This is a genomic window from Oleiharenicola lentus (genome assembly GCF_051660365.1).
In the GTDB taxonomy this organism is placed as follows: domain Bacteria; phylum Verrucomicrobiota; class Verrucomicrobiia; order Opitutales; family Opitutaceae; genus Lacunisphaera; species Lacunisphaera lenta_A.
The window spans coordinates 114,771-1,037,516 of record NZ_JBOZXB010000002.1; the positions used below are offsets into that span (position 1 = coordinate 114,771).

The window sequence follows — 922,746 nt, forward strand, 5'->3', positions numbered from 1 at the left end:
CGATTTTTAATTTCAGATCCCAGAGCGGATAGAGGATTTCGTTCGAGAGGTGCTCCTGAAACTTGGCGATGTTCGGGTTCTTCGCGTTCGTCGTGGAAGGATAAAGAAACATCACGTCCACGTCGCTCAACGGGCTGAGTTCGCTGCGGCCGTAGCCGCCGAGAGCGATCAAGCAGACAGGCGAGGGTGGTTCGCCGTGCTGCTGACGCCATGATTCGAGGGCATTGTTAAACAGCGGTTGGAGCAGCCGATCCATGCGCAAAGCGAGGGCTTGGGCGATTTTTTGGCCCGGCTCGCCAGCCTCGTGCTTCTTCTGGATGCGGTCGGCCTCGGCTTGCAGGTAGGCTTTACACGCGGCGAGACGCTCGGCGGAAGTGCTTTCGTGGGAGAAAGCTGGGCGGTTGGGAGCAGGTTTCGCTTTCCGGACGGTCATGGGTGCGCGTAACATCAACAGCGCAGTTCTGTCGGGGGAAGCTGTAAATGCCCCAAAATCCAAGGAACGACAAAACCGTAAAAATTCTGGTTGACGGACAAAACATGCCCAGAATACTCCGCCTCTCCCACGCGGGAGTAGCTCAGTTGGTAGAGCACCACCTTGCCAAGGTGGACGTCGAGAGTTCGAGTCTCTTCTCCCGCTCCATTTTCAGAACCCCTTGAGAAATCAAGGGGTTCTGTGTTTTAGGACTTCCCCGGTCGCCATGACGCGTAAAGTTGCCGCCTTACTTATCTCAATCGTGCTAGGGGCGATCATCGGCTGGACTGGGGTTCACAAATATCTGGCCGCGCAAAACCCGGCCAGTTTAACCGCTGCCAAGACTTTGGCCGACGCGCCTGCGGGCATGGTGTGGATTCCTAACGGCGAATTTTCCATGGGCACGACTGATCCGACGCGTGAAATTTGCGGCGGGCCCGACACCATGGACGATGCACGACCCATTCATCGGGTGCGGGTGAATGGGTTTTGGATGGATGCGACCGAGGTGACTAACGAGCAGTTTGCCATTTTCGTGAAAGCGACGGGCTACGTAACCTTTTCCGAACGTAAACCGCGCTCCGAAGATTATCCGGGGGTGCCGTTGGACAAACTCGTCGCGGGCTCCGTGGTGTTCACGCCGCCCAATCAGCCTGTGGCGCTCACCAATGCGCTGGCCTGGTGGAGCTACGTGCCTGGGGCGGATTGGCGACACCCCGAAGGCCCGGCGAGCGATCTGCAGGGCCGCGAAAAACATCCCGTGGTGCACATCGCTTACGAAGACGCCGAAGCCTACGCGAAATGGGCGGGCAAACGTCTCCCGACCGAAGCCGAATGGGAATACGCGGCACGCGGTGGCCGCGACGGTGAGCGCTACACGTGGGGTAACGAGCTTCAGCCCGGCGGTCGCTGGATGGCGAATATCTGGGAGGGCGCGTTTCCCCACGAGAATACCCAGGCTGACGGTTTCGCGAGCAGTTCTCCCGTGCGCCACTACGACGCCAACCCCTACGGGCTCTACGATATGGCGGGTAATGTCTGGGAATGGTGCAGCGATTGGTATCGTCCTGACGCTTACCAAATTCAAATCGCGGACGTGAAAGAAGGTAGTGTGCAAAACCCGCGCGGCCCGGCGCGCGAAACGAGTTTCGATCCGCAAGAACCTGGTGTGCCGAAACGCGTGCAACGCGGCGGCTCGTTCCTTTGCACGGATCAATATTGCACACGCTACATGGTAGGGTCGCGTGGCAAGGGTGCGCCCGATACGGGCAGCAATCACGTCGGGTTTCGTTGCGTGCGCGACGCGGTTTCGCCCTCGAAATAAAAAAGCCCGGCGCAGTGGCCGGGCTTTGGGAGTGAAGACTGCGAAGATTTCTTAGAATGAGAAGATCACCGAACCACCGAAGCTATGGTTGGGGCTGGCGTCTGTGAAACCGGCGAGAGCGTAAATGCTGCCGCTCCAGCGATCACTGAATTTGCGGAACGCGAACGCGGAGACTTCGCTTGAAGCATCGCCGCCGGCGACGATTTCTTCGCGCCATTCATACGCGGCGCCGATACTGGTTCCTTCTGCTACGCGGAATGCTACCCCGCCGGACGCAAAGACCCCGTCTTCGAGTTGGTAAAGCGGCGAACTGCCCATCCAACGATAGCCGAGACTGACGAACGGCGTCACGCTGCCATAGCTACGCAGCACGTCGACTTGCGTGTAATAATCGGTGCCACCGGTGCTGAGGCCGCGATCTTCATCGCCCGTGTGGAATTTCACGCGACCGCTCAAATTAACGATGAACGAATCCGGCGCGGTGAATAGTTTATAAGTGAGGCCGAGGGTGCTGTCGCCGATGCCGGATTCTTCGCCGCTGGTCGGGCGCCCGCCGACGCCAGGAACGACCGCCGGGCCTTTGACCGAGACCCAGGGCACCGTGGCTCGCAGGCTCCAGTTGGCGGCGTCGTAAACGAGTGAAACCGGCGCGGAATAGACTTCGGTGTCGGCGTTAAGGCCATAGTCGCCTTCGCTGTAGCCGAAACCGGTTTCAATTTTCCACGCGTAGGTGGTGGGAGTGACTTGGGCGGTGAGTGAGCCGAGGCTGACCAGCGCCAGCAGTGCGATCAGGGAGGAACGAGTTTGCATGGTGAAAAAAATACGGATGCGAAAAATTAACAGGTGGGTGTGAGGATCAGGTTCAGAAAAACCCCGGTAGCGTTTCCGCTACCGGGGTCGTTAAGCTTTCAGAACTGGAGCTTAGTTGCGTGCGTTCGCGCTAGCTTGGGTGGCAACTTCAGCGCTCGCGGCGGCTTCGACATAAGCTTGGTAGCTGTTGGCGAGGCGTTCACGGGCTTGGTTGGCGCGTTCACCCGTGGCGCTTTGGAACGCTGCGAGATCCGTGCGGACTTGCGCTTCGCGCGAGCGGGCTTCGGTCACCGCGCGAGTGGCGGCAGTTTGAGCGCGGCCTTGCAGAGCGGCGGCGCGGTCTTGGAGACCATTGACCGCCTGACGGCTCGCATCGACGCGGGTTTGGACTTCCGTAGAAATCGTGCCGCGCGCGCTGGATTCCGTGGAGCGGATGCGGCTCACGATGTCAGCCGAACTCAGCGAAGCCGAAATGGTCTGAGAACCTGCGCCGGAAAGGGCGTTGTTACCGACGCGGCCGTTGAGGGTCGAGTCAGTGGTCGAATTGACACCCGCACGCACGTCATCGCGATTAGCTCCGACGGTGGTGGAAGTGGCATTGTTCACGGTCGCACCCACTCCTGCACGCGTGCCATTGACAGCGCCGCTTGCGGAGTTTTGAGCGGCGGTGCCGACATTGGCGGAAGCATTGGCGGCGGTGTTACCGGCGGCATTGGCCGCAGCGCCGACTTGCGATCCGACCTGTGACGCCGTGGCGCCCACTTGAGATCCGACCTGCGCGGCCGTCGCGCCGACTTGCGAGCCGACTTGGGCTGCGGTGCTTTGAGCCGCTTGGGTGGCGGCTTGAGAAGTGTTTGCAGCGGCGTTAGCAGCAGCATTGGCGTTAAGGGCAGCGACGCCGTTAACTGTGGAGTTGACGGTGCTATTTACCGCGCCGGTCACTTGGGCGAAGCCAAACGGGGCGAGGGTAGCAGCAGCGACCACGAGGGCCGCGAGGGAGCGTTGGTAGTTTTTCATAGGATAGATTTTTTGGAGGGTTGAGTTGTATGCTGTTCGTTGCGGGGTGTTCGACGCCGAGTCGTGAGTTAAGTGCCGGCGGTGCTCTCGGTTAAAAGGGTAGGGTTTTATCCGATAAATTGGGGATGAATGCGGTTTCGGCTGCGGCGCGGAAAGTAAGAAACCGCTGTTCCTCATGGAAATTTTTGTTATTCCGATGCTTGTGAAAGCCTCTGATTTTTTTGCCCTGCCAGCATCGCTCAGCCAGTTCGCGCAATTTTTCCCCGCGGACGTGCCGCCGTGGGATTGGCTGAAGAAAATCGGTGCGGCCTTGGGCGCGGCGCAGTTCCCTGTTAACGAAATCGCGATTCCGTCGGGCGTGCGCATTGAGGGCAGCGTGTGGATTCACCCGAGCGTGAAACTGCCCGCCTACGCGACGATTATCGGCCCGGCTTACATTGGCGCGAAAACCGAGATTCGTCCGGGCGCGTTTATTCGTGGCAACGTGATCATCGGCGAAGGATGTGTGATTGGAAATTCGTGCGAATTTAAAAACTGCCTGCTGCTCGATGGCGTGCAGGTGCCGCACTTTAATTACGTGGGCGATTCTGTGCTCGGAAATAAAGCGCACCTCGGTGCGGGTGTGATTTGTTCGAACCTGCGTCTCGATCAAGGCGAAGTGACCGTGCGGCTCGTGGACGGCACAGTGACCGGCACAGGGCTGCGGAAATTTGGCGCGATTCTGGGCGACAAGGCCGAGGTCGGTTGTAACGCCGTGCTCAATCCTGGCGCCGTGCTCGGACCGCGCGCGCTGGTGATGCCTTGCACGGCGTTCACGGGATATTTGCCGGCCGCCACCATTGCGCGGAATCGGCAAACGATCACCACGATTGCGCGGCGGGATTAAACCGCCGTTCAAAAAAATCTTTCTCGTTCTCTGGCTCTTTCTCGTTCTCTCTGGTCGACCGCTTTTAAGCATTTTCGAGCGCTAGTAAGCGAACGAAGAACGAGAACGATCCACCATCTATCATGCCACGCATCCTCACGGGTATCACGCCTTCCGGCACGCTTCACATCGGCAATTATTTCGGCGCGATGCGTCCGGCCATCGAATTGCAGGCGGGCGGTGACGCTTACTATTTTATCGCGGATTATCATTCGATGACCGCGCTGACCGATGCGAAGGAACGTCTCGCCTACACGCGCGGCATCGCACTCGACTGGCTGGCCTGCGGCCTCGATCCGGCCAAATCCGTTTTCTGGCGCCAGAGTGACGTCCCCGAAGTCTGCGAACTCATGTGGCTGATCGGTTCGCTCACCCCGATGGGTTTGCTGGAGCGCGCCCACAGCTACAAAGACAAGACCGCGAAAGGCATTTCGCCGAACTTCGGCCTGTTTGCGTATCCGGTGTTAATGGCGGCGGATATCTTGCTGTTCGACACCAACGTCGTGCCGGTCGGCAAAGACCAGAAGCAACACCTCGAAATGACGCGCGATATCGCGATCAAGTTTAACCAGACTTACGGCGACACGTTCGTCGTCCCCGAGGAAAAAATTGCCGAAGACGTCGCGGTCATCCCCGGACTCGACGGGCAAAAAATGTCGAAGAGTTACGGCAACACCGTGGAAATTTTCGGCGACGAAAAAGCACTGCGCAAAAAAATCATGGGCATCGTGATGGATTCGCGCACGCCCGCTGAGCCGAAGCCCGACGCAGAGAAGAATCTCGCGATCCAATTGCTCAAGCACGTCGCGCCGGCGGACGTTTCCGCTGATCTCGAAGCGCGCCTGCGCGCGGGTGGCCTCGGTTACGGCGACCTGAAAAAAGCTCTTTTCGAGCATTACTGGAATTATTTCGCACCCTACCGTGCGAAACGCGCCGAACTCGCGGCCAATTTCGATTACGTCGACAAAGTCCTCCGCGACGGCGCCGAACGCGCCCGCGCGGTGGCGACAAATGTCATGTCTCGCGCCCGCAAAAACTGCGGGCTGCGCTGATTTCGTTGGATGAATCAATCGGGGCGTAAAGCCCCCTGCTTTTAAATCACCGCGTAGCGTGGCTCAGGCAGCGCGGCGATGCGTTCCATAATACGTTGCGCGGCGATGTCGTAGCGGGCTTTGCCGGCTTTCGGATCATCGTAATCGCTCGCGGGAATGGGCGGACCAAACACGATCGAGATTGGCGTGCCGAGCTTGGGGATTTTCCGGCCTTTGCTGAAGGCTTCGAAGGAACCGTAAACACGGCAGGGCACGACGGGCACGCCGGTTTTGCACGCCATCAAGCCGACGCCTGCCTTGGCTTTTTGCAGCTGGCCGTCAGGTGACCGCGTGCCTTCGGGGAACAAGACGACTGCACGATCTTCCTTGAGCGCTTGGAGCACGCGTTTGATGGCGCCGATATCGCCGCTGTCGCGCTCCACGGGAATGGTTTCCACTTTGTCGAGCCACCAGGATGTAATGCGGCTATTCCAAAGGCTCTTGCGCGCGAAGAAACGCATTTGGCGCGCTACTTGTGAGCCTACGACGGGCGGATCGAGGTGGCTGGCGTGATTCGAGGCGATCAGGAAAGGGCCTGCGGCGGGAAAATTTTCCAAGCCGACCACTTCACCGCGAAACCACATGCCGTGAATCGTCCGCGCCAGATAATGAAAGAAGCTGTAGAACGGCGTCTGCTTCAGCTGGTCGGGTGTGTTGGGCATGGCGATCGCGAAAGATTTAGAATCTGGAACTCACGAAATCAGGATTAAGAACAAGTCAGTTTACGGATTGATTGATCTCGTTTCCTGATTTCCTGAGTTCCAGATAAATAATATCAAGGCAGCTTTGGCGCGATTAGCGCCGACATTTTTTCCACGACTTGGTCGAGCGAGATGAAGGTCGAATCAATATCGATCGCCCCTTGCGGCACGACGAGGGGTGCAGCTTTGCGTGACGAGTCGAGACGATCGCGTTCTGCGATGGAATCTTGACCGCCTTCGGCAGCGCGGCGTTTGGCGCGCTCGGCGGGATCGGCGTGAAGGAAGAAACGGAAATCCGCGTTGGGAAAAATGACCGAGCCGATATCGCGGCCCTCCATCACCAGGCCGCGAAAATTATGCTGTTTTGCCACGTTTACCTGGTCGCGTTGATAGGCGAGCAGGGTGTGACGCACTTCGGGGATCGCGGCGTAGTGAGAGACGTGGGAGTTCACGTCCTGGCTGCGGATTTCCTGGCCGGCGGGCTGACCGCCAATGAGCATTTGGGCGGAGCGACCGTTAAGTTGCGTGCCGAACTTCAAGTCGGCGAGTGCGGCGTTGAGCGCAGTGGCGTCAGTGTGCGCCACGCCACGACGGAGGAGTTCGTAAGTGATGTGCCGGTAGAACGACCCGGTGTCCACGTGCAGCAGATTAAATTTCTCAGCCAGAATTTTGGACGAGGACGATTTTCCGGAGGCGGCGCCGCCGTCAATCGCGATGATAATGAAAGGGGAAGCAGGCATGAGAATTCGTTTTGAATCGGGATCTCAGGAAATCAGGAATACAACAATTCGGTGAATGAGCGTCGGTTTTTCCTGATTTCCTGAGTTCCAGATTGATCGAAAGATTTCCTCAATGAGAGCCCGTCCTGAGGGCTTCCAGCAAGTCAAAGAATGCCGGAAACGTTTTCGAACAGCACGCGGGATCCTTGATCGAGAGCCATGGCTGGCCGTCTCCTCGTAGATTGTGGCATCCGAGGACGCCGAAGCTCATCGCGAAACGATGGTCGTGATACGTTTCGATTTCTACGCCAATGGTCAGAGGGCGGGGATGGATTTCGAGCGCATCTTCCGTTTCAATCACGTGTTGCCCAAGCTTGGTGAGTTCGCGCGCCATGCCCGCGACGCGGTCGGTCTCCTGTTTGCGCGTGTGCGCGATGCCGGAAATTTTGGTCGGGCCGTCGAGCAGCGGGGCGATCGCGGCGAGCGACAGGAAGGTGTCGGAGAAATCGTTGAAATCCGCCGTGACGCCTTCGCGCGACGAACCGTGCGAGGCGGTTTTACCGGAAGTCGCGATGAGGTTTTTCGCGGCAAGCAAGCGGAAGAATGCCGCGTCGCCTTGCAGTGCGTTGGCCTCGAGATTGAGCCCGTTTACTTCGACGCTTCCGCCGGTGGCGATGACCAACTCGGCAAAATAACTCGCCGCAGTCGCATCGCCTTCGATGGCGTAGTCGGCGACTGGCGCGCGAAATTGCTCCACCATGCGTTCCGTCATGTGAATGAACGGGCGCGAGACGGTTTCACCCACGAGCGTGACCGCGAGCGGGGATTTTGCCTTCGGTGCCGCCATGATAAGCGCGGAGAGCAGTTGCGAACTCTCGGAGGCGTCGATCGAAACAACTCCCCCCGGCAAACCGGCGGTGCGAAGCGTGAAAGGAAAATTGCGTGAACTCGCTTGGGCGCCTTGCGATTCGAGCGCTTCGAGCAACGCGCCAATCGGGCGTCGGCGCATGGCTTCGTCGCCGTCGAAATGATAAATACCGTCCGGTCGCAGGCACACGAACGCGGTGAGAAAGCGCGCGGCGGTGCCGGCGTTGCCGACATCGATGGTGGCTTCGCGCACGGGGATTTCGCCGCCGCGGCCGGCGATGGTGATCGTCAGTGCGTTTTCGTTGGTGACAACGATGAAGCCCAATGCACGCAGGGCGGTGACCATGATGCGCGTGTCGCGACTGAAAAGTGCGCCGTGCAATGTCGTGGTGCCTTTCGCCAGCGCGGCGAGAATCAGCGCGCGATTCGTAATACTCTTCGAACCGGGCAACGTGACGCTGCCACGCACAGGACGCGTGAACGGTTGGATGGGAAGCGTGGGAGGGTAAGACGGCATCAATTTAAATTTTATGTGGAAATCAGGAAGTCAGGAAAAAGCACAACTGTGGTTTCCTGTTTTCCTGATTTCCACATTATCAAGGAATAGGTCGGAACTGGTCGCGATAGGCTTTGCCGCGTTCGAGCACGGCTTGGACTTCGAGCCAGTCGCGATTGGCGAGCGAACGTTCGAAGTGGTGCAGTTCGTTTTGATATTCACGCAAGGCGCGGAGGATTTCGTCGCGGTTTTGTTCGAGAATCGTTTTCCACAATTTCGAATCGCTGCCGGCGATGCGCGTGGTGTCGCGCAAGCCACCGCCCGAGAAATTGCGCCAGCGCACGTCGCGTTTCGCGAGGCTCGCGCAAAGCGTGGAGGCGATCACTTGAGGCAAATGGCTGATGTGGGCGACGATTTCATCGTGCGTGTCGGGTTCGACGGTGGCCACGGTGGCGTCGAGCGCCGACCAGAAAGCCACAACGCGTTCGGTGGCTTTCGCATCCGCTCCGGGCAACGGTGTGACAAATACGGTGCGGCCTTTGAACAGATCGGCTTTCGCAGCTTCCCAGCCCGTTTTTTCAGAACCGGCCATCGGGTGCGAACCGATGAAATGCGCGCGCCCCGCCAGCGCGGCGGTGGCGTGGCGGCAGATTTCACCTTTTACGCTGCCGACGTCCGTGACGATCGCATGCGGTGAAAGCACGGTGGCGATTTGTGTGACCAATGGCCCGATCTGGTCGACGGGCGCGCACAACACGACGAGATCGGCGTCGCGAGCGGCGTCTTCGGGCGTGTCGGCTACACGGTCGCACCAAGGCTGGCCTTTGATTTCGAGGCGTGTCTCCGGTCGGCGCGACCAGACGGTGATGTGTTTGGCGGCGCCGAAGCTGCGGGCGGCTTGGGCCACGGAGGCACCCAGCAGGCCGGGCGCGAGGATGGTGAGACGGTCAAACACGCTCTCGACGAAAGCGGCTGCCGCAGGATTGTCCAGCCAGAGGGCAATGCCGTTGCCTTTTGTGACGCGGTGAATCTACTTGTCCTTCGCCGATGTCCTATTTCGAAAAAGAGCCTGAGCTTCCCGACACTATTCCCACGACTCAGGGCAAACGTGTTTTAATTATTGTGATTGTGCTGGCCCTGCTGGGCGGCGCGGGCGGATTGGTTTACTGGCAAATGTCGGGCAAGTCCGCCCGCTCGCACAAGCCGCCGCTTGAGCAAGCGGAGATTGATAAGAAAATCGCCACATTGCAGGAACGTGTGCAGGAGATTCGTCAAAGCCTGGCGCAGCCCGCTTCGCTGGCGTCGACGGAACTGCAACGGAAGTTGATCGAAGAAGCCGTGGTGAAACAGGGCGAGTTGATGCGACTCCGTGCGGATTCCGGAAATGACGATGCGGTGGATCTGCACGAGTGGCAGGTGCAACTTGACGATTTAAATGCGACCGCGTGGACGCGCGACAGTCGCGATTTCGAGCAAAGCGCTGAAGATGCGGTGCGGAAAAAAGATCTAGTGATGGCGCTGGAGCGTTTGAAATCTGCGCTGCGTTTGCAGATCCAAGTGAACGCGAGCAACGCCAAGCAAACGCTTAAAAATTACACCCGGCAGTCGCGTTTGCAGCAGGATGTGGAGCGCTTGGAAGCGGAGCCGTTGTTAAATGAAATCCGCATCGCCAACGAGGAAGCGGTGCGGGCAGTGGCCAAGAAGCAGTGGGCCAAGGCGGCGGAATTTTACAGCAAGGCGCGCGTGGCGCAGATAAAATTAAACACTGATTACGCCGGCACGCGTTTCGCAAATGTGCGCGCGGTCGAACAGATCGATGCGGAACTCGCGACGCTGGGAGCGATGGAATATCACGATTTGGTGCTGACCTCGCTGGCGCAGGCCTCAGATGCCGCCGACTCGGGCAATTTGGAAAAAGCCGAGGAATTGCTCAATGAAGCCGCGACGCGGCAGCGCATGATCAACGAGCAATATGGCAAAAGCCGTTTTGTTTCCATGGATCGTTTTGAGCAGATTGAAGTGCTGCGGCAGACATTGCGCGCACGCCGTTTATGGGACGAGGTGCGCGAACTCGACCTGCGCGCCGCGGCGCATCTGCAAAAACGCGAATTGCTCCAAGCGCAGAAACTCGTGGATGAAGCCCTTAAAAAAGTGGAATCGTCGGCCCAGCTTTATCCCAAGGCGACCGGACTGGATGACAGTTTGAAGCAAAAGTTGAGCTACTTGAATTTGCGGCAAGCCGAACTCGTGCAAATTCAAGATCAGCTCTACGATTCACTCGCGCCGCTGCCGGGGAACGAACGCGTCGCGTTGTTGAAAACTGAAGTGTCCCAAGCGCTTTTCCTGCGCGTGATGAGCAGTAACCCGAGTCGCAACGCCGGCCGATTGCTGCCGGTGGATTCGGTGACGTATGCGGAAGCGGAAGAATTTTGCCGGCGTCTCGGTTGGGTGATGGGTGTGTCTGCGCGCCTGCCGACGGAAAACGAGATGCGGGCTGCCGCCGGCGATGTGCGGGCCGCCGCGAAAAACGCGTGGAGCGTGATCAACAGTTCAGGCAAGAGCCAGCCGGCGGGCCAGAGTGCGGCGACGGCACTGGGATTTCACGACATCATCGGGAATCTTTCCGAGTGGATCTTGGTGGGCGAAGGCGAGCGCGCGGTCGTCGTCGGCGGAAGTTACGCAGACAGCTTCGAAAACATTGAAGCGTTGCCGATCAAACCCGTGGCCAAGGCCGAGCGCGTGCGCACGCACGGCCTGCGCGTGTTAGTGGATCTCGATTTGGCGAAAGCGCTGGCGAAATAATTTTCGCAACGAGGTGGGGCGCAGCGCTACTTACCGAGGCGCTTGATCACGGCAAACTCGGCCGCCTTGAGAGGCATCACGGAGAGCCGGCTTTGACGGATGAGCGGGATATCTTTGAGCGCGGGTGTGCTTTTAATCTGTTCGAGCGTGACCGGAATTTTTAGCGGCGCGACGGGCTTCAATTCCACGGCGACCCAACCCTCTTCGGCGGCGGTTTTATCGGGGAAGGCGGTTTTAGTGACTTTGGCGAGCCCGACGATTTCTTTGCCGACGTTACTATGGTAGAAAAAAACTTCGTCGCCGACCTTCATCGTGTTGAGGTGCAGGCGCGCGGCGTAATTGCGCACGCCTGTCCAGTCGGCCTGGCCGTCTTTGATAAATTGTTCCCACGAGTAGGCATCGGGTTCGGATTTAACTAGCCAGTATTGCGTTGTCATCGGGCAGGGTGGTTGGTCGGATAAGTTGATGGAAGAGCGCAACCCCGAGCTAGAGAAAAAAGCCAGCAGGGCACAATGGATTCTTTACGGGTTCATGCTGTTCTTCGCGGTGCTGCCGTTCGTGGTGCTCTGGATGAAAAAGAAAGGCCTGTTTAACTGAAGCGCTCTCCGATGAATAAAACGCTATTAATTATTCGAGTGTGTTTCATCCTGCTGTGCATGGTGGCCAGTTGGCTGCTGTGTTTCACGGTTAAGGAGTGGGATGCGCATTTGGGGCTGGCCGTATTTATCGGTTTCTCGATCGGCGTGCTGGTCGTGTTGGTTGATTTGTTTCTGAAGGGATTTTCACTGCGCGGACTCACTGCGGTCAGCTTCGGCCTCGGCATGGGTTCGCTGATCGCGTGGCTGCTTTCGACGTCGCCGCTGCTCAAGCAAGGCGATCCACAGATTATCTTTCTGGTGCAAATGACGCTGTTTCTCGTCTGCACTTATCTCGGCACTGTTATCGCGCTGCGCGGTAAGGATGAGTTTAACTTGGTGATTCCGTATGTGCGTTTCGTGCCGCATGAGGTGGACGTGCCGCTTGTGGTGGTGGACACCAGCGCATTGATCGACGGGCGCATCGCCAAAGTGTGCGAAACTCAATTCCTCGGCGCGGCGCTGATCATCCCGTCGTTTATTTTGGCCGAACTGCAGTCTATCGCCGACTCGCAAGATCCAGTGAAACAGGCGCGCGGGCGTCGTGGCCTGCAGGTGTTGAATGACCTGCGCGCGATCAAGCGCATCGACATCCGCATCCATCAAAGTGACGTGGCTCGCCGGCAGGACATCGAAGCAAAACTCGTGTTTCTCGCGCAGTCGATGCACGCGAAATTGCTCACGACCGACACCAATCTCGCGAAGATGGCCCAGTTTCAAGGCGTGCCGTGGCTCAATCTCCACGCGCTCGAAGTCGCGTTGAGGCCCACGCTTGTGATCGGCGAGAGTCTTTCGCTGGACTTGGTGAAGATCGGCAAGGAAGAAGGGCAGGCGCTTGGTTATCTGCCTGACGGCTCGATGGTGGTGGTGAACAACGGTCGACTTTTTATCGGGAAACGAGTGACGGCGGAAATCATCGGCGTGCTTCCCAGTGGCGGCGGCAAAATGATTTTTGCCAACTTGCTCGGTGAAGCCGACGCCACGGCCTGAGTCAGGATTCTAGCCGATCAAGGACTGTTGGAATCGCGCGCTGAAGTCGCGAGCCAGTCGCCCAAGTCTTTCTCGGTGAAAATCTCCTCGTAGAGTTGGTAGTCGGTCGCGAGGAGTGACGCGTAGCTCGGTTCCGCGAAACGTCGGCAATGCAGCAACACTTTCGCGTGGTGGCCCGGAGCGCGCACAAGGCGGCCGAGCGCTTGGTTCACTTTTTGCAGGCCCGGAATCTGGTAAACGCGACGAAAAGCGGCTTCACGGCCGAGTGCATGCAAAGCATCGACGCGCGCTTTTTGCACGGCGTTGACTTCGGGCAAAGCGGGACCAACGACCATTGCGTGCGTCACGCGACCACCAAGCAGATCGATGCCTTCGGCGAAGCTGCTGCCGAGCACGAGAAAAAGCGCGTCGGCGAGCGCGAGGTTTTCCTCGACCCACGCGGTTTGCGCGGCGAGGTCGGGCAACTTCGGCTGCAACACGACGCGCAGCACCGAGCCGCTGCGCTCAAGTGATTGGCGGATATTTTCCGCGTAGGCGTAAGAAGGAAAGAAAACCGCGACCGCGCTGCCCGCGGCGGCATGCAGGGCCTCGATGGTCGCGGCGGTGGTGCCAGAGTGATTCGCGCGCTGTTTGAACGAGGTGTCCACGCGCAGGTCCACGGCGATGTCGTAGGCTCCGGCGCGCCACGGCGTCGGGGCCTGCAGCTTCGTGTAAATCGGCGAGGTGAGGGCGGCGGTGTTTTTCAATCCGCAGGCGTCGGCGAAGGCCTCGTAAGGATTGAGCGTCGCCGACATGAGCACCGCACCGCCGTAGTCGGAGAGTGTTTCGCCGATCCAATCGGCGGCATCCACGCAGGTGAATTCGAGTTCGCCGGTTTTGGCAACCCAGAGGAGTTTCTTCAGTTTCTCGTTATTGAGGAAATCGCCCAGCGCGGCGAATTCCCAGAGTGCATCCGCATGTCGCTGGCCGAGCGCGGCGTAGTCGAGCGGCTTGGTGCTGACGAGATTCGCGATGCGCGCAACGAGATCATGAACTTCGTTTTCCACCGGCGGGTCGAGCGACTCCGAGGGATAGAGCGAACCGAGCAGACGCGCCCATTCATCCACGGCGAGTAGCAGCGCGGCGGGCGCTTCGATGTGATCAAGCTGGGCGAGCAGCAACCGAGCGTCGGTGTCGGTGGCGTGATGCGAGTGGGCAGACGCGACGCGTGAGGAAAGGTTGTGCGCTTCGTCGATGATGAGCAGGGTTTCCGCAGGATTGAAACCTGGTCGTTCGTAGAAAATCCCGCGATTGTCCGGTGCAAACACGTAATTAAAATCGCCGATCCACACATCGTTAAACGGCAGTGCGGTGCGCGTGATTTCGTAAGGGCAGATACGCGCTTCGAGTCCGGCCTCGCGCAAGGTGGGCAAGTCGCGCGGCTGCTTTTCGTCGAGGTAAAATTTCGCGAGGCCGCTGCCCGGCCAGCGTTCGCCGCAATCGCGGAGAAAATCGCAGTTATCGCGCACGCAGTGAAACGAGTGATTTACGCAGTGCTCGGATTTATTGCGCACCTGCCAGAAAGGAAACGGCGCATTCGGTTTGTCATATAATGTATGACAAACGGATTGAGCCGGTGCGGTCATTTGCTGGAGCGTATGGACGACTTGGATCTGGCCGGTGGATTTTCCGGTGAGCCAGATGACGCGTTCGAATTTTCCGGCTTTCAATTTCCCGAGCGCAAATTCCAGCAGGCAGCCGGTTTTTCCGTAGCCGGTGGGGGCTTCGAAAAGCACGATGGGTGACGTGGCCAGCGCGTTCGAGAGATCGGCCTGAATAGTTTCCTGGCCGAGGCGCAGCGAATCGAACGCCGGACGGAAAACGAGGTGGCGACGGCGCTCGTGGGCGCGGAGCCGGAGATTGAGAAATCCGACGAGTGCGTCGAGTTGATGGCTGACGAGTGCCTCGTCAAACGGCGTTAACGCGATGGTTTGCGAGAGCCCGGCGCCGGCTTCGACGAAAATGAGTTCGGCGCGCGTGGCTTTGAAACCTTGGGCGCGGCGCAACACCGCATACGTCGCGATCTGTCGAAAATATTCCGGATACTCGGCGCGCAAGGTCGCCTCGTCGACGGGCAGCGGGCGCATGACGCTTTTAATTTCGCGCAGCGTGTCACCGACTTGTTGATCGATGCGCCCATTGAGAGAAATCGTCCAGCCGCGGTGCGTGAGTTGACCGTCGATGACGACTTCGAACAAGACGTCCGAGCGCAACGTGCCGCCGTCGGGCGTGAACTCTTTTTCGGTGCGTGCGCGCAGTTCGTTGTGCCAATGCTGCCCGAGTTGCGCGCGCCAGATCCCTTGCGGGCCGCCGCTACCGGCATCCTGCGGACCGAGCCGGAAGTCGGCGAATTCGCCCACGCTCAGGCGCGCGGTTTTGAGTTCGAGCGAGAAATCCATGGACGGTTACAGGCGGATCTCCGTTTCGGCGCGGAGCCAGTCTTCGAGTTGGCGCGTGATGTGGGCGACGAGGTCTGGCTCGGCGTTCTGCGCGGCGAGCGGTTGATTGAGCAGTTGCGCGGCGGCGTCGCGATCGCTGCCGGAGAGACGCGGCCACCACTGTTGTTTCACGGGATAGCCTTCGTCGCGGAGGAAACAATAGAGCGTCTTGAGCCACACAATGTCGGGGCGGCCGCCGCTCGCGAGTGCACCGAGGCACGAGTGCAGAAGTGTGATGACTGCTTCGCGAGATTCTTCGGAAACCGGATTGCGCGCGAGCAACGCGGCGAAAGTCGACGCGGTGCGCAGCGCTTCGTAGGAGCGACCGACGCCGGGATGACGTTCGATGAAGCGGTGCTCTTTGATGAACCACGTGCGGCCTTGGTTCGATGATTCGAGCCAGAGCTCGGCTTCGTCAAAAAGGTCAAGGGGCGTCGAAATGATTTTCGCCTGGCCGGTCGCGACGCGGCGCAGACAAGGCAACACCCCGTGCTCGACGGAAAAGACGTTTAGCTGCTCAAACTTGTCCGAGCCTGACAGCTGTCTGGTCAGGATGAAGGCGGTGGTCTGGAGCGGTTGGCCGGGCACGCGGGTAAGCTTCTCAGGCGTGCCCGCGAAGCAAGTCGAGAAGGCTCAAATTCCCGCCGCCAGCGAAGCGCGGGCGCTCGCCGGGTTTTTCCATGTCGGCAGCACGGCGCCGCAGGAAATGACGATCTTCATGCCTTCACCGACCGACATATCGAGCACGATGATTTCGGAAACCGGGAGGTAGAGAAAGTAGCCGTTGGTCGGGCTGGGACATGTCGGGATGAAGACCGCCCAGTGTTCGGTGCCGATGCGGTGGTGCGGTTCGCCCTGCGTCGTATTGGTGAGAAAACCGATCGTGTAAGCACCCGCGCGCGGGAACTGCACGAGCACGACCTTGCTAAACTGGCTGCGTTCGTTGGAACCGAACGTTTCGATGAATTGTTTTACCGTATTGTAGAAACTGCCGATGCCGGGAATGCCTTGGATAAAACGTTCGGCCATGCCGCCAAAGTAGCGGCCGAATACGTAACGCGAGAGGTAGCCGAGCAACGTGACCAGCGCCAAACCGATGATCGTGGCGAGCAGGTCCCACACGAAATTGGGGAGATGATTTACCGGTGCTGGCAAGTAGGGTGCGAAGAGCGGCGTCACGGAACCGCCCACCATGCCGATGATAAAACGCAAGGCCCACACTGTGACCACGAGCGGCGCGAGCAGCAGCAAGCCCGTGAGGAAGGCGTTGCGAATCGAAGTGAGACGGGTGTCGGGCATGGAATTGATGACTAAAGCATCGGGAGCGAGCGTTGCACTTCATTTCTTTCGACAGGTGCTTTGCCGGATGAAAATTACTTTTCATCGCGTTACAGCTTGTGCCGATTCCCAAACTGTTTCGGATAGCCGCGCACCATGCGCCGCTGGCTCATTCTCCTTTTATTTTTCTGTGCGAACGAGTCTTTGTTCGCGAGTGAAGACGAGATGTTGAGGGTGCGAATTGGCGTGCCGCGTGATTCGGCGCCGCTGGCGTTTCTTGATGCGCAAGGGAACGCCGTAGGATTCACGCCTGAGTTATTGCGGGAAGCGGCGCGCGTGGGCGGCTTTGAAGTAGAGATCGTCGCGGATTGGTGGGGTGCGAACGCGGTGCGATTCAAGTCGGGCGAACTCGACGCGCTGAGCAATATTTCAGGCACCGACAAGGAACTCTCCACGATCGAGCACTCCATTGTGAGCGGCACGTTTCATGGCGTGACTTACTCCAATCCAAAAACACCGGCGCTGCGGCGGACGACCGATTTCCGGGGCAAGCGGATTGGCGTGCTGGCCGGCACGGTGGCGCAAACGCACGCGAACCTGCATCCCGAGTGGGAGGCTAAGATCGTCCTTTATTCGTCGATTCATGAACTGCTCGAAGCGACCGCGAAAGGAGAGTGCGACCTCGCGCTTTTTACGAGCGTGCTGAGCTTGAAAGTCGTCGATCAACTTGGACTGCGAAAAGATTTTATCGACGACATTGTGCACCGGCATCACGTGGCGTTTCGTAAAGGCGAGACCGCGAAGCTCGCCGTCTTTAACGAAGCGCTCGCGGCCTTGAAGCATAACGGCACTTACGACCGGTTGTTCTCGCAGTGGGTGGGGCCGGTCGAGCCGCGGGCGATCACGCTGGCGGATTTACGTCCGTATTTTTGGCCGGTCGGGTTCGCGGTGTTTGTGGTTGCGGCGATTATCTGGTGGCAAACGCGCACGCTCGCAAACATCGCGCGCCATGCCGAAGCGTTGCGTTTGAGTCGGTTGGAATTGGAACAAACCAACGCCAAGCTTGAGGCAGCGATTGTGAATGCCAACCAATTGGCGAAGAGCGCCGAGCAAGCGAGCCTCGCGAAAAGCAGTTTCCTCGCGATGATGAGTCACGAGATTCGCACGCCAATGAATGGAGTCATCGGCATGAACGCACTGTTGATGGATACGAAACTCGACGACGATCAGCGCGTGCTGGCGATGACGGCGCGGCAAAGCGCGGAATCGTTGCTTTCGATCATCAACGACATTTTGGATTTCTCCAAAATCGAAGCCGGTCAGATGCGTTTCGAAGCGTTGCCTTTCGATCTGGAAGAAGTCGCAGAAAGCTGCGTGGCGACATTGACGGATGCGGCGCAGGCGAAAAAGTTCGAGATCATCCTGCGCGTGGCTGACGAGGTGCCGCGTGCGTTGGTCGGGGATGCCGGGCGGTTGAAACAGATCTTAATCAATCTGGTCAGCAACGCCGTTAAGTTTACGGCGAGCGGTGAGGTGGTGGTGCAAATCACCAAGGTGCCCAGTCGCAATAGCCAGGTGAGGCTAAAATTCAGTGTGCGCGATACCGGTATCGGGCTGAGTCGCGAAGAGCAGGCGCGGCTCTTTCAGCCGTTCACGCAGGCGTCCACCGGCACGAATCGCAAATTTGGCGGCACGGGGCTCGGTCTCGCGATTTGCAAACAGCTCGTCGAAAAAATGCACGGCGAGATCGGGGTGGAGAGCCAGCCGGGAGTCGGCTCAACCTTTTGGTTTACGGCGGAATTTGCCGCGCAGGCTGCCGTTGCGTCCACCCTGAAGGCGATTGAGCGCAGTGAGCCCAGCAGCCAACCGGCGGGGCTTGGGCTGCACGTGCTCGTGGCGGAGGATAATTCGGTCAACCAAATGGTGGTGCGCATGCAGCTGCAAAAACTCGGATGCAGTTGCGATGTCGTGGAGAATGGGCTCGCGGCGGTCGAGGCCGCAAAAAGTGGAAAATACAAAATCATTCTCATGGATTGCGAGATGCCGGAAATGGATGGGCTCGAAGCCACGCGCGGTATTCGCGCATGGGAGAAAGAGCGTCGCGAGCGCGGCGAAAATTTCACTCCGGTGCAAATTACAGCCGTAACCGCCAAAGCGATGGCCGGTGATCGCGAATTGTGTCTTCAGTCGGGAATGGACGATTACGTCAGCAAACCCTTGCGCGTCGCTGAACTCACGGCGGCGCTGGCGCGGGCGCACGCGAGGACCGCGGCGACTAGTTAACGGGTGAACCGGAAAGGAGGGATGGCCTTGGCTGCGCTAAGTAACGCCATAGCGCGCTTTTCAGCGGCGCGCATGCGGCGCTTTTTTGCGGGCTGAAGATCATCGTAGCCGGCGAGATGAAGCCAGCCGTGCACAATGTAGAGGGTGAGTTCGGTCGCGAAATCGCGGCGATGTTCTCGCGCGTAATTAAACGCCGTGTCGGCGGAGACGCAGATTTCTCCAGCCAGACTGGCGGCGGAATCGCCTTCGAACGTGATGACGTCCGTTGCGGTCGGGTCGTCCATGAAGTCAGCGTGGATTTGCGCGATTTTTTTATCGGTGACGAACACGAGTGAGAGTTCCCCGGGCGGACAGCCGCCGCAAAATTTTGCTGCGTGCTGGTCCAGCAATGCAATCACGCGAGCGACCGCCGCTTTGGGTGCACGCAATGTGCGGTGCGCGTTGTGGATTTCGATGGGGCGCGCGGGCATGGCGTGCTCAGCCGTTGCGCTTTTCTTCGATCACGGTGACAGAGCCGGAAGGCGCGGCCGTGTTGTAAGCCACGCGGGCGTGCAACATGCCGAGCAAGGTAATCGTGAAACTGGTTTTGATTTTCGCAAACTCCTCGAACGTGAGCGGGGCTTCGTCGAGTTGGCCTTCGCTGGTGCGTTCGCCAAAGATGCGATCAATCAACTCACGGAGTTGCTCGGCGTTGACGGTGCGTAGCGAGCGTGTGGCGGCTTCGACCGGGTCGGCGAGGAAGACGATGGCACTTTCCTTAAACTGCGGCTTGGGACCGTCGTAGCGGAAAATCGCTTCAAATTCCGTGGCTTCCTCGGGAGTGTGCTTGTTCGGCGAACGCGACTGGCACGCTTTTTTGTAGAAAAACTGGCACATCGTCGTGCCGTGGTGCTGGCGAATCACGTCGACGGCGGCGCGTGGCAGATTGTGTTCGCGCGCGAGTTCGACGCCTTTTTCGACGTGGCCTTTGATGATCGCCGCGGAATGCGCGGGTGCGAGTTTGTCGTGGGGATTCGGGCCTTCGCCTTGGTTTTCCGTGAAATAACCAGGCTGTTCCGTTTTGCCGATGTCGTGAAAAAGCGCGCAGACGCGGCAGAGCAAGGGATTCGCGCCGATGACGCTCGCGGCATTTTCCGCGAGCTGCGCGATGATCAAGCTGTGGTGATAAGTGCCGGGCGCTTCCATCTGCATTCGGCGCAGCAGCGGATGGTTGTAGTCGGTCAACTCGAGCAGCGTGATGTCGGTCGTGCGATTGAAGAGACTTTCCAGCACGGGTAATAATCCCGCGACGGCGATGCCGGTGATGACACCGGTGGCCAGGCCCGCACCCATTTGCCAAAGCACCGTGGCAAACGGTGTCTGATCAAGAAGGCCGATGATGAGCGCGACGCTGGCGACGACGAGACCGCCAATGCCCGCCGCTTTGACGACTCGGCTGCGGCGGCGGACTTCGCGTGCGTAGTAAATGCCGGCGAGCGACGCCAGGAACGTGACCACGAGTAGGTCGATGCGATTTCCGTAAATGATGCTCGTGAAAATCGAAATCAGCAACGCCATGAAAATCGCGGAGCCCGCGTCGATCAGGATGGCCACGATGAGCGGCGCAAACGCGGTCGGGGCGATGTAAGGCAGCAGCGCGGCCGCGGAAAAATTTTCGAGGAAGTAAGGCAGACCGGCGAGCGAGTAGGAGATGCGGACGAGCGCGAGGTTGATGATCACCACGCTCGCGAGCAGGCCGAGGCGCGCGTTGCTGAGTAGCGTTTCGCGATCCTCGATGCGAATGTAGATGACGGAGGCGAGCACCATGCCGAGCACTAGCAGCACGCGATTTAGCAGTTGATAACCTTCTTCGCTGGCGCTCCCGCCGCTCGCGGCGAGGTGGGCGCGGTAAGCGTGGAGAATTTCGTATTGGGCGGGCGTGACGGTGGTGCCCGGCTCGATGATGACATGGCCGCGATCAATCGAGACGACGACGGGTTTGAGCCCGACGGTGGCGCGTTCGCGGAGTTTTTCGGAACCGGCGGGATTAAAAACGAGGTTGGGCGTCACGCCGTTGCGCAGCACGCGAAAGAGCGCGAGCGAGGCTTCGCGGTTGCTGCCGTCGGCCACGATATTCACGCGGAGATACGTGAGTGCTTCGCCGAGACTTTGGACGTGGGCTTCGCTGACTTCGCCGTCGGCTTGCTGGACATTGAGCAGGGAAATTGCCGAGGAACTTTCGGGGCCGGTGGCGGCGTGGATGCCGGATTGCTGGAGTTCGCGTAGAAAACCGAGACCGCTCTCGACGATCTTTTGGCGCTGGGCCGCGTTGCCCAAGGTGAGCAGGCGGGCGAGATCGGAACTCGTCGCGAAGTAGCGGCCCTTGCTGTTGAAGCGGCGAGTAACTTCCTCGAGCGCGGTGCTGCGGGTGTTTTGCGAACGGAGCACGCTGAAGAGACCGGGGTCTTCGACGTTTTTGTCGAGATCGTGGAGCAGTTCGCGGACGTGTTGCTCGAACAGCAGGCCTGGACGGAGATCGAGTTCGTAAACCGGGGGGACGCGCGCGATGAGTTGCGAGCGGACTTGGGCGGTTTCGATGGCGCTTTCGTAAGTAAAGGTCGTGCCCGCAGTGACGCGGATCTGCGAGAGCTGGCCGGGTTGCACGGGCAACGCCATCGTGTTGAGGCGCACGAAACTGATCGCCGCAATCGCGAGCACGGTGGCGACGAAAATCAGAATCGCGACGACGCGGCTTTGATCGAGATACTCGAGCGTGGCGGACGGTTTGCGTCGTTTGCGTTCGCCGGGAGGAACGACTTGAAGTTGTGGCGTGGCGGGCACGGTTAGTTGCGGGTGGAGGGCGGCGCGGATTCGCCGGCTTGATGATTCTCGTAGGCGGCGATGATTTTTTGGACGAGCGGATGACGCACGACGTCGGTCGCGGTGAAGCGGTGGAAATCGATGCCCGGAATATTGCCGAGAATGCGCGGGGCTTCGACAAGTCCGGATTGCTTGGCGCGCGGAAGGTCGATCTGGGTGATGTCGCCGGTGACGATCATGCGCGACTCATCGCCGAGACGCGTGAGAAACATCATCATCTGCTCCGGCGTGGTGTTCTGCGCTTCGTCGAGAATGATGTAGGCGTTGGCGAGCGTGCGGCCGCGCATGTAGGCGAGCGGGGCGATTTCGATGACCCCTTTTTCGGAAAGCGTGGTGACATCCTCGGGATCGAGCATGTCGTGCAACGCGTCGTAAAGCGGACGGAGATACGGCAGGATTTTCTCGCGCAGGTCGCCAGGCAAAAAGCCGAGCGTCTCGCCAGCTTCGACGGCGGGGCGCGTGAGGATGATGCGCTGAACCTGATTTTTCAGGAGTGCGGAAATCGCCGCCGCCATCGCGAGATAGGTTTTTCCAGTGCCGGCGGGGCCGATGCCGAAGACGATCGGGTTCTTCTGGATGGATTGGAGATAGATTTTCTGACCGAGCGTTTTTGGAACGATGCTTTTGCGCTGCGTCGCGATGATGACGGGTTCGTGGATCAGCGTGCGCAGGCCAGCGCCGTCGTCCTTTAAATAGAGTTCGAGCAGTCGCACGAAATCAGGGGTGCGCACCGCGAGACCTTGCGTTCGCCCGGTGTTGAGGAGCGTGAAAAATTCTTCCGCGCGCGCGACCGCTTCGGCGGGGCCGTCGATTTTCAGCCATTCGTCGCGGGTGACGAGGCGGACGTGCAGCGCTTTTTCCGCGAGCAAAAGGTTGTCTTCACTGCCACCGTAGAGCTGGTGGAGGTGGCGGGCGTTCGGGTAGTGAAGCGTTTTGGAATCGGGCACGGGAGACGCGCTATGCGCGTGGGAGATGGCAGATGGAAAATTGGAGATGGATTCGGAAAAAATTATCAGGCCTTTGCGGACAACTGTTCGGCGGTGCCTTTGAGGCGCGCATACATCGCGTCCAACGACTGCGGGAGGACGCGGGTTTTCCCGATCACGGGCATGAAATTGGTGTCGCCGTTCCATCGCGGGACAATGTGGCCGTGGAGATGCGCGATGCTCCCGCCAGCGGCGCTGCCGAGATTGAAACCGATGTTGAATGCGTTGGGGTTAATCGCGGCGGCGAGGATTTCCTTGGCGAAGATGACTTCGTCCATCAGGTCGGCGCGTTCGGTGGGATTGAGTTCGCTGAGATCGGTGACGGCGCGGAAGGGAATCGCGAGTAAGTGACCCGGATTATACGGGTAGCGATTTAGCATCAGGTAGGACAGCGGGCTGCGGTGAATAATAAGCGCCGCCGCATCGTCGCCCAAAGCGGGCAACGCGCTAAACGGATCCGTGCCTTCCGGCAGGCGCGGCGCTTCGATATATTCCATGCGCCAATAGGCGTGCAGGTGATCCATGATTCGGGGAAAACTGAAAGCGTTCTGCGGGGCGCTGTCAAAAGGCGATACTTGACGGCGCGAGGATGTTGCTTAATGAATGACGCCCGTCATATAACCTATTCGATGCGTTATTCCGCCGCTCATAAAGACTCCACCCGCACCCGCATCTTGCAGGCTGCCAGCGAGATGTTTCGTGAGCGCGGCGTGGCTTCGGTGGGCGTCGATCAAGTGATGCAACGCGCCGGCCTGACGCATGGTGGGTTTTATGCGCATTTTAAAGGAAAGGCCGAGCTCGTGGCCGAGGCCTGCGTGACCGGCTTCGATGCCGGCAAGGAGAACCTCGCGCGCATCGGTGCGCTGCCGTCAAAACGTGATCGGGTGCGCGCGCTGGTGTTAAGTTACCTGAGTCCGCGGCATCGCGACAATCCGGCGGGCGGTTGCCTCGTGGCGGCGCTGGGTTTGGAAGTCGCGCGGCCGGGCGCGGAGGCGAGGGCGGGCTATTCTTCGGCGCTGCAGCAACACCGGACGCGCGTCGCGGCGGCGTTGAAGTTGTCGGACGACGAAGCGGAAAACCTGCGTCTCGCGACTTCGTTATTGGGTCAACTGGTCGGCGCGCTCATTATTTCTCGCTCGATGGCGGAGCCTGCGGAAGGCGAAGCTGTCCTAGCCCAAGCGCGCCAGACGGCGCTCGAACATTTTGCCCCGGAAATTTCCCGCTAATTTTCTTATGAGTAATCCCGTCCCACAATTGCGTCGTCGCGTCGTCGTCACCGGCCTTGGAGCCGTCACCCCGTGTGGCTTGAATGCCGCCGCCACGTGGGAAAGTTTGATCACCGGTAAATCTGGCATCGGCCCGATCACGCGTTTCGACACCACGGAATGCCCGGTGAAAATCGCGGGCGAAGTGAAGGATTTCGATCCGCTGAAACCGCTCGCGGCGCCGTTGCATCCGCGCGGCGCGGCGGGCGAGGCCGTCACGGCGGTGTTCAACGGCAAAGATGCGAAGAAATTTGGGCGTTTCACGCACCTGGGTTGCGCAGCCGCCGTGGAAGCTTACGTGGACAGCGGGCTCGATGCGCATCGCGCGACCCTCAACTCCGATCGCATGGGCGTGAATCTCGGCGTGGGCTTGGGCGGCTTGCCCGAAATCGAAGCCACGCACGAAACGTGGCGGAAGGAAGGGTTTCGCAAAATCTCGCCGTTTTTTATCATCCAGATCGCGCCCAACTTGCTCGCCGGCCAGGCCAGCTTGTTGCTCGATTTTCGCGGCCCGAACATGGCGGTGGCCTCGGCGTGCGCGACGAGCGGACACTCGCTCGGTGAATCTGCGGCGGCGATCGCACGCGGCGATGCCGAAGTGATGATTGCAGGCGGTGCCGAATCGACGATCACCCCACTGGCGATCGGCGCATTCGCGCAGATGCGCGCGCTTTCAAAGCGTAACGATGACCCGACGCACGCCTCGCGTCCGTATGATGCGAATCGTGATGGCTTCGTGTTGAGCGAAGGCGCGGTGGTATTTGTCCTCGAAGAATACGAGCACGCGAAACAACGCGGTGCGAAAATCTACGCCGAGTTACGCGGTTACGCGGCCACGGCGGACGCGCATCATTTATCGTCGCTCGCGCCCGCGGCGGAAGGCTCGCAACGCTCGATGCGCGCGGCGCTGGCGCAAGCCGGCATGAGCCCTGACGAAGTGCAGTATGTTTCCGCACATGCGACCTCCACGCCCGCAGGCGATGCGGAAGAAGGCGCGGCGATCGCGTCGGTGTTCGCTGCGAACAAAGCGAATCTCAACGTCAGCGGCGTGAAGTCGATGACCGGGCATTTGCTCGGCGCGGCCGGTTCGATGGGGGCGTTTGCCGCGGTGATGGCGATCAAGGGAGGCGTAATTCCTCCGACGATTAACACGGAAAATCTCGATCCGGCGTGCGAAGCGCTCGGGTTGAATTTCACACCGGGACAGGCCGTGCGTCGGACAGTGAACGGTGCACTGGCGAATAGTTTTGGTTTCGGCGGCACGAATGCCTCGCTTGTTTTTAGCGCCGTTCGATGAACTAATCTTCGCGTGCTGAAGGAATATAAACACGTGCGTCAGCCGGTCGGCGAAGGCCGCCGGCGTTGGTTTGAGGGCAAGGTGCTCGAACTCATCGTGTGGTATGGCGCATCGGAAGCGGTGGCGGGCTTTCAAATTCTCTACCGCACGCGCGAAGGTGAGCGCGCGCTCACCTGGCGCGAAGGCAAAGGATTTTTCCACAGCCGGGTGGACAATGGCACGATGGCGCCGATGAAAAATCTCACGCCGATCCTGTTGCCGCACGAAAGTGTGCCGTGGGATAAGTTGGTGGTGGAATTCGAGCGTGCGGGAGCGGAATTAGAGCCCGAGTTGCGGAGTTTGGTGCACGCCCGGTTGGTGGAGCAGCGCTGACGTGCAAAGTTCGCTCGCCAAACGCAGAATATGTCTGGTTTATAACGCGTTTTCATGAGCGCTCCCGCAAGTCAACCGCCCGCCAAGCTCCCGCCGCAATTTTTAGCGGCGCTGGGATTGAGCGCGGGCTTCATGGCCTTTACCGCGTGGGATCAATCGCACTGGTGGCAGGCCAAGGAAGATTATTCGTTCGGCTGGCTGGTGCCGATGTTCGTGGCCTACGTCGTGTATGATCGCTGGGCGAAGATCACGCAGCGTGTTAGGGAGGCGGAGGTCGCACCGCGCGGGCCGAACTGGGCGCGTTGGACGCTGAACGTCGCGGGAAGTCTGGGGCTTCTTTTTGGCGCAGCATTTTTTTTGCTGGGGGCTTTTTATCGGGCCGGTGCTGGATCTTCGCATCCAGGGACGATGGCCATTACCATGGGAATGGCCTGCATCGTGTTTTCGCTGCTTTTTTTTAATGTGCCGACCGCGGGCGCTGATGTCGTGGTGACTGGCGAAACAACGAAAGGCTGGCGATCGCTCTTTGCGGATCCGCGTTTTCGCGTGGCTTCGGTTTTCATTTTTCCAGTGCTCGTATGGCTGATTTCAGCTCCGCTGGTCTCGGCCATCGAACAGCAGATCAGCCTTTTTCTCCTTGGCAAAGTGGTGACGGTGGTCGCCTTTGTTTTCGACATGCTGGGTTACCCGCTTGAGCAGCAAGGTAACGTCTTAATGTTGCCGAAGGGGCCGGTGGGCGTGGCGGACGCCTGCTCGGGCATTCGATCGCTGACGGCGTGTTTGTTTGCGGGATCGTTTTTATCGGCGACGTTTTTTGAGGCAGGCTGGAAGAAGGTCACGCTGGTGGTCGCGTCGATGTTTTTCGCCTTCGTGATGAACTTGGGGCGCAGTCTTTTCCTGACGGCGTGGGCGTATGCTTACGGGCCGGAGGCGATTAGCGGGACGGTGCACGACACGGCGGGTTACGCGGTGCTCGGATTGACCTGTGCGGGGCTGCTGCTGCTGGTGCCGGTGCTTAATTTCAAAATCGAGTCGCTCGCCGCCAAACCCGAAGCGGCGGCCTGAGCCGCGCGACTATTTCGCCGGCACGGCGATGAATACGTGGGCGCGTTCCGCCTTGAGCGAAGTCTTGGCGTAACTTTCGACTGAACGACGCAACATCGCGCGGTAGTCGTCGTTGCGGGTGAGCGGCCATTGGATGCGAGTCGGAGTTTCCTGCATGCGGCTGAGCACGTGGTAAGTCCAATAGGAGTTGCTGCGCAGTTGCTGGTCGAGCGTCGCGAAACGCGGCTCCATGGCGCGGGCGAACTCTTCGTCAGTGATCCCTTTTGCGGCAATATCGGCGGCGATCTTGCGCGTCAGCTTCGCGACTTGCTCGGCTTTTTGCGGGGAGGTTTCGATCATGGCGCAGAGGTAACCGTAACCCGGCCACTTTTCGCTGCCCCAGGATTCGACGGTGGAGCCGTAGGTTGCGCCAAGTTCTTCGCGGATTTTTAGGCGGAGGCGGTCGTTCAAAATATCGCCCAACACCTGCAAGCGGCGCGCGCCGCGATAATCGTCGGTGTCCACGCCCGGCCAATAAACGCGAACCGCGGCTTTCGCTTCGGTGGTGTCCATTTTCCACGCTTGGTAGCTCGCCTTCATCGGCAGCGAAGGTTTGCGCGCGAGATCGGCATTCGAGAGCAGTTGGCGTTCGGGGAGCGTGCCGAGGGTGCGGCTGACGATGGCCACGACCGACTCCGTTTCGAGTTCGCCGGCGATACCGATTTCGATGGGTGCCTTGGCCAGGGCCGGTTTCAACCAGTCTTGCATTTCCTGCGGCGTGCGCTCGAAGAGGTGATCGATGTGGGGCAACCCGTAGCGCGTATCGCCGTTCGCCATGATGCTGGGCGTGGCGGCGGAAAGAAACTCGGACGGCTCGTGTAGCGCAGACGAATAATAGGCCTGCAGCTGGCTGAGCGAACTCGCGAAACCTTCCGGACGGAATGCAGGGTCGGTGAAGAACGCGGTGATGAGTTGCAGCAGGCGCTCCAGTTTATCGGGTGCAGCGTGTCCGGTGAAATAGAACGCATTTTCCTCCACCGTGAACGCGCACGACAGCGAATCGCCCGCGAGAATCCGACCCAATTCGGAGCTGTCGTAGCGTCCCAATCCGCCCGCCAGAAACGCGCCCGTGGTGAGCAGTCCCAAGCCGGGCTTATCGGCGGGCTCTTGCGCGAACCCGTCGCCGAGGCGCACGCGCACGTGCACGAGATTTTTTTCGTAGTCGGTTTTCTTGACGTTGAGACGGACGCCGTTGGCAAATTCAAGCGATTCGACGTCGACGCGATGTTCGTGCCGGCGACTGGCGATTTTTCCCGCGGGCCCGAAATCCGTGTAGGCGAATGAGCCGAGTTCGTGTTCTTCCTTGGCGCCGAAAAACGTCACCGCGTTGCTCTCGTCGTAAGCGACTTTTAAATCTGCGACCGTGAGTTCGGGGACGTAGTGCCCGATGACGGCGAGCCGGCGATTGCCGGTTTCCCAGAATTTGCGAAACGCGGCGAGGCAGGCTTCGGGATTTAGGCTGGCGACGATTTGCTCGCTCTGCGCCCAGTCGTCCTCGGGGCTGGTCACCACGATGTCGGACTCGAGACACGAGCGGATTTGCTCGGCGAGCGCGGTGGATTCGCGGCTCGGTGCGTTGCGAATGCTTTCCTGATACCAGTTGCGAAAGGCCTGAATCTGCACGGCGATTTCATCCTTCGTGAAACCGTGATGCAAGGCGCGGCGCAGTTCCTGGTCGGCGAACCGCACGGCGGTGCGCCACAGATCGCGACGGGCATCCACCCGCACAAACGCGAGTTGGCCGGCGTGGGGGTGGCTCGTCCACGAAACCTCGCTCACCCCGAAATCAGCGGGAGTTTTGCGAATGATTTCACCGAGGCGATTGTGCAGCATGAACGCCGCGGCGTTTTGAACGATCAACTCGCGGCGATGAGCGATCGAGTCCGCGCGCGGCTGAAATGAACTGACGCTGTAGAGCAACACACTCGTGCCGCCTTCGGAAGGAGTGGGAAAAAAGCGCACTTGGAAATCTTCGGGCGGCACGGGAAACGTGAGATCGGGATCGCGCGGCTCGGGCGAATCGGCTGGTTTTAACGAATCGAAATTTTCCCGAATGAGTTTTTCCAATTCCGCGGGCTCGGCGTCGCCCACGGCGATCAGCACCATGCGTGAGGGTCGATACCACTGTTGATGAAACGCGCGCAGCTTTTCTGGAGTGGCCGCGCGGACCGAAGCGAGGGTGCCGATGGGCGGGCGTTGTGAAAAGAGGGTGCCGGGCTGGAGAAAATCGTTGAGCGCTTCGCCGATGCGTGCGCCGGAGGAGTCGCGCGTGCGGCGTTCGCTTTCGATGACGTTGCCCTCGAGCTTGAGATTTTTTCGATCGAGCGTCGCCCCGTCGGCGAAGTCGCGCAGGATGGAAAGTCCGAGCGTAATTTTTTCGCGCGAATTGTGCGGCAGATCGAGATTGTAGAAGGTGCTGACGTAATTCGTGAAGGCGCTTGAATCGGCGCCCATGGACAAACCTTCGCGCTGCAGCGTGCCGACGAGCGAGTTGGCCGGGAAACGACGCGTGCCACGAAACATCATATGCTCGACGAAATGCGCGTAGCCCAACTGGTCGGCGCGTTCGTGGACGGAGCCGACGTTGACTTGAAGCACCAAGGCGACGCGTCCGCGCGGTTCGGTGTTTTTGCGGATGACGTAGCGCAGGCCATTTTCCAGCTGGCCCCATTTTATGGCCGGATCCGGTGCCAGGTCGCTGCGCTCGTGCGGCCAGCCTTGGGCGGCGCTGAGGCTGGCGGCGGCGAGAACGAACGCCCATGCGACTAAGAAAAAATGAAAGGCAACCGGCAGAGCTGGACGACGAAGGCGGCCGATTTGGGCGAGTGAACTACAATACATCGAGTGGGTGTGCGCGGTCCGAATGATCGCTGGATGAGAGTGAAATTAGCAGGTGAGCCAATGAAAAAGCTTCGCAGGCTTCTTTCTTGGAATAAGGCGCGGTTCGGCGACTCTCATGAGGCACATGTCCAGCGAGGTTTTTAGTCAATTGGTCGACGCGCACTACACGGCGCTCTTCCGTTTCGCCCTGAGCCTGACGAAGAATTCGTCGGACGCGGGCGACCTGACGCAGCAGACGTTTTTCATCTGGGCGAAACAGGGCCATGCGTTGCGCGAAGTGGCGAAGGCGAAGTCGTGGTTATTTACCACGTTGTATCGCGAGTTTTTGCGGGGACGTCGCCGCGCGGATCGGGTGACGGCATTAGAAGATTTGGGGCCGGTCGAGGCCGATCCACCTGCGCCGCCAGTCGATGTGATCACGTCGATGGATTCCAGTCTGGTGCTGGAGTCGTTGCAGGAAGTGGACGAAGTCTACCGCGCGCCGCTCACGTTATTTTATCTGCAGGAATTTTCCTACAAGGAGATCGCGGACATGCTGGAGGTGCCGATTGGCACGGTCATGTCGCGGCTGTCGCGCGGGAAAGCGCAGTTGCGCTCGGTGATGATGCGCAAGGAAGCGGGCACGAAGGTCGTGCCGTTCCCAATCCAAACAGTGAGGAAACAATCATGAACAACGTGGAAGCAAAATTTGTCCTTCGGAGCTATCGGCCCAACGGCGCGGATGCAGCGGACGAGACATTTGCGTCTGCGCTGGCGCAGGCGCAACGCGACCCGGAGTTGCGGCAGTGGTTTGAGCGCGAACAGGCGGCAGACGGCGCAGTGGCGGCAAAATTTTCCCAGGTGCAACCGCCGGCAGGTTTGCGTGAGGCGATTCTCGCGGGCGGACGGGCGACCGGTTCCAATGTCGCGCAGAAAAAACGTGCGTGGGGTCGCAGTGCGTGGATGGCGATGGCGGCGAGTGTGGCCTTAGTAGGTGCCGTGGGCCTCGCGTTTTGGCCGAAGAAAGCGGAGGCGCGCGCCGCGTTTAGTGATTTTGTGCTGACCGATGCCGCGGCGAGCAAAACTCACGGCGGTCACGGCGGAGCCACCAGCGGACTTCAGGTGATGCTCGGTCAGCCGGGCGTGCGAGCGGGCATGACGCTACCGGTGGATTTCGAGACATTGCGGCTGACGGGTTGCCGCACGGTGGAATTTCGCGGGCACGACGTGCTGGAGGTTTGCTTCAATCGGAATGGAGTCTGGTTTCATTGCTACATCGCGCGCCGCGCGGATGCAGTGAAGTTAATCGCGGGCGAAGGCCTGAGTGTCATCGACCATGCGGGCATCGGTGTGGCTTCTTGGGCCGACGCAGCGCACGTGTATGTGATCGTTAGCAAAACCGGTCGCGCGGCTTTGGAAAATTTGCTCTAAAATCAGGCTGATTTGTGGCTCGTTCCGAGGGCGGCGGCGCGGATCATAATCGGTGGAGTCGTGGTTTTTTACGTAATTTCGGGAAATACCCGAAAAAGATTTTTGTGCTAAATCGGCGCGTAAAAATCATGCCTTCTAGAGGCTTATGAAAGTGTTTCGTAAAACGTGGGACACGTCGTCGCGGGTCGATTTTGAGGGAGAAAAATCAGGTTGTCGGGGTCTGAAATGTGGGCTCTTTGCGGCCCTCATTTATGAAATCCACGATCACGAAATTACTGTTTACGCTGGCGCTTTTTAGCTCGGCGGGCGCAGCCTTGGCCTCGAACGAAATTACGGATCGCTGGGAAACATTGCGCGCCATCAACTGGGTTGAAAATCCGACTAACCATTCACGTCCCGGTCGTCATGGTGAACTCGGCCCTTATCAATTTCGTTCGTCGACCTGGCGGATGCACACCAGCCGACCGTTCAGTCAGGCGGTGAGTCGTGACGTTTCGGATGATGTGGCGGTGAAGCATTACGAATGGCTTAAACGCGAGCTCAGCAATCGCGGCGTCGAGGCGACGCCGTTCAATATCGCGATGGCGTGGAATTGCGGCGTCAACGCCGTGGCCTCGGGCCGAGCGCCGAACGTGAGTTATAACTACGCGGTGCGGGTGACCAATCTGGTCGATGTGCTCAAAGAGCGCACGGAAGCGGCCTCTTCGCCCGGCGTGGAGGACGAAGGAGCTGTAGCGCCGGAGCTTGAGCAGATTTTGAATCTCAAACTGGAAGAACTTGAGGCGATGCCGGCGCCGCCGGAGCAAATTCGTTTCCGAGTGTTCCCGAACGATGCCCCGCGCCTGGTGTTAGCGGTGGACTGAGAGAAAGCGCTTGGTTGCGGTTAGATTAAGCGCCAACGTGGTCGCGCACCCACATGACCGGCCAATCGTCGCGCACGACCTTTAAACAAATTTGGTGGCTCCCGCTGGTGTGCTTCGGCTTCGCGTGGGTGCTGAGCCATACAGAAACGGTCGAGCGCTCGGAGTGGAAATCACTGGACTGGCGCACTGACTTTAGGACGAATTTTCAGCAAGCTCCTGATCCGCGCGTGGCAGTGGTTTTATTCGACGACCAGACTGAAGCGGTGCTGGGCCAACCGTGGCCCGTGGACCGACAATATCACGCGCAACTCACGCAGGTCTTCGCGCTGGCCGGTGCGAAAATGGTCGCATGGGACGTGATCCTCGATGCGTCGCGCGAAGGCGCGGGCGATGGCGCGATGGGGCAAGTTGCGCAAGCCGCCGACGAGGCCGGAACGGTGGTGGTGTCGGCCGCGGTGACGAGTGTCGATCCGACCGATATGGATCCGACGGTGCGCAGCGGCCCGACGAAACCGTTTAAAGATATCGAAGGAAACATTGCGAACGTCGTGGGCGACGACCACGTGTTCCTGCCGTTTCCGGAATTGCGCGAGGCGAGCCTGTATGGATTCGCCGATACGCCGCCGGGCGTGGATGGCATCCGTCGCGAAGTGCCGATGGTCGTGCGCGTCGGCAAAGAAATTTACCCGGCGCTGTCGTTGCAGATCGCGCTGAGTTATTACGGAGTGGATCCGCAGGCGGTGCGCGTGCGATTAGGCGACGGGCTTTATTTTCAGGCGGAAGGAAAAACGCGTCGCGTGCCCATCGACGCGTTGGGACGGTTGGCGCTCAACTATCGCTACGATATGCTCGGCGGTAGGGAGACGTTTCCGATTTATAACTACGGCTCGATGCTCGTGAGTTTGAGCGAAGTTTTTTTAGAAAATAAAACGCTGGAAAATCCACCGCCGGATTTGAAATCCAAGATCGTGATCGTCGGACAAACGGTGACGGGCAAAGCCGACATCGGGCCGAGTCCGTTGAGCCGTTCGTCGGCGCTGACGCTCGTGATCGCGAATGCGGTGAACAATCTCCTGATCGAGGATTATGTGCGGCAGCTGTCTGCGGGGACGCGGTGGATATTGTGGGCGCTGCTGATTGCGGTGGGGTATGCGGTGATCTTGCTCGTCGCGCATCGCGTGGTGTTCGTGCTGTGTGGCGGCGCGGTGTTGAGCGTGGTGGGCTATAGTTCCTTGGCGTTGTGGATGTGGGTGTGGCACAGTTGGTGGCTGCCGTGGATCGCGCCGGTGTTGGGGTTGATTTTCCTGCAATTCGCGGTGATCGGCCGGCGCATCTGGATCGAGCAAAAAGCCAAGCAGGCCATCAAAGGAATGTTTGGCGCTTACGTGTCGCCGGAGGTCGTTGATCAGTTAGTAAAATCCGAAACGCCGCCGCAGTTGGGCGGGCACATCGAAAATATCACCGCTTACTTCAGCGACATTCAGGGCTTTTCAACCTTCGCGGAACAGCTGCCGCCGGATAAACTTGTTGAGTTGATGAACGAATATCTGACGGCGTGCACTGATATCATTCAACAGGAAGGCGGCACGCTGGATAAATATATTGGTGATGCGGTGGTCGCGATGTTTGGTGCGCCGGTGCCGCTGCCGGATCACGCGCGGCGCGCGTGTGTCGCGGCGCAACGCGTGCAGGAAAAAATTGCCGAGCTTCGCGCCAAGTGGCGCAGCGAAGGTGACAAGTGGCCGCCGATCGTGTGGGAGATGGAAACACGCATCGGGTTGAATAGCGGTGCGTGCGTCGTGGGTAACATGGGCAGCCGCACGCGCTTCAATTATACGATGATGGGCGATGACGTTAATCTCGCGGCCCGCATGGAGTCCGGCGCGAAAAGTTGGGGCGCGCGCACGATGTGCACGGAAGTGACAAAATCGGCGTGCGAAAACCTTGGCGGCGATCGCGTGGTGTTTCGTCCGCTTGGGCGCGTGATCGTTAAAGGCCGCGAGCAGGCGGTGCCGATTTATGAGATTGTCGGACTGCGCGATTCAATCACGGCGCGTAAACGGGAATGCTGCGCGGTGTTTGCCGCCGGGCTTGAGAGATATTTCGCACGGGATTGGACGGGGGCGATGGAGCATTTCCGGCGCAGTGCGGAGCTTGAAGATGAAGGCGCGCCGATGATCGCAAGTGGAGTATTTAGAGAAACGCCTTCAGATGTGTATATTTCTATTGTCGAGGATTATATGGTTGATCCGCCGTCGATGGATTGGGACGGGGTTTATGTAATGAAATCTAAGTGACGAAGCCCGCGTGACGTCGGGCTGGACTGTTGCCGCCTGAATAACGCTTGAAGGAAAAAGCAGGTGTGGCATTCCTCGCATTGCAAAAATTTATCCATGAAAATCCTGAAGTCTGTATTCGCTGTCGCGATGGTCGCGTTTCTCTCGCTCGGTTCTTTAACGGCAGCTGACGCGCAATCGGCTGAAGCTGTGGTGGTGAAGTTCACCGGTGTTTCGACCGCGCAACTTCCCGGCAAAGCCGAACCTGTTCAGGTGACCGAAGGTCTCAAACTCCCTGCGGGAACGGTCATTATCACGGGAACAACAGGGGAGGTTCACGTGCAACCGTTCTCCGGTGCGATTGCGACCATCAAGCCTAACTCCACGGTTTCAATCGATGAACTTTCGGTGACGAAGAACGGCAGCGGCGTGGTGACGAAGCAAAATGCGCTGCTCAATCTGAAATCTGGTAACGTCGTTTCCACCCTCGATCCGGCAAAGAAGGCCGTAAACAATTACGGCGTGCGCACGCCCAAAGGCGTCGCGGCCGCTCGCGGCACTTCGTATGCGGTGAATGTTTCCGTGAACGGCACCACGATTGTGGCCACGGCGGACACGGTTTCTTTCACTGCTGCAAACGGCACCACTTATTCGGTGCAAGCGGGCATGGTGGTCGTTACGCCTGCCAATGGTGAGCCGCAAGAGCCGGTTGCATTGGCCTCGCTCGCTAGTGCGGGGTCGGAAGTTGCGAACGTGATTGCGGCGGCGGTGCAGTCGCTGGCGGATGTGATCCAAAATAATTTAGGCGAACTGTCTGCTGAGTCGGCGACCAATCTCGCCTCGCAAGTGGCCGCAGTGGCGGCGGCCGCGCTGCCTGATCAGGCGGCCAGCTTCACGGCGCAAATCGTGACGGCGCTCGCTTCGGCGAACTCATCCACATCGGGCAATGCAGATGCCACGGCGATTGCCGTCGCGGCGGTGACGGCCGCAGCGGCGCAAGCCGCGCCCGCGCAAGCTGCCGATATTGCTGCCGCCGCGGTAACAGCCGCTCCGCAACAAGCTGCGATTATCACCGCCGCTGCCGAGCAGGCTGTGCCTTCCGCCAACACTGCGATTGCTGAGGCGGTTTCTCGGGTTACCGGACAATCTGTCCAGCAGGTGCAAGATGCGGCTGCTCAGGCTTCGAGCCAGGCTTCCAGAGCGGTAAGTGCGGCGAACACGGCTTTGCAGAATGTGGTGACCCCCGCCAGCCAGCAAACTCCCGGAACAGAAAATAACAACGGCGGATCGAACGATGCCGCTGAAGTCAGCGTCAGCTAAGCCGCGCCTTTAATTTGAAAAACGAAACGCCGCCTCAAAAGGGCGGCGTTTTTTATGTAGCGCGCGACTGCCATCCCATCGCTCGTCTTACTCAAGAAACGAAGACTGCTTGGGGCCGCGCGCGGCACGGCGCGCGGCTTCTTCTTCCGGCGAAGGATTGAGGTGGCGCGGCGGGCGGGCGACGCGCGAGGCGAGGGCGGCTTCGCGATCGGCGACGACCCGGTCGCACATTTTTTCGACCTGTAATTGCAGCCAGTTGGTCGTCGCGCTGTTCTCCGTGTAGTCGGCCGGACCGTAATGGTCGATGCGACCGTTTTGGCGCAACCGATCGTTTTGTTCGAACTCGGCGCGATTCGCAGGATTGTAAACCGCGTAAGTTTTGCCGCCGCCTTGTTTGACAACGGAGAAACTCGGCACATCGCTCGGGCCGTCGGCGATGTAGATCATATTTTGCAGCGGGATGCGGCGATCCTCGGGCGTGACCTTGGCGTTCACGTCGATCGCGGGGTTGCGATTCGTGCCTTTGTTGATTTCGAAAATCGCGCGGGTTTTCGACGTGTTGTCGATCATCACGCCGATCTGCGCGATCTCGGAAGCAGCCTCGAGAGGAAATTCGTTTTGTTTAAGGAAGCCCGGTTGGAGTGGATTTTCGATGAACTCGCAGGCCCACACGGCGTCGATGTAGGGCGCGAGCGCGCTGCCGCGCACCATTTCGGCGAGGCCGGTGCTCACGACGTAGTGCTCGAGCTTGATGTCATGTTTGACGTATTCCGGTTTGGCTTTCGCCCAGGCGCGGGAGCTCTCGAAAAATTTCGGCAGGCCGGGATAGAACTTAATGTCCGCACCGCACTCGCGGAGGATCTTGTTGTTCAAGCCCGCCATATTGCCCGCCATCACGTAGGTGAGCAGATGGTTCAGGTAACTAATCTCCGGGGAAATGTGGTAACCACGCCGGCGATAATTTTCGCCCAACGCGTTGGTTTCCGCCCAAAAAGTGGCTTCGTCGACTCCATAGCGACGAAAAAGCGGGGCCTGCATGTAGGCTGGAATCAATGTCTTGTCAAAGTCCCAGACGCAGGCGATGATGTTCTGAGTGAAGAGTGTAGAGGCCATCTCGAATAAATTCTACTAGACGGAAATCACCGTCGTGGATTGGCCTTTGATAAAGCTGCGCGCTGCGGCTTAAGCAATTCACAATTTCCGCCCCGACTTTTCCCTGCATGGAAACATTGCCCGACATCGTTCCTTTTCAGATGCGCCTCGACGAACTCGATGCGCAAATGGCGGCGCCTTCGTTCTACGCGAACCCGCGGAAAGCCACCGAGGTGAGCCGCGAGCAACAGGCGCTTCGCCGGTTGGTGGAAGAGCATAAAAATTATGAAGACACGGGTCGGGAAATCGCTGAACACACGGCGTTGCTCAAAGACGCTTCGGCCGATGCGGAATTGCGCGAGCTCGCGCAATCGGAAATTCCTGAACTCCAAACGAAACACGAAAAGCTTAAACTTTCCGTGCTAGCGTTGATGATTCCGCCGGAGGCGTCAGATTCTCGAAACACCGTTTTCGAAATCCGCGCGGGCACCGGAGGCGATGAAGCGTCGCTGTTTGCGGCTGAGCTTTACCGGCTTTATTCGCGCTACGCGGAAGGGCGTGGCTGGAAAATCCAGCCCATGAGTTCGAGCGCTTCTGATCGGGGCGGCTTGAAAGAAGTGATTTTTCTCATCACCGGCCAGGAGGTTTACAAACAGCTGAAATACGAAAGCGGCGTGCAACGTGTGCAGCGCATTCCGGTAACTGAAGCCAATGGCCGCATCCACACCTCGACCGTGACCGTGGCCGTTTTGCCTGAAGCGGAGGAAGTCGACGTCGACATCGATTCGCAGGATCTGGAAATCACCGTGCAGCGCGCCAGCGGGCCGGGTGGGCAGGGCGTGAACACGACTGATTCGGCCGTGCGCATCATTCACAAGCCGACCGGGCTGATTGTTTACTGCGCGGATGACCGCTCGCAGATAAAAAACAAAGCCAGCGCGATGTCGGTGCTTCGCTCGCGCCTGCTGAAACTGAAGGAGGACGAAGAAAAGGCGAAATATGCGGCTCAACGCCGCAACCAGATCGGCACCGGCGGACGGAGCGAGCGGATCCGCACCTATAATTTTCCCCAGAACCGCATGACCGATCATCGTATCGGCCTCACGCTTTACAGTCTGCCTGCGATCATGGAAGGCGACATCGGCGAAATCATCGAAGCGTTGCAACGCGCAGATTTTGAAGAGAAACTTGCCGCGCTCACCGGCGGGCCGTTGCCATCGCGACAGCGCACGGGTGGGGAGGACGATTGATATGCTGACTCTGCTCGAAATCATCAAACGCACGACTGAGTTTTTCGATAAACGGGGAGTGGAATCAGCGCGCTTGAACGCAGAGTTGCTGGTCGGGCATGCACTCGGGTTGAAGCGCATGCAGCTTTACATCCAGTTCGAGCGTCCGCTGACGGAGGCGGAACTGGAAAAAATCCGTCCACTCGTGAAGCGCCGCGGGAGCCGCGAGCCCTTGCAATACATTTTAGGCGAAACGGAGTTCGCTGGATTGAAATTAAAAGTCGACCGGCGCGCGCTTATTCCGCGACCGGAAACCGAGTTGTTGGTTGAACTCATCAGCCAAAAACTGCCGGCGCCGCCGGCGACGATTCTGGATCTCGGCACCGGCTCTGGCGCGATTGCTCTGGCGCTCGCTAAACAGTATCCTGAGGCCGCAGTCACCGCGGTTGATAAGAGTGAGGACGCGCTCGCGCTGGCCAAAGAAAACGCGGAGCTAGCCGGATTCACGGCGCGGGTGAATTTCTTGGTATCCGATTGGTTCTCAGCAGTGCCGGCGAGTGAGCGCTTTCAACTCATCGTGTCCAACCCACCTTACCTTTCAGACGATGAGACCCTGGCGACGCAGCCGGAAGTAAAAGATTTCGAGCCGCATGCGGCATTGTCAGCGGGAAAAAACAGCGCGGCGGATTTGGAGAAAATTATCCGTGAAGCGAAGCCGCGTTTGTCGGAGGGTGGCTTGTTGGCGTGCGAAACAGGTCTCGCTCAGCACGCGCAGCTCAAAGAGCTGGCCGAAGCCAGCGGTTACGCGCGGATCGAATCGCTGCGCGACCTGACGGGGCGTGACCGTTACTTATTCGCTTTTATTTAGGCCCTTGATCGGAGTCTCGGGAGCGGCGCTGCTGGCAGAATAGTGCGGATCACTATTCAATCGAAGCGCGTCGGTCACGATGCGCAACGACTCGCGGAGGTGCACGTCGAGTTTGCTCGTCGGGCCTTCGATCGGAGTGTCGGTATCGCCATCGTCATCAAGTGTGGCCACGGCTTCTTGGGTGCCGGTGGCTTCGGCTTTGAGCACGGAGTCGAGTTTGATTTCGCGTGACGCGTAGTTGGCTTTGGCGAGGAGATCGCGTTCGGCGTCGAGCTGCTTTTTGAATTCGTCATCGCTGGTCTTGCGCGTCTGGCGCTGCTCCAGGTTGATCGAGATCGTCTTCTCATCCTGGCGAGCCTTGAACCAGTCGATGTTCTTTTTGAGATAAGCGAATTCTTCGAGTGAGTTTTGGCGTTCGCGGCTGGCTTCAAGCAGAGGCTTGAGGTAAGTCGGCGTGAGCGGCTTGCCTTCAAAAAAGGTCGGTTTGATTTCGTCCCACACGAGCGCGTGTGGCAAGTCGGCTTCGCCAATGGGCAGGAAGTCTTCGATCGAGGGCAGCGAGATATCGGGAATCACGCCTTTCTTTTGGGTGGAGGCACCGTTGGGCAGATAGAATTTCTGCACCGTCAATTTTGCACCGCCAGTGTGCCCGACATTTTGGCTGAGGCGCGGCAGATAGTTTTTCATTTCAAGCACGGCCTGCACGGTGCCTTTGCCGTGGGTGGAGCTGTCGCCGATGATGACGGCGCGACCGTAGTTTTGCAGCGCGCCGGCGAAAATTTCCGAAGCGGAAGCGCTGAAGCGCGACGTGAGCACGACGAGCGGGCCATCGTAGGCGACGGAGGTGTCGGTGTCGCTATCGACATTGAGTTGGCCGAGCGAGTCGCGCACTTGGACAACGGGACCTTTGTCGATGAACAAGCCGGTGAGGTTAACGGCTTCGGGCAGCAAGCCACCGCCGTTGCGACGCAGATCCATGACAAGCGCACTGATGCCCTCGGCTTTGAGTTTGCGGATTAATTCAGCGACATCCTGCGTGGCCGTGCCGCCGGATTCAACTTCCGCACTGGCTGCGGGTTTGTTACTGGCTTCAGCCGGCGAGTCGTAAAATGAGTTCAGCACGATCACGCCAACGGGCGTGGTTTTGTTTTCCGCGACTGGCACTTGATAAATGGTCGCGGTGGCGCGGCCGGCGTTGAGCTTCACCACATCGCGCACGATCAGCACCTGCTTGGTTTTGCTGGCATCGGTGGCGTCGTGCGGGAGGACGGTGAGGGTGACTTTGGAACTCTTGTCGCCGCGAATCATGTCGACGATACGGCGCAGCTTCATGCCGATGACTTCGATATTTTCGCCGCCGTCTTGTTGAACGGCGATGATCTTGTCGTTCATACGGATCTGGCCGCTACGATACGCGGGGCCACCGGGGACGACTTCCCGAATGACGCAATTGCCGTCTTCTTCGAGACTCAGCACCGCGCCGATGCCGACGAGGGATTGTTTCATCTGGATGCTGAAATCCTGCAGCGTGTCGGCGGAGAAATACGCCGAGTGCGGATCATACATCCGAGTCAGGCTGGAAAGGAAAGTTTCCTGCACATCCGCGGGTTCGATGTCGCTGATGTTTTTCAGCATGCGCTCGTAACGTTTGCGCACCGTGGTCTTGGCCTCTTCTTCAGTTTTTTTGCCGAGGATATCCTGGACGATCTCATACTTCACGCGGCGGCGCCACAGATCGTCGGATTCTTCGGTGGTGGCCGCAAACGAAGCCTTGGTGCGGTCGGGCGCATAGCTTTCCTGGGCTTTCAAATCCCAGTCGGATTTGAGCTGTTCAAAAATCCACGTCGTGCGCGCTTTCACGCGTTGCTCATAGACTTGGTAAATGTCGAACGAGGCGTCGATGTTGCCGAGGTAGGCGAGGTCGGTTTCGACGCGCTGGCCGTATTGACGGATGAACGTTTGTTCATCAGTCGCCGTGAAAAACAGGCGCTGCGGATCCAATTCCTTCATGTAATCGGAAATGAGCTGCGGGTAGTCCGCCGAGGTTACCGCGCCTTTGTTGTAATGAAAATATTCGAGCATCTGCACCAGCGTGCGCGTCTCGAGGCGCATGACCGGCGTGGTCTTGAACTCGCGATCTTGCACCGCCCACACGGACGAAACCAAGGCGACTGAAAGGGCGAGGGATTTGAAAAGGGGATGTAATTTCACTGGGTAAAATTTAATTTTCTAGCCGTTAGAGAACTTAAAGCGGGAATTGTTGCTAAGAATTTTCACCGTCCACCACATACCAGAGCGAAGCAAGAAACACGTTTTGTTTAGGTAACGGTATTTTTTTAACCATGGCTGAATGAACGTGCGCGCTGAGCTAAGAACGACTGAGCATGTCCTTCGCGTCATCGAGCACGCGTTTTTCCTGCTCGGTGAGGGAGCCGAAGCCTTCGCTATTAATTTTATCGAGAATGCGATCCACCTCGGCGCGCAGGTTGGGCGAGGGTTTGGTGGGCTTAGTTGCGACCGGAATTTCAAAGGTCGCTTTCTTTTCGCGACGTTTCAACCAAGCCGGCAGCTGAAGACTAAAGCTCGCCGCGCGATCCATGCCATGGCTGGCGTGGAAAAGTTTCAGATAGAGCCAGCCTGCGAGCATGCCGCCCAAATGCGCCGACGCCGCGTAGCCAAACGGCGGCGAACTTCCCCGAAACTCGTAAAACAGCAGCCCGAAAACGTCCAATGCGAGCAGCCCGTAAACGAGATAAATCGGCTTCGTGCGCACAGGGATCAGAAACATCACCAGAAAATTGATCTCTTGATACGGGTGCAGCAGCGCCAGCACCACAAACAGCCCGAAAATGCCGGCCGTCGCGCCAATCAAAACGCCTCCATGGATCCAGTGCACCGCCGACCAGGTCAGCGCTCCCAACAGCAGCGCGCCGACATAGAGCCCCACAAAGCGTTTCGCACCTAAGAGCGGCTCCAGTTCCCGTCCGATAAAAATCAAGCTCAGCACCGTAAATAAGATGTGGAATGGCGTGCTGGTGCTGTGGATTAAACCGTGCGTTAATAGCGTCCAGACATGCCCTTCACGCAGCGCCGGAATCGTTAAGGGCAGTTCGCTTAACAACGCTTCTCCGTGCACAAACCACGGCGAACCGACCACGAGTTCGATCACGAAGGCCGCCACCGTCACGGCAATGATCCAGACCAGCGCCGAAGTTCTTCGACGTTGGTAATCGCCTCGCATGTAAGAGCGGTCGGCCAGCATTTTTCTCAACGTAGGCCACACGGTTGGAAATACAAGCCCGTCATCGCCATCAATTTTCGTCACGAAATCGCATAAGCCCGTGCGCTTTCTTGACAGCCTGATGGAATGCCTTTGAGTGCGCTGCGAAATGGCTAATAAAGCAGAAAAATGGAACGATAACGCGGGCGGCAAATTCTATGTCGATCAGCAGTGCATTGATTGCGATCTTTGCCGCGAAACCGCCCCCGCTTTCTTCAAACGTCAGGAAGAGGGTGGTTATTCTTTTGTGCACACGCAGCCCACCACGGAAGACGATGTCGCGCTGTGCATGGAAGCCCTCGAAGGCTGCCCCGTCGAAGCCATTGGCAACGACGGCGATCAATAACTTTTTAGCGTCCGCTGAGCCGCTTCACCTCGAAGCGGCTTTATTTTAAGCTGCTAGTTAACTGGCCGAGTCGGCCCTATTTAACCCAATGGCCTTTTGCTCTGAAAAAATCATGCGCTTGGCGCAAATTGTTATCGTCACCGCATCTTTGGCGGCATCGCACGCCTTAGTGGCGACTGAGTCGTCTTCGAGCGATCAGCCCTACGAATTACCGAAGTTGACCACGTATGCCGAGCAAGTGGCCAACCAGACTCCTGTTTCGACCTTTGCGATGCCCGTTTCGGGGCTGCGTTTCGACCCTCGCGTAGATGTGCAGGCGCGCAACCTCGCGGAGGGCCAGGCGGACATCTCGATTCGGGGCGGCGTGTTTGAAAACACCGGTTTCAAACTGGGCGCGCTGTCGATCTATGACCCGCAGACCGGCCACTATTTCGCGGAACTGCCCGTGGCGCCCGCCATGTTGACTTCGCCGAAAATTCTCACGGGCGCCGACAACGCTGTCGCCGGCATGCAGGCGCAAGTCGGCACGATTGCCTACGGCTGGCGTGCGATCGAGCAACGCGGCGAGGCGGCGGTGGCGTTCGGCGACTACCATACGAATCGCCAAAGTCTTTACCAAGGATTGGTCTTCGCGCCGTTCGCGAATGGCTTGAGTGCCGCCGCCGATATCGACCTCGCGCGTTCGGAGTCGGATGGCTCGGTGCCGTTTGGCGATCACGATTTCAAGCGCGCGTCGGGGCGTTTCCAACTCCGCGGGGCCAACAGCCAGACGGATTTTTTTGCCGGTTATCAGGAAAAATTCTTCGGCTGGCCGAATCTCTACACGCCGTTCGGTTTCAACGAAACCGAGTTTTTGCGCACCGAACTTTACGCGATCAACCACCGCGTGACGTCGTCGCCAGAAACCTATTGGCAACTTGGTGCCGCCTACCGTCGCAACTTCGACGACTACGAATTCAACCGCGCCGTGCCGGGCGCCTCGAATCCCTTTGTCCACACGACGCACGTGCGTTCGCTCTCACTGGAAGGCCGCGCAGGCTTCGAAACCTTTGCGCTTGCCTACAGCGCGCAAGCGATGGCCGACAACTTGCAATCCACGTCGCTCACCGCCGGACGTTTCAATTCGCGCGACTACTTGAAGCTGGTCGCCGTGCCGGAAATGAATTTCGCAACCGAAGCCGGCACCCTCACCGCGCGGGCGGGTGCGTCTTTCGACGATACAAATCGTGATAGCTCCGCCGTTTCGCCGGTGCTCGGCCTCGAGCTAAAACTCGCCGACGGTTCGCGCTTCTACGCCACTTACTCGGAAGCGACGCAGGTGGCGACTTACACGGCGTTGAATTCGGCCGCAGGCGCCGGGCTGTTTCGCGGCAACCCCAATTTGGGTCGTGAAACAAGCCGCAATCTCGAAATCGGCGCCGTGCTCAAACGCGACGCGTGGACATTCGAAAGCGCGCTTTTTCAACGCTGGGACGACGATCTCACCGACTGGACGTTTACGCGCGGCGTGACGGCGCGCACCGCCAACGAAGTCGATATTGCTACGCTCGGCGCGGAGTTCGTGATCACGCGACGCAGCGCACGCTACGATCTGAACCTCGGCTACACCTTCCTCGATAAAGACGCCGACTATCGCAGCACGACGGTCGATGCCAGTTTCTACGCGTTGAATTTTGCGAAACATCGGCTGACGGCGGCGGTGATTGCGCGGCTCGGCCACGGCGTGGAAATCCGCGTCGATAACGAATTTCGCATTCAAGAAGAGAACTTGTTGCGCACGGTCGGCGGCAACGAAGCGTTCGTGACTTCAGCGGGGCTCTATTATCTACCGCCCCGGGTGCGTGGACTGGAAATTTCGCTCCTCGTCGATAATTTGTGGGACAGTGATTTTCAGGAAGTGCCCTCGGTGCCGGCGGCTCGACGTCAGGTTTCCTCAGGCGTGGCATATCGCTGGTGAGGGAAGCGCGCTAATTCCAATTTGACAGCGCCCGTTTCTACGCGGTCATTGCGCGTCGATGCACAATCCGTTTCTCGAGCGTTCGTTTCATATTCGTTGGTCTGAATTGTCGGCGGAGCACGTGGTGCCCGCCGTGGAATTCGCGCTCGCTGACGCGGAGCAAAAAATCGACGTCATCACTCAACTCGCTCCCGGGAACGTCACGTATCAAAATACTTTTCTCGCGCTCGAAAAAGCGACCGAGCTGCTCAACGAGACTTGGGCGAAAGTTTCGCACCTCACGACCGTCGCCGACTCCGCCGCACTGCGTGACGCCAACAACGTCATGCTGCCCAAAGTGTCGGCATTCTATGCGCGCATTCCGCTGAATGCAGAGCTCTGGCTGCGCATCAAACAGGCCTCCGGGCAGCCCGCGGTCGCGCAATTAGCCGGTGAACACCGTCGCTTCGTTAACGAGACACTCGCCGACTTCCGCCAGCAAGGCGCGGATTTGCCGGCTGACAAAAAAGCGCGCCTCGAAGCGTTGCAGGGTGAACTCGCGCAGCTCACGCAGAAATATTCTGAAAACGTCCTCGATGCGACGAATGCCTGGGAACTCATCATCACGGATGAGCACCGCCTCGCGGGCCTGCCGCTGCACGCGCGCGAATCGGCACGGCAAAGCGCGTTGAAAAAAGGCTTCGGTTCCGAGGCTGCGCCTGCGTGGCGTTTCACGCTGCCCATGCCGTCGCAAGAACCCGTGATGCTCTACGCGGAGGATGCGAGCCTGCGCCAACAAGTGTGGCAGGCCGCGACGCAGGTCGGCGTGCAAGCGCCGCACGACAACCGCGAGTTGGTGCGACGCATCCTCGCGTTGCGCCAGGAGAAAGCGGAGCTGCTGGGCCAGCCGCATTTTGCCGATCTCACGCTTGCGCGACGCATGGCAAAAAACGGCGCGCAGGCGCTGGCGTTTATCGAAGGGCTGCACGATCGCGTGCAACTGGCGTTTGCGCGGGAGTGTCGCGAACTCGAAGCCTTTAAATCTGAGCAGCTGAAAACCCCGTTGTCGCCCCTGGCACCGTGGGAAACAGGCTTTTGGGCCGAGCGCCTGCGGCGCACGCGGTATGATTTTAATGAAGAGCAACTGCGCCCGTATTTTTCATTGTCGGGCGTGTTGACGGGGATGTTTGAAATTACGCGTCGCGTCTTCGGCATCACGGTGACTGAGCAGCCAGCGGGCAAAGTGGAAGTGTGGCATCCCGAAGTGAAATTTTACGAAGTGCGCGATCGAGTCGGCCGGCACATCGGTTCGTTCTACACCGACTGGCATCCGCGCGAAACCAAACGCGGCGGCGCGTGGATGAATTATTTGGTCACTGGCGGAAAACACCACGGCACGCGCGCGCCGCATCTCGGTTTGATGTGCGGTAACATGACGCCCTCGGTCGATGGCAAGCCGGCGCTGCTCACACATCGCGAAGTCGAAACCGTGTTTCACGAGTTCGGTCACTTGCTGCACCATTTGTTTGGCGAAGTGGAAATCAAATCGCTGAATGGTGTGAACGTCGCGTGGGATTTCGTCGAGCTGCCGTCGCAGATCATGGAGAACTGGTGCTGGGAGCGCGAGAGTCTTGATTTGTTCGCGCGTCACCACGAAACCGGCGAGCGCATCCCCGACGCGCTTTTCGAACGCCTGGTGGCGGCGAAAAATTTCCGGAGTGCGGTCGCGACGATGCGCCAGCTCACCTTTGCACGACTCGATCTCGCGCTACATTTGCGAGCGCAGGATTTTGCCGACGGCGATATTTCCGAGAAGCTGAAAAAAGTGCTCAGCAGCTACCTTGTGCCGACGGACCCGCCCGCGCCGACGATGGAAAACCGCTTCACGCACATTTTTGCAGATCCGACGGGTTACGCGGCGGGCTACTATTCTTACAAATGGGCAGAGGTGCTCGATGCGGACGCGTTCATGCGGTTTAAACGCGAAGGCATTTTCAGCGAAAAAGTCGGCACGGAGTTCGTCGAAAAAATTCTCAGCCGTGGCAACTCCGCCGACCCAATGGAGCTGTTTGTCGATTTCATGGGCCGGCCGCCGGATCAGCAAGCGCTACTCACGCGCGCCGGACTGCTTTGAGCAGAAGCTCATGGCTTACAACGCCGTCGTGACTTTCCAGTGGACGTTTTTCCACTGGAAAAACCTCTCCGCGAGACTTTGCTAACCGCATCCGTTTAAACCACCCATCCCTATGACACTCTGGATTATCCTCATCGCCATTCCCATGCTCTTCGGCTTCTACGCGCAAATGAAGATTCGGAGCGCTTACAATAAGAACGTGCAGATCCCTTCGCGGGGGCGCATTTCCGGTCGTGAGGCCGCTGCGGCCGTCATGGAAAGTGCAGGCATTCACGATGTCGAAATCGTGCGCGTTGAGGGCCAGCTCACCGATCACTACGACCCGATCAATCGCAAGCTTGCGCTCTCCGAGCACAATTACGACGGCACGAGCCTCGCTGCGCTCGGCGTAGCCGCACACGAAGCGGGTCACGCGATCCAGCACAAGGTCGGTTACTCGATGATGAAGGTTCGCCAGACGCTTGCTCCCGCCACGCAAATCGCCGCCGGCGCTTCGCAGTTCCTCATCATCGCCGGTATAGTGCTGATCTCCTCGAAACTTGGCGGCACGTTCCTCATGATCGGTGCTGGCGCGTTGGCGCTCATCTGCTTGTTCCAATTCGTAACGCTGCCCGTCGAGTTCGACGCCACGCGGCGTGCCAAAGCCCAGCTCGTTTCACTCGGCATTGTCGGTCAGGATGAGATGGAAGGCGTGCACGAGACGCTCGACGCTGCGGCGCTCACTTACGTCGCCGGCTTCGTCGCCTCGCTTGGTAGCTTGCTGCACATCCTGCTGCTCTTGAGCGGCCGTCGTGACGACTGAGTTCGACCTATCATTCCAAAATTAAAGCCGGCCCTGAAGGCCGGCTTTTTTATGATCTGAAAGAGAAACGAGTCGCTCAGAAATTAAACTGATCGATGTTCGCTTTGTTAAAGATGAATGGTTTTCCAAGCATGATCTGGTCGCCTTTGACTTCGAGTTTTCCGAGAGAACCGGCGGTGAAACTGGTGTCGCCACGTTTCAGTTTTTTGTCGGCGATCGCGTTGCTGGCGTAAACCGTGAGATAGCCGAGGTGTTCGGTGTTCCACAGGATGACGCTATCCATGATGCCGTCGTGCACGTAGCGCTTGTTTTCGTTCGGAAGGCCGAGCCCCATGACTTTTACCTTGCCGGTCTTGCCGGCTTGTTTGACCGCTTCGGCAGCGCCGGGGACGCCGGGAGAACAGATTGCCATGATCAGTTTCAAATTCGGATTCGCGCTCATCAAGGCAGTGGCTTCGGATTGAGCTTTGTCTTTCAAGTCGTCGCACGGGCGCACGGCGACGAGTTTCATCTTCGGATATTTTTCCTTCAAACGTGCTTCCACGTTCTTCTGCCACTCGCGCTGGTTTGCGGCAGTGAGGCTTGCCGTGATGATGGCGAATTCGCCTTCCTCGCCAGTGAGGCGCGCAGCTTCGTCCATCAAGGCCTGGCCGATGCCTTCCGGCGTGGCTTGGTTCACGAAAAACGAGCGCGCATCGGGCGCGGCGTCGGCATCGTAGGTGAGCACCGCGATGCCTTGCTTCTGGGCTTTGCGCAGCGCGGTGGAAATGCCTTCCTTGTTTTCCGCGGCCACGGCGATGACGTCGACGCCGAGCGTGATCCAGTTTTCGACGATCTCGTTTTGCTTTGCCGCGTTCGTGTCGGTCGGGCCGTCGAAGAGTAACTCGACGCCGAGTTCCTTGGCAGCTTTGTCCGCGCCGGCTTTGACGGAGAGGAAGTAGGCGTTGCCCTTGGCCTTGGGCATGAGCGCAACCATGAGTTTTGCGTCGGCGGCAAAAAGGCCGGCGGTGCACGCGCACAATAAAGTGGCGGCGATGCTGGAACGGAGGAATGAGGATTTCATGAGGGTAATGAGGTTAAAAAATCAGGATGCTTTGCGGCGACTCCGCCAACCAGACAACAATTTCGGCAGCATGCTCCCCATCAAGGCGAGAAGGAGAAGCGCGCCGGTGAGCAGCCCGGCGATTTCCTCCGCGGCATTCGTGCGGATCACGATGGGCAAGGTGGCGAGCCCACTCTTTAAAACCGCGATGGCGGCCACGCCGAGCAAGGTGCCGGTCACGCTGCCGGTGCCGCCAAAAATACTCGTGCCGCCAAGCACCACCGCGGTGATCGCGAACAATTCATACCCCGTGCCTGCGTCGGCTTTCGCCTGACCCAGCCGCGCCGTGTAAATGATCGCCGCCAGTGCCACGATCAAGCCGGCGAGCACATACACGAGCGCGACGCGACGTTCGACCGGCAGGCCCGCGTAGCGCGAGCCTTCAGGCGAAAACCCGATGGCGCGAAACGATCGCCCAAACGTCGTGCGCTGCACCAGCGTCCACACGATCACCGCGACGAAAATAAACAGCCACGCCTGCACGGGCAGGCCCAGCCAGCGCTCCTGCCCGATAAACAAGAAGCTCGCGGGGAAATCCGTATAAGTCACCGCGCCGCGCGTGATCGCTTCAGCGAGTCCGCGAAACAGCGAGTAAGTTCCTAAGGTCACGATAAGCGGCGGCAGCCGCAGTGCCGTGATGAGCGCGGCGTTGAGTCCACCGCCCACCGCGCCGAGCACCAGAGTGATCGCTGCGGCGACTGGGATTGAGAGCCCGCCATCATGCCAAAGTTTGCCGAATAAAATCGCGCACAATCCCAGCAGCGAACCGACCGACAAATCGATGCCGGCAGTGATGATAATCGGCGTGAGGGCGAGGGCGAGCAGTCCGATTTCACACGAGTGCCGCAAGATATCGAACTGACGATCGACCGTGCCGAACCCCACGACCACCCCGCGACGGTTGGTGCTGGTGCCAAAATGATAAAACAGCCACCACTCCGCCACGAGCACGACGAGCAGCAGCATTTCGTAGCGAAGAAAAATTTTCAGCCATCCGGTTTTGGGTTGTGGCGACGAAGACGCGCTCATGCGGATTGTCCTCCCTGGCGACGCGCCCGGAATCCGTCAGCGACCACCGCGAGCAGGATGATCGCGCCTTGAATCGCTTTTTCCCAATAAGCTTCGATGCGCAAATGGGTCAGCGCAGGCGACACGCATGCGAGTAACAACAGCCCGGCGAACGCGCCCCACAAATTTCCGCGTCCGCCGGAAATCGCGATTCCGCCGACGACTACCGCCGCGATCACTTTCAATTCCAAACCCGCGCCCGCGAGCGGCTGCACTTGCGGCGATTGCACGATGTTCATCACGGCGGCCAAGCCTGCGAGCGCGCCGACAATTACGAACACGAGAAACGTCACTAACTGTGGCGAAATGCCCGAGAGTCGCGCGGCTTCGGCATTCGTGCCGACCGCGTAAACGTAGCGTCCCGCGGCAAGGTGACGCATGCCGAGTGCGAACCCGATCATCAGCACGAGGGACGCGCTCACGAGCGTCCATTGACCCGCGAGCTGGCTCAAGCCGAACCATTGAACGCCATCGGGCAGGTTAACAAATTCGCCTTGGCGCACGAGATTCAGTCCTTGGCGCAACGTCACCATCGTCGCGAGGGTCACGACAATCGACGGCAGACGCAGCACCGCGACGAGGAAACCGTTGAGCGCGCCCAGCATTGCGCCGCTGGCAATCGCCACGGGCAACACCAGGCCGAGTGGCCAGCCCCGCGCCGCGAGCAATCCGGCGCACACGCTGCACACGGAAAATTGGGAGCCGACGGAAATATCAATCTGCCGCGAGATGATCACGAGCGCCATGCCGCACGCGACCACGAGCGTCGGCGCTTCCCGCGTCAGCAACGAGAGCAGGGGTTGCGGCTGATAAAACGCGGGCGCGAAAACCGCCAGCGCGAGCAGCACGAGCAGCAGCGCGGCAGTTACGGAGATCTCGCGGAAGTAGCGGTTCACGCGACACCTCGCTTGTCATGTTGTCCGAGCGCCGCCGCCATCACGGTGGGTGCGTCGGTGTCGCGCGGCAGGATTTCGGTCAGCGTGCCGCCGCGCATCACGCCGATGCGATCGCTCATGCCGAGCACTTCGGGCAGATCGCTTGAAATGAGGATCACCGCGAGACCTTCCTTCGCGAGTTGGTTGATGATGCGGTGAATTTCGCCCTTCGCGCCCACGTCCACGCCTTGAGTGGGTTCGTCGAGAATCAGCAGCTTCGGTTTTGTCGCGAGCCAACGGGCGAGGGCAACTTTCTGCTGGTTTCCGCCGGAGAGGCTGCCGCCGGGCGCTTCGGCACTGGAGCATTTCACGGCGAGTTCGCGGATGAATTTCAGTGCGAGCGATTCTTCCGCGCCGAAACGCAACCAGGTGCCTGGAAATAACTGCGGGTGAATCGCCATCGTCATGTTTTCCGCGATGGGCATTTCGAGAATCACCCCGTGACGGCGGCGATCTTCGGGCACGTAAGCGATACCGCGGGCGATGGCGTCCTGTGGCGAAGCAATCGTGAGGCGTTCACCATGGAGTTTGATTTCGCCTTCGTCGGCGGGCGTGATGCCGAAGAGCACGCGCGCGAACTCCGTGCGGCCCGCGCCGACCAGTCCGGCGAGTCCGAAAATTTCCCCGGCGCGGACTTCGAAGCTGACGTTTTTTACCCCGGATGAAGTGCAGCCGAGCTGGTTGACCGAGAGGGTGACGTCGCCGGCAACGCGATCGGCGGGCGGATAAAGCTGCGCGACTTCACGCCCAACCATCAGGCGAATGAGCGCGGTTTCATTGATCTCAGCGATCGAGTGCGTGCCCACGCTTTCGCCGTCGCGCAATACCGTCACGCGATCGGCGAGCGCGAAAATTTCTTCCAAGCGGTGGGAAATATAAACGATGCCGACGCCGCGTGTGCGCAACTCACGCACGACCGCGAAAAGCAATTCCTGCTCGCGCCGCGTGAGCGAGGCCGTGGGTTCGTCCATGATGACGATGCGCGCGCCCGAGCCGACGGCGCAGGCGATTTCCACGAGTTGCTGCTCGGGCATCGAGAGCGCGTTGACCTCGGTATCGGGCGAGATGGTCGAGCCGATGCGCGTGAGGAGTTCCGTCGCGCGGACGCGGCGCTTTTGCCAATCGATGCGTTGCGCCGCGCGGCCTTGTTCGAGGCGGAGGCCGATGTTTTCTGCGACGGTCAGGTCGGGAAAAAGCGCGGGCTGTTGATAGATGCAGGCGATGCCGCGTTGCTGGGCGAGGGCGGGCGTGAGGCCGGAAAACGTTTCGCCGTCGATGATAATTTCGCCGCTGTCCGGGCGGTGCGCGCCGGTGATGACTTTGATTAACGTGCTTTTGCCCGCACCGTTTTCACCGAGCAGTGCGTGGACTTCGCCGGCGCGCAGCTCGAAATCCACGCCGCGCAAGGCCCGCACGGCGCCATAATTTTTGGCGACGCGCTGAAGGCGTAATAGCGGATGCGCGAGAGCGGAATCGACAGCCATGCGGCGAGACGGGTCAGGCGAGATGAAAGACCTCGTTGAGCGAGCGCGACACGGGACTGTGATCCGGGTTGCTCGGCATGATGTCGCCCATGAATTTCCACCAACGCTGGCACGCGTCGGTTTTTGCCACCGCTGCCCAACGCTCTTCGCTTTCGATTTCCACGTAGCCGAAGAGCTGGTGGGTTTTCGGGTCGTGAAAGATGGAGTAGTTATGGCTGCCGTGCGATTTCAAGACGGCGGCGAGATCGTTCCAGATGGGTTGGTGACGGCGGGTGTATTCGGCTTCGCAGCCGGGGTTCACCTGCATGAGGAAAGCTTTGCGAATCATAAACGGGGGAAAAGCAGAGAGCGTTGTCGCGGTTTCCGCGTAAAACCAGCTTTTGTTATGTTATACGTTGACCAAGTCGGGCTGCAAAATCCTGACGGTCAGAAAAGGTTTAATTTCGACGACCTTGCGCCACTTTCCAAAGCGGCCAACGCTCGCACCTCGCCCCACATGAAGAAGAAACGAATTGCCTTTGTCGGCACCGGCGGCCGCGCCCTTAGTTTTATCGAACCCGTTGCGACCGCTTATCGCGCCAGCAACGAAATTGTCGCCTTGTGCGACCTGAGCCCGGCGCGCATGGCCTATTACAACGGCCTGCTGGCGGGCGAACTGGGCTATCATGCCGTGCCGGCTTACACTGCGGATCGTTTCGACGAGATGATCACGAAGGAAAAGCCCGATACGGTTTTTGTCTGCACGAAAGACGATACGCATCACGACTACATCGTGCGCGCGTTGCATGCGGGCTGTGATGTCATCACGGAGAAACCGATGACGACCGACGCCGCAAAATGCCGCGCGATTCTCGATGCGCAGCGCGCCACCGGGAAAAGCGTCCGCGTGGCGTTTAATTACCGCTGGGCGCCTTTCCGCACGAAGGTGAAAGAACTCATCGCAACAGGCGTGATCGGCAAAGTCCGTTCGGTGAACCTCGAATACCTCCTCGATACGAATCACGGCGCGGATTACTTCCGTCGCTGGCATGCGAGCGCCGCGGAGTCAGGCACGCTGCTCGTGCACAAGAGCACGCATCATTTCGACCTCGTGAACTGGTGGCTGGATGCGATTCCGAAACAGGTGTTCGCTTACGGGGATCTGGTTTTCTACGGGAAGGATAACGCCGTCGCGCGCGGCGACGAAGCGCTCACGAAATACTCGCGCTACACGGGCGAGCCCGCGGCGAAGGAAGACCCGTTCCGCCTCGATCTCGACGAGAGCGAGCAATTCAAGAAAATCTACCGCGCCGGCGAGGCCGACTCCGGCTACATCCGCGATCAAAACGTGTTTCGCGAAGGCATCGACATCCATGATCAGGTTTCGCTCAACGTCCGCTATCGCACCGGCGAAGTGCTGACCTATTCGCTCGTGTGCTACAGCCCGCGCGAAGGCATGCGCGTGACCTTCAACGGCGACCGCGGCCGCATCGAGTATCACGAATTTATCGGCTCGCACATGAACCGCGCGGTGCGCCCGAAGGATTTCAAAATCGAAGAACGCCCCGGCTACGAAGCGGAGGGCGAGTGGATCAAAGTGTTTCCGCATTTCAAAAACAGTTACGTCGTGGCAATGCCGCCCGCGACCGGCGCGCACGGTGGAGCGGACGAAATTCTTAATCGTTCCTTCTATGCGCCCGATGCGCCCGCGACGGATGAGTGGGGGCGCTTTGCCGGCCACGAACAAGGCGCCGCGTCCATCCTCGTCGGCATCGCCGGCGTGGAATCGATCAAACGCAACCTGCCGGTGAATATTAATGAGTTGGTGTCACTTAAACCGGATGCTACGCGTCTCAGTGAACTGACGTGAGTTTTTCACGCCTAACACTGCTACCCCGATGCCCAAAAAAATCCTGTTGGTTTTCGCCGCGTTGACCATGTCGCTGTTTGCCGGATTTGAACCCGTGGTGATGCCGCTCTGGCCCGAGGGCGTGCCTGGCGCAAAAGCCGGGTTACCCGCCGAGGTGAATGATGAGACCGGTCGCACCGAATTTGTCTCCGAGCCCACGCTGACCTTTTACCCGCCCGCGGTCGACAAGCCCAACGGGACGGCGGTGATTATCTGCCCCGGCGGCGGTTACACGCGACTGTCCACGCAACGCGAAGGCGTCCAATACGCCAACTGGCTCAGCAGCCTTGGCGTGACGACGTTCGTGTTGAAAAATCGTTTGAAGGAATTCGGTCATCCCGCGCCGTTGCGCGATGTGCTGCGCGCGATCCGGCTCGTGCGTTCGCGGGCCAAGGAGTTTAAAATCAATCCCGACCGCATCGGCGTGATGGGCAGTTCCGCGGGCGGACACCTCGCCGCGAGTGCAGGCACGCTTTACGCGCACGCCGATGGCAAGACCGGTGACTCACTCGACGCCGTCAACGCCCGGCCGGATTTCCTGATTTTGATGTATCCGGTCATTACGTTGGATGGCGGCCCTGCGACGCACCAAGGCTCGCGCACCAATCTGATCGGCGCAAAACCGACGCCGGAATTGGTGAAACTCATGTCGCCCGACCAACAGGTCACCGCGCAAACGCCGACGACGCTGCTCATCCACACCCAGGAAGATAAAACCGTGCCGGTGGAAAATAGCATTCTTTTTTATCAGGCGCTCACCCGCGCCGGCGTGCCGGCGGAAATGTATCTTCTTCAGCGCGGTGCCCACGGCATGGGCATGCGCGCAAATCTGGGCACCAGCTCCGATTGGCCGACGCGTGCGGCCGAGTGGCTGCGTGCGCAAGGTTTGCTCGAACCCCAACAATAAATCCCCGCCATGAGTCGTTGCTTCCTCTGCCTGCTTTTCGCAGCAGCCGCGCTTGCGCGCGCCCAAACTCCGGCCGCCGCACCCGCTGACGTCCCGCCTTACATCGCGCAACTGCGCGTGCCGCCCGCTTACGCGACTCCTTATCAACCCGCCAAGCCTGCTGAAGTCACGGCGGTGTTGGGACGCATCCTCACGTATCTCGAAGTCGCGAGCCCGGTGCGCGTGCTCGACCGCGATACGCAGCAACCGGTCGCTGATCTCTCGAAATTGCCGAAAAATGCCGGCTTCGGGCGCGGCGATTTTCTTATCACGAGTTATGAGTGGGGCGTCACGTATGCCGGCATGATCCACGCCGCCGAGGCGACGGGCGATGCGCGCTACCGTGACTATGTTGCCCAACGCCTCACGGCGATTGCCGCCGTGGCGAAACACCTGCGCGCCAATCCCGCACCCGCTAACGCCGCTGATGTTCCCGGCGCGCAACGCGCTTCCGCGTTGCGCAATGTCCTCACGCCGCGCTCGCTCGACGACTCCGGTGCGATGGCGGCGGGTTTTATCAAAGCCTCGCGCGCTGGAATCGCGCCGGATGAGTTGCGTCCGTGGATCGATAATTATCTGAAATGGATTTCCAAAGACCAGATGCGCCTCGCTGACGGCACGCTCGCCCGTAATCGTCCACTGCACAATTCGCTCTGGCTCGACGATCTTTACATGAGCGTGCCCGCGCTCGCGCAGATGGGTGTGCTCACCGGCGAGGCGAACTATTTCGACGATGCGGTGAAACAGGTGCTCCAGTTTTCGTCGCGGATGTTTCTGCCCGAAAAAGGACTCTATCGCCACGGCTGGATTCAGGAAATGGAACCGCATCCTGCGTTTCATTGGGCGCGCGCGAACGGCTGGGCCGTCGTCGCGATGGCGGAGTTATTGAGCGTGCTGCCGGAGAATCACGCGGGGCGCGACGAGGTGTTGAAACTGTTCCGCGCGCACGTCGCCGGTCTCGCGGCGACGCAGGGGAAAACCGGTCTCTGGCACCAGTTACTTGATCGCAACGATTCATATCTCGAGACTTCGGCCACCGCGATGTTCGTGTATTCGATCGCGCGCGGCATTAATCGCGGCTGGCTCGATCCGCTCGCGTATGGCCCGATGGTTTCGCTCGGCTGGAACGCGGTTGCGCAGCAAGTGAACGCAAAGGGGCAGGTGGAAAATGTCTGCGTCGGCACCGGCATGGGTTTCGATCCGGCGTTTTATTATTACCGTCCCGTGAGCGTTTACGCTGCGCACGGCTACGGCCCGGTGCTGCTCGCGGGCGCGGAAATGATCACGCTCTTTAAAGGCAAGGGCGCCGACGCGAATATCAACGATGCGTCGCTGCAGTTCGCGCCGTCACCTTCGCGCCACTAACCATGAAACATCTTTTTTGTGCCGGTTTGGTTTTCGCGGTTTCACTTCAAGTCGCGGTCGCGGCCCGGGTGATGGAACGCCTCGACCGGGGCGTCGTCGCGGTGCACCAGCCTGATGGCAAAGTGTTCGTGAGCTGGCGGCTGCTCGCGAGCGATGCGCCTGATGCAACGTTTAATGTCTATCGCACCACAGCGCCGGGGCCGGAAGGCTCGGCACCTGCGAACCAGTTCGCCGCGCAACGCGAGCAGGGCCCGCGCACGCAAAAACTCAACGATGGGCCGCTCGCCGGCGCGACGTGGTTCGTCGACGCACGCGCCTCGCTGGATCGCGAGACGAGTTACGCGGTGCGGAGCGTGGTTAATGGCGTCGAAGCCGCACCGGGTGCGGTCTTTACGTTGCCCGCCGGCGCGCCGCCGTTGCCGTATCACTCGATCCCGATTCAGACGCCTGCAGGCTACACGCCCAATGATGCTTCGGTGGGCGACCTCGACGGCGACGGACGCTACGAGATTATTTTGAAGCAAGAGCAACGCCCGATGGACAACTCGCGCTCCGGCCTCACGGGCCAGACGTTGCTGCAGGCTTACACGCTCGAAGGAAAATTACTTTGGACGATCAACCTCGGAAAAAATGTCCGCGAGGGCTCGCACTACACGATGTTCATGGTGATGGATTTTGACGGTGACGGCCGCGCTGAGATCGCCTGCAAAACCGCCGATGGCACCCTCGACGGCACCGGAAAAATCATTGGCGACGCGCATGCTGACTGGCGCGAAGGCGCGGAGAAATCTGTGCCCACCAAAGATCCCTCCGGCGCGGTTAAGACCGCTGATGGCGCGCTCGCCGCGCGACTCGAAGGCCGGATCATGCGCGGGCCCGAATACCTCACGGTGTTCGATGGCCGCACAGGCGCAGCGCTCGACACCGTGAAATATATTCCCGGTCGCCACCCGCAGACCGACAACCCGACCTTCGAGCAATTGCGCGAAGTATGGGGCGACGGTTATGCGAACCGTTCGGATCGTTTCCTCGCGGGCGTCGCGTATCTCGACGGCGAACACCCGAGCATGCTTTTCTGCCGCGGCTACTACACGCGCGCGGTGATTGCGGCGTGGGATTTTAGAAATGGGAAGTTGGTCTCACGCTGGGTGTTCGATTCCGACGACGGCTCGCCGGGCAACGAAAAATACCGCGGGCAGGGGAATCACAATCTCTCTGTCGCCGATGTCGATGGCGACGGCCGCGACGAAATTATCTACGGTGCGATGGTCGTCGATGATAACGGCAAAGGCCTTTACTCGACCGGCTGGGGCCATGGCGATGCGTTGCATGTCGGCGATTTTGTGCCGGCGAATCCCGGACTCGAAATCGGCGACATTCAAGAGCGCTTCGACCAACAAGGCCTCAGTCTCCGCGACGCGCGCACGGGCAAACCGATCTTCACGATTCCCTCCGTCAAAGCAGCGGAAGACGGCGGCGACAAAGGCGAGGGGCCCGGTCGCGGCAACACGTTTAACATCGATCCACGTTTTCCCGGCGCGGAATCGTGGGCGGCGGGCGCGGGGATGGATGGCATCTACGACGCGACGGGCAAAAAGTTCGTCGAGAAACGCCCGCGTGGCATGCCGGTGAATTTCGGCATCTATTGGGACGGCGATTTGCTGACCGAACTCCTCGACGGCAATCGCATCGTGAAATGGAATTGGGAAACCGAAACCATCGACCCGTTGCTGGTCGCGCACGCGAGCACATCCGCCAACGGCACAAAATCCACGCCTGCCGTCAGCTGCGATTTCTGGGGCGATTGGCGCGAGGAAGTCATCTGGGCCACGCGCGACAAAAAGGAACTCCGCATTTACACGAGCACGATTCCCACGAAGCATCGGCTCACGACGCTTATGCACGACGCGCAGTATCGCTGCGCCGTCGCCTGGCAAAACACGGCCTACAATCAGCCGCCGCATCCCAGTTTTTATCTGGATGAAGCAGCGCCCTTGCCGCCACCTCCGCCGGTGAAGTTTCCGGCGAAGCCTTAATTTAATCATGACGAAGATCGCTGTTGTCGGTCCCGGCGCCATTGGGTGCACCCTGTTCGCCATGGTGGCGCAAAATCCCGCGCACCACGTCGTGGCCTGCGTGCGCACGCCGTTCGAAACGCTTGAAGTCAGGACGCCGGAAAAATTGCTTAGCTTTAAGCCCACCGTGCTCACTCGCCCGACAGAAGCGTCGCCGGTGGATTGGGTGTTCGTCGCGACCAAGACTTACGACATTGCGGCGGCCGCGCACTGGCTGCGCGTGCTCGTCGGACCGAAGACCCGCGTCGCGATTTTTCAAAACGGCGTGGAGCACCGTGCAAATTTCGCGCCTTATGTTACCGACGATGCGCTCGTGCCAGTCGTGATCGATTGTCCGGCGGAACGCACTGGACCTGGCAAAGTGCATCAACGTGGTCCGGTGAAAGTCACGATTCCCGACGACGAAAATGGTCGCGCGCTCGCGGAGTTGCTGCGTCCGCACGGTGCCGAAATCAGTTTAACCGACGACTGGATTACCGCGGCGTGGCGCAAGCTCTGCCTGAACGCGCCGGGTGCAGTCTGTGCGGCAACGATGCAGCCGACGGGCGTGATTCAACGCACGGGCATGCCTGAACTCGTGCACGCAATCGTCCGCGAAGTCATCGCGGTAGGTCGCCGAGAAGGCGCCACGCTCGCTGATTCCGTGGCCGACGCCGTGGTGGCTTCGTTTCACCACGCGCCGCCTGATTCGATTAATTCGCTCTACGGAGATCGTCTCGCGGGCCGTCGCATGGAAATCGACGCGCGTAACGGCGTGGTCGTGCGACGCGGCCGCCATCACGGCATCACCACGCCGCACAACGAAACCATTTTCACTTTGCTGAACGCCGTTCAGCCTTCGTCATCATGAAACTGCGCCTCTTCCTCGGCCTGGTTGTGTTGGCTGCGTTCGTCAGTGTTTCGTTCGCACTCGAAAAACCGGAAGCGACTTATCAGGTCTTCCAATTCGCTCGTGACCAAATCCCCCGTGTCGACGGCGACGCGGCCGACTGGGCGATGGTGCCGGAAAGCTACGTGATCAGTAAAGACCAGCTCACGAACGAATCGAAAAACCAGCCTGCAGCCGGCGACAAGTCACTCGCCGTGCGCGTGAAAGTCGGCTGGGTGAAAGGACTCAATCGTCTCTATTTTCTCTACGAAGCGGAGGACGATTTTTGGGATTTCAGCGAGAGCGGCCTGCGCAACGACACGTTCGAACTCATGGTCGATGGCGACGCCTCGGGCGGGCCGTTTGTGGGGCGCGATCAAAAAAGCGTCTGGCTGAAAGAGCGCGTGGGCGAATCCGCGGTCGTGCCGGACACGCGCATCAGCGATTCGGAATTTAAGTGGGCCGTGCACGGCGTGCATGCGCAAAACTACCACATCTTCACCCCCGCCGTAGACAAGGATTGGACGCTCGCGTGGGGCTCGCCGACGTGGATCAAAGAATTTCCCTGGGCCAACGCGGCGCAGCAATTCACGTTCAAACACGGCGACTCCGGCAAACTCACGTTGGAGTTTTGGATCACGCCGTTTGATTACGCCGGCCCGGAAGGCCCGCCGCGCGCCGTGGAATCGGTGTTGAGTGAGAACAAAATCATCGGCCTCTCGTGGATCGTGATCGATTACGACGGCAAGACGCCGCGTGGCTTCTGGATGCTTTCACCCAGGAAAAGCGCGCTCGGCCATGGTTCGGATTTATGCGCGTTTCGGTTGATGCCGATCGCCGAGCCGATGTTACCCAAACTCGCCGCGCAATGGTCATGGAAAATCGTCGAGATGGATCGCCGCCTCGTGGCGTTTCGCGATGAATCCGTTGGCAAGGTCGCCGCGTGGAAATGGGATTTCGGCGACGGCACCACCTCGACCGAGCAAAATCCGCAACACACCTATGCGAAACCCGCAAACTACGTTGTCGTGCTGGAAGTGACCGGTCGCGACGGCACGGCGAAACGTTCGAAAGTGTGGGACGTGCAGTTCCGCTGATAATTTTGGCCACAAAAAGCACAAAAATCTCGTTTATATGATGTCTGCGAGGCGCCGATGGGCGCACGTTAGATTTTCGGCCCCGGTAAAAACCAATTTTGCGCTTTTTGTGGCTAACAAATTAGCCCTATGAAACTTCCTCTTAACCTGATCGCTTCACTTGCCGGTCTACATTTTGCCGCCGCGTTGACGGCCGCAGTTCAACTCGCGAGCCCGTTCACCGATCACATGGTGCTGCAACGCGACTTACCCGTGCCGGTGTGGGGCAGGGCAGACGTGGGGGAAAAAGTGACGGTGGAGTTCGATGGTCAAAAGCTAACGGCCACCACCAACGCCGACGGCAAATGGCGCATCGATTTAAGGAAACTCAAGACTTCTGCCACCGGTCGTGAGTTCAAAGTCAGTGGCAGTGCCACGCCGACGCCGTTGGTGTTGAAGGACGTGCTCGTCGGTGAAGTGTGGCTCGCTTCGGGGCAGTCGAACATGGTCTTCACGCTCTCGAAATCGCGTTACCGCTGGGCCGGCGTGGTCGACGAAGAAAAGGAAATCGCCGCCGCGAATTATCCGCTGATTCGCATGTTCACGGCGGCCGAACAAAAATCCTACACGCCGCAAGAGCGCGTGGAAGGGAAGTGGGAAGTGTGCACGCCGGAAAACACGCCCGCGTGGTCGGCGGTTGGGTATTTTTTCGCGCGCGAACTGCAGCGCGAAATCAAAGTTCCCGTCGGCATCGTCACGGTCGCCTACGGCGCGAGCACCGCGCACGCGTGGATTCGCCGCGAAGCGATGCTCGCTGAACCGGAACTCAAAGCCGTCCTCGAACGCTTTGACGAACAGGTGAGGGGACACGTCGCGCCGACCGAGGCGGAGATCGAAGACTGGAAACGCGCGGTCGAACTCGCGAAAGCGGAAAAGAAACGCGCGCCCGCGCGCCCCGGCGAAGATCCCGTAAAAAACCAGCGCAACCCCGCCGTGATGTTTAATGGCATGCTCGCGCCCCTCGTGCCCTACGCCGTGCGCGGCGTGCTTTGGTATCAGGGTGAATCGATCACCGCGCCGCGCGAATTGTTTCCGCGTTGGAATGAACTTCTCATCAAAGACTGGCGCAAACTCTGGGGCCGCGAACTGCCATTTTATTTCGCGCAACTCGCCGCGCTCGACAACGCGAGCAACAGCCCCGAAGTGCGCGCCTGGCAGTCCGAGGCGCTTAAAATTCCGAACACCGGCATGGCCGTCACCATCGACATCGGCGAAAAGAAAGACGTGCACCCGCACCACAAAGCCCCGCTCGGCGAGCGTTTCGCGCGGCTCGCGCTCGCGCACAACTACGGACGCGCCGTGGAGTTCTCCGGCCCCGTATGGGCTGGCAGCGTCGTCGACGAGTCGGCAATTCGCTTATCCTTCGACCACGCCGACGAAGGGCTCGTGGCGAAAGACGGCCCGCTGCGCGGCTTCGAAATCGCCGGTGCCGATGAAAAATATTTCCCCGCCAACGCCCACATCGAGGGCAACGTCGTGATGGTGAGCAGCCCAGAAGTCCCCGAACCCAAGACTGCGCGCTACGCGTGGGCCAACTGGCCGGAAGGTGCTAATCTTTTCAACCAAGCGGAGTTACCCGCCGCCCCGTTTATGACGAAATGACGTCACGGTTATATGATTGACCCCAATCATATAATTGGGTGACGTGAATCTCTCATGCGCGTGCCCCAGCATCTCGTTGACCGTCGTCGCGAGGAACTTCGCAGCCTCATTCGGCTCGATGGTTTCCTGCCGGTGGCGGAGATTTGCCGGCGTCTGGGCGTCTCGGAAGCGACGGCGCGGCGCGATCTCGTGGCGATCGAAGCGAACGGTCACATCACGCGCACTTACGGTGGCGCGCTGGCGGATTACAACAGCTCGTTCGATTCCGTGGACGAACGTTCCGGTCGCGCGCGTTCTGCCAAAGAGCGTATCGCGCGCAAGGCGGTCGCGCAGATTCCGCGCACAGGCACAATTTTTCTCGATGCGGGCACGACGATTCAAGCCGTCGCACGTTCGCTCACGCAGCAACGTCGGGATTTTCGCGGACTCGTCGTCGTGACGAATAGTTTGTCGGCGGCCACGGTGTTGGGCGGTGTGGAGTCGCTCGAACTCCATGTGCTCGGCGGGATGTTTTTGAATCGGCAGGCGGCGCTGATGGGCGCGCGATCGCTGCAAGCGCTGGCGGACTGGAAATTTGATTTCGCGTTTTTGGCGGGCGAGGGGATGGACGCCGCCGGCATCACCAACTCTCACGACCACATCGCGGCTTTCCAGCAGGAGATGCTCGGGCACGCGGCCAAAACTTTATTCTGCCTCGATGCGACCAAGCTTGGCCGTGCGACCCCGCACCGCGTCGCCAATTGGGCGCAGATTTCCGCGCTCATCACCGACGCCTCCGCGAAGAATTTTGCAGAAAACCAAATCGAGTTGCCCGCCTCGAAACTCCTGCGCGCTTAAATTTATGGCTGAAGACACGCTCAACCAGCTGCTCAAACTCTCTCACGACCTCGGCCGCGAAGACCGCAAGCTCGCCATCCTCGGCGAAGGCAACACCTCGGCGCGCACTTCGGATAAAACGTTTCTGGTGAAAGCGAGTGGTTCGAATCTCGGTTCGCTCGCGCCGGCCGGCGTCACCGAATGTTATTTCGAAAAGCTGCTGCCGTTGCTTGATAAAAAGAAACTGACCGACGCGCAGATCGACGAAGCGCTGTTCGCCGCGCGCGTCGACGCGAATGCGCGCAAGCCCTCGGTCGAGGCGATCTTCCACGCGTATCTGCTGACGTTGCCGGGCGTGAATTTTGTCGGCCACACGCACGCGGTCGAAGTGAACAAGATCCTCGCGACCAAGCACGCGAAGGTCTTCGCGAAGAAGCGTCTCTGCCCGGACGAGATCGTGTGTTGCGGCGGTGAGTTCGTGCTTGTGCCCTATATCGACCCCGGCCTGAAACTCGCGCAGGCGATTCGCGCGGCCGTGAAAGCTTTCATTAAACGCACCGCGCTGCCGCCGCGCGTCATCCTCCTCGAAAATCACGGTCTCATCACGCTCGGCTCCACGCCGGAAGCGGTGTTCGCCGCCATGCTAATGGCCGCCAAGGCCGCGGAAATTTATTGCGGTGCTGTGGCTCTCGGTGGCGCACGTTTCCTGTCGCCCGCAGTCTCCGCCCGCATCGCCGGCCGCCCCGACGAGCATTACCGCCAGAAAGCGCTCGGGCTTTAAAAGCGTTCAGCTCTCAGCCTGCAGCTCCCAAGCAACTTCTCTCAACCCTCAGCACTCAACTCTCAACTAAACTCATACCCACATGTCCTCCTACAAATTCGTGAATTATTCCTGGGACGATGCCAAGGCGGCCTCGCTCGATCCGGTCGGTCGTTTGATCTACCGCTCCAACATCCTCGGCGCCGACCAGCGGATCACCAACACCGGCGGCGGTAACACGTCCTCGAAGTTGACCGAGAAAGATCCGCTGACCGGCCAGCCCACGGAAGTGCTCTGGGTGAAAGGTTCCGGCGGCGATTTGCGCACGAGCACGCGGGAGAATTTTTCCTCCCTCTATCAGCAGAAGCTGATCGATTTCCAGAAGCTCTACGGCGCGCGTAGCGATAAAGGCCTCAAAGCCAAAGCTGAAGACGACATGGTTGGCATGTATACGCATGCGACGTTCAACTTGAATCCGCGCGCTTCCTCGATAGACACGCCGCTGCACTCATTCGTCCCAGGCAAGCACGTCGACCACATGCACCCGAACGCGATCATCTCGATCGCCGCGTCGGAGAATTGCGAGAAGCTCACCAAGGAAATCTTCGGCGGCGACATGGCCTACGTGCCGTGGATGCGCCCGGGTTTCGAACTCGGCCTCGCGATGCAAAAAATCTCCCAGGACAACCCGAAGGTGCAGGCGATTATGATGGGCCAGCACGGTTTCATCTCGTGGGATAACGACGAGAAAGCGTGCTACACCCTCACGCTCGACCTCATCGAAAAAGCCTCCGCTTACATCGACGCGAAATACCAAGCCAAGGGCGGCGACGCCACGGCGTTCGGTGGCGCGAAATACCAGACGCTCGCGCCGGAAGGCCGCAACGCGATCTTCTCCGCGATCCTCCCGTGGCTCCGCGGCCAGGTGTCGCAACAAAAGCGTTTCATTGGCACCGTGCAGGACGACGAAAAGATTCTCCGCTTCGTAAACTCGAAGGACGCCGCGCGTCTCGCCGAACTCGGCACGAGCTGCCCGGATCATTTCCTCCGCACGAAGATCAAGCCGCTCTACGTCGACTGGAATCCGCAAACCGAGGACCTCGCGTCACTCAAGAAAAAGCTCGCCGCCGGCCTCGAACAATACCGCAAGGATTACGCGGCCTATTACACAAAATCCAAACACGCTAACTCGCCTGCGATGCGCGACCCGAACCCGACCGTCGTGCTCATCCCCGGCGTCGGCATGGTCGCGTGGGGCAAGGATAAATCTGAATCGCGCGTCACCGCCGAATTCTACAACTGCGCCGTCGAAGTCATGCGCGGCGCCGAAGCGATCGATAAATACATCGCGCTTCCGCAACAAGAGGCGTTCGACATCGAATACTGGTTGCTCGAAGAAGCGAAACTCCAGCGCATGCCCGCCGAGAAAGAACTCGCCCGCCAGGTTGTCATCGTCATCGGTGCCGGTTCCGGCATCGGCAAGGAAACTGCGCACCGCATCGTCAAGGAAGGCGCGCACATCGTCTGCGTCGACTTGAACGAAGGCGCCGCGCAAGCCACCGCCAAGGAAATCGAAGCCAAATATGGCGTCGGCATCGGCGTCGCCGGCACGGGTCTTTCCAACTGCGGTCCGGCCATCGGCCTTGCCGCCAACATCACGGACCGCGCCAGCATCCGTGCGATGCTCGACAAGGTTGCGCTCGCTTACGGCGGCTTCGATTCCATCTGCGTCACCGCGGGCATCTTCGTGCCGAGCGACACCTCCGGCCACATCCCCGACGACAAGTGGGCGCTCACCTTTAACATCAACGTCACGGGCAGCTACTTCGTCGCCGACGAAGCGTTCAAGACGTGGAAAGAGCAGGGCCTCAAGGGCAACCTCGTCCTCACGACCTCGGCCAACGCCGCTGTCGCGAAGAAAGGTTCGCTCGCTTACGACACCTCAAAGGCTGCCGCGAATCACCTCGTGCGTGAACTCGCGATCGAACTCTCGCCACTTGTCCGCGTAAACGGCGTCGCACCGGCCACGGTGGTGCAGGGCAGTGCAATGTTCCCGCGCGACCGCGTCATCGGCTCGCTCGCGAAATACAACATTCCTTACAAAGACGACGAAGCGACCGATTCGCTCGTGACGAAGCTCGCGCAATTCTACGCCGACCGCACGCTCACGAAATCCCCGATCACGCCGGCCGACCAGGCCGAGGCGTATTTCCTCCTCATCAGCAAACGCCTCAGCAAGACCACCGGCCAGGTCATCACCGTCGACGGCGGTCTGCACGAAGCGTTCCTTCGCTAATTATTAATCTTTCTCGTTCTCTTAATCTTTCTCTTTCTCTCGGGTAAAACTGGGAGAACGATTAAGAGAAAGAGGAACGAGAAAGATTATTTTTGTCATGCCTTCCAAAAATAAACCCCTTCATTGCGCGGCCGTTGATCTCGGCGCGACCAGCGGGCGCGTCATCCTCGGCACGTGGGCGAAAAACCAGCTCACGCTCCAGGAAGCGCACCGTTTCCCGAACAGCTTCCGCTCGATCGGGCCGAACGATTATTGGGACATCGCCGGACTCTGGCAGGAGATCCAGACGGGTCTCCGCAAAGCCGCCGCGCTGCTCCCGCGCGGGACGACGATGGCTTCCGTCGGCGTCGACACGTGGGGCGTCGATTACGTGCTGCTCAACGATGCGGGCCGTCTCGTGTTTCCGACGCACGCCTACCGCGATAGCCGCGTGCAACCGGGTCTGCAAAAACTCGCGCGCACGCCCGCCGCGCTCGAACGCATCTACGCGGCCACGGGTATTCCGAATGTCTTTTACAACTCCTCGCTGCAACTCGGCGAGACGGTTGCGAACTGTCCGTCGGTCACCGATATCGCCACGCGCTGTTTGTTTCTGCCGGATTATTTCAACTACCTGTTGAGTGGCCGCATGGAGAATGAACTCACGATTGCGTCCACCACGCAGTTGCTCGACGTGCATTCGACGAGCTGGTCGCGCGCGACGCTCGATCATTTCCACATTCCCGCGCACTGGTTTTCCGAACCGGTGAAATCCGGCACCAAGCTCGGCACCGTCCGCGATTTTCCGGAATTGAAAGGTGCGAAAGTCATCGCCGTCCCTGGCCACGACACTGCCGCCGCCTATGATGCCATGCCGGCGAATCCCGACGGCACGGATTTGTATCTCTCATCCGGCACGTGGTCGCTCGTCGGTTTCGAAAGCAATAAGCCCGTGCTCGGCAAAGCCGCGCTCGCCGCGCGCATTTCCAACGAACGCATCGGCGACGGTCGCTACCGTCCGCTCACGAATGTCATCGGGCTCTGGTTGCTCGAAGGCATCATGAAGGATTTCGCCGAGCGCCCGAAGAACGACAAGGAGTGGGCGAGTCTCATCACCGCTGCGGAAAAACTCCCGCGTTCCACCGCGTTGCTCGACGTCACCGATACCACGTTCGCGAATCCGCCGAACATGAAGGCCGCGATCGAAGCGCAATTAAAGAAGCGCAAACTCCGCGCGCCCAAGACGCTCGTCGCTTACGTCCGCTTGATTTGCGATTCCCTCGGCCAGGGTCACGCCGACGCCATGCGCGCGTTCGAAAAACTCGCCGGCCGCAACTTCAAACGCATCCTGATCGTCGGCGGCGGTTCCAAGAACCGTCTCCTGTGTCAGGCCACCGCTAACGCCGCCGGCGTGCCCGTCGTTTCCTTCCAACTCGAAGGCACCGCCGTCGGCAATCTCGCCAGCCAACTTGTCTCGCTCGGCGCCGTTAAGAATCTCGCAACCTTCCGCCAACACCTCGGCGCTGATTTAAAGAAAACTATCTATCAACCTCTATAATTGTCTCCATCGTTCTCATTCTCTTACTCGTTCTCGTTCTCTCGTTCGGGAGTTTTGAGAACGAAGAACGAGTAAGAGAGCGAGAAAGATTTTAAAACCATGCCCACCTCCAAACAAGTTTCCGCCGCTTATAAACTCGCGCAACAGGCCTACGCCGATCTCGGCGTCGACACCGAGAAGGCCATCAAGGCCGCGCTCAACATTCCGATCTCGCTGCACTGCTGGCAGGCTGACGACGTGCGCGGTCTCGAGACGCCGAAGACCGGCCTCACGGCAAGCGGCACCATGGCCACCGGCAGCTATCCCGGTCGCGCGCGCAACGGCGATGAGATGCGCTCCGACCTCGACCAGGTCTTGAAGCTGCTCCCTGGCGAACAGCGTCTCAACCTCCACGCGTTTTACGCGGAGACGGGCACGGATATCGTCGACCGCGACGAGATCGAACCGCAACATTTCGCCCGCTGGCTCGGCTGGGCCAAGTCGCACAAGATCGGCCTCGATTTCAATCCGACCTATTTCAATCACGAGAAAGCCAACTCCGGCTTCACGCTGTCCGACGCCGACAAGAACATCCGCAAGTTCTGGATCAACCACGCGAAAGCCAGCCGCCACATCGCGGAGAGCTTCGCCAAGACCCTCGGCACGCCGAGCGTGATCAACCACTGGGTGCCAGATGGCGCCAAAGATGCGCCCGCCGATCGTTACGCGCCGCGCGAACGCCTCGCGGAATCCTACGATACGATCTTCGCCGACAAGTCGGTGAACACCAAACTCTGCGTCGACGCCGTTGAAGGAAAACTCTTCGGCATCGGCAGCGAGGAATACGTCGTCGGTTCGCAGGAATTTTATTCCAACTACGCGCTCTCCCGCGACAAGGTCCTCTGTCTCGACCTCGGCCATTATCACCCGACCGAGTCCGTCGCCGACAAGGTGTCCGCGCATCTCCAATTCCACAAAAAGCTGCTGCTCCACACGAGCCGCCCGATCCGTTGGGACAGCGATCACGTCGTCATCCTCGACGACGCCGTGCGCAACCTCTTCCTCGAAATCGCCCGCGGCGATTCGTGGGACCGCGTGTATGTCGCGCTCGATTTCTTCGACGCTTCGCTCAACCGCCTCGCGGCTTACGTGATCGGCGCGCGCTCGACGCGTCAGGCGATTCTTCTCGGCCTGCTCGACCCGACCAAGCTGATCCAAGGCGCGGAAAACTCCGGCCGCCCGCACGAGCGTCTCGCGCTCATGGAATTGACCCGCTCGCTCCCGTGGGGTGCGGTATGGGACGAACTCTGCCAACGCGACAAGGTCCCCGCCGGCGCCGACTGGTTGAAGGAAGTCGCGAGCTACGAATCCTCCGTGCTCTCCAAACGCGTCTAGTCCGTCATCGTTCTCTTTCTCTTAATTTTTCTCTTTCTCCCTTCGGAGCATTGAGAGCGAAAAGAATTAACCGAGAGAAAGAGAACGAGTAAGATTAAGAGAAAGATTATTCCCGGCTACGTTTCCGTTTTCTTCCATGACTTCTCCTGCCACTCATATCGATAATCCCGACGTCGTGCTCATCGGCTCCGGCGTCATGTCCGCCAACTTGGGTGCGCTGCTCAAGCGACTCGACCCGACGCTGCGGATTCAAGTCTATGAGGCCGCGGACGAACTCGCCTACGAAAGCTCCAACGGCTGGAACAACGCCGGCACCGGCCACGCGGGCATTTGCGAAATCAGTTACACGCCGAAACCGGCCGACGGCAGTCCGGTGAAGGTGCAGAAGGTCATCGATATCTTTCAGGAGTTCGAGCAATCGCTTCAATTCTGGGGCCACGCCGTCGCGAGCGGCATGATCGAAAATCCGAAAGAGTTCATCAATCCGGTCCAACACATCAGTTTCGTGCACGGCGATGACCAGGTGGCGTTTCTCAAGTCGCGTTACGCGGGCATGTCGGCGCATCACTTTTTCGCGCCGATGGAATTTTCAACCGACCCGAAGAAGATCGGCTCGTGGGCTCCGTTGCTCACAGAAGGCCGCGATCCGAACGTGCCGATCGCCGCGACTAAGATGGACGGGGGCACCGATGTGAACTTCGGCGTCGTGTCGCGCAAACTCCTCGCGTGGCTCGACCAGCAACCCGATTGCGCAGTGGCTGCGAGCAACAAGGTCGTCGGGTTGGAGAAGAGGGCAGATGGGAGATGGGAGATCGAAGTTAAGAATCTCAAAACTGGCGAAGCGCATAAAACCCGCGCGAAGTTTGTGTTCGTCGGCGCGGGTGGCGGCAGCATTTTGCTTTTGCAGATGGCGGGTTTGCCGGAAGCGAAGGGCCTCGGCGGTTTCCCGATCGGCGGCAACTGGCTCGTGTGCGATACGCCCGAGATCGTCGCGAAGCATCAAGCCAAGGTTTACGGACAAAATCTTCCCGAAGCGCCCACGATGGCCGTGCCGCACCTTGACACGCGTATACTCGACGGCAAAAAGACACTCCTCTTCGGGCCGTTCGCCGCGTGGACCACGCGCTTCCTGCACCGCACGGGCAGTCGCGCGGATTTGATCCGTTCCATCAAGCCGCATAACCTGATGACGCTGCTCAAAATCGGCGCCACGAATTTCCCGCTCACGCGCTACCTCATCCAGCAAGGCACGCAGAGCATGGCCGGACGCATGCGCGTCCTCCGCATTTTTTACCCGAACGCGCAGGAGAAAGATTGGAAACTCATCGACGGCGGCATCCGCGTGCAGGCGATCAAGAAGACCGACGGCGAAGCCGGCATCGTCCACTTCGGCACCGAAGTCCTCACCAGCGCCGACAAATCCATGTCCGCGCTCCTTGGCGCGAGTCCGGGCGCATCCGTCTCGGTCAACATCGTGATGGAAGTCATCAAGACGAGTTTCCCGCATTTACTCGCTGGCGAAGCCGGCAAGCAGCGCGTCGAAGCGATTATCCCGACGTATGGAACGGACTATCGCAAACCGGAGAACGCTGCGCGTTTCGACGAACTGATGACGATCGCTCGACGTCAGCTGAAACTGATCTGAGGTAGGGGCGGTTATCCTTTGCCGGGCGATCTGGCCCGGACAAATCCCGGCCAGCCAGCAGGCCGAAACGGGGTTAACCGCCCTTTGCTCGATCTAGTTATAACAGAAGCACGCAAAGAGCGCAGAGAAGGGAGGGCCCGATCTCCCGCCGCCGCTAAAGCTATGGCGGGCAAGCCGAGCAGGCCGCCTCTGCCATCATTCTCTTTCTCGTAATCGTTCTCTTTCTCTCGTTCGGAGATCGAGCAGAGTTCGATCTGATCCGAGAACGAGAAAGAGTAGGAGAACGAGAACGATTCTACACTACCTCGCTGCACTGGCTGCGACGGGCACCGGCGCCGTCACTTCAACTTTCACTTCCGGCTTTTTGTCCGACCATTTCAGCAACGCATCGAGGATTGGGCAGAGCGATTGGCCCCACTCGGTGAGCGAGTATTCTACCTTTGGCGGGATCTCCGGATAAATTTTCCGCGTGACGATTCCGTCGCGCTCCAACTGACGCAATTGTTGCGCGAGCATCTTTTGCGTGACGGCGGGAATCGCTCGTTCCAAGTCGGAGAAGCGGCGCACGTGTCCGCCGAAAAGTTGGAAGAGGATCAGAAATTTCCAGCGGCCTTCGAGCCTTGCGAGCGCTTGCTCGACGGCTTCCGCGGCAGTGACGGCTGTCCACGCTTTCTTCGCGGGAGGGTTACTTACTTTTTTGTGGGTTCTTCCCATAAATGAAGCCTTCGGTTAAACTCCAGGGATGAAAGCACAAAAACCAATCCCTGAACTCCCTCCCGTAATCGCTGCGTATTGGGCGGCCTCGAATGCCGGCAAAAGTGTCGAAACCGCCGCGTGCTTCGCGACTGACGCCGAGGCCCGTGACGAAGGTCACACTCACCGCGGGCGCGCGGCGATCCAAGCGTGGATGGACGAGACCCACCGCAAATACCAGGCACAGGCCGAACCGCTGCGTGCTGAAACCACGGGCGAGCGCACCGTCGCGACCGCGCGGGTTTCCGGAAACTTTCCCGGCAGTCCGATCGAGTTGGACTACGCCTTCACCGTCCGCGCCGGCCACATCACTCAAATCGCAATCCAATGAAAACCACCGCTCCCACTTTTTCTGTCATGCTCGATGAATTTTCCGGCCAACGCGTGCTCGTCACCGGCGGCACCAAAGGCGCCGGCGAAGCAATTGTGCGCCGACTCGCTGCTGGCGGCGCGCGCGTCATCACCACTGCGCGCTCAACTCGTCCGGAAGGACTGCCGCTCGCAGGATTTGTCCAAGCCGATTTATCTACGGTCGCCGGAGCCGCCACGGTGGCGGAAACGGTGACGCGCGAATTTGGTGGCGTGGATATCATTGTGCACAACGTCGGCGGCTCGACCACGCCGGGCGGAGGATTTTCCGCCGCGACCGAGGAACACTGGCAGAATGAACTGAACCTCAATCTGCTCGCCGCGGTGCGACTCGATCGCCTGCTCGTTCCGGGAATGCTTGCGCAAAAATCCGGCGTCGTGCTGCACATCAGTTCCATTCAGCGGCAGCTGCCGTTGCACGATTCGACGACGCCTTACGCCGCCGCCAAAGCCGCGCTCAGCGCCTACAGCAAAGCACTCTCCAAGGAAACCGGCCCGCAAGGCGTGCGCGTGAACTCCATCGCCCCGGGCTGGATTTACACTGCCGCCTCCGAAACGTTCGTGAAACGACTCGCTGCCAACGCGGGCACCGACGAAGCCACCGCCCGGCAAGGCATCGTAGATTCCCTTGGTGGCATCCCGCTCGGCCGCCCCGCCTGGCCCGCAGAGATTGCAGAGTTGGTCGCATTCCTCGCATCACCCCGCGCGAGCGCCATCCACGGCAGCGAATACGTCATCGACTGCGGCACGATTCCGACCGTTTGAGTTTAATAAAAACCAAGCCGGCATCGTCCACTTCGGCACTGAAGTCCTCACCAGCGCCGACAAATCCATGTCCGCCCTGCTCGGTGCCAGCCCCGGCGTATCCGTCTCGGTCAACATCGTCCTCGATGTGATCAAGAAGAGCTTCCCGCATTTAATGACCAGCCCGCACATGGCCGAAATCGTGCCCACCTATGGCACTGATTATCGAAAACCGGAAAATGCTGAGCGCTTCAACGAGCTAGCTTTGGAAGCGCGCAAGTGCCTCAGGCTAGTTTAAGCATCCTCGTCGTGACGAAGCCTAGGCGAAGGCTTCTTATCGGCATAAAGTTGCGCGCTTGGTCGGAAAAGAGTTGGCAGCAGATAAATCAGTCTTTGAACTTTGCAGTAAGGGCCTGCTGGCCAATCGAGATTTGATTGGCCATTGAATGCCCTATGTCTGCCACTTTACTCACCGAACGTAACTTTTACCCATCTTTATGGGTGGCGTGCTGATAATGATATGGTGAGAAAGCCAAAGATTCTTGGGATTGATTTGTTTGCAGGGGCGGGCGGGTTGTCCTTGGGTGCTCAACTGGCCGGAGTTGATGTTACGCATGCAATTGAAAATCATCCAGCTGCTGCGGAGACCTACCGTATAAATCATCCCCAGACACGGCTGATTGATAAAGACATTCGTCTGGTTGCACCTGTGAACAAAAAGACTGGATCATTGAGCATTTTATTTGGTGGGCCACCATGCCAAGGCTTTTCCACCTCGAATCAGCGCACTCGGTCGACCAGCAATCCGCGTAACTGGCTCTTTGGGGAATTCTTCCGTTTTGCTCGCTTTGGTAAACCCGATTGGATCGTTTTGGAAAATGTCAAAGGGCTCCGCGAAACCGCTCAGGGGCAGTTCGAGGATATGATTCTGGATGAGTTTCACAACCTCGGATATTCCTCGGCGGTCTGGTCACTCTGCGCCGCCGACTACGGTGTGCCCCAGAAAAGGCACCGGCTCTTCTTTATCGGAAGGCGCCGCGGCAACCTGCCCAGCCTGCCGAAGCGAGGCGTTACGCATCCGGTCACCGTTCGTCAGGCGATTGCCGACCTTCCGCGGCTTGCCGTTGGCGCGGACGTTGACGAACTCCGTTACCGAATTTCGGCTTCACATGCCTACGCTAAAAAGATGCGCGGGACGCGTGCATCCTGCACTGGGCACCTCGTGACGACCAACAACGATCTCGTGCTTGAGCGCTACCGTCATATTCCCCCTGGAGGCAACTGGACGGACATTCCCAAGCGGTTAATGAAAAATTATACCAATCTGGTTGATGACCGTAGCCGCCATACCGGGATATACCGGCGTCTGAAATGGGACGAGCCATCGGTGGTGATCGGCAACTATCGCAAGAACATGTTGATTCATCCCGAACAGGATCGCGGCCTATCCGTTCGGGAGGCCGCGCGCCTCCAATCGTTCCCTGATCGCTATGCGTTTCTCGGTAGCATCGGATTCCAGCAGCAGCAAGTTGGGAACGCCGTTCCCCCTCTGCTCGCGGAGGCTGTCTTTCGCGCCATCATTGACGCCTGCTGACAATATTTTGCCCATGGATTCACTTACAGAGATCGAGAAACTGTGCGAAAAATGCGCCAAGATGCACCTCGATGCCGACCTGTGGGCCGGCTACATTGGCGCGCGGGCGAAGCTCTTCAACGAGGTCCTTCCTTACATCAGGGCGTCAGAACCACATCTCAGCGACCACGGTCCTGCCCACATCAAAAATGTGCTGAACAATGCCTACGAATTGCTTGGTAAGGAGCAGTGTGTCGGCAAGGAAAGCAAAAAGTCACTGGAGCCGATGGAATTTTATTTCCTCATGCTCGCCATCCTTTTTCACGACGTCGGCAACGTATTCGGACGGAAAGACCACAAGCACCGCCTCAAGGAGGCCTATGAGTTCGCGCGCGGAAAGGACGAAGGCCTCCTAGCCGAGCGCCGAATCCTGTTCAAGATCGTGGAGGCCCATGGCGGCAAGACGGCAGCAGGTTCTTCGGACACGATCGGCCCTTTGGAAAGCAACGGACTGTTCCGCGCGAAGCGAGTAGACTGTCGGCGCATTGCCGCGATCCTGCGTTTGGCCGATGAGCTAGCAGAGGGCCCTCAGCGGACTTCTCTGTTCATGCAGCAGCACTTCAAGTATGCGGAGTCATCCCAAGTGTTCCATGACTATGCGAGTGTCTGCATGGTGCATATTGGGCGGGATGACGGCCGGCTGGCATTGGTCTACCACATCGACATCATGCCGGAGGGCTGGGGCGCAGAGTTCGACGAAAAGCGTCTGCGGGCGCTTTTAGAATTCTGCTATCAGCGGATCGTCAAGATGGAGCTGGAGCGAAAATATAACCGGCATTACTGTTCACTCCTCGCGCCGTTCAAGCGGACTGAGGTTTCTTTCCATTTCCATCTCAAGAGACAAGATCTGCGCCATGAGCTGCCCAATATCGTGCTGACCGACCTGATCTTGCCCGACGACATGGGCCCATCGAAATTTACCCAGGACAACCCCGCCTACAGTGTTGACGCGCTGATGAAGGTGTTTGAAAGCGCGGTGTCCTCCGCTTCAGTCTAACTGCTGGGCCTCCCCAACTCATCCACACATGCCAGCAAATCCTTTTGAATTCGAGGCGGCCAACAAGTTCACGGTCGAGGAGATGGTGGACTACTTTATCCCGGACGAGACTTACACCCGGTTTGTAGAATCGCGAAAAAATGTCTTTCTCCTCGGCGACCGAGGCACGGGCAAGACCATGGCCCTGCGGTTCTACAGCCTGCCGGTGCAGCACTTCCTAGCGGGCAAGGGTGAGAAGCCTGTCGCGCAGCTTCTGGATTTCATCGGTATCTATGTGCCGTGCCGCAAGCCGGGCCTTGGCAAGACCGAGCCAGAGCTGCTCTCACCGTTTCTCGGCCGGCTGACGGGGGAGCATCTTCTAGTGACGGCGATGATTTTCAGTTTGGCCGAATCTCTAGCCTCAGTCCCGGATCTGCTGACGCCTGAGGAGGATGCCGACGTCCGCCAGACGATTCCCGACATCCTGCCGTGGGAGCTGCCCGACGGTGTTCCGCTGTTCGATGGCTTGGCCCGCACCGCGAAGAAGGAGTGGATTCTCGCTCAGCGCGAGCTGAACAAGCGAGTGATCGACAGTCACTATGATAATGTCGTCACCTTTTCCACGGCATTCCAGCCGCTGGTAGAGATGCTGACGAACGCTGTGGCGCGATTGAAGAAGAGCCACTTCAGCCTGATGTTTGACGATGCCGAGGAGCTCTCGGACTATCAGAACGAGACCGTGAACTCATGGATCGCCGTGAGGGACACATCCCGGATCAGTTTTAAGGTCGCAACGAGCGCTGTTGATCAGCGCCCGCTTACGACTACCACGGGGGGAGGCCTGCTGGAGCGGCATGACTTTCTTCGCGTCGACCTAGAGCAAGATTTCCAGAACAGCGAAGCTTCGTATGGGCGCTTGGCGCGCAAGATCGTCAACCGCCGGCTTTCGCAGGCGGGCATTAACACGAGCGCTGACGTTTTTTTTCCGGCTAACCCAACTTTTGTGACCGAGCTCGCGGCAGCTTCCGAAAAGGCGAGGGCCGACGCGGAAAGCAGGGGATTGGAGGGCCGGCAGGTGCGCGACTATGTGAACAAGGTGGATCGGGCGCTTTATTTTCGCGGTCGGCCCGCGACGGCGAATCGGCCACCTTATTCTGGATTCGACCTGCTGGTGCACGTGTCAACGGGAGTCATACGCTACCTGCTCGAACCCTGCTATGAGATGTATGACCGCGCGGTGTCGGCCCAAGACGACAAGTCGCTGACGCTGGAGGTGATTCCGCCTGCGGTGCAGACGGTCTGCCTGCAGGAAATGAGCAAGCGGCGATGGGAGTGGATTGGCGACGGCTTTAATGCCAGCGTTAAGGACTGCACGCGTGCCGATGCGACTAACATTCATCAGCTGCTCGACCAGTTGGCCGTGCTGTTCAAATACCGTCTGCTCAACCACCAATCAGAGCCCCGGGCCATTTCATTTTCTGTGTCGGCTCCCGACAAAATCAGCGTAGAGCAGCGCGAACAGCTCGACCGTCTCTTTCGCTCCGCAAGGCGAGCCCAGATACTTTTTGCGCGCCTGAGCACCGGCAAAGATGACGGCAGGCAGGACAAGTATTACACGTTCGACCGTCTGCTGTGGATCGACCGGGGACTCGATCCGGTGGGCCAGAACGCCCGTGTTTCAATCGAGGCACGCTTTCTGTGGGCGGCCGCGTTTGAGAACAAACCGCTGCCCTCCAGTCCTGAGGAAAAACTGCGGATAGACAGGGGAGAGGCCGGCCAGCTCTCGATGTTTGAGGGAGGTGTCACGTGAACGCGCGCAAGTTATTCATCACGGCGGCGAGTTGGGAGCCTCGGTTTCTACTTGGGGCTGACCGGGTGCTTAAGGACCATCAGTTCAACAAGGTTCTCTGCCTCTGGTTCACCGAGTTCGGTGATCGCACGCTCGACGCGCGCATGTCCCTCGGAGCCAAGGTGGGCAATGCCGAGCTTTCCCTCGTCGAACTGCCTATGTATTCTGTTTCCGGTGAGTCTGGCCGGCGCCGAACACCGGCCTATGTTACCGTTTGGCGCCAGATCCGCTTGGCGCTGGCTGATCCGGCACGCGACTTCGATTCATTCGTCTTGGACATCACCACTATGCCGCGCGAGGCGCTATGGATCACTCTGGATCTTCTGACCGAGGCGGGGTTGCCAGGAACAATTGTATATCACCGCGCGAAAAAACATGGCGATTGGTGCGGCAGCGAGCCGGAGCTTCCTCATATTGTCCCGAAGCTCGGCGGACTGCCGACGCTGGATCTGCCGACCCGGCTGATGATTGTATCTGGCTACGACGAGGACCGCAGTGAGCAGTTCATTGTCTCATTCGAGCCAAGCGAGACGCTGATCCTGTTTCAGGATTCACCCGCTGGCACTCGCGACGAGAATCGTGCTAAAAATGAAGAGCGCCACAAAACGCGGTTCGGCAAGCGCGACAAGACGATCAGCCTACACGGCGTAAGCTGCTATTCCGCTGACTGGGGCTTTGAGCAAATGATGGGAGCGGCTATAAAGATTGGATTAGGTGCAAACCTTATATTGGCCTCGCTCGGTCCTAAAACTTCGGCGGTTTCACTATATCGAGTTCATAGAAATTTGGTCGAGAGCTGCCTCATTTATGCACCTTGCCGGAACTACAATCCCGAATACTCTGAGGGAATTGGCGAAACCTTGACGCTAGAATGGGATTCTAACCAAGTTTTGGCAAACGTGTGATCTGCTTTAAACCCGTAACAGCATGGGTTATCAGGCCCACTACAACGGTGATGTAAGGCCTTAAGCAAGGTGGGCCAGAAGCCTTCTCATATAATGGCGAGCATGGGGGCAATCGTCGGCTAGGATGTTAGTTATTCTCAAGCGGAATTCTTGTTCACTTCATCCTGGCTTCACCGAGCTGAGGCACCATTGCCGCTGATGAATGCACCAACTATGAATCGAAACTTGGCTTTACCGCTGCAGATGGGGGTGGTGTTCTTGGGGATCGGCGCCCTTGGGTTCCTGCTGTGGGAACCGCACCTTGAGGGCAGGAATGCGCATGCGACGACGTTTGAGATCTATTTCCACGATCCGTTTCTGGCGTATGTCTATGTGGGCTCGATTCCGTTCTTCGTGGCGGGCGTGCGATCGGAGACACGAATTTCACGAATTCACACGAATTGATGATAGGAAGTGGCGGGTTGGTTTCGTGATAATTGGTGCAATTCGTGTCCAAATATTCGGGTTTGTCCGGAATGGGGCGGTTCGTTCGTTGGAGTATTGAAACGAGCCTCCATTTCCCATGAACAAACAGATATTCCTCAACCTGCCGGTCGTTGACTTGCCCAAGTCGATGGCCTTTTTCAAAGCCCTCGGATTTAACCACAATCCGCAGTTCACCGACGAGACCGCTTCCTGCATCGTGATCAGCGACACGATCTATGTGATGCTGCTGACGCATGATAAATTCCGCCAGTTCACGCCCAAGGCGATCTGCGATACGAGCAAGGCGGTGGAAGTTTTGATCAGCCTCAGTTGCGCGAGTCGGCAGGAAGTCGACGACCTCGTGGCGAAGGCGCTCGCGGCCGGTGGCACGAGTTACGACAAGCCCGAGGATCTCGGCTTCATGTATTCGCACAGCTTCGTCGACCCCGATGGCCACGGCTGGGGCGTGCTCCATATGAGCGGAATGCCTCCGCAGTCCTGACGAACGGAACCGCGACACGAATTTCACGAAGCACCCGAATTGGGCGGAGGAGGGCCTGGGCTATAGTTTAACCACGGATTGCACGGATGGCACGGATTGAGGCAACGGTTTGGCCAGAGTCTTTATCCGTGAATATCCGTGTGATCCGTGGTTAAAAGAATTGGGAGATGGGCTGAGCTTCGCGTCCTTGCGCCTTTGCGTTGAAATGTCTGAATGCTCGCATGCCCACAAAAGCCGCCCCCAGCGTTACCGAGTTCCTCGCCAGTTTGCCTGATGATCGTCGCGCCACGGTCACCGCTATCCACAAGGCTATCCGCAAGGCGGTGCCGAAGCTGGCGCCGTATGTGACGGGTGGCATGGGCACGCCGGTTATCGGTTACGGAAAATATCAGTATCGCTCGGCGAGCGGACGCGAAGGCGAGTGGTTTACCGTCGGGCTCGCCGTGGGCAAAAGCGGTTATGCGCTGCACATCTGTGTTGGAGGCGAGGGAGGTTATCTCGTCGAGAAAAACGCTAAGAATCTCGGCAAAGTGAAAACCGGCCGTAGCTGCATCAATTTCAAGAAGCTCGAAGATCTGAATTTAGATGCTGCCATGGCGCTCGTGAAAGAAGGGGCGAAGCATGGCGGCATTAACGCAGTTAAGTGATGCACCGTTGCGGCGTGCTCGCCGCCCGGTGTTTGTCCTGCGAGCTTCTTTCTTCGAAGAATTCGCAGGCAAATGTTCAACTGCCAGCGATCAGCAAAGGCTGTGAAGTGTGGTAGGGCCGTGCTCTCCGAGCAGGCCGATTGCTTCGCTTATCCTAACGACCCGCTCGGAGATGGGGCCCTACGAGAGGGCAGTCAGGGATAATTGCCCCTACCTTTAGCAATGCAGGAAAAGAGTGTCGCTGGCGATGCGATCACTCTGTGCTTAATGTTTGAAGAAATACACCACACCGTAAACTGCGATGACCGCGGCCCAGTATTTCATGGGAATGAAGAAGAAGGAGTGCCTCGGTTTGACTACGATTTCCTGGCCGGTGTCTTTTTCGACCACCACGTTGCCAGGACGGGAATCAAGGCGGCGCGCGAGACCGTAGATGAGGAGGGCAGTAAACCAGATGCCGGCCAGCTGGGGCCAAAGGTGCGTCTGGTAGTAAAATCTGTCTTGGGCGACTGCGTTGACGAGCACCTGCGTGACCACCGTTGAGGCGATGCCAACCACGGGGACGATGAATCCGAAACCTTGCCAGATAATCATGGGAGGAGAGTTGAAGTTATGAGCAGATCGTTGCGTTGGGCCTAGATTTCTCCAATGGAAAAACGGGCCACATGTAGTTAGGCGGACAAAAGTTTAAGTTTGGTAGGGCCCGATCTCCGAGCGGGCCGTTAGTGTTCGCGACGTCATTCGGCCTGCCCGGAGGTCAGGCCCTACATTAATCCACGATTAGGACTTTCTGCACGGAGACGAAATTGCCGTTGCTGCCGTAGGTTCTCGTTTTGGCCTGCCAGAAAAAACGTTCACCCAGTGGCGTGACTGTGACCGTATAAGTGCCGCGCGGCAGCGACGGGCTCAGGAATTTGAGCGAGGCTTCGGCGTAGAGGCAGTAGGTTTCGATGATCGTGCTCACGACAATTTTTCCGTGGGCGTCTTTGATTTCGACGCGACCGAAACCGCCGTCGGGGCGGGCGACGCTGTGCAGGCCGACGCGCGTGCCGGTGAACGTGAAGCTGAGGCTCGCATCTTTGGCATCGGCGCGCAGATCGGTGAAGCCGGCTTGGTCAGTGTGCGTGGTCCACTCGGGCGAATGGCGCAGGCGGTTGCCGAGCGCGGAGAGTTCGAGCAGTTTGCCTTCGGCGGCCACAGCGATGGGTAGCCACTGACCGGAGCGTAGATCAATTTGCCACGCCGAGTGAAATTGCGGTAGCGAGAGATTGCCTGCAGCATCGAAGGCGAGCGGCTGCCAGACGTAGGTCGCGGCGGAGTTTTGATACGGATGCGCCCAACGATCGCCCAGAAACATCCACGTGGTGGTTTTGTCGCCGACAATGGGCAGCACGAACGTCGTCTGCGAATTCCAAGTGAGTGAACCGGTGGGCGCGAAATGGCCGCGATGCGTCCACGGGCCGGCGAGCGAGGTGGCGGTGTAGTAATCGTTGTCATTGCGCTCCCACGCGGTGAGACCGGAGCCGAGCCAGTAGTAGAGTCCGTGGCGTTTGAAAATCGCAGGCGACTCGTGGCCCTTCGTCATGTCGCGGACGACTTGGGTGACGACGCTTTTGTAGTCGCGGGCGAGTTTGAAAAGATTGCCGGAATGCGTGACGAGGTAGCCGGCGCCGTCGTCGTCCTGAAAGACGCTCATATCCCATTTCTTGATGGGCTGGCCGTCGAACAGCAGCGGCCCGCGAAACGTGTATTCGCCGTCGATGGTGGGACTCGTGGCGTAGGCGACGGCGGGGTCTTTGTAGCGCGCGTCGTCGGAGTGGAAGAAGAGGACGTATTCGCCGGTCGTGGGACACTTGAGCACCTTCGGGCGTTCGCCGACGCGATCGGGCCCGGCGCGGCCGTCTGGTTGCATGGGCAACACGAGGCGCTCGAATTTCCAATTCACGAGATCGGCGGACGAGTAGCAGCTGAAGCCGGAAAACGCGTTGCCGCGATCCTGCTTGAATTCGCCGAAGAGATAATAGCGTTCGCCATCCTTGACGATCCCCGCGCCGCGCGCGCTGACGGTGTTGCCGTGTTGATCGAACCACGCGACACCGGAATGAATCACTGCGGAATTAGCCGCGCGTGCGGAGTTGAGCGCAACGCAGACGAGCAATAACCAGACGGGAATAAAGCAAAGGCGGGGTAGGCGCATAGCGACGAGTGAGGACATCGATTCAATACGGTGGAGCGAGCGCCGAACCAGATGACGGTAAGATCATCGAAGTGACCAAGTGACTTTTAATCGCCTGGTCTATGATTTTATCGCGTTAGGGCCTGACCTACGGGCAGGCCGAACAACAGATTGCTTTAAGGCGGCCCGCTAGGAGATCGGGCCCTACCTTTCGAGAGCAGCGCAGACGTTTTAATTTACAAAAGATAACCAAGGAAACGAAGAGTCTGGTTGAGGGCATTCATTTCTCGGCGTCCTCTGCGTGCTCTTGTCGAAAATTGGAATCGGGAATTCTTCGTTCGCTTCGTTGCCTTCTGTGAAATCTTTCCGAGGAGGGATTAAGCCTCAATATTCGAACTTCTCGCCGTCGAGGCGGGGCGTCGTGACAGGCAACGCGCGGACAGGGAGGGCTTGTTCGAAGGCGTAGCCGAGGGCGAGGAGTTTGGCTTCGCTAAACGCGGGGCCGATGAAGGAGAGCGCGACGGGAAGTTTTGGGTTGCTCGTGAAACCAGCGGGGACGATCAGGTCGGGCCAGCCGGTGACGTTCGCGAGGTGGCCAGGGGAGCCGTTGGGCGTCTCGACGGGCGGACCTTGCTCGTCTTTGATCAGGCGCGCCGGTGTGCTTGAGGTCGGCACGATGAACGCATCGAGTTTTTCCGTTTTCAAAAACCACTCGAGATTTTCGCGCACGATTTTCGCACCGTCGCGCAGGGCGCTGAGGTAAGGCGTGTCCTCGAGCGTGCCGGCTTTGGCTTCGCGACCGTAGGAGTCGAGGCGGTTCTGGTTCCGGAAAAATCCGTCGGTGTTCCCGTCTTTGATTTTCTCGCTGAGCTCGATGATTTGCGCGTGCGTCTTTGGATAACCTTCATGCGACAACGACCCGAGATAGGCCTCGATTTGGTAACGAAACTCGGGATTGCGGATCGCTTGGTAGAGGCCGGCGTTCACGCCGATGACGTATTTCGGCAGCGTAATTTCGACAACTTCCGCGCCTTGCGCTTTCAGCACGGCGACGACGGTTTCGATGACCGCGTCGACGCCGTCGTCGCGTTTCATGTAATCGCGCAACAAGCCAAGGCGCGTGCCTTTGAGCGCGTCGCGGCGTAATCCGCTGGTGTAATCCACGGCGGGACGCGACACACCGGTGGTCGCGGGATCGCGCACGTCGACGCCGGCCATCACATTTAATGCCACTGCGAGATCACGCACGTGGCGCGCCATCGGACCGACAGTGTCGAGTGAAAGCGAAAGCGGGATGATGCCACCGCGGCCGTTGAGACCGAAAGTCGGCTTGAGACCCGCGATGCCGTTGGCGGCGGAGGGCCCGCGAATCGAGCCGCCCGTGTCGGTGCCGAGTGCGAACACCGCAAAACCCGCCGCGATGCCCGCGCCGCTGCCACCGCTCGAGCCCGCAGGTGAACGGTCGGTCGCGTGGGGATTATGCATCTCGCCGCCGAGCGTGGAAATCGCGCGACCGCTGGCGAATTCGCTCAAGTTGGTTTTGCCCACGATCACGCAGCCGGCCGCGCGGAGGCGTCGCGTTTGCTCGGCGTCGGTGGTAGCGACGTTGTCGCGCAACACGTAGAAGCCGGCGGTCGTCGGCATGCCGACGACGTCGGTGTTGTCTTTGATGAGGACGGGAATGCCGTGCAAGGGGCCGCGCGGGCCTTTGGATTTGCGCTCGGCATCGAGCGCGCGGGCGTCGTCGAGCGCTTGCGGGTTGAGCGCGATGACTGCGCGGAGCATCGGGCCTTTTTTATCGTAGGCGTCGATGCGTTTCAGAAAGAGCTCGGTCAACCGCTCTGAGGTCAGCGCGTTGGCGTCGAACGCGGCGTTGATGTCGGCAATCGAGGCGGAGGTGAGATCAAATGTGGTTTTGGCGCGAAGCAGTGGCGCCGAAACGATCGCACCAATCAAGAACCACGGAAGGAGATTTCGAAAAGAACGCATGGGAAGAAGTCGAATGAGCAGAGTTTTTAACCACAGATGGACACGGATAAACACGGATGACGGAAAGAAGAGGGAGACTGATTTTTTGAACCACGAATGAACACGAAGAGACACGAATGAGTGACCGAGTCTTTATCTGCGTTTATCTGTGTCCATCTGTGGTTAAATTATTTGAGCCAGGATTGAATCAGTCATTCGTGTGAATTCGTGTCCATTGCTTCGCCATCTCCGCTAAGCCTCCGTCGTGGTTAAATCAGTGTTTGGTGTTTTCATCGATCGGGGCGTAAGGCCCCGCCTACTTGGCTGGCACTCGCACGGTTGGATACGTGATGCCGAGTTGCTCGAGGTAGGTGTCGTATTTCGAGGCGTCGTAATAATATTTTTTCAACTCGGCGCGATATTCACCCATGCGCTTTTGATTGAGCGTGACGATCGGTTGGTCGGACTCGGCGATGAGTGGTTCGTATTTCTCGGTCTTGGTTTGTTCTTCGCGGAAATATTTCCACGCGTCGTCGACGAGCGCGGGCGTGGTGAGGAGATCGATCATCGTCATCGCCATGACTTTCGCGCCGGCCGTGACGCCTTTGTGCGCAATGGGCGTGGCCATGGCGATCGCATTGGCCCAGTTGTGGCCGGGGAGATTCGGGATATTGGCGGGATAACGCAGCGTGACGGTCGGCACGTTCCACGAAACGTCGCCGATGTCGTCGGAGCCGCCGGTGCGGGCTTCGTCGGCGGTCGGCCCCTGCATCGGTTTCAGCGCAATAGAAAGGCCCGTGATGGGAGCCTTGAGTTCGCCTTGGAGGGCTTTCGCGAGTTGCTGGTCGGCGTCGCTCCATTCGGGCAGACCGACGGCGCGGATGTTGGCGTCCATCGCGGTGGCGACGGGTTTGCTGAAATGTTGCGGCCACGCCGAGCCGAGCACGCGGGCGGTCACGGTGGTGTTGGTCATCAACGTTGCGCCTTGCGCCATGGCGTCGCCGATCGCGCGGAGCTCTTTGATGTGCGCATAATCGAGTTCGCGAAAATAATACCACACGCTGGCGTTTGAAGGCACGACGTTGGGCTGGTCGCCGCCGTTGGTGATGACGTAGTGCGAACGCTGGGCGAGGCGGAGATGTTCGCGGCGGTAATTCCAACCGACGTTCATCAACTCCACGGCGTCGAGCGCGCTGCGGCCTTTCCACGGTTGTGCGGCGGAGTGGGCGCTCTCGCCTTTGAAAAGGTATTCGACGGACACGAGGCCGGTGCCGGCAGCCGTGCCCCACGAGACGCCCAGGTTGTTGTCCACATGAGAAAAGAGCGCGACGTCGACGTCTTTGAAGACGCCCGCGCGCACGAGAAACGCTTTGCCGCCGAGCAATTCCTCGGCGACGCCGGGCCACAGACGAATCGTGCCGGAGATTTTTTCGCGTTCCATGAGACGCTTCACGGCGAGCGCGGCGGCGATGTTGAGTGGCTGGCCGGAGTTGTGGCCTTCGCCGTGGCCGGGCCCGCCTTCGACCAGCGGTGCGCGATAGGCGACGCCGGGTTTTTGCGAGGCTTGCGGGATGCCGTCGATGTCGGAGCCGAGTGAAATCACCGGACGCCCGGAGCCCCACGAGGCGACCCACGCGGTCGGCATGCCGCCGACGCCGCGCGTAATCGTGAAGCCTTCTTTTTCGAGGAGCGTGGTGAGGTAGTGGGACGTTTCTGTTTCCTGAAAACCGAGCTCGGCAAAACTGAACACGGTGTCGTTCATCACCTGAATGCGCTTCTTCATACCATCGATATCGCGGGCGACTTCGGCTTTAAGTTCAGCGGACGTGGCGGCGTGCGCCAGAGACGTGAGCGAAACCACGCAGAACAGCGAGCAAACCAGCAGGCGAAGAAGTTTCATGCGAGCATTCAGCAGTTTTTATACCGTGGGGTGAACTACGAAGGTGTCGTCGTCGGTATTTTCAGGGAGTTTCCGGCGAGGTATTTTTAACCACAGATGGACACGGATGCACACAGATGGAGAAATGGTTTACCCACGAATGCACGGGACACGAATGAAGGCGTCGCTGAGTGGCTCCTTCGTTACCTTTGTTTCCTTCTGTAAAAATCTGAATCAGTCGGGTTTTGAGTTTTGGTGAATTCGTGTCTATTCGTGGTTAAGGAAACTCGGCTTTCGCGGCGGCGAGGCCGCGGGTGTAGGCAGCGAGGAGTTTATCCCAGCGCTGGTTTAATTCGCCGTCGATTTGCCGGCGTGCGGGGTCGGCTTGGAACCAGGCGAGGGTGCGGCGGATGCCGGTGGCGAAGGGAGTTTTTGCGGTGAAGCCGGGGACGAGGCGTTTTAGCTTCGAGTTGTCGAAGACCGCGGAAATGGCTTTGTCGCCGAGGAGCGTGCCTTCGACGGCGGGCACGCAGGCAATAATAAAATCGGAAGCGATGTGCACAAACTTCGGGGAGGTGATGCCGGCGGCGTCGGCCGTGATCGCGAAATATTGATTCCACGAAAGCGCTTCGTCGGAGGTGATGTGCACGGCTTCGCCGATCGCACCGGTATTGCCGAACAAGCCGATGAGGCCGGCGGCGAAGTCGGTGTTGTGCGTGATCGTCCACAACGAGGTGCCGTCGCCGGGAATGATGAGTGGAGCGCCGCGTTGCAGGCGGTCGATCATGGTCCATGGTTTTTGCCACGCGTTGAGCACGAGTGGAATCTGGTCGTCGCCGTAGGTGAGGGACGGGCGCACGATCGTGTAAGGGAAATTTGTGGCGGCGTGGGCCGCTTCGAGCGCGAGTTCGGCGGCGATTTTTTTGCGGGAATATTCCCAATGCTGATTTTCGCGCGGCGTGGCTTCGGTGATGAGATTGGGGGGCGCGGGCGGTTTTTGATAGATGCTCGCGGAGCTGATGAAAATGTATTGGCGCGTGCGGTCGCGGAAGAGTTCGACGTCGCGCTGAATATCTTCGGGGCCAAACGCGATCCATTGCACGACGACATCCCACGTGTGGCCGTGCAGGGCGGCGCGCACGCTAGCGAGGTCGGTCATATCGGCAGTGAGCGAGCGCGCGCCTTCGACCTGGCGATGTTGGCCGCGATTCAAAAGCCAGAGTTCGTGCCCTGCGGCGATGGTTTGGAGGGTGACGGCGCGGCTGATGACGCCCGAGCCGCCGATGAAGAGGATTTTCATGCTGAGTGGGAGAGCTGAATTAGTTTTAACCCCAGAGGCACGGAGACCCAGAGAAGGATCGGCCTAATGGGTTGGAACAGGAGATCACGGAGAAAGACTTTTGGGTCAAAAATGGGGCAAAAAAACGAGGGCTGTTTTCTCCGTAGCTCGGTGTCTCCGTGATTCAAAACTATTGAGGTTTCCGTGTGGTGTCGGCGAGCGACCAGGCGCCGACGGGGATGCTGCGGAGGCGGTGGACCGTGGTGGGATCGGCGCGTTGGCACCGTGAAGGCGCGCGACCAGCAAGGATCGCTTCGAGGTCGTCGGCGACGAATTGGCCGATGAGCGTTTGAATTTCCGGCACGCTGCCGAGGCGGTGCGCGGCGAGCAAAGTGTTGGGCGTGGTGCGGCCGGGTTCGTCGACGGGAATCGGCTCCTCGGGCCAGACGTCGATGCCAGCGCGAATGTGTCCGCTGCGTGCGGCGGCAAGGAGTTCCGGGAAATTCACGAGCGCGGCGCGACTCCCGAGGATGACGACGCTGCCGGGTTGCATGCGGGCGAATTGGCGCGCGCCGATTTTGCCGGCGTTTTCGTCGGTAATGGCGGCAACGATGAAGACCACGCGGGCACGGGAAAAACACTCGTCGAGCGACGCGGGAATCGCGCCGGTGTCGCGGATGACGGAGTCGTTGATCCACGGATCGTGAATGAGAATTTCGCGCGAGAAGGCTTTGAGCAACGGGTGCAACGCGCGACCGAGATTGCCATACCCGATGATCGCGAGCGGTTTTCCGTGAAGGAGAAACGAGTCATGGTTGTCGCCTTTGAATTCCTTGCCGAGGCGGTGCGCGGCGAGCAAAGTGTTGGGCGTGGTGCGGCCGGGTTCGTCGACGGGTTGCGCGTAAACCGGCGCGGTGGACAATACAGGAATATTGCGGCGCGCACATTCCGCGTAATCGACGTTGAGCAAGAAATTGCTCTCGACGTTGAGCACCGCTCGTAAGTTGGGCGCACGGTCGAGGCGCGCTTTATCGAGTGGCGATTGGCCGATGAGCGCGATGGCCTGCGGTAGATAACGATCAAGGTGTCCCGCGGACGCAGGCGAGCCGTCGTGCCAGAGCACGGTCGCGATTTTTTCGAGTCGGCGTTTGGTCGCATCGTCGAAGATGCGGCTGATTTTCCGCGGATGCGGATCGAGGAGGATGATGGGCTCGTGGGGTGAGGGGGAAGTCATCAGTGGGTTGTCACTCAATAGCGGACGTGTTCATGGTGGGCGCGGGCGTCGGCGGAGCTATTCTAAATTTAACTTTCAGGTGCGGCGGGCGGGTTGGCTTGAGGTGGCTCCTCCGGCGGATCTTCGAGGAATTTCGTCGGCCCGATTGAAGCGGTGTAATCGTAAAGGTGCTCGTAGAAAAATTCAGTGATCAGGATGAACACAGGGCGGACTTCACCCATGGACTGACGGTCATAAATTTTTTCGAGGTAATGCGTGGTAACGGGAAGTCCATTACGCTGAAGTGCTCCTTCGTGATTCCCGCGTTTTTTTCGGAAACTAAAGAGGAGGGCCGGGCGTTCGAGATTACGGTCGGCCTTGGCTCGCGTGTCGGCGGCGTCGGTCCAGTTCATCGAATAAGTCCAAGGATCGATAAACACCACGCCGCGAAATTGTTTCGGGCGCGCTTGGATGGCGCGGAGCGCGAGCTGCGCGCCGTGAGCTTCGCCGATGAGGGCGACACTTTTCGGATTCACGGAAAAATTTTCGGTGAGGTGATTGATGAGGCGAAACAGGGTGGCGAGTTGCTTGGGAGCGTCCGTGTCGTCAATCTTCACGCGCTCGTGGTGGGAGGCGCCGTAGCCTTCGACTTCGGCAATCGCGAAACCGGCATCGGCCAGCGCTTGAATTTCGGGGCGATAATCGAGAAGCATGCGTTCACCAGGTTTTGATGGGCAGATCACGACGAGCGGAGCGAGCTTGGTGCGCGGGTGTTTGGGCAGCGTTATTGAGCAGGCGAGGCGGACGCCGTCGGGTGTGGTGAGATCAACCACCGAAGTGACATGCGGCGCGATAGTGCCATCGTTGGTGGAACGTCGGGTGAGCGTCGCGACGGTGTTGGTGCTTCGATCAAGCAAACCGAGTTCACCCGCGTCTGCGAGATGCTGGGCCGTGTAGATAAAAAGCCGCGCCGTCGGGTCGCTGGCGACGATGTCGATCTTCATGCCTGGGAGATTATTTTGCAACGTGACGCGTGCGTCGGGCCACGCTGCGCGGAGGAGGCTTGAACTGGATTTTATGGCAGCTTCCGCTTTTTCTTTCGAAAGCGAGGTAGTCGCCCCGTCGTAACTATCGAGAAGAGCATACGCGTGTTCGATGTCTCCCTCCAAGTTGGTCAGACGCTCGGTGCGAATGACGATTTTGCGCGGATCGTCGGGCCACACGGCTTCGGCAGAGTTGAGTGGGGTGGAGATCATTTCGAATCTCGATTTTCGCGACACAGACGTCGGGGCGGCTTGAGCTATGCGCAGGACGCGGGCGTTTTTTCCATCGACATCTGTGCCCATGATTTTGCCTGCGTTGATTTGAGCGATGAGGCGATCGTTGGTCGACCACCGCAGCCAGGTGACGCGCGCTTGCTTCGATTGGAAAATTTTCGAGGGAGCCGTGGATTCGTCGGAGGCGACGACAAGTCTGGCGGCGCAAGTTGAGTCGAGCGGGAGCGGACGGATGATGATCGATACTTCGTTGCCCGAGCGGACGGAGTAAGCCACGTGTCTGCCATCGGGGGAGATGGCCGCGGCTTCGCCTTGCAGGGGCATGAAAAGCTGGTCGTGGTGGCGCGCGATTTCCTCGCGGCTCGGGCGGCGCAGTTCGGTGGCGGTGGACTCGAAGGCTTTTTTACCCAGTTGCGTGGAAGGGATCGGAAGCGAGGGCGGTGTCGGACTTTCGGCGCAGAGCCGGGCCAGGCTTGTGGCGCAGACTGCGAGCAGGACGAATAAGCGGCCAATGCCAGGGGCGAACATGGGAGGCGTATGCGGTGGCGGAGGAGGAGGGATTCGAACCCCCGGTGAGCTGACGCCCACGTCTGATTTCAAGTCAGGTGCCTTAAACCACTCAGCCACTCCTCCGAAATCGATAGCCCGACGAAAGGGCGAATGTGCATCGTGTCAATCTATTGGCGGAAGCACGAAATCCGCGGAATTCGTCTCGCGGTCGGAAGTGTTTTGGAGAAAGTAACGCACACATCTTGTCGCAGGGCCATGCGTCGCGAGTTGTTTTTCGCATGGCAAAAAATCATCAACAGGTGGCGGAGATGCAGGGGCTCTACGGGCCGTTCACGATTACGGAACGGGTCGTGCAAAAGATCTGGCTGCGCGGGGATTTCGCGCGGCGAGATCTTCAGTTGGCGGATGGGCGCAGCTTGGAAATCCGCACGCTCGGCGCATGGAATTTATTAGGCGGGCCGGATTTTCGGGGAGCGCGGTTGGTGATCGCTGGGCGTGAAATTACCGGCGACGTCGAAGTGCATTTCCATACGACGGATTGGGCGGCACACGGGCATGCGCGCGATCACGCTTATGATAACGTGGCGCTGCACGTGGTCTTGTTTCCGTTGGGGCAGGGCGAACGAGCCGCGCTGAATTTTGCGGGAAAAGAAATTCCCACGCTTGTGCTGTTGCCGCTCTTGCATCGCGATTTGGAGGAATACGCTTCTGACGACGCATTGGAGGGAATCACCGAGCGCGACGAGTGGGAGCGTTTTGCCGAACTCGCATCGCTGGCGCCGGGGGAGTTGCAGCAGCTGTTGCAGCGCAAAGCGGTCGAGCGGTGGCGGCAGAAAATGCATTTCGCGAAATTGCGCGTCGAGAAACTCGGGTTCGCGGGCGCGGCGCATCATACGGCGCTGGAGATTCTCGGGTATCGGCATAACCGCGCGGCGATGCTGATGGTCGCGGCGCAATTTCCGTTGGCGGAGTGGGCGGGTGGCGCGATTGATCCCGATGCCGTGTTCGCAGAGAACCGCGAGTCGTGGAAACTCCAAGGCGTGCGACCGGCCAATTATCCGCGCACGCGGTTGCGCCAGTATTATCAGTGGACGCGCGCAGTGCCGGATTGGCCGGAGCCTTTATTGGCAATGGCGGGCGAGTTGAGCGTGCTGCCGGTAAATAGTTTGGCGAGTGCGCGGGCGCGGAGGGAATTAAAGTTGGGCCAACTGCACGAAAAGCTGGCGACGGACCTGGCGGGCGGGGTGATGGGTGGCACGCGATTTGACAATTTAGTGTGCGATGGCTTCTTGCCACTCGTTGCGGCTGCAAAGCCCGACGCTGACGTGTTTGCAGTTTGGTTTCACTGGTTTCTGGGTGATGTGCCGGCGAAGGTGCGCGGAGCGTTGCCCAAACTGGGGGTGACCGGACGGGGTCAGCCAGTTTGTCACGGTTGGGCGCAGGGGCTGCTCGGCTGGATGCTGGAACGGGAGGCTCGCGCAAGTGGCTGAAAGGCAGAATCAGGCGCGGGGCTTGACAAGCCTTTCACCCGTTTCATACCTTCTCGCCCCTATATTTCAGTTCACTTTTCTAAAGGTGGGCCCCTCGGGTCCGCTTTTTTTTTCCCATTAATCCAAACCTATCATGAGCAGCGAAATTCTGTCCGTCCTCGAATACATGGAGAAGGAGAAAGGCATCCCCCGTGCCGATATGATCTCCGCCATCGTCAATGCGATCAAAACCGCTGCGTTGAAAGGCGTGAGTGCCGGGCAAGAGCTCAAGATTGAAATCAGCCCGAAGAACGGCCAGCTGAAGGCGTGGTCGGTGTTGAAGGTGGTTGATTCCGTGTCGGATCCGAAATTGCAGATCCACGTTGAGAAAGCGCAGGTTTTCAAAGCCGGCGTTCTGGTGGGCGACACGATCGAAAAGGAAATTGATCCGTCCTATCTTGGTCGCATCGCGGCGCAGACTGCCCGTCAGGCGATCATGCAAAAGCTGCGTCAGTTCGAGAAGGAACGCATCTACGACGACTTTAAGGATTCCGTGGGCGACATCGTGAGCGGCACCGTGCGCCGTCGCGAACGCAACGATCTCTTCATCGATCTCGGCAAGGCGGAAGCCGTCATGCCGGGCAAGGAACAGGTTCCCGGCGAAGAATACGCACCCGGCGAACGCATTCGCTGCATCCTGCTCGAAATCGAAAACGGCAGCCGTGGCCCTGAAATCATTCTCAGCCGCGCGAGCCCGAAATTTGTCCGCCGCCTCTTCGAACTCGAAGTCACCGAGATCGCCGACGGCACGGTCAAGATCGAAGCCTTTGCCCGCGAGCCGGGTTATCGCACCAAGATCGCCGTCACCTCGACCGACCCGAAAGTCGATCCGGTCGGTGCTTGCGTCGGCGCCCGTGGCGCGCGCGTGAAGAGCATCGTGCGCGAACTCGGCGGCGAGAAGATCGACATCATTCCTTATCACGCCGACACGAAGGAAATGCTCATCGAAGCGCTCAAGCCGGCCGTGCCGCGTGAGATCGTGCTCGATGAACGCAACAAGCGCGTCCTCGTCCGCGTGATCAACGATGACCTAGCGGTCGCCATCGGTCGCAAGGGCCAGAACGCCCGCCTCACGTCCCGTCTCGTGGGCTGGCGCCTCGACATCGAAGAATTCAAAGTCGTCGCCTCCGATCCACGCGCGCAAGCCATCGGCCTGCTCGTCAGCACCTACGGTTTCGACAAAGCCATCGCCGAGCGTCTCGTCACGAACGGCATCAACTCGCCCGGCGCTTTCGAAAGCGTCGAAGCGAACGACTTGGTGGACACCGGCTTCACGGCCGAGGAAGCCGCCGACATTATTTCCAAAGTTTCCGGTTCCTGAGCAATTACGCTCCTCGCACGCCTTACATTAACTGAATGAGTTCCCGCATCCACGAGATCGCCAAGCACTACAACGTTGAGCCCAAGGAAATGCTGTCCTGGCTCAAAGAGCAGGGCTATGTCTCCGCGGACACGAAGTCAGTATCGAGCACCGTCAGCAAAATCTACAACGACGAGATCGAGAAAAAGTATGGCAAGGCCGCCGCGCCTGCGGCTGCGCCGTCAACTCCAGTCGTGGAAGCCACGGCGCCGACGCCTGCGCAAGTCGCCTCCGAGCCTTCACAAGTGAAGTTGCCCGCCGGCGTCTTCGTGAAATCTGCGCAAGACATCGTGCGTGAGAAAGAAGAAGCGGTTAAAGCCGCCGCCGCCGCGCGCGCTGCCGCGAATCCGCCGCCACCGCCGCCCGTGATGGTGATGCCGGCTCCGGTCGCGCCGAAATTGCCGCCGGCCCCCGCGGTCAAATCTCCTTTGCCGCCGCCGCGTTTTGCGCCGTCGGTCCCTGCGGTGCCACGTCCGGCTCCGGCTACGCCTTCGTTCGCTCCGAGTTCCGCGCCTGCGCCGCAGGCTCCGAAGTCTCCGCCGACGGCACCCGTTACGCCGGTGCCGGTTGCAAAAGCCCCGTTGGCCACGCCGGCTTTGCCGCCGCGCGCTCCCGCAACTCCTCCAGTGTTGCCGCCGCGCAGTGCGACCACGCCGCCGATCCCGAGTGCTTCGAGCATCACGGTGACTGAAGAAGGTGGCGTAAAAATTATCCACCTGAAGCCGCCGATCATCGTGCGTGACTTCGCCGTCGCGCTCGGGCTGAAGCCTTTCAAGCTGATCTCCGAACTGATGGAGATGAGCATTTTCGCGTCGATGAACCAGTCGATCGACGAAGCCGTCGCGACCAAGCTCGCTGATAAACACGGATTCCTCCTCGACATCAAACATCGGGTCGCGACGCCGGTCGTGCCGGTCGTTTCCGCTGAGAAAGCGAAGATCAACAAGGAAGAAAAAGCCCGCGAAGAAGACCTAAAGAATCTCGCGACGCGTCCTCCGGTAGTCGTCATCATGGGTCACGTCGATCACGGCAAAACCTCGCTGCTCGACGCCATTCGCAAAGCGAACGTTGCCGCAGGCGAAGCCGGCGGCATCACGCAGCATATCGGTGCGTATCAGGTCGAACACAACGGCCGCAAAATCACTTTCCTCGACACGCCCGGTCACGCGGCGTTCACCAAGATGCGCGCTCGCGGCGCTCAGGTCACCGATATCGCGGTGCTCGTAGTGGCGGCGGACGACGGCTTCATGCCGCAAACCGACGAAGCACTGAAGCATGCGCAGGAAGCGAAGGTCAGCCTCATGGTTGCCGTCAATAAGATGGACGTGAAGGGCGCCAACATCGAACGCGTAAAGCAGCAGATGCAGGAACGCCAGATCGCTCCGGAAGACTGGGGTGGGGAAACCGTGACGGTTCCCGTCGCCGCCATCAAAGGCCAGGGCATTACTGAGTTGCTCGAAATGATTTTGCTCCAAGCCGACGTGTTGGAGCTCAAGGCCAACCCGAAGGCGGAAGCCAGCGGCGTGGTCATCGAATCGCAAGTCGATGTGGGCCGCGGCCCGCTTGCTACCGTCATTGTGCAACGCGGCACGTTGCGCGTCGGCGACGCCATCGTGTGCGGCCCGCATTGGGCGAAGGTGCGCGCGATGTTCGACGACGAAGGCAAAAATATTAAAGAAGCTCCGCCCGCGACGCCGGTGCGCGTCATTGGCTGGTCGGGCGCGCCGGATTCCGGCGCGAAATTCATTTCCGCGAAAAACGCGCGCGATGCTGAAAATCTCGCCGAAGAAGCGGAAGATCTGCTTAAGAAAACCACCGTCACAGACGACGCGGCTCCGAAGGATATTTCCATCGATGCGCTGTTCGCGAACATCGCGGCCACTCAGGCCAAGACGTTGCGCGTCGTCATCAAGTCCGACGTGTTCGGTTCCCTCGAAGCCGTGAAGAACGTCCTCGAAGGCATCAAGAGCAACAAGGTTTCCCTCGATGTCGTCGCGGGCGATGTCGGTGTGCTCAGCAAGAACGATGTTCTCATGGCGAGCGCTTCGAAAGCGGTGCTCATCGGCTTCAACACGAAGCAGGAAAACGGCGTCACCGCGCTCGCGAAGCACCACGGCGTCACGATCGAAAGTTTCTCCATCATCTACGAACTCGCTGATCGCGTGAAAGAGTTGATGGCCGACCTGCTCGATCCTGATCTCAAGGAAAACAAACTCGGCGGCGCCGAAGTCCGTCAGGTTTTCCCGGTCGCGAAAGGTTTCGTGGCGGGCTGTCTCGTCACCGAAGGCAAGGTCAACCGCGGCACCACGGCCCGCGTCCGCCGCGGCAAGGAATCCATTTACGAAGGCAAGGTCGGCACGCTGCGTCGTTTCAAGGACGATGCCAACGAAGTCCGTGCTGGCCTCGAGTGCGGTATTCGTCTCGACGGCTTCGACGGCTACCAGCCGGGCGATCGCATCGAGTGTTTCGAAATCCAAAAGGTCAGGGCTCAGCTCTGATCTTAACCACTATTTCCCGGCCCGCGGTTCCATCCCGTCTGCCCGATCTCCGCCATGAGTAACCGACTTCTCCGCGTCAACGAACTGCTGCAACGCGAAGTCAGCGGTTATCTGCACAAGCGCTACAGCAGCGAGGCCGTCGGCATTACGATTACCTCGGTGGAAATCACCGGCGATTTGCGCGAGGCGAAGATTTATTTTTCGGTCTTGGATAAAAACGCCGACGTCGAAAAGACGGGCAAATGGCTGCTTTCGAAGCGTCAGGAAATTCGCGAGACCATCGCGAAACATGTGATTCTACGTCACGTGCCGACGCTCGCGTTTGTCCACGACAACCACGCGCCGCGCGCGTTGCGCATCGAACAGTTGCTCGGCGAAATCGATGAGAAGGAAAAGCAGAAGCCGCAGCCGTGAGCCATTACGCGAAATTCGCCGGGCGTTTCGCCGTGTTGATGGATGAACTGGCCGGCCAGAGCGTGGTGGTCATCGGCCACATGCGTCCCGACGGCGATTGCATCGGCTCCCAAGTAGCGTTGTGCCGCGTGCTGCGGGCCCAAGGCATCGACGCTGTTTGCATCAACCCGGATCCGGTGCCGCGTCGAATCAAGTTTCTCGTGGGCGATACGCCGTTTTTTCGCCGCGACGAAATTTCCCCGGAAAGCAAAACCGCCGTGTTCACCGATTGCGCTGACCACGGCCGCGCGGGCGACAAGATGCAGGCGATGTATCCGCATCCAGCCGCGTGTTTTGATCACCACGTGTCGAATCCGGGCTTTGCGAAACGTAACTTCGTCGACACGTCCTCGGCGGCGACGGCGGAAGTGCTCGCCGGGCTATTTATCGATGCCGATTTGCCGATCGACGCGATTACGGCGCAGGCGCTTTACACGGGCATTCTTACTGACACCGGTCAGTTCCGTTTCCCGTCCACCTCGGAGCGCGTGTTTCGCATTTGCGCGGATCTCGTCGAACGTGGCGCGAATCCCGCGCAAGCCGGCATGGAACTCTATGAGCGCGAAGCACCGGGCAAACTGAAACTGCTTCAGCACTACCTCAATTCGTTGAAACTCGAGTGCGACGGGCGCGTGTGCATCGGCGTGTTGCCCGAGGGCATTTTCGAGAAACTCGGCGCGACCGTCGAGGACACGGAAGGCCTCGTCGACTACGCGCGCTCGGTTGATGGCGTGGAAATCGGTGCGCTCATCGAAGAACGTCCCGGCACGATTAAGGCCAGCCTGCGCGCTAAGAGCAGCGAATACCGCATTGATCAAGTCGCCGCCGAGTTCAATGGCGGTGGCCACGCGAGCGCCGCCGGCCTGAATTATCCTGATACACTTTCCAATTTCTATCCGAAACTTGTCGCCGCGTTCACGCGACGGCTGGCCGAAGTGGATGCCGCTAAAAAATGAGTCTTCAAGCCGTCAAAGAAATCGAAGGCGTGCTGTTGGTCGACAAGCCGAAAGGCCTGACCTCGCACGATGTGGTTTATCGCCTGCGCCGCAAATTGCAGATCAAACGCATCGGTCACGCCGGCACGCTTGACCCGATGGCGACCGGCGTGCTCGTGATGCTCATCGGCAAGGCCACCAAGCTTTCGCAATACCTGATGAGCGTGGACAAAATCTACGAAGGTGAGGCGACGCTCGGGGTCGTGACCGACTCTCAAGATGCGGAGGGAGAAGTGCTCGTGACGAATCCCGTGCCTGAACTCACCGAGGCACAAGTGCGCGAGACGATGAAGACGTTTCTCGGCGATCAATACCAGACGCCACCGATGCACTCTGCGATTAAGAAGAACGGCGTGCCGCTCTACAAACTCGCGCACAAGGGCGAGGAAATCGAACGTGAACCGCGTTTCATCCGTGTAGCGAAGTTTGATTTGCTGTCATTCGCTTCGCCGAAAATCACGTTTGATCTGCACTGCACGAAGGGAACCTACGTGCGCACCGTAGCGAAAGATCTCGGCGACAAACTCGGGTGCGGTGCGCATCTGTCGGCGTTGCGGCGCACGGGCAGCGGGAAATTCCTCATCGCCCAATGCGTCACGCTCGAACAGATCGAGGCGATGTCCCTCAAGGAAATCGAACAGCGGCTCATTCCCACTTACGAAGCCGCGCCGCGTATCGTGCAGTGAGCGCGCCGCTCCAGTTCGACGGACTCGACCGCGTCACGTTGCCGGCGCGACCGTTGCATCTGGCGATTGGCATGTTTGACGGCGTGCATCTCGGGCACCAATCGGTGATCGAAGCCGCCATCCACTCCGCGCGACGCAGCGGCGGGCTGGCGGGCGTATTAACTTTTTGGCCGCACCCGAGCGCACTGTTTCGTCCTGAAAATGCAACGAAGCTCATCATGTCACCGGCGATCAAGCGTCAGATGTTGGGCGGCATGGGCATCGATTTTATCATCGAGCAGAATTTCACGCGCGATTACGCGCAGACCGAGGCGCATGCGTTTGTCGGGTTTCTCAAAGGCGCCCTGCCAAATCTGGCGGCGATTTATGTGGGCGAGAACTGGCGCTTTGGCCGCGAACGACTCGGCAATGTGAAATTGCTCGTCGAGGAAGGCCAGAAGCACGGTCTCAGCGTTTTCAGTGCGCCTGGTTTAAAACACAACGGCGCGGCGATCAGCAGCTCGCGTATCCGGGAATTGCTGGCGGCGGGCGAGATGACGGAAGCGAACGCGTTGCTCGGCTACTCGTATTTTTCGAGCGGCACGGTGCAGCCGGGACGCCAGTTGGGCCGCACGATTGGGTTTCCGACTTTGAACCTGGCGTGGGAACCGGAGTTGCGACCGCGCTACGGCGTGTATGCGGTTACGGTTACTAACGCTGATGGCGAAACGGGCGAAGGCGTCGCGAATTATGGCGTCAGGCCGACAGTTGAAACCACGGCCTCGCCATTGCTTGAGGTGCATCTGTTGGGGAAGGTGCTCGCGACTTATGGCGATGCCGTCACGGTGAACTGGATGCATTTCCTGCGGCCCGAGCTTAAGTTTGGTGGCATTGACGAGTTGCGTGCTCAGATTGCCTTAGATCGCGCAAACGCCGTGGATTTCTTTCTCAAAAACAAGTCCACATAAGTTTCCAAGGTAGTGGCCTAATTTGGATTCTCGGTTGTTCATGAGAGTGAGGGTGATTGATGGGGAGCATGACGAAAGAGGAAAGAATGGAGGCGATTCGGGCGAAATTGGGTGAACGTCGGGGCGTGATTGCTTGCAGGCCGGCAGGCGTGTTTGCCGCGCAGCACCCTGGCGAGGTCAGGAAGGCTAAGGCGAAACCACTGCCGTTGAACGCAGAGCCGACGCCCAGCCGGAGCTACTACCGATTCAGCGATGCGCCGATTGATCCGCGGGGCGCTAAGGCTTGGCTGTATCGGCCGATTAAAAAGAAGCGTTTGCATTGTCGGATAAAGAGAGGGAAGCGGGTGTCGCCGTTGGTTAGGATCGCGGCGCAGTGGGGGAAGAAGCTGCCAAAAGTCGTGAGGCAATCGCCGCTCTAACGGCATGGCGTGCGGATTCAACCGGAGGCATGTGAAGAACTGCGACTGATTGCTGGCGGTTGTCCTTGTCGAGATAGGCCCAAGCGTAGGCCGTCTTGGTCTTCGGGTGGTTGAGCAGTTCGAAGACTTCGACTTTCCCATCCCATACGATCTTGCCGTCAAATTTTTCTGTAACATGGACGGTGCTTGTGCGACGCGACTCTGTGCCGTGAAGTGCGCGGATAACGCGTTGTAATTCTGTGATGTAGTTCATTGGGGTAATTATTCGGACAACCCGACGAGGTCTGAGACTTCCCAGATGCGAGTAGTGACGCCAGCCGCCATTGCTGGCGTCACTCGCAGTGCCCCGTGGACGCGGACAAAATTGTAGTAGGCGAAAGCTAGGCCGAGGGATGCGCGGAAATGCTCGATCTTCTTCGAGAACGCATTCGTGAGGCGCGCCAGCCGGCGGTTATGCATGCGCAGCGTGTGGTTTGCTTTCTCAACGTGCGATGTGCAGACCTGCTCCATGTCGGGACTGCCCAGCACTGAACGCTTATCGACCGCCATGACGTAGGGCTGGCTGTATTTGCGCTCCGGCGTGTATTGCGGGCCAGACATGACCTTAACGATTTGGCCGTAGTCCACGCCGTCGCCGAACTCTTCTTCGATGACCGCTAGGTATTGATTCATCCCGTCGGTCGAAAGCTGCACGCGGTCAATGACGCGACTGGCAAGGTCTGACATGAAGCTGGTGGTCGTCGCCCAGTCCCGCTTACCGGCAGCGAAGCAGGGCACGAGCTTGGTTTCCGCATCGAGCGCAATGTAAGTCCAAACGTCGCCACGAAAATCGGTTTCCTGTTCGGTGACGTTCTTCTGCTTCTTGCCGATAAACCCCCACATCTCATCCACCTCCAAGAAACGGCAACGAAGCTGGCGCATCTCTTCATGCATCATCTGCTGGCAGGCTTCGCCGACGCGCACGCCAAGCCGCATGATGGTATCCCGATGGACGCCGGTCATGCGGTGAATCCCGCGCATGCTGTTACCTTCGCAGAGCATATGGATAATTGTGTTTTGAAGTTGGTCAGTGAGGTGGTTCGCCACGCCTTAAACGGTTGGCTGATTTCTTGCGTAAAAGTTTGCCCATCAGTGGAGCACTCAGCATAACGGCCTCACAACTTTCAGCTAGCTGGTCAGGATACCCGCCGAAAACTGCGAATTTTCTGGGTAGAATAGAGACCCTTTCCATGCACGCCCCCAACTGGGCGCGGCTTGGTGATGCTCTATTCGGGCTCTTCGCAGTGCCTCGGCGGGGCGCGCTGGGCCGCGCCTTTTCCGTGTCAGCTTGGCGTTAACCAAGCATGAAAACTAAATCGTTCGTCGTTCTCGTCGCGCTCGCTTTGGCGGGTTGCAGTAATCCTGGCGTTGTTCAGCTCGGGCCAGACACCTACCTTTTAACCCGCGCCGATCGCGCCGGAATCTTCGGCAACGCCAGCAAGCTGAAGGCTGGCGTAATCGCGGACGCCAACGAATTTGCGCAGAAGCAGGGCAAGGTGGCTATACCGCTATCCGACAGAGCTACGCCAATTGGCGGGCCTGGTCAGTTCGCAACCTACGAATACGAATTCCGAGTCCTGCCCGCCGATGACCCAGAAGTTAGGCGCGTTCGCATCCAAACACGTCCCGACATCGTAATTGAGAAAAACGAACGCAATCAAACCACGATGGAAACCAAATCTAAACCTGATCTGTATTCGGAACTGGGCAACCTGGATGACCTAAGAAAACGCGGGCTTTTGACCGACGCGGAATTCGAAGCGCAAAAGCAAAAGGTTCTTACAAAATGAGCGTTGGTTATTTGAGGTCTCAAGGGGAGACGACTGCAATGGGGTCGCTGTTCGGAAAGGTTGGGGATAAATCTGTAGAGCTTAACGTAGAAATCGGTTTAACGAGCGGTCGTTGCTTTGTTTACAGAGGAGGATGGGGACTGCCTTACATGGTCGCAGAACTGGACGGCATATTATGGAAGATAACCGTGTTAAAGCGGGGCTGGTTCTTCAGCAAAGTCGCATTAACCCTCGACGGAGAGCCGGCAGTTCTTGAAACCGAAAATGATTTCGGTGACTTTTTGCGTAAGCTCTACGGAAGCGACCTCTACAAGTGACTTGCCCGCGAGTGCTCCACTGTGGCAGGATTACTAATCCTCCCCGTGCCGGATCCACTTAATAAGCCTGGTCTCCTGTTCCGCCTTTTCGATAAGCTGGGCGAGTCTTCGGTTCTCCGATTTAAGCTGTCTAACACCGAGCGCGAGCTTGTGGACGCGAAAGCAGAGATAAAGATGCTCAACGATAAAGTAAGGCATCTTGAGGATGAGAATAAACTCCTTCGATCCGAACTTTCTGAGATTGTTAGAATCCATCGCGGGACAAAATTTATTAAAAGCAGAATAACGGGTCACAAATGGATGCCGTTTTGTGCTTCGTGTGGGAAACCCGCCAAATTTTTTGCATCTCATCTAGGAATGAGGTGCACATCTGGATCGGCTTGCAGTTGGAGTTCGGAATTTCTTCCAAAAGAACTCGAATCCGTGATTCAAGAGCTGGATCGACCATAAGTTGCCGTGCCAACCCGATAAGAAAAACCGCTTTTACAAGCGGGATTTCAAATTAGGCCACTACCGTTTCCAAACGACGCTTGACTTGGCTTTGTCGGTTTCTACTTTTCGACCTCTTTCCCGATTTCGGGGTGGTAGCTCAGTTGGTTAGAGCGTCTGCCTGTCACGCAGAAGGTCGCGAGTTCGAGTCTCGTCCATCCCGCCATTTAAACCCCTCACTTTGAGGGGTTTTTGCTTTTTAACGGATTGATTTAGCGGGGACGCGGGCAGGGGAATTTGATTGGCCGGACGAGGGTTTTGATCAGCCTCCAGCCCACGATGCCGCGCGCCCCCGCATTTGCCGACAAAAGCATGCTCTCTCTTATGCAAGCGATGCTGGAGGACGTGCCGATTGGCTTGTTGTTGGTCGATGTGACCGGCGCGCCGCTGTGGTTTAATAACGAGGCTGTTCACGTGTGCGCCGTGTGGAAGCATGGCGAGGCGGCGGCGGCGGCGTTACGCGCGGATAAAAAATCGATCACCTTGCCGGCTCCCGTCTGGGCGTCGTGTCAGACGGTGTTGGATGCGTGGAGTCGCGGCAACCCGGCGCACCCTGTGACCAATCTTACGGATCACGAGCGCGGGCTGCATGCGCACATTCACCTGCAAATTTTTCCGACCGAGCGGGGCAAACGCGCTCCGAAGCCGGCATTTTATATCCGACTCGATTACCGGCGCCCGCGCGGGGATCGCAATCGACCGCTCTCGGCCGACTCCGTGACATTACTCGCGCGTCTGTCGCATCAGGAACGCGAAGTGGCGATGCGTTTACGCGAAGGCCTGAGCACGGCGGAAATCGCGGTCGAACTCCGTCGCAGCCCGCTCACGGTGAAGACGCACATGTCGTCAATCTATCGCAAGCTCGGTGTCGGCAGCGGCAAACGCGTGGCGGCGTTGCTGAATCGCTGAGCAGCCTCAGAGCAATTCGACACAGCACGCGAGGCCTTCGCCGCCGCCGATGCAGATCGCCGCGACGCCGCGGGTGAGACCGCGTTCGCGCAGTGCAGAAATTAAAGTTACCAGGATGCGCGCGCCGCTCGCGCCGATCGGGTGTCCGAGGGCGATGGCGCCGCCGCGAACGTTCAGTTTCTCGTGAGGCACGCCGAGTTCCTGCATGAACGCCATCGGCACGACGGCGAACGCTTCGTTTACTTCCCACAAATCGACGTCGCTCACCGACCAGCCAGCGGACTGAAGCGCGGCCTGCGTGGCTTGCACAGGCGCGGTGGTGAACCACACGGGATCTTGCGCGTGGCCGCCGAACGAGACGATCCGCGCGATGGGTTTGAGCGATTGCGATTTTGCGTAGTCTGCGGTCGTGACGAGCACGGCGGCAGCGCCATCATTGAGGGAAGAAGCGTTGGCGGGAGTGATGGTGCCGTCTTTTTGAAAGGCGGGTTTTAGCGTCGGGATTTTTTCATACTTCACCTTGGCCGGGCCTTCGTCGTGTGAGAACTGCGTCGTGTTGCCTTTGGCGTCGGTGATTTCGACGGGCATAATTTCCGACGCGAAGAGCCCGGACTGTTGCGCGGCGTTGGCGCGCTTAAACGACTCGATGGCAAACGCGTCTTGTTGCTCGCGCGTGAAGTGGTATTTCGCCGCGCATTGCTCGGCGCAGCTGCCCATGTGGAGATTGTTGTAAGGATCCCAGAGGCCGTCGGTAATGATCGAGTCGGTGACTTGCTGATGACCGAGGCGAAAACCATCGCGCGCTTTCGGCAGCAGGTAAGGCGCTTGCGACATGTTCTCCATGCCGCCGGCGACGTAACAGGAACCCATGCCTGCGCCCAGTGCGTGCGACGCTTGCATGACGGCCTGCAAACCCGAACCGCAGACCTTGTGAATCGTGACCGCACGTGCGTGAGGCGAGAGTCCTGCGTGAATCGCCGCCTGGCGCGCGGGAGCTTGGCCTTGGCCCGCTTGCAGCACGTTGCCCATGAGGACATCGGTAACTTCGTGAGCGGCGAGGCCTGATTGTGCGACGACGCCTTTAATTGCAGCGGCCGCGAGTCGCGACGCTGGCACGGAGGCGAGTCCGCCTTGAAAGGCGCCGATGGGAGTTCGCGTGGCGGCGAGGATGACGATTTCGCTCATAGGATAGAGGGCTTGAGAAACGAAAATTTAATCTGGGCGTTCGATTTCGAAACGCTCCGTCGTGCGCGCGTAACTGTCGCCGCCCATGCGCCCGATGGTGTCGAGTTTGGCGGCGTCGATCTTGCCCTGCGCGTTGAGCACGGATTCGTTGATGTGCACGAGCAGGATGCGACCGAAGACGACGTTGCCGGCGAGCGGGCCGTCGCCGACGAGCACGATGCGGTCGAGTTTACACTCGAGGGAAATCGGCGAGGCCGTCACGCGCGGCGGACGCACGAGTTGCGAGGGTGTTTGCGCAATCGAGAATGCATCAAACTCACTTTCGCCATACGGCAACGTGGCTGACGATGCATTCATCGGTTCACGCAGCGCATGCGGCACCACGTTTACGACGAACTCGCCGGTTTGCTCGATGTTGACGATCGTGTTTTTCTTTTGGCCATGACGGTCATTCGCGCCGGTGAAAAGGAGCGTCGGCGGATTCGCGCAGACGCCTTGGAAAAAAGAAAACGGCGCGAGGTTGGTTTTGCCGTCCGCAGAAATGGTCGAAACCCACGCAATGGGCCGCGGCGTGATGATGTTAACCATCCACGCATACGCGTCGCGCGGGGGCAGGGCGGCAAAATCGAGAACCATGGTTCAGAGAAAACACACGGCCGCGTGAAAGGCAAAGGCTGTATGCCGCGTGAATCTTGGTGGTCGCCGGTCTCCGCACGGGTAACACCCTCGGGCCGCGTTAAGGCGTCGGTGCGGACACTGACGCCCATTTTCAAAAAATCAGAACAACGGTCGCACTGTCTGGCTAAGCGCGTCGTGCTTTGCCTGTAGTTCGCGATAGACGGTGTGATTTTTCTCGTTGGGCGTGCAGCGCGTGGATTTGTCGATGGAGACGACGTTTTTAGCGAGAGCGGCAAGAGTGGTCTTTTTGCCGTCGCGCAAGCCGACGCACCAGGCGGCTTGCAACGCGCCGCCCAGTGCCGCGCCTTCGTCTTCAGCCATCGCGACGACGGGCACGCCGAAGATATCGGCCATCACTTGACGCCACACCGCGGACTTGGCGCCGCCGCCGGTCGCGCGGATTTCGCGGGGTTTTACTCCGAGATCGGCGAGGCGACGCAGGCCGTAATTCATGTTCATCGTCACGCCTTCCATCGCCGCGCGCAGCAAATGACCACGGCCGAGGTTGTGCCGGTCGAGGCCGAAAAGCACGCCGCGACCGTTCGGGAGATTGGGGGTGCGCTCGCCGTCGAGGTAGGGGAGCAAAATCAAGCCGCCTGCGCCGACGGGGGCGGCTTTGACAGCGGCATTCATCGCCGCGTGATCGGCACCGAAGAGTTCGCGTATTTTCTCCGTTACAAGCGTGACGTTCATCGTGCACAACAGCGGCAACCAGCCGCCGGTCGACGAGCAGAATGCGGCGATCTCGCCGCGGGCATCGATGACGGGCTTTTCGCTGTGCGCGTAAATGGTGCCGCTCGTGCCGAGGCTCGCGCTGACGACGCCGGGGGTAACATTGCCGGTGCCGATCGCGCCCATCATGTTGTCGCCGCCGCCCGCGCTCACCACGACGTCGCTCGAGAAGCCATAAAGCTTAGCGATTTCGGGACGCAATGTGCCGGCGGCTTCGTGCGAACCGGAAAGCGCGGGCAGCCAGTCCGCGAGGTTTTTGTCGATGGCGTTGAGCGCGTCGGTCGACCACTTGCGTTTGCGCACGTCGAGCAGCGCAGTGCCGGATGCATCGCCGGGCTCCATGAAGTAATTTCCCGTGAGATGGAAATTCAGGTAATCGTGTGGCAGGAGCACGTGGCGGAGTTTCTTGAAATTCGCGGGCTCGTGACGTTTCAGCCAAAGAATTTTCGGTGCGGTGTAACCGGGCAGAAAGGGCAGGCCGGTTTTTTTGATGACATCTTTTTGCCCGCCGAGTTTGCGCGTGAGCAGTTCGCATTCGGTATGCGTGCTGGTGTCGCACCACAGTTTGGCGGGACGGATAACTTTGCCGTCTAGGTCGAGCGGCACGAAGCCGTGTTGCTGTCCCGACACGCCGATGCCCCGCACGCGCGAACGGTCGATCTTTGCCGCGACCGCTTTGATGACCGTGTCGAGTGCTTTGGCCCATTGCTGGGGATGTTGCTCCATGTGGCCGGCGGGCAGTCCGGCAATCAGCGAGTGAGGTGCGCGCGCTTCGGCGAGGACGGTGCCACGCTCGAGGTCGAGGGCGATGGCTTTGGTGCTTTGCGTGCCGCTGTCGATGCCGAGGTAGATGCTCATGGGGAAGTGGGAGAAAATTTTAGAGTGGGAAGATGGCTACACATTTATTCGCCGATGAGCGTCACGAGGTGGAGTCCGAGGGTGTGAAGCTGGCTCGGGCGATTGCGATGACACTTTCCCAGAGTGCGCGTTCACCGGGAATACCGTATCGATCGAGATTCGCGCTGATTTCTGCGAAGGTCGGTTCGCGCACGGCGTGTTTAGGGTCGTCGGGCAAATTGGGCAGCACGACGCGGCTGAGGCCCCAGCACGCCCAAATGCGCCAGCGACGTTGTTCGCGACGCGGCTCGTTCATCCGGTCGGCGAGGTGTTGGAAATGCACACGCGGATTGCCGATGAAAACATCTTTGGGCGTGTGGCCGAGAAACCACACTTGCGCGGCGTAGGGCAGTGGCCAATCGCGCAGCACTGCCTCGTTGCCCTGCAAATCCGCGCCGAGTGCGCGGTCGAGTGAGAGCACGGCACGGGCAGCGAACCCGCTTTGCCAGAGGTAATGTCCGTAAGTGAGTGCCGTGAAATAAAAGTCCGCGTCACGTGCCGGGCCGTGCGCGGACAGCGCGCCGGCGTCCATTTTATCGGGCGGCGCAGGCAGGTGGGGACACGGCGGAAAGAAAGACGGCATCGCGCGTGAGCGTCGTAAATGCGGAAGGGGCGCACAAGTTTAACTTGGCGAGTGGCCGTCGTTCCGCGCATAAACGTGGACTGCAAACTGATACCAAAACTCCCGAGAATGACGCTTCAATCAATGAAGTGAGTGGCGGCAAGCGCTTGTTGTTGTGGCTGGCAGCGCTGCTCGTGCGCACGTGGGGTCGCACGCTGCGGTTTCAGGTCGATCCGAAGACCTACGCCTTGCTGACGTATTCAGACGAACCAGCGGCGGTCGTGTTATGGCACAATCGGTTGTTTCTTTCGGCGGAATTTTTCCGCCGCTACCGTTTTAAGCGGCGAGTTTACGGCCTCGTCAGCGCGAGCAAGGACGGTGCGTGGCTTGCGGCGTTTTACCGCATGATCGGCATTTACCCGGTGCGCGGATCGAGCAGCAATTTCGGGCGTGAGGCGGGCAAAGCGTTGATCGAGGTGATGCGCAGCGGCCACGACGTGGGCATCACGCCCGATGGGCCGCGCGGGCCGCTTTACACGGTGGAGCCGGGCGTGCTCGTGGTGACGCGGCGCAACCACGCGCCGATGGTGTTGCTCGGTGGCGAATTTACGCGCGCGTGGCGGTTGAAGAGCTGGGATCGCTTTTACATTCCGTGGCCGTTCTCCCGCATCATCATGCACGCGGCGGTGCTGCCCGCCAAAAAAGCGGACGGCACCAAGCTCAGCGCGGAAGAGGTGCGCGACGCCTTGCTCGCCGTTAATCCGGATTTGCCGGAAAAGAAGTAAGGTGCGCTTTTCGAGACTGAACGGCCCGCCCGGCTCGTCCGCCGAAGCTTCAATCAAAGGCGGGAGGTCGGGCCCTACACCGCGCGACGCTCGTAAGAGCGCTGCGGTTTAGAAGCTCGGCAAGATCGTGATGCTTTGACCTGCTTCGGCGGTGAAGTCAGCGCCGGTGCTCCAGGAGAGATCGTTAACGAGCACTTTGAAGACGACCGGCGATTTCGCGTTTTTCACCGCGACCGTCCAAAGACCTGAGCCAACGCATTCCATCGCAGTGCCTTTATCCCAGCTTAAGCCCGGGCCGGTGCCGCGGATGAAGAGGTGATTGCCAAAACCGATGTCGATTTGGGCGGTGATAAATGTCGCCGGCTGCGCGGTTGCGACGGCGGGCGCCTTCTTCTTGGCGGGAGCAGCGGACTTCTTTGCAGGCGCAGCGGCTTTTTTAACCGGGACGGCGGCGACGGGAGCCTTGGCGGCGGGCTTGGCGGGAGCGCGGGTCGGAGCGACGGCTTTTTTGGAAGGTTTTTTCATGTGAGATTTCAGTTTTAAGTTAAAAGTGACAGGACTTTGATTTGTCCGGCGGACACGACGTGCAAGCAATTTCAAAGCCAAATTCAGGGCCCGGTCGCTCGAGCGCTCGTGGGCAATGGGTTGACTCCAGGTAAGCGCGCAACGCGACTCGCTCGCCTAAGGAAAGCGCTGGGAACTTCCGGCGACGAATCCGCTCGTGCAACGCAAACCAGCGAAAGTCGTCGCCGGTCTTCGCACCAGCGACATGCCGCGCGGACGGTGAGGCGTCGGTGCGGAGACCGACGCCCACCCACTTTAAACTTTTAGGCCTCGAAACCAGCGGGCCAGGGATGGTCAGCGGGGGCACGCCAGAGAATTTCGCGATCGATGCGGGGTTTCTTGTGACGGTATTTTTCCATCAAGCGAATCTTGGCGCGCACATGCTCACCGAGATTCTTTCCATAAATGAAGGTGTTTTCGCCCGTTTCGGAAACCACCATGAACTCAGTCGGCGAATTCTCGAAATGGTCGAGGAAGCCGCGCGCGTTTTCGAGTTCGAGGTCGATGGAGGCTTGGAGGAATTTCTCGTATTTCTGCTTCTGCGGTGCGGTCGTGCTCGCGAGATAACCGTAAACGCCCGAGCACCAGGCGGCGACGCTCCGCAGCGTCGTGGCCCAGTGACGGTAGCCGCGGATGCGGTCGCGCAAGTCGGAGAGCACGCGCGTGGCTTGAGAGTCGTCGGACGCTCTTAGCAGTGCGTCGTGGATAAATTTTTCCGTCTTCGCGATGCGCGGGAGGAGATTTTTATCAAAGCGCGGCACCATCTTGTCGGCGGAGTCGCGTGAGATGAGTTCGAACAATACGTCGCGGCCGAGATCGTTAATGCCGGGATTGTTGTGTTGGAAGCAGCCGTGGCGCTCGTAATAAAAACGGTCTGCAGCCGGAATCGCTTCGATGTCGGGCACGATCGGGCGGTCGAAGGTGCGTTGCCAGCAGAAGCCGAATCCGCAGAAGAGCGGCACGATCGGTTGCCACGTGACGGCGTCTTCGAACAGCGCCCAAGCCTTGGCGAGCGCGGGGCCGTGGGTCGGACCGGCGAGGCGCGCGGCCTCCTCAGCGAGCACGTCGTCGATGCTGCGATCCGGGAAAAACTGCGCGGCACGGATTGCGAGCGGGTTGGGCGAGTAAGGTGCGGCGGACGTGTTGGCGAGGCCGCCCATCGCAGAGACGAGATCGGTGCCGATGCTCTTTAACTGCGTGAGGCGCGCGTGAATCATGCGCGGCCAAGGAATGCCGATGAGCGGCTCTTGGTTCCAGACCGGGCCGGGCGAGTAAGTGAGGATCGGCTCGATGCCTTGCGCGCGTTCTTTTTCGAGTTCCGGTTTTTCTCGTTCGTCGAGTTGGCAATGAAACATGCCGCCGGCGACGCCGAGTTGGTCGGCGTATTGCGGGTGGCTGTAAGGCAGGCTGTAGCCGCGCGCGAGCATCGACGGGCCTTCCCAATGCACGCCGCGGCCAAGTTCGCTCTTGAGCGCCTCGTGCTCCACCTTGAACGGCTCGATGCGGAGGCTGAGTTTGAATTCAGGATTTTTTTCCGCCGCAGCCTCGCGGAGATTGCGGAGGAATTTGCCGATGCTCTTGCCGGACGCTTCCGCGATTTTCTCGTGGCTGCGCCATTCGCGAATCATAAACGGTCCGCCGTTGCGACCCACGTAGAGCGAGGCCGTGTGTTCGAAACCGCCGCCGCTGTCGTTGGTCCAGATCGACATCGCGTCGAGATCCGGCACCGCTTGCATGAAATTTTTCACGGCCATGCGGTAGTGCTGCTGCGTGACCGGGTGGTCCTGCGCCATCGTGTAACGCGGCAGGCGCGAGCGGAACGGGTGATCGATGCGCGCGCCGCGGAGCGTCGGGTAGCGTTGGAAAAAACGTTCCGGCAGGCTGCGTGGTTCGTAGAGACACACCGAAGGCTTGAGGCCGTAATTGCGACCCAGCGCGGCGAGGTTTTTTAAACGCTCGAGATTGGCATCGAGGTATTGCGCAGGCCAGATGCCACGCGTGAGCGGCGTGTCGATGAAATGGTTGAAGCCCGGGCAGTAGGTGTAGAACTGCGAGTAGAATTCGCCCGGCACGGAGTCTTCGTAAGGGAAGGCCGCTTGGAGGCTGTTCACTTCGATGTGCGTGAAGCCGGCTTCTGCGAGCGTCGCGGCGTAGTGCTCGGGCGAGAAGTTGCGATTGGATTTCCAATACTGGGCAAACGAGCCGTCCCAGATCGGGCGGTTCATGCTGAAGCTGCGTTTGATGAGGAGACCCTGCGCAAGTTTTTCGCGCGTCGCGCCGCTCACGCCGTGTGCAAGCAGACGCGCGGCGGCGAACAGTCCCGAGCCTTCGCTCGCGATCACTTCGCCCGCGCCTTTTTCATCCACGCGCAGCCAAATCCAGTTTTTGGCGCCGCCCGCGGTTTTTTGCGCCGCGGGCGCCCAACCGCGAGAAGCGAGGGCAACGTTGAGGCCTTTGCCGGCGCGCTGGCCGGTGATGGCTGCAGCGCCGGTCAACTTGGCCAGTTCGAGTGCGGCGTTTTTTTCAACCGGGACGAACTTGGCGGGGTAGTGAATGACGGTGACGTTTAAACCAGCGGTGGGGTTGCTCATGGGGGAAAATTACCTCTTGCGAAGCAGCTTTTGGCTCCGGTGCAAGCGTGCGGGTGAGCCATATTTGGGAAGCGTTACATTTCTCCTCTAGGGCTGAAAATTCATTCCCGAACCATAACAATTTTTTCCCAAAATCTGCATGACCGAACCACTCTGTCACGGACTCGAAGCGCGCCCACGAAAAAGGCCGTTCTGCGAGGAGAAACGGCCTTTCGAGAGTGGTGGAGCAGATCGGGATCAAACCGACGACCTCGTCGTTGCGAACGACGCGCTCTATCAACTGAGCTACTGCCCCGTAAGGAAGGATTCTTTTGAGGGAGCGTTTGTGTGGAGTAAAACAAAATTTTCCAATTCTCCAAAGTCCCGCGGCGCGCGATTACGGCGCAGGAAAAATGCTGCAATCGCGACGCGGAGCCTTCAGTTAGACCCACGGAATCCCGTCCCCGTAGCTCAACTGGATAGAGCTCCTGCCTTCTAAGCAGGCGGTTGTGAGTTCGATTCTCGCCGGGGACACCATTCTGTAAGTGATTAACTCAATTCGTCTTCGGCTGTTATTTTTGAGATGAAATGAGATTTTTCATTTTCTTCCCTTATCAATTTTCCGCTAGACGAAAGTGTAAAGATTTTCTCACCTCCTGATTCTGTGACGATTTTTGTAGCGAAGAACGTGCTGAACATGCCAACGCTAGATGAAGCAATCCAGTGTCTCATCACTTATGAAAAAGATGAGTATCAAGGTCAGGTTTTACGCTCACGTGAGAAAAAAGAGCGAGATGCGCTGCATTTTTTTGTGATGGAGCTGGCGAAACGGAAGCTCCAGTTGAATTCAGTCAGACGGGCTTAAACGCGGTGGCTAGTTTGCTCGGCTTCATCGCATCTCTTCGGATGCTCACTGATGAAGCCTTGTTGGATTGGGGAAATGCATATGGCCGGAAGACGTGCACTCACTCCAATCGAAGAACGAAAGTTGCTTACGATTGTTCGTAAACTTAACCCTCGGGACCGAGGAATCGTAACAACTCAGTGGATGACTGGATTCAGAATCCATGAAGTCATTGCACTCCGAGTCTATCACGTATGGCGTCGCGGAGCGCTCGTAACCAAAATCGGCCTTTCACCAAAACACCTAAAGGGTAGTTACGGGCAGACGCGTTGGGTTCCCATGGTGCCAGAACTTGCCAGAGCACTGACCGTGCTGCTGGCGTGGCTGAGAAAAAGATACGGCGAAGAGCTCGATCCGAATTTGCCGCTTTTCCCAAGTCGCAACTTTGGAGCGGATGGGAAACCGAAAGCGATTACTCGTTACCGTGCGCACCAGCTTTTCCTCGCTGTTTTCGAACGGGCCGGAATCGAAAATGACGGCCGACTTGGCACTCACTCGCTCAGAAAAACTTTTGCCCGGAAGGTGTATCAGTTCTCGGGCAATGACCTGATGGTGTTAAAGGCGGCTTTGAATCATTCGGAAATCGCCACGACCGAAAAATATCTAGAGGTCGATGAAGCGGCGGTGGAGGCGGCAATCGCCAAATGTGATTTCACGCGCCCGCCGCGGATTCAGTCACCAGAGCTGAAACAGGCATCAGCTTAAGGGTGGGGAGAGCAGGGCGGCATTTGCCTCCGGCAAGTGTTCGCCGCCGCCCGCTCTAGGTTATGCGACCATGCGTATGACCAAACTGAAAAAATCCAAACAAACACCGCGTGCGGTTACGTCGCTCCCGTTACTCACGCTCGCACGATCAAATCGACTACTTGCCCGAGTGCGTGCAAATCACGGTGACGAACTACTCACCGAGGATGCGGTGCGGTGCGCCTTGGAGTTACTCAATAAGTGTTCGTTGGGGGAAGAGATGCCGGTGGCTATGATCCTCTTCGTGAAGGCAGCGTTTACTCACCGACTCGATCACCTCTTGAAAAGCGACTACCTGCTTTTGCCGACAAACAAACGCGTGCCGGTCGCGACAGCACTTAATACGTTGCTACTGGAGCGTCCGAACAAAGCGATGCGCGTGCGAATTGCTCGGGCCCTCAAAGGCAATCGCGTGCGAGCGAGTGAGCATCTCCGGAATTTAGACGAGATGCTCGATATGCCCGATTACATGAAAATGCTGCTGTTTTGGAAGCACCACGCCGAGGTCCGCGCATGCACCGTCGACCTCGCCCGGCTCAACGCCCGCATGCTGCTTGAGGAAAATTCGCCGAGCCTAAGAAAACTCAACTTGGGGTGCGACGATCCACGAGTCGGGTGAACTCAGAAGTTAAGTTTCCCGAAGTTGAGTCCAAAAAACTAAACTCCGTTTTTTTTCGAAAACTAAACTCCAACTCAACTCCACGTTCTCCCGAAAATGTGGAATCAATCCAATCTGTTCGTTGATTCTTCCCGTGCTTATCCGAAAGCTGATATAACTGCAGCTGTTTCATCGTCGGTAATCGCCAGATAGGCTTCAGTGGTCGAAGAGTAGCGATGATTCATTGCGCGTTGAGTGAGACGCAAGTCGTGACCGCTCGATCCATACACGGCGCGCGCGAACGCTTTCCGGCACGAATGCATTCCGTAGCAGGCGCTTTCCGTGCTGATGCCCACGCGCCACAACGCTTGATGCAAGATCGTGCGTGCTTGCCAGCGACTGAGTGCACGGCCGCGAACGCGACTGGCGAAGAGCATGTCGCTCGGTTGCGCGCCGCTCGCTAATCGCGTCGGCACATAACGCGCGAGCGCTGCGGCCAGAGCAGCGCCAATCGGAATCGTCCGTGAAGGCACCGAACGGCGATGCACCCCGCGGCCACCTTTGAGCAGTCGTCTAGCGATCGTGAGGGTCGGCCGCGCAGCGCCATTGTGCCAAACATCCTGAATGCGGATCGCGAGCAATTCTGAGACGCGGAAGCCGGACTTAAGGGCCGCGACGATGAGGAGGCCGTCGCGCGCGTTGAGCGTGGAAGCGAGTGCGAGCAGTGCGTCGCATTCCGAGTGGGTGAGGGGAGTCGTTTTCATTGCCCCGCCCAAATCTAAGCGCCGCACTCCGCGAAGCGGACGTGCGCGCGTCAGCGCTTTTTCAAATCACACCCATGCGATTCTCCCTCGGGAAATCACCAACTCAACCAGACGGAATTTTGGGTGAGTTGAATTTTTGCGCGACAGTCCGGGAACCAGAATGGAAGCATCGTCATCGACGCAGTCTTTCTATTTAGAATCGATGCTCCTCGCGCGACCGAAAATAGCGGAGCGTCTACGATTTAGGAAGTAGAGGTGATCCTGACTGTCATTGTGGATCCAAGTCTGGTATCTCGCTGCGCACGCAAACGTGGTAGACGTCATCAATGCGGTCTGCGCTGAAAACGCTCTGTAGTGATGTGCAATCTTGATAAGGTTTGAATTTCAACCTTATAGATTCCTTGGCAAGAAGCCGCTGCGGTTTGATCGTAAATCAAGCACTTGGAAAACGATTTAGTCCCTTTCGGCCCCACCTCTTGACTTCTAAGCAGGCGGTTGCGTGTTCGAGTCACGCCGGGGACGCCATCTCGCGGTTTTTGCCGGAGAAATAATGACTTGCCTAGCATCGGGGCATGCGGCTTCTTCGCCCTTCCACGGTTTGTCGGGCCGTAGCGTAGTCTGGTAGCGCGCTTGCATGGGGTGCAAGAGGTCGTGAGTTCGAATCTCACCGGCCCGACCATTTTAGGACATGCGAACCCTCGCGTTTTGTAGCGTCTCAGGCTGTCTAACTGCGCCATTCGCAGGAAGTTGCGAAGAATTAACTGATTGACCGCTCGCGTCAGGCGACGACACCTCCCCACCCATCGCGACCCCTGTTTGTGCGCGTATTTGTGTGCGTTTCGATGCAGTATTTTGGAGGGCTGGTGAGTTACTTCTCACGTCGCGTTGCGCGGAAAGCTCATCGTGTGTGCGTTTTGTTGTGTGCATGCGCACGCGGCCCGTGAGGTCAAACTCACCAGTCATTTTCGGTAACGCCGCGACCCCTTGCGCGAGCGGAAGCTGTGACGGATCGTTGTAAAGGTTGGTTGTCAGTTTTAGATCGCTGTGTCGCATCAACTCTTTGACGACGATCGGATGCACTCCGTTCGCGAGTAGCGTTGTGCCGAATGTCATGCGCAGCGAATGGAAATCCACGCGCCGACCAACTTCGTCGCGCAATGGAATTCCCGCGCGCTCTAAATCGCGGCGGACGGTTTCGATTCGCGGCACCTTGTGAAGGAAGGGACGGGAGAGCGAATCGTATCCAGGTGGACGCATGCGGCGCAGGGTTGCGGCCAAGTCGGCATGCAATGGTAAGGTCGCGTCCCGACGATTCTTGGCGATCGAAGCGGGCACTCGCACGCGCGGGTTGCCATCGTCGAGTAGGAAATCCACCCACCGAATTTGGTTAAGCTCCTTGCGCCGGAGACCGGTGTAGAGAGCCAGGGCGTAAACGACGGCGCGATGAAGAGGAGAAACGCGCAACAACTCGGCGAACTGTTCGGGGGAAAGCGCCCGTCGGCAGGGCATCTTGCCGCGCGTGTCGACACGTTGCACGTGCGAGAGCGGGTCTTCAACCAGTTGCCGCTGATTGCACAACCAGCGGAAAAACCCTTGGGCGTTCGCGAGCAGGTCATTCACGGATTTTCCACTGAGTCCCGACTGGGCGCGCCAAGTAACAAACGCTTTCGCATTCACTGCGCGCAGCTCGCTCCAGTTAAGCCGGGCAAACAAAATTTTTAGCGTGCCATGATATTTGCGCAGCGTGCCCGCGCTTCGACCCTTGGCGCGCAGATCCACCATAAAGTTTTTCAACAATTCCGAAAGAGGTTCATTGAGTGCTGCGCGCACGGTTCGCGCGGGAAGAAGTCCTAGCGCTTCCTTTTCGAAATCTTTGGCCAGTTCTTGAAGTTTCATTTCAGCGATGCGCCGGTCGCCGGTTTGCAGTGAAAATACTTTGGGCTTCGCCCAGGTATCGAGCTTTAGCTTGCCGGAGTAGTTTTTTCGCTCTTGCCGGATTCCGTCTACAACGCGTTTCGGTTTGAATACAAAGCAGATCATGACGCTCCCTGTTTATCGCCGCGTTCGCGACGAAGTTTTTCGAGGTAGGTAGCTACGTCGCTCGGATCGACGCGCGAGGCACGTCCGATCTTCAACGGTGGCGGAAACGTTCCGCTAGCCATCAGCCGTTCCAAAGTGCGTCGCGATATCGCGAGCGACGAAGCGGCTGCTTTGAGCGTTAGGAGAGAGTGATTGTCCGCGGAACGCGGAGTTGATCCAGCAGGTTGACAGACGGAGATAGGCGTGGCCATAGCGTGAGAGAGTTAACGTAACCGGAATCACGTGCGCCGTATTGACGGCCGCGGCTTGGGGGTGATTCGTTTCCCATCAAGCTCTCGATTCCCAACTGTGGGGCATGATGCGCTTCAGCGCACAACACCACTAATCTAGAGAAATTTTTCGTCTCGTCAAATCTTCCCAAGAGTGGCTCGGAAGTGGATCCCGCGCGATGGATGTATTGGTTCGCAATAACGATCTGGAAACGCTTTGACGGGCGTGGCTACCGAACGAGCGGGAGATTATGAGAAAACGCTTCGTGGTATCGACTGACTTCCTCGCGCTTGTGCCCAGCGAATTCAGGAGGGCACTCCCTAAAATACGGCTAGTAGAGTTACCTCGCAAACGAGCCTCCTTTGATGCGACGCTCGAAGAAGTTCTCTCTATGATCGTCTGGCTTCGCGCGTGAGCCGAACAGGTAGAGTGCGCACACGAACAGATTCGAATATGGCACGCTATTGCGGGATTTGAAGCCCTGTGGGCGCAGGAAAAAGAGTAGGCCTCCGCAGAGCATTCCGCCTGACAACCGCGGGCCGAACCCAGATTAACGACGATGTGCTATGCGTGCGGAAGATTTGAATAGTTTGAAACCCTGTTTGTCCGCTTTCACGGTTAGCACCTTACCTAAGCGATGGGCCGCAACACGCACGGCGGTGGCTGCTCTCATGTCAGGAACTCGGATAAACGTTTTTTTACCTTTGAGGACCTGTTCGGCGAGTGCGCGGTTAGAAATCACCGGTTTTGCAGGGCGCTTTAATTTCTCCTTAGGCGAGGCAGGCGGCTGCGATTTCGATTTAACCGAAAGGGGACTGGGTTTCACGATCTTTGCAGCGGGTGTGTTTTGCTGGGGTGCCATCTGTGTCGGCTTCATTTTTTTCGCTGGGCGGTGCGTAACCTTCGACTTCGATTTTACTAGCTTAAAGCCGCCCTTTACCGGTGTGACGGTCAGCACTCCACCTAGGCGATGTCCGGCAACCCGAACTGCAGTCGCATGCCTCAGGTTCTTCACCCGTACATACGTTTTTTTCCCTTTTAATATTTGTTCTGCAATGGCCCGGTTGCTCATAGACAGTTAATAGTACCTACCAAACAGTACCTGTCAGTGAAAAATTTCCGGCGAAAACCCCTGAAAAGACCAATTCCTGTCGCTAAAAATGAATTGCTCCGCCTGAGTGAGGCCATGCGTGATCGCGTATCGGATCAGTTCGTGTGTAGAGTGGATATCTAATTTCTCCATGATATTCCGGCGACGCGAATGCACGGTGGAGGGACCATTTACCAAGATCGCGCTGATTCCCGAAGTTCTTCGTCGATGATCTCAACCAAGTCGCTGGCGAGCTGAGCAAGTCTCGTTCAAGAGACGAGTTCGTTTAAACAGATCGACTGGGCTGCTGATGCTTGCGGGCGAGATGCTCAAGAAGCTCGCGATGAGCCGGAGAATAACCACCCCCAGTTTGTCGCATCAGCAAATGCGATTTGCAGGCATCGAGGAATCGCACCCATCGCAACGGGCGCTTTTCGCTGAGCGCGAGCAACGCGCGAAGCACGTAGTGTTTAACCGGGACATCGAGTCCGCCGATCACCAAGCCAAAAACGCCAAAACTGACCCCGACTGAAGCGAGGAACACCATCGCCCGAGAGAGGTTCGCCGAGGATTGAGCGGCGTTTGCATTGATGACCAGATAGCCGACAAACAAAATTAAGAAACTTCCGGCCCCAAGGCCGACGGCCAATTTGGTGGAACTGGAAATCGACCGCGCAATCCCTTCATTCGGCGCCACTCGTGTGGTCCGTTCTGTATCCGCGCGATGAAACCCAAAAACGCAGCCTATGACTCCGCCGACCACCGCCGCGAGGGCACAAGCGATCAACGCAACCATCGCGCATTGAAATAGGGATGGGCTGGTTTGGGTGCTCAGGGTATAAAGAACGAAGGGCAGGATGATGAGTTGGACCACGATAACGGAAATTATCCCTGCGGTTTTGCTCCAACGCCATTGCACCCGTTCGGCCGTTTTGACGTCGTCACCGAAGATCGCGGTCAAGCTTAACACGGTGATCGCCAAAGGTAACGTAATAATGAACTTGGGTTCAGATAAGGCAAAATTCTGGTTGGGAAAGTAAAAGGCGCGGATGCTCTCGATAACACATAAGATACTCGCCGCGACCAGAGTGAACGAGGCGGGGTTTCTTGCGTTCAGCGCCCTAAAAATCAAAGCGGTCATTAGGCATGCGAAGGACACAGGGAAGTGCGTCGTGGTGATTGCGGTCAACGACATCCATTCCCAAGGATTGGCGCCGCCGAGAATCACCAGCGCAACGAGCGGCAGGTAAAGCGCCAAGATACTGCCCGCGGAAACCACAAAGGCTTCCAAGGCAAGACGGGCTGAGGGTTTGAATCCTAACCCATGCGAGGTAAGGCCCCATTCACGCCAAACCGACGTATAAGCTCCAAACAGAAAAATCGAGAACAACAGCAGAAAGCCATACATTTGCCCGGTCAGTAGGGCACCGATCGCTCCGGTCTTGGGCAGCATTTCCGGAAAAACGAGCGTCGAAATCCCCAGCACCAGCGTCAATGGAAGCACCACCAAGATCGAAAACCCCACCCTGGTAGCCATACAGTAAACAATGCGCGCACGAAAATGCTGCAGCCAGTCTTTCTGTAGATCCTCGATATGGAAAAAGGTCAATCGATCCTGCAGCATGTTGGCCGAGAGCCAGACCAACTGGCTGAACAGGTAATTAGAAGAGTAAGGCCCGCGGCCGGCTGTTTCATGCAAACGCTTGGCCACATACGTATCGAAAATATGAGTCTTACGACCCAGGGCCGTGAACTGATCCCCCGGCAGGACGATCTCGCTGAAGCTCTTCCCCGCGTACGCATAACTCATCGCATTCAACAGAAAAGGGGTACGCGTCATTTCTGGCAACCAAGACTCAGTCTGAATGAGCGAACGCAGGCTGGCCAATTCTGGTTTGGCCAGGACTTCGTAAACGTTCTCCTCGTCGAGGGGAAGCAGGGTGATCGCGGCGCGCACATCCAGCTTACTGCTGAGGGTGCCGTAATCCCCAGTGCGGCTGGTGATCGCTAGGCCCGTGCGCAAACGGCGATTCCGAAATTCATTGATCTCCTCCAGGCACCGTTGCGGATTTTCTTTCACTTCATCCAGTCCATCTAAAAGTGGCAGGATCCGCCCATCATCAAGCCAGCGTTGGATCATTTCTCCTGGTAGCTGGTAGGAGCGGGCGGCCTCACGCACGATCCATGCCGCAATCGATTCATGTGGTCTCCAGCTATTAAGAGGCAGCACCAAGGGAACTGGTTGTTTTGGATCTTCGCTGGCTTCCGCCAGCAAGTGTTCGGCCAGCTGCAAAAGCATGGTCGTTTTGCCGCTTCCGGGAGCCCCGAGTATCAGCAACTCGGATCCCACTTTCTGAAAAGTTTGGCCAATACTTAAATGGTCCGGCAGCGAGTGTTGCCCAAAATCGATGTGATGCAGGATCGCTTGAGGAGCGGATTGAAACCCGATTTCGAACTGGCTAACTTCAGTGAGCGTTTGGTGCAAAACGCCTTCGAGCCAATAGCGGTGGATTCGGTCGATCAGCACACTCCGGTCTGAATGCCGTTTCGCTGTACCTGTCGGCCGCAGCGCACCGGCATTTGCGACCGAATGCTCGGCCCGAGCCGCGACCTTGGCTCTGGTGTCTTCCGCCATTTTGCGCACCAAGTCCGCGAGCTCTTTTTGCTGGTTTAAAATCTCATCCAGTTTGGCTCCTTGGTTTTTCTGTCGGACACCCTGCTCATGCAGGAGCGATTTCAATTCCGCCAGAAGAGAGGCGGTTGTCTCCGTTCGAACCAGGACGGCTTGGAGTTTGGGGTCAAGGGCTCCCAGCCATTGGCGAAGCTGGCGAGCTTCCTCCAGAATTTCCGCGTGGGCCTGCTGAAAGCGTTGCGTAAAGCGCAGTCGCGTTTCCATTGGACCGGACTGGGCGAGTTGAGCGACCTCGTGGGTGAGATCGCATAACAAACGCAACACCATGCCGCGATATCCAGCCGAGTCCTGGCTCGCGAACGCGTTGTACAAGTAGGAGGAATATTTCTCGTGCAGATGCTCGGCGAGCAGGTCCCAGTCGAACCAATCCACCAGTGGCCGGGTCGTCGCTTCGCGGGCGGCACATCGGCGCAGAAAGGTTTTCCAGAATTCCCGGGTGACCGCCGGCTGCGGGTGCTCGTTGGTTAAGTGCTCGACCAGCCGCGCTACCAGCTCGCCATCCTGATACGCATCAAGCTTCCAGTCGTAGCTGGCTTGCATTTCCAGCCAGCACGCCTCACAGGCCTCCGCGAGGATTTCCTTCCGCTCATCTGGGAACTGGGGATGGTGGAAGGAAAGAACGCCTAACTTGACGGCTTCCGCCGCCACCTCGGCCAGCTTATGGTTTTTGATCGCCGAGTTGAGGGTCTCCCGCGCGCTTGCCCCTTGATCGTCCTTCGAGGTAAGTCGGTTGCAAAAATAGCCGGCAATTGCGGTGGCACTCGAGGTGAGGAGGGCGGCCGCCACCGGAGAGTCCGGATCAATCAAAGCCGTCCACGCCGGCACCAGAGACGTAGCTAGCCACGTCGCACGAATCACGGGATGGGAGATCGGGCTGTTAGCGGACATGGATGCGGAGGCGACGCTAATTCTTTCAGTGATTCTAAAGCAATCTTGATGCCGGTCAGTGACACATAACAATTTTCCACTAGTTGGTAGGCACGCTAAGTTATCCTCGCCGAAACCGACCAGATCTTCCTCGTCCAGATGAAAGCCACGCCGCCCCACCTCAAACACCTGGGCATCGCCGCTGAGTTTTCCGATGTGATCGCCGGCTGGAAAAAATCTACGCACTGTAGTGGTGTTAGGTTCGGATTCAAAGGCTTTGCATCACGATGGAGCGCTCGCCAAGACTCCGAACGACGGTATTTCTCTTATCAATTTGCCATGGTCATCCTGCTCTAACATCGTGAACAGACGCGCAGCGTTCGTTGGGCCACGGGCGTTGCGCAATATTGTTCCCGCCTGCTTTTAAAGCAGGCAATTAATTGCACCCCACGAAGTGAAAATGATTTTGCCCCGAAATTGGTTAATGATTTCCGCAAAGGATAGCGCGTACGCGTTCTCTCTAGTCCAAAAATCCGTACCGCCTTTGTTCGATTCCCAGCACTAACGTCCATGGCAAGAGATCCCATATTGGGGAAATTTGCCACCGGCAGATTTCCCGTCGCCGCACTTATCAGCCTCAAGAAAGAACGTACGTACAAACAGGTGAGGCAGCTGATTAAGGATGCGTCTTTGTATCGACTCGGTGAGCGAATTGACGGACATCGTCGAGCGGAGAGCTGGAGCGAGATTATTCAGCGCACCGCGCTGGAGCGTTCAAAAAACTGGATCCAAGAATTTGGTTGGCTGGCGCATTCCATCACGCGGCACGGCACCTCCATTCAGGAGTTCTTGAAGCTTAGTCGAATCTTTGAACGCTCGGTTCTTCTCGGTGACTACGGTGCCGCAGCGTCAAACCTCGATGCGATTGAGCAGGGGTTTGGAAAGAGCCTGTGGCTGGCGGATAGTCGTCTTTTGGTTTATCAGCTTAAGGAGGGTTTCACTGACCAGAAGGAGTTTTTAGCCACGCTGCAGAATCAATGCAAAACGCCCATTGGCAGTTACATCCTGACAATATTCAGCAAACGCCGGGAAAGTTTGCTGCCTCACGCGTTTTACGATCGGGAAACGGCCCAGACTCTCGCGGATTTGCGGGAGAGCGGCATGAAATCACTTGCTAATGTTGTTGAGTTCTATGCCTCCCCTTGGACCGCGGCTTGGAAGGAAAATATTTTGGATCTGTTTTTCCGGTGTAATGCTAGGACCTTAGTCGATAAATATCAGGTATGCATAAAAATCTTGTGCACCCTGGATCGACTGGCGGTTCAAGAGAGTGATGTTGCGCAGCTAGACGCCATTCTCGCAGATCTGTATCGCACAACGACCGATGAGCGATGGCTCCGAGCCGGATCCCAGCTGATCGGGCTGGAGTATTCCCAAGGTTTAGCTCCTGCGATGATCTCTTATCTGGAGATCAGTGACCTGTTCTACCAAGGGCGATTTGATGAAGCAGCGGAGCAGGCGGAAGCGGAGATTCAGCGCATGCCTGAGCATTTCGAGTTCTATGTGCTGCTGGCCAATTCAAATGCGTGCATGAAAACGCCGCGCCCGATCGCTTTCGGCCAAAACTCGATGGCCCACAAGCTAGTCAACGCGATGAGTGAGATCGCCGCCCAGGAAGTTGACATAAATGTTGCGTTGCTGGAACTCCATCAAGTGGCCCACAGGCTAGGGGACAGTCCTCTCGGTATCAAAATTCGTTCGTACGCACTACTAGAGGGTGAAGGATCGACCGACGAGGATCTGTCCCGGCAAGCGACTATTTCCGGTGAGATTTTCGATTTAAAAGAAGTGAATTTGTTGAGTGATTTACTTCGAAATTCGCTAATTAAAACGATGGAGGCGTTGGTCGAAAAAAATCTCACACTCGGTCTCCAGTTCTGGGTCGAAAAGAATGGCGAGGGCGGGAGGCTTGGTCCTGAGGTTCAAAAAGAATTTTCCTCTTTGGCTTTGGGGCGTGTCAGTCTGAAGAAAAACAATTACAAGGAAGTCCTGAAAGTATTTACCGCTCTTGAAACCGACACTGCAGAGTCTACGAGGAAAAGCGCGTTTGTGGCCAGTTTACGTGCACCAATGGAATTCACGGCTTTGGTATCGGAAGGCAGACCCAATGATGCGGCGCGACTTGCCGTACAAAATTACGCAAAAAATCCGAACTTTCTCAGGCATGTAACGTTCGAAGATCTAATCGACGGGGTTAAATGTGGGCGTTGGCCGGAACTTGCCGCGACCCCTTTTTATCCCATTTTAGTGTACCTTAATAATGCAAAGGAGTACGAGATCTACGCAGCTTTGGATGAGTATCTCACTGCTTCGGGTTTGAAGTCTCCAATCGAACTTGTCGAAAAAATTCCTATGCTAGAAGTGGACGTGGCCCGGGTCTTGATGCGCGACGTAATGTCGGTACCAATTCTCCAACGAGGTGCTTTTTGGGCAAAAACGCCGGACGAGCAACGATCGATTCGAACGAAAATCCTAGTTGCGCTCTATGCCCTGAGCGTTGCCGATCAAGGTATGGTCATCGCGGAGTTAGCCGAGATTAATAAGGGAAAATTGATCGAGCAGGCGTATCGAAACATTGAAGGTCCAAAATTTTATTTAGATTTTGCCCAGCTTTATCGGAGGATCCTTCCGGTCGTGGAGAATAGTTTCGAGCGCTACCTTGCATTCAAGGAGTTCGAAGAGAAAGGTGGCCAACTGGCGGGCGAGGAACACCTGCTTCATGCAGCCAAACTTAGCGAAGCAGATGCCACCAATACGGCCACTGCCAGCACGCAGACAAGTGATAGTCAACTTACCACGATCATATACGTGATCACCGGCCACTATCTGTGGGACGACGCTAAAGGTTTTAATGGAATTCTAAGAACACGTATTCTTCATGGTTCGCTTGAGAATCAACTAAAGCGAATCTTCGATGCCAAAAACTTGCTGGCGACCAAAAACCCTGACGAGAGCTTCGTGTTCAAACAAGAGCTCAGAGGGTTGATTGAGATGATTGATGACGGTGAATTAAGGAAAGGTGTCGAGGATGCATACATCGAGTTTACCCGGGATGTGGATCGATCGTTCCGCGACCTAATGACAAAGCTCAGAGTCCGGGCATTTCAAAAAATTGCGGCCGCAGTTATGGTGGACGCACCCACCCATGAAATGACCTCGGATGATGGTATACTTGATTTCCGTGACCTTTTCAGTGAACCGACTTTAGAGCACCTGAAAAAGATACAACCTAAGACTGCGTTGATGGCGGTGGCGGAACTTCAAAAACTGTTTCGCGAAAAAGCGGAAGAGCAGTTCAGTGGTGTCCGGGCGTATATCGCTTCCAATACGGCAACCATGTTGAATCAAGCAATTGATCGACTGGATAAGGCGCTGGAGAAAATATCCAGCGATGCGATTCGAGGGCAACTAAGGCAAAATCTATTGCAGGCTAAGACGGGTATTATTCCGGATCTCCAGATTATTCAAAATTGGTTTTTTATCGCGGAAAGCCAGGACAGCAGTTTGACATCATTTCGAGGAATTATCGATGCGGCTAACCACGTCGTTAATTTTGCGAGCAACGAAAAGCTTGGGACGATTTCTCTGGACGTCAGTCACGATTTTGAATTGGGGGTGGAGGCTGGAGTTACCCTGTACGAGGTGATTGCCACTTTGCTGCGAAATATCGTTCAACATTCGGGAATCGTTAATAACCAGCAGGTGACAATTTACGCGCACGTTGAATCCGGTGGGAAGAAAACCACGGTAACGATCACCAACAAAGTCTCCACTAGTGAGCATGCCCGCGCGGCAGTCGAACGTGCCCGCGCACGGATCGAAGAAGTCGCTGATTCAAGGATTCTCCACCGCGCTCCCGGTGGGACGGGACTTCGTCGAGTTCGTGCGCTATTACAGCAAATTGGGAGCGATGTAACAATTGCGCCACGAGCAGCCGACGGAGCTGCCTTGTTCACGATCGAGATCAGGTACTAAAATGAAAATTCTAGTCATCGAAGACAGTCAGATTAAGTTTAATCTCATCCGGGGATTCGTTGCGGAGAAATATCCGCACGCAACGGTGATTCGTGGTGACTCTTACAACTCCGGCATTATCGCGCTGCATGAAGCCAGTTACGATATCGTACTACTGGACATGACTCTTTCAGTGTATGACTCGAAGCATGGCGGTATCGCCATCGAGGACATGACATTCGGGGGCGAGGAAATTCTTAAGGAGGCGAGGCGGAAAAAAATCCCGGCAAAATTTATTGTGATCACGCAATACGATGCGTTCCCAAGAAATGAAAAAGAAGTCAGCTTTACTGAATTGAGTGCCGAGCTCAAAAAAGAATTTCCATCCTTAGTGCTTGGGTGTGTTCGCCTGGATGCATCCAGTACTAATTGGAAGCAGGAGATCTCAAATTTTCTTACAACTTCATGAATGTTCTAATTGTCGAGGACTCGGATGCCAAGTATGAGAAGCTGGAGAATTGCGTGCGTGACTATTGTGCACCTGCCAAAATCGACCGGGCGAAAGATGCCGGGGAGGGATTCCGAAAGCTCGTTGGTGGCGAGTATCATCTTATGCTGTTGGATGTGCGCTTGCCAATGGCGCAGGACACCGAGCCCACCGATGAAGCTTCATCTCAGTTACTAAATGAAATGCGGCGAAAAATCGTCCGTCAAAAATGGCCAACCATTATTGGCACCACCCAGTTTACTGAATCTTTTACCAATGGGGACATTGTTTTCGGAGATTTTCTTTCGCGGGTGGTACTGGTGAGTGACACCGACGGCCGGTGGAAGCAGCAAATCCAGATGGCAATTCAGTCGATTACCGCCAAAGTGCAATCGGCGAGCTTAACTCACAACTGCGTGAAAGCTGACGTCGCGATTGTCACCGCGCTCAAGAGCCCGGAGTTCGAAATGGTAACCGAGGCCTTTGGGGCTCCAGCGAGCGTCATTAAAGTGCAGGAGACCTCTGAGCATTGGTTAAACTATACGGTGAAAACTGCCGATGGAAGAGAAATGAGTGTGGTGTGTGCCTGTGCCAATGAAATGGGCATGTGCGCGATGGCGTCGTTAGTGACCAGATTGGTGATTGTTTCACACCCCAAGGTGTTAATCCTCGCGGGAATCATGGGCGGAAACAAAGAACGCGTGAGCTTGGGCGATTTAGTGATCAGTGAAGACACTTGGGATTTTCGTTCGGGAAAAATCACTGAACAAGGCTTCCAAGCCGACGTCAAAACCCGGGCTTGTGATATGCGACTCAAACGCTGCTTCGAAAATATTCTCACTGAAACAGAACTCGATCGGATCTGGCGAGGATGGCCAGGGGATAAACCGTCTACCCGGGCCACACTTAAAGCAGGGGCCACTGCATGCAGTGCTGCCGTGATCGCAAATGATTCCTCGTTTGAGGAGATGGAACGGCAAAAGCGGAAGGTAGTGGGTGTCGAAATGGAGGCGCTTGGCTGTTACGACGCCGCCTATCAGCTCGGCGAACTCCGTCCTGAAGTTCTTAGCATCAAAGCGGTGTGCGATTTAGGGGACGGAGCTAAAAATGATCGTTACCAGAGGTATTGCGCATATTTGGCTGCCCAAGCGGTACTGTCCGTTATTAAAAGCGGCGCTTGAGCTTGATCCACTTGCTGAAATTTAAAGGAGTAGGGTGACGCAAGGCGGTGCCGAGGGCAGCCCTCCGGTTTTATCACCACCTCCCTGTGTCGCCTCGATATTTGACTGCCACGTTCGGCCGACTACTTGATGAAATATGATTACTCCGGAAAATTTCGGCAATCAGGAAGAGAGTGAGACAGAAGACCGCGAGTAGAGACCCCGGCGATTGCAAGAACCACGGGTTAGGTCGAAGCATAAAACGCCGGCGCCTGATATAAAGGTTTCCAGAGTGATTCTATCTCAGCTCTCAGTTTCTCGCACTCAAGTTCGACTTTAGGAAGGCTGGGCTTAAGTGCCGGTTGTAGTGGACACCAAAACGGACACCAAACAGCCCGAAAAAGCAGTTCACGAGTAACCCAAAATTAAGCTTGGTTCACTCTAAGGAGGTTTCATTTTGGAGGTGCAATCACCGCGTAGGCCGCCGATTCCGCCCCGCACCTCCAATTTTCCCGTTTATTCCACGGTGAGTGTCCCGAGTTTCAGGGCGCTGCCGGCGAGGTGAATGATCCTGACTTGATAAGTGCCGGCGTTAAAACTCTCGCAGGTGCGGAGACGCAGTGGCTGCGAAACGGAAGAAGCTTCTCTGGCCGGTGTGAGCGTGATTTTTTCGGTGCAGAGGAGGGTGCCGGATTTATCGAGGAATTCGTAACGCACCTCCGTTTCCATTGCTGGTGCGTCGTGATCGATCACGAAACCGTAACGTGAACCGACGCCGACTTCGATTGTCCAGGTCCACGCTCGGCCGATACTCAGGGTCTGCGACTCTGCGGGCGGGGCCGCATACGTAGTGGCGGGGCGCACGGGCCTGACAAAAACGCCATACATTGCGGCGTGCTCGCCGGAATTGAGGACACTGTTGGCCCCGAGTTTGACCGTGGAGCCTTGGACGTAGCGTTGGCGGTAAAGTTTGAAGTTCAGGTCGCCCGCGGTGACTTCGCCGCTGTTGGCCACCCAGCCATCGAGCCAGCGAGGCGCTCGCGTGATGCGGGCATCGAGTGCGACGTAAATTTCCACGTGATCGCTGACGCTAAATTTCCACGTGAGAGTGGAGTCGGGCACGGAACTCGGCGTGCGCAACCAGTCACTGTCAGTCAAATCCGATGGCAGCTTTGCCAAGGCGGGGCCGCTTGAGTTGTAGAGCCGGTCACCACGGCGCACATGGCCGACGGCTTGCCACGATTCCGGCGCGGCAGCGTCGTTAACCGTGAGATTGCGGATGACTTGAGCGGGCGGCAAAGGCAGTGAGGGCACCACGATGGTCACGGTGCCAGCCTGGCTCCCGTCGACCACCGTTTCGCCCGCTTCGACATGACGGCGAATCAGGGGTAGTTCTCGAGTAGCCGCCCCATCGACAATTTTTAAAATTTCGTTGGTAGCTTCCCAATTCGCGGGGCGTGTTTTCAAACTGTCGCGTGCGATATAAATATCGGCGGCGCGGTTCACCGTGAACGCAAACGGCTCCGCGGCTTTTAGGCGACGGATCCACGTCGCAAAGCGCAAGTGCTCGGGAAGTGCGGCGAGGGAATCGGCCGCACTGGCAAACAAACGGTCGCCGGTGTTGAGCCAGCTTTGGATTGAGTGGTGTGTAGGCGCGTCGTTTAGCGTAAGCAGTTCTTTAACCGCAGATTTTTTCGCGAGCGCTTTCGTGCTGCTGATGGCGATGGCGCTAATGATGGCTTGGTAGGAGGCGACGCGCGGAAAAGAAATTTCTATCCAGCCGTCGCGCGCTTGCGTGTCGATGGTCTTGACGAGGGCGGTGGCGAAGCCGGCTTCGGCGAACAAGTCGACGTAGCGGAGTTGAGTTTCGCCGTTGATGGCGACGTCGAAGAGACGCCAGCCGCGCGCGTCAACTCCGCCGCCGCGACCGAACCACGGTTCCGCGAAATGGAGTTCCACGCGGTAGTTGCCGTCGGGGACGGCAAAACGGTAACGCAATTTTTCGCGACCGTAGCGGAAGGTTTGATAAAGGGCTTCGTCGTGCGTGCCGGCGATGGGCACATTGATTTCACGTCGACTCGCGAGCGCGGGATCGAGGTGCGGGAATTGAGACGACCACGAAATCGCGCCCCATGCATCGCCTTCGGTGTAGGCGCGGTCGGCGGCCCAGTGGTTGCCGTGCGAATCGATGTAGTCGGAGCCACCGCAGTTCACACGGTAAAGATAATGGTGCGCCGCAGCGGGAATCGTGGAGTCCGCCTGCACCGACGCGGTGTCCGCAGCGGGAGGCAGATGATTCAAGCGAATCGCATCGCGCGCGACTTCTCGACCGGCGACGCGGGCGACGGCACGAAGTTCGTTCACGTTTATTTTTACGCCATCCCAACGGAAATGTGTGCCGCGAGCGCTGCGCGCGCGCGTGCCGAGCGAGCGTTCGCCGTTGAAGAGCTCTACTTCGTCGCAGTTTGAGTAAGCGATGATGCCGTCAACGCGACCGGGCGCGGTCCATCGATCTGGCCACGTCGAACCGGCGATCACGACCATGGGCTGCGTCGATGCTGGCGCGTAGTTGGCGCGATACATGTAATACACATCGAGCGGCTCGCCCCAAAGCGTGAGCAGGCCTTTGTTGTTGGCGGGCCCAATGCGATCGAGCGGCGACCAGCCATCGGCGAATTGTTCGCCGCGTGCGCCGAAGTTGCGGCCGGGATTTTCGTGCGTGCTGAAGATCCATTGAAAATGTCCCGCTACTTTATCACGCACGGTTTCGGCGAGGCGCACTTTGGTTTCCAGCAGCGCGGTCATGTAATCTTCGGAGTCGCCGGCCGGGTGTTTGCCGTCGCCTTCCGCGTGCAAGCCGAGGCTACGCCACGCGCCGTATTCGCCCACGAGAATCTGTTTTTTCAACTCCTCGCCATATTTCAGCGGGTCGCCACCGTAAGTGCCGCTCCAGTTTTGCGGCACGTCCCAATCGACGCCTTCGCCGCCGTTGCAGGTGGTCACGAGTCGTTGCGGGCCGCAGGTCGGATCGAGTGAACGAATAATTTCCGCGCACTCGCGCGAGAAATCCGCGGGCAATTCACTCTCGTTTTGCAGGCCCCATAAGACGAGCGAGGGGCTGTTGCGGCGCTCGCGCACCCATTCGCGCAGGAGCGTTTTGAAATTCGCGCGGAACGCATCGTTATCGAACCAGATGTGTGCGCCGAACTGTGTCCACCAGGCGACGCCGTCGCGATCCCAGCGGGCGTTGTAGCGTAAATTATGCGGATGGTGCGCGTCGCGAAAAGCGTTGAAACCGGCGCTCTCGATTTGGCTGACACGAGCCGAAATTTGTTCTGCGCTAAACGCGTGGCTCCCGCCGAGCAGATGCGGATATTCGCAGGTGCCGTTCAGGAAAACAGGCTTGCCGTTGAGCAAGAAGGTTCCGCGCGCGACATCGGCACCGTGCGGCCAGTCGATCCAGCGAAAGCCATATGGCGTGTCGAGGCGGTCAATCACCGTGCCGTCGGTGGCGAGTAATTCGGTGGTGAAAGTGTAGAGATAAGGATCATCGAGCGACCAAAGTTTTGCGGGTGAAACCGTGAGTTGAGTTGCCGGAGTTTTAAGCGAAGCGCCGGCGGCGATTTGAAAGACGTTACTGATTTCCGCGACCGTCGCACCGACGTGATCAAGGGCGCGCTGACGCACGGTGAACGTGCGGGAAGTAGTGCTGCGGTTGGTGATTTCCGTGGTGAGGTGGGCAGTGGCACTGCCTTCGGTCACGGTGTGATCATTCCATGCGTGCACGCCAAACGGATCGATGCGAAGTGCGTCGGTGATGACGAGATGCACCGGACGAAAAATGCCGAACGGCTGGGAGCCCTCGGAGAATCCGTAGACGCGTTCGCTGCCCCCACCGACCCACGGGAGATCGCGAATGCCAGTTGGATGATCAGCACGAACCGCGACGAGGTTGGCGGCGCCACTCTTTACCGCATCGGTGATATCGAGCGTGAAGGTGGTGAGTCCGCCGGCGTGCCGGCCGACCAGAATGCCGTTAACCCACACGGTGGCGTAGGAACCGACGCCTTCGAAGTAGAGGAAAACGCGGCGCTGGGCGGCGCTGGGCGGCACATCGAAATGACGGCGATACCACGCGTAGCCGTGCAGATTGCCGTTTTTAACGAGGCGTGTGCCGTAATAATTATCCCAGTTGTGCGGGACTTCGACAGTTTGCCAGGAGGCATCATCGTAGATTTCCGCGATAAAGCCGTCGTGCTTGGTGCGGTCACTCGCGTCGAACGTGGTGCGCCAATCGGCGTGCAGCGAGATTTCAGTGCGCGGATTCGTTGCTACTGCCACGCCGGTCGAAATAACCAGCGCGAGAAAACTGAGAATCAGCAGCGCACGTGACATCACTTGAGTGGAGTGATGGTCACATCATCGATCAAGAACACCGCCGTTGGTGACTTTTTATCCGCACCGGGCAAGTCGCGGCCGCCGTAGCCGCGTTCGCGGAATTCGCCGGTGCGAAACGAGAGTCGTTCGACGGTGGTCATTGGATCCGTGAAAAACATCGGACGGGCGAGCGGAGTGTTCCCATCGACCAGAAGCGTGCACCGGTCGTCGCTGGGGTTCACGGGAATTTCGAGCGAAAAGGTCTGCCATTGTTTCTCGGCATAGACGCCACCGTCGAACCATTGGCCTTCGTGGCACGCCCAGAGGTGCCCGTCTTCGGCGAGCGCGAGACGAACCGGCCGCGCGCCACGCGCATCGAGCAAATCGATTTCAAGCCGGGCATTTTTCTGCGCGGCGAAAATCTTGAACGACACTTTGACGCCATGCGTCGTCGGAAAAATGCGCACGGCGCGCGCGTAGTCGTAAGGATCTTCATCGCGCAACTCGAGCGCGCGGCCTTGGGCGGTCTTGGTGTCGATCACGCGCACCGGTGCCCAGAGCGGGCTGTAGCTGTTCCAGAGTGTCGGCAATTTTTCCGGCGCGTCGGATTCAAAGGTATCGTTCACCGGCTCGTGCACGCGCGCGGCAATCGGCACGGGCACGCGCGACACCCAAATGTCTTCCTTGTTCACGCTGTAGGTGATCCACGTGGCGGCGGCGGAATCAGGCGGAGTGCCGTTGCCTTCTTCGATGCCGCGCACGTATTGCGGGCCCATGTTTTTCAATTTCCCGCCGAAACGCTGGTCGGGCAATTCACCGTGAATGGCGAGCAAGTCGGAAAAATTCGCGCTGTCCGCACTCGTCATCACGGCGAGCGGGTGACGCAGGCGGTTCGTCGGATTCAGGAAAAGCGCGAAGCGTTTGTCGGCGGTCGCTTGCAGCCAGTATTTCGAGGCGTTGTTTGGCATGTTGCCGGCGAACACCTTTTCCGTCCACGTGACGCCTTCGTCTTTCGTGGTGGCCACGAGAGAGTTTTTCCAAATGCCGAGCACGCTGTTATCGGGTCGGCGAATGTAAGAGAGAGCTTTGCCGCGCACGGCGTAGAGACCGGTTTCGTCGAGTTGATCTTCTTCCCACCACTGCACGGTCATCAGCTTGTTCGCGAGCAACGCTTCGCACGCCGCGACAAAAGCTTGGTCGGGAGACTCGCGATATGAAGGGTAAGGCAGTTTGAAATCCGCGGGAGTCTGCCCGGCATTCAAACGGATAAAATAAATCGGGCCGAACGAACCGTCCGCGTGGATCTCGCGCACGACACGGCCGACGCCGGTGCCGTCGTTGGGCGAGGGCGCTTTGCCGTGAAATGCGAGCGCGAGCAGGCGGCCATCCGGCGCGGTGTAGAAACCCATGCGTTGGTGCGTCACGGTGAATTCGCCGTTCGCGAGCTTGAACGCGGGGAAAACTAACTTGGGCGCATCCCACGTGAGCCCGTCGACAGAAGTCGTGAGCGAGGTGTCGGTGGGATTATCGTGCTCGTTTTTCGTCGCGCTGAGGAACTCGAGATAAAATTTCCCGCGCCAGTAGGCCAGCATCGGGGCGTGTTGGTAGGTGTGTGAAAGTTGGTCGACGTGCGTGGGCGCGGTGCGGTTTGCGCGATAGACTTGGATGTTTTGCACGCCGACAGCCGGACGCAGGCCGCCGTCGGCAGCGGTCGTAATGTTCAGTTCACCGGTGTAGCTAACGGGTGCGGTGACGGCACTCGCGACGAGAGCCGAGGTGAGTAAAAGCGCGACGGAAGCGAAAGGTTTCATGCGCGAATGCATTTTAGTTACGCGCCATGATAGCGGCGAGTTTGATGGCCTCGATGAGACTGCGGGGATCGCCGCGACCGGTGCCGGCGTTGGCGAAATCCGTGCCGTGTTCGACGGACGTGCGAATGATGGGGAGGCCGAGCGTCACATTCACGCCGCGCCAGATGCCGAGCATTTTCGCGGCGACATGACCTTGATCGTGATACATCGCGACGGCGGCATCGAACTCGCCTTGCAACGTGCGGAAGAAAATCGTGTCGCCGGCAAACGGCCCGTGCACATCGAGACCGAGCGTGCGCGCTTGTTCGATGGCGGGCGCGATAAATTCTTTTTCCTCCGTGCCGAACAAACCGCCTTCACCGGCGTGGGGATTTAATCCGGCCACCGCGAGGCGCGGTTTCTCGATGCCGAGGCGACGCACGGCGGCATTGGTGAGTTGGAGGACTTTAATGATGCGCTCGGGGCGCACGCGGTCGATGGCTTGGCGTAGCGAGACGTGGGTCGAGACGTGGCTGACGCGTAGTTTATCCGCCGCGAGCATCATCGTCGCGCCGGGCGATTTGCAGAGGTGCGCGAGCAGTCCGGTGTGGCCATCAAAATGATGGCCGGCTTCGTTCAGCGCGGCTTTGTTGATCGCTGAAGTCACCATTGCGCCAATCTCGCCCGCGAGCGCCAGTTCGGTGGAAGCCTTGATGGCTTCGTAGGCTGCCTGGCCCGCTTGCGGGGCAACGCGACCGAGTGTGAGCGTCGCGAGGTCGACGTTTTTTAAATCGAGCACGTCGATCGTGTTGGCTGCAAACTGCGCAGCGCGCACGTGGGTGACGGCATGGATCTTGAGCGAAGTTTTAGTGTAGTCCTGCGCGCGAGCCAGCGTCGCGGCGTCGCCCACGATAAGCAGTCGGGCGAGCGCGGATACTTCCGGCTGCGCGAGCGCTTTCAGAATTAGCTCGGGGCCCGTGCCGGTCGGGTCTCCGAGCGTGATCGCGACGATCGGTTGCTCAGGCATGATTCGAAAAAATGTCGGAGTGAAAATGTTCGCTGATCGAATTCGGCCAACTGTAGCTGCCGGGTTTGAGGGTGATGGTGACTTGCGACGACGCGGAGGGTTGCAGGGTGACGACGCCCGGGCCCCACACGCGCACCACGCGCAGTTCCGACCAGTCGAGCGCCTTGAGCACGGCCGCAGCGGTCGCGCCGCCGGCGATAATCAGGTGCGTAAACGCGGAGGCTTCGTGCAAATCCTGCGCGAGGCGCACGAATGCGCGGCTGATCATTTCAGGTGTGCCGATTGCTTTGGCAAGGTGCCCGCCGGTGTGCAGCGAGAGAAAGCCTGTCGCTTTTAATTCGGCGCCGACTTCATCGAATAACGCGACACGGGAGCGGATGAATTCGGGCGAGAGCGCCAGCACTGTGCCGGGCAAAGGCGTGAGCGGATCGTTGATGGTGGCGGTGCCGCTCAACAACACGGCGTTGCCGGCTTCAAGCGTGGTCGAAGTCGGATGACGCTCCGGGGTGCGCTGACGCACGAGCCAGTTTCGGAAAAAATCGGCGCCGCCGACCGGCAGGGTATTTTTATCCACCCGAGAAGCCCACAGTGCGACATCGGCGGGCGAGGCGGCCTCGCCGATGATAATGCCCGTCTTGGGCAAACGCTCGGAAGGCGAGTGGGAGGCCAATGCGGAATTTTTTCCAGGACTGAGTAGTTTTTGCACATCCGACGTGAGCCGCGGATGGTGCGGGTCGCGGGCGAAGTTCGTTTTGTGCAGCGGGACGTTCGAGATCAGGTATTGGCCGTTGTTAATGATGCGGCCGAGCGAAGGATTGCAGGGAACGAGCAACGTGCGCGCGAGTTGAAGTTCGGCCGCGCAGGCCTCGATTTCAGCGAGGACGTTGCCGCGCAGCACGGAATCGGTTTTTTTGAAAAATCCGTCGTGCGGCCAGCGATTTAGTTTCTTCGTGATCTCGCGCACGCGTTTCGCGGCTTGCGCAGGCGTGGCGAGGCGCGTGTCGGTGTCGAAAACGATGACGTCCGCTTTGACCGGGCTTTTGGGCAGCGAGGTGTGCACGACGGCTTGCAAGCCCGCCGCGTGGGCAATGGCCGCGATTTCGGCGGCACCAGTGAGATCGTCGGCGAGGACAATGAGAGGGAGACGGTTCATCGCAAAAAATTAGCCGAGGCGGTTGATTTCCTCGCGCACGGCAAGTTGCTCGCTTTCGGGCAACGCGCGCAACGGTGAAACCATGTGCGGACCGCAAAGATTTCTCGTGGCAAGGCCGGCTTTCAGCGCGGCGAGGGACGGCCCGAGCGTGCGGTTGCGTTGGAACACGCCGCCGATCGCGTCGAGTTGACGCTGCAATTCCTCGGCGCGCGTCCAGTTGCTGCTTGTCGCGGCGGCGTAAAGTTCGCTCCAACGCTCCGGATAAAGATTGCCGGAGCTCGGCACGAGGCCGACGAACCCGAGTTTCAGCGCGGCGACAGAATTGGCGGCGATGCCCATGAAAAGGGAAAAATCGGCGCGTCTGCCGAGGCGGGCGAACACTTCCTCGCGGCGGCCGGCTGTGCCTTCGGAGTCTTTCAGTCCCGTGATGTTGGGAACGCGGCTGAGCTGTTCGATGATTTCCACCGGAATCGACATGCCGGTCGTCACGGGCATGTTGTAGACGAGCAGTGGGCCGGGCAACCCGGCGGCGAGTTGGGTGAAATAGCCGAGCATTTCCACCGGCTCCAATTTGAAATAATTGGGCAGCAGGCCCACGACGGCGTCGACGCCGAGTTGCAAGTAATCGCGACCGGCGGCGATGGAGTTAGCGAGGCTGTTGAAGACGACACCGGCAAAAACCGGCGTGCGGCCGGCAGCAATTTTTACCGCGATCTCGACGTAGCGTCGGCGCGTGGCGGTGGGCAACGAAGCAACTTCCCCCGTGGTGCCGAGCACAAGCATGCCGCAACCATTGCGGGCGAGGTGGTCGACGAGTCGCGCGGCGGCGGCTTCGTCGAGATCTCCGTGGGCAGTGACTGGCGTGACGAGCGGAACGATCACGCCGCGGTGGCGGGCATAAGTGGACATGGAAAATTAGAACGAGGCTTCGTAGATTTGGAGCGCGTCGACGCGGGTGATTTCGCGCGGATTATTTTTAAGGAGCCGCGTGACAGCCAGGCCGCCTTCGACGAGTTTGCCGAGCGCTTCGCGCGGGATGCCGTGCGCGGACAGCCCGCCCGTGAGCCCGCATGCGGCGATCAATTTTTCGAGCAAGTGTGGTAACTCCGCTGCAAGCGCCTGATCGCCGTCGCTGTGCGCGCCGAGGGCGCGGGCGAGAGCGGCGTGGCGGGCCGGCATCACGGAGCAGTTAAAACGCACCACGTGCGGGAGCATGAGCGCGATCGAGACGCCGTGCGCGAGGTGAAATTCGCCGCCGAGCGGATAGGCGAGGGCGTGCACGCCTGCGGTGTTGACCGGGCCAAGACACAGGCCGCCGTAGAGGCTGCCGAGCGCGACGGCCGAGCGGGCTTCAAGATCGTGACCGTTAGCGACCGCTTGCGCGAGATGCGCGCCGATCAGGCGCACGCCTTCGAGTGCATAAGGATCGACGAGCGGATGCGCGACTTGGTTGGCGTAAGCTTCGAGGCAATGCGTGAGCGCATCGATGCCCACGGTCGCGGTGAGCGCGGGTGGCAAACTCACCATCAGCGCCGGATCGACGATCGCGGCGTCGGGCACGAGCGCCGGACTGATGATCGCCTTTTTGGAAGAAGTGGGTTCGTCGAAAAGCAACGCGTTGGGCGAGACTTCGCTGCCGGTGCCAGCCGTGGTGGGCACGCAGATGAGTGCGGTGCGGCGGCCCGCGAGCACGCCGATGCCGTAAAATTTATCCACGCTTTCCGGGCGGTCGTGCAATGCGGCGACGAGCTTGGCGACATCAAGCACGCTGCCGCCACCGATTGCGAGGACGAGGTCGGGAGAAAAAGATTTCGCGCGCGCGCGCAGGGTTTCGCAGAGACTGGCGGTGGGCTCGGGCGGAATCGTGGCGACGATTTCGACGGCTGCTGAGGTCGCGCGGAATGGCGCAGTGAGTTTTTCCGCGTGACTGCGCACCGAGGGTGACGCGCAAACGAAGACGCGTTTGTATCGGCCGGTGCGGGCGAGTTCGTTCAGAGCCGCTTCGGCGCTGTGCGGGCCAAACGTGATGCGTGGCGGCTGCTGCAAGGTGACGGTGCGTGGAACGACGAAACTCATGCGGCGACGGCCTTTTTCGTGGAAAGGGAATGGAAGGTGAGATTTTCGACGTTCTCCGGTTTCCAACCGCCGAAGATTAAGCTCGCGACGTAACCGGTGATAAACAGCACCGCGTGCCCGAATACGCCGATGAGGATCGGGTTCATTTCGAAATTAAAACCGAGATCGATCATGCGTCCGCGTGGTTCGGTGGCGACCGCCCACGCGGTGAATACCAAGCAGCACACGATGCCGATCGTGCAACCGAGGCGCGTGGCTTTGCGTGTAAGGAAGCCGAGACAAAACAGGCCCAACGTGCCGCCCGATAAAATTGCCGCGATCACGATGGCGCGTTCCATGACCGGCGCCGCGCCTTTTTCCGGAATGAGCAAGGTCGCCGCGATCGCCGCGAGCGCGCCGCCGGCGACGACCATCAAGCGTCCAAAAAGTAAACGCGCGCGCTCGGAACTCTTCGGGAGAAAATTCGAGAAATAATCCGTGGTCACCACGGTCGCGACACTCGTGAGATCGGAACTGATCGTAGACATCGCGGCCGCGAGAATTGCCGCCGACACCAACCCCAACACGCCGACCGGCAGATAATGCATCATGAAATACGGCATGATACTGTCGCCCAGTTCCGGCACCGGCACTTTCGCGAGCGTGAAAAATCCGTAGAAGCAGGCGCCAATAGACATGAACGTGAAAAATACCGGCACGCAGATGAGCGCGCCGGTCACGGCCGCACGACTCGCCTCCGCATCGGTGCGCGCGAGCAAGTAGCGTTGCACGAGATGCTGGTCGGACACGTAGCGCCGCGCCCATTGCACGGCGGCGGTTAACGTGAAGAGCCACGCGGTCGTGGTGTGTTCGTTAAATAAACTGCTCCAGGAAAAATCCCACGAACCCAGCGTGAGCCGGCCGCCGCGCCAGGCTTCGCCAACTACAGCAAAAGGTGCGCCGGCTTCCGGAGCGAAAAGCAGCCGCGCCAGCACAAACGTTCCGCCGAGAATCAGCACGGTGCCTTGGACGACATCCGTCCACACGACGGCTTTGATGCCACCCAGCATGGTGTAAGCGACGGTGAAGGCCGCGACGCCGACGATCACCGAGCGCAGTTCCCAGCCCGTCAGCACGTTCACGGCAATCGCCGTCGTGAAAAGCGTCACGCCGATATCGAACACGCGATCCGCGAGAAATCCGAACGAGGTGTAGAGGCGGCTGCCCAGACCGAAGCGTTGTCCGATGTATTCATACGCGCTCATGCGCACCACGCGGCGATAGAACGGCACGATAAATTTCGCCACGAGCAACAGCACCACCGGCAGGATCATGTGCGGCACGACGAAGATCAGGCCTTTTTGAAACGACGTTCCCGGATGGCCGACAAATGTGCCGGTGCCGATGATCGTGCCCATCAGCGTGAATGAAACCACCCAGCCCGGAATACTGCGATTGGCGGTAAAGTAATCTTCGGTGTTTTTTTGCCGGCGACCGACGAGGAGCCCGAGCACAGCGATGCCGACGGCGTAGAGCGCGATGACCGTATAATCGAGAAAATGCATGCGGGGTAAAGAAGGGCGGCGCACACAGTTCGAACGCGGTGACGCAGCGCAGGGTGACGCAGTGTAACATGGGAAAATTACAAAATAGATTTCGCCGATATTTTTTCAGCACGCGAATTCGGGTCTTTGCCGGAAAGCTTCAGATTCAACCCGATGCAAACGAGCGCGTTGCAAAAATATTTTCCCGAAATGCGAATATTTCCCTGACTTAGGATACCGGCAAATAATATCCGAAACTCGGAAGAATGTATCTTTACGTTAGGATATTTTGGCCGGGTAAGTTACCCCACGTCCCCCAAACCCCAAAAATTGGACATGTTACTTTCCTTGTCTCGTCGCGGCAGCACCAGCGAACCACGGAACGTCTGCGCCCGTTTTTTGCGATGGGTCCTGACGAGCGGGAACGGATTTTTCTAACCAAGAAACCGCACCGGACGCTGCGTCCCCCAGGCCTTCGTCCGGCTCACCAAAAAACCCTGCTATGCAAAACCAACCCCACCAGCAGCCGAATCCTTCGGTTGCTTCGTCCCGCCCGCGGATCTTCGCCGCGGTTTGTCAGTCCATTGTCCGAATCGCCTTCGCGCTCGCGATGACCGCCACGCTGGCGCTCTCGCCCGCGTTCGCCCAACAAGTTTCCACCGGCACGATTCGAGGCAAGGTGCTCAACGCCTCGAACGCCAAGTATATCGAGAATGCGATCGTGACGATCAGTGGCACCAACCGCGAAACGAAAACCAATTCCTTCGGCGAGTATCAGTTTGATAATGTGCCCGCAGGAGAAGTTACGCTGAAAGCCAATTACACGGGTGAAGTCGAACAGACGGCGAGTGTGACCGCGATGAGCGGTGTGGCCGTAAATCAGGATTTCACCTTCCGCGAAACTGCTTCCACGCAACGCGACAAGGACGGCACGATTGTGTTGGATCCTTTTGTGGTGAGCGCTGAACGCTATAAAAACGCCCAGGCCATCGCCATCGCGGAACAACGCAATTCCGTTAACATTAAAAACGTCGTCGCGACCGACGCGTTCGGCGACATCCCGAGCGGTAACGTGGGCGAACTCGTTAAGTTCATGCCCGGTGTGCAAGTCGATTACGGTTCATTCAACAACAACGGCCAAGGCTATGCCGATTCAGATGCCACCGGCGTATCCGTGCGTGGTTTTGGCCCGTCGGATACGGCGATCTTGATTGACGGTTTGCCTGTGGCGAGCGCGACCCCTGGCGATCTGAGTCGTCAGGTGGCGCTCGATCAATTGTCGATCAACAACGCCTCGCGGGTGGAATTGATTAAGGTAGCGACCCCAGACATGCCTTCGAATTCGATGGGCGGTCAGATTAATTTGATTACCAAAACCGCGTTTGAGCAGGCGAAGCCCAGCTACTCTGGACGAGTTTTCTTCAATGTTAACTCGCTCCAACCTGAGCTGAAAAAAAGCGTAGGTCCAGTGAACAAGAGCACCTACAAAATTCAACCCGGCTTGGAGTTCACGGCGTCATACCCGTTTTCTAAGACATTCGGTGTTTCGCTCACGGCGTCTTCTACCAATCAAATTAATCAATCCTACGTTTCGGCGCCCACTTGGACAACGGCCACCACCACTTACGCTAATTCGGCTGGCAAGGTAGTGTCCCTGGAGAATCCGGTCCTGAGTCGCTCACAAGTTACGGACAGTTCGCAGTTGGCGAAACGTGTTTCCGGTAACGTGCGCTTGGATTGGAAGCCATCCGCGTCGCAGCTGTTGCGCGCTAATTTTCAATACGCGACCTTTAATGCCGTGGAAGGCCAGCGTCGCTTGGACTTGAGGCCGCTTCTGGCCGCAGGGGCTGATTGGGGCTCGGACTTTACGATCGGCACGACCGGCTCTAACACCATCTCGCAAACCGTTACCACCCGCGATCGCGTCGGTGATACCAAGACTGCGCAGCTGGCTTACAGTGTTAAACTGGGCGGCTGGAACATCGCCGCGTCCGGAAGTCTTTCGGTTTCGGAAAGCGAATTTAAGGACACGGAAAACGGACATTTTTCAGAATCCGCGTTCGTGTTTAATCCCGGACAGGTGATCCTTAGAAACGTAGCCTATGGAGCTCCGAGCGAAGTCTCTGCCGTGTGGCGTGCGGGAACGCCACTCGCTGGCCAGCCGAAAGATTACACCGATTTCAATCTTTGGTCCTTTGACGGCACCACGGCCAAATCTGGTCAGGCGCTCAACAAAAGCACCGTCGGTTTGTATAAACTCGATGTGGATCGTGATTTGAGTTTCCTGCCGTTTATCGGTTCGAATTCCTTGTCCTTCAAATTCGGTGCCCGGCGTGATGTGGAGAAAATTGAGAAATCGGGTCTCGGTGTTAACTATCGGGAGATTCTCCGCCCGGGAGCGGTGTATTCGATTTCTGACGTCTTGGATACGCATTACGTCGGACAGACGCCTGGCTTTGGCCTTCCTGCCCAAGGATGGGGATCTAATTACAAGCTCTTCGCCATCGAACAGGCGAACGACATTTTTTATCTACCGGATGGCCCTGAAGCCACGAACACGTTGTTTGAGAATTACAACAGCTTCGCGAATCAGCAGAAATCAATGACTGATACCAAGGACGCCTACTATGCGATGCTCTCCGGCAGTTTTCTCCGTAACCGTCTTTCGATTGTCGCCGGTGCACGTCAGGAGGTCTCTTCACGCGAAGGTCGCGGCCCTTCTACGGATAATGCATGGAACTACGCCAAGACGGCTGACGGCCGTATCTACAAAGATAGTTTCTATCTTTCTGGTGTGACGTTTAACGGAGCCTCGGTGAATCGCACCAATGCTGACGGCTCGATCACTGCCATTACTAATTTCCTTTCTGATTCAGCGCTGTTGGCGCGTTTGAATTCCGCGGGGATCAAATATCCCGATCATCTTTACGGCCCAGCCACCGGAACTGGGGCGACGCTCGAATCACGTAAACTTTTGCTGGTCACCAATCGTCAGATTAAGGCACGCGTGACGGGTGATCCGTCATTTAGTTTTAATACCAAATACCAGCTGACGAAGAAAATTGATCTCAAAGCTTCCGTCTCGCGCTCGTTCAAACAGCCCACGCTGGAAAGCGGCAATGCCGGTCTGCTTTCGGGTAACAACGCGTTTAGCATCACAGAAAATACGACGATTCCGGCGGACGGCACGATCGGCACTATTGCGGTAGCCAATCCGAATCTCCTGCCGGAAGTTTCTCTTAACTACGATCTCCAAGTCGCCTATTACACGGACTCAGGCGGTGCGCTTTCGGTTTCTTATTATCAGAAGCATATCACCAACCAGGTTGAGACCAATTCCAGCTATTCGGACAGCGAGCTTTACCAAGAACTGCTACCCGCACTCGGATTGGAGCCCTCGGCGTATCAAAACTTCCGTCTGAACACTTCTTACAACGGCCAAGGCACGCAGAAGCTGGATGGTTGGGAATTTGAGGTTCGTCAGGATTTTGGCTTCCTCGGCAATTGGGGTAAGCGGCTCTCCGGGTTTGCGAGCTATGCCTTCAACAGTTTGGGCGAACCCACAGCGCCGGTTCCCTACACGTTCAACTCGCCGAACGGAACTCCGATTACGGTGACGCCGACCTCGACCCCTACGGTTACCCGGCGGGCCAACAAATTCGGCGGCCTTGGTCTCCAATACTCCGGACGTAAATTTACGGCCCAGGTGCGCAGCACGTATCGTAACGAAAATGAAGTTTCCCGCACAGCGCTCACCGGGGTCTATGCAGGTAATTTCCTTCGCCGCTATCAACCGGAAGCCACCTCGGTGGACGTGAACTTGAACTACGTGTTGTCTAAACGCTACAGCCTCTTCCTCAGTGGCCGTGACGTGCTCAACGGTGATCGTGAAGAAGTCTTCAAAGACGATCTCGGCCTGTATCCGACCTACGCAGCGACCGCCAGCTACCGCGAGTTCGGCACGACGTGGTCGTTTGGCATCAACGGTAAATGGTAATCTAGCCTGATTATCGCCTGTTATTCTCAGGCCCGGTCTTCACCAGACCGGGCCTTTTTTCTCTCTGAAAACTTCCACTTAAATTTACTGAAAACTGTATCCGCGCTGCGCTCGCAGCGTCATTTTAAAATCATGATTTTTCGCTCTAAATTCAGTCTCGGCTTCTTGCTCGCGTGCGGTGCGTTTTCCTCTTCGTTTGCGGCCGAGAATCTCTCGCCAGTTTACTTCCAGCGCGCGGAAAAAATCGCGGGCGCGCTCACGTTAAACGATGCCGGAAAATCGGCGCGCGTGCGTGATATCGTCGCGCAGCAATATCAGGATCTGAGCGTGATTCATGCGAAACGCGATGAGGCGGTCAAAGCCGCCAAAGCGAAGTTCGCGACCGACAAAACTGCGCTCGATTCTGAACTCGCTGTGGTTCGCGCGAAAGCGGAAGCAGAGCAGGCGACGTTGCATTTTGCGTATGTGGCGAAGCTCTCGGTTGAACTGACTGCCGAGCAAGTCGACGGCGTCAAAAACGGCATGACTTACGGCGTGCTGCCGCTGACGTTTGGCGTGTATCAAAAAATGCTCCCGGACCTCACCGAGGAGCAAAGCAAACAAATCCTCGCGTGGCTAACGGAAGCGCGCGAGCACGCGATGGACGCGAGCACCTCGGACGAAAAGCACGGCTGGTTTGGTAAATACAAAGGCCGCATCAATAACTACCTCGCAAAAGCCGGCATCAACATGAAGGAAGCCGAGAAGAATCTCAAAAAGTAGAGCGTTAAAAACCCCGAGAATACGGGGCAAAGCGCGCGGTCATTTATGTTTCGTCGGACCACGCCGTTGCTAAAGTCACAGCATTCAAAAATTAAACTCCGGAATCCTAAGCTTCCGCAACCAACCCCGTTCAACGCGCGTCACTCGCCCCATGATTCCTCGTAAAGCCTGCCTCCTCGCCGCCGCGCTCGCGCTGACCACGCTCCAATCGTTCGCGCAGGGCTACCCCAAAGTCCCGCCCGATCTTCAGGCCGCGATGAACGCTCGCAAAGCCGCGGCCGACCGGCGCTCCGACGAAATTTTTGCAACGCAGCAAACCGAACTCGCCGCGTGGGCCGCGAAGGGGAAGCCTTACCTGCCGGGCGCCGCGAAACCTGCCGACCTCCCGCAGGCGACCATCCCGGCGTTTCCCGGTGCATGGGGCGGGGGCATGTATTCGTTCGGCGGTCGCGGAGGCAAAATCTACGTCGTCACCACTCTCAACGACAGTGGCCCCGGTTCTTTCCGCGAGGCGTGTGAGGCAGCCGGTCCGCGCACCGTCGTTTTCAACGTGGCTGGTGTCATCCATCTCAAGGAACGCATCCGGATTCGTGCGCCCTACATCACGATCAGTGGTGCCACCGCGCCAGGCGATGGCATTTGTTTTGCCGACAAAACCGTCGAGGTTGAAACGCACGATGTAATTATCCGCCACCTCCGCTTTCGCCGCGGTAACACCGACCCGGCTGATCGCGACGATTCGCTCGGCGGTAATCCGGTGGGCAATGTCATCGTGGATCACGTTTCGACCTCATGGAGCCTCGACGAGAACATCTCGATGTATCGTCACATGTTCGATCACGACAACAACCCGAAGACACCTTCGCTCAAGTTGCCCACGGTCAACATCACCATTCAGAACAGCATCTCTTCGGAGTCGCTGAGCACTTACCATCACGCGTTCGGTTCGACGATCGGCGGACACAACAGCACGTTTCACCATAACCTTTGGGCCAGCAATACGGGTCGCAATCCGAGCGTCGGCATGGACGGCGATTTCACCTTCGTGAACAACGTCCTGTTTAATTATCGTCATCGCACGATCGACGGCGGCGACCACCGCAGCCGCTACAACATCATCAATAATTATTTCAAGCCCGGCCCCGGCACGCCGGTGGAGGGCGACGTTCGTTATCGCCTGCTCAAACCCGAGTCTGAACGCAGCAAAACCGTCGTGAACAATTTCGGCAAAGCCTACGTCGCTGGCAATGTCGTCGAAGGCAACGACCGCGTCACTCACGACAATTGGGAAGGCGGTGTCCAGCCCGACGTCAGTAATCGTCAACGCCACTTGCGCGAGCGCATGACCTTTGCGCCGAAGGACGAAGTCGCGCGCGCTGCCTTCGTTAAAAAATCCGAGGCAGAGATTACCGCACTTAACTTCAAAACCGAATTGTTAGCGGAAGCCCTCGCCGCCATCCGCGTGGATCAACCGTTCGCTCACGCCACTTTACGCATCACTTCAGCGAAGGAGGCCTACGATTACGTCCTCGCCAACGCCGGGGCGACGCGCCCGCGCCGCGACAGCGTCGACACTCGCATTATCGAAAACGTGCGCACCGGCGTGATTGCGCCACGCACGGTCGACGCCGGCACTGCGGAAAAAGCGCGTTTCTATGGTTACGCCGAAAAGTGGGTGCAAGCGCTCAGCGAATACGTGACCAAAGGTTACGTCACGCATCCCAACGAAGTGGGCGGCTGGCCGAATTACGCCGGCAAACCTTACGTCGATTCCGATGGCGATGGCTTGCCGGAAGCATGGGAAATTACGCACGGTTTAAATCCAAAAGATGCTTCCGATGCGGTGCTCGATAGCGACAGTGATGGTTACACGAACATCGAAGAATTTCTCAACGGCACCGACCCGCGGAAGGCCATCGACTACACGCAACTCGCCAACAATGTAGATAAGCTGTGATGCTTCGTTCAGTTTTACCCCACACCGCATTTCTCACCTGCGCCGCGAGTCTGGCTCTCGCGAGTTTTGCTCAGGCCGCGCCGGCAGTGCTTAAACCGGACGCCTTTGAGAAACACGTCACTTATTTCAACGAAATGGAGCCGCAAGTGATCGTGCCCACGACGCCGAAATCAGAAACGTGGCCGTGGCTGCGTGACAACGTTCCCTGGTTTGAATGCCCGGATAAGACGGTCGAGCGAAATTATTGGTTCCGTTGGTGGGCGCTGCGTCTGCACCTGCGCCCGCCTTCGATCAACGGACATTGGACGTTTACGGAATTCATCACGCGCACCAAGCCGGTGAGCAGCGCGCTCGGTCATCATCTGATGGAACTGCGCTGGCTGCGTGATCAGGCAGTCGTGAGTGACTACGTGCGTTACTGGATCGATGGGCCGGATGGAAAACCGCAACCGACTCTGCACAAATATTCGCAATGGCTCGCGCACGCGTTGTGGTCGCGCTGGTTCGTCACGCGAGACACGACTGAACTCACCGGTTTGCTCGATAAAATCGTGGTTGATTACCGCCAATGGGAAGTGGAACAGATGCGCCCCGATGGACTTTTCTGGCAAACGGATGTCCGCGACGCGATGGAGGAGTCGGTCAGTGGTGGCCGCAAATTGAAGAACGTGCGTCCGACGATCAGCGTTTACATGTATGGCAACGCCCTCGCGATTGCCGAAGTCGCGCGCCTGGCCAGGCGCGATGATCTCGCGCAGGAGTTTTCCGCTAAGGCCGCGCAGCTGCGGCGCGACGTGCAAAAGACCCTGTGGAACGAGTCGCTGGTGTTTTTCGGTTCGGTGAACGAAGCACTCGAACCGATCAAAGTGCGTGAAGAGATCGGGTTTATCCCGTGGTATTTTAATCTGCCCGAAGCGGGGCAGGGCTACGAGCGCGCGTGGGCGCAGTTGACCGACGAGCAAGGGTTTAAAGCCCCGTGGGGCATCACGACCACGGAACGCCGCGAATCGACCTTCCGCTCGCGGGGCACCGGCACGTGCGAGTGGGACGGTGCCGTCTGGCCCTACGCGAGTGCGCAAACCATCACCGCGCTCGCGAATGTCTTGCGCGATTATCCGCAAGATACGGTCACCAAAGCGGATTACTACGACGCGTTTCTCACTTACACCAAGAGCCACGTGTTCGATGGTTTGCCTTACCTCGGCGAATATCAGGACGAAAAAACAGGTGCTTGGCTAAAAGGTCGCGACCCGCGTTCGTATTACTACAACCACTCGACCTACGCCGACCTCGTGATTTCCGGTGTCGTGGGTTTGCGTCCGCGAGCGGATAACGTGGTAGAAGTTTCGCCGCTGCTCCCGGAAGGCACGTGGGATTGGTTCTGTTTGGACAATGTCCGCTATCATGGCCGCGACCTGACGATTCTGTGGGACAAAGACGGCTCGCGCTACGGTCGCGGGGCCGGTTTGCAAATTCTCGTCGACGGAAAATCGATCGCGAAGTCCGCGACACTTGAACGCATCACCGTCAAACTGCCATGAGTTTTATCCACCGGGCGACAGCTGCATTGACAGCGTTGGCGTTGAGCGGAGTGATTTCCGCCAAGGAATTTCCGGCGCCCGTTTCGCTCGGTAAAGATGGCAAACTCATCTATCACGCCGAGTCGAATGGCGATCGCGTGCCGGATTTTTCGCACGCGGGCTATCGTGGTGGCGGGGTCGCGTGGCCAGTCGCGGAGGCGAAGGTGCTGGTCAATCCCGTTGAGGGCGATGATGGCGCGCGCATCCAGGCGGCGCTTGATTACGTTGCCGGTTTACCGCTCGGCGCGGACGGCATGCGTGGTGCGGTGCAACTCGCGCCTGGTCGCTACGAAATCGCAGGACAGATTTTTGTGCGCGCGAGCGGCGTCGTGTTGCGCGGATCGGGTCGCGAGGAGAATGGCACGGTGCTTGTAGCCACGGGCACGGATCGCCGGCACTTGATCGAACTCTCTGGAAAATTTTTGCGCGAAGAGTTGCACGCGGCCGTGGCGATTACGGATGATTACGTCGCGGTCGGAATGCACACGTTGAGCGTGGCCGATGCAAGTGGGTTTAAAGTTGGCACGCTCGTGACCGTCGAACGTCCGAGCACGGCGGAGTGGATTAATTTTCTCGGCATGGATGTCGCGCCGGGGCGCCAGCCTTACAGTTGGAAGCCCGGTGCGTTTAACGTGAATGCCGATCGCGTGGTCATCGCGGTGGAAGGCAAGCGCCTCACGCTCGATGCGCCGATCACGACGGCGCTCGAAAAACGTTTTGGCGCCGGCAAGGTCACGCCTTACACGCAAACCGGTTATCTCGAAAATGCCGGCATCGAAAACCTGCGTTGCGAGTCGGCCTTCGACGGGGGCAATCCGTTCGACGAACAACATGCGTGGAACGCGATCGATCTCCACGCCGCGCGCGACGTGTGGGTGAGCGATGTGACAGCGGTGCATTTTGCGGGCTCGGCGATTCAAGTCGGGGCGCGCGCCGCCCGCATCACGATTCAGGACTGCGCTTCGCTCGCGCCGGTTTCGGAGATCGGTGGGTATCGCCGGATGAGTTTTCACTCGCGCGGGCAACAAGTGCTTTTCCTGCGCTGCCGCGCGGAGCAGGGGCGAAACGATTTTACCACCGGCTATCTTGCCGCCGGCCCGATCGTGTTTTTGGAATGCGAGGCCGTGGACGCCCACAGCTTCAGCGGTTCGGTCGGCAGTTGGACGTCGGGTTTGCTGTTCGATAACGTCAAAATCGACGGCAACACGCTCAGTCTCGATAACCGTGAAACGTGGAATCAAGGCGTCGGTTGGTCTGCGGCGAACTCCGTGATTTGGGAAAGCGCCGCGTCGATCATCGTGAGCCGTCAACCGCCCGGTGCCCACAACTGGGCCGTGGCGACGTGGGGACAATTCGTCGGCGACGGCCGCTGGAGCATGTGCAACGAGTTCGCCAATCCCGACAGCCTCTATCGCGCGCAACTCTCGGCGCGTCTCGGCAAAGATGCGCTCGGTGCGCTCGTGAGTCGCGCTTACGCACCGATGGCGCCAACGATCGTTGCGCTGGAAAAGGCCGTCCCGGATCTTGCGACAAAACTCGCGCCGAAATCGATCGCGCCCGGCGAACCGCTGAAGCTCGTCAAGGGATGGTTGAAGCTCGGTGACAAAGTTCTCGCCGGCAAAGACACCGCGGGCGCGTGGTGGCTTGGACGGCTTGAGCCGGCGCTGGCGTCGAGCGTGGGACCGGCGATCACGCGTTTCTCGCCCGGGCGCACGGGCACGGGTTTGACAGACGAAATTCCCGCCGTGGCCGCACGGATGGTCCGCGAGGGCATCGTGGCGTTTCGTCATCATTATGGACTTTGGTATGAACGCCGCCGCATCGACCACCAAATGATCCGGCGTCCGGATGCGGAGGTGTATCCACCGTTTTTCGAGCAACCGTTTGCGCGCAGCGGGCAAGGCAAGGCGTGGGACGGTCTCAGTCGCTACGATCTTACGAAATATAATCCGTGGTATTTCTCCCGCCTGCGGACGTTTGCCGCGGAGGCGCGCCAGCACGGCCTCGTGCTCATCAACGAAATGTATTTTCAGCACAACATTATCGAATCGGGCGCGCACTGGGTCGATTCACCGTGGCGTCCGGTGAACAACCTCAACGGCACCATCTTCACGGAGCCACCGCCCTTCACGGGTGACACAATTAAGATGGCGGACGAATTCTACGACATCTCCAAGCCGCTGCATCGTGAATTGCATCGCGCCTACATTCGGCAGTGCCTCGCCAATCTCGCCGGCGAGACCAACGTCATCCACACACTCAGCGCCGAGAACACGGGACCGTTACATTTCATGCAATTCTGGCTCGATGTAATTGCCGAGTGGGAACGCGAAACCGGCCACCGCCCCCTCATCGCGCTCAGCGCGACGAAAGATGTGCAGGATGCGATTCTCGCGGACGCCGAGCGCTCAAAATTTGTCGATGTGATCGATCTCACCTATTGGTTTCGCACGGCGAAGGGCGAAGAGTTCGCGCCGGCCGGCGGCATTCAGCGCGCTCCGCGCCAAAATCTTCGTCTTTGGAAAGGCGGCCGCCCCACGGCAGCCTCGATCGCGGACATGGCGCGCGAATATCGGGAAAAATTTCCCGACAAAGCCGTCATCACCGGCCTCGACCAGGCCGGCGAAATCCAGCCGCGCTGACGTCCTCGCAACCCCGAATCTGCACACTCCTTTTAGCTACCCTTATGAAACTACCTAGAGCCCTCTGCCTTCTCCTCGTGTTTTTATCGTTGGGTGGTGCGTTGCTGCGCGCCGCGCCGACCTCAGTCGAACAATGGGGCCTTTACGAAGTCGCGCTCAAAGGCCCGGCCGACGGCAACCCGTTTGTCGACGTGCGCCTGACGGCGACGTTCACCGACGGCGTGCGCAAGGTTGAGGTGAACGGCTTCTACGATGGCGACGGCGTGTATCGCGTGCGTTTCATGCCGGAGACGACTGGCGAGTGGCGCTACGAAACGAAGAGCAATCGCTGGGCGCTGACTGACAAGAGCGGCGTCTTCACCGTCACACCGGCGACTGGCAAAAACCGCGGCCCCGTGCGCGTGCGCAACACCTACCATTTCGCCTACGCGGACGGCAGCGCGTTCAAACCAATTGGCACGACCATCTATTCGTGGACGCACCGGCCCGCCGCGATGGAAGAGGAAACGCTCAAAACGCTCGCGACTGCGCCGTTCAACAAAGTGCGCATGCTCGTGTTTCCGCAGGCGCACGGAGTGAAATTCATGCCCGTGGAACGCTGGCCGTATGTCGGCAAGGCGCCGCGCGACTGGGATTACACGCGCTTCAATCCGGATTTTTTCCAACACCTCGAAAAACGCGTCGGTCAACTCCGCGATCTTGGCATCGAGTGCGATCTGATTCTGTTTCACCCCTACGACGACGATGAAGAGTGGGGCTTCGAAACGATGTCGACCGAAGCGGACGATCATTACCTTCGCTACCTCGTCGCGCGCCTCGCCGCGTATCGCAACATCTGGTGGTCGATCGGCAACGAATACGATTTCCTCCGCACCAAGACCGTCGCCGACTGGGATCGCTATTTTCAAGTCGTGCAAGCCAACGATCCTTACAATCACCTACGTTCGATTCACAACGGCCACTTGCTCTACGACAACGGCAAGCCGTGGGTGACGCACTCGAGTATTCAAAACGGCATGGCCGCGGCCGAGCCGGGCCGTGCGGAACTGTATCGCGATGTGTGGCGCAAGCCGGTCGTTTACGACGAACTCAATTACGAAGGTAACCACGAACTGCGTTGGGCGCAGTTGTCCGGCCGGGACATGGTGCGTAATTTTTGGAATGCAACTGTCGCGGGAACTTACGGCGGCCACAGCGAATTTTTCGAAGACGAACGTCAGGTCGTCTGGCTCGCCCAAGGTGGCAAACTGAAAGGCGAGAGCGCGCCGCGGCTCGCGTTCCTGCGCAAAATCCTCGAAGACGCTCCCGCCTCCGGCCTTGATCCGATTGATCAATGGCGGGATGTGCGCCTCGTCGGCAAGGCGGGCGAATATTATCTCGTTTATTTCGGCGAAAAAAAACCGACCTCGTGGGCGCCTTCGCTCTATCGCAATGGCCTCGTCGAAGGCATGCAGTTTCAAGTCGATGTCATCGACACCTGGGACATGACCATCACGCCGGTGGAAGGCGCGATCACGTTGAAAAAGAAAAACCGCTACGTGTTCGCCGATCGTGACGGTCGCGAAATCAATCTTCCGGGCAAACCCTACCAAGCGATCCGCCTGCGCTGGGTCGGCGGCCCGAAACCCCAGCCCGTCGTCAAAGCCCCGGTCGAGCCCTGAAGCGATGCGTTAATTTTTTTAAACCACGGATGACACGGATAACACAGATCAGTCTGATTTCGGATCCGTGTTATCCGTGAGATCCGTGGTCAAAAATTTAGGCCTCATGACTTACTCAAAATTTCTCTGCATTTTTGTTCTCTGCTGCGCTGGGCTCATTGCCCGCGCCGCCGAGAAGCTTCCTGAAACCTGCTACCTCTTCGCGTATTTCTATCACGATCGCGAAGGCGAGGGCTTCCGCCTCGCGTGGAGCGCGGATGGTTATTCGTTCGCGATGCTGAACGAAGGGAAGAGCTATCTCCAGCCGACCGTAGGCGAAAATAAACTGATGCGCGATCCCGCGCTTTATCGTTCACCGGACGGCACGTTTCACCTCGTGTGGACGACGGGCTGGACGGGGAAGACGATCGGCTATGCGTCGTCGAAGGACTTGATCCACTGGTCGGACCAGCAGGCGATTCCCGTCATGGCGCACGAAGCGGAAGCCCAGAATTCCTGGGCCCCCGAACTCGTGTGGGACGACGCGAAGCGCGAGTATCTGATCCACTGGTCGACCACTATTCTCGGCAAATATCCCGAGACGGCGATGTCCAACAAACGTCCCGAGCGGAATCATCGCATCTACGCGACCACGACGAAAGATTTCAAAACCTACACACCGACGAAGCTGCTCTACGACGGCGGCTACAACGTGATCGATGCCAATTTGATCAAAGCCGAGGATGGCACGAATGACTGGCTGATGTTCGTCAAAAACGAAACCGTGCAGCCGAAGACCGAGAAAAACATCCGCCTGGTGCGCGGCAAATCTCTCGCCGGCCCGTGGAGCGAAGCTTCGCCCGCGCTCACTGGAAACTATTGGGCGGAAGGCCCGGCGGCGATCAAGGTCGGCGATGAATACCGCGTCTATTTCGACAAGCATATGCTCAACGCGATCGGGCTCGTCGTCTCGAAAGATTTGCAGACGTGGCAAGATGTGAGCGATCGAGTGACTTTCCCCAAAGATGCCCGCCACGGCTGCATCCTTGCCGTGCCGCGCGACGTGATCGCAACCCTGCTCAATAAATAAACTCCGCTTTGTCATGAAACGTCTAAATGCCTTTCTCTGTTCTCTCTTTCTAGCGGTTTCTGTTTTTAGTGCGCGGGCGGAAACCAACAGCGGCCTCTCCACTCGCCAATCGCTCGACGGCACGTGGCAATTCGCCCTCGCGCCCAATGTGGACGAAGCCGACAAGCTCCGAAAATTTTACGCGGACACATTCGACGCGTCGGCCTTTAAGCCGATCCCCGTGCCCTCGAATTGGACCACGCACGGTTTCGAAGAACCTCATTACGTCAACGGCACGACGTCGGAGGGATTTTATCTCTATCACTTCAACCCCCCCGAAAGCGTGAAGGGAAAACGCACGCTGCTGCATTTCGGCGGCGTGTGGCAATCGGCGGAGGTCTGGCTCAACGGCAAACTGCTCGGTCGCCACGACAGCGGCTTCACGGCGTTCGCATTCGATGTGTCATCCGGTTTATTGCCCGGCGCGCAGAATCGCCTCGCGGTGCGGGTGCGCCAACAGACGCCGCTCTTCAAACTCGATGCGAATGACGATTGGGCGCTGCCGGGCATTTTTCGCAGCGTGTGGCTCGAAACCATGCCGAAGGAGTGGAATCTTGAGAGCGTCGAAGTCGTCACCGATTTCGATGACAATTTCCGCGACGCGACGCTTAAGATTCGCGCGCATGTGATGCGCAACGAAAAGGCTGACTTCTTCGCCGACTCGCCGCCGTTTGAAGTGCGCGCAATTCTCAGCACCCGCGACGGCAAGGAAGTGCAGCGCACAAATTTCACCGCGGTGGTCGCCGGCGCGCACAACGGTTTCGACGCGCCGCTCGCCATGCGCGTGAAAGAGCCCGCGTCGTGGAACGCGGAGACGCCGAATCTTTATCGTTTGCGGGTCGAATTGCTGCGTGACGACAAAGTGCAGCATGCGTGGGAAGACCTCATTGGGTTCCGCGAAATTTCGACCGCGAACGGTATTTTCCGCATCAACGGTCAAATTGTGAAACTGCACGGCGTGGCGGCGCACGACCAACATCCGGATGTCGGCCGCGCGACGCGCCGCGAACACTGGATCGAAGACATTCGCCTCATGAAGGCGGGTAATATCAACGCCGTGCGCACGGCGCACTATCCGCACGCGGAAGGCTTTATCCGCTTGTGCGACGAGCTCGGGCTCTACGTGATTGAGGAAGTGCCTTACGGGTTCGGTGGTGATCGGCTGAGCGATCCGAGTTATGCGGAAGGCGCGTTTCTGCGCGTGCATGAAACCATTAAGCGCGATCGCAATCGCCCGTCGGTCGTTGTGTGGAGCATTGGAAACGAAGACCCGTTTAGCTCGCTGCACCTCGCGACGGTGCGCGCGGTCAAAGGTCTCGATGCCACGCGGCCGACGCTGTTTCCCTTTCGTTTCGATGCCGGCCTGCCACCGGAAATCGACATCGTCGCACCTCACTATTGGAAAGCGGACGACTACGATAATTTTCTCTCGCGGGCGACGCGTCCGCTGATCACGACGGAATTCAGCCACGCACTTGGCGCGGATGATTTCGGCGAACAAGCGGAGCGTTGGGACGCGATTCGCCGTCATCCCTCGGGCGCGGGCGGCATGATTTGGCTCTGGGCGGATCAAGGATTACGCCGCAAAACCGCTGGCAATGAAGTGTTGGATCCGATGTTGGGCAAGGCCAAGATCACGCGCGAAGGCGCGGAGTTCGTGCGCGAGTCCGATGCCGGCAAAGACGAAATCTACGACGCGCACGGCAACTACGGCACCGACGGCATCGTCGATGCGAACCGCACGCCGCAGATCGACTATTGGGAAACGAAATCGGCTTACGCGCCGGTGCAGGTGCTCGCGGAGCGCCTGGATTTCAAACCCGGTCAACCGCACGTGCTCATCCCATTGCGCAACGATTACGATTTCACCGATCTCTCCACGGTGCGCGCGGAGTGGACGATCTATCGCGGTGCCAAAATCGTCGCGCGAGGTCGGGAAAAATTATCCGGCGCGCCGCACTCGCACACGCGTCTGAAGCTGCCGACCGACTCGATCAAACGCGATGCGCCCGCTAGCGGCTACTATGTGCACTTCGCGTTCTACGACCCGAAAGGCCACGAATTGAATCGCCGCAGCGTGCGTCTGGGCGATCTCGGCGAAGCCGCGCGCCCGCCGGTCGCGCCCGCCGACGCGAAAGTCACCGTCGCAGATCAAGACGGCAAAGTAACGCTGATCGCCGGAGCCGCGCGCTATGTGTTTGATTCGAAAACCGGCTCGCTCGCCGCGCTCGAAATCGGCGGCGCGCAAATTGCCGAAGCTTCCACTGCCGTCGTGTGGCGTCCGCCGACCTACTCGGAACGCAACGTCCTCGACCGTCGCAAGGACACGCGTGCGTGGGAAAGTTATCTCCAGAATCTGCCGCCGAAAGCGACCAAGTGGAATGTGACTTCCGATACGAATGGCTCGGTCATTCAAGCTTCGGTTGAATACCGCGCGGATGACAAAAACGGATTCACGGTCGACTACACGTATCGCGTCGCGAACGACGGCGCGTTGACCATCGATTACGTCACGAAAGCGAAGACGGAAGTGGAATCGTTGCTGGAAATCGGTGTCGAACTCAAACTCGTCGACCAACCGTTTACGGCGGAGTGGCTCGGTTACGGTCCGGGAAAAAATCTGCCGAATCGCCGCGCGTCAGCGTTGTTTGGTCAATGGAACTTGCCGTTGTTTAGCGGTGAAGTGCGCGGCCCGCGCTCCGGGGTCGAGTGGCTGCGCGTGCACGGCGCGAAAGGAAACTCGTTCGAGGTGCGCGGTATCGAAGCGTTCAATTACTTCGGTGCTTCGAAAGAAGGCGTCGGTGGCACGATGCGTTTGCTCAATCATATTGCTGGCGCGTGGGTGAAAGGCGGCCCGCCAGAGCGCTCGGAATGGCGTCTCGATTTGAAGGACGGGCAAGGGGAGTTCTCCGGGCACATCGAACTGCGGCCTCTCACGAATCAGCAATCCGAAGCGGACGCACCGAAGCATCCGGCAGTGATTTCGTCGTCCTTGATCAATGCCAACGCGAGTTATCCGGAAAGCCACGCATCCACGATCGTCGAAATCGCGCCCGGTCAACTCGGGGCGGCCTGGTTTGGCGGCACGAAGGAACGCAATCCCGACGTCGTGATTTGGTTTGCGCGTCAGGAAAACGGCCAGTGGCTCCCCGCGAAAGAAGTCGCCAACGGCATCCAGAAAAACGGCCCGCGTCTCCCCACGTGGAATCCGGTGTTGTTCGCGCCGAAAGGCGGCCCGCTGGTGTTGTTTTTCAAAGTAGGCCCGTCGCCCGCGAAATGGTGGGGCGAGTTCGTCACGTCCACCGACGGTGGAAAAACCTGGAGCAAGCCGGTGCGTTTGCCCGATCAGGACGGCATCCTGGGTCCGATAAAAAACAAACCGGTGCAACTCGCCGATGGCGCCTGGCTCTCCGCGTCGAGCATCGAGGGCACGCCGACGGGCTGGCGCGCGCATTTCGAGTTGTCGACCGACCAAGGCAAGACGTGGAAATTTATCGGCCCGGTTGAAAAAGGGCCCGTCGATCTCGACATGATTCAGGGCAGTATTCTGTTTCATAAAGATGGTCGCCTGCAAACGCTGGGCCGCACGCGGGAAGGCGTGCTCGCGACTTCCTTCTCGGCGGATCAAGGCAGCACTTGGGCCCCGCTCGCGTCGTCGGGTCTGCCGAATCCGAATTCCGGCACCGACGCCGTGACGTTGAGAGACGGTCGCCAGCTGCTCATCTATAACCACACCGCGCCGCCGCCGGAGCGTCCGTCGAAAGGCGTGCGTTATCCGCTGAATCTCGCGATCTCCGACGACGGCGTGATCTGGCGCACGGTGGCGACACTCGAAGTCGTGCCGCGCGCGGCGGGTTATGCGTATCCGGCGATCATCCAGGCCGCCGACGGTAAAGTGCACGCGACTTACACGTTTGATCGCAAACAGATCAAACACGTCGTGATCGATCCGGAGAAGTTATGAGTCTGGTTGCCACGATGAGGTTGCTTTTGGGCGGCCGGCGAGGTCGCTGCTGCGGGCAGACGTCGGTGCGGAGACCGATGCCCACCGTGTTGGCATTTCTTCTATGTGCAGGATTTGCACACGCTGCGCTCATCGTCACCGATTTGAAAACCGATCACGCCGTCAACCCGCTCGGCGTTGATGTGGTGTCGCCGGTGTTGCAATGGCGCGTGCAATCCGCCGAACGCGGCCAAAAACAAACCGCGTGGCAAGTGCTCGTGGCGAGTTCTGCCGAGAAACTCGCGGCGAATACCGGCGATTTGTGGGACAGCGGAAAAGTTTCCACCGACCAGACCGCACACGTGCCTTACGCGGGTAAACCGCTGACTTCGTCGCAGGGCGTTTTTTGGAAAGTGCGCAGCTGGGATCGCGATGGCAAGCCGACCGCCTGGAGCGAAGTCGCGACTTGGACAGCCGGTGTGGTGCGCGAACGCGATTGGCAGGCAAAATGGATCGGCGCGCCGTCGCAGTTGGAAAACACACTGCTGCGTCGAGACTTTGTCGTAAAGCCGGGCCTGCGTCGTGCGTTGGCGCACGTGACGGGGTTGGGCCAGTATGAACTTTTCCTGAACGGTAAAAAATCGGGCGTGGATCTGCTATCGCCCGGCTGGACGAACTACCGCAAAACCGTGCTTTACGATACGCGCGACATTACCGCGTTGCTGCGCACCGGCGCGAACGCCGTCGGGCTTTCGCTGGGTAACGGCATGTTCCACGTGGTGCGTCCGGCAGGACGTTTCGCGAAGTTTATCGGTTCGTTCGGCGAGCAACGCGCGATTGCGCAAATCGAACTCGACTACGCGGATGGCTCACGCGAACTCGTCGTGACCGACGACACCTGGCGCGCGCACGCCGGCCCAATTACGTTTTCGAGTATTTACGGCGGCGAAGATTTTGATGCGCGTCTCGGGCTAAAAGGTTGGAATGAAGCCGGCTTCGACGCGGCACAGTGGCCGGCGGTTAAAGCGACCGGCGATTCGCTCGCGGTATTGCGCGGCCACAGCGCGGCGACGGAAGCGATCGCTCCGATTGAAACGCGTCAACCGGTCGATCTGAGAACACTCGCGCCGGGCGTGGTGGTGTTTGATTTCGGCCAGAACACGTCGTTCATGCCGCGAATCCGGGTGAGCGGCCCGAAAGGTTCGGTGATCAAATTGACGGCGGGCGAAGTCTTGAAACCCGACGGCACGATTGAGCGTGGCACGATGGGTGGCGCGCACCGCGGCAGCGCGTGGTGGCAATACACGAAGGACACCGATGGCATCGAGGAATGGTTTCCGCAGTTTTATTACCTTGGTTCGCGTTATCTTTATACCGAATTGATGGCTGCGACTGCAGGCGCGGCATTGCCTGAAGTGGAATCGGTGGAACAGGTGATTGTGCACTCGACGGCGGAACCGGTGGGCACGTTTGCGACGTCGAATCCGGTGCTGAATCAGATTCGTGATCTCGTGCGCTGGGCGCAGCGTTCGAACATGGTGTCGGTGCTCACGGACTGTCCGCATCGCGAGAAACTCGGCTGGCTCGAACAAAATCATCTGTGCGGCCCGGCGTTGCGTTACGAGTGGGACATCACGCGACTTGCCGCGAAGAACATCCGCGACATCCGCGAAGCCCAGCTCGACGATGGTTTCGTGCCGAACATCGCGCCGGAATATACGGTGTTCAAAGGCACGTTCCGCGGCGCGGCCGAGTGGGGGGCGACGTTTATTCAGGTGCCGTGGCAACAGTATGTGTTCACAGGCGATGGCGGATTTTTGCGCGAACACTACGACGCGATGAAGCATTACTTCGCGTATTTGGAAAAATTGGCCGCCGGGGGAGTTTTAAAAGAAGGCCTCGGTGACTGGTATGACGTCGTGTTGGACAAAGGCGGGCGCGCGAACCTCACGCCGCCGGCGCTCACCGCGACCGCGCATTATTACCTTAACGCCGTCACGCTTTCGAAAGTTGCCGCGATTTTGAATGGTGCGGACGAAGCGAAGTCATTTGCCGGCAAAGCCGGGGAGATTCGCGCGGTTTTCAATCGTGATTTTTTCAAAGCCGGCCCGCCGGAAGTTTACGGCACGGGTTCGCAAACCTCACAGTTACTGCCCGTCGCCCTGGGAATCGTGGAACCGGAGCATCGCGACGCTGTGTTGGCGGCAGCGTTGAAGGACATTGAAACGCGCGGACACGCCACCGTCGGCGCGGTGGGCACGCGGTATCTGTTTCGCGCGCTCACCGACGCGGGGAAAATGGATCTTCTCTACAAACTGATCACGAATCCGGACATGCCCGGTTACGCGATGCAGCTGAAGCGCGGTAACACCGCTCTCGCTGAATCTTGGACTGGCCAATATGGCGCGTCGCAAAACCACTTTTTCCTCGGGCAGGTGACCGAATGGTTTTATCACGATTTGGCCGGCATTCAGCCGGACGACACGACGCCGGGTTTTAAGCATATCGTCCTGCGACCGCGCGTCGCGGGCGACCTCACGTGGGTGGAGGCGAGCTACCAATCGATCCGCGGGCCAATCAAAGTGCGCTGGGAACGTGACGCGCAGAAATTCATCTATTGCGTGGAAATACCCGCCAATACCACCGCGACGCTCTGGTTGCCTGCATCAGTCGATGCGCCAATCCAAGAAGGTCGGCAGGCGGTCGAAAAAAGTGTGGGCGTTAAATTTATCCGCCACGACAGCGAGCATGCCTTGTTCGCGTTGGAGTCGGGAAGTTATCAGTTCGAATCTAAATTATGAAGCTGCCGCGCATCGCTGGATTTTTGGCTGTCATCACGTTGGGTTTGCCGAGCTTGCCCGTGCGCGCAGAAGAGGCGTTGGCGTGGTTGCCGGTGGGATTTCCCGTGCTACCCGCGGAAGGACTGGTGCTTTGCCAACGCGATTACCTGACTGAAGCACAGGGCAAAGCGGTTTTAGACGCGGCCGGCGTGGAGTTTTCCAGTAAAGAAAAATGGGACGCCTACGCGGCGCTCCTCCGAGACAAAGTGCAGCGCGGCGCGGGACTTACTCCTTGGCCGAAGCGCACGCCGCTCAACGCGATCATTCATTCGCGTCGTGACTATGACGGCTACAGTGTCGAGAACGTCGCGCTCGAGACGATTCCCGGTTATTTCCTGACGGGAAATTTGTTTCGCCCGCTCGGGGCCAAAGGCCTCGCGCCGGCAATTCTCACGACGCAGGGGCACGCGGGGACCGTGAAGCAACCGTCCGATTACGCGAAGCAGGGCCGTTTCACCGACCAAATGCAGTTTCGCGCCGCGACGCTCGCGCGAATGGGTGCGGTCGTGCTCACCGTCGATATGTTTGGGTGCGGCGATTCGATTCCCCAAGTCGGACAGGAATCGCATCGCAACGAGATCACGATGACGATCCAGACCTGGAGCAACATTCGCGCGGTGGATTTTCTCGCAGCGCTGCCGGGGGTCGACCCGCAGCGGATCGGGGTGACCGGTGCATCGGGTGGCGGCACGCAGGCATTTTTGCTCACGGCACTTGATCCGCGCGTTGCGGTCAGCGCGCCGGTGGCGATGGTGTCGGCCTATTTTTTCGGCGGTTGTCCGTGTGAAAGCGGACGACCGATTCATCGGAGCGCGGAGCATTTTGCGAATAACGCCATGCTGACGGCGCTGACTGCGCCGCGTCCGCTGCACCTGATTTCCGATGGCGGCGACTGGACAAAAAACACGCCTGACGTGGAGTTTCCGTTTCTCCAAAAAATCTACGCGCTCCAAGGCGCGGAGAAAAACGTGAGCTACGAACATTTCGCAAAAGAAGGTCACGATTACGGCCCGAACAAACGCCAGTCGATGTATCGTTTCATGGCGATGCGGCTGGGTTTGAATGCGAAGATCGAACGCAATGCCGCCGGGCTTATCGATGAAAGCCAGGTGACCGTTGAGCCGCCGGAAAAGCTGCATGTGTTCAACGAGGCCCATCCGTTGCCTGCGCACGCCTTGCGCAGCGCGGAAGCGGTGCGGCAGACCCTGCAAACTCTGCAAACCCCATGAAACTAATTCGCGCGTTTTTCGCTCTGTGCTTGCTCGCACCGTTGTTCGCAACGGCGGCGGCCGTGCATCCCGACTATTCGAAGATTCTGTGGTATCGCCAACCCGCGCAGGTCTGGACCGAAGCCTTGCCGGTCGGGAACGGAAGGCTTGGCGCCATGGTCTTTGGCGGTCTAGCCGAAGAACGCCTGCAATTGAACGAGGATACTCTGTGGACGGGTCAACCACGCGACTACACGCATGAAGGCGCGGCGAAACACTTGCCGGAAATCCGACGCTTGTTGACGGAGGGAAAGCAAAAGGAAGCGGAAGCGCTCGCGATGGAAAAATTCATGAGCAAGCCGTTGCGACAGGAAATGTATCAGCCGATGGCGGACTTGTGGATTGCGCTTACCGGACATGAAGCGGCGACCGACTACCGTCGCCAACTCGACTTAAGCAGTGCGATGGCCTCGGTAAATTACCGCGTGGGGGAAACTCGTTTTACGCGCACGACATTTTCAAGTTTCCCGGATCAGGTGTTGGTCCAACACATCTTCGCCGAAGAGCCTGGAAAAGTGAACGGCAGGATACGCCTCACAAGTCCGCAAGAGGGATTCACGGTTAAAGCTGAAAAAAATGAACTGCACTTAACCGGAAAAGTGAGCAACGGCGGCCTGCCTTTTGCCGTCAGCGTCCGAGTGATTGCGGAGGGTGGCACCGTGGAAATAAACGGGGAATCGCTGGAGGTTTCGGGCGCGACTGCGGTCACCTGTATCGTGGCGGGTGCCTCGGCCTATAAGCGTTACGACGACATCAGTGGCGACGCATCTGCGCGGGTGGCTGACTACCTCAAGCGTGCCAGCGCTTTAAATTTCGACGAACTCCGCAAGCGTCACGCGCGTGATCACCATGCGTTGTTTGACCGGGTGCGTCTCGATCTTGGCGCCGGCGGTTCGTGGCGTTTGCCCACGGACGAGCGGCTGGCGATTGCGGATAAATCCGGCGATCCGTCGCTCGCGACGCTGCTGTTTAACTACGGTCGTTATCTGCTGATCGCGAGCAGCCGGGAAGGCGATCAGGCGGCGAACTTACAGGGCATTTGGAATCATCACCTCGTGCCGCCGTGGGGCAGTAAATACACGACGAACATCAATGCGCAGATGAATTACTGGCCCTCCGAGGTCGCGAATCTGACGGAAACCAATGAAGCGCTTTTCAGATTGATCGACGAAGTGCGCGAGACTGGTCGGCGCACGGCGAAAGTGCACTACGATGCGCCGGGTTGGGTGCTGCATCACAACACCGATGGCTGGCGCGGCACGGCCCCGATTAATAATTCCAATCACGGCATCTGGCCGACCGGTGGCGCGTGGTTCTGTTTGCACCTGTGGGAACATTATCGCTTCAGCCGCGACAAGAGTTTCCTCGCGGAAGTGGCCTATCCGGTGATGAAGGAAGCGTCGGAGTTTTTCGTCGCTACACTCGTTACGGATCCGAAGAGCGGAAAGCTGATCAGCGGGCCGTCGAATTCTCCTGAGCACGGCGGGCTTGTGATGGGGCCCACGATGGATCACCAAATCATTCGCGGTTTGTTCACTTGGACGGCCGAGGCGGCGCGGATTGTCAAAAAGGACGAAGCCTTCGCGGCGAAATTGGATGCGATGCGCGCGCAAATTGCCCCAAATCAAATCGGCAAACACGGCCAGCTTCAGGAATGGCTGGAAGATCGGGATGATCCGGCTGACGTTCACCGTCACGTTTCTCATTTGTGGGGCGTGTTTCCTGGCGAGGACATCACGTGGAAAACTCCCGAGCTGATGAGAGCGGCGCGTCAGTCGCTGCTTTATCGCGGTGACGGCGGCACGGGTTGGTCGCTGGGTTGGAAAATTTCGCTCTGGGCGCGATTCCTCGACGGTGATCATGCGCACAAGATTTTGATGAACCAGCTCAACTTCGTGCGCGAGGATCCCGCGGGTTCGAACAAAGGCCCGGGTGGCACTTATCCGAATTTGTTCGATGCGCACCCCCCGTTTCAAATCGACGGCAATTTTGCGGCGACGGCGGGCATTTGCGAAATGCTCGTGCAAAGCCACACGGGGGACATCGTGTTACTACCGGCATTGCCGAGCGCATGGCCCACGGGCGCGATCTCAGGCTTGAGGGCGCGCGGGGGTGCCGAACTGAAACTCAGTTGGGAACATGGGAAGCTGAAAGAGGTGAGCGTGAGTTCGGCGATTGGTGGTAAATTTATCCTTCGCTGCGGAGAGCAGACGACTGAGGTGCTGCTTGAACCGCAAAAAAACGCGATGCTCGGTGCTGACCTGAAACCTTTGAAAATCTAATTTTATAATATGAAAACACTCGGACTTGGCGTGTTAGGACTCGGCGAGGGCCGCAGCATTATCTCCGGTGGACTCAAGAGTCCTCTCTGGGAGGTCGTGCGCTTGTGCGACACGAATGAAAAAATCGGTCATGAACGTTGCGCCGAATTCGGTCTCGCTCCGGAAAAGTTCACGACCTCGCTCGATACGATGCTTGCCGATCCGGCGGTCGATGTCGTTGGCATTTACACGCCCGATCATTTGCACGCGGAGCATGTGATCCGTGTGTTGCAGGCGGGGAAACACGTCGTGTGCACCAAACCGTTTCTCGGAAACTTGGAGCGCGCGACGGAGGTGATCGCCGCGGCGAAGGCGAGTGGCCGCCGCGTGATGGTCGGCCAAAGCACGCGCTTCTTCGCGCCGTTTACGCGTCAGCGTCAGCATTTCGAAACCGGGGTTTACGGTGAACTCAACAGCATCGAAGCTTACTACAACGCCGACCACCGCTGGTTTTTGGCGAAGGGCTGGGCGAAAACGGATTCGTTTAAATGGCTCTACGGTGGCTTAAGCCATCCGGTGGATCTCGTGCGCTGGTATTTGCCGGATATCGAGGAGGTGATGGGCTATTCGCGACTCAGCGAGAACGGCAAGGCCGGCGGGCTCGTGCATCCAGACACCTTTCATTTTATCTACCGGGCGAAGTCTGGAAAAATCGCCCGCGTGAGCGGCACGTATTCGAGTCCGGTGACGCCGAACCAGCGCGACTCAAACATGAGTTGCGTGTTGCGCGGTGCGCTCGCAGCGGGACAGGCGGATTACTACGAACTGCGTTACTCGTGGAAAACCGATGATCAATCCGTCGTCGAAACGTTCGAGGACAAAGACGACTATTATTTCCGCTTCGGCGGTCACTCGCATCACGCGGGTGAATACCAAAACTACATCGAGTATTTCGCCCGCTGTATCGCGAAGCACGAAGATCCGCATCCGGGAGTGAGCGAAGGCATCGTCACGGTCGCGCTCATGCAGGCGATGGAAGAATCCACGCAAAGCGGTCAGCCGGTGAAGCTGCGCGACGTGCTCGCACGGCATGGGTTGGAGGATTTGCTCGGATGAGTTGGCGACTCTTAGGCTGTTCGCTGATTTTGTCAGTGATCGTGCACGCCACGGAACGGCCCGAAGTCGCGCCGTTTCCCACCGCGAAGCCGCGGATGGTGAAACCCGAAACGATGAGGAAAATTCACGAAGAGGTGAAGACGCCGCACAAATACGGCGTGCTACTGAAAGGCGAACCGGGCGAGTTGCTCGATTGTCCCAACGTGTTTCGTCACGGCGGTCGCTGGTATATGATGTTTGTCGCGATCAAGGACAGCGTCGGCTACGAGACGCATCTCGCCGTGAGCGACGATTTATTGAAATGGGAACGGTTGGGGAAAATCCTGACGTTCACGAAAGACGGGTGGGATGCGTGGCAGGCGGACGGCGGTCTCGCGCTCTACGACACGCAGTGGGGCGGTTCGCACGAACTGTCGAAACACGAGGGACGCTATTGGATGTCCTATCTCGGCGGTGCGAAAAAAGGCTACGAGCCCGACCCGCTCGCGATCGGCATCGCGCACAGTGAAAATCCGGTGGCGCTGAACGAATGGACGCGGCTTCCGCAAAATCCCGTGCTCGCGCCTGGGCAAGCGGACACGCGGGATTTTGAATACACCACGCTCTACAAAAGCGGCATCATTCGCGATGAGCAGCGCACGCTGGGCGCGCCGTTTGTGATGTTCTACAATGGCAAGGCACCGCCTTACGGGCAGGAGAGCATTGGCGTCGCATTGTCAGACGATCTCAAGACGTGGCGACGACTTGGTCACGGACCAGTGGTCAACAATGTGGGCGCTTCGCCTTGGGCCATCAGCGGCGATCCGCAGCTCACGAAAATCGGCGACGTGTGGGTGATGTTTTATTTCGGCGCGTTCTGGAAACCGAACGCATTCGACACCTTCGCGTGTTCCTACGATCTCGTGCACTGGACGAAATGGGACGGCGCACACCTCGTTGAGCCGAGTGAGCCGTGGGACAAACAGTTCGCGCACAAACCGTGGGTGCTGAAGCACGACGGTATCGTGTATCACTTTTACTGCGCGGTCGGCGACCAAGGCCGCGTCATCGCGCTCGCGACTTCGAAAGAACTTAAATCACCCCAACCTGCGACCACGCCATGAGCGACAAGACCTCTTACACCACGCGTTTTAGCTACGCGTCCGCCGATGTTGGCGGACAATTGGTGTTCTGCTTCATTTCGTTTTACCTGCTCAAATTTTACACGGACGTGTATGGCATCGCCGCGGCGACGGCGGGCACAATTATGTTTGCGGCGAAATTTATCGACGCACTCGACGCGCCCATCTGGGGAATCATTTTCGAGCGCACGAATAGCAAGTGGGGGCGCAGTCGTCCGTGGTTTCTGTGGCTATCTGGGCCGTTTGCCGTCTTTGGCGCGCTGACGTTTGTGACGCCCGAACTCACTACGAATGCAAAGATCGCCTACGCGGCAGTGACCTACGTTATCGTGAATGTGCTTTATACGGGCATCAATACCCCGGTGACGGCGATTCTTTCGTCGCTTACAGCGAATCCAAACGAGCGCGTCGTGCTGACTTGTTGGCGCATGTTCGGTTCAAAGCTGGGCGTGCTCATCGTCAATCTGTCGGCGTTGCCGATTGTGGCGTGGCTCGGCGGCGGCGATGACCGCAAAGGATTCATGCTGACGGTGCCGATTTATGCGGCGGCGGCGGTGCTGTTGTTCCTGATGGCGTTTCGAAATCTTAAGGAAGTCGTGAAAGTCGAGAGCCCGCCGCAAGGCGCGTTGTCCGGCTTTGGCGCGTTGAAGGGCAACTGGCCGTGGTGGCTGATTTTTTTCAGCAGCTTCGCGTTTTGGATCGCATTTATTTCACGCGTGTCCGCCGCGCCGTATTTTTTCGAATACACCTTGGGAAGAAAAGACCTCGTGCCGACGGCGTTCGCGCTGGATTTCATTTCGTTGGGCACGGTTTTTATGCTGCCATGGTTCTGTCGGTTAACGTCGAAAAAAAATGTCTGGGCACTGGGGCTCGCGGGCATGCTGGTCGGACAATTGTTAGTCGCGTGGGGCCTTGCGCAGGGGAATTCCGTGCCGGTGATCATGACCGGCTGGGCGATTGGCTTTCTCGCGAGTGGGGCGGCGATGGCGATGCCGTTCTCGGTGCTCTCCGACAGTGTCGATTATGGCGAATGGAAAACCGGCATTCGGGCGCCGGGACTGCTCGCGGCCATCGGCGCGGCGTTTTGTTTAAAAGCGGGCGCGGGCCTCGGTGGCGCGACGCCCGGCTGGATCCTCGGTGCGTGCGGTTATCAGCCCAATGTCGCGCAAACGGACGCCGTGTTGCGCGGCATCGAGCTGAGTGTCGTCTGGCTCCCGGCAATTTTTCTCGTGCTCGCCGTGGTGCCAGTCCTTTTCTACGGAAAATACGAGCGCATGGAGCCGCAGATTCGCGCGGAGCTGGAGAAGCGTCGCGCGCATGCGATCACTTGAGGAGCGGGAAATGCGCAGGCACGAATTGCACGAATTTAAACGAATGAGGCGGAACGGCTTGAGGAAGGGGCGAGCGTTTCATTCAGTTGGAATCATTTCGTGTAAATTTGTGAAATTCGTATCGGACCTCTGTGCGATTGGGCTCCTGGCGATTTTTAGCGTCTTCGGGACGCATGGTCTCCGCGCGGACGAACTCGAAAAGAGATTCCTTGCGCCGCCGCCTGAGGCGCGTCCGTGGGTGTTTTGGTATTGGATGCACGGGGCGATTTCCAAGGAAGGCATCACCGCCGATCTCGAAGCGATGAAGACCGCTGGAATCGCGGGTGCCTACCTGATGCCCATCAAGGACGTCGAGAAACCGGAGCTGTTTCCTAATCCGGTGCGCACGCTCACGCCGCAATGGTGGGCGATGTTGAAGCACGCGATGACGGAAGCGGATCGCCTCGGCTTACAATTTGGCCTGCATGTGTGCGACGGTTTTGCCACGGCAGGTGGGCCGTGGATTACGCGGGAACTTTCCATGCAGAAGGTGGTGTGGAGTGAAACTTTCGTCACCGGCGGAGCGGAATCATCCGTGATTTTACCGAAGCCACCGACGAAAGAAAATTACTACCGTGATATCGCCGTGCTCGCGTGGCCGGCGGGCGAGGAAACGATTCAAACCACACGAACGGTGGTGCCGAAAATTACGACGGATTTCCCCGGCGTAGACGCGCAATTTCTCGTGGAGCCCGTCAGTCAGAAACAGATTCGCGCGGATCAGCCCGGCAGTATTACTTATGAATTTGCGGAAGCGTTTACCGCGCGCTCGCTGGTGATCAAGAATTGGACGCCCAATTATGGCGGCGTGTATCAAGCTACGCGCTTGAAAGTCGCGGTGAGCGACGACGGGGTGGCGTTTCGCGAATTGCTCAAACTTGAACCGCCGCGTCATGGCTGGCAGGACTGGGCGGAGGATTATACGTTCAGCCTGCCGGAGACGAAGGCGCGTTTTTTTAGCTTCAGTTTTGATCCCGAAGGTTCGGAAAAAGGCGCGGAGGATCTCGACGGAGCCAAATGGCGGGCAAGGCTGATTTTGCGCGGACTGGAATTGTCCTCGGAGGCGCGTATTGGAAACTTCGAGGGAAAGTCCGGGGCCGTGTGGCGGCGCAGCGCTCCCGTCAGTGCGCAGGTGTTGCCCGACGCTCGCTGCGTGCCGGTTTCGGACATCATCGATGTGACTGCGCAGATGGATGCAGCGGGACGATTGAATTGGAAACCCCCGCAGCCGGGGCGTTGGCGGGTGCTGCGCGTCGGCCACACGAGCACCGGTAAATATAACGAGACCGCCGGCGCGGGGAAGGGTCGCGAAGCGGACAAATTCAGCGCGGCGGCCGTGACGCTGCAGTTCGACAAATGGTTCGCCGAGACGGTGCGGCGCGTGGGACCGGAGTTGGCGTCCCGGGTCCTTAAAGTGTTTCACACCGACAGCTGGGAAGCGGGCGGCCAAAATTGGACGGGTGAATTCGCCAGGGAATTCAAAACGCGTCGCGGTTACGCACTCACGAAATGGCTGCCGTTATTCGCAGGAATCCCGATTGGCAGCGCGGCCGATTCTGAGCGGGTGCTCGCGGACGTGCGGCTGACGATTTCAGACCTCGTGGACGAGAAATTTTTTGGCACCCTGGCTGCGCTCGCGAAAACGCAAGGCTGTGAGTTTAGCGCGGAAGCGACGGCTCCCACGATGACCGGCGATGGCATGCGGCACTATGGACGCGTGGATCTGCCGATGGGGGAATTTTGGCACCGTAGTCCGACGCACGATAAACCGAACGACATGCTCGATGCGATTTCCGGAGCGCACATCTACGGAAAAAATATCATCGGCGCCGAAGCGTTCACGGAGTTGCGCATGCGTTGGGATGAACACCCGGGGATGTTGAAGCCGCTCGCGGATCGTCATTTTGCGCTCGGGATGAATCGAGTGGTATTTCACGTGTTTGCGCACAATCCATGGCTGGATCGCCGACCGGGCATGACGCTCGATGGCGTGGGGATTTATTTCCAGCGCGACCAAACGTGGTGGCACGAGGCCAAGGCGTGGACTGATTACATCGCGCGTTGCTCGGCGCTCTTGCAAGCGGGACGACCGGTAATTGATGTGGCTTATTTCGCGGGGGAAACGCTGCCGTCCCGCGCGATCCTGCCCGAGCAGCGCAGCGTGGCGCTGCCCGCGGGTTATGCGGCGGATTCGATCAATCGCGATGCGTTGCTGCGACTCGCTCGCGTGAAAGAGGGGCGGCTCGTGTTACCCGGTGGCGCGAGTTACGCGGCGTTGGTGCTGCCGAAAGGAGAAACCCCTTCGGAGGTACTGGCCGCGAAGTTGGCCCAGTTTTCGAAGCAGGGATTGGTCGTGGTGAAACCAGGCGAGGCATCGCTCAACCGTGTGTTGGATGCGCGGGGCGTGACCCCGGACTTGTTGGCGACTGATGTGGTCGGTGCCGCGATTGAAGGGATTGACTGGGCGCACCGCTCGGCTGACGGCGCTGAAATCTATTTTGTCAGTAACCAGCTGAACGAGGCGCGCGCGGTGTCGCTTTCGATGCGGGCCAACGAGCGGGTGGCGGAGATCTGGAATCCGGTGACGGGTGAAATGACGCAGCCGAATGAATCGAGCGAGGCGGGCGGGCGGGTCGATGTGACGTTACAACTGGAGCAATACGGGGCGCGCTTCGTAATCTTGCGCGAACGGAATGATCAGACGAATCGCGCGGTGGCGAAACCGGTCAGCCCGAAGGTTCTCAAGGAGATTCCGTCGCCATGGCGGGTGGAATTCGATGTCAGCCCTGGCGGGTTTAAACAGCGCGTGGCTTTCGATGCGCTCACGGATTGGAGCAAGCAGGCGGATGCGGCGATTCGGTTTTACTCCGGCACCGCGCGTTACACGCAAGTTTTTCAAATCGACGCGCACGCTGGGCGCGTGTGGCTGGATTTGGGGCGCGTCGAAAATCTGGCGCGCGTCAAAGTCAACGACCTGGATTGTGGCGTGGCGTGGACCGCGCCTTATCGCGTGGAGATCACGCACGCGCTGCGTCCGGGAGCGAACGTGGTCGAGATCGCCGTCACGAACACGTGGGCGAATCGTTTGAATGGCGACCAACAGACCTTTGAGATCGAGCGCGTGACGCAGACTACCGCGCCGATTCGGTTGGAGCGCGATAAATTGTTGCCCGCCGGCTTGCTTGGGCCGGTGACGCTGCAGGTCGAGCGCTGATGTTTCCGCACGGATTTTTATGAATCGAATTAAAACGATTGGCTTGGTGCTTCTGGTGACAGGCTTGATGACTGGCGTCGGCAGGGCCGAGCGGTCGCCGCAGGAGACCTACGCGACGGAATTGATCGAGCGGCACCGTGAGACGGGAAAACTCGACTATCGCATCGACAACACGTTGGGCAGCTCGGAAGCCTTCCATCTCGAACGCGCGGCGAACGGTAAAACCACGCACGTGGTCGCAGGCGGGCCGGGCGGGGTGCTTTATGGGGTGCAGGAGGCGCTCGCGATGCATTCGGTGGTGGGTGCGGAAGGTGCGCCCGACTTTGAGTTACGCGGGGCCGTGCTTATGATGTTGAGCGCGAGCTGGAATTATCAGTCGGACTTGAGCCCGGAGATTTATCCGTGGTTTTTCGACCGGCCGCTGATGGTGCGTTATCTCGATTATCTGCTTTCCGCGCGACTCAACACGCTCGTGCTGTGGTCGGGGCATTTGTTTCCGCACATCCTAGATTTGCCGGAATATCCCGATGCGTCGCAGTTCACGAAAGCGGACATCCACCGTAATCAGGAACAGTTTCGCTGGCTCGCGCAGGAATGCGCCAAGCGAAACATCACGATTCTCACGCATTTCTACAATATTCACATCAGCGAGCATCAGGCGAAGGCGCTCGGGCGCGAAGGCAAGGAAGCGGCGCGTTACACGGAGGCGGACGAGTGGGTGCGCGGGTATTACCGCACGATTCTGACGCGCTATTTTGAGGAGTTTCCCAATGTCGGGCTCTACATTTGTCCTGGCGAATCACTTGCGCAGGCGGAGCAATTGCCGTGGTTTCGTGACGTGGTGTTCAAAGCGGCGCAGGAAAGCGGTAGAAATCCGCGCTTGGTGATTCGCGATTGGACCATGGCGAATGATTTTAAGGCGGCCCTGCCTTCGCTCTACGAAAATCTTTATTCGGAGCTGAAGCACAACGACGAGACGATCACGAGTCCGTGGCCGGACAAGCGTCATGCGACGTGGAAAGGGTTCCTCAAGGGACACATCATCAACCTGCACGACCCGGCGGATGCGGTGCCGTATCGCGTCGGCGGTCCGAAGTTGATCGGGGAAATGATCGGGCACTGGAAGGATGCTGGGTATTTCAAGGGCGCGTGGTTTTATCCGCCGCAGGCGTGGTGCTGGCCCTACACGCTCGATCTCGATGCGGAGGGCAAGGACGCAAAGCTGCTCGCGTTCGAACGCGATGAGTTGTGGCACTTACTCGAAGGCCGCTATTTGTGGAAAGCTACACGCGATGCGGCGGAGGAGCAAGCGTGGGCGGCCGCGTGGTTGGGACGGAAATTCGGGGACGCGCAAATCGGTCGCGCGCTGACCGAGTGGTATGATCTGGCTGATCCCATTTTGCCTGGCTTGCAGAACCTCACCGCGACGCGCTTCGGAAATTTTTTTCCGACTTCAATCGGTTGGGTGCAGGCGCAAGTGGACGACATTCTTAGTTATCGCACGAAGATCGACGACGCGCCGCTGGCCGGGCCGACTGGGCTGACGAAGCAGCGCTACTACAGCCAGCCGATCGACGCTTACACGGCGGAGCTTTATCGGAAGAAGTATAGTGGGAGCGGAGGAAACGCGGATTTGCGCAGCTTACCCGTGGCGCAATTCGCGGAGATGCGCGCACGCGGAGAAAGTGCGGAAGCATTTATCCGCCCCGATGCGTTGATTGATTTGTATCTCGAAATGGCGCAAACGAGCCTGGCAAAAGCAAAGATTGCACATGCCCGCGGGGCGGGCGGGGCACACGCGGCGGAGCTGCAACGCTTCGTGCAAGATAGCCAGGCGCTCGTTTACACGGTGGAGTTTTACCGCCTCAAAGTGCGCGCAGCGTTGGAGAAGCGGTTGTTTGAACTCACCAAAAAACCGGAGCATGCAGCGGCGTTTCGCGCGCACATGGAAGCGTCATTGCCGGCGTATGAGCGGATGTTCACTTATGCGGCAAAATATTATCGCGCTGGCAGCTCGATGTGGGACGCGAAACCGTGGTCGCGAGCGTTCGAAGAAAAAGTGAAGCTTGATTACACCACGCAGCTCAAGTGGCTTGAGGAGCAAGGCGGGCTGAAGTGAGGAGCGGGTGCGACGTTTAAAGTGGCGCGAGGTTTTTATTTGGCCACTGATTACACGGATAAAGACCGATGAGGCGGATGGATTTCACGACTGCCTCGCGGGGTTGATGGCCCGCCTCGAATCAATCAGGCGGGCTGAAACACTTTCTTCAGGTGTGCGACGTTGGCGGAGAAGTTGCGTTTGACGTTGCGCGAGTCGGTGGCGTCGCGGGAGCGTTCGATGACGAGCCAGCCGCGCCAATTTAGCTCGTCGAGGGTTTGCTTCACTTTGGGTAGATCGATCTTCGGATCGTTTTCCAGCCAGACGCCGTCTTCATTGGAAGCGTGGATTTGCACGATGCGGTCGCGCCCGAGCGTGCGAAGCTCGGCATGTAGGTCGCGATTGTTCTGCAGCGCATTCGCAAAGTTGAAATAGCTTTTGATTGCCGGTGAACCGACTTCGTCGAGCAAGGCAACTTCCCCGGTCGCATCGAGCGCGGTTTCAATGCCGATCACGACGCCGGCATCAGCGGAATTTCTCCCGATGACTTTGAGGCGTTCGATCACCGTGGGGCGCAGCTCAGGGAATTTAGCGAGATCGCATTGGACGCCGAGCGGGAGGAAGGCGGTTTTTACCTGCATGGCCAGCATGGTGTCGATGCAGTCCTGCACGATGCGCTCGTAGTTGGGGCGCGCGGCAAACGACTGGGCGTAAAAGCCCGACATCGAAATCGAACTGATGCCGAGGTTGTGTTCGCTGGCCTTCGCGTGGAATTGCGCGCGGATTTCGGTATTGGCGAGTTGATTGTCGAAAGTTTCGCGCTGGCCGAGGCTCCCCATGTCGAGTTCCAAACCGTCCGCGCCCAACTCGTGAGCGAGCGGGAACGCGCCAAGCTTCTGGCGTTTAAGGATCATCCAATCGCACACGGCGATCCGGTAGCGTGGGGCTGACACGTTTTCCGTGGCGCGGAGCAAGGCGGTTGGCGCGACGAGTCCAGCAGCGAAAGCCGTGGCGGAAGTGGTTAAGAAATGCCGACGAGTGAGCATGGGTGAATACGGGTTAATTTATTCGAGTAGTCGCTGTCCCGTCGTCGGGCGTTGAGCCCAATCACGGTGCCTTCACTTCATCCTTAAAGATCGTGTCGCCGAGTTTTACGTTGGGCGTATAAACGTATTGATTCAAAAATGCCTCGATGCGTTCGAAGACTTCTCCCCGGGCGTCGGGAAGACCGCGCACGTAGTCGGAGCGTAAGTCGGCAAATTCCGCGACCACATCATTGCGACGCACGGAGGCGGCGAATTGGCGGGCGCGGGCGTAGGCTCCGGTGCGTGATTCGCCTTCGGGGCCGGGATAATTCAAGAGTAGGATCGGTTTTTTCACCGCTTCGGGAGCGCTCACTAGCGGCTTCGCTTTCAAGCGGGCGGCGTCCCCGAACCAGGCTTTGCGGAGGGTGGCCTCGATGTTGTCGCTGCTCCAGCGCTGCTCCTCGAGCCAGCCGCCAAGATCCACGGGTGCATCGATGGCGACGGCGCAGCGAAATTTATCAGGATACATTTGCACTGCACGCAGCGCGATAAATCCGCCGTGGCCACGGCCCATCACCGCGACTCGGCGCGGATTGACGGGAAATAGTTTTTCCAAGTTCGCGATCGTTTCGACGATGTCTTCCACCTGCACGAGATCGTAGCCGGTGGTGAGCGTTTGTCGTTGTTTCAACCCAAAGCCCCATGCCCCGCGGCCGTTGAGCTGCACCACGACGAATCCCATGTCGGCGAGGGCTTGGACATCGCCCTGATAACCCGAGCGCACGCGCTGCCACGGCAGGTCCGGGCACAGGATGAGCATGGGAATCGGCTTCAAGCGCGGTTTGCTTGGAGCGGTGACGAGTCCAGTGATGCGAGCGCCTTCCTTGGTGTTAAATGAAAATGGCAGGGTGACATGCGCGTGATTCGCATCGAGCCACGGTGCGCGTCTCACGAATTCCATGAGCTGCCCCTTGGCGCGATCGTAGACAAAATAGGCGCCGGGGTCAGCCGGACCCTGGGTCGTGAACAGGAAGCGGTTGCTGGTGGCGTCCCAGTCGACGATTTCCATGGAGCGTCCGGCGAATTTCTTTTCCAAGTCGACCTGCAATTGTTGCAGCTCCGGACGCAGCCACACGGCGCTGCGCACGGCGCCTTCGAAGCGAACGCCCGCGAGATTGTGTTGGAAACGATCGAAGACGAGCGTGCGCGAATCAGGAAAGCTGGATTCAGGAGGAGCGATCAGGTCGAACCGTGGATTTTCGAGCGCGAATTTCCGGTTTTCTTTCGTAGCAAGATTGAGGCTGTAGATGCCGTAGGTATCGCGGCCAACGTTGGACGCGTAATAAAGAATGTCCGGATTCTCATCGAAACCGAGAGGAATGGCGCGTTCGCCGAAAAAGTTTTCAGGTGAAACGGTGAACGCGGATTTCGTGGAAAGAGTGGCAATCTCGTCAAAACGTTTGCCGCGATTTTTTCCTTTGGGTCCGTAATAATTATAGTGAAACGGAAAATCACTGAGCTTCGTGTTCGGTAGCGAAAGGCGGATGCGTCCCTGACGGTCGATCAGCGCATCGCTGTTGAGGGGGGCAATGTCGTCGTTGATGACCGCGAGTTTGCCCGTGGCGATATTGAGCGAATATAGTCCCAGCCATTGCGGACTTCCGCTGCCGGAAGCGACGATCGTGATGGCGCCGGGATTTTTCGGATCAAAGTCAAACGTGCGCAAAGTCCGCCCGCGCGTGGTGAAGTTGGTCGGCGAGCCGGGCGGTGCAAAGGGATCCTCGCTTCCCGCCACCGGAGAAAACCCATCTGACGGCTCGGCGTCGGGATCTTCGGTCGCAGGACGGTCGGGGGTGCCGACTTTGGCGGAAAACTTCGCTGCATCTGCGGCGCGCGAGATAGCGAATGGGTTGCTCTGGCCAGAAATCGCTGGAGTTACCTCCTGTAAGTCAAATGGAGTGACCAGCGTCTTGGCGTCACTGCCGTCGACGTTAAACGCGACGATGCCGCCACGCCAACCTTGCCACTGACCGGCCGCGCCACCCTCGTTGCGCGTGAAAATCTGGTTGGTTTCCACGAGTAAGCGCGTCGCCGTGGCCCACTTCATCCAGTTGATACGAGCGGGGGTGCGTTCGCGTTGGTTGATCTCGAGCATTGGCGTGGCGGCTTCGTCATTCATCACGCCAACGTAGGCTTTCATCTTCGACGGGTTATCGATTTCAATGATAACGACGTTCAGGTTCTCACCGTCGCGAACGGTGTAGGCGAGGTGTTTGCCGTCAGGGGAAAGCGCCGCGATGTCAGTGCGGAACGGTTGAAAAAGCGCTTTGAAACGCCCCGGCTCCGGCACGCTGAGCACTTGCTCGATTTGCACCGTAGTCGGCGGAGTGGTGGTGGGCGTGGTTGCGAATGGTGCGGTGGCCGGCGTGGTCGGGGTTTGCGCGACCAGGGCGGTCGCGCTCGCGAGAAAAATTACAAAGCGATTCATGGGTGAGAGGAGGAAGTTGCGGGAGTGGCCGAGGTTCCCGTGAGACGTTGGTTGAGGTAGGAGAGCAGCGAATTCAGAACATCGAGAGCCAGCGGCATCTTATGCCCGCGTGGTTCAGGCTCGGGATAATAAGTGAAAGGTGAATCGAGTGTGGTGAGACGGGTGCGCAATGTCGCCATCTGGTGCAACGCCTCGGGGGATTCCGTCGCATTGATCGTCAGGAAAAGCGGGAAGCGCAGCGGCCGCTCCAGGTAATCGAGAGCGCCGTGAGCGCGCCATTGCGCGATATTTTCGGCGCGGGTGCCCCACATTTTTTCGTAGCGCGGAATCATCGCATCGTGCGGGAGCAAGTCGAGGTAAGTAAATCGTCCTGACATCACGACAGCGCCCTGCACGGCGCTGCTTTGGTCCTGGTTTTCACCGTAGCCCTCAAACTCCGTGAGCGCTTCCGTCGTGGCGAGCATCAAGGCCATGCCGCTCCCGCGCGAGAATCCTGCGGAGACGATGCGACCATTCAAGCCGAGCGGCTCGGAGTGCGCACGCAGCGTCCGCACGGCGGCTTTGATCTTGCGCGCGACGTCCGGCATCGGATCAAACCCCTTGTAAGGCGCGGCCACCGGATGATCGGCCATCGCAGCCGCGTGGCCCGCGAGCGCCGCTGTGGCCACGAGGGTGTCGGTGCAGAAATCGAGCGAGAAGTTGCCCATGCGATTGGCGTTGTCGCACGAAAATTCGAGCACCGCGCCGACCGGGTTTCGCGGTTGCGAAGGGTAGACGATGTCCATCGCGAGATTTCGGTTTACTGCGTCGTCACGGAAAAACCGGACATCGCGTTTCAACCGACAGCCCGACGGCACAATGTAAATGCGCCCCGAATCGAGCAATTGATCGGCGAGTAGCGAGTTTATCTGCAAATCGCGCCGGAGTTTGACCAAATCAGGAATGATGGTGGGTAAACGTGCTTCCGTGTGCAGTGCGTAGTCGAGCACGGCGACGCGGCAGCCATCGCGTTGGAAACTTGCGATGATATCTTTATCGCTCTCCTTGCCGACGCGTGGCTGGGAAAGATTAGTGAGGTAGATCACGAGTGGCGCGGGTGCCACGGCGGGCGAGGTCGCCGGCAAAAGTGTCATCTCTAATTCACGGTTCGTCGCGACGCTGTGCCATGTGAGCGCAGCCTGCACTTGCACTGCGAGCATGAGCAGGAATAGCAGATGTTTCATCACGGTTTGCCTGAAGCTGGCTTGTCAAGATTCCCCAACCAGTCGCCGGAAATATCGCGATACGCGGTCACGCCGCGCTCACCGAGCGTATGTGTGAGTTGGCTTTGTGTTTCGCGGGAAAGGGCGGCGAGTTGGGCGGTGCGCTCGGCGGGAGTGAGTTGCGAGTTGGCTTGGATGGTTTTGGCCTGAGCCAGCGAATGTTCGCGCACAACGTCGACTGCGGTGATGGTGGCCAGCGGAAGATCGAGCCGCGCCATCAAATATACGATTGGCTCGCCGTTGTATTTGCGCAGCGCGAGGTAATCGGCGCCGCGTTCGTCGCCGAGCGCCGCCGCCACCGCTGCGTCGGTGTCGGGCCGCAAGCGTTGGCGTTCCTCGGTGGTAAGATTTGGGTTTTTGCGCGCGGCTTGAAGCTGTGCTTCGAGTGCCATGACGACTTTGTATTCTTCTTCGCTGGGGCGAAATGCGTTCAAGCGTTCGCGCTGTTCTCGCGCCAATGGGCTGCTGGAAAGCTCGTAAACTTTAAATTCCTCGGGACTAAGGATGGATTTGATGGTGTTGAGATGCTCCTGCTGCTGGGTTTCCCACGACGCTTCGGAGCTGGCATATTGGTTTTCGCCGGGCTTCGAGACCTCGCGCTTTTTGGCGAGATACTTCTCTTGTTGTTTGATATTTCGCTCCGTGTCCGCGAGCGCGAGTAGTCGAAGTTTTTCCTCGGGAATCGCTCCGTAACGCGTGCGCAGGCCTTCGATCATTTCTTTGTTCACGGAAAATAACTCGGGACTTAAGAGGTAGCGCGCTTCGAATCGAGTGGCCTCCAAATAGGTCATCACTCGCTCCCGCGAATCTATTTTGGTCGTCCCGTCTTTGAGCTGCCAGTAGGGACGAGCGGCGAAATCTTTATAGAATAATTTGTCCATCCGGCTTCGATTCAACTGACCAAGAATGATGACGATGTCTTCTGACGGGCATCCCACCGCGCGCAGTTGGGCAAGCAACGAATCGTAATTGCTGGGCGCCGCGGTCGACCAAAGGGATGCCTCAGTTTTGCTGCTGATAGCTCTGCTCGAGGAACCATTCGGCGATGCCAACTCGACCTTTGCCTGAGCACCGCCCTTTGTTTTTATCCAATACGCAGCGCAAGCGGCATTGAGTATGAGGGAGCCAGCAAGCAGCCAATGTAAGCGAATGGATTTCATGGCTTCGATTCGACCGCTTGGGGTGCGGGCGTCTGGAGTTGATTTAACCAACTGCCAGCGCCGCTTTTTTGATAAGCGGCCATCGCTTCGGGAGTCAGCTTTGCGCTGATCTTCGCCGATGCTTCGCGCTGGAGCGCGGCGAACTCGGCCTCACGTTGGGCTGGCGAATAAAGGGACTGTTGTTGAATCGCTTCAGCTCGTTGAATGATGCCGCGTTGCAAGGAAACGAATTCACGAACCAAATCTTTACCGTAACTGTAGTTTTCTAGGAGGGCGGAGGTTTTGATGTAGCTCGGATCGTTGACGAGGACGAATTCCTGGCCGCGTTCGCCGCCGAGTGCGGCGGCCATTTGGGCGACAAGTTTCTTTTCCTCGGCTTCCCGTTGTTTGGCAATTTCGCGAGTGATACCGCGCGGGTAATTTTTTTCGAATTCCAATTGGAGTTTGGCCAGTGCTCGGAACTCGACTTCAGAGGCTTCGAAGTGATTGAGCTTCATCGCGAAAGTGTAGTTACTGCTGAGGCCTCGGATATCGTAATCGATCAATTCTTCGGGGGTAAGCGTGGCGGCGAGATCTTCGCGTTGCGCTTTGCGCAAGAATTCGAGTTGGGCCTGATCTTCTTGGAGCCACACCTTGCCTGAGCGGTCGCTCACCTGCTGGTATAATTCGTCGTAGTCGCCTCGGATGAGAGCGACTTGATCTGCTTTCGATTTAGAAAGGTTGCCATAGGTGCGCAAACGCACGGCCTGCTCGTAAGGATCCTGCCAATCGAACACATCGCCGCCCACGGCGAGTTTCACTTCGTCGTCGATTTTACGGAGTAGCTGGCGGCGTTGCTTGCGGAGTTCAGGCGTGAGGCGCTCGTCGTTTCGGTAAGCTTGATAACGCCAATAAGGCAGCGGATTTTGCGATTCCAGGGCATCGAGTCGTGCTTGGTAGCGCGCTTTGACCCGACGCATGACGAGCGCCCGAATCACCGCCGGCGGGAAACCTTGTTTACGGAGAGTTGCGGCATAGTCAGCGTCGGAGCCCGCTTGCCACGAGGACCAAGTGGAATCGGTGTGGGTGAAAGATTGGGGTGGGACCAAGCCTCGATTCTCGGTCGATGGGTGTGGTGTGACCGTGTCTATTTTCGCGGAAACGCGCAATGACCACCACGCCGCGAACGCGAGGTTGGCAGCAATGGAGAGAATCAAAACTGCGCGCGCGAATTTCACGGGCCGCCGGGTTTTGGGGCGAGGTTGCGCAGCCACTCGCCTTTGAGATCTTTGTAGGCGGCCATGCTGCGCGGGGTGTTGAAGATGCTGCCGAGATTGGTCTCGGCTTCGGCGGCGAGGGCGGAGAGTTGGGCGGTGCGCTGCTCGGCGGTGAGTTGCGGGTTTGCGCGGATGGCTTTGGCGCGGTCGTTGGTTTGGGTGCGGATGGCGTTGATGGCGGTGAGGCTGACGAGCGGGATGTCCAGGCGATTCAGCAAGCGAGGGAGCAGATCGCTGCCGGCTTTTTGCAAGGCTTGGTAATCGGCGGCGCGTTCTTCACCAAGGGTGGCTTTGAGTTTGGCGTCGTAGTCGGCTTGGAATGTCGCGGCTTGTTCCGGGGTGGGAGGACTGTTGCGAAAGGTGGCTTCGGCGGATTTTTGCAGTTCGAAGAGCGCTTTGTATTCCGCTTCGGAGGGCTGGAAACTATCGAGTCGCGAACGCAGCCCTTCCGCGGTGGGGCTGTTGCGGAGTTCGTAAGCGGCGTATTCTTCGGGAGTGAGGATCGCCTTGAGGGCGTCTTCGCGTTGTTTGGCTTCCTGCTGCCATTGCTGGGCGGGGTTGGCACTGTAGCGATCTTCGCCGGGTTTGCTCGACGAGTTGGCTCCCATGCCTTGAATGCTTTTCTCCTGTTGCTTCGATTCCACTATGGCGAGCTGGCGCAATTTTTCGATGTCGAGATCGCCGAAGCGGGAACGGTATTGGCGGACGGATTCCTCGTCCGCGCTGAAAAGTTCCGGCGAGAGCAGGTAAGTGCGTTGCAAGCGCTGGTTTTCAAGAAACATGCCCATGAATTCTTGTTGGGATCGTGGCTGGGCAAAATTCTGGCTGCTTTTCCAATAGGGCAGCGTTTCGTTGGCATAGCCGAGCGTGCTGCGTTGTTCGACAAGGCGCGCCACGAGCATCGCACGGACGGCGGCGGCGATGTCCTTCGGCGGACAACCGGCGGCGCGGAGCCGCGCCACGGCCTCGTCGAGGGAATCGCTTTTGAGGCCAGCCCACAACGGCTCGCGTTTGGGCCAGGGGGTGGCGGCATTTTTTGTCGGCGGGGATATCTCGGTTGGGGCATTCGAAATCACCGACGCAGGCGTCGCGGAGCGACTCGCGATCAGCGTCCCGAGGACGAGGTTTGCCAGCAGGGAGACGATCAAGAGAGGAAGAAAGAGTTTCATTATTCGTTTCCTCCGCGGCTCGGCGGGGTGGGGGCGGGTTTAAGTTTGCGGATCCAATTACCGGCGCCTTCGCGTTCGTAGGATTCGTAGGCTTTAGCTCCGAGCTTGGTGGTGAGTGAAGTCGAGGCTTCGCGGTAAAGCGCGGTGAGTTCCGCGGTGCGTTGTTCCGGGGAATAAAGCGTGTTCGCGGTGATGGCGGCGGCGCGGTTGGTGATGTTTTGACGCACTGAAAACACGTCCTTGGCGACGGTGACATCAAAGTTGAAGCGGGAAAGATCGCGCACGGTGTTGCGAAAATCGTTGGTGGAAACCAGCGCGTATTCCTTGTAGCGCTCGGGACTGAGCACGGTGCGGGCTTGTTCAAGGAGTTGGGCTTCGGCGGTGCGCTTTTTGGCCTGTTCCTCTTCGCTGAGATAGTTGCTTCCGAACTGACGATCGAAGTCGAGTCTCACCAGAGTAAGCGCGCGGAACTCTTCTTCAGTCGCATCAAAATAGGTGAGCTGACTGCGCACGGCGTGGGAGGAAGCGCTATTGCGGAGGTCGTATTGCAGGAGTTCGTAGGGTGCGAGGGAAGCTTCGAGGTCAGCCCGACGCTCACGTTCGAGCAGGCGGAGTTGTTCGCGATCCTCGGGGAGCGTGACGCCACGCGATCGATCGCGGATGTTGGTCGAGAGTTCGCCGTAATCGGTGGAGATGGCTTCGATCTGCGCGATCTTATCGGCTGGAATCGATCCGTAGGTGCGCTCGCGTTGGGCGCGCTCGTAATCGGGCACGCTTTCCGGGCCGTCGCCGAGGGCCGCTTTCATTTCCGCGCTGATTTCGCGACCGAGGGCGCGGCGTTCTTTGCGGGCTTCGGGCGAGAGATGCGCGTCGGGGTGCAGGGGAGTGCGCTTCCAGTATTCGTCTTTCTCCAGTGGACGGAGCGCATTCAGGCGATCCGCGTAACGCGCCGTGATGCGACTGCGCAACATATCGCGCACGAGAGCGGGCGGGAAACCTTCCGCGCGGAGGCGGGCGACGTAGTCGGTGTCGGAGAGTTGCGCGAGGCGCGGCCAGGTTTGCGCGTCGAGCGGCTGCGTAAGCGGATCGACGGACGTAGGAGCCGCAACTGACTTTGTGATGTGGAGGTGACTGCTCGCGGGGGATAACGGAACAGCGGGCTTGAGTAACAGCCACGCGCCGAGCGCGGCGTTGGCGGCGAGAGATACGGCCAGTAGTAAGGCGCTAGTTTTTTTCATCGGGGGTTAGTCCCGGGCCCACGGGACGATTTTTCCAATAGTTCGCTAAGATCGAACCGGTGATGTTCATCCAAGGACTAAAAATCGCGGCGGCCAGCCCGACGGTGGCGAGCTTGCCCATCGAACCCGCGAGCCCTGACGCCATGCCGCCATTTTGCAGGCCGACTTCGAACGCGACGGAGCGCGCGGAGTTCTTGTCGAGCCCGGCGCTGCGACTCAGCCAGTAACCGAAGAAATAACCCGCGGCGTTGTGAATCGCGGAAGCGAGGAAGAGCAGTGCGCCGACTTTGAGGAGATTGTCGCGGCCGGCGGCGGTGGTGACCGTCGTGAAATAAACAATGCCGGCCATGGAAACCACCGGCATCCAGCCATCGAGGCGGGTGAAGCGGCGCGTGAGTTGATGATACGTAACGCCAAACGCGACGGCGCCCAACGCGAAGCCAATGAGTTCGTAGGCGAGTTGAACCGACGGCGACTGCGCCAGCGCCCACGGGTCATCGTGCGTGATCAAGATCACCGCGGCGCCAGCGGCGGAGATGAGTTGCGCAACTGCCCAGCGGCGCAGGCGGGCGGGCGTGGCGTGTTTCAAGTAGTCGTGAATCAGAGCCGCCGCGATCGGCACAATCACGATTTTGATGATTTCGATCATCATGTTCATGAATTTCACTTCGACCAAGGTGCCGGCAAGCAGCTTCATCAAAAGCGGCGTCATGATCGGCGCGACGAGGGTAGTGACGGCGGTGACAGTCACGGAGAGCGGGAGATTGGCTTTGGCGATAAACGTCATCACGTTCGAAGCGAGGCCACTCGAGCAGGAGCCGATGAGAATGATGCCGGCGGCGATCTCGGGTTCGAAGTGAAACACTTTGGTCAGTAGCCATCCCACGATGGGCATCACGGAAAAGTGACAAAGGATCCCGACAAGCACACCGCGCGGGGCTTTCGCGACGCCGGCGAAATCATGCAGGCTCATCTGTGTCCCCATCCCGAACATCACGAGTTGGACCACGACGAGCACGAGCCATTTGTTGCGCAGATCGATTTCGCCCCAGCGAAGAAACGCCGACGGATAAACCATCGCCGCGACGACCGCCGCGAGAATCCACACCGTGTATTGATAACCTTTCCACTTGGGCGCGGCGCCGAGGCCGATCGCGAGGCATAAGGTTCCGACAACGGCAGCGGGTTTCCAGAGCGAAGGATTGGCCAAGCCGACACCGATCAAGAGAGCCAGCAGCGCCGGACCGACCAGATAGAGACAAAATTTTCGCAGGGGTAACATGAGTGGGGTGGGGTCGCGAAAGCAGTTACAGCAGCGTCGCCAGATGATCGATGGCGGTCGGCGGACTCGCGAGAATCGGGATGCGTTTATCGGCCTCCGGCAACGCATCGACGACGCGCGCCATCGAGGCCTGGGCGAGGACGATTACGTCGACTTGCGAAACGAGTTCGCGCAACGCCGCGGTGACGAGCGAATCGTGTTTCGCGGTGTCGCCCGCCATCAACGCTTCGAACGCCCCTTCGCACAACCGCGACGTGAGCTCGATGGTTTTGCCGGCGGCCGCGGCGCGACGACGCACCAAATCCGACGTGGGGTTGAGCGTGGTGGCCAACGTCGCGATGACGCCGATACGACGACCGGTTAGCACGGCGATGTCGGCCATTGGCTGATCCACACGGAGCACCGGCACCGCAGAAAAAGCGGCGGATGCTTCCACCGCCGGGCCGATCGACGAGCACGTCACGAGAATATGATCTGCGCCGCCAGTCTCGGCCGACGTGATGTAAGCACCCACGCGGCGCGCAATGTCGGCGGTGAGTGCACCTTTCGCGCCGATTGCGCGCACGAGGCTGTCGTCCACGATGTTGAAAGTATCGACGTTAGGCAGCTTGGTTTTGCAGAGCTGCGCAAAGACCGGGACGAGCGTCGCGGACGTGTGCACGAGAGCCAGGGTTTTTCGTTTCATGGGGTGTTAAATTTTGCCGCGCGCGACCGCGCCGAAGTAATCCGGCGCGCCGACCTGGCCGCCTTTGAAATTGATTTCGATGCCGTCAGCCGATGAACCGGGCGCGTGGGAGCGGCACAGCGGTGCGCCTGGCGCGAGCGGCGCGATCATCTCTAGCGATTCGAGTCCGAGTGCGCGTCCGGTGTAACTCGACGTGTCGCCGCCCGCGATCACGAGGCGACGAATGCCCGTGGTTTCGATGGCTGCGCGCGCGAGTGCTCCCAGCTTGGCCCCGAGCTGATCGGCCGAAACCGGCGCGGAATCTTTTTCGCCGAGACTCGTGTAAACAATCGTGTGACGGCCCGACTTGAGCGCGGCGGTGACATCCGTGAGGAGCGCGCTGATCTCGGTCGCAGGATCGAATTTGATCCCGATAAAATCATGCGCGAGCGCCCATTCGATCTGTCCTGCAGTGACGGGCGAGCAACTGCCCGAAAGCACGAGCAGTGGCGCCGCGCTGCCCGGGTCTGGAAAAGTAGGGCTAGGCATGATTTCGCCGCGTGCCGCCCAATACATTCCGAGCGCCGTTTCGACGCCTGACGAGCCGATGGAAAAAAGCGATTTTCCCGGCGTCGTAAAACCATCGAAGGCGGCGCCGATTTCACTGAGATGCTCGGGTGTGAGAGCGTCGAAGAGGAGGGCCGTGTGCCCGGTTTGCACCAGCGAGCGCACCGATTCGGTAATCGCGGCGACGCCACGTTCGATGGTGAGCACGTCGATTAAGCCGATTTTCGCCGCGGTTTGTTTTCCGAGATGCAACGCGAGATCGGCTTCGTTCATCGGCGTGACCGGATGCCGGCTGATTGCCGGATGGCGGTCGAGACGGTGAATCGCGCCGGCGCTGCCGATGCCAAAGCGCGCGAACAAGTTCCCGAACAAACAATAGCGTCCGAGCGTGGGCGTTGCGGCGAGCACGGGCACAAAAGGAGCTTCAAAAACCGCCGCACCCACTTCGAGTGCGCACCCGATGCTGCCGACGTGCGGAGCAGAATCGAAGGTCGAGCACACTTTGTAGTGGACGTGACGCGCGCCGAGTTCACGCAACGCCGCGAACGCGGGGCGCAAGGTCGCTTCCATCGCGGCGGGTGCGAGCGCGCGCGTGAGTCCGGCGACGCCGATGGCTTGCAGGCCGGGATAACGCGCGAGTTGTGCCGGCGTAGGCGGATCGAGAAACAACACCGTTTTCAGGCCGGCCCGGCTGAGTTGTTCCAGCGCATCAGTCGAGCCCGTGAAATCGTCGCCGTAATAAGCGAGTCGGAGCGAGTGAGCGGTGTCGGCCATGGTGCGAGATGACTATTTTCCGAACTTGGCGACCGACACGGCCAGTTCGGGATAGGCCGCGACGGCCTGCGTTGGTGTGAGGCCTTCGAAGGCGGCTTCCCACCATGTGCGCAGTGATTTCACGCCCGCTGCCGGCCCAGCGGGATGCGCCATGATGCCGCCGCCCGCCATGTAGAGGAGATCGACGGTTTGCGTGCGACGAAAAGTTTCCGGAGCCTGGCCGCCCCATTGACCCGAAGAGACGACCGGCAAAACCGGTTTGCCGAGCGGATCGGGAGCGAGACACGACTGAATCGAACGCACGACAGAGTCGTCGGATTCCCAGAATTTATTCGCGATGCCGTTGACGTGCAGCTGATCGACGCCTGCGAGGCGCCAGAGTTTTTGATAGGCCGGATACTCGATGCCGAGCAACGGGTGGCGATTCAACATGCCCCAACCGTTGCGATGGCCGTGAATCGCGAGCGCGCCGCGGTCGCAGATTTTTTTTGAAGCGGCGAGGCCGACACTATTGATGCTGAGCATCGCGCACGTGCCGCCGGAGGAAACGATCTTGTCGTAATGCCGGCTCATCTCGTCGAGTTCGTCACTGACGTTGAACGCATACATCGCCTTCTTGCCGGTGCGATCGGCGTGCGCGTTGATGACCGCCATGATCGCGTCGACGCGGTCGTCGAAGGGCGAATGCGGCGGGTTCGCCATCAATTCGTCGTCCTTGAGAAAATCGATGCCGGCTTCGACGAGCGTCTTGACCATCGCAGCCGTCTCGCTCGGCGAGAGACCGATGCTGGGCTTGATGATCGTGCCGATCAGCGGACGGTTGTGCACGCCGGTGAGTTGACGGCACCCGGTGACGCCGAATTTCGGACCGCGAAACGATTTCGTAAATGCCTCCGGAAAATCGATGTCGAGCAGCTTGAGGCCTGAGAATTGGGCGATTTCGTAGAGATTGCCTTGGAGCGTGGAAACGAGCGTAGGCAGGTTGGTGCCGAAATTTTCCAAAGACCACGAAACCGAAACGAGGGCGCGCTGAAAACTCTGGCCGCCGCCGCGGGCGCCGGGAATCGCAGGAGTTGCGACTGTTTCGAGCGGCACGATTTTTTCCACTCGCGCGGCGAAACGATGTTTCAGTTCCTCAGTCTCGCCGGGCACCGCGACGAATGTCCCGGAAGACTGTTCGCCGGCGAGCGTCGCCGCGGCTTTTTCCACCGGATGGGGCGTCTCGACAAGATAGTGGGCGGTGAGGCGATCCATGGGCGTCAGAGGCGGAGGGTGCTGGTGAAAGTGTAAGTTCCCGCGGGCGCGTGGCAGCGGGCGAATTTTCCTTCGCGTGACTTTAGGGTCAGGCCGTCGGTGGTGACGGGTGCGTCGGATTCACTCGGGATAAAAATGTGGGCCGAACAATTCGCCGGGACGCGCACGGTCCACGTGAGTTGATCGCCATGAAGTTTCCAGTCGCTGAGAATTTCGCCGTGTTGCGTGCGGTAGGTGGCGCGCGCGTGGTCAAGCCCGCGACCGATAAATGGACGCAACACGAACTTTTGATAGCCGGATTCTTCCGGATCGAGTTCGATGCCCGCGACGTGGCGGAACAACCATTCGCCGACGGAGCCGAGCGAGTAGTGGTTGAAGGAGTTCATCCCGTCTTTGTGGAAACCGCCGGCGATCGTCCAGCTGTCCCAGCGTTCCCAAATCGTGCTCGCGCCTTGGAGCACGGGGAAAAGCCACGAAGGGTAACTTTCCTGCAGGAGCAGGCGATAGGCTACGTCGGTGTGGCCGGTAAGCGTGAGCATCGGATTGAGGTGGCCGATGCCGACGAAGCCTGTGCTCAGATGCCAATCGAGCGCGCGGAGGTCGTCGACGAGTCGCTCGGCGGCCTGGGCGCGAACTTCCGTCGGCAACAAATCGAACGCGAGCGCGAGGAGGTAGGCAGTCTGCGTGGTGACGGCGAGTTCGCCATCGGGCTTGAGCCATGCTTTTTGAAACGCGGCGCGCACGCGTTCGAACATCGCCTGAAAACGCTGCGCTTCGGCGTCGCGTCCGAGCGCGCGGGCGAGTCGCGCCATCTTGGCGGCGTCGTCGGCCCAATAGGCGGTCGCCAAAAGATTTTTCATCGGCGAGTGCGTGCCGAAACTGGTGTCACTCGGGATGCAGAGCCAGTCGCCGTAGTTATTCGCGAGTTTATTGAGACGCAGGCCGTCCGGATTGTGGCGCTCGATCCAATCGAGCCATTTCACCATCGCATTCCAATGGCGCTCGACGATGCGCAGATCGCCGTAAACGCGCCAGAACGTGTAGGGAATGATGACGCCTGCGTCGGCCCACGCCGCGCCGCCGCCGAGATTGCCCAGGCCGACGTAATTGATGTCCTCGCGCAAACGCGGCGCGACGTCGGGGAACACGCCTTCTGCGGTTTGCGCGTCTTCGACGTCGATCATCCATTTCGTGAAAAACGCCGCGACGTCCATGTTGCACGTGGCCGTGCGAAAGAAAACCTGCGCGTCGCCCATCCAGCCGAGACGTTCGTCGCGTTGGGGGCAATCGGTCGGCACCGAGAGAAAATTGTCCCGCTGCGACCAAAGTCCGTTGAGCCAAAGACGGTTCACGCCCGCATGAGAACATTCGAAGTGTCCGGCTGGCGGCGTCGCCGAATGAATTACACAGCCGGTAATCGCGTCGGCGCGTGGCTGTAATTTGTCATATAATGTATGACAAACGGCGTTGGGCGTGGAGGCGGTAAGTTCGATGTATTGGAAGCCGTGGAAGGTGAAATGCGGCTCGAAAACTTCCACGCCGTCGCCGCGGCAGATGTAAACGTCGGTGGCTTTCGCGCGGCGAAGATTGGCGGTGTAGAGCGTGCCATCGGGATTGAGGCGTTCGCCGTGGCGCAGCTGAATGCGCGTGCCAGCGGGCGCTTCGACCCGCAAACGAATCCATCCGGTCATGTTTTGCCCGAGGTCGTAAAGAAAAACGCCGGGATTGATTTCGGAGCGGGAAACCGGCTCGAGTGTTTCCGTGATGCGGACGGGCTCGGCGCGTTGGGCCACGAGAGAAACGTGTGGAGCGGAAACTTCGATTGCAGGGAGATCGGGCCCTGCCTCGCGCCGCGCGTCGTAAATTTCGCCCATCATGAAATCCGACGAGAGAATCGGCCCGGTGGCGCACTGCCACGCGCGGTCGGTCGTGATGGTCTGGCGCGAGCCATCGGCGAATTCGATTTCGAGTTGCGCGAGCAAACTATTTTCCAGCGAACCGTAGCGCCCGCGCCTCTCCTGCCAGCCGACGTAACCGCTCCACCAGCCGTCACCCAGCGTGAAGAGAAGCGAATTCGCGCCGGCTTTCAGCATGCGGGTGACATCGTAGGTGCGATAGTGGATGCGTTTTTCGTAGTCGGTCCATTCGGGCGCGAAAATATCTTCGCCGATGCGGGCACCATTGGCGCGGAGTTCAAACACGCCACGCGCGGACGCGTAGAGCGTGGCGCGCTTCACGGCGTTGCGAATTTCGAAACTGCGTTGAAAACACGCGGGCGTGCCGGGCTCGGTCAACGTGCCGACGATCGCCGCGGGATCGCGCCGAAGAATTTCGGGATCCGCGGCAATCCAGCGCGCGGTCCAATCGGATTTTTCCAATAGGCCCATTGTCCAAAAAGAGGGCGGGGAAAAGAGTGTTTCGCCGACGTCGGTGTATGACTCTACTCGCCAGTGGCACACGCCGCGCGACTGCAGCGCGGCACCCCCGTAGCTGACATGAGTCGTCTGATCGCTTTCGATGCGCCCGGAATCCCAGCGGTCGCCAGTGCCGGCATCGAGGTTTTCCAGCGAACTGGCGACGAGGATGCGGTAGGCGGTTTGGCGCGCGCCGCGCCGTTCGCTGGCGAGTTGCCAACTCAAGCGCGGCACGCGTTCGTCGATCCCAAGAGGATTGACGAGGTATTCGCAGCGGAGATGCGTGAGGTGGTCGGCTGAACTCATCGCAAAATATCAGGCGCGCTCGGATTCGATTTGTTCAAGGGATTTGCCGGACGTGTCCGGCATGAAGAAGAAGCCGACGCCACCGCTAATGACGAGGAACACCGTCAGCAAACCAGCCAGCAGGCCGATGCCCTGGTTAGAAATGGCCGGCACGTAAAAGCTCCAGATGCCGACGGCGACGCGCGCGAAGCCAAACGTGAACCCTTGCGCGGTGCCGCGCAGCATGGTGGGGAATAATTCCTGGCTGAACACCTTGTAGAACGCTTCACCCGCGAGCGCGCAACCCGCGGCAAACAGCACGATGTTCGCCACGATCACGGGAATGCTGAACGGCATGACGATCAAAAGAGCATAGGCAAAAATTTGCAGGATGGCGCCGATCGCCCAAAGCAATTTGCGCGTGCCGTGACTGCGATCGGAAAAAGGCATGAAGACCGTGACAGTGACCAGCATGGCGGTGAAAAATGCCGCGCTCGGCAAACCGACAGCAAGGGCCTGGCTGCCGCCGGCGTTGTGTTTGCTGATCAGGTAGGAGTTGAACGCACCCGCGGTGCCGGCGGCGAGATTCCAGAACGTGTAGATGGTCGCGGTCCAGACGAGCGCGCGAAAATTCGCGCCGGAAAAAAGTGCGCTGACTTGGTTGCGCACGTCGGAAGCCGTTTTTTTAGCTTCCTTCCAGCGTGCTGATTCGGCGAGGCCGCGGCGCAGCGCCCACGTGACGAAAGCGACGACAAACAAGTGCAGGAAAACGATCCGCACCCCGAGCAGGCCCAATGGTGCGAGCGCGAGTGCCAGCCATAACACGACGGCTGGCCCGAGACACCAGGCGACTTGCGTGAAGCCGAGCAATTTTCCGCGGGCTTTCGCGGGGGCGAGTTCGCCGACCAGCGCGAGCGAAGTCGGAATGTCGGCACCGACGGCGAGGCCGACGACGAACGTGCCGGCGAAGAGCATTTCCTTGTTCATCGAAAACGCGATGCAGAGGATGCCGACGGCGTAAACGATGAGGTCGTATTGATAAATGCGTTTGCGCCCGAGTTTGTCGCCGAGCCAGCCGCCGAGGAAAGCGCCGATCGCGCAACCGATGGCGTTGGGCCCGATGGCTTGCAGCGCGCCGACGGCGCCGTCGGTTAAACCAAATTGGGTCTGAAACAATGCCAGGCCGGCGCCGAGGGCGACGATCGAACCGGCGTCGAGGTAGGAAGCCATGCCGGCGAGGGCCGACCATTTCCATTGTTGGCGGGTGATCGTGCCGGAATTGTCGGGGTGATCGCTCGAAGCGGTGAATTGGCTCATGGGGGGCGGGCGTTTTAAGAGAAAGATTAAGAGAAAGAGGAACGAGAAAGATTTTTAGCGGGCGGGAATCCAGACGCTCATGTCGGCTTCGCCGCGATTGCCCCACGCGTAGTAGGGGACGAATTTCACGCTGATCGGTTTGGGCGCGGCTGCCGAAACTTCGCGGTAAAGTTGCTTCGCATCCCACTGAGGACGTTGCAGCACAAGTGCAGGCAGGGTGAGCGTGAGCACGTTGGCGTTGACGATGATTTCGCGGCTGGAGGTGATGGCCCCGGCGTTTTGCTGAAGCGAGAGCGCCACGTCCTTTAAATTTACTCCTTTAGGCAGATCGTTCGATTCAAGGCAGTAAACCAGCGGACCATATTTCACGGCGACTTGATTCACGGTTTCCTCAACGAGCGGATTGGCTTCGACGAGCACGGGTTTGAAGGCGAGATCGAGCGTCACGACATCACCCGCCTGCCACTTGCGAGTGACCTCAGCGTAAGTGCCCGCAATGAGTTTGGTTTTCACCGCTTCGCCGTTTACGCGGAGGGAAGCGGAGTTTTCGTGCAGCCATCCCGGGATGCGAAGTTTGAGCGTAACCTCGTCGGCGGGGGCAGCCTCTAGGGTGAACTTGATCGCGCCGGCCCACGGGTATTCGGTCTCCTGACGGAGTTTGATGTGTTCGCCGGTCGTCCACTTGGTGTCGAGCGTGCTCGCCGCGTAGAGGTTTACCCACACGGTGTCTTTCGAGAGCGAGTAAACGTAATTGTGCGCCTCCGCGATGGTGCGCACGACGTTCGGCGGACAGCAGAAGCTGACGGGAATATTGGCCTCGCGCGTGCGTGACCAGCGCATCGGCCACTTAAAGTCCGCGGATTTTTTCAGCGCGTTGACGTAGAAGTAATCTTTTCCATCGAGGCTGATGCCAGGCAGGATACCGTTGTAGAGTGTCTGCTCGAAAAGGTCGGCGTAGTTCGCGTCGCCGGTGACCGCCAGCATGCGCCAGATCCACATGCCGTAGCCGATGGTGGCGCAGGTTTCGTTGTAGGCGGTGAGATTGGGCAGCTGGTAATCGCGGCCATAAGCCTGATGGATCGGCTTGATGTATTTGTGCTGCGTGTGCGGCACACCGTCGGGCGAGGCGCCGTCGTAGATCGCGCCGGTCATGCCGGTGATATAGAGTTTTTTCTCGGCGACGTTGTCGGAAAGCGTGGTGAGGGTTTTGAAGAGCGACTTGTCACCGTCCTCGGCAAACACATCCGCGACGCCGGCGTAGAGGTAATTGGCACGCACGGCGTGGCCGACGGCTTCGGTCATTTTGCGGAAAGGCATGCGGTCCTGATTGTGATCGCTGCCGTCTTTTTCCGGAACGAGGCTGCGAATCTCGATGAGTTGCTGGCCGAGGGCGAGGTAACGCGGTTCACGCGTCACGCGGTAAAGTTCGATCACGCCCATGTAGTGCGAGGGGCAGATGGCGTTGCGCGCGAGTTCCAGCGGGCGATCTTTGCACAAGCGATCGATGTAGTCGGCGGCTTTGCGCGCGAGATCGAGCATCGAGGGTTTCCCCGTCACGCGGTAATGAATGCACGCGGCGGTGATGAGGTGACCCATGTTGTAGGTCTCGAAGTGTTCGCGGTCAGCGAATTCCTTGATCGGGTCGCCGTTGCGTTGCGGGATGATCGTTTGCGTGTGCAGGTAACCGTCTTCGCGCTGGGCTTTCGCCACGACGGCGATGATCTCGTCCATCTGCCGGTCGATCGCGGGATCTTTGGTGATGGCGTAGATCTGCACGAGAGCTTCGAACCATTTGAGAAAGTCGCCATCGTTGAACGGCGGACCGGAGAACTTTCCTTTCTCGAGTCCGGCGGCGATCCTGTAGTTGCGCCAGGCGGGGCTGGTCGCGGGGTTGCTCATCAGTTCGCCCATGTGCGGCACCATCGTGGTTTTTGCGACTTCGAAACGCTCGCCGAGTAAACCGCCTTGCCAATGGACGTCGCCGAGGTCGGGCATGTAGAACTTCGCGTTGGGCGAACGGGTCGTATCGACCAGCGATTTTTCGCCAGCGTGGAGTGACGCGAGGGCGAACAGCGGCAATAGCAGGAAAGCACGAGCGACTGGGCGATTCTTCATGAGAGGGAAAGCTAAAGGAGTGAAGGATCGTTGCCCGGTTGCAGCCAGGGGTGGCCGCGGCGGGGCGCAAAATCCGTCAGGGGTAACTGCGGCGAGATAAGTTGAAACGATAGGTTATTTTGGCGGTTGTGTCAGCCGTGTTTTGGCTAATTTTGTGCGGAATCCTAACCTATGCCCCGGCTCTACGCGGATCGCCCCCAGTTCACGTCTTATGGTTTGTCCTGTGTGCGCTGGAATCCGAGTCCGATGCAACGCCCGGATCACCACAATGAAATCCAGATTAACATGCTGGGCCGCGGTCGGGTGACGTATGTGTTGGGCGACCGGATGGTGCACATGCGGCCGGGGCGCCTGACAGCATTTTGGGCGGCGATTCCGCACCAGATCATCGATTACGAGCCCGACACGGAATATTTCGTGGCGACACTGCCGCTCGCCTGGTTTTTGCAATGCGAGTTGCCCGCTGTGCTCGTGCAGCCGTTGATGCGTGGCGAGGTGGCGGAGGAACCGCAACAAGACCGCGCCAACTTCGATTCAGGTTTGTTTCAACAATGGGAGTTGGACCTCAAGAAGAGCTCCAAGGAAATCCGCGAAATCGTCGTCGTTGAAATGAAGACCCGGCTGCGCCGGCTCGCGCTGGCACTTGAATCTCCGAAGGGCGGCGCCAGCGCGCGGGCGTCCGCAAAAATGCCGATGGGCGGTCTCAACAAAGTGGAGCAAATGGTGTGCTTCATCGCGGGCAATTACATGGATCCGGTCACGGCGGACGATATCGGCAAGGCGGCGGGGCTGCATCCGAACTCGGCCATGCGTTTGTTCAAGCGGACGTTTGGGACGACGCTGGTGGAGCATTTGACGCATCATCGCGTCTTCCACGCGAAGCGACTGCTCGCGACGACCGACCAGAAGATCGTCGATATCGCATTTAGCTCGGGCTTTAATTCAATCAGCCGGTTCAACGAAGTGTTTCGCCAGCTCTGCGGGTGCACGCCGCGGGCGTTTCGCGCCGAACACGATCTGGCGGGCGTCGGGCCGTGAAGAGGGAGCGCGCTGTTAACGCGGGCGCAAAAAAGCCCGGCAACGGCGTCTTTGAAACGCGCGCGGCCGGGCTCGGTTTGAAAACGAGTTGGCTTAGAAGCGAACGGTGACGCTGGCCATCAACTGGCGCCCGTCGGTGTAGATATTCGACGGAAACAACTTCGATCCGTAAACTTGGTAGCGGAGTTTATCGGTGAGGTTCACGCCTTGGATCGCGATCTGGACGTTTTTGGTGATGCTGTAGTTCAGCGACGCATCGAGATCGCCGTAACCGAGCATCGTCTGGCTGAGCAGGCCGGCGTTCACAAAATAAGCAAAGCCGGTGATAAAGTCTTCGCGGTAATTGTAAGCGACGCGCGCTGACAACGGGCCTTTTTCATACATTGCGACAAGGTTGTAGCTCTTTTTGGAAAGGTTCGTGAGCGGCGTGCTGACCGTGCCCGCACCCGTGACCGTGGTCGGCGTGGAGCTGTCGACATAGGTGTAATTCGCCTGAATGCCGAAGCCGTCGAACGGTTTTGGGAGGAAGGTGAAAAACTGCTGGAAGCCGGCCTCGAAGCCTTGGATCGTCGCGGGATTCAAGTTGCGCGACGTGCTGATGACGTAGGTGACGCCGTCGTAGGTGCGTTGCTCGGAGAAGCTGGCGATGAAGCCGGTGACTTCCTTGCGGAAGCCCGCGACGTAAACCAAATCGGACTTGTTAAAGTAATACTCAAACGATGCGTCGAAGTTTGTGCCACGAACAGGTTGGAGGTCGGGGTTGCCCTGCGAGCCGGAGTTGAGCGCGGGGTTTACCGGGTTGGCGTTCAACGTGAGCGAAGGCGACAGCGATCCGAAATTCGGACGCGTGATCGTTTTCGAAATCGCGGCGCGGGCGTAGAGATTTTCGGTGAGGCGCACGCGGGCGTTGAAGCTCGGCAAGTAGTTCCAGTAGGAACTCTGGAGGTTGAGCGGCACTGCCGCGGCAGAGTTCGGGCCTTGGAAACCGTTGGTGTCTTCTTTGGTTTGCACGGCGCGGAGACCGACGTTGCCCTCGACCAGGTAGCCGCCGATCTTGCCGGAGAATTGCGGCATCAAGTAGAAGGCCGTTGTGGTTTCCTCGATGTCGAACAAGCTCAGGCGATTGACCGTGGCGGAAGTTTCCGGCGTGTTGGTCGCGCCGTAGATTTTGAAGAAGGCGTTCGCGTCGCGCATGATCGCGGTGCCGCCGGTGAGGTAGGACGGAATCTGCGACTGGCTATAGCCGGTGAAGAAATCCTGAATCGGCGACGCGCCCCACGTGCCGGGATATTGGCTCAGCAAATTGCCCGTGGTCGGAAACGTGTATGAACCGAGGAAGAGACCGGTCGGGTAGTTGTCGCTCGTCGTGGTGGAGTAACGCACGCCGCCGAGAATCTTGGATAGGAAACCCTTCTTGAGATTGTATTCACCATCGACACGCGCGGCGTTGCCCTCGGTGTTGGAAGGAAACAGGCGATAGTTGATCTGGTTGAGGCGATAGGCGCTCGCGTCCTGCAAACTTACGCCGGCGATTTGCACCGAAGGAATTTCGCCCGCGAGATCGTAGGTCAGCGACGGAATGTTGATCGAGGCGAACACGAGATTGTTGTAGAAACGGTTCGAACTCTTGTAGCGGTTGGCGTCGAACTTGATCGTGAGATCGCCCGACGTGAAGCGCCCACCGGCGTTGACCATGTCGAGTTTGTTTTGGAGATCGCGAATGAACCCGTAAGCCGTGCCGGTGACGTTCGCGAAGGTCGCGGTGCGCACCGCAGTCGTGCTGCCCTCAAACATCGTGCCGGAGCCGGCGACGGAGTTGGCGGCGCTGAGACCGGTGGTGAATTGCGCGGCGTCCTGAATGTTGCGCCACTTGTTCGGATTGTAGCCGACGTAAAATTGCCAGCTGTCATTCGGCTGCCACTCAAGGACGGAGTTGAAGCCGCTCGTCTTGAATTCTCCGTAGCCCGAGCTGACGTTGTAGCCGCTCGAGGAAAGTGCGGTCGGCACGCCGGTGGTCACGGTGGCGTTGGCCACGGGATTGCCGATACCGATCGCATCTTCGCGCCACGGCGTGGTGATGTCGCTCAACGCAACGAGTAAACCGATTTTGCCGAAGCTAGTCTTGGTAGAGGCGTTGGCGAAGACGTTGTAGTTTTGCGCGTTTCTGCCGCGCAACGTCGAGTAAGCGGTGCCCGCCGTGACGCCGCCGCCGTAGCCGTCGGCGAAATCGAATGGCTTGCGCATGCGGACGTCGACGAGGCCGCCGAGGCCACCGTCGATTTGGTTCGCGGCGGCTGTTTTGTAAACGTCGATGCCCGCGATCAGTGCCGAGGGAATTTGTGAGTAATCGAAATTACGCTGACCGACGCCGACGCCAGCGGTGCCGTTGGCGATGCCGCCCGGCGTGATGACCTGGCGGCCGTCGAGCGTGTTGGTGATTTGATTGAGACCGCGAATCGTGACTGCGCCGTTGCCGCCGAGGCCCGAAAACGTGTGAGCGAGTTGCACGCCGGGCACGCGCGAGAGCGCGTAGGACGCATTGATGTCGGGAAGTTTGTCGATGTCGCTCGCGACGATCGAGTCGACGATCTCCATTTTCGACTGCTTGATGTCGGCCGCAGTCGCGAGACTTCCGCGAAGTCCGGTCACGACGAAGGTGTTAAGTTCCACCGCTTTTTCTTCGGCGGGAGTTTCTTTGGTCGCCGGGGTGGCGGCCACCTGACCGAGCAAGGGGGCCGAGCCAGCAGCTAAAAATGCCAGCAGGCTGGCACTCGTGATTGATTTTATTTTTTTGTCCATGGGGTAACGGAGTTCAGGCGTGAAGCTTTGCTTCGGGGATTGGGTGGGGTGATGGTTCTCTTGCGAAAGACGTGATGGGCTTCCGGCGGTGGAGCCGCGGCGCTTGTCAGGTCGGAGAAAGGGGTTTGGAAACAGGCACTCGGGCAACGGAGCACGGAGCGAATTTGGATTCGTTAAGGCGATGACGAGCGATCGAATGAAATCGATGGACGTAACTAAAGCAGTCGTGGGTAAGGGGAGCGCGTTGGGGGCAAAGCGTAACTAACGCTGCTGACCTTAGCTGATTTGCGCCGCGCGGACTGCTTACATCCGTCGAGAATACTTCCGGAATTCTAACCCGATGCCCGGGCGCGGTCGACTAGGCGGTGCTCGAAAGCAACTGGCGCACCGCGTGATTCCACCCGCGGGTGAGTTGTTCTACGGCCAGCGGATCAAGGCTCGGCGTGTAGTAAACATCTTCAGGTGAATGCGCCGCGAGATCAGCGAGAGAGTAATGCAAGCCCAGTCCCAGTTGACCCGCGAGCACGGCGCCCAGTGGCGAACAATCGGCCATCGCGGGCACTCGCAACGTGGCGGTTGTGACATCCGCCGTGAGTTGCATGAGAAATTGGCTCGCGGTCGGGCCGCCGTCGGCGTGCAGCGTGCCGAGAGCAACACCTGCATCGGCGCGCATCGCCTCGAGCGCATCGCGGATTTGCAGCGCAATCGATTCAAACGCCGCGCGCGCCACGTGGCGGCGATCACTGTGGCTGCTCAGTCCGACAATCGTCGCGCGAGCCTCGGCCTGCCAATGGGGAAGACCAAGCCCGGCAAATGCGGGCACCAGATAAACTCCGCCGTTTTCGCGTGCATCGATGGCGAGCTTTTCAAGTTCAGCGATATCCTTCGCAAGGCCGAGTTGATCGCGCAGCCAGTTGAGCGTGGACGCTGAACTGATGATAATTCCTTCGAATGCATACACCGGTTTCCCCTGAAACACCCACGCGAGCGTGGTGACGACGCCACGCGAAGAAAGTCGCATCGTGGATCCGATGTTGAGTAACAACGACGATCCGGTGCCGAAGGTAACTTTAGCCGCGCCAGGCTCGAAGCAGCGCTGGGCAAATAGCGACGCTTGAGAATCGCCCATCACACCGCAGATCGGCAACGCGCGCGGCAGCAGGCCACCGAGCGTCGTCTCGCCGAAACGCGCGCTGCTTTCACGCACGTCGGGCAAGGCTTTGACCGGAACTTGCCAAAGCGCGCAGAGCGCTTCGTCCCAGCGGAGATTTCGAATGTCGAACAGGAGCGTGCGACTCGCGTTGGTGGAATCGGTCGCGAACGTTTTTCCGCCGGTGAGGCGATAGATTAAGTAAGCGTCGATTGTGCCGATGAGCGCGGAGCCATCAGCGAGTTTCGCGTGGATCTCGGGGCGATTTTGCGCGAGCCACAGGAGTTTCGACGCGGAGAAATAGGCGTCGATTTTCAGGCCGGTCTTTTCGTGGGTCTCGGTTTCGTGGCCAGCGGTGCGGTGTTCGTCGCAAAGCGCCACGCCGCGCCGGCATTGCCACACCATCGCAGGGGCGAGCGGGCGACCGCTGCCACGTTCGAAGACCACGATAGTTTCGCGCTGGTTAGTGATACTGAGAGAAGCGAGTTTGGAAATGTTTTCGGAATGACGCGCGAGCAGTGCGCGCAGCACGGTGAGCGTGTTGCCCCAGATTTCGTTGGCGTCGTGTTCGACCCAGCCGGGCTGCGGATAATATTGCCGATGCTCGCGGGACTCGCGGTCGAGCGCCCTGCCTTGGCCGTCGAACAGCAACGCCTTCGTGGCCGAGGTGCTCTGGTCGAGTGCGAGGAAAAGAGACATCGCGGGTAATCAGGCGCGCAGAAGCGTGCGCGCGGTTTCCGCCAGCCCTTCCATCGAAATGCCGTAGTGGCGGAAAATATCTGCCTGCGCGCCGGTCACGGTGTCTTCGTCGGGGAAGCCAACGGCTTTAAAACGCGGGGTCACGGCGGCGGATAATAACGTCGCCGCGACGGCGTCGCCCACGCCGCCGTTGACCATGTGTTCTTCCACAGTGATGACCGCGCGACACTCGCGACCGGCGCGGAGAATTGCTGCCGTGTCGAGCGGTTTAACGGAATGGAGGCTGAGCACGCGGGCGGCGATACCGCTTTCTGCAAGTTGCGCGGCGGCGAGCAGGGCGTGCACCACCGTTTCCCCGTTGGCGATGAAGGCCACGTCGTTGCCGTCGCGCAGCGTGAGGGCTTGGCCGACCTCGAATTTCGTTTCGGGCGCGTGCAGCTCGAACATCGCGGCTTTGCCAAAACGCACGAACACCGGGCGCGTCGCGTGGGCGGCGAAACGAATTGCTTCGCGCGTCTCGAAATTATCCGCCGGCACGATGATCGTGAGATTGTTGATCGCGCGCAGCACGGCGAGGTCGTGAATCGAGTGATGCGTGCTACCGAGCGCGCCGTAGCTCACCCCAGAACTGATGCCGATGATGACGCCGGGGACGTTCGAATAGCAGAGGTCGTTTTTAATCTGTTCGAGCGAACGCGCCGTCAGGAAACACGACGGAGACACGCCGAACGATTTTTTCCCGCATGCGGCGAGGCCGGCGGTGATGCCCACGAGGTTTTGCTCGGCGATGCCGACTTCGACGATTTGTTTAGGCAACGCTTTGCCGAAGGGCGCGAGTTTGCCGGAGCCGCGCGAATCGCTGGTGACGGCGATGATATTGCGATCGGCCGTGGCGAGCGCTTGGAGCGTGTCGGCGAACTCTTCGAGATTTGCGCGGCCCTTTTTCAGACCAAGCTTTTTGAGCTGATCGTTCGCCGCCGGACTGAACATGGAAGGAGCGGGAGCGCTCATGTGACGCCTCCTTTAAACCTGGCTTCGGCGGCGTCGAGTTCGGCGAGCGCCTGCGTGAGTTCGGTTTCGCTAGGCACACCGTGGTGCCATTTACCGACGTTTTCCATGAAACTGACGCCTTGGCCTTTTACTGTGTTGGCGATGATGAAAAGCGGTTTGCCCGCCGGCGGAGGCGTGGTGAGTGCGGCGATCAACTCTGCGTAGTCGTGACCGTTGATGGAGCGGACTTCCCAACCGAAGGCGCGCCATTTTTCGTCGAGCGGTTCGTTCGACATCACTTCGCGCGTGTGGCCGGTGATCTGTAGCGTGTTGTGATCGAGAATCGCGACCAGGTTATCGAGTTTGTGGTGCGACGCGGCCATCGCGGCTTCCCAATTCGAGCCTTCGGCGAGTTCGCCGTCACCGAGCAGCGTGAAAACGCGAAACGCGTCGCCATCCATTTTTGCGGCGAGCGCCATGCCGAGGCAAATCGGCAAGCCGTGGCCGAGCGCGCCGGTGTTCATTTCCATGCCGCGGATTTTTCGCGTGGGATGGCCGACGTAGTAAGATTTATAGTGGCACACCGTATCGAGTGCGGAGTCGGGAAAATAGCCTCGCTCCGACATGACGGCGTAGAGCGCTTCGACGCAGTGTCCTTTGCTTTGCACGTAGCGATCACGGGTGGGCGAATCTACGCTCTCCGGGGTGACGTTCAACACGTGGTTGTAGAGCACGTTGATAATATCGAGACACGAGAGTCCACCGCCCGTGTGGCCGGCGCCGGCTTCATGGATGAGCCGCAGCATGCGCTTGCGCTGAGCAAAAGATTTTAGAACGAGGTCTTGTTCGGTCATCGAGCGGGAAACGTTTTCCGATGAAAGGCTGTGCGGTTGCGAATCAGACTTCAGGTTTCTCGTGGCGGTAGGTTTCCCAACCGAGATAATTAGTGAACGCTTCGTCGAGCACGGCGGCAGTGCGCGAGGCATTCATCACGACGTGATGCTCGAAGCCTTCGCGGCAAATGTGCTGCATAAGTTTTTGCAAACGCGGCACGTGGGCGACCGCGCGATTGCCGAACGTCTTTAACTCGTCGTTCGTGAGCGAACCTTCGCCGACATAAGCGCGGATGATGCCGCTCGTGTCATCGGTGGTGATGCGGCCAAACGTGAGCGGGCTGGCCGGCGTGCGACCGTCGAGCGCGCCCCAGGTGTTTTCGACGCCGAGCGTGGACCCGAGGATCGGCGCGGTGGAAACGGTGATGTCGGGCAAAAATGATTTCGCCCAATTGCCGCAGTGGAAGAGCACGCATTTGTCGTCCTCGGCACCGTAGTTGTTATTCCAATCGACGAGCGCGCTCGGCGAACTGGATGCGAGCTGCATCGCATACATCGTGAGCACGCCGGTCACGTCGACTTCGCAGGCGCTCGGCAAAAGATTTTCGCTCATCATGCTCATGCTGGTGCAGACATTGCACCCGTGGTTCGCCTGCACGGAAGTCCAGCATTGGATCGCGGTCGCATCGAGGTGATTGGCGGCGACGAAATCATCGAGCACGACTCCGAGGCGCGCCATCTGTGTGAGCTTGGCCGGCGGCACCGCGCGGGCGTTGGCGTAGGCTTTGATTTCGTCGATCTTGCCAAGGATGCGTTTGTCGTTCTCGGCAAACTTCGCCGCCTGGCCAAGAATTTCGGAAAGGTCGACGGTCGTGACGCTGATGCCGTTGCGTTCGAGAATTTTTTCCGAGTAACGCACGGTGTTGAACGCGCCCGGGCGCGCGCCGACCGCGCCGATGCGGACTTTGCGCAGGCCGCGCACGACGCGGCAGACGGCGATAAATTTAGCCAAGTCGGCGCGGAACGAAGCGTCGTTCGGGTGCACGACGTGTTTGGTCGTGAGCGAGTAAGGGATGCCGGCCTGGCGGAGATTGTTGCAGACGGAAATTTTTCCGCAGAACGCGTCGCGACGACGAATGACGTCGAGACGATCGAGATCGTCGGGATAGCCTTGGACGAGCACGGGAACGTTGAGGCCGGCGAGTTTCAGCGTATCCGCGACGCCTTTCTCGTCGCCGAAGTTCGGCAAGCACACGAGCACGCCGCTGATCCGCTCGCGATTGCGCCGGAAAAGGTCGGCGCATTTGCGCGCGTCACTGTGCGTTTCCACGCCACCGAGTTTGGTTTCAGTGGGATCGAGCATCACGCCTTCGATGCCGACTTCGGCCAGCAACTTCGTGAGATCGGTGCGGGCTTCGGCGACCAGTTTGTCGGGGAAGAAATCGCGGTTGCCGAAAATAATGCCGAGAGTGAACACGGGGGTGGACATGCGGGATGGGGTAAGCGGAAATTAGGATACGCGCAGAAATTAACGCGGCACCCTATTGACCAGACCCGCATGGTAGTGTAATAATAGTCCCGATTCTCCCGCGATTGCGGGCAGAATTGCCGGTTTCCTAACATGGTTTCGTTCGACCCCACTCGCCCCGATTTTTCTCCTTACGGTTTTGCCTGCGTGCGCTGGACGCCTTCGCCCATGCGCCGACCGGATCACCACAACGAAATCGAAGTGAATATGCTCACGAAGGGCTGGGTGACTTATCTGCTCGGCGGGAGAAAAGTGCGGCTTAACGCGGGGCAGTTCAGCGTGTTCTGGGCGGCGATTCCGCACCAGATCGTGGATTTCGAAGCGGGCATGTCTTACTACGTCGCGACAATTCCCTTCGCGTGGTTTTTGCAATGCCGCCTGCCGGAGCGCTTCGTGCAGCCGCTGCTGCGCGGCGAAGTGTTGAGTGAAAAACTTTCGCGCGAGCGGGTGCGCCATGATCAGGAATTATTCACCCAGTGGGAAATTGACCTCGTAAATTCGAACGACGAGATGCGTCACGTGGTGATGCTGGAAATGGAGGCACGTTTGCGCCGGATGGGGGCGACGCTGCCTGCCAAGCCAGTGCAAACCGCGGCTTCGGCCAAGCCCACGCGAGCCCGCAGCACAGCGCTGCACGGGGGCGAATTGAACAAGGTGGAACAGATGGCGTGTCTTATCGCGCAACGTTACACCGAACAACTCACGGTGACGGAAATCGGCAAAGAGGTCGGCCTGCATCCCAATTACGCGATGGGGCTTTTCAAAAAAGCCTTCGGCACGACCTTGATCGATTACTTGACGCATCACCGCGTCTCGCACGCGCAACGATTACTCGCCACGACCGACGAGAAGATCGTCGATGCAGCGTTTAGCTCGGGTTTTAATTCCATCAGCCGTTTCAACGAAGCGTTTCGTCGCGCCTGTGGGTGCACGCCGCGTGAATATCGCCGGCAGCACACGGCGACCAACTGACCAAAACGAGAACGAGCTTTCTGCGTGAATTTTATCCCGGCGAAAAAACTGTGGTGGGCTGTCGTGTGCGGTTGCCTGACCGTGCAAATGCTCGCGGTGGAAGTGTGGGTGTCGCCCAAAGGGTCTGATCGCGATGCCGGCACGCGCGAAGCCCCACTCGCGACGTTGCCGATGGCATTGCGGAAGGTGCGTGAGCTGCGTCGCGTGAACGCGCCTGAGATGAGCGAAGGAGCGAAGATTATTTTGCGTGGCGGCATCTACGCGCTGGAGGAACCGGTGTTTATCCGCCCGGAAGATTCCGGCACGGAAGCGAGCCCGACTTCGATCGTCGGAGCAGAAGGGGAGACGCCAGTGTTGAGCGGTGGAGTAAGCGTCTCAGGTTGGAGTAGAATCGCGAAAAACGATGAACTCGCCGCCAGATTACCGGAAGCTGCGCGTGCTCATATTTGGGTTACGGCCGTGCCGCAGTTTAACGGACGCGACTTCGAATTTCGCCAGCTATGGGTGAACGGACACAAGGCCGTGCGGGCGCGCACGCCCAACGGTAGCGATATGCTGCGCCTCACTGCGTGGGATAAAGAAAATCGTGAAGCGGGCGTGCCTAGTTCGGATCTCGCAGGAGTCGCGAACCTCGACGGGGTTGAGATGGTGCTGTTGCAAATGTGGGAGATCGCGGTGCTGCGGTTGAAAACGCTGCACGCGGCGGGCGAAGGCACGCGCGTGACATTTCACTCGCCCGAGAGTCGCGTGCAGTTCGAGCACCCGTGGCCGCCGCCGGTGATCAACGCGAACGGCAATTCGCCGTTCTTCTTTGCGAACGCGCCTGAGTTTCTCGATTCGCCCGGCGAGTGGTATCTCGATCGGCGTGCGGGCAAGGTTTATTGTTGGCCGCGTGAGGGCGAAGCGATGGATACGGCCCAAGTGGTCGCGCCGGCGCTCGAGACGCTCGTGCGAATTATCGGCACGGCGGAGCGTCCGGTGCGCTACGTTAACTTTAGCGGCATCGAATTTGCGCACACGACGTGGCTGCGTCCGTCGACGCATGGGCAAGTGCCGCTGCAAGCAGGGATGTTTTTGATCGACGCTTATCGGTTGAATCCGAAAGGCACGCCCGACTGGCGAAGTCTCGATAATCAAGGTTGGGTCGAGTCACCTCCAGCGGGTATCGAGGTGAGTTTTGCGCAGCATTTGGGCTTCGAGCAGTGTCGCTTTACACACATGGCCGCGAGCGGGGTGGAATTTGGTGCGGGGGTTCACGATAGCCGAATCGTCGGGGGTGACTTCAGCGAGATTGGCATCAACGGACTGCAACTTGGCTTTTTCGGGACCGGTGCGTTGGAAACGCATCTGCCGTGGGCACCGCAAGACGAGCGCGGCATTGTGACGCGTGCGCGCATCGCGAACAATCGACTCACCGATACCGCCAATGAAGATTGGGGCGGCGTGGCGATCGCAGCGGGTTTCGTGCGGGAGACAGTAATCGAGCACAATCACATCGAGCACACGTCTTACACGGGCATCAGCGTGGGATGGGGCTGGACGCGCACGCCCAACGCGGCGCAGCACAATCGGATTCACGCGAATCGCATTGTGCGTTTCGCCACACGTTTGGCGGACACGGCAGGGATTTACACGCTTTCAGCCCAACCAGGCACGATCATCAGTGAAAATGTCGTTGAGGCGCCCGTGATGAGTCCGTGGGTGCATGACCCGAATCATTGGGGCTACATTTATCTAGATGAAGGGTCGTCTTTCATCACGGTGCGCGACAATTGGACGGCGGCGGAAAAATTCATCAAAAACGCCAACGGCCCCGGCAACGACTGGCGCAACAACGGACCGACAGTTTCTCAAAAAATTAAAGACGCCGCCGGTATAAGGCCTGACTACGGCAATCTGAAAAAATCAGAGGGCAAGCGCTGATTTTGAGTGGGTGCGTTTTGCGTCGCCGGCGAGTTCACTCAGATAGTTTTCCAAGTAGGTGTAGCCGCTGTTCGGAGCCAGGCGCGCTGCATCAGCAGGATCTTTTGGGTCTAAATTGTGTATGATTTCCCACGCGTCGGGAATGCCGTCGTTGTCAGTGTCCCAGTTGGCGGGGCGGTGAACTTCGGGATAATCCTCCCAGCCGCCCACGTCATTTTGCGAGTCGGGCAAACCGGGCAGGCCGGACTTGCTGCCGACATACGTCGTCGTGCCGTCGCGCGTTTCGCGAATCACGCGTTGATCATGATCGTCGAGCGCAGGCACGTTGCAGCCGACATCGGCCAGCACGTTGACGTAAGCGTCGGCTGCACTTTGCGTCGCGACGAAAGACGGGAAAAATGGCCGGTGTTTGATAAAATTTTTCAGTGGTTCTTCCTTCGGCTCGAGCACACCGGCCAGAGTCTGATCGGCGCCGTAGCGACCTTCCATGACATTGCCCTCGACGTAATAATCCTGCGGGCCGAACGAAGCCCGTTCGGGTTTGAGCACATGAAAGACTTTGGTCGCGGCGCCGGGCTTGTAGTAATTGCTCACGAAGTTGACCTGTTTGGCGCCGCCGTCAGTCGTGCGCGTGCTCCAATTATAGACGACGTTGTTGCGAATATCGAGACGCCCGGCGTGCACGCCCGCACGATCCAGTCCTCCGGCGAGGCTCCAATTGCGGCCGGCGCAATGGGCGAGGAGGTTGTGGTGAAAGCTCCCGATGTCGCCGCTGATGCTCGCGGCGAAACCATGTTGTTTGCCTGCGGCGTAATTCTTGTGCCCGCCGACATTGAGCGCTTCCGAAATGAGCGTGCGCTGAAGCGTGATATTTTTTGCGCCACGTGAGCTGAAGGATTCGTCCTGGGTCCAACTGATCGAGCAATGATCAAAAATCACATGGTTCGCCGACGCCATGCCCATGCCATCAAGCGTTTTTCCCGAAGTGTCGCCCGGGCGCACCCGCATGAAACGGATGATCACATCATGCGCGCCGAGCACGCCGAGGTTGTAATTGGAAACGCAGATGCCTTTCCCGGGCGCAGTCTGGCCCGCGATGGTGAGGTAGGGATTGCGCACGATGAGTTTGCTTTTCAAGACGATGCGCCCCGAAACATCGAATATCACCGTGCGCGGGCCTTCGGCTTCAACGGCTGCGCGCAAGCTGCCCGGGCCGCTGTCTTCGAGGCTCGTGACTTTGATGACGCGCCCGCCGCGTCCACCGAGCGCGAAACGCCCGTAACCTTCCGCCGTGGGAAATGCGGTGTGGCGCACGCGAAATGTCCACGAGTCGCCGCGCGTGATGGTGCCGTCGGCGGCAGCCGAATCCACGCGCCAGCGGTAGTAGCGCAAGCTGTCGCGCGCAACGAGGGTAGCGCGCGCTTGACTGCCAGTGACGCTTTGCGGCATGGCCGTCGCGAAATTTTTCTCAGTGGAGGCCGCGTCGTCGCCGCTTGCGAGATAGAGTTGTTGGGTGATTCCGGAAGCGGCGGCTTCCCACTGCAGGGAGACGTTACCGCTGTCACCGTCGGCGTGTTCGTCGCCATCAAATGGGAAAGGTTTCTTCGCTTGTTTTGCGGGGTCAACGACGTCGAGCGCAAAGCCGTTGAGCCCGAGTGTGCCCGTGCTTGAAAATCGCACGATCACTGGTTCTCCGGCGGTGGCGATAAATTGCAGAAACGCGGTCGCCGCATCCGCGTCGTCGGAAACACGCACGCTCGGGGTGCATGTCGTCGAGGTGCTCGTGCCTTCCACCGAAATCGTCAGTGGCGAGAGCGGCGACGCGGTGGCGCTGTTGTGATACGTAGCCAGTGTATGCGGCCCCGCAGGTAGCCCGCGCAGTTCAAGTTCGAGGGTCGCCGGTTGTGGGCCGCTGTTGATAAAAATTCCGTCTGACGCGAGCAGCGCACCGGTGACGAAGCCCGCGCGATTCCACGCGCCCGTGAACTCGCCATTGGCGGAGCTCAGCACCACACGGACACCGTTAAAATCGCGCTCAGCGGCGGTGCCGTTTTTTACCTGCCACTCGATCCAGCCCGGTTTGCCGGTGTCGCGGCGATCCGACGCCATGCCGAGGTCGACGCGTAAGGGAGCGGCGTGCGCAACAAGTGCGGTGGCAAACAACGAAACACAGAGCAATGAGCGGACGAGGGGAGTCATCGGATTTTGTGAAGACGTGGCACCCATAGTGAGGTTTCACGATTCGCGAGTTACCGTAGAAAATCGCTGACGCCGCTTTATTTTTCCGCCGGGCCGAGCGTAAACGACAACGTGTATATTTGCACGGGCACCGCGTATTTTTCGAGCACGCCAGGGCCGCAACTGCCGTTGCCGAGGCCGCTTTGTTTGGCGTCGAGCGAAAGAATGATTTCTTCACGCGGCTTCAATTCGTAGGCGTGTTTCACGGCGTAGAGATCGCCGGCGGTGAAGTGCAGGGCGCTCGCAGCAAATGGAGTGGGGTGGGCCGTGACGCGGAGACCGTGACTTGATGCGTTGGTCAACGTGAGCCAGCGAACTCCTTCTTTGTTGCCGGTATCCTGAGGGCGCACGTAGGGAAAATATTGTTCCTTCACTGTGCTCGACCACAGGCCCAGCGGCGCGCTGGTGAGGCGATCGCTGTAGTTTTCATGCGGGCCGTGGCCATACCAGCGAAAGTGCTCGTGACCGGCGGCAAGCCGCAGCACCACGCCGATCCGCGGCAAGGGCGGTAAGTCGCCAGAGGGCGTAAAGGTGTTTTCGCAGAGAATCGTGCCGTCGCCGTAAATCGTCCAGAGAGTGCGGTGGGCGAAACTTCCTTTCACGGCTTGAGTCGTCGCGAGTGTTTCGACGCGCACCGTGTTCGCGTTGAGTTGCTTGATCGAGAAAGAGTTGATGCGCCGCGTGAGTTTATCGAAGCCGGCCTCGCGCCAGTCTTTCGCCAGCCAGTTGCCGAAGCCGCGGTCGTTGTCCAAGGGGGCGCGAAAAACCTGCAGCACGGGGCCCGCCGGCGAATCCGGGGTGCTCGCGGCGAGCACTTCGCCGGCGCTGTAGTTGAGCGAACTCAGTGTGCCCGTGCTGCGACTGAAACTGGCGGAGAAATTTTTTCCGCGCACAGTCACGATTTCAGCGTTTTCGGAGAGCGTGAGCGCCGCAGCGTTTGAGAAATCGGTTTGCGGAATCGCGGGCGTGGCGACGTCGAGTTTGAGTTGTTCAAATGCGATTTCGTGGCCGGTGTTCGCCCAGAGTGTATCGCCCTTGGTGTGGAAGCTGATGCGCAGCCAATACTCGGCGCCGGCCACGGGGTGGGTGACTGGCGCGACGGGGATGTCGATTTCCGGCTGACTGCCGGGTGCGATATTCAGGGCAGGTAGCACGCCGGATTGAACCGTTTCGCCATTACTGATGACCGCCCAGCGGGCTTCGAGGGTGTTGAGATTCAGGTGATGGTGGCGGTTTGTGATGCGCACCTGCACGGTGCCGGGCTGCATTTTCCCGCGCGCTTCGATGAGGATGGGTTGGTAAACTTTTTTAACCTCCCAGTATTTCGGATACGCCACGCGATCAACCGTCACCAAGCCCTTGATCGCGAACGCGCCCAAGTTGGGCTGGTCGCCGAAGTCTCCGCCGTAAGCGACGAAACGCGTGCCGTCCGCAGCTTTTTTGTAGAGGCCTTGATCGACCCACTCCCAAATAAATCCGCCGAGCAATCGCGGGTGCCAGTAGATTTCCTCCCAATGCTCCGCGAGATTGCCGATGGAATTGCCCATGGCGTGGGCATATTCGCTGGTGAGGATCGGGCGGTTCTCGCCGGGAATTGCGGCGAGTTCCACGAGGCGTTCCCAACGGGCGTTCTCGGCGCGCTCTTCGCCGGTTTCAGTGCCCGCGCCGAAATTGAGATACGGGGCCATGATGCGCGGATAAAACCGGCTGATGACATCCACGGTTTTTGGGTCGGTCGGTTTGCCTTGGGCGCCCTCGTAATGCACCGGCCGCGTCGGGTCAAAATCGTGGAGCCAGGCGGAAATCGCTGCGAAATTCGGGCCGTAGCCGGATTCATTGCCCATCGACCACATCACGACCGAGGCATGGTTTTTGTCGCGCTCGGCCATGCGAATCGCGCGGTCAAGAAATGCATTATGCCAGCGCGGATCGCTCGCGAGTTCACCGCGCACCCCGTGCGTTTCGATGTCGGCTTCGTCCATCACGTAGAGGCCGTAACGATCACAGAGTTCATACCAACGCGGATCATTCGGGTAGTGCGACGTGCGCACGGCATTGATGTTGGCCTGTTTCATCAACGTGATGTCTTGCACCATGCGTTCGTAGGGAAGGGCGCGGCCATGCGTCGGGTCGGTTTCATGGCGGTTGACTCCGCGCAGACGAATGGGCGCGCCGTTAATGAGCATCCGTCCGTCGCGAATCTCGATTTCCCGGAAACCGACGTCGCACGCCGCCGCTTCCACGATCGCGCCGGCGTCGTCGTGCAGCGAAATCACGAGACGATAAAGATTCGGCGTTTCCGCCGTCCATTTTGCGGGATTGGAAATCACGCTTTCGAGCCACGCGAATTTCGCCGGACCGCGTTGCGGCGTGCGGTCGTTCATGATCGCGGCTTTGCGATCTCGATTCAGGATCGGCGCGATTTCCGTGGAGAGCGGCGCGGTAAAAACAGGTTTCCCGGAGGCGTCGTGCAGTTGCGCCTGCACCGTCCAGCCGGCGATCGGGGCGTCGAGCGGCGCAGCGATCTCGGGTTTGATTTGGAGCGTGGCGTCGCGGTAGGTGGCATCGAGTTCCGTGCGCACGGCAAAATCGGCGAGCCGGACGGGAGCTGTGGAATAGAGAAACACTTCGCGGAAAATCCCGCTGAACCGCCACGTGTCCTGATCTTCCAGGTAACTGCCGTCCGACCATCGATAGACTTCGACCGCGACGAGGTTGCGGCCGGCTTTGACGGAGCCGGTAATTTCAAATTCCGCGGGCTCCATGCTGCCTTCGCTGTAGCCGACGCGTTCGCCGTTTACCCAAACATAGAACGCGCTTTGCACGCCGGCGAAATGGATGAAGGTGCGGCGGGCATTCCAGTCGGCGGGCACATCGAATTCACGGCGGTAAGAGCCGACGGGATTGCGCTCTTTGAACGTGGTGTAATCGGCTTTGGGCTCGCCCATCACGCGCGGCGGATCGATTTTAAATGCGTAGCCGGCGCTCACGTAAATCGGCGTGCCGTAGCCGTTCACTTCCCAGTTCGCGGGAACAGGAAATTTTTTCCACGCCGAGTCGTCGAAATCCGGTTTGAAGAATTCACGCGGACGCTGGTCGGGATGCGGCACCCAGTTGAATTTCCAGTCGCCGTTCAGCGAACGAAAAAACGGCGACGCTTCGCGTTTACCCGCGAGCGCTTGTGCGGTGGTGGCGAAAGGCACGAACGTCGCGCGCGCGGGATCGCGATTGATTTGGATAACTTGCTCGTTTTCCCAGTCGGGAACTTGCGCTGCGGCTGAGAGTGTGAAGACGCACGTGGCGAGGAGTGCGGTGATTTTTTTTAACCACGGATTACACGGATAAACACGGATAAAGGCAGTGAAGAGAAAATGGGTGTCGGTTTTCATCCGTTTAAATCCGTGTAATCCGTGGTTAAATTAACGTGCGGTGAAGACGTAGTCTCCGGAGCCGAGTTCGATTGTCGGGCGTCCATTGGTAACGGTCGTAAATTTAATTGTGTGACCGCTTTCGGTGATCGTCGAACTCGCGGGGACGGGGAGTTGCACGCTTGCGCGGACATTGGGCGGGATCGTCACTTTAAGGGTGAAGGTGCCGTCGGTGGCTTTGTCCCAGCGCACGCTGATTTTGCCGCGCACGGACTGGTAGCTCGCTTCGGCCCAGGTCACGTCGCCCACGGGTTCGGGGCGCACGATGACGCGGGCGAAACCGGGCGCGGTGGGGTCGGGCGCGAGGCCGGCGAGGTCGTGGTAGAGCCACTCGGTGATTTGACCGAGCATGAAATGATTGTTGGAGGAGTTCGGACTCGCGTCCCACGCTTCGGTGAGACTGGTGGCGCCACGGGCGAGTTGATAGCCGTAGCCCGGTTTCGCGGACTGGTTGTTCATCGCGAAGATGACATCCGACCGGCCGGTCTCGGCGAGGGCGCGAAGCACGTAGCGATAGCCGACGTCGCCGGCGGTCAGCGCATGGCCGCGCGAGGCGATGTCTTGGATGAGCACGGCGAGGGCGGCGGCGCGTTTTTCGGGCGGCACCAGATCGAGCACGAGGGGCATCGCTTGCGACGTTTGCGAGCCGGTGGCGTAGGTGGCTGTTTCGGCGGCGAAAAATTTCGCGTTAAACGCGGCTCCGATTTCACGGGCAGCGCTGGCGAAGCGATTGGCGTCGGCCGATTTTCCGAGGTGGCGGGCGATGCGTTCGAGCGTGCGGGCGTCTTCCAAATAAATCGCGGTGGCGGTGAGTGCGACTGGCGTGAGTTGCGCGAGGCCGGGATGATCTGGCCCGAGATCATACCAGTCGCCGAGGCCGTGCGAAAGGAGGTGGGTTTCGGAGCGACTCGCGAGGTAGTCAAAATACCGCAGCATCTGCGGGTAGTGTTGGTGCAGCGGAGTGTCATCGCCCGTCCAGACGAACTGTTGCCACGCGGCGAGGATGAGTGAGCTGCCCCATTCAGGAGAATCGCGGAAGTCGCCGTCGAAGCGCACATATTCGGGGACGGTGCTGGGGACGAGGCCGCTCGGGCGTTGTGCATCCGTCATGTCCGAGAATACTTTTCCATAGAGGCGCGTGAGATCGAACTCGTAGCGCAGCGCCGGGCCGTTGAGGTGATATTGCTCCAGCCAGCCGAGTCGCTCGCGGTGCGGGCAGTCGGTCAGCACGTGCGAAAGATTACTGCGCTGTGCCCAGCGCACGAGCGTGCGGATCCGGTTGAAAAGTTCGTTCGAGCAAGCGAACTCGCCGGCCGCCGTGGAGTCGGAGTGCACGACTGCCGCTTCGAGTTTTTCGACCACGGGTAATTCCGCGCCGGCGGGCGCGGTGCGTTCCACGCGCAGGTAACGGGCGCCGTGATAAAAGAAACGCGGCGTCCAGTCCTCGGTGGTGGTGTTTCCGGCGAGCGTGTAGTTCCAGTAAGCTTCGTTTTTGCTGTAGTGCAGCGAACTCAGACTCAAATTGCCGTCTGGTTTCAGGAGTTCGGCGGGAGTGATTTTCACGGTGCTGCCCGCCGCGCCGCGCACGCGAAGCCGGGGCATGAGCGCGGTGTTTTGGCCGAGATCGTAGATCTCAACGCCGGGACTCAATGTGCGAATCGAGAGGGGTTGAAGCAGTTCATGCGAACGCAGGGGAGGCGCGGAGCGGGAAGCGCCGCGTAATTCGCCACCGGGCCCGTCGGTGGGAGCCGCGTTGGTCCATTTGGAATCGTCAAACCCGGCGCGCGTCCAACCGCTGGGTTCGAGGCGGGCGTCGTAATCTTCGCCGCCGTAAACGTGCGCGAACGTCGTCGGTCCGGCGGTGGTTTTCCAGTGTTCGTCGGACGCAATCGTTTCGATGCGACCGTCGGCGTATTCGAGGCGGAGTTGCGCGATAGCTTTGAGCGGACGCGGCGGCCCGACGAATTTCGAGTAACGACCCGCGGTGCCCGGCACGTTATACATCCCGCTGGCGAGCGTGAGCCCGAGGACGTTGCGACCGGCAGCCAGCGCGCGGGTGAGATCGTGCGTCTCGTAGAGCACCGTGCGGGAATATTCCGTCCAGCCAGGAGCGAGGAAATTTTGCGGCGCGATGAGCGTGCCGTTCACGGAGAGTGTGGAGTGGCCGAGCCCGCTCACGAAAAGGGTGGCGCGACGCAGCGGGACCTTGGCGATTTCGAATTCCCGGCGCAGGAGCAGCGTGCTGGTGGCGCGGGGATTGGAGCCCGGCAGTTCCTGGCCGTCGACCAATGCCTGGGCTGACCACGGTCCTTCTTCGAGGCTTTGGCTGGCGGTGACTTTTGCGCCGGGAGCGACGTTGGTGCCCGCGCTGCGCACTTCGATTTGGCGGAGCGCGAGACGACCGAGGGGTTGCAGCGAGCCTTCTTCTGCGAGCATGCGCAGGCGTGGTGCGGTCAGCCGCACGTAGCGCGCGGAGATGTTTTTAACCGGAAACGGCAGTCGCGTGAACCAGAGGTTGGCCGGATTGCTGGTGGTGTCGGCGACGACCGTCGTATCGTGAAAATCCGCGTGCTCTGACAATTCTAGTTTTAACCAGCGGGGAAAACCCAGGCGTTCGGGCACGGTATGAACGAGCGCGTGCAACACGATCTGGTCGATCACGTGCGCACGCCCGAGGTCGAGCGTGATCCAGTGCGAGGTGTTTTCCTCCGCGACCGGCGGGGTGCTGAAGCCGAGCCAGCGACGCGTGCGATTGAGCAGGTCGGGATCGGAGATCCATTGTGCGCGCCAGTCGGCCGGGGTGGTGACGCCCATCGTCCATGACGCGGGCTCACTCCACGCGGAAGGCTGGCCGGTGGCGTCCCACACGCGGACCTGCCAGAACGCTTGCTCGCCCGTGCGCAACGCACGACCGCCGTAGGGAATTTGGAGCTGCGCGTCGCTCGCAAGGCGCGGACTTGCCCAGAGATCGAAGTCACCGGCGGAGAGTTTTTCGAGCGAGGAAGCCGCGCGGATTTGCCACGCGGTCTGGCGTTGGTCGCGTTCGTCGCTCTGCAATTTCCATGCGAGGTGCGGCGTCGTGGAATCGATGCCGAGTGGATTGACCGCCCAATCGCAACGCAGGTCGGTGACCGTGAGCGCGGCCATCGCGCGCATCGCCAGCGCGCACGCCATTACGCCGAGCGTCCGAAGTCGTGGGCGGAAAATCATTGAGCGCTCGCCGGGAAATCGAGGAGTTGTGATTCGCCCGCGGCCAGCGCGATCGGGAAATCCTTGCCGGCGTAGCGCACGGTGGTGCGGGTGCCGTTGACGCTGCGCACGGTGGTGTGGGCGAGACGGCCTTGTTTCCACGAAAAATCGACTTCGAAACCGCCGCGCGCGCGCAGGCCCTGCACTTCACCATCGGGCCACGCCGCCGGCAATGCGGGCAGCAGCACGATTTCGTCGACACTGCTCTGCATCAGCATTTCCGCGATGGCGGCGGTGCCGCCGAAGTTGCCGTCGATTTGAAACGGCGGATGCGCGTCCCAGAGATTCGGATAAGTGCCGCCTGTCCACGGCGTATTTTCCGTCCGCGGCACGGCGGGTTTGAGGTGCGCGGTTAACACCTTATGCGCGCGGTCGCCGTCGCCGAGGCGGGCCCACATGGCGAGTTTGTAAGCGAGGCCCCAGCCGGTGCCGCCGTCGCCGCGGACGTCGAGCGATTTGCGCGCGGCGGTGGCAAGGTCGGGGGTTTTGCGGAGATCGATTTCGTGACCGGGATAAAGGCCCCACAGGTGCGCGACGTGACGGTGTTGCGGGTCGGCTTCGGGATATTCCTGGAGCCACTCCATGATGCGTCCGTCGGAGCCGATGCGAGTGGGTGCGAGGCGCGCACGCTTGGCGGTGAGTTCGGCGCGGAGGTCGGCGTCGATCCCGAGTTTTTCGGACGCGGCAATGCAGGCGTCGAAAAGATAACGCAGCAGTTGCATGTCAGCGGTCGGCCCGAGACAGACGTGCGCGGGTTTTCCGTCGGGCATGAGGAACGCGTTTTCCGGCGAGTTGGAAGGCGAGGTGACGAGCCAGCCGGTCTTGGGTTCTTCGATGAGCATATCGAGGTAGAAAAGCGCCGAGCCTTTCATCAACGGATAGGCCTTCGCCAAAAATTCCTGGTCGCCGGTGAACAAGTAACGGTCCCACAGATGCTGACACATCCAGGCGGAGCACGACACCGTGGAACCCCAACTCGCGGATTCTCCGGGCGACGTAAAGCCCCATGGATTCGCGAGGAGAAAGGCGACCCAGCCTCGCGCGTTGTAGTAGGCCTTCGCCGTTTTCTCGCCGGGCTTTTCGAGCGATTTGATCAATGCGAAAAGCGGCTCATGCAACTCCGAGAGATTCGTGACCTCGGCGGGCCAGTAATTCATCTGCGCGTTGATGTTCAAGTGCCAGTCGCCGTTCCACGGTGTTTGCAGAGTGTCGGCCCAGATGCCCTGTAGGTTCGCGGGCAGGCCGCCGGGGCGCGACGATGAGATCAGGAGATAACGTCCGAAATTAAAATACAGCGTGGCGAGCGCCGGATCGGGCAGACCGGCGGCGAAGGCGCGCAACCGTTCGGGAGTGGAGAGCACTTCGCTGGGCGATTCCGGAGCGCCGAGTTGCAAGCTGGTCCGGTTAAACAGGCGTTGGTATTCCGCGATGTGTTCGTGCTTGAGGGAATGAAATCCGCGGCGGCCAATTTTTTCGAGATCGGCGGTCGCGGTGGCGCGGGCGTCGGTGACGCCGCGTCCGGCGAACGTTTTGATGTCGGTCGCGGCGGAAATCATGAGCACGACTTCCTTCGCACCGCGGATTTCGAGACGGTCTTCTTTCGCGGTAATTGTGCCGCCTTCGCTGGTGGCTTTGAGTTGGGTGGAGTAACGCACGCCGTTGGTGCCGTCGTGGCCGTCGTTGAGCTGGCCGCTCATGCGGAGACCGTCGCTGCCGACAACTTCGATGTTCGCGCGTTCGCCTCGACTGAGGTGCGCATCGAAAGAGAGTCCGCCTTTTTTCGTCGTGGCGACACGCATCACGATCAGCTCGGCCGGTTTACTGACAAAAATTTCGCGCAGGTAACGCGCATCGTCTTGTTGGTAGGAGAGGCGACCCACCGCTTTCGAGAGGTCGAGTTCGCGGCGATAGTTGGTCACCGGAGATTTCGACGGCTCGATAAAGGTGAGCTTCAAATCGCCGAGCAGTTGATAGCTGCCGTAGGGTTTATTGAGCCCGCGGCCCCGGCCGGAGCCTTCGCCTGCGCAGGTAAAATGCGCGTTAACGAGCGCTTCGGCTTCGTGGTTTTTTCCTTCGAGTAAAAGCTGGCGAATTTCGGGCAGCGCGGCGGCGGCATTGGGCCGATCCGCTTCCTGAGGCGAACCTGACCACATGCCATTTTCGTTTAACACGACGCGTTCCTCGTCGATGTGGCCGAAGAGCGTCGCGCCAAGCCGGCCGTTGCCGAGCGGCGTGGCTTCGGTGAATTGCTGGGCGGGCGCGGCGAGCCACACGTAACGTGACTCCGCCGGCGGTGATGCGCGCAAAGCAACCGAGAATAACGCGATGGCGGGAATCAACAGTCGGCGGGTCATCATAAGTAAACAGGGTTCGGGGATTATTTCCCGGCGCTCCAGCCGCCATCAATCATCAAACACGAGCCCGTGACCATGAACGCTTCGTCGCTTGCGAGGTAAAGTGCGGCGGCGGCGATCTCATCAGGGCGCGCCATGCGGCCGTTAAGTTGGGTCGAAGCCATATCGCGGTAAGCTTTTTCAGGGTCGGGATATTCGGCGATGCGCGATTGCACAAACGGGGTTTCCACGCGGCCCGGGCAGATGGCGTTGAAACGCACGCCGGTGTGGGAGTGGTCGAGCGCGAGGCTGCGCGTGAGGCCGGTGACGGCGTGTTTTGTCACGGTGTAGGCGAGGCGATCGCGCACGGCGACGACGCCGCCAATCGAGGCGAGGTTGATCACGCTGCCGACCCCGCGCGTGAGCATCGCAGGGACGAAGGCTTTGCAGAGATTGAACGGGCCGCGCACGTTAACGGCATGGAGACGATCGAGATCGACGGCGGTGGTGGTGAGCAGATTGCCTACATGGCCGATGCCGGCGTTGTTCACGAGGATGTCGAGCGCAGGGAGATGCGTCGCGAGCGCGAGGGTGTCGGCATCGTTGGAAACATCGAGGGCCGCGAAATCCGCGTGGCCTTGCGCGTCGCGGATGAGCGTGACGGTGGACGCGCCGGCGGCGACGTCGCGATCGACGACCCAGACATGCGCGCCGGCCTGGGCGAGCGTTTGCGCGATGGCGCGACCGATGCCGGAACCGGCACCGGTGACGAGGGCGATTTTTGAAGTGAGTTTAAACACGGTAAATGCGTTCGGCGTTGAGGTGGTAAAGCTTGGCGCGCTGGTCGTCACTGGCGTGACGCGTCAGTGCGTGCGTGGTTTCAACCCAGCGCGAAAGAGGCGCGCCGAGCGTGCAGACGGGCCAGTCGCCGCCCCAGACGACGCGATCCCAGCCGAAGCAGGCGATGACATGGTTAAACCACGGTTCGAGATCGGCAGTCGTCCACTGCGCGTCGGCGTAAGCCACAAGGCCGCTGATTTTGCATATGACGTTGGGCTGCGCGGCGAGCATGCGGATATCGTTGCGCCACGGATCGAAAGCCCGGCTTTTGACGTCGGGCACGCCGCAGTGATCGAGGATGAACGTGACCTCGGGAAGTTTTTGCACGAGATCGAGACCAACGGAGAGCTGGCGCGCGAGCAGGCAAAGATCGAAGGTCAGGCCGAATTCCGGCAGCAGGCGCAGGTTTTCGACGAAACGCGAATCGCCGGAAAGTGCGTCGGGCTGCGTGTGCAACACACGCCGCACGCCACGGAGCTTCGGCAGCGTGGCCAGCGCTTCGAGGTGCGCGCGGAAACCGTCGCGCTCAGGACGGCCGCTCGCGACAATGCCGGCGATCGATGAATTCGCGTCGGCGAGCGCCTGAATGTGGCGGGCTTCGTCGAGCGCATGCGGTTCATCCACGTCGCACTCCATGAAGATGGTTTTGCTGATTTCCGTGTTAGCGGATGCCGCGACGTAATCAGCGAGCACGAAACTGCGATTCAGCACCGGAATGCCGGCGCACCACGAGTAGGGGAATCGTTGCAAATCCCAGAGGTGCTGGTGGGTGTCGATCAACTGCATGGCGAAAAGCTTAGTGTCCGACCACCGCGGCGGTGGCGGGAGGTGCCGCGAGATAATTTCCGTAGGTGAGCAAACCGACTGCGGCGAAGAGCAGCACGATGGCGCCGGTGATGATGAGCTTCGTGGCCGGGCGGCACGATTTCCATTCGCCAATCGCCACGCCGAAACCGCAGCTCAGCAAAATCAGGATGATCATGTGAATCGCCCAGCTGGAAAATTTCAAATCGCCCATGCGCACGTGACCGAGGCCGTAGAAGAAGAATTGGAGATACCAGAGCAGGCCGGTGAGAATCGAGAGCGCGTAGTTCGCCCCGAGATTCGCGCCGCCCGCCGAGGTGAATTCACCGGCGGATTTATCGCGCGTGATCAGATAAAGGCAGTAAATGAGCGTCGTGGTGAACGCGCCCGAGTGCGAGAAGAGGTAGATGACGTTGCCTTGGAAATTGCCGGCACCATATTTTGCGGCGACGTCGGCGATCGGTTGCCCAGCAGCGAGCGAAAAACTAAACACCGCCGACAACACGCCCGCGAGCACCACGATGGGCAGGCCGACGCGCGGGTTGAATTGGGTTTTCGTCACGGAGTCGGTCGTGATTTCGCGTTCTTTGCGGAATCCGGCCAGACCTGTGATGAAGGTGGCAAGGCCGCCAAGTAACACGCCCCCCACGACAAACGTGCCGCCGGTGTTGCTCAAAATCTGGCCAAGCGTGCCGGCCTGGATTGTCGGGATGAGCGTGCCAAGCACGCAGGACAAACCGATCGCGAGGGCGTAAGTGAGCGAGAAACCGATGTAGCGAATCGCTGCGCCGAATGCGATGCCGCCGACGCCGTAGAGCACGCCGAGTAGGTATGAGTTCCGCATTGCGCTACCGGGCGCTTCGGCGAGCACGGTGCCGAGTTGCGGGATGGTGAAATACGCAAAAATCCACGGCAAAATCAGCCAGCACGCCGCGGCTTGCACGAGCCAGTAGGTCTGCCATTTCCAGTTTTTAACGTAGCGTTGAGGCGCGTAGCATAACGCGGCGCTCGCCGCTCCGACGGTGTGAAGGAGCGTGCCGAGGATGGGGTTGGATTCGGGGGGCATGGGGTTTTTGCGGAAAAGCGGAAGACAGGGGAGAAAGAGAAAGATTAATAGAAAGAGAAAAGATAGTCGCGGCGGGATCGTTCTCTTTCTCTTAATCTTTCTCGTTCTCTGATTGTAGATTATTGAAAACTCATAGCGCGAATTCCGCCGCGATGGCCGCGGTGTGCTGGCCGACGCGAGGCGCGCCGCGCGTAGATTTAAAATGCTGGCCATCGATCGTGATCGGGCAGCGGGTGGTGCGCAGCGTGGGGCCGTCGTCGCGCGTGACGTCCTGCACCCAATCGAGCACTTTGAAGGCGTCGGTCTGCCAGAGTTTTTCCCATGAGAGCACTTCGGCGCACCAATAGTCCGCGGCTTCGAGTCGCGCGACCCAATAGGCGGTTGGCTGAAGTTTCAGATGGAGCGCGATGAGCTGTTTAATTTCGTCGCGATGAGTGAACCACGTTTGCGGATCGCTGTAACCGGCGAGTGCGGGGAGTGCGAGGAGTTCGCCGAGTTTCACGATCGAACCCATTGCGAGGGCGAGATAACCGTCAGCCGTCGCATAAACGCCGTAGGGAGCGCCGAGGTAAGCGTTGCCGTTGTTGACGGCGCTGCGCTGGGGGGCTTTGCCGCCGTCGTTGAGAAACGTGGTCGTGAGCTCGAATTGCAGATCGAGAATCGATTCGAGCAGGCTCACTTCGACGACACCACCTTTGCCCGTCACGCCGCGACGCACGAGCGCGGCGAGGATGCCTTGCACGAGGTGCGCGCTCGCCGTGAGATCGGCGACCGAAAGACCGAATGGCATCGGCGGCTGGTCGGCGTTGCCGTTGAGGTGGACGAGGCCGGAGAGCGATTGCGCGAGCAGATCCTGACCGGGTTTTTCCACCCACGGGCCCTGGCTGCCGTAGCCGGTCACGATGCCGTAAACGAGTCGCGGATTGATCGCGGTGCACGCGGCGGCGTCGAGTCCGATGCGTTCCATCACGCCGGGGCGAAAATTTTGAATCAACACGTCGGCCTTCGCGATGAGCTGTTTGATTTTCGCGAGATCGTCCGGATTTTTCAGGTCGGCGGCGTAGCTTTGTTTATTGCGATTGATCGAGTGGAACAGCGTGCTGTCCCCGTCGAGCGAGAGATTTGAAATGTAGAGCTGCCGGCAAATGTCGCCAGTTTTAGGACGCTCAATTTTGATGACGCGCGCGCCGAGGTCGGCGAGCCGCGTGGCGGCGAACGGCCCCGCGAGAAATTGGGCGAAGTCGAGGACGAGGAGACCTTCGAGCGGTTTCATGTGAGCGTGGGAGCGTGGGCGAGCGAGTCGCGGTAAAGTGTGTCGAGTTGAGCGATGGCGTCTTGGTCGGTGATCTGACTGCGTAGCGCCGCGTGGACGACGGGACCGCCGCGTTCTTGAAATTCCATGTAACCGTGGTGCCGCGGGCGGAGATAGGCGTGGTCGAGCACGGGCAACGTGCGCGAGAAATAGTCTTTCGTCATCCGATTATTTTCCGCATCGAGCCATGCCGCGCGATGGCCGGGTTGGCCGCCGGCGTGGGTGTAGAGCGTGCGCTGCACGTCGGATGACGCGGCGAATTGCGCGTAGGCAAGCGCGGCTGCGCGATGCTCGATCGGACGCAAGGCCGAGAGCGCGAGGCCGGTGCCGCCGAGCGTCGTGCGCAGCGCAGCGTGCTCGAATGCCGGAGGTGCCCCGAAGGTCAGTTGGTGTGCGGCGTAGCCGCTGCGCGAGTAATTGGAATAGCCGTAGGCGAGCGGACAATACGCCACGCGCGTGTTGGCGGCGGAGGCGACAAGATCGTGCGTGGCGATGGGGTTGCGCGTCCAGCAACCGGGATCGCCTAACGCGATGAGTTCGCGCAACGACGCGAATGCAGCGCGCGCGACTTCCGGTGAAGCGACGCGCTCGCGATCCGAGAAAGGAGTTTCGCCGTGCGCGATGCACAGCGAATAAAAATTCATCAGGCAGTTGATCGGCGCGGCGGGAATTTCCACGTGGCCGCGGCTGGCGAGGGCGAGCAGCTCCGGCCAGGTTTGCGGAACCGTGAGTTGATGCGCCGCGATTAAATCTTCACGCCAAAACGCCACCGGCGTCGCGGCGTCGATCGCGAGCGCCCAGTGGCGTCCGCCGAGGGTGTAACTCGGATGCGACGCACCGACGGAGTTTGCGGCTTGGTCGGCGAGAAACGCGGCGGGTAGGTGTTCGTCGAGCGGCAACAGCGGGCCGTGGGCCGCCGCGTAACCGACGAACGGATGGTCGATCACCAGGAGATCGAAGTCGGCGGCGAGTTTCTCGACGGGGAATTCCTCGAACGCTTTCAGCGAGCGTTTTTCCCAGATGATTTCGATGCCGGGATTCAATTCGGAAAAACGCTGGGCCGTGGCGACGACCGGGAGAAAACCGCGCGTGTGGCCCCACGTCATGCCGCGTAATTGGATCGCTTTGCTCATGTGGAAGGAATGGGCGTGGCGCCGCTCGCGCTCGATTGATACGCGGCTTCGATGGTGGCCATGGTTTTGAACGCGTCTTCCACTCGCGTGGGCAGTTCGGTGGTCTCGCCGTTCGCGAAACGCATCAGGCTCGCCATCGTGCCGATGAAGGCATGCGGATACCAACTGCCGGTGAGCGGAATCGTTTGCCATTTGCCAGGCCGGCCGCCGGCGTCGAGTTGGCAGTATTCCAGCGCGTCGGGTTCGCCTTGCGGGTAGTTCATGAGCAGGCCGAGCCGCGCTTTGATCGCGCCCCGCGTGCCTTCCCATTTCACGTAGCTCTCCTGATGGGTGAGGCCGAATTCGTGACCGTGATTCGTGGTGATGTTGGCGCGCACCGTGTCGCCGTAATCGAGCGCCAGGTTGGTGCGTGTGGAGGCGAGCTTGGAGGTTTTCGGGTGTTTGACGGTCTTTGCGTAAACTCCACGCGGCTCGCCGAGAAATGAGCGGATCAGATCCACGTAGTGCACGCTGTGATAAAGAATCTCCACACGCGGAATCCCCTCGAGGAATGTCCAGAGCTGCCACGGCATGTAAACGGTCACGCGCACTTCCATGTCATGCACGTCGCCGATCACGCCGGTGTCGATCAGCCCGCGGGCCGCCAGAATGTAAGGTGCGTAACGGAGCTGAAAATTCACCGCGGCTTTGAACTGCTGGCGCTGGCATAACGCGAGCAGTTCGCGCGCTTGATCGAGGTTTTCGCCGAAAGGTTTTTGAATGAGCACCGGCGCGCCAAATGGTAATCGAGCGAGCACGCCGGCAATCGCGGAAGCGGGCACGGCGATGTCGAAGATCGCGTCGGCTGGAGCCGCTTGCACGGCGTCATCGAGCGAAGCGTGGACGCGCGCGATGCCGAATTCCTGGGCGAGTGCCTGCGCCTTGGCCGGGTCCAGATCGTAGATGCTGCGGACTTCGAAGCCGGCGAGTTTATAGGCCGGGAGGTGTCCGTCGCGGACGATGCCGCCGGCGCCGATCATGACGATCGGACGAAACGAGCGGGGTAAGACGGGGGACTGACCGGGGGTGAAGGTCATCTTTTATTTGCAAAAGCGAATTTTATTAGCGAAAACCGCGCAAGTCCAAAGATGCCCGCCGCCCCTGACTACCCCGTGCCGGCCCTGGAGAAGGGTCTGGATATTTTAGAAGCGCTCGCTGCCGCCAGCGTGCCGCAGTCGCTGAGCGAACTCGCGACGCACATGAAACGCAGCAGCAGCGAACTGTTTCGCATGCTGGCCTGCCTCGAGCAGCGCGGTTACGTCGCGCGCGAGGGCGTTTCGGGAAAATTCAGCCTGACGTTAAAACTCTACGCGCTCGCCCACATTCATTCCACGCGCGACAAACTGTTGCAAGCGGCCCGGCCGCCGTTGGAGGCGTTGACCGAGCAGATCCGGCAATCGTGCCACCTCAGTGTATTGGAGCGCGGGCATTTGCTCGTGATCGCCCAGCAGGACAGTCCAGAGCGCGTGCGGCTTTCAATTGAAGTGGGCGGTGAATTTGACGCGGCGCACACTGCGTCAGGTCGATTGTTGCTCAGCCATTTGTCGGAACAGGAGAGGGCACCGTGGATCCGCACCCTGCCGAAGGCCGGGAAAAAGCAGTTTGAAAAGAAGCTGAAGGAAATTCGTAACGCGGGCTTTTCGAGCGCGGAAAGCGAAACCGTGGAAGGGGTGCGCGATATCGCCGTGTTGGTGGGAAACCCTTCCGCCGGAGTCATGGCCGCGCTGGCGGTGACGCGATTGGTGCGCCGCGGTGAACCCGTGAGCGACCAAGTCCTGCTGCGGGCCATGTTGACCGCTTCCACCAAAATTTCTGAATCACTCGGACTCTCCCCATGAAATCACTCTTCCTTGAAGACTACGAAATTGGCGTGGCGCGCACCTCGTTTGGGCGCACGATTACGGAAGCGGACATTGTGTTGCACGCCGGGCAGACCGGGGATTTTTACCCGCATCACATGGACGCCGAGTGGTGCAAGACGCAGGATTTCAAGCAGCGCATCGCGCATGGCACGCTGATTTTTAGCGTCGCCGTGGGGCAGACGGCGGGCGAAATCAATCCCGAGGCGTTTTCTTACGGCTACGACCGGCTGCGTTTCATTAAACCGGTTTTCATCGGGGACACGATCAAGGCGCGCTGCACCATCAAAGAGAAGCGTGACCATCCCAAGAAAACCGACTACGGCTTCGTCGTGGAACTTGTGGAGTCGATCAATCAACGCGCGGAAACAGTGCTGGTCGCTGAACATTTGTTGTTAGTTAAGCGGAAGCCAGCGCACGCCTGAGGATGACTGGACGCTTCCCCATTTGGTTCTTGGCCGCGTCATTTTTGTGGATGGCCGGCGGGTTGGCTGCGGGTCAGCGCACATTGCTGGATGCAGATTGGAAGTTTCAACTCGGTGAAGTGGCCGGTGCCGAGGCGGTGAAATTTGACGATCGGCCATGGCGTCGGGTGGACTTACCTCACGACTGGTCGATCGAAGGGAAGGTCGACGAGACCGCACCCAGCACGGGGCTCGGTGGTTTTTTTCCAACGGGAAAAGGCTGGTATCGAAAGTCGTTTATCGTCCCTGAAAAATTGCGCGGGCAGCGAGTGGTCGTGGAGTTCGAGGGGATTTATCGGGATGCCGAGATTTGGGTGAATGGCGTGTCGTTGGGCCGCCGGCCTTATGGTTACAGCCCGGTGCGGCACGATCTGACGCCGCATCTTAAATATGGCGTGGCGAATATTCTGAGTGTGGGGGTCGACAATTCTGCGCAGCCGAATTCGCGTTGGTATACCGGTTCGGGCATTTATCGTCATGTGTGGATGCACGTCTTGCCGGCGGTGCACATCGAGCCGTGGGCGGTCTGGGTTCAGACGGAGACGCTGGACGCGAAGGAAGCGCGCATCCAAGTGCAAACCACCGTGCGCAACGAAACGGCGCGCGCGGCACGCTTCGACTTGGAATTGGATATTTTTGAAGGCGGCAGAAAATCCGTGGCGACGGCCAATCGGGAAATCGAGATTGCCGCGAATACATCGGTGACCGTTTCGGAAACTATTTTGGTGACGAAACCCCGGGCGTGGTCGCCGGAATCGCCGACGATCTATCGCGTGGTGAGCAAACTTTCGCAAGCGGGCGAAGTGAAAGACGAAACCACCACGCGCTTCGGCATTCGCACGGTGCAGGTGTCCGCAGGGAGCGGGTTTGAACTCAACGGCCGCACGCTGAAGTTGAATGGCAGCAATGTGCATCACGATCATGGTTCGCTGGGTGCCGCGTCGTTCGACCGGGCGGAGGAGCGTAAAGTGCAAATCCTGAAAGCCGCCGGGTTCAATGCGGTGCGCACGGCGCATAATCCCCCTTCGCCGGCGTTTCTCGAAGCGTGCGATCGCCTGGGATTGCTCGTGATGGATGAAGCGTTCGATGGTTGGGCGAGCGCGAAAAACAAGAAAGACTACAGCGTTGATTTTCACGAATGGTCGGCGCGCGATTTGGAAACGCTGGTGCGGCGCGATCGAAATCATCCGTCGGTGGTGATGTGGAGCATCGGCAACGAAATGTTCGAACGCGGCACGGCGTCGGGGTTGAAAATTGCCGAAAGGCTCACCGCGCAAATTCGCGAACTCGACCCGTCGCGTCCGATCACGGCCGGCGTGAACGGTCTCGGGAAACCGGCCGACTGGCCGAAGCTCGACCCGCTTTTTGCGACCCTCGACGTGGCGGGCTATAATTACGAAATGCAACACGCCGCGGCGGACCACGCGCGTTTGCCCGAGAGAGTGATTGCGGTCGCGGAATCGTATCAGAACGAAGTGTTCGCGATGTGGAAAACCGTCCGCGATCACCCTTACGTGATTGGTGAGTTCGTTTGGAGCGGGATGGATTATCTCGGCGAGGCGGGGATCGGCCGCGTGTTCCCGCCTGACGAGAAAGTGGTGAAGCACTGGGAAGGCAGCATGTTTCCGTGGCACGGTGCGACGTGTGGCGACATCGATCTGACGGGACTGCGTAAACCCAATTCGCATTATCGTAACATCGTGTGGGAGCGCGGAGAAAAACTTTACGCCGCCGTCGTGCCGCCTGCGCCGGAGGGGAAGGCGTGGAATTTGTCGCCGTGGGCGCTGCCACCGCGCGTGGCATCGTGGAATTGGGCCGGCCACGAAGGCGATATGCTCACGGTGGAAGTCTATTCGCGCCACGATGCAGTGAAGCTGTTGCTCAACGGGGTTTTAATTGGCGAAAAAACTACCAGCGAAGCGGAAGAATTTATCGCGACGTTTGAAGTCCCTTACTCGGCCGGGACGCTCGAAGTGATCGGCTTGCGGAGCGGCTGGGCGGTCGACCGTTTCAGGCTGAGAACTGCGGGCGAAGCGGAGGCGCTGGAATTGCGAGCCGATCGCGCGCGGATGAAAGCTGACGGACAAGATCTCATTTTTGTGAGTGTAGAGGCAGTTGATGCGAAAGGCCTTTTACGGGCCGACGCGGCGCCGGCGGTGAAATTTGACGTCGAGGGACCTGCCACCATCGCCGGGGTGGGCAGTGCAGATTTGATGAGCGACGAGGTTTACGGTGCCAATCCCAGAAAGCTCTATCAAGGTCGCGGTCAGGTCGTGCTGCGCGCGACCGGACAAGGTGGAAAGATTACGTTGCGGGCGCAGGCCGACGGCCTCGCACCGGCAAAAATCGTGGTGCGCGCAGAGAAGTGATTATTTGGCGGCGGGCGCACGCTCCAGCACGACGGCATTGCGATCGGTGCGGAAGGGAATCGCCGGCAGACCGGCGGCATTGACCAGATTGGGCGTCGCGGTTTCCTGCCAGGCGAAACGCACGTCAATCGGCGATCGCACGAGCGGACTCGAAACGACGACTTCATTCTTCACGATAATGGCTGCAGCCGGATGGAAAATGCCGTCTTTACCGGCGATGGAGAAATGGGTGAGTGCAGCTTGGTCACGACTGCGCAGTCCCTGCGCGTGCTCGAATTGAACGCGAAGTTTTCCGTCGGCAGCGGTCTTGAGTTTTTTAAAAGCCGGGCTGTGGGCTTGAACGTTCTTTGCCTGGTAAGTCTCGGCGAGCGCGAGCCGCGCGAAACGCAGGCCGACGTCGCGTTTGTTGGTGGGATGGATGTCGTGGACGTTGGCGACGAGATCGGTGGTGACGATTAGCCCGGTGTTTTTGACGTCGAGCGTGGCGATCTGGCTCTCCCAGAAAGCGGGCAAGGCTTCCGGGGTGAGTTTTTTCGGGAAACTGTCCCACCGCGAATAATCGAACGGCGCGAGCAGCGCGAAATAGAACGGTGCTGGTGGCAGTTGCCAGGCGGAGCGCCAACTCGCGATCAGGGCGCGCTGTTTGGCGGCGTAGAGCGTGATGTCGGCATCCATGCAATTGGCTTCGCCTTGATACCAGAGGAAGCCGCGCAACGCGAAGGGCACCAACGGCGCGACCATGCTTTGATAAAGTTCGGTCGCTTGCACGCCGGGCACCCACGCTTGGTATTTATTTTTTTCGAGGCCGGTCAGTTCGGGGCTGGATGCGAACGCTCCGGGCGGCATCCACGCTTCGATGCGGGTGCCACCGAAGCTGGCGTGAATCAACCCGACGGGCATATCGAGCGTCGTGAGGAGTTCGCGCCCGAAATAATAAGCGGCGGCGGAGAAACCGGATTTGGCGAGCGTTTCGGGCGAGCAGGCGAGCCACGTCATCACGGAAGCGTTGCCCTTGGGTTTGCCCGATTGCGGCATCTGGAAAATGCGCAACTGGGGATGATTTGCGGCGGCGACTTCGGGTTCGGAATTGTCCGTGGGCTTCTGCCCTTTGCGCGGGCCGAAAGGTTTTTCCATGTTCGACTGGCCGGAGCAAAACCACACTTCGCCGACAAGCACGTCGGTAAAAGTCAGCACGTTTTCGCCGCGCACAGTCAGGATTTGCGGCGTGCGGTTCGCGGGCATGGCGTCGAGCGAAACACGCCAACTGCCGGCTTCGTTTGCGAGGGTGGCTTTGCGCTGATGACCGAACTCAACCGTGATGCGCTCGCCGGGTTTGGCCTGGCCCCAGATCGGCACGGGGGTTTCACGCTGGAGAACCAGGTGGTCGCTGAAGACCGGCGCGCAAGTGACGGCGGCAAACGCGTCGGAAGTAATCGCGAGTAAGAGGGCGAAGGGCGCGAGCGCGCGCAGCAAAATCAGGGGCATGGGGAAAAACGCGTGTTGGAGCCGAGACGCGGCGGCGACTCGCAGGTTACGCCGCGCGCGGGGCGAGCTTGCAGCGGACGGTGAAAATGAATTTCGAGCCTGCGCCAGGGGTGCTTTCAACACTGATGTTTCCGCCCATGAGTTCGCACAGTCGTTTGCAGATGCTCAAGCCGAGGCCGGTGCCGCCATACGTGCGGCTCGTGGATGCGCCGACCTGGCTGAAAGGCTTGAAGAGTGCGGCAATTTTTTCCGGAGGAATGCCGACGCCCGTATCGCTGACGCAGAAACGCAGCACGGCATTTTGCGCATGGGAATCGAGTGGCACGGCTTCGACGCTGACGGTGACGCTGCCACTGCTGGTGAATTTCACTGAGTTGCCGACGAGATTGATCAGGATCTGGCGCAGGCGGTAAATGTCGCCGATGACGAAGGGCGGAAGATCCGGCGGGATCTGCGCTTCAATTTTAAGATTCGAGAGGCGCGCTTTCGGGCTGAAGAAATCGACGACTTCTTCGATGCAGCGGCGCGGGGAGAACGGCTCGGATTCGAGTTCGATTTTGCCGGCTTCGATTTTTTCGATATCGAGCAGGTCGTTGATCAGAAGCAGCAGCGCTTCGCCGCTTTTTTGGATGAGCTGGACGTATTCGCGCTGCTCAGCATTCAGCGATGTTTCATTTAAGATGTCTGCGAAGCCCAGCACGCCGCTGATAGGCGTGCGGATTTCGTGGGAGACGATGGCGAGGAATTCGCCTTTGGCGCGATTGGCGCTTTCGGCGGCCTCTTTGGCGTCGTGCAGCGCGTTTTCGGAAGTTTTGCGGGCAGTGATGTCGTGGCCGACGGCTTGATATTCGGAAAGCTTGTTGTCGGGATCGCGGATTTCGCGCACCGCCCACTGGAGCCACGTGATTTTTCCTTTGGCGATGATTTCCTGCTCGTAGGTTTGGATGGCAGGATTGTCCGTCCACGGCAACGGGCTGCTACTGGCGAGGCCGGTGAATTGCTGGCCGATGAGGTCGCTGCGCTTGGCGTGGTAAAAACGACAGTAGGCGCCATTGACGAAGGTCAGGCGTCCGTCCGGCAGGTAGCGGCAGATTAAATCGAACTGGTCTTCCACGATGCCGCGGTAGTTGGCGTCGACGCGTTGCATGGAGCGAGCCATGCGTTCGATGCGCTGGGCGAGGCCGATGATCTCGTCCTGATCGGGATCGGTCAGCGGCTGCGGCGAGATTTCAAACGGGCTATCGCTGTTAAGTTTGATCGAATCGGCTTTGACGCCGAGGGCTTTGATGCGCGACCAAAGCGCCCGATCCCAGACGTAGCCAGTGAGCACGAGCAGCACGCAACCGATGATTGACAGGCCGATGACATAATAGGTGTCACCCAGTTTCTCACGCAGATCGTCCTGCAGAATAATTGTGGCGAGCGCAGCGATCAGGCTGAACACCAACCCATAAACCATCACCAATTTGCGCTTTTGGCCCATGTGCGGCCAGTGCAACGGAAATTCCCGAACGTGTCTAACTTGTTTTAGCCGACGGTTCGCGGGGCTCCGGCTTTATCTCGTTCAACGGCGGCACGCTGCGCAGCGAAGGCACGAAATAAGCGATGCCCAACGTGACCAGAATCGTGCCGATTCCGCCTACACCGGCAGCCAGCACCGGTCCGAAAAGCGCTGCGGAAAACCCGGCGCGCATCGCGGAGATTTCATTCGAGGAGCCGATGAACAATTGGTTGACCGCCGTTACGCGCCCACGGAGCACGTCAGGCGTCATGAGCTGCACGAGCGAGTGACGAACGACGACGCTGACATTGTCGAACACCCCGGTGAAAAACAGCGCCACCAGCGATAGCCAGAACGTGGTCGATACACTGAAAATTCCAATCGCCGCACCGAATCCCGCGACCGACCACAGCATTAATATACCCGGTCGGCGCGCTGGGGGCAGATGCGTGGTGATCATCGCCATCGCAATGGCCCCGATCGCGGGAGCCGCGCGCAGCCAGCCGAGGCCGACCGGGCCGACGTGGAGAATCTTATCCGCATAGATTGGCAGCAGTGCCGTTGCGCCGCCCAGCAGCACCGCGAATAAATCCAGGGTCATCGCGCCGAGGATGCGCTTGTTATTCCACATGAAACTGACGCCGGCAAACATTGCGGGCCGTTCCGTAGACGCCGGGGCGGGCGCCGCGGAAAATTTTACCCCCAGCAAAAGCAGGCCAAACGCCACACACGCGGCCATATCGAGCGCATAAACAGCGGAGTAGCCCGCAACTGCGACGATGATGCCGCCGAATGCGGGACCGACCACGGTTGAGAGTTCAAACGCGCTCGAACTCCACGTGACCGCATTCCCCAGCGCGGATCCGGGGATGAGCAACGGCACGATGGCGGCGCGGGCGGGACTCGAAAGCACACGCACGATCGCGCTTCCGAACAGTAATAAATAAACCAGCGGCAGCGCGGGATTGTCGAAGTGCAGCGTGGTAGGGTCGGCGTGACGTTCGAAAAAAATCGCAATGCTGCGCAGCGCCTCGTTCGCGTGCGCGAGCACGGGCCAGGCGGGAATCCTTGCGTGATAAAAACTCACGGCAGCCAGCGCGCCGGATAACAACGCCGAGGCGGCCATTGCCCGGCGAAGAATCACGCGCCGGTCGACCCGATCCGCGAGCACTCCGGCCGGCAACGTCAACACGAGTAACGGCAGCACATTGACAAATCCGACGAGGCCGAGCGCGGTGGCGGAATTCGTCCACTGATAGATTTGCCACGCGGCAGCGACGTTCATCGCCTGACGTCCGAGCGTGGAAAGAAAATTTCCTGCTAAAAAATGCCGGTAGCCGGCGTGGCGCAACGCCGCGTAGGGATCGCGGGCACCGTTGCTCATACCATAACCGCAGCCGCAGGCGTGATCGCTGGCGTGGCCTTGACTGAACTCGCGACCGGTAGGAACAAACGGAAGACCGAGCCGCGTCCCGGAATGCTTTCCACTTTCAGCGAACCACGATGGGCGCGCACGATGCCTTGCACGGCGGCGAGACCGAGGCCACGCCCGGCAAATTTCGTCGTGAAGAATGGATCGAAAATTCGCGCGAGCACTTCGGGCGTCATGCCGGCGCCGTTGTCGGTGACGCACAGGCAAACGAATTCGTCGGATGGCGCGAGGCCGTTGGACTCAGGACTGCACAATTTCGAGTCGCACGTGCTGATTTCAATCACGCCTGATTTCGAGCCCAGCGATTCCGACGCGTTGATGACCAGATTCATGATCACTTGCCGGAGTTGCGCGGCATCGGCTTCGATGAGCGGGAGATTCTCTGCGAGGCTGAAAGCGAGTTTCGCTTGCTTGCCGATCGACATTTCCAGCAGGCGCGTCGTTTCCGTGACAACGTCGCTCAGGTTGACGCGTTCCGTGGAGTAACTGGCGCGGCCGGCGTAGGCGAGGAGTTGGTGGCAAAGTTCGGCGGCGCGCTGGGCGGAGGTGGTGACGTTGTTGAGGCGCTCTTCGTTGGCGGGGGAAATTTGCGCGTCCATCCGGGCAAGGGTGGCGTTGCCCAGAATGACTGTGAGGAGATTGTTGAAATCGTGCGCGATGCCGCCCGCGAGGACGCCGAGGCTTTCGAGTTTTTGCGTTTCCCGCATCTTGTGCTCGAGGCGATCGGCTTGTTCCTCGGCTTGTTTACGATCGGTGATGTCGGTGTGTGTGCCCGTGATGCGGATGGGCGCGCCTGTGCTAGGGTGGCGCGAGATGACTTTGCCGCGGTCCATGATCCACTTCCATTCGCCGGATTTTGCGCGCATGCGAAACTCCATGTGAAACTGATCCTTTCCCTTAAGGAGGAGTTGGTAATCTTCATCCATCATCAAGCGATCATCAGGGTGAATCAGCCGGAGAAACGATTCACGAGCCGGGCCGATTTCCTCCAATGTGTAGCCGAGCATGCCGGCCCAGCGCGGGCTGCGCAGGATGCGGCCGGCGGAAACTTCCCAATCCCAGAAACCGTCCTGACTGCCTTCGAAGACGAGACGCAGGCGCTCTTCGTTTTCGCGGATGGCCTGGGCTTGATTGGAGACGCGTTGCAGGAGCGCGCGTTGCCAGATGAGCACGGCAAGAATGATTACCGCGATGGCCAGCATCGGCAGCAGGTAAGGCAGCAGGTCCTCCAAACGCAGCGGTGGCCGCTTCAGGCGTCCGAGCCATTTTTCGTGGAGCTGATCGTAATTGCCGTTGCGGTGTAATTCGGCGAGGCCTTCGTTAAGTTTCGCGAGGAGTTCCGGATGGTTTTTGGCCAGACCGAAATGCATGCGATAATCGAAGCCAGGCAATTCGAGGGGAATGGCGGTAATCCCGGCGATATTGTTTTGGCTCAGGAATTTTACGGTGACGGATTCGTTGGCGAGGATGGCGTCCGCGCGATTATCAAGCAGCGCGGTGATGGATTCGAGGTAGCTGTTATGATACTCGGTTACCAAACCAAAGGGGTTGTCGCGGAGATATTCCTCGGCGCGGGAACCACGCACCGTCGCGATGCGCAGCCCGGTGAGTTCGCTCAGATCCTTCGGCGGCGAGCGGTCTTTGCGCATGAAGATGCGGCCGGGCATCACCGTGGTCGTCGTGGAAAAATCCAGATACGCGCGCCGTTCCGGCGTATCGGCGATGTTGCTGAGGACATCGATGCGCCCGCTGGTGAGCGCTTCCGTGAGTCGTGACCGATCCAGCAAAACGTAATCGAACGACAGGCCTTCCGTTTTTTCAATTTCCCGCAACAACCCGACCGCGAAACCGTCGGGGCGGTTATTGGCGTCGGCGAAACTGTAGGGCGCGGTGTTGGTTTCAACCCCGACGCGCCACAGACGTGAAGCTGGCTCGTCGTCGCCCGCGGTCCACGCCACCGACCCGAAGGCGAGGAGGAGGAAAACGGTAACGACGCGCCGCATGGTTTACGCTTTAAGCGTGGCGGCCCTTGAAGGTGAGTTCGGCAACGCCTGATTTATCGAGGCCGCCGAGATTGAGTGCGACCATGCGGTCGAATTGCTCTTTCGTGGCTTTCGCGAGCGGCAGCTTGAGGCCGGTGTCGACGCCGAGTTGGTAGGCGATGCCGGAATCCTTCGCGGCGTGCGCACCGGAGAAATAACAATCGTGCGCGCGGTTTTGCATGTCTTCGCCGTCGGTTTTCAACACCTGCGAGTTCGCGCCGGTTTGCAGAAAAACTTCGCGTAACATGTCCAGATTCAACCCGAGGGCCTGACCCAGACCGAGGCCTTCGGCGAGGCCGGCGGTGTTGATGTTCATGACCATGTTGACGAGCGCCTTCACCTGCGCGGCCGTGCCGGCCGGCCCGATGTAACGCAGCGCACTGCTGAGTTTTTCGAGAATGGGCAACACGCGATCGAACGTGGCTTTGTCGCCGCCGCACATGAGATAGAGCGTGCCGTTGCGCGCCTGCGGGATGCTCGACGCCATGCAGCCTTCGAGCGATTGCGCACCGACGGCTTTGGCGCGGCGTTCGACTTCCACGTGCACGTTCGGCGTGAGCGTGGCGCAGTTGATGAAGATTTTTCCTTTCGCCCCGGTGAGCAACGAGTCGCCGGATTCGGCGAATACGTTTAACTGCGCCGCGTCGTCGGTCACCACGGTGATGATCACGTCGGCGCTGGCGGTGACTTCGGCGAGCGTCGTGGCATGTTTCGCGCCGAGTTCGGCCGCGAGTTCTTGCGCGATGGGGGCGTGGGCATCGTAAACGGCGGCGACGGTAAAGCCGCACTCTTTAAGCCGGCGGGCCATGTTGCCGCCCATGCGGCCAGTTCCTACAAAAGCGATTTTATCAGACATGAGATGACAGGGTAGTTATAGGTTTCGAGTGAAGCTGGGCGCATGCCGGAGGGCGCGACAAAAATCTTCACGAGACCGTAAAAATTTATCCGCGAACTCCAGCTTCGCCCGAGCGGTTAACGGGCGAAAAACGGGTTATGTTGCTTCTCTTGCTTGAGCGTAGTCAGCGGCCCATGGCCGCCGGCGATCACGGTGTCGGCGGGAAGCTTGAGGATTTTCTGCTGATTGTTGCGCAGCTGCATTTCGAAATGCGTCGGGCTGCCGCCCATCGAACTCGCGAAAATGGAATCGCCGACAATTGCCAGCGGCCACGCCAGCCCGGTGACGTAGAAAGTCGTCATGCCGGGCGAGTGGCCCCACGTGAACAGCGTTTTGATGGAGAGTTCGCCGAGGTGGAAATGGGCGTTTTCCTGGAAGGTTTTGGCGCCGGGGCGTTCCACGGGCTCGAGTTCGCTAGCCCAGATCTCGGCATTGGTCGCAGCCACGCGGTCGAGGTCGGCGATATGGTCGTCGTGAGTGTGGGTGATGAACACATAGCGCAGGGTGAGTCCTTCTGAGGCTACGGTGTCCAACATGGAGTCGGCGGAGGCACCGGTATCAAAAGCGGCGGCGAGCTTGGTCTTTTTGTCCCAGACGAGGTAACTGTTCACCGTCATGTCTTCGAACGGCGTGTTAAACATCGCAAAGCCGCGCGGGAAAATGGGCTGCTCGGGATACCATTCCTTGCGGGCCATCGCCAAAAGGGAATTGCGCCCCAGCTGCAGGGCAGGGGCGAGCGCGAGCAGGGTGTTTTCGCGAATCTCGCCGCCTTTGACCGCAGCGAGTTCCTCGGCGGTAATGCCGGCTTTGGCGGCGAGGTCGGCGTCACTGATCTTGCGACCACGCTGAGTCTTGTTGATGACGTCGGCAAAATTGTCTTCGAGGGGAATACGCGGCATCTCTCACTCATTTGCGAAAGCCCGCACCATCGCAAGCAGCCTCTTTCGGCCTTAACTGGTTCGGCGGACAGTCCGTGGCTTGATTCTAGGTAATTTCGGCAAATAGCCCGCGCCAAATCTCCACCGACTCATCGTCGGCCACATCCCAGGTGCGCCCGCCGCCCGTGGCGTCCGCGAAAAAGTGACCCGTATAGCCATCGTAGCGCGAATACGCGCTACCGGTGTAGCGCAGCGTTTCGTTCTCTACAAATCGGTCACGGAGCGCAGCAAACGACTTGAGGACACGGTAATGTTTGCCGATTTGGAAGGGATAGTCGCTTTCAGCCATGAGTTGCTGGCCTCGACATCAATGACCGCGCGCGCGTTCGACAAGCGCTAAGGCTTTGAAGGCGCGAAAGGGAATTAGGCGCGCAAAAAGGTCGCGATAGAAAGAGATTCCTTTGACGGCGTTACTGCATTTGCTGAAGCGCTTCCTTCATGCGCTTCACTCGCATTACATTGCAGAATTTTCGCAACTTGCCGCTTGTCCAGGTGACATTGCGCGGGAGGCGCACGTTTTTGTGCGGACAGAATGCGCAGGGGAAAACGAATTTTATCGAGGCGGCGGGGTATGTGACGGCGTTGCGGTCTTTTCGCGGCGCAGAGACGCGGGCGTTGATTGCGCTGGGGCAGCCGCAGGCCGGCATGGCGTTTTCGTTGGAACACGAACAATATGGCGAAAGCCGCATCACGGTGACGCTCACGTCGCAAGGGCGGGATGTGATGTGGGAACAGGGCAAAGTCACGCGGCTCGCGGAATTTATCGGCAAGTTTCCCACGGTGACATTTTCGTCGCAGGATAATCAGTTTTTGCGCGGCTCGCCCTCGCTGCGACGGCGGTGGCTGGATCTGACGCTGGCGGCGATGGACGCGAGTTATCTCACCTCGTTGCAGGCTTACACGCGCGCCGTGGCTGAACGGAATATGCTGCTCAAGCAAGGCGGGCGGGATGCCGGCGCGCTTGATGCGTTCGAGCATGAACTCGCGGGGCATGCGGTCGTCCTTTTCGCGAAACGCGCAGCCGGAGTGCAGGAACTAAGCGACTTGTTCCGCGCGGCGCATGCGAAGCTCGTGCCGGAAGGCGAGCAGGCGGGCCTCGTTTACTCACCGGATACTGCCGTGACGGTGCGGGAAGAATTCGCGGCATTGCTCGTTAAGAATCGCCCGCGCGACACGTTGGTGAAATCCACGGAGCGTGGCCTCCATCGCGATGACTTGGAGGTGTTGCTCAACGGGCGTCCGGCGAAGCAATTCGCGTCCGAAGGCCAGCAACGATGTCTCGTGATCGCGTTGCGACTGGCTCAGGCGGCGTATTTTAAACTGAAGTGCGGTCTCACGCCGGTGCTGCTCTGCGACGATGTGTTGGGTGAACTCGATCCCTCGCGCCGGGTGAAATTTTGGAACTCGCTGGAAGGAGACCCGCAAGTGATCGCGTCGGGCACGAGCCTGCCTGAAGCGGACGCGGCGTCGTGGCAGGTGTTGACGGTGGAGGACGGTAAAATTTTATGAGCTTCGAGCCCTGGCAATGGACGTTGCTGGTCGTCGGTGCAGCGGTGGCGGGATTTTCGAAAACGGGCATTCCGGGGACGTCGATTTTGTTCGTGGCGATTTTTCCGAACATCATTCCCGCGCGACAGGCGACGGGCGTGGTGCTGCCGTTACTGGTGCTTGCGGATCTATTCGCGTTTTTTGTTTACCGAAAAAATCTCCAATGGCGACGCGTCGGCACGTTGATGCCGTGGGCGCTGGCGGGCGTGTTGCTTGGGTGGTGGGCGCTCGGGCTGGTGAACGATGCGCAGATGTCGCGGGTGATCGGCGCGATCCTTGCCGTGATGCTCGCGTTGCATTTATGGCGTCAACGTGGGCAGGCGGACGAAGCGGCGAGGCACGCGCCGGCGTGGTTTGCTCCAGTGATGGGATTGTTCGCCGGCTTGACCACGATGATGGCGAACGCGGCGGGACCAGTGATGGCGCTTTATCTTTTGGCGATGCGGCTGAACAAGCTGGAGTTTCTCGGAACGGGCGCGGCGTTTTTTCTCGTGATCAATTGGATCAAGGTGCCGTTCATGGTGCATCTCGGGCTGATCAACATGGAAAGTTTCAAACTCAACCTGTGGCTGTTTCCGGCGGTCGCGGCGGGGGCGTTGCTCGGGCGGCCGGTCGTGGAACGCGTGAATCAGCGGATGTTTGAAAGCGTGGTGTTGGTGCTCGCGGCGCTCGCGATTGTGAAGCTGCTGGTATTTTGACGCGAAAGCCGTAACAACGCTCGGCACACACCATGGCCAGTTCGTCCGTCAGACTCATGTGGAAAGCCAAACTTGAGGGCAAACTCGCCCCCAAAGAATGGCCGACGGCGCAGGCGGCGGGTCTGCAACCGCGCTCGGCGTTTAACGGTCGCGTGTTGGGGATCGATCCGAGTTTGCGCGGCACCGGTTTGGCTCTGATTGAATTTGTGCCGGGACGTCAGCCGGTGATGTTGCGGTGCCAGACCGTGAAAATCCCCGCGAGCCAGACGATGGCGCATTGCCTCGGAGAAATTCATCGCGCCGTCGCGGCATTCGTGAGCGATTTCGATCCGAACCACGTGGCGCTGGAACAGACGATCTACGTGCAAAATTTTCAGACGGCGCAAATTCTGGGTGCGGCGCGCGGAGCCGCAATTTCGGCGGCGGCGCTGAAGCAGAAAGAGGTGTTCGAATATGCGCCGTTGCGCGTGAAACTCGCCGTGGTCGGGCAAGGCCGCGCGAGCAAAGACCAGATGGCGCGCACGGTGATGTCGCTACTCGGCCACGGACGCGCGATGGCGTTTGACGAAGCGGACGCCGCGGGCGTGGCGCTTTGCCATGCATTTACGTGGCGAGAGTGAGGCTCAAGGTGGAACGCGCTAGCCTCAGCGCGTTATTCGCGCGCTGCGGTAACGTCGCTCCGACTACTTACCTAAAACCGTGCGGAGAATTCGGCCGAGGTCGGCGACGCGGTAGGGCTTCGTGAGGTAGCCGAGGAAACCCATGTTGAGAAACTGGCGCGCCATGTCGTCGTTGTCGTAACCGCTGGCGACAATCGCGCGCACGTCGGGATCGAGTTCGCGGAGGACTTTGAACGTTTGTTCGCCGCCCATGCCGCCGATGACGGTGAGATCCATGATCACCACATCGTAGGGGCGGCCGATGTTGAGGTAGCGCTTGTAGAGTTGGACAGCTTCCTCGCCGTTTTTCGCGAGGTCGAATTTGTAGCCGAGACTCGTGAGCATCCCGCCGGTGAGTTGGGAAATTTGTTCGTCGTCGTCCATGAACAACACGCGGCCGGTGCCGAAGCGCAGGGTCGCCGGACGGCGGGCCTCAACTTCGATGGGCTTGTCAGCTTGCGGGAGAAACACGGTGAACGTCGTGCCGTTGCCGACTTCCGAATCGAGGCCCATTTGGCCGCCGTGGCGTTTCACGATGGAAAGCACGGTGGCCAGGCCGAGACCGGTGCCGGTTTTTTTCGTGGTAAAAAACGGATCGAAAATTTTGTTCAGGTGCTCGGGCTTGATGCCGCTGCCGTTGTCGCGGACTTCGAACGCGACGTAAGTGCCGGCGGCAAGCGGCGCGACCTGGCCGTCTTCCAGCTTGATGTTACCGGCGTTGATCCAGATGTGGCCTTTGTGCGCAGCGGGCATCGCCTGGATGGCGTTGATAATGAGGTTCTGGAAAACCTGCAGCATTTGCCCGCGATCCACGCAAATGGTGCTCGTGTCGGCGGCGACGCCGACCTCGATCTTCGTGCTCGCGCCCGCGGCGGCGAGGCGCACGGCGTCGGCGAGAATTTCTGAAGGCTTCACGACCTGGCGGACTGCGGTGCCGCCTTTGGCGAAATTGAGGAGCTGTTTGCTCAGGCCTTTCGCGGCCATGCAGGCGCGCTCGCTGTTCTCGAGCGAAGAGAAATCGCGGGCGTCTTTCGCCATCGAGACGCCGCCGAGAATCGTGGTGAGCAGATTGTTGTAATCGTGCGCGATGCCGCCGGCGAGTTGACCGAGCGCTTCGAAACGGTTGGCGCGGATGAGTTCCTCGGGCGTGAGCGTCATCTCGTCGGGATTACGAAACACCACGACAGCACCGATCGGCGAGCCGGCGGGATCGACCACCGGCCGCGCGCTAAACGCGATCGGCAGCGGCGTGGTCGTGCCGTTTTCGAGGAAAAACTCAGCGTTGAGCGGCGTGGCTTCACCGGTGGTGAGTGCTTTGGCGATGGGACTTTCGCCGGGTTGTTTGCTCAGACGATGAATGAGGCGGAACGTGTCGCCGGCTTGCGAACCGAGGCATTGGGCGGTGGTGCGGCCGAGGAGTTTTTCCGCTTTGGCATTGAGCTCGATGATCTGGCCGTCGGCGTTGGCGACGAGGATGGCTTCGCGCAATTCGCCGAGCAACGCCGCGAGGCTCTCGGGGGCGAGGCCACCGGTTTGCGCGGGAGCTTCGTTGCCTTCCGGCATGGGTAACACGAAGCCGAGGACGCGTTGCAGTTCTTTTTTGCGCGAGAGCTGGCGAACGATGACCGCGTAAACGAGCGTCTCGTGATTATCGCGACGCCGCATCCGCAACGTGTCGAAATACGAGAGATGATTCGGCTGCTGGGAGAGGAAATAACTTTGCAGGCCGCCCGTTGTGTCTTCGATCGGCAACGTGAGCAGGAACGATTCGAGTGAGTTGGGCAGTTCGTTTTCCTCGTAACCGAGCAACGTGCGCAAGCCGGGCGAGAACCAAAAATTGTGATTCGCGAAATCGAGGTCGAACATCCCGACGCGGCCGCGGCCCCCGAGTTGCTGCAAACGTTCCTCGGCGCGGAGACCGGCTTCTTCGAATTCCTTGCGCTCCGTGACATTGAGGTGTGCGCCGGTGACGCGTTGGAGGGCGCCGTTGGGCCCGTAGATTTGCACGCCCGCGCTGTGCAGCCAGACGTAGTGACCGTCTGCGTGCTTCATCCGGTATTCGAGCGAGAACGGACGCGTGCCGCTGGCGTTGCCTTGTTGATCTGGCGCGGCGGCGGAGTCGTCGGGATGAAGCAGGGTGGTCCAACTCTGGTAAGTATCCGGCAGCGTGGCATCGGTGTAGCCGAGCATCTGCTTCCACGTCGTGGAGTAGTGGACTTCGTTCTTGAGGAAATTCAGATCGAAGAAACCCAGCGGGCTGCGCTCGGTGAGTTGACCGATGAAATTATTCGCCGGACTCGCCGGGGCTGCGATGACGGGTGCCACGGCGGGAGCGGCGGCGGGACGCGTTTGCGCGCCCGGCAGTTCGACGTGCGCGAGGTAACTCACGGGATTGCTCCCGCATTTTTCCAAGCGCAGGCGGACTTCGAACGCGCTCGCGCCCCGTGGTTGCAGCTTGATGTCGAGCGGTTGGTCGACGGCGGAAGCGACGAGAATTTCCCACTGCGTATCGAGCCAGTCCGGTTCATCCGACGTCATGTCGAACGTGAAGAGATTAGGCGCGCGCTCATTGAGCAACTCATCGCCGGAGACCTGCCAGAACGCACGCGCGGCGGCGTCGGCAAGTTGGACGCGTCCGTCGGCAGTAAATACGAGGACGGCGCTGGCGGTGGGTTGTGGGGAGGGCGGACTCACGCTTTCGCCGCCGGTTTTAACGGACGACGTCGTGGCCGCGAGCAAAGAGTTTCATAATCGAACGCATCGCAGCGTTCGTGAGTCGTGTCACTTGACACCTATTAAGTGTCAAGTGACGGGGCGGCATTTCAGCAAGCTGACCTTTGCTGGCCGTTCGTCACACGCAGACCGCGCCGCTTTGCTGCCACTGGCGCACGCGTTTTTCGAGAAAGTCGATCCACACGGGCTGGTCGTTGAGGCACGGAATGGCTTCGAATTTCTGGCCACCGGCTTCAGTGAAATCCTCCGCGCCGCGCACGCGGATTTCTTCGAGCGTTTCCAAACAGTCGGTCACAAATGCCGGCGTGATCACGAGGAGGTTTTTCGTGCCTTCCTTGGCGAGACGTTTCATTTCGAAATCCGTGTAAGGCTCGAGCCACGGTTCGTTGGCGAGGCGCGATTGGAAAGCGATCGACCATTTGCCCGGACGCAGGCCGGCTTTTTTCGCGAAGGCGAGGGTGGTTTGCGTGACTTGCGCTTTGTAGCAGGTCGCGTGGGCCGGAGAATAATTGGTGCAACAATCACCGAGCACCTGGCAGTGCGCCTTCGAGGAATCCGCTTTGGTCAAATGACGTTTCGGGATGCTGTGGTAGCTGAAGAGCAGGTGATCGTGCGGCTTGTTTAAATACGGGCGCGCGCTCTCGACGAGGGCGTCGATGTAATCGGCGTCGGCGAAATACGGCCGCACGCACTCGATGTGCATCTCGGGGGCGATTTTTGCGGCTTCGCGATGCACTTTGGCGACCACGGTTTCCCAACTCGACATCGCGTAATGCGGATATTGCGGGAAGAGGAGCAGTTCGTCCACGCCTTGCGAGGCGAGTTTGGCGAGCACGTCAGGAATCGACGGGTTGCCGTAGTTCATCGCGAGTTCGATCGGCAAATCACGGACGCGTTTCTGCAACGCCGCGTGCGTGCGTTTGCTCGTGACGATGAGCGGTGAACCTTCGTCGGTCCAAATGGTGGAGTAGGCGTGGGCGGAGTTTTTCGCGCGAAACGGAATGATGATGCCGTTGACGAGGAGGTTGCGCAGGAACTTTGAGTTTGGTTTGTCGATCACGCGTTCGTCGCCGAGGAATTCGCGCAAGTAGCGTTTCACGTCGGAAACGGACGTCGAGTCGGGTGAACCTAAGTTGAGCAGCAAAACCGCCTGGGTAGCCATGGCTCGAAGGGTCTGTTCGGCGGGGATTTTGTCAAACTCGCGAGTGCCGGGGCGGGCCGACATTAGCCGCGCCGATAGGCCGCAACAGCCGCAACCACGGGGCGGTGAACGCGTGACTCAAATAATAGTTGAGAGCCGCCCGGAGCGGTGGTGTGTTGGCCGCACTATTTCTATGAATTCAGCACGTCCTCCGGTTCTTCTCGTGATTCGCGATGGTTGGGGCAGCAACCCGCACCCTGAACAAGATGGCTACAATGCCGTGAAACTCGCCAAGAAGCCCGCGGATGATCTGCTCCATGCAAACTACCCCGTTACGCTCGTGAAAGCGTCGGGCCTCGATGTTGGTTTGCCTGACGGGCAGATGGGCAACAGCGAGGTTGGTCACGAAAACATCGGCGCGGGCCGCATCGTCGATCAAGAGTTGGTGCGGTTGAACAAACTGTTTTCCGAAAAACAGCTCGCCGGTAATCCCGTCTGGCAGGCCGCCGTGGCGCGCGTGAAAGCATCGCCGACGGCGAAACTGCATCTGATGGGCATCGTGTCCGATGGCGGCGTGCATGGGATGCTGGAGCATCTTTACGGAATTCTGCGTCAAGCCAAGGAAGACGGACTCGGCGCGGATCGCGTGTTCATTCATGCGTTCACCGACGGACGCGATACGCCGCCGCAGAGTGGCATCGGCTACATTCAGCAAGTCGAAGCGCAGATTCGCGAAATCGGTATCGGCAAAATTGCCACGGTGTGCGGCCGTTTCTGGGCCATGGATCGCGACAACCGCTGGGAGCGCGTGCAGAAAGCGTATTACATGCTCACGGGCAAAAAGTCCGAAGCCACCGCGCCGAACGCCGAAGCGGCGATCGCGAATTACTATGCGCATCCGCTGAGCCCGACGCAGAATGGCGATGAGTTCGTGCCGGCGACGTGGATTGTGGGCGCCGACGGCAAACCGGTCGCGACGTTCGGAAACGGCGATGCGGTGCTCTTCTATAATTATCGCGGCGATCGTCCGCGTGAGCTGACGAAGGCGTTCGTGATCGACGGGTTTAAAGAGTTCGATCGCGGCCAGAAGCTCGATCTCTACTATGCGACGATGACGGAATATGAGTCGGGCCTGCCGGTGCACGTGGTCTCCGGAAAACCCGAAGCGTTAAAAAATATTCTTGGCGAAGTCGTGAGCAAAGCCGGCATCGGGCAGTTCCGTTGCGCGGAAACGGAGAAGAATCCGCACGTGACGTTTTTCTTTAACAATTACCGCAACGACCCATTCCCCGGCCAGGTGAACGCGTGTCCTTCGAGCCCGAAGGTAGCGACTTACGACCTGCAGCCCGAAATGTCGGCGAACGAAGTCACACGTCTGGCGAAGGAAGCGATCCTGTCTGACAAATTCGGCCTCGTCGTCGTGAATTACGCGAACCCCGACATGGTCGGCCACACGGGCTCGTTGCCCGCCGCCATCAAAGCCTGCGAAGCCACCGACGCGGGTTTGGGCGAATTGCTCGCCGCGCTCGCGACGAAAAACGGCAAAGCCGTCATTCTTGCCGACCACGGCAACGCCGAGCAGATGTGGGATCCGGTCAACAACGGCCCGCACACGGCGCACACCTTGAACCTCGTGGAAGTCTTCACGGTGGGCGAGGGCCTCGTCGCTGGTCAAACCAAGCTGCGCCAAGGCGGACGTCTTGCCGACATCGCGCCTACCGTGCTGCAGTTAATGGGCTTGCCGAAGCCAGCAGAGATGACGGGCGAGGGATTGATCGTCGGCTGAGTGGATTGAAATTTGCGATCTAGGTTTGGCGGGTAGGGGGCCGTTATCCTTAACGGCCCTGATGCGCGTGAGTAATATCACGTTCGAAGGGCGGTTAGGGATAACCGCCCCTACCTTTGTTTCGATTGGAGGCGGGGCCATTAGCCCCGCATGTTATCGCTCCGAGTGTAGGTGGCGCGCTTGCGCGCCACGTTGACTGCGAGCGGGCAACCTGCTCAGGCACGCGCATATCGTGCTTCGTGGGGTTGATGGCCTCGCCTTCGGGAAGACGCGCACGGACTCTCTCTCACGCGCCGCAAATTCCCGCTGTGTCATCGTTCCTAAATTGGGGTTGCGCATGCGCGGCGGGGCCAGCTTAGTTGGGCCTCTTGTCCCTATGAAACGCACGCACCATTGCGCCCAACTCACCAAGTCTGACCTCAACGCGACGATCTCGCTGGCCGGCTGGGTGGATTCCGTCCGTGACCACGGCGGCATCATCTTTATCGACCTCCGCGACCGCGAGGGTGTTACGCAGGTGAAGTTCGATACCAATTTGCGCGCCGAAGCGGCTCAGCTGAAAAGCGAGTCGGTGATCGGCATCACGGGAACCGTCGTCGCGCGTCCGGGCGAGATGGTGAACAAAAACATCCCGACCGGTGAGATCGAAATCGATGCCACTGAGCTCGTGGTGCATAACATTTCCGACACACCGCCGTTCCCGCTGACCGACGCCGGTGGCGATAAGGTGAACGAAGACCTTCGCCTCACGTATCGTTACCTCGACCTGCGCCGTCCGAAGATGCGCAAGAACCTCGCCGTGCGTCACCGCGCGACGAAAGCTGTGCGTGACTACTTCGACTCACAGGGTTTCTACGAGATCGAGACGCCGGCGCTGTTCAAGAGCACGCCGGAAGGCGCGCGCGAATACCTCGTGCCCTCACGCATTCACGCCGGCCAGTTTTACGCGCTCTCGCAATCGCCGCAGCAGTTCAAACAAATCCTCATGGTGGCGGGCGTGGAAAAATATTTCCAAATCGCGCGCTGTTTCCGTGACGAAGATCTGCGCGCCGACCGCCAGATGGAGTTTACGCAGATCGACGTCGAAGTGTCGTTCATCGATCGCGAAGGCATTTATTCGCTCTTCGAAGGCATGCTGAAGAAAGTGTGGAAAGAAGTGCTCGCGCACGACCTGCCCACGCCGTTCCCGCGCATGGCTTACAAGGATGCGATGAACCGTTACGGCGTCGACAAACCCGACACGCGCTTCGGCATCGAACTCGTGGACTTGAGCGACACCTTCAAAGCGTCGTCGTTTAAAGTATTTCAATCGACGATCGCCGCCGGCGGTTCGGTCAAGGCGATCAACGCCAAAGGCCTCGCGGACATCACGCAGGGCGAACTCGGATCGATGGAAGAAGTTGCCAAATCACTCGGCGCGAAAGGCCTCGCGTTCATCAAAGTCGAGAAGGGCGAGTGGAAATCTCCGATCGTTAAATTCTTCAGCGACGCCGAAAAGGCCGAGTTGACGAAGCGCCTCAACATCGAAGACGGCGACATCCTTTTCTTCGCGGCCGCTCCGTGGGAACGCGCGTGCGCGATCCTCGGGCGCGCGCGGCTCGATGCTTCGCAACTCCTCGTGAAACGCGGCAAGATGCAGCTGCGCGCTGACCAATGGAATTTTCTGTGGGTCGTCGATTTCCCGCTCATGTCCTACGACGAAGAGAAGGGTAGCTACGCCGCGACACACCACCCGTTCACCTCGCCGGTGCCGGAAGATACGGCGCTGCTTGAGAGCGACCCGAAAGCCGTGCGCGGCCAGCATTACGACGTCGTGCTTAACGGTATGGAACTCGGCGGTGGCTCGATCCGTATTCACCAGCCGGCGATTCAGAAGAAGGTCTTCGAAGACGTGCTCAAGATTCCGGCCGATGTCGTGGAAAGCCGCTTCGGTTACATGCTGAAGGCCTTCACCTACGGCGCGCCTCCGCACGGTGGCATCGCGTTTGGTCTCGATCGCATGTGCGCGCTGCTGTGTGGCACGACGAGCATCCGCGACGTCATCGCGTTCCCGAAGACGCAAAAAGCGCAGGATCTCATGGCCCAGAGCCCGACGCCGGTCACGGCGAAGCAGCTTAAAGAGCTCCACATTCAGACAGTCATCCCGACCGAGTAAGCTCTTGCGATAATACCGCCGACGGAGAGACTGCCCTTAATCTTCCAACCCTCCCCAAATGAAACTCATCACCGCCATCATCAAGCCGTTCAAACTCGAAGCCGTTAAAGAGGCGCTCACCGCTGTCGGTGTCGAAGGTATGACTGTCACCGAGGTCAAAGGTTTTGGCCGCCAAAAGGGTCACACCGAGATCTATCGTGGCAGCGAATACACCGTCGATTTTCTCCCGAAGGCGAAGATCGAGATCGCGTGCACCGACGAGTTGAAAGACGCCGTGGTCAAAGCCATCGCCAACGCCGCCAAGACCGGCAAGATTGGCGACGGTAAGATTTTTATCACGCCGATTGAGGACATGATTCGCATCCGCACGGAAGAACACGGCGACGCCGCCATGTAAGCGATTTCGAAGCACAGATTTCAAAAAGCCGGCCCGCCAAGGCCGGCTTTTTTATTTTGTCGCAAAGATATTACACGACGCGCGCCAACATTTTAGGGGGTTTATGCCACGCGTCGTTAAGAGATTTTTCGGTCTGGCATTACATCTGCTTTTTGCGGACAGCCGACATCGGCCCCAACCCACACACCAACCCAACGAAACATTATGAAGCTATGGTCTAAGTCAGTTCCAAGCATGCTCAAGATTGCCGGCCTCGGTGCCGCGCTTTTCCTGGCATTCTCTTCCGGGTTCGCGCAGGAAGCAGCGCCCGCTGCACCCGCCGCTCCTGCTGAGCCGACTGTCGAACAACGTCTGGCCGATCTCGAGGCCTACGTTAACAATACCGCGCGCACGCCGGATGTTGCTTCAAAAATCGCCGGCCCTGGTCCCGGTCACAATGCCTGGCAGATGGTCAGCACCGCGCTGGTGTTGTTCATGACACTGCCGGGTCTCGCGCTTTTCTACGGCGGTCTCGTTCGGAAGAAAAACGTGCTCTCCGTCATTGCGCAGTGCATGGGCATCGCCGGTCTCGTCACCATCATCTGGTGGGCGATTGGCTACAGCCTGGCTTTCGGTGCCGGCAACGCCTTCATCGGCGACGCGACCTACAAATTTTTCCAAGGTGTGAATCCCGGCGCGGTTGGCGCGGGTTACTATTGGATCAGCGATTCGATGTGGGCGATGTTCCAGCTCACGTTCGCGATCATCACGCCAGCACTCATCCTCGGTGCGATCGCCGAGCGCATGAAGTTCGCTGCAGTGTTGGTGTTTGTGACGCTTTGGATGTTCGCCGTCTATTTCCCGTTCGCTCACATGGTCTGGTCAACGACTGGTTTCATGTGCGGACCGCTCAATCCTAACGCCGCAATCAAGGCGATCGACTTCGCCGGCGGCACGGTCGTTCACATGACCTCCGGTTGGAGCGCGCTCGTGCTCTGTATCATTCTCGGCAAGCGCAAAGGTTTCGGCAAAGAGCCGATGCCCCCGCACTCGATGGTCATGTGCGCCATCGGCACTGGTATGCTCTGGGTGGGTTGGTATGGTTTCAACGCCGGCTCCGCGCTCGGCGCCGACGCCATCGCTTCCAACGCTTTCACGACGACCACGCTCGCCGCCGCCGTTGCTGGTTTCTCCTGGGCGGTTGCTGAATGGATTCTCCGCGGTCACCCGAGCGTGCTCGGTTTCTGCTCTGGCATCGTGGCCGGTCTCGTTGTCATCACGCCGGCTGCCGGCTTCGTCACCGCGACCTCTTCGGTTATCATGGGTGTGCTCGCGGGTGTGGTTCCGTTCCTCGCCTGCTCTTATTTGAAGAAGGCGCTCGGTTATGATGATGCACTCGACACGTTCGGTGTGCACGGCATCGGTGGCACCATGGGTGCGATTCTCACCGGCGTGTTCGCTGACGAGACGGTCAACTCCGTGGTCGGCCCGCTCAAGGAAGGCCTCGTCGCCAACCAACTCAAGGCCGTCGCTCTCACGATCGTCTGGAGCGTGGTCGCCACGGTGATCATTGCCTACATCGTCAAGGCCATCGTCGGTCTGCGTCCGACGGCGGAAGTCGAGTCGCAAGGCCTCGATATCGCCGAGCATGGTGAAGAAGGCTACATCGGCTAACCCTCAATTACACCACTCACATGAAACTCATCATTGCTATCATCAAGCCCTTCAAACTCGACGAAGTCAAAGAGGCGCTCAGTGGCGCTGGCATCGAGGGTATGACCGTCACGGAAGTCAAAGGATTCGGTCGCCAAAAAGGCCACACCGAGATCTACCGTGGCAGCGAATACACCGTGGACTTCCTGCCCAAGGTGAAGCTCGAAATCGCGGTTGCCGACGAACTCGTCAGCAAAGCGGTCACGGCCATCACCGGTGCCGCCAAGACCGGCAAGATCGGCGACGGCAAAATCTTCGTGGTTCCACTGGAGGATGTCATCCGCATCCGCACCGACGAACACGGCGACGCCGCTGTTTGATTTAGCACTCAACTCTTAGCCATAGCAAAATCGCAGCCGGCTCCTTCATTGGGGCCGGCTTTTTTGCGCGACCATCTGATCCATGGGGGCGGGGCCATTAGCCCCGCAGGATGCGCGTGGTTTTTGTAGGTGGCTTGCTCGCAGGCCACGTTGCGCGCGAGCGCGCAACCTACGTTGTAGGGCGCCGCCCAAATCACGCGGAGCTGGTGGGTCTGCCTCCATCAGAAATCAGGGACAGGTTTTAGCTTTTCTCGCCGCGTGCGCTGCGTGAATCTCGCCGCTGTCCCCGCCATGACCACCCCTCAACGCATCAGTGTCATCGATTCCCACACCGGCGGCGAACCGACGCGTCTGGTCATCGCGGGCGGACCGGATCTTGGGAGCGGCCCGCTGAGCGAACGCGCGCAACGTTTCCGCGAGCATCACGATAATTTCCGTTCAGCAGTCGTGGGCGAACCGCGCGCGTCAGACGTGTTCGTCGGCGCTTTGCTGTGCGAGCCCCACGATGCGACGTGCCAGTTTGGCGTCATATTTTTCAACAATGTCAGCACGCTCGGCATGTGCGGCCACGGCACGATTGGACTGATCGTTTCGCTGGGGCATCTCGGTCGCGTGTCGCCCGGGATCGTGCGCATCGACACGCCCGTCGGGCCGGTGAGCGCGGAGTTGCATGCGGACGGCAGTGTGTCGGTCGAGAACGTAGCGAGCTTTCGCCAAGCCCCCGGTGTGAGTGTCGACGTGCCTGGAATTGGCCACGTCCGCGGTGATGTCGCGTGGGGCGGCAACTGGTTTTTTCTGATCGAAGAGCACGGCCAAGCGCTGGAACTGGCGAATGTCGAAGCGCTCACTGATTACAGCTGGCGCGTGCGGCAGGCGGTCAACGCGCACGGCTTACCCGAAGTCGACCATGTCGAGTTGTTCGCGCCGTCGCCGACTGCGGGACTCGATAGCCGGAATTTCGTGCTTTGCCCGGGCAAGGCTTACGACCGTTCGCCGTGTGGCACCGGCACGAGCGCGAAGTTGGCGTGTCTTGCGGCGGATGGAAAATTGCGCGAAGGCGACGTGTGGCGGCAGGAAAGCATCGTCGGTAGTGTGTTCGCCGCGCGTTACCGCCGCGCGGGTGAGGCAATTATCCCGACGATCACGGGCACGGCGCACATCATGGCGGAAGCGACATTGATTTTAGAGCCAAACGACCTTTTCGTCTGGGGCATCAGGTAAACATGCGTAAATCGAAATCGGTTATCATCTGCGGTGGTGGCGTGGTGGGCCTCTGCTGCGCTTACTATCTCGCTCGCGAGGGCTATCGCGTCACGTTGATCGAACGCGGCCCCGAGGGCGCGGATTCATGCGCGCACGGCAGCGCGGGTTATATTTCTCCGAGCCATGTCATCCCGCTCGCGCAGCCGGGCATGGTGTGGAAGGGCCTGAAGTGGATGACGAATCCGCGTAGCCCGTTCTACATCAAACCACGGCTCGACGGTGAACTCATTCGCTGGAGCTGGCTCTTCGCCCGCGCGGCCACGAAAAAACATGTGCTCCGTTCGGCGCCGGTGTTGCGTGACTTATGCGTGGGCGGGCGGGAATTATTCGTCGAGCTCGCGGACATCACCGGCAACGCGTTTGAGTTTAAAACCGAGGGCCTGGTGAATCTCTGCAAGACGCAAAAGATGCTCGACCATGAGGCGCACGCCCTCGTGCCGCTCTGCCGCGAACTCGGGATCGAAGCCCGCATCTTGAACGCCCAAGAAACGCAAGCGCTCGAACCTGATACCAAGATCGACGTGCTCGGTTCGGTGTATTTCCCGATCGACGCGCATATCACGCCGCGGAAATTTGTCCCCGTGATGGTGGCGCTGCTCAAAGAAATGGGCGTGGATTTTAAGTGGAACACGACGCTCTTCGGCTGGCGGAAAGACGGGCAACAAATCACCGGTGCGCATACTACGGCGGGCGATTTGCTGGCTGACGAGTTTGTGCTCGCGGGCGGGTCATGGTCGCCGGGGATGCTGAGCGGCCTCGGGCTGCGCATGCCCATTCAAGCTGGCAAAGGTTACAGCCTCACGCTCGATAATCCGCCGTTGAAACTCCAGAAGTCGCTGCTCTGCGTGGAGCGCAAAGTGGCCGTCACGCCGATGGGCGACAAATTGCGCTTCGGCGGCACGATGGAAATCAGCGGCCACAGCGACAACGTCCGGCTCGAGCGTGTGCAGCAGATCATTGCGGGCGCGCGGTTTTATTTTCCGGAGTTGAAAGACTCCGATTTCGCGAATGTGAAACCGTGGTTTGGCTATCGCCCGGTCTCGCCGGACGGCTTGCCGTATATCGGTCGCTTCGGGCGCTACAAAAATCTCACGACCGCCGCCGGCCACGCGATGCTTGGCCTGACGATGGCGCCCATTTCCGGGCTGCTCATCGCGGATATCATCAGCGGACGCAAACCGCGCGTCGATTTGTCGATGTTGAGCCCCGATCGTTACGCATAAATTTCGAGCGGCGGTAAAATTTACGCGCGGGCTCACGACGCGCTTCGTGCCGGAAGTTAAGGCAGCGCGGGAATCTCTCGGACCTTGGCGAACGCGGGCTCGAGCCCTGCCTCGGTGATGATCGCTTCGGCTTCAGGGAGCGGCTTTTCGCGTGTGTGCAACATGGCCGGCTCGACCACGTTGTCTTTGCCGTCATTGCGCCAGGCGGCGGTGTCGGCAAAGTTTTTCTCCACGCGATTGTGGCGGATGTTGGGATTCCAAATGAAAAGCCAGCGAATCGATTCGGAAACCACGTTGTGATGAATCGTGTAACCTTCGGTGAATTGGTCAGGATAAATTCCACCGCCAGCATCACTGTGCGCGTCGGGCTGTAACATCCGTGCGACTACGTTGTGCGAAATTTCGGATTCGAGCTGGCGATCGGTCGTGTAGATGCCACCGCCGTCGTCGAGTTGGCGCATGAAATTAGTTACGCGGTTGTGCGTGATCCGATTTCCGCGCGCTTCGTCGGGCCCCGTGGGATTTCCCCAGCCCCAGCCCTGACTGATCGCGGTGTAGGGAATGTCGTCGATTTCGTTGTGGGCGATCAGCGAGGAGTCGGTGTAGTAGCCGAGGATCGCGACGGAGCCGAGATAGTCCTGACCAATTCGCGTGATGAAATTATTGGCGATGCGATTGCGGCGCGGGAACACGCGCGGGTTGTTCGGGCGCGCGGCGTCTTCGCCGATTTCGATGCCGCCGGCGGCGAGATCGGAAAATGAATTCCCTTCGATCACGTTGTCGTTGCCGCCGCCTGTAAACATGACGCCGGTTCCGCCCAACTGCATGAAGCGACAATGGCGAATCACGATGTGGTCTGCGGTGTGCGCCTGAAACGCGGCCGGGATGCGATCTTTGCGCTGGTCGTGACGGTATTGTCTGTCGACCGCGCGGGCGATATTGGCCGGCACCAGCGAGTTCGCTTGCACGTCGACGAAGCCCGATCGATTCGGACGAGTCCAGCCGGTGTGAGCGAAAATGATGCCCTCGAAACGCAGGTGATGCACCGGATTGTCCAACGCACCCTGCAACACGATGAGATTCTCCAATTCGGGGCGCACGATTTTGATGCGCGAAAGGTCTTCGCCTTTGCGTGGTTGATAAAGCAACTCGCCGGCGCGGCGATTGAGGAAAAACTCGCCAGGTGAGTCGAGAAACTCGCGCGCGTTTTCGAGCCAATAGCTTCGCTTGACGTAGGTGCGGTTGCCTTGAGGTTGCGCGGTGACGCCGTCCCACTCGCCCGGCGCGATCACTGCGCGGGCCGTTTTGCCATCGGGGTTTTCGGTGATACCCGAAATACGCAGCCTTTTGTGCATCCACGCGATGAGCACGGAAAATTCCACCTCGTTTGAATGAAGCAAAAATGCATTTGCGCGATCAAGGGGCAGGTCGAAACCATTTTCCTGTTTTTCGCTTTCGAATTTAAATGTGGCGCCCGCGTTCGGTTCGCGCGCGCGGATTGCCCGCTGATTGCCGACCCAGAGCTGGCGAAAATCGACGTCGCGCCCGACTGAAGTCTGGTAAGTGCGGGCATCGATTTTTTTCCAATCGGGCACGGCTCGCCCGCCGCTCACAATCACCTGCGCCTGCGTGGCCGCCCGATAGACTATCGAAAAACCGTTTCGGCCCGAGTCTGTCGGATCGAAAATGATGGGGGCTGAGAGTGAGTAAGTGCCCGCTCGAATTTCGACGACGATATCCGAGGTTTGCGGTGTCTTTTGCAGCTGGTCGCGCACCGCAAGCTGGGCGCGCGCGATCGTGGCGAAAGGGGCTTGCGCGCTGCCGTTGCCGGAATCGTTGCCGATCGGAGCCGGAGCCACGTGGAAGGTCGGGTTGTTTTCAGCAAGAGCCGCAAGAAGCGAAATCAGCGCAAGGAGCAGTGAGAAAAAAGATTTCATGCGGTGGCAGCGACGGGGGACGCGAGACGCGGACGGGCTTTCCAAAGCATCCACGCGGCCAGCGGGTGCAGGCAGGCGAGGGCGACAAACACCGGCACGTAGCCGGCGCGTTCGATGATCGGGCCGGCGATGGCATTGATGATTAGACCGCCGGTCGCGCCGACAGCACCAAGCAGGCCCGCGATCGACGCCGCGGAATTTTTCGGGAAAATATCGGCGACGAGCATGCTCTGACCGAAGAACCAGATTTGGCAGACCATGGCCACGAGTGAAATCATCACGATCGCCACGGTGACATTCGGCGCGAATGTCGTGAGCGCTCCGATCGGCGCGATCGCCGCCATCACTGCGAACATGCCCACTCTCACGCGCACTGGCGAAATGCCCTTGCGGACGTAGCGATCGGCTGTCCAGCCGGCGGCGACGACTGCGAACGAACCGAGCAACGAAGGAATCGGTCCGAGCCATCCGAGTTGTTTCAGCGAGAGGCCGAGTTTTTCCTGAAGATAACCCGGCAGCCACGAAAGATGGAAATACCACACCGGATCGGTCATCGCGCGCGCGGCGAGCAGCAACCAGACACGACGGTCCTGCAGGATGGTTTTCATCGGCGGCGGTGGCGCGGTGACTTCCTCGGCTTCGCTTGGGAAAGTCGGCGGGTTTCGGTCGGACAGCCACCAGGCGGCAGCGAGCACGACGCCCGCGACTCCCGGAATGATGAAAGCCATGTGCCAGTTCCAATAATTGGTCACGATCGCGACGAGGGGCGGCGCGAGGATAGCGCCGGCGGTCATACAGGGACTGAGCAAACTCCACGCGAAGGCGCGGCGCTCCTTCGGAAACCAAGTCATCATCACGCGCGTGATCGCGGGGAACGCCCCCGGTTCGGCAGCGCCGAGCAACGCGCGGGAAGCCGCGAGTTGCCCAAAGTTCTGCGCGAGGCCACTGAGGATATTCGCGATGGACCACACCGCGGTAAACAGACTCAAACAAATCCGTGTGCCAAAACGGTCCACTAACCGACCGCTCAAAATATAAAAAATGACATACGGCACCATGAATGCCGTGAGGAGCCACGAGTAGTGGGTATCAGTCAGCGACAGTTCCCCTTTGAGCGTCGCCTTGAGAATCGAAAGCGTTTGGCGATCGAGGTAGTTGAGCAGACCGATGCCGAAAAGCAGTCCGAGCAACAACCAGCTGCGGCGGCCAATTTGGGGTAAACTCATGGGGAAGGGGTTCGCGGGGAGACGAAACGAAAACGACGTTACGTCAGCGAAAAGCAACCGCGGGAGCGCACGAAGAGCGGCATTGCTGAAACCGTTCGGTAAAACTCAGGATTCGACGCCCGCGGGCGTGTGCTCGTGCCAGTCACCGCGGATCTGCACGCATTGCGGATGGTCGGGCAGGCCGAAGCTGCGGTTTTGCTCGAGTCCGGTCAGCAGATCGATGGCGGTGCCGGCGGCGAGATCGTAGCGTTGTTGGATGCCGGGAAACGCAAGCGGATCGCTGGCGTGCCAGTTCGCGCACCAGACGCGGCCGTCGGCGTGCAGTTTTTCCAGCGCGGGCGTGACGATTTCCGACCACATCTCACGTCGGAGTAAAAGCACGCCGTCGGGTTTATGCGCGCGCAGCCAGCTGGCAAATTCCCGCGGCTTGTGCCGGTCGAGATCGAAGATCAGTCCGCGGGCGCTGGTTTCGGACGGATGGTGCGTCATGAACGCGGCTTTCACGGCCGAATCGGTGCGCTGATTGATTTCCTCCGTCAACACGATCGCCGGGCGTTTCACTCCGGCGGCGGTCATGCGCTGCAAACAGCGACCGACCGCGTGATAGTGGTCGTGCGCGACGCGATGCAACTCCACGGGCCAGCGCGCGTGGCCCAGCACGACGCAGGCAAAATTCTCCCAACCCAACGCATAGTCGGAGGACACGCCTTCGATGCTAGGTGAGAACAGCACGCTGCGAATGCCCCGGGTGCGCAAAATTCCCGTCAGTCGCGCCCCGCTGAGCCGATCTTCATTCGGCCAGAATTCCTCGAGGTGATAACCACGAAGCTGCGCGCGGCTCGCGGCGCCGTCGCGGAGCTGGCTGAAGAAGCTGTCGGTTTTCGTGAGCGTGCGACGTCCCTGCACCCACACCAAGGCGATGCGCCCCGACGAGGGCACCGCGCGCCCGCGACCAATGTGCGCCATGAGCGCGGAGATTTGCGGATCAGGCCGGTAGCCGAGTTTTTCGCCGATTTCCTGGATGCGTTTGCAAGTCGCCGGCGGGATGCTCGGATGATTACGCAGCGCGTAGGAAACCGTCGAAACCGCAACGCCGGCATGGGCGGCGATATCTTTGATCGTGCAACGAGGGGAAGGCATTGACGTGGCTAATTCAGCGACTGAATTCGCGAAGCGCAATGACGCAACACGGGGATCAGTGCGTGACGTTTTCCACTACCAGCGCCCCGATGACGGTGAGGCGTTGCGGCTCGTAAGGTGCGGTCTCGGCGGTGGCAGGACGATTGGCTTTCGCTTTGATTTCGATCTTGTCGAACGGGCGCTTGATCAGCTCCACGCGCACACGATGCGTGGTGTTGCTCAATTTTTTTGGATAAAACCATTCGCGTTGCCGGCAAAATGTCGGGCTCACGAACGAGTCAAAAAACGTGCCCTCCACGGAGGAATCGCCGTCTACCGTCACGCGAAATTCGCCGCTGTCCGGCGCGGCCATCCCGAGCAGGCCGAAAATTTCTCCTGTGAATGCAAATTCAACGGCGGAACCGGCGGCCTCCGTGCGCCACACCGCTGGCAGGAGATTTTTCGTCGCGCCGCGCAAATTTGCGTCGTCGAGCGGGACTTGGTTCCATTCGCCGCGCCGCACCTGTTCGTCGGCCAGCAGCAGGCGAGCGCCTTCCCAATTGTCGGTGTGCAGCGGCGCGGGCAGCGCGGCCCGCGCCGGGGAGGCCACCGCGAGCAGTTGCGGCAGCGCGCGTTCGACCACGCTGGAATAGACGCGATGCCCCGCCGTCGTGGGATGCACGCCGTCGAGTGAAAAAGTCGTTGGGTCGTCGGGACGATCCGGCGCTTTGAAAACGAGTGCGTGAGCCGCGATTTGTTTGACCACTTCCACTCCCAAGTGAAGCGAGGGAATCCCGTAATGTCCGGCGATGCGCTCCATGGCTTGGGCCGAGGGTTGGAACCGGCCGGCTTCCAAATTAGGAAGCGCGGGCGTCGAGACCGTATAGACAAACCAAATATCTATGTCGGGGTTGGTGCGACGCGCCTGGCGCACGATGCCCTCTATCGTCCGTTCGACGGTTTCAGTTGGCAAACGCGTGTCATTCACCGCGAATTCCACAAATAGCAGATCCGGGCGGTGGCGCAAAACGTCCTCGTCGAGGCGGCAGACCCCGAGGTCCGAGCCGGTGCCCGGGAGGCCGGCATTAATTTCGGTGATCTTTAACTGCGGAAACTGTGAGCGAAGCTGTGCCGTGGTGAAAACACGCCAGCCTTCGGCCGCGGTGATGCTGCCTCCGAGATAGGCGACACGGAATTCACCGCCGGCTTTGGCGTGCTTCGCTAAATTCGGCAGCCCTGCGCGGGCGTGCAGCTCAGGTTCGGCGGCCGCGACACGAGCGAGAAAAAGCAGGCAGGCCGAGGCCGCGAAAACGAAGGAGCTAAAACGGAGGCGCATGGGGTAGCGCTTAGATATGCCCGTAGGCGCGAATTTCAAACACGCGCGCGTGATTTACGCCGTGAGTTTTTTTCACGAGCAAACGGAGCCGGCGACCGGACAAGGCGACGGGAAGTTGATGCACGCGCTTGCGGAGATAATTATCCGACACGCTAGTGATGACCTGATCATCGAGGAGAATATCATAGTCGCTCACGGTCTCAGGCTGCGCGGCCCGAATTACTTTTCGCGTGGTGGAATCGCTCGCGCTGAGCGTGAGTTCACGTTCGAAGCCGGTATCGAACACGAGATGGATTTCGGAAATCGACTGCGGCGTGGACCACGTGAGATCGATCCACGCAGGCAGGCTGATGGATTCCCAGCGATGCGCGGCGCCGTCCGCCCACGGCCCGAGATTGCTGAACAATTCGCGCGTGATGCCATCGGCGACCTGCGAGGCGGGGCCGCGCGAAGTTTCGCTTGAAGCGGAGAGTGTCGCGATGCGCGCGAGATCCCGGGCGTCTTGATTGCGCAGACCCGGCAGGAAGGCGTCGTCGCGTAAAAGGGTTTGCTGTAGCTCTGTGATTTTTTCACCCGTGTAGTGTTCGCCAATGGATTTTTCTTTTAACGGAAATGCCAACGCGGCCGCGGTGCCGACGGCCTGGCCCATCGTCGCGCAGGTCGCCATGACGCGCGTGCTGGCGAAGGCGACGTGGGTGGCGCTGATGTTGCGGCCGGCGAAAAAGAGATTGCTGATGTTACGCGAGGAGAGTGCGCGCAGGGGAATCGAGTAGAGGCTGTCGAGGTGCGTGTGTGAGCACGGCCATTCTTCCACGGCGTCGATGCCACTCGGCGGATGCAGATCGAGCGGCCAGCCACCAAATGCGACCGAGTCAGGAAACAGCACACCGGCCTGGAGATCCTGCTGCGTCAACACATGTGCGCCGAGGAAACGACGGGACTCGCGTTTGCCCGGAATCGCGCCGACCCACTCAAGCGCCCAGTGGGCGGAGTCGGGATGGTTGCCGGAGTTTTTCACGTAGTCCCACACGCCGAGCGCGATGCGCAGCAACTCGTGACGGATCGCGGGGTTGTCCTTAATCGTGTCGAGCTGGCCGCCCCATTCGGACCACCAGTAACCGTATTCGTAGCCCTCGATGGCGCGCAGTTTAAATTCGTGTTTCTGAAAACGACGCACCCACGACGGCGCGCGAAACGGTTGTGGTTTATCGTATTTCCGGGCGGTGAAGAGAATCGAACTGCCAAGTGTTTTCTGGTCGGCTTCGGCGAGGGCGAGGGCTTCGGCGTATTGGCTTTTGGCTTCGCGGCCGACGGTGAAATCCGCGCCCGCTTCCAGGCCGAGGCGACCGTCACCCGAGCAATCGGCAAAACTATCGGCGTAAATCGTGAAGGTTTCTTCGGTGGATTGACGGACGGCTTCGACCGAAACGATGCGACGCTGGTTGTTCGCGGAGGTTTCCACGGCGCAGCCGATGCAGTCCGTATCGAGTAGCAGCGTGATGTTGGGTTCGCCCATCACTTTTTCGTAGAGCAATAAATCCCACTGCGAGTAAGAGCGGTGCGGATTCCGGACGGCGTCCTCAAGGCGGAATTCTTCGATTAAGCCGGATTCGCGGGCACCGGGGCGGCGGCCGTGGATGTCGGCGCCGACGATGTGCATTTTTATTTCGCTTGAAGCGTTGCCGCCGAGCACGGAGCGATCTTGCAGGAGGATCACTTTGCGGCCGTTGCGCGCAGCGGCGATGGCGGCGCAGATGCCGGCGAGGCCGCCGCCGGCGACGAGAAATTCAGTGTGCAGTTCTTTCCGGGTCATGGAAGGTGAGGGAGTCGTGTGAGTTCGACGAAAGAGAGTGAAAAATTATTTTGTCGCAGGGCGCGGCGTGACCGCTTGTGCGTTGATCGTAAGCGTGGCTTCGCGCACGCCGTCGAGACTGCGGGCGATCAAGGTGATCGGGCCGGCGACGCGGTCGGCTTGCACGATGACTTGCGCGTAGCCGTTGAAAAGACTGCGGTGGCGGCCTTTGTCGGATTCGTGCGACGAGGGATCGCCGTTGCCGACGCCGATGATTTTTCCGGGGCCGCTAATTTCAAACTCAACGGTTTCGTTGGCGGTGGGATTCATGCGCCCTTCGCTGTCGATCGCGGAAACCGTGACGATCGCGCAGTCTTCGCCATCGCCGCGAATTGTTGCGCGGTCCGGCGTGAGCGTGAGCGTGGCGGACGGGCCGGTGGTTTCGACTTTGGTGGATTTTTCCAGTTGCCCCGCGCGATAACCATCGGCGCGTAACACGCCGGCTTGATAGATCACGGGCCATTCGGGAAATCCGCCGCGCGGCACCGCTTTGCGTCCTAGACTCTTGTCGTTAAGAAACAGCTCCACTTCGTCGAAGTTGCTGTAAACGCGAACTTGAATCGGTTCCTGGTCACGCACCGCCCAGTTCCAATGCGGCAGGATGTGCAGCACGGGCTGCTGGCTCCACCATGCCTGCAGGAAATAGAAACTGTCTTTGGGGAAACCACAGGTGTCCAACACGCCGAACTGACAATTGATCGCGGGCCAGTCGTAAGGCCATTGCTCGCCGCGCCAATCAAACGCGGCCCACATGAGCACGCCGGCGACCCACGGACGGGCTTCGAAATAGGGCAGCCACACTTCGTTTCGCGAGCCCCACGGCGGGACTTTCGTGCCGTAAGCGGTGACGTGCGCGCGGACGCGATCTTCGATATAAACGCCGCGCGTCGAAACCGCGGAGGATTCTTCGCTGCTGATGGCGGGAATGTGCGGGTGATCGACGTGGAATTTGTCAGCGTCGCCGAGTTTGAGGTAATTAAACCCCATCACGTCGACGACATGGGAGAAGCCTTTGCCCCAATCTCCGTTCATCGGCATCATTGTCGGACGCGACGGATCAAGTGTCTTCACGAGATGCTGGATTTTTTTTGCGATGGGCTGGCCCCATGGTTCGCCCTGCATCTGGTCCTTGAATTCTTCGTTCCCCAGCGACCAGAGAACGACACTCGGATGATTGCGGTCGCGGCGGATCAGGCGCTCGACTTGGCTGAGGGTTTCGGGCGTGTCGTCGAAGCGGCGATTTTCATTTACGACGAGCATGCCAAGTCGGTCGCACGCTTCGAGAATGGCGGGCGAGTGCGGATGATGCGCGGTGCGATACGTGTTCACGCCCATCTCTTTTAAACGGCGGATGCGAAACTCCTGCACCGCGTCGGGCACGGCGACGCCCACGCCTGCATGGTCCTGGTGAACACCGACGCCGCGGATGACGTATTTTTTGCCGTTGAGCAGAAAGCCTTGCTCGGAATCGAAGCGAATCGTGCGAATGCCGAAATTGGTTTCGTAGCGGTCGGTGTTTTTGTCGGCCGAGCCTTTGACGCGGACTTCGGAAACGAGGCGATAGAGATGCGGGGTTTCCGGCGACCAGAGCGCGGGTGTCGCGACCGGAAGCGACTGGGGGATGATGGTTTCGTTGCCGGCATGCAACGCGAACGGCGCGGTAGTGTTTTCGGCGACCGTCTGCCCTGCGGTGTCAAGAACGCGGGAAATCAGCACGGCTTCCGCCGTCGCACTCGAGTCGTTGCGCACGGTGGTTTGGGCGGTGACGACGGCCGCGCCGTTCTCATGGAGTTCACTCGTGACGAAAGTTCCCCAGTGTGCGACGTGCATCGGCGCAGTTTTCACCAACCACGTGTGACGATAAATGCCCGCGCCTTCGTAATACCAACCCTCGGTGCGTGTCGCATCGACGCGGACGACGAGCGTGTTTTTGCCGCTGTAGTTGGCGTGAGGGGCGATATCGACTTTGAAGCTGCTGAATCCGCTCACGTGGCGAGTGAGGCAGTGGCCGTTGAGCCAGATGAGCGCGTTGCGGTAGATGCCGTCGAATTCGAGCCAGAGCGCGCTGCCGCGGTCGCTCGCGGAGAGTTCGAACGTGCGCCGATACCAGCCGATGGTGTTGCCGGTGACCCCGCCGAGTGCCTGGGCGCTTTGTCCCATCTCGAGTGCTTCCCACGAGTTCTGTGCGCCGACACCGGCGCCCATGTTTTTATAGCCGTGATTGCGGAGCGCCTTCGGATTGAACGGCAGTTCGACGGCCCAATCGTGCGGCAAGTTGGGCTGGCGCCACGCGCGATCATCGAAATTCGGTTGCGCAAACGAGACCGGCGCGGCGGCGTTGATTTGCTCGGGCGTTTTGCGCAACGGGACGAGTTTTGGTTCTGCTTCGAGATGGGCCAGCGCGGTGCGTTCGAGCGCGTCGACTTCGGGATACGCAAAGACTGCGGGATCCAAGTCGGTCGGATCTCCGAGTTGGAAACGCCAGCCGAAATCGAGTAACAACCGCTCGCGATCGGCCATGGCACTGACCGTAACCAGGGAAACAACCAGAGACAGCGCTGCGCGAAACAGCCATCGGGAGCGGGGTAGCATGGCCCGACTATTGGTCCGAGAAAGCGGGTCGCGAATCGTCCGCCACTGAAATCGCTCAGTGAACCGCGCTTCGTCAGCGAACGCCCCGCGGTTAACGCGCGGGCTTGGGCAGGATTTTTTCCAGCGCCGTGAACCAGACCGTCGCCATTTTTTCCGCGCCTTGCGCGTTCGGGTGAACTTTGTCGTCCACCGTGTCGATTCGCCAATCGAACCCGCTCGCCTGGTCGACGAGGATGACGGGTTGAGTTGGTTGGTCGAGCCGCGCGGCGAGCTTCGCGAGCTCACGATTTAACTCCGGCAGGTAGGAATATTTGGGAAGTTTGCCGGCGGGGATCACTTGCGCGAGGAGCACGACGACTTGGGGATTCACCGCGCGAAAATCGCGGATCAGGGATTCGGTCGCGGCGACGATGCCGGGGATCGGTTTTTCTTCGATGAAATGATTGTGGCCGCTGTGCAGCAGGACGACGTCCGCCGGGTGGGCGCGGAAATGTGCGGGCACGGTTTTGGCGAGGTATTCCGTGTGTTTGCCGCCGTAACCCTCGTGGGCGAGCGGGCCGAGTGTGCCCGGGCTGGTTTGCGTTCCGACGAATTCAACGCGGTAGCCGGCACGCGCGAGTTTTCCGGCGAGAGCCGGACGATAGCAGGTGAAAAAATCCGCCCCGGCGGTGATCGAATCGCCGACGGCCATCACGCGGATCGCGCGCGTCTGCGCGGTTTGTTTCAAAAAGTTTTTTTCCGGGGATGCGCAGGCGGCGAACGCGAGCAGCAGCAGGCACGTAGCAACGAGACGGGGCAGGGGCATGCCTCGACGGTGTGGGGAAAATTACGGGCCGCGACAAGGCCGGCGTTGAAATCGTTCGGCTTTTTTCGTCTTTTCCTGAAATGAACTGAGCGATTTCAGTAACGCCGCGATTTTCGCCGGGAGGACAGCGCGCATAAGCAATAACCCGACCCCAACTGAACAACCCCGCCCCGTTTCCCTTCGCGTTCCGCCTTGTGCTGACGCGGACGAATTGTGCCCGGTGATTTGTTTGGGTTAAGCGCTTGCAGGCGCGAAACTGACACCAAAATTAACCACGTTACCCCATGAAAATTATCCGCCTCGGTTCTCGGGCGTCTCTCGCCATTGCCTCGCTGTGTGCAGGCGCGCAATTCGCGCGCGCACAGGTTGCTCCGTCCGCCACCCCAGCGGACTCGGAGGTGATTGAGCTCTCGGTGTTCGAAGTAAAAAGCAAACGCGACTCCGCTTACGTGGCCGACAAATCGGTCGCGACGACCGGTTTCGCCGCTGATCTTTCCAAAATCCCGCTCGCGATCAATGTGGTCACCGCGCAATTCCTCGACGATACCGGCGGGGTGGGTTTCAACGGCATCGCGAATTACCAAGCCGGGTTCACGACCGATCAGGGCGGCATGGAAAACGGCAGCCGCAACTCCGCAGGCATCGACCCGACGGTCGGCGCCGTGACCGGTGGCGAACCGCTTCGCACTCGTTTGCGCGGTCAACCGATCAACGTGAGCCAGCGCAACGGTCTCCCGATGAAATTCGGCTTCGGCACGGAAAACGTCGATCGCGTCGAAGTCGCGCGCGGACCGATGTCGGTTTTCATCGGCGGTTCCACGCTCGGTGGCGTGATGAATCTCGTCACAGCCAAGCCGGCGTTCGACCCGAGTTATAAATTCAGCACCAAGGTCGACTCGAACGAGAGCTTCCAAGTGAAGGCCGATCTCACGGGCCCGATCGTCAAAGACAAACTGGCTTACCGCGTGATCGCGCTCTACAGCGACGACAATACGTGGCGCGATTTCAGCAGCTCGGAAACGGTGTTCGTCAATCCGCAGCTCACGTGGCGTCCGTTCCGCAAGCTCACGACGCGCATCGAATACGCGCACCGCGACCTCACCGGCAACATGGTGAGCAACTCGATGCAAGCCACGCAGGCTTATCAAAACGATTACGATAATCCGTCGCAGGCGTTGCTCAATCTCGGCAGCAGCACCGCGCTGGCCCGTCCTTACACGGTCGCCGAATACCGCACGCGCATCGCGCGCACGTTCGCCAACTGGCGTTTGGACAAATTCACCGTCGACGGTCGCTGGCGTTCGCTGGGCGAAGGCGAAAGCTTTACCGCCGGCGATTGGGCGGGCGGCTACGATGCCAATCATTTCGGCGAAAACGATTCCTTCGCCTCGAAATACGATCTCGTCGAAGGCGAGGCCAACCTGATGGTCGCCGATTGGCTCGAAGTGCGCGCGTTCGGCCGCTGGGCCAATCAGCACAGCTACACGACATTCTTCAGCAACGCACTGCGTCGCTATCCTGATGGCAGCACGCCGTTGCTTTCGGCCACGACCACCGCGACCAAGCGCCAGGAAACTCCGCTCACCGGAAAACTCGAAGCGGTGTTCACGAAGGAATTTTTAAAAGTGAAACACAAGCTCCTCGGCGGCTATGAGCTGGCGTTTAACCAAGCCTGGTCGGTGAACCCGACGTTCGATTTCACCCGGCTGGCCGCAGTGAATGCGTCGCCCAATGTCGCGGGCTCGCCGGCAACGCTGACGGGCGCGAACATCCTCAACTACTTCGACCCGCGCGTGCACGCCGTGCCGAATTACGAGGCGGTGCTTACGTGGAACGACGAAACGCTGGCGCCGGGCCTCAACGCCCAGAGCTACTCGCGCATCTTCCCGGAAGCCGCTTACACCGCCTACAGCGGCAGCTTCTGGCAGGACCGCATCACAGCCTTTGCCGGTTACCGCAACAGCGTCATCCAGCAATCCTCCTACAATCTCGATCGCGATCGCGTGCAAATCACGCGCTTCCTCAACACCGCGAAAACCTCCACGCAATCGCACACGCTCGGCCTCGTGTTTGAACCTTTCCAAGGTTTCAATCTCTACGTGAGCCGCAACGTCGGCGCGGAAGCCGTCGCCGCCGGCTCACTTATCAACGCGGGTGCTGGTTTCACTAACCTCGTGACGGCGGAGGAGCGTGCGGCCAATCCGGTGCCCGACCTCGAAGGCACCGGCAACGAAGCCGGTATCAAAATGGAATTCTTCGATCGCAAATTGATTGGTCGTGTCGGTGTGTTTGAACTTTCCCGTCGCAACACCGTCATCATCGACAACGAACGCACGGCAACCGACACGCGTAACGTCGGCACCGCAGTGGACCCCAATCCCGCCACGCAAAATCTGGCCCAAGTCGCCCGCGTGCAATGGAACCGCACGATCGACGGCAACAAGTCGGCCGGTGTCGAAGTCGGCTTCACCTGGATGCCGAATCGCAACTACACCGTGGTCGTCGAAGCCAGCCACCTCTGGACGAACAAACTCACGCTTTCCCAGCCGCTCGCCGGCACCGCTCCGACTGCTGCCGCCGCGATCGACTATGCGATCTTGAACGGTCGCCCGCTCGACAATACGCCCGACGATACGCTCCGCATCTGGCAGAAATACAGCTTCACGGAAGGCGCGATGAAAACAGGTTGGATCGGTTTCGGTATTCGCGCCCAAACTTCCCTGATGCCGCTCGCGAGCAATTCTTCCTGGGGCACGGTGCTCCCGGGCTGGACGGTGTTCGATGCCGCGTTCGGTTATCAAGTCCGCGTCTTCGATCGCCCGATCGATCTTCAGCTCAATGTCGAAAACTTGACCGACAAACTCTACTCCGCGGGCGGCCGCACGTGGTCGAATCCGCGCACGTTCACGCTTTCGGCGACGACGCGCTTCTAATCCGCGCAACAAGTGTCACCCTCCACAGCGGAAGTCTCACGGCTTCCGCTGTCTTTTTTTCGCCATGCCCATCCTCACTCGCGCAGAATATACTGTCGGCCCGCTTTGGCTCCGCTACCTCGCCGCCGAGGATAAACCCGACGCGTGGGGGCTTTCGATTCTGCCGTTGAATCGTCGAGGTGACGCGGTGACTCCGCGCGAGTGGCTCGACACGGCGGCGATTCAATCGCTGCCGGCTCCGTGGAATAAAACCCGCGCGTGGGAAATCGATCCGCTCGTGCACGTGCATGTGGCGGGCGAAGCCTACGCCGGTGGCTTTGCGCAAGGTCGCACGTTGAGAAACTCCGCCACGACGCAGAGCCTCCGCGTCCGCGAACACCGACGCAGTGATGAAGGCGCGGAAGTGGTGTTGCGCACGGTGTTGGTCGCCGGCTGCGGGCTGGAATGTGTGCATACGTTGCGAGTCGATGCGTCGACCGGGGTGATGGCTGTGGAAATCACGGTGACGAATGCATCCGCGCAAACGCTGGCGTTGGAACATATGGGTTCGTTTTCGCTGGGAGGAATCACGCCGTTTGCGAGTGACGATGCGCCGGGACGTTTGCGGGTGCACCGGTTTCGCAGCGCGTGGAGCGCGGAGGGACGTCACGACGTGCAGTCGATTGAAGCGCTCAACCTCGAGCGTTCCTGGACGGGACACGGCACGCGCAGCGAGCGTTTCGGGCAGGCGGGCACGTTGCCGGTGAATGGTTGGTTTCCATTGGTCGGCGTGGAAGATCGTGGCGCGGGCGTCACCTGGCTCGCGCAACTCGCGACGCCCGGCGCGTGGCATTTGGAAATCTATCGCAAAGGCGACCAACTCGCGCTGGCGGGCGGAGGCGCCGACGGCCTGAATGGCGATTGGCTAAAAGCCCTTTTACCCGGCGCGACGTTTTCTGCGCCTACGGCCTACCTGACGGTGGCGGATGGAAATGTGGATGCGGCCTGCGACCAATTGCTGCTCGCGGCGAAAAAACGGATTTCAGCCACGCCTGCGAGCGAGGCCGCTTTTCCCGTGATCTTCAACGAGTGGTGCACCTCATGGGGGAATCCGACGCACGACTCGCTGGTGCAACTCGCCGACCGCCTCGCCGGCACCGGCGTGAACTATTTGGTGATCGACGATGGCTGGGCGGAGCGGCCGGGAAATCAGTTTCAGCAAAACGGTGATTGGAAAGTGAATCGTGCGGCCTTCCCGAACGGACTGCGCGCGACGACGGACGCAATTCGTGCGCGCGGCTTGGTGCCGGGAATCTGGTTCGAATTTGAAGCGGTTAATCCCGGCTCGAAGGCGTGGGACGAAACCGATCATCTGCTGCACTGGCGCGGTGTGCCGCTGCAAGTCGGCAGCCGTCGCTTCTGGGATTTTCGCGATCCGTGGGTGCACGATTTTTTGGCGGAGCGAGTCATCGCACGTTTGCGCGACGATGGCTTCGGTTATCTCAAGGTCGACTATAACGATTCGATCGGCGCTGGCGTGGACGGTTCCGAGGCACCGGCGGAAAATGTGCGGCAACACCTCGCGGGCGTGCAGCGTTTCTTTGCGCGTTTGAAACAGGAGTTGCCCGACCTCGTGATCGAAAACTGTTCCTCGGGTGGACATCGCCTGGAGGCCTCGATGATGGCGCTGACTTCGATGAGTTCGTTTTCGGATGCGCACGAGACGCCGGATATTCCGTTGATTGCGGCCAATCTGAATCGCCTCGTGCCAGCTGCACAGAAACAGGTTTGGGCGGTGCTACGGAAAGAGGATTCTCGGCAACGGCTGAGTTATTCGCTCGCGGCGGCATTTCTCGGCCGGATCTGTCTGTCGGGTGACGTTCATGCCTTGTCGGCGGAGGCGTGGCAATTTTCCCGCGAGGCGATCGCGTTGTATCGCGAAGCCGCGCCGATTCTTCGCGCCGGCATTTTCCGCTGCTTTCGTCAGACCGGCGACTCTTATGCGCATCCCACAGGCTGGCAGGTGGTGACGATTCATGCCGGCCGTGAGCTCGTCGTCGTGTGGCATCGCTTCGCGCAAAGCGAGACACCGGCGATGGAGATTGCACTTCCGACGACGGACGGCACCTGGCGAATCACGGGTGAAATGAGCTCTGAAACCTCGAGTGCGCAGTGCCAGGGTGATGGGCTGGCGTGGAGTGACGGTCCTGCCTGGTCGGGTGGGGTGCTGCGTCTGAGGAGCTAAGAGCGTCGGCGCAAATCGGATTGAGTGCCCCGCGGGTTTGGTGCGTGCTGAAGCCATTCTATGAACTGGAAAGGCGTTATCCCGGCTATCACGACCAATCTTAATGCCGACCTTGCGGTCGATCACGCCGCGCTCGCGGCGCACTGTCGCTGGATGATTGAGAGCGGCTGTCGTGGCATCGTGTGCTGCGGTTCGCTCGGCGAAGCGGCGACGTTGAGTTTCGAGGAAAAGATCGCCGTCCTGCGCACCTGCGTCGCGGCGGTGGGTGAGCGTGCGCCGGTGGTGTTGGGCATTGCGTCGTTGAGCACGACGGAAGCGATCGCGATGGCCGAAGCCGCGGAGCAAGCGGGCGCGCAAGGCCTCATGGTCTTGCCGCCGTATGTGTATTCGACGGATTGGCGCGAAATGAAGGCGCATGTCAGCGCAGTGATCGGCGCGACGAAACTCTCGTGCATGCTTTATAACAACCCGCCGGCCTACAAAACGGATTTTCTGCCGGAGCAGATCGCCGAACTTGCGGATGAGCACGAGAATTTGCATGCGGTCAAAGAATCGAGCGGCGACACGCGGCGCGTCACTGCGATCCGCGCAGTGTTGGGGCGGCGTCTCGAGATCTTCGTCGGCATGGACGACGCGATCGTCGAAGGGATTTATGCCGGCGCGTCGGGTTGGATTGCGGGGCTCGTGAACGCGTTTCCGGCGGAGTCGGTGGCGTTGTTCGATTACGCGAGCCGCGGCGACAAGGTGCGCGCGGAAAAACTTTACGCGTGGTTCCTGCCATTGCTGCGTTTGGATACGGTGCCGAAATTTGTGCAGATAATCAAATGGGTGCAGGCGGAAGTGGGGCGCGGCACGCCTTACGTGCGCCCGCCGCGACTGGAAATCAGTGGCGCCGATCTCGACCACGCGCGCAAAGTGCTCACGACCGCGCAAAAACTTTACCCTTCACTTTAATGAAACCAGACGGCGGCTCCCTCATCGGCTTCGGCTCCAGCGGCATCGGCGGCGACACGTTCAAGGCGTTCGACCCGGCAAAAAACACGAGCATTGAACCGTCGTTTATCTCTGCGTCGTCGGATGATGTCGCGCGCGCCGTGCAACTCGCGACGGAAGCCGCGCCGGTGTGGGCGAAACTGCCGGGCGCCGATCGGAGGAAATTTCTCCATGCGATCGCGGCCAACCTCGAAGGGAAAATCGACGACCTTGTCGCCCGCGCGGTGCAGGAAACCGGTTTGCCGGAAGCACGTTTGAAAGGCGAAGTCGCGCGCACCGCCGGACAACTGCGCCTCTACGGCGACGCCGCGGCGACCGGCGACTGGCTCGATGTGCGCATCGAAACGGCGCTGCCTGATCGCAAACCGCTGCCCAAGCCCGACCACCGCTCAATGCTGCGCCCGATCGGGCCAGTCGTGGTGTTTGGTTCAAGTAATTTCCCTTTCGCCTATTCGGTCGCCGGTGGTGATACAGCGTCGGCGTTCGCCGCAGGTTGCCCGGTGATTGTGAAGGCGCATCCGGCGCACCCCGGCACGAGCGAAATTGTCGGCCGCTTGATTCTCCACGCGGTGCGTGACTGCGGATTGCCCGAAGGCACGTTCTCGCTGCTGTTCGACGGCGGTTTCGAGGTGGGGCAGGCGCTCGTGAAGCATCCGGCGGTTAAAGCCGTGGGCTTCACTGGCTCGGTGAAAGGGGGTCGCGCCTTGGTGGATCTCGCCGCGGCGCGCCCGGAGCCGATCCCGGTTTACGCGGAGATGGGGAGCATCAATCCGATTTTCATTTTGCCGGGAGCGATCGCGGAAAAAGGCACGGATATCCAGAATGGCCTGCACGCTTCGACGACCTTGGGCGTCGGCCAGTTTTGCACGAACCCCGGCGTAGTCGTGTTGGAAAAATCGGTCGCGGCAGAAAAATTTGTGAGCGATCTCGCGGCGAAATTACAAGCGACGCCAGAAGCGCCGATGCTGACCGCCGGCATCCGGAAAAATTTCACGGCGGGCACCAACGCGCGCGCGCACCAACCCGGAGTAAAAGTGATCGCCAACGCGCCGGCGCAAAGCGGCTGCGGCGCCGCGCCGGTGTGGTTCGAGACGAGCGCCTTGGATTTTCTTGGGAATCACGGACTGCTCGAAGAAATTTTTGGGCCGAGTTCGCTCGTGGTGTGGTGCAAAGACCGCGCTGAGATGCTGCAAGTCGCCCGTGCGATGGGGGGCAACCTTACGGCAATGTTGCACGCGGCCGCTGGCGAGGCGGACGAGGAATTACTCGCGGTGCTCGCCGACAAAGCCGGCCGCTTGATCTACAATGGTTTCTCGACCGGGCTCGAAGTGAGCCATGCGATTGTGCATTCAGGGCCTTATCCCGCGACGAGTGATGGCGGCCGCAGCACGTCGGTTGGCACGCGCGCACTCAATCGTTGGGCGCGATTGGTGTGTTATCAGAGTTTCCCTGAGACGTTGCTGCCGGCTGAGTTGAAAAATTCAAATCCGCTGAAGCTACGCCGGCTCGTGAATGGGGTGTGGTCGGATGGCGCGGTGGGCTAACGAAAATAAGAAAGGGTGGTTAGGGATAACCGCCCCTACCTCGGAGCTTCGGCGGAGACCGACGACCACCTTACGAATTCGGAGCGGGTGAATCTTCTTTCGGCGTTTCGACGCCGTAGAATTTTTCGCCGCGCACGATTTTCTCGCGGCCGTTTTCCATGCGCCACTTGTTGGTGTCGCGGAGGGAGTAGACGCAGCCGCAGTATTCCTGCTGATAAAATTCTTCGCGCTTGCTGATCTCGACCATGCGGTTCGCGCCGCCGCGTTTGCGCCAGTTGTAGGTCCAGTAGGTGATCCCCGGATATTTCGCCGCCGCGCGCACGCCGCTGCCGTTGATTTGATCCATGTCTTTCCAACGAGACAATCCGAGCGCGCTCACGAAAACCGGAAACCCATTTTCGTAGGCGTAGAGCGCGGTGCGCTCGAAACGCATATCGAAACACATCGTGCAACGCTCACCGCGTTCCGGCGACCACTCAAGGCCTTTGGCACGCGCGAACCAGTTGTCGGTGTCGTAATCCACGTCGACGAACGGAATGTTATGCTTCTCGGCGAAACGAATATTCTCTTGCTTGCGGAGTTCGTATTCGTCGCGCGGGTGGATGTTAGGGTTGTAGAAATAGATGGTGTATTCGATGCCGGAAGCGGTCATCGCTTCCATCACTTCACCGGAGCAGGGCGCGCAACAGGAATGCAGCAACACCTTGGTGGCGCCGCCGGGCACGTCGAGTTTGTCGCGAATGTAGTCCTGACTCATGGGTTGGGTTTTAGAAGCGCGGTGGGGCGCGTCAATAGTTGAGAAAATGAGGAACGGTGTGACGCCAAGGTAGGGGCGGTTATCCTTAACCGCCCTTTCAGTAAGGGCGCGCGCAAGGGCGGTGAGGGATAACCGCCCCTAGCTTCAGAGCTTGGCCGCGGCGTGACGCAACGCGCGTTGATACGCGGTGATGCCGGTGTCTTCCGAAGTGTCGCAAAGGATTTCCAAGGCAAGGCGTAGCGCGTCGGCGTGGTTGCCCTGCGCGTGCAAGGTGAGGGCGAGAAACGCGTCGAATTCGGCGTTGTCGGGAAACTGGAGTTTGCCCGAACGCAGCACGTCCGCGGAACGGTCGAGCTGGCCAAGCTGGCGCAGCGTCGAACCGAGTCCGATCATCGCACCCGACAATTCGTTGGGGGGCAGGCCGAGCGCGACGGCTTTTTCGTAATAAGGCAGCGCGTCGTTCATCCGCCCGAGCACATCGGCCGTCCACGCGAGTTGGTAATTGATCTCGGCCACGTGCGGGTAGCGCACGTCGAGTTTTTGGAGACGCGGGAAAATTTCTTCAAACTGGCCGTGCGCCCGCGCGCCGACGATCGCATCGAGTTCTTCTTTCCACGCGGGCAATTCTTCGGGCGGATTCATGAATTAGGAGAACCACAGATGGACACGGATGAACACAGATAAAAATCAGCTGCTCTATCTGTGTTTATTTGTGTCCATCTGTGGTTCAAATTACTTGGACAGGTCGCGGTAGAAATACGTCGTGCTGCAAAAACCGCCTTGGGGGTAGAGCGCGAAGTTCGGCACATCGCCGACCCGCACCCAACCGAGTTTTTCGTAGAGGCGGGCACCGTCACCGCCGGTCACGGCGTCGAGCACGAGGAGCGTTTTGTTTTCCGCGCGAGCGACGTCTTCGGCGGCGCGCATGAGTGCGGCCCCGAGTCCGCGACGGCGGGCGCGCGAATGCACGAGCATCTTGGCGAGGTCGGCGCGGTGCGGTTGGTTTTCGGGGAGATCGAAAATTAACTGCACGGTGCCGCAGATGCCTTGATCGTCTTCGGCGATGAGGAGTGCGCGTTTGCCCGCAGATGCGTCGTCAGCGACGCGCTGCCAGAAAGTGAGAGCGCGTTCGCGGGAGAACGGCAACATGAAGCTGACCGACGCGCCGTGCTCGACGCAGTCGATCAAAATGTCGGCGAGCGCGGCGATTTGCGCGGAGTCGGCGTGAGTGAGACGGCGAATGGACCAGTTCATATATAAAAAAGGCGAAGCAGCTGTGTGCTTCGCCTTTGAGTTGTTTAAGGCAGAGGTATTTCTTTGTCCTGCCAATCCCGCTTTTCGAGCTTAGGTTTATTTTCAGCCGGCGCATTGGTCGCCGTCGGCGCCACGGAGACTTTCTTTTCCGGCAAAGCACGCGTGGCGACCTCGTGTTTGAAGCGGGCGATGACGTCTTCGATCTTGAGCACGCCTTCGTCGCCTTTCGCACGCGAGCGCACGGACACGCTTTGGGCTTCGGCTTCTTTTTGGCCGAGGACGAGCGTGTAGGGCACCTTGTCGATTTCCGCGCGGCGGATTTTCGCGCCGAGTTTGTCGGAGTGGTTATCAAGCGTGACGCGGATGTCGGCGGCGAGGAGCTGCGTGTGCAGCGCCTTCGCGTAGTCGATGACCTTGTCGCTGATCGGCACGATGCGGACTTGCTCAGGCGCGAGCCAGAGCGGGAAGTCGCCGCCGAAGTGCTCGATGAGCACGCCGCAGAAACGTTCCATCGAGCCGAACGGCGCGCGGTGAATCATCACCGGACGATGCGCGACATTGTCGGCGCCGACGTAGGAAAGGTCGAAGCGCACCGGGAGCACATAGTCGACTTGCACGGTGCCGAGCTGCCACTCGCGGCCGATGACGTCCTTGATGACGAAATCGATCTTCGGGCCGTAGAACGCGGCCTCGCCGGGCTCTTCGGTGAACGGCACGCCGAGGGTCTTGGCGGCTTCGCGGCACGCGGCCTCGGCGAGATCCCATTTCTCAGGGTCGCCGGCGAACTTGTTGCCGTCGGGATCGCGCAGACCGACGCGCACGCGGTAGTCGGACATGCCGAGCGTGGTCAGCACGGTTTTCACGAGCGAAAGACAGCCCATGATTTCCGCCTGCACTTGTTCCGGCGTGCAGAAAAGGTGGGCGTCGTCCTGCGTGAAACCGCGGACGCGCGTCATGCCGTTGAGCTCGCCGGACTGTTCCCAGCGATACACGGTGCCGAACTCTGCGAGACGCACCGGCAGGTCACGGTAGGAGTGCGGCTGCGAGGCAAAGATCTTGATGTGATGCGGGCAGTTCATCGGCTTCAGCAGGAAGCCGTCGATGAGCTGGTCGTCGGGGAGGACGCGATCCTTGGTGATCGTTTCCTTGCCGGTGAGTTTGTTGACCTTCTCCGCGAGGTGGGCGGAGACGGCGTCGATGCGATTCGACATTTCCGCGCACGAGCAGCCGGAGGAAATCAACTGGTCGAGGAAGTCGCGCTCGACGACCGGCGGGAACTGCGAGTCCTTGTAGTAAGGAAAGTGACCAGAGGTTTTGTAGAGCGAGAGACGGCCGATGTGCGGCGTGAAGACTTGCGAGTAACCCTGCTTGCGCAATTCGCCGGAGATGAAGTCCTGCAATTGCTGGCGCAGGATCGAACCGTTCGGCGTCCAGAGGATGAGGCCCTGGCCGACATCTTCGTCAATGTGGAACAGCTTAAGTTCGCGACCGAGTTTGCGGTGGTCGCGGAGTTTCGCCTGCTCGAGTTGCGTGAGGTAGTTGGCTAGTTCTTCTTTCGTTGGGAAAGCGGTGCCGTAGATGCGCTGGAGCTGCTTGTTGGTTTCGTCGCCGCGGTGATACGCGCCGGCGATGGAGAGCAGTTTGACGGCTTTCAATTTCGCCGTGTAACGGATGTGCGAGCCGGCGCAGAGGTCGGTGAATTCGCCGTTCGTGTAGAAGGAAATTTTTTCGCCCTCGGGAATGTCCGCGAGACGGCCGAGTTTATAGCGTTCCTGGCCGCGCGACTTGATGATCTCGATGGCTTCCTCGCGGGAGACTTCCTTGCGGTCGAAGCGCTGGTTTTCCTCGGCGATCTTTTTCATCTCGGCTTCGAGCTTCACCAGATCGTCGGCGGTGAGTTTGTGCTCGAGGTCGATGTCGTAGTAGAAACCGGTGTCCGTAGGCGGACCGATGTCGAGTTTGGCGTCTGGAAACAGACGGAGGACGGCAGTCGCCAGCACGTGGGAAGCCGAGTGGCGGAGTTCTTCAAGCGGAGTCATCGACATGGTATATGTGGGTTGTGGCCTGCCTACGATTGCAGGGCCGGAGGTCAAATAACCGCGAGAACAAGCCCACCTGTCAAGGCGGAGGATTGTTCCCCAAGCGCTCTCTTAGCTTCTAATCCTCTACATCACGGCAGAGGTTATCCAGCTGCCGTGCGATAAGGTCTATTTGCGAAGGATTGAGCACGTTGCCCGGAGTGCGCGTGATCGCGCCATGAAGTTGCTTGTGGTTAAGGACGCTCACCATGCCGACACCTTTAGGCACAACATACCAACCCGGCAGCACGAGCAGCGGTTTTGCCGGCACCGTAATACCTGTCATTTTGGTCACCCATTCCGATAGCCAACCGGCCCGGCTCTCCGCTTGTTGGAGACCGAAACTGTCCTCAGTCCATGGCCAAACTAATTGTCGCCCGTCGTAAGTAACTTTGTGCGCTTCGAAACCAGGACGAGCGCGACCTTTGCGTCGGGTTTTATAAGCATGAGCAAACTCGTGCGACGTGACCAACGCAGTCAACGTTTCGACTGGCACGTTCATGTTTGTTGCGAAAAGAGCAATTGGCATCCAGTAGATCTCAATTTTGACATTCTCCGGTTCGTAAGATCCTAAGATATCACTGTTGATGCGGTTGAGGTGTTTTAGAAGTGGATGCTGTTCTAGTTTACCGAGGGTATTCTGAAACAAGCGCGACGCTGATTCTAATTGGGAGGCGGTTTGATTTTCAGGGTTTAGGCCTAGCCAATTTTGAATAGCGGGCAGGTTTTCTTTAAACGTCTGGTTCACTTCAATCGCAGAGAGTATCTGAGACTGATGAAGTATTAGCTTTGGTATTCTGCAATCGCATATTCACTGGCTCTGGTTCGTCACCAAATGTAGCAAATTTAAATCAGATTTTCGCTACACCCCCGAATCCGTCTTTGATACGTTCCCTTGGCCCCAATCGCCTACGAAGAGGGCAATGCTAGCGGTCGCCCATGCTGGCCGCGAAGTCCGCCGCATCCGCAATGAGACTTTACCGACACTCGATGGTGGCCTGCGCGAACTTTACCGCACCCTCGAACTCCCGGGCGCCAACCCGCTTAAGACCGCCCACACCGCCCTCGATGCCGCCGTGCTCGCGGCCTACAGTTTTCACCCCAGCAAGGATCTCCTCGCCCAACTCCTCACACTCAACAAGGACGTCGCTGCCCGAATTAAAAAGGGCGAGGCGGTAACACCACCCGGTCTCCCGCTGACCGGCAAGGACCGCACTGGATATATTACCCCTGACTGCATCAAGCCTGTCACAGAATGAATGCGTTGAAAAATCTAAAGAGCAGTTCCCAGTGAGCCCAAGTATGGAGCCTACATCCGATTCAAGAGATGGTTTTGTGAGAAACCATGTTTCTGTTAGGGAGCTCAAAAAACTTCTACTTAACAAAGATCCGTCTTTTGAAACACGCATTAGAACAACGGTTAGCTTAATTCGAAACACGGCCCACGAAATTTTAAAGGAAGAGACTGCACTTAAGTTAGGATGGGACGAGATTCGAAAGACAATTAAGCTTTCTACGTCGGACGGATTGCCAGCGGAAATTGCTAGGATCTTAAGCGAGGAATCTGATCCCGCGATTCTTCAGTTATAATCATCGGAAAATGCGAAGCACTGCAGGGCATCACCCGGACGAATCAGTTTATCGACAAAGACGAAAATGGGACGTTTGGTGACACGGGAGCAGGCGAGAAAACGTGGTAACTTTTCTACGGTTTCAATTAGCTCGCGACGTGAACGCCAGTGCAGCCACCAGCGTTCCAGCTGATCTTCATGCGCGCTTTCGGATTCGTGCTCTGCGTCGGCCTTCTCGTGGATTTTTGGGAGCACGGTGTGCGTGATGTGATTGAAAGCTCCGGAGTAGTGGCGCGCTTCCAAGATATTCATCGCACCAAAGTCGATGACTGCTCTTTCAGGCGAACCATCGCCCTTGAGTAACTCGCGGCCTATCAAGTAGGGGAAAATGACCTCTTGGCTAGATTTGTCTTTTTCGCAGATCGTGTCGGCCGCTGCTAACGAAAGGACGAAGCCTTTTGCGCCAGGAGTAACGCCCTGAGAAACCACATAGTGGCTGGTGGAATAAGTTAAGGGAACCGCGCCGCTCACGTCGGTCTGATCGCTGAGCGCGGAATTGATGCGCTCCACGTCGCGGTAGGTGAGATCGAACTCCTTGGAGGCAGGGCCGTTAGCGCTTTTTTTCCGCGGCTTGCCTATTGTGCTCTCCACTTTTGACCAGAGGCGACATTTCGCGGGGAGGAGAGACTTATCCTGCGTCTTTACCCAGTTGGCGATGGAGACGTGGACGTTGGCCTCGCCGCTCCACGGTTGGTTATCTACGGCATCGATGATGGTGCCGTCCTTCGCGATGCGGTCGAGGCCGCCGACGCGGGAGGCGTTGTTGCGGATATTTTGGGTGCCGACGAGGCCGGCACGGCCGGCGACGGGATCGGTGGGAGTGCAGGCTGGTAGGTGGTCGTGGGCGCGGCGAAACCAGTAAACACAAAAGTCGGCCATGCCTGGCACGTCCGAGTAAGCGGTGCGGAGGCGGTTGACGTAGTCGGGGCCAAGCTCGGGCTTGAGTATCTTGGCGCCAAGGAAGGGCGGGTTGCCGATGATGACATCGACCGCGGGCCAGGCGGCGCGGACGGCAGCGCCGTCAGGAGCAGTGGCGAGAAGGGCGTCTGCACAGCGGAACTGGCGGTCGAGGTTATCGAGGGGCAGGGCGGGCTCGGTGATGTGCAGCTCGTCGATGGCGAGCTTGCGGGCGATCATCATGGTGACCTTGGCGAGTTCGACGGCAAAAGGATTGATGTCGAGGCCGTGGAAGTTTTGCGCGGAGAGGTAGGACATGCGCATCTGCCCGCCTTCAGCCTTGGAGGAATAGCCTTCGAGTTTCTCGTAGATGAGGGCCTCAAGGCGCTTTAGCTCTCGGTAAGCGACGTAGAGAAAGTTGCCGGAACCGCAGGCGGGATCCAGCACGCGGAAATGCTGGATGCGGTGGAGAAGATCGCCGAGACGTTTGGCGGTCTTGGCGGATTCTATCTGTTCGCGCCAGGGGTCCACGATGGTGGGGCCGACGATCTTCATGATGTCCGCCGGGTGGGTGAAGTGTGCGCCGGAGGCGTGGCGTTCTTTGTCGCCGAGAGTGTGTTCGAAGACTGCGCCGAAGATCTCAGGCTGCACCTTGGACCAGTCGCTCTTGGCGCATTCGCGGAGGAGAACAATCTCGGGGCCGGTGAGTTCGATCCGGGCGGGCTCGGCGAAGAGGCCACCATTGAAATAGGGCACGCCCTTGAAGCGTCCACCGGGGATGCCGGTGGGGGTATTCATGGCGGTGAAGAGGCCGCCGATTAGGTCGAAGGCAGTGTCGTCGGTGCATTCGTCTAGGAGACGAGCTAAGAAGTATTTTTCCAGAAGCCCGATGTCCTCGGCAAAGAGGGCGACGAGCATTTGCAAGGTGAAGCGCTGGGCGAGCGGCTGGGCGACACCGCGCTTGCGGAATTTGTTGTAGCACGCGGCGAGTTTGTCGGCGGCCTCGCGAGTGACAGCGACGTGGTCGTTGTCGAAAATAGGGCGGGGCTGACCGGGCTGGAGAAAGGCAAGAGGGCCGTAGCTGTCGGCGAGGGTTTCGAGCTTTGCCTTTCCAACAGGCGTATCCATCTGGGTCTCGAAGTCGTAAACCCAGAACTCATCGAAGTTACAAAGGACGGCATAGCGGGGGCGCCCTGGAACAAGTCGTGTCCAATAGTCGAAAGCTTGGCGATAGTGGCGGGTGAGCTTCTCTCCGCGCTTTTTCATTTCGATTAAAACAACGGGCTTCCAGACATAATCGGCGAAGCTGGTGCCACCACCGTCTTCCTTGGGCTTGCGAACGCGAAATTCAGGGGTGCCACCGACATCGAGGGAGCCAGAATGGCCGAAGGCTTGAAAGAGCCGGTCGATGAATATCTGGGCTTGGCCTTTTTCATCACCGGTGATGTGGGTTTTAGCCCACATCGAAAATGATTTTAACGCGTCGGATCGAGTAGAGGTGCTCGGAGAAGCGGTCATGGACTTGGGTAAGATGGAAAGGCAGCAGGCTATAATGGCTGCAAATAGCGTTCAATTAAAGGTCTGCGAAAAGAGCAGCGCGGTTGCGGTGGTGTGCCAAGCGGAAACGCGAGCAAACTAGTTGCGGGACCAAGATGATATTCGGCCCGCTCGGAGATCGGGCCCTACCGATGATGCGTGGCGTAAAATAAAAGGCCCCGTTTCTTTCGAAAGCGGAGCCTTTGGTTTTAACTTTTTGAACAGGTTACTTCGATGCGAGGTCGAAGCGGTCGAGGTTCATGACTTTGGTCCAGGCGGCGACGAAGTCGGTGACGAACTTCTTTTCCGAGTCGGCGCTGCCGTAGACTTCGGCGACGGCGCGGAGGATCGAGTTTGATCCGAAGATCAAATCGAAGCGCGTGGCGCTCCACTTGAGCGCGCCGGTTTTGCGGTCGCGGCCTTCGAAGAGCGAACGGTCGGGCGAGATCGCTTTCCATTCGGTGCCCATGTCGAGGACGTTTACGAAGAAGTCATTGGTGAGGAGTTCGCGGCGGTGCGTGAGCACGCCGAGTTGCACGCCGCCAACGTTGGCGTTGAGCACGCGCAGGCCGCCGAGCAACACGGTCATCTCGGGAGCGGTGAGCGTGAGCAGTTGCGCTTTGTCGATGAGCAATGCTTCCGCGGGCACCGTAAAGCGGCCCTTGATGAAACTGCGGAAACCGTCGGCGATCGGTTCGAGCGCGGCGAAAGATTCGACGTCGGTTTGCTCGGCGGTGGCATCGACGCGGCCGGGTGTGAACGGCACGACGACGTCGTGGCCGGCGCCTTTCGCGGCGCGTTCCACGCCGACGCTGCCGGCGAGGACGATGAGATCGGCGAGCGAGACTTGCGCGCCGCCGGCGGCCTTGGCGTTGAAGGATTGTTGAATGCCTTCGAGTGTGGCGAGAACCTTGGCGAGTTGTGCGGGTTGGTTGATCGCCCAGTCTTTTTGCGGAGCGAGGCGGATGCGCGCGCCGTTGGCGCCGCCGCGTTTGTCGGAGCCGCGGAACGTCGAGGCCGAGGCCCACGCGGTCGAGACGAGTTGCGAGGTCGACAGGCCGGACGCAGCGATTTGTTTCTTCAACGCGGCGATGTCGGCGTCGGTGATGACGGTCGTCGGTGCGGCGGGCAGCGGGTCCTGCCAGAGCAAGTTTTCCGACGGCACTTCCGGTCCGAGGTAACGGGCTTTGGGGCCCATGTCGCGGTGCGTGAGTTTGAACCATGCGCGCGCGAAGGCGTCGGCGAATTGGTCGGGATTTTCGAGGAAGCGGCGCGAGATTTTTTCGTAGGCGGGATCGAAGCGCAGCGCGAGGTCGGTCGTGAGCATGGCGGGCGCGATCTTCTTCGACGCGTCGTGGGCGTGCGGGATCGTGCCGGCGCCGGCGTCGCCCTTGGGTTTCCATTGCTGGGCACCGGCGGGACTCTTCGTGAGTTCCCACTCGAAGCCGAAGAGGTTTTGGAAAAAGCCATTGCCCCACTGGGTGGGCGTGCTGGTCCAGGTGACTTCGAGACCGCTGGTGATCGTGTCGGCGCCCTTGCCGGTGCCGAAACGGTTGTGCCAGCCGAAGCCCTGGGCCTCGATGCCGGCGGCTTCCGGTTCCTTGTCGACGTGGCTCGACGCGGCGGCGCCGTGGGTCTTGCCGAAGGTGTGACCGCCGGCGATGAGCGCGACGGTTTCTTCGTCGTTCATGGCCATGCGGCCGAAGGTGTCGCGGATGTCGCGCGCCGAGGCGAGAGGATCGGGCTTCCCGTCCGGGCCCTCGGGGTTGACGTAAATCAGGCCCATCTGCACGGCGGCGAGCGGGGTCTCAAGATCGCGGGTGTGCGGAACTTCGCTGTTGTCGTCGGAGACGGTCACGCCGCCGGCTTTGGCGACACCGGGCGAGCCCTGCGAGTAACGAACGTCGCCGGCGAGCCAGGTCTTTTCCTTGCCCCAATACACGTCTTGATCGGGCTCCCAGGTGTCTTCGCGGCCGCCGGCGAAGCCGAAGGTTTTAAAGCCCATCGTTTCGAGCGCGACGTTGCCGGTGAGGATCATGAGGTCGGCCCACGAAATCTTGCGGCCGTATTTTTGTTTGATCGGCCAGAGGAGACGGCGCGCTTTGTCGAGGCTGACGTTGTCCGGCCAGCTGTTTAGCGGGGAGAAACGTTGCTGACCGCGACCGCCGCCGCCGCGTCCGTCGCCGGTGCGGTAAGTGCCGGCGCTGTGCCACGCCATGCGGATGAAGAGCGGGCCGTAGTGTCCGAAATCGGCCGGCCACCAGTCCTGCGAATCCGTCATGAGCGCCGCGAGGTCTTTTTTCAGCGCGGCGTAGTCGAGGGTTTTGAATTCGGCGGCGTAGTCGAAACTCTGGCCCATCGGGTCGGACTTGGTCGAGTGCTGGTGGAGCAGTTCGACCTTCAAGCGGTTCGGCCACCAATCCTGATCGGTGGTGCTGCCACCGGCGGAATGGTTGAACGGACCGGTGGGAGCGCTGGTCGCGCCACCGGCGGCGGAGCCATGATTAAACGGGCATTTGCCTTCGGAGGAGGTGTGGGAGGAGGACATGGGTGGGTGGGAGTTGGGAGATGGGAGTTGGGAGATGGAAGATGGAGATCGGGCTGAAAAGTGGCGGGTAGTGGGTAGCGCGTAGCGGGTGAAAAGAGGGTGAGAGGTTCGGGGGAGAAAGATTAAGAGTAAGAGAAAGAGGGAAGATTTGGGGGACGTGCTGAGTGCGTTTACTTTTTCTTTGCGGCGCGGCGGCAGTCGGGGCAGGTGCCCCAGTAGATGACTTCGGCTTCGTCGATTTCGAAACCGTGTTTTTTGTTCGCGTGCAGGCAGGGAGACTCGCCGACCGCGCAATCGACGTCGGCGGTCTTGCCACACGCGCGGCAGATCACGTGGTGGTGATTGTCGCCGACGCGATCTTCGTAGAGGGCGGGAGAACCGGCGGGTTGGATGCGGCGAATGAGGCCCTGCGTCTCTAGCATCCCGAGGATGTCGTAAACCGCCTGGCGGGAAATCGCGCCCAGATGATCGCGCGCGGCCGTCGCGATGATGTCGGCCGTGCCGTGCGGTTGATCGCGGAGCGCGTGCATGACGGCCAGCCGCTGGGCGGTGACGGCCACGCCTTTTTCGCGCAAGAGTTGTTCCGGATCCTTCAGGCGTTCGAGCGTTGAGGAGTTTTGGACTCAGTCAAGAACTTGGATTGGGCTAATTCTTTTCGTCACAGAGGCAGAGGAGGGCACACGGAGTTCACGGAGGAATAATCGATTTGTTAATTAACCACGCCCGAGGGGCGTTAGCGCCGTTGTGCCCTACGTCACCCGGTGTTTGTCCTAGGTTTCAGATAAAACCTTGGCAAAGGATAACGGCCCCTACCGCCGGCCCGCTCGGAGAGCGGGCCCTACCATAATGCGTCCGGAGAACCGGATTTATTTTTTTGCGGGCTCGAGTGAGTAGCCGTCTTTGCGATCGAGCATGGTCCAGCCGGCGGCGGAGATTTCTTTGCGCAAGGTGTCGGCGGCGGCGAAGTCTTTGGCTTTTTTCGCGGCCCAGCGCTTCTCGGCGAGCGCGGTGATTTCTGCGGGAGTTTCCGTGGTGACGGTCGCGGTTGCTTTCAGGTCGAGACCGAGCGCGAAGATCGCGCGGTCGAACGACGCGGCGTCGACTTCGCCCGAGCGGCGGTTGACGACGGTGAACAAGGCGCCGAGCGCGCCGGGAGTGTTGAGGTCTTCGTGCAACGCGTGGAGCACGGGGCCGAAGGCGTCGTGCGAGGCGGTGCTGCTGTCTAACAATGTTGCACGGAATTCGCGCAGGGTTTTCAGCGCGCTTTCGGCGGCGTGCAGCGAATCGAGCGTGAAGTTGAGTTGCTTGCGCGGGTGACCGGCGAGCAGTGCGTAGCGCAGCGCCATTGGCGAAAAGCCTTTCGCGATGAGGTCTTCGAGCGTGTAGAGATTGCCGAGCGATTTGCTCATCTTCTTGCCGTCGACGAGCAAGTGTTCGCTGTGATACCAGTGCTTGGCGAATTGCGTGCCGTTGCAGCATTCGCTCTGGGCGATTTCGTTTTCGTGGTGCGGGAAAAGTAAATCCACGCCGCCGGTGTGCAGGTCGATCGTGTCGCCGAGATGCTTTTTGCTCATCGCGCTGCACTCGATGTGCCAGCCGGGACGACCGCGGCCCCACGGGGATTCCCACGCGTTCGCGCCGTCATCGGGCTTGTGCGCTTTCCACAAGGCGAAGTCGCTGACGTCTTCTTTTTCGTCGGCATCGGCGGCTTGCGATTTGTTGGAAGGGGCGGCGTTGGCCTGGAGTTCGCGTTCCTTCACGCGCGAAAGTTTTCCGTAGCCGTCGAACGAATTGACTTTGAAATACACGGAGCCGTCGGCGGCGCGGTAGGCGTTTCCTTTCTGCATGAGCACTTCGATCATATCGACTTGCTCGACGATGTGGCCGGTGGCGGTGGGCTCGACGTGCGGGCGCAGGCAGTTCAGCGCGTCGCAGTCGGCGTGAAATTTTTCGGTCCACTGTTTCGTGACATCGGCGAGCGGCCGGCCTTCGTCGCGGGCGCGCTTGATGGTCTTGTCGTCGACGTCGGTGAGATTGCGGACGTGTTTCACCTTGGCGGCGCCGAATTCGAGTTCGAGCAGGCGGCGCACGACATCGTTGACGACGAAGGTGCGAAAATTGCCGATGTGCGCGGGCGCATAAACCGTCGGGCCGCAGTTATAAAAACGGAAAACGCCGTCGGGATGCGAGGGTTGCAGTTCGCGCGAGGCGCGGGTGAGAGAATCGTGGAGCCGGATGGGCATGGAGGTGTTTTTTTAACCGCTAATCTTCGCTAATTGGCGCTAATAAGAGACGGAGTTTCCATATTTATTTTCAAGATTAGCGTGAATTAGCGCGAATTAGCGGTTTAATGCCGGGTCTAGTCCCACCATGGCCAAGCACTTCAAACTCGATTTATCTCAACGTCCTCGTCGGTTGCGTCGCACGGCGGGGCGACGGGCATTGGTCGCGGAAACGGTGGTGCGCGCGCAGGATTTGATCGCGCCGCTGTTTGTGATCGATGGGAAGGGCGCGCCTGAGCCGATTTCGTCGATGCCCGGCGTGGCGCGATTTAATATCACCGATCTCGTGGAAGAGTGCCGCGAACTTTACGCGTTGGGCGTGTTGGCGGTGGCGTTGTTTCCGAAGTTGGATGCGAAGTTGAAAGACGAACTCGGCACGCAAGCGCTCAACAAGAAGACGCTCATTCTGCGGGCGGTGCGCGCGGTGAAAGCGGCGCTGCCGGAGTTGACGGTCATCACGGATGTCGCGCTCGATCCTTACACGAGTCATGGCCACGATGGCGTGCTCAACGCGGCGAAAGATGACGTCGATAACGACCGCACGGTGGCGATCCTTTGTGAGATGGCGATTTTGCAGGCGGAGGCGGGCGTGGATTTTGTGGCGCCTTCGGACATGATGGACGGGCGCGTGGGCGCGGTGCGCAAGGCGCTCGATGCGGCGGGTTACACGGACGTGGGCATTCTCGCTTACTCCGCGAAATATAATTCGGCGTATTACGGGCCGTTTCGCGAAGCGGTGGGCAGTGCGCAGGCGGCCGGCACGCGGTTGTTGAGCAAGGCGACTTACCAGATGAATCCGGCGAATCGTCGCGAGGCGTTGCACGAGGTGTTACTCGATGTGGAGGAAGGCGCGGACATCGTGATGGTGAAACCCGCGGGATTGTATTTGGACATCATTCGCGAAGTGCGCGATGCGGTGGAGTGTCCGGTGGCGGCGTATCAGATTTCCGGCGAATATGCGCAGATTCACGCCGCGGCAAAACTCGGCTGGCTCGATCTGGTGCGCAGTCGCGATGAATCGTTGCTCGCGATCAAGCGCGCGGGGGCGGATTTGATTCTGACGTATTTCGCGAAAGATGTGGCGAAGGCGCTGGGGAAAAGTTGAAAGCTGAGAAGGTGAAAGTTGAAAGCAGCAGATATCTGAAAGCTGCCATCACTTTAGGACGGAATAGTTTTTCCGCAGAGGATTCGCGAAGCGGGTAGGGGCCGTTATCCTTAACGGCCCTTGGCTTTCTAACATCGAACAGGGCGGTTAGCACCGTTCCAGTCTCCTGACTGGCCGGTATTTGTCCGGATCCTTCGCCAGGCAAAGGATAACCGCCCCTACCTAAAACGCGGCCCGCCCGGAGGTCGGGCCCACCCGTTAAGGCACCTCAGAATGCTGAGCGCGGGACTTGGATCGAATCACCGGGGAAGAGCAGGGGGTCTTGCTCGGGCTGGCGTTGGGCGAGCTTCACGTCGAAGTCGTAGGCTTTGCGATCGCGGGTGAGATTCACGCGAGTTTCTTTGGCGTAGAGACTGAAGCCGCCGGCGGACTGCACGGCTTTCGAAAGGGTCAGATCGGGTGACCAGACGATGCGACCGGGGCGTTGAACTTCGCCGCCGATGTAGATGTAACGTTCGGTGACGTTCACCGAAACATCGAGCGTGGTGTAATATTTTTTCGCGATGTAAGCATCACGGATGCTTTGGGAAAGTTCGGCGGTCGTGAGGCCGGCAGCGGTGACCGCACCGATGTATTGCAGGCGAATGAAACCCTGTTCGTCGATCTGCACGTTGCTGTTGAGCGGCTCGGGAATGCCGAGCAACGAAACCATCATGGTATCGCCGGGGCGCAGTTGCGCGGAGGTCGACGGAGCGGCCACGCGGGGATTCGAACCTCCGGGGGCGATCGTGTTATCGGTGGTGCAACCCGCAAGCGTGAGTGCAGCGAGAACTGCGAGAATGGAGAACGAACGAAGCGAAGCCATGCGGGTGATCCGTAAGTGAGCGAATCCCCGCATCGTAGCAACAAACGTTTTAACCGCGACCGCGTTTGCCGCGGCTGGGTTTCTCGTCTTCTTCGTCGTCGGAGTCCTTCTTCTTGTCGTCGTCGTCACCATCCTCGTCTTCGTCCTCGTCGTCGGAGTCCTTCTTCTTGCCGTCCTCGTCGTCGGAGTCCTCATCTTCGTCTTCATCCCATTTGAGGGAGGAGTCGCCTTTGAGTTTCTCTTCTTCGCTGTCGTCGACTTCGGGCAAATCGTCTTCCTCGTCTTCGGCGGACACTTTTTCGCGCTCGTCGTCATCGTCGCCGTGGCCGGCGGGCATGAAGTCGAGGATCGAGGTGATTTCCTGGAAGAGGTGAACGGCTTTGCCTTCGATGAAGTCGCTGTTCTGCGCTTCACGGAGTTGGTCTTCGACTTCGTCGACGGTAAGCTTCTCTTCGAAATCGAGGAGATCGTTGAGGAGTTTCACGCGGAGGCGCGTGATGTGGTCGAGGAAGTCGGCGTAAGGCCCGTTCTCTTCGTCGATGACGTCAGGCAGAGCGAAAAGTTTTTCTTCGGACTCCATGAGCGGCTGCTTGGTGCGCGCGAGGCGAACCTTGCCCTTGCCGAGATCTTTCGTGATGCGAAACGGAATGAACGCGCGCTCGAAAAGATCGGAGTCGAAACCGTATTCGCGCAACGGCTCGATGAGCTCAATGATGTGATCGACCTGGCGGGGATCGATGATGCTCAGGCCGTCGACGTCCCAGTGCACGGGATCGCTAATTTCGTCGACCCACCAGTTGTGGTCTTCGCCGAGTCGAACAATGCACCATTCCAATTGAGGGGATCCTTTTGCCATGTGTGTCAGATTTGCAGGGACGAAAACGGGCGGGTTCAGGCCTTGTCAAATACTGAAACGCAGAATGTTGGAAAATTTTTCAGAAAGCGGTTTCCGCCTGAAAAACGCGGGCGCACAGTGGGTGCGACCGAACAAATAACAAGGCCAAAACTTTTGCCGGATTTTCTCCGGTGGGCGCTTGTAAGTTGTCGGCCCGTTGCCACAGTGCGCGGTTTATGGGTTGGCTCTATCGAAATGTCTGCAAACCGGCGCTCTTCCGCCTCGACGCGGAGCACGCGCATGAAATCGGCGTCGATGCGCTGGCCGCACTGGGACGCTTTCGCCCGTTGTGCGCGTTGATGGAAAAAATAAATCAACTGCCGGCTTCGCTCTACAAACCCGTCGAGTGTTTCGGTCTGAAATTTCCGAATGCAGTCGGGCTCGCGGCAGGCTTTGATAAAAATGGTCGCGCATGGCCGGCGGCGGCGGCGCTAGGATTTGGTCACGTGGAAATCGGCACGGTCACTTTGCATGCGCAGCCGGGCAATCCGCGTCCGCGCGCGTTTCGTTATCCGGAAGCCGAAGGCGTGATCAATCGCATGGGCTTCAATAACGGCGGGGCCGCCGCGCTCGCGAAACGGTTGTCGAAACAGACGAGCGCAGGGCAGCGGAAAATTCCGCTCGGGATTAATTTGGGAAAAAGCAAAGTCACCACGCTCGACAAAGCGCAGGAAGATTATCTCGGGAGCTTTCGTCTGCTCGCGGATCACGCGGATTACGTCGTGGTGAATGTGAGCAGCCCCAACACACCGGGCCTGCGCGAATTGCAGGATGCGTCGTGGTTGCAGCCATTGCTCGCGGCGCTCGTGGCGGAAAATCAATCGCGCGTCGCGGCGGGAAAAACGCGCCGGCCATTGTTGTTGAAAATCGCGCCTGATTTAAATTTCGCGCAAATCGACGCCGCGCTCGGCGTGATCGCCGATCTCAAGCTCGACGGCGTCATTGCGACCAATACGACGCTCGCTCGTCCGGGAAGTTTGTCGGCGGTGAACGAAGCCGGCGGCTTGAGTGGCCGGCCGGTGCAGAAGCGTTCGACGGAGATTATTAATTATATTGCGCGCACCACGAACGGACGGCTGCCGATTATCGGCGTGGGCGGGATTATGGACGAAGCGGGTGCTGGCGAAAAACTCGATGCCGGCGCCACGCTCGTGCAGTTGTATACCGGATTGATTTATCGCGGGCCGTTTTTTGCGCGCGAGATCGCGTATGCGCTCGCGGCGGGGCAGCGCCGCTGAAGTGTGAGATGGAGGCGGGGCCATCAGCCCGCGGTTGTCCGGTTGCGAGCGTGCGCTCGCGGGGCTGAAGGCCCCACGGCCACGTTTGGTAATTTTAAATCACCCAATCGCCGGCGTCGGCGAGCAGCTCTTCCTTGCTCCGGCGCGGGCGGATGACGAGATCGTCACCTTTATAGTAAGCGATGCTGTTCGCAGGCACGGACTCGAGCAGCCAGACGTTACCGCCGATCACCGAGTGTGAACCGATCCTGGTCTCGCCGCCGAGAATCGTAGCGTGCGCGTAGATTGTGACATTGTCGCCGATGTCGGGGTGGCGCTTGGTGCCTTTGACGGGATGACCCGAGGAATCGACCTCGAACGATTTCGCGCCGAGCGTGACACCTTGGTAAAGTTTTACGCGATCGCCGATGGTTGCGCTTTCGCCGATGACGACACCGACGCAGTGATCGATAAAGAAGTGCGTGCCGATCGTCGCACCGGGGTGAATATCGACGCCGGTGCGTTCGTGACCGTATTCGGTAATCATGCGCGGCAGGAGCGGCACGCCGAGTTCGTAAAGAACGTGCGCGATGCGCTGGAGGGAAATCGCGAGCACGCAAGGATACGCGACGATGATCTCTTCAACGCTGCGCGCGGCGGGATCGCCTTCGTAAGCCGCCACCACATCCGTTTGCACGATGCGACGAATTCCTGGGAGTTTTGAAAGTAGCTCGGTCGCGAGCATCCGCGCAGTGGCGGCGGGAGAGGGGTTTTTCGCGAAGCGCAGGCTTTTTTCGATTTCGGTCGTCAGGCGCTGATCGATTTTGCCGAGCAGATCATCGAGCCAGGCGGGCACATCTTTGCGGGCGAGCGCGGTTTGTTCGAAATAGCCCGGAAAGAGCACGTGCATGAAATTGCGAGCGAGTTCGGTGACGCTTTCCTGCGACGGCAGGTTGACCCCATCGAGGTGATTGATGCCGCCGTCCCGGGCGTAAGACTCGAGGAGGGCCTGCTTGATGGCGTCGGAATTCATGCGGGTGAGGTCAGGCGGACAACATCTGCGAAAATCCCCTGCGGTCAAACGCCTTGCAGCGGGTTTTGGGTCATACCTGCTGCTAAAACCGGCCTTTCGGCCCCGTTCTTTGGAAAACTATTTGGTGCTCGGGACAGGACTCGAACCTGCACGCCTTACGGCACACGCACCTCAAACGTGTGTGTCTACCAATTCCACCACCCGAGCGTTTTCCAAAGAGGAGGGGCGAATTAGGTAAATCCATTCCGACTTGTAAAGCCCCGAAATGCGCTTGCGTCATTGTTTCATCTCGGAGCACACTTTTGCTTTCCCGCGCATTTGACTGATGTCGCGGAACACCAAGCCTTCATAAGACTCATACCGGGTAGCCACACCCGTTTTTTTTCCGCCCTTTCATGGACGACTCCACGCCTGCTAAAGAAACCAACGACTCCGGTTTGAACAAAATCGATCTGAGCCAGTTGCAAGCCTTCAACTTCGGAACCCAATGGACCGAGGTGAAACCTGTGTCCCCCGGCCGTCGCGATCGCGACGGTGATCGTGGTGACCGCCCGCCTCGTCGCGATGACGATCGTGGAGCGCCTCAGCGTGACCGTCGTGCGTTCCGCAAGCCGGTGGGTCCGGCCCCAGCGGGCGGCCCGTCTGGCGCGCCTGCTTATCAAGGCCAAGGCCCGCGCGGTGACGGCGCTGCGCCGCAAGGCGACAACCGTCGCTTCGATCGCCGTGAAGGCGGTGGCGGCCCGCGTCGTGATTTCCAAGGTGGGGACCGCCGCGACGGTGGTGATCGTCGTGATGGCGGTGGACAGCAATTCGATCGCGGCCCCTACATCAGCCCGTATTTTGTCGCCACGTGCTATCCGGAGGACACTGGATTTGCCGCGATGGTGAAAGCCGTGCGCGCGTCGTGCCGCACGTATCAACTTTTCGAAATCACCAAAGCGGTGCTCGAAAAAAATGATCGTTTCGTCGTAGTCGTGCAGCGCACGAAACCCGGCCGCCCTGAACAACGTGGTCCGCAAACTGGCGAAGCGGCGCAAGCCCGCCCCGCTGCGGAGAAGACCGCGCCGATCTACATGTCGCTGCCGGATCATCTCCCGTTCGACACGGAAGATGCCGCGATCCAACACGTGTTGAGCAACAATCTCGGCGCATTCTTCGACACTGAGGAAGTGATCATCGACGCGCCAAAGGGAAATTTCCCAATCATTAATAAGTGCAGCATCACGGGCGAATTGCTCGGGCCGCCTAATTATCATCGTTACCAGCAGATCCTCCAACAGCACCACGCTGCGAAGCTTGGCCGCATGCCATTCGATCGTTTCCGCGAGAGCATCGTTTCGGTGCGCGAACCGGAAGTGGCCCAACAATGGTTGGAGAAGATGAAGAAGACCACGCGCTACACGTGGAAAACTCCGGGTGCTAAACCCGCCGCCGCGGCTCCGGTTGAAACCGCGCCTGTTGCTGAAACCGCTGCAGTCGATGCCGCGACGCCCGCGCCCGAATCAACTGAGGTTGCCACTCCGGCCGCGGAGGCACCTGCCGCCGCTCCGGCTGCTCCGGTGATCAGCTTCGATAACATCGAAGAGGCTCGCCTGCACCTGATGGCTCACGCTCGCGATAAAGTCGTGCGTGCCGTCGAGAACGTGCGTTTCCATGGCAAGCTCATCGAAAAACTTCCGCAGGGCGAAATCCGCCGTGCGCTCGAGGGCCACGTGGAGCGTCAACGTCGCTTCCCGCTCGATACAGCGAACGCCCTGCGCGGTCGCCTGCGTCGCGAAGGTTTCACGATCTTCAAGAAAGGTTCGCGCGGCGTCTCCTATGTCTGCGCCGTGAAGCGTCGCTTCCGCGTCCCCGGCCAAGTGTTTTCCGAGACCATCAGCGCGCTCATCGACTTCATCGAGAAGCACCCGATGGTGCACGTGAAAGATCTGCCGAAAGCGTTTTTCAATATCGAAGTTCCTGCGGCGGTGGTCGCGGCTCCTCAAGCCGAAGGCGCGGCTCCCGCACCTTCGCAGGCTCCGTTTGCGGCGTTGCCGGCCGATCAGGCCGAGAAATTGCGCAAGATGGGCAACGATCTCCGCTGGCTCGTGATGGAAGGTTACGTCACGGAATTCTCCGACGGTAAACTCTTCGCTCCTCCGCCGATGGCTCCGCAAGCGGCCAAGAAGGCTGAATCCGGCGAAGAAGAACACGATCCGGTTGATTTCCCTGAAGCCGTCGCGCCAGTGGTCGCTGCGGCGACTCCCGCTGAAGCCCCGGCTCCTGAACAACCGGCTTCTGAAGAACCTGCGGCGACTCCTGCGGCGAGCGAACCGGCGGCTGCTGAGCCAGTCGCTGAATCCGCACCGGCGTCGGAAGAAAAAAAGCCTGACGCTCCGCAGAGCTAAAAAAATCAGCCCGCTCAATTCGAGCGGGCTTTTTTTGCGCTGATTTTCAGGACGCAAAAAATCAGCGGAGGTATCGGGACGAACTTTTTCTAGCTCAGTCGCAGCGTGTGCCGGTCACCGTTCTCAATCGAGAGCGTGAGATGGAGCGCGTTTTTCGGCAGCCACAAACCGGTTTTCTCAGGCCACTCCACGGCGAGGCAGTAGGGCGGAATTAAAAATTCATCGAGTAGCAGGTCGTCGAGTTGGTGCTCGTTTTCCAGGCGATACGCGTCGAGGTGAATCAAGCGTTGGGTTTCGCCGCGATACACCGAGTAGATGGCAAACGTCGGGCTCGTGACGTTTTCTTTGATCCCCAGGCCGTGCGCGAGGCCTTGCACGAAAGTGGTTTTGCCAACGCCCATGTCACCGTGCAGCGCGAGCGTGCTGTTCACGGGTAACGCCGTCGCCAACTCGGCCGCGAGTGCCCGGGTTTCTGCTGACGATGCGGTCGTGATCCCGCGGCGCAATCTATCGAAGGTGTTCATAGCCGCGATAGGCAGAGAGGTTCAAGGCACCCGTCAGAAGTTTTTTACCAGACACAAAATGGCCGATGCGCGAGAGCGGCACGCGGGGGAAACGTTTTTTCCACGCGCGCTCGAATCGGGAAATATCCGCGCGCTGACGCACGACGATGAGCAATTCGAAATCTTCGCCGTCACACAACGCGTGTTCGAGAGCAGTGCGCTGCGTTTTTTTCGCGAGAAGCTGCGCGGCCCGGCTTACCGGAATCGTAGCTGCGTTGAGCGAAGCTTTGAGCCCCCGCGTGGTGAGTGAATCCAGGTCTTTCGCGATGCCGTCGCTCACGTCCATCATGGCGCGCACTTCACTGCGCCCCGCCAGCCAACGGCCTTCAGCGAGTCGCGGTGCGAAGTTATAGTGATGTCCGGCCAGGCTGCCGCCCAAATTTCCCGTGACGTAAATATGGTCGCCCGCGCTCGCGCCCGTGCGCGTGATCACACGTTTGCCAGTCGATTCACCGTGCAGCGTGAGAAACGCTCCGATGAATCCAGCCGGGCCTTGCGTGATATCGCCGCCGACGATGCGCACGTGATGAGCGCGGGCGGTGGCGGCGAGTCCGAGATAGAATTTTTTCAGCCACGCGATGTCTGTCTCGGGCGCGAGCGCGAGCGAGATGACCGCTGCGACCGGGCGACCGCCCATTGCCGCGATGTCGCTCAGATTGCGCTTCAATAATTTTGCGCCGACATCCTGCGGCCGCACGGTGTCGTCGAAATGTTGTCCGTAAATCACGGGATCAGTCGTAACGAGCTGATGGCGCTTGGTGGGAGGAATCACCGCGCAGTCGTCGCCGATTCCGAACGGCGTTTTCGGAGAGACGTTACCGAGCCATCGCTTGATCTCGGTGATCAACCGCAGTTCGCCGTAAGCGGCGACGGATTGCATGCGAGTGCGCGTGAAGGGTTTCATTTTGCGATTTCTGGCAGACCCGACAAGACGACCATTACCGTATTCAAATTGAAAAGTGCATGCGCGACGATCGGCACGCGGATATCTCCGGTCGTCTCATAAGCTACGGCGAGAATCGCGCCGAACACCGCGAGGGGGATGAAGCCGGCCCAGTTTTGATGCATCGCGCCGAAGAGCAGGCCGCTGACAACCAGCGCGACCGTGCGACCGGTGCGTTGGCGAAGAAAACGGAAAACGCCGCCGCGAAACATCAACTCCTCGCTGACGGGGGCGAGCACGCAGGCGACGGTCAACATGCCGAGGATCACCCACAAAGATCTCGTCCCTGCAAAAATGGCAATCAGCGGTTGCGGGTCTTCCGGCAGCCCGATGCGCCGTAAAATATAACCCCAAATCAGACTCACAATCGTGACGATGGGCATAGCCACCAGCAAGGTTACCGCACCATAGCGCAAAGACTGCGCTGACGACAGCGGAAGGGCCTGAGTGGAAAGCGGGGCAGGTTGTGCGCCGTAGTCAGTGTAGAGCCGTTTCCTCAGCACGGAGAAAAGAAACCATCCGATGATCGTGCCACCACTACCTGCAGCTCCGTAGGCAAAAATCTCCAAACCCTCGCGATCCTCCGCTGCGCTGATCAGTGTGCCGAGGCCAGTTTTGACGATTAGCGTAAGGATGAGGCCGGTGGAGAACATCAGGCTCAAAAAAAGCACGAACTCAAAAGGACTGATGGGCCATGCCGGCAGTCGATTCGGTTTCAGCCATTGCTCGCGCGACTTCTTCGAGAGCAGGACGAACAACAGCGCGAGACCGGCCAGCAGCAGGGCCATTTCGAACAGGGCAATGGTTACTTGGATCGGCTCGGTGGGCATGAACCGTAATCCCATGCTTGCTCGCGCCGTGGTCAAATACGAACCGCGATCGTTTCGGGAGCATTCCCCTTGCATCCGGTTGGATTGGCGGATCGAAGGCCAGCCGATGGCCCATCGATCCAACTCACTAAGCGCCTGTCGTAGACTCCTCGCGGCTAGCGCGCGGGTTTGCGGCGCGGCAACTTCTCCGCGATTTCCTCGAGCGGATACGTGATGATTTCCGCCAGCGTCGGGTGATACCACGGTGCTCGCAGCATATCGCGCACGGTCGCACGCATCGTGATCGGCGTAGAGAAACAATGAATGAGTTCGCCGGCATCCTTGCCGACAATTTCTGCGCCAAGAATACGACCGCGCTTCGGCTCGGCGAAGACCCGCACGTAGCCGTAGTTTGCCTCCATCAAAATCGATTTTCCGTGATCGTTGAACGGGTAGGACGCGCTGAGGTATTTGACGCCGCGTTCCTTCAGCTTTTTTTCGTCGAGTCCAATCGTCGCCAGCTGCGGATCGGTAAACACGACGTGCAACAGTTGGGAGTAGTCGACAGGCTTGGCTTCCTTGCGACGAAACGCGTGACGGGTGGCGACTTCGGCCTGAGCAATGGCGATATGCACGATTTCAACCGGCCCCGAGCAGTCGCCCGCCGCGTAAATGTGCGGCACCGAGGTTTGCTGCCAGCGATTGATCTTAATCTGCCCTTTGTCGTCGGCTTTGACTCCGGCGGCAGCGAGGCCCAGTTTATCGGTCGCCGGCTCGCGACCGAGTGCGTTGAACAAATGCGCGGCCCGACGGATGCTCGATTTGCCGGCTTGCTCAAATTTAACCGCTACACCGCCTTTTCCTGAAGAGATCGAAGTGAGTTTCGTGTCCGTGATGACTTCGATGCCTTCATCGCGGAAGGCTTGTTCGATGACTTTGGCGGAGTCGGCCGCGTGCTCGCGTAGCACGTGGGTGCTGCGTTGAATCAATGTCACTTCTGAGCCGATGCGGTTGAGAAACTGCGCGAGTTCAGTCGCGACAATGCCTCCGCCGAGGACGATCACGCTCTTGGGCACGAAATCCAAGTCGAGCACCTCGTCACTTGTCCAGGTCTTGGTTTCCTTGAGACCGGGAATATCCGGCACGCTGACTTTTGAGCCGGTGCCGATGAGGAAATGTTTTCCTTTCAGCACCTCGCCGTTCGACAGCTGAATCGTATGCGAGTCGATAAAAGTCGCGTAAGCTTGATGCAAATCGAAGCGCCCGCTTTTGAGCGCTTGTTCGCGATAATCGGCGAAATCGGCGATGATTCTTTTTTTGCGGACGTGCATCGCTTTCATGTCCGCGGAGACACGACCGACTTTGATGCCGAAGCGCGCCGCGTGCGTTGCGTGATGCATGATCTCGCCCGCGTAGATCAGCGTCTTGGACGGCATGCAGCCGCGCAGAATGCAGAGCCCACCCAGTTGCTTTGCGCCGTCGACTACCGCTACTTTTTTTCCGTAGCTCGCCGCGAGGCGCGCGGCATTGAAACCGGCGCTGCCGCCGCCGATACAGATGAAATCGTAAGTCTTCATGGTGAGGAGATCAGCCGGGCGCCCAACTTGCCGATGAGCGCCTTACGCCAGCGTTCGGAACGTTGTTCAACCAGCTTGAAGAAATACCATGCCACGACCACCGCAACGGCGCAAGCGACCAGGATTACCCAAAGTGAACCAGGTCGCGACGCCGGCCAAGAACGGCTGGCCAAGTTGCGCAACTTGCCCACCACCGGCGCATGCACGAGGTAGAGAGAATAAGAGAATGTTCCCAGCCAGCCCAGCCACGCGAGTAAAGGAGTGGCTGCAAGCGTGGCGTCGAATGGTTTTAGAACGAGCAACAACCACGCGCAGCCGAGCACGAAGTAGAATATGTGCATCGCTTGGTAATTCAACCCGCCCGCAAGAATCGCGATTCCCCACAAAATGCCCGTTCCTACCGGAATGCGGACGGAGACCGGCCAGCGAGCCTGACTTATCAACCATACGATTCCCCCCAGCGAGAAATGCGGCCAGAACTGTAGAAGTGACGAATAGCGATTAACTGCCGGCGCAAGCCCGAGCAGGATCAGGCCAATCGCCAAAGCCCAGCCCGTCCAAGCTGAGCGGGTAAAAAGAGAAAGTTGGAGGCATGCGCCGGCCAGAAGGTAGAATCCCACTTCGAGAGAAAGCGTCCAGACGACCAAAAGAAATTCTGGCCGACCAAACCAGTGCTCGGTGGCGGTAATCGATTGCCCCCAACCGGCGGCGCCTTGGGGTAGTTCATGGCTTGGAGAGACGCCCTGCGTCGCTGCGGCCAGCAGCGCAAGTGCGGCCGCGAGCACCAGCGCGGCCCAGTAGGGAGGGAAAATGCGCATGAACCGATCCGCGAGAAATAAACTGGTCGAGCCTCGCTGGCGGTATTCCCGAGCAGTGCGTTCGGCGATGCAGTAGCCGCTGACGACAAAAAAAATGTGCGCGCCCAACCAGCCTTGTTGGCAAAACCACGCGACCGCTGCAGGTAAGAGGTCCGGTTTTTCGATCAGCCACACGTTGATGGCGTGGAAAACCAGCACCCAGCCGGCGGCGAATCCGCGCCATTGATCCAGCGATTCATAGCGCCTGCTCACCACGTTCGGGGCAGGACTCATCGACCTTTGCCGAACAGCATGACGTGAATCGTTTTTAGCACGATCGAAGCATCGAGCGTGAACGAAAAGTAACGAATGTAGTAGAGGTCGTATTCCAACTTGCGCTTCGTGTCCTCAAGGTTGGCGCCGTAAGGATAATTGATCTGCGCCCAGCCGGTGATGCCGGGCTTTACCAAGTGGCGGAAATGATAACACGGGATTTCCTTTTCGTAACCTTCGACCAAGCGCACCCATTCGGCGCGCGGGCCAATCAAGCTCATGTCGCCTTTGAGCACGTTCCAGAGTTGGGGCACTTCGTCGAGCCGGGTGTTCCGCAGAAAATGACCGATGCGCGTGATGCGGTTATCGCCGACCTGAGTGTAAGCGTTTCCTTTGCCGTCGGTGACTCGCATGGTCCGAAGTTTGACCACGTTAAAAATTTCCCGGTTTTTCCCGACACGCGGCTGAAGGAAAAAAATGGGCCCGCGATCTTGAAGCCAGATCAGCGCCGCCACGAAAGGCAGCAGCGGCAGCGTGAGAATCAACCCGAGCGATGAGAGGATGATGTCGCTGATGCGCTTCAAACGTTCGAATACCGGTTCACGAGCAATTTGAAAGCCACCTTGGAAGAGCCAGGTTTGGTTCAGGCGATAGAGCGGGATTTTCCGCCAATAGACTTCGTGAAATAATTCGAGGGTGTAGGTGGGCACACCGGAAAAATGAAGTTCCATCAGTCTCTGTGCCACCGACGCGGGTAGATCCTTGCTCGATTCGCGTAGGATGATGGCGTCGATGCTCGATTCGTATTCCTTTAAATAATAATTCACATCGCCGAACGGCGGGGTGGAAACATTGTGCCCGGTCGCAATGTCGGGGACGAAGGTGGTGTGCGTCGCGTAAAGCACCGATTGGCTCATTGCGTTGCGGCGGCATTCTTCTTTGAAGGCCATGCAGCTTTCAGGGCTGCCGAGAAACATGAAATAGCGCTGCTGTTTGCGGGCGAGTTGCCGGTGATAAAAGATGCGCCGATAGCTCAGGGAAACCGGAATGAGCGCGAGACAAGAGCCGGTGACGATGAAGCGACTGACCTGCAGCGGATAGCCTGCGGGAATGAAAACGAACGTTAACAGCAGCGTGAAAAACAACACCGCCGTGAGCGAGATCGTGTGAAGGCTCGTATAGTTGACCGACATCATGTCGGTGCGCAGGCTGTAACCGTCGATCAGGTAAACCGCGATGAAGTGGATGATCACCGGCATCAGCAGCGGCCCATACACTGGCTCATAGAAGTGAGCCCCAACTCGAAGCCAGGTGAAAAAATTGAAAGCCAACACGACCGCGACGATGTCGAGCAGGATCAAGGCGACCGTGATGCGTCTTCCGTGAGTCATGGATGGTTCATTAACGCCGCACTTTGCGAGCGAATGCAAATGGAACTTGATGGGTGGCCATGGCTCATCGAGGGGCGGCTTTATGCAGGCGGCTGAGTTCGCGTGCCTTGGCGGCGTTCAGAAATTCATACCACGCCATCAATCGACAAAATACGAATCCACGATACCCATCCAGAAATCCCGCGCGCCAGACGTAGTGATAAACAAAGCGGATCGTCGGGCGAAAGGGCAGCGACCACGCAAGGCGACGCAAGCGGCGCTTGCGGGCGAGGCCGGCTTCGATCTCGGGATCATCGACGTGGCTCCCGCCGCTCGTTTGGGCTTCGAACTGCAGGCGCGCTTCCCAATTGCTGTAACGATTATGTTTTTCGACCCAGGTTGAAATGTCTGGGAACGCGTAGTGTTCCATCTCGCCATCAAGGTAAGCGGACGCGCCTTCCAGTTGCACGTGTTCATGCACCTCATTGTCGCCGGAGCGGGTGCCGGCGGTGTCGGCAACTTTTTCGTAGCGGCCCAATTTGTGCCGGAAGAAGCGCAGGTTCCAACTCGGATAGTAGCCGCAATGATTCAACCAGCCGTCGAGAAACCAGAAGCGCCGGTTAACGTAGTAGCCTTGAATGCGATCCTGCTTGAGCGCAGCTTGCATCGCGGCAGCGAGGGGCGGCGTGGAACGCTCGTCGGCGTCGATGATGAACACCCAGTCGTTTTTCCAAGCCACATTGGCGAGCGCCCAATTTTTCTTTTTCGGAAAATGGCCGTCCCATTTGAAATCCACTAGCCGCGCACCCGCTTGCAGAGCGATGTCACGGGTGCCGTCCGTGCTGCCTGAGTCAACCACCACGACATCGTCGCACCACGCGACCGAGGCGAGACAGTCTTTCAGATTGTCGGCTTCGTTTTTTACCGGGATCAGGACTGAAATAGGAAAACGTGCAGACATATTAGCGGGTCGAGTCGTCTTGATTCTGGGTGTCGAGTAAGGCGTAACGGATCGCGCAGTAGAAAAGTGCGCAGAAAGTCAGCATTACGGCGGGATTGGCAAAAGGGAATTCCAGCCACGCATACAGCAAAATCAGGCTGCAGCCAGCGAGCAGGTAGCGTGGGACCGTCGACTCGACCCGTCGCCACGGCACGGCAAAAAGCGGCAGCAAGCCCAGCAGTAAGAGCAGGGTCGTGCCGACAAAACCGACTTCCGCGAGCGACTGCAGCCAGTCGTTGTGTGCTTCGGCGTAGAACGTAATCCAGATCCACATTTCTGCGGCGCGCTGCGTATTAAAAATGCGGAAGGCATGCGCGTAGCTCTCCAAGCCCCAGCCAAAAACGGGTTTTTCCGCCGCCATGCGCCAGGTGTCTTTGTATAAAACGATCCGCGCCGTCATCGTGTCTTCCTTGGCGAGCGTAGTGAGTTGTTCGGAGGTGAGGCGGCTGCGTTGAGCGATGACGTCACGGGCGAGATAGCCGATCGCGCCGAGCGAAAGCACCGCCGCAAGCGCGATTCCCGCGATGGGGAGGAAGGGCGACTCGTTCATCTGGCGACGCCGCTTGATTACCCGCACGAGCAAGTGCACGAATGCACCAAACAATAAAATCGCCATCTGCACGGTGCATGACCGCGACGAACTGAGCGGCACCGATATTGCCAGCAACAGCGTAGCCATCAACCCAAGTGGCAGCGGTGAATGCCAGATGTCCCGGTGGCCGCCCCGTCTCAGGAAATAGAAAAGCAGGGCCAGGCACGCGGTCGTGTTGAGGATCGTGAAAGCACCCCAATGATTATGGTAAATAAACGTGGAGAAAAATTTGTCGTTGGGTGAAGGCACGAGCCCTAGCCAAAGCCCTTTCGCTTTGATCAATTTCTGGAACGTGCCGAACACGGCGAGCACGACTGCGTTGATGCTGATCGTCAGCAGCACTTTCCTCACGGCACGGCGCGAGGGCAACATCAGGTAGAGATTATAGCAGGAGAGGACGATGGCATTGAACTGCCAGAGTTCACGCGCCGCGAGTTTCGGCCTCGCCGCGCTGGGCAACCACGAAATCGGATCGATCATCGCGAGCGATTCGTCGCCCGGCAGACCGATTTCGCGGAAGCTCGGATTGAAACAACTGATAATCACGATGACGTCGTAGATCCACAGCGGCCATAAGAGTCGCAACGCTGCTTTCCATCCTGATTCGTGTCCCGCATCGCGGGTAAGGCACGCGATAATGAATAACACGACGCCGACGCCGCCGAGCACCGCGATAACTTGACGCGCCCACGGCGCCTGCCCGCCAAACGCCCACGAGGTGAAAATCAACAGCGTGCAAAAATGCACCAGCACCAGTGTTTCCAGCGGACTGCTGCTTTGTGACTTCCTCATACGATGCTTAAATGGAGAATGCTCATTTCAACTGGCGATAGAAACCCTGCAGTTTTTGCGCGGCCATGGTCCACGAGAACTCCCGCGCAGCCCATGCCCGTCCGCGTTGCCCCATGAGTTTCAGCGCATCGAGCGGAGTCGCGAGCGCGGTATCAAGAGCAGCGGGGAAATTTTCCCACGCCACACACCACCCGCATGATTCATTGGCCACGCCCTCCCACGGCGTCGTGTTGGTCACGGCGATCGGCACGCCAGCCGCGAGGGCTTCCGCGATCACGAGGCCAAAATTTTCTGAGTGCGACGGGAGGACAAAAAGCGAGGCAATCGCATAAGGCGCCGGCAGGCCGTTGCCATCAAACACCGCGATTTTATCCTGGGCACCAGCGGCGGTGATTTCAGCACTGAGTTCGGTTGCCGTGTAATCTTCCTGCACGCCGGCGATGAGCAAAAGCCAGTCGCCGCGCGGTTCCTTGAGCCAGAGTGCGATGAGCTCTTTGAGCCTCTTCTTACGATGGAAGCGGGAATAAAACAAAGCGACCGGCCGTGAGGTTGTCGTTGGACACAACTGATGCCACGTCGTGCGAGCGCTGGCTAATTCCTCATCGGTGGGAATGGGCACGCCATTCGGTGACACACAGATCGGCTGTTTAAATCCAAGCGCCCGAATATCGTCCGCTTCTTGAGTGCTGGTCGCATGCCAGCCAGACGCAGCTGAAAATGCGCCCGGGTGGACAAACAATTCGGAGATGCGTTTGCGCCAACGCCGATGCTGATAAGCCCAACCGCTCATCATGCCGCGTGGCGAGATTACGAGCGGCACAGCATTTTTCTTGGCGGCCTTAGCGGCGTAATTCAGTGGCAGCAACCAGAGCGCGTGATTGTGAATGCAGTCTGCAGGCGTGGTCAGCAGATGCTGGCGAAGCTGGGGCGAACAGGTGAGCCATCGCGGCGCGGCGCGCGGGAAAACCGTAATCTTAGCCGCATCCGTAACGATCGCTTTTTTTTGTGGCTCGTCGGAGGTCGTTAGTAAATCCACTTGGTCGCCTTGTCCGGCCAAAGCGTTGGCCAGCGACCGCACGGATTTCGAAGGTCCGCCGTGACGTTCCTCCAAGCTCGGCACTATGTGAAGCAGACGCACTTTCAGGGATTATCGCGGCAAAGCCAGGGTTTGGTAAGCTGGCCGCGTAATTTTACGGGCGAGATTCCAGCCATCTTCAGCATCGTATAAATCATAGCGGTGGCGATGAAAGAGCGCGGCAATCTCGTCGGCACTGCGTTCATATACTTCCAATAGAATCTTTGGCCGATGTTGGGAGAGGAGGATTTCCGCGCCCTGCAGTGCGTCGAGTTCGGACCCTTCGATATCGATTTTCAACACATCGGGTGGGGGCCGTTGTTCGCACAACCAATCGAGAGACACGGTGATGGTGGGATGAGACTCGACGGATTTCCCGACTAATTTTTCGCTGGCTCCCGTGCTTGATGAAAGATGTGAGCCCGAGCGCGTCCATTCGGGAGTTTCAAACGATTGCAGGCCGCACTGCTTGGAGATCGCGACGCATAGTGATTCCACCGGCGCGGCCTCCGGGCGTGATTGCAAGGTGGAGCGCCGAATGAGCGTGCTGAGCCAAGGATCAGCCTCCACGGCGAGCACGGAGCCGCGGCTTCCCGCAACGTGCGCCGCGGCGAAACTAAACACTCCCAGGTTGGCGCCGACATCCCAAACGACGTTGCCCGGCTGCACATGGCGTGAAGCAAATTCGTAGAGATCCTGCCAGTTCGGGCGATCCAACGATCGAAGGTAGGCCAGCGACGCCGCCGGGCTGACTTGCAATCGCGCACCGCCAAATCGCGCCGGCAGTCGGCGACTAAAGACAAGTGAGCGGGTTAATTTCACCATAGCATGACGCAAAATGGTGTTCAATTCTCCACTCCCACATTCGGCTCACGGGGCATTGGCCGCGGCTTGATGGGCCGACAGGGCGAGCCTGCGCAAATATGGAGCGGCGGTAAATTTTTCACGACGACTGAACGTGCGCCTACGACGCACAATTCGCCCACCGAAACTCCTGGGCCGACGAAGACATCCGCACCGAGCCAGGCATTGCGGCCGATCGTAATCGGGGCAGTTACCAAAGGCATCGACCATTGCTTGAAATCGTGCGTGCCGGCGCAAAGGTGACCGTTCTGGCTGATGTTGGCACCGTATTCCAAACGCACCGTGGTGAGATTGTAGATGTTAACGTTCGGGCCAATCATGCTGCGTGGAGCCAGCGACAAGTTTTTTGGGAAAATAATTTTAGCCGTGGGAAAAATGACCACGGGGCCGGTGATATCGGCTCCGAAGCAGCGCAACAATCCCGCGCGAAACCCGTGCAGCGGACGCGGGCTCCACCGAAAAATCGTCGACTGGACAAACAGCCACAACCAACGCGCAAGCACCGCCGACTTCGGGTAGGGCGTGACGCAGTTTTGTCCGAGGAATGGGCTGTCAGGGGTGTTCACGAAGCAGGCGAAAGTTGTTTTTTCGCAGAGTCGGCAGTCATTTTCCCAAACTCATCGAGCAACGCGCGCGCGGTTTCTGCGTAATCATGGCGCCGCACATCGAGTTGGCCTTGCGCGGCGACTTGAGCGCGAAGTGACGGCTCAAGGAGCAGGCGCGAGAGAATACCACCGAGTTGCGCCACTGCGTCGGGGCGCGATTGGTCGAATTGAAATCCATTTTGATCCGGGCGAATCAAGTCGCGGTAGCAGTCGAGCGTCGACACCACGGCGACGGCCCCCGCCGCCATCGCCTCCATCGGGGCGATGCTCAGCCCTTCGCCTTTGGCCGCGAGGCTCGGGTAGCAAAACACCCCCATGCGCCCGTAAATTTGGGCGAGTTCGGTGGCATTATAAACCGGGGGACGAATCAAAAAACGTTCGCCGAGTTTCGTCTGGTATTTCTCGGCGAGCGTATTGCGATACGCTTCGCCGCCGCCGCCTTGTTCAATCGCGACCGGTCCGGTTAATTCGACGCGCCACGGGGGCAAGTCCGTGCGCTGGGCGAGCATCAAGGCGGCGTCGAGTAGTTGCTCCAGACCCTTTTCGGGATGGATGCGTCCAATATAGCCGATCACGAGCGGGCCACCAAGGTGCTGCGTGGAGGAATCGCGATGGAGTTTCCAGTCGATGGGATTCGGGAAACGGAAAATGCGTTGCGCAAGGCTGGCATTTTCCTCGTGAATTTTGTCGGCCACGGCAGTGCTGGTCGCGAGTAATTTGTCGACCGAAGCATACGCGCGATTCTGGCCCTTGGGCATGCGACCGAGCACCACGGCGACGAGGCCAGCGCTCTTTTTAATCCACTTTAAATAGACGGGAAGGCTGACCGTGTTGCAGACCACGATGTCCGCCTTCGGAAGATTCCAGGCCGCTTGCAATCCCCAGAAAAAATCGAGCACAAGATTGATCGGGAGAAATCGCGTGTGTGAACACCCACGCAGGCGCAGGTGCGTGAGGCGGCCGTCGAGTTCAGTTTCAACGTTAGGCCAACCGGGCCAGCGGCGTGACACCATGGTGACGGTGTGGCCGGCCGCGACAAATTCACGGGCGAGGCGGTGCCAGATTTTTTCGGTGGAGCCGCCCAGAATGGGTGGCACGGGGAGAAAGAAGCCTCCTACGATGGTGATGCGCATGAAGATGAACCGGGAAGTTTAACTAGAGCCCAGGCTTGCCATCGCTTGCAGCAACCCGGCGGAAGTTTGAGCGTAAGTGTAGTGCGAAATTTTAGTGGAAACGTCTGCTTGGATGCGGCGCATTTCGGGTTCTGAAGTCTGAAGGGCTTGATTGAGCGCCTGGGTGAGAGACGCTTGGTTGTCCGCCCGGCACACCCAACCAGTTTCGCCGGGGATTACGAGGTCTGTCTGGCAACCCACCAAATCTGAAACTAACGCCGGTTTGCCGAGATGCATGGCTTCGTTCACGGCCAATCCCCAGGTCTCATAACTGCCGCGTGAGGGCAGGGCCAAAATATCCGAGGCCAGGTAAAGGGCGGGCATCTCGCTCTGGTTGGCAAAGGGCAGGAAACAGATTTTCAGGTGGGGCGTTTTGGCCGCCGCGGCTTGAAGGCGTTTTTTTTCATCGCCGTCACCGACAAACAGCAGCGCATGGTGCGCGCCGGCAACCGATTGAAACGCTTCCAGCAACTCCACGGGTTGTTTTCGGGAGTGAAATTTCCCCGCGAAAAGCACGATACGATGACCGGTCAACCCGAGTTGCTCCCGCACGGCCATCGCCCGCGCGCGGGTGGCTTCGTCCGCGGGATTGAAATGGGCGGCGTTAACTGAATGCGGTGCAAAGAAAAGTTTCCCCGCAGGCACTCCGAGCGCGCGGAAGTAATCGCGGTTCGCATTGCCCACGTAAAGGAACGCCGTGAACTGCCGGTAGAGCAGGCTGAGCGGCAGTCGACGGGAGATGGGTAATGTGCCGCGCCCGAGCAGGTGCGAGTCTCCGCGAAACAGCACCGGGACTTTTCGCAAGCGAGCCCACCACAGTGCCCGTTGCAGCGACAGCCAGTTGTAGCCAAAGAGCAGCACTGCATCTGGTTTCCACTCCGACAAACGTGTGCCCAGCGTGGGGTTGTTGAGTCCGCGAAAATGATGCGTGCCCGGGTCGCGAGAAATGTTGGGCACAAATTCGGATTCGTAGCCGGAAAGTAAATCCACGTCCCATTGGAACGTAGTGTTAAATTGCGGATCTTGCTGAGCAGTGACGCCAAATTTCCACAGATAAAACACTTTGAATTTCAGGGAAGTGTTGGCCTGCAGCCAACGGAACCAAGGGCTGTAATACTGCACTGGGTGCGAGAGCACGATTGCGAGACGAGCCATTGGTTAAAGATTAGAGACCGAACAACGCGCGGATGATCATCGGAACTCCAAGAACGACAATCACGGCTTGTTCGAGTGATGAAACCCAAGCGGCCATCGTGAGTTCCGCCGAGAATGACCAGGCGGTCATCAACACCATGAACAAACCGGCGAATGAAAACATGGGACTGAACGTCGACCATATTTGGAGTTTCTTGAGCATGAATCCCCACGTGGCCCCCAGTAAAATGGCCCCGATGATCCCGAAATTGGCGTAGGCTTCGGCGAGCAATCCAAATGCAATGGTGGTGGCCTCGGTGTCTTCCTCGCTTTGCAGGCCATAATATTTTGCGAGTTCGTAGGTGGCGATGTGGGAACGGGGTTTATCCGGCCAGAGCAAGCGTGGCACTAATTGCGGCGGGACGTAGGCGTAAGTTTTGCCGTAGAGGTAATCCTGGCGATCCGGGGTGTAAGTCGCGACCAAGCAGAGAATGTGCATGAGCGATGAGCGCTCCAGCAGCTTGCGGCTCGCCGTTTTATTTTCACCGCTGGGCTGCATGCCGTATTCGAACCATTGAGTGTAGAACGCGGGCAATTCGGTGACACTGGAAGGACCGGGAATTTTTTGATCCCAGTGGATGGCGCGCATCTTGGTTTTGCCGGTGTGCAAAATTGCGATGATCGTGAAGATAAAAATAATGACCACCCAAGGCACGCGTTTGCTGCCTGACAGGTATCCGAGCAAGCCGATGCCGATCGTGCTGATTGCGCCAATGAGCACCAGGCCGACACTCATGAAAAGAAGCTGAGGCACCAAGTTAATGATCAGGATGGTTTTTTCCTGAGGCTTCATTTCGCCGCGACCCCAACGCTGGGTGCTGACGAATGTGCACAGAATACTGATGCCGTAAAACACTGCGCGACATGCGCTGTTGAGTTCGCGCGGAATCGTGCCCGGCAGGAAAGTATCCATCCACAAATAGATCGTCGAAAGAAACATTCCGTAGACGACCAGCTTCTCCAGTTGGCTCGTGATGATCGCATCGCGCCAGAAAGGGGTTCGCTTGGGAATTCCCCGGGTCGTTTGGTAGACGACTATCCCCACTGTTTGATAAGCGATCACCGTCCACCCCGCGAGACTGATAACCTCGGACGCATACTCCGCGAGTTGCTCGGAAGCGTTAAGCATGGGCATGCCGTAAGCATTCGCACAAAGCAGCATCACGGGTTCGAACACGGGAAAACGGCTACCACCGGTCTTAGCCCAAAATAGCGCCGGTAACACCGAGAGCGTGATTATAACCAGTCCTTGGCAGAGGTGGAGAATATCACGGACATTCGCCGTGTAACCGAGGTAAGCGAGCGCGACCCCAAGCAGCGCTAAACCGGTTAAATAAAGCCGCTTTCCTCGCTCGACATGCTCGCCGCCAAGCAGCGAGTAATCGACGACAGCTTCTCCTTCTTGCGGGCCGCGACTTACGAATTCCATAGTATTTGCCTCGTTTAGTTGGCTCCGAAAACCGACTCGAGAATGCGAATTTGTCGCGCCGCGAGTTCGCTCGTGCCAGTGCTAACGTTCGGTGTTTTTTTGATTGCCGGCGTTTTAGTGTGCGCGGCGCGCATTATTTCGACGATGTGCGCGATGCTCCGGGCGGGCGATTCATGGTCGGAGAAAACAACGTATGCCTCACCAAACTCCTTTAATCGTTCGATGGTTGCGCTGCCGACGGGAGCGATGGCGAGAATCGGACGCTGGGCAGCCACGACATTGGCAATTTTCGAAGGCGTAAAAGCCAAATCGGTCGACCCCAAAACAAGATTTACGTCGGCTTCGAGCGTGACTTGCAGCGCATCCAGGTAGCGAAGGCGCGCCGGGCTTTCGTGCACGAAATCGTGCACGTGATGTCGTTCGGCAAATACGCCGGTCGCGTTCTTCGCTTCGTTCGCGGCTGAATAGCTGGTGCCAAAAAAATGTGCGGAAACGGGCAGACCTTGGCGGCGCGCTTCGGCAATAGCTGCGAAGAATAAGTTTACAGACGTCATCATGCCCGGGCCAAGTGCCCCTGCGAACACCACGCGCAAACTGCCCGCAGGCAGAATGGCGGCGCGGTGCGGGAGATTTTCTCTCACAAACTGGATGTCAGGCTCCGCTGATCCGAAGGGAATTTCAGTGACTGGCAAGTGAGCCAAATCAGCGTAACGCTTCTTCAAGAAATCGCCGTAGGTGCGCGACACTACGATCAAGTGCGATACTTTGCGCAGGCTCCAACCCTCCAGCATCAAGGCGAGTCCGTGGGCGACGCGGTATTTCCAGCCACCGGGCGGACGTGGTGCGTCGGGTCGCTCGTAGTAGTCGCTGACCCAAGGATCTTGCAGGTCGATGACGTAAGGAACGCCATAGAGTGCTTTCCAAATGCGACCGAAAGGCATGACGATAAACATCGTCGTGGAAAAATAGACTGCGTCGTAACGTGTGGCGTTTAGTAAACGACAGCCTCGAAAAAAGAGAAAGGGGAGTGACCTCAGAGCCACATTATTGAGGCCGAATTTCGCCGTCCATTTACGGGAAAAACAATGCGCGCGTGCGACGTTGACCGACTCTGGCACGGTGTTGTTCAGCTCGGGTTCGAGTGGCGCCGTGGGCGTTGGATCGTCGACGGTGAGGACGGTTACCTCCCAACCGGCTTTGACAAAGTCGGGGAGGCTCGTGCGGACTCGCTGCATGTCCGGTGCATTTACCGGTGGAAAATGCGGGCTGACGATGAGGACGCGTTTACTCACGCCGTGGTGCGCGGACGCAGAAGCCGGATATCCCAAGTCTGCCCCTTCGCGTTGGCGACCGTGGTTGCTTCGAACGTTTCGAGGTGCTGCTCCACGCGCCGCCAGTGGGCTTGCCAGTGTCCGAAACGAAAATGTGAAATTACCACGGTGCCTTTGGGCTCAAGCCACGGGATGAACGCGGCGACCAAAGCACCCGGGTCGTTCGCATACCCGATGCATTCACTGAACATGATCACGTCGAATTTTTCCGAGGGTTGCCATGTCTCGAAATTTCCTTCGGTGAACTCGCATCGCTGGAGGTCCAAGTCGCGCGCCATGCGGATGCCTTCAGGCGAAAGATCCACGCCGAGATAGCGGCGAAACGGATGGGGTTGAAAAAGCTGCGCGAGGCGTCCGCTGCCGCACCCCAGATCAAGGATCGAGGGATTTTTGTACAATTCGGAGACATAGCCGACGATTACGCTTTGGCGCGGAAGTTCAGGCAGTTGATGGAAATGGGCCCACGCGCCCGATTTGTATTCGCCGTCAACCGCGCTCTGATCGACCGGACGCCCGTAACCCGCTGGTTCGAGAAGGAATTTTCGGCGCAAACGCGCGAGTAAGTTACGGCTCATTTTTTGGGTTTAGGGGTTGGTGATTCGGGATTGTGCAGCCGAAAGAAGAACTCGGTATTTGAGTTGAAGATCTCAACCAGCTCAGGCGGCAACGCGGCTTTTTTTTCCGGGGCCAGTGGCTCGACTTGAGAGCGGTAGCATTTAATCGCGTGTTGTTTGGCCAATTGGTAATCCTCGACGGGCAGGCGTCGACAATCGCGCGTGCCGAGCCAGCTGCGGAACAAGAGGCTGGGGTTCCACCAAGACCACACCGGATACTGCCATACGGTGGACACGATCTTTGACCGATAAATCGCTTCGCGGACGAATCCGAAAGTGGCATCGTGTTCGCTGCTGCCGTCAGGACTGCACGGAAGGAAAATTTCATTCGGCGCGATCTTCGTAAACAGGTCGGTCAGGCGGTGCACGAGATCTGCCCGACGTTCTATTGTGAGCAAATGCAAGGTGCCATCGGGCTCGTCTAAAAAATGAACTGCGCCGCGCTCCACTCCGAGATACGAGAGTGCTTTCATGGCCTCGCCTTTGCGCATTTCCGAGATGGCGCGGCTGTCAAAGCGGGGATGCTTGGGATGCGATGCGGATCCGTCGGTGATAAAAACCACGTGAACCGGAAGTCCTTCATTGCGTTTGCGCGCGATGACTCCGCCGCACGCCAGCGTTTCGTCATCTTGGTGAGGCGCGATGACGACTGTGACGGTTTCTTCGATTTCGTAAGGCCGGCTGCCCAGAAATAGAATTCCTCCGCACAACTCCACGGCCAGCTGCCGTAACACTTGCTTGGCTTTTCGATGCCTGAAAGTTCCGCTCATGTTAGTTAGCCAAGGCTTTTTCCACCGCCGCTAAAAGGCGTGGCACTTCATGCTCCCAGCAAAAAATATTCTCCGCCGCCGCGCGCGAGACGGCCTGCATCGCTCGGAGGCGTGCGCGGTCGCCGATCAATTCGTCGAGCTTGGCCGCATACTCCGTGGTTTCATGGGATGACACGATGAAACCGCAACCCGGGGCCGCGTTGACCACTTCCATCTGACCGGCCGTTTCGCTGGCGATGATGGCGAGTCCGGCGTTCATGTATTGAAGGATTTTATTGGAAATCGTGATGTCCTTGTTCAACGGCCAGCGAGGCTCCAAGGCCAATCCGATATCGAACTCCGCCAGTTTTCGGGGCAGTTCCTCCGGCGTGACCAAGGGGATAAATTTCAAGTCCGCTCGTCTCGACTCCGGCAACCGCGACATGAGTTTTGCTCGGTAGCCGGGTTTTTCGTCGCCGACGAGGAAGACCTGGCTGGGTTTTGTGGTCCGGGCCCACGCCGCAAAGAAAAGCTCGAGCCCGCGCCCGGGGCCGATCGTTTGTGAGCACCAGATAAAAGAAGGCACGGGTGTTTCCTGGGCGGATTCGGTGCGCGGATTTTTTTGCAGAGGAAAGGTGTTCCGTAACACGATGGGCGTGGGACAGCGGTATCTTTTCGCGAGTTCGTCCGCCATGCTTTGAGCGGTCGTCGATGCGTAAACCGAGTGGCGCAAGGCGAACTCTTCGGCGTGCCGGAGCAATTGGATCGGGCGGCTTTGACGATCCGCATACAGCAAGTCTTCCGAATACCAGTCTTCCACATCCACCGCGACTTTGCGCCCATCTTTGATCAAGTGCTGCGCGGCCCAGATTGGGATTTCGGTGTGAACGATGGTGAGGTCAGCGGGAAAAGTTCTCGCGAAACGCAGCAAGGCATGCGCCGGGCCGAGTGTTTGCGCGGTCTCGATTTCAAGTTCGCTGCACATCTTGCGGGCGAGCCACGTCGCGCTGCGCTGCATGAAGTCGGTGATGCGTGCCGTCACGGTATTCGCAGCGTAATCAATCACCACGCGCTTGAAGGGCAGGCCGCGCATCAATTCCAGGTCGATTTTTTCGAATCGATCCTGCACGGAAATGCTCATGACGGTCACATCGTAACCTGCCGCACCGAGCGTGGTGGCTTCTTTCACGACGCGCGGGTTACGGCACAGGTGGGCCGAAGTGAGAATGAGGATCTTTTTGTTGCGGTTCACTTTTGTAACAGATGCTTCAGTCGCCAGACATTACGCCAGCCGACCAGCCGGCTGATTAGGGCTGTTTTCGGGCCCATCGGCGGAGAGCCTAAATTGGAGCCTCCAAACGTGGCGACTTTTTGCGCTGATTTTTCCATGAGATCCGACGGTGCCGGGTAAAAATCATAAATGAAGCGCTGAAATGAATTCGCCGCCGCTTGCCGGGTGCGGGCCGAATCTTCGGCAGTCAACAGATGCTCCGAAATAAGCTCTAGTGAGCGAAACTGCGAACGCCGCGCGCGTTCACCGCGCTGTTGGCTCAAACTGCCGGCCAATCCCGAGCGATAATAACTTTTCGCACGCGGGTCGCTCGCATAACTTACCCCGGAACTAGCGAGCAATACCCGGCTGAAATATTCGCCGTCATCGTTGAGCGAAAGCGATTGGTCCCATTCTCCCGCGCGGCTGACGACTGAGCGCGGCACCAGCCAGCACGAGGGATGCATCATCACATTTTCATTTCCAGCCAGCACGAGAAAATCGACCGGGGTAAAATCACGATAGACGGCGTCGTCGACGAATTGGGCGGCTTGGATGTTTTCCTGAAAACGTCCCCACGCGCACGAAGCGATGGTCTCAGCGGGTTTGGTTTCGAGAAGAGCGAGTTGAACTTCGATTTTATCAGGAGAAATTAAATCGTCGGCATCGAGAAATTGGATGAACTCACCGCGCGCAAGCCGCAACCCGTGGTTGCGCGCTGCGCTGGCGCCACTGTTTTTTTGCGCCACAATTTGCACGCTTGCTCCACTGAATTTCTGCGCGACTTCCAAGCTCCGGTCCGTGGAGCCGTCGTCGACCAGGATGATTTCCTTGTGCGGCCAGCTTTGCGCGAGCGCGGACTCGAGCGTTTGCGCCAGCCAGCGTTCCGCGTTGTAGCAGGGGATGATGATGGAAACGAGCGGACTCACTTGGATTTTAACGCGTGCCGCCAGTTCTGTTGGAAATACCAGCGTTTGGAATGCGCCACGTAGTGATGCATGACGGCGTGGCAGTGGTGCGTCTCGGGCGGGAGGGGCAGCGTGAGATACTCCTTCGCGGGGGCGATGGCACATTCACGCCCGGTAACGAGCATGGCGATGATCGCTTGCTCGAGATAATAACTGGTGCCTTCGCGTTGGATCAACGTGTGGCACCAATGCTCCAAGCGTTCCCAATCGAGTTCGTCGCTGTTCAGTCCGGTGAGGCCAACGTTGATGAGATCATCAACGTGTCCTCCGGAGAGTTGATCCATCAACCCGCGAGAGTAGCCGTAAGAGGTTTCGCAGTCCACCGCGTGCAACGGGCGCGCCGGCGCCTCCAGCCAGCGGAGGAGGAATTCCGGGCGGTGGAAAAAAAGCAGATCCGAATCCAGCACGAGTTTCCATCCGTGGCTGCCGACATGGGGATCGGTGAGTTTGCGGATGTTGGGATAATTGACCCAGCGCTCGCGCAAGGTCGGGAATTTTTCTGCCGGCAAAAAGTGATCAAGCCGGGCAATCGTGTCGGCTTGGGCCACAAAACGGATCTGCGGAAATAGCCGGATCAGCGGTGCACGAAATTCCTCCGTGAGCGTGCCATCATCGTAGATTACCGGCGCGAGCGCGCGCTGCGAGTGGCGAGAAAATGTCCAAAGGCAGAATGCGGTTTGATACCAGAATCTTTTCCCGGTGAGCAGGTGCACTTCAAGCGTCGGGCCGGCATAGTGCACCGGCGGCAAAGACCGGGCCGCGAGCTCCATTTCGTGGCGTCCACGCTCGGTGATTTTTTCCTGCCACGGGCCGCCGTTGCGGAGGGAATCGCGGATTTTACTCACCGGCTGATGCCAAAGCGCCAGCGCCAGCCGCCCCAAGCCGAGGCGTTGCGCAAAAGTGGGAGTGGATGGTTTTCCGGACATGAGTTAGCGCAGCAAACGATACAACTCGATGGGAAGCGAGTCGATGACTTGGATGTGAGCTGCGACCACATGAGCAGCTGGAATCAAAAGATTGAAACCCCCGATCAAAAGCATCGCGCGCGGCGCGATTTCTTGATGGCGACGCGCGAAGCTCAGGCAACCCGCGAGGATCAAAGGAGACGCGATGGCCACCGAGCGACTCATGTCTGCAGCGAGTAAGAAAGATATCCCGAGAGTCGTCGCAAACACTCCGAGCACAAGCAGTGCGCGGAAACGGGATAAATCAAACAACGCGCAAGCGACTGCCAGCCACGCTGCGCGCAGCCCCATCCACCAAGCCAGGGGAGCGAGTGGCAACAAGCCCACGCTATAGGCGATTTGGGTGTGCAAAAAACCAGTGGAGACATTCGCAACTGCCGGGTTTTGCGTCGAGATCAGGAGGCGGACCGCCGCGTAGGGCAGCAGCCAAAGAGCGTTGAGTAAATGGACGCCGAACACGGGCTCATTGCGATCGAATCGGGCAAGCAACCACGCGACGGGAAATCCGATGATGAAACGTTCGTCGATCCACGGGCAGAGCAGACAGGACAGCGGCACGGCCCAACGTGATTTGCCAAAGGAGACGGCGAGCAACCCGAGCCAGACCCACGAATCGTTCATACCAAGCCAACCGACCGGCACTAAAACAGCCGAGGTAGTGGCAAACAAAACCGTGCCGCCAAGAACGAATCGATAATCGTTCAGCCCACGCCGTAGCAGCACGGAAACATAAATCACATTGGCAAGGATGCCGGCCCACGGAATCACGAACGGAGTGTAACCCGGCAGATGCAGGACGTGGGCGACAAACGGCGGCAAAAGACGCCAGGCCATCGCGGGTTCGATGTCGCGCCGGAGCGGATCGGCGCACTGCTGCAAGAAAGTGTTTCCGCGTGACCATTCAAAAGACCCAGCCGTGTATTCCTTCATCAACCACAAATGCGGCGCGAAAAAGAAAACACTTAGCGCGACCGCGAGAATTGCGATGCCGATGCATCCCCGGGTCGTAACTTGAAATGACTCGCCTGAATGAGCGGAAAATAAACTCATTTCAATTGTTCGAAACGCGGCCATCGAAATGTCCGCACGTTCCCTTCCACCTGATTTTCGCGGCGGGAGAACTCCATGCGCGATAGGTGACCCACGCCTTCAATTTACGAAGGGTGGCGGCAAACGGGCTGATGGGCGGCCACGGGTTGGCGTCGTGCGTGCTCAAAACCTGCATCCACGATTTTTGAATGCCGTAGTTCAAGCGGGCAAAATATCCCGCACTTAACCGGCCTTCCGGAATCAAATGGATAAGCTGCAGTTCGGGAAAATAGGCGACCTCCCAACCCGCGCGCATGACATGAAACACAATATCGTTGTCGCCGCCCGAAGTGAGTTCGGTGCCACGACGATCGCTGAGTTTACTCGCTCCGTTTTGGGCCAGCCACGTTTGGATTGCCTCGCGTCGCAGTGCCATGCCCGCCCCAATGGGCGCAAAGTCGGGGTATTGATTTTTGGTTTCCCCAGGCGCGCGAAGGCCGTTCGAAATTAACAAGCGATCGCCCAAGTCACGTAGCGCGAGTAAGGGGAAAAATTCCGTAGTCCAAGCCGCCGGCGCGATTTCGAATTCCGGCACCGACTTTCCGCCGAGCGCTCCGACATGCGCGTGAGACTTAAACAACATGATCACGCGTTCAAGGTAGTCTGGCGCGAGGACGTTATCGTCGTCGGCCATCACGACGTATTCGCCACGAGCCTCCTGAAAACCGCGCCGACGCGCGCTGGTCAGGCCGAGATTATTTTCGCGCACGATGCGGAGATTTTCGGGCGCGGAATCAGCAGCGAAGCCCACGGGCGGCGTGGAAGCGTTGTCGATGAGCAGGGTTTCCCATTGATCGTGCGGCAGGCCTTGCGCGCGGAGGCTGGCCAGAGTGCGCCGCAACCGCTCCGGGTGCGGATTGTGCGTGGGGACGATGACGGTCAGCGCGAGGCTCAAGTGAAGAGGGGCCTAGGCCGTGGGTTTAAAACGCTGCCGTTGCACCGTGGCAGGAATGCCATGCGCGATCGTGCCAGCCGGGAGATCTTTCGTGACGACCGATCCCGCTCCGACCACGCAACCATCGCCAATGCAAACACCGCCGAGCACGGTGACGCCCGCGCCCAGCCAGACGTCGCGGCCAATTTTGGTCGGCAAAAGCATGTCTGGTTTCGAACGAATGAGTTCGGTGTTTTCCGGAACGGTGTGGTTCGACGAAAAAATCCGGCAATGCGGCGCGACCAATGAATGTTCGCCGATCTCAACCCCGCCGTGGCCGTAAACCACCACGCCGACGCCGAGATGAACATGCGCGCCGAGCCGGATACTGCCTCCGTAAGGATACAGCACGACGTCGCGCAGCAAGGTGCAGCCTTCCTTCAGTTCGATCCGTCCCCGGCGTTCCGATGTCCCGCCGGGCATGAGGTCACAGTTTTTGCCGATGAAACAATTGTTCTGAATCTGCGCGCCCGCCGCGCGCGAGAGAAAGATCCGCCAGCGCGAACGTAGCGCGCGGTAACGATGACCAACGCGAGCGGTGAAAGTGAGGTTCATGCGGCGGCAGGTTTGGCGCGTTGGCCGGGTTTAAATTTCAATGCCGGTCCTTCCACGAATCGCCAGCTGAGCAATGCCACCGGAGCCGTCGCCAAGAGGGCGAGGAGAGCATACCAAGTAAAGCCGAGGTGATGTGCTCCAAGCAGGGCAAGCAATTGGCAAATCGGATAGTGGTAGAGGTAAAGACCGTAGCTATAATCCCCGCGCATCTTTTTTTCCCACGCCTTGAAAGGAAGCATTGCCGCGAGCGCAAAAACCACCGGCGGTATGAGCAGCGGGGAAACCCACGCCTCAGCGGACGTGAACCACGAAGCGACCAAAGCCACCGCGCACGGAAGCGCGAACGGCCACGAGCGGAGACGTTCCGTGATCGTCGCGGGAGCGAGCCCCCACGCAACCCCCGCGAGAAAGTGCAGCACTTCGCGTTTGCCCGACGTATCGAAAAGCCGACCGATCACCGTCGGAAAGAATTGCGGAGCCACGCACCAGATGGCGTGCAACGCAAGAAACCCGAGTAAGATTGCGAGGCCCGCTGCGCGGCGCCGATTCAACAACGTCAACACCCCGAGGCCGCCGACCATAAGGTAGCAGGCGCCTTCATAAAAAAGCGTCCAAAGGCTGCCGTTCCAGTCGCCCGGCATGGGCATCGGCCCATTGGGTAATCCGCCGACATTTACTAATGAGCGCGGCTGGATCAAATTGGAGACGACGTAACGGATTTGATCCGAGAAATAGCTGGGTAGCGGCGCATCGGGCGACGGGTTTAACCACCACGCGAGAGGCGTGAGAATAAAAGCGGTGACCGCAAGGCATACCCACAAACCGGGAACGAGTCGGAGTGCACGCTTTGCAACGTAGGAAAATAGCGACGGCGATCGGCGAAAACTTTCCGAAACGAGCAGGCCGCTGATCACAAAAAAGCCGTGCACCGCCAATGGACCCAGTGCGGCGTGTCCCGTGATGCGCGCAAGCGGCTCCGTTCCGAAGCCGCCGAGATAATGCGCGTGCGAATAAACCACCATGGCTGCAAGCGCGAGTCGGAGGAAGCCGAGCGCATCCTCGCGACTGGCAGCGTTTGACGCAGTAAGCGGAGTGGAAGTGGACACGGACGGGATCGACGAGTTTACCGGCGACGGATACGCTGCTGAATAGCGAGCGTCGTGATGGGCGGAAGCACGGCTCGAACAGCGCGCAACAACGGATTGTTCGTGGTTGGCACGGTGCGACCGAGTGAACTCGCCAGCGCGAGCGCGGATTTCGCCGCCGCTTTCTCGCCGAGCGCGAGCAACTGTTCGGCCGCGCGCTCGGCTTCACTGGCGATAGTGGCCGAGACGCGACGCATCGCGGGTTGTTGGGAATATTTTTCGAGCGCGGCGAGACGACAGCGCCAGTTGCGCCGATAATCGTGGCTGAAACTGGCCGCGTTGCGCAGTGACCACGTGAGCACTTCCGGCATGTGACGCCAACGCGCGCCGTTGAGCGCGAGGCGGAAATGCACATCGGCATCTTCCCACATCGCGAGCGTTTCGTCACAGCCACCAATCTTGAGCCACGCAGAGCGACGCACGAGGGAGTTGTTCAGGCCCATGGGATGCGCGAGCAAATGCTCGGCGGGATCTCGGGCGAGGGCGTCGACATCATAGCGCCACGCCACGTGGAGTGCTTCGTCTTCTTCGCCGATCCAATCAGCATCGCAGCTCACGACATCGGTTAAGTCATCGGCCAGCGGCCCGAGTTTGCGCAAGTAGTCGGGCGAAATGCGATCATCGGCATCGTGAAAATGAATCCATTCCGTCTGCGCGGCCTCGACCAAGCGATTGCGTGCCCGGGAAACTCCGCCGTTTGCGTTCGGAGTCAGAATTGTGAGACCGAGCGACCGAGCCACAGCGACGGTGTCGTCCGTCGAGCCGTCATCATAAGCGAGAACCTCATCAAATGAGACCGACATCTTGGCAACGTTCGCCATCAGTCGCGGCAAAAACCGCGCGGCGTTGTAGCAAGGAATGAGCAGGGTGGTTTGCGCGCTCACGAGGAATTGGCGATGGCGTCGCGGTAAATAGTTTCCTGAAGCGGTCCGATTACAGACGGGGCATAACGGCTTAACACCACTTCGCGCGCGGTTTTTCCGAGACGGGTCCGCAATTCGCCGTCGCGGAGCAAGCGCATGATCGCTGCGGCTAAAGCGTCGGGATCGCTAGGCGGAATTAAAAGGCCGGCGGCTGGTTCGCCTTCAAGCATGTCGCGCATCCCGCCGGTGCGCGTGCCGATGATCGCGCGGCCAGCGGCCATGGCTTCAAGGCAAGCGTTGGGGAAATTATCCCAAAGACTCGGAAACACGCAGATATCCACACGGGTGAGATGCGCGGTAATTTCTGCCGGCGAGAGATAGCCGCGATAGTCCACAGCGTGGTTCCACGGTGCGAGTTTTTGGCGGAGCCAGTGTTCCGTGTCGCGATGTGTGACCACGGAGCCATTTTTAAACGCCCGCAACGAACAGTCCTCAAACGGCGAGTCCCCGGTCTTGCCGGCGAACACAAAACGCACTTTCGGAAATTCCTTTAACACTTTCGGAATGGCCGCTGCCAACGTGTGCACACCTTTGAAAGTCGTGATGCGTCCGTGAAACGAAATCACTTGGTCGCCGGGAGCGCGCGAGATTTGCGTGAGTGTGGCCGGCGCTTCATAGGGATAAGGCAGCCGTGCATAACGCTTCGCGGGCAGCTTCCACTCGGCTTTCAATATCTCGATCAAGTCACGCGAAGGCGGCACGATTTTGCGCGCATGGGCGGCGACGGCGCGTTCGGGGTCGCTGGTGTAATCGTAATCATCGCGATGGGTGAGCAACTGCATCGCCCAACGCATCGTGAGCGCCGGATTACGGTCGAGTCGCAGGCGTCCCGGAAAATGCCGCAACCCCATTAGCACTCTCGCGCGCGCGCTGATGGGCGTGTGCTCGATACGTCGGGCGAGAAAGAGTGGCGTGTGCGCGCGGAGGATCATCGGCACGTCGGGATAAGCCGCCGCGATGTCGCCGCCTTCTGCGTAGAGGTCAGGCACCTCGACAAGGTCGAAAGCGAGAGCCGCGTGCCGTTGCGCAAACGAGGGAAGGACAATGCGGCTAAATTCTTTTCGATCCGGGCACGAGATCCGATGAAGGAAAACGCCTTCGCGATTCGAAGATTCAGTCGCCACGCCTCCTGAAAAAACTTCAATGTCGTGTCCGCGGGCGGCGAGCATTCCCGCCGCTTGCCGAACATAGGCACCGATGCCGCCATTGGTTTCGGGGGGGTATTCGTAACTGACAAAAGCGATCCGCATCACGCGTCGCGGCGAAGTTTACGCACAAGTTTGGGCAGTAGCGGCGGAGTGAGCTCACGTAACAGGTGCTTCACGCTTGAGGACTCCAATTTTTTTTCAGCCTGCGACGCTGGCAGCAAACCGCGACGATTCAGCGGATCGGCGCACCATGGATAGGAAAGCATTTCCATTACGGCAGTGCGGTGCTCGGATGGGCACCGAGCGACGCGTTGCGCAAATTCAGAATCGAGTGAGACGCCGAGTGCGGCGCTCTTTTTAAACAACCATTCGGTTGTGCGCTCCATGTGCGCATGGATATCCGAAAGGGAAAAAGTCCGAAAGTCCTGCGAGGGATGCGTGCGAATAAAAACTTCCGGCAGCGGCTGGAACACGAGACTCCCATGCTCCAGCAGCGCGACGATGAGCAATCGGTCGTTGTCGAACGGATTGTCCAGATCGTAAACGTAGGTGCTGGCGCGCAATGCCTCCGTTCGCGCGATCAACGTCGAATACCTTCCGGGCGTTCCGGGAATGCAGGCGAGTAATGCTTCGGCGCGCGTCAGAGCCCACGGCTGCATCATGGCCGGAAAACCGCCACCAAACCACATCATGAGATTTGAATCACACTTGAGGGGCGCGCTCTCGCCCGTAACGTCAAAAAACGAGGAGAAATAAACGGCCGCATCCGGATTTTTTTCGAATGCGCGTAATCCGTTGGCGAGATGTTGCGGTGACCACCAGTCGTCGTCGTGCAGAATTGCGGTGAAGGCGGCCGAAGCTGCTTGTGCGTAAGCCTTCGCGTGGGCCAGCGCTTTCAGCGGGGGATCGCGGAAAACGTAACGAATCGGCAGCTGAGCAAACTTCCGGCAGATTGCTTCCGATGCGCGACTGCCCGCGTTTTCCGAAACCAGAACTTCCTTGATCTGCGATAAGGCCGTCTGACTCGCCACCGAACGCAGCGCCGTTTCCAACATCTTCGGACGAGCCGTCGTGGGGATTACGACCGTGATCATACCTTGGGCAAATCGGATACAGCCGCTGCGTTCCACAGCAGCAGTGGGCGCACGCAGCCATTCATCACACCGCCGTATTCTTCGCGGCCAATGCCGGTCTCGTTAACGCAAAACGAAATGGCCTCGGTCTTCAGCACCTGAATGTTGCTTACATCGGTGATCAAAATGATGCTCAGCGTGTAAAGGCCGTCGTTCAGGAAGTTTGCCGGGAACGTGACCGAGTGACGATAACGGCCGGGTTGGAGAACCTCGCTTTTCGCGGGGCCGGAGCATAGCACCCAGACGCCTTGCTTGTCGAACAAGTGAATGCTCGTCGTGGCATTGGCGGACTGGCCGAGAACGGAGAAATCATACTCCACGGTGACCTCGCGATCGATGCGCACGTCGGATGCGACTACGCCTTCGCTCACGATCCTCGCTTCGTGCAACCGCATTTTGGAGTTGCCCGCGGTGGCATCGTCGGCGGCCCATTTGGTTTCGCCAAGGCGTTCTGCGCCGGACTGGACGTAAGCGGTGACCACTTGGGAAACCGGGCCGACGTCTTTTACGCGACCGCTTTCGAGCAGGATTGCGCGTGAACAAAGATTGGCGACGACGCCCATGTTGTGACTGACGAATAGAACGGTGCGGCCTTCGTTGCGCGATACGTCCTGCATTTTGCCGAGGCACTTCTTTTGGAACTGCGCATCGCCCACCGCGAGCACTTCATCCACGATCAGAATTTCGGGGTCAAGATGCGCCGCGACCGAGAAAGCCAGGCGCACATACATGCCGCTGCTGTAGCGTTTCACTGGAGTATCGAGAAAGCGCTCCACTTCAGCAAAGGCCACGATCTCGTCGAATTTCCGGCGAATCTCCACGCGGCTCATACCGAGGATGGAGCCATTGAGAAAAATATTCTCGCGACCGCTCAGTTCCGGGTGAAAGCCAGTTCCGACTTCCAGCAGGCTCGCGACACGGCCGCGCAGCGCGATCCGGCCTTTAGTGGGTTCGGTGATGCGCGAGAGCACCTTCAACAGCGTGCTTTTGCCGGCGCCGTTGCGCCCGATGATGCCTACGACCTCACCCTGATTGATGTCGAAAGAGACATCGCGCAACGCCCAGAATTCCTCCTTTTCGAAATCCGTGCCCCAGCGCACTTTTCTCCACAGCTTACGCGCGCTGTGCTGCAAGGTGTCGCGCAAGTTGTCGTGTCGCGACTCATGCTCGAGCACGTAATGTTTACTGACGCCGGCGACCTCGATGATGGGCTTGCTCATGGAAAATTAGATGAGGTCTGCGAATTCTTTTTCAGTTCTCCGGAAATACCAGATGCCGGAAATCAGCAGAATGGCGCCGACGACGACGGAGATGCCCAATCCGGTGAGATCCAGACCCGTGCGACCGCCCAAGAGCGACCAGCGCACACCGTCGACCACTCCAGAGAGCGGATTAAGGGCAATGATTTCCTTCCAGTTTGGCAACGTATCGGTGCGGTAGCCGACCGGGGTTACAAAAACACCGATCTGCAAAATGAATGGGGTGATAAAGCGAAAGTCGCGAAAACGCACCGTCAGTGCCGTAACCCAAAGGCCGGCGCCCAACGCGATGACGAGCGCCAGCAAAACAAAAAACGGCAGCGCAAGGAGGTGCCAACCCGGCCAGCCGACCATCACCACCACGAACGGCAGGGCGAGCGCGAGCATCACCACAAAATCCACGAGCGCGACGGCGAGCGCGGAGATCGGCACGATCAAGCGCGGGAAATATACCTTGCTGATCAGGTGGGAGTTTCCAACGAGGCTGTTGCCGGCGCCGTTGAAAGCGCCGGTGAAAAGCTGCCACGGCAGCAGTCCGCAGAGCACCAGCAGCATATAAGGCACGCCGCCCGAAGGCATGTTGGCGAGGCGGCCAAATACAAAGGTGAGCAAAACGGTCTGCACCGCCGGCTGGATCAACGCCCACGCGACGCCAAGCGCGGCCTGTTTGTAGCGGACTTTGATATCGCGCCACGCGAGGAAGCCGGCGAGTTCGCGGTAGCGCCAGAGGTCGCTCCAATACTGGCGGCTGGCGCGACCGGCTTCGAGCACGAGTTCGGTTGTTTGCGGATTGGCCATGGTTAGTTCAACGCGGCACGCAGCCGTTCAGTGAAAGCAGGAAAAGCAAATGAGTCAGCGTGAGCGCGCACCACGTCGGAGTTACGTGGCTGACGCGCGAGGTCACTGATCGCAGCAGCGGTGTCGGGGACATTGCCGTAGTCGACGAGCAATCCAACGGACTCGTGGATGACCTCCGGGGTGCCGCCGGCCCGGGCGCCCAGGCAGGGTTTGCCGTAGGTCATCGCTTCGAGATAAACCAAACCGAACCCTTCACGGCGACTGGGCAACGCGAAGATATCGCACGCGGCGTATTCCTCGCGCAGCGCCTCGTCGCTGAGCGCGCCGAGAAATTCCACGGCGCTTCCGATTTGCAAACGGGCCGCGAGCGCTTGCAGGCGCGGCTGATCGTCACCGCGACCGACGATCCGCAATTGCGCGAAGGGAAATTCCCGACGCACGAGCGGCATCGCTTCGATGAGAATATCGATGCCTTTGTAAGTGTCGGTGCTGCTCAGGCGCGACACGGTGAGAATCCGCGGATGGGCGAAATGGTTGGCCGCCGGCGCAGCGCTGTCTCTCTGCGAGATAAAGGGATCGAGTGTGTTTGGCACGACCACGATGCGGGACGGCGAAAGTTCGGGCGCGAAACGTAACACTTGTCGACGGGTGTATTCGCTGATGGCGAGAATTTTTTCGGCATTGCGCAAGGCGCCGCGCTCCAGTCGCGAATACGGGCGCCAGATTTCGATGCCGTGCGCGACGAGGTAAATTTTCACCTTTGGGTTAAAACCTTTCGCCAAGCGCGCGAGGGCCAAGTGATGCAAGTGTCCGCAGACGATGACGTCGGCGCGTCGGTCCAACCGGATGATCTCGCGAATGAATCGGAATTTTTTGCGGGCACAGCCGAGGTGTTCCCCGAGTCGACTGTTCGTGTAGCGCGGCAAACGAGGATCAAGTGTCGGCTCATCGTTGAGCACGAGGGAATCGACGCGGTCATTGGGGCCGGCGATTTCACACAGCGCCTTTAAGTAAAGCCGCATGATTCGCGCGATGCCGCCATCGGCGAGAAACAGCTCGGGAGAAATCAGCAGGATGTTCACGGCGTGCCGCGGCGGTTGGCGAAAGCGATGAGCACAGCGAGCGTCCACACGCGCGACCACGAATGCGTGCCGCGTTTGTTTTTGAAATCATGCCACACGGCCATCGTGGTCGAAGCGTCGAGCCACGGGCAGTTCGCCAGCGAGGCGGCGGAAAATGTTTCGTCGAGAAATGGCCGCAACTCCGCGACCATCCAGTGCGCGAAGGGCAGCGCGAAGCCTTGTTTGCGCCGGTTGCGAATTGCGGCGGGCACGACATCGCTGGTAGCGTCGGCGAGGGCGCGTTTGATGATGCGCGGGTCGTATTTGAAATGCGCGGGCTGCGGCCACAGCCACTCGAGCAGCACTTTGTCCACGAAGGGCACGCGTAATTCCAACGAGTGCGCCATGCTGAACACATCGCTGTCGCGTAGTAGCGTGTCGGCCATGTAGGTGCGCAGCTCCCATGCGCTGATGATTTGAAACGGATCCGCGCCGAGGAGTTCGCTCGTGAAATCGTCGAGCATCGGATGATTCGCACCGAGGCGCTCGGCTTGGGCGCGAGCGTCGGGCGAGAGCAGAGAGAGGCGCACATTTTCCGGCAGCACGCGACGTTGCAGCGAAGCGAGTTCGTGCAAGTCACGTCCGTAGGCGAGGAAGTCGGCGAGTTTCCGCGCGCGCGTGCCGGGGCGCGTGCGCAGCGTTTCGATGATGCGGCCTTTGATTCCCGTCGGTAAACAACGCCAGAGTGGCAACACGCGTTGCAGACGCGGCAAATCGCGGAACGACGGATAGCCGCCGAATAATTCGTCTCCGCCGAGCCCGGAAAGTGCGACGGTGACGCCGCCGCGAACCGCCATCTGGCTCGCGTAGTAAGTGTTGATGCCGTCGCCCGTGGGCTGATCGAAGCTCGCGAGGATTTTTGGCAAATCCGCCGCCACGCGCGAGCCGGTGAGGACATCTTCGTGATGCTCGGTGCCGAAGGTCTGGGCCGCGAGCCGCGCGCTGGATTGTTCGGAGAAGCCGGCTTCGCCGAAGATGAGCGAAAACGTTTTGAGTTTCGTCGCTCCGCTGCGCGCCATCAGGCCGACGACCGCGGTGGAGTCCATCCCGCCCGAAAGAAACGCGCCCACGGGCACGTCGGCTACGCGGTGGGCGCGAATGGAATCATCGAGCTGGTGGCGCAGGCCGTGAATAAATTCGCTGTAGTTCGTCGTGACCCGTCCGGGTGCTTTGGGCGCGGGGAGATGCCACCACGGTTCAGTGCGCACGCGCGTGCCGTCGGCCTGCAAGCAGTGGCCGGGAGGTAGATTGGCGATGCCGCGATAAATCGTGCGTGGTGCCGGCACCGTAAACCAAGCGAGGTATTCGCCCGCAGCCAGCGGATCGATCTCGCGTGGCACGTGATTGCTGGCGAGCAGCGCGTTGAGCTCCGAGGCAAACGCGACGCCGCCGTTGGGCAGGCGCGCGTAATAAAGCGGTTTGATGCCCAGCGGATCGCGGGCGGCGAACAGCGTTTTTTCGCGAGCGTCCCACACGGCGAACGAAAACATTCCGCGAAGGCGTTGCAGGCATTTTGGCCCTTCGTGCGCAAAGGCCGCGAGCAGGACTTCCGTGTCGCAGTTGGTTTTGAACTCCCAGCCCTTGGCGCGCAGTTCGGTTTGCAGTTCGCGGTAGTTATAAATCGCGCCGTTGAACACCAATGCGAACCGTCCGTCAGGACTCACCATCGGCTGGTGGCCATTTGTCGGATCGATGATCGCGAGACGACACATGCCAATACTCGCGTCGCCGTCAGAAAAAATCCCGCGATCGTCCGGCCCGCGGTGTTGCTGCCGCGCGACCATGCGACCGACCGCGTCTTCGCGCGCGACGAGATCAAGCTTGGGCGCGATGATGCCGGCTATGCCACACATGGGGTGAAATCACTAGTCAAAGCTTCGCCGGGTCGCTTCAGTTCAAATGACGAGGCGGCCGACACCGTTTTATGTTCACTTACTTGCACCCGATGAGCCGCGTAAACGGCTCTTCGAAATGCAATAAAACGGCGCGACTCAAGGCAATGCCGATTTCCCGCAAATCCTTAGAAACAAATGGCTTTACTGATTTCTTGCGATTGCTCGCGAGATGTGACCAACGACACCAAATGCAGGCCGAATTCCACCGCAGTGCCGGCGCCGCGTGAGGTGGTGATTTTACCATCGGTAACGACTTTTTCGGCGCTCAGGATGTGCGCTAGCTCGTTCGCGACCGAAAAATGTGCGGTGTAACGTTTTCCAGCGAGCAGCCCGGCATCGTTGAGCACGGTGGGTGCCGCACAAATTGCGGCCAGCCAGCGACCGGCGGTGTGATGTTGGTTAACCACTTCGCGGACGCGCGGATCGCTCCGCAGATGTTTCACGCCGGCCCCACCGGGCAGGAAAACGAGGTCGAAAAGCTGATCTTTGACCGCGGAAAGTGGTTTGTCCGCGTGGGCGGTGATGCCGCTGCGGCCCGTGGCGTGGCAGTTTTCGTTGAGCGAAGCCACGGTGACCTCGACTTTGGCGCGTCTGAGTAAGTCGACTGGGGCAAACGCTTCGATTTCTTCAAATTCATCGGCGAGTAACACGAGAACGGTAGGCATGCGAAAAACCAAACGTGAACCCGGCTTTTCGCGACTCAGATTTTTACTATTGCACGAAGCATCCTGCGCACGCTGCGTGGTCGGCTTGAATCTTTCTGGCAAACGACTCGTGGTGTTCGGGTGCGGTTACGTCGGCTCGGCCGTGGCGCAGGCCGCGCTCGTGGCCGGTGCTCGCGTGGAAGCGCTCACGCGCAATCCAGCGAAGGCCGAAGCATTGCGCGCGCAGGGACTGCACAAAGTGGTCGTCGCCGAACTCGCCTCGACCGACTGGCACGATCAACTCGAGGCGGGCGCCGATTTCCTCGTGAATTGCGTGAGCTCCGGTGGCGGTGGCGTGGAAGGTTACCGTCAGTGTTATGTCGCGGGCATGGAGTCGATTCTCGAATGGACCGAAAAAAGCGACGCGCCCGTCGGCACTTTAGTTTACACGAGCAGCACCTCGGTCTATCCGCAAGGCGAGGGCGCGGTCATCGACGAAACCCAGCCCGCGGAAGGCGCGACGCCCAATGGCGCGATCATTCGTGAGTCGGAAAAATTACTTGAGGCCTCGCTGATCGCCGCGTGCCGGCGGTGGTTTATTTTACGGCTCGCGGGAATTTATGGCCCGGAGCGTCATCATCTGCTCGATCAGTTGCGCGCAGGGGCGGCCACGCTGAATGGCTCCGGCGATTACCACCTGAACCTCGTGCAGCGCGACGACATCGTAAAAGCGATTTTCGCGTGCCTGGTCGCGCCCGAAGCAACCGGAAGTCAGATTTTCAACGTGGCGGACACCGCGCCCGCGTTGCGCGGTGAAGTCGTGGCATGGCTGGCGGAAAAACTCGGCCGCCCGGCGCCCGGATTTGACGGCACGACGACGAATCGACGCGCCGGCTTGCCGATGCCCGATCGCCTTATCAGCAGCGCAAAAATCCGCCGCACCCTCGGCTGGCGACCGGATTATCCCGATTACCGCGCAGGGTTCGAAAAATTATTGTCGCGTTAACTTTTTCCGGGTTTCAACTCGAAGCCTCAGTTTTCGCCTCTCGCGAACTGCGATCTTAACCCTCAACCTTTCTCCACTATGGCCGGCGTAGGCAAACTCCTCAAACAAGCCCAGAAAATGCAGAAGCAAATCGAGACGATGCAATCATCGCTCGAGACGCGCGTGATCGATGTATCGAGCGGCGGCGGTGCCGTGCAGATCAAGGTCAACGGCGCGGGCAAATTTCAATCGATCGTGCTCGATGCGGAATTTTTGAAGGAAGACAAAAAACTCATCGAAGAAACTCTGCTCAATGCCGTGCAGGAAGCCGCGCAGAAAGCGAAAGAGTTGAACGAGTCCGAGATGGCGAAGATTTCCTCGGCGTTCCAGATGCCGGGCATGTTCTGAGTCAGCCGTGACCCCTGCGCTCGAAGCGCTGCAAAAGCAGCTCAAGCAACTCCCGGGAGTGGGCTTCCGCTCGGCGGAACGCATTGCGTTGCACCTGCTGATCGAGAAACCGCAGCATTTGCCGGAGTTGATCACCGCGCTCGAAAACGCCGCGAAAAATGTGCGGCGCTGCACGGTGTGTGGAAATCTGGCCGAAGAGGAGACCTGTCCGATTTGCGAAGACGAGAAGCGTCGCAGCGGCCAGGTGTGCGTCGTTGAATACGTGCAAGATCTCGCGGCGATCGAACGTTCCGGCGCGTATCGCGGGCGCTATCATGTGTTACATGGAAAACTTTCGCCGATTCGCGGGGTTTCGCCGGAGGATTTAAATCTTTCCACGCTCCTCGGGCGGATTTCATCCGGGGAAATCACGGAGTTGATCCTTGCGCTTTCCAACGACGTGGAAGGCGAAGCGACCTGCCATTATTTAACCGAGCGTCTGCCGAAAACCGGCGTGAAGGTGACGCGCATCGGTTTCGGATTACCCAGCGGCAGCGGCGTGCTTTACGCGGATGCGGTTACCTTGAAGAGCGCGTTGGATGCGCGCCGGGATTATTCCTGATTCACGGCTTGCCGGGTCGGCAGAGGGCGGCTTTAGTCCGCCTCGATTAATGCGGGCGTAGTATATCGGTATTATGCGTGCTTCCCAAGCATGAGAGGAGGGTTCGATTCCCTCCGCCCGCACCAGTTTCGCGAGGTCGGGTTAGCTCTAAAAATCAGACTTCAGAGCTAAGCCCCTCGGAAAATCGTTTACAGGATTGCACACGCTTTCACGGGATTGGAGCCAGTTTGGTTCTATTCTTGGCAACAGACTGGCAACGCGAGGAGGTTGCGAGCAATGCAAGTTAAGGGTCCATTTCCAAACCCGCGCCGGCCGAGCTCGCCGTGGTATCTTTCGTATTTCGTGCCCAAGTTGCAGAAAGACGGAACGCCGGTGTTAGTTGAGGGAAAATTAGAGCTCGAGCGACACCGCCCGCACTACCGGACGAAGGCTGCGGCCGAGGCGGATAAGCCGCGGATCCTGTCGCAGTATGCCACCTCCGGAACCGGCGCCTTTGTTCACTCGCGGGCGGCGCAATTGGAATACGAGAGCGCTAAAGCAAAGCTGCCCGCTGGGATCTCATTAATGGTAGCAGCGGAATATTACGCCGAACACCACCCGCAAGGGAAGGTCACTCTGATAGAAGAGGCACGAATTTCTTTTCTCGCATGGGTCGAGCGAGTGAAAGGAAAGCAAGTGCATCACAAGGACCTTAAGTGGCGCACTGACCATTTTGTCCAGGCATTCGCCGGCCGCGTCCCTGCATCTATTAAGAGAAGGGAGATTATGGACTATCTCCTCGGTCTCCCATTCAAGCCGCGCGGGATCCAGAATCAGAAAGCCGCGCTCACAAACTTTTTCAATTGGATGATGACCGAGGCGGAGCTCATGAAGGCGAGCCCCGCAGCTGGCATCACAAAAGAGAAGCTTCCGACCGTCATCCTCGAGGAGATCGAATTTTTGAAAGTCGCGGAGGCTCGGCACTACCTGCGCACGTGCGAGCGATACGATCCCGACATTGTCGCACACGAAATTATTCAATTTCTCTCAGGCGTCCGCGCTGACGATGAAATGGCGGATTTCTCCGGAGATTTCATCCTCGAGGAGACGCGAGAAATCGTGATGCCCGTAGCGATCACCAAGACGGGAAAGCGCGAAGTGATCGACATGGTCGAGGAAAGCTTTTGGGCATGGTGGAAAGTTTACGGGCGAAGGGGCATTTTGCGGCCGACCAACTATCTCAAACGTTGGCGCCGGATCCGGATTCTTTCCGCGAGCGTGGACCAGGCCGAGGCCGACACGCTCGCGCGGTTGCCCGTGGAGACGTTGCTCAAGCATCCCCTGGCGAAGGCGAGACTTGGTGCTTGGTTATTCAACGCTCGCCGGCGGACGTTCTGCACTCACCACGTTGCCAAATATCAGAGCGCAGGAAAAACGGCGCTTATTCTCCGCCAACGAGGCGGCGAACAAACCCTGCATGACAGCTATCGCGGGCTCGGAGTTACGCAGGCAAAAGGCATCGAATTTTTCGAGATGCAGCCGCAAAAAGTCGGGGAGCCAATTCTCGCACTTAAGCCCGTAAGAAAAGTTTTGCGCATGCCAGCGCCAGTTATTTTGCCGACTGAATCGGAGCGGGCGGCGTGCTAATTGTTTGCCGGCAAACTTCAAAAATTGGTCGTCAGATATGGCGAACTAAGCTTCTATCGGCGATTAACTCGTCAAAATGGGCGACTTGAACGAGCCGAATAATGCCTATCAAGAGCTCTTCTTTCGATTCATCACGGCAGCGAGAGCCGATTTCACTTCGTTACGTTCCGTCAATGCCTCGTTCATTAGACGCGCAAGTTCTCCTAAAATCGTTTCGGCATGCTGTGCGCGCTGCAGGCATTCGGCATCTGACATCGTGTGAATTCCTTCGCTAAGCTCGTCGTGGAGCAGACCAAGGGGGTTGTGTCCTCCGATTAACAAGACGGCAGGAATGGCGTCTACAGATTTAAGGATTTCAAGTGCCTTTGAAAACTGGCGTTCCTCTGCAGCTGCTTTCAATGCATAGACTTGTTGCACCGGAGCACCCGTTTTGACCGCTACGTCTAAGACCGAATTTACTAATGTCAGCTTATTGCTTTCTACGATTCTGCGATAGTAGGCATACGCTCCGACTCCCAACCCGCGTGCTATTGAGCGGCGTGCTTGAAGAAACATGTCCCTATTTTCCTCACCAATTAGTTTATAAATGCCTCTCGGAATCGGTGAACCGAAGGAGGGCGACTGGAACACTTTATGGCACTCCGCCCGCCCGACACCGAGCCTTTTGTCCATGGAAACTCCGAACGATTTTGCGCTTTGTCCCACGCAATCGACGCAGGTGTATCGCGAAAATTTGAAATTATTAAATGAATCTCTGTCCCGCAATTCATGCCGTCGAACGCCATCACAGACGGAACAATGGTGGCGAATATTTGCCGGCCAATTAACCGAGGGGACTTGTTCAACAGTAAAAAAGTTCGCGACCAACCGAACACTATTGATTGGAACTTCAACCAGTAGTTGCTCGAGGTTGCATTGAGGAATCTTTGGCTCCGCATCAGCGGCGGGTGCTAGGAGGGTTGGCATTTGGGGAATTGAGTGGTGAGAGAAGAAGTAGGCAGGCGTTGTTGATTTAGGCGAACTTGAATACTTGAGCATGAGGCTCCCGTTGGGGGTATGAATGCAAATGAACTCATATGTCTTTGGTGAGTTGATTTGCGCGTATCGAATTAACGTTTACAGTGCGGCGGAATGAGCGCTGACGAATCTTTACTAAGCTTCACGACTGCTTCCCGAGAAATCATTAAACGACTTCATCAGGCCGAGATTGTCACGCTCGACGACGCCGCGCCCGACGAAGAGGAACTCTATGCCTACCGGATGCGGGCGTTTACCAGCATCGTTACGGACTACTTCCCGAGCGCTACTACTGAGCAAATTGCCTTACTCGAATTGGACGCAGGCACTTTCTTCCCTGAGCGCGTTGATTACGTTTCGGAGAAATTCACACGGGTGCTTATGCGAGAATTTGCCGCGACACCGCCGCGCGCAATTTGGGAGTGAGCAATGTGTAACCGGATTTCGGCCGCTCACCGCGAAGCGATCAAACTCTACGGAGAAGAGATCGCTCACGCCATGTTTATAGGCGATGAATGGGGCCGGCGTTACAACATCCCACCCACAGGTGACGCGCCCGTGATTGCCGATGACGCCAAGGGCAAACGACATTTCGGCCTGATGCAATTCGGCATCCGGCGCGCGCATCCCGACGTGCCTCTCGGCCTCAACGCGAAAAGTGAGCACATGCTCTGGCGCTGGAAACCTTACATAAACAACCGCTGCATTATCGTTTGTGACGGCATGTTCGAATGGGAGCCTGCGGGCAAATTGAAGCTACCGTGGCGCTTCACCGTGAAAGACCAAGATGCGTTTGCGATCGCGGGACTCTGGCGGCCGGCCTCGGAGACTGATGCCAAGCAGTTCGTGCTCGTCACAACCGAAGCCAACGCAAGCTTCGCCAAGGTTCATCCGCCTAAACGTATGCCCGTGGTGCTCGATCCGGAACAAGCGCGCGAATGGCTCGATCCTGCAGCGCTTGATAGCTCGCGCGTGAAAAAACTCTGCGTGCCTTTTCCAGATGCACGCATGGAAATGCACCGTGTGACTACCAAGATGAATTCCAATAATTACGAGGAGCCTGACGCCATCGTCCCGCTCGACGCTGTTGCCGAACCGGCAAAGAACGTGCCCAAGCCTGAGCAAACCGAACTTTTTTGAGCCGATGGAATTTAGAACGTCCGACAAGTTATTCTTAACTTATGAGCACTGGCGTAGTCCGGTTCCATTTAATGCGAACTGCATTTCGTTGAAGGCGCCGCCCGATGAACCGTTCGGGACGTCAGGGGATGTCGTAGAGATAGAGGGCACGCCTTACGCGCTTGTCGGTTGGGAGGAGAACGTATTCTGGGGCGCGCCGCTAATTCGCGCGGGAATCAAACGTCTTCCTCCAGGAACCGAACATGATCTCGTCACGGGCGTGTATCGCGGAATAATAAAGTGGGACACGATCAGGAAGTTTGAGGGCATCGTGATCGACGGATGGGGCAAAAAGCTCAATGCGCCAGGTGATGTGCAACCCACAGTTTGGCCATTGAAACGGCTGGATGACGACCCAAGACCGACCTTTAAAGGCTAAGTTGGCGTCAACAAAAAATCCGGCGAAGAAATTGAAGCGCGGAGTTTTTAAGACTTGCGCGGGGTGAGGGGCATTAGTGTTCAACTGAACACGTGCTAGTCACCGCCATCAATCCCGTTGCACTCGAAGGCCGTAAGCTCGCGCTTCCGCTCGTGGCGGCCGCGGTGCCGGCGGGCTTTCCTTCGCCTGCGGACGACTACCTCGACGGCACGCTCGACCTAAACGAGCACCTGATCCGGCATCCCGCGGCAACCTACCTTGTTTACGCGCGTGGCGAGTCCATGTTCGCGGCCGGCATTCGTGACAACGCGCTCCTCATCGTGGATTGCTCCGCGACTGCGAAGGACGGCGACACGGTAATTGCGACGGTGGAGGGGCGTAACACGGTTAAGTATCTCCGCAAGCGTGACGGCGTCTATTGGCTCGAGGCGGCAAGCGGGAGTTATAAGCCGATAAAGCTTTGCGACGAGGACTCGATTTTCGGCGTCGTGCTTTATTCGATTAATTCGCACCGATGAGAACCGCGCCATGTTCGCCCTCGTTGACTGTAATAATTTTTACGCGTCCTGCGAACGCGTGTTTCGCCCCGATCTGAAGGGCAAGCCGATCGTCGTCCTCTCTAATAACGACGGCTGCGTAATCGCCAGGAGCGCGGAGGCGAAGGTGCTCGGGTATGAAATGGGCGATCCGTATCACCTCGCCCGTGAGAAGCTTCAGCGCGAAGGCGTCGCGGTGTTCTCGAGCAACTACACGCTTTACGGCGATCTCTCCGCGCGCGTGTTGCACACGCTGACACCCTTTGCGGAGGAAATTGAAAACTACTCAATCGACGAATCGTTTTTGCGCTTCTCGCCTGGTCCGGAGTGGCAACCGCTCGCGGAGAAGATTCGAGCTACCGTGCGCAAACATACGGGCGTTCCGGTGAGCGTTGGCGTTGCCCCGACGAAAGTATTGTCGAAACTCGCAAACAAGATCTCGAAACGGCGGCCGGAGCTGCGCGGCGTGTTCGTGATGCCCGCCGGCGATGAAAAGGACGAGCTTCTCAAGACATTTGCGACCGGTGATCTCTGGGGCATCGGCCGACAGTTGTCCGCGCGTTTGGCGGCAAACAATGTCCACACCGCTTTTGATCTTATGCAGCTTGAGCCCGAGGTGGCGAAAACAGTCCTGACGATCGTAGGACAACGGATCGTTTACGAGTTGCGCGGAATTTCCTGTCTCGCAATCGAAGATGTGATCCCCGCGAAGAAAAATATCATTTCCTCGCGGTCGTTCGGCCGTGCGATCACCGACAAAGCGGAGATGCTCGAGGCCGTCGCAGCTTACGCGAGCCGAGCCGCTGAAAAGCTCCGCAAGGACGACAGCGTTTGCGCGCACGTGCGGACGTTTATTGAAACCAATCCCTTCGTGCCGAACGCTCCGCAATACTTCAACTCCGCCGGCTACACCCTGGACACGGCGACCAATTCGACGCCCGAGCTCGCGCGCGCGGCTTGCAACGCGCTCGAGGTTATTTGGCGGACCGGCTACCGCTACAAAAAATGCGGTGTCATGCTGCTTGATCTCCATGCTAGTGCGGAGATCCAAAGCGCATTCTCAACACCGGAGCCGGAAAAACTTGCGAAGGCGCGGCGCGCAATGGCGGCACTCGACGCCGTGAACAAAACCTTTGGCCGAGGCGCGGTGCAGATCGCAACCGCCGGCATTGCGCCGCCCTGGTCAATGAAGCGCGGCATGTGTTCACCGCGTTACACTACGCGTTGGACCGAGCTTCCGATCGTAAGCTGCTAGTGTAAATTGCATTGAGTAGTGCAAACTCTTAAAAATGAACAGATTATACTAAAAAGAATCACATTTTACATTTGTTGTTTACAAATAATTCAATATTTCGGGAAACCATTATTAAGGGATTACGTGTTAAAAAGCGTAAATCATAATACGTAAACACTTCTTTATCACTAGTTTAAAACTGGGCAAAAAATACCCAGAAATAACTAGACGAACTGGCCGAAAAGTAGGACTATACAAATGCAAAGTCTCAGTCGGTAGAACGACTGAGACTTGTAAATCGCCTCTGTAGCTTAATTGGATAAAGCGCCGGTCTGCTAAACTGGGAGCTCTGGGTTCGAATCCCAGCAGAGGTAATCTGCCGAGTATCAAACTTGGTTAGCCAATTGGCTTCGATTTGATACCGCTAAAATTGTTTAACTATTGCTTACCGAGCAAGCATCAATTTTTACAAAACAAATTTGTAAGTCATTGATTTTAAACATCAGTTTTTACAAAGCGCCCTGATTTTTTCGAAAAGCAAAAGAAAACAAAAGAAAACAGGGCAAATTCGAAGTGCAAAATTGGTGTCTTTTTCACTTACAAAACCATCTCGGTTCTCGGTTGCACTTTCTGATGATAATTTCGCTTTAGGCTAGGCCCTCGGCTTTGCGGATCTGCTGCACGCGCGAATCGTGCGCGTCGTAAATTTCCTCTTTGAGCTCCGCGTCGATTGCATTGCGCAAGGCCTCGGGGACGTCGCTTTGTTTTAACCGCGTGCGCACTCGCTCAATTCCGCGCACCGTCGCGTTGAGGGTATTCATGGCGGCGCCGCCAGCCTGGCTGATCAGCCATTGCCCGCCGCGTGACAACGGCTCTAGGGCGGGAAAGAATTTTGCGGCCGTTGGCAGCACCCAGGCAATGACGACGAACGCGAGGAAGCCCCATTTCGCATAGAAGCCCCAAGCGTCAACCGTCGCGGCGAGCGCCATCGCTTCACCGGTGGCAACGTTGAGTTTTCCGGTGAGGGTTGCGATCTCGCCGCGCAATTGAGTTTCGCGATCGACGGAAGCGTTGAGCCCTTTTTCGAGATCTGCGATGCGCTCGCGGCCACGTTTGTTTTCTTCGAGCACTGGCGAGAGGGCGAGGGTGACCGTTTCTTTGATCGCCGCGCGCAACGCCGGCGCGAGATCCGTGTTGCGGCCGGCGGCGAGCGCTGACTCCGCCTTTTCCGCGAGCTCGGCTCCGAGCGCGACCTCGGGCGTGCGATGTTCGGCCGGCACCCGGGAGAGTGCCTCATTCGTGCCGGCGATCAGTTGATGCGCGACCTCGAGTTGCTTGGAATCTTGCGCGGTTGTTTCGGATTTTTTCGCTTCGAGCTTTTGCTCGAGCTTATCCACCTCGCGCGTTTTCCGGCGTTGAGACAGGGACGGGCCAAAGAGCCAGCCAGCAACCAGCACGATGCCGATCGCGATGAGCACGCCACCATCTATGGCGGCACGGGTTTTTCTTTGAGTAATCATAAAATGTTTACCGGCGAACGGGCGTTAGTTGACGGGCTCAATCGTGAGTTTGTAGGTTTTGCCGCCTTTGAAGAGGTCAAGAGCCTCGTCGCTAAGATTGGCCAACATGATGGGATCAATCGACGGGGAGACCGCCGGCTTGCCGTCTTTGAATGCGGCGTCGTTTCCTGGCTTAGCCGCTTCGCCTTCGGTGACGTGGTTTAGTTTCGCGACATTGAGCACAGTGCCAGGCTTGGGCGAAGTGCTGCCGGCAGATTTACAGAACACATGGATGACGATTTTATTCATAGGTTTTTGGGAGGTTGAAAAGTTAGGCGCCCTCGAGGGCCTGAATGCGGTCACGCAACGCGCTGAGATCCGCGTGATGCAGTTGCAGCGCGGCAACGATGTTGGGCGAAAGGGATGTCCAATCTACGCCCCACGTGTCTTCGCCGGCGTTGTAATGCGCCAACCACGGGCAGATCTCCGCGACTTCCTGCGCGAACACGCCATAGGCAAAGCGAGATTCGTTTTCGAAATCTCCCTCCCACGCTTGCCAACGATATTTGCGGAGCGGGATTTCGAACAACGGGGCCGCAACATCCTCGAGGTTGAACTCGCCCAAATCGGTTTTGCGCCGCGCGTCCGAGGAGGTAACGTAAGAGGTCGAAGATCCAGACACACTGATCTGCCCAACCTGCGTGCCCTGGCGGTGGAAGATTGCGGCGGGGCCGTCCGTGGAATTGCGGTTGAGCGAGAGAGCGAAATTTCCGTCGCGACTAATAAAGCAAGACGTAGTGGTAGGTTCTACCGCAAACCCGGTGTCGGTGTTTCCGGCATAGCCAGGAACCCAACTGCCGTTTGAGTCGATTTGAAGGCCGCCGCGCCAATAACCATGATTGAATTCCGGAGAACCCGAAGTCGGAATGCGCCAGCCGGAAACGCCGCTTACGAAATCGGCCGTCTGAATGTCCAGGCCGTCCAGAATCAGCGCACCAACGGTCGATTGAGAGCCGCCGCTTGCGGCGATTGCCTGCAGGCCCACGGCATGACCGTTGACGTCGAATTGCACACCCCAGGTTGCGATTGCTACTCCGTCAACGAGGTAGGCGGCCGTGATGACGTCGACGGAGCTTTGCAGATCGTCTTGGACGGCCTGCAAGTCGAGGACTTGCGAGGCGCGCGTGGTCGTCTCGTCAACGAGCGCGGTGTTCACCGTCGAGATCGCGGCCGTGTTGTCGTCGATTGCAGCGAATGCCGTATCAATTTGCGTGGCGAGGGCGGAGTCAGCGTCAACGAGCGCGGTGTAACGAGTGGCGGCGAGCGCGATCTCGTCATCCAGGCTCGCGAGCACGGCGTCTATGCTCGTGCTAAGAGCGCTGTCAGCGTCGGCACGGTCCGCGGCTTCGGAGGTGATCGCGTTTCCGCGGTCGATGATTTCTTGCTGAAGATTTTCCGCGAGCTCCTCGGCCTCATCTTCCAATTGCGCGAGGAAAATGTTCACTTCGTCAATCAGGCCGGCGAGATCGTCGATCGTCTGCGATTGTTCAACGATGAGCTCGGCCGTTTCCTCGATCGTGAAAGCTTCCGTTGCGTCGTAGGCTTTGACGCGGATCCGCCACACGCCGGCTTCAGGAAACATGAACGGGACCTTGAAGGAGAAGAGCGCGCGATCGTCCGGCGAGAACTCCGCGCTCTTCAAAGAAAACTCCGCGAGCACATCGCCGCCAACGCCGGTGTATCGCGTTGCCGCGATCTCGTAAGTCGTGAGATCGCCATTAACGTCGCTGATTTGACCGCTGATGTTATACGGAATGCCGGTGCGCAACGAGCCAACGAGCGGATCAATCGTGATAACCGGAGCTTCCGGTCCGCGATCGCGAAAACTGTAGTTGATCGCGTCGACCTCGCTTAGCTCGAGTTGAGCGCCACGTGTGAGCGGTTGCAGTTTGAAATATGCGGAGGTGTCCTCTACGAAGCGGCGATGACGATGCACCGTGAGCTCGTCGCGATAAACGAGCCACACCTCGTCGCCAGTATCATGCGAAGCGGGGAGGCTGCCTTGTCGCGCGCGTTTGCATCCCAATGTGTAGTTGAGGCCGTCCACCGTGATGGATCCCACGGAAAAGACTTCATTCCCGATGAGGAGGAGGAGCTCGTCGTTGATTTGCTCGTCGGCCGTTTGCTGCACGTAACGCGCGCGGTCGAGATCGTCCCCGTCGATCTCGATTTGAATTGTCGCGTCGAAATTGTTTGCCGCCAAACCGTCAATCAAAGTCGCGCGCGTGGCCCACTCATGCACCAAGCCGAGCGATCCATAATTCGAGCCGGTCGTTGAGAACCAGGCACGGAAACGGTTCACGGTTGCTCCGGCGAAAATGCCTCCCTCGAAGATCGACGGCGGCCGCTTCGCTAGAATTACCACCGGCAAACCGATGGGGGAATCCGCGAGTTCGGGGGTGATTTCCCAGATCCGCGCGGCCGTGATCGGCGTCGGCAATGTCTTGGGCTGCGTCGGACGGGGCGGTGCCGGCGGCGTTTGCGGAGTAGGGAAGACGCCGCGCTCTGCGGTGTATTCGAAAGAAGGTGAACCGAGATACCGATCGACGCGGCGGGTTATGCGGCAAATTTGGTTGACCGCTGGCCCGGGCAAATCGACCTGGAAATTGTCGCCGGCTTGCAAGCGATCGCCATTTGCCCAAACGGCGCGCGGGCGACGAACTTTGCCTTCGCGCTGCCAAATACCCTCTGCGGCCGTGGCGGCGGCTTCCGCTACGAAGACCGCAGCTTGTTCGGAATCAATGATTGCGGGCGCTTCCAATATGCGCGGATCCACCGCATTTTGCGATTCGATGCTGTCAGACGCGGAGCCGTGCGAGGGCTTGCGTTTGAAATTGTCGAGGGCGTCACGATACATCACGACGACTTTATTGACCGTAGCGGACGGCGGTTCGGATTCACCGGAGGGACGTTCGGTGAAGTCGTGAACCGTCAGCATCGTGAGGCCTTCCGGAATTTCGCCATCGTGCGGATAGAAGCCGGCGCGCAAGCGACCATTCTCAAAACGGATCCAGCCGTCAAAATACTCGAGCAACGCTTTCACGACGCTGCGGGCATTCTCTAAACGATTCAGGAAAGGCGCGTGACATCCCACTCGCGAAACCACCGCGGCGGAAAGTTGCTCCCACTCCTCGGCATCGAAGAGCGAAGGCGGCAAACCAACGCCAAAAATCGGATTCGTGAGGAGCTCGAGGATGATTGCCACCATGCTCTCGCCCTGAGCGCTCAGTTGCGGCGAGAAGTCCCCGAAGCCGATTAGGCTTTCGCAATGCCCGTAAATCACGACGTTACCGGCGGAGCGTGAGCTCGTAAGGCGCATGCGACGAACCACGACAAGGATTTCGTTGTCGTAGCCAGGATGCCACTGTGTCGGATCCAATTCGCGAATTGGCCCAAGGAGAATATCGTCCTCGGGTTGCTCGGCTCGGCCCCAATACACGTAAAACGTTCCGGCTGCCGTGACGACTTCAACGCGCCAGTAGTCGGGGTGATCTGGATCGTCGGGGCGAGTAATCTCACCTGTCCAGACGGGCTCATCGTCGATTTCGATTTTCGTCAGTTTCGCGAGTAAGCCAACCGCAGCAACGCCCGCGACGTCGCCATAGTATTCGTAGCCTGAAATCTTAGAGCCGCCTTTGCCCTGTTTCTCGCCGTAGATCGGAACATCGTCCGGATTGTAGATTGTCGGCACGATCCACGTGAGCGCTGAATAGCCAGGGCCGCGCCAGAACGCGACGGGCACGCCGGTTTCATTAGACGCCATGTCGGACGCGTCGATGTTGGCAACCTTGGGCGCTTTACTCGGAACGTTGGCTCGACCGAAACTCATGTGATTTCGAAAAGACGAAGCGCGTAGAGCGCGCGTTGGAGGAATTTCTCTTCAGAAATTCCGTGAATGATGACGCCGTGATCTTCGACGGCATGGACAACCTTATCCCACTTGATCACCTGCGCGGCATGGTGATCCGTGCGGCCGCTGTTGAGTCCGATCAAATCTCCGGGCATGAGCTTGCCGTTGATCGGCACGAAGACGAGGAGACCGCGCAACGGTTCGGCGTTCTGCAAAAAAGAGAGGAGTTGCGGATCCGTAGCGTGATGCCCGTGATCAATTTCGTAGCGCGGCAACGTGAGACGAGGGATCGCGCCGAGTTCAACCCAGAGCTCATGTTGCAACTCCACGCAGCCGACGCCTTCGCCAAGGCTCGCATTGTTGGCGCGCCAAGGCGTGCCCTTCCAACGGCGTGCGGCCGCGTCAAGCGCGTCCTGTCTTTCGGGAAGTCTAAACCAAGGTTTCATTTTTTTCCGGTGGGGGTTTCGATGTCGCGCGTTGGCAGCGAGAGATTTTTTGGCCCGATGCGCGGATGCGCGCCGAAGCGCAAACGGTTGTTATACTTTTCGTGACACTCCGTTGGCGTGCCGCGGCAATGCGGCCTAAACGTCACGGTCTCGCTCACGGCGAAATGACGGAAAGGCCGGCGCAATCGGAAACGCTGATTGCCGCCGCCCAGGTTTTCGCTTCGCACAATCTGGCGGATCTCGTAGTTCGCTCCCGCGCCATGCTTAATCCAGCCGCCGGCAAACCAATCATCCTCGAGCCCAGCGCCCGGCGGATTAGAGCCAACTGCGACCGTCACAGACATGCCGGTTTGCGACGAGAAAAAGCCTTCGAAAGTCCAGTTAGCGGGATTCAGATTGCAGCCCGCGCGACAGAAATCGTGTTTGCAGTTCGGGCCGTATGGCTTCGCGGGAATTTTCGCGTCTTGTTTGCCGCCAAGCACGATCGTTTCCGCGCGCAGTTGTCGGCCGACATCCTTCACTCTACCGATCTTGCCGACGTAAATTAGTTTCGCGTCGTTCGGGGCATCGGGCGTGCCGTGGCGAATTTCTATGTTTAACGGGGCCTCGAGCTCACGTTTAACAGCGAGCATGAGCGGATTGCCGTCAAACATCCAAGAGGAGAGCGTCGTTGGGTTGTCGCTGAAGTCGATCGTTTGATCAACCTGGTCGTGTTTAAAGAACGCCTTTGTGTCGCCGAGGTAAGCGACCGGCGCCTCGTTTTCCGTCCGCGTAAGATCGTGCTCCCAATTCGTGAAGCGCCAGACGATCGGACCGCCTGGCACATCCTGCCAGAAGCGATAGAAATACACGTCAGGTTTCTGAACAGGCTCCTCGCCGGCAACGCCGTCCTCCTCCCACGGAACTTGCGTGAATTCGATTTCGGCCTCCGCGTAACCATCCGTGACAAAGCGGAGCGTGAGCTCATCTTGCGTGAATCGCGCCTGCGTAACGTGCGGCGTCTCCGGCCCAGCCGAGCCAGGACGATGAAACCACGGCGCGGCAAAAGATTCGACGCGACCCTTGCGAGCCAGAAAGAAATTGAGAAGCAGGCGGATTTCGTCGCGCGACTTAAGCGAGATTGAGAAACGCTGTGTGCGGCGGACAATGCCCTCCTGGTTGTCGAGCGCTTCAACTCGGCCGTCGCCCACGTCGTCAACAATCGTCAAATCTTCCGTGCCACTACGAGGCGAGTTTAGCCAATTCGGTTTCAGTGATGAGGGCCAATCAGGGCCTACCGCGGCCTCGACCGGAGCAATGCGAAAATCCCACGGAGAACGTTCCACTAATTGCAGCGTGTATTCGACCGCGTTGTCCGTGATGGCGTCGAGATCCGGACGTTGCGCCAGACGCCCGACGAGCAAAGGGGCGAGCCAGCGGCGCGCTGGAACTTCCGGAACCGCATTCGCCGCAATGATGGAACAGCCGGTTTCATCGTAGTTAAGCACCCACTCCGCATGATAGATCCGGCTACCCCAAGCGGCGCGCGAGAGTTTGTCGGCAAACATTGGCAGCCCGACATAGACGCGATCGCCAACGGACGGCGCGCCGAGTTCGATCAGCGAAACTTCGAGTTCCTGCGCAATAGATCCGTAAATGCGCCAGGCGGCCGCTTGTTCGTGCCGGATAAACGAATGGCGCGGAAATCGGTTCTCGCGATACGTCAGGCCGGTTTCGACCGTGGAAGTAATACGGTGCGTTACCTCGACTGACTCTTCCCAGTTGGGGCCAGGGAGAAACACAATGAGATCGTGACCAAGAAAAACTGTGCGGTGAAACATCGCCATAAATCAGCCCTCGACACCCAACTCCTCGCGATCGCGATTGAGGCGGCGAAATAGCGTCTTGCGACCGGACTGCTTGCTGAGCCAATCCATCGCGCGCGACTCGTCGTTAAAATATGCGACGTTTACACGGCTCCCTTCTTTGTCGCGACCTTTCGCGCCGCTAGAACCTCCGCTGGACGATGCCGCCGGCGCGGCCGATCGCGAAGCCGTAACCATGTCAGGCACACTCGGAAGAATCGTGCCGCTGACACTCGGAACGAAGAGCTCTGGACGTTTTTCGCCGACGATGTAAGGCCGGCCGGCCGTGACGGGACCGCCTTTTTCGCGGAAGGCGAGCACGGCCGCAAGCGCCGCAACACCCAGCGCGGCCGCGAGACCAAAGCTCGAGATTGAGGCGAGCGTTGCCGGCGGGGTGAGTGCGACGGTTTCGACGCTGGCCTTGGCGACCGTCTGCGCGGTTAGTGCAGTATTCTTAGCGGCGCCGGCCGCAACTTCGGCGGCGTCGAGTTTGCGGCCAAAAAGGAACATGAGCGTCCGGCGGGCGATGAATTCGGAGGCCATGTTCGCGAACGCGTTAATGACACCTGTAACCATCGTTGAACCGACATAACGGAAGGCGTCGCCCCAGGACATAGTTCCGGTGAGGAGGCCTTGAATCGCGCCACCAATGCCGTTCTGCAAAGTTTGCTGGATGTCGAAAAACTGCAGACGAATCTCGAGGAGACTGCTTTTGAGTTGGTCAATTTCCCCCTGGCGCTTGTTCTGCTCGTTGAGTGTTTTGAGATCCTCGGGAGAAATATCGCTGCGACGGCCGCCGGCGTCGTTGAGTCCGATAGGGCCTTCCTCTTTGAGTTTAGCCGCATTGATTTCTTCCAGGACGCGAAGCTCCTCACGCATGAGGAGAAGTTTTTCGTCACGCTTTTGGAAATCCGTGCGCGTGTAATCAGCGTCCAATTGCGCCAATTCCGCGCGACGATTCGTGAGCTCGAATTGCAACGAGCGCAGGGCCATGTCGCGCTTGGCGGCATCGTCGGGACCGGACGGAATTACTGGCGCGGGAGACGTTGGCTTTGGCGGATCCTTTTGCGTGAGGTCGATCAGCGGCATGCCCGAGACGAGCGCCCAGGCGTTGGCGGCCGATGCACCGGCGTATTCAGTGAGATCCTGAATGCCTTGAATCATTCCCATCGCCCAACGCGCGACGGTCTCGAGCGCTGTGATCAATGGCGCGAGTTTGGCGACGGTCTCGCCGGCAAACACTACGAAGCGATTTTGCAATTGCTGCAGACGATCACCGGACTCCTCGAGCGTGCGCGCGGTCTCTTCGGAAATCAGACCGTGAGTCTGTTGGATTTCATCGCGTAATCCTGCGTAGCCTACACGGCCGAGGCGTTGCAGGACTTCGAGGAGGCGCGGCGCTTGCTTGGTTCCGAGGATGTCAACAGCCGCATTGTAGGCGGATTGTTGATTTTTCGCGTTGACGACTGCGAACGCGATTTGCTCGTAGATCTGGTCCGGCCGGAGCGCGGTCAACGCCTTGGCGTTGAGCTGCAGCGTGGCGTAAGCATCCGTAAGCTTCGAGTTACCTTGCGCCGCCTCCACGGTGTTTTTCTTCACGAGGAGAAGTTGTTTCTCCATGCCGCCCAGATTGTCGCCGGCATCCTCGGCCGCGCGGCCCAGGACTTGCACTGCCTCAACCGTGGTCTCGATGCGCGTGGCGGCGTCAACGAACTGTGAGCTTTGCGAGATAGCAGTCTTGGCCGCGAACACCGCGAAAGCCGCGCCTGCGATCAAACTCGCTTTGCCGACCTTTGTAAGCACGTCGATGACCTTGTCGACGCCCTCAATCTTCGACTTGAGGGCCAGAAGAATGTCTACGCGTGAATCGGCCATATATTATGGTCCGAATGTAACCAAGGAATCAGCCCGCCAATTCAGCAGGCGCTTGTTGAAACGGGATTCCGGTCAGAGCGATGAAGCTCATCAAATCCGCTCGCGTGGATTGCTTCGGTTTGGGTTTACTGGCGAAGGGCGAGGAGCGTTTTTGCATCGCCTCGAGATACTTGCCATAAAGTTTGCCAGCCGATTTACTCATGATCGCGGCCGTGCTTAAACCTATGCCGGAAACAATCGAAAGAGCCCGCGCGGCATCTTCGCGTGCGCGCTCTTCAAGGATCATGACCGCCTCTGGCAACGTCAGGTTGTGCCAGCACCACGTCATGGACTTACCGATCACACCGGCGACGGCGGCGGCGAGGCGGGCTCGGAGGTCATCTTCTGAATCTCTTTCTCCAAGATCCTCGAGTCCACGATCCCCGCCTTCTTCAGTGCCGCTTGCACCGGTAGGGCCGCTTCCGTCAGTTTCGCCCGTCGCGTGGCCCAGAGACAGGCGCCGGTAAAATTTAGATCGTGTCCGAGTGATACGATTTCCATCACGCTTTGCGCAGCGAGTTTCGACGCCCATTCCACAGAATTTCCGGTGAGATAAGCGGCAAGGTTAAGCTCGTGATCGACGCGCGCCATATACTGCGCGTATTCTCCGAGTTTGAGCAGACGGACGAGAACTTCTTGTTCAGTGCCGTTTTCGAGAATGACGGTGAGCTTTTCGCCACCGGCCGCGACAATCGCAGGAGAAAGTTTTGTAGACATGAGGAAAAGAAATTGTCGCGTTGCCTAGCGGCGGACAAACGCCAGGCAACGCGACGGGTGACACTATCCACACAGGGTCCGCGCAAACGGGAGCGGCTCGCAGGAGCCGCGAAGATTAAGCCGCAATGTTTGGACGAACGCCGGCAGTCCACAGACCAGGGGCAACGGCCATCATCACTTGCATCGTGAGCTTAACATCCGTGAAGTCTTCACCGTTGAGTTTGAAATCACCGGAGAGAGTCGCCTTCGCGTAGAAGCTATGCAAAACGAGAATGCCCGCGCCGGTAGCGGCAACGATTTTCTCGCCTTCCGCTTGGACGCCCAGCCAACCGTAGAATTCAAATGGCTTGCCTGGTTTAGGAGCGGTGCCCGAAGCAGACCCCATCATGCGAGCGAGCATTTCGGGGGAGAGTTTTTTGATCTGGGTTTCCAGCGTGATTTTTTTCTTCACGCTGCGGAGATCTTCGAGACCGATTTCGCCATCTTTGGAGCCCCACTGCTCTTTGATCTCGGCCTCAAGCTTGAGCGTTGAGTCCGGCAGTTCGCCGAAATCAATCGCCGTGTAGCTCGCGGGCTTTTCGGGATTTGCGCCAGGAACTGTCGCGTGGCCCTTCAGCCAAGCAGTGCCAATGATAAGGTGTTTTGGGTCGGTCTCAGACATAGGAGGGAGGAGTTGAAGTTACGGTTTGGAGAAATGTTTGCCGGCGAACGGCGGTTATTGGTCCCAGGTGAAAACGCGATCGGTAAGGCCGACGAAATTTTGCAGCGTGACGCGCGTTTGGTTTTCGTAACTGGGATTGGCGAAGCCGGTCATGATCCAGCCCTCGGAATCGGACGATGCGGCCTGATGAATGGTGAGTGAGCCGTTGGCCCAATCGGCGGCGTAGATTACCAGAGAGCCGGTGCGAACGTCGCCAAAGCCAACGTTTGTTTTCTCTACGGCGAAGGCGACGATCGTCTTGCGTGGATCCATGCCGGCGGGCGCGGCCGGAATGTATGGCGCCATGCTACCTGTCCCCAAGATCGGACGGATTTTGCCGCCCGTGTTCCGCGCGTATTGCTCCGCGTGCATGAAAGCCGCGGATTGCGAGTTGAACATGTGACGCTCGGGGAGCGCCGCCTCGAGCTTGCGATGCCAGCGCGCGGCGACAGAGCAAAGAACAAGGAGACCGAGCACGGCGAGGATGATGAGGAATTTTGTCATGGGGCGTATTGGTTGAAGAGCGTTTGCCAGTGTTGGCCGTAGCGAAGGAGCAGACCGATCAGATCGGCGGTGGAGAGGGTTTGCTCCTCGTCGTTGAAATCCCAAATTTGCTGAGGAGAGGCTAGGAACGGAGCGCGGGCTTCCAAGGGCAGCACGCCAAGCGCAAGCTGGATCAACGTGGCCTGGCTCGTGAACATGCTGCGCGCGCGCTCTGTGGTTTTGAGCTTAACGCCGGTGTCAGCGTCCAGAAAACCAACGGCTAGTTGCGCCGCATAGATCTGCGCGGGGGTCAGTGGCGGCGGTTGAGCGCTCGCGATATCGCTCTCAACATTCGCTTCGTTCGGCGTAGTCGCGCTCGGGATGCCGATGATGCCGTGTGACGGCGAATCAATGAGGTAGCTTGTGCCGGAAAAACCAACGACCAAGCCGAGGGAGCACGGGAATGAATCAAATAAGTTTCCTTCGCTCATTGGTTATGCGGCGCGGTGGCCGGTGAAAGTGTTGCGCACTACGTCGGTCGTAGATTGATAAGCCCAGAACTGATTGCCCGCGGGTTTACGCGTGACCGGCGTAATCGGGTTGATCCCCGCTGCCAGTGCGGCGCTCGCCTTGTAGGTTGCGAGTGAGCCGGTGAGATGTCCGAGACTGGTCGTCGGCATTCCGGTCAACGGCGTTTGCTCGATTGTGTCGATGACGTCCTTTGCGCTGTCGAGCACATCACCGCCGAGAATTGCTTGGCCTCCGGCTGCGTTGCTCGCGGTGTCGGTAATGATCCTCCACCATTTGTCATCGGTCACACCGCGAATACCGACGAGTCTCGCTGAGTTGCCGCCGATTTCTGTCCAGTCATCGAGGACCGGTATGCACTGCACGCGAGGAAGGGAGAGCGCGCCAATCTGAACGAGTGACGCGCCCCACAGATAAATGCCGCTTACGCCGTCGCCAGCGTAGCTAAGGCCCGCGTAGGCGTTGCCGTTAGGCGAAGTGTGCATCTTCGCGTTGTGCGTGCCGGCGGTATTGCAGATGCCGCGAATGCGCATTTGGAACCAGCCTGAACCAACGTCTGTTGCGGAGCATGAAATAAACGTCCATGACGCGGCGTAAGAGTTGCCCGGCGTGAGTGCGGAGAGAGAAAAATCGTAAGCCGACCGGCAACCACCGAGTTCAAAATAGACGGAGCGACCGTTCGTTTTCGTATAGAAAGAAAATTCGTAGATGCCTCCCGCCGATAGGGGCAGCAGGCTCGTCAGCTGAGCATAGTGCTGTGCTGTCGTAGCAGTCTCAATTAGAGAGTCCGCAGTGCTGGTCGCGTCGGGAGCAGTCGTCGCGTTTGCTGAGACCGACGCTGCGATTTTCGTCCAATAGGCGTTTTCAAATTCGCTGCCGAATTGGAGGCGATTCGCTTGGCTACCACCCAATTGCACCCAGGCAGGCGGCTGGCCCGTAACCAGCCAGGCGAGGGATTCAGCGCTGGTAAGGTGCGCATTCATCCAGCACCCAAGAGGAGCCTCACCGGCCGGCCAGTTGAAGCCTGTCAGGTGATAAGCTGAATTTAGATTAGCGTCCAACCACTCGGGAGGAGTTCCGCCGGTTGCAGCAACGAAAGATGCCGAAACATCTTCGCCGTTAATACGCACCACGGGATTTCCCGTTCCCTTGAACAGCAATATCTCGACCATTACAGTCGCGCCGGAATGTGCCGCGCGAAACCCCGCGAAGGTGAATGTTCGATTGTTGGATGAATTCGAGGTGCCGTTTGCTTGAATTCTCAAAGCGCCAGCTGTGTCGAATTGAACTTGTAACGAATCCCCAATCGAGAGTGCGGGCGCAGTTGAAGAGGAGAGAAAAAAAATGTTGGCGGTTACCGCCGGATTCGCGGTAGAAACGGGGACTGAACCCCGCCATTCCGCGACAAGTGCGCCAGCCAACCAGCCGCGGTGACCGGCCGAGAATGGCCCTTGAATTTGTGCGCGATTGGTGGTCGTGCCATCGCTCTGGAGCCATTGCGCAAACGCGCGACTTGCATTGAATTGCGCGATGAGATTTTCGATCAAGATTGCGTTGTCCGCGCGGCCGCCGGAGTCCGGATCGCGTTCGAGGTAGAGGAGAGAGCCAAGCTTGGCTAACTTCACGCGGGTTTGTTCGTCGAGGCGGCTCATGGAATCAGCGGGCGTAGTAAAGCGTTTGACCATTCGCGCCGTTCATCAGCGCGCCGGAGGCGAAGGACATGCCGCGCACCATCTGCACGGAACTGGAAGTGGTGGCGCGCGCGGCAACGGGGTTCACGCGATGCCGGCGAAGGCCGGCGGTGGCGGACGACGTGCTCACGGCGGTAGGTGAATTCAGGCGACGGCGTTCGCCGGCAAACATTCCGCGCGCGGAAACCACCGCGGCGGGAGCTGCGAGGCGCTGACGCTCGAGCGTGACCGATCCGCGAGCCGTGACGCGCGCGACTGACGAAAGCGTGCGGACGCGAAGCACGACGGCGGCGCCGATCGCCCGCGCGGCCGCAAGGAGGCGAGCCGGACGGCGGCGCTCGAGGAGCGCACGAATGCGGCCGGCGTAGGCCTCGAGCTTGCGAATGTTTCCGGTGATCGGCACGGGATTAAGCAGAGAGACGGAACTTGAGGCCGCCGGCGGGAATAATGGGGCGATCGTCGATCGCGTAGGCCTTGCCATACCAACGACGAAGGAACACTGCGCCATCCGCCGTGATGTCGATCGCGGCGCCGCCGATGGTGGCAGAAAGCTTTAGCGTGCCGGCCGCGGAGTTGACGACGTAGTAAGTCGTATTCAGCGCGAGGCCGGCGGGAATGGGCAGACCATCCAACGCGAAAACGCGCGCCATCATGCCATCGGTGAGGCCGTGCGCGGCGCGGGTGAGCGTGTCAACCGATGCCTGGACAACGAACGCTTGCGGCGTGTCGCCACACGGTTGCGCCCAGCGGATCACGTTGCCACTGTCACGAATGCCCCAGCCGACGATTTCCGGAAGTGCGCCGGTGAGAACGGGGAATTGAATCTCCGCGATGTTCGCAACGAGATCGCCAACGAGGGAAAAATTCGCGTCGAGCGCGGCAACGATAACGGAAGCGTAACCGCTCCCCGCAGCTTCAACGCCGCCGCTGCCGTCGTCCGCGGGGAGCGTGGTGAACAAGCAAACCTTGAGCGTGTCCGCGCTCGCGGGACGCGTGTAGCCCGCGGGAACCGTCCGGAGTGCGAGCCCGAGAATGGTCTGACGATATGAGAGGAGCATATATTAGCCCGCCGTGTAACCAACGCGCGGGAGAACAACGGTTTTTCCGGCGAGACCGTCGACGGGGCGGAGCTTTCCCTCGGAGTCCAAAATTGAAACATCCCAAGGGTAGGCGATTAAGACGGAGAGCGCGGCCGTTTCGGCGGCCGTGAGATCGACGCAAAAAAAGACTTTCTCCGGATCGGAATCAGCGAGGAGCGTGATGCCCGCGCCCAGCTTCTTGCGGATCACGGCATCAGCGTCCGGCATCGCGCCGTGTTGCTTCATGCAAAACGCGATGCCGTCGATCTGCCCCGCATCGGCTTCGATGTCGCTCCGCGAAATTTCGAGAGCGAAAGATTGATCGCGCCCTTGATAAATCGGGAGCGCGAGCGGGTCGAGATAGGCGGAAATCGCACTCATGTTTTAGCGAGGAGTTTCCGCGGCTTGCCGAAAACGAGGTAATGCAGATCCAATCCGTCAACGTCAGGATCGGGTTGGCCGATGGGTTGATCGGGAAACTCGAAGCCCGCCCCGAGGAGATACTCGATCGCTTGCTCAATCATGCGCGCAACGACGCGGTTGGCCGGCACAGTCTCGGGATGCTCCGAATTGAATGCGGCGCGGTTAATGTTCGGCGCTTCGCAAATGCACACGGCGGAGAGCAAACGCAGCGAAAGGCCGGCGCCCTTGACCTGATCCAAACGTTGAGCGCGCGGCGTCTTGATGATGACGACAATTCCCTGACGGAGGATTGCCTTTTCGAAAACGCCGTCCGCCGCCTGCCACTCCTCCGGAGTTGCCGCCGGATCCAACTCGAGCATGACCTCGAGGCCGGCGAAGAGCGGGGAGTTCGCGAGCGCGGCTTTGGCGTCGGACTGGATCGTGTCGAAGCTCATACGTTGATCGCCTCCGCGATTGTGCGGCCGGCTTCCATGCCATTGCGCAACGTTGCTTTCAGCGCCTCGGATTCTTTGCGGGCGAGATAAGAACCGATGTCCGCGGAGAGGGCAGCCAGCGCGTGCGCGAAAATGCCGCGCCGGTTGCCCACCTCCAGGGAGCCCGGAACAAAACTGGAAAGGCGCACTGCGACGGAGCCGGATTCGCCGCTACCCTCGAGGGCGGCGCGCGAGAGCAAGGGCGCAACTTGGCTTCGCGGATTCACGAGCTCGATCCGGCGCGAGTCTTTCAACCGGCGGATTCGCTTCATGAGCCAGGCGGCCGACATGAAACCGGAGGCCGCGCCGCGGAGGTTAATCTCAAACACGGTGGAAACCGCACGGAAATTCATGCGCTTGTCCGTGTCTTTATACACGCCAGGGAAAAGAATTTCGCGCTCGGCATTTGTGGCGAGCGAGCCAGGCACGGCGAAACCACCGGTGCCGCGACGGCCGCCGGCGATGCGACGCCCCGCGGTGCTGACACGCACGCCGCGGATCTGCAAGCGGCCTTCAAACAAACTCACGTTGGCGAGGATGCTTTTAAACCCGCCCATGATGGATTGCGCGCGCGCGGCCGCGACGCCGGTAATACCGTCTTTGTGATTACCGTTTCGCCGCCCGAGGGTGAAACCGCGGGCAATGGCGGCCTCCGTAATTTTTTGCGCGTGCGGTGCGCGTGCACGGAAAAGCGCGGCGAGGCTATTACCGCCTGGCGCGCGATAGGCGAGATCTTCGCCTTTCTTGATCAGGACTTGCTCGCCGGTGAGACCGGCAACGCGACCGTAAGCAGCGAGGTTGAACCCGAGTTGCTCGAGGATAAGCGGCGGTGAAACGACGACGATCGCGGACGTGCTCATGCCGGCGGGAGAAACGGGGGCTCGGTGCCGTCGGCACCGGCGAGGCCTTTCGTGCGCCAACGTTGGTAGAAGCGAACGGCACGCGGGAGCGCCAAAATAAAACAGAGGACTGTCAGCGCGCATCCGAAGAAACCGCCGACGACGCGGAACAAGAGTGTCAGGTGTTCGCCCCATGTCACGAGCCAGGTAAAGAGACCGCTGCTCGCGCCAGTTGCCGCGATCACAAGCGGGTGCGACTTCGCTTGAGCGACGAGATAAAGGGCGAACGTGGTGACGAGGTGGAACATTAGGGGAGGGCGGCGGCGTAACCGCACACAAAACTGACGAGGGGATCGGATTGCGGCCGCTCGGGACCGCCGTGAATGCGATAGACGCGGCCGACCGAATCGGTGAACGCCTGGTTGACGGCGGGAAGTTTGCCGGCAAACAAAGCGCGGGAAAAAGTCAGACGGACGATAACGTTGTTACTCTTGTGTTTGTCGTATGCCGTTTCGGTTGGATCCAACGACTCGCTGGTTGCTGGCAAATCGCAGAGGGCGCCAAAGCGAAATTTGGTTGGCGCCACATAAGCGATGTTGGCCGCTAGCTGAGCAGCGAGCGCGCTATGATCGAAACCGGACACGACGCGAGGTTAGGTCTTCTTGGTGGAAGACTTCACCGGTTTGGATTCAGACTCAGAAGCACTTGCGGCCGCGAGCTTGCTTTCGAGCGCGGCGATTTTTGCAGCGTTCTCGTCCAAAACTTGGGCGCACTGCTCGAGCTTGCTGTTTGCCTCATCCCGAGATTTGGCGAGGCGGGAGACTTCTTCTTTCAAAGAGACGGCCGCTTGATCGCGCGAAGCGATAACACCGTTGAGGGCTTCGATGGTCTTGGCCTGTTCGGCGAGATCGCCTTTGGCGGCGGAAACTTTCGTATTGAGGTCGGTAATCGTTGCATCAGCCGCGCCGAGTTTTTCAACAAGCTGCAGATTGCGGGCATCACCGGTGGTGAGTGATTCACGCAACTGCGTGATGATTTCGCCTTGAGCGATGTTTTGATCCAAGATTTCCGCCACGGCGGGATCCTTACGCGCAGCTTTGTGAAGGCGACGGACACGGCCGAGGTTGGCTTGCGCGTCGAAAAGCGATTCGCGATCGCGATGCAGTTGAGCGAGGTGAGCGGCGGCCTTCTCGGCTTTGGAAAGCTTTGGCTGGTTTTCTTCCGTGGGCATGACGAACGAAATTGAGGGTTTGGAGTTCGGGTGAATAAAAGGCGGAGGGCCATGAGCACCCGCCGCCGTTAAACACACCGGTTAAATTAGCCGTTGGAACGAAGGCACACGATGCGCGCACCGCGGGCGTCCGCGTAAGCGAGCGTCCAGTTGGCTTCCACCGCCAGTTCCGCATTGGTGGCGGATTGACCGGCCGGATTGCCCGCCCATGCAGCGCCTTGCGGGTGCATGATGAAACGCGTATAATCGGCGAAACCTTTGTTGTTTTTGCTCGTGTCGAGGATGGGGTAGAACGTCGAGATTTCACCCACTTCCGAAGCCTGCGGCTTCTCGCCATAAGCGACCGCGCCAGGCATAAAGATGTAGGTATCGTAAACGAAACCAGACACACCACCCGCACGACGGAGAAGATCACTGACGATGACGCGAGAGCCTTTGTAATCCTTCACGCGTTTCTTGCCCTCGGAATCGCGGATGATAGTGACGTCTTCTTGTAACGACATCGCGGTTTCGATGTCGGAGTGACACACGATAACGGCGTCATCCATCGTGTCCTTCAACTCACCGAGAAGGCCGATTGTCTTGAGGAACTCGTCCGAACTAAAAAGTTTATCCGCAGAAGGAGCAGCGCCCGTTTCGGAGAAGATGTCGCGACGCAGAGTTTTGAAAGCGGCCGCTCCCGCACCAGGGGCGGCGGCGAAACCGAACACACCGCGCATGATATGGAGAAGCGTGCGCTGACGATTGCGGAGCCGGTTGTCCGAAACGGTGTCGAGTGCGAAGCCGAGCGGATCCGCGCCGCTGACGCCCTTAGAGAGAGCGGTTGCGCCGAAACCGAGACGACGATTCAGGATCGCTGCGCGCTGTTTACCACTGGTCACGTTCTGGATCGTGAGATCGCCATTCTCGACCTGAATATCGTCCTGCATGTCCGCCTCTTTGAAAAACGGAATTTCAACGGCGGTCCCGCCGCCCGATGCAGCCTCAACGATTTGCGGGTCACGGATAGCGATACCAGAGTTGATCAGGCCGACGCGTGTGAGAACGCGTTCCGCGATGCCCACAATCCAGATCGCAGGCACCCAGAGATTGGCGACGGTGGTATGTGCCCCGAGCGTCATGCTTGGCTTTGGCATGAACATGGCGTTCACCGCGAGAAAAGCACAGACAGCAACCTTAGGACCGTAGTGGGTTGCGAGTTGGTCGAGACCAAATGCGAGCAAGCCGACGAGAAGGACGGCCGCGAGGATGAAGCGAGAGTTAGACATAAATGTGAAGTTGTGGTTTGCGTGGAGGACGAGCGCAGCGAGTCGTTAGCTCTTAACGCCAGCCGCGACTTTGAGTGCTTCCGCGCGTTTAGGATCAGCGAGAGTGATCTCCGCTTGGCGCGTTGCGTTGAGGGATTTCTGATCCCAGGGGTTCGGCTCGTTGGCAGCGCCGCCGCCGTTACCGGCGCCGAGATCGACGCCCTTGCCCCCAAGGCCGGATGCTTTCAGTTCGTCGAATTTCTTTTTCCAATCGTCACGCTCGGCAGTCAGGTTGGTAACCTGCGTTGAGAGATTGGTTCTTTCGGTCGTCAAATTCCCGATCGTCGCTTGAAGCTCGGAAATTTCTACGGTGTGCATCTTGGCCGAAAGGGCCTCGAAGGTGATCTCGGGTTCATCGCCCAAGATCGTCATAGCGCGCGAGAACTTCGCTTTGTCAGCGCCGAACGCGGCTTTAATTTTTGTGTGAGTTTCTTTCATTGCGGAGTCGGATTGAGTTTCGGAGGAGTTACTAAAGGCGCTGGGTGTAACCGTGTTTTTGTCCGGTTCGGTTTTCGGAAGGCCGACACCCTGTTGTTCGTCGGCAAACAATCCGCGGAGAAATTCTTTGAATGATTGTTTGCCGCGGGAGAGCGCCGCAAAGATGCCGCCTGGATTTGCGGCCGGATCGTCAACGATCGCGCCGTAGGTCAACTCCGTGCAACGAAGGGCGGGCATGCCGTCGTATTTGAGTTCAACGTCCTTGGGGCGCTCGCTGTATTCCGTGCCGTCCTTCGCCACAAACACGAGGTAGCCCCATGGCTCGAGCGAGATGCCAAACAGATCAGGCGTCTTTTCCGCCATCTCAAGGATGCGCGAGAAAAGTTTCGGCTGATCGGTCTTGAACGTATCATAGAATTCTAGCCTGGCTGCAACGAGTTGATTGCCTTTCACGGCAACACCGGAGAACCAGCCTGGGAATTCTGTGACGCGGTCGTTGTCGCCCATCCATTGATCAGCCCAGGACAAATGCGAGATAGCGGCTTTGAACTTCGCGCCCTTCGCGGCGAGAACATCGTTGGCCGTGGAAATGGTTTTCTCGTCGATATAGATGCCATGACCTTTGGCCTCGAGGTCTGCTGTGATGAGAGCAACGTTGGTTAAGATGCCGGCGTTTCGATCGACGCCAAACGTATGAGGTGCGGAGAAACGGTATGCTTGGGTTTTCGGATTCATGCGGGAAATTATTTGTCGTCATCGTCCGACGCGGGAGTGGCCGGAGATTCTGTCGAAGGTTTGGGAGCGGGAGCCGGTTCAGTCGGCGGAGTCTTCACGGGCGGGCGCGCGGCGCCGGCGATCTGACCGAGATACATAAACTCCCGCGGCACGATGACCGCGGAATGATCGTCACCCTCCTTGAGGTTGCCGCATGCGATCTCACCGCGGATCCAGAGTTGCCGGCGTTGCGCAAAAACTTCCTCGGGATATAGGCCGTTCGCTTCCCAAATATCAGCGAGGGAGCTTTCGCCGGATTCGAGACGTTGCGCATTGGCACGTGCTTCTTTCTCCTCGTCCAGGACTGCAGTGCGGCGCCACGCCCAATCAATCAAATCGTCGTCTTTGTCGGGATTCGGCGGGAGATCGCCCTCCTTGGCCGCTTTGGAAATGCGCCAGAAGTGGAGACGGTCAAGATAGCGATCTTCGAGAAAGAAAAGAATGTAGCGGCGGCGGGCGTTCCATTGCGTGCCGAGGCCCTTGAAGCCGGAGTAAGATACATCGCCCAAGCCCGAGAACCAAAGTTCAACCGGCAAACCAATCGGCGTGCTCATCGCGTGAAGCATCAGCATCACGAGCTCCTTGTAATCGGAGGCCTGATACTGCGTTTTCAGCATGTTCAGTTTCTCGCCTTTTTTTAGCGCGATGAATTGACCAGGCTTCAGGCTGATAACGACGGGCTGTTTGTCCTGCTTGTCGGCGGCCGCGTCCTCGGTTTCACCGGTTGCCGTATCATCGTTGATTGAGGCGGTCGGGTTGCTCGACATGCCTTTTAAAATTTCCTCGGCCTCCTCGGATTCGATCGTGCCGGAAATCGTATTGGCGTCTTTGATCTGCTTAGTCTTCGAGCGCGTGATCTCGTAGAGGTCATGCGCCGGACGCAGGCACGGAAGCGCCCAAGGTAAACCGCGACCCATGAGGACGCGGTCTTTGTTATAGACGTGAATGACGAACTGCGCAGGGACTGGCGTAGTGCCGTCAAAAGTGATCGTGCCAGAGGGATTCAGCTTTCCGAACCGGTAAGCAATGGGACGGTCGTTGGCGTCGTAGAGGATGCCATTGATTTCTTTTGTCCCGTCCGTTTTGACTTCCGCGCTGGCTGTCGTGGCGCTGCCGCAATACTCGGAGGGCACAAGCTGAATGTGCCCCGTGACGAGGAGAACGATGAAGATCTCGCCCGCGACAAACATTTCGCGGAGGATAATTTCCTCGCAACTGCGTAGGGAATCGCCGGCACGCGTGACGCGCTTTTTCCAGCGATACCAAAACAACTCTTTCAGGTCGTTGTATTTCTTGCTCGAGCTACGGGAGCGCAGATTGGAAAAGCCGATCGCACTTGGGAAATTATTGAACAGGCCTGCGAGGTAAGGGTTGTTGCGGATCTCGCGCCGGAGGCGGGCGAGGGCAATCGACCTTTGCGGACCGGCAAAATAATAATCCTCCGCGAGCGAAATAAAATTGCCGTAATCCGATTCGGTCGTTGTCGCCGTCGCGTCGTAATACGCAGAAAGCAGGATGGTGCGGGTGGGCGTTTCGTTGCGCATTACTTGCTCCCTGGCATTTTCGTTTCGAGCGAGGCCATGCGCGGGGAAGCCCCGCCGGCGATGCGTCGTTCGAGAGCTGCGATCTCGGACTTGAGTTCTTTCTCTCGCTCAATCGCCCGCTCGTAGGCGATCTGGGTAACGGATGAACCTCCGATCGTGAACGCGCCGCCGTTGTCTTCAGACCGTTCAATCGTGCGGCGGACGCGTGCGAGCGCGGCGCGCAAACGTGTGAGGCGTTCGCCAATGGTTTCCCCTCCGGTGCTAGTCGGCATACTAAAGGCCTTGGATGTAACCAAGGACTCCGCGTAGAGATGCCGGCCGAATGCCGGTTTTGGTGAAGATGGCCCGCTAGTCGCGCTTCTCCAAATCCGCGGCCGTCATTTCCTGCTTTTGCTTTTCAAGAGAGCATTGGACCTCAAAAACTTGCTGGGCAAAAATCTTCAACACTTCGCTGGTCTGATTGGGCAGTTGTTCCGCAATCTTTTGCACCCCACGCAAGTCATTACGATCAAGACCAACAAAGCATTCGCGCCGGAGAATGAAATTCGTTTGGTGAGCGAGCAACCCGCCGCGGAGCTTAGCGATGTAGCTCGCAACGCCGGTGTCATCAACCTCAGCACCGAGGAACGCGGCCGTCTCTTTACTAATGCGAGTGAGTAAAAATTCGTGGGCGCGGAAAAAAGCTTCGTAATCGTCGATCAGCTTGGCCTGCTGGGCTAGGAGTTTTTGCGGGTCGATCTCGAGTAGAGGCACATCCCAAACAATAATGCATCTAATGCGTTTATCAAATATCGGAACTAACCTTGCTGAATGGTCACTGTCTTGCGTTGGTCATCGCCTTTGTCTTTCACGCGGCGCTTCCGGAGCACCCAAAGGAGAGCGAGGAAATACACTTGGCAGTCAAACTTGTGGTTATTGCCGCGGCGAGATTTGAAGACAAACGGCGGTTTGCCTGCAACGGCCGGCTTCCTCGGGACACGGCGCTCGTCCAAGAGTTGCGCATAGAATCCTTGCTGCTCTTCTTTCGAGAGTTCGTCTGGGGGTTCAAGTGAGAGCTCCCCACCGTCGAGGGAGTAGGTGAACCAATTTTTGATCTCACCCGATAGCCGTTTCTCGAGCTCAACTTTGAATTGATAAAGCGAGATTACCAACTTGGGGACCGTGAAACCCTTGTTCTGCAGTTTGCCGCCCAGGTAAACGTTGGCGCGCTCGATCTTGGCGAGATCCTTCGCGATCTCAAAACCTTCCGCACCCATCCAACCGCGTTCGCGTCGTTCGTAGATTGCCTCAAGGGTTTCGGCGCGGCGGTCCTCGAAATTCACGTCAATGATAACGTAGGACGTTGGCGCGAGTTTCGCGTAAGTGTCTTGGACAAATTCTAGATCTGCCCAACTCGGGGCCTCGCCGTGTGAGACGATATAAGAATCTCCCGCCCAATTCGCGGCGTTGACGGTGTATTCGATGCGGTTCGTTTGAACGTCGCCGGCGACAATGAGCACATCTGCTTTGAAATCGGTTGGTATTGCCCCGCGGCGATAGGGCCGCTCGAGCGCGGTAAACTTGGCGGCCGTGATCGTCCCAACATTTTCACGCCACGGCTCACCCATGCGCGAATTCCAAAAATCTTGTCGGTCATGAAAAAAACCCGACGTGCGTGCGGAAAGAAAATCTTTAGCGAGCTCGCCGACGCGGTTGACCTTGAGCGGACCATAAAGCCCGTTGAGGTGATAGGAGACGTGACCAGGTTCTCCCTTCGTGCTGGCTCGCCAATGGGAGTCGGGATGCCGGATGGCGGCGAGTCGCTCGGCATCCGTCCAACCATTCGGACCAACGTTGGCAGAGCACACAGGATTCTCGCAACGGTAACGCGCGGAAGATTTGACCCGCTCGAGGTCCCACTTGTGATCCGTGATTTGCGCCTCGGGATCCCACCAGACTTGACCCCAGACGAGGCGTTGCGCGTGCGCGCAGTGCGGACAGATCGCGTGATAGTAGCGCTGATCCCCTTTGAGAAACCACGTCCAGATCGTGCCCTCCTCAATTGTCGGAGTGCAGGACCACATGTGCCGGCGTTCGTCGTCAAACGATTCAGTGCGGTGACGGGCGAGTTCAATCGTGGCAGCTTCTTTGTCGGAAGCACCGCGCCATTTATCGACCTCGTTACCAAAAAGGCGTTTGACCGTGTCACCAGCTACGCCGGCCGCGGAGTTGCCGCCAACCATGGTGAACGCGGCTGCAGGAAACAGCATGCGTTGATCCGTGAAGTTGTGACGGTTCTCCGGCTTCCGATCGCGCAGGATTTTGTTATGCGCGATGAGAGGTTGAATTTCCTTTTTTGAAATGTCCTTCGCTTTGTCATCGGTGGAGTCGATCCACATCGCCGGCCCAGGCTGACCGGCGATGCCCCAGGCAACACCCATGCGCAGGAGAAAAGTTTTACCGATGCGGGTAGGCCCAACAAAGGTAATATCTGTGACGCCTGGCTCATCCAGTTGATCAAGCGGCTCAGCAAGGTAAGGTGAGTAACTCCAATTGACGCGGCCGTGTTTCGTCTCGTTTTTTCCGGAAGGGAGCTCGATGTGTTTCGCGCACCACTCGGAGGGCTTGAGCCGTTCTGCGGGACGAAAGAATTGCCGAGTGAATGAGCGAAGCTTTTCGGCGGCCGGCGTATAACGCTCCTCAATCTTCATGACGCGAGATCGCGCCGTGTGCGATCGGGCGCCGCCTCGAGCGCGGAAAGAATCAGGTCAACAGCATCGTCAACGGCCATGCGCACATTTTGGACCTTATCCGCAGGCAGGATGGAAACGAGGTTCGCGGAGACCGTCGCACCGAGTTTCAGTAGCGCGTTGCGAATCTCCTGCAGCGTGGTCCCGACAACATTCTCCACTTCGTCCAACGAGATGAGCGCGCGCGACAACTCCTGAAGCTCGAGGAAATTCTTGCGGGCGGCCGCCGCTGCTTTCGTGGCATCGTTCCAATTCTTGGTCTGCGCAGAGATCTCAACGCTATCTCCGTGCTTCGCTGCCAACATGAGAAGGCCGTAAGCAACTTGGGGAACGGCCTCGGCTTGCTCAATCATGAGCGAATCAAAATCTGTCGTTTTCTTTATAAACTTCCGGATGTCGATTATTTCACCCCGCCACCGCTTGCGGCCCTTGTTTGGCGGCAAACTTTCGCCGGTGCTCTCTTTCCCCGTTGCGCCCGCTTCTGATCCTGGGGGTGGTTGTGGGTGTTGCGCGAAGCGATTTTTTTCCGAGGCGCTATCTAAGCGCCGGCCGCGGGGCGGAGCGTTAATCGCCCGCCAGTCCAAAGCGGTCTGCGAATCGAAGAAAGGCGGCATGCCTTTATCTTTCCGGAGCTTGCTGATGTAGGGACGCGAACAGTCAAAGAGCTCGGTGAGTTGCCGGTCTGTGAGCGCGGGGCTCGTTGGTGACTGTTCACTAACCTCCACATAATAGGCGCAAGATGTAACCAAGCATTAACTAGCCACTATTTACTAAAGTTTTTATTCACCACACACAAAGAGGGTGAGGCCTCACGCGGAACCTCGACTAGCCACCCCCTCACGGGAGGACCCGTAATTTTTACAACTTAGGCCGCTTTGTTTCGCGGCCTAAAAGCGCGTCAATCTTCTCAAGATGCTTGAGCAAGGCCTCGCGGCTGATGCCGAGGAGCTCGGCAACGTCCTGGTCATACCTGCATGGTTCGAGGAGCTCGGGTGACAGACGCCACACGAACGCCACCATGCGGAAGTAGCCCGAACGGAATCGACGTTTGTTGCCAAACGTTTTGGGCGGAAGACAGACCTGCATGAGAGCGCGAAGCACGTCAGCCGATTGGCTCGAGGCGAGCGCTTCCGCAAACGGGTGCGCATCCTCACGTTGGCTGGCTTGCCATTTCTCCAGGCCAACCGCGTCGATCCGTGCCGATTGCTCCTCTTCTGTGAACTGAATGACCGGCTTAGGCATGCGCACCCCCTTGCGACGGCACGCGACGGCATTCGACGGCACTAGGCCAAAGGGGCGATGTTCTTTTTTCGCTCTTATCCCCAGTCTCAGAGACGGCACGACGGCAAAAACTAATAAATACCTGTGCGCACATATACACACAGACGCGCGTGCGCGTGCATAGTCCTGACAAAATGCCGTCGCGCCGTCGCGTCCGCGCTCGCCCTCGGGTTGTGGCGAGGTGTTCAGAAAAATTTGTGTGCCGTCGCATGCCGTCGCGTGCCGTCGCTTTCATGGGGTGTTAGAGTCCAGTTTTGTCCTGCGGACGCGGTGTCAGCGTCCAAGTTTTCTTCATGCGTGCGGGCGTCAGGTGACAGACGCCCTCGCCGAAATGCTTTTCGCAAAGGGCCAGTCGCTTACCGAGCCAATTGGAGGCCTTGACCTCGCGTTTCTCGTCAGCCGAGAGCTTCGATTTATCGTGATTCTTGAGCAACACCTCGAGGTCTCCGGCTGATCCCTCCCATTTGTCCCGTTCTTTCCAATAGGCCGAGTGCTCCGCATCCCCTTCGACATACTCATTGAACACGACTTTAGAGCGGACAATGAGATCCCAGAGACGCGTGTGTGGGCTCATCTCATGTAGCTCCGCTTTGATCGCGGGGTGATGCCAGTGGCGCACGATGAAACGCCCGCCCGACACGTGCGACGGCATTTTAAAAATCCGCAACAGCCACCACAAAAAGGCGGGCAGCTCGGCGCGGACCGTGGCGCGATAACTTTCTTTCTCGGCCTCCGTGCGCGTAGGCATAGGAGAGGGCCAGCACGCCTCTTCCAGAGGCGTTTCAGTAGTGATTTGTTTGGACGGCCGCGGCCGCGTGTAACCTTTCAGAAGCATGATTTTGTCGTCCACATCGCCATCGAGAGGCGGGAGAACAAGTATACCCTGCAAGTTAACCAAGACTACGAGCCGACGCAGAACTTCGACGGAGAACCCGTCTTTATGCATCGCCCGCAAACGAAATTCATTGTTAGCGACAAACTTCTTAATCTCCGACGCGAACTTTTGCCGCTGATCTAGCTTCGTGTCCGCTTGGTTTTCGTCGTCAACCAACTGCAGAACCGCCTCGGCCGCGTCCTTGTTGAAATTGTCCTGGCCGGTCATCGCCGCGTAGGGCTTGCCGACGCGGCCGCCAAAGATCTGACGCAACACCCAGGTCAAAAAACTCTTTCCGCAATCTGGCTCGCCGGCGATCCCGAGCGCCAGGCCATTCGTGCGCTGACAGTCCATGTAGCTTTGCACCCCATGCTGTAGCCAAGCGAAGAACCACGGCCGTTGGTCGATCGTGGATTTTCCCCCGTTGTCATCGGTTGGCTCTTCGCCAACGAGCAGGCCCGTGAAAAACTTCTCGAGCACCGGCCAAGCTCCCTCCTTTGGTTCAATGAAAACTGGATCCTCCATGACCAGGACGCGCCGTCCCGTGATCATGTGCATGCCGGCACGGTAGCCCGCCAGTAGACCCGCATAAGCCACGCGGCTATTTTGTTCTACCTCACGCAATTTCTCGTCAAGCGGGCTGATCGCTTCGCCCGCCTTGACGTTCGGTTTATCGCTTAGGCCATGGGTTTTTTTGAGCTCACGCTTGAATTGCGTTTCGTTCAGATCGACCCATTCGCCCGCCTCGTTTTTCATCCAAAACAAGCGCGACATTGAATCGAAGTAGTAGGCCGGCATCCCGTCCTTGCTTTCAAACGCATCCTCCGGATCGGGCACGCCCGACGCCGGCGGCGCCGAACTCACGGTTTCGGGCGCAGGTGTGTTTGCCGGCAAACGTTCCGGTTCGGCGATCGTGCTCGAGGAGCCGGCCGCCGTGAAAGGCACAACTTTTTCGTCGCTCACTTGGCCCAACCTCCCGCGCCGTCCATCACGCCAACTTTCATCATCCATTTATACATTTTCAGGGTATCCGGTTTTGCTGCTTTGTAATAGTCGTTGAAATCCTTGCCCCATAGCCCAGGGCGTAACCAACTCACCACCACCCGCCGGCAACCGGCGTGCTCGAGCTTTTCCGCGAGACTCGGCGGCGTGATCTTGTTTTGAGTTTCCGCGGGATCTTCGCGCCAGGCGCGGCCGGCGCTGTCGTTATCGGCAATCACCCATGCGAGCGGTTTATTTGCCCGCAACCACCGCCCCCAGTAAGCGAGGAACGCCGGCATGCCTTGCGCACCACGAATGCCAAACACGGCAATCCCCGCGGGAATCTCCGTCGCATCGTGAAACCAACCACACGCCCCCCAGAAAGAAATCGCGTCCCATTGGCCCTCGAGGAGCACGATCAATTTTGCCGTCCCCACATCCCCCAACACAAAAGGAAGCGGCGCAATGATTGCCTCGCGTGAACCTTGCGCGGGATCGTAAGGGATGCCGCGCTCGCGGCCGACCTCTACGAGTGCGCGCTCAAACTGCGACCGCGGTTCACCCTTCGGATAGCCAGGGATAAACATCCAACCCTTGGTGTCCGGCCGGCCGCCGGTGCCTAACGAGAAAAACCGTTGGTGATAGCCGATCGGATGCAGCTTAGCAGTGATTCCGGTTTCGAGCGATCCCGTGAATGTCGGGAATTCTACGAGGAACCCTTTTTGACGGCGAGCATTCGCGCCGGCGTCGCAACCACGCTCGAGCACGTAGGAAAGTTTTTCTTGGGCGATGAGCTCGTCTATCCAGTAGTAGGGCCAACCGCGTGCCTTCGCTAATTTCTCTTTCGCGCGGCCGTCGTTGAGGAGCGCGTCCGCGCCGTCCTGGTAGCGATCACGCACCACGGACGGCCATTCCGGCAACCAGCGGCGCTTCTCGTCAACCTCCGGCTCGAGCTCTTTCTTGCGGAGCGCGTAAATGTTTTCCTCGGCCTCGCGTTCCTTGCGTTTTTTCTCGAGGGCCTTGGCCGCGCGCGCAACGAGCGGATCCACCGGAGCAGGGGCGGGGACTGTGCCAGAAGCGGCCGCTGACGCGGCCGCCGGCGAAGCCTGTCGATGGGTGCGAGTGCCGGCAATTTCAACGAGGCGATCCTTAAACTCTTCGTCGGATAGATTGGGCCAACATAGACGCGCAAAATCGACCACGCCGCCGCGCTGATCCGCGCCAAAATCTTTGAAGCCACGCCCACCGCCCAGAATGGAAAACGACGCCGTCCGCTCGTCGCGAAACGGACTCCGCACCACGCCGTCTTTGTAGGGAATCGGCAACGGTAAGCCAGCCGCATCCCAGATCTGGCCGATCGTGAGCTCGGTAATTGCGCGCGAGTAATCGCTGTTCGTAGGGCCTGACATTTATCCTCGAGCGAATTTTGGGAGCGGCATGCGCGAGAGCGCGATTCGCAGATCCAACTTGTAGTTTTCGCGAATAAGCTTCGGTTGCGCGTTGTGATCGCATTGCGCGCACGTGCCTCGGTTGCGGACCGCTCGGCATACGCGCGTTGGCGCGAAATGTTCACCGCACTTACTGCAGGTAAAAACTTGGATGACGGTTGGAAATTGTTTTTCGGTTGTGCTCATGTGTTTGGGTTAAAAGGGGACGTCTTCGTCTAAGTTTTCTTGTGCGGGAGCGGACGCGTTGGGGGTGCGCGGAGCGGGCGAGCGGAATTCGCCGCCGCCCTGATCACCTGACGATGAAGGCGTGCCATCGCCGCGGCCGCTGCCGAGGAATTGGAAGTTGTCGCACACTACTTTCATGCGGCTGCGTTTTTCCTTCGTGGTCTTGTCTTCCCACTGATCCAGGCGAAGGCGTCCCTCGACAAAGAGCGGACGGCCTTTCGTGCAATACTTGCCGATATTTTCGCCAGACTTCCCCCACGCCTCAATGTCAACGTAAGTGACCTCTTCGCGATCGGCGCCGGACTCGTCGCGAAACTTGCGGTTGACCGCGAGCGAGAACTGACAAATTGCCGTGCCTTTTGGCGTTACGCGCAACTCGGGATCCCGGGTGAGATTACCGATCAGCATTACTTTATTTAGATTAGCCATTTGGTTTTGGGTTAAATTAGAACAGGCTCATTTGTTTCACCTTGGTTTCAGGCGTGACGCTTTCACTCGCGTCGAATAGTTTCGGTTTCTCGCCGGCTGCGAGTTTCGCGGTGATGGTCTCCGCGTGTTTGTCGTAAACCACCGCGACGGCATCCGTGAGATACGAGTCGCGAAGATCTTTCTTTTTCAGCCAGTCGAAATAAAGCACGTCCGCGGCCGCGATCTCCTCGAGCGTGACCCCGCGATAACGGCCGAACGGCATTTTGATTCTTAATGCGTCAAGTATGTTCATCTTAACGGTCGATTTCGGATCCGTCTTGAAGCCGGAAGTTTATTGCCTGACGGCCGCCCTGGACTCCGCGTGTGCCCAACGTGGATGCGTTCGCTTCCCGAGCGATCTCGCGACGGCGACGATACGCAACGCGCTCCGCTTTCTTGAATTCGGCCCGACACACAGGCGTGCAAAATTCCTGCGTGGCATTCCGGCCGGTGAAGGGTTTGAGGCATTGGACGCAAATTGAAGTCATGCCGCGGCCTCCGCGTTCACATGGATTTTGACTCCCTCGAAACCGTTGCGTTTTGCGCGCACTGCTTCTGCGATCGCAATTTGTGCCGGCGTGCTGATGCCTTCGATCACTACGCCATTATGCGCCGCGCGTTCCACATCGTCTGGCATGCGTTCTACGACGGCCGCCAAGTGCTGATCAACGGCGGCCTCGAGCACGGGCGATTTCTCCCAACGCATTTGCACGTTGAAGATATAAGTTGCCTCACTCGCGGAGCGGGCCGCCAAGAGCAACTCAAACACTTTGGCCCAAAGCGCCTCATTCCATTTGCGAACAGTCTTGGGCTCCGGATCCATACGTTTGTCGGCAAACATCTCTTGCAAGGCCTCGCGGTAATTCGCGAGGCCTTCGATCGTTCGCACGGCGAGAAGTTGTTTTTCTATCGACGGACGCGAGTAGGTAGTTGTTTTTCCCATGGCTTACTCCGTGCGAGTGATACGAAACAGGTGAATGTCTTTCCCTGGGACGGTCCCGATCACTTCAACTGAGATCAGCTTCCGATGTCCGACCAGTGAAAGGAGGCGCGACTCGATTACGTCTTCTTTTGGCAGCGCGATTTTTTCTCGCTGCCAAAGCAGAGAGTCGCACGACTGCAATTTTATCATCAACGCGTAGGCGCTACCCTCGAAAACAAACTTAGCGTGAACCATCCCGCTCGAGTGGATTAGCCAGCGCAGTTTAGCCGGCGAGCAACGCGCGGGCTCCGTTTTCTTTGCCGGCGTCGCGACGTGTGCCACAACGCGGATCTCCGACGCCTGGTGTTTGGCGAGCGTTGGATGCGTAGGAGCCGGCGAGGTTTTCACGGACAGAGCCCGTCGCATTTCTTCCGCTTCGATATGGCTGCGAATTGTGACGATCCAACACACCCCCACGACCAATGCGCCGAGTAGGAGGCCGTAGCCGAATGCAAGTTGAGCGTTCATTAGAGTTTCCCCGCCTCCTTGCAGTCGGCCATGAAGTCTACGCCAAAGTCCAAACACGCATTACGAACAGGAACGGCGGCCGCGCCATGACCGTTGAAATCCTCGCGCAGAGCGCTTATAGCGCCGGCCACGGCGGCTGCTCGTGACATGAAAGTCGCCTCTTTCAAGCGGAGCGGGTGAGAGCTGCCGCCGATACCTGGCAACGATAAATCGTAACCGAAAGACCACGCTGCGCACGGAGCAGACTGGGCTGTCAAAATGCTCACCTTGGCCGGAGCCGGAACAGGCAAATTGATCCGCATCGGGTTGGAGCAATTTCCTTTTTTATCCCAATTGAATTTTTCGGGTGTCTTGTCGGCGACTGCTTCTTTCGAGCTGCTCGGGGCGAGTTTTTCAACCATGCGCATCATGATTTCCTCTTGGCCCTTTGCCTTACCGGCATCCAACATAACGAAAGCAGAATCTCCGGAGATAAACTGCAGCCAGTGCATGTTATCAACCAACGCCCACGGCTTCTCTTTCAGTATACCCTCCATCTCTGCACACATTTGGCCCAGGGAGAGCTTTGCGAGCGGCACCGGATCAATTTTAGCCAGTTCATTAATGCGAGTCTTGGCTTTGCTCCATTGATCTGACGGCGGGATAAGAACTTTTTTCTCGAAACGCCCGAGGTCTAGCTCGAGGCGCTTGGCAATGTCGCCGCCGAGATCTCCTACCCTAAGAGGGTTCATCATGATAAGGCACGCTCCGGCGAAATCGTCGATTTTCTTGATGCCCGCCGCGCGTTTCCAACCGGCCTCAATCATGGGTGAAGCTTTTGCCGTGGCGTCCTCGGAAAGAACATCGTTACGAGCTTTAATAACTTTCGCCCAAAGCTGCTTATCCAGAACGAGAGTGCATTTATTGCCGGCGTAGGTTTTACCCTTCGCAACTTTATCCTCCGGCACTAAGTCCAAGAGGTAAACGTCGTCAGCGTTCACTACGTCGCCATCGTCCGGAGTAAGCTCTTTTTTCTCTGCGACTTTGTTATTAGACCCTTTTTCATCGCGCGCTTTTTTCTTTGCACGCTCTTCTTTCTTCTCGGCGACGAGACGGGCTGCTTCACCTTTCCAGACTTCGGGATCCAGGCAATAGTGACCAATGGCAGACCACGCCTGGCGGAATGAACGCGCGATTTCCTCCGGCGGTTCGTAGTCGTTCGGGCATTTGATGATTAGCCCTTCGCGTTTCAAAACATCCTCGAATAGCAAATGCTCCTCGATCTCGCCGGCGGAGGTTTCGTTTTGAATAACTAACTCAGTGATGCGTGCGCACACCGCGGGGAAGTCCGCATAGCTTGCCAGCGCGGTGCCGTGCGCCGTGGTGAGACTGCGATTAGCAATCCGTTTCTGCGAGTCTTCGGGCAAGCCGAGCAAGCGGAGCGCGTTTGCGATTACCGGACGGGACTTATTGAGCGTCTTTGCAACATCGTCCTGCGTCATGTCAAAGTCGCGCATCATGTCGGCGTAACCCCGTGCTTGCTCGATTGGGTCGAGATCTTTGCGTTGGTCGTTTTCTATGTTAAGGAGAACGCGCGCCTGTTCGTCGGAAATGTTTTCGTATACGCGCGCGGGGATCGTGAGCATGCCTTTGATCCCTCGGCACGCCTCGAGGCGGCGGTGACCCCACAGCAATTGGAGGCGATTCTCCGCAGCGAGTCCAGGCAGGCCGGCCGCTCCCGCGAGGATGCGAATACCGACACGCTGCAGAAGGCCTTCGGAAACGATAGTAGCGCGGAGCTCCGCGACGCTCTCCGGTGTGATGCTGCCGCGCGGGTTATTCGGGTGCGGCTCGATACGCGCGATCTCAATATCCAACTCTTGGGGAGTGGGGAGCGGCTCATGCTGGCCGCGACGCGATAGCGCGGGGCGAATGTTTGCCGGCGAACTACCGAGCGAGCGAACAAACGCCGTAACTTCTCCATAGCACTTTTTGTAAACCTTGTTTTTCGGAGACGCGGAAAAGAATTTTTCGGCAGTCTCGAGCGCGGAGAGCAAGGCTGCGTCACGCGTAGGAAACGAGGCGTGACCCAATCCATGGGAGCAAGGGGAACCAACCATGTTGTCACCGGCGTCCAGCGTGTAGCCCGCATACCAAACTGGCGCGGAATCATCGACGGAGAAACTAGCGAGCTCGATTTCGCAACGGCATCCTTTCGGTAACTTGACCAAAATCTTTTCGGGGTTGGTGCATACCGAGTTTTCATTCCACTCGAATTGATTGAGCGGAAGTTCGGCGGTAGCGGCGGCCGTGTCAGAAGCCCCCGCGGAGTTTTTTTGTGTGGATTTGGCCATAAACTTATCGGTTGAGAAAACGGGCAAGCGTGTGTTGCAGCGTTACGAGCTCGGGCTCGGCATTGTCGCCTTGCGCACCGAGCAAGCGCTCGAGGTAGGGCATGACTTGCGTGATCGCGTGCAGGTGTTGCGTCTGGGCGTCGAAAATCATGACGCCCACAATCAGCTCCGCGTGCGGGTCCAGCGGTGCCACGCCGGCGGCCGCGACTGACTCGCGCACCAACCGGCGCGCGTCGTCGAGATGTCCGATCGCGAGGAGCTTTTTGAGTTCGCCCTCGAGCACATTGATTTCCTTGTCGATTGAGCGGAGCTCTGCGGCGCGTGCGGCCGGCGAAAGCTCGTCAAGCGCTTGGAAGCGGCGCGCGATGTTGAGCGCCTGAATTAAGGTGTAACGAATCATTGCGTTAGAATCCGGCGCGTGCCGGCGGCGATTGCGGGGGTTGCGAAAATCCCGAGCGGCTGCCCGTCGCGAAACATGCGCACGGGGCCGGCGGAATCGTTGGAAAGGGGAGTCACCGAAAATCCATCACTCGCGGGCGCGCTGACTTGCTTCGGGAGCACGACATGCGGACGCGTCAGGCGCACACGCGCGAGGCCGCTCGGCAGACCCTCATAACCGTGAGGGGGAAGCTTGGGACGAGCGCACTTCATGCGAGGCTCCCTTGCCGATAGTAGGGTTCTTTTGTAGGGGCTGGCTTGCGCACTAATTTGCGCGAGGGAATTTCTTTGAGTTGCCGAGCCTCAACAGCGGCTGCGTGAGCATCGGCTTTGGCTTGCTCCTCAAGCTTCGCGGCCTTGCTCGCAAGCGATTCGGATACCAGCTTCATTTCAGTGTCGCCTTTTGCCTGCGCACGATTCGCGAACAGAACGGACAATGCCCGAAGGCCCTCGAGTGTATAAACGGCCGCCTGCCCGTTCAGCCGCCAGTGCTTTCCGTAATCCAGAAAGTTGTGATCCAACTCATAAAGGAGTTCCGAATACTCGGTTCCGAGAAGCGAAGAGACTTCGCTTTTGCTGACGAGGGGTGCGGAGTTCATGGTTAAAATTTTTAGGACGCGAGGGCGTAGGTTGCATGCGTCGGAAACGCGGCGGGTTGCTCGTCACAGCACGGCAAATTCTGGATCACGGCGGCGCGTCCAGGCTCATTGCGCGCAAAAGCGTTCCACGCGGAGCATTGTTCCAATTCCGTCCATTCGGCGCGGGTGACGATGCCCTTGAGCCGCTTCCAAGTATGGCGGCCGCGATTGGCGCTCGTGTCTTCGTTGAGCATGTTGCTCACGTGAGAGCGCCCAATGTCGTTGAGCGCGCACAGGCGCGACATGCTGCCAACGCGCAACGTCACCTTGCGCAGAAATTTCGCTACATGCGGGTCTTTGATACCCATTAGGATTTCCTCCGGTAGAGTTTCACCCGTGACGGCGTGATGTAGGTTCCCGCGGCCGTGGATTCGTGCCATTGCCCCGCGGCGCTGAAATACGCGTCCCCACGGCGGATCAATTCCCCGAGGCGTAGAAAACGAAACCCCGCCCCAGCGTTGGACGGATAAGCGCGTTGCTCATGTATGCGGCTCGGAATCATGCGGCGGCGCGCTCCTGAATGAGTCCGAGGTTTTCGAGATCGACTTTCCGGATGCGGAAAATGCCGGCGACGCGCTGATTGCGAAGCTTCGCCTTGTCGTCACGGCCGGCCGTGCAAAGCCGGCGGATCGTCGCGTGAGAAATGCGCAGGAACGCCGCGGCCTCGTAAATCCCGAGAATGCCAGGCCAACGAGCCGCAGCCGGCCAATGCTGCCAAAGTTGGTCCTGCCACTCGCGCGATACCTTTACGGAATTTTTCGCGCTCAACAGTTCGTCAAGCGAGGGAAGGGTATCGGTAGTGCTCACGTGAACTGCTCCTCCGCGGCTTCAAAAAATTCCTCGCCGTTCTCAGCATCCAGAAGGGCAACCATGTTCTCACGGCGACGGCTCGAGCGCTCTCGGCTGGCTTTGCGTAACAGATCGCCGGAATCATCCGGCGATAGCACGCAGCCGAGGACGGCAGCGAGGACGAGGCAGAGCGTGACCCGCTCGAGGACTGTGAGAAGGCGTGTGTGAGCGCGGGTGATCGCGGCAAGAAGTTCGTCCCGTGTGGCGTGTTCGCCGGTAAACAAATCCAACCGCGCCGCGTTCAGCTCAGTCGAGAGCTCTGCTCGGTGTTCGGCAATTTGCTGACGTGTAACACCTGACCAGAGTTTGAGGCCGACCTGCCCCGCCAACTGTAGGCGCGAATCCAGCACGTCGAGTGCACCCTGTGCTTTTTCTAAGGCCCGTTTCATCGTGCGGCCTCCGGCACGGCCTGAACCGATGCGGCAAGTTCGGTGAGTTTTGCCGATACCGTTTCGCACCCCAAAACTTGTGCGAGCTCGAAGGCCTTAGCGGCTACCTCGCCGGCGCCATCACTCTGGATCAGGCCTTCACGGTTGAGACGCTGGATCACGGCGTCTTTGCAATAAGTCCCCTCGCGGAACTTCGTATCGGATCTCTTGAGGTTCTCCAAAGCAACGAGAGCATCGCCACTCAGCCAGAGTGGGATGGTGCGGCCTTTCGGCTTCTCGGTAACGGTGCTTTCAGCGGTGCTTCCCATAGGAATATAGGAACCTATTGGAACCTATATGATTTTGTGCAAGCGGAAACTATAGGTTTCTATATGTTTTCCGTCATGGCAGACGGAAGACCCTTTCAAACATGGCTTTCAGGAGCGGTTCTGGAGTCGGCTGCGGAGCGCGCGAAAGCGTTCGGCAGTGAGTCAAAATATGTTCGCGCTCTCATTGAGAACGACATTGCGGGCAAGACCGCGTTGCCCTCTCGGGACTCACTGATTGCCGAGCTGGCTCGAGCTTACCAGCCCGCGCTGGCTGAAATCATTGTGAACGAAATTGCCGCCATTGAGGCTGAGACCGGAGTAAAGATCGACGGAGGGGTTGTTATGGCGCGCTATCTCGACGCGTTTGCAAAAGCGCTGAGGGATGAGAAGTTTCATCCTGAACAAAGTTACGCCCTAATAAATGAAGCCGCGCTCGACACGTTCCAACGGGTCTCCGAAGCGCGCATGCAAGAGATCGCGACGCGTGTTGCGGAGCTAATAAAAAAAACCGCCCCTAAGCCGCCCTCGAAGTCTCCGGCGGGTTTGCCGCCACCGGAGACCGTCTATGGAACGAGGTCGAAAAGAAAGCGCGCTTAAACGCTTTCAGGTTCAACCACTCCATGCACCAAGTAGGCAATGTCCTCTGCCATCACGAGAACGAGCTCGCGCAGCAAAGTTTCATCGGCCGTCCTGGCTAGATGCCGGTAATGCGCTATGTCACCGCGTTTGATGAACGGTAACACGATCGCCTCCGGTTCGTCATCGGGTGCTGACATGACAGCCTCCTTTTTGATCAGGAGACCACTAAGCAGCGAGGGCTACCGTTTGCTCGAAGACGCGCAAGCGATCACCTTCCTGCATTTTCAGCACTTCCAGTTTTTCCACCGGACCGACGATTTTCAATCGAAGCGTTGCATAAGCATTGCGACGACGAACGATGCCAACCGTATCAAGAAACACGTGCGGGGCATTGACGCTGCGTGTTCGTTTCTGGGACTTACTTTTCACTGTAGTTTTCCTTTGTTGGGAAAACCGTCCGTATTCTCGCCGGTGCGCCGGCGACGGGCTCGAGGACTTTCACCTCGATCACTCGCGCGTAAGGCGGGGGACGTTTCCCACTCCCGTTTGCGAGCTCACGGCCAAAGTATTTTTCGCGCGTCATCTGACCAGAAAAGGTTATTCACAATTTATAACCCTCCAAATTCTCAACTGGTTGCCGCTGATTTTTCTTCCCGATGAAAAAAATAATGTGCTTTAGCGCCGCGCTCGTCCTCGCCGGCTGTTCGTCGTCAAACAAGTTGGCCCCCCTAAATAGCGAGACGATCACCACGACTGACCGCGAGGCAATGAACGCCCGCAAATCGGAGGACGCAAAATCTCGCGCGGCCGAGATCGCAATGCGCACCGTTCGCAGTGGTAATCTTGAGATCTATTGGGAGAGAGATACCACCCGCACCCACAGCCCAGGCATTCGCGGCACGATCACCAACCACGGCAACGCGCCAGTGCGCTACCAACAGATCCGCCTCGACTACCTGGACGACACCGGCCGCGTCATCGACACCGCATTTACGATCGCCGTCGATCACCTCGAACTCCGCGCCGGAGAGTCCCGCAAATGGTCCATGCCCTGGACCGGCCAACTCTTTCAAATTTCAACAATCCCTATTTCAAAATGAGCACACATACACCCGAAAGCGTTTTTGTTACTGATGGATTTCCTCGCCTGACATACGTCCCGATTGAGCAAGGCCGACAGGAGGCAGAGCTTCGCGATGGTCTAGACCAACAAAATAAAGTGATTTCAATTTCGGGGCCTTCAAAGTCCGGAAAAACCACATTGTGTGATCGAATGTTCGGTTCCGAGCATGGTTTCGATCAGATCTACGTGACAGGTGACACCGTAACTAGTGTGCATGAACTTTGGAGAGAGGCTTACCGTCAAGTGACCGACGATACCGATAAACCCTTTGACGAAATAAGCGTTACTCAGAGACTCTCACGGATACGGGATAGCGGAATTCCTCTCATCATCGACGACTTTCACTACATACCCCACTCAGCACGCGCAGAAGTGTCGATGTCCATCAAGAATGCTGCAGCGACTGGACTACGAATCATTTGCCTGACCGTTCCTCATAGAAATGATGACGCGATCCGAAGTAACCCCGATTTATCCGGGCGCTATTTCTGCGTCGATTTCAGGTTTTGGGAACCTTCTGATTTACTTCGCATTGCCGAAACTGGATTTCCATTAGTTGGATTTCCTAACGATCCGCACTTTAACATGCACCTAGCTGAGGAGGCTTTAAGGTCGCCTCAAATCATGCAAACGCTCTGTCTCGAAGCCTGCAGAATGCATGGCAAAGATGTTGCTTTAGAAAACGTTGTTCCTTCACACGATTACATCCCAGAGATTAAAGCGCGAACGCTCCGCTCATATAACTACAAGACCTCCCTCGAGAAGCTCCGCAGTGGTCCTCCTGGACACGGCAAAGAGCGCAAATTTTTCCGGACTCTAGAGGGCGAGGAGATTGATCTCTACGGTTGCATTGTCCGTGCGCTAAAACAGGATCCACCTTACCAAAAAATCCACCTCGATGACATTCGTGACAGGATAAGGACATTTCTCGTTGAGGAGGCCGACAGCGAACCCAATACGCGCAATGGTCTAAAGCAATACGCGAAACTCTTCAAAGACACAAAACCGGTTCTAGATTGGGATGATGAAAAGCGTATCCTGACGGTTCTAGATCCACATTTTTTCTTTTACCTCCGAAACGAGAATTTGAGCAAGTAGAAGCGTTGATTGGCAACAAACTGGCAACGAGCGCTATTTCGGAGACATGATTCCATTCTATAACCTCGCAATTAGTTGGAGGGTTCGATTCCCTCCGCCCGCACCAGTTTTCATCTCAAATCCCCATGAAAAACATCCGCCTGATTGTTTCGTTGATTGCTGCCGGCGTGCTCAGTGTCGCAGTCGTGCGTGCGCATGACGACGCCAAGAAAGAAACCGCCAAGCCTGCCGAAAAATCCTGCTGCGCGGAAAAGAAAGCAGGCAAAGCCGGCAAGGAGGGTTGTTGCGCCGAAGGTGGTGGTAAATCCTGTTGCGAGGGCGAAAAGATTGAAAAGAAAGCCGAGCCGAAGAAGTTACGAAACGAAATTGCCCAGAACAAAGCCGCGCCAATTAAGAGCGCGGCTTTTTTGTGAACCGAAAGAACACGAAATTTATCGCGCTCTAATCAAATGACAGAAGCCGGAGCCGATTTAACGCTCTGCCACCGTGCGCGGACGCGCTTGGCGATCTCGTCTGGAGCGAGGCCGTAAGCGGCGCGGAGAATTTCCACGCTGCTACCGTGCTCGACGAATTTATCCGGCCAGCCGATGCGCTCGACCGGCGTAGAGTAATTTGCCTCCTGCAAGGCTTCGATGACGGCACTGCCGAAACCACCGGCGAGCACGTGGTCTTCCATCGTGACGATGAGCGACGTGTCCGCAGCTTGTTTCAGAAGTAGCGCCGTATCGAGTGGCTTCACGAAGCGTGCGTTCACGATACCGACCGAGAGATTTTCTTCGCGCCGAAGTTTGTCCGCGAGTTGCTGCGCATCCTGCACCATTGCGCCGAGCGCCCAGATGATAATGTCCGTGCCTTCGCGAATCACTTCGGCTTTGCCGACGGGCAGCGCAACAGGCTGCGCTTTGATCGGAACTCCGGTGCCAGCGCCGCGCGGGTAGCGGATGAAGCCCGGGCCTTTCAACTGAAGCGACGTGTGCATCATGTCGACGAGTTCGTCTTCGTCTTTCGGTTGCATCACGACGGCGTTGGGCACGCAGCGCAGGTAGGAAATATCGAAGAGGCCGTGGTGCGTCGGGCCGTCATTGGCCGAGAGGCCGGCGCGATCCATACAGAAAGTCACCGGCAGATTCTGCAGCGCGACGTCGTGGATGACCTGGTCGTAAGCGCGTTGGAGGAACGTCGAGTAAATCGCGCAGACCGGACGGAAGCCTTTTGTCGCGAGACCTGCGGCGAAAAGCACGGCGTGCTCTTCCGCGATGCCGACATCGAAAAACTGTCCCGGGACTTCTTTCGCAAGATGCGACAGTCCCGTGCCGGCGGGCATGGCACCCGTGATACCGAGAATATTTTTATCTGCCTTTGCGAAACGGGCGAGCGTCTGCCCGAAGACGTCTTGATAGTTCGGCGGTGTGCCGGGCGCGGTTTTCGCGTTTTCGCCGGTCTCGGGATCGAAGGGGCTCGCCCCGTGAAATTTTTCCGGGTGATTGACGGCGGCTTCGAGGCCTTTGCCTTTTTTCGTGAGCACGTGGATGATCACGGGCACGTCGCAGTGTTTCGCGAACTCGAGGTTTTTCGCGAGCGCGTCGTGGTCGTGGCCATTCACGGGACCGAGGTAACGCAGGCCGAATTTCTCGAAGAGCGACGACTCGACGAAGAAGTCCTTCGTCTCGCGTTTCCACTTGGTGTAAACGCGGTTCATCTCCACGCCGGCGGGGAAGCTCTTGAACCAGGCTTCCACGTTGTGGTGCATCTTATTGTAGGTCGGATGCGTGCTGATGCGGTTCAGGTAACTCGAAATTGCGCCGACGTTTTTCGCGATCGACCACTCGTTGTCGTTGAGGATGACGATGAGGCGTTTCGTGGAGGAAACGACGTTGTTGAGCGCTTCGAGCGTGATGCCGCAGGTAAACGCCGCATCGCCGCACACCGCGACGACGTGTTCACTGCTGCCGCGGAGATCGCGCGCGGTCGCCATGCCGAGCGCCGCGGAGAGAGCCGTGCCCGCGTGGCCGGCGCCGAAACTGTCGTGCTGACTTTCGGCGCGATAAAGGAAGCCGGAAGTGCCGCCGGTTTTGCGGAGGCCGCGGAAAAATTCGCCCTGGCGACCGGTGAGCAATTTGTGCACGTAACCTTGGTGCGCGACGTCGAAGACGAATTGATCTTCGGGAGTGCTGAACGCGCGGTGGAGCGCGATGGTGAGTTCGACGACGCCGAGATTAGGGCCGATGTGGCCGCCATTTTTGGCGGTGACGGCGATGAGTTCGTCGCGGATTTCCTGCGCGAGTTGCGGCAGCTGGGCGGCGTCGAGCGCTTTGACGTCGGCGGGGCCGGCGATGCGTGAAAGGAGGGTGGCGGGCTGAGTGGTGCTCATCGGATGCGTGGCGAACCGGCGGGATTATTCCGCGCGGCTGGATTCAAACGGCTCAAAGGCGGCGGTGCCGTCCTTTTGCTTTTTTAGCTTTTCGATTTTGAGCTCGGCGTCTTTGAGACGCGTTTCACAGACCTTGAGTAACTTACTGCCTTCCTCGTATTTAGCCAACAGGTCGGCCAGCGGCACTTCGCCTTGTTCCATCGAGTCAACGATGGTTTCCAGCTGGGCGAGAGCTGCTTCGAAACTGAGTTTGGCGGTCTTGTCTGAATCCACGGGGTGGAAGATGCGGCGCGGGGAGGGGATTTCAATCAAACTTTGGAGAAGGTGGCGGGCATAGGTTTTAAGGTTGGCGCGCCGACAAAATCCTCTGGAGTAGCCGCATGCATTGGCTGCCCCTGACGGTGATCGCTCTCATCATTTTGCGCCTCGTGGCGCAGTTGACCTTGGAGGCTTTGAATCGGGGCGAAGTGCGCCGGAACGCGGCGCAGCGTCCGGCGGCGCTCGTCGATGTCATGGACGAGGCTACCTATGCGAAATCGGTTGAATACACGTTGGCGAAGAGTCGTTTCGCGGCCTTCGAAACGGTGTTCGAGGTCGGCGTGCTGCTCGTGCTTCTGTTCAGCGGCGTGCTGCCGTGGTTGTGGGAAAAATTCAATGCGCTGTCGCCGGGTGCCGCGTGGAGCGGGGCGCTATTTTTGGTGGCGACGATGATCCTGATGGGCTTGCCCGGGCTGCCGCTCGCGTGGTGGGCGCAGTTTCGTTTGGAAGAGCGCTTTGGTTTCAACAAGAGCACGCTCGGCCTGTGGGTGACCGACCAGATCAAGTCCACGCTCCTCGGACTCGCGATTGGCTTTCCGATTGCGTGGGGCTTGCTCGCGCTGGTGGGTTGGGTGGGGACGTATTGGTGGGTGTGGGGCTTCGTGCTGCTGTTCGGATTTCAGATGCTGATGCTCGTGCTTTATCCGAAGTTGATCATGCCGCTGTTCAATAAACTCACGCCGCTGCCCGAAGGTGAGATGAAGAATCGCTTAATCGCGTTGTCGGATCGCACGGGCTTCAAAGCGCAGACGATCGAAGTGATGGATGGCAGTAAACGCTCCGCGCACTCGAATGCATTTTTTACGGGCTTCGGCCGTTTCCGCCGCATCGTGCTGTTCGACACGCTCATGAATCAGCTCGCTCAGGACGAACTCGAGGCTGTGCTCGCACACGAGATCGGCCACTACAAGCGCGGCCACATTCCAAAACGCCTCGTGACAGTCGCGCTGATGCAGTTGGTAGCTTTCGCGGTGATTGCGTGGCTCGCCAACGCGCCGTGGTTCAACGCGGCGTTCGGCCTGCCGCCCGCGATGCTTGCGCCGACGTTTTTGTTGTTCGGCCTGCTGGGCGGGCTGGTGACGTTCTGGTTCGCGCCGCTCGGCAACCGCACATCGCGCAAACACGAATACGAAGCCGACGCGTTTGCGAAGAACGCCATGGGTTCATCCGTCCCGATGATTGGCGCGTTGCGGAAACTCTCGCAGAAAAATCTCTCGAATCTCACGCCGCATCCCCTCTACAGCGCGGTATATTATTCTCATCCCACGTTGGTCGAACGCGAGCGCGCGTTGGTGAGCTAAAATTATCCAATGCGATTTCACTGCATGAAAGCTTTCACGATTTTCCTTTCGCTGTGCATCGCCACGCTCGCGCAGGCGCTGACGGTTGCGACTTACAACGTCGAAAACTACCTCATCGCCGACCGCATGGCCGATGGCGTCTATCGCAAGGCCTACCCGAAGCCACAGACCGAAAAAACTGCCCTGACCCAAGTGATCTCCGCGATTGCGCCCGACGTGCTCGCGGTGGAAGAAATGGGCACGCAGCCTTTTCTCGATGAATTTCAGCGCGAGTTGAAGCAAGCGGGGCAAAATTTCCCCCACACCGCGCTCGTGCAAGCCGCCGACGCTGACCGCCATGTCGCGCTTCTCTCCAAGATTCCGTTCAAGGAAGTGAAGAGACACGCGGAGGTCGGGCTGACGTATTTCGGGCAAAAAGACGTGGTGAAACGCGGCGTGCTCGAAGCGATCTTCGCTACGAATGAGGGCGATGTTTCGGTGTTCGTCATTCACCTGAAGAGCAAACGCACCGAACGCGACGACGATCCCGAGTCGACCTTGCATCGCCAGGAAGAAGCCCGCGCGGTGCGCGATTTGGTATTCTCGCGTTTCCCTGATCCGACGAAAGCAAAGTTCATTGTCACCGGGGATTGGAACGACACGCGCAGCAGCAAGCCAGTGCAGGCGTTGCTGAAGCGTGGCGAAACCAAGCTGGGTGAATTGCTTCGCTCGAGCGATTCGCATGGCGAGGCGTGGACGCACTATTTCCGCCGTGAAGACGTTTATAGCCGGATCGATTACATTCTCGTGTCGCCGGCGCTCTTTCCATTCGTCGAAGGCAAAGAAGCCAAAATCTACGATGGCGAATCGAGCACGGTTGGCAGCGACCACCGCGCGGTTTACGCCAAATTTAATTTGGCCCCGGCGAAATAAAGCGGCTTCAGCTAGCGGAGGCCGGCGAGCTCTTGGGCAGATGCTTCGCGAAGATTTTCAGGCGAAGATAGTTTTCTTCGGTGAGCCGTTTATCGAGGAGTTGGCGAAATTCGCCTAATGTCAGAATCGTGCGCTCGGCAGTCTTGCCGCCCTTGTCGTTCAAGAGATCGACTACCTTCTGGGCGCTACAGCACAGCTTGGCTTGGTAAGCGGCGAAGTCGGCTTTAACCTGCTTCTGGAGTTTATGGATCTCTTCTTTGGGCGTAGGCATGTGGCCACTGGTTGTCTGCTCAATCGCAGAAATGTCAACGGACGTGCGTGGCTTTTGCGCGCGCCGCGCCAGTCGGTAGGACGAGTCTTCTCGACGATCGGGCGGCTCTATCCGAAACATTCGCCCTACCAAATCAACGCACACTCAGGCGGCTTTGAGTGCGAGTTGCTGGGTCAATGTCTTCGCGAAAATTTGCAGGCGGATGACGTCAGCGATCACGATGTGTTTGCTGATGAGCTGACGCAGCTGGCCCAAGTGAAGAATCGTGCGCTCCGGGCTTTTCTTGCTCTCGGTGTTCAGTTTTTGAAGCGCTTTCTCCGCACTGCAGCACTCCCGAGCCTGATAGGCAGCGAAGTCGATCCCGACTTGTTTTTGGAAAGCACGAACGTTCGGAGTGGTCATTGTGCCGCTGGTTGTCTGCTCAATCGAGCCGATGTCAATGGGCGTGAATGAAAAAGCCGCGCTCAGGTGAACGCGGCTGCGAGACGGAATTTTCTTCGGAGCGAATTACGCGAACTTGCCATCCCTGTAAACGACTCGCCCCGCAACGATTGTGGACTTCACGCGTCCCGTCAGCGTTTGGCCTGACCACGGAGAGTTTAGCGATTTGCTGAAACCTTTTTTCGCGTCGTAGAGCCATTTTTCCTCGGGATCAAAGATGCACACGTCGGCCGTGGCGCCTTCGGCGAGCGTGCCGGCGGGGAGCTTCAACACCTCGGCGGCGCGCCGCGTCATGAGGTCGATGACGTAGCTGAGTTTGAATTTGTTCCGCTTCACGAGGACGTCGAGACACACGGCGAGCGCGGTTTCCAGGCCGGTGATGCCGTTGGGCGCGTAGTCGAACTCGCGGTCTTTTTCGTCGGGCGCGTGCGGCGCGTGGTCGGTGCCGATACAGGCGAGCGTGCCGTCTTTGAGGCCCGCGATGATCGCCTTGCGATCCGCCTCGGTGCGCAGCGGCGGATTCATTTTGAAATTCGTGTCGTAGGTGCCGAGCGATTCTTCGGTCAACGCAATGTGGTGCGGCGTGGCTTCACCGGTGACGTTGATACCGTCTTTGATGGCGCGGCGAATCAGTTCAACCGACATCGCCGAACTGATGTGCTGCATGTGGATGTGCGCGCCGGAGTAGTGCGAGAGGATGATGTTCCGCGCGACGATGATGTCTTCCGCGGCGTGCGGCCAGCCTTTGAGGCCGAGACGCGTGGAGACGGTGCCTTCGTTCATCACGGCGCCTTTAGTGAGCGACTCGTCCTGACAGTGATCGAGCACGGAGAGGTCGAACATCTTCGCGTATTCGACGGCGCTGCGCATGAGCTGGTTGTTCTCCACGCAGAGGCCGTCGTCCGTGATAGCGACGACACCGGCTTTTTTGAGCGAGCCGTGCGGCGCGAGCGCCTGGCCTTTCATTCCGACGGTGATGCAACCGGTCGGGTAAACGTGCACGAGTGCGTTGCGTGCGGCGGCGTTGATCAGTTGAATCGTGCCGGCGTTGTCAGCGACGGGTGAGGTGTTGGGCATGCACACGACAGTGGTGAATCCACCCGCTGCCGCCGCTTGAGAACCGGTGAGAATCGTCTCCTTGTGCGTCTGGCCGGGTTCACGGAAATGCACGTGGATATCGACGAGGCCGGGCGCAACGACGAGGCCTTTGGCGTCGATTTTTTTTGCAGACTTTTTCTGTTTTGCAGAAAGGGAGCTGACGAATTTGCCGTCAGCGATAAAGACATCGCCGACTGCATCCCGTTTCGAGGCGGGGTCGATCACTCGGCCGTTTTGAATCCAGAGAGAGCTCATGATTTATTTGACCACGGATGATACGGATAAACACGGATGATGAAACTCGCTACCGTGGTCTTGTCCGTCTGCATCCGTGTAATCCGTGGTTAAAAAGAATTTCGATTTAGAAAAATTACTCGACCGGCGCGAGGACGTGTTCGGGTTGGCCGCCGGCGCAGAGGTAGAGCGCGGCCATGCGGACGGCGATGCCGTTGGTGACTTGTTGCAAGATCACACTGCGCGGCGAGTCGGCGAGGTCGCTGTCGATCTCGACGCCACGATTGATCGGGCCGGGATGCATGATAATCGCGTCGGGCTTGATCCATTCGGCACGCGTTTTGTTGAGGCCAAACATGCCGGTGTATTCGCCAACGGAAGGAAAGTGACCGGATGCCTGGCGCTCGTGTTGAATGCGGAGCAGCATCACGACATCGGCGTCTTCGAGCGCACTACGCAGGTTGTGGGAAACTTTCACCCCGAGCGCTTCGAACCAGCGCGGGACGAGGGTGGACGGACCGACGATGGTGACGTTCGCACCGAGTTTTGTGAGCGCGTGGATGTTCGAGCGCGCAACGCGACTGAAAAGAATATCGCCGAGGATGACGATTTTGCGGCCTTTGAGGTCGCCAAGTTTTTCGCGCATCGTGAACACGTCGAGCAAGGCCTGCGTCGGATGTTCGTGCGCGCCGTCGCCGGCGTTGATGACGGGAATGCCGAGCACGCGACTCAAATAAAGGGGCGAGCCGCTCGCGGAGTGGCGCAGCACGATCATGTCGGCGTTGAGCGCCTGGATGTTTTGTGCGGTGTCGCGCAGGGTTTCGCCTTTCGTCGTGCTCGAAGCGGCGGCGTCGAACGAGATCGTGTCCGCGCTGAGAAGCTTGGCGGCCATCTCGAACGAGATGCGCGTGCGCGTGCTCGGTTCAAGGAAGAGGTTGACGATAGTCTTGCCGCGAAGCGCGGGGACTTTTTTGACTTTGCGATCGAGGATGCGGCGGAACGCGCCGGCGGTCGCGAGCAGTTGCTCGATCTCAGCGCGGCTGAGTTCCTCGATGGTGAGAAGGTGTTTACGATGCCAGGGCACGGGATTATTTGGATTTGGCGGTGGCAGGGTGCACGACGACCGAATCGGTCGCAGGCGTTTTTTCGTCGAGATACACAGAAACTTTTTCGCCGTCGCGGGCTTCGACCGTCAGGCCGCAATAATCGGCCGCGATGGGCAACTTGCGTCCGCCGCGATCAACGAGCACGGCAAGTTCCACGCGATCGGGGCGGCCGTGGTCGAAGAGTTCGTCGAGGGCGGCTTTTACGGTGCGACCGGAGTAGAGCACGTCATCGATGAGGATCACGGTCGTGCCGTTGACGTCGTGCGGGATGATCGTGGGCGAAAATTCCTTTGGAATCGGGTTCGCTCCGATGTCGTCGCGGTGAAATGAGATATCGATCGTGCCGACACCGGGTTTGAGGCCGGATTGCTGGAGCGCTTTAACCAGACGATTGGTAAGAATGACGCCGCCGTTGGCGATGCCGAGCAAGAGCAAGTGCTTGGTTTTCGCGTGATTGATCGCAATGGCGGCAGCGATTCGCGCGATGGCTTCGGCGATGGAGGAGGCGTCGTGCTTCGGAGGTGTGGCCACGAGCCGGAGTTTTTGGGGACGGGCGGGAAGGGCGTCCAGCGCAAAGGCGTTTATGCCGAAAACAGGAAGGGCCGCCCCTCGCGAGGCGGCCCGGAGCTTTCTGAGTGGTTCGCGACCCGCAGGGGCGAGTCGCGAACTTCCGGATTGCTTGGATTGTCCGTCAACCAACCAGATTTAACGGACGCGCTGACTTTACCTGCGACGCGGGAAAAACGGAATACGCGTATTTACGTAGAACCGCAGAATTACCCGGCGAGCGGCAGCCAGCGTTCGAGGCAGGCGCGGAGGTCGGCGGTGCGCATCGGCTTTGAAAGGAAATCATCCATGCCGGCGGCGTGGCAGGCGGCGCGATCTTCAGGGCGGGCGTTGGCGGTGAGCGCGACGATCGGCAAAGGCCGCCCTGCGAGGTAGGCGCGAGCGCGGCGAGTCGTTTCAAAGCCGTCGATGCCGGGCAACTGGCAATCCATGAATACCAAATCCCATGGGCTCTCTTGAATCGCTTGCAACGCGGTGGGGCCATCGCCGACGACGCGGCATTGCAGACCCATTCGCTCCAGCATCATGAGCACCACGCGTTGGTTCACCATATCGTCTTCGACGACAAGAATGCGACCGGTCATCGTGCTGCGCGCGGCATTCGCGACCGGGAACGGTGCGGCGGTCGCTTCTTTGGCGACGATGGGGAAACTGATCGTGAAGCGAAACAACGAGCCGCGACCGAGCGTGCTTTGCACCGCGATGGCACCGCCCATGCGTTCAACAAGTTTTTGCGAAATGGCCAAGCCGAGGCCAGATCCACCGAAGCGCCGGCTCATGGAGCTGTCAGCTTGCATGAACGGTTGGAAAAGATTTGCGCGGGTCTCTTCCGTCATGCCGATGCCGGTGTCGCGCACATCGACCGTCAGGTGCAGCATGCCGTAATCGTCGCGCCGTCCGTCGAGTTTCAGGGACACCTCGCCTTGCTCGGAAAACTTAATGGCGTTGCCGACGAGGTTCATCATCACCTGGCGCAATCGCGTGGGGTCGCCGATGACCTTGAGTTGGGCCGATTCATTGGCGGCGAGAGTAAGCGTAAGTGATTTGGCTTCAGCGCGGGAACGCAGCAGCTGGACAACTTCGTCGGCGAGTTGATCGGCGTGAAAGGGAATGGTTTCGAATTCGATGCGGCCGGTTTCGATCTTCGAGAAATCCAAAATGTCATTCAGGATGCGCAGCAAGGAATCGGCGGAGCTGGCGGCGGTCTCCACTTGTTCTCGCTGCGCAGGAGTAAGCGAAGTGCTTTTCAGGAGATCGAGCATGCCCATGACGCCGTTCATGGGTGTGCGAATTTCGTGGCTCATCGTCGCGAGAAATTCGCCTTTGGCCTGATTTGCGTTTTCGGCGCGTTCCTTGGCGGAGCGGAGTTCGGATTCGATGTGTTTACGGCGCGAAATTTCCTCCGTGAGCCCTTGGTTGAGTGTCACGGTGTCGGTTTGCTTTTGCTGGAGCTCCGCGACGAGTTGCTCGTGTTGAAAACTCAGCCGCAGCGCGTTGCTCACATGGCGATGATAACTGCGCGACATCGTGAACAAGAAAAAGAGATAGGCCGTGGCGAGCGTGCCGGTGATTACCTGGACGAGTTCTCCACCGAGGAAGAAACGCGCGATCAACGGCATCAGCGCGACAATTTGAAATACCCAGCTAGCCACCACGACGGGAGCGAGCGAGTGCGTGGCCCCGGCCGTCATGCCCGCGAGCACGAGAATTAAAACGGAGCGTTCGGTTTCGTTGAGCTGCGGCAGAAAACTCCAGCCGGCATAGGCCCAGCCGAGCGCCGTGAATACCACGCCGATGATGAACCAAATCTCGCCGCGTCGGGCTTGTTCGTAAGATACCGGCGCTTTCCGGTAAGTTAAACAGTGCCCATAGCGTCCCGCCGCTGCGACCAGCACGAACGCGAGCCAGATCCACGCTTCATGGCCTGAGTGCGAATACGCCACTGTCCACGCCAGCCCGGTGGAAACGAGTGCGGTCGCGACCAAGCCGGACGGCAAGGCATCGTAGGCCATGCGCACCAACTCCGCCCGCACGCGCGGTGCGATGTCGGTTGGAGTCAGTTCTGGGGGCGGCTGCACGAGGTAAATGATGCCCGATGTCGGCGGATCGGAAAGCATTATCATGAATCGCCAAATGACAAAGTCCTACAGTTGCGCTCCGTCGTGGCGCCTCGTTCCGGTTAACTTTAGATCTGAACTCGCCATAAACTGGTTTCGTGATGCATGGTTCGGTGCCATGAGCATGCATGCGGCGAGCGATGTGAATTTGGAAAAAACAGCCATTCCGTTGTGGCCGGAAGGCGTGCCGGAGGTGGTGGCTGCGCCGACCGCCGAATATTTTAGCGATCCGCAAGTCGGGCATTTGGCAAATGTCCATGCGCCAGCATTGCTGCATTTTCCGCCCGCAGAATCGAATGGTCGGGCGGTGATCGTATGTCCTGGCGGTGGCTATCACATCCTTTCCATCACCAAGGAGGGTCGCGCCGTCGCGGAGTGGCTTAACGGGCTTGGATTTCACGTGTTCGTGCTGAAATACCGGCTCAAAGAATACCGGCACCCTGCGCAATTGCGCGATGTCACGCGCGCGGTCCGACTGGTGCGATCGCGTGCGCTGGAGTGGGGCGTGAACCCAAAGGAAATTGGCATCATTGGTTTTTCTGCGGGCGGACATCTCGCGTCGATGGCGGCGACGTTGTTTGACTCACCGCTCACGCAGACCGGCAATGTCCTCGACAAAACCAGCGCGCGACCGGACTGGGCGGCGTTAATTTATCCGGTGATTACGATGGAGAGCCCATTTGCACATGTAGGATCGCGCACCGCCTTGCTGGGTGAGGAAACATCGTCAGCGATGCGCAACGCGATCAGCACGGACGCCCAAGTGAGCGCCGCGACGCCGCCGATTTTCCTGCTGCACGCGACGGATGACAAAACGGTGCCGATCGAAAACGCTCACCTGTTTCTCGCGGCCGCAAAAAACGTGAGCGTGCCGGCAGAATTTCACCTCATGGAGACAGGTGGCCATGGCTTCGGGCTCGGCGGGCTGCCCAGTCAAGCCACGCGCTGGACGGCAGTAATGGAAACGTGGCTCAGAAAAATGGGACGCCTGTGACGCAGAACCGGGCGAAAACTCAACTGCCTCAACGTGAAGCGCTTTCTAAATGGTGGACCTTACTGGACTCGAACCAGTGACCTTTTCGATGTCAACGAAACGCTCTAACCAACTGAGCTAAAGGTCCCCAAGAGGGTCAGGAGTGAACAATTTGGCGGAGGCGGTGCAAGGGAAATTTCCCAAAAGTTACTTGGCGGGAAAAACAGGGATTTTCGCGTGCATTTGAAAAGCCGACGTCTAAACACCTGCAACATGCTGCAGTCGCTCCGCATCCGTAACCTCGCGCTCCTCGACGAAGTCGAATTGGACTTCGAAACCGGATTTACCGCCGTCACGGGCGAGACCGGCGCCGGTAAAAGCATCTTGCTCGGCGCGCTGTCGCTGCTCGCCGGCGCGCGGGCGGACAAGACGATCATCCGCCAAGGCGCGGCGGCCACCGAAGTGGAAGCGGCGTTGTTTTTCTCGGACAGCCGCAAGCTCGACCAGAAACTGGAAGCGCTCGATCTGCCGCCGTGTGACGATGGCGTGCTCATCCTGAAGCGCAGCCTGCCACGCGACAAAGCCCCAAAGATTTCCGTCAATGGCAGCATGGCGACCCTCAGCGCATTGCAGGAACTCGGAGAATATTGGATCGATTTCCATGGGCCGGGCGAGCCACGTCGCTTGTTGAAGGAAGGGTGCCAACGCGAACTGCTCGACCTGTTCGCGAAAAACGAAGCGGTGCTGGAAAAATATCAAACGCAGTATCGACACTGGCGCGGCTTGGTGGACGAACGCGAGCGCTTGCTCGGCGCGGATAAACTTTCCGCCGACCAAATCGATTTCCTTAAAGTGCAGCTGGGGAAAATCGATGCGCTGGAACTCACCGACGAAGCCATCGCAACCCTCGAACGTGATTTTCAGCGCCAGAATAGCGCGCAAGAGCTCATCCAGTTGTCGCAGGGCTTAAGCAACGGCCTCAGTGGTGAGGAAGGGCTGCTCGGTCGTTTGTCGGCGCTGCTGCGCGACGCGCGGCACTTGGAATCGCTCGACGCGGCCAGCAAGCCGCTGGCGGATCGGCTGCAATCGACCGCGGTGGAACTCGGCGATCTCGATGCAGAATTTGCTTCGTTGGCGTCATCGCTGAATTTCGATCCGGAAGAAGCGGAAGCGTTGCAGGACAAGATGAATTCGTGGCTCGAACTGAAGCGTAAGCACGGTTCAAAAGTAGAAGTCGTGCTCGCCGCGCGCGACGAGATGCGTCGCAAACTCGAAACACAGAGCGACGTCGAAGGTTCCCTCGCGAAGCTGGAAAAACAAATTACGGAAGCGCTCAAATCCGCAAAGAAAGCCGCGGCCGATCTCCGCCTGACGCGAGACAAAGCCGCCGTGCAACTCGCGAAGGCGACGTCGAAGGTGATTGTTCAACTTGGTTTTAAGAAAGCCGATTTTCGCGTGCAGCTGACGCCGTTGGCTGAGCTGGGTCTTTACGGCGATTGCGGCGTGGAGTTTCTGTTTTCTCCCAACGTCGGTGAACCGCCCTTGCCGCTTAATCGCATCGCGTCGAGCGGCGAACTTGCCCGCGTCATGCTCGCGCTCAAGACCGTGCTCGCGGAAATCGACGACGTGCCGCTGCTTGTGTTCGACGAAGTCGACGCCAACGTCGGCGGTGAAATTGGCCGCATCGTCGGCGAAAAAATGGCCGACATCGCCGACCGCCACCAAGTGCTGTGCGTGACGCATTTGCCGCAAGTTGCCGCGCAGGCTTCGAATCACTTGGTCGTCACGAAAGACCAAAGCGGCGATCGTGCGGCCGTGTCGATCGAGCCCATTCACGCGAATCGCAAGACCCGCGTCAGCGAACTCGCTCGCATGCTCGGCGACCGCAACGCCAAGAGTGCTCTCGCGCACGCGGACGAGTTGTTGGGCAAATAATCCGCGTCGACACAGCAGGGGCTGAACTTGTCCGGTTCAGCGGGATAAACATTGTCGCGAGCCTGGCGGTTATGGTTGGTTAACGCTATGCCGATATCGCCTGAAATCTTTGCCGAGCGCATGCGCACCATGCGGCCCTCGACGATCCGTGAAATCCTGAAAGTGACCGCTCAACCGGAGATCATTTCTTTCGCGGGCGGTTTGCCGGCTCCCGAGTTGTTTCCTGTGGCTGAAGTCAGCGCGGCGGCGGCGAGTGTCCTGGCGAAAAATGGTCCGGAGTCGTTGCAATACGGACCGAGCGAAGGCTACGCTCTGTTGCGGGAGTGGATCGCGGACGAAGTGCGCAGTCGCGGCGTGAAGAACGTAAAACCGACCGATGTGCTCGTCACCAATGGCTCGCAGCAGGTGCTCGATCTCGTCGGAAAAATTTTCCTGAACCCCGGCGACGTGGTGCTTACGGAGAACCCGACTTACCTCGCGGCGATTCAGGCGTTCCAGACTTTGCAGGCGAAGTTCGTGCCGGTGCCGACGGACGAGTTCGGGCTCGTGCCCGAGGCGATTCCGGAGCTCATCAAACTCCACCAGCCAAAATTTCTCTACACGATCCCGACGTTTCAAAATCCCACCGGCATCACGTTGATCAAGGAGCGCCGGGCGAAGCTTGCGCAGATTGCGGCGCAGCACAACTTGCTCATCATCGAGGACGATCCTTATGGGAAGTTGCGATATCGCGGCGAGGAAGTCCCGCCGATCAAACATTGGGATGAGGCGAACTGCGTGCTCTATGTGAGCACATTTTCGAAGACGATCGCTCCGGGCCTGCGTCTGGGGTGGGTCGTGGCTCCCGAAGCGATTTTTTCGCAACTGCTGATCGTGAAGCAGGCATCGGATTTGCACACGTCGAGTTTTGATCAACGCGTCGCTTACGCCTACCTCACGCAAAATGATCAGACTGCTCATCTTAATAAAATTCGTTCAGCCTACGGTGAACGATTCGATGTGATGGATGCCGCGCTCAAAGCGGAAATGCCGGCGGGTTACACGTGGACCAAACCGGAAGGCGGCATGTTTCTCTGGGTCACTGGCCCGAAGGAACTCGATGGGATGGCGCTGTTGAAACGCGCGATTGAGCAGAAGGTCGCGTTCGTGCCCGGACGCGATTTTTTCCCGAGCGACGCCGGCGCGAATTATCTGCGGCTTAATTATTCCAACTCCACGCCCGCGCGGATTCGCGAAGGCGTGAAGCGACTCGCGGCGCTTTGCCGCGGTTAACGATTCCGGCAATTGCGCGGTTGCACGATCGGGGTGACCGCGCACATTGCCGTCATGAAACTTTACCCCAAGTTGTTGGTTGCAGGGCTTGTCGCGTTCGGAATGGCCGTTTCTGCTTTCGCCGCCACGCCGTTGCGCGTGTTGTATTTCACAAAGTCGTCGGGTTTCGAGCACAGCGTGATCAAGCGCGTGGACGGACAGCCCAGTTTCTCGGAAAAAATCCTCACGAAGCTTGGTGCGGAAAAGAACATCGAGTTCACGTTCAGCAAGGACGGGAGTCTGTTTTCAAAGGAGTATTTCACGAAGTTCGACGTGGTTTTATTTTACACCAGCGGTGACCTGCTGAGTGTCGGCACCGATGGAAATCCGGCGATTACGCCCGAGGGTAAACAAGCGTTGCTCGACGCGGTCGCGGGTGGAAAAGGCTTCGCCGGCCTGCACGCCGCGAGCGATACGTTTCACACCTACGAAACGGGCGGCGGCAATCCGCCGGTGGAGAAGCGTGGCAATCGTTACATCGCCCACGGCGACGCTGCGGATGCTTACATCAAGATGCTCGGCGGAGAATTTATCCGGCACGGCGCGCAACAGGTCGCGAAGGCGCGCGTGATCGATCACAAATTTCCCGGTTTCGCTGGACTCGCGGAAACGTGGGAATGTCAGGAGGAATGGTATACGACGAAGGAGTTCGCTTCGAATTTGCACGTGTTGCTCGTGTTGGAAACCGCCGGGATGAAAGGTGAAGATTATCAGCGTCCTTCGTTCCCGATCGCGTGGGCGCGGACGCACGGCAAAGGCCGCGTGTGGTTCAACGCGATGGGCCATCGCGACGACGTGTGGGAAAGCCCGCAATTCCAAGCCACGCTCATTGGCGGATTGGAGTGGGCCGGCAAACGCGTCGATGCCGACGTGACGCCAAATCTGCCGCAAGTGACGCCGGAAGCGGCGAAGATTCAGCCGCTGCCCGCACCGCCAGTGCCGAAGAAGTGAGGATTGGCGTTTGCTAAACGCCGTTAGACTTCGATCGCGCCGTCTTTTGTGAATCGGGTCTCTGGTAGGCGATCATATTTCATAGCCTCAGAGCTCCGCCACTTGGTCAGCGGGATTTGGGCGAGGCCGATGATGGCGAGTTGAATGCCCACAAAGATGAGCAACCAGTTAAACGCTTCGTCCATGAAGCCGTAGCTGTGCAGGCCGACGCCGAGCATGTTGGTGCCAAACCAGCTCCAACTCGTGATCACGTTGCCGAAGATCGCGAGACACATCAGGCCGCGTTGTTTGACGAGGCCACCCCAACGCGCGTGGAGAATAATGGCGTTCCACAATACGATAAGAAGCGCGCCGTTTTCCTTGGGATCCCAGCCCCAGAAGCGGCCCCAGGATTGATCGGCCCAAATGCCGCCGAGGACAGTGCCAACGAGGCTGAAGAGCGTCGCGAAACACACGATGCCGTAAACCATGCGCGCGAGCGAATCCGCCGCGGGTTTATCGAGTGACTTGGTGAATGCGCCGCGGAGCACGTATATGATTGCGAGGAATCCCGCGAGGAACGTCGCCGAGTAGCCAGCGGTGACGACGATGACGTGCGTCGCGAGCCAGAAATTGGAATCGAGCACGGCGCGCATCATCTCGAGCGTGTCACCGGCGAGCGAGAGGTGATGAGCGACGAGCAACGTTGCGAAACCGATCATGCTGGCGGCGACGGAAGCGATGGCGTTCTTGTAGATTTTTTCGAGCACGAGACACAGGCCGACCGCGCCCCAACCGACGAAGAGTGCGGAGGAATAGAGATTCGTGACGGGTGGACGACCTTCGAGCCACATACGCGTGGCGATGCCCGCAGTGGCGAGAATCCAGGCGATCAGGGTCAGATAGAAAGCGGATTTGCCGAGTTCGACGGGCCATTTCAGCCAGGAGAAAATCGCGACGAAAAACGCGAGCGCGTAGAGATTCATGCTCACGTAGAAAGGCTCGGCAGCATTGAAGCGGGTCTCGAGATAGGTTTTTTTCAACTGCGGCGTAAACCGTTTTGCGAGTTGGTCACGGTAGAGGCGGACAATTTCGTTGAACTGGCCCGGTTGATTGTTGCGCCAGGAATGTCCAAGCGCGGCGTAAGCCATGACGTTGGCGTTTACCGTGCCGGTCTGAAAAGTTTCGAGCAAAGTCACCCCCACGCTGCGCCATGCGGTATCGTCAGCATCGGCGACGGGCGGAACGGCAAAAAAATAGCTCATCTTGTCCATCGCATCATAGCGGCTCGCCATCGCCATCATCGCTTTGAAGGCATCGTCATCGTGCGGTTTGCCTTGCTGGCGATTGCGGACGGATTCCACACCGCCGGGCAATGCGCGATGGAACTGGGTGAGTTCGCTCAGAAAATCGGCGGAATCCGGCGCCTGTGCGCTGTGCTTGAGGCGCTGATAGAGCATGAGGTTATCACGCAAACGCACGACCTGTTTTTGAAACGGCGTGCGCACTTGCGCGTCGACCGCGTCGGCGAGTTGCGCTTGGCGATCCAGTTCGGCGATTTTCGGCTGAAGTTGATTAAACGAAAAACGCGAGTGCGTGCTCGGCAGAAATCCGAGGACGGCGAAAAAGCGTTTCACGCTGCTCGCATAGGCGATTTTGACGTCGCTATCGGTGAGGCCGACGAGATCGATCACCTCGGGCGACTCAATGCGGAACGTTGGGAATGTGTCGGCTTTGACCGGATTGAAGAGCACGGTCGCGAGCCACTCGATTGGCGAGGAAACAAATTCCTCTTTGATGGCAGGATTGCTGACGCGTTGGCGACTTTGGATCACGAGCAGCGAAGTGCGCGCAACCGTGTCGAGTGGCTTGATGCGTCCATTGACGAGCACCGGCAGCTGCCCGAACGAAGTGAGATCGAAGTCTGATTTCGGCGCGCGCGAGCGGAGCGTGGAGCCGACGTAAAGCAGGCCAAAAATCAGGGCGAGGAAAGGGAGGAAGCGTTTCATGCGGCGGAGCGTTTGCGGATGAAGCCGATGAGGTGGATGCTGAATTGCAGCAGGAGTCCGACGCCCATCATGATGCAGGAAATGTAAGGCAACAGCCAACCAGGGTTGCGCACGACTTGCAGGACGGTGGTCTGGTCACCTTCGTAGCCGGCTTGATAAAAAGTGAGGCCGCCGTGGCGCAGCGGATTGTTCATGAAGATGAGCACTTCGCGATCATCTTTGGTTGAACTGTCCTTCAGCTTAATCTGGCTGGAAAAATTTTTCGGAATTTCCGTGCCGGCGTATTTGTCGTGGCGGAAATCGAGCAACGAAATGGAAAACGGTTTATAGAAACGCTGGAAGCGCAGCGCGATTTCGTAGGTTTTGCCTTGGTAATCGAATTTCTGCGGCAAGCCGAGTAGCGGCGATACCACGAAGATGCCAAATGAACCCTCGGTGCCGATGAACTCGACGTTAGCGGCGGGTGCGTTGCGTTCGTCTTGTTTGTAAGTGAGGCGCAGCGGCACGAGGTTGACGCGCGGGCCAAGGCCGGCGGTGGCGATGCCGGGCGGTGATTTGGTATTCTCGTCGCGCATCTGGAGCATCGCATTGGCGAAGTAGTCGTGGATGCGGATTTGAAACGGAAGTTTGTGAAACTGAATCAAGCCGCCGTCCGCGAGTCTCGCCTCGGGAATCGAGACGACTTCATTGAAGTCGGGATTCGTGGTGTCGATAATCGCGAGTTCGGTGAGGCGATAGCTTTCAGAGTAATTTTTGGTCTGGCCTTCATCGAGGCGCATCTGGCTTTCCTGTTGCATCAAGCCGGTGATGAGTTCGCCGATGAGGAGAAGGATTAAACCAGAATGCGTGAGCTGAATGCCGGCTTTTTTCCATTCGAGTTTGAAACGGTAAACGTGCGCCGCGATCAGGTTGATGAGCAGCAAGCCGCCGAGGAAATAGCCGCCGGGAAAAACCGGCACGGGAATGTCGGTGCCAGGAATTCGTTCGAGGACGAAGAACGCGTGGAAAAATTTCTGCTGCACACCCCAGACGCCGAGCTGCACCTGCGCGAGCGTCGCCCAGAAAATCAGGATGATCGAAAGCGCGAGCAGCCAGACGGTGAGTTTGAGCGAGACGAAGAAGTCGCGGAATTGTCGGGAGAGAGGCGTCATGGCTCAGCGCGGGGAGATGGTTTTTAAGAACGCCATGAAGGCCTCTTTTTCGCGGGCGACGAGGGCGTCGGGCCCGGTGACTTTGAAGAACCAGGTGTCGCTCTGGTGTGGGATGATGGCGCCGAGGACGCGCGTCGGGGTGCCGTTCATCGTGCCGAGAAAATCGACGACATCGACGTGCAGACTACCGATGTCGAGGTGCTGAACGTTCGCGTCGAGTTGGGCTTGGGCAAGGGGGGACAGCGCAATCTGGCCGCGCCAGCGATTGATGTTGGCCAGCAAGCCGCCGGTGTCGCCGGGGAATGATGTGATGGAAAGATCGGCATCGGCGCCGGCATCGCCTTTGATGGCGAAGGTGGCTTTGCGCATCGGGCGTTGCGGCATCGCGGCCCACGAGGAAGGCGCGCTCCACTTGAGCGAATCGCTGCCGGTCGGCACGGCGGTGTTCGCCATGCTCATTTGATCGCCAGACGCGGCAGGCATCATCGGAGCGGGCGCAGCGGCAGCCGAAGTGGTCGGCGGATGTCCGGCCGGAAGATCGTTGGTGTTGGGCGCGGAGGCGGACGGCATGGGTGCAGCCGCAGGATCTTTCGGCGCGCGGTAGGAAACGATTTCGCGATCCTTGCAACCGCTGGTGACGAGAAGCAGGGCAAGTGCGCAGGCGGACAGACGGGTAAACATCACCTCGTAACGTCGAGTAATCCACGGGCGACCGCAACCCTAAGTAAAATCTATGAGACAGACGGCGAAACAGGATTAGTTGCGCGAGATTTTAGCTGCGAAGTCCTCGAGGATACTTACCAAAAGAACATGCAAATCACGCCTTTGGGCGACAACGCGCTGATGTTGGAACTCGGCGACACCATCGACGAACGCACGCACAAGCGGGTGCAAGAGTCATGGCGCGCGCTCGCCGCCGCGCCGTTGCCGGGCGTGAGTGAGTTGGTGCCGGCTTACACCACGGTCACGGTGTTTTATGATCCGACGGCAGTCGTGCAGGCGGGTGCACCGTGGGATGGGATTGTCGACTGGCTCGGGGCGCGGGTGCGCGAACGGTTAAAAAATCCGCCGAAAATGGAGAAATCCAAACCGCGCACGGTGGAAATTCCGGTGTGTTACGGCGGAGAATTCGGGCCGGATTTGGAAACGGTTGCTAAACACGCCAAGCTTTCCGCGGAGGAAGTCATCAAGCGTCACGCGAAAGTGGACTATCTCGTTTACGTCGTGGGTTTCTCGCCGGGATTTCCTTATCTCGGTGGCTTGCCCAAAGAACTCGCCACGCCGCGCCTCACGAAACCGCGCACGAGCGTGCCGGTCGGGTCGGTCGGCATCGGTGGTTTGCAAACGGGAATCTATCCGCTCGCGACGCCCGGTGGCTGGAACTTGATCGGACGGACGCCGGTAAAATTGTTTCGCCCGACGGAAAATCCCCCCGTGTTGCTGCAAGCCGGTGACCGCGTGAAGTTCCGTGCGATCACGGCGCCGGAGTTTGCAACCCTGGAGGGCCGCGCGTGATCACGGTGATTAAATCAGGATTGCTCACGACGGTGCAGGATTTGGGGCGTCCCGGTTATCAGCAATTCGGCATTGTGGTCGGCGGCGCGCTCGATGCGTTTGCGGCGCGCACGGTGAACACGATTGTCGGGAATGATGAAAACGCCGCGCTTATCGAGATCGCGCAAACGGGACCGGATTTGTTGTTCACGCACGATGCCCTGGTCGCGTGGACCGGCGGACACTTTTATCCGCGCGTCGGCAGCGAGATTTTGCCGAAAGATCGCGCGGTGCGTATCGCCGCCGGTGAAGTGGTAAGCTTCGGATTTACGAAAAGCGGGTTGCGCGCGTGGATTGCAGTCGCTGGCGGAATCGACGTGCCGCTCGTGCTCGGCAGTCGCAGCACGTATCGGCGTGCGGGCATCGGCGGACATAAAGGCCGGCCCTTGGTGTCGGATGACAAGTTAAAGCTCAATGCATTGCCCGAACGCGGAGCCAAGGTGCTCGCGGCATTGCGCAGTGCTGGCCGGCGCGCCACGACGTGGAGCGTGCGGCCTGACACGATGGGCGAAGCGGCCCCGCTCGGGACGTTGCGCGCGATGCGCGGGCCGGAATGGGAGTGGTTTAGCACGGAGGCTAAGAAAGTGTTTTTTGAAACTGAATGGGAGGCGACGCGCGAAGGCGACCGCATGGGCCTACGACTCGATGGCCCGCCACTCCCGCTCGCGAAGCCGCGCGAAATGATTTCGTCTGCGGTGAACTCGGGTGTGGTGCAAGTGCCGGCGGCAGGCTCGCTGATCGTGTTGTTGCCGAGCCGGCAATCGATCGGGGGTTATCCGCGCATTGCGGCGGTGGCGGCGGTGGATTTGCGGGCGTGCGCGCAACTGAAGCCCGGAGACAAAATTCGCTTTGAAGAAATTACATTGGCGAAAGCGCACGCGCTTTCGCTGGCGCGCGAACGGGATTTTGCGCGCGTGTGCATGGGGTTGGCGCGGATCAACGACTAGCTGCTCATGGTGCGCATCGATTTGAACTGCGATTTGGGTGAAGGCGCGGGCCACGACGTCGAACTGATGCCGTTCATCACTTCGGCCAACATCGCCTGCGGGTTGCATGCGGGTGATGCGGAGACGATGCGAGCGACGGTGCAACTCGCGTTGCGGCATGGCGTCGCGATTGGCGCGCATCCCAGTTTAAACGACCGCGAGAATTTCGGGCGAAAAGAAATTCCTGTGACCCCTGAAGAAGTGCGCGCGTTGGTGCTCAGCCAGACGCAGACGTTGCAGGAGATTGCAAAAAGTTGCGGCGCGCGGGTCGTGCACGTGAAGCCACACGGCGCTTTATATAATCTGGCGGCTCGCGATGTTGCGCTCGCGGAGGCGGTGGCGAGCGCGGTGTTAGAAGCGGATCCTGCGTTGACACTTTTTGCGCTGGCCGGGAGCAAGTTGAGCCGCGCCGGCGAAAAGCTCGGATTGAGAGTGGCGAGCGAAGTGTTCGCCGACCGCACGTATCAAGCCGACGGCTCGCTGACACCGCGTTCGCGTTCGGACGCACTTGTCGCGACGGAAGGCGTAGCGGTCGAACAAGTAAAACGCATGATTTTCGATCAGGCGGTGATCGCGACGGACGGCGTAAAGGTCTCGATCGTCGCGGACACGGTTTGTTTGCATGGCGACGGCGCGCACGCGGTGGCTTTCGCGGAGAAAATTAACGATGAACTGCGCAGGGCTGGAGTCGAACTGAAGGCGTTTACCGCATGATCAAACTCATCGGCATCCTGCTGGTCGCGATTGGATTTGGGTTTCGACTCAACGCGCTCGCGGTTGTGCTGATGGCGGGTCTGGCGACCGGCGTGGCGGCGGGATTTTCGCTGCGCGAAGTGGTCGAAATGACGGGAAAGTTTTTCGTCGATAACCGCGGTCTTACCTTGCCGATCGTGCTGATGCTGCCGGTGGTTGGCTTGTTGGAGAAACACGGTTTGCAGGAGCGCGTAGCCGCGATGATGCGCAAAATCAAAGCGGCCACAGTCGGGAAAATTTATTGGGTTTATCAGGCGCTGCGCGGTGGGCTCAGCGTGCTTGGCATCAGCTTGGGCAGTCACGCGGGCATGGTGAGACCGCTGATTGTGCCGATGGCGGAGGGTGCGGCGAAGGAGCGTGGAGAACTCAACGATGCGACGCGCGAAAAGATTCGCGCCCACGGCGCCGCGTCGGAAAACGTCGGTAATTTTTTCTCGGACGATATTCTGGTCGCGGTCGGCGCGTTGCTGCTGGTGAAGAGCGTTTTTGATGCGAAGGGAATTCCCGTGACGCTAGAGAAAATAAAACTCTGGAGCGCGCCGACGGCGGTTTGGGTATTATTCGTCGGTTGGTGGCGTTATCGGGCGCTGGATCGCTCGCTGAAAAAAGGCGGGGGCAAATGAGCGGGCTAACGCTGGAGCATTTTTATTGGATGATCGGCGCGTTCGTCGCGGTGGTGGCGGTGCGCATTGCGCTAAATCCGTCGCATCCGAGGCGCGGAGGCTCGGCGGCGTTCTGGGTTTTGCTGGCGGTCACAATCGGGGCAGGCAAGTCGCTGCCGAGTGAACTCGTTGGTTGGATGGTGCTCGCGATGGGCGCGCTTGCGGCCACGAAGCAAGTCGCGGCGCCGACGTTTGCCGATGATCGGGCCAAGAAAGAAATGCGAGCAGCGCAGTTGGGTTCACGGTTGTTGTGGCCGATCTTGATCGTGCCAGCGGTGGCGATTGGCGGAAGCTTTTTGGTGAGTTCGCAAGTCGCACTCGGCATCGGGTGTTTGCTGGGGCTGTGCGCGACGATTTGGCTGACGAAAGATTCGCCGGCAGCTTCAGTGGGCGAGGGAGGGCGTTTGCTCGAGTTGCTCGGATGGGCGTTGATTTTACCGCAGTCGCTCGCCGCGCTCGGCGGAATTTTTGCGAAGGCGGGGGTCGGCGATGAGGTGGCGAAGATTTTTGCGAGGATGGTGCCTGAGCCTGGGCCACTGCTCGCGGTCGTGGCCTATTGCGCCGGGATGCCAGTCTTGACCATACTGCTGGGCAACGCGTTTGCAGCATTCCCCATCATGACGCTCGGTGTCGGGCTCCCTTTTATTGTGAATGCCCATCACGGCGACGTGGCAATCATGGGGGCTCTGGGGATGCTCTCGGGCTACTGTGGATCGCTGCTCACGCCGATGGCGGCGAATTTCAACATCGTGCCGGTGCGTTTGCTGGAATTGAAAAATGATTACGCGGTGATCAAAGCGCAGGCGCCATTTGCGGCGGCGATCTGGATTTTCAATGTCGTGGTGATGTATTTGTGCGTGTATCGCTTCTGAGTTTCTGAAGTAGGATTTTTAGCCACGAATGCACACGAATGGACACAAATTCAGGCAAGCGTTCTGGTGCTCAGCTATTTGTGTTCATTCGTGTCCACTCGTGGTTTAAATAAATTTTCCTATGAAAACAGTTTTACTGACGGGGTTTGAGCCGTTTGGCGGTGAGAAGGTGAATCCATCGGAGGAGATTGCACGGCAGTTGCATGGGGTGGTGATTGCGAAACATCAAGTGGTCGGCGCGCTGTTGCCGTGTGTGTTTGGGGAGGCGATTAAGGAATTGAAGAAACAGATTCGCACGACCAAGCCGGCGCTGGTGATTTGCGTCGGGCAGGCGGGCGGGCGCAGTGAAATCACACCGGAGCGCGTGGCGCTTAATGTCGATGATGCGCGGATTCCCGACAACGCGGAGCAACAACCGGTCGATCGTGCGATCGCGAAGAACGGGCCGGTGGGTTATTGGTCGACGCTGCCGATTAAGGCGATCGTCGCGGCGCTGCGCGGAGCAGAAATCCCAGCGAGCGTTTCACAGACGGCGGGGACGTTTGTATGTAATCACGTTTTCTACGGACTCATGCATGAGCTAAAAAATCATCGCGGCGTGCGCGGCGGATTTATTCACGTGCCGTTTCTGCCGGAGCAGGCGCAGGCGGGACAGGCGAGTTTGCGGCTGGATGCGATGATTGAAGGCGTCGCGCTCGCGATCGGGACGTCGATTACGGTGCGTCGCGATAAACGCGTCGTGGGTGGCGCGACGCATTGAGGAAACTTTTCATATGAAAAAATCAGTCATCGCTTTGCTGGGGTGGTGCGTTGTCGGGGTGAAATTTGCGCTCGCGGTGGCATTGCCAGCGGAGCTCGCGGATTTCGATGCTTACGTGGCGCGCGTGCAGAAAGAGTTTAACGTGCCAGGCATCGCGGTCGGCATAGTGAAAGATGGCGAAGTGGTCCTCGTGAAAGGCTATGGTGTTCGCGAGATGGGAAAACCGGAGTTTGTGAACGAGCACACATTGTTCGCGATTGCGTCGAACACGAAAGCGTTCACGTCGGCGTCGTTGGCGATTTTGATGGATGAAAAGAAACTAAAGTGGAGTGATCGCGTGGTGGATCGGCTGCCGTGGTTTCAGATGAGTGATGCATTTGTGACGCGCGAGATGACGATCCAGGATTTGCTCGTGCATCGCAGCGGACTCGCGCTGGGCGCGGGTGATTTGTTGTTCTGGCCGGCGACGACTTACACGACGCGCGAAGTAGCGGAGCGGCTGCGCTATGTGCCGCTCTCGACAAGTTTTCGCAGCGCTTATGCTTACGACAATATTCTCTATGCGGTCGCGGGACTCACGATTGAACAGGTGTCCGGAAAAACGTGGAGCGAGTTTGTTCGCGAGCGGATTTTTGGGCCGGTCGGCATGAAGGAGACGAAGACGAATTGTTCGGAGCTTAAGCCGGGCGACAACGTGGCGATCGGACATGCGCTGTTTGATTTCAAAGATTTGAAACCGGTGCCGGCCATGGCGTGGGACAACAATTCTGCGGCAGGCGGAATTTATTCCAGTGTGCACGATATGACGAAATGGCTGAATGTGCAGCTGGCCGGCGGCAAACTCGCGGATGGCAAAGCTTTGTTTAGCGAGGCGCGTCAAAAAGAAATGTGGTCGGTCGTGACGCCGATGCCGATCAGCCAGCCTAGTGTGGCGGCTTTGGTGCAAACGAAGCCGAATTTTCTGGGCTACGGGCACGGCTGGATTTTGTCGGACTATCGCGGGAAGAAACTCGTGAGCCACACCGGCGGTTGGCCGGGGCAAGTTTCAAAAGTAACGCTGATCCCCGAACTAAAACTTGGCGTGGTGGTGTTGACGAATCAGGAAGTAGGCGCGGCGTTTCAGGCGGTGTCGTGGCGGGTGCTTGATGCGTTTCTCGGGGCGACGCCGACGGACTGGGTCGCGGCCTATGTGGAGTATTTAAAGAAGAGCGGCGGCGATGCGGACGAGAATTGGGCAAAGCATGTCGCGGCGCGCGATGCGCAGTCTAGGCCGTCTCTTGCGTTGGCAAAGTATGCCGGGATTTATCGCGACGTGTGGTATGGCGACGTGGAACTGAGCGAGAAAGACGGAAAGCTCGTGATGCAGTTTTCGAAAACGGAGCAACTGCTCGGAGATTTGGAGCATTGGCAGCACAACACGTTTATCGTGCGCTGGCGGGATCGCTCGTTAAACGCGGATGCGTTCGTGACGTTTGCGCTGACGCCGGATGGCGCCGTGGAGTCAGCGAAAATGGAAGCGGTGTCGCCGCTGACGGATTTCAGTTTCGATTTCCACGATTTGAAGCTGCAACGCCTCGAAAAGTGAGGGCACAAAAAAGCGCAGCCGAAGCTGCGCTCGAGAGCTGAGAGACGTGCCGTCTTCGATCAGTTGTTGAAGCGGAAAAGGGCGACGTCGCCGTCTTTGAAGATGTATTCTTTGCCTTCGAGCCGATACTTACCGGCGTCACGCGCGGCCGCGACAGAACCGAGTTTCGTGAGGTCTTCGTAGGAGACGATTTCGGCTTTGATGAAACCGGCTTCGAAATCGGTGTGGATGACGCCGGCGGCTTGCGGAGCTTTCCAGCCTTTCTTGATCGTCCAGGCGCGCACTTCTTTTTCGCCGGCGGTGAAGTAAGTTTGCAGGCCGAGGAGTGCGTAGGTGCCTTTGATGAGTGAGGACACGCCGGAGTCGTCGACGCCGAGATCTTTCAAAAATGCTTTCGCGTCTTCCGGCGTGAGGTCGATGAGTTCGGCTTCGATGCGCGCGCTGATCGGCACGTAAGCGGCGTCGTGGTGCGTGCGGACGTATTCTGCGACTTTCTGGACAAAGGGATTTTGCTCGGCGGTCGCGAGGTCGGATTCGGCGACGTTGCACGCGAACAACACGGGTTTCGCGGTGAGCAGTTGAAAGAGTTTCATCAAGGCGACTTCTTCAGGTGTCGCGGTGAGCGTGTTGGCGGTCTTGCCGGAGTTAAGGTGCGGCTCGAGTTTTTGGAGAAGCGCGAGTTCGATGATGGCTTCTTTGTCGCCAGCCTTCGCGCTTTTTTGTGTTTTCGTCATGCGCTTGGCGACAGCGTCGAGATCGGCGAGGACGAGTTCAGTCGTGATGACTTCGATGTCACGCACCGGATCGACGCTGCCCATCGTGTGGATAATGTCGCCGTCTTCGAAGCAGCGAACGACTTGGACGATGGCGTCGACTTCGCGGATGTTCGCGAGAAATTGATTGCCGAGGCCTTCGCCTTTGCTGGCGCCGGCGACGAGGCCGGCGATGTCGACGAACTCAATCGCGGCAGGCACGACGACATTTGTTTTCGCGATGCTCTTCAATACATAAGCGCGTTCATCGGGCACGATCACGACTCCCACGTTCGGGTCGATCGTGCAGAACGGATAATTCGCGGCCTCCGCCTTGCGTGAGCGGGTGAGGGCGTTGAAAAGAGTAGATTTGCCTACGTTAGGGAGACCGACGATACCGGCTTTGAGCATAAAAAGTGGGTTGGGAAGGGTCGAATGAGCGGTGGCACTGGGGGCTTGACAAGAGCAATCTTGTCCCGTCCATTCTTCCGCTTTTCTCAACGAATCCAGCTCCAGCAAAGTAACCAGACACATCAAATGGCTCTCAAAATCCGTCTCTCTCGCGTTGGCACCAAGAACGATCCGCACTATCGCGTCGTCGTAGCCGAAGAGCGTTCCCGCCGTGACGGCGACGCCGTCGAACAGATCGGCGCTTACAATCCTAACGCCAAAGGCAACCCGCTGACCATCAAGCTCGACCGCGTCGACTATTGGGTCTCGAAAGGTGCCAAGCCGACCTCGACGATGCACTCGTTGATCAAGCGCTCGAAGCGGGCCGCCGCGGCGACCGCGTCTGCTTAAGTAATTTCGTTTCCAACGATTACGACCTCCTAAGGTTCGGCTCGCGCCGAGCCTTTTTTATTGGATCATTCGACCAATGCGTATCGACGTCTTGACGCTATTTCCGGCCATGCTCGATGGATTTTTGTCCGAGAGCATGATGGGCCGTGCGCAGGATGCGAAATTGCTCGAAATCAAAGTTCACAACTTGCGGACGTGGGCGACCGATAAGCATAAAACGACCGATGATCGGCCGTTTGGCGGCGGAGCGGGCATGGTTCTAAAATGTGAGCCAGTGTTTGACGCGATCGCCGCGGTGCAAACTCCAGGTTGTCGCCGGATTTATCTCACGCCGGACGGCACGCCGCTGTCGCCCGCACTGGCGAAAGAGCTATCGACTCAGCAGCACCTCGTGATGTTGAGCGGCCATTACGAAGGAATTGACCAGCGGATTCGCGAAAATGTCATCGATCAGGAGATCAGCATTGGCGATTATGTGCTCACCAATGGCACGCTGGCGGCAGCGGTTTTGATCGATGCGCTGGCGCGATTTATTCCCGGTGTGCTCGGTGAAGAAAAGTCGTTGACGACGGAAAGTTTCACCAGCAAGTTGCTCGACTTTCCTCAATACACGCGTCCCGCCGTTTACCGCGGCATGTCCGTGCCGGAGGTGCTCCTTACGGGGGATCACGGCAAAATCGACAAGTGGCGGCACGCGAAGCAGGTGGAAAAAACCCAGCAAGTTCGACCAGATTTACTCAAATAAAGCCATGAATCCTCTCATCAAAGAAATCACCGCCTTCCAGGTGAAACATCAAGTTGCGCCGTTCAAAGTCGGCGACGGTGTCCGCGTGCACACCAAAGTGCGCGAAGGTGACAAGGAGCGCGTGCAGATTTTTGCCGGCGTCGTCATCGCCCACAAAGGCAGCGGCATTCACGAGACTTTCACCGTTCGTCGTATCAGCTACGGCGAGGGCGTGGAACGCGTGTTCCCCGTCAACTCCCCGAATGTCGAGAAGATCGAAGTCGAGAAAGATTCCGAGCCGGGCCGCGCCCGCCTTTATTACCTCCGCGACCGTCTCGGCAAAGCCGCTATGGCCGTTAAGGAAAAGCGTTACGACGCGGCTGCTGCGAAAGCCAAAGCTTAAGCTTCTAAAGTTATTTTCAAAAAGGGCGGGATCTTCGGATCCCGCCCTTTTTCTTTGGCGATAGCTCGTTCGCGGCGAAGCCAGTTCGCGAAAAAATGATGTCGGTTTATGCCGAAAATTGAGCTTTGCACGTGCGTGTCTCGCGCCGTAAATCGTTCTTTCCGTTCACTCTTTTAATTTTCAAATATGAAACTACAGACCGAGATTCTTTCCCAAGCCGCCAATCAGGCCCGTGGCCTCGCCATTGATGCGGTGCACAAATCCAATTCCGGTCACTTGGGCCTGCCGTTGGGTGCCGCCGAAATCGGCGCCGTGCTTTATGGCAACGCGCTCGTGCATAATCCTGACGAGCCTCGTTGGTTGAATCGCGATCGGTTTGTGCTGTCGGCCGGCCACGGTTCGATGTTTCTCTACAGCTGGCTGCACTTGAGCGGCTACGATCTGTCGCTTGAAGAGGTTAAAAATTTCCGCGTCCTCCACAGCAAGACGCCTGGCCACCCTGAGTTTCACGAGACACCTGGCGTCGAGTGCACCACCGGCCCGCTCGGCCAAGGTATCGCCAATTCCGTCGGCATCGCGATGTCGGGCCAGATGGCGGCGGCGCGCTTCAATACCGCGACGGAAGAATTGTTTAACTACCACGTCGTTTGCTTGGCCGGCGACGGCTGTATGCAGGAAGGCGTGGCGATGGAAGCTGTCGAGTTCGCCGGTCACCAAGGCCTCGATAATCTCATCCTCATTTACGATTCAAACGACGTCACGCTCGACGCTATGGCCGACAAAACTCAGAGCGAGAATACCGCGCTGCGTTTCAAAGCGATGCATTGGGACGTGCAGACGCTAACCGACGGGCACGATCTCGCCGCGATTCTCAAAGCGATCAACAAGGCCAAGAAAGCCAAGAGCGGCAAACCGCAGCTCATCATTGCGAAGACGATTATCGGTAAAGGCATTCCTGAAGTCGCCGGCACGTCGAAGGGCCACGGCGAGGGTGGGGCGAAGTTCTCGGATGCGGCGCGCAAGGGCTTAGGCCTCCCGGGCGAACATTTCTTTGTGAGCGATGACGTGCGCACGTATTTCGCGGAGCACAAAAAGCGTCTCAAGCGTGCTTACTCGAAGTGGAACAAGGGCTACCAAGCGTGGCGCACCGCCAATCCTGAAAAGGCCGCGTTGCTCGATACCGCTTCCAAAGCACCGATCGCGGCGCAGCTCCTCGAAAAAATTCCGGCTTTCCCGCTCGATGCAAAACTCGCGACGCGCGCTGCCGGTAAAGACGTGTTGCAACCGGTCGCCGCGGAACTGCCGCTGCTTATTTCCGGCAGCGCGGATCTTCACGGCTCGACGCTCAACTATATCGCGAGCGACAAAGATTTCGACAAAACCAACCGCGCTGGTCGCAACTTGCGTTACGGCATTCGCGAGCACGCGATGGCCGCGATCAGCAATGGTGTCGCCTACGATGGAATTTTCCGCGCGTCGTGCGCGACGTTCCTCGTGTTCGCCGATTACTCGCGTCCGTCGATGCGGCTCGCGGCGCTCGCTAAACTGCCGGTCGTTTATATCTACACGCACGATTCCGTCGGCGTCGGCGAAGATGGCCCGACGCACCAACCGGTGGAAACGGTTTCCGGTTTGCGCGTGATTCCGAATTTCGACGTCATTCGCCCGGCAGATCCGGAGGAAACTGCCGGCGCATTTGCCGCCGCGCTGGAACGCACCGATGGCCCGACGCTCCTCGCGCTGTCGCGCCAAGCCGTGCCGATGTTGAATGATATTTCAGTCAACGATCGCCGCACTGGCGTTTTGAAAGGCGGTTATATCGCCGTGAAGGAAACTTCCGAACTTACGCATATTCTCTTGGCCAGCGGCACTGAGCTCCAGTGGGCGGTAGCGGCCGCGAAGATCTTGGGCGGCGGCGTGCGCGTGGTTTCGGTGCCGTCGTTTTTCCGTTTCGATCTGCAATCGCAGGCGTATCGCGACGAAGTTTTGCCGCCGTCGTGCCGTAAGCGCGTCTCGATCGAAGCGGGCGTTACTGCGCTCTGGGCGAAGTATGTCGGCCTCGACGGTAAGTCCGTTGGTATCGATCGTTTCGGCCTTAGCGCGCCGGGTAACATCGCCATGAAAGAACTTGGTATCACCACCGAACACGTGGTGGCCGCAGCCAAGTCGCTCTAAAGAAGCTTATTTTAGCATTTTTGCTTTTGCGCAGGCCGGCTTATTAGCCGGCCTGTATTGTTTCGTTAGGAACCTAACTGTAACGGTAGGTGAGAGGAAATCGCTTGTGATATTCATTAGGAAGCTAACTGTAAGCCTCCTGATATTTCCGCTTTAGCTCCTATTCATGCCTAACCTGTTACTCAAACATCTGCCGCCGCTCTCGTGCCTACAGGAATCTGCCCAAGTTTTTCCAGAACTGGATCCCACGGCGACGGAGGCATTTCTGCATTTATTGCGAGCGAGCGATGACGCGTTTGCCGCGACCGAGAAGTATCTTACCAGCCATAATATCACCCAAGGCCGTTTCTGCGTCATGATGCTGCTCTGGCGCGGCGTCCGCCCCGATGCCGCCAAACTGATGGGCTCAGACACTTGCACGGGCGGTCCGCGCACTCCTGCTGAACTGGCGGACGCGGCCGGGGTTACCCGCGCCACGATGACTGGCTTGATCGATACCTTGGAACGTGATGGTTTTGTGAAACGTGAGCCTGACCCCGTTGATCGACGGGTGGTGTCAGTCCTGCTTACAGAAAAAGCCGAACAGTTCCTTTCAGATTTCCTTCCGGGTCACTTCAAAGTTACCGCGTCAGTCATGTCGCTGCTCGATGAGTCCGAGCGCGAGACCTTCGTGAAACTCTTGATGAAGATCCAAGCCCGCGCAGCCGAGCTTAACGCTCCCGTTGCTCCTCTAGTAGAGACCCAACCTGTTTAATTTGGTCACACCCACCACCAAACCCTCCCAACCAAGTCCCACCATGCTCAAGAAATTCCTCATCGTAATCGGCGGCGTTTTGCTCGTCGTTGCTATTCTCGGCGTCGTTAAAACGATGCAGATTAAGAAAATGATGGCCACGCCCCACGTGATGCCACCCACCTCAGTCGGCACCGTCGCCGTGGAATCCCTGACTTGGAATCCGGTGCTCAATGCCATCGGCACCCTTGCCCCCGTGCAAGGCGTCACGATCAGCGCAGATGCTGACGGCGCGATCACCAAGATCGAAGTTGAGAGCGGCACTTTGGTCAAAGCTGGGGACTTGCTCATCGAAATCGACGCCACCGTCGAACTCGCGCAGCTCAAAGCCGCCGAAGCGCGCGCTGACTTATCCAAACTCGGTCTTGATCGTTCCAACGAACTGAAAACGAAAAACACGATCAGCCAGGCTGAATACGACGCGGTCACCGCTCAGTTTAACCAAGCGGGCGCGGATGTCGCCGCGCTCAAAGCCCAGATCGACAAAAAGCGCGTGCGCGCTCCGTTCGATGGACGTGTCGGCATTCGCACGGTCAACGCCGGTCAATACGTCGCTCGCGGCCAAGCCCTGTTTCCGCTGCAAAAGTTGAATCCGATTTATGCCAACTTCAGCATTCCGCAGCGCCAGTTCCAGGATGTCCAGATCGGCCAGAAAATCGTGGTGACGGTCGATGCGTTTGGTGCGCGTGAGTTCGTCGGCAAGGTCACCGCGGTCAACTCCGAGGTCGATGCCTCGACTCGCAACATCTCGATTCAAGCCACGCTCGAAAATCCCGAGGAACTGCTGCGTTCCGGCATGTTCGCTCGCGTGACGGTAGAATTGCCCAAGACCGCGCAAGTCGTCGCCGTTCCTGCGACCGCGATCGCTTATGCCTCCTACGGCAACTCGGTGTTCATCGTCGAGCAGGTCAAAGGCGAGGACGGCAAAGAGCACCTCGGTGTCCGCCAACAATTCGTCAAACTCGGTGCTGCGCGCGGCGATCTGGTCGCGATTACCGAAGGCCTCAAGCCCGGCGAAAAAGTTGTCACCTCCGGAGTGTTCAAACTCCGCAACGGTGCGCCGGTCGTCGAAAATAATTCCGTGAAGCCCGAGTCGAGCGCCACGCCGAAGCCGGCCAATACTTAATCGCTCCCGTTCCAACCCGAGGAGTCTTCCATGATTAAAAAGAGTTTTACCGACCTGTTCATTCGCAAGCCCGTCATCGCGATTGTGGTGAACACGGTCATCTTGATCGTAGGCCTCGTGGCCTATTTCTCGCTGAACACGCGGCAATATCCGCGCAGTGACAGCGCCGTCGTCAATGTGACGACCGTTTATTTCGGAGCCAGCGCCGACACGGTGCGCGGCTACATCACGACCCAACTTGAACGTGTCATCGCGAGCGCGGACGGCATCGATTACATCGAGTCTGAAAGCCGGGCCGGCATGAGCACGGTGAAAGTTTATCTGCGTCTCAACTACGACACGAACGCCGCGCTCGCGCAGATCAGCTCGAAGATCGATCAAGTGCGCAACGAACTCCCGCCGGAGTCCGAAGCGCCGACGATCAGCGTCGAGACGGCGGATAACCAATTCGCCTCCATGTATCTGAGTTTCTACTCGGACACCATGGATCAGAATCAAATCACGGATTACCTGAACCGCATGGTGCAGCCGCGTCTTTCCGCGGTGAAGGGAGTGCAAAAAGCCGATGTGCTCGGCGGTCGCGTGTTCGCGATGCGTGTCTGGCTCAAGCCTGACCAACTCGCCGCGCATAACATCAGCCCGTCTGAAGTGCGTGCGGCGCTTGCGGCCAATAACGCGCTCGCTGCAGTCGGTTCGACGAAAGGCTCCATGCTTAGCATGAGCCTCATCGCCAACACCGACCTCAAAAACGTCGACCAATTCCGCCAACTCGTCGTCACCGAACGCAACGGCACGATCATCCGCCTCGCGGACGTGGCCGAAGTCGTCCTCGGCGCCGAAAGTTACGATGAAGAAGTGACCTTCGACGGCCAGACCGCGACCTTCATGGGCATCTGGGTGCTCCCGACTGAGAGCACCGTGGAAGTCATGAAACGCGTCCGCGAAACGATGCCCGACATCGAACGCAGTTTGCCGGCCGGTTTGAAAGCGAAGATCGCTTACGACGCCACGGCTTACATCGACGACGCGCTCAAGGAAATCGTGAAGACGCTTCTCGAGACGCTCGCGATCGTCGCCCTCGTTATCTTCCTCTTCATGGGCTCGTTCCGCTCTGTGTTGATCCCGCTGATCGCGATGCCGCTTTCGCTCGTCGGTGCACTCTTCCTCATGCTCGTGCTCGGGTTTACGATTAACTTGCTCACGCTGCTCGCGGTCGTGCTCGCGGTCGGTATTGTCGTCGACGACGCGATCGTGGTTGTCGAAAACGTTGAGCGACACATTCGCGAAGGCCGCACGCCGTTCGATGCCGCCATCCTCGGTGCGCGCGAACTCGTTGGCCCCGTCATTTCTATGACGATTACGCTCGCGGCGGTTTACGCGCCGATCGCATTCCAAGGCGGTCTCACCGGCGCGCTCTTCCGTGAATTTGCTATGACTCTCGCGGGCGCCGTGACCGTTTCCGGTTTCGTTGCTTTGACGCTCTCGCCGATGATGAGCGCTTACATGCTGGGCAGTCACGAGAACGAAGGAAAGGGCATGGCCGGCTTCGTTAACCGCACCTTTGACCGCGTTCGTAATCGTTACGACCGCATGGTCGGCGCGAGTTTGAATTGGGTGCCCGTTACCATTACGGGGGCCTTCCTGCTGACACTTTTGCTGCTGCCGTTCTTTGCGATGGCTCAAAAGGAATTGGCTCCGAAAGAGGATCAAGGCATCGTGTTCAGCATTTTGCTGCCGTCGCCGACTTCGACGATTGAACACAACATTCTTTACGGAAAAGAAGTTCAGAAAATGTTTAAGACCGTTCCGGAGTATGAAAATTCCTTCCAGATCGTCGGCGCAAATTTCGGTTTCTCCGGCATCATTCTGAAGCCATGGTCCGAGCGTAAACGCAGCTCGCTCGAAATCGAGCAGACCCTGCAAGGCCCGGCCTCGGCCATCACTGGCATGAATGTGGTCGTGACCACGCCTGATCCGCTGCCTTCGGGCGGTTCGTTGCCGATCGAATTCGTAATTCGTTCGACGGCCGACCACGCGGAAATGCAGGAAGTCGCAAACCAACTCGTGCTCTACGCTAACACTGAAGCCAATGCCGGTGGCGGTGCGCCGACGTTCTATTTCGCCGACTCCGATCTGAAATTTGATTTGCCTCAGGTCGAAATCGAAATCGACAAAGACAAGGTCGCGTCGATGGGCTTGAACCTCGTCGATGTCGCTCGCGATCTCGGTTCGATGTTGGGTGGCGGTTACGTCAACCGCTTCGTCAACGAAGGCCGCAGCTACCGCGTCATTCCGCAAGTCGAACGCGGCGAGCGCCTCAATGCGCAGCAACTCCTCGATTACCATGTGCGTGGCCCGAATGGTCAGCTGATTCCGCTGTCCACGATCGCCACGCTCAAGGAAACCGTGAAGCCGCGCACGCTGAATCGCTTCCAGCAGCTCAACTCCGTCAAGATCACGGGCGTCGGCCCGAGCATCGATGGTGCGCTTAAGAAGCTTGAAGCAAAGGCTGCTGAAATCATGCCGCCGGGCTACTCGATCGATTACGGTGGCCAGTCGCGCCAACTACGCACGCAAGGCAACGCTCTTTGGAGCGCGGCGGCGCTCGCGGTCGGCCTCATCTTCCTCGTGCTCGCGGCGCAGTTTAACAGCTTCCGGGATCCGTTCATTATTCTCCTGGGTTCCGTGCCGCTGGCAATTGTGGGCGCGATGTTGCCGATTTTCCTCTGGGAAACGTCGCTCAACATCTACTCGCAGATCGGTCTTATTACCTTGGTCGGCCTTATCGCCAAAAACGGTATTCTGATCGTGGAGTTCGCGAACAGCCTGCAAGAGCAGGGTGCGAGCAAGCGTGAAGCCATCCAACGCGCCGCCGCGACTCGTCTGCGTCCCGTCATGATGACCTCCGCCGCCACGGTGTTCGGTCACATCATGCTCATCTTCGTGTCCGGCCCGGGTGCCGCGGCGCGTAATTCCATCGGTTGGGTGCTCGTCGTCGGTATGGCGATTGGCTCCGTCTTCACGCTCTTCGTGGTGCCGGCATTCTACATGCTGATCGCCCGCGATCACGCGAAAGATAAAAAAGTTCATTCCGAACTGCTCGAAGACGATTCCCAACCCGCCCTTGCCAAATAACACCTTCTGCATTCCCATGAAAAACTTCATGCGCCCGTCATTTCTAACCATTCTCGCGCTCGGTCTGATCGCCGGTTCGGTGGCCCAAGCCCAAGTCGGCGACGGCAAACCTGATCCTAATTACGCAGTTCCCGAGCGCCTCGACCTCCAATACGCGCTCGGCTTCGCGCTCGATAACAACTTCGCCATTCGTCAGGCGAAGGAGCGTATCCGCGAACAAGAGGGCGTCGTCCTCGAAGTGCGCTCTTCACAGATTCCCAATGTCGACGCGTCCGGTGGCTACCAACGCAACGATGAGGAAATCGGTAACAATGGCCGCGATCGCGCTTGGTCGGTGAACATCACCGCCCGCCAAGTTCTCTACGCTGGCGGCGGTGTGCGTGCGGGGGTTCGGGCGCAACAGCTCGCGCTCGATGCCGCAGTGCTCGATCTCCAGTCGGTCATCAACAACTCCTTGTTCGAAGTGCGCACGCGCTTCTACACCGTGCTCGTCAATCGCGAGCGCATCGGTGTGCAGGAACAGAATATTGATCTCCTCAAACGTCAGTTGCAGGACGTCAAAAATCGTTTCGACGCCGGCACGGTTTCAAACTTCGAAGTGTTGCGTTCGGAAGTAGCTTTGGCGAACGCGCAACCCGCGCTTATCACGGCTCGCAACGACTACCGGCTTTCCATTGAGGAAATGCGTCAGGCACTTGGTTTCATGACGGCCAACGAAGAAAACATGACCAAGATTCCTGAATTCGTCGGCACCTTGGAGTTCGTCAATCCCGTCACTTACGAACTGCGTTCGTCGCTGTCCACGGCGCGCGAAAATCGTCCCGATTTGCAGCGCTTGGAGAAACTCTTGGCTGCTGCCGAGCAGGGCATCATTGTCAGCCGCTCGGGTTATTACCCGAACGTCGCAGCCTTCGGGGCCTACGACTGGCGCATGAACAGCACCGGCTCCAGCAGCTTCTCGAACGCCCGCGATGGCTGGACGGTTGGTCTGCAAACGTCGGTTAACATCTTCGACGGCCGTGCGACCAAAGGCCGCGTGATTCAAGCCAAGTCGTTCCTCGAACAGACGCGCTTGGCCACGGCAGAATCGCAACTCGCCGTCGATGTCGACGTGCGCCGCGCGATTTCCACGCTGCAACAATCCACGGAACTCGCCGAAGCGTCTAAGAAGGTCGTTGAGCAAGCCGACGAAGCCGTTCGTCTCGCTAATGCCCGTTTCTCTGCCGGCACGGCGACCCAACTTGATGTGCTCACCTCGCAAGTCGATCTGACCACCGCACGCATCAACCAACTCCAAGCTTACTACAGCTACAACGTCGCCGCTGCAGCGGTGCGTCGCGCGATGGGCTTGGCTGATGAGTTGCGGCCCGTGAGCGAATTGCCGCCCGTCACCAAGTAACCATCGTTTTTTTCGAAGGCCGCCCAAGCGACCGCGCTTCATCCGAAGACGGCGTTTGTAGCGGCCTTTTTCGTCTTCGCTCTCTTGTAACTTCTGCCAGCCTGAATTCTCTTCCCGTTTCTCATGAAGGTTTCCCGTATTCTGCTCATTGGTTTAGGCGCCGGATTGGTTCTTGGCGCAGTGGTGATTGGTCTCGCGCTCACGCCTGCGGTGCAGCGGTGGGCGGTGTTGCGCGCGACGGCGGGCACCCCGGGCTTGAAATTGGAATTGGAGCGCGTTTCCGCCGGTATTTCCCGCGCCGAACTGAGCAACGTCAAGGTGGAGCAAGACGGATTGGTGATCCAAGTGGCGCGGCTCGAAGCTGAGTATTCGCTCACGCAGTATTTATTTAGCGATCGCTTGAAGATCGCGCGCCTCGCGGCAAGCGGAGTCGTGATCGACGCGACACGCTTTAAATCCGCCAACGCGGCCGCAGCCGGAGCTCCTGTGGCCGCGCCGGGGGTATTGGCGAATATCACGCTGCCCTTCGAACTTGTGCTCGATGACGTGCAACTGGAAGGCAGTGCGTTGTTACCGGCGTCCGCGAATTCGGGCGCGTTGCGAGCGACGTTTAAAGTTTCCGGCGGGCGTTTCGCGCCGGGGCAGGAAGGTTCCTTGGCGCTCGATGCGACCATCAAGGATCCGGCACCCACGGCGACCGTTTCGGTGCTCAGGGCGCAGGTGAATCTGCGGGCTACGCCGACGGTTCAGCGTGGCTTCGAGAAAATCGCGGCGACCGCAGTGGTGAATGCAGAGGGCAAAGGCTTGCCGGCTGAGACGCAGCTGAAAGTGGTGACCGAACTCGCCCGGAGTGCGACGGGCGAAAATTACACCGTGAGCGTCGACACGTCGATGTCTGGCGCGGCTGAAAATGTCGCGACGCTTCAGGCGAGCCTGGAGAATGGAAAACAGGAGTTCTCGGGGCAGTGGACGCTCAAAGCCCGCAAGGCGCAAATTGCGCCGTTTTTTCTCGGTGGCATTTTGCCTGAATTTGAAGTGCGGGGTGACGGTCGCTTCACCTTTGCTCCAGCGACGCTCGCGCTGAGTTTGCAGGGTAAATTCGATTCCACGGTGAGCCGCTTGGAACTGATCGAGCCTTCCTGGCGCGCGATCGGCACGCTGAAAAGCAGCGTCGTGTTCGATGTCGCCGAGGCGAACAAAGTTGTGAAATTAAATGCTCTGAAAATCGCGCTCTCCGGCGAGAAGCCAGTGCTCGATTTGCAGGCGAAGCACGCGGCGAGTTTCGATCTAGTCAAAGGCGTGCTGCAGGTCGGCGGGGCCGGCGCGACCGAGGTGCTGGATCTGCAATTACACGGCCTGCCGGTCGCGTGGATTCGGCCGTTCGTAAGCGCAGCCGATATTTCAGGCGATGTAGTTAAAGGCCGCTTCATTGTGCTGAGTGAAAATAAAAATTTGATTCTGCGCTCAACCCAGCCGTTGCAAGTCACGGGTCTCAACGTCGTGCAAAGTGGCCTGTTGTTGTTGTCCAAGGCAGACATCAGCCTGCGCCCCGAAATCGTTTTCTCAGGCAATGAACTTAAAGCGACGGTGAAAGAATTTTCGTTGCGCGCTGCGACTGGCGATTCGCTGACGGCGGATGCGACGGTCAATGTGCCGGTGCCGCTGAAGCCGCCCTTTGTGGTCACCGCGAATTATTCGGCGGATCTGCCGACGCTCCTCGCCTTGTGGGTGCCGCTTGGCCGGATTAAATCGAGCGGTGCGATCGATTTCACGCTCGGAGAAGGGCAGGTTGAATTGCGGCGGATCACTTCGCGCGTTTTGGATGGAGCGGACGCTGTTTTGGTGAACGTGGAGAGTTTACGCCCGTTTACTATTGATCTGGCGCAAGGGCGGTTTGTAACGAGCGACACCAAGCCCACGGATTTAGTGAAAATTTCTATTGGTTCGATGGCGTTGGCGAAACTGCCGCTCAGCCAAGCGGGGATTCAGCTTGGGGGAACGCTGGATTCAGGGGAATTTATTCTTTCAACCGAAGGAGCTAAGACCGCGGTGCGCTCGGTTGCGCCGGTCAGGTTGACGGGAGTTTCGCTGCGTCAGGATGGAAAAATCTCTTTGGCCGGCCTCACGATTCAGGCGCAGCCGACTTTGGAAATCAGCGATCGTTTTTCCGGTATCGCGAAATCGGGCGAAGTCACGGTGAAGAATGACAAAGGTGCGACGTTGATATCGCTCCAAGGCGAAGCGTCGCGCGTGCCGGTCGACGGTATGAAAGCTTCGCTGACATTTAATATCGATGTGCCTGCGCTTGGCTCGCAGCCGTTGTTCTCGGGTGCGCAAGCAGTGACCCAAGGCAAAGCCAGCGGTGAAATCCGCGCGGCGGTCGGTGCGCACAAACAAGTCGAGGCGCGCGTGACGATTAACAATTTGGTCGCACGGGATGCTGCGCAAACGTTGCCGGTCGCAAATCTCAGTCTCCGTGCGTTGGTGCAACCGGATGGAAAAATCCTCGTGCAAGCGCCGCTGCTGCTGGATCGCGCCGGCCAACGTTCAGATTTAAATTTTGAAGTCGAGTTGAAGCCTGCGAACGGAGTGCTGGCGCTCACGGGTAAATTGGCTGGCGAGCATGTCGAGCTGTCGGATGCGCTCGCAGTGTTAAGCGTATTTCAAACAAGTGCACCGGCGGGCGCGCCGGCTTCTCCGAATTCGGCTCCGGTAGTTAAAAATCCGCCGACCGTCGTCGTCGCCGATCAAACTCCCGTGTGGGGCAAAGTGAACGGTCAATTCCTGCTCGATATCAAATCGGTCACGCATGGAAAAGACTGGGCTATGAGCGGGCTGACGGGAACGGTCGTAGTCGAGCCAGCTCGCGTGGTGTTGCAAAAACTACAGACGGCGTTCGACGAAAAGAGCAATCTGTCGGCGAATGCTGAAATAAAGTTCTCGCGCGGAGCGATGCCTTACCGACTCGATGGTGCTTTCACCTTAACCGAGTTCGATTCTGGGAAGTTGTTCAAGGCGCTCGACGCGACCAAGGCTCCGACCGTGGAAGGACTTTTTAATGTGAACGGCAAGTTCGTCGGCGACGGCGAAACGATCGGTCGCACGATCGATCGCACACGCGGTCAGTTTGAATTGATCAGCCGCCAGGGAATCTTTCGCGGACTGCAGCGCGCGACGGGCAAAGTGTCGATGGCGACCAAGGCAGCGGAGTTCGGTGCGTCAGTCGTTGGCTCTTTAGGATCCATCTTCGGAGAAAAAGCCGTCAAGACCGCTGAGAAAATCGGCAGCCAGGCTGCGGTCGTCGACCAACTCGCGCAAAGCCTCGGCGAGTTTAATTACGACCAACTCACGGTAAAACTCAGCCGCGATGATTCGCTGAATGTAACCGTTGAAGAGGTGAGTTTAGTTTCCCCCGAAATCCGCCTCATCGGCAAAGGCACGCTCGCGCATCTCGAAGGCAAATCACTGCTCGATTATCCGCTGAACGTTTCATTGTCATTGGCGGCGCGCGGTAAGCTGGAGCAGTTGCTAGCCAAGGCGCACCTGACGGATATTTCCAAAGATGAACTTGGTTTCACGAAGACGCGCGAAACGGTCACGCTCGGCGGCACGTTGACCAAGCCCGATGCGTCGGCGTTCTTCAGCAAGATCGCGTCAGCCAAGTTGAATGAACTGATTTCTCCGGGAAACTGATTCGGGAATTCCCCCATTCCACGGCGCGGAACCTGAGTATTTACCCTGAGGTCACGGGCAGCATGGTAAAATCCATCGCCTGTTGGGTTATCGCAGTGGGGACTTTCACGCTTTCAGCGACTGCTCAGCAGCCGCTCACGGTGAATGCGTTCGAGCGTTCGCAAGGGTGGGAAGCGCTCTTTGACGGTGAATCGCTGAAAGGTTGGCGCACCTACGCGGGCAATGGCACGCCGACGAATTGGTCGGTAATCGATGGCGCGCTCGCGGCGACTTTGGGCGAAGCACTCAGCACGATCGACGAGCATCGCGATTTCGAATTTAGCTTTGAATGGAAATACGAAGCTGGCGGCGTTGCGCGGATATTTCTCCACGCAGTTGAGGAAAAAAATGGGCCGGTGGGCAAAGGCCTCATGATGGAACTGGGCGGCAATGGCCGCGTCTCGGGCGGAAACGGCGGACTTGATCAAACCCAACGGGTCGTAAACGCCGCGCCGGGCACCTGGCACACCGCCCGTGTGGTTTCGTTTGGCTACAAGATCGAGCACTACATCGACGGCGAACTGGTCTTGTCTTACATGGTGAAGCTCGATGACAAGAAAAGCAGAGACGGCGACGTGAAGTTATTCGGACTGCCTTTGGCGGGAGTCATCGTTTTGGACGGCAATCAAGCGTCGTTCCGGAACTTGAAAATTAAGGAGCTCTAAATCACGGGCGTTGCAGGAGTTTAATCGGAGCGCATTTTCCCCTTTGCGTGGCGCACCGGGCAGACACACTGCTTGCAGATGAATTCACGCATCTTTGGAAAGACCGGGAAAGTGGTCGGCGAAATTGGGCTGGGCACCTGGCAACTGGGTGCGAACTGGGGCGAGGTCACCGACGAGACTGCCCTCGCGACGCTCCGCGCGGCCTATGATGCGGGCACAAATTTTTTCGATACGGCAGACGTTTACGGTGACGGGCGCAGCGAAACGCTAATCGGGAAATTTATCCGCGAAGCCAAACTGCGTGACCGCGTTTTTATCGCCACAAAATTGGGCCGGCGCGGTGACCCAGGGTGGCCACAAAATTTCACGCGCAGTGCAGTGCGAAAACACACGGAGGACTCGTTGACGCGGCTTGGAGTCGAAGCGCTCGATTTGGCTCAACTGCATTGCGTGCCGACCGATGTCCTCGTGCAAGGTGAGCTGTTTGGCTGGCTCGACGAATTAAAGCACGAAGGTAAAATCAAAGCTTACGGGGCGAGCGTCGAAGCGATGGAAGAAGCCTTGTGGTGTTGCGCTCAACCCGGCTGCGCGGCGCTCCAGATTATTTTTAATATTTTCCGCCAGAAGCCGGTTCATGTGCTTTTTGAAACGGCGCGTCGAAATGGTGTCGCGCTGATCGTGCGGCTGCCGCTGGCGAGTGGGTTGCTCAGCGGGAAAATGACCGCGGCAACCGCCTTCCCCCAAAACGATCACCGGAATTTCAATCGCGATGGCCAGCAGTTCAACGTTGGAGAAACGTTCGCGGGCCTGCCTTTTGAAAAAGGCGTTGCTCTCGCCGATGAACTTAAACCACAGGTGCCGGCGGGCATGAGCATGGCGACGATGGCGCTGCGTTGGTGCCTCGATTTTGAAGCGGTGAGCGTGCTCATCCCGGGAGCGAGCCGTCCCGCGCAAGCCACCGCCAATGCGGCAGCATCATTGTTGGCTCCGTTGAGCATCGAGCAGCACGTGAAACTCACCGCTTACTACGAGCGAAAAGTCGCGGCGCATATTCGCGGACCGTATTAAACTCTGCGCACGCAATGATCGCTTCCGTTCAGTTTAAAAATTTCAAAGCGCTGCGCTCGGCGGCGGTCGGCTTGGAGCCGTTTAATTTATTCATCGGCCCGAGCGGGAGCGGAAAAACGAGTTTGATCCAAGCGTTGCAGCGACTGCGCACGCTGGCGGGGTTGCCGGTGATTTTGTCGGCCGAGTTGCAGGCCCAGCAGGCCGACGGTCCGCAGATCGAATTTCGCTTCAATGCGCCGTATGCGGCCATCGTGGTGACCTTGGGCTGTAACTCCGATCAGCTGGTGTGCAATCTGCTCGCGGTGGATCGCCCGCAAACAGCTGACGGCGAAGCGTTGTGGCAGGAGTTGCGTGAAAAGTTGAAAAACATCCGCGCGTTTCTGTTCGACCATTACGCGATGGCGATGCCCGGAAAAATTTCTGATGGCCGTGAACTTGCCTCAAACGCGGGCAATTTGACGTCCGTGCTGTATGCGTGGAGAGAAAAGGCGCCGCTCTCGCTCAATCATTTCATCGGAGATTTTTGCCGGATTTTGCCGGAGTTTGCTTCACTGGATTTTCGCCTGAGCGGCGAGCACGTGGAGTTGCTGGCTAAACTGGCTGACGGTTCCGAAACCTTGCCGGCGGAAAATCTGTCGCAGGGCACTTTGTATCTGCTCGCGGTGCTGTGCTTGGCGCACAATCCCACGCCGCCGAGTATCGTGTGTCTCGAGGAAGCGGATCGCGGCGTGCATCCGCGTATGTTGAGAGAAGTGCGCGATGCGCTGTATCGGCTGAGTCATCCGCTGGCAGAAGGCCGCACGCGCGAACCGGTGCAGGTGATCACGACGACGCATTCGCCCTACATGCTGGATTTATTCAAGGAGCACCCGGAGGAAGTCGTGCTGGCGAACAAGCACGGTAACGCGGCGACGTTTGAGCGGTTGTCCGAGCGCAAGGATTTGATCGCGCTCATGGACGAAGCGCATCTGGGCGATTTGTGGTTTAGTGGAATACTCGGCGGAGTGCCGGATGAGGCATGAAGATTGCGCTGCTGAGTGAGTCGCCCGGAGATGAGGCTGCGTTACGCGTGCTCGTGGAGTATGTGTTGAAAGAACCGTTTACCTTGGTGCCGCCGTCGCTGCGCGCGCGGGGGTGGCCGTCGGTGGAACAGGTGTTGCCGTCAATCATCCGTCATTTGCATTTCAACACCGATGCGGACGGCTTGGTCGTCTCGGTGGACTCCGACGATTCCGTCGTGCACACCGCCGATCACGAAGTGGTAGGTTATCATCATTCGGGCTGTCGCATCTGCCGGTTGCGCGGAGTGTTTCGGCGCACGACTAAAAATCTTCCGCCCGCGCACGGACGGAAACGAGTGTTGCGCGCCGTGGGCGTGGCGGTGCCCGCGCTGGAAGCGTGGTTGCTCTGCGGCCGCGACACTTCAATCACAGAAGCCGCGTGGATTGCGGGACAGGAGAGCGGACGTCTGCCTTACACGCGCAAGGAATTAAAATGGAAAGTCTACGGCACCGAGCGCCCGACGTTGCCGCATGAGATCAAACGCGCGGTGCAGGAAGTGACGCGGCACCAAGGCGACGTGCGTCGCCTTGAAAATGATTTTCCCCAAGGCTTCGGCTGCCTCGCGCGGGATCTGCGCGGTTGGAAAACGCCGGCGTAATTACCAGACGAACGGTCTTGCCGAAGCGATGAGGCGAGACAAAGTCGGGCCGTCCACCCCGAATGAAATCCCCACGCGTTTCGCTGGCGGCGTTGATGGCAGCGCAGGCTCAGGTCACTTTCAACGATTGTGCAGCCAAAATGATGCTGATTGCGCTTGTGCAGCAATTGGCGAAAGCGGCGGGCTATGATCCAAAACCTACAGTTACGCTCATCACTGCGTTACTGGTGCTGCCTTTTGTGATGTTTGCTCCGGTGTGTGGCTGGCTGGGAGATCGATTTGCGAAAAGTCGCGTGCTTAACTTTGCGTTGATTTTGCAGATTGTCGCGATGGCGCTTTTGATTGGTGCGTTGTGGTTCAAGTCGCTCGCGGCTTCGTTGGGGTGTTTCTTTTTGCTGTCGGTGCAGGCGGCGATTTTTGCTCCGGCCAAGCGTGGCATCGTGGTGGAATATGCGGGCGAGCAAAAGCTGTCTCGTTTTGTCGGACTAATGGAAATGTTTACGATCACGGCGATTCTCGTCGGATCGTTTGCCGGCGGGGTGATGTTTTCCCACCTCCTCCAGCAAGGCGGCGATGCTTGGAAAGCAGCCGAGGTCACTGCATGGATTCTGGGCGGGCTTTCGATTGTGGGCTGGCTCGTGTTTCAAATGGCGCAGCCAACGCGGGCCCACGCCGACACTCCGTTTACAGCGGGAATCTGGATTCAGCATTTCAAAGACGTCGCGGAGGTCTGGCGTGACCGTCCGATGTGGCGTGCGACGCTGGGCATCTGTTTCTTTTACGCGGTAGGTGGCTACGTCTCGATTTTGCTGCCGCAGGTGGGTTTTGAATTAGAAAATGGCGGCCCGCGCTCTGCCGCGGTCGCAGGGGTGATGCTGCTCATGATCGGCGTGGGCACGATGCTGGGAAATCTGTTTGCTGGTTTCTTTTCGCGCAAAGGCATCGAACTCGGCCTCGTGTCGCTCGGCGGCGCGCTGTTAACCGCAACCCTGTTTGCGCTCGCTTGGGCTGACGCCGGTTCGCACGCACACACCGCGCTGCTCATCACGGCGGGTTTCTCAACAGGGCTTTTTCTCGTGCCGCTCTACGCGTTTGTGCAACAGAAGGCGGGTAATCATCGCCGGGCGCGGGTGCTGGCGGGCGTGGGTTTTCTCGATAGCATTGCGGGACTGCTGGCGTATGCCGTTTATCTCGGAGTGGCGAGCGATGGCGGGCTAGGCTGGTCGGTGACATCGCAGTATTTCCTCCTGGCGTTCGGTGCGTTTGCGATGCTGGTCTGGGGCGTCCGGCACATTCCGCATCAAACGGTGTGCACGGTGATGCGTTTAATCGGGCCGATTTTCTATCGGGTGAAAACTATCGGCCACGAAAATCTTCCGGCGACCGGTGGCGCGCTGATCATCTCGAATCACCTTTCGTATATCGACGCGGTGGTGCTGCAATTGGCCTCGCCACGCACGATTCGTTTCGTGGCGTTTGCCGGCTTCGCGAAAAGTCCGGGGATGCGATTTCTGTTTCGCGCCCTGGGCGTGATCCCGATTGCGCCGAGTGGCTGGAAAAAAGGCATTCTGCTCGCGGCCGATGCGGTTAAGAATGGCGAACTGGTGTGCGTGTTTCCTGAAGGCGCGATTTCTCGCACCGGTCAACTGATGGATTTGAAACGCGGATTTGGGCTTATTGCGGAATTGGCGAAAGCGCCCGTGATTCCTGCGGTCATCGACGGGTTGTGGGGTTCGATCTATTCGTTCGCGGGTAACAAATATCTTTGGAAATCGCCGCGTCTCATGCCGACGCCCGTGTGCGTGGTGTTTGGCGAGGCGATTCCGCACGAAAAAGCCGATCGCGTCACGGCGCGCCGCGCGCTCTTGGATCTGGGCGAAATCGCGTTTCAAGAGCGGCCATTTCTGAAACGCAACATCGCGCGAGAAATTGTGCGCTCACTGGCGAAGCGTCCACGACACGTCGAGGTGGTCGATCGCACGGCGGAGCGTCGCGAAGTCAAAGCGGCCCAGTTGCTCGCCGTCGCGGCGATGCTCTCGCGGCACATCCGGAAAACAATTCCCGAAAAACGGGTGGGCATCGTGCTGCCGACCGGCGCTGGCGCGCATATTGCGAATCTCGCGGTGGCCTGCGCGGGGAAGGTGCCCGTGAATTTGAATTTCACCGTGGGCAAAGCGGCCGTCGAGGCCTCGTTGCGGCTTGGCGAAATCAAAACGGTGATCAGCGCCGATGCGATGCGCGCAAAGATTCCTAATTTTCCTTTTCCGGAAAACACGCTCGATTTTAAAAAAATGGTCGAGACTGCGGGCGGAAAAAAAGCCATCGTGCCGTGGTTGCTCGCCGCCTATTTGCTGCCAAATCAGTGGATTGCCTGGCTGCTCGGACTACCAAAATACGGTGATCGTGAGGAGGCGGCGTTGTTGTTTACGAGTGGGAGTTCCGGCGAACCGAAAGGCGTCGTGCTCACGCACCGCAACATTCTCGCGAATTGCGCGCAGATTTCCTCGCTTTCGATCTTACCAGACACGGCGGTGCTCGTGGCGTGTTTACCGGTGTTTCATTCGTTTGGATTCACAGTGACGTTGTGGTATCCGATGTTGCGCGGCTGTCGCGTGGTGACTTTCCCAAGTCCGCTCGATACGCGAAAAATCGTCGAAGGCATCCAGCAGGAAAAAGCCACGGTCATGCTCGGGGCGCCGACGTTTGTGCGGCCATTCCTCAAGAAAGCTACGAAGGAAGAACTCGCGTCGCTAAACCTCGTTGTGACTGGCGCGGAGAAACTGCCGCTCGATCTCTACGAAGGATTTCAGCAGCAGTTTGGGATTACGATTCACCAAGGTTACGGTCTCACGGAAGCGACACCGGCGACGAATATCAATCAACCTGACCCGCCCGTCACGACTTCCACTGCGGAGCCGCAAAGCGGATGCCGGCTCGGCTCAGTCGGCCGCCTCTTTCCTGGAATGTCGGCGCGGATCGTCGATGCGGACACCGGCGTAATTTTACCCGAGACCTCACAGGGCATCTTGTGGTTACGCGGAGCGAACGTGTTTCCGGGTTACCTCAAGGATCCGGAAAAAACTGCGGCAGCGCTCAAGGACGGCTGGTTTATTACGGGTGACTTGGGACGCTTCGACGAAGATGGATTCTTATTCATCGAAGGACGTCTCTCGCGCTTTTCAAAAATTGGCGGCGAGATGGTGCCGCATGGGACGATCGAACAACGTATCGCTGAGCTCTTCGCACTCGATCAAAGCGAAGGCCTTTCGGTTGTCGTCACGGGTGTGCCTGATCAATCCAAAGGCGAAGCGCTCGTGTTGCTCACGACTGTTGATCTGGCCGCGGAGCAAGTGCGGACAAAACTACTCGAAGCCGGCTTGCCGAATCTCTGGGTGCCGCGCATCGTGCGGAAGGTAGAAAAAATTCCCGTGCTCGGCACCGGCAAAACCGACCTCAAAGGCGTGCGCACGCTGGCGCTGGAGTTGACAAAGGAAGAATGACGGCCCGCCGAGAGGCGGGCTCCGCCTTCGGACGCGGGCTACTTTTTATCGGCGTATTTCTTGAGCACGAGGTAGCGCAACTCGGTGTCGCCCGCGTTGCGGATACCGTGTTCGCGGTTGGAAGGAGCGTAGAGCGACGTCATCGGGCCGGCCACGCGGCGTTCACCATCGAGGTAAAACTCAGCTTTGCCTTCGAGGATGAAAAAGAATTCGTCTTCGACGTGACGGTGCGGCGCGTGCGTGGCTTGACCGACGCCGACGACGCTGAGTTTCACAGTGGTGAGATCGGCGAAGTCGCGATCAGCGAACCAGTATTCGGAGCCAGCTTTGGTTTTCTTGGATTTAGCGGAGTCGAAGGTGTTGACGCATTGATCAATGGTGTAGGCTGAAGTTTTATTTTCAGCGGCGGACGCGGTGATGACGGCAAGCGAGAGCAGGAGTGGGGCGATGATTTTCATGGGGAAAAAAGAAGGCCGGAATCTCGCGATTCCGGCCTTGAATGAAGTTTAGAGCGTGACGGTCTTGAATGAATCGAGATTCCAGAGCGGTTGCTTTGCTTCAGTGGCGAGTTCGTTAAACGCTTCCACCTCCGCTTTGCTGAAGAGCAAGCCGCCCGCTGCGGCGGTGTGTTTCGCCCAGCCGGCTTCGAGTTGGCCGGGGAGCATGGACTTTTCGTTGCCGTGGCCGAGCACGTCGGCGATGACTGCTTTCACGTTTTCCGCTTGGTTGCGGCCTTTCGCGAAGGCGCCGCCGCTGATTGCGTCGGGATGGATGACTTGGAAAAAGAAACAGCAGGTGCCTTTGTCGCCGGCGGCTTGATCCCAGCGGTTGCGGATGGTCGGCAGCGAGCCACCGATAAAGCCACCGACGATTTCGTTGATGAGCGAAAGACCGTAGCCTTTGTGCGCACCGAAAGGCAGCAGCGACGTGGCAAGATTCGGATCGGTGGTCGGGTTGCCGTCTTTATCGACAGCGGCGAGCGGCGGCAGGGTTTTGCCTTCGCGTTTGAGCTGTTGCACGCGGCCCATGGCGACGACGGAGGTCGCCCAATCGATCACGATCGGGTAACCGACCGCTGCTGTCGTTGGGAAACCCCACGAGTGCGGATTGGTGCCGAGCGTCGGAAACTTGCCGCCGAAAGGCACGACCTCGGCGAGCGCGGCGGTGCAGTTCGTGTAAGCGATGTAGCCTTTGCGCGCAGCGTCCATCACGTAACCGCCGCCCCAGAGATAATGGAAGGCATTGTCGACCGAGACGGTGCCGACGCCGTATTTATCGGCAAGGCGGATGGCCTCGTCCATCGCGCGGTAAGCGGTAGATTGGCCGAGTTTTTTATTGGCGTTCCAAATTTTTGCTGCCGGGAAGCGGGATGGAATTTCCTGAATCTGCGCACCGGGGACGCAGCCCTTCGAACCGGAACCGAAAAGATGATCGAGGTGCAGCGCTTTCAGACCGTTGTGCGTGCGGATACCGTGGCGCGTGGCCTCGGCGCAGAAGCGCGCGCCTTCGGCGGCTTCATCGGCGTGAAAGCCGCGGTGTTGATACGCGGCGGCGATGAGATCGTTATGCTGTTTCTCGGGGACGATGTAGAAGGTTTCGGACATGGGAGGGATGAGGCTGGAGGGTAGAGGCGAGGGTTAGACGGCGCGGGCGATGGGCTCTTTGCCGGCGAGAAAAAGCGTGAGGTTGTCGACGGCGCAGCTGGCCTGGCGTTGCACGCTTTCGTGGGTGCGTGAACCGATGTGCGGGGTGAGGACCGTGCCGGGCAGGCCGAGCAACGGGTGATCGGCGGGTGGCGGCTCCTGGTCGAGCACGTCGGCGGCGTAACGAATCTTGCCGGCTTTGATTGCTTCGACGAGTGGCGCGAGTTCGAGGAGTTCGCCGCGGCCCGTGTTAACGATGACGCAACCGGGCTTAAGCAACGCGAGGCGGCGGGCATCGATGAGGCCCTTGGTTTTTTCCGTGAGCTTGGTGTGCAGGGAAACGAAGTCGGCTTGTCTGAGGGCGTCGTCGAGATTTTCGGCGCGTTCGAGGCCGTGCCAGCGGGCGAAATCTTCTTCCCAGTAATTAGCGAAAATCACCACGCGCAGGCCAAACGCGCGTGCGCGGATGGCGACTTCTTTCGAGATTCGACCGAGGCCGACGAGCGTGAGGGTTTTGCCGCAGAGTTCGTTGCCGGTGATGCGGGTCCAGCGACCAGCGGCGACGTGGTTGGCTTCGACGACGAGATTGCGGACGGTGGCGAGCAGGAGTGCGAACGTGTGTTCGGCGACGGTGGTGTGATTCACGCCGGGAGTAAAAAGAACGGGGAGCTTGAGATCCGCGGCGGCTTTGAGGTCGATCTTGTCGAGGCCGATGCCGTATTTCGAAATGACTTTGAGGCGCGGCAGGGATTTTTCCATCACCGCGCGCGTCATGGCATCGTCGCCGCACAGGTAGGCGTCGAATTGGCCGGCGAGTTCAAGCATGCGGGACTCGGGAAGTGGGCCGCGTTCGCGGACGATTTCGAAACCGGCTTTGGCCAGCATGTCATGATGGATGCCCGGAGTATCTTGGAACGAAGTGGTCGTGAGAAGAACGCGTGTCATGGAGTGCGGATTGAACACTTCTGAAACGCGACATTCAAAGCGAAACTTGGTGCGTTTCTGTCATGCGCTGTTGCTCTGAAACCCGAAAAATATTTGCTGATTATTTCGCTAATGAAAAGTTTCGCTCAAGCCACCGCTGCTCTTAAACGCAAACTCGGCCCCCGCGTCGACGTGTCCGAACAAGGTCGCTGGGCGGCATCGTTCGATAGCAGTAAAATTTCGTTTTTGCCGGATGCCGTGATTACGCCGAGCAAGGAATCGGAGATCGGTGTGGTGCTCGCGCTCGCGAACAAACACCGCGTGCCGGTGACGCCGCGTGGGCGCGGCACCACCTTGATGGGGTCGGCTGCGCCGGTGCAAGGCGGTTGGGTGATCGATATGCTGAAGCTGAATAAAATTACCATCGATGCCGATGCCGGCATGGCGCACGTCGGCGCGGGCGCGACGAATGCGAACGTGGCGCGGGCGGCGGAGGCCCACGGTTGGTTTTATCCGCCGGATCCGTCGTCGCGCGAGTATTGCACGATTGGCGGCAATATCGCGTGCAATGCCGGCGGCATGCACGGGGGCAAATATGGAGTGACGCGCGATTTCGTAATCGCGCTGCGTGGATTTTTACCGACGGGTGAATTTGTCGAGTGGGGCACGGCGACGAAGAAATTTTCCGCTGGCTATAATTTGCGCGATCTTTGGATCGGCAGCGAAGGCATGCTCGGCGTCGTGACGGGGGCTGTGTTGAAACTCGTGCCGCAACCTGCGGCACGCTGGACATTGCTCACCGCATTTAGCGACGAAACGGCGGCCCTGGGATCGGCGAGAAAGCTATTTCGTCAACGCGTGCAGCCGGCGATCTGCGAGTTTCTCGATCGCGAGAGCGTGCTGTGCGCGGAACGTGCGACGGGAAAAACCGTGTTTCCGGGGCAAGAAGGGCGTCCGGTAATTTTGCTGGAGCTTGCGGGCACGCGCGGAGAACTCGAAGAGATCAAGCCCATCGTGCTCGCGTGGGCGCGGGAGAATTCGGTCGCGCACAAAGAAGCGACGAATCGCGATGAAGTGGAGGAGTTATGGGCCGTGCGCCGCAAATGCTCCGGTGCGATGTTCGAACTCGGCGACGCAAAATTGAATGAGGACATCGTCGTGCCGATGAAGAACTATGAAGAGTTCGCGCGTTTCATCATGCAGCTTAAGAAAAAATCCAAGCTGCCCATTCCGACTTTCGGGCATCTGGCCGACGGCAACCTGCACGTGAACATCATGTATCACCGCGTGAACCGTGTCGAAACGCGCGCAGCGGAGAAAGCGGTGCAAACCTTGATGGAAACGGTCGTAAAACTGGGCGGCGCGATTTCCGGCGAACATGGCATCGGTCTCGCGAAGACGCCGTTCTTGCGGATCCAGCACAGCGCGGCGCAAGTGAAGGCAATGGTCGCCGTGAAGAAAGCGCTCGATCCCTTGGGGATATTAAACCCGGGCAAGATGTTCGACGTCGTGCGCGTGTGGAAATACGAGAAACTCAAACTGCACCTGCCGTGGGATCACAAGTGATTCCTTTGAAAAGCCCTTTAGTCATCTTGCGGGGAAGTGTGACTGATGTTGACTCACGCATCCTTGTGGAGGGACTCGGGCACAGCGTGTCTGCTTTTGTTGAAGTGCAAATGAAACTGGCTGGAGAGACCGTTACATTGCGCCAGCTGAGTCACGAGCCGATGAACATTTCGGAAGGTGATGAGGTTATTGTAGCGGTGAAGAGAAAGGGATCGGTATTTTTAATTTCGTCGTGGTGGAACGTGACGAAAGGGAGCGGTTTCGAGGTAAGTGCGTCAATTTTTTGGCCGAGTGTTGTCGCAACTATCACTGTTATTCTCTTTCAGGCTTATCTTGTATTATTGGGGAAAGACATTTTTCGGACACACGAAATTTATGTGGTCTGGCTCATTTTACTGATGTGTGTGGCATTTTTGGGTGTCGGCTTGCGCCAAAGGCAAGAGCGTCGACTACTTCAGTCGGCAAAGTTCCCGTATGCTAAGAAACACTGAAATCAGGGTCTATCGACCGACTGACCAAGCGGCGGTGATTGCGCTTTGGCGGGCGTGCGGATTAACACGTCCGCAGAATGATCCGGTGAAGGACATTGCTCGGAAACTGAAAGTGAATCCTGAGTGGTTTCTGGTCGCGGAGAATTTTACGGGCGAAATCGTGGGCAGCGTGATGGTCGGCTACGAGGGCCATCGCGGGTGGATTAACTATCTTGCGGTGACCCCGACGCAGCAACGCAGCGGGCTTGGGCGCGAGCTGATGGACAAAGCGGAAGCAATTCTTCGCGCGGCGGGTTGTCCGAAAATCAATTTACAGGTGCGGCCGGACAACGTGCAGGCAGTCGAGTTCTACAAACGCATGGGATTCGCCGTCGAAGGCGCGATCAGCCTCGGCAAGCGGTTGGAACACGACTGAACTTACTCGTAGCGCAGTGCGTCGATGGGGTCGAGCTGGGCGGCTTTGCGGGCAGGGTAGTAACCGAAAAACACGCCAATGGCTGCACTGAACGCGACGGCGCCGATGATGGCATTGGTCGAGACGAGCACGGGCCAGTTGTTGAGATGCGAAACCAGTTTCGATGTGCCGATCCCGAGCACGATGCCGAGGGCGCCACCCATGAGACTAAGGATGATGGCTTCGATGAGAAACTGCGTGAGCACGTCACTGCCATGTGCGCCGATGGCCAGTCGGATGCCGATCTCGCGCGTGCGCTCCGTTACGGAGACGAGCATGATGTTCATGATGCCGATGCCGCCGACGATCAGCGAAACGCCAGCGATGGCACCGAGCAACACGGTCATGGTTTTGGTGGTGGCGGTCGCGGCTTCGGCGAGTTCTTGCTGATTGCGGACGGTGAAGTCGGGCTCGCGGTTGTTGCGGCGTTGCTGCAAGAGATCGGTGATGTCTTGCTGGATGCGCGACATCGACTCCGGATCCTGCGCTTGCACGAGAATGGAGTTTAAATTCGGACGGCGCGCGATGCGCTTCAGGTGGCTGGTGTAAGGAATGATGACGGTGTCATCCTGATCCTGGCCAAAGAAATTAAATCCTTTTGGCGCGAGGACGCCGACGATTTTAAACGGGATGTTGCGGATGCGCAGAGTCTGGCCGATGGGATCGTTGTCTTGAAAAAGTTGAGTGACGACCGTCTTGCCGACCACGCAGACCTTATTCGCGCTGCGCACGTCCACTTCAGAAAACATGTCGCCCGCAGTCAGCGTCCAAAGGCGAATTTCGAGGTAGGAAACATCTTCGCCGCGCACCTGCGTGTTCCAGTTGAGACCGTTGGCGAGAATCTGCGTGCGGTCGGTCAACTCGGGAGTGAGCGCCGCGACACCGCTGATTTCGTTGCGGATGGCGTCGGCATCTTCGACGGTCAGCGAACTTGCGGAACCGAAGCCGCCACGCACGCCGCCGGCGGCGCTGAAGTTACCGGGGAACACCGTGATGATGTTTTGGCCGAGGCTCGCGATGGAGGACTCAACTTGGGATTTTGCGCCGTTGCCGATGCTGACCATGGCGATGACCGCCGCTACACCGATGATAATGCCGAGTGCGGTGAGCACGGAACGCATGGCGCTGCGCCGGAGCGCGCGGAGAGCGATTTTAACGACGTTGGCAAAACGCATGGGATTAAATCAGTCGGAAAGTTTGGCCTGGGCTTCGGCGGCGATGAGTTTTTGCATTTCCTCAGTCGCGTTGAGACGGTTGGTCACTTGCACGTCGCTGACTAACCGACCGTCGCGCATGATGAGGTTGCGTTTGCAGTATTGGGCGATGTCGAGCTCGTGGGTCACCATCACGATGGTGATGCCTTGATCATTGAGCTTTTGGAATACGCCCATGATTTCGACCGAGGTTTTCGAATCGAGATTTCCGGTCGGTTCGTCGGCGAGGAGAATTTGTGGATCGTTGATGAGGCCGCGCGCGATGGCGACGCGCTGTTGCTGACCACCGGAGAGCTGGCTCGGGAAGTGATCGGCGCGTTTGGAGAGGCCCACGATATCGAGGGTCTTCATTGCGCGCTCGTGCAATTCATCAGCGGTGAACTTGCGTTTTCCGTAGAGCATAGGGAGCTCGACATTTTCGCGCGCCGTGGTGCGGGCGAGGAGGTTAAAACCCTGGAAAACGAATCCGAGTTTTTGATTACGGAGGTCGGCGAGCTCGTTGCGATCGAGCCCGGCGACGTCGATACCGTCGAGCAGGTAGCTGCCTTTCGTCGGGCGATCGAGGCAGCCGAGCACGTTCATCAAGGTGGATTTACCGGAGCCGCTGGAACCCATGATGGCAACGAAGCCACCGCGTTCGATTTCGAGGGAAACGCCCCGCACGGCGTGCACGGGCACTTCGCCCGAGCTATAGATCTTGTGGATCTCTTGCAGACTGACGACGGCAGGCATGGCGCGCTTAGAACCGACGCTGACCACCACCGCTGAACGGATTGGCGGCGGGCGCGGCAGACTTGGACGCGTTGGGCACCGTAACGCTGGTCACGAGCACATCGCCTTCGGCCAAGCCGCTGAGAATTTCGGAGGCCAAGCCATCGGTCACGCCGACGCGGACGCTGACGGCTTCAGGCTGAGCGAGCTTGTTGCCACCGGGCAGACGATAAACCGTGCGAATCACCACGGTGTTTTCTGCGGCGTCGGCGGAAATGACGCCGCGTTCGACGAGAAGTTTGCGGATTTGGTCGCGCTGCTCTTGCGACGGCGGGCCACCGGCACCGGGCGTATAACCGACCTCGGCGAGGACTTCGCGCAGTTTTTCACGTTGTTCGGGAGTGGCATCGGCGGGGAGGAAACCACCGCGACGTTGACCGCCACCCGCACCGCCACCGCCGGCATTTCCGCCACCTTGGCGATTGCCGCCGCTGTTGGTGGGGGCGCTGGCAACTTCAGATTTCGCAGCGGGTGCGTCAGATTTTTTAGCTTCGGGCGAAGTGGGCGCGGCGGACTTGGGTTGCGCGGCGAGGCCTTCCGGCATGCGGACACGCAAGGTGGCGTTGGGCACGCGGATCACTTTTTCGCGTTTGGCGACCACGATGGACACATTCGCGGTCATGCCGGGGCGGAGCTTCAGATCGCGATTATCGACGGCGATAATCGTATCGTAGCTGACGACGTTACTGACGGTTTTCGGCGCGTTGCGCACTTGGGTAACGATGCCCTTGAAGCTGCGATTCGGGAACGCGTCGGCGGTGAAATTGACTGTCTGGCCGGCTTGCACGGTGCCGATGTCAGCTTCGGAAACGGCGGCGGTGATTTGCATTTTCGCGAGATCGTTCGCGATGGTGAAGAGCACAGGCGCGTTGAGGCTGGCGGCGACGGTTTTGCCTTCCTCGGTTTGTTTCGAGATCACGATGCCGTCGATCGGCGAGGTGATTTTGCAACGCTCGAGATCGACGCGGGCGTTTTCGACGGTGGCTTTGCTGGTGAGGAGCTGTGCTTCGGATTGCTGGAGCTGGGCGACGGCCTGGTCGTATTCCTGTTGAGAAACGAGGTTTTTGGCGCGGAGTTCCTTGGTGCGCTCGGTGTTGAGGCGTTGAAGTTTGTTGCCGGCCTCGGTCGAGGCGAGGTTGGCCTCGGCTTGGCGGACGCGTTGCTCGTAAGTGGCGGGATCAATGTCGAGGAGCGGGTCACCTTTTTTGACCGTGCTGTTGAAATCGACGTAGAGTTTTTGGATCAGGCCGGAGATTTGGCTGCCCACATCGACCGACAGCACGGCGTCGAGCTGGCCGGTGGCCGTGATGGCTTGGGTGATGTCGCCGAGCGCCACGGTGGTCGTGGTGTATTCGGGGAGGCCGGTCGCAGCTTTATTACGTGCGTAGTAATAATAGGCACCCGCGGCGACGAGCGCGACGACGAGCAGTTGAAGGATGAGCTTAAGCGGGGATTTGCCTTTGGCGGCCATGGCGGGCAGATGAAGTAGGAATTTAGAGGCGGCGCAAACGTTACTTGACGTCGCTCCGGGAAAGACGGTGCGGCTGGGCAAAAGTTTCAGTGCTAGCATAATATCGGTTTGCCTCATCACGGGCGGCGGGGTTGGTTGCCCGCACATTTCCATGAAAACACTTCGTGTCCTGCCGTGGCTGGTTTTGTTATCGTTTAGCGTTTTGCGGGCTCAGGAGGAGCCAAAGGATAAAGTGCCTGAGAAAAAGACGGCTCCCACGGCCACGGCTGAGAAAGACCCGGTGCTCTCCGTGACCGAGCACCAAGTCACCATTGGCGGCAAAGTCGTGAAATACACGGCGACGACCGGTTATCTTGTTCTCAAAACCGAAAAAGGTGAACCCCGGGCGAATATCTTTTTCGTGGCTTACGCGAAGGCGGGCGAAAGCGACCCGGCGAAGCGTCCGATTACTTTTTCTTTCAACGGCGGGCCGGGTTCCTCGTCGGTGTGGCTGCACATGGGCGCGCTCGGCCCGAAGCGCGTCGTGATGACCGACAAAGGCGATTCACTGCCGCCGCCGTATAAGTGGGTGGATAACGAATATTCGTGGCTCGACGAGACCGACCTCGTGTTCATCGACCCGGTTTCAACTGGCTACAGCCGCGCCGCGAAAGAGGTGGATCCAAAACAATTCCATGGCTTCACGGGCGACATCGAGTCGGTGGGCGAATTCATCCGGCTCTGGACGACACGCAACGCGCGCTGGGCTTCGCCGAAATTTCTCGTCGGTGAAAGCTACGGCACCACGCGCGCCGCGGGGCTTTCTGATTACTTGCAGGGGAAATATAATTTTTACCTAAACGGCATCATGCTGGTGTCGTCGATTTTGAATTTCCAAACCGCGCGCTTCGCCGCCGGCAACGACCTGCCGTATCAGCTCTTCCTGCCGACCTACACGGCGTCGGCGTTTTATCACGGGAAATTGAAAGGCGATCTCGCGAAAAGTTTGCCGGACACGCTGGCGCGCGCGGAGAAGTTTGTGATGAACGACTATGCGCTCGCGTTGCTCAAAGGCGATTCGCTGCCCGAAGCCGAGCGTCAGCGCATCGCCAACGAGGTCGCCGCACTCACGGGGCTTTCCGTCGATTACGTGCTGAAACAAAATCTGCGCATTAACATTCACCGGTTCGTCCGCGAACTGAAGCGGGATGAAAATCGTAGCATCGGACGCATCGACAGCCGCATCGTGGGAATCATGGACGAAACGAGTGATGGGCCCGGCGCGGCATTCGACCCGAGCCTGGAGGCGATCTACGGCGGCTACAGTGCAGCGATGAACGATTACGCGCGTCGTCAGCTGAAATTTGAAAGCGATTTGCCCTACGAAATTCTCACCGGCCGCGTGCAGCCGTGGAGCTACAGCAATGTTGAAAACGAATACCTCAACGTCGCCGAGACGCTCAAGCGCGCGATGACCAAAAACCAATCGTTGAAGGTGTGGGTGTCCAACGGCTACTATGACCTCGCGACACCCTATTTCGCGACGCACTACACGTTCACGCACATGGGCCTTGATCCTGCGGTGCGCGGCAACGTCAGCATGACTTACTACGAGGCCGGCCACATGATGTATAGTCACCTGGAGTCATTGAAAAAGTTCAAAACCGATTTCAGTGCGTTCATGACGACGACGCTGAAGGATGCGGGGGTGAAGTGAGGAGGCAGACGACAAGTCGTGCGGAATAAGGATTTTGTAGGTGGCGCGCTTGCGCGCCACGTCGCCCGCAAGCGGGCAACCTAGATCATCGCAGCCATTCAGGATACGGTTGCTCGCTATCGGTCAGTTGCCGAAACCACGCCCAATCTTTCGGGCAGCAAAAGAAATGCGGCCACGATTTTTCACGGGGAATCAATCGAGCTTCGTAAGGGTTCAGATAAATATAGCGAACAACCGGCTCAGCGGACTCGTCGTGGCGAAGTTGATGGTCGTAGAAGTTATTTTGCCAGCGAGCACTGGAGGACGAAATGGACTGCTTGGTTCCAACTTTCAATTTCGCGATGGTTTGAGATAGCGTTAGAATATCACCTAGCGTGACGAGCAGGTGAATATGATCGGGCATTACAGTGGCGCAGCGGATGAGCCATGCCTGATCAGTTTTAAGTGTGTGACAGATGGAGAGGACTTTTTCGGCAGTTTTCCCTGTGAGCGCAGGTGTCCTTGGCTCGACGCAGATGGTTATGAAATAATCCCCGAAGGGACGGAATGAACGTCCGCGTCTAAGGGCATTTGGGCCAGAGTTACGTTTCATGATGATGCGTTGCGCGCAAGCGCGCAACCTACAGGCGGCCTCGACCGGTAGGTTGAGGTAGGCGTTACCTCTTCAAACTCCGATCGGGATGTGCCGGGACTTCGGGCAGCAAATGCTTTGGTTCCTTCGCGATTTTTTCTTTCAAATAATTAATCGCGGCGTCGAGTTGGGCGTCCTCGCCGCGGAAGGTGGCGACAGGGTTGTTGTCGACGATGACGTCCGGAGTGAAGCCGTCGCCTTCGATGACCCAACCTTGGCCGGGGATAAATGAACCCATTTCCGCCGCGCGGGCGAACCCGCGGTCGGCGAGCGCGTTGATGCCACCGCGCAGCCAGATGCCGCCGCCCCACGTGCGCGTGCCGATGGTTTTACCGAGGCCGAGTTGACGCACGCCGTTGGCCATCGTTTCGCCATCGGACGCAGTCCACGCGTTGACGAGCACGACGAGGTGGCCGCGGAAGGAATTCTGGAAATTGGCGTGCGGCACGCCGTTGCGCGGTGCCCACCACATCCACGCGGGACGCATCAAGCGCGACATGAGCCAGCTGTCGATGTTGCCGCCGCGATTGTGGCGGAGGTCGAGAATGAGCCCGCCTTTGTCAGCGGCTGCGTAATAATTGCGCACGAACTCGTAGTAATTTGCCGTGCCCATCGCGCGGATGTGCGCGTAGCCGATCGTGTTTTTCGATTTCTCGTCCACAGCGAGGCGGCGCGAGTATTCCCAATCGTCGTAGCGGAGATTGCTGTTTTCAGACGAGGCGACTGGAACAACAATGCGTGAGAAGGCGTCGCCGCCCGACGCGGGTTTGATTTTCAGTAAGACCTGTCGACCTGCTTGGTTGCGCAGGAGTGCGCTGGCATCGGGAACGGAGAGCGCGGGCGTGCCGTTGATTTCGGTGATGATGTCGCCGCGTTTGACGCCGACGCCAGGCTTCAGCAGCGGGCCGAGTTTTTCGGGGAAATCCGGATCGCCTTGGTAAATGTGATCGAGCCGGTAGCCGCCGGCGGAGTCGTCGCGCGTCCAGCGTGCGCCGAGTGAAGCGATCGTGATTTCCGGATCGATTTTGCGGAAGTCGCCGCCACGCGCGTCGGTGTGCAGTGAGGAAAGTTCGCTCACTAGGTAGTTGAGCAAGTCGTTCAATTCATTGCGGTCGGTGACGCGCTCGACGAGGGGAAGGTGTTTCGCCAGGTTGGCCTTCCAATCCACGCCGTGCATTTTTTTGTCGTAGTAATAATCACGGTGCAGACGCCAGGCATCGACAAACATTTGGCGCCAGCTCTCACGCGGTGAATAGGCGAATTTCAGGTTCGCGAGGTTAACCTTGGCCTTTGCGTCGAGCGTCGCGGCTTTCGTGGCGGCATCGACGACGTAGAATTCGTCTTTCTGCTCGATGAGCAGTTTTTTGCCATCGGCGGATAAACGATAGCCGCTGATGCCGGTGGCGACGGCGACGGTTTCGATATCCTTGTTTTTGATTTCGATGCTGACGAGGCGTTGCGTGACTGCGGTCGAGGTCGGCGTAAGCGGTTCGTGGTCGAGTGCGAAAATCGCTTTGTCGGTCACGCGCAGTTGAGAGTAATTGCCGGCGGGAACCGGAACTTCCCAGAGGCGCGTGATGATGCCATCGAGCACGATTTCTGTTTTGGGCTTATCGACCTTCTTGTCGGCGTCGGATTTTTTTTCCGCGTCTGGTTTTTTATCGTCGGGCTTTTTCTCCGTGTCGACGAGTTCGTCGCTGGGCTGGAACGGCGAGCGAGTTTCGACGCCGAGGGCGAGCGCATAGAGCTTGGTGGATTTTTCGAGATAAGGCTCGGGTTGCCGCGGGCCCCACGGCGCGGACATCGGCGAAAAATATGAACGATCCGAGGCGAAGTAGAGCCACTTGCCGTCGGGGCTGAAGGTCGCGTCGTCACTGATTACGCGGTCGCTGGTGACGGCGGTGGAGTTGCCGGATTCGACGTTGAAGAGTTGAATCTGCGTGTTGCCGGAAGCGGCGGTGAGCGTGTAGGCGAGCCAGCGGCTGTCGGGCGACCAAGCGAGATTGGCGCCGTCGAAATCATTAGTGCGCGCTTTGGCGACGGGGCGTTTTTCACCGGTGGCAACGTTAAACACGACGAGTTCCTGGTTGCGCTCGGCGGAAGCGATCCACTTGCCGTCGGGGGAGGCGAGGCCGGAGACGCGCAGCACTTCGCCGCCTTTTGTAATTTGTTCACGAGCGCCGACGCCGTTCGCGGGCACGCGCCAAAATTCCACCTCGCTGCTCTCATCGGAGAGCACGAGGAGGGATTTGCCTTTGTCGAGAAAACTGGAGGAGCGGTAACGCACATTGCTCTGGCGCGTGACTTCCGCGAGGCGGCCTTGGCCGACGGGCGCGACGAAAACCTGGCCGCGCGCCACGAAGGTCACTCGGTCGCCTTCGGGGGAAAAATTATAGTCGGTGATGTAATCGGAGGGTTTCGTGACCCACGTGTCGCGGAGTTGGTCGAAGTCGGAAGCGAGGGTGATTGCGAGTTTAGTGTCGGTGTTGGCTTTGATATCGTAGAGCCAGAGATCGGCGCCGTTTTGATAGACGATGCGGCCACCTTGTTGCATCGGGCGCTTGATGCCGAAGTCGGCGTGTTTGGTGTGCTGTTTCAGATCAGAACCATCAGGAAGCATCGACCAGACATTGCTCGTGCCGTCGCGTTCGCCGGCGAAGTAAACGCGACCCCTCCAGAACATCGGCCAGTGGCTCGAGCCTTTGTAGTCAGGATGAAACTGCGAGGCCGTCGCGGCGCCGACATCGTAGCGCCAGAGGATTTGTGCGGTGCCGCCTGCGTAGCGTTTCGCGTGGCTGCCTTGGAACGCATTGCGCGTGAAGAAAAGCGTTTTGCCGTCGTCGGAGTAAACGCCCTCGTCGGCCTCCGCGAGCGGGATGAAGGTGCGGGCGCCACTTTGCGGATCGATGGCGATGAGTTGGCTGGAGGGCAGCGTCGAATAGTGGTTTGTCGCGTAGAGGACTTTGCCGTCTGGCGTCCAACCGCGGACGCTCGCGCTTTCGCTTTCAAACGTGAGGCGCTTGGGCAGACCACCCGTAATCGGCATCACATAAACTTCCGCCGGGCCCTCGTATTGGCCGGAGAAAGCGATCCATTTGCCGTCGGGTGAAAGCGCGGCGTTCACCTCGTTACCGGAGTGGGTGGTGAGGCGTTGCGCGGTGCCGCCGGTGGCGCTGACGCGCCAAAGATCACCTTCGGCGGTGAACACCACGGTATCGCCGTGAATGGCGGGAAAACGAAAATAACCTGGCGCAACCGAAGTCGCGGATTGGGCGTGAGCAGAGGGCCAGCTGAGGGCAATCGCGCCGAAAAGCCCCGGGGCAAGGCGAGCAAGGGTGACAAATTTCATGATTGCCGCCTGTTTAAACGCGGCGCCCAACGGGCGTAAAGCCCCGAGCGACAGAGCGCAGATTAACCGCGGGCAGCGGCGAAGGTTTGCTTCATCGCTTCGGCCACGTTGGCAGGAACAAATTTCGAAACGTCGCCACCGAGTTTCGCGATCTGTTTTACGAGCGTTGAGCTGGTGTAGCTGTAAGCTTCCTTGGGCATCACGAAGATCGTTTCCACGCTGGGCTCGAGGTGGCGATTCATGAGCGCCATGTTGAACTCGAATTCAAAATCGGACAGCGCGCGGAGGCCGCGAATGAGGGCGTGGGCTTTTTGCTGGCGGGCGAATTCCACGAGCAGGCCGTCGAAGCTAACGACGTTAACATTAGGCAGGTCGCCAAGGTTGGCGGCGATCAACGAGACGCGTTGCTCGGCGCTGAAGAGAGCGTTTTTCGTCGACGCGAGCGCCACGGCGACGGTCACGCGGTCGAAGAGCTTCGCGGCGCGCGAGAGAACGTCCAAGTGGCCGTTGGTAAATGGGTCGAAAGTGCCGGGATAAATACAGAGTTTCATAGAGCGACCGGCGCGAAGAATTGCACGGCGGATGCGGATGGCGAGGACGTTTTCGGAAGGTGCGGGAAAGTCGCAATCAAGGGATTGCCAAGCGTGCGCCGGTTCGCTCGACTCGCTCCAATGCGTTTTACCATCGCCAATTGGATGACTGTTTCCCGAGTGCCCGCGATGTTCGCGATCGTCTGGTTGATGGATCGCAACTTCGGTTGGGCGGCGACGATCGCCTTCTGGCTGTTCATCGCGGCGGCGTTGACCGACTGGTTTGACGGTATGATCGCACGCGCGCGCGGCGAGGTGTCGTCGTTCGGGCGTTTCATGGATGCGATCGTCGACAAGGTGATGGTGATCGGCCTGATGATCGCGCTCGTGAATGGCGGTTATTTCACGCTGAACAACGACGCACATTTACACGGTGGCGTGACGACGTTCGCGCTGTTGCTGCTACTCTGTATTCTTGGCCGGGAGTTTTTGGTTTCCGGCATGCGGATGGCGGCGGCGACGAAAGGAATCGTAATCGAGGCCGACATGGGCGGAAAAGTGAAGACCTTCGTTCAGCTTAACGCGATCGGCTGGCTGCTGGGTGCACGAATGTTTGAGCAGGATTTTGGTAACTTGTTTTTTGGCGACGAGCGCCTGGTGATTTCGGTGATCCACTATGTCGGCATCGGGCTTTATTTCCTGTCGGCGATTTTGACGATCACCTCGGCGATTTCTTATTTCCGTCGTCACGGTCACGTGGTGCTCGATTAACGCGATGCGCTTGAGCGAACCGCAATGGCTGCGGCGTTTGCCGAAAAAATGGGTCGTGGGCGTGGCGACGCTTGGGCCGTTGGGGACGCGTCTGCCCGCGCCGGGCACATGGGGTTCGCTCGCGGGGCTGCTTTATACGCTGCTCGTGTTTCGTTCTGCGCGGTGGGAAGTGACGGTCGTGTGGACGGTGATTTTGAGTTACATCGCGGTCGCGTTTACCGGGGAAGCGGGGCGACGTCTGGGTAAGGAAGATCCGGGCGAGATCGTGCTCGATGAATTTATCGTGATTCCGCTCGTGTTTCTCGGCTGGCGCGCGGGTTATCTCGCGGGATTTGCCGAGTGGAAAGTGGCGATCGCGGGTTTCGCGCTATTTCGACTTTTCGATATTCTAAAGCCGTTCGGCATTGCAAAACTGCAGCGCTGGCCGGGCGGGTGGGGCGTGGTTGCAGATGATTTTGTCGCGGCGCTCGCGGCGTGTGTCACGCTGCACATTGGGGCGTGGCTGCTGGCGATCATGTGAGCGGGCGCGAAGCTGCACGCTCACGAAACAGGATTACTTTTTTTCTTCGTCGCCGCGACGGAAGCGAATTTTTTCCATGACCTGACGGAAGGTCAGCTCAGCACGTGCGCGGGCGCGCAGGCTGAAATCAGTGCCATCCGGACCCCAACTCGTGCGGGCTCCGAGGCTGACGATCCACTGGGTTTTGGAGTTAAACGTGAAACGACGCGGTAGATACCATTGGACGCCGGGCGTGAGGTAGAAAAAATGTTCGGTGTTGTCGCTGAGAATCGCGGTCGTTGCGTAGGTGCCGGAAAGCGAATATTTGAGCTGACCGAGATCATACACGGCGCCGATGGTGGTGTTGACCGAATCTTCGTGCGGCTGATTGGTCGCAAAGCGTCCGGGAATGGAACTGGGATCGATGAAATCGAAGCCGAGGCCGGCGAACGTGCTGAATTTTTTGTTAGTTTTGGACTGGCGCTGCACAATCACGCTCGGGGTGAGGTGATATTGACCATCGGTCATATCAATCGGCGGGTGGCCGACGGGCGCTTCCATATTTAATAGGAAGCTCGTGTCGTAACCGCTGCGTGGCCACGCATCCAAAGTGTAACGCGAGCCGAGCCGCAGACGGCCAACACCGTAACCGACCGAGTCGCCCAGGCCGTGGGTGAAGAATATCGAGCCTTCGCTGCTGACTTCAAACTGTTCGTTGAGGGCCCAGCGCAGGCCAGTCTCGGTTCGCATGTAATCGCGGCGCACGAGGTCGCCGAAGTGCGGGCGTAAGATCACTTTCACCGTGCCGGGAATGTCGATCTGCGGGAGATCGCCGTCAAAAATACTCGTGATACGAGATAACAGGGGACGCGGCTCGTCCTGCGCCGGCTGCGGGCCGGTGGAAGGAACGCTTTGCGCGTAGGAAGTAACCGCAGCCAAAGCGGCGGCTATGAGGAGAGTTAATCGGCGAGTAGTGTAGGTCACGGAAGGAGTTGTAGGCTTTCGAACGGTAGGCGGACGAGAAGTCCCTGTCGTAGCACGTCCACTGACACCACAATTCCCTGTGGGTTCGTCGGATCGTCAACATAGCCTTCGAGGCCGTTTAATGGGCCACCGCGCACGCGGACATGGGTGCCTTTCTTGACGAGCGGATGCATCGCCGCTTCGAGGCCCGAAGCACAAACGATGCGCACCGTTTCGATTTGCTGCAGGAACTGCGCCTCGTTTTCGACTATCAGGGCACGCACGAGCAAGTCTTGCTGATAAATTTGATTTTTGTTCGCGGGTTCAATGCGCGTGAAAACGTAGCTCGGGAAAAGCGGTTTGGTGAACGTCTTTGTTTGTTCGCCGTATTTTCGGACGCTTTGGATGAGCGGCAAATAATGCTCGAATTTTATCTGCTTCATCAGCGCCGCGAATTTTTTCTCGGCTCGGGGCTTGGTGTGACACGCGAACCAGCGCGGTTCGGTGAAGACAGGAAGGTGCTGGCCCATATCAGGCGCGATGCGCGACGAGTAGCTGCAATGCCTCGATGTAGCCGGGGAAACCTTTGCCCGAAACCATGCCGATGCAGGCGGCGGCGGTCATCGAGGTGTGGCGGAATTTTTCGCGTTTCTTGATGTCGGAAATATGCACTTCGACGGTCGGCTTGGCGGAGGCTTTGAGCGCGTCGTGCAGCGCGATGCTCGTGTGCGAATACGCGCCGAAGTTTACGATGAAACCGTCGATGCCGCGATCGGTGAGCGCGTGGATTTTATCGATGAGCGCGCCTTCGTGAGCGGACTGGAAAAACACGGTTTGCAGACCCAGCGCCTTGGCTTCGGTGTGAATGAGTTTTTCGAGGTCCTTCAATGTCGCGGTGCCGTAAACGGCGGGTTCGCGTTTGCCGAGACGGTCGAGGTTGGGGCCGTGGAGAATGGCGATTTTTTTCATGAACGGAGAGCGGAACTTAAAGGGGATTTTCGGTTTCGATGAATTCCCAAGGCAGCCGGAATTTTTTGGCAAGCTCGGCGGCGAGGGCTTTGACGCCGTGCATCTCCGTCGCGTAGTGGCCGCAGCAAATCAGGTTGAGTTTGTGTTCCTGGGCGTAGTTGAACCACTCCTCGCGAAGCTCGCCGGTGATGAGCGTGTCGACGCCCGCGGCGAGCAGTTGCGGAACCGCACTGTTGCCACTGCCGCTGCAAAACGCGACCTGCTTGGGCACGGTCGGGCCGCATTCGATGGAGACGACGCGTGGGTAAAGTTCTTCGAGACGCGCGCAGAGTTGCGAGCGTTTGTATTTGTTAGGTGCGATCCAGCCGATGCATTCATGCTCGTGTGGCAGGAAAGGGCGGCGCGGCTTCAGGCCGAGCTGACGCGCGAGCAGGACGTTGTTGCCGATTTCCTCGTGGGCATCGAGCGGGAGATGGCTTGAGTAAACGGCGCAATTGCCCCGCACGAGGGCTGAGAAGCGTCCGTAAACCGGCCCCGTCAGCGGTTGAACGCCGCCCCAAAATAAACCGTGATGCACCACGAGGAAATCCACGCCCCGGGCGACCGCCGTTTCGAACGGCACGAGGCCGGCATCGACCGCCGCACCGATACGCGTTACGCGGCCGTCGTTGGCAACTTGGAGACCGTTGTGCGCGCCCGGGAAATCCTTGAAGGCAGAGCGACGCGTGCGTTTATCGCAGTAGTCAACGAGGGTTTGAAGCAGAACCATTGGGCGGAGGTTGAGCGGCGGCGGGGCGGCGTGCAAGTGGGCGTTTCCGAGTTGCCAGAGCACGGATGAATCCCACCGTTGGCCGCATGTCAGACGAAAGCAGTTTGGTGGATCTCATCGGGCAGGCGACGACCGCGTTCGGTCACCGCCCGAGTTGGGATGAATATTTCATGGCAACGGCGAAGCTCATGGCGTCGCGTTCGAATTGCGAACGGCTCCACGTCGGCTGCGTGATCGTGACTGCGGGCGATCGCAAAAACCGTCTCGTCGCGGCGGGCTACAACGGTTTTTTGCCCGGCACGCCGCATGTCTCGCGCGTGCGCGATAACCACGAACAAGCGACCGTGCACGCCGAGCAAAACGCCATCGCCGATGCGGCGCGGCGCGGCTCGAGCGTGGATGGCTGCACGGCTTACGTGACACATTATCCCTGTATTAATTGCGCCAAAATTCTCGCGGCCTCGGGCATCGCGGAGATCAAATATCACGTCGATTACGTGAATGATCCGTTGGTCGCGCCCATCCTGGGCGACGCTGGCGTGAAAATCTCGAAATTGTGAGTATGGGTTTGTGGTGAAATGAAAGAACGTCGCGCAACCAAACACGATCAGAGCCTCGCCGGGCAGTTGCTCCTCGCGCATCCGGTGCTGCGCGACGGGAATTTTAAGCGAACGGTTATCCTGATGTCGGCGCACAATGAAGATGGCGCGATGGGCGTCGTGTTAAACCGACCGCTCGATAAACAGCTAGGCGAACTTAACGCCCAACTCGCTTCCACGGCGCTGGCGGGCGTGCCGGTTTATTACGGCGGCCCGGTCGAGCCAGAGCAGTTGATCATCGTGTCGTGGCAATGGCTGGCGCACGAAGGCGCGTTTCAAATGCATTTCGGCATCGATCCCGATAAAGCGGCGGAATTCGTCGGCGAACCGGGCGTGGTGCTGCGGGCGTTTCTGGGTTATTCCGGCTGGAGCAAAGGCCAACTTGAAGACGAGTTGAAGCGCGACACCTGGTTTGTAGCGACCATCGAAGGCGACCAACTGGACAAAGATGATGGCGTCGGACTTTGGCGGACACTTTTAGGCGGTATGGACCCTGAATTAAAGCTGCTGGCCGAGGAACCGGACGATCCCACGCTAAATTAACGGATGCAGCGACTTAACCTGCCTGGGCTGAGCCGGCGGAGCAGATATTTCGACCTGTGAATAATTAGCTTTGACAGGGGTAGCGTCCGACATCTTCTTTCCTAACTTTTATGAAAGTTGTTTCCTCCATCAAATCCGCCAAGACCCGTCACCCTGCTTGTCAGGTTGTTCGCCGCAAAGGTCGCATCTACGTCATCAATAAAGTCGAGCCGCGTTACAAAGCGCGCCAAGGCTGATTAACCCAACTCATTTTACCGTGAAGACCGAAGGCCATCCCGCACTCAATAACGTCTGCTTCCTCGACATCGGAACGGGCAAGAAATTCCTGACCAAGTCCACGATGAAGTCCGCTCGCACCGAGAAGATCGAAGGCGAAGACTACTTCGTGATCGTTCGCGACGTGACGATGGACTCGCATCCCGCCTACACCGGCGAGAAGCGCCTCGTCGACACGGCCGGCCGCGTCGAGAAGTTCACCACGAAGTTCAAGCGCGCCACCAAGGTCACCTAAACCGCCTCGCGGTTTATTCCCGACTCTTTCCAAGCCCTCCCATCGCGGAGGGCTTTTTTGTTGCCGCGACGCAGCGGGCAGGTCGTTTTCTTCGCTGTGCCTGTCCCCGTGAAGCTGGTGATTTTCGACTGCGACTCAACGCTCAGCGCCATCGAAGGCGTGGATGAACTCGCCCGCGTGCGGGGGCCGGAAGTCTTTGAAAAATCCGAAGCCATGACCAACGCGGCGATGGAAGGAAAAATCCGCGTCGAAGACGTCTTCGGCGCACGGCTGAAAATCATCCAGCCGCATCGCGACGACGTGGCAAAAGTCGGCCAACTCTACCTCGATACGATCGAACCTGACGCTGTGGCGGTCATCGCAGACCTAAAGAACACCGGTTGGACGCCGATTATTTTGAGCGGCGGTTTCCGTCAGGCCATCCAGCCGCTCGCCAAGCACCTCGGGATCGAGCGCATCGAAGCCGTTGATTTGTTTTTTGATGCGGCGGGAAATTATACTGGTTTCGACGAACAATTTCCGACGACGCGTTCCGGTGGAAAACCGGCGCGCATTGCCGATTTGAAAAAAGCGTATGCGCCTGTCCGCACCGTGATGATCGGCGACGGCGCGAGCGATCTGGAAGCGAAGCCGGTCGTGGATTTATTTGTTGGTTTTGGCCGCTACCTGGAGCGCCCGAAGGTCAAGGCCGGCTCGCAGGCGTTTATTTACCGGCTCGCTGATCTGCCAGCACTTCTCACGTGAATCGCTGCCTTGCTGTTTTATTGTTTTGTTTGGCTGCAGGCTTCGCCGGTGCCGCTGACTCAACTCCGACCGAGGTGTTTCCGCGCGACTTGACGACTTATGCCGCGGCGGGCGAACGTGGGGTTTGGAGCGAAATCAAAGCACGCGCAGCGGCGGAGCCGTTCAACGTCGTCGCGACGGTGATCTTCGTGCTCGCGGTGCTGCATACCTTCGCCGCTCCCAAAATCCGGCATTGGGGCCATGTCGTGGAGGAGCGGCATCACGCGGCTTTAAAAACGCGCGCGCACGCTATCAGTCGTGACAACGATGGAGATGGCCGGCCCGACGAAGTGAGTTTCGCCGGCCAAGTGCTGCATTTTTTCGGCGAGGTTGAAGCGGTGTTCGGCATCTGGGCGCTCGCGCTGGCGGGAGCGATCGTGGCGTTTAAAGGCATGGACACGGCGATCCATTATCTCGGCACGACGGTGAATTTTACGGAGCCGATGTTTGTGGTCGTGATCATGGCACTCGCGTCCACGCGACCGGTGATGCGGCTGGCGGAACAATGCTTGAAAGCGGCCGCGTCACTCGGTGGCGGCCGACCCGTGGCATGGTGGTTTGCGATTCTCACGATCGCGCCGTTGCTCGGGTCGTTTATCACGGAGCCGGCGGCGATGACCATCGCCGCGCTGTTACTCGCGAAGCAATTTTACGCGCTCAAACCGAGTCTCAAGCTGATGTATGGCACGCTGGGGTTGTTGTTCGTCAACATATCGATTGGCGGTACGCTCACGCATTTCGCTGCACCCCCGGTGCTCATGGTCGCGGCTACGTGGGGCTGGGACATGGCATACATGTTCACGCATTTCGGCTGGCACGCGGTCAGCGGCATCGTGATTTCGAACATCGTATATTTCTTTGTTTTCCGAAAAGAGCTGTTGGCGCTGAAAGCCGGAAAAGCTGCAAAGTCTGCTGGCGAAGCGGCGATTCCGGTGTGGGTGACGCTCGTGCATGTGCTGTTTCTCGGATTCACGGTCTGGATGGCGCATCATCCGGCGCTGTTCATCGGCGGCTTTTTGTTCTTCCTCGCGTTCGCGCAAGCCACGGCTCACCACCAGAGTAAAATCGAGCTGCGCAGTCCTTTACTCGTGGGGTTTTTCCTCGCAGGTCTCGTCGTGCACGGCGGATTGCAAGGGTGGTGGATTCAACCGGTGCTCGGCAGCTTGGGCGAAGTGCCGCTGTTTGCCGGCTCGACGGTTCTTACGGCGTTTAACGACAACGCACTCATCACGTATCTCGCCACGCTCGTGCCAGGGTTCACAGAGGAACTCAAATTCGCGGTCGTCGCTGGCGCGGTCACGGGAGGCGGCCTCACGGTGATTGCGAATGCGCCGAATCCCGCCGGTCAATCGATCTTGCAGAAATATTTTCCCGAAGGAGTTTCGCCGCTCGGCCTGCTGCTGGGTGCGGTGGTGCCGACGTTAATCGTGGCGTTTTCGTTTATGGTGCTGTGACGCCGTAATAAAAAAGCCCGCCGGTTGGGCGGGCTCGTGAAGTAGAAATTGAAAAAAGATTACGGGAATAATCCACGACTGGCTTTCGCCTCGGCGACGCGCGCAATGCCGAGCACGAGCGCGGCGGTGCGGCGGCTGCAGTTGTATTTCTTCATGGTCTCGTCCACCGAGGCTTTTGCCTTGGCGAGCATGCGGTGCAGTTTGTCGAAGACCTCGGGTTTGGTCCAATAATAGTTCTGCAGGTTCTGCAGCCACTCGAAGTAGGAGACGATCACGCCGCCAGAATTGCAGAGCACGTCCGGGATGAGTTCGATGTCGCCGCGGTCGCTGATAATTTTGTCGGCTTCGTTGGTCGTCGGGCCATTTGCGCCTTCTGCGAGGACGCGGCATTTAAGTTTACCCGCGTTTTTCTCGGTGATGACGCGTTCGAGTGCTGCGGGAATGAGCACCGTGCATTCTTGCTCAAGTAATTGCTCGTTTGTAAGCGTGTCGCCGCCGCGGAAACCTTGGAGCGTTTTGTGCTGCGCGATGTGCGCGAGGGCGGCTTTGAGATCGATGCCTTTGGCGTTGTAAACGCCGCCGGTGTAATCGGAGATGCCCGTGATTTCCGCGCCCCAATTATAAAGGGCGAGCGCGGCTTCGCTGCCGACATTACCGAAGCCTTGAATAATGACTTTGGTTTTCTCCGGCGGGATGTTGAGGTCTTGCAGGTAGGCTTTGACGAACCACGCCACGCCTTCGCCAGTGGCTTCGCGACGACCGAGTGAACCACCCAGCGAGACAGGTTTTCCGGTGATGACGCCGGGATCGTAGTGACCTTGGTGATTCGAGTAGGTGTCCATCATCCACGCCATGACTTGCTCGTTGGTGCCGACATCGGGCGCCGGGATGTCGACATTCGGGCCGATGAACGGAATGATTTCCTGCATGTAACGGCGGGAGAGACGCTCGAGTTCGGTGATCGAAAGCGCGCGGGGATCGACGATGACGCCGCCTTTGCCACCGCCGTAAGGGAGACCGGCGAGCGAGCATTTCCAACTCATCCACATGGCGAGCGCGGCGACCTCGCCAAGGGTCACGTCGTGGTGGAAACGAATGCCACCTTTCGCAGGGCCGGTGGATAGATTATGTTGCACGCGGTAGCCTTCGAAGATCTCGATTTTGCCGTTGTCCATGCGAACAGGCATTGAGACAACGACGCAGCGTCGGGGGCGTTTGGTGCGTTCGCGCAATCCGGCGTCCATACCGAGAATATCGGCGGCAGCATCGAACTGGCTGCATGCTTGCTGGAATACGGGGGAGGAGTAGATCGTATTGGTGAGAGCCATGGGGAAATGGGCCGAAGCCCGTGTTTATTTTGAGCGAAGCTTGGCCCGCTTTATGACATTGGCAATTGGCTTCCAGCGGCCCGCGCCGTTCAATGAAACAATCTTATCCGGGCTAGAGATTCGGTGATTTTAGGGGTTTCACGCGGTTTTTGCGCTTGGCGAGCCATGCTCCGAAGTTGCGAAGGGCGCTTGCAAAACCAAGTGAGCTGACGACTTTCCTCCACCCGACGCATGCCGCTTTTCAAGCTTCACTCCGAATACCAGCCGACCGGTGACCAGCCGGTGGCGATTGAAACGTTGGTGCGCTCGATCCGCGCGGGAAATCGCGACCAGACGCTGCTGGGTGTGACGGGTTCGGGAAAGACGTTTACGATGGCGAATGTCATCGCGCAACTCGACCGGCCGACGTTGATCATCTCGCACAACAAGACGCTCGCGGCGCAGCTTTACTCGGAGTTCAAAGCGTTTTTTCCTGAAAACGCGGTCGAGTATTTCGTCAGTTATTACGACTACTACCAACCCGAAGCTTACGTGGCTTCGAGCGACACCTACATCGAAAAAGATTCTTCGATTAACGAAGAAATCGAGCGCCTGCGCATCGCCACGACGAGTTCGCTCGTGAGCCGGCGCGACGTGATCGTGGTGGCGAGCGTGTCGTGCATTTATGGCCTCGGATCGCCGGAAGATTTTTCGGAGATGCGCATCGTGATTCGTCAAGGCGGCGCGTTTAATCGCAACAAGTTCATCGAGCGTCTCGTGGAGAATCTCTATGAGCGCAACGATTACGAATTGAAGCGCGGTGCGTTTCGCGTCCGCGGCGATGTGGTCGATGTGATGCCGGCGTATCTGGAGCACGGTTTGCGGGTGGAATTCTTCGGCGATGAAATCGAATCGCTGACGGAATTCGAACCGGTGAGCGGCGCGACGATTCGCAAAACCACGGAGTTCGATCTCTACCCAGCGAATCAATACGTGACCTCGAAAGGGCGGCTCGAATCCGCGATTGCCGGTATCAAACGCGAATTGGAAGAGCGCGTGGCATTTTTCGAGAAGGAACAGAAATACCTCGAGGCGCAGCGCATCCGCATGCGCACGAACTACGATTTGGAAATGCTGCAGGAAATGGGTTTCTGTAATGGCATCGAAAACTATTCGCTGCACCTGTCCGGTCGCAAACAAGGCGACCGTCCATTCTGTCTCGTTGATTTCTTTCCCAAGGACTTTCTGGTGTTTGCCGACGAAAGCCACGTCACGATTCCGCAGATCGGCGGAATGTTTAACGGCGATTTGGCGCGAAAAAAAACGTTGGTGGATTTCGGATTCCGGCTGCCTTCGGCGCTCGATAACCGGCCGCAAAGTTTCGATGAATTTCAAGGGATCACAAAACAAACGCTTTACGTTTCCGCCACCCCGGCGCCGTTTGAATTGCAGCGTTCCCAAGTAATCGCCGAGCAAGTGATTCGCCCGACGGGTTTGATCGACCCGGTGATCACGATGCGCACGACCAAAGGACAGGTGGAGGATTTGATCGGCGAAGTGCGCAAAGCAGTGGAGCAAGGCGAACGTGTGCTGGTGACCACGTTGACCAAGCGTTTATCGGAAGACCTGACGAGTTACATGCGGGAGGCGAAAATTCGCGTGGAGTATTTGCACTCGGACATCGATGCGCTCGAGCGCGTCGAAATTTTGCGCAACCTGAGGCAGGGAAATTTCGATGTGCTTATCGGTATCAATTTGCTGCGTGAAGGCTTGGACTTGCCTGAGGTTGCGTTGGTCGCGGTGTTGGACGCGGACAAGGAAGGGTTTCTGCGCAGCGCGACGAGCTTGATGCAGACGGCGGGGCGCGCGGCGCGACATGAAAAAGGCCGGGTGATTTTCTATGCCGACGTGGTGACCGAGTCGATTCGCCGCACGATCGACGAAGTGACGCGACGTCGCGAGAAGCAGATCGCTTACAACTTAGAGCACGGGATTACGCCGCGCAGCGTGAAGCGTGGCGTGCAAGCGAGCCTGCGCGTTTACGATGGTTCGGAGCGAAAGGAAGAACTTGTCGCGGCGGAGTCAGCGGACGACGTGGCCGCAGTCATCGCGGAGTTGGAAGAGGACATGCAGGTTGCTGCGAACAAGCTGGAGTTTGAGCGCGCGGCTCTCTTGCGGGATCAGATCAATTCGCTCAAGACAGGCGACTTTAAGAAGCTGCCGCGTAAATCCACGACTTACCCGGACAAAAAAAAGCGCCGGCGGTGAAGCCGACGCTTTTGTGAAGTGGGGGATCAATTCCCAGTGGTCTTGGGATCGAATCGCGCCTCGCGAGCCATATCTTGATGGGTGCGAATCTCGTCCTTGTTTTTGTCGGTATTGCCACCGCTCGCGACCGTGCCGCGTTTTACCTTTTTAGGAATGCGGGAGCCGGCGGCGTAGACTAAGACGTAGTCGTCTTCGGTTTCGGTTTTAGCTTCTTGTGTGGGCTTCGCGGTTGTGTTGCAGGCCGAAAACAGCGTCGAAACTAAACAGAGGGTAAGGAGGGTTCGGAGTTTCAGGGATGTGTGCTTTTTCATGATGACTGAGTTGGTGTTGAGTCTTGATGAAAGGGAATCAGTCAGCGCCATCATCGCTTTCGGCGCTCGCGCGGCACTCATTCATGACGCGCAGCCAGATTTCGCGTAGATCGAACAGGCGCGGCAGGGCATATTCGCGATAGCGAACGGCGAGGGGCGTTGAGGCTACATCGGGCGCGCTCAAGCGGGCGAGCGTGGTGTTCAATACGCTGAGGGCGCGTTTGAAAAGACACACGGCGAGCGTGTAGTCGCCCATTTCGAGCGCCTGCACGGCGTGCGTCATCTGGTCGTTGCCGCGATAGAGGGCGGATTGCAGTGTGATCGCGAGGGCGGCAGGCACGCGATCGGGTTGAGCAGCGACGCGCTCCCAGTGCGAGATCAGGCTCACGTAAAGCGCGCGGCTCGCGATGTAAACTGGGTTGCGGTGCAGCGTGTAGGGATCCCAATCACCGCCGGCGAGCATCTCCTCGGCTTCAAGCTCTTCGGCTGCGGCTTCGTCATCGGTTTGTGCGTCGAGCGAAAGCTCCCAACCCATCTGGCGTGCCACTTCGTCGACTCGGTCGGGAGCGTCGGCTAATTTATCGTAGCGCTTGATGTAGTTGCGGACAGATTCCTCTTGTTCATCGAGGTATTTTATCCAGTCGGCTTCAGTCCAAGCCAGTTCCCCGCGGTCTTCCCAATCGTTATCGAACAACCCGTCGGATTCAGAATTCGTCATGTAGAAAGTTTAAAGAAGAACGCTCCGTAGCGTTGCAAAAACCATGCCCAGCCCGCCGATTCTGGCAAATAAAATTCCTGTTTTATGGCAGGCGAGGTTGAGGTTGAACCGCGGCGGCGGCCTGCTTGTCTCAGATTATGCTGGAAGTGCATCATGCCACGGTATTTTTCACCGGACGGGTTCAGGGCGTCGGCTTTCGTTACCAGACTTTGCAGGTGGCAAAGGAATTCGATGTATCGGGATACGTCCAAAATTTAGCTGATGGCCGGGTTCAACTCGAGGCTGAGGGCGCGTGGAACGAGGTGCGTGATTTTGTCGAAGCGGTGAAAGAGCGGATGATCGGCTACATCCGCAAAGTGGAGCAAACGGAAGGCAAGCGTGCGCCGCAGTTCCGTGGCTTTTCGATGCGATGAAGACTGCGGTCGACGAAACATTTGCAGTCGAACTCATCGGGTTGACCAAAAGCTATCGCACGGGCTGGAGCGGCGGACGTCTTCACGCGGTGCAGGGGCTGACCTTGCGCGCGCCGCGTGGCAAGGTGCTCGGGTTGCTTGGGCCCAACGGGTCGGGCAAAAGCACTACGTTAAAAATGCTGGCCGGGCTAATTGAACCCACTGGCGGCATGGCGAAGGTTTTGGGCGTGCGCGCAGGCAGCGGTGAAGCGCGGGCTCTCGTCGGCTATTTGCCGGAGTCGCCGCAATTTCCCGCGCACCTCACGGCACAGCAATTTCTCGGCTATTGTGCGGGGCTGAGTTTGCTGGACGACAAAAGCTCTGCGGCAGGAATCAATGAAGTGTTGGCTTGGAGTGGACTGGCGGGGAACGAGCGAAAGCTCGGCACGTTTTCAAAAGGCATGTCTCAGCGCCTCGGACTGGCGCAGGCGATCCTGCATGATCCGCCGGTCGTGTTGCTCGATGAACCCGCAAGTGGGCTGGATCCGGAAGGACGGATCGCTCTCGCCGAGCTGATTCGTGATCTCGCGGTGCGAGGCAAAACAGTGGTCTTCAGTTCACACCTGCTCACGCAAGTGGGCGAATTGTGTGATTACATCGCGATTCTCGGGAGAGGGCGTTTGCTCGCGGAGGGAACGACGGAGGAATTTTTAGGTGATTCGCGGCGCGCGCCGACCGAGCCTTCGTGGCTCGAAAAAATCTACCTAGAAAAATTGCGAGCTCATGAATGATTCGCGGCACACGGGTTGGGCGGCATCATTCAAACGTGTGCGCTTGATCGCGCAGCATTCGCTCGGCGAAGCGTTGCACTTGCGTTTGACGCTGTTGCTGGCGCTGGTCGGTGCCGCGCTAATTTTCGGTGCGTTGTGGTTGCGCCATTTTAATTTTGGATCGGCCGAGCTGAAATTTATCGGCGACATCGGACTCGGAGCGATCGGACTTTTGGGAACGTTGTTGGCCGCGCTGCTCACCGCGCAGTTGTTTTTTAAGGAATTGGAATCGCGCGCGGCGTATTGGGCGCTGACCCGCCCGGTGCGACGTTGGGAATATATTGCGGGCAAGTTTGTCGGCGTGGTGGGAGTGCTCGCACTTTTTGTCGCCGCGCTCGGTGGGCTGCTCGGTGTTTTGCTGATGTGGCGGAGCAGCGAGCTTGGGACGGCGCCGTTCGCGGTGGCTATTTTTCTCGGTGCGTGTGCGGTCCAGTGGTTAAAAATCACCCTGGTCGCGGCGATGACGTTGCTGGTGTGCAGCTACGCCGGATCGGCGTTGTTCAGTAGTTGTGCGGGATTGCTGTTAACGGTGGTGGCGCACTTGCGGGTGTTTGCGAGTGACAGTTGGGGATGGCTGCGGGTGTGGCCTGATTTGTCGCTGTTTAATGCGGAGAACGTGCTGGCGAGCGGCGCGATGCCGGGAACTGCGTGGCTCCTCGGTCTTGCGGGATATTGGGCGGTCTATGTCGTGTGTTTCGGGGCAGTGGCGGCGTATGCGTTTCAACGCCGTGAACTTTAATTTGCTGCGCATTGCGGGGGTCGTCGGGGGTTTGCTCGTGGTCGCGAATGGGCTGCGATCGTTGGAATCGCGCATCGAGGCGTTTGCGCCCACGCGCGCAGTTCACGCCGAGCAGCTGAAACGTATTTCGGGACGGACGAGTGCTTTTGCCGTGATTGGTGGTTTGCGCTCGGCGGTGGCGAGTATGGCTTGGTTGCGCACCAATCTGGCGTGGGAAAAGCGCGATGTTGCCGAAACCACGGGGTTCATCGAAGTCACCGTCGCAGCGGACGAACGGCCGCTGTATTTTTGGTTGAATGGAGCCCGGATGATCACGAACGACATCCCTGAGTGGCGCGTGCACGAATTAATGCCGTTGGAGGTGCGCCGACGGATCAACGAGGAGCAGGCGCGCCGTGCGCTCGCTTTTCTGGAAGACGGTCTGCGCTGGCACGGCGCGGAGGCAGATATCTACGTGGAAATGGCGAACATTCACTGGCGTCGGCTGGGCGATCTGGCGCGCGCGGCAAGTTATTATCGCCTGGCGGCGGAGCAACCGGGCGCGCCGTATTACGCGGGACGGATTTATGCAGAGTTGCTGGTGGCCTCGGGAAGTCCCGGCGAAGCACTGGCGTGGCTGGAGGATTTTCGCGGCAAGTTGCCGTCAGACGATCCGGGTGCGCGAGTGGAAGTGGTGGAGGCTCGAATTGCGGCGCTAAAAGCTCAGCTGAATCTCCGCTGACAATAATGCGACGATGCCTTTGACACGCACCAGTGAACCGGTAGGACTGCACGCCGATGTCCCTGTTTGAAACCTTCACGATAAACTGGCCCTACTTTCTGGCGGCAATCGCTTTGCTCTGGATGCCGCGCCAATGGCTGCGCACGGGCAAGCGCGTGCTGAAACGCCGCCGTAAACCGGATGGCGCTCTTGAAGAACTGGCGGGCATGGGAGCGCGCAATCCGGAGGATCGTTCTGTTCACCCCGCCAAAGAGTTTAAAAATTTTCGCAATTACGTGGATATGCTTCGCGGAGTGGTCGGAGGTTACTGCTTGGTGGAGTTTGGTGTTTTCGCCACGAAGCCGGAAGGTTCGTTTCCGGTCTACGCGATCATCGCCGCAATCTTGTTTGTGGGTGTGCTGATTCAGTCGCTGCGGTTCGATGCGCGGATCAGTTTTTTCGCAGCAGTTTTTTATATGGCGGGACTGAGCGTCGGCTCGACGGAGCATTATTCCAGCTTGTTCGCGTTTGCGCTGGTGCTGGCGGTCAACCCGATCATCGCAAATCCACGCATGTTCATGGTGGCTTACGGAGTTTTCCTGCTGGTTTTTGGAACGGTCTTTGCGGACAGCCAGGTGATTCTTTGCATCAACGTTTTCCTGTTTCTGCTGATTCCAGTATTGAGCCTGCTGACCAAGCGGCCGGTGGTGATTTTCTCACGTAAATCGAAAAGTTCCTCGGGTTGATGGCGGCGGGTGGTTCATGGCAGGCGTGGGTGGAAGCGGCGCGGCTGCGGACGTTGCCGGCGGCAATCATTCCCGTCATGGTCGGCACGGCGCTCGCCAATGCGCATGGCGGGGCAAACTACGGCACGGCGTGCATTTGCCTCGGGTTTGCGCTGCTCGTGCAGATTGGCACGAATTACGCGAATGACTATTTCGATTTCGTGAAAGGTGCAGACACGGCGGCGCGCGTCGGGCCGAGACGGGCGGTGGTGGCGGGATTAATCACGCCGAAAGCGATGTGCATCGCGATGATGGTGGTGTTTGCAGTGGCGTTTGCCGTGGGTCTGTTGCTCGTGAGAACGGGAGGTTGGGTGCTATTGCCGATTGGCGTGATCAGTATCTTGTGCGGCATCGCTTACACGGGCGGGCCATATCCACTTGGGTATAACGGGCTCGGCGACCTTTTCGTGTTTATTTTTTTCGGACTGGTGGCGGTCTCGACAACTTTCTACGTGCAGACCGGTTCGGTGACTGCGGATGCAATCGTGTGCGCGGCGGCGATCGGATTGCTCGCGGCAAATATCATCGTGCCGAATAATTATCGCGACATGGAAACGGATGCAGCCGCAGGGAAGCGCACGCTCGTGGTTCGTTTCGGAAGAAAGTTTGCCGTTAAACAATACGCGATTTGCGCAACGCTCGCGATGGGCTGCCCAGTCGCGCTGCTGGGTTACGGGTATCATTGGGCCGTGCTGCTGCCACTGATTTTGATCCCGAAGGCGGTTAAGCTTACGCGTCGATTGGCGGCTTCGACCGAGCCCGTTGAGCAAATTCGTCTGCTCGGTGACACGGCGAAATTTCTCGCGCTGTTCGGAGTGCTATTGAGCGCCGGGCTGATTTTCGGCGCGAAATAGCTTCAACTTGCGGGCACAAAAAAGCCGGAGCGACTTTGCTCCGACTTAAAATGAGCGAACGCTTCTTCGCGTAAATTAAATCTTCGCGGCGAGCTTCGTCTTGAGCGAATTCTTGTCCATCATACCGACGTATTGGTCGATCTTCTGGCCATCCTTGAAAAGAATCATGGTCGGGATGCCGCGCACGCCAAATTTGGCGGCAAGTTCGCCGTTGTCGTCGACGTTAACCTTCGCGATCTTCAACTTGCCGTCGAGCTCGCCGGAAAGTTCGTCAAGAATCGGAGCGATGGCTTTGCAAGGTCCGCACCAAGGGGCCCAAAAATCCACGAGCGTGGGTGTCGAGCCGGCGACGGCGGTTTCAAAATTGGCGGTGTCGAGGTGGGCGATTTTTTCAGACATGGTGCGAATTAAATTAAGGTTTAGTGAAAGGCAAATGACGCTCAGCGGGGCGTGGATTTTTGAATGATATCGTGAAGCTCTTTGGGTTCGACGCTTTGCAGCTGTTTCCCGCGGGCTTTGAGTTCTTCGAACGTTTTGATGACGGTCTCGGTCATGCGTCCGTGAGTTTCCTCCGAGCCACCGACAATCGTGAATTTGTCGGCGGTGGTGACGCGCTTGTGGCCGTCCTGGTTGTCGAGACCGACGCCGAGCAGGTGCGCTTTGTCAGCTTTGCGCGGGCGGGATGCTTTCTTTTCCTTCATCGTGTGAAGCTACCGTGTTCGGCTCGGCGGGTGTTTCAAGTGCCTTTTGATGACCGTCGCGGACAACGCATACAATGTCGGTGAAGGCTTCGTTTTGCTGCACCGTGAGTTTGCCCAAGCGGGTCAATTCCAGCACCGCGAGGAAAGTTGCGACGAGCCGGCGAAGAGTGATCGGGGCGCCTTCCAGGAGCGCGGTGAATACGAACTCGCGACGATCCTTGATGTATTCGAGGACGTATTCCATCTGATCGGCAACGGTGACTTCCTCGGCGTGGATTTCGCCGACAACGAGTTTTTCCGCGAGTCGGCGCAGGACGACGTTGAAGGTATTCCACACGTCGATGCGGTCGACGTTTTGCAGCGGGCGATCCGATTGCTCGGTGAAAGACGATTCGACGCGCGGCAGGCGATCCTGCGCATTGATGATCATCTGGCCGAGATTGCCCGCGGCTTCCTTGAATTTTTTATACTGGAGCAACTGATGAACAAGTTCCCAGCGCGGATCGAGTTCCTCCTCGTCAGCGTTGGGATCGACGACTTGCTGGTGTTTCGGCAACAGCATGCGGCTTTTGATTTCCATCAACGTCGCCGCCATCACGAAAAACTCGCCCGCGACTTCGATTTGCAGGTCTTTCATCGCGTAGATCGCGTCAAGATACTGCTTGGTCACCTGCGTGATCGGGATGTCGTAAATATCGAGTTCGCTTTTCTTAATAAGGAAAAGCAACAGGTCCAACGGACCTTCGAATACGGGCAATTTGATGCGATAATCTGCTTCGGCGACCACGGGTGGAGTCGAGGGGGCGGGAAGCTGCCGTGCAACCGGAAAAACGCTTTTTAAGCCGGCCGTTTTCGAAGCGCTGCGGCGTAGAATCCGTCGGTGTTCAGCGTGCCCGGAAGCAGCGTCGTGCCGTAACCGTCGTAAGTGCCACCGTAGGCGCGGGGCGGGGGCTCGGGCGAGAACTCAGCGTGCGTTTTTAGGAACGCAGCGACGACGGCTTGGTTTTCGTGGTGACTGAGCGAGCAAGTCGCGTAAACGAGCACGCCTCCCGGGCGCACGCGGGGTGCGTTGGTCGCCAGAATCTGCAACTGAAGCTTGGCGAACTCCGCGATCGTCGCCGGCTGCACATACCATTTCAAATGCGGCTGACGGCGCCAAGTGCCGGAACCGGAGCAAGGTGCATCGACTAACACGCCATCGTAATCGGTGGTTGGATTTTTGAGGAGGGTGATGTTCTCGATGCGGGCGCGCGTGGCGCGGTCACGGAGTTCTTCGAGGATTTCGAGACGGATGTCGGTGGCGTCGACATGACCGTCGGACCCGAGTGCTCGTGCGAGTTGCAGGGTTTTCCCGCCGGCTCCGGCGCAAGCATCGAGCCAGCGCGAGCCGGGCTTGATTGTAGCATGTGCGAGCACGAGTTGAGAACCGAGATCCTGGATTTCGACAAAGCCGCGACGATACGCGTCGGTATTGGCAACTTCGGCGTTGGGCGGTAGGCGCAGGGCGTCGGGAAAGTCCGGCGACTGTTCAAATTCCCAGCGTTGGCCGCGGAATTCATCGAGCACGACTTCGGGATGATTGCACTGGAGGCGCACCCAGACACCGGCGCGCGTGTTGATCGAATCGAGATGGGGAGATTCGAAGGCCGCCGGACAGTGTTCGCGGAACCACTCCGGCAGCAACGTTTGTGGGTCGAAGTCTTGCGCTATCTGGTTTTTCAGAACGGCGGCTTTTGCGACGATAGTTTCGGGGGTCGCCGGCCAATCGCCGCATAGCGCCGCGCGATAGTGGGTCGTCGGTTTTAACTCGGGCGCGAGCCACGCGATTATTTTAGCGGCAGTTGGCGGATCTCGGTCGAGCAGCGATTCGACCCACGGCAGAAAACGCACGGCGGTGAAAACGAGTTCGCGGTAAAGTTTCCGGTCGCGCGAACCGAGCGAACGGTTGCGCGAGAAAATTTCTTTGAGGCGGCGCGGCAATCCGCTGTCACGACGCAGATGCGGGCGCAACTCGGCGAGGAAATCGAGAAACAGGCGCTGCTGATTGGCGGCGATGTTGGGATTCATCGGGCGGGAAAAATTCAAACGCAGCGCGTTTAGAATTTTAAGAAATCAATCTGCACGCTGAAGGCGAAGGAGCTTTCGCGGCGCGGGCCGTCGAAGAACGAGACTTCGTATTTCACGGCCCACGTCTGACCAAGACGCTGCCAGATTCCGTAGCTTTGCTCGTTGAAGCGGCTGTTGCGCGCATCGTAGCGCCAGAGCCCGGTGACGTCGTAAACTTCGTTCAAGCGCTGGCGGTATTCGAGATAGTATTCTTCGTAGTTGTTGCGGAGAAAATGAGTCGCGAGGCGCAGCGACCACCATTCCTGGTCGACGAGCTCGATCGCGGTGTTGAGTTCTTGTTGGCTCGGGCGGTGCGGGTCGACGCGATGAAACACTTCCCAGCGCAACCACGACGCCGGCGTGACAGCGAACTCGGTGTAAACATCTGAGAGCGGGCGCTGGCCAGTGTCATGGTCGAAGCGGTAGTCAGCGGCGAAATTTAGCGCTGCCAGATTGCGCGAGCCGTAAGTCGTGTCGCGTGTCTGGAGAACGTTATCGAGTTGGATGCGCAGGGTGTTGAGTGCCGAGAGGTCATCGATATTGCGCGAGTCGCCGATGGAAAGCGGTTGTAGATACGTCGAGAAAACGCGCCGGTCGATCGGCGGGATGTAAGCGCGACCATCGTCGGCTTCGGGCGCGTAACGGTAAGAAAGTTTTGGCGTGACCAGATGACGGAGACCGTCGATTTCCCAGATTTCGTTTTTGTAGTCGAACTTGCGGCTCGCGATGAGTTGGGAGTCGAAACCGACCTCGCCGAGGGTGCGCGTATATTCGTTCTTACCGCCGGTTGCGTCGGTGTAGTGCGTGACGCGCGTGCCGGCGACGGGCGTAAAAGCGAACCACGATTTCGGCGCAATGGGGCGAGCGATGCCGTAGTAAGCGTCGAGACGGTTCGTGCGCAGTTCAGGGTCGGTGCCGAAAGCGTCGGATTGGAGGACGGCGGCACTGGCATTTACGCGGTGATAGAAACCGAGCGGCAGATTGGCCGGCATCAGGTCGTAGCGGATTTCCGGCAGGCGCTCCTGCACGCGGTGATATTTGTTGGGATGGAAACGGGCGAAGGCGCTGAGCGAGTAGTTATCGCGCGTGTAGGCGGTTTCGAGAAACGAGTCAGGTTGCTGGTCGTGGTCGAAGGACTTCGGCCGAAAATCGCGAAGGATTTCGGAATCACGCCAATAGTTAAATTCACCATCGATCGTGGTGAACTCGCCGATGCGCTGACGGTGCTCCCATGAAAGGTAAGAACGGTCGCGCGGCACGGGATTACCGAGGATGTCGGTTTTGCGGTCGCCGCTGTCGCTGATGTAACCAGAGCTGAATTCGCCGCGAATACTGCCGTCGGAATTCTCGCGGAAATACGCGCCGGACGGCCCGATCATCGCGCCGCGCGAGGAATAGAGTCCGAGGTCGGCACCGAGTTTGACGCCATTGGCCACGGGAAGGTGCAGACCGATCTCGGCGAGCGCGCCGAGATTGCCTTTGTAACCGATGCGGCCGGTGAAGTAGGAAAAGAAATCACCGTCGAGTGCCTGCTCAAATTTTGAGAACGACAGGAAGCGTCCGCCGATCAGGCCCACGCTGAGGCCTTCTGCGTTGACGATGCGGCCGCGGGCGTAGGTGAGTTTTTTCGCGTGAAATGAAGGACTGTAGCGGGCGTTATCACGAAAGAAAACCGTGGCATTGGTGAGAACGAGTTCCTCGGGAGTGTTGTCGGCGGCGAGGGTCCCTTCAGCGGTGTCGCCGGAAAGGTAGAGCGGAAACTCGCCGAGGCGGAGATTAGTGACCTGGAGCTTGCGCGTCTGGATGTTAAACGTGCCGCTATCAGCGACGAGGCGACGGTCGCCGTAGGTGATGACAAAATTCCCCGAGGCGGCGACGTTGCCGGTGTTGGCGTTGTAGCGCGCGGTGTCAGCAGTCAGCAGCAGGGTGCCGAAGGCGACGCGCGCGTTACCCGCCACGACCATCTCTTTGGTGTCATAGTCGAACGTGCTCGTTTCGCCGGTGATTTTGGGCGTGGTCTGGGCGTGCGCGAACGCAGTCAACAGGCAAAAAGCAACCCCGAGGGCGGAGAGGCGACGGCAAAAAATCATGAGTCTGGAGTGGCGCGCCCGCGAGGCGGGTGCAACGAGAATTCCCCTTCATTACCCGCGACGGCGGAGATTGTTCCGTTTCGGCTAGACGCGGCAACAGACGTCAGCACAGTCACAGCTTCGACTGTGATCATCCCCGTTAACGAGCTCCACGCCTTTCTCGGTAATCACCAAGCCAATCCGCATGGCTGGCTGGGCATGCACCCGCTGACGCATGAAGGCAAAAAAGGCGTCGTGGTGCGGGCCTTTATTCGCGAGGCGGTGAAGTGTGCCGTGGTCGAGTTGGACGCCAAGCGTGCGACCACGCATCCGATGGAGCTGATCGCGAAAGAAGGGTTCTTCGAGCTCTTTATCCCGAAGAAATCGCTCTTTCGTTATCAACTGCGTTACGAAACGTCGTGGGGCGACATTCACCAAGTTTACAACGCTTACTCGTTCCTCCCGTCGCTCTCGGAGCAGGATCTATATCTTTTCAACGAGGGTAACGAGCACCGCATCTACGAAAAGCTCGGCGCGCACAAACGCATGATGGGTGACGTCCCCGGCGTGGCATTTGCAGTGTGGGCGCCAGCGGCTTCACGGGTTTCGCTCGTCGGAAATTTCAACGGTTGGGATGCGCGTTATCATCCGATGCGTCCGCTGGGCGCCTCGGGAGTGTGGGAGCTGTTCGTGCCCGACGTGCACGAAGGGGAAATGTATAAATTCGCAATCTGGGATCAGCACGGCCAGATGCGGATGAAAACCGATCCTTACGGCACGCGCTTTGAAGCGCCGCCGAATAATGCCGCGATCATTTGCGACACGACAGGGTATCAATGGGGCGACTCGGCGTGGATTGAAAAACGTCGCGCGCAAGCCGCGCAGTTGGATCGCCCGATCTCGATTTACGAATTGCACCTCGGTTCGTGGAAACGGAACGCGGAGGAAGCGAATCGGCCTTACACGTATCGGGAGCTGGCGCCGATTCTGGCGGATTACGTCACGGAAATGGGTTTCACGCACATCGAAGTGCTGCCGGTGAGCGAGTTTCCGTTCACGGGTTCTTGGGGCTACCAAGTCACCGGTTATTTTGCGCCAACACATCGCTGGGGCACGCCGGAAGATTTTCAGTTCTTCGTCGATCATCTGCACCAACGCGGCATCGGCATCATTATCGATTGGGTGCCGGCGCATTTTCCACGCGACGCCTTCGCACTGGCGCAATTCGATGGTTCACATCTTTACGAACACGCCGATCCGCGACTGGGCGCGCACATGGATTGGGGCACGCTGATTTTTAATTACGGGCGTCACGAAGTGCGGTGTTTCCTGATCGCGAGCGTGCTTTCCTGGATGGAGCGTTACCACATCGATGGCGTGCGCGTGGACGCGGTGGCGTCGATGTTGTATCTCGATTATTCGCGTAAGGCCGGTGAGTGGGTGCCCAACCAATACGGCGGTCGTGAAAATTTAGAGGCGATTAGTTTCCTGCGTCAGATGAACGACGTCGTGCATCATTACTATCCGGGCGTGATCATGATCGCGGAGGAATCGACTTCGTTTGCGATGGTGAGCCGACCCACAAAGGACGGCGGCCTCGGTTTCGATTACAAGTGGAACATGGGCATGATGCACGACACGCTCACGTATTTCCAAAAGGATCCGCTGCATCGCAAGTGGGCGCACGATAAACTGACGTTTGGGATGATTTATCAGTATTCGGAGAATTTCGTTTCCGTTTACTCGCACGACGAAGTGGTGCATTTGAAAGCATCGATGCTCGGGAAGATGGCGGCGTCGAGCATCCCGGAAAAAGCGGCGAATCTGCGCACGCTTTATGGCTACATTTGGATGTATCCGGGCAAGAAACTACTCTTCATGGGCAGCGAGTTTGGTCAGCGTGGCGAATGGAATCATGATGGGAGTCTCGAGTGGCATTTGTTGCGCGAGCCCGAGCATGAGGGCCTCCGTTCGCTCGTGCGTGATCTCAACAAACTTTACGCGAGCGAGCCTGCGCTCGGTGGCAGCGATTTCCGTTCGTCGAGTTTCCGTTGGATCAATTGCAACGACGGCGACCACAGCGTGATCAGTTTCGCTCGACTCGATGAGGCGGGAAAAGTGGCTTACGTGGTCATCAGCAATTTCACGCCGGTCACACGGACGCGCTATAATGTCGGCGTGCCGCATGCAGGCCACTGGAAGGAAGTGCTCAACACGAATTCGTCGTATTACGGCGGCACGGGCTTTGGTAACCATGGGGGACGCCAGTCTTCGACGGCGCTCGCGGACGGTTACGAACATTCGCTCAGCTTAACGCTGCCCGGCCTTTCCACGTTGGTGTTCAAGTGGACCGCGAAGTCTTAAGGCAAACTTCGCCGGAGGCAATGATCAGGCTTTCTGCCGGAGCAAGTAAGCGAGTTGGGCGGGCGAATTCTTGAGCTCGATCTTGCCGCGAGGCTCGACCTCAAATTTGTCGCCGAGTAAAAGGTGCGTGCTTTCTGAAACTTGAATCCGACCGGCTTGGCCGTGCGATTCCATGCGGCTGGCAATGTTCACCGTGTCGCCCCAGAGATCGTAGGAGAATTTTTTGGTGCCGATAATTCCTGCGACGACCGGGCCGCTATTCATGCCGATGCGGATATTCCAATTAAGTTCGTGGCGACGATTGAACACGCGCACGGCTTCGATCATCTCGAAAGCAGCGTTGGCGCAGGCGAGTGCGTGGTCCGGACGGGTAACCGGAACGCCTGAGACGAGCATGTAGGCGTCACCGATGGTTTTGATTTTTTCTAATTCAAGCGTCTCGGCAATCAGGTCGAAGCTGGAGAAAATTTCGTTCAACAACTGCACGATGCGTTGCGGCGAATGGTTGGCGGCAATGTGCGTGAAGCCGACGATGTCGGCGAAGAGCACCGTGCAATCTGCAACGCTATCTACAATGGTGCGTTGTCCGGCCTTCAGGCGCTCTGCGATGGCTTTCGGGAGCACGTTGAGCAAGAGTCGTTCTGATTTCGCGCGCTCGATTTGTAACTGCACCAGGTAAGCCTGCTCCTGGTCGCGCAGGCGTTTTTTCTCAAGCGAAGCGGTGATACGCGCGCGGAGAATGACCGGACTGAAAGGTTTTGGAACGTTATCTTCCGCGCCGGCTTCGATGCAGCGCACCGTGCTCTCAACGTCGTCGAGCGCGGTGAGCATGATCACGGGAATATGTTTCAACCGCTGATCGGCTTTGATGAATTCCAGCGTCTGAAATCCATCGAGGCCCGGCATGAGAATATCGAGCAGCACGAGGTCGAAGTTCGCTTCTTTTAATTTCTTGAGTGCGTCGTGACCATTTGCGGCTTCGTCGACGTCGTAGCCCAGCTTTTGCAAACGTCGCACGAGCATCTCGCGGTTCATGTCGTTGTCATCGACCGCCAAAAGTCGCGCCGTGGGCAATGGCGATGCGGTAGTGACGAGTTCGGGTTGGCCGGCTGTGCTCGTGGGAGAAGGTAAAATGGCCACGCTCGGAGCATCGACGGCGAGGCCGAGATCGGCGGAAGCGCTGCCGCCTTCACTTTGCTCGGGATAGGCTGCGCTCTCGAAAAGCCCGTGGAGATTGTGGGCAGCTTTGAGAATTTTCCCCAGGTCGGTGATGAGCACGTCGGACGATTCAGACGCGTTAGGTTGGATTTCGTCCAAGCACAATTCGGTGTAGCCGATGATGGCGTTCAGCGGCGTGCGCATATCCCGGCGCATGCTGGCAAAATCGATGGCTCCCGTTTCGATTTTCCAAGTGGCGAGGGAATCATTGATCAGTGCCACGAGTTGGCCGCCGGCGGTGTGGATGCGTTTCACGTCCGGCACCAATTCGGTCGCGTTTAATTCCTCGGCGGACTCCATCACCATTTCGCTGTAACCGATAATTTGGTTCAGCGGGGTGCGCAGCGAGTGACGTAATTTCGAGAGCGCTTCGAGGTCGCGCGCGCGCACGGCTTTGATCAGCGGTGCAATGGAATCCATGGGCGGATTCGTGCCGGAAGAACTGGATCCGTTTCCGCTCATGCGGAGCGCGGCATTTTCTTCAGGAGGTCTTCGATTTTGGCGAGCAGGCGGTTAAAATCCACGGGCTTGGTTTCGAAATCATCGCAGCCGGCTGCGAGCGCTTTTTGGCGATCGCTGTCGGTGGCATGAGCGGTGAGCGCGATGATCGGGATGCCTTTCAAGGCATCGTCGGCCTTGATTTGGCGTGTCGCTTCCCAGCCATCCATGACGGGCAAACTCATATCCATGAGAACGAGATCGGGCGCTTCACTTTTGGTGAGGGCGAGGCCGATGGCTCCATCTTCCGCGACGATCAGCGTGTAGCCGCGTTTTTGGAGGCGACGGGAAAGCATGTCGCGATTCATTTCGTTATCTTCGATGAGGAGAAGCTTTGGCATGGGAAACGACGCGACATTGACCTCTATTCGAGGCTCCGCAAGAGCGTAGGTGCTTCACCCTAGAGAAATGCGTTCTCGCTGCCGGCACGTCTTATTCGACGCGCGTGAAATCCGAGTAAATAACTTTCAGTTTTTCGTTGGTGCCGAAGAAAAATATTTTTCCGGTAAAGTCGGAGACGAACGTGCGCGGAAGGCTGGGCAGGTCTTTGGTCGGCGGAGAGAACTCCATTTGTGCATTCAACTGATTCATTTTTACGCCGAGAATCGGTGAATACGGCTCGATTAACGTGAGCGAATATTTTTCTACGTAGGGGAATTTTTTGGTGACGGTGATCATGAGGCGCAGGTGGCCGAGCATCTTGTCGCTGTCGGTCGAGGTTTCGCGAAAGGTGCCTTCGAGGTCAGCGCGCTCGGCGTCTTCGCGAATGAGCTTGAGCGAGGGGACGGCAATGTCGGATTTTTGAAACGAAGCTTGGGAAACGGGCGAGGGATTGGCGGCTTTTAACTTCGCATATTTGGCGAGGTCTTTCTCGCTCGGCGTCTGGCCGTTGTGTCGCAGCAAAGTCCAGCGTTCGACCAGTGGCTTGGACGGATCGTAGCGTTCGACGGACACCGCCTCGCCGCGCTCGGTGGTGATTGTGAAAGCCATTTTTGCGGGAATGTCGGCACTGAAACGCGCCACGGCTTGGAGCACGTAATCCGGCGGCGTGGCGTGGGCCGCCACGACCGTGATCAGCGCGAGCAACGCGAACAGGCTACGGTGAAAACTAGGGCGCGGGCGGAAATTTTTTTGAGATGAACCAGTCAAACTTGCCATGAAAGGTCAGCGTGCCGGCTCGATCTTTCAAATCAATCAGGATCACGGCGGTGCTGTGGTTGCGCGTGGTGAGTTCATGAAGGAAGTTTTTCTGCGTGGCTTCATCCAGTGTGCCAAACGCGAGTAAATCACCGGTGCCGGGTTTGCGGTATTTCACTTCGACGCCGCGCACGATGGCGAAAACTTCGCCGACGGTGTTTCCGAAATGGCGCTGCAAACACTCGGCGCTGGCAGCTTCCGCGAGCGCAAATTGCGCCGCGGCGTGTAGGGTGCCCAGGTGATTTTGTAGCGTGCCGCTGAAAGGCATTTCCAAGAGATGCGCAGCGCCCGCGGGCGCATCTTGAATTCCGAGCGCTTGGTTAAAAGCGAGGTCGGTGGCTTTCATCTGCGGTGATTTTTCGCGGTGTCGGTTGATTTTGGCAACGTCAGTCTGCGAATCCTTCTAAGATGAGCACGCGTGGCGCGTGGTAAGAGTGGAGGCACACCATGAATATTAAACGTTTCGCAATGCCAGTGATTGTTGCCGCGAGCCTGCATGGTTCGCTTTTTCTCAGTTCATTCTTCAGCATGAGTGGAGCGGCGTATGTGAAGCCGGTGAAGAAACCGGTTTCCACGATTCGCGAAGTCATCATCGAAGATCCTATTCCTCCAGACATCGAGGAGAAGGTTGCGGAGGTGGAGTCGTTGCCTGATGCGCAAAAAGGTGAGACCTTGCCGGAGCTTCCACTGACGATTGTGGAGAATGTGAAAACGGATTTTCCTGACCCGCTTCCTGATGATCTCGAGGTTAAGGTTACGCGCGCTGACCTCAGAAATATCGGGCCGATCGGCACACCGGACGGAAGAGGCGAATTGGCCTATAACATTTCGAACACTCGCATTTTTGCGACGGGCGATCTCGACCGCGCGCCCAATGCCCGCGTGCAACGCGCGCCGGAGTATCCGCTGTCACTGAAACAACAAGGGGTTAGCGGCTCCGTCGTCGTGGAGTTCGACGTGAATAAAGAGGGCGCGGTGGCGCGCGCTTCGGCAGTGCGTTTCACGCACAGCGAGTTTGTCGAGCCGGCGTTGCGGGCGGTGCGCTCGTGGCGTTTCGAGCCGGGCAAACGCGACGGCCGTGCGGTGCCGTTTCGGATGATTATCCCGATCGAGTTCGGGCTTTCGGACGAAAACTGATTCGAAAAAAACTCAGCTCGCGCGCGCTTGAACGTAACGGTTTACCCGTTCCACGAGTTCGTGCGGGCTGAATGGTTTCGTAATGTAGTCGAGCGCGCCCAGCTCCAGTCCGAGATTGCGCGAGTCGGGCGAAGCCCACGCCGACACGATGATAATCGGAATCGTCGCGGTAAGCGGATCGCGGCGCAAAATTTCACAGACGCCAAAGCCGTCGAGATCCGGCAACATCAGGTCGAGTAGAATGATGTCGGGCTTGTCCTTCTTCACGCAATCGATGGCTTCCCAGCCGTTGGCCGCCGTGGTCACTTGGTGGCCGGCGCGGCGCAGGTGGAAATGCATGAGGTCGGTCAACTCAGGTTCATCGTCGACTGCGAGGATTTTGGCATGTTGGGGCATGCCGCATAGTCGCAGCGCTACGTGACGATTACGCGGGTTCCGTGTGACAATTGAGCGACAAAGTCGCCGACACCGCCAGCTCGCGGGAAAACCCTGGTGGTTTGCTCTCCGCGCGATCACCAGCGGTGATAAGCCGGATGTCCTGGTTGCACGGCGACGAATGTGCCTCGACACGTTGCGCGCGGTTTCCCGGAGGCGGTGAGCACGCCTTCGATGGTGGCGCGATCGTGGGTTGACTCGATGACTTTGGCGGAGAGTTCAATCGGCCCATCGGTCGGGGTGGGGCGGAGAAGTTTAATCGCGTAGTCGGCGGTGACGGTGCAAAGCGGTTTTTCGAGTCCGTTGCGGTTCATGAGGTGCCACGCGGCCGTCCAGTTGCAGTGGCAGTCGAGCAACGATCCGATGATCCCGCCGTTCAGCATGCCGGGAAATGCTTCATGATGCTTCTCCGGCGTCCAGGTAGCGATGACTTCGTCGCCGCGCACAAAGCTGCGGATGCGCAGTCCCTTTGCATTGGCCGGGCCGCAGCCGAAACAAAGGCTGGTGGGAGCAAATTTTTCCTGAAGGCTGGGCTCATTCATGGCTGAAAATTCAGTGGCAAAATTGTTCCGTCGCAACGGGCAAAGTTCGTAAAATTTTTAACTGGCACCGAACGACTCGTGTGCCATGTTTCAAAATCATCCATGGCGCGCAAGATAGCCTTCCTCAACTACAAGGGCGGTGTCGGCAAGACTTCCCTGATCGTAAATACAGCCGCAAGTCTGGCGCGGCGCGGCATGCGCGTGCTCTTGCTGGATTTCGACACGCAGTCGAATGCGAGTATCTGGCTTTTGAAGCTGGAGCGTTGGAATAAAATCAACGCCAGCGGAGCAGGGGCGATTTACTCGATTTTCGATCCCGGCACGGCGCGCTTGAAGGATTGCGTCATCAAAGACGTGGTTGAAAGCAAGGACGGCGAAAAACTTTTGCCTGGTCTCGATTTGGTGCCGACGACGTTCAACTTGGTGGATCTTGAAGGCGAATATAAGTCCGATCCGAAACGCCCGTCTTACGTGATTTTCCAGGAGCAGCTCGCGGAGATCGAGGCGAACTACGATTTTATCGTGTTCGACTGCCCGCCGAATATTTTGCGCGCTTCGCAAAACGGCGTCTATGTCGCCAACGAAATTTACGTGCCGTCGAACCCCGACGCGTTGAGCCTGATCGGCTTCACGCTGCTGGTGGAAAAACTCATGCGCTTCCAGCAAACCTCCGCGAGCTTCCGCACGACCGCGATGGGCCCGGCAGCGCAGGTTTATGGCATCGTGTTCAACTCCATCAAAGCGAACACCGACATCGAAGTGCCGAAGATGCGCATGCAGCTTCGCTTGAACCAATTCAAAGCCCAGAAGCGCGGCGTCGCGCAAACCGCGAAGATTTGCACGACGCAGATTCGCGATGCGATGATTGTGCGCCGCGCCGTTACGCTCGGCCTGCCGGTGTTTCTCGTCGGCACGGAAGGCAACGAAGAAGACAGCGTCGCCAACGATTACCAAAAACTCGCCAACGAGATCATCGAGAATCAGCCGGCCGGCGTCGTCTGATTCGGGAGATTATCACCATGCCGAAATATAATTCAGCCGAGTGGGACGAGGTTCGGAAAAAATTCAGCCGCTCCATCATGGCGGATACCTCTTTGGTCAGCCTCGCGCAGAACGTGGACACGAAAGAATGGCCGCACACGGGCGAGGAAGAGAAGCCTTCGAAATACATCGATTTCACTTACGACGAATTGCTGATGATGCCGGAGATCGCGGGTAAGACCGATCGCGTCGATCACCTCATCGAGATTCTCAAGGAGACGCTGGCGTTCGACGATCCGTTCGGCGACATGGTCGCCCAGGTCGAAGACACGGCGTCCAGGGAAAACCCGATCCTGAAAACGCTTGCGCGTCTCAACATTCCCGAAGGCTTTCCGCTGATTCTCGCAAACTTCAGCGAAGGCACGCGCATGGTCTGCACCTCCGAAGGCATTAAAACTATCGGTGAATTTGCCGATCTCGGCCAAAAAATGTCCACCCGAGTCGTGCTCGGCGGGGATTTCCGTAACGCGCTCAACGCGCTCACGCACGGGGACGAAGATGGGATCGCGCAATTCCTGCCTTATCGAAAAGGCTTCACCGGTCTGCACCTCGCTGAGTCGATCGGTTTGGTCGTCGGTGCATTGCCGCGTAGCGAGCAACTCGCACTGGCTCGTTTCTACGGGGCTAAACTCGCCCCGGATGACGCCGCTACCGCCAAACCACTTGGCCGTGAGCAATGCGAGAAACTTGAATCCTCCCTGCGTCCCGCGGTAAATACCGCACTGGATTGGTTTAAAGACGAGAAGGCCGCGCTGGTGCAGTCGGTCGTAAACGGTGGCACATTCGAGCGTTATTTCGTAGTTCTGAACGATCCGGTGCGCGAGGTGATCGCCAGCCGGCTCACGGCGAACGCCTTGAAGGGCACCTACACCATTAAAGGTCAGGAACCCGCCGAGAAAAAAGCCGGATTTTTCGGCCGCTTGTTCGGCAAACGTTAATTTCAGTCATCTCCGTTCGTGGATAATCCTTCAACGCCTCCGGGCAATCCTCCCAAGACCGCTTCGTTCCCGCCTCCGCTCAAAGTGCAAGGCGGCCCTCCGGGAAGCGGGCTTGTCAAATTCCCGCCGAAAGGGCCTGCCGTCGGTGGCTTGAAACCGCTGGTGCTGCCGCGCCGCTTTAATCCGCTTCAGCGGGCGCAAGAAGCGACGCAGGCCACCTCCGCGGTGCGTCGGACCATTGGCGAACTTCGCCAATCTCAGGCGCCATGGGGCGGCAATCAGTCGCCGATGAGCACGGCACAGGTCGACGAGCTCGAAAAAACGCTGCGCTCACTGGAGACGAAAGTAGGCGAACAAGAAATGGCGCTCGCCGATGCGCAAAACAAACTTGCCGACCGTGACCGGGCCCTCGCCGAAGCAGAAGCACTGCTGCAAGCCCGTGAGAAAGTCATTGAGGCCATGCGCATCGACCAAGCGTCGAATCCGCCGGTGGGTGCCGCCGTCGCGGTGAGTTCCGCTGAAGTGGAGGCGCTTAAAAAACTCAAAGAGGAACTCGATCGCCAGGAAGCCTCGCTGAAAGAGCAGCGCGCGGCCATCAAGGAGCGTGAGATTTTCATCGAACAAAGTGAGGCTTCGCTCTTCGAAAAGATGCAAGCCCAGCAGGAAAAAGAGACCGAACTCGAACAAAAATCCGAAGACGTGAAGCGTGCGATGTTGCGCGCTGGCCTGATTAAAGCCGAGCCACTCCCACCGATGGAAAAAGCCTGATGGGAACACTCGGCAATTTCCCCTTTCCAAGTCGCTACTCGCCCCCTATGTCCATGCGTTTTATGACCATTCGTTTGCTTCAATCTGCCGCCTTGTGCTCGCTCCTCGCGGTTCCTTTTGCCGGCTTTGCCCAAAGCCAGACCAGCGCCAACGAAGACGAGCGCCTTGAAGCCCTGATCCGGGAAAGCGAAATGGTTTACGTCCCAAAGAACAGCGTGACGATCGGGTTTCGTGTGCTCAACGCGGGCCCGAAGACGACTTTCGGTAATCTCGGCAGCGTGCCGTTTACGGGCACGGTTGCTCCCGCTTCGGAAGGACGGGTCTCGCGCAGCTATCACAACGGAGCGGTCGGAGCCGACGGATTGCGCCCCGCGGAAACCGTGACCGACTCCAATCCAGCCGTGCAAATCCCGCTCGATGCAAATGGACGCTATCAAACTTACTCAACTGCGACCGAGACAGTTCCTTCGGTGTTAACGGGCGACTTTTTGGGTTATCAGACCGGCCTGAGCCGCAACTGGGCCTACACCACGGATGAGCAGACGACGCTCCGTCCCGGCTATGTTGGATTTAGCAATTACAGCGCGGCGACCACCGGAGGGGGCGCTTATAAAGAACAGGGGCTCACGGCAGGCGTCGAACTCCAGTTCGAACGCATGTTTACGAAGCCCAGTCGCCGGTTTCAATTTGGGTTCGTCGCCGGTGCTTCGTTGAGCGGCATCAATAACAAAACCAGTGGCAGCGTGCTGGCCTTGCTGAGTCGCGACACGGATTTCTATTCGCTCAACGGCCGTCCGGTGCCCGTCCGCGATGAAACCACGGGGACCTACGATAGCACCACCGATGGAGAAACGATCACCCGCGAGGACGGGACTTCTTATTACGTAGAAGCCACCACGCCGATCAACCAGACCCCGGATGAGACTTTGAGTGTCGAGGATGAAGCGCTCGGCACGACCAACGTGGACGGCAACTGGCAAGTGAAGGGAAACTATTTCCTGCTGCGCCTCGGGCCGCTCGTTCGCGCCCAACTCACTAATCGGATCGGTTTGAGTGCGAGTGCCGGCGCGGCGGGTGCCTACATCGGCACGAAGTTTACGGCCATCGAGTCTTTCAAGATTCCTGGCACCGAGTCAGTTGTTCCGGTTGAAGATTCTAGCCAAATTAGCAAATTCATGAACGGCTACTACGCCGATTTTAACATCGAGTTCTCCGCCAACGAGCGCACCGGCTTCTTCGGTGGTGTGACCGCCCAACAGTTTGGCGATTACGACCAGACCGTCGGTGGACGCACGGCCAAGATCGATTTGGGCAACTCCGTCGGCTTGCGCGGCGGCGTGAGCATCAAGTTCTAAGTCCGTTTCGTTTTTCGATAAACTTAAGCCGGCCTTCGGGTCGGCTTTTTTTGTGCCCACCGCTATCTTTCGCAGCCCCATAACGGGCGGCAGGACTATTTCGAGACGGCCAAATCAGCCAGCACTTCATCTACGCTGCGCAGGGCTTCAGCGGGGAAAAATGAATTAATCCGCGCGATCACCTGCTGCACGAGTCCGTCCGGACACGAGGCTCCGCCGGTGATCAAAACCCGTTTCGGCGCCGTATCCGCCGGCCACAGCGGGTGCACTTCGATGTGACCTTTGTGCTCACCGCTCGCCGGGAAAACGAAGTGCTCGATCTCGCAGCGCGAACGGATGTTCGCCTCGGATTGGATAAAGAACGCCCGATTGCCGAGCTTCTGTTCGCACACGCGGTAGAGCTGGTAGGTGTTGGAGCTGTTTTTTCCGCCAATGATGAACGCAGCGTCGAGCGGCTCTGAGAGGGCTTTTTGCAATGCGTCCTGATTCACTTGGGTCGCGTAGCAAAGCGTATCTTTTTTCCCGGCGCCGCCGACGTGTTGAATGCCTTCCACTTCACCGTATTTTGCGACGAAGAGTGACTTGAAGTAATCGATGATCGAGGCCGTCTCGTTCATCAGTAACGTGGTCTGATTCACGACAGCGATGCGATTGAGGTGCTTCGCCGGATCGAATTCGGGCGTATGCAGGCCGGCAAATTTCTCGAGAATGGCCGCGCGTTTCGCTTCGGTCGGAACAGCGATGTAGTCGCCGAGCAACTTCGCCTCCGTGAGATTGCGAATGATGATCGATGGTGCGTAGCGCCGCGTATTCGAGAAGGTGGCTTTGGTTTCTTCGTGCTCGCTCTTGCCGTGGATGACGACGGTGTAGCCTTCGCGACCAAAGACGCGCGCGGCCTTCCACACCTTTTCCACGAGCATGCAGGTGGCGTCGTATTGCGCCACACGGATGCCTTTTTTAACGAGGCGTTTCTTGTCCTCATCGGTGGCTCCGAATGCGGGAATGATGACGACGTCGTCGCTGGTGAGTTGATCCCACAAAAGCGACTCGGTGTTTCCGTCCTCGGCTTTTTTTCCAGTGACGGTGAAGGCCACGCCTTTTTCACTCTGCAAATAACGCAGCCCGCGGCGCAGCAGATCTTCGTTCACGAAAGGATTGTGAATCAGTTCGCTGAGCATGAACACGCGCTTACCGGGATTTTCAGCAATGGATTCGTAAGCACGTTCGATGGCGTTTTTGACGCCGAGACAAAATCCGAAATGACTGGGAATGACGTAGTGCACGGCGCCGAAATCCAGGATCGACGGTTTGGAAGCCGAGCGCTCGTTGGTTCGCGCGAGTGCTTTGATCGCCTCGCACAGCTTGCTTTGATAAAGCGCGCGCGCGGAGTCGTCCTGCTGGTAGATGCTGCGGTTGCGGTCGCGCTCGACGCGGAATTTGTAGATGTAGTCGTTCTCGCCAAGATGAAGGTAAGGGATCTCGATCAGATAGGGCTCAAGCTCGTCGAGAATGGCCGCAAGCACCGGATCGAGTTGCGCGCGCATGGTTTGCAGCGCTTCCAGTGAGTGAAATTCGAGTCCGCCAGCGGGAGCGCCACCTCTAACTTGGCTAAAGCTGACGTGGTAAGTTGCGCCATCACTCGTCGTGGAGAAATACTCTGCCGGTGTAGTGTGCTCCGGGAAAATGGTGGCCAATTCGCTCGAGACCGCCACGTCGTCGCTGCCCACGAATGCGTGGTCCACGCGATCGCCTCGGCGCCGCACCGCAAGTTGATTGCTCGGGTTGAACGCGAGGAGAACGTAAAGAGAAGCTTCAGTGGCCACGGACACGCCACCAACGAATCACAACCACTGAAAGCGTCAACTTTGCCGTAGCGGGAGGCTCGCAGAGCGGCACAGCGCATTGAGGGCAATGCACTCCCTCTCAAGCAACAGCACTCACGCTTTTCCGCCGAAAGTCACGTGGTCATCCATGTCGAGCCGGTCGAAAAGAGTGCGAATATCTTCCCGGGTCGGGCAGTTAGCTTCGATTTCCTTGGCGAATGTCGTGTGACGCTTGGCATCGCCCGGCGGCAAGGTCTCCAGCCAGTGCGTCCACGCGGCGATTTCCCATGTTTGGCGTTTTGGCTGCGCGTTGGCCGTGACCCAGTCCAGAATCTGAGTGTCACTCTGACAGGTTTTAGCGGCTTCGAGAAACTGCTCGCCCGTGATGCCGAGGAAAGAGAACAACCGTTGATCAAGCGGGTTGTTATATTTGTAGAGCCCGGTTTTGCCGGCGAGTTGAGCGCGGGCTTTATCGAAGATGCGTGGGAGCACCACATATCCGCCCAAGCGAAAACGCGGGCTGCGTGGCGGGTGCTGAGTGAGATCGGGCGTGGAGTAAGAGATCATGCGGCGATGCTGGAAGAGTTGGCGGCCATAGCAAACCCGCACCGAACCGCTGCGTCACGGCCGCGTGAAATTTCCAGCAGTTAACGGCTTAAAATGAACTCTCCCGCCACTTGGACGACTCCATTTACCATCACTTCCAAACGATGTGTGCCGGGATGATGTTTGCGCGTGCTGAGTTCCTGCAGGCGGTGGCGCTTCGAGAGCGGTAACGACTCGCCGGTCGCGAGGGTGATTTCCTTTAACTTGAAAACCTTGGGGGAAGTCTCGCCGGCTTTCTTCATGTAGTGCACTACGTAATCGATCACCAAGCGCTGGGCGACTTTGGCTTTGGAGGTGAGCTCGAACGAGAAATTAATCTCGCCACCAATTTTCACGCGCGCAGGTGTCAGTTTGAATTGCTCAACAGCGACCTTGGCTCCGGCGGTTGCGCCGATCATCGCTAGCGCGCGCGGATCGCCGCGTTTGATGAGCGTGCGGAGCGCGCGTTTGATGATCCATGCGGTGTGGGGGTGGCTGGCATCCCACGTCGCAAGGCGCTTGAACAACCACTCGGGATGCTGGTGGGAAATGTCGTTCAGGTGATTCGCGACCGATTTGCGCACGTAGAGGCTCTCGTCGGTTTTTAGCGCGTCGAGAATGGGCCACGCGATCAGCGGATCCGCTTGGAGCGCGGCGAGACGAAACGACCACGGCAGGCGAGGGCGGGTGCCTTCGCTCGCGAGGCGGCGCAGGTGTTCGTTCTCGTGACGCGACCATTTCGTCATCACCGCGAGCGTTTTGGGGTGATCGCGTTTGATGAATTCGCGGATCGCAAACTCGGCTGAACCCAGCTGCGTGTAGCGGCCCAGCGCAGCCATCGAGAGTTCAAAATGATCGTGACCGTAAACGCTCACGAAATCGCACAGCGTGATGCTCACGAATCCATGGCCGATGCGCGGGCCGACTTTGTCGAGAATCGTGATCGCAGCCGGGTAGTCGGCAGGCAACGTGGCACGCATCGCTTCGGTCATGCGACGCATCCGCTGGATGAGCGTCAACTCGGCGAGCCCGTCGAGCGCGAGTGCGAGGAATTTTTTCTGGTCGAACTGCGGATATTCGTCCGCGAGCAGTTTCGCCATCGCGCGGAAACGGGCGGCGTTGAACATCTCTTTAAGTTCGGCGTATTCGGCGACGTCGGCGGGCATGGGAGCGAGGGCGGAGAGAAGTTGTATTGAGGTAGGGGCCGTTATCCCTAACGGCCCTTGGCTTTCGAGCGTCGTAAGGGCGGTTAAGGATAACCGCCCCTACCGGCCCGCCCGGAGGTCGGGCCCTACCGTTGCGCGTGAGCGCGCAACCGACCTTAGAGTTTAAGCGCGTTCGCGAGATTAGTGGCGTCTTTGCCGCCGCCCATCGCGAAGTCGGGTTTGCCGCCGCCTTTGCCGCCGAGTTTCACGGCGAGTTCACCGACGAGCTTGCCGGCTTGGAAGCCGGCTTTGTTCGCGGCGGGCGAGCAATAGACGACGAGGCTCGGCTTGTCGTTGAAGAGCGCGCCGATTTGCACAACGCCTTCGCCGAGCTTGCCAAGGATCTGGCTGCCGAGCGAACGCAGTGCGTCGGGATTGTCGGCGGTGACGACGGCTGACACCCATTTCACGCCGCCTTTCTCGACCGCGGTGGCGGCGAGTTCGGTGGCGAGGGCAGCGGAAGCTTTTTGTTCGTAGGCTTTGAGTTTCTTCTCGAGCTCTTTTTGGTGCGCGAGCACGGACTCGAGTTTTTTGTTCACGTCGAGCGGGCCGGCGGACAAATGCGCTCCGACGGCGGCGAGCGCTTGTTCGCGCGCGAGGGAGAATTCGTAGGCCGCGTTGCCGGCGACGGCTTCGATGCGGCGGGTGCCGGCGGCGATGGCCATTTCGGCGACAATCTTGATCGAGCCGATTTCGCCGGTGGTGGAGACGTGCGTGCCGCCGCAGAGTTCGCGGCTGTAGCCGCCGATGTCGACGACGCGGACGAACTTGCCGTATTTGTCGCCGAAGAACGCGAGCGTGCCTTCCGGTTTTTTGTCGAACTCGGTTTCGTAGACTTCGACCTTGGCGTTATCGATGACCTTCTCGTTGACGAGCTGCTCGACCTCGCGGAGTTGCGCGGACGTGGCGGCTTCGAAATGGGAGAAGTCGAAACGCATGCGGTCGGCGGTCTTCGACGTGCCGGCTTGGCGGACGTGCGTGCCGAGCACTTTGCGCAGCGCCCAGTGAATCAAGTGCGCGGCCGAGTGGTGACGATTGATCGCGCGACGCGTGACGACGTCGACGGCGAGTTCTGCCGTGGTGCCGATTTCTTTCGTGAACGAGGAGCCGGCCGCGAGTTTGTGCAGGTGGCGGCCCGATTTGTCCTTCACGCAATCGGTGATATAAAAGAGTTCGCCGCCGACGAGCGCGGTGCCGGTGTCGCCCGTCTGTCCGCCCATTTCCGCGTAGAACGGTGTCTGGTCGAACACGAGGAACGTGTCTTTGTCCGCCGTGATGACGTCGGTGAGTTTGCCGTGCGCGTGCGTCTCGGTGTAACCAAGGAATTTCGTAGGCTCGAGCGCTGCGGCGTCGCCTTCGGTTGCCGCGACAACGATTTCTTTTTTGTGCGCCGCACGACCGCGTTCGCGTTGCTTTTCCATCTCCGCCTCGAAACCCGCTGCATCGACGGTGAGTCCACGCTCGGTCGCGAGGAGTTGCGTCATGTCGAGTGGGAAGCCGTAGGTGTCGTAGAGCTCGAACGCGAGAGTTCCGGGAACGTATCCTGGAGCTTCTGAACTGTGAATCTCGATGTGTCTCGTGAGATCTCGAGCAAAGCTGTTGATTTCGTTTCGATTCATTTTCGAGGTTTTAAGGACAATCGAAAATACATCTTCAAATGCTACAGCTTTGGTTTCGATCAGCTCTTGAATGCCTTCATTGGTGATTTTGTGACCATTGATCATGCCACCCGATTCAGGTGAAAAGATAGTGCGTCGGGCCAGAAGGCGCGACTCTAGGAGTTCACGTGATTTTGCTGAATCAACAGCTCTGTTTGAAAAGATCTGCAGGCCCTTCTCCAACGTCCGACCGAACGATTCTTCTTCGCTGCGGATGACGCGTTGGATCATCGACTGTTGTTGTTTCAGCTCGGGGAAAACGGTGCCGAGGGACTCAACGACGGGGGCGACGAGTTGTTCGAAGAAGCCGGTTTGGAGGCCGAGCTTTTTGCCGTAGAGAATGCCGCGGCGGAGGATGCGGCGGATGACGTAATTGCGGCCGTCGTTGCCGGGGAGAATGCCGTCGGCGATGGCGCAGGAAATCGTGCGCGCGTGGTCGGCGAGGACGCGGAACGCGATGTCGGTTTGATATTGTTCGCTGAGCCCTTCGCGCGTGGTGGGAACAGTGCGCGTATAGGTTTTGCCGGAGAGCGCGGTGATTTTGGCGAAGAGCGGCGCGAAGACGTCGGCTTCGTAGTTGGACGGCTCGGCGGAGAAATCCTTAAAGCCTTTCGTCGTCGCGTAGATGCCGGCGACGCGCTCGAAGCCCATGCCGGTGTCGACGTGTTTCGCGGCGAGCGGCGAAAAGGTGCCGTCGGCGTTCGCGTTGAATTGGATGAAGACGTGGTTCCAGATTTCGATGCAGCGCGGGCTGGAGGAGTTCACGCCTTTGCGGCCTTCAACTTCGTCGTCGGAGGGGAGCAAGTTGAAATGGATTTCGGAGCACGGGCCGCAGGGGCCGGTGTCGCCCATCATCCAGAAATTATCCTTCTTGTTGCCGTGGACGATGTGGATGGCGGGATCGAGGCCTTCCTTTGTGAAAATCTCGGCCCAGATGTCGTAGGCTTCCTGGTCGAATTCGGACGGGTCGTTCTTGGATTTGTCGGGCGAGTAAACGGTCGCGTAGAGGCGTTTCGCGGGAATGCCCCAGACTTTCGTGATCAGTTCCCAGCCCCAGTTGAGCGATTCTTTTTTGAAGTAGTCGCCGAAGGACCAGTTGCCCAACATTTCGAAGAGCGTGTGGTGATAGGTGTCGAAACCGACATCCTCGAGATCGTTGTGTTTACCGCCGGCACGAATGCACTTTTGCGTGTCGGCGGCGCGGGTGTCCTTGGCAGGTTTGACGCCGGCCCATTTCGAGACGTCGGCGGCGCGGTCGCCGAGGAAGATCGGCACGAATTGATTCATGCCCGCGTTCGTGAAGAGGAGTCCGGGCGAGTCGGGCAGCAGGGACGACGATGGGACGATCGTGTGGCCTTGCTTGGCAAAAAAATCGAGGAAGGACTGGCGGATTTCGGCGGAAGTCATGTCAGAAATTGGAAGGAAAGAAGACAGACCACGCGGCGCGGGTTGGCAAGAGCAGGAATTTACGTTTGCGGACGGGAAAAGGCGGGCGCATGTAGTGGGCGCGTGAAAATCCATGTGCTGCCGTCGGGCCCCATTCAAACGATCGGTTACTTGCTGACTGACGCCCAGTTGGGTGAAGCGGTGTTGATCGACGGGCCGGGGGATATCGTGAAGCGGATCCAGCCGATTCTTGCGAAAGAAGGCGTGAAATTAACCGAGCACTGGATCACGCACGGGCATTGGGATCACATGCAGGATTCGGCGAAAGTGAAACGCGAGTTCGGGGCTCGTGTCATTGCGCACAAGGCCGACTGTGCGATGCTCGAAACGCCTGAAATAATGGAGGCTCGCATGGGTCGAAGCATGGGGCTCGAGCCGGTGGCCGTAGACGCGTGGGTGGAACAGGGCGACGTGTTGAAAGCACTCGGGCGCGAGTTCGAAGTGCGGCACGTGCCGGGACATTGTCCGGGAAATATTTTATTTTATCAGGCCGAAGGCAAAGTCGCGTTCGTGGGCGATGCTTTGTTCAACCGCGGCGTCGGGCGCTGGGATTTCCCGGGTGGGAATTTCAACGAGCTGGCGAACTCCATTCGCACGCAGATCTACACGCTGCCGGATGAGACGATCGTGTTTCCAGGACACGGCGAGCGCACGACGGTGGGTGAAGAGAAGGCCGAGAATCCCTACGTGGCGGCTAACGATTAATTCCGATGAGCGATGTGGCACACGAGCAGTTCATGCGCCGCGCAATTGCGCAGGCGCGGAGCGTGTGGGGCACAACCCATCCGAATCCGATGGTGGGCGCGGTGATCGTCGAGCACGGCGAAATTGTTGCCGAGGGCGCGACATCGCCGGTGGGTGGGCCGCATGCGGAAATCAATGCATTGCGCACGCTCGGGCGGAAACCGAAATTAGGTGCGACGCTGTATGTGACGCTTGAACCGTGTTGCACGCACGGACGCACGCCGCCGTGCACGGATGCGATTATCGCGGCAGGAATTTCACGCGTGGTGGTCGGTGCGACCGATCCAAATCCGTTGCACGTGGGCCATGGCTATGAACTGTTGGCAGCGGCGGGGATCGAAGTGATTTCTGGGGTGCTCGCGGACGAGTGCGCGGATCTGAATTTAATTTTTAATCACTGGATCACGACGAAACGTCCGCTGTTCGCGGCGAAATCAGGCGTGACGCTCGACGGAAAAGTCGCGACGCGCACGGGCGATTCAAAGTGGATCACGGGAGAAAAAGCGCGCGCGGACGCGCATCATTGGCGACGCTTATTTCCGGCGATCGCAGTCGGTGCGGGCACGGTGCATGCGGATAATCCACGACTCACCGCACGCGTCGATGGCGTAGAGTGGTGTCCGATTCGCTTCGTGTTCGATGGGCTGTTGCGCACGGTGAACGACAAAACGTTGCCCGGCGTTTACACGGACGAATTTCACACACGCACCATCGTGGTCACGACGCAGCATGGCGGTCTGGGCTACGTGAAAAAACTAAATTCGATGGGCGTGCAGACCTGGGTGCTGCCGGCGGAATCGCCCAAAGTAAGCTTCGCGGATTTTCGGGCGCGATGCGTGAAGGAAGGGATTGGCGGGGTGTTTTTTGAGGGCGGCGCACAGTTGCTCAGCGAACTCTTGCAGGCGCGCGAACTGGATTATCTGTTTACTTATCACGCGCCGGTTTTGTTCGCTGACGACAAGAGCAAGAGCGTGCTGCGCGGGTTGCGCACGGAGTCGCTGGAGAACGCAATTCGACTGACCAGCGTGAAACACGAGATTTGCGGTGACGATATGTTGATGCGCGGCTTTGTGAAATATCCGGAGAAGATGTTTATCGATGAGGCAACCTTTGCGCGGAAACTTTATGGCGAGTGAGATTCGACTGATTCATCTGGCGACGGGCAACGCGCACAAGGTGCAGGAAATGCAGCGACTCGCGAACGAGTCGGGCCTCGCGCTGGAAATTGTCGTGGCGAAAAAAATGCCGCCAGTTGAAGAAGACACAGGAACGTTTATCGGCAATGCGCGGAAGAAAGCGCTCGCGCTGAAAGCAACTCTGCCGGCCGATGCGTGGGTGTTGGCCGACGACAGCGGCGTGTGCGTTGAAGCGCTGGGTGGCGAGCCCGGGGTGGAGTCGGCTTATTACGCGGGACCGCAAGGTGACTCGGCGGCGAATTTAAGAAAGCTCACGGACGTGATGCGAGGTGTGCCGGCGGAAAAGCGCGCGGCCTATTTTTTCTGTGTGCTAGTGCTCATCGGGCCTGATGGCGCGGAGCATGGGTTCGAGGGACGCTGCAACGGAGTGCTCGCGCCCGAGCCGCGGGGCGGCGCCGGTTTCGGCTATGATCCGCTTTTTATTCCGGATGGTTTCGCGCACACTTACGCGCAACTGAGCGAGCTGGATAAAAATAAAATCAGCCACCGCGGCCGCGCGTTTGCTGGGATGGCGGCGTGGCTTAAAGCGAGCGCGCTCGCTTAGTTTTCCGAAAGCGCGTTGATGGTGGTCTTGATTTGCTCGTATTCCGAGGCGGTGAGACTGCGGTAGCTCATGCGGCGCGCGCCGAGCACGATCGGCTCAAGCGGCACGTCATGGTTGGCGTTGCGCAGATTTTCGTGCAGGCCCCAGTTGCGAATCGCGCCTTGATACCAGCGGATGCCCCACGGTTCAGTGGCCACCTGACTTTCGAACATGGCCACCAGCGAACCGCGAATGTAGAGCGCCACGCTGCCGGCCCAGTTTTCGGAGAGACGTGGAAAGTTATGAGCGCCGCCCGAAGTTTGCGCGCCGCCGTAATTGGAGGGCGCGGAAGCGATCGGCGTGGGCACGATACCGGTGAGCAAGCAGGCCGATATTTCCGTTTCGCTCGGTGCAAATTTCGACGTGCGCGCGTCCGGCCAATTGCTCGAACTGGTTGAAAGCGGCATCGGGCCGGTGCGGTTTTCACCGGAGATGAAAGATGCGGAACGATTGGGCATGAGCGCCGGCCGCAGGCTGTTGTCGATTCCGTCCTGAGTATTGGAGTTGGCCGGATTCGAACTTTGCCAACTGCTCGAATAATTTGCGGAGTCGTCCCGTCGATTGCGGCTCATCGAGTCACTCCAGCCGGAGCTTTGGTAGTAGCGATAGCTTGGGGACGAACCTGACCGAGTGAATTCCGGTTCAGAAAGAATGGTGATCGCGTCGGCCATGATCGACGTGAGCATCTCGCTGCTGCTTTCCGGATAGCGACCGCTGTAGCCTCCGGTTCCTGTCGCAGTCAGAGTGGCGTTGATATTGCCGTCGGCGTTGAAGTGTCCGACGATGTAAGCGGCATCGTTGGTCGCGAGGCTGAAGCCGGTGCGGCCGGGATAAGACGCGACGGGCAGCGACACGATTGAACCGCGTCCATTCCAGAGACGCAGGCCGGAATCCACGCGGTCGCGCACGGCGCTGTTGTTGGTGCCTGTCGCCGTTAACATCTCCGCGCCAGTGGAATGAATATAGACCGTGACGCCATCGAACCACGGACAGGCGGAGCCGCTCACAAAATTTCCGAGTAAGGCGGGATTGCCGGTGTCCGCGAGGTAGATCTTGAACGGGTCGGGCCCGGGGCCGCCGGCTACTTTTACGCTGACGCTTTTGCCGAGCAACGTGAGTAAATCGGCAACTAGATTCTGCTTTTTGATCGTGAACGTGCGCGTGTGGTCCGGGTAGCCAGAATTCGGTTTGCTGGCTCTGAGCGTGACGACGATGTCCGCCGGCAATAGGGTGGTAAGTAGCGCCAACAACGCCGGGTCGATGGCGGTGATGCTGTAGCGATTTTTGAACTGACCGGTGCCGAAGCTTCCCGTGACCCGACTGAGCGTGATCGGAGTTGAAACCGCTGCCGATACCGTGACGAGTCCGAGCGCGGTGATGTTATTTGTGGTGATGCTCATCGTGTTGACGCTCACGACTGAAAAATTCCAATTCGCCGTATCATCCACTCCATCGACAAAGATCCGCATATCGGTGGTGATTGGACTGGTGGCGCTGATGGCGGGTGCGGCGAAGCCCAACGCATTTGTGGGAATAATGTAGCAGTCGTCAGTCAGCGACGTGACCACGTCATTGGTCGTGAGAGCCGACGCCACCGGAATAATTTGTTGGTCCAAGCTGACTCCACCGGAAGCCATCTGAGTGAATCTGAGTGCGGTCGCATTTGCGCTGATGTTGTGCGTGTAAGAGGACGCGGTGGCGTTGCTGACGAGGCTCCACGTCGCATAGGTGCCGTTGTCGGCTTGAACCGCCGTAGTTTCCTCTAGCACGTAAGGCGTCAGCAGCAGATTGAGCAGGCCCAGGCCCGGTGTTTCCGTGACCACTGAAAATCCAATGCTGGAGGGCGTGCGCGCGCCGTTGTAACCTTTGATAATCGCCGCAGGCGAAAAAGTGTCGGGAAAGTCGAGGTAGTTGGTATTCTTCCCCGTCGATAATCCCAAGCCAACGCTCTCCGGAGTCGCCGCGGCGTTTAAGATATTTTTGCTCCAGTTATCATCGTTGGGGATACCGAGATGATAAATGGCGCTGCTGCTGGTGAAGTTGAAAAGCGTGCGTTCTACCGCGAGCTTGAGCCGGGTCAGATCGAGATCGATCTTGGCAACGGGACGCGGGCGGAACCGGTTGGTAGAGGTGCGATTATAGGGAGCGCCCGTGTTGTTGAAAGAGCGACGGATGTCGTAGAAATACGCTTCGGCAGAATCGGCACTAGTGGTTGAAAAAGCGGGCACGGTCGCGGGTGTTGGGTAACCGGTATCAGGCAAGTCAGCGGAGGCGCCTTGCGGGATGCGGAGCAATTGATTTGAGCCGATTGCGGTATCTACGCGATAAGCGTTGGGCAGGCGGTTTACGGTGTCGTTGTTGGGGCCATAGCTCGGCTGGCCGGGCAAAACCACCTCGGTGAGCGTATGTGAGCCATCGCTCGCGGTGGTGTTGAGCCAGGCGCGGTAGGAACGGGCGCGCATCGACACCGCGTTGCCGTTGGGGAGGAAGCCGGTGCGGGTGGTCGCATCAGGATTGGCGATGATATACAGGCCGGCATTGCGCGAAAATTTAGTGCCGTAAACTGCAGAGACGTCGGTCGCAGAAGGCGGATCGATAATCTGACGGCCATTTTGGCGTCCGGTGGCGGTCGACTCGTCGTAGTCCCCGATGGCCGGCAACACCAGTTTGGTGACGCCGTGCAAGGAGGTGCGAAGGTTGCCGAGATAGGTGCTCGTCGCGAAATTTTTGAACTGCGAAAGCCCGGTCGCATTGGGCGTAGCGGTGGCGTTGCCGCTGCTGGCCGTGTAGAAGTGATCGCGCCAGATTCCTGAACCCGATTTAATCTCGGTGCCGGCATCGACTGATTCCGTTGGCTTGCGAAAATACAATGGGCCGGAGCCCCCGGGGCCATTGTCCACCGAGCCGTCCGCCATGTAAGTTGGCCCGCGGTAAGCGGTGTTGGCAAAAAAACCGCCTGCGGCTGTAACACGTTCAGTAAACCGGATGGTGTTGGAAAATCCTGTTTGGATCCGTGAGATGAAATTTCCGTTAGTGTGCACTGGCCCGCTGATCGTCATGTTGGGGCCGGGGCCGAATTCCAAATCCATGTTATAGAAAATCGCGTATTGGAAAAGGGGAAGAATGGTGACCTCCAAATCCTGCTCAGAGTAGGAATTCACCGACCCGACTGCGGGATGAGTCATCGTTGATTTCGCGATGATCGGAACGGTGCTGGTGCTCACTTGGAGTCCAGCGTTCGGATTACTTTGGTCGGTAAACGGCACCAGCGTCAGCTCCGACGTCTTCGTGATACCCGCGTTAACCTCGACGCCGCTGGCGGAGGAAAATGCGGTCGTTAATACTCTGCTCGGCGGAAGCTTGAGCGCATTCATTCCGGAAAATTTGCGGGATGAAAAACTGCGTAACCGGTAAAGCTTGTTGGTAATTTGTTCCGAACCGTAAATGGCAACGTTTTCCGACATGTTGCGCGCGCGTAGGGTGAGGCGCTGGCGTTCATTGGAACGCCGTTCGCTCATACTGTATTTCAGAATGCTTGCGGAGAGCACGCCGAGCACGACCGTGATCACAATGACGGCACTCAACGCTGAGCCGGTTTGATTGGATAAGGCTCTCATGAAAAGTTAGCGCCGTGGGGAAATGGTGTAGTTGAAGCTGCTCGTGGAGAGAAGATTGTTGGCAGTCGTCCCTTTGATGATCTCGAAATTCAACGAGACGTTTTCGTTGGTCTGACTGATCGTCGGATATTCGCTAGAGAAGATCGGATGGAACGCGGTGCGGGTCGAATTGGAGGGACGCCCCTTCACGCGATCGGAAAGCTGCACAGATCCGCTGATACTGGGCGAACTGTTGAGATTTATCGTATTGAGAAGCGCCGATAAACTGGCCTGCGTGCTCGTGGCGCCGTAATCGCGGCTCTCGTAATAACGCAGCGGCCCGTCACTGTTCGTGTTGGCGACGACTCGATAATAAATACGGAACTGGCGGATCGCCGATGTCACATCGAGCGTGACGCGAGTCACCAGCACTAAACAGTCGCCATGATAGATCTCCACGCCGGAGTTGAGCGTGGTGGTCGTGGTGACGTCGTTGTCCAAGTCGACGGTTCCATCGAGAGACTTGTAACTGGGGAAAATATAAAACTCCGAGGCATCGATCGTTTTTTGAGAAATTTGAGCGATGATGTAGCGAAGACGTCCGTTGGTAACGAGCCGCTGCGAATCCTTATACATCGTGCGCGTCATCGACGTGAGCAGCGACATACTCATGCCCAGCGTGAGCACGACGATGGTCATCGAAACCATGACTTCGGTGATCGTGAACGCTGCGGGAGAGGATCGCGCGATGTGTTTTCGGCTGATCATTGATCGAAGCGGGTTCGCAGAAAGACTTCGCGGTCGCGGATAACGCGTTCCTTTCTCCCGTCCTTGAACGTGTAGGTGTAAACAATGGTGATCATTTTCACCTCCGTCACGTCGTCGTCGGGGAAACTGAGTGGATCGAGTTCATCCACCCAAATCCAGAGGTTCAGCGACAGGTCTTGGGAAACTGCTCCCGCCAGGGTTGAAAGTGAAATGGCGCCGAGGGAATTATCGATGGCCCCTCCCGTTCCCACGGACGATGCCGCTGCCGTGGCGGCTGGGGTAGTGGCCGGCGCTTTCGGTGTGTTGGGCGTGTCGGTGATGCGCGTATATTTCACGCGCAACCAGACCGTCTTATCCTGATTTAAACGCACCCGAATGGTCGGGTAGGGATTATTTTGGCCGGCGGAAAGAGGGTCGTTGGGATCGGGTTCTAAACTTGGTAGCAATTCTGTATATTCGAGCCCCTTGATCTGTTCGATAATTCCATACACGAGACTGGTGGCCGCGGCATGCAGCACACTGCTTTCCGTCACGCGGCGGGACTGCACAAATGATCCCATGAATCCCAGCATGACCAACGCAAACAAGTTGAGGGAAACCATGGCCTCGACCAAAGTGACCCCATGTTCTCCCGTCCGGTGTAGTGACCGACCTCGCTGACCTCCGGTTGGCAGCGCGGGTGAAGCAGAACTCATTCTGCTGCCAAGATACCAAACTTTAGGTGCGCGATGAAATAGGCCTAACTACTCAGAGAGCATTAAAACTCTAAGCGATTCCTCCGCGAATGGTATGAAGCAAACCTACGCGCAGTTACGTAAGTCCGGGAATGACCAGCTCAACTCCGAGTCTGGGCCTTCTCCGAACTGGCAACGTGGATTAAGGAGAACGCTAAAACATATTAGGCTGTAAGCCCGGGTTCACAGCCTAATATGGGCCATCCCTCACGGACTTACTCGCGCGGCAGCGCTTCAATGATCACTTTTTGGGCGTCGTATTGGGCCTTCGAGGTCTCGCGGTAACGTTTGCGATTAGCGTTCAACACGACGGGTTCGAGCGGAACGTCGTGGCCGGCGGTGCGCAGGCCTTCGTGCAAGCCCCAGTAGCGATTCGGGGCGCTGTAAACGCGGAGGTTCCACGGTTCCATCGCGACGCGACTTTCGAAAAGTGCGACCATCGATCCGCGAATGTAGAGGCCATAGGTGTTCCATGGTTCAAGCAGACGCGGGAAGTTGTGCGCGCCACCGGAGTATTGCTGGTTGCCAGTGCCGGAAGGGCTCGGCAGGCCGTCGGTCAGGCCCGTGGGATTATGATTGCTCGGCACCAAGCCCATCAACATGGCGGCGGAAACCTCGGTGTTAACCGGATCGAATTTCACGTCGCGCGTAGTGACTTGGAGTCCGGATGTCGCGATATTGGGCATGTTACGCACAGAGGCCGAGGCGCCGAGGCCTTCATACGAACCGCCCAGTGACGCTGTGCGCCAGTCGGTCGTCCACCCGGAACTTTCCACACGATGGGCGCTGAGTGCATCATTCCACCCGGCAGTTTGCACATAGGTGGAATCGAACGTTGGTTGGGAGAGAATCGTGATAGCGTCGGACATCACGCAGGCGAGTTTTTCGTCGGTCGAATCCGGGAAACGTCCGCTGTAGTTGCTGGCCGTGACATCGGAAACGAGGTTTTTGCCGTCGGCGTTGAAATGTCCGACGATATAGGCCGCGTCGTTCGTTGTGAATGTGAGGCCGGTGCGATTAAGGATCGTTAACGACGGAACTGGCCCGCGAGCGTTCCAGATGCGCACGCCAGAATCCACGCGGTCAGGAACACCGGAAGTTTGAGCGCGACGCTCCGCGTCGACCGAATGGATGTAGACGGTGACGCCATCAAACCAAGGCGAGGGCGAACCGGTGCTGACCAGATCCGATGCTTCGACCGCCACGGGCGTATCGCTCGGATTGGCTTGGGCGAAATACATTTTGAACGGATCGACTGCGGTTCTGATCGACAGGTAATATTGTGTTTGCGACGTCAGCGAAGCGATCTGAGTGACTGCGCTTTGCTTGGTGACAAAGAAATCCTTGGATAGGGTGAGGGTCGTTGAGCCAGGGCCTGGCCGGGTCGCAGTGATTCTGACGTAGCCTTTGGTCGAGGCACCTGCCGGCAGGGCCGTGATCCAAAGGCGATTGTAGCCGTAACCGTTGGTATAAGCTGAGGTCGTGGTTGTCGATCCACTGGTTCGGCCAAATCCGGCGGTCATTCCTGAAAGACTGGAGGTGTCTCGAGTGAAAGTCCAATTAGCGGTATCGTCGACACCTTGAGCGTAGATTCGAAAGTCAGTGTAGGCGTTGCTTAACAGCACACCTCCGCCCGTAGCATTGCTAGGGGCAACGAAGTAGTCGTTGCTCAGCGCCATCTGATAAAGCGGGATAAATTTTTCGCTTAACGGGGAGCCACCTCCACCCGCAGCGTATTCACGAACTCGAATCGCCGTGACTGCTCCCGTGGTGGGAGTGTAGCGGAAAAATCTTTCATCGGCGGCTGAGGTGTAGCGGTTAGTCCACGTTGCGGTCGAATAGCTCGTCGAGCCAGTCACCGCGACGGTCGACTCGGCCACGATGAACCTACGAAGCGGGGCGCCGCTTTCCGTGCTGCCGACCCCGAGTGAGTTGGTGTCGGCAGCATGGATGATAATTTGTTCATCCATGAGGCGTGTAGTGGCGAGGGTTGAGTTTGTGCCTCCTCCGAATGGCAGACTGAGAACGCCGCCGACCAATGCGCTGCCTAGATCCAAAACTCCGGCGACGACGGTGCCCAAGTCATTTGGGGTGGTCGTCGACGGTATTGCTCCTGCTTTGTATAATCTGATGCGTGTGGCGGTCGCATTTGCTGGTGGGGTGTAACTGGACAGGGAAATTGTGGATGCGTCATTGTTTGCAGTGGAAGCATCAGTTACATCAACCCAGGCTTGTGAATCTTTCGGCGAGGCGTCTGTAGTGTAAGCGATACGAATTCTTCCCGCATAGGCGGTGGCGGCACCATTGCCGGTCTGCTGCAGCGCAGTAACCTGAATATCATTTTTCGTTAAAGTAGCTTTTTGTGATACTGGAAAAGAGTCTATGGGATCAGACCATTCGTCGAAATTGCTGCCGACTCCAAGATTGTAGGACGCTGGATTTGCGGTGGCATTAAAAACGGACGATGCCCACGTGTTTGCATGGGGGCGATCGGGAGAATAAATCGAACTTGCGGTGGTGCCAGAGAGGGTGCGGTCGATCATCATCTTGAAGCGCGTCATGTCGAAATCGATCTTGGCGATCGGCCGCGGGGTGTAATTGAACCCCGAGCGATTGTAAGGATAGCCGCGGTTGCCGTTCGCACGGCGAAGGTCGTAGAAATAATTGTCGGTCACCCCGTCGGCGAAGGTTGGGATCGTCGGTGCTAGGGTCGGGTTTGTGGCGCTTGGAACGCCGACGCCGTCGTAGCCGGTGCCGGCTAACTCGGGGCCGCGGCCTTTGCCGATGCGAAGGATTTGGTTCGAACCCACCGACGTGTCTGTGCGGTAGGCATTGGGCGAGGGATTGGCGACCCATTCACCGCTGGCTCCAGAAGCGCTCGCGAAGTAGCTAGGTTGACCGGGCAGAAGCACTTCGCGGTAGTAACGCGTTCCGTCGTTATTGATGGTGTTGAGCCAGGCGCGGTAAGAGCGCGCAGGCAGCGTTACGCTTGCGCCGTCGGGCAATCGACCGTTGCGGGCTTCATCATCGGGATTGGCGATGATGTAGAGGCCGGAGCTGCGGGAAATTTTCGACTCCGCGAGGCCGGGGGTAAGCGAGTCGTCGGTATTGGTCCACGCGCCGCTGATGTAACGTTGGGTGTTCGGCGCATCGATGATCTGGCGTCCGTTGTTGCGATCGTCTTCTGGAGTCGTGGCGAGATTGGTTTCAGAATAGGTGCCGATCGAAGGGAGTTCCAGTTTGGTGACGCCGTGGACGTTGGTGCGCAAATTTCCAAGGTAGGTGGAAGTCGCGAAGGTTTTGAACTGGTTGAGCGTGGTAGTCGTTTCCGTAGTGCCGCCGTAACGGTGATCGCGCCATTTGCTGTCACCGTAAAGGTTCTTGAGGGTCGTCGATCCGACCGGTGTAAAATTCACGGCACCGTCGCCACCGTCACCGGTGCTGCTGGTGCCGTCACGTTTGCGATAGGTGACTTTCATCTGGCCGTTGGCGTAGAGGCCTTGGGCGGCGGTTACGCGATTGCCGAAACTAAGCGTGGCCGTGCCACCGACTTCACCGCGGGCCATCAGGCGGCCATTGGTATGGACCGGGCCACCGATGCTCATGTTTTGACCGGGAAAAAATTCCAGATCCATGTTGTAGAATATGCCGAATTGGAAAAGTGGAATGAGGGCGACTTCCATATCCTGGCGGACATAAGAAGTGTAGCTGCCGGCCGCCCAATTTGTCGCCGTGGCTTTCGAAATGATGGGAACGGTGGTGGTGCCCACTTGGAGGCCGATGTTGGGATTACCCGCGTTCGCCGGTAGTGCTGGATCTACGTATTCGTAGGGCGTCGACGCGGTGATGCCGGCGCGCACTTCCATCGAAGACTGCACGATGGCTTCCGCGGAAACGTAATCGGTTTTTGTGCCATCATCGGGAGGAAGGTGGACCTTATTGCTCCCTTCCATGAAGCCCATTGGTGAAGTGCTGCGCAGGCGGTAGAGCTTGGTGGTGAGTTGCTCGGCGGCGTAGACAGAAATGTTTTCCGACATATTGCGCGCGCGCAGGACGAGACGGTGATGCTCGTTGGCGCGACGTTCGCTCACGCTGTAACTGAGCATGCTGCCGGTCAGCACTGCGAGCACGCCGACGATAATGATGGTCGTGGCGAAGGCCGAACCGCGTTGAGAGCGAAATGGTGAAAGGTTCGATTTCATATCAACGACGGGGAGAGATGGTGTAATTGAAACTGGAAGTGGAGAGCATGTTGTAAGTCGTGGTGCCATTGATGAGTTCCACATTGATTGAAACGCTCTCGTTGGTCGGCGTGGTGGTGGCTGATTCCGTCGAGAAAATTGGATGATAGTTGGATGTTCCCGGAATGGCGCGACCGCGCGCGCTCGAAGCCAGCACACGGGTGCCGGCGTAAGCGGGCGTGGCCTTGAGGTTCACTGCGTTTACGAGATCCTGTAATGAGGTGGTATTGGAGTCGCCCAAATCACGTTCATAGAAACGGACTGGCGCGACTTCTTTGACGTTTGTCTGAGTCATGTTGCCGGAAGTGTCGCCTTTCACCACGCGATAACAGATTTTGAATTCTTTCACCGGCGCGTTGTCGGCGAGTGAAGTTCGCGTTACCAGCAGGAGACAGTCGCCCTCGGCGAGATAAGTATCAAAACTGTCGGCGGCGAGCGCGGAGATGTCATTTACGAAATCGACCGATCCATCGAATTTCTCGTAGGTTGGGAAAACGTAAAACTCAGTCGAATCGACCGTTTCCTTCGCAATTTGTGCGGTAAAATTCCGAAGCGTGGCATTGGTGATGAGGCGCTGGCGGTCTTTATACATGGTCTTCAGTCCCATCGTAAAAGTGGTGAGTAGCATGCCAATGAACAGAGCGGTAATCGTCATGCTAATCATGACCTCCGTGACGGTGAAGCCGCGGCGACTTGAGAAGGTTTTAAAGGCTGGCGATTTCATTGGTCGAAACGGGTGCGCAGGAATACTTCGCGGTCGCGAATGATGCGGGTGGTGCGGCCATCTTTCACGGTGTAGGTGTAAATCATCGTGATGCGGCGGACCTCATTAGCGTCGCGGCCGGCGTTGGGGATTTCATCAATCCAAATCCAGACGTTCATAGTGAGAGATTGAGAAGTTGTGCCAGAAACCGTGGACAACGGAAGCGGCCCGATGAGATTATCGATAGCCCCCAAACTCGTCGCGGTAGCCGTTGGCACTGGCAAACCGAGCGGCGCGTGCGGATCCGGCGTGCCTGTCGCAGAGGCAGGAGAATAAACAACGCGCAGCCAGGTGACCTGATCCTGATTGAGCCGCACCCGCACATAAGGCGGGGACTTGGCTAAACCTCCCGCTAACGGATACGAGTCCTCAGTGGATTGATCCGGGTCGATTGTGTCACTGGGCATGAGCGTGACATAGTCCATGCCCTTCATTTGTTCGAGGATACCGTAAACCAAGCTCGTCGCCGCAGCATGGAGAACACTGCTTTCGGTCAGACGGCGGGACTGAACAAAACTCCCAAGAAATCCCAAAGCCACTAGCGAGAGAATCGCCATTGAGAACATGACTTCCACGAGCGATACGCCCCGCTGAGAACGTTTGGCGACGTCAGTCTGTGCACTGAAACCGGATGTCTCCAATGGGAAATTACTTGGGCGAAGATTCATGAGGTTTCAGCAGTATCTCATACCGCCTGATTTCGCGCTACAGGCTTTCGGCCCTAGCGGAGCGAAAATAGCGTAAAATCCGCCGTCTTAGTCCTCGTGACTGGCTTCCAAATGCAAGGTCACCGCCTGCGTGCGGCGCTCGATGTTTAGCTTTGTGAAAATGGCCGCGAGGTAGTTTTTCACGGTCTTCTCGGTTAAGCCCATTTGGAGGCCGATGGCTTTGTTGGTCAGCCCGTCGGCGAGCAAAGCGACTACGCGGCGTTCTTGTGCGGAAAGCCGCGCGAGCTTTTCGGCGGCGCCGCTGGTTGGCGTGATCGTGCTTTTTGGCGGCAGTGCCGCATCGATGACTGAGGCGCCGGCGGCGGTCTCGCGAAGTGCTTTGGCCAACGTGGCACCGTCGTTGTCTTTAAGCAGATACCCGTTTGCGCCGGCCTGCAGTGCATTTTGCACGTGGCGCTCGTTGCTGCTCGAAGTGAGCATAAGGATGCGGGTGCGCGTGCCTTGGCTGCGCAGTTCGCGACACACCTCGACGCCCGATTTGTCGGGCAAATTAAAATCGAGCAGCACGACGTCGGGATTCGTTTGAAAGGCGAGGCGCACGCCGTCGGCGGCGTTGGCTGCGTCGCCGATGATTACGATGTCGGCATAGTCTTCGAGCGCGCTGCGTAGGCCGAGTTTGATCAACGGGCTGTCGTCGATCAGCAGCACGCGAATCGATTTCGCTGAATGCGCGGCACTCATGCAACTGGGGTGCGAATCGCGGGCAACGTTAGCAAAAGGCGCGTGCCCTGACCGGGCGCGGATTCGATCAGGAGACTGCCGCCGAGAGCCACGGCGCGGCTTTGCATGTTCGTCAGTCCGTGGCCCTTCGAGGTCGCGCTCTGATTTGGTGCGGCATGAAAACCGGAGCCGTTGTCCTGGAGCGACAACGCAATCTCGTCGTCGGTCGAGGCGGCGCGAATCGTAATGTGAGACGCGTGGCCGTGACGCAGGCTGTTGCTGATGCCTTCGCGGAGAATGTTGAGTAATTCGGCGACGTGTTCGGGTGCGATCTTGGCCGCAGCATCGTCATCGATGCGGGCTTCGATTTTCACACCGTCGCGCGCGGTGAATGTTTCCACGAGCGCCCGTAGTGCGGATTCAAACGACTGGCTGCGCACGCCCGCCGGTTCGAGGTCCTGCAAGTAAGCACGCACTTCTTGATTCACGCGTTTTAACTCCGCCATGCACTGGTCGACCCGTGCGCTCAGTTCTGGCGCGAGCGTGTTTTTTTTCTGCACGCTTTCGAGGGTGAGGCATACCGCGTAGAGGGTCTGGCAAATATTGTCATGTAACTCCCGGCCAAGGCGCACGCGTTCGTCGAGGGATCGATCCAGCAAGGTGCGGTTAACCTCGAGGTTTTCCTCCACGCGATGCCGCGCCTGTTGCTCGAGTTTGAGCGCCTGCGTGCGTTCGTGCGAAAGCTTGGCGAGCTGCTCCATGCCGGTGGCTTGCGCGCGCGCGATGGGCCACGGTGGACGCGACGAGCGGTCTTCTTTTTGACGGCGTGAGACGCCCGCGATCAGCAAGCCGAACGCAAACAGCAGCGGGCACAACAAAAGCAGTCCCACGGTCACGCGGTGATATACCGTGAGCAACTTGCTCGCGGCCGGTGCGGGAAACGAAATAGTCGCGGTCAAATTTCCTTTCGAAGTGTGCTCGAAACTGAGCCGCCGATCATCGCTGCGTTCGGCCCCAGGTTGGCGGTTCGCCGTTGCGGTGGCACCGATCGATTCGGCGACAGCTTGTAACTCGGTAAAAGAGAGTTCCGGGCTAAGGCGCCGCGCATCGAGCGCGCGCTGAAATTGGTGCTGCTTCGTCTCAATCGCAGCTTGGTTGAGCGCGCGCAACTGGCCTTGGGTTTGTTTTTGGAGCCGGTTCTGCAAAAACAGGGCCCCGACAACAAAGCCCACCAAAAGCGCCGCGTAAACGGCGATGCGCGAAAGTGAATGCATGAAACAGCCACATGAGAACCTTTCTGCGCCCGCACGTCAAAACCTTCGACAAACGCGCCGGCGCGACTAGATTTTCGGTTCTTTATGGAGTCATTCTACATCACAACCGCCATCGACTACGTGAACGGTTCGCCGCACTTGGGCCACGCCTACGAAAAAGTGCTGACCGACGTCATTGCCCGTTTCCGGCGGCAGATGGGGGACAAAGTTCATTTTCTAACCGGCACAGACGAACACGGCCAAAAAGTGCAGGCGAGCGCCAAGAAACGCGGCATCCCGCCGCAACAGTTCGCCGACGAGGTGAGTGCGGAATTCCAGGCGCTGTTGCCGAAGCTCACGATCTCCAACGACGATTTTATCCGCACGACGCAGGAGCGTCACAAAAAAGTTGTCCGTCAGATCCTCCAGCAACTGTTCGACAAAGGCGAAATCTACAAAGCGGAATACAAGGGCTTTTACTCGACGCGTCAGGAACAATTTCTCCAGGAAAAAGACCGCAACCCTGACGGCACGTGGCCGGAGATTTTTGGCGAAGTCACCGAAATTGTCGAAGCCAACTACTTCTTTAAACTGAAGCAGTATCAGGACTGGCTCGTGGAGTTCCTTACTAAGAACGAAAATTTTATTTTCCCTGCGTATCGTCAAAAACAAGTCGTCGAATTCCTCAAGGAACCGCTCAACGACCTTTGCATTTCGCGCCCGAAAGAGCGCCTGGAGTGGGGCATCTCGTTGCCATTTGACGAAGACTACGTGACCTACGTGTGGTTCGACGCGTTGTTGAACTACTACGCCGCCGTCATCGATCAGCCAGACATTTGGCGTGAGGCGCATCACGTTATCGGCAAAGATATCCTTGTGCCGCCGCATGCGGTTTACTGGCCGATCATGTTGCACGCGGCCGGACTGCCGATTCCGAAACAGCTGATCGTCCACGGTTGGTGGATGCAGCGCGGCGCGAAAATGTCCAAGAGCACGGGCAACGCGCTCAACCCGCTCGACCTCGTCGCGGAATTCGGCGCGGATGCGTTTCGCTATTTCCTGATTCGCGAGATGAATGTCGGTCAAGACAGCGATTTCACGCGCGAGCAGTTCCTCGTGCGTTACAACAGCGAACTCGCGAACAATCTCGGGAATCTCGTCAACCGCACGCTCAACATGACCACGCGTTTTGCGGGCGGCGTTTTGCCGGCGGCCGAAGTCGAAGAGGACTTGGAGAAAAATCTCCGCGCACTCTGGGAAAAGACATCAGCCGAACTCATTCCGTTGTCGGAAGGCTTTCAGTTTCACACTGCGCTCGAACGCGCGATGGTTTTCCTTACGGAGACTAACGCTTACATCGAGAAGCGCGCGCCGTGGAAACTTGGCAAATCCACCGAGGAAAAAGACCAGGCGTTGCTGCGCACATCGCTTGCGACGATGGCCGAAGCCCTGCGTCTCGCGGTCGCGGCGATGCAGCACGTGATTCCGACTTCGGCTGCGAAGATCAACGCCGTGCTCGGTTATACGCCCGGCGCGGTCTGGCGCGACGAACTCGTGTGGGGTCGCAAGCTCAACGGCGCGAAAGGGGAATCGACGCTCGTATTGTTTCCGCGTCCGCAACCTCCAGAGAAAGCGCCCGCTCCTGCGAAATCGTGAAGACGCTGCCGGTCAACCCGACCGAGAATGCCACGCCGGAATCGCTGCACGCGTTTCTCACGCAGTGTCGTGCGGTGGCGATGTCGGCGGGTCGTCCGCAGTTAATTAGTATTTCGCTGGCGGTCGACGCGCTTGATCCGCTCGCGGTGCTCGAATCGATTTTCGAGCCGGAAGAATTGCACTTCTACGCGGAGCGCCCCGACCTCGACAGTGCAATCGCGGGCGCGGAAACCGCGCTCATTTTTGAAAGCGCCGGCGCGACGCGTTTTGCCGATGTGCAAAAGTGGATCGATGACACGTTGGAAAACACGATCGCGATCGGCGCGGTGGACGCGCCGTTTGGCGGGCCGCATTTTTTCACGGCGTTTGCCTTTCTCGACCAAGCGGAGCCGGCGGACCCTTTCCCGGCGGCACGGGTCTTCGTGCCGCGTTGGCAGGTGTCGCGCGCCGGAAATGTCACCACCGCCGTGGCCAACTTCGTGGTCGCGCCCGACGCTGATCTGCTCGCGCTGTCCGAGCGGGTGTGGCGCGCGCATCAGAAATTCAACAGCTTCGGTTATCAGGAAGTCGTGGAGCCGAGCGAACAAAAGCCCGCACGACTTGCCGTGCGTGAAGCCGGCGATTACCGCGCCGCTGTCGCGCGCGGGCTAGCCCAGATCGAATCGGGCAAATTCACGAAAATCGTGCTCGCTCGGGCCAAAGAAATCAGCGCCGACCAAGCGTTGCATCCGTTGCAGATGCTCAACGGCTTGCGGCAACGTTTTCCCGATTGTTACGCGTTCTCGTTGGCTAACGGCAAGGGCCAGAGTTTCATCGGTGCGAGTCCCGAGCGACTCGTGCGCGTGAGCAAAGGCGTGCTCGAAACCGAAGCGCTGGCCGGATCGATCCGTCGTGGAAGCAGCGCGAGCGAAGATTCTGCTTTGGCGGCGACGTTGTTGCGCAGCGAAAAGGATTTGCGCGAACACCAGTTCGTGCTCGAAGCGATCACGACGCGGCTGACTATGCTGGGTCTGAAACCGGAGTTCGCTGCGCACCCCGGGTTGCGGCGGCTGGCGAACGTGCAGCACCTGCACACGCCCATCCGCGCTGCGCTCGGCGACTCGGTGCGTTTGCTGCAAGCGTTGGCTTGGCTGCATCCGACGCCGGCCGTGGGCGGCGCTCCGCAGTCCGACGCGGTTCCGCACATTCGAGGATTGGAAGGTTTTTCGCGCGGCCTTTATGCCGGCGCGATCGGCTGGGTGAATTCACGGGGTGGCGGGGAATTTTTTGTCGGCTTGCGTTCGGCGTTGGTCGACGGCGCGACGGCGCGACTTTACGCGGGCGCGGGGATTGTGGCGGGTTCAACGCCGGAGAAGGAGTTTGCCGAGACGGAATTGAAGTTTAAAGCCATGCTCGACGCCCTGACCACCGCATGAGCCGATCCAAAGAAATCCCGCTCGATTATCGCAACACGAACAGCCTGTGGGGCAGCGTGCTGGTGGAAACACTGTATCGACTCGGAGTGCGTCACGCGGTGATTTCTCCAGGTTCGCGTTCGACCCCGCTGACGATGGCGTTTGCGCGGCATGCGGGGTTTGAATCGATTCCCGTGTTGGATGAGCGCTCGGCGGGATTTTTTGCGCTCGGTCTTGCGCGCCGGCGGGGAGAACCCGTCGTGTTGCTGTGCACGAGCGGCACGGCCGGAGCTAATTATTTTCCTGCAGTTATTGAAGCACAGGAAAGCGCGGTGCCGTTGATCGTGATCACCGCGGATCGCCCGCCAGAGATGCGCGAATGTCGTTCGGGGCAGACAATCGATCAGCAGAAAATTTTTGGAGCGCACGTGAATTTCTATCACGAGTGCGCGGTGCCAGTGGCGAGCGTAAGCATGCTGCGCTATCTCCGGCAGACCGTCGCCCACGCCTGTGAGCGGGCGCAGTGGCCCTATGCGGGGCCGGTTCATTTAAATGCGCCGTTTCGCGACCCTTTGCCGCCGATTGAAGACGGCACGGCCGGCGTGTTGAGGGGCACTTTCGACGAGCAGAGATTTTTCTCGGGCCTCAGCGCGACTCAGTTAACGAGCACCTCTGCAGATAGAATTACCCTGCGCGGTCGCGGCGTGATTGTCGCAGGCCAATACCGTCCAGAGAATGCCGAACGCTATGCGCGGTGCGTGGGAAAGTTATCCGCCAAGCTGGGCTGGCCGGTGCTCGCGGATACTTTGTCGCCGCTGCGTAACCACGCGAAACTCGTGCCGAATTTGGTGACGGCATATGATGTGATCGCCCGCTCGGAAGGGTTGATGAAAACTCTGCAGCCCGAGCATGTGCTGTGTCTGAACGACTGGCCGTTGAGCAAGGCGCTGCGTCATTGGGTGCAATCGTCCGACGTGGAGGTCACTTTTGTGCGCCCTCATGTGCATAATCCTGACGCGTTGCACGCGCGCACGCGACTGGTGCGTGGTTCGGTGGAAACCGTTGCGTCGACGATCGCCGCGCAAAAAAAGGACTCGGCGTGGCTCGCGGCGTGGGCGCTAGCTGAGAAAAAAGCCACGCGCACGCTGCGCAACGCACTCACCCGCACGGATTGGTTGTTTGAAGGCAAGGCGAGTGCACTGCTGCCTAACCTGTTGCCGGCTTCGACTACGGTGTTCGTGGCGAACAGCATGCCGGTGCGGGATTTCGATTATTTCTGGCCCGCGAATGATCGCGGCCACGAAGTGCATTGTAACCGTGGAGCCAACGGAATCGATGGCACGCTTTCGACGGCGTTGGGATTGGCGCATGCTGCCGATAAACCGGCCGTGATGGTGACGGGTGACCTGGCCTTGCTGCATGACGCGAACGGATTTCTCAGCGTGCCAAAATTTAAAGGCAGCCTGACGATTGTGCTGATCAACAATCACGGCGGCGGCATCTTCGGACATTTGCCCGTGGCGAAATTCGATCCGCCGTTCGAAGAATTTTTTGCAACGCCGCAGCAGGTTGATTTTGCGAAACTGTGCAGCGCGCACGGTGTGAAGCACCAAGTCGTGAAAGATTGGGCGCAGTTTTCGACGTTGTTGAAAAAGCTGCCGGCGCGCGGTGTGCGCGTGCTGGAACTGCGGACAGACCGCCAACGCGACGCGACGTATCGCGGCGAATTGTTTGCGTCGGCGGTGAAAGCTGCCGAGCGCGCGTAATGTTTACAACTGGATCGGCATGCCGACTTCGATGATCTGCATCGGCGGCAGCTGATAGTAATCGCGGACTTGCCGCGCGTTGCGGCTGAGGAAGGCGTAGAAATGTTTCTGCCACTCGAACATCTTGGTGTCGCCACCGGTGATGATCATTTCGCGATTAAAGTAATACGTCGTTTCGTTCAGTTTGATCGGCACGCCGGAACCGCGCACGTTGTCCATGAGCGAGGAGACGTCGGGCGATTCCATGAATCCATAGCGACCGATCGCGCGCCACACGCCGTTGCCGATTTCGTTCACCGTAAAACGCTCTTCATTATCCACCGTGGGCACGTCTTCCGTGGTGATGCTGAGCAACACGACGGTTTCATGGAGCACCTTGTTGGCTTTGACGTGATGCAGCAAGACGAGCGGCGTGCCGGTGGGATTGCCTGCCATGAACACGCCGGTGCCCCGGACGCGCGTGAGGTGGTCGCTCTCGGCGATGTCGCGCAGTTCGTTTTCGGTGATCTCGTTGGCGTAGATGCGGCGGAAGATTTCGGTCTTGCCGGTTTTCCACGTGTGCATCACCGCGAGCAAAGTCAGCGCGATGACGATCGGGAGCCAGCCGCCGTCGGCAAATTTATGCGCGTTGGAAGCGAGGAACGAACATTCGATGGAAAAGAAAAGCAGGCCGAGCGGCGCGATTTGCCACCAGCGCCAACGCCAACGCACGCGCGTCATCCGGAAAAACGCCAGCGTGGTGACGAGCATCGTGCCGGTCACGGCGATGCCGTAAGCCGCCGCGAGATTCTGGCTGGAGCCAAATGCGAGCACGACGTAGATCGACCCGAGCGCGAGGGAGATATTCACGAGCGGCACGTAGATCTGGCCGGAGTGGAACGCGTTCGTGTAAAGAATTTTCAAGCGCGGAAAATAGCCGAGTTGAATCGCCTGGCGCGTGAGTGAGAACGTGCCGGAGATGAGCGCCTGACTCGCAACGACTGCCGCCGCGATGGATAGCCCGATTAGCATCAGTCGAGGCATGCCGTCCGGCGCGAGTTCGAAGAAAAGATTTTCGATGGCCGCGGGATGCTTTAACGCATACGCGCCCTGGCCGAAGTAATTCAAAAGCAACCCCGGAAAAGCCACGCCATACCACGCGATCGAAATGTATCGGCGACCGAAATGTCCCATGTCGGCGTAGAGAGCTTCCGCGCCGGTGACCGCGAGCACCACGGCGCCGACGATGATGGCGGCGTTGGCCGGATGCGTGTAGAGAAGAGTGTAGCCGTGCCACGGATTGAGCGCGCGCAGGATGTCGGGATTCTCAATAATGTGGACGAGGCCAATGCCTCCGATGGTCACAAACCAGATCAGCATCACGACACCGAAGACCCCGCCGATTGCTTGCGTGCCTTTGCGTTGAAAGAAAAACAAGCCTGCGAGAATTACGCAGGATGCGATGGGGATATACGTTTCGTAAATGGGATCGAAACTCTTCAAGCCTTCGACGGCACCCAGCACGGAGATCGCGGGCGTGATCACGCCGTCGCCGTAAAGCAGGGCCGCACCAAAGAGCATCAATAGAGTGAACCAACCTGTGCGATTAGCGCGGTTGCGGTCGAGGTGCATCAACGCGAGCAACGCGAACAATCCGCCTTCGCCGCGATTATCTGCCCGCGTGACGAACATCAAATATTTCACGCACACCACCAACGTCAGCGCCCAAAACACCAACGATAGCGCGCCGTAAACCCCGGTCACACGATCGCCTTCGGGCAACGCGGCGAGACATTCGCGCAACGCATAAAGCGGACTCGTGCCGATATCACCAAACACCACGCCGAGCGCACTCAGGGCGAGGGCAGCTTTGGCGGTCGTGCTTAATTTCCGGTCTAACGGTTGCATGAAGGCGGTCATTGTCGGGTTTGGCGCACGCACTCCAAGCAGTTTTCTCGGAAAATAGGATACAGCTTGACGCGCCAAAATGCCCCGCGCCGGCAAAAACGGTTGCCCGGCAAGCGCTTTCGACTGAAGTTGCGGCATGTCTACCGCGTGGAAAACCGTCAAAACCTACGAAGATATTCGCTACGAAAAATCGGGCGGAATCGCCAAGATCACTATTAACCGTCCCGAAAAACGGAACGCGTTTCGTCCGCTCACGGTGAATGAAATGCACGAAGCGCTACTCGATGCGCGCGAAGATCAAAAAATCGGCGTAATCCTGCTCACCGGCGCCGGCCCGGCCAAAGACGGCAAATACGCGTTCTGCGCCGGCGGCGACCAATCGGTGCGCGGCCACGGCGGGTATATCGATGGGAAAGGCGTGCCGCGCCTCAATATTCTCGAAGTTCAGAAACTGATTCGCTCGATGCCGAAAGTCGTGATCGCGCTCGTCGCGGGTTACGCAATCGGTGGCGGCCATGTGCTGCACGTGATGTGCGACCTGACCATCGCGGCTGACAACGGTATCTTCGGCCAGGTCGGACCCAAGATGGGCAGCTTCGACGGCGGCTTCGGCTCAAGTTATCTCGCCCGTCTGGTTGGCGCGAGGAAGGCTCGGGAGATCTGGTTTCTTTGCCGTCAATACAACGCGCAAGAAGCGCTCGACATGGGACTCGTTAACAAAGTCGTGCCCGTGGCTGACCTCGAAGCAGAGGGTGTCGCTTGGGCGAAAGAAATTCTTCAACGCAGCCCGCTCGCGATTCGCTGTTTGAAGTCGGCCTTCAACGCCGAGCTCGATGGTCAGAGCGGCATCCAGGAACTCGCCGGCAACGCCACGATGCTCTACTACATGACTGAGGAGGCGAAGGAGTTCATGACCGCGCAGAAAGAAAAGCGTAAGCCGAAGTCCGAGAATTTCCCCTGGCTGCCTTGAAGGGCATCGCAGCGTAACGGCTGCAAGCGCGACTTTATCCTTTGTCGCTAGCCCACACAACGAGCCAGCCGCTTTCCTTGTCCACGTAAACCATCGTCGAGGCCGCTTCGCCGGCTGCGGCGATTTGGGTCGACGAATCGGTCGCGTTTGAAGGATTCAGGAAAATAATCGCCAAGGCCGCCGCCGCCGCGATCGGAGCGCTGAGCCAAACGATCGGCGCAAGCTGGCGTTTGGGTGTGCGTCTGGCGGCGTTGCGCGTTCCGGCTAACTGGCCGCGCACTGCTTGCCATTCTTGGTCGATGTCCGGCACGGCGATGTTAGCCGTTTCCGTCTTAAGGAAAAGTGCGGACTCGACGAGCGCGGCGCGAAATTCACGACAGGCCGCACAGTCTGCCACATGCGAGGCGAGGGCGGCGTGCTGGTCTGTAGTCAGCACGCCGTCGCGTTCGGCCAGCAGTAGGGATTCAGTTTTGCGGCAGTCCACGTGAATTCCTTTTAGCGGCGGCTCACGACGTAGCCACCACGATAATCGCGCCGGTCATCACGGTCGCGGCGATCATGACGATCATACGAAACCCACACGCGTTCGTTGCGGTAATCGTAATAGCCACCGACGTAACGTTTCACTTCGCAGCCGCGGCGGTCGCGCTCGTAAACCCAGCGCGCCGGCACCCAGACTTTGACGCGGCTCTCGCGCCAGTAGCCGTCGTCGCAATGATCGGGGCCGCGGTTGACGATGACAGTCGTGCGCGCCGGTGGCGGGCAGTAAGCGTCGTCGCGGTGATTGTTGATGGCGGTGCCGACAATGACACCGCCGATGAAGCCGCCGATGGCAGCGAGCTCCTTGTTGCCCGCGTGGGCGGGTTTCGGGGCGAGGGAAAGAGCAGTAACCGTGAGCAGAGCAAGCGCAGTGATTTTGGTTTTCATGTTAACTCCAAGGTTGGGTTCATTCCTTGGGACGAAGCTCGCTGCGGTTTTATTCAAAATCTTTCAATAAATTATTAAGTGACTGATTATCAACTATCTCGTGATTAAAAGAACGGCTTGGGTTTCGCCGTTTTTATTGGCGGAACCCACCAGAAGAGTCGTGCCGCCGCCGCGCTGCACCACGTAGTCCTGACGTGCTGAGCCCCAGCGAGCTTTCACCAGCACGGTCTTGCCGTCGACGCTCTCCGTCGAGAGTTGCACGCTCTGGCCGTTTAGCGAAAGGGTCTCGTTGGCCGGCACGGCGAGCGAGGCGGAGTCTTCGCCGACGAGACGCAGACTCTCGGCGCGGAGGATTCGTTTTAAATTTCCCACATAAGCCGAAAGGCGCGGATCGATTTCGCCTTTTTCGCTGGAGGCACTGACGAGCAGGCCGCGCACGCTGACTTGTTCGGCCGCGTGCAGGGAAAAACTCACTCCGCACAGCGCGGCGAGAATGAGAACGAGTCGAATGGTTTTCATGGTTTGGCTCCTAGTTTTTGCGCCAGCAATCGGCGCGCGTGATAAAGTCGGGACATGACCGTGCCAGTGGGAAGATCGCTGACTTTCGCGATTTCCTCGTAAGAAAGGCCCTCGATTTCGCGCAAGGCAAGCACGGCGCGCATCTTCGGCGGCAGGGTATCGAGGGCGTCCTTCAATTGCTGCACGCGCTCGCTACCTTCAGTTTGGTCCCGGGCAGTTTCTTCGGTCGAGGGTTCCGGCACGGATTTGATTTCGGCATCCTCAATCGAGAATGGGAGGAATTTATCGAACCAACGGCGATTTTTCCGCAAGTGATCAAGCGAACGGCGCGTTGCGATGGTATGCAGCCACGTGCTGAATTTGGAATCGCCGCGAAACTTCGGCAGTTCGCTCCACACTTTTACCCAGATCTCCTGGCAAAGGTCGCGCGCGTCGGCCTCGTTGCGCACGATGGAATACACGAGACGAAACGTGCGCTCGTAATTTGCCTTCATCACTGCGCCAAACGCCGCTTCGTCACCCGACTGTGCACGGCGCAGCAATTCGGAATCGGTTTCTTCGGGAAGCGGCGCAGTTGCGGACACGGGAGGCGGGGAACGACAGGCAGACGCTCAGGACGGTTCCCAAGTAACGCGCGCATCGAGCGGCAGATCGAGGTGAATCAGGCTGCGATTGAGCGCGGCGTCATTCGGCGAACGCAGGCAAAAGGAGTAGGCCTCGCCGAGGGCAATGTGACTGGACAGATTTTCGTCCATCAAGGTGTGGTAAAGCGCGCGCGCGGGCACGGTGCGTTGAGCTGGCACGAAAGCGACTTCGCCCAGTCGCAAGGCGCCTTCGTCGGTGGCGAGCAACTGATCGAGTAGTTTCGCGCCCGTGCGCGCGTGAGCGGCGACCACGCGACCGGCTTTAAATTCCAGCTCGATGCCTTCGATCACGCTGCCCGCGTAATGCACGGGATGCGCAACGCGGATTTGCCCATGCGCGGAATCTTTGTGAGGTAAGGTGAAAACTTCCTCCGTGGGCAAATTCGCGACGAAGCAATGCCCGAATTTGGTGCGCAATTGTGCGGTGCGCCATTCATGCTCCGGAGGCAAATCCACGCTAAGATTTGTGCCTTCGCCTACGTAACGCATTTTCGTGTGGCGACGCTGATTCAAATCAGTGCGAAGCGCGGCGAGCGAATCGAGGTGGGCGGCCCACGCGACGATCGGGTCAATCGAGTCTACACGCAGAGCTGCAAATACGTCCTGCCAGAGCGCTTCGAGCCGTTGTTCCGACGGTAGATATGCATAGGCAAACTGCGCCCACGCGGGGTTCGGCGCGGGCACGGCGGTCCAGTTGGTGGCGGAGCGAGCCAGTTGATGCGCGATTGGCCCAAATTGTTCGCTGCTGATGCGTCGTAATTCCGCCACATCCTCGGCGCTCAAGCCGTCGAAGAGCTTCGGTTGACTGCCGATTAGGAAGAGCAGCGCGTCGCCGTTTTGCACGTAGCGCTCCATCTTGCGCGCATTGTCGGTGGTGAGTTGGGCGAAGCCGTGCCAATCTTGTCGCACAATGAATTCGCGCAGTCGCGCGCCGTCGCCCCAGATAATTTCCGTCGGGCAGCCGGCGACGGATTTGACCGCGTTCACAATTACTTCAGCACTGCGCGCGACACCTTGCAGTTCGTAGGGCTCGGTGATGAGCAGACGCTGGCCGCGTTGCAGGTTTAACCCGACGCGCACGATGACTTCGGCAAACGTGCGTAGACGAGATTCGAAATCTGCGAGCATTCGGGTCAGGCGAGCTTGAATCGCTCAACGATGAGTTTCGCGGCCTCGATTGGCTGCACCTCGTCGGTGTCGATGCGCAACTCAGTGCGCGGGATCGTCGGTGTTAGAAAAACACCCGCGTTGCGCAATTTTCGATAGAGACCCAAGTCCGTGAGTTTTTTAAACTGTTGGCGTTGCTTCGAATCTATCCGGGACTCGATGGACTGTTCGCTCGCGGTCACTTCGATCGAATAAAGCGTCACGCCACGCAGTGTAAGATCCGTGAAGAGCCAGTCGATGAACGCTTGTGGCACCGAGTTTTCGGGGTTGAACGTGAAGATCGTATCATGCGCCATCGCATTGAAATGTTCACGCCACATGCGGTCACGCAGTCCGATGAACTCTGGCGTGCCGAATGCGTGCGCCTTCAACACTTCGTCCACGGCGAGGTGGTTGTGATATAGCTCAATTCCCGTGAGCGCGGACAACTCGCGTGCGACGGTGTATTTGCCGGCGGCTGCTGGCCCGTAGAGGAAAATCAGTTTCATAAAAAAGCCGGCGGGCACGAAGCTCGCCGGCTGAAAAGTTAAACTGGCGGTGGCTTACTTGCCGAGTGATTTGCGCAAGTCGTCGAGCTGGCCGGCGGAACCGAGCAACACGTTACGGCTGGCGATGAATTTCGCGTATTCCTGGATGAAGATCTTGCCCGGCGGGCGGAAATCGAACTCGGAAGGCTTGTCGCGGAAGAACTCGCGGTGCACGCGCGTCCAGACGAGGCGGCCATCGGTATCGATGTTGATCTTGGTGACGCCGAGTTTGGCGGCCGGTAGGTATTCGTTCACATCAACACCGACGGAATCCTTGATGATGCCACCGGCAGCGTTGATGCGGGCGACTTCGTCCTGCGGAACGGAAGATGAGCCGTGCATGACGAGCGGGAAGCCAGGGACGAGCGCCTTGATTTTTTCGAGCACGTCGAAGTGCAGCGATTGTTTGCCTTTGAATTTGAAGGCGCCGTGCGAAGTGCCGATGGCGCACGCGAGCGAGTCGCACCCGGTGAGCTTGATGAATTCCTGCGCTTCCTTCGGGTCGGTGAGGGTGGCGTGACCGTCTTCAACTTTGATGTCTTCTTCGACGCCGCCGAGCATGCCGAGTTCGGCTTCAACCGAGATGCCTTTCGCGTGGGCGCGATCGACGACGCGTTTGGTGATCTCGACGTTCTTTTCGAACGGATCGTGCGAGGCGTCGATCATGACCGAGCTAAAGAAGCCGGAATCGATGCAGTCGTAGCAAGTGGCTTCGTCACCGTGATCGAGGTGCACCGCGAAGATGGATTCAGGGAAAATCTCTCCGGCCGCGCGGATGATGGCTTCGAGCATGCGCTTATCGGTGTAGCTGCGTGCGCCCTTGGAAATTTGAATGATGAACGGGGCTTTCGAATCAATCGCGCCCTTGAACAAGCCCATTGCTTGCTCGGCATTGTTGATGTTGTAGGCACCGACGGCGTATTTTCCGTAGGCGTGTTTGAAGAGCTGGGCGGTTGTGACGATCATAAGAGAAGTGCGCGAGACTTAGCCCGCGCGCTAATGCCGCCACAAGCCTATTGTTGGCATGTGACAGTGTGCGCGAATCCTCCGAATGGGTGAGCGCCAAACCGAATGACACGTATTACATGTCATTCGCCTGGAAACCGAAACCGGAGGAAGCTTGAACTTAGCGCGGGGGGAACTCGAACTCCGCTTTGTCCTGTTTTTGCGAAAGGATGAGGTAGGCGCTGAATTTGTTGCCGCGCTTCGAAACGAAATTCTCGATCAAGTTCGATCGGCCTTCGGTCAGTAGGCGCTTCACTTCATCGGCTGGAATTTCAACTTCGCAAATCGTTTTGGCGACCTTGAACACCTGGCGGTTGTCCTGATCGGGTTTGCGGACGTAGTAAGCGTCGCCGAGCTCCACGAGTTCACCGGCTGGGGTTTTACTTTCGCCGATGACTTTGGCCTTGGAGAGATCAGCTTTGGCCTTCGCTTTGCGAACGATGGGATTGCCGTCTTTGTCGAGTTTCGCGGCGCGCGGCGGGAATTCCCACGAGATGCGTTCGCCTTCTTTTTTGAGAAACGCGTCGAACGGGCGGCCTTTCTTGGAGATGAACCCCTTGATGAGATCGGACTTTCCTTCGCCGACGATCTTGATCGCTTGCTCAGCCTCGATTGGCTTTTGGCAGAGAATCTGGCCGAGGCGGAATGTTTGCTTCCAGCCTTCGCCGTCGCGTTCGCGCACAATCCAGCTGCTGCCGTTTTTGCAAAGTTGCGCGCCGGTCTTTTCGTCCGTCCACACTGGTTCGAGCGTGCCCAGGTCGGCTTTGTCGCCGAAATCGAATTCGGTTTTCCACTTCTTCGTGGTGATCTTCTTCTTCGTTTCTTCGACGAGCGAAATCTTGAGCAGCGCGGAGAAACGATTGCGCGTTTTCGCGGAAATGAAGCCGTCGAGCGGGCCGACTTTGCCCGTCGTGACGAGTTCTTTGACCTCGGATTCTTCCATGCGACGACCGCCGATGATCTTGTAGATCATGAATTCGCCGTCTTCAGATTTGTAGCCGCGCAACGTCTCGCGCAGCGGCTTACCATCGGTCGGCGAGGGGATGTCGGTGACGCGCGCAACGGAGTCGTCTTCCTCGAAACCTTTAACGCGCTCCACGATGCCTTTCGTCTCGGCGACGATGCCGGCCATGAATTTCTCGCGCGAGAATTTGCCCTGTTCCATCAAGCGGAGCTGATGCTCCCATTCGCCCGTCATCGCGGGGCTGGTGATGTCGGTAGCTTTGACCGCAGTGAGGAATTGAATGAGCTGCTCGGCCTTCGTGCTCGGCACGAGTTCGCGCTGATTGCGATCGACGTATTTCTGATAAATAAGCCCGTCGATCGTGTCGGCGCGCGTCGCCGGTGTGCCGAGTCCGCGTTCCTTCATGGCTTCGGCGGCGTCTTCGTCTTCGACGAGCTTACCGGCGGTTTCCATCGCGGAAAGCAGCGTGGCTTCCGTGTAACGCGGTGGCGGCTTCGTGGTTTCGGTGTGGAGCGTCGCTTCGACGGTTTTGGCTTTGTTGCCGTCTTCCTTGCTGAGCGCGGGCAATGCTTTGCCGTCGCCGGAAGCGCCTTCGTCTTCGACAGCGGTTTTGCCGTAAACTTCCAGCCAGCCCGGCGAGGTGAGCACTTTACCTTCGGTTTTAAACGCGTGCACGCCGACTTTGCTGACTCGCGTGGTGACATCGAATTCCGCTGCGGGATAAAACGCGGCGATGAAGCGGCGCGCGACCATGTCGTAGATTTTGGCCTCGGCTTCATCGAGATTCTTGGCCTCGGAAGCGGTCGGGATAATCGCGAAGTGATCGCTGACCTGCGCGTTGTTGAAAATGCGTTTGTTGAATTGCACCCAGTTTTGGTCGAGCGCCTTCGCGGCGAGCGACTGCAAGTTGCCTTCGAGCGCGCCGAGCGTCTGGCGCACGGTCGGAAGGTAATCTTCCGGCAGCGCGCGCGAGTCAGTGCGCGGGTAGGTGAGCATCTTGTGCTTTTCGTAGAGCGCCTGCGCGATTTGCAGCGTGCGCTTCGCCGAGAAACCGAAACGACCGTTCGCCTCGCGTTGCAGCGTGGTCAGATCGTAGAGACGCGGAGAGATTTGCGAACTGGCCTTCTTTTCCTCGGAAACCACGGCCATCGGCTGGCCTTGGCAGGCGGTCTGCACGGCTTCGGCGGCGGCTTGGTTCCAGAGACGATCGATGCGGTCGTGTTCGTCGTCGCTCTTCTTATAGTCAGCGCGTTGGTAGAGGCCTTCGTAGCTGCCTTTCGCGATGTCGAATTTTGCGGTGACGCGCCAGTAGCCACGCGGCACGAAATTGCGGATTTCCAACTCGCGGGAATAAACGATTGCGAGCGTCGGCGTCTGCACGCGGCCAACGGACGCCACGTTGCCGGCGCGCGAACCAAACATGCGCTTGGTGAGTGCGCGCGTGCCGTTGATGCCGATAAGCCAGTCGCTCTCGCTGCGGCTGCGCGCGGCGTCGCCGAGGCCGGCCATTTCAGACGAATCGCGGAGTTTGTTGAAACCATCGCGGATCGCTTGCGGTGTCATCGACTGCAACCACAGCCGCTTCACCGGGTGCTTGTTCTTCGCGAGGATCGCGAGGTTATTGAAAATCAGTTCGCCTTCGCGGCCCGCATCGCAGGCGTTGATGACCTGGTCGATGTCTTTGCGGGAAATGAGTTTTTTCAGCTCGTCGAACTTCTTTTTCGAGTCGGCGATGGGCTTGAGTTCGAACTTCTCTGGAATGATCGGGAGGGTCTCGAGGCGCCAGAAACCGTATTTCTTCTTATCAATATCCTCGGGCATCTGCAGTTCCACGACATGGCCGACCGCCGAGGAAATGACGTATTCATCGTTCTCGTAGTGGTCGCCTTTCTTGGGGACTTTACCGAGCGCTTTGGCTAAATCAGCGGCAACAGACGGCTTCTCGGCGATGATGAGACTCTTCATGAAGGGGTCGACCCGTTACGACGCCGCGGAAGAATTTCAAGCCCTACTTTTTTAACAAATGGAAAACCCGACCGTGGAAACAGTCGGGTTTTCAGAGGGAAACGTGCCGAGTCGGCAACGTCGCGAATTATTTTACGCCTAGCTCGCCGAGGACGGCATCGAGGGCTTTGAGCAGAGCGGCGATGGTTTCGTCAGTTTCGTCGCCCATGTTCGAGATGCGGAAGGTCAGGCCCTTGAGCTTGCCGTAGCCGCCGTCGATAACGAAGCCGTGTTTTTTCAGCCCTTTGTTCAAGGCGGAGAGATCGACGTTCAACGTGTTCGCAAAACAGTTTAGCGTGACCGAACCATAGCCTTCTTTCGGGAACAGTTTGAAGCCCTTCGCGAAGGCCCAGTCCTGCACTTTTTTGTTCAGGCGAGCGTGGCGGGCGTAACGGTTTTCAAGGCCCTCGGCCTTGAAGTCTTCGAGTTTCGATTTGAGCGCGTAAATGTGCGGAATCGTCGGCGTGCTCGGCGTCATGCCGGCTTCGTGGTTCTTTTGGAATTCGACGAAGTCGAAATAATAGCCGCGCCCCGTGACGGTTTTCGCACGTTCGAGTGCGCGTTGCGAAACGGAAATCATCGCGAGGCCCGGCGGCAGCGCGAAGGCTTTTTGCGAACCGGTGAGGAGCACGTCGATACCGAGTTCGTCTTTCTTAATCGGCATCGCGCTGAGCGAACTGACGGTGTCGACGACGCTGATGACATCCGGAAATTCGCGCAGCACGGCGCTGATTGCGACGATATCGCTCATGCAACCGCAGGAGGTTTCGTTGTGGATCAGCGTGACGACGTCGTATGCGCCGGTAGCGAGTTCTTGACGCAGCGCCTCGGGATCGACCGGTTGACCCCATTCGGATTTCAAACTGCCGGCGGAGAAACCGCAGCGTTGAGCAACATCGAGCCACTTGTCGGAGAACGCGCCGTTCATGCAGCACAGCACTTTTTTCTTCGTAAGATTGCGGAGCGAACCTTCCATCACGCCCCATGCGCTGCTCGTGCTCAGGTAAACGGGATCTTTCGTGCCGAACACCGTTTGTAGGTCGGGCTGAATAGATTGATAAAGAGCGACGAAATCGGTGCTGCGATGGCCAATCATGGATTGGGTCATCGCGCGCAGCGTTTTTTCCGAGACGGCGATCGGGCCGGGAATGAAAAGTTTGTAGCTCATGGGAGGTTAGAGATGACGTCGGTGTTGCATGTGGCAAGGCCGACAGTTAGCAGTCACTTCAACTTAGGTCAGAAACGCGTCAAAATCATTTGTTCATGCCAAATCGTTGGTTCCGTCATAAAGCCGATCAATTCGAGCAGTTTGCCACTGATATTATCATGGGGCGGAGCGAGGGAACGGCGGCGGCGTTGTTCGGGGCGTTTTTGCAGGTGTGTTCCTATCTTTTTAGCGGGATTGTGCAGACGCGGCTGTGGCTTTATCGGAATCGGATTTTTCGCGACGAACCGCTCGGTTGTCTCGTCGTCGTGGTCGGTAACCTCACCGTAGGCGGAACCGGTAAAACGCCCGTCGTCGAAATGTTTGCGAAAGCGCTGCGCGATCGCGGTCGCAAGGTGGCGATTCTGTCGCGTGGCTACAAAAGTAAGGCGCCGCCGATGTGGAAGAAATGGTGGTTCTGGCTCAATCACACCGAAGAAGCGCCCCCGCGCGTCGTAAGCGACGGCGAACGCGTGCTGCTCGATTCCGAGGTGGCGGGCGACGAACCTTACATGCTCGCGCGCAATCTGCCGGGCGTGGTGGTGCTGGTGGACAAGAACCGCGTGAAGGCCGGCGCGTATGCGATCAAGAAATTCGGTTGCGACACGCTGATCCTCGATGACGGTTTCCAATATTTGCCACTGAAGGGCCGGCTGAATTTGTTGCTCGTCGATAAAACGAACCCGTTCGGAAACGGTTTTCTTTTGCCGCGCGGAATTCTGCGCGAGCCGATCAAGCATCTGAAACGAGCGTCGTATGTGTTCCTGACGAAGTCGAAAGGACGGCGCGACGAGGAACTCGAGGCGATGATTCAGAAATTCAATCCCGACGCGGAAATCATCGAGTGCGCGCACAAACCGAAATACCTGAAGCGCATCGATTCGGACGAACAGGTGCCGATGTCGTTTCTCGCGGGCAAGAAAATCGGGGCGCTGAGCGGCATTGCGGTGCCGGAAAGTTTTGAGGCATTTTTGCGCAACACTGGCGCGAAACTCGGCTACATCAAACGCTTCGCGGATCACTATCGTTTCTCGCATGAAGATTTGAAGAGCGTCTTCGAGGAGGCGATTGCGGCCGGCGTAGAGATGGTGATCACGACTGAGAAAGACGCGGTGCGCATTGAGGACGGTGAGCATTTCCCGCTGCCGTGCTATTACCTGCGCTTGGAAATTGAGATTCTGCGCGGGGCGGCGGATTTCGATGAAGCGGTGGGGAAAATCTGTTTTCCAAACGGCAAGCCGGTGAACGAGTTGGCGGGGTAGAAGCGGTTATCCTTAACCGCCTTCGGATATGCTGAAAGGACGGTCAGGGATAACCGTCCCTCCCTAAGAGCTTTGGGGTTGAACGGGACCGTGTGAATCCCGAATGTCACAGGCATGAGCGATCCCCGTTTTACCCAGCTGGCCGATGTGCTGACCAGCTTTTCGACGAATCTGAAAAAAGGTGAGCGTGTGCTTATCGATGCGTTCGATATTCCCGACACGTTTACCATCGCCTTGGTGCGGGCAGCGCAGGCGCGGGGCGCGTTGCCCTACGTGAATGTGCAGCGGGCGCGCATCACGCGAGAGTTGTTGAAAGGCGCGACGGCCGACCAGTATGCGACGGCGGCGGACGTAGAGTTGAAACGCATGCAGAGCATGGATGCTTACATCGCAATCCGTGGCTCCGAGAATATTTTTGAAACCTCCGATGTGCCCGCCGATCGCGTGCAGACGGTCGCAAAGGTGATGAAGCCGGTGCTGGATTACCGCATCAACAAAACGAAATGGGTGGTGCTGCGCTGGCCGTCGTCCGCGATGGCGCAACAAGCCGGCATGAGCACGCAGGCGTTCGAGGATTTCTATTTCCGCGTCTGCACGTTCGATTACTCGCGTTACGGCCCAGGCATGAAAGCGCTCGCGGCGCTCATGGATAAAACAGACCGGGTGCACCTCAAGGGCCCCGGCACCGACTTGCAGTTTTCGATCAAGGGCATTGGGGCGGTGCCGTGCGGTGGCCTGCGCAATATTCCGGACGGCGAAGTCTTTTCATGCCCGGTGAAAGACAGCGTCGAGGGCGTGATTCAATACAATGCGCCGACGGTTTATCTCGGCACGTCGTTCGACAGTATCCGGCTGGTTTTTAAGAAGGGAAAAATTGTCGAAGCGACGTCGAATAACACGAAGCGTTTGAACGAGATTCTCGATACCGACGAAGGTTCGCGCTATATCGGCGAATTCGCGATTGGCTTTAATCCGCACATCCTCGAACCGATGCGCGACATTCTGTTCGACGAAAAGATTGCCGGTTCGTTCCACTTTACGCCTGGCCAGGCTTACGAGAAAGGCGGCAACGGCAACAAGTCGGCCGTGCACTGGGACATGGTGAACATCCAACGTCCCGAATACGGCGGCGGCGAAATCTGGTTCGACGGTAAACTCATCCGCAAAGATGGCCTGTTCACGGTGCCGGCGCTCAAGAAACTGAACCCTGATCAACTGCTGAAGAAAGGTTGAGTGAGCAATGTCGCTGCCTGATTCCAGTCTGTTCGGCTTTGTGCAGTCGCTTCCGAAAACGGAAACGCATCTTCACGTCGAGGGCGCTTTGCCCTATGAGTTACTGCATGCGTGGAAGCCGGATGTTTACGTCGAGTTTCCGGCGTTTCGGGAACGTAGCTATCGTTATGAGACATTTCCGGATTTTGAAAAGCAGCTGCTCGATAACGCGCTGCCATGGTTTGATTCCGCAGAACGTTATCACGAGGCCGCAAAAGTGATGTTTTCAAAGCACGTCGCGGAGAACGTGAAATATGTGGAAACGAGTTTTCACCTGCCGGTCACGCAGTTCATCAACGTGCCCGGCCCGGAGATCATTCACGCGATCAAATCGGCTGCGCCGCGAGGGTTGGAAGTGCGCGTGTTTACGGGAATGCTACGCAGCGATATCAGTGGCTCGTTGCGCAAAACCATCGACGAACTGCATGCATGGGACGAACTCTCGGGGGTCGATTTGCATGGTTTCGAATTGATGCCTACGGAACCTGACACGGCAAAAGTCTGGGCCAGTTTGCGCGCGGCGGGTAAAGTTACCAAGTGCCACGCGGGAGAATTCGACGGGGCGGCCCGCGTCCGCGAAGCCATCGAGCAACTCGGGGTTACGCGCATTCAGCACGGGGTGCGCGCAAGCGAAGATGTTGCGGTAATGAAACTCGCGGCCGATCGCGGAGTGACCTTTGACGTCTGTCCAATCAGCAACGTCGGATTGAAAGTGGTTCGTTCCATGGCCGAACATCCGTTGCGGAAACTGACGCAGGCGGGCATTCGTTGCACGATCAGCACGGACGACCCGCTGTGTTTCGCCAACTCGGTGAATGAGGAGTATCTCGCGATTTCCCACGAACTTGGGTTTACGCGAAAAGAACTCGCCCGGTTCGCGCGCAATGGTTTCGAAGTGGCGCTGATGCCGGCTGCACAGAAGCAGCCGTGGCTGGAGCAGCTGGACGCGATTATTCAGGGCTAATCAAGAAACGCAGGAGCCTGCTTGCAGGACGGGGGCGTGCCGTGCAGCGTGGCAGACTTGCAAACGACCACTTACACCGTTCCCGAAGAAACCCGCCGTGAGCGCGCCGACAAAGTGCTTGCGCACGCGTTTCCTGAGCACAGTCGGTCTGCATTTCAGCGGGCGTTCGAAGCGGGGTTGGTCAAGGCGGATGGTGCGGTGATCGCGCAAGATTACGAAGTGAAGCGCGGGCAGGTGTTGGAGTTTTCATTTCCCGAAGTGAAGGTCGCCGAGGTCAAGGCGGTCGAAATTCCGCTCGAGGTGATTTTCGAGGACAAGCACCTCATCGTGCTCAACAAGGCGGCGGGCATGGTCGTGCATCCAGGCGTCGGCACGGGAGAAGACACCATGGTGCATGCGTTACTCGCGCATTGTGCAGGCAGCCTGAGTGGGATTGGCGGCGTGGAGCGGCCGGGCATCGTTCATCGTCTCGACAAGGAAACGACCGGCTTGCTCGTGGTCGCAAAAAACGACGCGGCGCATCGGGCGTTGTCGGATCAGTTTGCGTCGAGGACGCTGAAAAAAGAATACCTGGCGCTAGTTTCTGGTGTGCCTAAACAGGACAGTGGAACCATCGATAGTGCGATCAGCCGGCATCCGGTGCACCGCCATCGGATGACCACCGGCGAAGGCGGTCGCCCCTCTAAAACCGACTGGGTCGTGGATAAAAAGTTTGGCGTGCTTGCGGCGCTGGTGCGTTGCCGGATTCACACCGGGCGCACTCATCAAATTCGCGTGCATCTGAAATCACTAGGGCATCCGCTGCTCGGCGATCCCACGTATGGTTGGAAGCCGAATGCCGCGATGGCGGTTCCTCCGCGGGTGATGCTCCACGCCGAGCACTTGGTTTTTGCGCACCCGGTTAGCGGAAAAATTATGGATCTCCACGCACCGTTACCGGCGGATTTTAGAGCCATGATCAAGGACCTCCAAAAGCGGATCAAATCGAAGACTGATCAGCATAAGGCCGATCTGGCGCAGGCTAAGATTAGCAACGCGGATTACGCGGCGGGGCGAACCCGTGGGAGCGCGTGACGCTGAAAGATTTCGCGCGGATTTGGCCGCGTTACGTCCACCGCTACCTTGCCCCGTGCGACCCTACGCGGATTACGCTCCGGCTAACGCTTCCGCAGCCAGACCCCAGCGGAGATTGTGCAGTGAGTGATGAAACGAATCGATGTGCGCATAATCGGCGAGCGCCAGCATCGTAATTAACGCCGCAGGGAAAACATCCGCGCGCGCGGCGGGCATGCCCGGAATCGCTTTGCGTTGCTCCAAGGTGAGCGGCGCGAGTTCATCGAGCAATGCCGACATTGTGTCGACCCCGATGGTGGCAGGGGTTTCTTCGAGATTCAGGCCGTGACGTGCACCTTTCACCGCGCGCACCGTGCTCATGCTGCCGCCGGTGAAGACTGCGGCGGGGGCGTTAATCGGGAAACGAAACCCGGAGCGTTTCAATTCGTCGCGCACATGCACGGCCAACGCGGTTGTTTCGCCGACTACGAGTGGCGCGGTGGGATCTTTAATGAAGCGCTCGGTGAGCCGAACGCAGCCGAGTTGAAGGCTGATGGCTTGAGCAATGGCGCGCTCGTTGAACAACAAACATTCGAGGCTGCCACCGCCGAGATCGAACACGTAGAAATCGCGCAACGAAAGCAGCGCCGGGTCGCAAGTGAGGCCGCGGCCGATGAGATTCGCTTCCTCGTCGCCGGTGAGGATGCGGATTTCGTGACCGGTGGCGGTGCGGACTCGCTCGCGAAATTCGGCGCCGTTACGGGCGTCGCGCACCGCGCTGGTGGCGACTAAGACGATTTTAGAAGGAGCAAACGGTTTGGCGTCGGCAAGTAATTCCTGAATGGCGGCGAGCCCGCGCGCCATGCCTTCTTCGGTGAGACGCGGTTCGCTTTTGCTGATGCCCGCGCTGATGCGGGCGTCGATCGTTTTGGTTTTCAGGCCTTGCACGATGTCGGCTTCGTCGCGCGCGGCCACGAGCACTTTGATCGAGTTACTGCCGATATCGATGATGGCGACTGGAAGATTTTTAACCACGGATTTCACGGATAACACGGATAGAAAGCGCAGCTCATTGATTTGTCATTCTGAACAATGTGACGGATCTAAATTGGTTTCGCTGGCGAACGCACTCATGGATCCTTCGCTGCATTCTGGGAGAATGGAGACTCGGAGTTATCCGTGTTCATCCGTGAGATCCGTGGTCAAAAATTTCAGAGAATAAAATCGTGTGGGGCGACTAGGACGACGAATTCGCCTTTGAGGCTCATTTTAGTGAGTCGGGCGAGGACGTCTTCGGCGCGACCGGTCAGAAACGTTTCATGGAGTTTAGTGACTTCCTTGGCGATGCACACAACCCGATCTGGTCCAAGCGTGGCGACGATTTCGTCGGCGAATTTATCGATGCGGTGGCAGCTTTCGTAAAGTGCGAGTGTGTAGTCGAAATCGCGGTGCTTTTCTAGAAACGTGATGCGGGCGGCGGATTTAGCCGGGAGGAAACCGACGAATAAAAATCCGTTGGTCGGCAAACCGCTGGCGCTCAGCACAGCGACGAGCGCGCACGCGCCGGGCACGGGCACGACGGGAAGATTGCGGCGACGGCAGGCGCGGACGATGCGGAAACCGGGATCGCTTAAGCCGGGCGTGCCGGCGTCGCTGACGACGGCGACAGATTTGCCGGCGGCGATTTGTTCGGCGAGGCGTTCAGCGACTTCGGTCTCGTTGTGCTCGTGGTAAGCGACGAGATCGCGGTGCAGGCCGAGGCGCGTGAGCATCGAGCCGGTGGTGCGGGTGTCTTCGCAGGCAACGAAATCGACACTGCCCAAGATGGCGCGCGCGCGATCAGTTAAATCGGCGAGGTTACCAATCGGTGTAGCGACCACGTAAAGGTGGCCGGGGAGTGGCGTCAGAGACGCGTTGACGGCAGGCGTGATCATGACGTCGCCGAGAAAGCAGCCGCGGACGGCGCTTTAGTTGCCCATGCCGGGGATGCGGCCTTCCCAGTCAGCGGGGCGGCTCCACGGAATCGAGGAGTCGTGCTGCTTCGGGACGCAACCGGTCAGGCCGGCGAGCGCGAGGGCGGACATCAAAAGCACGAAGAAAGCTTTGCGGAGGGAGAACATGTTTCAGTGGTTGAATATGACTAAATCGCCGGTCTGCAACTGTCCTTTCAAAGTGGCGGGCAAAACTTGGGCGAGTGCAAACTTAGGGCGAGCGTCGCTGATCTGGGCACGGGCGAGTTCGGTGCCCGCTCGTTGGAGGCTGACAACTGTGCCAGAGGTGGCGCCTTTTTCGGCGCCGTAGTTCAGGACGACAAAAGCGTCGCGCGGGCCGACGCGAACGACTTGGTGAGAAGTGATTTCTGCAGCGGGTTGGACAGGTCGCGGTTTTGCCTCGGCTGGCGTGGCCAAAGCACGCGTGAGCAGGTGAGTGAGCTGGGTTTCGAGTTCGTTAATCCGGCGGTTGTAAGCGGCGATCTCTTCCGCGGAGGGTGCGGGAGTGGAAACTGGGGGCGTCGCCGCGGGTTGAGTAGGCGCGACCGTGCTCGCGACGGATTCGGAAGATTTTGGTTGAGGCGAGCGTTTCGGTTGCACCATGAGCGTGGGCAATATGACCGCCTCTTCGTTTTCCGAGGAGGGAGCGGGGGAGACAGAAGCGACTTTCTGCCGCAGCGTGGCCAACTCGGTCATGAGCGCGACCTCGCGTTGTTCGCGCTCGGACAGCTGGCTTTTGGTTGCGTGGAGTTCGCGCGTGAGTTGCACCTGTTTGCTTTCGGTGGCGGTCGTGCGCGTTTTGGCGGAGCCGAGCTGGCTGTCGAGTGCGACGGCGCGCTGCTCGTATTTTTCGGCGCTTTTGGACGTTTGCTTAAGTTGAAAACTCAACTCCGCGTTCTGCCGCGACAACTGAGTGGCGCGCGCGGCATGCGCGGCGGAATTTGCGCGCTCTTTCCAGAGAGCAGTGCTCATTCCCGCCACGAGCAGGGTGAGCACCACGGCGTAAATCCGCAGCTTCATGCGTCAGCAAAAAAACTCAGCTTTGAGCGCGGTAAGTCGACTCGAACCACTTCTTTTGCGGGATCTTGGTGACGCGGCCTGACGGATTGGCGGCGAGATGTTCGAGCACTTTGAAAACGAGTTCCGCTTTCTCGGGCTGGCCGAGTTTGGCGGCGAGCGATTCGGCGGTGAACTCGGTGGCCGGGTTGGCGCGAAGTGTTTCGTCGATCTTTAGTTTGAGCGTGATGACGCCGCCGGCGGCTTTCTTACCGGCCTCGACGCCGGGCTGGTGGTAGGCGTTGATGCCGATCAGCGACGCGTAGAGGCCGACGGCGCGCTCATAGAGTGCGATGAGCATACCGATGGTTTTCGGTGACACTTCGTTCACGGTGATGGTGATCGAGTGACGCTCTTTTTCGCTCATGGCGTCGCGGGTGCCGAGGTAGAAACCTTGGAGAAAATCGCCGCTGGTAACGCCCGCTTCGACTTCAAGCGAAGTCTCGTGGCGGTCTTTGAGCACTTCGATGAACGTGATGAAAAAATTATTCACGCCTTCGCGGAGTTGCTGCACGTAAGCGTGTTGATCGGTTGAGCCTTTGTTGCCGTAAACGGCGATGCCTTGGTTCACGACGTTGCCGGCGAGATCGAGTTCCTTGCCCAGGGATTCCATCACGAGTTGCTGGAGATAGCGCGAGAACAGCAGCAGGCGATCCTTGTAGGGTAACACGACCATGTCTTTCGCGCCGCGGCCATCGGTCGCCCAATACCACATCAGCGCGAGGAGCGCGGCGGGATTTTCGGCAGCTGATTTTTTGCGCGTGGCGACGTCGGTGGCCGCGGCGCCGGCGAGCATCTGGTCGATCTTAATGCCTTGGAGCGCGGCAGGGAGCAAACCGACGGCGCAGAGTTCGGAGGTGCGTCCGCCGACCCAGTCCCACATCGGGAAACGCGCGAGCCAGCCTTCTTTTTTGGCGACGTCGTCGAGCTTCGAGCCTTCGCCAGTGACGGCGACGAAATGCTTCGCGGAATCGAGGCCGGCGGCTTTGAACGCGGCTTGGGCTTCGAGCATGCCGTTGCGGGTTTCGGCGGTGCCGCCCGATTTCGAAATGACGATCGCGAGCGTCTGCTTAAGGCGGCTGCCGAGTTCGTTGAGCACATAATCCATGCCGTCCGGATCGGTGTTGTCGAAGAAGGTCACGCGCATTTTGTCACGGCCACCTTTGAGGCGTCCGAGGGCGTGATTCACGAATTGCGGGCCGAGGGCGGAACCGCCGATGCCGATGACGAGCACGTCTTTGAATTTGCCGCCGCCGGGCGCGGTGATTTCGCCTTTATGGATTTTGGCGGTGAACGTCTTGATCGCTTCGAGGGTGGAGGTGATTGCGTTGCGCAACTCTTCAGTCGGGGCGAGATCGGCGGCGCGCAGCCAGTAGTGGCCGACCATGCGTTTTTCGTCGGGATTCGAAATAGCGCCGCCTTCGAGTTCGGCCATGTCGGCGAAGGCTTTTTTCAATTTCGGCTCCATCGACGGCAGAAAATCGTCGGGGAAAGGCATGCGGCTGATGTCGAGCGACAGGCCCAGTTTCGGATTCGTGTAGTAAAGTGATTTGAAGCGATCCCACGTCATAGTGTTGGAATAAGTAGAGGGCAGGAGAGGCCGGGGCTAGCCCGAAAAAACGAGATGACACCGTTGGACGTCGCGACAGACCGGCAGTGGCGAAATGGGTGCCGCAAATCGCCGCGGAGCGGGCAAATTTTTTCGGGATTGCACGGGCGGCGCGTGGCCTCATTCACTGAGGGTTTATTGCATGGCCTTTGACCTTAAGCGCGTATTGAAAGTGATGCTGTTCGCCTCGAACGGCCCGCTTTCTGTGAAAGATATCCAGACGGCGATCAGCCGTTTTCATGACCAAGCCGAGGGCTTGCCGCTGACAGATGGCGAAGGTGAGGGCGAGACTGCGCTCACGATCGAAGGCGAGGCCGCTGCGGAACAAGCCGTGGTGACCGAATCGACGGCGGAGACGCCCGATGCGAACGAAGTTGAGCCTTCCATCGAGAGTTCGCCGATTCCTCCAGGGGCGGAACCGCTGGAAGCGCCGGTCGCGCTTTTGCCGCTGGAGAATAACGAATTTTACGTCGACGTGCCTTCGCTCGTCACCACCACGCAAATTCGCGAGGCGATGGATCTCATCGCCGCCGAACTGCGGGCGCAAGACAGCGACGTGGTCGTGCTTGAAAGCGGCAACGGCTGGCGTTTGGCCACGCATCCGCGTTTCGCGCGCTGGGTGCGTTTGCTGCGCAATGAGCCGACGCCGGTTCGCCTGACGGCTTCGGCGCTCGAGACCCTCGCAGTGGTTGCTTATCGTCAACCGGTGACCCGTGCCGAGATCGAACAGATCCGCGGCGTGTCAGCAGAAGCGGGTGTCGCCAAACTGCTCGAACGCGATCTGGTTTACGTCACGGGTCGCGCCGATCAACCCGGTCGTCCACTACAGTTCGGCACTACAGACGCGTTTCTGGAATTTGTGGGCATCAAATCGCTCGATGAATTGCCGGCGTCCGACGTCCTTTCGCCGCGCCAGATTGACGCGTGGTTGCAGACGTCGGCCAATCCGCGTCCAGCCAGCGATGCCGACATGGGTCTCGACGAGCACGAGGCGGATCAGCTCACCCTTAACGATGCGCCGGTTCCCGAAGCGCCCGCCGTGGAATCGGAAATTGAATCCGAGCCCGAGGCACCGTCAGCCGCGCCTGAGTCGGAACAACCGGCCAGCGAAGAACGTCCTGCTAATTGAGTTTATCGAGGTTCGCGGCGCTCAACGCCATTTGGCGTAGATGAAATAGAGAATGCCGCAGAACACGACGAGCGCGCCGAGGGCTGAGTAGAAATAAATAAAGCAGCCGCGCTTGGTGGCTTGGGCGCTGGTGGCGGGCGCTTGGCGATAACGGGAAAGGATTTTCTCAGCGCTCTCCGTAGCATCGTTGGCGGTCGATTCTTCGATAGAAGGAGAGACTGCGCTAACCGAGGGCGAAGCGACCGGCGCCAATTGGATGGCAGGTTGCTCTAAGCGGGCAGATTCGTCGAGGCGGGGCGTTTCCCTGGCGATTTCACTTTCGATCCACGCGAGCTGTTGCTGTGCGAGGGCGCGTTGGCGCTGCAGTTCGGCAAGGCGGTTGGCGTCGGACATCTCTCGCTAATCCAAGCGGCGTCGGCGTGAGCGGCCAACAAAAAAGGCGCACCGTGAAGTGCGCCTTGGAGAGTTAAGCGGTGGTCAGCTTAGACAACGTTCACCTTGCGGTGAGCCTTGTCGAACTGGACGGTGCCGTCGCGCAACGCGAAGAGCGTCCAATCGCGGCCGGTGCCGACGCCTTTGCCGGCGTGGTGCTTGGAGCCGCGTTGACGGACGATGATGCCGCCCGCGAGCACTTTCTGACCGCCGAACAGCTTCACGCCGAGGCGCTGGGCCGCGCTGTCGCGACCGTTAGAGGAGGTTTTCTGGCCTGTTTTATGTGCCATGGTAGTGGATCCTTAGTTGAGTTTAAACCGTGATGGACTCGATCTTGATGACCGAGAGTTCCTGGCGATGGCCGCGCTTGCGCTTCGAGCCCTTGCGCTTGCGCATCTTGAAGACGATGACCTTCTTGGCGCGCTTGTTTTCGAGAACCTTGGCCTTGACCGAGGCGCCACTGAGGAACGGAGCACCGACTTTGAAGGTGCTGCCTTCGCCGGCGGCGAGAACTTCGTTAATTTCAACCGTGGAACCGGCTTCCGTCTTCGGGTAGCGGTTCACGATGAGGATATCGCCCTCGCTAACCGAGAACTGCTTCCCCTGTGTTTTGATAGTGGCTTTCATAAAGTAAAAGGGACGAAATAAGGGGAGTCGCGCAGTGGTAATCAAGGCTTTATTTTTACTCAGAGCGGGAATCCTTTCGAACAGGCTTCACAAAGAGATAATTTGCCAAAAAACTCAGGCCGAAAATGCCGCTTACCGTGCGGATATTCCGCATCGCACCGACCACCGTTGTGAGCGAACTCGAGGCGGGTTCGCGGATTTTAATCAGCAGCAGGCACGAAAGGAGCCCGAACACCGGCTGAACGAGAAAGGCGGCGTGATAGACGTCGAGCGTCGCATAGCCCGTGTCCAAGGCCCACGTCAGGACTTTACCGCCGACCAACGGCGCCAACCCACCTGCGACCGAGGTAATGGCGACATTGAGGCCAATTGCGGCGCCTTTGGCCTCGGGCGGTATAAGTTTCAGAAGGATAGTGAATTGCCCGAGAACGAAACCCGTGCTCAGACAGCCACCCAAGATCCACATGGGATACATCAGCCAACTATTTTCCGGCACCACGATGCACCAGAGGAAGTTCTGCGACTGCCACACGGCCAACGCGACCGCCATGACGCCTTTGTTGCCATGGCGGGCAAGCAACTGGCTCCAAATCGGCATCGCGACCGAGCCGCCCAGCGCCGAGAGGGCCGCGAGGACACCAATCTCGGTCGCGGACAGTGAAAGCTCGCGGAACATGAACACATAATAAAACGCGCCAAAGCAGTTCGCGCTAAACGCCCAAATGGCGCCGAACACCACAAAACGCAGCAGCGAATGACTCCGACGCAGCACCGCGAATTGCTCGCGTAGTGGCTTCGGCGTCGTGCGCTCGTGACGCACCGTCGCGGACGGTCGCGTGTCCGGCATCTGCCAGAAATAATAGAGCGAGATCGCGCGGCAAATTACCGCGACAAGGATGATCAATTGAAACCCGTGCGCCGAATACTCGCCCTGCGTCACCGCGTAGCCGGTCAACGCCACAAACAGCAACGTCGCGAACTGACCGATGCGATTACGTTGCCCGAAATACCGCACGCGCAGGCGCGGTGGCACGAGGTCGTGCATCCACGCATTCCACACGATGGACGCGAGCGATGCGAAAAATGCATTCGCCAGGGAAAACCAAAACAAAAAATACGCGACCGTATTGGCATCGGACGTGAACAAACGCGGCAGATTCCAGCCGAGCGCGGCCCACGCGATCGCTTGCGCGCCCGTCGTGAAAATCATCGCCTGACGCGCCGCGATGCGCGTCACGAACGGCGCGAGGAAGGTTTGTAGCAAATTGCACGCGAAGGGCAGGGCGGCGAGTCCGCCCATCGTGGCCAGCGTCACCGGCAGCCCGCGAATCATCAGCGCGGCCATGAAAACATTTACCGGCAGCGACATCGTGACCACCGGCGTCGCGAAGCAGCCTTCGATGGTGCTCGCACGCATGCCGCGGCGCAGGCGCTCGCGGTATTGCGAAAGAGTCAGTTTTGGCGATGATGTGGACACGATGATATTGAGCAAAGCCGGACGAGTGCCACGTGTGATAAAAGCGGAGGAATTGGCGACTGAAAACACCGTCACGCTCGCGCGACAGCTTTTAGGAAAAGTATTAGTTCGCACGCTCGCTGGCGAACGCACGGAAGTAATCATCACTGAAGTCGAAGCCTACCACACGGCGGAGGATCTCGCCTGCCACGCTAGCAAAGGCCGCACGCCGCGCACTGACGTGATGTTCCGGCCCGGCGGAATTTGGTATGTGTATCTGTGTTACGGAATTCACGAGATGCTCAATCTCGTGACGGGCCCCGCAGATCATCCGGCCGCGATCTTGATTCGTGGAGTCGACGGTGCCATTGGCCCGGGGCGCGTCACAAAAAAGCTGAAAATTAATCGCACCCTCAACGGATTGCCCGCCGCGCCAGGCAGTGGATTGCATCTTGAAGATCACGGCATCGTCGTGCCGAAACGACTCGTTACCGCCGGCCCGCGCGTCGGCATCGATTATTCCGGCCCGATTTGGTCAGCCAAGCCGTGGCGGTTTCAGTTTAATGTCGCCGATTTGGCAAAACCCGCACGCCGCCGCATCATTTCTTCGGCGGTTGATATTCACTGAGCAACAACGTGGCGGTGCCGAAATTGAGTTTCAGCTGCATTTTCACCGGCAGGTTGCCGTCGCTTTGGGCAATCCAGACTTTGATTTCGCCGCCGCGTTTAAAAAGTCCTTTCGGGTCTTTTTCCATGTAAGGCACCATGACGAGCGTCTTATAGGTGCCGAGCGGGGTGCGGACTTCTTCGTAGCCTTCCGCGCGAATCTTTAGCGGATAAAGGTCACGGCCGAAATGCACCAGCAGGTCGCGTTCGTCGCCGGGTTTTAGGTTCCAGTTGCGCGTCTGAATGAGCGCGCTGATCAAGTCGACCGGATCGCCTTCCGGAATCGGGATGTCGCGCGAACGATCGGTGCGCACGCGGTCGGTGAATTTCGCGATGCGCGTTTTGTAGTCGAAAGTCGTTTCGGTATCCGTGGCGCGGTCCTTTTCCTTGCCGCTTTCCTTAACCAACAGATTGCGACTGCTCGCTTTCTCGATGATGACCTCGGCTTGGTTGTCGAAGGAGTAAACGCCGCGCACAAAACCCCGCGAACGGGTGTCGTTGGTCACGCGCATCACGGCGACGCCGTCGCGGGTTTCATCGTGGGCAGTGATGGTGATTTCGCCGGCTTTGTTGAAGATGGCAAAACCGACATTGTATTTCAGGCTCTCGCCGTCGCCGAAGGCCGTAAACGGCGCGGCGAAGGCACGGCTCACCAGGAGCGAGCTCAGAAAAACGAAGAGAGGAAAACGAAAACCCATGGCAATGTCCGACAAACAAATACGCGAAAGGTGCGGCGGCGAGCTTGTTAGTTTTTTAAGCTGAGCCGGCAGGCGGCGCCCCGGCGAGCTTGCGGCAGGTGTCGAGCGTGTCGATTTCAGTCGGCGTTTTATCGGTGCGAATGCGCGCGATGCGGGGAAATCTCAGCGCGTAACCGCTCTGGTGGCGCGTGCTGGGTTGGATGGAATCGAACGCGATCTCCAGCACGGTGTCGGGTTGCACGTAGCGCAGACGTCCGCGCTCTTCGAGCGTATGGTCGAGAAAATGTGTCGTGAGTTGCGCGATCTCGACATCGGTTAGCCCCGAATACGCTTTGCCGACCGTGAGCAAGCGGTCGCTCGTCGTGTCACGAATGGCGAAAGTGTAATCCGAAAGCACGTCACGGCGTTTGCCGTGGCCGTATTCCACGGCGACAACCACGACATCGAGTGTCGCGTAAGCCTTTTTAAGTTTCAGCCAAGCCTGCCCGCGTCGGCCCGGCGTGTAGAAGCTCGCGGGATCTTTGGCCATGAGGCCTTCATTGCCGCGTTCGCGCGCGCGCAGGAATGCGGCTTCGATTTCGATCGCGGTCGACGCTTGCGTGATCGGCGCCACGTGAAGCTTTGGATGCGTGGCGGGCACAATTGCCTCAAGGTGACGCCGCCGCTCACGCAATGGTTCTTTAAGTAAAATATGTCCGTCGAGCCACAGCAGGTCGTAAGCGGAAAACGACACCGGAATCTCCCCGCCGAGAAACAGATCGTCGCCTTTGCGCCCGAGCCGTTTTTGCAACTCGGCGAAAGGCAGCGCGCGGCCGTCGCGCCACGCGAGCAATTCACCATCGGCGATAAAATCGCAACCTAAGCTCGCCGCGCTCGCCGCGAGATCGGGAAACTGCGCGGTGATGTTATGCAAGTCGCGCGAGTAGAGTTGCACGCGCGAACCCACTTTGTGCAGCTGGCAGCGGATGCCGTCGTATTTTTCTTCGAGCCATACCGGTGGCGCGAGGCGTTCGAGAATCGCGTCGGCGGTCGGCTCAGGCGACGCCAACATGAATTGCAGCGGACGGAAGGGCACGAGTTCGATCTGATCGAGACGATTTTCGGCTGCCGCGATGTAGACTTGGCCGAGATCACCGCAGAGCAAATTCGCCGCGCGCACCGCGTCGAGCGTGCGACCGGTCGCTTTGGCGATGGCTTCCTCGACCAGTCCTTCTTTCAAACCGATGCGCAGATCGCCCGTGATGATTTTCACCGCATATTTGGCCTCTTCCGCAGTCAGTCGCGCGAAAAAGTTTTGCAGCGTCGAAATTTTTTCCGAAGGCCCACGATCAATCGCGAGCTTGGCGAACGTCGTGGAAAGTTCCGGTAGCACGACGTGTTCACCTCCCGGAATGCGTTGAGCGAGTAGCGCCGCGGTCGCATCGCCGGTATCGCGGAACTGGCTGTAAGCAGCGCGAAAAGCGCCTTCGTTGGTGCCAGCAGTCGCAATGATTGCGCGCCGCAGCAAAGCGACGCCGGTATTAAGCGTGCGTGCATCCGCTTGGGCAAACGCGCGTCCGGTGAAATACACGGCGGCGAGCGCGGCAATTTCCACGGGCAGGCTCGCGAAGTAATTTTGCAGCACATCGATTTTCACGAGTTTGCTCGCGGTCGTGCCGACTTTTGCCGCGGTTTCAGCGAAGCGCGCGAACGAGTCTGCCGCCCGGGCAAGTTCGTCTGCAGGCGAGGCTTCATGCCCCGATTGATTAGCGCGTTTTTTGTGTTCGCCCGAATCGGGGCGTAAAGCGCTTCCGACCGAAATGCCCATGCCCAACTCCAACTGATTTACCTGGCCGACGGCCCACGCTTCGATGCCGCGTTCGCGCAACGTTTGGGCAAATTCTTTGGCGAAGCCGTGGAGCGTAAACACGCGTTGCGGTTTCACTCGGTCGACAAACTCAAGTAAGTCGGGGTAGTCAGCGTGATCGGACAGCGCGAAGGCGGCGTCGCATTGATAGCGATACATCGCGCTGGAATCGACGGCCCAACCCGTGATCATCGCGGTGCGTTTGTTTTCGAGTTTACGAAACGGTGTCCAGTTCACCGATTGCGGCGGCGCGATGATCACGTGACCGCCCGCGTGGGCCGCATCGAAAATGGCATGCCCGGGAAAATGCATGCCGAGTTGCTCGTAAACCTTCGTGAGCTTGTGCGTCTGCGGGTGCAGCATCGCGGGCAAACCGGCCCGACCGATGGCTTGGAGCAGTTCCTGGCTTTTACCCAGACTGTAACCGAAGAGAACCGGAATCGCATCCTCGTGCAGCGCTTGCTGACAAAACGCGACAATGTCAGCCACGACTTTTTCCGTCGGCGGGAAAACATATTTCGGCAGGCCGAACGTCGTCTCCATGATGAGCGTGTCGGCTTGTGGCGTGGCGCACGGTTCGGCGGAGAGGCCTTGGCGGAGCTTGAAATCGCCGGTGTAGAGCAATGTGCCGCGTTCGCTCGTCGCGTGAAATTGCGCGGAGCCGAAAATGTGTCCGGCGGGGTAAAGGCGAACCGTGCAGCCTGCGGTGAGTTCGTGCGGCTGTTCGTAAGGCAGGATCAGTTCACGGCGTTCGCCCGGCATGCGCGCCTGCATGAGTTTTGCCGTGCCGTCGGAGCAGAGGATTTCTTTGTGCGCGCCAAGGTGGTCAAAATGGGCGTGGGAAACGAAGCTGCGTTCGACTGGGAAATGCGCGTCGAGCCACCAGTTGATCTGGGGGAGGTAGATGCTGCCGGATTTATCGATGACGTCCCAAGGCATAGTCGTTGTGCGGTGGAACGACCCACAAAGTGAACGTTAGTTCGGAAGTCAAAGCGCGCCCTGCGGCGTGGTGCTTACGACGCGGAGATGTATTTCTTGCGCAGCAAGCGCCACGCCGTGACGAAGAACGCCGTCAACGGCACCGCGAGCACCATGCCGAGAATCCCGCCCAGCGCCTGACCCCAGAAAAACACCGCAACGATGATCGCGACCGGATGCAGTCCGGTTTGATGTCCCATGATCTGCGGCGTAAGAAACCAGCCTTCCACAAACTGCACCGCGGCAAACACGCCCAGGCAGATCAACATCAGCGAAACCCCGCCGTCAGGTTGCAGAAACGCGAGCGGCAGCACGACACTCAGGCCCAGGATTGACCCAAGGTAGGGGACGATGTTGAGCAGGCCGATGATCAACCCGAGCGCCAAACCGAATTTCAATCCGGCGATGGAAAACCCGATTGCCATCAATACGCCCATGATGAGACCGATCACGATTTGCCCGCGGAAGAACGCCACCAAGATCGAGAGGAATTCCTTGATGAGAAACACCACGTCGTTGCGGTGCTCCAGTTTGAGAAAACTCAGGTGTTTTGAAAGATTCCGCGTGGGCTCTTTGTCTGAGAGCAGGAAGAAAAATAAATACACCGGGATAATTGCGAGCAGCACCACGAACCCGAAAAACCCGAAAATGCCCGCGCCAGCTTGTTTGAGCGACGGGGCGATGTGGCCGGCAAGATTTTGCGCCTGTTCGGTCAGGCCATCGACGATGCTTTTGATGTGCGGATTTTCCAGGTAGCGTCGCGTCACCGCGAGCCACTCGGGAAAATGCGCTTCACCCCATAGCACGCTTTTTTCCCACAACGTCGGCACATACATGGCGAAATCGAGGATCTGGCCGACAATCGCCGGCACGACTGCGAAAATGCTGCCGGCAAAAATCAGCAGGAAAATTCCGTAAAGGAGCACGACTGCGATCGGGCGACGGATTTTCAAGCGATGCTCGAAGACACTGACGACCGGGCGCAAAATCAGCGCGAGAATCCCAGCGACGGCGAGCGGCCAGATGACGTTTGCGAACGTTGCCACGAACAGCGCCACGCCTGCGAAAATGAAATAGGCGAGTGCACCGATGGCACAGACCGCGCCGAAACTGAGCGCGAAGCCGACCAGCTTGCGTTGCGCGGGCGTAAGCAGCGATGGATTTTCGGCGGACATGCCCGCGAGAGAATGCGCTCGCGTGCAGCGAAGCCAGCGCAAATGCAGCGCGTGGATTCGCGGACAGGTTTTCTACGCCATCCTATTTGAGTGGCTCCCCGTGAATTTCATTAACCTCCGCCGGCACTTGATAGTTCGGGTCATCGATGGCGTTTTGAATCATCTCAAGAAGGATACGTGAGCGCAGACTTTCCGGAAGCAGGCGCGCGCTTTCTTGTGCGTAGCGGCGCGCAGCGGTGGGTTGGCGATGGCTGAGGAGCTGGCTCGCGATTGCGCGATGAAGTTGACCGTTGGTGGAGTTGCGTGCGGAAATGTCGGCGTAAACGCCGAGCGCCTCTTCCACTTGGTTTGATTCAAGGAGCGCGATGCCGAAATTCATCGCGGCATCCGTGGCTCCAGGGCGGTGACGGAGAAACTCTCGGTAATAAATCGAGGCCTGCCCATACCATCGCATCCGGCTCAAAAGTCGCTCGGCAACCAAACCAATCCTGTCCACCTCCGCGCTCGAAGCGGGCGTGCCGGCGGGCAGCGCCACGCCGGGCCAGCTTTCGATCCAGTAAATTTTTACCGCGTTGCCGAGGATCGCCACCGGCTGCTGATTGCGAAAGCCCTGATAGTAGATCCGCCATTCCTTGGGCAGAAAAACGCCGCTTTCTATCGTCGCGCCGATCGCCACATAGCCCGGTAGTTTGGGTTCGGGTTGCGGTCCGCGAGCCAGCGCGGTGCCGGGCAGATAAGAATACGGGATGCCGTAATAGGCCGGGTCGGCCATGCCGAAATAAGCGAGATTGAGATGTTGGACGTGGTTGTCATCGACCCAACGTTTCAAGAGCTTCAAATATTGGCCCCAATCGATATTCGAATCGGAAAGATAACTTAATCCTTTGCGCGGGCCACCGCTGAAGCGGTTGAAAAAAGTCAGTGTGTGCGGATAGATCGCGACGAACGTCACCAGCCAGAATCCCGCGGGCACCACCACGGGGATCCATCTGAAGCGCCCGTTAAGCGCGAGAAGTTCCCGCATTCCGAGCAACGCCACCAACAGCACAAATGGAAAGATTGGCAGGAGGTGACGCACCCCGAGGTTGATCGAACTGGTCATGGCCACCGCGAAATAAATCACCGCCGGCAAGATCGCGAAAAGCACGTTTGCCGTTCCGAGTTGTGGCCGGCGCCGGCACGCAAAAACGATTCCCGCCAAGGCGAAGAACAGCAGGCCGGCAGGCGTTTTCACGAGGAACGCGACGGGGAAATAATACCACCAGCCTTTCGAGCTGATTTCCCCGGCGAGATAGCCGGCCATGGGTTCCGACGTCCCGAAGCTCAGGACGAATCCTTGCGTGTAGGCGTTGGGCAGTAGCCGATGTTCATCGAGCCAGTTGACGATTTCGTAAATCACCGAGTGAGTGCCGTTCACACGGATAATTTTTTCGCTATGGAAAATCCAGTCGGCGTCCGCACTCGGTGCGTAGCGGAATCCATAGACGGCCCAAATCGCCAGGTAGCTCGCGGCGATCAGCATGCCCACCACCGCCAGCGCGCGTCGCCACGTGATGGTCGTGGGATGATTGCAGGCTGCGACAACCAGCAGCACCAGCACGATCGGCCCAAGCAGCACGGCGGAATATTTGCTGACCATGGCGAGCGCGAAACAACTCGCGAGTCCGGCTAGATTGGCCGGAGTAAATTGCCGGCAGCCACGCCACAGGAAATAAATCGTGCCGAAATAAAAACACACGAGCCCGCCGTCGGTCGTGACGAGCGAGAAATACGTCAGGAGATTTGGCTCGATTAAATAAAATCCCAACGCACCCGCCGCCGGCCAAAGTCCGAACCACTCGTAGGCCCAACAAAAAAGCATTACCCCAAGGAGTGCGCCGAGGATGACGATCATGAATCTCGCGGGATAGAGCAGGCGATCCGCGTTGTTGGCTTTATACAACATGTCGTGAGCGTAGAAAAAGCTCATCGAAATCCAGTCGCGTTGGCTGAATTTATCCAGCGGTGGCCGCAGGATTTTTACGTCGCTCACTCCGAGCAGCGGCAATGCCGCCCATATGCGGAGGAAGGGCGGATGGGTTGGCTCGATGCGGTGGTCACCTTGGCGCAGCGCCACATAGCCCGCAACCAGATGCACCGGCTCGTCAAACGTCGCGGACTCCTGCGTGTAGATGCCCAGCTGAATGGCAAAGTAGGCGAGCGCAAAAATTCCCAGGATGAGTGCGATCCGCAACCGCGAGGGCGGTGCGGCGACGGCGTGGGCTGGCGGTGATCGAAAATTGGAGATGCCCGCCGTCATGGAAACGAGTGGATGGACTCCGGAGTCGGAAAGATATGACCGGCCGGCGGAATGAGCGTCAATTTTCGCTCGGAGGTGTCAAGTGCGGCGGCGGCGGGAAAATTCAAGTGTCTTCCCTTGACATTCTAGGGAAGAGCCGACTTTCTCCTAGTCAATCTAGGGAAGACTCATGCCAAACAACAAAGCCGATCTCTTGCAGGGCACACTCGACCTGCTTATCTTAAAATCGCTGCAGAACGAACCGATGCATGGCTTCGGAATTTCGCTCCGCATCCAGCAAATGTCGAAAGACATGCTTACCGTGGAGCAGGGATCGCTTTACCCCGCGCTCTACCGGCTAGAAGACCAGGGCTGGATCAAATCGGAGTGGGGCGTTTCAGAAAACAACCGAAAGGCAAAGTTCTACACGCTGACGGTTTCCGGCAAAAAGCAGCTCACCACCGAGGAGCAAACGTGGGCCAATCTTTCAAAGGCCATCAACCTCGTGCTCGGCCACGCGTAAGTTTCAAAAAAATCTAACCACGGGGACGCCACCTGAGCCAACGCTGTGCGTTGGTCTTTCCATGGTTCACTTTCGATTAATTCCATTCTCATGAAAATTCTGCGCAAACTCCGCTCCCTTGTCCGCAAAGAAAAAATCGAGTCCGAGATGACAGAAGAGATGCGGCTGCACATCGAGCTGCAGACCGAACTGAATCTCAAATCCGGCCTGGCTCCGGACGAAGCTCGCTACGCCGCGTTGCGGCAGTTTGGTAATGTCGTGTGCGTGCAGGAAAATGCCCGCGAAGGGCGCGGCTGGCTGTGGCTGGAAAATCTCGCGCGCGATCTCCGGCTCGGCGTTCGGTCTCTCCTCAAAACGCCCGGCTTCACTTTGATCGCAGTGGTCACCATCGCGTTTGCCGTCGGCGCGAACACCGCGATGTTCAGTGTGTTCAACGAAATCGTTTTGCGTCCGCTGCCGTTTCCAAAGGTGGACCAGCTCGAACGGATTTTCCGCGTCACCCCTCAGAACGATGAAGGCCTGTTTTCGTCCGCCGATTATCTTGATTTGCAGTCTAAGGCGGCAGGCTACGGACAAGTCGCGGCTTATACGCCGGCCAACCTGAGCGTCGCGGAACCGGGCCGGCCCGCGGAAATAGCCGGTGCGTTGCGGGTCGAGGCGAACTTCTTTTCCGTCCTTGGAGTCCAGCCGCAGCTGGGGCGCAGTTTCCGCGCGGACGAAGCCGTGCTGGGCAATCACCGGGTCGTGGTCATCAGTCATCGCTACTGGCAGAATCGTTTTGGCGGTGACGCGAAAATCATCGGGCACACGTTCCGTATCAACGGCGAGCCACACGAAATTATCGGCGTGATGCCACCCGCGTTTAGTGACTGGCGTTATCTGGGCTGGGTCGATGTCTTCCGCCCGCTGGGCTTGAGCTCGCAGGAAGCGGCGGATCGCGATGCGACCCCGTTGCGCTTCGTCGCGCGCCGCGCGGAAACGCTTTCACCGGCGGATGCCTCCGCGTTCATCCGCAACTTCGGCGAGAAACTGGCGGCGGATTTCCCGGCTTCCAACGTGGGTAGCAGCTGGCGCACTTTGCCGCTGGAAAGCACCGCCCAAAGCTCGCTCGTGACGGTGAGCATGCTGATCACGCTCTCGGGATTTGTCCTGCTCATCGCGTGTTCCAATCTCGCAAATTTTCTGCTCGCCCGGACGATGGCGCGGGCGCGGGAATTCGCCGTGCGCGCCGCGCTCGGGGCTTCGCGTTTTCAGCTGATGCTCCCGCTCGCGGTGGAGTCGCTGTTGTTGGCGATCACGGGCGGGATTGGCGCGGTGTTGGTGGCCACTTGGGCGACCGACTGGCTGACGGCGCGCAGTGTGGCTGACGATGGTCGGTTCGTGACGTTCCCGCTGGACTGGACGGTGCTCGGTTGGGCGTTGTTCGCCTCACTCGGCACCGCGCTCGCATTCGGCATCGCGCCGGCGCTGTTTGCGATGCGGCTGAATGTGAACAGCACACTCAAAAGCGGCGCGCGAGGTGCCACGGCGGGTCGAGCCCAGCAACGTTTCGGCCGCATGCTCATCGCCGGTCAGTTCGCGCTCGCGATGGTGTTGCTCACGGGTGCCGCCGTGTTTGTGCGCGGGATTCACGAGGTCAACAATCGCCGCACGGGCTGGGAGTCGGATCATTTGGTCACCGGTTCGGTGCTGTTGCCGGTGACGACCTATCAAGGGCCCGAGCAAATCAATGCCTTTCACCGGCTCGCGGTGGAGCGTTTGGAAACGTTGCCCGGGGTGACGTCGGCCAGCGTGTCTTCCGTGCTGCCTTTCTTCGGGTTGTCGGCGCCGCGCCGCTACCTCGTGCAAGGTCATCCCGTGACACCCGAGCCTGGACGTGAACCCGCCGCTGCGGTGAACGCGGTGAGTCCGCGCTACTTCGAAACCGTGGGCACGGGCGTGGTGCGCGGCCGCGCGTTTAACGCCGGCGACACGCTACGGTCGCCCAAGGTGTTCGTGATTAATGAAGCGATGGCGAAGGGACTTTTTGGCGGCGGAGATCCGGTCGGCCAGCGCCTCGCCCAAGTCGGCGGGCCCACGCTGGAGTGGGGTGAGATCGTAGGCGTGGCGCGCGATGTGCAATCCGTGATCCCGAATTCCAAGCCGGTGAGCTATCAAGTTTATCAACCGATCACGCAGGAGCCCGAGGCGTTTTGTGAAATCGCCGTGCGCGCTCCGCGCGTGGATCCCGCCACGCTCGTCAGCAGCATTCGCGCAACCATCGCCGCGCTCAATCCCGACTTGCCGGTTACGTTACTGCGTCCCGCCAACCTCACCATCACGCGGACAAACTACGAACTCGCCGTGCTGCGCGACATGCTCGCGTCCATCGCGATACTCGGCCTCGCGCTCGCGTCGCTCGGAGTTTACGGAGTAATCGCGCGCACCGTCGCGCAACGCACGAGTGAATTCGGAATTCGCATCGCGCTCGGCGCCCGCACCCGCGACATCACCCGCAACGTGCTCAGTTCCGGCGTGAAGCTCGCGTTGATCGGCTCCAGCCTCGGCTTGCTCGGCGCTTACGGCATCACGCAACTGATCGCCGCCGGCTATCCCGGCATGCCGACCCACAGCGTCGCCGTGCTCCTCGGGGTGACGTTGTTGCTCTTGAGCATCGCCTTCCTCGCGTGCTGGCTCCCCGCCCGCCGCGCGGCGAAAGTCGATCCAATGATCGCGCTGCGCGCGGAATAGACTCTAACGCGATGAACTTTATTCGAAAATTCCGAGGATTGTTTCGCAAATCGAAACTCCAAGCCGAGATGGCGGAGGAGATGCGGCATCATTTCGAACTGCAAACGGAACGAAACCGTGCGGTGGGCATGAGCGAGGAAGAGGCTCGCTACGCGGCGTTGCGGAAGTTCGGAAATGTGGCTGGCATTCAGCAACAGGCGCGGGATCAGCGAGAGTGGCGGTGGCTCGAGGCCGCGCTGCAGGATGGACGCTTTGCATTCCGCCAGTTGCGGAAGCAACCGGGGTTCACCGCCGCAGCCGTGCTCACACTGGCGCTCGGCGTGGGGTTTGTGACGACCTTGTTCACCATCGTGAATGGCATCGCTTTCCGGGGCCTGCCATTCGAGGAATCGCACCGAATTGTCAGTGTCGAAATGCCGTCCGAACGGTTGCCTGAAATCAGTCTGCAGCAAACGGGTTTTGAATTCCTATCGGTTGTCCGTTCGGGACTGGTCAATCTTAGCGGCGAGGTGACCGCCAGTCGCCAGCCGGGAGCCTGGGTCTCGCTCAATCTTTTCGAATTGCTGCGCGTGAGGCCGGTGCTGGGCCGCGGTTTGCTGGCCGAGGATGCCGTGCCGGGTGCGCCGAAAGTGGTATTGCTCGGCGACGCTCTGTGGCGGATGGACTTTCGCGGCGATCCTGCGGCCGTCGGCGGCGTGATCCGCATCAACGGCGAGCCCCACACGGTCATCGGTGTGATGCCTCCGGGTTTCGGTTTCCCGCGCAATGAAATCCTGTGGATGCCGTTGCCCGACCAAGAGCGCCGCGCCGGCGCCCTCGTGGTCGGCCGACTCAAGGCAGAAGTCAGCGCTGCGCGGGCCGCACAGGAATTGACGGTTCTTAACACGCGGCTGGCGACCGACGAATCCAGCCCGATCACGCCAGTGGAAGTCATTCCCTTTGCCGAGCGTAGCATCAAGGGTGTCGTGCGCAATCTGCTCACGGGAATCTTGGGCGCCACGTTTCTTGTGCTCATCCTGGCGTGCGCGAATGTGGCCAATCTCATCCTGGTGCGGGCCGCCGATCGCGGTCGCGAACTCGCGCTGCGCTCGGCGCTGGGTGCGACGCGGGCGCGTTTGATCGGGCAGCTGCTGACCGAAAGCTTCGTGCTCAGCTCGCTTGGCGCCGCACTGGGCGCCTTCGGGGCCCAATGGGGCACCCGGCTGCTTTGGAATTATGTGGGGCGAGAAGCGGACCTGACGGGCGGCGTGCCGTTCTGGGTTAATTTCCAGATGGATGGCGCGGTCCTCGGCTTTGTGGTGGGCGTTACCGTTCTCGCCAGTGTCCTCACCGGCCTTGTGCCGGCGCTACGTTCGTCCCGCGTCAATGTGAACGAACAACTCAAGGATGGCGCTGCCGGCAGCGGGCGAATCTCGCGGCTGACGGGCATTCTGGTCAATGTCCAGATGGCACTTTCGGTCTGTCTCGTTGTGGCGGCAGGGCTATTCCTCACGCTGCTGATCGATTTCAACCGGAAGCAGCTGCCCTACGATCCGGCGGCGGTGCTGACGGCCCGCATCAGCTTGGACGGCGGCACTTATCCAGCATCGGGACAGCGGACGGCATTTTTCGATGAACTCATAGCCAGCCTGGCGGCTAGCCCGGAGGTGGTGGCCGCAGGCCTGACTTCCGCCGAATCGTTTCGGCCCGCCCAGAGGCAGATCGAAATGGAGGGTGCGGTCTATGCGCAGCGGGCGGGCAAGCCCACGGTGTTCGCAGAAACCGTCACCCCGGGCTACTTCGACACGCTCGGTCTGGCGGTGCGCGCGGGCCGGCTTTTTCAGTCAAGCGACACTCCGGCAGTCCCAGCCGTGGCGGTGGTGAACCCAGCTTTCGTCGCGCAGTTTGGCGAAGGCAGTGACATGATCGGTCGGCGATTCCGCGTGGCCGCGGAGAATCCGACGGACCGGTGGATCACGATCGTCGGGGTGGTGGAAGATGCCGGCAGCATGAAGGCGGCGCAGAAGACGGATGGAGCGCGGTTCTACCGACCGTTTGCGCAGGAGCCGGCGACCACGGCGACTCTCGTTGTTCGTGGCCGGCAGAGTGGGTCCGGATTGGTTGAACTTGTCCGGCGGGCGGTAGTTGCCCGTGACCGGGACCTGCCGTTGAGTCAGGTTCACACGGTGCAGCAAATTATCGAAATGGAGCGCATCGGCATCAATGTGCCGGGACTCCTGCTCGTGCTCTGCGGACTCGGCGCCCTGGCTTTGGCGAGCGTCGGGGTATACGGCGTGGTGGCTTATGGGGTTCGCGCGCGCGCGCGGGAGTTCGGTGTCCGGATGACCTTGGGTGCCAGCCGGCGGCACATCCTGCAACTCGTGGTCGGAGGAGGCCTGCGCCAGCTTTCGTTAGGCCTTGGCGGCGGCGTGCTGCTCGCGCTCGGGGCCTCGGCGGCACTCAGCTCGATGTTCGTGGGGTTCGGCCGCACTGCGTATGATGTCTGGATTTACGCCGCCGTCGTCAGCCTGCTCGCCAGCGTGGGCGCCGCAGCGCTGCTGATCCCCGCGCGGCGGGCGGCGAAGGTGGATCCGATGGTGGCGCTGCGCGCGGAGTAAATCACCGATGCTTTCGCACCTGATTCTGGCTTTGCGGTTTCTTGTTTCCCTGGTTTTAACCCGCGCAAACGAGGCTCCCCGGTGGGTGATCCTGCGCAGCGACGACGACCCAAAACTGGGACGGAGGGTGCACGTGGGCGTTCTCGGTGCGAGGCTGCGGTTCAAGGGGACTAACCGACGGGCGGCCCACATCGATCTGGCAATCACGCTGCGGACGAGGACCGAAATCCACCATCGACTCAATCGGTCGATCTGGCAAAAGCTGGCCCAGCATGACGCCTGATCCGCAACCCTCGGATAGTCCGAGCTACCTTTCGGTTTGGCTGGAACGGTGGGGAATGGATTTCCGGTTTTCGGTGCGGTCCTTGCGCCGTGCCGCTGGATTCAGCGCGGCAGTGATCATTACGCTGACGCTGTGCATTGGCGCGAACACCACGATCATGTCGGTGTTGTATGGACTCATCTTGAAGCCGATGCCGTTTCGCGATTCGGGGCAGTTGGTGCAGGTCTATAATTCTTTGCCGAAAACCAATCGTCTGCGGGAGCGGGTCAGCATTCCCCAATATCTCGATTACAAAGCGAACGCGGATCTCTTCGCGGGTTTTGCTTTGTGGGCCACGTGGACGTTTAACATCGGCGAGGATGCCGACACGGAGCGGGGGATTGGTGCGCGGGTCACGGCGGATTATTTTGAAATGCTCGGCGTGACACCACTCTTGGGACGCTTCTACACGATGGACGAATGCACGCCTGGCAAGGATGACGTTCTCGTGTTGACCGAGAATTTCTGGGAACGAAAATTCAACGCCGACCCGACGGTGATCGGGCGAATCATCCGGCTCGGTGGACAGCCGTTCACGATTATCGGCGTGGCGCCGCGCAGTCTTGAGGCTTTCAATTCGGATACGACGGTGTTGAAGCCTTTCGAGTGGTCGCCGGTGCAGGCGACACCGCGCGCACGCTGGTCGCCGACCGCCACGCTTTACGCGCGAATCAAACCCGGCGTGGCTCACTCGACGGCGCAGGCCCAGGTATTGACGCTGGAACGACGCGCACAGGAAACGGCGCCACCGGCCATGAAGGAAGTTCTTGATCGTGGTGGGTTCCGATTGGGCGTCGTCCAAGTGCGGACGGAGCAAACGCGGTCGGTCCGCACCAGTTTGCTGATGCTGCAAGGCGGCGCATTTTTGGTTTTGTTGCTCGGCTGCGTCAACGTCGCGAACCTCATGCTCGCTCGAGCTAATGCGCGGAAAATGGAGTTGGCGGTTCGCCAGGCTTTGGGCGCGGGACTCGGCGCACTCGTTCGCCCGATGGTGATCGAAGGCCTGTTGGTGGCCACGGCGGGGGCGACGCTCGGACTCGGGCTAGCGTGGGGCAGCCTGCGAATAATCAACCGTTACACCACGGCCATCGTGCGCGAAGTTGCGCCGATCGCCCTGGATGGCACGGTGCTGACGGTGACATTGCTGAGCGCGGTGACCGTCGCCTTGCTGATTGCGCTGCTGCCAGCGCTCGCCATCTGGCGGACAAATTTGGCGCATTCACTACAGGGAGGAAATCGCGGGGCATTGGCTGGCAGTCGGACTCGGACGGCAAGCGGATGGCTCGTGGTGGCGCAAGTAGCGCTGGCGTTGGTGCTGCTGATCGGAGCGGGTTTGTTGATGCGCAGTTTTTCACGCGTGCTGAACGTCAATCCAGGGTTTGACGCCGCCCGTGTGGTTCAAGGCCGGACGGTTTTCGGTGTGCCGGGTATGAAGGGCATGACTGCGGAAGGCATCAAAACCACCCAAGACTTGATCCTCGCGCGCATGAGAGAAATTCCCGGAGTGGAAAAAATTGGCTGCATCTCCGGATTCCCGCTCAGTCCGACCATCAGTCTCACCAACATTCCGCTTCGTGGTTCGATTCCCGGACAACCTGAAACTCACGCCACCGCCGCCGGGTTGAATGTTTCGCCGGGTTTCTTCGAGGCAATGGGCATTCGATTGCTTGAAGGGCGGGATTTCAACGAAACTGACGCCACGTTCTGGCCGCGCCGTGCTTACATCATCGACGAGAACTTCGCCCGGAAATATTTTCCCGGACGCAGTGCGATCGGCGAGGCGTTCGCTTTCGGCGATCCGAAACTTCCCTCGGATCAATGGCCGCGAATCGTCGGCGTAGTGGCTTCGGCCAAACTGTTCGGGCTCGAGGATAACAGTGAAACCCCGGTCGGTTTTTCCGTGATGGGCCCTTCGGCGGGGTTTTCCATGGTGCTGCGCACCAGTCGGCCAGCGAAAGAAATTATCCCGCAGATGCGCGCGAAGCTGCGGAGTGTCGATCCCAGTGCGCCGCTTTATCATGAGGGCTCATTGGAAGAGGATCTCGATAACATGCTTTCGAATCGACGCGGCGTGATGTGGCTGCTGGGCGCTTTTGCAGGCATCGCGCTGCTGTTATCGGCCGTCGGTATCTACGGCATGCTCGCTTACGATGTCGCCCAACGCACGCGGGAGATTGGTATTCGCGGCGCAATCGGGGCTTCGCGTGGGCAAATCGTCGGGTTGATTTTAAAGCAGGGACTTTGGAAAACAGGCGCGGGCGTGCTCATCGGTTTGGGCGGGGCGTTTTATTTGAGCCGCTATCTCGGCAGCTTGTTGTTTGAAGTGAAGCCGACCGATCCATTGGTGTTCGCGGCGGTGTGTGCGCTTTTACTAGTCGTCTCTTTTCTGGCCAGTTGGTTGCCGGCGCGGCGCGCGGCGAAAGTTGATCCGATGGTGGCATTGCGTGCGGAATGAAATTTATCGGGATAATTACACTCACGTTTTTTTTATTCGTGACGAGCGGCTGTCGCCACGTCGCCCGGAGCGGAAGTAGTGTCGTAAAATTCATCGCACCGCCTGATCCCATTGCGACCAACGAAGTCGTCGGTGCGAGCATACCGTCACTCGCGCCGGCAATTCAGTATCGCGATGCGACGCCCATCGGCGAACTGGCGAATCCGGTGTTTCCTCCCGCTGCGTTGAAAGCGTTCGCCGGGTGGGCCGCCGTGGGCCTGCGCATCATTGTCGATGAAAGCGGCAGCGTTTCCTCAATCGAGCCCAGCATCCTGACGCTCTCGACGCCCGGCCCGTTTGCGGCGGAATTCCGGCGCGCCGCAGAGGACGCGATCAAGCAATGGAAATTTAAACCTGCGGAAACCCGCTATCTCGAACAAGCCAGTGCCCGGGACGGCACGACGTGGATGCGCGTCGTGCGAACCGAGAGGATGGAGCGTGTGTTCGATGTGTCGTTTACGTTTAACGAGTCCGGGCGGGTGACGTCCCGTTAATACGGGACAGGGATTAGGTTTGTTGAAACGTAACGCCGACTTTCACTCGGCGTCACTTTGCTTACCATGCTGACCCCACAGAGTTTTCGTCTTGTTGCGTTTGGATTGAGTGCGGCGCTGCCGCTCGCGTTGATTTTAAACGCAGACGAACCTGTCACGAATTCGATCGGGCTGAGATTGGTGCCGATTGCCGCGGGAGAATTTCAGATGGGCTCGACCGTGAAGCCCGCCAATTGGGACGAGCAACCGGTGCACCGCGTTGCGATCAGCCAGCCGTTGCTCATCAGCGAAACCGAAGTGACGGTGGAGCAGTTCAAACTTTTCAAGCCAGACGCGGTGCTCAACCCGGCTTACTCACCATTTGCCGCGGGCGTGAGTTGGCACGACGCGGTCGCCTTTTGCGAATGGCTCAGCAAGCGCGACGGCAAATTGTATCGTTTGCCGACCGAAGCAGAATGGGAATACGTCGCACGCGCCGGCCGTGGCGATGGCGCTGAATGGGAGAAAAAAGCAAACTCAGTCAATCCATGGGGCTTGAAAAATGTCTTCACCGGCCCGGTTGAGTGGTGCGCGGATTGGTATGGTGAATACGCTTTGAGCACGGAGCGTGATCCCGCGGGTTACAGCGCTGGCTTCACGAAGGTTGTGCGCGGCGGCTATTTGGACGAAGACGAGAAATTCAAACCGGATAATTATTTGCGGCCGTCGAATCGTGCGGCGGCCGCGCCGAGCTTCGGGCCGAACTCCGGCTCTGCACCCAACCCAGAAAAATACGGCGTGCATCGCATCGGATTTCGCGTGGTGCAGGCTGGGCCCGTGACAACGGCGTTGAAGCCGTTGGTGCCGGTGCACGCGATGCAGGGCATTAAGTTCACCACAGCGAAAGAAGCCAAGCAGGGTCCGGATCCCTCGAAACCGTATTTCCGCCGTCGCCCGATGCTGCCGATGCCGCTCGAGGGCGACATGAACTACGTGAAGGCACACCGCGCCGGTTTGCATCCTTCGTTTCTACATCACAATCACAGCCCTGGTTTCGAGGTGCTGCCGAATGGGGATACGCTGCTCGTGATTTATAGCTCCGATTGGGAATATGAACCAGAGGTTACGCTGATTGCCGCTCGGCTGCGTTTTGGCGCGGATCAATGGGACATGCCTTCGCCGTTCATCGACACGCCGGGCGCGAATGATCATGCGCCGCTGTTGTCAGTGGAAGGCGACACGCTGCGACTGTTCTGGGGTAATCCTTACGCGGAAGGACATTTTCCTTTTCAGTATATCGTTTCGAAAGACCAAGGTGCCACGTGGAGCGCAGTGAATTTTCCGCGTATCACCGGCCCGCTCGGGCGTGACCTGGATCGTCCTCAGCCCATCAATTCCACGGTGCGCGATCGCAACGGCACGCTTTACATGGCCGTCGATGCAGGCGGCGGTGGACCGCTCGGTTCGCAATCGATGCTCTGGGCCACCGACGACGAGGGCGCGACGTGGCGTGACACGCTCGGACGCACTTTCGGACGTCACACGACTTTCGTTTTAAAAAAAGACGGGAGCATTCTCGCGATGGGTGGAAAAAATTCTCACCTCGAAGGATTCATGCCGCAGGGCATTAGCAGGGATGGCGGCCGCACTTATGAGATGAGCAAGACGCCGTTCTCCGCAGTGAGTAGCGGCCAGCGGCCTTCAATTCTTCGATTGGCCAGCGGCCGTTTATTCATGGCGGGAGATTTTTATCCCTCAAAACGCATCGAAAAAGCCGCGTCGATTAAAGAAGAAGGCTCCTACGTCGCTCTGTCTGACGACGACGGCGAAACATGGCGCATTAAAAAATTACCAGGCAACTGGTCCGTGAAACGCAACGCCCCGAGCATCGGTTACTCGGTGGCGCGGCAGGCGCCGAATGGGGTGATTCATCTAATCACGTCGTCCAATCGCCCGAGCCTGCACTACGAATTGAACGAAGCGTGGATTCTCAGTGACGCGAATTTCGCCGATGACGATCCGGTCATGAACCAGAGTCGCGCGACCAAGATCGGCCAGATCAGCGAACACCGTGAAAACTACGAGAGCGGAATCCCCCGTATAACATGGAGCAGTGGCGTCGCTGACGATGGCCGCGTGCTCCTGCACGGCTTGGAAACGTGGTTCTATGCAAACGGCAAAAAACAACGCGAAGTAACCTACCGACTCGGAGTCAAAACTGGTCGTGAGATTAATTGGGCAGCGAATGGCGCGAAGGAATCCGAATGGGATCACCGCGCCGACGGCACGTCGCTCTGGCGCACATGGTGGCCGGATGGTTCGCTGCGCTCTGAATCGACGTGGAAGGATTTTCGCCTCGTCGCAGACACGGATCGTTTATTCGAGCCGGGCGCCGTGCCGCCGAAGTAAGCCGTTCGTGGCTACTCGCTCGGTTTAAAATTAAATGGAGCCTGCGTTGCGTTGTGAAGTTTGCCGTGTTGCTTCCAGAAGAGCCAGCGGGCGAGCGCGGGCATGAGCAGCATCGCGCCGAGCATGTTGAAGAAAAACAGGAAGCTCAGCAGGATGCCCATGTCGGCTTGAAATTTTAAGGCGGAGAACGCCCACGTGCCGACGCCGACCGCGAGCGCGCTGCCGGTGAACATCACCGAGGTGCCCATCGTCGCGAAGGCGAAACAAATGGCGTCTTCGAGCGATTCGCCGAGTTCAAGGCGTTCCTGAATCGCCGAGAAAAGATAGATGCCATAATCGACGCCAATGCCGACGCCGAGTGCGATCACGGGGAGCGTCGAAGTTTTCAGCCCGATGTGCAGATAAAATTTCAACGCGTAACCGAGATAGGAAACGACGACCAGCGGCACGATGACGCACACGGCGCCGCGCCATGAGCGAAACGAGAGTAAGCACAGCACGATGACCGCTGCATAAACCCAAAGCACCATGGGCGTTTGCGCCGCTTGCACGACTTCGTTGGTCGCGGCCATCACGCCAATGTTGCCGGTCGCGAGGGCGAATTTGGCTTTGTCGATCGCGTAAGCATCGCGGAATTCCTTCACGGCGGTGATGACGCGGCGAATGGTTTCGGCTTTGTGATCCTTGAGATAAATCGAAACGGGGATGACGCTGCCGTCATTGTTGAGCAGGCCGGTGGAGGTTTCGACGGGGGAAACCGCCTGCGCCAGGCTGGCCTGGTTACGCGGAATCACGCGCCACTTGAGGCTGCCTTCATTCCAACCGGCATTGATGGTTTTTGCGAGGTCGGTGAGTGCGAGCGTCGATTGCACGCCGTCGATGTTGCGCATGTGCCAGCCGAAACGATCGACGAGCGTCATGACATCGTGATCGATCACACCGTTGGGGACGGTTTCGACGAGCACGGTGATGACATCCACGCCGATGCTGAATTCCTTGGTGATGACGGCGGTATCGAGATTATAGCGGGAGTTTTGCCGCAACTCCGGCACGCCGGCGTGCAAGTCGCCGATCTGCACTTGGTGCGATTTTATCCAACCGAACACGAGTAACGCCATCGAAACGACGATGATGACGATCGAACTGCGTGGGCCGGTGGTGAATTTCGTCAAGCGGCGCCAGTAAGGTTGTAAAGCGAAGCGCCGGAAGTTCACGCGGCGACGAAAATCCGGACTCATCTTCACATACGACACGAGCACCGGCAGAAGAAAACGATCGGTGAAAATGATCAGGAAAACGCCCAAGCTCGCAGTGATCGCGAGTTCCTGAATCGTCGGGACGTGCACGAGGTAAATGGTGCTGAAGCCCACCGTGCCGGTGAGAATCGCGATGCAACCCGGCACGAAGAGATTGCTGAACGAGGCGCGCGCGGCCGCGACTTCGTCTTTGCCCATGTTAATCTCGTAACGAAAAGAGCGCAGCATCTGTGTCGCGTGGCTCAGCGCGATGGCGAACACGAGGAAAGGCACGAGAATCGAGAGCGGGTCGATGCCGAATCCGAGAATGTTCAGGATGCCGAATTGCCAGACGACGGCGCACGCTGACGTCAGTAGCGGCAGGATCGTCAGGACGAGCGACTGAGAGAAATAATAGAGCAGCAGCGCGGAAATGATCAGCGCGATACCGAAGAAGACTAACACGCCCTTGGCGCCATCGGTGATGTCGCCGATGACTTTGGCGAATCCGATGATGTGGACGCTGATGTTTTCAGTCTGATATTTTTCGCGGATTTTTTCCTCCAACGCCGCGGATACTTTGGCGTAGTCGAGGTGCGCTCCGGTTTGCGGATCGACTTCAAGGAGCGACGCGATGACGGCCGCTCCTTTAAAATCACCGGCGACGAGCATGCCGACCCGGCCGGATTTGATGACGTTCTGGCGAACCTGACTCAGCCCTTCCGGCGTCGGCGCGAAGTCGGCGGGAATGACGTTGCTGCCGATCAGGCCGTCTTCGACCACTTCGAGAAAGCGCACATTCGGGGTGAAAATCGAAGTGACCTGGGCGCGGTCAATCCCGGGCAGATAATATGTTTCGTCGGTAACCGCTTTGAGTGTTTTGAAAAATTCCGGTGTGAAAATGTCGCCGTTCTTTGCGACGAGCGCGATGACGATGCGGTTGGCGCCGCCGAACTGCGTGCGGTGTTTCTTAAAATTTTCGATGTATTCGTGATCCGTCGGCAACTGCTTGTCGAAACTCGCATCGATGCGCGTGTGCGAGGCAAACCAGCCGAGCACTGCGGTGACGACGACGAAGACAGCCAACGTGACGTTACGGTGGCGGAAAATGAGTTCTTCGAGGCGGGCGAGCATGTTACTGGGGGAGTGTGAGGCGCACCGCGCCCGCTTCGCCGACGGTCACCAGGGTGCCATCTGCCGCGATGATGAGATCGGCCACGCTGGTGCCGAAGCCGTCGGGTTTCCACGTGGTGAATTTGAATTCGCCGTCGCGACCGATGAAGAAATTCCCGCCAATGCCGGCCAGGATCACCGTGCCATCCTTGCGCACCGTGCCGCCCATGATGAGCACTTTCACGGCAGCCTGTTCGGCATTCCACGTGGCACCACTGTCGGTCGAAACGAAAATATTTCCGCGCAATCCGTAAGTGATCAAGCGGCTGCGATCGATGGGAATCACACCGTAGAGCGAACCTTCGTAGGGCACCTCGGCGCGCGACCATTTCACACCGCCATCGCGGGAAATGAGCAGCGTGCCGGATTCGCCGGCGAGGTAGAGCCAACCGGCGCCATCGCGCGTGAGACGGTTGTAATGGACGTCTTCCTCGCTCGGCCGGGAAGGGGTCCACGTTTTGCCGCCGTCGGTGGTGAGAAGAAATTTCCCGTAGGCGCCAACGATGAAACCGCGCTGGGCGTCGAGGAACAGCACATCGAGGAAAATCGTTTCGAGGTCGTGGCCGGCGTCCTGCCGTTGCCAGGTTTTGCCGGAGTCGGCGGTGGCGAGAATGACGCCGTCGTGGCCGACGGCCCAGCCGTGTTGCGCGTCGGGAAAGGCGACGGCGGTGAGCAGCGCGCGCGTCGGCGTGAGACTTTGGGTCCACGTCTGGCCGTTGTCGTGCGAGATAACGACGTGGCCGCGTTCGCCGACGGCAACGAGCGAATTGCCGGCCGTTGCGATATCGAGAAGCAGTGATTTTGCAGCGAGCGGCGCGAGTTCGGAGGTTTCGGCTTTGGCGGCGGAAGGACTGCACGCGAGCGCAAGCACCAACGTGAGGACGGCGAACAAAAAACGCATCAGGAATGAGAAGGAGTTTGCGCGACTACGGAACGCAAGAAAAAGGGCGGCTCGGGTGAGAGCCGCCCCTTCGCGGAAGAACTAGCGGACGCCTTCCTGACGCAGGCGGGCGGCGGTGTAATCACCGGGCGTGCGGCTCAGGCTGAAGTCATACATCTTGTTATTGTTGTCCAAACCGATGGCGAGGTAGCGACCGGCGCTGAGATCGGTGTGCACCTCAAGCGTGCTCCAGAACACCTGCGCATCGTAGTAGTTGATGCAGTGAGCTTCCGAGACGCGGTAGAGTTCCTTGTCCTTGTATTGGTCGACGGCGAGGATCTGCCAGCTGTCTTCGTCGATGTAGAACGTGCGGCGCGCGTAGAGGTGGCTTGTGCCGGATTTCAAGGTCGCGTCGACGACCCACACGCGATGCAGCTCGTAACGGGTGAGGTCTTGGTTGATGTGCAGCGGCTTGAGGATCTCGTCGTTCTTCAGGCCTTTTTGGTGAAGCTTGTAGGAGTTGTAGGGCACATACATTTCCTTTTTGCCGACGAGCTTCCAGTCGTAGCGATCCGGCGCACCGTTAAACATGTCGAACTGATCCGACGTGCGCATGTTGTCGGCAGCGGTGCCGGGATTGTCGTATTCGACGGAAGGCGCGAGACGGACGCGGCGTTGGCCGGCATTGTAAACCCAGGCGCGGCGCTTTTCTTTCACCTGATCCATCGTTTCGTGAACAACAAGAATCGTGCCGGCGAGACGGGCTGGAGCGACGACCGCCTGCTTGAAGAAAATCAACACGTTATTCATTTCCTGCTCCGTGATGCCTTCGCGGACGTAATTGAAGAGGAATTCGTCTTCGAACTCGACGGTGCTGTAGCTGCCGTTGCGCTGGGGTGCGGCCTGGCCGATGTTGCGCGTGGCGGCGACCCCGCGGTAACGCGTGAGGTGATTCCAAATCACTTCAAGTCCGTTCTGCGGAATCGGAAATGGCGTGCCGATGACTGAGCCCGTGATGCCGTTGCCGTCGCCCGTAAGGTTGGCCGTCGCGGCGTTTTGCTTCGTGGCGTCGTAGATGCGTTGTGGATTCGACGCCGAGCGATGGCTCGCGTAGACCGGCATTTTGTAGGTCGGATACGCTTTCAACAACGCGAGGTGACCGGCGGTGAGTTTGTCGGCATATTGATCAGCGTTGGCGGCGGTGATCGTAAACTTTACGGAGTCGCTCGCGAACGGATCAGGATGATGATCGCCCGCTTTGTAACCGGCGGGAATCGCGGGTGTGCCGCTCCACGCGGGAATGGCGCCGTCGGCGCTGCCGGCTTTTTCGCCGCCGAGCGGGGTGAGGTCGTTGCCGAGGCGCGAGGCGTCAGCGGCGGAAATCGCGGCCTGGCTGACGAGGGCGGTGGAGAGCAGGGCGGAGAGCAGGAAAAATTTCTTGTTCATGGGAATGAATTTTAACGGCGATTAGAACGAGTATTTAAGCGTGGCCGAGACGTAGTCGCGGTCGCCGAGCAGGTTGTAGCGGCCGGCGCCGGAGAAATCGACGTAGCGCAGTTCGAAGGCCCACGCATTCTGGAAGGTGAAGTCGGCGCCGACTGTGATGGTTTTGCGACCGTGGCGGAAATTGCCGAGCGGGAGCGGCGTGTTGCCGCCGACGTCGTGCGCGAATACGAGGAGCGGCGAAACGTTCACGCCGGCGAAGGCGTTGTTGTAGTCGAGACGAGCGACCGCTTGGTAACCCCAGGAGAACTCGTCGGCGAACGCATCGGCGGGTTCGCTGCCGGCGGTGGCGTTGCCCGTGGCGGTCATGGCGGCAGCGTTGCCACCGGTGAAGGTGCCTTGGCCATCGTAGCGCAACGTGCCTTTGGCCGGCAGGTCGGCGTTAACGAAACCGGCTTCGACGAGGAGCGTGCTTTGGTCGGCACCGAGAATGCCGCGACCGACGCGCGTGGCGGTGATTTGCCCGGTGTAAACTTTGTGGCGCGTGTAGCCGGGGATGTAGGTGTTCAACTGGCCGGCGTAGTTGCCGATCTGGTTGTTCGGTCCGAAGGTCGGATTAATCGCGGAGATCGCGGCGAAGAGCAGTTCGACGTCGTCGATTTGCAGCGGTTGGTTAGAACGATAGCTCAACTCACCTTGGAGCGCGATGCCCTTGAGGTTGGTGTTGAAGCTCACTCCGGTCATGTGGATGTCCTCGGGGAATTCGATGAGATAATTGCCCGTCGCGGCGGCGATAAAGAACTGTTGTTGCAACGCTTGCGAAGCGGCGCCCTGCGCGGTCGGGTAGAACGGTTGCAGCGCGGCGGGAAGTGCAAGCGGGGAAACGTTGGTCAATGCGGCGCCGACCAGCGTTTGAATCGCGCTGGGCACGGCGGCGGCACTACCGAGCGCGGTCGCCAGACCGGTGGTGAACGTGGCGTTCGCGCCGAGACCGGCTCCAGCGACTTGTGCGGCAGCCGTGCCATTAATCGGGGTGGTCGGCGTGCGCGCGGAGATCGCGGGCAGGCGGCTGTGGTAATTCATGTAATACAAACCGAACTCGGTGTTGTTCAGTTTTTCGGCGAGGTAGCGCAGGTTAACGCCGTATTGGCCTTCGGTGTCAGGCTCGTTGTCAGGGCCGCGCACAATGGGACCAAGTGCCGAGGTGTCGGGGATCGCGCCGAAGCCGAGGTAAACTTTTTCGCCGCCCTTCGCGACAAAATCGTTCGTGCTGAAATAAGTTCCCGGCGGGTCGACGCGCGTGCGATCCCATTCGAGCAGGTAAAACGCTTCGGCGGTGAGGTTATCGGTGAGGCTGAGCGAGCCGGACACCATGTTCAGCGGCAGCAGCGCTTCTTTGAGTTCCGAGCCAGGCGTGCGGAGTTTCGCGACGTCGATCGGATTCACGGAGTTTACACCGTTCGGGATGAACGTGCTTTCGCCCCAGCTGAGCACCTGACGGCCGACGCGCAGGCTCGCGGCTTTGCCCGCGACGGTCGGATTAAAATATACGTAGGCGTCGAGCAGTTCGCCGCCGCGGGCGACGAGTTTGCGCGCTTCGGAATTCAGCGGCGTGCGATTACGATCGCCGTCGGCGTTTTCGAAATCGTTGAAATAATAACCGCGCACGAACAGGCCGGCGTTCTTGTAATCGATCTGAAGGTCGTGGTTGGCCTTGGCGAGCAGCGACGCGATGCCTTTGCGGTAGTTGAGATTGCCATCGTCGGCGTTGACGGAGCGTTGCTGGCCGGGGACGCCGTTGAACGTGCTGCTGAGGCCGTAGTATTGCGGCTCCGGTTCGTTGAGCCGGTAGAGACCGCCGAAAGAAAGGGTGGTGTCGAACGAGCCTTTGGCGTCGCCGAGTTCGAAGACGAACGCGCGCGCGGCGGGCGCGAGTCCGAGGGCGAGCGCGAGGCCGGCGACAGCCGACACGCGGAGACGTGTAACGATAGCTTTGCTTGAATGCATAATGAAGAAACGACGACAGCCTCACACGAGGCGGGAATGATTGATGGGGTAAAACAAGCCTGAAGCTTGGTGTTTGCTGGCCGGATGAAGAGTTTTTCCGGCAACGACTTCAAGGGCGAAAGCTTACCGCGGCGGCGACTTTCTTTTTGACATTAGCCCTTTGACGCCCGCGACAAAACGGCAACGTTGAACGCTCGATGGACGCCGCCTCGCATATCCACATCAAAGGAGCCCGGGAACATAACCTGCGCGACTTGGAGCTGCGCATCCCACGCGGAAAACTCGTGGTGATCACGGGCCCGAGCGGTTCCGGCAAATCGTCGCTCGCATTCGATACGATTTACGCGGAGGGCTACCGCAAATACATGGAAAGTCTTTCGGCGCAGGCGCGACAGGTGCTCGAGCAACTGAAGCGGCCCGACGTGGATTTCATTCACGGACTTTCGCCGGTGCTCGCGATCGAACAGCGCACCGGCGGGGGGTCGCCGCGCAGCACGGTGGCGACGGTGACTGAAGTCGCTGACTACGCTCGCTTGTTGTGGGCGTTGTGCGGCGAGCAACGTTGCCCGAAAGATGGCGGGCGCGTGCAGAAGCGTTCGCTCGACGATTGCATTCAACAACTGCTGAGCGACGCGCCCGGTGAACGCGCCATTCTGCTCGCGCCGATGATGAAAGCGAAACCGTCGGTGCTGCGCGACGAGGTGCCGCGGTTGCGTCAGCGCGGGTTTCAGCGCCTGCGCATCGCGGGCGAAATCAAATCCATCGACGAACCGAAACTTGTGCCCGCGGGTTCCGAGGAGGTGCAGGTCGACCTCGTCGTCGACCGCGTGGTGATTAACGCCGACCAACGCAGCCGCATTGCCGACTCGCTTGAACTCGCGTTTCGTGAAGGCCAGAATCGCGCGATCGTGCTCGTGCAAAAAACGAGCGACGCGCCGTGGCGCGAGATTCCGCTGAGCCAAAATCTGAGCTGTGTGATTTGTGGTGACGTTTTCGATCCGCTCACGCCGCGGCATTTTTCGTTCAACCACGCCGAGGGCGCGTGCGAGACGTGCGGCGGATTGGGACGCCAACTCGCGTTTAGCGAAGATCTGATCGTGCCGAAGACCGACAAGTCGGTGCGCGGCGGCGCCATCAAGCCGTGGCGCATCGGCGGGCGGAATCTCATTATCCGCCACAACTCGATTTTGAAGCAACTCGCCGAGCAGTTGCCGTTTGATCCCGAGGTGCCGTGGGAGGAATTGCCGGAAGCAACCCGTCGCGTGTTGATGCACGGCGCGGGCGAGCGGCTGTTCACGTTCAAAGCGCGCAAGTCGGCGAAGGCGGAGGCGCAGCCGTTCAAGGGAATCATCGCGATGCTCGATGATAGCCGGCGCGAGTCGTCTAGCGAAGGCTACCGCGCGCGATTGACGACGTTCATGTCGAGTGGCGAATGCCCGGCATGTCATGGGTTGCGGCTAAATGCGCGCAGTGCCGCCGTGCTTGTGGCGGATAAGAACTTCGCGGAATTCTCGACCTTCGATATTCGCAGATCGCTGGAATTTGCGCAGGGCGCGCGCGCGAAATTACCCGATACCGACGCAGTGCGGGAGGTCGTCGGTGGCGTGGCGCAAAGGCTGCATTTTCTCAGTGAAACCGGGCTGGGTTACCTGACCTTGGATCGTGAATATCCGTCGCTTTCGGGTGGCGAAGCGCAACGCGTGCGTCTCGCGACTCAACTCGGCATGGGACTCGTCGGCGTGATTTACGTGCTCGATGAACCGAGCATCGGCTTGCACCCGCACGACAACCAGCGGCTGCTTTCAACGCTGCGCGAACTGCGTGATCGCGGCAACACCGTGCTCGTGGTCGAACACGATGCAAACACGATGCGCATCGCCGATGAGTTGATTGAAATGGGGCCGGGCGCGGGCACGGAGGGCGGGCAGATTCTGTTTCACGGCACCCCGGAGGAGTGTGCGAAATTGCCGGCTTCGTCTTCGCGCACGGGCGCCTATCTGGCGGGAAAATTGACGGTCGAGCGCGAAGCCAAATTGCGTGCGCCCGACGAACGGTGGCTCGTCGTGAAAGGCGCGGCGGAGCACAACTTGAAGAATGTCGAAGCGCGTTTTCCGGTCGGCTTGCTCACGGTCGTGACGGGAGTTTCGGGTTCGGGAAAAAGTTCGCTCGTGAACGACATCCTCGCAGTCGCGGCGGCACGGAAACTCAACGGGGCGACGAAAACTCTTCCCGGTAAACACCGCGGCTTGAGCGGTCTGGAATTTTTTGAGAAAGCCGTGCAGGTCGACCAGGAGCCGATCGGCCGCAGTCCGCGTTCCAATCCGGCGAGCTATGTCGGGTTGCTGGATTTGTTGCGCGACTTGTTTTCAAAACTCCCGCTTGCAAAAGTGCGCGGCTACAAGGCAAACCGGTTTAGTTTTAATGTGCGTGGCGGTCGTTGCGAACGCTGCCAGGGCGATGGCCAGATCAAACTCGATATGCAATTCATGGCCGACGCCTACGCGCCGTGCCCGAGTTGCAACGGGCAGCGTTTCAACCGCGAGACGCTCGAAGTGCGTTTCCACGGCAAGAGCATCGCCGATGTGCTTTCTCTCACGGTGCGCGAGGCGCTGGAGTTATTTCGGGCGATTCCGAAAATCGTCGAAAAACTCGCGACGCTCGACGCGGTCGGCTTAGGTTACGTGCAACTCGGTCAATCCGCGACCACGCTTTCCGGCGGCGAAGCGCAACGCATCAAGCTCTCGCTCGAACTGAGCAAACGCGAGCAGGGGACGACACTCTACATTCTCGATGAGCCGACGACGGGCCTGCATTGGACAGACATTCAGCGGTTGATGGATTTGCTATTCAAACTGCGCGATGCGGGCAACACGCTCATCGTGATCGAGCACAACACCGACGTCATTAAACTCGCGGATTGGATCGTCGATCTCGGCCCTGGCGGCGGCCCGGATGGCGGCGAAATTGTTTACGCGGGATCGGTTGCTGGTTTGGCGAAAGCGCCGCGGTCAGTGACGGCGATGGCCTTGCGCTAAAATCTAGGATTTATGGGAGTTGCTGCCGGTGGCGGCATAGGGGAGTGACCTGATTTGCGAGTCACGGCGCTGAATCATGAAACCTGTTCGCGATTCGGCAGGTCGGTGAGCGCTATATGTTAACCCAACCTACCATGAATAAAAAAATCCTCTCCCTCATTGCGGCCGGCGCGATCACTTTTCTCGCGGCTTGTAGTAGCCAAAATCAAAATACCACCCGCGGTGCCGGCGTAGGCGCGGGTGTCGGTGCGGTCATCGGTGGTATCATCGGCCATCAGTCCGGTGAAGCCGGTGCAGGTGCCGCGCTCGGTGCGGCGGCCGGCGGTCTCGCGGGCGGTGCCTACGGCAAGAGCAAAGACAACCAAGCCTACAACAATCTCCCGCGCGACACGCACGGCTACAACAGCGACGACTATTATCGCATGTTGAACTCTGACGAAAAGAAGATGCTCGAAAAGCGTGCTGCCGGTCGGACCGATATGCCGCTGACGATGTATCTCACCGAGGTTGAGAAGGAAAATCTCCGCCGTCGCTCGACCGGTCAAAACGAGATTGGTCGCTGAGCGCGTGTAGTCGTTAAACCAGCAAAACAAAAGCCGCGTGAGTTTCACGCGGCTTTTTTAATGGCCAGGTTTTGAAGAAGAAAGGTTAGCGATTGGGCGGATTGATGTGCCCGTATTCGCCAGCGTTCGCTTGTTCTCCGGTCACGATGGCTGCGGCCATCTTGAATAGAGAAATGACTTTCCCCGGGCCTTCCCAGAAATCGATCGCTTCAATCTTTACCCGAAGCAGCGCGATTCGCGTATCGTTCGGTCCTTCAGGAAACCAGGCTTTCAAGATTGGGCTCCATAGTTCGTGAATCTTTGCGCGGTCGTAGGACAGGGAAGCGCGACCACTGACCGAGAAGAACGTTTCGCCGTCGGCACTGGCATAGGAAACATTCACGCGTGGATTACGTGCGATCTCGTCGACCTTGAGCGTGTCGTCGCCCGTGAAAAACCACAGGTCGCCTTCCGGGCCAACTTCCTGAGGACTCATCGGGCGGCTGTGCAAGGTGCCGTTGGGTGCGACCGTGGTTAACATTGCGATGCGAATCCCTTTGGAGAGTTCGCGGAATTTCGCAAACGGCTCAGTGCGGGGCGGTGGTGTCGTAGTCGAAGTGTTTTTCATGGTGCGACACTTTACTCTGTTGCGACGAGTGATGCCATGGGGTCTGGGCATTGACCATGCATACGGGTTTGTCCGGTGAAAATTGAGATTCCTGCAACTTCGCGCGAGCGCCGCGTGTGATGAATACGTAACCGAATTCTCCACTCAAATTATCCTCCCCATGAAAACCCTCATTCGTTCCACCCTCGTTGCCGCTGCGGCTTCTTTTGCGCTCATCACCTCCTCGTTTGCGGCGGACGCCGACAACAACGGTGCCATCGACATCGGCCAACTGATGCCGGCGGCCAGAGGTGAGTTCGTCGAAGTGAACATCTCCGCCGCGATGCTCAAATTTGCCTCGAAACTCGCCTCGCGCCAAGAACCCGATGCCGCCGTGTTGATCGCCGGTTTGAAATCCATCCGCGTAAACGTCGTCAGCATGGACGATTCGAATCGCGACGACGTGGTGAGCAAAATCGAAGCGGTGCGTCGTAAAATCGAAGGTTCGGGCTGGACGAAGATGGTCACCGTCCGTGACTCGAAGAACGGCGACAATGTCGACGTGCATGTGAAGCAACGCGGTGAAGACGCCGTCGACGGTCTCGTGGTCACGGTCATCGACCGCAAGGGCGAAGCGGTTTTCGTGAACATCGTCGGCAATATCGACGCCGACCAGATCGCCAAGATTGCGGATAAATTTGAAATCGAGCCGCTCCGCAAAATTTCCGGCAAGGTGAAGAAGTCCAAAGCCGATACCGAAGTTTAAACCTCCCAAAAAAAATCGCGCGCCGAAGTAATCGCGGCGCGCGAACAATTTAAATCTGCTCTTTTTCCCATGAATGCCGTCAAACAACCCGCTTCGTTCGGTCGCCGCTTTCTTCGTTGGTTTCTCATCAGCGTGGGCGTGTGCCTCCTACCGATTCTGGCGCTGGCCGTCGTGGCCGCGAGTTGCCTGAGCTTGAACAGTGACAGCCGGGCGTTGCGCAAACACGTGATGGCGGCGACGGATGCTGACTGGGATTCAAAGGTGCAACTCAGCATCGGCCGCGGGTTGATCGGCACAGCCGGGGCAGTGTTGAGCTTCATTGACAAGGACGGTGTCGACGATGCCCGGATCGCGTTGAGAGCAGTGAAGCACGCGAGCGTCGGCGTCTATGAACGCACATCGCCTGATCGTGAATGGTCACGCGAAGCACTGTTCGTTAAAACAGACAAGGCGATGGCCAAGCGCGGCTGGACGCGCATGGTCGGCGTGGCCGATGGCAAAGATACGGTGTTGATTTATGTGCCGACCGACGCCGACAACGAAGACCAGATGGACATCTGTGTCGCCGTTGTCAGCGGCAAGGATCTGGTAATCGCATCTACCCGCGTCGATGCAGGCGTGTTGATGGAACTGGCGATGAAGCACTCGTGCGACGATGTGAAGAAACACGTGCGAATCGCCGGACTAAAGTTCTGAAAATTTCCGCTCGTTGTGTGTGCAAGCGCGGCCTTCACCGGCCGCGTTTTTTTGTTTCTCCATGAAGCCCGGCCCGCAATGGCGGAGTAGGACCAAGCCGTTTGTCATATATTATATGACAAACGGCTTGGGTGAAAAGAGGCGTATTTTTTTATGTGCGGCGCGTTGATATCGGTGCGCAATCGTGTCATCGGTGGCGGCGATGTCTCGTTTGCCGACAATCGTTCACCTCGACGCCGACGCTTTTTTTGTGTCGTGCGAGCTCTCGCTTAAGCCGGAGTTACGCGGGACGAAGTGCGCCGTGGGTGGACGCGAGCGCGGGATTATCTCGTCGGCCAGTTACGAAGCGCGGGCGTGTGGAGTTTACACGCCGATGCCGACGAAGCAGGCGCTCAAGGTGTGTCCGGATTTGATTTTGCTGCCGCACACGGCTGGCATCTACGGGTCGATTTCGCGGAAGGTGTTCGATCTCTGCGAAACGATCACGCCGCACGTGCAGCGCAATTCCATCGACGAAGGCTATCTCGATATTGGCCCGTGCGGATTTAAAACCATCGAGGAAACCGAGCGCCGCGTGCGCGCGCTGCAGAAACGGATTTGGGACGAGTTGCAGATTCCGACTTCGTTCGGGATCGCGAGTAACAAGTTGGTTTCGGCCATCGCCAGCAAGGCGCGCAAACCACGCGGGTTTACCATCGTGATACCGGGCGAAGAGGGGGCGTTTTTGGCACCGCTCAAGATTAATGTCATTCCCGGAGTCGGCAAAGTGACGGAGGTTCATTTGCAGCAGCAGGGCATCCGTTACGTGAAGGATCTTTTCGAACTGACGGAGACGAAGCTGAAGGAATTATTCGGCAATGGCTGGCTGGATATGCTCGCTATGGCGCGCGGCGAGGATGACCGCGTGGTGCACACCGAGCATGAGGACGCGAAATCGTATTCCACGCAGGAAACGTTCGGCCACGACATCAGTGATTTCGCGGAGATCGAGCGCATCGCGAAACGGATGGTCGACGAACTGATGCCAAAAATTCGCGAAGATGGGAAACGCGTGAAGACAATGACGGTGAAAGTGCGTTATCCCGGAATGGAAAATTCGACGGCGGGCAAAAGTCTCAACGAGGCGAGTGATTTGGAGGCACCGTTTTATCCGCTGCTTTCGCAGTTGTTGAAGGCAGCGTGGACGAAGAAACGTCCGCTGCGTTTGGTGAGCGTGCGTTTTTCATCCGTGGAAGAAAAAGGGGCGCAGCTGGAAATGTTCACACAGACCGATGAGAAAAAGCGCCGGCTAGCGGCGGTGTTGGACAAACTGAATGCCGGAGGCCGGAATAGCATCGTCAGCCACGGGCATCAATTGAGGGGGGAGAGGGATTGACGAGGCGGGACTCGGAACGGATCGAGCGTCGAAACTTTAGCGCTTGGGTCTTCGCGCCTTCGTGTTCTTCGTGGTGGAATGAATCAGGTCGAAATTAATTCACGCATCGCCGCAGCCAAGATCGCCGTCATGGCCGAGACGGAGCTGATGCACCGTGAATTCGGACACGCCAAGCCGGTAATCAAGCACGACGGCACCAAAGTGACGCCGGTGGACATCGCGATTTCGCAACACATTCAGGACGCGATCACGAAACAGTTTCCGGAAGATCAATTTTTCAGCGAAGAACTCGCGCCGACGGCGTTGCCGGTGCCCGTGACGGCGCGCTTTTGCTGGGTGCTCGATCCGATCGACGGCACGAATAACTACGCCAACGGAATTATTTACTGTGCCATCTCGCTCGCGCTGCTGGAGGACGGCGTGCCGGTTTACGGATTGGTTTACGATATGGCGCGGCGGATTCTGATTCACGGCGGCACCGGGCGCGGCGTGTGGAATGGCGACGAACGGGCGAAGGCACGCGCCGAGTTGCCGGATCGCCACAGCTTGATTGGTTTTCACTCCCCAGTGGAAAAAATTTATGCGGACGAAGGCAAGAAGCTCATCGAGAATTTCAAAATTCGCGGACTCGGCAGCAGCACGCTGCATCTGACGTATGCTGCGATTGGTCTGTTGGACGGCGTGGTCGACCATAACAACAAGGTGTGGGACATCGCCGCCGCGTGCGCGATTTGCACGGAAGCGGGTGTCGAGGTGCACTACCTGGAGAATGCGCCGTTTCCGATGAAGGAATTCACGCTGAACGCGAAGCGCGTGCAATATGCCGCCGGGAGCACGGCGGTCGTGGCAAAACTGCGCCAGGTGTTGGGACGCTAGCCCGGCCTGTTAGCGAAGCGTTACACGTCGTAAGACTGCAGCGGAACCGGATCGAGAATCTTGGCGTTGGGCAGCTTGGCGGCGAGGGCTTCGTTGAACCACGCACGCGCGGGCGGGTCGCCGTGGGTGAGCACCACCGAACGCGGATTGCATTGCACGGCGTAGTCGAGAATTTCGTCGCGCGAGGCGTGGCCGCTGAATTCGAAACGCTCGATTTGCGCACGGATGCGCGTTTTGACGTTAACGGTTTCGAAGAGAAATTGGTCGCCGTTGTTGGCGGCAAGCAAATGCCCGCCAGGGGTGTCAGGATCGCAATAGCCGACGAAACAGATGCTGTGTTTCGGGCTGCCAACGAGGCAGGAGGCGAGCGTGTAGGAAGGCGTGTTTTCCGAAATCATGCCGGCGCTCACCACGAAGATGCCTTGAATGCCCGGCTCTTTTCCGGGGACGAAATCGCGCGGCATTTTGCGGACTTTGAGGTCCTTGAGAATGGTGCGATTGAAGTGCACCAAGCCGGTCTTTTTGCTGATTTGGTCGAAGTAATCCGAGATATCGATGCCGAGACCGGACGCGAAGATCGGCGCGTCGGCGAGGCGGTTGAATTTTCGCGCATCGTGGAGAATCGCCATGATCTCCTGCATGCGGCCGAGGGCGAACACCGGAATCAGCACCGAGCCGCCGCGCAGCAGCGTCGCGTTAATGGTGTCGACGAGGCGGATCATTTCCTTGGAGCGCGTGTTGCCCGGGGGCTTGTCGGTCGCGCCGTGCGTGGTCTCGGTGACGAGCGTGTCGAATTTGCCGCTCGGAAATTTGGCGCCGGCGAGAATGCGCTGGACGTTAAACAATACGTCGCCGGTGAAGAAAATACGGCGGTGTTTATGCAGTATTTCGATGCCGGCCGCGCCGGGGATGTGTCCGGCGGGATGGAAGGTGAATTCGATCTCGTCGCGTGCGCCGGCGAATTTCTTCGGGCTGTTGAAGGCGAGGGGATACATGCGCGGGGCGACGCGATCGATTTCCTCGTGGGTGAAGAGCGGATACTCAGTAATGCCTTTTTCTTCGCGCTCACGCATCATGACGTTGGCGGAATTGTGCAGCATGCGCTCGATGAGGATGCGGCTCGGCTGCGTCATGATTACCGGCGTGTTCGGGAAAGCGCGCATCAGCAAGGGCAGCGATCCGATGTGATCGAGATGGCAATGCGTGATGAGAATCAGGTCGAGGTTGACGCCTTGCAGTGGACGCAGATTGGGCGCGGCGAGCCGGCCGACTTTTTTCGGATGCAGACCGCTATCGACCACAAAGTGGAAGTCGCCGAGCTGACAGTAGAGGGAATTCGCGCCGATGCCACCGTCGCTATTGAGGTCGATTATCTTCATTAAGTATTGGGAGTCAGTCGCGTGGAATGGTCATGTCAAACGCGGGTATTCGGACAAAGATCCGTGCGCCAAACTCGTCGAGCCCGTGAAAGCTCCCGAAAGCGCGACCATCCGTGCTGCCGATGTGACAGCTGTTGTAAGAGAATTGTTCGCCGGGTTCGAGGCGTGGCGTCTCGCCGACGATTTTGTCGCCTTCGACCACGAGGCGAGTGCCGTCGGCGTTTTCGATGACCCATTTGCGTCCGAGTAGCGTGACAGTGCGGTCGGATTCGTTGCGGATGGTCAGATAATAGATGAAGGCGTGCGGGCGGTCGTCAGGGAGTTGGGCGCTGCCGAACTGATAAACAAGTTTATCGAGCACGACTTTCAAGCCGGCGAGTTCGAGTGGGGCGGACATGCGATTGGTGAGATGAACCGCGAAGCCCGTCGAGAGCACGCAGAAAATGAACGCGATAAATGAGCCATACGTGGCTTTCGTCTTGCGGTGAAAAACGCTGCGCGCACAAAAGCGTTTATCTATGGAAAAGCTCGCGCTGCTCTCCGTCAGTGACAAACGCGGTCTCGTGGAGTTCGCCACGGCCTTGGTGAAACAGCAGGGCTACCGGCTGTTATCGACGGGAGGCACGGCTAAACTTCTCGCAGAGGCGGGCCTGCCGGTAACCGAGGTGAGCCAGCACACGGGATTCCCCGAAATCATGGAAGGTCGCGTCAAGACGCTGCATCCGAAAATCCACGGCGGACTGCTTTGCCGTCGGGACAAGGAAGACCATCTCGCACAGGCAAAGAAAAACGACATCGCGCTGATCGATCTCGTGGTGGTTAACCTTTACCCGTTCGAGCAGACCGTCGCGAAGCCGCACGTGGAATTTGAAGAAGCGATCGAGAATATCGATATCGGCGGCCCGTCGATGCTGCGGAGCGCGGCGAAAAACCATGAGAGCGTGACCGTCGTGTGTGATCCGGCGGATTACAGCGCCGTGATCGCCGCGTTGAATGTCGGCGGCGAAAGCGGGAGTGAATTGAAGGCACTGCGCCGCAAGCTCGCGCTGAAAGTTTTCCAGCGCACTGGCGCTTACGACACGGCGATCTCGAAATACCTCGAAAGCCAGCAAGACGAGCCGGACTTGGAGGCGCTCAGCGGGTTTCCAGCGAATTACGCATCGTCGTTCAAGAAGGCACAAAGCTTGCGCTACGGCGAAAACCCGCATCAGAAAGCGGCGCTTTACGGCACGTTTCATGATCATTTCGAGCAACTGCAGGGCAAGGAACTTAGTTATAACAACATTCTCGATATCACGTCGGCGACGTATCTCATTGGCGAGTTCGAGCGCCCGACCGTCGCAATCCTGAAGCACACGAATCCGTGCGGCGTGGGCAGCGCGGACACGCTGCTTGAAGCGTGGGACAAGGCTTACGCAACCGATCGCCAGGCCCCGTTTGGCGGCATCATCATCGTGAACCAAACGATGGATGGAGCGCTGGCAAAAATCATCTCGGAGATTTTCACCGAGGTGATCATCGCACCGCGTTTCAGCGACGAAGCGCTGCAGATTTTCGCGAAGAAAAAGAATTTGCGCCTCATGATCGCGAAGGACGGCATCGGCGCAGACGCGTTGCAGGAAGTCCGCTCGGTAGTCGGTGGAGTGCTCGTGCAAGACCGCAATCGAACGCTCGGCAAACAAAGCGACTTCAAGGTTGTGACAAAGCGGCAGCCGACCGCGGAAGAATGGGCTTCAATGATTTTCGGCTGGAAGGTCGGCAAGCATGTGAAGTCGAACGCGATTGTTTATTGTCGCGGCGAGCAAACACTCGGGGTCGGGGCAGGTCAGATGGCGCGCGTGGACAGCTCGCGCATCGCCGTGTGGAAAGCCGGTGAGGCGAAGCTCGACCTGAAGGGCTCCGTGGTGGCGAGCGAAGCGCTATTCCCGTTTCCCGACGGCCTAATTGCCGCCGCCGAAGCCGGCGCGACGAGCGCGATTCAGCCCGGTGGCTCCGTGCGCGACGCCGAGGTCATCGCCGCTGCGGATGAGCGCGGCATGGCGATGGTGTTTACGGGCATTCGTCACTTTAAGCACTGAGTTCGGAAGAACTTTGTTTGCGCTCAACGGTCGGAGCACGCAGCCTTCACTTACATGAAACGCCTGCTCCTCCCCCTTGCCGCGCTTGCACTTTCCATTTTCACTGGTTGCACAACCGTGCCTGAAACCGGGCGTCGGCAGGTGATCATCACCAACGAAGCGACTGAAACGCAGATGGGGCTGGAAGCATTCGCAGCGGTGAAGAAAGAAACCCCGGTGCTCAATGACGCGAAAGTCCAAGCGCGCATTGAGCGCATCGGACGTCGGGTGGCGGACGCGGTCGGCCGATCCCTGCCAAACGCCCAGTGGGAGTTTGTCGTTTTCAATGACGACAAAACCGTGAACGCGTTTGCGTTGCCCGGCGGCAAGGTCGGCGTTTACACCGGGCTCATTAAACTCGCGTCCAGTGATGATGAAATTGCGATTGTGATGGGTCACGAGGTGGCCCACGTCACCAGCCGTCACGGTGGGGAACGGGCTTCACAAACAACTCTCGCGCAGGGTGGGGCCGCCTTGGTGGGCGCGCTTTCGGAGAATTCCGAATACAAAAATGCCTTCAACACGGCTTATGGTTTGGCGGCACAAGGGTTGGTGTTGCTGCCCTTTTCCAGATTGCACGAGTCGGAAGCCGATAATGTGGGTTTGAGATTTGCAGCCGGGGCCGGATACGACCCGCGCGCAGCTGCAGCCTTTTGGAAAAAGATGCAGGCGAAGTCGGAGGGTAAGGAACAATGGAAATGGATTTCGACGCATCCGCCCACGGCGGAGCGCATCGCGAATCTTGAGCAACTCGCGACTGGGCTGATGCCAATCTACGAAGAGGCGAAGAAGAAATACCAGTAAGTCACTTCGGGCTAGCGCACCGATGAAAACTGCGGCAAGTTCGCCGCATGTTTGACCCCGTCGAAAAACTTAAGGAATACGTCCGCCACGCCAGCGTCTCTGCTGACCCGCAATTCAAGCAGGGCATGCTGGGCGCCCAGGATTTCATCGCGGGATTGCTAAAAGAAATCGGGTTTGCGGTCGAGGTCGTGCCCACGGCGCTGCATGCCGTCGTGGTCGCCAAGCGCGGCGATAATCCGAAATGGCCACATGTCATTATTTACGGGCATTACGATGTGCAGCCGGCCGATCCGTTGGAGAAATGGGACACTCCGCCCTATGAGGCGACCGTGAAAGGCGAACGCATCTACGGACGCGGCACGGCAGACAATAAAGGTCCGCTCATGGTGCACGTCGCGGCAGTGGCGCGCTTGTTGGAGAAAAATCCAGATTTGCCATTGCGCATTACTTTTGTCGTCGAAGGCGAAGAGGAAATCGGCAGCAAGAATTTCAAGACGTTCCTGAAGGCGAACAAAGAGAAACTGCGCGGCGACTTCGTTTATTTCTCCGACACAGGAATTCCTTCGCCCGAGCAGATGGTTATCACCGTGGGCTTGCGCGGCATGATGGCGTTTGAAATCGAGTTCACCGGGCCCAAAATGGATCTGCACTCGGGGATGAACGGCGGGGTTTTGATGAATCCTTTGCAAGCGCTCGCGGAGCTTTGCGCCTCGCTGCACACTGCGGATGGTCGCGTAAATATTCCTGGATTCTACGACAAAGTCGTCGAGCCCGAGGCATGGGAGCGCGAGCAGTTAAAAGGACTTGGTTTGAGCGAGAAGGAGTATGCAGATTTTCTCGGCATCAAAGAATTTCACACGCCACCGGGCTACACTCCGTTCGAAGCGATTCGTTTTTTGCCGACGCTTGAATTCAACGGGTTCTCCGGCGGCTACCAAGGTGAGGGGACGAAAACCGTTATTCCGAGCAAAGCGAAGGTGAAGATCACGTGCCGTCTCGTGGCGAATCAGACGCCGGACAATGTGAAGGAAGCGGTCTTTAAAACGATTCGTGAACGCTGCCCGAAAGGCGTGACGCTTGAGATTAAAGAGCAACATCACGCGCTCCCTTATGTGGTGATTCCGCCGGACCGTTCGAATACACCGAAAGATCAATCGCCAGCGCTCGCGAATTGTTTCCGCGCGGTGGACAAAGCGGCGACGGAAGTCTTTGGCAAACCGCCGCTGTATCTACGTGAAGGCGGCAGTGTGGGCTTGATCGCGGATTTGAAAGAAGTGCTCGGTCTCGATGCAGTGATGCTCGGGTTGTTTTTGCCCGAGGATAATCTGCACGCGCCGAATGAGAGTTTTCATCTCGGCGTGATGAAGCGCGGCATCGAAACTTCCGAGCGCGTGCTCGCAGCGTTGGCGGGAAAATAATCGACACGGTCGGTTGAGAATTGGGCGAACCGTCCCGATGCGCCGTATCAGCGCATGCTCTTACCCGGATCGGCAGGGACGCCTTGCCCCGCCGATACTTGCGCTAACAATGCACAAAAAAAGCCCCGGAAAAATCCGGGGCTTTTGCTAAAGAGAAAAGCGACTTAGCTTACTTCGTGAGCTCGATGAAATCGACGCGACGGTCTTTCGCCCACTCAGCATCGGTGCCACCTTGCTTGGCTTCGGTAGAGCCCTTCGAGAGGGTTTCCACGCGGCTTGCGCTGACGCCGAGATACGCGAGGTAATCTTTCACTGCGGTCGAGCGACGATCACCGAGACCGAGATTGTATTCAGAGGTGCCGCGCCAATCGCAATGGCCGACGAGGACGAGGTTCTTGGTGGGGTTATCTTGCAGCCACTTCGCGGCGGCTTCGAGCTTGGAGCGTTCGCCGGCGGCGACGGCGGCGCGATCCAGGCCGAAGTAAACCGGCTCAACGACGCTCAGGCTGCCCGGAGTGATTTCGCCTGTGCCGCGAGCGTCCAAGCCACTGCCCACATCAGTGGTGAGGTCAGAGATTTGGGTAGGCTCTAGTGGCCCAGTGGTGCTCGGGCCCATGGCCGTGGTCGAAGGATTCGGACGAATCGGCTTTTTAGAGCACGCGGTCAGAAACAAGGCGGCGGCGGCCAATGTGAGGCCGAGGAGTTTGGAAATTTTGTTCATGATTGGCTGGAAAGAGTGTCGTGGTTATTGGGCAAAAGCGTTAGACCGCGCAAGAACGAAACCGTTGCAAATGCGTCGAAATCACCACGCTTGCGCGCGATGGTCGATCAGGCCGATTTCGAGGGCGTAACGCGTCAGGCTCGCGACGTCGTGCAGGTTGAGTTTGCGCATCAGATTTGTGCGGTGGTTATCTACCGTTTTGACACTGATGGTGAGCTTCTGGGCGATTTCTTTCGTGCTGTGGCTTTCAGCGACGAGTTTGAGGATCTCGCGTTCCCGCTCGGTGAGCGTGTCGATACCGTTGGACGGGTTGTTATTTGCGACCACCGTGCGCAGCAGGGCCGCGACGCCTGGCCCGAAATACGTGCCGCCGTTGGCGATCGTTTCGAGACCGCGTTTAAATTCGCCGAGGCCGGCAGTCTTTTCGACGAAACCATGGGCGCCTGCCTCGAGCATTTCGCGGACGAGGGCCGGGCTTTCGTAAGCGGAGAAGATCAGCACGCGAGTGTGCTTAAGCTGTTTGCTGATGCGGCGCAAAATATCGACTCCGCTCAAACCCGGCAGGCGGGCATCGAGAACGAGGAGGTCGGGTTTCAGTTCCAAGCAGAGCTGGCAGGCCTGCAAGCCGTCGCCGGCTTCTCCAATAATCGTGTAAGCGGGATCGTTGCGGAGAATTTCAGCCAGCATCTCGCGAATCGCGGTCTGGTCTTCGATGATTACGATGCTTTTGGCTTGGGTAATGATGGACACGGGTGCGAGGTGTGAGGAGATAGCCCTAGAGTTAGGTGGTGATTTAAGCTCTTAACAACCCAGAAAAACTCAATCTCGCTCAGGCCGAAACATTTCGGACGCGAAAGTGACGGTTTCGGTGGTGGGGCGACTGGGACTCGAACCCAGAACCAATTGATTAAAAGTCAACTGCTCTACCATTGAGCTATCGCCCCTTGACCGAAACGAAAGGCAGATAGTTTTTCCCTTCGTCCGCAACGCAAGGATTTTTTGCATTTCCTGTCGATTACCTACCTCAACATCGGGAAATACCGGCCACGTGGGGCGTTGACCGACTCGTTACCCAAACTTCATGCTGGGGCCTTCAACCAACGATTTTGTGGGAACAATACTCAAATTTCCTAATCCTATGGAGACTGACACTATGACTGCCAAAGCCCAAGAAGTAGCTTTAGATCGCATGCTGGTGGATCGTTTTAAAGGCGGGGATTCCGCGGCCTTTGATCAACTGGTCACCCGTTACTGGGATCGCATCTACGGGATGGTAAACCAGCTTCTGCGCAACCAGCAGGATGCCGAAGAGGTCACGCAGGATGCGTTCATCCGCGCCCACCGTGGACTGACGAATTTTCGCGGCGATTCCGCATTTTCGACGTGGCTCTATCAGATTGCGACGAACTTGGCTCGCAACCGGTATTGGTATTGGTGGCGCCGCAAGCGCGATAAATCCATTTCGTTCGACGCGCCGGTGAGTGGCGATAACGACACCACGCTCGCTGAACTCATCCCGGCTGAACAGGAGTCGCCAGAAGATGCGACTGTTACGCAGGAATTCGTGTCGCGCGTCGCGGAGTGCATGGAAGAACTCAACGAGAAGCATCGCGAGATCCTCATTCTCCGGAATGTGCGCAACCTCGCTTACGAGGAGATTGCTGAAATTTTAGGAATTAGCGTAGGAACCGTTAAGAGCCGCATCGCTCGCGCCCGCGAAAGCTTGCGCGAAAGATTGGGGCAGGAGTTTCAAAACAATGAATGACCACCGTTTCATCGAGTTAGTTAACCTTTACGTCGACCGCGAGATCACTGCCGCGGAGACCGCCGAGCTGGAACTCGAGATTCAATCGAATCCGAGCCGTCGCGCCATCTATCAACAATACTGCAAAATGAACCGCGCCACGGCGATGGTTTATGATAGCTTCCGCGCACAGGCGACGGAGCCTTCGGCGAAGATCGTAGGAGGCGGCACGATTGAGAAATTTGTCACGGCCAAGAGTAAGCGCGTTTCGCCTGTGCGTTACGTCGTCGGTAGTCTGGCTGCCGCTGCCTGTGTCGCTTTTGCGCTCGTGCAATTTAACGGCACGCAAACGTCTGCTTCGAACGATCTCGTTGCTCAATCCAGTGCGCCCGCCGTGCAAGTCGCCGCGGTTGCTCCGCAGGCAACGCCGGTTCAGTCCACAGCTGAAGTTCACACTACTTACGCCGGTCTTCGTTCTTCGGAATCAGAGCAACACTACAGCGCCCTACTGACGGCGCTCCGTAATGAAGAGCAGCGCAGTTTCGCTGATGCTCAGTTGAAAGCCTCGCGCGCGCCGTCGTTGTTCGAAGACGGGGTGTTCGACTCGAAGCGGAATACGGAAACCGTTAACTATCGCCTGTATCGTAATCAGCAGTCTGCCACGCAGCCGCAGGCCGAATTCACGGCCTTCCAATTCCAGCGCTAAGCCGGGATCGTTGGTTTGTTTTTGATCAACCGAGTGCCTTCTTAATGAGGGCCTCGGTTGTTGCATTTGCGCCCAGCGCGATCCACGCCTGACGAACCGCTTTGTCTGCATCGGCCGTTTTGTAACCGAGTGCAGCAAGTGCGAGTGCCGCATCGCGAATTTTATTTTCGGGACCGATCGCAGCTGTCGGCTGAGCCACATCCGCCGAGGAGGAGGCCGCGACGGTGCCGAGGTCAGCCGAATTTAATTTGTCACGCAACTCGATGACAAGGCGCTCGGCGGTCTTTTTGCCGATGCCTGGACATTTCGCGAGTAGACCGACATCGCCGGCAGCAATGGCACCTTTTAATGACGCGAGGGAAAGTTTGCTCAGGACACTCAACGCCATCTTCGGGCCGACGCCGGTAACTTTCTCGACGAGCAAACGAAAAAAATCGCGCTCCTCCTGCGAAGCAAAGCCGTAGAGCGTCGCTGAGTCTTCGCGATACACGGCGAGCGTGTGTAGCTTGGCATTTTGGCCGACGCCTGGAAGGCGCTCAGCGGTGGTAACCGGAATGTGCACCTCGTAGCCGAGACCGCCGGTTTCAATCACCGCGGAAAGCGGCGTGGCCGCGACAAGAATGCCGCTGACGCTCGTGATCATTTGAGTCCCAAGACGTCCTGCATGTCGTAGACACCAGGTTTTTGGGATACGACCCAGTTGGCTGCGCGAATCGCTCCGCGTGCAAAGATGCCGCGATCGCTGGCTTTGTGGGTGAGTTCCACGCGTTCGCCGAGTGCGGCGTAGAGCACGGTGTGATCGCCGACTACATCGCCGCCGCGTAACGCATGCACACCGACTTCGCTCGGCTGGCGTTCGCCGGTGATGCCCGAGCGACCGTGGCGCAGAGATTCGGCGTTGAGTTTGCGTTCTTCGAGAATGATTTCGAGCAGACGCGCGGCCGTGCCGCTAGGAGCGTCTTTTTTAAAGCGATGATGCATCTCGATGACCTCGGTGTCGTAGTCCGCGCCGAGCACTTTCGTGGCGTGACGCGTGAGCGCGAACAACAGGTTCACGCCGACGGAAAAGTTTCCCGCCCACACGCAGGGCACTTTCGCGGCTTGCATGAGCAGATGTTTCTTTTCGTCTGCCGCGTGGCCGGTCGTGCCGATGACCACCGGTTTATTCTGCGCGATGGCGACGTCCAGCACTGCGGCGGTGGCACGATGCGAGCTGAAATCGATGATCACATCGCAGTCGCTCACGTGCGCGGCGAGGTTGTCGCCGAAGTCGATTCCCGCGCTGATCACGGCACCCGCGTCCTGTGCTGCTGCCGCGATAGCGTGGCCCATGCGACCTTTCGCTCCGTTAAGAAGAATTTTGAGCGCCATGAGATTTTAGCCTTTGGTGGCGTCGAGCACGGCGAAGAGCGTCTTGCGGCTGGCCTCGGAGAGCCCACAGAGGGGCAGGCGGACTTCTTCGGAGCCGATGATCCCGGCGCGCGTCATCGCGGCTTTGATGGGAGCGGGATTCGATTCGATGAAGAACGTTTTGAAGATTTGATACATCTTCTGGTGCAGCTTGCGCGCCTTGGCGTAATCGCCGGCGAGGGCGAGGGCGGTGAGCCGGGAAACTTCTTTTGGAAAATAATTCGAGGCGACACTCACGACGCCTTTCGCGCCGACCGACATGAATGGAACGGTGAGGCTGTCGTCGCCACTCAACACCGTGATGTCATCGCCGAGCGCTTGAATGAGTTGATCGACGCGATCAACGCTGCCGCCGGCTTCCTTGATGTGCGCGACGTGAGGATATTTCGCGCGGAGGCGCTCGACGACACCGACGCTGATTTCCACGCCGCAACGTCCGGGAATGGAGTAGAGCATGATTGGTTTGTCAGTGGATTCGGCCACGCGAGCGAAGTGTTGGAAAAGGCCTTCCTGTGTCGGGCGATTGTAGTAGGGCGCTACGACAAGCATGCCGTCTGCGCCGGCCTTGTCGGCTTCCTGCGTCGTATAGATCGCCTCTTGCGTGGAGTTGGAACCGGTGCCGGCAATGACCGGGACGCGGCCGCGCGCAGCGGCGATGACGCAGCGAATGATTTCGTTGTGCTCTTCGTGCGTGACAGTCGGCGATTCGCCGGTCGTGCCGACAGGAACGAGACCGTCGATGCCGCCTTTGATTTGGAACTCCACGAGCTTTTTCAATTCGTCGTAAGCTACGGCCCCGTTTTTGAAGGGCGTTACGAGAGCAGTGTAGCTGCCGGTGAAGATGCGTGGTCGTTTCATGGGAAAGTTACCTTGAACGTGGTCAAGTTGACCTGTAGGCAAAGCACAGCTTTAAAGCCGGTTCACGCACAAAATTCCATGAGTATCACACTTCATTCCGAAATAGTTAACGACCTGCTCAAACTCGCGGTGGATAGTGGTGCGAGCGACATCGTGATTAAATCGGAAAGACCGGGCTATTTGCGGCTTGGCGGGCGTTTGCGTCCGGTGGAAATGGATCCGATTTCGTGTGAGCACGCGCAGGCGTTCGTAGACGAGAAAGTCCCGCGGGTTTTTAAAGATAAGTGGGAAAAGGACGGCCAGGTGGACTTTGCCTACGCGGCGGACGACATCGGTCGGTTTCGTGTGAACGCCTTTCACCAGCGCGGTCTAGTGAGCATCGTGTTTCGCCACATCAAGAGCCGCCCGCCGACTTTCGAGGAACTGAAAATCGAGGCCGACGCACTGGTGAAAATGGCGCAGGCGAAAGATGGTATTCTCCTCGTGTGCGGCGCAACAGGTTCGGGCAAAAGCTCCACGATGGCGGCGATGTTGAACTGGATTAACCAGAACATGGACAAACACATCGTTTCCATCGAAGACCCGATCGAATACACCTTCAGCGACGACAAATCATTGTTCCAGCAACGCGAAATCGGCCTCGATGTGCCGAGCTTCGAATTGGCGATCAAGTCGGTGCTGCGTCAGAATCCTGACATCATCCTCATCGGCGAAATGCGCGACAAGGAGACGTTTGAGACGGCGATTTCGGCGGCCGAGACGGGTCACTTGGTGTTCTCAACGATGCACGCGGCCACGGTGGCGCAATCGCTCACGCGTTTATTTGAGTTTTTCCCACCCGAGCAACTCGCGCAGGCGCGCCGCCAGATCGCGGGCTCGTTGCGCGGATTTATCTGTCAGAAATTAATTCCCGCGCTCGAAGGCGGCGGGCGTTACGCAGCGCACGAAATCCTGACGGCCGATGCGACCGTGCGAAATCTCATCCTCGACGGGCACAACGACAAGATTCAGCACCTGCTTGAGTCCAGTAGCGATTCGAGTAACAAATCGTTCAACAAAGATATCTATCGCCTGATCAAAGAAGGCAAAATCAGCAAAGCGGACGGCCTGCGTTTTTCGCCCAATCCTGCGGCGTTGGAGATGAATCTGAAGGGGATTTTCTTCAAAACCTGATGCGGCGGTGGCGGCACATTCTCCGCGGAGCGGCGCTCACAGTCGCCGTGCTCGCGCTACGCGGCCAGCAGAGTGGGGCTCCTTTGGAAAGCACGCAGTCGGAGCTCAAGGCATTGCAAAAGGCGCAGTCGCAGAAAAATTCATCGGAGGGCGGCAAAGCGTCGGTCAGTCTTCCCCAGCTACAAATTGTAACTCCGGGGGCAACTCCTCTCGAGATGCCTAATCCGCAGAAAATGGAAAAGGAGTTGGCGAAGAAAAAGGAGGCCCAGAAAAACTGGCTCGTCGACGGCGTGCAGCAGCTGGAGAAAAAACAGCAAGCGAAGGCCGAACGAGGCGACGCGATCAGCGCGCAGGGAACCCTGAACCCAGAGCAAGCAACGCAAGCTCCGGATAAAACGCCGGGGAGCTTGCTCGAGGTTTACACCGAGCAGCAAAATGAGGCGGAGAAAAAAGAGTCAGCAAAGCCTGCTGCAAAAACGGCACCTTTGGCCGATCCATTGGCACCTTTTCTCCGCGAATGGATGGGCAACTCTCCGGTGCGCGGGGAATTTTTCGATAAAGTCGCGCTCAAACCGGAGACCGGAGCTTCGCCGGTCGTTGCGAACGGCGGTTCTCCGGTAAGTGGAAATTCTTCTGCGATGAACGGTGGACCCGAATTTTCCGGTCGCGGAGCAGCCGAAATTCCTTCGGCGAAAAATCCATATTTGGCTGGAATCGAATCGCCGACCGTCCACGAGCCAAGTCGGCCCGCACCGGTTCCGGCCGGTCTTAATTTCAATGAGGCGTTATCCGGGTCTTTTGTGCCGTCCGCGGCAACAAATTCGGTTCCGCCGCTGCCTGAAAATCGGGTCAATTTCGGCGATAAAAAACCGCTCATCCCAGACCGGGCGGACGACAAAAAATACTTCCCGCAGCTGAAGAAATTTTAGGGCTTGGTTTTTAGACGTTCGGACGGTTTAACCGACCTTTCATCTATGTCAGTAGCACTCATTTTTGCAGGTCAGGGCGCCCAGAAAGTGGGCATGGGCAAGTCTTTATACGAAGGCTCGGCAGCGGCGCGCGTGCTTTACGATGAAGCCAATCAGGTTTTGGGCTGGGATTTGAAGAAAATCAGCTTCGAAGGCCCGGAAGCCGAGCTCACGCAAACCAAGGTCTGCCAGCCGGCCTTGTTTGTCCATGGATTGGCCCTGGTCGCGGCGCTGCGCGAGGCGGGCAAGCTGCCGGAAGTAAAATTTGCGATGGGTCTGAGCTTGGGCGAAGTCACCGCGCTGACCTCAGCTGGAGTGTTTGATTTTTCGACCGGTCTGAAGGTTGTCGCGGAACGCGGTCGATTGATGCAGCAAGCCTGCGAGAAAACGGTCGGCGGCATGGCGGCGATTATCGGTGAGGATCGGCCGAAAGTTTACGAGCTGTGCAAAGAATTCGGCATCGAAGCGGCCAACTTTAATGCGCCCGGCCAAATCATTGTTTCGGGCGAAAAGACGAGCGTCGATGCGCTGGTCGCTGCCGCGAAAGACAAAGGCTTGAAGCGCGTCATGGCGCTGAATGTCGCGGGCGCTTATCACAGCCGCTTGATGGAGCCGGCGCGCGCTGAGTTCGCGACGTATCTGGCGGGAATCACTTTTAACGCACCGAAGTTTACGGTGTTGAGCAACACGACCGGACAAGTGGTCAGCACGCCGAATGAGATTCGCGAAGCCTTGATCAAACAAGTCGTCTCGTCGGTGTTGTGGGAAGACTGCATGCGCAATTGCGTGGCGGCCGGTGCGACGGAATTTTGGGAATGTGGCCCGGGTGGTGTCCTCGCCGGATTGGCGCGTCGCACCGAGAAAACCTGGGTCGTCAAATCGTTTGCCGAGCTGGCCGACGTTATCGCTTGAGCATGTCTGCGCTTCTTACCCGTAACTTTTGTATCATTGCCCACGTCGATCACGGGAAAACGACGTTGTCCGACCGTTTGCTCGAATATACGAGCACCATCACGAAGCGGAACATGACCGACCAGCACTTGGACTCGATGGATCTCGAGAAAGAGCGCGGCATCACGATCAAGATGCATCCGGTGGTGATGAATTATCCGGCGAAGGACGGCCAGATCTACAAACTGCACCTGACGGACACGCCCGGACACGTGGATTTTGCGTATGAAGTGTCACGTTCACTCGCTGCCTGCGAAGGCGCGTTGTTGTTGATCGACGCCGCGCAAGGTGTCGAAGCGCAGACGGTGGCAAATGCTCATTTGGCGGAGCAGCAAGGCCTCAAAATTATTCCGGTCATCAACAAGATCGACCTGCCGAGCGCCAACCTCGAACTCTGCATGCGGCAGCTCGAGGACATCCTGACGATTCCTGCAGAGGAAGCGATTCTGGCGAGCGGCAAGTCGGGCATTGGCATTCAGGACATTCTCGAAGCGGTGGTGTCGCGGATTCCCGCGCCGCGTTGGACGGATTATCCGACCTTGCGAGCGCTGGTGTTCGACTCGAAATACGATGCCTATCGCGGCGTGATTTCGTATGCGCGCGTTTTCTCCGGCACGATCAAAGCCGGCGAAATGATGGCGCTGATGAGCACTAATCAACGTTCCGAGGTGAAGGAAGTCGGTGTGTTTCGTCCCGGCATGGAGAAGATCGACAAACTTGGGCCGGGCGACGTCGGCTACATCATCAGCAGCATCAAAAGCACCGATGATATCAAGATCGGCGACACCATCACGCATGCAAACAAACCGGCCTTGGAAATGCTGCCCGGCTACAAAGAAGTGCGGCCGATGGTGTATTGCGGCCTGTATCCGCTCGAGTCGGATGATTACGAGAAACTGAAAGTGGCGCTGGGTAAGTTGCGCTTGAACGACTCTGCGCTGATTTATTCATCCGAGAGTTCGGTGGCGCTCGGTTTCGGCTTTCGCTGCGGCTTCCTTGGATTGTTGCACATGGAAGTTGTGCAAGAGCGCATTCGTCGCGAATACGACGTCGAGATCATCTCCACTTACCCAAGCGTCGTTTACAAAGTGAAGAAACACGGGGGGGAAATCATCGAAGTGGATAACCCGGTGAATCTGCCGGATCCGGCCACGATCGATGAAATTTCGGAACCGACCATCAAGTCATCGATCCATATTCCCAACGAGTTCATGGGCGATATTCTCAGCTTGATCATGGAAAAGCGCGGCACGTGCGATCACACCGACACGCTCGACGGCGCGCGCGTGATGCTGACGTGCGCATTGCCGCTCAATGAAATCCTCGTCGATTTCAACGACCGCTTGAAGAGCATTACGCGCGGCTACGGCTCGATGGATTACGAACTCGGGGAATACCGTGTGTCCGATCTCGTGCGAATGGATATCCTCGTGAACAACGATCCAGTCGACGCGTTTGCCAGTATTGTGCACCGCTCGAAAGCGGAAGGTCAGGGGAGGTCGCTGTGCGAAAAACTGGCCGCGATTATTCCGCCGCAAATGTTTAAAATCGCGGTGCAAGCCGCGATCGGTGGGAAGATCATCGCGCGCGACAATGTTCGCGAGATGCGCAAAGACGTCACCGCGAAGTGCTACGGCGGCGATATTTCCCGTAAACGAAAGTTGCTCGATAAGCAGAAAGAGGGCAAAAAGAAGATGAAGCAAATCGGGCGAGTTTCGATTCCGCCCGACGCCTTCATCCAGGTGCTCAAGACCAACAGCTAATCCATTCGCTCAACCCCGCCGCCACCGTGTTCAGTTTTTTTTATTCCGAACAAAAAAAGATGCGGCAAAGCGCCGAGCACTGGCTCGAGGTGGCTGATCGCGTCTATAAATTTCGCCGCGACTTGCTCAGCGAGTCCCAAAATCAACGGCTGGTGAGCGCAGCCGGCGACGTGAAGACGCGGCTGAAAGAGCGCGCCGATGCGAGTAAACTGAAAATGGCCATCGAGTCGTTGGAGTCGGTCTTGCGCGACACGGGCGGACGAATTTACCCCGTTTCTTCGTTGCGCGAAAACGTCGAATTTTTCCTCGTTGCGGCCATTGTAATTCTTGGTTTGCGCGCGTATTTCATCCAGCCGTTTAAGATTCCGACGAATTCGATGTGGCCGAGTTACTACGGGATGACCGGCGAAGTTTTCCAAGCCGGCGAAGAGCCAGGATTGGCGCGTCGTGCCGCGCGTTTCGTTGGACTGGGCGCATCGAATTATTCGATCAAAGCACCGGCGGATGGCGAAGTGATGCTCGCGGTCACGCGCAGCGGATTTCCGGCGATCAGTTCAACTCCCGGTCGCAGCTTCTTCATTTTTCCAACGGTGTTGCATGAATACACCTTTTCGGTGGGCGGCCAGCTGACTAAAATCAGCTTGCCGGCGGATTTCGACCCGCGCCGGAAATGGTTGAGCGAAAGTTTTCCTCAAGCCGGCCGAATTGCCGGAAATCTTGAAAGCTCAATGTTGTCACTCCGCGACGGCGAACGCCGCGGCGAAGCGCGTGTTTACTGGCTGCCGCTGGGCAAAGCCGTGAAGCGCGGTGAGAATCTTTTTTCATTTGATATCCTGACCGGCGATTTGCTGTTCGTAGAACGCTTGAGCTACAATTTCGTGAAGCCGAAAGTCGGCTCTGGATTTGTTTTTAGAACCGAAAACATCAAAAGCCCCGAAATGCGCGATGCGGTGACCGGCGCGCAAATCAAGCAATATTACGTGAAACGTCTCGTTGGACTTCCTGGCGACAAATTGGAGGTCAAAGAGCCGGCGCTTTACCGAAACGGAGCTCCAATCGAAGGCTCCAGCGCGTTTGGCAAAAATGCGCGCAAAGAGGGTTTATACCCAGGTTATCAAAACAGCGGCTTATTGGAGAAAGACTCGGTTCTCAAGGTTCCGGAGCACGCATTCTTCGCCATGGGCGACAATTCGCCCGATAGTAAAGATGGCCGCGCTTGGGGATTTGTGCCTGAGAAAGAAGTCGTGGGACGGCCGTTGTTTATTTATTATCCGCTAACAACACGTTGGGGCCCAGCGCGTTAAACTTCGGTTTGGTCTATTCCGCATTTAGGCACAATGGACATTATGTCTAATATAGGATTGAAGCGGAATTTCAGATAGCTGGATTTTCACTGCGCCCTTTAGCGGCCAAGGAACCGCTCGATCTCTTTCAGGCAAGCTTCGGACGCGTCTTCCAAAACGTAATGCCCTGCTTTTTCGTCGTAAGTCGCCGCGGCATTCGGCAAGAGTTCGCGCCAGCGATCGTAGTAATGGCGGTTGAAACAGAAATCCTCGCCACCCCAAAGAATTCGCACCGGCAGTTCGTTGAGCATCGGTAGTTTCTCTTCGATTCGCGCAAGCGCTACGTCGCTGCTGGTGCCTCGCCCACTTGGGATATCCACGACAAAACGATGTGTCGCGATGCGGTTGGCCCAATTATCGTAAGGAAACAGGAATCCGCGTTTCACTTCCGCCGTCAACGGCTTGGTCACTGACATCCATGCGGCGGGCCCCGCAAAGCCGTTAAACCCGCGCACCAGCAGTTCGCCGATCAACGGAGCACGGCACAGCCGGATGCGCCACGGAACCACTGTGTCTGCAAACGCTGCGGTATTCAGAATCACGACCTTGCCGAACAAATGCGGCATCTCGAGCATCGTCCCCAAGCCGATCGGCCCGCCCCAATCGTGCACGATGAGATGCACTCTTTTCAGCCCCAGGCTTTCGATGAGTGCGCGCAGGTTTTTGATATGCTCACTTAACGTGTAATTAAAATCCTGCGGCTTGTCCGAGAGCCCACAGCCGATGTGATCTGGCGCGATGCAACGAATCTTGCCGCGCAAACCCAGCACGAGATTTCGGTAATAAAACGACCATGTCGGGTTTCCGTGAACCATCAGCACCGCTTCGTCGCCCGAACCTTCGTCGAGATAACTCATGACGCCGCGGCCCGTATCAAAGCGCTTCGGCTCGAACGGATAAATTTCCTGCAACCAGTTTGGCAATGTCTGCACCGCTTCGTTCATGTCACCATTCCACGGCTAGCATCAGGCTGTTGATACCGCTGCCAATGCCGAGCAACGCGGCTTTACCTCCACCTTTCAAAGCACCGCGTTTCGCCGCCAAGGCCAACGCGGTGGGCAGCGCGGCGGATCCGGTGTTTCCCAAGGTTTCAAACGTCGAATAATCCTTCGCCAAATCCAGTCCCACGGTCTCGTAAAGTTTGCGTCGATGCGTGCTGCCGACTTGGTGGCAGATAATGTGATTCGGTGTCGCGCGATCCCAGCCGCTTTCCTTTTCGAATAACTCCCAGGTGTTCCGCGCGACCTCTACGCCAGCGAGCAACAGCTGCTCGGAGTCGGTTTCCATCTGCAACGCTTCGCCGGCGGTGTCGCCCTGGCAAAGTGTGCTGTGCTGCGTCGCGGCATAATACGCGCCCGCAAGCAGGCGGTGTTTTTGCGCACCCGCTGGCAACAAGTCTTCGTGACACACAATCGCGCCCACCGCACCGGAGCCAATCGTGAGATTCGCGAAGAATGGTTTGATCTCGTTTCGCGTGAGCGGTTTTTCGAGCAGATGTTTCAGCGTTTGCTCGACGAGCGGCCGACCGTTTTCGCCGGCGACGACCATGCCGCAACGAATCTGACCGGAGTCAATCATCGCTCCGAGCGTCACGAGTCCGTTGAGAAATCCGAGACACGCATTCGATAAATCAAACACCTGCGTGTGCGCGCCGAGTCCAATTTTATGGTGCGCGAACGATGCCGTCGCGGGCTCCAACATATCGCGCGACACCGCGCAGTGGATAAACGTTTCGATGCGATCAGCGGCCAGCGACGACCCAGCCAGCACGGCTTTGCCGGCGGCGGCGCTGGCGTCGGACGGGCGCGTGCCGGGCGCCCACATGCGCCGCTCTTTGATCCCCGTCATCAACTCCAGGCGGCCGACAGGAAGTTTCAGGCGTTCGTAGAGTGGCGTCAGCCGTTCCTCGATGTGCGCGGAAGACCAAATTTCATCCGGCAAAACCGCGGCGATCGATTCGATGCAAGCGTGGCGAAAGCGCATGGCGGAATTATTTTTCCATCCGCATCGCGAGGCGGATGATTTCCTTGTCGAAAAAATTGGCGCCCAGTCCCGCGTCGACCACCAGCGTGGCTCCGTTCAAACCGCTGCTGCGTTCGCTCAAAAGAAAAACCGTCGTGTTGGCGACTTCTTGAGTTTCCAAATTCTTTTTCCGAAACGTGAGCTTTTCGGAATAGAGATAACTTTCCAGATACCCCGGAATTCCGGCGGACGCGCTGGTCTTCAAGGGCCCCGAGCCGACGACATTGAACCGCACTTCGGTGTCTGTGCTGAACGATTTCGCGAGAAAGCGACTGCACGAATCGAGCGCAGCTTTGATTGGGCCCATGTAGCCGTAATTATCTGGCGTCACTTGCAGCGAAGAAATGCCGATCGTTACCACCGAAGCGTTCCGAGCGAGATGCGGTTTTAACGCGTTGGATAACTCAACCAGAGAGAATGCGGAAATCGCACTCGCTTGCAGGAAATCCTTCCGCTTCGTCTCGTGGAATGGCTTGAAGCCTTCGCTGTAGTTCGCGAACGCGATCGAGTGCACGATGCCGTGCAATGGTGCGAGATTCGCCGCGGCCACTTCCGCGGCGAGTTTTTCGCAGGCGCCCTCTTGCTCGACGTCGCAGATGAAAACCAGTTTGCCCGCGAGCAGCGTTTCGAGGGATTTTTTGCGCGCTTCCGAACGCACGCTAAACACCACACGCGCGCCTTGCTCTTCGAGGGTTTTCGCGATGGCCCAAGCGACGCTTTTGCGATTCGCCACGCCCATCACGAGGTAGGTTTTGCCCGCGACGTTGAGGAAATCGCTCATGTCGTCACTTGGCCGTCGGGCTTCTTCCACGCCACCGAAAAATCCACGTTCATCACGCGCTTGTCGCCGTTCTTCATTGTGCCGCTCATGAAATGAAAATCGCCCATCGTTTCCTTGCGCTTCACTTCGATCGTCACGGTGTCACCGGGGTAAACCGGCAAACGGAAGCGCACGTCGCTGACTTTTGTGAGCAGCGGCACGCCACCCTGCCCGCCTGCTCCACCCGCCATCAATTTGGCCATCAGCAAGGCGCCAGTTTGGAAAACGCTTTCGCACAGCAACACGCCGGGCGTAATCGGTGCATTGGGATAATGGCCCTTGTAAAAATCCTCGTCCGCGCGCCACGTGCGTTTGGCCACGAGGACTTCGCCTTCGTGCGAAACGATTTCATCGACAAACAGAAACGGGGGACGGTGCGGGATGAGTTTTTCGACTTCGTTCATGGGATAAAGTTAAGCGGAAGTGGCGACGACGGCGGCGCGTTTTTTCGCGACGATCATCTTATCGACTTTGTTCGCCACGATGACGCCGTAGTTAATCGTGCCAAGCCAGCCTGACATGATGATTCCCACTGAGCCGGCGTGATAGAGGCCGGTTAATTGATCCGGCAAATCCATGGAAATCTTCAGGCCTTCGAACTTCGTGCCGAATGAGGTGCCTTTCCAGTGATGGGTGTAATATTCCACCGTCCGCGGCGTAGCCGCTTCCATCCAGTCGATCTTGCCGCGGACATCAGGAATAAATTTCTCCAACGACGTAATGGATTCCTCGATGAGCCGCTGTTTTTCCACCGCATACTGTTCAGGTGTGAGATTATTCCAGTCGTCGTATTTCGCGTTGATCGAGACGACCACCGTGTAGCGATCCGTGCCCGGACGGGTATCCGGATAATACATGGAAAACGTCCGGCTGCTGGTGTGCAGATCGACTAGCTTGTCGCTGGAAAATTTCGGCTCGTCCGACGTAAAGACAAGGTCGCCGATGTGCGGCAGCGTTTCGCCTTTCTTGATGCCGAGATAAACCTGGCATGAACTGCTGTTCACGCGCACGGCTTTCGTTTGTTCGACGAACTCAGGGGTGAAATTGTCCGCGCCCGCGAGACGAAGCACCGTGTTCTTGATGTTCGAGTTCGAAAGCACCGCGTCGCAGCGAATCGTGCGACCATTCGCCATGACGCCGGTGACGTGTTTTTTGCCGTCGCGTTCCTCGGTGAGGATTTTTTCCACCACGACATGTTTGCGGACATCGACGCCGTTGTTCTTTAGCTCAACGGCCATTTTTTTGATGAGCACATCGGTGCCACCTTGGAAGGTGTAAACGCCTTTGCTCATGAAATTCGAGAACACGATGCCGAAGGTGATCGCCGGGTCCGCCATCGTGGAGCCGTTGGCGTAGGCAATCGGCTCCATCAGCAAGCGCTGCACGTCGTCGCGGCCGGGGAAATAGCGCTCGAACATCTGCCCGGTGGTTTCCTGGTTATTATCGTAGAAGTTCATCGCGCGCAGGTCCGTGAAGAATCGCTCCACGGTTTCGGCGGGCACTTTGAAATTCTCAACCAGCTGGCGCGTGAAATCTTCGCGGTCGAACGTCGTGTCGATTTGGAACTGCGGATTGATGAAGCGCACGCCCTTCAACTGCACGATGGAATCCGCGATGTCCTGGCTCCAGTATTTGCGCACCGATTTGATCATCCCGATCGGAAAACCGTGCAGCGAAATATCGAAAATATGGCCGCCTTTGCGGGTGAACCACGTGGCGAGTCCGCCCAACTGATAATGGTGCTCGAGCAAGAGCACTTTGTGGCCGCATTTGGCCAGCACATTGGCTGCGGTGAGGCCACCCAAGCCGCTGCCAATCACCACGATGTCGTAGTGATCTTCGATTCCTTTTAACCAGTCGTAAGCCATGCGTAGCCGCCCAACTAAGTTGGGCACTTTCGAAAGCGCAATGGGGAATTTTAGCGCGACGCGAACCGGACTAACGCTTGCCCGATTTGAAGAAAAAAATGAGCCAAATCCCCAGCGCTGCGATTAGGATCAACCACCAAAAATAACGCAGTTCCCGCGCCGCGAGTTCCACGAACGCGAGCGCGCGCGGAAAAATCAAACACACGCCCACCAAAAGCAGGAGCGCGATCAGATACGCGGCGATGCGGCGGCCGTGCTGGGTCATCGCTTAACGGGGGTCGCGGGTGAAGTGGGCAAGCCAAGCGGCAGCAAGATATTCGCGCCGCCACCTGATTCGCCACCGGAACCGCCGATCACTAAGGGCGAGCGGCCGTCCCATTTTTCGACGATTTGCAATTGGATCAAACCGGGATTGTCGCGAATCGCTTCGGCGCGGATGCGGATGGCTTCGGCTTCGCCTTTTGCGCGGATGATCGCGGTGTCGGCTTCGATTTGAGTCTTTTGTTGGGTGAAACGTGCTTTGGCCGCTTCCTGTTCCTGCACCATCTTGGATTCGATCGCCGTCTCGAGTTCTTTGGAGAGCACGATGTTTTCCACGACGAGATCTTCGATTACCAGAATGTTGCCGATCTTTTCACGCGCGGCAGCGAGCGACTTGATTTTGATGTCCTCGCGTTTCTTCACGATCATCTCAGCACTCTGCAACGCGGCGACTTCTTTTAACGCTTCCTGCACGCGCGGCGCGATGAGGCTGTCGAACGGGTCGCCGGAATACTCGGTGAAGATTCTCACCACCGACGATTCCGGAATCCGATAAAGAATGCGGAGCGTCACGTCCACTTGCTGGAGGTCGGAGGAGTAACACTCGGTGGACATGGAGTTCGTCAGCTGACGCACGGGGACGTTGACGATATGCGACACGAAGGGAGATTTCGTGCCGAAGCCTTCGGGCTTAAACACCGGATTGACTTTTCCCAACGTTACTTCGACGCCGCGAAATCCGGGATCGACCACGTAGGTCGCTTGCGAAGCTCCGATCACAATGACGAGGATGATGAGGCCGATGCCGACAAGTTTGGCTGGGTGCATGCTTAAAATGCATCGGCGCTGGCCGGATGCAGCAAGGCTAAAGCCTTCCCGGGCAACTCAAGATCAGCCGCGCGTCGAAGCCTGCAATACGTGATAATTAGCCATCGAGATACCGCTCAGCATCGCACCGACGATTCCAAGAAACCCTTGGTCAGTTCCGCACAAGTAGAGATTCGAAAGATGCGTGCGCCCGTCGCGGATTTTAATTGGTGCGCCGTAGATCGCGCCGTTCAAGTGGCCGGTGAATTTTTTAATCGTGCGCGGGGTGAACATGTCACGCGCGAGTTCGCTTTTAGCGAGCACCTCGTCGTTCACGCGAGGGAGAAATCTCCGTGCGCTTGTCACCGCCGCGTCGAACCAGCGGTTCTTGTCGGCTTGGTAGTCTGATTCGGGCAGATGCGCCCAGAGATCGTAGTTTGCGAGGCACGTCACGCGAAGCAGCCCTTCCGGCAGTTGTTCACCGCCAAAATCAAAATTGTTGGGCAGGCAAATCACGCCGCTGCGCAGATCCACTTGGCGTCGCGCACGCTCGTAATGGAATCTTTCCGAGTCGTTGAAAAAGATAATCGTGTCGTCGCCCCAACCCCACGAAGCCGGTTGTTCTTTGAATGCGCTGATCGTTTCGACGAATGAAAGCGCGCCGGTGTTGGCAGCGGCTTCGGTTTCGTGGGCGGGAGCGCAAAGTTTCATCGTTTCGGGAAACCCGACCGAAGAGATTACATGCTCGGCGGTCACTTCGCTGCCGTCGTCGAGGATGAGGCGGCTCGCCCTGCCCTGTGCTTCCACGATGCGCGCCACGCCGCATTTCATCCGGCGCTCGCCCCCGGCCTGGCGGTATTTTTCCAATAGCACGCGGATGATCACGCGCACGCCATCGAGCGGCCGCGCGAAGCCTTCGAGAAAAAGCGCTTTGAACATGATCACGAACTGGCCGAACTCCATGTCGTGTTCCTGCGCGCTGCCGTAATACATCACGGGGCAAAAAATCATGTCCGTGAGCAGCGGATCGCTAATGTGGCGCGCCACAATTTCGCGTGCGGACATGGCTTTGGCATCGAGCGAAACGTCATCGTAAATGCGCACGAGCTGCACGAGCGCTCGCCAGCCGTCCGCTTGCGCGGGGAATTTTTCCACGACTTCCTGATCGAGCACGGCGAAGTCGTTGGTGAAGCGCAGCGTGGTTTCTCCGTTCGGGCCGAATGAGATTTTCGACTGCTTCTGCGGGCGCAGCGCGAACTCATCGCGATCAATCCGCAGTTGGCGCAGCAATTTGCCGAGCGGGGTGCCTTTCACGCCGGGCGCGACATAGTTGGTCATCGCGTGCAACCCGACGTCGTATTTGCGGCCGGCGATGCTGTAGAAACTATTCAAACCTCCGGGTGCATTATGGCGCTCGAAGATGCAGACTTTTTTCCCGAAATGCGCCAAGCGGATGCCCGCGGCCAAACCGGACATGCCGGCGCCGATGATGACGACGTCGTAGTGGGATTCCTTCATGCGCGGACTTAAGAAATGAAAAAGGCGGGATCAGTGATCCCGCCTAATCACAGAAATCAAATCAAGCTCAGGCTTTCGCGGCGAACTTGGGCGTCAGGTATTCCGCGCAGCTGTCGAGCGAAGCGAGGTGCGTGTAATCAGCCTCGGGCACTTCGATGCCGTGGCGTTTGCGCAGCTCCATCACGATGTCGAGGAAGTCCATGGAGTCCAACTGCAGCTGGTCGCGAAGCTTGATCTCAGGCTTGATGCCGTTGAGGTCTTCGTCCGGAGCGATATCGGAGATGATGTCGATAACCAGTTTCTTGCAGTCGTCTTTCGTCATGGAGGTGCGTGGAATTAGGCCACAAAACGTTTAATTACCAGCGTAGAATTTATCCCGAGCATTCCGAACGAATTATTTAAAATCACGTCGATCGGCTGGTCGGCTTTGCGAGGCTGATTAATCACGAGGCCCGGTATATCGCACTGAGGGTCAAGGTTATCGACGTTGATCGACGCGTGCACGATGCCATCGTCGAAACTCGGCAGATTTCCCGCCAACTCCAACGCGCCGGCAGCGCCCATCGCGTGGCCGATAAAACTCTTGGTGTTGTTGATGTGAGGAGGCGTGCTGCGACTCTTAAAAACTTCCGCGATGGCCTGGCATTCCTGAATATCCCCGAGAGGCGTGGCCGTGGCATGCGTGTTTACTAAGTCGATGTCTTCAACGGTCATGCCGGCGTGGGCGATGGCTTTGCGGACGCACTCGGCCTGGCGCTCGGGATTGGGCAACACGTAGTCGGTGGCATCGGAGTTCACGTGGTAGCCAGCGATTTCGCCGTAGATTTTCGCGCCCCTCGCCTGCGCATCTTCAAGGCGTTCGAGCGTGTAAATGCAGCCGCCTTCGGAAATGACGATGCCGTTGCGGGCTTTGTCAAACGGGCGGCTGGCTTTGGTCGGGTCTTCGTGCGCGGCGAGCGCGTTCTGGCTTTTGAAGCCGGCGAAAATCCCGAACGTTTGCGGGCTTTCGCTCACGCCGCCGCCGAACGCGAAATCGATTTCGCCTAGTCGCAACATCTGCGCCGCGTGGATCAGGCCCATATTGCCTGCGGCGCAGGCCGCGCCGATCGTGTAAGCGGGGCCCGTGATGCCGAGATTGAGCGACACTTCGCCGGCGGGATTATTCGCGACCGTGCGAGGGTTGTGATGGTGGGTCCAGAACTTTGTGTCGTAGTTGAATTTGGAGATATTATAGACCTCGTTCTCGGTCTCGACGTTGCCATGCTCGGTGATCCCCAAATATATCCCGATGCGACTCCGGTCGCGGGCTTCGAGATTTATGCCGCTGTCGACCAGTGCTTCACGCGCGCAATAGATGCTGATGCCACCCGCCCGCGTGCCGATGCGCACATCCTTTTTCTTCTGATACTTCAGTGGGTCAAAGGTGCACATGCCCGCCGGATGACGGCCCATGAAGCGCACATCGACAGTGGTGATGCCGGAGACGCCATTGAGCAAATTCTGGCGGAACTCGCTCAAGGAGTTACCGTTGGGGGCCGTGAGGCCGATGCCGGTTATGACAATGCGTGTTTGCTTCATACAGATTTTTGCGGGAATAGAATGATTTGCCTAGCCAGTGAAAACCTAAAAGCAATAAAAGGATAGATTCATGAAAGTTCTCGTCGCCGGCGGTGCCGGATACATTGGCAGTCATTGCGTCCGTCAACTCATCGCGGCCGGCCACAAGCCCGTCGTGGTCGATAACCTCTCCTACGGCCACAAAGCCGCCGTGCCGGACACTGTCCCTTTCCACGACGTAAACCTCGGCGACAGCGTCGCGCTGGATCGAATTTTCAAGAATGAGCAAATCGACGTCGTGATGCATTTCGCCGCTTTCGCTTACGTCGGCGAATCTGTCACGAAACCACTGAAATACTACATCAACAACACCTCGGCGACTTACACGCTGCTGGACTCGATGTTAAAGCATGGCGTGAAGAAATTTGTGTTTTCGTCGACTTGCGCGACCTACGGCATCGTGAAATCGCTGCCCATCGTCGAGGATATGCCGCAAGCGCCGATTAACCCCTACGGTCAAACCAAGCTCGATGTCGAAATCGCGCTTAAGGCACTCGCCTACGGTCAAGGCCTTAGCTTCGCGACTTTCCGCTACTTCAACGCCGCCGGTGCCGCCGAAGACGGATCGATTGGCGAGGATCACAATCCCGAGACGCACCTCATCCCGCTTGCCTTCGGGGCGGCGCAAGGGTTGCGCCCGGCCCTACAGATTTTCGGTGACGATTACCCGACGCCGGATGGCACCTGCTTGCGTGACTACGTGCACGTGGACGATTTGAGCCGCGCACATATTGCGGTATTTGAAAAACTCGAACAACCAGGCGCGGCGCTTTTCTACAATCTCGGCACCGGACAACCGACTTCAGTTAGGGAAGTCATCACCGCGGTCGAAAAAGTCTCCGGCCTGAAGGTGCCGGTGAATTACACCACGCGTCGTGAAGGCGATCCGCCAGCGTTGTATGCGAATTCAACCAAGGCTCAAACCGAACTCGGTTGGAAACCCAAATACCTGTCCATCGAGCCGATCATCGAAACCGCGTGGCGCTGGCACGAGAGGAAGCCCAAGGGCTATCAGGATCGGTGAACTTCGTAGGTGGAACCTGCCCGGAAGATAGGTTCTAGGATAATCGCGATCTTCTGAGCCAAGCGTTCATCCTCACAGCCCGCTCGGAGGTCGGGTTCCACCATCGCGAAGTGAGCAAGGCTCAGCGTTTCTTCGCGCCCGCCTTCTTTGCCGATTTCGCGGTGGCGGCGGATTTCTCTTCGGCCTGGTCTGCCGCAGATTCGTCGCGCGTGACGAAAGCCTGTTCGACCACCGCAAGCATGTCGTCGGGATTCGAAACTTTGAGCCGCTCGTAAAGTTGATCGAACAATGTTTCTAATGCGGTTTCTCCCCCGGTGACTTCGCCGCGCACTTCGTCGGGCAAATCTTTGGGGAGAATCGTATCGCCGCGCGCGATGACCGCGCTGCGGTAAATCATATTCTCAAGTTCGCGCACGTTGCCGCGCCAGTGGTGCCGGCACAAAATCGCGAGCGCTTCGGGAGAGACTTTACGCGCTTTCGTCTTCTTCGTTTTCGCGAGATTCTGCAGGAAGAAATCGACGATTTGCGGGATGTCCTCGATGCGCTCGCGCAACGGGGGCAGGCGCAGCCGCACGACGTTCAACCGGTAATAAAGATCCTCGCGGAATTCCTTATCCTTCACGAGCTGCTCGAGGTCTTTGTTCGTCGCGGCGATGACGCGGACATTGACCTTGAGCGTTTCCGAACTGCCGACGCGTTGGATTTCGCCTTCCTGCAGCACGCGTAAAATTTTCGTCTGGGTCGGCGCGGTCATGTCGCCGATTTCATCTAGAAAGATGGTGCCGCCGTCGCATACTTCGAATTTACCGAGGCGTTGGCCGGTCGCACCGGTGAAGGCGCCGCGTTCGTGGCCGAAGAGTTCGCTTTCGATCAGGCTTTCTGGAATCGCCGAGCAGTTGACCGCGACAAACGGTTTGGTGCTGCGATGACTGTGCCGGTGAATGCTGCGGGCGATGAGCTCCTTCCCCGTGCCGCTTTCGCCGGTGATCATGACAGTCACGTCGCTCGCGGCGACCTGGCCGATGACTTTGAACACCTGCTGCATCGGAGACGATGCGCCGACGATGCCTTCCTTATGATCCTCGGAATTGATGACGGGCAACACGCCGCCGGCCGAGCGGATGTCCGCTTGGGTGCGCAACGCACTTTCGACCAACGCGAGCAGCTTGGGCGGGTCGAACGGTTTCACCACATAATCAAACGCGCCAAACTTCATCGCTTCGATCGCGGTCTGCGCGGTGCCGTAAGCGGTCATCAAAATCACAAGCTGTTTCGGGTTCGCTGCGCGGATGTGCTGGAGGGTTTCGAGCCCCGTCATGCCGTTCATGCGGTTATCGAGCAGCACGACGTCCGGGGCTTGGCGTTTGACGGCGGCGACGCCCTCCTCACCGCTCGGGGCTTCCTGCACCTTGTAGTTGCGCGAGGAAAGCACGCGGTTGAGCGAGTAGCGCACCTCGGTGTCGTCATCGACTACGAGGATATACGGAACGGCGGCGGACTCGGACATGGCGGGAGTGGTCAAAATGATTAGCGCTTTGCGCGAAGATGGTTCTACTTACTCGTGATGCTAGGGTGGTCAATTAACTTGTTTAAGGTCTTCGGTATCCAACTTGCCGTTCATGCGAGCTTTTTGCTGCTGCTCGGTTACTACGCCTACGATGGCTGGACGACTGCAGGGCTGCCCGGTGTCGTCTGGCAGACGTGGCTGATCCTGTTGTTTTTCGTGTGCGTGGTCATGCATGAACTTGGGCATTCGCTCACGGCGCGACGTTACGGCGTGCGGGTGCCGCGGATCCTCCTGCTCCCAATCGGTGGCATGGCGGAAATGGATCATATTCCGCGTAAACCGTCCGCAGAGCTGTGGATCACGGTAGCTGGGCCGGCGGTGAATTTTGGCATCGCGGCGATTCTATTCCCATTCGTTTGGCAAATGGAGAAAACGGGCGCTTACGTTTCTGAACATTCGCTCAACGGGTTGGTTTATCAATTATTACAGGCGAATCTGGTCATGGGTGTCTTTAACCTGCTCCCCGTGTTTCCGATGGACGGCGGCCGCATTTTACGCGCGCTGCTAGCAATCAAGCTGCCTTTCTTAAAAGCGACGAAGGTTGCGGTAACGATCAGCCGGATTCTCGCCCCGATTTTTGCCGGTGTGGCGTTCTTCTACCTTAACTGGCCGATGATGGGCATCTTGTTTGTGTTCATCTTCTTTATTTGCGGCGCGGAGTATAAACAAACGCTGCGTCGCGAAGAAGAAGAGCGTTACTGGGCCGAGATGGCTAAGCGCGTCGAAGAGGCGCGCGAAAGTGGTCGCCAGCCGCCGCTTATCGTTGGCGGGCCGTCATAAACACAAAAAGCCGCCCGCTTGCGCGGACGGCTTTAAAGTGGTGGACCCTAGGAGGCTCGAACTCCTGACCTCCTCAATGCCATTGAGGCGCTCTACCAACTGAGCTAAGAGCCCAAAGAACAAAATGAAGGGCCTAAAAGTGGTTTTTAAACGCCGATGGCAAGGACTTTTTCACGCATCTGGATCCATCGTGAAAGTAATAATCCACGTGTAGCCTTTGCGGGTCGGCGTCGGACCGGTATTGCGCAGGCTGCGAAACACTTTCAGCGCGAAATCATCGAACTCCTTACTGCCCGAACTGGTCGCGATTTTGACGTTGCTGATGTTGCCACTGGCCGAGATGTCGAATTGAACGCGGGCCTTGAGTTGATCGCTTAAACCCGGGGAATCTTCTGCCGCAATGCGCCGCACTTCCTGCACGAGAAAGGAGATGTAGGTGTCGAGCTTGTCCATTTCGGCGCGGGATAACGCTGTGCCGCCAGCACCGCCGCGATCATTGGCGGCCGATCCATTCGCTACACCGGTCGCGATGCCGCGAACGTCGATTTTTTTGTAGGATGCGGCTGACTTGCTTTTCCCAGTGCCGCTGGACTTCGAAGGATTTTTGATTGGGTTACTCTTTTTAAAACTATCGTAGGAAACTTTTTTGTTCGTCGACGGTTTCGCCTTCGTCGCGTCTGTCTTGGTTTTACTCTCGGTCGGTTTCGGCGCAGGCTTGGTGGATGTCTTAGTCGGCACTTTGGGCGGAATGATTGCCTCGGTTTGCTTGGCTGGCTCTTTGACCGGCGGCGGCGCGACGTCTTCTTCGACGTCAACCATTGGCACAGGCTCATCGTTCGCGCCTTCGTCCATGTCAGGCGGTTCAGGTAACTCGATTTTAACCTGATTCTTCGTGTTTCCTTTTTTAGGAGCTTCGGTTTCGTAAATGTTATTTCCCGGACCTTGGACGAGGTCGAATATCTGCGGGGCCTTCGCGGCTTGGCGAGCAGCCACCCACGTGGTCAAAAAAATCAGCGCGACGATAAGCGCGTGGATCGTCACCGAAACAACGAACGAATTTGTGCGCTGCGCGTGCATCAACTCACTTGGTCTGCGTGTCGAAGCTGATCTTGGTCAGGTTTTGCTTTCCGAGTTCGTCCATTACCTTGATCACTTTCTGATAAGCGATCGCTCCGTCGGCACGGATGCGCACCACGGGCTGCTTCGGTTTTTTGGCGGCGACGGCGAGTTGAGCGGAAAGTTCATCAAAGCTGATCGGAGCCTTCGAAGTGCCGGTGAAAATCTGGCCCGCTTTATCGATGACGATGGAAAGATACTCGGTGTCCGCCGGGGGGATTTGCTGCGCGGATTTGCTCTGCTCCGGCAGATTTACCGGGATCGTTTGCTCGTTTTGGATCAGCGGCGCGGCGAGCATGAAGATGATTAACAACGTGAATCCAAGGTCGACCAGATTGGTGACGTTCAGCTCCGCGACGGGGTGGAGATTGCGCTGTCTGCGAAATATTCTGGCCATGGGTGCGCGTCCTTATTTGGCCTCGAGCTCGATGCGGTCGGCGAGCGTGCTCGCGTAGTTTTCGAGTTCGGTGATCATGGTTTTGGCGTTTCCGAGCAGGAAATTATAGCCGAAGACGGACGGGATCGCCACGACGAGGCCGGCGATGGTCGTGAGGAGCGCGGCGGCGACACCTGGGGCGAGCGTAACGATGGTCGCAGAGCCTTGTTCCGCGGCGGCGGTAAATGCTTCCATGACGCCCCACACCGTTCCGAAAAGCCCCATGAACGGTGCTCCGGAAACGACTGAAGCGAGAAAGATCATGCTGGCTTCGTAGCGCAGGGTTTGGCGGGCCAGCGCGCGCTGAATCGCGTTTTCCGCGTGCTCGAGACGAGAACGGACATTGTCATCGCCTTTTTCTTTGCCGATCGCGGCGGCGCGCCAATACGCCTCGAGCGCATCGGCCAGCAAGTCCGCGTAAGGGATGTCGCGACGGCTCTTCAAGTTTTCCGGCAATTCAAGGATGTGACGCTCCTGGCCAATCTTGCGTTCGAATGCGAAGTTGAGCTCGCGCAGCTTTTTGAGTTCGGAATGTTTGCCCAACATCACCGCCCAGGCGAAGATGCTGAAGATGGCGAGGAGCACGATCACCGCCTGACCGACGCGGTCGGTGATGAGGAATACGTCCCACACGTTTACGACACTGAAAAGTTGCGAAGAAAAAGAGAAAGGCATGTGCGGTGAGTGTTGAAGTGTTCGTCGGGCGCAATCAACGGCAAATGCAACGACCTGCGCGGTTAAATCTGGTTGCGCGGGCCGGCCAACTTTTGTTCGGTAAGTCCCTTCCCTTTTCCCTCATGGTCACCAAGTCTCACCCGGTCGGCACTCTCATCTCTTTCGAAGGTTCGGAAGGCAGCGGCAAATCCACGCAGATCGCGCGGCTCGCCGGTCACCTGCAAAGAATCCACCGTGAAGTTGTCGCCACGCGCGAGCCGGGCGGCACCGAAATTGGCGAGCAGATTCGCAATATTATTGTTCACAATTCCAAGGGTGACGAGATGTGCCCCGAGACGGAATTGCTGCTCTTCACCGCGGCCCGCGCGCAAGTCGTGCGCGAAGTGATCGCCCCGGCGCTCCAGCGCGGCGCGGTCGTCTTGAGCGATCGCTATCTTGATTCTTCCACCGTTTACCAAGGCATCGCGCGCAACCTCGCGCCGGGTCCGGTGAGTGCGATCAACCGTTTCGCGGTCGGTGATGTCATGCCGAATCTTACTATCGTCATCGATGTGCCGACCGAAGTGAGCTTGGAACGCATCCGTCAGCGCGCGTCCGATCTACCTGACCGCATGGAGCGCGAAAATATTTCGTTCTATACGAAGGTCCGCGAAGGCTACCTGCTGCTCGCGAAAGAATGGCCGGATCGCGTCATCGTGCTCGACGGCACCCAAACGCCCGAAGCCATCGAAAAGAAAATTTGGGCCGAAGTGCAGAAACGCCTCGGTTGATAGACTGCGAACATGCCCGAAATTCTTTCATGGCCCTCCACCCTCGCCGGCACGCCGACGGTAGCGGTGCTTGAGCGCGCGATCGAACGCCGGCGGCTCGCACACAGTTTACTGCTCCAAGGAGAAAATCTCGGCACGCTCGCGATGGTGGCGCACGCGATTGCCGATCGCCTGCTCAACGACCCGCGCGATCCCTCGCAATATTTCGCGCCGAAGCAGCATCCCGATTTCCTGGCACTGCGTCCGGCGGGCAAAACGCGCCTCATTTCCGCTGACTCGACGCGTGATTTGATCGGACGGATTCAAGTCTCGCCGCAGATCTCTGTGCGGAAAGTTGCCGTCGTTTACGAAGCCGACCGCATGAATGTCGCTGCGGCCAATATTTTCCTGAAAACACTCGAAGAGCCCACCGCGAGCACCACGATCCTGCTCCTCACGACGCGCCCCTATTCGTTGCTGCCGACGATTCGCAGCCGCTGTCTGAATTTCCGGTTCACCGATTCACGCAGCCAAGCGCTCGCGGACGCCGAGGAAGCGACCCGCGAACAGTGGGTGTCGACGCGTGCTGACTACACCGCGTGGCTGGCTTCGCTCGCGACGGTCTCCACCGATAAGCGCGCGATCGCCGATCAGGTCATGGGCGTTTACGGTATCATCACGCGCTTCAATGCCGTGCTTTCCGCTGCGACCGATCAAATTTGGAAACAGCAAAAAGAAAAACTGCCTGACGATCTCGATGACGACGAAGTCGAAGCGATCCAGTCCGGCATCACCAACGGCATCCGCCTAAAGTTGTTCGGTGAACTCGAGCATTCCACCTGCGAGTTCGCCCAGAAACGCCTGCTCGAAAATGACGAGGCCACGCGCCGCTCGCTCGTGGCCGCCGTCGCCCAACTCGAGCACGACATCGGCCTGCTCCGCTTAAACCTCAACGAAGCCGCCGCGCTGGAGAATTTCCTGCTCTCGTCGCTCCGTCTTTGGACGAGACGCTAGACTCATGAGAAAGTTTTTTTCCGTCGCTTTGTTTGTTTTTATGGGTGCGGCGATTGGTAATAGCCAAGGGTTGTTGCGATTAACCGAAGGATGGCAGCCGTTTTTAGCGCGAATTGATCCCATTCAATTTCAGCTCTTGGAGAATCGCTTGAATATGCATCTCTCGGAGCAAGCTGAGGTCGTGCTTTACAACGTTTCTGAGAAAAAGCTGACCCGCAGTCTGGCTCTTAAGCGCGTTGATGGTAACCACTATCGCTTGGATATCGATTACCACGGCACCGAGACACACGAGTCATGGATGACAAAAAAATCCCTGCTGATTCCGGCTGACGCTGCAGGAAGATTTTTAGCTGCACTTCATCTGGCTTTGACTAAACAAGTTTACCCAATCGCACAAGGAAGCGAATCGCTGGATGATAGCACTTCTCGAACGAAAATTTGGATGCAGAGGCGATGCAGCGAATCAGTGCTCATGGCTGGATATGTAGAAATTCCTTCATACGGCGACCGATGTTTAGTGGGAGAAAACCGCTCGTTTTTGGCGTTCTGGGAACTAGTCCATTCTCTCGCTAAATGCGCGAGGCCGGATGGCGCACCTTTGGTAGACCTCGATTTGGAGATATCGCGGTTTAAGGCTTCATATCCCGACAACTAACCTCACGAACTCCTCGCGTTTGTCCATGTGGGGATTGTGGCCGGAGTCGGCGATGACTTCGATACGGGCATGTGGAAAATGAGTGCGAATCAACGCGTGGTCGCTTGGTTCGGCGTAGCGTGAGCGCCCGCCGACTACGAACAACGTCGGGCCATCGAAACGATCTTCGGTGTTCAGGCTGTTTTTTTCCATTAATGGCAGTGCTTCCGCGAGCGCGGGGAGATTCACGATCCAACGCCATCCGCCGCCTTCCGCCCGCTCGAGATTGGTCGCGAGGAATTTCCGCATGCCGAGGTTTTCCACGCGGGCTTCGAAACGCATTTCTGCCTCCTGCCGCGATTGCAGACTGGCGAGATCGAGTTCGACCATCGCGGCAAACTCTCCGCGGTGGGCAGCCCATGAATAATTTTTTGGGGCGATATCCACCACGACCAGCCGCTCCACGCGTTCCGGATGCCGGCACGCGAGTAACATCGCCGTTTTCCCGCCCATGCTGTGACCGACCAGGGTTGCTTTGCTGAGGCCCTGCGCATCCATCCAGCCAATGACGTCGTCAACCATCCCCTCGTAGTTCATCTCAGGCGCGTGCGGCGATTTGCCATGATTACGCAGGTCGAGGGCCATCACATGAAACTCCTTCGCCAGATCCCGCCCGGTGCTCAACCAGTTTCGCGACGAGCCGAGCAGCCCGTGCAGCAGCAACATCGGCGGTTTTCCCGCCCCGCCCAAATCGGTGTGATGGAGTTTAACCACAAGGACACGAAGAACGCGAAATCTCGTCGAACCAAGGCGAAATTGCCCGCGATGCAGACGTATTTTCTTCGTGCCCTTCGCGGCTTGGTGGTTCAGTAAAAGCGCTCCATGTCAGACAAGCTCACCCCGATGATGCAGCAGTATTTCGATGTGAAACGCGGCCTTCCCGCGAACACCCTGCTGCTTTTCCGATTGGGCGACTTCTACGAGATGTTTTTCGAAGACGCGCAAGTCGCGTCGAAACTGCTCGGGATCACTTTAACGAAACGGCAGGAAACGCCGATGTGCGGGATCCCGCAGCACGCAGCCGATGGTTACGTCACGAAGCTGCTCGCGGCAGGAAAAAAAGTCGCGATTTGCGACCAAGCTGAAGCCGCGCAGCCTGGCAAACTGGTGAAGCGCCAGCTTACGCGCATTCTTTCGCCCGGCACTACGCTCGCGGCCAATCAACTCGACGCTGCGAAAAACCATTATCTGTGCGCGCTGGAATTAAACAAAGCCGGTCTGCACGCGGCTTGGATTGATTTGTCCACCGGCGAGTTTCGAATCGCCACGGATGCGCGCCCGGAAAATTTGTTGCCGGTGCTGACCGCGCTCGATCCGGCGGAGTTGGTCTTGATCGAAGGCGATCTCGCAAAATGGCAGGCGGCTCCTCACGAAGAACACGCGGTGCACGCGCTCCACCATTTCTGTTCACCGCGGCTCTGCTCGGAGTTGCCCGGCTATCATTTTGAAATAGTTGGCGGCGCCAAAACGGTGATGGACGCGCTCGGTGTGCTGAATTTGCAGGGCTTCGGTCTCGCCAGTTCGCACCCGGCACTCGGCGCGGCGGGCGCGCTGGTTTATTACGCCACGGAAAATCTTCGCGCGAAGCCGCAGAACCTTCGCTCGCTGCAAGAATACCGCAGCGCGCGCACCTTGCTCCTCGATCCAGCAACGCTGCGTAATCTCGAGATTTTCGCCTCCACCCGCGGCACTCGCGAAGCTTCGTTGCTCGGTGCAATTGATCGCAGCACGACGTCGGCCGGTTCACGCTTGCTCGAACGCTGGCTCGCGGCCCCCACGCTCGACCTCACGGAGATCAATCGCCGCCAAACGGTGGTCGGCGAGCTCATCGCCCAACCAAGCGACCTTGCCGAATTGCGCGAGTTGCTCGACAAGGTGCGCGATATCCCGCGCATTCTTGGCCGCCTGCAAAACCGTTTGCGTAATCCACGCGAACTCGGCGGCGTCAAGGATACGCTCGCGCAAATCCCTGCGATTACTGCGCGTCTGGATTTGCTCGATTCGCACTTGGTCGGCAGCCACGGCGGCGAGACTTCCAAGGTGCGGGCGCGCATCACCGATCTGCCGGCGCTACGTGATTTGCTCGCGAAGGCGCTCGCGGATGAACTGCCCAACGACCTGCAGGACGGAAATTACATTCGCGTCGGCTACGACGAAGAACTCGAACGCCTGCGCAATCTCACGAGTGGCAACAAATCCTGGCTCGCGGAGTTGGAGCGCAAGGAACAAGAGCGCTCGGGCATCAAGAGTCTCAAGGTGCGCTACACGTCGACCTTCGGTTATTATATCGAGGTGACGAAAGCGAATCTCGCGAACGTCCCGTCCGACTACATCCGCAAACAAACCACGGTTTCGGGTGAGCGTTACGTTACCGAGGAACTGAAGCTGAAGGAAAAAGAGATTTTCTCCGCCGAGGAAAAGTCACTGGCCCGTGAACTCGAGTTGTTCAGCTATCTCGTGGGCGCAGTGCTGGACGAGTCAGTCTCGCTCACGCGCACTGCCGATGCGCTCGCCGAACTCGATGTGCTTGCCGGTTGGGCAGTGCTCGCGCGGGATTGGGATTATTGCCGACCGGAAATTTCCGAAGGCGAACAACTCGTCATCACCGACGGTCGTCACCCGGTCGTGGAGCAGATGTTGAAACAGGAACGCCTTGGCCTCGCCGGCAGCCACACCTTCGTGCCGAACGACACGTCGCTCGCGAGTGACGATGCGCAGATCGCGCTTATCACCGGACCGAACATGGCGGGTAAATCGACTTACATCCGCCAGGTCGCGCTCATCACGCTCATGGCGCAGATCGGGTGTTGGACTCCGGCAAAAGCCTGCCGCATCGGCCTCGTGGATCGGATTTTCTCACGCGTCGGTGCCAGCGACGACCTTGCGCGTGGTAACTCGACGTTCATGGTCGAGATGAACGAGACGGCGAACATCCTCAACAACGCCACGGAACGTTCGCTTATCATCCTCGACGAAATCGGTCGCGGCACGTCGACCTACGATGGCTTGAGCATCGCGTGGGCCGTGGTTGAACATTTGCACCGCGCCGCCGATCGCGGCGCACGCACGCTCTTCGCGACACATTATCAGGAACTCACCCAGCTTGATAAACACCTGCCTCGTCTCCGCAACTACTCGGTCGCGGTGAAGGAGTGGAACGACGACATCGTGTTCGTTCGTCGCGTCGTCGAAGGCGCCGCAGATCGCAGCTACGGTATCCAAGTCGCGCGACTGGCGGGTTTGCCGCTTACGGTGATCGATCGCGCGAAGACTATTTTAGCCCAACTCGAATCCGACGATGTCACGGTGACACTGCCTTCGCCACAACCGCAGACCAAGCCGAAGAAAAAAATCACCGTCACACCGCCCGACGATTCACAGATGAGTTTGCTGTGATTACACGCCAGCGAGCGGGATGCCCAGTAGTTTGGCCGCATCTAGCATCCGTCGGTCGCAGGTAAATAGCGGGCCCGCATCTACACTTAAATAAGTTGCCAGATGGATCGCATCCAGCGTCCGCAGCGGAACGGCCGGATGCAGTTGCATCATTACTTCTGCCGCTTCGCTTACGATCGTCCGCGTGAGCGGCACCAAGTCGATCATTCCCGTATCCAGCATTTCCTCGAAGCGTTCCCAGATGCGGATTCGTGACGCGGGGCTGAGGTGACCGCTGCGTTCTTTGCCCAAGCTCGCGGAACGCAGTTCGCCGATCAAAAGATCCGATGAAAAAAATCCCAAGCCGCCCACGATGAGTTCACACTCGTCCGAGTCTGGCTCGGGGATAAAGAGTTTAACGGCGACCGAGGTATCCAAATACATCTCAGTAGCCGCCGTCGCGATCTGCGCGAATCAATGGGGTTGAATCGGGCGTCATCGGCATACTGTCGCGAAATGCTTTGAGCGATTGCCATGGCTTGCCGCGCATAATCGGCCGGTAACGCACGATCATCGCCTTCGGTTCACCGTCGCTTGTAATGACGATTTGCTCGCCGCGGGACGCTCGGTGAAGCAGCGCCGAAAGTTGATCTTTCGCTTCGCGCACGGCGACCACATCGCGACGAACACCGTGAGCAAGTGCAGCCTCACGGATTTGTTGGGCAGTCTCCGGCTCCTTTTGCTTGTAAGCGATTGCAGGCTTATTTGGCTTCATGTGGCCAATTGAGGCCAATCAGCGCTATTCCACAAGCTTTTATCAGAATATCTGGGTGAATTCAGGCGGTAATTCCGCTCGTGCTTTGAAGTCACATTGGCGTCCGGCGAATTCATAAGTGAAACTGGTTTCCAGTGAGTGCAGATACAGGCGTTTGCTCCGCGTCATCTTCGTAAAGGCGCGGTTCATACCGAAGTCGCCGTAGGTTTGATCGCCGACGATTGGCAGCTGCCGCTTGGCGCATTGCACGCGGAGTTGATGACTGCGGCCGGTCTTGGGTTCGAGCCGGACGAGCGAGGTCGAGAACGTGCGCTGCGTATGCTTGATGAGTTGGAATTTTGCCTCCGAAGGGATGTTTCCGATGGTCGCGGTGCGGATTTGTCCGTGGCCTTTTTGCACGGCGAGCAAGTCGCGCCACACCTCGAAGTTTTTATGCGGCTTCCCAAAGACCAGCGCTTGATAGGTTTTGTGGACGTGTTTCTTGGCAAAATGGCTGCGCACGGCCATCGCGACTTTTTCGTTGGCGGCCGTGAGGATCACGCCAGAGGTCGCGGAATCGAGACGGTTGAGCAACCAAAGTTGACGCGGTGATCCATCCGCCGCGCGCCAATTGAAACACTGCGCTTCCTTATCGTAACGTGCCGTGAGCAACGAGCGGGCCTCGTCCTGCGACTCGTTGGGATGAGAAAGAATTCCCGATGGTTTATCGAAAGCGGCAAGGCCGTTGGCGTCGCGCACCAACAGCCGAACGCCTTCGCCCAAAGGCAACGTATCCCAAAAATCTTCCGGCAAGGCGCTCACTATTGGTAGTAAAACGAGAACACCAATTCCTGGCTCGTGCCGAGCAGGTCGATCATTTTCTCCGGCCATTTCCGGTAGGGTTGACGGGTTTCGATCGCGGCCTGACTCCAACTGCTTCCTTGCAACCCGGCAGTTTGCTCGATGCTCAGAACTTGAACCTCACCAAGGGAATTAATTTTGAATTTAATTTCCACTTTTGTGCCGCGTTGCGGATAGGTCGAACTCGCGCGGACAATATTGTCCCACTGCACCTGCACGATTTCGATAAGTTCCTGAAGGTATTCACCGTATTCGCTTTTGAAGGCGTTGCTGGCGGACACACCAATGTTGGACGAGCCGCTGACTTTGTTGGTGAGGATCGTATCGCGATTCAGCGACGTGGAAGGCAGACGCGGACGCTCCTTGGGTTGCGGACGACGGCTTTCGTTCACGCTGACCAAGCCGCCCTCGGTTTCTTTGGAATCGCGCGCGCCTTCCAATGCACGGTCGGCGCGGTTCGATTGGTTTTTAGAATTGGAAATATTGCTGGCGATCCCGTCTTCGGAAAGTCCTTCGTTTTTCTCGAAGCCCGAAAGCGGGGTTTGTTCAGCGCGGGCTTTTTGTTCGTTTTGCTGTTGTTCGCTTTGTTCGACGCTCTGCTCGGCAGGTGGCGTGCCGAGTTGCGGCGGAGCCATCTGGCCGGAAACGATGGCGGAGTCGTTTTTGATTTCGTCCTGCCCTTTCACGGTCGGCAGCCCATTCGGGTCGAGTTCCTTGGCGGCGACTTCCTGCGCGACCTGCTGGTCGCGGTTGCTAAAATTGTCCGTCTTGTCGGGAGTATTTTCCGGTGCGGCGCTGTTGGTCTCCACGAAGCGCATCGGGTTCTTTTTTTCCTCGACCGCATCGGGCGGCACGAGTTGGAAATCGAAAGTCTTTTCCTTGTTCTTGTTGTTTACCTGTATGCCGGCGTGCGATCCGGAAAATTCCGAAAGGTTGAACTTTGGCGACAGCCAGAATAGCAGCACGTGAAACACTACCGTGCACGCGATCCCGATGCCGATGGAGCGGCTGGGCTCGTCTTTTTCAGGCGCCACTGGCGCGCGCTTTGAAGGTTCTTCTAACAGGGTGCTCAAGTTCGTTGAATCAACCCAGCAGACCCGCACGAGTCAAAAGTTGTTTCATTTCTTCTAACGGCATCCCAATAATATTTGTGAGCGACCCCGTGAAGCTCTCCACAATGAGTTCACTGTGCTCCTGAATCGCATAGCCGCCGGCCTTGTCGAGCGTGTGCACGCGACTGAGATAAAGTTCGATGGTGGCGTCGTCGAATTGCTTAAACGTTACCTCGCTCGCGGCTCCGCCGTCGAGTTTCAGCCGGTCCTTGACCCGCCGAATCGCCAACCCCGTGAACACCGTGTGGCGGCTGCCGCTTAATCTCCGCAACATCGCGCGCGCGTCCGCCGCATCCCGGGGTTTGTTCAACACGGTTTTACCCACGAAGACCGTCGTGTCGGCGCCGATCACCGTGGCTTCGGGATGGCGCGCTGCGACCCAGTCGGCTTTCAACGCGGCGTTATAGCTCACCATTTCGCGCGGGTCAGCGTCGGGCGCTTCGTGTTCCACGACCTCGGCGGGAATGACCGCAAACGGCAGCCCCAGTTGTGCGAGCAGTTCTTTTCTGCGCGGCGAAGCGGAAGCGAGAATTAGACGCGGCGTAACAGCGGCTTGGGTCATGCGCCGGCACAGTGGCGGTAAGCCCGGGCGGCGGCTAGCGGAAACTGAGGCTTGGGGTTGCAGTCCAGCACTTTGCCCTCAAGTTCATCCCCTTTCCCATGCGCATCGGACTGGCTCAGATTAACACCATCGTAGGCGATCTCGCCGGCAACAGCCGGCGAATCCTTGACGCGTATCAAAAACTGGCGTCCGCCGGTGCCGAATTGGTGCTATTTCCCGAACTCGTGGTCAGCGGTTATCCGCCGCGCGACCTCCTTTTTAAAAAGCGTTTCGTGTCCGACGTCGAAGCCGCTACGCTCGCGATCGCCGCGCAAATCGGCGCGGTGCCGGCGGTGATCGGTTACACTGAAGCGAATCATTCCGGACGCGGGCGCGCCGTTTTCAATTCCGCTGCGTTTTGCCACGCGGGTAAAATTATCGCGACGGCCCGCAAATGTCTGCTACCGACCTACGACGTGTTCGATGAAGACCGCTATTTCGAGCCCGCGGAGCAACCCACTGTCGTCGAATTTCAAGGCCGCCGTATCGGCATCACCATTTGCGAAGACATCTGGACGCATGCGATGATTTCCACGCGCCGCCTGTATCACGGCGTGGTTCCGGTCAAGCAACTCGCCGGCCAACGCTGCGACTTGATGCTCAACCTTTCCGCGAGTCCGTGGAATCACGGCAAAGGCAGCGTGCGCCACACCCTCGTCGGCGGCACCGCCAAAGCCCTAGGCTGTCCGGTCGCTTATTGCAATTCCGTCGGCGGTAACGACGAACTCATTTTCGATGGACGCAGCGTGGTGTGCGATGCGTCCGGTCACGTCGTCGGTGGCCTGGCTGCGTTCCGCGAAGACCTGCAAGTGGTGTCAATTTGCTCGCCCACGTCGACTTCGCAGCACGCGACCTTCGACCAACCCGACCTCGCCGATATCCACGACGCTCTCGTGCTCGGTGTGCGCGACTACGCGCAGAAGACCGGCTTTAAAAAAGCTCTGCTCGGACTCTCCGGGGGCATCGATTCTGCGCTCACCGCCGTCATCGCCGCCGAAGCGCTTGGCCCGAAAAACGTCATCGGCGTGAGTTTGCCTTCTGAAATTTCCAGCCAGCACAGCCGCGACGACGCCCGCATCCTCGCCGAAAAACTCGGCATCGACTACCACACGATTTCCATCGCCGACGTCGTAAGCGCCGCCGAGCAATCGCTCGCGCCAATCTTCGCCGGTCGCCCGCGCGATATCGCCGAGGAAAATATTCAGGCGCGCGCGCGCGGCCTGTTGCTCATGGCGATCTCGAATAAATTCGGTGCGCTGCTCCTCACCACCGGCAACAAGAGCGAACTCGCCGTCGGTTACTGCACGCTTTACGGCGACATGTGCGGCGGCCTCGCAGTCATCAGCGACGTTTTCAAAATGCAGGTTTACGCACTCTCGCGTTGGATCAACCGCGACCGCGAAATCATCCCGGCTAACTCCATCGACAAAGCCCCCAGCGCCGAATTGCGTCCGAATCAAACCGATCAAGACAGCCTGCCGCCTTACGAAGTGCTCGACGAAATTTTAAGAGGTTACGTCGAAGAAGGCCTCTCTCGCGCCGACCTCGTCGCCCGCGGTTTCGAGCAAGCCGTCGTCAACGACATCGTGCGCAAAGTCGACCTCAACGAATACAAACGCAAACAAGCCGCCCCCGGCTTGAAAATCACGCCCCTCGCCTTCGGCGTCGGCCGCCGCATTCCGATCGTGCAGAAATACGTGAGCTGATGACCTATAAAAATTGGAGATTGGCCTTCGCCATGATCACCGCGGGCACTTGGTCAGCTTTAGGTGGCGCTTGGCTAATCCGGACTGCTGAATCGTGCGGTAATCTTCTTTTCGGCGCAGTTGTGATTGCCGGATTATTATTGGGAGCAGCCGCTTCTTTTGCGGTTTATCATCTGCCTATCAAGTTCGGGGCCACAATATCCGCTCTTGGAATTGCGGCTAATTACTACTTCTGGCATCACATTCTTGCAGCATGAATTCCGAACAACTCTTCGCACGCGCCCAGCAACTCATCCCCGGTGGCGTAAATTCTCCCGTTCGCGCGTTTCGCTCCGTGGGCGGGGCGCCGTTTTTCACGAAGTCGGCGCATGGCGCCACGCTCACCACGGCGGACGGCCGCGAGTTGATCGACTTCGTCTGCACGTGGGGTCCGGCGATTCACGGACACAATCATCCGCGCATTAAAGCGGCCATCGCCGCAGCACTGGAAAACGGCACGTCGTTCGGCACGCCGAATCCTTACGAGGTCCAAATGGCGGAGTTGATCGTGAAGTTTTTTCCGTCAATCCAAAAAATCCGCATGTGCAACAGCGGCACGGAAGCGACAATGTCGGCCATCCGCCTCGCGCGTGGATTCACGCGTCGTGACAAGATCATCAAGTTCGCGGGTTGCTACCACGGCCACAGCGATTCGTTGCTCGTCGCGGCCGGCTCCGGCGCGCTTACGCATGGCAATCCCGACAGCGCCGGCGTGCCCGCGTCATTTGCGCGCGAAACCGTTGTGCTGCCTTATAACGACACCGCCGCTATCGACGCGGCCTTTGCGGCTAATTCGGGCCAGATTGCCTGCATCATTCTCGAGCCCTACATCGGCAATGTCGGTTTCATCAAGCCTGACGCCGGCTACCTTCAACACGTGCGCAAAGCCTGCACCGCGAACGGTGCAGTGCTGATTTTCGATGAAGTGATGACCGGCTTCCGTCTCGCGCGTGGCGGCGTGCAGGAAATCGAAAAAATTACGCCTGACCTCACTTGCCTCGGCAAAATCATCGGTGGCGGCCTGCCCGTCGGCGCATTCGGCGGCCGTGCGGAAATCATGGATCAACTCGCCCCCCTCGGCCCGGTGTATCAGGCCGGCACGCTCAGCGGTAATCCACTCGCGATGGCGGCGGGCATTGCGTCGCTCCAACTGCTCGAAGAACTGAACCCTTACGCGAAACTCGACGCCCTCGCCCGCAAAATCTGCGCCGCCGCGCTCGCTGCCGCGAAAACGAAAGGCATTCCGCTCCAAGCGCCGCAAGCGGGTTCGATGTTCAGTTTGTTTTTTACTGCCATGCCAGTGCGCGACATGGCCTCGGCGCTTACGTCTGACGCGAAGATTTTTGCGAATTTTTTCAACGTTTGCCTCGCCGCCGGCGTTTATCTTCCACCCAGCGCTTACGAATCGTGGTTTCTCAGCACCGCGCACGCAGGCGCTGGCATCGACCGTGCTTGCGAAGTGATCACTTCGGGCATCCAGTCGCTCTAAGATTGAAACCAACCGCCCGTAGAAAGCGTATTACCTCATTATCTACTCTCTTTTAATCACGATGCCGCGCCGCTCGCTTAGCTTCCTCTGGATTATTTTGATATCAGCGACACTAAGCCTCTCTGCGCAACCGGTCGATGCGCCGCTGTTTCCGCTCAACGATTTGAAGCGAGGCATGAAAGGCGAAGTCTGGACGGTGTTCAAAGGCAGCCAGTCCGAACCGTTCGGCGTGGAAGTGACCGGAGTGCTGCGCAATGCGCTCGGGCCGGGTAAAAACATGATCCTGTGCGAGCTGACTGATCCGCGCGTCCAAGGCATGGGCGCGGTCGCGGGCATGAGTGGCAGCCCGCTCTACATCGACGGTAAACTCGTGGGCGTGCTCTCCTATCAAATCCAGCGTTTCGAAACCACGCGTTACGCGGGTTTCACTCCGATCAGCGACATGCTGGAAATCAGCACGCTGCCGACCGATCAATACACCGATGGCCTTAAAGCCACCCCGCTCCCGCTCAAAAGCGACAGCGCGCCGCGCAGCGAAATTAACCTGCGCGAGCGCGACATCCTACCGCTCACTCCCGCGTTTTCGGTAGGAGGCCTCGCGCCAAATGTTGCCGCGTTGCTCTCATCTCAATTTGAAGCGCTCGGGCTTTCAGTGAATGCGTTGGGCGGCAGCTTCAGCCACGCCGACACGGCCGCGAGTAGCGTCGACACGGTGCCCACGCCGAAGGAATTGCGCCCGGGCGACGTCGTTGCAGTCGCACTAGCCACAGGCGATATCAGTCTCGCCGGCACCGGCACGGTGTCGCACGTGGATGGCAAACGCATCCTCGCGTTCGGTCACCCGATGATGTCGCTCGGCGCGACCGAATTGCCGATGGCGGCCGCCGAGATTGTTACGATTTTGCCGAGCCAGTTGAATTCAATTAAAGTCAGCAATGTCGGCGCATTGATTGGCGCGTTCAGCCAGGATCGTCTCTCGGGCATCTACGGCGAACTCGGCAAAACCGCGCCGATGGTGCCCGTCGAAGTTTCGTTCCCAGCCCGCATGAATCGAAAGTCGCTCCAATTCGAAGTCGTGCGCCACGAACAGTTACTCGCTTCGATTGCCGCGACCGGCCTCGCACAAGCCGTGATGGGCTCCAACGAGTCCGGTCTCGCGCGCGGTTTTAAAGTCACGACGACCGTTACATTTCCCGGTTCGGAACCGGTGGAGTTAAACCAGATCTACCCCGGCCCGCAGGGTTTCCAGCAAGGACTCAACGATTTCGTGAGCACGCTTTCGCTATGGATCTTTAATCCTTACGAACGCGTTTTTCCCGAGAAAATCAGTTTCAGCCTCGAGAACACGCCGGAGATTCCGCAAGGCGTCGTGCAGCTCATGCAACTTTCGCGTGCGAATGCCGCGCCCGGCGAGCGCGTCGATCTTACCGTCGGCTGGCGTGGATTCCAGCGCGAGGCTGCCACCGAAATCGTCGGCCTCGACGTGCCGCGGGCGTGGGCCGGCAAAGAACTCGAAGTCGTGCTCACCACCGGGCCCGCGCTCGATGAACTCACGGGCCGCCCCCGAGCTGTGCCCGTCGCGCAAATGCGCAGTTTCGAAGAATATATATCCGCCCTCCGTGAATTCCGCGAAACTGACGGCCTGTATCTCGCGGTCATCGAGAAGACGCGCATCATGACCGACCAACGTGCGTCCACTCCGGAAATGCCCGGCTCGCTCGAACGCATCGCGCGCGGTGCGGACGAAGCGCGTTTCCAGCGCAAGGAATCCTATCGGCCTTTGTGGGAACAACGCATTCTGCCCGGACGTCTCTTCAACATCATGGTGCGCCGTCCGCTCGCGATCACCGATTAATTTCCAACGATGCTAAAATCCATCTGCCGTCTTTCTTCCGGCCTGCTGTTGCTCGCGAATTTTGCCGGCGCGCCCTTACAAGCTGACTCGTTAACCAAGGATATCGAAATCGATTTCGGCCGCGATGTTGCCAGCCGGAATTTGAAAGGCCTCGCGACGCGCTCCGACGGTCGCGTGCTGCCGGGGCCGGTGTTTGCCGACCTCACCGGCCCTAAATTAGGCGATATTCTCTGGGTGCTGCGTTCATCGGGTGAAAATCGTTTTTTAGTCGGCACCGGCCCCGACGGAAAAGTTCAGGAAGTGACGCTTAATCCAAAAGACCTGAGTTACACTGTGCGCGAAGTCGCCGATGTGACGGAGACTCAAGCCATCGCGGTTCACGCGTTGAAAAACGGCCGGCTCTTGGTCGGCACTTCGCCGACGGCGGCAATTTATCTCGTGGATAAAGATGGCAAAAACATCGCACGCATTCCCCTGCCTGCGGATTCGGTGTTCGATTTTCTCGCGCAAGCTGACGGCACCGTGCTGGCGGCCACGGGCAATCCCGGTAAAATCTATCAACTCGATCTCGCGAAAATCGAAAAAGCCGGGCTGCTCGAAGGCAAAGCGGGCGACGAAAAACTGCTCGCCGACAAAGGCGTCACGATTTTTGGCGAAGTCCGCGACCGCAACGTTCGCCGCGTCACCCGGCTCGAAGATGGCCGCGTGATCGCGGGCTCGTCACCTAAGGGAAACATCTACTCGTTCGCCGCGAAAGGTGGCGCGCCGACTATCTTGCAAGAAAACCGCGACGCAGAAGTCGTCGACTTGCTGCCAGCCGACGATGGTGGTTTCTACGCAGCTATTGTTACGACTCCCGGCGACAGCAGTCGCATTAGCACCCGTCCGGAAACCAAATCAGACGTGAAGGAAAAAGAAGAAGCCAAACCGCTCTTCAGCGGGCGCTCGACCGTCGTGCGTTTCCCGGCCGATGGGTTTCCTGAAACGATTTCTTCGCGCAGCAACGTCGCGCTCTATCGATTGGGCCGTCATCAAAACTGGCTCCTGCTCACGGCAGGGGAAATGGGTGACGCGCTCGGTTACGATCCGGAGGCGCGCCGCTCGCTGACTTTCGCCGGCAGTGCCTCCGCGCAGCTCAACGATCTCGCTGCGCTCGGCAACGGGCGCTTCTTGCTCCTGCGCAACAACGCGCCCGGCCTTGCGGTGATGACATTTGCCGACACGTCGGTTCGCGAGTTGGAGACGAAACGCATCGACCTCGGGCAGGCCTCGCAATTCGGAGGCCTGCGTTTCGCGCGCCTGCGTGGCATTGAGGCGACAGCGCTTAAGCTTCAGGTGCAGGCGAACAATGGCAGCGACGAACTCGAAGGTTGGACGGAATGGAGCGACATGAAATTCCGCGATGGCGCTTACTATGCGGATGACGTGCGCGGGCGTTACGCAAAATTTCGCCTACAAATCGCGGCGAACGCCCCGAACGATTTCCAAATCGACAAGGCCACGCTGTTTCACCTGCCGCAAAATCGCCGGCCCACACTCACCGACTTTCGCGTGTTCTCACCGCACGTTGGCATCATTCCCGCGCCTGAGTCTGTGCCGAGCGTGAGCACGACGCTCAGCCAGCTGCTTTTCCCCAGTTCCCGCGACAACAAGGACGACACCGACAAGCGCAAGAGTTCGCTGATGAATAGCCAGATTGTGCCGCAACTCGGCCAGCAATTGATCTATTGGGCCGTTAACGACGCCGACGGGGATGAACTCCGCTACACCTTTTCTATCCGGCCAGAAGCCGGCGGCACGTGGAACGATCTCGCCGTCAATATCTCCGAAGCTTTCGTGCAATTCGACACCACCAATCTGCCCGAAGGGCTTTATCTCACGCGCTTGAGCGTCAGCGAACAAGCGCCGCGTGCTGTGAAAGACCGGCTCACCTACGCATTTGAGACGGACAATTTGATCATCGATCGCACCCCGCCAAAAATCACCGCGACCAAAATCAGTCGCGCCGACGGAAAACTATTCATCTCGGTCGAAGGCATCGATGCCCTCTCGCAACTAGAAGGCGCTGAATTTCTCTTAAACAACGGCCACCGCGAAACGGTGACGCATCCCGTCGACGGCATCCTCGACGGGCAAAAAGAAACTTTTGTCACAGAAATCGACGATGCGAAAGCCACCGGTGCGACCTCGGTCGAAATTCTGCTCTACGATCGCATGACGAACAACTCGTCCGTGCGCCTGCCTTTGAAGTAAGTCCCAGCCGTGCAGGTTGCCCGCTCGCGGGCAACGTTGGGATTGAATGGAGGCGGGGCCATCAGCCCCGCGAAACATGCGCTTCGTTGCGGCTAACCCGCGGACTGATGGCCCCGCTACCAATCAATCGATTATGCGCGCGGATGCGCCTTGGCGTAGATTTCTTTCAAGCGGGCAACGCTGGTATGGGTGTAAACCTGCGTCGTCGTCAGGTTCGCGTGGCCGAGCAATTCTTGCACGGTGCGCAAATCGGCACCTGAATTAAGCAGATGCGTCGCGTAAGAATGCCGCAATTTATGCGGCGACATGTCCATCGGCAGATCGGCGAGCGCGAGATACTTCTTCACGAGCAACTGCACCGCAGTGACCGTCAGCCGTGAGTGTTTTTCAGTCACCAGCACCGGATCGGTTGGGCCGCGATCGCGCGCATGATGGTCACGGAAATGCTTCAACACCGCCATGGCGGTCGCGCCGAGCGGACAGATGCGTTCCTTGCGGCCTTTGCCAAGCACACGCGCACTGCCGTCACCGAAATCGATGGAACCGTAATTGAGCGCGATAAGTTCGCTCACACGCAGACCGCCGCCGTAAAGCAGTTCCAATACGAGTCGGTCGCGCCACGTGGTAAAGGCGGCCTGCGTTTCGTTATCGAGCAGTTTTTGCGGACCGGTGAGCAACGCCGTCATTTGCGTTTCCGTGAGAAATTTTGGCAGGCTCTTCTCAAGTTTCGGGAGCGGAACTCCAGCGAAGGGGTTGCGTTGCACCTTGCCGCGTTGCAGCCAGAACTTGAAAAATGTGCGGAGGCCCGAGACGTGGTTGTGCAGCGTCTTCCGCTTAAAGCGACGTTGCGCCTCGATTACGAAATCACGCGTCTCCCGCGCGGTCAGTGCGTCAAACGCCGTTGCCTTTCGCCCACCCAAGGTGAGCCAAAAATAAAAATCTTCGAACGCCTGCGTGTAATTCCGAACCGTGTAAATCGAGTAGCGCTTTTCCTTCGCAAGAAAATCGGTGAACGGCCGCAGCCATTCCTCGATTACCGCGGGCGGAATTTCCTGCTCAGGCGCGGGAGTGGACACGGATTTCGACATCGTGCATGACCCGGTCGGTTTCTTTGCGCAGTGCCATTTCGGGATCGATGCCGCGACGACGGCACGCTTCCGCGACTTCAAATAACATGCGCCCGGCGTCGGCTTCCGTGAGCTTCTCGGACAATTTTTCGATCAAGGTGGCATCGATCACGCCGTCGGCGGGCAGCTTGTTTTTAGCGATGCGTTTGCCGGCTTCTTCGGCGAACATGAGCGCCGGCAAGCGCGGCGGAAGCTTTTTAAAGATTGCGGATTCGACTTTGCCGGCCGCGGCTTTTTCCTGCGCCTTGATTTGCTCCCACAGCTCCAAGGTTTTTGCGGAAGTGTCCGCTTTGCCCGTGCCAAAGACGTGCGGATGACGGCGGATCAGTTTCTCGTTAATCTCACGCGCGACGTCATCGAAACTGAAATCGCCGCGCTCGCTCGCGAGTTGGGCGTGAAATACGACTTGGAGTAACACATCGCCGAGTTCTTCGCGCATGTGCGGAAGGTCGTTTTTATCGATGGTTTCGAGAAGTTCGCTGCACTCGTCAATCAGGCAACGTGCGAGCGTTTGGTGCGTCTGCTCGCGATCCCACGGGCAACCGTCGGGAGCGCGCAGCCTGGCCATCGTCTGGCGAAGTTCGTCGATTGGTGTCATGCCTCTTCGGAGTAACCACGAAATACACGAAATACACGAAAAAAGCCGGGCATTTTCCTGTTCCTTTCGTGTGTTTCGTGTGTTTCGTGGTGAGTTCCCGATGGATAAGCTCACAGAAATCATGGCTCACAAGCGCAACGAGGTTGCGCCGCTGGTGCGCGCCGTGTCGTTGGAAGAACTGGCCGCGCTTCACGAGTCGTTGCCGAAGCCGCCGTCGTTTTTGCAAGCGCTGCGCCGACCCGATGGAAAACTTGCGGTGATTTCCGAGATCAAACGCCGCTCACCTTCCGCCGGTGACATCAAAGCGGGGGCCAGCGCCCTCGATCAGGCGCAACTTTACCGGGCCGCGGGCGCGAGCGCACTTTCGATCCTCACTGATCAGAAATATTTTGGCGGCACCCTCGCCGATTTGCAGCAAGTGACCGCTGCATTCGCGAAAACTCCGCCGGCCGTGCCGTGCTTGCGGAAGGATTTCATGGTGCACCCGATTCAAGTGCTCCAGGCCCGCGAAAACGGTGCGAGCGCGATTCTGATCATCGTGCGCGCGTTGACCGACGAGGAAATGACCACGCTTCGCGATGCCGCCGCCGCCGCGGGATTGGATGCGCTTTTCGAGATTCACAACGAGCCCGATCTGGAGCGAGCGGTGCGCTTGCAGGCGAAAATCATCGGCGTGAACAATCGCGACCTCGCGATTTTTAAAACCGATCTCGCGCTGAGCGAACGGCTGATTCCGCAATTTCCGCGCGAAGTCGTCGCGATCAGCGAAAGCGGCATCGCCACCCTCGAGGACGCAGCGCGCGTCAAAGCCGCCGGCGCGCATGCGGTGCTGGTGGGCGAATCATTGATGCGCGCGGAAAGCCCGGCGGCGAAGATTCGCGAATTCCACTCCGTCTGACATGCCGCTCACTCCGTCAGGCACGCGCGAAGTCCTCAAAAAACTCGGTCACGAGCCGAAACGTTTCCTCGGTCAAAATTTTCTCGTCGATGGGAATATCGTCCGCAAATCACTCGAACTCGGCGATGTGAAAGCCGGTGATGTGGTCGTCGAAGTCGGCCCCGGCCTCGGCACGTTAACCTCGGCGCTGCTTGAAGCCGGCGCGGAAGTCTGGGCGGTCGAAAAAGACCGTCAGCTGCACGCGCACCTCACGGAGACCTTGGTGCCCACGCATCCGGAAAAATTTCACCTGCTCGAAGGCGACGCCATGGAGCACCCGATTGCGGATCTGCCGACGGACAAAGCCGCGTCATTTAAAATCGTCGCCAACCTGCCCTACGCCATCGCGACGCCGTGGCTCGACGAAGTGCTTTCCGGTCCGTTGCCCGCGCGCATGGTGCTGATGCTGCAACAGGAAGCCGCGCAACGCTACGTCGCGCAGCCAGACTCTAAATCCTTCGGCGCGATCTCGATTGCCCTGCAGGCCGCCTATGATGTCGCACCTGGCCACAAGGTCGGTTCGGGCTGCTTTTACCCGCCGCCGGACATCGAGTCGTATTTGCTGCACCTCGCGCGCAAACCCGCGCCGTATGTGTTCGATGCCAAAACCAAGGCCGTGATCCGCGCCTGCTTCCAGCAACGGCGCAAACAAATCGGTGGCCTGCTGCGCGGCAAAGTCTCCGCGGAGAACGCCGCCGCGTGGTGCGCCGAACTCACCGCCGCCGGACTCGGGCCGTCGGCGCGGCCGGAACAAATTCCGGTTTCGCTTTGGCAAAAACTGGCCGTTTAGCCCGTTGCTTGAAATCTTCCCGAAGCGCCATTAGCTAGAAAGTCCCCTATGTTTAAGCGTTTCTTTGCCACGATGGTTCTCGGTGTGTGGAGTTGGAGCCTGATGTCGGCGCAAACGGCTGGCTTGGCCGGTAAACTGGACGGCGACACTTACGTTTCCGCCACCGGCGAATTCAAAGTTCCCTCGCCGGTGCTGACCGAACTCGGCGGCAAAATTAGCGACACCGCCAACGTCGTTACGTTTAGCGACAGCTACAACACCCACGTCAGCATCGCGTGCTTCCCGCAAAACCCCACGCAGATCTGGGAGCAGGACACGCGCGGCCTGCGCGACTACCTGCTCTATTTTTTCACCGATTTCGTGCTCGCCGATTTCAATAAACGTTTTCCGGGCTCGAAAGTGGAAAGCGCGCGTTTCCTGCCGGAGTTCCACGGTGGCGCTCTCATCGCTTACGCGCTGTTGCCGGGCGGCTCGCTGTTTGAGCAAAAAAGTCCGGTGGGCGCGTCGCCGGCCGAACCGATCAAAGCCAAGCGCGGCACGCTGCTGTTTGTGCGCAACCGCCACATTTACGTCCTGAGCATCGAGCTCGCCGAGCGCGTCACGCAGCGCAGCAGCTACGATCTGACGGTCGAAAAAGAAAACTCCGTGCTCGCGGAGCGACTTACCACGTTGTGCGAACGCCTGGTCTTCCTCACCAAGCCACGCAGCTAAAAATTTCTCCCCATGCATTCCACCCTGATTCGTTTAACTCTTATCATGTCCGTCGCTTCCTCGCCTTTGTGGGCCGCTTTTGATCTTACGAACCCCCAGCCGCCGGTAGCGGCCAAGAAACCCAAGGACGTCACCGTCCACGAAGACAAGCGCATCGACGACTATTTCTGGCTTCGCGAAAAAGAAAATCCCGAGGTCAAAACTTACCTCGAACAAGAAAACGCTTACACGGAGTCCGTGCTCGCGCCGGCTAAGGAACTGCGCGCACAGCTGTTTAGCGAGATGCGCGGCCGCATCAAAGAAGACGACACGAGCGCGAAACAGCCTTACCTCGTCTGGGTTTACTACACGCGCATGGAAAAGGATAAACAGTATCCGATTTTCTGCCGCGCCAAGGACGAAGCCAAAGCCACCGAGGAAATCCTCATCGATCTGAATAAACTGGGCGCCGGCAAACCTTACATCGCCGTCGGCAGCTATCGCGTCAGCGACGACGGCCAGCGCCTCGCCTACTCGCTCGATTGGACGGGCTATCGCCAATATGAAGTCCACGTCATCGACCTCGCGACGAAGGCGGAGATCGCGCACAAAATTCCGCTCGTTTCCGATCTCGAATGGGGCGCGGGCCACGACGTGCTTTATTACGTCACCGAAAACGAATCGAAACGCTCGGATAAACTCCACCGTTGGACACTGAGCACGGGCAAAGCGGAGTTGCTGATCGAAGATAAGGACGAGCTCTTCAACATCGACATCAACAAATCCAACGACGGCAAATGGCTCTTCAGCACGGCCGAAAGTAAAGTCACGTCCGACGTGCTCGCCCTGCGCGCCGATCAGCCCACCGGCCAGTTCAAGTCGCTCGCGGGGCGCGTGGCCGATCGCAAATATTTCGCCGAGCATCGCGACGATCGTTTTTATTTTGCGACGAATCAGGGTGCGAAAAACTACAAAGTCGTCTGGGCCGCCGAGACCTCCGCCGATAAATGGACGGATCTCATCCCGCACAACCCGGCGATCAAAGTCGAAACCATCGACGCCTTCGCCTCGACGCTCGTGATCGAGGAGCGTGAAAACGGCCTGCCGCAGGTTCGTTTCTATGACTTCGCCACCGGCGAATCGAAACGCATCGCGCTGCCGGACGAGGTTTACGAAGTCAGCGAGGAAACGAACTGGAACTACGACGCGCCAGAATTCCGCTATCGCTATCAATCGCTCGCGCGGCCCGCGTCGGTGTTCGCTACCAACTTCAAGACGGGCGAGCGCCGTCTCATTAAAGAGACCGAAGTGCTCGGCGGCTTCAAATCCGAGAACTATACGACGGAACGTCTCTGGGCGACTGCCCGCGACGGCGTAAAAATTCCCCTCTCCGTAGTTTATCGCAAAGGCCTCGACCTTTCGAAGCCGCAGCCGCTCTGGCTCTACGGCTACGGTTCCTACGGCATCAGCATGCCGATTTCATTCAGCGCAAATCGCGTCTCGATGTTGGATCGCGGCGTCATCTACGTCATCGCGCACGTCCGCGGTGGCGGCGAACTTGGCGAGGAGTGGCGCGACGCGGGTCGCATGGAAAAGAAAATGACGACGTTCAATGATTTCGTCGATTGCGGCCAATGGCTCGTGGACCGCAAATGGACTTCTCCTGAAAAACTCGTCACCTCCGGTGGCAGCGCGGGCGGTTTGTTGATGGGCGCGGTCGTGAATCAGCGCCCCGATCTCTTCAAGGCGGCGATCGCTTACGTGCCGTTCGTTGACGTGCTGAACACGATGCTCGATGCCACGCTACCGCTGACCACCGAGGAATACGTCGAATGGGGCAATCCGAACATCAAAGCCGAGTATGAATGGATGCGCGCTTACAGCCCCTACGACAACGTGAAGCCGGCGAAATATCCCAACATGCTCTACAACGTTTCCTTCTACGATAGCCAGGTGCCGTATTGGGAAGGTGCCAAGCTCCTCGCAAAAACCCGCGTTTTTAATCAGAGCAAAAACCCCCTCTTGCTACACACTAACTTCGGCGCCGGCCACGGCGGTGCTTCGGGTCGCTACGACGCGCTGAACGACGTCGCGCGCGACTACGCGTTTTTCCTCAGCAGCCTCGGCCTCGATAAAAAATGAGCTTCCGACACCTGTTCGTCGCCCTGGGGTTGATCGGGTCAACGCTCGCCGCATCCGCGGCGGAAACCAAAAAATTTGGCCTCGTGATCCATGGTGGCGCCGGCGTGATTAAGCGCGACACGATGACGCCCGAGTTGGAGGCGCAATACCGCGCGAAGCTTAACGATGCGCTGAACGCCGGCTACGCAGTGTTGGAACACGGCGGCGCGGCCCTCGATGCGGTGACCGCGGCAGTCAATATCCTCGAGGATTCGCCGTTATTTAACGCCGGCAAAGGCGCCGTGCTTACCGCCGATGGGATCTGCGAACTCGATGCCGCCATCATGAACGGCCAGACGCTCGCCGCCGGGTCGATTGCAGGCATTCGGCACATCAAGAATCCGATCAACCTTGCTCGCGACGTGATGGAAAAATCGCCGCACGTGATGCTCATCGGCGAAGGCGCGGAAAAATTCGCGCTGACGCTCGGCTACGAACTCGTGCCCAACGAATACTTCCGCACGGAGATGCGCATCAAACAACTCGAGCGCGCGAAGCAGTTGGAAAAAGCCCCGAAAGCCAGTGCGCTGCTCCAGGAAATTTTCCGTGCCCAGCTCGACGACGAAGCGCATTTCGTGCGCGAACAAAAATATGGCACCGTCGGCTGCGTCGCGCTGGATCAGCGCGGCAACCTCGCGGCCGGCACCTCGACCGGTGGCATGACCAACAAAAAATTCGGCCGCGTCGGCGACGTGCCGATCATCGGTGCTGGAACTTATGCGAATAACGCGACGTGCGCGGTGAGCGCGACCGGTTGGGGAGAATTTTTTATCCGCGCCACAGTGGCCCACGACATTTCCGCGCAAATGGAATATCAGCAAAAATCCGTCCGTGAAGCCGCCGCCGCGACCATCGCCAAAGTCGGCAAGCTGGGTGGAGACGGCGGCGTGATTGTGCTCGATGCGCAGGGCAATCTCTCAATGGAATTTAACTCCGAAGGCATGTATCGCGGGCACCGTCTTTCGGGTGCGCAAGCGGTCGTCGCCATCTACGGTGACGAAACCAAACGCTGATCGCATGGAAACTTCGCCGCTTAACTCTACCGTATTCGATTGGGCTAAAATCGTGCCGTTTGCGACGAAAGCGGGCGAATGCCGCAGTTTCTTCGACGCTCCTACGCGCACGCTCGCGAGGCTCGAATCCCACGTCTCGACCGTGCGCGCCGGTGAAGCGTCCCACGCGCCGCATGCGCACGCCGACGAAGAATTAATCATCATCAAAGAAGGCACCCTCGAAGTGTCTATCAACGGTGTCGCCAGCACCGCCGGCGCCGGTTCGATGTTTTTCTTCGCGTCGCATGACTTGCACGGCATGCGCAATCCCGGCACGGTGCCGGCTTCCTATTACGTGATTCGAATTTTTCCGCGCGATCTAACCGCCAGTTGAAGTGAATAAATCCACGATTCTTGCCCTGATTATCGAGAAATTGTCGGCCGAGCTTAAATTGCTCACCAGCGCTGCGCTCGCGACTCACGCGGAGGCCACCGACGAGGAAAATAAAGCCGAGGACAAATACGATACGCGCGGGCTCGAGGCGTCATACCTCGCCCACGGTCAGTCCAAAGCCGCCGAAGAAGCCGCCCTTGCCTTGGCCCAGTTTCAAGCCCTGCCCTCACGCTCGCTTGCCGCCGGCGAGCCGATTAGTCTCGGCGCGTTGGTGATCGTGCAAAACAAGGGACGCAGCTGCTATTTTGTCGGCCCCCGCGCCGGAGGCACTGAGGTAGAAGTGGATGGTAACGAAATTCTCGTGATCACCCCTCAGTCCCCGCTGGGACGCCAGTTGATGGGGCGCAAACAAGGCGATTCCTTCCAACTCGATCTCGGCGGCAAACGCAGCGAGTCGCTGATCGTGGGCGTGAATTAAGCATCCGCTGGGGGCTTCACTCGTCGATTGCGTCCCGTGTTTTTCTGAACTTTATCACTCTATGCCTTCCACTTACGAAACGCTCCGTGCCGACATCATCACCGCCATGAAAGCCCGCGATACCGCGACGGCCACGGCACTCCGCACGATGGACGCGGCGATTCAGCGCGCGGCCATGGATACGAGCAAACCGATCGACGAAGCGCTCACCATCGCGACCTTCCGCAAAGCCGTGAAGAACCTCACCGACGCTCGCACCGAATTCGAGAAAGCCGGTCGCGCCGATCTCGTCGCCGCTAATTCCGCCGAGATCACGATTTTAGAGAAATATCTCCCGAAAGGCCTCGACGCCGCCAAGCTCGAAGCGGTCGTGAATGAAGTCATCGCCGCCACCGGCGCCGCGTCGAAAAAAGAAATGGGGAAAGTCATTGGCGCCCTTAAACAGCGCCCCGAAGCCGGCCTCATCGACTTCGCCGCAGCCAGTAAGTTGATCCAGGCCAAGCTGCCTTAAGCGTAGTCTGCGCAGTCCGTCACCGCGCTAACGTGCGCCGCATCGTGAGCGTGCCGTCGAGTCGCTTTGTAAGGTCAATCGGATCGCCCACGTGCACCGTGCCGCGCTCTATTTGGTAGGCCCACACTTCGAAGTAGTTTAATTTCACCGCGCCAAATGTGGTAAAAAAAGCGCAATCCACGGCGTCGCGACCGTGGCTGATTTTAACACGGCCAATGCGCGGCACATTGAAACGGGCATCGAGCGCGAACCAGCGACCACCCAGCCAGATTTCGGCGTAAGCGTGGAAATCCATTGGACTGCCGGGATCGATAAATCCGATGTCGGGTAAGTGTCCGGTGACGTAGCGTGCCGGGATATTCAGTGCCCGACACAGCGCGATGGTCAGGTGCGCGAAATCACGGCAGACTCCATAGCGCCGCTGAAAGATATCCCACGCTGACAACTCAAAGTGCCCCGAGCCGAAACGATATTCGATGTTGTGATGAACCCAGTCCGACACCGCTTTCGCGCGCGGCCAGCCGACCGGCAGATGCCCGAAGGTTTGCCACGCAAAACTAGCCAGCCGGTCTGATTCGCAAAAACGGCTCGGCAGCACGTAGCGCAAGTAATCCGCCGGCAACTTATCCGGCGTGACAAACTCCGCTGCCTCCACGCCGTATAAATCTTCCGTCGCGAGCACTTCGACCAGCGCATCGTGTTGAATTAACGTTTCGCCCGGCGGGAGTGTCAGGCGGAGTAAATGGTTATCGTGGCTGTTGCTCACCGACTCGGTCGGCAGTCCGCCGCCAATCGAAAGGCTTTCCCCAAGCAACTGCTGAACTCCCTCCAGATGCGGCTCGATATCGAGGAGTGCCGGGGTCGGCACGCTGACTTCATAAATGAATTTGCACCCGATGCGAACGGTCAGCAGGTCGGCTGGGCTGGCGGATTCCTGAAGGATCATGTTAGGCGGAACTACAGCGCTCCGCGTGCCAACACGGATTGGCGAAACGGGATTCGCAGGCGCGGGAGAAAGCATGCGGCTCTGACAAGAAACGTCCCATCGCGTTCCCCTGCTGGAAAGCCGGCAGGAATTTCCACCGTCAACAGGTTCGACAAACCGACTCCGCTTTCCACGATATCCCCCTTTATGCCTGTCCCTGCGATTTCCGCCCGCCCTCTTTCCAATCTCATTTTTCTGAGCCGCTGGCTGCAAGCCCCGCTCTATTTCGGCCTGATCGTGGCGCAAGGCGTCTACGTTTACCGGTTTTTATTGGAGCTCTGGCACCTGATCGGATTTTCGGTGTTGGGCCACCCGGTGCCGGTCAGTGCCGTAACCGCCGCGGTCGGCTCGGCTCCTATCGCAGCAGCACCTGTCGTGATGGAAACCGTGGTCATGCTGAGCGTCCTCGGCCTCATCGACGTGGTGATGATCGCAAATTTGCTGATCATGGTGATCGTCGGTGGCTACGAAACCTTTGTTTCTCGCCTGAACTTAAAAGACCACCCCGACCAACCCGAGTGGTTGTCGCACGTGAACGCCGGTATCTTGAAAGTTAAACTCGCGATGGCGCTCATCGGCATCTCCTCGATCCATTTGCTGAAGACATTTATCAACGCAGAGCAGACGAGCGAGAAAGCGCTGCTGTGGCAGGTCGTGATTCACGTCACGTTTGTCGCCTCCGCCATCGCGCTCGCTTGGATCGATCGTCTGACCTACCGCAAAGAAGACGCGCATTAAGTTTCACGCGATGGTCGAACGGTTCAAAGCATGGTGGCGGCGTGCCGGTTGGAACGAATACGTGCTGGTCGCCGGCTTCGCCACTTTCGCATTGGCGATCTGGATTTTTGCCGAGTTAGCTGACGATGCCGTCGAAGGCGATTACCTCGAGTGGGAGCAAAAAATCATGCTCGCGCTGCGGGGCGGTGGCGGCGAACAGCCCGCTTGGCTGGTGCACTCCGTGCGCGATATCACGGCGCTGGGCAGTGCCCCAGTGCTCATATTGGTTGTGGCGCTCGTCTTGGGTTTCCTGGTGCTGCAACGCCGGCTCGGTGCGGTGATGTTTGTGTTGGCGGCGACGCTTGGTGGCCACGGCTTAAACATCGCGTTGAAAAATATTTTTGGACGCGCGCGTCCCGACCCCGCGCTGCACTTGATGGAGGAAACGTCTTACAGCTTCCCGAGTGGGCACTCGATGGCATCGTCGATTGTTTATCTGACGATTGGCATGGCGATCGCGAGTTGGGCGGAGCGCCGTCGCGACAAAAGCTACATCATCGCGACCGCGTTTTTATTGAGCTTTCTGATCGGCGTGAGCCGGGTGTATCTCGGCGTGCATTATCCTACGGACGTGCTGGCCGGCTGGACGGCAGGCACGGCGTGGGCGTTATTCTGCAGCTACCTCGCGTATCGGTTTAAATAAATCAGCCCTGGCGCTCAAGGCGCCGCCCAGCGAAGGAAGCCGATAAAGATCCCGACAATCGAAGCGGAGATGGCGCAGCAAATGATGAAGCCGATCGTGTCGACGCGATCCCACTTGCAGAACTCCCACGACGAGTTGCGGCCAAATAATTTGGTGTCGTCGAACCGTGCCGGGTTGCGCGCGGTTTCTTCCATGGTGGCGATTTCAAGCTCGGGCGTCTTGCCAACGGGCGTCTTCATTTTTCCATAGAACTGGGCGACGCGCGCGGGATCCGTTTTCTTCGTCAGCAAGCTGGCAATGATTAGCACCGCGAAAGGCAAAAGTCCGTCGACGAAGAATTGCAGCGTGAAGCGTTGCGTCGGGGTAAGCGCGGCGACGTTAACGCCGGCCTTGCCGAGCAGCCACACCTCGAAATTAAACCGATTCGTGCGCGTCTGCGCGGCGACGTAAGGGCTCGTGAGGTCGTTAGGGTCTTGGTGGACGACTTTTGAAAAGTAGACACCCGTGCCGGGTTTCGTGCTTGGTTGCGCGAGCGAGGCACTTTGCGCGAGCGCGGGAATTTTCGAGGCCGTCCATGGCACCACAAGAATCGTGAGCGTGGAAATAATCACGCAGCACCACACGGCCGGCGCAGTCACGCGGCGCCACCAATACGTCATCAACACCGCCGCGCCGAAGGGAATATTTACCGTGAGCACGATGTTCACGATGTCGTAAAAACTTCCCATCAGCGTCGCCGCGACAGTGCCGAGAATCAGCACGGCCACGATGGTGCAACGGGCGTAGAAAACGCCCTGGGCTTGCGTGATGTCCGGCCAGATCTGGCGATAGACATTGCGCACGAAAAGCGACGAAATCGCGAGCGCCTTGGCCGCGAGCGTCGACATCGTGCCAGCGAGCACACCCGCGAGCATCAGGCCGACCAAGCCCGGTCCGAGCAGGCGATTCGACATCGCTCCCCAGGTCGCATCGGGATCGGAAAGACCGCCGACGCCGAACAACGCGACCGCGATCAAGCCGGCAAACGCCCACAGGATAATCATGAAGCGTTTCAAATACGTGCCCGACACGCCGGAGCGCGCGGCAAACTCATCCTTGGCTGAGCCGCAAATGCCCATGTTGTGACTGAGGCCGCCGTTTTGCACGATGCTCACGAGCAAGATGCCGCAGAGGCTGACCACGGAAAATTGTTCGGCAGAAGCCGACCCGAATAAATCGAACATCTGCTTCGGCACTTTTTCGGCCAGCGCGCTCCAGCCACCAATGGCTTTGAGCCCGGTTGGGATTAAGAGCAGTGAAAATACGATGATCAACACGCTCTGGAGTCCTTCGTTGACGGCCGCTGCGGCCATGCCTCCCAACACAATGTAGGCGCCGACGACGAGCGTGAAGACCGCGTAGAAAGCGATGTCGTTGAGCACGGTGACGTAGCTGCGGAGTTCGCCGCGCGCGTTGCGATCGCGCAGCGTATCGAGCGCGGGCTTCATCTCGGCGGTCAACGTGCCGGCGGCGGCCTGCTTCTCGAGTGCCTTCATCTCGCGATAACCTTCCACCGAAGTGCGCTCGGCGGCCGTCCACTGCACTTCTTGTTTCACCACGAGCGACGAAGCGATTTTGTAAGCGGTGACGTTGCCGAAACCGAGGAACACGCACGCGACGAGAATCTGAAACACCGCGTAGAAAAGGCTCAGGCCTTTGCTCGCGTAGCGATCTTCGAACAGGTCGGAAACGGTCGTCAGGCGCACGCGGCGGAACCACACGTTCATGAACCAAAAATACGGATTCATGAACACGGTTTGAAACGAGAGCCACGAGCCCGGCGCGCCTTGTTGATACACGAAGCTCGCCGTGCTCACCGCGCCCTGGGGCTCGGTCGCGTTGCCGAAGTTAAGGAAAAATTGGTAGAGCTTGCCGAGTTTGCGACCGGCGAGAAAGAAACCTTCTTCGTTATTGGTGCCGGCGGCGGCGCGACTGCCGATCCAGATAACGGCGATCAGATACAGGGCGACAACGACGAGATCGAGGGGGTGTAAACTACCGAGCATAGATACGAGGGGCTGAAGGGAACGAACGTGGAAACGAACGGCCAATCCAACGACCGCACGCGGCGCACGCAGGGTTAAATCGTGCTGACAGTAAGATTGACGGTAGGCGTTGCGCGGTCGAGCGGGAATTTTTCGAGCCGCTCCGCATGCTAAAAAATGCGGCGATTCGCCTGCGCACTTGCTCCTTGCTTGTGTTGGCGACGCGCAACCGCCGTTCTGTTCACGTGTCGACTGCGCTCATCGCTCCCCTCGCCCCGCTGACTGGCTTCCCGAGTCCGGATGCAGTGCTGGATAAATTCCTTGCCGCAATGGCCGCGAAAGGCATCACGCTCTATCCTGAGCAAGAGGAAGCGATTCTCGAACTCTTCGCTGGGAAAAATGTGGTGCTCAACACGCCGACCGGCTCCGGAAAGTCGCTCGTAGCGGCGGCCTTTCATTTCAAGGCGCTGTGCTCCGGCCAGCGTTCAGTTTACACGTGTCCCATCAAGGCACTGGTTAACGAAAAATTCCTGAGCCTGTGCCGCGATTTCGGGCCGGAGAATGTCGGGATGATGACGGGTGATGCGTCGGTGAATCCCGGTGCGCTCGTGTTGTGCTGCACGGCGGAGATTCTCGCCAACATCGCGCTCACTCGCGGCGAAAAGGCGAACGTCGCGGCGGTGATCATGGACGAGTTCCATTACTACTCCGACGCCGAGCGCGGCTACGCGTGGCAGGTGCCGTTGCTCACACTGCCGCAGTCGCGGTTTTTGCTGATGTCGGCGACACTGGGTTCGACGGAGTTTTTCGAGAAGGAAATGACGAAGCTCACTGGAGCGCCTTCGCTCACGGTGCGGAGCGATCGCCGGCCGGTGCCACTGGAATTCGAATACTCCGAAACGCCCCTCGCCGAACGCGTGGCGCAGTTGCTCACGGATCAACGCGCGCCGGTTTACCTTGTGCACTTCACGCAACGCGCCGCCGCTGAAGCCGCGCAAGCGCTGATGAGTCTGCCGATTTGTTCGAAAGAAGAAAAAGCGGTTCTCGCGAAAGAACTGGAGACCGTGAAATTCAACAGTCCCTACGGCAAAGACCTGAAACGCTGGTTGCGTCATGGCATCGGCGTGCACCACGCAGGGTTGTTGCCGAAATACCGCATCCTCGTAGAACAACTCGCGCAACGCGGTTTGCTGAAACTCATCTGCGGCACCGACACGCTCGGCGTGGGGATCAACGTCCCGATCCGCACCGTCGTCTTTACCCAAATCTGGAAATACGACGGCAAAAAAGCCGCGATTCTCAGCGTGCGTGACTTCCGCCAAGTCGCGGGCCGCGCCGGTCGCGCGGGCTACGATTCCAAAGGTTACGTCATCGTGCAGGCGCCGGAGCACGTGATCGAAAACAAGCGTGCCGAGGAAAAAGCCGCGAACGATCCGACCAAGAAAAAGAAACTCGTCAAACAACGCGCGCCCGAAGGCTCCGTCGGCTGGGATGCGAAAACGTTCGAACGCCTCATGCAGGCGAAGCCCGAGGAACTGAATTCGCATTTCGACGTGTCGCACGGGATGCTGTTGCTCGTGCTGAGCCGCGACACCGACGGGTGCCGCGCGATGCAAAAGCTCATCGCCGACTGTCATGAACGCCCGGCGCGCAAAGTCGCGCTCCGCAAACGCTCGTGGCAACTCTTCCGCGCGTTGCTCGACCGCAAGATTGTCGAAATCATTCCACGCCAACCGACCGGTCGCCGCCTGCGCGTAAACGTCGAATTGCAGGATGACTTTTCGCTGCACCAAGCGCTGTCGCTCTACCTGATCGATACGCTGCCGAAGCTCGACGCGGCGAGCGCAGACTATCCGTTCGACGTGCTGACCTTGTGTGAAGCGATTGTCGAAGACCCCGACCAAATCCTCCGGCGACAAGTCGACAAAGAGAAAGGTCGCAAGATTGAGGAATGGAAAGCCGCGGGCATTCCCTACGAAGAGCGCATGGCGAAACTCGAGGAAGTCGAGCACCCGAAGCCGTTGCGCGAATTCCTCTACGACTCGTTCAACGCGTTCGCCGCTGCGCACCCGTGGATCGAACAGGAAAACGTGCGGCCCAAGTCGATCGCGCGCGAGATGTTCGAGCGCTATATGTCTTTCTCCGATTACGTGCGCGATTACGGACTCGAACGGAGCGAAGGTCTCCTGCTGCGCCACCTGATGCAGACGTGGAAAGTGCTCGCGCAAACTGTGCCGACGAGCGCCAAGACCGAAGCGGTCGTCGAAATGGAAGATTACTTCCGCGAACTCATCCGTGGCATCGACTCCAGTCTCCTCGACGAATGGGAACGTCTGCGCAATCCCGAGTTTGTCGCCGCCGAAGCTTCCGATAAACCGGCGCGGCCCGCGACGTTCGACGTCACGCGCGACACTGCCGCGTTCACGCGCCTCGTGCGCACCGCCGTGCTTGGTTTCTTGCAAGATGTCGCCGCGCGCGATTGGGAGGCTGCGCGCCTGCGAACCGTAACGGCAATTCCCGTTGATGAAGCCGCGCAACTCGCCGAGACCCGCCGCATCGAGCGCGCCTTCGCGCCCTACTTCGAACAACGCGGGCGCTTCCGCCTCGATCCCGAAGGTCGCGCCGCGAACAACACCCACCTCGATACCGAACCTGCGCTGGAAACGGGCGAACCACGCCAGTGGCGCGTCGCGCAGATGTTGATCGATCCCGAGGGCGCGAATGACTGGGAGGCGAATTTCGTGGTGCTGCTCGACGAATCAAAGACCGAGAACCGTGCGGTGATTCGCTTCGTCGGTTGTCGTCCCGTGGGTTGAAATCGGTTTTGTAGAGTGCCTGCTTGCAGGCTACGTTGCGCGCAAGCGCGCAACCTACATCTGATTGGAGGCATTCACTTCGCAGGCGTCGCAGCCGCCTTGTCCCCGACGTAGATCATATACGCAGCGCGCTTTGCGGTGGCGTAGAGTTTCGAAGGCACGGCGGTCACGGCCAGTCCGGCGCGCTTCATGCGTTTTTCCAAAACGCCGTCTGGGCAGGCTGACCAGATCGTGGCGCGGCCGCCAGATTTGGTGGCGTCGGCGATGCGCCGCACGCCCGCTTCGCTGTAAAGTTCGTGATTTTCGATGGCGACCATCGCGGTGGTGCCATTGTCGATATCGAGAATAATGCAGTCGTAAGGCTCGCGTGGGGCGTGGTTGATCAAAGCTCGCACGTCTTTCACGAAGACTTTGACGCGCGAATCCTTGAGCGCGTCACCATTGAGTTTGGCGAGATGCGTGCGATTCCACTCCACGATCTCGGGAAATAATTCCGCGACGTGCACCACGGCTTTCGGACCCACCGATTGAAGCACGCTTTTCAAAGTGAAACCCAAACCAAGTCCGCCGATCAGCACGCGCAACCCGGCTTTGGCTTTCGTGTGGTGCTCGCAGCCGAGCGCGCCGAGGTGCACCTCCGAAGTCGACACCGACGAATGCATGAGTTGTTGGCCGTTCACGCGGATGCAGTAACTGCCGTCGTGCTCGACGAGCGTCATACGCGACCCGTTGGGCGTCTGGGTTTCAGCGAGAAGAATATTTGGCTTCATGCGTCGAGGAGTGTGCGCGAGGAACCGCGACGGGCTAGATAAATCCTGTGGCTTAAATTAGATCGTGGATCAGAAATTTATTTATCTGGAACTCAGGAAATCAGGAACGAACCCAGAAGGCGTGGTGCCGTTTCCAGATTTTCTGCGTTCCAGATAAAAAATGCCGAGCTGTTCGTTATTTCTTCTCGGGCTTTTTAAACATGTCCAGCAAGCCGCCGGCTTTATCGCCGAGTTTCTTTTGAATTTCGCTCGTCGCTTTTTCCTTCAATGCATCGGTGCCGGCTTTGAGCGCGAGATTTCCGAGCGATTTTGAATCCACTTTGATTTTAGGGTTCGAGAGCGAACCGGTCAGCCCGATGGGCAACGCGAAACTGGAAACCTTCGTCGCTTTGCCGGCGATGCTCACGGTCGTGTCTTTCAAGGTCGCTTCGACCGGGAGTTCAATCGTGCCGCCTTGCGTGAAATATTTTCCAGTGGCCGCGAGATCGACGGTGCCGCCGGCGAGGCTCGTGCTGCCGGAAACTTTCAAGCTCTGCATGAGCGTATCGATCGGCAGACCGCGGTAGTGAAACGCGAGCGTGTTGTCGCCGCGCAGCGCGCTGATGCCGCTGAACTTCGCGTTGAAGCCGAGTTTGTCGGATGCGCTCTTAATGGAAATTTCCGGTGCGCCGCCGGCGAGGCTTGGCTGCGTCGAGAGATTGCGTGCAGTGATATCGAGCTTCTCGCCGGGCAGTTGGGCGACGGTGACGCCTGCTGCGGTGAGTTCGGTGACGAGCAAAGTCGGCGCTCCTTCAATCAAATGCGTGGCTTTCACGCTCGCGTAACCTTGCTCGAGAGCGAGGCGCTTCAAGCGCTCCTCAAGCGATTCTTCTACGGGCGCGGGCGTGCCGTCGGTATTTTTTTCAGAGGGGCCGGTGATTTTTTCTATCCACTGTTTTACTTGTGCGAGCCGTTCGCGCCAAAGCTGCGCATTCTTGATGTAATCTTCGATCGTCTCGGCGTCGGGCCATTGAATGGGTTTCGAAGGCTCGGCGGCGGAGTCAATTCGACGGCCGGGCACGCGCCGGGTTTCACCGCTCGTAGCGCCTGAGACGACGACGCGATCAAGCTGGAGACGTTTGCGAAGCAGGTTTGCACCGCTCACGTCAGCTTCGATACGCGCCGCGCGAAAAATGTCTTTGTCGAGCGCGCTGGCATCAGCGGCGGCCACGCCGATGAGCGCCATGCGGCCGGATTTCAAATCGAGTTCAGCGCTCTCCAAATCAACCGTGGCGCCGTTGGCAAGTTCGAGGCCGCTGCGCAGTTGTGACGTGATGATCGACGAGGCGAAAAATTGATACGTGACCGCTACCAACACCACGGAGAGCACCACGAGGATCGCGCCGAGCGTGCGGATCGGATTGCCGATTTTCGATTGCTGAAGCAGCGCCGCGTAATCTGGACTTTTCAATCCGCCGCCGGCGAAAACGAATGTCGCGTAGCGCGCCCATTTCTTTTGCGTGAGCTCGTGGAAACGCGGCGAGTCTTTGTCGAGCGTAGCCATCTTCACGCGAAATGAGTGAATGCCGCGCGCGATCAAGATGCCGGTCACGAGCCCGACGAGTCCGCCGATCACGAGTCCGCCGGTCGCCACATAGGATTCAAAACCGAATAGCGCAAAGACCGGCGCGTTGATCAGTTTTCTGAAGAAAGTCTCGGTCGACCCATCGAGCAGCACGCGGCCGACGTGAAATGAGGCCGGCATGAGCGCGATGGAAAGCAGCTTGGCCAGCAGGCCGACGATGGTGGCGAGGAAGAGATTCGCGTTGATGAGAATCAGCGCAAGCGAGAGCACCACGATCAGTCCCGGCGCGTGGCTGAAGCCCGGCATGAAACCGATCAGCGCTCCCAGCAAGCAGCCGGCGATAATTTGAAACGGCGTGGCTTTGCCACGGAGGAGATTGCCGAATTTGCGAAGTAAAAACATGGCGTGTGGGGTGCATGGACAAGTTCCCACGGCCAAGGTTGCAGCGCAACCTCTCCTTCATTTGCGCGGTGCTCTGACGACGGTAATTATGCAGCCCCAGTGCGCTTTTCCACGCGGCTCTTCTTCCAACGGCGCCACGCGAAGAAGGATCCGAGCGCACCCATGATAATTGCACCGTAAGTCGACGGCTCTGGCACGGGGGTGATTTGTTTGTCGTAGCCCTGCCACACCGGTGAGCTGGGCGTGAAATCAGCAAACACCACGCGCGTGTTTGGTGCGTTGCCCCGTAGATCCAGCACTGCGCCTTCCCAATTGTAGGCGAAGAAATAATCAGCGGCGTCGCTCCAGTTCTGAATCGTGAGAACGGCGCCTTCATCGATGATGAAATTTTGTGCGGTGAGCGTGGAGTTTCCGCCCGCGGCGAAATCAATCGTGCTGCTCGCCGTGATGTGCAGCGTCTCGGCCGTGAGATTATGGCCACTGAGATAAAGCGTGCCGCCGGAAAGGCGCAGTTCGCTTTCGAGCACCAACGAACTTTGCAACGCGAGCGACCCGCTCGTGGTGACTTCAAAGATGCCCGTGCCGGCGATCGTGCCGCCAAACAGCGAGGCGCCCCCGCCCTCGCCCACCGTGAGATGTCCGCCGCCCAACTCCACCCGACCGATGCCGGTGACTGCCGCAATGACCTCGGTGAGCCCGTTGACGCTGAAAAGCCCATCGAGGGATACCGCGACCGAAGTGGTGTTGGCGATCTGGTGACTTGAAAGCAATTGCAGCACCGCGCTCGACGCGGCACCGGAACCATCGCCGACGGTGATCGCGGTGACTGCGCCCACGGCATCGACCCCGGCGGTTTTATTGAACGCCATGGTGCCGTCTGCGATCGTGAGCGCTCCGGTAAACGTGCTCGTATTTCCTCCCGTCAAAGTGACGGTGCCGCTGCCCTGTTTCACGATGGTGCCGGAGCCGGTGATGTTTCCCGCGAAAGAGGAATTGCCCGAATCGTTGAGCGTGAGCTGAACACTTGGCGACACATGCACGCGCCCCGTGCCAGTGACGGCGCGCACGGTCTCACTATTTCCGTTCATGTGGAAATGACCGTCGCTGTTGATGTTCACGACCAGATTGTCGGCGATCTGGTTGCTCGCATTGAGTCGCAACGTCGCCGACGAAGCCGCCCCGATTCCATCTCCTACCGTAATCCCGCCGGAGCCCACCGCGTTTACGCCGTCAGTTTTCGAAAGCAAAAGAATGCCCTCGGAGACGGTTGTGCCCCCGGTGTAGGTGTTGGCGGCAGTTCCGCTGAGCGTCACGACACCGGCACCGGTTTTATTAATACTGCCCGTGTAGCCGGGATGTTCGGTGATCGTGGTGTTGACGTTGAGCGTGCCGCTGGTGACGGCGGAAAAATTATGCGCGGCTGACAATCCTAGACCGTCTTCGAGCGAGATTGTCGCGGTGCCTGTCGACGTCATCGAAACATTGCCGCTGAGTGCGACGTTGAACCCACTGTAGCTACCAACGCCTGCATCGCTCGTAACCGAGGCGCCGCTCGTCAGCGTGAGGTTGCGAATGTGTGAACCCGTGTTCGCCGCGCCCGCGAAGCGATAGGTGCCGCCGTTGAGCGCAATATCGATGGCGTTCGTAAATGTCCCGGTCGGGTTCGTCGTGGCGATCTCGAGCGTCGCACCACTCGCCACGCTCACGAGTGTGTTAGCCACGAGACGATTTCCCACTTGATCGGGGCCGCTGAGACGGAGCGTGCCCGCGTTGATATTTACGCCACCGGTGAAGGTGTTCACTCCATTCAACACGAGCGTGCCTGCGCCAGCTTTGGTGAGACCGTTCGCGCCAGCGATGACGGAGCTGACTGTCGCCGTGCGCGATGCGCCGACCTCAAATCCGGTTGCGCCAATCGTCAATGTCCCTCCTGTGATTGTCGGCGTGCCGTCTTCAATTAGCACACTCGCGGCGGACATATTTCCAGAAATCGTGACGTCGTAAGCGCCCGTCGCATCGGTGCCCGCGCTGAAGACTGCGTGCGAACCTTGAGTCCAACTGCTTCCCGTCAACAGTCCGGCGCCGTTGCTCACCGAGTTCCAATTCCCTGCCGAGGTGGACCATGTCCCCGTCGGTGACGGTCCGCCCGAACCGGTGAAAATAATTCCCGCACCATTCGTGTCCCAGTAAAGCGTAGTCTGCGCGCGTGCAAAACTCCCCACGAAAACCGCAAGCGCCGCCGCTAGTCCCAGGTGCCAAGCACTTCGGACCCGTGAGCTAATCATGCAGAGAAAACTTCTGGGCGTCATTGAATCAGGCGATGCCTCAAAATAATTCCCCGAATGCCGGCTTTCACCAGTTCATCCCCATGACAGTGAACACCCGGGTAAAAACCCTGATATTTGGACTTACGCCCCGCTAGGTGTGGCTTAGTGCAACCTCTTTACTGTCTGAGGATAAATCCACTGGTTCGCCACATTGGGGGCTTGTATTTCGCGACGCGTGGGCACTTTTTAGAACCGTGTTGTGACGAATGGGCCCGCCGCAACCATCCACCCCACACCGTTTTCCATGCCTGTCACTATCTACGTCGTAGAAGACCACGTGGTCATTCGCGAGCTGTTGATCAGCCAACTCGATAGCATGCCCGGCTATCATGTCGTCGGTTACTCCGCCGACGGAGCCACGGCGTGCCGCGAAGTGCCGCAGCTAAACCCAAACTTGCTGCTCCTTGATCTGGAACTGCCGGACATCACCGGGATTGAAGTTGCCTACCGCGTGATGGAAACCGTGCCGGACACGCGCATCTTGGTTTTTACGGGTGCCGCGCAGCCGTCGCTGTTGCAAGCCGCCGTCGCCGCGAAGGTGCACGGCATCGCGCGCAAAGCGGCACCGCTGCCGACTCTGCTGGAAGCCATCGACGCCGTCGCGCACGGCCGGACTTACTACGATGAACTCCTTGTTGGTGAAATGCGTGACTGGGCCGCCGCGGCGAAAGGCCACGCTTCGCTCCACGATCTCACTCTCCGCGAACAGGAAGTGTTTCGCCTCGTCGCCAATGGCCGCAGCAACAAAGAAGTCGCGAACGACCTCGGCATCAGCATCAAGACTGCGGAAAACCACCGTAAAAATCTCATGCAAAAGCTCGGCGCGAAAAACGCCACCGACCTCACGCGTGAAGCATTTCGCCTCGGCGTCTTGAAGTAGTCAGCGTGGCGGAAACGCCGCTTCGCGGAATCGGGCCGGACGACTACGTAAACCGCAGCTTATAGATTTCTGTGCGCGTGCATTACCTGCCGTGATGCTTCGCGCAGCTTGAGGAAAAGCCTTTGACCGGTGAGCCTGCCGCTTCCTACTCTCACCGACTTTCTTACTCTTGCTGACAGCTGAACGCTGACCACCGACCGCCTTAAATCATGTCCACGAAATCCACGATCATCTATTTGCCTCTGTTTCGCGGCAGCGAGAACTGAGGACAAACACCGGGCGGCCAGCAGGCCACAACGGTGCACCCGATGAACCCACTTTTTACCTCTCAACTTTAACAAGCCACCATGTCCACGAAATCCACGATCATCTACACCATCACCGACGAAGCGCCGGCCCTCGCCACGTATTCCCTGCTCCCCATCGTGCAGGCCTTTACCAAGCACGCGGGCATCAATGTCGAGACGCGCGACATCTCCGTCGCCGGTCGCATCCTCGCGAATTTTGCGGACATCCTTCCCGCCAACCAAAAAGTTGCGGACTACCTTGCTGAACTTGGCGCGCTGACGCTTAAGCCTGAGGCCAATATCATCAAACTCCCGAACATCAGCGCCTCCGTGCCGCAACTCAAGGCCGCCATCGCTGAACTCCAGGCCAAGGGTTACGGTCTCCCCGATTTCCCGGAAGTCCCGCAAAACGACGCGCAGAAAGATGCCAAGACGCGCTACTCGAAAGTCATGGGCTCCGCCGTGAATCCCGTGCTTCGCGAAGGCAACTCCGACCGCCGTGCGCCGAAAGCCGTCAAGGACTACGCCAAGGCGCACCCGCACTCCATGGGCAAATGGTCCGCCGAGTCGAAGACCAGCGTCGGCACCATGGGCAAGGATGATTTCTTCTCCAACGAAAAATCCCTCACCGTCGCTGCCGCCACGAACGTGAAGATCGAATTCGTCACCGCCGACGGCACCACGAAAGTTCTTAAAGAAAAGACGCCGCTCAAAGCCGGCGAGATTCTCGACGCCACCGTCCTCCGCAAGGCTGCGCTGCTCGCGTTTATCGACTCTCAGATCGCGAAAGCCAAAGCAGACGGCGTGCTCTTCTCGGTGCATTTGAAAGCGACGATGATGAAGGTCTCCGACCCGATCATCTTCGGTCATTTCGTGCGCGTCTTCTTCAAAGACGTTTTCACCAAACATGCCGCCACGCTCGCTGCGCTCGGCGTCGACGTGAACAACGGCTTTGGCGACCTTCTTGCTAAAATCGCCACGCTGCCCGCTGAGCAACGCGCCGCGATCGACGCGTCAATTTCCGCCGCCTACGCCGCTGGTCCCGCCCTCGCGATGGTAAACTCCGATAAGGGCATCACGAATCTCCATGTGCCGAGCGATGTCATCATCGACGCTTCCATGCCCGCGATGATCCGCACCTCCGGCCAGATGTGGAATCTCGATGGCAAAGGTCAGGATACGCTCTGCGTGATCCCCGACAGCAGCTACGCCGGCGTCTACGCCACGACGATTGACTTCTGTAAACAACACGGCGCCTTCGACCCGAAGACGATGGGCTCCGTCCCGAATGTCGGCCTCATGGCGCAAGCCGCCGAAGAATACGGCTCGCACAACAAAACTTTTGTCGCGCCCGCCGCCGGCACCATTCGCATCACTGACGAGAGCGGTAAACTGCTCCTCGAACACACCGTGGCCGAAGGCGACATCTGGCGCGCTTGCCAGACGAAAGACGCTCCCGTGCAAGACTGGGTTAAACTCGCCGTTAACCGCGCCCGTCTCAGCAACACGCCTGCGATTTTCTGGCTCGATCAAGCGCGCGCCCACGACGCTCAGATCATCGCCAAAGTTAAAACCTACCTCGCGCAACACGACACCGCCGGCCTCGACATCAAGATCCTCGCTCCCGCTGCCGCGTGTCAGGCGACCCTCGAACGCATCGTCAAAGGCCAGGACACCATCAGCGTCACCGGCAACGTCCTCCGCGATTATCTCACCGATCTCTTCCCGATTCTCGAAGTCGGCACCAGCGCGAAGATGCTTTCCATCGTTCCGTTGATGAACGGTGGCGGTCTCTTCGAAACCGGTGCCGGCGGCTCGGCGCCGAAGCATGTGCAGCAATTCACGGAGGAAAACTTCCTGCGTTGGGACAGCCTCGGCGAATTCTTCGCCCTCGCCGCTTCATTCGAACATCTTGGCATCACCCAGAATCACGCGAAAGCCAAAGTCCTCGCCGAGACGCTCGACGCTGCCAACGGCAAGTTTCTCGAGTTCGATAAGAGCCCCGCGCGCAAAGTCGGCGCCGGCATCGACAACCGCGGTTCGCACTTCTACCTCGCGCTTTACTGGGCGCAGGCCCTCGCCGTGCAAAACAGCGATGCTGAACTGAAAAAACTCTTCACCCCGATCGCCGAAGCGCTCACCGCTAACGAAAAACAAATCGTCGCCGAGATGATCGCCGTTCAAGGCAAGCCCACCGACATCGGCGGCTACTACCAGCCCGATAACGCGAAAGCGTTGGCGGCGCTGCGTCCGAGCGCGACTTTGAATAACATTTTGGCCACGCTTTAAGCGCTGCTGAATTTCAGCCCATAGGTCCTATAGGTCTCAAAAGACTTATAGGACCTATTTCTTTTCCGCCCTGCGGTAATCGATCCTCGCCTTCGTCATCCGCTCCCGCAACCCGCCCTCTTTCACGAAATCGACCTCCAGTCTCCAAATCAGTCGATCGAGCAGGTAATTCGCTTGGTGCACGAAGCACAGTGCCATGTTCGCCACCACTGGCCCCGCGCGCGTTTCGGTCAGTTCGCGGATGTCCTCAAATTTTAATTCTGGGTTCATCCCTAGGCGCCGCACGTAGCGCGCCTCGCGCGAATCCTTATCCCACACAGTCGCGCGCTGCGTGCGCAAGTAGTCGCCATAGTCCACGAGCAACTCTTCCAGGCTCGCCCGCGCTACATTCATTAATTTGATCTCCATTTCTTTTGAGGTCTTCGAAGCTTTCGATCCCTCCACAATATTCTGTTTCCCAGAGCGGGCCGCTTGCACCATCTGATCGACCGTGCGGTCTCCGCGCCGCAAAAAACGCGCACAAAACACCCGCGTGAGATCGTAAACCACCTCCGATTTCCGAAACGCCAACAGCGCCTGATAATTTCCGTGCTTCGGCAAAAATCCGACGCCGTCATCGCGAGCCATAAAATATTCCCCAGTTGAGTTGCGGCCCGCACGCCCACCACACTCCAGCAACTTCATCACCTCAAGCTCCAAAACATAAGTCCTATACGACCTATAAGCCCTATAGGTCGTATCTCCCTGCATGCTCGCCCCGCTTTTCCTCTGCGTAACCGCCATCGCTTTAGCTACCTCCGCCACAGCCACCACCTTCCACTCCGCCCGCCCTGTTTGGCTCGAGGGCCGCGAGCGCGAGATGAACCTCACCGTCGGGTTTTCCGCCACGATCCAGAAACCCTCTGCGAGCCCGTTGACGCTCCGCCTCACCGGCCATTCACTTTACCGCATTTTTGTGAACGGCAAATTCGCCGGCCACGGCCCCGCGCGCGCGGCGCACGGCTTCTATCGCGTCGATGAAATCGATCTCACCGCGCAACTGCGTGTCGGCGACAACGTCATCGCCATCGAGGTCGCCGGCTACAACGCCAACAGTTATTACCTGCTCAACCAGCCGTCGTTTCTTCAAGCTGAAGTTATCGCGGGCGAACGCGTGCTCGCCTCAACGGCCGGCGAAGGCCACCCGTTTGCGGCAACGGTTATCAAAGAGCGCGTGCAAAAAGTGCAGCGCTACAGCTTTCAACGGCCGTTCTCCGAAGTGTGGCAACTCGCGCCCGGCTGGGATGACTGGCGCACAAAACCTCTGTTCGACTCGGCCGCGTTGCGCCTCACGGTAGTCGAACCGAAGGCACTGTTGCCGCGCGGGGTGGCTTACTCGCGATTCGAGCTAAAATCGCCGGTGCAGCAACTCGGCGCGGGTTCACTGGAGATCGTTCCGCTGCCGGCGAAGCCTTGGAAAGATCGTTCGTTGACTTGGATTGGCCCGAAGCTCGCGGGCTATCCCGAAGCTGAACTCGCGGCGATTCCCAGTCTTGAAATACAAACGGTGCGGACGCTGCCCTCGACGCTCACTTCCGCACGTGCGTATGACGGCCAGCCGGTGGCGCTCGCGGAGAAAACATGGGCGCTCTTCGATCTTGGCGTCAACCGCACGGGCTTTCTCGGGGCGCGGATCGACGTGCGCAGCCCCACGCGGTTGTTTTTCATCTTCGATGAAATCCTCACCGACGGAGACGTGAATTTCCGGCGCGACCACAACGTCAACCTCGTCGCCTACGAACTCGCCCCGGGCAGTTACGACGTCGAGTCCTTCGAGCCCTACACGCTGCGTTATCTAAAACTCATCGTGCTTTCGGGCGATTGCTCCGTGTCGAAACTCACGCTGCGCGAATTCACCAATCCCGACGCGTGGCGCGCGCAGTTTACGAGCTCCGATCCGCGGCTCGATCGCATCTTCACCGCGTCGCAGGAAACGTTTTCCCAGAACGCGGTGGACATTTTTATGGATTGTCCGTCGCGCGAACGCGCGGGCTGGCTCTGCGACAGCCTGTTTGCGGCGCGCGTCGCGCAAGACCTGACCGGCACGACTGTCGTGGAGAAAAACTTCCTGCAAAATTATCTGCTCCCCGAAAAGTTCGAACACCTGCCCGCCGGCATGCTGCCGATGTGTTATCCCGCCGATCACCCCGACGGCATTTTCATTCCCAACTGGTCGCTGTGGTTTGTGCTGCAACTGGAAGAATACGCGGCCCGCTCCGGTGATCGCACGATGGTCGACGCCTTTCGACCGCGCCTGCATGCTCTACTCGACTACTTCAAACCGTTTGAAAACGAAGACGGCCTCCTCGAGAAACTGCCCTCGTGGGTCTTCGTCGAATGGTCGAAAGCCAACGCGTTCGTCCAGGACGTGAACTATCCGACCAACATGCTCTACGCGAGCGCACTCGCAACCATGGCGCGCCTCTACGATGAGCCAGTGCTCGCTACCAAGGCCGAAAAAATCCGCGATGTGATCCGGCAGCAATCGTTCGACGGAGAATTTTTCGTCGATAACGCCACGCGCGTGGACGGAAAAATTTCCGTCACGCGCAACCGCACCGAAGTCTGCCAATACTTCGCGTTCTACTTCGACGTCGTCACGCCAACCTCGCACCCGCAACTCTGGTCGCGCCTCACCACCGACTTCGGCCCGCACCGCCAAGCGACGAAAGCCTGGCCCGAGGTCTGGCCGGCAAATTCGTTCGTCGGCAACGTGCTTCGCTTCGAGCTGCTTTCGCGCTACAGTCGTCAGCAACAGGTTCTCGACGAAGCCAGCGACTACTGGCTCTTCCAAGTCGAACTCACCGGCACGCTCTGGGAAAACGATCGAACCAACGCGAGTTGCAACCACGGCTTCGCCTCCCACGCCGCTCACGTGCTCCTGCGCGACGTCCTCGGCCTGCGTCAGGTGAACGCGCCCGCCAAGAAACTCGTGATCGGTTTCTCCGACTTGAAACTCAACTCCTGCCGCGGTCGCATTCCCACGCCCGACGGCTTCATCGAACTCGAGTGGACCCGCCAGGCCGACCGAATCGACTACCGCCTGCACGCACCCGCCAGTTGGAAAATCGAAGTCACCAACGACAGTGGCCTCCCCTTAAAAGCGCTTTAAACCACCACCGTGACTGCGCGCCGCTTGATTCAGCGGAATACTTTGACTCATTTTTTCCGTGGTCCTCACCTAACTCTTTTCATGCCCGAATTCTTTTCCTCCTCCCGCGTTTTTTCTAGTCTCACATTGGGCCTCGCTTTGCTTGCGCCCTTCGTCGCTTCGGCCGCGGCGACGGGAAATACCGTCACCCCGGTGGTGTTGACCGAGCGCGGCAGCGGCCGGGCGTCGGCGTATCAGGAGCAGGGCAAGATCATCACTTTCGGCGAAAAAACGCACGTGGTCTGGCTGGATGCGGAAGCGGATGGCTTTCACGTGCGCGGGCGCACGCTCGATCGCGTCACCGGTCAATGGTCGCCGATCGTGTTGATTGGCGAGGCGCAGGATAACCACGGCGGTCCCTCGCTGACGGTCGATAGCCAAGGTTATCTCCATATCGTTTATTATCCGCATCACGAGCCGTGCCGGTATCGGCGCTCGACCCGGCCCAATGATCTTTCCGCGTGGGAACCGGAAATTCAGTTCGGCGAGGGTATCACTTATCCGTCCATGATCTGTAGTCCGGACGACACGCTGGTCCTCACGGCGCGGCATGCCTACTACCTGCCGGGGAGCGGCGACGCGACGCGCATCGATCAGGAATTGTGGAAGAAACCTAAGAATGGCGACTGGCGGCGCGAATCGATTGTGATGACGTCGCGCGTGAATGGTTATGCGCAACTGCCCGCGGCCCTGGCATGGGGCAAAGATGGCCGCACGATTCACCTCTCCACCCGGATTTATGAAAAGACCATTGCCGGCGTTGAACGACAAACGCTGGCCTACATGGTGAGTGCCGACGCCGGGATTACGTGGGCGAAATCCGACGGCACGCTCGTCCCGCTGCCGGCCACCGCCGACACCATGGATATCATTGCCGGCGACGTCAGCGGGCTGCGCCCGGGCCTAGCGTCCGGCCCGCTCGGGGTGGATGCGCAAGGCAACCCACACGTCCTCTACAGCGCGGCCATTGGGAAACAGACGCGACTCTATCTCGCCACACCCGTCGTGGGACTCGGTTGGACGCGCCGGGATTTGAGCGCGTATCTGCCGGAGTCAATCAAAGGCTGGAATGTCACGTTGGGCATGGGTGGCGGCTTCACCTTCAGCGAAACGGGCCGTGCGACGCTCGTGGCGGTCGCGGTCAACGTCCCGCTCGAGGAGCGCACTCCGTTGAAAGAATGGGCGCACCCGACCTGCGAGATTGTGCGCCTGTGGTCGGACGACGGCATGAAAACGTTCCAGAGTGAAATCTTAGCGCCGGTCAACGCGCAGCAAACGCACTGGCTGCCCAACCTCGAACATCCCACCGGCCACAATCGCGTGCCGAAGGAACCGGGAATCATTTATACCGTCGGCGGCGCCGGCGGCGGGTTGAAGGATTTAGATCTCAAAAACCAAGTGTGGTGGAAACCTGCAAATTAAACGCCCACGAGCTATCTCATTTTTCGATGTCCTCGTCTCCTCTTTCGTCGTCCGCTCCTCTTCGCACTGCCCTCATTGGCCTCGGTCGCATCGGCTTTGGCTACCACGCGCCGGCCATCGTGAATCACCCCGCATTTAATTTAGTGGGCGTGGCCGATCCGCTGCCCGAGCGCCGTGCGGAGGCCACGGCCAACTGGCAGGCGCCGGGCTTTGACTCCGTCGAAACGATGCTGCGCGAAAAGCGTCCAGACGTAGTCGTGATCGCCTCGCCCACGACTTTGCATCAGGAGCACACGGCGGCGGCGTTCGCGCACGGCGCGCATGTGCTCTGCGACAAGCCGGTGGCACGGAGCGTGGCGGAGTTCGATACCATGGTGGCCGCAGGCGCGGCGGCGGGGCGTAAGTTTCTCGCCTACCAGCCGAATCGGATCAAAGCCGAGCTGCGGACGCTGCGCGACATCCTCGCGCAAAATCTCCTCGGACCGATTCATGCGATCAAGCGAGCCAACTCCAGTTTTACGCGACGCGCCGACTGGCAGGCGTTTCGCGCGAATGGCGGCGGGATGTTAAATAATTATGCCTCGCACCAGCTGGATGAAATGCTCGCGCTGACGGGTCATGCCCCCGTGCGCAGCGTATTTTGTCACACGCGGTGCGTTGCGACCGCGGGGGACGCCGAGGACTTCGTCAAAATCGTGCTCGTCACCGAGGGCGGCGTCTTAATCGACGTCGATATCACCCAAGCCGCCGCCCAACCCGTGACCGCGTGGCAGGTGTTTGGCTCACGCGGTGCAGCGACGTGGGATGCCCCCGCCCACGTCTGGCGCGTGCTTTATTATGTGCCGGAGGAAGCCCCGCTCCTGAACGCGCAGCAAGGGCTCGCCGCCGCCGGGCGGAAATATGCCCACGAAGAACTCCCCTGGCGCGAACTCACCGTGCCCGCCGACGCCACCAGCGACCCAGATTACTACGACCTCGCCTGGCGCCACTTCGCCTTGGGCGAACCCGCGCCCGTGACCACCGATGAAATCCGTCAACTGCTCCAACTGATCGAACGCTGCCGCACAAGCGATAGCACTGGAAATTTGGCTTAGATATCATCGCGTTCCCGAATCAGACTTGCATCTCTGGGCTCGGCATAGGCACGCGTTATAATTTTTGATGTGGCGAACTGAGCAAGATGCGGCGCCTAGCAAAGGGGGTGACAAACGCTGTTGGTGCGCGTCACTTATTTCACGGCATGTCGGGACATCAGGTTTTGCTCATCTTTGCTTACTAAATAGCGAACAGGAAGACCTCGCTCGTCAGCAATTTCAAATCTTGGCCAACGCCGTCACGTGCGTCGATCGCATCGAACCTGAATCGGTGGCGCACGCGTTTTTTCTTAAAGTTGTGGCTAAGCATCCTAAGGCCGTGCTACAAGCGGTTGAGTAACGGCGTTGGAATAAAATTTATGATACCATCAATCTTCGTTAGCTCCACTGTTCGAGACCTTCAGTATCTCAGAGACACAATTCGAGATTGCATAAATGACCTTGGATACAGTCCCGTTATGAGTGATCATGGCGAAATAGGTTATCTGCCTGATCAAAGCGCTGCTGAATCATGTTACACGGCGATGGCCCAATCCCATTTGGCCATTCTTATCATCGGGAAAAGATATAGTAAGGTTTCAGCAAATAGTTTTAGCGTGACTGAAAATGAGTATCGGACAGCCGCTCAAAGAAAAATCCCAATCGTTACTTTGGTTGACCGCGAAGTAATGGCTTTCAAGCGTGTATACGAAGCGAACCGATTAAACGATAAAAACCTCCAGTTTCCTGGGATGGATGATCCCGTTCGCACATTTGATTTCGTTGAGACAGTATCTAGGTCTCCTTCAAATAACGGAGTTCTTGAATATGCCAGTGCACCCGAAGCACGACGTGCCGTGAAGCAGCAATTGGCGCTTCTATTTGGCGACCTCCTTGCGAAGCGTTACGATCCCGTGCGCGCGGAAGTGAAAGATGTTTTGGCCGAAATAAAGACGTTGCGCCAAGAAATCGGGAAGAAAAGGAGCGTAGTCAGTCGGCATTACCAAGTCGTCCTACGTTTTCTTATCGCAGATCAACAGAAGTGGATTCGCGACTTACTCGAAAAAATTTTAAAACAAGACTTGGATTTAGTGGTGCGCGCTTTGCAAAAAGGTCTCTCGTGGGAAGGTTTAATGCAGGGCCTAAAAATCCCTTTTGAAGTCTCTGATAACCCGGAGTTTTTTGACCGGAATTTGGCTAAAGCAAATTCCGTAAGATGTTGGGGATCGAGCATACCTAATTACTCCCCACAAATTAATTCAGACCTGATCTGTTTGTTTGTTGTAACTAAAGATGGGAAACTGGTTGTTAATGGGCACATGCATGCTGACCTAAATGCATTCATCGCCCTAGTTCAGAGTGAACTTCAAAAGGCTGACGATAAATCGCACTAGATCAAATAAGTCGGAGAAGTCTCGTGCGCATTACTCTACTCCGCGCGCAACGCGATCATCGGATCGACTTTCGTGGCGCGGCGGGCGGGGACCAGCATCGCGAGGAGTGAAGCGAGGACGAGCAGGCCGGCGACGGCGGTGTAAGTGAGCGGGTCGCGGGGGCTGATGTTGAAGAGCACGGATTAGAGTAGCGCGGCGCCGAGTGCCATGCGCACGTTGAACTGCGGAGCTGCAATTTCTCAGCGAATTGGGGCTGACTCAGTCGGGGCAACCTGCCAGAAGATTGCCATGCTTTACCCCAAGCTCTGTCCCCGGTTGATGATCGTGATGATGGCCTTGGTTTCTGCGCTCGAGGCGGCGCAGCTTTTTCCTGCCGCGAAAGCGAGCGACGTTAATCCTGACACGCACTTGGTGCTCACCTTCTCCAGCGCACCGACGCTCGGCAAAAGTGGCTTCATCCGGATTTTTGACACGGCCACCAATCAACTCGCCGACACGCTCGACTTGAGCATCCCGGCCGGGCCGACGGAACGCGGGCCGATTCAAACGTTGCCGTCGCTGCCGCCCGCCGAAGCCGCCGCGCGCGTGGCGCGGTTGGCCGCGCTGGGTGCGAAGCCGTTGGGTCGCGTCACCAACGCCACCGCAGTCGCGGGCACCCTCGGTGACGGCAAAAATCCGACGAAGGATTACCAACTCACGATCATCGGCGGCGTGCAGCAAGGCTTCCATTTTCATCCGGTGATCATCCGCGGAAATGTCGCGACGATTTACCCGCACCACAACCTGCTCACCTACGGACGCACTTACCGCGTCGAGATCGATCCCGGCGTGCTCACGCTGGCAGACGGCAGCTTCGCGGGCATCCCGGCCGCGCAGGGCTGGACCTTCACCACTAAACCGGCCCCGCCCGCCACCGACACGACGCGCGTCGTGGTCGCCGCGGACGGCTCGGGCGATTTCAACACGGTGCAAGGCGCGTTGGATTGGGTGCCGGCCCAACCGTCGTCGCGCGTGACGATCTTCGTGCGGAACGGTCACTACGAGGAAATCGTTTTTTTCCACGGAAAATCCAACCTCACGATCCGCGGCGAAGACCGCGAAAAAGTGCGCATCGGTTACGGCAACAACAGCCGCTTCAACGCCCCGAATCTGACCGACGCCGACGGCAATCTCCTCGGCGGCCCGTCGCGGCGCTGCGCGTTCGCGTGCTACAATTCGTCCGATGTGACGCTGTCTAATTTCACCGTGAGCAACTATTACCTGGGTCAGGCGGAGGGACTGCTCATCGCCGGGCAGCGCGTGGTCGTCGACCGCGTGACCATCAACGGCTCGGGCGACGCGTTGAATTTGAAGGGAACGGTTTACCTGACCGACAGCACCATCAACGGCCACGGCGACACCATCCTTAGCACGGGCGCGGCGTTTTTTAACCGCTGCACGCTGGCCTCGTGGGGCCCTTACATGTGGATTCGCAATCCGGCGACGAATCACGGTCACGTGTTCGTCGAATGCACGTTCGACACGCCGCCAGGCGACAATCCCCTCTTCGGCCGCGTCACCAAATCCGTCCTCGCGCGGCTGCCTGACAACAAGGGCGTCAATTATCCTCACGCCGAGGCCGTGCTGATCGACTGCCGGCTCAAGGACGTGCCGCCCGAGGGCTGGGGCCCGATTCAGGAAGGTTTGTCTGACGTCAAATTCTGGGAGTTTAACAGCACGAACCTCGCGGACGGCCTGCCCGTCGACGTGAGGCAGCGCCATCCCGCGTCGCGGCAACTCACCCTGGCGACGGACGCCGAACTCATCGCCAACTACCGTCAGCCCGCGTTCGTCCTCGATGGTTGGACGCCCATCGTTGAACGGTAAGCGACCGCTCCAAAAAAAACGCGGTTGCTACTCCGCACGGAGCGCAACCATGGGATCGACTTTCGTGGCGCGTCGGGCGGGGACGATCATCGCGAGCAACGACACGAGAATGAGCAGGCCGGCGACGGCGGTGTAAGTGAGCGGGTCACGCGGGCTGATGTTGAAGAGCACGGATTGCAGCATCGCGGCGCCGAGAAAGGAAAAGACCAGCGACACGCTCAGGCCGACGGCGAGGCCGAGGCCAACTTGCCATGCGCCCTGACCGAAGACTAAGCGGTAGATGCCACCGCGCGTGGCGCCGAGGGCCATGCGGATGCCGAATTCCTGCAAGCGCTGGTTCACGGAGAACGCCATGATGCCATACAAGCCCACCGACGCGAGAAGCACGGCGACGACGCCGAACGCGCCGAACATCACGGCGATAAACCGGTTTTGCGTGAGGAAGCCTTCGATCGCCGCTTCGGGCGTGAGAAAATAATAGAGCGGCAGGTTCGCGTCGACGCGGCTCGTCGCGGTCTGGATGGCGGGCGCGAGACTTTCCGCGCGCTGCCCTCCCCGCGGGCGCACGACGATGGTGGAGAAGTTAGCGGGCGCGGGTCCGGCCAGCGTGGCGCCGAAAGTCGTGCCCGAAAACGGCAGGTAGAAACCGGTGCCGTCGCTCTGGCGGTCGAGCGGGCCTTGCATGCGGAGTTCGCCGGCCACGCCGACGATCTTGCGCCACGGCCCGGCCGCCACGCCGCCGGTCGGTTGAATTGTCCGGAAGCGCCGACCGATCGCGTTGTCGCGTCCGAAATGCACGCGTGCAAACGCTGCGTTCACGACGGCGACGGGTTCGCGTTGGTCAAGGTCGGCATCGGTGAACTCGCGACCTTCGCGCAGTTTGACGCCAAGCACGTCGAAGTAACCGGGCGAAATGGCTTCGTAGATCGCGAGTGGTCGGTCGCTGTCGCTCATGTAGGAGCGGCCTTCGATTTCGATGCGCGCGGTGGTGGCGAGCGCCATGCGGTTGCGGCTGGTGAGCGCGGCGCTTTCGAAGGCCGGCGTGGCGCGCAGTTCGCGCAGCAGCGTTTCGTAGAATTGATGCCGGGCGGCGGGTGTCGGGTAATCGGCCTGCATCAAGCCGAGGCGCGCACTGAGCAGCGAGCGCGTATCGTAGCCGTGATCCATCGTCTGCTGCCGGCGGATCGACTGCAGTTGCAGCAGCGCGCCGATGAGGAGGATCGACGTGACGAGAATTTGAAACACCACGAGTCCGCGCGTGATAACGCCGACCGCGCGGCCGGTGTTGCCGCGGCCGGATTCTTTGAGGACTTGCGCGGTGGTCGTGCGCGAAGCCAGCCACGCCGGCACAAACCCGGCGAGCAGCGCGGCCAGCAGCGTGATGAGGACGACGAAGCCCATAACCTGCGGATCGATCGTAAACACCATCCAGCCGGGCAGCGGATTCGTGAGGTTGGCTTTGGCGAAGTTGAGGTAATCGGTCAGGTAATACGCCATCCCCACGCCGATCAGCGCGCCGAGCGCCGCGAGCAACAGGCTTTCCGTGAGCATCTGGCGGATGATGCGCCACCGCGTCGCGCCGAGCGCGGAACGGATCGCGAGTTCCTTCGAGCGCAACGTGGCGCGCGCGAACTGCATGTTCATCACGTTCACGCAGGCGATGAGCAGCACGCCGGCGCAGAACGCGAGCATCGTGAACAGCAGCTTGGGCAACTGCGGGCCGGTGAATGTGGTGATGAGCGGCAGCACGTAGCCGGCGGTGTATTGACGGTTACTGTCGGGATAATTTTCCGCGAACTGCCGCGCGACGCTCGTGACCTCGGCTTCGGCCTGCACCATCGATACGCCGGGCTTTAGACGTGCGACGATGGAAATGAAATTCGCGGCGCGGTCGTTGCGCGGGCGGACGGGATACTCCGCATTGAACGGAATCCACACGTGCTCGTAACTCGGAAACGCAAAGCTGCGTGGCATCACGCCGACGACAGTGCCCGCGCGACCATTGATGCGCACGGCGCGACCGATGACCGCAGGATCCGCGCCGAAATCGCTCCGCCAAAACGCGTCGCTCAGCATCACCGCTTCGTTCACGCCGGGACGGTCATCCTCGGGTGTGAAGTCGCGGCCGACCGCGGGTTTCACGCCGAGCATTTGAAAGAAATCCCAGGGCACATAGCCGCCCTGCAGGCGGCGCGGCTGGTCCTGATACGTGAGGTTGACGGTCGTGTTGCCGAGATAACCGGTCATCGCCTCGAACGATTGCAACTGCGCCTTAAGGTCGACGAAATCGGCAGTCGTCACGCGCGACTGATAACTCGTTGGCGTGAATGTCGTCGGATCGACCAATTGCACCGACACGAGGCGGTCCGCGCCGGTAAACGAAAATCCGCGCAATAACGCGCCGTTGATCACCGCGTATTGCGTGGTCACGGCGCAGATGCCGATCGCGAGCACCGAGACTGCGAGAAAGCAGAAGCCTTTTTCCTTGATGAGCACGCGCAGGCCGATGCGCAGGTCTTGAAGCAACGTGTCGAAAAACATGGTGAGTGCGGAAGCGAACTGAAGTTGAACTTACGCAGAGCGAATAGCGACTGCGGGTCGCTTTGGGTGCAGCGAAAACGCAAAAATAAGGGAGAGCCCTTGGCACGGACGTGAACGCACCGACTTGAGCGTCAAGTTACGCTCTCGTCGCGTTGTCACTCGGACTTGGAGGCGGGACCATTAGCCCCGCATCCAACCGAATCATTCAATCCAAAATTGGATACGTGCCCTCACCTTTTAGGCGCGCTTTAAGAAACGGATTCGCCTCGGGTCACGCGCTCGACACAATCGCCGCATGCCTGCTTTCCGTTGGTGCATCTCGGCCGTGCTCGCCTTGGCCACCTCTCCTCTCGCCTTTAGCGCCGAAACGCCGCCGGCGTTACCCGACGCTCCCGCGCGGTTGCGCTGGGAAGTCGAATTCGAGTCCGGCGTATTGTGGAAAGTCGGCGGAGGCGCGACGCCTCTGTCTTACACGCTGTTGCCGCAGATCATTTCATTCAAAATTCCGCCGATCACCGAGCGACCTTGGGCAGGCGGCACATTCGTGTTTCGTTCACGCTTCAGTCTCCTGCTGGAGCCGATCGTGCGCGGCCCCGAGAGTTATTACGTCGGTGCCGCCGCTGCGGGAGAAATTGAATGGCGCAGCAAATACGAGCGTTTCACCGGCTTCTTCTCCAGCGGCGGTGGCTTCGGTTGGATGGACAGCCAGGGTTACGAAATGCCCGGCGGCCAGGGGCAGGATTTCAATTTGAACTGGCTGATCCACGCCGGCGTGCGGTTTCGCACCGCGCACGATTGGCGCGTTTCGGTCGGACTTTATTTTCAGCACATCTCAAACCGCGGCATGGATAAGATAAATCCCGGCCTCAACGCACTTGGGCCGACGCTCGGGCTATCTCGTAAATTTTAACCCCGCCGCGACTTGGACGAGAGCGCGGTAAGAGTGATAAGCGCTTTCTTTAAACGCGCCGCGCGGGCGACCGGCGTCGTGGCTTTCATCACGGGTAATAGCCACGCGTAGCGGGCGGTTTTGGCGAGGTGCGCATAGGCAATCCTGGCGCGTGAATCGATTTTGAAGGCGGCAGCGACGTCGGGTGGCAGCGTGACTCCGCGTTGCGGCGCATACGCGGCTGCCCAGCGTCCGTCGGCCTTCGCCGCGGCAATTTCGGCGAAGCCGGGTGCGCGCATGCGCTGGGCGGCGATCAACGACTCGGCGCGCTCGACATTCAGTTGCGACCACGGGCTCTTCTTCGTGCGTCGCGAGTAACGCTGAAGATACGTATGTGCGTCGTAGCCTTTGCGCTGGCTGTCGATCCAGCCGTAGCACAACGCCACGTCGAGCGCGTCGCTGATCGCGATCAGTTTCTGATCCGTGCCTTTCTTGGCGATTAACAGCCACGCTCCATCAGAGCGGTCGTGGTGCTTTGTCAGCCATTTTTTCCACGCTCCCGCATCGGCGAACGTCAGCAGTTCGGGTTGCGTCGTGAGTTTGTTTTTGGGTGCAGGCTTGGACATCAGGATTTCTGACCGCGAGAAGCACTGGATTATTTATGAATCTGCAAACGCGTGTCGCCGGAATCGTCGCGCACGAGGTGCCATTCGATCTCGGTGATTTTTTCCAGGAAGGTCTCGTCGTGACTCACCAGCAACAGCGCACACGGACAATCCACCAGCGCCTCTTCGAGGCACACAATGCCCGGCAAGTCCATGTGGTTGGTCGGTTCGTCCATCACAATGAGGTGTGGGCCGCGCACAATGCCGAGCGCGAGGAGTAATTTCCGGACTTCGCCTGGACTCGGCAGGGCGCTCTCCAACAAACGCGCCGGACGCGAGCCGAGTCGACTGACCGTGATCATGACGCGCCCCAGTTCTTCGTTGGGCAAACGTTTAATCGATTCGAGCAACGCGCGCGAATCCCCGGCGGAAATTTCCTGAGGGACGGTGACCAGTTTCTCTGCGGGCACTTGCAGGTGTGTGAGCAGGTGGCGGATGAGCGTGCTTTTGCCGAGACCGTTGGCGCCCGTGAGGGCAATGCGGCTCGTGCCGCCGATTTCCAAGTCGGGGAAATGCAACTGACGTCCGCCGCCCAACGGCATGCTGCCCTCGGGCAATCGCAACAGAAAATCGCGCGGCATGAACGAAGCACCGTCGACCCAGATGCCGGTTTCGTAACGTTTCTTCACGGTCAACTCAGAGCGCTCTTTCGCGATCTTGCCGGCTTTCTGATTCATCTGCGCAACCATTTTTCCGGCGTAAGCGTCTTTGCCGGACATCTTGGCGAGATTGCGCATGGCACGACCGTCGTGGTCGTGAGCGGGAATTTTTTTCGATTTCGATCCGCGGGCCGCCGACGATTTCTGGTCGGCGATGACGCGACGGCGCTGCGCCTCAGCTTGGAGCCGGGTTTCGGTGCGACGCATGACTTCGTTCGTGTGGCGCGCGGCGTCTTCTTCGGTTTCCTGCTGTTCCATGGCCTTGGTCACCCCGCCCGGCCGTAGCACTGCATCGGGCGGATCAATGATGAGACAATGCGTGCACAACTCGTCGAGCAGCGCGCGGTCGTGGCTCACGAGCAGACCGACGCCGGGAAATTCCTGCAGCGCCTGCAGCAATAGTCGGCGTGCATCGGCATCGATGTGATTGCTGGGTTCATCGAGCGCCAACACCGCCGGCTCGCGCCACAAGGCGACGGCGATTTGCGCGCGTTTGCGTTCGCCGTGACTTAAAGTCGACCAGCGCTCCGGCCAGTCCTCGCTGACGTGCAGCCGCGCCTTGAGCACGGTGGCGTCAGGTGCCCAGATAAAATCCTCAAACATCTCCGGCGCATCGTCGGTGCGTTGCGCCACATACAAAGTGAGCCCGCGACTCGTGACCGCGCCGCTTTGCGGGGTGAGCTCGCCCGTGACGACGCGCAACAGCGTGGTCTTGCCAGCGCCGTTGGGTCCGACGATGCCGGTCCAGCCCGAGGGAAACTGCACGGTGAGCTCGCTAAACAGCGGCGCGGTCATCCCGGGATGCGCGAACTCGACGGACTGAAGTGCTAGTTGGGCGAAAGCCATAGCTCACACGATAAAGGCGCCACGCACACCCGCAACGCCAAGTTAATTTCACGACACGCAGAAGGGTTTGCTCAATCGGCGCGCGCCGGCTGGACGGTCAGATAAACTGCGGGTTGACCGTGAAGCCCGCTGCGCAAAGAGTTTTTCCCAATGAAACCCCTCCCCGCTGCTGTTTCTTTTTTGCCTCGTTTCCTTCTGATTTTGACGTCGCTGCTGATGTCCGCGAACGCGGCGATCAAAAGCAAGCCCGGCGACTGGGCGATGGTCGATGAAATCACCGCGGCGATCGAATTGCCGCGCATCCCCAAGAAAGATTTCCCGATCACTGATTTCGGCGCAAAGCGCGGCGGCGATGCGTTGCCTGCGATCAAAGCCGCCATTGAAGCCGCCACGAAAGCCGGCGGCGGACGCGTCATCGTGCCGAAGGGCGAATGGCTGAGTAACGGACCGGTGCACTTGAAGAGCCGGATTGATTTTCACGTCGCGGAAGGCGCCGTGCTAGTGTTCGGACCGGAAGCGAAACACTATCTGCCAGTCGTCCTCACGCGTTGGGAAGGCACGGAACTCTACTCTTATTCTCCGCTCATCTATGCGTTCGAAGTCGAGGACGTCGCCATTACTGGCAAGGGCGTGATCGACGGCAACGGCGCGAGCGAATTCTTCACTTGGATCAAACAGCAAGGGCCCGACATGAACAAGCTGCGGCGCAGCGGCGTGGACGGCACGCCGGCGACGAAGCGTATTTTCGGCGAAGGCTCAAAATTGCGCCCGCCGCTGGTGCAATTTTTCCGAGCCAAGCGCGTGCTGCTTGAAGACTACACGCTAAAGAATTCGCCGTTCTGGGTGAACCACCTCGTTTACACCGACCATGCCACGATTCGCCGCATCAAGGTCGACAGTCATCACACGAACAACGACGGCATCGACGTCGACTCCTGCCGCTTCGTGCTGATCGAACACTGCCATTTCCGCACGGGTGACGATTCCGTCGTCGTAAAATCCGGCCGCGATCTCGACGGCCGCAAAGTGGGCAAGCCGAGCGAATACGTCGTCGTCCGCCATAACGACATGGGCGGCGAAGATGGCATCGCCCTCGGGAGCGAAATGTCCGGCGACGTGCGCCACGTGTTTTTTAGCGACAACATTCTCCGCAAGGGCGTGTCCGCGATTCGCTTCAAGGCGAGCCTCGATCGCGGTGGCGTAGTTGAACATATCCGCGTGCGTAATTTCACGGTCGAGGCTTTTGAAAATCTTTTCTGGTTTCAGCTCGATTATCCGGGCGGCCTGGGCGGCAATTTTCCCTCCACGTATCGCGACATCGTATTCGAAAATTTCACCGTCGAGAAAGCCGGCACCGTATTCGACGGCGACGCGCCCGCCGCAGCGCCGCTGATGGAAGTCGTCCTGCGCAACATCACGATCAAGGAAGCCGGTCGGAACTTCGTGCTGAAAAACGTCAACGGGCTCGTGCTCGACAATGTGGTCATCGGCGACCAGGCGCTGAACGGCCGGCTCGAGTCGAAGCCCGCGAAGAAGTAAACCCGGGCGCGTTGGGTTCTTGCGCGATTCAGCAAAGCGCGTTGGATGGGTGCATGGCTAATTCTCCCCGCATCCTCGCGTTCTCCGGCAGTGCCCGCCGTGGCTCGTTGAACAAAAAACTGCTCGCGGCCACCGTCGATGCGGTGCGCCAAGCCGGAGGCGAAGTCACGTTGATCGATCTCAACGACTACGCGCTGCCGCTTTATGATGGCGATTTAGAAGATGCGAGCGGACTGCCGGCCAACGCAGTGAAGTTGAATGAACTCATCGCAGACCATCAGGCGCTGCTCATCGCATCGCCCGAATACAATTCGATGATCACGCCGCTGCTAAAGAACACGATCGATTGGTGCTCGCGCGCAGACGAGGATCCATTTCCCGGCAAAGTTGCGGCCGTCGTGTCGGCGTCGCCGGGTGCGTTTGGCGGCGTGCGCTCACTCAAGCTCGCCCAACAACTGCTCTTACACTTGGGCTGCCACGTTGTGCCGGGAAACACGGCCCTGCCTCACGCCGATAAAGCGTTCGACGCCGCCGGGGCGCTGACCGATGCGCGGGCCCAAAAGTCAGTCCGCACGATTGCCACGGCACTCGTCGAGACGACCCGCAAACTCTCAGGCGCAACCGCCTGATTTTTATTTCGAGGTGGGAACGGCCAATTTGCTGAGCACTACATGCGTCGCAGCCGCCGATGCGACGTGTTCGGTCACGGTATAGCCGAGTTTCGGCAGGTCGATGTCCCCAAGGAGATTTTCACCCGAGCCGAGCAGCGTGGGCGAAACTGCAAGATGCAGTTCATCGATCAAACCAGCTTGAAGAAATTGGCGGATGGTTGCGGCACCGCCGCCGATACGAATGTCTTTACCTTGGGCCGCCGCGCGGGCGCGCTCGAGTGCGACGTGGATGCCCTCGGTGACGAAATGAAACGTCGTGCCACCGGCCATTTCGATCGACGCGCGCGGGTGATGCGTGAGCACGAACACCGGCACGCGATACGGCGGGGTATCGCCCCACCATCCTTTCCATTGCTCGTCCTGCCAGTCGCCGCGGATCGGGCCGAACATATTTCTTCCCAGAATCCAGGCGCCGAGATTGGCCATGCCGCGCACCGCGAAATCGTCATCGATTCCCGTGGTGCCTTGAGCGCTGTCGCCATGCATGGCTTGGAAAGTGCGGGTGGGAAAAAACCATTTGGCGAGACTGGGACCATTCACTCCGAGTGGATTTTTCAGGCTTTGATTTGGTCCGGCACCATAGCCGTCGAGCGAGATACTGAAGCAGGCGACGCGAAGTTTACCGAAAGATGGCTGGCGCATTTGAAATGGAGATTTGACGGGTTTGAAGGAATTTTCCGAACGGATTATTCGCGCGTCCTCACTCCAATTTTTTCAACGCAGCCTTGCGGGCGGCCTCGGCTTTGACGGCAGTCTCCACGTCGAATCCTTGCGCCGAAAGGTAGGCGTGCATACGCAGTTTATTCACGCGATAGACATCGAGTTTCGTCTCCGCTGAGCCGGCGATGACCGCCGCTTCCCGCGCGGCGGTAATCCACGCGAGAATCTGCGCCTGCTGTCGCGCCGTCATGGTCGGAAACATGCGTCGATACTCGTCCACGGAAAGACTCTGCAGATCGAATGTCATCCAGTCTTTGATGGCTTCGATTTGGGTGTCGTCCAGATCGCGCGCCAGCGCGCCCACGAACTCGCCGTAAACTTGGTGCGCGTGTTTGTCGGCGTTAAAGTTCACCCGATTGATCTGATGCGGATCGCCCGACGCCAACGCGATGAGTTGTTGGTCACGGTCAGCGTGCGCGGCGTGAAGATCGCGGTAAAATTTGAGGACGCGGTTTCGCACGTCCCGAGCCAGCGTCGCGTCGGTGAGGCTGAGTCGCTCCATGATTTTATCGGCGCGCCCACCGATTCTCCGTTCAAAAACCGCCGCATCGTTTTCCACGGGTGTCGCCGTCAGCGGCGGCGTTTGCGCATGGAGAAAAACACTCGAAAGCAAAACACACGCGACGGCACAGACTACTCGGATCATGGTGAGGACGGTTGGCTTGGGTATTGGGTAATCGATTCGTTACTCTGACGCCAGTGCGCGCGGAACCGTTACGGCCTGCAACCAATTTGATGCTCCTCTCGCGGTTAAGTGCGTGCCGTAATCCACCGCGCACCGACTCACTCGTCACGCAGCGCGACGAGTGGATTGATTTTCGCAGCGCGGCGGGCGGGCAGATAGCTGGCAAGCAAAGCCACGATAATCAACACCAACGAAACGACCGCATACACGAGCGGATCCGTAGGCTTTACTCCAAAGAGCAGCGTTGTCATGTAGCGGCTCAGGAGGAAAGCGCCGGTCAAGCCGATGACGATCCCGATCCCGGTTTTCCACAGGCCTTGTTTGAGAATCATGCCGACGATCTGACTTTGCGACGCACCGATCGCGCCGCGGACGCCGATCTCGCGAGTGCGTTGCGAGACATCGTAAGCGAGCACACCGTAGATTCCCAGCGACGAAAGGAACAGCGCGAGCCCTGCAAACGCCGCGAGCAGCAGCATCACCGCGCGGCGATTATCGAAGGACGAACCCACTGCCCTTTCGAGCGTGTTGGCATCGTAGAGAAAAATCTTGGGATCGAGGTCGCGCATTTTGGCACGGAGGGCCGGAATCAATTCTTCCGCCGAACGGGTCGTGCGTAGAAAAATCGTTACGCCGCCGGGGCGCGCGCCTTGCGGCACCACTTGGTAAATGAAGGGATTGCCACTCTTCTCCTCCACCCCGTTATGCGGAATATCGCGCACCACGCCGATGATCGTGGGCCAATCCTCAGGTTTTTCCGGACGCTGGCCGAAGCTGAAACGTCCGCCGATCGCAGAGCGATTGGGGAAATATCTTTTGGCGAAACTTTCATCGACCACGAAGAACCGGCGTTTGGGATCGCGATCCGCTTCTTCGTAGAAACGTCCTTCAAGTAATTTCAGACCGAGCGTTTCGGCGTAGCCAGGCGTGACTTGAATCCGGTAGGCGCCGGGTTGCGGCGCGCCGGGTGGCAGCGTGTCTTCTTCGAGCGTGAACGCGTTGATCGGCAACCCGCCTTGAAACGGGGTCGAGCCCGAGAGCGCGGTGGACGTGACGCCGGGCAGTTCTTGCAGAGATTGCGTCAGGCGTTCTTGAAACTTGGTCGCCGCCTCGGGAGTCGAGCGCTGCGCGGCGGGGATGACAATGCGCGCGGTGATCACTCCTTTCGGATTGAAGCCGGGATTGACCGCGAGCGCTTTCGCGAAGCTGTGAATTAGCAGTCCCGCTCCGGTCAGGAGAATCAGTGCGACCGCGACCTGCACCACGACCAGCATGCTGCTCAAGGTCCGCACGCCGCGTCCGGACGACGAACTGCGTGAACTGCTTTGGATGATCTCGGCGAGATTCGTGCGCAGGATGTGAAATACCGGAATCAGCCCGATCAGCACGCCGATCACCAACGTCAACCCAACCGCGAAACCGAGCACGCGAAGATCGAGCGTGGCGGGCAGCGACTGCGGCAACATTTTCGCCAGATAAAAATTACTCGCGCGCAACGCGCCCCAGGCCAGCACGAGTCCCAGCAACGCGCCGAGCACGGTGAGCACGAGGCTTTCCAAAATCAGTTGGCGAGCGATGAGGCTGCGGCCCGCGCCGAGCGCCGACCGAATCGCGAGTTCCGACTGACGCGCGTTGGCGCGCACGAGTTGGAGGTTGGCGACGTTCATGCACCCAATGAGCAACACGAACGCGACGCCGCCTTGTAACATGAGCAACGTCGAGCGCACGGGCTTCACGCGCTGCTCCTGCACGCCGCCGACATTCATCGTCATGCCGGAACGCTCCACGAAACTCTTCGCCTGCGGAGGCGAAGCGTCGACGTAGCGTTTTTCGAGAGTTTTGGCCTCGGCGTCGGCCTGGCCGGCGGAAACCCCCGGCTTGAGACGCCCAAACAATTGGATGCCCACGCCGTAGCGACCTTGGGGGTTTTCCTGCGCCGGCTGCCAGGAGAGCGGCAAGATGTATTTCACGCGTGCGTCCCACGCCTCCAATACCCGCGGGGCAACGCCGATTACGGTGTAAGTTTCGCCGGCGATCCGGACAGTTTTTCCGATAATGGTTGGGTCTTCGGAAAACTGCGTCTGCCAGAACGATTGCGTCAGCACGACGACCTTGTCGGCGCCGGGACGATTTTGTTCTTTGCTGAAAAACTGACCCAGCAATGGTTGCACGCGCAGGATCGAAAAAATTTCCGCCAGTGCGCTGGCCATATCCAAGCGAACCGGCGACTCGTCTTCCCCGAACATCTGCTGGCCAAACGACCACAGTGCGATCGCTTCGTAGGATGTGGCGTTCTTCGAGTAATCGAGGTAGATCGGCACGTTGGCCGGCATCTTGTCGAGTCCGGCTTTCGTGGCGGAACTGTAGAGCTCCACGATTTCCGCCGGTTTGTCGAATGGCAGTGGCTTGAGTAGCAGCGAATACACGCTGGAAAAAATCGCCGTCGTCGCGCCGATGCAGAGCGCGAGCGTAAGCAGCGTGGTCGCGGACAGCCCCTTGCCTTTCCAAAGCAAACGAAGCGCGTGACGAAGATCGCCGGAGATGCCGGCCAACATTCCAGCGGAGCCGGATGCGGAGTCAGTGGGGGAAGCCATGGGTGCGTGGGGTGATAACCCGGGCGGACGGGCAAAAGTTACAATGATTTCCTCGCTGAACAATCTTCGAGTGCGCGACGGGGCGAAGATGACACAATATTGCCAAGCCTCCCCGCCTCTGCTGCGGTTTCCGTCATGACGATCCGTGAACCTGAAGTTGTCGAACTAGCCACCGCTCGCGGCGCGATGCGCACGCTGGTATTTCGCCCGACCGGCGAAGGCCGCCATCCCGGGTTGGTGCTGTATTCGGAGATTTTTCAGATCACCGCGCCGATTCGACGCACGGCGGCGTTTCTGGCCGGCCATGGTTTCATCGTCGCGGTGCCGGAAGTTTACCACGAGTTCCTGTCTGCAGGCACGGTGCTCGCTTACGACCAAGCCGGCGCTGATCGCGGCAACGAACTCAAATACGCCAAGGAACTCGCATCCTATGATGACGACGCGCGGGCTGTCGTGGATTTTTTGAAAAGCCACGACCGTGGCAACGGCAGCGTCGGGGCGATCGGGATTTGCCTCGGCGGGCATCTTGCCTTGCGCGCAGCGATGCTGCCCGAGGTCGCCGCGACGGTGTGTTTCTACGCGACTGATGTTCACCAAGGCAGTTTGGGCAAAGGCAAAACCGACAATTCGCTTGCGCGGATTTCGGACATCAGAGGCGAACTTATGATGATCTGGGGTCGGCAGGATCCGCATGTGCCGGCCGAAGGTCGGGCCAAAATCTATGCGGCGCTCGCGGCCGCGGGCACACATTTCACGTGGCACGAATTTAACGGCGCCCACGCGTTCCTGCGCGACGAAGGTCTGCGTTACGACGCCGAACTCGCTCACCTGGCGCTCGGCATGGCGGTCGATCTATTCCGGAGAAAATTAGCGAAATAGTCCTCCGCTGTCCGAATCGCGGGATGTCGTTCGTCGAAGTAAGGTAAACCAACTCTTCAACTCTCACCTCAATTCCCTCATTCCCATGGCCAGCGTCAGCACCTACCTCAACTTCTCCCGCAACACCGAGGAAGCGTTCCTCTTCTACAAATCGGTTTTCAAAACCGAGTTCGCCTGCCCGATCGCTCGTTTCGGCGATGGACCCGGTTGCCCCGGCCAGCCGCCGCTGCCGGAAGCTGACAAGAAACTCATCATGCACATCTCGCTGCCGATTCTCGGCGGGCACCTGCTCATGGGCACGGATGCGCCGGAGTCGATGGGCTTCACGTTGAACCAGGGAAACAACATTTATATCAACCTCGAACCCGACACGCGCGCCGAGGCCGATGGGCTTTTCGCCGCGCTCGCCCAAGGCGGCAAAGTCGAGATGCAGCTGCAGGAAATGTTTTGGGGTGCCTACTGGGGCACGCTGACCGACCGCTTCGGCATCAAATGGATGTTCAATTGCATGGCGAAGTAAGAGCTTCGCGGGCAGACGCGCGCGGCATCGAGCGCGGCCCGCCCGCAGGTCGGGCTCTGTCTCTGCATTTGCCGTCCACTGTGTCGGCAATCGCGTTGAGGCACTGCGGGGCCGATGACGTGGCCCGCGCTGGTCAACAGATCGCACCGGAATATCAAAGAGCGCATGTCTGCGCCAATTCCATTTCGCCATTTGCTCATCGCCCTGCTGGTCGTGGCGATCTGGGGCCTGAATTTCGTCGCAATCAAAGTCGCGCTGCGTGACCTGCCGCCGCTGCTGTTGTGTGCGGTTCGTTTCACCCTCGTCGGCTTTCCGATGGCGTTGCTCGTGCCACGTCCAGCGATTCCCTGGCGGCAACTTGCCAGTTATGGAGCCACGATGTTCGGGCTGCATTTCGGGTTTCTGTTTCTTGGCATGAAACTCGGCATGTCGGCCGGCCTGGCGTCGCTCACGCTGCAATTCCAAGTGTTCGTCACCCTCGCGCTCGCGGCCTGGACTTTAAAAGAGCGCATCAGCGGGATTCAGATTGCTGGCATGTGCACTGCGGTCGCGGGTTTCGCAGTCGTGGCGATGCACACAGGCGGTGACGTGACAGTGGCGGGACTCGGTTGCGTGTTGATCGCGGCGTGTTCATGGGGATTTGCCAATGTCGCTTCGAAGCGGATCGGGCGTGTCAACCCGCTCGCGCTGGTTGCTTGGGGCAGCCTCGTGGTGCCCGTGCCGATGCTCGGCGCGTCGCTGATGTTTGAAGGCCGCGATGCCGTGTTGAATAGCCTCACTCAGGTGAGCGGCGCAGGGATAACCTCGGTCGCGTTTATCGTGTATGGATCGACGTTACTCGCCTACTCGTTGTGGAGCTGGTTGCTCGCGCGACATCCGTCTTCGGTGGTCGCACCCTTCATGCTCCTCGTGCCGATTTTTGGGATGATCAGTTCGGCGTTAATCCTCGGGGAGAGCTTACCCGCGTGGAAATTCCAAGCCGCTGCGCTCGTGTTGTCAGGACTGCTGCTCAATCTTTTCGGCCCGCGGCTTTGGGCAATGCGTCGTTCTGCGGCGCAAACCTGACGGCTGAAAAAATTAATTCTCAGACCCTACCCGCCATGCCCCACGTTCCCGGACTACGCAGTGTTTATACCAAAGTTGGCCGGCTGATTTACTTCGGCCGCATGCTCGACAAAATCCGCCTGCACGCCACCGGCCAACTTCCCGCCGACTACGTCGCGAACGTCGGCGACGCGCAATTCTACGTGCTCGATGGCCGCTGCTGCCGCTTCCTGGGTGTGGCGCATACGGATATTCGTGAACGCACCCTCGCCGGCGGCACCGATGGGGAAATTCTCGCGTGGGTGCATGCCCGCGGCGCGGCGCGCACCGATGAAGAATGTCACACGTGGAATCGATTCATCCTGAAACTCGGTTGGCGTGACGAACGCTCCGCGATCCTCGCGCAACGCATCAAAGACGGCGGCGGTTATCCCGGGAAAATTATCGAGACGATCATCGACCACATCGAAGTGGACGAAGGTCGCGATCCCGCCGAGACGCGGCCTTGGGAAAACATTTAGGGATTCCTGATGCGCGGAAAATTTTACGATCTTCTCCGCGCTTTGGGCGAACAGCTTTAGTTATTCGGGATATCTGGCTCGGTGAGCTGCGCGAGTTGGGTGAGCGACTCCTGCCAGCCGAGGTAACACATCTCAGCCGGGATGATCGCGGGCACTCCCGACTGTTCGATGTGAAGCTCGACGCCGCACAGGACTTTTTTGATCTGAACGGTCACGGTCATTTCGCCGGGTAGATTCGGGTCATCGAACTTGTCGGTGTAGCGCAGTCTTTCGTTGGGCACGAGCTCCAGAAAACTGCCGCCGAAACTGTGACTCGCACTGGTGCCGAAGTTCGTGAAAGACATCTTAAACGTGCCGCCCACTTTCGGCTCGAGGTGATGAATTTTGCCCGTGAACCCAAACGGCGGCAGCCAGCGGCACATGGCGTCGGCGTCGAGAAACGCTTTGTAGATTTTCTCAGGCGTGGAGCGAATGACACGGTGAAGACGGATCGTATTCGTGGACATGGGATGGATTCCTTGGATGGAGTTTGAGTGCGTGGTTTCAATTACTCAACGAACGAGCTTTCCCACGCCGGACATCAGGCGGATAAATCCGGTGAATTTTGCGGCGGTTTCGGAAAAATCCGCCGACGCTTCGGCTCCGGGCGCGGCATCGGCGGTCCTTCAGGGCGGGTGCGCCGCGTGTAGCGGCTGATGCCGAGGCGCTTGTTCTCGGCGGTGCAGCGAATCTGGAAATCCTGCATGCGTTGAAACACCTCGAGCAGTTGCGTCGGCTGCGCGTAGTGATCGAGGCCGGAGCGATCGAGCGCGAGTAGCAATTCATGCGTCGCCTCGAGCGTGGAAAGACAACCTGGCTCCGGCTGACGTTTGATCACATAACGACTGGGCGCGGCGTTCGAAAACATGATGCACGGCAACCGCTGTAGCGTCAGGCTCGTGCGCAGCATCGGTCGCACCAGCCGCCAGGTCGCGTCGAGCAAGAACACCACGAGACGCTTCCCGGCGAAGTCCTCGGCATGTAGCTCGCCCTTCGAAAGATCGCGAGCCTCACGCGAAGGATACAACAGCACTGGGTAATTTTGTGGATCGTTGATCAATGCCTGCACTTTATCGTGCTCGTCGAAACTGATGCCGATGTGCAGTTCGCTATCGGCGAGGCAAAGGTGCGTGAGGCGGCCCGTGTTGGCCTTGATGCGCTTGAACTCATACGGGTGCATGAGAAACACGAACTTCGTGCGCGACGGCATGGGCGTGATCGAGGCGCACCAGCACAACGGCTGTGGCCAGTAACATTTATAGCACATCACGCGACTCATGGGTGCGCCTACGCTTGAGCGTTAAAGCGCGACTGACCAGCGACAAAATATTATGAACGCTCCTGCGTCCTCTTAAGTCGCGCTCAGGCTTCGCGCCAAGGCGCTTTCGCACTTGGCAAGCGGCGCGGCGTCCCAACATTGGGCGCATGAACTATCGCACCAAAGCGGAATTTTTTATCAAGGGCATCACGCAAGGCGCCGTCGACGCGCCGGAAGTCATCGCGTGGTCGGATGAAGTGCTTCAAGCCGCCGCCAAGCCCGATGACTGGATGATCGAGATCTCCAGTTGCGGTCCCGATGACCGCCTGACGATCCTCAGCCACCTCAACACGGTCAAAGGCGTAGCCGATCCTGTAGAACTGGCGGCCCTGTTGAAAGAGCGCGGGTTGAACTAACCTGCTCAGTGGAAATGACCGGCCTCTCCACGCGTGAGACGCCGGTCGCTTATTTAATTCAGGTCAACACCCCGCGCGCACGCATCGCCCGGGCGTAAATTATTTCCAGCACGCTGATGATAAAAATGATGGCGTTAAAAATCAGCGGAGCGGTTCCGCCCATGACTTTCATCCCGTCGGAAAGCACGAAGCTGTAAACGGTCGTCGCGACCATCCCGATCAACGCTACCGTGTAGAGCGCCACCGCGAGGCGTTTACGGAGCAACAGCACAATGGCCGCGACCATACTGCCCCACGTGGCAATGCCCCACGTCGTCACCGCCCAGCCTGGAATGCTGTAAAAATATTCCAGCTGCGTCGGGGTGAATTTTTCCATCCACGCCGGGTTCTTCGTTTGCGTCATGGTGAAGTCCAGAGCGCCCATTATATTCCACAGGAGTGAAATCACTCCGACGACCCAAAGATGCCACGGTGTTTTCACCGATTGAGCAGTGTGTGCGTCCATCACCGCAGCAAAAATTATCCCGCCGATTAGTCAATCTGCGGCGCAGCGAGCGGCAGTCTGTTTCGATTACAACGCCGCCACCGCTGCGGGCGGCGCGTAAGCTTTGCGCGCCCGCCGCACGCGTGCGTGATTATCGTCCGCCCAGCGGATCAGCGGTTTCACGCGCGTAAGCAACGACTCGCCCAACTCCGTCAGCGTGTATTCCACCTTCGGCGGCACTGTCGGAAACACCTCGCGCGACACGTAGCCATCGCGCTCGAGCGCCCGCAACGTCTGCGCGAGCATGCGCTGCGAGATATCGCCGATCGCACGCTTCACCTCGGTAAATCGCAGCGTGCCGTCCGCGAGGGCTAGTAATGCGAGCAAGCTCCAGCGGTCGCCGATGCAGTCGAGCACGTCGCGCACCGGGCAGCGGGTTTCGTGGCCGGAGCCGGGTTCGACGGGCGGAATGGACAGTGGAGCGGGCATGGTGGTGACGGTTACTTCGAAGTAACCAAGTGACGAAAAGAACCTCTCTTGTGGCGCGGCATCATTATCGGTATTGTTTCGTAACCAAAGGCTGAATCAGAACCGAGACAAGCTCGGATCAGTTTCGCGTCTTCAACCTTAATCCACTCATCTCTCATGATAGCCATCACCGCCGCCACCGGCCAACTCGGCCGCCTCGTCATCGACCAAATTCTTGCCGCCATTCCCGCAAACCAACTTGTCGCAGTGGTTCGCAACCCAGCCAAAGCCGCTGATCTCGCCGCTCGTGGCGTCACGGTGCGCGCCGCCGATTATAACAACCCTGCCGCCCTGGAAACCGCATTGGTGGGGGTTGAAAAACTGTTACTGATTTCCTCCAACGAAATCGGTCAGCGGGCCGCCCAACACACCAATGTGATCAATGCCGCCCGTCGCGCGGGCGTGAAAGTCGTTGTTTACACCAGCTTGCTCCACGCTGACACCACCACGCTCGATCTGGCGCCCGAGCACCTCGCCACCGAGGCCGCGCTGCGAAATTCTGGTCTCTCGCACATTATCCTGCGCAACGGTTGGTATGTGGAAAATCATACCGGATCCGTCGGAGCTGCCGTGGCCAACGGTGCCTTGATCGGGAGCGCGGGCGAAGGCCGCATTTCCGCCGCCGCACGCGCTGACTACGCCGCCGCCGCCGTGGTTGCGCTCACCGGTCGCGCGGAAACCGGACGCACTTACGAACTGGCCGGTGACCGAGCCATCACGCTCGCAGAGCTCGCGGCGGAAATTTCACGCCAGACTGGAAAACCGATTCCCTATCGAAACCTACTGGAAGCGGACTACGCAGCGATCCTCGCCCAAGTCGGACTGTCGGCAGATTTCGCGAAAGCCATTGCGCGTTGGGACGTGGACGCCTCGCAGGGTGCTTTACTTGATGAAGACCACCAACTGAGCCGGCTCATCGGTCGGCCTACGACGACCCTCGCCGATTGCGTGGCGCAAGCCCTCGCGGTTTAGGTCAGTTGCGCGGTGCTTTGAAAGTGCCGCGCGCAGCATCGACTGCCTTTCTTCAGCGGATATCGCCGAGACTCGAAATAAGGCAATTATCTAGCTCGAGCAGGCTGTTAAATTGACGCTTTGAACGGGTAAATTTCTCAAGCAGCGAGTCGGTGGCCTCGATTAGTTTTCGGTAATACGCGACGTGCTGGGGCTTAGTCAGCGATCCCAGCTCATGAGCATCCGGCCACCCCGCTTTGTTTTCTTTATAGGTGGCGGGATCGTCGCGATATTCGCTCAAGGCCGTCTCGATGAGATTGGCCGTGTCACCGCGCGCCAGGTGTGCGCGAGCGATGAGCAAGATCGCCGTCGTCGCACCACGCACCCGATCGTCATTCCATTTAATTTTTAAAGCCACGCCGCAACTTCGTGGGATTCGTCGATCGAGTCAACGGAGCTGACTTTCTGAAAGTGGTCGGATTCGCGCGTTTTCGCGAGATAGCGCAAAATCCCGGTAACGTGCCGGAATGCGCCATTCGCGTGGCTTGAGCTTCCCCTCCGCGTTGATGCGCGTGCCCTGCCAGTCGTCAGAAGTGAGCCCGACCACCACGCCAAACACGATGAACGGTCCGAGTTTTGCGTAAATAAATCCACCGTGCTCGTCCTGATGAATTACGCCCTCGATCGTCTCTCGCTGACCGGAGATATCGCTGCCGGCGATGGCGCTCCAAGGGAGGAGATGCAATTCGTGGCTCCCGACGTCGGGCCGCTGGCCGAGCAGGTAACGTCTCCAAATATCCTGAGCCGAGGTAAATTCCGCGTTTTGAGACTGCGCACGAGCATCCAGTTGCCGTGCCGCACAAAAATCCTCGCCAATCCGCCACACCACACTCGTGGCAAATTTACGTAACCAATCACCGTATTTCGTCACTACGCTATTTCTCTCCGCGAACGGATGAAAAACTTTGCACGCAAACTCCGACTCGTAGCGACCGAAAGCGGCTTCACAGTCGGTGCATAACATCCGTCGGCTTAGGCCGTCCAAGTCGCGACGACTCTGCGTTTTCGTTTCCACTACTTCCATGTGATGCGTAACCGACAGTCGCCACCGATAAACGAACTGCGGGATGATGTGACTCTGCCGAAGGCGACTCGGTTGAGCGCACAGCGCACAGGATTCAGCGTTGGGAAGATCACTCGCAGGCATTGCTGGGGAACTGAAAATGTGCGCTCGATTCCTTGGTGTCGAGGTGCGCGTCCACAAAAAAACACCGCCCGATTAGGGACGGTGTTTGAGAAAACTGACGCACCGAAGCGATTTTATCGCGTCGCGCAGACCGACTTAGTTGGCGCGGGCCTTGTAGTAAGACGCCTGGAGTTTATCCCAGGACGCGATGACGTTTTGCTTCGCGCTGTCCCACGTATCGGCGGTCGCGTTGCCAAGCGCGGACATCTTTTGCTTATAATCGGCTTCGGAATCCTTGAGTTCGGCCATCGCAGCTTTGCGGCTGGCACTGGCGTTGGCTTCGGAATAATTGGCGTGCAGCTCGCTGACTTGGGCATCCATCGAAGCCGACATCGATTTCGCGCTAGCGGTAAAATCGTTCTTCTTATCGAAGGTGAAGGACTTTACGTTGTCCCAGCCGTTGGTCACGGCGGTCTTGGTGTCAGCGACAACTTCCTTGGTTTTTTCGCTCGCCGTGTGGCGATCGCTCTTGGAGCAACCGACAATGGCGAGAATCGAGAGGCTGACCGCGATAATGGAGAGCGGAAAAGTGCGGGCGGATTTCGAGTTCATATTCATAGGATGAGGGGTTCAGTTTGATCCGTAAGGATCATGGTTAATCGCTGCATCCTACTTTAAAGTCGCACGCGCTTCCATCAGGGCGTTACCTACCGGTGCAGTAGGAACGTATAAGTGCAGTGCCGGAAATTACCCGAAACTCTCCGATTAAGCGGTGAGCTTACCTACGTTTCAACTGCGCGGGAACCGCTTCGATCTCGATGTAGACTTCCTTCACGCCGGTCTCGGCAATTGCATCGATCTCATGCGCGATTGCATCAAGTGGCTTCGACTCGGCCTGCTCGGCTTGCGGGCCGATCTTGCACGCGAATTCCCACATGCCGAAACCCTCGGGAATCTCCCTTTTACGCGAGCGGCGCACGTATTTATTCACCTCGTGACGGATTTTATCGCGCACACGGGCATCGTCCTTACCGACAGCTTGGAGTGGAAACGCTTTCTTCATGATCGCCGATGCTCGCCTAGGACTGCGCTGACACAACGATAATTAGGCATTGATCATCCGAGCTTCGGTGAGACCTGTCACCCATGCAGGTCGATCACCCCGCGCAAAACAAGACGTCAGCGCTCCAAGACCTCCGCTGCCAATAAAAATGTGCCTGCAGTCCAACCCATCATCGGAGGCATTTTGTATTCGTCGGCCACATCGATCCCGCCGGTGAGCGCGTTGTATTTCTCCCAGAGTTGGCCAGTCGCCTCCAGATTCCTCGCACAAGTCAGAATATATTTCTCCGCGAGACGCTTCGCGTCGACGTGATAGCCGTAACGCTGCAGGCCTATGATCGCGGCCGCTTGCAGCGGAGGCCACGCGTTCGGCGCATCCCATTGGTAAGTGTTCTCCGACGCATTGCTGCCCTCGGCGCAAGTAATCAATCCATGCGCTCGCTCCACCAGCGAAAGATTTCGCACCAGCGCGGCGGCTTGCGCTGCCGAACATGCGCCTGTCCACAGCGCAAAATACGGAGCCGCTGAAACCACCGTGCTCCGACTTTGCCGCGTCCAATCATAATCAAAGTAGAAGCCGCGCGCCTCGTCCCACAGATACCGATCGATCAGCTCACGGCGACGTCGCGCCCGCTCCTGCCAAATCGCAGCCTCTCCGCCACGTCCGAGTTCTCGCGCCCAGCCCGCAGCGATCGTCTCCACTTGGAAAAGCACGCTGTTCGTGTCGACCGCGTTGAAGTCCGCGCAACGCTGGTCGAAGCGCGGGTTAAAATCCCACACTTCACACTCGGCCATCTTATGCTTGAGATAGACGAGTCGCTCCACCGGCGATTCGGGGATGTCGCGCAAGCGGTGTTTTATCACGTGATAAAAATCCGCGAGCGTCTTGGGGTCGGCGTGGGTGTTGTTCGCGGCGAGGCCATTGGGCGACTCACGCAACGCCGTCCAGAAAGCATACTCGCGGGTGATCGCCGCATAGATTCGTTCGAGCCATGCTCGATCTGGAGCGAGCCGGTGCAGTTCATCGAAGAGCACCGCCGCCACCGGAATCTGCGAACGATTCAGCGCGATGCGCACGGAAATGTTCGGGACGAAACCGATCGTCTCGATCAGGTGTAACACATTTTCAGCGTTATTCCGGGCCTGCGTCACCCGGCCCTGACGAATCAGGCCGAGATTGGTGAAATACGTGTCCCAGTAAAAAAACAACCACATGGTCGGATCGGTCGACGGCACCGTGTGTGGGAATGGCAACGCGAGCTCATCTGCGGTGTCTTCCCGCGAAATACGAAAAGTTTCCTCCCAATGGTGGTCAATGTAACTGCGGGTGGCGCGGATCGCTTCGGATGGGGTCACGATGCCGATGTAGCGGCTGCGAACTCGCACACAAGCCTGCGTTGACTATTGAAAATAACCTTCTGCCACCATCTCGCCGTATTCCCCATCGGCCGCGTCGGGAACTTCACGACACGAATCGGGGAACGCCGCCTGCCGCTGCATCCAACGAATCGCGCATTGGCTGTCGGTGAGCGCTTCATGCAGTGCAGAATTAAAATCATACGCCCGTCCGTCGAAGCCCGCCTCCGCGATCGCCTGGTCGGTGCCGAGCATCACCGCAAACATCCGGCCGTGCAACCCCGGGATCGTCACGTGAAGTGCGCCGCTGGCGAGGTCGAGATTGCTGCGACACGTGTCGGCATTGTTACTATGATGCGAACGACACGCCTCGGGACGCGCCTCGTAGATGGAGCAACTGCCTTCCTTCAACAATGCACACGGCAGTTTCAACGCCGCGCGTTCCAGCGCCCAACGTCCCGCGAAAGCATCGCGATGCTCCTTGGTGCGCGCGATGACGCCTTCCAGGTCTTCGGGAGAGAAGTATTTCTGGATGAACTCCGCCGCGATGAGCACTTCGTGCGCCTGCACGCCCACCAACACGTGACAGCACGCCCCGCAGCCAGCCCGGCACGCGACCGCCGCCCGCGACTCCGCCGGCGCTTCATCGTAGGCGCGATCGAATTCTTTGCGCGCACTTCGCAGCACGTTGAGCAGTTCCATCGGATTGCGCGTCTTCCGCAGACGACGCAGCACGCCCTCGCCCGTTTTGTTAAACAGGGCTTCTTCAGAGATTGAAAATCCGGCGCTCATGTCATCGCACTAGGCCCGAGGCCGCGCCGCATTACAAGGATCGTAAATCAATTCCTCTCTAGTTGGCGCGCGACAAATAAAAGACGCACGGATTCACGCCTGAAATTTCATCGGCCAGAGAACGAAATCGTGTGCGGTTTAGCTTTTTCTTTGCATCGAAAAATCTCCGGCAACTTACTCGCCGCGCATGCATTTCCCCCGATGCCGAGTTTTGTTTTTCACCGCGGCCCTGTCGGCGGTCTCCCTGCTTACGGCGGCACAGAAATCCATCTCGGTGCTTTGGGCTCAGCCAATATCCAGCGGTCACATTCACGTGGATCGCGGTGTGCTGGAGTCGATCGACACGCAAGTTTTTAGCGCCGAGGCGCAAACCGGGACATTTAGGCTCGTGGATTCGCAGCGCCTGCGCGTCTCGATTTTACCAATAGCGAGCACTGAGAAACTCCCCACCTTGGTAACACTTACGAGCGAACGCCGCGGTTTCACCTTTCGGCTCGAAGACGTGAGCGCGGCCTACCCAATTTTCCTGCCTGGCGACGGCGTCGTAATCACGGAGTCTGCAGACCAGCGCGATTACGCAGCGATTGTGGCGGCCATTCAACAGCGCGGTGGCCAGACGAAACTGCAACGCATCGCTCATGCGCCGGAAGCAAGCTTCGAGACGTCCGCTGCCTCTGGCCGTGAAATCAAAGAGCAAACCTGGCTGGGCTTGAGTCGCGATATGCGAATTTTTTGGATCGACCAGAATCTCGAAACCATCCGTCCCAAATTCGCCGGTTATGATGTGAAAATCCCGGAGTTACCGAAGCAGCCAGCGACCTACGGTTTTCAGTTTGGTCGCGGTTGGGGCGCACGCGAAGCCCTCAAACGCTCACTCGAAGCAGGCGCGCTGCCGATTCTGAAAGCGCAAATCGACGACGAGTCGATGCACTATGACGTCACCTTGTTCACCTCGCTTGAGCGTTCAGCGCTGACGCCGGCGACATTGCGCGGGACGGATTACCTCGTCGCGGACGCGTTTGGCCACGGCCACATGTTCACGCCTGCGCAGGCGGAGGCTGAAAAAAATATTCACGAAACCGAACTCAATCCCGGCGAAGAAACCGTCATGTATGCGCGCGCAGTGGCCACGAATCAGGGCAAGGCGCCGAGCTACGCGTTTTTCAAAACCGCCGCGCCTACCCTCGCCACGCCGATCTCGCCGCGACTTCCGGAATGGAAATTCGATTCCATGCACGGCTTCGGCGTTTACGAGTCCGGACAAGTCTTCGCCATCAGCAGGCTCAACGGTCAGCCACTTCCCGCCGAGGAAGTTTCCGTTTTGATCAAGCCCGGCGAGAGCGCGGTCATGGAATTTTTCCTGCCACACCGCCCGGTCAGCCGCGAGCGCGCACTTGCTTTGACGCAGCAGTCATTTGAAACGCGTCATGCCGAAGCTCGCAAATTTTGGGCCGGGAAACTGGCGACGGCCTCATCATGGCACCTGCCGGAGCCGCGCATTCAAGAAATGGTGCGCGCCGGATTGCTCCATCTCGATTTGATCAACTACGGACGTGAGCCAACTGGCCCATTGCTACCGGCGATCGGTCTCTACACAGCGATTGGCTCAGAGAGCGCGCCGATTATTCAGTTTATGGATTCGATGGGCTGGCACGATACGGCGGCGCGCGCATTGGAATTTTTCCTAAAGAAACAACACGACAGTGGCTTTATCCAGAATTTCAACGGCTACATGCTTGAGACCGGCGCGGTGCTTTGGACGCTGGGTGAGCATTACCGCTACACGCGCGACGACGCCTGGCTGCAGCGTGTGCACCCGCATATCACAAAGGCCTGCGATTACCTAATCGCGTGGCGAAAGCGCAACCAACTGCCCGAGTTGCGCGGCAAAGGACATGGATTGCTCGATGGAAAAACCGCTGATCCCGAAGACCCGTATCGTTCCTACATGTTGAACGGTTACGCGTATCTGGGCCTTGCGCGCGCAGCGGAGGCCTTGCGGCAAATCGCTCCCGAGGAATCAGCGCGTTATCTCGCCATCGCTCGTGAATTGAAAGCTGACATTCGTCTCGCGCTCACCGATGCGCTGGAAAAATCCCCGGTCGTGCCGTTGGGCGATGGCACGTGGCTGCGCGCCGCGCCGCCGTGGACGAATTATCGCGGGCCGGTGATGTTGCACGCCGACGGCGGCAAATGGTTCACGCACGGTTCGATGACTTCGCGCGACTCTTTGCTCGGACCACTTTATCTGGTGTTTCAAGAAGTCATCGCACCAGACGAGTCCATCGCGAAGGAGCTGCTGGAGACGCACAGTGAACTCGCGACGCGGGACAACGTCGCGTTCAGCCAACCCTATTACAGTCGGCACCCGTGGGTTCATTTACAGCGCGGCGAGACCAAGGCGTTTCTGCAGGCGTGGTATGCGAGCGTTGCCGCGCTCGCGGATCGCGAAACCTACACATTCACCGAACATTTTTTTCCGGTCAGCGCACACAAGACGCATGAGGAAGCCTGGTTTCTCATGGAAACACGCTGGATGCTTTACTTGGAATCGGGTGACACGTTGAAACTTTTCAGCGGCATTCCGCGCGCATATTTTAAAGCTGGCGCGAAAATTTCCGTCGAAAACGCCGGAAGTTATTTCGGGCCGCTTTCGTTTTCAGCCACCGTGTCAGCGGATGGAAAAGACATGAAGATCGCCATCGAGTGCGGCGAAAGAACACCCCCGCGCGTGATCGAAATCCGACTCCCGCATCCCGATGGAAAACACGCTCGCTCGGTCGAAGGCGGAGATTATTTACCCGAAAAAGAATTGGTGCGCGTGGATAATTTCACCGGCCGCGCCGAGGTAGTGCTGCGTTTTTGAAACTTCGTCGCGACCCAACAGGGTGTGCGTTTGCCTTCGATCACGAAACGGCTGGCCGTCCGCGCACTTCGCTCAACACGGGGCTGACATCGGCCAGCGGACGCACTTCCACTTCCAAGCCAATCGGCAAACCGGGGCACTGTTTCGCAATCTCGGTCGCTTCCGCAAGCGTGGCGACGTTGAGAATGAAGTAGCCGCCGATGGCTTCCTTCGATTCGGCATACGGCCCGTCAATGATGCGCCCGTTCTTTTCGGAAACCACGCGGCCTTCGAGTGCTAGCGGGCGGCCTTGGTGCACTTTGCCTTGGGTGGCGAGGCTGTCATACCAATCGTTCCAGCGCTGGGTTAGCTGCGCGCGTTCTTCGGCGGTAAGATGCGCGTGCGCCGCCGGGCCGGCATTGCGAAACAGCAGCATGAAATTGGCAGTTGAGGCAGTGGAAGGAGTGGTCATCGGGACGTGGATTAAATGAAGCGCGTTACGATTTTATCCCGAGCAGGGAATCCAAGCGCGATTTCTGCAACTTGCTCGCATCCGCACGCACCTTGAGCTTCCACGTTTCCTTAGGCTCTTCCTTAAGTTCAGCGGGAAGTGTGAGCAGGCGATCTTGCCGCGCCACGAGCAACTTCACGGTCGCGCCCGCCGGATACAAAGTCAGCCGACGCACAAAATCGTCGGGGCGCACGCGATAGTCTTCCACGGCGAGAATCTCGTCGTCCACGGAAAGACCTGCCGCGGCGGCTGGCGTGCCAGCGCGGACATTCGTCACGATGAGCCGCCCTTCCCGATTGGCCGTGTCTGCACCCAGCCAGCCTTTCGGCGGATCACGCGGCTCGGTTTTCTTGCCATCGGTTTCGGTTTTTGGCTCCGCCAGTTTTTCAAACTCCAGCCCATACCAATCCAGCATGGGTTGGTAATCGAAGTTGCCCGGCGTGTGCAGCACACGCGTAAACCACGCGCTGAAATCCTGACCAGTGATCTCGTTGGTGAGAGCTAGAAATTCCGCTTCGGTGTAGCCGTGCTCGCCGCTGTAGCGGGCATACGCGGCGCGCATCACGTCAGCGAGCGAACGTTTCCCGTCAGTCGCGCGCTGGATCTCCGCATCGAAAAGCAGCCCGGCGATCGAACCCCCTCCGTAATAACTGAAGAGCGCGTTCACAGAGTTCTCGTCGGGACGGTATGCTTTTACCCACGCATCGAACGAGGCATCGCCGAGCGACTGAACGAAGCGCCCCGGAGTTTTTTGTGCACCCGCAATCGAACCGCTGATTGCGCCGAGGTATTGCTCGCGCGTGTAGAAGCCAGCCCGCGCGAGAAAAACGTGCTGATAGTAACTCGTGAGGCCTTCCACGGCCCAGAGGGATTTTGAATAGGTTTCCTTCTCGTAATCGAACGGGCCGTATTCCACGGGACGCAGGCGCTTGCCGTTCCACACGTGAAAATATTCGTGGCTCGCGAGCGAAAGCCATGACGTCACCCCGTCCTGCGTGCGCGAAAGCCACCGGTCTGCAGCGAGCACGGTGGAGTTGCGGTGCTCCAAACCACCGCGCGACCCCGCGAGAATATTAAACACGTAATAGGGCGACTGGAGCGGAAGTGGTTGCCCCCAGAATGCTCGCTGTGCCTCGACCACTTTTTTGAATTCCTTCGTGACCCGTGGATTATCCCAAGCGTCTTCTCCGCCCAGCGTGACGACATAATGCGGCACGCCGTCCACCTCGAAACTGTCCACCAAGGGCGAGCCGGCGAGAATCGGGCTGTCCACCAGCGTGTCGAAGTCAGGCGCGCTGTAAGTATGCGGCTCATTCCCCGAAAGCAGCGGCGTGTAAGTGCCTTTCCATCTCTCCGGCAAAATCACCCGAACAACATACGGACGCTGGTAATCATCGACCACGCTGATGAAAGTCGGCGCGCCATTGAGCAGGGCATGGTCGCTTTCGACCCAGTTGCCGCGCACGTTGATCTCTCGCGCGTAGACCCGGTATTTAACGCGCACACTCGGCGCCCCACCAGTGGCAATCTGCCAGCGGTTCTTGGTGATTTTTTCCGCCCCGAGCGTTTGCCCATCAGGTCTGGACGCCGCGAGCGCAACGATGTTGCGCGCATACTCGCGAATGAAATATGAGCCCGGCGTCCACACTGGCATGAAAATGACCAGTTCGGTTTTTCCCTTGGTCGGAATCTCCGCCTCCACATCGACGTAGTGGGCCGCAGCTTCAGCGAAGCTCAGCGTATAACGGATCGGCGCCTGCTCTGCAGCGCGGGCGATAACCGCAGAAGCCACTGCTACAAAAACGAAAATGGATCGGCGAAGCATGTCCTGAGGAAACGGTTTCTAGCACCGAGGGCGAGGCCAACTCGTTTGAAAATTCATCTCCCGAGACACCGCGTGATAAACCCACTCACCGCATCGCCGGTCTCAGTTCGCGGCGCAATTCGCCTGCGAGATACACTTGCTGCCGGCAGACCTCGCGCAGCGTTTCCGGCGTGGCATCGGCCAGCGGCGCGGCTTGAAACGCCACGCGCAGCGTCTCTGCAGGTGGCAGCTTGGCGGTTTGGAGGCGCGTGGTGCATTGCGCCAACAGGCTTTTGGCGCGCGATTCGATCACGAGAAATGTTTTCCCACCGTCGGCCACCTCTTGATAAATCACCGCGACGCCGAGGGCGTCAGCGGGAATTAACTTTTCAATTTCAGCAGCGGTGCAGGTGGTGAGTTCAAAACGTTCCTGCCAGGTGGGCGTGGTTTCCATAATTCACTGTCGGCGGACTAAAGTGGTAACACAACGTGGATGTTTAAGCTTTAAGCGCCGCGCCGGCGCCGTCTCGATCACTGGTCATGTCCAAACCCACCTGCCCTGCATGCACGCTCGACGATGTCCTCGGCCACGCCGATCACTGGGAATGCGCTACCTGTGGCCACGAATGGCCTAAAGAAGACGCGCCGGAGACCGTGCGCGTGGTAAAGGATGCAAACGGCACGCCGCTCGTCGAAGGGGATACGGTGGCTCTGATCAAAGATCTTAAACTGGGCAGCGGCGCCCAGGTGTTGAAAGCCGGCACAAAGGCCAAAAACATCCGATTGCAGGAAGGCGACCACGAGATCTCCTGCAAAATCGAAGGCATGCCCGTCGCGCTCAAAGCGTGCTTTGTGAAAAAGGCCTGAGCCGTTTTTCTTCGCGCACCTTCTTATTTTAACGAGCGCGCGTCGTTCCGCAGCGTTCAGAATTTCGGGAAACGAATCGTGCTGATCATCGCACTGCCGCTGAGCGCGTAGATAATGGTGAGCGGGTGCAGCACGAGGCCGCCCACGTGCCATGCGCCCAGCCAGATGTTTGCGCCGAGCAACCCCTGCGAGTGCAGCACCGCGAGCAGCATCACGATGACCACGCTGGTCGGAATCGGGGTGCCTTCGAAATATTTCACCTTGCCGCTGTCGTCGGCGAGCGCGTCGGCGGTGGCGTTGAAGCGCGCGAGGCGGCTGATGCCACACGCGACGAAATAGAGCAAAATCGCCACATCCAGCGCACCACGCAGCCCCACGGCAAAGCCCAGCGCAGCCGGCGCGAGTCCAAACGAAATCACATCTGCCAGCGAGTCGAGATCGGCGCCGATCGCGGACGAACGATGACGCCAACGCGCCACGCGTCCGTCGGCAAAATCGAAAATCCCGGCCAGCGGCAACAGCACCATCGCCGTGACCAACCACCGCGAATCCGCCGTGACTAGGTATTGCATCGCCGACAACACCGAGCCCGCTCCGCAAAACCCGTTGCCCAGCGTCAAAAAATCCGCCGCGACAAACGACCGGATCATGGAAAAAGGTTTCGGCTTCGCGGGTGTGTTTTCAGCCATAAATGAGCGGTGGTTGAGTTCGAACAAATCGTTACTTCCAAAATCGCTCCAGTCTAAATGCCGCGGCGTTCTGAGTTCGGATTCATAGGGAAATCCCCTTAAAAACCACCGCCCTCATGTCCGGCGTTGCCGGGCACACGAATTGCTGGCTGTCTCGCGTAATGTTCACGCCTATGATCTCACACCTGCCTCGTAGTTTGGTTGCCACCGCAGTTGCTGCCGTTCTCGCGCTGCCTTCCCTCCACGCCGTCGCTGACCCGGTGAAATTACTCGCCGACCCGACCGTGCAAAAAGCACTTGAGACAATCAAGCAGCAGGAGCCTGAGATGCTCGACCTTTTGGTGAAGCTCACGGAAATCCCCGCGCCGCCGTTCATGGAGCAAGCGCGCGCCGCCGAAGTGAAAAAGATTTTTGAAAGCCTCGGTCTGGAAAACGTGTTCATCGACAAGGCAGGCAACGTCCTCGGCACGCGCCGCGGCGTGATGGCCAAGCCCAATCTCGCGGTCACCGCCCACCTCGACACCGTTTTCCCGGAAGGCACGGATGTAAAAGTGCGCCGCGAAGGCACCAAGATGATCGCGCCTGGTATTTCTGACGACACCCGCGGATTGGTTGAGATGATCAGCGTCATTCGCGCGCTCAACGCGCACAAAATCCAGACCCAAGGCACGATTACCTTCGTGGCCACCGTCGGTGAAGAAGGCCTCGGCGATTTGCGCGGCGTGAAAGAACTCTTCAACACCACGATGAAGGGAAAGATCGACAGCTTCATCTCCATCGATGGCGGCGGCACCGACGGCATCACCAACGGCGCAGTCGGCAGCTACCGTTATCGCGTCACTTACCGCGGCCCCGGCGGCCACAGTTACGGCGCGTTCGGCATGGTGAATCCGGCGCACGCGCTGGGTCGGGCGATCGCCAAAATCGCCGACGTCAAAGTGCCCAGCCAACCGAAAACCACCTACACCGTGGGTCGCATCGGCGGCGGCACGTCGGTTAACTCGATTCCTTTCGAGGCGTGGATGGAAATCGACATGCGCTCTGAAGATACCGCCGCGCTGAACGCGGTGCGCGATTCCATCATGGCCGCGACGAAGGCTGCCGTAACCGAAGAAAATTCCCGTTGGCCGCACGGCAAAGTCGAAGTCGACATCGAACAAGTCGGCGACCGGCCGGCGGGCGGCACGTCGAGCGATTCCGAAATCGTCCAAGTGGCGCAATCGGTAATCAAAGCCTTCGGCGGCAAACCGAAGCTCGGCGCCAGCTCCACGGATTCAAATTATCCAATGAATCTCGGTATTCCCGCGATCACGGTCGGCAAAGGCGGCGTCGGCACTGGCGCGCACTCGCTCGCCGAAGCTTACGATCCGATCGAATCATGGAAAGGCCCGCAGCACACCCTGCTGCTCGTGCTTTCGCTCACGCAATAAAGTTTACTAAAAAAGCGCACCTTCACGGGTGCGCTTTTTTGTGTCTGCGTTTAACTCAGAGGGTTTTTGCCAGTGCTTCCAGTTGGGTCGCGCAAATGCCCCAGCCTTCGTGAAACCCCATTTTTTCGTGGGCTTCGCGATCTTCCTTCGACCAGTGACGCGCCGTCGCGGTGTATTTCGCCTGGCCGTTCCCCGCGTCTTCGAAAGTGACGATCGCCGTCATGAACGGTTTGCCCGAAGGCTCCCACGCTTTCGTATACGCATCGGTAAACACGAGGCGTTTATTCGGGATCACTTCGAGGTAGATGCCGGGATTCGGCATTTCGTGGCCTTCGGGGCTGCGCATCACGATCAGCGACGAGCCGCCGGCCCGCAGATCGACTTCGGCTTTCGCAATCGTCCACGGTTTCGGGACAAACCATTGCTTGATCAAAGCCGGCTCAGTCCAGCAGCGGAAAAGTTTTTCAGGCGAGGCGTTGAGGATCCGAGTAAGCACGAGTTCGCGTTCGGAGAGTGGAGCGGGAGTTTGTGGATTCATGGTTGGTGGAGTGGAAGGATTGCGTGATTATTTTCCTGCAGCGGCAGCGTGGAGTTTTTTGATATCGAGTTTCACCATCTTCAGCATCGCACCGAAGACGCGCTGGGTTTTTGCGACGTCTTTGCCGCGCGTGAGCGTGAACAATGCGTCGGGCACGATTTGCCATGACACGCCAAATTTATCTTCGAGCCAGCCGCACTGAATCTTTTTCCCGCCGGCGGAGAGTTTTTTCCAATAGTAGTCGACTTCACTCTGCGTCTGACAATTGACGACAAACGAAACAGCCGGGGTGATTTTGTAAACCGGGCCGCCATTGAGCGCGACGAACTCCTGCCCGAGGGCTTTGAATTTAACCGTCATCACCGAGCCTGCGAGCCCCGGACCGCCTTCGGAATAACGCGCGGTCTCGATAATCTTTCCGCCTTTGAACACAGCGGCGTAGAATTTTGCAGCACGTTCAGCTTCGTCGTTGAACCAGAGGAAGGGGGTAATCTTTGGCATGGGATTTCGCGGATTGGGAATGGGTTTCGCGGACAGTTGTCCGCGCTCATTGATTCAACGAACGAGCCCTCGCGATCCGGACACGTTATTTTAAATTCTGAAAAATCGCGTCAGTCGCATCACACGTGGCGAATCCATGCTTGCACGAACTCCGTGAGCGCGGATTGCCTGGCCTTGAATTCCTTCCCGCGGCCGAGATTCACCAGACAGCGATCTTTCCCCAGCCACTTTGCCAATCCAGCCGGATCCGCGATTTCGACCTTGGAAACGTCGGGGCGCACTTTCGCGCCAAGATGAAAAATGAGCTGCACTGCATCGCGCGAACGCAGGTGCACGGTCGCGAAATAGTCCGCCGTGCGAAAACTGAGCGAGTTCCATTTCACGCCTTCGAGAATTGAACCATCCGCTTTCAAGATAATGTGCCGCACGCTTTCGATCTCGGATTTCAGCGGATGGTCCAAGTCGGCGATCAAAGCATCGACCGCTGCACTCGTGTCGGCTGCGGTGGTGTGGCGCGTCTTGTCGGATTTCACGCGCGTCACTCTTCACCGCCATCAGCCGTTATCGAGTTCTTTTCGCACGATCGGGGCGACTTTCGTCCCCAGTAATTCGATGGCGCGCATCAGTTGCCCGTGAGTCAGCACGCGGTTATCCAGCAACACGGTGAGCCGCGAAATGCCGCCGAGTGAATGGTGTTCGGCGATAATTTTGGCCGCGGCTGCCTCGGGATCGCCCACGAGCAAAGCGCCGTGCGGGCTGCATTGCGCATCGAATTGCGGTCGCGTCGGCGGAGCCCAGCCACGTTCGCGGCCGATTTTTCCAAACGCATCGCGATAGGCGGGCCAGAACGTTTCCAGCGCCTGCTCCTGAGTGTCTGCGAGAAACCCGATGTTATGGACTCCGATGAAAAGTTTCGCCGGATCGTGTCCGGATTGCTGCCAAGTCTTCCGATAGAGATCGGCGAACGGCCGGAACTGGCTCGGTTGTCCGCCGATGATCGCGATGATCAGAGGCAGGCCCAACTTGGCCGCTCGCACGACCGACTCCGGCGTGCCGCCGACGCCGATGTAAACCGGCAGCTTCACCTGGGCGGGACGCGGATAAACCCCCTGCCCGGTCAACGGTGCGCGATGTTTCCCTGACCAATGCACATTGGTTTGCTCGCGAATTTTCAGCAGCAGTTCCAACTTCTCCGTCGCGAGTTCGTCGTAATCTTGCAGGTCGAAGCCGAAGAGCGGATACGATTCGATAAATGAACCGCGACCCACGATAATTTCTGCGCGACCCTGCGAAATGAGATCGAGCGTCGCGAATTGCTGAAACACCCGCACCGGATCATCGGAGCTCAACACCGTGACGGCACTGGCGAGTTTGATGCGCTTGGTTTGCGCGGCCGCTGCTGCGAGCAGCACCACCGGGGCAGACGCCACGTAATCCGCGCGGTGATGTTCGCCGACGCCGAACACATCGAGGCCGACTTCGTCCGCGAGTTTGATTTGCTCCAGCAATTCCTGCACGCGCTCCACATCGCCGGTGGGCCCGCTCTTTGCCGTCGCTACAAAACTGTCTACGCCAATTTCCATCCGCCCGATATAGCCAGTTCTCGGTGTTTCGCCAATCGCCGTCTCGGCACTCTTCGTTCGGTTATTTTTTAAACTGTCGAAGCGCGTCCCTTCCGATCCAGCGGGCGCGCGCTTTTTCGGACTTCGCGAGGCGGTTCGCCAACGTCACGCATTCCGCGCGGAGTTTCGGTTCGCAGTGGTAAATCATGCGCAGCGCCCAACTCACGCCTTTCATCACAAAGTTGCGTTCGTCGGTCGCGCCTTTCTCAATCAACGCGAGAAACGGGCGCAAGGTTCGCGCATTCGCGTCGGCGTTGTGGGCGGCGAGGCAGGCCATCATCACGTAGCCGGCGCGACGCTGAAACTCGCCTTTCTTTTTTGTCCACGGAATCACGCGTCCCCAGCCATGCGGCGTTTGGTCGAAGAGTTTGAAACACACCGTGTCCACGATGCCCCAGTTGTCGAATCCTGCGCACCAACGATCCATCGATTTCGGAGTTAGTTTTTCCGGATCGCCAATCATCGAGGCCAGCAAACGTGCCTCATAAATATCCGTGTCCCACAGCGCCTCGGCGAGCGCATGATCGCGCCCGATGACTTTGCGTGCGTAGGTTTGAATCACGCCTACGCTGATACCCAGCGCCTTATCGTTCGGCAGACCGAAGCGTTGCATTCCGTCGCGGATTTTCGGGTCAGCTTGCGAATGCAACCACGCGACCGCCTCGTCCAAAGTAATTCTTTTTGCAGGGTTTCGACCTTGAGGATTCGAGGTGCGCGGCATGACGCACACGACCCAAGATTTCCTTGTCACGAGGTCAACGCCTCGTCGACCAACGGTTCAACGGGACTAGCTCTTCGTCGAATTTGCTGCGATGACCGCAGTCGCTTTTTTCTTTGAGCGACGTTGCAGCGCAATCACGACACCCACCACCGCAAGCCCCATCATGCCGTAGGTTGACGGCTCCGGCACCACGGAAAAGTTAGTCTGGATGCCCGGCGTGTAGCTATACTGCGAACCCAGCGCCATGTCGAAGTTGTGCTCTTCAGGGAGGAGCAATTCCAGGGAATACATCGTGCCAGCGGTCACATTGAACGTCTGCTTGAAATACTCCCAATCCTTCTGGTTTACGCCGGTGTTGTTCGTAGGCGTGGCCGCAACCGCACCCAGTGATGGATTATTCGGATCAGTGGGCGTCCACGCCTCAAAGGGCGTTTGTGACGTATCGCCGCTGAAAACCACGGTGTTGTTCGTGATGTCGCGGAGCCGGAAATAGCCTTTGTAATTCTGTGAGTTCGAATCGCGGCCGCCGAAGGCGAGCGTGATGAAAAAGGTGTCCGTTTGCGTGGCAAGGAACTGCAACGAAAGCTGCGTGGTGAATCCCGTCGAACCATGCATATCGAGGAACTGGTCACCCAGTCCCGGGGCTTTGGCTAGATTTCCGGCCGCGGGCGAAAAGAGATGATTTACGTTAAACGATTCGCCCCACTCGCTGGCCGGAGCGCCGTTGCCGGGATAGGCAGTGCCTGTGCCGTTGCCATTACCGATGTATCCGGAGTCGAACGCATTCCACGTTGCGCTGGTGCTGTTCGTGGTCTGCCAGCCATCGACTTTCCAACCAAACTCGGGCGACTTGAAATAATCCGGCACCGCTTCCGAACCACCTGAACCGTCGTCAGAATCCACAATACCTGCGCTGGAATTGCGGAAAGCTTGAAGATTATTTCCCGAAACAAACGTGTAGCTGAACGGAGTGTTGACCGGTGTGCCGTTCGGGATGCCGACGTTGGTCGCGTAGGGGATGTTATAAATCGTCGTTCCCTCAAAACCGATCGGGTTGAACTGCGCGTGCGCCACCACCGAGCCGGCCACGACACCCAAAAGGGTGATCGCGAGGCGAAGGGCTGGAAATTTGACGCCGAACAGCTTCATGAGCATCACCCGAATAGCGTAGGTGTTTAACCCTAGTCAAGAATTCACTTTGATCGGCTGAAACATTTTCTATTTATGCAAATCTCTGATTTTTAGTTTTTAACGCCTGTTAACCCCATAAATAGCTGCGGCGCTTCACTAACGAACGCCTCCTTGGATTCAGCCAAGCCGTGGGGCTCGTAAAGCGCCACCGCCACCACCCGCGCCGCCACTTGGCGACGACGCTCAGCGACGGTATCCAAGCGGTATTTCCACCATGCGCCGAGGCTGTCGTCAGCGGCAGGCGTCAACGCCGTTCCGCGATCAAGATCCCACGCTACGTAATAAACAAAGAACACGCCCGTCGGCCCGTCGAATTCGCTCACGCGAAACGTCAGCGCGGTGCCGTCCTGAAGCGGAAGATCGATCGTGCCGCGTTGCGCGATAAACCGCTGGCCGCTGTAAGGCAGGCAAATCTCGGGATTATGGAGCGACACGACTTGGCGCGCCGCGTGCCCTCGCTCCCAGTTCAACACGTAACCCGCGCGACGCTGACCTTGCGGCGATTCCCATTGACCGAGTTGGTGGCGATCGCATTGCAGAATCGACTGCATCGACGGCGTGAAATTTGTCTCACGATACGAGCGGAGCGTCTCCGGCAAACGCGCATCCCACCGCGACACCGTTTGCGTAAATCCGCCCGAGTGAAACCAAAGTTGCGCGCTGCCCTCGACTACGAGCGCGACACTCAAAACCAAAACCGCCAAGGCCCGCCCGCCATGATGTTCAAATGATTTTTGCCCGTGCGCAGAAGTGCCTGTGATCGAAGCCGGCGCCGAGTCCTTCCGCCAAAGCCACGCGGCCAACACCATGCCGCCGAGCGCCACGCTCATTTGCAACGTGCCCGCCACGTCGTGCCATTCCGCAACTCCCGTTGGGCCGCGCATCGCGCCTTGCCACGCGAGAAAGCACGTGCGCGCCAGATTAGTCGCAAGCGCCAGTCCAAGCGCCACGCCGAGCAACCACCAACGCCGGCTCGCTTTCAAGCGAAACACTTCGCCGAGCAAAAGCCCCACCATGATGGCCGCCTGCAGCGAACGCACCCCGCTGCACGCTTCGTCGACGCCCACCTGCCCTCGCCCGACTTCGATCACCGTGCCTTGCGCGACCGCCGGATAACCCAAAACATGAATCACCTCCGCCGCAATCGACGCCAACGCACCGCGCATAGGTAGAATAAAATTTAACTCCAGCAACGTCGGCCACGGCAGCGCTGTCGCCGTGAACAAAATCGGAAACGCAAAATGCCGCGCCGTCGCTACGCCGCCCGCGATCGCCAACAAACTGCCGATTAAAATCCATCCGCCCGCGGAAAAAAACCATAACGCCGCCGGCCACGTGGGAAACGGTTCCAGTAGAAACCTCCCGATCAACAACATCGCGCCACCCACGATGCCCGCCGCCACCCACGGCCAGTAAGACTTCGCTACACCGACGAGAATCGGCCGGTCGTTGCGCCGTTCCCATGCGAGATAAATTGCGAAAACCGGCACGATCCACCCGTGCGCGAAATCCGCGCTCTCCCGCCACACGGGCGCCCAGCGCGCCACCAGGACTGCGCCGACTCCTGCGACCGCGGCGATCACCCACGGCCAGATTGTTTTCTCCTCGGAGCGCGACTCCGCCACGGCGGCCATGTCAGGTCTTTTTCACCGGTTTGGGCGCAGGTGTGGTTTCCACCGGCGCTTCGAGCGAGCGCACAAGCGAGCGATACAGAGTCGCTTCTTCAGGCAACAGGTTCGCAACCTGCACCAGCGCCAAATAACGCTGCGCCTCCTGACGCCTGATCCCGCTCTGAAAAAGCGCCATGTAAAGCACGCGCGTGGGCGCGCGACGTTCCGTTAGGGGAAGTTTTTCCATCACGGCGAGCGCTGCGCCCGCGCGTTCGGACTGCCACAGACTGAACGCGTGAATCGTCGCGAAGAATGCATTTTTATCGTCGCTCGCGTAGAGTTCCGCCGCGCGCTCTTTCGTTTTCGAAGACACTTTCACCGGTGCCGTGAGCAGTTCGAGGAACAACGCGTTGCTCTCCACAAATGTCGAACCCGGTTCGGCTTCGCGCCAACGATTATACACGGCTTTCAACGCCGACGTGTCGCGCGCGCGATAATGGCGTTCGACGAGCGCCTGATATGCCCACGTTTGCGACGGATGTTTGGTCGCGATCGCAAAGAGCACGGAGTTGAGTTCAGGTCCCCAGCCCCACTCCAACGCGAGCCGGTGCAACACGCGCAGCCCCGGCAGATCCAGGCCAGCGAGTCGGATCGCTTCATCCCACGCCGAGCGTTGCAACGCGTCGCGGTCATTGTCGCGAAACACGCGCGCGGCAAACGCCAGTTGCACTGCATCCGGAGAAATTCGCCCGTAGGCGCCGTCCGCCAGCAGCGCGCGCGCTGCTTCCCAATCGCGCAGCGCGATAAACGCATCCGCCCGCGCCACTTTCACCGCCGCCATCGATTGTATTTCCGGCGGCAACGTCTGGAGCCAGCGTGCGGCTTCAGCCGGTTGGTTCATTGCGCGTAACCACGCGCTGAGCTCCGCGATGCTCACGGGATTGCTCGCGGCGATTTGGATCAACTGCGGACGCAGCGCCGTCACCGTTGCCGTGTTCGCGGCGATCTCGATGTTCGCCTTCAACAGAAAATCGGTGAACTGCGGCGCACTTTCCTCGGTCAGACGATTCGCGTAGTCCAACGCGGTTTTGTAATCCTTGTTGCGCAACGCCGCTGCAGCGAGTTCGCGTCGGGCCCGCACGCGGGTCTCGGGACGATCTTCGAGCGCTTGCAATTCCCCCAGCGCGGCGGCCGCCAGCGACGACGAAGCGTAACGCAACGCGAGTGTGGAACGGTCGAGCCGAGCTTGTAAATCCCCCGGCTCTTTTTCGACGATCAAAGTGAGTTGTGCTGCCGCCTCGGCGGGCAAATCGCTCACGATCGCCAACGCGGCGACGACGCGACGATAGTCTGAACTGAGGCGCTCAGCCGGCGGAATTTTTTCCAGTGTCTCGCGCGCAGTGAGCACATCCTTGAAACGCAACGCCGTGCGCGCGAGCGCAAGCCGATTCTCCAGCACCCCGGGTTCGAGGCGCACGACTTGCTCGCGCATATTGACCGAATCAGCGTCGCCCAGTTGCTCGGCGAAATCCGCCGCCATGCGCCACACCGTCGCGTTGCCGGGTTCCTGCTGCAGCGCCGTGCGGATCGCGAGCAACGCGTTGGGCACATCGTTTTCGGTCGTGAATTTTTTCACCTGTGCGACCGAACCACCCTGCTTCCAACGCAGGAAAGTCTGTTTAATATCCGAAAAATAAATCACCGCCGCGATCCCCACACCCAGGCCGCCGAGAATGATCAGCACCCAGCGCAGGCTCAGATTATCCCGTTCGATAATCATCGGGTGCTGGCATCAACGCGTTGAGAGGAGAAATTCATCAGTTGCTGTGCGCGCGAAGCTAAAAACGCTGGCGCTTCGCGCAACCGTTTTTTCATTTTGCCGCCGAACTGGTTCTACTCAGAGCCGCTGCTTCAACTCGCCAGCCATTTGCTCTTCGTCCCGCGGCAACGTCACGCGCACACACAAGCCCGGCGAACCGGCGGACAAAACAATATCGCCGCCGTGGGCTCGCACGATGGAGCGCGCGATCGCCAGCCCCAAACCCACGCCGCCCGTCGAACCATTGCGCGATGCTTCAAGGCGCACGAAGGGCGCAAACACGCGTTCGCGATCTTCTTCGCTGATTCCCGGGCCATCATCCTGAACAATGATTTCGACGTTTTCCGCCGATGGTTTCACGTCGACGCGCGCGCATTCACCGTAACGCACCGCATTCTCAATCAAGTTTCGCAACGCCCGGCGCAAAGCATCCGGCCGGCAAAGGTAGGCAATTTTTTCGCCCTTGCCGATAAAGTTCACTTTCCAACCCAGTTCGGCGAGGTCGTCGCAAAGACTTTCCAGCAGCGAAGAGAGATCGACCGAACGGGTCACTTCCGCCGAAGCTTCCGAACTCGCGAAGGCCAGGCTGGCTTCCGTCATCGCTTGCATCTCGGCGAGTGTCGCGAGGATTTTTTCGCGCGTTTCGGTTTCCCGAATGAACTCCGCGCGCAAACGCAGCGAGGTGATCGGCGTCCGCAAATCGTGCCCGATGGCCGCGAGCATCCGCGTGCGATCCTCGACGAATCGCCGCAAGCGCACCTGCATGCGGTTGAACGTGCTCATCGTTTTGCGAATATCGTCCGGCCCTTCCTCCACCAACATCGCCACCTCTTCGCCGCGACCGAGACGTTCGGCGGCCTTGGTGAGGTGCCGCAGCGGTTGCGCGATGTGTCGGGCGATCAACCACGCCGCGAAAGAAAAAATAATCACCGTGCTGAGCAGCGTCACATAGTAGCCCGGCGCGGGCGTCGTGTTGGAAAGATGCGCCGGCTTGGCGTAAACCATGTTGAGCCACGCGCCGTCGCTGAGTTTCACCACGATGCCATAACCGTTCCATTTCCGCAGCTCCACCAGCTGCAGCGGCATTCCAATCGGCCAATAGCTCGCGGGGTGACTTTCCCACTCGCCGGGATTTGCCACGCACAGATCCTGTTCCGGGTCGAACAAGCTTGGCGTCTCGACGCCGCTATTTCCCAGCACAGGATGCAGCAGCGCGGCCTTGGCCGTCGCCTCCCAGTCGGGCAACGCTTGCGGCGCGCTCGCGCTCATCCAGTAGCGCGCCAACGGAGTGTTCACCAATCGCAACACCTCATCACGCTCAGGGCGAGCGGTGGCGTTCATCAGTTGAACCGCCGAGGAAGCACGGCCGAGACATTCTTCGCGCATCATCGTGCGCACCGCGTGTGCGCGCTCGTAACGATACACGATGAGCGAAACGCCCTGCGAAAGTGCGAGGGCAAGCAGCATCAAGCCGATCAACCGGCTGCTTAAGCTGCGGGGTAAAAATGGTTTCATGCGGGCACAACCTCCGCCGTAAATTGATAGCCGCCGCCCCACGAAGTCTTGATGAGTTCAGGGCGCTTGGGATCGGTTTCGATTTTCCGACGCAGCCGACTGACCTGATTATCGATACTGCGATCCCAGACGTCCGCGGCGCGGCCACTGGTGAGATCGAGCAACTGATCGCGCGTGAGCACGCGCCCCGGATGTTCGACGAACGCACACAGTAATCGAAATTCCGCCGTGCTCAACGCGACCGCGACCCCGTCCGCGCCCACCACTTCGCGACGCCCGGTGTCGAGCACCTTGTCGTCGAAACGTAGACGTCGCGCCGACACCGCGGTGCGCTGCACCGGCAGACTTTGCGCACGCCGCAACACGGCTTTGATACGCGCCAGCAGTTCGCGCGGGTTGAACGGTTTGGTGAGATAATCATCGCCGCCCATTTCCAAACCGATGATGCGGTCGGTGTCCTCGACCATCGCCGTAAGAAAAATAATCGGAATCTGCCGGTTCGACGCCCGCAGTTCGCGGCACAACGCGAGTCCATCGCCACCCGGCATCATAATATCCAGCACGACGAGATCGGGCGCGCCGGCATCCATCAACCGCAGGAAAGCGCGCGCGCTTTCCGCCGCACTGACGCGATAGCCATGTTCGCCAAGGTAGCGCACCACAAGTTCACGAATGTCCTTGTGGTCATCGACGACGGCGATGTGCGGCATTTGCTCCATGGTGCGGGGGAAAAGCTATCGTATCACAAATTTCCGCGATGGAGCGGCTAAATTTGTAACAAAGTGTATCAGGCCGCGGGCGTTGCCCACAATCGTTACACTAAAGGGCTTGGCTGGCATAATCCTGACCAAATCGACTGGTAGGGTTCGAGCGTCGCATGCAATCCGCCTTCACCAAAACATTTTCAATCGCTTGCCTGCTCGTCTTAGTTGCCGGTTGCGCAGTCGGGCCCGATTATCGCGCGCCGCAGCCGGCGACCCCGGCGGCGTTTATCGAACCGGGCCCGTGGAAAAGCGCCGCGCCACGTGACGCGTTGCCGAAAGGCGACTGGTGGACGCTCTTCGGCGATGCCGAACTGAATCGCCTTGAAACCGCCGCCACGGCAGCGAGCCCAACGATCGCTGCCGCCCTCGCCCGCCGCGATCAAGCGCGCGCGCTCAGCCGATCAGGACGCGCTGATTTATTTCCCAGCGCCACGGTGAATGCTTCGGCCGAACGCAGTCGCACTCCGCCCAACGCTCGCACTGGCGCGCCGGCTTTCACCGATAATAATTTTCGACTGCCGCTCGACCTCGCTTACGAACTCGATCTTTGGGGCCGGGTGCGCCGGAGTGTCGAGGCCACCGACGCACGCGCGGAAGCCAGCGAGGCGGATTATCACAACGTATTGCTCAGCGTCCAAACCGAGGTTGCGCGCACTTACTTTGAACTGCGAGCGGTCGATGCGGAATATACGTTGCTCACCCGCACGGTTGAGAGTCGCCGCGAATCGCTCGAAATCGTCACGCGCCGGCTCGAACTCGGCGCAGGCGCGGAACTCGACGTGCAACTCGCGCGCACGGAACTCGCCACGGCGGAAGGCGACCGCCTCAGCCTCGAACAAGATCGCGCCGCGCTGCGGCACTCGCTGGCGGTATTGCTCGGACAAATGCCGGAAACCTTCTCAATTGCCCCGGCTGCTTCGCTCGCGGGCACCGCTCCCGAGATCCCCGTCGGTCTTCCGTCAGAGTTGCTCGAACGTCGCCCCGACATCGCCTCCGCGGAGCGCTCGCTCGCGGCAGCCAACGCCGGGATCGGTGCCGCCAAGGCGGCATTTTTTCCGTCGCTCACCTTATTTGCCTCGGGCGGTTATCAGAGCGCGTCGACGGACACGTTAACCCAGTGGGACAATCGCCAGTGGTCGTTTGGCCCGGGCGTTTCGTTGCCGATTTTTCAAGGCGGTCGCAACACCGCCAACTACCGGCGCGCCCAAGCATTTCACGCTGAAGCGCTCGCGGATTACCAATCCACCGTGCTGAACGCCTTTCGCGAAGTAGAGACGGCGCTGTCCGATCTTCGACTCCTCACGGAGCGCGACGCCCTGCAAGGGCGTGCCCGAACTTCGTCGCATGAGGCCGCGTCGCTCTTGCGGCAGCGTTTCGAGGCTGGCCAACTCGGCTACCTCGACGTGATCGACGCCGAACGCACCGCGATCACCAACGAGCGCCGCCTCGTGCTAATCCGCGGTCAAAATTTATCTGCTACCGTCGCCTTAATCAAAGCACTGGGTGGCGGTTGGTAAGCGCCCTGCTCTTCTACACTCACTCGCTCATTTCTCATGTGGATCGTCCTTTTTGCTCTTCGCTACAAATACACCATCGCCGTTCTTGCGATTCTCATCCTGCTGTTCGGCATCCTGAGCGGGCGCCGGATGTCCACGGACATCCTGCCGCGCGTGGACAGTCCGGAACTGATGATGGTCTGGACCTACGGTGGCCTTAACGCCGCCGAGATGGCGGCAAAAATCACGTCATTCTCTGAAATCGCGACGATGAACAACGTCGACGATCTCGTCGAAGTGAGTTCGGAAACCTCCAACGGAGTCGCGCTGATCAAACTGCGGTTTCAACCGTATGTGAACATCGCCATGGCCATGTCGCAGACGACCGCATTCGCGCAGACGATTCTCCGCCGCATGCCTTCCGGCACGACGCCTCCCATCGTGGTGCGCACGAGTCCGTCAAGCGTGCCGATTGTGCAGTTAGTGATTTCATCGGATACGATGAGCAGCGGACAGCTCTTTGACTACGCGCGTCTGCCGATTCGTTCCCAGCTGCAAAGCATTCCAGGCATGCGCATCTCACTGCCTTACGGCGGCGCGGCGCGCCAAGTGATGATCGATCTCGATCCCGACGCGCTCAATGCGTTCGGCATTTCTTCCTCGGAAGTGAACACCGCGGTCTCGCGGCAAAACTTGACGCTGCCGGCGGGAAATATTCGCGAAGGCGATCGCGAGTTGCCCATCGAAATCAACGCCAGTCCCGAGACGATCCAGTCGTTTCTTGATCTGCCGATTCGTTCAGCGGCCGGCGGCACGATTCTTCTGCGCGACGTCGCCAACGTGCGCGACGGCGAAGCGGTCGCCACCAACATCGCGCGCCTCGACGGCCAAAACGCGGTCATGCTCGCCATCCTTAAACTCGGCAACGCTTCCACGGTCGACATCCTGGACAGTATCATGGCGCGGCTCCCCGAGATTCGCGCGTCCGCCCCACCCGGGGTGAACATCGAACCGATCTTCGACCAATCGGTATTTGTGCGCGCCGCCGTAAAAGGCGTTGAGCACGAAATCTTCCTCGTCGGTGGACTCGTGGCGGCCGTGGTGTTGCTGTTTCTCGGTTCGTGGCGTTCGACGTTGATCGTGCTCACCTCGATCCCGCTCGCGCTGCTCTGCTCGATCATCGGCCTGAACTTGATGGGCGCGACTTTCAACCTGATGACACTCGGCGGCCTCGCGCTCGCCATCGGCATCCTCGTCGACAACTCGCTCGTCGAAATCGAAAACATCAAGCGCCAGATCGGACTCGGCAAGGATGTGCGCACGGCGATAATCGACGGCGCGCGTGAAGTCGCGTTCCCCGAGTTCGTCTCGACGCTGTCGATCTGCATCGTGTTCATCCCGATTTTCCTGCTCACCGGGACGGCGGCCGATGTCTTTCGCCCGCTGGCGCTGGCGGTCGTGTTTGCGATGGCCGCGAGTTACCTGCTCGCGCGCACCTTGGTGCCAACGCTCGCGTCGATCATCCTGCCGGCCGAACTGCGCTTGGAACAGAAAAATGCGGGCCAGCCGCCCCGCGGTCTTTCCAGGATTCATCATAAAATCGAACACGGCTTGGACGGTCTGGTTTCTCTCCAAAAGAAAATTATCGAACGCATTCTGCGTCGTAAAATCCTGATCGCAATTCCCGTGCTCATCGCCGTTTTGCTCGGCGGATTCTCCATCTGGCAGCTGGGCCGGGAGTTCTTTCCGAAAACTGATGCCGGCTTGCTCCGCTTGTTTGTGCGCACATCCAGCGGTCTCCGTCTCGACGACACGGCGGATCAGATGTCGCAAATCCAGCGTGAGATTCGCGCCATCATTCCGGCAAACGAACTCCAGTTCATCGTCGAAAACATTGGCGCGCCCGCCGCGGTGAATCAGGCGTGGGTAGCGACCACCGCAGTGACATCGGCTGACGGCGAAATCATGATTCAGCTGCAAGGCGATCACGCGCCCAGCGCGCTTTACGAAGAGAAAATCCGCGCCATGCTGGCTGCTAAATTCCCCGCCGTGCAGTCGTTTTTCCGACCCGCCGACGCCACCAGTCAGACGCTTTCTTCCGGCGCGCCGACGACGTTCGAAGTGCGTTTCACCGGGCGCGATATTCCGGGCAATCTCGCGCTCGCTTCCGAACTGCGCGAGCGCCTGCGCCAGGTTCCGGGCGCGGTGGATGTGACGTTGCGTGAAGTCCTCGATCAGCCAGGCTACGCCGTCCGCGTCGATCGCCTGCGCGCCGCGACGCTGGGCATCAATCAACAAGACGCCGCGACGACGCTGCTCGCCGCCCTGGGCAGCGGCAGCACCATCGCCGCCAATGTCTGGGTCGATCCCGCAGTCGGCTCGTCCTACGATGTGCAGGTCATCGCGCCGCCGAGCAAACTGACCTCGATGGAACAGTTGCTCAATCTCCCCGTGCGTCCGACCAACGGTGGTCCTGCCGTGCCATTGCGCGCGTTTGCCACGATCACGGAAAAGCGCGCGCCCGCCTCCGTGTCGCGCAACACGCTCCAACCCACCTTTACACTCGTCGCCAACTCCTTCGGGCGCGACCTCGGCGCGGTCACCAAGGATCTCGAAAAAATCCTGACGGACCTGCGCGCAAAACTAAAACCCGGCAATCGCATCGAACTTTCCGGCCAGGCCGCGCTTATGCGTTCGGCTTACTCGGAACTCATCGGCGGTCTCGGGCTCGCCGCCGTGCTCGTGTTCCTCGTGATGGTTGTAAATTTCCAATCGTGGTCATTGCCCTTCGTCGCGATCAGCGGATTGCCGGTGGCGATTTCCGGAGCACTTTTTTCACTCCTCGTCAGCGGCACGCCGGTCAGTGTGCCGGCGCTCATGGGCGTGATCATGGTCGTGGGTGTGTCCACCGCCAACAGCGTGCTCGTAAGCAGCTTTGCGCGTGACCGATTCGAAGCCGGTGAAACGGCGGCCGCGGCGGCGATCGAAGCCGCGACCACGCGACTTCGACCTGTCTTGATGACGGCGGCCGCGATGATTCTCGGCGTGATTCCGATGGCCATCGGCCAGGCGGAAGGCGGCGAGCAGAACGCGCCGCTCGGCCGCGCGGTGATCGGCGGCTTGGTGTTCGGCACGAGCGCTTCGCTGTTTCTCGTGCCCGTGATGTTTGCCGCCGTGTGCGGCCGACTACGCCGCAAAAGCGAATCGGAGCCAGTCAGCCCCACCTCGGCCTCGGTGGCCGCTTCATCCTGAAATTTGAGAACCCTTTAAATCGAAATCAATGAACGCTCCTTCTTCGCTCCGTCGCCTGCTGCTTCTCTCTGCGCTCACGCCCGCGCTCTTTGCGCAAAACACCCCGCTGACGGTGCGCACCGTCGCACCGAAAAAAGTCTCGGAAGCCGCCGCCTACACGATTCCCGGTCGCACTGAACCGTTTGAAGCCGCGCGCGTTTTCACCCGCGCGACGGGCATCATCAGCGAACGCACGCTCGATATCGGCGACATCGTCAAGGCGGGCGACGTGCTGGCCGTGGTGTCTGCTCCTGACCTTGATCGCGCCGTCGAGGCAGCGCGCGCTTCGGTTGAGCAAGCCCAAGTGCGTGCCGCGAATTCAAAAAACCTCGCGGATCGCTCGACGAGTCTGTTGGACGCCCGCGCCGTATCAAAAGAAGAGTCCGATCAACGCGTCTCTGACGCGGCCGCCGGGAGCGCCGCCGTGCGCGTGGCCCAAGCCGAATTGGCGCGCCTCGAAGAACAGCAAAAATTCGCCACTGTGCGGGCGCCGTTCGACGCCGTCATCGCCGCGCGTAACTTTGACCGTGGCGACCGCGTGCGCGGGGACTCCGCCACGTCCGAAGGCTGGTTGTTCCATTTAGTGAAAATCGACAAGCTGCGCTTTACCGTGTTTGCGGCACCGGATCTTGCGCTGCGCCTGACCGCGGAATCATCCGCGCAAGTTCGCTTTGGCGAGTTCCCCGGTCGCATTTTTTCCGCGAAAGTCGCGCGCTCAAGCCGGATATTCGATCCCATCTCGGGCACCATGCGGGTTGAACTGATCATCGAGAACCCCGACCTGACGCTGCCAGCGGGGCTGACGGGGAACGCGACGTTTAACGTCGTGCCGTCGGCGGGGACTTTTCTCGTGCCCACGAACACTGTGCTGACTCAGGCGGGACAGACTCGCATCGCAGTGGTGAAAGACGGCAAGATCGCGCTCATCGACGTCGCGCTGGGCAGAAACTTGGGCGCTCAAGTCGAAGTTACTTCCGCCACGCTCGCCCCCGATGCAGCCGTGATCATTAACCCCAACAGCTTGTTGCGCTCAGGTGATGCGGTGACCATTGCGCCGCCGGCGACCGCGACTCGCTCGTAAATCCCCGCGAGTCGGCAGGTGGGTGTCGGTCTCCGCACCGACGCTTCAGCCCTTCCGGGGACGAGAGCCTGTTCGCAAGCTGTCGCCGATGCGGAGACCACCGACCACCTCAATTTCGGGAGTGCTTGAAGTCTGCGTCCCTATCTTCTGATACCAGCTGCGAGGAACGCTGCAGTAATCGGGTAAGATAAAGTTGCTCGGGGCCGACATGCGCGAGTTGCAGCGCGCGGCGCAAACTCTCGGCGGCAGCGCGATTGTTTTTCAGACGCCAGTGCAGTTCGCCAATGACGGCGTGCAGCAAATAATTCGATTCGAGCCGGTCGCGATCTTCGATGCCTTTGATGGCATCGAGACCAGCCTGGGCACCGCGCAAATGAGCGAGGGCCACGGCCCGGTTTAACGCGACGACGGGTGAACGCTTGAGCGCATAGAGCTCGTCGTAGTGAGCCACGATGCGCGCCCAATCGGTCGATGCGTAATCGGGCGCCGTGCAATGAATCGCCGCGATGCCTGCCTGTAGGTGATATTCGCTGAGTTCGGCGCCTTGCGCGGCTGCGACGAGTTCCATCAAGCCGCGCGCGATCATCTCTTGGTTCCATTTCGAGCGATCTTGGTCATCGAGCCGGATGAGCGCGCCGTGTTCGTCGAGCCGTGAAGGAAACCGCGCCGCGGTCAGTAACATCAACGCGAGCAACGCATGAGCGCGCGGCACGTTGCCCGCCGGATGCTTGATGAGGATCGCGAGTAGCCGCAGCGCCTCCTTGCAAAGATCCTCGCGCAGGAGTTTTTCGCCCGCCGACGCTTTGTAGCCTTCGTTGAACAACAAATAAATCGCGCCGAGCACGCCGTCGAGGCGCGCCGATAATTCCGTTGGCTGTGGAATTTCGAACGCGGTGTTGGTTTCCTTGATGCGTGATTTGGTGCGCGTGAGTTGTTTCTCGATCGCAGCGTCGCTGCTGAGAAACGCCCGCGCAATTTCGCCGGTGGAGAAACCGCAAAGCACTTTCAGGGCGAGCACCACTTGCGCGTCCGGTGGCAGCGACGGGTGACAACACACAAACATCAAACGCAACGCATCGTCGCGAATTTCTTCCTCTCCGCTGGGCACCGCAGCATCGGGCACGCGGTGTTCCAGGTGCATGATGATGCTCGGCTGTTTGGCGAGTGACATGCGACGGTGGCGAAGCGCATCACGCGCGAGGTTCATCGCCACTTGCGTGATCCACGCGGAAGGATTCGGCGGGATGCCGCCAATCGACCAGGTGCGCATCGCTTTCAAAAGCGCTTCCTGCGCGACATCCTCCGCGAGCGATATGTTTTGCACGCCGAGCAGACGAATCAGCGCACCGTGCAAGCGGCCGGTTTCGTGCCGAAAAAAATGCTCCACCAACTGCGTAGTGCGCGCGGCCACCGCCTCATTACCGACGGGCGTTACCGTGGGCGTCGATTCGTCCGGAGAGTTTTTTTCGAGGCGCGACACGTGAGATCAGGCGTTGGCCGTTTGCGGTTTCGCAGATGCGCGGTGACCCTGCAAACCGAGGTGACACTGCGCAACCCACTGGCGAATTTCGATTTTGAAACCGTAGTCGAGCCCGGGATGTCCCTGCGCGATCGCGGTTGCCTCGTCGAGATCGTGCACGTGCAGCATCACGTAGCCGCCGATGGCCTCCTTGGCTTCCGGAAACGGGCCGTCCACGACGCGGTTTCCGCCCGGGCCGGAAACAATGCGGGTTTCCATTTCCAACGGCTGGCCGGACGCCACTTTGCCTTGGTTGATGAGCGCGTCATACCACGTGTTCCACCGCGCGATGAACTGCTGGCGCTCTTCCGCGGAGAGGTGCGCGATATTCTCCGGGCCGGTGTTGCGGAAAAACAGCATGTAGGGAGCCGTGGCGGTTTCGACAGTCTTCATAAGGCGTATGGGTTTGAGCGAAGAGTTTGGTCTTTGAACTACAACGAACGAGCTTCCCGGTTACGGACATGGTTAGCTTAAAATAAGTTCATCACGTCTCAATTACCGCAAAGTTCATCGAAAATAACGCACATTGTCCGGAACCCTCAGTTTCATTCGTTGAGACTATGAATACGGGCCAACGCCCAAAACATAAACCCAAAATCGAGGAACATTCAAAATGGCTAATTATGTCGATGGATTCGTAATCCCTGTCCCGAAAAACAAAATCGCTGCTTATCTCTCCACCGCAAAAAAAGGCGCCAAGATCTGGCGCGAGCACGGTGCGCTCGACTATAAGGAATGCGTCGGCGACGACCTCTCCGTTAAATTTGGCCTGCCCTTCCCCAAGGGCATCCGCGCAAAATCAGGCGAGACGGTCGTGTTTTCCTACATTGTCTTCAAGTCCCGCGCCCATCGCGACAAGGTGAACGCCAAAGTCATGAAGGACCCGCGCCTCGCCGCCATGTGTGACCCGAATGACATGCCGTTCGATTGCAACCGGATGCTCTACGGTGGTTTCAAGGTCATCGTCTCGTAACGATCGACCGCTCGCTGCTGCCACCCTATGAGCGAAACTCCGCACTTCCTCCACCGGCTCGAAACGATTCGCGGCGAGTTGGTGGAGTTGGCTTTTACACTGGATCGGCGCGGCGATCTGAGCGCCGCGGATATTGCCATGATGATTTCCGCACAGCTGGGTGAACTTCACTCTGAATGCTCCCACTTCAATCAGGCCTGTCCGGAAAGCACCGCGCCGCTCGTCGAATAATAAACCACCCGCCATGTCCGGCACCGACTCCAGTTTCGCTGAACCACAAACGACTGACGCAAGTCGCGACTTGGTGCTCACCCGTGTTATCGACGCTCCGCGCGAAAAAGTGTTCACCGCGTGGACGCAGCACTTGCCGCGATGGTGGGGACCGCACGGCATCACGACGCCCGTCTGCGAAATGGAACTCCGCCCGGGTGGCATTTTTAGAACGGTCATGCGCGCGCCGGACGGCACCGATTATCCGACGAGCGGCGTGTTTCTCGAAATCGTGCCTAACCAACGCATCGTCTTCACCGACGCGTTTGGCCCGAGTTGGACTACTCCGGAACAGCCCTTCATGCTCGGGATTATCAGCTTCGAAGCATTACCGGAGGAGCGCACGCGCTATACAGCAATCGCGCGTCACTGGTCGGCGAACGACCGCGAGAAACACACGCAAATGGGTTTCCACCAAGGCTGGAGCGAGAGCCTCGATCGGCTCGTCGCGGTAGTCTGCACGCTTTAACCGCTTTTCCTCATGATAATTTGCCTTATCGTCCTGTCCGGCCTCGTGGCCTTGATCGCCATCGACACCTGCGAAACAGCGCAACTTTAACCCTACCTGCCATGCTTATTAAAATCCTCATTGGTCTCGGCGCGATCATCGCGCTTATCCTCATTATCGCGGCCTTCAAGTCTCCGGATTTCGTTGTTACGCGTTCCGCCACAATCCAAGCCCCGGCCACGGTCGTGTTTGCACAGGTGAACGACTTCAAAAAATGGCCGGCTTGGTCGCCTTACGAAAAAATAGATCCGGCCATGAAGAAGACCCTGAGCGGAGCACCGACGGGCACCGGCGCGATCCAAGAATGGCAAGGTAACAGCCAGGCCGGCGAAGGCCGCATCACCATCACCGAAAGCCAGCCGTCCGAATTGATCCGCATGCGCCTGGAAATGTTTAAACCGTTTCCGTGCGACAATCAGGTGGAGTTCACCTTCGCGTCCCAGGCGAACCAAACCACCGTCACGTGGAGCATGAGCGGAAAGACTCCGTATATCGGACGCATTTTCTGTCTCTTTATTTCGATGGATAAGATGGCCGGCGGACAATTCGAGGAAGGCCTGGCTCAATTAAAAAAGGTTTCCGAAGCATCTACCGCAGCCCGTTAACATGTCCGCACCTGATCAATCGTTCTCGATCCTCAGCACGCGTGAATTTCCGGTGTCGAGGGAAAGGCTCTTCCGCGCATTTAGCGACCCGCAGCAACTCCCGCATTGGTGGGGGCCCAAAGGATTCACCAACACCTTCGAAAAATTCGACCTGCGCGCCGGCGGCGAATGGCTGTTCACCATGCACGGACCCAACGGCGCCAATTATCCGAACCGTAAGGAATTTACCGAAGTGATCGTGCCGGAACGTGTCGTGTTTAAACATTTCCAACCCACGCATCGGTTCACGATGACTCTGATTTTTGATGAAATCAGCGCCACACGTTCACGCCTGACCTGGCACATGGATTTCGTGGATCGCGAACAACCGCCTAATCTCCGCAGCTTCATCACCCACGCCAACGAAGAGAACTTCGACCGTCTCGAAAATTATCTGAAAACGCATCCCTGATATTTTAACTCATCCTACACACTATGAACCCTGAAATCCCTACTCCATCCAAAGGCGCCCGCGTGACCGGTTACATTCTTACCGGTTTGGTGGGCATTGCGTTAATCGGCAGCGGCGTGATGAAAATCATCGCGCAAAAAGATGATCCCAAGCTGCTCGAAAACCTCGCGCACATCGGCATGACCGTGGATCTGATTCCTAAGATCGGCGTCCTCGAACTGATTTGTGCCGTGATTTATTTGATTCCCCGCACTGCGGTGCTCGGTGCCGTGCTGCTCACCGGCTACATGGGCGGAGCGATTCTCACCCATGTCCGTGTCGGCGATCCGTTTCATACGCAGATCATCATCGGCGTGGTCGTCTGGGCAGGCATCTACTTGCGTGAGCCACGGCTCCGCGCCGTTCTGCCTCTGCGCAAATAATCTAAAACGAAAACGGGCAATCAGGCGCGTGACGCGCGCGATTGCCCGAAATTTTCGCGAGAAACCTCGTTAGCGTTTCAACGTCGCGCAGAAACGAGCGAGGCGTTCCACACCCTTACGGATAATGTCGTCGCTCGTGGCGTAGCTGAGCCGTAGGTAACCTTCGGCCCCGAACGCCGAGCCAGGAACGGCGGCGACTTTCTCCTGTTCGAGGAGCTTTGCGCAGAAATCGACGTCCTTGAGCCCAAAGCTGGAGATATTCGGAAAAAGGTAGAACGCGCCACCGGCGAGCAAACACGAGACGCCGGAGATTTTATTCAACTCGGCGTGCAGGAATTTACGGCGGCGGTCGAACGCCACCTTCATTTCCGCCAACGCCGCGTCGGCCTTGGCCTTCTCCTTTAACGCCGCGAGCGCGCCGTATTGGGCAAAGGTTGTGGCGTTCGAGGACATCTGGCTTTGCAGCTCCGCGCAGGCTTTCGCGATCGGCGCGGGCGCGACCAACGTGCCGAGGCGCCAGCCGGTCATCGAGTAGCTCTTCGAAAAACCTGCGATCGTGATGGTGCGTTTTTCCACTTCGGTGCCGAGCATAGCGAAGTTCACCGGCACGTTGCCGTCGTAAATCAGGTGCTCATACATTTCGTCGGCGAGCACGTAAAGATTGTGCTTCACGCACACGTCGGCGAGCGCCGCGAGTTCTGCACGTGTGTAGATCGCGCCGGTCGGATTCGAAGGTGAATTCAGAATGAGGAGCTTCGTCTTCGGCGTGATCGCGGCTTCGAGGAGCGCGGGCGTCAGTTTGAAACCGCTCTGGTCGTCGCACAGCACGAACTTCGGCGTCGCGCCGGCGAGTTTCACCATCTCGGGATAGCTCACCCAGAACGGCGCGGGAATGATCGCTTCGTCGCCGGGATTGCAGGTCGCGAGAATCGCGAGGTAGCAGGAATATTTTCCGCCGGGCGAAACGACGACTTGGGACGACGCGATTTTGTAGCCGTATTCGACGGCGTAGCGTTCCGCGATCGCGACGCGCAGCGGTTCGATGCCGGGCGTGGGCGCATATTTCGTTTTGCCACCTTTGAGCGCGGCGATGGCGGCTTCCTTGATGAAATCGGGAGTATCGAAGTCCGGTTCGCCGGCGGCGAAGCTGCAGACGTCTTCGCCGGCAGCCAGCATGGCTTTGGCTTTCGCGTCGATTGCGAGAGTCGGCGACGGCGAGACATTACGGGCCCAAGTAGACAACGGATGCGGAGTGCTCATTCGGAATTGAAATCAAAAGTCTGACGTTCGTCTTGGCAAGACAGGCGTTGCCGGGCGGCTGTCATAGCTACGCCCAAATTTGCCCGCCTCAGCGCTTCGCCTTCGACCGTTTTTTCTTCGCGAGAAGCGCTTTGGCGGTGCGTTTCTTTTTCACCGGTTTCCGTTTCGGCGCCGGCTTGGGTTCATCGGGATGCGGCAACGCTTCCAGTTCCGGTAAATAGGCCTCCACGGCGGCGCGCACCAGGTGGCCGATGCTCGTGTGTTTGCTGCGCGACACGCGCTTCAAGTTTTTCCGAATCTCGGCCGGCAAGCGCACGGAAATCTGGGTGTGCACAGGATGCATCACGACGGCGTTCTCGAAGCTGAATTTTTCGAGCGCATTGCGAATGATTTCGCTCACCGACTTAGCTTTGTTGTCGCGCACAGGTTCATGCAGGCGGTCGATGAACTCGACCTCCATCTGAATGGGAAAAGGTCTGGCGGTATCGTCGGTCATAACTGGTCAAAAGCGTTCGATTTTGGCCTCAGCCAACGCCAGCGGTTCTTGCGCGAGCGCGTCCGGCGAAAACGTGTCGGCGGGCAATGTGAGGTTGAGCGACGCGGCGGTGAACGTGATCCGGGTTTTATCGCGTGTCAGGTTATTGCGCAGGTCGATCGACTTCACGATCCACTGTTCGCCCGTTTTTTTCAGGTCGAGAATGCTGATGGTTTTCTCAGAGGCGCCTTTTGCACCGAGCAACTCAGCTTGCACGAGGGCTTGGAATTGGGTGTCGAGAAGCACGCGCACCCCCGTCAACGCGGGTCGCGCCGCCGCCAGATCCGCTGGCGGATAAAACAAGAAGCTGTGCGCGGGCCGGCCACGCACTTTGGCCACGCCTTCGTAAATAAAGTCCGGCCAATAAATGAACGGCATCTGCAAATCAAAGAGCGTGAGATCGGTGCCACCAATGGACGTGAACGCGTCGCCTGCGGCGAGTTCCGCGGTCTTGGCCGTGTCGCCGGCCCATTGCCACGCGGCGGGTTTGGGGCCGCTTTGGATTAGCCAGCGACGTTCCGCGGCAATGCCGCCGTCCCCGCCGGCCAGCGTGAGCCGTGAGATCGGGCCGTGTTCGTTCCGCGAGCCAAGCAGATGGCCCTTCAACGTGCGCTCATCGCCTTTGCGCGGCATCACGCGGAGTTGGAATTCCAGCCAGTAAGTGCCAGCAATGCCGGCTTGGCGGAAATCACTTAAGATTTTCGCGCCCTCGCTTTGGTCGGCTTTGCCACCGGCAGTGTAGTTCGCCGCCGGACGGTAACGAGTCGCTTGCGCCTTCAGTCCGCCCGGGACGGCGATCAGCACCAGCGCAAATAAGAAAGCCCGGCGAGTGGCCGGGCTTGAGAGATTAAGGATTCTTGGTCTCAACGGGAGCCGGTGCCGGGGTTACGGTCACAGGTTGCGGAGTCGGCGCAGGAAGCGCGGAAGCCGGCACGGTCGGCAGCGCGCCGTCGACGGCCTCAACCTTTTTGGCCTGAGCGATGTGCGCGAGGTAAAGCGCGAACGCTACCACGAAGAAAACGATGGAAGCCTTGATTGTCGCGCCGCTGAGCACATTGGAGGTGTCGGCACCGAAGGCCGATTCCATGCTGCTGCCACCCATGGCAGCGCCCATGCCGCCGTCGGTCTTGGCGCGTTGCATAAGCACGACCAACACGAGAAACAGCGAAGTGATGACGAGGACGAAGGTAAGAAGACCAATAATCAGGCTCATAAAAGGGGCAGAACCAACGGAGTCGCCGTGGCTTTGTCAACCAAAGTTCTGATATCGCGCGCGGGCAGTTTTGATCAGGTTTCGGGGATGGAACCAAAACGCCCACGACCCGTAAGCGACCTCGGGTAAACGAAATAGCTTTAGAGCGTAACGCCGATCTTTTCCAAAACGCGCGAGAGATCCTCGTTCCCGTGATACTCGATGATGATGCGGCCACGTTTGGGGGAATGCTTCAGACTGGTGCGCGCGCCGAGATGCGACGTCAGGCGTTTTTCCACGTCGGCCAGCGCGGTCGAGGTCGCAGTGGGGAGTTTGCGGGTTTTACCGGGAGCGCCGCCACTCACGGCGGACTTTTGCTTCAGCAATTCTTCCAACGCACGGACGCTGAGCCCCTGCTCCAACGCGCGGCGGGCAACCACGATACGCTCGGCGGAATTTTCGACGCCTAACAACACTTTAGCGTGCCCGACGCTGAGCAGGCCTTTGCCGACGTAGCCTTGGAGTTCAGCTTCGAGCGAAAGCAAGCGCAGCGAATTGGCGACGGTGGCGCGACCTTTACCGACGCGTTGCGACGCGGCTTCCTGCGTGAGATCGAAATCGCGGATGAGACTCGCGTAACCATGCGCTTCTTCGAGCGGGTTCAAATCGGCGCGTTGCAGATTTTCGATCATTGCCAGCGACGCGGATGAAGCGTCGCTCGACGTCATCACACGCGCGGGGATCGATTTGATTTTGAGCTGCTGAAAAGCGCGCCAACGGCGTTCACCGGCGATGAGTTGAAACTTATCGCCTACCTGACGCACCACGATCGGCTGCAGCAAACCTTCCGCGCGGATGCTTTCGACGAGATCGTTGAGTTGCTCCGGCAGGAATTCTTTGCGCGGCTGATACGGGTTCGGCTCGATCTGCGCAGTCGCGATTTCGCGGTAGCCGGTCAGGCCATCGGGAACCACTGGTTTCGCCACAGGCGCCGCAGCGACGGCGGACGCGGCGGGAGTTGAGGGAGCAACCGGGGCGGGAGTTTTAGCGGGCGTGGTGCCGCTGGTGATGAGGGCGCCGAGGCCGCGGCCGAGACGAGATTGCGTGGGTTTAGCCATGGGGAGGGTTAGCGCTGCGGAATAAACAAGGTCTGGCCGACGCGGATTTTACTATCGTCCGTGATCTTGTTGGCGTTGCGGATATCGGTGACGCGGGAATTATTTTTTTGGGCGATGGACGAAAGCGTGTCGCCGGATTGCACCGTATAATTGATGCCTTCCTTCGGAAAATTTTCGCTGAAACTGGTCTGCACGACCGGGCGGGCGGCCTGGGATTTAGCGAGGGAATCGAGCGCGGCGTTCGTCTGGCTACCCAGACGTGTCATCTGCGTGGAAACTTGCGCGAGCACGTCGCGCTTCTGGTCGGCGAGGCCGTTTTGAAGCGTGCGATTGAGGTCCGCGATGGCGGCGTTGAGCTGCGCAATCGTGACGTAGCTCTCGGAAGTTTTCGCCTGCAGCGCGGCGTTGTCGCGGTTGAGTTGTTCGACGGTCATCGCGAGTTCGCCCACGCGTTGCGAGAGCAGCATGACGTCCTGACGAAGGTTGGCCATTTCGACGCGAGCCTGTTGTTCTTGCGCGGTGGCATACACAAACGCGGCAGCGAACAATCCTGCGAAAAATAAAATACGGTTACGCATGAGAATCATGGTTGGAAATTTTGGCCCAAAAACAAGCTAGCTCTTGAGTCGAGGAAACGGTTCGCGGCCGACGAGTGCGGGCATCGGTTTTGAAACGACTTCCGTGCCAGCCGCAACCGGCGAGCCGCGCAGGAATTCCAGCGCCGGCAACATGCGGCCGCCGGCGCGTTGAAGTTTCAACACACGCAGCGTGCCCTGCCCGGTGCCGATCAATAAACCTTCGGCGTCAGTGCCAAGCACTTCACCGATTTTCCCACCGTCAGAAAGCGCGTCGGCGAGGCCAACTTTCACCGGCTGGCCATCGAGATCGATCGTGCACGCGGGCCACGGCATGAGGCCATTGATGCGCGCCGCGAGCACGCCGGCTGAAGACGTGAAGTCGAGCACGCCGTCGTGCTTGTGCAGCTTGCGGCAGAACGTCGCATCCGCCCCGACTTGGTCGGCGAAACCCTGTTCGCTGGAAATAATTTTCGGCAATGCGCGCGCGAGCAACGGCACGCAGGCTTCCGCGAGCTTGGCTTCGATTTCGAGTGCGGTATCGCGGGGCGAGATCGGCACGCGCTCCACATCGGCGACCGGGCCGGCATCGAGTTCGGGCACGATGCGCATGAGCGTGACGCCGGTTTCGGTTTCGCCGCTTGCGACTGCGGTTTGAATCGGCGAAGCGCCGCGGTATTTCGGCAGGATCGACGTGTGCAGGTTGAGCGTGCCGAGGCTCGGCGTGGCAATCACTGCTTGTTTTAAAATATGCCCGTAAGCCATCACGAGCGTGAGGTCGGGCTTTAAGGCGGCGAGTTGCTGCTCGTCGGTCGGGCCGAATTTCTCCGGCTGATAAACAGGGATTCCGCGGGCCTGCGCCCAGAGTTTGATTTCGTTGGGCTGAATCTTTTGACCGCGACCGACTGCGCGGTCGGGTTGCGTGAATACTCCGACGATTTCGGCAACGCCGCGCCCCGCGCCTGTCAGCCAGTTTAGCGCGGGCAGCGCGATGGCGTCCGAACCCATGAAGACGAGTCGTGGCATGAGTTAGTCATCCAACAGACCCGGATCGAAGTCATCGGTTGCATCATCGCCCGCTTCGGCAGCTTCCAAATTACGTTTTGTGTTCTTCGCCGCGAGGCGGTCGGCGGCAGAGCGCTTTTTCTTACCGATCACGTCGAAATGGATTGGGCAGCCTTCGAGGCCGAATTTTTCCACGAGACCGGCTTCAAGGTAGCGGCGATACGATTCCGTCAGCGAGCGCTCCTGATTGCAGAAAAGTTTCATGCGGAACGGACGCGTGCCGGTCTGCGTCGCGTAGTAAACACGGAAGCGCGTGCCGAAAGTTGCGGGCGGCGGGGTGCGGTCGGCGAGTTCGACGATGGCGTCATTGAGCTTCGCGGTCGGGATCTTCGTCTCCATGCGCTGGTCGAGGGCGCGCGCGGCGCGGAGCATGCGTTCGATTTCGTGGCCGGTCAGCGCGGACACAAACATCACGGGCGCACCCGGCGTGAAGAATAATTGATTAAACAACGCCTTCTCGAACTTCTCACGGAAATCACGTTCGTTTTTAAACTGCTTAAGTTCACCGCGCCGAATCGCCGCGTGAACAAGATCCCATTTGTTCACGACGATCACGATTGGCTTCGCGGCCTTCACGATTTCGCCCGCGATGGCTTTGTCCTGCATCGTGACACCGTCCATGGCGTCGAGCACCATGAACATCACGTCGGAATTGTGGATCGCTTCCATGGAACGCAGGCGCGAAAAATATTCGACCGACGACGACAGCTTCGTCGAAGCCCGGATGCCGGCGGTGTCGACGAGGCGAAAGAGCCAGTTTTTCTCGTCCTTATTTACGAACGTGAAATCGAGTTCGATGGCGTCGCGGGTGGTGCCGGGCACGTCGCTGACGATCAAGCGATCGCTCTTCAGGAGGCGGTTGCTCAACGAGGATTTGCCGACGTTCGGGCGGCCCACGAAGCAGATGTGCAGGCGCTCTTTTTCTTCGTCGGATTTCGCGGCAACCGGGCCGAGTTTTTCGAGAATCGCGGTGCGCAATTCCGCTTCGCCGTTGCCGTGCTCGGCGGAAATGAAAAACGGTTCGCCAAATCCCAGCCGATAAAACTCCGAGAAGTCCGGCACTTTTTCCTTACCGCTGTCGGCCTTGTTGGCGACGAGCAGGACGTGCTTTTTGCTTTTGCGGAGCATTTGCGCGATCCGCTCATCGAGCGGGATAACGCCTTCGCGCGCATCGACGGTAAACAAAATCACCGTGGCCGCCTCGATCGCGAACTGCACCTGTTCCTCCGAAGCCTTCGTGATCCGTGCCGGCGTATCGCTGCCGGTCAAACCGAGGCCGCCCGTGTCGAGGAGCGTGTATTCGCCGTCCTTGATTTCCGTGCTCAACACGTCGCGCGTGACGCCGGGCATGTCGTGCACGATGGAAATGCGCTTTTTGGCCAGCCGGTTGAACAGGCGGCTTTTGCCCACATTGGGACGGCCAACAATAGCGACGATGCGCGGTGCGGAACTCATTTGAACCAGACCTTCGCGAGGGAGAGCACGACTGGCAAGCGATAGTTGGCCGGCGCGGCGGCTAAGATTTGTGTTTATTCGTGTCCATTAGTGGTTTCAGTCCGGTGCTCCCATGTTCGAAAGCCTAACCGAGAAACTGTCCGGCGCCCTCCGCAACCTCCGCGGCGTCGGCACCCTGTCCGAAGCCAACATGGCCGACGCGCTCAAAGAAGTGCGCGCCGCCCTCCTCGCCGCCGACGTCCATTTCAAGGTCGCCCGGGAATTTATCGATCGCGTGCAGCTCGCCTGCATGGGCCAGAACGTCCTCAAATCCGTCACGCCCGGCCAGCAAGTCGTCAAAATCATCCATGACGAGCTCGTTAAATTGCTTGGTGAAGGCTCCACCGAACTCGGTCAAAAGCGCCCGCTAAAAGTATTGATGGTCGGTTTGCACGGCTCCGGCAAAACCACGTCGACCGCGAAGCTGGGCAAACTCCTCAAAAAGAAAGGCGCACGTCCGTTTGTCGTCGCGTGCGACGTCTATCGTCCCGCCGCCATCGACCAGCTCGAAATTCTCGCGAAGCAGGAAGAACTCGGACTCTACGCCGACCGCACCTCGAAAGATGTGCCCGCTATCGGCGCGACCGCGCTCGATATCGCGCTGCAGCAAAACGCCGACGTCATTCTGTTCGACACCGCCGGTCGCCTTCAGATCGACGCCGAACTGATCGAGGAAGTTAAAAAGCTCCACGCCCGCATCCAGCCCGACGAAGTCCTCCTCGTCGCCGACGGCGCGCTCGGCCAGGAAGCGGTGAACGTCGCCAAAGCCTTCCACGAAGCGCTTGGCCTGACGGGCTTGATTCTCACGAAACTCGACGGCGACGCCCGCGGCGGCGCAGCGCTTTCGATCAAGTCGGTCACGGGCGTGCCGATTAAATTCATCGGCACCGGCGAGAAGACGGCGGACTTCGAGGTGTTTTATCCTGATCGCCTCGCCTCGCGCATCCTCGGCATGGGCGACGTCGTGTCGCTCGTCGAAAAAGCGCAGGAAAACATCGACCAGAAAGAAGCCGAGCGCATGGCGGAGAAAATGCGCAAGGCGGATTTCAATTTGGAAGACTTCCTCGCGCAAATGCAGCAGGTCAAAAAGATGGGCTCGATGCAGTCGATCATGGGCATGATGCCGGGCATGAGCGGCGTGCAATTGCCCGACGATTCCGAAAAACAAATGGCTCGCACCGAAGCGATTATCTACTCGATGACGCTGCAAGAGCGCCGCAAGCCACAGATTTTAAATGGCAACCGTCGCATCCGCATCGCCAAAGGCGCCGGCGTAAAAGTCGTCGAAGTGAATCAGCTGCTCAAACAGTTCGAGCAGATGCAGAAAATGATGAAGATGATGAAAGGCGGCGGCGCAAAAAAGATGATGCGCCAGATGGAGCAAATGAAAGGCCGCGGTGGCATGCCGTTCTGAGTGTGATGCGGTCGACTTGAAGCACGAGTCTCTCCGCGCATGCACCGTTTCTTCCAACTCCTCATCGCCCTCGTCGCTTTTGGTGGCGGGCTTTGGTTTATCTATGGCGGTTACGAGCGCAGCTTATCGCTCGCCGCCAAAGCCGAGACCGCGGGTGTTTATTTAAAGACTGGCATCGACGGCAAAACCCGCGTGCTGACGCATCACCAGTATTACGGAATCGGTGCCGCACTGCTGCTCGGGAGTTTTTGGTGGTTCTGGAAAGGTCACACTCCGGCGAAACGCAGTCGCCGGCGCCGCGGTTAGCACGCGAGGTTCAATCGTAACTAATCGGAAAATTACCTATTCACGACTCAGCTTCGCTCCACGAGACCACACGGTTTCGGACGTGTCATTAATCGCACCGCCCGACCATGCGCTCCGCAAATTATCCCCACGCCCCGTTGCCGTCCTCGCCTGCTAACTTCCCTTTGGCTCGTTTCTGGCAAAGCCTGTCCGACCCGAACCAGAGGCGCACCAGTTACCTCGCTCGCGCGTGGTTCCTCGATGTGCCGCTGACTTTATTGATCGTCGCCGCGTTCAACTTCATAACGCATACCCCTTGGCCGGACTTCTCCAGTTTCTCGCTGCCCCGAGTGTTGTTCGCGATGTGCTTCTTCGCGCCAGTCGCGGAGACGTTGCTCATGGTGCCGCTCTTTTGGCTGATCAGGGTTTTTATCAAACGTGAAGAATTCGTGCCCCTCGCCTCTGCGCTCATGTGGGCCGGATTCCACTCGCTCGCCGCGCCGTGGTGGGGCCTGCAGATTTTTTGGAGCTTTTATATTTTCTCCATGTGCTACGTCACCTGGCAAAAACGCTCCACCTGGCAGGCCATCGGCATGACGGCTGCGTTGCATATTTTGCATAACTGCGTGCCCGCAGTCTTCCTCGTTTTCTCACGCGTCACCCACAGCGCACCTTGATCAAAGCGCCCGGCGATATTTTCACCCTTAGAGCGTCTTCATCGCCGCGGCCAACGCGTTCAGTTTCGCCGGGCTTTTGATTCCCGGTGACAACTCTACGCCGCTGTTCACGTCGATCCGGTTCGCACCCGTGGCGCGGATAGCGTCGACGACATTGTCCGGCGAAAGTCCGCCCGATAGAATCCAGTGGTGCTGCGGATGCTGCAGGCGATGACGTTTAAACTTCCCCCAGTCCCCCGTCTTACCGGTGCCGCCGATTTTGTCTTTGTGAAATGTATCGAGCAGGAACGTCTGCGCGAACGGCAACCATTCGGGCGCGACATCGACACCCACGGGCAGACGCGGGGCGAGCCACAGTTCATCTTTACCAACAACCTCAGACCACATCGCGATGGTTTCGAGAGCGGTGTCGACGTTGAAGTGGATCTGGTAATGCTCGAACCCGAGCGCCAACTGCGCGGTGAGTTCATCGCGCGTCGGTTCAACTGAAACCGCCACGCGCCGGCGCTCAGGCAACAGGTTTTTCATCGCTTGGTATTGTTGCGCAGCGACGCAACGCGGAGATTTCGCGTAGAAAATAAATCCTAGCGAGTCCGCCCCAATGGCGTCCGCCGCTTCCGCGTCCACGAGCGACGTGATGCCGCAGACTTTGATGCGAATACCGTTGATCATGATGTGCTCCCTTCAGTTGGCGCGTGAAACGGTTCGCGGAATGTGAAGGCGCGTTCACTGGGGCCGCGTTCGTCCAAGAGAGCCAGACGTTCTTTTGCTTCCGCGACCGTTGGAACGTGGCCCGCGGGAATCCACCATAGCGCGAGGTGCGCCGTCTCGGATTTCTCGAACCAGTTTTGCCGGCGAGCAAAAAATTTTCCGTGCACGCTCCGGTAAACGTAGTGCTTCAACAACTCCACGTTGGTCCATACGGACATGTTCACCAATATCAGTGGATCCGGAAACGCCTGAATAGAAGTCGCGTCGCCGCCGGTGTCTTTCAACCGCCAGACAAACCCGGGACTACTTTCGGCGAGCGCGTTTATCTCGGTAAGTGCCGCGGCAAATTCGGCCATGCGCGGGTCGTCCATCGGAGCGACGATGCGCCCGATGTTGATCTGCGCAAGGTGCCACGCGGCGGCCATTTCAAAACGAATTCACCGACGCGATTACATGCGCGACCTGTTCGTCGGTCAGTTCCGGAAAGATCGGCAGACTCACGCAGGTCGCGCTGGTCTTCTCCGCGATCGGTAAACTCCCTTCCTTGTAGCCGAGCGACGCATAACACGGCTGGCGATGCATCGGGCCGGGATAAATGATTTCCGTGCCGACACCGTTTTTCTCCAAGTGCACGCGCAGAGCATCGCGTTGTGGATGCAATAGTGTAAACTGATGCCACACGCTTTCGCCGTAGGCCGGCACGATCGGCAACTGCACGTCGCTGCGCGTGATACCGGCGCGATACTTCGCGGCGATTTCACGGCGGCGCGCCGTCCAGCCCGCGAGTTTCTTAATCTTGATGTTAAGCACCGCACCCTGGAACCCATCCATGCGGAAATTAAAACCCACTTCCGTGTGCGAATACCGTTTCGGCGACCCGTGCACGCGCAACAACTGCGCCTGGTCCATGACCGCCGCATGCTTCGAAACAAACGCCCCGCCCTCGCCGCACGCGCCGAGATTTTTCGTCGGGTAAAAACTGAACGTGCCGCAATCACCAATCGCGCCCGCCGGTTGGCCGCGATACGTCGCGCCGACGGACTGCGCGCAATCTTCCACGACGAACAAATTATGCCGTTTCGCGACCGCCATGATTTCGTCCATGCGCGCTGGCTGGCCGAAAATGTGCACGACCACGATGCCTTTCGTTTTCGGGGTGATCGCTTTTTCAATCGCCTCCGGGCTGATGCACCACGTGTCGGCGTCGATATCGACGAACACCGGCGTCGCGCCTACGTAGCTGATGCCCCAGCAACTCGACGCGAACGTGAAGGGAGTCGTGATAATCTCATCGCCCGGCCCAAAACCGCCGGCGATCGACGCGACGTGCAACGGCGACGTGCCGCTGTTCATGCCGAGCGTGCGGGAGTAACCGAGCGTCGCGCTGAAGGCCTGCTCGAAATTTTCCACGTCCTTGCCGAGACAGAAACGTGTGTGGTCGTAAGTGTCGGCGAGCGCCGCGAGGACTTCGGTGCGAATGGCTTGGTGCTGAAGCTTGAGGTCGAGAAACGGGACTTTCATTTTGGACCGCTAATCTTCGCTAATTTTCGCCAATGTGAAGCCTGCAATCGTTAGCTACGATGGCGGCAATTAGCGTTTTGCCAGCGCCTGATTCAACGCTTCGAGCAATGAATCCACGTTGGCCTCAGTCGCTTCGAAATCGATGGGCAGGCCGAGTTGCTTCATCGCCGCGGTCGTGCTCGGGCCGATGCTGCCCGTGAGCGGGCGCTTCGCCTTGGCGGCGAGCTTCAGCGCTGGCGCCTGGTCGAAAAACGACTGCACCGCAGACGGACTTGCGAACAAGATCGCGTCCGCGCCTTTCGCCCGGAAATCGCCAGCCACGGGGTCTTTCGCGAGATCGGTTTCTTCCGTTTTGTAAACGGGCAACGTGTCGACGATGGCGCGCGCTTCCTCGAGTTTCTCGACGAGCGCTTCGCGGTTTTTGTTACCCGTGATGACGAGCACCTTGGCGCTGTCCATGCCTTCTCGCTCGATCAGCGCCTTGGCAAGTTCTTCGCCGCTGGCCTTCTTCGGCTGGATTTCCACGCGCAGGTATTTCTCGCGAACCGCCGCGGCGGTCGCTTCGCCCACGACTGCGACGCGCATCAGCCCGAAGGAACGGATGTCGTCATAGATGCGGTGGAATTCCTCGAAAAAATATTTCACGCCATTCACGCTCGTGAAGACGATCCACTCGTAGGTGCCGATTTCCTGAAACACCTCGGCGAGCGTATCCAAGTTAACCTCTTTGCTAACTTGGATGAGCGGCAGCTCGATCACCTCGCCGCCCAGCGCCTCAAGGCGGGCGCGCCATTCAGTCGCCTGCTCACGCGGACGGGTTACCACGATGCGCCGACCGGCGAACGTTTGCTTGGACGGTGTCTGCTTCATAAAGGATTAAGCAGCAAGCCGCGCATGGGGCAACGCAAGCCCTTTTTGCCAACTCGACTCAGCATGGCGAGTCGTCGTCACCTCTATGTCATCATTCGAGTTTGCCCGTTTCTGCCCATCGCGTATGCCCGATGGAAATACGCGATGCATTACCCCACGATGCTGCTCCGGCATTCGCCGCTTCTAATTTTGTTTGCCCTCGCTCCGGTTGTGAAAGCGGAGAAGCCGGTGCTCGCACGCAGCACCGTCTCAAGCGATTACCTAAAAAATCGCCGGGTCGACGGAAAGCTTCAGCCACAAACCTACGTGTTCATGACCGGTCGCCATTTCGCGGGGAATCGGCATGACCGCAGTTTGGAAAAAACCTCCTTCCGGACGATTGCCGAGCGCCTGGCCCAGGATCTCCGTTCGCAGGAATTTTATCCCGCCGCTTCATTGGCGAAAGCCGATCTGCTTCTCGTCGTGCATTGGGGTGTCACCGCAGGCAGAAACCGCGATTCCGTCGCGATGTCCATGAGCGCTGAAAACATTGCCGGCATGAATATCGACACGCAGGAAGCGCAGCGCACATTGGACGAAGCGATTGCCGCGGGCGATTTCGCGAAAGCGGGCGAAGCGCGGGATAATTTGGCCTCGCTGGCAAACCAGACCAAATCCGAATACGAGACGATCGCGAGCAGCGCCTCGTCGTCGAACGGTGAAGACAGTGCCTCGCTGCTCGGGCTGACGGCGGCGCTCCGCGGGGAGGATAAAAGCCTGTTTGAATATGAGCGTCGAAAGACGCTTTTCGAAATGACCCAAGAGGAATGCTACTTCGTGATCGTGGTGGCTTACGACGCGCCAACGCTGCTCAGCACCAAAAAATTAAAGCGCGTGTGGACGATGCGCACGAGCATCAACTCCGCCGGCGTCAACTTCCACCAAGCGCTGGATCGCATCGGCAATGTCGCGAGCCTCTACTTCGGCATCCCGCAGGACAACGTCGCTTTCGAATATCCCAAAGATCGCAAGCGCACCGAGAACGTCACACTTGGCGAGTTCATCGTGCTAGGCCCCGTCACCCCGTGACGATATTCCAGCTAGACGCGCATGCAGAAGAGGCCCCGCTTCAGGCGGACCGAGCTTAGACCTTAAACCCTAACTCTTGGAGAATGCGCATCGCGCTGCGTTGGGGCTCGTCGAAATCTTTTTCCGTAAGTCGCAACGCGTGAATGCCAGTGTTTTCGTGAAAAAAATAAAGCCTGTCGTTCGTGACGTGCGCCCCAAAGGCAATCTGGCAGCCGCCGCCGAGTAGGTTCTGGAAAATGCGTTCGAAGTTGACCGCTTTCGCCACATTCGCATCGAGCAAGGGCGCGAACTTCACTGCATCGGCGTCGCGACATTGCACCGCGATCGCCCCCTGCCCGACCGCCGGCACGCTTTCTTCAAACGACAGCGGACGAAACGTGAGCCCCGGCCACTCTTTGATCCCCAGACGATTCAGCCCAGCCGCCGCGAGCACCGTCGCATCAGCCTGCCCCTCGGCGATTTTGCGCAAACGCGTGTCCACGTTGCCGCGGATCTCAGAAAACTGCGCCGCAGGAAAAAGCCGCGCCAATTGCAGCCGACGACGCGGACTCGCGGAAGCAATCGTCGCCGGTTCAGAGACGTTTTGCCGTAAGACCAACACATCGCGCGTATCTTCGCGCGGCAGATATCCGGCGACAGCGAGGCCGGCGGGATTCTGGCCGGGCAGATCTTTGCAACTGTGCACCGCGACATCCGCCTCCCCACGCAGCAACGCCTCTTCGAGTTCCGCCGTGAAAAGTCCCTTGCCGCCCTTTTCTGCGAGCGACCATTCGAGTTTACGATCTCCGGTCGTGACGATTTTGAGCAGTTCGCACTCCGCGCCCATTAGCTTTTCTCGAAAACGCGCCGCGACCATCTCCGTCTGCGTGAGCGCGAGCGGACTTTTGCGAGTGGCGAGGATGAGTTTCATGGGGAGTATTTACTAAGCAGGCTATTGGGACGGATGGAAAACGAATTTCACAGGCGTTTTTTCGCAAATGCGCGCCCGGAAGCAGTCTTGAGATATCTCTCGAAATCTGCGGCACGCTTTCGGTCGCGAAAGGCGACCGCGCTCTTGATTTGCCACGGACATTTTTTCGCGGTGTGCGACACATCGCCGGCGTTATGCTTGGCGAGACGCTTTTTCAGGTCGTCCGTGAGACCGACATAGTAAGCTTCATCGTCCAAAGGCTCTAAAATGTAGACGTAGGAGAAATCAGTCATGGAATGCTTTAGGCCCGTCTTCGCTCACACTTCGACGCGGCAGCCTTCGCGGCTCGCCGAGCCGTAGCTCGCCTCGCGAGCGAAGGCTGGTGGACGCTGAGGGACTCGAACCCCCGACACCCTCGGTGTAAGCGAGGTGCTCTAACCAACTGAGCTAAGCGTCCAGTAGAGCCGACCAACGAAAAGCTATCGCCCGACCGGCGCAAGGGCGAAGTGTGCAAAGCCAAAGCCGTGTCATTAGAGGCGGGGCCATCAGGCCCCGTGTGTTACGGCCAGCGAACAGCAGGTCTCGCGGGGCTGATGGCCCCGCCTCCAAAAAAGCGAAGACTTAGGCGCGCAGCGGAATCCCGAGCGCGATCATCTTTTCGGCGGTCTGAATTGCGTTGAGCGCCGCGCCTTTCCAAAGGTTGTCGCCGCTCACCCATAGCGCGAGGCCGTTGTCGAGCGCAGTATCGAGGCGAATGCGGCCCACGCCGCATTTCTCTTTGCGACTGTAAGCTAGCGGCGTCGGATAAAGTTTCTTTTCCGGCTCGTCGACCAACTCGGCGCCTTCGAAGGCCGCGATGGCTTTGCGGGCAGCTGCTACGGAAACCGGGCGCTCAAACTCGGCATTAATCGAGATCGAGTGCGCCCGCACCACAGGCACGCGGATGCACGTCGCGGTGACCTTGAGATCGGGCAATCCGAGAATCTTGCGGCTCTCGAGACGCATCTTGGTTTCTTCACCGGTATAACCGTCCGGGCCAAACGAATCGATGTGCGGGATGAGATTTTGGAAAATCTGATGCGGATACACCTCGTGCGTCAGCGGCTGCTTGGCGACGTAGGCCTGCGTTTGTTGCTCAAGTTCCACGACAGCGTCGGCACCGGTGCCGGATACGGATTGATAGGTGGCGAAAATCACGCGCTTCAAACCGAAGGCCTTGTGCAGCGGATAGAGCGCCATGAGCGCCACGGACGTTGAGCAGTTGGGGCTCGCGATGATGCCTTGGTGGGCGCGAATCGCGTCGGCATTAATCTCCGGCACCACGAGCGGCACCTTCGCGTCCATGCGAAACGCCGAGCTCTTGTCGATGACTAGACAGCCGCGCTTCACCGCTTCCGGCGCGAGCGCTTTCGTGACGGAGCCACCTGCCGCAAAAAATGCGACGTCGAGGCCCGTAAAGGCTTCGGGCGTGGCTTCCTGCACGGTGATTTTCTTCCCGGCGAAATCGATGCTCTTGCCCGCGGAACGCGCCGAGGCCAGCGGCCGCAGCTCCGCGAGGGGAAATGCATGGGCCTGCAATAAAGCAATCAGCTCTTGACCGACTGCTCCGGTGGCCCCGACGATACCGACTCGATAGGAATTATTACTCACGTGAATGAAATGTTAGAACGGGTTAAACAAAAGTGCGATGCGCTGGGAATCAAGCCCTCTCGTCGTGTCATAGGTGTCAGTATCGCGCAGCAGCGGCTGATGTTTTTCGATGATTGTGTGCTGCAAAAGAGCCACATCGTCTCCACTTCGCGTCGTCCGCCCTCGAATATCAAGGACTCCCTCGGCACCCCGCGCGGCCTCCACCATATCGCGGAAAAAATCGGCGCCGGGGCGCCTCCGGGCACCGTGTTCAAGGGCCGCGTGAACACCGGCCTGCATTTTAACGAATTGGAAGACGACGATCTCGCCAAATACCTCATCACGACCCGCATCCTTTGGCTCCGCGGCAACGAGGCCGGCGTCAATCTCGGTGGCAACGTCGATACCCACGACCGCTACGTCTACATCCACGGCACCAACCACGAGGACAAACTCGGCACGCCCGCCAGCAGTGGCTGCGTGCTCGTGAACAGCATTGAGTTGATCAATCTCTACGACCAAGTCCGCGTCGGCGACCTGGTGTGGATCGAGGACTGAGTTTTGTCGTAAGAATTAGTAAGAGAAGAAGTTTGCTGCGAAGCTGACACGGCTACTCATTCAGCGCGTGATTGGCTTAAACGACGAACTCAGCTCACCCGCGGATCACGGCCTCAAGCCGACCCGCGTGCGCGAGCTTGCGCGTCACGTCTTTTCCGAAACCGGCCCAATCTGTGAAACCCTACGTCTCGAGCATCGCTTGGAACAGGAAACCATGGCCATCGCCGTGGCGCGGGCGATGCGCGACGACGAACCGCTGCTGTTCGAAGCCGGCACCGGCGTCGGTAAATCGCTCGCCTACTTGATCCCTGGCATCATCCACGCCGTCGACCAAAGCCGGCAGATGATCGTCTCGACGCACACGATTTCACTCCAGGAACAGATCGAAACGAAAGACCTGCCAATCTGCCGCAAAGTATTTAACGCCGATCCCACGCTGGCGCCCTACGCGAAATTCAAATCGACCGTGCTCGTGGGTAAATCGAACTACCTCTGCACCACGCGGCTCGCGCACACGCTCGCGGATCGAGCGACACTGTTCGCCGACGCCGATTACGAGGAACTGCAGCGCATCGCCACGTGGGCGGATACGACCGACACGGGCCTGCGCCACGAATTGAAACCGCCGCCCCGCCCCGAAGTCTGGGATGCGGTTAACGCCGACTCCTCCGCGTGCTCGCGCAAGCACTGCGATTGCGAAAAATGTTTTTACCAACGCGCCCGCGCCCGCCTCCGCACCGCGCAAGTCGTAATCGTGAATCACGCGCTGCTCTTCGCGTTGATCAACGCCGGCGGCGCGCAAGCGCAAGGCGCGACCACGGATGTGCGCGGCGTGTTGTTTCCTGACGATTTCGTCGTGCTCGACGAGGCTCACACCGTGCCCGAAGTCGCGACCAATAATTTCGGCTTGTCGCTGAGCAGCTACGGAGTGGATCGCGCGCTCAAGCATTTGTTTAACCCGCGCACCAAGCGCGGCCTTTTTCGCAAACACGGAAGCACCGACGGCCAGCAACTCGTGCTCGATGCCTTGGAAGCATCGCAGCAATTTTTCGATTTCATCGCGACCAAACTGCTCGCTCAGCGTCCCATCTTGCGCATCCGCGAAGATGGCGCGGCCGAGCCGATGCTTGATGGCCCGCTCGGTGCGATCCACCGCTTGCTCGCAAAACTCGCCGATAAACTCGAAGAAGGCCGCGAGCGTGACGAGCTCCTCGATCAGAAAAATCGGATCAAGTCCGTCCAAGCCGGCCTCACCGAATGGCTCACGCTAGGTGACAAAGGCCATGTTTACTGGACGGAACGCGGCGGACGGAAGCAGACGATCGTCTCGTTACGCAGCGCGCCCATCGACGTCGCACCGCAACTCCGCAAACACCTCTTCGGCTGCGGCACGAGTGTCGTTTGCACCAGCGCCACGCTCGCGATGGGCGGTAGCATCGAACCGCTCGCGCAACGCATGGGCGCTGACAACGCCCGCGCCGTCGCGGTGAAATCGCCTTTCGATTACGAGCGCAACATGCGCGTCTATGTCGCTGCGGACGTGCCCTTGCCTTCGCCCAACGAGGCGCGACTCGCGCTGGATATTCTCACCGACTACATCGATTTTTGCACCGCGCGCGTCACCGGCGGCACGCTGGTCTTGTTCACCAGCTACACCGACATGCGTGCCATCGCGCAAAAACTTGAACCAGTATTTCGCGCCGCCGGCCGGCCGTTCCTGATGCAAGGCGCCGATCTGTCTCGCACAGAATTGGCCACCCAGATGCGCACACTCGGCAACGCCGTGCTCTTCGGCACCGACAGCTTCTGGACCGGCGTCGACGTGCAAGGTCAGGCATTGTCCCAAGTAATCGTTACGCGACTGCCCTTTGATCCACCGACGCATCCGATCACCGAGGCCAAATGCGAACACATCCGCGAGGCCGGCGGTAATCCTTTCAACGACCTCACGCTGCCCGACGCACTGATCAAGTTCCGCCAAGGCATCGGCCGGCTCATTCGCAGCAAAACTGACCGCGGGCTCATCACGATTCTCGATTCGCGAACTCTCGCCAAGCCCTACGGACGGGAATTCCTCGGGTCTCTCCCGACGCAAAACTACGAGCGCCTAAACAGGGAAAATCGCGCCAACCTTTTTCGGCCTTTCCCTTGAACTCCGGCCCGCAGTTGCTTCACTTGGTCAAAATTTGATGAAGCTGCGTTCCCATGGACACTCTGATATCGGCTGCGTGCGCTCGGAAAACGAAGACAGTTTTCTGTGTAACGACACGTTGCACCTCTACGCCGTAGCCGACGGCATTGGCGGTCTCCCCGCCGGCGCGCAGGCCAGCCAGCAGACCGTGTTTACGCTGGAGAAATTATTCCGCGAACAGCCCCCGGGCCAACGCATCGACTACGCGCACGTCTTGAGCGAGGTGAATCGCACCGTCTTTGAGCTCGGCCACCGGATCAGCCCGCGCTTTGGCATCGGTTCCACGCTCACGTTTGCCCACCTCGTCATGGGCCGCCTGCACATCGGCCACGTCGGCGATTCCACCGGGCTGCGCCTGCGCAACGGCTCGCTCGAACAACTCACGACCGATCACACGATCGAAAACGAAATCAAAGAGCGCACCGCGCGTGGCGAATCGCTTGCCGTCTTGCTGGAGAATCGCGCCGCACTCACCCGCTGCATCGGCCAGCCGCCACCGCTGACGGGGCAATGTGTTTCTTATCCGCTGCAACCCTTTGATCGCATCCTGCTCGCGAGTGACGGGGTGAGCCGTTTCCTGTCGCCGACGGAGATCAAGCAGACAATTGCCGAGACCAACAACCCCACCGACGCCTCCAAGAAATTAATCAACATGGCCAACGAGCGCGGCGGCCTCGACAACGCGACCGCGGTGTTGATTTACGTCGATTAAGCGGAGTCGGTTGAGGATTTTGATGTCTCGTTCACAGCAATTCGCCGACCTCGTCGCCAAGCAGCCGGAAAACGAACTTTTCCGCTTCAGCCTCGCGCAGGCGCTGCTCAACGAAAATCGCCCCGCCGATGCGGTTGAGCACCTCGAACGCTGCTCGCGCAAAAAATCCGAGTGGATGATGCCGCGCATTCTTCTCGGAAAAGCCCTGGTTGGTCTCGGTCGAAAAATCGAAGCCAAGCCCTGGCTCGAAGAAGCGCTCGCGTTGGCTGTCGCGCAGACCCACGAAGATCCGGAGCGCGAGCTCCGGGCAATCTTGGCGGAGATTGGTTGAGGCGGTAGGAGGGCTTCATGCCCCCGATTAACCAGCCTTCAGTTTTAAATCGGGTCACAAAAGCCTCTACCCCGAATTTCACACACCCCAAAGCGGGGAAGGATATTGCTTCGCCGCGACGAGCGCCTGCACCGCGGATTGCGACGCGGCCAAATCTTCGCGGTAAGTGATCCCGAACCACGCGTCATTGCTCTTGAGAAGTGCGACTTCAGCCTCGCCCCGCTCGTTGAGTGTGCTGATCGAGGTCGGCAGGTAAAACTCCGCCTTCGGTTCGTTGCCGTTCTTGGCGAAGAAATCCGCGAAGAGTTTTTCCAGCTGCGGAAATACTGCCGGCGTAAATCCCCAGAAATTCATTGAAACAATTTCCTCGCCAGTCAGCTGCTTCATCACGCCGCTCGCATCGGTGTATTGGGCGCCGCCCGCCGCGAGTTTTTCAATCTTCGTGATCTCGGTGATATTTTTCAGCCGTTCCTGCGCATCGGTCGCGCACAATCCGCGGCTGACGGTGCCGAATTCCGACAGTGTTTGCTTCAGCGGATAGCCGACCATCGCGTAGCTCGGTTTCACGGTCGCGCCCGTGCGATCGAAGTGTCGGGCCAGTTCCGCATAGCCCGAAGCACCGTAGAAATCATCGGCATTGATCACCGCAAACGGCCCGCGCACCGCTTGCTGCGCAACGAGCACCGCGTGGCCGGTGCCCCAAGGTTTCGTGCGAGCGCCGGCTTCGCGCCCGGTTGGAAGATTCGAATCCAGTTCCTGATAAACGTAGCTCACGTCGATGCGCGATTCGAGACGCTTGCCGATGCTCGCGCGGAAATCCGCTTCGATGTCTTTGCGGATCACGAGCACGAGTCGGTTAAATCCTGCGCGCAAGGCATCGTAGATGGAATACTCGATGATGAGTTCACCGGCCGGCCCGACCGGCTGAACCTGTTTCAAGCCGCCAAAACGGCTGCCCATGCCCGCTGCGAGGATCACCAAGTCGTAAGATTTAATCGCCATGCCCGCTATGTCGGCAAAGCCCGCGACACGCGGCAACAGAATAGAAACGCGAAGTCGCCACGCAACGCCCGCAAGCCGATCGCGCGTTTAACGGGTCGGGAAATCCTCGCCCAGCTTGCCCTCGCCTGCCGTGGCAAGTTGCTTGCCGTTCAGATCCACGAGCGGCGTGTGGCAGGTCATCCAGTAATCGTGCAAAACCTTCAACTGCGAGCGCAACTCCGGCAACGAGGTCGGCTTCACATGATACGAACTCGCGCCGAGATGATAGCTCTTCTTTACGTCATCCGGATCGGCCGACGACGACCAAATAACCGTTGGAATGATGCCATAGTCGGGGTGACGCTTAAGGTAGTCCAGCACGGCAAATCCATTCACGCGCGGCATGTTGAGATCGGTCATCACAAATGTCGGGTAAACATACTTCGTGCGATCAGCGAATTTCCCTTCACCCTTCATGTAAGCGATCCCCTCCTCGCCACCGCGCGCGAGGTAGATGGGCTCAGTGACCCCGACGTCCCGGAACGCTTTTTCGATAAAGAACAGGTCGTTTTCGTCATCATCCACGATGAGAATCGTTGCGTGGTATTTTTTCATGGCAGCGCCGACGCAGCGCGCCGGGGATTGAGAATAATTACGCCGCGATCTGCGGCAAAGCGAGTGTGTGGTCAACGGGCGATCAGTTGAACCGCCTGCGAAGCCTTCGAACAATACGACAACCAGTCAAAATGCGACACATTAACCGTCGCTTAAAAATTGGTGCCAGAGGGCAGGATTGAACTGCCGACCAAAGGCTTATGAGTCCTCTGCTCTACCACTGAGCTACTCTGGCAAAAGTGCTAATACCCGTGACTTACGAAGGTGGATAATTTGCATGTCTACAGTGCTTGTCTACAGTGTAGCCATGCAATCAAAAAACACCCCTGAAAGGTCGGACTGGGAATCAACGGCCGTCCAAAACCTTGTCAGGCGCCGGACGAGCGGGAATTACTACGGTCGCTTCACTTTGCGCGGCAAGCAAAAATGGTTCCCCCTCAATACGGACGTCTTTTCCGTAGCGAAACTGCGTCTGTCGGACAAAGTGCCGGAGATTGACCGTCTCCGCGGGATCGAGGCCGTTGCTAAAGGTCGGGCGCGGATGGGAGAGCTAATCAGCGCTTATCTTGAGCGAACAGACGCTAATGCCGATCTACGACCCTCCTCGAAAACGTCCCGGCTTCCGGAGTCATACAATATCGAGTTGCTCTCTCTTGACCCTACGCAAATCTGACAAATCCATAATCCCGCATATTTGCATACTTGCATACTGTATGCTACGGTGCGGTCGCCCAAGATGCGCTCAATCGGGCCTCGACTCCGGAAATCCGCAGCTATGCCGCGGGACTTTTTAAAGCCGCCGAACAATTGCACAACCAAGCCTGCGCGTTGCTGACGCCTGGCGACGCGATCACGCAAGTCGAACCGCGCCTGTTGCGAGACTTGAACACCAAATCCGGCCCAGAGTATGACGCCGCATTTATCGCTTTGGCAGTCGACACTCAACGCCAGCTCACCGCGAAGTTAAACATTGCGGCTAAAGAACGCGAAGCGGTTGACCACGGACGTGTTGAGCCAACCCATGCGCTGCTTGATCTAAGGCCTTTTCATGCGTCTCGATGCGACTGAACAGGCTGTCGCGTTGCTCACGCAACCTGACCTCGGTCTTTTTTGCCTCGGTAACATCGGCAAACGTAATCACCACGCCATCGATGCGGTTGTCGGTCGTGCGGTACGGCATGATGCGCACGCCGAACCAGCGCCCGTCATGCGTGGCAACCGTCCGCTCCACCACCACTAAGGTCCGCAAGACCCCGTGCGCATCGTCGACCAGCGCCGTGTAAATCAAATCCGAGGCGAGGTCGGTAATCGGCCGGCCCACGTCGCTCGCGATTAGTTTTATGAGCGCCTTGGCTTGCAGCGTAAATCGACGCACGCACAGGACGTTGTCCAGAAACAGCGTGGCGATGTCGGTGCTGTCCAGGAGATTCTTCATGTCGTTCTGCGCGCTCGATAACTCATCGAGCTTCGCGTGGAGCTCCGCGTTCACCGTGTGCAGCTCCTCGTTCAAAGACTGCATCTCTTCCTTCGAAGTTGTGAGTTCCTCGTTGGTGGACTGCAATTCCTCGTTCGTGGATTGCAGTTCTTCGTTCAGCGAGCGCTGTTCCTCCTGCGATGTCTGCATCTCCTCGCGACACAACTGCACCTCCTTGCGCGCGCGCGCGAGTTCCCGTGCATAATCGCGCGACTGTGAACGGCCGCGACCGGTTGGAGTTTTCTCCAGCGCTTTCGTTTCAATGGGCAGAGGAACCCTTGTGAAAACGATGAGGATCAAGCCTGCCAACTCCTTGGGCTCTTGCAGCAGTTGCACCGTCACGTCTGCGCAGCGCGCCGTGTCACCGGCATCGGTTTTAATGCCCGGCAACACGAGTGGGCCTTTTTTCTTCTGCACGAGCGGAAGCGCGCGCGCGAGCTCGTGGCGCAGGCCGTCTCGCGCCATGGCAATAACGTTCCAATTCGCCTTGCCCGCCGCAGGCTCCAGGTAAAGGCCGATGCGTCCGCTGATATAGAGGACATCGCCTTGGTCGTTAACGAGCACCGCCGGTGGCGAGAAGCGGGTTTGCAGAAACTGGTCTGCGTGCGACTGAAGATTGGCCGGATGGTTTAGCGCGGGCGTATTTGCGGGGGCCGCCAGCGTGAGGGCATTAAACACCGCAGGGAAATCATGAACCGATTCGCGGCGCGCGACGTCATTCCGGCGAAAAATCCGTTCCTTTTGGGCGAGCGGCGTGAACAGTCTCGAAGAAGTGCCGAGGCTCTCCCAACTGCCGAGAAAAAGAATTCCGCGCGGGTTGAGCGCGTAATGGAAGAGCGGCAGGATTTTTCGTTGCAACGCCGGAGTCAGGTAAATCAGCAGGTTCCGGCAGCAGAGCATATCCAGCTTGGTGAAAGGAGGATCCATGATCAGGTTTTGCGGCGCAAAGACGACCATCGCGCGGATCTCTTTTTTTATCCGGTAACCGTGCGGCTCTTTGATGAAGAACCGCGCCAACCGGGCAGGCGAAACTGTCGACGCAATCGCTTCCGAGAAAAAGCCGGCGCGCGCCTTTTCGATCGCGTCTTTGTCAAGATCGGTCGCGTAAATCTGCAACGACAGCGGGCCCCGTGATTTGCTTTTTTTAAGAGTCTCCATGAACACCATCGCCAGAGAAAACGCCTCCTCTCCCGTAGAACACCCCGTAACCCACGCACGCAATTGTGTGCCGGCCGGACGACTGGACATCAACGCGGGCAACGCGACCTTCGCCAGCCGTTCCCACGCCGCCGGGTCGCGGAAAAAACCGGTAACGCCAATCAACAGTTCTTTGAACAGGATGCCGACCTCCTGGGGATTTTCCTGAAGGTATCGTATGTAATGGCCCACCTGTACGATCTGATGGATGCCCATTCGGTGCTCGACGCGGCGATCAAGCGTGCTGCGTCGATACAGAGTGAAATCATGGCCGGTATGCGTGCGTAGCAGGATGATGATTTTTTCAAGCTCCCCGCTTACAGCCTCTTCCGCCATCGGTGCCACCGCCGCCACGCGAGGCCGGTTTTTAACGTAGGCAAACAGCTTCTGGGGCAACTCCGCCGCCGGCGCGATGACATCCGCCAGCCCGGCGGCAATCGCACTGCGCGGCATCGCGTCAAACTTCGCCGTGCCCGGCTCCTGAACCAGCGTAAGCCCGAATTTCTCTTTTATCTCCAGCAATCCCGCCGTGCCATCGCTCCCCATCCCCGACAACACCACTCCGACCGCACGTTCGCGCTGATCCTCCGCGAGCGACTGGAAAAATGAATTAATCGGCAGCCGCATCCCGCGCGCTTCCACCGGCTTCATCAAATGCAAGACGCCATGCAGAACCGACATGTCGCGATTGGACGGGATGACATACAGGCAGTTCGGACGTACCCGCATCCGGTCCGCCACTTGCAGCACCTTAAGCTTCGTCACGCGCTGAAGTAGCTCGGGCATCATCCCTTTTTGAGTCGGATCAAGGTGTTGGATTACCACAAACGCCAGCCCGCTGTTATCGGGAACCTTGCTGAAAAAATCCGTCAACGCCTCCAACCCGCCCGCCGACGCCCCAATCCCCACGATGGGAAAACTGCTGGCAAAACTTTTTACCTTTCCGGAAACCTGGCCATGACCCTTCGCGCCCGCAGCCCGACGCCGGTGGAGTTTCCGCAAAACCGGCAAGATAGACTTATTCAAGAACAACCAATGACCGCCAAAGAGCTCAGCGGTTCGAGGATGTGTAGTATATTTCGAATGTTATACGGGTGTCGAGAGCCTCGGGAGATTTGAATCCTCACGACTGGCATTTCCCAATGAGTTTTCTACAGACGCCGCCAATTATTTGCACAAGCAAGATACTTGGAGGAACGGTCTCTAAATGTAGCCCTGCGGTCGGCGAATGTTCGATTAGCTTTTCGTCGGTGACCGCGCCCGCGGGCGCCGGTAGCGTTGTAAATAGTGTTCGCGATGACAGCGGATACTCCGCAGCTGCCGATCTCAAAACAACTCCAGTTGTCCACGACTTCGCCTTCGAAAGTTTGTGCAGGAGAGTTGCGGACGCTCCCGAGTCAACCCTGCCCGCCGGGCACTTACTTCAAAGATTTTCGCAATCTGCTCGGCGAAAATCCCTGTGCCTCGCATCCGCGTGCCCCAGTTTGAATCGTAGAGTTTTCCGTCACGAACGTCTTGAATTCGCGAGATGATTTTTTCCTTTTTTCCCGGGACGTGATCTTCGAGCCAGCTTAGGAAAACATCTTTCACGGCGTGCGGTAAGCGCAGCATGACCCAGCTGCATCCTTTCGCCCCAGCTTGAGCAACGGCGTCGAGAATGGCGGGAATCTCGTGATCAGTGAGTCCGGGAATCACGGGCGCTACCATGGCCACGACTGGAATGCCCGCGTCACTCAGCATTCTAATGGCGCGCAATCGATGTTCAGGTCGTGCAGCTCTAGGTTCCAACTTGCCAGCTAAATTGGCATCGAGAGAGGTGACGGAGATGTGAACAGAAACACAATTATACTTAGCGAGGTCTTGAAGTAGGTCGATATCCCGGGTTACCAAAAAGTTCTTGGTTATAATGCTTACCGGCTGACGAAATTCAGCCATTACTTCGAGACACTGGCGGGTGATGCGAAAGTGGCGTTCCGCTGGCTGGTAACAGTCCGTTGCTCCGCTCATCATGATTGGCTCGGGAATCCATTGGAGGGATTCGAGTTCTGAGCGTAGCAGTTCTGGCGCCCGAAGTTTCACGAGAATCTTCGTTTCAAAATCTATGCCGCTGCTCCAACCGAGATATTCGTGATAAGGACGGGCGAAGCAATACGAGCATCCATGAGAACACCCTCTGTAACCGTTCAATCCCCAATGTCTGCCGAGGTCGGGGCTTTCGTTTTTTGTGATAATACTTTCAGAAGCGTCGAAGTAATATTTGGTTTTGGGACTGTCTCGCTCTATCGGGGCACCAGTAAATTCATCGAATTCACCGTAGCTCTCATCGGGAGCCACTATGAGTGGATCAAATCGGTTCGGCGGATTTATGTTTGGGCCTCGACCTGTAATTCGCGTGTTCGGTTGCATCGGTTCGAAACGTTATAATTCGTTTAGTAGAAATCGTGGGACGCCTGCGCTGGCGTCACGAACGACAATACTTTTCAGCGATTACGCGGATGACGACGGCGATGATTCGGAGTGTTGACCATACGTGTTCATTTGAACACTCATGGTCAAATTGTTTTCGTTAAAATTTTGTGTGCCTGCATTGAGACTAACCGTTATCCGACACATTCTCCGAAACGTAACGATCCGCGTTTTCGCTAGTGTAGGAGCCGAGAGAATTCACCGTAACTGGACTTAACTACTCACCGAATTGCACCACCTCCCAGCGGCTGGAATCTCATTTGAGATACGGGCGTGAGGGGAAATGGGGCGCCTCCCATGCGCGTCGCTAGGTGACTCGCGACTTGCCGCGCGCGGGCGAGCGCGAACACTGCCGTCATGCCCCTTACCCATTTTCTCGAGCCGAGCCGCCGGCGTCGCTTAAACGCGAGTTTTCTTTTACTTTCACAGGCATGGGGAAATGAAACTTCACCACCTGAGTCATGCGATCGACCCTACGGTTGTTAATAGTTGCCATCCTGCTGCAGGGCGCCTCGCCGCTGTCGTGGCCCGCGCTCGTCTCGGAAACCGGCCGGCCGCTCATGCAGGTGTTCACGCCGCGCGAATACCAAGCCGACCCGCTTTGCCAGGCCGTGGTGCAAGGAAGCGATGGCGTGATGATTATCGCCAACAACACTGCGGCCATCGCGTTCGACGGGGTGCAGTGGCAATCAATCGCCCTGCCCCCCGCTTCCACGGGAATCAGTCAACTGGTCCTCGGCGCGGATGGCGTCACCTACGCCGCTGGCGGCAGCGTGCTCGGTTACTTCGAAGGGCCGGTCGGACAAAAAACTTATCGCTCGCTGCGCGACGCCTTGCCCGAAAAAGAACGCGACGGCGCTCGGAGCTATGTGATCGCGGCGGGACGCGAGGGAGTTTATTTCACCGATGGCATCACCTTGCGCGCGTGGCGCGACGGCGCACTCGTTAGCATCGGCGGATCGCTCCCGCCGGAGACCGAACTCTTTTCTGCCGCGGGAATTGTTTACGTAAAGGGCAACGACGCTTCGCTGGCTCGCATCGAACAGGATGCGCTCGTCCCCGTAACCACCGATCCGCTCCTCATCGGCACTGACTTGGTTTTGATCGAGTCGCTGACCGAAGGCGCGCTGCGGGTGCTGACGCACAATCGCGGATTCCTTCAGGTCAGCGCGAACGGCGAAGTCACCGCGATGCCAACGTCGGCGGACAAACTCTTCGCTGGAAAGCGCGTGCTCTTTGCGCAACGGTTCGCGGACGGTTCGTGCGTGGTCACGTTCAGCCCGGGCAGCGGAGGGGGTGGAATCTTCCTTTCGGAGCAAGGCGAGGTGCAAGGTTGGCTCGACGAATCCAGCGGCCTACCCAATCGCAACCTGCGCAGTCTCGCGACGGATACAGAAGGCGGATTATGGGTCGGCCTCGAATACGGCATCGCCCGCCTCGACTGGCCCTCCGGCGTGACGTTGTTCGATCCCGTAAACGGGCTGAACGGATTCGTCACGAGTATCGCGCGCCAGGAAAACAGTTTGTATGCGTCGACACTTTCCGGACTGCACCAGTTGTCGCCGGGCAGGAATTCTGCGGAGCCAGCCGTTTTTAAATCAGTCCTCAGCGAGGCGGTTTATGGTCTGCGGCCGGACGCCTCGGGATTATTGTTTCGTCACCAAACCAAATTAGGGCGCATTACGCCGCGCGGCAGCGAAATCCTTTTTCCGCTTCCCAGTGCCTTCGGCAGCTTCGGCCCGTCGAAGCGCGATCCCCAACGACTATGGGTTAACACCATGCAAGGCTTGCATTCGATTTATCGCGAAGGCGTCAGCTGGCGCGATGAGGGACTGGTGCCGGGCTTCACGGAACACGTGGCCGGATTGCTCGAGATGGACGATGGCACGATGTGGATTTCGAGTTTCGAACGCGGACTCTTTCGGCTGCATTTTCGCGATCTCGCGAATCCGCAAGCCGGGGTGACGCGAGTGCAGCGCTACGCGGAGGGGCACGGCTTGCCGGAATTCGACCACTGCGCTGTTTACAGTTGGCATGGAAAACCGATCTTTCTCTTCGACCGCAGTGCGCATCCCTACCACTTCGATCCCGTCCGCCAGAAGTTCGCGCCCCTGCAGGAAGCCGCGGCACTGCCCACCAATATAATTCCCAACTGCTGGTCCTCGCACCCCAGCGGCGAAAGCCTGTGGTTCACGACCAATAATCCGCAATCAGCCCAGCAAGTCATCTATCGATTGCGCGCGGGAGAAACCGCGCCGCAGTTTCTGCCCCGCGCCATCGCCGAAACCGCCGGAAAAATCTGGCAGTTTCAGGAGGAAACAACCCCGGCGGGACCGGTGTTGTGGATTTGCTCGGTCAACGGATTGCTGCGTGTGGAACTCGACCGGGCCTTTCGCGCACCCACGCCGCTGCGCGTGTTGTTGCGCGCGGAAGCAGTGGACGAGGGCGCGCGTCTCCCCGCGGACAAAACGACCCCGAAATTCATTTTTTCCGCGCCCCGCTTTCAAACCGGTGCCGCGGTGGAATACCAGACTCGGCTCGTCGGTGCCGACGATGACTGGTCGACGTGGTCCACCGAACACACCCGAAACTACGCGCGCCTGCCGCGTGGCGACTACCGTTTCGAAGTTCGCGCGAAAGACGCCGACGGAAGTTTAAGTGACGTCGCCACGCTCTCGTTTTCTCTCTTCCCGCCGTGGTGGAAATCGACTTGGGCAATCGTGTTGTGGACTCTCCTCGCGATCGCGACCGTCGTCATCCTGACACGGGCCCTCGCCGTGCGCGCACTCAACCGCCGGCTCGAGTTGCTTAAAGCGCAAGCGGCCGTGGAGCAGGTACGCCTCCGCCTGGCGCGCGATTTGCACGACGACATTGGCTCGGGGCTCGGCCGGGTGATTCTTTTCGCCGGCGAGGCCGAGCGCTCGAAAGACGATCCCGCCAAACTCGCCGCGTCGCTCGATCGCATGCGGCACACTGCCCACGACCTCGTGCAACATGCCCGCGAAATCGTCTGGGCGGTCAGCCCGCAACACGACTCGGTCGCCAGTCTCGCCGAACGCGTGGGCGATTACGCGATGGAAACGATCGGCGCCGCCGGCATGCGTTGCGAGACGGATATCCCCGTCGATCTGCCGGCGTGGCCGCTGCGCTCCGACGCGCGCCATAGCTTGTTTCTCGCGGTGAAGGAAACCTTACACAACTGCGTGAAATATTCTGAGGCCAGGACGGTGAAGATCACGGCACGCGTCATCGGACAGGAGTTCACGCTGGCGATCGCGGACGACGGCCGCGGATTCGCGCCGGGCGAGCGTCGCGGCTCGGGCCACGGCTTGCGCAACCTCGCAATCCGCGCGGAAGCGCTCGGCGGTTCTGCGGAGATAGCGAGCGAACCGGGTCGTGGCACGACCGTGGTGTTGCGCATCCCGATCACTCCATCGACAGCATGATCTTTCAGGAAACTTTTGAGTGACGTCGGGAGTTTTTCGCGGTCTTTAGACACCGTGACTCCCCTCGCCCTCATCGAAGACGATGCCGACTACCGCGCCGGCCTCGAGCGTCTGATCATAAGCAGTGGACGTTTCACGCTGGTCGGTTCCTACGAGTCCGCGGAAGCCGCTCTGGCCGCGTTGCCGAAAGTCGCGCCCTCGCTCGTGCTTTCGGACATCAATCTCCCAGGACTGCCCGGCCCCGCCGTGGTGCAACGTCTGCGCACACTGCTGCCGGCCACGCGCTGCGTGATGCTCACGATTTTCGACGATCCCGATAATCTTTTCACCGCGCTCCAGGCCGGTGCGATCGGCTATCTTTTGAAAACCTCCGCGCCGGACGAAATTCTCGCCGCACTCGATGAAGCCGTCGCCGGCGGCGCGCCGATGTCGCGTCCGATCGCGCGACGCGTGCTGACATCGTTTGCCCGCCCCCTGACACCTTCGGCGGTGGAGGCCGCGCTGACCGTCCGTGAGAAAGAAATTTTGGATCAACTCGCCCGTGGCCTCGCTTACAAGGAGATCGCCGCGCAACTCGGCATCAGTCCCGCCACCGTGAAAAATCATCTGGCGCGCATCTACGAAAAACTACAGGTCCGCTCACGCACGGAAGCGAGTGTGAGGTGGCTGGGACGTTAGCCGGCCGGTCCGAAAAGTTCCTCGTCTACCCAAAATGGGGCCGAATGGCCTATAGGGACGGTCGCCAAGAATTGGTAGATTGAACCCCTTCGGGCCGACGCAGCGCGGAGCGCGGCGTCTGGTATACCCGCACTTCCTGTTGAGTTGGCCCATGCCGCCACATGTCGCCTTCTCGCTCCCTCCGCTCGCGCCCGCTCGCGCATCTCTTAATCAGCCTCGGCCTGCTGGCCGTTTCCGCCAGCCGAGCGACGCTCTGCGCGCAGACGCTCAGCTCCCACACGAATTACAGCGGGCAGAATCTCGCCAATGGGGATTACCACAACCAATCCATCAGCAATTCGAATTTCACCGGCGCCAATCTCAGCGGGTCGAATTTCGAATTTGCCGCGCTCGTCGACGACAACTTCACCAACGCGAACCTCTTCGGCGTCAACTTTTGGCGAGCGCGGTTCGCCAACACGACTTTCGCCGGCGCCGACCTGCGCAACACGATCTTCAACGCGACCGAGTTTCAGAACGTCAAAAACCTCGTTGGCGCCAACTTCAGCGGCACCAGCCTCGCCAGTTACGTTGCGGTAGGCGCGAACTTCACCAATGCCAATCTCAGCAACGCGAATCTCACCGGCACGCGCTTCAGCAGTGCCAACCTGACCGGCGCCAATGTCACCGGAGCGGACTTCACCGGCGCCAGCCTCGACAACGCCAACCTCACCAACAGCACGATCACCGCAGCCCAGCTCGCCTCGACTGGCAGCGTCCGTTCCAACCTCATCCTCTCGGGTGTCAATTTCACTAGCGACGATTTCGGCGCGATCGCTCTTTCCCGCGTCACTTTTAGCGGCACCAACTTCACCTCCGCAAAAAGTTCCGGCGCTGACTTCTCCCACGGGGATTTCCGCGCGGCCGACTTCACCCAGGCCCAGTTCACCCACAGCAACTTCTCCTCCGCCAGCTTCTACAACACGATCGCGACCAGCGCCGATTTCAGCGGTTCGAATTTCCAGAATGCCAGCCTCGACGGCACATACCTGACCAACGCCAATCTCACCGGGGCGAATTTATCCCGCAGCACCCTTACCTGGGTCCGAACGTCCGGAGCAAATTTCACCTCGGCTAATTTCACTTCCGCCACCCTGAAAGGGGCGAACCTGAGCAACACCGTGATGACCGGCGCGGATTTCACCTCCGCCGACCTTACGGGCACAACGCTCTCCGGCAATGCCCGCAACGCCAACTTCACCTTAGCCAAGCTCAACTCCGGCACCTTTAGCGTCACCGACTTTCGCGGCGCCGATTTCACGAACGCGACCACCACGGGTGCCGGTTTCTACCAGGCCGATCTCCGCGAGACCAACATCACCGGCGGGCAGTTGAGCGTCGCCTACAAAAATCTTTATCAGACCAACCTCTCCGGGCTCACGCTGACCAACCTTTCCTTCACCAATGGCAACGCCGACTCCGTCAATTTCGCCGGCGCGACGCTGAACAATGCGGATTTCACCGGCTCGCGGTTGTGGGACGCCAACTTCACCAACGCCAATGTCAGCGGCGCGAATTTCACCAACGCCCAGGTTTATTACGCCTACTTCGCGGGTGCCGACCTCCGGGGCACGTGGCTGACCGGGGCGCAACTGGCCGGCGCGAACAAAAATCTTTCCGCCACCAACCTGGCGAACAAGACCCTTTCGAATGCCAACTTCAATAATTTCAACTTCCAAGGGGCCACCCTGACCGACGTGAAATTCGAGTCGGGCACGCTATGGAATGCCGACTTCACCAACACCAACCTTGCGCGCGTCAACTTCACCGGGGCTCAGCTTTATTCCACGATCCTCACCGGCGCCAATCTCACCGGCGCGTGGATCACGCCGGCGCAACTCGCGACCGCCAATCCGAACCTCTCCGGCATCACGCTGACGAATTACAACTTCTCCAGCGCCAACCTCAGCAATTTGAATTTCTCCGACGCGACTCTCACCGGTATGTCGTTCCAGTCGGGAAATCTGTATCGAAACAACTTTTCCGGCGCCAACCTCTCCGGTGCGAATTTGAGCTACGCGGCGCTCGACCAAGCCAGTTTCACCGGCGCAAATCTTACGAACGCCAACTTTTCCGGCGCCAGCCTGCGGGAGACCAGCGTGCTCACGTCACAACTCTCCGGCGCGAACTTCGCCGGCGCCACCTTCCAAGGCACAACGATCGGTGATGCCTCGCGCAGCGACGGATTTATCTATTCCGGTCAACTCGATCTGGGTGCCGGGTCCTCCCTGACGCTCGCTTCTGCAGGACGCGCCAAGATCGGCTCGCTCACGACGCTCGCTTCCAACGCCACTCTTACTGCGGCCCACGGCCTTGAACTCGACGCCGGCAGCACGCTGCGCGGCACCGGCACTCTCGCCACGCCGAACAATGCAGCCGATGCCTCCGTCCTCCACGGCACGGTGCAGTCTTCCGGCCTGAAGTTTACCGGTTATGTGCGGGGCGATGCAGCTTACACGGGAGCGGTCACCTTCTCCAGCACGCTCGAGCTCTCCAATACTGTCAATAATTTCGCCGGCACCTCCGGCCAAATCACGCTCAACGGCGGACACCTGATCGCCACGGGCAACACGTCCATCGCGCGTCCATTTCTGCTCGCCTCGAATGCGAGCAATACCATTTCCGCCGCCGCCGGTGCCACGCTGACCTTGTCCGGCAGGATCGATGGCCAGACGTTAAACGTGCAAGGCCCGGGCACCCTCGCCCTCACCGGAGAAAATCTTTTCAACCGCCTCATCCTCGCTTCCGGCTCGCTGCGCGTCGGCTCGGCGGAAAACCTGAACTACACGTGGGACGAAACGAGCACGGTTACCTTCGACGGCGGCGCGCTGCAAGCGGCGGCCAGTTTCTCCACCACGCACACGACGATCCTCGCCGCCGGTGGCGGCACGTTCGAGGTCGGTTCCGGTCTCACGCTCGATTGGAACGGCGCGATCGCCGGTGAAGGTTCGCTCACCAAAATCGGCGCGGGCACCTTGCTGCTCGGCGGCGCGGGCACTTACACGGGCGATACGTTCGTGAACGGCGGCATTCTCCGCCTGACCTCCGCTTCCGCTTTTAACGAACACACCACGCTGCACGTCGCCGAGGGCGCGACCTTCGACACGAACGGTTTTGATCCCAACGTCGGCGGCGTGGGTGGCGCAGGCACCGTGCAGATCAATTCCGGCGGGCTGACGCTGAATGGCAGCGGCAACGAAACGTTTGGCGGTAAATATACCGGCACCGGCCAGCTCAGTATCGCGCGCACGGGCACACTCACGCTCACCGGCGCCAACACCTACACCGGCGGCACGAGCATCGATGGCGGCACCCTTGAAATCGCGGGCGGCGGTTCCATTGCGCACCCCGACGCCGCACTCGCCATCGGCAACTCCTCGGAAGCGGCGGCCTTGCACGTGACAAACGGCAGCCTGACTGCGGGAGCGACCGAAATTGGCAAAGTCGGCAACAGCAGCCTGGTAATCAGTGGCCCGGCCGCCACCGCCACGCTGGATGCGGTCTATATCGGTTGGGGCACGGGAACCGGCACCCTCGAGATTAACTCGGGTGGTCAACTCATCACCAACGGAACAGCCGCTTGGGGTCCCAACCCTCTGTTGCCGGTGGCCCTCACCGTTTCTGGGGCCGGCTCGGTTTGGAACAACGCCACTTGGTTCAATGTTTCCGGGAACGCCTCACTCGCCATCCGCGACGGCGGCACGGTCGCTACCGGCACGATGTCGATCGGCTCCTCCTTCAACACCGCGACCACCATCGTCGGCAACCAGGCACTGCTGAATGTAAACACCCTCAATATCGCCAGCAATGGCCGGGGAAGCCTCGTCATCGAAAGTGGCGGGACGGTGGTCGCTGATGCCGCCTCCATCGGGCAATATAACTTCGGCACCGTCTCGGTCGAAGGTGAGGGTAAATTTCAAGCCAACATCCTGACGCTCTACACTCGCGGAACGCTCACCCTCGGCGGCGCGCCCGACAGCGCGGCGAAGGCCGCCGGCACGCTCGCGATCGGCAGCATCGATTCCGTCAGCGGCGGGAGAATTAATTTCAACCATACCAACGCCACCTATGCGTTTGACACCCCGCTCACTGGCACTGCCCGCCTCACCCAAAATGGCCCCGGCACCACGGTGCTCAGCGGCAACAACTCTAACTTCACGGGCGCGCTCGAAATCAACGCCGGCACGCTGCGTGTAGAAAGCAACTTCGGCTCCAGCGCGACGACCATCAATGCCGGCGGCACGCTCGGTGGCAGCGGCACCATTGGCGCCTTCACTTTGAACAGCGGCGGCACCCTCGCTCCCGGCAACTCCCCCGGCGCGCTCCACGCCGGTGACACGACCTGGCAGGGTGGCGCGAACTATGTGTGGGAAATCAACGACGCCGCCTCGCCCGGAACGGGCGCCGGCACGCGTTACGACCTGCTTTCCGTTTCCGGCACGCTCACGATTGCCGCGACGAGCGGAAACAAATTCACAATCACCCTCGCGTCGCTTCTCGCCGACAACACCGCCGGCAATGTCGTGAATTTCAACAGCGACATAAATTCGTCCTACACCATCGCCAGTGCGTCCGGCGGCATCATCGGTTTCGACGCCAACGCGTTCACGATCAACTCCGCCGGTTTCTTCAACGCGACTAACGGCGGATCGTGGAATCTCTCGCACGTCGGCAATAATCTAAATCTCAACTTCGCCGCCGCGTCGGCGATTCCAGAGCCTTCTGCTTACGCCGTTTTCTTTGGCGCCGGTGCTCTCGCTTTTGCGTTTTATCGCCGACGTCAAAGAAAGTAATTTGTCGGAGAGAAATTATGAGATGCGACTCAACCCTGAGTATAACGACTGGGCAGGCGTTTCTCCCCCAAGTTTCGAAACACTTCTCTTCGGTTATCTACTTCGGCAATGCTCCTGATGGTGTGACCCGTTCCATTTTTACGGTCAACTTCGGGAGCTGGACATCGCTCCCCGATTGCGAGTGACGCAAGCGCCTACTATCTCGACCCGTCAACGAGGAATATCCACGTAAAGCGACAGCTGGATAGAATTATTCATCACCGTGAATTGTGGGAATGAAAACGTCGTTTCAAGGCCATCGCGCAGTATTCCAGTATTAGATTTTCTGTCACATGGGCTGTCTACAGTGCAGCCGAAAATTGAGCAAAATTGGGAAAAAGTGAGAATCACGGAAACAACACAACCCTTTGATTGGGTGGATTTTGACAAATTCAGAAAAATAGAGAAAACATCTGAAAATGCCGTTTAGCCGTTATGGGTCCTTTGCTCTACCACTGAGCTACTCTGGCGAAAATCAACTAACGGCGGGTATTCCGCTTCTGCCAAACGACGTGACGAGCAATTTCGTCAATTCTCAGGATTTGCCAGCACTGTCGCCGTATTCCCAGTGATACGGGATGACGGTGTCCCCGAGAATGAATTGGATGAGCTCCGCGAACGCGGCTTCAGCGCGAACGTCGTTGGCCAGGATCACGACGGCACGCTTGCCGTTTTCGAGGCAGACTAAGGTGTTCGCGGTGATGTTATTGTGACCGCCTTTGAAGAAGCCCTTCCCTTGCGGACCGGTAAACACGATCACGCCCAGTCCGGCATGGAGATGCTTCGTTTGTTTATCCGCAGGCGCGTCGGCTTGGCGCGTAGGGAACTGCGTCGCGGTCGTAATCGGCAAAATCGGGCGCGCCAGTGCTTGAGCGGAAGCAGCGCTGAGGCCTTCGCCATTCACGAGCGCGCGGGCAAATTTGCTGATGTCCGCGATGGTCGTATCCATCGAGCCCGCCGCGCGGACCCGTGAACGCTGGTCGTGTGGTTTAGGTTCACCGCGATCGTTCCACCCGTCAGCGACATTGCCCGCGAAATCGGCGCGCCACTGCAACGCGGTGCGTGGCATCTCCAATTGTGTGAAAATTCGGTTGGTTAACGTGCCCACATCGAGGCCGAGGCCTTTCTCGATCGCGAATTGCAACAGTTGAATGCCGTCGCCAGAGTAGCCATAACGGGACCCCGGCGTGAAATGGATTTTCAATTTCCCGTCGGGTTCAAGAAATCCGAAGTTCGAAAATCCCGTGGAATGCGTGAGGACGATGCGCGGCGTGATCAGGCGCCAGCGCTCGTCTTCGGCCAACGGCGACCAATCAGCGTATTTGGGTTCGCTCGGATACTCCGGCAGCGGCTTCGCCAGATACTCCCCAATCGGTCGATCCAGATTCAGCTTCCCTTGATCCACCAGTTGCAACGTCGCGTAAGCCAACACCGTCTTCGTCAGCGAAGCGCCATACATCACAGTGTCCGTTTGCAACGGCTCGCCCGCCGAATTCCTCACGCCATAGGCTTTGACGTAAACGATCTTCCCTTGATCAATCACCGCCAACGCGAGCCCTTTCGCCTCGGTTTTCGCTAACGCTTGCGCCACCCGCGCATCAATCGCAGCCGGCGCAGGAATGGATGGCTGCGCGGCGAGCAATGATTGGGCGAGCAAACTACAAATTACAAAACGCAGGCGCGAGTGAGTGAGCATAAAGTGAATGTGAGAGAGGATTTTTAAATATCGTCGTAACTTAACCAGCGAAAACAGGTGATCACAAATTTCCTGCCTAACCCATTAGGAGCAAAATCGACCGTGCGCTGCACCACTGCTTCACAGACATAGCGCGACTCTATCCGGCCATCTAAATTCACCGAATCGCCGTAAGCGCGAATCCGAAAAGTATCGGAGCGCACGGTGAGCACATCGCGCATCACGACCATAAACTGGGTAGGCGTAACGCCGCTTCCGCTGGCTAGCAGTGCATCAGACAATAGCCCGCTGGTGGCAAACGAATCGACTGACGTGAAGGGTCCGTGGGTTGATTTCCCCGCAGTCGTCGCTGCAGCAAAATTGCTGGTAATTCTGCCCTGCAGCGTGGTGAGCGTGGTCACGGATGTGCCAAGTGCGGAGGACGAAATTTGAGGAGTCGCGCCACTCTGGTTGTAAGTTTGGAAAAGCCCACGCCAAGTGATCGCCGACGTCGTGTTGATGTTGAAGGTGCCAGATTTCCGGGCCACGCCGAGACTTTGCGGAACCAGCCTGATTGAACTCAGCGTGGCGTGGTGAAAGTTATCCTTCAACACGCTCGCCGCGAGTGCAGTCGCAGGCATGACGCGGAGCTGTTCGAAGCTCAGCACACTCGGAATTTTAGCGGAATTCGCGCTGAGGGTTGATTTCAACGCAGCAGAGTTTACCGGCACGTCACTGAGAACGGGAATGACTCCGGGAGCCGCGAGTTCGCCCGGCGCTGAATAGGCGCTGACCTTCACCCCTTCATCGCCAATCCAATAAGCGATTCCGCCCACCACGCGGCTCTGATGACTAGTTGAGTCGATTGTCTGAACCTCGATTTTTCCTGCTTCAACTTGTTCGGAATTCGTCGAACTCGCACCGACGCTGCCTGCCCCCACTAAGGTGATCCGCGTGAGGCTGGGATCAATCATGGGCGACGCATTGGCACCTGAAACGAGCCACCGTAGAAAATTGCCGTTCGCATCCCAAGCTCCACACCAGTGTCGCGTAGTATTGGTGGCTCCTGAAGAAACTCCGGCGATTCCCGCCATGCCGGTGATCCGTGAATCGTCACCGGCGGTTCGTTGCAATTCCCCGAGCGCTAAGTCGAGGGCAAGCAACGCGTGCTGCCTCGCTCGAACTTGATAGGAGCCCGCGTGCGCGACATCACTGCCGACTTTAACCAAAGCGCTCAAAGCGAACACCCCTAGAATCAACAAGGCCAGCAGCGCCAGAGTGATGACCAAGGCGAAGCCTCGCGGACTTGGTTGCATACGAGAGATGATCATAGACCGCGTGCCTTGATTTCAACACGTCGCATAAACACTCGAGAGTGAGCTTCCACGACGCTCCACCACCACGCATCGTCTGTTGCAAACGCCGGCGGGCGTGAGATCTGTCCGCTGCCTCCTTCCATTGCAGCCAGGATGCGCGCGCCTTCCTCGGTCAGCACGCGCAGCATGATTTCTGCGACATCGGGGAATTGATTTTCCGGATTGGGAGTTACTGCATCTGTCGCGCGATGCGTCGTGTCGCTGGCGCTGGCAGGGAATATCCGCTGAAGGCGTCCGCTTGCATCACGCGCGTAAAGCCACACCGCGAGGTCGACCACATTTGTGGCGAGCGCGTCTGAGCTCGAACTGGGATTTGAAAGATTCGCCCCGTAAGCGGTGACGTTGTATCCGCTCGAGAACGTGTCGTCGTTATTGATAAACGTTCGATAAAGCGTGTAGCGCACGTCCGCAGGATTTGTGGCGCTGACAGTTCCGCTCACTGGCCGCCGGACAATTTGGTATGAAAGCGCGCGAGGTAACGCGAGTTGGGTCGAAGATTCTGCAGTAGCGGCTATGAACCGCAGCCACGCACCGGAAAGACCAAAACGCGTGTCGCCAATCGTTGGTTCAATCACGGACGTTGGCGGCACCAGCGACAGGCTCAGCGCTGTCGCTGGTTTCATGAACGCGGAGCTCAGCCAGCCGCGACCACTTAGTCCCGCGGTGGAATTAACCACGTCAACGGCCAGCCAGTTATTGCCTACAGCTGTTCGAGCATGACACGCGCTTTGCAAATCCCGTTCGATCATATCCAATGCCAGTTTCGCTTGGGTGCTGCCGGAAAAGCCGTCCTGCGTGCGCTTCCACACCGTGAGCGTGTTGGTCGTCACGCTTAGCATGATGCCCGCCAGCACAAGGGTGATCGTCACCGCGACGAGCAACTCAAGTAAGGTGAAAGCCTGCGTGCACGCTTTGTTCATCGCAGCACAGATACCGTGAAGGAGATTTGCTGCCGGTCTTTGAGGTCGGTGCTCGTCGTGGAGTCGGGCACGCGATATGGCCATGACACCCTCACCTCTAAAGCGATCATTGCAGCAGCAGAATCGTAGGCGAGCGTGCCGCTGTTAAATCGCCATGCCTCAATCAGGAAATAGCGCTCCGCGTCTGGAATAGTGAGTGAGCTCGCGGGCACCAGATGGGTTTGAGCGTGAACGCGCGAACCATCTCGGTTTCCAACGATTTCAAATCCGCCGATTAGTGGCGCCGCCATGATCGGAACGTGAGTCGCTAATGCATCAAACCCTCCCACCGCCACGAGCCGTTGTAATTCCACGCGAATCGAATCGGGCAAACGCTGCGCGACGAGTGAGTCTTCGGCTTCAATGGATTGGCGCGTTAAAGCAGGCAGCATCGCCAGCACGGCAACCACGGCGACGGCAAAAATACCGACGGCTAACACCACTTCGATGAGGGAAAACGCGCGGGTTTTTCTCCGAAAAAGCATCGGCTAAAATCCTTGTCGCCCGTTAACCAACACGGCGACGCCGTAAGTGCCGATACTCACACCGCGCACGGTTTCAGGATCCTCAAACTGAATTGGCGACATACCGGCGACCGTGGCATCAGGCGGAAACATTTTCACGGAGCCGAGGATCAGATCGCCCGAATTCCCGGTCGCGCCAGAAGCAGAGATCGCCACTGCGGTCCATTGCTCCGCGGTATTTGAATTCACGGCCAACGTGTATTCAGAAGTGGTGCGCAGCGAAGTTGAACGCAACGCGGCACCGTCAGACGGACGTGTCCACAGTTTCTCGGAATTCACCAAATTGCTGGGATTCGTGAGGTCACGCGGCAGCACCGCAACTCCGTCCGGCAGGTAAGCATCAGACACTGTAATCCAATTTGTGCCATCGGAAACCTGCAGCACGACGTAACGCAAATAACGGCGCGAGGCGTCGACTGAAGTCGGATCGTTTTGAATTAAGATTCGAGCGCCTTGTCCGGACGACACGGCTTGGGTGCGCGCCGCAATCAACAGATTCGAGATCAGCGCTTGGCCGGATTGAAGCGCGGCACCCTTCCCTTGATTCACACCGCGAACTAAAAAAAATGTGAGCCCGGCGATCACGCCAATCACCACCAGGAGTTCCATCAGCGTAAAGCCACGTCTGGAACTGCGCGGGCTCATTTCCAGCTAAAAATAAACTCTGGCGAGGCCGCGGTGGAGTTGGGTGCGGGCGAATAAAATAATACTCCGGCTCGCACGCCCGTCGCAGGGAAATCGCCTGCCGTCGGCGTCATGCCGTTTGCTGCGGGCAAAGTTGTGAAATCACTGCCGGCGCGAATCGTCCCATCAAGGTTTCGATCCACGAGCACTGCGATCGACGCGTTCTCAAACGCGTCTTTAATAAGCGTCGCGTTCGGTTCACCTGCCGCAATGAAATCGCTTTCGCTGAACGCATAGAACGGGATTTGTTTTCGGTTTTGCGCGAGCAGCGTTGCGCTGGGCGTCGTGCCATCGCGTTTCTTGGCGGCGAGCACATCGTGAAACGGATGATCGCCCGTGATCGTGGCGACTGCACCACCGTTCACTAGATTGGTGGAATGAAACGTGGGATAATACCCGTATTCACTGCGAAAACTTTCGATCGCGGCGGCCCACTGGCTAAATTGGACTTTGGCTTTTGCTTTGTTGGCAGAGCGACGCGCAGCGCCGACGGCGGGGAAAATTAACGCAGCCAAAATACCGACGATGGCAATGACTGAAAGTAACTCGATCAACGTAAAGCCGCGTTTAGGTTCACGAAATTTTCCTGCTAAGGGCTGAGCGCTGACGGCTGCTCGCTCCATGGTTTTCATCAGTTCCGATCAGCGTAGATGTTATCCGTGTTCACCGGTTTACTGTCGCGGGTGGCAGCTTCGTAGGTCGCATCGATGTTACCGGTGGTCGGCAGCGGCAGCGTGAGATTTTCGTCGGGGCCCGCGCTCACGAGAATGTAGGCGCTGTTGGTCCATGTGTTGCCGGCTGGTTTATAGGCGTAGCGATACGACTGACCCCATGGATCGACGAAGTGGTTTTGCAGGGCATCGTCGGGCGCGCGGAGGTCAGCCATCGTGAAACGGGAGCGCTCGAATAGGATGCGTTGTTGCGGGAGAATGCGCGGGGCGTTGAGCGCAGAGCCGCGTTGGCCACTGAGGGCGAGATGCAGTTGTTCGCACGACGCGACGTCATCAAGGCTGTCGTCGGACGCGATGCGCGGGTAGTCGCCGTATTGGCGTTTGTAGGCTTCGAGCGCAGCGGCGAGCGCGGCGAGTTCGGCTTTGGCGCGGGCGACTTTGCTGGCGGTCGCGGCGTGGCGCCCCACTCCAATCACGATCGCGCTCAGCACGCCAATGATGGTGAGCACCGCGAGGAGTTCGAGCAGGGTAAACCCGCGCGCTTTGCGGGTCGTTTGAAAATTACGCTCAGCCGGCGGCCTCGAAGGCAAGGGAGTGTGGGTTGGGCCGGTGAACATGTTAAAAATAAAAACGAAGAGTGACGAACGGCTCCAACCAAAATTTGACCATAAAAAAGGCGGTGCCACAAAAATGGCCCCGCCTGATGAAAGATTTTTTCGTCGATCGATTAATCTTCCTGCTGAAGCGCGGTGATGACCGAGAAATCTTCAAGCGTGGAGGTGTCACCCTTCACTTCGCGGCCAGCGGCGATTTCCTTGAGGATGCGGCGCATGATTTTGCCGGAACGGGTCTTGGGCAAACCGGCGGCGAAACGCACCGCGTCGGGCTTCGCGAATGAACCGATCTCACGACCGATGTGCGCACGCAGCGCTTCTTTCAAGGCGTCATCCGCGGCAATGCCGGTCTTGAGTGACACGAACACGACAAGTGCGGAACCTTTTAAGTCATCCGGACGGCCTACGGCGGCAGCTTCGGCAACCGAAGGATGCGTAGCGAGCGCGGCTTCGACTTCAGCGGTGCCGATGCGGTGGCCGGAGATGTTGAGCACATCGTCCACGCGACCAGAGATCCAGAAATAGCCGTCTTTGTCCTGCTTCGCGCCATCGCCGGTGAAGTAGACGCCGGGATAGTCACCGAAATAGGCTTTCTTGAAGCGTTCGTCGTCGCCCCAGAGCGTGCGGAGCATCGACGGCCACGGTTTCGTGATGATCATTTTACCGTCGGTGCCACGCGGGACTTCCTTACCCTTTTCGTCGACGATCTTGGGCACAATGCCGAAGAACGGCAGCGTGGCCGAGCCGGGTTTCGCGGGAATGGCACCGGGGATCGGCGCGATCATGATGGAGCCGGTTTCGGTTTGCCACCAGGTGTCGACGATCGGGCAACGGCCTTTGCCGATCATTTTGTGATACCAACGCCATGCTTCCGGGCTGATCGGTTCGCCGACGGAGCCGAGCAGGCGCAGCGAGTCGAGTTTGTGGCGCGTGACGTAGTTGTCGCCCCAGCGCATAAACGCGCGAATCGCCGTCGGCGCCGTGTAGAGAATCGTGATGCCGTGGCGGTCGATCATCTGCCAGAAACGATCCGGCTCGGGCTGGTTCGGCGCGCCCTCGTAGAGGAACACCGTCGAGCCGTTCGAAAGCAGACCGTAAACGACGTAGCTGTGGCCCGTGATCCAACCGATATCAGCGGAGCAGAAATAGCGGTCGTTTTCCTTGAGATCGAAAATGTAATGCGAGCTCAGTTTCGCGCCGAGCAGGTAGCCGGCAGACGTGTGGAGCACGCCCTTCGGTTTGCCGGTGGAGCCGGAGGTATAAAGAATGAAGAGCGGGTGCTCGGAATCGAATGCCTTGGCGGTGTGCTTGTTCGGCGCGCCTTCCCACGCTTCCTTCCACCACGTGTCGCGGCCTTCGACCATGTTGACCTCGTTGCCCGTGCGTTTGACGACGAGCACGGACTGCACGGACGGAGCGCCGTAGAGGGCTTTGTCGACGTTGGCCTTGAGTTCGACGATTTTTCCGCGCCGCCAGCCGCCGTCGGCAGTTATGACAAGCTTTGCCTGGCAATCATTGAGGCGATCCTTGATCGCTTCGGCGCTAAACCCGCCGAAAATCACCGTGTGCACCGCGCCGATGCGGGCGCACGCGAGCATGGCAATCATCGCCTCAGGAATCATCGGCATGTAAATGGCGATGCGATCGCCGGCCTTGATGCCGGAGTTTTCCAAAATGTGTGCGAGGCGGCAGACGTGAAAATGCAGCTGCCGATACGTGATTGTGCGCACGTCGCCGGGTTCACCTTCGAAAATAATCGCCGCCTTGTTCTCGCGGGCCGTGCCGAGGTGTTTATCCAGGCAGTTCTCGGAGACGTTCAACTTGCCGCCGGTAAACCACTTGGCATGCGGGGCTTTCCATTGGAGTGTCTTTTTAAACGGCTTGCGCCAGACGAGGTGTTCCTTCGCTTGTTTTGACCAAAACTTGTCTGGAGCGTTGACAGACTCGGTGTAGAGCCTACGGTAAGCCTCGTAGCTGCCAAGATTTGCTTGGCTCTTGAACTCGGCTGAGGGCTTGAAAATTCGACTCTCCCGGGACACTGAGGTAATCGTTTGGTCCGTCATTGTTTCACTCTTTTTATTAAGGGGTTGAACTAAAAACAGCGCAGAAATGCCCCCGACGGATTGCACGGTCAAGCCCTAGCAGCTGCGTAACCCGTTTTTCAGTTTCTGATATGGATAAAGATAATCAGCCTACTGCTCCCGAAGCAGCCCAGGCTTCCTCCCCCGCTCCGGCCCAGCCGGACAATAGCATCCGCGTCGAAGGCATTCTCGATATCGACAACAGCCGTAACGGCCAGTTGCTCGACCTCGCGAAACACGGCAAACGCCGCCCCACCGACCCTTTCGTGCCGCGCGAACTCGTGCGCCGCTTCAAACTCCAAGTCGGCAGCATCATCACCGCCACGGCTACGCCGGACGGTCGCTTCCCGAATCCCAAGGTGCGCTTCATCGAAAAAGTCGACGGCCTCGAGATCGAGGATCGTCGCCGCGCGATTGAGTTTCCGAATCTCACCACCGTCACGCCGGACAAACAACTTAAGCTCGAGATGAAAGACGGCCGCATGACGAATCGCGTCATCGATCTCTTCGCTCCCATCGGCAAAGGCACGCGCGGTCTCATCGTCGCGCCGCCGCGCACGGGTAAAACCACTTTTCTGCGCGATATCGCGCTAGGCGTGCTCGAAAATCACCCCGAGTGTCACGTCATGATTCTCCTCGTGGACGAACGCCCGGAGGAAGTCACCGATTTCCGCCGCAGCGTGAACGCCGAAGTCTGGGCCTCGTCGAACGACGACCCGGTCGAGAATCACATCCGCATCGCCGATCTTTGCATCGAACGCGCCAAGCGTCTCGTCGAAGCCGGCAAGGACGTCGTCTTGCTCATCGATTCGCTCACCCGCCTTTCGCGTGCGCATAACACCGCCAAGAACTCCGGCCGCACCGGCACGGGTGGTTTGGATGTCCGCGCGCTCGAGAAGCCCCGCCAGTTGTTCGCCTCCGCGCGTAACACCGAAGACGGCGGCTCGCTCACGATTGTCGCCTCCATTCTCGTCGAGACCGGCTCACGCATGGACGACGTGATTTTCCAGGAGTTCAAAGGCACCGGTAACATGGAACTCGTCCTCGACCGCAAGACCGCCGAAATGCGCATCTGGCCGGCCGTGAATATCGCTTCCTCCGGCACCCGTCGCGAAGAACTCCTGATCGACGCCAAGAAACTCGAAGGCATCCACTTCTTCCGCCGCGCACTCGTGCAGCAAAAGATCGAGGAAGCCACTGATACGATGGTCACCCGTCTCAGCAAGACGAAGACCAACGACGAGTTCCTTAAACTCATCGCCCGCTAATTACCGCTTGCCCCGCCGTTCGCCGTCAGGGCAAATTCCACCTCCCGCACCCACGTTCTCACCCGATTTCCTGAATGAATAGTTTCTCCGAGCAATGTCTCGATATGGCTCGCTCAATGTTGAGCCACAACCTCGACGCCATCAACGCTGACGGCACCGTCACTCCAATTGCGGGCGAATCGCCCCGCGCCGACGAACCCGGCCACGTCGCCTTCGCCCTCGGCGAATATTACCGCGCCACCGGCGAGACCACGCTCAAAGGTTACGACCTGATCGACCTCACCGCCCGCTGCGTCACCGCACAGGCCTTTACCGAACCCGCTGGCGAAAACGGTCTCGCCTACGCCGCCCTCGGTCTCCTGTCGTTCGGCCCTTCGAAAGAGCGCAATCCCGTCTGGGAACGCCTCGTCGAAGAAACCCGCGAGCGCCTCGACAAACTCCTGCTCACGCGCAGCGACTACGACAATTACTGGCAGGCCTTCAACATCGCGAAAGCGGTGTGCCGTTTCAGCTTCGGTCTTTCCAAGAAAGACGAAACCTCGCGCCTCATCGAACGCATGGTCGAGCGCATCGAGCAAACCAGCTCGGCGGGCTTTTTCGATGACGCGGAGAAAGGCATCGGCGGTCACTTCAATCTCTACGGCGTAATGACCCTCGTCTTCGCCCGTTCCGCGCTGCAATTACACGCCAATTCTGCGCTCCGCGAACGCAAGCTGCCCACGCTCCGCACTTATGCGGAGAAATACATCAAGATGATGCCTGACCTCGTCCGCGCGGACGGTCTCGGCTGGGCTTACGGTCGCGCCGCCGGTGCTTACGGCCAGATGCACTGCATCACGCTCATCCTTCAAGGCCTGCGCGACGGCTGGATCGCTGACGACCAGAAAAACAAGTATTTCGATATCCTGCGCCGTCTGTTCTACTACTTCTTCCAGACGTATCTGGATCAAGAGCACGGCTTCCTGGACATTCGCGACGAAGAGCGCACTGCCTACGCTTCCCACACGACGCGCATGGCCAACTTCGACGCCGCGCGCTACCTGTGCCAATGGGCGCGTCTTTCGAACACCGTCAAGATGCCGGACAGCGTCAAAGTCGAGGCCCCGCGCACGACCGGGCGCTTCGTCATCTACGACAAGAGCAACCGCAAGGAACAAGGCCTTTTCCTCTACCGCGACGCCGAGTCCGGCCTGCAAGTGCAGATCCCGCTCGTCAGCTCCGGCACGGATTGCACGGCGGATAACCTGCCGTTCCCGCATTGCCCGGGTGTGTTCGACTGGCCGAACAATGTTTACCTGCCGGTCATGATTCCCGAACTCACGTTCGGCAACAACGTCACCATCCCGGCGTTCTACGGCACGAAGTGCGTCACGGGTCTCGGCCTGAAAAATTCCTTCTACTTCCGTTACGAGCAGCCTGAGTTGGTCAACACCAACGAAGAAATCGTCAAAGGCCTCGGCAGCGTAAAGGTCCAATGGACCTTCACCGGTTCGAAGATCTCCGCCGAATTTGCTTACACGGTTAAAAACCAAGTGACGCTCGACAAGTTCCGCATGGCGCTCGTCATCGGTGCACCGCACTCGAAATATCGCGTCGGCTCGTCGCCTGCGCTCGGCGCCGCCGGCCATCGGTGCTCGGTGCTGAAAGATGATTTCCACGGCAACTGGGCTGAAACCGAAGTCGTCACCGCTGACCCGAAATACAAGACGAACTACGGCAAACTGCACTTCATCCAGACATTCCACCGCGATCATCCGCTCGTCATGCGTCCCGGCCAGGTTTACCGCCTCGCCGTGAGCTTCGACCCGGATCTGACCGTCGCCGACGCGTAAGTCGAAACACCTCTTCAAAGCCCCGCCGAAACGCGGGGCTTTTTTCATCTCCCTATTTGGAATTCGGAACTCAGAAATCAGGAACTTTTCGAAAGCGACTCTGAGCGCAATCAAGCAACTGGAGCCCATGAACTAGGAGTTCGTTCCTGCTTTCCTGAGTTCCAGATTCAAAGCTGCCTGAACACCGGTTCGCTTTTGCGCCGCCGCCACGTTACATCTACGTTACGGGCTCGCTTCTGCCTCGTGCGACGGATGGCACCCGCGTAACCAACTCGCTGTCAACCCACCCACATGCCTCCCACTCCGCGCAAGCAACGTTCCCCCAAAATCACCGCCAAGACCGGCCGCTCGATCGTGCAGACCGCAGATGGCGGCGGGAAAATCGTCTACGCAAACCGCGAACTCAGCTGGCTGGCCTTTAACCGCCGCGTGCTGCAACAGGCCCAAAGCACCGCCAACCCCCTGCTCGAACGCACCAAGTTTCTCGCGATCGTCAGCTCGAACCTCGACGAATTTTTCGAAATCCGCATCGCCGGCCTCCTTCAGCAAAAAGATTCCACCGCCGGCGAAGCCAGCATGGACGGTCTTTCACCCAAGGAACAACTGAAGCGCGCTTTCGGCGAGATTCGCACCCTCGTCGACGAGCAATACAAGTGCTGGCACGAACTCCTCGTCCCTGCGCTCGCTAAGGAAAAGATCACTTTCAAGTCCGGCGCGCAACTCAACGCCAGCGACCGCGCGTGGGTCGAAGCGTATTTCACGAAACAAGTTCTTCCCGTCCTCACGCCGCTTGCGATCGACCAAGCGCACCCGTTTCCCCAGATCGGCAACAAGACGCTCAACGTCATCGTCTCGCTCGATAATCCTGACACGCCGGAACAAGAAACGCTCACCGCAATTCTCCCGGTGCCGCGCATCTTGCCGCGACTCGTGCAGATCAATCCAGAGAAGTCAGGCCCGCATGCGTTCATTTTCCTGAGCGAAATCATCAAGCTTTTCGCCGGCGCACTTTTCCCTGGCTACCGCATGACGCATGCCCACGCGTTTCGGGTCACGCGCAACAGCGATCTCTACATCGACGACGAAGAGGCCGAAAACCTCCTGAAACGCATCGAGGAGGAATTGCGTAATCTCCGCCGTGGCGCCGCCGTCCGTCTTGAAATCGAAGCCGACGTCACCGAGCCGTGTTTCAACACGCTCTGCGAACACCTGCAGCTCGACGGCGATCGCGTCTTCAAACTCACCGGCCCGCTCAATCTCGTCCGCATGATGAGCCTGTCTGATCTCGTGGATCGCCCGGATTTGAAATACGCGCCATTCGCGCCCGTCGAACAGCCTGGCATCAACGCGACCGGAAATATTTTCAACTCCATCCAAAGCGGCGACATCCTGCTGCACCATCCTTACGAGTCGTTTAATCCCGTCGTGGAATTCGTGCAGCAAGCCGCGCGCGATCCCGATGTGCTCGCGATCAAGCAAACCCTCTATCGCACCAGCGGCGACTCGCCGATTATCGGCGCACTGATCGAAGCCTCGCGCAACGCCAAGCAAGTCACCGCGCTCATCGAGCTGAAGGCGCGCTTCGACGAAGCCAACAACATCAAGTGGGCGCGCGAACTCGAGGAAGCGGGCGTGCATGTCGTCTTCGGTCTCGTCGGCCACAAAACCCATTGCAAAATCAGCATGGTTGTCCGCCAGGAAGGCGGCACCGTGCGGCGCTACGCGCACTTAGGCACGGGAAATTACAATCCGAAGACCGCCCGTCTTTACACCGACCTCAGCCTGTTCACCTGCCAGCCGGACATCACGGCGGAAGTCGCGATGCTGTTTAACGCGCTCACCGGTTTCTCGCGTTCTCCTGAGTTCAAACACCTGATCGTCGCGCCTTTTAACATGCATTCGCGCATTCAGGAACTCATCGCGGCCGAGGCTGCCAACGCCGCCGCTGGCAAACCTGCGCGCATCATCGGCAAGATGAACAAACTCGTCGATAAGGTCACCATCGACAATCTCTACGCCGCGTCGCAAGCCGGCGTAAAAATTGATCTCTGTGTGCGCGCGACCTGCTGTTTGTTGCCCGGCGTCAAAGGCCTCAGCGAAAACATCCACGTGAGAAACATCGTCGGTCGTTTCCTTGAGCACTCGCGCATTTATTATTTCGAGAACGGCGGCAACCCGCTGCTTTACTGCGGCAGTTCGGACTGGATGACGCGCAATTTCTTCCGCCGGGTCGAAGCGCTTTATCCGGTTTACGATACTGCGCTCAAGACCCGCATCATCAGCGAAATTCTCGGTGCTGAATTTAAGGACAATCTCGACGCCCAGGAGCTCCAGCCTGACGGCACCTACCTTCCGCCCGCGCGCAAAGAAGGCGAAGAGCCCTTCAGCTCGCAGCGCTTCTTTATGGCCGCCGCTCAGAAACGTGCCGCCGCTCAGCTCGAAGTCGTCGGATAATTGGCATTAAAAAAGCCGCCCGGAAATGGGCGGCTTCGTTTTGAACCAATGCGCTGTTTTGCTTCAGCGTTTAAATCCGCCGGCAATCCAGACGATCAGCACGATCAACAGCACGAGGCCGAGACCGCTGCCACCGATGACCGGGCCGCCAAAATAAAATCCGCCGCCGCCGAGCAAGAGAAGAACCAGGATGATGAGTAATAGGGTGTTCATGGGCCAAGAGAATAGCAGCCCCTCGGTCTTTCGAACATCAGGCCTTTCCCCACCCGTCTCGCAGGGAAACTTGCATATCCCGTTGCCGGAGACGCCCCTCCGATACGCAATTTGACGGCACATTCAAGGCGCGTATCTGTCCTAGCTAAATCATGATTTCCTCTCTGAAAACTACCTCCGGTCTCGTTGCGCTGATCGCGCTTTCGGCTTCGTCCCTTTTTGCCCAGGAAAGTGGCAAAACCGCGAAGTTGGCTGACGCCGCCGAAAAATCAAAACCCGCCGTCGCGGATAACGCGCCTACGCCGATCGACGGTTACGTTTACGTGGATGCGTTGCCCACGCCGACCCAACTTTCCGACGAAGCGGATCGCGAGGGCTTGATCATTAAACGCATGGAACGTTCGCCGGGCCGCATCGTGGTAGTTTACGAATACTCAGACGGTCGCACGCGCGCCTTTGCGTATTCGACCACGAGTCTCGACACCGTCGCGCGCCCGACCACACCTTCGCCGACCGTCGTATATCGCGACGCCGAGCCTCGCACCACGGTCATCTACACTGAACCGGAACGCGTGATTTATTACGAACGCCCGACTTACATTCGCTCCTATGAACCTGTGCGCGATTTCTGGGCGCCAGTTTCAATCGGCGTTGGTCTCGGTTTCGGATTCGGCCATCACCATCACCACCACGGTGGATTTCGCGGCGGCTGGAGGCGCTGAGTGCCGCTGATCCAGTATTTCAAAATGAGGCGGGCTTCGCGGCCCGCCTTTTTCATGCCTTCCGGTAGTAATCTTTCACCGGGTAAGTCCTCGCAACCAACCCGAACGCCAGGGCCGCGGCAAATGCGAACGCCGCGAAGAAAAACATCTGAAACGCCGTCACGCCGAATCCGGTCGATTCGATGAAAGTGGTGACGGAGCTGTTCTTTACGCCCGCATTCACGACCAGCACCCAGAGGTTTCCGATGGTCACAGCGAGACTCCAGAACGCCATGAGCACGCCTTTCATCGCCTGCGGCGCCTGGCTGTAGGCGAATTCCAATCCAGTGGTTGATACGAGCACCTCGCCGAGCGTGAGCAACGCATACGGCAGAATTTGCCATGTGATCGAAAATGCCGTGCCGCCATCCAGCACGACTTGCATCGCACCGACCGCAATCCACGCGAGGCCGGAAAACGCGATCCCCGCCGTCATGCGGCGCAACGCGGTCAGTTCAAAGCCCCAACTCTTCAGCGCCGGATACAACACGAAATTGTTGAACGGAATTAAAATCATCACGAGCGCCGGATTGAGTGCCTGCATCTGCGACGACTCAAACCACGACGGTTTCGTCATCGCATTCGCCTGCAAAACCCACGTCGAAGCCTTTTGGTCGAACAGCGACCAGAACGGCGTCACGAGGAAAAACAACACCAACACGCGCAACACGGTGCGCACGCCGTCGACCGCTTCATCGGGATGCTTCGCGCGCGCTCGATCGAGTTGGAGCCACACGCCGATGCCCGCGAAAGCCAGCAGCGCCACGAGCGCCGAGCAAAACGACACCACAAAGCCAAAGGTCGGCATCAACGCGAAGGAGCCCAGCGCCGCCACCACTCCGACCACCGCGAATAGTTTGCCGGTCGTGCCGGCGGTCAGCGCCGTCTGGCACACGTTCACGAACGAGTGCGGATTCTTCGGCGCCGGCGGCACGAGCACATAATGTTTTTTACCGAGCCAGAGAATAATCGTGGCGATCAACATCAGCACGCCGGGAATGCCAAACGCGATCGACGCGCCGTAGCTGCGTAGAAAAATCGGCATGAGCAGCGACGCGAAAAAAGAGCCGAAATTGATAATCCAATAAAACGCATCGAACACGACTTTCGCGCGGTGCTTGTTCGATTGGTCAAATTGATCGCCCACAAACGCCGACACGCACGGTTTAATTCCGCCCGACCCGAGTGCGATCAAACCCAGGCCCGTGAAAAATCCCGCACGACTCGATTCGAATACCGCGAGACACAAATGCCCGACGCAGTAAATCAGGCTGAGAAAGAAAATCGTATTATACTTTCCGAAAAAGCGATCCGCGAGCCAACCGCCGAGCAGCGGAAAAAAATAAACGCCAATCACGAACGTGTGGAAAACGTGTTTCGCTTCGCCCGTCCGCTCCGCCTCGGGCATATCCATCAACAACGACGAAATCAGGAACACCGTGAGGATGTTACGCATCCCGTAGAAACTGAATCGTTCGCAGCCTTCGTTACCGATGATGTAAGGAATCTGGCGAGGAATCGGAGCCTTCGGATCCGGAGCCGCCACCGTCACAGGGGATGTCGTCATCGCGCCGACGCTGCCGCTCGCATTTAAAAGTGCAAGGCTCGGGCGCAGCGTCCCAATCGCGGGAATCACGCTTCCCGTCACCGCTTTAAACCCGGCCCGACACACCATCACTCACGCGATGCGAAAACCGCGGAGAATTTTTTATATCACTGCGATGCGCTCAGTTAGCTTCGCGCCCCCGACACTTGGCACGACGCTAGCAAAGAGAGTTTCACCAACTCGAAAATCTCATGAACAAGTCCACTCAACTTCCCGTCCTCCTCACCGCCACCGGCGTTTCCGGCGTGGCTCTTTACGCGCTCGTGAATCTCGCCGCGCTCGCCGGCTTTCAAGTCGCCGAAGTATTTGGGTTCGTCGCTTCCGCTGCGCTCATCGCGTTTTTTGTGAGCGACTACGCACGCCGCCCGCAATCGTTGCGCCTTCCCGCCGCGAAGTCCCGCAACGCCACCGCGATCACGGCGGTCGCCGCCGGCCCGCGCGCCCGCGCGACCGCCTACGGCCTGCCGCGTAATCGCCGCGATCGTCTCGCCGCTTAACCCGCGTCATTGCCTGTAGGTTGCGAGCTTGCTCGCAACGTGGCGCGCAAGCACCACCTACGCCACGACTCACCAAGCCTCGCTCTTGACACTAGTCGCTCGTCACTAGTCACTTCTCCGCAATGGCCGCCAACGAATCCGCACCGCACCGCATTCTCGTCGCCGATGATCAACCCGACGTGCTCGAAGCACTTCGCCTGCTGCTCAAGGCCGAGGGTTACCAAATCGAAACCGCCAAGTCGCCGAGCGCGGTGCTCAAGGCCGTGGAGACCAAGGATTTTTCTCTCGCGATCATCGACCTCAATTACGCGCGCGACACCACGTCCGGTCAGGAAGGGCTCGATCTCCTCGCGAAACTCCAAACCGCCGATCCCACCCTGCCCGTCGTCGTGATGACCGCGTGGGCGAGCGTCGAAGTCGCCGTCGAAGCGATGCGTCGCGGCGCCAAGGATTTTATCACGAAACCGTGGGATAACCCGCGCTTGCTCGCGATCGTCCAAAATCAAATCGAACTCGCGAGCGCCGTCCGCGCGTATCGTCGTCTCGAGCAGGAAAACCAAATTCTCCGCGGCAAAGGCGGCCCGAATCTCATCGCCCAATCTGTCGCGATGCGCCCGGTGCTCGAAATGATTTCGCGCGTCGGCCCGTCTGATGCAAACGTGCTCATCACCGGCGAAAACGGCACCGGCAAAGGTGTCGTCGCGCAAGCGCTGCATGCCGTTTCCGTGCGCGCCGGAAAATCCTTTATCTCGGTCAACATGGGCGGTCTCCCCGAAGGCGTGTTCGAAAGCGAACTCTTCGGTCACGTGCGTGGCGCTTTTACCGATGCGAAAGTTGACCGTGCGGGCCGCTTCGAACTCGCGGACAGCGGCACGTTGTTCATGGACGAAATCGGCAATATCCCGATGAGCCAGCAGGCGAAAATTTTGCGCACGCTCGAGACCGGCGAATTCGAACGCGTCGGCTCGTCCCGCACGAGCCGCACGAACGTCCGCCTGATTTCCGCGACCAATTCCGACCTGCCCACCGAAGTCGCCGCCGGGAAATTCCGCCAGGACTTACTTTTCCGTCTCAACACGATTCACATTCATCTGCCGCCGCTGCGTGAGCGTCGCGAAGACATCGCGTTGCTCGCCCAACATTTCCTGAAGGCCCACGTCACGCGTTACCGCAAAGGCATCACGGGCTTCGAAGACGGTGCGATCGAAGCGATGAAAAATTACGCGTGGCCGGGCAACGTCCGCGAACTCGATCACTCCGTGGAACGCGGCGTGTTGATGTCGCAAGGGAAAGTGATCCGCGCTGGCGATCTCGGCCTCAACGCCGGCCAGACCGCCCCGCGTCTCGACGACATGACCATCGAGGAAGTAGAAGCATTCTTGATCAAAAAGACCCTCGCCCGCTGCGACGGCAACGCCCGCCAGGCCGCCGAAGAACTCGGCCTCAGCCGCAGCGCCTTCTACCGCCGCCTCGAACGCTACGGGCTGTGAACTGGCCGCTGCGTTCAGGCATTATCGGTCATATTTTTTGACCACGGATTTCACGGATTAATACGGATAAAAGTTACTTCGCTTGTAACCCATCCGTGACTATCCGTGAAATCCGTGGTTAAAAAATTATCCGCCCACCACTGATCCCCGATGGCCGCCCCAAAAAAACGCCGTATCGCTTACGAGAACCGCGTGTTCTGGTATGTGCTGCTTGGCGGGCTGCCCGCAGTCGGCGTGGCCATGTATTATCTCTGGTTTAACGATCTCCATGATCTAAAATCCCAATGGACGCTCACGCTGTTCATCGGGTTTTGCTGGTTGGGTTTTGCCTTGAGCGTGCGTGAGCAAGTTATCCGTCCGCTGCAAACGATGGCGAATCTCCTGACCGCGTTGCGTGAGGGCGATTTTTCCGTCCGCGCGCGCGGCGCCAATCGCGACGAACCGCTCGGCGACGTAATGACGGAAATCAACATGCTCTCCGGCGTTCTCCAGGAACAACGCCTCGGCGCGCTCGAAGCCACGGCGCTTCTCCGCACGGTCATGGAGGAAATTGACGTCGCCATCTTCGCGTTCGACGCCAACGAAACGCTCCGCCTCGTCAACCGCGCCGCGCAGGAACTCATTGCGCAACCGGCCGAACGCATTCTCGGACGCCAGGCCGGCGATCTCGGTCTCGCCGACTGTCTCGTCGGCGAATCCACCCGCGTGCTCGCGCGCACTTTTCCCGGCGGCACCGGACGCTGGGGCATGCGTCGCACGAATTTCCGCGAAGGCGGTTTGCCCCACCAACTCGTCGTCATCGCCGATCTCAGCCAGCCGTTGCGCGAGGAAGAATTAAAAGCGTGGCAACGCCTCGTGCGCGTCATCGGTCACGAACTCAATAATTCCCTCGCGCCGATCAAATCCATCGCCGGCTCGCTCGGCACGATGCTGAAACGCGAGAAACGCGCGCCCGATTGGGAAGACGATATGCGCGGCGGTTTGGAAATCATCGAGACCCGCGCCGAAGGCCTGAACAAATTCATGCAGTCCTACGCGCGCCTCGCGAAACTGCCGGCGCCGAACAAACTGCCAACCGAGATCGCTTCGCTTCTGCGTCGAATCGCGACTTTCGAAACGCGTCTGCCCGTCGAAGTCCTCGGCGGCCCCGAGGTTACCATTGGTGCCGACGCCGCACAGATCGAACAGGTCATCATCAACCTGTTGAAAAATGCGGTCGAAGCCGCCGAAGAAACCGGCGGCGGCGTGCGCCTCGCGTGGCGCAAGAACGGCCCGGATTTCGAAATCACAATCGAAGACGACGGCCCCGGTCTCGCCAGCTCGCAGAATTTGTTCGTGCCGTTTTTCACCACGAAGCCCTCCGGCTCGGGCATCGGTTTGGTGCTCTGCCGCCAGATCGCCGAAAACCACGGCGGCTCGCTCACGTTGGAAAACCGGCCCGACGGCACCAACGGCTGCGTGGCGAGGCTGCGGTTGCCAGTCTAAAAGTTACTAGGCTATCGCGTGTTCGCGCAGCCACAGTCCAACGCAGAGCGCAAGAAGTAGCGTAAAACTCAAAATCACAAATAGGCCGAAGTTGGTCTGAGAACGTAGATCGGACTCTTGATTCTCAATCTGATCGCGAAAAGATTTTGAGAAGATCCAACGGAACCCGAGCACCACGGCTCGGAGTTTTTCCCACCAAACTAAAAACGCTCCCAGAAATATGAGCGGCAGAATCAGAATCAGAACTAGATAGGTCATCGAAACGAAGAGTCATGAAGTCTTAAATCCTTCAAGCGACTAGACCAAACTGCGACGAGTAGCGATATCACGACTCGAAAACCTATCCCATTATCGGGACAGTTTCTTCCCAGCATCGCTCTGGAGCGCAAATTCCGCGCAACGCAATAATCTCGCTTACAGCTTAAATTCAACAGCTTATAGCTATCTGCTGACTTGGCACGCGCGCTGCAAATATCGGGACAGCAAATACTCTTTTCATGGACATCGCCCGCCCTAACGCCGCCAAAGACAAACGCAAAAAACGCATCATTTACGCCGTAGTCGCCGGCGTCATTTTGATCGGAATCACGGTCGCGCTTTCAAAGCTCAAGCCCGCCGCTCCGACCGTTGAGCGCAACTTGGTCTGGATCGACACCGTGAAACGCGGCCCGATGGTGCGCCAAGTGCGCGGCCTCGGAACCCTCGTGCCTGAGGAAATCCGCTGGATCGCGGCGCGCACCCAAGGTCGCGTCGACAAAATTATCATCCGCCCCGGCACGCCGGTCGAACCCGGCACGCTCATTCTCGAGTTGACCAATCCTGACGTCGAGTCCGCCGCCGCCAACGCCGAGTCGCAACTCCTCGCCGCCGAAGCCGCGTTGACCAGCTTGCGCGTGCAACTCGAAAGCAGCCTGCTCGCCGCTGAAGCCACCGCCGCGCGCGCCAAATCCACTTTCGAAACCACCAAGCTCCGCGCCGAAGTGAATGAAGCGCTTTTCAAAGACGGTCTCGTTTCTGAGCTCGAATTGAAACTTGCGCTGGCCACCGCCGCCGACGGCGCCACGAACAACGAGATCGAGCAAAAGCGTTACGCGTTCACCAAGGAATCCATCAAGCCGCAGCTGGCCGTGCAGGAGGCTGCCGTCGCGTCGGCTCGCTCGCTCGCCAAACTCCGCCACGACGAACTCGAAGCGCTCCAAGTTCGCTCGAGCATCAAGGGTGTGCTTTCCGCCCTCCCCGTCGAAGTCGGCGCGCAAGTGCAACCCGGCACCAACATCGCCCGCGTGGCCGATCCGACCAAACTCAAAGCCGAAGTCCGCATCGCGGAAACCCAGGCGCGCGACATCGCCATCGGCCAGGTTTCCATGATCGACACCCGCAACGGCGTGGTCGAAGGCCGCGTCTCCCGCATCGATGCCGCCGTGCAAAACGGCACCGTGCTCGTCGACGTCACCATTACCAACGAACTTCCCCGCGGCTCCCGCCCTGACCTCTCGGTCGACGGCACCATCGAACTCGAACGCCTCGACAACGTCGTTTACGTCGGCCGCCCCGCTTTCGGTCAGGAAAAGAGCACCGTCGGTATCTTCAAGCTAAGCGTCGACGGCAGCGAAGCGAGCCGCGCGCAAGTCCAACTCGGTCGCAGTTCCGTCAACACGATCGAAATCGTGAACGGTCTCCAGCCCGGCGACAAAGTCATCCTCTCCGACATGTCGCCGTGGGATTCCAACGACCGCATCCGCCTGAACTAAAATCCTGTCGTGCTTTGCCCTGTCATCATTCTCTCCGCGCTCTCGTTGCTCATCGCCACCGAACCCGAGCAACATTCTGAGTAAGCGCTCATTTTATCTAACCACGGATAACACGGATTAAAACGGATCAATTCACAGATTCTGAACCATCTTAGTTTTTATCCGTTCAATCCGCCAAGATCCGTCCAATCCGTGGTAAAAAAAATCTCCCGAAAATCCCTGTAACTTCCGCCCCCTTTCACGGGTTACTTATACACACTCCGCTCAACTCAACTGTCCCCACAAACATGACCACCGAAAATCCGTCCCTCATCAAACTCGAAGGCGTCACCAAAGTCTTCCTGACCGACGAAGTAGAAACCCACGCGCTCTCCGGCATCCACATGGATATCCGAAAAGGCGAATACGTTTCCATCGCCGGCCCGTCCGGTTGCGGCAAGTCCACACTCCTCTCCATCCTCGGCCTCCTCGATACGCCGACCGATGGTAGCTACATCCTCAACGGCCGCCCGGTGCAGGGTCTCACGCTCCCCGAGCGCGCGCGCATCCGTAATCGCGAGATCGGATTCATTTTCCAATCGTTCAATCTCATCGGTGATCTGACGGTTTACGAAAACGTCGAGCTTCCGCTCACCTACCGCGGCATGCCCGCAAGCGAGCGCAAAACCCGTGTGACCGAAGCCCTCGAAAAAGTCGGCATGGGCCACCGCGCAAAGCATCTCCCGTCGCAGCTCTCCGGCGGTCAACAACAGCGCGTCGCCGTCGCGCGTGCGCTCGCCGGCCACCCGGCCGTGCTCCTCGCTGACGAACCGACCGGTAACTTGGACTCCAAGAACGGCGACGCCGTCATGGAACTCCTCCACTCGCTGCACCGCGCCGGCTCGACGATTGTCATGGTGACCCACGACACCCGTTTCGCCCGCCACGCCGGCCGCACCATTCACGTCTTCGACGGCCGCGTTGTCGAAGAACAAGTGGAAGCCGGTTCGCACTAAGTTAAAATCCTCCTCTGACTCTTTCTCTTTACTCTTTCTCTCCAGCCGTTTCACCGCCTGGCGAAAGAGAAAGAGTAAGAGAAAGAAGAAAGATTTTCAGGCCGCTTCATCTTTCAGTTCTTCCCCCGCGCGTCGAACGCCACATTCGATTCGCCGGTTTTGCCAGTTCGCTAGTTACACACTGATCTTTTCACCTCCGTCATTCGCAGCTGTTCGGGAACCGTCGGTGGTCATCCTGCCGGCCTCCGGATGGCGGCGGTGATTCTACGCACTTATGATTACCGAAGTCCGCTACGCGTTTCGCTCGCTGGGCAAAGCTCCCGGGTTTTCCGCCGCCGCCATTTTGATTCTCGCGCTCGGCATCGGCGCATCGACGGCGATTTTTTCAGTAGTCAACGCGCTGCTGCTCAAGCCGCTCGACTATCAGGACTCGCGCCAACTGGTGCAGATCCAGTCGAACCATCGTGAGCAAGGTGACTCATCGCTCGCGCCGGCGACATTCATGGATTTGCACCGCGATTTGAAATCGTTCGAGACGATTGCCGCGCAGCAATACTACTACGTCAATCTTACCAAGACCGCCTCTCCCGCGCTGTTGACCGAAGTCAAAGCGAGCGAGGATTACTTTAAACTCTGGGGCGTGCAACCGCTCCATGGCCGCACCTGGAATCGCGCCGAAACCCGTTCAGGTGGCGCGCCGATTGCGATTTTAAGCGCCAAGATCTGGCGCAGCCAGTTTGCCGCGCGCGAGGATATCATCGGCGAGACCATCATGCTCGACGATGTCGCGCACACCGTGATCGGCGTGATGCCCGATTCGTTCAGTGACCCGTGGGGGAATGCGGCTATCTGGCGCCCGATGCCGATGGACGGTTCTGAAACGCAAAATCGCAGCGCACGTTATTGGGCAGGGTTCGCCCGCTTGAAAACCGGAGTTACACGTGAACAGGCCAACGCCGAACTCGCCGCTTACGGGAGCCAGCTCGAAAAAACTTTTCCTGAAAATTACCAGGGCTGGACGCTGCGCTCCGACGACTTGCAAACGCTCAGTGTCGGCAGTTATCGCACCGGATTGTTCATCGTGTTGGGCGCGGTCGCTTGTGTGCTGCTGATCACCTGCGCCAACGTCGCCGGGCTCGCCATCGTGCGCGCCATGAGCCGCCGCAAAGAGTTCGCCGTGCGCGCCGCCATCGGCGCATCGCGCAAACATCTCATCCTGCAGACGCTCACCGAGAGCCTGGCGCTCGCCCTGCTCGGCGGCTCGCTCGGTGTGGTGCTCGCCAACTACGGCATTGCCTCGATCATCTACGTCGTCGGCGATGGCTGGTTGCCGCGCGCGCAAGAAATCACGCTCGATATGCCCGTGATGCTCGCCTCGTTAGCGCTCACCCTCACGACCGGTGTCGCCTTCGGGCTCGCGCCCGCGTGGAGCGCGTCTCGCGCCGATGCCAGCGAAGTCCTCAAAGATTCCGCCGGACGCGGCTCAGCAGGCCCGACTTCGCGCCGGATTCGCTCGGGCCTCGTCGTGGTGGAAATCGCGCTCGCTCTGATTCTCCTTGTGGGCGCAGCGCTGCTCGGACGCAGCTTCACATCAATCTTAAAACAAAATCCCGGTATGCGCACCGAACAGGTGCTCGCGATCGGCCTCTCGCTCTCGGAAAAACGTTACCCTGTCACTGACTCGGAAGCGCGCCGCAGTTTCTACGTCCGCACTGAACAAGCAGTCAGCACCGTGCCGGGCGTGGTCGCCGCCGGCTTTACCCAAACGCTGCCGTTCACGTGGGGCATTCCGATCACGCTCATTCCCGACGGCCAGAGTCTCGTCAACGACCAGAACGCGCCGTCCGCATTCTACGATTCAGTCAGCGTCGATTTCTTTAAAGCCACCACGATTCCGTTGATTGGCGGACGCACTTTCTCCGAAGCCGACAACGCGAAAGGCCGCCCCGTCGTCGTCATCAGTGCTGCCACCGCGAAAACTTTTTTCGGCACCGAAAATCCCATTGGACGTTTCTTAAAAACCACCGATCCGAAACAAACGACGCGCTTCGAAATCGTCGGCGTCGTCGGCGATGTCGCGCGCAACGGCCTCGGCCAAAACGTAGTCCCGCTGCAAATTTATCGTCCTGTGCTGCAACGCCCGCCGGCCTTCGCGACGCTGCTCGTGAAAACAGCCGTGCTCCCCGAAAGCGTTTCCCAAGCGGTGCAACGCGCGATTTGGAGCGTCGATCCCGACCAGGCGATCGGCTCGGTCAACACGGTCGAACACCTCGTCGCCAACACCACGACGCAACCGCGCCTCTACTTAATGTTGTTCGGTATCTTCGCCGGCATCGCGCTCGTGCTCGCTGCCGTCGGTCTTTACGGACTCGTTGCCTACAGTGTGGCCCAACGCACGCGCGAATTCGGCATTCGCACCGCGCTTGGCGCGAGCACGCGTGACGTGTTGCGCCTCGTTCTGAAGGAGAGTGTCCTGCTGGTCTTCATCGGATTGGCCTTGGGCCTCGGCGGCTCGCTGCTCTCCGCGCAACTGCTGCGACAACTTTTGTTCACGGTCTCCGCTTACGACCCGACGGTGTTCTTCATCGTGCCCACGATCCTCGCCGCCGTGGCGTTACTCGCTTGCCTGATCCCCGCGCGCCGCGCCGCCAAAGTGGATCCGGCGATCGCCCTGCGCTCCGAGTAAATTTTTCTCTTTCCTCTTTCTCTTACTCTTTCTCCAAAAAAGTTACTGCTCACCGAGCCGGCCTGACGAAAGAGAAAGATTAAGAGAAAGAGGAAAGGTTTAAAAAAAAACGACTCACTTTCCGCTACGCGCTGCTCACTCCTTTCACCATGATCTCCGATCTAAAACACGCACTCCGCTCCTTGGCCAAGTCGCCCGGTTTTTCTGTCGTGGCCGTCGTCATTGTCGCACTGGGCATCGGCGCGACAGCGGCGATGTTCAGCATCGTCAACGCACTCGTGCTCCGTCCCATTGCGCTGCCGGATCCTGATCGGCTCGCCGTGGTGTATGAAACGCACCTGGAGCGCAATCTCCCGCAGTTCGCCATTTCGGTGCCAAACTACGTGGATTGGACGAATCGCAATCGCACCTGGGAATCGCTCGCGGCCTACACCGGTCGCACGATGAATCTGACGGAAGGCGGTGATCCGGAACTCGTGCAGGTCGGTGCCGTCACGGCAAATTTTCTGACCACGTTCGGCCGGCTGCCCGTCCTAGGAAATAATTTCCCGATCGAGGCCGACCGTCCGGGCGGCGAAAAACTCGCGATCATTTCGGATGCGTTCGCGAAACGTCGACTCGGTGGCACGGCCAGCGCGCTCGGCAAAACCCTCACACTGGACGGAACGGTTTACACCATCGTGGGCGTAACCGGATCCGAATCCGTGCTGCCGATTCAATTCGATGTGTTGGTGCCGCTCGCTGCCGACGCAGCCAAGGAGGAACGGATGGATCATTACCTCGACGTTTACGGTCGCCTCAAGGCAGGCGTCACACTGGAACAGGCCAACCTCGAACTGCAGGCCATTGCTAAACAAATCGAACGCGAACTGCCCAAAGCCGACCACGGTTGGAGCACGACCGTCGTGCCGCTGGAACGCGAAATCGTCAGCGCCAGCGTGCGCACCGGCATTTATGTGCTGCTCGGTGCGGTCGGCGTATTGCTGCTGATCGCCTGCGCGAATCTCTCCAACCTCATGTTGGTGCGCGCGTCAGCCCGCGCCCACGAAACCGCCGTGCGGGCCGCTCTCGGTGCCAGCCGTCCGCGGATCGTGCGCGGCTTCGTGGCGGAAAGTCTGTCGATCACGGCGATCGGTGGTGTGGCGGGTTTGCTACTTGCCTACTGGCTCGTCGCCGCCGTGCGCTCGCTCCCGCTGCCCCGCGCTGGAGAAATTTCCTTGGACTGGCGCGTGCTGGCAGTCGCGTGCGTCGCAACCTTGCTCACCGGTTTACTCGCCGGAGTTGGCCCCGCCCTGAAAGCCGCCCGCACTGACCCGCAGGAAGTATTAAAAACCCGCTCCTCGCGCGCCGGATCGCGTTCCGGCATGCGCGACTCGCTCGTCGTGCTGCAAATCTCGCTCTCGCTCGTGCTGCTGATTGGCGCTGTGCTGTTGGCTCGCAGTTTCTGGCGTTTGATTCGGGTCGATCCGGGTTTCAATTCCACCCAAGTGCTCACGCTCGCCCTGCGACCGACGCGCAATACGGTGCCGTTTTACGACGCAGTGGAGCGCGACGTCGCCGCTTTACCCGGAGTCACGCACGTGGGATCGATCAGCCGGCTGCCGCTCACTTCCGGCAACACCCAAAACGAAATCTTCGCGGTCGGCCCATCCGCCGTGGCGAACGACCAGCCCGTGCAAGCGAGCTGGCGGTTGATTCACGGCGATTACTTCAGCGCCATGCAAATCCCGCTGCTGCGCGGACAGGATTTCCGTAAGCTCACGCGCAACGAAGCGCGCAACGCCATGGTGATCTCCGCGTCCCTCGCGCGCACGCTCTGGGGCAACGATGATCCCATCGGTCGCCAGATCAAACGCATCAACGGCATCTTCACCGTCATCGGCGTCGTGGGCGACGTGCGCAGCCAGCAACTCGGCATGGAATCGATTCCGGCATTCTACATGTCGATCAACCGTTTCACTTACGGGCCGCAATCGCTGGTCGTGCGCACGACCGGGGAGCTGGCGCCTTTGGTCGCCGCGCTCCGCGAGACCGTCAAAAAGATCGATCCCAGCGTGCCAATTTTTCAAATCAGGCCCATGGACGAAATTCGCGCCGCCAGCCTGCAACAAGAGCGCACGCTCATCGCGTTGCTCAGCGGATTCGCCGGTTCCGCGCTGCTGCTCGCCGCGCTTGGCACTTACGGCGTGATCGCATTCGTCGTCCAACAACGCACGCGCGAAGTGGGCATCCGCATCGCCATTGGCGCGCAGACCACCGACGTGTTACGCCTCGTCCTCGGTCAAGGTGCGCGGCTGGCCGGACTCGGGATCGTCATTGGTCTCGTCATCGCGTTGGCGGCGTCACGCCTGCTTTCCAGCGTGCTCTACGCGACGCCGGCGACAGATGTGCTCAGCTATTTGGTCGCCGCATTCGCACTCGTGGTGACCGCCCTCGCCGCTTCGCTCATCCCCGCCTTCCGCGCCGCCCGTGTGAATCCGCTGCTCGCCCTGCGCGCGGAATAGGAATCTTTCTCTTTCCTCTCTCTCTTAATCTTTCTCTCGAAGTTTTGCCGTCTCTCCTTCTCCCATCGCAACCAATTCACCTGACGAAAGAGAAAGATTTTAATTCCTCCCACTGCTGACAGCGAACTCAACCCAAACCTCCCCCATGCTCGCTGACCTCAACCACGCCCTGCGCTCGCTGCTCAAAACTCCCGGCTTCACGCTTGTCGCCGTGCTCACGCTGGCCCTGGGCATCGGGGCCAACTCCGGCGTTTTCAGCTTTCTCAACGCCATTCTCGTCAAGCCGCTGCCGCTGCCCAACGTCGAGGAACTCGTCTATGTCGGCGAATATTCGAAACAGGTGCCGAACATGTCGGTGTCCTATCCGAACTTTCTCGATTGGCGCGACCGCCAAAAAAGCTTCGCGCACTTTGGCACATTTCGCACGCAGAGCTTCAACTACATCGGCACGAGCGAAACGCAACGGGTGGTGGGTGCGCAGTTTTCCGCCGACGTGTGGCCCGCGCTGGGCGTCACTCCAAAACTCGGTCGCTGGTTCACAGCCGACGAAGACAAACCCGGCGCCGCGCGCACGTTGCTCATCAGCGAACGTTTTTGGCAAAACACGCTCGGCGGCTCGCCTGATATTCTCGACCAGAAGCTCACGCTCAGTGGCGAAATTTATACGATCATCGGGGTGATGCCCGCGCACTTCCAGATGCCGCAAGGCCGCCCCGATGTGTGGATTCCCTTCGGACTTTTCGCGGCGCAAAACATGGAGCGCGGCAACCACCCGGGCCTCTATTGCATCGGGCGCTTGAGCCCCGGCGTCACCTTCGAAAGCGCCCGCACCGACCTCACGGCCATTGCGAAACAACTCGAAACCGAATACCCGCAAAGCAACACCGGCACGTCGATCTCCATGATGACGCTCGTCGACCGCGCCGTCGGCCAGCAGCGCTCCGCTGTCTGGGTGAGCTTTGCCGCCGCGTGCTGCGTGTTCCTGATCGCGTGTGCCAACGTGGCCAATCTCCTGCTCGCGCGCGCCGCCGTGCGCGGGCGCGAATTCGCCGTGCGTGCCGCAATCGGCGCGAGCCGCTGGCGGCTGGTGCGTCTGGTGCTCGCGGAAAGTTTTCTGCTCGGACTCGCCGGCACCGGCATCGGCTTGCTCGTCGGCGACGCGACGATGAAAGGCATCAAGACGCTCATCCCCGCCAACTCAGCCTTCGGCCACCAAGTCGAGATGGACATGAATGTATTTCTTTTCTCCGTCCTCGGTGGCGTGGGCATCACGCTGCTTTTCGGCCTGGTGCCCGCCATCACGAGTTCGAAGGTGAATCTCAATGAAGCACTCGCCGCCGGCACGCGTTCGGGCGGCGGTCACGTTAACGCCCGCTGGCGCTCCGTGCTGGTTTCGGGCGAATTTGCGCTGACCTTAATCCTGCTTTTCGCCTCCGGACTGATGATTCGCACCATCTTCAATCTCTACCGCGCCGACACCGGATTGAAAACGGATCATGTGCTGAGCTTCAGTTATTCGATGCCGGGCCGCGATTGGGCCGATGCTTCCAAGCGCACCCAACTCCTCGACCGCGCGCTGGAAAAACTCAGTGCCCTCCCCGGCGTCTCGCACGTCGCACTCACGAATCCGCTGCCGCTTTCCGGCAACGGCAACCAAACTTTTTTCACGCCCGAAGGCCAACCCGAGCCAGCTCCCGGCCAGGGTTTTTCCACGGAGAACAACGCCGCGAGCGGTAGGTATTTCGACACGATGCGCATTCCCATGCTGCGTGGCACCGCGTTCACCGACCGCGAAAAAGCGGACGACCCGCGCGTGTGCATCATCGACGCCAAGTTCGCTGAAACGCATTTCGTCGGACAGGATCCGATCGGTAAACGCATTGCGATGGGGCCACCCAACCAGCGCGTCTTCTCGACGATCATCGGCGTGGTCGGTCACGTTGAAAACTACGGCATCGGCGAAGATTCGCGCGTGCAGCTTTACTATTCCTACCGTCAGTTAACTCCGGGAACCGTAAGCTTCGTTCTGCGCACAACCCTCGAGCCCGCCGCACTCACCACCGCAATTCGCAACACGATGCGCGAACTTGAGTCGACGCTGCCCATTTTCTCCGTGCGCACGATGGACGAAGTTTTTGACGGCACCGTCACCAACCAGCGCATCATGCTGACGCTGCTCTCGGTGTTTGCCGCGCTCGCACTGTTCCTCGCCGCCATCGGGCTCTACGGCGTGCTCAGTTACATCGTCGCGCAACGCACGCGAGAAGTCGGCATCCGCATGGCGCTCGGTGCCACGTCTAAAAACGTCAGCCAGCTCATGATCGGCCAAGGCCTCAAGCTCGCTGCTTACGGTTTGGGGATTGGCTTGGTCGGTTGCCTCGCGCTCGCGCAAGTTTTGAAGAGTGTAGTTTATGGAGTCTCGCCGCGCGATCCGCTGAGTTTGGTGGCAGTCACCGCCTTGCTCATCGCAATCGGGCTCATTGCCAGCTGGCTGCCAGCGCGACGCGCCACCCGGATCAGTCCGACCGAAGCGCTGCGCGCTGAATAGAAAGCCCACTCAATGCTCCACGACCTGCGTTTCGCCCTTCGTTTGCTGATAAAAAGCCCCGGCTTCACGGCCGCGGCGATCGTGGCGTTGGGCTTCGGCATCGGTTTGTCCACCTCGGTGTTCAACGCCTTTGCGGGAATTCTGCTCCGTCCGCTGCCGCACTTGAAAGACGAACACCGGCTCGTGTTTCTCAACTCGCAACAAATCGATAAACCGGACGATTACTACGAACTCTCGCTGCCTGATTTTCTCGATATCCGAAAGCAGTCAAAGACGCTCGAAGGCGCGACCACCACGATGGATCGCACGATGATCTTTGCGGGCGCGGATCCGCAACGCGTGTTAGGTTCGTCAATTTCCGTGGAAGGCTTGGCCATGCTCGGAGTCACGCCGCATCGCGGCCGGCTTTTTACCGAGGCGGAGGGCAAAGCGGATGCGCCTCGCGTCGCGATCATCGGCCATGCGCTTTGGAAACAACGGTTCGCCGGCAAGGACGAAGTCGTCGGCCAGACCGTCGAAGTCAACGGAGCGATGCACACCATCATCGGCGTCATGCCGCCCGGGTTCACGTTTCCCGACACCAGCGAAATGTGGGTGCCGTTTATCTACGAGAACGAAGACAAGGAGCGCGGCTCACACGATTTCCCCGGCTGGGCGCGGCTTCGTCCGGGCGTCACGCTCGACGAAGCGAAGGCAGAAATTGCCACGCTCGCGGCGCAACTCGCCCTCACTTACAAAGACACCAACGAAGGCAAAACCCTCGCCGTGCGCCTCGTGCGCGAAGAAGCCACGGAAGACGTCAGCGAACTCATGAGGCTGATGCTCGGCGCGTCGATTATCGTTTTACTAATCGCGTGTGCCAACGTCGCCAACCTCATGCTCGCGCGCGCGGCAGGGCGGTCGCATGAAATTGCGATTCGCATTTCCGTCGGCGCCACGCGGGGTCGCATCATGCGACAAGTGCTGACGGAAAGTCTTTTGCTCGGCGCACTGGGCGGAGCGTTCGGCCTGTTGGTCGCCACGTGGGCGGACAGCATTTTATTTGCCGGCGTGCCCCCAGCGCAGATCGCCTTCTGGATGACGTTTGGATTCGACTGGCGCGTTTTCTCATTCGCCTTTGGCGCAGCGATTATCTCGGCGCTGATTTTCGGGTTGTTGCCGGCATTGCAAATTTCCCGCAGCGCTTCCGTCGACCTCCGCGAAGGCAGTCGCTCCGTCACGAGCAGTCGCAACGCCCGGATTTTCCGCCAATCGCTCGTCGTGGCGCAGATCGCGCTGTCGTCGGTGCTGTTGATTGGCGCCGGGCTTTTCGTGCGGAGTTTCCTCAAACTCCAATCCACGCCCCCCGGGTTTGATCCGAAAAACGTTATCACCTTCCGTGTCGGCCTGCCACCCACTCAATATAAAGATAAAGCGCAAATCCGGGCGTTCTTCGACAAATTGACTCCCACGCTCGAGGCGATGCCCGGCGTGGTCGCGGCCGGTGCGACGCACGTGCTTCCGAGCAATGGCAATGATCGAACTGCATTCCTGCTCGAAGGCGAACCGATGCCCAAAAACTTAGTGGACGCGCCGCACGCAGTCTTTCACGCCGTCACGCACGGCTACCTCAAGGCGATGCGAATTCCGCTGTTGCGCGGGCGCGAGTTCAACGAAACCGACACGCGCGACAAGCCGATCGTCGCGCTCGTTGACCAGCGTTTCGTCGACCGGTGGATGAATGGCGCCAATCCCATCGGCAAACGCGTGAGCCTCGGCCTCTACAGTGACCCCGATCGCAAGTGGGCCGAAATCGTCGGCGTGGTCGGCAACGTTCCTCAAAAACTCGACGAGCCTTACGAGATTGGCGGCCTGTATTACTCGATCGATCAGAGCGAAAATAATTTCGTCAACTACGCGCTCCGCGTGACCGGCGATCCGGCTTCTTACGGCAAAGCGATCCAGAAAGCGGTGCTCTCCGTGCAGCCCAACATTCCGATCTATCATTTGCACACGATGGAATACATCCAGGACACCGCTTATTGGGCTCGCCGGTTTTTCAGTCAGGCGTTCGGCGCGTTCGGGCTCGGCGCATTGTTTCTCGCCGCCCTCGGCGTTTACGGCGTGATGGCCTATTCCGTCACGCAGCGCACCGCCGAGATCGGCGTGCGCATGGCGCTCGGTGCGTCCGAGAAAGACGTGATGCGCCTCGTGAGTCGCCAGGGGTTGATGCTCGTCGCCCTGGGCATCGGCATTGGTTTAATTTCCGCGCTCGGTCTCACGCAATTAATGGCGAGCCTGCTTTACGAAATCAGCCCGAGCGATCCGCCCACGTATTTCGCCCTGACGGGCGTGCTCGCAATCACCGGCCTCATCGCTTGCTGGCTGCCCGCGCGCCGCGCTGCGCGCATCAACCCGCTCGTCGCAATTCGCACTGAATAATTTTTCCGCTCCTCCCTCATGAACGATTTCCGCTTCGCCCTCCGCTCGTTGCTCAAGACGCCCGCGTTCACCCTCATTGCGCTGATCACGCTTGCCCTCGGCATCGGCGCCAACACCTCGATGTTCAGCGTGCTCAACGCGCTGCTGTTGCACCGGCCGAGCTACTTCGAACCTGATCGCTTGTTGCGGATCTATCGCACGACGCCTTCCTCGCAACTCGGGCCGCAATCCGCCGCCAACTTCATCGACTTTCAAGCGCAGGCAAAAACCTTCAGCCAGCTCACCGCGATTTCAAAAGGCCTCAGCAATTTTGCGCACGCGGGCCAGCCGGCCGAGCTCGTGCCCGGCTTGTTGGTCAGCGGAAATTTTTTCACCACGCTTGGCGTGCAACCGTTGTTGGGCCGTGCGCTCACTCCGGAAGACGACCGCGCCGGCCAAGAAAAAGTGATCGTGTTGAGCGAGCCGTTCTGGCGTCAGCGTTTCGCCGCGAATCCTGAAGTGATCGGCCAGCAGGTCCGCATCGATGGCGAACTCGTGAGCGTGGTCGGCGTGATGCCGGCGGGCGTCGAAGACCGGCTCGTGTGGGAAAATGTTTCCACGTGGCGGCCCCTCGCCTTCAGCGACGAGACGCTCAGAGATCGCGGCGGCCACTGGCTTTCCGTGATCGGCCGGCTCCAACCGCACGCGACCTCGGTCGAAGCGTTTGCTGAACTCAGCGCACTCGCGGCCGAGATCGCCCGGCTTCATCCGCAGACCAACGCGCAGGCCGGCGTGAATGTCGCGCCGTTTCTGCGTTCTATGCAGGATGGAAAAACACGCACCCTTTCACTGTTTGCGATGAGTCTCGCCGGCTGCGTCTTGCTCATCGCGTGCGTGAATCTCGCCAACCTGCTCTTCGCGCGCAACGTCATCCGCGCCCGCGAACACGCGATTCGCGCCGCACTGGGGGCCACGCGTTTCCGACTCATCCGCCAGTCGCTCGCCGAGAGCATCGTGCTCGCCGCCGTCGGTGGCGCGCTGGGCTTATTGATCGCCACGTGGGGCAACGCCGCGCTCGGGACGCATCTGATGGTCGCGGATCAGCCGATGGAATTAAAACTCGATTGGCGCATCATCGGATTCGCCGTCGCGGCCGCCTCGTTCGCCGCGATTTCGTTCGGGTTGCTGCCGGCCCTGCTCGCCTCGCGCACTGACGTGAACGACGCGCTCAAACAAGGCACGCGCGGCTCCACCAGCGCCACACATCATCGGTTGCGCCACGGCTTGATCGTGGTCGAAGTCGCCCTCGCGCTCGTGCTGCTGTCCGGCGCGGGATTTTTCATTCGCGGGTTGGACCGTTTCTTCATGCGCGACCACGGCTGGCAACCCGCCGGCTTGCTTACCGCGAACCTGCGCCTCCCCGCCGCCACGACCGAGGCCGAGCTCGTTTCATTTTACGAACGCTTGCAGCCCAAACTCGAGGCCTTGCCCGGCGTGGAAAAAGTCAGCCTCTCGCGCACGTTGCCTTTCTACGGATTCGGTTGGGGCCAGCGTTTTATTGTCGAAGGCCAGCCCGCGCTCGTCGCCGGCAGTGAGCCGATGCGCGATGTGAATCTCGTTGCGCCCACTTACTTCGACACCCTCGGCATCACACTGATCGACGGCCGCGCGTTTAATTCCTCTGATCTTACTGGCCCGATGCGCACCGTCATCGGCGAATCGATGGCGCGCAAATATTGGCCCAACGAAAGCGCCATCGGCAAACGCATCGCCCATCCTAACCGCCCGACTGAATGGCAGGAAGTGATCGGCGTCGTGCGCGATTTGAAATTCGCCTCCAGCCTCGAAAATCCCGGCAAGCGATTTCAAACCTACCGCCTGCTCACACGCGAAACCGACAACAGTCTTTCGATCGCCCTCCGCAGCGAATTGGAGCCTGCCGCGCTCGCGGCAACGTTGCGCCGCACCGTCGCCGAGGCTTCCCCGGAAGCCACGATCAACAACATCATGCCCGCGCTGCAAGTGGTCGAACTCAACACGGCCAACTACACGCTCATCGGTTGGATTCTCACCGCGTTCGCGCTGCTCGGACTTGGCCTCGCCGCCATCGGACTCTACGGGGTCATCTCCGGCTACGTCGCCCAACGCACGACGGAAATCGGCATTCGCATGGCGCTCGGCGCGGAAATCCGCGACGTGCTGCGACTCGTGTTGGGACAAGGCCTGCGCCTCGCCGCGCTGGGGATCGTGCTCGGATTAGTGGGCGTGTGGTGGGTCGCGTCGCTGTTGAGCACACTGATTCCCGCGCTACCGGCCGCTGAACCAATCACCGCGCTCGCTGTGACCGGCGCACTGCTCGCCACGGCGTCACTCGCGTGCTGGCTCCCCGCCCGCCGCGCTGCGAGCATTAACCCCATCACCGCGATGCGCGCGGACTGATCGCTGAGGAAACAGCGAGCACTGAACTTCGAACCACTAACCTCGAAGTGAGCCGGGCCTTGCTGCAGGTGGCGTGGTAATTTTGCAGGCGGTGCGGAAGAAGAGACTGACCGATTGGACGAAATGCCATCCGCGCATCGCATTCCCGGCTGAATTCACGCGGAATTCATCGCCGCTTCATATGCGCTTCACTAGGGGGAGTCATTCTAGCGTCCATTGATCTCACTATGAAAAATAGCTCCGCATTCTTGTTTCAGATCGCCGTGGTGGTCATCGCCCTCGGCACCCTCGCCCTGATGCTTGGTGAACCTCACTTCGAAGGTCGCAATGCTCACGCGACGACCTTCGAGATTTATTTCAACGATCCTCTCCTCGCGTATGCTTATGCGGGTTCGATTCCGTTTTTCGTGGCACTCTACCGGGCATTCGGGCTGTTCGGGCACGTGCGGCAAACCGGGAAATTCTCGCGCGTGACCGTGGATGCTTTACGCGCCATCAAATGGTGTGCGCTGGCTCTCATTGTTTTCGTGACGGGCGGAGTGGGGTTCATCATGAGGATGGGCGACCAAGAAGACCGGACGGGGGCGATTTCCATGTGCTTCTTCATGATTGTCGCGTCGAGCGTCGTTGCGACCGCTGCGGCGCTGCTTGCACGGAATCTAAAAAACACCCTTGAAGCCCGCTCGGGTTGAGGGTGACCGAAGTTCAATCGCTCGCGTCTGTCGTTTTTTGACGACAACCGTGAGGCGAATCCATGAGGTGGTATTCTCATTATCGGTAGGGAGAATCCTCCGGATAAGCCGCGGCTCGGGCTCGTCGAGACGACGCGCCCTACTTGCGCCAAAACCATTTTCTCGCTCGGCGGGATTCCCCCGAGAAATATGGCGTGGAACGTGCAGCAGTCGCGACTAACTCAGCCGCAGACGAGTTGCCGTCAGGGTCGTCACCGACCTAGCGAGTGATTGCATCGTGCGGCTGATTTTGTCATTCGAATCACTTCAATGGTTAAGATTTCCTCCGCCCTCTTCCACCGCCGAACCTACCGCGTGGGGTTGATGGTGGCCGGATGGATGGCTCTCGGCCTGAGTGGATGGACGCAGACGCTGCCCGGCGAGCCGAAGCTGACGCAGCAGCCGGTTGTCGCAGCGAAAAAGTCGAAACGTGTGCTGTCTCACCTCCCGGATGTCCCGCACGGCAACGATGCTCCGGCGGACTATAGCAAGGCCATCAAGGCCAGCGCCGCCCGTTACGCCGAATTCTACACCACTTCCAAGCTGGTCGACGCCATCGCCGAAGCGCGCAACGGACTTGCGATCGCCGAAGCCGCCCATCGTCCCCGCGACGAGGCTGAGTTTCTGAAGGCTGCGCTTTATGCGAGCTGGCTGATGGGCGAATCGACGGCGGGTTTCGACTACGGCCAGCGGTTGCTCGCCGCCGCGGATAAATTCGACGACGACCGCCTGCGTTCCATCGGACATCGCGTGATCGGCACGATTTTTTATCAGCTAAAAAACATTCAGAAGCAGCGCGAGCATACGGAACTGGCGTTGAAATTTGCCGAGCGCGCCAACGACCAACCGCTCCGCGTGGCGGCGATGAATAACCTGGGCAACATGTATATGGCCGAGGGCAACCTCAAGCGCGCGAGGGAAATCCACGAGGAGGTGCTCGGCTACCGTGAAGCCAACGGCTACCTCTGGGACGCCGCGGGCTCGCTGACCAATCTCGGCGACGTCGCCGAGCGCGCGGGTTCCCTCGAGGAAGCGCTCAAGTTTCAAGAACGCGGGCTCGCGATCCGCGTCGACCTCGACGACCGCCGCGGCCAAGTGCGCTCGCTCGCGCAAGTCGCCGGCGTGCTCCGCAAACTCGGTCGCACGGACGAGGCCCTCGTGCGCATCGTCGATGCGAGCAGCCGCGCCAAATCCATCGGTGGAAACGATCTCCTCAACCTCGTTTACACCGAGCTCGCGTTGGTGCACGAAGCGAAAAAATCCTACGGTGAAGCCCTCGCCGCCGAACGCCTCGCCGCCCGCGGGCGCGATCAATTTGCCGGCGAACAGGCCCGCATCCGCGCGTCGGAGTTTGAGAAGCGCATGGAGCTTGAACAAAAAGAAAAAGCCATTGAGCGACTGGATCGAGAACGCGCGTTGCAAGCGGCGGAACTCAAAGTGAAGGAAGCGGAAATCTTACGGCAAAAGGCGGAGATCCACGCGTCGGCTTCGGAAACGAGCATCGCGCGATGGCAGCGTGGCGGCTTGCTCGCACTGTTATTGGTGGGCGGCGCAGGCGTGGCGGCAATCGTCAGCCGCCAGCGTCTGAAGATCGCCGCAGAACGTCGCATCCACGCTGAAACCGTCGCTGCGAAAGAAGCGGCCGAACAAGCCAACGTGCTCAAATCGCGCCTCATCGGCATCGTGTCCCATGATATTCGCAGCCCGTTGAGCAGTGTGATTTCGCTGACTGACGAAATGCGCGAAGAGCAACCCGCCGATCGCCACGATGAACGCCTCGATCTCATCGCGCATCAGACCGAACTCGTGGTGGCATTTGCGCAGGATTTGCTCGATGCGACCGCGCTGGAGAGCGGCGGCATCAAACTCAATCGAACAACGGTCGACATGTCCGAGATTGTGCGCGCGTCCACCGGACATTTCGCCGTTCGCGCGAAGGCCAAACGACAGATTTTGAATTTTTCTCCGGCATCCGGCGGCAGCGCGCAACTGAACGGCGACGCCACCAAGCTCCAGCAGATCGCGACGAACTTGATCAGCAACGCGCTGAAATACTCGCCAGTGGGCGCGACCGTCGATGTCAGCGTGCGGCGCGTCGACGACCACGTGTTGCTCATGGTGCTCGACCAAGGCCCCGGCATCACGCCCGACGAAATCGCGCGACTCTTTCAACCTTTCGCGCAGTTGCGCGCCAAACCCACCGGCGGTGAATCGTCGACGGGGCTCGGATTATCCATCGCGCACGAACTTGTCCGCCTGCACGGCGGCACGATTCGCGTGGAGCCCTCGCCAAGCGGGCGCGGCTCGCTCTTCGTCGTGGAATTGCCCGCCGATTCCGTGGCATGAAGCCAAGTTTTTTCAAGACGCAGGCTTTGTTTCGGGAGTGGCTGGAAGCGAACCACGCAACGAGCACAGAATTTTTCGTAGGCTTCTACAAAAAGACCTCCGGCAAAGGCGGGCTCACCTGGCAGGAAGCGGTCGATGAAGCGCTCTGCTTCGGCTGGATCGACGGCGTGATGAAAAGTCTCGGACCGGAAAGCTACATGCACCGGTTCACGCCGCGTCGCGCCGGCAGCACGTGGAGCAACATCAACGTCGCTCACGTCGCCCGCCTCACCGCCGCCGGCAAAATGCATTCCGCCGGCGTGAAAGCATTCGAAGCCCGCACGACGGGCAAGACGGGCATCTACCGTTACGAACAGGCCACGCCGGCATCGTTAATTGAAAAATTTCCGACCGCGCTCGAAAAAAACTTCCGAGCTGCCAAGGCCGCCTGGAAACATTGGGAAGCGAGCCCGCCCGGTTATCGCCGCCGGCAGACCGATTGGGTCGCGAGTGCGAAGCAAGCCGCAACCCAACAAGCGCGCCTTGCACGACTCATCGCCGCGCACGCAGCCGGGCGTCGACTGCTCTGAAAAACGACCGCAGCGGAACGCGCTGATCTCGGTGCGCTTTTGTCGTTAACGTAGCGCCCTGCGGTCGGATCGCTCAACCTTGATGGGCTGCGCTTGAAAAATGCGAATTGCGCGAACCCTCGCCCACGGTCACCTGTCAGAGGCATCGCCTCATCTTTTATGAAACTCCGCCTCTTACTCCTCTCCCTGTGCGTCGCCCTCTTCAGTTCGCTGCATGCCGCCGATGCTGCCCCGTCAAAACCAGTCATCGTATTCGTGCACGGCGCGTGGGGCGGCGGCTGGCAGTTCAAAAAAGTGCAGCCACTGCTCGAAGCACGCGGCTATCAAGTGTGGCGCCCGACGCTCACAGGATTGGGCGAGCGTTCGCACCTCGCCACACGCGACATCGGCCTCGCGACGCACATCGAGGACATCGTGAATTTCCTCCGCTTCGAAAATCTCACCGACGTGATTCTCGTCGGGCACAGCTACGGCGGCATGGTGGTCACAGGCGTGGTCGACCGCGCGCCGGAGCGGATTAAGCGCGTGATCTACCTCGATGCGATGGTTCCTTCCGACGGCGAGAGTGCGATGAGTGTGCGCGGCGCGCGCCCCGATATGCCCATCGAAAAAATGGCGAAAGACGGCTTCGTGATTCCTTTCTGGGTCAAGGCCGACAAGCCCTACCCGCGCGACGTTCCGCACCCGCTGAAAACATTCACCGACCCGATTGAATTAAAAAATCCCGCGGCGAAAAAGGTTCACGCCAGCTACATTCTCACCGTCGACAAAGGCAAAACCGCCGAACAGGACGACTTCTACGCGCAATCGCTCCGAGCCAAGGAACGTGGCTGGCCCGTTGTCCAGATGGAGGCCGATCATAACCCCCAATGGTTTCTGCCGGAGGCCACGGTCGAGCAGCTGTTGAGTATTCCTTAAACACGCCCGTTCATTATGTCACATTCGCCCCGTCACCGTCGAGGCCACGGCATCGTTACCCGGCACAGTTCGTGGTTTAGCCGTTTCGCGCGCAAGGCGGCGTGCTACGCCGGCAAACCGGTGACGTTTGGCTGCTCGGTTGCCTTGATCGTCGCGTGGGCGGCGAGCGGCCCGCTTTTTGGTTTCACGGACACGTGGCAACTCGTGATCAACACGACCACCACGATCGTCACCTTCCTCATGGTGTTCCTTATCCAGAACAGCCAGAACCGCGACAGTGAGGCGCTGCAGATCAAACTCGATGAGTTGATTCACAAACTCGACACCGCGGACAACGCGTTGCTCGATCTCGAAGAACTCGAGGAGGACGAACTCAACGAGATTCGCCAGCGCTACCTCGACGCCGCAAAAAAAGCCCGCGAGATCGCTGACAAGAAAGCCGCGTCGCGAAAATCAAAATAAGCCGATGGTGCACACGCTTCATCGCACTCAATTTATTCCCGCCTCGCCGGAACGCGTCTGGGGTTACTTCGCGACGCCGAGTAATCTGAATGCACTCACGCCACCTGAGTTGCATTTCGAAACGCTCGGCAAACCCGGTCCGATGCACGCCGGCCAGTTAATCGCTTATCGGATCCGCATCGCGCCGGGCATCCGCGTTCGCTGGCTCACGGAAATTCGCCACGTGCGCGCGAACACTTACTTCGTGGATGAGCAGCGCGCGGGTCCGTATAAATTGTGGTATCATGAACATCACTTCGCCCCGAAAGATGGCGGCGTGGAAATGACTGACCATGTGACCTACGCACTCTCGTTTGGCCCGATCGGCGACCTTGTGCATCGATTCTGGGTTCGACCCACGTTGGAACGCATCTTCAACTACCGCCGCGAACAAATCGCGCGCCACTTCTCCGCTTCGCCATGAACCAATCTCCGTCCAAAGACCCGCTGCATGGCGTCACGCTCGAAGCGATTGTCACGCAACTCTCGCAACATTACGGCTGGCCCGAACTCGGCCAGCGCATCGACATCCGCTGCTTCAACCACGACCCGAGCGTCAAATCGAGTTTGGTCTTCCTACGCCGCACGCCGTGGGCACGCGCGAAAGTGGAAGAACTTTATCTCTATTATTTGCGCACCAAAGACGCGCCATCGTCCTGACATGGCGGCGATAAAATTATCGCTCGCCACCGCTGAAGACGCGGAAGCCATCGCTGCATTGCGCAACGCGATTTCCGACCACCTCACCTTCAATCACGGCCGCGGCCCGTGGACTGTGCATCACACCACCGCCGGCGTGCTTTCCGATCTCCGGAACGCCAAACTCTACGCCGCATTGCGCCGCGACGAAGTGATTGCGTCGCTCAAACTCGCCACGAAAAAACCGTGGGCGCTCGATCTGAAATTTTTCACCCCCGTGGAAAAGCCACTTTATCTCACTGCGCTCTGCGTAGCGCCCGAGTTTCAACGTCGCGGCTACGGTCGGGCCTGCCTCGATGAAGCGCTGAAACTCGCGCGCCGCGCCGAGGCTGGTGCGATTTTTTCGAATGCCTTCGACCATCCTACCGCAGGAGCAGGCGAATTTTACGCCAACTGCGGGTTTAAAGAAGTTGGGCGCGTCACGGATCGCAGCACCGCGCTGCGCTACTACGAAATGGTTTCCGGAAACGCGTCCGCTTTTCTGCGGGGTATTTCACGCGCCTCATTTTGCGTTCAATCGCGATTCCGCGTCGTCTAACAAGCGCTCGATCGTGACATTGAGCGGGTCGAGACGGCGGGCGATCCGGAGTTCGCGCAACCCTTGTTGCTCATAGCCGAGGTCGATCCAGAGTTTCCCCAAGGTCGACCGCGACCGCGCATTGTAGGGACTCACGGCAAGCGCCATGCGCAGTTGCGCGGCAGCGCGGCGAAGGTCTCCTTGCTGGATAAAGACATTCGCCAGCCCAACCCGCGCCTCCGGTAGCGACGGTAAGATCTCCAGCGCTTCCTCAAAGTAACCGATCGCCTCGGGATATTTTTTAAGTTTCCCGGAAATAACCCCGAGGTTGGAAAGAATTTTCGGATCGCCCGGGCGAAGCGCATTGGCCTGCTGGTAATGTCTCAGCCCGGTTTCGTCCTCGTCCACCTTAACGTAAAAATTCGCCAGATTCAGGTGCGCAAGCGCGGCGTGCGGATTTACTTCAAGCGTGTGCGTGTAGAGCGCGACTTCATCGTCGTAGCTGCGACTTAGTTTAAAGGAGATCGTCCCATACACTCCCGCGAGCACCACGCCGGCCGCAAAAACCAGTCTGGGCGCACGCAACAATTCGCTCACCCCTGCCGCCAGCAACACGATCACGCCGAGCGACGCGAGGTATTGGAAATGGTCGGCAACGAACGAATATTGAAACGGAAACACATCCACAAAGCCAAGCGCGGGAAACAGCGTGCCTCCGAAAAACAGCGCGGCCGCCAGCGGCCCGCGCCGGCGACGCGCCAGCCAGCACAAGCCCGCGACGGCGATCATTGCCGCGAGCGGCCAGAGGTATTGCACCGCCTCGCTCTGGCTGATGTGCCAGCGCGGATAGACAAAAACGAGATCGACCGGCCACACGAGTTTGCCGGCGTAGAACCACACCACGCGCCCAGCGATCAAACAACGCTCGACCAGGGTGTATTCGAAATCGGAGCCACTCGCGCCGATCTGGTATTTCTCCACGCATGCCGTGAACAGTCCCATGATGATCCCCGCTGCAAAAAACGGAATCAGCGGCTCCACCTCACGCCGCCAGGAAAGACGCCCGCGCTGCCACCAGAAGATCACTAACAACGCCGCCGGCAGCGAAGCCGTCACCGTTTTCGAGAGCAACGCGCAGAAAAAAAGCAGGAAGGCCAACAGGTAGTCGCCGCGCCGTTTTTCTTCGGCATAGCGCAAGTAAACCCACAGCGCGCTCAAATAGAAGAGCGCGGACAAAGTGTTTTTAATTTCCGAAATCCACGCGACTGATTCCACCATCACCGGATGCAGCGCAAAAACCACCGCCGCCAGCGCTGCGCACCGCACACGCAACCGCGTCAAAACGGCGAACACCAGCAGCGCATTCGCGGCATGCAACGCGATGTTGAGCAAATGATATGCCGTCGGATCCTGCCCGAACAAACGATTCATCACCCAAAAAACACTGTGCGTGAGTGGATAGTATTGCTGCGCGGCTCCGGGAATAAACCAAATCGCCCACAACCCGCGCAGCGAACGCAGCAGACGCGGCGTCATGTGGCCGTCGTCGTCCCAAATGAAACCGGCCGTCCACACCGGCTGATACGCCGCGAACACCGCGATCACCAACGCCGGCAACAACCACCAGAGCCGCACATTCCCGCTCGGAGTTTTCGGTGCATGCTCAGGAGTTGCGGAAGAATGTCCGGATTCGTTCATCGACGCTTTGCAGCAGTAAGCACGCGCTTCAGCGCGAGGGAAAGACAAAGGTGCGAGAACGAACAGGGCGGTTGAGGATAACCGCCCCTACCCACTCACTTTTCCTCAATGCACGTGGCCATCGTGCCCGTGCTCCACGAAAAATACCAGCAACCCGAGCACCGAAAAAATCGCCCCGAGCAACGCGGCTTCGTAGCGCTCGAGTTTTTGAATCGGAAGTTTGTCCATGCCGATCAGCGTGAGCCAGGTGAAGAGCAGCATCCCCGCGAGGGTGCCGACCGCCAGGATCAAGCTCAGCACCACGAACCCGCGCCAGCCAAACTGCACGCCGGAAAGATAAACGGGCAAAAACCCTTCGCACGGGGAAAGCGTGAGCATCAAAAACAAACCGCTGATTACTGGCCAGTCGCCTGCCTTGAGCGACATGAGTTTCGTGCCTTTCAATTCCTCGTCCCAATGACTGTGTCCGCCATGGCCATGACCGCAGTGCTCGCTCGCTTCGTGATGGCTGCCTGGCGCGTGATGGTGCAACACGCCACGCCCGCTGAGTTGGCGCCAGAAATAGAACGCACCGATTGCCAGCAGCACCGAGCCGGCGACTTTCGGGAAAAGTTCTTCGGCCCGCTCGTCTAATTGAAACCCAAACCACGCAATGCCGAGCCCAAGCAAACTCGTGAGCGCGACATGCCCGAGACCGGCGAACGACGAAACTGCGAGCGTTTTAGCATGGCTCCATTTACGCGTCTTCGAAACCAGCACAAACGGCAGCCAGTGCGTGGGAATGGCCGCATGAAAAAACGCCACGGTGAATCCCGTAAGAGCGATGGTGGTGAGAACGGCGGAATTCATGCGTGGTGCGGAACGAGAAGGAAACCAGGGTGCAGGTGCGTGTCGAACCCGGACTCTACCAAAGTCGTCAAGGGGTGCGCTGAACTTTTATCACCCTCGTAACGGGTGCTGCTACCCTTGCACCATGGACTTAAGTGGTTGCGACAGGCAAAGAGCCGCGTTTCCTTGTCCAGCTCAACTTATGCCGCCCGATCTCCACGCTGTCCGCACCTACCTGCTTTCGTTGCAGGACCGGATTTGCGCGGCCTTGGAAGCAGCGGATGGCGGCAAATTCGCCGAAGATCTTTGGACACGCGCAGAAGGTGGCGGCGGCCGTTCCCGCGTGCTAAGCGATGGCGCGGTGTTTGAGAAAGCCGGCGTGGGCTTCTCGCATGTAAGTGGAGCAACCCTGCCCGCTTCGGCGACCGCGTCGCGGCCGGAGCTGGCCGGTAAATCCTTTCACGCCGTCGGTGTTTCACTGGTGATTCATCCGCGCAATCCATACGTGCCGACCACGCATATGAACGTGCGTTTTTTCATCGCGGGCGAAGGCGAGCGCGCGATCTGGTGGTTCGGCGGCGGCTTCGACCTCACTCCCTATTACGGCTTCGAGGAAGATGCGGTGCACTGGCATCGCACGGCGCGCGCTGCGTGCGCTCCGTTTGGGGAAACCCTTTTTCCAAAGTTCAAGAAATGGTGCGACGACTACTTTTTCCTGAAGCACCGGGGTGAACCACGCGGCGTTGGCGGCATCTTTTTCGATGACTACAACGAACCGGGTTTCGAAAAAAGTTTCGCCCTGATGCGCAGTGTCGGCGATGCGTTCCTCACGGCGTATTGGCCGATTCTCGAAAAACGCCGCGCCCTGCCGTTCGGTGAACGCGAGCGCGATTTTCAACTCTATCGCCGCGGGCGCTACGTGGAGTTCAATCTCGTATGGGATCGCGGCACGCACTTCGGCCTGCAAAGCGGCGGTCGCACGGAATCGATTTTGATGTCGCTGCCGCCACTGGTGACCTGGCGCTACAACTGGCAACCCGAACCCGGCACGCCCGAAGCGCGACTCTACGACGTTTTTCTCAAGCCTCAAAACTGGGCTGAATCCATCAACCACGAATAGACACGAATGACCACGAATAGAAAAATCTCCTGCACCGCTCGCGTGCATTCGTGTGCATTCGTGGTTTCCTCATGACTTCCCGCGAACGCTTCCTCTCCGCTGTCGCCTGCCAACCGCTCGACCGTCCGCCCGTTTGGATCATGCGCCAGGCCGGTCGCTATTTGCCGGAATATCGCGTCTTGAAAGCGAAGTCGTCGTTTCTCGAAATGGTGCGCACACCCGAACTCGCAGCAGAAGTAACGCTGCAACCGCTGAAACGTTTCGCGTTCGATGCTGCGATTATCTTTTCCGACATCCTCGTGATCCCCGAGGCGCTCGGCCAGGGCTACAAATTTCGCGACACAGGCGGCATCGGGATGGATTTCCGCCTCGAAAACAAATCCCAGCTCGACCGTTTAAATCCCGACGGCGTCGCGCAGCGGCTCGACTATGTCGGTCAAGCGCTCGCGCGCGTGAAAGCCGAACTCAAAGGCGAAAAAGCACTGCTCGGTTTCGGCGGTTCCCCGTGGACGCTCGCAACTTATATGCTGGAAGGCGGCAGCGCGGACGAATTCGAGCGCGCGAAAACTGTTTTCTATTCCGACCGGCCGTTTTTCGAGGCGCTGATGCAAAAACTCACGAAGGCGCTCATCGATTATTTCCACATGCAGATCCGCGCCGGCGCGGATGCGATCCAGATTTTCGATTCCTGGGGCGGCATTCTCGCCGGTCAGGATTACGAGGCGGCGTCGTTGCGCTGGATTCGTGAAATCATCGCCGCGCTACCGAAAGATTTCCCGGTGATCCTCTACGCCAAAAACACGCCGACCCAGTTGACCGACCAGGCATTCAGCGGCGCACGTGTGCTCGGGGTGGATTGGACGCTTGATCTCGGCGTTACGCGCCGCCTCGTGCCCAACAACATCGCGCTGCAGGGAAATCTCGATCCCGTGCTCATGAACACGACGCCGGAAATCGTGCAGCGCGAAGTCACGCGTTTGCTGGAAACCATGCGCGGCGCGAACGGTCACATCTTCAATCTCGGTCACGGCATCATGCCGCAGGCGAAGATCGAGTGCGTCGACGCGCTCGTGAATACCGTCACACACTGGAAATAACATGCCCGTCGCCTCGCCGAAATCCATCGCAGTTGTCGGCGCGGGATTAACCGGACTTTCCGCCGCGTGGCACCTGCATCGCGCCGGGCATCGCGTGACGGTGTTTGAGAAAGCCCCGGATATCGGCGGTGTCGTGCGCACCTCGCAACGCGACGGCTGGCTCATCGAAGCCGGCCCGAATTCCATCCAAGAAAACGGCGCGGTCGCGGAATTGATTGCGCAACTCGGACTGCAAACCGAGCGCGTCGCGGCAAATCCCGCCGCCGCGAAACGGTTTATCGTGCGCCGCGACCAACTCACACCTGTGCCGCTCTCGCCGCCCGCGTTGCTCGCGTCGCCGTTATTTTCGCTCGGCGCGCGTTTTAAAGTCCTGACCGAATTGCTCACGCGCCCGCGCGTGCGCACCACGGATACGAGCCTCGCCAGTTTTGTTACGGCGCATTTCGGGCGCGAGATCACTGACTACGGGCTCAATCCATTTGTGTCGGGCGTTTACGCGGGCGATCCCGAGAAGCTGTCCGCGCGTTATGCCTTCCCGCGCCTGTGGCAATTGGAGCGCACGCACGGTTCGATTTTACGCGGCATGAAAGCCGAAACTGCCGCTCGTCGCGCCAGAGGCGAAACCTCCGGGGCCGCGCCGCTCATTTCATTTCGTTCCGGGTTGCAGGCGTTGCCCGAGGCACTCGCAAACGCGCTCCCGGCCGGGTCGGTGAAAACCAACGCCACGGTGACCAATATCATTCCCGGTCGTCCGTGGAAAATCATCTGGTCGCGCGACAGTGCCGTGCAGACGTCGGAATTCGACGCCGTCGTCCTCGCCTTGCCTGCGGGCGGCTTGGCGCAACTGGCGTTTGGCACGCTCGGCGAACGTCCGTTAGCCACGCTCGATCACCAGCCGCACCCGCCGGTCAGTTCGCTTTTCCTTGGTTTTAAACGGGAGCAGGTCACGCATCCGCTCGATGGTTTCGGCATGCTCGTGCCAGCCCGCGAACGCCGCAATCTCCTTGGCGCGCTCTTTTCCTCCACGCTGTTCCCCGGACGCGCGCCGGAAGGTCACGTGGCGCTGACGGTTTTTGCCGGGGGCGCGAATCGGCCGGAGATGGGCCGTTTGGAAACAGCGGAACTGGTCGAGCGGGTGCTGCCGGATTTGCGCGAATTGCTCGGCGTGACGGGCGAGCCGGCCTTCGTTCACCACACATTCTGGCCGCGCGCCATCCCGCAATACAACCTCGGCCACGAGCGTTTCGTGGAGCCGTTGACCCGTTGCGAAAATAGCCACACGGGGCTGTTTATCGGCAGTAATGCCAAAGATGGAATCTCTGTCCCAGACTGCCTGAAAAGCGGCGCTGAACTGGCCAGAAAAGCGGGCGAATTCTCCGCCTGAGAGACCGGGCAAATCCCGACTGTCTCGCCACTTGACTACCCCCTCGTGCTGGGTAGCCTGCGCCCCTTATTTCAGATGGCCAAAGAGCTTAAAGACACCCTCCTGCTTCCTAAAACCGACTTCTCCATGCGGGCAGGTCTCGTGCAACGCGAACCGGGACGGGTCGCCCACTGGGAAAAGATCGACCTCTACAACGCCATCCAACGCAAGCACGCCGGCAGCGCCAAGACCTTTGTCCTGCACGACGGCCCGCCATTTACTAATGGCGACGTCCACATCGGCACCGCGCTGAACAAGACGCTCAAGGATATCGTCAACCGCTACAAATCCATGCGCGGTTACCGCACGCCTTACGTGCCGGGTTGGGACTGCCACGGCCTGCCGATCGAGCAAAAAGTTTCCCAGGAAATCCGCGAAAATAAACTCGAACTCACGACCGCCCAACTGCGGGCCAAATGTGACGAGTTTTCCGAAAGCTGGATCGCAAAGCAGACTTCGCAGTTCAAACGCATCGGCGTCCTCGCCGACTGGAAAAACGAATACAAAACGAAAGCCCCGGCCTTCGAAGCGGATGTCGTGCGCACCTTCGCCGCGTTCGTGGAAAAAGACCTCGTTTACCGGAGCAAGAAGCCCGTGTATTGGTCGATCCCCTTCGAAACCGCGCTCGCCGAAGCTGAGATTGAATACAAAGACCACGTCTCCATCGCGATCTGGGTGAAGTTTGCCATTCCCGCTGAGGAAGCGGCGAAGTTCAACCTGCCGACGGATAAGCCCATTTCAGTCGTCATCTGGACGACCACGCCGTGGACAATTCCGGCCAATCTCGCGATCGCACTGCACGCGGAAGTCGATTACGTCGTCGCTGATCTCGGCGCGGAACGCATCATCGTCGCCGAAGCCTTGCTCGGCTCGGTCGCCACTGCCGCTAAACTCGAACCCCAGCCCACCGTCGTGCAAACGATGAAGGGCGCCGTGCTCGAAAAGATGCAGCCGCGTCACCCGTTTATCGATCGGCCCTCGCCGATCGTGCTGGCCGATTACGTTACGACCGACAGCGGCACCGGCGCCGTCCACACCGCGCCGGGCCACGGTGCGGAGGATTACCAAACCGGCCTGAAGTATAAGTTGGAAATTTACTGCCCGGTCGGTGATGACGGCAGATACCTCGACGACGGCAAGGTGCCCGCCGACCTCGTCGGCCTCACCACGCTCGAAACCGTCGAAGACTTGAAAGCGAAGAAACCTTCGCCGGCGAACCTCGCCGTATTGAAAAAACTGTCCACGCCTGACGCCACGGGACACGTCGCATTGCTCGCCAAGGCGAAATACCCGCACAGCTACCCGCATTGCTGGCGCTCGAAGACGCCGATCATTTTCCGCGCGGTCGACCAGTGGTTTGTGTCGCTCGACAAATCCGGTGTCCGCCAGACCGCACTTTCCGAAGTCTCGAACATCGCGAAAAACCAAGGCTGGATTCCCGCGTGGGGCGAAGCCCGCATCCGTGGCGCCGTCGAGTCGCGTCCGGATTGGTGCATCAGCCGTCAACGCTCATGGGGCGTGCCGATTCCGGCGTTCTACGATTCCAAGAAAAAAGCCTATCTCGACGCCAAGGTCGCACGCGCCATCGCCGACAAGATCGCGCAACACGGCACCAACCTCTGGTATGAATCCGATGCCGCGCAAATCCTCGATTGCATAACGCTGCCCGCCGACTGGCCCGCGCCGAGTGAACTCACTTGCGGACGCGACACACTCGACGTGTGGATCGATTCCGGTTCGACCCAAGCCGCCGTGCTCAAACACGGTCAAGGCGGCACCCACTGGCCCGCCGATCTCTATCTCGAAGGCAGCGATCAACACCGTGGCTGGTTCCAGTCGTCGCTCTGGTGCAGCGTCATCGCGTCCGATGCGGCGCCTTACAAAGCGGTGCTCACGCACGGCTTCATCGTTGATAAAGATCGCCAAAAAATCTCGAAGAGCAGCACGTATCAAAAACCGCAAACCGCCGAGGCCTACATCGCGCAACACGGCGCGGACGTCATCCGTCTTTGGATCTCGTCGCAGGACTTCCGCGACGACATTCCCGTCGACGACGAAATCCTCAAAAACGTCGGCGAGGCGTATCGCCTGCTGCGTAATACGTTCCGCTTCCAGCTTTCGAACCTCTTTGATTTCGACGCCACCAAAGACTCAGTGCCCGTCGCGCAACTCAACGTGCTCGACCGCTGGGCGCTGCACCAAACCGCAATTCTTTTCGAAGAGTGCACGAAGGCTTACGACGCCTACGAATTCCACCGCGTTTACCAGCTCTGCAACCAGTTCTGCTCGGTCACGCTTTCCGCGACCTACCACGATGTGTTGAAGGATCGCCTTTACACGCTCGGCGCGGCGCATCCGCTCCGCCGTTCATCGCAGACCGCGATTCACCACATCTTCCAGACGCTGATTAAAATTCTCGCACCAATCGTCACCTTTACGGCGGACGAAGCGTGGTCGTATCACGTCGCCAACGCGGAATATTCCGACCGCTCCATCCACCTCGAAGACTGGCCCGTCGTCTCGACCGACTGGCGTAATGCCGAGGTCGAAGGCGAAATGGCGACCCTCCTCCAGCTTCGCGCCAAGGTGAACGAAACCCTCGAACCGCTCCGCCAAGCCGGCACCATCGGCAAGTCGCTCGATTCCGTCGTGACCATCACCGGTGCGGCGGATGACGCAATGTTCAAGGTGTTGGAAAAACACCGGGATTTTCTCTCCGAACTGTTTATTGTTTCGCATGTCACTCTGGCCGCCCAAGCTGCCGAAGCGATCAGCCTCACCGCCCGTCATGCCCGCGAAGACGGATTCGTCCGTTGCCCGCGTTGCTGGCGATGGGTGCCGGCGCTGCACACGACTCCCCACGGAGAAGTTTGCCCACGCTGCGAAGAAGCCCTTAACTCCTAATCTCGACTTTTATATGGCCATGAAGAAAAAGCTCCCCGCAAAAAAATCCGCTCCCGTCAAAGCTCCTGCTAAATCTCCCGCCAAGCCCGTGGTGAAAGCGGCTCCGGCTAAATCTTCATCCAAGCCAGCAGCCGCTCCGGCCAAAACCGCCGCCGCTGCACCTGCCAAAAAACCTGCAGCCGCGGAAGCCCCGGGTAAAGCTGGCGGTAAACAACCCCTCAACGCTGCCGAACTGAAGCGCATGCTCCTCGAGCGCAAAGCCGCGCCGAAAGCCATCGCCTTCAGCCTCGATGAAGTGCGCGAGATCGCGAAAAAGAACGAGACTCAGATCGAAACCGCCGCCAAGACCGCCAAAAGCGCCACGGCAAAATCGACCAAGGTCATCGATGCCGCGAAGCTTGAGAAAGCCGCGAAGCCGCACCACGTGAAGCCTGCTTCGCTGATGGACATTCTCGGTTTCAATCCCGCCAAGGGCAAAAAGCCTTCCGCGATGATCGATGAATCTGAAGTGCCGGAGAAATTCCGCCGTTACTATCGCCTGTTGCTCGATCTTCGCCTGCACGTCCTCACGCAACTCGGCGAACACACCGAAGAGACCTTGCTTAAGTCTTCGAAAGACGACTCTGGCGATCTTTCCGGCTACGGCCAGCACATGGCCGATGCCGGCACCGATACCTTCGACCGTGATTTCGCATTGAGCCTCGTTTCCAACGAACAAGAAGCGCTCGCCGAAATCGAAGCCGCGATCAAACGCGTGCACGACGGCAGCTATGGCATTTGCGAAACCACGCAAAAGCCCATCGCCAAGGAACGCCTACTCGCGGTCCCATTCACCCGCTATTCCGCTGAGGCCAAGAAACAAGTCGAGCGTCACTCACACCGTGCCCAGCAACGCGGCGGCCTCTTCGGTGAAGCCGGCGAAGAAGACGGTGGCAAAATCACCGCCGACGACAGCGGCGACGAATAAGTCACCCGCGGTTGGCCCCACTCAGTTTGAAACTTTCGCCCTCACCAACCGCGTCCGTTCCGCCCAATTCGCCTGCGGAGCAACCACGACAATCTGCGCCTGAACCCACCCGGTTCTCGCGCGTGCTCGCGTATCGCCGCCTGTGGATCATTGCGGCCATCATCTTCGTTGCCGACCAGGCCACCAAAATTTGGGTGAATGCGACTTTGCCCTTCAACAGCTATGGCCTCGACGGAATCACGGTCATTCCCGGATTTTTCAATCTCGTGCACGTCGGTAATACAGGCGCGGCCTGGAGCATGTTTTCGGGACGTAGCACGCTCCTCGCGTTGCTTGCGCTCGCCACGCTCGTCGCCCTCTTTTTCTGGCGCCGCCATCTTGGCTTGAAACATCCCACCGCGCAAATCGCGTTCGGCCTGCTATGCGGCGGCATCGTCGGCAACCTGGTCGATCGCTTGCTCCACGGCCACGTGATCGATTTCGTCGACCTCCATTTCGGCAACTACGTTTATCCCACGTTCAACGTCGCCGACTCGGCGATTTGCGTGGGGGTGTTCTGGTATGTGCTCTGGTCGCTGCGCCAGCCGACCAGTTCAAACACGTAACTCACTCGACGTTCGCGATCTGTTCGCGGACGCGCTCGAGTTCATTTTTGAACTCAATCACCTGTTGCGAAATCGCGAGATCGTTGGCCTTGCTGCCGATCGTGTGAATCTCGCGACCGATTTCCTGCAGGATGAACTCTGCTTTGCGGCCGATCTCGCCCTTTGCTTTAAACAGATCGCGCAGCTGGGAAAAATGACTGCGTAAACGCGTCAGCTCCTCCGTCACGTCGCAGCGATCGGCAAACAACGCCACTTCCTTCAAAACCCGCTCGTCGTTGAGGTCGAGTTCCAGCCCCGCCTGACGCAACCGCAGGTGCAGCTGTTCACGGTAACCACCGCTGATCAACGGTGCCCGCGCGGCAATGGCATCGAACGCTTGCTGAAGTTTCAGCAAGCGACCGAGAAAATCCACGAGCAGCGCCTCGCCTTCTTTCGCGCGCATCGCGGAAAACTCACGCAACGCTTGATTCACCGTCGCGAGCACAATATCCGCGGTGGCCTCATCAGCCGAAAGCGCTGAACCCGTGCGTTGCGCGCTCGCGATCTGCCAAAGTAATTCGCCCGTCGGCTCGAATTTCACCCCGCGGGCCGCCGCGACGCGCTCGAGTTTTTCTAAAATTACAGCGATCGCTTCCTCATCCCATTCGGCATTCGCGCCGGACTTACCTTCAACGTCGACGGCCACGTGCACCTTGCCGCGCAACGCGACTTTGCGCACCGCGTCGCCGACCGCCGCTTCAAAGGGTTGCCACTCATCCGGCAAAGCGAGCGTCAAATCCAGCCCGCGGCGATTCACGGAGTTGACCTGCACGGTAAGCGTCTGCGCTCCCAACGTGGCCGTGGCGCGACCGTAGCCTGTCATGCTGTTCATGCGGAAATCATTTTTTGCACCTGCTGCACGTCCTTGTCGCCGCGACCGCTGAGGTTCACGAGGACGATCTTGTCTTTTGAAAGTGCCTTCGCGCGCTTGAGGCCGTGGACGATCGCGTGGGTTGATTCGAGCGCGGGAATGATTCCCTCCAGTCGCGAGCAGAGCTTGAACGTCTCCAACACTTCTTCGTCAGTCGCGTAAGCAAAATCGATCCGACCGTTCTCGCGATAAAATGCGTGCTCCGGCCCAACCGCGGCGTAGTCGAGGCCCGCGCTCACCGAATGCGTCGGCTCGATCTGGCCATCGTCATCTTGCAACACGTAGGTCTTGCAGCCTTGTAACACGCCGAGTCGGCCCCCGGCGAAACGCGCCGCATGCTCGCCGCGCGCGATGCCACGGCCGCCCGCCTCGACGCCGGTCATTTTGATATTCGGCTCGCTGAGAAATTCGAAGAACAGCCCGATCGCGTTGCTTCCGCCACCCACGCACGCCACGAGTTCATCGGGCAAGCGGCCTTCGCGAGCGAGGATCTGTGCGCGAGCTTCCTGGCCGATCACGCGATGAAAATCGCGCACCATCATGGGATACGGATGCGCGCCATAAGCCGTCCCGAGAATGTAGTGCGTGTCGCGCACATTGGTCACCCAGTCGCGCATCGCTTCGTTCACCGCGTCCTTGAGCGTTTTCTGGCCGGCGTCCACGCCGACGACTTTCGCGCCCATCAGACGCATGCGGAATACGTTCAGCGATTGCCGCTCCATATCCACCGCGCCCATGTAGATTGTGCAGTCGAAGCCAAATTTCGCACACACCGCCGCAGTCGCCACGCCATGCTGACCGGCGCCGGTTTCCGCAATGATGCGTTTTTTTCCCATGCGCTTCGCCAGCAATGCCTGGCCGATAGCGTTGTTGATTTTGTGCGCGCCGGTGTGGAGCAAGTCTTCGCGTTTAAAATAAATCTTCGCCCCACCGCAGTGCTCAGTGAGGCGCTCTGCGAAATACAGTTCGGTCGGGCGGCCGGCGAATTCCTTGAGATGATGCCTCAGTTCCTTTTGAAATCCGGCGTCGTCGCGCGCGAGTTCGTAAGCCTTGGTCAGTTCTTCAAGCGCCGTCATCAACGTTTCCGGAACGTAGATGCCGCCATACTGGCCAAAACGGCCGGTGGCATCGGGAAGCTTGGTTTGTTCGAGCGGTGAAGAAGCAGCGGACATGAGTCGGAAAAAGTAGAAACCGATCGGGCCAAACGCAAACGGGATTTCCGGCATACACCGCGCCAATCAGCGCAGCTCGCCACCTTAACCTTCGGGCAGTGTGTCGGAGCGCTTGACGCTTAACAGCGTGTAGTCATCGCGCAGGCCCGCTGAGCCCGTGAATTTTTCCACCGCAGCGAGAATCCGATCATTGATCTCTTTGGCCGAGCCAGCATGAGCCGCCCGCACCACATCCGCGAGGCGCGCACCGCCGAATTCTTTTTCATCTGCATTGGGTGCCTCGGTGAGACCGTCCGTGTAAAGCACGAGCGCAGAGCCTGGCGCGAAATCCAATTTTTGATCGGTGATCACCTGATCAAACAATTCCGGATCCACCATCCCCAACGGCATGCCGTCCGCGCCGACATAATCGGTCACGAATATTCCCGTCTTCGGGTCACGCCGCACGAGCAGCGATAATTCATGACCGGCTCGCGCGATAGTCACTTCGTTACGCGCCGCGTCGACGACCGCATAAGTCATCGTGATATACATGCCCTCGCGCATGTCGCCGGCGAGCGCACGATTGAGTTCAGCGAGGACACGCGCCGGCGAGTTATCGAGGGGCGCGATGCGGCGCAGCGTCGTCCGGCAAATCGCCATCAGCAAAGACGCGGAAATACCTTTCCCGGAAACATCCGCCACCGCAAGGCCCACGCAGTCGCGGCTTAGTTTGAAAACGTCGTAGAGATCGCCGCTGACTTTTTGCGCGGCGAGGTAGCGAGCGTCCATGTCGAGCGTCGCCACCTTCGGCATTTCTTTCGGCAGGAGCATGCGCTGGACATTGCTCGCGAGAGCAAGGTCGAGATCGAGGCGTTGCTTGTCGACCTGCAGATTCAGGAAATCCGCGTTATGCACGGCGAGACCCGCCTGTTCCGCGAGCGTCGCGACGAGCGAATAATCGGTCTCGGTAAACGGCAGTCCGTCAGCTGCGTTACACACGCACAGCACACCGATGAGCTTTTTGTGCACGAGAATCGGCGCGGCGATCACGGAGTAAACCACGAGCGCGGGATCGCTGTGTTTCACGATGCGCGGATCATCCGGCGCGCTCACCACCAGCAAGCCCTGCCCCGTCGCGGCCACGCGGCCGACGACGCCTTCGCCCACGGGAAAAGATTCGGATTTTAAAACTTGTTCAATGAACTTCGCGCGCGAGCCCATCTTCATGCGCGCTGTATCGGCAATCGGACGATGCGGCGGAAACAATCCTTCGACCGCGACGCCGCGCATCATGTTGTCCGCGCCTTTCTCGAAAATACACGCGCTCAACGCGCCCGTGCTGAGAATCGCCGCGTGCACGATGCGCTGAAAAAGTTCTTCGCGCGGCAGGCGTTCGCCCACGGCATCCACCATCGTGTGCATGTAATCGAGCACGATTTGCCGCTCTTCAAGCAGCGCCTGCTTTTCTTCTTCGACGCGCGCGGCTTCGCGCTGGGCGCGCCAGTAAAACGCGTAGACCAGCGAAGCGCCGATGATGCCGCCAAGCAGGAATAAAATCATGTCCGCAAAAGCTTAGCGGGATTCTACGCGATTGCGCAAGAAAGCGAGCACGTCCTGAAATTTCGCGGCATTGGCCGAATCCGCTGAGACGAGATTTTCATGGGCCTCGAGCACGAGCTTGGCGCTTTCGATCTCGTCTTTCTTTTTCGTGTCGAGCGCTTGCGCGCCGCCGCCGAAATTCATGGGAAATTCGCCTGAATCGACGGTCGCCAGCTTGTGCAGGCCGAGGTTACGGATGAGCTCAAGGTTGCGCTCGCTCACGCGCACCATCGTCAGCACGCCGGGCGTAGTTTGTCGGCGGAGTTCCAACGCCGCGCCTGCCAGCACGCCGAGGAACGTGCTGTCCATGCTGGTGCATTGGGAAAAATCCAACACGAAGCGCGTCTTCCCCTGACGGATCATCTCGCCGATAAAATCTTTCAGGCTGCCGGCGTTGGCAAAAGATGCACGGCCCTCGATGCGCACGAGCACCGGGTCGGCGTAGGCGTCGACAAGAAACGACGGTTTTGCAGGATCAGCCATGGATACGAAGTGCGTAATTTCAGACGCGGGGTTGAAGCCGCGCCTGAAACATCAGGACAATTTAACCGACAGCAAGCGTCGGATTTAGTTCTGGGCCACAATCTGGCGCAACACATACGGCAGGATGCCGCCGTGCTGGTAGTAATCGATCTCGATCGGCGTATCGATACGGCAGCGCACCTGCACATTGTCGATCGTCCCGTCTTTGCGCGTGATTTTCAATGTGAGGTCTTGTTGCGGCTTGATGGCCGCGCTGAGGCCGACGACGTCGTAAGTTTCGCTGCCGTCCAGTTTGAGCGTCTGCGCCGTCGTGCCTTCCTTGAATTGCAGGGGCAACACGCCCATACCGACGAGATTGGAGCGGTGAATGCGCTCGAAGCTTTGCGCGACGACGACTTTGACACCAAGGAGGTTCGTGCCCTTGGCGGCCCAGTCACGGGAAGAACCCGTGCCGTATTCCTGACCGGCGAGAATGATCAGCGGCACGCCGGCGTTTTGATACGCCATGGAGGCATCGTAGATCGAAGTTTTCACGCCATCAGCGCCGAGCGTGTTGCCACCCTCTTCGCCGCCGAGCATGAGATTCTTAATGCGGACGTTGGCGAACGTGCCGCGCGTCATGATGCGATCGTTGCCGCGACGCGAGCCGTAGGAGTTGAAATCCTCGAAGGTCACGCCGTTATCGAGGAGGAACTTGCCCGCCGGGGAAGACTTCTTGATCGCGCCGGCCGGAGAGATGTGGTCCGTCGTGACGGAGTCGCCGAAGATACCGAGCGCCTTCGCACCAGTGATCGATTTGATCGAACCGGGGGTGAGCGAGAAATCCGTGAAAAACGGCGGTTCTTGAATGTAGGTAGAGTTCGCGTCGAATTGGTAAACGTTGCCCGTGGAAGACGGGATTTCGTTCCACTTCGGATTTTGCGCTGCGAAGTCCGTGTAGAGTTTGCGGAACACCTCCGGCTTGAGCGCGGCCTGCATTTGATCGCGCACTTCCTTCAAGGTCGGCCAGATGTCTTTCAGGTAAACCGGATTGCCTTGGTGATCTTTGCCGAGCGATTCGGTGGCCATGTCGATGTCAACGCGACCCGCGAGGGCGAACGCGACGACGAGCGGCGGCGACATCAGGAAGTTGGCTTTGATGTTCTGGTGGACGCGCGCTTCGAAATTGCGATTACCGGAGAGCACCGACGCCGCAACGAGATCGTTTTTGACGACCGCTTCTTCGATCGCGGGGTGCAGCGGGCCGGAGTTGCCGATACAGGTCGTGCAACCGTAACCGACGGTTTGGAAACCGAGTTTGTCGAGATATGGCGTGAGACCGGTTTTATCGAGGTAGTCGGTGACGACGCGCGAACCAGGAGCGAGCGAGGACTTCACGACTTGGCTGACGCGCAGGCCTTTTTCGACGGCCTTCTTCGCAAGCAAACCGGCAGCCAGCATGACGCTCGGATTGGAAGTGTTTGTGCAGCTTGTGATCGCGGCGATCAGCACGGTGCCGTTGGCCACGAAGCCATCGAAACGCGGCGCGACGGCGAGCGTGTCCGTGGTAGCGACAGGCCGATTGTTCGCCATCTCGCGCTCGGTGCTGACGTTGGTTTCCTTGATGTCGGCTTTGACCGGCGACGCGTGCGCGTGGCTGCCCCCGCCCGGATGAAAATCCGCGCCGGGCGCGGCGGCGATTTCGACCGCCTTGGAAAAATCTTCCGCCGCTTTGCCGAATCCGTTTTCCGTAACTGGTTTCGAGAACGACGTGACGAAGGTGTTTTTGAGGTTCGCGAGTTCGATGCGATCTTGCGGACGCTTCGGGCCGGCGACGCTCGGGACGACGGTGCCGAGATCGAGTTCGACGACTTGCGTGTAATCGATTTCGCCCTTCTGAGGGATGCCCCACAAATTTTGCGCTTTGTAATACGCTTCGTAAGTCGCCACGGCGGCTTCGTCGCGGCCAGTCGCTTTGAGATAATTGACGCATTCGGCGTCGATTGGGAAGAAGCCCATCGTCGCGCCATATTCGGGTGCCATGTTGGCAATTGTCGCGCGATCCACGACCGGCAGCGCGGCGGCGCCGGGGCCGAAGAATTCCACGAATTTGCCGACGACCTTCGTCTTGCGCATGAGCTGCGTGACGGTGAGCGCGAGATCGGTCGCGGTGACGCCTTCCTTGAGCGCGCCAGTGAGATAAACGCCGACAACGTCAGGCGTGAGAAAATACACCGGTTGGCCAAGCATGCCGGCTTCGGCTTCGATGCCACCGACGCCCCAACCCACGATGCCGATGCCGTTGATCATGGTCGTGTGCGAATCGGTGCCGACAAGCGTGTCAGGATAATACACGTCGCCTGCGCTCAGCACGCCCTTCGCGAGGTATTCGAGATTCACCTGGTGCACGATGCCGATGCCCGGAGGCACGACCTTGAACGTGTCGAACGCCTGCATGCCCCACTTCAAAAATTGATAACGCTCACGATTGCGCGAGAACTCGAGATCGAGATTCTTCTGCATCGCCAACGGCGAGCCCGCGAAATCGACCTGCACCGAGTGATCGACCACGAGATCGACCGGCACGAGCGGCTCGATGATCTTCGGGTTTTTGCCGAGTTTCGCGACCGCCGAGCGCATCGCGGCGAGATCGACGAGCAGCGGCACGCCGGTAAAATCCTGCAACACGATGCGCGCGACAACGAACGGGATTTCCGCGGTGCGCTCTTCGACCGGCTTCCACGTCGCGAGTTCGCGAATGTTGGATTCGAGCACGCGCTTGCCGTCGCAATTACGCAGCACGGCCTCAAGCACGAGACGGATGCTGACCGGCAGGCGCGAGACGGCGAAACCAGCTTTTTCGAGGGCGGGCAAAGAATAGTATTTCTTGCCGTCTTCGAACGTTTGCAGGGTGTTGAAAGGATTCGGGAGTGACATGGGAATTTTAAATTTAAGGGGTGCGGTCGGTGCGCAGCGGATGCGGTCGGGAAATCGTAATTAGCTCGCGAGCGCGGCTTTGACGGCGACGAAGTTCGGCAGGTCTTTCGGCGTGGCGGTCTGTTCGGAATATTTCACGACGCCATCGGTGCCGATGACAAACGCGGCCCGCGCGGAGGTGTCGCCGACGCCGGCGAGATTCGGGAAAAGCACATCGTAAGCTTTCGTGGCCACCCGGTTCAAATCGGAGAGCAACGTGACTTTGATACCATTGGCCTTCGCCCACGCTTCGTGCGCGAACGGGCTGTCGACGCTGATGCCGTAAACCGCCGCGCCAAGTTGCTCGTAGTCGCCGAGGCCGGAAGTCTGGTCGCACATTTCCGTCGTGCACACGCCGGTGTAAGCCAGCGGAAAGAAAAGCAGCACGGTCTGCTTCTTGCCGAAATTATCGCTCAACTTGATATCGACGAGACCGTCCGCGGTCTTGGTTTTCAACGTAAAGTCAGGGGCTTTGGAGCCAACGGCGAGAGGCATGAGAGTTCGGAATTAGACGGATTGAGTGGGCGACAAAGTTGCGTCGCGTGAGCCGTCATAACTAGACGTCTGCACGGAGGTGCGGCAACCCATTTTCGGATGTATGAGGCCGGTTACTTTTTTCACTCCCTGCCCCATTAGTTTTACTGCCGGCTCAGAAATACAAAACGCTTCAAAGGGCAGATACTTTCAGTCGGAAAAAGAGATTTGCGGAGCTAATTGGATACTTAGCCTGCCACGTCTCGGTAACGCCCTCGCTGAGGCGTTCGAGAATGACTCCAGCTGTCACCCAATCGGTAAGGTTAGTGGAAACCTCGACCACATAAGCCAAATCCGACCGATCAGCGGGGCGCGAGTAGTTGAACAACCAATGCGTGCCGCTAGCGCTCACTTCGGGCGCATCTGCGAAATTGGGTGCTTTAGCGTCAAGGCCGAGCGCGTATTCCACTAAGTTGGTGAGCCCGTCACCGTCCGGATCAGCCGTCGAACCGCTGGTCTCAGGCGACAGCAGCTCTGCTGCCGTGAACGCGCTGCGCTGCCACGACTCGTAACGCGTCAGCACAGTCAACGTCGACAAACGGGTGTCACTACCGGCACTATTGCTGACGACCACGGTATAATTGGCAGCGTCGGCCAACTGCACTCCGCTCAATGAAAGTGTCGCACTCGTCGCCCCTGGAATATCGATGTCATTCTTGCGCCACTGATAGGTCATCGGCACCTCGCTCATTGCGCTTACCGTGAACGTCGCATTCGCACCCACCACGAGCGTGGCGGACGGGGTTACCAAGGTAATCTGCGGCGAGGCGATCTCGCTGGTGAGAATCGTGCCGGAATTGCCCACGACGACAAACTGTGCGCCATTACTGGCGGCGCCTTGCAGGGTATTCACCGCGCCGGAATTCCGATTAGTCCAAGTGATCGCGTCCGGGCTCGTCACAATTGAGCCGGCGGTCCCGGTGATAACGAAGAGACCGTTTGTCCATGCGATGCCATTGGGAAGCTGCAGCGCCCCCGTCGCCCGACTGCTCCACTCAACCCCATCGGAACTCACGTAAACGTTACGGTTAGCGCCGACGGCCACGAATTGGCTGCCACTCCACACCACGCCGTTTAATTGCGTCGTCGTGCCGGACGACCGCGCCGTCCACGCGATCCCATCCGGGCTCGTCAAGATCACCCCGGAATTTCCCACCACTACAAACTGGCTGCCATTCCACGCTGCGCCCCAAAGCGCATTCGCAGTGCCGGACGCACGTGTAGTCCAGGTGAGGCCATCGGGGCTGGTAATAACGGTGCCAGAATTCTCGACGGCCACGAACTGACCGCCGCCCCACTCGACGCCGAGAATCGTGTTGGTTACGCCGGAGGTTCGGTTCGTCCAAGTGATTCCATCCGGGCTACTGCGAATCGCCCCCAGTTGCCCCACCGTCACAAACATCGATCCATTCCAAGCGATGTCAGCGAAGAGCCCACCCGCCGAGCGAACCGTCCAAGTGCTGCCATCCGGGCTGGTCAGCACTCCACTGCCCGCCGCGACGTATTTCGCTCCATCCCAAATCACGTCTCCAAGCGCGCTGGCCACACTTGGAATTCTATTTGTCCACGCTGCTGCCGTGGGGCTCGTGCGAATCACCCCCGCCGAGCCGAGGGCAAGGTATTGTCCGCCTCCCGAGGTCAGCTCCAAAAACTGGTCGTTGGTGCCCGAGGGAATCGCCGACCACGTCGCGCCTTCCGCGCTGGCCAGCACCGTTCCCTCCCACCCTCCGACAAGAAATCGCGTGCCGTCCCAAAACACCGTTTCGAGCAAGCTCATGGTTCCCGACGCACGGCTGATCCAGGTCACTCCATCCGCACTACTCAGCAACACACCGTCGTTTCCGGCGGCGACAAATTGCGAACCACTCCACGCAACAGCTCGAATCGTTGTCGGTGTGCCCGATGTGCGGGCGCTCCAAGTAACTCCATCCGAACTCGCGAGAATTATGCCGCCCGACCCTACAGCGGTGAAAAAGCTTCCGTTCCACACCACTTGGTAAAACACCGCCGCAGATCCGGACGAGCGCACCTCCCAGTTGATCGCATCCAGACTGGTTAACACTTCACCTGCACTTCCCACCGCCACGAACTGGCTGCCGTTCCACACTACGCCATTTAAATCCCGGCTGCGTGCCGTGCCACGACGCGTCCAGTTCACACCGTCCGGACTCGTTAAAATCATGCTCAGGTGACCAACCGCCACGAACTGGCCGCCGTCCCAAATCACACAGCGCAACCATTCCGTCGTCCCTGCGTCTCGCTTAGTCCAGGTAACCCCGTCGGAGCTGGTCACCACCGCGCCACCCTGGCCGACCGCCACCCACGTCACGCCGTTCCACACCGCGCTTGAGAGCCCATTCCCCTGCGGCCGCGGATTGCGCCACGTCCACGTTTCTTGCGCGAACAAGGCTGAGGGCAACAACGCCAGCAAGCTACACGCAACCAGGAAGCCGCATTTCAAAAGCCGCCAAACAAACGCGAATTTCATGAGTCGAGGGGTGAATCGATTAACACGCGGCGTGCGTTATGCAGCGAGGTCGTGGCGCGTAGCAATTTATTTTCCGATGCCTTCGCCTTTTCGCTGCGCCGGCGGTTCACTCGAGTAAAACTTCCCCTTGCCACTCCCGCCCGCGACGCCGATAAACGCCCTCTTTCCGCATGAGCATCCTCGAAGAACTCGACTGGCGTGGCCTCTACGCCGATTCCACGGATCGCGACGCGCTCGCCAAGCGCCTCGCCGATGGCCCGACGGCGCTCTATTGCGGCTTCGACCCGACCGCCGACTCACTTCACGTGGGCAACTTAGTGCCCCTTTTCGCGCTGCGTCGCTTTCAACTCGCCGGTCACCACCCGATCGCTCTCGCCGGCGGCGCCACCGGCATGGTGGGCGACCCCTCCGGCAAATCCGACGAACGCAACCTCCAGACGCCCGAGCAAGTCGCGCACAACATCGCATCAGTGAAAGTTCAGCTCGCGCGCTTCCTTGATTTTTCACCGTCGATTCCGAATCCCGCCAAGCTGGTGAACAATGCCGACTGGACCGCGCCGATCTCGTTTCTCGATTTCCTTCGCGACGTCGGCAAACATGTCACGGTTAACTCGATGGTCGCAAAAGACTCCGTGCGCTCACGCATGGAAGATCGCAGCACCGGCATCAGCTTTACGGAGTTCAGCTACATGCTGCTCCAAGGCCACGATTTCTACCACCTGCGGAAAGCCTTGAATTGCGAACTCCAAGTCGGCGCGACCGACCAATGGGGCAACATCACCGTCGGCACCGAACTCACGCGCAAAAAACTTGGCGTCACCGTCTGGGGCCTCGTGTTTCCGCTGCTCACGAAATCCGACGGCACGAAATACGGCAAAACCGCCACCGGCACCGTGTGGCTCGACCCGAAGAAAACCTCGTCGTATCGCTTCTACCAATTTTTCGTCAATGCCGACGACGCTGACGTCATCAAGCTGCTCAAGACACTGACGTTTCTGCCCAAGTCCGACATCGACGCGCTCGAAGCGGAACTGAAAACCAACCCCGGCGCGCGCGCTGCGCAAAAAGCACTCGCCCGCGAAATGACCACGATCGTCCACGGCAGCGACGCACTCACTGCTGCGCTCAAAGCCACCGAGATTCTGTTCGGCGGCTCGTTGGAAGGCGTGAGCGAAGAGATTTTCAACGACGTCGTCGGTGAGGTGCCGACGAAAGATTTTGAAAGAGCAAAACTCGAAGGGACATTTCCTCAATTACTCAAAGACGCTATTCCTTTCGTTAGCGAAAATATCGCTGTGGCTCGAGAAGGATTCTCGATCATTGATCTAGTGGTTCATTCAGGTTTAGCGTCTTCAAAAGGCGCCGCACGCAAAGACCTTGAAGCCGGAGGCGTCTATTTAAACAATCAGCGAGTCCAGCATACTTATGGAGTCATCCCCAAGGATCTTCTCTTCGGTAAGTATCTCCTGCTGCGTAAAGGAAAGCGGAGCTACGCCGTGCTCAATGTGAAGTGATTATCGGAGGTGGAACCCGACCTCCGGGCGGGTTTAAGGACGCACGTTTACCGGACAGGCCTCGTCCGTTTTATAGCCCGCCCGGAGTGGGGCGCCACCTTCAGTTGCCCATCGAGCGCTATCTCCGCGTGTAGAAAAACTCGATCTTCCGCGTGTGCCCGGTTTTCGTCGGCCCTTCGATTGCCGCGAGCAGCGCGCCATCCGCCTGCTTCGTGTAAATGATGCGCTGCGGGAAATCGTGCTCTTTGTTTTCGAAAATCACCTCCGTCTCGCTCACCGAGATCGCCGCAAACGCGGCTTCTTTCTGCCCTGACGGCTGCGCGATGAAAAACAATTTCCCTTCAGGCCCGCCGCGAATTTGCATGAATTCATATTCGACGACTTTGCCTTTCGCCACCGTGCGCGACATACCGAGCAGCACGCCACCCGAAGGAGCCATCCAGTGTTCGTCGGTCACACGGCCATTTTTGATCAGCTGCCAGTTGCCTGCCAGCCAAGTGAGTTGAGCCGTGACCGCGGACGCATCAATTGCTGCTATTGCCGGTTTCTTGTCCGCTGCGTGGGCGGCGAGCATGAAGCAAACGGCCAACACAGCGATCGACCAACGAAATGCTTTCATGCTGCGAACCTTTAAGCTTTCGCCGTCAGCTTCAATCCCGCAATCCCCGCGACGATGAGCACGATGCACAATGCCCGGGCGACGGTCGCCGGTTCTTTAAATAACACCATCCCGACAATCGCCGTGCCGACTGCGCCGATGCCAGTCCACACCGCGTAACTCGTGCCAAGTGGCAGCGTTTTCATCGCCTGCGCGAGGCACCAAAAACTGCACAGCATCAGCGCAATCGTGCCGACACTCGGCCAGAATTTTGAAAATCCTTCCGTATATTTCAAACCGGTCGCCCAGACGATTTCGAGCAATCCTGCAATGATGAGCCAGATCCAAGGCATGGGAGCGCCCCTCGATTAAAAGAACATCGCTTCCGCGAGTGCTTGCTCCGGCGCGAGAAAATGCGCGGCGGCATCGAGCGTGGTTTTACCGGTGCCGAGATCGCCCGTGAATTTTGCGCGATCTTTGCTGAGGTCAGCTGACCAGCAGAAAATCTTTTTCTTATTCTTCGCATCGTAGCCAAACTCCATCGCGAAACATCCCGGGCACTTCTCCGGCACAACCACGAACTGCACCTGGCTCACATTGACGCCGCTGCGCACGAGGCCTTTTTTCACCCAGCCAAGCAAACATGCCGCCTCCGCGGAAAACTGTTCGCGATGCCGGATGGTTACTTTCTTAAGTCCGCCACTAATCGCGTCCGGCGAGTAACGGCTTAGGAACTGCCCGAGATTTTGACGCAGCGGCAACGTGCGCGTGTAAGCAAGATCGCGCACCGCGGATTGGTTGGGCCACGGAAAGGTAAAGGTGTCGGCCGGGGCGATCGCGCTGTCGAACAAGATGCGCTGCGACTGCGTGAGCAAATAATCGTAGTCCGACAAACGTTTCGCCGAGGAAAATTGGTGTCCCCAATAATACAACGGCATGTCCGTCGAAAGACACACGGATACTTGGTTTTCCAAGTGTTCGCGCACTTTCATCGTGTAGTGCAACAACACGATCTCGACGCAACGCGTGTCGTTCTTCGATTTGCCGAGAAAGCACTCGCCGTAGATTTTTGCGCGGATTTCCGCCGGCGCTTTGTCATCGAAATCCGGACACAGCACGACCACGCGACACGGATAACGCTGCGCAAACTTCAGCGTGTTTTCGAACTGCACCTGGGCATCGGTAGGCTTGGTGTTCGCTCCGAGGTGCAACACCAAGTTGAGCTGCACCGCGCGATTCTCCTTCGCAGGTGAATCGGCCCACAGTTTTTTGAAACCCGACCAGATGCCGCCAACGGGCACCTCTTGACCGGGCAATACGTCGAAGAGTCGCGCCATAGCTTAAGGCTCGCGCCAAGTGTGACCGTTGCCGGCGAGCAGTTTATCCGCAGCCTTCGGACCCCACGAGCCGGACGCGTAAGTGTCCATGCCTTCGCGGCCTTGCTTTGCCCAATGTTCGAGCAACGGCGTGCACAGTTGCCACGAGCGCTCGGTTTCGTCGCCACGGATGAACAACGTGCCGTCGCCGATCATCGCATCGAGCACGAGACGCTCGTAAGCTTCCGGCGTGTTCGAACCAAACGTGGTCGCATATTTGAAATTCATTTTCACCGGCTGCGTGCGCGTTTCGAGGCCGGGAATTTTTGCGTTGAGGATCAGGCTCAGGCCTTCGTCAGGCTGGATTTGAAACGCGAGCGTGTTGGACGCGAGTTGGAAGCCGCTTGAAGCGCCGAACAAATTGCCCGGCGGTTGCTTGAAGCGGATCGCGATTTCACTGACGCGGCGCGCCATGTGTTTACCCGAGCGCAGATAAAACGGCACGCCTTGCCAGCGCCAGTTGTTGATCGAAAGACGCAACGCCGCGAACGTTTCCGTGCCTGACTGCGGCGCGACATCCTTCTCGTTCAGATAACCGTGCACCGGTTTGCCATCGATGACGCCGTCGCCGTATTGCGCGCGGGCGAAATCCGGATCTGGGCCATCGAGTTTGAGCGGCTGGATCGCCTTCAATACTTTCACTTTTTCGTCGCGCATCGACTCCGCGTCCATCGACACCGGCGGCTCCATCGCGGTGAGCGCGAGAAGTTGCATCGTGTGATTCTGAATCATGTCGCGGAGCGCACCGCTCTGCTCGTAATAGCCCGCGCGTGACTCCACGCCGACTTGTTCGGCCACGGTGATTTGCACGTGGTCGATGAAATTTCGGTTCCAGATCGGCTCGAAAATCGAGTTGGCGAAACGCTGCACGAGCAAGTCCTGCACGGTTTCTTTGCCGAGATAATGGTCGATGCGGAACACTTGGTCTTCCGCAAACACCGTCGTCAGTTCCTTGTTCAACGCCTGCGCCGTCGCGAGGTCGCGGCCAAATGGTTTCTCGATGATGACGCGTGATTGATGCGGTTTGCCGAGATAACGCGAAGCAAGTCCGCTCGCACCAAGATTCTTGATGATTGGCGCGAACACATTCGGCGGAGTCGAGATGTAGAACAGCGTCTGCAGTTCCTGGCCGGTTTTCTTTTCGAGCTCTTTGATCGTTTTCGCGAGTTCGACGAATGCTTTTTTATCGTCGTAGCCACCATCCATGTAAGTCGTGCGCGGTGCCAGGCGCGCCCAGACTTCCTTGCTCAATTTACGGCGTGAAAATTCCTCGATCGCGCCCTCGGCGATTTTGCGGAACTTCGCATTCGGAATCGGCTTCCGGCCGAAGCCTATGAGATGGAAATCCGTCGGCAGCAGGCCGTCGAAGCCGAGATTGTAGATAGCCGGAATTAATTTTCGCGCCGTGAGATCGCCCGAGGCGCCGAAAATCACAATCACCGTCGGCGGTGAGCCGCGGTGTTTGCTGAGACCATGCAGAAATGGATGACGAGTTTCTTCGGCCATACGCGGCGAAATGTCCGCCCGAACTCACCCTCCCGCAAGGCTATTAATCACTATTACCCGCACGTTTGTGACACGCGTGGCTTTTGAAATTTCACGCACCCGCTTCCCTCTTTGTCAGGGAACTCCACGGCCGGATCAATTGCCACCGGCCCTAGCCTTTTTTTCCGCCGCCACCCATTTCACCCAGCGACCCGCTTTGCCGCGCCACATAGTAGCCTTTGGGAAACAGCTGCACATTCTCAAAATGCAGCACTTGCGGCGGCAACTGCGGATGCAGGGTCACTTCCGCGACGTCGAAACGAAACGTTTTTGGCGCATGCGATAATTGCGCGAGGTAAACATGCACGGCGCGACGCAACGCGCGTTTCTTGCGATCATCGACCGCATGATAACCCGGCACGAGCGCACCCGCCGCGCGGGCTTTCACTTCGACAAACACGAGGGTGTCCCCATCCCGGCACACCAGATCGATCTCATCGCGGTGATCGCGGGGATTGCGCCAGTTGCGCGTGACGACCGAGAAGTTGCGCCGTGCTTTCAAAAAATCAGCCGCCGCTTCTTCGCCGCGCGCGCCGTCGGCGGCCCGACCGGTTGCGTTTTTGCGCGCGGTGAGTTTCTTCCAAAAATCTTTGAGCGGCCTGAACATAGACAAGTTCACCCTCGACCACGCGAAAATTTAATCCTACAAGCAAGAGCGTTTTTTCAATCTCCCGCGCATCCATTGCGCCGTCCGCGCGTAATTTCGTTTAGACCTTACCTCTTACATGGCCATCGCTAGCAATCTCACGGGCACACTTCGCCGTTCGCTTCTCATCAAGGTCATTTCCAAACCGGCCCCGAGCCGCGAAGACGTTAACACTGTCATCGAACTGACCGCGTCCAAAGTAGTTGAGACGCTTCAAGCCCAGTCCATGACCCTTTACCTCGTCGAAAACGGCGAGATTGCATTCAAGCACGTTTACTACTCTCCGACGCTTTGGAACGGCAACAAGGACAAGGAACTTCAGTTTAAAGAAACGGCCCGCAAGCTGTTGATGTTAAAATTGCCTGCGGGCACGGGTAACGTCGGCAAAGTCATCCAGAGCGGCGAACCGCTCTTTTTCAGCGGCAAGGGCCCCGACGTTGCGAGCCTCAAGAAAATGGATGTCGGCTTCGAGGTCACCTCGATGCTTACCGTTCCGCTGAAAACGAACATCGTCATCGGCGCGATTCAAGTTCTCAACAAAGAGCCCGCCGCGGGCACCAACGGTCAATTCACAACGAAGGACCTCCACGTTCTTCAGGAAGTCGCCGAGTATTCTTCCACGCTCATCCAGCGCATGCTGGATCCGAAGTTCCAGCTGACGCCGGAGGACACGGCGAAATTCATTTCCAAGTTCACCGACCTCCCACTCGTCACGAAAATCGAAGACGTCGATATCGACGAGAAATTGGTGGAAATCACCGGCGACGCCATCATCCGCCGCGAAAGCATTTTCCCTTACAAAAAAACCGGCACGAACTCCGCTTCCGTGCTCATGGTCAATCCGCTCGACTACGCGAAACGCGAGGCGTTTTCGCAGGCGACGGAAATGTCTATCGACGACGTCAAGGTCATCCCTGCGACGTTGCTCGAGGCGCTGATCAAGAAGTTCTTCAAAGACGCCTCGGCGAAAGGCCCGCAAACCGACGACGTCGACATGGAAGAAGTCACCGACCTCATCGCCGGCGCCTACACGGAAGGCGGCACGGGTGAAGTCAAAGCGGGCGACCTCGAAAGCGAAGACTCTGCGCCGATCATTCAACTCACGAATCGTATCATCGAGGACGCTTACGTTTCCGGGGCTTCCGATATTCACATCGAACCCATGGAAAAAGACCTCCTCGTGCGCTACCGCATCGACGGTCTTTGCCAGGAAAAACTTCGTCTGCCCAAGCAAGTCGCTTTCGCCATGGTCGCGCGTCTGAAGATCATGTGCAACTTGGACATTTCCGAGCGACGCCTGCCGCAGGACGGTCGTATCGTGTTCAAGAAATACACGAAGAAAAATATCGATATCGATCTGCGCGTCGCCACCGGGCCGATGAATCATGGCGAGAAAGTCGTCATGCGTATTCTGGATAAACAGAAATCCACACTGCCTCTTCCCGCGCTCGGTTTCTCCGAAGAGAATCTCGCGAAGTATCGCGAATGCGTCCGCCAGCCCTACGGCATGATCTTGCACTGCGGCCCGACCGGCTCTGGCAAATCAATGACGCTCTACTCCGCGCTCGGCGAAGTGAACACGCCCGACGTTAACATCCAGACCGCTGAAGACCCGATCGAATACACCCTCGCCGGCATCAACCAGATGCAGATGAGCCGCCAGATCGGCCTCACCTTCGAGCGCGCGCTGCGCTGTTATTTGCGTATGGATCCGGACATCATCCTCGTCGGTGAAATCCGCGACAAAGAAACCGCCCAGATCGCGTGCGAAGCGGCCCTTACCGGTCACTTGCTCGTCTCTACCCTCCACACCAACGACGCACCGTCCACCGTCGCGCGTATGGGTGAAATGGGCATTGAGCCCTTCAACATTTCCGCCGCGCTCGTCTGTGTGTGCGCGCAACGTCTCCTCCGCCGCGTCTGCAAAAACTGCAAAACGAAATACACCGCCTCAGGCCGCGAGCATGACATCATGGCCAAGGCCCTTGGCGAGGTCGGTCCCTTTGAAATCTACAAAGCTGCCCCCGGTGGTTGCCACATCTGCGGCGGCATCGGCTACAAAGGCCGCGTCGGCATTCACGAGCTAATGGTGAACTGCGAAGAAATCGTTGAAGCCATCAACAAGGAAGTCGAAGTCGCCGACTTGAAGCGCGTGTGCATGAAAAACGGCATGAAGACGCTCCACCAGGATTCGATGCTCAAAGTCAAAATGGGCCTCACCACGATGGAAGACGCCTTGAGCAACGTCCCGCCGGATCTCATCCTCTAAAAAATTTCCGCTCCCACTACTCCGGGAAACGGACAAGCAAAGAAGGCGCGATCCTTAAGTGGGTCGCGCCTTTTGTTTGTGTGGATTTCGCGCAGCGAGGCACGGCAAAAAGTGGGCGGTGGTCAACGTAGCGACGCCTTGGCGCGACCGCGGCAAATCACCGGTGCGGAGACCGGTGACCACCTCACTTCAAAAAATTCAACGCCACCGTCGTCAGCAACGCATTCACGAAATCGATCAGAAACGCGCCGACCACCGGCACGATTAAAAACGCGCGCGGCGCCGGCCCGAAGCGTTGCACCAGCACCCGCATCGTCGCGAGCGCGTTGGACGTCGCCCCGAGACCGAACCCGATCATGCCCGAACTCATCACCGCCGCTTCGTAATCGCGCCCCATCGCGCGGAACACGATCCAATAGGTCACCGCACCAAGCAGGATAACTTGCACGGTGAGAATCACGAGCATCGGCACCGCCGCGTGCGCGAGTTGCGCCAGTTGCAAGTCGATCATCACCACTGCGAGCAACCACGAGAGCGCCACTGATCCGATGCCGTCCACGCATTCCGTTTTGAGAAAATTTCCACCCAGCAAATCGTGCACATTACGCACCACGCCTGCGACGACCAGCGAGCCCATGTAAACGGGAAAAGTCAGGCCGGCATTCTGGATCATCACGCTCAAAAACGCGCCCAGTTTCATGCAGGCCAGCAGCACGAAGAGATGGGCTAACGTCGCGCCAGCGCTCTTCGACAACTCGCGAACTTCCCCCAAAAATCCCCGCGCCGCTTCCCCGATCACGGTGCCCGCCGGCAAACCGGATTCTTTTTTGGCCGGACCCAACCCGCTTTTCTTAACCAAACGACCGCCAACCCAGCCGGCCAATAGCCCACCGGCAATCACCCCGAAAGCCGCCGCCGCCACGCCGATCGCCGGAGCCCCGACGAGTCCGGCCTTTTCGAATTCCGGTGCGAAACCCGCCGCCGTGCCAAATCCACCCATCAACGCCACGGTGCTCGTCATCAAGCCGAGCAATGCACTTTCGCCCAACGCCAGCGCTGTCGCGATTCCGGTGCCCGCCTGCAACACCGCCAACCCGGCGGCCAGCGCCAGGTAAACCGCCAATTGCGAACCGCCCTGCTTGGCGACCCGCCAACTCGCATTCAATCCGATGCAGGTGAAAAACAAAATGAGCAGCGGGCGTTCGACATCCGCAGGTTTGACCGCCGTGAAATTCCACTGAGGCAACACCGGCCACAGCCAACCTGCGCTCGATGTGCTCCCGTTTAATAAGAGCCAGCCCGGACGGGCCTCGTTGCAGATCAAAATTCCCACTGCCACCAGCAACCCGCCAATAATCGGCGCGGGAATATTCGAGTGACGCAACCAACCCACCTTCCGCGTCAGCCACTCGCCGAATAACAACACCGGGATCGCCAACCCTAACAAGAGAAATGGCCCGACGGTGAGCGTCGCGAGTGAGGGAACAGGAATCATAAGCACTCTAAGGGTTTAGCCGGACGATTAGCCGCCGACCGCGTGCTCACACAAGCGGGAACCGCGCCACATACCATCACAAAACTTTGCCTCAGTTTTGCGCGCCAAACCAGAGGATAACACCGGGTTCTCAGCAGAGAAACCCGGCGCGATGCATTACGCCCGCGCTTTCTCGCGACGACGTGAAACGACCCAATCAGCGAAACGATCCGCCCAGCGAATCAAAAAGATCGGACGCGGATTTGTGAAGTTCTCCGCCTCCCATTTGTCACCCGTCTTGTAGAGATTTTTCGGGAACACTGCCGTGCCAAATACCCAGTCCGACACTGGAAGCGTAAAGAAGCCGGAGATCGATTCGTTGCTATGAATCGCCGCGTGATGGCGCAGATGAAAACTGTAGATGTGCTTCCAGAACCATCCGAAATGTTTGCTCTCGACGAGTGGCGCCCACACTTCGAACGGCCAATGCTCGATCGCGTGAAACACTTCATACAGCACCAGCGAAAAGGTCATCGCGCCTAGTCCGCCAAAAAACCACGGATACGACGGCATCAACCACTGCAACAGCACGAACAACGGCGTCAGCACCACCGTGAACACCGCAAACGTATACCACGGGAAGAACGCCGCTTCGCCCTGATGCGGCTCGGTCATCGGATAAAGATTTTCCACGCACAACAAATCTTTGCCACCCGGCGTCCGCCGACTGCCGATGCGCGTCAAGCTGTGGTGCAACGTGTGCTGGCGATAAAAACGACGCAAAAACGGCACCACCGGGCGATGCAACACATAGCGGTGAAACCCATATTCAATGAAGGCCAGCAACAGATGGATGGAAAGGAAGGTGATGAGGTATTTCCACCAGTCTGCGGCCACTTGCGCATGCCACACCGCCTGCGGTGCCAGCAGCCAAAGCAAAGCGGTGAACCCTGCAAGCGACAGCAAAACCGTGACCGTAAACAACGGCAGTGAAAATTCCTCGTGCTTGTGAGCATGAGCTGAGTCGTGAGCGTGAGTATCTGGCGAATCCATCCCTTAAACAGCCTCACCTGAGCCCAAATAGCGAGGCCGACTTTTCACTCCGGAAACGAGCCCGCAAAATGTAAGCAAGACCGTCGAGCCTTACGAATAATGCTTCTAAGGCTGCATCAGCGAGCTCGATAATCGCATCGCCGCGCACCTCCCCGGTTAATCATAAAAACCACGTTTGAATAAATCCTGTGGGTGTTTTCTTTTCCTCGTATGCAAAACGGTTCCAAAGTGGTGTGCGTCGACGATATTTTTCCCGCGTGGGCACGGCAGGCTTACACCGCGTTGCCGGTCAAGGGCGTGACCTACACCGTGCGTTCGATGTCACCGGGACGTGGCAAGCCGTTGCATATCGTTGACGGCAAACCGGTGAAAAACGGCGCGAGCGATGAACACCCGGAAATTTATCTCCTGGTCGAAGAACTGCGCAATCCACCCGATCCGTTTTGCGCGGGCGCCGAACTTGGCTTCAAAGCCGAGCGTTTTGCCCCGATGGAAGAAGCCGAAGCGGAAAACGAAGGAGTTTACGAAGAGGCCGAAGCGAAGATCGGCTTCAACGCGGTTCCAGCCGGCGCTAATTAATCGTCGGACGGCTTGGCCCGCCGATGAGTAACTCCATGCAAAAACTTTTGTGCTCGTGATGCTGGGACTGCTCGCAGCTTTTACTTTAGCAGCGGTAATAAAAACGCGTTTCGCCTCCAGGGAGGTCGAAACGCGTGAGAGAAAAAAGAAGACGGAGCGCGAAAGCTAAGCTTACTTCTTCGCGTTCTCTTGGATTTTTTCGCCGGCGCGCTCGATATCTTTGCCCGCGCCTTCCATGGTGCGGCATCCGCTCAACGCGAGAACGCCGAGCAACGCCGAGATGACAATGGCCGTGATAAACTGAACGCCGAATGAGCTATGGTGGGTGGATGCATTCATGATGGGTGAATGAGTTTGGGTAGGTTGGTAATGAATTCAGGAACGAGAGTGAATCAGGAAGAATCGGGTTTGTCCCAGATCGGCTTACTCGGAGGAGCCGGCTTATCCTTCGGCGCTTCCTTGGCTGGGATTTGTGGGGCGCGCGCAGCTTTCTTTTGCTGCTCCAGTTTGTCGTGCTCCTGAGCCTGTTGGTCCGAAACTTTATTTTGGGAGTTCATGTCACATTGGTCACGGAAGTGGCGTCGCCCGTTCCGCTGCATTGCACGATAACTCTCTTAAGTCTTCTGCAAGGCTTCGCCCCAAACCCCGTGGGAAAATGCCCCACGCAGCTGCGCAGAACTTAATTACGTAGATGTGCGTATGGTTGCACGTCGCATGAATCGCTAGAGTGCAGTCCTCATGCGTGCTCTCTCCCTTCGTTCCCTCGCCTCTGCCGTGTTCGGCAGCGTAGCCATTTTCGCTTCCGCCCAAACATTCTCTATTCCCGCCGATGAAATCGACATCACTGGTGCCAAATACCTCAAGTCCTCGAAGCGCATGCTTCTGCCGAGCGTAAATGTTGAGGTGATGAATTGGGGCAAGATCACGAGCGTGGTTTCGACCTCGGCGTTACAATCACTCGGCGGGGCCAAGAACAGCAGCGCTCGCTCCACGATGGAAGTCGCCGTGCCCTCTAATGTCGCGATGTTGCGTGGCGTCGCGAGTGAGCTTTACGACGATCTCGCCACGAAGCTGCGTGCTGCCGGCTGGGAAGTGCTCACCTACGACGAAGCAAAATCGGATCCCATACTCTCCGGCATCAAACAGGAACTAACTGACGCGAAACTCGGCGCGCCGGTGCGCAAAGTGAATCTCGGCAAACAAAAGATGAATTACACGATCGCTACGCCACCCGGCATGCCCGCGATGGATCCCGGCATGACGATGCCGATGTTCGGCCTGCGCTCGCTGCTAAAAGCCCGCGACACGCACTCGCTCGAAACCACTTACCGCTTTGACCCCATCGCCATGCAAGGCGAACGCCGCCATGGCATCGGCAGCAACACCGCCTCGACGAGCGCCGCCGCCAACCTCGCGCTCGCGCACGCCCAAGCCACCTTCGTAACGAACAAGACGGCGTTCGGCTGGGTGAAGATTAAAAGCCCGATCCCGGTCGCCGGCGACGTCGGCGAAATCAAAAAAGCTGCCGACGTCTCCCCGAAAGTCGCCAACGCGCTTTCTGAGGCACTCAGCTTCCTCGGGCCCGGCGGCAGCATCAATGCTTCTAAAGGCCTTTATATTGCGGAGCTCGACGAAGCCGCGCTCAAAGCGAACCTCCTGCTCGCCGGTAAAGCCTTCAACGACGAAATCATAAAGGGCCTTGGCAAACCGCAGTGAGCGAGTTTCCAGTTAACGCTTCGTCACTTCCGCCCACGTGTAGCTGCAACGTTCGAATCCCTGTGGAGCTGCGAGGATCAAAATAGTCTCCGTGAGCTGCGCGATCTGGCTCCAAATCTCGTCCGGCTCTTCGTCGCCCAACCGGCGCGCCGCGTCCTGAAAAAGCGTCACACTGGACATCAGTTTCAACGCGTCCGTCGAGCCGCCCATCAGCTTCGTGAGTTGTGCGCCTTTTTTCAGCTGTTCGGAAACGGCGCGCAGTATCCGCACGTAATGTTCGCAGAGCAAAAAGTCGCGTAAGTAGTCGCACGCCTCCGCTAAGTTTTTCAGCCCGTAATGCCGGGCCGTCTCGGAGCGCCCCAACCCGCTGAGTTGCGGCAACACATACCAGATCCAGTGGCTGGTCTTCCGCCCGGCATTGATCTCGGAGAGCGCGGTGTCGAAATCACGCGCCTGCGCCTCTTTAAATTTTGCGAGTTCAGTCATGGCCGCCTCACGCGCTGCGTAACGTTCCCGTTTGGCAATTATTCTGCATGACTCGCACCGTGCGTGCGCCCTCTTGGAGTGCAACCGTGCTTAGTTCCGAAAGGGCCATGGGGGCTTTTCGGACGCCTGAAAATACCACTTAGAATAACTCGTCCTGCTGGCCCGGCTTTTCAGGTGGCCGCTCTAACGTGGGCTGACCGAGCAGTCTCTTCAGCGCGATCGCCGCTTTCGGCGCAAAATCTTCCGCATGGTTGTTGAGCGTGACGTGCACTTCCTTCGCTTTCGAGGCGACGCTTTTGATGCGCGCCGCGATTTCTTTCAGTTCAACGTCGGTGTAATCGTGATGATGACCTTCGTCAGTGCTACCCGCTGTGGCGTAAGCGGGATTACGACCGTGCAGTCGGAAATAGGCGCGCTGCGGATTCGTCACGACGTCCAGCAGCGGCATGACGCGCTTGGCGTCAGCTTGCGCCATGTCGGTGGACACCCACACGAGTTTCTTTTCGTTGAAAAAATCCAGCGTCTCCGCGCGCTGCGCACCTTCGAGCCACTCGCGGTTGCGCAACTCAACTGCCAGCGCACGCGGTGCTAGTTTTTCAATTAACGCGTCCAACTCCTGCAGTCGATGTTTCTTCGGCTCAAATGACGGCGGCATCGGCAACAGGAACACGCCGAGTTTTTTCGCCGCGAGAATCGGTTCGGCGGCGTAAAGAAATCGGCTCATCACTTCGCCGCGGGCTGCCGCGTCAGGATCGTCGGAAAACTCTTTCGAGAGCTTTACATCGAAGGTGAACTTCGCCGGCGTCTGCGCCACCCAACGCTCGACGTATTCGCGTTTCGGGATCGCGCGATAAAATGAGTTCGCCTCTACGCGATCAAACCACTGCGCGTAAATGGCCAGGCGCTCCGTCGGCGGCACACCTTTCGGATAAAGCACGCCCACGTATTCCTTGTCCGTCCAACTCCCGCACCCGATGTGAATGGCCATGACGAAACGTGTAGTCATCACCGACGGAGCCGCAAGGGCCAGAATCCACACACTTCTTCAGGTGGGCGCCGGCTTCGCACCGGCGACTGGCTGCGCGTGGGCTAAGGCGTCGGTGCGGAGACCGACGCCCACCAGCAGGCACGACTCAGCCGATTACTCGGCCGTCGTCTGCATCTTCGCGTTGCGCACGGAATCGGCGATGGTCGTCGGGAGGACTTCGGCTTCGCCACGGTCCTTGTTGAACTTCATCGACACGGTCTTCGACACGCCTCGTTCCTGCATCGTCACACCGTAAAGCGCATCGGCGGCCGCCACTGTGCTCTTGTTGTGCGTGATGATGATGAACTGCGACTCGCCGACGAACTGCTTCAAGAGATTCGTGAACCGGTGAATGTTCGACTCGTCGAGCGGCGCATCTAACTCGTCGAGCAAACAGAATGGCGACGGCTTCACCATGTAGAGCGCGAACAAGAGCGCGACTGCCGTGAGCGTCTTCTGTCCGCCGGAGAGCAGCGTAATGCCCTTCAACTTCGTGCCCGGAGGCTGCGCGACGATTTCAATGCCACTCTCAAGCGGATCGTCCGCCGAAATGAGTTCGATTTCCGCGCGGCCACCGCCGAAGAGAATATTAAAAGTGTAGGCGAAGTTTTTCTTAATTTGCTCGAAGGTGACTTTGAACTGCTCGAGCGATGTTTGGTTGATGTCGTCGATCGCCTTCAAGAGCGCCGCCTTCGCGTTCGTGAGATCGTCGTTCTGGGTCTTGAGGAAATCGAAGCGCTGGCGCAGTTCGGCGTATTCCTCGATGGCGACGAGATTGACCGCGCCCATGTTCGCGATGCGTTGGCGCAGCGCGTCGACCTCGGCCTTAACGTCTTCCCACTTTGTGGAATCAAGTGCAGCCAGATCGGCTTCGGTCGGCTCGCCCTTGTTTTCCTTTTTCTTTTTGCGCTTCGGCTTGGCCGCCTCGGCAGCTTCACCTTCAGCCGGCGCAGTTTCCGGCTGCGCGCCATCGACCACCGCCACTTCGCCTTCCGGCAGAGCACTGACTACGGACGGCTGGCTGCTCGGCAACGCCGGCACCGCGGCCACGGGCGCACCGCCGGTCTCGTCATCTTCGTCCAAATCCAACTCCTTCATGCCTTCCGGCTCGTCGTCGGAACGCCACATCAGCTGACGCCAGTCCTGCGTGGAAACATCGGTTTGGAACTCACGAGTAACTTCCTCGACGAGGAATTGCACCCGGGCGCCGGTCTCGGCCATACGCACTTCATGACGGGCGAGTTCGGTCTGCGAAGTTTCGGCTTCGACGCGGATGTCGACCATACCGTTTTCAACGGAGCTCAATTCGCGCTCCACTTCGGAGAGTTCGTTGCGGACTTGTTCGACACTTTGTTGAGCGATGCCGAGGGTCGTCTGAATTTCTTCCGCGCGGGCGCGCTGGCCGTCGGACTCCTGTTCAAGCGTCGCGACGAGTTCAGACCAGCTTTCGATCTCGATCTGGCGCTGCGTGAGCAAGTCTTCGAGTTGGGCGCGGCGGCGCTCCATTTCCGTGAGGCCGCGATCAAGCACTTCAACTTTCTGGCGGCGCTCGGCGAGTTCGAGGCGGGCAGTCGAAAGCGATTCACGCTGTTCGTCACGCGCCTGGCGCTTCGTGACGATCGTGGTTTCGAGCTCGGTAATTTTCTTTTTGTGCTGATCGACGTTCGTTTCGGCAATGGCGAGTTGGCCCTGTGCTTTCGAGAGGCGGGCGAGCGCTTCGTCATGCTCGCGTTGGAGCGCACCGAGGTCGTGCTCCATGCGCGTGAGCTTGCTCATCGCGTCTTCCACGTTGCGCTGCGCGCCTTTTTCCTCGGCGTTGATCGCGGCGACGAGTTGGGAATTTTGCAGCACTTCCTTGCGCTTCTCTTCGAGCGTCGTCTCGGCGTGATTGAGCTTGTTGTTGATGTCGTCGATCAACGCGCGTTGCTCGTCGTGCGCGGCTTGCTCGGTGACAACGGCCTTGCCGGTCTCGCGCAAATCAACCTCGCGCTGCACGATGCTGTTGGCCGGCTTCTTGTGATGGCCGCCGTAAATCAAACCGCGACGGTCGACGAGATCGCCCTTCGGCGTCGCGACCATGAGGAAGCTGAACGTGGGATTCGTCTTCCAGAATTCGAGGAACGCGCCGAGGTCATCCGCGAGATAGCATGCGGACAGCACGCTCGCGGCGGGATGCGATGGCTCGAGATTCGCGACCGCGTCAGTGGCCGGCTTCAGGCCTGCGGGAAGTTCGCTCGCCGGCGTGCCCTGCCCGCTGACTCCGGACACTTGCAGACACACGCTGCCGATCTGCTCGTTTTCCAACTGCGCCAAAATCCGTTGTGCCGTGGCGACGTCGGCCACGGAGATCGCTTCGACGGACGAGCCGAGCAGCGCTTCAAGCGCCTTGGCGTATTCCGCGCGGACTTCGAGCCCCTGCGTGATCGGCGTAAATTTTTGTTCGCCTTCCGCCGGGGCGATCCGGCCGGACAAGAGTGCCTTGGCACCTTCGCCGAAACCTTCCCACTTTTCCTGCAACTGACGCAGCAGGTTCAAGCGGGCGGTCTTTTGCGCGAGGCCGCGATCGATTTCCTGCAGCTTGCGCTGCGCTTCGCGGAATTGCGTGGTGTAAGTCTGCAGGTCGGCCTGCGCGGTCTGCGCTTCGCTGTTGGCGCGGCCTTGATTCATGCGCGCTTCTTCCGCGCGGGCGCGAATTGACGCGATGGCTTCGATGGCCGCGTCGACGTTCTGACGGGCTTCGCTCAACTCCTGCGTGAGCTGGTCGTAACGGTTCTGACTCGTGCGGGCGTCGACTTCGAGGCTGGAGCTCTCGGTGCGATGACGCGCGACGGCGCTCTCGAATTGCAACAGGTGAAACTTGTCCTGGCTGATCTGCTGTTCGGCGCGCGACAGCTCGCCTTCCAACACTGAAAGCTCGCGATTGCGATCCTGGAACACCGCGTCGGAGCTGCCGAGCAACCCAAGTTGTGTCTGCTTGTCCTGCGCGCCGGAGTCGACTTGCGAGGCGAGCTCGCGGAGCTGCATTTCAAGTTCGGTGAGATTGCTGCGACCGGTCTCGAGGCGCTCAGTGAGATTGGTGCGCTTGACTTGCGCCATGTTCGCGGAGTTCTCCGCCTGCTCGCGTTGCGAACGTAGATCGAAGACCGCTTGCTGCGCGTCCTGCACGCGTTGCGTGAGGTGATTACGGAGCACGCGACCTTCATTGAGTTTCGTGCTGCGTTCATCGAGCAACGTGCGGCGCGTCTCGGACTCGCTGCGAAGCGAAGTCACACGGCCTTCGAGGTCGGAGAGAATCGTGCTGAGCTGCTTGTGTTGAAAACTACTGTGCGCGAGCGCGAGGTGGCGCAGGCGGAAGCTGAGGCGTTTGTAACGCATCGCTTTCGCGGCCTGACGTTTCAACGAACCGATCTGGCGCGCGACTTCACTGATGACGTCGGACACGCGCGCGAGATTCTGATCGGTGAGCGCGAGTTTGTTGAGGGCTTCGCGGCGCTGGCTCTTGTATTTCGTGATGCCGGCGGCTTCTTCGAACACCACGCGGCGTTCCTCAGGCTTCGACGAAAGAATCTGGTCGATCTGGCCCTGCGCCATGATCGAGTAACTCGTCCGGCCCACGCCGGTATCCATGAAAAGCTTGTGGATGTCTTTCAACCGACACGGCTGACCGTTGAAATAATACTCGCCGCCGCCATCGCGATTCACGCGACGCATGATCTCGATCTCGTGGAATTCGCTGCCGAGCTGTTTTTCACAATCGGTCAAAAGCAGCGCCACTTCGGAAAACTGCGAAGCCTTGCGCGTATCGGCACCTTCGAAAATGACGTCCTGCATCTTACCGCCGCGAAGGGCCTTGGCACTTTGCTCACCGAGCACCCAGCGGATCGCGTCGGCGATGTTACTCTTACCGCAGCCGTTGGGCCCGACGATGGCCGTCACACCGGGCTCGAAGCTGAGGGTGGTATTGTCTGCGAAACTTTTGAAGCCGTGAAGCTTTAGGGCCTTGAGATGCATGAAACTTGGAAGGGAAAACTAGACGGCTCGCATTTACGCGGTGCAACGGAAAAAACATGTTTTCTCCTCTGAAAAAAGCCGCGATTCCGGCGTTTTTTAGCTGGCCAAAGCTTGCGGCACCCCCAACCCGCCGAAGCCATTGATTTTATCTGGAAATCAGGAACGCATGAACGATCGGCATAAGGCACGGAAGGCCTCGCCCGCCGTGAATTGAACCGCACGCCTCCCTTGCGTTCCCCGCGTGCCTCTGCACCCTTCACGCAACCCCACGTCCCCCACCCGCATCACAACGCGCCATCGTCGCGCCTGTGCGGATCACTCATCCCATCCTCTTTTATGTCCCAAGATCCCAACGCCGAATTCGACCACACTATCCTCGATAAAATCGAACTCAGCCCCATCGGCGCGTTGCCCATGACGCCTGCCTACCAGGATGCGTTGAAACGCCTTTACGCCGCCCGACAAGTTTACGCCAGCGCCAATCACAAGGGTGGCCACGTCACCGCCCGCTCGCTGACGAGCTTGCCGTCCTTCTACGCCAACAATCTCGACGCCTTGATCGCCGGCGAGATCACCGACGACGCTCTCGAATCCAGCGCGAGCATCTACGACCGTTACGTGCAATCGCTCTCCACCGACCAACGCACCCGCGCCGAAGCCAACCGCCTCGCCGTCATCGGCAAGACCGCCCACCACCGCGCGAAACACGGCGTCGCCGCGATTCACGATCCGATGCACACGCTCTTCCTGGTTCCCGGTGCCGGCCCGAATCCTGGCCTGCCCGGCAACTACCTGCACGGTTCCGTTTTCCACCTCGGCCCCGACGCCGACACCGGTTCTTGGATCGTGCAAGTCCACGACAGCCTCGATGCCTTCTGCGAATTCAAAACGCCCACTCTCCCCGACGCTTTGGCAAAATTACAGGAAGTCATCGCCAGCGCCCCGTTTCATTTAAACGAACTCACCGGCCTCGACTTCGAAGTGAAGTGAGCAATCTCGGAGGCGCTCACCGCGCGCGCAGGTAATTTTAATTGGAAATCAGGAAAACAGGAACGAGCCACTGGAGCATTTGAAAGAAATTCTTGAGATACGAATTCCACGAGGGCTCATCAGGACCCAAGGACCAGAGTCGCACGTTCCACCCGGGGCTTGTCACTGCGAGGAAGAGTCGCGACGAAGCAATCCAACGATTAGCTCAACGTGATTACGCTCCTCTCGACTCACTCACGCGTAATCAATCCGCCCTTGTGCATCGATGGTCAGCGTGCCTTCGACCTTCAACGTTTCCAGCACGGCTTCCACCGCCGCGGTCGTCGAAGTTTTCCCCAACGCGTTTTTGATGTGCGCGAGCATCTTGCCCAGTGTCGCCGGGCGCGCGAGGTTCTCGCGATTGCGCAATCGCGCCAAAATCTGCGCAGGCCGATCTCCCGCATTGCGTTTGGGCGAAACTAACGCGGGCACCGTGGTCGCCGCTGCCGCTTTCTTGGCCGCCGGCTTAGCCACTTTTTTTGCCGGCGTCGCCACCACGGTCGCTTTCTTCGGACGATCGAAACACGGCACCTCCGCAAACGCATCGACGCGCCCCGCGTTTACGCCGTTTAGTTTTACATGATCGAGCATCGGCTCGAAATCTTTGTCTTTCGACACCACGCAGAACTGCGCGTCCGGCGTCCGCTGCGCAGCGCGGCCCAGATAATACGCGAGCGTCATATCCAGCGCATTGCGCCCCGATCCCGCGAGCTCAACCAGCTCCACTTGAGCCGCGAATTGGTGAATCTGCTTCACCAGGCTAACCTCCAGTTTTTTCTGGTTCTTCCCAATCAACAACGTCACATGCACCGTCTTCCCGGCCACGAGCGAGAGATCGACGTCCGACACATTCTCAAAATCCACGAAAACAAAGTGCGCGAAAGGGGCAGGCGTAGTCGTGATCACAACTTGTTGTGCACCTCTACGCGCTCCGCTTCAAGCGTGGGAAACGGATTCTTGGATTGGGGCCAGCGAAGCAATAGACGTGGAAATCAAGAAAGCAGGAACGCCCGCCACACCCATTGCACTCATAACGCGAATTTGTGGTAGGGCCTGATCGCCCAGCTGACTTTACTGATTCGTGTATCCCTAATCGAAGCGTTCCGCCGTCGCCAAGCCGTTGGCGATCAGGCAAGCCTCTCGCCTACGAAGCTGACGGTTGATCGCTGACTGCGGATGGCTCGGCTGCCGCGATAACGGCAGCGGGCGCGGTCGCCTCTGGCTTCTTCTTGCCGGTGCCGACGAGGACGCCGAGGTGTTCTTGGATTTTCTGGAAGAACTCGACGTTGAGATCACCGATGGGAACTTCGTAGCGATTGTGCGTGCCACGGTGTTCGTAAACGGTGCGCAGGCCATCAGCGCTTTTGCCGATGGGTTTGATCGCCCGTTTGCGCTCCAGCATGAGCGCGAGGAATTGCAGCATCGGCGTGTTGGTGGCGTCGGCCTCGGGATCGCGCTCCATCGGCGGCAGTTCACCCTCGGCGAGGGTGTTTTGATACCCTTCGGACGGCGGCGCGAGGGAAAGGAAAAGATTTTCCGAGGTGAGCTTGAGCGTTTGGGCGGAGTTTTCCTCGGCCTTGCGGTGCTTGAAACCGACCGTCCAGCGGCAAAACACGAACGCGGGCGGCATGAAGCGACCATCCTCTTCGAGAGCGACGTCACGGCGGATGACTTCGCCGTTGGCCTCGCGCACGAGATAACTGACGACGCGATCGTTCTCCTGGAACTCGCGTCCACTGACGAAGCATTTGGTGGCAATTGCGTGAAGATTTAACTCCATGGGCGTTTTCTTGTTTACCCTCGCGGGGAGCGAACGCTAGCAAAATTCAGTGCTCGTCGAGAGACACGAATTCCACAAATTTCACCAAGGAACCTGACTTGCGCATCGATCATCTGTCCACCCTGGGCGCGTTCGAGAAATCGAACCTACGTTCAACCTATCGAAAACTCACTGACCGAGGCCAATTCCTGCGATTCGTGAAATTTGTGTCTCTGAATTCATGAAAGGCCGCCTCATCGCCATCGGGGACATTCATGGCTGCCACAAGGAATTTGCGGACCTGCTCGACAAGCTCGAATTGGCGAAAGACGACCGCGTCGTGCTGCTCGGCGATCTGATCAGCCGCGGGCCGGACAGTGGCAAAGTCGTCGAACTCGCCCGCGAATACGCGACCGCCTCGCTGCTCGGGAATCACGAACTGCGTCATCTCAACTACCGCCGCACCGACGATCCCAGCCACCTGAAGAAATACGATTACGAGACGATGAAGCAGTTGCGCAGCAAAGACTGGGACTATCTCGAGTCGATGAAGCTGACTTACGAAGACGAAGATCTCGGCGTTGTTTTGGTGCACGGTGGATTTTTGCCCGACCGCCCGTGGCAAAAACAACCGGCTCGCGTTGTCACGCGCATCCAGGTCGTCGACAAAGACGGCGAGCCCCGCAAACGTTCCGAAGCCCCCAACGCCCCGCACTGGTCGGAGTTGTGGACACGCGCGCCGTTCGTCGTTTACGGACACACGCCGCGACCGGAGATTTCGCGCACGAAATGGACGCTCGGCATCGACACGTCGTGCGTGCTCGGCGGTGCGCTGACCGCGTATGTGTTGCCCGAGAAAAAAATCGTGCAGGTAAAGGCGCGGGAGAAATATTTTAATCCGGGAAAGTGATCGCGTTTCGAAAGGTTCGGACAGAGACACGAATCGCACGAATTTTCACGAAGCAGATAAGGTTTGAATCTGGAGCTCAGGAAAGCAGGAAACAACCGAGGCAATTGGACAGGTCGGCGGCTTACCTGCATTCCAGTCAGGATCTAGCTGCCGACTGCTTCTCTATTCAATTCGTGACGTTTCGTGAGATTCGTGTCTCTCATCTGACTCGTCGCCATGAACGCTCCTCTCCTCCTTTGCATCGATTTGCAGCCCGTGTTTCTCGCGGCAATTTGCGATAGCCAGCGCGTGCATTGGCGGTGCGCGTTTGCGTTGGAAGCGGCGAAGGGTTTCGGCCTGCCGGTGGTGTTCACCGAACAAGTGCCCGATAAACTCGGCCACACCGCCGAAGAGTTGCTCGGCGCGGGCGGCCCGCCCCATGTGTTCGCGAAAAATGCTTTCTCGGCATTGGCCGACCCGGCAATCGCGAACGCACTGACGCAAAGCGGCGCGAAACACCTTTTGATTTGCGGCATTGAGACACCGATCTGCGTGTATCAAACCGCGCGCGACGCGCTCGCAGCCAGCTACGAGGTAACCGTGCTTTCAGACTGCATCGGCGCTCGTCGGCGCGACGATGCGGAGGTGGTGCTGGCGCAGTTGCGTCACGCGGGCTGCAACGTGTTGCCCGCCGAAAGTATTTTCTACGCCTTGCTGCGCGATACGAAACACCCTTTCTTCCGGGCCTACACTCAACTCGTTAAAAAGTATGGCTGACATCTCCACCCCGTTTACCGTTCGCGACATCAAGGCGCTCGACCGCACCGGCGGCGACACTTTCACGAGTGTGCTGCTCATTCGGAAACTCGCGGAGCGTCCGACGAAAACCGGCAATACGTTTCTCGCGGTCGAACTCGGCGACAAGACCGGCTCGTTTACCTGCAATTGCTTTAGCGACAATCCCGCCTACGAATTTTTCAAAGCCCTCAAGGAAGGCGACATCGTGCGCATCGAAGCGAAGGTCGACTATTATCAAAGCCGGCTCTCGCCGAAGTTGCTTCGCGCGGAGCCGTTGTCTCAGGAACAACTCGCGGGTTCGCCGCTGATGGCCAATCTCGTGGAAACCGCGCCGGAGGACGCCGATTCACTGTGGCTGGAGTTCCAAGGTTTCATCGCCGGCATCGGCAACGCGGAATTGCGAGCGACGATGCAAGCGTTGTTCGAAGACATCGGTGACCAATTTCGCATCGCGCCCGCTGCCGTTTCCATGCACCACGCGTATCGTCACGGGTTGCTCGAACACACCGTGCACATGGCGCGCGCTTGCAAGGCGCTCCTCCTACTCTATCCGGAAGTGCACGCGGATCTCGCGATGGCCGGAGTGCTCGCGCACGACACGGGCAAAGTGATCGAGTATCAAGGCGACCTCGTGCCCGGCAAAAGCCGGCGCGGCATTCTGCAAGGCCACGTCGTGCTCGGGTATCAACTCGTGCGCAAAGCCGGCATGAAAGTGAAATTGTCCTCCGAGTTGCTCGAACGTCTCGAACACATCGTGCTCAGTCACCAAGGCGAACTTGAATGGGGCGCCGCCGTGATCGCCGCCACGCCCGAAGCGGTTTTCGTGGCGAAGATCGACGACCTCGATGCCAAGATGGGCATGGTGCAACGCCTGCTCCGCCAAGCGGGTGAGAACGATGAATTCTCCGATCGTCACCTGGGCCTGAATTCGCAACTGTTGTTGCGCCCGCCGGGTGGGAATCCGTCACCGGCTGCAGCCTCGAGCTAATTCAGCTACGAACTCAGACGCCTTGTGCGGGCGGGGCGTCACTTCGCCATCAGTTGATACATGCCGAATGCCGCCGCGCCGGCCACGCCGGCGGCAAGAGTCACGACGGCGATCTTTCCGGCCAGCGGTATTTTTGTCCAATGACGCATGCCCCATTTCCACCAGGCACGCAGCCTCACTTCCGTCCAGTCGAGAAACCGCGCCACAAGTTTTGATTCCGAGGCAAGCAAGCCGCCCGCAATGAAGAAAAACAAAATCGCCGGGCCGGGGATAAACACCAGCAGGACGCCCACCGCGAGCGCACCCGCCGCCACGATGAGTCGAACAATCCGGAAAATGTGCTGCGTCCAGCTGCCGTCCTTGCGCGCCTTCTTCGCAGAGGCGTAACGATTCTTGAAACGGCTCCCTGGGGAGCCTCGTTTCATGGCGTTCCATTCGCGGGTGAGCGCATTGGGCATGCGCTCATGACAAGGGCCGGCGCGTTTCGTTTCAACGACGTGCTTATCGGATAAATTACCAGCGCGCAGGCCGGAAGACTCTGAGCTTGGTCAGCACTCAGGTCAGCAATTGCACGATGCGGATGATCGGCAGGAACAGTGCGATCACGATCGTGCCGACGACCACCGCGAGAAACAGGATGAGGATCGGCTCAATCATCGAACTCAGGCCCGCGACGGCCGTGTCGACTTCGTCTTCATAAATGTCGGCAACCTTGTTCAGCATTTCCGGCAACTGGCCGGTATGTTCACCCACATCGATCATACTCGTGACCATCGGCGGAAATACACCCGTCGCTTCGAGCGGCCGCGCGACCGACGAACCTTCTTTCACGCAGTCATGCACCTCGGTGATGGCATCAGCCACACAAGTGTTGCCGCAAGTATCGCGCGTAATCAGCAGCGCCTGCAAAATTGGGACGCCGCTCGCGAGCAACGTCCCCAACGTGCGCCCGAAACGCGCCACGATCCCTTTTAGAAAAAGCGTTCCGAAAAGCGGCGCCTTGATCATCCACGTATCGATCATGCGCGCGCCGCGAGGAGATTTTGAGAAAACGTTGAACCCGATCCACGCTGCCACGGCCACACCGATCGAGATGAGATAATGCTTCTGCACGAAATCACTGATGGTCAGCACCGCTTGCGTGAGCGTGGGCAAGGGTGCGCCTTTCAATAGGTCGGCGAAGATTTGTTTAAATTTCGGCACGACGAAAACGAGCAAGCCGACGAGAATGATCACAGCGACTGACATCACGATGATCGGATACATCATCGCTGCTTTGATTTTTCCGCGCAGCTGCAAGCTCTTCTCCTGAAACCGCGCGAGGCGATCCAGCACGACATCGAGCACGCCGCTCGCCTCGCCGGCTTTGACCATGTTGATGTAGAGTCGGTCGAAAATTTTTGGATGCTGCGCCATCGCCTCAGAAAGCGTGCCGCCGGATTTTATCGTCTCGCCCAGCGCTTCCGTGATCCGACGAAAGGCCTGATTCCGCTCCTGACGCGCGAGCACCTCTAATCCACGCAGCAGCGGCATGCCGGCTTTCAACAGCGTGGCAAGTTGCCGCGTGAAGCCCGCCAATTCCTTCGCGCTGACCCCGCGGCCAAACGAGAAACTTATCTCGCGCTGCAAGCCCTTGCCCGCGGACTTTGACTTAGTTTCAAGCCGCTTCACCGGCGGCGCCACCTTTGCCGGCGCGACGTCGGTGGGGAAAAGCCCCTGTCCGCGCAACACACTCACGGCGCTTTTCGAATCGGATGCTTCGAGCAAACCGGATTTCTCCGAGCCGCGGGTGTCGACGGCAGTGTATGCGAAACGCGGCATGTCAGGTGTATTTGAAGACTTCTTCGAGTGTGGTATCGCCTGCGAGCGCGGCTTTCAGCCCCGCCGCACGCAGAGAAATCATGCCTGCCTCCATGGCTTTTTGCCGCAACGCCACCAGAGATGCGCCCTGCACCACCAATTCACGCAACGGTTCGGTCATGCGCAAGAACTCGAAAATTCCCAAGCGTCCCTTGTAGCCAGTATCGTGACACGTGGCGCAGCCGGCGCCGTAGTAAAACAGTCTATTCTTCACGGAAGCCGAATCGATCCCGGCTTGGCGGAGCAGCGCTTCAGCGGGTTCATAGGCGGTTTTGCACGCGGTGCACACGCGACGCACCAAGCGTTGCGCGAGCACCGCTTCGAGAGTCGAAGCGAGCAGAAACGGCTCGATGCCCATGTCGGTCAACCGCGTGACGGCACCGGCTGCGTCGTTCGTGTGCAGCGTGCTCAGCACCAAGTGCCCGGTGAGCGCTGCTTGAATCGAAATCTGCGCCGTTTCGAGATCGCGGATTTCACCGACCATTACAATGTCGGGATCCTGGCGAAGGAATGTGCGCAGCGCGCGCGCGAAATCCAGGCCCGCGGTCATGTTCACCGGCACCTGCATCACGCCGTCGATTTCGTATTCCACCGGGTCTTCGACCGTAAGCAGTTTTGAATCGATCGTGTTGAGCTCCTTGAGGCAGCTGTAGAGCGTAGTCGTTTTACCCGAGCCAGTCGGGCCGGTGACGATAAAAATCCCATTCGGTCGGCGAATGATTTCCTCAACGCCGGCCTTAATCTCCTCGGGCAAACCAATTTGTTTTAGCGCCAGCTGCACAGCCGACTGATCGAGCACGCGCAACACCACGCTCTCGCCAAATTGCGTGGGCAACGTCGACACGCGCAAATCCACGGCGCGCCCGCTGAGGTTAAGCTTGATGCGCCCGTCTTGCGGGAGTCGGCGCTCGGCGATATTGAGATTCGCGAGGACTTTGATGCGCGAAATGATCGGCAGTGCGAGATTCTTGGGCGGTGGCGACATTTCGTAGAGCGCGCCGTCGATGCGGTAACGAATTTTGAAATCGTGCTCGAAAGGCTCGAAATGGACGTCGGACGCCTTGTCACGAATCGCCTGGCCGAGCACGAGGTTCACGAAACGGATGATCGGGGTCTGACCGGCCAGTTGCTCGATATCATTTTCCGTGAGCGTCTCGCCATCGCCGGGGTCTGCAGTGCCGGCTTGAAGTTCATTCAGCGCGTCGTCGAGCGAGATGTCGTCTTCGCCATAGTGCTGCTTAATGAGCGCCTGCACGCGATCGGGATCGGCGACGTTTACGCGCACATCGCGTTCCAGCGCAAAGGTCAGGTCGTTTATCAAATTCGGGTTGAACGGATCGACGGCGAGCAAAGAAACAGAAAATCCGTCCACCGAGAGCGGCGCGACGCCGTAAGTGCGCGCCATGTTACTCGCGACCAATGCGACCGCATCAGCTGGCAGTGCAATGGGAACCTCCTCCGCATAACCGCAGCCGAGATATTCAGCGACGGCCTGCAGCAACGCAGGTTTCTCGATCAACCCAAGGTCGAGCAGCGTAGTCGCGAATGGTTTTCCCGTAGTCTGATGTTGGTCGAAGGCACTTTGCAAAGCTACCGCTTCGACTTGCCGACGTTCGGTCAACAAATCGAAAACGGCCCGATCATGTCCTTCGAACATTAATCTCTAGATCGCTACACTTGATGTAATTTATAGCCCATGCTCGTGAGTTTTTCGCGCATGGCAACGGGCTCTTGGGATTTTTCGAGTGCCTCGTCGGGTTCGATCAACTCGCGATTCACGAGGCTCATCAAATGCGTATCGAGCGTGATCATGCCGAGCGCCGCGCCCGTTTGAATGTCAGAGGGAATACGGAACGTCTTGTTGTCGCGGATCAGTGAGCCGATCGACGACGTGTTGACCATAATCTCGTAGGCGGCAATGCGCCCGCCGGTTTTCTTTTTGCAGAGCGTCTGGGAAATGACCGCGATAATTGAAGTCGAGAGCTGCATGCGAATCATCTCCTTCATCGTCGCCGGAAACGCATCGACGATACGATCAACCGTCTTCGCGGCACTGTTCGTGTGCAGCGTGCCGAATACCAAGTGGCCCGTCTCGGCGGCGCTGATGGCGGCTTCAATCGTTTCTAAGTCGCGCAATTCGCCCACGAGAATCACGTCGGGATCCTGACGCAACGCGCGCTTGATCGCCTCCGCAAAACTCGGGACGTCGCTGCCAACTTCGCGCTGCGTAACGACGCATTTTTTGTGCGGATGATAATACTCGATCGGATCCTCGATGGTGATGATGTGACCGTCGCGGTGTTCGTTGATGTAGTTCACCATCGAGGCGAGCGTCGTGGATTTGCCGGAACCCGTCGGACCAGTAACGAGGAACAATCCGCGAGGACGATAGAGCAGCTCCTTGATTTTGTCCGGCATGCCGATCTGGCGGAGATCGAAGAGCTGATTGGGAATCTGGCGGAGCACGAGGCCGTAGTTGCCCTTCGATTTCAGCACGCTAACGCGGAAGCGCGCTTTTTCGCCGTAAGCGAATCCGAAATCGGTGCCGCCGTTGAGCTTCACGTTCTGGATGTGATTATCGGGCGTGATCGAAAGCATGAGTTTCTCGGTGTCCTCCGGCTTTAACTCAGGACCGTCGATCGGCGTCATGCTGCCGCGCAGGCGCAGACAAGGCGGCACGCCGACCTGCAAGTGCAAATCGGAACTCTTCTGGTCGACGACCAGCTCGAGAAGATCGTTCATTTCGTAACTCATGCGGTGGGTGGGTTAAAATTGGGTGGGCTGAAAAATCAAAGTTCGTCGCCGACAGTGACGGAGACAACTTCTTCGATTGTCGTCATCCCGGCGAGCACTTTGCGCACGCCGTCCTCGCGCATGGTGCGCATGCCGTCGGCCCGCGCGCGTTGCCGCAGGCGTGAGGAGCTGACGTTATCGTAGATCATGCCGCGAATGTCGTCGTTGATGCGAAAAAGTTCAAAAATTCCCATGCGCCCCGTGTAGCCCGTGCCGTGACATTTCGCGCAACCGGCACCATGCGCGAACTGCGCGCCCGCCAGCTGCGCCGGCGTCAGCCCGAGGGCGTGAAGCTCGCGCGTCGACGGCGTGTAGGCGCGTCGGCAATGCGGGCAATTCCGCCGCACGAGCCGCTGCGCCATCGCCGCGCGCAACGACGCAGCCACGAGAAATGGTTTTGCGCCAATGTCGATAAGGCGCGTCACGGCGGACGGGGCGTCATTCGTGTGCAGCGTGCTAAACACCATGTGCCCGGTGAGAGACGCGTTGATCGCGATCTCAGCGGTTTCCATGTCGCGGATTTCACCGACCATCACGATGTTCGGCGCCTGCCGCAGCATCGCGCGTAACGCCGCGGCGAACGTCATGCCGATGCTCGTGTTCACGGGCACTTGGTTGATACCGGAAAGTTGATACTCCACCGGCTCTTCCACCGTGATGATTTTCCGGTCGGGCTGATTCAGGTGATGCAACGACGCATAGAGTGTGGTCGTTTTGCCCGAACCGGTCGGGCCAGTAACGAGCATGATGCCGTCGGGCGACGCGATGAGTTGCTCAAACTCTTTTTGATCGTCGGGCAGGAATCCGAGTTCGGGCATGCCGAGTTTCAGTCCTTCCTTGTCGAGAATACGCATCACGATGCTTTCGCCGTGCGCGGTGGGTAGCGACGACACGCGCAAATCGAGCGTGCGGTGGCCGACGTCGACTTGGATGCGACCATCCTGCGGCACACGTTTTTCAGCGATGCTGATGTTCGCCATGATTTTCAGGCGGGAGATGATCGCCAGTTGCAGTCGCTTTGGCGGCGCATCGACTTCGAGTAACACGCCATCAATCCGGTAACGCACACGAAAACGGCGTTCGAGCGGTTCGAGGTGGATGTCGGACGCACGGCGCTGGATGGCTTCGTTGATGATGCCGTGCACGAGTTTGATGATCGGGGCGTCGCCTTCACTCGGCTGTCCGTCTTGTTCACCGACCACAGACGTCGGCGTGGCGGCGGCAACACGGTAACCGGTTGCTTTGGCGGAAACGCCATCGGAGTTCGCCAGCAATTCGTCCACATCGGTCAATTCGCGTCCATAAAAGCGCGTGATCGCGCGGCTGATTTCATCTGAAGAAGCAAGCGCGAGTTGGATTTCTCCGCCCGCGACGTAACTCAGTCCGTCAATCGCATCCACTGCGATGGGGTCGCTCACGGCGACGCGTAGGATGCCGTTTTCACGCGCGTAAGGAATCACGCGATGCTCTTGCACGAACGAGCGAGGCACGGCGGCCAGCACTTCGCGCGGAATTTGCAGAGTGCCGAGCGTGACGTAAGGCATTCCAAATTCTTCCGCTACGGCACGAACGAGCGCGTCGACATCCAGCGCACCGTCGCCGATCAAAATCTCGGTGATACTCGGCGCCGCTTTGGTAAGATCAGTGTGCTCGGCTGCCTGGCGTTTGGCGGCGTCGAATCGATCGCGCTGGAGCAAGCCTCGCTCGAGCGCGATTTGGATTATGTAGTCGTCGGCGGTGATCACGTGAAGTGCCGACGAACCGGCATCAACGGTTGAGGCTCATTAAAAATTCCGCGTTGGTCTTGGTCTTCTTAAGGCGCCCGATGAGCATGTCCATCGAGTCGGCGGCCGGCACGCCTTGCATGGCGCGACGCAACGAATACACGCGCGTGAGTTCGTCGGGGTGATAGATGAGCTCTTCTTTGCGCGTGCCGGACTTGTCGATGTTGATTGCCGGGAAGATGCGCTTGTTGACGAGATCGCGGTCGAGGTGGAGCTCCATGTTACCGGTGCCCTTGAATTCCTCGAAGATAATTTCATCCATGCGGCTGCCGGTGTCGACGAGCGCGGTGCCCAAAATCGTAAGGCTGCCCGCGCCTTCGATGTTGCGCGCGGAACCGAAGAAGCGCTTCGGTTTTTGCAGCGCGTTGGCCTCGAGACCGCCGGACATGATTTTACCGGAGTTGCCCGCGAGCGCATTGTAAGCGCGCGCGAGACGCGTAATGGAATCGAGGAGAATGACGACGTGCTCGCCTTGTTCGACGAGACGACGGGCTTTTTCGATGACCATCTCGGCGCAATGCACGTGGCTCTCCGGCGTCTCGTCAAAGGTCGAGGAAACGACTTCGCCTTTGCAGTGGCGCTTGAAATCGGTGACTTCCTCGGGACGCTCGTCGACGAGAAGGATGATGAGTTTCGCGAACGGCGAATTGGCGACGATGGAGTTCGCCATATTTTGCATCAGCACCGTTTTGCCGGTGCGAGGCGGCGCGACGATCAAGCCGCGCTGGCCGAAGCCGACTGGCGTGATGATGTCGGTCATGCGCATCGACACGTCTTTTGCGCCTTCCTGCTCGAGCATGATCCGCTTGAGTGGATAATACGGCACGAGTTCCTCGAAGGGCTGCACCTTCGAAATTTCCTGTGGGTCTTTGCCCATCACTGTGCGAATCGCGACGACGGCCGGACAACGATCGTTGCCTTGCGGCGCTTGCAATTGGACTTCGACTTCGTGACCGCGACGCAGGCCGAGCTGCTTCACGAAAATTTCCGGAAGAAACGCATCTTCAGGATAAAGGCGGTAGTTCACGTCGTCGTGGACGACAAAAAACTGGTTGCGATCCGTCTGGTCGATGAAACCGCGATCATAGAGCGGAATCTTGTGTTCGTTGATCGCCGCGAAAATTTGCGTGATCAGCTGGCGGCGATTGGGCGCGCCTTCAAATTTAAGATCCTGCTGGCGTGCGAACGCGATCAGCTCGGAAAGATTGAGCGCGTAGAGTTTATTCAACCAGATCGGCTCGCGGGTGCCGCTGGAAATATCGGTCGCGACTTTCGCGACATCGTCGACATTTTGAAAACGCGCCGGATCGGGCAAGTCGCCGACATGCACGTATTCTTTTGGCGGTAACGGTTGCGGCGGGTGTTTTGGAGAGGGCTGGAAATTTTGATTTCCCCATTTGCCACCGCCACCACCGCCGCCTCCCTGACCACCCTGACCGCCGCGGAATTTATTGCCGCGTTCGCGATGACGCCGGCCAAATTTGCCGCCGCCGCCCTGTTGTTGGCCACCGTGTTGTTGGAAATGACCGCCGCCTTGCTGGCCGCCGTGACCGCCGCCGCCATGGGCGTTGCCGCCCCCTTGGTCTTGATGCGCTTGGTCATCGAAATGTTCGCCTTGATTCTGGCCTTGGGGTTTGTCGCGGCTTTCGTGGCCCTGATCGCGCGACTGCGCAGGTTCGCGCTGCGCATCATGGTTTTGATTACCACTTTGCTGGCCGGACTCGGCGTGCTCGGCGCGAGCTTTGGGCTCTTCCGCGAACGGAGATGGTTCAGGCACGTAAGGTTTTTGCGGCGGCGGCGTCTCGCGCTCGACTTCGCGAACGGGCTCCGGTTTCGGAGCGCGCTCGGGTTCGCGGGCCGGCGGCGGCGTGAAAGCGAGTTCAGGCGTGGCGTCGATTTTGGCTTTGGCGCGGCTGGGGCGTTTGGCGGGAGCTTTCGCCGGAGCGACACTCGCGGTTTCCGCGGCGGCGGTCGCCTTGGTGGCTTTTTTCGGGGCTCCGCGTGTGAGGCGGGAGCGCGTCGCGCGCTTGGGGGTCGACTCGGCGGAAGCACGGTCGGATTTGCTGTGATCCTCGTCGGATTTAGGGGGGACTGACATGAAGTGGGCCGGTTAACCGGGCGTGGTGGGATTTCAGGAGGCGATCTGCCAAGGCATTAACCTGTTCGCGCAAAAATTCGGGTGATCCGTCGTTAAGGAGAACGTGGTCTGCCAACTCGCACTTGCGGGCTAGCGGCAGTTGCCTGGCTAGGCGTTGGCGGGCCTGTTCTTGGGGAACTCCGCGCTGTTCCAACCGCCTTAGTTGAAGCTCGGACTGTGTGGTGACACAGACCGTGAAATCAAACCAATTTTGCATCCCCTTCTCAAACAACAGCGGAACCTCGGCAATAAACGCCTCGCCCGCCGCTTGGTCAAAAATCTCGCGCCAGCGCGCTCGCAGGAGCGGATGCAGCAGTTCCTCCAGCCAAGCGAGCGCTACGGGATCCTTGAAAACAATCGCCGCGAGCTGGTCGCGACGCACATGGCCGTCGGCGTTTATGACGGTTTCGCCAAACTTCGCGCGAATCGCCTCCCGCACCGCCGGACTGGGCAAAAGCTCTTCGCGCACGACTTGATCGGCATCGAGCCGCATGAAGCCACGCTCGGCAAACATTGCAGCCGCGGTGGATTTGCCTGTGCCCATGCCGCCGGTAAGGCCAATTCTAAGGTTGGTGTGATGAAGCATTAAACAGTGAATTTCAGACAATCCCCTTGCCGCATAGGTGATAAACCCTATGGTGACGCGCCAGTCATGGTCGCACCCCACGCAATCAATACGAGCAACCCTAAAGCGGTGGCCGATGCTGTCAAAGCTGCCTTTGCAGGAATTGGAGCGCGTGAGAGTTTTCCGTTAATCGACCGTTTGTTCAACGATGTCGTGGCGATGTTCGAAGGCCGTTTTCCCGGCTATCAAGGCATCGATATGAAATACCACGACCTTGAGCACACGTTGCAGGCCGTGCTGTGTCTGACCAATTTGCTCGAAGGGCGCCACCACAGCGGCGACCTGCCCGTGTTGACGCGCCGCGATTGGGAATTGGCTGTGACCGCCGCGCTGTTGCACGACACCGGCTACCTTAAAGAAACCGGTGACATAAATGGCACTGGTGCGAAATACACGTTTATCCACGAACGCCGGAGCTGTAATTTTGCCCGCAGCTATCTTCCGAAGCTGGGTGTCAGCTCCGTCGAGATTGCCGATGTGTGCGCCGCGATCATGTGCACCGGGCCGCAGGGAAAACTCAGCCAGGTCCCCTTCAATCGCGACGCTACTCGCATCGCCACATTCATGCTGGTGACGGCCGATTACCTCGCGCAGATGAGCGCGCCGGATTACGTGGACAGTCTCTCGGCGCTCTTCCGCGAATTCCAGGAAGCTTACGACTACGATCGCGTGCCCGTCTCCAAGCGGCAATTTGTGGACTTCGGACGCATGTTGGAAAATACCCCTGCGTTCTGGGCAAATTATGTGCGGCCAATGCTCGACTTCGAGGCGGGCGGCGTGCATCGCTACCTGTCGACAGCGGGCCAACCCAATCCTTATTTGCAAGCCGTTGAAACGAATCTCGTCGAGGTTCAGCGACGCCTGCAAGTGGGCGCGGGTCACACTTAATTCCCTCCAGTCCACTGTTCCATGTTAGCGATTATCGGCTCGGCAGCTTTGCTGGGCATCGATGCCGTGCCTGTCCAAGTTGAAGTCAACACAGGCGAATCCGGCGTTCCCAACCTCATACTTGTTGGCTTGTTTTAACCAATTTTCAAAGTAGTGCTCTCACATGCCCCGTTTGGCTTACTCTTACGTCCGCTACTCGACACTAGAACAAAAAAAAGGCGACAGTGCCACTAGGCAGATAGAGCTATCACGCGACTATTGCAAAACCCACGGTCTCATCCTCGATGAATCCTTGGTTGATGAGGGTGTTTCGGCCTACCGCGGTAAGAATGCAGCTACAGGCGCGCTCGGAAGCTTCTTGAGAGAAGTTAAAGCCGGACGAGTAGCGCGGGGCTCGTTTCTCTTGGTGGAGTCTTTAGACCGCCTATCTCGACAGGATATCGAAACAGCTCTCGGACAATTTCTCGCGATAGTGAAGTCAGGCATCACGATTGTGACCGTAACCGATGGAATGACCTACAAAACGGGTCATTTAAACATGAATGAGCTTATCATTTCGATTTCCGTAATGAGCCGTGCGCATGAGGAATCGAAAAGAAAGGCCGAACGAATCGCCGCAGCATGGATTCGAAAAAGAAAGAAAGCTCAAGTTGAGCGCCTCACCTCTCTTTGCCCCAAGTGGCTGGAGCCATCGGGAACCGCAGGAGTAAACGGCCTCGGGATGCCTGTGAGCATGTTGACCTTTTCGGCCTTTGGATACGTCGCGGACTGGTTCTACGAGAAATTCTCGCCGGAAAAAATTACGACAGACTATTTGCCGTCCAAAAAAGCAGTGTTCGAAAAGTGGGCAAATGGGACTCTGTTTGTTGACACTTCGGTTGTTGCTTTAAGGCGATTCGACTTCTTTCTGCTCTCCTCGTTGGCCTGAGCCATAATCATTATGCTCCCAATCAACTGGAAAGTGTTTCCCTTAACTGACTCCTCCGAATAGGTCTGCCCGTCCATTAAGGTAACAATTCGCACCCCTCGTTTTAGGATATCAGCGAACCGATTAAACGCCGTCATCGGGTCTTGACGACTTATGCGGTCAAGAGACTCGACAATCAGCGTTGAGCCTTTGGCTATTCGTCCGCTTTGAACTGCGGCGAGAAACCTACCTAAAGCGCCGTCTTCCGCATTTTTTCCCCTGAAGGCAGAGACGCCTAAGTCAGCAATTGGAGTTTCATCAAGCTCAAGCCCATGTTGAATAGCGTAAGCCTGAGATGACTCTTTTTGTCGCCTTAACGAGTCTCCCTTTATCTGGTCTGGAGTTGAAAATCGAACGTAGCTATAGGCTTTGCGCACGCCCCAGTGCTTAAAGAGCAGATTTGGTTAAAACAAGCACAAGAGGATCATGATCGGGCCGCCTGGATCCGGAAAATCCATGATTGCGAAACGCGTTCCTGGTATCATGCCGCAACCGACGCTCGATGAGTATCTCGACATCCTGCGCATTCATTCCGCCGCCGGCCAGACCATGCGCGACGGCATTCAATTTCTCCAACGTCCCGCCCGCGCCCCGCATCACACCATTTCCGACGTCGGCCTGCTCGGCGGCGGCACGATTCCTGGGCCGGGAGAAATTTCCCTTGCGCACCACGGCGTGCTTTTTCTCGACGAGTTGCCCGAGTTCAAACGCTCCGCGCTCGAAGTGTTGCGCCAACCACTCGAAGACGGCCACGTCACCATTTCTCGCAGCGCGGGCAAAATCACGCTCCCGTGCAACTTCATGCTCGTCGCCGCGATGAACCCCTGGGGATGTGTTGCCTATCGGTCGCTAGCTCAAAGACAGGCAGCGTGAGCAGATTGATCGACACGTCCTCCTTACCGATCACGATGCTCTTGAGGAGCAATTCCACGATAGGCCGCTTGCGCTCTTCAGGGAGCTTCGGCCAGTCGGCGTAGAAATTCCGCCCGTGCGCGGCGACGTGCTCCGCGCTCAGGTTCACCACTTTCAGCGAGTCGATCTCCGCTTCCAATCGTGGGATCTCCCGCTGCAACTCTTCCTTCCGCGAGTCGAGCGGCTGGAACCGCTCTTTGAATTGTACGACCGTGAGCGCGCCCGCCTGGAAAAGCTCGAAGCACTTGTCGGCCTCGACCTTCGTCTTGTCCCTTTGCGCCTGCAGGCTCGCGAGCATTTCGGCCTTCTCCGAGATCCCGCTGTGCGCCTCCTCGCGATATGCCGAAACGCGTTCGGAAGTAACCATGAACGACTTCAGCTCGTCGCGGAACACCGCGTCGAGGTCCGTCGCAGGGATCTTGTTGCGGCATTTGTAGCAGACCCATTTCGGCGTGTTGAACGGGACATACATCTTCTGCCCGCAGTAGCACACGACGAAGCCCGTGAACGCGCTCTTGCCGCGCCTCGCGGGGCGCTCTCCCCTCGTCCTCCGAGCCTCCAAGAGCGCGTTGCACTTCTCCCAGAGTTCTTCCGACACGATGGGCTCAACTTTGTTGATGACCCATTCGTGCTCCGGCTTCACCGCCCACTTCAGCCCGTCCCCGAGGCTCTTGGTGTAGTTCTGGCGCTGCACGCCCTTCGCGGTGGGGTCGGAGATCACGCGGGTGACGGTCGTGTCCGACCACTTCCCGCCGCTGCGGGTGAGGTATCCCCGCTCGTTCATGATCCGCGCCACCGTCTTCTTGCGCTTATGCTCCGCGAACAGCTCATACATCGCCTTCCGCACGAGCGCGTCCTTGGGCTCCACCACCAGCCGCTTGTCCCTCCAGACGTAGCCGAAAGGGGCGAGCCCGCCGAGCGGCTTGCCGAGCTTCGCGCGGATCGGCACCGACGCCGCGACGCGGCACGCGATCTCCTCACGCTCGAACTGCGCAAGCGAGGCATTCACGGAGAAGAAGAGCCGGCCGGCCGGCGTCGAGGTGTCTATCGCCTCTTGGAGCGACACGAGGTCCGCCTGATGCTCTTGGAAGAACTCGGAGATCGTCAGGAGCTCCTTCGTGTTGCGGGCGAGGCGCGCGAGCTTCGAGAAGATGAGGCCCGTGATCTTCCCGCGCTTCACGTCCGCCATCATGCGCTTCGTCTCCGGGTATTCCATGACGGCTTTCCCGCTCTGCCCGGATAGGTTGTAGACCTCGACCACGTCCCACTCCTTCGACTCCGCGTAGTGGCGCGCGCGCAGCTCGTGGTGCTTCGGGCTGTCGCCCTGAGCCTGCTCGTCCGTCGAGACCCTGATCCACACTCCGACTTTTTTCCGGAGGCCTGCCGTGCGAGTATAGTGCTCCATAGAACTAGTTATCGGGCTCTTCTTCGAGGATGTTCAATCCTATTCATTTTTTTCGCTCTGAAGATTTTTTCTTCTGCATCATCTCCGACATAATGCGGAGCGCTTCGCTCTCTTTCGTTTTCGCCTCTGCCTCCGAAACGGGAGTGAACGTGCGCCGCACCACGCGCCCTCCGCGCGTTCGCGGAACTTCCGCTGCGGGCGAAGAAAGCTTCGGGAGCGCGCGCAGATGTTCGATGAAAGCGTCGGGCAGAAAGAGGCCCACGAGCTTGGCTTTCTCCGCGCCCAAGCTGTTAGCGACGGCGGCGGAGAGCTTCGCGAGCTTGTCCTCGCTCACGCCGACGACCGCGACCTTGCCGAATCCCGCCCTGATGCACTTCGAGACGTTGCCGACCTCGTAGTCGATCGTGTTCGTGACGGTCACCTCGCACGCGATGTCCACGCCGTCCCGCGAGAGCACGAGGTCTATGCTGCCCGCGTCTATCCGCTTCTCCACGACGACGCGGAACCCGATCTTCTCAGCCTCCTCCTTCACGCGGTCTTGAACGGCTTTGTGCTGCGCGCCGCCTTTCCCGAGATCGGTCGATGACGCGGATGGGACGGTTTGCTTCCGCGCGGGCGTTATCGGCTCCATCTTTATTTCGACCGGTGCCGGAGCGGGCGGGGTTTCCGACGGCTGCGGCTCCGATAGAACGACCGGCGTCTCTATCTTCTCCGGAAGAATGACGGATGAGGGAATCGCCTCGCCCGCCTGCGGCAGCTCTGAGCGGAGCGTCGAGTATTTCAATCGCGACGCGGCGACGACCTCCCTCGCGCGCGCCGCCGCGGTCGCCTGCGGCGGATACTTCGGCATCGGCACCGTGAGGTTGAAGTCGCAGTCGCTACGCTCGACGCGACAGATCGCGCACCCCGTTTCGAGGTTCTGCAGGTCTCGTGCCTCGAAAGAGGAGAACCCTCCTTCGAGGTTCCGGGAGTCCTTGTCGCCGACGCGGAACACGACGCGCGTGAACGCGTTCGAGAGCGCGCTCGCGATGCCGGTCTCGCGCTCCACCTGCCACATCTCCTGGTGGCCGAGCACGAGGCCGAGCCGGTATTTCCTCACGCCCGAGAGGCAGGCTGCGATGGACGGCGTGAGGAAATTGTGGAACTCGTCTGCGAACAGGAAGTGGTCACGGCGCGCCGAGGCGCTCTTCCGCTGGCGGCTCATCGCCTCCGACTGCATCTTCGCGACGAGGAGGCTACCCAAGAGATACGCCGAGTCCTCCCCGATGATGCCGATGGGCAGCCGCGCGAGGAGGATCTTCCCCGAGTCGAGCACGTCTCCGAGGTCTAGCGAGTTCTTCGCCTGCGCGACCATCTCGCGGATCGGCCGGGGCCCGAGGAACGTGTCGAGGCGCGTGATGACGGGGCCGATGGACTTTCCGCCCGAGAGCTGCGGGAACGCCTTCTCCCAGTAATACGAGACGTTCGGGTCGCGCACCGTCTTCAAGAATTCCCTGCGGAAAGCCGGCTCCAATAAGAAGCGGCGAAGGTCGATGAGCGTGCCGCCGCGCTCGCTTTCGAGGAAGGCGAGGATCGCGTTATGCAGGACGCTGTTGAGCTGGTCTCCCCACGACGTGGACAGGCGGCGGAACACGGAGACGAGGTCGGCCGCGAGCAGGCCCTTCTCCCAGTCCGAGTGCGCCGACAGGATGTTGAGCCCCACCACGTGCGTCTCGTCCGACGGGTCGAAGACGACGACGTCGCCGATCCGGCTCTCCGGTATCGCGCCGAGTATGCGGTCGACGAGGTCGCCGTGCGGGTCGATGACCGTGACGCCCTCGCCCCTCTCGACGTCCTGCATCGCGAGGTTATAGAAGAGCGAGCTTTTGCCGGTGCCGCTCACGCCGACGACGTGCATGTGGCGCACGCGGTCCTCGTTCGAGAGGAAGACCGGCGCGGACGCGCCGTAGTGCGTGTTCTCGCCGAGCACGACGCCGCTCCCTTCGCGGACGCGCGCCGGGGCCTCCCTCGTCTTCTCTGCGGAGCGCAGGCGCGGCGACCGCGCCTCCGCGCCGGGGAGGTGCGCGAAGCCCGCGACCTCTTCGAGGCTGAGGATCATCCCCGAGCGCCGCGTCTGGCGTAGCAGGACGTCCCGCTCGTGCGCGTCGCTCGGATACGATTCGTTTTCGAGGGGCACCAAATGGTTACCGCGCGCCGCCCCATACGCGCCGAGAGCCCCCGCCACGTTGCACGCGACCTCCCACGTGCGGTTCACGTCAACCGTCTTCACAGCGACCCGCACAACAGCGGCCCACGGGGCCGAAGAGAACTTCTTCTGCGCGCCGGCCAGAAGCTCAGGCGCGTTGCGGAAGAGCGCGCCGCCGTCGCCGCGCGAGACGGAGCGCAGGGCGCTGTCGCCCCACGGCGAAGACGCGGGAGCGAAGATGGTCTGGAACACCGCGACCTCCCCCGGGCCCAGCTCCGAGAGCGCGCCCATGAGTCCCACGTATGGCTCCCCTCCCGTCGCCTCGAAGGGGACCATGAACTCCTTCCCCAGGCCGAACTCGACGGCCGCGACGTGTCCCTCGCCGACCCCATTCCATGCGGACTCCAGGAAGCGCGACGCGGGCGCGAGCGCCGCGTCCGGGAAGAACGCCTCGAACTGGCGGCGGAAGAGCCGCTCGTCGCGCGGATGGACCGCGAACTGCAGGACGATCTTCTCTGAGGTTCCCACGACCTCGAAGGCGATGGGGGCGACCGAGACCGAGAGGCTTCGGAGGAATTCCGCGTGCCTCGCCCCGCCCTTCCACCCGTCGGGCACGTGAGCGTGAAGCTCCACGAGTTCGCCGCGCGAAAGCTCCGCGGGCGCGGCGTCCTCCCGCGGGTCCGAGGCGGCGTCGGGAAGCGGCGGAGCGAGCCGCTGGCTCGCTCTCCTCACGAGCGAACTCAGGAAGGTCGGCTTCCTCCCGTCGTCGGCCGGCGCGGTCGCCGCGTATCCATGGAACGGGAACGGCTTGAACGCGGGCTCCAACTCGACCGGGTATTCCCAGACTTGGAACCCGCGTCCCCGCCTCTCCCAAGCGAGGAACTCTGCCGAGAGCCTGTCTGACATTCCGAGCATAGGGGCTTACGCAGTCGGCTGCTTCGGCGACCCCTGCCTCGCGGAATACAGGCCCTCGAACACGGGGCTGTAGCTGTATTCGCGGACGAGTTGGACGCCCCTTTCTCCTGTGATCTCCGCGACGCGTCCCTTCACTATGCTCGAAACTATGGACCCGTAGGCCATGCGCATGTCTTGGCGGTAATACGAGTCCTTCCGGAAGTAGCGCTCGTAGATCGGCCCGATCACCGCTAGCTTGACCAGCGTCGCATCGAGGTCGCGCAAGCCGAGCCCGATCGCGTTGCGCATCGTCCAACCGAGGAGGCACAAGATCGCGAGCAGCAGCGTCGGACCGAGGAATATTCCGACGTGCCGGATGCTCGCGTTTAGGAGGAACCAGAGCGCCGCGATCACCACCGCGATCTGCCACGGACGCACCTTCACCTCCTCGACGAAGAAGCGATACGAGAAGAAGTAGTTCACCCCGACGGGAGCCGCGCAGACGTCGAACGTAAGCCGCTCCCGCTTCATCTGCAGATACTCGCGGTTGTCCGACAGCGGCCCGCCCTCGGGAATCTCGACGCGCGCGATGTCGAGGGCGGGGATCTTCTGGGCAGAGATCTCCTTTTGGATCTCCGCGTAGAAATCGTTCGCCGAGAACTGCTGCGCCGGCACCAGCGTGAACCAGTGCTCGATCACCTCGGGGCCCGCCTTGGCGTGCTTCCCGCTCGCGGCGTCCGCCGCGCCCTTAGCGCTCACGGTTGCGCTCCTATGAGTCGGATTTTTCCGGCTTCTTCGCGCTCACCATGCGGAGCCCGGCCACGAGGCACAGGGCGCCGACGAGCGCGCCGACGATTGTATAGACCTCGAATTGGTCAAATGGGGGCGACCACGAATGGAGCTGACCCATTAAGCCGGAATACCTGTTATACGACCAGACGCCTGCGATTACCGCAGCGACGAGCAACACCACCCCAGTCTGCTGTTTAGCATTCATGTGGAAAAAAAGAGCGGCCCGTGGTCGGAGCGGATAAAGACGGAGCGAGAAATGCAACGCGAAATATAGAAACTATTATATTATTTTTCTTCTGCATATAAGATGCAAATTATCGAATATTAAAACGTGGCCCGCCCGCGGACTCTTGGGATTCGCGCGATCTCCGCTCCGCCTCCGCCGAGCCTCCGGCTGCGCTGCGTCGCACTGCATCCCCATAGACCGCGCCTCCCTTCTTTTGGGAAAAGAACCAAAATTCCGCGCGGTCGCAGACTGCGAAAATGGGATTTCCGCAGACTGCTTGGCGCGCGGACGAATTGAGCGGAAGCAGTCCCCTTTATCTTTTCTTTATCTCGGCGTGGTTGAATGGAGGGCGGACACAGCTCTTCAACCATCAACAAAAGGATACACAGTGAACCACCGTCCGTGGATCAACTTCAAGGAGCTGCGCGCACGCCTCAAGTTCGAGGACGTGCTCGCGCACTACAACGTAACGCTCGCCCGCAGGGGCGACCAGCATCTGGGGCCCTGCCCTCTGCCGTCGCACCCCAGCGAAAAACAAGGCAAGACCTTCTCCGCGAACCTGGAGCGTGGCATCTTCCAATGCTTCGCGTGCCGGGCCAAGGGGAACGTCCTGGACTTCGCCGGCCTCATGGCGGGCGCGGACATAAAGGACGGCAACGCGCTACGCGCGGTCGCCGTGGAGCTTCAAGCGAAGTTCTTTCCCGAGGGCGCGAGCCGCCGGCACCCGCTGGCGGCCGCGGAGCCGAAGGCGCCGGAGCCCGCAAAGCTCGCCGTCAACGCGCCGCTCGACTTCCACCTCAAGGAACTCGACTACGCCCACGCCTCGCTGTCGGGGCTCGGCTTCGAAGCGGAGGTCATGGACCACTTCGAGGCTGGCTACTGCTCGCGCGGCAGCCTGAAGGGCCACGTGGCTGCGGCGCTTCACGGCTCTGACGGCAAGCTCGTCGGCTACGCGAAGGGCGCGGCCACCGAGCTGGGCCTGAAATTCGCGTATCCCGAGCCGCGCGAGCGGCAGGGCGTGAGGCACGAGTTCGACCTCAGTTCGCTCGTATACAACGCGCACCGCATCGACTCCGCGAGCAGCGGGCTCGTGATCGTCGATTCGCTGCCGTCGGTCTGGTGGCTGCACCAGAACGGGCGGCCGAACGCGGTGGCGGTGTTGGGAGAGGGCGTTTCGGAGGAGCGGGCGAAGCTGCTCGCTTCGCTCGTCACGTCGTCGGGGCGGGTGTGGATCGCTCCCAGCGGGAGCGAGGCGGGAGACGCGCTCGCCCAGAGCCTGCTAGTGCGGCTCTCGCTCTACCGCTTCGTGCACTGGATGAAGCTAGACTACGGCATGCAGATGACCGATCTCTCCAAACAAGAGATCAAAACATGCTTCACTGTGTGAGGCATGCACGCGACCCGCGAGGGTCGCGTTTTTATACCCGTGCGCTTACTTGCGCTTCTTAACCAGGCCGAGCTCTTTCTTGATATTGGCGACGCTCGGGAGCGATATTCCCACGGCCTCAGCGATCTCGGCACCCGTCTTCCCGTCGCCTACCAAGGACTTCACCTTCGCTTTGACCTCCGGTGTGATCTTAGCCCGCTTACGGCTGGCGCTCTTCGCCTTCGCGAAAGACGTCCCCGCAGCGCTTGCGGCGGCCTGCACGGCTCCCACGAAGTCGCCCACCGTCTTGAAGCCGAACTTGCCCGGCAAAGACAGGAGCTTCCGGCTCTGCTTCGCCATCTGCTTCTCAAGTTTGGCGATCTGCTTCTGATATTTCTCGATCTGTAAGATATGATTTTGGCCCATGCCTCTGACTACGTAGTAACTGTCCGAGGGCAAATATTAATAATATACAGGCTGAGCACGTAACGCTAAATTTCATCAGCGATAGTCTACAGGCCTTGCCCATATCTTGCCGAACGGATCCGCCAGAGCGTCGTCCATCGTCGCGACGTGTACATGGGTGAGCGACGGCGGGACGTTCTGGAGGATGCGCCGCGCGATGTTCTCCATCCGCTCGATCGACGGGCACACGATAAGGACGCGAAACGCGTCGGACGCGCCAGACTGGGAATAGCGGAGGTATAGCTCCGCCTTCCTCGCGAGCACGTCGAGGCGCTCGGTCGCCATGTCCACTTCCAGGAAGAAGACGCTCTCTACGCTTCCGTCCCTCACGCGCAGATAGCCGTCGGGCTTCACGAGCCGAGGCTTCTGACGAGGCATGCTCACCCAGAATTCGTTCAGCTGCGGCCACGTGACGAACTCTATAATCTCCACGTTGCGCGCGCGAGCGGCGCGGTAGAAAGCGGCCTTCGCGTCCATCACCGCGAGTTCGTGCGCGATCGTCGAGACGCCGTGCACCTGCGCCCGCCGCAGCAGCTTTTGTTTACTTGAGCCTGGATATTCTGCGATGATACCCGCGTCTCGCAGCGTCCGCAGCCCTTTGTTGTCGAGATAAAGGATCGCGCGCTCGTTCACGTTCCGAGGCCTCTCGCGAAGTAGCCCCGATGCTTTCAGACGACCCACTCGCTTTTTCGCCATCTCCAGCCTCCCCGCGAACCAGATGTCCGTGATGTGCGCGACCGTCATCATACGGGCTTCGAAGAAGCCACGGAGAACCTCTATGTCGCGGTTCTGAAGAACGAGTGCTTTATGCGCGCTGCCGTTCTCTTCCATCGGGTGAATAACTCTACGCGAGCTTGCCAGTGATTTTGTCGACGAACGCAACGAAGTCGGCGCTGTAGCTGCCTTTTAGCGTCGCCCATGCAGCTCCGGGAATTGGCAACGAGAGAAAATGTTTTATATCGGCCTCCATCTTCTCGCGATCAGGCGCGCGATATTGCCCGGCTTTCGACGCGCGGAAGACGGTCTCGGTGTGCAGAAGCACGAAGTTGACCGCGCGGATTTGTAGCGGCGTAATCAGTGCGGCATCGGCGGTCGGCACTATTATCCGGGCTGTCTCAGGCTTCGAGAGTATGTCTCCCCATATCCTGTGATGCCGTTCGGCGAATCGGATATGGTTGTCGATCCGGGTGTGAGTGTTGTTGGAGCGGTATTGGATCCCGGTGAAAGCCCGATCTGCGACGAAGAATGCCCGTTCGAAAACGGTCCACCCGCCTTCCAGTATCCAGCTCAGCAAGCTCATTGCTGAAAAGTATACATCAACCCCGCGCGCGGGGGAAGCGGTCAGCTCGCGGGCATGTCCGGCAGCGCGGCGAGCATCACCTTCCGAGGTATACGCACGATCCGTTCCCCGTTCCCGCATCCGACCCGGGGCGGGAGCCTTCCGTGTGACTCGGCAGTGATGTCGGTGCCAATCACGGCGAAGTCGCCGTCCGCCAACTCCAGAATGTCGGGGCATGCGGACGTGTTATAGCAGGAAGACTCTGGTCCGAGGCGGCGGAGGAAGACGGGGGGATTCATGGCGGGAGAAGTTTTTCCGATTGAAATCAGATGTCGTTAAAACACGCCCATACGGGCGTGTTGGTCAATCACGTTTTCCGCCATTATGAGGCGTGCCGGCTCCCAGAAAAAAAGAAGACCTCCCTCTCCTGAAAAAACTCGGGGCTAACATACGCGCTGCACGCGAGAAGGCCGGCCTCACGCAGGAGGAGTTGGCGGAGCTTGCGGACATACATCCCCGCGCGCTACAGAAAATCGAGGGAGCTGGCACGAACCTCCAATCGCTGACTCTCATCCGCATCCAAGCGGCCCTCGGCTGCCCGTGGGATTCGATCATCCCGAAAGTCGGCAGGTAGTTTGTTCGTCGCGGAGTCCGTGCTATCCTAAAAGAGCAATACGTTCGGGTGGCCCCTCGCGTGATTGCCTAGCGTCGAAGCGCCTAGCGCTCGACGCAGGCCGCCGGTCCTTCTTGGGATCGGCGGCTTTTGCTGCCTCTCCTGTATCGTCATACCACTGGAGTATCCGCCGCTCCACTTCGGCCTTAGGTCGAGCGAACCTCTCCCGAGACCGGTCTACTATCGTTTTCACGTGGTTGTGGAGATTCCCCCAAGGCGGCAGGGTCTTGCCGAAGAACGCCGGTAGGCTCCGTCCCGCCGACAATATCCGAGCGCAAACCTCCCAGTTGTTGAGTATCGTCAGGTCTGACGCCCGAGCGCTATCGCCGCACGCGCGCTCTAGTGCCGCAGCGTCCTCATACCCCACTCGGAAGGACACAATCGATCCAACGTTTCCCAAGACCGCCGATAATACGCGCTGCCGGAGCTGCGCCAGATACTGCGCTCCGGCAACCAGCGCCAAGCCGTATTTTCGCGACTCGGAGAGAGTCGCCGCCACAGAGTCTGATGCATAGGAATGGAACTCGTCTGCATAGACCGTGAAGTCCGGAAGAGGCTCTTCCGGCAACACGACGTTATTTTCGGGATCGGCTTCGTCCTCGAGGGTATCGCGGTCCATGCGCGACATCGCGGCGACTTGAAACTGAGATATCAGCAGGGCTCCGAGCAGCGCGGACTTATCGGCGCCGAGCTTCCCCTTGGACAGATCCACGAGAAATATCTTTTGGGTGTCCATGATGCGCCTGACGTTGACGCGGCTGTCCTCGTCGCTGTTCACCTGCCCGAGGATATTCCTCAAGACGGGAGACATGACGACCTGGCCGATCTTGTTCTGTATCGGAGCGACCGCCTCCGCCACGAACCTCTTGTCGTATCCCGCGAATTCGTGGTTCCAAAAGGAACGAACGGCCGGGTCTTTGACCTGTTTGACGATCCACATCCTGTAGACTTCGTCCGTGAGCATCCGCTGAATTGAGAGTATGCTCACGTTCTTGCACTCGAGAACCGCCGCGACGGCGGCGTATAGAATATACTCTAGCCGCGGCCCCCAAGACTCGGACCATATGCCCTTGAAAGCCTCTACGATGCCCGAGGCTACGAGATGGCGGCTCTCGGCGGATACTCCCTCGAAGATGTTGAATGAGACAGGAAATCGGGCGTCTCCCGCGTTGAAGAACACGACGTCTTCTATGCGGTTAGAAGGGATTCGAGGCAGTATCTTCGCGATGGACGCGCCGTGCGGGTCGAGGAATGCGAGGCCGCGCCCGGACTCGATGTCCTGAACCGCCATGTTCTCCAAGAGAGTGCTCTTGCCCGCCCCGCTCATGCCTATCACGAGCATGTGCTGCAGCCGGTCTTTGTGCGCGATCCCGAAGCGCTCCCATTCGGCGCCCCACGCGTTACGCTCCCCTATTATGATTTCATCGCTCGCGCTCATCCGGGCGCACACTCCTCGAAGTAAACCGAGAACCTCCGAAAACGCCCCGCTCGCCGTCGAAGTAAGCGGATCCGTTATTGGCGACATACGTTTTTTGCGAGCCGCCAAGACAATGTGGGCACGGCCGAGAACGAAATTCTCGCTCCTGACGGGAGGATTCTACCAATCGCGCATAAAGGAAAAATAAAATCTCAAGACTGCGCCACGCTTCCGCCGCCCTGTATAGATTCGAAAACGAAAAAAAACGGCCCCGCTTCCGCGGGGCCGTCGAGTGCCTCAGTATTCCGAGGGCAGTAGCACCGTGGTCAGCGACCGGTCCCACTCCGTTATCACCCAGAACCTCTCTTTAGAGGCAGTGGTGTATACGGAGAAGAGCCGGCCCTCTCCCGAGAGCGCGTCGTCGTTCGACTTCCAGTCTTCCTTGCAGACGTCGCCCCAGTCGCCCGAGACGTGCCTGCGCAGCGCGCGGGCCATCTCTGGAGGCGAGACGGCCGCGAGGGCTCCCGGAGTGGTGACGAGCCTTCCGAGCCCGAACTTCGGGGCGCGAGCGGCCCCGCCGATGTCCGACACCATACGCTTTCCTTTTGTTGAAGGTTCCCGTTCCGGCGGGAAGCGTATCACGCGGAGATAAAATAATTCTAAAGACGCCTACCCGTTCGCCGCCTTCTCCGCCGCCTCGACCGAGGCGATCGCGGACCAGAGGCCCGCGGCCTTGGCTGCGTCCTGCACGTGCGGCGCGCGGACGCGGAGGGTGGAGATGAGGCGGTAGGCGTCGTGCGCCTCCACGTTGATCCGGGTCTGGCCGTCGGAGAAGCGCGTGAAGGTCCCGTCGGGGAAGCCGACCGCGAGGTCGTATGGGAACATCGCCAGCAGGTCCGCGGGCACCGTGCACTTGATCATATAGGAATCCGTAGAGCGCTCCGAGTCCCGGAGCGGGAGGCCCGCTCCATATACGTATGCTCCGCGGCCGCGGACAACAGCAATCTGCAGAACAGTCCAAAGGGTTCCCGCCCGCAGACTGAGGCCCGAGGAATTCTCTCCCTTGCGCTCCGGACCTGGGAATTCGCTTCGCGAGCCCTTCTCCCTCTCCGCTCCAGTGCGCGAATCCCGCGGGCCGCAGACTGCCCCTCCCTCCTTTTGGGAAAAGAACCAAAAGGGCCGCGCGTTCGCGGACGACGCGGGTGGGATTCGCGCCGACCGCTCGGCGCGCGGCACGGGTTAATCAAGAAACACACTCCGAGACTACTTAACAATCACATCGTGGAATAGCTAATCGTCCGCCGCTAAATTCGTAAATAAGGAGGTTTTCATAATCGACCCGAATTTGCAGATCGCTGTTAAAGATCCAATTCGCAAAGCTTCACAGGTGGTTTTCGATTTCTAAATTTCTATGCCGCGAGACGCCTTACTTTTCGATTGCACGAAATTACGCGTCTTTTGGAAGTTTTTGCGTCAATAAAGTGCGCGACTGCGCCGAGCGTCGCCATACCCAATCCAATCGGCACTGCGTTGCCAATTTGGACACCCGCAGCCATCAATCCCCCTTCAAACACAAACTGGTCTGGAAATCCCTGCATTCGTGCGGCGTGACGCGCGGTGATTCCGTGATTTTCGGTCGGATGAACAAACCGCCCCTTGGACGGGTTAACACATGCTGTAGTCATTGTCGGACCTGGCTTTGAAGGATCAATGCGTCCATACACATCACTGTGGCCATCATGGCCGCTATGGCAGGGAAGAATTCTTCCGGAATCACAGCGACTGCCTCCATTATGTGGGGTGGACTCAAATGCCCTCACCAACGCTTCCGAATGGTTCATATGTATTGCATTAGGATCGGTATGATCGAGCGGATTCGAAAATACTACTCCTGAAGAAAACAGTAAGGTTGCCGGTAAGCTGAACATCAGACTCGTAAAAAACACCAACTGGTATTTCGGCATGAAGCTCGGTAATGAATACCTAGCGCTTTCGCCCTACGCACATTGTCCAAGAACTGCGAAAACTGCTCCTGTGATTCTCGTGGAACTTGCGCAAAACGCCAAACTTAGGGACTGGTTTGGAGCTGAACTAGCATTTCTACACGAACCAATCTGTTCTGAGGTATTTGAGCGACAAAAGTTTGAAGCGTGGCTCAAAAACAACCCACTCTGATGAATTCAAATATCCTCCGGGTGGGTCTCATCGGCTGTGGCGCACATTCGACCGAAATCATCATCCCGACGCTTCGATCTATCCCTAACATCAAAGTGCTCGCCGTGTGCGATTCCCAAGTGTCAGCCGCGACTGAAGCCTCTTTGCTCTTGGGTGGCATTCCAGTGGCCAGGGATCTAGGTGAGCTGATTCGTCACCACGATCTGAACGCCATCATTGCAGTAGGGCCGCCCCAGATGCATGCGGTTGCCGCCCTCAAAGCGCTAGAGCGAGGACTTCACGTTTTCGTAGAAAAACCTCCAGCAATCACGGCTAAAGAACTTTCGCACCTGGCCGAAACAGCGGCTAGCAAAAAACTGGTAACCTGCGTGGGCCACAACCTTAGACACTCTGATGCCGCCCAGCAGCTGCGACGGGTCCTGAATGGGGACGAGCAGGTCACGCTTGCGCCTCCCATCGGGAAACCAGTCGCGATGGAAATGCGTTACTTCGCATCGAAGCCCCGCGGCGACCGGTGGGGGCTGGGTTCCGCTCTGCGGAGTTTTCTTCTTTCCCACGTCAATCATGCGATCGATTTCATGATTTTTCAGATGGGTTCGATCGCTCGCGTGAGCGCCGCCATCGCCTCCACCAAAACCGATGGCATAGCTTTGAGCGCTCACTTTGTATTCACGAGCGGCGCTGTCGGCACCCTTTTCGCCACCTCATCTGCCCCGCGATTCTCGTTCGCAGGCACGATCGTTACGGACGCCCACAAGGTGGTTCGATTCGATGCCCTGCGGCAATTAGAAGTCGAGGCCGGCGACGGCGTCAAATCAGACAAGGCATGGCGCACCACGTGGACATCCAAGACATTGGAATTCGGATACGATCACGCGGGTTACGGAACCGAAATAAGCCTGTTTGCTAACGCTGCCATTGAGCAACGTCCCGACAAGTGCCATCCGTCGTTCGGAGACGAACTGGCGGTTTACGATGCTATCGATGAAATCGAACGAATGGTATTGAAGCAGTCGACGCGCTGACTTCACAACAGATGTATTCCGTAATAGGATTGTAAAAGGAATGCTCTTACCAAAATTAGGGATGTGGAGCCGGGACGTTTGATAGTTCCCGTTCTGCATCCCTAAGCACTCGATAATTCCCAATGCTTGGGAACACATGAGCTTGATGCGGTTGTATGGAAAGAACCAATGCTTGTGGGCAAATCCACTCCCCGACACCCCGCGAACCTTGTTGGCAAATGTCGTGTTACGAGACTTCGATCATTGTTGGTGACAGGCGAAATCCCGACCAGATTCGACTTAAACTCTCACAGGAATGGCGCCAGTCGATTCATAACGGCAACCGTGCATACGCGACGATCGCCGACGGACTCGGTTACCAGAAAGACTCGGTGCGACGTCGTATACCGATCCTGTTGGTATGCTGCGATCAGCGAGCGTCGGCTAAAGAAGCGATCACGCAGATGCAGACGCGTGCGCTTGTGCCTGCTTCTGCAATCGACTTACTTAGACTAATCGAAACGCATCCCGAGATCATCTGGAAGTCACTGACGGCAGGCGGACCAGCCCCGATCTACTTCATCAACGAAACAAATCCCTTCTGTTCGCATGCGATCAGCTGCGACGGGATGGGATTTGCACAATTGTTTGAAGCGAATCTAGGCGAAAGAGGGCCCATAGGGGATGCTTGCTTCGCCGCCCGTAAAGAGCAGTAGTATTCATCAAAACTGATGCGATAGGAAACAGGCCCCCGTGAGAACGCGGGGCTTTTTATACGATCGCGAACAACCGCAGCTATCATCATGAAACATTTTTCAATGAAACCTTTTCATCTCATAAGATTGCTTTGGGTCTATACGATTGCGGTATCACTAAATCTTTTCGCTTCTGACGTAAAATACCTAGAGCCGATTGGAACAGTTCACGTCACGTTCGAGAATGGGACTCGGTTCACTGGGATACCGCTCGTCAACAGCGCGGTTGCCCGCGGGACAGTTACGAGCATCTCGACCAGCACCTTAACAGTCGGTTCGCCTGCAAACGTTGGGGGTCTTCTTTCTCCAAATCGAGCCTACTATGTAGAATTTGTTGATGGTCCTACCGCTACCTACGTTGGGGATAGGTTTGATATCGACGTGACAGCTACGAGGGCTAATGCAAACAACACGTTAGTAGTCGCGACGACCCCACGCAACACACTCGCGTCCCTTCCCCCTACAGTTGCTCTAGCAGGCTACAGTTTTGTAGTTCGGGCGCATGTCACGATAGGCCAGATTTTCGGCATTAAAGATCACGAAATCATGCACGGTTCGACCAGCCCAACCACAGCCGACCGTCTCCAATTCTTCAATCCTTCTTCACAGGCATGGGAAACCTACTTTTTTTTGAAGAATAGTTCCGGATCAATCGTGCAATGGACCAAAACTGGAGGCGGATCTACGAATCGCGACAACGAGATCATTGCTCCCGGCGCCGGTTTCTCAGTAGTGCGAAATGCCACTTCACCGGTGACGATCCACATAGCAGGCAAGGCACGCACGAACGGGTTCGCCCAACCGCTGGTCGCCGGCAACAATCTCATTGCACAGCCTTGGCCGATTGCTGCCTCCCCTCTGCAGCGACAAATGACCACGGCCAATGGCATGACCGGATCGACTAGTCCCACCACCGCCGACAAGATCCTGAAGAACAACAGCGATGTTTTCGCAACATACTATTTATTGCGGAATTCCCTCGGCTCGATTGAGCAATGGACCCTCAGCGGTGGCGGCAGCACTGATCGCAGCAACGACCTCCTGTTTGGCGAGACCTCTTCGGTCATTATTTCAAAAATTTACGATGACATGAATTATCTAGTGCCTTACATCTATCCCTAGAGCATGAAGGTGATTTTTCGCATCGTTGGTTTGCTTGCCGCCGCATCACCGTGCTTGGGTGATGCGCCCGTGTATAATCCGCCTATCGGCTCGTCGGTTATAGCGATAAACGGAGCAAGCGGAGGACTACTAAAAATAACCTCTTTAACTCCAACCTTACGGCTTTTCATCGGATCCAGATTCGTTGGAAAGAAGAAAGGCGTTGTAACCGCTATCACGTCGTCTTCGATAACTGACGCCTCAGGCGGTTGGTCTGGTGGGCAGCTTTCGCAAGTTGCGGCACCCTATTTCGTTCGCTTCACATCTGGAGCGGCAATCGGGACTTGGTGGCAGATATCCACCTCGCAAGCCAACACGGGCACCGTGCTGTTCCTTTTTTCAAACCAAGGCACAGCCGCGTCGCTGGGAGCGACTCTGGGCGACACATTTGAAATCGTTCCGGGGGACACTCTCAATATTTTACTGGGTAGCTTGACCTCAAGTATGGGCGGTCCCAATGCAACGATTGCTGACGCAGTGCAAATTCATGACGGCACGAATCTACGCGAATACCACTACAACACAACGGCGGGGCAATGGCGAGAAGGCTCGGCATCCTTTAATCGGGGAAACGTAGTGATCCGGCCCGACTCGGGAATTACTATTATCCGCAAGGCAACCGGAAACCTCCAGTTGCAAATACTCGGCTCTGCGCAATCGACTGCTGAGAAAAAGCTTATCCCTGTGATCGGCGCAACCCCTGCTTCGAACTGCTTTCCGAGGCCGCGCTCCCTGGCGAGCCTGAACGTTCAGACGATGCCCGGATTCGTCCCCTACTCAGGCTCGCTTTCCGCAGCTGACAAGGTTCGCGTTTTTGACGGCGTGCAGTGGCGGGCCTTTAACTTTGACGCATCCGCCTCCGAATGGAGGGAGGGATCATCTCCATTCAATAGAAATTCGTTCCAGATCCCATCGGGAACTCCGTTCTTCATTGAGCGCGGCAGCGCGGCCTTCGGAGGTAGCGTCGGTTTACTGGCCTTGGAAGGTCCATACGTTCCTTAGTTTATGTTTACCTCTAAAATTCCCATAGTCGGATTTATGCTTAGCGGCACGCTCTGCGCGGTTCCAGACATAGTCTACAACCAGCCTCTAGGCGTGATCGCCTACACGATTGGAGGAGGCTCAACGACTATTCCCAACACAACTTCGTTCTCAATACCACTAACCGACAAATCCCCCGCCACGGGTGTGGCGCGCGGGCGCATCTCTTCGCTGACTTCCGGCACTATCGTCGTGCCTGACGCTAACTGGACCACTGGCGCACTTGCACTGCCAGCCTACCCTTACGCTGTTCGTATCACGACGGGTGTCGCCGCAGGGGTAACGCTCAGCGTGAACGCAAATACCACCGACACGCTCACTGTTTCAGGGCGTGACCTCACAACTCTAGGGATTACAGCAGGAGCGAACGGCGATCTCATCCGACTCATTCCCGTAGACACTTTGAACTCTCTTTTCGGATCTGCGACATTACTCGGTGGTGCCACTGCGGCGGACTCGGACATCCTGACGTTAAGCGTTGCGAGTGAGACCTCGTTTTACTACAATACTTCACTTGGTCGCTGGGTTAGGACTACTGGACCAACGACCGACCGAGGCAACACCCCTATCCCCTTTGACTGCGTGATCAGGATAACACGCAAATCGAGCGCGTTTGCACTGCGGATTTCCGGCTATGTTCCTGAATGCCGCGTGAACTGGGCGATCCTCAACTCTGGCTCTACCTATACCCACTCAGGATTCCCGCAACAAGTCACGCTCGGCAACCTAGCGCTCCAGAACACGCTATCCGGTTGGGTGTCCAATGCAGCGCCGGGGCTAGCCGACACTATTGGCGTGAGCAGTGGCGCTAATTGGAGCTTTTATTTCCACAACGGATCTTACTGGCAAAGAACTACCGGTCCCTCCACAAATCGTGATGGGATAGTAATCGGCGTAGGAGTTGCTCTCCAGGTTTTCAAGCAGGGCACCGCTTCAGGATTTTCAACATTCGAGAGAGATCTCCCGTATTCGTTATAAACCACCCGTGCGGCGCCTCACCTTAACTTTTCTTTTAGCGGGGATGCAGCAATCGCAAGCGGTAGCGTCAGAGGTAAAATACCTCCCTCCGATAGGGAGCCTAAAGATGACCGCGCAGGCCTATCTCACAAAAGCGGTGTCTTTCCCCCTTTTAGGTCCAGTGGTTGGAACCGGTGCCACTACAGGCAATATCACATCTGTTGGATCTAACTATGTCGATGTAACTGGTGCCGGATGGACTCCGGGCGCGTTCTCGAACGTCGCAACGCCTTACATACTGAGAATCACCTCGGGGAGCGCGGCGGGACGCGTTATTCCGGTCAGCACGACTGCAAATACGGCAACCAGAATCTATCTTAACAACGAGGGCTTTGCGCTAGACCTAGTCGTCGGCCCAGCATCTGGCGATAGCTACGAGCTAACTCTGGCGGACACGCTGGGGAGCTTCTTCGGGACGACCCTGCTTGGAGGGACTGACTCGACCAATGCCGATAACGTCATGATCTGGGCGAGCGGGAGTTGGATTACATACTACTATAACACTACGCGGAGCCGGTGGGAGCGTGACACAGACACCGCGGCTTCCTCATCGCGGAACAATGTGCTACTCCGGCAAGACCGTGGGTTTATGCTAGTCCGTAAGGCATCCACAGATTTTACTTTCTACGTCACGGGCAGGGTTCCAAATTGCGCTCCCTACCACCTGACAACAATTCCAGGAACCACATTCTTCAGCACGAGCTTGCCTGTGCCGGTTACGCTCGGAACTTTAGCTCTTCAAACGCGCGCAACTGACTGGAAAGGAGCTGCCGATCCGTCAACCGCACTCACGAATGGCGATCTGGTGCAAATTTGGGCAAGCACCACTTGGCTTAACTATTACTATGACACCACAAGAAACTCATGGCAACGCTCCACCGACAATTCGATGAGCGGCAGCAGAAACGGAGTGGAGATCCCTGCTGGTGTTTCGTTCATGATCCGGAGAATAGACAATGCCGCGAATAATGCGGATAGGTTCGTCCAAATGCCATTACCCTATACGGGCTTTTAATATAAGCATGAAGTTCTCCATGCGCCTTTTCTGCACTTCGCTGTTACTCGGTTTGCGCTGCTTTGCGGCGGTGGAGGTGGAGGTTTATAGCATCCTAGGCTCGGTTAGCCGCGCCGCGCCCGCGAATACGGACAGTCACGTTGGACCGCCGTTCGTTAGAAACGCATCATGGATCGGCGCGGTTGCAAGCGTGACAGGCAACGTCGTCACCATCCAGGGCTCACCTTCGTGGACTACCAACAGGTTTATCCCCTCCTCATCCGCCACTGACATCTATCACGTTCGCGTGCGAACCGGCGCGCTCGCCGGGCATTATTTCGTAGTTACGTCAAATACCTCGAACACGGTGACCGTAGACGCTGCGGGGCTTCCCATCAACTCATTGTCCTCTGGCGACTCTCTCGAAATCACGCCATTCTGGACAATCGGGGCACTTTACCCACCAAGCGCAGCAGGCGTCACTTATATCGCATCGAGCTCGGCCCTCTCCACGCAGACCCAATTGCTCTTTTTCGATCCGACTAGCACCGGAACCAATCGTTCCCCTAGCGCCACCTACTTCTTCTACAACGGCGCGTGGAGAAAAACCGGTGCGTCAGTAACCACGAGCTTCGATACGGTCGTGGTTTATCCTGACACTTATTACATCCAGCGCAACAAGGCGACGGCAACGACCCTGACCTTTAAGGGACGAGTCCAATCGGACTTTCTCGGAACCGTCCTTGAAGGAGCGGTGAGCGCGAACGACAATTATCTCACTTTAGCGCTACCTATGGCCGTCTCGTTGAATGAGACTGGGCTCGCAACGTCAGCTTTCGCGAGCAGCCCTTCGCCACTCAGCCGAACCGACGAGCTCCTCTTATTTGACCCCTCTGGAACCGGGCTTAATCGGTCGCCGAGCGGAACATATTATTACTACAATGGCGCTTGGCGTAAAACCGGATCGAGCGCATCTCTCGACTTCGGTTCGACGGTTACGATACCATCCGGCCACGGCTTCGTAATTCGGAAGCCACCTGCAGCAGGTAGCACTACATGGCAGATGGCGACGGGATTCTAAGACGAAATTCTCACGCAACACACTCCCGTAATCAGCAATGAAAATAGTCGCGACTACCTTTCTCATCTTGGCTCTTAACCTCAACTCTGGCGTCGAATATCTTCCGCCGATTGGAAGCATGACCTTCACGGCACCGAAAGGGCAAACCACTTCGATTGCACTCCCGCTCTTGAATTACGTTTCCGGCTCAGGCGCAATTCACGGAGCAGTCACGGCGGCCGGATCAAACTACATCGACGTTACAGGAGCTGGCTGGACCGCGGGCGCTTTCTCCAACGCCAGCTCACCGTATTATTTAAGAATAACCTCCGGCACGGCAGCCGGCCGAGTAATGACGGTTAGCACAACTCCAAACACCGCAAGCCGCCTATTCGTGAATAACGATGGCATTGATCTATCCACCGGCGCAGGCATCGTTTCTGGAGACACTTATGAACTGGTGCCTGCTGACACGCTCAGCTCCCTTTTTGGAACGACACTAATGGGCGGTGCAGATGCCGCAACAGCCGACAATATCCAAGTTTGGAGCGGAGCCTCATGGCAGCCTTTTTACTATAATACGACTCGCAACCGGTGGGAGCGCAGCGGAACTCCGTCGCTAAGCGCCAATAATGTAATCTTGAGGCCAGATAGGGGCTTTTTTCTCGCGAGGCGCTCGTATGATTCGGATTTCATCCTACGCGTTGGCGGCAGAGTGCCGCAAATCGCGCCGCGCTATTTCCACGCACGGATGGGAGTAACCTTCCTCAGCCTAGGTGTTCCGGTGGGGCAAACGCTCGCGCAGCTCGGACTAGAGACGCGCGCGCCCGGATGGGTCACCGGCACCTCGGTTCCAGGCGCCGACTATATTCAAGTTTGGGGTGGAGCCTCATGGCACACATTTTACTTCGATTCCACGAACCTACGCTGGCAGAGAAATGGCTTTCCCTCAATCAGCGCTGACAATTTCAATCTCCATAATCGCCCCGTTATGATCAACCGGTCAGGATCCGCCTCTGCGGCCGATTCCACGATTTTATTGCCGATCCCCTATCCTAATTGATCGCAAAATCACGAGTTCTCATGCTAGCAATCAGATAAATAAACCAACGCTTGATTGCACGAATAACTATGATACCAGAACTCGGTAAGCAGACGGAAGTGGGCCCTTCGCGTCATATCTGCACACACAAATTCACACGCCCATTTTGTCTATGAAGAAGAGCATCTGCCTGCTTTCATGTTTATGCCTATTTACGGTCCGCTCGGTAGCTCAGCAGGAAGCTATTCCACGCTCCGTTGATCAAGTTATTGCTTCTCGCGGCGTGCAAGCTGGCGAAAAGACCGTTACTTACCGGAAAGTAGCCCCCCGAGTTAGGCCGGTGGCGAACATTACGGCGTCGGCGACGCGGACAGAGGCTTTATCCGCGCCCGCGGCAGTCATAGAAGACGCTATTCACACCACCACTATGACGCTGTTTTACTCGACGACGAGTGACAGCACCTCGGAGATTAGTTGGAGCGACCAGGACGGAGAACCTCATCACCTCTTCAGTAATTTGGACTTTGGCAACTTGCCTTCAATCTTAGCGTTCCAAGTCGAGAAAACGTATTACCTCTTCAGCTTCATGCCAGGACGCGCGCTAGCTAAGAGTGAGCGAACAATTGCAAATCTCGTCGAAAAATCAGCAACGGAACAGCTGTCCCGCTCGAGCAAATACGATTTCCTTGTGCCCAAGTCTGAGAAATCCAACGTCAAGGAGGCAGACGTCGATGCTTTAGCGGTTTTACACGCTTACTATACCGTGAACTACGCTAAGCTAGTTGAGGACAAAGCTCGTCGTGAGGAAGATTTCATCAAACAACAAGCGGATGATGAGAAAGCTCGGCGCGCGCCCGTCACAATCAATTATTGGAGGAGCAAGTGATCAAAAATAATACGGCCATGAGCATCAGCGCGAAGATGAGGTTATTTCTACTCTTCGTCGGCATAAGCCTGATTTCATTTCCACGCGTGATCGCTCAGTCAGCTGGGGATCCCGACAACGGGCAAACTGTCGTCTATAATTCAACCACTGAAGACTACGACATCTCTTGGTGGGGCTACTCGGGGCGCACTTATTTTATTCAGCACTCACTCGATTTGCTAACTTGGACACACCTGAGCGAGATCTCAACCGGTGGTGATTCGATCATTACTATTAGTATGGAATCTCCTGCAGCGAATAATTTCTGGAGGATTTCCTCAATAGATAAGGTGTCATCAAATCCGGGAGCGGCGGATTTCGATGGTGACGGACTCAGCAATTCGGCCGAGATTTCTTATGGCACAGATCCGTTGAAAGCAGATACCGACGGCGATGGCGTCCCTGACGGTGTCGAATACCAGCTTGGGACAAATCCCAAGTCCTCAATTTCGAACACAAGCGATCCCACAAATAGCCTTGCATTGAAAGTTCACACACCGACCGGATGAAAAAGATATTTTTTTTAACGATCCTAACCTGCTTAACACTTAAGGTTCATGCTCAAATAGAACGAGTCTACGGAAATGCCGTTCCGGTGCAATTGTGGCTCGTGGGCGAGATGGCTGCTCAAGAGTCCCTTGGCGGATGGAAGTTAGAGACCGACGGATACTTTTTGCCGTCGACGCCAGGCGGCAGCGACGGAGTGAAAAACATTTTTAAATATCAGACATCTAGTTGGCCCAACGTTCAGGAGACGACCGCCGACTTTGGGACGGTTCGCGTGACTCCATACAAGCCGGTAACGATAATGGTGAATGCTCAATATCTGTTGAGCCTAGTCGCGAACGTCACCGCTCCCCAGGGTTATCGCGTAAAGATAGAAGGCAGCATAGGAACCGGAGGAGACAGTTTTTCGGGGAGTAGCACGCGACTAACCTACGCAAACTCTGAGCAGAACATCGCGACCAACGGGACGATTACGTTCAGCGTCGAGCCTGTTTCCCAACAGGGTTCGCCAAGCCCCGCCGGAACCTCTACCTCCCTCATCCCCGGGCGCATGGAATGGCGCCTTTCAATGGGAGCTAGTCTCAATGGTGAATCTGCCGGCGAGTTAGTGCTAATGGATCCTGCCGACGGAGATAACTGGAACCTCATATTTAACACCAATTCACTTTCGCTCGTCGAACAATATAAAGAAGCCAAATACATGGGTGCTTCCCTGATAGGAGGAAAGTATTATCAGCTATATCTCTCGAACGAGGCTGCAGTCAGGATCGACCAACGGACCGATGCCTTCGAGGTGGCTTTTTTCACCCCGGCGCAACTCACCATCACAGAGCCGCTCATTCACACTTATACCGGAGAGCCGTTTGTGACATACCTCGTTGAAAAGGGGTCTACGGATACATCCATCATAATCACTCAAACCACACGAAATGTCGCCAATGCGACGTCGACTGGCCTGTCTGCCGCGACAACCAAAACTACCACAATGACAAGAACCGGCACTGCTCCCGAGTTCACATGGGAAGTGCAAGACTGGACGAAAGATGGCGAAACCGCTCTGGTCGTGCATGAAGCTGTCGTCACGACCAATTCTTCCGGAGATCGCGTGGTCACCTATAAAACAAAAGGGCCAGGAACCAGCGGCATCGTTGCGCTTACTTCTATCGAAACCTATCACAATTACCCTTGGGGAGAATGCCTCCTTTCGCGTGAAGTCGGTTCAGAGCTGGGTCTCACATCAACTTACGATTACTACGACAATTTGGGCGCTTCGCACCTCTATGGTCGTCCCAAAAGCAAGTCTGCGTCCGACGGAGGCTGGGAGTCCTACGTCTATGCGAGCACAACCACAAATCGTTTTGCGGCTAGTATAGTCAGTCAGCGAAACCGCCCCTGGCAGACGTTAGGCGAATCCATCACAACCAACGTCAATGAGGCGGAATCTGCAACTTTTAGCTATACCGAAGACGTTTTCGGCTATCCGACTCGCCCGGGCGGCATGTATCGCAAGATCGGCGGCGTGGAGGTAGAAAGGATGATCACGACATATTCTTCAGACGGAACCTTTGGTGGCATGAACATGTTCAAGGCCATTCGGAAGAACTATGTTCACTACGAAAATTACAACAGCGAATCGCTGACCACAACCACACGATATTTTCGGGAAGACACAATAGACCCTTTTTATCGCAACAAAGCCCACGCCGTCACCCTGTCTGACGGAACTAAAACTTCCTACGTCTACCAAAGGGGAACTTGGAACGGCACCAGCTTTTCTCCTTCAGCGAGCAATGGGATTACGCCTGCGGCTGGTAGTCGTCTCGTTACTATTCACGGGACAGTTAGCACCGGCGATTCATACACCGAATACGACGGTGGAAACGTCTCCGAGGAGAAATATGACGTCGACGACGTTTCACTGGTCACTGGAAAATCCTCAATGGATGTTGAGATTCGAAACTCGCGGGCCCAATTGGCGCGCACAGAGCGACACATTTGGAACGGCTCTAGCGACAAATGGCAGCTAGTCGGATACACCAACTATACTTACGACTTCTTTGGTCGTCTGGAAAAGACTGAAGACAGTATGGGGCGGATTGCTGATTGCGGATATAATGGCTTCGAACTGACTTCAAAAACGGATGCCGAGGGAATTTCGGTGAGCTACACCTATGACGCCGCCGGGCGTGTGGATACCGCAACTAAGGCCGCAGCCACAGGGATCACCGCGTTGACAACGAAATTCGGATATGATGCGTCCGCGCATATCACTTCCGAGCGAATCGGCTGGACCAGCGCATCTCCAGCACCCGAGCAACTGGTGACCCTGCGTGCTTTCGATACCGCGGGGCGCCTTACCAGTGAAACGCCTGCGGGCTTGGGTCAAGTTACGCACGACTATGACGTTGCCGCCCGAACCCACACAGTAAACCGCCCGCACTCCAGCTCTGCTGTGGAAACACAGTATCGGGACGGAACCATCAAGTCGATGACCGGGAGCGGCGTCGTGCCAGTATATTATGAGCGCAGCGTCGAAACCAATGGGGATATCACATATCTTGTTAAGGGCGGTTTAGAATCTGCGACTACATCACGTTGGAGTAAGACGACTCGCGATTGGCTCGGGCGAGTGGTCAGCACTGAGCGCCCCGGCTTCTCGAAAAGCTCGCAGGCCAACTTCGTTGAAACAAACACTTACGCGAGCGGCACCGATTGGCTGACTAAGACCGTCAAAACAGGCTTATCCCCTTCCCTCTATGCTCACGACGCTTTCGGCGAAGTAACGCTATCGGGTCTTGATGTGACTGCCACCGACACTCTGGTTCTCGCCTCAAATGACCGTGTCACGAGTCAGGACACCACCGTTCAGCATCTAACCGGAGAATGGTGGTCGGTCACAGAGGTTAAAACTTACCCGATCGATAACAATGACACTCCGGTCACGACCACAACGAAGACCAAGTTGACTGGCATGCCCACGGGACGCATTTCGGAAATTGTTGAAATCGACGCGGAATCGAACGAGACTACGCGAATCACACAAACCAATCGGTCGACAAAGACGACCACGATTACGACAATTGGTGACGGCGGATATTCGATCATAGAACAGAAGTCAGTAAATGGTTTGCCTACATCTGTAACTTCGCGCGACGGGCTTACCACAACCACTCAGTATGATGACCTTTCGCGAGCCTCAGTCATAACTGATTCGAGGGCCAACACCGCTACGTCTGTCTACTATACGGGATCTCCATTGATTGAAAAGACCACTACTGCGGTAACGTCCGCGGTTAACGCGGTCACGACTAATGCCTATGACGATCTCGGTCGCGTCAAATGGAGCAAAAATGCCGCGGGAAAGTATACTCGCTTCGACTACAACCCTCGCGGGCAAGTGCTCTACCAATGGGGTGATGCGACGTATCCCATTGCCTACGGATACGACGCTGATTTTGGGGATCGCACCTCGATGAAAACCTACCGCGCAGCGCCAAGCGCGGATAGCACAACCTGGCCGACTGTCGGCACACCGGATACTACCGCATGGATTTATGATGGGGTCAGCGGTTTGCTCTGGAAAAAGCAGGACGCCAAGGGAGAAATTGTCGAACTAGACTATAACTCGCGCGGCCAAATCTCGTCGCGGAAATTGGCACGGACCCTCTCCTCCTCCAGCGAGAAGTTGAAGGTATCATACGGCTACTACGACACGACTGGAGAGCTTCACACAGTTTCCTACAACGATTCCACTGAAACGGTCCCCACTGGCGGCTTAACATATGGGTATACGCGCGCGGGTCGCGTTAGCACCGTCAGCGACGCCACCGGTAGCCGCTCTTTTAACTACGATAGCTCGAAGCCATGGAGACTATCTTCGGAGGCGCTCTCATCATTCTACGGCTCTAAGCAGATCACGCAGCTATACGAGGACTCCAATTCATCGAGCGCGACTTTTGGGTCATACGCGGTCGGAACCCGCAGGGGGCGGCCAGTCGGGTTCGAACTCGGCACTAGTCTTGATTCGGACAGTGACCTCCACCAACACTACACCTACTCAAATCTGCACCGTCTAGTTGGCGTGACATCACGCACTGGCAGCCTCGCGGGACAGGATTTTATTTATAGTTATACAGCTTCTTCGGGGCTGTTGGACGGATACACGGCCGGCAATCTCACTATCTCACGCGATTATGAGCCAAAGCGTGATGTGCTCGCTCGAATCGAAGCCAAATGGTCAGGCAGTTCACTAACGCGTTTCGATTACACCGCCGATATTCTGGGGCGCCGCGAAACAGCAAAGCAGAGTGGCACAGCTTTCGCGGATTACTTTCCTAGCAGTTACACCAGCGTCTTCCATCACTACGCTTACAACTCCAAGAACGAACTACAGACGGCAGCCTCGTATCGAGGAGATACTATTCCAGCCGTAGGATCCGCACCTTCGTCGACAAACGAGTTACCAGGCCGGAGATTTGAGTATCGCTACGACTCCGTTGGTAATCGGCAGACTGCCGGCGCGACCGGGAGCGCATCCACTTCTGATGACGAGTACAGTACCAACGGAGTGAATCAGTATACTTTTAAAGAAAATAATGCCCTGCGAGTCATTGGAACCGTTGGCACCACCGCCAACACGAAAGTGGCTGTGGATGGTGCAGCTACGACCATCCTGAAAGATCGCACATGGGGTGCACAGATCGCGCGTGGCAGCACAGAGCCCGCTCGCAATGGCTCAGTAAACATCTTCACCGCGATAGTCGGCGGAGGCACAGCGGGAGCTGATCTCGTCGGGAAAAAAACGCGTTCCTATTTAGCGCCGCCTGCGGCGCAAGACTTCAGCTACGACCCGGACGGTAACCTTAAGGGAGACGGTCTTTGGACCTACATTTATGATGCGGAAAATCGTCTGAGGATGATGACGAGCACCTTGGCTGCTGAACCGGGGAACACTCGCCATCAGATCGAATTCCTCTACGATTATCTCGGCCGCCGCGTGCAGAAAACAGTCACTAATCTCGACACTAGCGCAGTCGTCACTCGCCGCTTCCTCTACGATGGCTGGAATTTGGTCGCTGAACTAAACGCTGGAGGAACACAACTTGTCCGCAGTTACGCATGGGGGCTTGACCAGAGTGGCACCCTTGATCGCACAGGTGGCATTGGCGCCTTGTTACGGATCACATATTACTCTGCGGGATTACCTAGCTCCAACTACTACCCTGCCTACAATGGCAATGGGGACGTCTCGTGCCTCATTGACGCGAGCACGGGAGCATTGGCCGCAGTTTACGAATACGATCCTTTCGGTGATCAATTACGTGCCGAAGCGCTGAATCCAATCGTCGCAGATAACCCTTTCCGATTCTCAAGTAAATATTGGGACAATGAGAGCGGACTGAGTTACTACGGATATCGCTATTACAATCCTAGCCTAGGTCGATTTATCAATCAGGATCCTGTCGGAGAGTCAGGTGGTGCCAATCTCTATGGATTCGTCGGCAACAATGCGATCAACCAAACAGACTATTTAGGAATGGTGGTTATCGATACAATCATTCTCGATCCTTTCCAAGTGACCGGAAAGAAACCGACCGGAACCGAAGCGCCAAGCATAACTCTACAAGGGTGGGCTTGGACAATTTCAGCTAATTTCATTGGAAGTTACAGAAAGTGGCTTAACCCCGGGCTAAGTGACGGCAATGGCTTCCCTGCTCAATATACTCTTCCCACTGCTTTCGAGAAAAATGCCCTTGAAATAAAAATTGGCGGAGCTTCACGATTTCCTAACGCTAGACATCCTGCATTACAATCAGATAGATCCGCGATTATAGCTAGCATAGAAAGTGCACAAAAAAATTTACGCGCGCTTGCTCGAGAAGCAAAAGCCAAGGGCGACACTCGCGCTTACAGTGAAGCTATTTATCGAGCCGAAGAGCTAGAGGGCCACAAAGTTTTGATTAGAAACCCACTCACCGAGGGGGATCTTAGCGAGCTCAATCGATTACGAGCGTTTTACGGTGAATTTCAACAGGCCTCCACCGGAGCGAAGTTTGTGATGGTGTTCCTTCATTATCCACCAGCTCAATTAGCGGCACTCGAAGTATTACTGCCCGTTATAGGTAAACTTTCAGCCGCAGAAACAACAGCGGCGCGGACGAACTTCCAAGTTTACGAGGTGCTGTCCGAAAGAACGGTTAGCGGAACGACGCGCGCGGCTCATCGGGCAGCGGCTAACCGTGCGTTGTTGAACCAGCTAGATAACAGCCCGGAGTTAGCGAGTATGTTCAAACAACAGCTCGACATTGACATAGGCGCGGCCATGCGCCTGGGTAAGAGCGGTCCGTTGAATCCTCCGGGCACCGTCTGGCACCACCCAGTAGATAATCCCAACGTCGTCCAGTTGCTTCGACAGCTAGAGCATACGAATCCGGCCTTGCAGCCAGTGTTGCACCCGCAAGGAATCGGCGGCTTTGGCACCTTTTATGGACCTTAAGCAGATTAGAACTCAGTCGCTTAGCATTGCGGCCAAGGTTGGGATCAAAATGCCAGAAACTTTGCCGCTGCTCGACGACGGAATGCCCACGCGGCCGACGGCTGACGCGGTCAATCGACTGCTCACGTTGACTGCGGTCGCGGCGGCTTCGTATGGCTTCGATAAGGCAAAGGCGTTAGCATGGCTAAAACAGGAGAAGATAGACGACTTACTCACGCCCACGGAATCGAAGTTCCTCGTTGCAGGTGAAGGAAACCCCCAAGCGTTCCAGATGCAAATCGAAGGAATGTGGGCCCTCGCGTGGGCACTAAATATGGTTCCGCAGCTTGATTTTTGGAAGGACTGCGACGATCGTTTTGTGGCGACGCTGCCCAACTTGAAAATTAGCCAGAGCGGCGCGGATTGGTATAGCAAAGCGAGGATACGTGCAGCGGATGAAATCGTCGCGTCGTGTGACTTGGCTTACTGCCTACATTGGTGTGTCCGCCAAGCTCAGTTGGAGGGGAAAACGCCTCCCGGTAGGTTGAAAGCCCATGTCGTTACGGAGCGCCGTCGAGCTCTTGAATGGCTGCTCAGCGAAGATAATTGGGACACTGTTTCGCTAGACACATAAGGCCGGTGCCGCCGGAGCGGGAGCGACCTTTGCGCTGTACCTAGCCCGTTGCGCCGCTGGATTTATCCAGCCGTGAAATTATCACCCGCCCGAACCAAAGCCGCTGCCAGCGGCATGACGGCTTCGAGCGAGCGCTCGGGATCGCCTCGACGAGCTTGCCGAGGCGCGCCTAGGACGGCGACACCGGCGGTCGGAAAGGCATGCGTCAGCCGCTCCGGCGGCTCGTCGCCTTAGGTGGCGCTCGATTCGAGCGTGTAGTGGCAGAGCTGTGCGACGGGAAAGCTGGTGAGCAAATGCGCGATGAGGTGGAAATCGACAAAGAGCGCCATCGCGCGTCCCGATGTTGGCGCAGGAGTGCGTCCCATAGTTACGAAGTTGCGTCGAATTATCCACTAGCCGCAGAGAGTGGAGCCGCTCGAAAAACGCGTTTGTTCCGCGCTGTTGAAGGCGAAGAGCTGAAAGACGTGTTGCGATACGGCGACTATGACATCTATCGGAACTCGACATTTAAGCGGTTCGCGTTCGATGAAGGTTTGCTTGACGCCTTCATAAAACCCAATCCGGGAAGGAACTACACGGAGACTTTTATAGATATTCCGACCGAAAAAATCGACTTCATGAGCCGTCACGGTGACCCCGGTGGCGTGGGCAAAGCCATCGGTATCGATGTCTTCGAAAATCCTCAGTTCTACGACTGGCTCAAGGGCGTGAATGTCCTCGGCCCCAGGTAAAACATGCAACTTTCATCCGTCAGAGCGAGAGTCCGGTTTTGTCACCATCGAAAGGAGGGCGAACCCTCATGCCAGTTGGGAGCGGATATGCGCCATACATCCGAACTTCTTCATTGAAAGAAGGACTTGCGATCAGAGTTTACGGGCTACCGGCGAGCGGCAGCTTCGATGCGGAATACAGCGCGGAGCTTGAGTTGAGTTATCATCCGCGAGTCGACTACTCAGCGCTCAACTCTGGTGATGAGTTTAGCCTGATCTAAGGAGTAAAGGTGATTGGTTCAGGCATCATCCTATCGGCAGTCTTCGCGAAAGCAGTGGGGCGACTCAGAAAGGATAGTCGTTCGCAACGTCCTCAATGATTCTTTTCACTGCAACGTAGTGAAACACAGATACATTATTGTGTCTTACATATACTAATCTACTCAGATAAATGCGAAACAGCCACTAACTGCTGCAAGGCGTGCTTTAAGCTTTGGTTGAGGTTTCCTCTCTCCGCGTTCCCATCTTGCCAATGTCGATACGTCGACGCCCAACCGGGCCGCGAAGTGAGACTGCGACCAGCCATGACCTTCTCGATACCAAACGATCAGCTTAGGCAGCTTGCTTGGTCTAGGCCGGGGGTCGTAGCCGATGAACCTGAGAACGGCAGGGATGAACGGCAGCTCCACAGTGCCATGCGCTTTCTCCCAGTTCACCATTGTCGACGTCGTGACTCCGATTTCCGCAGCTACGTGCTTCTGAAACAATCTGCGATCCATACGGCATTTTTTCAAATGCTCACCGAGAGTTCTAGGCTCAATCGCACATCGGAGGATAGCAGGCTTTGGTGCAGCAAGCGTCAACTGACAGATTGGCAACGCATCCATGCCCCTGCGGGTATCTGGGAGATTCGAAACACGAGTGCCGTTGCTCGCCGCCGCAGATCCAGCGTTACCGCGCGCGCATCAGTGGGCCGCTGCTCGACCGCATCGACATCCATATCGAGGCACCCGCGCTTTCGATCGCCGAACTTCGGAACAACCAACCCGGGGAAACCAGTGCCGCTATTCGCGAACGCGTCGAGGCCGCGCGCCAGATCCAACTCTCCCGTTTCCACGGCAGCCGCGTGACCGCTAACGCCCGCATGCCCGCCTCGCAGCTCAAAAAATTTTGCGCCATCCACTCCTCGCTCGGCGACTTGCTTCAGCAAGCCATGGAGCAACTTTCCCTCTCCGCCCGCGCCTACGATCGCATATTAAAAGTCGCCCGCACCATCGCCGACCTCGCCGGCAGCGAAAACATCGAATCCCCACACCTGCTCGAAGCCATCCAATACCGCTCCCTCGACAGAAACGTTTTCTATTAACGTGCGCGGGAAATCCGGCAGCTACCGCTGTTCGCGTTCCGGAGTCTCGCGTGTCGAATCAAGCGGACGTCGACCGTTCACTGCGGATGAGGAATCAGACGATGACGACGAAGGTGGCGGGGCGCGCTCCACGCGCGGCTCGGGACGATAAGAGCGTTCGGGAGCGGAACTCGGCTCGGAGCGTGGCATCGATTGACGTTCTTGCCGAATCTCGGAGCGCGGTTCAGGGCGATTTTCTCGCGGCATGCCGGTGCGACCAGTCGGCGGTGGCGAGGAACGTTCGCGTTCCGGGCGCGGCTGAATCGTCGTCGTTTGCGCTGGCGAGTTTGCATCAGAACGCGGCTCGCCTTGATCGATCCGAGGCTGGCGCGAGCGCTCTGCCCGCGGAGTGCGGTTGGCGTTGGCGGGAGCGTTCTGAGAATTAATTTCTGCAATCGCGGTCGCGGGCACGCCGCTCACCGACGGCGAAGTTTGCGGCACAATTTGTCGTGGCGAACCGGAACGATGCGGCATGCCGCCGTTGGGACGTTGCGAGCGATTGTTAACAGGCGCGTTTGCCACCGGTTGCACGGTGTCGCCCGTCGCAGAATTCAAACGGCTGCGCGGCATTTCCGCGCGGCGCGGAAAAGGCGCCGGGCGCGAAATTTCACGGTGCACATGGCCGGGATTCGAATCGTAACGCGGCCCGCGCGGATAACCCGGGCGCGGACGCCATGGTTGAAAATGCGGATCGCCCCGATAATCCGGACGATGATAGGTGCGGTTATGCACGTAGCGATTGTCCCAATAAGTGCGGCGATAACTCGGCTCGACGCACCACACGCGACGATGATGCCAGTCCACCCCGTAACCCAGCCACCACCCAGTCGAATAACCGATGCCGAACGTAATAAACGGGTCCGACACATACCGCACGCGTTCTACATACACGACCTGAGGATCGTAATAAGGCACGTAAATCACGTCCGGTTCAGCGGGCGCGATCACGATGCTCTCATCTTCCACGATCACCTTTTGCTGCGGCGTATCAACGAGCGACCCGTTGGCTTTCGCCTTCGCGCGGAGGCGTTGCACGGAATTCATGACGTCGGCGGGCTGAGCGGAAAACGCTTCGCCCATCTGCTTCGTCCACGCGAGATTCGTGTCCATCCACTTCACGATATCCGGGTAACGCGCGAGCGACTTCACGCTGTCGTCCCATGGTTCGTTTTCGACCTCGTCGATTTTACCGCCGTCATTGAGAAAGCGCGCCGCGAGCACGATGTCGGAAGGCACCGTGGATGCCGGCAAAATCAGCGCGACGAGCGCGTCGGGATAGAGCGCGATTGGCCCGAGCAATTCGTCGAGCTTGGCCGGCGGCTGTTGCGTCGTCACTGCTTTCGCGGCGACATCAGCCGCAGGCGTGGCGCCTTGCGCGGTCTTTTCGTCCTCGGCAAACACCGGCGCAGCCACGATCAGGGCCAGACACAGGGAGAATGGGGATTTCATAGGGGATGGTTGGTAACATGAATTGAGACGTCCGATTCGCAACTTAGTTGCCCGCTCCAGCCTATAATTTTTCCCTCGCTTTCCAGCGGTTTCCGCACGCCATTCTGGGACTTTCATGGCTCAAATTTCCACGATTCTCACGCATCCCGGCGGTGCCCACAAAGACGAATTTCTCGCCTGTAGCGTGCTCCTCTCGCTGCATCCGGTGCCGATCGTGCGCCGCGAACCCACCGCCGACGACTTGGCGGATGCCGCCACGTGCGTCGTAGATGTTGGCCATGAACACAATCCGGAGCGCAACAATTTCGACCACCACCAACTCCCCAAAGATCACCCGCCGACCTGTTCGCTGTCGCTGGTGCTCCAGCATCTTGGCCTTTATGAAGACGCGAAGCAATTTTGCGACTGGCTGGAATCCGCCGAGTGGTTCGATTGTCGCGGCGCGATCAGCACCGCAAAATGGCTCGGCGTCTCGCCGGACGTGTTGCCGAAACTAAATTCGCCCATCGATATCACGCTGCTGCGCCGCTTCGCGCTGGCCAAACAAGTCGTGCCCGGCGATCCGCTTTGGGAAATGATGCGCATGATCGGCGAAGACCTGATCAACTACGTCAAAACGCTCCGCGAGCGTATCGACTTCATCGGACGCCATGCGGAAATCTGGACGCTCGATCTCGCGGGTCAGCCGGCGAAAATTCTATTTCTCCCCCGCACCGAACCGCTGCCCGATGAACCTTCCTTTGGCATCGAACACTATATCGAAGATCGCGGCCTCACCGCAGAAATCGTCGGCATGGTGTATCCGGACCGCCGCAGCACCGGTTACGGGCTGACGCGCTTTCGAGACAATGCGCGCCTCGACTTCACCCGCATCAATCAAGAATCCGACGTGCATTTCGCGCACGCGCGCGGCTTCGTCGCGAAAACCTCCGCGCACGAAATCTCGCGGCTCAAAACGCTCGTGAGCCAGGCCGGCGTGGCAGTGAAGTAACTCGCGATGCCGAAGCTGCGGTTTATCTGGAAAATGATTTTTGACGGGCGCGGCGCGCCCGCCGCTCCGACCTCGCGTCCGCAATCGCAAACGTGGCCCGACGATGCACTCACCGGCAGCTGTCTCGGCCATTCGACCGTGCTGCTGAATTTCCACGGTCTGCGCATCCTCACCGATCCGGTGTTTTCCAAACGCGTCGGACCCGGCGTGCCACCGCTCATTCTCGGGCCGAAGCGATATCTGCGCCCAGCGTTAGGCGTCAAAGAATTCGCCGCGCCCGACGTGATTGTGCTCAGCCACGCGCACTTCGATCACCTCGATCGCTGGAGTTTGCGAAAATTTTCTCGCGATACGATCGTCGTCACGGCGCGAGCCACGAGCGATCTGGTTCGACGTTTTCATCGCGTGCACGAACTGGATTGGGGCCAGAGCATCGATTTGGAAACACGAGTCGGCGCGCTGCGTGTCACCGCGTTGGAAGTGAATCATTGGGGCGCGCGCATGATGCGTGACGAGTATCGTGGCTATAACGGCTACCTCATAGAACGCGCGGGCCGCTCCGTGTGTTTCGCGGGCGACACGGCTTACACCGCAGCCTTCGCGCGTTTGCGCGAAAACGGTCAGTCACCTGATTTGATGCTGATGCCGATCGGCGCTTATGACCCATGGATCCGCGCCCATTGCGACCCGGAGCAGGCGGTCGCCATGGCCGAACAAGCCGGCGCGCGTAGCTTCGTGCCGATCCACCACCAAACGTTTAAACTCAGTAGCGAGCCCATGAACGAACCCGCTGCACGCCTCCACGCCGCTTTCGCCGGACAAAAACGCCGCATGCAACTGCTCGCCCTGAACGTCGGGGAAACTTTTACCGTGCCGCCGCGCTGATTTCGCGGCTACCCTGACCATTCGTCGATGTCTTCAATCGTTAACATTTCCACCTACCGTTTCACGCCGCTCGATGATTTGCCTGCGTTGAAACAACGCTTGCTCGGAATCTGTCTGGAACACGGACTGCGCGGCACGATTCTGCTGAGCACGGAAGGCATTAATCTTTTCGTCGCGGGCCGCCGCGAGTCGATCGATACACTGCTGGTCGCGATTCGCGCCATCGCGGGATTGGAAACACTTACGCCGAAGGAGAGCTTGAGCGACGACCAGCCGTTCAATCGCATGCTCGTGAAAATCAAGAAAGAGATCATCGCGTTCGGCGTGGATGGCGTCGATCCCGCGCGCAATCCCACGGCCAAGCTTTCCGCACATACGCTCAAGCAATGGCTCGACGAAGGCCGCCCCGTCACGCTGCTCGACACGCGCAACGATTACGAAGTAAAGCTCGGCACCTTTCATGGCGCCGTGGCGGCGGGTATCGAAAACTTCCGCGATTTTCCCGCGTCCGTCGCGAAGTTGCCGGAAGCGCTTAAAGAACAACCGGTGGTCATGTTCTGCACCGGCGGCATTCGTTGCGAAAAAGCCGGCCCGTTCATGGAGAAAGTCGGTTTCAAGAACGTGCATCAACTCGACGGTGGCATCCTGAAATATTTCGAAGAAGTCGGCGGCGCGCATTACGAGGGCGAATGTTTCGTCTTCGACAAACGCGTGGGCGTGGATCCCGAATTACGCGAAACCGACACCGAGCTCTGTTTCCGCTGCCAGATGCCTGTCACCGTCGCCGAACAAGCCGACCCCCGCTATGTGCCCGACGTTTCCTGCCCTCACTGCTTTAAAATGCTGCCTGTATTCACTGCACCGTAGTTGACGCCTCGCGCTCCTCTGCAAAATAATCCCTTCCCACCTTTTTCATGAAAATCATCCGCTACTCCGACTCCACCGGCACTATTCACCACGGCGCTCAACAAGCTGACGGTTCCGCCCTCCGCATCTCCGGCGACATTTACGGCCAACATTCCGTTACAACCGAAAAAGCCGACGTAAAAAAACTGCTCGCGCCCATCGCTCCCGCCCAAGTGCTCTGCATCGGCTTGAACTATCGCCAGCACGCCGCCGAGACCGGCGCAAAAATTCCCGAGCGCCCCATCCTTTTCGTCAAAGGCGTGAACACGGTGCAAAATCCCGGCGACGCCATTGAACTCCCCGTGAAACTCGCAAGTCACGAAGTCGATTACGAATGCGAGCTCGCGATCGTCATTGGCCGATCCTGCAAAAACGCCACGCGCGAAAATGCCCTGAGCTATGTGCTCGGCTACACGTGCGCGAACGACGTCTCTGCGCGCGACTGGCAAATCAAGTTCGGCGGCAGCCAATGGTGCCGCGGCAAAACCTTCGATACCTTCGCCCCCCTCGGTCCGTGCCTTGTGACCGCCGACGAAATCCCTAATCCGAATACGCTGCGCATCTCGACCGTGCTCAACGGCGAACGCGTGCAGGATTCGAACACGAGCGACATGATTTTCGACGTGCCCGCGATTATCGAATTTCTCAGCGGCAGCACGACGCTGGTGCCTGGCACCGTCATTCTCACCGGCACACCGCAAGGCGTCGGCATGGCGGCCAAACCCACGCCACGCTGGCTCAAATCCGGCGACAGCGTGACTATCGAAATCGAAAAGATCGGTGCTCTGGCCAATCCGGTCATCAACGAGCGCGTCTAACCTCCGCCCATCGATCAAATCCCAAGCCCGCTTTTACCGCGGGCTTTTTTTATGGCCGTTGCCGGCGAATTTTTCCTGAAACTTTTCGTGCGTTGCCGGGTTATCATTTCAGAACCACCCAACTGCCATCTTCATCCCATGAACATTTTCACTTCTCGCTTTTCCGCCTTGGTCGCCTCGAGCCTGCTCATCGCCGCTGCGGCCCACGCCGCCGTGACCGAGACATTTAAACAAAATTATCCGCTCAATGCCACCGGCGCCATCCGCCTCGACAACGTCAATGGCAACATCGAGATCACGACATGGGACAAAGCCGAAGTTGCGCTCGAAGCGGTTAAAAGTGCCAAGGATGAGGAGAAACTGAAACGCATTTCCGTCGAGATCGACACCCAGCCCGGCACTCTTTCCATCAAAACAAAATACGCGAAGCCAACCGGATTGAAGTTCAACAACGTCGAAGGCTCCGTGACCTACAAGCTCACCGTGCCCGCCGGCGCCACGCTCGAAAAAATCGACGCCGTCAACTCCGAGGTCACCATCGCCGGCGTAAAAGGACGCGTGAATGTCGACGTCGTCAACGGTCGCATTAATGCGAGCGATCTCGGCGGCACCACCAAACTGGAATCCGTCAACGGCACCATCAACGTGGCTTTCGCTTCCTTGGAAAATGTCCAGACGGTCGATCTCGAATCTGTCAATGGTCGCGTCACCGTGGCTCTGCCGAAAGGCGCCAACGCGAGCATCGACGCCGAGACCGTCAACGGCCGCGTCAACGTCGATCAAGCCATCAAGCTGTCGAAATCCGGCCGGCGCTCCCTACGCGGCGACCTCGGATCCGGCGGGCCCAAATTCGAAATCGAAACCGTCAACGGTAGTATCTCCATCACGGAAACCAAGTAAGCCGTTAGTCCATTTCTACACCGGTGAGGCGGGATCAATCGATCCCGCCTTTTCCTTTTTCAAGAGAGCCACGCATTCAGACTGTCCGCGCATTCCTCGCTCGCGCCCGCCACGTCGCGGACTTCACTCGGCTTGCCCATGAGATTCGTTACCCCTGTCCTGCTCGGCGTCCTCGGCTTGTTTTCAATCATCTCCGCGCCGGCGCAACCATTCAGCGCGTCGCAGCGACAACCGAATCTCCGTGGACAACTGGAGCGTCCGCTGCGCTACACCCCGGACAACGGCGATTTCGTGATCCGCAACGGCGGTGAATTTTTCAACCGCCCGCTCTACGGCGGCAACACCGCCTTCCGCGTCGACGCCGGCGACAAACCTGAATTCGCGCTCTACTTGCCGGGTCGCGGCGGCAACTTGCGCCTCGGCATCCGCACGACTGACGGCCGCGCCCGCTGGCTCAACGATGCCGCAGAAATTATCGCGCGCTACCGCCCGGGTTCGATGCTCTACGAAATCCGCGATCCACTTCTTGGCGACGATGGGCGGCTCACACTCACCTTAATCGCACCCGCGACCACGGAAGGAATCATCGTGCGCGTCGAAAGCCGCGACATCTGCGCAGGCCTTGAACTCATCTGGGCTTACGGCGGCGCCAACGGTAAACGCGGCAAACGCGACGGCGACATCGGCACCGAAAATGTGCCGATCAGCGAATATTTTCAGCTCAAGCCCGAGCATTGCGCGGGCCAGACATTCGCTATCACCGGCAGCAATTTTTCACTCAAAACCCCAAATGCCACGCTCGCCGGTATCATGCCTGCCGGAAGCCAACTCCACATCGGCGACGCGCAGGCGTGGAGCTACGGCGCGGCGATCCTTGCATCGAACACTTCTGCCACCGCGCCTGTCCTCGTCGGCCGAGCGGCCTTCCCTGCGAACACCACGCTGCACCTCGCGATTCAACGCGTTTCTCCGTCTCTCGCGACTGAACTCGCCGACTACCTCGCGGTCACCGATCGCACAAAAGAGTCTGTCGAAAAAGCTCCCGCTTCGGCGACAGCATTACCGATTTACCGCGTCGATGATTTGCCGCGCACCTTCACGGCGGCCGAAACGCACTTCGCAAAACTCCGCTCGCAAATTCGCGTCGAAACGCCCGATGCCTTTCTCAACGCCGCCGTCGGCGCGCTCAATGTCGCCGCCGATGCCATTTGGGACGAACCGCAAGGTGCGGTGATGCACGGCGCGATTGCGTGGCGCTCACGTCTCCTTGGCTGGCGCGGGCCTTACGCGATGGACGCACTCGGCTGGCACGATCGCGCGCGCCGCCACCTGAGCTATTGGGCGACGCGTCAGAACACTGCGGCGATTCCCGAGCGCATTCCGCCGCCCGACGAAAACAGCAATCTCGCGCGCAGCGAAGTCGCCTTGCACAGCAACGGCGACCTCTCGAATTCGCACTACGACATGAACCTCGTCTACATCGACGCCGTGTTCCGTCACTTGCTCTGGACGGGCGACCTCACGTTTGCGCGTGAGCTATGGCCGGTCATCCAGCGTCATCTCGCCTGGGAAAAACGTCTTTTTCGCCGCGAGTTCACCACGAATGGCGAAACGCTGCCGCTCTACGAAGCCTACGCCGCGATCTGGGCGAGCGACGACCTGCAATACCACGGGGGCGGCGTCACCCACGCGTCGGCTTACAATTTTTATCACCACACGACGGCCGCGCGTGTCGCGAAATTACTCGGCGAAGACGCCACGCCCTACGAACGCGAAGCCGCACTCATTGCGCGAGGCATGCGCGCACATCTCTGGCTCGAGGGCCCTGGCACGTTTGCGGAATTCAAAGACTCACTCGGACGCCAACTCGTTCACCCGAGCGCAGCCTTATGGACAATTTACCACACGATCGATTCCCACGCAGCCACTCCGCGCGAAGCCGGGCGCATGGTCGATTACGTAAAACAAAATTTGCCCGCGCTTCCCATCCACGGACCGGGTGTGCCGAATGACGCCGAGTATCACGTTTACGCGACGACAAATTGGATGCCTTACGAATGGTCGATCAACAATGTCGTCATGGGCGAAAATCTGCACACCGCGCTCGCGTTCTGGCAAGCGGGCCGTCCGCAGGAAGCGTGGGAACTCACCAAAGGTTCTCTCCTCGCCGCGATGTTCATGGGGATTTGTCCCGGCAATGTTGGCTCGATGTCGTATCTCGATGTTTACCGCCGCGAGTCGCAACGCGACTTCGCCGACGGCTCCGGCGTGACGTCGCGCGCCATCGTCGAAGGACTCTTCGGCGTCCGCCCCGACTTGCTCGACGGAACGCTGCGCCTCGCGCCCGGATTTCCGGAAGCATGGGATCATGCGTCGATCGCACACGGCGATTTCGAATTTGATTACCGACGCTCTGGAGCAAGGGAAACCTTCAAGGTTGTCTCAAAGTTTACGCGACCGCTCAAACTTCATATGCAACTTCCCGCTCACGGTCGCAGCGCGCAGGTAAACATCAACGGTGTCCAGGTCTCCGCCCAAATCGAAGAGGATGGTTCGCTGATTGTGCAACCCGCGTCAGTCGCGGATCGCTACGTGATCGAAGTCATCTGGCAAGGGGCCAAACGCTCGCTCGTCGTGACGAGCGCACCGACTCCAAACTCCGAATCGCCTGCGCAGCCCGCCTGGCTCGAGCCGATTTCTCCGCAGGCCACATTTACGCCGGTCGATTTGCAGTCCGCGTTTAACGACCGCGTCACGCAAATCTTCCGCAACGAATACCGCGCCCCGCGCTCGAAATTCGTCTCACTCGCGCTGCCCAAGCAGGGCCTCGGTGGCTGGGCCGGGAGTTTCGCAGCGACGGCGGAAATCGACGACGGCGGCCTGCGCCGCGCGGGTGAAGTCAAATTGACCAATGGCGTGGTGTTCAAAACCCCAGCCTCTCCCGACGCCCCCAACGCGCTCTTCACTTCCCACTGGGAAAATTATCCTATCGAAAAAACCGTGTCGCTCCACGGCAGCGCTTCCGCCGTTTACTTGCTCATGGCGGGTTCGACCAACTGGATGCAGAGCCGCATCGACAACGGCGAAGTCATCGTCACCTACACTGACGGCACGACCGACCGCCTCGCGCTCCGTAATCCGGAAACCTGGTGGCCGATCGAACAGGACTATTTCATCGACGATTATCAGTTTCGACACGACGCACCGCGTCCGTGGCGGGTCTCACTCAAGACCGGCGAAGTCTACAGTTCAAAAGGCGTCGGTGCGAAAATCCCCGGCGGGGCCGCGACCGTCCTCGCGCTTTCGCTCGATCCAAAAAAACAGCTCCACTCGCTCACGGTCCGCGCGCTGGCCAATGAAGTCGTCATCGGACTCCTCGCCGCCACGCTTGTGAGCGCGCCGTGAGTTCCCCATCCGGTAAATGCCGGATGCGGTGTTCAGCCTTTTAGCGACACATTTTCCCCCGGCGACGGAACTGCTTTCGAACCGAGGCGGTCGTTGTTGCCATGGCCTCGCGAAAAAAATCCTCCACCGCTCCCTCGTCCGATGAACCTCGTGAAGGCGCGCGCGCCATCTGGAAAGGGTCGATCAGTTTCGGGCTGGTCAATATCCCCGTTTCCTTGAAAGCCGCGACGCGGCGCGAAGAACTTAAATTTCGCCTGCTGCGCGCAAAAGATTTAAGCCCGGTAAACTACAAGCGTGTCGCGCAAGTCGACGGTCGCGAGGTCCCGTGGGATGAAATCGTGAAGGGTTACGAATATCAGAAAAACAAATTTGTGGTGCTCAAAGACGACGACTTTAAGCGCGTCGACATCGAGGCCACTCAGACGATCGACATCATGGATTTCGTGCCGCTAGACGAGATCAACCCGATCTACTTCATGCGACCGTATTACCTCGAACCACTGCGCGGCGGCGGAAGCGCGTATGCGTTGCTCCGGGACGTGCTTTCTCAAACTGGCAAAACCGGCATCGCGAAAGTCGTAATCAAAACTCGCCAGCACCTTGCCGCGATCAAAGCGAACGGCCAGGCGCTCGTCCTCGAACTGATGCACTTCGCCGATGAACTCGTGAGCAGCAGCACAATTCACATGGGCAAGGCCAAGACTCCGTCGAAGCGTGAGATCGACATGGCGCGCACGCTCGTCAGCCAGATGACGGAGAAATGGGATCCGAAACGCTATAACGACGATTACGCATCGGCCTTGATGAAGCTCATCGATCGCAAAATCGAAAGCGGCGGCAAAGAGCTTCCCGAAAAAGTCACGGCACCCAAAGCCGCGTCCAACGTGGTCGATCTCGTCGCTCTGCTGCAAAAGAGCCTCGACGATTCTGGCTCAGGTCAAAAGGCCACCGGCAAGAAACGCCGTAAGGCCGCGTAGTTTTTATCCCGTCTTGCCATGGCCAAGCGAGCGTCCGCCTCAAACGCGCATCCCCGGCTCGCGACGTATCATCGCAAGCGCAGGCTCGCGCAGAGTGGTGAACCCGCCGGCGGTCGAGCGGCCCAAGCCTCACCTTTTCCAACTTACGTCATCCAGAAACACGACGCCACGCGGCTGCACTTTGATTTTAGGTTGGAGATGGAGGGAACGCTCCGCTCTTGGGCTGTGCCGAAAGGCCTGCCCACCCGCATCGGGCAGCGCGTGCTCGCGGTGGAGGTCGAAGATCATCCGCTCGACTACGGAAAATTTGAAGGCGTGATTCCCGAGGGAAATTATGGCGCAGGCCCTGTGATGCTCTGGGATCGCGGCATCTACACCGTTGGCGGCGGAGACCCGGTGCGCGCCTATCGCGAAGGAAAAATTCACCTCGGTTTGGTCGGCGAAAAATGCCGCGGCGAATGGACACTCGTGCGTCTCAAGGAGAAAGAAAAAGACAACGACCGTCACAACTGGCTGCTCCTCAAAAATCGCGACGCCAACCCGAAAAATCCCGGCGTAAGCAAAACGCATCGCGAGATGTCCGTGCTCTCCGGCCGCAGCATGGATGAGATTCGGAGCGGCCAGCAAGCCCGCCACGCCCCTGTGCCCAAACCGGAGAAGCCCGCAGCCGCTCGGCGCACGTCTAAAATCTCCGTAGCTTCCACCGAGCCCACCGCCAACGCTGAATTCATCGAGCCGATGAAGGCGCTCGCAGTCGATTCGATCCCCGAAGGCGACTGGCAACTCGAGTTGAAGTTCGACGGCTACCGCGCGCTTGCGGTCATAAAAAACGGCGAAGTAAAGCTCTGGTCGCGCAACCGCATTTCGCTTTCGGCCGATTATCCCGAGGTAATCGCCGCGCTTAAATCGCTCACGTGCGAACAAGCCGTGCTCGATGGCGAAGTCGTGGCGGTTGATGCCAACGGGCATTCGCGCTTTCAATTACTCCAGAATCGTTCGGAAGGCCCGCGCCCGCCGATTCACTATTACGTTTTCGATTTACTGAGTCTGAATGGGCGCAGCCTCCTGAAAACGCCATTGGAAGAGCGGCAATTTTTACTGCGGGCGCTATTGCCGAAGAAGCACTCCGGCGTGGTGCGAATCTCTCCTTCTTTTGACGTCAAGCCCGCGGCTTTGCTCGACCAAGTTCGGCGGCTTGGCCTGGAAGGCATCGTCGCCAAACGGCTCGGTTCAACTTACGAGCCCGGGCGCCGCTCCGGCGCATGGCTTAAGTGTCGCGTGGCGCGCGAGCAGGAATTCGTGATCGGCGGCTACACGCCGCCGCAAGGCGGGCGCAATTACTTCGGCGCATTGCTTGTGGGCTATTACGAGGGTAAACGCTTCCTCTACGCGGGCAAAGTCGGCACCGGCTTCAACGAACGTTTGCTCGCTTCACTACATCACTCGTTCGAAAAAATCCGCAGCGACAAATGCCCGTTCGTCAACCTGCCGCTCACCCACGCCTCACGGTTCGGCACGCCGATGAACGCTCGCACGATGAAGACAGTTCAGTGGCTGAAACCAAAACTGATTTGTCAGGTGCGCTTTGTCGAATGGACGCATGACGGACTGCTGCGTCAGCCGGTATTCCTCGGATTGCGCGCCGACAAACCCGCCGTCGAGGTGGTGCGCGAAGCGGAGGCTACACCGGGGAGACGCCGCATCAAAGCGTCTGCTTCAAAGTAAGCACCGGCGCGAACAGGTCGCCGTGTTTTTTAACCCGCGCGAGCAGTTGTGCCGGGGTGAAACGAAACGTCGCAGGTTTTTTCTGCATCAAAGGCGAAGCGACTTCCGTCCACTTCAATGGAGTCGACACGCTGGGTTCCGCTTTCGCGCGGAGCGAATACACGGCGACAGTCGTTTTATGGTCATCGTTCTGGCTCCAGTCGATGAGCACTTTTCCCCGTCGCAGGGATTTGCGCATGTTAGTGACCACTCTTTCCGGATGGTCACGCATCACCGCTTCGGCGATCGCCAGCGCGGCGGGCTTCGTGCGTTCGTAGGAAATCGGTGTATTGAGCGGCACGTAAACTTGCAGGCCTTTCGAGCCGGACGTTTTGGGAAACGCTTTTAGTTTTAAAATCGCCAGTTTCTCGCGGAGCCACAGCGCCACTTGCGCGCAGTCCGCGAGATCCGCGCCTTCGCCGGGGTCGAGATCAAACACCATCGCGGTCGGTCGTTGCACGGCGCTGGCTCTCGCGAGCGAAATGTGCAACTCGAGCGCGGCGAGGTTCGCCATCCACACGAGCGTCGCGAGGTTGTTCGCGAGGCAGTAACAGGTCGTGTCTTTCTTCCCGTGTTTCGAACTGATGGTCGCGGTCCTCACCCATTTGGGCCGGTGATCCGGGCAGTGTTTTTCGTAGAAGAAAAATTTCTCCACGCCGTCCGGATAGCGCTTCATCGTTAACGCGCGCCCGTGCAGGTGTGGCAGTAACACGTCACCGATCGCGATGTAGTAACGAATCACCTCACCCTTGGTAAACCCCGTGTCGGGATAAAGCACCTTGGTGAGATTCGACAGGGCCAGCGTGTGGCCCTCGATGATGAGTTCGTTCGACATCGCCCATTCCGACCAGGCGCCGGCAGAGGAGTTGCGAACTACCGCCCAGATTACCTCGGTTGGCCCCATCGGAAGTTCACCCCGTCGCTCAAGAAATCGTCCCGAAAGCGGGACGTCATAATTTCATTTTCAGGCGATTCACCGAGCTGCCGCCCGATCGAATTATTCCCTAACCATTGAAATAGAGGCACTAATAACAGTCGATTCGCTTGGCATCGGGCATGCAATATTTCCCGCGCACATGCTCGGCTTTGAATACACTTGGCTCCTCTCGTTCACCCGCACCTCGAATGGGGATCTGCACATCCGCAGAGCCGGCAGCGGCTTAACGACGCTGGCAGTCGTGATCTTCTGCCTGCTCGCAGTCGTTTTAAGCGCCGAGCCTGTGCGTAGCGGCTTGCTCCGCGAAGCCGCGACCGCGCGCAACGTCACGATCCTCTCCAGCACACTTTAATCCTGCTCACCATGTTCCTCGAAACGTTCCTCCAAGACCTCCGCATCGGCCTGCGCGTGCTCGTTAAAGAAAAAGGCTTCTGCGCCCTCGCCGTGTTCGTGCTCGCACTGGGCATTTGCAGCGTGACGACGATCTTCAGCGTCGTCCACGGCACGATGATTCGCGGCTTCAATTTCCCGAACGCGGAGCGGCTCGTCAGCGTCAACATCATCGATCCGACGCAACCCAACCAGTTCGGCCCCGCGTCACAGATCTTCGCGTTGGATTACCAGGAAATCATCTCCACGCAAAAATCCTTCGAATACCTCACCGGTTACATCAACGGCTCCACGGTCAACGCGACCATCGATGGCAATCCCGTGCGTTTCACCGGCGCTTATCCGACCCACGATTTCTTCCGCACGCTCGGCATTCGCCCGATCATGGGCCGCGATTTCACCGCTGAGGACAACCAACCCGGCGCGGAAAAAGTCGCGATTATCAGCTACCAAATCTGGAAGCGCGAATTCGGGGGTGTCTCGGACATCATCGGAAAATCGCTCCGCATCAACGGCAAGCCCGCTACCATCGTGGGTGTAATGCCCGAGGGATTCGCGTTTCCGCAAAACGAGCAGCTCTGGATTCCGCTTTTCAGCGAGTTCCCTCCGCGCGCCCGCAACGACACCTCGGCCCAAGGTAACGGCGTCTTCGTCATCGGCGCGCTCAAACCGAATGTGAGCATCGAACAAGCCACCGCGGAGATGCAGACCTTCGCGAAAAGTTTCTCCGAGAATTATCCGGATACCAACAAGCAGTTCAACACCGGCTACGTCGAACCGTTGCTGCGCACCTTTACCCCGCGTTTCGTCGCCAATATTTTGTATGCGATGCTCGGCTTCTGCGGCGGCGTGTTGCTGATCGCGTGTGTCAACGTGATGAACATGCAGTTCGCGCGCGCCACCCTGCGCAGCAAGGAACTGGCCATCCGTTCTTCGCTCGGCGCGTCGCGCAGCCGCCTCATTCGCCAAATGCTCACGGAAAGCCTGCTCGTCGCGAGCCTCGGCGCGATCATCGGCGTCGGCGGCGCTTACTGGGCAGTCGATCTACTGACCAAAACGATTCACAGCATGGAGAATCCCCCGCCCGCTTACATCACGTTTGATATCAATGCCACCGTGCTGCTGGTGGCGGTCGGCGTAACGCTCGCCGCCGCGCTGCTTTCCGGACTCGTGCCAGCCTGGATGTCTTCGCGCACCAGCGCCGGCGAAGCGCTCAAAGAAAGCGGTCGCGGCAACACGAGTCGCACCATCAATCTCGTGACGCGCGGGCTCGTGGTGTTCCAAATTGTCCTCACCTGCATCCTGCTCATCGGTTCGATTCTGCAACTTCGCTCGATTCTTAAACAGCAAGGCGTGGACTACGGCTACAACACCGCCGGCATCATGTCCGCCCGCATGGGCCTGATGGACGGCGACTATCCGAATTCCCAAGCGCGGCGCCTTTTCTACGACCGATTGGTGCAGACCCTGCGCGCGAATCCTGAGATCGAAGCCGCCGGCCTCACGAATCGTTTCCGCATGGCTTTCTCCGGCAACGCGCGCCACGAAATCGAAGGTCGCGAATACAAGGCCGACAACGACCGCCCCAACCTCAGCTTCGAACAAATCTCGCCCGGTTTCTTCGGTGTCACCGAACAACGCCTGGTCGAGGGACGCGATTTCAACGATGCCGACATTGACGTGAAACAACCGGTCGCCGTCGTGAATGCGACGTCCGCGAAAAAGATGTTCGGCAACGAAAGCGCGCTTGGCCGCCGTTTCCGCATCTCGCTCAACAACGGCCAATCCTTCACCCCGTGGCGCACCATCATCGGCGTGGTGACCGATGTCCGCATGCGCGGCCCGTTCAATAATCCGAATCTCCCCGACGACGCCGGTTACTACGTGCCGTTTTCCGCGAATCTCTTTTCACCGACTGCTTCGGACAACGCGCCCCAGTTTGCGACTATCGCCGTGCGGCCGCGCGGCGGGCAACCCGGCGAAGCGGTGCTCGCGGCGCTTCGCAACGAGGTGAAGAAGGTCGATCCGAACCTGCCGCTGTATTTCGTGAATACCCCCAAGGCCAACCAGAACTCCTTCCTCGGCCAAGTGCGGATCAACGCGGTGATGTTTACGATTTTCGGCTGCGTCGCGGTGCTGCTCGCTTCAGTCGGACTCTACGGCGTGATGTCGTTCTCCGTGAATCAACGCACGCAAGAATTCGGCGTGCGCATGGCGCTCGGCGCGGACAATTCAAAAATCCTCGGCATGGTGCTCAAGCAAGCCTCCGTTCAAATCGGCCTCGGTCTTGTCATCGGAGTCGTCGTTGCGCTGTCGATCGCGTTCATCGGCGGCGGCGCGATCCAGACGGTGCTGTTCGATATCAGCCCGCACGATCCAGTCACCTACCTCGGCGTCATGCTGCTGCTGACCGTCGTATCGTTGATTGCCGCGTTGGTGCCGGCCCGCCGCGCCACTCAAGTCGATCCCATGATCGCCCTGCGCGCAGAATAAGTGCGCGTCGATTCGCTGCACTCATCTCTGATTCAGCCACCACCAACCACACCCATGAACGATCTGCGCCTCGCTCTGCGTCTCTTGCTCCGCGACCGAGGATTTTCGTTTCTCGCGATCCTCGTGCTCTGCCTCGGCATCGGCGGGGTCACGACCATGTTTTCGGTGGTCAACGCAGTGCTGCTCCGCGGCCTCCCGTTTGCGCGGCAGGATCGTTTGATGGACGTCAATTTCATCGATCCAGCCAGCGCGACTCCGAATTTTTTCAGCCCACGGCAGGCGCTCATCGACTTCGATGAACTTGAAGCGGCGAAACCAAAATCGTTCCAAAGTCTCGCGGCTTACCTGTCGTTTTCCACGGTCAATCTTTCCTGGCAGTCCGAAGCGCGCCGCTACAACGGCGGTTACGTCACCCACAATTACTTCAGCACGCTCGGCGCGAAGCCGGCGCTCGGTCGCGATTTCACACCCGACGATGATCGTCCCGGTGCCACGCATGCGGTGTTGCTCAGCGATTCGCTCTGGCGCGCGGATTTTGGCGCGGATCCCCACGTCATCGGACGCACCGTGCGCGTGAACGGCAAGCCGGCCGTCATCATTGGCGTCATGCCGCGCGGTTTTGTTTTTCCGTTTAAAGAGCAACTGTGGCTGCCGATCCGGGCGGAGTTCGGCGGCAAGACGCGCACCGATAACAACCAAACATTCGTGTCTGTCGCCGCGCGACTCAGCGACGGCGTCACCATCGAGCAGGCGCAGCAGGAGATCGCCGGCCTCGCCAAACAGTTTTCCGTGGCGTATCGGGCGACCAACGGGGCGTTTTCCTCAGCGCTCGTGCGCCCGTTGCTCGTTCTCGCGATTCCCGCCGGATTCAGCCCACTGCTGTGGACGATGCTCGCATTCTGCGTCGGCGTGCTCGTGCTCGCGTGCGTCAACGTGATGAACATGCAATTCGCGCGCGCCATCTCGCGTGGCCGCGAATTCGCGATTCGCTCCTCGCTCGGGGCCAGTGTCTCGCGACTCGTGCGCCAGATGCTGGCTGAAAGTTTGTTGCTCGCGGCAATTGGCGCGTTGCTGGGCGTCGGCATCGCGTTCTGGGCGGTGGATGCGTTGCAGGCGTTCATGCTGACGCTGCCGAACTCGCTGCCGGAATGGATGCGCTTTGAAGTAAATCTCCAAGTGCTCGGCGTCGTCATCGGCACCACCGCGATCTCGGCGGTGTTGTCTGCGATTATTCCGGCACTGCTCGCTTCGCGTGGCGCCGCGGCTTCCACGTTGAAAGAAAGCGGTCGCGGCCTCACCGGCCGCTCCGTGATCCGCTGGATGCGCGGGCTCGTGGTGTTTCAAATTTTCGTGACGTGCGTGCTGCTGGTGGCGGCCTTGCTCCAAGCGCGCTCAATCTACCGGCAGTCGACCCAGGATTACGGTTTCAAGCCCGACGCAGTCATCACCGCGCGCATCGGATTGATGGCGGGAATTTATCCAACCCCGAAATCGCGCCAGGTATTCTACGAAAAACTCCAACACGAGTTACGCACTTCGCCCGAACTCGAAGCGAGCGCGCTGAGCAGCCGCATCCGCTCGATTCTCGGTGGGCAAAGCAATATCGAGATCGAGGGCAGCGATTATCCCAACGACACCGACCGCACGATCGCGCAGTTCGAAAACATCACTCCGGATTATTCCGCCACCATCGGCCAACGCTTGCTCGAAGGCCGCTTCTTCAAGGACGAAGACAGTGATCAACGCCGGCCGCTCGCGATCGTGAACACCACGTTTGCAAAAAAACATTTCGGCAACGAAAGCGCCGTCGGTCGCCGTTTTCGCACGGCCAATCCCGACGGCTCCGGCGGCGGCCCGTGGCGTGAAATTGTCGGCGTCGTGAGCGATGTGCGCATGCTCGGGCCGCAAGCCAACGTCCTCGACAACGCCGGTTACTATGTGCCGTTCTTCGATGCCGCCGTCGGCCCTGCCGCGACCACCGTGCGCGCCTTGCAATTCGCAACCATCGTGGCCCGCCCGCGCGGCGGGCAATCCGGCGAAGCGGCCCTCGATGCTGTGCGCGCGGCCTTGCGCCGCGTCGACGCAGACCTGCCGCCCTACTTCGTCGAGACACCTGCGACGAGCTTCAGTATTTTCCTCGGGCAAAACCAACTTGTCGCCACGCTGTTTGTGATCTTCGGCGCAGTCGCGACCGTGCTCGCCGCCGCCGGGCTTTACGGGGTGACCAGTTTCGCGGTGAACCAACGCACGCGCGAATTCGGAGTGCGCGTCGCGCTCGGCGCGTTGCCGCGACAGATTCTCGATCTCGTGCTGCGACAAAGCGCCGCGCAACTTGCCGCGGGCGTCGCGCTGGGGGTGCTGCTTGCGGTCATCACTGCCGTGCTCGCGCGCGATGCCATTGCCGGCTCACTCTTTGAAACCAGCCCGCTCGACCCGCTCATCTACGGCGCCGTCATCGGCCTGCTGATTGTCGTCAGTCTCGTCGCCACGTTCGTCCCCGCCCGTCGCGCGACGAAAACCGACCCGATGGTCGCGCTGCGCTCAGAGTAAAATGACTGTTCAACGCACAGCTTCCAGCAGTCAGCTCGAACATCGCTACGTGATCCACGCCTCCTTTTTATTACCACAAGCCGACAGCTGATCGCTGAACGCTAACCTCTCCTCGTCATGATTCGCCAAAGCCTCACCTCCCTATCAAAACGTCCGTGGCTCTCTTCCGGGATCGTCGCCACGCTCGGCCTCGCGCTGGCCGCCACGTTACTCGTCGCCGGGCTCGTGAATACTTATCTGGTTCGGCCGTTGCCATACGGCGACGCCACGCGGCTCGTCACCATTAACGAACACCCGTTGACCGGCCAAAACATCCTGTGGCGAATGACCTACGGCAACGCCGTCGAAGTCTATGAGCACGCCGCGTCTTTCTCGCGGAAGGCGATCATTCGCAACGAATCCTTCACCGTGCGCGCACCCGGCGGTGTGGAAACCGCCTTCGTGCAACGCGTGACGCCGGAGTTTTTTCCGATGCTCGGCGTGAAGCCACTTTTCGGAGAAACCATCCACGCCGCCAACGCCGAGATCGGCGGCGAGCGCGCGTTGCTCCTCAGCTACGAATTCTGGCAGCGTCGTTTCGGCGGCGACCGCAACGTGCTCGGGCAAAGTGTGCAACTGGACCAACGCAGCTACCGCGTCGTCGGGGTGCTGCCGGCCGCAGTCGTGTTACCCCACGTGGGCGAAGGCCAGCAAGCGTGGGCCGCGTTGTTGCCGGTGGATTTTATTCGCGACGAACGCTATTTCCGCCGCCACATGATGCTCGGCGAACTTGCGCCCGGTAAAACCCTCGCGGCGGCCCAGACTGAATTGACCGCGATTTCCGCGGCGCTGCGTCGCGATTATCCCGCCCAGAATTCTGGGCGCGGCATCAACGCAGTCGGCTTGCGCGAAAGCCTCCTCGGCAACCTGCGGCAACAACTGCTGATCCTCCAAGGCGCTGTCGGTCTGGTGCTGGTCGTCGCCTGCGTCAACGCGGGTTGCTTGTTGCTCGCGCAAGCGATTCGCCGCCGACGTGAGTTCGCGCTGCGCCTCGCACTCGGCGCCGGCACGCGCGATCTGTTTCGGCAGTTTTTTGCGGAATCTCTCTGGCTTTCCCTCGGAGCGGCAACGCTCGGCCTGTTGCTCGCCACGTGGCTCTCCCCGCTCGCCGCCACGCTGCTCCCCGGCGGCGTCCGTCAACTCCCGGCACCTGGCATCACCGGCGCGGTGGTGGTGTGCGCCGCCGCCATGGCGATCGTCATCGCCGTCGCGTTCAGTCTGGTTCCTCTGATGCAAGCGCGCCGGTTGAACATCGAGGCCACGCTTCGCGACGGCTCGCGGCAATTGGGTTCGGTCGCGGGCGGGGCGGCAACGCGATTACTGGTTTCATTGCAAATCGCCATCGCACTCGCGCTGTTGATCACGGCGGTGCAACTCGTGCGTAGTTTCCAAGCCGTGCAAACCGTCGACCGGGGCATTCCCGTTGAACAACTCTACGCATTTCGTCTCGGCACGCGCGGGGCGGCATATGCTGATGACGCCGCACGCATCCGCTATTTCGAAGGGGTCGCCGCCCAATTGAGGACGCTACCGCACGTCGCCGAAGCCGGCATCTCCGACGCTGTATTTCCCAATGTGTTGGGTTCCTATTCGGGTTTCACGCAGGAAGGTGACGGTTTGCTGCTGACGGAAACGCCCAAGCGCGCCGTGCGCCGCGCGGTCAGCCCGGAGTTGCTCGACGCACTTCAATTGAAAATCATCGCGGGCCGCTGGCTCAGCGCCGACGACCGCGCGAACACGGCACGCGTCGCCGTGATCAGCCAAAGTCTCGCAGAAAAATACTGGCCCGGCCAGGATCCGCTAGGGAAACGCGTGCGCTTCGAAGGACGCGAAGACTGGTCCGAGATCGTCGGCATTGTGAGCGACATCATCAGCCACGGCGCGCAGCCCGCGGTGATCGACTCATTTTTCCTGCCGCATGCGCAGATCACGCCAATTGATACCGGCGTCGTCGTGCGCGTGCGCGGAACGCAACCACTCACGCGGGATCAGGTGGACCGCGCGGTCGCCGCAGTTGACCTTAATAATACCGCCTACGCCTACGTGACCGCGTCGGAATTTTTCGCCAATAGCGCATGGCAAACCCGCTTCGGACTGATTCTCGTTGGCTCGTTTGCCGGACTGGCCGTCACCCTCTGCCTCACTGGCGTGTATGCGGTGCTCGCGTTTGCCGTGGCTGGACGCACGGCAGAATTCGGCGTGCGCCTCGCGCTCGGCGCGAGACGCCCGCAAGTCGCCGCACTCGTCTTGCGCGACGCCGCCCGCATGACCGTGCCCGGCTTGCTGGCCGGCACGTTGCTCGCGTGGTTTGCGGCGCGCAGCGTGGACAACTTGCTCTACGGCGTGGCGCCGCTGGACATTCTCGCCTACGCTGCCGCCGGGATCGCGCTCGCGCTGGCTTGCGCGGCGGCCTGTCTCATGCCCGCGTTTCGCGCGATGCGCGTCGATCCGCTCACGGCATTGCGCGGCAATTGACGGAACTTCGCGAGTCGAGCAGTCTCTCAAACCAATGAGACTTTTCAGTTGTTTGCTCCTGCTCGGATGCGCGGTGTCGCTCAGTTACGCGGCGACGGATCCGGCCGCCTTTAACGCGGCAAAAGAACTTTACGCGCAGCGCAAGCCGGCGGAGGCACAACAGGCCTTCGAAAAACTCGCGAGTGCCGACCCCACAAATGCTGACATCCAATCCTACCTCGGTCGTCTCGCCTTGCAACGCAACGAGCCGGCCAAAGCGGTTGCGCATCTGGAAAAAGCGGTCGCGTTGAAACCGGAAGACAGTCGTTTTAATCAGCAGCTCGGCGATGCGTATGGACTCTCGGCGATGAAAGCCGGTCTGCTTTCAAAACTGGGCTTCGCGAACAAATGCTCCGCGGCTTACGCCAAGGCGGTCTCGCTGGATCCGGCCAATATCGGGGCGCGGCTTTCGTTGATGGAATTTTACCGGCAGGCTCCGTCTCTCGCCGGCGGCGGCATGGACAAGGCCTACGCGCAGGCGGCGGAGATAAAAAAACTCGACGCCGCGCAAGGTCGCGCCGCTTACGCAGCACTCTACGCAAGCGAGAAAAAATTCACGGAAGGGTTCACCCTTTACGAAGAAGATCTGAAAGCGAACCCGGGGAATTACGTCTCTCTTTACCAAGTCGGGAAACTCGCCGCACTCAGCGGAGAACGCGTGGATCGAGGCCTCGAAACGTTGCGTCAATGCCTCGCACTTACGCCGCCTGAAGGTCAGCCCGGCCATGCCCAAGCGCATTGGCGCATCGGCCAGATCCTTGAAAAGAAAAACGATCGCGCCGCCGCTCGGTCCGCCTATGAAGCGGCGCTGAAACTCGAACCGTCCTTTCCACAGGCGGCCGCCTCGCTACAGGCCTTGCAGTAAACCCCGAGATGGGAGCGGGCTTGCGCGGCTGAACTCGCGCTGCTCTCCTGATTTGAAATTATTCACGTGCCGACACCCAACTACCGCGTCAACTCCCCCCCGCTCAAACCGCTTGTGCTTTTCGATGGAGATTGCCGCTTTTGCCGTCACTGGGCCGGCCAGTGGCGCGGCAACTACGGTGCACGCCTCGATGTCGCTCCCGGGCAAGAAGTGCACGCGCGTTTCCCGGAAATTCCCGCCGCGGCTTTCGAAGAAGCGCTCCAACTCGTCGAGCCGGACGGCTCGGTGTATTCCGGCGCGTATGCGGTTCTGCGCGCTCGTTCGCACGGGCGCGGGAAACGCGGGTTCCTGCGCTGGCTTTACGAAACTGTGCCGGGAGCCGCTCCGCTGATGAATCTTGGCTATCGCTGCATCGCGCGGAACCGTCGCGTGTTCTCTTACTTCATGAGCTGATGAATGCCGTCGATCCACTTCACGCCGATTTTCTCGCGCAACTCACCGCCAGCGTGCGCGACGAGAGTTTCGTCAAACTCACGCTCGGTAAACCACGCGGCGCGGACGCCACGCTGCGCAATCTGCTCGTGCGTCCGATCGCGTTGCGCGGCGCGGCCCATCTGTCGTTTGTCTGGCGGCACGAGCGCCAAGATATCACGAAAAATCATCCAGTGGGCGAGGCGCTGGCCGCGCTCACGCCGCTGATCGGCACGGATTTTTACAGCGCGCATTTATTTACCACCGCACGGCTCGCCCAGTTGGAGTTCAATAAAAAAGGCGAGCCGCGCCTCACCTACGGCCCGGCCACGACCGAGAAAGTCGATGTCGCTCACGACCGCACGAAACCGCGCCTGCTCACACCGGAAAGCCAAGCGTGGCTGGAAAAGCTCGGCGTCACGAACCACGCCGGCACCGTGCGCGAGGGCCTCGCGGACAAACACCGCCAGATTCACAAGTTCGTCGAAATCCTCAGCCATCTCGCCGCGGAGGCCAATCTGCCTACGCATCGCCCGATCGAGATCGCCGACATGGGTTGCGGCAAAGGTTACCTCACTTTCGCGATCAACGATTATTTCAATCACGTCGCGCATCGCGCCGCCCACGTCCAGGGCATCGAGAGTCGCGCCGAACTCGTGACGCTCTGCAATCGCATCGCCACCGAGACAGGCCGGACGCAGCTGCGTTTCGTGCAAGGAGATATCGCTTCCGCGAAACTGCCGCCGCTCGACGTGCTCATCGCGTTGCACGCGTGCGACACGGCGACCGACGACGCCATCGCCAAAGGCGTGCAAGCCGGGGCTTCGCTGATCGTCGTCTCGCCCTGCTGCCAGAAAGAACTTCGCCCGCAGCTCCACGCGCCAGCCGTGCTCGCGCCGGCGTTGCGCCACGGGATTTTCCAGGAGCGCCACGCAGAATTTGCCACCGACGCGCTGCGCGCGCTGCTACTCGAATGGGCCGGTTACGACACGAAAGTGTTCGAATTTATCTCCACGGAACACACCGCCCGTAATCTTATGATCACCGCGATCAAACGGGCGAACGGCGAAGTGCGCACCGATGGCGCAGCCGCGAGAGCGCGCGAGTTCGCCGCGTTTTACGGAATCAAATCGCAAGCACTCGCCCGGCATTTCGGGTTTATTCTTTAGCACATGGACTGGGACTCACTCGACTGGGAAGTGCTCGACCGTCTGCGCGAAACGTTTCTCACCGACGTGAAAACACGCGGGCCCTACTGGCACACGATAACTGACCTCGAGTGCTACAATTTTACCTACGGCGAGCGCATCGGCTGGAAATGGGATGCCGTGCTCGCGGAACTCAAACAACGCGGCTGGATTCCGCCTTCAGGTGGCCCGGTGCTCGACTGGGGCTGCGGCAGCGGCATCGCGGGAAGGCGCGTGGTGGACTTTTTCGGCGCGGAAAATTTTCCGCGATTGCTCGTGCATGACCACTCGGAACTCGCGATGGAGTTTTCCACGCACCACGGCCGCCGACTGTTTCCTACGCTCACTGTCGAGCGCGCCGGGAATCAATTTCTCGAAAGCGACGAACCGATCGGCGTGCTGGTCGTGAGCCATGTGCTCAACGAACTCAATGCCGAAGCCCGCGCGCAACTCGCCGCCCTCGCCGCGCGTGCACAAAGCATTATCTGGGTCGAGCCAGGCACGCACGAAGCGAGCCGTTTGCTCGGCGGTTGGCGCGAACAACTCCGCGGTGCCGGAGTAAACGTCGTCGCGCCTTGCACGCATCAAAACGCTTGCGGCATGTTCGCGCCGGGCAACGAGCGTCACTGGTGCCATTTCTTCGCAGCGCCTCCGGCTAACATCTACGCCGATTCGCAGTGGGTGAAATTTGGCCAGCGCGCCGGCATCGATCTGCGTTCGCTGCCTTACAGTTTTCTAGTAGTGGATCGCCGCCCAGTGAATCAGGCTGCCGGCTACTCGCGCATCATCGGCGAAGCGCGGCACTACAAAGGCTACGCGAAGATTTTCAATTGCGACGCGAGCGGCCTCACGGAATTGATGATGCAAAAACGCGACGCACCCGAGCTTTTCAAAGCACTTAAACACTCCGCTGGCCCCGAACTCCATCAATGGACTCACGTTAACGGTCGCATCACGCACATCGAGTCGTGATCGCCCGCTTGCGCCGCACGGCTTCTCTCACAACCTCCCCTCGTCATGTCCCTCATCAAACTCAATAACGTCGAAAAAGTTTATCCGCTTAAAGGCGGTGTCTTCTACGCCCTGCGCAACATCAACCTCACGATCAATGAGGGCGAGTTTGTCTCCATCATGGGCAACTCGGGTTCGGGCAAATCCACTTTGCTGCACATCCTCGGTCTGCACGACAGCGCGTGGAACGGTGAATATTTCCTAGGTGGCGAGCCCGTCCACAAGCTCGATAAAAAGAAACGCTTCGAGCTGCAGAAAAAGCACATCGGTTTTGTCTTTCAAAGCTATCACCTGCTCGACGACCTTACCGTTTACGAGAATCTTGAGATTCCGCTTTCCTACCGCGACACGGCGAAAAAAGAGCGCGAAGCCATCGTCTGCGACGTGCTCGATAAGTTCGGGATCGTCGGCAAAAAAGATCTGTATCCGAATCAACTTTCCGGCGGTCAGCAGCAGCTCGTCGGCGTCGCTCGTGCGCTTATCGCAAAACCCTCGCTTATCCTCGCCGACGAGCCCACGGGTAATCTCCATTCCGACCAGGGTCGCGAGATCATGAAGCTTTTCAAAAAACTTAACGAAGAAGGCACGACGATCATCCAGGTGACTCATTCTGCGGAGAACGCGACGTTTGGCTCGCGCGTCATCCGCCTCGCCGACGGCGTGGTCGTGAGTTGAGCCCAATGATGGCGATGATTTTATCCCTATGAGAATCCTCATTGCCGTCGTTTTCAGTTTCGTCGTTTCAACTGCATTTTTCGGGCAAACTCCGGCTTCCGCCTCACCCCCGCCGGCAGTGGCCGGTAAACTCTTCATCGTGCACTTCACGATCGGCCCCGCGTGGGATGCCGCCAAGCCGGCGCCACAACAGGCACATTTTAAAGAGCATTCCGCGAACCTCGCTCGTTTGCGCCAAGCCGGACTCCTCGTGCTGGGTGCGCGTTACGCGGATAAGGGCATGATTCTCCTGCGCGTCCCGGACGAAGCCGCCGTGCACGCCGAGCTCGCTCAAGATCCTGCGATCGCCGCGGGTGTATTCAGAGCGCAGGTCGATGAGTTTCGTCCGTTTTATCACGGCAGCACGCAGCCCGAAATTTCCGGACAGAAATAATCCGAAAACATTAAGACTTGGCGAGCACGTGCGCCTCGTGCCTACGCCACCCGAGGCCTGAGTAGTTACCCTAAAGCGCAGCCGGGAGGTTGTATAATGTGAAAAAATTCTGAAGTTAAGCGTGGGCCAAAAACGACGAGCGTCGTGAAACTAATCGTGAAACCCCGCCTTAATTACCCCGTGTTGATCGTTCCTTGGCTCCAGTCGAGGTCGGCGCAGCTTGATACCTGTCCGTCTGCTCAGGAATTTGGACGATGAGCCGGCCTCTCAATCTACTTATCGCCGAGGACAATCCTTCCGATGTCGAACTCCTGATCGACACGCTGAGTCGGGCGGGTTTCGAGCTGAATTGGAAATGTGTGCAAACCGAATCCGACTACGTGCGCAGTCTGCATGCGGGACTGGATGTTATCATTTCCGACTTCGTAATGCCGCAATTCAACGGCTTGAAGGCGCTCGTTCTACTCAAGCAAAGCGGGCTCGATATTCCCTTCATCCTCGTTTCCGGAACCATCGGTGAAGAAACTGCGGTGGAAATCATGCGCCAAGGCGCTGCTGACTACGTGCTAAAAGATCGCCCGGCCCGCCTCGGCAGTGCGGTGCGGCAGGCGTGCGAGCAGGCGGCAATCCGCCGTGCCGGCGAACGCGACAAACAAGCGTTGCTGCACGCGGAGGCCAAGTATCGCAGCCTGTTCGAAAACTCAGTCGAGGGCATTTTTCAGGCGACCGAGGATGGACGTTTGGTCACCGCGAATCCCGCGTTCGCTCGCATCATCGGCTATGATTCGACTGAAGAAATGCTGGCGCACGTAGTATTCATCACGGATCAGCTTTACGCCAATCCGGCGGAACGTGCCCGGATGCTCCAGTTGTTAAAAACCCAGGGGTTCGTGCGAGGATTTGAAATTCAGCTCCTTCGACGCGACCATCAAATTATCTGGGCCCGCGTCAGTGCGCGAGTCACCACCGACAGCGGACGCGTTTGCTACGATGGCTCCCTCGAAGACATCACCGATCGCAAACGCGCGGAGAGCGCGTTGATCGAACAACAGGAATTGCTGCGCGAAACTGGGCACATCGCGAAGGTCGGTGGCTGGGAGTTCGATCCCGTCACGGGAGCGGGTTATTGGACTGAAGAAGTCGCGCGCATCCACGACCTCCCGCTCGACCATACTCCCAATAAGCTGGAGGGCATTTCCTTCTATGATGCCGCCTCGCGCACGCGCCTTGAAGCCGCGTTGAAGCTCACGGTCGAAAAAGGCATTCCTTACGATCTCGAACTCGAGCTCACGACCGCCAAGGGCGTGCACAAATGGATCCGCACCATCGGGCACCCTGTCTTGGAACAGGGCAAGATCGTGAAAGTGCGTGGCTCATTCCAAGACATCACCGAGCGCAAGCAAAGCGAGGAAGCCTTGCGGCAAAATGAACGCTTCGTGCGCGCCGCACTCAACGGGCTGACCGCGCACATCGCGATCCTTGACGAGCATGGCGCGATCCTCGCGGTGAACGATGCGTGGAAAGCGTTCGCCGACGGCAACGATTTTAATTCCGGAAATTTTGGCGAAGGACTCAATTACCTCGAGGTATGCGAACAAGTCACCGGCCCCGGCGCCGAAGAAGCGCATGCCACCGCCGCCGGGATTCGCGACATCATGCGGGGACGACGCACCCTTTTCGAAGCGGAATATCCCTGCCACAGCCCGACCGATTTGCGCTGGTTCATGGTGCGCGTGACGCCCTTTCCCGGCGACGGCCCGCGCCGCGTGGTGGTCGCCCACGAAAACATCACTCCGCGCAAGCTTCAGGAAAAAGCGATGCGCGACAGCGAAGAACGTTTCCGGCAAATCGCCGAAAACATCAGCGAGGTCTTTTGGATGACGGATGTGCACACGCGGCAGATGCTCTACATCAGCTCGGCTTACGAAAAAATCTGGGGCCGCTCGCGCCACGATGTTTACGCGAACTCGCTCGAATGGCTCGAAGCTGTGCACCCGGCCGATCGCGAAAACGTGCGCCGAGCCGCCTTGGAAAAACAGGCGATCGGCACTTACGATGAAACGTTTCGCATCGTGCGGCCCGACGGCACCGTGCGCTGGATCAATGCGCGTGCGTATCCGATCAAAGACGAATCGGGCAGCGTTTACCGCATCGCCGGCGTCGCCGCCGACATCACCGAACACCGGAAACTCACGGCGCAATTCCAGCAGGCGCAAAAAATGGAAGCCATCGGCACCATGGCCGGTGGCATCGCGCACGATTTCAACAACGTGCTCGCCGGCATCGTGGGCTTTGCCGAGTTGGCGAAACTAAAATCCACCGAAAACCCGCTCGCACTCGAATACATCGACGCGCTGCTCGAAGGCGCCAGTCGGGCGGCCGCGCTCGTGCGGCAGATCATGGTCTTCAGCCGGCAACAGGAACAGCGCCGCACGATGGTTCAGCTTCGTGAAATCGTCGCGGAACCGCTCCGGCTCCTCCGCGCGACCATCCCTTCAACGATCGAGTTCAAGCTGCGTTTACGGGAAGACCTCCCCGCGGTGCTCGCCGACGAAACGCAGATCCACCAGATCGTCATGAATCTGTGCACCAATGCCTGGCACGCGATGAAGGACCGCACGGGCCGACTCACCGTCGAACTGGATCAAGTCACCGTCGACACGCGCATGGCCGCGGCCGACCCAAATCTACGACGCGGCGAATACATCCGCCTCACCGTGAGCGACACCGGCCACGGCATGGATCGGGCGACGCAGGAACGAATTTTCGAACCTTTCTTCACCACGAAAGCTCCCGGCGAAGGCACGGGCCTCGGCCTCGCCGCAGTGCATGGCATCGTCAAAAACCACGACGGCGCCATCACGGTCACCAGTCGCCTCGGCGAAGGCACGAGTTTCCAAGTTTATTTTCCCGCGCAGAACACCCGCACGAAACGCACTGCTTCCCAACCGGCGGAAACTCCGCGCGGCAACGGCGAACGCATTCTGTTCGTCGACGATGAGAAGCCGCTCGTCGCACTCGGCCAGGCCATGCTACGCGAACTTGGCTATCACGTCACCGCGTTCACGAGTTCAGTCGCCGCGCTCGAAGCTGTGCGCGCCACGCCGCTCGCGTTTGATTTGCTGATCACCGACCTGACGATGCCCACCTTAACCGGCACGGATCTCATCCAACAGATTCGGATGCTTCGTCCAGATCTACCGGTAATCCTCGCGACCGGCTACACGGCAAGTCTCACGCCGGAGAAGATTAAGTTTTTTGGAATCCGTGAACTCATCCTTAAACCACCCACGATGCAGTCGATCGGCGAGGCGGTGAGGCGCGCGTTGGTGAGCCCGGTTTAATTTTACGCAGTCGCCGCAGTGACGAGCGCGGCGTGACGCTGACGACGCACGCGCATTGCGATCACGCCCGCCAAGCCCGCGGCGCCAATCATCAAGGCGACATCGGCAGGCTCAGGAATCGCCGCCGCTCCGCCGACCGAATTGAGCGTCACATTATCGAAACGAACTCCGCCCAACAGACTCAGGTCGGCGAGCCCGCTGCCGCGACCAGCGAACAATTCGATGCCGACGTTGCGGCCCACGAGGTTGCTCGCGGTGGAAAAATTCAGGGTGAACTGGCCGCTGTTCGCAGAAAGCAGCGAAACGGAAGTGAGGCTGCCCAACGTGGTGGCGACTTGCGTGCCATTCGCGCGCAACGCGATGCCCGTGCCGGCATTCGTGAGCAGCGCGGCCGAGAGAACCGAGGCCGAACTAAAGTCCGCTTTTAGCGTGTAGGTCGTGTTGGCGGCGTAAGTCGAACCGATATCGTTGTTGAATACGGAAGCAGAATTATTGAGCAAACCGACGCCGAGCACGTTGAGGTCAGTCAGCCCCGAAATGCGTGCGATGCCTGAACCGATCGTGACGCGTGGCGCGACCAGCAAACCGATGACGCCGTGCGTTTCCATCGACCAGGGACCGGACCCGGCGGTTTCCGTGATATTTCCGGTAATGAGCCCGCCACCGATGCTGCCAACGTTGGTGGTCGAGGAGAAATCGCCGTTCGGCACCTGCGCGGTGAGCACCGCGACCGGCGCCACCAGGGCCAGCGCGAACGAGCAGATGATTTTCGTAGCGGAAAAGGAGAGCAGCGAATTCATGGGTTAAAAAATTAAACGTGAACGGAGAAAAGTTTATCAGAGCGACACGCTGACGGTGTCGGCGTCGAGGCGCGTGCCTTGCGTCACCACGATCGGGCCGACGTTTTCACCCGGCGCCAGGCCGAGGAGAGAGCCGAGCACTTCCTCGGAAATCGGGTAACTCACGACGAGTTCGCTGCCGATGCGGAGCCGGCTGATTTGGCCACTCGGCGAAATCGTCACTTGGTCACCGGCTCGCAAGACCTCTACATTGCCGGACGCCATTTTCATTTCCGCGTAGCCGCCAAACACCTGGAGTCGGGTGCCATTATCTTCAGACCGGCTTAACTTGGCCGCCACCACGCGGAGGTTGATGACGGCTTCCCTGGTGTGGATTTCGTAGTTGCTCGCCGGTTGGAGGCGCGCGCAGGTGATGGCGAATTCACCGCAGGTCAACGCGCCGCGCAGCGTAGAAACCGACTCTTCACGCGGCAGGTCGATGGCGCGGATTTTTTGGTAGGCGATCTGGCTGGTCACCTGCATCGGGCTCAGCTGCATTTCACGGCCGGCGTATTGAAAAAAATCAAGGGACAGTTCGGCGCCCTCGCCCACTTCCCAGCTCATGCCATTTTCAAATTTAACGTGAGCCACCGCCGCGCTCCCCGTGACGAGATCAATGTCATGATCCGGCAACTCCGTGGCCGGCGCCGTGGGCGAATCTTCCAAGTCGCCAATGTGCACCACGTGCAGGCCTTTTTCCTTCGTGGCGAAATGCGTGCGCGCGCTGACGACGGTGACGAGGCTGAGACCAATCAGGGCAAGAGCCATCCGGCGAAGCGGAGCAGCGAGAGATTTAGCGGAGACGAGGGTGTTCATGGGTTTCCGCTCCTTATCACATGCGCCGTGCCAGCTTTTCGTAACCTCACGCAAGTCACTGGGCGCACGTGCGATAAATTTTATCGGCACATTTGACCTCTGACATGCGCGCCCGCTCATCCGGTAACAATTACCGGAAAAGCGGCCAGTCCGTCGGAAATTTTTACCGGAACTACTCAGAGATCGAACATTGCCGGGCGCGCTTGGCGCGGACTCACTGCTCTGCCCGCGAGGTTTGGCCACCCTGCTGCGCACCCCACCTAATGCCGACTGCCCGTCCATCCACGATTCTGGTCGCCGACGACACCGAGTTCATGCGCAACCTCATCCGCGCGTGTCTCAAGGAAGCTGGACTCTACGCAGATGTTTTTAGCAGCGCGTCGGAATTATTAAACACGCTGAACGACGAGACACTCGTCTGCATCCTCGACTTGAAAATGCCCGGCATGGACGGCCTCGCCTGCCTGCGCGAAATCAAACAGCGCTTCCCCACCGTCGAAGTCGTGATGCTGACCGGCGTCAACGAAGCCCGCGATGCACTCGCCGCCGTGCGCGCGGGTGCATTCGATTACCAAACAAAACCGTTCGATCCGGCCGAACTCGTGCGTGCGGTGCGTCGTGCGCTGCAACTCGCCCGCGCCGCGCAGGAGAGCGCCGATCTCAAACACAGCGTCGGCGATCCCGGCCCCGTCGTCGATCTGCTCGGCGATTCTCCGGCCATGAATCACATCAAGGAACAACTCGCGCGCATCAGCGCGACCGAGGAAACCGTGTTGCTCACCGGCGAGAGTGGCACGGGCAAGACTCGCGTCGCGCGTTCACTGCACGCGATGAGTCGTCGCTCGACCGGCCCGTTCATTACCGTGAGTTGCCCGTCACTGCCACGCGAGTTGCTCGAGTCGGAAATGTTCGGCCACGAAAAAGGCGCGTTCTCCGGCGCGCATCAAAAACGACTCGGCCGCGTCGAACTCGCGGAAGGCGGCACGCTGTTTCTCGACGAAGTCGGCGAACTCTCCTTCGAGTTGCAGGCCAAGCTGCTGACGTTCCTGCAGGATCACACGTTTTTCCGCATCGGCGGACAACGCGCGCTCCACGCTGATGTGCGCATCGTGGCCGCCACCAATCAGGATTTGCCGCGCCTTTGCCGCGAGGGCCGGTTCCGGGAAGATCTCTATTACCGCCTGCATGTGTTGCCCCTGGAAATGCCGCCACTGCGCGTGCGTCCCGCTGATGTGCGTTTGCTCGCGCAGCACTTCCTCGAGAATTTTGCCGCGCGTAATACTGTGCCGGTTCCGAAATTAAGTTCCGACGCGTGGGCCGCGCTCATGCGGTATCCATGGCCGGGCAACGTGCGCGAGTTAGAAAACTTGCTTGCCCGCACCGCCACGCTCGCGCGCTCGTCAGGTGCGATCGAAGTGACCGACCTGCCTCCGAATTTTCAACCAGGCTACTCACCTTCCGCCGGATCTGCTCCGGGCTTTGCCTTCAGCCTCGCAGGCAAACGCCTCGACGAAATCGAACTCCTCGCGCTGCAACACACGCTTGTCGCCTGCGGCGGAAATCGCGCCGAAGCCGCCCGCCAACTCGGCATCACCGAAAAGACGATCTACAATATGATGCGGCGGCAAAGTCAGGCCGGGGCGGACTCACAAAACTAAGTCTTCCCGCCGCAAATTTCGTCCCGTTTTCGGGACGAAAAAATTTCAAGAGCGGACACATCGCCATTCCGGTAAAACGCCCGCCCGCGCAACTCGCTGCGTGGCCGGCGTTTATTTTTAAAAAGAACGTGGCACACACGATGCAACTGCGCGGAGCCCCACTCCATGCAAGATATCCGCTTTGCCCTGCGCCAACTCAGCAAAACTCCCGGCTTCGCCGCAGTCGCCATCATCACGCTCGCGCTCGGCATCGGCGCGTGCACGGCGATTTTTTCCGTCGTCAATGGCGTGCTGCTCAAGCCGCTCACCTACGCGCAACCCGATCAACTCGTCTTGATTCGCGAGACCGCGTTGCCGCAGTTTCCCGAATTTTCCGCTTCGCCTCCAAATTTCTACGACTGGGAAGGCCAGACCAAGTCTTTCTCCCACATGACCGCTTATCGCGGGCAGAATTACAATCTGACCGGCGATGGCGAACCGCAGCGACTCGCCGGCCAGCGCGTCACCGCGCACTACTTCACGGTCTATGGGGTTCCGCCGATGCTCGGTCGTAATTTTCTTCCCGAGGAAGATTCCATCGCGAAAGGCAAAGTGGTCATCCTGAGCCATCGCTTGTGGCAGCGCCAGTTCGGCGGCCGCTCCGAAGTGATCAACGAAACCATTCAGCTCAACGGCGAACCTTACGTCATCGTCGGCGTGATGCCGGCAAACTTCCAGGCCAGCACGAACACTGAGTTGTGGGCGCCGATGGCTTTCACCGATGACGAAAAGACCAACAACAACCGCGGCGCGCATTACATCAACGTCGCGGCCCGTCTCAAACCCGGCGCCACGCTCGCGCAAGCGCAGTCCGAGTTGGAAGTGCTCGCGGCGCAACTTGCGACGCAATATCCCGATTCCAACAAAGGTTGGGGCGTCAAAGCATTCGCATTGGGCGACTACCTTGTGCGCGATGTGCGCGGCGTGCTCTACACGTTGCTCGGCGCCGTCGGCTGCGTGCTGCTGATCGCGTGTGCCAACATCGCCAACCTCCTCCTCGCCCGCGCCAACGCCCGCATGCGCGAAATTTCCATTCGCGCCGCCATGGGCGCGAGCCGCGCCCGCATCGTGCGCCAACTCCTCACGGAGAGCGTGGTGCTTTCGATTTGTGGCGGCGCGCTCGGCGTGCTCGTCGCGAAATGGGGCTTGGATTTATTGCTGACGTTTGCGCCGGCGAATCTGCCGCGCATCAAGGAACTCGGCCTCGATGGTGGCGCCCTTGCGTTTACTTTCACCCTCAGCGTGCTGACCGGACTCATCTTCGGTGTCGCTCCGGCCTGGCTTGCCACCGGCCACAATCTCAACGAGACGCTCAAGGAGGGCACGCGCGGCTCCACCGAGAGCGGACGCCGTTGGTTTCGCCAAGGACTCATTGTCACCGAGGTTGCGCTCTCTCTGTTATTGCTCACCGGAGCCGGCTTGCTCGTGCGCAGTTTCGCCAAACTTTCCGGCGTCAGCCCGGGTTTCAATCCCGCCAACGCGACGGCGATTAGTATTTCGCTTCCCGCTCGAAAATATCCCGACGCCGAGAAACAACGCCAGTTTGGCGAGCAACTCGTCGCCAACTTGCGCACCTTGCCCGGCGTGCAATCGGCCAGTCTCACTCACACCCTGCCCCTCATCAACGATTGGGTGCTGGGCTTCGCGATCGAAGGGCGCACCGTCGCGCCGAACGACGACGAACCGAGCACGAACTACTACGCCGTCACCGCCGACTACTTCAAAGCGATGGGCATCACGTTGCTACGCGGGCGCGTTTTCACCGAGCAGGACAACGAAAAATCTCCGCGCGTCGCCATCATCAACGAGACGATGGCGAAGCAGTATTTCCCCAACGAAAACCCGATCGGCAAACGCATCAACGTCACCAATGGTCCGGAAACGTGGCGGGAAATCGTCGGTGTCGTGGGCGATGTGAAACAATACGGCGTCGACAAGGAAACTATGGGGCAGACCTACGAGCCCTTCGCGCAAAAACCCCACGGCAACCTCGTCGCGGTGATCCGCACGACGGGCGATGCGCGGGCCCTGCACACCTCGTTGCGCGCCCAAGTCTTCGCGGTCGATAAAGACCAGCCGGTCGCGAGCATCAAGCCGCTCGAGGAAACACTCGCGGAGACGATTTCACGGCAGCGTTTCGCCATGCTGTTGCTCACCATTTTCTCCAGCGTGGCGCTGGTCATCGCCGCTGTCGGAATCTACGGGGTCGTCGCTTACTCGGTGAGCCAGCGCACGAGTGAAATCGGCATCCGCATGGCGCTCGGCGCGAGCCAGCGCGACGTGTTGCAACTGATCTTGAAACAGGCGCTCGCGGTGGTCGCCGTTGGTTTGGGCGCAGGGCTCGTCGCCGCGCTTTTCGCCGGCAGTCTCGTGGAATCCATGCTCTACCGCACCAACGCGCGCGATCCGCTCACGCTTGGCTCCATCGCACTGTTGCTCGGGATCATTGCCTTTCTCGCCTGCCTCATCCCCGCGCTGCGCGCGACCAAGGTTGATCCGATGATCGCCCTGCGGAACGAATAATTTTTCCCAACACAGCCAACACCCGGGTTGCTACGAACACACAACCCATGCTCTCCGACCTCACCTACGCCGTCCGCCAACTCCTCAAAGCCCCGCTCGTCACCAGCGCCGCGATTCTCTCGCTCTCGCTCGCGCTGGGCGCAAACACTGCGCTTTTCAGCATTTTCGATAAACTCGTGCTGCGCCCGCACGCGTTTCCCGAACCGTCGGCGCTCGTGCGCGTGTGGACCAATAATCCCGCGACGAACTTCGTCGGGCCGGCGTTCTCGCTGCCAAAATACGAACTGATCCGCGACCACCAGTCCGCGTTCTCGGCCTTCGCCGCATCGGCGTTCGCGGGCTTCGCCTTTGTGCGCGACGGCGGCGAGCCTGAACAAATCACCGGGCTGCGCGTCACGCGCGATTTCTTTCCAGCCCTCGGCGTGCCGATGGCACGCGGACGCGTTTTCAGCCTCGATGAAGATAAACCCGGCGCCGCGCCCGCCGTCGTGATCAGCCACGAGTTCTGGCAAACGCGCCTCGGCAGTCGCGAAAATGTCGACGGCGACATGCTCAACTTGAACGGCCTGCCGCACACCATCACCGGCGTGCTCCCGCCGCAACTCGGCACGCCGTTCACCACCACGCTCGTCTTCACGAATCGGGTGCAAGAACCCGCCGGTCTCAACGTCGACCAAGTCCGCGTCGGCGCAACCTACCTGCAAGTCACCGCCCGCCTCAAACCGGGCGTTTCGTTTCAACAAGCGAACGAGCAAATCGTGCAACTCAATCAGCGCTACGCCGCGGAATTTTCCGACCGGCTCGACGCGAAGAACCCGATCGAACTCCGCACGCTCACCGAGGAACTCGCCGGCAACCTCCGCCCGACACTCCGCATGCTCCTTGGCGCGGTCGCCGCCGTGCTGCTGATCGCGTGCGCCAACGTCTCGAATCTTTTCCTCGCGCGCCTCTCCTCACGGCAAAAAGAAATCGCCGTGCGCCTCTCACTTGGCGCGACGCGGCAACACCTGATTCGCCAGTTCCTGCTCGAAAGCCTCCTGTTCGCGGTCAGCGCCGCGCTGCTCGGACTCGCGCTTGCCAAACTCGGGCTTATCGGCGTCGAACAACTCGCGGCCAACCAACTCGCCCCGAACACCACCTTCGCGCTCAACGGCCCGACTCTCGCTTTCTCCGGCGCACTTTGCCTGCTCAGCGCGCTCGCCGTCGGGCTGGTGCCCGCGCTGCAAGCGTCGCGTCTCGGCTTGTCCGACGTGCTCAAGGATGCCGGCCGCGGCACGCCCGGCGGCGCGCGCAGCGGGCGTTTCCGCTCGGTGCTCATCGTGGCCGAAGTGGGTTTGTCCGTCGTGTTGCTCGTCGGCTCGGCGTTGCTGTTGTTAAGTTTTGCGCGCCTGCAAAAAACGCCGTCCGGCATCAATCCCGAGGGCATCGCCTACGCGTTCGTCAACGCGCCCGTCGAACGTTACCGCACGCCCGTGCAACAAGCCGAGTTTCACGAGCGCGTGCTCGAACGACTCAAAGCCAACCCGCAAGTCACGCACGCCGCCGCCGCCCTGGCCGTGCCGCTCGGCGGGGGGCCGATTGCACCTTACACGATTTTCGGGACGACGGTGTTGCCGATCGCGGAACGTCCACTCGCGAGCTTGCAAGCCGTGACGCCGGAATTTTTCCAGGCGTTTCAAATCACGTTGCGCGAAGGCCGCACGTTCACGACGCAAGACCGCACCGGCACGCCGGGCGTGTGCGTCATCAACGAATCGTTTGCGAAACGGATTTTTCCCGGCGAATCAGCCCTCGGTAAAGTGCTCACGCGCGGCCGCGACGCCGACGTGAAACATGAGATCGTGGGCATCGTGGCCGACGTGCGTTCGAACGGCCTCGGCGCTCCGCCACCGGATGTCGTCTATTATCCGTTTTACCAACTGCCGCGCTCCGGCGCGAATGTCATCGTGCGCACGACGGGCGATCCGGCGGGGTTGCAAGCGGTCATCCGCACTGCCGTCGCTGAAATCGATCGGCAACAACCGCTGGCATTTTTCAATACGATGCAAACGCTCGTGACGACCAACACCGGTTTCCAACGCCTCGTCGCGAGTCTCACGGGAATTTTTGCGGCTGTCGCACTGCTGCTCACGGCCATTGGTCTCTATAGCGTCCTCGCTTACAGTGTCGCGCAACGCACGAGCGAAATCGGCATCCGCATGGCGCTCGGTGCGAGTCGTTCGGACGTGGTTTCGATGGTTTTGAAACACGGTATGCGTCTCGTCGTCATCGGCCTGTTCATCGGTCTCGCCGCCGCGGCAGGCACCTCATATTTGATCCGCTCGTTGCTATTCTCCGTGGAGCCAGTCAACCCTGTGCTCTACGGTGGAGTGAGCGTGCTGTTCGCGCTCATCGCGCTGGTCGCATGCTTGTTGCCTTCGCTCAAAGCAGCGCGCATCGACCCACTCGTCGCACTCCGCAGCGATTAAATTTTAATTCCATGAAAACCCCACTCACCCGCCGGCTCTTTTTGTTGTCGTCCGCGCAGCTCATCGCCGCCGCGCCGATGGTCGCCGCCATTTCGCCGCTCTTCGCTCCGCAAGGCGATCCGACCGGCGGCACCGCGCCTTCACCGGCACCGACACCCAGCCAGCGCCCCAAATTACCCGCGCTGGCACCGGAGTTGGTGCAAAATGTCGTCGGCCAATCTCACCGCAGTCTCGATAAAGTGCGTGAGCTGGTCGAAGGCCACCCGCTGCTCGTGAATGCGAGTTGGGATTGGGGCAACGGCGATTTCGAAACCCCGTTACAAGCGGCCGCGCACACCGGTCAGCGTGAAATCGCGGAATATTTGCTGAGCAAAAACGCCCGCCCCGACGTTTTCGCCGCCGCCATGCTCGGGCAATTGGAATTCGTCAAAGCGGCCTTCGTCGGTAATCCCAACGCGCAGGAGATTCCCGGGCCGCACGGTTTCACCCTGTTGCACTGCGCGAAACAAGGCGGCGTCAAAGCCAAGCCGGTCTATGATTGGCTCGTCGGACGCAACGCCGGCAGCGTTTTCCAGAGGCCGCTTCCACCGAATTAAGCTTGGGGCCACGCGCACTCCCCACCATGCACGATCTTCGTTACGCTTTCCGGCAGCTCTTAAAAGCACCGGACTTTACTTGCGTCGCCGTGTTGACCCTCGCGCTCGGCATCGGCGCGAACACGGCGATTTTTTCCGTGATCAACGGCGTGCTGCTCCGCCCGCTGCCTTACGACCAGCCGGAACAATTGATGCGGATTTATCACCGCAGTCAGAATTTTCCCAAGGCACCCTACGCCGCGGGCGGTTTCTTTTCCGTTCGCACGGATAACCAAACGTTCGAAACCATCACTGCGTGGCAGACGAATAATTTTAACCTCTACACCGAGGGTGCGGAGCCCGAGCGCATCGAAGGCGCGGCGGTGACCGATGGATTTCTTCGCACGCTGAAAATCAATCCTGTCATTGGGCGCGATTTCAAAGCGGATGAATTCGCACCCGGCCAGGATGGCGCGGTGATCATCAGCTACACGATGTGGCAGCAGCGCTTCGGGGGAGCACGCGATGTGTTGGGGCGCACGTTGCAACTGAACGGACGCGCGCGCCAAGTCATCGGCGTTGCCCCCGATCAGTTTAATTTCCCTGGTAAATCTCAACTCTGGGCGCCCTTCGCGCCAGACGATTTCAACCGCACGCGCCGCGATCTCCATAATCTCCAAGTGATGGGCCGGCTCAAACCCGGCGTCACCGCGCAGCAGGCCCAGGCCGATCTCGCCGCGCTCACCACGCGCTACGCCAAAGACCACGCTAACACCGACGCCGACTGGGCCTGCGTGACGTTTCCGATGCTCCAAGACGCCGTGGGCCAGATCAAACCCGCGCTGCTTGTGCTCGTCGCTTCAGTGATCGCGCTGCTGCTTATCGCGTGCGCCAACGTCACCAATCTCCTGCTCGCACGCGCCGCATCACGGCGCCGCGAAATGGCCGTGCGTGCGGCGCTCGGCGCCGGGCGCGGTCGCATCGTGCGGCAACTGGTGATCGAAGCACTGGCGCTTTTCGGCACAGGCGGAATTGTCGGCGCATTACTCGGCGCATGGTTGTTACACGGTTTGCTCGCCTTTGCTCCGGCCAATATTCCGCGCCTCGCGCAAGTCTCCGTCGACTGGCGCGTGCTTGCGGTCACGTCGACTGCGACGCTGCTGACCGGGCTGATCTGCGGGCTTGTGCCCGCGTGGCAGGCTTCGCGCACGCAGCTCACCGACGCGCTGCGCGCCGGCGGCCACGGCTCGACTGGCAAACGCGGCTGGCTGCGCAACGCGCTCGTGGTGCTGCAAGTCGCCGCCACCGTGATGCTGCTAATTTGTTCCGGTTTACTCATCCGCAGTTTTCATCGCTTGCAGCAAGTCGATGCCGGTTTCGATCCTTCGCGCGTGATGACAATGCGCGTGGATCTGCCGCTCGCGCGTTACACCGAGCCGGAAAAGCGGCGCCAATTCGTCACTGAAATTGTTCGCCGCCTCGGCACGTTGCCCGGTGTGCAATCCGCCGCGGTGACCAACGCCGCACCCCTGACCAGCGGGCCGACCTTTATCATGCGTATCGAAGGCGCGCCTGCCGTCACGCCCAGCAGCGCGCCGGTCACGCGTTACCGCGGCATCACGCCGGATTATTTCAACACGATGGGCATCGCATTGCTGCGCGGCCGGCAATTCACCTCGCAAGATGTGCCGGGCAGCCCTCGCGTCGTCATCATCAACCAGGCGTTCGCGCGGAAATTTTTTCCGGGCGTAGAAAATCCGGTCGGCAAACGCATCGAGATCGCGCTCGACGATCCTCCGCGCTGGGGCGAAATCGTCGGCGTGGTCGCCGATGTGAAGATCGACAGCCTCGAAGCGGAAACGCCCGTGCAGACTTACGAACCGTATCACGAGTTTTCCTTCCCAAGTCTCGCGCTCGTGCTTCGCGCGAGCGGCGATCCGTTGATACTCGCTGCCGCGATGCGTCGCGAAGTGCTCGCGGTGGATCCGCAACAACCGGTGCACACGCAAAAAACCATGGAGCAACTCGTGACGGATTCGCTCGGTCAGCGTTATTTCTCGCTGCTGCTCGTCGCGACTTTCGCCGTGGTGGCGCTCACCCTCGCGATCATCGGACTCTACGGCGTCATCGCCTACAACGTCGTGCAACGCACTCGCGAATTTGGCGTGCGGCTCGCCATCGGGGCCGGGCGCGGCAACATTCTCGCGCTCGTCTTGGCCGACGGCGTGCGCTTGGTCGGCCTCGGCGTAATTCTCGGCGTAGTCGGGGCACTATTCTCCGCGCGGCTGATGCAATCGCTCCTCTTCGGCGTCGGCGCGCGCGACCCGCTGACGTATGTGTTGATTCCACTCATTCTCGGATCGGTCGGCCTGCTCGCTTGTCTCCTGCCCGCCCGGCGCGCGACGAAAGTCGATCCGATCATCGCGTTACGCGCCGAATAACCTCACGTGCCATGAAAATAGTTTTGCTGTGGCTCGCTCTCGCAACGACTTCCCTGGCCGAAACAGCCGAGGAACGCGCGGAGCGTTTCCTCACGGCGATGGGCGGACGCGCCGCGTGGTCGCAAGTGAAATTCGCGCACGTCGAAGCTGTCCACGACGATCTCGCGCTCGCGCAACCGTTCACCAATAAAATTTGGAACGACTTCACCGCCCCGCGTGTGCGTTTTGAGGCGAAGAACGCGCAGATCGACCGGCGCCGCGCCATCGACGACGGCAAAGGCTGGCGTTCCCGCGATGGCGTCGTGAGTGAATCAACGCCCGCACAAATCGAAGAGGATCGCCGCTGGTGGGAAGCGAATATTTACCGCACGCTGCACCGGCTCGCCGTGAACGACCCCGAACTCACTGCACGCGCCGTCGGCGAACATCGCTTGGAAATCTTCCGCGCCGACGGCAAACGCCTCAATTGGTTCGTCTTAAATCCGCGCGGCGAGCCCATGCTCTTCGGCACGTGGGACAATGAGACGGGCGGTGCGATGGGCCCGCTCGCGAGCAACGGCTCGGTCAATTATCCCAAGTGGGGCGCGATGCCCGATGGCTCGTGGCGTTACGAGGTCGTGCGTCTCGTCACGGCTGAAAAAGCGCCCGTAGCTATTTCTTTCACTACACCCTGACATGAAATTCAGCCTGCTCCTCGCCTGCCTCGCGTTCACTTGTGCAACTTTCGCCGCTGAGCCAGCCACCCCGCCACCATCTCCGGTTGGGGCGAAACATTTCCTTATTGTGCTCAAACTCGTGCCGCGACTCTACGACCAGAAAGCATGGACGAAGGAAGACCGCGCGACCGTCGGCGCACATTTCCAACGACTCAAAGCCGGCGTCGCCGAGGGAAAAGTGTTGCTCGCCGGTCGCACCGAGGAGGCGCTCGAGGTGACGATGGGCTTGATCATTTTCAAAGCGCCAAACGAAACCGCCGCGCGCGAGTTCATGAACGGCGATCCCTGCGTCGCGGCGGGCGTCATGACCGCCACGCTGCATCCCTATGGCCTCGCCTTGATGGCCAAATAACGTCTGTGGCCGGGCCAGGACGTGCTCGGCCGCGAGATCAAACGCGGACGACTTAATGACTCTCGGCCTGGCTTTCTCGTGGTGGGTATTGGATTCAGCACGCTCGACCGCATGGTCGAAGAATCGTATGCGCAGGATCGTTTCGCGCTTTTGCTGGTCACGCTTTTTGGCGGACTCGGATTGGTTCTCTCGGCCATCGGGCTTTACGGGCTGCTGTCGTTTCAAGTCGTGCGTCGCACCCGCGAAATTGGCGCGCTCGCTGCGTTGGGCGCGCAGCAGGCGGACATCCTGAAATTAATTCTGCGCGAAGGCGGGCGGCGCGTGTGCCTCGGCATCGCGGTCGGGTGCGCGAGTGCGTTCGCCGTTACGCGGTTGTTGCAAAGCCAACTGCACGAGGTGTCGAATCACGATCCCGCGGCGTATCTCCTGACGATTGTCACATTCGCTATCGTTGCCGGTTTGGCGTGCTGTTTGCCCGCGAGACGAGCGGCCCGCGTGGATCCGATGATCGCCCTGCGCGCGGAGTGACGGCGCAAAAAAAGCGCCTTCATTTCCGAAGGCGCTTTTTAACTAAAACTACCCACACCAAAATCAGAGGGTCGCGGTGGCTTTCGTTGCGTTGCGTTTGCGACGATAGATCGCGACGCCGAGCATCAAGGCGGCTGCGGCGGCGGCAAAGTCAGCGGGTTCTGGAATCGCGGCCACCGCGAAACCGCCGGTGAAGTCGCCGCCCGCAATCATCGATTGAAACGACGCCAGGCCAGTCGTCAGATCGACCGTGTAGAGCGAAGCGTTTCCACCCACCGTATTGACCACGTAAAACGTGTTTACGCCACCGACCGTGAAAATATCACCGGCGATGTTGGCGCCGAAATCCACGCCAAGACCCGAGCCGACGTTAGCGATCGTGCCGTTGTTAGGAGGATTCTGGAGCACGAGAAAATCATTCGCGTAATCGATATTGTAGAGCGCAGTCGCCGGCGTGCCCGCGGCAGCCTGAAGCGTGTTACTGTTGATGTAGGCCGAGGCGCCGATCAGGGAGCCAACGATGCCATTGACGTCGCCGTCTTCCGCCGCCAGTCCCCCCGTCGTGTCATGCAGGCGGAGATTGTCGCCCAAGTTAGTCGTCAACCGGATGCGCGCGCTGAGATCGCCTTGCAGGGTGCGCGGGTTGAAATCGAAACCAAACGATGTCGCGCTCGCGAGATTGTAGCCGCCTGCGACCGACGCGAAACCCGAACCCACCGCGGTCACGGCTGCCGTGCTCAAGTTCACGGTGTAGAGCTGCGTCGTCGTTGCACCCACTTGCAGTGCATAGAGAGAATTGCTGCCCGGACGAAAATCGATGCCCACCGGGGTAAAGCCAAGATTACCGATCGTCGTTTGCGACGAAGGCGTCGCAAGGTTGAAGCTAAACAAGTCACCGGCGGCATTGACGCCGTAACCGGTCTGGGCAAATCCAGCCGCAGCGGCGGCCAGACTGAAAACGCTAACGAGGGCCAACTTGACGATGTGTTTATGCATGAGAATCCTGATCTTAGTGGTGGGTTTTTGAATGAACGTTCAGGAGGTTTACGTTCACGCGGCGCGCGCGGACGCATTATTTTTGCAAATTCATGAACTAGTAAATTGAGCGGGCTCTCGTGTTTTGTTGGAGTTCGCTTCCCATTTTCGGGATTCCGTAATCCCGCCGATGAAGTTCGGAGCGGTCACAAGCGCCCTGGCATATTCTCAATTCATTGCGCCACAGCGTTTTATTTTTAACTCAATCTCTGGCACGCGGGTTGCAAAGTGGGCGGCAACTCAATCACTCATGCTCACGTCACGGCGCATTTTTGCCCTTTTTCTTTCCCCCTTTCTGATCGTCGCAAGCTTTGCGCAGCCGGCTCCAACCGAGGTGAGCCCGACCACGATCTCGGCTTCCGCGCTGGAAACCATCAATCTCAACGACGCCATCCAGCGCGCGCTCGCAAAGAATTTTTCGATCAAAGTAAGCAGCTTCGACGCCTCGATCGCTTCGGCTCGCGTCACGGAAGCGCTCGGGAAATTCGATCCCGTGCTCAGCGGCAGTTACAGCTACTCGGAACGATTCGACCCGCAGCTCACCAATTCAACCACCGGCCTGCGGCCTGTGCCGGATTTTTCGAAAAGCGATGACGCCGAAGCCGGTATCGGTGGGCTGCTGCCGTGGGGCATGACGTATCGCCTCGGGGCGAACTCCACCAACACGCGCGGCGCGTTCAACGGCACCGCCCTTTCTCCTGACAATTACGACACCTTCGCGGGTGTTTCCGGCACGCAACCACTGCTGCGCAATTTCGGTTTTGGCTCCACGCTCGCCTCGATTCGCATCGCTCAAGCCAATCGCGGCATCAGCCAGTGGCAATTCCGCGCCGACGTGATCGATACCATCACCGCCGTGATCTTCGCCTACAACGACCTCAACTTCGCCTACGCCAACCTGCGCAGCGCCGTCCGTTCCCGTGAACTCGCGGCCAGTTTGCTCAGTGAAAACGAAAAACGTTTCCGCGTCGGCAGCATGTCCCAATTCGACGTCGACTCCGCGCGCTCCCGCGTCGCCAACCGCGAGGAAAGCATTCTCTTCGCCGAGCGCTCCGTTCGTGTCTCCGAAAACGCCTTAAAGCAGCTCATCACCGACGAAAAAACTCCCACCCTGCTTCAGGATCGCATCCAGATCGAACCCCCGCCACTCGCGCCGATCGTCGTCGTCGACGCTGCTGCCGACTTCCGTCTCGCGCTCCAAAAACGCCCTGACTACCAGCAAGCTCAACTCGCCCTCAAACGCGACACCGTCAACGCCCGCTTCCAACGCAACCAACTTCTCCCGCGCGTCGATCTCGTCGGCAGCTACGGCTACAGCGGTTACGATCGCGACCTCCGCACGAGTCGCCAGCAAATCCGTGAAGAGGAGTATCGCGCCTACAGTTGGGGCGTCGTCGTTTCAGTGCCGCTCACCTTCACGACCGAACGCGGTCGCGCCCGCGCCGCGAAACTTCAGCAACGCCAATCCGAGACCACCGTCGAACAAGTCGAGCAAGACATCGTCGTCCGGGTCGGCAACGCCGCCGACCAGATCGTCACGACGCAAAAACGCATTCAAGCCACCCGCCAAGCGCGCGACCTCGCGCAAAACACACTTGACGCCGAAGTAAAGCGCCTGCGCGCCGGCCAAAGCAGCACGTTCTTCGTGCTTCAGCAGCAGGAAATTCTTTCGAGTCTCGAAGTCAGCGCGTCGCGCGCGCAATCCGATTACCACAAAGCGCTCGCCGACTATGACCGCCAGCTTGGCGTCACGCTTGAGAAATTGAACATCACGATCGAAACGCCCAAGTAAGCGTTACGAGAAAATTTCGTCAGTAGTTACATCCCCCAAGGGGCGGTTTCGCAAGAAGCCGCCCCTGCTTTTTTTCCTCAGCAAGCACCACGGAAAAATCCCCGGCGCCGAGCAAATCGCAATAATGCGCGCCCAACCGATTCAATCCAGTTCAACCACGAATGGACACGAATTCACACGAATGAGGAACAGTCAAAAGCGACCGAGGGAGGTTCCTTCATTCGTGTCACTTCGTGTCCATTCGTGGTTAAATAAGCAGAATCCTGCTCACGCAGTGTTCAGAGTTTCTTAATCTTGATATTCCGAAACGTCGCGTTCGTGCCGGAAATCACCACGCGGCCACCGCGCAATTTTCCAAATTCCTTAAACTGCTTAAGCAGACTACCCGCGACCGCCGCGCGCCAATCTGCCGAATCGATCATGAACGACGCGATGCGATCACTGCCGTCGAGATAGTCCACTTGGTTACCGAACACGACGATTTTGGTGCGATACCACACATCGTTCTGCAAAGTCACTTTCCGCGTCGGCGAGGCAAATCCATTACTGCCCATCTCGACGCCTTCGCCCGCGAGTTTCATCACCGGCCCGGAGTTGCCCGGCAAATCGACTTCTTCATCGACGCGAAAAAAAACTTCCGCGCTACCGCCTTCACTGACCTTCCAGTCGAACAGCAATTCAAAGTCGCCAAATTCTTTTTCCGTTACCAGCGGCGTGCCGCCACTCGTCACGAGCGAACCGTCCACCACGCGCCAGTTTTTCGGAACTTTATTTTGCTGATAGCCGCGCCAATCGACGAGCGACTTTCCATCAAACAACATCTGCCATCCCTGCGAGCGCTCCAGTGCGGTGATCTTTTGTGGCTCCGCCGCGCTTATCTGGCCACTGACGGTAAGCCCCACGACCACGCACCACCATTTCCATGATTTCATGGGGTGACACTGCTGAGATTAGCCCCGGAGGTCAACGTTGCAGCCGGACAGAATCATGCCGCAGGCCGAGCACCGGCCGGGTGAAGTGTCCCCGGATTTTTGTGCCTTGCGACTACGCGAGCGGCGCTTCTTGTTAATCCTCCCATGAGCACTCCCAACGCCTCCAACGAAGTCGCTGTCCTTAAAACGAGCTACGGCGAGATCACGATCGCTTTCTGGCCCGATGTCGCGCCGAAGACGGTCGAAAATTTCAAGAAACTTGCCCGCGAGGGTTTTTATGATGGCACTGCGTTTCATCGCATCATCAAAGGTTTCATGATCCAGGGCGGATGCCCGAATACGAAGGCCGGCGAAACCGGGATGCCTGGCACCGGTGGCCCCGGCTACAAGGTCAAAGCCGAGTTCAACGCCAAGTCGCACGTTCGCGGTGTCATCTCGATGGCGCGTTCAGCCCATCCTGATTCAGCCGGCTCGCAATTCTTCCTCGTCCACGGCGACGCCAAATTCCTCGACCGTCAATACACCGCGTTTGGCCAAATCATCGCGGGCGACGGCGTCCTCGAGCAACTCGCGAACGTCCCGACAAAATCCGGCGGCGGCGGCGAAAAAAGCACGCCGATCGAACGCGTCGCCCTCGAAAGCGTGAAGATTGTCGAGAAGGCCTGAGCTGAGAAGGCCGGTTAAATTGACCAAGCCCGCGCCCCAACGGTAGCGGGCTTTTTTTTCGACGCGTATCCGGTATCAGCGCAGTCGGTTCGCGTCAGTGAGGAGCTCACCCATCAGCAAGCGATTAAGTGTCTTGGTGCTTTTCGCAGCGACGAATGATTCCGCGACTGCATTTGTGATCACCCGCGCCTTTTCCTGGTCACCCTTTCTTTTCCAACCAAATCCCACAAGCATTCGCATTTGTGCCGCGAGAGGATCATTCGGTGACCGCAATGCTTGTCTCTCGATTTCGATCAAAGTAGAAGCTTCAGGTTCGGGTGAAAAGGCCTCGGTGCGAGCTAGGGCTTCCCACGCCTCGAGCGATGACGGCGATAGTTTCGTCACCTGATGCAATAGCAGCCTCAGCTCTGTCGCGGTGGATTCGCCGATGCGCTTTCGCGCCGAAATCTGCTCAGTCAGCCATCTCTTAATCAGATCCTCCGCCAAAAACCAATGCACTCGCGCACTGGCAGATCCCATTTCGACCACGCGCCGCAGTTTATCTCCGGCCCGGCGCTCGTCACCTTCGCTCAACGCCAACATTGCATCCATTTCGAAAGCCAGCGCCTCCCGCGGATACCGTTCTTGCAATCGGATCAACGCAAATGCCGCTTGGCCGGCAGGCTGATTGGTCGCATCCACCACCCCGAGAATACATTCCTGTTCAACCGGGGTCGCCGGCCGCACGGTAATTTTTTCCTTAAGCCCGCGATCTACAAACGCATCTTTGAAAACCGAATAACCACCGCTGTAAACATGGTCATTCAATAATTTTTCCAGTTGAGGAATTGATACGCCCATCGCAGAGGCGAATTGGTTCACATCGCTCATCCCGCTCACCCCTTCAGTCGCAAGATAGTGATTCAACTGCTGCCGCCAGTTCTGGTTTTGGTTACAAATTAAAAAATGAGCCAGTCCCCACGATTGCGCATAGAATAATGACCGCGCCAGACCGTCCTGATGATAATCCGCCGATGCCGTGTTAATCGAGAAGAGCTGGGACAAAGGCATCAAACGCGTTTGTCTCAATTGTGCCACAGTCCACGGCGGAGCTTTTCCCAAAAATGAAAAACCGCGCTTCGTCTCGAACGTCGAAAAGAGCTCAGCGGTTCCCTCGTTAAACCAGAGCGGGGGTTTCCAATCAATTTCGTGATAGAGCGAGTGCACATACTCGTGATAAATAACGGATTTTGCGTGGTCAGAGTTTGCTCCCAACGACAAAACCACGAAAGCGTTCACCTCCGTGCCACGGAAATAGCCAGCTACACCTCGTTTTTTCTTCCCGTTATAAAGAGGCACGTAGCGCTGAAATTCGGCTTCGCTTCCAAATAAAACAACCGTTGGGCGAATCGGCATCACCGGTTCAACGCCAGTAAATTTCAAGAAAGCAAAACGGAAATTCTCCAGTTCTTCGAGCAACTCCCGGGAGGCGTTTTCACTGGCGTCACTCAGCATGGTGAAGTGAGGTGACTCTAACCGCATCCACTTCGCCGCCAATGCGGGCATGGATAACAACAGAAACAAGACCGTGACCCGTAACGACGTTTGCATGCGATCAGTCAGCACTGTTTTCACCCTGCACAAGCGCAGCAAAAAAAATCATGCCGAAAAGTCCGTCGTCACTGTCTGGCATAACCCGACGAACGTCTCTTCCCCGAGCGAGAGCCGGCGGCCTTTGTGGTAAGCCACGCCCCAACGCCGCCGCAGTTTCCGTCGACCAAGCGGCAACGACACCAACGCGCCGCTGGCGATCTCTCCTTTCGCGACCCACGGCGCGAGCACACCGACACCGAGGCCGATCTTCACGAGTTCTTTGATCGCGTCCATGCTGCCGAGTTCGAGAAAGTTCGCGAGTGGCACGCCCTCGGTTTGGAAATATTCTTTCACCAACCGAAACGTGTAACTCGTCTGGTTATAGAGAATCAGCGTTTCGCTTGCAAACGTGTCGCGTTGCACGTGCCCGGCCCGCGCCCAGCTGTGCGTCGGTGAGACGAGATAACGCATCTCGTCGGTGAACAACGGCACGAACGCCAGTTCCTTCGTCGTTTCCGGCTCCAGCATCAGCGCGAGATCGATGCGATTATTCAGCAGCAATTCGGTTTGCCGTGCGTGATCGCCCGGGTCGATCGAGATCACGCACTTCGGAAAACTCTGCTTAAACTCCCGCAGCACGGTCGGAAGAATATATTGGCACGCCGTGGTGCTGGCCCCCAGACGCAGGCGCCCATGTCCCCAGCGTGACAACTCATCGAGCCCACTCCGCGCCGCGCGCATCTCGGCAAGAATCTTCTCCACGCTTCGCTGAAGCTGTTCACCCGCATGGGTGAGGCTGACACTTCGGCCGGCGCGCTCGAACAACCGGCAGCCTACCTGCTCCTCCAGGGCCTTGATCGCGTGGCTCACCGCGCTCTGCGTAAGGAAAAGTTCCTGCGCTGCCTGCGTGAAGCTCCCCAAGCGCGCCAGCGCGGAGAAAGCTAGGAGGTGTCGGGTGTCAAAAACCGCGTTACTCACCTCGACTCACTCCTTTTCTAGTATGAATGGGATTCATCGATTGTATGAATTCTTTGAGAAGCATTAATCACGCCAAGGCGGCGTAGTGGCATATCACCGGCTTTATCTCGGGCAGACATTTCCCATGCCTTTGGCCCAAACCATTTCCTCGCTGCGCACGCTGCGGCTCGGCTTTCTCCCGCTGACCGACGCCGCGCCGCTGATTGCCGCACAGGAACTGGGCTTTTTCGCGCACTACGGCGTGCGCGTGCACCTCTGCCGTGAAGTCGGCTGGGCCACCATCCGCGATAAATTAATTTTCGGTGAACTCGAAGCAGTGCATGCGCCCGCGCCGATGTTGTGGGCGGCGCAACTCGGCCGCGATTGCGCAGCGACCGACGTCTGCACGGGCGTGGTGATTAACCTGCACGGCAACGCTATCACGCTATCCAAGCGCCTGCGGGCGCACGGCGTAATCGATGCCGCAACTTTTCGCGATGAGGCGCTCCGCCGTCGCGGCGAAAAGAAGCTGACGCTCGGCATCGTGTTTCCTTTTTCGAGCCACCATTTGCTGCTGCGCCAATGGCTGCGCGCCGCCCGCCTCGACCCGGAGCGTGATGTGCGCATCGTCGTTGTGCCGCCCGCCCAGATGTTTCGCAATCTCGCCGCCGGCACGCTCGACGGCTACTGCGTCGGTGAACCTTGGAACACGGTCGCGGTGCGCGAAGACGAAGGCTGGTGCCCGGCGTGGAGCACCACGCTCTCGCCCGGCCACGTCGAAAAAGTCCTGATGGTGCGCGCCTCGTTTGCGCACACTCATCCGACAGAACACGCGGGGCTGATCGCGGCCATCACCGACTCTGCGGCGTGGTGCGATGAGCCCACCCACCGCTCGCAACTCGCAGACATGCTCGCTTCGCCGCTCTACCTCAACCTGTCGGCCAAACTGATTGCCCCAGCTCTGCTCGGACGTTTCAGCAGCAACCGCAGTCGGGTGGAAGACGTGCCCGATTTTCACGTGTTCAGCCGCGGTGACGCCAGCGCGCCGACCCTTGCGCGCGCCACCGCGCTGCAAGCCGAACTCGTCGCCTCCGGGCTGCTGCCACGATCGCTCGCCGCACCTAATTTACCCCGCCGTCTTTTTCGCGAGGACTTGTATCGCGAAGCCACCGCCCAACTCGACTACCATGCCCACACCAAAGCCAAGCTCCCCGGCGGGACATTCGTTCCCGCTTAACCGCCGCCAATTTCTCACGCGCAGCGCCACGCTCGCCGGCACCGCCGCACTCTGGGCCGCGCTCGGCAACCGCAGCTGGGCCGCCACCGCCGGGGCAGCCTCCGACGCACCGGAGACGCCGAACATTAACTTCGGCATGATCGCGTTGACCGATTGTTCACCCATCGTCATCGCGCACGAAAAAGGGCTTTTTAAAAAATACGGCATCAACTCCACCGTGACGAAAGGCGCCAACTGGGCCGCCATCCGCGACAATCTCTCCACCGGCTCGATCCAAGCCACCCACATGCTGCTCGGCATGCCGCTCGCCTCGACCATGGGCCTCGCCGGTTCGCCGAAAAAACCGATGGTCATCCCGTGGTTGCTCAACCGCAACGGTCAGGCGATCACGCTCAAGGCCGAGTGGAAAGGCAAAGTCGGGGCTGATCCGAAAGCGCTCAAACCGTTCGTCGATCAAGCCAACAAACTCGGCGAGCCACTCACGTTCGCGCAGACGTTTCCGCCGGGCACTCACGCGATGTGGATCCGATACTACCTCGCCGCCGGCGGCGTGAATCCCGACAAGGACATCAGCCTCATCACCGTCCCGCCGCCGCAAATGGTCGCCAACATGAAGATCGGCAAAATGGACGGCTTCTGCGTCGGCGAACCTTGGAACGCGCGCTCGATCAACGACAACATCGGTTTTACCGCCGTCACCACGCAGGACATCTGGAAAGATCATCCGGAAAAAGTCTGCGCCTTCACTGAAGAGTTCGCCGAAAAAAATCCCAAGACCGTGAAGGCCGTGCTCAAGGCCTTGCATGAAGCGAGCGTGTGGCTCGACGACCTGGCCAACCGTCCCGAGCAATGCGACATCGTATCCAAAGCCACCTACATCAATTGCCAAAAGGAAATCATCCTTGGTCGTTTACAGGGAAAACTCGACTACGGTGACGGTCGAAAAACCGACGATCAGTTCTACATGCATTTCAGTAAACGGAACTGCAATTACCCGCAGGCAAAATATGCCAAGTGGTTCCTCTCGCAATACCGCCGCTGGGGCATGGTCACCGGCACGCCAGATTACGAGGGTGTCGCGAAGCGCGTGATGCGCGCCGATCTCTACGAGGAAGCGATGAAGGAAATCGGTTACGCCCACGGCGGCGCCGACACATCCGCTGAAACGCTTTTCGACGGCATCACATTCGACCCCGCGAATCCCGAAGCCTACGCCACCGGCTTCGCCGTTAAAAACCTCAAGGGCTAATCGCCCCGCGCCCGCTCGCCACCTTCGTCACTATGAAAAACTTCAAACTCGATTGGCTCATCCTTCCGCTCGTCGGCTTCGCCATCGTGCTCGCACTGTGGAGCTTTTCCAGCGCCACGTGGGCGAGCAATCTGCCCTCGCCGACCAAGACGTGGGAGGCGAGTCGCGAGTATGTGCTGTCGCCCTTCGCCAAACGCGGCGAGATGGATCAAGGCATCCTGCGCTTCACGTGGTATTCGCTCGTCCTCGTCGCGCAAGGCTACGGCCTCGCGCTGCTCGTCGGCACGCCGATCGGATTTTTTCTCGGGCTCTCGAAGACGTTTACCAAAATCTTCGACCCGATCATCCAGATCTTACGCCCCGTCTCACCCCTCGCGTGGCTGCCGCTCGGCCTCGTTTTGTTCATGAACGCGGGCAAGGAAGCGGGCACTTACGGCGCGTTGTTCACCATCGCGATTTGCGCGATGTGGCCGACCGTGCTCAACACCGCCGTCGGCGTGCGCGCCGTGCCGCAGGATTTTCTCAACGTGGGCCGCGTGCTGAAACTCTCGCGCTGGAAGACGCTCACCAAAATCCTCATCCCCGCGACCCTGCCTTACATGTTCACGGGCTTCCGTCTGTCGCTCGGCATCGCGTGGCTCGCGATCGTCGCGGCGGAAATGCTCACCGGTCGTCCCGGCGCGGGCGGCTTTCTTTGGCAGGAATACAACGCGCTCATCTACGAGCACATCATTCTTTCGATTATCACCATCGGCTTCGTCGGCTTTGGCCTCGACCGCCTGATGAGCCTGCTCGAGCGCCGCTTTAAGTCAGCCTGACGCACCATGGCTTTCCTCGAACTCACTCACGTCACCAAAGGCTTCGGCGGCCCGCCGGTCCTCGCTGACATCAACCTAAGCATCGGGCGCGGCGAGTTTGTCGCCATCGTCGGCTATTCTGGCTCGGGGAAAACCACGCTGATCTCGCTCATCGCCGGATTGACCCGGCCCGACTCGGGCCGCGTAAAACTCAACGACCTTGAAATCACCGCCCCCGGGCCCGACCGAGGCGTGGTGTTTCAAAACTACTCGCTCCTCCCGTGGCTCACCGTCACGGAGAACATCCGTCTCGCCGTCGACCAGGTGTTCCCCAATCACGCGCTGGAAAAACGCCGCCAGATCGCCGCGACCGCCATCGCCACTGTCACCCTCACTCCGCATGCGCACAAACTCCCGCGCGAACTTTCCGGCGGCCAGCGCCAGCGCGTGTCCGTCGCTCGCGCACTCGCGATGGATCCGCAAATTCTCCTCCTCGACGAACCGCTCTCCGCCCTTGATGCGCTCACGCGCGCGACGCTGCAGGACGAATTCGAACGCATTTGGGAAAAAGATAAAAAGACCGTCGTCCTTATCACCAACGACGTCGACGAAGCGCTCCTGCTCGCCGACCGCATCATCCCGCTCACGCCCGGGCCCGGCGCGACACTCGGGCCGTCGTTCACCGTTTCGCTGCCGCGCCCGCGTGACCGCAAAGCGCTTAATCACGATCCCGAGTTCAAACGCCTGCGCGCGGTCATCACATCCGAGTTGCTCGGCTACGGCGAGCGGCGCAAAGCCGCCACCGTCCGCGCCAAATTAATCCTCCCCGACATCCTCCCGGAAAATCTCGACCTCCCGCGCACCGACCGCAGCCGCCCGCTCCGCCCGAACGAGATCCGTGAAGAGGAAGTCTCGCTCCATTCATGAAATCGTTTCTCGAAATTTCCCAGCTCGGTAAAATTTACGACACTCCGAAAGGCCCCGCCGTCATCGTCGAAAATTTCGACCTCCGGATCCGTAAAGGCGAATTCATCTCGCTGATCGGCCACTCGGGCTGCGGCAAATCCACCGTGCTCTCGATGGTCGCCGGGCTGACCGAAATCAGCGCGGGCGCGATCGTGCTCTCCGGCAAGGAAGTCACCGGAGCGGGGCCGGATCGCGGCGTCGTTTTCCAGGCGCCTTGCCTGCTCCCATGGTTGACGGCGTTTGAAAACGTGATGCTCGGGGTCGACCAGGTTTACTACACCGCCGACCGCGAAGAGCGCCAACAGATCGCCGAGTATTACCTCACGGTCGTCGGTCTCGGCGACGCACTGCACAAAAAACCCGCCGAACTTTCCCAGGGCATGCGCCAACGTTGCGGCATCGCCCGGGCATTTGCCCTCTCGCCGAAAATGCTGCTGCTCGACGAACCGTTTGGCATGCTCGATTCCCTGACGCGCGTCGAACTCCAGCAAGTTCTTATCGATCTCTGGCAAAAAGATCAGAAGACCGCGCTCATGGTCACGCACGACGTCGACGAAGCGCTTTTTCTCTCCGACCGCATCGTGATGATGACCAGCGGGCCCGCCGCCACCGTCGGCGAAATTGTCGAGGTGAAATTCCCCCGCCCGCGCTCGCGCAAACAACTCCTCGAAGATCCCGAGTATTACCGTCTGCGCGAGGAATTGATCGGTTTTCTCGAAGAACGTTCCCACCACCGTCCCACTCGTCCGCCCAGCCCTCCTTCCACCCCTGAGGTGAAACCGCCCGCCAAGCATTCGCCGCTCAAACGCTTTCTCAGTGCGCTGACCGCCGTCTGATTTTCATCCACGACCAACCTGCACACCATGAACTCATTCACTCGCGCCACCGCGCTCGCCGCGTTGCTGCTCTCTGCTGCTCCCGCATTTTCCCAATACGTGCCGCCACCACCCGCACGGCCATTTCCCGGTGTCCTCAACGAAAAAATTCGCACCCGCGACGTTTACCTCAGCGCATGGGACATCGGCGTAAACGTGCGCGTGCGTCACGAAGCCAAGGACGACGCCGGCTTCACCGACGCGGGATCGAATTGGGATTTCTCTCAACGCCCGCAGGACGACAATAACAACCACTACGAATTGCTCCGCCTTCTGCCGCGCGTCGGTTACACCGCTAAAAAATGGGCGTTTCTGGTCGAAGGCCGGTCGAGTTATTCCTACGGCGACGAACGCTTCAACGCCACCACCGCCGGCCAGGGCCTCCCAGAACGCGACGGCGCCCTCGATGCGCACCAAGCCTACGTCTTTGTCGGCAACCACAAGGAGTTTCCGGTTTCCCTCAAACTCGGTCGCCAAGAACTCGTTTACGGCGACCAGCGCCTCGTCGGACATCTCCGTTGGAACAATGGCGCGCGCACCTTCGACGCGACGAAAGTCCGCTGGCAAAACGCTATCTTCGGCGTCGATGTGTGGACGGGAGGCCTCGTCTATAACGACCATCGCAATCTCAACCGCTCCAACTCGCAGGATCGTTTTTCGGGCGCGTATTTCAATTTTCCGACCCTCGCGAAAAACGAAATCGTCGAAGCCTACCTGCTCGCGCGCAACGTCGCGCGCGGCATCGCCACCGATAACTGGAGTGGCGTCGCGGCGCCATTTCGTTTTCCCGGCGCGCAAGATCTCTACACCGCCGGCCTCCGTGTGAAATCCAAGCCACTCGCCTACAACGCGTGGGACTACGGCGTCGAAGTCATGCACCAGTTCGGCAGTCGCACGGCGGTGTTTCCCGCGACCACTGTGGCCGCCGCGCTCGCTGCGCCGCGTCTCGACCAGGACGCTTTTGCCGCCGTGTTGCAGGCCGGCTACACGTGGACGGAACACGCGTGGCAACCGCGCCTCGCGCTGCTCTACAGTTACGCGTCGGGCGACAAAAATTCCGCCGATGCGAAGAGCGGCACCTTTCAAAATCTCTTTGCCACGACTCACCTGCACTACGGCTACATGGATTTGAACAGTCTGCAAAATCTCCACGATCTCCGCCTGGCCTACACCGCTAAACCGAAAGCCAACATCAGCCTCGCCGCTGAGTTGCATTTCCAGTTTCTCGATCGCCCTACGGATTTCTGGTATAACGTCGCCGGTGTGCCGCGTAACTTTGCCGGCGCCGCCGTCGGCAGCGGCGGCGGCTATCGCATCAATCCCACCTACAGTCGCACGCTCGGCACCGAGATCGATCTCGTCGCAGGCTGGACGTTTACCACCTACGCGCAGCTCGAAGTCGGCATGTCGCATTATTTCCGCGGCGACTACATCAAACAATCGCTCGCCGCCGTCGGCTCCAAAGACGCGAGTTACTGCTACGTCCAGCTCACTCTGAATCTCTGAGCGAGCCAATGTCCGACGCATTTAAGCATCCCGGCCCGCCCTCTGTCGCTCTAGCGAAGGACGGCGCTTTCACGCCCGAGCAAAAAGAATATTTGCAGGGGTTCATGGCCGGAGCAGCCGCGAGTGGCGTATTTGTCGGACACACGGCCAGCGGACAACTCACCGGTCAGGCCACTGCCTCGTCATCGGAAAACTTCGCCGCGCCGCCAGCCGAAGACACGATTTTCGGCGCCCCGCTCGCCGATCTCTCGAAACCAGAGCGCTGGAAACACGAGGAAAACGGCCTCGACGTCTGGGAAAAAATGGTCGCCCACGCGGCGGCGGACAAATTTCCCGACGAAGCGGATACGTTCCGTTTCAAATTCCACGGTTTGTTCTACGTCGCGCCCGCGCAGGACAGTTTCATGATGCGCCTGCGCATTCCCGCCGGGGAAATCTCCGCGCACCAACTGCGCGGCCTCGCCAGCCTCGCCGAAGAATGCGGCAACGGGCGCGCCGACATCACCACGCGAGCAAACCTTCAGCTCCGCGAATTGCGTCCGCGCGCTATCGTCCACGCCCTCACGTGCGTGCAGAATCTCGGCCTCACCTCGCGCGGTTCGGGCGCAGACAACATTCGGAACGTCACCGCCACGCCCACGAGTGGCTTCGACCGCGACGAGTTGATCGACGTGCGGCCCTACGCGCACGCGCTGCATCACTATATCCTGAATCACCGCGACCTCTACGGCCTGCCGCGCAAGTTCAACATCGCCTTCGATTCCGGCGGCGCCATCTCGTCCGCCGTCGACACCAACGACATCGGTTTCTTCGCCGTCCGCATCACCGAAAAATCGCTCGCCGCGCTTTCCACTGTCGAAATCTCCAATTCAAAATCCGAGATTCAACCCGGAATTTATTTCCGAACTGAAGTCGGCGGCATCACCGGCCACAAGGATTTCGCCCGCGACACCGGCCTGTTGTTGAAACCATCGGAACTCGTGCCCGTCGCCGCCGCGATGGTGCGGGTTTTCCGTGAACACGGCGATCGCACCGACCGGAAAAAAGCGCGCCTCAAATACTTGCTCGAAAAGTGGGGCGGCTTTCCGCGTTTCCTTGAAGAAACCCAGAAGAAACTCGCCTTCCCTCTCATCTACGCGCCACGCGCGATCGCTGAACCCCGCCGCCCCGTCATCAAGCACGGCCACCTCGGCACTTATAAACAAAGTCAAACTGGCCTCAACTACGTCGGCATCGGTGTGCCCGTAGGCAGCATGAGCGTGAAGCAAATGCGCCGCCTCGCCGACCTCGCCACTCACTACGGTCGCGGCGAACTCCGTCTCACGGTGTGGCAGAGCATCGTAATCCCGCACGTGCCTGATGCCTTCGTCGCGACGCTCAACCGCGCCGCGCAAAGTCTCGGATTTTTCACGGACGCGCACACCGCCGCGGGCTGCGTGATCGCCTGCACCGGCAACCAAGGTTGCAAATACGCCGCCGCCGACACCAAGAGCCACGCGCGTGCCATCATGGGACACCTGCGCAAACGCGATCCCGGCCTCGACCAGCCGGTCAACCTTCACCTCACCGGCTGCAACCATTCGTGCGCTCAGCATTACTGCGGCGACATCGGCGGCATCGCCACCAAACTCGCCGATGGCCGCGAGGGTTACCACGTTGTGCTCGGCGGCGGGATGGATCACGAGCAAGGCATCGCGCGGGAGATTTTCCGTGGAGTCGGCGCGGACGAACTGCCTTCGCTCGTGGAAAAAGTGCTCAGCACCTACCGCGACCGCCGGTCCGCCGGCGAAAGCTTCGTGCAATGGAGCCGCCGCCACAGCGTGAAAGAAATCCAGGAGATGCTTTCCTCATGAACCAACTCGTCCCGCTCATTCCGGACACCGCGCCGTTCTCACCCGAGCAACGCGCGTGGCTCAACGGCTTTCTCGCCGGCGTCTTTTCCCGCGCCACCTCAACATCCGCCGCCGGAAGCCAGATGCTTCCCGCCACGGCGCTGGCTCCGCTCACGATCCTCTTCGGCTCGCAGACCGGCACCGCCGAAGGACTCGCAAAAAAAATCGCCAAGGAAGCAGGCAAACGCGGATTCGCCCCAACCGTGCTCGACATGGCCCAGACCGATCTCGCCAAACTCTCCGCCGAGAAAAACTTGCTCGTGCTCACGAGCACCTACGGTGACGGCGAACCACCCGACAATGCCAAAGCCCTTCACGCCGCGCTCCTCGCCGCCGGCGACCGACCGCTAACGTCCATTCGATTTTCTGTCTGCTCGCTCGGCGACACTAACTACGCACAATTCTGTCAGTGCGGAAAAGACTTCGACGCCGCGCTCGAACGCCTCGGCGCCACGCGGGTTTCTCCCCGCGTCGACTGCGACCTCGATTACGAGGAAGCTTTCACGAAATGGCTCGATGCCGCGCTCGCCGCGCTTGGCTCCGCTCCGACCGAACATCGAAAATTCGAAATCGAAACGGCGCCCGTCGACGTCACCGCGCATTCGAAAAAAAATCCTTTCCCCGCCGCGGTGCTCACCGTGCGCCCACTCAATGGCGAGGGGTCCGCCAAAGAAGTGAATCACGTCGAACTTTCCCTCGAAGGTTCCGGTTTGAGCTACGCCGCCGGCGACGCGCTCGGCGTCGTGCCGCACAATTGCCCCGCGCTTGTGGCTGAGGTGCTTGCCGCGCTCGGCTGCGACGGCGAAGAGGCGGTCAACACTCCGCAGGGCGAATTGCCGTTTCGCCGCGCGCTGACCGAATATTACGACCTCGGAAAACCTTCGGCGGAACTCCTCGCGCTCGCGCCGGCAATTGCCGGTGGCGCGGACACCACGACCAAGCCGCATCACGTGATCGATGCACTCGTTGCGCTCCCGGCCAAACCAGCGCCCGGCGAACTTGTCACGCGGTTAAAAAAAATCCAACCGCGCCTCTATTCCATTTCTTCGTCGCCGAAAGCCCACGCTGGTCAGGTGCATCTTACCGTCGGCACCGTGCGCTACGACAAGGACGGCCGCTTCCGCAAAGGCACTTGCTCCACTTTTCTCGCCGAGCGCGCGCTCGCGGCCGGTAAAGTGGGCGTGTTTGTCCACACCAACCCCGCATTCCGTCCGCCCGCCGACGGCGCGAAATCCATGATCATGATCGGCCCGGGCACGGGCGTGGCACCGTTCCGCGCATTTCTCCACGAGCGACGCGCCACGCGGGCGACAGGAAAAAACTGGCTGTTCTTCGGCGACCAGAAAGCAGCGAGCGATTTTCTTTATCGCGAGGAATTACTCGGCATGGAGGAAAGCGGGCTGATCACGCGGTTCGACCTGGCGTTCTCACGCGATCAGGCGGAAAAAATTTACGTGCAGCACCGCATGCTCGAACACGCGGCGGAATTTTTCGCGTGGCTCGAAGCCGGCGCGCACCTCTACGTCTGCGGCGACGCTTCGCGCATGGCGAAGGATGTCGATGCCGCGCTGCACCAAGTCATCGAAAAAGCTGGCAAAAAATCCCCCGAGTCCGCCGCGGCTTACGTGCAGGCGCTGAAGGCCGCCAAACGTTACGCGCGCGACGTATATTGAACGATGGTCGCCCCGCGCCAGCCGCTGCAGGATTTTTTGGACGAACTGCTCGCCGAGCAAGGCCGGTTGCAAACGCCCGTGGTGCAAGCCAGCGCCGCGCATGACGATTTCTCAAATCAGCGCGCGCAAACTTCCAGTTACCATAGTCTCATCCCGCTCAGCGCACCCGGTCCGGGCGAGCAATACGCGTTTGAAGTCGACCTCGACGCGTGCAGCGGTTGCAAAGCCTGTGTGGTCGCCTGCCACGCGCTCAACGGGCTCGACGAAACTGAATCGTGGCGCGACGTCGGGCTTGTTCACGGCGGCACGTGGAAGGAGCCGTTTCAGCAAACCGTCACCACTGCGTGTCACCACTGCGTCGATCCCGCCTGCCTCAACGGCTGTCCGGTGCTGGCCTACGAAAAAGATCCGATCACCGGCATCGTGCGACACCTCGACGACCAGTGCATCGGCTGCCAGTATTGCGTGCTGAAATGTCCTTACGACGTGCCGAAATACAGCGAACGTCTCGGCATCGTGCGCAAATGCGATATGTGTCACCAACGGCTTGCCGTCGGCGAAGCGCCCGCCTGTGTCCAAGCCTGCCCGACGCACGCCATTAAGGTCGTCAAGGTTTCACTCCACGTCGGTGCCACCGCCCGGCCCACGGCTGACACTTCCGCGTTTCTCGCCACCGCGCCCGACCCAGCTTACACGCAGCCCACGACACGTTACGTGAGCAAACGACCGCTGCCGGAAAATCTGCTTGCGACCGACGCCGCCGAACTGCGCCCACAACCCCCGCACTGGCCGCTCGTGTTCATGCTCACCTTGATCCCGGCTTCGGTCGGTATTTACCTCTTCGCCGCGCTTTTCCACGCCGGTCGGGCCGAGCCGTTTGTCATATATTATATGACAAACCTGGCTTGGCTCATCGGAGCGGCGGGGCTCGCCGCGAGTGGATTTCATCTAGGCCAGCCGCTGCGCGCATGGCGGATATTTCTCGGCTGGAGAAAAAGCTGGCTGAGTCGCGAGGCCATGGTGTTTGGCGCGTGGTTTCCGCTAGCGAGCGCGAGTTGGCTCGATCCTCAACTCCTGTTGCCCGCAACGCTCATCGGGGCAGCCGGCTTGTTTTGCTCCGTCATGATCTACGTGGACACCCGTCGCCGGCTATGGCGTTTCGCGCAAACCGCTCCGCGTTTTTTCGGCAACGCCCTCGTGATCGGGGCCGCCGCTGCGCTAGCCGTCGCGCCGGACACGACGAACGCGGCAATTCTCGCGCTCGTCACGTTGGGAAAACTCGCGTGCGACGCGCGCCTGCTCCACCCGCTCGATCACCCCGATGCCCACGATGAATCTGTGCCCACGCCTGAGCTCAGCACCGCGCGTTTGCTCACCGGTTATTTCGGGAAAATTTTCCGCCTGCGTATCGTCGGCGCGTTGTTCACCGGCTTGGTGTTGCCAGCGCTGCTCATCGGGGAGCAGTTACCTGCCACGGCGGGTTGGGTGATTTTCGCCAGCGCCTTGCTCGGCGAGTTTGCGGAGCGTTATTTATTTTTCCGCACGGTCGATTCACCGAAAATGCCGGGCACCGTGCGCAAATGAAAAAAGAAGTCGACGCCCTGCTGCACGCCCGCCAGGGGCCCATGACGAGCGAACTGGTGCTCCGTCCGGGCGACTTCGGTCTCGGCCACGTGCCCGCGCGACTGAAACCCGCAGCGGTGGCCAAATCCATTTGCGGGTTCTGCAGCACCGGTTGCTCGCTGAAAGTCCACCTCAATGCCAGCGGCGAAGCGGTCAACCTCACGCCTGATCCGGAATATCCCGTCAATCTCGGCATGGCCTGCCCCAAGGGCTGGGAGGCGCTCACGCCGCTGGCCGCCACGGATCGCGTCACCACGCCGCTGTTGCGCAATCGGCTCACCGGACAGCTTGAGCCAGTCAGTTGGGAGCGCGCGCTCACGGCTTTCGTAGAAAATTTCAAAGGCATTCAGGCGCGTCACGGCGACCACGCGATTTCATTGCTCAGCACGGGACAGATCGTGACGGAGGAAATGGCGCTGCTCGGCGCGCTCGCGAAATTCGGCCTCGGCATGCTGCACGTGGATTCGAACACCCGCCAGTGCATGGCGACCTCGCACGTCGCTTACAAACAATCGTTTGGCTTCGACGCGCCGCCATTCACCTACGCGGATTTCGAGGAAAGCGACGTGCTGTTTTTCATCGGGGCGAATCCCTGCATCGCGCACCCGATCATGTGGCAGCGAGTGATGATGAACCAACACCAGCCGGCCATCATCGTCGTCGATCCGCGCCGCACCGAAACCGCGATGCTCGCCACGCAACACCTCGCCCTGCGCCCGAAGGCAGACCTCACGCTCCTCTACGGACTCGCGCGCGAATTGATTTACCTCGGCGCCGTTAAACGGGAATTCATAGACGCACACACCGCGGGATTCGCGGAGTTCGTGCAATTCATCGAAACATTCACCCCCGAACGCACCGCGCACGAAACCGGCATCTCCGTTGAAGAACTCCGCCGTTGCGCGGAAACCATCGCACGCGGGCAACGCGTTTCGTTTTGGTGGACGATGGGCGTCAATCAAAGCCACGAAGCCACGCGCACCGCGCAGGCAATCATCAACCTCGCGTTGATGACCGGCAACATCGGGCGGCCCGGCACCGGCGCGAACTCCATCACCGGCCAGTGCAATGCGATGGGCTCGCGCCTCTTTGGCAACGCGACCTCATTGCTCGGCGGCTACGATTTCGCCAACGCCGCCCATCGGGCCCACGTCGCCGCCATTCTCGGCATCGACCCAACCCAAATCCCCTCTGAAAAAAGTTGGGCCTACGACCAGATTATCGACGGCATCGAGCGAGGCGATATTCGCGGACTCTGGATCATTGCGACCAACACCGCGCACTCGTGGATTAACCAAGGCCGCTTTGCCGCGATCCGCGCGAAACTCGATTTCCTCGTCGTGCAAGACATGTATGCGACGACCGAAACCGCGCGCCTGGCCGACCTCGTGCTCCCCGCCGCCGGGTGGGGTGAAAAGGAAGGCGTCTTCATCAACAGCGAACGCCGTCTCGGCGTGGCGCGCAAAGTCGCACGGGCGCCCGGCCTTGCGCTCAGCGATTTTCGTATTTTCCAACTGATCGCAGAGGCCTGGGGCTGCGGCGCGATGTTTCGTGAGTGGAGTTCGCCCGCGGCCGCATTTCAAATTCTGAAAAAACTGTCCGTGGGCCAGCCCTTCGATTTTTTTGGCATCCGCGACTACGCCCACATCGAAGAAGCGCGCGGCATCCAGTGGCCTCTGCCTGAACGCGGCGCCGATCCCGCGCCCGAACGGCGGTTGTTCGCCGATGGGAAATTTTTCACGAGGGACGGGCGCGCGAAATTTTTCTTCGACGAACCCCGTCCCATGCCGGAGCAGGCTGATGCACACTACCCGCTCATCCTACTCACCGGACGCGGCACCTCCGCGCAGTGGCACACCGGCTCACGCACGAACAAAAGCGCGATTCTCCGCAAACTCGCGCCGACGGTGCAGCACGTCGAAATCAATCCCGCCGACGCCGCCCAAGTCGGCATCAGCGACGGCGCGAAGGTTACCGTGCAATCGCGCCGCGCCGCCGTCGAAGCCGTCGCGCTCGTAACCCACGTTGTGCAACCCGGCCAAGTTTTCATGCCGATGCATTTTCCCGACGTAAACAAACTCACCTTCCCCGCCTACGACCCGCACTCGCGACAACCAAGCTACAAAGCGTGCGCGGTTCGCGTGACGAAAGCCTAGCGCATGGGCTTGAGCTCAAGCGGGGTTTTCACGGTCTCATCCGGAACGGGCTCGAGTGCCAATCTAGGAACTTTGCGCAAGAGAGGGGTGCCCCAAAAAATGGCCTTAAATATCCACCGATTGAAAGAGCGCCCATGAACTCGGCCCGTTTCGCGACGCTGTCGACGGCTCAGACGGCCGCGCAAATAGAAAACCCGGTGCACGCGCGTGCAACCGGGTCGAAAGACTGAACGCTGATTAACTTTTACGACTCGAATCCGAGCGCCTGCGAGACGGCACCGTAAACGATGCGGCCGTTGCGAGTGTTCACGCCCTTCGCGAGGCCCTTGTGCTCGTTGAGCGCGCGCTCGACTCCTTTCTGCACCATCATCGCGACGAACGGTTCGGTCGCTTGGGTGAGGCCCAGCGCCGACGTGCGGCCGACCAGCGCCGGCATGTTCGGCACGGCGTAGTGAATGACATCGTGCTCCTTGTAAGTCGGTTTCTCGTGCGAGGTCGGGCGAATCGTTTCGACGCAGCCGCCTTGGTCGATGGCGATGTCCACGATCACACTTCCCGGACGCATGCTCTTCACGACTTTTTCGGAGACAACGATCGGGGCTTTCGCGGCGGGAATCAGCACTGCGCCGATGAGCAAATCCGCGTCAGCGACTTCGTGTTCGATGTTCGCCGGGTTCGACATGAGCGTGACGATGCGACCGCGATACTCGGTATCGAGCGCTTCGAGTTTGCGCGTATCGAGGTCGAGCACGGTGACGCGCGCGCCCATGCCGGCCGCCATTTGCACCGCGTGCGCACCAGAGTTACCTGCGCCGATCACGACCACGTGACCGGGCATCGTGCCGGGAATGCCGCCGAGCAAGACACCCGAGCCGCCGAGTTGGGATTGCAGACGATACGCTCCGATCTGAATCGAGAGGCGACCTGCGATCTGCGACATCGGTTTCAACAACGGAAACGAGCCATCCGAGCCTTCCACCGTCTCATAGGCGATGCCGAGCACGCTCTTGCGACAAAGTTCTTTCGCGAGTTCCGGACCGGCGGCGAGGTGCAGATAGGTGAAGATCGTCTGCCCTTGTTGGATGAGGCTGTATTCTTCTTTCAGCGGCTCTTTCACTTTCAAAATCACGTCAGCGCTCTTCCACACCTTCGAGGCCGAAGGCACGATGGTCGCGCCGGCAGCCTTATATTGCGCATCGACAAAACCAGCGCTGATGCCGGCACTTTTTTCGAGCAAGACCTTGCCGCCGAGCGAGGTCACGCGACGGCAAAGACTGGGCGTCATGGAAACGCGCGTTTCGCCGATCTTAACTTCTTTAGGAACTCCGATAATCATAGGCCGTTATGACACGGCATTCTGGGCTCTCACGCAACCTGTAAGCAGCCGAACGCAGATTTGCCTTGAGGTGGCGTTTACCGCATCGTGCCGGCTCGCCTCCCGCCCATGTCCAAACCGATTCAGCTCATCGTCGCCTGCTCGGAAAATCGCGTCATCGGACGCGACCGCCGCCTGCCTTTCGATATTCCCGAGGACAAACGCTGGTTCCACGACCAGACCGCGGGGCAAACCGTCGTGCTCGGCCGAATTTGCTACGAGACCTGGCCGCAAGTCCTCGCGGATGGCCGTCAGCCGATCGTGATCACCAGCAATCAGTCGCTCGCCTCGTCGCGCGTCCGGGTCGCGCGCAATGTGGCGGCCGCGCTGCAAATCGCGCAGACCTTGCCCGGCGAAATCATGGTGTGCGGTGGCCAGCGCATCTACGAAGAAACCCTGCCGCTCGCCGACCGGCTCTTACTCACGCTCGTGCACGCGGAGATTTGCGGTGACACGTATTTCCCCGAATGGCGTCACCTCGCATGGCGCGAGACGTGGCGGAAAGAAAGCGCCGACGCGAATTACCGTTACACGTTCAGCACACTGGAGCGGGCGTAGGTCAGTTCGGCAACTTACGGTAACACTGCGTGGGCGCTCGCCACCGAAACATATTTTTCCGCCCATCCGCGCAGGCTTTTTCGCTCCGCTTCAGTGAGCGAGCGCACGACCTTCGCCGGCGAACCGAGAATCATCGACCCGGCCGGTGCGACGAAACGCTGCGTGACGAGCGCGTTGGCGCCCACGATGCATTGATCGCCAATTTTCGCCCCATCAAGAATCGTTGCGCCCATGCCGATGAGGCACTCGTCGCCGATCTCGCACGCGTGCACAATCGCGCGGTGCCCGATTGTGCAGTAGTTGCCGATTTTCACCCCGTAATCGTCCGCGAGATGCACCATCGCGAGATCCTGGATATTCGTGCCCTCGCCAATCTCGATCGAGTTGATGTCGCCGCGCAACACGCTGCCATACCACACGCTGCTTTTCGGCCCCAGTGTCACATCGCCCAACACCGTGGCGTTGCGTGCGATAAACAGAGCCTTTGAAATCTCGGGCTTTTTCTCGAGGTGTTTGGTCAATCGGGCGTCGATATCCATGCGCTGATACTACGCGCCGGCCTCCGTCCGCCAAGTGCAGAGCGGATTATTTACGCGGCAGATTCGGGCTGGCGGAAAGCCACACCATCAGGCCGAGGCCGCACGCGAGACAAAGCATGGTGGTTAAAACAAAACCGCCCGCGAGCATCAGGAGATCGATTGAATTCATAGAGTGTTGAGTGACCCGTGCAGTATGGACGCACGGGTCGGATTTTAGTTTCGCCAAATCATTCTCGCTCTAACAAGTGGCGCGAGTAATGCTCTGCGTTACCCCTACCCCACCACATGGAACAACTTACGCACATCACCCGCGGCCTGATTGGCATCGCCGCGTTTATTGGCATCGCAGTTATTTTCAGTGAAAACCGCCGCGCGATTCCGTGGAAGTTGGTGGCGATGGGCCTGCTGCTCCAAATCGCGTGCGGCGTGCTCGTGCTGAAAGTCGATTTCGTGCGCAGCATGGTGGACGCCGTCGGCAACGCTTTCGTCGCGATTCTCGATTTCAACAAAGCCGGCACGCAGTTCCTGTTCGGCAGTCTCGTGACGGACACGAAATCATTTGGCTACCTCTTCGCGTTTAACGTGCTGCCGACGATCGTATTTTTCTCCGCGCTCACTTCGTTACTCTTCTATTTGGGGCTGCTGCAAAAAATCGTTTACGTCTTCGCCTGGCTGATGTCGAAAACGATGAAACTTTCCGGCGCGGAAAGCCTGAGCGCCTCGGCCAATATTTTCCTCGGGCAAACCGAAGCGCCGCTGCTGATCAAACCCTACCTCCCGACCATGACGCGCTCGGAACTCCTCGCCGTGATGATCGGCGGCATGGCGAACATCGCCGGCGCGGTGCTCGTCGCTTACATCGGCATGCTCGGCGGCGAAGATCCGGTGCAACGCCTTGCTTTCGCCAAGCACTTGATCACCGCCTCCATCATGTCGGCACCCGCTTCGCTCTACATCGCGAAGATCATGCTGCCGCAGACCGAGCCGGTGGACGAAACCATCATCGTGCCGAAGGAAAAAATCGGCGCGAACGCGCTTGAAGCCGTCGCCAACGGCACGACCGACGGCGTCAAACTCGCCGTCAATGTCGGCGCAATGTTGCTCGTTTTCACCGCACTGATCGCAATGGCCAACGCGATGCTCTCCCACGGCATCGGCAGTTGGAGCGGCCTGAATGACTGGATCGCCGCCACCACCGCCGGCCGTTACACCGAATTCTCGCTTCAGTATATCTGCGGCATCGTGTTCGCGCCGCTGGGCTGGCTCATGGGCATCGACTATGGTTCGCTCACGACCGCCGGCCAGGTCATCGGCGAAAAGACGATTCTCAACGAATTCTACGCATACGGCACGCTCGGTAACCTCATCGCCAGCGGCCAGATTCCCGACCAACGCGCCCAGATCATCCTCACCTACGCGCTCTGCGGTTTCGCCAACGTCGCTTCCATCGGCATTCAAGTCGGCGGCATCGGCACGCTTGCTCCGAATCAACGCGGCGCCCTCGCCAAGCTCGGCGTGAAATCACTCATCGGTGGCAGCCTCTGCTGTTTCCTCGGCGCATCCATCGCGGGCGCGTTGCTCTAAATAAAAAGCCCAACCTCGAAAGGTTGGGCCGTGATTGAGCGAAGCGGGGAACTTATTTCTTCGTCCACTTGCCGGAATCGTCCTGCACCCAGACGCCGGCGGCGCTTTCCGCCACGATGCGACGCGCCCGAGCTTTGCCGACCGCGTCGGCCGTCGTGTTGCTCTGCTTCGCAATCGCCGCGTAAACCGCTTCGCGATCGGCGTTTTCCGCCGAAACTACGCTCGACGCATCGGGCGCTTCTGCCCGCACTTCGACGAAGCCGCGATTGTTTTCACCAATCGCGCCCTTCAACTTGAGTTGATCGATCTGCGCGATGCGTTGCTTCATGCGGGTTTTAACTGCGCCGAGATCCTGCGCTTGCACGGCAGTCACGCCGAGCGAAAGCAGGCCACAAATGAGAGCTAAACGAAGAATGAAATTTTTCATAGAAATCACTTGGTTGCAGGAACGTTGATGGTCTTGGATTGCTGGTCGAGGTCGCCGAAGAAATCTTCGAGCGCGCGCTCCACCTTCACATTCACGTCAACCGTGATGTGGATGGGCTTCACCTCGATGGGTTCGGTTTTCACATTGAGGCAGCCGCCGAGGAAAGGAGCGGTAGCGAGCGCGATAATCAGGGGATATTTCATGGAAATGGGTTGGCGAAGCGGAATGAAGTTAGTCAACCGGCCTACGGTTTCGTTCCCAAGCCGAATTGAGTGTTCAAGCCGAGATTGAGCAGGCTCTCGATCGGGCCGTTGACATTGAGATCAAGACTGACCGGTGCCTTCACGGAGGGATCGACCGGTTCGCCTTTGATGCGCAACTGCGCCGAGCGGCCCGGCGGGGAATTAGGCGGACGAATGTCGAGCCGCAGTTCGCTTAGGCGAAGGCGCAGCAAACCGGACTCGATTTTGTTCAGCACGGAGTAGCTCGGCGAATTCTTACTCGTGCCCGAAGTGAGCAATCCCTTGGCGTTGAAACGGACTTCAGCCGGCGCGTCTTTCTTCAATTCGAGCCAGCCTGTGCCGAGACGCACGCCGCTCGCATCAACCCGGAGCGGCAGACTACCGCTCACCCGCCCGCTGGCTTGCGCCGGCAAATCTTCCGTCAAAGCCATCACTTCCTCCACGCTGATTCCGTCCACGGAGACCGTCACTTCAAGTTCACGCAGGTTCGGAAAATATCGGAACGGCTCTGCCGCCACTGATCCGCCCAACGTTTGCAGCGAAGCCTTGGTCACCGAAATTTTTTCCGCGCCGTCGAAGGCAAATTCCACATTCGCATCGCGCAGCGCGAGTTTGCCGGAGCGGACTTCTTTCACCCGCAGCGAACCAGGTTGCGTTTTGATTTCCCAAATATCGTTCAGCGCCAAATCGACTTCGATGCCCGACGCGTCCACGCGGCCCACTCCGTCTTTGGCGCGCCCATCGCGGATGTGCACCTCACCCTGCGTTTTGATTTCGCTGCCCTTCACACGACCTTGGGCACTCGCCGTGAGCTTGCCATCCATTTCCCATGGTCCGCCCGGCAGCAGCACCATCCGTTGGATGAAAGTCTGCCACACCTTCAAATCGACTGCGATTTCCGGCGCTTTGAAATTCACCTCGAACGTCGACTGATCCACGGTGCCCTCCGCCTTCACGACCAGTCCTTCGCCCGTCGCGTGGACATCTGCTGTCCACAAGCCACCCGCACCCTGTCGCGCGTTAAATTTCACCGCGATGGGCTCAGCCTCAAGCGTCGCCGCCTGAATCACCAATTGCCCATCCACGGAAATTTCCTGCAACGGCACCTTTAATGAATCCACGTTTACATCGCCGCCGCCATAGGAGGCCCACTGCCACGGATTCGTATCTGAGCCGTCGATGACCAACGGCACTTTGGCGTTTTCGACGCGCAGCACCCCGAGCGACGGCTGCCACCAATTCGTCCGCTCTATCGCGACGCGCTCCGCCGCAAACGCCTGCGTGCGCACGTTAAACTTCAAATCCTCCACCACGAAGCGCCACGGTGAAGCCGAAGCGACGCGAAACTTGATCGCATCCGCGCCGACCATCTCCAGTGCCCCGCGAAACGCCCAACCCGCGAGCGCCACTCGTCCCAAATAGGCCGCGCACGGCACCGCAATGACCAGCGCGAGGCACCCATAAAGCAGGCGGCGTTTGGATTGAGTGAGGTTCATGAGACTTAAAACTCGGCAACCTAGCCGGAGCGACTAACGTGCAGGTGGGCCAATTCCTATAACACGCAGTTCGCTGCGCCACGCAAAAGTTATCCCATGGCCCGATTTACCCGTTTCCTCGCCCCGCTCGGCGCATTGCTGCTCAGTCTGTGCGTCGCCGTCACCGACAGCGCGGCCGCGAATCGCAAAGTGCCCGTCGCCCTCCGCGACTTCACCGCAAAAGTCATCAGCGTCAAAGACGGCGACTCCCTTCAGATCCAGAAAGGCGAAGATATCTACGACGTCCGACTCGCGCGCATCGACGCGCCCGAAATCAAGCAGCCACGTGGCGAGCAGGCGAAAGACTTCACGCGCATCAAAGTCGATGGCCACACGGTGATCGTGCGCTGCAAAACCATGGATCAATACGGACGCCTCATCGGCGACATCAGCTACCGCGGCGGCCGATCGCTCAACGAAGACATCGTCGCCGCCGGCTGGGCGTGGTGGTATAAACGGGTTTACCCAAAAGACACTGTCATTGCCGGACTCGAACGCCGCGCGAAGGAACAGAAGATCGGTCTGTGGCAGGACAAAGAGCCACTCGCACCATGGACCTATCGTGCGCGCAACAAGCGATAGGTCATCGCCCGTTGCGCGCCGGTGCTAAAACACGCTTAGGACGGCAGCTTGGTGAAGTTACCCGACACGGGCAGCGCCTTGAGCTTCCAGATCTGCTTCGCGTATTCGTGAATCGTGCGATCGCTGGAGAATTTTCCAACGCGCGCCGTGTTCATGATCGCCATGCGCGCCCAGCGCTTCTTGTCGCGATACGCTGCGTCGATCTTGGCGTGCGCGTCGCTATAGGCGCGGAAATCCGCGAGCACGAGATACGGATCGCCACCGTCCAGCAGGCTGCGATGCACGAGCGAGAACGCACCGTGCTCGTCTGGCGTGAAGTAGTCGCTGCCGAGCCAGTCGATAATCGCGCGGAGTTCCTCGTCCGCTTGGTAGTAATTCCACGGATTATAGCCCTTGCCTTGCAACTCTTCCACCTGATCGACGTTCAAGCCGAAGATGAAGATGTTGTCGTCGCCGACCTCTTCCTTGATTTCGACATTGGCGCCATCGAGCGTGCCGATCGTCAGCGCGCCGTTGAGAGCGAGCTTCATGTTGCCCGTGCCCGATGCTTCCTTGCCCGCGGTGGAAATCTGCTCGGAGACGTCGGCCGCGGGAATAATTTTCTCCGCGAGCGACACGCGATAATTCGGAAGGAATGCGACCTTCAGTTTCCCGCCGATGCGTGAATCGGCATTAATGCGCGCGCCGATGACGTTGATCGCGCGAATGATATTCTTCGCAAGGTCGTAGCCCGGCGCGGCTTTCGCCCCGAAGACAAACACGCGCGGCACAACATCGAGGCTCGGATTTTGCAACAAGCGGCGATACAGCGCGAGGATGTGCAGCAAATTCAGATGCTGGCGTTTGTATTCATGAAGGCGCTTGATCTGCACGTCGAAGATCGCATCCGGAGAAACGTCGATGCCGCAGTCAGCTTTGATGACCTCGGCGAGCGCGACCTTGTTCTCGCGCTTGATCGTCATGAATTCTTTTTGGAACGCCGCATCGTCGGCGAACTTTTCCAATCCCCGGAGCAAATCGAGATTCCTTGGCCAGTCCTTCCCAATTTTCTTCGTGATCAGTTCCGAAAGCTTCGGATTACTCTTCAACAACCAGCGCCGCGGCGTGATGCCGTTGGTCTTGTTCTGAAATTTACCGGGAAACAGCGAATCGAACTCAGGGAAAAGATCTTTCTTGAGCAGCTGCGTGTGGAGGGCCGCGACGCCGTTGACCGCGTGCGAACCGACGACGGCGAGATTTGCCATGCGGATCATCTTCTGGCCGCTCTCTTCGATGAGCGAGCAGACGCGTTTCTTGGCGTTATCACCGGGCCACTTGGTTTCAACGGTCTTAAGGAGGCGTGTGTTGATCTCGTAAATGATCTGAAGGTGACGCGGCAGCACGCGCTCAAACAATCCGGCGCTCCACTTCTCAAGCGCTTCCGGCAGCAGCGTGTGATTCGTGTAAGCAAACGTTTTACCGACGACGGCCCAAGCCTCATCCCACGGCGTATTTTGTTCATCGACGAGGATGCGCATGAGTTCAACCACCGCGATGGCTGGATGCGTGTCGTTAAGTTGCACGGCCACTTTGTCGGAGAAATTCGCCCAGGAATTTTCCTTATTCCGGAAGTGCCGGCGGATGATGTCGCGCAGCGAGCACGCCACGAAAAAATACTGCTGCATCAAACGCAGCTCCTTGCCGGTTTCCGTTTTGTCGTTCGGGTAAAGCACCTTCGAAACCGTTTCGCCGATGGCTTTTTCACGCACCGCTTCGACGTAACCGCCGCTGTTGAACGCGGCCAAATCAAAATCTTCCGACGACTTCGACGCCCACAACCGCAGCAAGTTAACCGTGCCCGTGCCATAACCCGCCGTCGGAATATCGTGCGGCACGCCGAGAATCGTCTTCGTGTCGACCCAACGCGGGCGGTAGTTGCCATTGTCATCGAACACATTTTCCACGCGTCCGTAGAAGCGGACTTCCTGCGTGTATTCGGCGCGCACGATTTCCCACGGATCGCCAAAAATCGTCCAGTTGTCCGGATGCTCGATCTGCCCGCCGTTCACGAATTCCTGACGGAAAAGACCAAACTCATAGTAAATGCCGTAACCCAGCGCCGGATAATCCAGGGTCGCGAGCGAATCGAGAAAACACGCCGCGAGCCGACCGAGACCGCCGTTGCCAAGACCCATGTCGACTTCGGAATTGCGGATCTTGTCGAAGTCCTGGCCGAGCGACTTGAGCGCGGACTCTGCTATCTCGAGGAGATCGGTCGCGATGAGATTGTTGCCGAACAGACGGCCCATCAAATATTCGAGCGAGAAATAATAGAGGCGACGGGCGTTGTGCTGGTTGTGCACCGTCTGCGTCGCGATCATACGATTGTGGATCGTGTCGCGCACCGCGAGTGAGGTCGCCACCCACCAATCGCGCGGCGTGGCCGTTTCCGGATGGCGCGCCAGCGTGGACACCAGATGCCGCTGGATCAACGAGCGGAAAATCTCCTCTTTCGAGTCTTGAGCGGCGGGAGCCGGGCTTTGGGCAGACTTGGCGACAGCAGGTTTGGATGGCATAGAAGACTTGAATCACAAGTCGTGCCAACCCCGCATGCAAGGCGGGATTAACGCTGAAAACGCCGCGCCAATTCGCCCTTGCTCAGTTCAAAATGCGTTGGCCTGCCCGTCGGGCTCGTGTGCGGTTGCGCACAGGCAAAAAGCTGGGCCAGCAGCGCCATCGCATCCGTCTCTGAAATCGAAACCGGCAACCGCACCGCCTTCTGTGCCGCGAGTCGTGCGAGTTCTTCCTCCGCGAGCTCCGCCTTCTTTTCATCGAGCCGCCCTTCGCGCATCAACCCGATGAGGTCGCGCAAGAAGCCCTCCGCATCCGCTGGTTCGAGCCACACCGGCACAGATTCGATCCGGAAAAAATTCCGCCCGAACTCCGCGACCTCAAGACCATGACGATTCAGAAAATCCAGGCGCTCCAGCAGGAGCGTGCTCGCGATCACGTCGAGTTCCACCGATTGGGCAAAAAGCATCCGCTGGCTCGCGATTTCGCCTTTCGCAAACTGCGCCTGCAATTGCTCAAACCACACGCGTTCGTGCGCGGCGCGTCGATCCAGCACCACCAGCCCGCCGGGCGCCTCAAACAGCGCGTAGTCGCCGTGCGCCGTATCGAGAAACCGCCAGCCCAGCAACGAAGGTGCCGAAGGCGATGTGGTGACTGACGCGGCCGGCGCGGGCTCGCGCTCCGCTGCGACCGGACGCGATGCCGTCGGCGCCGCCGATGGGGTGAATACTGGAATAGACGTCGGCGAAGCCAGCGATGTGTTCACCGGGGCTCTCACGGAAAACGGCGGCTCGCTCAACGACCGATTTGCTTCCGTGCGCGCGATCACTTCCGGCGCGAGCGGCATCGGCGCGGGGGAACCGAATTCGCGCAACCGTTGCAACACTGCGCGAATCACGAAACCACGAATCGCCCCTTCGCTGCGGAAACGCACTTCACGTTTCGCCGGGTGGACGTTCACATCCACCGCGATCGGATCCATGTCCAAAAACAACACCGCCACCGGAAACCGGCCTTTCGCGAGCGACGTCGCATACGATTCGATCAACGCGTAATTCAAGGTGCGGCTGTCGACCGGCCGGCGATTCACAAACATCAGCAACTCATGCCGCGTCGCCCGATTCACGCCGGGTTTCCCGATGAGTCCGGAAAGCTTCATCCCTGGCTCGGCCATTTCCACGGGCAGCAAATCCGCCGCCATTTGCCGGCCAAAAATTTCGCCCACCCGCTCAGTCAGCGTCGTGCACACCGGCGATCTAAACAGCACCCGCCCGTCCTCGATCAACGTGAACGCCGCATGTGGACACGCCAGCGCGTAGAGCCGCACCGTCTGGATAATGTGCGCCGACTCGGTCGCGTCCGTCTTGAGAAATTTCCGGCGCGCCGGCACCGAGTTGAACAAATGCGACACCGTGATCCGGGTGCCGGGCGCAATGCCGCACTCGCGCACATGCACCAGTTTCCCTCCGTTGATTAAAATCTCCGTGCCCGCCGTCGCCTCCGCCGGCCGCGTCTGCATTTCAAAGTGCGAGACGCTCGCGATCGACGGCACCGCCTCGCCGCGAAATCCAAACGAATTCAAATGATCGAGGTCCGAGGTCTCGACGAGCTTGCTGGTGGCGTGACGCTCGAGCGAAAGCAACGCATCGTCTTTCGACATCCCGCAGCCGTTGTCCTCGATTCGAATGAGTGAGCGGCCGCCGTTGCGAAATTCCACTTCGACGCGCGTCGCGCCGGCATCGAGCGAATTTTCCACCAGTTCTTTCACCACCGCCGCCGGCCGCTCAATCACCTCGCCTGCGGCGATCTGATTGGCCACCCGGTCGGAAAGTATGCGAATGGTCGGCATGAAGAAGTTTGAAACGTGCAGAAAAAATGCGCTGTCGCGAGCCTATCGTTTTCCGTTTTCGCCGCCCAATTTGATCAGGCTCGCCACCACGCGAAACGGCCGAAACAGCCAGCCGCCTTCCAGCAATGGATCGACGTGACCGGCAATTTTTTCCTCCAGACGATTGGTCAGCACCACGAGCACGACCGCGCCGATTAGCGTGACGATAAAAAAACACTCGAACGCGAAGAGGTTCAACGACGGCTCCGCCTGCTTACCTTTCAACATCAAGCCCCACACCACGGGGGCCAACCCGCCCGTGAAATACGTCATCGCACCATGCAAGGCCACCGGCAGCGCGCGCTCTTTTTCCGGAATGATCTTTGCAAGATAACTCACGTTCGCCGCCGTGAACATCCCCGAGCCCGCTCCCAGCATGACGTAGAGCATCGGCATCACCCACGGCGTCGTGACCGTCCAATGCAAACACCCCAGCCAGCACGCCGCGATGACCGCGAACAATCCAAACGAGATACGGAAAAAGGGCTTCGCTCCCGAAGAGTCGATGCGCGAACGCATAAACCAGTTGCCCGCAATCACGCCGCCATATTGCAGAATCGTAAGCCCCATGATGTTGGCCGACGTGAAACCACCGACTGACTTCAAATAATACGCGCTGAAGGGAATCACCGGCGTCGTGATGACATAAAATGCCACCGCCAACCACAGGTAGGGCCGAAACACCCCCGCACCGAAAAGATGTCGCGGCGTGTCCGCCCAGATCGTGCGCAAGCTCATCACCGTCGGACGTTCGATATCCGGCAGCAGCTTCAAGCACCGCAGCGCAAGCCACGCCCCCGAAATACTAAACGCATACTGCACAAAAAACGCCCACTGC

Annotated in this window: 782 protein-coding genes, 14 tRNA genes and 4 pseudogenes (2 of these 800 running past the window's edge); 368 read left to right on the plus strand and 432 right to left on the minus strand. The window is 58.8% G+C overall.

Annotated features, from left to right (window positions below; genetic code table 11):
* Positions 1-433 carry the start of a [protein-PII] uridylyltransferase gene (gene glnD, locus ACRRQW_RS15265; protein ID WP_438482461.1) on the minus strand. The gene continues 2,378 nt to the left of window position 1, outside the view, so only the first 433 of its 2,811 coding nucleotides appear in the window; its start codon is at positions 431-433; its stop codon lies beyond the left edge, outside the window.
* 131 nt (positions 434-564) lie between these two features.
* On the opposite strand from glnD, the gene ACRRQW_RS15270 reads away from it, so the two are divergent.
* Together ACRRQW_RS15270 and ACRRQW_RS15275 are read left to right on the plus strand one after the other, a co-directional pair.
* Positions 565-640, plus strand: a tRNA-Gly gene (locus tag ACRRQW_RS15270).
* Positions 641-698: 58 nt separating this feature from the next.
* Positions 699-1,796, plus strand: coding sequence for a formylglycine-generating enzyme family protein (locus ACRRQW_RS15275; RefSeq protein WP_438482462.1), 1,098 nt, complete (start codon positions 699-701; stop codon positions 1,794-1,796).
* Positions 1,797-1,847: 51 nt separating this feature from the next.
* On the opposite strand, the gene ACRRQW_RS15280 is transcribed toward ACRRQW_RS15275, so the two are convergent.
* Positions 1,848-2,606 carry a transporter gene (locus ACRRQW_RS15280; protein WP_438482463.1) on the minus strand — a complete coding sequence of 253 codons (759 nt, stop codon included), beginning with the start codon at positions 2,604-2,606 and terminating at the stop codon, positions 1,848-1,850.
* Positions 2,607-2,717: 111 nt separating this feature from the next.
* The gene (locus tag ACRRQW_RS15285) at positions 2,718-3,623 is read right to left on the minus strand and encodes a hypothetical protein (protein WP_438482464.1); all 906 of its coding nucleotides are present in this window, start codon (positions 3,621-3,623) and stop codon (positions 2,718-2,720) included.
* A 175-nt stretch (positions 3,624-3,798) separates the two neighbouring features.
* Between ACRRQW_RS15285 and ACRRQW_RS15290 the strand changes: the two genes are divergently transcribed.
* Both ACRRQW_RS15290 and trpS read left to right on the plus strand, forming a co-directional pair.
* Complete coding sequence (locus tag ACRRQW_RS15290) at positions 3,799-4,509, plus strand: UDP-N-acetylglucosamine diphosphorylase (RefSeq protein WP_438482465.1); 711 nt, start codon at positions 3,799-3,801, stop codon at positions 4,507-4,509.
* Positions 4,510-4,631: 122 nt separating this feature from the next.
* Entirely contained in the window at positions 4,632-5,600 is a 969-nt protein-coding gene (gene trpS / locus ACRRQW_RS15295) for a tryptophan--tRNA ligase (RefSeq protein WP_438482466.1), read from the plus strand.
* Between the two features lie 41 nt (positions 5,601-5,641).
* Here the strand turns inward: trpS and ACRRQW_RS15300 are convergent, their stop codons facing one another.
* The 4 genes from ACRRQW_RS15300 to ACRRQW_RS15315 form a co-directional block, all read right to left on the minus strand.
* Positions 5,642-6,301: a lysophospholipid acyltransferase family protein gene (locus ACRRQW_RS15300; RefSeq protein WP_438482467.1), complete on the minus strand. Its 660-nt coding sequence runs from the start codon at positions 6,299-6,301 to the stop codon at positions 5,642-5,644.
* 113 nt (positions 6,302-6,414) lie between these two features.
* Positions 6,415-7,080 carry a (d)CMP kinase gene (cmk, locus tag ACRRQW_RS15305; RefSeq protein WP_438482468.1) on the minus strand — a complete coding sequence of 222 codons (666 nt, stop codon included), beginning with the start codon at positions 7,078-7,080 and terminating at the stop codon, positions 6,415-6,417.
* Positions 7,081-7,189: 109 nt separating this feature from the next.
* Positions 7,190-8,443, minus strand: a complete 1,254-nt coding sequence (aroA, locus tag ACRRQW_RS15310; protein WP_438482469.1) for a 3-phosphoshikimate 1-carboxyvinyltransferase — start codon at positions 8,441-8,443, stop codon at positions 7,190-7,192.
* Between the two features lie 79 nt (positions 8,444-8,522).
* Positions 8,523-9,377 (minus strand): prephenate dehydrogenase, encoded by an 855-nt coding sequence (locus ACRRQW_RS15315; RefSeq protein WP_438482470.1) that lies wholly within the window; start codon positions 9,375-9,377, stop codon positions 8,523-8,525.
* Between the two features lie 92 nt (positions 9,378-9,469).
* Between ACRRQW_RS15315 and ACRRQW_RS15320 the strand changes: the two genes are divergently transcribed.
* Positions 9,470-11,224 carry an SUMF1/EgtB/PvdO family nonheme iron enzyme gene (locus ACRRQW_RS15320; RefSeq protein WP_438482471.1) on the plus strand — a complete coding sequence of 585 codons (1,755 nt, stop codon included), beginning with the start codon at positions 9,470-9,472 and terminating at the stop codon, positions 11,222-11,224.
* Positions 11,225-11,250: 26 nt separating this feature from the next.
* Here ACRRQW_RS15320 and ACRRQW_RS15325 read toward each other — a convergent pair whose 3' ends face one another.
* A complete protein-coding gene (locus ACRRQW_RS15325; protein WP_438482472.1) occupies positions 11,251-11,661 on the minus strand; it encodes an EVE domain-containing protein in 411 nt (136 codons plus the stop codon).
* 28 nt (positions 11,662-11,689) lie between these two features.
* Between ACRRQW_RS15325 and ACRRQW_RS15330 the strand changes: the two genes are divergently transcribed.
* Together ACRRQW_RS15330 and ACRRQW_RS15335 are read left to right on the plus strand one after the other, a co-directional pair.
* Positions 11,690-11,821 carry a hypothetical protein gene (locus ACRRQW_RS15330; protein WP_438482473.1) on the plus strand — a complete coding sequence of 44 codons (132 nt, stop codon included), beginning with the start codon at positions 11,690-11,692 and terminating at the stop codon, positions 11,819-11,821.
* 11 nt (positions 11,822-11,832) lie between these two features.
* Positions 11,833-12,849 carry a PIN/TRAM domain-containing protein gene (locus ACRRQW_RS15335; protein ID WP_438482474.1) on the plus strand — a complete coding sequence of 339 codons (1,017 nt, stop codon included), beginning with the start codon at positions 11,833-11,835 and terminating at the stop codon, positions 12,847-12,849.
* Between the two features lie 17 nt (positions 12,850-12,866).
* Here ACRRQW_RS15335 and ACRRQW_RS15340 read toward each other — a convergent pair whose 3' ends face one another.
* From ACRRQW_RS15340 to ACRRQW_RS15350, 3 genes are read right to left on the minus strand one after another with little or no spacing between them, the layout of a single operon-like run.
* Positions 12,867-15,287 carry an ATP-dependent DNA helicase gene (locus ACRRQW_RS15340; RefSeq protein WP_438482475.1) on the minus strand — a complete coding sequence of 807 codons (2,421 nt, stop codon included), beginning with the start codon at positions 15,285-15,287 and terminating at the stop codon, positions 12,867-12,869.
* Positions 15,288-15,293: 6 nt separating this feature from the next.
* The gene (locus ACRRQW_RS15345) at positions 15,294-15,914 is read right to left on the minus strand and encodes a hypothetical protein (RefSeq protein WP_438482476.1); all 621 of its coding nucleotides are present in this window, start codon (positions 15,912-15,914) and stop codon (positions 15,294-15,296) included.
* Positions 15,915-15,959: 45 nt separating this feature from the next.
* Complete coding sequence (locus tag ACRRQW_RS15350; RefSeq protein ID WP_438482477.1) at positions 15,960-16,625, minus strand: DUF502 domain-containing protein; 666 nt, start codon at positions 16,623-16,625, stop codon at positions 15,960-15,962.
* Positions 16,626-16,760: 135 nt separating this feature from the next.
* Here ACRRQW_RS15350 and ACRRQW_RS15355 point away from each other — a divergent pair, with 135 nt between their 5' ends.
* Complete coding sequence (locus tag ACRRQW_RS15355; protein ID WP_438482478.1) at positions 16,761-18,887, plus strand: ATP-binding protein; 2,127 nt, start codon at positions 16,761-16,763, stop codon at positions 18,885-18,887.
* On the opposite strand, the gene ybeY is transcribed toward ACRRQW_RS15355, so the two are convergent.
* The 4 genes from ybeY to ACRRQW_RS15375 all read right to left on the minus strand — a co-directional run bounded on the left by ybeY (position 18,884) and on the right by ACRRQW_RS15375 (position 23,256).
* Positions 18,884-19,357 carry an rRNA maturation RNase YbeY gene (gene ybeY, locus ACRRQW_RS15360; protein ID WP_438482479.1) on the minus strand — a complete coding sequence of 158 codons (474 nt, stop codon included), beginning with the start codon at positions 19,355-19,357 and terminating at the stop codon, positions 18,884-18,886. The genes ACRRQW_RS15355 and ybeY overlap by 4 nt on opposite strands.
* Before the next feature lie 7 nt (positions 19,358-19,364).
* Positions 19,365-21,707, minus strand: a complete 2,343-nt coding sequence (locus tag ACRRQW_RS15365) for an HD family phosphohydrolase (protein ID WP_438482480.1) — start codon at positions 21,705-21,707, stop codon at positions 19,365-19,367.
* A 2-nt stretch (positions 21,708-21,709) separates the two neighbouring features.
* Positions 21,710-22,693 (minus strand): PhoH family protein, encoded by a 984-nt coding sequence (locus ACRRQW_RS15370; RefSeq protein WP_438482481.1) that lies wholly within the window; start codon positions 22,691-22,693, stop codon positions 21,710-21,712.
* 65 nt (positions 22,694-22,758) lie between these two features.
* A complete protein-coding gene (locus ACRRQW_RS15375) occupies positions 22,759-23,256 on the minus strand; it encodes an HIT family protein (RefSeq protein WP_438482482.1) in 498 nt (165 codons plus the stop codon).
* A gap of 105 nt (positions 23,257-23,361) precedes the next feature.
* Between ACRRQW_RS15375 and ACRRQW_RS15380 the strand changes: the two genes are divergently transcribed.
* From ACRRQW_RS15380 to ACRRQW_RS15395, 4 genes are read left to right on the plus strand one after another with little or no spacing between them, the layout of a single operon-like run.
* Positions 23,362-23,958 (plus strand): TetR/AcrR family transcriptional regulator, encoded by a 597-nt coding sequence (locus ACRRQW_RS15380; RefSeq protein ID WP_438482483.1) that lies wholly within the window; start codon positions 23,362-23,364, stop codon positions 23,956-23,958.
* Positions 23,959-23,965: 7 nt separating this feature from the next.
* Positions 23,966-25,294, plus strand: a complete 1,329-nt coding sequence (fabF, locus tag ACRRQW_RS15385; RefSeq protein WP_438482484.1) for a beta-ketoacyl-ACP synthase II — start codon at positions 23,966-23,968, stop codon at positions 25,292-25,294.
* Positions 25,295-25,306: 12 nt separating this feature from the next.
* On the plus strand, positions 25,307-25,666 hold the full coding sequence (locus tag ACRRQW_RS15390; protein WP_438482485.1) for a hypothetical protein: 360 nt from the start codon (positions 25,307-25,309) through the stop codon (positions 25,664-25,666).
* Between the two features lie 54 nt (positions 25,667-25,720).
* Positions 25,721-26,731 (plus strand): exosortase/archaeosortase family protein, encoded by a 1,011-nt coding sequence (locus ACRRQW_RS15395; protein ID WP_438482486.1) that lies wholly within the window; start codon positions 25,721-25,723, stop codon positions 26,729-26,731.
* Between the two features lie 9 nt (positions 26,732-26,740).
* On the opposite strand, the gene ACRRQW_RS15400 is transcribed toward ACRRQW_RS15395, so the two are convergent.
* Complete coding sequence (locus ACRRQW_RS15400; protein WP_438482487.1) at positions 26,741-29,611, minus strand: M16 family metallopeptidase; 2,871 nt, start codon at positions 29,609-29,611, stop codon at positions 26,741-26,743.
* A gap of 124 nt (positions 29,612-29,735) precedes the next feature.
* Here ACRRQW_RS15400 and ACRRQW_RS15405 point away from each other — a divergent pair, with 124 nt between their 5' ends.
* The 5 genes from ACRRQW_RS15405 to ACRRQW_RS15425 all read left to right on the plus strand — a co-directional run bounded on the left by ACRRQW_RS15405 (position 29,736) and on the right by ACRRQW_RS15425 (position 35,480).
* On the plus strand, positions 29,736-30,281 hold the full coding sequence (locus ACRRQW_RS15405; protein WP_438482488.1) for an RNA polymerase sigma factor: 546 nt from the start codon (positions 29,736-29,738) through the stop codon (positions 30,279-30,281).
* Positions 30,278-31,021, plus strand: coding sequence for a hypothetical protein (locus ACRRQW_RS15410; protein WP_438482489.1), 744 nt, complete (start codon positions 30,278-30,280; stop codon positions 31,019-31,021). Before ACRRQW_RS15405 ends, ACRRQW_RS15410 begins: the two co-directional genes overlap by 4 nt.
* 251 nt (positions 31,022-31,272) lie before the next feature.
* Complete coding sequence (locus ACRRQW_RS15415) at positions 31,273-31,884, plus strand: hypothetical protein (protein WP_438482490.1); 612 nt, start codon at positions 31,273-31,275, stop codon at positions 31,882-31,884.
* Between the two features lie 53 nt (positions 31,885-31,937).
* Positions 31,938-34,181 (plus strand): CHASE2 domain-containing protein, encoded by a 2,244-nt coding sequence (locus ACRRQW_RS15420; protein ID WP_438482491.1) that lies wholly within the window; start codon positions 31,938-31,940, stop codon positions 34,179-34,181.
* Between the two features lie 96 nt (positions 34,182-34,277).
* Positions 34,278-35,480, plus strand: coding sequence for a FecR family protein (locus ACRRQW_RS15425; protein WP_438482492.1), 1,203 nt, complete (start codon positions 34,278-34,280; stop codon positions 35,478-35,480).
* 87 nt (positions 35,481-35,567) lie between these two features.
* On the opposite strand, the gene ACRRQW_RS15430 is transcribed toward ACRRQW_RS15425, so the two are convergent.
* On the minus strand, positions 35,568-36,593 hold the full coding sequence (locus tag ACRRQW_RS15430) for a haloacid dehalogenase-like hydrolase (protein WP_438482493.1): 1,026 nt from the start codon (positions 36,591-36,593) through the stop codon (positions 35,568-35,570).
* Positions 36,594-36,700: 107 nt separating this feature from the next.
* On the opposite strand from ACRRQW_RS15430, the gene prfA reads away from it, so the two are divergent.
* A complete protein-coding gene (gene prfA / locus ACRRQW_RS15435) occupies positions 36,701-37,822 on the plus strand; it encodes a peptide chain release factor 1 (RefSeq protein WP_438482494.1) in 1,122 nt (373 codons plus the stop codon).
* 1 nt (position 37,823) lies between these two features.
* On the plus strand, positions 37,824-38,669 hold the full coding sequence (prmC, locus tag ACRRQW_RS15440; RefSeq protein WP_438482495.1) for a peptide chain release factor N(5)-glutamine methyltransferase: 846 nt from the start codon (positions 37,824-37,826) through the stop codon (positions 38,667-38,669).
* On the opposite strand, the gene ACRRQW_RS15445 is transcribed toward prmC, so the two are convergent.
* Both ACRRQW_RS15445 and ACRRQW_RS15450 read right to left on the minus strand, forming a co-directional pair.
* Positions 38,652-40,880, minus strand: a complete 2,229-nt coding sequence (locus ACRRQW_RS15445) for a carboxy terminal-processing peptidase (RefSeq protein ID WP_438482496.1) — start codon at positions 40,878-40,880, stop codon at positions 38,652-38,654. The two genes, prmC and ACRRQW_RS15445, sit on opposite strands and share 18 nt — an antisense overlap.
* Before the next feature lie 157 nt (positions 40,881-41,037).
* A complete protein-coding gene (locus ACRRQW_RS15450; RefSeq protein ID WP_438482497.1) occupies positions 41,038-42,102 on the minus strand; it encodes a rhomboid family intramembrane serine protease in 1,065 nt (354 codons plus the stop codon).
* Between ACRRQW_RS15450 and ACRRQW_RS15455 the strand changes: the two genes are divergently transcribed.
* The 4 genes from ACRRQW_RS15455 to ACRRQW_RS15470 all read left to right on the plus strand — a co-directional run bounded on the left by ACRRQW_RS15455 (position 42,059) and on the right by ACRRQW_RS15470 (position 47,167).
* The gene (locus ACRRQW_RS15455) at positions 42,059-42,295 is read left to right on the plus strand and encodes a ferredoxin (protein ID WP_438482498.1); all 237 of its coding nucleotides are present in this window, start codon (positions 42,059-42,061) and stop codon (positions 42,293-42,295) included. The two genes, ACRRQW_RS15450 and ACRRQW_RS15455, sit on opposite strands and share 44 nt — an antisense overlap.
* Before the next feature lie 88 nt (positions 42,296-42,383).
* Positions 42,384-44,252, plus strand: a complete 1,869-nt coding sequence (locus ACRRQW_RS15460; RefSeq protein WP_438482499.1) for a TonB-dependent receptor plug domain-containing protein — start codon at positions 42,384-42,386, stop codon at positions 44,250-44,252.
* Between the two features lie 58 nt (positions 44,253-44,310).
* The gene (locus tag ACRRQW_RS15465; protein ID WP_438482500.1) at positions 44,311-46,365 is read left to right on the plus strand and encodes a M3 family metallopeptidase; all 2,055 of its coding nucleotides are present in this window, start codon (positions 44,311-44,313) and stop codon (positions 46,363-46,365) included.
* A gap of 112 nt (positions 46,366-46,477) precedes the next feature.
* Positions 46,478-47,167: a zinc metallopeptidase gene (locus ACRRQW_RS15470; RefSeq protein ID WP_438482501.1), complete on the plus strand. Its 690-nt coding sequence runs from the start codon at positions 46,478-46,480 to the stop codon at positions 47,165-47,167.
* 76 nt (positions 47,168-47,243) lie between these two features.
* Here ACRRQW_RS15470 and ACRRQW_RS15475 read toward each other — a convergent pair whose 3' ends face one another.
* The 5 genes from ACRRQW_RS15475 to rhaM are packed head-to-tail and all read right to left on the minus strand — an operon-like array spanning position 47,244 to position 52,084.
* On the minus strand, positions 47,244-48,230 hold the full coding sequence (locus ACRRQW_RS15475; RefSeq protein WP_438482502.1) for an autoinducer 2 ABC transporter substrate-binding protein: 987 nt from the start codon (positions 48,228-48,230) through the stop codon (positions 47,244-47,246).
* Between the two features lie 21 nt (positions 48,231-48,251).
* Entirely contained in the window at positions 48,252-49,298 is a 1,047-nt protein-coding gene (locus ACRRQW_RS15480; RefSeq protein WP_438482503.1) for an ABC transporter permease, read from the minus strand.
* Positions 49,295-50,233, minus strand: coding sequence for an ABC transporter permease (locus tag ACRRQW_RS15485; protein ID WP_438482504.1), 939 nt, complete (start codon positions 50,231-50,233; stop codon positions 49,295-49,297). Before ACRRQW_RS15485 ends, ACRRQW_RS15480 begins: the two co-directional genes overlap by 4 nt.
* The gene (locus ACRRQW_RS15490) at positions 50,230-51,756 is read right to left on the minus strand and encodes a sugar ABC transporter ATP-binding protein (protein WP_438482505.1); all 1,527 of its coding nucleotides are present in this window, start codon (positions 51,754-51,756) and stop codon (positions 50,230-50,232) included. The genes ACRRQW_RS15485 and ACRRQW_RS15490 overlap by 4 nt, the downstream gene beginning before the upstream one ends.
* Before the next feature lie 13 nt (positions 51,757-51,769).
* Positions 51,770-52,084 carry an L-rhamnose mutarotase gene (rhaM, locus tag ACRRQW_RS15495; protein ID WP_438482506.1) on the minus strand — a complete coding sequence of 105 codons (315 nt, stop codon included), beginning with the start codon at positions 52,082-52,084 and terminating at the stop codon, positions 51,770-51,772.
* A 57-nt stretch (positions 52,085-52,141) separates the two neighbouring features.
* Here rhaM and ACRRQW_RS15500 point away from each other — a divergent pair, with 57 nt between their 5' ends.
* The 13 genes from ACRRQW_RS15500 to mqo all read left to right on the plus strand — a co-directional run bounded on the left by ACRRQW_RS15500 (position 52,142) and on the right by mqo (position 70,064).
* Positions 52,142-53,605 carry a Gfo/Idh/MocA family oxidoreductase gene (locus ACRRQW_RS15500; RefSeq protein WP_438482507.1) on the plus strand — a complete coding sequence of 488 codons (1,464 nt, stop codon included), beginning with the start codon at positions 52,142-52,144 and terminating at the stop codon, positions 53,603-53,605.
* Between the two features lie 28 nt (positions 53,606-53,633).
* Positions 53,634-54,551, plus strand: a complete 918-nt coding sequence (locus tag ACRRQW_RS15505; protein ID WP_438482508.1) for an alpha/beta hydrolase — start codon at positions 53,634-53,636, stop codon at positions 54,549-54,551.
* Positions 54,552-54,560: 9 nt separating this feature from the next.
* Positions 54,561-55,955, plus strand: coding sequence for a glycoside hydrolase family 88/105 protein (locus ACRRQW_RS15510; protein WP_438482509.1), 1,395 nt, complete (start codon positions 54,561-54,563; stop codon positions 55,953-55,955).
* 2 nt (positions 55,956-55,957) lie between these two features.
* Positions 55,958-57,991, plus strand: coding sequence for a rhamnogalacturonan lyase (locus ACRRQW_RS15515; protein ID WP_438482510.1), 2,034 nt, complete (start codon positions 55,958-55,960; stop codon positions 57,989-57,991).
* A gap of 7 nt (positions 57,992-57,998) precedes the next feature.
* Positions 57,999-58,880, plus strand: coding sequence for a 2-dehydropantoate 2-reductase (locus ACRRQW_RS15520; RefSeq protein WP_438482511.1), 882 nt, complete (start codon positions 57,999-58,001; stop codon positions 58,878-58,880).
* A complete protein-coding gene (locus ACRRQW_RS15525) occupies positions 58,877-59,995 on the plus strand; it encodes a PKD domain-containing protein (protein WP_438482512.1) in 1,119 nt (372 codons plus the stop codon). Before ACRRQW_RS15520 ends, ACRRQW_RS15525 begins: the two co-directional genes overlap by 4 nt.
* Before the next feature lie 129 nt (positions 59,996-60,124).
* Positions 60,125-61,636, plus strand: coding sequence for a sialate O-acetylesterase (locus ACRRQW_RS15530; protein ID WP_438482513.1), 1,512 nt, complete (start codon positions 60,125-60,127; stop codon positions 61,634-61,636).
* A 60-nt stretch (positions 61,637-61,696) separates the two neighbouring features.
* Entirely contained in the window at positions 61,697-62,473 is a 777-nt protein-coding gene (locus tag ACRRQW_RS15535; protein WP_438482514.1) for a DeoR/GlpR family DNA-binding transcription regulator, read from the plus strand.
* A gap of 4 nt (positions 62,474-62,477) precedes the next feature.
* Positions 62,478-63,233 (plus strand): class II aldolase/adducin family protein, encoded by a 756-nt coding sequence (locus tag ACRRQW_RS15540; protein WP_438482515.1) that lies wholly within the window; start codon positions 62,478-62,480, stop codon positions 63,231-63,233.
* Between the two features lie 82 nt (positions 63,234-63,315).
* Entirely contained in the window at positions 63,316-65,508 is a 2,193-nt protein-coding gene (locus tag ACRRQW_RS15545; RefSeq protein ID WP_438482516.1) for a bifunctional rhamnulose-1-phosphate aldolase/short-chain dehydrogenase, read from the plus strand.
* A 97-nt stretch (positions 65,509-65,605) separates the two neighbouring features.
* On the plus strand, positions 65,606-67,045 hold the full coding sequence (locus ACRRQW_RS15550) for a rhamnulokinase (protein ID WP_438482517.1): 1,440 nt from the start codon (positions 65,606-65,608) through the stop codon (positions 67,043-67,045).
* A 99-nt stretch (positions 67,046-67,144) separates the two neighbouring features.
* The gene (locus ACRRQW_RS15555; RefSeq protein WP_438482518.1) at positions 67,145-68,419 is read left to right on the plus strand and encodes an L-rhamnose isomerase; all 1,275 of its coding nucleotides are present in this window, start codon (positions 67,145-67,147) and stop codon (positions 68,417-68,419) included.
* Positions 68,420-68,555: 136 nt separating this feature from the next.
* Positions 68,556-70,064: a malate dehydrogenase (quinone) gene (gene mqo, locus ACRRQW_RS15560; RefSeq protein ID WP_438482519.1), complete on the plus strand. Its 1,509-nt coding sequence runs from the start codon at positions 68,556-68,558 to the stop codon at positions 70,062-70,064.
* 300 nt (positions 70,065-70,364) lie between these two features.
* Here mqo and ACRRQW_RS15565 read toward each other — a convergent pair whose 3' ends face one another.
* Positions 70,365-70,778 carry a winged helix-turn-helix transcriptional regulator gene (locus ACRRQW_RS15565; RefSeq protein WP_438482520.1) on the minus strand — a complete coding sequence of 138 codons (414 nt, stop codon included), beginning with the start codon at positions 70,776-70,778 and terminating at the stop codon, positions 70,365-70,367.
* A 28-nt stretch (positions 70,779-70,806) separates the two neighbouring features.
* Between ACRRQW_RS15565 and ACRRQW_RS15570 the strand changes: the two genes are divergently transcribed.
* From ACRRQW_RS15570 to ACRRQW_RS15615, 10 genes are all read left to right on the plus strand, one after another.
* Entirely contained in the window at positions 70,807-71,148 is a 342-nt protein-coding gene (locus tag ACRRQW_RS15570) for a nuclear transport factor 2 family protein (RefSeq protein WP_438482521.1), read from the plus strand.
* Complete coding sequence (locus ACRRQW_RS15575) at positions 71,145-71,951, plus strand: SDR family oxidoreductase (RefSeq protein ID WP_438482522.1); 807 nt, start codon at positions 71,145-71,147, stop codon at positions 71,949-71,951. Before ACRRQW_RS15570 ends, ACRRQW_RS15575 begins: the two co-directional genes overlap by 4 nt.
* Positions 71,857-72,228, plus strand: a complete 372-nt coding sequence (locus ACRRQW_RS15580; RefSeq protein WP_438482523.1) for a malate:quinone oxidoreductase — start codon at positions 71,857-71,859, stop codon at positions 72,226-72,228. The genes ACRRQW_RS15575 and ACRRQW_RS15580 overlap by 95 nt, the downstream gene beginning before the upstream one ends.
* A 222-nt stretch (positions 72,229-72,450) precedes the next feature.
* Positions 72,451-73,524 carry a DNA cytosine methyltransferase gene (locus ACRRQW_RS15585; protein ID WP_438482524.1) on the plus strand — a complete coding sequence of 358 codons (1,074 nt, stop codon included), beginning with the start codon at positions 72,451-72,453 and terminating at the stop codon, positions 73,522-73,524.
* Positions 73,525-73,537: 13 nt separating this feature from the next.
* Positions 73,538-74,560 (plus strand): HD domain-containing protein, encoded by a 1,023-nt coding sequence (locus ACRRQW_RS15590; protein ID WP_438482525.1) that lies wholly within the window; start codon positions 73,538-73,540, stop codon positions 74,558-74,560.
* Between the two features lie 28 nt (positions 74,561-74,588).
* Positions 74,589-76,349 carry an ORC-CDC6 family AAA ATPase gene (locus ACRRQW_RS15595; protein WP_438482526.1) on the plus strand — a complete coding sequence of 587 codons (1,761 nt, stop codon included), beginning with the start codon at positions 74,589-74,591 and terminating at the stop codon, positions 76,347-76,349.
* Positions 76,346-77,293 (plus strand): hypothetical protein, encoded by a 948-nt coding sequence (locus ACRRQW_RS15600; protein WP_438482527.1) that lies wholly within the window; start codon positions 76,346-76,348, stop codon positions 77,291-77,293. The genes ACRRQW_RS15595 and ACRRQW_RS15600 overlap by 4 nt, the downstream gene beginning before the upstream one ends.
* Positions 77,294-77,518: 225 nt before the next feature.
* A complete protein-coding gene (locus ACRRQW_RS15605) occupies positions 77,519-77,737 on the plus strand; it encodes a hypothetical protein (RefSeq protein WP_438482528.1) in 219 nt (72 codons plus the stop codon).
* Positions 77,738-77,855: 118 nt separating this feature from the next.
* Complete coding sequence (locus ACRRQW_RS15610) at positions 77,856-78,260, plus strand: VOC family protein (RefSeq protein WP_438482529.1); 405 nt, start codon at positions 77,856-77,858, stop codon at positions 78,258-78,260.
* 221 nt (positions 78,261-78,481) lie between these two features.
* Positions 78,482-78,907 (plus strand): DUF1801 domain-containing protein, encoded by a 426-nt coding sequence (locus tag ACRRQW_RS15615; RefSeq protein ID WP_438482530.1) that lies wholly within the window; start codon positions 78,482-78,484, stop codon positions 78,905-78,907.
* Between the two features lie 264 nt (positions 78,908-79,171).
* Here ACRRQW_RS15615 and ACRRQW_RS15620 read toward each other — a convergent pair whose 3' ends face one another.
* The 8 genes from ACRRQW_RS15620 to ACRRQW_RS15655 all read right to left on the minus strand — a co-directional run bounded on the left by ACRRQW_RS15620 (position 79,172) and on the right by ACRRQW_RS15655 (position 89,332).
* Positions 79,172-79,501 (minus strand): hypothetical protein, encoded by a 330-nt coding sequence (locus ACRRQW_RS15620; protein WP_438482531.1) that lies wholly within the window; start codon positions 79,499-79,501, stop codon positions 79,172-79,174.
* Between the two features lie 175 nt (positions 79,502-79,676).
* On the minus strand, positions 79,677-81,122 hold the full coding sequence (locus ACRRQW_RS15625) for a family 43 glycosylhydrolase (protein ID WP_438482532.1): 1,446 nt from the start codon (positions 81,120-81,122) through the stop codon (positions 79,677-79,679).
* A gap of 345 nt (positions 81,123-81,467) precedes the next feature.
* Positions 81,468-83,072, minus strand: a complete 1,605-nt coding sequence (locus tag ACRRQW_RS15630; protein WP_438482533.1) for an amidase family protein — start codon at positions 83,070-83,072, stop codon at positions 81,468-81,470.
* Positions 83,073-83,367: 295 nt separating this feature from the next.
* Positions 83,368-84,951, minus strand: coding sequence for an amidohydrolase (locus ACRRQW_RS15635; RefSeq protein ID WP_438482534.1), 1,584 nt, complete (start codon positions 84,949-84,951; stop codon positions 83,368-83,370).
* A 256-nt stretch (positions 84,952-85,207) separates the two neighbouring features.
* Positions 85,208-86,230 (minus strand): NAD-dependent epimerase/dehydratase family protein, encoded by a 1,023-nt coding sequence (locus ACRRQW_RS15640; RefSeq protein WP_438482535.1) that lies wholly within the window; start codon positions 86,228-86,230, stop codon positions 85,208-85,210.
* Between the two features lie 169 nt (positions 86,231-86,399).
* The gene (locus tag ACRRQW_RS15645) at positions 86,400-87,443 is read right to left on the minus strand and encodes an NAD(P)-dependent oxidoreductase (protein WP_438482536.1); all 1,044 of its coding nucleotides are present in this window, start codon (positions 87,441-87,443) and stop codon (positions 86,400-86,402) included.
* A 68-nt stretch (positions 87,444-87,511) separates the two neighbouring features.
* A complete protein-coding gene (locus tag ACRRQW_RS15650; protein ID WP_438482537.1) occupies positions 87,512-89,227 on the minus strand; it encodes an alpha/beta hydrolase family protein in 1,716 nt (571 codons plus the stop codon).
* Between the two features lie 15 nt (positions 89,228-89,242).
* Positions 89,243-89,332, minus strand: a tRNA-Ser gene (locus ACRRQW_RS15655).
* Between the two features lie 155 nt (positions 89,333-89,487).
* Here ACRRQW_RS15655 and ACRRQW_RS15660 point away from each other — a divergent pair.
* The 7 genes from ACRRQW_RS15660 (at position 89,488) to ribF (ending at position 97,677) form a co-directional block, all read left to right on the plus strand.
* The gene (locus ACRRQW_RS15660) at positions 89,488-90,699 is read left to right on the plus strand and encodes a DUF2851 family protein (RefSeq protein ID WP_438482538.1); all 1,212 of its coding nucleotides are present in this window, start codon (positions 89,488-89,490) and stop codon (positions 90,697-90,699) included.
* Positions 90,700-90,832: 133 nt separating this feature from the next.
* Positions 90,833-92,059 (plus strand): transcription termination factor NusA, encoded by a 1,227-nt coding sequence (nusA, locus tag ACRRQW_RS15665; protein WP_438482539.1) that lies wholly within the window; start codon positions 90,833-90,835, stop codon positions 92,057-92,059.
* A 35-nt stretch (positions 92,060-92,094) separates the two neighbouring features.
* The gene (gene infB, locus ACRRQW_RS15670) at positions 92,095-94,596 is read left to right on the plus strand and encodes a translation initiation factor IF-2 (RefSeq protein ID WP_438482540.1); all 2,502 of its coding nucleotides are present in this window, start codon (positions 92,095-92,097) and stop codon (positions 94,594-94,596) included.
* A 54-nt stretch (positions 94,597-94,650) separates the two neighbouring features.
* Entirely contained in the window at positions 94,651-95,010 is a 360-nt protein-coding gene (gene rbfA / locus ACRRQW_RS15675; RefSeq protein ID WP_438482541.1) for a 30S ribosome-binding factor RbfA, read from the plus strand.
* Positions 95,007-96,005 carry a DHH family phosphoesterase gene (locus ACRRQW_RS15680; protein ID WP_438482542.1) on the plus strand — a complete coding sequence of 333 codons (999 nt, stop codon included), beginning with the start codon at positions 95,007-95,009 and terminating at the stop codon, positions 96,003-96,005. The genes rbfA and ACRRQW_RS15680 overlap by 4 nt, the downstream gene beginning before the upstream one ends.
* Complete coding sequence (gene truB, locus ACRRQW_RS15685; protein ID WP_438482543.1) at positions 96,002-96,730, plus strand: tRNA pseudouridine(55) synthase TruB; 729 nt, start codon at positions 96,002-96,004, stop codon at positions 96,728-96,730. The genes ACRRQW_RS15680 and truB overlap by 4 nt, the downstream gene beginning before the upstream one ends.
* Positions 96,727-97,677 carry a riboflavin biosynthesis protein RibF gene (ribF, locus tag ACRRQW_RS15690; RefSeq protein ID WP_438482544.1) on the plus strand — a complete coding sequence of 317 codons (951 nt, stop codon included), beginning with the start codon at positions 96,727-96,729 and terminating at the stop codon, positions 97,675-97,677. Before truB ends, ribF begins: the two co-directional genes overlap by 4 nt.
* A 357-nt stretch (positions 97,678-98,034) precedes the next feature.
* On the opposite strand, the gene ACRRQW_RS15695 is transcribed toward ribF, so the two are convergent.
* Together ACRRQW_RS15695 and ACRRQW_RS15700 are read right to left on the minus strand one after the other, a co-directional pair.
* On the minus strand, positions 98,035-98,349 hold the full coding sequence (locus tag ACRRQW_RS15695) for a hypothetical protein (RefSeq protein ID WP_438482545.1): 315 nt from the start codon (positions 98,347-98,349) through the stop codon (positions 98,035-98,037).
* Between the two features lie 8 nt (positions 98,350-98,357).
* Entirely contained in the window at positions 98,358-99,137 is a 780-nt protein-coding gene (locus ACRRQW_RS15700; RefSeq protein ID WP_438482546.1) for an IS1 family transposase, read from the minus strand.
* A gap of 302 nt (positions 99,138-99,439) precedes the next feature.
* Between ACRRQW_RS15700 and ACRRQW_RS15705 the strand changes: the two genes are divergently transcribed.
* From ACRRQW_RS15705 to ACRRQW_RS15720, 4 genes are all read left to right on the plus strand, one after another.
* Positions 99,440-99,925, plus strand: coding sequence for an SHOCT domain-containing protein (locus ACRRQW_RS15705; protein ID WP_438482547.1), 486 nt, complete (start codon positions 99,440-99,442; stop codon positions 99,923-99,925).
* Positions 99,922-100,242 (plus strand): hypothetical protein, encoded by a 321-nt coding sequence (locus ACRRQW_RS15710; RefSeq protein ID WP_438482548.1) that lies wholly within the window; start codon positions 99,922-99,924, stop codon positions 100,240-100,242. The genes ACRRQW_RS15705 and ACRRQW_RS15710 overlap by 4 nt, the downstream gene beginning before the upstream one ends.
* A 578-nt stretch (positions 100,243-100,820) precedes the next feature.
* Positions 100,821-100,897, plus strand: a tRNA-Asp gene (locus tag ACRRQW_RS15715).
* 146 nt (positions 100,898-101,043) lie between these two features.
* Positions 101,044-101,640 (plus strand): response regulator transcription factor, encoded by a 597-nt coding sequence (locus ACRRQW_RS15720; protein ID WP_438482549.1) that lies wholly within the window; start codon positions 101,044-101,046, stop codon positions 101,638-101,640.
* A gap of 6 nt (positions 101,641-101,646) precedes the next feature.
* On the opposite strand, the gene ACRRQW_RS15725 is transcribed toward ACRRQW_RS15720, so the two are convergent.
* The 4 genes from ACRRQW_RS15725 to ACRRQW_RS15740 all read right to left on the minus strand — a co-directional run bounded on the left by ACRRQW_RS15725 (position 101,647) and on the right by ACRRQW_RS15740 (position 105,715).
* Positions 101,647-102,825 (minus strand): thiolase family protein, encoded by a 1,179-nt coding sequence (locus tag ACRRQW_RS15725; protein ID WP_438482550.1) that lies wholly within the window; start codon positions 102,823-102,825, stop codon positions 101,647-101,649.
* A 27-nt stretch (positions 102,826-102,852) separates the two neighbouring features.
* On the minus strand, positions 102,853-103,461 hold the full coding sequence (locus ACRRQW_RS15730) for a flavin reductase family protein (protein WP_438482551.1): 609 nt from the start codon (positions 103,459-103,461) through the stop codon (positions 102,853-102,855).
* Positions 103,462-103,602: 141 nt separating this feature from the next.
* Positions 103,603-105,093 (minus strand): xylulokinase, encoded by a 1,491-nt coding sequence (gene xylB, locus ACRRQW_RS15735; RefSeq protein WP_438482552.1) that lies wholly within the window; start codon positions 105,091-105,093, stop codon positions 103,603-103,605.
* A 61-nt stretch (positions 105,094-105,154) separates the two neighbouring features.
* The gene (locus tag ACRRQW_RS15740; protein WP_438482553.1) at positions 105,155-105,715 is read right to left on the minus strand and encodes a hypothetical protein; all 561 of its coding nucleotides are present in this window, start codon (positions 105,713-105,715) and stop codon (positions 105,155-105,157) included.
* A 5-nt stretch (positions 105,716-105,720) separates the two neighbouring features.
* Between ACRRQW_RS15740 and ACRRQW_RS15745 the strand changes: the two genes are divergently transcribed.
* Positions 105,721-106,479 carry a lysophospholipid acyltransferase family protein gene (locus tag ACRRQW_RS15745; RefSeq protein ID WP_438482554.1) on the plus strand — a complete coding sequence of 253 codons (759 nt, stop codon included), beginning with the start codon at positions 105,721-105,723 and terminating at the stop codon, positions 106,477-106,479.
* Positions 106,480-106,587: 108 nt separating this feature from the next.
* On the opposite strand, the gene ACRRQW_RS15750 is transcribed toward ACRRQW_RS15745, so the two are convergent.
* The 3 genes from ACRRQW_RS15750 to ACRRQW_RS15760 all read right to left on the minus strand — a co-directional run bounded on the left by ACRRQW_RS15750 (position 106,588) and on the right by ACRRQW_RS15760 (position 109,929).
* Positions 106,588-107,004 carry a hypothetical protein gene (locus ACRRQW_RS15750; RefSeq protein ID WP_438482555.1) on the minus strand — a complete coding sequence of 139 codons (417 nt, stop codon included), beginning with the start codon at positions 107,002-107,004 and terminating at the stop codon, positions 106,588-106,590.
* A gap of 302 nt (positions 107,005-107,306) precedes the next feature.
* Positions 107,307-109,634 carry a hypothetical protein gene (locus ACRRQW_RS15755; protein ID WP_438482556.1) on the minus strand — a complete coding sequence of 776 codons (2,328 nt, stop codon included), beginning with the start codon at positions 109,632-109,634 and terminating at the stop codon, positions 107,307-107,309.
* 219 nt (positions 109,635-109,853) lie between these two features.
* Positions 109,854-109,929 (minus strand) — tRNA-Ala (locus tag ACRRQW_RS15760).
* A 144-nt stretch (positions 109,930-110,073) separates the two neighbouring features.
* Between ACRRQW_RS15760 and ACRRQW_RS15765 the strand changes: the two genes are divergently transcribed.
* The 4 genes from ACRRQW_RS15765 (at position 110,074) to ACRRQW_RS15780 (ending at position 111,880) form a co-directional block, all read left to right on the plus strand.
* A tRNA-Arg gene (locus ACRRQW_RS15765) sits at positions 110,074-110,150 on the plus strand.
* 127 nt (positions 110,151-110,277) lie between these two features.
* Positions 110,278-110,478 (plus strand): hypothetical protein, encoded by a 201-nt coding sequence (locus ACRRQW_RS15770; protein ID WP_438482557.1) that lies wholly within the window; start codon positions 110,278-110,280, stop codon positions 110,476-110,478.
* Between the two features lie 81 nt (positions 110,479-110,559).
* Positions 110,560-111,222: a tyrosine-type recombinase/integrase gene (locus ACRRQW_RS15775; RefSeq protein ID WP_438482558.1), complete on the plus strand. Its 663-nt coding sequence runs from the start codon at positions 110,560-110,562 to the stop codon at positions 111,220-111,222.
* A 265-nt stretch (positions 111,223-111,487) separates the two neighbouring features.
* On the plus strand, positions 111,488-111,880 hold the full coding sequence (locus ACRRQW_RS15780) for a hypothetical protein (RefSeq protein WP_438482559.1): 393 nt from the start codon (positions 111,488-111,490) through the stop codon (positions 111,878-111,880).
* Positions 111,881-112,017: 137 nt separating this feature from the next.
* Here the strand turns inward: ACRRQW_RS15780 and ACRRQW_RS15785 are convergent, their stop codons facing one another.
* Positions 112,018-112,623 carry a tyrosine-type recombinase/integrase gene (locus ACRRQW_RS15785; RefSeq protein ID WP_438482560.1) on the minus strand — a complete coding sequence of 202 codons (606 nt, stop codon included), beginning with the start codon at positions 112,621-112,623 and terminating at the stop codon, positions 112,018-112,020.
* Positions 112,624-113,225: 602 nt separating this feature from the next.
* Between ACRRQW_RS15785 and ACRRQW_RS15790 the strand changes: the two genes are divergently transcribed.
* Positions 113,226-113,302, plus strand: a tRNA-Pro gene (locus ACRRQW_RS15790).
* Between the two features lie 2 nt (positions 113,303-113,304).
* Here the strand turns inward: ACRRQW_RS15790 and ACRRQW_RS15795 are convergent.
* From ACRRQW_RS15795 to ACRRQW_RS15815, 5 genes are all read right to left on the minus strand, one after another.
* Positions 113,305-114,663 (minus strand): tyrosine-type recombinase/integrase, encoded by a 1,359-nt coding sequence (locus ACRRQW_RS15795; RefSeq protein ID WP_438482561.1) that lies wholly within the window; start codon positions 114,661-114,663, stop codon positions 113,305-113,307.
* Complete coding sequence (locus tag ACRRQW_RS15800; protein ID WP_438482562.1) at positions 114,660-114,914, minus strand: helix-turn-helix transcriptional regulator; 255 nt, start codon at positions 114,912-114,914, stop codon at positions 114,660-114,662. The genes ACRRQW_RS15795 and ACRRQW_RS15800 overlap by 4 nt, the downstream gene beginning before the upstream one ends.
* 569 nt (positions 114,915-115,483) lie before the next feature.
* Positions 115,484-116,005, minus strand: a complete 522-nt coding sequence (locus tag ACRRQW_RS15805) for a hypothetical protein (RefSeq protein WP_438482563.1) — start codon at positions 116,003-116,005, stop codon at positions 115,484-115,486.
* A gap of 33 nt (positions 116,006-116,038) precedes the next feature.
* On the minus strand, positions 116,039-116,233 hold the full coding sequence (locus tag ACRRQW_RS15810; RefSeq protein ID WP_438483298.1) for a hypothetical protein: 195 nt from the start codon (positions 116,231-116,233) through the stop codon (positions 116,039-116,041).
* Between the two features lie 76 nt (positions 116,234-116,309).
* Complete coding sequence (locus ACRRQW_RS15815) at positions 116,310-119,603, minus strand: NACHT domain-containing protein (RefSeq protein WP_438482564.1); 3,294 nt, start codon at positions 119,601-119,603, stop codon at positions 116,310-116,312.
* A gap of 138 nt (positions 119,604-119,741) precedes the next feature.
* Here ACRRQW_RS15815 and ACRRQW_RS15820 point away from each other — a divergent pair, with 138 nt between their 5' ends.
* From ACRRQW_RS15820 to ACRRQW_RS15835, 4 genes are all read left to right on the plus strand, one after another.
* Positions 119,742-119,939: a hypothetical protein gene (locus ACRRQW_RS15820; protein WP_438482565.1), complete on the plus strand. Its 198-nt coding sequence runs from the start codon at positions 119,742-119,744 to the stop codon at positions 119,937-119,939.
* A gap of 213 nt (positions 119,940-120,152) precedes the next feature.
* Positions 120,153-123,617, plus strand: coding sequence for a hypothetical protein (locus ACRRQW_RS15825; protein ID WP_438482566.1), 3,465 nt, complete (start codon positions 120,153-120,155; stop codon positions 123,615-123,617).
* A 1-nt stretch (position 123,618) separates the two neighbouring features.
* Positions 123,619-124,065 carry a hypothetical protein gene (locus ACRRQW_RS15830; protein WP_438482567.1) on the plus strand — a complete coding sequence of 149 codons (447 nt, stop codon included), beginning with the start codon at positions 123,619-123,621 and terminating at the stop codon, positions 124,063-124,065.
* Positions 124,062-125,264 (plus strand): phosphorylase family protein, encoded by a 1,203-nt coding sequence (locus ACRRQW_RS15835; RefSeq protein ID WP_438482568.1) that lies wholly within the window; start codon positions 124,062-124,064, stop codon positions 125,262-125,264. The genes ACRRQW_RS15830 and ACRRQW_RS15835 overlap by 4 nt, the downstream gene beginning before the upstream one ends.
* A gap of 495 nt (positions 125,265-125,759) precedes the next feature.
* Here the strand turns inward: ACRRQW_RS15835 and ACRRQW_RS15840 are convergent, their stop codons facing one another.
* The 7 genes from ACRRQW_RS15840 to ACRRQW_RS15870 are packed head-to-tail and all read right to left on the minus strand — an operon-like array spanning position 125,760 to position 137,210.
* Positions 125,760-129,638: a malectin domain-containing carbohydrate-binding protein gene (locus ACRRQW_RS15840; RefSeq protein ID WP_438482569.1), complete on the minus strand. Its 3,879-nt coding sequence runs from the start codon at positions 129,636-129,638 to the stop codon at positions 125,760-125,762.
* The gene (locus ACRRQW_RS15845; protein WP_438482570.1) at positions 129,638-131,431 is read right to left on the minus strand and encodes a hypothetical protein; all 1,794 of its coding nucleotides are present in this window, start codon (positions 131,429-131,431) and stop codon (positions 129,638-129,640) included. Before ACRRQW_RS15845 ends, ACRRQW_RS15840 begins: the two co-directional genes overlap by 1 nt.
* A gap of 13 nt (positions 131,432-131,444) precedes the next feature.
* The gene (gene pdxA, locus ACRRQW_RS15850; RefSeq protein WP_438482571.1) at positions 131,445-132,437 is read right to left on the minus strand and encodes a 4-hydroxythreonine-4-phosphate dehydrogenase PdxA; all 993 of its coding nucleotides are present in this window, start codon (positions 132,435-132,437) and stop codon (positions 131,445-131,447) included.
* The gene (locus tag ACRRQW_RS15855) at positions 132,430-133,590 is read right to left on the minus strand and encodes a four-carbon acid sugar kinase family protein (protein WP_438482572.1); all 1,161 of its coding nucleotides are present in this window, start codon (positions 133,588-133,590) and stop codon (positions 132,430-132,432) included. Before ACRRQW_RS15855 ends, pdxA begins: the two co-directional genes overlap by 8 nt.
* Before the next feature lie 9 nt (positions 133,591-133,599).
* Positions 133,600-134,499, minus strand: a complete 900-nt coding sequence (locus ACRRQW_RS15860) for a dihydrodipicolinate synthase family protein (protein WP_438482573.1) — start codon at positions 134,497-134,499, stop codon at positions 133,600-133,602.
* Positions 134,500-134,505: 6 nt separating this feature from the next.
* A complete protein-coding gene (locus ACRRQW_RS15865; RefSeq protein ID WP_438482574.1) occupies positions 134,506-135,666 on the minus strand; it encodes an iron-containing alcohol dehydrogenase in 1,161 nt (386 codons plus the stop codon).
* Positions 135,663-137,210, minus strand: coding sequence for a sodium:solute symporter family transporter (locus ACRRQW_RS15870; protein WP_438482575.1), 1,548 nt, complete (start codon positions 137,208-137,210; stop codon positions 135,663-135,665). The genes ACRRQW_RS15865 and ACRRQW_RS15870 overlap by 4 nt, the downstream gene beginning before the upstream one ends.
* A 481-nt stretch (positions 137,211-137,691) precedes the next feature.
* Between ACRRQW_RS15870 and ACRRQW_RS15875 the strand changes: the two genes are divergently transcribed.
* The 16 genes from ACRRQW_RS15875 (at position 137,692) to ACRRQW_RS15950 (ending at position 170,148) form a co-directional block, all read left to right on the plus strand.
* The gene (locus ACRRQW_RS15875) at positions 137,692-141,186 is read left to right on the plus strand and encodes a TonB-dependent receptor domain-containing protein (RefSeq protein WP_438482576.1); all 3,495 of its coding nucleotides are present in this window, start codon (positions 137,692-137,694) and stop codon (positions 141,184-141,186) included.
* Positions 141,187-141,318: 132 nt separating this feature from the next.
* Entirely contained in the window at positions 141,319-141,948 is a 630-nt protein-coding gene (locus tag ACRRQW_RS15880; RefSeq protein WP_438482577.1) for a DUF3826 domain-containing protein, read from the plus strand.
* 151 nt (positions 141,949-142,099) lie between these two features.
* Positions 142,100-143,905, plus strand: coding sequence for a polysaccharide lyase (locus ACRRQW_RS15885; RefSeq protein ID WP_438482578.1), 1,806 nt, complete (start codon positions 142,100-142,102; stop codon positions 143,903-143,905).
* Complete coding sequence (locus ACRRQW_RS15890) at positions 143,905-145,446, plus strand: MGH1-like glycoside hydrolase domain-containing protein (RefSeq protein ID WP_438482579.1); 1,542 nt, start codon at positions 143,905-143,907, stop codon at positions 145,444-145,446. Before ACRRQW_RS15885 ends, ACRRQW_RS15890 begins: the two co-directional genes overlap by 1 nt.
* On the plus strand, positions 145,443-148,127 hold the full coding sequence (locus tag ACRRQW_RS15895) for a DUF6298 domain-containing protein (protein WP_438482580.1): 2,685 nt from the start codon (positions 145,443-145,445) through the stop codon (positions 148,125-148,127). The genes ACRRQW_RS15890 and ACRRQW_RS15895 overlap by 4 nt, the downstream gene beginning before the upstream one ends.
* Before the next feature lie 44 nt (positions 148,128-148,171).
* Positions 148,172-149,788 (plus strand): DUF5060 domain-containing protein, encoded by a 1,617-nt coding sequence (locus ACRRQW_RS15900; protein ID WP_438482581.1) that lies wholly within the window; start codon positions 148,172-148,174, stop codon positions 149,786-149,788.
* 106 nt (positions 149,789-149,894) lie between these two features.
* On the plus strand, positions 149,895-150,857 hold the full coding sequence (locus ACRRQW_RS15905) for a glycoside hydrolase family 43 protein (RefSeq protein WP_438482582.1): 963 nt from the start codon (positions 149,895-149,897) through the stop codon (positions 150,855-150,857).
* Between the two features lie 13 nt (positions 150,858-150,870).
* Positions 150,871-154,860: an exo-alpha-sialidase gene (locus ACRRQW_RS15910; RefSeq protein ID WP_438482583.1), complete on the plus strand. Its 3,990-nt coding sequence runs from the start codon at positions 150,871-150,873 to the stop codon at positions 154,858-154,860.
* Positions 154,861-154,937: 77 nt separating this feature from the next.
* The gene (locus ACRRQW_RS15915; protein WP_438482584.1) at positions 154,938-157,640 is read left to right on the plus strand and encodes a family 78 glycoside hydrolase catalytic domain; all 2,703 of its coding nucleotides are present in this window, start codon (positions 154,938-154,940) and stop codon (positions 157,638-157,640) included.
* Positions 157,637-158,908 (plus strand): alpha/beta hydrolase family protein, encoded by a 1,272-nt coding sequence (locus tag ACRRQW_RS15920; RefSeq protein ID WP_438482585.1) that lies wholly within the window; start codon positions 157,637-157,639, stop codon positions 158,906-158,908. The genes ACRRQW_RS15915 and ACRRQW_RS15920 overlap by 4 nt, the downstream gene beginning before the upstream one ends.
* Complete coding sequence (locus ACRRQW_RS15925; protein ID WP_438482586.1) at positions 158,905-161,229, plus strand: glycoside hydrolase family 95 protein; 2,325 nt, start codon at positions 158,905-158,907, stop codon at positions 161,227-161,229. Before ACRRQW_RS15920 ends, ACRRQW_RS15925 begins: the two co-directional genes overlap by 4 nt.
* 9 nt (positions 161,230-161,238) lie before the next feature.
* Positions 161,239-162,324 (plus strand): Gfo/Idh/MocA family protein, encoded by a 1,086-nt coding sequence (locus ACRRQW_RS15930; RefSeq protein WP_438482587.1) that lies wholly within the window; start codon positions 161,239-161,241, stop codon positions 162,322-162,324.
* Positions 162,321-163,427: a glycosylase gene (locus ACRRQW_RS15935; protein ID WP_438482588.1), complete on the plus strand. Its 1,107-nt coding sequence runs from the start codon at positions 162,321-162,323 to the stop codon at positions 163,425-163,427. Before ACRRQW_RS15930 ends, ACRRQW_RS15935 begins: the two co-directional genes overlap by 4 nt.
* Positions 163,424-164,776, plus strand: a complete 1,353-nt coding sequence (locus ACRRQW_RS15940; protein WP_438482589.1) for an MFS transporter — start codon at positions 163,424-163,426, stop codon at positions 164,774-164,776. The genes ACRRQW_RS15935 and ACRRQW_RS15940 overlap by 4 nt, the downstream gene beginning before the upstream one ends.
* Positions 164,777-164,885: 109 nt before the next feature.
* Positions 164,886-168,029 carry a glycosyl hydrolase gene (locus tag ACRRQW_RS15945; RefSeq protein WP_438482590.1) on the plus strand — a complete coding sequence of 1,048 codons (3,144 nt, stop codon included), beginning with the start codon at positions 164,886-164,888 and terminating at the stop codon, positions 168,027-168,029.
* 19 nt (positions 168,030-168,048) lie between these two features.
* Entirely contained in the window at positions 168,049-170,148 is a 2,100-nt protein-coding gene (locus ACRRQW_RS15950; protein WP_438482591.1) for a hypothetical protein, read from the plus strand.
* Between the two features lie 125 nt (positions 170,149-170,273).
* On the opposite strand, the gene ACRRQW_RS15955 is transcribed toward ACRRQW_RS15950, so the two are convergent.
* The 14 genes from ACRRQW_RS15955 to ACRRQW_RS16020 all read right to left on the minus strand — a co-directional run bounded on the left by ACRRQW_RS15955 (position 170,274) and on the right by ACRRQW_RS16020 (position 190,397).
* A complete protein-coding gene (locus tag ACRRQW_RS15955; RefSeq protein ID WP_438482592.1) occupies positions 170,274-171,173 on the minus strand; it encodes a sugar phosphate isomerase/epimerase family protein in 900 nt (299 codons plus the stop codon).
* A gap of 61 nt (positions 171,174-171,234) precedes the next feature.
* Complete coding sequence (locus ACRRQW_RS15960; protein WP_438482593.1) at positions 171,235-173,640, minus strand: alpha/beta hydrolase family protein; 2,406 nt, start codon at positions 173,638-173,640, stop codon at positions 171,235-171,237.
* Complete coding sequence (locus tag ACRRQW_RS15965) at positions 173,637-174,863, minus strand: hypothetical protein (RefSeq protein ID WP_438482594.1); 1,227 nt, start codon at positions 174,861-174,863, stop codon at positions 173,637-173,639. The genes ACRRQW_RS15960 and ACRRQW_RS15965 overlap by 4 nt, the downstream gene beginning before the upstream one ends.
* Positions 174,863-175,783: a hypothetical protein gene (locus ACRRQW_RS15970; RefSeq protein ID WP_438482595.1), complete on the minus strand. Its 921-nt coding sequence runs from the start codon at positions 175,781-175,783 to the stop codon at positions 174,863-174,865. The genes ACRRQW_RS15965 and ACRRQW_RS15970 overlap by 1 nt, the downstream gene beginning before the upstream one ends.
* A 275-nt stretch (positions 175,784-176,058) precedes the next feature.
* Positions 176,059-177,279 (minus strand): hypothetical protein, encoded by a 1,221-nt coding sequence (locus tag ACRRQW_RS15975; protein WP_438482596.1) that lies wholly within the window; start codon positions 177,277-177,279, stop codon positions 176,059-176,061.
* A complete protein-coding gene (locus ACRRQW_RS15980; RefSeq protein ID WP_438482597.1) occupies positions 177,276-178,487 on the minus strand; it encodes a hypothetical protein in 1,212 nt (403 codons plus the stop codon). The genes ACRRQW_RS15975 and ACRRQW_RS15980 overlap by 4 nt, the downstream gene beginning before the upstream one ends.
* Positions 178,487-179,725 (minus strand): hypothetical protein, encoded by a 1,239-nt coding sequence (locus ACRRQW_RS15985; RefSeq protein WP_438482598.1) that lies wholly within the window; start codon positions 179,723-179,725, stop codon positions 178,487-178,489. Before ACRRQW_RS15985 ends, ACRRQW_RS15980 begins: the two co-directional genes overlap by 1 nt.
* Positions 179,712-181,007, minus strand: coding sequence for a bile acid:sodium symporter family protein (locus tag ACRRQW_RS15990; protein ID WP_438482599.1), 1,296 nt, complete (start codon positions 181,005-181,007; stop codon positions 179,712-179,714). Before ACRRQW_RS15990 ends, ACRRQW_RS15985 begins: the two co-directional genes overlap by 14 nt.
* Positions 181,008-181,032: 25 nt before the next feature.
* The gene (locus ACRRQW_RS15995; RefSeq protein WP_438482600.1) at positions 181,033-181,692 is read right to left on the minus strand and encodes an aspartate/glutamate racemase family protein; all 660 of its coding nucleotides are present in this window, start codon (positions 181,690-181,692) and stop codon (positions 181,033-181,035) included.
* A 6-nt stretch (positions 181,693-181,698) separates the two neighbouring features.
* Complete coding sequence (locus ACRRQW_RS16000) at positions 181,699-183,012, minus strand: four-carbon acid sugar kinase family protein (protein WP_438482601.1); 1,314 nt, start codon at positions 183,010-183,012, stop codon at positions 181,699-181,701.
* Positions 183,013-183,024: 12 nt separating this feature from the next.
* Positions 183,025-184,266, minus strand: a complete 1,242-nt coding sequence (locus tag ACRRQW_RS16005) for a ribulose-bisphosphate carboxylase large subunit family protein (RefSeq protein WP_438482602.1) — start codon at positions 184,264-184,266, stop codon at positions 183,025-183,027.
* Between the two features lie 5 nt (positions 184,267-184,271).
* Positions 184,272-186,986, minus strand: a complete 2,715-nt coding sequence (locus ACRRQW_RS16010) for a family 78 glycoside hydrolase catalytic domain (RefSeq protein WP_438482603.1) — start codon at positions 186,984-186,986, stop codon at positions 184,272-184,274.
* Between the two features lie 9 nt (positions 186,987-186,995).
* Positions 186,996-188,282, minus strand: coding sequence for an MFS transporter (locus tag ACRRQW_RS16015; protein ID WP_438482604.1), 1,287 nt, complete (start codon positions 188,280-188,282; stop codon positions 186,996-186,998).
* A gap of 54 nt (positions 188,283-188,336) precedes the next feature.
* Positions 188,337-190,397 (minus strand): glycoside hydrolase family 127 protein, encoded by a 2,061-nt coding sequence (locus ACRRQW_RS16020; RefSeq protein ID WP_438482605.1) that lies wholly within the window; start codon positions 190,395-190,397, stop codon positions 188,337-188,339.
* A gap of 171 nt (positions 190,398-190,568) precedes the next feature.
* Between ACRRQW_RS16020 and ACRRQW_RS16025 the strand changes: the two genes are divergently transcribed.
* The gene (locus ACRRQW_RS16025; RefSeq protein ID WP_438482606.1) at positions 190,569-191,435 is read left to right on the plus strand and encodes a helix-turn-helix domain-containing protein; all 867 of its coding nucleotides are present in this window, start codon (positions 190,569-190,571) and stop codon (positions 191,433-191,435) included.
* A gap of 93 nt (positions 191,436-191,528) precedes the next feature.
* On the opposite strand, the gene ACRRQW_RS16030 is transcribed toward ACRRQW_RS16025, so the two are convergent.
* From ACRRQW_RS16030 to ACRRQW_RS16050, 5 genes are all read right to left on the minus strand, one after another.
* The gene (locus tag ACRRQW_RS16030; protein ID WP_438482607.1) at positions 191,529-194,234 is read right to left on the minus strand and encodes a TonB-dependent receptor; all 2,706 of its coding nucleotides are present in this window, start codon (positions 194,232-194,234) and stop codon (positions 191,529-191,531) included.
* A gap of 358 nt (positions 194,235-194,592) precedes the next feature.
* The gene (locus tag ACRRQW_RS16035) at positions 194,593-196,083 is read right to left on the minus strand and encodes an FGGY-family carbohydrate kinase (protein WP_438482608.1); all 1,491 of its coding nucleotides are present in this window, start codon (positions 196,081-196,083) and stop codon (positions 194,593-194,595) included.
* A 9-nt stretch (positions 196,084-196,092) separates the two neighbouring features.
* Positions 196,093-197,094, minus strand: a complete 1,002-nt coding sequence (locus ACRRQW_RS16040) for a transketolase family protein (protein WP_438482609.1) — start codon at positions 197,092-197,094, stop codon at positions 196,093-196,095.
* Complete coding sequence (locus ACRRQW_RS16045) at positions 197,091-197,927, minus strand: transketolase (protein WP_438482610.1); 837 nt, start codon at positions 197,925-197,927, stop codon at positions 197,091-197,093. The genes ACRRQW_RS16040 and ACRRQW_RS16045 overlap by 4 nt, the downstream gene beginning before the upstream one ends.
* A gap of 43 nt (positions 197,928-197,970) precedes the next feature.
* Entirely contained in the window at positions 197,971-199,395 is a 1,425-nt protein-coding gene (locus ACRRQW_RS16050; protein WP_438482611.1) for an L-fucose/L-arabinose isomerase family protein, read from the minus strand.
* A 132-nt stretch (positions 199,396-199,527) separates the two neighbouring features.
* On the opposite strand from ACRRQW_RS16050, the gene ACRRQW_RS16055 reads away from it, so the two are divergent.
* Together ACRRQW_RS16055 and ACRRQW_RS16060 are read left to right on the plus strand one after the other, a co-directional pair.
* Positions 199,528-200,406, plus strand: coding sequence for a helix-turn-helix domain-containing protein (locus ACRRQW_RS16055; protein WP_438482612.1), 879 nt, complete (start codon positions 199,528-199,530; stop codon positions 200,404-200,406).
* 24 nt (positions 200,407-200,430) lie between these two features.
* Complete coding sequence (locus tag ACRRQW_RS16060; RefSeq protein WP_438482613.1) at positions 200,431-202,329, plus strand: right-handed parallel beta-helix repeat-containing protein; 1,899 nt, start codon at positions 200,431-200,433, stop codon at positions 202,327-202,329.
* Here the strand turns inward: ACRRQW_RS16060 and ACRRQW_RS16065 are convergent.
* From ACRRQW_RS16065 to ACRRQW_RS16110, 10 genes are all read right to left on the minus strand, one after another.
* Positions 202,312-204,528 carry a T9SS C-terminal target domain-containing protein gene (locus ACRRQW_RS16065; protein WP_438482614.1) on the minus strand — a complete coding sequence of 739 codons (2,217 nt, stop codon included), beginning with the start codon at positions 204,526-204,528 and terminating at the stop codon, positions 202,312-202,314. The two genes, ACRRQW_RS16060 and ACRRQW_RS16065, sit on opposite strands and share 18 nt — an antisense overlap.
* Before the next feature lie 77 nt (positions 204,529-204,605).
* On the minus strand, positions 204,606-207,956 hold the full coding sequence (locus tag ACRRQW_RS16070; protein WP_438482615.1) for a glycoside hydrolase family 2 TIM barrel-domain containing protein: 3,351 nt from the start codon (positions 207,954-207,956) through the stop codon (positions 204,606-204,608).
* 30 nt (positions 207,957-207,986) lie between these two features.
* On the minus strand, positions 207,987-211,205 hold the full coding sequence (locus ACRRQW_RS16075; protein ID WP_438482616.1) for a family 78 glycoside hydrolase catalytic domain: 3,219 nt from the start codon (positions 211,203-211,205) through the stop codon (positions 207,987-207,989).
* Positions 211,202-213,601: a glycoside hydrolase family 95 protein gene (locus ACRRQW_RS16080; protein ID WP_438482617.1), complete on the minus strand. Its 2,400-nt coding sequence runs from the start codon at positions 213,599-213,601 to the stop codon at positions 211,202-211,204. The genes ACRRQW_RS16075 and ACRRQW_RS16080 overlap by 4 nt, the downstream gene beginning before the upstream one ends.
* Positions 213,602-213,621: 20 nt before the next feature.
* Entirely contained in the window at positions 213,622-214,377 is a 756-nt protein-coding gene (locus ACRRQW_RS16085; protein WP_438482618.1) for an SDR family NAD(P)-dependent oxidoreductase, read from the minus strand.
* Positions 214,370-215,203, minus strand: coding sequence for an amidohydrolase family protein (locus ACRRQW_RS16090; protein ID WP_438482619.1), 834 nt, complete (start codon positions 215,201-215,203; stop codon positions 214,370-214,372). The genes ACRRQW_RS16085 and ACRRQW_RS16090 overlap by 8 nt, the downstream gene beginning before the upstream one ends.
* A 10-nt stretch (positions 215,204-215,213) precedes the next feature.
* On the minus strand, positions 215,214-216,287 hold the full coding sequence (locus ACRRQW_RS16095; RefSeq protein ID WP_438482620.1) for an L-rhamnose/proton symporter RhaT: 1,074 nt from the start codon (positions 216,285-216,287) through the stop codon (positions 215,214-215,216).
* A 130-nt stretch (positions 216,288-216,417) separates the two neighbouring features.
* Entirely contained in the window at positions 216,418-217,560 is a 1,143-nt protein-coding gene (locus tag ACRRQW_RS16100) for a CaiB/BaiF CoA transferase family protein (protein WP_438482621.1), read from the minus strand.
* Positions 217,557-218,732 (minus strand): extracellular solute-binding protein, encoded by a 1,176-nt coding sequence (locus tag ACRRQW_RS16105; protein ID WP_438482622.1) that lies wholly within the window; start codon positions 218,730-218,732, stop codon positions 217,557-217,559. The genes ACRRQW_RS16100 and ACRRQW_RS16105 overlap by 4 nt, the downstream gene beginning before the upstream one ends.
* Complete coding sequence (locus ACRRQW_RS16110; protein WP_438482623.1) at positions 218,729-219,808, minus strand: Gfo/Idh/MocA family protein; 1,080 nt, start codon at positions 219,806-219,808, stop codon at positions 218,729-218,731. Before ACRRQW_RS16110 ends, ACRRQW_RS16105 begins: the two co-directional genes overlap by 4 nt.
* A gap of 51 nt (positions 219,809-219,859) precedes the next feature.
* Between ACRRQW_RS16110 and ACRRQW_RS16115 the strand changes: the two genes are divergently transcribed.
* Genes ACRRQW_RS16115 through ACRRQW_RS16125 form a run of 3 tightly spaced genes read left to right on the plus strand, consistent with a single transcriptional unit; the run spans position 219,860 to position 223,463 of the window.
* Positions 219,860-220,609, plus strand: a complete 750-nt coding sequence (locus ACRRQW_RS16115; RefSeq protein WP_438482624.1) for an IclR family transcriptional regulator — start codon at positions 219,860-219,862, stop codon at positions 220,607-220,609.
* Positions 220,606-221,055, plus strand: coding sequence for a MaoC/PaaZ C-terminal domain-containing protein (locus ACRRQW_RS16120; protein WP_438482625.1), 450 nt, complete (start codon positions 220,606-220,608; stop codon positions 221,053-221,055). The genes ACRRQW_RS16115 and ACRRQW_RS16120 overlap by 4 nt, the downstream gene beginning before the upstream one ends.
* Positions 221,056-221,084: 29 nt before the next feature.
* Positions 221,085-223,463: a glycoside hydrolase family 2 TIM barrel-domain containing protein gene (locus tag ACRRQW_RS16125; protein WP_438482626.1), complete on the plus strand. Its 2,379-nt coding sequence runs from the start codon at positions 221,085-221,087 to the stop codon at positions 223,461-223,463.
* On the opposite strand, the gene ACRRQW_RS16130 is transcribed toward ACRRQW_RS16125, so the two are convergent.
* The 7 genes from ACRRQW_RS16130 to ACRRQW_RS16160 form a co-directional block, all read right to left on the minus strand.
* Positions 223,464-224,948 (minus strand): sialate O-acetylesterase, encoded by a 1,485-nt coding sequence (locus tag ACRRQW_RS16130; protein WP_438482627.1) that lies wholly within the window; start codon positions 224,946-224,948, stop codon positions 223,464-223,466.
* 46 nt (positions 224,949-224,994) lie between these two features.
* Positions 224,995-226,431 carry an ATP-binding protein gene (locus ACRRQW_RS16135; RefSeq protein ID WP_438482628.1) on the minus strand — a complete coding sequence of 479 codons (1,437 nt, stop codon included), beginning with the start codon at positions 226,429-226,431 and terminating at the stop codon, positions 224,995-224,997.
* A 34-nt stretch (positions 226,432-226,465) separates the two neighbouring features.
* A complete protein-coding gene (locus tag ACRRQW_RS16140; protein ID WP_438482629.1) occupies positions 226,466-227,833 on the minus strand; it encodes an MFS transporter in 1,368 nt (455 codons plus the stop codon).
* Complete coding sequence (locus ACRRQW_RS16145; protein ID WP_438482630.1) at positions 227,830-229,884, minus strand: transporter substrate-binding domain-containing protein; 2,055 nt, start codon at positions 229,882-229,884, stop codon at positions 227,830-227,832. The genes ACRRQW_RS16140 and ACRRQW_RS16145 overlap by 4 nt, the downstream gene beginning before the upstream one ends.
* Before the next feature lie 10 nt (positions 229,885-229,894).
* Positions 229,895-230,779, minus strand: coding sequence for an NAD(P)-dependent oxidoreductase (locus ACRRQW_RS16150; protein WP_438482631.1), 885 nt, complete (start codon positions 230,777-230,779; stop codon positions 229,895-229,897).
* A 116-nt stretch (positions 230,780-230,895) separates the two neighbouring features.
* Positions 230,896-231,717: an MBL fold metallo-hydrolase gene (locus tag ACRRQW_RS16155; protein ID WP_438482632.1), complete on the minus strand. Its 822-nt coding sequence runs from the start codon at positions 231,715-231,717 to the stop codon at positions 230,896-230,898.
* 85 nt (positions 231,718-231,802) lie between these two features.
* On the minus strand, positions 231,803-232,045 hold the full coding sequence (locus ACRRQW_RS16160) for a hypothetical protein (protein WP_438482633.1): 243 nt from the start codon (positions 232,043-232,045) through the stop codon (positions 231,803-231,805).
* A gap of 149 nt (positions 232,046-232,194) precedes the next feature.
* Here ACRRQW_RS16160 and recF point away from each other — a divergent pair, with 149 nt between their 5' ends.
* From recF to ACRRQW_RS16175, 3 genes are read left to right on the plus strand one after another with little or no spacing between them, the layout of a single operon-like run.
* The gene (recF, locus tag ACRRQW_RS16165; RefSeq protein ID WP_438482634.1) at positions 232,195-233,265 is read left to right on the plus strand and encodes a DNA replication/repair protein RecF; all 1,071 of its coding nucleotides are present in this window, start codon (positions 232,195-232,197) and stop codon (positions 233,263-233,265) included.
* Positions 233,262-234,002 carry a sulfite exporter TauE/SafE family protein gene (locus ACRRQW_RS16170; RefSeq protein WP_438482635.1) on the plus strand — a complete coding sequence of 247 codons (741 nt, stop codon included), beginning with the start codon at positions 233,262-233,264 and terminating at the stop codon, positions 234,000-234,002. The genes recF and ACRRQW_RS16170 overlap by 4 nt, the downstream gene beginning before the upstream one ends.
* Positions 234,003-234,034: 32 nt before the next feature.
* On the plus strand, positions 234,035-234,622 hold the full coding sequence (locus ACRRQW_RS16175) for a crossover junction endodeoxyribonuclease RuvC (protein WP_438482636.1): 588 nt from the start codon (positions 234,035-234,037) through the stop codon (positions 234,620-234,622).
* A gap of 63 nt (positions 234,623-234,685) precedes the next feature.
* Here the strand turns inward: ACRRQW_RS16175 and ACRRQW_RS16180 are convergent, their stop codons facing one another.
* Together ACRRQW_RS16180 and hemH are read right to left on the minus strand one after the other, a co-directional pair.
* A complete protein-coding gene (locus tag ACRRQW_RS16180; RefSeq protein WP_438482637.1) occupies positions 234,686-237,355 on the minus strand; it encodes a PAS domain-containing hybrid sensor histidine kinase/response regulator in 2,670 nt (889 codons plus the stop codon).
* A gap of 157 nt (positions 237,356-237,512) precedes the next feature.
* On the minus strand, positions 237,513-238,556 hold the full coding sequence (hemH, locus tag ACRRQW_RS16185; RefSeq protein WP_438482638.1) for a ferrochelatase: 1,044 nt from the start codon (positions 238,554-238,556) through the stop codon (positions 237,513-237,515).
* Positions 238,557-238,728: 172 nt separating this feature from the next.
* Between hemH and gpmI the strand changes: the two genes are divergently transcribed.
* The 7 genes from gpmI to ACRRQW_RS16220 all read left to right on the plus strand — a co-directional run bounded on the left by gpmI (position 238,729) and on the right by ACRRQW_RS16220 (position 247,371).
* The gene (gene gpmI, locus ACRRQW_RS16190) at positions 238,729-240,321 is read left to right on the plus strand and encodes a 2,3-bisphosphoglycerate-independent phosphoglycerate mutase (protein ID WP_438482639.1); all 1,593 of its coding nucleotides are present in this window, start codon (positions 238,729-238,731) and stop codon (positions 240,319-240,321) included.
* Between the two features lie 376 nt (positions 240,322-240,697).
* Positions 240,698-242,476, plus strand: a complete 1,779-nt coding sequence (gene aspS, locus ACRRQW_RS16195) for an aspartate--tRNA ligase (RefSeq protein ID WP_438482640.1) — start codon at positions 240,698-240,700, stop codon at positions 242,474-242,476.
* Positions 242,477-242,534: 58 nt separating this feature from the next.
* Positions 242,535-242,873 carry a P-II family nitrogen regulator gene (locus ACRRQW_RS16200; RefSeq protein WP_438482641.1) on the plus strand — a complete coding sequence of 113 codons (339 nt, stop codon included), beginning with the start codon at positions 242,535-242,537 and terminating at the stop codon, positions 242,871-242,873.
* A gap of 234 nt (positions 242,874-243,107) precedes the next feature.
* Positions 243,108-244,526 carry an ammonium transporter gene (locus tag ACRRQW_RS16205; RefSeq protein WP_438482642.1) on the plus strand — a complete coding sequence of 473 codons (1,419 nt, stop codon included), beginning with the start codon at positions 243,108-243,110 and terminating at the stop codon, positions 244,524-244,526.
* Between the two features lie 20 nt (positions 244,527-244,546).
* Positions 244,547-244,885 carry a P-II family nitrogen regulator gene (locus ACRRQW_RS16210; RefSeq protein ID WP_438482643.1) on the plus strand — a complete coding sequence of 113 codons (339 nt, stop codon included), beginning with the start codon at positions 244,547-244,549 and terminating at the stop codon, positions 244,883-244,885.
* Positions 244,886-245,176: 291 nt separating this feature from the next.
* Positions 245,177-246,106: a proline racemase family protein gene (locus ACRRQW_RS16215; protein ID WP_438482644.1), complete on the plus strand. Its 930-nt coding sequence runs from the start codon at positions 245,177-245,179 to the stop codon at positions 246,104-246,106.
* A 2-nt stretch (positions 246,107-246,108) separates the two neighbouring features.
* Positions 246,109-247,371, plus strand: coding sequence for an FAD-dependent oxidoreductase (locus ACRRQW_RS16220; protein ID WP_438482645.1), 1,263 nt, complete (start codon positions 246,109-246,111; stop codon positions 247,369-247,371).
* Positions 247,372-247,427: 56 nt separating this feature from the next.
* Here the strand turns inward: ACRRQW_RS16220 and ACRRQW_RS16225 are convergent, their stop codons facing one another.
* The 7 genes from ACRRQW_RS16225 to ACRRQW_RS16255 form a co-directional block, all read right to left on the minus strand.
* Positions 247,428-249,308: a right-handed parallel beta-helix repeat-containing protein gene (locus tag ACRRQW_RS16225; RefSeq protein WP_438482646.1), complete on the minus strand. Its 1,881-nt coding sequence runs from the start codon at positions 249,306-249,308 to the stop codon at positions 247,428-247,430.
* Positions 249,305-250,534, minus strand: a complete 1,230-nt coding sequence (locus tag ACRRQW_RS16230; protein ID WP_438482647.1) for an MFS transporter — start codon at positions 250,532-250,534, stop codon at positions 249,305-249,307. Before ACRRQW_RS16230 ends, ACRRQW_RS16225 begins: the two co-directional genes overlap by 4 nt.
* Before the next feature lie 105 nt (positions 250,535-250,639).
* A complete protein-coding gene (locus tag ACRRQW_RS16235) occupies positions 250,640-251,674 on the minus strand; it encodes a LacI family DNA-binding transcriptional regulator (protein WP_438482648.1) in 1,035 nt (344 codons plus the stop codon).
* A 55-nt stretch (positions 251,675-251,729) separates the two neighbouring features.
* Positions 251,730-252,989, minus strand: a complete 1,260-nt coding sequence (locus ACRRQW_RS16240; protein WP_438482649.1) for an SGNH/GDSL hydrolase family protein — start codon at positions 252,987-252,989, stop codon at positions 251,730-251,732.
* A 10-nt stretch (positions 252,990-252,999) separates the two neighbouring features.
* On the minus strand, positions 253,000-254,802 hold the full coding sequence (locus tag ACRRQW_RS16245) for an FAD-dependent oxidoreductase (RefSeq protein ID WP_438482650.1): 1,803 nt from the start codon (positions 254,800-254,802) through the stop codon (positions 253,000-253,002).
* Positions 254,803-254,847: 45 nt separating this feature from the next.
* Positions 254,848-257,361, minus strand: coding sequence for a beta-galactosidase GalA (gene galA, locus ACRRQW_RS16250; RefSeq protein WP_438482651.1), 2,514 nt, complete (start codon positions 257,359-257,361; stop codon positions 254,848-254,850).
* 163 nt (positions 257,362-257,524) lie between these two features.
* Positions 257,525-258,238, minus strand: coding sequence for a GDSL-type esterase/lipase family protein (locus ACRRQW_RS16255; RefSeq protein ID WP_438482652.1), 714 nt, complete (start codon positions 258,236-258,238; stop codon positions 257,525-257,527).
* Positions 258,239-258,522: 284 nt separating this feature from the next.
* Here ACRRQW_RS16255 and ACRRQW_RS16260 point away from each other — a divergent pair, with 284 nt between their 5' ends.
* The 4 genes from ACRRQW_RS16260 to ACRRQW_RS16275 all read left to right on the plus strand — a co-directional run bounded on the left by ACRRQW_RS16260 (position 258,523) and on the right by ACRRQW_RS16275 (position 265,932).
* Positions 258,523-261,171 carry a TonB-dependent siderophore receptor gene (locus tag ACRRQW_RS16260; protein ID WP_438482653.1) on the plus strand — a complete coding sequence of 883 codons (2,649 nt, stop codon included), beginning with the start codon at positions 258,523-258,525 and terminating at the stop codon, positions 261,169-261,171.
* Positions 261,172-261,235: 64 nt separating this feature from the next.
* Positions 261,236-263,395 carry a glycoside hydrolase family 36 protein gene (locus tag ACRRQW_RS16265; protein WP_438482654.1) on the plus strand — a complete coding sequence of 720 codons (2,160 nt, stop codon included), beginning with the start codon at positions 261,236-261,238 and terminating at the stop codon, positions 263,393-263,395.
* A 60-nt stretch (positions 263,396-263,455) separates the two neighbouring features.
* Complete coding sequence (locus ACRRQW_RS16270) at positions 263,456-264,349, plus strand: dihydrodipicolinate synthase family protein (RefSeq protein ID WP_438482655.1); 894 nt, start codon at positions 263,456-263,458, stop codon at positions 264,347-264,349.
* Positions 264,349-265,932 (plus strand): aldehyde dehydrogenase (NADP(+)), encoded by a 1,584-nt coding sequence (locus tag ACRRQW_RS16275; protein ID WP_438482656.1) that lies wholly within the window; start codon positions 264,349-264,351, stop codon positions 265,930-265,932. The genes ACRRQW_RS16270 and ACRRQW_RS16275 overlap by 1 nt, the downstream gene beginning before the upstream one ends.
* 70 nt (positions 265,933-266,002) lie before the next feature.
* Here ACRRQW_RS16275 and ACRRQW_RS16280 read toward each other — a convergent pair whose 3' ends face one another.
* The 5 genes from ACRRQW_RS16280 to ACRRQW_RS16300 all read right to left on the minus strand — a co-directional run bounded on the left by ACRRQW_RS16280 (position 266,003) and on the right by ACRRQW_RS16300 (position 270,769).
* A complete protein-coding gene (locus ACRRQW_RS16280) occupies positions 266,003-266,689 on the minus strand; it encodes an epoxyqueuosine reductase QueH (RefSeq protein WP_438482657.1) in 687 nt (228 codons plus the stop codon).
* A 144-nt stretch (positions 266,690-266,833) separates the two neighbouring features.
* The gene (locus ACRRQW_RS16285) at positions 266,834-267,331 is read right to left on the minus strand and encodes a tetratricopeptide repeat protein (protein ID WP_438482658.1); all 498 of its coding nucleotides are present in this window, start codon (positions 267,329-267,331) and stop codon (positions 266,834-266,836) included.
* Between the two features lie 90 nt (positions 267,332-267,421).
* Positions 267,422-267,943, minus strand: a complete 522-nt coding sequence (locus ACRRQW_RS16290; protein WP_438482659.1) for a GNAT family N-acetyltransferase — start codon at positions 267,941-267,943, stop codon at positions 267,422-267,424.
* Positions 267,944-267,987: 44 nt separating this feature from the next.
* Positions 267,988-269,988 (minus strand): threonine--tRNA ligase, encoded by a 2,001-nt coding sequence (gene thrS, locus ACRRQW_RS16295; RefSeq protein WP_438482660.1) that lies wholly within the window; start codon positions 269,986-269,988, stop codon positions 267,988-267,990.
* A gap of 112 nt (positions 269,989-270,100) precedes the next feature.
* Positions 270,101-270,769 carry a hypothetical protein gene (locus tag ACRRQW_RS16300; protein ID WP_438482661.1) on the minus strand — a complete coding sequence of 223 codons (669 nt, stop codon included), beginning with the start codon at positions 270,767-270,769 and terminating at the stop codon, positions 270,101-270,103.
* A gap of 49 nt (positions 270,770-270,818) precedes the next feature.
* Here ACRRQW_RS16300 and ACRRQW_RS16305 point away from each other — a divergent pair.
* Together ACRRQW_RS16305 and ACRRQW_RS16310 are read left to right on the plus strand one after the other, a co-directional pair.
* Positions 270,819-270,914, plus strand: a pseudogene (locus ACRRQW_RS16305) (hypothetical protein); the annotation flags it as partial.
* 30 nt (positions 270,915-270,944) lie between these two features.
* A complete protein-coding gene (locus ACRRQW_RS16310) occupies positions 270,945-271,280 on the plus strand; it encodes a hypothetical protein (RefSeq protein ID WP_438482662.1) in 336 nt (111 codons plus the stop codon).
* A 321-nt stretch (positions 271,281-271,601) separates the two neighbouring features.
* Here ACRRQW_RS16310 and ACRRQW_RS16315 read toward each other — a convergent pair whose 3' ends face one another.
* The 4 genes from ACRRQW_RS16315 to cysS form a co-directional block, all read right to left on the minus strand.
* On the minus strand, positions 271,602-274,067 hold the full coding sequence (locus ACRRQW_RS16315) for a DNA methyltransferase (RefSeq protein WP_438482663.1): 2,466 nt from the start codon (positions 274,065-274,067) through the stop codon (positions 271,602-271,604).
* A gap of 244 nt (positions 274,068-274,311) precedes the next feature.
* The gene (gene katG / locus ACRRQW_RS16320) at positions 274,312-276,633 is read right to left on the minus strand and encodes a catalase/peroxidase HPI (protein WP_438482664.1); all 2,322 of its coding nucleotides are present in this window, start codon (positions 276,631-276,633) and stop codon (positions 274,312-274,314) included.
* 170 nt (positions 276,634-276,803) lie between these two features.
* Positions 276,804-277,193, minus strand: coding sequence for a Fur family transcriptional regulator (locus ACRRQW_RS16325; protein WP_438482665.1), 390 nt, complete (start codon positions 277,191-277,193; stop codon positions 276,804-276,806).
* A gap of 306 nt (positions 277,194-277,499) precedes the next feature.
* Positions 277,500-278,876 (minus strand): cysteine--tRNA ligase, encoded by a 1,377-nt coding sequence (gene cysS, locus ACRRQW_RS16330; RefSeq protein WP_438482666.1) that lies wholly within the window; start codon positions 278,874-278,876, stop codon positions 277,500-277,502.
* Positions 278,877-279,003: 127 nt separating this feature from the next.
* Between cysS and hemB the strand changes: the two genes are divergently transcribed.
* Positions 279,004-280,020 (plus strand): porphobilinogen synthase, encoded by a 1,017-nt coding sequence (gene hemB / locus ACRRQW_RS16335; RefSeq protein ID WP_438482667.1) that lies wholly within the window; start codon positions 279,004-279,006, stop codon positions 280,018-280,020.
* A gap of 268 nt (positions 280,021-280,288) precedes the next feature.
* Here hemB and ACRRQW_RS16340 read toward each other — a convergent pair whose 3' ends face one another.
* Together ACRRQW_RS16340 and ACRRQW_RS16345 are read right to left on the minus strand one after the other, a co-directional pair.
* Positions 280,289-280,885 (minus strand): polysaccharide biosynthesis/export family protein, encoded by a 597-nt coding sequence (locus ACRRQW_RS16340; RefSeq protein WP_438482668.1) that lies wholly within the window; start codon positions 280,883-280,885, stop codon positions 280,289-280,291.
* A 49-nt stretch (positions 280,886-280,934) separates the two neighbouring features.
* On the minus strand, positions 280,935-281,741 hold the full coding sequence (locus ACRRQW_RS16345; RefSeq protein WP_438482669.1) for a hypothetical protein: 807 nt from the start codon (positions 281,739-281,741) through the stop codon (positions 280,935-280,937).
* Between the two features lie 215 nt (positions 281,742-281,956).
* Between ACRRQW_RS16345 and ACRRQW_RS16350 the strand changes: the two genes are divergently transcribed.
* The gene (locus tag ACRRQW_RS16350) at positions 281,957-283,018 is read left to right on the plus strand and encodes a quinone-dependent dihydroorotate dehydrogenase (RefSeq protein WP_438482670.1); all 1,062 of its coding nucleotides are present in this window, start codon (positions 281,957-281,959) and stop codon (positions 283,016-283,018) included.
* A gap of 94 nt (positions 283,019-283,112) precedes the next feature.
* Here the strand turns inward: ACRRQW_RS16350 and epsC are convergent, their stop codons facing one another.
* Both epsC and ACRRQW_RS16360 read right to left on the minus strand, forming a co-directional pair.
* On the minus strand, positions 283,113-284,030 hold the full coding sequence (epsC, locus tag ACRRQW_RS16355; RefSeq protein ID WP_438482671.1) for a serine O-acetyltransferase EpsC: 918 nt from the start codon (positions 284,028-284,030) through the stop codon (positions 283,113-283,115).
* 122 nt (positions 284,031-284,152) lie between these two features.
* Positions 284,153-284,237, minus strand: a tRNA-Leu gene (locus ACRRQW_RS16360).
* Between the two features lie 188 nt (positions 284,238-284,425).
* On the opposite strand from ACRRQW_RS16360, the gene ACRRQW_RS16365 reads away from it, so the two are divergent.
* Complete coding sequence (locus ACRRQW_RS16365; protein ID WP_438482672.1) at positions 284,426-286,417, plus strand: hypothetical protein; 1,992 nt, start codon at positions 284,426-284,428, stop codon at positions 286,415-286,417.
* Positions 286,418-286,506: 89 nt separating this feature from the next.
* On the opposite strand, the gene tsaE is transcribed toward ACRRQW_RS16365, so the two are convergent.
* The 32 genes from tsaE to ACRRQW_RS16525 all read right to left on the minus strand — a co-directional run bounded on the left by tsaE (position 286,507) and on the right by ACRRQW_RS16525 (position 320,034).
* Positions 286,507-286,941 (minus strand): tRNA (adenosine(37)-N6)-threonylcarbamoyltransferase complex ATPase subunit type 1 TsaE, encoded by a 435-nt coding sequence (tsaE, locus tag ACRRQW_RS16370; protein ID WP_438482673.1) that lies wholly within the window; start codon positions 286,939-286,941, stop codon positions 286,507-286,509.
* A complete protein-coding gene (locus ACRRQW_RS16375) occupies positions 286,925-287,860 on the minus strand; it encodes a thiamine-phosphate kinase (RefSeq protein ID WP_438482674.1) in 936 nt (311 codons plus the stop codon). The genes tsaE and ACRRQW_RS16375 overlap by 17 nt, the downstream gene beginning before the upstream one ends.
* A gap of 20 nt (positions 287,861-287,880) precedes the next feature.
* Positions 287,881-288,753, minus strand: a complete 873-nt coding sequence (locus ACRRQW_RS16380; RefSeq protein ID WP_438482675.1) for a lysostaphin resistance A-like protein — start codon at positions 288,751-288,753, stop codon at positions 287,881-287,883.
* A gap of 155 nt (positions 288,754-288,908) precedes the next feature.
* Positions 288,909-290,309, minus strand: a complete 1,401-nt coding sequence (locus tag ACRRQW_RS16385) for a dihydrolipoyl dehydrogenase family protein (RefSeq protein WP_438482676.1) — start codon at positions 290,307-290,309, stop codon at positions 288,909-288,911.
* Positions 290,306-291,400 (minus strand): acyltransferase family protein, encoded by a 1,095-nt coding sequence (locus ACRRQW_RS16390; protein ID WP_438482677.1) that lies wholly within the window; start codon positions 291,398-291,400, stop codon positions 290,306-290,308. Before ACRRQW_RS16390 ends, ACRRQW_RS16385 begins: the two co-directional genes overlap by 4 nt.
* Entirely contained in the window at positions 291,397-292,770 is a 1,374-nt protein-coding gene (locus ACRRQW_RS16395; RefSeq protein ID WP_438482678.1) for an exopolysaccharide biosynthesis polyprenyl glycosylphosphotransferase, read from the minus strand. Before ACRRQW_RS16395 ends, ACRRQW_RS16390 begins: the two co-directional genes overlap by 4 nt.
* Before the next feature lie 64 nt (positions 292,771-292,834).
* Entirely contained in the window at positions 292,835-293,710 is an 876-nt protein-coding gene (locus tag ACRRQW_RS16400; RefSeq protein ID WP_438482679.1) for a glycosyltransferase family 2 protein, read from the minus strand.
* A gap of 1 nt (position 293,711) precedes the next feature.
* Positions 293,712-295,133 carry an O-antigen ligase family protein gene (locus ACRRQW_RS16405; RefSeq protein ID WP_438482680.1) on the minus strand — a complete coding sequence of 474 codons (1,422 nt, stop codon included), beginning with the start codon at positions 295,131-295,133 and terminating at the stop codon, positions 293,712-293,714.
* Positions 295,134-295,155: 22 nt separating this feature from the next.
* A complete protein-coding gene (locus ACRRQW_RS16410) occupies positions 295,156-296,271 on the minus strand; it encodes a glycosyltransferase (RefSeq protein ID WP_438482681.1) in 1,116 nt (371 codons plus the stop codon).
* A 9-nt stretch (positions 296,272-296,280) separates the two neighbouring features.
* Positions 296,281-297,033: an FkbM family methyltransferase gene (locus tag ACRRQW_RS16415; protein ID WP_438482682.1), complete on the minus strand. Its 753-nt coding sequence runs from the start codon at positions 297,031-297,033 to the stop codon at positions 296,281-296,283.
* Positions 297,034-297,053: 20 nt separating this feature from the next.
* On the minus strand, positions 297,054-297,638 hold the full coding sequence (locus tag ACRRQW_RS16420; protein ID WP_438482683.1) for a putative colanic acid biosynthesis acetyltransferase: 585 nt from the start codon (positions 297,636-297,638) through the stop codon (positions 297,054-297,056).
* Positions 297,635-298,774, minus strand: a complete 1,140-nt coding sequence (locus ACRRQW_RS16425) for a glycosyltransferase family 4 protein (protein ID WP_438482684.1) — start codon at positions 298,772-298,774, stop codon at positions 297,635-297,637. Before ACRRQW_RS16425 ends, ACRRQW_RS16420 begins: the two co-directional genes overlap by 4 nt.
* Before the next feature lie 54 nt (positions 298,775-298,828).
* Positions 298,829-300,004 (minus strand): glycosyltransferase family 4 protein, encoded by a 1,176-nt coding sequence (locus ACRRQW_RS16430; RefSeq protein ID WP_438482685.1) that lies wholly within the window; start codon positions 300,002-300,004, stop codon positions 298,829-298,831.
* A gap of 10 nt (positions 300,005-300,014) precedes the next feature.
* Positions 300,015-301,472 carry a hypothetical protein gene (locus ACRRQW_RS16435; protein ID WP_438482686.1) on the minus strand — a complete coding sequence of 486 codons (1,458 nt, stop codon included), beginning with the start codon at positions 301,470-301,472 and terminating at the stop codon, positions 300,015-300,017.
* Between the two features lie 14 nt (positions 301,473-301,486).
* Complete coding sequence (locus tag ACRRQW_RS16440) at positions 301,487-302,764, minus strand: glycosyltransferase (protein ID WP_438482687.1); 1,278 nt, start codon at positions 302,762-302,764, stop codon at positions 301,487-301,489.
* The gene (locus ACRRQW_RS16445) at positions 302,761-303,378 is read right to left on the minus strand and encodes a class I SAM-dependent methyltransferase (RefSeq protein WP_438482688.1); all 618 of its coding nucleotides are present in this window, start codon (positions 303,376-303,378) and stop codon (positions 302,761-302,763) included. The genes ACRRQW_RS16440 and ACRRQW_RS16445 overlap by 4 nt, the downstream gene beginning before the upstream one ends.
* On the minus strand, positions 303,375-304,187 hold the full coding sequence (locus ACRRQW_RS16450) for a PIG-L deacetylase family protein (protein ID WP_438482689.1): 813 nt from the start codon (positions 304,185-304,187) through the stop codon (positions 303,375-303,377). The genes ACRRQW_RS16445 and ACRRQW_RS16450 overlap by 4 nt, the downstream gene beginning before the upstream one ends.
* A gap of 1 nt (position 304,188) precedes the next feature.
* Complete coding sequence (locus ACRRQW_RS16455) at positions 304,189-305,418, minus strand: glycosyltransferase (protein WP_438482690.1); 1,230 nt, start codon at positions 305,416-305,418, stop codon at positions 304,189-304,191.
* The gene (locus tag ACRRQW_RS16460) at positions 305,415-306,365 is read right to left on the minus strand and encodes a glycosyltransferase family 2 protein (RefSeq protein WP_438482691.1); all 951 of its coding nucleotides are present in this window, start codon (positions 306,363-306,365) and stop codon (positions 305,415-305,417) included. Before ACRRQW_RS16460 ends, ACRRQW_RS16455 begins: the two co-directional genes overlap by 4 nt.
* Positions 306,362-307,330 (minus strand): glycosyl transferase, encoded by a 969-nt coding sequence (locus tag ACRRQW_RS16465; RefSeq protein ID WP_438482692.1) that lies wholly within the window; start codon positions 307,328-307,330, stop codon positions 306,362-306,364. The genes ACRRQW_RS16460 and ACRRQW_RS16465 overlap by 4 nt, the downstream gene beginning before the upstream one ends.
* A gap of 3 nt (positions 307,331-307,333) precedes the next feature.
* Complete coding sequence (locus ACRRQW_RS16470) at positions 307,334-308,419, minus strand: hypothetical protein (protein ID WP_438482693.1); 1,086 nt, start codon at positions 308,417-308,419, stop codon at positions 307,334-307,336.
* Between the two features lies 1 nt (position 308,420).
* Positions 308,421-309,353, minus strand: coding sequence for a glycosyltransferase (locus ACRRQW_RS16475; RefSeq protein ID WP_438482694.1), 933 nt, complete (start codon positions 309,351-309,353; stop codon positions 308,421-308,423).
* Positions 309,354-309,365: 12 nt separating this feature from the next.
* Positions 309,366-309,947, minus strand: coding sequence for an acyltransferase (locus ACRRQW_RS16480; RefSeq protein ID WP_438482695.1), 582 nt, complete (start codon positions 309,945-309,947; stop codon positions 309,366-309,368).
* Positions 309,944-311,053 carry an acyltransferase family protein gene (locus ACRRQW_RS16485; RefSeq protein ID WP_438482696.1) on the minus strand — a complete coding sequence of 370 codons (1,110 nt, stop codon included), beginning with the start codon at positions 311,051-311,053 and terminating at the stop codon, positions 309,944-309,946. Before ACRRQW_RS16485 ends, ACRRQW_RS16480 begins: the two co-directional genes overlap by 4 nt.
* A gap of 17 nt (positions 311,054-311,070) precedes the next feature.
* Positions 311,071-311,976, minus strand: a complete 906-nt coding sequence (locus tag ACRRQW_RS16490; protein ID WP_438482697.1) for a glycosyltransferase family 2 protein — start codon at positions 311,974-311,976, stop codon at positions 311,071-311,073.
* Entirely contained in the window at positions 311,973-313,265 is a 1,293-nt protein-coding gene (locus tag ACRRQW_RS16495; RefSeq protein WP_438482698.1) for a glycosyltransferase family 4 protein, read from the minus strand. The genes ACRRQW_RS16490 and ACRRQW_RS16495 overlap by 4 nt, the downstream gene beginning before the upstream one ends.
* On the minus strand, positions 313,265-314,257 hold the full coding sequence (locus ACRRQW_RS16500; protein ID WP_438482699.1) for a glycosyltransferase family A protein: 993 nt from the start codon (positions 314,255-314,257) through the stop codon (positions 313,265-313,267). Before ACRRQW_RS16500 ends, ACRRQW_RS16495 begins: the two co-directional genes overlap by 1 nt.
* A complete protein-coding gene (locus ACRRQW_RS16505) occupies positions 314,254-315,516 on the minus strand; it encodes an ABC transporter ATP-binding protein (RefSeq protein ID WP_438482700.1) in 1,263 nt (420 codons plus the stop codon). Before ACRRQW_RS16505 ends, ACRRQW_RS16500 begins: the two co-directional genes overlap by 4 nt.
* A gap of 6 nt (positions 315,517-315,522) precedes the next feature.
* On the minus strand, positions 315,523-316,353 hold the full coding sequence (locus ACRRQW_RS16510) for an ABC transporter permease (protein WP_438482701.1): 831 nt from the start codon (positions 316,351-316,353) through the stop codon (positions 315,523-315,525).
* A gap of 2 nt (positions 316,354-316,355) precedes the next feature.
* Positions 316,356-317,435 carry a glycosyltransferase family 4 protein gene (locus ACRRQW_RS16515; protein WP_438482702.1) on the minus strand — a complete coding sequence of 360 codons (1,080 nt, stop codon included), beginning with the start codon at positions 317,433-317,435 and terminating at the stop codon, positions 316,356-316,358.
* Positions 317,432-319,327 carry an asparagine synthase (glutamine-hydrolyzing) gene (gene asnB / locus ACRRQW_RS16520; RefSeq protein ID WP_438482703.1) on the minus strand — a complete coding sequence of 632 codons (1,896 nt, stop codon included), beginning with the start codon at positions 319,325-319,327 and terminating at the stop codon, positions 317,432-317,434. Before asnB ends, ACRRQW_RS16515 begins: the two co-directional genes overlap by 4 nt.
* Before the next feature lie 167 nt (positions 319,328-319,494).
* Complete coding sequence (locus tag ACRRQW_RS16525; protein ID WP_438482704.1) at positions 319,495-320,034, minus strand: DJ-1 family glyoxalase III; 540 nt, start codon at positions 320,032-320,034, stop codon at positions 319,495-319,497.
* A gap of 49 nt (positions 320,035-320,083) precedes the next feature.
* Here ACRRQW_RS16525 and ACRRQW_RS16530 point away from each other — a divergent pair, with 49 nt between their 5' ends.
* The 5 genes from ACRRQW_RS16530 to ACRRQW_RS16550 all read left to right on the plus strand — a co-directional run bounded on the left by ACRRQW_RS16530 (position 320,084) and on the right by ACRRQW_RS16550 (position 323,633).
* The gene (locus ACRRQW_RS16530) at positions 320,084-321,019 is read left to right on the plus strand and encodes an NAD-dependent epimerase/dehydratase family protein (protein WP_438482705.1); all 936 of its coding nucleotides are present in this window, start codon (positions 320,084-320,086) and stop codon (positions 321,017-321,019) included.
* Positions 321,020-321,097: 78 nt separating this feature from the next.
* The gene (locus ACRRQW_RS16535) at positions 321,098-321,406 is read left to right on the plus strand and encodes a YbaB/EbfC family nucleoid-associated protein (RefSeq protein WP_438482706.1); all 309 of its coding nucleotides are present in this window, start codon (positions 321,098-321,100) and stop codon (positions 321,404-321,406) included.
* Between the two features lie 7 nt (positions 321,407-321,413).
* Positions 321,414-322,007, plus strand: a complete 594-nt coding sequence (recR, locus tag ACRRQW_RS16540) for a recombination mediator RecR (protein ID WP_438482707.1) — start codon at positions 321,414-321,416, stop codon at positions 322,005-322,007.
* Between the two features lie 51 nt (positions 322,008-322,058).
* A tRNA-Gly gene (locus ACRRQW_RS16545) sits at positions 322,059-322,132 on the plus strand.
* 217 nt (positions 322,133-322,349) lie between these two features.
* Complete coding sequence (locus tag ACRRQW_RS16550; protein WP_438482708.1) at positions 322,350-323,633, plus strand: hypothetical protein; 1,284 nt, start codon at positions 322,350-322,352, stop codon at positions 323,631-323,633.
* Between the two features lie 108 nt (positions 323,634-323,741).
* Here the strand turns inward: ACRRQW_RS16550 and ACRRQW_RS16555 are convergent, their stop codons facing one another.
* Positions 323,742-324,671, minus strand: a complete 930-nt coding sequence (locus ACRRQW_RS16555) for a hypothetical protein (protein ID WP_438482709.1) — start codon at positions 324,669-324,671, stop codon at positions 323,742-323,744.
* A gap of 93 nt (positions 324,672-324,764) precedes the next feature.
* Between ACRRQW_RS16555 and ACRRQW_RS16560 the strand changes: the two genes are divergently transcribed.
* The 6 genes from ACRRQW_RS16560 to ACRRQW_RS16585 all read left to right on the plus strand — a co-directional run bounded on the left by ACRRQW_RS16560 (position 324,765) and on the right by ACRRQW_RS16585 (position 328,352).
* Positions 324,765-325,076, plus strand: a complete 312-nt coding sequence (locus ACRRQW_RS16560; RefSeq protein ID WP_438482710.1) for a hypothetical protein — start codon at positions 324,765-324,767, stop codon at positions 325,074-325,076.
* 3 nt (positions 325,077-325,079) lie between these two features.
* Positions 325,080-325,790 (plus strand): SOS response-associated peptidase, encoded by a 711-nt coding sequence (locus ACRRQW_RS16565; RefSeq protein ID WP_438482711.1) that lies wholly within the window; start codon positions 325,080-325,082, stop codon positions 325,788-325,790.
* Between the two features lie 4 nt (positions 325,791-325,794).
* Positions 325,795-326,208, plus strand: coding sequence for a hypothetical protein (locus tag ACRRQW_RS16570; RefSeq protein ID WP_438482712.1), 414 nt, complete (start codon positions 325,795-325,797; stop codon positions 326,206-326,208).
* Between the two features lie 92 nt (positions 326,209-326,300).
* Positions 326,301-326,726 carry a translesion error-prone DNA polymerase V autoproteolytic subunit gene (gene umuD, locus ACRRQW_RS16575; RefSeq protein WP_438482713.1) on the plus strand — a complete coding sequence of 142 codons (426 nt, stop codon included), beginning with the start codon at positions 326,301-326,303 and terminating at the stop codon, positions 326,724-326,726.
* Positions 326,727-326,736: 10 nt separating this feature from the next.
* Positions 326,737-327,999: a Y-family DNA polymerase gene (locus ACRRQW_RS16580; RefSeq protein WP_438482714.1), complete on the plus strand. Its 1,263-nt coding sequence runs from the start codon at positions 326,737-326,739 to the stop codon at positions 327,997-327,999.
* A gap of 279 nt (positions 328,000-328,278) precedes the next feature.
* Positions 328,279-328,352: transfer RNA gene (locus ACRRQW_RS16585), tRNA-Ser, on the plus strand.
* 273 nt (positions 328,353-328,625) lie between these two features.
* Here the strand turns inward: ACRRQW_RS16585 and ACRRQW_RS16590 are convergent.
* From ACRRQW_RS16590 to ACRRQW_RS16800, 43 genes are all read right to left on the minus strand, one after another.
* A complete protein-coding gene (locus ACRRQW_RS16590) occupies positions 328,626-329,498 on the minus strand; it encodes a hypothetical protein (protein ID WP_438482715.1) in 873 nt (290 codons plus the stop codon).
* A gap of 24 nt (positions 329,499-329,522) precedes the next feature.
* Positions 329,523-329,786 (minus strand): hypothetical protein, encoded by a 264-nt coding sequence (locus ACRRQW_RS16595; RefSeq protein WP_438482716.1) that lies wholly within the window; start codon positions 329,784-329,786, stop codon positions 329,523-329,525.
* A gap of 22 nt (positions 329,787-329,808) precedes the next feature.
* Complete coding sequence (locus tag ACRRQW_RS16600) at positions 329,809-333,366, minus strand: tail fiber domain-containing protein (protein WP_438482717.1); 3,558 nt, start codon at positions 333,364-333,366, stop codon at positions 329,809-329,811.
* Positions 333,363-333,833, minus strand: coding sequence for a hypothetical protein (locus tag ACRRQW_RS16605; RefSeq protein ID WP_438482718.1), 471 nt, complete (start codon positions 333,831-333,833; stop codon positions 333,363-333,365). The genes ACRRQW_RS16600 and ACRRQW_RS16605 overlap by 4 nt, the downstream gene beginning before the upstream one ends.
* Positions 333,830-335,653 (minus strand): phage BR0599 family protein, encoded by a 1,824-nt coding sequence (locus ACRRQW_RS16610; RefSeq protein WP_438482719.1) that lies wholly within the window; start codon positions 335,651-335,653, stop codon positions 333,830-333,832. Before ACRRQW_RS16610 ends, ACRRQW_RS16605 begins: the two co-directional genes overlap by 4 nt.
* A 9-nt stretch (positions 335,654-335,662) precedes the next feature.
* A complete protein-coding gene (locus ACRRQW_RS16615) occupies positions 335,663-337,552 on the minus strand; it encodes a hypothetical protein (RefSeq protein WP_438482720.1) in 1,890 nt (629 codons plus the stop codon).
* 28 nt (positions 337,553-337,580) lie between these two features.
* A complete protein-coding gene (locus ACRRQW_RS16620) occupies positions 337,581-337,880 on the minus strand; it encodes a hypothetical protein (protein ID WP_438482721.1) in 300 nt (99 codons plus the stop codon).
* 11 nt (positions 337,881-337,891) lie between these two features.
* The gene (locus tag ACRRQW_RS16625) at positions 337,892-338,308 is read right to left on the minus strand and encodes a hypothetical protein (protein ID WP_438482722.1); all 417 of its coding nucleotides are present in this window, start codon (positions 338,306-338,308) and stop codon (positions 337,892-337,894) included.
* A gap of 115 nt (positions 338,309-338,423) precedes the next feature.
* Positions 338,424-338,969 carry a hypothetical protein gene (locus ACRRQW_RS16630; RefSeq protein WP_438482723.1) on the minus strand — a complete coding sequence of 182 codons (546 nt, stop codon included), beginning with the start codon at positions 338,967-338,969 and terminating at the stop codon, positions 338,424-338,426.
* A gap of 54 nt (positions 338,970-339,023) precedes the next feature.
* Positions 339,024-339,512: a hypothetical protein gene (locus ACRRQW_RS16635; protein ID WP_438482724.1), complete on the minus strand. Its 489-nt coding sequence runs from the start codon at positions 339,510-339,512 to the stop codon at positions 339,024-339,026.
* A complete protein-coding gene (locus ACRRQW_RS16640) occupies positions 339,509-339,982 on the minus strand; it encodes a hypothetical protein (protein WP_438482725.1) in 474 nt (157 codons plus the stop codon). Before ACRRQW_RS16640 ends, ACRRQW_RS16635 begins: the two co-directional genes overlap by 4 nt.
* 3 nt (positions 339,983-339,985) lie before the next feature.
* Positions 339,986-341,671, minus strand: coding sequence for a phage head spike fiber domain-containing protein (locus ACRRQW_RS16645; RefSeq protein WP_438482726.1), 1,686 nt, complete (start codon positions 341,669-341,671; stop codon positions 339,986-339,988).
* A gap of 4 nt (positions 341,672-341,675) precedes the next feature.
* Positions 341,676-342,113, minus strand: coding sequence for a hypothetical protein (locus ACRRQW_RS16650; RefSeq protein ID WP_438482727.1), 438 nt, complete (start codon positions 342,111-342,113; stop codon positions 341,676-341,678).
* Between the two features lie 4 nt (positions 342,114-342,117).
* A complete protein-coding gene (locus ACRRQW_RS16655; RefSeq protein WP_438482728.1) occupies positions 342,118-342,768 on the minus strand; it encodes a phage tail fiber protein in 651 nt (216 codons plus the stop codon).
* Between the two features lie 3 nt (positions 342,769-342,771).
* Positions 342,772-343,170 (minus strand): hypothetical protein, encoded by a 399-nt coding sequence (locus ACRRQW_RS16660; RefSeq protein ID WP_438482729.1) that lies wholly within the window; start codon positions 343,168-343,170, stop codon positions 342,772-342,774.
* Entirely contained in the window at positions 343,167-343,646 is a 480-nt protein-coding gene (locus ACRRQW_RS16665; RefSeq protein WP_438482730.1) for a hypothetical protein, read from the minus strand. The genes ACRRQW_RS16660 and ACRRQW_RS16665 overlap by 4 nt, the downstream gene beginning before the upstream one ends.
* A complete protein-coding gene (locus tag ACRRQW_RS16670; RefSeq protein WP_438482731.1) occupies positions 343,643-344,545 on the minus strand; it encodes a hypothetical protein in 903 nt (300 codons plus the stop codon). Before ACRRQW_RS16670 ends, ACRRQW_RS16665 begins: the two co-directional genes overlap by 4 nt.
* Positions 344,542-344,832, minus strand: a complete 291-nt coding sequence (locus ACRRQW_RS16675; protein ID WP_438482732.1) for a hypothetical protein — start codon at positions 344,830-344,832, stop codon at positions 344,542-344,544. The genes ACRRQW_RS16670 and ACRRQW_RS16675 overlap by 4 nt, the downstream gene beginning before the upstream one ends.
* Positions 344,832-345,167 carry a hypothetical protein gene (locus ACRRQW_RS16680; RefSeq protein WP_438482733.1) on the minus strand — a complete coding sequence of 112 codons (336 nt, stop codon included), beginning with the start codon at positions 345,165-345,167 and terminating at the stop codon, positions 344,832-344,834. The genes ACRRQW_RS16675 and ACRRQW_RS16680 overlap by 1 nt, the downstream gene beginning before the upstream one ends.
* A 9-nt stretch (positions 345,168-345,176) precedes the next feature.
* The gene (locus tag ACRRQW_RS16685; protein WP_438482734.1) at positions 345,177-345,755 is read right to left on the minus strand and encodes a hypothetical protein; all 579 of its coding nucleotides are present in this window, start codon (positions 345,753-345,755) and stop codon (positions 345,177-345,179) included.
* A gap of 86 nt (positions 345,756-345,841) precedes the next feature.
* On the minus strand, positions 345,842-347,023 hold the full coding sequence (locus tag ACRRQW_RS16690; RefSeq protein WP_438482735.1) for a hypothetical protein: 1,182 nt from the start codon (positions 347,021-347,023) through the stop codon (positions 345,842-345,844).
* A gap of 45 nt (positions 347,024-347,068) precedes the next feature.
* Positions 347,069-348,235, minus strand: coding sequence for a hypothetical protein (locus tag ACRRQW_RS16695; RefSeq protein ID WP_438482736.1), 1,167 nt, complete (start codon positions 348,233-348,235; stop codon positions 347,069-347,071).
* An 8-nt stretch (positions 348,236-348,243) separates the two neighbouring features.
* The gene (locus tag ACRRQW_RS16700; RefSeq protein ID WP_438482737.1) at positions 348,244-349,818 is read right to left on the minus strand and encodes a phage portal protein; all 1,575 of its coding nucleotides are present in this window, start codon (positions 349,816-349,818) and stop codon (positions 348,244-348,246) included.
* Positions 349,818-350,090 (minus strand): hypothetical protein, encoded by a 273-nt coding sequence (locus tag ACRRQW_RS16705; RefSeq protein ID WP_438482738.1) that lies wholly within the window; start codon positions 350,088-350,090, stop codon positions 349,818-349,820. The genes ACRRQW_RS16700 and ACRRQW_RS16705 overlap by 1 nt, the downstream gene beginning before the upstream one ends.
* A gap of 76 nt (positions 350,091-350,166) precedes the next feature.
* Positions 350,167-350,571 carry a hypothetical protein gene (locus ACRRQW_RS16710; RefSeq protein ID WP_438482739.1) on the minus strand — a complete coding sequence of 135 codons (405 nt, stop codon included), beginning with the start codon at positions 350,569-350,571 and terminating at the stop codon, positions 350,167-350,169.
* A 44-nt stretch (positions 350,572-350,615) separates the two neighbouring features.
* Positions 350,616-352,508 carry a terminase gpA endonuclease subunit gene (locus tag ACRRQW_RS16715; protein ID WP_438482740.1) on the minus strand — a complete coding sequence of 631 codons (1,893 nt, stop codon included), beginning with the start codon at positions 352,506-352,508 and terminating at the stop codon, positions 350,616-350,618.
* The gene (locus tag ACRRQW_RS16720) at positions 352,505-353,161 is read right to left on the minus strand and encodes a hypothetical protein (RefSeq protein ID WP_438482741.1); all 657 of its coding nucleotides are present in this window, start codon (positions 353,159-353,161) and stop codon (positions 352,505-352,507) included. Before ACRRQW_RS16720 ends, ACRRQW_RS16715 begins: the two co-directional genes overlap by 4 nt.
* 244 nt (positions 353,162-353,405) lie before the next feature.
* On the minus strand, positions 353,406-353,789 hold the full coding sequence (locus ACRRQW_RS16725; RefSeq protein WP_438482742.1) for a hypothetical protein: 384 nt from the start codon (positions 353,787-353,789) through the stop codon (positions 353,406-353,408).
* A 280-nt stretch (positions 353,790-354,069) separates the two neighbouring features.
* Positions 354,070-355,539 carry a DUF5906 domain-containing protein gene (locus tag ACRRQW_RS16730; RefSeq protein ID WP_438482743.1) on the minus strand — a complete coding sequence of 490 codons (1,470 nt, stop codon included), beginning with the start codon at positions 355,537-355,539 and terminating at the stop codon, positions 354,070-354,072.
* Positions 355,540-355,661: 122 nt separating this feature from the next.
* On the minus strand, positions 355,662-357,092 hold the full coding sequence (locus ACRRQW_RS16735; RefSeq protein ID WP_438482744.1) for a hypothetical protein: 1,431 nt from the start codon (positions 357,090-357,092) through the stop codon (positions 355,662-355,664).
* A gap of 234 nt (positions 357,093-357,326) precedes the next feature.
* On the minus strand, positions 357,327-357,785 hold the full coding sequence (locus ACRRQW_RS16740) for a single-stranded DNA-binding protein (RefSeq protein WP_438482745.1): 459 nt from the start codon (positions 357,783-357,785) through the stop codon (positions 357,327-357,329).
* A gap of 16 nt (positions 357,786-357,801) precedes the next feature.
* On the minus strand, positions 357,802-358,077 hold the full coding sequence (locus tag ACRRQW_RS16745; RefSeq protein ID WP_438482746.1) for a putative quorum-sensing-regulated virulence factor: 276 nt from the start codon (positions 358,075-358,077) through the stop codon (positions 357,802-357,804).
* A gap of 231 nt (positions 358,078-358,308) precedes the next feature.
* Positions 358,309-358,767 (minus strand): hypothetical protein, encoded by a 459-nt coding sequence (locus tag ACRRQW_RS16750; RefSeq protein WP_438482747.1) that lies wholly within the window; start codon positions 358,765-358,767, stop codon positions 358,309-358,311.
* 3 nt (positions 358,768-358,770) lie between these two features.
* A complete protein-coding gene (locus ACRRQW_RS16755) occupies positions 358,771-359,274 on the minus strand; it encodes a hypothetical protein (protein ID WP_438482748.1) in 504 nt (167 codons plus the stop codon).
* Positions 359,274-361,607, minus strand: coding sequence for a ParB/RepB/Spo0J family partition protein (locus ACRRQW_RS16760; RefSeq protein ID WP_438482749.1), 2,334 nt, complete (start codon positions 361,605-361,607; stop codon positions 359,274-359,276). Before ACRRQW_RS16760 ends, ACRRQW_RS16755 begins: the two co-directional genes overlap by 1 nt.
* A gap of 4 nt (positions 361,608-361,611) precedes the next feature.
* Entirely contained in the window at positions 361,612-362,007 is a 396-nt protein-coding gene (locus ACRRQW_RS16765; protein ID WP_438482750.1) for a hypothetical protein, read from the minus strand.
* Complete coding sequence (locus ACRRQW_RS16770; protein WP_438482751.1) at positions 362,004-362,258, minus strand: hypothetical protein; 255 nt, start codon at positions 362,256-362,258, stop codon at positions 362,004-362,006. The genes ACRRQW_RS16765 and ACRRQW_RS16770 overlap by 4 nt, the downstream gene beginning before the upstream one ends.
* Positions 362,255-362,644: a hypothetical protein gene (locus ACRRQW_RS16775; RefSeq protein WP_438482752.1), complete on the minus strand. Its 390-nt coding sequence runs from the start codon at positions 362,642-362,644 to the stop codon at positions 362,255-362,257. The genes ACRRQW_RS16770 and ACRRQW_RS16775 overlap by 4 nt, the downstream gene beginning before the upstream one ends.
* Before the next feature lie 11 nt (positions 362,645-362,655).
* Positions 362,656-362,991 carry a hypothetical protein gene (locus tag ACRRQW_RS16780; protein ID WP_438482753.1) on the minus strand — a complete coding sequence of 112 codons (336 nt, stop codon included), beginning with the start codon at positions 362,989-362,991 and terminating at the stop codon, positions 362,656-362,658.
* Positions 362,991-363,185: a hypothetical protein gene (locus ACRRQW_RS16785; RefSeq protein WP_438482754.1), complete on the minus strand. Its 195-nt coding sequence runs from the start codon at positions 363,183-363,185 to the stop codon at positions 362,991-362,993. The genes ACRRQW_RS16780 and ACRRQW_RS16785 overlap by 1 nt, the downstream gene beginning before the upstream one ends.
* Complete coding sequence (locus tag ACRRQW_RS16790; protein WP_438482755.1) at positions 363,182-363,490, minus strand: helix-turn-helix domain-containing protein; 309 nt, start codon at positions 363,488-363,490, stop codon at positions 363,182-363,184. Before ACRRQW_RS16790 ends, ACRRQW_RS16785 begins: the two co-directional genes overlap by 4 nt.
* Complete coding sequence (locus ACRRQW_RS16795) at positions 363,487-363,921, minus strand: hypothetical protein (protein ID WP_438482756.1); 435 nt, start codon at positions 363,919-363,921, stop codon at positions 363,487-363,489. Before ACRRQW_RS16795 ends, ACRRQW_RS16790 begins: the two co-directional genes overlap by 4 nt.
* Positions 363,918-364,229, minus strand: coding sequence for a hypothetical protein (locus ACRRQW_RS16800; RefSeq protein ID WP_438482757.1), 312 nt, complete (start codon positions 364,227-364,229; stop codon positions 363,918-363,920). The genes ACRRQW_RS16795 and ACRRQW_RS16800 overlap by 4 nt, the downstream gene beginning before the upstream one ends.
* A 63-nt stretch (positions 364,230-364,292) precedes the next feature.
* Here ACRRQW_RS16800 and ACRRQW_RS16805 point away from each other — a divergent pair, with 63 nt between their 5' ends.
* Complete coding sequence (locus tag ACRRQW_RS16805) at positions 364,293-364,826, plus strand: hypothetical protein (RefSeq protein ID WP_438482758.1); 534 nt, start codon at positions 364,293-364,295, stop codon at positions 364,824-364,826.
* On the opposite strand, the gene ACRRQW_RS16810 is transcribed toward ACRRQW_RS16805, so the two are convergent.
* Together ACRRQW_RS16810 and ACRRQW_RS16815 are read right to left on the minus strand one after the other, a co-directional pair.
* Positions 364,823-365,005, minus strand: a complete 183-nt coding sequence (locus tag ACRRQW_RS16810; protein WP_438482759.1) for a hypothetical protein — start codon at positions 365,003-365,005, stop codon at positions 364,823-364,825. The two genes, ACRRQW_RS16805 and ACRRQW_RS16810, sit on opposite strands and share 4 nt — an antisense overlap.
* Positions 365,006-365,033: 28 nt before the next feature.
* Positions 365,034-365,237, minus strand: a complete 204-nt coding sequence (locus ACRRQW_RS16815) for a hypothetical protein (protein ID WP_438482760.1) — start codon at positions 365,235-365,237, stop codon at positions 365,034-365,036.
* 227 nt (positions 365,238-365,464) lie between these two features.
* Between ACRRQW_RS16815 and ACRRQW_RS16820 the strand changes: the two genes are divergently transcribed.
* The 3 genes from ACRRQW_RS16820 (at position 365,465) to ACRRQW_RS16830 (ending at position 367,442) form a co-directional block, all read left to right on the plus strand.
* Entirely contained in the window at positions 365,465-365,908 is a 444-nt protein-coding gene (locus ACRRQW_RS16820; protein ID WP_438482761.1) for an FxLYD domain-containing protein, read from the plus strand.
* Entirely contained in the window at positions 365,905-367,029 is a 1,125-nt protein-coding gene (locus ACRRQW_RS16825; protein ID WP_438482762.1) for an ATP-binding protein, read from the plus strand. The genes ACRRQW_RS16820 and ACRRQW_RS16825 overlap by 4 nt, the downstream gene beginning before the upstream one ends.
* Before the next feature lie 125 nt (positions 367,030-367,154).
* Positions 367,155-367,442 carry a hypothetical protein gene (locus tag ACRRQW_RS16830; protein WP_438482763.1) on the plus strand — a complete coding sequence of 96 codons (288 nt, stop codon included), beginning with the start codon at positions 367,155-367,157 and terminating at the stop codon, positions 367,440-367,442.
* A gap of 32 nt (positions 367,443-367,474) precedes the next feature.
* Here ACRRQW_RS16830 and dxs read toward each other — a convergent pair whose 3' ends face one another.
* Complete coding sequence (gene dxs / locus ACRRQW_RS16835) at positions 367,475-369,400, minus strand: 1-deoxy-D-xylulose-5-phosphate synthase (protein WP_438482764.1); 1,926 nt, start codon at positions 369,398-369,400, stop codon at positions 367,475-367,477.
* A gap of 24 nt (positions 369,401-369,424) precedes the next feature.
* Positions 369,425-369,712: an exodeoxyribonuclease VII small subunit gene (xseB, locus tag ACRRQW_RS16840; protein ID WP_438482765.1), complete on the minus strand. Its 288-nt coding sequence runs from the start codon at positions 369,710-369,712 to the stop codon at positions 369,425-369,427.
* Positions 369,713-369,780: 68 nt separating this feature from the next.
* On the opposite strand from xseB, the gene ACRRQW_RS16845 reads away from it, so the two are divergent.
* Together ACRRQW_RS16845 and ACRRQW_RS16850 are read left to right on the plus strand one after the other, a co-directional pair.
* Positions 369,781-371,019, plus strand: coding sequence for a M48 family metallopeptidase (locus tag ACRRQW_RS16845; RefSeq protein ID WP_438482766.1), 1,239 nt, complete (start codon positions 369,781-369,783; stop codon positions 371,017-371,019).
* A gap of 24 nt (positions 371,020-371,043) precedes the next feature.
* Positions 371,044-371,931 carry an endonuclease/exonuclease/phosphatase family protein gene (locus ACRRQW_RS16850; RefSeq protein WP_438482767.1) on the plus strand — a complete coding sequence of 296 codons (888 nt, stop codon included), beginning with the start codon at positions 371,044-371,046 and terminating at the stop codon, positions 371,929-371,931.
* A 7-nt stretch (positions 371,932-371,938) separates the two neighbouring features.
* Here ACRRQW_RS16850 and ACRRQW_RS16855 read toward each other — a convergent pair whose 3' ends face one another.
* The 6 genes from ACRRQW_RS16855 to ACRRQW_RS16880 all read right to left on the minus strand — a co-directional run bounded on the left by ACRRQW_RS16855 (position 371,939) and on the right by ACRRQW_RS16880 (position 377,765).
* On the minus strand, positions 371,939-372,202 hold the full coding sequence (locus ACRRQW_RS16855) for a hypothetical protein (RefSeq protein WP_438482768.1): 264 nt from the start codon (positions 372,200-372,202) through the stop codon (positions 371,939-371,941).
* A 144-nt stretch (positions 372,203-372,346) separates the two neighbouring features.
* The gene (locus ACRRQW_RS16860) at positions 372,347-372,604 is read right to left on the minus strand and encodes a hypothetical protein (protein ID WP_438482769.1); all 258 of its coding nucleotides are present in this window, start codon (positions 372,602-372,604) and stop codon (positions 372,347-372,349) included.
* A 105-nt stretch (positions 372,605-372,709) separates the two neighbouring features.
* Positions 372,710-373,996, minus strand: a complete 1,287-nt coding sequence (locus ACRRQW_RS16865) for a dihydroorotase (protein WP_438482770.1) — start codon at positions 373,994-373,996, stop codon at positions 372,710-372,712.
* 115 nt (positions 373,997-374,111) lie between these two features.
* On the minus strand, positions 374,112-375,059 hold the full coding sequence (locus ACRRQW_RS16870; protein ID WP_438482771.1) for an aspartate carbamoyltransferase catalytic subunit: 948 nt from the start codon (positions 375,057-375,059) through the stop codon (positions 374,112-374,114).
* 4 nt (positions 375,060-375,063) lie between these two features.
* Positions 375,064-375,612 carry a bifunctional pyr operon transcriptional regulator/uracil phosphoribosyltransferase PyrR gene (gene pyrR / locus ACRRQW_RS16875; RefSeq protein ID WP_438482772.1) on the minus strand — a complete coding sequence of 183 codons (549 nt, stop codon included), beginning with the start codon at positions 375,610-375,612 and terminating at the stop codon, positions 375,064-375,066.
* 245 nt (positions 375,613-375,857) lie between these two features.
* Positions 375,858-377,765, minus strand: coding sequence for an ATP-binding protein (locus ACRRQW_RS16880; RefSeq protein WP_438482773.1), 1,908 nt, complete (start codon positions 377,763-377,765; stop codon positions 375,858-375,860).
* Positions 377,766-377,883: 118 nt separating this feature from the next.
* Here ACRRQW_RS16880 and ACRRQW_RS16885 point away from each other — a divergent pair, with 118 nt between their 5' ends.
* Complete coding sequence (locus ACRRQW_RS16885) at positions 377,884-378,759, plus strand: alpha/beta hydrolase (RefSeq protein WP_438482774.1); 876 nt, start codon at positions 377,884-377,886, stop codon at positions 378,757-378,759.
* 50 nt (positions 378,760-378,809) lie between these two features.
* Here ACRRQW_RS16885 and ACRRQW_RS16890 read toward each other — a convergent pair.
* Positions 378,810-378,886 (minus strand) — tRNA-Val (locus tag ACRRQW_RS16890).
* A gap of 125 nt (positions 378,887-379,011) precedes the next feature.
* On the opposite strand from ACRRQW_RS16890, the gene recN reads away from it, so the two are divergent.
* From recN to ACRRQW_RS16905, 3 genes are all read left to right on the plus strand, one after another.
* Complete coding sequence (gene recN, locus ACRRQW_RS16895) at positions 379,012-380,673, plus strand: DNA repair protein RecN (protein WP_438482775.1); 1,662 nt, start codon at positions 379,012-379,014, stop codon at positions 380,671-380,673.
* A gap of 87 nt (positions 380,674-380,760) precedes the next feature.
* A complete protein-coding gene (locus ACRRQW_RS16900) occupies positions 380,761-381,945 on the plus strand; it encodes a PLP-dependent aminotransferase family protein (protein WP_438482776.1) in 1,185 nt (394 codons plus the stop codon).
* A 54-nt stretch (positions 381,946-381,999) separates the two neighbouring features.
* Positions 382,000-382,935 carry a ThuA domain-containing protein gene (locus tag ACRRQW_RS16905; protein ID WP_438482777.1) on the plus strand — a complete coding sequence of 312 codons (936 nt, stop codon included), beginning with the start codon at positions 382,000-382,002 and terminating at the stop codon, positions 382,933-382,935.
* 23 nt (positions 382,936-382,958) lie between these two features.
* Here ACRRQW_RS16905 and ACRRQW_RS16910 read toward each other — a convergent pair whose 3' ends face one another.
* The 3 genes from ACRRQW_RS16910 to ACRRQW_RS16920 are packed head-to-tail and all read right to left on the minus strand — an operon-like array spanning position 382,959 to position 386,755.
* Entirely contained in the window at positions 382,959-384,923 is a 1,965-nt protein-coding gene (locus ACRRQW_RS16910) for a cytochrome c biogenesis protein (RefSeq protein WP_438482778.1), read from the minus strand.
* On the minus strand, positions 384,920-386,074 hold the full coding sequence (locus ACRRQW_RS16915) for a cytochrome c biogenesis protein ResB (protein ID WP_438482779.1): 1,155 nt from the start codon (positions 386,072-386,074) through the stop codon (positions 384,920-384,922). The genes ACRRQW_RS16910 and ACRRQW_RS16915 overlap by 4 nt, the downstream gene beginning before the upstream one ends.
* Before the next feature lie 3 nt (positions 386,075-386,077).
* Positions 386,078-386,755 (minus strand): hypothetical protein, encoded by a 678-nt coding sequence (locus ACRRQW_RS16920; protein WP_438482780.1) that lies wholly within the window; start codon positions 386,753-386,755, stop codon positions 386,078-386,080.
* Positions 386,756-386,884: 129 nt separating this feature from the next.
* Here ACRRQW_RS16920 and pxpB point away from each other — a divergent pair, with 129 nt between their 5' ends.
* The 7 genes from pxpB to ACRRQW_RS16955 all read left to right on the plus strand — a co-directional run bounded on the left by pxpB (position 386,885) and on the right by ACRRQW_RS16955 (position 393,246).
* Positions 386,885-387,589 carry a 5-oxoprolinase subunit PxpB gene (pxpB, locus tag ACRRQW_RS16925; RefSeq protein WP_438482781.1) on the plus strand — a complete coding sequence of 235 codons (705 nt, stop codon included), beginning with the start codon at positions 386,885-386,887 and terminating at the stop codon, positions 387,587-387,589.
* Positions 387,586-388,575 (plus strand): biotin-dependent carboxyltransferase family protein, encoded by a 990-nt coding sequence (locus ACRRQW_RS16930; RefSeq protein ID WP_438482782.1) that lies wholly within the window; start codon positions 387,586-387,588, stop codon positions 388,573-388,575. Before pxpB ends, ACRRQW_RS16930 begins: the two co-directional genes overlap by 4 nt.
* Positions 388,576-388,581: 6 nt before the next feature.
* Positions 388,582-389,328, plus strand: coding sequence for a 5-oxoprolinase subunit PxpA (locus ACRRQW_RS16935; protein WP_438482783.1), 747 nt, complete (start codon positions 388,582-388,584; stop codon positions 389,326-389,328).
* Entirely contained in the window at positions 389,325-389,990 is a 666-nt protein-coding gene (locus tag ACRRQW_RS16940) for a DUF969 domain-containing protein (RefSeq protein WP_438482784.1), read from the plus strand. Before ACRRQW_RS16935 ends, ACRRQW_RS16940 begins: the two co-directional genes overlap by 4 nt.
* Entirely contained in the window at positions 389,987-390,901 is a 915-nt protein-coding gene (locus ACRRQW_RS16945; RefSeq protein WP_438482785.1) for a DUF979 domain-containing protein, read from the plus strand. The genes ACRRQW_RS16940 and ACRRQW_RS16945 overlap by 4 nt, the downstream gene beginning before the upstream one ends.
* A gap of 121 nt (positions 390,902-391,022) precedes the next feature.
* Positions 391,023-391,661 (plus strand): pyroglutamyl-peptidase I, encoded by a 639-nt coding sequence (pcp, locus tag ACRRQW_RS16950; protein ID WP_438482786.1) that lies wholly within the window; start codon positions 391,023-391,025, stop codon positions 391,659-391,661.
* A gap of 13 nt (positions 391,662-391,674) precedes the next feature.
* The gene (locus ACRRQW_RS16955) at positions 391,675-393,246 is read left to right on the plus strand and encodes a serine hydrolase (RefSeq protein ID WP_438482787.1); all 1,572 of its coding nucleotides are present in this window, start codon (positions 391,675-391,677) and stop codon (positions 393,244-393,246) included.
* 59 nt (positions 393,247-393,305) lie between these two features.
* On the opposite strand, the gene ychF is transcribed toward ACRRQW_RS16955, so the two are convergent.
* Complete coding sequence (gene ychF, locus ACRRQW_RS16960) at positions 393,306-394,409, minus strand: redox-regulated ATPase YchF (protein WP_438482788.1); 1,104 nt, start codon at positions 394,407-394,409, stop codon at positions 393,306-393,308.
* A gap of 126 nt (positions 394,410-394,535) precedes the next feature.
* On the opposite strand from ychF, the gene rpsP reads away from it, so the two are divergent.
* The 14 genes from rpsP (at position 394,536) to ACRRQW_RS17030 (ending at position 415,179) form a co-directional block, all read left to right on the plus strand.
* On the plus strand, positions 394,536-394,799 hold the full coding sequence (gene rpsP, locus ACRRQW_RS16965) for a 30S ribosomal protein S16 (protein WP_438482789.1): 264 nt from the start codon (positions 394,536-394,538) through the stop codon (positions 394,797-394,799).
* A 76-nt stretch (positions 394,800-394,875) separates the two neighbouring features.
* Positions 394,876-395,544: a tRNA (guanosine(37)-N1)-methyltransferase TrmD gene (gene trmD / locus ACRRQW_RS16970; protein WP_438482790.1), complete on the plus strand. Its 669-nt coding sequence runs from the start codon at positions 394,876-394,878 to the stop codon at positions 395,542-395,544.
* Between the two features lie 4 nt (positions 395,545-395,548).
* Positions 395,549-395,926, plus strand: coding sequence for a 50S ribosomal protein L19 (rplS, locus tag ACRRQW_RS16975; RefSeq protein WP_438482791.1), 378 nt, complete (start codon positions 395,549-395,551; stop codon positions 395,924-395,926).
* 186 nt (positions 395,927-396,112) lie between these two features.
* Positions 396,113-398,101 carry a transketolase gene (tkt, locus tag ACRRQW_RS16980; RefSeq protein ID WP_438482792.1) on the plus strand — a complete coding sequence of 663 codons (1,989 nt, stop codon included), beginning with the start codon at positions 396,113-396,115 and terminating at the stop codon, positions 398,099-398,101.
* 166 nt (positions 398,102-398,267) lie between these two features.
* A complete protein-coding gene (locus ACRRQW_RS16985) occupies positions 398,268-398,855 on the plus strand; it encodes a MarR family winged helix-turn-helix transcriptional regulator (protein ID WP_438482793.1) in 588 nt (195 codons plus the stop codon).
* Positions 398,856-398,898: 43 nt separating this feature from the next.
* Positions 398,899-400,020 (plus strand): efflux RND transporter periplasmic adaptor subunit, encoded by a 1,122-nt coding sequence (locus tag ACRRQW_RS16990; RefSeq protein ID WP_438482794.1) that lies wholly within the window; start codon positions 398,899-398,901, stop codon positions 400,018-400,020.
* A 30-nt stretch (positions 400,021-400,050) separates the two neighbouring features.
* A complete protein-coding gene (locus tag ACRRQW_RS16995) occupies positions 400,051-403,155 on the plus strand; it encodes an efflux RND transporter permease subunit (protein ID WP_438482795.1) in 3,105 nt (1,034 codons plus the stop codon).
* Positions 403,156-403,171: 16 nt separating this feature from the next.
* Positions 403,172-404,554: a TolC family protein gene (locus ACRRQW_RS17000; protein ID WP_438482796.1), complete on the plus strand. Its 1,383-nt coding sequence runs from the start codon at positions 403,172-403,174 to the stop codon at positions 404,552-404,554.
* 123 nt (positions 404,555-404,677) lie between these two features.
* Positions 404,678-408,247: a hypothetical protein gene (locus tag ACRRQW_RS17005; RefSeq protein WP_438482797.1), complete on the plus strand. Its 3,570-nt coding sequence runs from the start codon at positions 404,678-404,680 to the stop codon at positions 408,245-408,247.
* 62 nt (positions 408,248-408,309) lie between these two features.
* Positions 408,310-408,951: a 3-keto-disaccharide hydrolase gene (locus tag ACRRQW_RS17010; protein ID WP_438482798.1), complete on the plus strand. Its 642-nt coding sequence runs from the start codon at positions 408,310-408,312 to the stop codon at positions 408,949-408,951.
* Between the two features lie 78 nt (positions 408,952-409,029).
* Positions 409,030-410,019, plus strand: coding sequence for an aldo/keto reductase (locus tag ACRRQW_RS17015; protein ID WP_438482799.1), 990 nt, complete (start codon positions 409,030-409,032; stop codon positions 410,017-410,019).
* A 14-nt stretch (positions 410,020-410,033) separates the two neighbouring features.
* Complete coding sequence (locus tag ACRRQW_RS17020; RefSeq protein ID WP_438482800.1) at positions 410,034-411,041, plus strand: AAA family ATPase; 1,008 nt, start codon at positions 410,034-410,036, stop codon at positions 411,039-411,041.
* Positions 411,038-411,679, plus strand: coding sequence for a hypothetical protein (locus ACRRQW_RS17025; RefSeq protein WP_438482801.1), 642 nt, complete (start codon positions 411,038-411,040; stop codon positions 411,677-411,679). The genes ACRRQW_RS17020 and ACRRQW_RS17025 overlap by 4 nt, the downstream gene beginning before the upstream one ends.
* A 62-nt stretch (positions 411,680-411,741) precedes the next feature.
* Positions 411,742-415,179 (plus strand): MFS transporter, encoded by a 3,438-nt coding sequence (locus tag ACRRQW_RS17030; RefSeq protein WP_438482802.1) that lies wholly within the window; start codon positions 411,742-411,744, stop codon positions 415,177-415,179.
* A 38-nt stretch (positions 415,180-415,217) separates the two neighbouring features.
* Here the strand turns inward: ACRRQW_RS17030 and ACRRQW_RS17035 are convergent, their stop codons facing one another.
* From ACRRQW_RS17035 to ACRRQW_RS17045, 3 genes are read right to left on the minus strand one after another with little or no spacing between them, the layout of a single operon-like run.
* Entirely contained in the window at positions 415,218-415,637 is a 420-nt protein-coding gene (locus ACRRQW_RS17035) for a cupin domain-containing protein (RefSeq protein WP_438482803.1), read from the minus strand.
* Positions 415,638-415,685: 48 nt separating this feature from the next.
* Complete coding sequence (locus ACRRQW_RS17040; RefSeq protein ID WP_438482804.1) at positions 415,686-416,783, minus strand: Ldh family oxidoreductase; 1,098 nt, start codon at positions 416,781-416,783, stop codon at positions 415,686-415,688.
* Between the two features lie 33 nt (positions 416,784-416,816).
* A complete protein-coding gene (locus ACRRQW_RS17045) occupies positions 416,817-417,767 on the minus strand; it encodes a phosphoglycerate dehydrogenase (protein WP_438482805.1) in 951 nt (316 codons plus the stop codon).
* A 111-nt stretch (positions 417,768-417,878) separates the two neighbouring features.
* Between ACRRQW_RS17045 and ACRRQW_RS17050 the strand changes: the two genes are divergently transcribed.
* The 3 genes from ACRRQW_RS17050 to ACRRQW_RS17060 are packed head-to-tail and all read left to right on the plus strand — an operon-like array spanning position 417,879 to position 420,218.
* Positions 417,879-419,312, plus strand: coding sequence for an FAD-binding oxidoreductase (locus tag ACRRQW_RS17050; protein WP_438482806.1), 1,434 nt, complete (start codon positions 417,879-417,881; stop codon positions 419,310-419,312).
* Positions 419,297-419,803, plus strand: coding sequence for a hypothetical protein (locus ACRRQW_RS17055; RefSeq protein ID WP_438482807.1), 507 nt, complete (start codon positions 419,297-419,299; stop codon positions 419,801-419,803). Before ACRRQW_RS17050 ends, ACRRQW_RS17055 begins: the two co-directional genes overlap by 16 nt.
* The gene (locus ACRRQW_RS17060) at positions 419,787-420,218 is read left to right on the plus strand and encodes a GNAT family acetyltransferase (protein ID WP_438482808.1); all 432 of its coding nucleotides are present in this window, start codon (positions 419,787-419,789) and stop codon (positions 420,216-420,218) included. The genes ACRRQW_RS17055 and ACRRQW_RS17060 overlap by 17 nt, the downstream gene beginning before the upstream one ends.
* Positions 420,219-420,220: 2 nt before the next feature.
* On the opposite strand, the gene ACRRQW_RS17065 is transcribed toward ACRRQW_RS17060, so the two are convergent.
* Genes ACRRQW_RS17065 through ACRRQW_RS17075 form a run of 3 tightly spaced genes read right to left on the minus strand, consistent with a single transcriptional unit; the run spans position 420,221 to position 423,713 of the window.
* Positions 420,221-421,432, minus strand: coding sequence for an ABC transporter permease (locus ACRRQW_RS17065; RefSeq protein WP_438482809.1), 1,212 nt, complete (start codon positions 421,430-421,432; stop codon positions 420,221-420,223).
* A 9-nt stretch (positions 421,433-421,441) separates the two neighbouring features.
* Positions 421,442-422,203 (minus strand): ABC transporter ATP-binding protein, encoded by a 762-nt coding sequence (locus ACRRQW_RS17070; RefSeq protein WP_438482810.1) that lies wholly within the window; start codon positions 422,201-422,203, stop codon positions 421,442-421,444.
* Between the two features lie 7 nt (positions 422,204-422,210).
* The gene (locus ACRRQW_RS17075) at positions 422,211-423,713 is read right to left on the minus strand and encodes an efflux RND transporter periplasmic adaptor subunit (RefSeq protein ID WP_438482811.1); all 1,503 of its coding nucleotides are present in this window, start codon (positions 423,711-423,713) and stop codon (positions 422,211-422,213) included.
* A gap of 151 nt (positions 423,714-423,864) precedes the next feature.
* Between ACRRQW_RS17075 and ACRRQW_RS17080 the strand changes: the two genes are divergently transcribed.
* Complete coding sequence (locus ACRRQW_RS17080; RefSeq protein WP_438482812.1) at positions 423,865-425,409, plus strand: S10 family peptidase; 1,545 nt, start codon at positions 423,865-423,867, stop codon at positions 425,407-425,409.
* An 85-nt stretch (positions 425,410-425,494) separates the two neighbouring features.
* On the opposite strand, the gene ACRRQW_RS17085 is transcribed toward ACRRQW_RS17080, so the two are convergent.
* From ACRRQW_RS17085 to coaD, 3 genes are all read right to left on the minus strand, one after another.
* Positions 425,495-426,001, minus strand: coding sequence for an REP-associated tyrosine transposase (locus ACRRQW_RS17085; protein WP_438482813.1), 507 nt, complete (start codon positions 425,999-426,001; stop codon positions 425,495-425,497).
* Between the two features lie 64 nt (positions 426,002-426,065).
* The gene (locus ACRRQW_RS17090) at positions 426,066-429,389 is read right to left on the minus strand and encodes a S41 family peptidase (RefSeq protein WP_438482814.1); all 3,324 of its coding nucleotides are present in this window, start codon (positions 429,387-429,389) and stop codon (positions 426,066-426,068) included.
* A 62-nt stretch (positions 429,390-429,451) separates the two neighbouring features.
* A complete protein-coding gene (gene coaD / locus ACRRQW_RS17095) occupies positions 429,452-429,940 on the minus strand; it encodes a pantetheine-phosphate adenylyltransferase (protein WP_438482815.1) in 489 nt (162 codons plus the stop codon).
* 120 nt (positions 429,941-430,060) lie between these two features.
* On the opposite strand from coaD, the gene ACRRQW_RS17100 reads away from it, so the two are divergent.
* Both ACRRQW_RS17100 and ACRRQW_RS17105 read left to right on the plus strand, forming a co-directional pair.
* A complete protein-coding gene (locus tag ACRRQW_RS17100; protein WP_438482816.1) occupies positions 430,061-430,690 on the plus strand; it encodes a CDP-alcohol phosphatidyltransferase family protein in 630 nt (209 codons plus the stop codon).
* Between the two features lie 4 nt (positions 430,691-430,694).
* Positions 430,695-431,210: a phosphatidylglycerophosphatase A family protein gene (locus ACRRQW_RS17105; protein WP_438482817.1), complete on the plus strand. Its 516-nt coding sequence runs from the start codon at positions 430,695-430,697 to the stop codon at positions 431,208-431,210.
* Positions 431,211-431,243: 33 nt separating this feature from the next.
* Here ACRRQW_RS17105 and ACRRQW_RS17110 read toward each other — a convergent pair whose 3' ends face one another.
* Genes ACRRQW_RS17110 through ACRRQW_RS17125 form a run of 4 tightly spaced genes read right to left on the minus strand, consistent with a single transcriptional unit; the run spans position 431,244 to position 433,890 of the window.
* On the minus strand, positions 431,244-432,173 hold the full coding sequence (locus ACRRQW_RS17110; protein ID WP_438482818.1) for a hypothetical protein: 930 nt from the start codon (positions 432,171-432,173) through the stop codon (positions 431,244-431,246).
* Positions 432,170-432,682 carry a transcription termination/antitermination NusG family protein gene (locus tag ACRRQW_RS17115; protein ID WP_438482819.1) on the minus strand — a complete coding sequence of 171 codons (513 nt, stop codon included), beginning with the start codon at positions 432,680-432,682 and terminating at the stop codon, positions 432,170-432,172. The genes ACRRQW_RS17110 and ACRRQW_RS17115 overlap by 4 nt, the downstream gene beginning before the upstream one ends.
* A gap of 1 nt (position 432,683) precedes the next feature.
* Positions 432,684-433,121 (minus strand): type II 3-dehydroquinate dehydratase, encoded by a 438-nt coding sequence (locus ACRRQW_RS17120; RefSeq protein WP_438482820.1) that lies wholly within the window; start codon positions 433,119-433,121, stop codon positions 432,684-432,686.
* A gap of 16 nt (positions 433,122-433,137) precedes the next feature.
* A complete protein-coding gene (locus ACRRQW_RS17125) occupies positions 433,138-433,890 on the minus strand; it encodes a Nif3-like dinuclear metal center hexameric protein (RefSeq protein ID WP_438482821.1) in 753 nt (250 codons plus the stop codon).
* A 65-nt stretch (positions 433,891-433,955) separates the two neighbouring features.
* Between ACRRQW_RS17125 and ACRRQW_RS17130 the strand changes: the two genes are divergently transcribed.
* The 6 genes from ACRRQW_RS17130 to ACRRQW_RS17155 all read left to right on the plus strand — a co-directional run bounded on the left by ACRRQW_RS17130 (position 433,956) and on the right by ACRRQW_RS17155 (position 437,780).
* Positions 433,956-434,450 (plus strand): deoxycytidylate deaminase, encoded by a 495-nt coding sequence (locus tag ACRRQW_RS17130; protein ID WP_438482822.1) that lies wholly within the window; start codon positions 433,956-433,958, stop codon positions 434,448-434,450.
* 18 nt (positions 434,451-434,468) lie between these two features.
* Positions 434,469-435,032 carry a YqgE/AlgH family protein gene (locus ACRRQW_RS17135; protein WP_438482823.1) on the plus strand — a complete coding sequence of 188 codons (564 nt, stop codon included), beginning with the start codon at positions 434,469-434,471 and terminating at the stop codon, positions 435,030-435,032.
* Between the two features lie 110 nt (positions 435,033-435,142).
* On the plus strand, positions 435,143-435,268 hold the full coding sequence (gene ykgO, locus ACRRQW_RS17140; RefSeq protein WP_438482824.1) for a type B 50S ribosomal protein L36: 126 nt from the start codon (positions 435,143-435,145) through the stop codon (positions 435,266-435,268).
* Positions 435,269-435,288: 20 nt separating this feature from the next.
* Positions 435,289-435,543: a type B 50S ribosomal protein L31 gene (locus ACRRQW_RS17145; protein ID WP_438482825.1), complete on the plus strand. Its 255-nt coding sequence runs from the start codon at positions 435,289-435,291 to the stop codon at positions 435,541-435,543.
* 108 nt (positions 435,544-435,651) lie between these two features.
* Positions 435,652-436,287 carry an HAD-IB family phosphatase gene (locus ACRRQW_RS17150; protein WP_438482826.1) on the plus strand — a complete coding sequence of 212 codons (636 nt, stop codon included), beginning with the start codon at positions 435,652-435,654 and terminating at the stop codon, positions 436,285-436,287.
* Positions 436,284-437,780, plus strand: a complete 1,497-nt coding sequence (locus ACRRQW_RS17155; RefSeq protein WP_438482827.1) for a putative Na+/H+ antiporter — start codon at positions 436,284-436,286, stop codon at positions 437,778-437,780. The genes ACRRQW_RS17150 and ACRRQW_RS17155 overlap by 4 nt, the downstream gene beginning before the upstream one ends.
* 59 nt (positions 437,781-437,839) lie before the next feature.
* Here the strand turns inward: ACRRQW_RS17155 and ACRRQW_RS17160 are convergent, their stop codons facing one another.
* On the minus strand, positions 437,840-439,108 hold the full coding sequence (locus ACRRQW_RS17160; RefSeq protein ID WP_438482828.1) for a Glu/Leu/Phe/Val family dehydrogenase: 1,269 nt from the start codon (positions 439,106-439,108) through the stop codon (positions 437,840-437,842).
* A 231-nt stretch (positions 439,109-439,339) separates the two neighbouring features.
* On the opposite strand from ACRRQW_RS17160, the gene uvrB reads away from it, so the two are divergent.
* On the plus strand, positions 439,340-441,355 hold the full coding sequence (uvrB, locus tag ACRRQW_RS17165) for an excinuclease ABC subunit UvrB (protein WP_438482829.1): 2,016 nt from the start codon (positions 439,340-439,342) through the stop codon (positions 441,353-441,355).
* A 26-nt stretch (positions 441,356-441,381) separates the two neighbouring features.
* On the opposite strand, the gene ACRRQW_RS17170 is transcribed toward uvrB, so the two are convergent.
* Both ACRRQW_RS17170 and ACRRQW_RS17175 read right to left on the minus strand, forming a co-directional pair.
* Positions 441,382-441,720 (minus strand): hypothetical protein, encoded by a 339-nt coding sequence (locus ACRRQW_RS17170; protein WP_438482830.1) that lies wholly within the window; start codon positions 441,718-441,720, stop codon positions 441,382-441,384.
* Entirely contained in the window at positions 441,704-442,384 is a 681-nt protein-coding gene (locus ACRRQW_RS17175; RefSeq protein WP_438482831.1) for a hypothetical protein, read from the minus strand. The genes ACRRQW_RS17170 and ACRRQW_RS17175 overlap by 17 nt, the downstream gene beginning before the upstream one ends.
* A 137-nt stretch (positions 442,385-442,521) precedes the next feature.
* On the opposite strand from ACRRQW_RS17175, the gene ACRRQW_RS17180 reads away from it, so the two are divergent.
* From ACRRQW_RS17180 to ACRRQW_RS17205, 6 genes are read left to right on the plus strand one after another with little or no spacing between them, the layout of a single operon-like run.
* A complete protein-coding gene (locus tag ACRRQW_RS17180) occupies positions 442,522-442,797 on the plus strand; it encodes an acylphosphatase (protein WP_438482832.1) in 276 nt (91 codons plus the stop codon).
* Entirely contained in the window at positions 442,794-443,567 is a 774-nt protein-coding gene (locus ACRRQW_RS17185) for an ABC transporter ATP-binding protein (RefSeq protein WP_438482833.1), read from the plus strand. The genes ACRRQW_RS17180 and ACRRQW_RS17185 overlap by 4 nt, the downstream gene beginning before the upstream one ends.
* Positions 443,560-444,345 carry an ABC transporter permease subunit gene (locus ACRRQW_RS17190; RefSeq protein WP_438482834.1) on the plus strand — a complete coding sequence of 262 codons (786 nt, stop codon included), beginning with the start codon at positions 443,560-443,562 and terminating at the stop codon, positions 444,343-444,345. The genes ACRRQW_RS17185 and ACRRQW_RS17190 overlap by 8 nt, the downstream gene beginning before the upstream one ends.
* Positions 444,335-445,066, plus strand: a complete 732-nt coding sequence (locus tag ACRRQW_RS17195; protein ID WP_438482835.1) for a hypothetical protein — start codon at positions 444,335-444,337, stop codon at positions 445,064-445,066. Before ACRRQW_RS17190 ends, ACRRQW_RS17195 begins: the two co-directional genes overlap by 11 nt.
* 56 nt (positions 445,067-445,122) lie before the next feature.
* Positions 445,123-445,791, plus strand: coding sequence for a hypothetical protein (locus tag ACRRQW_RS17200; protein WP_438482836.1), 669 nt, complete (start codon positions 445,123-445,125; stop codon positions 445,789-445,791).
* On the plus strand, positions 445,791-446,684 hold the full coding sequence (locus ACRRQW_RS17205) for a 1,4-dihydroxy-2-naphthoate polyprenyltransferase (protein ID WP_438482837.1): 894 nt from the start codon (positions 445,791-445,793) through the stop codon (positions 446,682-446,684). Before ACRRQW_RS17200 ends, ACRRQW_RS17205 begins: the two co-directional genes overlap by 1 nt.
* A gap of 75 nt (positions 446,685-446,759) precedes the next feature.
* Here ACRRQW_RS17205 and trxA read toward each other — a convergent pair whose 3' ends face one another.
* The 5 genes from trxA to ACRRQW_RS17230 are packed head-to-tail and all read right to left on the minus strand — an operon-like array spanning position 446,760 to position 451,581.
* Positions 446,760-447,083: a thioredoxin gene (gene trxA, locus ACRRQW_RS17210; protein ID WP_438482838.1), complete on the minus strand. Its 324-nt coding sequence runs from the start codon at positions 447,081-447,083 to the stop codon at positions 446,760-446,762.
* Between the two features lie 41 nt (positions 447,084-447,124).
* Entirely contained in the window at positions 447,125-447,385 is a 261-nt protein-coding gene (locus tag ACRRQW_RS17215; protein ID WP_438482839.1) for a hypothetical protein, read from the minus strand.
* The gene (locus tag ACRRQW_RS17220) at positions 447,348-448,172 is read right to left on the minus strand and encodes a segregation and condensation protein A (protein WP_438482840.1); all 825 of its coding nucleotides are present in this window, start codon (positions 448,170-448,172) and stop codon (positions 447,348-447,350) included. Before ACRRQW_RS17220 ends, ACRRQW_RS17215 begins: the two co-directional genes overlap by 38 nt.
* Before the next feature lie 50 nt (positions 448,173-448,222).
* Positions 448,223-449,452, minus strand: coding sequence for an RsmB/NOP family class I SAM-dependent RNA methyltransferase (locus tag ACRRQW_RS17225; protein ID WP_438482841.1), 1,230 nt, complete (start codon positions 449,450-449,452; stop codon positions 448,223-448,225).
* Between the two features lie 29 nt (positions 449,453-449,481).
* The gene (locus ACRRQW_RS17230) at positions 449,482-451,581 is read right to left on the minus strand and encodes an LPS-assembly protein LptD (protein ID WP_438482842.1); all 2,100 of its coding nucleotides are present in this window, start codon (positions 451,579-451,581) and stop codon (positions 449,482-449,484) included.
* 126 nt (positions 451,582-451,707) lie between these two features.
* Between ACRRQW_RS17230 and glgB the strand changes: the two genes are divergently transcribed.
* The gene (gene glgB, locus ACRRQW_RS17235; RefSeq protein ID WP_438482843.1) at positions 451,708-453,924 is read left to right on the plus strand and encodes a 1,4-alpha-glucan branching protein GlgB; all 2,217 of its coding nucleotides are present in this window, start codon (positions 451,708-451,710) and stop codon (positions 453,922-453,924) included.
* A gap of 24 nt (positions 453,925-453,948) precedes the next feature.
* On the opposite strand, the gene ACRRQW_RS17240 is transcribed toward glgB, so the two are convergent.
* From ACRRQW_RS17240 to ACRRQW_RS17255, 4 genes are all read right to left on the minus strand, one after another.
* On the minus strand, positions 453,949-455,562 hold the full coding sequence (locus ACRRQW_RS17240; RefSeq protein WP_438482844.1) for an adenylate/guanylate cyclase domain-containing protein: 1,614 nt from the start codon (positions 455,560-455,562) through the stop codon (positions 453,949-453,951).
* 38 nt (positions 455,563-455,600) lie between these two features.
* Positions 455,601-455,981, minus strand: a complete 381-nt coding sequence (locus tag ACRRQW_RS17245) for a response regulator (protein ID WP_438482845.1) — start codon at positions 455,979-455,981, stop codon at positions 455,601-455,603.
* Between the two features lie 91 nt (positions 455,982-456,072).
* Positions 456,073-456,726 carry a hypothetical protein gene (locus ACRRQW_RS17250; protein WP_438482846.1) on the minus strand — a complete coding sequence of 218 codons (654 nt, stop codon included), beginning with the start codon at positions 456,724-456,726 and terminating at the stop codon, positions 456,073-456,075.
* A 22-nt stretch (positions 456,727-456,748) separates the two neighbouring features.
* Entirely contained in the window at positions 456,749-457,183 is a 435-nt protein-coding gene (locus ACRRQW_RS17255) for a DUF4442 domain-containing protein (protein ID WP_438482847.1), read from the minus strand.
* Positions 457,184-457,284: 101 nt separating this feature from the next.
* Here ACRRQW_RS17255 and ACRRQW_RS17260 point away from each other — a divergent pair, with 101 nt between their 5' ends.
* Positions 457,285-457,974 carry a TonB family protein gene (locus ACRRQW_RS17260; RefSeq protein WP_438482848.1) on the plus strand — a complete coding sequence of 230 codons (690 nt, stop codon included), beginning with the start codon at positions 457,285-457,287 and terminating at the stop codon, positions 457,972-457,974.
* 12 nt (positions 457,975-457,986) lie between these two features.
* Here ACRRQW_RS17260 and ACRRQW_RS17265 read toward each other — a convergent pair whose 3' ends face one another.
* Complete coding sequence (locus tag ACRRQW_RS17265; protein ID WP_438482849.1) at positions 457,987-458,370, minus strand: response regulator; 384 nt, start codon at positions 458,368-458,370, stop codon at positions 457,987-457,989.
* Between the two features lie 116 nt (positions 458,371-458,486).
* Positions 458,487-458,951: a PaaI family thioesterase gene (locus ACRRQW_RS17270; RefSeq protein ID WP_438482850.1), complete on the minus strand. Its 465-nt coding sequence runs from the start codon at positions 458,949-458,951 to the stop codon at positions 458,487-458,489.
* A gap of 102 nt (positions 458,952-459,053) precedes the next feature.
* Between ACRRQW_RS17270 and ACRRQW_RS17275 the strand changes: the two genes are divergently transcribed.
* The 4 genes from ACRRQW_RS17275 to ACRRQW_RS17290 are packed head-to-tail and all read left to right on the plus strand — an operon-like array spanning position 459,054 to position 463,053.
* Positions 459,054-459,953 (plus strand): ParA family protein, encoded by a 900-nt coding sequence (locus ACRRQW_RS17275; protein WP_438482851.1) that lies wholly within the window; start codon positions 459,054-459,056, stop codon positions 459,951-459,953.
* Between the two features lie 17 nt (positions 459,954-459,970).
* Positions 459,971-460,930: a hypothetical protein gene (locus tag ACRRQW_RS17280; protein WP_438482852.1), complete on the plus strand. Its 960-nt coding sequence runs from the start codon at positions 459,971-459,973 to the stop codon at positions 460,928-460,930.
* An 18-nt stretch (positions 460,931-460,948) separates the two neighbouring features.
* Positions 460,949-461,698, plus strand: a complete 750-nt coding sequence (locus ACRRQW_RS17285; protein WP_438482853.1) for a hypothetical protein — start codon at positions 460,949-460,951, stop codon at positions 461,696-461,698.
* A gap of 47 nt (positions 461,699-461,745) precedes the next feature.
* On the plus strand, positions 461,746-463,053 hold the full coding sequence (locus ACRRQW_RS17290) for a hypothetical protein (RefSeq protein ID WP_438482854.1): 1,308 nt from the start codon (positions 461,746-461,748) through the stop codon (positions 463,051-463,053).
* A 95-nt stretch (positions 463,054-463,148) separates the two neighbouring features.
* Here ACRRQW_RS17290 and ispH read toward each other — a convergent pair whose 3' ends face one another.
* The 4 genes from ispH to alaS form a co-directional block, all read right to left on the minus strand.
* Positions 463,149-464,876 carry a 4-hydroxy-3-methylbut-2-enyl diphosphate reductase gene (gene ispH, locus ACRRQW_RS17295; RefSeq protein ID WP_438482855.1) on the minus strand — a complete coding sequence of 576 codons (1,728 nt, stop codon included), beginning with the start codon at positions 464,874-464,876 and terminating at the stop codon, positions 463,149-463,151.
* 114 nt (positions 464,877-464,990) lie between these two features.
* Positions 464,991-465,443 carry a DUF5069 domain-containing protein gene (locus ACRRQW_RS17300; RefSeq protein WP_438482856.1) on the minus strand — a complete coding sequence of 151 codons (453 nt, stop codon included), beginning with the start codon at positions 465,441-465,443 and terminating at the stop codon, positions 464,991-464,993.
* A gap of 80 nt (positions 465,444-465,523) precedes the next feature.
* Positions 465,524-466,627 (minus strand): DNA alkylation repair protein, encoded by a 1,104-nt coding sequence (locus ACRRQW_RS17305; protein ID WP_438482857.1) that lies wholly within the window; start codon positions 466,625-466,627, stop codon positions 465,524-465,526.
* Between the two features lie 155 nt (positions 466,628-466,782).
* A complete protein-coding gene (gene alaS, locus ACRRQW_RS17310; RefSeq protein WP_438482858.1) occupies positions 466,783-469,731 on the minus strand; it encodes an alanine--tRNA ligase in 2,949 nt (982 codons plus the stop codon).
* A 102-nt stretch (positions 469,732-469,833) separates the two neighbouring features.
* Here alaS and ACRRQW_RS17315 point away from each other — a divergent pair, with 102 nt between their 5' ends.
* Genes ACRRQW_RS17315 through rdgB form a run of 3 tightly spaced genes read left to right on the plus strand, consistent with a single transcriptional unit; the run spans position 469,834 to position 472,254 of the window.
* A complete protein-coding gene (locus tag ACRRQW_RS17315; RefSeq protein ID WP_438482859.1) occupies positions 469,834-470,475 on the plus strand; it encodes an MBL fold metallo-hydrolase in 642 nt (213 codons plus the stop codon).
* Between the two features lie 5 nt (positions 470,476-470,480).
* Positions 470,481-471,650 carry a bifunctional diaminohydroxyphosphoribosylaminopyrimidine deaminase/5-amino-6-(5-phosphoribosylamino)uracil reductase RibD gene (gene ribD / locus ACRRQW_RS17320; RefSeq protein ID WP_438482860.1) on the plus strand — a complete coding sequence of 390 codons (1,170 nt, stop codon included), beginning with the start codon at positions 470,481-470,483 and terminating at the stop codon, positions 471,648-471,650.
* A complete protein-coding gene (rdgB, locus tag ACRRQW_RS17325; RefSeq protein WP_438482861.1) occupies positions 471,640-472,254 on the plus strand; it encodes an RdgB/HAM1 family non-canonical purine NTP pyrophosphatase in 615 nt (204 codons plus the stop codon). Before ribD ends, rdgB begins: the two co-directional genes overlap by 11 nt.
* On the opposite strand, the gene ACRRQW_RS17330 is transcribed toward rdgB, so the two are convergent.
* The 8 genes from ACRRQW_RS17330 to ACRRQW_RS17365 all read right to left on the minus strand — a co-directional run bounded on the left by ACRRQW_RS17330 (position 472,251) and on the right by ACRRQW_RS17365 (position 485,057).
* The gene (locus ACRRQW_RS17330; RefSeq protein ID WP_438482862.1) at positions 472,251-475,910 is read right to left on the minus strand and encodes a hypothetical protein; all 3,660 of its coding nucleotides are present in this window, start codon (positions 475,908-475,910) and stop codon (positions 472,251-472,253) included. The two genes, rdgB and ACRRQW_RS17330, sit on opposite strands and share 4 nt — an antisense overlap.
* A 6-nt stretch (positions 475,911-475,916) precedes the next feature.
* Complete coding sequence (locus tag ACRRQW_RS17335) at positions 475,917-476,657, minus strand: PulJ/GspJ family protein (RefSeq protein ID WP_438482863.1); 741 nt, start codon at positions 476,655-476,657, stop codon at positions 475,917-475,919.
* Positions 476,654-477,259 (minus strand): type IV pilus modification PilV family protein, encoded by a 606-nt coding sequence (locus ACRRQW_RS17340; protein ID WP_438482864.1) that lies wholly within the window; start codon positions 477,257-477,259, stop codon positions 476,654-476,656. The genes ACRRQW_RS17335 and ACRRQW_RS17340 overlap by 4 nt, the downstream gene beginning before the upstream one ends.
* A gap of 347 nt (positions 477,260-477,606) precedes the next feature.
* Positions 477,607-481,593, minus strand: coding sequence for a hypothetical protein (locus ACRRQW_RS17345; protein WP_438482865.1), 3,987 nt, complete (start codon positions 481,591-481,593; stop codon positions 477,607-477,609).
* Between the two features lies 1 nt (position 481,594).
* Complete coding sequence (locus ACRRQW_RS17350) at positions 481,595-482,356, minus strand: PulJ/GspJ family protein (protein ID WP_438482866.1); 762 nt, start codon at positions 482,354-482,356, stop codon at positions 481,595-481,597.
* A complete protein-coding gene (locus tag ACRRQW_RS17355) occupies positions 482,353-483,063 on the minus strand; it encodes a type IV pilus modification PilV family protein (RefSeq protein ID WP_438482867.1) in 711 nt (236 codons plus the stop codon). Before ACRRQW_RS17355 ends, ACRRQW_RS17350 begins: the two co-directional genes overlap by 4 nt.
* Positions 483,064-483,150: 87 nt before the next feature.
* Positions 483,151-483,804: a response regulator gene (locus ACRRQW_RS17360; RefSeq protein WP_438482868.1), complete on the minus strand. Its 654-nt coding sequence runs from the start codon at positions 483,802-483,804 to the stop codon at positions 483,151-483,153.
* Positions 483,801-485,057: a sensor histidine kinase gene (locus ACRRQW_RS17365; protein ID WP_438482869.1), complete on the minus strand. Its 1,257-nt coding sequence runs from the start codon at positions 485,055-485,057 to the stop codon at positions 483,801-483,803. The genes ACRRQW_RS17360 and ACRRQW_RS17365 overlap by 4 nt, the downstream gene beginning before the upstream one ends.
* Before the next feature lie 84 nt (positions 485,058-485,141).
* Here ACRRQW_RS17365 and metG point away from each other — a divergent pair, with 84 nt between their 5' ends.
* The 3 genes from metG to menD are packed head-to-tail and all read left to right on the plus strand — an operon-like array spanning position 485,142 to position 489,852.
* The gene (gene metG, locus ACRRQW_RS17370) at positions 485,142-486,692 is read left to right on the plus strand and encodes a methionine--tRNA ligase (protein ID WP_438482870.1); all 1,551 of its coding nucleotides are present in this window, start codon (positions 485,142-485,144) and stop codon (positions 486,690-486,692) included.
* Positions 486,689-488,107 carry an isochorismate synthase gene (locus tag ACRRQW_RS17375; RefSeq protein WP_438482871.1) on the plus strand — a complete coding sequence of 473 codons (1,419 nt, stop codon included), beginning with the start codon at positions 486,689-486,691 and terminating at the stop codon, positions 488,105-488,107. Before metG ends, ACRRQW_RS17375 begins: the two co-directional genes overlap by 4 nt.
* Positions 488,104-489,852: a 2-succinyl-5-enolpyruvyl-6-hydroxy-3-cyclohexene-1-carboxylic-acid synthase gene (gene menD / locus ACRRQW_RS17380; protein ID WP_438482872.1), complete on the plus strand. Its 1,749-nt coding sequence runs from the start codon at positions 488,104-488,106 to the stop codon at positions 489,850-489,852. The genes ACRRQW_RS17375 and menD overlap by 4 nt, the downstream gene beginning before the upstream one ends.
* 3 nt (positions 489,853-489,855) lie before the next feature.
* Here the strand turns inward: menD and ACRRQW_RS17385 are convergent, their stop codons facing one another.
* A complete protein-coding gene (locus tag ACRRQW_RS17385; RefSeq protein WP_438482873.1) occupies positions 489,856-491,739 on the minus strand; it encodes a potassium transporter Kup in 1,884 nt (627 codons plus the stop codon).
* Between the two features lie 136 nt (positions 491,740-491,875).
* Here ACRRQW_RS17385 and menB point away from each other — a divergent pair, with 136 nt between their 5' ends.
* Positions 491,876-492,709, plus strand: coding sequence for a 1,4-dihydroxy-2-naphthoyl-CoA synthase (menB, locus tag ACRRQW_RS17390; protein WP_438482874.1), 834 nt, complete (start codon positions 491,876-491,878; stop codon positions 492,707-492,709).
* Between the two features lie 34 nt (positions 492,710-492,743).
* On the opposite strand, the gene ACRRQW_RS17395 is transcribed toward menB, so the two are convergent.
* From ACRRQW_RS17395 to ACRRQW_RS17435, 9 genes are all read right to left on the minus strand, one after another.
* On the minus strand, positions 492,744-493,193 hold the full coding sequence (locus ACRRQW_RS17395) for an anti-sigma factor family protein (RefSeq protein WP_438482875.1): 450 nt from the start codon (positions 493,191-493,193) through the stop codon (positions 492,744-492,746).
* An 11-nt stretch (positions 493,194-493,204) separates the two neighbouring features.
* Positions 493,205-493,636, minus strand: coding sequence for a hypothetical protein (locus tag ACRRQW_RS17400; RefSeq protein ID WP_438482876.1), 432 nt, complete (start codon positions 493,634-493,636; stop codon positions 493,205-493,207).
* A gap of 93 nt (positions 493,637-493,729) precedes the next feature.
* Positions 493,730-494,155, minus strand: a complete 426-nt coding sequence (locus tag ACRRQW_RS17405) for a hypothetical protein (RefSeq protein WP_438482877.1) — start codon at positions 494,153-494,155, stop codon at positions 493,730-493,732.
* On the minus strand, positions 494,152-494,739 hold the full coding sequence (locus tag ACRRQW_RS17410; protein ID WP_438482878.1) for an RNA polymerase sigma factor: 588 nt from the start codon (positions 494,737-494,739) through the stop codon (positions 494,152-494,154). The genes ACRRQW_RS17405 and ACRRQW_RS17410 overlap by 4 nt, the downstream gene beginning before the upstream one ends.
* Before the next feature lie 27 nt (positions 494,740-494,766).
* Entirely contained in the window at positions 494,767-495,927 is a 1,161-nt protein-coding gene (locus tag ACRRQW_RS17415) for an aminopeptidase (protein ID WP_438482879.1), read from the minus strand.
* 5 nt (positions 495,928-495,932) lie between these two features.
* A complete protein-coding gene (locus tag ACRRQW_RS17420; protein ID WP_438482880.1) occupies positions 495,933-496,454 on the minus strand; it encodes a shikimate kinase in 522 nt (173 codons plus the stop codon).
* 54 nt (positions 496,455-496,508) lie between these two features.
* Positions 496,509-497,459, minus strand: coding sequence for a class II fructose-bisphosphate aldolase (locus tag ACRRQW_RS17425; protein ID WP_438482881.1), 951 nt, complete (start codon positions 497,457-497,459; stop codon positions 496,509-496,511).
* A 160-nt stretch (positions 497,460-497,619) separates the two neighbouring features.
* Positions 497,620-500,427 carry a DNA topoisomerase 3 gene (locus ACRRQW_RS17430; protein ID WP_438482882.1) on the minus strand — a complete coding sequence of 936 codons (2,808 nt, stop codon included), beginning with the start codon at positions 500,425-500,427 and terminating at the stop codon, positions 497,620-497,622.
* A gap of 127 nt (positions 500,428-500,554) precedes the next feature.
* Positions 500,555-501,634, minus strand: a complete 1,080-nt coding sequence (locus tag ACRRQW_RS17435; protein WP_438482883.1) for a pyridoxal-phosphate-dependent aminotransferase family protein — start codon at positions 501,632-501,634, stop codon at positions 500,555-500,557.
* A 95-nt stretch (positions 501,635-501,729) separates the two neighbouring features.
* Here ACRRQW_RS17435 and lpxK point away from each other — a divergent pair, with 95 nt between their 5' ends.
* The 4 genes from lpxK (at position 501,730) to ACRRQW_RS17455 (ending at position 506,242) form a co-directional block, all read left to right on the plus strand.
* A complete protein-coding gene (lpxK, locus tag ACRRQW_RS17440) occupies positions 501,730-502,932 on the plus strand; it encodes a tetraacyldisaccharide 4'-kinase (RefSeq protein WP_438482884.1) in 1,203 nt (400 codons plus the stop codon).
* A 114-nt stretch (positions 502,933-503,046) separates the two neighbouring features.
* Positions 503,047-504,165, plus strand: a complete 1,119-nt coding sequence (locus ACRRQW_RS17445; RefSeq protein WP_438482885.1) for an aminopeptidase — start codon at positions 503,047-503,049, stop codon at positions 504,163-504,165.
* 7 nt (positions 504,166-504,172) lie between these two features.
* Complete coding sequence (locus tag ACRRQW_RS17450) at positions 504,173-505,168, plus strand: adenosine deaminase family protein (RefSeq protein ID WP_438482887.1); 996 nt, start codon at positions 504,173-504,175, stop codon at positions 505,166-505,168.
* Positions 505,169-505,216: 48 nt separating this feature from the next.
* Positions 505,217-506,242, plus strand: a complete 1,026-nt coding sequence (locus ACRRQW_RS17455; RefSeq protein ID WP_438482888.1) for an RluA family pseudouridine synthase — start codon at positions 505,217-505,219, stop codon at positions 506,240-506,242.
* A gap of 72 nt (positions 506,243-506,314) precedes the next feature.
* Here ACRRQW_RS17455 and ACRRQW_RS17460 read toward each other — a convergent pair whose 3' ends face one another.
* From ACRRQW_RS17460 to ACRRQW_RS17480, 5 genes are all read right to left on the minus strand, one after another.
* Positions 506,315-507,265: a Ppx/GppA phosphatase family protein gene (locus ACRRQW_RS17460; RefSeq protein ID WP_438482889.1), complete on the minus strand. Its 951-nt coding sequence runs from the start codon at positions 507,263-507,265 to the stop codon at positions 506,315-506,317.
* A 167-nt stretch (positions 507,266-507,432) separates the two neighbouring features.
* Complete coding sequence (gene rsmI / locus ACRRQW_RS17465; RefSeq protein ID WP_438482891.1) at positions 507,433-508,155, minus strand: 16S rRNA (cytidine(1402)-2'-O)-methyltransferase; 723 nt, start codon at positions 508,153-508,155, stop codon at positions 507,433-507,435.
* Positions 508,156-508,188: 33 nt separating this feature from the next.
* Entirely contained in the window at positions 508,189-508,341 is a 153-nt protein-coding gene (locus tag ACRRQW_RS17470) for a hypothetical protein (RefSeq protein ID WP_438482893.1), read from the minus strand.
* A gap of 3 nt (positions 508,342-508,344) precedes the next feature.
* Entirely contained in the window at positions 508,345-509,232 is an 888-nt protein-coding gene (locus ACRRQW_RS17475) for a hypothetical protein (RefSeq protein ID WP_438482894.1), read from the minus strand.
* Positions 509,233-509,248: 16 nt separating this feature from the next.
* Positions 509,249-510,838, minus strand: coding sequence for a glucose-6-phosphate isomerase (locus ACRRQW_RS17480; protein WP_438482895.1), 1,590 nt, complete (start codon positions 510,836-510,838; stop codon positions 509,249-509,251).
* 181 nt (positions 510,839-511,019) lie between these two features.
* Here ACRRQW_RS17480 and scpB point away from each other — a divergent pair, with 181 nt between their 5' ends.
* Positions 511,020-512,006 carry an SMC-Scp complex subunit ScpB gene (gene scpB / locus ACRRQW_RS17485; RefSeq protein ID WP_438482896.1) on the plus strand — a complete coding sequence of 329 codons (987 nt, stop codon included), beginning with the start codon at positions 511,020-511,022 and terminating at the stop codon, positions 512,004-512,006.
* A 21-nt stretch (positions 512,007-512,027) separates the two neighbouring features.
* On the opposite strand, the gene ACRRQW_RS17490 is transcribed toward scpB, so the two are convergent.
* The 4 genes from ACRRQW_RS17490 to ACRRQW_RS17505 form a co-directional block, all read right to left on the minus strand.
* A complete protein-coding gene (locus tag ACRRQW_RS17490) occupies positions 512,028-512,399 on the minus strand; it encodes a hypothetical protein (protein ID WP_438482897.1) in 372 nt (123 codons plus the stop codon).
* Positions 512,400-512,488: 89 nt separating this feature from the next.
* Positions 512,489-512,728: a 50S ribosomal protein L27 gene (gene rpmA / locus ACRRQW_RS17495; RefSeq protein WP_438482898.1), complete on the minus strand. Its 240-nt coding sequence runs from the start codon at positions 512,726-512,728 to the stop codon at positions 512,489-512,491.
* Between the two features lie 22 nt (positions 512,729-512,750).
* Entirely contained in the window at positions 512,751-513,065 is a 315-nt protein-coding gene (rplU, locus tag ACRRQW_RS17500) for a 50S ribosomal protein L21 (protein WP_438482899.1), read from the minus strand.
* 55 nt (positions 513,066-513,120) lie between these two features.
* Entirely contained in the window at positions 513,121-514,542 is a 1,422-nt protein-coding gene (locus ACRRQW_RS17505) for an MFS transporter (RefSeq protein ID WP_438482901.1), read from the minus strand.
* Positions 514,543-514,567: 25 nt separating this feature from the next.
* Here ACRRQW_RS17505 and ACRRQW_RS17510 point away from each other — a divergent pair, with 25 nt between their 5' ends.
* Entirely contained in the window at positions 514,568-515,149 is a 582-nt protein-coding gene (locus tag ACRRQW_RS17510; RefSeq protein WP_438482902.1) for a DNA-3-methyladenine glycosylase, read from the plus strand.
* On the opposite strand, the gene ACRRQW_RS17515 is transcribed toward ACRRQW_RS17510, so the two are convergent.
* The 4 genes from ACRRQW_RS17515 to ACRRQW_RS17530 all read right to left on the minus strand — a co-directional run bounded on the left by ACRRQW_RS17515 (position 515,121) and on the right by ACRRQW_RS17530 (position 522,183).
* Positions 515,121-515,840 (minus strand): DUF3108 domain-containing protein, encoded by a 720-nt coding sequence (locus tag ACRRQW_RS17515; RefSeq protein ID WP_438482903.1) that lies wholly within the window; start codon positions 515,838-515,840, stop codon positions 515,121-515,123. The two genes, ACRRQW_RS17510 and ACRRQW_RS17515, sit on opposite strands and share 29 nt — an antisense overlap.
* A gap of 100 nt (positions 515,841-515,940) precedes the next feature.
* The gene (locus ACRRQW_RS17520; protein ID WP_438482904.1) at positions 515,941-518,670 is read right to left on the minus strand and encodes an ATP-dependent DNA ligase; all 2,730 of its coding nucleotides are present in this window, start codon (positions 518,668-518,670) and stop codon (positions 515,941-515,943) included.
* 74 nt (positions 518,671-518,744) lie between these two features.
* The gene (locus ACRRQW_RS17525; RefSeq protein ID WP_438482905.1) at positions 518,745-519,884 is read right to left on the minus strand and encodes an AI-2E family transporter; all 1,140 of its coding nucleotides are present in this window, start codon (positions 519,882-519,884) and stop codon (positions 518,745-518,747) included.
* Positions 519,885-519,966: 82 nt separating this feature from the next.
* Positions 519,967-522,183 (minus strand): glycosyltransferase family 39 protein, encoded by a 2,217-nt coding sequence (locus ACRRQW_RS17530; RefSeq protein ID WP_438482906.1) that lies wholly within the window; start codon positions 522,181-522,183, stop codon positions 519,967-519,969.
* A gap of 169 nt (positions 522,184-522,352) precedes the next feature.
* On the opposite strand from ACRRQW_RS17530, the gene ACRRQW_RS17535 reads away from it, so the two are divergent.
* From ACRRQW_RS17535 to ACRRQW_RS17560, 6 genes are all read left to right on the plus strand, one after another.
* A complete protein-coding gene (locus ACRRQW_RS17535; RefSeq protein WP_438482907.1) occupies positions 522,353-522,685 on the plus strand; it encodes a PadR family transcriptional regulator in 333 nt (110 codons plus the stop codon).
* Positions 522,686-522,775: 90 nt separating this feature from the next.
* Entirely contained in the window at positions 522,776-525,415 is a 2,640-nt protein-coding gene (locus ACRRQW_RS17540; protein ID WP_438482908.1) for an ADOP family duplicated permease, read from the plus strand.
* 11 nt (positions 525,416-525,426) lie between these two features.
* Positions 525,427-528,012, plus strand: coding sequence for an ADOP family duplicated permease (locus ACRRQW_RS17545; RefSeq protein WP_438482909.1), 2,586 nt, complete (start codon positions 525,427-525,429; stop codon positions 528,010-528,012).
* 338 nt (positions 528,013-528,350) lie between these two features.
* A complete protein-coding gene (locus tag ACRRQW_RS17550; protein WP_438483299.1) occupies positions 528,351-530,789 on the plus strand; it encodes an ABC transporter permease in 2,439 nt (812 codons plus the stop codon).
* 38 nt (positions 530,790-530,827) lie between these two features.
* Positions 530,828-531,322, plus strand: coding sequence for a hypothetical protein (locus ACRRQW_RS17555; RefSeq protein WP_438482910.1), 495 nt, complete (start codon positions 530,828-530,830; stop codon positions 531,320-531,322).
* Positions 531,323-531,388: 66 nt separating this feature from the next.
* Positions 531,389-533,710, plus strand: a complete 2,322-nt coding sequence (locus ACRRQW_RS17560) for an SUMF1/EgtB/PvdO family nonheme iron enzyme (protein WP_438482911.1) — start codon at positions 531,389-531,391, stop codon at positions 533,708-533,710.
* Positions 533,711-533,721: 11 nt separating this feature from the next.
* Here ACRRQW_RS17560 and ACRRQW_RS17565 read toward each other — a convergent pair whose 3' ends face one another.
* From ACRRQW_RS17565 to ACRRQW_RS17580, 4 genes are all read right to left on the minus strand, one after another.
* On the minus strand, positions 533,722-536,079 hold the full coding sequence (locus ACRRQW_RS17565) for an efflux RND transporter permease subunit (RefSeq protein WP_438482913.1): 2,358 nt from the start codon (positions 536,077-536,079) through the stop codon (positions 533,722-533,724).
* Between the two features lies 1 nt (position 536,080).
* Positions 536,081-537,019 carry a WD40/YVTN/BNR-like repeat-containing protein gene (locus tag ACRRQW_RS17570; protein WP_438482915.1) on the minus strand — a complete coding sequence of 313 codons (939 nt, stop codon included), beginning with the start codon at positions 537,017-537,019 and terminating at the stop codon, positions 536,081-536,083.
* 81 nt (positions 537,020-537,100) lie between these two features.
* Positions 537,101-538,444 carry a DUF1329 domain-containing protein gene (locus ACRRQW_RS17575; RefSeq protein ID WP_438482916.1) on the minus strand — a complete coding sequence of 448 codons (1,344 nt, stop codon included), beginning with the start codon at positions 538,442-538,444 and terminating at the stop codon, positions 537,101-537,103.
* A gap of 21 nt (positions 538,445-538,465) precedes the next feature.
* Positions 538,466-540,448 (minus strand): DUF1302 domain-containing protein, encoded by a 1,983-nt coding sequence (locus ACRRQW_RS17580; protein WP_438482917.1) that lies wholly within the window; start codon positions 540,446-540,448, stop codon positions 538,466-538,468.
* Positions 540,449-540,645: 197 nt separating this feature from the next.
* Here ACRRQW_RS17580 and uvrA point away from each other — a divergent pair, with 197 nt between their 5' ends.
* Together uvrA and ACRRQW_RS17590 are read left to right on the plus strand one after the other, a co-directional pair.
* The gene (uvrA, locus tag ACRRQW_RS17585; protein ID WP_438482918.1) at positions 540,646-543,483 is read left to right on the plus strand and encodes an excinuclease ABC subunit UvrA; all 2,838 of its coding nucleotides are present in this window, start codon (positions 540,646-540,648) and stop codon (positions 543,481-543,483) included.
* 134 nt (positions 543,484-543,617) lie between these two features.
* On the plus strand, positions 543,618-544,046 hold the full coding sequence (locus ACRRQW_RS17590) for a glycine zipper domain-containing protein (protein ID WP_438482919.1): 429 nt from the start codon (positions 543,618-543,620) through the stop codon (positions 544,044-544,046).
* An 85-nt stretch (positions 544,047-544,131) separates the two neighbouring features.
* Here the strand turns inward: ACRRQW_RS17590 and ACRRQW_RS17595 are convergent, their stop codons facing one another.
* Positions 544,132-544,653: a pyridoxamine 5'-phosphate oxidase family protein gene (locus ACRRQW_RS17595; protein WP_438482920.1), complete on the minus strand. Its 522-nt coding sequence runs from the start codon at positions 544,651-544,653 to the stop codon at positions 544,132-544,134.
* Positions 544,654-544,813: 160 nt separating this feature from the next.
* Between ACRRQW_RS17595 and ACRRQW_RS17600 the strand changes: the two genes are divergently transcribed.
* The 4 genes from ACRRQW_RS17600 (at position 544,814) to ACRRQW_RS17615 (ending at position 548,345) form a co-directional block, all read left to right on the plus strand.
* On the plus strand, positions 544,814-545,398 hold the full coding sequence (locus tag ACRRQW_RS17600; RefSeq protein WP_438482921.1) for a DUF4252 domain-containing protein: 585 nt from the start codon (positions 544,814-544,816) through the stop codon (positions 545,396-545,398).
* 69 nt (positions 545,399-545,467) lie between these two features.
* A complete protein-coding gene (locus ACRRQW_RS17605; protein ID WP_438482922.1) occupies positions 545,468-546,094 on the plus strand; it encodes a hypothetical protein in 627 nt (208 codons plus the stop codon).
* Positions 546,095-546,296: 202 nt separating this feature from the next.
* A complete protein-coding gene (locus tag ACRRQW_RS17610) occupies positions 546,297-547,469 on the plus strand; it encodes a Y-family DNA polymerase (RefSeq protein WP_438482923.1) in 1,173 nt (390 codons plus the stop codon).
* Between the two features lie 78 nt (positions 547,470-547,547).
* Positions 547,548-548,345, plus strand: a complete 798-nt coding sequence (locus tag ACRRQW_RS17615) for an inositol monophosphatase family protein (protein ID WP_438482924.1) — start codon at positions 547,548-547,550, stop codon at positions 548,343-548,345.
* Positions 548,346-548,365: 20 nt separating this feature from the next.
* On the opposite strand, the gene ACRRQW_RS17620 is transcribed toward ACRRQW_RS17615, so the two are convergent.
* Both ACRRQW_RS17620 and ACRRQW_RS17625 read right to left on the minus strand, forming a co-directional pair.
* On the minus strand, positions 548,366-549,724 hold the full coding sequence (locus tag ACRRQW_RS17620) for an MBL fold metallo-hydrolase (protein ID WP_438482926.1): 1,359 nt from the start codon (positions 549,722-549,724) through the stop codon (positions 548,366-548,368).
* A gap of 13 nt (positions 549,725-549,737) precedes the next feature.
* Positions 549,738-550,121, minus strand: a complete 384-nt coding sequence (locus ACRRQW_RS17625; RefSeq protein ID WP_438482927.1) for a Co(2+)/Mg(2+) efflux protein ApaG — start codon at positions 550,119-550,121, stop codon at positions 549,738-549,740.
* Between the two features lie 121 nt (positions 550,122-550,242).
* Between ACRRQW_RS17625 and purH the strand changes: the two genes are divergently transcribed.
* Genes purH through ACRRQW_RS17640 form a run of 3 tightly spaced genes read left to right on the plus strand, consistent with a single transcriptional unit; the run spans position 550,243 to position 554,063 of the window.
* Positions 550,243-551,802 (plus strand): bifunctional phosphoribosylaminoimidazolecarboxamide formyltransferase/IMP cyclohydrolase, encoded by a 1,560-nt coding sequence (purH, locus tag ACRRQW_RS17630; RefSeq protein WP_438482928.1) that lies wholly within the window; start codon positions 550,243-550,245, stop codon positions 551,800-551,802.
* Positions 551,803-551,856: 54 nt separating this feature from the next.
* A complete protein-coding gene (locus ACRRQW_RS17635) occupies positions 551,857-552,645 on the plus strand; it encodes a M48 family metallopeptidase (protein ID WP_438482929.1) in 789 nt (262 codons plus the stop codon).
* 47 nt (positions 552,646-552,692) lie between these two features.
* The gene (locus tag ACRRQW_RS17640) at positions 552,693-554,063 is read left to right on the plus strand and encodes a M20/M25/M40 family metallo-hydrolase (RefSeq protein ID WP_438482930.1); all 1,371 of its coding nucleotides are present in this window, start codon (positions 552,693-552,695) and stop codon (positions 554,061-554,063) included.
* Positions 554,064-554,232: 169 nt separating this feature from the next.
* Here ACRRQW_RS17640 and ACRRQW_RS17645 read toward each other — a convergent pair whose 3' ends face one another.
* From ACRRQW_RS17645 to ACRRQW_RS17655, 3 genes are all read right to left on the minus strand, one after another.
* The gene (locus tag ACRRQW_RS17645; RefSeq protein ID WP_438482932.1) at positions 554,233-554,784 is read right to left on the minus strand and encodes an OmpA family protein; all 552 of its coding nucleotides are present in this window, start codon (positions 554,782-554,784) and stop codon (positions 554,233-554,235) included.
* 81 nt (positions 554,785-554,865) lie between these two features.
* Positions 554,866-555,534, minus strand: a complete 669-nt coding sequence (locus ACRRQW_RS17650; protein WP_438482934.1) for a response regulator — start codon at positions 555,532-555,534, stop codon at positions 554,866-554,868.
* A gap of 119 nt (positions 555,535-555,653) precedes the next feature.
* Positions 555,654-555,728, minus strand: a tRNA-Lys gene (locus tag ACRRQW_RS17655).
* A 194-nt stretch (positions 555,729-555,922) separates the two neighbouring features.
* Between ACRRQW_RS17655 and ACRRQW_RS17660 the strand changes: the two genes are divergently transcribed.
* Positions 555,923-556,549, plus strand: a complete 627-nt coding sequence (locus ACRRQW_RS17660) for an RNA polymerase sigma factor (RefSeq protein WP_438482935.1) — start codon at positions 555,923-555,925, stop codon at positions 556,547-556,549.
* The gene (locus ACRRQW_RS17665; protein WP_438482936.1) at positions 556,542-557,234 is read left to right on the plus strand and encodes an anti-sigma factor family protein; all 693 of its coding nucleotides are present in this window, start codon (positions 556,542-556,544) and stop codon (positions 557,232-557,234) included. The genes ACRRQW_RS17660 and ACRRQW_RS17665 overlap by 8 nt, the downstream gene beginning before the upstream one ends.
* Before the next feature lie 25 nt (positions 557,235-557,259).
* On the opposite strand, the gene ruvA is transcribed toward ACRRQW_RS17665, so the two are convergent.
* The 3 genes from ruvA to dapA are packed head-to-tail and all read right to left on the minus strand — an operon-like array spanning position 557,260 to position 559,502.
* Entirely contained in the window at positions 557,260-557,877 is a 618-nt protein-coding gene (gene ruvA / locus ACRRQW_RS17670; RefSeq protein WP_438482938.1) for a Holliday junction branch migration protein RuvA, read from the minus strand.
* Positions 557,874-558,605 carry a 4-hydroxy-tetrahydrodipicolinate reductase gene (gene dapB, locus ACRRQW_RS17675; RefSeq protein WP_438482940.1) on the minus strand — a complete coding sequence of 244 codons (732 nt, stop codon included), beginning with the start codon at positions 558,603-558,605 and terminating at the stop codon, positions 557,874-557,876. Before dapB ends, ruvA begins: the two co-directional genes overlap by 4 nt.
* Before the next feature lie 6 nt (positions 558,606-558,611).
* Entirely contained in the window at positions 558,612-559,502 is an 891-nt protein-coding gene (dapA, locus tag ACRRQW_RS17680) for a 4-hydroxy-tetrahydrodipicolinate synthase (protein WP_438482941.1), read from the minus strand.
* A gap of 78 nt (positions 559,503-559,580) precedes the next feature.
* Between dapA and ACRRQW_RS17685 the strand changes: the two genes are divergently transcribed.
* From ACRRQW_RS17685 to lepB, 5 genes are read left to right on the plus strand one after another with little or no spacing between them, the layout of a single operon-like run.
* The gene (locus tag ACRRQW_RS17685; RefSeq protein ID WP_438482943.1) at positions 559,581-560,675 is read left to right on the plus strand and encodes a type IV pilus twitching motility protein PilT; all 1,095 of its coding nucleotides are present in this window, start codon (positions 559,581-559,583) and stop codon (positions 560,673-560,675) included.
* Between the two features lie 47 nt (positions 560,676-560,722).
* Positions 560,723-561,604: a hypothetical protein gene (locus tag ACRRQW_RS17690; protein ID WP_438482944.1), complete on the plus strand. Its 882-nt coding sequence runs from the start codon at positions 560,723-560,725 to the stop codon at positions 561,602-561,604.
* Between the two features lie 45 nt (positions 561,605-561,649).
* Positions 561,650-562,555 (plus strand): ACP S-malonyltransferase, encoded by a 906-nt coding sequence (gene fabD, locus ACRRQW_RS17695; RefSeq protein WP_438482946.1) that lies wholly within the window; start codon positions 561,650-561,652, stop codon positions 562,553-562,555.
* A 2-nt stretch (positions 562,556-562,557) separates the two neighbouring features.
* A complete protein-coding gene (gene lepA, locus ACRRQW_RS17700; protein WP_438482948.1) occupies positions 562,558-564,357 on the plus strand; it encodes a translation elongation factor 4 in 1,800 nt (599 codons plus the stop codon).
* A gap of 26 nt (positions 564,358-564,383) precedes the next feature.
* Positions 564,384-565,661, plus strand: coding sequence for a signal peptidase I (gene lepB, locus ACRRQW_RS17705; protein WP_438482949.1), 1,278 nt, complete (start codon positions 564,384-564,386; stop codon positions 565,659-565,661).
* Positions 565,662-565,759: 98 nt separating this feature from the next.
* On the opposite strand, the gene ACRRQW_RS17710 is transcribed toward lepB, so the two are convergent.
* The 10 genes from ACRRQW_RS17710 to ACRRQW_RS17755 form a co-directional block, all read right to left on the minus strand.
* Entirely contained in the window at positions 565,760-566,644 is an 885-nt protein-coding gene (locus ACRRQW_RS17710) for an alpha/beta fold hydrolase (protein WP_438482950.1), read from the minus strand.
* A 1-nt stretch (position 566,645) separates the two neighbouring features.
* Positions 566,646-567,683, minus strand: coding sequence for a 3-oxoacyl-ACP synthase III (locus ACRRQW_RS17715; protein WP_438482951.1), 1,038 nt, complete (start codon positions 567,681-567,683; stop codon positions 566,646-566,648).
* A 7-nt stretch (positions 567,684-567,690) separates the two neighbouring features.
* A complete protein-coding gene (locus ACRRQW_RS17720; protein WP_438482952.1) occupies positions 567,691-568,503 on the minus strand; it encodes an enoyl-ACP reductase FabI in 813 nt (270 codons plus the stop codon).
* Positions 568,500-568,946: a 3-hydroxyacyl-ACP dehydratase FabZ family protein gene (locus tag ACRRQW_RS17725; RefSeq protein WP_438482953.1), complete on the minus strand. Its 447-nt coding sequence runs from the start codon at positions 568,944-568,946 to the stop codon at positions 568,500-568,502. Before ACRRQW_RS17725 ends, ACRRQW_RS17720 begins: the two co-directional genes overlap by 4 nt.
* Positions 568,947-568,955: 9 nt before the next feature.
* Entirely contained in the window at positions 568,956-570,410 is a 1,455-nt protein-coding gene (locus ACRRQW_RS17730; protein ID WP_438483300.1) for a phytoene desaturase family protein, read from the minus strand.
* 70 nt (positions 570,411-570,480) lie between these two features.
* Positions 570,481-570,675 carry a hypothetical protein gene (locus ACRRQW_RS17735; RefSeq protein WP_438482954.1) on the minus strand — a complete coding sequence of 65 codons (195 nt, stop codon included), beginning with the start codon at positions 570,673-570,675 and terminating at the stop codon, positions 570,481-570,483.
* Complete coding sequence (locus tag ACRRQW_RS17740) at positions 570,672-571,499, minus strand: prohibitin family protein (RefSeq protein WP_438482955.1); 828 nt, start codon at positions 571,497-571,499, stop codon at positions 570,672-570,674. Before ACRRQW_RS17740 ends, ACRRQW_RS17735 begins: the two co-directional genes overlap by 4 nt.
* A 63-nt stretch (positions 571,500-571,562) precedes the next feature.
* Positions 571,563-572,996 (minus strand): phytoene desaturase family protein, encoded by a 1,434-nt coding sequence (locus ACRRQW_RS17745; protein WP_438482956.1) that lies wholly within the window; start codon positions 572,994-572,996, stop codon positions 571,563-571,565.
* Positions 572,997-573,063: 67 nt separating this feature from the next.
* The gene (locus tag ACRRQW_RS17750) at positions 573,064-573,318 is read right to left on the minus strand and encodes an acyl carrier protein (RefSeq protein WP_438482957.1); all 255 of its coding nucleotides are present in this window, start codon (positions 573,316-573,318) and stop codon (positions 573,064-573,066) included.
* A 14-nt stretch (positions 573,319-573,332) separates the two neighbouring features.
* Complete coding sequence (locus tag ACRRQW_RS17755; RefSeq protein ID WP_438482958.1) at positions 573,333-574,574, minus strand: beta-ketoacyl-[acyl-carrier-protein] synthase family protein; 1,242 nt, start codon at positions 574,572-574,574, stop codon at positions 573,333-573,335.
* A 70-nt stretch (positions 574,575-574,644) separates the two neighbouring features.
* Between ACRRQW_RS17755 and galE the strand changes: the two genes are divergently transcribed.
* Positions 574,645-575,637 (plus strand): UDP-glucose 4-epimerase GalE, encoded by a 993-nt coding sequence (galE, locus tag ACRRQW_RS17760; protein ID WP_438482959.1) that lies wholly within the window; start codon positions 574,645-574,647, stop codon positions 575,635-575,637.
* Positions 575,638-575,758: 121 nt separating this feature from the next.
* On the opposite strand, the gene ACRRQW_RS17765 is transcribed toward galE, so the two are convergent.
* Positions 575,759-577,144 (minus strand): sigma-54-dependent transcriptional regulator, encoded by a 1,386-nt coding sequence (locus ACRRQW_RS17765; RefSeq protein ID WP_438482960.1) that lies wholly within the window; start codon positions 577,142-577,144, stop codon positions 575,759-575,761.
* 78 nt (positions 577,145-577,222) lie between these two features.
* Here ACRRQW_RS17765 and ACRRQW_RS17770 point away from each other — a divergent pair, with 78 nt between their 5' ends.
* Positions 577,223-577,984: a site-2 protease family protein gene (locus ACRRQW_RS17770; protein WP_438482961.1), complete on the plus strand. Its 762-nt coding sequence runs from the start codon at positions 577,223-577,225 to the stop codon at positions 577,982-577,984.
* A gap of 38 nt (positions 577,985-578,022) precedes the next feature.
* Here ACRRQW_RS17770 and ACRRQW_RS17775 read toward each other — a convergent pair.
* The 4 genes from ACRRQW_RS17775 to ACRRQW_RS17790 form a co-directional block, all read right to left on the minus strand.
* Positions 578,023-578,098: transfer RNA gene (locus ACRRQW_RS17775), tRNA-Ala, on the minus strand.
* A gap of 57 nt (positions 578,099-578,155) precedes the next feature.
* Entirely contained in the window at positions 578,156-579,025 is an 870-nt protein-coding gene (locus ACRRQW_RS17780; RefSeq protein WP_438482962.1) for a TonB family protein, read from the minus strand.
* Positions 579,026-579,065: 40 nt separating this feature from the next.
* Positions 579,066-579,497, minus strand: coding sequence for an ExbD/TolR family protein (locus tag ACRRQW_RS17785; RefSeq protein ID WP_438482963.1), 432 nt, complete (start codon positions 579,495-579,497; stop codon positions 579,066-579,068).
* 12 nt (positions 579,498-579,509) lie between these two features.
* Positions 579,510-580,211, minus strand: coding sequence for a MotA/TolQ/ExbB proton channel family protein (locus ACRRQW_RS17790; protein WP_438482964.1), 702 nt, complete (start codon positions 580,209-580,211; stop codon positions 579,510-579,512).
* A 122-nt stretch (positions 580,212-580,333) separates the two neighbouring features.
* Here ACRRQW_RS17790 and tmk point away from each other — a divergent pair, with 122 nt between their 5' ends.
* Genes tmk through ACRRQW_RS17805 form a run of 3 tightly spaced genes read left to right on the plus strand, consistent with a single transcriptional unit; the run spans position 580,334 to position 582,629 of the window.
* Positions 580,334-580,981: a dTMP kinase gene (tmk, locus tag ACRRQW_RS17795; RefSeq protein WP_438482965.1), complete on the plus strand. Its 648-nt coding sequence runs from the start codon at positions 580,334-580,336 to the stop codon at positions 580,979-580,981.
* A 12-nt stretch (positions 580,982-580,993) separates the two neighbouring features.
* The gene (locus tag ACRRQW_RS17800; RefSeq protein ID WP_438482966.1) at positions 580,994-581,974 is read left to right on the plus strand and encodes a DNA polymerase III subunit gamma/tau; all 981 of its coding nucleotides are present in this window, start codon (positions 580,994-580,996) and stop codon (positions 581,972-581,974) included.
* Between the two features lie 4 nt (positions 581,975-581,978).
* The gene (locus tag ACRRQW_RS17805; protein WP_438482967.1) at positions 581,979-582,629 is read left to right on the plus strand and encodes a hypothetical protein; all 651 of its coding nucleotides are present in this window, start codon (positions 581,979-581,981) and stop codon (positions 582,627-582,629) included.
* On the opposite strand, the gene ACRRQW_RS17810 is transcribed toward ACRRQW_RS17805, so the two are convergent.
* Entirely contained in the window at positions 582,612-583,382 is a 771-nt protein-coding gene (locus ACRRQW_RS17810) for an alpha/beta fold hydrolase (protein ID WP_438482968.1), read from the minus strand. The genes ACRRQW_RS17805 and ACRRQW_RS17810 overlap by 18 nt on opposite strands.
* A 108-nt stretch (positions 583,383-583,490) precedes the next feature.
* Between ACRRQW_RS17810 and mutS the strand changes: the two genes are divergently transcribed.
* Positions 583,491-586,064 carry a DNA mismatch repair protein MutS gene (gene mutS, locus ACRRQW_RS17815; RefSeq protein WP_438482969.1) on the plus strand — a complete coding sequence of 858 codons (2,574 nt, stop codon included), beginning with the start codon at positions 583,491-583,493 and terminating at the stop codon, positions 586,062-586,064.
* On the opposite strand, the gene ACRRQW_RS17820 is transcribed toward mutS, so the two are convergent.
* Genes ACRRQW_RS17820 through ACRRQW_RS17840 form a run of 5 tightly spaced genes read right to left on the minus strand, consistent with a single transcriptional unit; the run spans position 586,065 to position 589,332 of the window.
* Entirely contained in the window at positions 586,065-586,487 is a 423-nt protein-coding gene (locus ACRRQW_RS17820) for a type II toxin-antitoxin system VapC family toxin (RefSeq protein WP_438482970.1), read from the minus strand.
* A 1-nt stretch (position 586,488) separates the two neighbouring features.
* A complete protein-coding gene (locus ACRRQW_RS17825) occupies positions 586,489-586,818 on the minus strand; it encodes a type II toxin-antitoxin system Phd/YefM family antitoxin (RefSeq protein ID WP_438482971.1) in 330 nt (109 codons plus the stop codon).
* Between the two features lie 42 nt (positions 586,819-586,860).
* Positions 586,861-587,619, minus strand: a complete 759-nt coding sequence (locus ACRRQW_RS17830) for a pseudouridine synthase (protein ID WP_438482972.1) — start codon at positions 587,617-587,619, stop codon at positions 586,861-586,863.
* Entirely contained in the window at positions 587,619-588,692 is a 1,074-nt protein-coding gene (locus ACRRQW_RS17835; RefSeq protein WP_438482973.1) for a hypothetical protein, read from the minus strand. Before ACRRQW_RS17835 ends, ACRRQW_RS17830 begins: the two co-directional genes overlap by 1 nt.
* A 49-nt stretch (positions 588,693-588,741) precedes the next feature.
* On the minus strand, positions 588,742-589,332 hold the full coding sequence (locus ACRRQW_RS17840; RefSeq protein ID WP_438482974.1) for a Maf family protein: 591 nt from the start codon (positions 589,330-589,332) through the stop codon (positions 588,742-588,744).
* A gap of 98 nt (positions 589,333-589,430) precedes the next feature.
* Between ACRRQW_RS17840 and ACRRQW_RS17845 the strand changes: the two genes are divergently transcribed.
* The 5 genes from ACRRQW_RS17845 (at position 589,431) to ACRRQW_RS17865 (ending at position 596,713) form a co-directional block, all read left to right on the plus strand.
* The gene (locus ACRRQW_RS17845; RefSeq protein WP_438482975.1) at positions 589,431-591,077 is read left to right on the plus strand and encodes an NAD+ synthase; all 1,647 of its coding nucleotides are present in this window, start codon (positions 589,431-589,433) and stop codon (positions 591,075-591,077) included.
* The gene (locus ACRRQW_RS17850; protein WP_438482976.1) at positions 591,077-591,334 is read left to right on the plus strand and encodes a hypothetical protein; all 258 of its coding nucleotides are present in this window, start codon (positions 591,077-591,079) and stop codon (positions 591,332-591,334) included. Before ACRRQW_RS17845 ends, ACRRQW_RS17850 begins: the two co-directional genes overlap by 1 nt.
* Positions 591,331-592,605, plus strand: a complete 1,275-nt coding sequence (gene hemL / locus ACRRQW_RS17855; RefSeq protein ID WP_438482977.1) for a glutamate-1-semialdehyde 2,1-aminomutase — start codon at positions 591,331-591,333, stop codon at positions 592,603-592,605. The genes ACRRQW_RS17850 and hemL overlap by 4 nt, the downstream gene beginning before the upstream one ends.
* A 61-nt stretch (positions 592,606-592,666) precedes the next feature.
* Positions 592,667-594,460: a SpoIVB peptidase S55 domain-containing protein gene (locus tag ACRRQW_RS17860; protein ID WP_438482978.1), complete on the plus strand. Its 1,794-nt coding sequence runs from the start codon at positions 592,667-592,669 to the stop codon at positions 594,458-594,460.
* Positions 594,461-594,469: 9 nt separating this feature from the next.
* Positions 594,470-596,713, plus strand: a complete 2,244-nt coding sequence (locus ACRRQW_RS17865; RefSeq protein WP_438482979.1) for a hypothetical protein — start codon at positions 594,470-594,472, stop codon at positions 596,711-596,713.
* Positions 596,714-596,844: 131 nt separating this feature from the next.
* Here ACRRQW_RS17865 and ACRRQW_RS17870 read toward each other — a convergent pair whose 3' ends face one another.
* Positions 596,845-597,801 (minus strand): tyrosine recombinase XerC, encoded by a 957-nt coding sequence (locus tag ACRRQW_RS17870; protein ID WP_438482980.1) that lies wholly within the window; start codon positions 597,799-597,801, stop codon positions 596,845-596,847.
* Positions 597,770-598,438, minus strand: a complete 669-nt coding sequence (gene mazG, locus ACRRQW_RS17875) for a nucleoside triphosphate pyrophosphohydrolase (RefSeq protein ID WP_438482981.1) — start codon at positions 598,436-598,438, stop codon at positions 597,770-597,772. Before mazG ends, ACRRQW_RS17870 begins: the two co-directional genes overlap by 32 nt.
* Before the next feature lie 100 nt (positions 598,439-598,538).
* Here mazG and trpC point away from each other — a divergent pair, with 100 nt between their 5' ends.
* From trpC to ACRRQW_RS17915, 8 genes are all read left to right on the plus strand, one after another.
* Positions 598,539-599,336 (plus strand): indole-3-glycerol phosphate synthase TrpC, encoded by a 798-nt coding sequence (gene trpC, locus ACRRQW_RS17880; protein ID WP_438482982.1) that lies wholly within the window; start codon positions 598,539-598,541, stop codon positions 599,334-599,336.
* A gap of 1 nt (position 599,337) precedes the next feature.
* Positions 599,338-600,165 carry a 16S rRNA (adenine(1518)-N(6)/adenine(1519)-N(6))-dimethyltransferase RsmA gene (gene rsmA, locus ACRRQW_RS17885; protein ID WP_438482983.1) on the plus strand — a complete coding sequence of 276 codons (828 nt, stop codon included), beginning with the start codon at positions 599,338-599,340 and terminating at the stop codon, positions 600,163-600,165.
* Positions 600,166-600,213: 48 nt separating this feature from the next.
* A complete protein-coding gene (locus ACRRQW_RS17890) occupies positions 600,214-600,876 on the plus strand; it encodes a hypothetical protein (RefSeq protein WP_438482984.1) in 663 nt (220 codons plus the stop codon).
* A 12-nt stretch (positions 600,877-600,888) separates the two neighbouring features.
* Positions 600,889-602,997 (plus strand): S9 family peptidase, encoded by a 2,109-nt coding sequence (locus tag ACRRQW_RS17895; RefSeq protein WP_438482985.1) that lies wholly within the window; start codon positions 600,889-600,891, stop codon positions 602,995-602,997.
* Positions 602,994-604,049, plus strand: a complete 1,056-nt coding sequence (locus tag ACRRQW_RS17900) for an isoaspartyl peptidase/L-asparaginase family protein (protein ID WP_438482986.1) — start codon at positions 602,994-602,996, stop codon at positions 604,047-604,049. Before ACRRQW_RS17895 ends, ACRRQW_RS17900 begins: the two co-directional genes overlap by 4 nt.
* A gap of 4 nt (positions 604,050-604,053) precedes the next feature.
* Entirely contained in the window at positions 604,054-604,422 is a 369-nt protein-coding gene (locus ACRRQW_RS17905) for a cupin domain-containing protein (RefSeq protein ID WP_438482987.1), read from the plus strand.
* Position 604,423: 1 nt separating this feature from the next.
* The gene (locus ACRRQW_RS17910; RefSeq protein WP_438482988.1) at positions 604,424-604,900 is read left to right on the plus strand and encodes a transcription elongation factor GreAB; all 477 of its coding nucleotides are present in this window, start codon (positions 604,424-604,426) and stop codon (positions 604,898-604,900) included.
* A 61-nt stretch (positions 604,901-604,961) separates the two neighbouring features.
* A complete protein-coding gene (locus tag ACRRQW_RS17915) occupies positions 604,962-605,411 on the plus strand; it encodes a GatB/YqeY domain-containing protein (protein WP_438482989.1) in 450 nt (149 codons plus the stop codon).
* Positions 605,412-605,430: 19 nt separating this feature from the next.
* Here the strand turns inward: ACRRQW_RS17915 and ACRRQW_RS17920 are convergent, their stop codons facing one another.
* Complete coding sequence (locus ACRRQW_RS17920) at positions 605,431-606,357, minus strand: transglutaminase-like domain-containing protein (RefSeq protein WP_438482990.1); 927 nt, start codon at positions 606,355-606,357, stop codon at positions 605,431-605,433.
* A 186-nt stretch (positions 606,358-606,543) separates the two neighbouring features.
* Between ACRRQW_RS17920 and ACRRQW_RS17925 the strand changes: the two genes are divergently transcribed.
* Both ACRRQW_RS17925 and ACRRQW_RS17930 read left to right on the plus strand, forming a co-directional pair.
* Complete coding sequence (locus tag ACRRQW_RS17925; protein WP_438482991.1) at positions 606,544-607,134, plus strand: TIGR00645 family protein; 591 nt, start codon at positions 606,544-606,546, stop codon at positions 607,132-607,134.
* Positions 607,135-607,144: 10 nt separating this feature from the next.
* Complete coding sequence (locus ACRRQW_RS17930; RefSeq protein WP_438482992.1) at positions 607,145-607,816, plus strand: phosphatase PAP2 family protein; 672 nt, start codon at positions 607,145-607,147, stop codon at positions 607,814-607,816.
* Positions 607,817-607,830: 14 nt separating this feature from the next.
* Here ACRRQW_RS17930 and ACRRQW_RS17935 read toward each other — a convergent pair whose 3' ends face one another.
* A complete protein-coding gene (locus ACRRQW_RS17935; protein WP_438482993.1) occupies positions 607,831-609,861 on the minus strand; it encodes a sodium:solute symporter family protein in 2,031 nt (676 codons plus the stop codon).
* A gap of 146 nt (positions 609,862-610,007) precedes the next feature.
* Here ACRRQW_RS17935 and ACRRQW_RS17940 point away from each other — a divergent pair, with 146 nt between their 5' ends.
* Positions 610,008-612,656 carry a DEAD/DEAH box helicase gene (locus tag ACRRQW_RS17940; protein ID WP_438482994.1) on the plus strand — a complete coding sequence of 883 codons (2,649 nt, stop codon included), beginning with the start codon at positions 610,008-610,010 and terminating at the stop codon, positions 612,654-612,656.
* A 74-nt stretch (positions 612,657-612,730) separates the two neighbouring features.
* Here the strand turns inward: ACRRQW_RS17940 and ACRRQW_RS17945 are convergent, their stop codons facing one another.
* The 3 genes from ACRRQW_RS17945 to ACRRQW_RS17955 all read right to left on the minus strand — a co-directional run bounded on the left by ACRRQW_RS17945 (position 612,731) and on the right by ACRRQW_RS17955 (position 617,614).
* Complete coding sequence (locus ACRRQW_RS17945; protein ID WP_438482995.1) at positions 612,731-613,426, minus strand: spermine synthase; 696 nt, start codon at positions 613,424-613,426, stop codon at positions 612,731-612,733.
* 175 nt (positions 613,427-613,601) lie between these two features.
* Positions 613,602-615,392 (minus strand): hypothetical protein, encoded by a 1,791-nt coding sequence (locus ACRRQW_RS17950; RefSeq protein WP_438482996.1) that lies wholly within the window; start codon positions 615,390-615,392, stop codon positions 613,602-613,604.
* An 86-nt stretch (positions 615,393-615,478) separates the two neighbouring features.
* Positions 615,479-617,614, minus strand: coding sequence for a beta strand repeat-containing protein (locus ACRRQW_RS17955; protein ID WP_438482997.1), 2,136 nt, complete (start codon positions 617,612-617,614; stop codon positions 615,479-615,481).
* Between the two features lie 349 nt (positions 617,615-617,963).
* On the opposite strand from ACRRQW_RS17955, the gene ACRRQW_RS17960 reads away from it, so the two are divergent.
* Together ACRRQW_RS17960 and ACRRQW_RS17965 are read left to right on the plus strand one after the other, a co-directional pair.
* Positions 617,964-618,599 (plus strand): LuxR C-terminal-related transcriptional regulator, encoded by a 636-nt coding sequence (locus ACRRQW_RS17960; RefSeq protein ID WP_438482998.1) that lies wholly within the window; start codon positions 617,964-617,966, stop codon positions 618,597-618,599.
* A gap of 347 nt (positions 618,600-618,946) precedes the next feature.
* Positions 618,947-621,175, plus strand: a complete 2,229-nt coding sequence (locus tag ACRRQW_RS17965) for an NADP-dependent isocitrate dehydrogenase (RefSeq protein ID WP_438482999.1) — start codon at positions 618,947-618,949, stop codon at positions 621,173-621,175.
* Between the two features lie 54 nt (positions 621,176-621,229).
* Here the strand turns inward: ACRRQW_RS17965 and ACRRQW_RS17970 are convergent, their stop codons facing one another.
* Positions 621,230-622,063, minus strand: a complete 834-nt coding sequence (locus ACRRQW_RS17970; RefSeq protein ID WP_438483000.1) for a four helix bundle suffix domain-containing protein — start codon at positions 622,061-622,063, stop codon at positions 621,230-621,232.
* Here ACRRQW_RS17970 and ACRRQW_RS17975 point away from each other — a divergent pair.
* From ACRRQW_RS17975 to ACRRQW_RS17990, 4 genes are all read left to right on the plus strand, one after another.
* Positions 622,035-624,326 carry an alpha-L-rhamnosidase-related protein gene (locus ACRRQW_RS17975; protein ID WP_438483001.1) on the plus strand — a complete coding sequence of 764 codons (2,292 nt, stop codon included), beginning with the start codon at positions 622,035-622,037 and terminating at the stop codon, positions 624,324-624,326. The genes ACRRQW_RS17970 and ACRRQW_RS17975 overlap by 29 nt on opposite strands.
* A gap of 81 nt (positions 624,327-624,407) precedes the next feature.
* Positions 624,408-625,787, plus strand: a complete 1,380-nt coding sequence (locus ACRRQW_RS17980) for a BNR-4 repeat-containing protein (RefSeq protein WP_438483002.1) — start codon at positions 624,408-624,410, stop codon at positions 625,785-625,787.
* Positions 625,788-625,813: 26 nt separating this feature from the next.
* Positions 625,814-626,881: a Gfo/Idh/MocA family protein gene (locus tag ACRRQW_RS17985; protein ID WP_438483003.1), complete on the plus strand. Its 1,068-nt coding sequence runs from the start codon at positions 625,814-625,816 to the stop codon at positions 626,879-626,881.
* Between the two features lie 359 nt (positions 626,882-627,240).
* Complete coding sequence (locus tag ACRRQW_RS17990) at positions 627,241-628,254, plus strand: DUF4062 domain-containing protein (RefSeq protein ID WP_438483004.1); 1,014 nt, start codon at positions 627,241-627,243, stop codon at positions 628,252-628,254.
* 35 nt (positions 628,255-628,289) lie between these two features.
* On the opposite strand, the gene ACRRQW_RS17995 is transcribed toward ACRRQW_RS17990, so the two are convergent.
* Positions 628,290-628,433: a hypothetical protein gene (locus ACRRQW_RS17995; RefSeq protein WP_438483005.1), complete on the minus strand. Its 144-nt coding sequence runs from the start codon at positions 628,431-628,433 to the stop codon at positions 628,290-628,292.
* 109 nt (positions 628,434-628,542) lie between these two features.
* Here ACRRQW_RS17995 and ACRRQW_RS18000 point away from each other — a divergent pair, with 109 nt between their 5' ends.
* Positions 628,543-630,120, plus strand: a complete 1,578-nt coding sequence (locus tag ACRRQW_RS18000; protein ID WP_438483006.1) for a pectinesterase family protein — start codon at positions 628,543-628,545, stop codon at positions 630,118-630,120.
* Positions 630,121-630,147: 27 nt separating this feature from the next.
* Here the strand turns inward: ACRRQW_RS18000 and ACRRQW_RS18005 are convergent, their stop codons facing one another.
* Positions 630,148-632,661: an ABC transporter permease gene (locus tag ACRRQW_RS18005; RefSeq protein ID WP_438483007.1), complete on the minus strand. Its 2,514-nt coding sequence runs from the start codon at positions 632,659-632,661 to the stop codon at positions 630,148-630,150.
* A 295-nt stretch (positions 632,662-632,956) separates the two neighbouring features.
* Here ACRRQW_RS18005 and ACRRQW_RS18010 point away from each other — a divergent pair, with 295 nt between their 5' ends.
* Entirely contained in the window at positions 632,957-633,571 is a 615-nt protein-coding gene (locus tag ACRRQW_RS18010; protein WP_438483008.1) for an acyloxyacyl hydrolase, read from the plus strand.
* Here the strand turns inward: ACRRQW_RS18010 and ACRRQW_RS18015 are convergent.
* Both ACRRQW_RS18015 and ACRRQW_RS18020 read right to left on the minus strand, forming a co-directional pair.
* Positions 633,568-634,176 carry a YdeI/OmpD-associated family protein gene (locus ACRRQW_RS18015; RefSeq protein ID WP_438483009.1) on the minus strand — a complete coding sequence of 203 codons (609 nt, stop codon included), beginning with the start codon at positions 634,174-634,176 and terminating at the stop codon, positions 633,568-633,570. The genes ACRRQW_RS18010 and ACRRQW_RS18015 overlap by 4 nt on opposite strands.
* A gap of 29 nt (positions 634,177-634,205) precedes the next feature.
* Positions 634,206-635,720, minus strand: coding sequence for an ATP-binding cassette domain-containing protein (locus ACRRQW_RS18020; protein WP_438483010.1), 1,515 nt, complete (start codon positions 635,718-635,720; stop codon positions 634,206-634,208).
* A gap of 150 nt (positions 635,721-635,870) precedes the next feature.
* Here ACRRQW_RS18020 and ACRRQW_RS18025 point away from each other — a divergent pair, with 150 nt between their 5' ends.
* Complete coding sequence (locus ACRRQW_RS18025; protein ID WP_438483011.1) at positions 635,871-637,259, plus strand: glycoside hydrolase family 28 protein; 1,389 nt, start codon at positions 635,871-635,873, stop codon at positions 637,257-637,259.
* 53 nt (positions 637,260-637,312) lie between these two features.
* Positions 637,313-637,888 (plus strand): NADPH-dependent FMN reductase, encoded by a 576-nt coding sequence (locus ACRRQW_RS18030; RefSeq protein ID WP_438483012.1) that lies wholly within the window; start codon positions 637,313-637,315, stop codon positions 637,886-637,888.
* 3 nt (positions 637,889-637,891) lie between these two features.
* On the opposite strand, the gene ACRRQW_RS18035 is transcribed toward ACRRQW_RS18030, so the two are convergent.
* The 3 genes from ACRRQW_RS18035 to ACRRQW_RS18045 form a co-directional block, all read right to left on the minus strand.
* Entirely contained in the window at positions 637,892-638,572 is a 681-nt protein-coding gene (locus ACRRQW_RS18035) for a dihydrofolate reductase family protein (RefSeq protein WP_438483013.1), read from the minus strand.
* 58 nt (positions 638,573-638,630) lie between these two features.
* Entirely contained in the window at positions 638,631-639,296 is a 666-nt protein-coding gene (locus ACRRQW_RS18040) for a DUF3826 domain-containing protein (RefSeq protein WP_438483014.1), read from the minus strand.
* 137 nt (positions 639,297-639,433) lie between these two features.
* On the minus strand, positions 639,434-641,929 hold the full coding sequence (locus ACRRQW_RS18045; protein WP_438483015.1) for an ABC transporter permease: 2,496 nt from the start codon (positions 641,927-641,929) through the stop codon (positions 639,434-639,436).
* Between the two features lie 135 nt (positions 641,930-642,064).
* Here ACRRQW_RS18045 and ACRRQW_RS18050 point away from each other — a divergent pair, with 135 nt between their 5' ends.
* The 4 genes from ACRRQW_RS18050 (at position 642,065) to ACRRQW_RS18065 (ending at position 644,893) form a co-directional block, all read left to right on the plus strand.
* On the plus strand, positions 642,065-642,808 hold the full coding sequence (locus ACRRQW_RS18050) for a dienelactone hydrolase family protein (RefSeq protein ID WP_438483016.1): 744 nt from the start codon (positions 642,065-642,067) through the stop codon (positions 642,806-642,808).
* An 85-nt stretch (positions 642,809-642,893) separates the two neighbouring features.
* Entirely contained in the window at positions 642,894-643,328 is a 435-nt protein-coding gene (locus tag ACRRQW_RS18055; protein ID WP_438483017.1) for a VOC family protein, read from the plus strand.
* 165 nt (positions 643,329-643,493) lie between these two features.
* On the plus strand, positions 643,494-644,393 hold the full coding sequence (locus tag ACRRQW_RS18060; RefSeq protein ID WP_438483018.1) for an EamA family transporter: 900 nt from the start codon (positions 643,494-643,496) through the stop codon (positions 644,391-644,393).
* Between the two features lie 35 nt (positions 644,394-644,428).
* On the plus strand, positions 644,429-644,893 hold the full coding sequence (locus ACRRQW_RS18065; protein ID WP_438483019.1) for a DUF5069 domain-containing protein: 465 nt from the start codon (positions 644,429-644,431) through the stop codon (positions 644,891-644,893).
* A gap of 56 nt (positions 644,894-644,949) precedes the next feature.
* Here ACRRQW_RS18065 and ACRRQW_RS18070 read toward each other — a convergent pair whose 3' ends face one another.
* Positions 644,950-645,399 (minus strand): SRPBCC family protein, encoded by a 450-nt coding sequence (locus tag ACRRQW_RS18070; RefSeq protein ID WP_438483020.1) that lies wholly within the window; start codon positions 645,397-645,399, stop codon positions 644,950-644,952.
* A gap of 74 nt (positions 645,400-645,473) precedes the next feature.
* Positions 645,474-646,211 (minus strand): tRNA-uridine aminocarboxypropyltransferase, encoded by a 738-nt coding sequence (locus ACRRQW_RS18075; protein WP_438483021.1) that lies wholly within the window; start codon positions 646,209-646,211, stop codon positions 645,474-645,476.
* 146 nt (positions 646,212-646,357) lie between these two features.
* Between ACRRQW_RS18075 and ACRRQW_RS18080 the strand changes: the two genes are divergently transcribed.
* Entirely contained in the window at positions 646,358-646,606 is a 249-nt protein-coding gene (locus ACRRQW_RS18080; protein WP_438483022.1) for a hypothetical protein, read from the plus strand.
* A gap of 58 nt (positions 646,607-646,664) precedes the next feature.
* Here ACRRQW_RS18080 and ACRRQW_RS18085 read toward each other — a convergent pair whose 3' ends face one another.
* The gene (locus ACRRQW_RS18085; protein WP_438483023.1) at positions 646,665-647,009 is read right to left on the minus strand and encodes a hypothetical protein; all 345 of its coding nucleotides are present in this window, start codon (positions 647,007-647,009) and stop codon (positions 646,665-646,667) included.
* A gap of 168 nt (positions 647,010-647,177) precedes the next feature.
* The gene (locus tag ACRRQW_RS18090) at positions 647,178-647,579 is read right to left on the minus strand and encodes a winged helix-turn-helix transcriptional regulator (RefSeq protein WP_438483024.1); all 402 of its coding nucleotides are present in this window, start codon (positions 647,577-647,579) and stop codon (positions 647,178-647,180) included.
* A 156-nt stretch (positions 647,580-647,735) separates the two neighbouring features.
* On the opposite strand from ACRRQW_RS18090, the gene ACRRQW_RS18095 reads away from it, so the two are divergent.
* Positions 647,736-648,590: an SDR family oxidoreductase gene (locus ACRRQW_RS18095; RefSeq protein WP_438483025.1), complete on the plus strand. Its 855-nt coding sequence runs from the start codon at positions 647,736-647,738 to the stop codon at positions 648,588-648,590.
* Between the two features lie 52 nt (positions 648,591-648,642).
* On the opposite strand, the gene ACRRQW_RS18100 is transcribed toward ACRRQW_RS18095, so the two are convergent.
* The 6 genes from ACRRQW_RS18100 to ACRRQW_RS18125 all read right to left on the minus strand — a co-directional run bounded on the left by ACRRQW_RS18100 (position 648,643) and on the right by ACRRQW_RS18125 (position 652,965).
* Positions 648,643-648,987: a hypothetical protein gene (locus tag ACRRQW_RS18100; RefSeq protein ID WP_438483026.1), complete on the minus strand. Its 345-nt coding sequence runs from the start codon at positions 648,985-648,987 to the stop codon at positions 648,643-648,645.
* Positions 648,988-649,017: 30 nt separating this feature from the next.
* On the minus strand, positions 649,018-649,653 hold the full coding sequence (locus ACRRQW_RS18105; RefSeq protein WP_438483027.1) for a hypothetical protein: 636 nt from the start codon (positions 649,651-649,653) through the stop codon (positions 649,018-649,020).
* A gap of 258 nt (positions 649,654-649,911) precedes the next feature.
* The gene (locus ACRRQW_RS18110; protein ID WP_438483028.1) at positions 649,912-650,367 is read right to left on the minus strand and encodes a hypothetical protein; all 456 of its coding nucleotides are present in this window, start codon (positions 650,365-650,367) and stop codon (positions 649,912-649,914) included.
* Between the two features lie 166 nt (positions 650,368-650,533).
* Positions 650,534-650,818: a DUF6172 family protein gene (locus ACRRQW_RS18115; protein ID WP_438483029.1), complete on the minus strand. Its 285-nt coding sequence runs from the start codon at positions 650,816-650,818 to the stop codon at positions 650,534-650,536.
* A 116-nt stretch (positions 650,819-650,934) separates the two neighbouring features.
* A complete protein-coding gene (locus ACRRQW_RS18120) occupies positions 650,935-652,173 on the minus strand; it encodes a trehalase family glycosidase (RefSeq protein ID WP_438483030.1) in 1,239 nt (412 codons plus the stop codon).
* Positions 652,174-652,218: 45 nt separating this feature from the next.
* Positions 652,219-652,965, minus strand: a complete 747-nt coding sequence (locus ACRRQW_RS18125) for a YkgJ family cysteine cluster protein (RefSeq protein WP_438483031.1) — start codon at positions 652,963-652,965, stop codon at positions 652,219-652,221.
* 187 nt (positions 652,966-653,152) lie between these two features.
* Between ACRRQW_RS18125 and ACRRQW_RS18130 the strand changes: the two genes are divergently transcribed.
* On the plus strand, positions 653,153-655,831 hold the full coding sequence (locus tag ACRRQW_RS18130; protein WP_438483032.1) for a hypothetical protein: 2,679 nt from the start codon (positions 653,153-653,155) through the stop codon (positions 655,829-655,831).
* Positions 655,832-655,871: 40 nt separating this feature from the next.
* Here ACRRQW_RS18130 and ACRRQW_RS18135 read toward each other — a convergent pair whose 3' ends face one another.
* From ACRRQW_RS18135 to ACRRQW_RS18145, 3 genes are all read right to left on the minus strand, one after another.
* Positions 655,872-656,282 carry a YciI family protein gene (locus ACRRQW_RS18135; RefSeq protein ID WP_438483033.1) on the minus strand — a complete coding sequence of 137 codons (411 nt, stop codon included), beginning with the start codon at positions 656,280-656,282 and terminating at the stop codon, positions 655,872-655,874.
* Between the two features lie 25 nt (positions 656,283-656,307).
* On the minus strand, positions 656,308-658,113 hold the full coding sequence (locus ACRRQW_RS18140) for a M61 family metallopeptidase (protein ID WP_438483034.1): 1,806 nt from the start codon (positions 658,111-658,113) through the stop codon (positions 656,308-656,310).
* Between the two features lie 118 nt (positions 658,114-658,231).
* The gene (locus ACRRQW_RS18145) at positions 658,232-658,579 is read right to left on the minus strand and encodes a hypothetical protein (protein WP_438483035.1); all 348 of its coding nucleotides are present in this window, start codon (positions 658,577-658,579) and stop codon (positions 658,232-658,234) included.
* A gap of 86 nt (positions 658,580-658,665) precedes the next feature.
* Here ACRRQW_RS18145 and ACRRQW_RS18150 point away from each other — a divergent pair, with 86 nt between their 5' ends.
* Positions 658,666-658,992: a zinc ribbon domain-containing protein YjdM gene (locus tag ACRRQW_RS18150; protein ID WP_438483036.1), complete on the plus strand. Its 327-nt coding sequence runs from the start codon at positions 658,666-658,668 to the stop codon at positions 658,990-658,992.
* Positions 658,993-659,048: 56 nt separating this feature from the next.
* Here ACRRQW_RS18150 and ACRRQW_RS18155 read toward each other — a convergent pair whose 3' ends face one another.
* Complete coding sequence (locus ACRRQW_RS18155) at positions 659,049-659,681, minus strand: CDP-alcohol phosphatidyltransferase family protein (RefSeq protein WP_438483037.1); 633 nt, start codon at positions 659,679-659,681, stop codon at positions 659,049-659,051.
* 173 nt (positions 659,682-659,854) lie between these two features.
* On the opposite strand from ACRRQW_RS18155, the gene ACRRQW_RS18160 reads away from it, so the two are divergent.
* Positions 659,855-661,111 carry a M20/M25/M40 family metallo-hydrolase gene (locus tag ACRRQW_RS18160; protein WP_438483038.1) on the plus strand — a complete coding sequence of 419 codons (1,257 nt, stop codon included), beginning with the start codon at positions 659,855-659,857 and terminating at the stop codon, positions 661,109-661,111.
* A gap of 55 nt (positions 661,112-661,166) precedes the next feature.
* Here ACRRQW_RS18160 and ACRRQW_RS18165 read toward each other — a convergent pair whose 3' ends face one another.
* The 10 genes from ACRRQW_RS18165 to ACRRQW_RS18210 all read right to left on the minus strand — a co-directional run bounded on the left by ACRRQW_RS18165 (position 661,167) and on the right by ACRRQW_RS18210 (position 671,347).
* On the minus strand, positions 661,167-661,649 hold the full coding sequence (locus tag ACRRQW_RS18165) for an SRPBCC family protein (protein ID WP_438483039.1): 483 nt from the start codon (positions 661,647-661,649) through the stop codon (positions 661,167-661,169).
* 27 nt (positions 661,650-661,676) lie between these two features.
* Positions 661,677-662,150, minus strand: a complete 474-nt coding sequence (locus tag ACRRQW_RS18170) for a VOC family protein (protein ID WP_438483040.1) — start codon at positions 662,148-662,150, stop codon at positions 661,677-661,679.
* A gap of 119 nt (positions 662,151-662,269) precedes the next feature.
* Positions 662,270-662,683, minus strand: a complete 414-nt coding sequence (locus ACRRQW_RS18175) for a DUF1801 domain-containing protein (protein ID WP_438483041.1) — start codon at positions 662,681-662,683, stop codon at positions 662,270-662,272.
* 21 nt (positions 662,684-662,704) lie between these two features.
* Positions 662,705-663,733, minus strand: a complete 1,029-nt coding sequence (locus tag ACRRQW_RS18180; RefSeq protein WP_438483042.1) for an Atu2307/SP_0267 family LLM class monooxygenase — start codon at positions 663,731-663,733, stop codon at positions 662,705-662,707.
* Positions 663,734-663,794: 61 nt separating this feature from the next.
* Positions 663,795-664,493, minus strand: a complete 699-nt coding sequence (locus ACRRQW_RS18185) for a DNA alkylation repair protein (RefSeq protein ID WP_438483043.1) — start codon at positions 664,491-664,493, stop codon at positions 663,795-663,797.
* A gap of 66 nt (positions 664,494-664,559) precedes the next feature.
* Positions 664,560-665,642 (minus strand): PEP-CTERM sorting domain-containing protein, encoded by a 1,083-nt coding sequence (locus ACRRQW_RS18190; protein WP_438483044.1) that lies wholly within the window; start codon positions 665,640-665,642, stop codon positions 664,560-664,562.
* 92 nt (positions 665,643-665,734) lie between these two features.
* Positions 665,735-667,318, minus strand: coding sequence for an exosortase/archaeosortase family protein (locus ACRRQW_RS18195; RefSeq protein ID WP_438483045.1), 1,584 nt, complete (start codon positions 667,316-667,318; stop codon positions 665,735-665,737).
* A 1-nt stretch (position 667,319) separates the two neighbouring features.
* On the minus strand, positions 667,320-669,074 hold the full coding sequence (locus ACRRQW_RS18200) for a tetratricopeptide repeat protein (RefSeq protein ID WP_438483046.1): 1,755 nt from the start codon (positions 669,072-669,074) through the stop codon (positions 667,320-667,322).
* Positions 669,075-669,191: 117 nt separating this feature from the next.
* Positions 669,192-670,628, minus strand: a complete 1,437-nt coding sequence (locus tag ACRRQW_RS18205; protein ID WP_438483047.1) for a sensor histidine kinase — start codon at positions 670,626-670,628, stop codon at positions 669,192-669,194.
* Positions 670,625-671,347 (minus strand): response regulator, encoded by a 723-nt coding sequence (locus tag ACRRQW_RS18210; RefSeq protein ID WP_438483048.1) that lies wholly within the window; start codon positions 671,345-671,347, stop codon positions 670,625-670,627. Before ACRRQW_RS18210 ends, ACRRQW_RS18205 begins: the two co-directional genes overlap by 4 nt.
* A 158-nt stretch (positions 671,348-671,505) precedes the next feature.
* Between ACRRQW_RS18210 and ACRRQW_RS18215 the strand changes: the two genes are divergently transcribed.
* The 3 genes from ACRRQW_RS18215 to ACRRQW_RS18225 are packed head-to-tail and all read left to right on the plus strand — an operon-like array spanning position 671,506 to position 677,260.
* Complete coding sequence (locus ACRRQW_RS18215) at positions 671,506-672,909, plus strand: efflux transporter outer membrane subunit (protein WP_438483049.1); 1,404 nt, start codon at positions 671,506-671,508, stop codon at positions 672,907-672,909.
* Positions 672,910-672,945: 36 nt separating this feature from the next.
* Positions 672,946-676,140, plus strand: a complete 3,195-nt coding sequence (locus ACRRQW_RS18220) for an efflux RND transporter permease subunit (protein ID WP_438483050.1) — start codon at positions 672,946-672,948, stop codon at positions 676,138-676,140.
* A 28-nt stretch (positions 676,141-676,168) separates the two neighbouring features.
* Complete coding sequence (locus ACRRQW_RS18225) at positions 676,169-677,260, plus strand: efflux RND transporter periplasmic adaptor subunit (protein WP_438483051.1); 1,092 nt, start codon at positions 676,169-676,171, stop codon at positions 677,258-677,260.
* A 109-nt stretch (positions 677,261-677,369) separates the two neighbouring features.
* Here the strand turns inward: ACRRQW_RS18225 and ACRRQW_RS18230 are convergent, their stop codons facing one another.
* Together ACRRQW_RS18230 and ACRRQW_RS18235 are read right to left on the minus strand one after the other, a co-directional pair.
* Positions 677,370-678,740, minus strand: coding sequence for an RNA polymerase sigma factor (locus ACRRQW_RS18230; protein ID WP_438483052.1), 1,371 nt, complete (start codon positions 678,738-678,740; stop codon positions 677,370-677,372).
* 6 nt (positions 678,741-678,746) lie between these two features.
* A complete protein-coding gene (locus ACRRQW_RS18235; protein WP_438483053.1) occupies positions 678,747-679,172 on the minus strand; it encodes a YciI family protein in 426 nt (141 codons plus the stop codon).
* A 220-nt stretch (positions 679,173-679,392) separates the two neighbouring features.
* Here ACRRQW_RS18235 and ACRRQW_RS18240 point away from each other — a divergent pair, with 220 nt between their 5' ends.
* From ACRRQW_RS18240 to ACRRQW_RS18265, 6 genes are all read left to right on the plus strand, one after another.
* A complete protein-coding gene (locus ACRRQW_RS18240; protein ID WP_438483054.1) occupies positions 679,393-679,752 on the plus strand; it encodes a DUF1428 domain-containing protein in 360 nt (119 codons plus the stop codon).
* 27 nt (positions 679,753-679,779) lie between these two features.
* On the plus strand, positions 679,780-679,983 hold the full coding sequence (locus tag ACRRQW_RS18245; RefSeq protein WP_438483055.1) for a hypothetical protein: 204 nt from the start codon (positions 679,780-679,782) through the stop codon (positions 679,981-679,983).
* 13 nt (positions 679,984-679,996) lie between these two features.
* Positions 679,997-680,491: an SRPBCC family protein gene (locus tag ACRRQW_RS18250; protein WP_438483056.1), complete on the plus strand. Its 495-nt coding sequence runs from the start codon at positions 679,997-679,999 to the stop codon at positions 680,489-680,491.
* Positions 680,492-680,592: 101 nt separating this feature from the next.
* The gene (locus tag ACRRQW_RS18255) at positions 680,593-681,135 is read left to right on the plus strand and encodes an SRPBCC family protein (RefSeq protein WP_438483057.1); all 543 of its coding nucleotides are present in this window, start codon (positions 680,593-680,595) and stop codon (positions 681,133-681,135) included.
* Between the two features lies 1 nt (position 681,136).
* A complete protein-coding gene (locus ACRRQW_RS18260; protein ID WP_438483058.1) occupies positions 681,137-681,586 on the plus strand; it encodes an SRPBCC domain-containing protein in 450 nt (149 codons plus the stop codon).
* Positions 681,587-681,609: 23 nt separating this feature from the next.
* Complete coding sequence (locus tag ACRRQW_RS18265; protein WP_438483059.1) at positions 681,610-682,008, plus strand: DoxX family protein; 399 nt, start codon at positions 681,610-681,612, stop codon at positions 682,006-682,008.
* 69 nt (positions 682,009-682,077) lie between these two features.
* Here the strand turns inward: ACRRQW_RS18265 and ACRRQW_RS18270 are convergent, their stop codons facing one another.
* The 8 genes from ACRRQW_RS18270 to der form a co-directional block, all read right to left on the minus strand.
* A complete protein-coding gene (locus ACRRQW_RS18270) occupies positions 682,078-683,268 on the minus strand; it encodes a pyridoxal phosphate-dependent aminotransferase (protein ID WP_438483060.1) in 1,191 nt (396 codons plus the stop codon).
* Between the two features lie 88 nt (positions 683,269-683,356).
* The gene (locus ACRRQW_RS18275) at positions 683,357-683,764 is read right to left on the minus strand and encodes a hypothetical protein (protein ID WP_438483061.1); all 408 of its coding nucleotides are present in this window, start codon (positions 683,762-683,764) and stop codon (positions 683,357-683,359) included.
* A gap of 6 nt (positions 683,765-683,770) precedes the next feature.
* Positions 683,771-684,607, minus strand: a complete 837-nt coding sequence (locus ACRRQW_RS18280) for an outer membrane lipoprotein-sorting protein (RefSeq protein ID WP_438483062.1) — start codon at positions 684,605-684,607, stop codon at positions 683,771-683,773.
* 43 nt (positions 684,608-684,650) lie between these two features.
* The gene (gene secG, locus ACRRQW_RS18285) at positions 684,651-685,016 is read right to left on the minus strand and encodes a preprotein translocase subunit SecG (RefSeq protein ID WP_438483063.1); all 366 of its coding nucleotides are present in this window, start codon (positions 685,014-685,016) and stop codon (positions 684,651-684,653) included.
* Between the two features lie 140 nt (positions 685,017-685,156).
* Positions 685,157-686,113, minus strand: coding sequence for a ParB/RepB/Spo0J family partition protein (locus ACRRQW_RS18290; RefSeq protein WP_438483064.1), 957 nt, complete (start codon positions 686,111-686,113; stop codon positions 685,157-685,159).
* Positions 686,114-686,121: 8 nt separating this feature from the next.
* Positions 686,122-686,691, minus strand: a complete 570-nt coding sequence (locus ACRRQW_RS18295; protein ID WP_438483065.1) for a LysM peptidoglycan-binding domain-containing protein — start codon at positions 686,689-686,691, stop codon at positions 686,122-686,124.
* A gap of 36 nt (positions 686,692-686,727) precedes the next feature.
* On the minus strand, positions 686,728-687,714 hold the full coding sequence (gene fmt, locus ACRRQW_RS18300; RefSeq protein ID WP_438483066.1) for a methionyl-tRNA formyltransferase: 987 nt from the start codon (positions 687,712-687,714) through the stop codon (positions 686,728-686,730).
* A 3-nt stretch (positions 687,715-687,717) separates the two neighbouring features.
* Entirely contained in the window at positions 687,718-689,208 is a 1,491-nt protein-coding gene (gene der / locus ACRRQW_RS18305) for a ribosome biogenesis GTPase Der (RefSeq protein ID WP_438483067.1), read from the minus strand.
* A 112-nt stretch (positions 689,209-689,320) separates the two neighbouring features.
* On the opposite strand from der, the gene ffh reads away from it, so the two are divergent.
* The 3 genes from ffh to ACRRQW_RS18320 all read left to right on the plus strand — a co-directional run bounded on the left by ffh (position 689,321) and on the right by ACRRQW_RS18320 (position 691,623).
* Entirely contained in the window at positions 689,321-690,661 is a 1,341-nt protein-coding gene (gene ffh, locus ACRRQW_RS18310) for a signal recognition particle protein (RefSeq protein WP_438483068.1), read from the plus strand.
* Between the two features lie 39 nt (positions 690,662-690,700).
* Positions 690,701-690,967, plus strand: a complete 267-nt coding sequence (locus ACRRQW_RS18315; RefSeq protein ID WP_438483069.1) for a hypothetical protein — start codon at positions 690,701-690,703, stop codon at positions 690,965-690,967.
* A 164-nt stretch (positions 690,968-691,131) separates the two neighbouring features.
* A complete protein-coding gene (locus ACRRQW_RS18320) occupies positions 691,132-691,623 on the plus strand; it encodes a hypothetical protein (protein WP_438483070.1) in 492 nt (163 codons plus the stop codon).
* A gap of 27 nt (positions 691,624-691,650) precedes the next feature.
* On the opposite strand, the gene ACRRQW_RS18325 is transcribed toward ACRRQW_RS18320, so the two are convergent.
* The 4 genes from ACRRQW_RS18325 to ACRRQW_RS18340 all read right to left on the minus strand — a co-directional run bounded on the left by ACRRQW_RS18325 (position 691,651) and on the right by ACRRQW_RS18340 (position 694,725).
* Complete coding sequence (locus ACRRQW_RS18325) at positions 691,651-692,295, minus strand: phosphoribosylanthranilate isomerase (RefSeq protein ID WP_438483071.1); 645 nt, start codon at positions 692,293-692,295, stop codon at positions 691,651-691,653.
* Positions 692,292-692,759: a DUF3291 domain-containing protein gene (locus ACRRQW_RS18330; protein ID WP_438483072.1), complete on the minus strand. Its 468-nt coding sequence runs from the start codon at positions 692,757-692,759 to the stop codon at positions 692,292-692,294. Before ACRRQW_RS18330 ends, ACRRQW_RS18325 begins: the two co-directional genes overlap by 4 nt.
* 1 nt (position 692,760) lies before the next feature.
* On the minus strand, positions 692,761-693,855 hold the full coding sequence (locus tag ACRRQW_RS18335; protein WP_438483073.1) for a DegT/DnrJ/EryC1/StrS family aminotransferase: 1,095 nt from the start codon (positions 693,853-693,855) through the stop codon (positions 692,761-692,763).
* Between the two features lie 69 nt (positions 693,856-693,924).
* The gene (locus ACRRQW_RS18340) at positions 693,925-694,725 is read right to left on the minus strand and encodes a uroporphyrinogen-III synthase (protein ID WP_438483074.1); all 801 of its coding nucleotides are present in this window, start codon (positions 694,723-694,725) and stop codon (positions 693,925-693,927) included.
* Between the two features lie 63 nt (positions 694,726-694,788).
* On the opposite strand from ACRRQW_RS18340, the gene ACRRQW_RS18345 reads away from it, so the two are divergent.
* Entirely contained in the window at positions 694,789-695,793 is a 1,005-nt protein-coding gene (locus ACRRQW_RS18345; RefSeq protein ID WP_438483075.1) for a hypothetical protein, read from the plus strand.
* A 55-nt stretch (positions 695,794-695,848) separates the two neighbouring features.
* On the opposite strand, the gene hemC is transcribed toward ACRRQW_RS18345, so the two are convergent.
* The 4 genes from hemC to ACRRQW_RS18365 form a co-directional block, all read right to left on the minus strand.
* Entirely contained in the window at positions 695,849-696,703 is an 855-nt protein-coding gene (gene hemC, locus ACRRQW_RS18350) for a hydroxymethylbilane synthase (RefSeq protein WP_438483076.1), read from the minus strand.
* Between the two features lie 47 nt (positions 696,704-696,750).
* A complete protein-coding gene (locus tag ACRRQW_RS18355; RefSeq protein WP_438483077.1) occupies positions 696,751-696,996 on the minus strand; it encodes a GIY-YIG nuclease family protein in 246 nt (81 codons plus the stop codon).
* An 87-nt stretch (positions 696,997-697,083) separates the two neighbouring features.
* A tRNA-Val gene (locus tag ACRRQW_RS18360) sits at positions 697,084-697,160 on the minus strand.
* Between the two features lie 164 nt (positions 697,161-697,324).
* Positions 697,325-698,353, minus strand: a complete 1,029-nt coding sequence (locus ACRRQW_RS18365; protein WP_438483078.1) for an aspartate-semialdehyde dehydrogenase — start codon at positions 698,351-698,353, stop codon at positions 697,325-697,327.
* Between the two features lie 9 nt (positions 698,354-698,362).
* Between ACRRQW_RS18365 and ACRRQW_RS18370 the strand changes: the two genes are divergently transcribed.
* The 4 genes from ACRRQW_RS18370 (at position 698,363) to ACRRQW_RS18385 (ending at position 702,124) form a co-directional block, all read left to right on the plus strand.
* Positions 698,363-698,890 carry a L,D-transpeptidase family protein gene (locus tag ACRRQW_RS18370; RefSeq protein WP_438483301.1) on the plus strand — a complete coding sequence of 176 codons (528 nt, stop codon included), beginning with the start codon at positions 698,363-698,365 and terminating at the stop codon, positions 698,888-698,890.
* Positions 698,891-698,957: 67 nt separating this feature from the next.
* A complete protein-coding gene (locus ACRRQW_RS18375; RefSeq protein WP_438483079.1) occupies positions 698,958-701,042 on the plus strand; it encodes an ATP-dependent DNA helicase in 2,085 nt (694 codons plus the stop codon).
* A gap of 37 nt (positions 701,043-701,079) precedes the next feature.
* The gene (locus tag ACRRQW_RS18380) at positions 701,080-701,793 is read left to right on the plus strand and encodes a PP2C family protein-serine/threonine phosphatase (protein ID WP_438483080.1); all 714 of its coding nucleotides are present in this window, start codon (positions 701,080-701,082) and stop codon (positions 701,791-701,793) included.
* 22 nt (positions 701,794-701,815) lie between these two features.
* Complete coding sequence (locus ACRRQW_RS18385) at positions 701,816-702,124, plus strand: molecular chaperone DnaJ (RefSeq protein WP_438483081.1); 309 nt, start codon at positions 701,816-701,818, stop codon at positions 702,122-702,124.
* Positions 702,125-702,202: 78 nt separating this feature from the next.
* On the opposite strand, the gene ACRRQW_RS18390 is transcribed toward ACRRQW_RS18385, so the two are convergent.
* The 5 genes from ACRRQW_RS18390 to ACRRQW_RS18410 all read right to left on the minus strand — a co-directional run bounded on the left by ACRRQW_RS18390 (position 702,203) and on the right by ACRRQW_RS18410 (position 708,797).
* A complete protein-coding gene (locus ACRRQW_RS18390) occupies positions 702,203-703,126 on the minus strand; it encodes a nucleotidyltransferase family protein (RefSeq protein ID WP_438483082.1) in 924 nt (307 codons plus the stop codon).
* 87 nt (positions 703,127-703,213) lie between these two features.
* Positions 703,214-703,720 carry a response regulator gene (locus tag ACRRQW_RS18395; RefSeq protein ID WP_438483083.1) on the minus strand — a complete coding sequence of 169 codons (507 nt, stop codon included), beginning with the start codon at positions 703,718-703,720 and terminating at the stop codon, positions 703,214-703,216.
* A 160-nt stretch (positions 703,721-703,880) separates the two neighbouring features.
* Positions 703,881-703,955: transfer RNA gene (locus ACRRQW_RS18400), tRNA-Met, on the minus strand.
* Positions 703,956-704,696: 741 nt separating this feature from the next.
* Positions 704,697-707,393, minus strand: coding sequence for a chemotaxis protein CheB (locus ACRRQW_RS18405; protein WP_438483084.1), 2,697 nt, complete (start codon positions 707,391-707,393; stop codon positions 704,697-704,699).
* A gap of 324 nt (positions 707,394-707,717) precedes the next feature.
* Positions 707,718-708,797 (minus strand): PA0069 family radical SAM protein, encoded by a 1,080-nt coding sequence (locus ACRRQW_RS18410; RefSeq protein WP_438483085.1) that lies wholly within the window; start codon positions 708,795-708,797, stop codon positions 707,718-707,720.
* Positions 708,798-709,318: 521 nt separating this feature from the next.
* Between ACRRQW_RS18410 and ACRRQW_RS18415 the strand changes: the two genes are divergently transcribed.
* From ACRRQW_RS18415 to ACRRQW_RS18425, 3 genes are all read left to right on the plus strand, one after another.
* Positions 709,319-712,303: an ATP-binding protein gene (locus ACRRQW_RS18415; protein WP_438483086.1), complete on the plus strand. Its 2,985-nt coding sequence runs from the start codon at positions 709,319-709,321 to the stop codon at positions 712,301-712,303.
* Positions 712,304-712,357: 54 nt separating this feature from the next.
* A complete protein-coding gene (locus ACRRQW_RS18420; protein ID WP_438483087.1) occupies positions 712,358-712,981 on the plus strand; it encodes a response regulator in 624 nt (207 codons plus the stop codon).
* Positions 712,982-713,142: 161 nt separating this feature from the next.
* A complete protein-coding gene (locus ACRRQW_RS18425; RefSeq protein WP_438483088.1) occupies positions 713,143-717,813 on the plus strand; it encodes a beta strand repeat-containing protein in 4,671 nt (1,556 codons plus the stop codon).
* A gap of 574 nt (positions 717,814-718,387) precedes the next feature.
* Here ACRRQW_RS18425 and ACRRQW_RS18430 read toward each other — a convergent pair.
* The 8 genes from ACRRQW_RS18430 to acs all read right to left on the minus strand — a co-directional run bounded on the left by ACRRQW_RS18430 (position 718,388) and on the right by acs (position 726,418).
* A complete protein-coding gene (locus ACRRQW_RS18430; protein WP_438483089.1) occupies positions 718,388-719,548 on the minus strand; it encodes a serine hydrolase domain-containing protein in 1,161 nt (386 codons plus the stop codon).
* A gap of 23 nt (positions 719,549-719,571) precedes the next feature.
* Entirely contained in the window at positions 719,572-720,858 is a 1,287-nt protein-coding gene (locus tag ACRRQW_RS18435) for a hypothetical protein (RefSeq protein ID WP_438483090.1), read from the minus strand.
* Positions 720,855-721,823: a PulJ/GspJ family protein gene (locus ACRRQW_RS18440; protein WP_438483091.1), complete on the minus strand. Its 969-nt coding sequence runs from the start codon at positions 721,821-721,823 to the stop codon at positions 720,855-720,857. Before ACRRQW_RS18440 ends, ACRRQW_RS18435 begins: the two co-directional genes overlap by 4 nt.
* Complete coding sequence (locus tag ACRRQW_RS18445) at positions 721,820-722,347, minus strand: prepilin-type N-terminal cleavage/methylation domain-containing protein (protein ID WP_438483092.1); 528 nt, start codon at positions 722,345-722,347, stop codon at positions 721,820-721,822. The genes ACRRQW_RS18440 and ACRRQW_RS18445 overlap by 4 nt, the downstream gene beginning before the upstream one ends.
* A gap of 3 nt (positions 722,348-722,350) precedes the next feature.
* Positions 722,351-723,031, minus strand: coding sequence for a pilus assembly FimT family protein (locus ACRRQW_RS18450; protein ID WP_438483093.1), 681 nt, complete (start codon positions 723,029-723,031; stop codon positions 722,351-722,353).
* Positions 723,028-723,693 (minus strand): type II secretion system protein, encoded by a 666-nt coding sequence (locus ACRRQW_RS18455; RefSeq protein WP_438483094.1) that lies wholly within the window; start codon positions 723,691-723,693, stop codon positions 723,028-723,030. The genes ACRRQW_RS18450 and ACRRQW_RS18455 overlap by 4 nt, the downstream gene beginning before the upstream one ends.
* An 8-nt stretch (positions 723,694-723,701) precedes the next feature.
* Positions 723,702-724,331, minus strand: a complete 630-nt coding sequence (locus ACRRQW_RS18460; RefSeq protein WP_438483095.1) for a type II secretion system protein — start codon at positions 724,329-724,331, stop codon at positions 723,702-723,704.
* A gap of 137 nt (positions 724,332-724,468) precedes the next feature.
* Positions 724,469-726,418 carry an acetate--CoA ligase gene (gene acs, locus ACRRQW_RS18465; protein ID WP_438483096.1) on the minus strand — a complete coding sequence of 650 codons (1,950 nt, stop codon included), beginning with the start codon at positions 726,416-726,418 and terminating at the stop codon, positions 724,469-724,471.
* Positions 726,419-726,528: 110 nt separating this feature from the next.
* Here acs and rho (ACRRQW_RS18470) point away from each other — a divergent pair, with 110 nt between their 5' ends.
* The 3 genes from rho (ACRRQW_RS18470) (at position 726,529) to ppk1 (ending at position 731,990) form a co-directional block, all read left to right on the plus strand.
* Positions 726,529-727,704 (plus strand): transcription termination factor Rho, encoded by a 1,176-nt coding sequence (gene rho / locus ACRRQW_RS18470; protein WP_438483097.1) that lies wholly within the window; start codon positions 726,529-726,531, stop codon positions 727,702-727,704.
* 74 nt (positions 727,705-727,778) lie between these two features.
* Positions 727,779-729,536, plus strand: coding sequence for a hypothetical protein (locus ACRRQW_RS18475; RefSeq protein ID WP_438483098.1), 1,758 nt, complete (start codon positions 727,779-727,781; stop codon positions 729,534-729,536).
* Positions 729,537-729,827: 291 nt separating this feature from the next.
* Positions 729,828-731,990, plus strand: a complete 2,163-nt coding sequence (gene ppk1 / locus ACRRQW_RS18480) for a polyphosphate kinase 1 (protein WP_438483099.1) — start codon at positions 729,828-729,830, stop codon at positions 731,988-731,990.
* Between the two features lie 63 nt (positions 731,991-732,053).
* Here the strand turns inward: ppk1 and ACRRQW_RS18485 are convergent, their stop codons facing one another.
* Positions 732,054-732,203 carry a hypothetical protein gene (locus tag ACRRQW_RS18485; RefSeq protein WP_438483100.1) on the minus strand — a complete coding sequence of 50 codons (150 nt, stop codon included), beginning with the start codon at positions 732,201-732,203 and terminating at the stop codon, positions 732,054-732,056.
* A gap of 152 nt (positions 732,204-732,355) precedes the next feature.
* Here ACRRQW_RS18485 and ACRRQW_RS18490 point away from each other — a divergent pair, with 152 nt between their 5' ends.
* On the plus strand, positions 732,356-732,925 hold the full coding sequence (locus ACRRQW_RS18490; protein WP_438483101.1) for a hypothetical protein: 570 nt from the start codon (positions 732,356-732,358) through the stop codon (positions 732,923-732,925).
* A gap of 52 nt (positions 732,926-732,977) precedes the next feature.
* On the opposite strand, the gene ACRRQW_RS18495 is transcribed toward ACRRQW_RS18490, so the two are convergent.
* Entirely contained in the window at positions 732,978-734,531 is a 1,554-nt protein-coding gene (locus ACRRQW_RS18495; protein ID WP_438483102.1) for a POT-type proton-dependent oligopeptide transporter, read from the minus strand.
* 230 nt (positions 734,532-734,761) lie between these two features.
* Between ACRRQW_RS18495 and ACRRQW_RS18500 the strand changes: the two genes are divergently transcribed.
* The 18 genes from ACRRQW_RS18500 (at position 734,762) to ACRRQW_RS18585 (ending at position 759,667) form a co-directional block, all read left to right on the plus strand.
* Positions 734,762-735,067: a hypothetical protein gene (locus ACRRQW_RS18500; RefSeq protein ID WP_438483103.1), complete on the plus strand. Its 306-nt coding sequence runs from the start codon at positions 734,762-734,764 to the stop codon at positions 735,065-735,067.
* A 122-nt stretch (positions 735,068-735,189) separates the two neighbouring features.
* Entirely contained in the window at positions 735,190-736,557 is a 1,368-nt protein-coding gene (locus ACRRQW_RS18505; protein ID WP_438483104.1) for a sigma-54-dependent transcriptional regulator, read from the plus strand.
* A 150-nt stretch (positions 736,558-736,707) separates the two neighbouring features.
* The gene (locus ACRRQW_RS18510) at positions 736,708-738,042 is read left to right on the plus strand and encodes a sensor histidine kinase (protein WP_438483105.1); all 1,335 of its coding nucleotides are present in this window, start codon (positions 736,708-736,710) and stop codon (positions 738,040-738,042) included.
* 497 nt (positions 738,043-738,539) lie between these two features.
* Positions 738,540-739,793, plus strand: coding sequence for an efflux RND transporter periplasmic adaptor subunit (locus ACRRQW_RS18515; protein WP_438483106.1), 1,254 nt, complete (start codon positions 738,540-738,542; stop codon positions 739,791-739,793).
* A gap of 287 nt (positions 739,794-740,080) precedes the next feature.
* The gene (locus ACRRQW_RS18520) at positions 740,081-740,788 is read left to right on the plus strand and encodes an ABC transporter ATP-binding protein (RefSeq protein ID WP_438483107.1); all 708 of its coding nucleotides are present in this window, start codon (positions 740,081-740,083) and stop codon (positions 740,786-740,788) included.
* Between the two features lie 274 nt (positions 740,789-741,062).
* Positions 741,063-743,474: an ABC transporter permease gene (locus ACRRQW_RS18525; RefSeq protein WP_438483108.1), complete on the plus strand. Its 2,412-nt coding sequence runs from the start codon at positions 741,063-741,065 to the stop codon at positions 743,472-743,474.
* Between the two features lie 149 nt (positions 743,475-743,623).
* Positions 743,624-745,978 carry an ABC transporter permease gene (locus ACRRQW_RS18530; protein WP_438483109.1) on the plus strand — a complete coding sequence of 785 codons (2,355 nt, stop codon included), beginning with the start codon at positions 743,624-743,626 and terminating at the stop codon, positions 745,976-745,978.
* Between the two features lie 145 nt (positions 745,979-746,123).
* A complete protein-coding gene (locus ACRRQW_RS18535) occupies positions 746,124-748,526 on the plus strand; it encodes an ABC transporter permease (RefSeq protein WP_438483110.1) in 2,403 nt (800 codons plus the stop codon).
* Between the two features lie 12 nt (positions 748,527-748,538).
* Positions 748,539-750,947, plus strand: a complete 2,409-nt coding sequence (locus ACRRQW_RS18540) for an ABC transporter permease (RefSeq protein WP_438483111.1) — start codon at positions 748,539-748,541, stop codon at positions 750,945-750,947.
* An 18-nt stretch (positions 750,948-750,965) separates the two neighbouring features.
* Complete coding sequence (locus ACRRQW_RS18545; RefSeq protein WP_438483112.1) at positions 750,966-753,365, plus strand: ABC transporter permease; 2,400 nt, start codon at positions 750,966-750,968, stop codon at positions 753,363-753,365.
* Positions 753,366-753,592: 227 nt separating this feature from the next.
* The gene (locus tag ACRRQW_RS18550) at positions 753,593-754,057 is read left to right on the plus strand and encodes a DUF2975 domain-containing protein (protein WP_438483113.1); all 465 of its coding nucleotides are present in this window, start codon (positions 753,593-753,595) and stop codon (positions 754,055-754,057) included.
* A 309-nt stretch (positions 754,058-754,366) separates the two neighbouring features.
* The gene (locus ACRRQW_RS18555; protein ID WP_438483114.1) at positions 754,367-756,442 is read left to right on the plus strand and encodes an ATP-binding protein; all 2,076 of its coding nucleotides are present in this window, start codon (positions 754,367-754,369) and stop codon (positions 756,440-756,442) included.
* A complete protein-coding gene (locus ACRRQW_RS18560) occupies positions 756,439-757,011 on the plus strand; it encodes a YdeI/OmpD-associated family protein (RefSeq protein ID WP_438483115.1) in 573 nt (190 codons plus the stop codon). The genes ACRRQW_RS18555 and ACRRQW_RS18560 overlap by 4 nt, the downstream gene beginning before the upstream one ends.
* A gap of 159 nt (positions 757,012-757,170) precedes the next feature.
* A complete protein-coding gene (locus tag ACRRQW_RS18565) occupies positions 757,171-757,929 on the plus strand; it encodes an alpha/beta hydrolase (RefSeq protein WP_438483116.1) in 759 nt (252 codons plus the stop codon).
* Between the two features lie 15 nt (positions 757,930-757,944).
* Entirely contained in the window at positions 757,945-758,391 is a 447-nt protein-coding gene (locus ACRRQW_RS18570; RefSeq protein ID WP_438483117.1) for a low affinity iron permease family protein, read from the plus strand.
* A 4-nt stretch (positions 758,392-758,395) separates the two neighbouring features.
* Positions 758,396-758,854, plus strand: a complete 459-nt coding sequence (locus ACRRQW_RS18575) for an SRPBCC family protein (RefSeq protein WP_438483118.1) — start codon at positions 758,396-758,398, stop codon at positions 758,852-758,854.
* Positions 758,851-759,090 carry a VF530 family DNA-binding protein gene (locus ACRRQW_RS18580; protein WP_438483119.1) on the plus strand — a complete coding sequence of 80 codons (240 nt, stop codon included), beginning with the start codon at positions 758,851-758,853 and terminating at the stop codon, positions 759,088-759,090. The genes ACRRQW_RS18575 and ACRRQW_RS18580 overlap by 4 nt, the downstream gene beginning before the upstream one ends.
* A 1-nt stretch (position 759,091) precedes the next feature.
* Positions 759,092-759,667, plus strand: coding sequence for a GNAT family N-acetyltransferase (locus ACRRQW_RS18585; protein WP_438483120.1), 576 nt, complete (start codon positions 759,092-759,094; stop codon positions 759,665-759,667).
* Here ACRRQW_RS18585 and ACRRQW_RS18590 read toward each other — a convergent pair.
* Positions 759,632-761,392, minus strand: a complete 1,761-nt coding sequence (locus ACRRQW_RS18590) for a tetratricopeptide repeat protein (protein WP_438483121.1) — start codon at positions 761,390-761,392, stop codon at positions 759,632-759,634. The genes ACRRQW_RS18585 and ACRRQW_RS18590 overlap by 36 nt on opposite strands.
* 57 nt (positions 761,393-761,449) lie before the next feature.
* Positions 761,450-762,193, minus strand: coding sequence for a hypothetical protein (locus ACRRQW_RS18595; protein ID WP_438483122.1), 744 nt, complete (start codon positions 762,191-762,193; stop codon positions 761,450-761,452).
* 181 nt (positions 762,194-762,374) lie between these two features.
* Here ACRRQW_RS18595 and hemF point away from each other — a divergent pair, with 181 nt between their 5' ends.
* From hemF to lspA, 6 genes are all read left to right on the plus strand, one after another.
* Complete coding sequence (hemF, locus tag ACRRQW_RS18600; protein ID WP_438483123.1) at positions 762,375-763,292, plus strand: oxygen-dependent coproporphyrinogen oxidase; 918 nt, start codon at positions 762,375-762,377, stop codon at positions 763,290-763,292.
* Between the two features lie 71 nt (positions 763,293-763,363).
* Positions 763,364-764,389, plus strand: coding sequence for a uroporphyrinogen decarboxylase (gene hemE, locus ACRRQW_RS18605; protein WP_438483124.1), 1,026 nt, complete (start codon positions 763,364-763,366; stop codon positions 764,387-764,389).
* Position 764,390: 1 nt separating this feature from the next.
* Positions 764,391-765,773, plus strand: coding sequence for a protoporphyrinogen oxidase (gene hemG, locus ACRRQW_RS18610; protein ID WP_438483125.1), 1,383 nt, complete (start codon positions 764,391-764,393; stop codon positions 765,771-765,773).
* A gap of 75 nt (positions 765,774-765,848) precedes the next feature.
* Positions 765,849-768,716: an isoleucine--tRNA ligase gene (gene ileS / locus ACRRQW_RS18615; protein WP_438483126.1), complete on the plus strand. Its 2,868-nt coding sequence runs from the start codon at positions 765,849-765,851 to the stop codon at positions 768,714-768,716.
* Positions 768,717-768,735: 19 nt separating this feature from the next.
* Entirely contained in the window at positions 768,736-769,683 is a 948-nt protein-coding gene (locus ACRRQW_RS18620) for a TraR/DksA family transcriptional regulator (protein ID WP_438483127.1), read from the plus strand.
* Positions 769,684-769,805: 122 nt separating this feature from the next.
* Positions 769,806-770,288: a signal peptidase II gene (gene lspA, locus ACRRQW_RS18625; protein WP_438483128.1), complete on the plus strand. Its 483-nt coding sequence runs from the start codon at positions 769,806-769,808 to the stop codon at positions 770,286-770,288.
* A 1-nt stretch (position 770,289) separates the two neighbouring features.
* Here the strand turns inward: lspA and ACRRQW_RS18630 are convergent, their stop codons facing one another.
* The 7 genes from ACRRQW_RS18630 to ACRRQW_RS18660 form a co-directional block, all read right to left on the minus strand.
* Positions 770,290-771,159, minus strand: coding sequence for a YicC/YloC family endoribonuclease (locus tag ACRRQW_RS18630; RefSeq protein WP_438483129.1), 870 nt, complete (start codon positions 771,157-771,159; stop codon positions 770,290-770,292).
* A complete protein-coding gene (gene trpB / locus ACRRQW_RS18635) occupies positions 771,156-772,370 on the minus strand; it encodes a tryptophan synthase subunit beta (RefSeq protein ID WP_438483130.1) in 1,215 nt (404 codons plus the stop codon). Before trpB ends, ACRRQW_RS18630 begins: the two co-directional genes overlap by 4 nt.
* An 84-nt stretch (positions 772,371-772,454) precedes the next feature.
* A complete protein-coding gene (locus ACRRQW_RS18640) occupies positions 772,455-773,912 on the minus strand; it encodes a SpoIIE family protein phosphatase (protein WP_438483131.1) in 1,458 nt (485 codons plus the stop codon).
* A gap of 12 nt (positions 773,913-773,924) precedes the next feature.
* A complete protein-coding gene (locus ACRRQW_RS18645; RefSeq protein ID WP_438483132.1) occupies positions 773,925-774,434 on the minus strand; it encodes an STAS domain-containing protein in 510 nt (169 codons plus the stop codon).
* 84 nt (positions 774,435-774,518) lie between these two features.
* Complete coding sequence (locus ACRRQW_RS18650; protein WP_438483133.1) at positions 774,519-777,350, minus strand: aconitate hydratase; 2,832 nt, start codon at positions 777,348-777,350, stop codon at positions 774,519-774,521.
* Between the two features lie 60 nt (positions 777,351-777,410).
* The gene (locus ACRRQW_RS18655) at positions 777,411-777,884 is read right to left on the minus strand and encodes a redoxin domain-containing protein (protein ID WP_438483134.1); all 474 of its coding nucleotides are present in this window, start codon (positions 777,882-777,884) and stop codon (positions 777,411-777,413) included.
* Positions 777,885-778,056: 172 nt separating this feature from the next.
* Positions 778,057-780,411, minus strand: a complete 2,355-nt coding sequence (locus tag ACRRQW_RS18660; RefSeq protein WP_438483135.1) for an immunoglobulin domain-containing protein — start codon at positions 780,409-780,411, stop codon at positions 778,057-778,059.
* Positions 780,412-780,581: 170 nt separating this feature from the next.
* Here ACRRQW_RS18660 and tyrS point away from each other — a divergent pair, with 170 nt between their 5' ends.
* Positions 780,582-781,925, plus strand: coding sequence for a tyrosine--tRNA ligase (gene tyrS / locus ACRRQW_RS18665; RefSeq protein ID WP_438483136.1), 1,344 nt, complete (start codon positions 780,582-780,584; stop codon positions 781,923-781,925).
* Positions 781,926-782,043: 118 nt separating this feature from the next.
* On the opposite strand, the gene ACRRQW_RS18670 is transcribed toward tyrS, so the two are convergent.
* The 5 genes from ACRRQW_RS18670 to ACRRQW_RS18690 form a co-directional block, all read right to left on the minus strand.
* On the minus strand, positions 782,044-782,544 hold the full coding sequence (locus tag ACRRQW_RS18670; RefSeq protein WP_438483137.1) for a DUF6265 family protein: 501 nt from the start codon (positions 782,542-782,544) through the stop codon (positions 782,044-782,046).
* Positions 782,545-782,555: 11 nt separating this feature from the next.
* A complete protein-coding gene (gene sugE, locus ACRRQW_RS18675) occupies positions 782,556-782,876 on the minus strand; it encodes a quaternary ammonium compound efflux SMR transporter SugE (RefSeq protein WP_438483138.1) in 321 nt (106 codons plus the stop codon).
* A gap of 15 nt (positions 782,877-782,891) precedes the next feature.
* Positions 782,892-783,860 carry a glucose-6-phosphate dehydrogenase assembly protein OpcA gene (locus ACRRQW_RS18680; protein WP_438483139.1) on the minus strand — a complete coding sequence of 323 codons (969 nt, stop codon included), beginning with the start codon at positions 783,858-783,860 and terminating at the stop codon, positions 782,892-782,894.
* Between the two features lie 3 nt (positions 783,861-783,863).
* Positions 783,864-785,405: a glucose-6-phosphate dehydrogenase gene (gene zwf, locus ACRRQW_RS18685; protein ID WP_438483140.1), complete on the minus strand. Its 1,542-nt coding sequence runs from the start codon at positions 785,403-785,405 to the stop codon at positions 783,864-783,866.
* Between the two features lie 151 nt (positions 785,406-785,556).
* Complete coding sequence (locus ACRRQW_RS18690) at positions 785,557-786,051, minus strand: YraN family protein (protein ID WP_438483141.1); 495 nt, start codon at positions 786,049-786,051, stop codon at positions 785,557-785,559.
* A 118-nt stretch (positions 786,052-786,169) separates the two neighbouring features.
* Between ACRRQW_RS18690 and ACRRQW_RS18695 the strand changes: the two genes are divergently transcribed.
* Positions 786,170-788,359: an ATPase, T2SS/T4P/T4SS family gene (locus ACRRQW_RS18695; protein WP_438483142.1), complete on the plus strand. Its 2,190-nt coding sequence runs from the start codon at positions 786,170-786,172 to the stop codon at positions 788,357-788,359.
* A gap of 184 nt (positions 788,360-788,543) precedes the next feature.
* Here the strand turns inward: ACRRQW_RS18695 and ACRRQW_RS18700 are convergent, their stop codons facing one another.
* Positions 788,544-789,854: a sodium/glutamate symporter gene (locus ACRRQW_RS18700; protein WP_438483143.1), complete on the minus strand. Its 1,311-nt coding sequence runs from the start codon at positions 789,852-789,854 to the stop codon at positions 788,544-788,546.
* 156 nt (positions 789,855-790,010) lie between these two features.
* Positions 790,011-790,886, minus strand: a complete 876-nt coding sequence (locus ACRRQW_RS18705) for a TrhA extension/companion domain-containing protein (protein WP_438483144.1) — start codon at positions 790,884-790,886, stop codon at positions 790,011-790,013.
* Positions 790,887-791,096: 210 nt separating this feature from the next.
* On the opposite strand from ACRRQW_RS18705, the gene ACRRQW_RS18710 reads away from it, so the two are divergent.
* Complete coding sequence (locus ACRRQW_RS18710) at positions 791,097-791,465, plus strand: hypothetical protein (RefSeq protein WP_438483145.1); 369 nt, start codon at positions 791,097-791,099, stop codon at positions 791,463-791,465.
* 171 nt (positions 791,466-791,636) lie between these two features.
* Here ACRRQW_RS18710 and ACRRQW_RS18715 read toward each other — a convergent pair whose 3' ends face one another.
* Entirely contained in the window at positions 791,637-791,804 is a 168-nt protein-coding gene (locus tag ACRRQW_RS18715; RefSeq protein WP_438483146.1) for an entericidin A/B family lipoprotein, read from the minus strand.
* Between the two features lie 53 nt (positions 791,805-791,857).
* Complete coding sequence (locus tag ACRRQW_RS18720) at positions 791,858-792,022, minus strand: hypothetical protein (protein ID WP_438483147.1); 165 nt, start codon at positions 792,020-792,022, stop codon at positions 791,858-791,860.
* A 181-nt stretch (positions 792,023-792,203) separates the two neighbouring features.
* Between ACRRQW_RS18720 and ACRRQW_RS18725 the strand changes: the two genes are divergently transcribed.
* Entirely contained in the window at positions 792,204-793,181 is a 978-nt protein-coding gene (locus ACRRQW_RS18725; RefSeq protein WP_438483148.1) for a hypothetical protein, read from the plus strand.
* Between the two features lie 12 nt (positions 793,182-793,193).
* Here the strand turns inward: ACRRQW_RS18725 and ACRRQW_RS18730 are convergent, their stop codons facing one another.
* From ACRRQW_RS18730 to smc, 3 genes are all read right to left on the minus strand, one after another.
* The gene (locus ACRRQW_RS18730; protein ID WP_438483149.1) at positions 793,194-793,667 is read right to left on the minus strand and encodes a DUF1810 family protein; all 474 of its coding nucleotides are present in this window, start codon (positions 793,665-793,667) and stop codon (positions 793,194-793,196) included.
* Between the two features lie 139 nt (positions 793,668-793,806).
* On the minus strand, positions 793,807-794,673 hold the full coding sequence (locus ACRRQW_RS18735; RefSeq protein ID WP_438483150.1) for a DUF72 domain-containing protein: 867 nt from the start codon (positions 794,671-794,673) through the stop codon (positions 793,807-793,809).
* 135 nt (positions 794,674-794,808) lie between these two features.
* On the minus strand, positions 794,809-798,705 hold the full coding sequence (smc, locus tag ACRRQW_RS18740; RefSeq protein WP_438483151.1) for a chromosome segregation protein SMC: 3,897 nt from the start codon (positions 798,703-798,705) through the stop codon (positions 794,809-794,811).
* 336 nt (positions 798,706-799,041) lie between these two features.
* On the opposite strand from smc, the gene ACRRQW_RS18745 reads away from it, so the two are divergent.
* Positions 799,042-799,695 (plus strand): hypothetical protein, encoded by a 654-nt coding sequence (locus ACRRQW_RS18745; RefSeq protein ID WP_438483152.1) that lies wholly within the window; start codon positions 799,042-799,044, stop codon positions 799,693-799,695.
* 234 nt (positions 799,696-799,929) lie between these two features.
* Here the strand turns inward: ACRRQW_RS18745 and ACRRQW_RS18750 are convergent, their stop codons facing one another.
* Together ACRRQW_RS18750 and ACRRQW_RS18755 are read right to left on the minus strand one after the other, a co-directional pair.
* Positions 799,930-800,598, minus strand: coding sequence for a PIN domain-containing protein (locus tag ACRRQW_RS18750; protein ID WP_438483153.1), 669 nt, complete (start codon positions 800,596-800,598; stop codon positions 799,930-799,932).
* A 280-nt stretch (positions 800,599-800,878) separates the two neighbouring features.
* The gene (locus ACRRQW_RS18755; protein ID WP_438483154.1) at positions 800,879-801,514 is read right to left on the minus strand and encodes a hypothetical protein; all 636 of its coding nucleotides are present in this window, start codon (positions 801,512-801,514) and stop codon (positions 800,879-800,881) included.
* A 220-nt stretch (positions 801,515-801,734) separates the two neighbouring features.
* On the opposite strand from ACRRQW_RS18755, the gene ACRRQW_RS18760 reads away from it, so the two are divergent.
* The 3 genes from ACRRQW_RS18760 to ACRRQW_RS18770 all read left to right on the plus strand — a co-directional run bounded on the left by ACRRQW_RS18760 (position 801,735) and on the right by ACRRQW_RS18770 (position 804,168).
* The gene (locus ACRRQW_RS18760) at positions 801,735-802,403 is read left to right on the plus strand and encodes a metallophosphoesterase (protein WP_438483155.1); all 669 of its coding nucleotides are present in this window, start codon (positions 801,735-801,737) and stop codon (positions 802,401-802,403) included.
* A gap of 216 nt (positions 802,404-802,619) precedes the next feature.
* The gene (locus ACRRQW_RS18765; protein ID WP_438483156.1) at positions 802,620-803,159 is read left to right on the plus strand and encodes an isochorismatase family protein; all 540 of its coding nucleotides are present in this window, start codon (positions 802,620-802,622) and stop codon (positions 803,157-803,159) included.
* Positions 803,152-804,168: a 3'-5' exoribonuclease YhaM family protein gene (locus ACRRQW_RS18770; RefSeq protein ID WP_438483157.1), complete on the plus strand. Its 1,017-nt coding sequence runs from the start codon at positions 803,152-803,154 to the stop codon at positions 804,166-804,168. The genes ACRRQW_RS18765 and ACRRQW_RS18770 overlap by 8 nt, the downstream gene beginning before the upstream one ends.
* A 38-nt stretch (positions 804,169-804,206) precedes the next feature.
* Here the strand turns inward: ACRRQW_RS18770 and ACRRQW_RS18775 are convergent, their stop codons facing one another.
* From ACRRQW_RS18775 to coaE, 7 genes are all read right to left on the minus strand, one after another.
* Positions 804,207-804,593: a PGPGW domain-containing protein gene (locus ACRRQW_RS18775; protein WP_438483158.1), complete on the minus strand. Its 387-nt coding sequence runs from the start codon at positions 804,591-804,593 to the stop codon at positions 804,207-804,209.
* A 130-nt stretch (positions 804,594-804,723) separates the two neighbouring features.
* A complete protein-coding gene (locus ACRRQW_RS18780; RefSeq protein ID WP_438483159.1) occupies positions 804,724-805,989 on the minus strand; it encodes a type II secretion system F family protein in 1,266 nt (421 codons plus the stop codon).
* A gap of 1 nt (position 805,990) precedes the next feature.
* Positions 805,991-807,685, minus strand: a complete 1,695-nt coding sequence (locus ACRRQW_RS18785) for a GspE/PulE family protein (RefSeq protein WP_438483160.1) — start codon at positions 807,683-807,685, stop codon at positions 805,991-805,993.
* A 14-nt stretch (positions 807,686-807,699) separates the two neighbouring features.
* Complete coding sequence (locus ACRRQW_RS18790; protein WP_438483161.1) at positions 807,700-808,782, minus strand: type IV pilus twitching motility protein PilT; 1,083 nt, start codon at positions 808,780-808,782, stop codon at positions 807,700-807,702.
* Positions 808,783-808,817: 35 nt separating this feature from the next.
* Entirely contained in the window at positions 808,818-810,566 is a 1,749-nt protein-coding gene (locus ACRRQW_RS18795) for a GspE/PulE family protein (protein ID WP_438483162.1), read from the minus strand.
* A 22-nt stretch (positions 810,567-810,588) separates the two neighbouring features.
* Entirely contained in the window at positions 810,589-812,703 is a 2,115-nt protein-coding gene (rho, locus tag ACRRQW_RS18800; protein WP_438483163.1) for a transcription termination factor Rho, read from the minus strand.
* Positions 812,687-813,328 (minus strand): dephospho-CoA kinase, encoded by a 642-nt coding sequence (gene coaE, locus ACRRQW_RS18805; protein WP_438483164.1) that lies wholly within the window; start codon positions 813,326-813,328, stop codon positions 812,687-812,689. The genes rho (ACRRQW_RS18800) and coaE overlap by 17 nt, the downstream gene beginning before the upstream one ends.
* Positions 813,329-813,394: 66 nt before the next feature.
* Between coaE and ACRRQW_RS18810 the strand changes: the two genes are divergently transcribed.
* Positions 813,395-814,255 (plus strand): hypothetical protein, encoded by an 861-nt coding sequence (locus ACRRQW_RS18810; protein WP_438483165.1) that lies wholly within the window; start codon positions 813,395-813,397, stop codon positions 814,253-814,255.
* 163 nt (positions 814,256-814,418) lie between these two features.
* The gene (locus ACRRQW_RS18815; RefSeq protein WP_438483166.1) at positions 814,419-815,183 is read left to right on the plus strand and encodes a recombinase family protein; all 765 of its coding nucleotides are present in this window, start codon (positions 814,419-814,421) and stop codon (positions 815,181-815,183) included.
* Here ACRRQW_RS18815 and ACRRQW_RS18820 read toward each other — a convergent pair.
* A complete protein-coding gene (locus ACRRQW_RS18820) occupies positions 815,066-815,599 on the minus strand; it encodes a recombinase family protein (RefSeq protein ID WP_438483167.1) in 534 nt (177 codons plus the stop codon). The two genes, ACRRQW_RS18815 and ACRRQW_RS18820, sit on opposite strands and share 118 nt — an antisense overlap.
* A 37-nt stretch (positions 815,600-815,636) precedes the next feature.
* Between ACRRQW_RS18820 and ACRRQW_RS18825 the strand changes: the two are divergent.
* A pseudogene (locus ACRRQW_RS18825) lies at positions 815,637-816,056 on the plus strand (ATP-binding protein); the annotation flags it as partial.
* Here ACRRQW_RS18825 and ACRRQW_RS18830 read toward each other — a convergent pair.
* From ACRRQW_RS18830 to ACRRQW_RS18845, 4 genes are read right to left on the minus strand one after another with little or no spacing between them, the layout of a single operon-like run.
* Positions 816,022-817,539, minus strand: coding sequence for a recombinase family protein (locus tag ACRRQW_RS18830; RefSeq protein ID WP_438483168.1), 1,518 nt, complete (start codon positions 817,537-817,539; stop codon positions 816,022-816,024). The pseudogene ACRRQW_RS18825 and the gene ACRRQW_RS18830 overlap by 35 nt on opposite strands.
* 43 nt (positions 817,540-817,582) lie before the next feature.
* The gene (locus ACRRQW_RS18835; protein WP_438483169.1) at positions 817,583-820,639 is read right to left on the minus strand and encodes a type IV secretory system conjugative DNA transfer family protein; all 3,057 of its coding nucleotides are present in this window, start codon (positions 820,637-820,639) and stop codon (positions 817,583-817,585) included.
* A 6-nt stretch (positions 820,640-820,645) separates the two neighbouring features.
* The gene (locus tag ACRRQW_RS18840; protein ID WP_438483170.1) at positions 820,646-821,377 is read right to left on the minus strand and encodes a hypothetical protein; all 732 of its coding nucleotides are present in this window, start codon (positions 821,375-821,377) and stop codon (positions 820,646-820,648) included.
* A gap of 10 nt (positions 821,378-821,387) precedes the next feature.
* The gene (locus ACRRQW_RS18845) at positions 821,388-821,615 is read right to left on the minus strand and encodes a hypothetical protein (protein ID WP_438483171.1); all 228 of its coding nucleotides are present in this window, start codon (positions 821,613-821,615) and stop codon (positions 821,388-821,390) included.
* A gap of 409 nt (positions 821,616-822,024) precedes the next feature.
* Between ACRRQW_RS18845 and ACRRQW_RS18850 the strand changes: the two genes are divergently transcribed.
* Positions 822,025-823,023, plus strand: coding sequence for a CHC2 zinc finger domain-containing protein (locus ACRRQW_RS18850; RefSeq protein ID WP_438483172.1), 999 nt, complete (start codon positions 822,025-822,027; stop codon positions 823,021-823,023).
* Positions 823,024-823,068: 45 nt separating this feature from the next.
* Here ACRRQW_RS18850 and ACRRQW_RS18855 read toward each other — a convergent pair whose 3' ends face one another.
* From ACRRQW_RS18855 to ACRRQW_RS18865, 3 genes are all read right to left on the minus strand, one after another.
* Positions 823,069-823,428, minus strand: a complete 360-nt coding sequence (locus ACRRQW_RS18855; RefSeq protein WP_438483173.1) for a helix-turn-helix domain-containing protein — start codon at positions 823,426-823,428, stop codon at positions 823,069-823,071.
* A gap of 75 nt (positions 823,429-823,503) precedes the next feature.
* Entirely contained in the window at positions 823,504-824,298 is a 795-nt protein-coding gene (locus tag ACRRQW_RS18860; RefSeq protein ID WP_438483174.1) for a replication-relaxation family protein, read from the minus strand.
* A 13-nt stretch (positions 824,299-824,311) separates the two neighbouring features.
* The gene (locus tag ACRRQW_RS18865) at positions 824,312-824,767 is read right to left on the minus strand and encodes a hypothetical protein (protein ID WP_438483175.1); all 456 of its coding nucleotides are present in this window, start codon (positions 824,765-824,767) and stop codon (positions 824,312-824,314) included.
* Between the two features lie 370 nt (positions 824,768-825,137).
* On the opposite strand from ACRRQW_RS18865, the gene ACRRQW_RS18870 reads away from it, so the two are divergent.
* Positions 825,138-825,380, plus strand: coding sequence for a helix-turn-helix domain-containing protein (locus tag ACRRQW_RS18870; RefSeq protein ID WP_438483176.1), 243 nt, complete (start codon positions 825,138-825,140; stop codon positions 825,378-825,380).
* Positions 825,381-825,402: 22 nt separating this feature from the next.
* Here ACRRQW_RS18870 and ACRRQW_RS18875 read toward each other — a convergent pair whose 3' ends face one another.
* The 4 genes and pseudogenes from ACRRQW_RS18875 to ACRRQW_RS18890 form a co-directional block, all read right to left on the minus strand.
* Positions 825,403-826,857 (minus strand): type IV secretory system conjugative DNA transfer family protein, encoded by a 1,455-nt coding sequence (locus ACRRQW_RS18875; protein ID WP_438483177.1) that lies wholly within the window; start codon positions 826,855-826,857, stop codon positions 825,403-825,405.
* Between the two features lie 276 nt (positions 826,858-827,133).
* Positions 827,134-827,430: a hypothetical protein gene (locus ACRRQW_RS18880; RefSeq protein ID WP_438483178.1), complete on the minus strand. Its 297-nt coding sequence runs from the start codon at positions 827,428-827,430 to the stop codon at positions 827,134-827,136.
* A 75-nt stretch (positions 827,431-827,505) separates the two neighbouring features.
* Positions 827,506-827,757: a hypothetical protein gene (locus ACRRQW_RS18885; RefSeq protein ID WP_438483179.1), complete on the minus strand. Its 252-nt coding sequence runs from the start codon at positions 827,755-827,757 to the stop codon at positions 827,506-827,508.
* Between the two features lie 488 nt (positions 827,758-828,245).
* A pseudogene (locus ACRRQW_RS18890) lies at positions 828,246-828,710 on the minus strand (DNA cytosine methyltransferase); the annotation flags it as partial.
* Between the two features lie 300 nt (positions 828,711-829,010).
* Here ACRRQW_RS18890 and ACRRQW_RS18895 point away from each other — a divergent pair.
* The 13 genes from ACRRQW_RS18895 (at position 829,011) to ACRRQW_RS18955 (ending at position 846,617) form a co-directional block, all read left to right on the plus strand.
* Entirely contained in the window at positions 829,011-830,036 is a 1,026-nt protein-coding gene (locus ACRRQW_RS18895) for a Gfo/Idh/MocA family protein (protein ID WP_438483180.1), read from the plus strand.
* A gap of 218 nt (positions 830,037-830,254) precedes the next feature.
* Complete coding sequence (locus ACRRQW_RS18900) at positions 830,255-830,731, plus strand: hypothetical protein (RefSeq protein ID WP_438483181.1); 477 nt, start codon at positions 830,255-830,257, stop codon at positions 830,729-830,731.
* A gap of 87 nt (positions 830,732-830,818) precedes the next feature.
* A complete protein-coding gene (locus ACRRQW_RS18905) occupies positions 830,819-831,892 on the plus strand; it encodes a hypothetical protein (protein WP_438483182.1) in 1,074 nt (357 codons plus the stop codon).
* Positions 831,893-831,895: 3 nt separating this feature from the next.
* Positions 831,896-832,933 (plus strand): hypothetical protein, encoded by a 1,038-nt coding sequence (locus ACRRQW_RS18910; protein WP_438483183.1) that lies wholly within the window; start codon positions 831,896-831,898, stop codon positions 832,931-832,933.
* A 3-nt stretch (positions 832,934-832,936) separates the two neighbouring features.
* On the plus strand, positions 832,937-833,950 hold the full coding sequence (locus ACRRQW_RS18915; protein ID WP_438483184.1) for a hypothetical protein: 1,014 nt from the start codon (positions 832,937-832,939) through the stop codon (positions 833,948-833,950).
* A gap of 1,061 nt (positions 833,951-835,011) precedes the next feature.
* Positions 835,012-836,064, plus strand: a complete 1,053-nt coding sequence (locus ACRRQW_RS18920) for a TIGR02597 family protein (RefSeq protein ID WP_438483185.1) — start codon at positions 835,012-835,014, stop codon at positions 836,062-836,064.
* A gap of 67 nt (positions 836,065-836,131) precedes the next feature.
* A complete protein-coding gene (locus ACRRQW_RS18925) occupies positions 836,132-837,106 on the plus strand; it encodes a hypothetical protein (protein ID WP_438483186.1) in 975 nt (324 codons plus the stop codon).
* Between the two features lie 151 nt (positions 837,107-837,257).
* Positions 837,258-837,971, plus strand: coding sequence for a hypothetical protein (locus tag ACRRQW_RS18930; protein WP_438483187.1), 714 nt, complete (start codon positions 837,258-837,260; stop codon positions 837,969-837,971).
* Positions 837,968-838,519, plus strand: coding sequence for a hypothetical protein (locus tag ACRRQW_RS18935; RefSeq protein WP_438483188.1), 552 nt, complete (start codon positions 837,968-837,970; stop codon positions 838,517-838,519). The genes ACRRQW_RS18930 and ACRRQW_RS18935 overlap by 4 nt, the downstream gene beginning before the upstream one ends.
* The gene (locus tag ACRRQW_RS18940) at positions 838,516-845,013 is read left to right on the plus strand and encodes an RHS repeat-associated core domain-containing protein (RefSeq protein ID WP_438483189.1); all 6,498 of its coding nucleotides are present in this window, start codon (positions 838,516-838,518) and stop codon (positions 845,011-845,013) included. Before ACRRQW_RS18935 ends, ACRRQW_RS18940 begins: the two co-directional genes overlap by 4 nt.
* A complete protein-coding gene (locus tag ACRRQW_RS18945) occupies positions 845,003-845,626 on the plus strand; it encodes a DUF4272 domain-containing protein (RefSeq protein ID WP_438483190.1) in 624 nt (207 codons plus the stop codon). The genes ACRRQW_RS18940 and ACRRQW_RS18945 overlap by 11 nt, the downstream gene beginning before the upstream one ends.
* 200 nt (positions 845,627-845,826) lie before the next feature.
* Positions 845,827-846,357, plus strand: coding sequence for a hypothetical protein (locus tag ACRRQW_RS18950; protein WP_438483191.1), 531 nt, complete (start codon positions 845,827-845,829; stop codon positions 846,355-846,357).
* Positions 846,358-846,470: 113 nt separating this feature from the next.
* Positions 846,471-846,617 (plus strand): hypothetical protein, encoded by a 147-nt coding sequence (locus ACRRQW_RS18955; protein WP_438483192.1) that lies wholly within the window; start codon positions 846,471-846,473, stop codon positions 846,615-846,617.
* A 162-nt stretch (positions 846,618-846,779) separates the two neighbouring features.
* Here the strand turns inward: ACRRQW_RS18955 and ACRRQW_RS18960 are convergent, their stop codons facing one another.
* Complete coding sequence (locus ACRRQW_RS18960; RefSeq protein ID WP_438483193.1) at positions 846,780-847,223, minus strand: helix-turn-helix domain-containing protein; 444 nt, start codon at positions 847,221-847,223, stop codon at positions 846,780-846,782.
* On the opposite strand from ACRRQW_RS18960, the pseudogene ACRRQW_RS18965 reads away from it, so the two are divergent.
* A pseudogene (locus ACRRQW_RS18965) lies at positions 847,211-847,702 on the plus strand (ATP-binding protein); the annotation flags it as partial. The gene ACRRQW_RS18960 and the pseudogene ACRRQW_RS18965 overlap by 13 nt on opposite strands.
* A gap of 21 nt (positions 847,703-847,723) precedes the next feature.
* Here ACRRQW_RS18965 and ACRRQW_RS18970 read toward each other — a convergent pair.
* Positions 847,724-849,190, minus strand: a complete 1,467-nt coding sequence (locus ACRRQW_RS18970; RefSeq protein ID WP_438483194.1) for a DUF3300 domain-containing protein — start codon at positions 849,188-849,190, stop codon at positions 847,724-847,726.
* Positions 849,191-849,305: 115 nt separating this feature from the next.
* Here ACRRQW_RS18970 and ACRRQW_RS18975 point away from each other — a divergent pair, with 115 nt between their 5' ends.
* The 8 genes from ACRRQW_RS18975 to ligD (ACRRQW_RS19010) all read left to right on the plus strand — a co-directional run bounded on the left by ACRRQW_RS18975 (position 849,306) and on the right by ligD (ACRRQW_RS19010) (position 859,797).
* Positions 849,306-850,181 carry an MYG1 family protein gene (locus ACRRQW_RS18975; protein ID WP_438483195.1) on the plus strand — a complete coding sequence of 292 codons (876 nt, stop codon included), beginning with the start codon at positions 849,306-849,308 and terminating at the stop codon, positions 850,179-850,181.
* A 6-nt stretch (positions 850,182-850,187) separates the two neighbouring features.
* Positions 850,188-851,066, plus strand: a complete 879-nt coding sequence (locus ACRRQW_RS18980; RefSeq protein ID WP_438483196.1) for an MBL fold metallo-hydrolase — start codon at positions 850,188-850,190, stop codon at positions 851,064-851,066.
* Positions 851,067-851,093: 27 nt separating this feature from the next.
* Positions 851,094-851,933: a sulfurtransferase gene (locus tag ACRRQW_RS18985; RefSeq protein WP_438483197.1), complete on the plus strand. Its 840-nt coding sequence runs from the start codon at positions 851,094-851,096 to the stop codon at positions 851,931-851,933.
* Positions 851,934-851,980: 47 nt separating this feature from the next.
* Positions 851,981-852,790: a fumarylacetoacetate hydrolase family protein gene (locus ACRRQW_RS18990; protein WP_438483198.1), complete on the plus strand. Its 810-nt coding sequence runs from the start codon at positions 851,981-851,983 to the stop codon at positions 852,788-852,790.
* 138 nt (positions 852,791-852,928) lie between these two features.
* A complete protein-coding gene (locus ACRRQW_RS18995) occupies positions 852,929-853,690 on the plus strand; it encodes a DUF4097 family beta strand repeat-containing protein (protein ID WP_438483199.1) in 762 nt (253 codons plus the stop codon).
* A gap of 138 nt (positions 853,691-853,828) precedes the next feature.
* Positions 853,829-857,095, plus strand: coding sequence for a DUF4450 domain-containing protein (locus ACRRQW_RS19000; protein ID WP_438483200.1), 3,267 nt, complete (start codon positions 853,829-853,831; stop codon positions 857,093-857,095).
* Positions 857,096-857,196: 101 nt separating this feature from the next.
* A complete protein-coding gene (locus tag ACRRQW_RS19005) occupies positions 857,197-858,072 on the plus strand; it encodes a Ku protein (protein ID WP_438483201.1) in 876 nt (291 codons plus the stop codon).
* Positions 858,073-858,090: 18 nt separating this feature from the next.
* Positions 858,091-859,797 carry a non-homologous end-joining DNA ligase gene (gene ligD / locus ACRRQW_RS19010; RefSeq protein WP_438483202.1) on the plus strand — a complete coding sequence of 569 codons (1,707 nt, stop codon included), beginning with the start codon at positions 858,091-858,093 and terminating at the stop codon, positions 859,795-859,797.
* On the opposite strand, the gene ligD (ACRRQW_RS19015) is transcribed toward ligD (ACRRQW_RS19010), so the two are convergent.
* Complete coding sequence (ligD, locus tag ACRRQW_RS19015; RefSeq protein WP_438483302.1) at positions 859,775-860,671, minus strand: non-homologous end-joining DNA ligase; 897 nt, start codon at positions 860,669-860,671, stop codon at positions 859,775-859,777. The genes ligD (ACRRQW_RS19010) and ligD (ACRRQW_RS19015) overlap by 23 nt on opposite strands.
* A 241-nt stretch (positions 860,672-860,912) precedes the next feature.
* Between ligD (ACRRQW_RS19015) and ACRRQW_RS19020 the strand changes: the two genes are divergently transcribed.
* From ACRRQW_RS19020 to ACRRQW_RS19070, 11 genes are all read left to right on the plus strand, one after another.
* On the plus strand, positions 860,913-861,125 hold the full coding sequence (locus tag ACRRQW_RS19020) for a hypothetical protein (RefSeq protein WP_438483203.1): 213 nt from the start codon (positions 860,913-860,915) through the stop codon (positions 861,123-861,125).
* 11 nt (positions 861,126-861,136) lie between these two features.
* Positions 861,137-863,656 carry an ABC transporter permease gene (locus tag ACRRQW_RS19025; RefSeq protein ID WP_438483204.1) on the plus strand — a complete coding sequence of 840 codons (2,520 nt, stop codon included), beginning with the start codon at positions 861,137-861,139 and terminating at the stop codon, positions 863,654-863,656.
* A gap of 54 nt (positions 863,657-863,710) precedes the next feature.
* Positions 863,711-866,206 (plus strand): ABC transporter permease, encoded by a 2,496-nt coding sequence (locus tag ACRRQW_RS19030; protein ID WP_438483205.1) that lies wholly within the window; start codon positions 863,711-863,713, stop codon positions 866,204-866,206.
* A 117-nt stretch (positions 866,207-866,323) separates the two neighbouring features.
* Positions 866,324-868,720 (plus strand): ADOP family duplicated permease, encoded by a 2,397-nt coding sequence (locus ACRRQW_RS19035; RefSeq protein WP_438483206.1) that lies wholly within the window; start codon positions 866,324-866,326, stop codon positions 868,718-868,720.
* A gap of 34 nt (positions 868,721-868,754) precedes the next feature.
* A complete protein-coding gene (locus tag ACRRQW_RS19040; protein ID WP_438483207.1) occupies positions 868,755-869,624 on the plus strand; it encodes a tetratricopeptide repeat protein in 870 nt (289 codons plus the stop codon).
* Positions 869,625-869,690: 66 nt separating this feature from the next.
* Complete coding sequence (locus ACRRQW_RS19045) at positions 869,691-870,077, plus strand: thiol-disulfide oxidoreductase DCC family protein (RefSeq protein WP_438483208.1); 387 nt, start codon at positions 869,691-869,693, stop codon at positions 870,075-870,077.
* Positions 870,077-871,264, plus strand: coding sequence for a class I SAM-dependent methyltransferase (locus tag ACRRQW_RS19050; RefSeq protein WP_438483209.1), 1,188 nt, complete (start codon positions 870,077-870,079; stop codon positions 871,262-871,264). Before ACRRQW_RS19045 ends, ACRRQW_RS19050 begins: the two co-directional genes overlap by 1 nt.
* A gap of 3 nt (positions 871,265-871,267) precedes the next feature.
* Entirely contained in the window at positions 871,268-872,254 is a 987-nt protein-coding gene (locus ACRRQW_RS19055; RefSeq protein WP_438483210.1) for a small ribosomal subunit Rsm22 family protein, read from the plus strand.
* Positions 872,255-872,299: 45 nt separating this feature from the next.
* Positions 872,300-872,968: an ABC transporter ATP-binding protein gene (locus ACRRQW_RS19060; protein WP_438483211.1), complete on the plus strand. Its 669-nt coding sequence runs from the start codon at positions 872,300-872,302 to the stop codon at positions 872,966-872,968.
* Positions 872,969-872,996: 28 nt separating this feature from the next.
* Positions 872,997-873,401, plus strand: coding sequence for a YciI family protein (locus ACRRQW_RS19065; RefSeq protein ID WP_438483212.1), 405 nt, complete (start codon positions 872,997-872,999; stop codon positions 873,399-873,401).
* A 254-nt stretch (positions 873,402-873,655) separates the two neighbouring features.
* Entirely contained in the window at positions 873,656-876,745 is a 3,090-nt protein-coding gene (locus ACRRQW_RS19070) for a PAS domain S-box protein (RefSeq protein ID WP_438483213.1), read from the plus strand.
* A gap of 2 nt (positions 876,746-876,747) precedes the next feature.
* Here the strand turns inward: ACRRQW_RS19070 and ACRRQW_RS19075 are convergent, their stop codons facing one another.
* Positions 876,748-877,545, minus strand: coding sequence for a hypothetical protein (locus tag ACRRQW_RS19075; RefSeq protein WP_438483214.1), 798 nt, complete (start codon positions 877,543-877,545; stop codon positions 876,748-876,750).
* A 36-nt stretch (positions 877,546-877,581) separates the two neighbouring features.
* Positions 877,582-878,352: a hypothetical protein gene (locus tag ACRRQW_RS19080; RefSeq protein WP_438483215.1), complete on the minus strand. Its 771-nt coding sequence runs from the start codon at positions 878,350-878,352 to the stop codon at positions 877,582-877,584.
* Between the two features lie 311 nt (positions 878,353-878,663).
* On the opposite strand from ACRRQW_RS19080, the gene ACRRQW_RS19085 reads away from it, so the two are divergent.
* The 8 genes from ACRRQW_RS19085 (at position 878,664) to ACRRQW_RS19120 (ending at position 889,700) form a co-directional block, all read left to right on the plus strand.
* Positions 878,664-880,058, plus strand: coding sequence for a sigma-54-dependent transcriptional regulator (locus ACRRQW_RS19085; protein ID WP_438483216.1), 1,395 nt, complete (start codon positions 878,664-878,666; stop codon positions 880,056-880,058).
* A gap of 165 nt (positions 880,059-880,223) precedes the next feature.
* Positions 880,224-882,620, plus strand: coding sequence for an ABC transporter permease (locus tag ACRRQW_RS19090; protein ID WP_438483217.1), 2,397 nt, complete (start codon positions 880,224-880,226; stop codon positions 882,618-882,620).
* A gap of 47 nt (positions 882,621-882,667) precedes the next feature.
* Positions 882,668-885,088 carry an ABC transporter permease gene (locus ACRRQW_RS19095; RefSeq protein ID WP_438483218.1) on the plus strand — a complete coding sequence of 807 codons (2,421 nt, stop codon included), beginning with the start codon at positions 882,668-882,670 and terminating at the stop codon, positions 885,086-885,088.
* 11 nt (positions 885,089-885,099) lie between these two features.
* Complete coding sequence (locus ACRRQW_RS19100; RefSeq protein ID WP_438483219.1) at positions 885,100-885,684, plus strand: hypothetical protein; 585 nt, start codon at positions 885,100-885,102, stop codon at positions 885,682-885,684.
* Between the two features lie 26 nt (positions 885,685-885,710).
* Positions 885,711-888,104 carry an ABC transporter permease gene (locus ACRRQW_RS19105; RefSeq protein ID WP_438483220.1) on the plus strand — a complete coding sequence of 798 codons (2,394 nt, stop codon included), beginning with the start codon at positions 885,711-885,713 and terminating at the stop codon, positions 888,102-888,104.
* 11 nt (positions 888,105-888,115) lie between these two features.
* Positions 888,116-888,778: a hypothetical protein gene (locus ACRRQW_RS19110; RefSeq protein WP_438483221.1), complete on the plus strand. Its 663-nt coding sequence runs from the start codon at positions 888,116-888,118 to the stop codon at positions 888,776-888,778.
* A gap of 1 nt (position 888,779) precedes the next feature.
* Complete coding sequence (locus ACRRQW_RS19115; RefSeq protein ID WP_438483222.1) at positions 888,780-889,172, plus strand: YciI family protein; 393 nt, start codon at positions 888,780-888,782, stop codon at positions 889,170-889,172.
* A gap of 81 nt (positions 889,173-889,253) precedes the next feature.
* Positions 889,254-889,700 (plus strand): FtsX-like permease family protein, encoded by a 447-nt coding sequence (locus ACRRQW_RS19120; protein ID WP_438483223.1) that lies wholly within the window; start codon positions 889,254-889,256, stop codon positions 889,698-889,700.
* A gap of 63 nt (positions 889,701-889,763) precedes the next feature.
* Here the strand turns inward: ACRRQW_RS19120 and ACRRQW_RS19125 are convergent, their stop codons facing one another.
* Positions 889,764-890,696, minus strand: coding sequence for a DUF4394 domain-containing protein (locus ACRRQW_RS19125; RefSeq protein WP_438483224.1), 933 nt, complete (start codon positions 890,694-890,696; stop codon positions 889,764-889,766).
* Between the two features lie 289 nt (positions 890,697-890,985).
* Here ACRRQW_RS19125 and ACRRQW_RS19130 point away from each other — a divergent pair, with 289 nt between their 5' ends.
* Entirely contained in the window at positions 890,986-892,527 is a 1,542-nt protein-coding gene (locus ACRRQW_RS19130) for a TolC family protein (protein WP_438483225.1), read from the plus strand.
* A gap of 278 nt (positions 892,528-892,805) precedes the next feature.
* On the opposite strand, the gene ACRRQW_RS19135 is transcribed toward ACRRQW_RS19130, so the two are convergent.
* Positions 892,806-893,459, minus strand: coding sequence for a 3-keto-disaccharide hydrolase (locus ACRRQW_RS19135; RefSeq protein ID WP_438483226.1), 654 nt, complete (start codon positions 893,457-893,459; stop codon positions 892,806-892,808).
* 144 nt (positions 893,460-893,603) lie between these two features.
* Here ACRRQW_RS19135 and ACRRQW_RS19140 point away from each other — a divergent pair, with 144 nt between their 5' ends.
* Positions 893,604-894,125, plus strand: a complete 522-nt coding sequence (locus ACRRQW_RS19140; RefSeq protein ID WP_438483227.1) for a peptidylprolyl isomerase — start codon at positions 893,604-893,606, stop codon at positions 894,123-894,125.
* Between the two features lie 75 nt (positions 894,126-894,200).
* Here the strand turns inward: ACRRQW_RS19140 and ACRRQW_RS19145 are convergent, their stop codons facing one another.
* Positions 894,201-895,715 carry a hypothetical protein gene (locus tag ACRRQW_RS19145; protein ID WP_438483228.1) on the minus strand — a complete coding sequence of 505 codons (1,515 nt, stop codon included), beginning with the start codon at positions 895,713-895,715 and terminating at the stop codon, positions 894,201-894,203.
* Between the two features lie 48 nt (positions 895,716-895,763).
* Positions 895,764-896,675 (minus strand): LysR family transcriptional regulator, encoded by a 912-nt coding sequence (locus ACRRQW_RS19150; RefSeq protein WP_438483229.1) that lies wholly within the window; start codon positions 896,673-896,675, stop codon positions 895,764-895,766.
* Positions 896,676-896,799: 124 nt separating this feature from the next.
* Between ACRRQW_RS19150 and ACRRQW_RS19155 the strand changes: the two genes are divergently transcribed.
* The 10 genes from ACRRQW_RS19155 to ACRRQW_RS19200 are packed head-to-tail and all read left to right on the plus strand — an operon-like array spanning position 896,800 to position 910,628.
* The gene (locus tag ACRRQW_RS19155; protein ID WP_438483230.1) at positions 896,800-897,891 is read left to right on the plus strand and encodes a CmpA/NrtA family ABC transporter substrate-binding protein; all 1,092 of its coding nucleotides are present in this window, start codon (positions 896,800-896,802) and stop codon (positions 897,889-897,891) included.
* Positions 897,842-899,140: a CmpA/NrtA family ABC transporter substrate-binding protein gene (locus tag ACRRQW_RS19160; RefSeq protein WP_438483231.1), complete on the plus strand. Its 1,299-nt coding sequence runs from the start codon at positions 897,842-897,844 to the stop codon at positions 899,138-899,140. Before ACRRQW_RS19155 ends, ACRRQW_RS19160 begins: the two co-directional genes overlap by 50 nt.
* A 32-nt stretch (positions 899,141-899,172) precedes the next feature.
* Complete coding sequence (ntrB, locus tag ACRRQW_RS19165) at positions 899,173-899,958, plus strand: nitrate ABC transporter permease (protein ID WP_438483232.1); 786 nt, start codon at positions 899,173-899,175, stop codon at positions 899,956-899,958.
* Between the two features lie 6 nt (positions 899,959-899,964).
* Entirely contained in the window at positions 899,965-900,864 is a 900-nt protein-coding gene (locus tag ACRRQW_RS19170) for an ABC transporter ATP-binding protein (RefSeq protein ID WP_438483233.1), read from the plus strand.
* Positions 900,861-901,739: an ABC transporter ATP-binding protein gene (locus ACRRQW_RS19175; RefSeq protein ID WP_438483234.1), complete on the plus strand. Its 879-nt coding sequence runs from the start codon at positions 900,861-900,863 to the stop codon at positions 901,737-901,739. Before ACRRQW_RS19170 ends, ACRRQW_RS19175 begins: the two co-directional genes overlap by 4 nt.
* 27 nt (positions 901,740-901,766) lie before the next feature.
* Complete coding sequence (locus ACRRQW_RS19180) at positions 901,767-903,284, plus strand: alginate export family protein (protein WP_438483235.1); 1,518 nt, start codon at positions 901,767-901,769, stop codon at positions 903,282-903,284.
* Positions 903,285-903,292: 8 nt separating this feature from the next.
* Positions 903,293-905,137, plus strand: a complete 1,845-nt coding sequence (locus tag ACRRQW_RS19185) for a NirA family protein (protein ID WP_438483236.1) — start codon at positions 903,293-903,295, stop codon at positions 905,135-905,137.
* Positions 905,134-906,849 (plus strand): sulfite reductase subunit alpha, encoded by a 1,716-nt coding sequence (locus tag ACRRQW_RS19190; RefSeq protein ID WP_438483237.1) that lies wholly within the window; start codon positions 905,134-905,136, stop codon positions 906,847-906,849. The genes ACRRQW_RS19185 and ACRRQW_RS19190 overlap by 4 nt, the downstream gene beginning before the upstream one ends.
* A gap of 3 nt (positions 906,850-906,852) precedes the next feature.
* Positions 906,853-908,433: a DmsC/YnfH family molybdoenzyme membrane anchor subunit gene (locus ACRRQW_RS19195; protein WP_438483238.1), complete on the plus strand. Its 1,581-nt coding sequence runs from the start codon at positions 906,853-906,855 to the stop codon at positions 908,431-908,433.
* Positions 908,430-910,628, plus strand: coding sequence for a molybdopterin oxidoreductase family protein (locus ACRRQW_RS19200; RefSeq protein ID WP_438483239.1), 2,199 nt, complete (start codon positions 908,430-908,432; stop codon positions 910,626-910,628). The genes ACRRQW_RS19195 and ACRRQW_RS19200 overlap by 4 nt, the downstream gene beginning before the upstream one ends.
* A 244-nt stretch (positions 910,629-910,872) precedes the next feature.
* On the opposite strand, the gene ald is transcribed toward ACRRQW_RS19200, so the two are convergent.
* On the minus strand, positions 910,873-911,964 hold the full coding sequence (gene ald, locus ACRRQW_RS19205) for an alanine dehydrogenase (protein WP_438483240.1): 1,092 nt from the start codon (positions 911,962-911,964) through the stop codon (positions 910,873-910,875).
* Between the two features lie 108 nt (positions 911,965-912,072).
* Here ald and ACRRQW_RS19210 point away from each other — a divergent pair, with 108 nt between their 5' ends.
* The gene (locus ACRRQW_RS19210) at positions 912,073-912,561 is read left to right on the plus strand and encodes a dihydrofolate reductase (RefSeq protein WP_438483241.1); all 489 of its coding nucleotides are present in this window, start codon (positions 912,073-912,075) and stop codon (positions 912,559-912,561) included.
* A gap of 14 nt (positions 912,562-912,575) precedes the next feature.
* On the opposite strand, the gene ACRRQW_RS19215 is transcribed toward ACRRQW_RS19210, so the two are convergent.
* Entirely contained in the window at positions 912,576-913,100 is a 525-nt protein-coding gene (locus ACRRQW_RS19215; RefSeq protein ID WP_438483242.1) for a gamma carbonic anhydrase family protein, read from the minus strand.
* A gap of 46 nt (positions 913,101-913,146) precedes the next feature.
* A complete protein-coding gene (locus ACRRQW_RS19220) occupies positions 913,147-913,269 on the minus strand; it encodes a hypothetical protein (RefSeq protein WP_438483243.1) in 123 nt (40 codons plus the stop codon).
* 116 nt (positions 913,270-913,385) lie between these two features.
* Between ACRRQW_RS19220 and ACRRQW_RS19225 the strand changes: the two genes are divergently transcribed.
* A complete protein-coding gene (locus tag ACRRQW_RS19225) occupies positions 913,386-914,684 on the plus strand; it encodes a NupC/NupG family nucleoside CNT transporter (RefSeq protein ID WP_438483244.1) in 1,299 nt (432 codons plus the stop codon).
* Positions 914,685-914,736: 52 nt separating this feature from the next.
* On the opposite strand, the gene ACRRQW_RS19230 is transcribed toward ACRRQW_RS19225, so the two are convergent.
* Genes ACRRQW_RS19230 through ACRRQW_RS19240 form a run of 3 tightly spaced genes read right to left on the minus strand, consistent with a single transcriptional unit; the run spans position 914,737 to position 916,849 of the window.
* Positions 914,737-915,111: a YdbL family protein gene (locus ACRRQW_RS19230; protein WP_438483245.1), complete on the minus strand. Its 375-nt coding sequence runs from the start codon at positions 915,109-915,111 to the stop codon at positions 914,737-914,739.
* A gap of 5 nt (positions 915,112-915,116) precedes the next feature.
* Positions 915,117-915,314, minus strand: coding sequence for a hypothetical protein (locus tag ACRRQW_RS19235; RefSeq protein ID WP_438483246.1), 198 nt, complete (start codon positions 915,312-915,314; stop codon positions 915,117-915,119).
* 41 nt (positions 915,315-915,355) lie between these two features.
* On the minus strand, positions 915,356-916,849 hold the full coding sequence (locus ACRRQW_RS19240) for an intermembrane phospholipid transport protein YdbH family protein (protein ID WP_438483247.1): 1,494 nt from the start codon (positions 916,847-916,849) through the stop codon (positions 915,356-915,358).
* 96 nt (positions 916,850-916,945) lie between these two features.
* On the opposite strand from ACRRQW_RS19240, the gene ACRRQW_RS19245 reads away from it, so the two are divergent.
* Positions 916,946-917,470, plus strand: coding sequence for a thermonuclease family protein (locus ACRRQW_RS19245; protein ID WP_438483248.1), 525 nt, complete (start codon positions 916,946-916,948; stop codon positions 917,468-917,470).
* 35 nt (positions 917,471-917,505) lie between these two features.
* Here the strand turns inward: ACRRQW_RS19245 and ACRRQW_RS19250 are convergent, their stop codons facing one another.
* The 3 genes in view from ACRRQW_RS19250 to ACRRQW_RS19260 are tightly spaced (at most 47 nt apart) and all read right to left on the minus strand, a layout consistent with a single transcriptional unit that may run on beyond the window.
* The gene (locus ACRRQW_RS19250; protein WP_438483249.1) at positions 917,506-920,025 is read right to left on the minus strand and encodes a glycogen/starch/alpha-glucan phosphorylase; all 2,520 of its coding nucleotides are present in this window, start codon (positions 920,023-920,025) and stop codon (positions 917,506-917,508) included.
* Positions 920,026-920,072: 47 nt separating this feature from the next.
* Positions 920,073-921,869, minus strand: coding sequence for a DNA mismatch repair endonuclease MutL (gene mutL, locus ACRRQW_RS19255; RefSeq protein ID WP_438483250.1), 1,797 nt, complete (start codon positions 921,867-921,869; stop codon positions 920,073-920,075).
* A 42-nt stretch (positions 921,870-921,911) separates the two neighbouring features.
* On the minus strand, positions 921,912-922,746 hold the 3' portion of the coding sequence (locus ACRRQW_RS19260; RefSeq protein ID WP_438483251.1) for an MFS transporter. It continues 527 nt past the right edge of the window; the window shows 835 of its 1,362 coding nt (coding positions 528-1,362); its start codon lies beyond the right edge, outside the window — the gene reads right to left on this strand; the stop codon is at positions 921,912-921,914.

Excerpts from the sequence above, each read along its gene's own strand:
- ACRRQW_RS18160 (WP_438483038.1), top strand. The coding sequence starts at position 659,855 with ATGATCTCACACCTGCCTCGTAGTTTGGTTGCCACCGCAGTTGCTGCC.
- lepA (WP_438482948.1), top strand. The coding sequence starts at position 562,558 with ATGTCTGCGCTTCTTACCCGTAACTTTTGTATCATTGCCCACGTCGAT.
- ACRRQW_RS18630 (WP_438483129.1), bottom strand. The coding sequence starts at position 771,159 with ATGAACAGCATGACAGGCTACGGTCGCGCCACGGCCACGTTGGGAGCG.
- ACRRQW_RS15970 (WP_438482595.1), bottom strand. The coding sequence starts at position 175,783 with ATGGACAAATTATTCTATAAAGATTTCGCCGCTCGTCCCTACTGGCAG.
- ACRRQW_RS17870 (WP_438482980.1), bottom strand. The coding sequence starts at position 597,801 with ATGTCGAAATCCGTGTCCACTCCCGCGCCTGAGCAGGAAATTCCGCCC.
- gpmI (WP_438482639.1), top strand. The coding sequence starts at position 238,729 with ATGAATTCAGCACGTCCTCCGGTTCTTCTCGTGATTCGCGATGGTTGG.
- ACRRQW_RS15900 (WP_438482581.1), top strand. The coding sequence starts at position 148,172 with ATGAAACTACCTAGAGCCCTCTGCCTTCTCCTCGTGTTTTTATCGTTG.
- ACRRQW_RS16380 (WP_438482675.1), bottom strand. The coding sequence starts at position 288,753 with ATGCCCACCGAGCCGATCCAAGTAACCATTGCCCTGTTCGAAATGGCC.
- ACRRQW_RS15840 (WP_438482569.1), bottom strand. The coding sequence starts at position 129,638 with ATGTCACGTGCGCTGCTGATTCTCAGTTTTCTCGCGCTGGTTATTTCG.
- ACRRQW_RS15545 (WP_438482516.1), top strand. The coding sequence starts at position 63,316 with ATGTCCTCCTACAAATTCGTGAATTATTCCTGGGACGATGCCAAGGCG.
- ACRRQW_RS19085 (WP_438483216.1), top strand. The coding sequence starts at position 878,664 with ATGCCGACTGCCCGTCCATCCACGATTCTGGTCGCCGACGACACCGAG.
- ACRRQW_RS16850 (WP_438482767.1), top strand. The coding sequence starts at position 371,044 with ATGAAAGCTTTCACGATTTTCCTTTCGCTGTGCATCGCCACGCTCGCG.
- ACRRQW_RS18125 (WP_438483031.1), bottom strand. The coding sequence starts at position 652,965 with ATGAGCGCCGGATTTTCAATCTCTGAAGAAGCCCTGTTTAACAAAACG.
- fmt (WP_438483066.1), bottom strand. The coding sequence starts at position 687,714 with ATGCCACGACTCGTCTTCATGGGTTCGGACGCCATCGCGCTGCCCGCG.
- ACRRQW_RS17710 (WP_438482950.1), bottom strand. The coding sequence starts at position 566,644 with ATGAACGAAGCGGTGCAGACATTGCCAAACTGGTTGCAGGAAATTTAT.
- ACRRQW_RS17785 (WP_438482963.1), bottom strand. The coding sequence starts at position 579,497 with ATGGCCAGAATATTTCGCAGACAGCGCAATCTCCACCCCGTCGCGGAG.
- ACRRQW_RS16660 (WP_438482729.1), bottom strand. The coding sequence starts at position 343,170 with ATGAGTGCGATTTCCGCCTATCTCGACCCGCTCGCGCTCCCGATTTAT.
- ACRRQW_RS19070 (WP_438483213.1), top strand. The coding sequence starts at position 873,656 with ATGAGCCGGCCTCTCAATCTACTTATCGCCGAGGACAATCCTTCCGAT.
- ACRRQW_RS18975 (WP_438483195.1), top strand. The coding sequence starts at position 849,306 with ATGGCTCAAATTTCCACGATTCTCACGCATCCCGGCGGTGCCCACAAA.
- ACRRQW_RS18730 (WP_438483149.1), bottom strand. The coding sequence starts at position 793,667 with ATGACTGAACTCGCAAAATTTAAAGAGGCGCAGGCGCGTGATTTCGAC.
- ACRRQW_RS17350 (WP_438482866.1), bottom strand. The coding sequence starts at position 482,356 with ATGAAATCGCCAGCCTTTAAAACCTTCTCAAGTCGCCGCGGCTTCACC.
- ybeY (WP_438482479.1), bottom strand. The coding sequence starts at position 19,357 with ATGCCCGCGCGCCCCATCGAAATCCACAACGCGCACCGCACATTGCGT.
- ACRRQW_RS19130 (WP_438483225.1), top strand. The coding sequence starts at position 890,986 with ATGCTCACGTCACGGCGCATTTTTGCCCTTTTTCTTTCCCCCTTTCTG.
- ACRRQW_RS19135 (WP_438483226.1), bottom strand. The coding sequence starts at position 893,459 with ATGAAATCATGGAAATGGTGGTGCGTGGTCGTGGGGCTTACCGTCAGT.
- ACRRQW_RS18755 (WP_438483154.1), bottom strand. The coding sequence starts at position 801,514 with ATGGAGTTAAATCTTCACGCAATTGCCACCAAATGCTTCGTCAGTGGA.
- ACRRQW_RS16255 (WP_438482652.1), bottom strand. The coding sequence starts at position 258,238 with ATGCCCCTGCCCCGTCTCGTTGCTACGTGCCTGCTGCTGCTCGCGTTC.
- ppk1 (WP_438483099.1), top strand. The coding sequence starts at position 729,828 with ATGCCTCCCACTCCGCGCAAGCAACGTTCCCCCAAAATCACCGCCAAG.
- ACRRQW_RS18180 (WP_438483042.1), bottom strand. The coding sequence starts at position 663,733 with ATGGAAATTGGCGTAGACAGTTTTGTAGCGACGGCAAAGAGCGGGCCC.
- ACRRQW_RS19170 (WP_438483233.1), top strand. The coding sequence starts at position 899,965 with ATGGCTTTCCTCGAACTCACTCACGTCACCAAAGGCTTCGGCGGCCCG.
- ACRRQW_RS17900 (WP_438482986.1), top strand. The coding sequence starts at position 602,994 with ATGAGCTTCCGACACCTGTTCGTCGCCCTGGGGTTGATCGGGTCAACG.
- ACRRQW_RS16645 (WP_438482726.1), bottom strand. The coding sequence starts at position 341,671 with ATGAGCCGCCTCGACGAACAAACCCGCGTGAAGTTAGCCAAGCTTGGC.
- ACRRQW_RS17545 (WP_438482909.1), top strand. The coding sequence starts at position 525,427 with ATGAACTTTATTCGAAAATTCCGAGGATTGTTTCGCAAATCGAAACTC.
- ACRRQW_RS18680 (WP_438483139.1), bottom strand. The coding sequence starts at position 783,860 with ATGGCGCGACTCTTCGACGTATTGCCCGGTCAAGAGGTGCCCGTTGGC.
- ACRRQW_RS18190 (WP_438483044.1), bottom strand. The coding sequence starts at position 665,642 with ATGAAGCTGTTCGGCGTCAAATTTCCAGCCCTTCGCCTCGCGATCACC.
- ACRRQW_RS15530 (WP_438482513.1), top strand. The coding sequence starts at position 60,125 with ATGAAACTTCCTCTTAACCTGATCGCTTCACTTGCCGGTCTACATTTT.
- ACRRQW_RS15520 (WP_438482511.1), top strand. The coding sequence starts at position 57,999 with ATGACGAAGATCGCTGTTGTCGGTCCCGGCGCCATTGGGTGCACCCTG.
- ACRRQW_RS17205 (WP_438482837.1), top strand. The coding sequence starts at position 445,791 with ATGGCGGCGGGTGGTTCATGGCAGGCGTGGGTGGAAGCGGCGCGGCTG.
- ACRRQW_RS17100 (WP_438482816.1), top strand. The coding sequence starts at position 430,061 with ATGCGTTTTACCATCGCCAATTGGATGACTGTTTCCCGAGTGCCCGCG.
- ACRRQW_RS16985 (WP_438482793.1), top strand. The coding sequence starts at position 398,268 with ATGCCTAACCTGTTACTCAAACATCTGCCGCCGCTCTCGTGCCTACAG.
- ACRRQW_RS15540 (WP_438482515.1), top strand. The coding sequence starts at position 62,478 with ATGGCTGAAGACACGCTCAACCAGCTGCTCAAACTCTCTCACGACCTC.
- ACRRQW_RS15915 (WP_438482584.1), top strand. The coding sequence starts at position 154,938 with ATGCCCACCGTGTTGGCATTTCTTCTATGTGCAGGATTTGCACACGCT.
- ACRRQW_RS19075 (WP_438483214.1), bottom strand. The coding sequence starts at position 877,545 with ATGAATTCGCTGCTCTCCTTTTCCGCTACGAAAATCATCTGCTCGTTC.
- ACRRQW_RS18210 (WP_438483048.1), bottom strand. The coding sequence starts at position 671,347 with ATGGAGCAAATGCCGCACATCGCCGTCGTCGATGACCACAAGGACATT.
- ACRRQW_RS17105 (WP_438482817.1), top strand. The coding sequence starts at position 430,695 with ATGCGCTTGAGCGAACCGCAATGGCTGCGGCGTTTGCCGAAAAAATGG.
- ACRRQW_RS18745 (WP_438483152.1), top strand. The coding sequence starts at position 799,042 with ATGTCCCAAGATCCCAACGCCGAATTCGACCACACTATCCTCGATAAA.
- ACRRQW_RS17615 (WP_438482924.1), top strand. The coding sequence starts at position 547,548 with ATGAATCAGGTCGAAATTAATTCACGCATCGCCGCAGCCAAGATCGCC.
- ACRRQW_RS15565 (WP_438482520.1), bottom strand. The coding sequence starts at position 70,778 with ATGGGAAGAACCCACAAAAAAGTAAGTAACCCTCCCGCGAAGAAAGCG.
- ACRRQW_RS16045 (WP_438482610.1), bottom strand. The coding sequence starts at position 197,927 with ATGACCGAACAAGACCTCGTTCTAAAATCTTTTGCTCAGCGCAAGCGC.
- ruvA (WP_438482938.1), bottom strand. The coding sequence starts at position 557,877 with ATGATCACGAGCGTCAGCGGCATTCTTGTCGCGGCCACGCCGCTTTCC.
- ACRRQW_RS15855 (WP_438482572.1), bottom strand. The coding sequence starts at position 133,590 with ATGAACCGTCTCCCTCTCATTGTCCTCGCCGACGATCTCACTGGTGCC.
- ACRRQW_RS18700 (WP_438483143.1), bottom strand. The coding sequence starts at position 789,854 with ATGATTCCTGTTCCCTCACTCGCGACGCTCACCGTCGGGCCATTTCTC.
- ACRRQW_RS17480 (WP_438482895.1), bottom strand. The coding sequence starts at position 510,838 with ATGACGTGGGATCGCTTCAAATCACTTTACTACACGAATCCGAAACTG.
- ACRRQW_RS15630 (WP_438482533.1), bottom strand. The coding sequence starts at position 83,072 with ATGCGTTCTTTTCGAAATCTCCTTCCGTGGTTCTTGATTGGTGCGATC.
- ACRRQW_RS16570 (WP_438482712.1), top strand. The coding sequence starts at position 325,795 with ATGGAATTTAGAACGTCCGACAAGTTATTCTTAACTTATGAGCACTGG.
- ACRRQW_RS16535 (WP_438482706.1), top strand. The coding sequence starts at position 321,098 with ATGGCCGGCGTAGGCAAACTCCTCAAACAAGCCCAGAAAATGCAGAAG.
- ACRRQW_RS17735 (WP_438482954.1), bottom strand. The coding sequence starts at position 570,675 with ATGACCCAGCACGGCCGCCGCATCGCCGCGTATCTGATCGCGCTCCTG.
- ACRRQW_RS17175 (WP_438482831.1), bottom strand. The coding sequence starts at position 442,384 with ATGACGAATTCTGAATCCGACGGGTTGTTCGATAACGATTGGGAAGAC.
- ACRRQW_RS18115 (WP_438483029.1), bottom strand. The coding sequence starts at position 650,818 with ATGAAGAAAGCGTTTCCACTCCAAGCTGTCGGTAAGGACGATGCCCGT.
- ykgO (WP_438482824.1), top strand. The coding sequence starts at position 435,143 with ATGAAAGTTGTTTCCTCCATCAAATCCGCCAAGACCCGTCACCCTGCT.
- ACRRQW_RS15395 (WP_438482486.1), top strand. The coding sequence starts at position 25,721 with ATGAGCGCTCCCGCAAGTCAACCGCCCGCCAAGCTCCCGCCGCAATTT.
- ACRRQW_RS17130 (WP_438482822.1), top strand. The coding sequence starts at position 433,956 with ATGAATCCCACCGTTGGCCGCATGTCAGACGAAAGCAGTTTGGTGGAT.
- ACRRQW_RS15955 (WP_438482592.1), bottom strand. The coding sequence starts at position 171,173 with ATGCTCACTCGTCGGCATTTCTTAACCACTTCCGCCACGGCTTTCGCT.
- ACRRQW_RS18455 (WP_438483094.1), bottom strand. The coding sequence starts at position 723,693 with ATGGAGCGAGCAGCCGTCAGCGCTCAGCCCTTAGCAGGAAAATTTCGT.
- ACRRQW_RS17540 (WP_438482908.1), top strand. The coding sequence starts at position 522,776 with ATGAAAATTCTGCGCAAACTCCGCTCCCTTGTCCGCAAAGAAAAAATC.
- ACRRQW_RS16280 (WP_438482657.1), bottom strand. The coding sequence starts at position 266,689 with ATGAGTCAGGACTACATTCGCGACAAACTCGACGTGCCCGGCGGCGCC.
- ACRRQW_RS18220 (WP_438483050.1), top strand. The coding sequence starts at position 672,946 with ATGTGGATCGTCCTTTTTGCTCTTCGCTACAAATACACCATCGCCGTT.
- ACRRQW_RS18695 (WP_438483142.1), top strand. The coding sequence starts at position 786,170 with ATGGCCATCGCTAGCAATCTCACGGGCACACTTCGCCGTTCGCTTCTC.
- ACRRQW_RS17340 (WP_438482864.1), bottom strand. The coding sequence starts at position 477,259 with ATGGTTTCCCTCAACTTGTTTGCGTTGGTCATGCTGGGATTCATGGGA.
- ACRRQW_RS17850 (WP_438482976.1), top strand. The coding sequence starts at position 591,077 with ATGACCTATAAAAATTGGAGATTGGCCTTCGCCATGATCACCGCGGGC.
- ACRRQW_RS17360 (WP_438482868.1), bottom strand. The coding sequence starts at position 483,804 with ATGAGTGCCGCGCATTCAGCGAAATCGATTCGCGTGCTGCTGATCGAC.
- ACRRQW_RS16735 (WP_438482744.1), bottom strand. The coding sequence starts at position 357,092 with ATGTCAGGCCCTACGAACAGCGATTACTCGCGCGCAATTACCGAGCTC.
- pcp (WP_438482786.1), top strand. The coding sequence starts at position 391,023 with ATGAAAACAGTTTTACTGACGGGGTTTGAGCCGTTTGGCGGTGAGAAG.
- ACRRQW_RS17135 (WP_438482823.1), top strand. The coding sequence starts at position 434,469 with ATGAAAGAACGTCGCGCAACCAAACACGATCAGAGCCTCGCCGGGCAG.
- ACRRQW_RS18525 (WP_438483108.1), top strand. The coding sequence starts at position 741,063 with ATGATTACCGAAGTCCGCTACGCGTTTCGCTCGCTGGGCAAAGCTCCC.
- ACRRQW_RS19190 (WP_438483237.1), top strand. The coding sequence starts at position 905,134 with ATGAACCAACTCGTCCCGCTCATTCCGGACACCGCGCCGTTCTCACCC.
- ACRRQW_RS16270 (WP_438482655.1), top strand. The coding sequence starts at position 263,456 with ATGAACTGGAAAGGCGTTATCCCGGCTATCACGACCAATCTTAATGCC.
- ACRRQW_RS16210 (WP_438482643.1), top strand. The coding sequence starts at position 244,547 with ATGAAACTCATCATTGCTATCATCAAGCCCTTCAAACTCGACGAAGTC.
- ACRRQW_RS17305 (WP_438482857.1), bottom strand. The coding sequence starts at position 466,627 with ATGCCCGCCGACGTCGCCGAATACGCCGAACTTAAAGAGATGTTCAAC.
- aroA (WP_438482469.1), bottom strand. The coding sequence starts at position 8,443 with ATGCCGTCTTACCCTCCCACGCTTCCCATCCAACCGTTCACGCGTCCT.
- ACRRQW_RS15995 (WP_438482600.1), bottom strand. The coding sequence starts at position 181,692 with ATGAAACGAAAAACCCTGGCTCTCGTGCACACGTCCGCGACGCTCGTC.
- ACRRQW_RS16000 (WP_438482601.1), bottom strand. The coding sequence starts at position 183,012 with ATGGCCGACACCGCTCACTCGCTCCGACTCGCTTATTACGGCGACGAT.
- ACRRQW_RS17225 (WP_438482841.1), bottom strand. The coding sequence starts at position 449,452 with ATGAATCCCAACATCGCCGCCAATCAGCAGCGCCTGTTTCTCGATTTC.
- ACRRQW_RS18575 (WP_438483118.1), top strand. The coding sequence starts at position 758,396 with ATGGTGCACACGCTTCATCGCACTCAATTTATTCCCGCCTCGCCGGAA.
- ACRRQW_RS18025 (WP_438483011.1), top strand. The coding sequence starts at position 635,871 with ATGAAACCCCTCCCCGCTGCTGTTTCTTTTTTGCCTCGTTTCCTTCTG.
- ACRRQW_RS17610 (WP_438482923.1), top strand. The coding sequence starts at position 546,297 with ATGTCTCGTTTGCCGACAATCGTTCACCTCGACGCCGACGCTTTTTTT.
- ACRRQW_RS16070 (WP_438482615.1), bottom strand. The coding sequence starts at position 207,956 with ATGAAAACCGACACCCATTTTCTCTTCACTGCCTTTATCCGTGTTTAT.
- der (WP_438483067.1), bottom strand. The coding sequence starts at position 689,208 with ATGAGTTCCGCACCGCGCATCGTCGCTATTGTTGGCCGTCCCAATGTG.
- ACRRQW_RS17045 (WP_438482805.1), bottom strand. The coding sequence starts at position 417,767 with ATGACACGCGTTCTTCTCACGACCACTTCGTTCCAAGATACTCCGGGC.
- ACRRQW_RS16785 (WP_438482754.1), bottom strand. The coding sequence starts at position 363,185 with ATGATTCCGAGCCGCATACATGAGCAACGCGCTTATCCGTCCAACGCT.
- ACRRQW_RS18650 (WP_438483133.1), bottom strand. The coding sequence starts at position 777,350 with ATGTCACTCCCGAATCCTTTCAACACCCTGCAAACGTTCGAAGACGGC.
- ACRRQW_RS19235 (WP_438483246.1), bottom strand. The coding sequence starts at position 915,314 with ATGAAATATCCCCTGATTATCGCGCTCGCTACCGCTCCTTTCCTCGGC.
- ACRRQW_RS15415 (WP_438482490.1), top strand. The coding sequence starts at position 31,273 with ATGAAATCCACGATCACGAAATTACTGTTTACGCTGGCGCTTTTTAGC.
- ACRRQW_RS18315 (WP_438483069.1), top strand. The coding sequence starts at position 690,701 with ATGCACCGTTTCTTCCAACTCCTCATCGCCCTCGTCGCTTTTGGTGGC.
- ACRRQW_RS15590 (WP_438482525.1), top strand. The coding sequence starts at position 73,538 with ATGGATTCACTTACAGAGATCGAGAAACTGTGCGAAAAATGCGCCAAG.
- purH (WP_438482928.1), top strand. The coding sequence starts at position 550,243 with ATGGAAAAGCTCGCGCTGCTCTCCGTCAGTGACAAACGCGGTCTCGTG.
- ACRRQW_RS16820 (WP_438482761.1), top strand. The coding sequence starts at position 365,465 with ATGAAAAAAATAATGTGCTTTAGCGCCGCGCTCGTCCTCGCCGGCTGT.
- ACRRQW_RS18005 (WP_438483007.1), bottom strand. The coding sequence starts at position 632,661 with ATGTTTTTCGACACGTTGCTTCAAGACCTGCGCATCGGCCTGCGCGTG.
- ACRRQW_RS19095 (WP_438483218.1), top strand. The coding sequence starts at position 882,668 with ATGCTCTCCGACCTCACCTACGCCGTCCGCCAACTCCTCAAAGCCCCG.
- ACRRQW_RS15640 (WP_438482535.1), bottom strand. The coding sequence starts at position 86,230 with ATGAAAATCCTCTTCATCGGCGGCTCGGGCGTCATCAGCCGCGCCGTC.
- ACRRQW_RS16385 (WP_438482676.1), bottom strand. The coding sequence starts at position 290,309 with ATGAAGACTTACGATTTCATCTGTATCGGCGGCGGCAGCGCCGGTTTC.
- ACRRQW_RS15645 (WP_438482536.1), bottom strand. The coding sequence starts at position 87,443 with ATGACTTCCCCCTCACCCCACGAGCCCATCATCCTCCTCGATCCGCAT.
- ACRRQW_RS16670 (WP_438482731.1), bottom strand. The coding sequence starts at position 344,545 with ATGAGCACGTCCGCGATCGTCGTCGTTTCACCGCCGCTTATCCTCGAG.
- ACRRQW_RS18660 (WP_438483135.1), bottom strand. The coding sequence starts at position 780,411 with ATGAAATTCGCGTTTGTTTGGCGGCTTTTGAAATGCGGCTTCCTGGTT.
- tsaE (WP_438482673.1), bottom strand. The coding sequence starts at position 286,941 with ATGAACACCTTCGATAGATTGCGCCGCGGGATCACGACCGCATCGTCA.
- ACRRQW_RS15890 (WP_438482579.1), top strand. The coding sequence starts at position 143,905 with ATGCTTCGTTCAGTTTTACCCCACACCGCATTTCTCACCTGCGCCGCG.
- ACRRQW_RS18865 (WP_438483175.1), bottom strand. The coding sequence starts at position 824,767 with ATGAGCTTGCTGAGCTGGATACTGGAAGGCGGGTGGACCGTTTTCGAA.
- ACRRQW_RS18875 (WP_438483177.1), bottom strand. The coding sequence starts at position 826,857 with ATGAGCGCGAGCGATGAAATCATAATAGGGGAGCGTAACGCGTGGGGC.
- ACRRQW_RS18035 (WP_438483013.1), bottom strand. The coding sequence starts at position 638,572 with ATGCGCCAGCCATCTTTCGGTAAACTTCGCGTCGCCTGCTTCAGTATC.
- ACRRQW_RS18940 (WP_438483189.1), top strand. The coding sequence starts at position 838,516 with ATGAAAAAGATATTTTTTTTAACGATCCTAACCTGCTTAACACTTAAG.
- ACRRQW_RS17050 (WP_438482806.1), top strand. The coding sequence starts at position 417,879 with ATGAAAAGTTTCGCTCAAGCCACCGCTGCTCTTAAACGCAAACTCGGC.
- ACRRQW_RS18830 (WP_438483168.1), bottom strand. The coding sequence starts at position 817,539 with ATGGAGCACTATACTCGCACGGCAGGCCTCCGGAAAAAAGTCGGAGTG.
- ACRRQW_RS16160 (WP_438482633.1), bottom strand. The coding sequence starts at position 232,045 with ATGGCTGAAAGCGACTATCCCTTCCAAATCGGCAAACATTACCGTGTC.
- ACRRQW_RS18710 (WP_438483145.1), top strand. The coding sequence starts at position 791,097 with ATGCAAAACGGTTCCAAAGTGGTGTGCGTCGACGATATTTTTCCCGCG.
- ACRRQW_RS17980 (WP_438483002.1), top strand. The coding sequence starts at position 624,408 with ATGCCCGAATTCTTTTCCTCCTCCCGCGTTTTTTCTAGTCTCACATTG.
- ACRRQW_RS18670 (WP_438483137.1), bottom strand. The coding sequence starts at position 782,544 with ATGAAAGCATTTCGTTGGTCGATCGCTGTGTTGGCCGTTTGCTTCATG.
- ACRRQW_RS15355 (WP_438482478.1), top strand. The coding sequence starts at position 16,761 with ATGCGCCGCTGGCTCATTCTCCTTTTATTTTTCTGTGCGAACGAGTCT.
- ACRRQW_RS15950 (WP_438482591.1), top strand. The coding sequence starts at position 168,049 with ATGAATCGAATTAAAACGATTGGCTTGGTGCTTCTGGTGACAGGCTTG.
- ACRRQW_RS16010 (WP_438482603.1), bottom strand. The coding sequence starts at position 186,986 with ATGAGTTCAGCCGACCACCTCACGCATCTCCGCTGCGAATACCTCGTC.
- ACRRQW_RS16090 (WP_438482619.1), bottom strand. The coding sequence starts at position 215,203 with ATGCAGTTGATCGACACCCACCAGCACCTCTGGGATTTGCAACGATTC.
- ACRRQW_RS18720 (WP_438483147.1), bottom strand. The coding sequence starts at position 792,022 with ATGAACTCCCAAAATAAAGTTTCGGACCAACAGGCTCAGGAGCACGAC.
- ACRRQW_RS18030 (WP_438483012.1), top strand. The coding sequence starts at position 637,313 with ATGGCTAATTCTCCCCGCATCCTCGCGTTCTCCGGCAGTGCCCGCCGT.
- ACRRQW_RS18645 (WP_438483132.1), bottom strand. The coding sequence starts at position 774,434 with ATGGCTGATCCTGCAAAACCGTCGTTTCTTGTCGACGCCTACGCCGAC.
- ACRRQW_RS16905 (WP_438482777.1), top strand. The coding sequence starts at position 382,000 with ATGAAACTTTACCCCAAGTTGTTGGTTGCAGGGCTTGTCGCGTTCGGA.
- ACRRQW_RS19065 (WP_438483212.1), top strand. The coding sequence starts at position 872,997 with ATGAGAATCCTCATTGCCGTCGTTTTCAGTTTCGTCGTTTCAACTGCA.
- ACRRQW_RS16115 (WP_438482624.1), top strand. The coding sequence starts at position 219,860 with ATGCCCGCCGCCCCTGACTACCCCGTGCCGGCCCTGGAGAAGGGTCTG.
- ACRRQW_RS18550 (WP_438483113.1), top strand. The coding sequence starts at position 753,593 with ATGAAAAATAGCTCCGCATTCTTGTTTCAGATCGCCGTGGTGGTCATC.
- ACRRQW_RS15870 (WP_438482575.1), bottom strand. The coding sequence starts at position 137,210 with ATGCATTTTCTCGATTATACGGTCATCGCGCTCTACGCCGTCGGCATC.
- ACRRQW_RS15410 (WP_438482489.1), top strand. The coding sequence starts at position 30,278 with ATGAACAACGTGGAAGCAAAATTTGTCCTTCGGAGCTATCGGCCCAAC.
- ACRRQW_RS16130 (WP_438482627.1), bottom strand. The coding sequence starts at position 224,948 with ATGCCCCTGATTTTGCTGCGCGCGCTCGCGCCCTTCGCCCTCTTACTC.
- ACRRQW_RS15335 (WP_438482474.1), top strand. The coding sequence starts at position 11,833 with ATGAATAAAACGCTATTAATTATTCGAGTGTGTTTCATCCTGCTGTGC.
- ACRRQW_RS18860 (WP_438483174.1), bottom strand. The coding sequence starts at position 824,298 with ATGGAAGAGAACGGCAGCGCGCATAAAGCACTCGTTCTTCAGAACCGC.
- ACRRQW_RS15320 (WP_438482471.1), top strand. The coding sequence starts at position 9,470 with ATGTCCTATTTCGAAAAAGAGCCTGAGCTTCCCGACACTATTCCCACG.
- ACRRQW_RS18950 (WP_438483191.1), top strand. The coding sequence starts at position 845,827 with ATGCGTCAGCCGCTCCGGCGGCTCGTCGCCTTAGGTGGCGCTCGATTC.
- ACRRQW_RS18990 (WP_438483198.1), top strand. The coding sequence starts at position 851,981 with ATGAAAATCATCCGCTACTCCGACTCCACCGGCACTATTCACCACGGC.
- ACRRQW_RS16810 (WP_438482759.1), bottom strand. The coding sequence starts at position 365,005 with ATGTCAGCACCCGATGACGAACCGGAGGCGATCGTGTTACCGTTCATC.
- ACRRQW_RS17625 (WP_438482927.1), bottom strand. The coding sequence starts at position 550,121 with ATGTCCGCCCCACTCGAACTCGCCGGCTTGAAAGTCGTGCTCGATAAA.
- ACRRQW_RS16635 (WP_438482724.1), bottom strand. The coding sequence starts at position 339,512 with ATGACAAAATTCCTCATCATCCTCGCCGTGCTCGGTCTCCTTGTTCTT.
- ACRRQW_RS16235 (WP_438482648.1), bottom strand. The coding sequence starts at position 251,674 with ATGCCTTCCCCTCGTTGCACGATCAAAGATATCGCCGCCCATGCCGGC.
- ACRRQW_RS16390 (WP_438482677.1), bottom strand. The coding sequence starts at position 291,400 with ATGAGTCCTGCCCCGAACGTGGTGAGCAGGCGCTATGAATCGCTGGAT.
- ACRRQW_RS19240 (WP_438483247.1), bottom strand. The coding sequence starts at position 916,849 with ATGAACCTCACTCAATCCAAACGCCGCCTGCTTTATGGGTGCCTCGCG.
- ACRRQW_RS16700 (WP_438482737.1), bottom strand. The coding sequence starts at position 349,818 with ATGCGCAACGAAACGCCCACCCGCACCATCCTGCTTTCTGCGTATTAC.
- ACRRQW_RS17895 (WP_438482985.1), top strand. The coding sequence starts at position 600,889 with ATGCATTCCACCCTGATTCGTTTAACTCTTATCATGTCCGTCGCTTCC.
- ACRRQW_RS16040 (WP_438482609.1), bottom strand. The coding sequence starts at position 197,094 with ATGAGCGCTCCCGCTCCTTCCATGTTCAGTCCGGCGGCGAACGATCAG.
- hemF (WP_438483123.1), top strand. The coding sequence starts at position 762,375 with ATGCCGCCCGATCTCCACGCTGTCCGCACCTACCTGCTTTCGTTGCAG.
- ACRRQW_RS18235 (WP_438483053.1), bottom strand. The coding sequence starts at position 679,172 with ATGAAGACTGTCGAAACCGCCACGGCTCCCTACATGCTGTTTTTCCGC.
- ACRRQW_RS17945 (WP_438482995.1), bottom strand. The coding sequence starts at position 613,426 with ATGAAGCCAAATATTCTTCTCGCTGAAACCCAGACGCCCAACGGGTCG.
- ACRRQW_RS17385 (WP_438482873.1), bottom strand. The coding sequence starts at position 491,739 with ATGCAACCGTTAGACCGGAAATTAAGCACGACCGCCAAAGCTGCCCTC.
- ACRRQW_RS16805 (WP_438482758.1), top strand. The coding sequence starts at position 364,293 with ATGTTTTCCGTCATGGCAGACGGAAGACCCTTTCAAACATGGCTTTCA.
- ACRRQW_RS18495 (WP_438483102.1), bottom strand. The coding sequence starts at position 734,531 with ATGACGACATCCCCTGTGACGGTGGCGGCTCCGGATCCGAAGGCTCCG.
- ACRRQW_RS16775 (WP_438482752.1), bottom strand. The coding sequence starts at position 362,644 with ATGAACTCCGCACCCCTCGTCAGCAAAAGCGAAGTCTCTTCGCTTCTC.
- rho (WP_438483097.1), top strand. The coding sequence starts at position 726,529 with ATGGATAAAGATAATCAGCCTACTGCTCCCGAAGCAGCCCAGGCTTCC.
- rpmA (WP_438482898.1), bottom strand. The coding sequence starts at position 512,728 with ATGGCACATAAAACAGGCCAGAAAACCTCCTCTAACGGTCGCGACAGC.
- ACRRQW_RS18895 (WP_438483180.1), top strand. The coding sequence starts at position 829,011 with ATGAATTCAAATATCCTCCGGGTGGGTCTCATCGGCTGTGGCGCACAT.
- ACRRQW_RS15525 (WP_438482512.1), top strand. The coding sequence starts at position 58,877 with ATGAAACTGCGCCTCTTCCTCGGCCTGGTTGTGTTGGCTGCGTTCGTC.
- truB (WP_438482543.1), top strand. The coding sequence starts at position 96,002 with ATGAGTCTTCAAGCCGTCAAAGAAATCGAAGGCGTGCTGTTGGTCGAC.
- ACRRQW_RS18255 (WP_438483057.1), top strand. The coding sequence starts at position 680,593 with ATGCTTATTAAAATCCTCATTGGTCTCGGCGCGATCATCGCGCTTATC.
- ACRRQW_RS17720 (WP_438482952.1), bottom strand. The coding sequence starts at position 568,503 with ATGAGCGATTTCCTCAACGTCGCGGGCAAAACCTACCTCGTGATGGGC.
- ACRRQW_RS17120 (WP_438482820.1), bottom strand. The coding sequence starts at position 433,121 with ATGAAAAAAATCGCCATTCTCCACGGCCCCAACCTCGACCGTCTCGGC.
- rdgB (WP_438482861.1), top strand. The coding sequence starts at position 471,640 with ATGGCGAGTGAGATTCGACTGATTCATCTGGCGACGGGCAACGCGCAC.
- ACRRQW_RS18945 (WP_438483190.1), top strand. The coding sequence starts at position 845,003 with ATGGACCTTAAGCAGATTAGAACTCAGTCGCTTAGCATTGCGGCCAAG.
- ACRRQW_RS19050 (WP_438483209.1), top strand. The coding sequence starts at position 870,077 with ATGAATGCCGTCGATCCACTTCACGCCGATTTTCTCGCGCAACTCACC.
- ACRRQW_RS17575 (WP_438482916.1), bottom strand. The coding sequence starts at position 538,444 with ATGAACAAGAAATTTTTCCTGCTCTCCGCCCTGCTCTCCACCGCCCTC.
- ACRRQW_RS17270 (WP_438482850.1), bottom strand. The coding sequence starts at position 458,951 with ATGAATGAGCCCAGCCTTCAGGAAAAATTTGCTCCCACCAGCCTTTGT.
- alaS (WP_438482858.1), bottom strand. The coding sequence starts at position 469,731 with ATGACTTCCGCCGAAATCCGCCAGTCCTTCCTCGATTTTTTTGCCAAG.
- sugE (WP_438483138.1), bottom strand. The coding sequence starts at position 782,876 with ATGCCTTGGATCTGGCTCATCATTGCAGGATTGCTCGAAATCGTCTGG.
- ACRRQW_RS15625 (WP_438482532.1), bottom strand. The coding sequence starts at position 81,122 with ATGTCCTCACTCGTCGCTATGCGCCTACCCCGCCTTTGCTTTATTCCC.
- ACRRQW_RS15405 (WP_438482488.1), top strand. The coding sequence starts at position 29,736 with ATGTCCAGCGAGGTTTTTAGTCAATTGGTCGACGCGCACTACACGGCG.
- ACRRQW_RS16655 (WP_438482728.1), bottom strand. The coding sequence starts at position 342,768 with ATGCTCCTCTCATATCGTCAGACCATTCTCGGGCTCGCACTCCGGACG.
- ACRRQW_RS18245 (WP_438483055.1), top strand. The coding sequence starts at position 679,780 with ATGAGCGAAACTCCGCACTTCCTCCACCGGCTCGAAACGATTCGCGGC.
- ACRRQW_RS15660 (WP_438482538.1), top strand. The coding sequence starts at position 89,488 with ATGGCAAAAAATCATCAACAGGTGGCGGAGATGCAGGGGCTCTACGGG.
- ACRRQW_RS18880 (WP_438483178.1), bottom strand. The coding sequence starts at position 827,430 with ATGGTGTCGGACATCGGCGGGGCCGCTCGCGCCCCGAAGTTCGGGCTC.
- ACRRQW_RS17300 (WP_438482856.1), bottom strand. The coding sequence starts at position 465,443 with ATGATCTCTTACTCCACGCCCGATCTCACTCAGCACCCGCCACGCAGC.
- ACRRQW_RS19245 (WP_438483248.1), top strand. The coding sequence starts at position 916,946 with ATGGCCCGATTTACCCGTTTCCTCGCCCCGCTCGGCGCATTGCTGCTC.
- ACRRQW_RS16675 (WP_438482732.1), bottom strand. The coding sequence starts at position 344,832 with ATGTTCCACCTCGTCACCACGTTCGCCCTTTATCTCGTCGCTCAAGCG.
- ACRRQW_RS16560 (WP_438482710.1), top strand. The coding sequence starts at position 324,765 with ATGAGCGCTGACGAATCTTTACTAAGCTTCACGACTGCTTCCCGAGAA.
- ACRRQW_RS18775 (WP_438483158.1), bottom strand. The coding sequence starts at position 804,593 with ATGAAACGAGGCTCCCCAGGGAGCCGTTTCAAGAATCGTTACGCCTCT.
- ACRRQW_RS19215 (WP_438483242.1), bottom strand. The coding sequence starts at position 913,100 with ATGGATATCGACGCCCGATTGACCAAACACCTCGAGAAAAAGCCCGAG.
- ACRRQW_RS18735 (WP_438483150.1), bottom strand. The coding sequence starts at position 794,673 with ATGACTACACGTTTCGTCATGGCCATTCACATCGGGTGCGGGAGTTGG.
- ACRRQW_RS18075 (WP_438483021.1), bottom strand. The coding sequence starts at position 646,211 with ATGAGTCGCGTGATGTGCTATAAATGTTACTGGCCACAGCCGTTGTGC.
- ACRRQW_RS17550 (WP_438483299.1), top strand. The coding sequence starts at position 528,351 with ATGGATTTCCGGTTTTCGGTGCGGTCCTTGCGCCGTGCCGCTGGATTC.
- ACRRQW_RS18370 (WP_438483301.1), top strand. The coding sequence starts at position 698,363 with ATGTTAGAACGGGTTAAACAAAAGTGCGATGCGCTGGGAATCAAGCCC.
- ACRRQW_RS15705 (WP_438482547.1), top strand. The coding sequence starts at position 99,440 with ATGAAAACTAAATCGTTCGTCGTTCTCGTCGCGCTCGCTTTGGCGGGT.
- ACRRQW_RS17740 (WP_438482955.1), bottom strand. The coding sequence starts at position 571,499 with ATGCACCCAGCCAAACTTGTCGGCATCGGCCTCATCATCCTCGTCATT.
- ACRRQW_RS16640 (WP_438482725.1), bottom strand. The coding sequence starts at position 339,982 with ATGAGCGAAGGAAACTTATTTGATTCATTCCCGTGCTCCCTCGGCTTG.
- ACRRQW_RS15290 (WP_438482465.1), top strand. The coding sequence starts at position 3,799 with ATGGAAATTTTTGTTATTCCGATGCTTGTGAAAGCCTCTGATTTTTTT.
- ACRRQW_RS18545 (WP_438483112.1), top strand. The coding sequence starts at position 750,966 with ATGAACGATTTCCGCTTCGCCCTCCGCTCGTTGCTCAAGACGCCCGCG.
- ACRRQW_RS18345 (WP_438483075.1), top strand. The coding sequence starts at position 694,789 with ATGGCGAGTCGTCGTCACCTCTATGTCATCATTCGAGTTTGCCCGTTT.
- ACRRQW_RS17685 (WP_438482943.1), top strand. The coding sequence starts at position 559,581 with ATGAGTATCACACTTCATTCCGAAATAGTTAACGACCTGCTCAAACTC.
- ACRRQW_RS17965 (WP_438482999.1), top strand. The coding sequence starts at position 618,947 with ATGTCCACGAAATCCACGATCATCTACACCATCACCGACGAAGCGCCG.
- ACRRQW_RS18270 (WP_438483060.1), bottom strand. The coding sequence starts at position 683,268 with ATGAGCACTCCGCATCCGTTGTCTACTTGGGCCCGTAATGTCTCGCCG.
- ACRRQW_RS16415 (WP_438482682.1), bottom strand. The coding sequence starts at position 297,033 with ATGGTGAAATTAACCCGCTCACTTGTCTTTAGTCGCCGACTGCCGGCG.
- ACRRQW_RS18445 (WP_438483092.1), bottom strand. The coding sequence starts at position 722,347 with ATGCTTTTTCGGAGAAAAACCCGCGCGTTTTCCCTCATCGAAGTGGTG.
- ACRRQW_RS16795 (WP_438482756.1), bottom strand. The coding sequence starts at position 363,921 with ATGAAACGGGCCTTAGAAAAAGCACAGGGTGCACTCGACGTGCTGGAT.
- ACRRQW_RS16035 (WP_438482608.1), bottom strand. The coding sequence starts at position 196,083 with ATGTCTCTTTTCCTCGCACTCGACCAGAGCACCTCGGCCACGAAGGCG.
- cmk (WP_438482468.1), bottom strand. The coding sequence starts at position 7,080 with ATGCCTGCTTCCCCTTTCATTATCATCGCGATTGACGGCGGCGCCGCC.
- ACRRQW_RS17920 (WP_438482990.1), bottom strand. The coding sequence starts at position 606,357 with ATGATCCTTCAGGAATCCGCCAGCCCAGCCGACCTGCTGACCGTTCGC.
- lpxK (WP_438482884.1), top strand. The coding sequence starts at position 501,730 with ATGCCAAATCGTTGGTTCCGTCATAAAGCCGATCAATTCGAGCAGTTT.
- ACRRQW_RS17790 (WP_438482964.1), bottom strand. The coding sequence starts at position 580,211 with ATGCCTTTCTCTTTTTCTTCGCAACTTTTCAGTGTCGTAAACGTGTGG.
- ACRRQW_RS16955 (WP_438482787.1), top strand. The coding sequence starts at position 391,675 with ATGAAAAAATCAGTCATCGCTTTGCTGGGGTGGTGCGTTGTCGGGGTG.
- ACRRQW_RS18760 (WP_438483155.1), top strand. The coding sequence starts at position 801,735 with ATGAAAGGCCGCCTCATCGCCATCGGGGACATTCATGGCTGCCACAAG.
- tmk (WP_438482965.1), top strand. The coding sequence starts at position 580,334 with ATGGTCACCAAGTCTCACCCGGTCGGCACTCTCATCTCTTTCGAAGGT.
- ACRRQW_RS15925 (WP_438482586.1), top strand. The coding sequence starts at position 158,905 with ATGAAACTAATTCGCGCGTTTTTCGCTCTGTGCTTGCTCGCACCGTTG.
- trpB (WP_438483130.1), bottom strand. The coding sequence starts at position 772,370 with ATGTCCGCTGCTTCTTCACCGCTCGAACAAACCAAGCTTCCCGATGCC.
- ACRRQW_RS16610 (WP_438482719.1), bottom strand. The coding sequence starts at position 335,653 with ATGTTTCACCGCACAGTTTTTCTTGGTCACGATCTCATTGTGTTTCTC.
- ACRRQW_RS18640 (WP_438483131.1), bottom strand. The coding sequence starts at position 773,912 with ATGATTTTATTCCTGCTTGGCGGCATCATCGGCGCTTCGCTGGTCTAC.
- ACRRQW_RS18845 (WP_438483171.1), bottom strand. The coding sequence starts at position 821,615 with ATGAATGCTAAACAGCAGACTGGGGTGGTGTTGCTCGTCGCTGCGGTA.
- ACRRQW_RS18520 (WP_438483107.1), top strand. The coding sequence starts at position 740,081 with ATGACCACCGAAAATCCGTCCCTCATCAAACTCGAAGGCGTCACCAAA.
- ligD (WP_438483202.1), top strand. The coding sequence starts at position 858,091 with ATGGCCAAGCGAGCGTCCGCCTCAAACGCGCATCCCCGGCTCGCGACG.
- ACRRQW_RS19250 (WP_438483249.1), bottom strand. The coding sequence starts at position 920,025 with ATGCCATCCAAACCTGCTGTCGCCAAGTCTGCCCAAAGCCCGGCTCCC.
- ACRRQW_RS16495 (WP_438482698.1), bottom strand. The coding sequence starts at position 313,265 with ATGCGGATCGCTTTTGTCAGTTACGAATACCCCCCCGAAACCAATGGC.
- ACRRQW_RS17765 (WP_438482960.1), bottom strand. The coding sequence starts at position 577,144 with ATGTCCGAGTCCGCCGCCGTTCCGTATATCCTCGTAGTCGATGACGAC.
- ACRRQW_RS18450 (WP_438483093.1), bottom strand. The coding sequence starts at position 723,031 with ATGAGCCCGCGCAGTTCCAGACGTGGCTTTACGCTGATGGAACTCCTG.
- ACRRQW_RS15825 (WP_438482566.1), top strand. The coding sequence starts at position 120,153 with ATGGCAAGAGATCCCATATTGGGGAAATTTGCCACCGGCAGATTTCCC.
- ACRRQW_RS15865 (WP_438482574.1), bottom strand. The coding sequence starts at position 135,666 with ATGAGTTTCGTCGTTCCACGCACCGTCACCTTGCAGCAGCCGCCACGC.
- ACRRQW_RS17475 (WP_438482894.1), bottom strand. The coding sequence starts at position 509,232 with ATGAAGCTGCGGATTTACGCCGTGGTGCTCACCCTGCTCGTGGCGGGA.
- ACRRQW_RS18560 (WP_438483115.1), top strand. The coding sequence starts at position 756,439 with ATGAAGCCAAGTTTTTTCAAGACGCAGGCTTTGTTTCGGGAGTGGCTG.
- ACRRQW_RS18090 (WP_438483024.1), bottom strand. The coding sequence starts at position 647,579 with ATGCCCGCTCCACTGTCCATTCCGCCCGTCGAACCCGGCTCCGGCCAC.
- rsmI (WP_438482891.1), bottom strand. The coding sequence starts at position 508,155 with ATGATCACGCCTGCCGTCAACGCGTCTCTGACGCCACTCCCCGGCCAC.
- ACRRQW_RS15905 (WP_438482582.1), top strand. The coding sequence starts at position 149,895 with ATGACTTACTCAAAATTTCTCTGCATTTTTGTTCTCTGCTGCGCTGGG.
- ACRRQW_RS17570 (WP_438482915.1), bottom strand. The coding sequence starts at position 537,019 with ATGCGTTTTTTGTTCGCCGTCCTCACGTTGGTGCTTGCGCTCGCGTGC.
- ACRRQW_RS19175 (WP_438483234.1), top strand. The coding sequence starts at position 900,861 with ATGAAATCGTTTCTCGAAATTTCCCAGCTCGGTAAAATTTACGACACT.
- ACRRQW_RS15990 (WP_438482599.1), bottom strand. The coding sequence starts at position 181,007 with ATGTTACCCCTGCGAAAATTTTGTCTCTATCTGGTCGGTCCGGCGCTG.
- smc (WP_438483151.1), bottom strand. The coding sequence starts at position 798,705 with ATGCATCTCAAGGCCCTAAAGCTTCACGGCTTCAAAAGTTTCGCAGAC.
- uvrA (WP_438482918.1), top strand. The coding sequence starts at position 540,646 with ATGGACGCCGCCTCGCATATCCACATCAAAGGAGCCCGGGAACATAAC.
- ACRRQW_RS16075 (WP_438482616.1), bottom strand. The coding sequence starts at position 211,205 with ATGATTTTCCGCCCACGACTTCGGACGCTCGGCGTAATGGCGTGCGCG.
- ACRRQW_RS15775 (WP_438482558.1), top strand. The coding sequence starts at position 110,560 with ATGGCCGGAAGACGTGCACTCACTCCAATCGAAGAACGAAAGTTGCTT.
- ACRRQW_RS15700 (WP_438482546.1), bottom strand. The coding sequence starts at position 99,137 with ATGCTCTGCGAAGGTAACAGCATGCGCGGGATTCACCGCATGACCGGC.
- ACRRQW_RS16350 (WP_438482670.1), top strand. The coding sequence starts at position 281,957 with ATGGGTTGGCTCTATCGAAATGTCTGCAAACCGGCGCTCTTCCGCCTC.
- ACRRQW_RS17065 (WP_438482809.1), bottom strand. The coding sequence starts at position 421,432 with ATGCGTTTTGCCAACGTCGTTAAAATCGCTCTCCGCGCGCTCCGGCGC.
- ACRRQW_RS18130 (WP_438483032.1), top strand. The coding sequence starts at position 653,153 with ATGCATTTCCCCCGATGCCGAGTTTTGTTTTTCACCGCGGCCCTGTCG.
- coaD (WP_438482815.1), bottom strand. The coding sequence starts at position 429,940 with ATGAAACTCTGTATTTATCCCGGCACTTTCGACCCATTTACCAACGGC.
- ACRRQW_RS16315 (WP_438482663.1), bottom strand. The coding sequence starts at position 274,067 with ATGACCGCTTCTCCGAGCACCTCTACTCGATCCGACGCGTTAAAATCA.
- ACRRQW_RS16765 (WP_438482750.1), bottom strand. The coding sequence starts at position 362,007 with ATGATTCGTTACACCTTAATTCAGGCGCTCAACATCGCGCGCCGCTTC.
- ACRRQW_RS19080 (WP_438483215.1), bottom strand. The coding sequence starts at position 878,352 with ATGGCTCTTGCCCTGATTGGTCTCAGCCTCGTCACCGTCGTCAGCGCG.
- ACRRQW_RS17200 (WP_438482836.1), top strand. The coding sequence starts at position 445,123 with ATGTCCCTGTTTGAAACCTTCACGATAAACTGGCCCTACTTTCTGGCG.
- ACRRQW_RS16265 (WP_438482654.1), top strand. The coding sequence starts at position 261,236 with ATGCCCATCCTCACTCGCGCAGAATATACTGTCGGCCCGCTTTGGCTC.
- ACRRQW_RS17490 (WP_438482897.1), bottom strand. The coding sequence starts at position 512,399 with ATGTCCGACGCCAACCGCCTTGCCGAACTGCAGCGCCAACGCGCCCTC.
- ACRRQW_RS15500 (WP_438482507.1), top strand. The coding sequence starts at position 52,142 with ATGTTATACGTTGACCAAGTCGGGCTGCAAAATCCTGACGGTCAGAAA.
- ACRRQW_RS16100 (WP_438482621.1), bottom strand. The coding sequence starts at position 217,560 with ATGAAACCGCTCGAAGGTCTCCTCGTCCTCGACTTCGCCCAATTTCTC.
- ACRRQW_RS18010 (WP_438483008.1), top strand. The coding sequence starts at position 632,957 with ATGCCTGCTTTCCGTTGGTGCATCTCGGCCGTGCTCGCCTTGGCCACC.
- ACRRQW_RS15595 (WP_438482526.1), top strand. The coding sequence starts at position 74,589 with ATGCCAGCAAATCCTTTTGAATTCGAGGCGGCCAACAAGTTCACGGTC.
- cysS (WP_438482666.1), bottom strand. The coding sequence starts at position 278,876 with ATGCCCATCCGGCTCCACGATTCTCTCACCCGCGCCTCGCGCGAACTG.
- ACRRQW_RS15515 (WP_438482510.1), top strand. The coding sequence starts at position 55,958 with ATGAAACATCTTTTTTGTGCCGGTTTGGTTTTCGCGGTTTCACTTCAA.
- ACRRQW_RS18205 (WP_438483047.1), bottom strand. The coding sequence starts at position 670,628 with ATGAAACCATTTTTACCCCGCAGCTTAAGCAGCCGGTTGATCGGCTTG.
- ACRRQW_RS17635 (WP_438482929.1), top strand. The coding sequence starts at position 551,857 with ATGAAACGCCTGCTCCTCCCCCTTGCCGCGCTTGCACTTTCCATTTTC.
- ACRRQW_RS17950 (WP_438482996.1), bottom strand. The coding sequence starts at position 615,392 with ATGTTTTTACTTCGCAAATTCGGCAATCTCCTCCGTGGCAAAGCCACG.
- ACRRQW_RS18080 (WP_438483022.1), top strand. The coding sequence starts at position 646,358 with ATGAACTATCGCACCAAAGCGGAATTTTTTATCAAGGGCATCACGCAA.
- ACRRQW_RS18105 (WP_438483027.1), bottom strand. The coding sequence starts at position 649,653 with ATGGAAGTAGTGGAAACGAAAACGCAGAGTCGTCGCGACTTGGACGGC.
- menB (WP_438482874.1), top strand. The coding sequence starts at position 491,876 with ATGTCTACCGCGTGGAAAACCGTCAAAACCTACGAAGATATTCGCTAC.
- ACRRQW_RS15300 (WP_438482467.1), bottom strand. The coding sequence starts at position 6,301 with ATGCCCAACACACCCGACCAGCTGAAGCAGACGCCGTTCTACAGCTTC.
- ACRRQW_RS16155 (WP_438482632.1), bottom strand. The coding sequence starts at position 231,717 with ATGCCGCGTATTCCCCTCGAAGACAATTTTGCCGACGTCATCAACAAG.
- rho (WP_438483163.1), bottom strand. The coding sequence starts at position 812,703 with ATGTCAGTCCCCCCTAAATCCGACGAGGATCACAGCAAATCCGACCGT.
- ACRRQW_RS16755 (WP_438482748.1), bottom strand. The coding sequence starts at position 359,274 with ATGAACGCTCAACTTGCATTCGGCTACGGCCTCCTACTCGGCGCATTG.
- ACRRQW_RS16910 (WP_438482778.1), bottom strand. The coding sequence starts at position 384,923 with ATGAAACGCTTCCTCCCTTTCCTCGCCCTGATTTTTGGCCTGCTTTAC.
- ACRRQW_RS15960 (WP_438482593.1), bottom strand. The coding sequence starts at position 173,640 with ATGAATCGCTTTGTAATTTTTCTCGCGAGCGCGACCGCCCTGGTCGCG.
- ACRRQW_RS17090 (WP_438482814.1), bottom strand. The coding sequence starts at position 429,389 with ATGAAATTTGTCACCCTTGCTCGCCTTGCCCCGGGGCTTTTCGGCGCG.
- ACRRQW_RS17565 (WP_438482913.1), bottom strand. The coding sequence starts at position 536,079 with ATGCTCGCCCGCCTCGAAGAACTCATTTTCCGCCACCGTAACGTCACG.
- ACRRQW_RS16450 (WP_438482689.1), bottom strand. The coding sequence starts at position 304,187 with ATGAGCGGAACTTTCAGGCATCGAAAAGCCAAGCAAGTGTTACGGCAG.
- ACRRQW_RS16275 (WP_438482656.1), top strand. The coding sequence starts at position 264,349 with ATGAAACCAGACGGCGGCTCCCTCATCGGCTTCGGCTCCAGCGGCATC.
- ACRRQW_RS17405 (WP_438482877.1), bottom strand. The coding sequence starts at position 494,155 with ATGAAAACCATTCGACTCGTTCTCATTCTCGCCGCGCTGTGCGGAGTG.
- ACRRQW_RS18275 (WP_438483061.1), bottom strand. The coding sequence starts at position 683,764 with ATGACCGACGATACCGCCAGACCTTTTCCCATTCAGATGGAGGTCGAG.
- ACRRQW_RS15885 (WP_438482578.1), top strand. The coding sequence starts at position 142,100 with ATGATTCCTCGTAAAGCCTGCCTCCTCGCCGCCGCGCTCGCGCTGACC.
- ACRRQW_RS17085 (WP_438482813.1), bottom strand. The coding sequence starts at position 426,001 with ATGAAACGTAACTCTGGCCCAAATGCCCTTAGACGCGGACGTTCATTC.
- ACRRQW_RS17400 (WP_438482876.1), bottom strand. The coding sequence starts at position 493,636 with ATGAAAACCAAAATCACTGCGCTTGCTCTGCTCACGGTTACTGCTCTT.
- ACRRQW_RS17125 (WP_438482821.1), bottom strand. The coding sequence starts at position 433,890 with ATGGTTCTGCTTCAAACCCTCGTTGACTACTGCGATAAACGCACGCGT.
- ACRRQW_RS18980 (WP_438483196.1), top strand. The coding sequence starts at position 850,188 with ATGCCGAAGCTGCGGTTTATCTGGAAAATGATTTTTGACGGGCGCGGC.
- ACRRQW_RS19055 (WP_438483210.1), top strand. The coding sequence starts at position 871,268 with ATGGACTGGGACTCACTCGACTGGGAAGTGCTCGACCGTCTGCGCGAA.
- ACRRQW_RS15795 (WP_438482561.1), bottom strand. The coding sequence starts at position 114,663 with ATGATCTGCTTTGTATTCAAACCGAAACGCGTTGTAGACGGAATCCGG.
- ACRRQW_RS18535 (WP_438483110.1), top strand. The coding sequence starts at position 746,124 with ATGCTCGCTGACCTCAACCACGCCCTGCGCTCGCTGCTCAAAACTCCC.
- ACRRQW_RS16110 (WP_438482623.1), bottom strand. The coding sequence starts at position 219,808 with ATGACCTTCACCCCCGGTCAGTCCCCCGTCTTACCCCGCTCGTTTCGT.
- ACRRQW_RS16005 (WP_438482602.1), bottom strand. The coding sequence starts at position 184,266 with ATGGATCGCCTCACCGCCCACTATCTTGTCGAGACGCCCCATCCGGTG.
- ACRRQW_RS15620 (WP_438482531.1), bottom strand. The coding sequence starts at position 79,501 with ATGATTATCTGGCAAGGTTTCGGATTCATCGTCCCCGTGGTTGGCATC.
- ACRRQW_RS15930 (WP_438482587.1), top strand. The coding sequence starts at position 161,239 with ATGAAAACACTCGGACTTGGCGTGTTAGGACTCGGCGAGGGCCGCAGC.
- pxpB (WP_438482781.1), top strand. The coding sequence starts at position 386,885 with ATGCAAATCACGCCTTTGGGCGACAACGCGCTGATGTTGGAACTCGGC.
- ACRRQW_RS16215 (WP_438482644.1), top strand. The coding sequence starts at position 245,177 with ATGACCACCCCTCAACGCATCAGTGTCATCGATTCCCACACCGGCGGC.
- ACRRQW_RS16880 (WP_438482773.1), bottom strand. The coding sequence starts at position 377,765 with ATGCTTTCCGATCCGCCGACATCGGGCATCATTTACCTCGTGCAGCCG.
- ACRRQW_RS19020 (WP_438483203.1), top strand. The coding sequence starts at position 860,913 with ATGCTCGGCTTTGAATACACTTGGCTCCTCTCGTTCACCCGCACCTCG.
- ACRRQW_RS15910 (WP_438482583.1), top strand. The coding sequence starts at position 150,871 with ATGAAACGTCTAAATGCCTTTCTCTGTTCTCTCTTTCTAGCGGTTTCT.
- ACRRQW_RS17075 (WP_438482811.1), bottom strand. The coding sequence starts at position 423,713 with ATGGCCGCCAAAGGCAAATCCCCGCTTAAGCTCATCCTTCAACTGCTC.
- ACRRQW_RS16480 (WP_438482695.1), bottom strand. The coding sequence starts at position 309,947 with ATGAACCTCACTTTCACCGCTCGCGTTGGTCATCGTTACCGCGCGCTA.
- ACRRQW_RS18290 (WP_438483064.1), bottom strand. The coding sequence starts at position 686,113 with ATGGCTAAACCCACGCAATCTCGTCTCGGCCGCGGCCTCGGCGCCCTC.
- ACRRQW_RS15730 (WP_438482551.1), bottom strand. The coding sequence starts at position 103,461 with ATGGTTCTCGATTTTGCCGCCCTGCCCCCGCGCGACGCGTATGCGTGG.
- ACRRQW_RS16630 (WP_438482723.1), bottom strand. The coding sequence starts at position 338,969 with ATGTCTGAGACCGACCCAAAACACCTTATCATTGGCACTGCTTGGCTG.
- ACRRQW_RS15815 (WP_438482564.1), bottom strand. The coding sequence starts at position 119,603 with ATGTCCGCTAACAGCCCGATCTCCCATCCCGTGATTCGTGCGACGTGG.
- ACRRQW_RS17335 (WP_438482863.1), bottom strand. The coding sequence starts at position 476,657 with ATGATCAGCCGAAAACACATCGCGCGATCCTCTCCCGCAGCGTTCACG.
- ald (WP_438483240.1), bottom strand. The coding sequence starts at position 911,964 with ATGATTATCGGAGTTCCTAAAGAAGTTAAGATCGGCGAAACGCGCGTT.
- ACRRQW_RS15275 (WP_438482462.1), top strand. The coding sequence starts at position 699 with ATGACGCGTAAAGTTGCCGCCTTACTTATCTCAATCGTGCTAGGGGCG.
- ACRRQW_RS18475 (WP_438483098.1), top strand. The coding sequence starts at position 727,779 with ATGAATAGTTTCTCCGAGCAATGTCTCGATATGGCTCGCTCAATGTTG.
- ACRRQW_RS18435 (WP_438483090.1), bottom strand. The coding sequence starts at position 720,858 with ATGATCATCTCTCGTATGCAACCAAGTCCGCGAGGCTTCGCCTTGGTC.
- epsC (WP_438482671.1), bottom strand. The coding sequence starts at position 284,030 with ATGAATTCCGACGCCATCAAGCAGGCCCTCCTCGAGTCTTACGCCCGG.
- ACRRQW_RS16145 (WP_438482630.1), bottom strand. The coding sequence starts at position 229,884 with ATGCGGCGCGTCGTTACCGTTTTCCTCCTCCTCGCCTTCGGGTCGGTG.
- ACRRQW_RS16665 (WP_438482730.1), bottom strand. The coding sequence starts at position 343,646 with ATGAGCTTCGACACGATCCAGTCCGACGCCAAAGCCGCGCTCGCGAAC.
- hemL (WP_438482977.1), top strand. The coding sequence starts at position 591,331 with ATGAATTCCGAACAACTCTTCGCACGCGCCCAGCAACTCATCCCCGGT.
- ACRRQW_RS17840 (WP_438482974.1), bottom strand. The coding sequence starts at position 589,332 with ATGACCCAAGCCGCTGTTACGCCGCGTCTAATTCTCGCTTCCGCTTCG.
- ACRRQW_RS17115 (WP_438482819.1), bottom strand. The coding sequence starts at position 432,682 with ATGGGCCAGCACCTTCCTGTCTTCACCGAACCGCGCTGGTTCGCGTGT.
- ACRRQW_RS18690 (WP_438483141.1), bottom strand. The coding sequence starts at position 786,051 with ATGTTCAGGCCGCTCAAAGATTTTTGGAAGAAACTCACCGCGCGCAAA.
- ligD (WP_438483302.1), bottom strand. The coding sequence starts at position 860,671 with ATGTCGAACGAACTCATCATCGAGGGCCACACGCTGGCCCTGTCGAAT.
- ACRRQW_RS19155 (WP_438483230.1), top strand. The coding sequence starts at position 896,800 with ATGCCTTTGGCCCAAACCATTTCCTCGCTGCGCACGCTGCGGCTCGGC.
- ACRRQW_RS19000 (WP_438483200.1), top strand. The coding sequence starts at position 853,829 with ATGAGATTCGTTACCCCTGTCCTGCTCGGCGTCCTCGGCTTGTTTTCA.
- ACRRQW_RS15550 (WP_438482517.1), top strand. The coding sequence starts at position 65,606 with ATGCCTTCCAAAAATAAACCCCTTCATTGCGCGGCCGTTGATCTCGGC.
- ACRRQW_RS17180 (WP_438482832.1), top strand. The coding sequence starts at position 442,522 with ATGCTGGAAGTGCATCATGCCACGGTATTTTTCACCGGACGGGTTCAG.
- ACRRQW_RS16285 (WP_438482658.1), bottom strand. The coding sequence starts at position 267,331 with ATGAATCCGCCCGAAGAATTGCCCGCGTGGAAAGAAGAACTCGATGCG.
- ACRRQW_RS16605 (WP_438482718.1), bottom strand. The coding sequence starts at position 333,833 with ATGAAACCTTGGTTTAGACTTCCCGAAAGACAGGACGCGCTTGACGCG.
- ACRRQW_RS16445 (WP_438482688.1), bottom strand. The coding sequence starts at position 303,378 with ATGAGCCGTAACTTACTCGCGCGTTTGCGCCGAAAATTCCTTCTCGAA.
- ACRRQW_RS17990 (WP_438483004.1), top strand. The coding sequence starts at position 627,241 with ATGATACCATCAATCTTCGTTAGCTCCACTGTTCGAGACCTTCAGTAT.
- ACRRQW_RS17580 (WP_438482917.1), bottom strand. The coding sequence starts at position 540,448 with ATGCATTCAAGCAAAGCTATCGTTACACGTCTCCGCGTGTCGGCTGTC.
- ACRRQW_RS16600 (WP_438482717.1), bottom strand. The coding sequence starts at position 333,366 with ATGAGTTTCGGTCGAGCCAACGTTCCGAGTAAAGCGCCCAAGGTTGCC.
- ACRRQW_RS16615 (WP_438482720.1), bottom strand. The coding sequence starts at position 337,552 with ATGGCCGATTCACGCGTAGACATTCTTCTGGCCCTCAAGTCGAAGATT.
- ACRRQW_RS18725 (WP_438483148.1), top strand. The coding sequence starts at position 792,204 with ATGCGTGCTCTCTCCCTTCGTTCCCTCGCCTCTGCCGTGTTCGGCAGC.
- ACRRQW_RS16030 (WP_438482607.1), bottom strand. The coding sequence starts at position 194,234 with ATGGACAAAAAAATAAAATCAATCACGAGTGCCAGCCTGCTGGCATTT.
- fabD (WP_438482946.1), top strand. The coding sequence starts at position 561,650 with ATGTCAGTAGCACTCATTTTTGCAGGTCAGGGCGCCCAGAAAGTGGGC.
- ACRRQW_RS18145 (WP_438483035.1), bottom strand. The coding sequence starts at position 658,579 with ATGGAAACCACGCCCACCTGGCAGGAACGTTTTGAACTCACCACCTGC.
- ACRRQW_RS18065 (WP_438483019.1), top strand. The coding sequence starts at position 644,429 with ATGCCCCACGTTCCCGGACTACGCAGTGTTTATACCAAAGTTGGCCGG.
- ACRRQW_RS16055 (WP_438482612.1), top strand. The coding sequence starts at position 199,528 with ATGGTTTCGTTCGACCCCACTCGCCCCGATTTTTCTCCTTACGGTTTT.
- ACRRQW_RS18055 (WP_438483017.1), top strand. The coding sequence starts at position 642,894 with ATGGCCAGCGTCAGCACCTACCTCAACTTCTCCCGCAACACCGAGGAA.
- ACRRQW_RS18620 (WP_438483127.1), top strand. The coding sequence starts at position 768,736 with ATGAAGAAAAAGCTCCCCGCAAAAAAATCCGCTCCCGTCAAAGCTCCT.
- ACRRQW_RS18195 (WP_438483045.1), bottom strand. The coding sequence starts at position 667,318 with ATGGCCGCCGTGGCGGAGTCGCGCTCCGAGGAGAAAACAATCTGGCCG.
- ACRRQW_RS16510 (WP_438482701.1), bottom strand. The coding sequence starts at position 316,353 with ATGGCCAATCCGCAAACAACCGAACTCGTGCTCGAAGCCGGTCGCGCC.
- ACRRQW_RS17820 (WP_438482970.1), bottom strand. The coding sequence starts at position 586,487 with ATGTATTTGGATACCTCGGTCGCCGTTAAACTCTTTATCCCCGAGCCA.
- ACRRQW_RS17860 (WP_438482978.1), top strand. The coding sequence starts at position 592,667 with ATGCCGCGCCGCTCGCTTAGCTTCCTCTGGATTATTTTGATATCAGCG.
- ACRRQW_RS16200 (WP_438482641.1), top strand. The coding sequence starts at position 242,535 with ATGAAACTCATCACCGCCATCATCAAGCCGTTCAAACTCGAAGCCGTT.
- ACRRQW_RS17355 (WP_438482867.1), bottom strand. The coding sequence starts at position 483,063 with ATGAATCTTCGCCCAAGTAATTTCCCATTGGAGACATCCGGTTTCAGT.
- ACRRQW_RS18655 (WP_438483134.1), bottom strand. The coding sequence starts at position 777,884 with ATGCCTCTCGCCGTTGGCTCCAAAGCCCCTGACTTTACGTTGAAAACC.
- ACRRQW_RS17595 (WP_438482920.1), bottom strand. The coding sequence starts at position 544,653 with ATGAAAAACACTTCGACTACGACACCACCGCCCCGCACTGAGCCGTTT.
- hemC (WP_438483076.1), bottom strand. The coding sequence starts at position 696,703 with ATGAAACTCATCCTCGCCACTCGCAAAAGTCCGCTCGCGCTCACGCAG.
- aspS (WP_438482640.1), top strand. The coding sequence starts at position 240,698 with ATGAAACGCACGCACCATTGCGCCCAACTCACCAAGTCTGACCTCAAC.
- ACRRQW_RS17245 (WP_438482845.1), bottom strand. The coding sequence starts at position 455,981 with ATGCCAAAGCTTCTCCTCATCGAAGATAACGAAATGAATCGCGACATG.
- ACRRQW_RS17265 (WP_438482849.1), bottom strand. The coding sequence starts at position 458,370 with ATGCCCCAACATGCCAAAATCCTCGCAGTCGACGATGAACCTGAGTTG.
- ACRRQW_RS16225 (WP_438482646.1), bottom strand. The coding sequence starts at position 249,308 with ATGAAATCTTTTTTCTCACTGCTCCTTGCGCTGATTTCGCTTCTTGCG.
- ACRRQW_RS15380 (WP_438482483.1), top strand. The coding sequence starts at position 23,362 with ATGCGTTATTCCGCCGCTCATAAAGACTCCACCCGCACCCGCATCTTG.
- ACRRQW_RS18110 (WP_438483028.1), bottom strand. The coding sequence starts at position 650,367 with ATGAACTCGAAATCCGCCCGCACTTTTCCGCTCTCCATTATCGCGGTC.
- ACRRQW_RS15460 (WP_438482499.1), top strand. The coding sequence starts at position 42,384 with ATGGCCTTTTGCTCTGAAAAAATCATGCGCTTGGCGCAAATTGTTATC.
- ACRRQW_RS18905 (WP_438483182.1), top strand. The coding sequence starts at position 830,819 with ATGAAACATTTTTCAATGAAACCTTTTCATCTCATAAGATTGCTTTGG.
- ACRRQW_RS15830 (WP_438482567.1), top strand. The coding sequence starts at position 123,619 with ATGAAAATTCTAGTCATCGAAGACAGTCAGATTAAGTTTAATCTCATC.
- ACRRQW_RS17935 (WP_438482993.1), bottom strand. The coding sequence starts at position 609,861 with ATGCTCGGTAGTTTACACCCCCTCGATCTCGTCGTTGTCGCCCTGTAT.
- ACRRQW_RS15695 (WP_438482545.1), bottom strand. The coding sequence starts at position 98,349 with ATGAACTACATCACAGAATTACAACGCGTTATCCGCGCACTTCACGGC.
- ACRRQW_RS19090 (WP_438483217.1), top strand. The coding sequence starts at position 880,224 with ATGCAAGATATCCGCTTTGCCCTGCGCCAACTCAGCAAAACTCCCGGC.
- ACRRQW_RS17535 (WP_438482907.1), top strand. The coding sequence starts at position 522,353 with ATGCCAAACAACAAAGCCGATCTCTTGCAGGGCACACTCGACCTGCTT.
- rsmA (WP_438482983.1), top strand. The coding sequence starts at position 599,338 with ATGCCGCTCACTCCGTCAGGCACGCGCGAAGTCCTCAAAAAACTCGGT.
- ychF (WP_438482788.1), bottom strand. The coding sequence starts at position 394,409 with ATGCTCAAAGCCGGTATCGTCGGTCTCCCTAACGTAGGCAAATCTACT.
- ACRRQW_RS15650 (WP_438482537.1), bottom strand. The coding sequence starts at position 89,227 with ATGTTCGCCCCTGGCATTGGCCGCTTATTCGTCCTGCTCGCAGTCTGC.
- ACRRQW_RS18835 (WP_438483169.1), bottom strand. The coding sequence starts at position 820,639 with ATGCTCGGAATGTCAGACAGGCTCTCGGCAGAGTTCCTCGCTTGGGAG.
- ACRRQW_RS15425 (WP_438482492.1), top strand. The coding sequence starts at position 34,278 with ATGAAAATCCTGAAGTCTGTATTCGCTGTCGCGATGGTCGCGTTTCTC.
- ACRRQW_RS15325 (WP_438482472.1), bottom strand. The coding sequence starts at position 11,661 with ATGACAACGCAATACTGGCTAGTTAAATCCGAACCCGATGCCTACTCG.
- ACRRQW_RS18395 (WP_438483083.1), bottom strand. The coding sequence starts at position 703,720 with ATGAAAAAATACCACGCAACGATTCTCATCGTGGATGATGACGAAAAC.
- ACRRQW_RS16080 (WP_438482617.1), bottom strand. The coding sequence starts at position 213,601 with ATGATGACCCGCCGACTGTTGATTCCCGCCATCGCGTTATTCTCGGTT.
- ACRRQW_RS15420 (WP_438482491.1), top strand. The coding sequence starts at position 31,938 with ATGACCGGCCAATCGTCGCGCACGACCTTTAAACAAATTTGGTGGCTC.
- xylB (WP_438482552.1), bottom strand. The coding sequence starts at position 105,093 with ATGAGCATCTACCTCGGCATCGACAGCGGCACGCAAAGCACCAAAGCC.
- ACRRQW_RS15575 (WP_438482522.1), top strand. The coding sequence starts at position 71,145 with ATGAAAACCACCGCTCCCACTTTTTCTGTCATGCTCGATGAATTTTCC.
- ACRRQW_RS15875 (WP_438482576.1), top strand. The coding sequence starts at position 137,692 with ATGCAAAACCAACCCCACCAGCAGCCGAATCCTTCGGTTGCTTCGTCC.
- ACRRQW_RS18410 (WP_438483085.1), bottom strand. The coding sequence starts at position 708,797 with ATGCAACCGAACACGCGAATTACAGGTCGAGGCCCAAACATAAATCCG.
- ACRRQW_RS16105 (WP_438482622.1), bottom strand. The coding sequence starts at position 218,732 with ATGAGCAAAGCGATCCAATTACGCGGCATGACGTGGGGCCACACGCGC.
- ACRRQW_RS17890 (WP_438482984.1), top strand. The coding sequence starts at position 600,214 with ATGTTTAAGCGTTTCTTTGCCACGATGGTTCTCGGTGTGTGGAGTTGG.
- ACRRQW_RS18595 (WP_438483122.1), bottom strand. The coding sequence starts at position 762,193 with ATGAATTCCGCCGTTCTCACCACCATCGCTCTTACGGGATTCACCGTG.
- dapA (WP_438482941.1), bottom strand. The coding sequence starts at position 559,502 with ATGAAACGACCACGCATCTTCACCGGCAGCTACACTGCTCTCGTAACG.
- ACRRQW_RS16740 (WP_438482745.1), bottom strand. The coding sequence starts at position 357,785 with ATGGCTAATCTAAATAAAGTAATGCTGATCGGTAATCTCACCCGGGAT.
- ACRRQW_RS16920 (WP_438482780.1), bottom strand. The coding sequence starts at position 386,755 with ATGTTTACCCGTCTGTCCGCCTGCGCACTTGCCCTGCTTCTCGTCACC.
- ACRRQW_RS16435 (WP_438482686.1), bottom strand. The coding sequence starts at position 301,472 with ATGGAATTCGTAAGTCGCGGCCCGCAAGAAGGAGAAGCTGTCGTCGAT.
- ACRRQW_RS18485 (WP_438483100.1), bottom strand. The coding sequence starts at position 732,203 with ATGAACACCCTATTACTCATCATCCTGGTTCTTCTCTTGCTCGGCGGC.
- ACRRQW_RS16940 (WP_438482784.1), top strand. The coding sequence starts at position 389,325 with ATGATCAAACTCATCGGCATCCTGCTGGTCGCGATTGGATTTGGGTTT.
- ACRRQW_RS18770 (WP_438483157.1), top strand. The coding sequence starts at position 803,152 with ATGGCTGACATCTCCACCCCGTTTACCGTTCGCGACATCAAGGCGCTC.
- ACRRQW_RS16750 (WP_438482747.1), bottom strand. The coding sequence starts at position 358,767 with ATGGGAAAAACAACTACCTACTCGCGTCCGTCGATAGAAAAACAACTT.
- ACRRQW_RS18265 (WP_438483059.1), top strand. The coding sequence starts at position 681,610 with ATGAACCCTGAAATCCCTACTCCATCCAAAGGCGCCCGCGTGACCGGT.
- ACRRQW_RS19140 (WP_438483227.1), top strand. The coding sequence starts at position 893,604 with ATGAGCACTCCCAACGCCTCCAACGAAGTCGCTGTCCTTAAAACGAGC.
- ACRRQW_RS15805 (WP_438482563.1), bottom strand. The coding sequence starts at position 116,005 with ATGAGCAACCGGGCCATTGCAGAACAAATATTAAAAGGGAAAAAAACG.
- ACRRQW_RS18585 (WP_438483120.1), top strand. The coding sequence starts at position 759,092 with ATGGCGGCGATAAAATTATCGCTCGCCACCGCTGAAGACGCGGAAGCC.
- ACRRQW_RS19160 (WP_438483231.1), top strand. The coding sequence starts at position 897,842 with ATGCCCACACCAAAGCCAAGCTCCCCGGCGGGACATTCGTTCCCGCTT.
- ACRRQW_RS19115 (WP_438483222.1), top strand. The coding sequence starts at position 888,780 with ATGAAATTCAGCCTGCTCCTCGCCTGCCTCGCGTTCACTTGTGCAACT.
- ACRRQW_RS16935 (WP_438482783.1), top strand. The coding sequence starts at position 388,582 with ATGGTGCGCATCGATTTGAACTGCGATTTGGGTGAAGGCGCGGGCCAC.
- zwf (WP_438483140.1), bottom strand. The coding sequence starts at position 785,405 with ATGGCCGAAGAAACTCGTCATCCATTTCTGCATGGTCTCAGCAAACAC.
- ACRRQW_RS15455 (WP_438482498.1), top strand. The coding sequence starts at position 42,059 with ATGGCTAATAAAGCAGAAAAATGGAACGATAACGCGGGCGGCAAATTC.
- hemH (WP_438482638.1), bottom strand. The coding sequence starts at position 238,556 with ATGGCTACCCAGGCGGTTTTGCTGCTCAACTTAGGTTCACCCGACTCG.
- ACRRQW_RS15555 (WP_438482518.1), top strand. The coding sequence starts at position 67,145 with ATGCCCACCTCCAAACAAGTTTCCGCCGCTTATAAACTCGCGCAACAG.
- ACRRQW_RS18930 (WP_438483187.1), top strand. The coding sequence starts at position 837,258 with ATGAAGAAGAGCATCTGCCTGCTTTCATGTTTATGCCTATTTACGGTC.
- ACRRQW_RS18085 (WP_438483023.1), bottom strand. The coding sequence starts at position 647,009 with ATGACGCAAACGAAGAACCCGGCGTGGATGGAAAAATTCACCCCGACG.
- ACRRQW_RS17040 (WP_438482804.1), bottom strand. The coding sequence starts at position 416,783 with ATGTCCGAAACCTTCTACATCGTCCCCGAGAAACAGCATAACGATCTC.
- ACRRQW_RS16620 (WP_438482721.1), bottom strand. The coding sequence starts at position 337,880 with ATGACGTGGTGCTGGCACAACCTGACGTTGCCAGAGGCGGTCATGATC.
- ACRRQW_RS17240 (WP_438482844.1), bottom strand. The coding sequence starts at position 455,562 with ATGGATTCCATTGCACCGCTGATCAAAGCCGTGCGCGCGCGCGACCTC.
- ACRRQW_RS15920 (WP_438482585.1), top strand. The coding sequence starts at position 157,637 with ATGAAGCTGCCGCGCATCGCTGGATTTTTGGCTGTCATCACGTTGGGT.
- ACRRQW_RS18200 (WP_438483046.1), bottom strand. The coding sequence starts at position 669,074 with ATGATTATCGAACGGGATAATCTGAGCCTGCGCTGGGTGCTGATCATT.
- ACRRQW_RS18135 (WP_438483033.1), bottom strand. The coding sequence starts at position 656,282 with ATGACCACTCCTTCCACTGCCTCAACTGCCAATTTCATGCTGCTGTTT.
- ACRRQW_RS17415 (WP_438482879.1), bottom strand. The coding sequence starts at position 495,927 with ATGCTCGCAGATTTCGAATCTCGTCTACGCACGTTTGCCGAAGTCATC.
- ACRRQW_RS15985 (WP_438482598.1), bottom strand. The coding sequence starts at position 179,725 with ATGAAAAAAACTAGCGCCTTACTACTGGCCGTATCTCTCGCCGCCAAC.
- ACRRQW_RS16855 (WP_438482768.1), bottom strand. The coding sequence starts at position 372,202 with ATGCCTACGCCCAAAGAAGAGATCCATAAACTCCAGAAGCAGGTTAAA.
- ACRRQW_RS18855 (WP_438483173.1), bottom strand. The coding sequence starts at position 823,428 with ATGGGCCAAAATCATATCTTACAGATCGAGAAATATCAGAAGCAGATC.
- ACRRQW_RS17750 (WP_438482957.1), bottom strand. The coding sequence starts at position 573,318 with ATGACGAAAGACGACTGCAAGAAACTGGTTATCGACATCATCTCCGAT.
- galA (WP_438482651.1), bottom strand. The coding sequence starts at position 257,361 with ATGGCCGATCGCGAGCGGTTGTTACTCGATTTCGGCTGGCGTTTCCAA.
- ACRRQW_RS15280 (WP_438482463.1), bottom strand. The coding sequence starts at position 2,606 with ATGCAAACTCGTTCCTCCCTGATCGCACTGCTGGCGCTGGTCAGCCTC.
- ACRRQW_RS18995 (WP_438483199.1), top strand. The coding sequence starts at position 852,929 with ATGAACATTTTCACTTCTCGCTTTTCCGCCTTGGTCGCCTCGAGCCTG.
- ACRRQW_RS18440 (WP_438483091.1), bottom strand. The coding sequence starts at position 721,823 with ATGAACAAAGCGTGCACGCAGGCTTTCACCTTACTTGAGTTGCTCGTC.
- metG (WP_438482870.1), top strand. The coding sequence starts at position 485,142 with ATGGAGTCATTCTACATCACAACCGCCATCGACTACGTGAACGGTTCG.
- ACRRQW_RS15510 (WP_438482509.1), top strand. The coding sequence starts at position 54,561 with ATGAGTCGTTGCTTCCTCTGCCTGCTTTTCGCAGCAGCCGCGCTTGCG.
- menD (WP_438482872.1), top strand. The coding sequence starts at position 488,104 with ATGAGCCGATCCAAAGAAATCCCGCTCGATTATCGCAACACGAACAGC.
- ACRRQW_RS16290 (WP_438482659.1), bottom strand. The coding sequence starts at position 267,943 with ATGAACTGGTCCATTCGCCGTCTCACTCACGCCGACTCCGCGCAAATC.
- ACRRQW_RS15635 (WP_438482534.1), bottom strand. The coding sequence starts at position 84,951 with ATGAAACTTCTTCGCCTGCTGGTTTGCTCGCTGTTCTGCGTGGTTTCG.
- prmC (WP_438482495.1), top strand. The coding sequence starts at position 37,824 with ATGCTGACTCTGCTCGAAATCATCAAACGCACGACTGAGTTTTTCGAT.
- ACRRQW_RS17660 (WP_438482935.1), top strand. The coding sequence starts at position 555,923 with ATGGAGACTGACACTATGACTGCCAAAGCCCAAGAAGTAGCTTTAGAT.
- nusA (WP_438482539.1), top strand. The coding sequence starts at position 90,833 with ATGAGCAGCGAAATTCTGTCCGTCCTCGAATACATGGAGAAGGAGAAA.
- ACRRQW_RS17525 (WP_438482905.1), bottom strand. The coding sequence starts at position 519,884 with ATGTCCGCCGAAAATCCATCGCTGCTTACGCCCGCGCAACGCAAGCTG.
- ACRRQW_RS17185 (WP_438482833.1), top strand. The coding sequence starts at position 442,794 with ATGAAGACTGCGGTCGACGAAACATTTGCAGTCGAACTCATCGGGTTG.
- ACRRQW_RS17915 (WP_438482989.1), top strand. The coding sequence starts at position 604,962 with ATGCCTTCCACTTACGAAACGCTCCGTGCCGACATCATCACCGCCATG.
- ACRRQW_RS16245 (WP_438482650.1), bottom strand. The coding sequence starts at position 254,802 with ATGACCCGGAAAGAACTGCACACTGAATTTCTCGTCGCCGGCGGCGGC.
- ACRRQW_RS17170 (WP_438482830.1), bottom strand. The coding sequence starts at position 441,720 with ATGATGGCGCTGACTGATTCCCTTTCATCAAGACTCAACACCAACTCA.
- ACRRQW_RS18015 (WP_438483009.1), bottom strand. The coding sequence starts at position 634,176 with ATGTCCAAGCCTGCACCCAAAAACAAACTCACGACGCAACCCGAACTG.
- ACRRQW_RS16945 (WP_438482785.1), top strand. The coding sequence starts at position 389,987 with ATGAGCGGGCTAACGCTGGAGCATTTTTATTGGATGATCGGCGCGTTC.
- ACRRQW_RS19030 (WP_438483205.1), top strand. The coding sequence starts at position 863,711 with ATGAACGATCTGCGCCTCGCTCTGCGTCTCTTGCTCCGCGACCGAGGA.
- acs (WP_438483096.1), bottom strand. The coding sequence starts at position 726,418 with ATGACGGACCAAACGATTACCTCAGTGTCCCGGGAGAGTCGAATTTTC.
- ACRRQW_RS19195 (WP_438483238.1), top strand. The coding sequence starts at position 906,853 with ATGGTCGCCCCGCGCCAGCCGCTGCAGGATTTTTTGGACGAACTGCTC.
- ACRRQW_RS16830 (WP_438482763.1), top strand. The coding sequence starts at position 367,155 with ATGAAAAACATCCGCCTGATTGTTTCGTTGATTGCTGCCGGCGTGCTC.
- ACRRQW_RS17025 (WP_438482801.1), top strand. The coding sequence starts at position 411,038 with ATGAAGATTGCGCTGCTGAGTGAGTCGCCCGGAGATGAGGCTGCGTTA.
- ACRRQW_RS16885 (WP_438482774.1), top strand. The coding sequence starts at position 377,884 with ATGAGCATGCATGCGGCGAGCGATGTGAATTTGGAAAAAACAGCCATT.
- ACRRQW_RS15720 (WP_438482549.1), top strand. The coding sequence starts at position 101,044 with ATGCTCTCTCTTATGCAAGCGATGCTGGAGGACGTGCCGATTGGCTTG.
- ACRRQW_RS17260 (WP_438482848.1), top strand. The coding sequence starts at position 457,285 with ATGAATATTAAACGTTTCGCAATGCCAGTGATTGTTGCCGCGAGCCTG.
- ACRRQW_RS19125 (WP_438483224.1), bottom strand. The coding sequence starts at position 890,696 with ATGCATAAACACATCGTCAAGTTGGCCCTCGTTAGCGTTTTCAGTCTG.
- ACRRQW_RS17805 (WP_438482967.1), top strand. The coding sequence starts at position 581,979 with ATGAGAAAGTTTTTTTCCGTCGCTTTGTTTGTTTTTATGGGTGCGGCG.
- ribD (WP_438482860.1), top strand. The coding sequence starts at position 470,481 with ATGAGCGATGTGGCACACGAGCAGTTCATGCGCCGCGCAATTGCGCAG.
- ACRRQW_RS19110 (WP_438483221.1), top strand. The coding sequence starts at position 888,116 with ATGAAAATAGTTTTGCTGTGGCTCGCTCTCGCAACGACTTCCCTGGCC.
- ACRRQW_RS16020 (WP_438482605.1), bottom strand. The coding sequence starts at position 190,397 with ATGAAGAATCGCCCAGTCGCTCGTGCTTTCCTGCTATTGCCGCTGTTC.
- ACRRQW_RS18340 (WP_438483074.1), bottom strand. The coding sequence starts at position 694,725 with ATGAAGCAGACACCGTCCAAGCAAACGTTCGCCGGTCGGCGCATCGTG.
- ACRRQW_RS15490 (WP_438482505.1), bottom strand. The coding sequence starts at position 51,756 with ATGGCTGTCGATTCCGCTCTCGCGCATCCGCTATTACGCCTTCAGCGC.
- ACRRQW_RS16705 (WP_438482738.1), bottom strand. The coding sequence starts at position 350,090 with ATGCCGACTAGCACCGGAGGGGAAACCATTGGCGAACGCCTCACACGT.
- recF (WP_438482634.1), top strand. The coding sequence starts at position 232,195 with ATGCGCTTCACTCGCATTACATTGCAGAATTTTCGCAACTTGCCGCTT.
- ACRRQW_RS16095 (WP_438482620.1), bottom strand. The coding sequence starts at position 216,287 with ATGCCCCCCGAATCCAACCCCATCCTCGGCACGCTCCTTCACACCGTC.
- ACRRQW_RS19145 (WP_438483228.1), bottom strand. The coding sequence starts at position 895,715 with ATGCAAACGTCGTTACGGGTCACGGTCTTGTTTCTGTTGTTATCCATG.
- ACRRQW_RS19230 (WP_438483245.1), bottom strand. The coding sequence starts at position 915,111 with ATGAAAAATTTCATTCTTCGTTTAGCTCTCATTTGTGGCCTGCTTTCG.
- ACRRQW_RS18810 (WP_438483165.1), top strand. The coding sequence starts at position 813,395 with ATGGTCGCACCCCACGCAATCAATACGAGCAACCCTAAAGCGGTGGCC.
- mutS (WP_438482969.1), top strand. The coding sequence starts at position 583,491 with ATGTCAGACAAGCTCACCCCGATGATGCAGCAGTATTTCGATGTGAAA.
- ACRRQW_RS15755 (WP_438482556.1), bottom strand. The coding sequence starts at position 109,634 with ATGAGCAACCCCACCGCTGGTTTAAACGTCACCGTCATTCACTACCCC.
- ACRRQW_RS15965 (WP_438482594.1), bottom strand. The coding sequence starts at position 174,863 with ATGAAACATCTGCTATTCCTGCTCATGCTCGCAGTGCAAGTGCAGGCT.
- ACRRQW_RS16365 (WP_438482672.1), top strand. The coding sequence starts at position 284,426 with ATGGACGACTCCACGCCTGCTAAAGAAACCAACGACTCCGGTTTGAAC.
- ACRRQW_RS18715 (WP_438483146.1), bottom strand. The coding sequence starts at position 791,804 with ATGAATGCATCCACCCACCATAGCTCATTCGGCGTTCAGTTTATCACG.
- ACRRQW_RS16405 (WP_438482680.1), bottom strand. The coding sequence starts at position 295,133 with ATGAGGAAGTCACAAAGCAGCAGTCCGCTGGAAACACTGGTGCTGGTG.
- ACRRQW_RS17620 (WP_438482926.1), bottom strand. The coding sequence starts at position 549,724 with ATGAAGATAATCGACCTCAATAGCGACGGTGGCATCGGCGCGAATTCC.
- ACRRQW_RS18260 (WP_438483058.1), top strand. The coding sequence starts at position 681,137 with ATGTCCGCACCTGATCAATCGTTCTCGATCCTCAGCACGCGTGAATTT.
- ACRRQW_RS16625 (WP_438482722.1), bottom strand. The coding sequence starts at position 338,308 with ATGTCTACAAAACTTTCTCCTGCGATTGTCGCGGCCGGTGGCGAAAAG.
- ACRRQW_RS15820 (WP_438482565.1), top strand. The coding sequence starts at position 119,742 with ATGAAAGCCACGCCGCCCCACCTCAAACACCTGGGCATCGCCGCTGAG.
- ACRRQW_RS17445 (WP_438482885.1), top strand. The coding sequence starts at position 503,047 with ATGAGCGATCCCCGTTTTACCCAGCTGGCCGATGTGCTGACCAGCTTT.
- ACRRQW_RS17975 (WP_438483001.1), top strand. The coding sequence starts at position 622,035 with ATGAACCTCACCGTCGGGTTTTCCGCCACGATCCAGAAACCCTCTGCG.
- ACRRQW_RS16205 (WP_438482642.1), top strand. The coding sequence starts at position 243,108 with ATGCTCAAGATTGCCGGCCTCGGTGCCGCGCTTTTCCTGGCATTCTCT.
- rhaM (WP_438482506.1), bottom strand. The coding sequence starts at position 52,084 with ATGATTCGCAAAGCTTTCCTCATGCAGGTGAACCCCGGCTGCGAAGCC.
- mazG (WP_438482981.1), bottom strand. The coding sequence starts at position 598,438 with ATGACACCAATCGACGAACTTCGCCAGACGATGGCCAGGCTGCGCGCT.
- ACRRQW_RS19025 (WP_438483204.1), top strand. The coding sequence starts at position 861,137 with ATGTTCCTCGAAACGTTCCTCCAAGACCTCCGCATCGGCCTGCGCGTG.
- ACRRQW_RS16780 (WP_438482753.1), bottom strand. The coding sequence starts at position 362,991 with ATGGGTATCAAAGACCCGCATGTAGCGAAATTTCTGCGCAAGGTGACG.
- ACRRQW_RS19185 (WP_438483236.1), top strand. The coding sequence starts at position 903,293 with ATGTCCGACGCATTTAAGCATCCCGGCCCGCCCTCTGTCGCTCTAGCG.
- ACRRQW_RS17330 (WP_438482862.1), bottom strand. The coding sequence starts at position 475,910 with ATGAGAGCCTTATCCAATCAAACCGGCTCAGCGTTGAGTGCCGTCATT.
- ACRRQW_RS16690 (WP_438482735.1), bottom strand. The coding sequence starts at position 347,023 with ATGTCTAACTCTCGCTTCATCCTCGCGGCCGTCCTTCTCGTCGGCTTG.
- ACRRQW_RS18515 (WP_438483106.1), top strand. The coding sequence starts at position 738,540 with ATGGACATCGCCCGCCCTAACGCCGCCAAAGACAAACGCAAAAAACGC.
- ACRRQW_RS17730 (WP_438483300.1), bottom strand. The coding sequence starts at position 570,410 with ATGGCTTACGACTGGTTAAAAGGAATCGAAGATCACTACGACATCGTG.
- ACRRQW_RS18960 (WP_438483193.1), bottom strand. The coding sequence starts at position 847,223 with ATGGATGCGTTGCCAATCTGTCAGTTGACGCTTGCTGCACCAAAGCCT.
- ACRRQW_RS19210 (WP_438483241.1), top strand. The coding sequence starts at position 912,073 with ATGTCCAAACCGATTCAGCTCATCGTCGCCTGCTCGGAAAATCGCGTC.
- ACRRQW_RS18500 (WP_438483103.1), top strand. The coding sequence starts at position 734,762 with ATGAACAAGTCCACTCAACTTCCCGTCCTCCTCACCGCCACCGGCGTT.
- ACRRQW_RS17845 (WP_438482975.1), top strand. The coding sequence starts at position 589,431 with ATGCGCATCGGACTGGCTCAGATTAACACCATCGTAGGCGATCTCGCC.
- ACRRQW_RS17345 (WP_438482865.1), bottom strand. The coding sequence starts at position 481,593 with ATGAAATCGAACCTTTCACCATTTCGCTCTCAACGCGGTTCGGCCTTC.
- ffh (WP_438483068.1), top strand. The coding sequence starts at position 689,321 with ATGTTCGAAAGCCTAACCGAGAAACTGTCCGGCGCCCTCCGCAACCTC.
- thrS (WP_438482660.1), bottom strand. The coding sequence starts at position 269,988 with ATGTCGATGACTCCGCTTGAAGAACTCCGCCACTCGGCTTCCCACGTG.
- ACRRQW_RS15895 (WP_438482580.1), top strand. The coding sequence starts at position 145,443 with ATGAGTTTTATCCACCGGGCGACAGCTGCATTGACAGCGTTGGCGTTG.
- trpS (WP_438482466.1), top strand. The coding sequence starts at position 4,632 with ATGCCACGCATCCTCACGGGTATCACGCCTTCCGGCACGCTTCACATC.
- recN (WP_438482775.1), top strand. The coding sequence starts at position 379,012 with ATGCTGCAGTCGCTCCGCATCCGTAACCTCGCGCTCCTCGACGAAGTC.
- ACRRQW_RS16050 (WP_438482611.1), bottom strand. The coding sequence starts at position 199,395 with ATGTCCACCCCCGTGTTCACTCTCGGCATTATTTTCGGCAACCGCGAT.
- ACRRQW_RS18505 (WP_438483104.1), top strand. The coding sequence starts at position 735,190 with ATGGCCGCCAACGAATCCGCACCGCACCGCATTCTCGTCGCCGATGAT.
- mqo (WP_438482519.1), top strand. The coding sequence starts at position 68,556 with ATGACTTCTCCTGCCACTCATATCGATAATCCCGACGTCGTGCTCATC.
- ACRRQW_RS16120 (WP_438482625.1), top strand. The coding sequence starts at position 220,606 with ATGAAATCACTCTTCCTTGAAGACTACGAAATTGGCGTGGCGCGCACC.
- ACRRQW_RS17420 (WP_438482880.1), bottom strand. The coding sequence starts at position 496,454 with ATGAAACTGATTTTCCTCTACGGGCCAGCAGCCGCCGGCAAATACACC.
- ACRRQW_RS18565 (WP_438483116.1), top strand. The coding sequence starts at position 757,171 with ATGAAACTCCGCCTCTTACTCCTCTCCCTGTGCGTCGCCCTCTTCAGT.
- ACRRQW_RS16995 (WP_438482795.1), top strand. The coding sequence starts at position 400,051 with ATGATTAAAAAGAGTTTTACCGACCTGTTCATTCGCAAGCCCGTCATC.
- ACRRQW_RS16770 (WP_438482751.1), bottom strand. The coding sequence starts at position 362,258 with ATGAAGTGCGCTCGTCCCAAGCTTCCCCCTCACGGTTATGAGGGTCTG.
- ACRRQW_RS15285 (WP_438482464.1), bottom strand. The coding sequence starts at position 3,623 with ATGAAAAACTACCAACGCTCCCTCGCGGCCCTCGTGGTCGCTGCTGCT.
- ACRRQW_RS19040 (WP_438483207.1), top strand. The coding sequence starts at position 868,755 with ATGAGACTTTTCAGTTGTTTGCTCCTGCTCGGATGCGCGGTGTCGCTC.
- ACRRQW_RS16990 (WP_438482794.1), top strand. The coding sequence starts at position 398,899 with ATGCTCAAGAAATTCCTCATCGTAATCGGCGGCGTTTTGCTCGTCGTT.
- ACRRQW_RS17865 (WP_438482979.1), top strand. The coding sequence starts at position 594,470 with ATGCTAAAATCCATCTGCCGTCTTTCTTCCGGCCTGCTGTTGCTCGCG.
- ACRRQW_RS15725 (WP_438482550.1), bottom strand. The coding sequence starts at position 102,825 with ATGAGCGAAATCGTCATCCTCGCCGCCACGCGAACTCCCATCGGCGCC.
- ACRRQW_RS17640 (WP_438482930.1), top strand. The coding sequence starts at position 552,693 with ATGTTTGACCCCGTCGAAAAACTTAAGGAATACGTCCGCCACGCCAGC.
- ACRRQW_RS15835 (WP_438482568.1), top strand. The coding sequence starts at position 124,062 with ATGAATGTTCTAATTGTCGAGGACTCGGATGCCAAGTATGAGAAGCTG.
- ACRRQW_RS15480 (WP_438482503.1), bottom strand. The coding sequence starts at position 49,298 with ATGAGCGCGTCTTCGTCGCCACAACCCAAAACCGGATGGCTGAAAATT.
- tyrS (WP_438483136.1), top strand. The coding sequence starts at position 780,582 with ATGAGCATCCTCGAAGAACTCGACTGGCGTGGCCTCTACGCCGATTCC.
- uvrB (WP_438482829.1), top strand. The coding sequence starts at position 439,340 with ATGCCGCTTTTCAAGCTTCACTCCGAATACCAGCCGACCGGTGACCAG.
- ACRRQW_RS18060 (WP_438483018.1), top strand. The coding sequence starts at position 643,494 with ATGTCTGCGCCAATTCCATTTCGCCATTTGCTCATCGCCCTGCTGGTC.
- ACRRQW_RS15475 (WP_438482502.1), bottom strand. The coding sequence starts at position 48,230 with ATGAAATCCTCATTCCTCCGTTCCAGCATCGCCGCCACTTTATTGTGC.
- ACRRQW_RS16500 (WP_438482699.1), bottom strand. The coding sequence starts at position 314,257 with ATGATCACGGTCGTAATCCCCACGACGGCTCGTCCGAAGATGTTGGAA.
- rbfA (WP_438482541.1), top strand. The coding sequence starts at position 94,651 with ATGAGTAACCGACTTCTCCGCGTCAACGAACTGCTGCAACGCGAAGTC.
- ACRRQW_RS17010 (WP_438482798.1), top strand. The coding sequence starts at position 408,310 with ATGGTAAAATCCATCGCCTGTTGGGTTATCGCAGTGGGGACTTTCACG.
- ACRRQW_RS18225 (WP_438483051.1), top strand. The coding sequence starts at position 676,169 with ATGAACGCTCCTTCTTCGCTCCGTCGCCTGCTGCTTCTCTCTGCGCTC.
- rpsP (WP_438482789.1), top strand. The coding sequence starts at position 394,536 with ATGGCTCTCAAAATCCGTCTCTCTCGCGTTGGCACCAAGAACGATCCG.
- ACRRQW_RS16715 (WP_438482740.1), bottom strand. The coding sequence starts at position 352,508 with ATGAAGATTGAGGAGCGTTATACGCCGGCCGCCGAAAAGCTTCGCTCA.
- ACRRQW_RS17715 (WP_438482951.1), bottom strand. The coding sequence starts at position 567,683 with ATGCGCTTTCGCCACGCTTGCATCGAATCGATCGCCGCGGTTTTGCCG.
- ACRRQW_RS16015 (WP_438482604.1), bottom strand. The coding sequence starts at position 188,282 with ATGAGCCAATTCACCGCTTCGAGCGATCACCCCGACAATTCCGGCACG.
- ACRRQW_RS17905 (WP_438482987.1), top strand. The coding sequence starts at position 604,054 with ATGGAAACTTCGCCGCTTAACTCTACCGTATTCGATTGGGCTAAAATC.
- ACRRQW_RS18530 (WP_438483109.1), top strand. The coding sequence starts at position 743,624 with ATGATCTCCGATCTAAAACACGCACTCCGCTCCTTGGCCAAGTCGCCC.
- ACRRQW_RS15710 (WP_438482548.1), top strand. The coding sequence starts at position 99,922 with ATGAGCGTTGGTTATTTGAGGTCTCAAGGGGAGACGACTGCAATGGGG.
- ACRRQW_RS18910 (WP_438483183.1), top strand. The coding sequence starts at position 831,896 with ATGAAGGTGATTTTTCGCATCGTTGGTTTGCTTGCCGCCGCATCACCG.
- ACRRQW_RS17255 (WP_438482847.1), bottom strand. The coding sequence starts at position 457,183 with ATGAAAGCCACCGACCTCGCTTTTAACCAAGCGCTCGGAATTCAAGAT.
- tkt (WP_438482792.1), top strand. The coding sequence starts at position 396,113 with ATGAAACTACAGACCGAGATTCTTTCCCAAGCCGCCAATCAGGCCCGT.
- ACRRQW_RS17605 (WP_438482922.1), top strand. The coding sequence starts at position 545,468 with ATGAATGCCGTCAAACAACCCGCTTCGTTCGGTCGCCGCTTTCTTCGT.
- ACRRQW_RS16745 (WP_438482746.1), bottom strand. The coding sequence starts at position 358,077 with ATGAACATACTTGACGCATTAAGAATCAAAATGCCGTTCGGCCGTTAT.
- ACRRQW_RS18185 (WP_438483043.1), bottom strand. The coding sequence starts at position 664,493 with ATGCCGCGCACCTCGAATCCTCAAGGTCGAAACCCTGCAAAAAGAATT.
- scpB (WP_438482896.1), top strand. The coding sequence starts at position 511,020 with ATGGCCTTTGACCTTAAGCGCGTATTGAAAGTGATGCTGTTCGCCTCG.
- ACRRQW_RS18570 (WP_438483117.1), top strand. The coding sequence starts at position 757,945 with ATGTCACATTCGCCCCGTCACCGTCGAGGCCACGGCATCGTTACCCGG.
- mutL (WP_438483250.1), bottom strand. The coding sequence starts at position 921,869 with ATGCCGACCATTCGCATACTTTCCGACCGGGTGGCCAATCAGATCGCC.
- ACRRQW_RS19100 (WP_438483219.1), top strand. The coding sequence starts at position 885,100 with ATGAAAACCCCACTCACCCGCCGGCTCTTTTTGTTGTCGTCCGCGCAG.
- ACRRQW_RS17755 (WP_438482958.1), bottom strand. The coding sequence starts at position 574,574 with ATGAAGCAAACACGCATTGTCATAACCGGCATCGGCCTCACGGCCCCC.
- ACRRQW_RS16505 (WP_438482700.1), bottom strand. The coding sequence starts at position 315,516 with ATGAGCAAGCCCATCATCGAGGTCGCCGGCGTCAGTAAACATTACGTG.
- ACRRQW_RS18165 (WP_438483039.1), bottom strand. The coding sequence starts at position 661,649 with ATGAATCCACAAACTCCCGCTCCACTCTCCGAACGCGAACTCGTGCTT.
- ACRRQW_RS18985 (WP_438483197.1), top strand. The coding sequence starts at position 851,094 with ATGTCTTCAATCGTTAACATTTCCACCTACCGTTTCACGCCGCTCGAT.
- ACRRQW_RS16760 (WP_438482749.1), bottom strand. The coding sequence starts at position 361,607 with ATGGCCAAATCCACACAAAAAAACTCCGCGGGGGCTTCTGACACGGCC.
- ACRRQW_RS16595 (WP_438482716.1), bottom strand. The coding sequence starts at position 329,786 with ATGAATAAAATCGTCATCCATGTGTTCTGTAAATCTGCCGGCAGCACT.
- galE (WP_438482959.1), top strand. The coding sequence starts at position 574,645 with ATGAAAGTTCTCGTCGCCGGCGGTGCCGGATACATTGGCAGTCATTGC.
- ACRRQW_RS16065 (WP_438482614.1), bottom strand. The coding sequence starts at position 204,528 with ATGACTCCCCTCGTCCGCTCATTGCTCTGTGTTTCGTTGTTTGCCACC.
- ACRRQW_RS15505 (WP_438482508.1), top strand. The coding sequence starts at position 53,634 with ATGCCCAAAAAAATCCTGTTGGTTTTCGCCGCGTTGACCATGTCGCTG.
- ACRRQW_RS17020 (WP_438482800.1), top strand. The coding sequence starts at position 410,034 with ATGATCGCTTCCGTTCAGTTTAAAAATTTCAAAGCGCTGCGCTCGGCG.
- ACRRQW_RS18430 (WP_438483089.1), bottom strand. The coding sequence starts at position 719,548 with ATGCTCACTCACTCGCGCCTGCGTTTTGTAATTTGTAGTTTGCTCGCC.
- ACRRQW_RS15400 (WP_438482487.1), bottom strand. The coding sequence starts at position 29,611 with ATGTATTGTAGTTCACTCGCCCAAATCGGCCGCCTTCGTCGTCCAGCT.
- ACRRQW_RS15980 (WP_438482597.1), bottom strand. The coding sequence starts at position 178,487 with ATGAAACTCTTTCTTCCTCTCTTGATCGTCTCCCTGCTGGCAAACCTC.
- ileS (WP_438483126.1), top strand. The coding sequence starts at position 765,849 with ATGGCCAAAGAGCTTAAAGACACCCTCCTGCTTCCTAAAACCGACTTC.
- hemB (WP_438482667.1), top strand. The coding sequence starts at position 279,004 with ATGGCCAAGCACTTCAAACTCGATTTATCTCAACGTCCTCGTCGGTTG.
- ACRRQW_RS15880 (WP_438482577.1), top strand. The coding sequence starts at position 141,319 with ATGATTTTTCGCTCTAAATTCAGTCTCGGCTTCTTGCTCGCGTGCGGT.
- ACRRQW_RS15430 (WP_438482493.1), bottom strand. The coding sequence starts at position 36,593 with ATGGCCTCTACACTCTTCACTCAGAACATCATCGCCTGCGTCTGGGAC.
- ACRRQW_RS15740 (WP_438482553.1), bottom strand. The coding sequence starts at position 105,715 with ATGCCGTCTTTCTTTCCGCCGTGTCCCCACCTGCCTGCGCCGCCCGAT.
- ACRRQW_RS19220 (WP_438483243.1), bottom strand. The coding sequence starts at position 913,269 with ATGAATTCAATCGATCTCCTGATGCTCGCGGGCGGTTTTGTTTTAACC.
- ACRRQW_RS18915 (WP_438483184.1), top strand. The coding sequence starts at position 832,937 with ATGTTTACCTCTAAAATTCCCATAGTCGGATTTATGCTTAGCGGCACG.
- asnB (WP_438482703.1), bottom strand. The coding sequence starts at position 319,327 with ATGTGTGGCATAGCCGGCATCATCGCGCCCAAGCTTGATCTCGTCGCG.
- ACRRQW_RS17280 (WP_438482852.1), top strand. The coding sequence starts at position 459,971 with ATGCCGAAATATAATTCAGCCGAGTGGGACGAGGTTCGGAAAAAATTC.
- ACRRQW_RS15785 (WP_438482560.1), bottom strand. The coding sequence starts at position 112,623 with ATGAAAACGACTCCCCTCACCCACTCGGAATGCGACGCACTGCTCGCA.
- ACRRQW_RS16720 (WP_438482741.1), bottom strand. The coding sequence starts at position 353,161 with ATGCCGCCTTTCTTCGATTCGCAGACCGCTTTGGACTGGCGGGCGATT.
- ACRRQW_RS16555 (WP_438482709.1), bottom strand. The coding sequence starts at position 324,671 with ATGCTCAAGTATTCAAGTTCGCCTAAATCAACAACGCCTGCCTACTTC.
- ACRRQW_RS17745 (WP_438482956.1), bottom strand. The coding sequence starts at position 572,996 with ATGAAGGAATCCCACTACGACGTCGTCATCATCGGCGCCGGCATGTCC.
- ACRRQW_RS18380 (WP_438483080.1), top strand. The coding sequence starts at position 701,080 with ATGAAGCTGCGTTCCCATGGACACTCTGATATCGGCTGCGTGCGCTCG.
- ACRRQW_RS17215 (WP_438482839.1), bottom strand. The coding sequence starts at position 447,385 with ATGAAGGAAAAGAAAGCATCCCGCCCGCGCAAAGCTGACAAAGCGCAC.
- ACRRQW_RS19105 (WP_438483220.1), top strand. The coding sequence starts at position 885,711 with ATGCACGATCTTCGTTACGCTTTCCGGCAGCTCTTAAAAGCACCGGAC.
- ACRRQW_RS17560 (WP_438482911.1), top strand. The coding sequence starts at position 531,389 with ATGCTGACCCCACAGAGTTTTCGTCTTGTTGCGTTTGGATTGAGTGCG.
- ACRRQW_RS18555 (WP_438483114.1), top strand. The coding sequence starts at position 754,367 with ATGGTTAAGATTTCCTCCGCCCTCTTCCACCGCCGAACCTACCGCGTG.
- ACRRQW_RS16395 (WP_438482678.1), bottom strand. The coding sequence starts at position 292,770 with ATGACTCACGGAAGACGCATCACGGTCGCCTTGATCCTGCTCGACATC.
- ACRRQW_RS17230 (WP_438482842.1), bottom strand. The coding sequence starts at position 451,581 with ATGATTTTTTGCCGTCGCCTCTCCGCCCTCGGGGTTGCTTTTTGCCTG.
- ACRRQW_RS19005 (WP_438483201.1), top strand. The coding sequence starts at position 857,197 with ATGGCCTCGCGAAAAAAATCCTCCACCGCTCCCTCGTCCGATGAACCT.
- ACRRQW_RS18095 (WP_438483025.1), top strand. The coding sequence starts at position 647,736 with ATGATAGCCATCACCGCCGCCACCGGCCAACTCGGCCGCCTCGTCATC.
- ACRRQW_RS18815 (WP_438483166.1), top strand. The coding sequence starts at position 814,419 with ATGCCCCGTTTGGCTTACTCTTACGTCCGCTACTCGACACTAGAACAA.
- ACRRQW_RS15845 (WP_438482570.1), bottom strand. The coding sequence starts at position 131,431 with ATGAAACCTTTCGCTTCCGTCGCGCTTTTACTCACCTCGGCTCTCGTC.
- ACRRQW_RS16375 (WP_438482674.1), bottom strand. The coding sequence starts at position 287,860 with ATGCAATCCGTCGCCGCTTACGGCGAACTGCGGTTGATCACCGAGATC.
- ACRRQW_RS16150 (WP_438482631.1), bottom strand. The coding sequence starts at position 230,779 with ATGTCTGATAAAATCGCTTTTGTAGGAACTGGCCGCATGGGCGGCAAC.
- ACRRQW_RS16865 (WP_438482770.1), bottom strand. The coding sequence starts at position 373,996 with ATGAGCTCTCTCTGGATTCAAAACGGCCGAGTGATCGACCCCGCCTCG.
- ACRRQW_RS17590 (WP_438482919.1), top strand. The coding sequence starts at position 543,618 with ATGAATAAAAAAATCCTCTCCCTCATTGCGGCCGGCGCGATCACTTTT.
- pdxA (WP_438482571.1), bottom strand. The coding sequence starts at position 132,437 with ATGCCTGAGCAACCGATCGTCGCGATCACGCTCGGAGACCCGACCGGC.
- ACRRQW_RS17160 (WP_438482828.1), bottom strand. The coding sequence starts at position 439,108 with ATGGCTCTCACCAATACGATCTACTCCTCCCCCGTATTCCAGCAAGCA.
- ACRRQW_RS16565 (WP_438482711.1), top strand. The coding sequence starts at position 325,080 with ATGTGTAACCGGATTTCGGCCGCTCACCGCGAAGCGATCAAACTCTAC.
- ACRRQW_RS18020 (WP_438483010.1), bottom strand. The coding sequence starts at position 635,720 with ATGGCTTTCGCCCAACTAGCACTTCAGTCCGTCGAGTTCGCGCATCCC.
- ACRRQW_RS17275 (WP_438482851.1), top strand. The coding sequence starts at position 459,054 with ATGGCGCGCAAGATAGCCTTCCTCAACTACAAGGGCGGTGTCGGCAAG.
- ACRRQW_RS15935 (WP_438482588.1), top strand. The coding sequence starts at position 162,321 with ATGAGTTGGCGACTCTTAGGCTGTTCGCTGATTTTGTCAGTGATCGTG.
- ACRRQW_RS18170 (WP_438483040.1), bottom strand. The coding sequence starts at position 662,150 with ATGCCAAAGATTACCCCCTTCCTCTGGTTCAACGACGAAGCTGAACGT.
- ACRRQW_RS17940 (WP_438482994.1), top strand. The coding sequence starts at position 610,008 with ATGCTAAAAAATGCGGCGATTCGCCTGCGCACTTGCTCCTTGCTTGTG.
- ACRRQW_RS18045 (WP_438483015.1), bottom strand. The coding sequence starts at position 641,929 with ATGGCTTCCCCCACTGACTCCGCATCCGGCTCCGCTGGAATGTTGGCC.
- ACRRQW_RS17825 (WP_438482971.1), bottom strand. The coding sequence starts at position 586,818 with ATGAAGCCAAATAAGCCTGCAATCGCTTACAAGCAAAAGGAGCCGGAG.
- ACRRQW_RS16260 (WP_438482653.1), top strand. The coding sequence starts at position 258,523 with ATGAAAATTATCCGCCTCGGTTCTCGGGCGTCTCTCGCCATTGCCTCG.
- ACRRQW_RS18050 (WP_438483016.1), top strand. The coding sequence starts at position 642,065 with ATGACGATCCGTGAACCTGAAGTTGTCGAACTAGCCACCGCTCGCGGC.
- katG (WP_438482664.1), bottom strand. The coding sequence starts at position 276,633 with ATGTCCTCCTCCCACACCTCCTCCGAAGGCAAATGCCCGTTTAATCAT.
- dxs (WP_438482764.1), bottom strand. The coding sequence starts at position 369,400 with ATGAGCACCACTCAGCCCGCCACCCTCCTTTCACGCATCGCCGGCCCC.
- ACRRQW_RS17060 (WP_438482808.1), top strand. The coding sequence starts at position 419,787 with ATGCTAAGAAACACTGAAATCAGGGTCTATCGACCGACTGACCAAGCG.
- hemE (WP_438483124.1), top strand. The coding sequence starts at position 763,364 with ATGACTTCCCGCGAACGCTTCCTCTCCGCTGTCGCCTGCCAACCGCTC.
- ACRRQW_RS16725 (WP_438482742.1), bottom strand. The coding sequence starts at position 353,789 with ATGCCTAAGCCGGTCATTCAGTTCACAGAAGAGGAGCAATCGGCACGG.
- ACRRQW_RS17035 (WP_438482803.1), bottom strand. The coding sequence starts at position 415,637 with ATGAAAATCATCGCCCCACTCCTGCTCTCGCTTGCCGTCATCACCGCG.
- trpC (WP_438482982.1), top strand. The coding sequence starts at position 598,539 with ATGGATAAGCTCACAGAAATCATGGCTCACAAGCGCAACGAGGTTGCG.
- ACRRQW_RS15470 (WP_438482501.1), top strand. The coding sequence starts at position 46,478 with ATGACACTCTGGATTATCCTCATCGCCATTCCCATGCTCTTCGGCTTC.
- ACRRQW_RS17005 (WP_438482797.1), top strand. The coding sequence starts at position 404,678 with ATGAAGGTTTCCCGTATTCTGCTCATTGGTTTAGGCGCCGGATTGGTT.
- ACRRQW_RS15800 (WP_438482562.1), bottom strand. The coding sequence starts at position 114,914 with ATGGCCACGCCTATCTCCGTCTGTCAACCTGCTGGATCAACTCCGCGT.
- ACRRQW_RS18325 (WP_438483071.1), bottom strand. The coding sequence starts at position 692,295 with ATGATCAACGGTATTCGCATCAAAGTCTGCGGCATCACGTCGCTCGTG.
- ACRRQW_RS16800 (WP_438482757.1), bottom strand. The coding sequence starts at position 364,229 with ATGGGAAGCACCGCTGAAAGCACCGTTACCGAGAAGCCGAAAGGCCGC.
- ACRRQW_RS16220 (WP_438482645.1), top strand. The coding sequence starts at position 246,109 with ATGCGTAAATCGAAATCGGTTATCATCTGCGGTGGTGGCGTGGTGGGC.
- ACRRQW_RS18150 (WP_438483036.1), top strand. The coding sequence starts at position 658,666 with ATGTCCAAACCCACCTGCCCTGCATGCACGCTCGACGATGTCCTCGGC.
- ACRRQW_RS18790 (WP_438483161.1), bottom strand. The coding sequence starts at position 808,782 with ATGAGTTACGAAATGAACGATCTTCTCGAGCTGGTCGTCGACCAGAAG.
- ACRRQW_RS17080 (WP_438482812.1), top strand. The coding sequence starts at position 423,865 with ATGAAAACACTTCGTGTCCTGCCGTGGCTGGTTTTGTTATCGTTTAGC.
- ACRRQW_RS18215 (WP_438483049.1), top strand. The coding sequence starts at position 671,506 with ATGCAATCCGCCTTCACCAAAACATTTTCAATCGCTTGCCTGCTCGTC.
- ACRRQW_RS17450 (WP_438482887.1), top strand. The coding sequence starts at position 504,173 with ATGTCGCTGCCTGATTCCAGTCTGTTCGGCTTTGTGCAGTCGCTTCCG.
- ACRRQW_RS16135 (WP_438482628.1), bottom strand. The coding sequence starts at position 226,431 with ATGGGCCAAAAGCGCAAATTGGTGATGGTTTATGGGTTGGTGTTCAGC.
- ACRRQW_RS17470 (WP_438482893.1), bottom strand. The coding sequence starts at position 508,341 with ATGTTCTCCCTCCGCAAAGCTTTCTTCGTGCTTTTGATGTCCGCCCTC.
- ACRRQW_RS18580 (WP_438483119.1), top strand. The coding sequence starts at position 758,851 with ATGAACCAATCTCCGTCCAAAGACCCGCTGCATGGCGTCACGCTCGAA.
- ACRRQW_RS15750 (WP_438482555.1), bottom strand. The coding sequence starts at position 107,004 with ATGAAAAAACCTTCCAAAAAAGCCGTCGCTCCGACCCGCGCTCCCGCC.
- ACRRQW_RS18355 (WP_438483077.1), bottom strand. The coding sequence starts at position 696,996 with ATGACTGATTTCTCCTACGTCTACATTTTAGAGCCTTTGGACGATGAA.
- ACRRQW_RS17015 (WP_438482799.1), top strand. The coding sequence starts at position 409,030 with ATGAATTCACGCATCTTTGGAAAGACCGGGAAAGTGGTCGGCGAAATT.
- ACRRQW_RS18885 (WP_438483179.1), bottom strand. The coding sequence starts at position 827,757 with ATGATCAAGTGCACGGTGCCCGCGGACCTGCTGGCGATGTTCCCATAC.
- ACRRQW_RS18785 (WP_438483160.1), bottom strand. The coding sequence starts at position 807,685 with ATGTTCGAAGGACATGATCGGGCCGTTTTCGATTTGTTGACCGAACGT.
- ACRRQW_RS18490 (WP_438483101.1), top strand. The coding sequence starts at position 732,356 with ATGATTTCCTCTCTGAAAACTACCTCCGGTCTCGTTGCGCTGATCGCG.
- ACRRQW_RS17365 (WP_438482869.1), bottom strand. The coding sequence starts at position 485,057 with ATGCATTCACTTTCGCGCATCGCCGTTTACGCGGCGCTTTTGGTGGGC.
- ACRRQW_RS17925 (WP_438482991.1), top strand. The coding sequence starts at position 606,544 with ATGCCTGTCCCTGCGATTTCCGCCCGCCCTCTTTCCAATCTCATTTTT.
- ACRRQW_RS19225 (WP_438483244.1), top strand. The coding sequence starts at position 913,386 with ATGGAACAACTTACGCACATCACCCGCGGCCTGATTGGCATCGCCGCG.
- ACRRQW_RS17930 (WP_438482992.1), top strand. The coding sequence starts at position 607,145 with ATGGTCGAACGGTTCAAAGCATGGTGGCGGCGTGCCGGTTGGAACGAA.
- ACRRQW_RS19180 (WP_438483235.1), top strand. The coding sequence starts at position 901,767 with ATGAACTCATTCACTCGCGCCACCGCGCTCGCCGCGTTGCTGCTCTCT.
- ACRRQW_RS18705 (WP_438483144.1), bottom strand. The coding sequence starts at position 790,886 with ATGGATTCGCCAGATACTCACGCTCACGACTCAGCTCATGCTCACAAG.
- ACRRQW_RS18510 (WP_438483105.1), top strand. The coding sequence starts at position 736,708 with ATGGCCGCCCCAAAAAAACGCCGTATCGCTTACGAGAACCGCGTGTTC.
- ACRRQW_RS16430 (WP_438482685.1), bottom strand. The coding sequence starts at position 300,004 with ATGGCTCGTCTCGCAATCGTGCTCTCGCACCCAGTGCAGTATTACAGC.
- secG (WP_438483063.1), bottom strand. The coding sequence starts at position 685,016 with ATGAGCCTGATTATTGGTCTTCTTACCTTCGTCCTCGTCATCACTTCG.
- ACRRQW_RS19200 (WP_438483239.1), top strand. The coding sequence starts at position 908,430 with ATGAAAAAAGAAGTCGACGCCCTGCTGCACGCCCGCCAGGGGCCCATG.
- dapB (WP_438482940.1), bottom strand. The coding sequence starts at position 558,605 with ATGGCGCTCAAAATTCTTCTTAACGGAGCGAAAGGTCGCATGGGCCAC.
- ACRRQW_RS18425 (WP_438483088.1), top strand. The coding sequence starts at position 713,143 with ATGTCGCCTTCTCGCTCCCTCCGCTCGCGCCCGCTCGCGCATCTCTTA.
- ACRRQW_RS16240 (WP_438482649.1), bottom strand. The coding sequence starts at position 252,989 with ATGCGCCTCCGTTTTAGCTCCTTCGTTTTCGCGGCCTCGGCCTGCCTG.
- ACRRQW_RS16695 (WP_438482736.1), bottom strand. The coding sequence starts at position 348,235 with ATGAATCCGAAAACCCAAGCATACCGTTTCTCCGCACCTCATACGTTT.
- ACRRQW_RS19035 (WP_438483206.1), top strand. The coding sequence starts at position 866,324 with ATGATTCGCCAAAGCCTCACCTCCCTATCAAAACGTCCGTGGCTCTCT.
- ACRRQW_RS16230 (WP_438482647.1), bottom strand. The coding sequence starts at position 250,534 with ATGAGTTTACCCCAAATTGGCCGCCGCAGCTGGTTGTTGCTCGGACTG.
- ACRRQW_RS15940 (WP_438482589.1), top strand. The coding sequence starts at position 163,424 with ATGAGCGACAAGACCTCTTACACCACGCGTTTTAGCTACGCGTCCGCC.
- ACRRQW_RS16465 (WP_438482692.1), bottom strand. The coding sequence starts at position 307,330 with ATGTCCGGAAAACCATCCACTCCCACTTTTGCGCAACGCCTCGGCTTG.
- ACRRQW_RS18920 (WP_438483185.1), top strand. The coding sequence starts at position 835,012 with ATGAAGTTCTCCATGCGCCTTTTCTGCACTTCGCTGTTACTCGGTTTG.
- ACRRQW_RS15860 (WP_438482573.1), bottom strand. The coding sequence starts at position 134,499 with ATGTCCACTTATGCCCGCCACCGCGGCGTGATCGTTCCGCTCGTCACG.
- ACRRQW_RS17030 (WP_438482802.1), top strand. The coding sequence starts at position 411,742 with ATGAAATCCCCACGCGTTTCGCTGGCGGCGTTGATGGCAGCGCAGGCT.
- ACRRQW_RS17430 (WP_438482882.1), bottom strand. The coding sequence starts at position 500,427 with ATGAAGAGTCTCATCATCGCCGAGAAGCCGTCTGTTGCCGCTGATTTA.
- ACRRQW_RS18000 (WP_438483006.1), top strand. The coding sequence starts at position 628,543 with ATGCTTTACCCCAAGCTCTGTCCCCGGTTGATGATCGTGATGATGGCC.
- ntrB (WP_438483232.1), top strand. The coding sequence starts at position 899,173 with ATGAAAAACTTCAAACTCGATTGGCTCATCCTTCCGCTCGTCGGCTTC.
- ACRRQW_RS18155 (WP_438483037.1), bottom strand. The coding sequence starts at position 659,681 with ATGGCTGAAAACACACCCGCGAAGCCGAAACCTTTTTCCATGATCCGG.
- ACRRQW_RS16140 (WP_438482629.1), bottom strand. The coding sequence starts at position 227,833 with ATGAGCAACGGTGCCCGCGATCCCTACGCGGCGTTGCGCCACGCCGGC.
- ACRRQW_RS16580 (WP_438482714.1), top strand. The coding sequence starts at position 326,737 with ATGTTCGCCCTCGTTGACTGTAATAATTTTTACGCGTCCTGCGAACGC.
- ACRRQW_RS17645 (WP_438482932.1), bottom strand. The coding sequence starts at position 554,784 with ATGAACAAAATTTCCAAACTCCTCGGCCTCACATTGGCCGCCGCCGCC.
- ACRRQW_RS15570 (WP_438482521.1), top strand. The coding sequence starts at position 70,807 with ATGAAAGCACAAAAACCAATCCCTGAACTCCCTCCCGTAATCGCTGCG.
- ACRRQW_RS16590 (WP_438482715.1), bottom strand. The coding sequence starts at position 329,498 with ATGATTACTCAAAGAAAAACCCGTGCCGCCATAGATGGTGGCGTGCTC.
- prfA (WP_438482494.1), top strand. The coding sequence starts at position 36,701 with ATGGAAACATTGCCCGACATCGTTCCTTTTCAGATGCGCCTCGACGAA.
- ACRRQW_RS15350 (WP_438482477.1), bottom strand. The coding sequence starts at position 16,625 with ATGCCCGACACCCGTCTCACTTCGATTCGCAACGCCTTCCTCACGGGC.
- coaE (WP_438483164.1), bottom strand. The coding sequence starts at position 813,328 with ATGCTTCATCACACCAACCTTAGAATTGGCCTTACCGGCGGCATGGGC.
- ACRRQW_RS16345 (WP_438482669.1), bottom strand. The coding sequence starts at position 281,741 with ATGGCAAAAGGATCCCCTCAATTGGAATGGTGCATTGTTCGACTCGGC.
- ACRRQW_RS16400 (WP_438482679.1), bottom strand. The coding sequence starts at position 293,710 with ATGTCTGCACGTTTTCCTATTTCAGTCCTGATCCCGGTAAAAAACGAA.
- ACRRQW_RS17435 (WP_438482883.1), bottom strand. The coding sequence starts at position 501,634 with ATGAGCTACAAACTTTTCATTCCCGGCCCGATCGCCGTCTCGGAAAAA.
- ACRRQW_RS16685 (WP_438482734.1), bottom strand. The coding sequence starts at position 345,755 with ATGCCCACGGAAGAAAACCAGCCAAAGCTTTCCAAAGCCGAGAAGGCC.
- ACRRQW_RS18040 (WP_438483014.1), bottom strand. The coding sequence starts at position 639,296 with ATGATCCGAGTAGTCTGTGCCGTCGCGTGTGTTTTGCTTTCGAGTGTT.
- ACRRQW_RS17530 (WP_438482906.1), bottom strand. The coding sequence starts at position 522,183 with ATGACGGCGGGCATCTCCAATTTTCGATCACCGCCAGCCCACGCCGTC.
- ACRRQW_RS18390 (WP_438483082.1), bottom strand. The coding sequence starts at position 703,126 with ATGGCGATTAAATCTTACGACTTGGTGATCCTCGCAGCGGGCATGGGC.
- ACRRQW_RS17520 (WP_438482904.1), bottom strand. The coding sequence starts at position 518,670 with ATGCCTTGGGACGTCATCGATAAATCCGGCAGCATCTACCTCCCCCAG.
- rplU (WP_438482899.1), bottom strand. The coding sequence starts at position 513,065 with ATGAAAGCCACTATCAAAACACAGGGGAAGCAGTTCTCGGTTAGCGAG.
- ACRRQW_RS16825 (WP_438482762.1), top strand. The coding sequence starts at position 365,905 with ATGAGCACACATACACCCGAAAGCGTTTTTGTTACTGATGGATTTCCT.
- ACRRQW_RS17665 (WP_438482936.1), top strand. The coding sequence starts at position 556,542 with ATGAATGACCACCGTTTCATCGAGTTAGTTAACCTTTACGTCGACCGC.
- ACRRQW_RS17000 (WP_438482796.1), top strand. The coding sequence starts at position 403,172 with ATGAAAAACTTCATGCGCCCGTCATTTCTAACCATTCTCGCGCTCGGT.
- ACRRQW_RS16525 (WP_438482704.1), bottom strand. The coding sequence starts at position 320,034 with ATGCCTACCGTTCTCGTGTTACTCGCCGATGAATTTGAAGAAATCGAA.
- trmD (WP_438482790.1), top strand. The coding sequence starts at position 394,876 with ATGCGTATCGACGTCTTGACGCTATTTCCGGCCATGCTCGATGGATTT.
- ACRRQW_RS17425 (WP_438482881.1), bottom strand. The coding sequence starts at position 497,459 with ATGATCGTCACAACCGCCCAGCTCTTCAAACACGCCTACGGAAAATAC.
- ACRRQW_RS16025 (WP_438482606.1), top strand. The coding sequence starts at position 190,569 with ATGCCCCGGCTCTACGCGGATCGCCCCCAGTTCACGTCTTATGGTTTG.
- ACRRQW_RS16170 (WP_438482635.1), top strand. The coding sequence starts at position 233,262 with ATGAGCTTCGAGCCCTGGCAATGGACGTTGCTGGTCGTCGGTGCAGCG.
- ACRRQW_RS15585 (WP_438482524.1), top strand. The coding sequence starts at position 72,451 with ATGGTGAGAAAGCCAAAGATTCTTGGGATTGATTTGTTTGCAGGGGCG.
- fabF (WP_438482484.1), top strand. The coding sequence starts at position 23,966 with ATGAGTAATCCCGTCCCACAATTGCGTCGTCGCGTCGTCGTCACCGGC.
- ACRRQW_RS18970 (WP_438483194.1), bottom strand. The coding sequence starts at position 849,190 with ATGAAATCCCCATTCTCCCTGTGTCTGGCCCTGATCGTGGCTGCGCCG.
- ACRRQW_RS16860 (WP_438482769.1), bottom strand. The coding sequence starts at position 372,604 with ATGACCACTCCGAACGTTCGTGCTTTCCAAAAACAAGTCGGGATCGAC.
- ACRRQW_RS17960 (WP_438482998.1), top strand. The coding sequence starts at position 617,964 with ATGCCTGTCACTATCTACGTCGTAGAAGACCACGTGGTCATTCGCGAG.
- ACRRQW_RS18250 (WP_438483056.1), top strand. The coding sequence starts at position 679,997 with ATGTCCGGCACCGACTCCAGTTTCGCTGAACCACAAACGACTGACGCA.
- rplS (WP_438482791.1), top strand. The coding sequence starts at position 395,549 with ATGAATCCTCTCATCAAAGAAATCACCGCCTTCCAGGTGAAACATCAA.
- ACRRQW_RS18330 (WP_438483072.1), bottom strand. The coding sequence starts at position 692,759 with ATGGCCGCCGCGTGGCACCTTGCGCAGATCAACATCGGGCGCATCGTC.
- infB (WP_438482540.1), top strand. The coding sequence starts at position 92,095 with ATGAGTTCCCGCATCCACGAGATCGCCAAGCACTACAACGTTGAGCCC.
- ACRRQW_RS18765 (WP_438483156.1), top strand. The coding sequence starts at position 802,620 with ATGAACGCTCCTCTCCTCCTTTGCATCGATTTGCAGCCCGTGTTTCTC.
- ACRRQW_RS18070 (WP_438483020.1), bottom strand. The coding sequence starts at position 645,399 with ATGTCCACGAATACGATCCGTCTTCACCGTGTCATTCGCTCCACGCCT.
- ACRRQW_RS17985 (WP_438483003.1), top strand. The coding sequence starts at position 625,814 with ATGTCCTCGTCTCCTCTTTCGTCGTCCGCTCCTCTTCGCACTGCCCTC.
- ACRRQW_RS16310 (WP_438482662.1), top strand. The coding sequence starts at position 270,945 with ATGCTAGCGGTCGCCCATGCTGGCCGCGAAGTCCGCCGCATCCGCAAT.
- ACRRQW_RS17800 (WP_438482966.1), top strand. The coding sequence starts at position 580,994 with ATGCCCGAAATTCTTTCATGGCCCTCCACCCTCGCCGGCACGCCGACG.
- ACRRQW_RS16470 (WP_438482693.1), bottom strand. The coding sequence starts at position 308,419 with ATGAGTTTATTTTCCGCTCATTCAGGCGAGTCATTTCAAGTTACGACC.
- ACRRQW_RS18295 (WP_438483065.1), bottom strand. The coding sequence starts at position 686,691 with ATGCGTAACCGTATTTTATTTTTCGCAGGATTGTTCGCTGCCGCGTTT.
- ACRRQW_RS18540 (WP_438483111.1), top strand. The coding sequence starts at position 748,539 with ATGCTCCACGACCTGCGTTTCGCCCTTCGTTTGCTGATAAAAAGCCCC.
- ACRRQW_RS16175 (WP_438482636.1), top strand. The coding sequence starts at position 234,035 with ATGGCCAGTTCGTCCGTCAGACTCATGTGGAAAGCCAAACTTGAGGGC.
- ACRRQW_RS18240 (WP_438483054.1), top strand. The coding sequence starts at position 679,393 with ATGGCTAATTATGTCGATGGATTCGTAATCCCTGTCCCGAAAAACAAA.
- ACRRQW_RS19060 (WP_438483211.1), top strand. The coding sequence starts at position 872,300 with ATGTCCCTCATCAAACTCAATAACGTCGAAAAAGTTTATCCGCTTAAA.
- ACRRQW_RS15330 (WP_438482473.1), top strand. The coding sequence starts at position 11,690 with ATGGAAGAGCGCAACCCCGAGCTAGAGAAAAAAGCCAGCAGGGCACAA.
- hemG (WP_438483125.1), top strand. The coding sequence starts at position 764,391 with ATGCCCGTCGCCTCGCCGAAATCCATCGCAGTTGTCGGCGCGGGATTA.
- ACRRQW_RS17070 (WP_438482810.1), bottom strand. The coding sequence starts at position 422,203 with ATGCCTGCCGTCGTCAGTCTGCAAGAGATCCACAAGATCTATAGCTCG.
- ACRRQW_RS18415 (WP_438483086.1), top strand. The coding sequence starts at position 709,319 with ATGCGATCGACCCTACGGTTGTTAATAGTTGCCATCCTGCTGCAGGGC.
- ACRRQW_RS15375 (WP_438482482.1), bottom strand. The coding sequence starts at position 23,256 with ATGGATCACCTGCACGCCTATTGGCGCATGGAATATATCGAAGCGCCG.
- ACRRQW_RS17725 (WP_438482953.1), bottom strand. The coding sequence starts at position 568,946 with ATGAACGAAGTCGAAAAACTCATCCCGCACCGTCCCCCGTTTCTGTTT.
- ACRRQW_RS17290 (WP_438482854.1), top strand. The coding sequence starts at position 461,746 with ATGTCCATGCGTTTTATGACCATTCGTTTGCTTCAATCTGCCGCCTTG.
- ACRRQW_RS15615 (WP_438482530.1), top strand. The coding sequence starts at position 78,482 with ATGCCCACAAAAGCCGCCCCCAGCGTTACCGAGTTCCTCGCCAGTTTG.
- ACRRQW_RS18780 (WP_438483159.1), bottom strand. The coding sequence starts at position 805,989 with ATGCCGCGTTTCGCATACACTGCCGTCGACACCCGCGGCTCGGAGAAA.
- ACRRQW_RS18385 (WP_438483081.1), top strand. The coding sequence starts at position 701,816 with ATGTCTCGTTCACAGCAATTCGCCGACCTCGTCGCCAAGCAGCCGGAA.
- ACRRQW_RS16915 (WP_438482779.1), bottom strand. The coding sequence starts at position 386,074 with ATGACGCCTCTCTCCCGACAATTCCGCGACTTCTTCGTCTCGCTCAAA.
- ACRRQW_RS15465 (WP_438482500.1), top strand. The coding sequence starts at position 44,311 with ATGCACAATCCGTTTCTCGAGCGTTCGTTTCATATTCGTTGGTCTGAA.
- ACRRQW_RS16845 (WP_438482766.1), top strand. The coding sequence starts at position 369,781 with ATGCATTGGCTGCCCCTGACGGTGATCGCTCTCATCATTTTGCGCCTC.
- ACRRQW_RS15340 (WP_438482475.1), bottom strand. The coding sequence starts at position 15,287 with ATGGATTTCTCGCTCGAACTCAAAACCGCGCGCCTGAGCGTGGGCGAA.
- ACRRQW_RS17600 (WP_438482921.1), top strand. The coding sequence starts at position 544,814 with ATGAAAACCCTCATTCGTTCCACCCTCGTTGCCGCTGCGGCTTCTTTT.
- ACRRQW_RS15610 (WP_438482529.1), top strand. The coding sequence starts at position 77,856 with ATGAACAAACAGATATTCCTCAACCTGCCGGTCGTTGACTTGCCCAAG.
- ACRRQW_RS18335 (WP_438483073.1), bottom strand. The coding sequence starts at position 693,855 with ATGAAAGTCCCGTTTCTCGACCTCAAGCTTCAGCACCAAGCCATTCGC.
- ACRRQW_RS18900 (WP_438483181.1), top strand. The coding sequence starts at position 830,255 with ATGTCGTGTTACGAGACTTCGATCATTGTTGGTGACAGGCGAAATCCC.
- ACRRQW_RS16900 (WP_438482776.1), top strand. The coding sequence starts at position 380,761 with ATGCCGATATCGCCTGAAATCTTTGCCGAGCGCATGCGCACCATGCGG.
- ACRRQW_RS17190 (WP_438482834.1), top strand. The coding sequence starts at position 443,560 with ATGAATGATTCGCGGCACACGGGTTGGGCGGCATCATTCAAACGTGTG.
- ACRRQW_RS16340 (WP_438482668.1), bottom strand. The coding sequence starts at position 280,885 with ATGGCTTCGCTTCGTTCGTTCTCCATTCTCGCAGTTCTCGCTGCACTC.
- trxA (WP_438482838.1), bottom strand. The coding sequence starts at position 447,083 with ATGTCTGAAAAAATCGCCCACCTCGACACCGCCAATTTTGAAACCGCC.